We start from the raw sequence: 910,822 nt of genomic DNA, 5'->3' as shown, positions 1-910,822 counted from the left end.
GGCGATGACCAGGTCGGGGTTGGAAATGATGAACAGCGGCGAGCACACCACCGGCAGCGAAAGCCGGTTCTGGAGCTGGACGGGAAGGGCCATGGGGAAGTCTCCTGGGTAATTCCGGATAATTCGGGGAAGCGAAACGGTAAAGGGCGAAGCGCTGCCGGCGGGCGCGCGTCAGGCGGCGCTGGTCAGCACGTGCTTCTGGCTGGCCAGGCGCGCGGCCATGGCGGCGGCCAGCGCCTCCAGGCCGGAGCGCGGGCGCACCATGACCTCGAACTCGGCAATGCGGCCGGCGTCGTCGAAACGGATCATGTCGATGCCCTTGAGCGCCTTGCCGTCCACGGCGGCGCTGAACTCCAGCACGACACTGTGGCCGTCGTCGCTGACAAAGCTGCGGTGATAGCGGAAGTCCTGGAACACCTGGTTGACCGTGGTCAGCACCAGCGCGATGGCGGCGCGGCCGGGATACGGCGTGTGCGCGACGGGGGAGCGGAACACCACGTCATCGGCAACGATGGCATCGAGCCCGGCCATGGACTGGGTGGCGATCATCTGGTGCCAGGCGTCGAGCGAGGCCTGGGCGGCGGGGAGCAGGGCAGTGGTCAAGGGGGTCTCCTGGCGGGGCACGGTACGTTGCTGCGATCTCGTCCTGGTTCTATGCAACCAGTTGCATAGTGGATCGAAAGGTAGCACGCGGCGTGGTCCGCTGCAAGTTCGGCACGCCGTCTGGCGGCGCGCAGTGACGCGTTGTCTACAATAGTCGGGATCGTCCGCCGGCCGCCGGCCTGATGCGGGAGAGCAGGAGAGTCCGTGACCACCAAGCCCAGCGCCACCCAACTCGAGCAGGCGGCCTTGTTCGATGCCGACCTGGCCGCCTGGCGCGACCATCCCGAGCGCGCGTTCGACGGCTGGCTGGCGCAGCACGGTTTTCGCCATGGCACCAGCGTGGTGTACCGCGCGATGTGGGGCAAGCTGCTGCGCTGGTCGGCCGAACGCGGCCTGCCGCCGCTGAGCTGGTCCGCCGAGCAGATCGGCGAATTCCTGGACGCCCAGCAGCTGCACAAATCACACCGCTACCGCTATGCGCGGCTGATCGAACGGGTGTTCCACCACCTGTCCCGCTTGCGCGAGGGCCTGCACAATCCGGGCAGCCAGGCGGTGCGCGCGCACCTGGCCGAGGGCGAAAACGACCCCACGGCCTTCCTGCTGCCCGGCGAGCGCGACTTGCTGGTGGCGCGCATCCTTGGCCCGGCCGGCGTGCCGGCCGGCGATTCCGGCGCCGAGGCGTCGCCGACGCAATGGAAGCGCGCCCGCGACGCGGCGCTGCTGGCGGCGCTCCTCGGCGGCGGCCTGAAGGTGGCCGAGGCGCGCGCGCTGCGCACCGACGTGATCGCCGACGGCGCCGCCGGGCGGATGGCGCTGCGCATGGTGCGCGCCGACAACGGCCGGGCCTATACGGTGCCCCTGTTCCCGTTGGCGCATGCGCCGCTGCGTGCCTGGCTGGCACTGCGCGAGGCCTCCGGCACGCTCGGCAGCCTGGTGTTCCCGGCCATGCCGACGGGGCGGCCGATGCATGCGGCATCCATCTACCGGCGCGTGGAAATCCTGCTCGATGAAGCCGGCGTGCTCGCCGGGCGCAGCGAACGCGCATCGCCGCAGACCCTGCGCAATACCTGCGCGGCCATGCATTTCGAGGCTGGCACGGCGCCGGCCGAGGTGGCACAGTGCCTGGGCATGCGCGACCTGGAATCGGGCTGGCGGCTGCGCGCGGCGTACGAGGCCTGGCAGGCGCGGGCCGGGCTGGCGGCGCCAGCATCGGCGGCCTCTGGCTGAAGCCGTGACCGGGCGGCTGGCAGGGCGCCATGGCGCATCGTGGATAATAGGTACCTTCCCAAGCCGGTCGCGGCAGCCAAGTTATTTATCGCGCACACAACGAACCGGCTGCCATCCGCAATATCGCTGAACCGAATCGTCGACGCCAATACCCATGCCTGAAACCCTGCTGCTGACCGGTGCCACCGGCTATATCGCCTCGCATACCTGGGTCGCGCTGCTCAATGCCGGCTACCACGTGATCGGCCTGGATAATCTGTGCAACAGCAGCCCGGCCGTGATCGACAGGCTTGCCACCATTACCGGCCAGGCCCCGCATTTTGTGCAGGGCGACGTGCGCGACCGCGCGCTGCTGGACCGGCTCTTTGCCGAACACCGCATCAGCGCGGTGATCCATTTTGCCGCGCTCAAGGCGGTGGGCGAATCGGTCAGCCAGCCGCTGGCCTATTACAGCAACAACCTCGATGGCTTGCTGACGGTCTGTGCCGCCATGGGCGCGGCCGGGGTGAAACAACTGGTGTTCAGTTCCTCGGCCACGGTTTATGGCAATCCGCACACCGTGCCGATCCTGGAGGATTTCCCGCTGTCGGCGACCAACCCCTATGGCCAGACCAAGCTGATGGGCGAGCAAATCCTGCGCGACCTGGAAAAATCGGATCCGGCATGGCGCATTGCCTACCTGCGTTATTTCAATCCGGTCGGCGCGCATGAAAGCGGCCTGATCGGCGAAGATCCGCGCGGCATTCCCAACAACCTGATGCCTTATGTGGCGCAGGTGGCGGGCGGCCGCCGCGAGCAACTGATGGTATTCGGCGGTGATTACCCCACCGTGGACGGCACCGGCGTGCGCGACTATATCCACGTCTGCGACCTGGCCGACGGCCACCTGGCGGCGCTCAATTATCTAAGCCGGCAGGGCCGCGGCATGACCGTGAACCTGGGCACCGGGCGCGGCTACAGCGTGCTGGAGGTGGTGCAGGCCTACCAGCGCGCCAGCGGCAGGCCGGTGCCGTACCAGATCGTGGAGCGACGCCCCGGCGATATCGCCGCCTGCTATGCCGACCCGGCGCTGGCCAACGAACTGCTTGGCTGGCGCGCGCAGCATGACCTCGACCGCATGTGCCAGGACTCATGGCGCTGGCAGTCGATGAACCCGCACGGCTTCGACGCCTGACCCCGGCCGGGTTTCCGCCACCCCAAACAAAAACGCCACGGATGTCTCCGTGGCGTTTTGCCGTCTGCCGGACCGCGCGTTTCAGCGGATCAGGAAGTCCTCGACCGATTTGCCCTGGGCCAGGGCCTGGGTCAGCCAGCCCGGACGCTTGCCGCGGCCGGTCCAGGTATTGCCGGCGCTGTCGCGATAACGCACCGGCACCTTGCGGTTGGCCGCCTTCTTGCCGGCCGGGGCCTTCGCGCCAAAACCGAGGTCTTCCGCGGTCAGGCCATATTGCTCGATTTTCTCGCGAATATCCGCGATCACCGCGGATTGTTCGCGCGCCTTGATTTCCTCGGCTTGCTTCTGCAGTTCGCTGATTTTCTGAACGATTTCCTGATACGTCGCCATTGCGTCCTCGGTTTCCGGTGATTGAATTGCGCTGGGTGCGCTGGTGGGCGGGGAAAATGCTGAAAACAATTATAACGGGCCGGATGCCGGCTGCAAATCCCGGGCGCGTAATCCCGGACGGTTTTTGCGAAAATTCTTGCCGCTGATAATTGTGTGAACTTTCAGTGTCAGGCCGGGTCACCGCGGATTTTGCCGCATGCTGGCGGTACTGAGAGGTGGGCAGCGGTGCCGAAATCCCTGGCGGTATTCGCTACCGCACCGTCTGTCGTCGCGGTGTGCGGATACCGGCCATGACATTAATCGCGCCGGCATTTACGGACAGCGGCAACCCGGTTTCAGGTCATACCCGCCAGCCAAAGCCCGCTACGTGGCTGATATCCGACATGGCGTTTATCGCCGATTCACCATAACCGTGCGTGCCGGGCAGCGACTCAAGGATGAGGGGGGCGCGCCGTTATCCGGGCAGGGCGGATCAATGCGGTAAAGATCCTGCCGGACCGGGGCAAGGGGTGTGTCCCGCGGATTGCCTGTGTCTTATTTCATCATGTCCTTCCACAACAATATTCAGATCAAGACCCTGCTACGGGGCGCCATGGGAATCCTGTCGCTGCTGCTGTTGCTGGTCGGCGGGGCCGGCCTGTACGGCATCTCGCAGAGCAACGACGCGCTCAGGGAAACCTATGCCAACCAGCTTGGCTCGACCGTGGCGCTCAGCGACGCGATGCTGGCCACCACGCGCATGCGGCTGGCGCTGGACCGCAACGTGATGATGGGCGAGCAGGACGATCCCAAGGTCAACGTGGATCGCTCCCGCGTGTTCGTGGAGGCGTCGGACGCGGCATGGAAACGCTATATGAGCCTGCCGCAGAATGCAGAAGAGCAGGCGCTGGCGGCGGAACTGGGCAAGCAGCGCCAGGCCTTCATGGAGCAGGGCGTGCTGCCGCTGCAGGCGGCGTCGCTGGCGGGCAACCAGGAAGAGGCCGTGCGGCTGGCAAAGAAGGTTCTGCCTGACCTGCAGCGCAGCATGTCGAGCGCGCACGAGAAGCTGCAGAAGTTCCAGATGGCGGCGGGCGAGTCGAACTTTGCCGCGGCGCAGGCCAGCTTTGCGCGCATCCGCATGCTGTCGATCGTGATGATCGTGCTGGGCTTGGCGATTGCCGCGCTGTGCACGGTCACGCTGAACCGCGCCATCGTCGCGCCGGTGCAAGAGGCGCTGGCGGTGTTCGAGCGCATCGCCCGCGGCGACCTGACCGCGCGCATCACCAGCATCTCGAAGAACGAGATCGGGCGCATGATGCAGGCACTGGCGGCGATGCAGGCAAGCCTGTCGGGCATCGTTGCCGAAGTGCGCAGCGGCGCGGATTCGATGGCGTCGGCCACGCAGCAGATTTCCACCGGCAACCTGGACCTGTCGCAGCGCACCGAGGAACAGGCCTCGTCGCTGGAACAGACCGCCGCGAGCATGGAAGAGCTGACCACGGTGGTGCGCCAGAACGCCGACAACGCGCGCCAGGCCGGCGTGCTGGCAAGCGAGGCCTCGCAGATCGCGCTCAAGGGCGGCGACGTGGTGGGCCGCGTGGTTGACACCATGAACGAGATCAACGGCGCCTCGCGCAAGGTGGTGGAAATCATCAGCGTGATCGAGGGCATTGCCTTCCAGACCAATATCCTGGCGCTCAATGCCGCGGTGGAAGCGGCCCGCGCCGGCGAGCAGGGACGCGGCTTTGCCGTGGTGGCGGGCGAGGTGCGCAGCCTGGCGCAGCGCTCGGCCTCGGCCGCCAAGGAGATCGAGGCGCTGATCAGCGAGTCGGGCCAGCGCGTGGAGAGCGGCACCCGGCTGGTGGCCGAAGCCGGCCAGACCATGGGCGAGATCGTGCAGGCGGTGCGCCGGGTCACGGACATCATGAACGAGATCGGCGCCGCGTCGCAGGAGCAGACCAGCGGCATCGAGCAGGTCAGCCAGGCCGTGACCCAGATGGACCAGGTCACGCAGCAGAACGCCGCGCTGGTCGAAGAGGCTGCCGCCGCTGCCGGTGCGCTGGAAGAGCAGGCGCAGAAGCTCAAGAACGTGGTCTCGGTGTTCACGGTCGGCGCCGCAGCGGCGCCGGCCATGGCGGCACCGGCCATGGCGGCGCAGGCAGCGGCAAAGGCCGTGGCAAAGGCGGTGCCATCGGCAACGCCGGCAGCGCCTGCCGTCGCCGCTGCCAGCCGTGCGGCGCGCACCGCGGCGATGCGTGGCACGCCGGCCGCAGCTGCGAGCAAGCCGGCTAGTGGCCCTGCAAGTGGCCCTGCAAGCCGACCTGCAAGCGCACCGGCAGCAAGGCCGGCAGCACGGCCGGCACTGGCTGCGGCCGGCGGCGATGATGACTGGAGCGCGTTCTAACCCTGCGTTCGAGTCATTGCCCTGTTCACACGGCGACTGCAAGATGACATGATGCGGGGTTTGCCCCGCGTCCTGACCGTCTTCGCGCATCTTCATCATCATCGCGCAGCCCAATGATTGCCCTGAGTTCCGTCCTGTTGCTGCTGGCTGCCCTGCTGGGCGTAGCCGCCGCCCTTGGCGTTCGCGCCGGGCGCGCGGACCAGCCGGCCGGCAGCCGGTCGCTGCGCGTACTGACGTGGTCGGCGGCGCTGCTGTCGCAATTGAGCATCGGCATGCCGGTGCTGGTGGTGGGCCTGTCGGGTAGCGTGCCGGCCGTCCACGACACGGCGCAGCTGGCGGCCAGCTTTGCCGCCGCGGCGGCGGCCACCACGGCGGTCAAGCTGCTGGTGCAGTGGCTGCGCCAGGGCGCGCGCCTGTGGCGCGGCGCGGCGCTGATGGCGGTGGTGGCCGGGGCCGGGCTGGTCGCGGCCGCCGGCACGCACCTGGGGCGCTCGTGCGGCGCGGGCACGGTCACCGCGCGCGATTGCATCGACGCCGCCGGCCTGCCACATCCGGCCTGGCTGGCGGGCGGGCTGACCGCGCTGTGCGCGCTGCTCTTCGCGGTCCACCGGGCCCAGTCGCGCGGCTGGCTGCCGGCGCCGGCGCGCGCCGAAGCCGCGCTGGCCGATGAACTGGCCGATGACCTGCCCAGCCTGCACCGCGGCGCCGAGCCGCGGCTGGCGCGGCGCGGCGCGCGGGTTCCCGGGCGCCCGGGACGCCTGACCGTGCGTGCCGGGGCGCGCGGCCAGGACACGGTGGGCGAATACAGCGTGGCGACGGTGATGCCCGACCGCGTCGCGTTCGGCCGCTGGCTGGACCAGGCCATCGGCCACGCCCGCCTGGCCGAGACCGGCTGCGCCGTGCTGCTGATCCATATCGCCGATTACCGCGAAGTCGACGAGGTGTTCGAAGTCCGCGCCGACGATATCCTGGCCCAGGACGCCGGCGCGCTGGCTCAGGCGGTGCTGGAGCCGCACGACTTCCTGGCGCGGCTGGCGCGCGACGAGTTTGCCGTGGGCGTGCCCGAGCTGGTCCACCATGGCCGCGCGCAGGAACTGGGCTCGCGCATGCTGGGCTCGCTGGCGGAGTTCATCGCTGCGCGCGGGCTGCAGATGCAGATCGGCGTGAATATCGGCATCGCCATCTATCCGCGCGACGCGCATACCTCCGAAACGCTGATGCAGGCCGCCCGCGTCAGCCTCGCCGAAGCGCGCCAGAGCGGGTCGAACCAGGTGCGCCTGTTCAACAGCGCCGCCGGCGAGCGCGCGCGCCGCACCCGCGTGATCCGGCGCGACCTGTGGGTGGCGATCCAGGACGATACGCTGTCGCTGCAGTTCCAGCCCAAGTACGACGCGCGCCGCCGCACCGTGGTCGGCGCCGAGGCGCTCTGCCGCTGGCGCCATCCCGCGCTGGGCCAGGTCAGCCCCGCCGAGTTCATCGCCGTGGCCGAGCAGTCGGGCCAGATCGACAAGCTCGACGACTGGGTCCTGACCAGCGTGTGCCGCCAGGTGCGCCAGTGGCGCGACGCCGGCGTGCCGACCGTGCCGGTGGCGATCAATGTCTCGGGGCTGCGCTTTGCCAGCCGCAACTTCCCGCAATACCTGCTGGAGCAGATCCACCAGCACGACATCCCGCCCTCGGCGATCACTCTGGAAATCACCGAGACCGCGGCGATGAAGGACATCGGCAAGTCGCTGGAAACGCTGGCCGAGCTGCAGTCGCTGGGCATCCAGGTGGCGCTGGACGATTTCGGCAGCGGCTATTCCAGCCTGGGCTACCTCAAGCGGCTGCGCGTGGGCACGCTCAAGATCGACCGCACGCTGATCGGCGGGCTCGATACCGATGCGCAGGGGCGCGCCATCGTCGGTTCGATGGTGGCGCTGGCGCACGAGCTGCGCATGAAGGTGGTGGCCGAAGGCGTGGAATCGGCGTCGCAGCTGGAGATTCTCAACGAGATGGGGTGCGACGAGGTGCAGGGGTACCTGTTGTCGCTGCCGCTGGATGCTGGGGGGTTTGCGGAGGCGTTGCGGGGGCAGGCTGGGGGGTGATGTTTTTTTGCCCCCGGCCTTCCAACCCCCGCTTGCGTACTCCCTCTCCCGCTTGCGGGAGAGATCAACGCACGTCTTGCACTTGCCGACTTGCTCCGACGAACCGGGGCGTCGTCCCCGCGAAGGCGGGGACCCAGTGGCTTTCTGTCCCCCGAAGGGGGACTTTTAAGACGCTGGATTCCCGCCTTCGCGGGAATGACGGTGGCATTTGATTCTTTGGCGGTACTAGCAGAATCAATGGGTTAGTAAGGGTTCCTGGGTAGGGTTGGGGTGAGGGCGAGAGCGTCAACGAAGTGAAGGGCGTCGCCATTGCCACCGCTGGCCCTCACCCCCGCCCCTCTCCCGCGCGCGGGAGAGGGGCGCAAACAAGCGGGAGAGAACATGCCTTCGGTTTCGCCCGCGACAGCGCCCGCCAAGCGCGCAACCGGCCTGCATCCCCAAGGCCAAACTAAAGTCGTCCCGCCGCGCCGCCGATAACCACTCTGGCAGGCTGCCATGTTCGTGCGGCGGCTTGCGCCGGCCCATCCGTCGCCGGCCGCACCTTCCATCTTTCCTGGCGGACCCACCCGTTCCTGCACCTCCGGAGGCGCCCATGTCATTGCCCAGCATCCTCGTCGTCGACGATTCTCCCTCGCTACGCCGCATGATCGGCGCCTGCCTGCGGGCCGGAGGATTCGACGTGACCGAGGCCGCGGACGGCGACCAGGCGCATGCGCTGGCGCTCGCGGGCAACTTCGGCATGCTGGTTACCGACCAGGTCATGCCAGGCATGGACGGCCTGACGCTGATCCGCAGCCTGCGCGCGACGCCGCGCTATGCGCGCATGCCGATCCTGATGCTGACCACCGAGCAGGACGGCAACATCCGCGAGCAGGCCCGCGCCGCGGGCGCGTCGGGCTTCCTGCCCAAGCCGTTCGACCCGGACGGGCTGATGCAGGCCGTGGCCGCGCTGCTGGACGCGGCACCCCCTACGTCGGAAGGGTAAGGAAAGCGACGGCGTCGCCCTTCAGTCACCCCCGGATGCTGCCGTAAACACTGGTGGGCGAAGTCATGCCCCGGCGCTGCAGCGGCCCAGGCCGCTGCAGCGCCAGAGAAACCAGCATGAGCCAATTTTGGGGGGCTAGACCATGCAGCACATCGACAAGGCAGACGGCGCGGGCGAGGAGTTCCTGGCCTTTACCCTCGGCCGCGAGGAATACGGCGTCGATATCCTGAAGGTGCAGGAGATCCGCGGCTACGAGTCGGTCACCCAGATCGCGAATGCGCCCGACTACATCAAGGGCGTGATCAACCTGCGCGGCATCATCGTGCCGATCATCGACCTGCGCATCAAGTTCCGCCAGCCCAACGTCAGCTACGACCAGTACACGGTCGTGATCATCGTCGACCTGAACGAGCGCACCACCGGCATCGTGGTGGATGGCGTCTCCGACGTGCTCACGCTGAGCGCCGCGCAGATCAAGCCCACGCCGCACTTCTCCGGCGAACTGGCGACCGACTACATCCGCGGCCTGGGCTCGGTCGAGCAGCGCATGCTGATCCTGGTCGATATCGAGAAGCTGCTCAATACCGAAGAACTGGCCGCACTGGAAGCGGTGTCCTGATCCTGCCGCAGCGCCCCCCGCCGTCCGGCACGCGCCACCCGCGCGCCGGACCGAACCCGCCCGCGGTGCGGCCGCATGGACCCATGCGGCGCGCCACGGGCAAGCAGTACCGACATAGATGCGAAACAACCAACCCGTCACGCAGCGCGAGTACCAGCTGTCTCCCTCTGACTACCTGATCTCGCGCACCGACCTCAAGGGCCGTATCACCTTTGCCAACCGCACCTTCATCGAGGCCAGCGGCTTTACGGCAGAAGAATTGCTGGGCGCGCCGCATAACCTGGTGCGCCATCCCGACATGCCGCCCGAGGCCTTTGCCGACCTGTGGCAAGACCTGCAGGCCGGGCGCACGTGGATGGGCGTGGTCAAGAACCGCCGCAAGAACGGCGACTTCTACTGGGTCAATGCCACCGTGACGCCGACGCGCGTCGACGGCCGCGTGGTCGGCTACACCTCGGTGCGCTCGATGGCGACGCGCGAGCAGGTGCAGGCTGCGGCCGCTGCCTATGCGCGCTTGCGCGCGGGACGTGCCGACGGGCTGGCGATCCGTCATGGCGCGGTGGTGCGCACCGGCTTGCGTGGCCTGGCGCAGCGGCTGCTGCGGCTGAACCTGAAGCGCCGCATCCTGTGGGCGCAGGCCGGCGGCCTGGTGTGGTTCCTGGCCGCGCTGGTCGCGGTGGAAGCGCTGGGCGGCGCGGGCGCCGCGCCGTTGCGCCCGTGGCTGTGGGGCGGCTTTGCGCTGGCGCTGGCCTCGTCCTTCGCCGCCGGCACGATGCTGCTGGCGCGCGTGAACCGGCCGGTGCGCGACATGCTGGACTTCGCGCTGCGCATGGGCGCGGGCGACCTGACCACGCGCTTCGACCACCGCAGCACCGACGAGATCGGCGCGCTGGCGCAGGCGATGCAGACCATGCAGCGCAGCCTGCTGTCGGTGGTGCATGAGATCCAGGAAGGCATGGCCAGCATCTCGACCGCGACGCGCCAGGTGGCGGCGGGCAACAACGACCTGTCGCAGCGCACCGAGCAGCAGGCGGCGTCGCTGGAGCAGACCGCGTCGAGCATGGAAGAGCTGACCAGCACGGTGCGCCAGAACGCGGACAACGCGCGCCAGGCCAGCGGGCTGGCGGCCAACGCTTCGGACACTGCCGTGCGCGGCGGCGAAGTGGTGGGCCGGGTGGTGCAGACCATGGACGAGATCAACGATGCCTCGAAGAAGATCGTCGACATCATCGGCGTGATCGAGGGCATTGCGTTCCAGACCAATATCCTGGCGCTGAACGCTGCGGTGGAAGCGGCGCGCGCCGGTGAGCAGGGCCGCGGCTTCGCAGTGGTGGCGGGCGAGGTGCGCAGCCTGGCGCAGCGCAGCGCCAACGCGGCCAAGGAGATCAAGGGCCTGATCGGCGATACCGTGGCGCGCGTCGACAACGGCTCGGCGCTGGTTGGCCAGGCCGGCAAGACCATGGACGAGATCGTGCAGGCGGTCAAGCGCGTGACCGACATCATGGGCGAGATCAGCGCGGCGTCGGCCGAGCAGAGCTCGGGCATCGAACAGGTGAACCAGGCGGTCGCGCAGATGGATGAGGTGACGCAGCAGAACGCGGCGCTGGTCGAAGAAGCCGCCGCCGCGGCGGGCGCGCTGGAAGAACAGGCGCTGCGGCTACGCGATGCCGTGGCGACCTTCCGCGTCAGCATGCAGGCGGAGGTGCGCCCGCAGCGCCAGCCCGCGCAGGCGCGCGGCGCTGCGGCGCTGGCACCGGCCTAGGCACGGGACCAGCACGGTAGGGATCGAAGTGAAGGCAGCCGCGGCATACCGCGCTGCCAGCGTACACAGGGTGCGGCAGGCCGTGCCCGAGGCTTCAGTTACAAGGGGGAGTTGCTATGCATTGGTTCAATCAATTGCGCGTCACGACCAGGCTGGTTGCCGGATTCCTGGTCGTTGCCGTGATCGGCGCCGTGATGGGGCTGCTGGGCGTCGTCAACATGGGCCGCATGGCCGACTGGACCGGCAAGATCTACCACGACGACCTGCGCGCGCTGAAGGCGGTGCAGGACGCCAACATCAACCTGGTCTACGCCAGCCGCGCGCAGATCGCGCTGCTGTCGGCATCGACCATGGGCGAGCGCACGGTCGAGAAAGAGCAGATCGCCAAATCGCTGGCCGCGATGGATGAGCGCATCCGCCAGGTAGCCGGCGCCTTCGAGCGGCCGGAGGGCAAGGCGCTGGTCAAGCAGTACCAGGATCTGTCGCCGGCGTTCCGCGCGCGCATGGAAAAGTATGTTGAGCTGGTCAGCAAGCAGCCGCTGGATACCTCGCAGTTCGAGAGCCAGGTGTTCTCCGAAAGCGCTGACCTGCTCAAGGACAGCCACGCGCTGGAAGCGGTGATGCTGCAGATGGTCAAGCGCCGCGACGACCGCGCCCGCAACAACATGGAAGAAGCGCGCAGCGTCTACGACGAGACCCGGCTGTGGATGCTGGGCCTGGTGCTGGGCGGGCTGGCGCTGTCGGTGCTGCTCGGTGTGCTGCTGGCACGCGCGCTGTCGCGCCAGCTGGGCGGCGAGCCGGGCTATGCCGCGGCCATCGCCGCGCGCATTGCCGAGGGCGATTTCTCCTCGCCGGTGACCACGCGCGCCGGCGACAAGAGCAGCCTGGTCTATGCGATGCAGCAGATGCAGCAGCAGCTGTCGCGCATGGTGCGGGATTTCAAGGCCTCGGCCGAATCGATCGGCAGCGCCTCGCGCGAGATTGCCGCGGGCAACAACGACCTGTCGCAGCGCACCGAGCAGCAGGCGGCGTCGCTGGAGCAGACCGCGTCGAGCATGGAAGAGCTGACCAGCACGGTGCGCCAGAACGCGGACAACGCGCGCCAGGCCAGCGGGCTGGCGGCCAACGCTTCGGACACTGCCGTGCGCGGCGGCGAAGTGGTGGGCCGGGTGGTGCAGACCATGGACGAGATCAACGATGCCTCGAAGAAGATCGTCGACATCATCGGCGTGATCGAGGGCATTGCGTTCCAGACCAATATCCTGGCGCTGAACGCTGCGGTGGAAGCGGCGCGCGCCGGTGAGCAGGGCCGCGGCTTCGCAGTGGTGGCGGGCGAGGTGCGCAGCCTGGCGCAGCGCAGCGCCAACGCGGCCAAGGAGATCAAGGGCCTGATCGGCGATACCGTGGCGCGCGTCGACAACGGCTCGGCGCTGGTTGGCCAGGCCGGCAAGACCATGGACGAGATCGTGCAGGCGGTCAAGCGCGTGACCGACATCATGGGCGAGATCAGCGCGGCGTCGGCCGAGCAGAGCTCGGGCATCGAACAGGTGAACCAGGCGGTCGCGCAGATGGATGAGGTGACGCAGCAGAACGCGGCGCTGGTCGAAGAAGCCGCCGCCGCGGCGGGCGCGCTGGAAGAGCAGGCCAGCCGCCTGCAGTCCGCAGTGGCCACCTTCCGACTCGCCGCGGAGGACGAGCGCGCGGAGCGCTTCGAGGTGTTGCCGGCCGCCGCGACGGCGCCCGCCAGGGCCCAGCGCGCCGCGGGCGCAGTGCGTGCCATTGCCGCGGGCAAGCGTGCGGCCAAGCTGCCGATGGCAAAGGCGGAAGCCGCGAGCGCGGATGAAGCCCCGCACGACGCAGTCGAGCCGGCGCCAGCAAAGCCGGTGCCGCGCGCAGCGGCCGTGACGCCGCGGCCGGCCCTCGCCGCTGCCGACAACGGCGATTGGAGCGCGTTCTGAGTGTTGCCATGACGACCGACATCACCCTGGCCTTGCCGCAAGAGGACGCGGCCAGGCTGCGCAAGGAATTCGACCAGTTCATCGGGGTCTCGACCGGGCTGGACCGCGAGTTCCTGCCGCCCGAGTTCAATGACTTTTTGCGCGCGCGGCTGCTGCAGCATGACGGCCCGCTGACCGAGCGCGCGGTCTCGCGGCTGCTGTCCGGGGGTGAATACGGCTGGGCGCGCCGCGTGTTCGACAAGCAGTTGCCCAATGCACTGGCGGCGCTGATGCGCGATGCCCAGCGCTTCGGCTTTGGCCTGGCGGTGCAGCCCGGCTGGAGCGGCGAGCAGCGCCTCGCGCATGCGCGCGAATGGGCGGCGCAGGTGCTGGCCGAGTGCGGCGCCGACAGTGCCTATACCGAGGCCCTGGCGACGCAGGTGGCGCAGTCGGCGGAAGACCTGCGCGCGCTGGAAGAACGCATGCGCACGCCGGCCTGGCGCCTGGCCGAAAGCCTGCGCCAGCGTGCCTATGACCTGATGTACGCGCTGCAGACCGAAGACAACGAGGCCATCGGCCGCGCCCGCGTGGGCGAGCTGCGCGGCATGCTGGGGCTGGCGCTGGAGTATGGCTCGATGCAGCCGGACGAGGCCTCGCGCGTGCTGGAGCAGGTCGAGCGCGTGCGCCCGGCGCTGTTCCGCGAAGCGCCCGACGATGTCTTCGCGCGTCTCGCGGCATGGCTGCGCCGCCTGTTCGGACATTGAGGCTCGCACGGCAGGATCGGGCCGCAGCGAACCGCATCGCGTCGAAAGCTGTTCGCAAATTTTGGACAGTATTACGCACACCATGCGCAGCGATACACTCCGCGCGGCTTCGTCAATAGAGGAATCCAGCAGGCTACCGAACGCCGTCCCGCGGCGTTGGATGCAGAGGACGTTTGCTCGTGCTGTCTTGAGCGAAATCAAGCGTCAAACGTGTGACTTGTTACAAACTGTGCGCGGCCAATGTATGTTTCATGCGACATTTGGTTCCCCCCCGCGTAAGTAGGGATTGGCATTGCGGGGCGATTGCCGATATAAACGTAACAGTCTTACTTACACTCTGTAACACTTGTAACGGAGTTGATTACAGTTTGACACGGGCGTAGTTCCTTAGTCGTACGTTGTACCCGCCCAGCCGCATACAAACGATCTGGTCGCCGTACCCGCCGAGGGCAACGGTAAGCGCCGGACAAGCGGCTACGGTGGGTTTTGGTAGCGGGGATAAATTGGAAAGCAGTGAAGTTCTCCAGGAGATCAGGGAGGTTAACCTCGCCTATCTGCTGCTCGCGCAACGCCTGGTGCGCGAAAACCAGGTCGAAGCCATGTTCCGGCTCGGGGTCAGCAAGGAAATTGCGGATATCCTTGCCAAGCTGACGTCCGCGCAACTCGTCAAGCTGGCGGCATCCAACATGGTGCTGTGCAGGTTCCGCTTCGACGACCATGCGCTTCTGTCCACTCTCACCCACACGGCCAAGAGCCATGACATGCAGCAGATCCACGCCGCGATCCTGCTTGCACGTCAGCCTGTGGAGTCGATCAATTGACCGCGCTCCTGCAGGCCGAGCCTACCCGGAGCTATACGGCCACCTCCGTTCCCAGCCGCAAGAGCGTGCTCCAGGACGCCAACCAGACCCAGCTCGCGATCGAGCTGATCGGCCTGGGCGCGCGCCTGCAGGTGCTTGAAGCCGAGACCACGCTGTCGCGTGACCGGCTGATCCGCCTGTACAAGGAGCTGCGCGGCGTCTCGCCGCCCAAGGGCATGCTGCCCTTTTCGACCGACTGGTTCACCACTTGGCTGCCGAATATCCACTCGTCCCTGTTCTTCTCCGCCTACCAGTTCATGGTGCAGGAAGGCGAGACCGTGGGCATCCGCGCGGTGGTGGCGGCGTACCGCCTGTACCTCGAGCATGTTTCGCTGCTCGGCGGTGAAATTGTCTTAAGTTTCACGCGGGCCTGGACGTTAGTACGGTTCTTCGAGAGCAACATGCTGCAGCTGTCCCGGTGCACGTGTTGCGGCGGACAGTTTGTCACGCACGCGTATGAGCCGCACGCGAACTTCGTGTGCAGCCTGTGCCGTCCGCCGTCGCGCGCAGGGAAAGTGAAGAAGCTCTCGAAAGACGCCGCCGCCGTGCAGACCAGCGCCTGACCCTGGTCAAGGTCCGCCGGCTGGCAAGCTTGCTGCGCTGGCGGACGGATTCTCTCCGTGCGCCCGTGCAACGGGCCAATGAGCGTGGCTGACGCGCGTTTTTAGACGGGGATCCGATCGTGCTAGTAGTTCTTGGCTATGTCGTCGTGGTAGCGGCGGTGCTTGGCGGTTACGCCATGACCGGCGGCCATATGGGCGCGCTATATCAACCTGCGGAATTTGTGATCATCGGGGGCGCCGCCTTCGGGGCCTTCATCGCCACCAATACCGGCAAGGCCATCAAGGCCACGGCGCGCGCGCTGCCGGGCCTGTTCAAGAGTTCCAAGTACAAGAAAGAGCTGTACCTGGACGTCATGTCGCTGCTGTACGTGCTGCTGTCCAAGGCACGGCGCGAGGGCATCCTGTTCCTGGAAAAGGAAATCGCCGATCCCGCCGCCAGCAGCGTGTTCAGCCAGTACCCGCGCATTTTGTCGGATCCGGTGGTGATGGAATTCCTCACCGACTACCTGCGCATGATGGTCAACGGCAACATGAATGCGTTCGAGATCGAGGCCCTGATGGACCACGAGATCGAGACCTTCCGCCATGAAGCCGAGATCCCCGCCCATGCGCTGTCGCGCGTCGGCGATGGCCTGCCGGCGTTCGGCATCGTCGCCGCGGTGATGGGCGTGGTGCATGCGCTGGGCTCGGCCGACCTGCCGCCGGCGGAGCTGGGCGCGCTGATCGCGCACGCCATGGTCGGCACCTTCCTCGGCATCCTGCTGGCGTACGGCTTTATCTCGCCGCTGGCGGCGCGCATCGAGCTGCAGGTGTCCGAGAACGTCAAGGTCTACGAGTGCATCAAGGTGGTGCTGCTGGCCTCCCTGAACGGCTACGCGCCGCTGGTGGCGGTGGAATTCGGCCGCAAGGTGCTGTACTCCACGGTGCGTCCGTCGTTCCTCGAGCTCGACGACCACGTGCGTGAAGTCAAGAGCCTGAACTAAGCCGGCCGGCAACGCACGCAGCAAGGGGCACCACATGAGCAGCGCACACGATATGCGTCCGATCATCGTCCGCCGGGCGAAGTCGCACGCCCGGCCGCACGGCAACCACAGCTGGAAGATTGCCTACGCCGACTTCATGACGGCGATGATGGCGCTGTTCCTGGTGCTGTGGCTGCTGTCCAGTGCCAACAAGAAGACGCTGGAAGGCATTGCCGAATACTTCCGCATGCCGCTCAAGGTCGCCATCGTCGGCGGCGAGAAGAGCAGCCAGTCGCCCAGCGTGATCCCGGGCGGCGGGCTCGACGCGATGCGCAAGGACGGCGAAGTCATGCGTGCCCGCGACAACGATCCCAGCGACGAACAGCGCCGCAACGAGCAGCAGGAAGCGCAGCGCCTGCGCGCGCTCAAGCAGCGCCTGGAACAGATCATCGAGAACAACCCGGTGCTGCGCCAGTTCCGCCCGCAGCTGCTGCTGGACATCACCAGCGAAGGCCTGCGCATCCAGATCCTGGATACGCAGAACCGCCCCATGTTCCGCACCGGCAGCGCCACCGTCGAAAGCTATATGCGCACCATCCTGCGCGAGATCGGCCCGGTGCTGAACGAGCTGCCCAACAAGGTCAGCCTGTCCGGCCACACCGACGCGGCCAACTATTCCAACGGCGAGCGCACCTACAGCAACTGGGAACTGTCCGGCGACCGCGCCAACGCCTCGCGCCGCGAGCTGATCGCGGGCGGCATGCAGGAAGGCAAGGTGCTGCGCGTGCTGGGCCTGGCCGCGACCATGCCGCTGGACAAGCAAGACCTGCTCGCGCCGATCAACCGCCGCATCAGCATCGTGGTGCTGAACCAGAAAGCGCAGGCGCGCTTCGAGGCCGAGAACGCCAGCGCGGCCGAGGTCACGGTGGCGGCGCAGGCCGGCAAGGCCGCGCAGGAGATGCAGGCCGGGCTGGCCGCGGCGTCGGGACCCGAGGCGGCTCCAAGAGGCAAATCACCATGAAGCGCGATGGTTGTCGTTCCCGCGCAGGCGGGAACCCAGTGACTTTCTCTTTTTCGCCGACTGGGAAAAAGACGCTGGATTGCTCGCTGTCGCTCACCCTTCGGGCCGTCCTCCGGACGTCCAATGCGCATCCGCGCATTGTCCCGCCTGCGCGGGAATGACGGGGTTGTTGTTGCGCTGTCGCGAAATAGTGAATAACCGCAAGTGACTCAGGACGCCATGTCTGTCGATATCGATATCACTCAGTTTTACCAGACCTTCTTCGAGGAAGCGGAAGAGCTGCTCGTCGAAATGGAGCAGCTGCTGCTCGGCCTGGACATCGAGGCGCCCGATCCCGAGCACCTGAACGCGATCTTCCGCGCCGCGCATTCGATCAAGGGCGGTGCCGCCACCTTCGGCTTCGCGGCGCTGACCGAGACCACCCATATCTTCGAGAACCTGCTGGACCGCACGCGCCGGCAGGAACTGGCGTTGACCAGGACCATCATCGACACCTTTCTGGAAACCAAGGACGTGTTGCAAGACCAGCTCAACGCCTACCGCAACGGCACCGAACCCGATCCGGAAACGCTGAAGCGCATCTGCGCCGTGCTGCAGCAGTTGGCACAGGAAGCCGCCGGCCATGACGCGGCCCCCGCGCCCGTTGCCGCGCCTGCGCCCGTTGCTGCCGCAGCGCCCGCAGCCGCGCCAGCCGCCGGCGGCCTGAAGATCCGGCTGATCAAGGTATCGGCGTCGGACCAGGCGCTGCTGCGCGAAGAGCTGGCCAACCTGGGCGAGATCACCGGGCAGCAGGAGACCAACGGCGAACTGGTGGTGTGGCTCAACACCCAATGCAGCGCCGACGACATCATCGCGGTGTGCTGCTTCGTGATCGACATCGACCAGATCGTGATCGAAGCCGCGGCCGACGCGCCGGAGGCGGCGCCGGCCCAGGCCGAGGTTGCCGCTCCCGCGCCCGCACCAGTGGCCGCGGCACCGGCTCCGGCCCCGGCCGCGCCGGCCGCGCGTGAAAAAGCCAAGGCCGCGCCGGCCCCCGCGCCCGCGCACGGCGAAGGCTCGATCCGCGTGCCCACCGAGAAAGTCGACCAGATCATCAACCTGGTGGGCGAGCTGGTGATCACGCAGTCGATGCTGGCGCAGACCGCGTCGTCGCTGGATCCGGTGCTGTTCGACCGCCTGTTCTCCGGCATGGGCCAGCTCGAGCGCAACGCGCGCGACCTGCAGGAAGCGGTGATGTCGATCCGCATGATGCCGATGGACTATGTGTTCTCGCGCTTCCCGCGGCTGGTGCGCGACCTGGCCAGCAAGCTCGGCAAGCAGATCGACCTGGTTACCTTCGGCAAGGCCACCGAGCTCGACAAGAGCCTGATCGAACGCATCATCGATCCGCTCACGCACCTGGTGCGCAACAGCCTGGACCACGGCATCGAGACTCCCGACAAGCGCATCGCCGCCGGCAAGGATCCGACCGGCCAGCTGATCCTGTCCGCGCAGCATCACGGCGGCAATATCGTCATCGAGGTCAGCGACGACGGCGGCGGCCTGAACCGCGAGCGCATCCTGGCCAAGGCGATCCAGAACGGCCTGCCGGTGTCCGAGACCATCACCGATGAGGAAGTCTGGCAGCTGATCTTCGCGCCGGGCTTTTCCACCGCCGAAGTCATTACCGACGTGTCCGGCCGCGGCGTGGGCATGGACGTGGTCAAGCGCAACATCCAGGAGATGGGCGGGCATGTGCAGATCAGCTCGCGCCCGGGCCTGGGCACCACCATCCGCATCGTGCTGCCGCTGACGCTGGCCATCCTGGACGGCATGTCGGTCAAGGTGGGCGAAGAGACCTTCATCCTGCCGCTGAACTGCGTGATGGAGTCGCTGCAGCCCAAGGCCGAAGACGTCCATACCGCGGCCAACTCGGACCGCGTCATGCACGTGCGCGGCGAGTACCTGCCGCTGCTGGAGATGCACCGCGTGTTCAACGTGGCCGGCGCGCTGCAGGAGCCCACGCAGGGCATCGCCGTGATCCTGCAGGCCGAAGGCAAGCGCTTTGCGCTGCTGGTGGACCAGCTGATCGGCCAGCACCAGGTGGTGCTGAAGAACCTGGAAACCAACTACCGCAAGGTGCCGTGCATTTCCGCGGCCACCATCCTTGGCGACGGCAGCGTGGCGCTGATCGTCGATGTCGGCGCGCTGCAGCGCACCGGCGTGCGCCGGCAGGAACCGGCGCTGCAGCAGTAATCGTCCCATCACAGGAGAACAAGAGATCATGGCCGGCATCGGACACATCGATACCCCCGGAAGCGACGCTTCGGGCCAGGAGTTCCTGGTCTTCACGCTGGGGTCGGAGGAATACGGCATCGACATCCTCAAGGTGCAGGAGATCCGCAGCTACGAGACCGTCACGCGCATCTCCAGCGCGCCCGACTTCATCAAGGGCGTGACCAACCTGCGCGGCGTGATCGTGCCCATCGTCGACCTGCGCCTGAAGTTCCGCCTGGGCAACGTGCGCTACGACCACCAGACCGTGGTCATCATCCTCAACGTCGCCGGCCGCGTGGTCGGCATCGTGGTGGATGGCGTGTCGGACGTGCTGACGCTGACCGGCGAGGCGATCAAGCCCGCGCCGGAGTTCGGCGTATCGATCTCGACCGAGCACCTGACCGGCCTGGGCACCATCGACGGCCGCATGCTGGTGCTGATCGACATCGAGAAGCTGATGACCAGTCCCGAGATGTCACTGGTCGAAGCCGAGTACGCCTGACGCCGGATCTACTGATGGTTCCGAACATCACCGCTCCTCTTTTTGCTCGTCGTTCCCGCGCAGGCGGGAACCCAGTGGCTTTAAAGACGCTGGATTCCCGCCTGCGCGGGAATGACAGTGGTGATTCCTGCGTTATCGCGAATTCGGAACATCGCAATAACGAAAGCCTGCACCATCTCCAGCCATGACGCCGTTCCGCACCGCCGCCAGCGCACCCGCTCACAGCGGGTCGGCCCCCACGCCGGCCGCCCTGCTGCGGCGCGACGACGCGCGCGACTTCCTGCTGACCGAGCGCGACTTCGAGCAGATCCGCGCGCTGATCCACCGCCGCGCCGGGATCTCGCTGGGCAGCCACAAGCGCGAAATGGTCTACAGCCGCCTGGCGCGCCGGCTGCGCACGCTGCAGCTGACCGACTTTGCCTCGTACCTGGCACTGCTGGAAGCGGATGACCGCTCGCCGGAGTGGGAGTTCTTCACCAACGCGCTGACGACCAACCTGACCTCGTTCTTCCGCGAGGCGCACCACTTCCCGCTGCTGGCGGAGCATGCCAAACAGGTAGGCCGGCCCTACAGCGTCTGGTGCTCGGCTGCGTCCACCGGCGAAGAACCGTACTCGATCGCCATCACGCTGGCCGAGGCGCTGGGCGACCGTGCCGGCACGGTGCTGGCCACCGATATCGACACCCAGGTACTGGCCAAGGCCCGCAGCGGCGTCTATTCCGCCGACCAGGTGGCGCGGCTGTCGCCGGAACGGCTCAAGCGCTTCTTCCTGAAGGGCACCGGCCCGCGCACCGGCTCGGTCAAGGTCAAGCCGGAACTGGCCGCCACCATCGCGTTCGAGCCGCTCAACCTGCTCGCGCCCGACTGGGGCATCCGCGAGCAGTTCGATGCCATCTTCTGCCGCAACGTGATGATCTACTTCGACAAGCCGACCCAGGGCCGCATCCTGGAGCGCTTTGTGCCGCTGCTCAAGCCGCACGGGCTGCTGTTCGCCGGCCATTCGGAGAACTTCTCCTACGTCACGCGCGCGTTCCAGCTGCGCGGGCAGACCGTTTATGAACTGGCGCAGTCCGCGCAGTCGGTAACCGCTCGGGGCAGGCCCTGATGCGCACGCCCCACCTGCCCGAAGCGCTGGCCACGCGCACGTACTTCGACCGCGAGTTCGGCAAGCAGGCCATCAAGCTGCTGCCCAACGAGTACTACGTGACGCGCGAAGACGTGGTGCTGACCACCGTGCTGGGCTCTTGCGTGGCCGCCTGCATCCGCGACGAGGTGGCCGGCGTCGGCGGCATGAACCACTTCATGCTGCCGGACGATGAGGGCGCCAGCGGCAGCGCCGACCGCATGCTGTCGCCGTCGATGCGCTACGGCAGCTATGCGCTGGAAGTGCTGATCAACGAACTGCTCAAGATGGGCGCGCGCCGCGAACGGCTGGAGGCCAAGGTTTTCGGCGGCGGCGCGGTACTGGCCAACATGACCACGCTGAACATCGGCGACCGCAACGCGGACTTTGTGCTGCGCTACCTGAAGGCCGAAGAGGTGCGCGTGGCGGCGCAGGACCTGCGCGGCCCGCATGCGCGCCGCGTCAGTTATTTCCCGATCGGCGGGCTGGCGCTGGTGCGCCGCCTGACGCGGCAGGACGACCAGGTTTCGGTGGCGCGCGACGAACGCGCGCTGGCACGGGCCATTGCCACCTCGGCGCGCGAACCGTCGCGCTCGCCGGAACTGTTTGCGCGGCAGCCGTACCCGCGCCAGCTTCCCTGAAACCCTACAAGCACGACCAATCATGACTGCCGCCAAGATCAAGGTGCTCTGCGTGGATGATTCCGCGCTGATCCGCAGCCTGATGACGGAGATCATCAACAGCCAGCCCGACATGGAAGTGGTCGGCACCGCGCCCGACCCGCTGGTGGCGCGCGACCTGATCAAGCGCCTGAACCCCGACGTGCTGACGCTCGACGTCGAAATGCCGCGCATGGACGGCCTGGACTTTCTGGAGCGGCTGATGCGGCTGCGGCCGATGCCGGTGCTGATGGTGTCGTCGCTGACCGAGCGCGGATCGGAGATCACCATGCGCGCGCTGGAGCTGGGCGCGGTGGACTTCGTCACCAAGCCCAAGCTGGGCATCCGCGACGGGCTGCTCGAATACACCGACACCATTGCCGACAAGCTGCGCGCCGCGTCGCGCGCGCGCGTGCGCGCGGCCACGCCGCCGGCCGTGCCGTCCACCACCGGCACGGCGCCGGTGCCGATGCTGCGCAGCCCGCTGCTGTCGACCGAGAAGCTGATCATCCTGGGCGCCTCCACCGGCGGCACCGAAGCCATCAAGGAATTCCTGATGCCGCTGCCGCCCGACAGCCCCGCGGTGCTGATCGTCCAGCATATGCCGGCCGGCTTTACGCGTTCATTCGCGCAGCGGCTGGACGGACTGTGCCGCATCACGGTCAAGGAAGCCGAGCACGGCGAACGCGTGCTGCCGGGCCATGCGTATATCGCGCCGGGCGACTCGCACCTGCTGCTGGCCCGCAGCGGCGCCAACTACGTCGCGCACCTGTCGCAGGAAGCACCGGTCAACCGCCATCGCCCGTCGGTCGACGTGCTGTTCGATTCGGCCGCGCAGCACGGCGGCAAGAACGTGATCGGCGTGATCCTGACCGGCATGGGCCGCGACGGCGCGCGCGGCATGCTGCGCATGCGCGAGGCCGGCGCCTACAACCTGGCGCAGGACGAACAGAGTTGCATCGTATTCGGCATGCCGAAGGAGGCGATCGCCGCCGGCGGCGTGCATGAAGTCGTGCCGTTGCCGGCGATGACCCAGCGCGTCATGGCGCGCCTGGCCACCTACGGCACGCGCGCGCAACGGGTCTAAGCGAGCCGGCAAGCCGAAACAACAAAGCCGGACCCACAAGCCATCACTGCATTTACTGGAGTCTTTAAAGTGGACAAGAACATCAAGATCCTGGTCGTGGACGATTTCCCGACCATGCGCCGGATCATCCGCAACCTGCTCAAGGAGCTGGGTTTCGTCAACGTCGAAGAAGCCGAGGACGGCGCCGCCGGCCTGGAAAAGGCCAAGGACGGCAGCTTCCAGTTCGTGATCTCGGACTGGAACATGCCCAATATGGACGGCCTGTCGATGCTGCAGGCCATCCGCGCCGACGCCAACATCGGCAAGATCCCAGTGCTGATGGTCACCGCCGAGGCCAAGAAGGAAAACATCATCGCCGCGGCCCAGGCCGGCGCCAACGGCTACGTGGTCAAGCCGTTCACGGCCGCCACGCTGGACGAGAAGATCACCAAGATCTTCGAAAAACTCGGCGGCTGAGGCGGAGGCGCGTTTGTCATGACCCCCACCCTGAGCAACGATTCCGCCGAACAACTGATCCTGCGTATCGGCAACCTGACGCGCATGCTGCGCGACAACATGCGCGAGCTCGGCCTGGACAAGGAAATCGAGCGCGCCGCGCAGGCCATCCCCGACGCGCGCGACCGCCTCAACTACATCGCCGCGATGACCGAGCAGGCCGCCGAGCGCACGCTCAACGCGGTCGAACTGGCGCAGCCGATCCAGTCCGACATCGAACAGCAGGCCGAAACGCTGGACAAGCGCTGGGCCGCGTGGTTCGACCAGCCGGTGGAACTGGCCGACGCCCGCTCGCTGGTGCTGGACACCCGCGCCTTCCTGTCCGAGGTGCCGGGCCAAGCCCGCGCCACCAACAGCCACCTGCTCGACATCATGATGGCGCAGGACTTCCAGGACCTGACCGGCCAGGTCATCAAGAAGATGATGGACATGATCCGCACGCTGGAGCAGGAACTGCTGCAGGTGCTGATCGACAACGTGCCGTCCGAGCGGCGCGTGGAAGCGCCGGCGCCGTCGACGCTGATGAATGGTCCGCAGGTGAATCCGGAAGGCAAGCCGGACGTGGTGTCGGACCAGGCGCAGGTGGATGATCTGCTGGCGAGCCTCGGCTTTTGACGTTTCCCGTCAAGGCTTGCATTGCTCGCTGTCCGGGCCGCCGTAGCGGTTCTCCAGATCGGTAATCGGCCGCGGACCTAAGTGACCGTCGTCCCCGCGAAAGCGGGGACCCAGTGACTTTCAACGACGCTGGATTCCCGCTTTCGCCCGCTCGGTTCCTTACGCCCCCTCGGCGAGTACCGCAGCCTCGAGCCACCGCTTGATGGTCTCCATATGGCGGCCTTCGGCGAGATGCGCGTCGCCAAAGCTGCGTGCCATTTCCTCGTGGCCACTGGCCTGCGCCAGCTTGATCAGCAGCTCCCACCCGGCGTTATCCGTCATCTCGGCCGTCAGCACCGCGCTCAGGCATTGCGGCAGTGAGGTCCGCGGATCCGCAATCACCTTCAGGACCCCCGACGAGGCCACCGCGCTGGTGTCGGCACACGGCGTCATCGCGGTCGGATCGGCGCCGATCTCTCGCATCGCCGCCTCCACCAAGGCGAAATGCTGCGCCTCCTCGTCGTGGAACTGCTGCATCGTCGCCAGCATGTCCGGATCGATGGCTGCCGCGTCAAACTGCGGCGCCCGGGCCAGCAGCGACTCGTACAACCGCGTGCCGGTACGTTCGAAGGCGAGCCGCTCCGCCAGTTTGTCGATCAGCACTTCGGGGGCGTTGCCGGTCGCCTTGTCGACGGTGGTCGCCACCATGCCCTTGACGCTGGCTGGCAGCGGCACCGAGCCGATGCGGCCGGCCTCCATGGTCAGCGCCGCGCGCAGCGCATCCGCCAGCATCGGCGAGCCGGCCTTGTCGGTCGGATTGCTGGCCGACGACGGGCTGTCGCTGCCCATGGCGTCGGCGTAACGCTGCATCGCTTCGGTATCCAGTGGCGACATCATCGTTCCGGTGCGGTTCATTCCCATCTTGACGGTGCGTTCCATATGCTTAGCTCCTGTATCCATGTCTTGCGCGTACGGTCTTGCGCGTCGCGCTTGCCGCAGGTCATGCCGATGCCGTCAGGCCGCCTTGCGTAGTCGCACCAGCTCCGTTCCCGGAGTCCAGACATAGCCTTCCGAGACGATGCGTGACGGCGAACCGTCCGTGTTCATCTGCTCGCGATAAGCCACCGAGGCCGGACTGTCCTGTTCCAGCGGCACAAAGTCCTTGCCGTTGGCACGCAAGTTGACCTCGCTGGCCAATACCTTGCGCACATAATCGCGCTGGCTGGAGAAATCCACCGGCTTGGGAAGCTCGCCGGAGAGCAGCTCCGCCGGATCCCGGTTCTCATGGCGCTTCAGCATCTCGCAAGCAAGGTTCAGGTGGCCGAGCTCATAGTCCAGGAAACGCTCCCAGATCGCCTTGATTCTCGGGTTGGTTTCCTGCTCCACGCAGCTGTAGTAGTTGTAGGCCTCCATGGCTTCGTGGATCACCCATTTCTCGATCATGCTCTCGTCAGGGTCGGTCAGCGATCCGTACTGGGTGACGTGCTGCTCTTCGATCGAGGCAATCTCCGCATAGAGCTGGCGCGCGATCGGGTCGGTAAAGGTCGGCCCGATATTCATGTAGTAGTCATGGGTCTGGTATTCCGCCGCGGTGATCATGGCGGCATGGATTTTCGTAATCAGCGCGGCGGTAGCGCGGTCGTAGCTTTCGCGCACGTCGTCCTGCGGCGCGCGATGCTCGACCCAGGTGGGACGGCCCGGCACGATGTCGGTGTACCCCTGCGTAATATTGTTGGCATCCTTGCCTTCCAGGCGGTCGAGCAAGGCGCTGTAGCGATACAGGTGATCGAAATCCTCCAGCAGGCCGAAGCGATACGCCTGCGCCTGGTACGGATCCGGCTCCGTCTGCGCCACCGCGGCCGTGACTTCGATGGCGACCTGCTCATAGCCGATTGTCGTTTCCAGCGGGGAATGATCCGCGCCGATCAGCCAGTTGATCGTCGTCGCCTGATGCTGCTCGATGCGCCGCACCTGCGCCAGCTCGGTACGCAGTTCGCGGTTGCACCTTGCCATGATGTGCTTGAGCCGCAGTGCATCGAGCTCCAGCCCGTTCATCAGGATGATCCGCACGCGGGTGAAGGCGTCGTCGTCCAGTTTGCTGATCGGCGTTGGCGTGATGTCCTTCCATGTGAACCGCTGCTGCCCCAACGGACAGCCTTTGGCATCCAGCAAGCTAGTGAGAGTTTCCATGAAGCCTCCTTGGTTCGACCCCGCGACGGGAAAGTGCAGGTGACGAGAGCGTTCAGATTCGGATGGCGACGGCGTATGCAAGCCTTGTGCCGGTAGCCGGGTCGGTCTTCCTGGCATAACCTGATGGCGTGTTCAGGCTGACTGCCGGATTACCGTGGCAGGCGCGTTGCAGAAACTACGTGCAGCACTGGAGGGAACGACACGGGCACACCGGCTCTGCCGTGTCGGCTTCCAGCCGCCGCGGTAATACCGAAGCGTCGACAGGCAAGGATGTAAAGCCTAGGCAGGTGGCGGACGCCACAGCGTCGATTTGCCGAACAGGCTTTCCACCAGGTCCACAGCCAGCCGCGCGGTCTGGTTGCGCACGTCGCAGGCCGGATTCAGCTCCATCACGTCCAGCGACGCCAGCCGTCCGGTATCGGCGATCATTTCCATGCAGAGCTGGGTCTCGCGGTAGGTCGGCCCGCCCGGCACGGTCGTCCCCACGCCCGGCGCAATCGCACAGTCCAGGAAATCCACGTCAAAGCTGACATGCAGGTGCGTCTGCGTATCGAGGCCAGCCAGCGCCTGCTGCATGGTGTGACGCATGCCGTTCTCGTCGATGTAGCGCATGTCATACACCGCCAGTTGCAACGCGTGCAGGCGCCGCTTCTCCTCCGCATCGACGCTGCGGATGCCGATCTGCCGGATCGCGCTGCGCGGCACCGCCGGCGCCGCGCCGGCCAGCGTGGTCAGCGGCGCCGGACCGTCTCCGCACAGGCACGCCACCGGCATGCCATGCATGTTCCCGGTAGGCGTGGTAGCGCCGATATTGGCGTCGGCGTGGGCGTCGAGCCACAGCACCATCAGCGTCTTGCCGGTATCGCGGCAATAACGCGCCGCCGCGCTGATCGAGCCGATCGCCAGGCAATGGTCGCCGCCCATCAGCAGCGGCATCCGGCCCGCCTGCAGCGTGCCGAGGCACGCGTCATAGACGGCACGGTTCCACGCCACCACTTCGTCAAAGTGACGCATGCCGTCCTGCGGCGGTAGCCAGGGATTGGCGGGCCCGCTCAGGTTGCCTGCGTCCTCGACCAGCAAGTCATTGCGTAACAGCGCCTCTGCCAGGCCAGCGACACGCAGCGCCTCCGGGCCCATCGAGGCGCCGCGCGTGCCGGCCCCGACGTCGGTGGGGGCGCCGATCAGGGTGATAGGGTTCATGGCGGGGTGGGGTGGGGGAGGACGACAGGGCATTTGCAGGTTCCGTACCTGCTGGGTGGATGGGCTTACCTGGAATGCGAATGAACGGTGGGGGGCGGTTTCAGCTTCGGGCCGACAACGAAACAATGTCGCTCCCAGAACGTTTCGGTTTGGCACGCATTTTTAAGAGTTTGCCCATGCTCGCGCTTGCTGGCTCTCTACATACTGGGCTCGTCGCTGCGTCGTGGCGACCGGGTTTAGCAGCCCGAGTGAGAACTTTAGCCGATCCGCCTTCTGGCGGTATCCTTACATCCGCCGTGTCCGCGCACGCCATTTCTATGGGCGGGCCATGGCGGGGGAGCTCTCGAGCTCGCCGGCTCCTTCTCACCGGTCTGCTAACCCTGCCTTGCGCCCGCCCGCCCCGATTAGCAGCGGGGTAGCGGGACTGAACCTGTATGAGGAGGTAGTTCCATGTATCAGTCGTTGCTCGCCCGTTCCGGGCGATTGGCTATTCCCCGCGCTTTCATGCTGCATCAACGCCCGCATACCTCGATTGCGGAGGTGCGTCATGTATAGCCATAGTCATCACGGTATTACTGCGGAACACAATGGTGTCGACATGCTCGTCACCGCTCACACCCCTGGGGAGAATCCGTTGAGTCTTGCGGTGCAGCGGGCGGCGCAGCTTCATGGGTTATTGCTCATGGCTAGTGAGCATGGGGCTGTTAGTTTGGAGGCCGCTGATTTGGAGCAGGGGGTTTGGAAGGGGTTGCTTTCCCTGGCGGCTACGCTGGCGCATGAGACGCAGGTTTTGAGTGAGTTAGCGGTGGTGGAGGGGTTGGGGTTGGGGGTTGAGTGATGTTGGGACGGGTGGGCAGTCGTGATATTGGCTGCCGACCCCGCCCGTTTCCCGTCATCGGTATCGCGACGCGCCGTTCCGAATCCTGGCCCGCTGAAAGCAGCCAGGCAATTGGCCCGGTTCGTTGCTGAGCTGACAGTAGCCGGAGCCATTCGCTTCACGCGAACTGATCGACCACTTGGCAACTCAGGTCTTTCGACTCAACGGAAACCCGGTGGGATGCCGCAGGTGCCAGAAAACCAGGTAAATGGCGAGAGGCACTGCAGCGATGTAGAAAATTGCGATCGGAATGAATGCAACGCTAGAGGCAATGCCGCAAATAGTCCCTGCAACAGGCCACAGTCAATGACAAGCGCGGTTCTGAATCCAGCGAACGGTCATGACGGAAAGTGATATCCAGGCGAGTAGCGGCAAGGTTACTAGCCAATCTGCACGGATGGACCCGGCCACGGCTGAAGTGGCAAACATAAGCGAGACAAGAACGGCAATGGAGGCCCCGCCGCAGGATGCAATGGCGGCGGCCACACGTGTGCCTTTAGCTGGCGAGAATTTCGTTCGGGGCTGCATCTTTTCTCCTTTAGCGATATGGCCAGTCTGGCCGATTGCGGGCCGCGCAGTTTAGGCGCAATGCAGTCCATCGCCGCTAGAGCGTTCCGGGTATTCTAGCGAGCCTGGTGGCCTGCCGCGCTTCGCACTGTTGTGGCCCGCAGACACCCAACTTCGAGATGCTGGCTTGCTCAGCCTGTTGCCTGTCCACAAGGCGCGACGGGCCTTGGATTGGCGGCCCGCTTCGCAACTCTTACACACCGCCCTATTCCAGGCTGATCGGCCAGTGCCATGAGCGTTCGATTCTGACCGGAATTCAGGATCGCTCGCGGCAGGAGCTGTTTTCTCAAGGTTGATTGGGGGCGGCGACTCATCGGGATAAATCCTTGACCCCACCGTGGTGGGATGCTTGCCAGTCTGTCTCGCTCGCGAGCGTTAGCTCATGTCATGATTCGGCTGAGGAGCCCTAAGACACTCCGTATCCGCGAATCCACAACGATGACAGACACGCTTCCAGACTTGCCTCAGGAATGGCCGGATTCCGTGGCACCCGATGCCACCGTTTTGACCAGCAAGACCGCGTCTCCATTGGGCGAGCCGTTGCTCGATTTCTCCGCGATGAGCGGCACTACGTTCGAACAGTTCTGCTGGTGGTTACTCAAGAAAGACCATACGCTGGCCGGCTGCAAACGTCTTGGCGGCGAAGGAAAGGCACAAGGTGGCATCGACTTGTTTGCGTTTGACGCCCAAGAAACTGGCAAGCTGAGCGTATTCGAGTGCAAAGCGTGGAGAACTTTCGATCCCACGCGCCTGACCAAAGCCGTCGATGCCTTCCTCGAGGGGCCGTGGGCAGCTTCCACTCGGACTTTCACGATGATTGTGGCGCAGCAGGATATGGGCGGGGGCCAACTGGCACTGCGCTGGGCGACGGAAAAGGAGCGATTGAAGCAGGCTGGCATCGAGGGCGACCTGTGGACAGCGCATACGCTGACTCAGCGGGTCCAGACCTATCCGGACATACTGTCCAAATTCTTTCCCTGGCACAGTATCGATTTGTTTGCTAATCGGTGGATGGAACGGGTTGCCTTCTACGAGTTAGTGAGCAAGGCGTTCTTTGATCCGAGAGAGCGTGTGGCACGCTGGGCGCGTGATCTGGTTGCCCAGAGTGCCTCGTCTAGTCCGCAGAATCGAGACGCGTTGCCATCGGCGCAGAGCGGTTCGGTCGAACTCGGCGACGATGGGTACCGCGCGTCCTCGCTAGAGATTGATGGGATTCATCGACAAGTCAGTCGAAACGGAAATAGCTGGCATTTCAAGGGGCCATGGTTCTCGCTGAGCGCTGTCGTGCCCGATCGGCAATTTGCGCGTGCTTCCGCAGCCATCTCGTTTGCACGGCCGGACGTCGCGGGCATCACGCTTACAGTGGGGCACACATGGCTGTTGAAGAAGTTCCTATTCGGTACCGACGCGCCGCTGACGCCCACGTACCGGGGATTCGTCGCAGGCGCGCTGCATCAGAACCCTGACCAATACCTCGTCGATTTGCCGAACTGCCGCATCTTCTTTCAGAAGGATGGCGCACGAGAAATCGCTGGCGTTGCTGACCTGCTGACAGATGTCATGCGCGACGCGCTGGTTGAATTGGAAACGGCGTGGTGTGCTGTGGACTTTCCGTTTGTCACATGGGCCGGTAACAAGGTCGCGCTCGCAGCGGTCGACGAAAGCGTATGGCAGGAAATAGGACGATTTGTTGAGGCGCACGATGTCGACAACGGCACGACACCGTGGCACATGTTCGACGCCAATCGCAATGTATTGAAGCCTTATCACAAACGTAGTACCGAACAATACGACGCTGGGTATCACGCCATTGTGTATGCGACGAAGATCAACCAACTCTCCATTGGGCGTGAGGTGGTGTTGCTGTGGCAACCTAATGACCTGGATCCGAACCAGACGTTTTCACAGCGAGGGGACTGGTCGTGCGAGTACGTGCTGGAATGGCTAACAGTCTCGCTCCTTCCCGCAGTGAAGCAATGGGTTTATGAGCGCGAATTCGGCAAGTGGTGGAAGCTGCCATGGCGTGCGAAACAAGCCCGCGCGTTTGCCGACCATCTCGATAGAATCTTTGTCGTGCGCGATCTTCGCGAGCCGCCGTTGATGCGCCACAACATGTGGTGCGCCAGCATCGTCAAAAGCGCGGAGGCATTGCAGATATTCTTTCACGCACGGGCTGAGCCCGCGCCGTTCATACGTAGGCGTGAAATGGAGGCGCTGTATCGGGCCATCGCCATAGTTGCTCAAGGCAAACGCGGATACGTCGGATACGTCAGTTCCAAACTGGGCCTGCGCCGCGAAATCGCCGATCACACGGACTTGATAGACGCCATTCACGAACATATTCGAGAAGGGCGAGTCGGGCTGAACAGCTTCGTTGCCGACTGCGCGTTTCGCGCCATGCTGGAATTGCTAGGCGACTGCGATGTGTGGCTCGCGGAATCGGATCAGGGCGCCATCCGGGCCAGCATGGTGCCGTTCGCGAGATTGCGCGACGACGCAATCCTAGTCGATCGGCATACGAAATGGTGTTGATGCAGACCAAGCGGCGCACTATCCTTGCGGCCGGCGCAACTGGCATTGGGTTGCCTAACACTTACTATGCGAATTGGCCACCAGCGGCCGGATTTCTTCTCAGTGCGTCGCCAGGCTACGGCCGTCTGCTCGACCCATTGCGGCCATTCAAATCCGGCGGCCGGCGTTCGCTTTGCAGTAAGGAATCGTCCACAGGCAAGCGACCGACTGAATTGGCTCTCCTGGCCCCTGTTAGACACGTTAGCCACGACTTCATTGGAAAAAATCACACTGCGCGGTCATTCATGCAGGCTGCGTCCAACAACAGATGGAGTCTTGAGCCTCCTACGTGCGGTGCCGATGCATGAGTCTCCGAATACGACTATCGCGCTTCATCATCCCTGAATAAGCCCGCCGGTACACAGAGGTATTTTTGGCGTGCCATCCCGTGAAATCCTACTCACGTCATAATGGGGAAATTGACGATGAGCAAACAGAACTGCTGTCTTTTGTCACTGACTGTGCAAAGGGAAATGAGATGTCGGACGACCTCGACGAGTTTATCCAGCTTCATCGAACGTTTCACGATCTCGCGTTGAGCGAGGAGGAAGGCAAGGAGTCCGAGCTGTTCCGGCTGATGCGCCGCGACAAGCTTACGCAGTGGTCCGATCTACTCGAGGAGCCGCGCGTCGTCCTCCTCTCCGAGGCAGGGTCGGGAAAGACAGAAGAGCTCCGGAACGTCTGCCGCGACTTGCGGCAGAACGCGAAGCAAGCATTCTTTCTGCGCATCGAGCACCTCGGCCAGGACTTCGACACCGCGTTCGAAGAGGGAACCCTCCAGGAGTTCGAGGCGTGGATGACCTCCGGCGAGGAGGGCTGGCTTCTTCTAGACTCCGTCGACGAAGCTCGACTGAAAGACCCGAAGGACTTCGAGCGGGCCATACGCAAGGTCGGACGCAAGCTCGGCAGCGTCCTTCAACGCACCCGGGTCATCATCACTGGGCGTACCGATGCCTGGCGGCCTAGAACTGATCTCATGATCTGCGAGGCGGAGCTACCGTGGACGGCGCCAGTAACCGCGCCCGAGGAGGATCAGGAATCCGACGAAGCGGTGACCACCGGAGAAGTCTCTGGGTCGAAGCGCCGAAAGTCGCCCTTCCGCATCGTTGCGCTCGACGACCTCGCTGGCGAGCAGGTCGATCATTTTGCTCGCGCCAAGGGCGTCACCGACATCAAAGCCTTCAAGAAAGCGGTGGAACGCGCCGATGCCTGGTCATTCACGGGTCGTCCCCTCGACCTCGCTGAGACCGTCGAGTTTTGGATCACCAACAAAAAAATCGGCTCGCGCCTTGAGCTTATACGGGCAAGCATCGACAAGCGGTTGGAAGAGCGCGATCAGGATCGTGCCGACGCCAACCCGATTTCCAAGGGTCGCATTCGCGAGGGCGCGCGCCTCGTCGCGGCGACGGCGACGCTTGCGAAAGAGTCGGCGATCCGGGTCCCCGACGGCCAGCAGAACGATCGCGGCCTTCCAATCAAGGAGGTGCTGACCGACTGGAACGACGCTGACTGCCGGACACTCCTGACTAGGCCAATATTCGACGAGGGAATCTACGGGACTGTGCGCTTCCACCACCGCTCCGTCCGTGAATTCCTTACAGCAGAATGGTTTAACACTATGCTTGTCGACGAAGGGTCGCGGGCGAAGATTGAGAACCTCTTCTTCCGGCGCCAGTACGGCATCGAGGTCGTGGTCCCGACGATGCGGCCGCTTCTTCCTTGGCTAGCCCTGCTCGACCGACGGATTCTCGAACGCGTAATGCGTCTCGCGCCGGAGGTACTGTTCGAGGGCGGGGACCCCGCGCAACTACCAGTAAATACACGTGCCCAAATCCTACGCGAAACCTGCGAGCAACTAAGCCAGCCAGCGCACGGTCGAAGCGCCACCGAATACTCAGCCGTGCAGCGATTCACAAGCCCAGACTTGGCGGACTGTATTCGTGAGCTCCTCGACAAGCACAGCGGCGACGACGACATTGTCTGGTTCCTTTTGCGTATGGTCCAGCAGGGAGGCATCGCCGCGCTCGCAGACAAGGCCAAGTATTTCGCCCTCACGTCACGCGGCAAATTTGTGCGCACGGCCGCCATTCGGGCATTGATCGAGGTCGGGCCGCCACGGGATGGCTCCGAGGTTCGCGAAGCATTCATCACGGAAGCTCCGCCGCTCCGGCGAAGCTGGCTAGGCGAGCTTGTCGGGAGCCTCGGCCAGACGCAGACCGACGTGGACTGGCTGCTGGCAGCTCTTGCGCTCGCGGCACCTAAGAAGCGGTACGAGACCGACCCACTCTCGGATTCGCTCGTCAGCTACGTGGTCGGGCTTCCATCGACGCTCGTTCCTACGTTGCTCGATGGACTTGCCAGGCTTCTTAGCCGCAGGCCAGTCGTCGAACAGTATCACTGCGAAATTTCTAAGCGATACAGCTGGCTCGGCCAAGCCGCAGCCCAAGCCCTGGTGCGGATGATCGGACTCCGAGATCCAGCCACGCTGAAGAAAGCGGCGCTCTCAACCCTGCGGAAGCTCCCCATCGCCCGAGACTATGGGCGAGGCGCATTCGCGGAGGAGCGCAACGAACTGCCCCGACTGGTCCGCGGATGGCCAGCGCTCAACCGCGCACTTTTCTGGCATAGCGTCACCGAGGAGCGCGCGCGACGGAAGCGCAAGAATGGCGAGCGACTGACCAACTATTGGAACGTCTCAATCGTTGGCGCATACTGGAGTTTCGACGGGACGGACTTCGACTATATGCGCGACGAGATCGCAGCTCGGCCGCTCCTAGACGATAAACTCGTTGCCCTGTCAGTCGCCTTCGCTCTCTACCAGCAGAACGGTCAGCTTCGAGCGTGGCGAGACGCGCTCAAGGAGGCCTCGGCAGCCGATGCGGACGTGGATGCCGAGTTAGGCAAGTTGCTTAAGCCGTCAAAGGGCGCCGCTGATAAGTTCAAGCGCCAGCAGGCAGCCTGGAAGCGCCGAGCTGAAAAAGATGCTGCGCGCGAGGCTGCGGCCAAGGAGGAGGCGAAGCGGGTTTTGGCGGGTCGAGTGGAGAAGATCCGAGACTTTGGCAAACCCGGCCAGATATCCCGAGACCAACACTACCTTCACCATCAGATGCGCGACGCCGAGGGTCAGCACAATCGGTGGACCGAGGGCAACTGGCAATCGCTTGCTGGAGAGTTCGGCCAAGACGTTGCGCGCGCGTTTCGGGACGGAGCTGTCGGATACTGGCGACAGAACACGCCGCTGCTCCGCTCCGACGGCGCTGCCGCAAACTCCACGCCGTTCTCGACAATCTTCGGCCTCACCGGATTGTCTATCGAAGCGCGGGAAACTGCCACTTGGCCATCCCCCCTTCTTGCGGCAGAGGCAGAGATAGCGACCCGATATGCTGTGCAGGAACTCAATGGCTTCCCGATCTGGCTTCCCCGACTGCACAAGTCGTTCCCATCTCAGGTATTCGACGTCTTGCTGAACGAGATCAAATACGAACTCTCTACCGAAACGGCGGAAGGCGAGAGCCACTACGTACTCTACGACGTCGCCTGGCACGGCGACTGGATCTGGGATCAGATCGCTCCGGCTCTCTTGCCCGAGTTGCGCGCGAAGCGGATCAATACACGGAACCTCGGTCACCTGCTGTCGATCGTCAACCGATCGTCGGTTGACGACAAGACAATCGCCGCAATTGCTTCGCGGAAGGCCAACGCCACCCGCAACATGACCTTTTCTCCGATCTGGTTCGCAGCTTGGGTTGGGGTCGATCCTGTCGCGGCCATTCCTGCCCTTACCGCCCGGCTCGCGGGGATAGACAACTCGGCCGAGCAAACGAAGCTGGCCCTCGCTTTTATCGTGGCCCTCGTCGGTGAGAGATCGCAGGAGGGCCATGCGCGGCTCGGATTCCGCACAGTCGAGCACATGAAGTCGCTATATCTGCTGATGGCGCTCTACATCCGACGGCAAGACGACATCGAGCGTGCAGGGCAAGGCGTGTATTCGCCGGGACTGCGCGATTATGCGCAGGATGCGCGAGACGCGCTCATTGCATTCATCCGAGAGACGCCTGGAAAGGAGGCGTTCCTCGCGTTGCTTGAAATGGGACGTGCACACCCCGACGAAGACTCACGACCGTGGATGAGCTACCACGCGAAGGCGAAGGCCGCCGCAGACGCAGATGTCGACGCGTGGACACCGTCACAAGTTCAAGAGTTCGGCAGGTCGCTCGTAGCGACGCCGGCGAATCACCGCGAGCTCTGGTATCACGCTGTCGACAAGCTCGACGCGCTGAAGCACGACCTGGAGGACGGCGATTCCAGCATCGCCGCAATGCTCCAAGCTGTCGATAAGGAGACGGAATTCAGGAAGTTTGTGGGCGGATGGTGTCGCGATCGCGCCGCAGGCCGGTATGTCGTCCCGCAGGAGGAGGAACTTGCCGATGCAAAGCGTCCCGATCTGCGGTTCTTCGGCGTCAGCTTCGACGCGCCGGTGCCGGCCGAGCTAAAGCTCGCTGACAAGTGGACTGGCCCTCATCTTTTCGAGCGGCTTGAAATCCAGTTGTGCGGGGACTATCTGCGCGACATCCGCTCCAGCCGCGGCATCTTCCTCATGGTCTACCTCGGAACGAAGTCCTACTGGGATTTGCCGAACGGACGCAGAGCCGACACTTTCGAAACTCTAGTAGACGAACTCCAGCGGCACTGGACGGTCATCTCGGCCGACTATCCTGGCGTTGAGGACATTCGGGTAATAGGCATAGATCTCACGCGGCGAGGCATCGACGCTAAGGCCGCTAAGGAAGCCGCCAAGTCGACGGTGACCCCCCGAGCCCCGCGACGAAAGAACGCAAGGCCGCTACCTCACTCCTTTCCTCCGCCGAGGAGCCGTCAATCCTCTCCAAAAAGGAAGGCGAGAATGATATGAAAAAACCAAAGACCCGAAAGCCCGCTGAACGACAGCTGCGCAAGTCGCCGACGCGGAGCGTCCGGGTTTAGGGGCAGAGCTAATCGTCGGCTCGCGTTCAGGGAAGCCTCTTACCGTGTTGACAGTTTTCGCTCTGATATGGTCATAGAGCGGGACGCACAGATGACTGTTGGTAGCCGGCCTTGGCCGGCTACCAACGACCAGGCCGCAGCCGTCTCTGGCCGACCTAATGTGGCCGGTCGGCTCGGCGCGACATATCGGGCCGCTTTCAAGGTGGAGCGGACGTTCGGTTAGTCGCATGCTCGACGGCAGCCGTGTCCAGAAACCGGTGGTAAATCACTAAACAAAATTAACGACGATTGCACTTTGGATGGGATTCAATGTCTTTCTTCAATCTCGAGGATAAATTCAGTGGAATTTGGCGGCGCGCGCTTAATGAGACGTCGCTGAACGCCTTGACACCGGACCTCATTGAAAAATGGGCTAGCGACAAGCGGCTCATCAATCCGGTCGCGAAGCTTGCAAACGTCGGCGCCTTCCATACGACGCCGTGTATTGTCCTGACCGTCGAAGGTGGCAAAGCATGCTTTCCGACCATTCCGGTTTCCGGCGATGAGAACTGGCAAATACGGCGAAAACAACACGACGATCAAGCCGCTCTATGGGACAAGATTGAGTGGTTTATGCCGCTATGGCTGCCGATGGATGAAATCTCTAAGCTACTTGCTTCCGTCAAGCATGTGACGAGAGAGCGGGCACTCGATCTTTTCAAATACCACACGTCAACGCTATATACGTTGGCCTTCCAGGCGGTTTGCATCGAACAGATCTTGCCCCTCGCTCGCAGTCTTAGAGAGATCGTGCCGTTGGCGCGAGAAGCTTATCTAGGCGCTTATAGCGGCTATTGGGCTACCAGTGTCGGAGCGTTGATACCGGCGATCGAGGGCAGTCTGACAAGAATTGTTTCTGATCTCGGAACTAAGGCTACTGCCCCGAACAAGATTGATCACGCAGTGAATCGCGCGATCGAAACTGCTGCACAACTCCATTTCGACCAAATGTGGGTCCCGCCAGAATATAAGACTTGTGACTATCTATTCGGGCAGGACGAGCGTGTTTTCGCCTTTGAGACATTTCGCAGGTGGCTCAAGAATCATTTTTTCTGCAATACCGATGAATACCGAGGGGTGACCTGGCTGAATCGGCACATGTTTGCACACGGCACCGCGGCGTCATGGCAGCAACCGCCGAATTTCGCTCGGATGGTGGTAGCGCTTGCGACACTTGCAGCCATCGAATCCTGGTACGACGCCTCTCATTGTGTCTCGTTTTTTCTCCCTGATATGAATGACGACAGCACCTTGCTATGGCAACAGGCGCTGCTTCGGGGCGATGTTCAGATGAAGCTGAAGCTCGCCGAACAAGATCATTTTCGAAAACATGGGCGCCTGGTTCCGCCCTTGCCAGCAGACAATGGCGTTCTGCTCCGTAAGGAGCTTCTTTCCCAGCAATGTATGACTGATTTGGTTCGCCCTTTACGTGATGCTGGCTGGAATGTGAAGGTCCACGAGCCCGACGATGAGGCGCTCTTTATGACCGTCGATGCTTCCCACGGGGAGAAACTCTTCAGTGTCGCGTTGCTGTACAGTTGCGGAACTGAAAATGGCATTTACAAAATGCTCGCTAAAGAATGCGCGGCCATCCTCTATTGTGGTGCTCCTTACAAGCAGGATTCATTTGCCTACGGTATATCGGTGCATGTCGGACCTGTTTTGGGCTGGCAGCCGCCAAAAGCCGGTTAAGTACATGCGATCAGATATCAAGGAGCGAAGGTTGTAACGCAGAGCGCCGGAGTCTGACGCAGCCCGACCGCCGATAAGGATCAGCAGCGGTTCAAATTTTTAACGACCCGCTCCAAAAGCATAGCAGCCGCTCGAGTGGCCAACGGTCTAGGGCCACGAGGGACCGAAACTGGCTGGAGGCGGCAGCCCTCGGCACCGACGCAGGATGGGTCCGCGAGCTTCGGTAGACCGTCAAGAGACATACACATTGCCGATAAGCGGTCCGTGGATGTGTCTACTCGGCATCGACAGTCATACAATGACTGCACAAAATGACCGTATCAATTGGCTTCCACACCAGACCCTGGCAGCCGCAACTCGTTCAGAATTTGCCCCTCATAGGCTGGCCAGTCCCTTGCAGAGTTCTCAATCGCGAGCTTGGCTAATGGTAGCTGGCGAAACAAATCATCGGTGATTCGGCGGTAATCGCGATATAGGAGAATAAGCCCTTCTAATCCCTTGTAACCCCTGCGCACGCAGTAAGGGGCCGCGAGCTTCCAGTTCATCTGATATTCAATCCATTCGGCGCCACGCTCCGCACAGACAGTCCGTACAGCCTTCTCGACATCCTCCTGCCAAAGGTAAAGGACGAACGGATTGAGCGGAGCAGTGACTGCGGCCAGCGTCTGCACGTAGTCGAAAATCAACGCAGACTCGGCTTCCATCAGCAGCAGGTGAGTCAGGTCTCCATGAAACAGTTGGCCGTCCATTATTGGGATAGGGGTCTCCGCCTTTGTCGCCTCGACAAAGGCTTTCCACCTAGCTAGAGCACGGTCCGCGAGATGCTGTGGTGTCGCGTCCCTCCACGGTTCAAACCAGTGCTGAAGTTCGTCTGTCGCGCGCACGGGGTGTGGCTCTGTCCTCTCGTGGACCGGCAACGCTGGCTGCCCCGCATTTTGCAGATGTTTCGCAATGAGGCGCATCGTCGTTGACTTGCCTGAACCCATAATGCCCTCGACGATCACAAGCCGATGCGCGGTGGAAGGCTCTGCGCTGCCGGAAGTCGTCGAACTCATCATTTTCGCAATCGGTTCCTTGGAAGGACACCTACGTTAAGCCATACATGCGGGATTGTCGACAATTTGCATGCCGTTGTTGAAGGTCTGCTCGTGGCCGGATACTGCCGTCCTTTTCCCCGGAAGCGATAGCTTGCACGCCAGCACTCTAGGCATCGCTGAGCGATTTGTATCACGACTTCTCACGGATTTTGAGAAGCCTCGGCATAGGCGTTAGGCGGGTGCGCCCGGCGGCCTCTTCGGTGATCTTCAAAAGTAGCAACCAGGAAGCAACTAGCTTCATAAAAAAACGCCAACCCCTCCGGGTTGGCGTTCTGCTTTGCGGTGTCCCACCAGAATCAAAACTGATTCATAGTATTGTCCTTCCCCGCCGCCTTCAGCGCCGCCTCCCCGCTGAAGTACTCCTTGTGGTCATCCCCAATATCCGACCCAGACATATTCTGGTGCTTGACACAAGCGATGCCCTGGCGAATTTCCTTCCGCTGCACGCCAGCCACATAACCCAGCATGCCCTGATCACCAAAGTATTCCTTAGCCAGGTTGTCCGTCGACAGCGCAGCAGTGTGGTACGTCGGCAGCGTAATCAGATGGTGGAAGATGCCGGCTTCGCGCGACGCGTCGGCCTGGAAGGTGCGGATCTTCTCATCGGCCAGCTTGGCCAGTTCGCTGTCGTCGTATTCCACGCTCATCAGCTGGGCGCGGTCGTAGGCCGACACGTCCTTGCCCGCGGCCTTCATGGCGTCATAGGCTTGCTGGCGGAAGTTCAGGGTCCAGTTGAACGACGGGCTGTTGTTGTACACCAGCTTGGCGTTCGGGATGACCTTGCGGATTTCGTTGACCATGCCGGCGATCTGGGCGATGTGCGGCTTTTCAGTTTCGATCCACAGCAGGTCGGCACCGTTCTGCAGCGCGGTCACGCAGTCCAGCACGCAGCGGGCTTCACCCGTGCCGGCGCGGAACTGGAACAGGTTGCTGGGCAGGCGCTTCGGGCGCAGCAGCTTGCCGTCGCGCTTGATAACGACGTCGCCATTGCCCAGTTGGTCGGCCGACAGTTCTTCGCAATCCAGGAACGAGTTGTACTGGTCGCCCAGGTCACCCGGCTGGTTGGTCACGGCGATCTGCTTGGTCAGGCCGGCGCCCAGCGAGTCGGTGCGGGCGACGATGATGCCGTCGTCCACGCCCAGTTCCAGGAAGGCGTAGCGGATGGCGCGGATCTTGGCCAGGAAGTCTTCGTGCGGCACGGTGACCTTGCCGTCCTGGTGGCCGCATTGCTTCTCGTCGGAGACCTGGTTTTCGATCTGGATGCAGCAGGCACCGGCCTCGATGAATTGCTTGGCCAGCAGGTAGGTCGCTTCGGCGTTGCCGAAACCGGCGTCGATGTCGGCGATGATGGGCACGACGTGGGTGACGTGGTTGTCGATCTTTTGCTGGATCGCGGCCTTTTCGGCGCCGGTGGCGGCGTCGAGCTGGCGGAACAGGCCGCCCAGTTCACGGGCGTCGGCCTGGCGCAGGAAGGTGTACAGCTCGCGGATCAGTGCGCTGACCGCGGTCTTTTCGTGCATCGACTGGTCCGGCAGCGGGCCGAACTCGGAGCGCAGCGCGGCCACCATCCAGCCGGACAGGTACAGGTAGCGGCGTTCGGTGCTGTTGAAGTGCTTCTTGATGGAAATCATCTTCTGCTGGCCGATAAAGCCGTGCCAGCAGCCCAGCGACTGGGTGTACTTCGACGGGTCCGCGTCATAGGCGGCCATGTCGGCGCGCATGATCTTGGCGGTGTATTTGGCGATGTCCAGGCCCGTCTTGAACTTGTTCTGCGCGCGCATGCGGGCAGCGTACTCGGGGTTAATGGCATTCCAGGCGCTGCCCTGGGTTTCTTTCAAAGCAGCCACTGCCTTGATGTCGTCTTGATACTGGGCCATGTCAGTTTCCTAAGAGAAGGCGCGTTTGAGAAAAATCGTTTGGCGTGCCGACCGTGGGTCGAAGCAAACAGCGTGGAGTCATTGTAGGGGCATCTTGCTCTGTTGCGGCCTAGTCTTATATAAGACATAAGACTTTGTTTGTCCTTATGTTTCAATGAGTTAGACTACAATTTTCATGATGCGGAACGTTCTTTCGCAGAACGAAACCCGGAGCCGCGCTGCCGACGACGGAAATCCCACGATGTGAAATGCGCTTTCAGTGAGCGGGCAGAGACTGCTTCAAAGTGCCCGCTGGTCCACGGCTTCGTCACTTTTCGCCTAAAGACTCTGGACTCGCCCGCCGTTAACCCCATCGGTCCTCCATATCCAAAACAGCACCCAATTCCCCCGCCTTTTCGCGCGAATGGGAACACCCCCACGCTTCGATAATCCCCGCTGACGAATAGCGGCTGGCCGCTTCGCACGGAGCGTGGATGTCCGAAGAAAGCGATCTCGAGAAAACCGAACCCGCCTCACCCCGGCGCCTGGAAAAGGCGCGCGAGGAGGGGCAGGTGGTGCGTTCGCGCGAGCTGGCCACGTTCGTGATGCTGATTGCCGGCGTGACCGGCCTGTGGACGCTGGGCGGCCACCTGGGCCGCAGCCTGAACCAGGTGATGCAGGGCGCGCTGCGCTTCGAGCCGGCCACGGCGTTCGATCCGTCGCGCATGTTGTCGCGCTTTGCGCTGATGGTGTGGGACAGCCTGCTGGCCTTCCTGCCGTTGCTGCTGCTGTTCGGCGTGGCCGCGCTGGCCGCGCCGCTGCTGCTGGGCGGCTGGGTGTTCTCGGCCAAGTCGTTCGCGCCGCAGTTCTCGCGCCTGTCGCCGCTGGCGGGGCTGGGGCGGATGTTTTCCGCGCACTCGCTGGTGGAGCTGCTCAAGGCGGTGGCCAAGTCGCTGCTGGTGGGCGCGGTCGGCGCGTGGGTGCTGTGGCGGCGCTTGCCCGAGGCCATCGCGCTGATGAATGCGCCGGTGCAGGAGGCGCTGCTGCACATGGTCGATCTGGTGATGTTCTGCTGCCTGGTGGTGTCGCTGTCGCTGCTGGTGGTGGCGGCCATCGACGTGCCGTGGCAGTACTGGGAGTTCTTCAAGAAGCTGCGCATGACCAAGGAAGAGGTCAAGCAGGAGTTCAAGGAGAGCGAGGGCGACCCCCATATCAAGAACCGCATCCGCCAGCAGCAGCGCGCCATGGCGCGCCGCCGCATGATGACCGAGGTGCCCAAGGCCGATGTGGTGGTGACCAACCCCACCCACTTTGCGGTGGCGCTGCGCTATGAGGAAGGGCGCATGGGCGCGCCGCGCGTGGTGGCCAAGGGCACCGGCGAGGTGGCCGCGCGCATCCGCGCGCTGGCCGCCGAGCACCGCGTGCCGCTGATGTCGGCGCCGCCGCTGGCGCGCGCGCTGCACCGCCATGTCGAGCTGGGCCAGGAAATCCCCGCCGGCCTCTATACCGCCGTGGCCGAAGTGCTGGCCTGGGTCTATCAACTGAAGCACTGGCATTACTCGCAGGGCCCGCAGCCGCAGGCGCCGGCGGACCTGCAGGTGCCCGATGAACTCGCCGTACCGGAAATGCGCGAATGAACGCACTAAGCAACCTGCTCAACCTGCCCGGCCTGCGCTCGGCCGGCCAGCTCAAGGCCATGACCGGGCCGTTGCTGATCATCATGATCCTGGGGATGATGATCCTGCCGCTGCCGCCCTTTGTGCTGGACCTGCTGTTCACCTTCAATATCGCGCTGGCGATCATGGTGCTGCTGGTCAGCATGTACACGCAGAAGCCGCTGGATTTTGCGGCGTTCCCGGCGGTGCTGCTGTTCACCACGCTGCTGCGGCTGTCGCTGAACGTGGCGTCCACGCGCGTGGTGCTGCTGGAAGGGCATACCGGTCCGGACGCCGCCGGCAAGGTGGTGGAGGCGTTCGGCCACTTCCTGGTGGGCGGCAACTTTGCCGTGGGCATCGTGGTGTTCGCCATCCTGGTGGTGATCAACTTCATGGTGATCACCAAGGGCGCGGGGCGGATTGCGGAAGTCGGCGCGCGCTTCATGCTGGACTCGATGCCGGGCAAGCAGATGTCGATCGACGCCGACCTGAACGCCGGCCTGATCGACGAAGCCGCCGCCAAGAAGCGCCGCGCCGAGGTGGCGCAGGAATCCGACTTCTACGGCGCCATGGACGGTGCCAGCAAGTTCGTGCGCGGCGATGCCGTGGCGGGCCTGCTGATCATGTTTATCAACGTGGCCGCGGGCATGGTGGTGGGCATGGTCCAGCATGACCTGGACTTTGGCACCGCCGTGCACAACTACACGCTGCTGACCATCGGCGATGGCCTGGTGGCGCAGATCCCGGCGCTGGTGATCTCTACCGCGGCCGGCGTGATCGTGTCGCGCGTGTCGAACGAGCAGGACGTGGGCGAGCAGCTGACCGGCCAGCTCTTTGCCAACCCGCGCGTGCTGTACCTGACCGCGGGCATCATCGGCCTGATGGGCATCATCCCGGGCATGCCGCACTTTGCCTTCCTGCTGCTGGCAGGCGCGCTGGTGTGGATGGGCCGCTATATCGCGCGCCGCGCGGCCACGCAGGCGCAGACCAGACAGCGTGAAGAGCGCACCCCTGCGGTGGCGCAGGAATCGACCGAAGCCAGCTGGGACGACGTCACGCTGGTGGACCCGCTCGGCATGGAAGTGGGCTATCGCCTGATCACGCTGGTGGACCGCGCGCAGGACGGCGAGCTGCTGGGCCGCATCAAGAGCATCCGCAAGAAGGTGGCGCAGGAGATCGGCTTCCTGGTGCCGGTGGTGCATATCCGCGACAACCTGGAACTGAAGCCCAACGCCTACCGCATCACGCTCAAGGGCGTGGAGATCGGCCGCGGCGAAGCCATGCCGGGCCAGTGGATGGCGATCAACCCGGGCCAGGTCAGCGGCACGCTGCCGGGCGCGGCCACGCGCGATCCGGCCTTCGGCCTGCCGGCGGTGTGGATCGATGCCGGCATCAAGGAACAGGCGCAGGCGTACGGCTATACCGTGGTCGATGCCAGCACGGTGGTGGCCACGCACCTGAACCACCTGATCCACATGCACGCCGCCGAACTGCTGGGCCGCCAGGAAGTGCAGGCGCTGCTGGACCGCATCGCCAAGGACTCGCCCAAGCTGACCGAAGACCTGGTGCCGAAGACGATTTCGCTCACCGGCCTGCAGAAGATCCTGCAGAACCTGCTGGACGAGGGCGTGCCGATCCGCGACATGCGCACCATCCTCGATGTGGTGGCCGAACACGCGCCCAAGATCAGCGATCCGAACGAGCTGACCGCGATGGTGCGCGTGGCGCTGGGCCGCGCCATCACGCAGCAGCTGTTCCCGAACAATGCCGACCTGCAGGTGATCGGCCTCGATGCCGGCCTGGAGCGCGTGCTGTCGCAGGCGCTGACCAACGGCGGCGGCATCGAGCCGGGCCTGGCCGACGCGCTGCTGCAGCAGACCCAGGGCGCGGTTACGCGCCAGGAACAGATGGGCATGGACCCGGTGTTGCTGGTGCCGTCGCAGCTGCGTCCGCTGATGGCGCGCTTCCTGCGCCGCACCATGCCGCAGCTGCGGGTGCTGTCGCACGCCGAGGTGCCCGACAACCGCAATATCCGCATCACCGCCATGATCGGCGCGTGAGGAGCCATAGATGAGCGTAGCCAAGTTTGTCGCGGCCAACGGCCGCGAAGCCATGCGCCAGGTGCGCGAAGCCATGGGACCCGATGCCGTGGTGCTGTCCAACCGCACCGTCGAGGGCGGCGTGGAGATCGTCGCCATGCGCGATACGGACCTGGGCAGCGTGTCCGCCACCGCGCAGGTGTATGTGCCGCCCGCACCGGTGGCCGAGCCCGCCGCCATCGGCGACCTGCGCGGCGAGCTGCAATCGATGCGCGCCATGCTGGAGCGCCAGCTGGCCGGCATCAGCGCGGCGCCCGGTGTCGCCCCGAGCGCGGCGGCGCATGGCGTGGCCGCGAGCGACCCGCTGCGCGAATCGCTGTTCGAATGGATGGTGGGCGCGGGCTTTTCCGGGCAACTGGCGCGCACGTTGCTGGCGCGGCTGCCGCTGGGCTATGACCGTCCCGCGGCGATGGGCTGGATCCGCAAAGAGCTGGCCAGCAAGCTGCCGGTGCTGGCCGACGAGGACAGCCTGTTTGCGCAAGGCGGCGTGCTGGCGCTGGTGGGCCCTACCGGCGTGGGCAAGACCACGACCACGGCCAAGCTGGCGGCGCGCTTCGTGCTGCGCCACGGCGCCGACAAGCTGGCGCTGCTGACCACCGACAGCTTCCGGATCGGCGCGCATGAGCAGCTGCGCATCTATGGCGACATCCTGGGCGTGCCGGTGCATGCGGTCAAGGACGCCGCCGACCTGCGCTTTGCGCTGGCGGCGATGAAGGACAAGCACCTGGTGATCATCGATACCGTCGGCATGAGCCAGCGTGACCGCAGCCTGTCGGAGCAGATCGCGATGCTGGCCGGTGTGCCGGCGCCGGTGCAGCGCGTGCTGCTGCTCAACGGTGCCAGCCATGGCGATACTCTCAATGAGGTGGTGCACGCGTACCGTCATGACGCCGCGCCGGATGGCGGCGGCATCGATGGCTGCATCATCAGCAAGCTGGACGAAGCCACCCACCTGGGCTCGGTGCTGGACGTGGTGATCCGCCACCGGCTGCCGGTCTTCTATGCCTCCACCGGGCAACGCGTGCCCGAGCACCTGGAACTGGCCAGCAGCACCGCGCTGGTCGAGCGTGCCTTCCTGACGCCGCGCCGCGGCTCGGTGTTTGCCGATGCCGATGCCGCGCGCCGCGCTGCCGCTGGCGCGGGTGAAGAGACAACTGCGCGCGGTGGCGCCACCGACGTGCTGCGCTCGCTGACCGACAGCGCCGACGCGCTGGGCCAGTGCGTGGCCGAACTCAATGGCGCGGGCCTGGGCTTCGACCTGGCGCGCTCGCTGTGGCAACAGCGAGGCGCCGGCGCGCCGGCACTGCGCGCGATGTCGCAGCAGGTGCGCGAAGCCGTGTGCCGGGACGTGACCCGCCAGTGCGAACAGTACGTGCTGGCCATCGCCGCCACGCTGCAGGTGGCCGTGCCCGGCCGCCGCTCGCCTCAGCCGATGCAGCACACGCTGTGGCTGGCCGACCGCAACGGCATGCCGCTGGCTGCCGCCGTCACGCCGACCGGCCGTGCCGGCCAGCCGCTGGGCGAGGCCGAAGCCGATGCCGCCAAACTGCGCGCCGCGATGAGCGCCGCGCGCAAGGTCGTCAACCTGCTCGAGACGATGCCGTCCGCCGCCACGCTGGCGCGCTGGCAGCAGGCCAGCGAGCGCTGGGTGGCCAGCGCGCGCAAGACCGCGCGCGTGGTCAGCGCCGGCGCCGCGTGGAAGCTCGATGCCCTGGCGGACACGCTGACCTTCCACGCCGTCGGCGAAGACACCGTGCGCGAGCGCGACGCCGTGCGCTGGCTGGCAACTGCCGACGTGCGCGTGCCGGACAGCCCGGTGCGCGGCAAGGGCACGCCCGACGGCGGCATCGACGCCTGCCTGGTGGTGGCCCGCCTGGCCGACCGCGCCACCGGCGAGCTGCTCGATACGCGCTACCTGCTGTGCGATCCGGCGCTGGCGCAGGATGCCGCGCAGGTGGCGCGCTGGGCGCTGTGGACCGATGCGGCCGAGGCCGGCCTGCGCACGCTGCGCCATGCCATCGACCATTTCGCGCAGGATGCGCACGATGCCGCCGGCGCTGCCGTAGCCGCGCTGCAGCTGGGTTTGTCGGTGCTGCGCCTGGAACATGCGCCGACCGCGGCAGCGCCCGCGTTCCTGGCGCGCCTGGCCGGGCGTGCGGTGCGCCCGGGCGCGCCGGTGCCGGGCACCGTGCTCAATGAGGGCATGGGCCGCATGCTGGCCTTGCTCGACGTGCTGGAAAACTATCCAGGCCGGGGCGCCGCAGCGCCTGCCGCCACCGCGGAGGCCGTGCAGTGAGTTCCCTCGCCATGGACCAGGCCGAGAGCCTGCGCCGGATGCTGGCGCCGCGCACCACGCGCCGCATCGCCGTGCTCGCCAGCGAACGCGGCGCCGGTGCCACTACCGTGGCGCTGGGTTTGTCGCACGCGCTGGCGATGCAGGGCGAGCGTGTGCTGCTGGTCGATGAGGACTCCGCCGCGTCGGCGGCCACGCGCTTGTCCGGCGCCAGGCCGGCGGGCACGCTGGCTGACGTCCAGGCAGGCCGGCTGTCGCTGGAGGCTGCGGCGGGCGTTGGCGCGGGAGGGGTGCTGTCGGTGCTGCCGGCGGGCCGGCCGGTGCCGGGCGCTGCCTTGCCGCCCGCGGCGACCAGCGATTTCCGCAGCGTGCTGGTGGATGCCGGCCTCGACTCCAACGGCGCGCTGTCGCCGCTTGCCGGCGCTGCGCACAACGTGCTGGTGGTGATGCGCCCGGAGCTGGCGTCGATCACCGCCGCCTATGCCTGCATCAAGCGGCTGCACCACCTGTATGCGTGGCGCCGCTTCCATCTGATCGTCAACCTGGCGGCCAGCGAGGCCACGGTGCAGGCCATCCTGCGCAACCTGGCGCGCACCGCCAGCCAGTACCTCGGCGTTGAAGTGCTGTGCGCGGGCTGGCTGCCGGCGGATCCGCTGGCGGCGCGCGCCGTGCAGCTGGGCCGCTGCGTGGTCGAGGCCTTCCCGGCGGCACCGGCCACCGCGGCCCTGCGCCGCAGCGCCGGCGGCATCGGCGCCTGGCCGCTGCGCGCAGACGCTGCGGCGCCCGCCGCCGCCGCCCTGGCCTGAGCCTGCCACCCATGCCACCCGAAACCACCACACCCTGAGCCAGCCGGCACGCCGCAGGCGCGCCGGTCCAGCCATCCAGCAGTCACGAGAATTGCACCATGTACACGATCCAGGGAAAGCTCGAACAGGCCGATGTGGTCAAGGCACACGCCCAGCTGGTGCGCCGCATCGCGCTGCAGCTCGCCGCCAGGCTGCCTGCCAGCGTGCAGATCGACGACCTGATCCAGGCCGGCATGATCGGCCTGCTCGACGCCGCCAAGCGCTATGAAGACACCCACGGCGCACGCTTCGAGACCTACGCCAGCCAGCGCATCCGCGGCGCCATGCTCGACGAAGTGCGCGCCAACGACTGGCAATCGCGCAGCCTGCGCCAGTTCACCCGCCGCATCGAACGCACCCAGCGCAACCTGGAACAGAAGCTCGGCCGCACGCCCATCGACTCCGAAGTGGCCGAGGCCATGGAGATGCCGCTGGACGAATACCAGCTGCTGCTCAACGAGGTCTATGGCTGCCAGCTGCTGCACTATGAAGACTTCGAGCGCTCCGGCGAAGAAGACTTCCTCGACCGCCACCTCGGCGGCAGCGACGACGGCAACCCGCTTACCGTGCTGATGGAAAGCGGCATGCGCGAGGCGCTGGTGCGCGCCATCGAACGCCTGCCCGAGCGCGAGAAGCTGGTGCTCTCGCTGTGCTATGACCAGGAACTGAACCTGCGCGAAATCGGCGCGGTGCTCGACGTGACCGAGTCACGCGTATGCCAGATCCGCGGCCAGGCCATCAACCGGCTGCGCAACCAGCTACGCGGCCTGCTGTGATGCCGGGAAGAGGTCGCGCCGCGCGTGGCGCCTGCTTGCTGCTGGCGGCCGTATCGGCGTGCGCGTGGGCCGCGTTCGATGCCGGCACCCGTCATGCATGGACCGGTTCGGTCAACGGCCCGGCCCTGTACGGCCGCGGCCAACGCGCGGTGTCGCCGCCGATCTTGCCCACCGGCGTGTTGCCGCAATCAGAAGGGGTGATTACCTCGGTGCGCTGGCGCTACAGCTTTGCCAAGACGCCGCCGCAGGAACTGCAGGCCTACCTGTGCAACGCGCAACGCTGCGTGCTGCTGCCGCAGGCCGAGGGCAAGACCGACGCGTTCTTGGGCGACGATGCCACCAAGGGGTTTGTGTTCGCGTTCCGGGTGCCGGGGCAGGGGAGCCTGGTGCCGGTGTTGCAGGGGCGGAGTAATGAGGTGGTGGTGGGGTTCAGGTAGGGCCTTGCCGCTTCTGGCGCACGCGACTTTCAATCGAGCTTTCCAATTCCCGCTTGTGTACTCCCTCTCCCGCTTGCGGGAGAGGGGAGCAAACAGAGCGCCTGCAAAAAGCCTCAGTGGTCAGCCTTGCTGACCTGCGATCGCGCGGGCGCGAATCAGGACCGGCTCCAGGACCGTTCGCAACACTGCAACGGTGTCTGGCAGCCCTTCCCATGTGAGCGAGTTCTTCTTCAGAAACGCTTGCCACAGCGCCTGCCGCGACGAATCCGTGGAGAATTCTTCGGTGAGTCCAAGCGGCAACGCACCGGGAACCGTCATGCCGCGTCTGATGAAAGTCGCTGCCACCGCGCTTGCGAGGGTCTCTGCATCAAGAGTCTCGCGACCCAGCAGGATAGCCAGATCGAAATAGTCCTTTAGCCTGCTGTTCGCCATGCCAAGCAACGCAATGGCATGCAGTTTTTCGGAAACGACCGTGTAAACCGGATATGCGCGTAGCCGCGGCGCCGGCAGATCATCGAGCAGAACCGGATAGATGGCGTCGACCGGCCCCGGCGTGATGGCATCACCAAATCCGATATCGACTTGCACCCGGCATTGTGCCCGCGCCAGTTCCCCGGTAAGCAAGACGCGCGCGCCGGCGTAGCCCGCCTCCTTGCGAATTTCCTCCGTGGTCACCGATGCCGGATCGAATGTCATGCCATCGTCGGCACTGACAGCGGCGATGTCCCGGAACGTTCTCGCGATCGACGCCAGATCGCTCGCTCCGAAACCAAGGAAGTCGGCATCGCGGGTAGCGCGATGCGGCATGTCGTACCAGAGCGTGAACAGCAAAGCGCCTTTGAGCACAAAGCGCTCGCCATGCGGCGACTGGCTTAACCGATAGAGCATGCGCTCCAGCGCATAACGCACCAGCACCTGGTTGAAGTCCGCCTTTTGCGCTTTGGCGATGTTCAGCAATCGCGCGCGCACCGACTCGGCGAGGTTGCTAATCATCCGACAGCCTCAAGATACGGGCGCATGACGTCGGCGACACGGCAAATCTTGGCAAAGCGCCAGAGGTCGTCCGCCGATGCCTTTTGCTGTGCCCGCGCATCCCTGAGGGCTTCCAGTGCCACGTCGAGGCCTACCTTATTGCGGTGCTTGAAGCAATCTGCCACCGTTCTGGCGGCGCTATAGACCCGCAGCGGAATCCCGTCGCGCTCAACCACGTCAATGCCTGCCGAGAAGATATCGTCGGCGACCTGGATCATTTTGATCGGCGGGAAATCGATTCTTGGCGCATGACTGCCTCGCGGCATCGCAATCCAGACTTCGCGCGGAAGTTGCGTGGTCAGGCCATGGAACTGGAGCGCTGTCAGCAGGCAGAAGACAGCTTGCGGCACCCTGGTAGCAATGGCGGCCAGGCTCTCGTGCTCCGAGCGGGGATCATTCGACAGTCGGTAGACGCCCCGATCGATTTTCTCGAGCAGGCCGGCGCCGACCATGCGGCTCAGGATGACTCGTGGGACTTCGATATTGTCGAGATCGGCGGGGCGCAGCATCCCTTTCCTGGAGGCCAGGTCAAGAACACGTTGCGTTTGGCGGCTGTGTGGCATGCCCGCAGTATGTTCCGTTTTTTCGTTGCTTTCAAGTAAGTGACGAAAAAATGGAACATTTTTGTGACCGATGCGAGGAACCCTGCTCGTCTTAACCAGCCGCCAGACTCACGCCCCCAACCCCCGCCGCCGCCTTCCCATCCTTCCCATACAACCCCGCATCCCCGCCACTATGCTGGCGCAACGCCTGGATAGCTTCGCGGGTGAAGTCAAGATGGGCGTCGACCACGGCGCCGTTGAGCGCATTGGCGTCGCGCGCGGTGCGGGCGGCGAAGATCAGCCGTCGCCACGCGTCGGCCACGGCGGGATCGACCTGGCGCCCGAGCAGCTGGCCCTCCGGGCCGGCGCGCAGGCCCAGCGCGCCCATCTGGGCTTCGCGGGCCTTGAGCTGGCGGGACAGGGCCTGGCCCAGTTCTACCTTGCGCGTCAGCAGCCCGCTGAGGGACTGGAAGTCGCCCCGCTTGAGGGCGTCGCGCTCTTCGGCGAGGAGTTGGCCGAAGGCCTGGATGCCTTCGGTTTCGCGCTGCAGGGACTGGATCAGGCTCTGGCTCATGGTGGCTATTTGGCGTCGGCCTGGCCGAGCTCGCGCAGGGTGGCGAGCAGGCCGTCGGCAATCTTGCCCGGGTCGATCTTGATCCGGCCTTCGGCGATGGCCTGGCGGATCTCTTCGACCTTGGCGGTATCGATATCGTCGTCAGCCGGCTGGGCCAGGCGGGCGCTGATGTCGCGCACCTGGGCGGCCAGCGGGCTGACGCTCAGGCCGGCGGACGGCGCGGCATCAGTGGCGTCGGCGGCGGCGGCCGGGGCGGCGTGGGGCCGGGCGGCGTCGCCTGCGGCGGCGTCGGCAGGCCGGGACGAGGTGGAGTGGTTGATCTTCACGGGGCGATCCTTGCTGGTTTCCTATGGCATTACGGACGCGCCGGCGAATTCTTTAGGGTACTGGCCCGGATTCGCTGCACGGCGGCTGCGGCGGCATTTTCGCACGCCGCCTGCCCCGGATTTCCAGTCTTTTCAGCCACGGTTACAGCACCTGGCGCACGGTCATTGCAGCACCACGGTGTCGCCGCTGCGGACCAGGCCATTGACCACCTGGCCGTTGCGCAGCCGGACCTGCACGGTGTTGCCGGTGGCGGCGTCGGCCATCACCTTGCCTTCGCTGGTGATCTGGAAGGCCTCGCCCTCGACCGCCACGGTGACGGTCTGGCCCTGGCGCACGGCGATGGCCTTGCGCAGCAGGTCGGTGCGCAGCGGCGAGCCGGCGGCGATGCGGTTGGCAGTGACGGCGCCGGCAAGCTGCGCCGGATCGGTGATCACCGCGCGCGGCAGTGCGCCCAGGTCGCCCTGGCGGACTTCGATATCGGCCTGGCCGACCGGCTCGCCCGCACCGAGCGCGCGCGCGGCCACGTAATAGTCAGTCAGCACCGAGACGCGCGCCTGCATATAGCGCACCCAGGGCCGCTCGCCACCGCAGCGCACGCCTACCGAAACGCGCCCCCACGGCGAAGCGCCGGCGGGCAGGAAGGGATCGGGCGCGATGCATTCCGGCGCGCGCCCGCCTGACGGCGGCGCCACCTGCACGCTGACCTTGCCCGGCAGGCCGGCGGTCTGCTGCTGCAGGAAGCGCTCGACCGCCACGCGCGCGGGGTCTTCGGTGAACGGGCTGGCCGCGGCGTGGGCGGCGGCACCGTGCGCCGCAGGCGCCTGCATGGCGACCGGCGTGACCTGCGCCGGCGCGGCGCCCGCGGCGGCAGCGCCAAGCAGCCACGCGCCAAGAGCGGCTTGCGCCAGGCGGCGGGCGTTGCGGCAATGCTGTGTCATCTGGACTTCCCGGCAAGGACGGCGCGCGGCCCCGTGACTGGCTGCGCGCGCCGTATACATCTGTCATCGGGGCTCATTGTAGGCAGCGCCCCGCGCGCGGGCGGGCCGAAATGCATGGATTTCCCGTCCTTATTCATCCGATTGGCGTGACAGCTCCCCGCCTAAGATGCCAACCCTGAAGAAGCTACGTGCGCTCCGATTGCGGGAGCGCTGGCCCAGCAGGGGAGATGCCAGATGATTGACAGACTTGATGCGGCGCTACGTTTCCAGCAGGAAGCGCTGAGCCTGCGCAACCAGCGGCAGTCGGTGATTGCCTCGAACATCGCGCACGCGGACACGCCGGGCTACAAGGCGCGCGACTTTGATTTCTCCAGCACGCTGGCGCAGACCGTGGAGCGCGGCCACCGCAACGAGGGCGTGTCGCTGTCGACTACCTCGGCGCGCCACCTGCCCGCGCAGGCGCCGGGGCGCGAGGCATTCGACCTGGCCTACCGCATCCCGCTGCAGTCCAGCGTCGACGGCAACACGGTGGAAATGGACACCGAACGCGTGGCCTTTGCCGACAACGCCGTGCATTTCGAATCCGGCCTGACGGTGATGAATTCCAAGATCAAGACCATGCTGGCCGCGATCCAGCAGTAACCGGGGAGCGAACCCATGCCGGCAATGAACATCTTCGACGTCGCGGGCTCGGCCATGGCCGCGCAGTCGCAGCGCATGAACGTGACCGCGTCCAACCTGGCCAACGCTGACAGCGTGGTCAGCCCCGACGGCCAGGCCTACCGCGCCAAGCAGGTGGTGTTCGGCATGGCGCCCACGCCGGGCCAGACCGATATCGGCGGCGTGCAGGTGCAGGGCGTGAGCGAGGATCCGTCGCCCCCGCGCATGGTCCACAACCCCACGCATCCGATGGCCAATGCCCAGGGCTATGTGGTGATGCCCAACGTCAACCCGGTGGAGGAGATGGTCAACATGATCTCGGCCTCGCGCTCGTACCAGGCCAACGTGGAAGTGCTCAACACCGCCAAGAACATGATGCTCAAGACGCTGACGATCGGCCAGTAACGCGCCCCGGCACATCAACGCAACGGCTCCATCCGCACCTCGCACACAAGCAACTGACATGACCACCACCCCACCGGTAGGCAGCAACACGCAAGGCATCAACGACGCGCTCAAGAGCGGCAGCGCCAGCGCGTCCGAGCTGCAGAACAACTTCCTGACCATGCTCGTCACGCAGATGAACAACCAGGACCCGCTCAACCCGATGGACAACGCGCAGCTGACCTCGCAGCTGGCGCAGATCAGCACGGTCAGCGGCATGCAGACCATGAACGCGACGCTGTCGCAGCTGCTGTCTCAGGTCAGCGCCAGCCGCGCGATGGACTCGGCCGCGCTGATCGGCCGTACCGTGATGGTGCCGGGCAAGCTGGTGTCGGTGGAAGGCGGCGTGCCGGGCAAGATCGGCGTGGACCTGCCCTCGACCGCGGACGCGGTCACCGTCGACGTGCTCGACAAGGACGGCAACGTGGTGCGCACCATCGACATGAAGGGCCAGACCGCGGGTGTGCACAACATCGCGTGGGACGGCAAGAACAATGCCGGCGTGGCCGTGGCCGACGGCGACTACACCTTCAAGGTGACCGCCACCGCCAACGGCACCTCGGTGCAGCCGGTGGCGCTGGTGTACGGCAAGGTCGAGAGCATCAGCGGCGACGCCAGCGGCGTGCTGGTGGATCTGGGCGACGGCCAGACCGCCAACGTCGACGACGTGCGCCGCATTCTTTAATGCGCAGATACGCAGGTGCCGGGCAGCGCGCGGGCGCAAGCCGGCTTCAACGATAGCCTAGTCAAAAGGAAGCAATCATGGGTTTCGGTCAAGGGGTAAGCGGCCTGAACGCCGCCGCGTCCAACCTGGACGTGATCGGCAACAACATCGCCAACGCCAACACGGTTGGCTACAAGCAATCGGCCGCGCAGTTCGCCGACGTCTACGCCGGCACCAAGATCGGCCTGGGCGTGCGCGTGAACTCGGTGGTGCAGTCGTTCAACCAGGGCAATATCGAGGCCTCGGGCCGCTCCCTGGACGTGGCCATCACCAACGGCAACGGCTTCTTCCGCATGACCAGCCCGGAAGGCGCGGTCTACTACTCGCGCAACGGCCAGTTCCAGCGCCAGGACGACGGCCGCATCACCAATATGCAGGGCCTGCAGGTGACGGGATATCCGGCTGGCGTGGCAGGTGGCGCCGGCGTGCAGCCGCAGCCGCTGGTGATCAGCAACGCGCAGATGGAGCCGCGCGCCACCAGCAGCATCACCGCCAAGTTCCAGCTCGATTCGCGCGCCACCGTGCCGACGCAGGCGTTTGCCAGCGCGCCCGGCGTGCCGCCGACCAGCAACATGTTCAACTACAGCACGGCGATCAACGTCTATGACTCGCTGGGCAACAAGCAGCAGTTGATGGCGTACTTCGCCAAGTCGGGCGCGGCGCCGACCGTGCCGGGCGGCACCGACTGGCAGATGTACGTGACCGACGTCAACGGCAACGCCGTCGCCGGTGCACCGGTCACGCTGTCGTTCGACAACGCCGGCGCGCTGCAGGCACCCGGTGCGGGCGCGGTCACGCTGACCCAGCCGGCGGCCAACGGCGCGCAGGCCATGGCCATGCGCCTGGACCTGACCGGCACCACCCAGTTCGGCGCCGACAACGACGTCAAGCAGCTCCGCCAGGACGGCTACACCTCGGGCAGCCTGCTGGGCTTCTCGGTCAACGGCGACGGCACCATCGTCGGCAGCTATTCCAACGAGGAGACCAAGCCGCTGGGCCAGATCGTGATGGCCGCCTTCGGCAACGTCGAAGGCCTGAAGCCGGAGGGCGACAACGTGTGGTCGGCCACCGGCGCATCGGGCCAGCCGCTGCTCGGCGTGGCCGGCGGCAGCCTGGGCACGCTGCGCTCGAACGCGGTGGAAGCGTCGAACGTGGACCTGTCGGGCCAGCTGGTCAACCTGATCGTGGCGCAGCGCAACTACCAGGCCAACGCGCAAACCATCAAGGCGCAGGACACGGTCATGCAGACCCTGGTCAACCTGTGACCGCCACGCTGAGCTGAGCCGCCGCCATGGACCGCATGATCTACACCGCCCTGTCGGGCGCCAAGCAGATACTCGACCAGCAAGCGGCGGTATCGAACAACCTCGCCAACGTGTCGACGCCGGCGTTCCGCGCCCAGGTCAACCTGTACCGCGCGGTGCCGGTGGTCGGGCCGGAGACGGGCACGCGCACCTTCGCGCTGGCGTCCACGCCCGGTGCGGACATGCGCGCCGGCCCGCTGACCTATACCGGCCGCACGCTCGACGTGGCGCTGCAGGGCAATGGCTGGCTGGTGGTGCAGGCGCCCGACGGCACCGAGGCCTACACCCGCGCCGGCGCGCTGCAGGTGGCGCAGGACGGGCAGGTGCAGACCATTTCCGGCCTGCCGGTGATGGGCGACGGCGGTCCGCTGGCGGTGCCGCCGGGCTCGCAGGTGACCATCGGCACCGACGGCACCATCACCGCGCGCGGCCCGGGCGAAGCCTCGGCCGGCCTGGCGCAGGTAGGCCGGCTGCGCGTGGTCAATCCGCCCAACGACGCCATCGCCCGCGGCGATGACGGCCTGTTCCGCCTGCGCCCCGGCGCGCAGCCGCTCGAGGCCGATCCCACCGTGCGCGTGATCTCCGGCGCGCTGGAGGGCAGCAACGTCAACCCGACCGAAGCCATGGTCGAGATGATCGCCAACGCGCGCCGCTTCGAGATGCAGATGAAGATGATCCAGGGCGCCGACGGCAACGAGCAGCGCGCCAACCAGCTGCTCTCGACCAACTGAACCGAATGACCGGCGGGCGCGGCATCACCGTGCCGGCCCCCAGCACCCACCAAGGACCCACATGATCCGCTCTCTCTGGATTGCCAAGACCGGCCTCGATGCGCAGCAGACGCAGATGGACGTGATCTCGAACAACCTGGCCAACGTCTCGACCAACGGCTTCAAGCGCGGCCGCGCGGTGTTCGAGGAACTGATGTACCAGACCATCCGCCAGCCCGGCGCGCTGTCGTCGGACCAGACCACGCTGCCCTCCGGCATGCAGCTGGGCACCGGCGTGCGCCCGGTCGCGACCGAGCGCATCCACACCCAGGGCAACCCGCAGCAGACCGGCAATGCCAAGGACGTGGCCATCCTGGGACAGGGCTTCTTCCAGGTGGCGCTGCCCGACGGCACCACCGCCTATACCCGCGACGGCTCGTTCCAGGTGGACCAGAACGGCCAGCTGGTGACTTCCAGCGGCTTCGTGATCCAGCCCGCCATCACCATCCCCGCCAACACGCTGACGATGACCATCGGGCGCGACGGCACGGTGTCGGTGACGCAGCCTGGCTCCAGCGCCAACGTGCAGGTGGGGCAGCTGCAGCTGGCCACCTTCATGAACCCGGCCGGCCTGGAAAGCATGGGCGAGAACCTGTATGTGCAGACCGACGCCTCGGGCGCGCCCAACACCACCGTGCCGGGCCTGAACGGCGCGGGCGTGGTGCAGCAGAACTATGTCGAGGCGTCCAACGTGAACGTGGTCGAGGAACTGGTCAGCATGATCCAGACGCAGCGCGCGTACGAGATCAACAGCAAGGCGGTGCAGGCATCCGACCAGATGCTGCAGCGCCTGGCGCAACTGGGTTGATTGGTGTGAACATGGCCACCTTGCTTTCCCGCCTGGGCGCGCGCGCGCTGGTTTGCCTGGCCGGCGTGGCAATGCTGGCCACAAGCGGCTGCGCGCTGATGCCGCGCGAGCCGCTGGTGCAGATGCCGACCACGGCGCGCGCCGAGCCGCGCCCGATGGGCCCGGCCTCGGGCTCGATCTACCAGTCTTCGTACGCCGGCAATCCGCTGTTCGAGGACCGGCGCCCGCGCAACGTGGGCGACATCCTGACCATCCTGATCACCGAGAACGTCAACGCCAGCAAGAACTCCGGCACCAACACCAGCCGCACCGGCAACGCCGCGCTGGCGTTCGACGCGGTGCCGCGCGCGCTGGGCGGCCTGTTCGGCACCAGCCAGAACGCCAACATCAACGGCGCCAACACCATGAAGGCCAGCGGCGGCGCCAGCGCGGCCAACACCTTCAACGGCACCATCACCGTGACCGTGCTGGAGGTGCTGGCCAACGGCAACCTGGTGGTCTCCGGCGAAAAGCAGATGGCCATCAACCAGGGTGCCGAGTTCATCCGCTTCTCGGGCGTGGTCAATCCCCGCACCATCACCGGCGACAACGCCGTGCTGTCGACGCAGGTCGCCGATGCGCGCATCGAATACACCGCCAAGGGCGTGATCGACGAAGCGCAGAACATGGGCTGGCTGCAGCGCTTCTTCCTCAATGTTTCTCCGTTCTGACCGCGCCATGTCTGCCCAGATGCTCGCTCGTTTCCTGTCCCGCCTGCTGCGGCTGACCATGGTCAGCCTGGCGCTGGGGGTGGCCTTCGGCGCCTTTGCCACCGGCGCCAAGGCCGAGCGCCTGAAAAACCTGGCCACCTTCCAGGGCGTGCGCGAGAACCCGCTGGTCGGCTACGGCCTGGTGGTGGGGCTGGACAACACCGGCGACCAGACCATGCAGACGCCGTTTACCACGCAGAGCCTGACCAACATGCTGTCGCAGCTGGGGATCACGCTGCCGGCCGGCAAGAACATGCAGCTCAAGAACGTCGCGGCGGTGATGGTGACCGCATCGCTGCCGGCGTTCGCGCAGCCCGGCAGCCAGCTCGACGTGGTGGTGTCGTCGATGGGCAATGCCAAGAGCCTGCGCGGCGGCACGCTGCTGATGACGCCGCTCAAGGGCGCCGACGGCCAGGTCTACGCGATCGCGCAGGGCAACATGCTGGTGGGTGGCGCGGGCGCGTCGGCCAACGGCAGCAAGGTGCAGATCAACCAGCTGGCGGTGGGGCGCATCGCCAACGGCGCCATCGTCGAGCGCGCGGTCGCGCCGTTCCAGCCCGATGGCGGCGTGCTCAACCTCGAACTGAAGGATACGGATTTCGGCACCGCTGAGCGCGTGGTCGAAGCGATCAACCGCAACATGGGCGGCGGCGTCGCCGCGGCGCTGGACGGCCGCGTGGTGCAGGTGCGCGCGCCGGCATCGCCGGCGGCGCGCGTGGGCTTCCTGGCCCGCATCGAGAATATCGACGTGACGCCGGCGAAGGCCGCGGCAAAGGTGATCCTGAACGCCCGCACCGGCTCCATCGTGATGAACCAGGCCGTGACCGTGGAAGACTGCGCGGTGGCGCACGGCAACCTGTCGGTAGTGATCAACACGCAACCGGTGATCAGCCAGCCCGCGCCGTTCAGCGGCGGCCAGACCGTGGTGGCACCGGTGTCGCAGATTGACATGAAGCAGCAGGGCGGTTCGCTGCAGATCGTCAAGGCGGGCGCCTCGCTGGCCGCCGTGGTCAAGGGGCTGAACGCGCTGGGCGCGACCCCGGCCGACCTGCAGACCATCCTGGAAGCGATGCGCGCGGCGGGTGCGCTGCGCGCCGAGCTGGAAGTGATCTGAGCATGAACAGCGGCATCAACGGTGGCGCGTTGCCCGCGCCGGGCGCCGACCTGACCCAGCGTTTCGCGCTGGACACGCAAGGCTTCGAAGCGCTCAAGCACAGCGCGCGCGGCGGCGCCGACGCCAGTACGCTGCAAGCCGTCGCCAGGCAGTTCGAGGCGGTGTTCACGCAGATGGTGCTCAAGAGCATGCGCGACGCCACGCCGCAGGACGGCCTGTTCGACAACGAGCAGAGCAAGCTCTACCTGTCGATGATGGACCAGCAGCTGGCGCAGCAGATGTCGTCGCGCGGCATCGGCCTGGCCGATGTGATGGTGCGCCAGCTGGCGCGCGCCACCGGCACCGCGATGCCATCCGGCATGAACGCGCTGAGCCCGGCGGAAGCTGGCAAGGTCGCGGATGCGGAAATGGCGCGGCTGCTCGACAGCCGCGGCGCCGGCGCCATGCCCGCCGACGCGGGCGAACAGGCCGACCTGCCGGCCATCGGCACCACCGTCGCGGGCCAGCAATGGAATCCCACCGCGGGCCTGCGCCAGTACCAGCCGCAGTCCTACGCGGATCGCGGCCAGGGCGAAGACCGGCTCGGCCGGCTGCCCGACGACGCGCCGGCCCACGTCAGCGCCTTCGTCGCCCGCATCGCCGGCCCCGCTGAAGCCGCGTCCCGCGCCAGCGGCGTGCCGGCACGGCTGATCGTCGGCCAGGCCGCGCTGGAATCCGGCTGGGGCCAGCGCGAGATCACGCACGCCGATGGCTCTACCACGTTCAACGTGTTCGGCATCAAGGCCGGGGCCAGCTGGAAGGGGCGGGTGGCGGAAATCACCACCACGGAATACATCGATGGGCAGCCGCAAAAGGTGCGGGCGAAGTTCCGCGCCTATGGCTCGTATGACGAAGCCTGCGCCGACTACGCGCGCCTGCTGACGAGCAATCCGCGCTATGCGGGCGTGGTCAGCGCGGCCAGTGCCGAAGATGCGGCGCATGGCTTGCAGCGGGCAGGGTATGCCACGGATCCGGCGTATGGGCACAAGCTGGTGAAGATCATGAAGAAGGTGGCGGCGTAGGGAGCGAGGCCATTGCCTCGAGCCATCCAACTTCCACTTGTGTACCCCCTCTCCCGCTTGCGGGAGAGGGTTGGGGTGAGGGCGGGAACATCAACGAAGTGAAGGCCGTCGCTATTTGCCACCGCCCACCCTCACCCCCGCCCCTCTCCCGCACGCGGGAGAGGGGAGAAAACCGCAGCGTCATCATTGCCTCGAGCATGCCAACTCCCGTTTGTGTACTCCCTCTCCCGCTTGCGGGAGAGGGTTGGGGTGAGGGCGGAATATCAACGAAGGGAAGGCCGTCGCTATTGCCACCGCCCACCCTCACCCCCGCCCCTCTCCCGCACGCGGGAGAGGGGAGAAAGCCGCAGCGTCATCATTGCCTCGAGCATGCCAACTCCCGTTTGTGTACTCCCTCTCCCGCTTGCGGGAGAGGGTTGGGGTGAGGGCGGGAATATCCACGAAGTGAAGGCCGTCTCTATTGCCACCGCCCGCCCTCACCCCCGCCCCTCTCCCGCAAGCGGGAGAGGGGAGCAAACCTGCAGGATCTGGAAAACGCCACCTCCACACCTAAAGTCCCACCCCCACCCAGCCGATAACTCCCACATCCACACCGCCGGCCCCACGCCGCGGCAGTCCTAAAAATCCGGGATCAGAGCACCATGTCTCTCTTCAGTATTGGCCTCTCCGGCCTGAACACCGCGCAGAACGCGCTGACGACGACGGGCCACAACTTTGCCAACTCGGCAACCGAAGGCTACTCGCGCCAGAACACCATCGTCGCTTCTGCCGGCGGCCAGTACACCAGCCAGGGCTTCTACGGCTTCGGCTCGAACACCACCACGGTGATCCGCGTCTATGACGAGTTCCTGACCGGCCAGCTGCGCGGCGCCACCTCGACCAGCGCCTCGCTGGCGATGTACTCGGACCAGATCAGCCAGATCGACAACCTGCTGGCCGATCAAAAGGGCGGCCTGGCGCCGCTGATGCAGAAGTTCTTCGCCGCGGTGCAGGCGGTGGCCGATACCCCGGCCGATCCGGCCGCGCGCCAGGGCATGCTGTCGGCGGGCCAGGCGCTGGTGGGACAGGTGCGCTCGGCCAGCAATTACTTCAAGCAGCTGCAGGCCGGCGTCAACGAGCAAGTCGGCACCGCCGTCACCCAAGTCAACGCGTACACCAGGCAGATCGCCAACCTGAACCAGGAAATCACGCGCCTGAAGGCCGCTTCCGGCGGTCAGGCGCCCAATGACCTGCTCGACCAGCGCGACCAGGCCGTGGCCGAGCTGACCAAGCTGGTCGGCGCCAAGGTGGTGGTGCAGGACAGCGGCACCTACAACGTCTTCGTCGGCAACGGCCAGCCGCTGGTGATGGGCAACGACGCCTATGAGCTGAAGGCCGTGGCCTCGGCCGCCGACCCCAATCGCACCGTGGTGGCCTACACGCTGCCCACCGGCGCCGTGATCGAGAGCGACCCGGGCGCGCTCACCGGCGGCTCGCTGGGCGGCCTGCTGCAGTTCCGCACCGAAACCCTGGATCCGGCGCAAAGCGCAATCGGCCGGCTGTCGCTGGCGATCGGCGCGAGCTTCAATGCACAGCACCAGCTCGGCATCGACCTGAACGGCGCTCCCGGCACCGACATGTTCAAGCTGGGCGGCGCCACCACCATCCCCAACGCCAACAACACCATCAAGACCACGGTGGCAACCGCCACCATCGACAACGCCTCGGCGCTGACCACCAGCGACTACAAGCTCCACTTCGACGGCACCAACTACACGCTGACGCGCCTGTCCGACAACCAGCAGGTGGTCGCGCCCGTGCCCGGCGGCACTGCCACCTACCCGCTGCAGTTCAGCGCCGACGGCTTTACCGTCGAGATCAACGGGCCGATGGGCACCAACGATTCGTTCACGGTGCAGCCCACCCGCAACGCCGCCACCGGCTTCGACATGGCGATCAACGATCCCGCCAAGATCGCTGCGGCCTCGCCCGCCTACATCGAGGCGACCGCCGGCAACAAGGGCAACGCCACCGCGTCGCTGAGCAAGGTCGCGCCCGGCTTCACCCCGCCGGCCGGCAAGATCACCGCCGAGTTCGACGGCACCAACTACATCTTCAAGGTCGGCGGCGTGGCCATGGCGCCGCAGCCGGTGGGCGTGCCCAACGGCAGCAATACCGACTTCACCCTCAACGGCCTGACCTTCAGCTTCGGCGGCACGCCCGCCGCCGGCGACAGCTTCACGCTGGGCAGCAACGCCGGCGCGGTCAAGGACAACGGCAACATGCTGGCGCTGGCCAAGCTGCAGAACGCCAAGACCATCGGCGGCGTGTCCAGCTTCAGCGAAGCCTACGCGCAGCTGGTCAACGATGTCGGCACGCGCGCCAAGTCGGTCAAGATCGCCTCGGCCTCGCAAGACAGCATCACCACGCAGATCAAGACCGCGCAGCAGTCGGTGTCCGGCGTCAACATGGACGAGGAAACCGTGTCGATGCTGCGCTTCCAGCAGCTGTACCAGGCCAATGCGCGCGTGATCCAGACCGCCGGCACGCTGTTCGACACCATCATCGGCATCGGCCGCTAAGCGCCGCACCCATCCGCGTCAGAAGAGGTAACCCATATGCGCGTTGCAAGCTCCACCCTGTACCAGCAAGGCCTGGCTTCGATGAACTACCAGCAGGGCGCGCTGATGCATATCCAGCAGCAGCTCGGCACCGGCCGCTCGATCCTGACCCCGTCGGACGACCCGGTCGGCGCCACCCGCGCGCTGGGCGTCAGCCAGGCGCAGGCCGTCAACGGGCAGTACGCCACCTCCCGCAACCAGGCCAATATTGCGCTGGCGGCGGAAGAAAACGCGCTGCAGTCCGTGACCACCATCACGCAGAACATCCAGACCCTGCTGGTGCAGGCCGGCAACGGCACCATGAGCGATGCCGACCGCGGCTCGCTGGCGACCGCGCTGGAAGGGCTGTACAACCAGCTGCTGAGCCTGGCCAACTCCGACGACGGCAACGGCCAGTTCCTGTTCGGCGGCACCCGCTCAGGCAGCGCGCCGTTCACGCAGAGCGCCGGCGCCAGCACCTACATCGGCGACAACGGCCAGCAACTGCTGCAGGTCGACGTGGCGCGCCAGATGCCAGCCGGCAACACCGGCCGCGAAGTCTTCATGAGCGTGACCGGCGGCGCCGGCTATGTGGTCAAGGGCAACCCCGCCAATACCGGCACCGCCACCTTCGGCACGGTGTCCACCACCGACCCGAGCAATCCGCTGTTCGGCCATGCGCTGCAGATGTCGTTCACGGCCAACGGCGCCGGCCAGATCGAATACACCATCACCGACACCTCGACCGGCACCACGCCGGCGCCGGTAGTGGCCGGCCCGGTGCCCTACACCTCGCCCGCGCAGATCGAAGTGGCGGGCTTCAGCTTCAACGTCACCGGCAACCCCAAGGCCGGCGACACCCTGACCATGCAGCCGGCCAGCGAGGCCGGCACCGACATGTTCGCCAACCTGCAGACCGTGATCGACACGCTGCGCCAGCCCGCCGCCTCCGACAGCGACCGCGCCAACCTGGGCAACGTGCTGTCGACCGCCGTGCGCCAGTTCTCCAACTCGCTCGACAACGTGCTGACCGTGCGCGCGTCGGTGGGCTCGCGCATGAATGAGCTGGATGCGCTGGACGATGTGGGTGCCAACCGCGACCTGACGTATTCGCAGACGTTGTCGGGGCTGCAGGATCTGGATTATGCGAAGGCGATCACGGAGTACTACCAGCGGCAGATGGCGCTGCAGGGGGCGCAGCAGTCGTTTATGCAGATTCAGGGGATGAATTTGTTTAAGTATTTGTAAGGGGGGCGGCGGCGTCCGCAAAACCGAGGGTGTGCCACTGAACAATAAACTGTGTCAAAACGGTCCAATATAGTTGGGCAGTTTGCGCAATGATGTGCCCGTAAAACGTTCTCCGGAAAGGAATTGCCCAACTCTGTTTTGTTGGGCAATTCCTTTCCGTCTGCTACCACCCACGTTCATTTGCTGAAGCAATTTTGCACCTTGCTGCGGTGTGATCCATGGGGAGCGTTGGCTCGTCTGCGTGACCGATCCTCATTCCCGAATCTCGCAAAGGCTTGCGGCAACCTTTGCAATCTCTTCATAGACGGCGCGTCGGCTATCCGGGCCTGTACACGTAATCCACTTGGCATCACGGGCACGCGACCCAAGTGGAAAGAACTCGAAGGCCATTCCCGGCTCCCATGCTGGATGGTGCCTCAAAGCTTCGTTCAGAACCTCAAGATACTGAATCCTACTAAAAATTTGCCTAGCCATGGCCATCTCCTACGACAACGGACCTTAGACAGTCTAAGCATAGCCTGCCTCGGCGGTACGTGGGACTGGAAGCGGCACGGACTGAGCTCGGGTATCGACTGTTTCCGAAATGCCACCGGATGACGCCTTGCCGCGACGATGGCTGGCGATCTTGCCACCTGAGTTCGGATAAGCGCATCGCAGGGGAGGTTCGCACGCAGCGTGGCGAGCGCCACAACGGCGGTGACATGCGAGGCGCCGCAGCCACAGGCATCTTTGTAACGCTCGTCTTCGAAGCAGACTGATTCAGCGGGAAATGATCAGCCTCGTAGCGTTCGATTAGGGTGACCAGCATTTCAAGACGCACACCATAGGTGTGTCTCGAGCTGGGTCTGCGTCGCTGGGTCACAACAAGTTGTAGCGCTCGTTGATATCACGCTCGTCTTCGATTTGGTGTAGAACAGGGAGCCGTGCATATGTCACCTGTTTTTGCTTCTACGGTCGGCTTGCTTGTGACCGATCGCGGCATGGTACCCTGGCGGCGGCCGCTGGGGCCCACAAGTCCCGGCAGACACGCTGCCTCTAAAGCCCAACCGGATGCTACGCCGAATTCTTGCCGTAGGCTTTCGAGGCCTTCGACAGCCTGTGTGCATTGTCGGGCCAGCAAACGGTGGCAACCCCGGTTGACTAACGATGGGGCTGACCGCCAGATAGATGGTCCCCGGGGCGGGGCAGCAGATGCCCCTAGCCTAGGCGGCAATATCATTGCGGCCTGATATAGAGGCGCGGGGCACCTCTATTCGCTTGGCTTGTGCTGACGAGCCGGGATGCAAGCTTTCCATTCTCCCGCTTCGAACCTTGCGATCGATTTGCTGTTCTACTTTGGCGACTAAATCATGCCGGTCGCACGGCTGCGAAAGGACTGTGAAGGCACAAGTTTCACAGTGCAATGTCGTTTCCCAGTCCCCATAGTTCATCTTCTCTGAATAGACGAGCACTGTGTCGCACGATGGGCAGAACGCCCCCGTTTTGTCTGGTCGTCCACCTACGGAGATCCACCGCCAAATCGCGCCGAAAAACCGGTCTTCACGGTAGTCTAGATATGTTGCTGGTTGCTCGCTGTGTGCGAGTACCGAATAGCAATGACGCCAATGACGAATACCCATGCTGCGGCTATGGCGTAGAGCAGGTACAGCAGCCAAGTGGGAACACTTGCCGTATGGGAGAGATGAGTAGTGACCGATGCCCATGCTCGCACCGCGTGCCGTCCCAGCTGATGGGTATCATCCCGATTAACACTGGCGACTTCGGCGATGCGAGAAGGCCGCCATGATGTTCGCGCGCAATGAAGTGAAGCCTCTACAGGACCGCCCCATGGAGGTGAACGATTGGCTTGGTCAGGACGTGATGCAGTTCGAGCCTTATGAATTGGCCTCCGACCATTGATAGAAAGGTGCGATCGTTCGGCGATCAATGGAAGGGCACAAATCAGAAGGCCTTTACATCTACTACCTTGGCCGTCACCACTTCGCTGTACGGCGATAGCGCCTGTATTAGCCATGACTGCCCTGGTTCCAACGCAGTGGTGTTGGCCATCGCAATGCCGAGTTGTGTGCCAGCGGCGTCATAAAGAGCAAACGTAACTGAGATCAGGCCTGTCGTGCGTCTCGAGTTGTTGGTCATGATGCCCTTCACCATTGGGAGCCCAGAAGACGCTCTGGTGAGCTCGAGGTTGGAGATCGGAAGGCTCGTAACTTGAGCTTGTGCTGCGGGTACGCAAATCACTGCAGCCATTACTGCAAAGGCATATCTGGCGAGATAGGTCATATGTTGATCCCCTAAGCGTTGGAAAGGCCGCAACCTTGCGGGAGGAAGGCCGGGGCGAGCGGGTTCAGCCAATCACCTTTGCCAGGTGATGTAAGCCAATCCACATCAGGAGCAGGGCAGGCTCGATCGCGTTCGAGCAGTATCCCCTGGACACTGGTGACTAGTTACACCGTGTAGTTGTAGTATTTCGAGGTTTCATAGTCATACAGGCTGACACTATTTCCGCTGACCGATCCCTCGAAGTGCTTACGCGAGTCATAGTCGAAGCCGCTAAATCGATCTCCGTTGACCTGCAGATCGATGTGCTTCCGATTGCCATAGTCATACAGCTGTGGCAGCGAACCCGAGCAATAGCAGCGACGTCCATAGTCATAGACGTTGACCTCGCGGGTAGTCACATCCCCGGTAAATGCAACGTACTTGGATTCCGAGTAATCATAGGCATGACTGGCCTTGGAATCCGAGATCGCGCGTGCAACGATATATGCGATGCAAGCCCTGGCACCAGAATTCATCTTCCGTCTCCCTGTGTTGAGGCTGTCCCGGATTCAACAGGCGCTATAGCCTCATGTGAGGAGGCCTGCCGGAATGGGAATGCGGCAGGCCGTCGTGCCGCTAGCTGATCGACTGCGCAATCTGATGCAGAGCGATCCACATCATCAGGAAGGGCACGAGAATTTCTCCCCATGCGATGCTGCGCACGCCGCCTTGGATCTGCATCTGGATTCCCGCAAGACATGCGAGGAATGCAAAAGCAGCCGAAGCGCTAGCGGCCACCAGGGCCACGTGCCTGTCCAAATCGTGGAAAACAAGCACCACGAACATGGCCGCAAACGCTATGAAGCTGAAGTAGGGGCGGATTTCCGCCATTGTCCGCCTCAGTGCTTCTTGTCGCGCGGCGGGTACGGGTCATTGCCATAGCTATCGCTATCACGGATGACGCCCTTGCGATCGTGAATAACGAGCTCGGTGCGGTCGCGTTGCGCTTGCTGCCGGCCACGCGACATCGCCTCGTCTTTGGTTTGCGTGACGCGTCCGACGCGCGTGGTGCCTTCACGACGAGTCGCCCAGCCTTCCGGATGGGGCACAACATGGATCGGTTTCTTAGCCATTTCGGTTCAAATCCTAAGTTCGAAAAGCGGTCAGCCGGTAGGCGGGTGCCTACCGGGGCACTCCTCACCTGCTCTTAGTACGGCAGGCTGCGCCAGTGCGAGCACACGAACTCAGGACGGCCACACCGTACCCTCGTATAGGCGCACACACGGACGACTTTGGGGCGTTCGTTCGGGATGAACATAACGGAACCCTCCGTAGTGATTTCGCCTCGAAGATGAACTTTGGCCTTGATTGATCCGATATCCGTACATAGAATACCGGTCGCACACAATCATATGCACAAAGAGAAAGCTGGAGGCTTTTGTTCGGCTCTCTTTTTCCCAGGGCGCCTTGTCGAGCTGCAACTCGCAAGTGCGCTTTTTATTTGCCAGCGGCGTACAGTTTGAGCTGATACTCCGCGGCGTCCATCGAAACCCCGCATTGACGCGCCACGTCATAGGGGCTCATGCCCGTCACCAAGTGCCGCGGGACAAGCAGCTCACCCTGGAAGCACTTCGCCTGCCATTCCGGATCCTCGAAAGACTTCAGGGCCCCGCCAAAATTCCTGTGCAATGCAGGAGAGCGAGCGTGCATCAGGTAGTGGCCTAGCTCATGCGCGACGGTTCCACGGTCCCGCCCTTCATGGGCATACGCACGCTCATAGATGTCCTCCCGCAGCATGATCGAAACTTCGTCCCCGTCACGTATCGTGAGGCCATGCGAAGAGCCAAGCTCTTCGTGGGTGGCTACTTGGAAGTAGTACTCCTTGTCGAGCTTCGGCATGACCAACTCTACGACCTCGAGGGCCGGAAACCACAGCTGATGGGTCAGTCCCAGCGACTGCCGCAACTGCATCGCAGTGGCACGAATGTCCGTCCTGCTCTGTGGGGTGGCACGGAAGTTGTGCATTATTTCTTGTCCCCACGCGGCTTGAGCAGCAGCATCGCCTGTTTCAGCGTCGCCATCTCGTCGTCCGAAAGGTCACCAAAGCGACGAGCGAGCGCGACAGCCAGGCCGCGACGCTCTTCACTTTGGTTCGTCAGGTCGATCGTCACGCTGCGAGCAGACTCGTCGATAGCTTGATTCATGGCCTTCACTTCTTTGGGGGGCAAGCGGTACGCCGTAGCGATCAGGTTGCTCCACCCTGCCGGGATGCTCTTTTTACCGGTCTCGACTGCTGACAAAAAGGCAACTGAGACCTGAAGGGTGTCAGCCATGTCCTTCATGAGTTCAGTGTGCTGGTTCCGGAGATCCCGGAGGAATCGGCCGAAGCTTGTAAGCATGAAAGTCCCCTTAGTGCGCAAATCAAATTCAACCACATCGGGTTGAACGAGTCAACCTCTTATGGTTGATTTTAGGTCGCTCGCGGTGACACGGACAAGGCATGCACTACAGTGCGACGTATGGTGCACAATATTAACGCCTGGAGCATGTGCCCCCAACACAACGAGGTCCCATAAGCGATGGCTGGCCGCATATGCTTTATATGGCAGCACGCTCGGCACGAGCGTACGATGAGGCACTGCGCTGCTTGTCCGACGCGGCGATAAGGGCACTCAGTAGCAAGACAGCGATTTGGAAGTTTACGGTTTTCGAATCCTGCGCAGTAAAAGGCACGATTCGGTGGTTTACTTCAACGAAGAGAAGAGGCTCCTTTTGATTAACCTAAGAAGGAACGCCCGCTGACCTTGAAGCCGGGACGTATGACGAAATTGATGATTGAGCTAACCGAGGAACTTTACGCACGAGTCGCTGATATAGCGAGATCAGAGCAGACGACGCGCGAAAAAGTGATTCTCGATGCAATCCAAGCCTATGTTCGCACCCGTCGGGTGACGGTGGAGCCAGTAGATGCCTTTGGCCTTTGGAGGAACCAGGCATCAGCCACGCGCCGATATGTAGAGTCAATCAGATCAGAATGGGGGGATGAGGCGATCTAATCTCATCTCCAGCCGAGTCGAAATACATAGCCTAAGCAGGATCCCAGCTTCCGAAGTTAGTAGTAGAAGCCGCGATCACTGTTGGAGAAATTATGGTCAACCGGGGGGAGTATTTCAGCAGCCTGCTACTAGCGTCGCAGGGTCCAGTAGACAACTTCGCCGTAGGTGCATATCGTATCTGACAGATCTGGAACGACATGCCATCCAGAACCGAGGACCTGGAGATCATTGAACGGTGCGTCGACGTCGCTCTGCGCGGCGTTGCGACCTCTTTGAACAAGCGCGACGCGAACGTCTTCAGGCTTGCCGCCATGATTCTAAGGCCCCGGTTTCCCATACAGTCTGCAACGCTCATGGCCGTATGCGACAAGCATTTTCAGTTGCATCGTGACGACCTTGTCGAGAGTGCGCAAGTTGTTCGCAACGGGTGGATAACGAGCCCGTCGCGCTTCAGAGATTTGCTGGAGTTCCGCTTAAGGTTCCTTCTGAAATGACGAGAATATGGAAATGGGCGAGGGCGACCCATCCCTGCCTTTCCGTCTGTCGGTGTAGAGCGGCCCGGCGCCAACGGGCGAAAGCCTTTTGACGGCTGCGGGGTGATCGCCTGCACCATTTCATGAATCGCTGAACAGATCAGCACGGGCAGTGGATCTCCGGGAGGCGGCAGTAACTTAGCTAAGACGAAGCGGCAACAAGGCACGGCCAGCTGGGACGAGCATCGCTCGCCCCTCATACTTGGTAGGTCAGAAATCGAAGACCACCTGGCCATGGCTGGTCGTGATGGCAACTGGCTTGATCGTGGGATCATACGTGCACTGCCCGCTTCGTTGGCCCTCGCACTCCCTTTTCAGGGAAGTCAATGCGCGGCGATTGATCCCACCTTCGCCGTCGCCGAGCGCGTCGCGGGCCAATGTGACAACAGTGTCGATTAGCTCGGCCGACCGTTCATCTGTCGTCTTCAGAAAGCCGGGGTCCGTCAGGGTGAGATAGTCGTCGGAGTTGGACAGCGGCTAGATAATCTTCATCATGGCGTCGTAGTGATTCTTGTCGTTGGCCTGGATGAGACCGAGCAAATCGGTGAAGACGGCCGGAGCCTCGGATAGTACGGAGAGGTCATCGGCGAACCGTGCTTGATATTGATAGGTATAGTCCTCCTTTTTTACACCGCGTGGCAGGATTCTGGATGGGCCCAACCGTGCAAGGCAGCTATCCTGCTCTTTGCCGTCAGCGTTCATCGCTGGTATCGCTGAACGCCAGCAGCGCAGCTCACCGAGCAGCTCGCGGCCGCCGATCCGGCACAGCGGCAGGCTGCCGTCGACCGGGAAGCGGTGCGGTAGGAATTGGCCGCGACGACGCGCGGGGCCCAGCGCGCCGAGGCAAAGCCGTACTCAGCAGGAGGCATTGGCGCTGCCTGGTGACCACCAGGAAGCCAGCAAAGCTAGCAACAGCAACGATGACAACGAAGATTGAGCCAGCGGCCGCGATCCCTCTGGATCCAGGCGCAGATGGCGACTACGACCTGACCATGGAGGAACCGCGGGCGCAGGGTGCTTTGATCCACCCCCCCACCCCCACAAGCACCGCTCTTGGTCTGCCACCGCAAGGCCGCGGTGCAGATCTGGCAAGGGACCAGTGAGATGCCGGACTGGCTACGGCGGGTGGTCAATCCGGGACAAAGCATGGAGTTTTACCGGGGTGGATAGCGGCCCATTATTCACGCGTCAATACCGAAGACGGCTCCTTGTGATAGCGGATTCCCCTTATCTTGGTGGACGGCCTACGTCGGCGATATCAAGCTCTACTCAAGGCTTCAGTGCCAGCTTGACGACACCATCGCGTTGATGGCCGAACAACTCGTAGGCAGCGACCACGTCATCAAGCGGATAGGTGTGCGTGACCAAATGGTCTAGCTTGATGCGCTGGCTAGAAGTCACGTTGAGTAGCCGACGCATGCGCTCTTTGCCGCCTGGGCATGTCGAGGTAACGATTCGCTTGTTGGCAAGGCCGGCGCCAAAGCCGTCCAGAGGGACAGGAATATCCTTCGAATAGATGCCAACGCTAGACACGGTACCGCCGGGACGTGTCACGTTGACGCAGGTCGCCATGGTCTCATCGCGGCCGAGGCACTCCAGGGCCACGTCGGCTCCCACGCCATTCGTAAGTTTCATTACCTCGCCCAGCACATCGCATTCTTTGGGATTAAGAAGGACGTCAGCGCCCATCGACCTGGCTTTCTCGAGTCGTGCTTCGACCGGGTCTACTGCGATCACCAGGCCGGCGCCCTGGAGCCGCGCGCCCGCAGTGGCACACAGGCCGATCGGACCTTGGGCTATGACAACAACGACATCGCCAATCTTGATGCCTGCGGACTCGGCAGCGGAAAAACCGGTGCTGACGATGTCCGGAATCAGGAGTACGTCCTCATCGCTCAGATGGTCGGGAATCAGTGCAAGGTTTGCCTGAGCGTCTGGCACAACGAAATACTCCGCCTGGCAGCCGTCCAGATAGTTGCCAATCTTCCAACCTCCCGCCACTTTCCAGCCATTGGGGGCTTGGCTGCCGCACTGGGAATGGAATCCCATTAGGCAGGACGAACACTGGCCGCACGGAGTCACTGCTGCACACAGCACGCGCTGTCCTTCCTGGTAACCCGTGACTTGGGAACCAAGCTTTTCGATGATGCCGATTGGTTCGTGCCCCAGGGTCAGTCCGCTGCGCACAGGGTATTCGCCCTTCAGGATATGAATGTCAGTGCCGCAGATTGTGGTCGTCGTAATGCGAATCAGGGCATCCGTGGGCCCGATGTCGGGAATCGGCTTGTCTTCAAGCGCAATGCGCCCCGGTTCGACGAATACGGTGGCTTTCATCATAGCCATGCGAGGTCTCCAGTTATTCGGTCGAGGCGGATCGACCGAGTTGTCTTCCGCCATATACTTATCGACCGATCAGTGATCGGTCGATAAACTGTAGCAGATGCGTCTGTACGCTGCAGACTCAACTATCTAGGTATTTACCCTGTGGTCGGCTCTCAAGCTCCATAGGCCGGATAGTCGGTATAGCCCTTTGCAGATCCACCGTACCAGTGTTCCATAGACGCCTGGGCGAGCGGGACGTTGTCTTTCAAGCGCGAAACCAGGTCAGGGTTCGCAATAAAGGCCCGGCCGAAGGCCACAACATCCGCGGTTCCTGCGGCGACGAGCTGCTTCGCCTTATCGCCGTCGATGCCGCCATTGACAATTAGTGCGCCGGAGTAAGCTGGGCGGACGATCTCCAGAATGCGCGGCAAGTCGTGACGGTCGAACCACCCATTTGTGTCGGCAACGTGCAGATAAGCCATTCCGAACTCCTGCACCATGGCGGCGACATACCGGTACGTCGGCGCCGGATCGGGATCGCGTACGTTGTTATAGTCAGCAAACGGTGAGATCCGAACGCCGATGCGGTCGAGCGGAAATACTTCCGACACCTGCTCGATGATCTCCCGCAAGAAACGCGTCCGGTTTTCCAGCGAGCCGCCGTATTGGTCATCGCGCTGGTTGGTACCGGGAGACAGAAACTGATGCGGCAGATAGCCGTTGGCAGCATGAATTTCAAGTCCATCGAAGCCAGCGGCCTTCGCGTTTTCGGCGGCACGACGGTATTCCTGGACGGTGGCCCGGACTTCCTCGGTGGTCATTGCGCGCGAGGGCGTGGCATGGATCTTGGTGTAGACGCCATTTTCCAACTGCCCCCAAACATGGAGGAGATGCAGATCGTCGTTGACGGCCGACGGCGAAACGGGAGCCTTACCGTTGAGAATGGCAAAGGAACTGGCGCGGCCGGTATGCCAGAGCTGGGCCACGATGCGGCCGCCGTGCTGGTGAATGCCGTCCACCACACGGCGCCAGCCTTCGGTCTGTTGGTCGCTGTAGATGCCTGGCGAGCGTTCAAACGACTGCGAGTTCCGAGTGACGTTGATCGCTTCGGAGATGATGAGTCCGGCACCCGCACGTTGTGCGTAGTATTGCGCCATCAGCGCGGAAGGCACGTCGTTGGCGTCGGCCCGCGAACGGGTGAGCGGTGCCATGACGACACGGTTGGCGAGCTCGATGGCGCCGAGCTTGAATGGGTCGAAAAGACTGGGCATGGATACGTTCTCCGGTTTGCATACCGCCATGTCGTTGTGGATGGACGAACGCAGGCGTTGCGAAGAACGAAGTCTGAAAGAAAGCGCAGACCGGATAAAGCCGTCTTCCGTACCAGGATATGGTCCGCCGGGGACCCAATCATCTATCCGTTGTCAGCGCTGCTCCCACGGTTGACCATCCTTCCAGCTTTCGACCAGGAGGTCGATAAAGGTACGAATCCTGGGCGACAGATGACGCTTGCTCGGGTAGATGATCCGGATAGGATCCGGTGCTGGCACAAACTCTTCCAGGACTGGAATCAGGGCCCCGCTGCGCAGTGCGTCGCCAGTAATATACGTGGGCAACTGCACGATCCCGAACCCGGCAAGGGCAGCTGCACGCATGGCTTCCGAACTATCGATGCTCAGGCGACCCTGGGTGTCGAATACGTAATGGCCGTCCGGCGTGTCAAAGTGCCATGCTCGAGGGCGATCCGCGCTACGCAGCGTGATGATGTCATGCTCATGCAGCGCCTGTGGCGTTTGTGGCGTGCCCCGTCTGGCGAGATAATCGGGGGAAGCGCAGGTCAGAAATCGTTGCGTTCCGATGGTTCGCGTCAGAATTGCGGAATCGTCCTTCGGTTCTCCGATACGTATAGCAATGTCGAAGCCTTCGTCTACCAGATCGACAAAGCGGTCCGTGAAGGAGATATCGGCGCGAAGTTCGGGCCATTGCTTGAGGAAGATGTCCAGCACTGGCAGGATGTGCCGCTGGCCGAATGACAACGGCGCCGTCAATCGTAGCGTCCCCGTTGGCTTGCTTCTGCGCATGGCCATGGTGGCATCTACATCCTCGAGATCCTCGATAATCTGGCGGCAACGCTCATACATGATTCGCCCTTCGTCCGTCAGGCTCAGTTGGCGCGTGGTCCGATTCAACAAGCGCACGCCAAACCTGGCTTCCAGCCGGACGACGCTCTTGCCGATGGCCGAACGGGTCAGCCCCAGTGAGGCTGCGGCAGCGGTAAAGCTGCCAGTCTTGACCGCCGCCACGAATGCGGCAATGTCTCCAATCCGGTTGAGTTCCATTCGTTTGTCGTATTCGCGTTCGCGCTTGGGTGTTTCGATTCCGGGATATGGGACCGCACGTCCCGAATCATCCGACTAATCTTGCCGCCTGTCCATATGCGCGCTCGCCGGCCTTCGATAGCCAAAGCTGCGCACCGATTAGGAGTTGAAGCATGCATCCCCCTGCAGTTCTACGTGATCGTCTGGAAGCCACCCTGACAGCGTTCCTTGACTATTGGTCCGGTGAGAATGTTGGCGATGTCCATACACTGTTTAGCCCCGCGGTGCATTTCCAATCCAGCCACCGCGGCGACGCGCGCGGGCGAGAAGCGGTGGCCACGATGCTGGCAGTCGATTCTCGCGACCGCCGGATTGTCCATATCACTGGCTCGAATGAGGTGGTGCGGTTTAGCGGCCGGGAAGGGGTGATGAGTGCCTATTTCTTCGGCGAGGTGCGCGATCATGAAGCTCCCAATTCCAGTGCCGCGCTATTCGGAGGATTCGTGACATTGATGACGTGCGTCCACGAAAACATTCCCCTGATTCATGACATCCGGATGCAGATCAACTGGGTTCAAGGCAATGCAGCGCTACTGACGGATTGGACGTTGCCCGTCCAGGACCGCGCATGGCAGCCGGGCGATCGCGTTGCAACGATCGTCAGCGAGATGGATTCTCCCTGGACTCGTACCGACCTACATGCAGCGGAATCGGATCAATATGCAGTGGTTGAGACGTGGTATCGATACGCCTGGGCTCTGGATCAAGGAGATTTCTCTCTGCTCGCGGGTTGCTTTAGCGAAGATGCGCAAGCGGTTCTTACACCAATGGGCCATCTGCGCGGGCGTAGAGAGGTGGTGGGGACACTCAAGGCGTTTCGTTTTCCTTGGCCATGGATGCAACACTATGGCACCCCACTGAAGATAGAGATTGACAGCGAGCAGGGCACGGCACGGTTGTGGATTGGCAGATTGATGCCAGGAAAGACCCAGCAAGCGGACGGCTCGCGCTTGCTAGGTGCGCACTACCAAATTCGCTTGCGTCGCCATGATGCAGAGCCATGGCTGATCGAATGGATGGAATACGTGCCCGGATGGTTCAGCGCCTGACCTGATCGACAAGCAAGCGGGGCGAGGAAGTATCGCCCCGCGTCCTCCTTGTACATCTGATGCCGTCTAGTCGACAAGGGCGCCCCGCAGCGACTCGGCTGCATACTGATGCGAGCGAAGGCGTGCGCCCGCGTCGAAAATCCGGCAGTCGATCATCAGTTCGTCCGCGCCGGTCCGTTTGACAAGCTCATGCATCCACGCGCCCACCTTGGCCTTATCCCCGGCGACCGTGCACGCTAACACCTGGTTGAGGACGTCACGCTCGTGATCGGGGAGGTTTTTCACATACCCTTCCACCGGACGTGGTAGCAGTCCAGTGCGCCCCATGTGCAAATTGAGCATCCACTGTTGGTGGGACGAGGCCAGGAACTCCGCTTCGTCATTTGTGTCGGCCGCAAAAACGTTCACGCCCACCATGACGTAAGGCGCCGAGTAGTGCAGCGATGGTCGGAAATTCTGGCGATAGTGGGCGATGGCGTGGTGAAGATAGCGTGGGGCAAAATGCGACGCAAACGCGTAGGGCAACCCCAACTTGGCCGCCAGGTCGGCACCATAGAGGCTGGATCCGAGAATCCAGACGGGCACATCATTCGGCTCATGTCCCGCGCGTACGGGCTGCCTGCCGTTGTCGGCAAGGTAGTCCATCATCTCCATGACGTCTTGTGCGAAGTCGCGCTCCGGCGCGCCTCGGCGCAGGGCACGGACAGTGGCGCCGCCACTGCCAGGCGCGCGACCGACGCCGAGGTCGATTCGGCCCGGGTGCAGCGTGTTGAGGGTGCCGAATTGTTCCGCCACCACGAGCGGGGCATGATTCGGCAGCATGATGCCCCCCGATCCGACGCGAATGGACGACGTCGCCGAGGCGATGTCTCCAATGATCAGGGGCGTGGCGGCAGATCCGATGCCGGGCATATCGTGGTGCTCCGCAATCCAGTAGCGCTTGTAACCATGATTTTCCACGTGGCGGGCCAGTTGTCGCGACGCATCGAGTGCATCGGCAAGCCGCTTGCCCTCGCCGATCATCACGAGGTCCAGTACTGAGAGTGCTGTCATTCTTGCTCCAATTGCTTCAGACCGTCGCCACATCCTCTGTGGCGACGTTGAAAGGCGGATAGTCGGTGTACCCGTGGGCACCGCCGCCGTACAAGGCTTCCTCGCCCGCCTCTGCGAGCGGCCAGCCGTGATACATCCGGGCAACGAGGTCCGGGTTGGCAACGAACGGTCGGCCGAACACGGCGAGATCGATTTGGTTATCGTCGATGGCACGCTTAGCAGACTCCGCAGTGAAGCCACCTGCTAGCATCAGCATTCCGCGATAGGCTGCGCGGAATGCCTGCTGAAACGTAGCCGAACCCAGGTGACTGGCATGAACGTATGCGAGACCGCGCTGAGATAGCGCTTTGGCCAAGGCGAGCCAGGTCTCTTCCTCGCCGTCGAACGGATGCAGGTCGTAGAGGCGCGCAAACGGAGAAACGCGCACGCCAACACGTTGGCTGCCAATCTCCTGTGCGACCGAGTCGATCGTTTCAAGAAGCAGACGCAGCCGGTTGTCGACCGCGGCACCGCCATACTGGTCGTTACGCGTGTTAAGCCTCCCATTGATGAACTGCTCGAAGAGAAAGCCGTTACCGGCGTGGATTTCCACGCCATCGAAGCCGGCCCGCATGGCGTTACGCGCAGCGTCGCGAAAGTCAGCAACAATCTGGCGGATACCATCTGCATCCAGTTGAGCTGGCGTGCTCACTGGTACCTGTGCAGGGCGTCTTTGCTGATCGTAGGCCCGCACTGTTGTGTTAGCGGCCGGAATCGCCACAGGGCCAACTGGCTGACGCCCGCCTTCCTGCAAGGAGGTATGCGAGACCCTGCCGACGTGCCAGAGCTGTACGAAGACATGCCCGCCTGCGGTGTGAATGGCGTCCGTAACGCGCCTCCAACCGTCGGTCTGTGCCTGAGTATGAATTCCCGGAGTGCCGAGGTAGCCGCGTCCCTGCGCCGAAACCTGTGCGCTTTCGGTAATGATCAGGCCAGCGCTGGCGCGTTGCGCGTAGTAGAGCGCCATCTGCTCGGTCGGCACCGTATCGGCGGCGCGTGCCCTCGTCATCGGCGCCATGACGATGCGATTTCGCAGCGTCAGCCTGCCAAGCTGGAAGGGATCAAAGAGTGCTGACATGGAACTGTTCCTTGTCGTGCCCTAAGGCAAAAGCCATGGGCCGACTGCATCAGACATGTGAGGGAAAATCGGACAACACGTACTCGGCAAGCTCCTCCAGGATTTCCTTGTAAGGCTGCCGGCTGACCTTGGGGTTGAGCGCAACATGCGACACACCCGCGGCCTGAGCCTGCTCCAGGTAGGCGCGCAAGCCATTGCGCCCTGCGCGAAAGCCGCCCGGCATCCGCTGGAAAGGCATGTCAGGGTTCGTGCCGAGATCGAAGAAGCCGCCGATTCCGATTGGCTTGAACAAGTCGGTGCCGGCGGCCGCGCGCACCTGCACCCGCCACTGCGCGCCGAACTCGGTCAGCCTGTCGACCGGCGGGGAGCCTGTCAGCAGACCGTCGACATTCTGAGCTAGCCAATCCATGCTCTGCTGCGCCTGGCCTACGGCGATGGAGGGGACGCGGCCGTACGGGGCTTTGGGTACGAGATCAAGCGTTCCGGGAGACCCACCGAAGCGCGTCGAGCGGAAGCTGGGAAAGCGCTGTTCCGCCAACGTACGAAAGACTGTGTAAGCGTCGCGATAGCGGTCGCCACGGGATTCGTAGTCGATGCCGAGCATCGGGTAGTCGCTCTCGCGATCTCCCGAAGAAAGGCCGAGCACCAGCCGACCGCCGCTAAGTTGATCAAGTGAAGTCGCCTGCTTGGCGAGATACATCGGTTCCCGGGTCGGAAGAACGATCCCCGTGGTGCCGAGGGTGATGCGGGTCGTCGCTGCCGCCAGGTAGCCTATATAAACCATCGGCTCGAAGATCTGAGCGACATCGCCGTAGGCAGGATCGTAAAACGGCACGTCTCGCATCCATAGCGCGCCAAAGCCAAGAGCTTCGGCGCGTTGCGCCATCTCCACGTGGTCTGCCATGGTCGGCGCCGGCTTGCCCGGATGTGTTTCCAGTGGAAGGATAAGGCCGACCGTCAGGGCCCCAGGCCGGAACAGGCGCTGGTAGCCAGGATGCTGTTGCAGATGGGGATGCGGAAGCGACGTGTGGCCGCTCTCATCGGAAAACGAATGCACGCTTGCCGGTGCTTTGGCGTGTTGGGATTGCTGCAGGGTAGTCGAGTGGGCTGACATGACGCTTGTCCCGTGTATGTCGATGCGGGAAGTATCATTGATTCCCGCCCGGCAATAAACGGGTTAATGTGCCCGTCACACGGTCCACAGATTCCCCAATAAGACCGGCAAAGGGTCAACAAGGCACGGAGAAGGCGTTTCAGGCTTTCTGGCCTCGAATTTTCTCCATCGCTGCGGGTGCTCCATACAGGAACAAGTCGACTTTCTGGCGGATTAGCGCTTCCAGATCGGTAGGCACTTTCAGACCATAGACCCATTTGCGAACGCCAATGTAGAAAATGGCAGCATGAAGGCTCCAGATCATCTCGATCTCGGCGTCCGTTTCGGTGGCATTGCGCGGGACGGGGATGCCGAAAGCTTCCCGTATCTCGGCCAGGACCGGAAGGAATACCTTGGTCCGTAGCTTGCTGAGATATTTGTTGTTAATACCTTCGTGCGTCAGGCCGGCAAAAATGAAGAGCCGGATCCACTCCTCACGAAGAATCACCGACGAATAGTCGAGATAAAAGGCGTGGAGTCGCTCGACCAGCGGCAGGGACCGGTCCGTGATCTGTCGCTCCCAGTCCGGGCGCCACTGGAAGACCTCGTTGTAGACACGCTCGATCAACGCATCCTTGCTCTCGAAGTACCGGTAAAGCAGGGGCTGGGTGACGCCAATCTGACGAGCCAGCTCACGCGTGCTTCCACCGAACCCATTACGCGTGAAATGTTCGATGGCCTTCTCGACGATCTGCTGCTCCCGTTCCTCCGGCAGCAACCTGCGGGTGGACTTGTTGGCGGCGACGTCCCCGGTCGTTGTGGCGCGTGACTCCATGGCTGTCTCTCGGTCCTTCTGTTCGAATGTCCCGATTCTACCAATCGCCCGATAAATGGAAACAGGCGGCAGGCCAGTCGCGGGCCGCCGCCTCGGGGTGACACCGGAAGGCGCCGTCAGCTTCCAGACTTCGCAAGGATGCCTAATTCGCAGTCAACGCGCTGGTTCTGGTACGCATTACGCTCCCACACGCCACGCGCCGAGCGGTCGATGACAGAAAACAGGTAGATCCCCGCGAAGGCCACCAGCATCGAGAACAGTGCCGGATACTCATACGGATAAATCGCGGACGGGTGGCCTAGCACCTGTACCCACACCGTTGGGCTGAGGATCGTCAGCACCACGGCCGTGACCAGGCCTATCATGCCGCCAATGACGGCGCCGCGTGTAGTCAGACCACGCCAGTAGATCGAGAGCAGCAGAACCGGAAAATTGGAGCTTGCCGCGATCGAGAACGTGAGGCTGACGATGAACGCGATGGTCTGCTTCTCGAACAAGATGCCAAGCAGGATCGACAGTACGCCCAGCACCAGCGTGGTGATGCGCGAGATCCGCATCTCGTCCTTGTCCGACGCTTGGCCCTGGCGAATCACCGTGGCATAGAGGTCGTGGGAGATTGCCGAGGAACCGGCCAACGTCAGTCCTGCCACCACTGCAAGGATCGTCGAAAAGGCGACCGCGCAGATGAATCCCAGGAAGACATTGCCGCCCACCGCATGAGAAAGGTGCACGGCCACCATGTTGACGCCGCCGATGACCGCGCCAGTGCTGTTGTGGTACAGGGGATCCTTCGCTACCAATGCAATTGTGCCGAAGCCGATCACGATGATGAGCGCGTAGCCCATGCCGACAATGCCGGTTGCGTAAAGCACGCTCTTGCGCGCCGCTTTGACGTTGCTAACCGTGAAAAACCGCATCAGGATGTGCGGCAGGCCTGCCGTGCCGAAGATCAGTGCCAACCCGAGCGAAACCGCCGAGACCGGATCGGACACCAGCCCGCCTGGGCGCATGATTGCCTGCTGCTTGCCATGGGCTGCAATCGCGTGGTCGAACAGGCTGTTCAGGCTGAAGCCGAAGCGGCTCATCACCATGAACGCCATGAAGGCGCAGCCGGCCAGCAGCATGACCGCCTTGATGATCTGGATCCACGTTGTCGCCAGCATGCCGCCGAAGAACACGTACACCACCATCAGTACCCCGACAAGCACCACCGCCGAAGTGTAGCTAAAGCCGAACAGCAGTTCCACGAGCTTGCCCGCACCCACCATCTGCGAGACGAGGTATAGCAGCACGATCACGATGGAACTCGATGCCGAGAAGGCGCGAATTGGACGTTGCCGAAGCCGGTACGACAGCACATCGGCTAACGTGTAGCGTCCGAGGTTGCGCAGCGGCTCGGCAATCAGGAACAGGATGATCGGCCAGCTCGCCAGGAAGCCGATCGAGTAGATCAGTCCATCGTAGCCACTAGTGAACACGAGTGCCGAGATGCCGAGCAATGACGCGGCGGACATGTAGTCGCCCGCGATAGCCCAGCCATTTTGCATCGCCGTGATCTTGCCGCCGGCGGCATAGTGATCAGCGACGCTGTTGTTGCGCTTGGCTGCCCATCGCGTGACACCAAGCGTAGCAACGACAAATACCAGGAACATTGCGATGGCGATGACATTCAGTCCCTGGCCCACCGGAGGAGTTGCGGCCATGGCCGGGGTGGCCATCGCAAGCGCGATGACTGCAAGGAGGAAGCGGTTCATGACTGTGCTCCGGCGCGAACTTCCGCGATCATGCGATCGTAAACAGTGTTGGTGCGGTAGACGTAGACGGCTACCAGGGCAAACGTGAAGGCAAACATGCCGAAGCCGACCGGAATACCGACGCTCATGGGCTGTCCGGTCACCAGCGGTAGGGCAAGCAGATCCGGGCGAAACGCCAGCGTCAGGATGAAGCCAAAGTAGGCGAGCAGCATCACTGCGGTAAGTGACCACGAGAAACGACGGCGAGCGCGTTGAAGGTGCTCGAAGTCGGAGCGTTCGAGCATCGGGTGCGGAGTCAGCGGTGGATCGATGTCGTCGACAGCACGGTGGACGCCATATGGCGCGCCTAGCGAACCAGATGGGGGGGCGACTTGAGGCATGGTTGTCTCCTAATGTTGATGTTGTCAGAAGCGACGCGACACGGCGGTCTCTCGCATGACGGCTTCCGGCGTCCGGTAGCGCTCGGCCATGGCACGGTCCTCATCGCTCTTCAGCTGCGCCTGCATGTAGGCACCCAGGTGGCGGGCATGCTCGACGATTGCCTGGCCCACCTGTACCCGCTCCGCGCTGTAGGTCTCAAGGCCTGCTTCAACGGTGGCGGATGTGTCCAAAGCGCGGACGAGCGCGATGGCATCACCTGCAGCTTTCGTCACGCCCATGCCGCAATGCGGGCGCGCCACGAATGCGGCGTCGCCAAGCAGGGCAATGCGCCCGAAGGACATGCGCGAGACGGTCAGGTCATAGATCGGCTGGAACAGCGGTTGGGGCGTCCGCGCCACAACCTCGGCAAACTGGGGCGCGAGCAGTTCGGCCGCAGCGCTCTCCATGTCGGCAAGCACGTCAGCGCGGATCAATGCCGGAGGGATGCCGCTAGACCAGCACTTGCCCTGTGCGTCGGTCAACAGATCAGCCAACTCATCTTCGCAGGTGGCGCGATACCAAACGAAATTGAAGCGCCGCTCGCCGGGGGCTGTGCTATTGCGGTCACCGGCGACCGGGTAACCGAGGATTTGTTCTCGCGGTGGCAGGCAGAACGCGAACTTATCGAAGATCGCGCCATGAGTGGCTGGAGTGAGGCCGGTTTCGTCGACGAGACCGCGCCACGCGATGTAGCCAGCGTATTCGAGTTGCGCCGATGGCAGCAGCTGTTCCCGCACGCCTGATCGGAAGCCATCCGCGGCAATTACCATGTCCGCGCGATACGTCGAGCCATCCTGAAGCGTGACCTCGGCATGATCGGGGTGCGTAGCCACCCCCGTCACATTCGCGCTGGTGCGATACTTGCCGGCAAAGGCCTTGCCCAGTACCTCGTACATTTTTCCCCAGGCTGTCAGCGTCTGCGGCAGTTCGCGATCGGAAACGGCGCTGCCGTCGCGCGCCAGCGTGACGCGGGTATTGACTGACACGCCGATACTGTCGTCCACGGTCACACCGGCCGCGGCCAGGGCCTCGAACAGTTCCGGGTGCGTGACAATGCCGGCGCCTCGCCCGGTCAGTGCCTCGGGAGTACGCTCGAAAATCTCCACTTCCCAACCGGCACGCGAAAGGAGGTTTGCGGCAAACAGCCCGCCCACGGACCCTCCGATCACGATGGCCTTGCGTGGCGATGGTTGTGCGGCGTTCATGCTGTGGCTCCTGCGTCGGCTTGCTTTTGCGGTGGCGCGGTCAGGCCCGCTACCTCTTCTGCGGAATAGTTGAGTTCGATCGTGACGCCCGAGGGGTCCTCGATGAAAAGCTGGTGAAGTCCCAGGCTGGGGACCGTGCGGTCCCGCCAGGGGATGCCCTCGGCTTGCAGCGTTTGCCACATTGCGGCTACGCCCTTGGCTAGGAAGGCAATATGGTCGACAGTGCCGGTTCCGGTCTCCGGCAGCGCCTTGTCACCAAGGTAAGCTGTCAAACCAGAGAGATTGCCGGGATCGACGCCAATAATGTGGACAGTTCCGAAGTCCCCTTCGTCGTCCCCCATGTAGAGCCACGCTCCCGGGAAGGCGAAGGGCGGGCGATAGCCGCGCTGAAACCCAAGGACGCGTTCGTAGAATGCGCACGAACGTTCCAGATCGGTCGTGCGGATTGAATAGTGGGCCAACTTTGTGATTCCCATCTTTGCCTCCATATAATTATCACTCGATAAGTGATCATGTGATAAATCATAGGGCGATGAGGATCGATTGCCAAGACGCGGACGAGCGGTGTTTACCCCTAAGTATTCAAGTTAAAACTGTGCAAAAGTGCACACGGCATACGACTCCGACCATGTCACTTGCTGGCTGCGGCCCGGCGTGCGAGAACGCATGGCGCGGTGCCTTACGCCATTTTGGGGACCCATGGCGCGTCGATGGGTACGGGCGTATCCGACCGCAACTCAGTACAAGAGATCACCGTTTCGGACTGTCTTCAGGCGCCGGGCCTGCCTACAAAATCCGAGATGAGGTCTTCTTCTCCAGGGGCTGTGCAGCTTCGGCGTCTTGAACGGCGACGTCTCCGACGCTGTCGAGGTGGACAGCGGCCATGCCCCCATTGAGCTGGTTCAGAAAGTGCACCAGTGAGACCTTATCGTCGAACCGGAAGCTCACCAGAGCCTGGCGATAGAACTCATAGATCTTGGGCTGCAGACTGGACCAAAACGCGCGTCCCTTCGGGGTCAGCATCACATTCTTGGCGCGCCGGTCCACGGTGTCAGCCACCCGCACCACGTGTTCGTCGCGCTCCAGGCGCTTGAGCACGCCATCTAGGCTTTGCCGGCTGACCACGAGGTACTCGGCCAGTTCCGAGAACGACATGCCTTGCGCGGCTTGCGGCCGCGTCAGCGCGCCCAGGACTGACCACTGCACCGTCGTGATGCCCAAGTACTTGATGGTCTGCCGGTCCAGCGTGTTGCCTGCCTGAAATAGCCGGAAGAACAGGCGGTTGTGGACGGACGAGACGGACTGGTCATAGGAGGGGTCGGAATCGGTCATGGCTCGGGTTGCGGATCACGCGGCTGGGGAGGCGCGATGGCGACATTCTACGGCCATGTGCACCTCCGCGCCGCTATGCCGTTTGCGTCGGATAAATGCTGCTTCAGCAATATATGACATGTAGATTGCGCGATTGTTCGGGCAACACGGAGTTTTCACGTAAATATATATCAAGTACTTGACGTATATTCGTGGAGTGCCTAGTATGTGTTCACGCAAGTACAGAACAACGAGGAAACCCATGGAGACACTCGACAAGATCCTGACGCCGCTGGCGATAGGTAACCACGTCATTCCAAACCGGATGGTGATGGGCGCGATGCATACGCGGCTGGAGACCCTTGACCGGCCGCGCGAGCGCCTTGCTGCCTTCTATGCGGCGCGCGCCGAGGGCGAGATCGGCCTGATCCTGAGCGGCGGCTTCTCGCCGAATCCGGAAGGGGTGATGGAGGCGGGCGGGCCGCTTTTCAACAGCGTCGATCAGCTTGACGAGCATCGGGCCGTGACCAGCGCCGTGCATGAGGCGGGCGGCAAGATCGTGCTGCAGATCCTGCATGCCGGCCGTTATGCCAAGGTGCCGGAGTGCGTGGCCCCGTCGCCGGGCAAGGCGCGCATCAATACCTTCTCGCCGCACGCGCTCACCACGGATGAGGTATGGCGGACGATCGCTGACTTTGCCCATACCGCGGCGCTGGCGGTCGAAGCCGGCTATGACGGCGTCGAGATCATGGGGTCGGAGGGATACCTGATCAACGAGTTCACCGCCGCGCCGACCAACCGGCGTGACGATGCCTTCGGCGGCAGCTTTGAAGCGCGCATCCGCTTCCCGCTCGAGGTCGTACGCGCGGTGCGCGAGCGGATCGGCCGCGATCCGATGCTGGTCTACCGGATCTCCGCGATCGACCTGGTCGAAGGTGGCATGACCGGTGAGGAGGTGGCCGAATTCGCCAGGCAGGTCGAAGCAGCTGGCGCGGACTTGATCAACACCGGTGTGGGCTGGCATGAGTCAGCCGTGCCGACCATTGCGGCCACCGTGCCGCGGGCGGCGTGGAGCGAGGCGGTGAAGAACGTCAAGCAGGCGGTGAGCATTCCGGTCATGGCTTCGAACCGGATCAATTCGCCCGGAGCCGCGGAACAGGTGATCGCTGCGGGCGTTGCCGATCTGGTGTCCATGGCACGGCCGCTGCTGGCCGATCCAGAATTCGCCCGCAAAGCACGGCTTGGCATCCCCGAAGAGATCAATACCTGTATTGCTTGCAACCAAGCTTGCCTCGACCGCATTTTCACCGAGCGCACCGCGACGTGCCTCGTCAATCCGCGCGCCGGCAGGGAAATCGAATTTCCCATTGGGATCGTGTCCGCCCCGAAGCGGATCGCCGTCGTGGGGGGCGGGCCGGCCGGGATGGCGTTTGCGATTAACGCCACGGAACGCGGCCACTGCGTGACGCTATTCGAAACGGACGCCCAGCTTGGCGGTCAGCTCAATCTCGCCAAGATGGTCCCAGGCAAGGCCGAGTTCCACGAGATGCTGCGCTATTTCCGCGTTAGACTGGACAAGCTGAAGGTCACGCTGCGGCTGGGCGAGGCCGCCACGCCCGAGGCGCTTGCCACAGGTGGGTTCGATGAGATCGTGCTGGCCACGGGCGTGTCGCCGCGTGTGCCGGCCTTCGCCGGCGTCGATCATCCCAAGGCCGTGTCCTATCTCGACGTGCTGAGCGGCAAGGTCACGCCCGGCCAGCGTGTGGCCATCATCGGCGCAGGTGGGATCGGCTTCGACGTTGCCGAATTCCTGCTTGGCGATGCCGAGGAATCGCTCGATCCGCAGGCCTTCTTCCGCGCGTGGGGCGTCGATCCGCGGAGCACCACGCCGGGAGGCCTGACCGCGGCGGCCGAGCCGGACGCGCCGCGCCGCAGCGTCTTCATGTTCCAGCGCAAGGACGAGCCCCTCGGCAAGCGCCTGGGCAAGTCCACCGGATGGATCCTGAAGGCCAGGCTGCGCAAGGCCAATGTCGCCATGACGGCGGGCGCGACCTATGACGCCATCGATGACGAGGGCCTGCATTACACGGTCCAGGGCAAGCCGCATTTACTCCCCGTCGATCACGTCGTCTTGTGCGCCGGCCAGAACTCAAACCGCACGCTGTACGACCAGCTGGTGGCACGTGGTCTTAAGCCCCGCCTGATCGGGGGCGCCGACGTCGCCAGCGAGCTTGACGCGCTGCGCGCCATCGACCAGGCCACCCGGCTCGCTGTCACCCTGTGAGTTTCCGCCTTCACCCACCGCCCCGCCAGATTTCCCGCAGGAGACGCTCGTGCCCACCAAATACGACCAAGGCCTGGAAAAGTGCCAGGCAAATTTTCAACCCCTGACGCCCCTGTATTTCCTCAAGCGCGCCGCGGACGTGTTCCCGGAGCGTGCCGCCGTGATCTATCGCGACCGTCGCTACACCTGGCGGCAGTATGCGCAGCGCTGCTACGCCCTGGCCAGGGCACTGATCGCGGCGGGCATCGAGCGCGGCGACACGGTATCGATCATTGCGCCGAATATTCCCGAAATGCTTGAGGCGCACTTCGGCGTGCCGCTGTCCGGCGCCGTGCTGAACTGCATCAATATCCGCCTCGACGCACCGGCCATTGCCTTTATTCTCCAGCACTCCGAGACCCGGCTGCTGTTCGTCGACAGCCAGTTTGCCGCCGCCGCGCGCGAGGCCGTCAGCCAGTCCGGCCGCGAGATCCGGATCGTCGACATCATCGATCCAGCATCCGGCTGCGACGAGCACCTCGGCGAGATTGACTACGACACCTTCCTGGAGACTGCAGCGCCTGACACTGCCCTGCGCTATCCGGCCGACGAGTGGAATGCCATTGCCCTGAACTATACGTCGGGCACCACCGGAAATCCCAAGGGCGTGGTCTACCACCACCGCGGTGCCTACCTGAACGCGTTGGGCCAGTCTATCAATGCCGAGATGCCTGGCAGCAACCCCGTCTACCTATGGACGCTGCCGCTGTTCCACTGCAACGGGTGGTGCTTCGCGTGGGCCATGGCGGCGATGGGGGGCACGAGCATCTGCCTGCGCAAGGTGGTGGCCGACGACATCTACGCAGCCATCGAGGCGCACGGCGTGACGCATTTCGCCTGCGCGCCGACCGTGCTCGATTTCCTCGTGGATGGCAAACCGGCCAACTGGGTCAAGCCTACTCGGCCGATCCGGATCATGTGCGCGGGGGCATCGCCGCCGACGGCGGTGCTGCGCAAGGTGTCAGCACTCGGCTTTTCCTTGCTGCACGTATACGGCATGACCGAGATGCACGGCGTCAACACGTTGTGCCAGTTGCAGCAGGAGTGGCGCGAGGAAGGCGAGGATGGCTTCTTCGCGCATCTGTCCCGGCAAGGCGTACGCAGCGTGGTGATGGAAGACATGGTAGTGGTCGACCCCTCGTTTGCACCGGTGCCTCGTGATGGCCAGACCATGGGCGAAGTGATGTTCCGCGGCAACCTGGCCATGAAAGGCTATCTGAAGAACCCCGAGGCGACGGCGGAAGCGTTTGCCGGTGGCTGGTACCACAGCGGCGACCTCGCCGTGGTGCACGGCGACGGCTATATCGAGATCAAGGATCGAGCCAAGGACATCATCATTTCCGGCGGCGAGAACATCTCTTCGCTCGAGGTCGAAGAGGTGCTGTACACGCACCCGGCCGTCCAGACTGCAGCCGTGGTGGCGGTGCCCGACGCCAAATGGGGCGAAGTTCCGTGCGCGCTGCTGGAGTTGAAGCCACAGTTCGCGGGGGCACTGAGTTCGGAAGATGTGATCCGGTATTGCCGCGAGCGGCTGCCTGGCTTCAAGACGCCGCGCCACATCGTCTTTGAAACGCTGCCGCGCACGGCGACCGGCAAGCTTCAGAAATTTGTCCTGCGCAAGCTGGCCGCCGCGGCGGTAGCCAGCCGGACTTAGTCACGAATTCACTCAGGAGATTGCAGTATGCGAGGTCTGAACGACAAGGTGGTCGTCATCACCGGTGCGGCCGGTGGGATTGGCAAGGCGCTGTGCCAGCGGTTTTGCGAAGAAGGTGCGCGCGTGGTCGCCGTTGATGTCAATGCCGATGCGCTGGAGCAACTCAGCACGTCGCTCAAGCACACCGGCTCGGGCGTCACGGCGGTCAAGGTCGACATTACCGACCATGGCGCCGTGACGGCGGCGATCGACACCGTTGCGCAAGAGCTCGGCGGCATCGACGCGCTGGTCAACAACGCCGGCTGGGACGTGGCGGCGAAGTTTCTCGAGACGACACCGGAGTTCTGGAACAAGGTAATCGCCATCAACCTGGTGGGGCCGCTGAACCTGCACCACGCTGTGTTGCCGTGGATGGTAAAGGCGAAGCAGGGCAAGATCGTCAATATCTCGTCCGACGCCGGCCGCGTGGGCTCGTCGGGCGAATCGGTCTACTCGGCATGCAAGGGCGGCGTCATTGCCTTCAGTAAGACCATTGCACGCGAATGTGCCCGCAACAATATCAACGTCAACGTGGTGTGCCCCGGTCCCACCGACACAGCACTGCTGCAGTCGTTTCTCGGCGAAGGCGAATACGGCCAGAAGATCTATGAAGGCCTGAAGCGCGCCATCCCGTTCAATCGGCTCGGGCAGCCCGCTGACATTCCTGGCATTGTCAGCTTCCTCGCGAGCGACGACGCGAACTTCATCACCGGCCAGGTCATCAGCGTGTCCGGTGGCCTGACCATGCACGGCTAAAGGCAAGCACACACCATGAACCGATACACCGATATCCTTTATGAAGTGCGTGCGGGCGTGGCGCGCATCACGATCAACCGCCCGGAGAAATACAACGCGTTTCGCGGGAAGACTTGCGACGAGCTGATTGATGCCCTGAACGCCGCATCGTGGGACAAGTCCGTTGGCGTGGTCGTACTGACGGGTGCCGGCGACAAGGCGTTCTGCACCGGTGGCGACCAGTCGGCGCATGACGGCGGCTACGACGGGCGCGGCGTGATCGGCCTGCCTGTGGAGGAACTGCAAGGCATGATCCGCGAATGCCCGAAACCGGTGATTGCACGCGTCAACGGTTATGCCATTGGCGGCGGCAATGTGCTGGTCACGTGCTGTGATCTGGCAATTGCCTCCGATACTGCGCAGCTGGGCCAGGTGGGGCCGAAGGTCGGTTCGGTCGACCCAGGATTTGGCACGGCGTTGCTGTCGCGTGTCGTGGGTGAGAAGCGGGCACGCGAGATCTGGTTCCTGTGCCGGCGCTACACCGCGGCGGAAGCCCTGAACATGGGTCTGGTGAATGCCGTCGTGCCGCACGACCAGCTCGACGCGGAAGTCGACAAGTGGTGCCAGGAAATCCTGGCCATGAGCCCCACGGCACTGGCCATTGCCAAGCGTTCGTTCAATGCCGACACCGATTCGATCCGCGGCATCGGCGGGCTGGGTATGCAGGCACTCGCGCTGTACTACGAGACTGACGAATCGCAGGAGGGCGTACGCGCGTTCCTCGAAAAGCGCAAGCCGCGTTTTCGCGAAGTCTATGAAGGCAAGCGGAAGAAGCCGGATGGAGGCCAGGCATGACCATCGGCCTGCGCTATGACGGCGAGCTGGCCGTGCTGACGATCGATCGGCCGGCCTCGCTTAACGCCCTGAACCTGGACATGCTGAAGACCTTGTCCGGCCATGTTGACGACATTGAACGGTCCGGCGTGCGCGGCGTTGTCATCGTCGGCGGGGGCGATCGTGCGTTCTGCGCCGGCGCGGACATCGCGGAATTGCAGGACCGCACGCCTCAGCAGCACCTGGATGGTTCGGTGTTCGGGCAACTGGTGCTTTCGAAACTGGCTGCGCTGAGCATGCCCAGTGTTGCGGTCATCCGTGGCGCGGCACTGGGGGGCGGTCTGGAACTCGCCATGGCATGCAGCTACCGGGTGGCGTTGGCCGGCGCGAAACTTGGGCTGCCGGAGATCAAGCTCGGCTTGATCCCGGGCTATGGCGGGACGCAACGGCTGCCACGGCTGGTCGGCACAACCCGGGCGCTGGATCTGATTATCACCGGCCGAATGATCGCCGCAGACGAGGCACTGGAGATTGGCCTGGTCGACCGGCTGATCGAGGGCGGCGACCCGGCCGCTGTCGGCAAGGCGCACCTGGCCGACGTCTCGGCAGGCCGGCCTTCCGCCGTCCATCTGGCGCGCGAGGCGGTCTTGTCTGCAACGCGGCTGGATCTGGATGCCGGCCTGCGCGCAGAGGCCGCATTGTTCTCCCGGGCCACGCGAACCGACGACGCGCGCGAAGGCATCGCAGCATTCCTTGCCAAACGCGCGCCGCAGTTCACCGGCAAATAACGTATCGCGTGAAAGCGCGCGGCGCCGATGGTGCCGACACGGCACTCAACGCCGGTTACAGCTAGTGGCAGCCAGAGCGCGCGCAAACGGCACCATTCCGTGAAGGAGGGTCAATCCATGACATTCAAGAACATCAAGGTCACGACAGGAGCGGCAGTCGCGCGCATTACTCTGGACCGGCCAGGAAAGCTGAACAGTCTCGATGAGGCAACGATGATCGAATTGCTTCGTGCCGTCGACCTGGTCGCCAATGACCAGTCATCACGCGTACTGGCGATCACTGGCGTGGGCCGCGCATTCTGCGCAGGCCAGGATCTGGCCGATCCTGCGATGCAGATCGTGGACGGGAAGCTGCCCGACATCGGTACCCACGTCGAGCGGTACTTCAAGCCTCTAGTCATGAAGCTGCAAAGCCTGCCTGTCCCGAGCGTCGCTGCTGTGAACGGTCTGGCTGCGGGCGGCGGGGCGTCGCTCGCGCTCGCCTGTGATGTCGTGGTAGCCGCAAAATCCGCGTACTTCCTGCAGGCGTTCTCGAAGATCGGGCTCACACCAGACACCGGCAGTACCTGGTTTCTGACGCACCGGGTCGGAATCGCCCGGGCCATGGGCTTGGCGCTGTTCGCGGACAAGTTATCGGCGGAGATGGCCGCCGAGTGGGGACTGATCTGGGACGTACTCGAGGACGCCGCATTTGCCGCGGGAGTTGACGAGCTCCTTGAAAGGATGGCATCCATGCCGACCAAGGCCATGGTGCGTACGCGACAGTTGATGCTTGCCGCCGCGGTGCATTCGCTTGAACAGCAGTTGTCGATGGAGGCTACCTCTATTCGGGAGCTTGGCTGGAGCCAGGACTACCAGGAAGGCGTTCATGCGTTCAGCGAGAAGCGACAGCCCACGTTCTCCGGCTCCTGAGTTCGTGCTGGCCACGCGGCATGACAAACGGCTAACGGCCATCCGTGGCTAGCATCACTTCCCCATCTCCTGAGGTATCCATGACTTACGCTGCACCGCTTGACCACATGCTGTTCAATCTCCGGCACCTGGTTCAGCTCGATGCAATGACCGCTCTCGACGGTTTCGAGGACGCCGGCATGGCAACGGCGGCAGCCGTACTGGGGGAGTGCGCCCGCTTTAACGAGGAGGCCATCGCGCCGCTCAATGCTCTGGGAGACCGCGAGCCGGCTGTCCTTATGGATGGCAAGGTGACGACGACACCGGGCTTCAAGGAGGCGTTCCGTCGCTACGCGGACGGCGGATGGCTTGGCGTCCAGCATCCCGCGCAGTACGGTGGACAGGCGCTGCCCCGCGTGATTGCCGCCGCGTGCTCCGAAATCGTCAATGCCGCCAATCTCAGCTTTGCGCTTTGCGACCTGCTCAGCAACAGTGCCATCGCGGCGCTGGTAGCGGTGGGCTCGGATGCGATGCGCGACAAGTATTTGCCAAAGTTGATCTCGGGCCAATGGACTGGCACCATGAACCTGACCGAGCCCCAGGCCGGCAGCGACCTGGGGCTGGTGCGCACGCGGGCGGAATGCCAGCCGGACGGTACCTACAAGCTGTTCGGCACCAAGATCTTCATCACGTACGGCGAGCATGACCTGACCGAAAACATCATTCATCTGATCCTGGCGCGCGTCGCGGGCGCGCCGGCCGGCGTGAAAGGCATCAGCATGTTCCTGGTGCCCAAGGTGCTGGTGAACGCCGACGGCTCGCTGGGTGCGCGCAACGACGTGCATGCGGCTAGCCTCGAGCACAAGTTGGGTATCAAGGCAAGCCCAACCGCTGTCATGCAATATGGCGAGCACGGTGGGGCAACCGGCTACCTGATCGGTGAAGAGAATCGTGGGCTGGAATACATGTTCCAGATGATGAACTCCGCCCGCTTCGCCGTTGGCGTGCAGGGGGTCGCGGTTGCCGATCGCGCCTACCAGCAGGCTGTCGCGTATGCGCGCGAGCGGGTACAGGGGCGTAGTGCTGGCTCGGCGGCAGCCGGCAGCGTGCGGATCATCCAGCATCCGGACGTACGCCGCATGTTGATGGAGATGCGCAGCAGGGTCGAAGGCTGTCGCGCGATGATTCTTGCCGGTGCTGCGGCGGCCGATATTGCCGAACGGCACCCCGACGCCGAGGTACGGCAGTCCGAGCACGATTTCTACGAATTCCTGCTGCCGCTGATCAAGGGCTACTGCACGGAAATGAGTCTCGTCGTGACCTCGCTCGGGATCCAGGTGCATGGCGGCATGGGATTCATCGAGGAAACCGGAGCTGCCCAGCCCTACCGTGACGCACGGATCCTGCCCATCTATGAAGGCACGACCGCGATCCAGGCCAACGACCTGGTGGGACGGAAGACCCTGCGCGATGGCGGTGCAGTCGCGCGCGATCTCGCCGCGCGGATCGAGCGGACAGAAGCGGAGCTTGCGCAATCCGGCAGTGCAGCCGCCAGTGCGGTGCGGCGGGCGCTGGAGACTGCCCGCCAGGCTTTTCTCGCTGTGGTGGCTCATGTTGCGAGCCGCGGCGGCGACGACGCGGAGTCGGTTTACGCCGGGAGCGTTCCCTATCTGATGCTGGCGGGCGAACTGGTCGCCGGATGGCAGTTGGGGCGAGCACTGCTCGCGGCGGAACGGGCAGCCGCGGCCGGGGAGCGGCCGGCGTTCATGGCGGCGAAGGTGGCCACGGCACATTTCTTTGCCGAGCACGTACTGGTCCAGGCACCTGTCTACCGGGATCGCGTGCTGGCCGGCGCCGGCAGCGTCCTCGCCATGGCCGCCGATCAGTTTTGACGGTGTTGCACCCGGGAGCTTGAAGCCTTCCCGACTGTCTTTGGCGAAGACATGTTCGCAGGCACGAGTGTCCTTTGCACCGGGTCGAAGACACCTCCAAAGCCTGGATTACCCCCAAAATGGCCGTTTTTGGAGCTGGCACCGAAGTTGCAAATATGCGGGTATGGACAGTGAGAATGTCGTCGAGGAAAACGCTGTCCGTCACGATAACGAACGATTGGAGACATCCATGAAAGCACCCGCACTGCGCTTCGGCGCTCTTGCCGCTCTGGCGGCGTTCTGCCAGGCGGCTTCCGCCGCGGAGCCCTTCCGTATTGGCGCACTGGTAGACATGACCGGGGTCTATTCCGGCATTGGTGGCCCCGGCGGTATTGCTGCCGTCAAGATGGCGGTTCAGGATTTTGGCGGCAAGGTTCTGGACCGGCCCATCGAGGTGTTGGGTGCCGACTATCAGAACAAGGTCGATATCGCTTCCACCCGTGCCCGGGAATGGTATGACCGGAACAATGTGGAGATGATCATCGAGTCCACGGACTCGGCCTCGGCGCTCGCGCTGCAGAAGCTTGGCGAGAGCAAGAAGAAGGTCACCATCTTCGCGGGTTCCGCCACCACGGAGCTGACGGGCAAGCAATGCTCGCCTTACGGCATTCACTACGTCTACAACACGTACGCGCTGGCAAACGGCACGGCACGCGCGATCCTGGAAGAAGGCAAGAAGGATTGGTTCTTCATCACTGCCGACTATGCGTTTGGACATTCGCTCGAGTCCAATGCCGTCAGCGTGGTGGAGCAGTCAGGGGGCAAGGTCACCGGCAAGGTCCGGCATCCGCTCTCGGCATCGGACTTCGCATCGTTCCTGCTGCAGGCGCAGGCATCGAAGGCGCAGGTGATTGCGCTGGCCAATGCGGGGCGCGATACCCAGAACGCGGTGCGCCAGGCCTCGGAGTTCGGACTGGGGGGCGGCAAGCAGGTGGTGGCGCCGCTGCTGATTTTCGATAGCGACCTGAAAGGCATGGGCCTGAAGGCGGCGCAAGGGCTGCAGTTCACCACGGCATTCTATTGGGACTACAACGAAGAGACCCGCGCCTTCGGCAAGAAGTTCTTCGCGCAGACCAAGATGATGCCGACGATGGTGCAGGCGGGCATGTATTCGGCCGTGATGCATTACCTGAAGGCGGTGCAGGCGGCCGGCAGCGCTGACGCCGACAAGGTCATGGCAAAGATGCGCGCGACGCCGGTCAACGATTTCTTTGCCAAGGACGGCCGCATCCTGGCAAACGGGCTGATGGCGCATGACATGTACCTGGCTGAAGCCAAGAAGCCGTCCGAATCCAAGAGCGAATGGGACCTGCTGAAGATCCGCAAGGTCATCCCCAGGGACAAGGCCTTCGAGCCCCTGGAAAAGAGCGCCTGCCCGCTCAAGGGCTGACGCACACGGGAACTGAAGTGGCCAGGTAGCTGGCCACGCTTCAACGTCCTTGTCTCCGGGCGTCTTTCCACGGCCGCTGCGCTGCTCCGGCCGTGTGGAAGACGCTTCCTTTTCTCTCCAGTTTGGCTTTCCACCTGTTATGCCGGATTTCATTCTGCAGACGCAGCGGTTGTCCAAGTCATTCAGGGGCTTCACTGCCGTCAGTGAAGTCGACCTGAATGTACGCCGCGGCTCGATCCACGCCTTGATCGGGCCGAACGGCGCGGGCAAGACCACCTGCTTTAACCTGCTCACCAAGTTCCTGGAGCCGACCGCCGGCACCATCCTGTTCAACGGCATCGACATCACGCGCGAAAAGCCGGCGCAGATTGCGCGGCGTGGCGTGATCCGCTCGTTCCAGATATCGGCCGTGTTCCCGCACCTGACCGTGCGCGAGAACGTGCGCATTGGCCTGCAGCGTCAACTGGGCACCGCCTTCCAGTTCTGGCGCGGTTCTCGTTCGCTCGACGTGCTCAATGCCCGCGCGATGGAGTTGCTCGAGCAGGTCGGGCTGATTGAGTTTGCCGAGACCGTCACGGTCAACCTGTCTTATGGTCGCAAGCGCGCGCTGGAAATCGCCACCACCCTCGCGATGGAGCCTGAACTGATGCTGCTCGACGAGCCGACCCAGGGCATGGGCCACGAAGACGTGGACCGCGTGACGCAGCTGATCAAGCAGGTCTCTGCCGGCCGCACGATCCTGATGGTCGAGCACAACATGAATGTCGTGTCGTCGATCGCCGACAAGATCACCGTGCTGCAACGCGGTGCGATCCTGGCCGAAGGCCCGTACGCCGAGGTCTCGAAGGATCCACGCGTCATGGAAGCGTACATGGGCACGGCCGACGCCGCGCTGCAGGGTGCGCACTGAGAGGGAAGCGGAAATGGCAAACGACAAAACACCCGCCCTGGAGATCCGGGACCTGCATGCCTGGTACGGCGAATCGCACATCCTGCACGGCGTCGACCTCACGGTGAACCGCGGCGAAGTGGTGACCCTGCTGGGCCGCAACGGCGCGGGCCGCACCACCACGCTGCGCGCGATCATGGGCCTGACCGGCGCGCGCAAGGGCTCGATCAAGGTCAACGGTCATGAAACCATTGGCTTGCCGACGCACAAGATTGCGCACTACGGCATTGGCTACTGCCCGGAGGAGCGCGCGATCTTCTCCAGCCTGTCCTGCGAAGAGAACCTGCTGCTACCCCCTTTGCTAAAGGGCGCCAATGGGGAAAACGGCATAAGCAAGGCCGAGATTTACGACATGTTCCCGAACCTGAAGGAGCGCCGCCAGAGCCAGGGCACGCGCCTGTCCGGCGGTGAACAGCAGATGCTGGCCGTGGGCCGGATCCTGCGGACAGGGGCGAACCTGCTGCTGCTCGACGAGATCTCCGAGGGGCTGGCACCCGTGATCGTGCAGGCGCTGGCACGCATGATCCTGATGCTCAAGAAGAAGGGCTACACGGTGGTGATGGTGGAGCAGAACTTCCGCTTCGCCGCGCCGCTGGCCGACCGCTTCTACCTGATGGAGCACGGTGCGATTGTCGAGCGCTTTGCCGCCGGCGAACTGCAGGCCAAGATGCCGGTGCTCAACGAGCTGCTCGGCGTGTAACGGAACGGGGGACCGCAATGAATCTTGATCTTGGAATTCCCTTGCCCGCGCTGCTGTCGCAGTTGCTGCTCGGGCTCGTGAATGGTGCGTTCTACGCGATGCTGAGCCTGGGGCTGGCGGTGATCTTCGGATTGCTCAACGTCATCAACTTCGCGCATGGCGCGCTGTTCATGCTGGGCGCCCTGCTGGCGTGGGCCGGCATGGAGTACGCAGGGCTCAGCTACTGGGTGATGCTGCTGTTGTCACCACTGGTCATCGGCCTGTTGGGCGTACTGATCGAAAAGACGATGCTGCGCTGGATCTACAAGCTCGACCACATCTACGGGCTGCTGCTCACATTGGGGATCACGCTGGTGATCGAAGGCGTGTTCCGGTCGATCTACGGGGTCTCAGGCCTGCCGTACTCCGCGCCGGAGCTGCTGCAGGGCGCCACCGACGTGGGCTTCATGCACCTGCCCAACTATCGGGCCTGGGTCGTGATGGCGTCGATCACGGTTTGCCTGGGCACCTGGTTCATCATCGAGAAGACCAAGCTCGGCGCCTACCTGCGCGCGGGCACCGAGAACCCCAAGGTGGTCGAGGCGTTCGGCGTCAATGTGCCGCTGATGGTCACCCTGACCTACGGCTTCGGCGTGGCATTGGCCGCGTTCGCCGGGGTGCTGGCCGCACCGGTGATCCAGATCTCGCCGCTGATGGGCCAGAACCTGATCATCGTGGTCTTTGCCGTGGTGGTGATCGGTGGCATGGGCTCGATCCTCGGCGCCATCGTCACCGGCCTGGGCCTGGGCGTGATCGAGGGCCTGACCAAGGTGGTCTACCCCGAGGCGTCATCGACGGTGGTGTTCGTGGTGATGGTAATTGTCCTGCTGCTTCGTCCGGCAGGGTTGTTTGGCAAGGAAAAATGATGACCGAATTCTCTCTCCCTTCAACGGTGACCCCGGCGGGTGGTGCGCGCGCGTCGTGGCATAGCCGGGCATCGACCTGCGTGGCCATCGGGCTGGTTGCGCTGTTGCTGCTGGCGCCGCAACTTGGTGTCTATCCGGTCTTCGTGATGAAGATCCTGTGCTTCGCGCTGTTTGCCGCGGCCTTCAACCTGCTGCTCGGCTACACCGGCCTGCTGTCGTTTGGCCATGCCGCCTTGTTCGGTGGCGCCGGCTACATGGCGGGGTATGCCATCAAGACCTGGCATGTCACGACGGAGGTCAGCCTGCTGATCGGCGTGGCAACTGCCGTTGCGATCGGATTCCTGATGGGCGTGCTGGCGATCCGCCGCCAGGGCATCTACTTCTCGATGATCACGCTCGCGCTGGCCCAGATGTTCTTCTTCATTTGCCTGCAGACACCGCAGACCGGCGGCGAGGACGGGTTGCAGGGGGTTCCGCGCGGCGCGCTGTTCGGGGTGATCGACCTGTCCTCTGACGTGACTTTCTACTATGTCGTGGTTGCCGTCTTTGTCGCGGCGATGGGGCTGATTGCGCGCATTGTCCGCTCACCGTTTGGCCAGCTTCTCCAGGCGGTCAAGGAGAACGAGAGTCGCGCCATCTCGCTGGGCTACAGTACGGATCGCTTCAAGCTGATGGCTTTCGTGCTTTCCGCCGCGCTGGCGGGGCTGGCGGGAGCGATGAAGGCGCTGGTACTCGGCTTCGCGACGCTGGCCGACGTTCATTGGGCCATGTCGGGGGCGGTCATCCTGATGACGCTGGTGGGCGGCATGGGGACCCTGAGCGGGCCGGTTGTCGGTGCGCTCGTGATCGTGATCCTGGAGAACAAGCTCGGCGAGATTGGTGCCGGGCTGGCCGGTATCACCGGGATCGAATGGTTCGCGTCGCTTGGCGAGTCCGTCACGCTCGTGACGGGCGTCATCTTTATCGTGTGCGTTCTGCTGTTCCGGAAGGGGCTGGTGGGCGCGGTAATTGGCCGGATCCCTTCGTCGCGCTGACCGGCGGCACGGCGGTTGGCCACCAGGTCATCGCTACCGGACGCCGCTGGCAGAGGGATTCAACTTTGCCAGCGGCTGTCCAGCAGACGATGCAGCAGTGCAGCGTTCACTCCGAAGCGATCGTAGATCGCATCTTCAAGACGAGCGCGATCCGGGAAGCCATAGCATCCGGCCCTTGCGGCTTGCCCGCCAGTGCCAGCCAGGTCAAACAGCGCGCGCATCAGGCGCTGCGTCGCCACCAGGTCGACAAAGCTTTCGCCTTCACTCATCAATGATCGGGACAGTCGTCCCGGGCAATCGATGCTGAGTTCCTGCGATGCCGATGCGAGCCGCCACGGTCTTTGCGGTGACTGGAATACCGCCAGGGCCAGCGTGCTCGCGATCGGCTTGTGCCGCCGCTCTCCTGCTTCCGCCTGCCGGCCCGACAGCGGCAGCTGGCGGAACGCCACGCGGGCCCGCTCCGCCAGCACAAGTCGCGGGGACTCGAGTGGCCGGATCGTGTGCCACACCCCGTCGTGGCTTGCCCGCATGTGACCCGGCACGATCAGTTCACAATCGCCCTTGATGACCTCTGCAACTACGGGGAACGGGAAGCGCAGGCCGCGTAGCTGGACCCGCGCATACGCTGGCGATTGCAGGATGAGCGAACGGGGCGCGACCTCCGGCGGCACGGCATTGACTTCGGTCATCCGAGTCATCGCTGGCAGGATGGCCTGTCAGGCTTCGCCCGTCAGCAGCGACAGGCCGAGGCCGGCACGGCGCCACAGCCAGGGGCTCGGACGGTAACGCATGTCGCCGGTCAGGGCTTCCATGTTGCGCAGCGTCTCGAGCACCAGTTGCGGGCCGACCGCATCGCCGAGTGCCAGCGGGCCCTTCGGGTAGCCGAGGCCGAGGTTCACGGCAAGGTCGATGTCCGCCGGCGTGGCGATGCGCTGCTGCGCGATGTCGCTGGCGATGTTGATGATGCAGCAGAGCACGCGCTGGGCCACAAAGCCGGCCGAGTCGCGGATCATCGTGACCGGCACGCCGTCGCTGGCAAACAGGCCGTGCGCGGCATCACGCGCGGCGGCGCTGGTGGCCGGCGTGGTCATCAGCGTGCGGCGCCTGGTGGCCTCGAACGGCAGCAGCGTGTCGATGGCGACGGTGCGGGCCGGGTCCAGGCCCTGTTGCAGCGCGCTGGTGGTGGCGTCCAGGCCCAGCGGCGTGACGACGATCAGCGCATCGGCCGACGGCTTGTTGCCGCCTTCCGGGGTCACGCCGAGCGCGCCCAGCAGCTTCGTCACCATGGCGTGGCCGCGCTCGCTGTCATGGCTGACCCACACGCTAGACGGGCGCGCGCCCGGCACCGCGGCAGCGGCCGGTACCTGCTTCTGGCCATCGGCGTAGCGGTAGAAACCGGCACCGGCCTTGCGGCCGATCAGCCCGCCGACCGCGCGGATCGCCGTGATCGGCGACGGACGGTAGCGCGGTTCCTGGTAGAACTGGTTGTAGATCGACTCCATCACCGGGTGCGATACGTCCAGTCCCGTCAGGTCCATCAGTTCGAACGGGCCCATGCGGAAGCCGGCCTGCTCGCGAATGATGTTGTCGATGTCGGCAAACTCGGCCACGCCTTCCTGCGCAACCTTCAGGCCTTCGATATTCATGCCGCGGCCGGCATGGTTGACGATGAAGCCCGGCATGTCCTTGCAGCGCACCGGGGTATGGCCCATGCGGCGGGACAGTGCCATCAGCGCATCGCCCACCGCGGGGTTGCCCGACAGGCCGTCGATGACCTCGACCACCTTCATCAGCGGCACCGGGTTGAAGAAGTGGTAGCCGGCGATGCGGCCCGGGTGCTTGGCACCGACGGCGATCGCGGTGATCGACAGCGAGGAGGTGTTCGAGGCGATGATCGCGTCCTCGCGCAGGATCGCTTCCAGCTTGGCAACCAGGTCGCGCTTGACTTCCAGCTTCTCGACGATGGCTTCAACCACCATGTCGCTGTTGGCCAGATCCTCCAGCGCAGCGCACGGCTTGACGCGGGCCAGCGTGGCCTCGGCGTCGGCGGCGCTGATCTTGCCCTTGTCGGCGAGCTTGGCCAGCGTGTCCTGCAGGTACTGGCGGGCGGCGGCCACAGCTTGCGGGTTGGCGTCGTACAGGTTGACGGCCAGGCCCGCCTGCGCGGCGATCTGCGCGATGCCGCGGCCCATGGCGCCGGTGCCGACGATGCCCAGCGTGTCGATGGTGGGGGTTGAGGAAGAGGTTGTGTTCATGATGTTCCGGAGAGCGGGAAAGAGGGGGGGCGTCGCAAAAAGCACGACAGCCGTGGGACGTCCCACGGCTGCAGACGGGCATGGCATGCGCCCGGGGTCGGTCTGGCAAGCCTCAGTGTAGTGTCAGCACATACTTGCCGGACACCTGTCCCGAGGCCAGCCGCGCCAGCGCTTCACCGGCACGGGCGAGGGGGAGGGCACCGGCGATCTTCGGCTTGAGCGCACCTTGCTGATACAGCCGGAAGATTTCCTGCTGCACGGCCAGCACCTTTTCCGGCTGGCGATCGCGATAGTCGCTCCATTGCAGGCCACTGACGGCGATGTTCTTGACCAGCAGATAATTGGCCTTGATCTCGGGAATGCTGCCGGCCGCGAAGCCGATGACCACGGCGCGCCCGCACCAGGCGATCGCACGCAGCGCGGCATCGAAGACATCGCCGCCGAGCGTGTCGAGCACGACATCGGCGCCGTGGCACGCGGTGGCATTGCGCACCTGGTCGCGCAGCGATTCGCGCAGGTCGGGGAGGGACAGATCGATCACCGCGTCGGCGCCCAGTTGCCGTGCCGCCTGCGCATGTTCGGCGCCGCTGACGCCGGCCAGCGCGATGCCACCCAGACCCTTGACGATCTGGATGGCCGCCGAGCCGACGCCGCCGGCAGCGCCGGTGACAAGCACGGTTTCGCCGGCACGGAATCCGCCACGCTCCACCAGGGCAAAGTAGGCGGTCTGATAGACCAGGCCCATGGCGGCCGCGTCTTCGAACGGCATGGCATCCGGGATACGGAAGCACGAATCGGCAGGCACGCTGACGAGCTCGGCAAACGCGCCGTATTCCAGTTGCGCCACTACGCGGTCGCCTGGCTGGACGTGGGTGACATTGGCGCCGACCGCGCGTACCACGCCGGCGGCATCCTTGCCCGGTGCGAACGGGCGTTGCGGCAGAATCTGATACTTGCCCTGCACCACCAGCACGTCGGGATAATTGACCGCGGCGGCGCGGACTTCGACCAGCACGTCGCCGTCACCAACCTGCGGGTCGGGAAGGTCGCCGACGGTGACGGCATCTGGTGCATTGAATTCCTGAATAACGATGGCTTTCATCTCGGCTGGACCTCAACGATTCAGAAGTTGGCTGTGCGCGCCCAGGGCCGGGGAGGCGGCCGAGCGATCGTGGCGGCGAAATGCGGCATCAACGGGCACCGGCAAGGCCGGCAGGGTCCCGCCCGCCGCGGTAGTGACGGAGCGGTCGAACAGGCCGCGCGCCTGGAAATGCGGGTCGTGGCGGGCTTCTTCCAGGCTGACCACACGGCTTGTGCAGACATCCTGTCCGGCGAAGCGGTCTTCCCAATAGGCAACCGGATGCCGGGCAATGGCGGCAGCGACGGCCTCGATGGCCCGGCGTGGTGACATTGACGCCAGCGCATCGGCATCCAGCCCGACCAGCGCGACGAAGTTGTCCCAGAACTTGTCTTCCAGCGGCGCGGCGGCCAGGAAGGCCCCATCCGCGGTACGGTAGACCTGGTAGCGCGGCGTACCCCCTGTGACCAGCCCGGATGCCGGTGCGGGCCAGTCTCCCAGCGCGCCATTGCCAAGCCCCCAGTACTGGAACGTAAAGAGGTTGTCGGCCATGGCCACGTCCAGGTGAACGCCCCTGCCGGTCTGGTCGCGCTGACGCAAGGCGAGCAGGATATTGATCATCGCCGGATAGGTGCCGCCGGCGATGTCGGCGATGAGGGCAGGCGGCAGGACCGGCGCGCCATCGTTGCCCGCGGTCAGCGACAGCGTGCCGGATGCCGCCACGTAGTTCAGGTCGTGCGCGGCTTCCGACGCGCGCGGACCGTGCTGGCCGAAGCCGGTGATCGAGCAGTAGACCAGGCGCGGATTGACCTCAGCCAGCGCGGCGTAGCCCAGGCCCAGGCGATCCATGACGCCGGGACGGAACTGCTCGATCAGGACATCGGCCTCGCGGATCAGCGGCAGCAGCTGGCTCAGCGCCTGCGGCGACTTCAGGTCGATGGCAACGGACAGCTTGCCGCGGTTGAGCAGCACGAAGTTCGCGCTGTCGTCATCGACCTTCGGCTCGTACGAGCGCATTTCGTCGCCCCGGCCGGGGCGTTCGAACTTGATGACTTCGGCGCCCGCCTCCGCCAGCAGCAGCGAGCACAGCGGTCCGGGCAGCAGGGTGCTGAAGTCCAGCACCTTCACACCGGTCAGCGGTTGACTCATGACAAGCCTCGCTTTACCCGTTCTTCACGCTCGGCGGCGACGCGCGCGCGCCGCGCCGGCGCGTAAGGCTCCTGGCCGAGCGCTTCGTGCAGCGCCTGGGTGACGCGGAAATGGTGCGCCAGGCCGGTGCGTTCCAGCAGCGAGATCGGGCCCTCCGGGTAGCCGAGGCCCAGGCACAAGGTCTTGTCCAGGTCATCGGCGCTGGCCAGCTTCTCGTCCAGGCGGCGCAACGCCGCGTTGAAGTACGGGCGGATCAGCCTGTCGACGATGCGGCCGGGAAAGTCGTTGCATACGGCGACAACCAGCCCTGCCGCCTGGAACACCGCCCTGGCGGCTTCGATCGCCGCAGATTGCGTGCCCGGTTGCCTGACTAGCTCCACCAGTGGGCTCGGGTCGGCGTCGCCCAGCCGGAAGCGGGCGAATCCAACCACATTGGAGCCTTCTTCCCCGCGGTGCTCGCCCGTATGGGAACCCAGGCATTCGGTACCCAGTTCAATGGCGACGAACGAGCGCGATTCGTGTCCTTCGCCATTGCCGAATGCGCTTCCGGCGTCCGTGCCCAGGTAGAACAGTCCTTCGCCTTGTGGCGCGGCTTGTTCGAGGAACGGGTGGGGCGTGGGAAAGGAACGGCTTTCGCCAGCTTGTACGATTTCGTAGCGCATATCAGGCTCCAAACATCTTGGTGTCGCCGTAGGTGTGGAAGCCCTTGCCGGTCTTCTTGCCCAGGCGCTTGGCGGCGATCATGCGGCGCACCAGTGGCGGGCAGGCGGCGCGCGGCTCGTGGGTCAGGCCGTGCATCGCTTCGCACAGCAGCTTCTGGGTGTCCATGCCGACCAGGTCCAGCAGCTCGAGCGGGCCCATCGGGTAGCCGAGCGCGGTCTTGATGGCGGTGTCGATGTCGGCCGGCTCGGCGACGCCCTGTTCCACCAGCCGGATCGCATCGTTGTTGAACGGGATCAGGAAGTAATTGAGGATGAAGCCCGGCGTATCCTGCGTGGCCACCGGCTTTTGGCCCATCGCCTCGGCAAAGGCCCACGCTGTCTGGAAGGTCCCCTCCGAGGTGGCCAGGCCTGGCGACATCTCGATCAGCTTCATCAGCTGCGCAGGCAGGCAGAAATGCATGCCAACGAACCGGTCCGGCCGGCCGGAACCGCCAGCAATCTCGGTGATGGAGATCGTCGAGGTATTGGATGCAAAGATCGTGTCGGGCGGGCAGACCTCATTGAGCTGGCCGAACAGCTGATGCTTGACCGCCAGGTCCTCGAAGATGGCTTCGATGATGATGTCGCAGCTGGCCAGGTCGTCCAGTGCGGTGGTGCCTTCCCAGCGAGACATGGCCGCGGCAGCGGCGCCGGCCGGCAGTTTGCCGCGCTCCTCGGACTTCTTCAGGAACGCTTCGGTCTGACCGCGGGCACGGTCCAGCGCCTCCTGCCGGGCATCGAATACGATGGTCTTGAAGCCCGCGCGGGCCGCTACGATGGCGATGCCCGCGCCCATGGTGCCGGCGCCCGCGACGCCGACGGTTTTGATGGTTGTCACGTCCGTCTCCTATTTCTTCAGGAAGCTGCGCCCGATCAGCTGGCGGTGTACCTGGTTGGTTCCTTCCCAGATCTGGGTAATCTTGGCGTCGCGCATCAGCCGCTCGACGCGGTAGTCGTTGCAGTAGCCGTAGCCGCCGAACAGTTGCACGGCATCCGTGGTGATGCGCATGGCCGCGTCGGTGGCGCGCTGCTTGAGCATCGAGGCTTCGATGCCGAAATCCTGGTCGCCGGTATCCACCATCTCACCCACGCGCCAGAGCCACGATTCGCACAACGCCAGCTCCGTTGCGAGGTCTGCCAGCATGAACTGGATACCCTGGAACTCGAGGATCCGCTTGCCGGACTGGCGTCGCTCATTGATGTAGTCGACCGCATCCTCGAACGCCGCGCGCGCAATGCCCAGCGCGTGCGCCGCAACGCTGGGGCGCGAGCGGTTCAGTGAGCCGAACAGGATCTGCAGGCCCTCGCCGGGCGCGCCGATCAGGTTGGCGCGCGGCACGCGGCAGCCGTCGAAGGCCAGGCTGGCGGTGCTGGACGCGCGCGTTCCCATCTTGTGCTCGGTGCCGAGGACGCGCAGGCCCTCGGTGCCCTTTTCCAGAATCAGCACGGAGATGGCTGCCTTGGGATCGCTGATCTCGGACCATTTGCCGAACACCAGGTACAGGTCGGCCACGTCGCCGTTGGTAATGAAGGTCTTGCCGCCGTTGATGACGATGTCGTCGCCGTCCGGGGTAAAGCTGGTGCGCATGCCGGTGGCATCCGATCCCGCCGAGGGCTCGGTAATGGCCAGCGACGCCAGGCCACCGTCGGCGATGCGCGGCAACAGCCGGCTCTTCTGTTCTTCACTGCCGTACTCGATCAGCGGCTTGATGGCGTGGAAGTTCGTCGCCCAGACGATGCCGGTGGAGGCGCAAGCCTTCGAAATCTCCCGCACGCAAGCCAGGTAGCTGATAAAGGACAACTGCGCGCCGCCATAGATGTCGGGAATGAACATGGCGTTCAGGCCCAGCTCGTTGATGGCTTTCACGTTCTCCCAGGGAAACGCACCGGTGCGGTCGTACTCGGCCGCGCGTGGCGCGATCTGGGTGTTGCAAAGCTCCTTGACGCTGTCGAGGAGCATGCGTTCCTCGGACGACAGCGGCAGCCGCGCGTCCATCCGGTCCAGCATGTTCATGTCTTCCTCCGTTAGTGGGGCTGTGTAGCGGCTGGGCGGTGGCTACAGCGCCATGCCCTGGCCGCCATCGACATAGAGCGTTTCGCCTGTCAGGAAACGCCCGGGCAGCCGGAACAGCATGGCGGCAAGGTGTCCGATATCGTCAGACTGGCCGGGGCCTCCGACCGGAATGCGCTTCTTGAGAAATGCCTGGAGCGCACCCTCGTTCAGCTCGCCACGGTTCAGGTCGGTCTCGATATAGCCGGGCGCGATATTGACAACCTGGATGCCGTCGCGCGCCCATTCGACAGCCAGGCAGCGCGAGATTGCACCCACGGCAGCCTTGGACGCGCAATAGGCGGCATTGCCGCGCACGCCGAGCTTGTCGTAGAACGAGCCGATGTTGACGATCAGCGCCGAGCCGGCCTCGTGCAGGTAGGGGTAGGCCACCTGGCTGGCCAGCAGGACCGAAGAGGCGTTGGTCTGCATCACGCGCTCAAAGTCAGCGATCGGGAACGATGCGGACGGCCCCTGCAGGTGGATGCCGGCGTTGTTGACGAGGCCGACGATCGGCTTGCCGAACAGTGCGGGCACCTGGGCGAACGCTGTGGCGACCGAAGCGGCATCGGTGATATCGCAGCGTAGTGCCGCCAGCCGCTTTTGTGCATCGGCATCGAGCGAGCCGGCGTCAGGCAGTTCGCCCGAACGCGAAACGCAGGCCACGTGCAGGCCGATGCGTGCCAGTTCCACGGAAATGGAGGCACCAATTCCCCGGCTGCCACCGGTCACGATGACGGCGCCTTGTGTGAAATCAGGCATCCTTGAACTCCGGTGTGCGTTTCTCGATAAAGGCGCGCATGCCCTCGACGGCGTCATCGGTCTGATAAGCCAGCGTGGACAGATCCGCTTCGATCTCGAGCCCGGCCTCGAGCGTGGTGCCCATGCCGCGAACCACCGCCTCGCGCGAGAACTGCGAGGCGCAACGGCTATAGCCGATGAACTCGGACATGAAAGCCTTGCCCAGTTCGACAGGCTCCCCGTGGGCAACCACGCGATTGACCAGCCCGACGCGCTCGGCTTCGATCGCATCGACCGTGCGCCCGGACATCACCATCTCCAGTGCCCGGCCCTCACCAACCAGGCGCGGCAGGCGCTGCGTGCCGCCGTAGCCCGGGATCAGGCCGAGCTTGATCTCCGGCAGGCCCATGCGGGCCTGGACCGTCGCAATACGGAAAGTGCAGGCCATGGCGAGCTCAAGCCCCCCGCCAAAGGCATACCCGTGCAATACGGCGACCGACGGAATCGCCAGTCTGGCCAGTTTGTCGAAAGTACGTTGACCGAGCTGGGCGCCCTGGCGCTGCTGCATCAGGCTGCGGTCCATCAGTTCCTTGATGTCGGCGCCGGCGCAGAACGCCTTCTGGCCTGCCCCGGTTACGATCAGCGCCCGGGCGTTGGAGGCCGCCACCTGATCAAGCGTGTAAGACAACGCTTCGATCATGGTGAACTGCAGCGCGTTGCGGGCTTCAGGCCGGTTAAGCGTGAGGATTGCGTACGGACCGTCAAATTTGATATCGATCGACATGATCATGCTCCTGCCGTGGCGCGGGCCTTGTAGCGGATCGCTACCGGCTTCAGTTCGCCGCGCATGGTCATCTCGACCAGGTCGCGCTTCAGGATCTTGCCGCTTGGCGTCAGCGGGAACTGGTCCAGCCCAAGGAAGTACTCCGGCATGTCGTATTTGGACAGGCCGCAGCTGGCCAGGTGCGCCAGCATGTCGGCCGGCTCCAGCGTCTGGCCCGCGCGGACCACGACCGACAGGCAGACCTTCTCGCCGAGTCGTTCGTCCTGCACGGGATAGGCGGCCGCGCGCTCGACCAGGGGATGGCGCATGGCCAGTTCTTCGATATGTGCCGGATGAATGTTGTGGCCGCCGCGGATGATCAGGTCCTTCTTGCGCCCCACGATCACGATGCAGCCATTCTCGTCGATGATCCCGAGGTCGCCGCTCATGAACCAGCCATGGATGTTGAACGATGTTTCCGTGGCAACCTGGTTGCTGAAGTAGCCCAGCATCAGCAAGCCACCGCGCCCGCCGATCTCGCCGATTTCGCCCACTTCAGCCTCGACGTCCCAGTTGTCCTGCTTCCACAGGCGGACTTCATACCCGCGGCACGCGCGGCCGCAGGTAGACACAATGGTGTCCGCGGTGTCGGACGGGATGGTGTAGTTGTGCGAACCGTTCTCGGTCATGCCGTAGACGTTCTGCGGCGTGACGCCGAGCGTCAGGAACTTCTGCGCCACATCACGCGGGATGGCCGAGCCCGCCATGTAGAACGTGCGGACTTCGCCAAGCGAGGTCAGGTTGCGCTCGCGCACGGCCTGCAGGATGTCCATGGCGTGCGTCGGCACTCCCATCACATAGGTGGCACCCGTTTCCAGGATCCAGTCCAGCGCATGCTTGCCGGCACGCAGGTTGGTCATGACCAGCTCCGCGCCCGCCACCAGCACCTGTTCCAGGGCCACGGTAGCGATATGGTGGCTCATCGGGCTCAGCGTCAGCACCGTGGTATCGGCTGAATGCCCCCAGTCGTTGACCAGTGCGCGCCCATTGGCCAGCAGCGTGTTGTCGCTGTGCATCACGCCCTTGGGCAGGCCGGTGGTGCCGGACGTAAAGGCCAGGTAGACGATCTTGTCCGGGTTCAGGTCCGGTGTCGACAATGCCGCCGGCGGCAGGCGATCGGGAAACGGATGAGCGTCGGGGGGCAGGGTCAGGTCGCCATTGGCCTGGCCGGGCATGGCAAACATGGCGGCGAGCGTCGGAATGTCGGCGGCACGCCCGAAGATCGAGTTGCGATCCGAATCGGCGCCGTAGCCGGGCATCGCGAACAGGGCTCGGCACTGAATGCGGTTAAGCAGCGTGCAGATCTCGTCGACAGTGTAGTTCTGGTGCAGCGAGGGGCAGCAGACATAGCCATTGCGTGAGCAGGCCAGGAACACGATGGTGGCCTGCACGACGTTAGGCAGCCATATGCCGACGCGGTCGCCCGGCTTCAGGCCTTGCCTGTGGAGCGCCTCCGCTACGCTGTCGACCCAGTCGACCACTTCGCGCCAGGTCAGCCGGACATCGGCGTCGCGCAGGGCGGCCGACGTAGGCCGTTCCCGTGAATGGCGCCGGGCCAGCGTGTAGAGCGTTTCCTGCTGCCAGATTCCCGACAGGTAGTAGTCCCGCGCGTTTTGCGGATTGTGCAGCGTCAGGATGTTTTGCATGATCTTCACCCGGGCATCAATGACCAAATTTGGAAGCATCGGGCTGGCGGCGTTCGGCAAACGCCGCAGCCAGTTCGTCGTGTTCGCTGGTATCGAGATAACCGCGCAGCAGCAGGTCATGCGCCATGCGGGACAGCCCGCTGACACCGCCATGGCGCGCGTTGAAGGCGCTCTTTAGCGAAGCGAGCGCAAACGCGCCGCGCTCGGCCACCTCCAGCGCATACTCGCGCGTGGCCTCGGCCAGCTGCTCATCCGGGACCACGCGATTGATCAGGCCGATGTCCAGCGCCTCGCGTGCCGTGATCTTGGGATTGCGGTACCAGATATCCTTGGCGCGCTTCTTCCCCACCAGGTCTTCCAGGTACCAGGTGCCATAGCCCGCATCGAAGCTGCCGACCATCGGGCCAACCTGGCGGAAGATGGCCGATTCCTTGGCAATGGTGAGGTCGCACACCACCTGCAGCACGTTGCCGCCGCCGACGGCAAAGCCGTTCACCGAGGCGATGACGGGCTTTTGCAGACGGTCGATGCTCTCGTACATCTCCAGCGTCGGCAGCACGCCGGCGTAGAGCGTGGTGTCCTGCATGCCGTCCTTGCGGCCGCCAGTACAGAAGAACTTGTCGCCCGCGCCGGTGATCACGATGACGCGGGTGCGGGTTTCGCGGCGAATCTCATTGATGCAATCACGGATTTCATGGCACATGGTCTCGGTGAACATGTTGCCATCGTGGGGACGGTTCAGCGTGATCGTGCCGACCGGGCCGTCTTCCTTGTAGAGAATTTCGGTGTAGGGCATCTTGTCTCCTGATTAGACGATTTCTGAGTCGATGAGGCCCGCGATGCACGTCGCGGACATGGAAAGCTCTTCCCTGAGAATGCGCTCCGTGTCCTCGCCCAGCGCCGGCGGCGGGTTGCGGAGCACGGCACTGGCACCGTCGAAGCGGATGCCCAGGCCAACCTGCGGCACCAGGCCGGCAACGCCCTGGGTGGCGAAGAACATGCCGCTCTCGCGCAGCGGGATGTCGTCGGCCAGTTGATCAATGCTGTTGATGGGCCCGGACGGGATGCGGTGCTTGGCAAACAGCGCAAGCCAGTGCTGGCGTGGTTGCGTCGCAAGGAGTTTGGCAATGGTCTGCACGATTGCCTGGCGCGCTTCGCGGCGGCGCGCGTTGGTCTCGAATCCCGGTTGCCGCGCGTAGTCCGGCTGCCCGACCGATGTCCAGAAGCGCTGCCAGATGGCGTCGTTGCCGAGTCCCAGCGTGATAGGGAAATCCGCGGTATCGAAGACCTGATAGATGGCGATCACGGAATCGGTACCCCCCGAGCGGTTCGGTGCCTCGCCGGAGCCCAGATAGGGCACGATTCGCGGCGCCATGAACCGCGCCATCGTTGCCACCATCGACACATCAATCTGCTTGCCGGCGCCCGTGCGTTCACGTTCGAACAGCGCGGCCAGCGTGGCCATGGCGATGTCCTGGCCGGACAGCAGGTCGGCGGCCGGCGTGCCAACCTTCTGGGGCGGGCCATCCGCCTCGCCGGTCAGGTGCATGACCCCGGAGTAGCCCTCTGCGATCAGGTCGTAGCAGGGCAGGTCGGCGCGATCGCCCTCGAGCCCGAACCCGGTCACGGATACATGGATCAGCCTGCCGTTGATGGCCTTGAGCGTCGCATAGTCGAGGCCGAGCTTTTCCTGCACACGCTGCGCGGTGTTGAGGACGACGACGTCGGCGTTGCGCACCAGTTCATGCGCCACCCGCTGGCCCTCCGGGCGTGTGAGGTCGATGGTCATGCTCTGCTTGTTGCGGTTCATGCTCAGGAACCACAGCGACTCACCGTCCAGGAACGGCGGCCCCCAACTGCGAGTGTCGTCGCCGCCATGGCGCTTTTCCACTTTGAGCACCTCCGCGCCAAGATCGGCAAGCAAAAGCGTGCCATATGGGCCGGCCACCGAGGTGGTGAAGTCGAGCACGCGGATACCCCGCAGGCAGGAAAGGCCTGCACCGGGTGTCTGGAACGGAAGTGTCTTCAGGGTGTCCATTTCGGGTCGGATCTACGCAAGTGACCGACATACTGCAAAGGGTGTGCCAACGCATGGCGCGAAATTTGCAGGGAGACAGGGCGATTGTCGGGAGACGCAGGCGCGGCCTGCCCCGGCGGCGGTGCAGGCCAATCGGAATGCGGCCAAGCCGGGGAAAACTGCTTAGAATGAAACTGTCTTCGCAGTGTTCTTGCCGATCATCGAGAAGGCAATTGTGTAGTCGCCGAAGACACAGCGTTCCATATAACAGACCAAGCGTGGTGGAGACATGAAACGTGAATCAGAGGGTGTCCTCGTACTCGATGCCGAGGGCGCCACAACATTCGCCAGCGGACTCGGCAGGGATTCGCTGGTTGCCAGGTCACTGGGCGGGGTATGGAAGAACCGCGACCGCGTGCCCCTCAAAAGGCTGTCGGCAATGGCCGACCTGGAACGCCCGCTGACGGTCGCGGCCATCCCGACGCGTGATTCGGTGTGCTTCCTGATCTTCGCCGTGCAGGAGGGCGACGAACTGAGCGAATTCCTGGCGAGCGTGGAGGCAGCACCGGACATCCTCAGGCATTTCATTACCGATCCCTACAAGGCCATGGTGGTGGTCGATACGTCGGCGCGCATCACGTACATGAGCCCGGTGCACGAGAAGTTCTTCGGTCTCAAGCATGGCGAGGCGATCGGTCGGCACGTGACATCGGTGATCGAGAACACGAAGCTGCAGGAGGTGGTGGCGACCGGCAAGGGCCAGGTGGCCCAGTTGCAGGAGATGCATGGCGTGACGCGTGTGGTGTCGCGCCTGCCGATCTTCGATCGCAACAAGCGCGTTGTGGCGGCCATTGGGCAAGTGATGTTCAAGGGACCGGAGGCGATTCGTGAACTCACCGTGGAGCTTGCCAAGGTCAAGCAGGAACTCGATTTCTATCGCAGGGAATTGTCCGGCATTCGCAACCGTAGCTATGGCCTGGATCAGATCGTGGGTAGCAGCGATGCCGTGCGGCGGCTGAAGGAGGACATCCTGCGCGTGGCGCCATTGGATGTACCGGTGTTGCTTGCGGGCGAGAGCGGGACCGGCAAGGAAATGGTGGCGCACGCGATCCATATGCTGAGCCCGCGCAGCGACAAGCCATTGGTGCTTGTGAACTCGGCGGCGATGCCGCCCAACCTGGTCGAGAGCGAACTGTTTGGCTATGAGCCCGGCGCCTTCACCGGCGCGGACCGCAAAGGCCGCAAGGGCAAGTTCGAGGCCGCCGATACCGGCACGCTGTTTCTCGACGAAATCGGCGACATGCCGATCGACATGCAGGTCAAGCTGCTGCGTGTGCTGCAGGATGGGCAGTTCGAGCGTGTCGGGGGCGATCGCGCCCGGCATTCGGATTTCCGCCTGATATCGGCCAGCAATCGGGACTTCAAGGCGATGATCGCCAACTCGAGCTTCAGGCTGGACCTGTTCTATCGCATCAGCGCGGTGACGCTTCGGCTGCCGGCATTGCGCGACCGCCTTGAGGACATCCCGGAACTGGCCGATACCTTTCTGGAGGCCTTTGCGATCCGGCATGGCGCGCCGAAGAAGTCGATTGCCGAACCCGCGATCCGCTTCCTCCAGTCGCGCGCCTGGCCGGGCAATATCCGGCAGTTGCAGCATGCCATCGAGCGCGCGGCAATCTTCTGCGACGGCCCGGTGTTGTCGGTCGCCGACTTCGGCAGCATGGAGGGCGCGGAGCAGGCGCTGGCGTGGCGCCAGAGCGGCGCCTCTGCAGCCGGCGCGGAGAAGCCTCGACAGCCCGACATCCGTGAAGCGAAGGAACGGCTGGAATCGGAGCTGATTGTAGAAGCGATGCGGCGTACCGGCGGCAACAAGAAGCGCGTCGCGGAAGAGCTCGGGATCTCGCGCTCATACCTCTACAAGCGCCTGAGCATGATCGAGGAAGCCAAAGGTGAGGAGCCGGCACCGCGCTGACCAGAGGCGCGAGCCGGCGGCGCAACCCGCTGCTGATCCTAGGGAATGATCCGGTTCGCGCGCAATTCGTCGAACTGGCGCAGGAACATGCCCTCCGAGTCTATGACCTCGCTAAAGCCGTGCTGTCGGGCCTTGGTCGTGGACGAGACGACGTCGAATTCCGGGGTGAAGACGAAGTTTCCGTACTTCCAGCCCACCAGTTGCTCGTACGGGATCGGCCGGAGATTATGCTCCCTGACCAGCTGCTCCCACAGCGGCCCCTTGTCGGCCATCATCTGCACCAGATCGATTTTCTGGGCCGGAGCTGTCTCCATGTCGAAGTACTGCGCGATGGCGGGCCACAAGTCGTGCCAGCGGAAGATGTCGCCATTCGTAACGTTGAACGGCTCGTTGGCGGCTGCCGGATCGGTCGCCATCCACAAGCAGGCGCGTGCCAGCAACCCACTGTCGGTCACGTTGTACAGCGCGCGCGCGTTGCCCTCGGATCCCGGATGGCGCAACGGTAGCCCTAGTGCCTTGGAAATGGTGGCATACACCGCAAGGACCATGACGAGATTCATCGGGTTGCCGATGGCGAAGCTGCAGATCCCGTGCGGACGTGCGGCGGACCATGTCCACCTCTTGCCTTCCTGACGCTGCGCTATGAATGCCTGTTGATCATAGTAGAAGTTGGGCGGCATGTGACCCGGGTCTGTTTCCTTTGCCGGAGTCTTGAACGGTCCGAGATGATTGCCGTACCACTTGGTGCCATGCATCAGGTTGACGTGCTGTAGCCGGTCCGCCACCGGCTCGACCGCATCCATCAGGTTCGCGAGCAACGCCATGTTCGGTGCCACCATTTCGGCCCAGCCGGCCCTCTCGATGTAGGCTGAGAAGAAGATGTGGGTGACCTCCGTCAAGCCGCCGAGCTTGGCCCTCGCATCGGCGGGGTCGAGCAGGTCTGCCGTGATATGGCGGTACTCCCCGGTGATATCTGGCTCGCGTCGCGACATTGCGATCACGTCCCATGCCGGGTCGGCGGCAAGCAGCCGCAACAAGTTTCGTCCTACCACACCGGTGGCGCCGGCAATCAGCGCGGTCTTCCTTGGTTGTGTCATGGTGTCCTTTGCTGGTTATCGAATGGCTCGGCCACCGTCGACGCTCAGGGACGCGCCGGTGATAAAGGCGGCTTCCGTGCTGCACAGGAAGGCTGCCGCCGCGGCCTGGTCCTCCGCGGTCGAAATCCGCTTAAGGGGATGCAACGCCAGCCGCTTTTGTGCCCGATCGGCGGTGTTGCCGTGAATGCTACGGAACATCGGGGTATCGACGGTGCCGGGGCAGATTGCGTTGACGCGAATGCCATCGTTGGCAAGTTCCAGTGCCAGGGCGCGGGTCAGGGAATCCACGCCGCCCTTGCTGGCGGCGTAGGCGCTGTGACGAAGGCTGCCGCGCAGCGCGTCAATGGAGGCCACATTCAGGATGCACGGCGAGTCGCCGCGCTTCAGCAGCGCCAGCATGCTCCGGCAACCAAGGAAGGCGCCGGTCAGGTTGACGCCGATGACTTCATCCCAGACTGCCAGGCTGGTATCCTCCAACGGCGCCTCGCGCAGGATGCCGGCGTTGTTCACCAGCACGTCGAGCTGCCCGGCTTCGCTACCGATACGATCTGCCAGCCTTTTCCAGTCCGCTTCGGAGCGGACATCGCCGCGCACGGCCCGCGCGCCATCCTCCAGCGTGCGGTCAAAGCGGTAGACGGCCCAGCCGTCCCTCTCGAAGCGTTCGGCAATGGCATGGCCAATGCCAACGGCCGCTCCGGTTACTAGCGCTGTCCTTGGCGTTGCTTCAAGCATGTTTTTTCCTCTTGTTGATGACTTTCTGGATGGCAATCAACGCCAGCCGGTAGGAATCGACGCCAAGGCCTGTCACCATGCCAGCGCTTTCGGAAGCGGTGACAGAGTGCATGCCCCGGGCGTCGATATTGGTCATATGCACTTCGATGCAGGGCAGTGGCACTGCCTTCAGGCAATCACGCAAGGCAAGGCCCGCATACAGAAAACCTGCCGGATTCATGACCAGGCCGTCGATCTGGTCGCGTGCGGCCCGATAGATGGCGCTGATGGCTTCGCCTTCGACGTTGGTGTAGAGAATGTCGAGCTGCATGCCGAGCGCCGCGGCGTCTGCGCGCAGCATCTCGTCCAGTTCGACCGCAGTGGTGGTGCCATAAAGTTCCGGCTGGCGAAAGCCGAGATACTCCATGTTGGCGCCTTGGATCAGCAAAATCCGCATCACAAGTCCTCCCGGTTCAATGAGCAAAGCAGCCGATAGGTGCTGATGACGGCCTCAGGGAACTGCTGGTGCAGCGCATCCGCAACGCGGTCGGCCACATCGGGACGAAGATATTCCAGCGCCAGGCAGGCGTTGATCTTCAGGTCGCCGCCGCGCAGCACTTCTTCTGCCGAAATCTCAGCCGTAGCGGGCTGCGCTGCAATCCAGATCTCGGAGTGCGTATGTTCCGCCCCGGCTCCGAGCCTGTCCGCGGCGTTGCCCAATCGCGAGGACGCATCGGTTGTGTTCAGCGCAACGGTCAGCACCACACTGCCGCGAATCGCGCCGCGGACATCGTGTCGCTCGCAGACCGTACGGGACATGTTGGCAAAGCCATCTCGCATCATCGCGATGGTGCGCGCGGTCGGATGCGCAAGTCTTTCGCAATAGGCGGCCGAACTCAGCACGTCAGGGTCAGCCACCTCGTAGGTGGTCAGGAACTGGCGCGAAGCGCGTATCGCCTCAAATCGACGGCCGGTCAAGAAGCCGGGGACCGCAAGCCGTTCCGGCAGGTGTTCTTCCCCATACCAGGTCTCGTAGGCCGCCAAATGCTCAGCAGTGCAGTCGTTCCAGATGGCCAGGATGCCGCTCATGCGCGTGCTCCGGTTCGCGCTTCGGCTGACCTGAGTTGTCTGGGAAGACCCAACGCCAGGCACGCGGCGATGACGAATGTTCCCGCCAGGAATACCAGCCCAATCGTGTCAGTGTGGAAGGTCTCGCGAAACACGCCCAGGATGTAGCCTTATGTACGTGGCGCGGACAGCGACTGTCCGCGAATGTGCACGCGGGGGACAGTGGCGCACATGTCGTTGAGGCCGCAGTAAGACCTAACTCTGGTTAGGGCTTTCTATCGAAAAGGTTCCCTGTCTTGGAACGGCCCGTAGCATAAACGCGAAGGAGGCGGCCAGGCGAAGGGCTGGTAGTCGACGCTGGCCGATAGGCGTGATAGCCAAGCGACCAAATTGGCCGGTGGACGAGGTGGATTTCGTGCTGTTCGATCAATGCTTGGACGAGCATACGGAAGCAACGTTGGCGCCTGATCCGCGATGCGCGAAGCTACGCTTTCCGTCATCCCGCGCTAGAGCATCGGGGACGTACGGTTCAGCACGGTCTTGAGCGCAAAGCTGGACCGTATATGCTCGACGCCCCGGATGCGCGTCAGAGTCCTAGTCAGGAAGGTTTGATACGCGCCCATGTCAGGCACAACCACGCGCAGAATAAAGTCCGCGTCGCCGGTCATCGTGAAGCAGCTCATGACCTCTGGGGCGACTACTATTTCTTTCTCGAACCGGGCGATCGCGGTTTCTGACTGATTCTCAAGCGTCACCGCCACAAACACGTTGAGGCCACCGACCAGCTTGGCTTCGTCTAGCTGGGCCACATAGCCGCGGATATATCCCTGCTCTTCAAGCCTGTGTACGCGTTTGAGCGTAGGTGTCAGTGACAGCCCGATCCGTTCCGACAATTCACGCCAGCTCAGCCGTCCTTCACGCGCAAGTTCTCGCAGGATCTGCAGGTCGATTTTGTCGAGATTGTGGACATAGTTCATATGATCTGCGTGCCAGCTTTTCGATAGTTCAAACGTACTACAAAACAAGCAAAACGTACTTCACTTTGGTGCAGATCGGTCCGGGCCGAAATCTAAACTAACTCATCCATTTTGAAGATGAAATCCCCCGGAGGTCCGCGTGGTTACTCAAGCGACGTTACCCAGTGCATCGGGTTCGGCAACAGCCGAGCAGCGAACATTCCTGACAGGCATTCAGGCACTGGTTCGCCTGCCGATGATACAGCGCGAGCTCGATCGGGTGCGTGGCCTCCATACCGCCGGGCTGGTGTCAGGCTATCGCGGGTCGCCATTGGGCGCATACGACCAGCAGCTATGGAAGGCGTCAAGGCAACTCGCTGCGCATGACGTGGTGTTTCAGCCCGGCCTCAATGAGGACCTCGCGGCAACGGCGCTTTGGGGCGCGCAAATGCACCGGGCGTTCGGTGACACCAAGACTGACGGTGTCTTTGGCATCTGGTATGGCAAAGGGCCGGGAGTAGACCGGACGGGCGACGTTTTCCGCTGCGCCAACATGCTCGGCACGTCGAAACTGGGCGGCGTGCTTGCCGTTTCCGGTGACGACCACGCAGCACAGTCGTCCACCTTTCCGCACCAGACCGACGGCATCTTTCATTCGGCATCGATTCCCGTTCTGCAGCCTGGAAACGTGCGCGAGGTTATCGAGCTTGGCCTGGCCGGGATCGCGATGTCGCGCTACACCGGGCTATGGGTGTCGCTGAAAACCATCGCGGAAGTCGTTGAGGCCGCTGCCACGGTAGACCTCGACGGTTGGCCGGCCTTTACTGAACCGGCGGACTTTGCTGTGCCGGCCCACGGCCTCAACTGGGATCCGGGCGTGGCATGGCCCGCGCAGCGCGCGGAACTGGAGCGGCGCCTCATCGAAGAGCGTCTTCCCGCCGCACGCGCATGGGCAAGGGCCAACCGGCTCGACCGCGTGGTGGTCGAGGCACCCGACAGGCGGCTTGGGATCATCACCGTCGGCAAGGCGCACCAGGACCTGATGCAGGCGTGCCGCGATCTGGGCCTGAGCGATGCCGATCTGCGCGCCATGGGCATCTCCGTCTACAAGGTGGCGATGAGCTGGCCGCTGGAAACCGACGGCGCGTGCGCATTCGCGGCAGGACATCAGGAAGTGCTCGTGGTGGAGGAGAAGCGCGCCAATGTCGAGGCCCAGCTCAAGCAGGCGCTGTTCCACCGGCCGGCGTCGCAGCGCCCCCTTGTGACCGGCAAGACTGACGCGGATGGGGCGACCCTGCTGCCCGAAATCTCGGAGCTGAGCGCGCACCGCGTAGCCGGTGTGCTGGTGGCGCGGGTACTGGCCAACGGCATCGACGCGTCCTGGTTGCCGGAACGCCTTGCCGTGCTCGACGCCGCTGCGAAGAAGCCGTCGGCAGCAGTCATCCCCATCCGCCGGCCGTACTTCTGCTCCGGTTGCCCCCACAACACGTCCACGCGCACGCCGGATGGCTCGATCAGCAGCGGCGGGATCGGTTGCCACGTGATGGCAATTTCCCAGCCGGAACTGAAGACCAGGGTGATGAGCCACATGGGTGGTGAAGGCGCACAGTGGATCGGCGCGGCACCGTTTTCCAGGACGGCGCACGTATTTCAGAACCTCGGCGATGGCACCTACCAGCACTCAGGTCTGCTTGCCATCCGTGCCGCCATCGCCGCGAAGACCAATATCACCTACAAGATCCTCTACAACGACGCTGTCGCGATGACCGGCGGCCAGCCCGCGGAGGGTGTAAACGATCCCGCCCGCATCACGCGGCAACTGCACGCGGAGGGTGTGGGACGGATTGCGTTGGTGAGCGATGATCCCGCGCGATGGCAGGGCGAGAAGGCGCTGGCACCAGGCGTGGAGGTCTTCCATCGCGACCAGCTCGATACGGTGCAGCGCCAGCTCAGAGAGATCGCCGGCGTCACGGCGATCGTCTACGAGCAGACCTGCGCGGCGGAGAAGCGCAGACGTCGAAAGCGAAAGGAGGTGCCGGATCCGGATCGCCGCCTGTTTATCCATCACCAGGTGTGCGAGGGGTGTGGGGATTGCTCGGTGCAGTCGAACTGCATCTCCATCGAGCCGCTCGAGACCCCGCTCGGGCGCAAGCGAACCATCAACCAGAGCGCCTGCAACAAGGATTTTTCCTGCGTCAAGGGCTTCTGCCCAAGTTTCGTCGAAATCGAGGGCGTGGCCATGCGTAAGCCGGACAAGCGTCAGCTTGCGAGCCGGGAGGCAGAACTTGTAGCAAGCCTGCCAGCGCCTGCACTCCCGACGCTGGAGGAGCCGTTCAACATCTACATCACCGGCATCGGCGGTACCGGCGTCCTGACGATGGGGGCCTTGCTGGGCGCGGCGGCCGCTGCCGATGACCTGGCGGCAACGGTGCTGGATTTCACCGGTATGGCGCAGAAGAACGGCGCCGTGGTCAGCCAGGTGCGTATCGCCATGGCCGACTTCCAGATCCCGGCCTCGCGCATCGGCGAAGGGAAGGCCGACCTGTTGCTGGGAGCCGACCTGGTGGTCTCCGCCGCGGTCGACTCGCTGACCCGGCTGGCGCCGGGACGCACCGGCGCCGTCCTCAACCTCGCGCAGACGCCCACGCCGGATGTGATCCGCGAGCGCGATGCCGCATTGCCGGTGCGGCTGATACATGACCGGATTCGCAGCCGGTGCAAGGGCGAATTGTTCCACGCCATCGATGCCGGCGCGCTCGCGCAACGCATCTTTGGCGATACCTTGCCGACGCATACGCTGATGCTCGGCTACGCGTGGCAGCAGGGGCTGGTCCCGTTGAGCCGCGCAGCGATCGAACAGGCGATCGAGCGCAATGGCGCGGCCGTCGAGATGAACAAGTCAGCTTTCAATTGGGGGCGCATCGTCGCTGCCAGCCCGGAGGCATTGGATGGTATCGCGCAGCCTGGGATGGCATTGGAGCCGGCGGCGGCATCGCTGGACGTGCTGATCGACCTGCATCGACGCCAGCTTGTCGAATACCAGGGCAATGGCTATGCGAAGAAGTATCTCGACCTGATTGCGCTGGTGAGAGCGGCCGAAGACCAAGCCAAGCCCGGTAGCGAGGCGCTGGCCGCGGCGGTGGCCCGCAGTGCCTACAAGCTGATGGCGTACAAGGACGAATACGAGGTCGCCCGCCTGTACACGGCGCCGGCATTCCGCGAATCGTTGCAACACCAGTTCTCGCAGGCGGACAAGGTCTCGATTTGGCTGGCGCCGCCGCTGCTGTCCCGCACCGACCCCAATACCGGACGGCCGCGCAAGCGCAAGTTCGGCCCGTGGGTGTTCCCCCTGCTCAAGGCGGTATCTGCCATGCGGGGCTTGCGCGGCACCTCGCTGGACGTTTTCGGCTACACCGCCGAACGGCGCGCGGAGCGAAGCCTCATCGCGGAGTATTTCCACGATATCCGCAAGGCTTGCTGGCGGCTCACGCCGGAAACGCTCCAGCAGGCGGTCGAGTTTGCGGCGCTGCCGATGGAGATTCGCGGCTTCGGCCCAGTGAAGGCGCAGGCCATGGCAGGCCATGCCGAACGGCGTGCCGCAGCACTGGCGGCGCTGGAAGGGCAGGTAGACAGAGCCGGTAGCGACAGCGGCAGGCAGTCACGCAGCAATGTCAACGCCGCCTAAGCAAGGCGGCAACGCAAACAGGGTAGGGCATCGACATGAAAATCCACAACATCCAGTTTTCGCGCCGGGCACAGGCGCTGACCAGTTCTGTGATCCGCGAAGTACTGAAACTCACGGAAAAACCGGAAATCATCTCGTTCGCAGGCGGCCTTCCGTCCGCCGAGACCTTCCCAGTGGCGGCGCTGCAAGCCGCCTGCGAGCGCTTGTTCGCCGATGCACCCACGGCGTCGCTGCAGTACGCACCAACCGAAGGCTTGCAACCGCTGCGACAGTGGGTGGCCGAGAAGCATGGCGTAGATGCAGCCAATGTGCTCATTACCACGGGCTCGCAGCAGGCATTGGACCTATTGGCTAAGGTCTTCATCGATCCCGGCAGCAAGGTGCTGGTGGAAGCGCCGACTTACCTCGGCGCATTGCAGGCGTTCTCGCTTTCCGAGCCGAGCTATACCGAGGTTCCAACCGACGAGCAAGGGCTGGAGCCGGGGGCACTGACCGAAGCTCTCGTTGACGGCGCCAGATTTCTGTATGCAATCCCGAACTTCCAGAATCCGACCGGGCGCCGGCTGCCACTGGAGCGCCGCGAGGCGCTGGTAGCGCGGGCCAAGGCGCTAGGGATCCTGCTGGTCGAGGACAACCCCTATGGTGAGCTGCGCTACAGGGGTTCGTCACTGCCATCCCTGCATTCGCTGAACCCCGAAGGCGTGATCTATATGGGGTCGTTCTCCAAGATCCTGGCACCTGGCCTTCGACTGGGGTACATGCTGGCTCCGCCGGCAATCCACGCGAAGCTTGTGCAGGCAAAACAGGCTTCCGACCTGCACACGCCCAGCTTCACCCAGCGGGTAGCCTACGAAGTCCTCAGGACCGGCATGCTCGACGAACATATCGCATCAGTTTGCGATCTTTATGGCAAGCACTGCGCGGCCATGCTGGATGCGCTGACACGACACATGCCAGCAGGGATACGGTGGAGCCGGCCCGAAGGCGGGATGTTCATTTGGGTCGAATTGCCGCAAGGCATCGACGCCATGGCTTTGCTTGAGGCAGCGGTCGCCAGGAACGTGGCGTTCGTTCCCGGCGCGCCGTTCTATGCCATCACGCCGCGCAGCAACACGCTGAGGCTCGCCTTTGTCACGGTGCCGCCGGCGAAGATCGAGGAGGGCATCGCAAGACTGGGCGAGCTTGTCACGCAATTTGTGCACGCAGACCAGCCGGCAGATCCTGTGCCGGCATGCCAGTGAGGGGAAGGGTCATGCGTAAAGGCTACTGGATTGCATTAGTCGATGTCACCGATATCGAGGGCTACAAAGGCTATATCGCTGCCAACCAGGCAGTGTTCGAGAAGTTCGGCGGACGCTTCATCATCCGCAACGGCGAGAAGATAGTGGTCGAAGGTTCTCTGCGTTCGCGCGTGGTGGTGATCGAGTTCGAGGATTACCAGACCGCCTTGGCCTGCTATCGATCGTCCGAGTATCGGGCGGCGATGTCCCTGCGCCAGCCCTTTTCGCAGGGAGACATTGTCGTGATCGAAGGGTATGAGGAGCTACCAGCATGAGCGGAAACAAGGCGATCAGGATCCACGAGACCGGCGGCCCGGAAGTCATGCAGTGGGTTGACGTGGCGCTTGCCGAACCTCGGGCCGGCGAGGTCCAGGTGAAGCACCACGCAGTGGGGGTCAACTTCATCGATGTCTACTTCCGTACAGGCTTGTATCCGATGCCGCTCCCTGGCGGGATTGGGATGGAGGCGGCGGGCGTGGTCACTGCCTTAGGGGACGGCGTTAGCTGCTTTCAGGTGGGCGACCGGGTGGCGTATGCCGGCAGCGTGCCCGGCTCATACGCCCTGGAACGGTCGGTGCCGGAGGAGGAATTGATCCATATTCCGGACGGCGTCGATTTCGAGGAGGCCGCCGCGGTAACCCTGCAGGGTCTGACGACTCAATACCTGCTGCGCCGCGTCTATCGTGTGAAGGCTGGCGACACGATCCTGATCCATGCCGCCGCCGGCGGGGTGGGGCTGCTGGCCTGCCAGTGGGCGAGGGCCCTTGGGGCGAAGGTCATCGGCACGGTCAGTTCCGATGAAAAGGCGGAACTGGCCCGGGAAAACGGCTGCGATTTTCCAATCGTGTACTCCCGCGAGAACTTTGTCCCAAGAGTGCGCGAGATCACCGGCGGCGCGGGGGTGCCGGTGGTGTATGACTCCGTCGGCAAGGACACCTATGTCGGCTCGCTCGACTGTCTTGCGCCGCTCGGCACCTTCGTGAGCTTTGGCAATGCATCCGGGCCGCTGCCGCCGATCGAAGCCTTTGAGTTCACCAAGCGAGGTTCCCTTTTCTTCACGCGGCCGCAGTTGTTCCACTATGCTGCCCGCCGCGCCGATCTCAACGACATGGCCTCTGACCTGTTCTCCATGATGCAAAGCGGCGCGGTTAAGGCAAATATCGGCAGTCGCTACGGGCTAGCGGAAGTTGTCGAGGCGCACCTCGCCTTGGAGAGCAGGAAGACGACAGGATCCACCATCCTGATTCCGTGATCACACGCCAACATCTGACAGCAGACACACAGGAGCAACCTATGCCCAAGGGATACTGGATCGGCCAGGTGGAAATTACCGACCTGGAGAAGTTCGAAGCCTACAGTAAGGCCAACCAGATTGCTTATCGAAAGTATGGCGGGCGATATCTGATCCGGGGTGGTAACGCAGATGTGGTGGAAGGCAGTTTCCGCTCGCGTCTGGTGGTGATCGAATTTGCCGACTACGAAACCGCGCTCGCCTGCTACCACTCCGAGGAGTACCAGCTTGCCGCGGCCTTGCGCAAGGCGGGATCGACCGGGGACGTTGTGGTGGTCGAGGGCTACGCCGGCGCGCAACCGGAGGATGCGCAGCAGTAACGCCCGCCATGGCTTGTCATTGTTTTGCTCCCGCGTCCCGCGCGTACGCCGGGCGAGGCGCGGTGGCTAGGGGACTGCTTCCAATGCAGAAGCGGTGCGGGTTCCAAGCCCGCTTTCGCGGCGCTGACGTAAGACCCGTTGCCCCTGCCTTTTTTTCGGCCTTAGCTGTCAGCAAGCCTCTCTGAGTATGACCACGCTAATAGTCGATGGCTTAGTGCCCACGCCGAACGTTGGTGATGCGAACAATCAAATGTTCGTCAGTCTCGTACCGCTTGCCCGGATCGCTCGCGAGGACGTGGTGCCGCAGGTGCGCTGATTCCTTGGCAGAACAGTGCCGGTGTGCACCTTACTAGTGGTATTACGATAAGTGGCGAGGAGTGGATGGGCCTCCCGCGCTCGCCGTCTGTGTGCCGCTGAGCAAGCAGTCAGTTTCCCGGGCGTGCACGGCCAACACGTAATTTGACTAGCTCACGCGTGGGGGCCAAGGGATAGTTTTCGGTTACCGATGCGGGGTTAACGTTGAAGGTTTGCGCTTCGTTCTGAGCTGCTTGGCGAGATGGGCAGGCACCTAGTGGGAGGAGAGCGCGTGATGGGATCGGCTTTGAGCCGATCATAGGCCGGAATCACCTCGCGGCGCAGTCACTCCCCATGGCTCGATTCGCGGGCAATGGGGAGTTACCGTGTTCTCGGCTTGCCTACTGAGGCGTGGCTGTCTGACAACTACGCCACATGCGGGCTAATAGGACGCGGCCGAAGACCGCGCCGGAATTCGCGTGGTTTGACAGAACGGTTCTTATACGATTTTTGCATAATCCATGGCACGCGCACGGGGCACCACTAAGCCGCAGCGATTCGCGATATTCGAACGATCTACTCTGGCCCCCTGACGATTTCTCCCCACGAAAATAGCGATGTGGCGGTTGTTCGCTTTATCGGGGCGAGAACTTGTAGTGCGATGCTAACCAACTGGACAGGTCTGATAATCTCGCGGTCCACATCGTGAATTTTGGCCTCCGTGGTATAGATTGCTTGCTGGTCTCCCGCACCTCGCCAAGCTTCTTTCAAGACGGCGCAGTAGTGCCCGGTAGCTTGGGTACCGCTACCGTCATTGCTGATGTCGACGGCAGCAAGCAGCTTAACTGCTTCCTCATCGCCATCCGGCACCAGTTCTATGCGTACCCGCAACATAGGTCAACTCCTTGCTTGGTTGGTTCATTGCGTGGGCTGGTCTAGCTCCATATTGTCAAGCTTGGTGCGAAGTGTTTCCACGAGCCAGCAGACGAAGTTTTCCCATCCATCTTGGCTGATGGCCAAGCCCTTGCCACCCTCGATCAGAACGCAGGTTGGTAGCTCTCTGTCTGTGAGCTCAGGATGGAGCAGCAGCCAGCGAGCCAGAATGTTCTCCAACTCGTACGGGACATCCTGGAGATGCAGGTAGGTGCTGACCTCAGTTTCGATGTGAGGAAGCCCGGCCGGCAGCCAGGCCGACAAGAGTCGCATTTTCTGTTGCAGTGACATAGCAGACGGCCAAGACCTCCCGTTCCGTTCCCATCTGTGATGGTAAAGCGGATTTCAGTGGGCGAGTCGGAATGTTGGCCGAAGAGACCTCAGAGGCGACTGCGCAAGGTCGCCACGCTGCCAACCGGACGGGAGACTAGCCAAGGGAGCGTCTAGGACCTCCGAGGCCGCGGTTTTCTTCCCGAGCGGGAAGTTTTGCTCGCTTGAGCCGGACTTTGTCACTTCCATCTACCGCCCGAGACGATGACGGCCGCGCGTAAGCGCGTGTCGGACGAGCTCCTTGACGTAAAGCTGTACCGAAAAAAAAATTGCCAATCAATCATCGCACGACACCTTACGTTGAGGTACCGGACAACTTTCCGTTAGGGGGCTGACGCAGACCTGGATCGCGTCTGCAGAAATTGCGAATCGCTGTGCAAAATAATCCTTATTATTTGGTATCCTTAAATACGCCGACGCCAGTTGGCCGACCGCTCCGGCCCCGCGTCGTCGTGGCCTTCTCGCCCCTCTCTGCTGCCAACCCTCCGCCGTGCGCCGTCGTTCGCCGCTGGGAGGTTTCTATGCCGTCACACCTATCGCCTCTGTCAGCTGGGCGATCACATGCCAAGGACGGGGAGGCGGCGCCCGGCCGTTGCATCACCCGCCCGCGTCTGGATCGCGGACACTTCGCGTTCTTCCGCGCGGTGATGCAGGGCCTCGCACCGCGGGCGGTGTGGGAGCGTTATCTGCCGAGCGATGCGGAGGACGCGCGCGCCGCATCGTGCCCACCCGGCACTCTGAGCGGGTCCGATGCGACGCGTGGCGTGCCGCGGCTGACCGGCTGGATTCGCGCTGAGCTCTGCGCGGCCGCGGCGCGCGGCGGGGATTTTGCGCAGGCCCGCTTGCTCCGGCTGGACCTCGCGCCGTCGGCGCAGGCGGCCCCGCCCTCGCTCGAAGCGTTTGCCGATCGCGAGGGGCTGGCGGAATGTTCGGAGGCCGAGCAGTTGGCGGCCTATGAGGTCGTTTTCGGTAGTGCGCTGTCCCAGCAGCGTCGACGGATCCGATTGCTGCATCGCCAACTGGACGCCATTTATGCGCTCGAGACCCGCATGGTCCAACCCCCGCAGCGCGCCGATGGCGTCGAAGCCTGGTTCGTCGATTCGCTGGCCCTGCGCTTGCGTGCTGGCGGGATCTCGTCACTGGGTGCGCTCCATGCGCGCATGGCATCCCGTTCCGCGTGGTGGGAAGGCCTGCGCGGCGTGGGCGCGATCAAGGCGCAGGCGCTTGAGGAGTTCGTCACGGCGCATGCCGCTAGCTTAGGCCCGCTGCCGCTGCGCACGACGCCGCTGCCCGCGCCGCTCGCCCCGGCCGCGGCTGTCAGGGAGGCCGTCAGCGAGGCATCGATCAGCCCGTTCCTGCCGTTGGCGCAACTCGCCTTGTCCAGCGAGCTCAGCGGTGCGACGGGGCGGTTCCGCGCGCCCCCCGAACATTGCCTGTTGTCGGCAACGGACGATCGCGCCGCCATCGACGCCTGGGTGGCGGCACGCGGCAGCCGGGCGTCGAGCGGCGCGACCGTTGATGGCGTGGGCCTGGGCATCGGGCAACGACGTCATCGCACGCCCACCGAGCACGCGTATGGGAAGGAGGCCGAACGGCTGTTACTGTGGGCGGTGTTGGTCCGGCGGCGTGCCCTGTCGTCACTCACCGTGGAGGACTGTGTGGCGTACCGCGAGTTCCTGCTGGCGCCCCTTCCAGAATGGTGCGGCCCGCATGGACCGCCCCGTTGGTCTAGTCGTTGGCGTCCCTTTGTCGGCGCCCTGTCCGTGCCATCGTGCAACTTCGCGCTCAGCGTGCTGGGCAATCTGTTTGGATTCTTGGTGGACCAAGGCTACCTGGTCGGAAATCCGTGGCGCGCTGTGGCACCTCCGAGTCGTCCCGCGTCGGGTCCTGATGTGGGGCGCGCTTTCACGCCGGATCAATGGGCGCTGATCGAGCAGGAACTCGGCCGGCGCCCGCCCGGACTCGCGACGCACCGCCTGCAGATCGCGCTGCCGTTGCTGCACGACACGGGATTGCGGCTGTCCGAACTGATCGGCGCAACCACCGAGGATTTGCACTGGGAATCGTGGACGGCGCCTGGCGCTTCGCGCATGGAGGGGTGGTGGCTGACGGTCCACGGCAAGCGCGCCAAGGTCCGCGAGGTGCCGGTCCCCGACACCTGGGTCGCGGCGCTGTCGGCGTATCTCGTTGCGCGCGGCTACGTCGGCAGTCTGCCGCAATCGAGCGCCGTGCCCCTGCTCGGCGGGGCGAGCCCTCGGCACGCTGCGCAGGGTGATGGCAATGACACCGTATCGGGCAATGCTTTTCATCGGCAGTTAAAGCGCTTTTTTGCCCATTGTGCCGCCGCGTTGGAGGCGGATGAGCCGGCTGCCGCACGGCACCTGCGGCGCGCCAGCGCCCACTGGTTGCGGCACACGCATATCTCGCACGCGCTCGAGGCGGGCGTCCCCATCGAGGTGGTGCAACAGAATGTTGGACATGCGTCGCTCGATACCACCACGCGCTACGTCCATACCGAGAAAGTCCGCCGTCATGTGCTCATGCGCAAGCTATGGACTCGCCCAACTTAATCTCTCCATTCAGCTTGTGGTGCGATTTTTTCGGAAATTTTTAGCTTTCCGCTCGATAAAAATGGAGCCGCTGCACAAGAGAATGGAGATCTAATGTTTATTTTCTATGCCTTTGAAAAATAAGGAAAAAGTATATTGAAAGGATTGACAATTTGATTTGTGAATAAGCCGATACAAAGCAAAAGCCGCCTGGAAAGGCGGCTTTGTGTGCCGTATATTCGATGAGTCCTCTGCTCAGGACATCGGTATATCCGGCAATTTTTCGGATGCGGTTGGAGGGCGCATCCCCTGAAAGCTTCCACATGTTTATTTAACATGCCGACGCAATTCCAGGCCATCGCTGACTGCTAGGTGACACTGACAGTATCGGCGGTGACGTGGGGCTCGTCAAGGCAGGGACGCCATATGCGTTCGAATTTTCCGAAAACCCTTGATGATTGGCACACCACCATGACGAATACTTCACGAATGAGCGTTTGGCGCGTCGTCGCGCTCACAACAAGCGGTGGCGACCCGCTCTCGTACCGCCTTCCCCGTCTGACGGCATTGATGACCGATGCCAGACCTTACGTCTTGCGCGTGCCCGTCCTGGATATCGCCCGGGTCGCGCCGAAGTGTCGCCTTCCTGACTCACGATCCTTCCAATTGCCTGCCTCGTAGCGACCTGGCCGTGTCCATCCTGCGGCCCGTGCTCCTTGGGGGACGACGGGACTGCTTTCCCGGTTGTGACAAGAGACCCTCGCGTGCGTCGTCATGCGAGAGGCCGTCCGCGAATACGGAGGTGCGCAATGTCGATGCGAACTGCGGTCGTCCCAGACGAACCGCCAAGAAACGTCACGCCTGCCAGTGTCCAGTCCTTTCTACTGGATGACTTGCCGGCGCTCCCGGAGACGGCTCTGGCTATGGCAGAGCAACTCTATACGCACAGTTCCCGCAATACGCCGCAACGCCAGCGTTTGCGTCCATGGGAGGCGATGGAATCCAGGCTGCGGTCGATGTGCCTCTGCACGGAAGCCGAAGCCTTGATCGCGTTGCACGTGCTGTCTGACATCCGGCAGCGCGCGGCCGAGCGTGGGGCATCGGGAGCCGCTTGGGGCACGGCCTATGCCCGTGCGATGCATCTTCTCCGAAGGCCCCGTACCAGCATGCCGCAGCTTGTCGCAGCCGAGCCGGCCGAGTCCAGGCCGCTTGTTCAGCACTGGGGGGGCGGGGTCGTCCGTACGCACCTCGTCAGTGCACCCACTAGCATGGCCGTGGAGCGGACGTTCTATGCGTTACGCGACCTGATCGGCGTGAAGCCGCCGCACACACAGATGCAAATATTCGACGAGAAGGGAGGGCTGGTCGGTAGCGATGGATGCCGCATCGATCATGTGCCGCTCTTGATCGCACCGATGTCCGACGGCCACTGGGCGAGGGAACTGCTGATGGCGCTGTTGCAGGCGCTGGGGAGCCAAGACCTTGACGGCGAGTTGATACGCGCAAAACTCGGCGGGATCGAAACTTTCCTATTGGGGCGGATGCACGCGGCCAATGTGGGTGCGCTTGTCATTACCGGCTTCACTTCCCAGCACCTTGTGCCCGAGCTACCGCGTTTTTGGCGGTTGCTGTCTCGCATCGCGCGGGAGGGCTTCGTTGTCGTCCTATGCGCGACCGCTGCCGTGCGAGCGGCGTTCTTGCATTCGGAGTTCCGGGCATTGTTCCCGCCACCTCAGGAAATTTTGGCTTACGACCCCGGCAACTACGCGGGGATTACGCAGGCCATGTGGGAACTCTTCGCCCGCAGCGGTCCGATGCCCGCGCCGTTGTCCCGGATCTTGCCGGAAACGCATGGGTTAAGAGCTCCGATGGTCAGCTCCTGGGTGCTATACAACCGCCTCGTAAACCAACATGGCATGGACCCGTCAGCCGCCGCGCGGGGCTTGGTGGACAAGGCCTGTATTGGGCACCTCGCTATGGCACGGGAACTGTACGGCCGAATCCTGGACGCTGAAGCTATCTCCCAAAGTGAGTATGTCAAGTACCAGGATTATTTGCCTTGGGAGACAGATGTCAGAGATGACGCTGCATCGTCCGTGCAAGCGGCGGGAGAATCGTCATGATGCCGCGGATACCGGTTCTGCTGCCCCGACCGCCGCAGGAAGCCGCGAGCAGCATCGCCCGCGGACTGTTCATGGATGGCGACACCATCCTTGCGGCGAAGGATCGGTTTGCCCCCGGTCGTGCATTTGGCACCGTGCCCCGCATGTCGCTGACCCAGCTAGCGTCCCTCACTAGCGGGTTGTATGGCAATGCCGAGCGGTTGTTGAAGGAGCATTCGGCATATCCGTTGCTGGCGCTTGGCCTGCTGCCGGAGATGGCGGCCACGCAGGGGCAGCGCCTGTTGCATGGCAGCGGTCGTTCGGTACAACCCACCCTGCGGGTATGGGCGGGCATGCGAGTGGGCGGCATTCGCATCTGTCCCGAATGCGAAGCCAGCGCGTGGGAGCGCTTTGGTGTCAGCGCGTTCTTTTGGCCACACCTTGTTCCGTTCGTGCAAGCGTGCCCCTGGCACGGCTGCAGGTTAGTCGAGCGTTGTCCTCATCCGATTCCTGCCCCGAAACGGTCCGCGGTACGTCCCGCTGCCGCCGACCGCGTCGCCTACGCCCGTGCGATTTTGGCAATCACCGGCCTGGGCGACAGGCAGGAAGCGGCCTGCCATTTCGCGGAAAGTCTCGCCACCGCGGGCTTTTTCGCTGACACCGGTGGTGCGCGCACACATGCGTTTTCAGAGGCGTTCCGCAACTACTGCGCGTGCTTAGACGTCGCGCCATCACTGCGCAAGCTCGCAGCGTTGCCAGGGCGTGGTGCAAAGGTGCTGGCTTGGGTGGCGGGTCGCGCGACGCTACATCCGATCTATCTCGCGTTGCTATGGATGTTTCTCGAGGATGGCGGAATCGGGAAAGCTCGACCAGTGAAGCCTGCCGCGGTGCAGCGCCCGACCATAATGCCGAGGGCATTACCACAGCGGGCATGGCGTGCTGGCCGGATACGTCCGCTGCCAGTTGACGGCCGTCATCGATACTCGCGCCAAGATCTGACTGACCTGATTGCTCGGCAGTGCACCCCGAATGAGATTGCTCGCCTGTGTCGATTGTCACTGGACACCGTCTATCGCGAAATCCGCCAACAGGGCCTGCGTCCCGCGCTCGCGACGGCGCAGCTTGAGCGGATCCGCTCGGAGGCTCGCCTAGTATGGCTCGCGAGAATGCGAGCCGCACCGCAGTCTTCAGCCAACCAGATTGCCCGCGTAGAGCCGCGGCTGTTCCATTGGCTGAGCCGCCACGATGCGGTGTGGCTGCATGACCATTGGCCACTGGTGGCAGGCCCGATATCGCTTACGCGACGCGACGCCCATGGCGTCAGCGGTCAAGATGCGTCGCTTGCGGCAAAGATCCGACGGGCAGCAGCCTGGCTCACGCAAGAGTATCCCCATCGGCGACCGTCAAATGCCGCGCTGCGGCGCCAGCTTGGCATGTCAGAGTATGCGCTGCGCAAGGCATCCAACGCCGCGCGGGTGCAACAAGCAATTGATCAGTACTTGCGCACCGGGTCGGTCAAGGACGCCTTGCCGGCGCACACGTGCAGGAACGCCACCGCCAGGAGGACCCGAGCATGAAAATCAAATCTATGATGGGCGAACCGATCGTGATTGGCAATGCGATCGCCTTGCAGCCCAACGAACTGATCTCCGCCTTTGTTGAGCGAATCTATCGCGGTGCCACTGTCACGTCGAACAAAGCGATCACCGATATACGTAATTCGGTTGTGCATTCTTCGGTTGGAATGGTCGCGGGCTTAGGACGTATTTTGCCAGCGTTTGGCGAGCTATGCCCCGATCCTGTCTCGGTAAGTTTAAGGCATACCCATCTGCGACTCCTTACGCCATTCCTTGGCATTGGCGAGGCGAACTTACTCACCGAAAATGCCATCAGTGGACTGATTTCGACGATCGGTGAGCCCCGGAAATTCCAAAGCTATCGGGCGAGCCGTAACGCTGCACTGGGTGCTTGTCCGGAATGCATCCGGGAGCAAGAGGCGACGCGCGGCTTTGCCACGTGGGATACCGCGCCGAGCGTTAGAGGCTACAACTGGTGTGCTCGACATGCAGCAGTAGTCGTCCACCAATGCGAGACGTGTGGTTTAGCCTACAACTATCTGGACTTCGGCTGGGCGCCGGTTCTGCGCTGCAAGTGCGGAAAGTTCATGGCTCGGCGGTCGCCATCGCGGCCCTGTGATTTTGCTCAGGGTATCGCATACGACATCGAGCAAGTGCTGGCTGGCAAACTGGACGGCATCTACGGGGAGGAGGTTCGTGCTGTCATGCGAGAGGGCGGTGAGCGGCTCCGCGTGTTTTCCGGCAGTCCCGGTGAACGCACGGTCGAACGGTTGGAGGAAAACGGTGCGCGCGAGTTCTTTGAACAAAACTATCGTCCCGCGCATCGGTACGAGAAACTCAAGCTTGTCATGATCGGGAACCGCTTTAGCGGGCTCCCCGTGGTCAATCTCATCGCATGTCGCTTATTGTATGGTTCGATTGACACCCTGCTTTCGACTATCTTGGTCAAGCGTGCCATCGCCAATGTGGCCAAGAACCCGATGCCGGGATTTGCCACCGAATACTCCGAAGGACAACGTGCCGCTGCGAGACTGTTGATTGCTGAGACGTTGCTCGCACACCCGGACTTGCCGCGCCGATTTCTGTATGAGAATGCCATCGCCCCGATCACGGGAATCATCTCCACGGACGCTGAATGGGTCAACGCGCTGGCGATGCAGCACCACGCCAGTAGGATGAAGCTCCGTCGACGACGCACCGATGTCCGTTTAGCCCGACGCATCGAGGCGCGGGCGATTGCCTACCAGCAAGATGCTCATGCACCTCGCATCACGATAAAGTTGCTGATAAAAGATATCTTAAATGTATCTTCCATCAACGACTACCCTGCGTGTCGGACAGTCGTCGATCGATATCGGGAGATGGAGGGGGAATGCAACCGTCGTCGTTGGCGTTTGTTGGCAAGGGAGTTTCCACAATGTGTGGACCCCTATATGGCATCGGCACTCGCGCACGCGCAGGACCTCTCATTAGGGATGACACTCAAATACTACAGACGGCTGGTGCAACGCGTGGAGCAAGTTGTCGGAGAAAACCGTGATCGCTCATGACGCCATCATGCTCAGCAACTTTGCGCGACATTGCGTGGCCGACTCTCGATTGATTTTGCCCGAGCGGGATCGTTTGTACGTATTGACGGGACGGTGGCACGACAACCAACTCTTCGCCAAACGCAAGCCTTACTCATTGTCCTCCGTCACCGCAAACGTGCGGGGCGGACGGCCTCTACTGGAACAGTCGCAAAGTGAGCGTATTGTCGATGCATTGCTCTGCGCATCGCCCTATGTGATTGATATTCGCTGTCACTATCCTGTCTGTGTGGCGACGAAGAGCGCACCGCAGATCATCGATCGCATGGTCGTCGTAGAGCTTTTACAGCGACGTGGCGTACCGCATTTGCACGCACTGTTCATGGATGCTGAACGCCATCGAAATGTCCGACCGATGCTCGCGGCCCTTGACGTGACCTCCGAGTTGTTCGATAGGTTTGCCTTTACAGCGGTGCAGATTCACAACGCATACTTCTGCAACGGCCTTGTCCAACGCCACGACATCCGGGCCCTGAGAAGCGAAGCGTGGCAGTTTGCTGGGACGCTACTGGAAAGTGAACGTCGGCGTCGGAGACGGCCAACTGCGCATTGCGCTCGGCGCTATAAACCATGCGATTTGGATAGCCTGATGCTCCGACTCGGGCGGCGATTGCGGCTCGGTACGACAGATCTGGAAGCCCGCGACGCTGCCTACACGCGACTCGGCGCCGCACTCGTACTGGGATACTTGGAGCTGGATGACGGCTATGCACTGGAGGTGAGTCAACCGCTGCGCGTGAGGCTAAGGAGACAGCATGAGGATCGCTGAGTTGTCGTTATTCCAATGCGTGGAGGTACGGCGATCTGGTTGCGTCACAACGTATCGCGTCGTGGCCTACCAAGAGCGGACCGACCGCTATGCGCTCTACGACATGAGTCAAAATCCTCGCGCGAGGCGTCAGAAGCTGCAGGCAGTGCCGGCCTGTGCTCTGATTTCAAGTGACTCAGTCAAATATCTCGTGCATGACCCTGTCCGGGCGAAATTCCCCTCGGAGGCTTCGCTACCCGCGAAATACGCCGCGCTGCGCGATACGCATTGGGCAATGGTTCAACCCCTATTTGGTCGGGTGGGTGAACGGGATTCAGCGTTGGAATCGCCTGATGATCACGCACACGAAGATATTTTTTTTGATCGAACTTGGTTAAAACGCCGCGTTCAAGAGGAAGCGAGACGGTTAGATTTGGTGACGGGGCAGCTGTATCGACTGTTCTGGCGATGTGTGCGCTATGGCGGTGATCGTCGCGCCATGACGCCCACCTACCATGAGTGCGGTGCAAAGGGGAAACCGAAGTCCTTGCTTGAACATGCGGAGAAACCGGGAAGAAAGGCGGCAGGGTACTTTCTTGATCCCGAACACTACCGGCCCGAAAATCGGATGACCGCATTCTGGCGGGGGCGCATTGTTGCGCTGATCGTTTCGATCGCTGCTCGGTCGCCGGAGTCCGCGCGGGCACGGTTCTCGACCTTGCGAGAACTGGTCCGCGAATTTAACGCCGACTACGTTGGAGTGCCGGGTAGCATGCGAGACGTGACCCGCGCCCAAATCGGGGCACGTCGCATCCCTGGGCCGCACACGGTAGCCCGCCACATGCGAGCCATCCTCACTGAGCTGGGGCCAGAGTTGGGCGGCTTGCTGCCTGAGTGGCGTCCCCCGCCCACGGGACGAGCCACCGACATCGGGCATCCACTCGAAGTCATAGCGGACCTCGATGGGACCGTGTTCCCGTACGTCGAAATTGTGGTGCCGAACTCGAATCGAACCGCATACCTTTCCATCGGCTCTCCCCGACTCATCCTCGGCATTGTTAGGGGGAGTGACTATCCACTTGGCTGGTACGTGACGATCGGGCCAGAGAATCGTATGGCCTACACCTATTGTCTGGTTTCTATGTTTTGTGACAAGTCGCAACGATTCGCTCAACTGAGATTCACCGCCGCGCCGCGATGGCTAAGGAGCGGCAACGTCGACCGAGCAGTCGTCGACTGCGGACCGGGAGCGGCGAAGGAGCAGCAAATCTGGACACTGGAATCCCTGCATGTGAACTTAACGAAGACGCCGGCATACTTCGCGCCAGGCAAGGGCGGCGTCGAGGGCGCGAATGCACGGGTGAAGGACGGTTTTCTCGGCAAGCTGGCACTGACCCAAGAACTGGAGAGGTGTGTGAAGCTGGTAATCGAGCAACGGGCGGCGGCAGGTCCGAAGTACTCAAACGTCAAGCGGAGGGGAAAGGGTCGTCCGGCCAAGGCAGTCATCTACATGGAATTGCGAGATTTTGAACGGCTCGTGGTCGAAGTACTGAACGATTTGGCTGGCGCCAAAAGAACGGATCCGCGGGCGGAGACGCGCGATGGCCTTGTGGCAGGAAAACTACCGACACGCTATGACGCATTTTGCGCCCAACAGGAACGCCGTCGGGGCGATCAGAACTATGCGCATACCGAAGACACGATTCGCAGTGCGATTTTTGACAGAAGATTAAAAAGAACGCGGTTGCGTAACGGTCGATTCTGCCTGCCACGCCAAATGGAGTACGGTATCGACCCCCACGATCCGATCCTCACGCCACCGTTGCGCGCGCTGCACGAATATGAATGCAGGATGGGCGGAATGGGCCAACCTGTGTATGTGAAGGTCTGTGCTGACTGTTGGGGTAACGCGGCGTTGTGGCGCCATCCCGACGATGGTCAGTGGCTAAGAATTCCACCGACCACAGAGTCGGTCCAGCGATGTGGCAGAGATGCGGACCTGGTGGAGATTGAACAGCAACGGTTTCAGTGGCTGGATCGCAAGCGTCGAAAGGAAGTTGACGACATAGAGCACAAACGCAAAGCGAAAGGCGCTGGAGGGCAGGCGGCCGCCCAGGAGATTGCCAAAATTCAGAAAAGTGCAGGGCTCACTGCGAGTCGTTCTGGTTCAAATGCTGGCGTTCGACGCATGGCCATTGCCGCGGAGAAGTCGCGTGAAACGGTGGTGGACGCGAAGGCCGCTGGCGTTGCATCACAGACTACATCTGCCACCCCCTCGTTGCCAGCGGGATTTCGACCTCAGCACGGTCTGTTTGGGGGCGTGGGTACAGTCGTGGATTTAGAGGCCTTGCGGGCAGCAAAGCGCGAGGCATCGAATAGATAGCGATTTTCTGCCGAAATACGGTTCTACAGGGTGCGGAGTCATGTACAGCCCTGCAGGGTTGACCACAACGGTTCAGCGTTTAGGACCGCACGAGTGCTGCCCGAGTACGTGGCAGCGCGCATAGATAAGATGATTTGGGCTGCACGGGCGGTTGAGTTCCGTGAGAACGAAAAGGGAGAGCAACGCGCATCCGGGAGCAGATGCGTGCAGAAGAGCGAGCTCGCCGCTAGTCCAGATAGTTTCACCCGACTCATAACCGCGAGTCGGGTTTATCCCATGCATTCCCGTGCCTGGTGCTCCCACTTTGGTAGGGTGCTGCGCCTTAGAACGTTGCCGAAAATGTCACAATGCCTGAGAATCGGAGCCTAGGCTTGAAGCGAGCATCGCGCGGCTTCTTAAAAACTCCGTGTGCTGCCCCACAAGAAAGGCTGTCTCACTGAGACAAATAATTAAATGCGCGCCGACGAAATGATCTCACAGAGAGAAGGCATGTGAGGGGGATGGCGTGCGGGCAGCGTTATCCCCGAGGCGGAGGCAGATTTCTTGACGGCGTCGAGCGACAACCATTTTGAAGGCTTGTTAGACCCCATCGATGGGGTCGATAACGTGCTCAAAGAAGTCGTGGCGAATCCGCCACTAGACTCTCCGCGCCTTCTGTTCTTGCGGATGAGAGAGAACGAGCCACAAGTCAATCAGTTCGCTGAGTTGTTGACCGACCAGCTTGTTAACTACGTGGTCCCCCTTTCCAAGCGACAGGATGCCAATGCCGATGGTTCCCAGTCAAGGACAGGAGGCGACACGGCAGCGGCCATGCGACTGCGCCGCGAAGCGGTTCGTCTGCTCGTTAAGTATAGTGAGGCCAACAAGGCGAGGTATGGCGAAATCGGAGAACTGATTTCCTATGTAGTGGCAGTGCGATTCCTTGGTGCGGCGCAGATTGGCGCGAAGATGGCACTGAAGACTTCCTCCGAGATGCCGGTGCATGGGGTCGATGGGCTCCATGCGCGGGCCAATGACGATGGGACGGTGACTTTCTATCTCCTGGAATCGAAAGTCATCCCTGACGCAACTGATGCAACGCGCGACATGCTCAAATCGGTCGCGGAATACCAAGCGGACTACGGCCGTAGACTGAACGAGCTTCGTCTCGTTGGTGACTTGTCTAATCTTGACGCACTGCAAGGGGCGCAACGGGACGCTGCGAAATCGTTCTTCAATTCATATGCTGGGAACGGTAGCCACCTTCTGCGGCGCGACATTCATGTTGGCAGTCTGGTATTCAACGAGGACGCCTACAAGAACAAGCTCCCTCGAGACCGAAGCAAGCCGATTACCATGCATGAAGACCATTTTGAGGTCCTATACTCGGCAAAGCACGGTGTGTTTGGAAAGAACTTGTCTCGACAGGCTCTCGACAAGAGCATCGACCTCGGCGGCTGTATTGTGTTCTTACTCGCCATTCCAGACGTCAACGAACTTAAGCGTGTCTTTGCGGAGATGAATCGATGAGCACCTTCGCCACTGAAGTCGCGCAAGATATCCGCCGTGAACAGGCATTCTGGAGCGACCTTGCCGAGTTGCGAGCCGTCGGCATCCGCTCCACGTTGCTTGATGAAACTCGCGAAGTAACTATATCTGGCCCAACGCTGGGCTCGGAAGCTCTCACGAGACTGCTAAATTCTGCCAGCGTCTTCGCTTCCGCCAGAGATGAGGAGAGCAAGGAGCTGGCGCAGCAAATCGCTGTGTTCGCTTCCATTGCATCTTCTGAACCTGCGGTACGACAAGCATCCATCCGCATTCTGTCGGACCTCGGAAATTTCCCCGGTCTCGCCAGACTCGAGGTACTTCATCCTGTAGAACTCAGCTTTGAAACCCACATGCGGAAGGGGTTGCTCAAGGAAATAAACTCCGTCGATATGGCGGGAAAGCACACAGCGCTAACCGCCTACCAACTGGAGCTGTGGAAAAGTCTGGATGGTGCAAAAGCCACCGCGGTGTCGGCACCCACGTCGTCGGGCAAGTCCTTTGTCGTTCTCGAGCACTTGTGCGAGCGGGCCCTTGCCGCTAGGCGCTTTACTGCCATTTATGTAGCTCCGACGCGAGCGCTTCTCGCAGAGATTCACGGGAAACTGGAAAAGCGACTATCGAGGATAGATGCGGACATCAGGGTCACGACTATTCCGGTACCAGACCCCGAAAGTCGACCGAAGCAAATTTACGTGTTGACCCAGGAGCGAGCACAATTCCTCCTCTCAACTGCGATTATGCGCGGGGCGGTCGACCTTGTGATTTCGGACGAGGCGCAATCCCTCGGAGACGATAGTCGAGGGATGATTCTTCAAGACACTCTTGAGAAGCTTTGGGAGTTGAATCCGCAGGCGACCTTCCTGTTTCTCGCTCCGGGCGCCAGCGGGCTGGGTCTTATTGGGGAGACTATTGGGTTGCCCGCAGTCGAGGTAAAGGAGACGACCCTCTCTCCTGTCGTGCAGAATCGAATTAGCGTAGGGTTCTCGGACTTCAACGAGCATCTCGTAAAGCTAGACCTCGTGACACCCAGAAGGTTAGAGCCCATCGGGTCATATCAGTTCAAACGAGGATTCGCGCTCAGCGAAGACACGAAACTGGCGGCAGTTGCACAAGAACTCGGGGCCTCTGGACGGTCCCTTGTGTATGCGACCGGTCCGAAGAATGCTGAAGATTTGACGGAGCTTCTTGCACTCAATCGTCCGCACGTTGGTTCGAAAGTCTTGAATGACCTCGCGAAGTTTATTGAGCAGCATATTCACAAGCAGTATTCGCTGGCGAAATACGTTCGCCAAGGCGTGGCATTTCACTACGGAAATATGCCAAGCCTGCTACGTGAGGGGATTGAAGCTGCTTTCAGAGGCGGTGAATTAGACTACCTTTGTTGTACCACCACCTTGTTTCAAGGTGTCAATCTGCCTGCACGGAATGTCTTCATTGATACGCCAACTCGCGGACGAGGAGAGCCTCTTGATGAAGCCGACCTCTGGAATTTTGCAGGACGTGCGGGCCGTCTCGGGGAGGAGGTGGTCGGTAACGTGTTCCTGGTCAACTACGAGAATTGGGAGACGCAGCCGCTCACCGAGCGTAAGCCTTTTGCGATGAAGGCTGCCTTCAAAGAAACGGTGGAAGGTGACTTCGATGCAGTGGCCAGATTGCTGGGAGCCGCAACGCTGAAGGCTCCGTTGAGCGAACGCGGGCACACCGATGCAGGGAAGGTAACTGCAGCAGCCGGTCTGATTCTTTTCCGCTCTTCGCAAGGTACCCTGGATACCCTCCTGAACCGTTCGAGCATGGGTCTTTCCGCCGAACAGAAATCCAATCTTAGCTTGCTGGCGAGCAGTGCACTGAAGAGTCTCGAGTTACCTGAAGCTGTTTTGACGACGAGTTGGATGCTGGACCCTGTCGCGCTCGCAAGCCTACACAAGAGGCTCGTGGATGGCATTCGAAAACGTGAGTTTTCCAAGCTGATGCCCGTAAACCCTTCTGGTGACGCTTACAAGGTGTACAACAGCATATTTCGTCGCCTCTACAAACACCTGGGCGGCCTAAACCTTACTGGCGAGGAGGCGAAGAGGACTCGAGGTTTCGTCAACCACGTAACCGCGACAGCGCTGAAATGGATGCGCGGCGAGCCCTTGACGAGGCTCGTAGCAGAGGCGGTAAAGTACAAGCACGGCATGGCACAGAAATCGGGAAGGAAAGCGCCTTCCCAGGCAGTGATTGATGGCGCCATTCGGGATATGTTTGCCCTTATCGAGAAGACAATACGGTTCACGCTCGTTCAGTGGGCAAAGGCTTATGTCGACCTGTTGAAATTCGCTTTGAAGCAGGAAGGTATGGAAGACCTAGCGAATCAAGTCTACGACTTCTCGCTGGCGCTCGAGTTGGGCGTGTCCACTAACACAGGACGGTCGTTGGTTGAGTTTGGCCTATCGCGTATCACGGCAGCTGCGCTTGCATCGCTCATCACGGACTCATCCTTGACACCCGAGCAGGTACGCGAGTGGTTCGCGAAGCAACCAGAGCCACTTTTGTCTCAACTCTCCCCGCTGGTGACGGCAGAGTTGCGCGAACGTGGTCTGATATTGGAACTTCCCGAAGAAGGCGTCCCAAGCTTTGAAAGCATCTAATCCTTGCGCGTCGTATCTGCCGGCGGGGATATTCCTAGATTCACTTTGCTCTTTGGTACGTATTTACTCGCGAAGGCCTTGCCCATCCCGATCTGCACCGTTACCTTGACAGGTGCGGCCTTCGCAGTTTAGGGGTACATTCGTGTCGTAAGACTATGTCCAAGAGAATGGGTAGTTCGGGCTTGCAGAATCATTGGTAAGGAACCGACGCCGGACTGCATGACACCGGGCGTGTAGAGCACGGCCTCGGGTGTGACTGATCTCTGCCCGTCCTAGCTGGCCTTTCTGGTGTAAAAGCCAGTGCCGACGGGTAAGCGCCAGTTTGCCAACGTTGGCCTATCGCGGGCCAACGCTGTCGACGCTATCGTCCCGGGGTGCCTAACAGATGAGCCAGCGATTGTTGTTGCCCACACAGACCATAGCGATGACCGTTTGACACACTTCAATGTCGACGATCAGAAAAGTCGTAATGAGCCATCTAGGCTGACCACCGTATGCTCATGGAGGGATAAATACTGCATGGGACTGTCACACAACGACCCATAGTAGCGGGAGGGCGGATTTGACACTCAATCCGTGACTCACTATGTTGCACATACGCAGGGTGTCGTGTCGGAACAGAGTTGTGCAACGCTAGAACGAGTTCTGCAATGTCGGCGAAGCACGAAATACCCTCTTGATGTGGCGAGAATTGGGCAACGAGTGGAAGTTGGCCAGCCAAGCGGATTCAAAAGGGGTATCAATCCAGCCGGCTTCTATTGGGCGCTGGCGCACGCATCAGTGAGCGGACAAGCTGCGATCCGGAAGGCCGACAAGGAGGACGTCATGACCTCCGATTTCGTGAGTGATCTGGAGAAGCACCTCAGCTCCGCGGCCGACCTTTTGGGATCATCCGTCGACGTCTATGTAGGCCAGCTATTTTTGCATCGATCTCGGTGTCCTTCAGATCGAGGATGATGGTCCGTCACTCGGCAGGTGATAGCCGAGAGCCGGTGCGACCTGCAAATTCACCTGGGCGGGCAATCCAATTGCGAAGCCGCAACAGCTTGCGGTCATACGCGTCGAGTTGCATTGCCGTGATCCCTTCTGCGTGCGCGGACGCGATACCCGCGAATGACATGGAACGGCCATTTTCGCATTCAGGGCACCCCCGGGGCGTGGTCCCCGACATCAGCCCCGGCATGCGGTCACGCAGGCCATCGCGGGAGCAGGGGAGGACCCGGTCCGGGGCACCGCGAAGGCCGGAGCACGCCACCTTCCGGCCTTCGCGGCAAGCACAACTACATCAGGCTTTTCCCTTCCCGGTCACAGCCCTGGCCGCTTCCTCGCAGTCCTGCTCGCGCCACAGGAACTGCTGCGCCAGCACGTCCTTGTCGAACAGGATCTTGTATTGGCACGCCTTGTCGCCGGCAGGCGTCTGCAGGCGGAACAGATAGTCCCATTCCCGCACGAAGAAGAAGCCTTCCAGGAAATGCGGCCGGCCCAGCAGGTGGTACAGCTGGTCCTTGGTCATGCCGGGCTTGACCAGCGCCAGTTTGGCGGGATCGGGATAGATCCCTTCGCGCAGCGTCATGGTGGTGTCGGTCATCTCCGGCCAGACCGGCGCCGCGCTGGCGCCGCGGTCGTCGATCTTGCTGAGATTGCCGCAGCCGGACAATGCCAGCGCCAGCAGCAGGGCAGCGCATGGCGCCGCGTGATGTTTGATCGATGCATACATGGTGTCGAGTTCCTTGATGTTCTGAAGCGGGCAGACGGGCGCCGCGGTCGTGCCGGCGCCGCCTGCTGCACGGACGGATCCGCGCGGCTTACCACTGATAGCCCATGCCCACGGCGCCGCCATAATCGCCGCGCGAGGTGGCCGCGCCGGAAGCCTTCATCACCCACGAGCCGTTCTCCGAGACCCGCGACAGGCCCAACGCGTAGCCGGTCTCGCCATTGAACGTGGCGGTGCCGATGGCGAGCATGCTCTTGCTCGGCAGGTATGCCTGCGGCAGGCTGGCCATGGCCATCGCCGAGGCGATGCCCGCGTTGGAGCGGTTCTCGGTGGCACGCACGCGGCTGTCCATGCCGGCGAGCTTCTGGTCGATGCCCTCGCTGACCCGGTTCAGCTGGCTGACGTTGACGGCATCCGTCGGCGCGCGGCCTTCGGCGACGCCGGTGATCTGGCGATCGCCACCCGTGCCGGCGACGCTGATGCTGGTGCCGCCGGTGTCGCCGCCCACCGTGATCGGCGCGCTGCTGTTCTCCTGCTTGACGATGCCGACCTTGCCTTCGACCAGGTTGTTGACCGTGGTGTTGGTGGCATGCAGCTGCGAACCGTTGACGGCATCGGTCGAGTTCTGGCTGACGTTGCCGGCCGCAACGTTGGTGACCTTGGTGCCGTTGCTGCCGCCCAGCGTGATCTGCGAGCGATCCGAGTTGTCGTACTGGATCGAGTTGCCGACCTGTCCGGCGGTATCGCCGATGGCGTCGGCGACGTTGGCGTAGGTCTTGCCGTTGACCGTGAAGCCGCCGCCGAGATTGCCGGTGGACGGATCGTAGGTGGTGCCGCCGCCAAGGTGGTTGGCCAGGCTGCTGCCCTGGTTGGTCACGATGGTGTTCTGCGCGGCCAGTGCGTCGCCGACGTTGTGGTAGGTGCCGCCGCCGACCGAATACGTCGGCGCGGTATAGCTGCCGGTGTTCGCATCGTACGAGGCCCCGCCGCCGAGCGAGCTGGCGGTGTTCTGCGCCACCTGGTTCAGCTGGCTGACATTGACCGCGTCGGTGGGCGCCGAGCCGGCCGCGACGTTGGTGATCTGCCGCTGTCCGGCGGCGGTGCCGACCGAGATTTCACCCACCGAGTTCTGCCCGCCGCCGACACCGTAGCCGACATAGCCGGTGCGCGCGCCCACCGTGGTGACCGAGCCCGCGCCCAGCGCCACGCTGTTGGCAAACAGCGCCTGCGAGCCGGCGCCGAACGCCAGCGACTGGATCCCCTGCGCCTGCGCGTTGGTGCCCAGCGCGACGCCGTCGGCTTGCGATACCAGCGCGTTCTGGCCGATGGCCGTGCCGCCAGGGGCCGTCATCTCGACCAGCGCGCCGTTGCCGATGCCGATGCCGTTGTCGCCGTTGACGACCGTGGTCGGGCCCACGGCAATCGATTCCTGGCCCGCGGCCAGCGAATCGACCGCGGTCGAGTTCGCGTGGAAGTAGCGCGTGCCAGTGGCCGAGACCGAGCCGATCGCGCCCTGCAGCTGGCGGATCGTCACCGCATCGTGGGCCTCGATGCCGTCAGCCACGTTGGTGATCTGGCGCAGGCTGTTGGTCGCCGCGTTGCCAACCGCCACCGCGCCCAGCAGCGTGACGTCGCTGGTGTTGTAGGGCACCAGGCCGGTACCGGCGACGATGTTGCCGCTCGCCGGTGCCAGCGCGCGGTTCGACACCGAGCCGGCACCGAGCGCCACGCCGCCATCGACGCCGGCGATGGCGTTGTTGCCCATCGCGATGCTGTTGGCGTTGTTGGCCACCGCCGCCGGCCCGACCGCGATGCTGTCGGTGCCGAGCGCCTGGCTGTCGGGCAGGGTCGAGTTGGCGTGGAAATACTTGATGCCGCCGCCGTTGCTGATGTTATCGATGGCGGTGTTGAGATTGGTGATGCTGCCGTCGACCGCGGTGAACGCATCCGAGACGGTGGTGTAGCTGCCGCCCTGGATGTTGTAGACCGGACCGGTGATGGTGCCATCCGGGTTCACGACCGCGCCGCCGCCGAGGTGGTTGGTGATGCTGCTGCTGACGGCGTACAACTGCGAGCCGTTGATGGCCTCGGTCGAGGTTGCGTTGACCGCGCCATCGGCCAGGTTCGAGATGGTCGTGCCGCCGGCGCCGGCGAGCGTGGCCGAGTTGTAGTTCACCTCGCCCGGGTCGATCTGGCCATTGCCGTTGGCGTCGTTCCAGTCGTACTTCAGCGCGCGTTCGTTGGTGGCGCCGGCCTGCTGCGCCACCTGTCCGATCGCCTGGTTGGTGGCATAGAGCTGCGAACCGTTGATCGCATCGGTGGAGGTCGCGCTCAGGCGACCCGCGGCGACATTGGTGATGGTGCGCTCCGCGCCCACCGCGCCGATGCTGACCGTGCTGGACGGCGTTGCGCCGGCGAAGGTGTAGGCGTTGCCGGCGAGCGTCATGCCGCCCGTGCCGACCGCCGCCGCGGTGACCGAGCCCGCGCCCAGCGCGATATCGCCGGCGTTGTTGGCCACCGCATTCGGGCCGATCGCGACCGAGTCGGCGCCCAGTGCCTGGCTGTCCGGCAGTGCCGAGTTGGCGTGGAAGTACTTGATGCCGGCACCGTTGTTGATATCGCCGATGGTGGTGCTCAGGTTGGCGATATTGGTGGTGTTGGTGGCGATGTTCGCGGTGTTCTGGTCGACCTGGGTGTTGGTCGCATACAGCTGCGAACCGTTCACCGCGTCGGTCGACGTGCCGCTCAGGCGGCCCGCGGCGACGTTGGTGATGGTGCGCTCCGCGCCCGGGGCTCCAACGCTTACCGTCGAAGCCGGCGTGGCACCGGCGAAGGTGTAGCTGTTGCCGCCGATGGTGGCGCCCGCCGTACCGACCGCCGCCGCGGTGGTTGAGCCCGCACCCAGCGCGATATCGCCGGCGTTGTTGGCCACGGCGTTCGGCCCGATCGCGACCGAGTCCGTGCCCAGCGCCTGGCTGTCCGGCAACGTCGAGTTGGCGTGGAAGTACTTGATGCCCGCACCGTTGTTGATATCGCCGACGGTGGTGCTCAGGTTGGCGATGTCGGTGGTGTTCTGCGTCACCTTGGTGTTGGTGGCAAACAGTTGCGAACCGTTCACAGCGTCGGTCGAGGTACCGCTCAGGCGGCCCGCGGCGACATTGGTGATGGTGCGCTCCGCGCCGGCCGCGCCGACGCTGACCGTGCTGGCCGGCGTTGCGCCGGCGAAGGTGTAGGCGGTGCCGCCAATGGTTGCGCCGGGCGTGCCGACTGCCGCGGCCGTGGTCGAGCCAGAACCCAGTGCGATGTCGCCGGCGTTGTTTGACACCGCATTCGGCCCGATCGCGACGGAGTTGGCGCCGAGCGCCTGGCTGTCCGGCAGTGCCGAGTTGGCGTGGAAGTACTTGATGCCGGCACCGTTGTTGATGTTGGTCAGCTGCGTATCGAGATCCGCGATGTTGGTGGTGTTGGTGGCGATGTTCGCGGTGTTCTGGTCGACCTGGGTGTTGGTCGCATACAGCTGCGAACCGTTCACCGCGTCGGTCGACGTGCCGCTCAGGCGGCCCGCGGCGACATTGGTGATGGTGCGCTCCGCGCCCGGGGCACCAACGCTGACGGTCGAAGCCGGCGTGGCACCGGCGAAGGTGTAGCTGTTGCCGCCGATGGTGGCGCCGGGTGTGCCGACGGCTGCCGATGTGACAGACCCCGAGCCGAGCGCCACATCGCCGGCATTGCTCGCCGTTGCGGTATCGCCGAAGGCCAGCGCACCCGCTGCCGCGGCACGCGAGCCGTTGCCCAATGCGACGGAGCCTTGGCCGATCGCGGTGTTGGCATTACCGATCGCCACTGCGCCATTGGCAGCGTTGCCGGCCGTCGCGCTCGCGCTGCCGTCGGCGTTGGCGATGTTGTTCGCACCGCCGACGAAGGCGCCCGTGCCGCTGGCGTAGCTCGGATCGCCAATCGCGACCGCGCCATTGCCGTAGGCGACGTTGTTCGATCCGATGGAGACTGCCTTGCCGCCTGTTGCCACGGCGTTGGTGCCCATGGCTACCGCATCTTCGGCATTGGCGACCGCGCCGCTACCCACCGCGATGCTGTTGAGCGCGCTCGCCGCGGAACTGCTGCCCATGGCCACTGCGCCATCTGCCGAGGCGTTGGCCAATACGCCCGCGGCCAGCGCACCGCTTCCCGTCGCGGCGCTCGACCGGCCAAGCGCCGTCGCATTGACGCCGGTGGCAACGCTTACGCCGCCGACTGCAGTGCCGCCGGTGTCGGCCTGGCTATCCGCGCCCAGTGCGACGCTCTGGAAATTATGCGACTGCGCACCACGGCCGATTGCGACCGTGCTGTTGCCGTCCGACAGCGCGTCCAGCCCCATCGCAATGGTCGCGTAGTTGGACGCGCTGGCATTTGCGCCGATCGCCATGGTGGTGTTGCCGGCGGCGCTGCTGGCGGAGCCGAGCGCGACCGAGTTGGATCCGGCCGAGGCGGCGTTGTAGCCGAAAGCCGAAGATTCCGGCCCGGTTGCCGTTGCGTTCTGACCGACAGCCAGCGTCTGAACGTTGCCGGCCGTCGCGCCCGAGCCGAATGCCGTCGCGCCGGTATTGGTTGCCGCCGCATTGGCGCCGACAGCGGTGGTGTTCGCGCCGGCAGCCGCGGCGCGGTCGCCCAGGGCGATGCCGGACGGCGCGTTGTTGACCGTCGACCAGAAGCCGATCGAAATGCCATTGGTCGAAGCCGCGTCGACGTGGGGCAGTGCGGTGTTGTTGGTCCCGATCGCGATGCTGCCGCTGGCGGCGGCGATCACCTGGTTGCCGATGGCCGTGGCGTTGACCGCGCTGGCGGTGCTGGCATAGCCGATGGCCGTGCTCTCCAGGCCGCTGGCGTTGGCAAGATAGCCCGCCGCCGTACCCTGGATTCCGGCGGCCGTGGCACCGACGCCAGCCGCAACCGAGAAGCGCCCGGTGGCGCCATCGTTGTTGTAGTTCGCGCCGATCGTGCCGTTGTCGTTGACGCTGTAGTAGTGCGGCGCGGTACCGGCGACCGCCGATTGCAGCGACTGCTGCACGGCATACAGCTGCGAACCGTTGATTGCATCGGTCGACGTATTGCTGATGCGGCCTGCGGCAACGTTCTGGATCTGGCGCTCCGCGCCTGCGGCCCCGACCGAGACCACGCTGGTCGGATTGACGCCGGCGAAGGTGTAGGTCGTGCCGCGGATTACCGTGTTCGCCGTCGGCACGGCCGCGGCGCTCACCGATCCGGAACCGAGGGCGACGTCGCCGGCGTTGTTTGCCACAGCGGTATCGCCAAATGCCACCGCGCCGGCACCGAGCGCGCGGCTGGTGCTGCCGATCGCGACGCTGCCCTGGCCGACCACCGTGTTCTGGTAGCCGATGCCGACGGCGCCCTGCGCGGCAGCGCCGGCGGTGCTGACCGCCTGGCCGCCGCCACCGACCATGTTGGTGTTGCCGAGCGCGACCGATCCATTGCCGGTGGCGGTGTTGTCCATGCCCTGCGCAACGGCACCGTCGCCGGTGGCGGTGTTCGGATCGCCGATGGCGACCGCGCCATTGCCGGACGCAAAGTTGCCGGAGCCGATCGACACCGCCTTGCCGCCGGTGGCGGTCGAGCCGTTGCCGATGGCCACGGCGTCCGCCGCATCCGCGACCGCCAGGCTGCCCAATGCGATCGCGCTGACACCGCTTGCCCGGCTTTGACGGCCCATCGCAATGGCATCGGTCTGCGACGCGGTGACGTCGGTGCCGACGCCAATGGCGCCTTGCGCGATGGCACCGGTGCCCGGCATGGTGCGTGCGCCGAGATAGACGGCGTTCAGCCCGCTGGCGGTCGCGCCCGCGCCAAGCGCGGTGGCGTTCATGCCTGTGGCCATGGCGTTATAGCCGATCGAAGTCGTCGAGTTCGCGGTGACCCCAATGCCGGCGTTGGTGCCGATGGCAACGTTGTCGTTGCCGCTCACCAGGCTGCCTGCGGCTGCGTCCACGGTGCCGTCGTAGGCGACATTGCCGTCGCCGCTGCCCATGGCGACGTTGCGCGCGCCCGAGACGCCGGAGCCGGCACCGCGCATGGCACCGGCGATGCCGCCGCCGATGGCGGTATTCTGTGCGCCGCTTACCAGCGCCCCGGTGCCAAGGCCCAGCGCGATGGAGTTGGCGTTGCCCGCGGTCGAGCCGGCGCCCGCGCCCTGGCCAAGGGCAACGGCAGCCTGTCCGGCCGCTACGGCGCCCGAGCCGATGGCGAGCGAATAATCCGACTGTGCCTGGGCCAGGTTGCCCAGTGCCGTCGCGGCGATGCCGGAAGCTGCGGCGGCGCGGCCAAGTGCCGACGCCGAATCGGCGCTGGCGTTGGCGGAAGGGCCGAGCGCCAGCGCATTCTGGCTGGTCGCGTTGGACTGGTAGCCAATCGCAATGGCCTGCGCCTGCGTCGCGTTGGCAACGTAGCCCATGGCAATGGTCCCGGCAGCTGACGCGGTTGCGCCGTTGCCAACCGCCGTCGATTGGTTTCCGGACGCCGCAGCCGCAGTGCCAAACGCACTGGCGCCGGTTCCGGTAGCTGTCGCGACATTGCCGACCGACGTGGACCACGCTCCGGTGGCCTGCGCGGCGGTGCCGATGGCAATCGCTTCAAAGCTGTTGCCGGCCGGCGCGGTGCCGCTGGCATTGGCACCGGTGCCGATTGCGATCGGTGAGCCCGCACCCGTCGAGTTTGCATCGGAGTTGGCGCCGATGGCGATGGGTGCGCCGCCGCCGGAGGCGGTTGCCGAGGCGTTGGTGCCGACCGCGGTGCCGCCACCGCCGGTTGCGACGGCGCCCGTGCCGGCTTGGTAGTTCTGGGCGCTGGCCGCCTGCGGCAGGGCGGCAAGTCCGAGTGCCAGCGCCAACGGCGAGGCCAGGGCGGCGAGCCCGCCGGAGGCCAGCCATCCGCCGGCCATGCGCGTGGCCCCCGACTGTCGCGACACCGCGACCCCGTTGGCGGTCATCGACCCCACCACCGAGCCGTTCAGGCCGACCCCGAGGCCAAGCCCATCCCGCTTCATCCCCAGCACCCGATGCGCGCGGCGCAGTGCGGCAAAGATACGCCGCCGCTGCGATGCGTGCATGCCCGAGACCCCAGAAACTGCAGGCAAGGTGTTGTCATGTGTCCTGCAGGCCTCGGCCCGGGACATTTTCTTGGTTTGCTGCATGGCGACGCGCTCCTTAGATGTGTTCGCCAACGACGACCGGCTCCGGTCCGCGCCAGAAAACGCGGACAAAAGCCCCCCGCTCCGGCACGAAGCCGGAGATCGATTCCTCTCAAACGTAAAGACGCCCGGCCTGGACCGGCCGGTGCGGTGTGCCGGTGGCGGCTACCCGGTCAGCGCTATTGGCTGGCCATGGCGCTTGCAACGGTGACGACGACGCAGGCGGAGCCGCTGGGAACCAGCAGTGCCTGACCCTGGTTGCCGCCCAGCGTGTAGAGCGGCGTTCCGGAAAGATCCGCGGTCAGCGCGCTGCCTTTGGGCAGCAGGCGCACGACGTCCCGGCATGACTGCGTGAAGGGCGCCACGCGTACCAGGTTGCCTTCGCAACCGGTGCGCGTCGGTGCGGTGAACACGATGCCCGCCGCCTTGCCCTGGTAGCCGGGCGCGTCATAAGCCAGGCCGGCCACGGCCTGCACGGCGTGGTCGTTAGGGGCGTTTTTCTGGGCCTGGGTGTTGGCGGTGAAGCGGGCGCCCTGCGTCAGGCTGTCGCCGAGTTGCGCGATCAGGCCGGCGCAGGATTTCACACCGAGCTGTGCGGCTTGACCCTGGAAGACAGTGACCGCGGGCCGTGGCTGGCCGGCTGGTGCGGTCGACTGTGCCCGCGCATCGGTGGTTGCCGCGGCAAGCGCGGTGACCATGGCGAGCACGAGGGCGGCCAGACCGCGGGCGGACGAGTGGCCAGGAATGCGGGGGGGCGCAAGCATTGTAGGTTTCCTTGTCGATGCAATACAGACCGGACGCATGGCGCTCTGCGGCGCTTGCCCGGGGCCTGTCTGGAGAGCACTGCGGGGATATCGTTTTGCCGAGTCCATCGCTTGTCACAGCCATAACTCGCCACGTCGTTACAACTATGTCTTAATGCATTATGTCCAATACATCACTCGCGACGCGATGATAGCTGCAACAATTAGAAAAAGGACAAGTCAACTGTAAACAAATGTAAGTGAACCGAAAGGCGTGCTTTCTGAACATGCATTTCGCACTCACCTTTTCCAGCAAAAAAAACGCACCAAATTGGTGTGTAGCGTGCAGCCGGGAGCATAAACGAGCCGCGTTGCGTCCGCAACTATGGGATTTTTAAGTGTGAATTAAGTAAATTCTTAATGCGCAACGCGGATGTATTATTGCGGAATTTGCAAATAATTGCTCTGCCGCCGAATCGCCGGCGCCAGCCGCTTCAGCGGGGCTCAGCGCAGCACCCGGTAAGACGACTGCACCAGCCCCGACGGGAAGTGACGGCTCGATTCCAGCACCAGGCTCACGTCGCACGGCAGCGCGCCGAACAATGTCCGGCCTGCCCCGATCAACACGGGCACAGTGGTGATCACCATGTCGGCAATCAAGCCTTCGCGAAGGAACGATTGAACCAGCTGGCCGCCATCGACATAGACGCGTTGCGCGCCTTCCGCCTCCAGTTGCGCTAGCGCGTCCGCCGGCGTGGCATCCAAGAACCGCACCTTGCCCTGCAACGGCTCGGGCACCGGCTTGCCGGCCAGTTGCCGGGACAGCACCAGCACCGGGCGGTCGTAAGCCCATTCGCCCATCGTGACGATTTTTTCGTAGCTGCCCCGGCCCATCACGATCGCGTCCTTGTCGGCGATGAAGTCGGTGTAGCCGTGGTCTTCGGCCGGATCATCCCGCTCCAGAAGCCAGCCGATGTCGCCATCGGGCCGGGCGATAAACCCGTCAAGACTGGTGGCAATGAAGACGTGTCCGGTGATCATCGTGGTTCCTTTCGTTCTGACCGCAGGGAGATGGAAGGGCAGTGGCTGTATCCGGAGACGGGCCTTGAACTGATGTTGCCCGTGGCTTTAGCCTTGACGATGCTTGCGCCGTCACGCTCGATGGACAGCTTCACGTCCGGCGGCACCGGGCTGCGTAGAAAGGTAACAACCCCCCTTGGCCGGAGGCGCATATCGCATTCCTGGGGGATGGCACGCTTCAGCAGGCCGCACCTGGCAACGCACGGCTTGTAAGGAATCGATCCAATTGGCCAGCGAACGCCTTGCCATCCTGTGCGGCGTACGGCGCCGGGCCGCCGGTATCGATGCCCGAACTGCGGAGCTGCTCCATCACCTCACGCATCGTCAGGCGCTCCTGGATATTCTCCAGGCTAAACCAGATGCCTCGCGGATCGAGCACGCAAGCGCCCTTGTCAAGGGCCGCGGCTGCAAGAGGTATGTCCGCCGTAATCACGAGGTCACCGCTGCTGACAAGTTCGACGATACGGTCATCGGCGGCATCGAAACCCGCCGGCACTTGCAGTGCCTTGATAAAGCGGGACGGCGGCGTGCGCAGATACTTGTTCGCTACCAGCGTGACGCACACTTCAACACGCTGCGCGGCCCGATACAAGATTTCCTTCACGACAACCGGGCAGGCGTCTGCGTCAACCAGTATTTGCATTGCGGTATTTCAGTTGGGAAGCGGACGCTCATATTACTGCTGCGCGCAGGGTGGGCGGCATGGCGCCTATGCCCATCGGCATAGGCGCATCGTGCCTGCTCAGCCGGCCGCCCCCTCGAGCGCCGCCTCATATTTCCCCACGCAAGCCAGGCCATTCAGCCTGGAGCGCAGCAGCAATGCCTGTTGCGCTTGCGCGGCGTTGGCAGCGTCGCCGCGCCAGGCCAGCAGCGGCGGCTCCTGCAGCGCGCGCCCATAAGAGAACGACAGCCGCCACGGCAGCGGGCCCAGCCGGTTCATGGCGTCGAGATTGACGGTGGCCTCGGCCGGGGTTTGTCCGCCGGAGAGGAAGAAAATGCCGGGGACCGCCGCCGGCACGGTCCGCTTGAGCACCTGCACGGTCTGCATGGCGACTTCAGACGGTGGCGCATGGCCGGCATCCTTGCCGGGCAGCACCATGCTGGGCTTGAGCAGCATGTGTTCCAGCGCCACGCCGTGGCGGTGCAGGGCATGGAACACTTCGTGCAGCACGGCCTCGGTCACCTGGGCGCAACGGGCCATGGTGTGGGCGCCATCCATCAGTACTTCCGGTTCGACAATCGGCACCACGCCGGCCTGCTGGCAGATCGCCGCGTAGCGCGCCAGCGCCTCGGCATTGGCCTGCACCGCGGCGAGCCCGGGCAGGGTGTCGGACACGTTGTAGACCGCGCGCCACTTGGCAAAGCGCGCGCCCTGTTGCCGGTAGCCGGCCAGACGCTTGCCCAGCCCGTCGAGGCCTTCGGTGATTTCGTCGCCGGGCGCGAGCGCCAGCGCGATCTTGCCCTTGTCGACCTTGATGCCCGGCACGATGCCCTGGCGCGCGGCCAGTTCCGGCAGCGGTGTGCCGTCGTCGGCGCGCTGGCCCAGCGTTTCCTCGTACAGGATCACGCCGCTGATGTACTCGCCCAGGCCAGGCGTGCCCAGGAGCAGGTTACGCCACGCGCGGCGGTTTTCCTCGCTCGATTCCACGCCGATGCGCTCGAAGCGCTTGGCAATGGTCGGGCCGCTCTCGTCGGCGGCCAGCAGGCCCTTGCCCGCTTGTGCCAGGGCGTCCACGGTGGCTTGCAGTTCGCTTGATGTATCCATGACGTTGCTCCGCGCAGGTGACATAAGCGCAAGCATTTCCCCGAAACGGCAATCGCGCAAGGGCATCGGGGGCCGCCGCCGCGCGCCCATGGTGGCCGCCCGAACATTGCGGCGGACTCTGCGGGCTCCGCCGGCGCCGTGCCGGCGGGATATCCCGCCCGGCCGGGTGTGGGATAATTGCGGCTTTGCCCACGGCGCAGCTCAAGAGGTTGATCGCACGGGCATGCCAGGGCCCTTATTCCCGCGGCCCGCTTCCTACCCGCGATACTTCTAAAAGCAAGACCATGCCCACATACCGTTCCAAAACCTCCACCGCCGGCCGCAACATGGCGGGGGCGCGCTCGCTGTGGCGCGCCACCGGCATGAAAGACGAAGATTTCTCCAAGCCCATCATCGCCGTGGTCAATTCCTTCACGCAGTTCGTGCCGGGGCACGTGCACCTGAAGGACCTGGGCCAGCTGGTCGCGCGCGAGATCGAGGCCGCGGGCGGCGTGGCCAAGGAGTTCAACACCATCGCGGTCGACGACGGCATCGCCATGGGCCATGACGGCATGCTGTATTCGCTGCCCAGCCGCGACATCATCGCCGACTCGGTCGAATACATGGTCAACGCGCACTGCGCCGATGCCATGGTGTGCATCTCCAACTGCGACAAGATCACCCCCGGCATGCTGATGGCCGCGATGCGCCTGAACATCCCGGTGATCTTCGTTTCCGGCGGGCCGATGGAAGCCGGCAAGACGCGTCTGGCCAACCCCGTCACCAAGGCCCTGGAGTTCAAGAAGCTGGACCTGGTCGACGCCATGGTGATCGCCGCCGACAGCGCGTATTCGGATGCCGACGTGGCCGAGGTGGAGCGTTCCGCCTGCCCGACCTGCGGCTCGTGCTCGGGCATGTTCACCGCCAATTCCATGAACTGCCTGACCGAAGCGCTGGGCCTGTCGCTGCCCGGCAACGGCACGGTGGTGGCCACGCACGCTGACCGCGAGCAGCTGTTCAAGCGCGCCGGCCGTCGCATCGTCGAACTGGCGCGCCAGTACTACGAGCAGGAAGACGCCCGCGTGCTGCCGCGCTCGGTGGGCTTCAAGGCGTTCGAGAACGCCATGACGCTGGACATCGCCATGGGCGGCTCCACCAACACCATCCTGCACCTGCTGGCGATCGCGCGCGAGGCGGAAATCGACTTCGACATGACCGACATCGACCGCCTGTCGCGCGTCGTACCGCAGTTGTGCAAGGTTGCGCCCAACACCAACAAGTACCACATCGAGGATGTGCACCGCGCCGGCGGCATCATGGCCATCCTGGGCGAGCTGGAGCGCGCCGGCAAGCTGCACACCGACGTGCCGACGGTGCACGCTCCTACGCTGAAGGATGCCCTGGCGCAGTGGGACATTACCCGCACCCAGGATGAGGCCGTCAAACAGTTCTACCTGGCCGGCCCGGCCGGCATTCCTACCCAGGTGGCATTCAGCCAGAACACGCGCTGGCCCAGCCTGGACCTGGACCGCGCCGAAGGCTGCATCCGCTCCTACGAGCACGCCTTCTCGAAGGAAGGCGGCCTGGCGGTGCTGACCGGCAACATCGCGCTCGACGGCTGCGTGGTGAAGACCGCCGGCGTCGACGAGAGCATCCTGGTGTTCGAGGGCACTGCCCACGTCACCGAATCGCAGGACGAAGCGGTCGACAACATCCTCAATGACAAGGTCAAGGCCGGCGACGTGGTGATCGTGCGCTACGAAGGCCCGAAGGGCGGCCCCGGCATGCAGGAGATGCTCTACCCCACCAGCTACATCAAGTCCAAGGGCCTGGGCAAGGCCTGCGCGCTGCTGACCGACGGCCGCTTCTCCGGCGGCACCTCGGGCCTGTCGATCGGCCACTGCTCGCCCGAGGCGGCAGCTGGCGGCGCCATCGGCCTGGTGCAAGACGGCGACAAGATCCGCATCGACATCCCCAACCGAACCATCAACGTGCTGGTCTCCGACGAGGAACTGGCACGCCGCCGCGAAGCACAGAACGCCAAGGGCTGGAAGCCAGCCAAGCCGCGCCCGCGCAAGGTGTCGGCGGCGCTGAAGGCATATGCCAAGCTGGTGATGTCGGCGGACAAGGGCGCGGTGCGGGATTTGTCGTTGCTGGATGACTGAGCTTGGGACGGACCGGAGGTCAGTGAAGCTGGAAAAGCCGCTCTTTGTGAACTGCACCCCAAAAGTTGGACACCAACTTTTGGGGTGTTTTCATGTATAGGTACACCGAGCAGTTCAGACTGTCGGTCATCAAGGAATATCTGCGCGGGCAGGTAGGAGCTGGTGCGCTTGCCAAGCGCCATGGAATAGACGACGGGACGGTGCGACGCTGGGTGGCAGCCTATCGGCTGCACGGTGAAGCCAGCCTGAGGCGCAGGTACAAGACCTACAGCGCCGAGTTCAAGCTCTCGGTGCTTGAGCGGATGCGCCGCCAAGGCTTGTCGCATCGGGAAGTGGCGGCACTGTACGACATTCGCAATATCGGCGCCATTGGTGTGTGGGAACGCCAGTATGATGCTGGGGGTTTAGAAGCTCTGACGCCTCGGCCTAAGGGGCGGCGGCCCAGCAAGATGCCACAACGGACTCCCAAGACAAAGCCATCGCGGTCTTCAGACGACCGTACGCGCACACGCGAGGAACTCCTTGAAGAGTTGAACTACCTGCGCATGGAGAACGCGTACCTAAAAAAGCTCGAAGCCTTGGTTCAAGCGAGCAAGACATCTGCGCAACCCAAAAGGCGCAAATAGTGCTTGAGCTGAGGCAGCAGTACCCATTGTCCGGTTTGCTGAGGGTGGCGGGGCTGGCGCGCAGCACCTTCTACTACCAGCAGGCAGTGCTCCAGGCGCAGGACAAGTATGCGGAGCTGAAAACGCGCATTCGCGAACTCTTCGCCCGACACATGGGTCGTTATGGCTACCGCCGCATCACAGCGGCGATCCGGCAAACCGGTACGGTCGTCAACCACAAGACGGTTCAGCGGCTCATGCACGAGATGGGATTGAAGTCGTTGGTCCGGCCGAAGAAATACCGATCCTACAAGGGCATGGTGGGTCGTGTCGCGCCCAACGTTCTGCAACGGCGATTCCACGCCAAACGCGCGAATCGGAAGTGGGTAACCGACGTGACCGAGTTCAACGTGGCCGGCGAGAAGCTCTACCTTTCCCCGGTGCTGGACCTGTACAACGGCGAGATCATCGCCTACGAGACTGCCCGCAGGCCCGCCTTTGAGATGGTGAGGAATATGCTGAAGAAGGCGTTCCGCCGCCTCGGCCCGAAGGATCGACCCGTACTGCATTCCGATCAGGGCTGGCAGTATCAGATGCCGGCCTATCAGCGAATGCTCAAAAAGCGCAGCGTCCGTCCCAGCATGTCGCGCAAGGGCAATTGTCTGGACAACGCCGCCATGGAAAGCTTCTTCGGCACCCTGAAGTCCGAATTCTTCTACCTGAACAAATTCGCCAGCGTCGAGAAACTACAGCAAGGCCTGGCCCAATACATTCACTACTACAATCACGACCGCATCAAACTCAAACTAAAAGGGCTGAGTCCCGTGAAGTACAGGACTCAGCCCTCTCAAGCCTAGCCAATCACTGTCCAACTTTTTGGGGTCAGTTCATTTGGAGCGGTTTTTTTTTGGGGGGGCTGAAGGAACCCCACCAGCCCGTATGACGATTTCTTAATTTGATAAAAATAGATGTAAATAGTATTTAATGCATTTCTGATGGACTTCCGTACCGTTTCGGGGCAGATTTGCAGGTTTCGGTGATTGCGCTGCGCCTGGTTGTACGGGAAATGGATCTAGCCACGCTCTGTCAGCATCTTTTTTCATCGCACCATCGCCTGTACAGGCTGGACGGCGGCTCGCCGGTCGAGGACCTTGCCGTCGAAGCATGGATCGGCCGCGAAGGTGTCTCGATGCTTGCGGAATCGCGCATCATCGCGCTCAGCGCCAATGCCGGCATCCCGCTCGACAGCATGCTTGGACAGCGAGTCACGCTGCTTACCGCACTCGCGGGCGGCGGGCAGTCGCGTCGTACCGGCCTGGTCCGGCAAGCCGAAAAGCTCGGTGCCGACGGCAGCCTGGCGCGCTATCGGCTGACCGTGGTGCCGTGGCTGTGGCTGACCACGCAGCAGCGCAACAGCCAGGTCTTTCAGAACCGCCGCCTCGACAGCATCATCGAGGCAATCATGCAGCCATATTCGCCGTATGCGCAGTGGCGCTATGCCGCCGGCGCCGAGGCACGCATCGCGGCAATCGGCGAGCGCGCCTACGTCGCGCAATTCCGCGAGACCGACTACCAGTTCCTGTCGCGCCTGCTGGCCGAGGCCGGGTTGGGCTACACCGTGGTGGAAGACGACGAAGCGGCCGGTGGCCACACTGTGGTGATCTTTGCCGACAGCGCGCAACTGCCGGAAGACGCCGAATCGGCGGATGGCCGCGGCATCCGTTTCCACCGTGCGCATAGCCAGGAAGCCCGGGACGCGATCCAGCAACTGGCTTGCGAAACCTGGGTGGGCGTGGGAGGCGTGGCCGTGTCCGCGTGGGACGCAGAAGCCAAACGCACGATCCGGGCTCACGCCCCCGCGCGCTTCGCTGGCCATGTGAACCGAACCGCCGGTCCCGATCCTTATCTGTCGGTGAGCCTCTCGCTGGCGCCGGACGCAGCCAACGCCCAGCGGGTCGCCGAGCAGGTCATGGAAGCGATCGAAGTCCGGTCGCTGCGCTTCACCGGCCGCGCCTCGGTGCGTTCGCTGCGTAGCGGCACCCGGTTGACCGTCAATGGCTGCCCGCACCTGCCCCCGCTGGATGACGATGCCGAAGGTTATCCGCTGTTGCTTGATGCCGTCGAGCACTGCGGCATCAATAACCTCGCGGCCGACACGCGTGCGGCGCTCGCAGACCGGTTGGGGCCGCTGGAGGCGGCACTGTGCTTCGACACACCGCCACCGGCGCCCGATATTGCCGAACTCACGCTTGGCTTGCCAGTTACCTTCCCGGTTTGCGAAGTTGACCGGCTCTGCCCTACCTCAGCCCTGAAAGCCGCGGCGCAACAGCAGGGCTACGCGTGCCTGTTCCGCGCCTACGATGCGCGGCGGCCATGGCGCCCCCGTGTGCTAGGCGCCGATTGTCCGCGCCTCTATAGCCGATCCACCCCGCTGGGCGTGCATACCGCGATCGTGGTCGGCCCGGAGGGACAGACGCAGCCGGACGGCAACGCCGAACACCACGCCAGCCCGCGCGGCCAGATCCGCGTGCGCTTCCCGTGGCAGCGCGGCGAGCGCGCCGACGACCGCAGCAGCCGCTGGGTACGCGTGGCGCAGCGGCAAGCCGGTGCGGGCATGGGCTGGCAATGGCTGCCGCGCATCGGCCAGGAGGTGCTGGTCAAGTTTGCGGACAACGATATCGACCAGCCGTTCGTAATCGGCGCGCTGTACAACGGCCAGGGCGAAGCCGGCATCGCACCCACGCCGGGCTGCAAGTCGATGGCCCGCACCACGTTCTCGCAGCCGTATGACGCCAGCGGCCTCTATGCGATGGGCTCCGACAGCCAGCCGAGCGCACAGGGCAACCTCGCCGGCGGCAACAGCCCGGCATGGCACGGCATGGGTGCCGATCCGGAAGGCCACCGCAACGACGCCGCGCTGACCGGGTTCAAGAGCCAGGAGCATGGCGGCAAGGGCTACAACCAGCTGGTGTTCGACGACACCGACGACCAGCTGCGCACGCAACTCGCCACCACCGAACAAGCCACCCAGCTCAATCTGGGCCATGTGATCCACCAGCAAGACAATCGCCGCGGCAGCTTCCGGGGGCAAGGGTTCGAGCTGCGCACCGACGGCTACGTGGCGATACGCGGCCACGCCGGGCTATTGCTGACGACCTATCGCGATGCCGTCACGGGCCGCGTGCTGCCGACCGGTGACAACGCTGCGGGCATCGCACTGTTGCGGCAGGAGGGGGATCTGGTCAGGACGCTGAGCGACGGCGCGACCACGCACCAGACCCAGGCACTGTCTACTGGCAAGGATGACGCGGCGCCGCTGGCGAAACAAGTCAAGGCGGCAGCCGGCATGGTTGATGGGCAATCCCTCGATGCCGCCAAAGGCGACGCGGCCAGCGGCAGTACCAGCACGCCAGGCAAGGTACCGCACCAGGGCGAGCCGATGCTCCACCTCAACGGCAGGGCTGGCGTGGCTGTGGTGGCTGGACAGGACTTGCAGCTCGCCAATGGGGAAAGCGTCGTGCTGGCCAGCGGGCAGGACAACAACGTCGCCGTCGCTGGGCAAGCGCGGGTACACGCGGGGCATGCAATCGGCGTTGCGGCGGGATTGTCTTCGCCCGGAGAGAACAACATCGGCCTGCAATTGACGGCGGGACAGGATGATATCGATCTCCAGGCGCAGCATGACCTGCTGAAGCTGGCGGCGCGCGAGGACCTGACGATCGTCTCGGCGAATATGAATGTGGATTTTGCCGCGGCGAAGCGCATTCGCGTTGCGACCGCCGGCGGGGCTGCCATCACGATGGAAGGCGGCAACATTACCGTCGAGTGCCCCGGACCGATCACCTACAAAGCGGCGAAGAGAACGTTCGAGGGGGCGGAGAGCACACCCTATTCGTTGCCGCAGTTTCCGCAGACGGTATGTCTCGATTGCCTTCTCAAAGCGGCGGCCGCCGGCATGCCGCTCGCAATCGTATAGACCCTCAGAGGCGCCTATGTATTTCGCAATCGAGTCGCGAGATCCGGAGACATGGCTTGACGGCCTGTTGCAACGCATCGAAAGCACCGCGGATGTCCACTGGTCTGCCCTCGTTGATGGCGCGTTCGATCACGGCGCGAAGCCCTTCGCGGCGCCAGTCCCGCGCCACCCTTTGTACGGCGAGACCGGCGCCCTGCGCGATCTTCTGTCGGCCTCCCCCTACCTGTTGCCGTTGGACGGCCTCGCCACCGATGAACGGCGTGCCATGATTTCGGCGCTGGGCAAGCACTGCCAAGGCAGGCCGATGCTGAGCTTTGTGGCCTCATGGCAATCGCCTCTGCACCTGGCGCAGCTATGGCAGCCCTGCCTGCAGCCGGTCGTCGAAGGCGATGACACACGCTTCCTGTTGCGCTTCGGCGACACACGGGTGCTGTCCACCCTGCCTGTGGCCCTCAGCCCAGCAACGTGGGCACAGCTGACGGCCCCCGTTGCGCAGTGGCACCTTATGAACCGGGAAGGTTTGCTCGAACCACTGTCGCTAAGCGAGATCAGGACCGAACCCGAGGCACACCGGGCCGAAGCGTTGACGATCTCGCAGGGCGAACTTGACAGGATGGTGGAAGCGGCGATGCCGGACGCCTTGATGGACTCCCTCTATCGCCAATCTCCCGACATCCTGCCCGCAACCGGAAAGGCCCAAGCGCATCGGCGCGTCGCACAAGCCTATGCGCTCGCCAAGGTGCATCGGGTGGAGGCTATGCATGACATTCTGCTACTGGCTTCGCATGCGCTGTCGAGGGGAGAATCCGGCCTGCAGTCGCCAGCGCTTCAGCAACGATTGGGTGAGTCACACAGGCAGCCGGAAGCGCTCCGCGAATATTTGCTCGCGGGGGCATGCTTGTGACGGCGTTCGTGAAAGCAAACGCCCTTGGCAGGGCTCGGCGCCATGGCATCATGCTGGCGCATAAGGGATGACCAATGATGACCACAAAGACGATCCGATGCTCGTTTGTTGTACTTCTGGCCGCTACGTTGTTCGGCATGGCCGCCTGCGGCAAAGCTGAGCCGCCGCCTGCAGCTATCGAGGACGATACGCTTGGCGGCCAGATCGGGGTGCTTAACTACACCGATGTGCCAATCGGCGTCGTGTACGTCAACGGCCAATGGGCTGGGGGGATGGTGGCGAACGCTGGCGGCACCAGTTGGACTGGAGGAATCTCCGTACCTAAACACTGGGACCCAAACTTCAAGGTCACGATCAAGTGGAGTGACGACGAACTGTTTGAGAAGGACGAGAAGGCGCTCTATACCAAGGAAGTATCAGTCGAAAAGTATCCGCCCGAAGACGCCTCTTTCTTCTACGTTGCCTTCTACCCACACCAAGAGGTCAAGCTATACCTGACGAAATGGGGGCCCGGGGCTGAGAAAGATCCTTACCGTCTTGAAGATCCCAAAGAGGCCTGTATCAAACGCCGAGCCCCGCAAGACCGGCGTCTATGCTATCGGCCCGAACTGCGCGATCCCCCTGAAAGACCCGAGCGAGGTTGGTAGGTAAACATTTGGCCTGCCTCAGCATCGCAGCGCCCAAAGCAACGTCGCGATGCCTTTTGACCAGTTCGACATCCACCCAAGACAATCCGATGTTGAAGCTCTACCACTTTCGAAGCTGTTCAACCTCAAGATGCGGAGCCTGCGAGGAAGACCTCCGAAGGATAATCGAAAATGGGCCGTGATACGTGGATCATCGCGGGCATCAGCGTTGCCTGGATCGGTCTCGCTTGCGCCGGATACTGGTTCTTGGGAAATGGTGCGGAAAATTTCGAGAGGGCATCGGAACTCACTCGCATTGATGGCTACATCACCCAATACGAAGCAGCCAAACGAGATGACAAGAAAGATCTAGCATGCATGCTCGCGATGACTATCGAAATGTCATACATCTATATCAGGGAGAGAGAGCCGCGTGAGCATTGGCGTGACGTTGTGCAGGAGGAATGCACCGGATTGGCCGGGAAGCCTTTTGACGCTGACAAGACCGTCCATGACGACAACACGGTCTCAAAGTAAAGGGTTTCACGCGGGCCAACGTCACTCATGCCTTAGTCGCCATGACTCACAGAAAAGGGCCATCAATTTCTCACAGAAGCACTGCGCGAGGATTTTTGGGGGGCATGCTTGTGACGGCGTTCGTGAAAGCAATCGCCCTTGGCAGGGCTCGGCGCCATGGCCTCATGCTGGCGCATAAGGGATAACCAATGATGACCACAAGGATGATCCGAGGCTCGTTTGTTGTACTTCTGGCCGCTACGTTGTTCGGCATGGCCGCGTGCGGCAAAGCTGAGCCGCCGCCTGCAGCCGTCGAGGACGATACGCTTGGCGGCCAGATCGGGGTGCTCAACTACACCGATGTGCCAATCGGCGTCGTGTACGTCAACGGCCAATGGGCTGGAGGGATGGTAGCTAACGCGGGTGGGACCAAATGGATTGGCGGGATTTCGGTTCCCAAACACTGGGACCCAAACTTCAAGGTCACGATCAAGTGGAGTGACGACGAGCTGTTCGCGAAGGACGAGAAGGCGCTTTATACCAAGGAAGTTCCCGTCGAAAAGTACTCGACGGAGGATGCCGCCTATTTCTACGTAGCCATTTTCCCTAATCAAGAGGTAAAGCTGTACTTGACCAGGTGGCTGCCCGGTGCCAAGGATGATCCCGCCAAATTGGAGGATCCCAAGGAAGCGTGCCTGAAGCGCCGTGCCCCGCAGGACCGGCGTCTATGCTATCGACCCGAATTGCGCGATCCGCCGGAAAGCCTCGAACAGAGCCGGTAGGAGATTTCTTGCCTGCCTCAGTCGCTTCAGTCTCATACCGCCAATTCCGCTAGACTGCAGAAGCCATGACCGTCATCAAGTTTGCGCCCCAATGCCCGGCTAAGCCATTTGAACTTTCGCCGCAAGAAAGATATCGCCAATACACCGGATTGGATGTCTGCCTCGACGCACCGCCCCCATGTGAAGAGGATTTGCACTTCGGATTTTTCTTCGACGGCACACGAAACAATGCGGACAACGACCGGCCGCGCAGCGCTCATAGCAACGTCGCGCGCCTCGTTGATCTGTTCGAAGTTGAGCCTAAGCAGGCCGAACTGAAACGGTATAGGTTTGCGACTTACGCCGCTGGCGTGGGTACTCCGTTCTACAAGGAAGTGGGAGATGTGGGCATTGGTATTCAAGCAGTCGCCGGCGCTGCTGCAGGTTGGGGTGGCGAGGCGCGCATCAATTGGGCTCTGCTGCAAATCCACAACCACCTGCACGCCCATTACCATAATCAAGCCATGACAGGGCGATCTGCAGACCGCGACCTCGTCAAGCAGATGAGCGCCGACCTGAACGCCCCCGAGATTCGAATTCCAGGCCTCGGCGACAGCAGCGCCATCGAGCGCGAGCTGAACGGCAAATACCGCGCCAAGGGAGAGTTCGATCGCCAGCTGCGTGCCCGCGTCGGCACGCTCGCCTCGCTGACCGCCGTAGCACGAACCAACTGGCGCGAGGTCAATACCAAGGGCCGCAGGCGCGTGCTCAACGAACGCAAGGCGGCGCTGGCCAGGGTTCTGGGTAATCTGCCCCGGGACCGCAAGCCGATCATCAAGCGCATTCGTTTGCACGTGTTCGGCTTCTCGCGCGGTGCGGCGCAGGCTCGCGTGTTCTGCAACTGGCTGCGCGATGCGTGCGACGCCAATGGAGACAAGCTCAGCCTATGCGGCATCCCGGTCCAGATTGACTTTCTGGGGCTGTTCGACACCGTGGCTTCTGCTGGCATCGCGCAGAGCATGATGGAGACCATGGCGTCCGGACATGGCGCGTGGGCGCAGAAGCGCTGGCTGCGCATTCCGGGCCCCGACCTGGTCAAACGTTGCGTGCATCTGGTATCGAGCCATGAGGTGCGTGGCTCCTTTCCCCTGGACAGCGCGCAAGGCGGCAACGTGGAGGAATTCGTCTATCCGGGTGTCCACTCGGATCTCGGCGGAGGCTATGAGCCCGGCGAACAGGGACGCGGCTGCCGCGCCGACGGGACACCCGACGACAGCGCCAAGCTGTCCCAGATTCCATTGGCGCATATGTACCGGGAGGCTGTCATTGCCGGTGTGCCCCTGATGAGCCCGGCATCTGCGCCAGCCGAGCTAAGGAAGCAGTTTGGGGTCGACCGCGACCTCATCGCAGCGTTCAACGCTTACCGAGACGCCACCGCGACTTCAGGGCTCGTGCCAGACACCACGCCGGAGCTGATCCGGCACCATTACAGCTACTTCCTGCGCTGGCGCCATCGCTGGCTGGGAAAAGTGGCAACCATGCCCAGCGTCCAACGCGCGCCAAGGAACGACCGCACGGATCTGATCAAAGCCGATGCCGAGCTGGCCGAAGAACTCAAATGGGTTCAACGCTACGCCAGTTACGACAATCTGGTGCCGAGCTGGGCCCGCGGCAGTTACACCGGCTGGCTGATGGAAGGCGCAAAATGGCTGCTAGAGAACGAGCTCACGAAGCTCGGTGCGATGATGGCTGCCGGTGCTGGTGCCGGTGCGCGCCCCGCCGTGCAGGCGGCGGTGCCCGAAGCGCCGGGCGGGCCGATCGCCTGGATGCCGGCCTCGGGCGTCGTACAAGGCGCCGCCATGTTTTATCAGGCCAGGAAGGCGCTCGGCATCAAGTTCGACAGCTGGAATGAGGTCAAGGATGCCTGGAACAACACCGATGTCGCAGCGGCCGTCGATGCCTTCTTCTCGCGCCATGTGCATGACTCCCGCGCCTGGTTCAAGCCCATGGGTGACGACGACGATGTCTGGTACCGCAAGCAGCAGGACAAGCTCGATGCGGCCGCCGCAAAGGCCGCCTCCAAAGACGCTGCGCCGGCGGTGATCGGACCGATGACCGCCAAGGTGGGCGTCGTCCTGCCACCACCGCCATTGAGTGCCGCGGAAAAGGCGATGCTGGATACACATGGCCGCCTCAAACGTCAACGCGAAGCCAAGGGCCAGTCGGTCGACGAAGCCCTGAAGGATCCGGCCTACACCGATCAGCTGCCGCAACAGGCCAGTGGACGCGAGTTCTGGGAGATGTGGGGCTATCTGCGATGGCGTACGGTCTACGACGATAAGTATATGGACTATCGCGCCGGCTATCCGGAACTGGCTGGCCTTGACGCCATCGCGCTGAAAAGGCGGATGAAGGAGCTTGATCGAAAATTGGAGCAAGCGCGCGTCCGTTCCGAGGTGGCTGGCAAAGCGCTGAACGGCTACGCCAGCAGCGGATCGATACCGCAAGATCTGTATATCGAGAACGCTGAGCTTTGGCGCGTCATGGCTGCGACGGAAGCGGAGATGGCGGCGATCACGGCGTTCATGGAGGAGCAGGAGTATTAGGTTTGGCCCCGCTTATGCTCACGGCGGGAACAATCGCTCGATCGTGCGATATCTATCTGCGGACCTTACATCCTACCGGCGGCCAGTTTGCCACCATACTTGATGGCACCGAGGGCGACACCATGTTTAGCCTCCTGCTCGACACAGCGAATGAATGTTCGTGTCGAACAAAGGGGGAACTTCCACGCAACGATGAGGGGTCATAGCGATCGCGCCACGAAGCTGGAAGTCTTGCCATCAGCCCGTAAACACGGTGAACTTACGGGAACCATGTGCATGCGGGCGATAGCTAGGCATATGACAAAACGAAAAAATGCGGACATAGCATGGAGCAGAAGCGCGCCACACTAATGGCGGTTATCTTGGCCGCACTGACCATTATGGCTTCAGCTTGCGGCAACGGAGAGGGGAGGGCGGATGATATGACTGCTTCCAGTATTGCTGCCTACAATCATACGCCCGACTATATTCATCAGTTCTACATCAACGATGCGTGGGGAGGAAATTCCTTCGCTTATAGTGGGGGCGGGGGCTTTGTTTGTTGCGTGACCTACCCAAGGAAGTGGCATCAGGGACTGACTGCAACAGTACGCTGGACGACCTCGAGTTCGGATCCCAATGCGACGGGGGATGCGGCAGTAGGAAAATGGCATGAGGCGATCGTTCCAATCGAGAAGTACCTTGAGCCGGGTACAGTTCAAGTTCACTTTCTACCTGAAGGGAAGATCAGACTAATTATCTCGAATCTCATGTCAGGTCATCCCGACTATCCCGGGCCCAACTATCCGGTAATACCACGGGACTTTCATTTCGAACCATGGCGTGGTGCGGCAAGCGAGGCCGAAGCTCGTGTTCGTTCTCGGGAGGCACACCGTGTGCTGCAGGTAAGTCCCGACGATTCGCCACCACTTCCCCCGGGGCAGATGCCTTTATACCCGAAGGAGCGACAATGAGTGCTTTTCAGTCCGGCTGGCATGAACTCGGTGTTAATGCCACAAGACGTGATGTACGGTGGTGGGGACTTCAAGACCGTGACGGCATTGACCACCGAATGTCTGGCCGAGAGCATTGCTGATGACAAACGCTGATGCAGCGGATCTCCGCGCTATCGCTGGAACGAGTACGGAGGCGGTACTGGCAGTCATGGGTACTGCGACCCGCCGCGAGCCCAAAGGTCACGGACGTTATCGCAGGGTTTTCGACAGTTAGGAAAATCGCTCCCCCTACCCCCGCAGCATCTGCACCACCAACGCAAACGCCGGCGACGGCTGCCGCCTGCTGGGGTAGTACAAATGGTAGCCATTGAACTTCGGACACCAGTCCTCCAGCACGCGTACCAGCCGGCCGGCTTCAATATGCGGCATCAGCTCATCCTCCGGCAGCAGCACGATGCCCAGCCCGGCCAGCGCCGCGTCCACCTGCGGTTGCGTGGTATTGAAGATCAGTGGGCCGTCCACGCGCACGTTCACCTGGCGGCCGCGCCGCTCGAAGTCCCAGACGTATAGCCCGCCGGAGGTCGGCATGCGCTGGTTGATGCAGCGGTGCGCCATCAGGTCTTGCGGGGTCTTCGGCAGCGGATGGGCGGCGAAGTAGTCGGGCGATGCCACCACCGCCATGCGCAGCGGCGGGCCGATGGGCACGGCGATCATGTCCTTGTCGATGGTGTTGCCCAGGCGCACGCCGGCGTCGAAGCGGTCCGCCACGATGTCGCGGAAACCGTAGTTGACGTCGAACTCCAGCTTGATGTCCGGATAGTCGCGCAGCAGCGGCGTGAGCCTGGGCAGCAGGATGGTGTGCAGCACGTTGTCGCCGCAGGTAATGCGGACTGTGCCGGCGGGTTTGTCGCGCAAGGCGGTGAGGGCGTCGAGCTCGGCCTCGATTTCGTCGAAGCGGTGGCCGATGGCCTGCATCAGCCGTTCGCCCGCCGCGGTGGGCGAGACGCTGCGCGTGGTGCGCGTCAGCAGCCGGATCCGCAGCCGTTCCTCGAGGCCGCGCACGGCCTGGCTCAGCGCTGACTGGGTCACGCCCAGCGCGGCCGCGGCACGGGTGAAGCTGCCTTCGCGCGCCACGGTCACGAAAGCCAGCAGATCGTTGAGATTGCGTCGGACCATGCGTCGGTCTCCATCGGCATATTGATTAGTGCTACTTATATCCGCTTTAAGCACTCATTAGCTAGTCACAGGTGACTCCACGCGTGAAGATGGGCGGCTCGCACCACATCTTCCCGGACGGCATGACAACCCAACTCTGTGACGCCCCCGTGGGGGCGACCCTCCCTTCGCGCGATGCCGGAAGCCAGCCTGCCCGCTGGGGCGGCGTCTTTGCGATGACGCTGTGCGTGTTCGCGCTGATCGCCTCGGAATTCATGCCGGTCAGCCTGCTGTCGCCCATGGCTGCCGACCTGCACGTGACCGAAGGCCTGGCGGGGCAGGGCATCGCGATCTCCGGCGCCTTTGCCGTGCTGACCAGCCTGTTCATCGCCGCGCTGGCCGGCAGCATGAACCGCAAGACGCTGCTGCTGGGGCTGACGGCGCTGATGGCGGTTTCCGGCGCGGTGATCGCGCTGGCGCCCAATTACCTTGCCTACATGGCGGGCCGTGCGGTGATCGGCGTGGTCGTCGGCGGCTTCTGGTCGATGTCGGCGGCAACGGCGATGCGCCTGGTTCCGCCTGGCCAGGTGCCGCGTGCGCTGGCGATCTTCAACGGCGGCAACGCGCTGGCTACGGTGGTGGCCGCGCCGTTGGGCAGCTACCTGGGCGCTGTGATCGGCTGGCGCGGCGCGTTCCTGTGCCTGGTGCCGGTGGCGCTGGTTGCCTTCGCGTGGCAGTGGGTGAGCCTGCCCGCCATGCCGGTGGCAGGGCGCAGCAGCGGCTCCGGCAACGGCTTGCGGCTGCTGCGCCAACCGCTGGTGGCGCTGGGCATGCTCGGTGCCAGCGTCTTCTTCATGGGGCAGTTCACGCTGTTCACCTACGTGCGGCCGTTCCTCGAGACGGTGACGCGGGTGGATGTGTCGTCGCTGTCGTTGATCCTGCTGGTGATCGGGGTTGCCGGTTTCATCGGCACCATGGCCATCGGCGCGGCGCTTAGGCGCGGCTTCTACGCGACGATGATCGCCATACCGGTAGTGATGGCCGCGATTGCGCTGGCGCTGGTCGCATTCGGCAGCCAGGCTGCCGCGGCGGTCGCGTTGCTGGGGCTGTGGGGCTTTGTTGCCACCGCGGCGCCAGTGGGCTGGTGGGCGTGGATCGCCAGGACCTTCCCCAATAACGCGGAGGCCGGCGGCGGCCTGCTGGTGGCGGTGGTCCAGCTTGCCATCGCGCTCGGCTCTACCGTGGGTGGCCTGCTGTTTGACCGCAGCGGTCATCAAAGCACCTTCGTCGCCAGCGCGGCGCTGCTGGCGTGCGCGGCGTTGCTGACCTGGCTGACCGCGCGCGCCGAAGCCGCGCGGCCAGCCTGACGCGATCTGCGCGCAAGGCGCCTTCGCTATGCCACCTTGCGCACCGGCAGGCTGCGCACGCGCTTGCCGGTGGCGGCGAAGATCGCGTTGCACAGTGCGGGCGCGACGGGCGGCACCGGCGGCTCGCCCACGCCGCCGGGCGGCAGGTCATGGTTGTCGTTGACCAGGTGGGTGCGGATCACGCGTGGCGAGGCATGGTGGCGCAGCACTTCGTAGTCGTGAAAGTTGCTCTGCATCACGCGGCCCTTGTCGAAGGTGATCTCGCTCGCCAGCGCCAGGCTCAGGCCCATGATGGCGCCGCCTTCCATCTGCGCGCGGATGCGGTCGGGGTGTATCTGCGGGCCGCAGTCCATCGCCATGTCTACTGACAGCACGCGCACCTCGCCCTTCGCATCGACCGCCACCTCGACCACGGTGGCGGTGTAGCTCATGAAGCTGTAGCAGAAGGCCAGGCCCAGCCCGTGGCCCTTGGGCAGCTTGCGGCCCCAGCCCGCGCCGCGGGTGGCGGCCTCGATCACTTCACGCAGGCGGCCCGTGTCATACGGATAGCGTTCGGGCGATTCGGTGTAGTTCCAGGTATCGGCCAGCGTGCCGGGGTCGATCTTGCGCGCGGGCCCGATCAGGTCGAGCGCAAACTGGCGGTGGTCCTTGCCGGCGCGGTGCGCGAGCTCGGCGATAAAGCACTGCGCCGCGAACGCGTGCGGGATATTGGCGACCGAGCGGAACCAGCCGATGCGCGCATGCGCCGGCACTTCTGCGGTTTCCACGCGCACGTTGTCGATGCGGTAGGGCATGTTGATCGCCGACATGGCCGACTCGAACATCTGCTGGCCCTTCGCGCCCTCGGTAAACAGCGAGGCGATGGTCGGCGCGGCGCTGCGGTGCAGCCACGACTTGACCTGTCCCTGCCGGTCGATGACGGCCTCCAGGCGCTCGGCCGAAACGGTGTGCAGGTAGTCGTGGTGGATGTCGTCGTCGCGCGTCCATACCAGCTTGACCGGCGTGCCTTCGGGCATCGCCTGCGCGACGATGGCGGCCTCGTCGACAAAGTCGGGCTTGGACTTGCGGCCGAAGCCGCCGCCGAGCAGCAGCACGTTCACCCTGACCTTGCCGGGCTTGAGCTCGAGGCGCCTGGCCACGGCAGTCTGCGCGGCGACGGGATTCTGGATCGAGGTCCAGACCTCGGCGCTGCCGCCACGGATGCGCACGGTGGCCACCGGCGGCTCCATCGATGCATGGGCCAGGTGCGGCACGTAGTAGTCGGCGGCAAGGCGCTCGGCTGGCGGCGCCTGGTCCCAGGCCTGCTGCGCATCGCCCTGGTTGCGTATCGCCTTGCCCGGCGCGCGCGAAGCCGCCTCGAGCGTGCGGCGATACGCCGTGGAGTCGTAGCTGCCGTTGGGGCCGTCGTCCCATTCGATCTCCAGCGCGGCGCGGCCCTGCATGGCCGCCCAGGTATTGCGCGCGACCACCGCCACGCCACCCAGCGGCTGGAACGCCGGCGCGCCCTGGAATGCGGGAATCTCCACCACCTTCAATACGCCGGGCAGCGCCAGCGCCTTGCGGCTGTCCAGCCGGCGCAGCTTGCCGCCCACTACGGGCGGGCGCGCCACCACGGCGTAGACCATGCCGGGCAGGCGCAGGTCCATGCCATAGACGGCGCGGCCCGAGCCGATGGCTTCCTGGTCGACCGGCCGCACCGCGTTCTTGCCGATATAGCGGAACTCGCTGCGGGGCTTGAGCCGCAGCGCGTCGCCCTGGGGCACCGGCTGGCGCGCTGCGTCGGCCGCCAGCTCGCCAAAGCCGAGGCGCCGTCCGCTGGGCTGGTGAACCACTTCGTGCTGCACGGCCCGCACCTCGGACACCGGCACCGACCAGCGCGCCGCGGCAGCGGCTTCCAGCATCTGGCGTGCCGCGGCGCCGACGCGCCGCATCGGCATCAGGAAATGCCGCACGCTGCGCGAGCCGTCGACGTTCTGGTTGCCGTAGCGGGTCTCGTCGGCCTCGGCCTGGACCACCTTGACGCGCTCCCAGCGGGCCTCCATCTCGTCGGCCACCACCATCGGCAGGCTGGTGCGCACGCCGGTGCCCATCTCGGCGCGATGGGCCACGATGGTGACGGTACCGTCGGCGGCGATCGAGACGAACGCCAGCGGATTGTCGACGGTGCCGCCGGGCATGGAGTCGGCACCAAACTTCTTGGGCGCGGGATCCGCAGCGCGTGCAACGCTCACCAGGCCGCCGCTGGTCACGGCCAGCGTCATCAGGCCGAGGCTGCCGCGCAGGAATTCGCGCCGCGAGAGTCGAGCGATGTTGTCCATTACTTGCCTCCCTGCGCCAGGCGGCTGGCCGCCTGCCGGATCGCGGCACGGATGCGCGGATAGGTGCCGCAGCGGCAGATGTTGCCGCTCATGGCTTCATCGATCTGCCGGTCGGTCGGCGCCGGGGTGGTCTTGAGCAGGCTGACCGCGGTCATGATCTGTCCGGCCTGGCAATAGCCGCATTGGGCCACGTTATGCTGGAGCCACGCCTGCTGCACCGCCTGGCCGACGCGGTCGCCTTCCATGCCTTCGATGGTGGCAACGGATCGTCCCGCGACGGCGGAGACCGGCGTCACGCAGGCGCGGATCGCGATGCCGTCGACGTGCACCGTGCAGGCGCCGCACAGCGCCATGCCGCAGCCGAACTTGGTGCCGGTCATGCCGAGTTCATCGCGCAATGCCCACAGCAGCGGCATCTCGTCGGGAACATCGACGTCCTTGGGCTGGCCATTGACCTGGAATCTTGTCATGTGAACTCCTTGTGAAGACCATGGCACGGTGCCATGCCGATGCGCGAATTCGCGGCGCGTGTCATAAGTCCATCATTGTCGTCAAGAATGCCGTGCCGGATTGATTAGGCCGGCTTATAAGCCCATTAAGCATGGGTGGGTTCGCAAACGCTGCCCGCTAATGCGCCACCACCTGGTTGCGGCCACTGGCCTTGGCTTCATACAGGCGCCGGTCAGCGGCCATCAGCAGGGCATCGAGGTTGTCACGCTCGCCCGGCGCGATCCCGGCCACGCCAAACGAAGCGGTAAAACGGATGGGCCCGGTGCTGCCTGCGTCCGGCGCAGGCTCGCAGCGCAGGCCTTCCAGCTGCTGCCGCAGGTGTTCGGCCACCGCGGCGGCATCGTCGACGCCGGTGCCCGGCAGCAACACCGCGAACTCCTCGCCGCCAAGCCGCGCGGGCAGGTCGTCCCTGCGCACGCCGCGGCGCAGCGCATCCGCTACCGCGCGCAGCACCACGTCGCCGCTGGCATGTCCGTAGCGATCGTTGATGGCCTTGAAGTGGTCGATATCCAGCATGATCACGGCGATTGGCCGCTGCTCCGCCGCGCGGCGCGCAGCGTCGGCCGCGAACCGCGCGGCGAAGACGCGGCGGTTGGCAAGGCCGGTCAGGGCATCGGTTTCCGCCAGCGTGCGCAGTGCCTCGCCGCGCGCCAGATAGTGCCGGAACAGGCTGTGGACCACCGCCAGCGTGGCACAAAGCAGAATGCCCAGTGCGGCCGCGCCCGCGCCAATGACCCCGCTCAGGCGTGCCGCGCTGGCCAGCCACAACTGCTTCACCGGAACCTCGTCGACCATCGCCAGGCGCCCATCGCCAAGCCGGCGGAACATCAGCTCGCTCCCGTTGCCGCTGTTCAACAGCCCGGAGTCGGCCTGGAACACCGCGTCCAGGGTGGCGGCGGGCCAGGGTTCGGAGAGCACCGCCTGCAGGGTCTCGCCGGCACGCACGTTGCGCGTGCTGGCGCCGATGAGCCGGCCTTCGCGATCGACCAGGTAGCTGCTGGCCTCGTGGAAGGGCGCATTGCCAAGCTGGTCGTCGAGACTGCGCTGTGGCAGTTCGAGCATCGCCACGCCCCGGAACTCCCCTTCGGCATAGACCGGCACGCTCAGGAAAAGCGAAACCTGGTCGCGCTCGACAGTGGCCGGGGCGATGCGCCATTGCATGCGCCGGCCGGGGTTGCGCGAGGGCAGGCTGTCATGGAAGTAGGGCGCGGCGGCAAGGCGCGGCATGGCTGACGCGACCTGGTCTTGCGGGATCGAAGGGTAGGCCGCCAGCACGCCGTTGCGAGAAACATAGGCGATGCGCCGGCGTATCCCGGATCCCTCCGGTGCCGCGCTCAGCAGAGGGCTGAGCGAGCGCGCCACGATCACGTCCGCCCGCAGCCGCGCTTCGTTGCGGGCGAAGCCGTCCAGGCCGCGCAGCGCCGCGGCGCTGACGCCGTAGACTGCCGCTGCGTCATGCGCGGGCACCAGCCACACCGGTTCGTCGCGACGCGCCAGCGCAGCGCGCAGTTCTGCATCCAGGCCGCCGGGCGCCGTCGCTTCGATTTGCAGCAGGTGCTGCGCAACATTCCGCACGCTGAGCAGGCGCTCGGCCTCGCGTTGCAGCAGGGCGTCCATGCTCTGCGCGCGCACCGCCTGCATATGCCGCAGCGCTTCGATCTCGCGGCCCTGCGACAGCTGAAGCCCGCGCCACAGCAGCAGCAAGAGCAGCATGACGGATAGCGAGAACGACGCCAGCACGAAGCGATGCGGCCGGCTGGCAAGCAGGTGCAGGGCCTGGCCGGATAACCGATGGAGCGCCGGGAAGGGTCGGGTAGTGATGGCGTGCCCCCCGTTACAGCAAGGTCATCAGCAGCTTGCCCAGCGTGGACTTCAGCGGCAGCTGCGACGACGCCAGCATCAGCATCGGCAGCGCCGCGGGCAGCGCGGTGGCCAGCAGCACGCGCTTGTCGACCAGCGAACCGCGCATGCCGGCCACCGCGTTGTAGATGGCATGCGTGTCCGCGACCGGCCCCAGCTCCGGCGCATCCAGCAGCGGATCGTCGGCCTGCCCCGGTTCGCCGTGGATCCAGCGTCGGTCCACTTTGCGGTTGTGGTCGGCCAGCAGCGCGCCATAGTCAAGCAAGGCCCATTTGCGGGTCCGGGCCAGCAGCGGCACGAAGCCGAACATGGGCAGCAGCGTGATCAGCGTCAGCACCAACACCAGCGTGCCCATCTGCAGGTACAGCGAGGGAATGGCGACGCCGTGGTACATCACTTCGTGCGCCCAGGTCGCGGCCATCACCGCGGACACCGCGAACGAGAGCGGCGCGAAGATGAACTGGACCCGGTTCAGGAACGACAGTCCGCCGACCCGGTCGGGATGGGTCGGCACCAGGCGCAGCGGCAGCCGGGCAATGCGCATCAGCACGATAGCGGTCAGCAGCAGCCGCCACAGCCATGCCAGCAGCAGCACGTTGAAGACCGGCCGCGACACCAGCAGGAACCACCACATCGCAAAGCCCTCGGCACCGCCAAGGTCGCCCCAGCCGATCTCGTCGCGGTTGGGCGCCAGCGAGACCGCGATGGTCCAGCCCAGCACCAGTCCGCCGATGATCACCCACGGGTAGGTGCGATCGCGCAGCCTGGCGGCGCCTTCGACGATCTCGCGAAAGCGCGGCGCCAATGCCTCGTCGACCAGGCCGCTGCGCGCGAACTGCCGCAGGCATAGCGGGATCACGCTGTGCGCGATGGCCTCGGCGAAGATCAGCAGCGGAATGCCGATGAGGCATCGGACATGGATGGCATAGTGCCCAAACAAGGATTCTCCATCCTGTCCGGTAACGCGGCCATGGACCACCGCCCAGGCCACCAGAGGCAGCCATGCGACCATGCTGTAGATGAGCGCGCGCCTGGCCACGCCAAGGCCCTCGACAGGAATCAGCCCGATGCGCCGTTGCATCCGGTACAGCACGTCGTCCCGCACCAGCGAAAATGCATCGCCCACGGTGTCACGGCCGGAATCAGGACGCTCTGCATTGCGGTATGCCGTGTTCATGTCCGCTCCTTGGTGAAGGCCCGCGGGGCTGGCCAGGCCGGCATGGCGAGCACCGATGCGTGATCGCTGCGGGGCGCAGGCGAGTCAGCCCTCGCCGCGCTGCTGCGCGGGAGGCGTGGCGGGGGGCGCGTGCCATTGTTCGGTCGGCACCATCACCGGCTCCTTCGGCTGCAGCACGAAATGCGGCGACATGATTTGGACGTTGTGGCGATTGAACTCGTCCTGGATCGCGGCATGCAGCGTGGACAGCGCGAAGAAGCGGCGGCGCGGGTCTTCGATGGCGAAGAACAGCTCGTATTCGACGTAGAAGTCCGACAGCCCGCGCTGCAGCACAAAGGGCGCCGTTGCCGGGTCCAGCCCGGGCACCTGGCGCGCGGCATTGAGCAGCATCGCATGGACCTGGCGCCAGGGCGTGTCATAGCCGATCGTCACTGCCGACGACAGCAGCGCCGCACTGCCCCCGTTGATGTCCCCGGAGCGCGAATAGTTGTGCACGGCGCTGCCGACCACCACGGCGTTTGGCAGCGTTACCTGCTCCTGCCGCAGGTTGACCAGCCGGACCGACAGCGGCCCCAGGCTCTCGACCCATCCCACGGTATCGCCGATGCTGACCATGTCGCCCACGCGCAGCGCGCGCGCATACACCAGCACCATGCCGCTCATCAGCTGGTTCACGACATTGGCCGAGCCCAGCGTCAGCATGAAACCGAGCAGCACCGACACGCCCTTGAACACGTCGCTCTGCGACCCGGGAATGTACGGGTAGGCAAAGGTGAAGCCCAGCGCCCACACCAGCACCGTGGCCAGGCGGCGCGTCGCCGGCACCGTCTCGGGATGCAGGCCGGGCACCGTCAGGCTGCCGCGCTCGGTGGCCGCAAACACGCTGGCGACCACCGCCTGCACGCCACGCGTGATGAACAGGATGATGGCGACCACCAGCAAGCCCGGGATGGCGCTGACCATGGCGCCGCCGATCCCTTCGAGCAGCCGCCACAGGTAAGCGCCCATGCGCGCGCCGAGCGGGTGCGTCAGCGGAAACTGCAGCAGCGAGAATTCCAGCCAGACAAAAGCGACCAGCGCGAACAGCGCCACCGCCAGGATGCGCACGATGCGGTCGGTCAGCTGGTAGAGCGCGGCGGTCCAGTCAAAGCCGTTGGCGGTGCGCGCCTTCAGGTGCCGCTGCAACGAGGCGTCCACCACGCGCCCCAGCAAGCGCCGGGTCTTCGTCAGCCCCCAGCAGAGCAATACCGCAACCGCCAGCGCGCCGCCCGTGCGCAAGGCGCCGCGAATCAGCGTAGGCCAGTGCTGTTGCTGGCGCCGGGCGGCCACGACGTGGTTGACATTGGCGACGGACTGCCGCACCAGCCCCTCCAGCGTGGCGGCCTTGTCCTCGGGGTCGCGGTCGCCTTCGACCACGGCCAGCAGCAGCCGCTCGCCGATATAGATGGCTTCGCCGTGCTGGCCGGCGAGTTCACCAGGGCTGGTGCGCACGGGCTGCCGCAGGTCGGATGGGGTCAGAGCTTCGAAGCGGTCGCGCGCGCGCCGGGCGCGCGCTTCAGGCGTGACGCCGGCCAGCGTTGCGCGCAGCACCACGATCGGGCGGTTCATCAGCCGGACTTCGACCGGCGCGGCCTCCGCTTCGGCGGCGGGATCCGGCGCGGCCTGGACCGCGGCGATGCCAAGCCACAGCAGGATGGCCAGCACAGCAAGGCGCCGCATCAGCAAGAACACCATGGTCATCCGTCGCTGGCGTGATGGGGGAAACGGCGGTGCCGCCGCCGCACGCGTTCCCCATCCATGCGGGGCGGGGGCAGGGTTGGGTGCATGGTTACAGCTTGTGTTTTATAGCGGAAGTGAAACTTTTTGGGCGGCGAGCTTAGAAAAATCGGTGCCTTGCGTTGCTGCCGTCGCGCGGGACGCCCAACGGGGTAATGCCGCTCAGTCCAGTGACTGTCGTCCCCGCGAAAGCGGGGACCCAGTGACTTTTAACGACGCTGGATTCCCGCTTTCGCGGGAATGACGGTAGGAACTGAAACCTGATCTGCGCGGCATTCCCCCCCAGGGGAGGGCAGGGGCAGTAATGCCGTTCAGCCAGCTACCGTCGTTCCCGCGCCGCAGCATCGGTGCCACGGCGCAGGTGCAAACGATCTCGCCGGCGCGATAGGCTCGAATAGCCGGGCCTTACGCGAACGCGTGGAAGGGCCGCTGTGGGCCCGCGGGCGCGGCGTCCGCGGGGGCCTTGGCCGGCGCGGCGAGCGGCAGGTCCAGCAGCGCGCGCACGTCGCGCTCGATGGTGGCGACGGAAGCGGACCGGCACGAGGTGCGGGCAAAGCGCGGGTCCAGGCCTTGCGGCAGCCGCAGCCACATATTGTCCGAAATCAGCAGCAGGCGCCGCGGCCTGAGCACCAGGCTGGCCAGGCGCAGCTGGTTCCAGCCATCGGCAAGGTCCGGCGGCATGCCGAATACCAGCAGCGCCGGGGCCGGCAAGCGCAGATTGCGCGTCGCCAGGGCCTCGATCTCCACCGGTTCCACCCGGCTGATGCCCGGCATCTCGCCGAGCAGGCGCGTGATGCCGTGCCGGAACACCGGCATGTCGTCGATGACCACGGCATGCGCCTCGCGGCCGGACTGCAGCCCTTGCGCCGGGACCGGCGTTCCACGGTGAATCCAGCTCATCTCTTCCTCCGGTTGTCTGGCGTTGGCATCTGGGCCAACGCTTTCCAGCAGAATCAGCAAGGGCGATGCCAGCCCTCACAAGGGTGGGCGGTGCCAGGCCGTGCCAGCGCCAGAGCCAGGCGGGCCGCGGGCTTCCGGCACAGATGCGGGGCGGCGGGACCGCATGGATGCGCTGGTGACGGGCCGCGGGGCGTTACGTGTAACGTAACGTGTTACGCGGCGGGTCCGGCACCGCGCAGCGGTGGCACGTAACGCTTGCGTCCGGCAGCGATACGGCCAGCGCCGCCCGGAACGCTGCCCCGGCATCCAGGTCCAGGCAGGTCCAGCCACAGATGGCAGCGCCATGGTGCGAAGCCCGCCAATGGCCTGCGCCGCGCCGCCCGTCGTCGTGCGTGCTATAGGCGGTGGGATCGCCCGCGAGGCCCGTGCCGAGCGCCTTCAGCAGCGCTTCCTTGCGCGTCCACAGACGGAGCAGGGTTTCGGTCGGGTCGGACCGCGAGCGCGCGAGCGTGCGCGCCTCCACGGCGGAAAACACGCCGTGCCCGAGGCCCGGAGCATCCAGTCCGCCGGTACGCCGCTCCACGTCCACGCCCAGGCGGCAAGCCCGCGCGAATGCCAGCAGCGCGATGCCGTCGGTGTGGGACACGCTGAAAGCGAGCCGCGCCTGCGGCCATTGCAGCACCGGCCTGCCGAATGCCGAAACGGCAAAGAGCAGCTCTTCGGGCGCGCAGCGCAGATAACCGCCGAGCAGCCAGCGCAGCAACCCGCGCCGGGCGATATAGCCGTTGCAGTGCCTGGCATGCCGGTAGGCCAGGGCGCGCGCGCGCTCGTCCGGCGCCAGCGTATGGGCCAGCCGCGCGCAGGCGGGATCGACCTGCGCGTCGTCCAGCATCCATACCTCTACCGCGCCGTCCGGCAACGTTAGTCGCTCCGGTTGCGGCAGCACGAGCGGCGCGGCAGCTTCCGCGCCCCGTGCGGCAAAGCCATCCTGCTCCATGTTGTGCAATGTCCGCGGCGTCACGCGCCCGCCAGCCCTTCGTCCAGGATCGCCGCCACCACCTGCAGGTTCGGTTCGATGACCAGGTCGAAATGGCTGCAGGGCACTTCGGCAATGGTCAGGCCGCCCAGCGCGACGCGCCGCCACAGCGACAGCGGATCGCCGCGCTGCTGCTGCCTGACCGCGGCGCGCAGATAGAGCACCGGGCCGGCGTGGTACGGCCGCGGCCGATAGGTCGTCATGGCGCGCACCATGGTCTCGCGCACCTGCCGCAGTGCCGGCGGCAGCGACTCGGTGAACGCGTCGGGCTTGCAGGTGATGCCGCCGCGGCGCATGCCGACCCCTTCCGCGGCGCGGCGCAGCGCGTACTTCAGGTAGCGCACGCGCTGTGCCGCCGGCACCGCGCGCAGCTTGCGCAACTGCCAGCCGGGATAGTTCCAGCAATAGCGCATCCAGGTGCGCCAGGGCAGGAAATGCTCGCTGACATAGGTGTCGAGCAGGCACAGCAGCTCGACCTGCTCGCCCGCGCGGGTCAGCTGTTGCGCCATCTCGAACACCACCAGCCCGCCGAACGAGTAGCCGGCCAGCGCGTACGGACCGCGCGGCTGCAGGCTGCGCATCTGTTCGATGTAGCTGGCCGCCATATCCTCGACGCGCCGCTGGGTCGGCTGCTCGCCGTCGAGGCCGCGTGCCTGCAGCCCATAGACCGGGCGCGACGTCCGCAGCGCGTTGACCATGCCCCAGCATTCCATTACCGAACCGCTCGCGCCATGCACCAGGAACAGCGGCGAACCGGTACCGCTGCGCACCGGCACCAGGTTGGGCGCGAGCCGCGGGGGCGCGGCCTCGTCGATCGCCGCAGCCAGGCCCGCAATGGTTGGCGTGAACAGCAGCGTCGCCAGCGGAATCGTGCGTCCGGTCGATTGGTGCACCGCTGCGAGCATCCGCGCGCCCAGCAGCGAATGGCCGCCGAGGTCGAAGAAGTTGTCGTCGCGGCCGATCGGGGCGAAGTCGAACAATCGCTCCCACAAGGCCTGCAAATGGCGCTCCAGTTGCTCGCGCGTCGTGCCGGGGGCGGGCAGTTCGCGCGCCGCCAGGTTCAGGGCCGGATGATTGCGGATGGCATCGAGGCAGTCCGGGTTGCGCAATGCCGCGGCATTGCCCACCGGCAGGCCGTTGACCGCATTGCGCGCGGCCGCCTCGGAGAACTTGCCGTTGTGCGTGACCGGCAGCGCCGGCACGGCCAGGATGCGGTCGGGCACATGCGTGGGCGAGGCCCGGCGCGCCAGGTCGCGGCGCACGCGCGCGGCCAGCGCACCGGTCAGCGCGACGCCGTCCTGCAACACCAGCAGCAGCACCATGCGTTGCTCGTACCGCTCCGCGTGGGTGGGGTCGGGCGGTGCCGTGCGCGCGCGCTGCTCGACCACCATCGCTTCGCGGATCTCCGGGATATCGCGCAGCACGCGATAGATCTCGCCCGGCCCGACATTGACGCCGCGCACATTGAGCACGCCGTCGGAACGGCCATGCAGCCGCGCCGTGCCTTCGGGCGGAAACTCGATCCGGTCGCCGTGGGTCCAGACGCCCGCATTGGCCGAGAAGTAGGCCTTGTGGAAGCCCTGGCCGTCCGCGTCGCCATAGAAGCCGAGCGGACGCGACGGGAACGGGTTCACGCACACCAGCTCGCCGATGCCGCTGGTGGGCGCGCCGTGTTCCCATGCCTGCACATCGAGCGCCAGGCTCTTGCACTGGGCTTCGCCCGCATAGACCGGCAGGTTCGGATTGCCCAGCACGAAGCAGCCGAGGATGTCGGTGCCGCCGGAGATCGACTGCAGCGGCAGCGCCTTGACATGATCGCGCACCCATTCGAACTGCGCGTCGAACAGCACCGATCCGGTCGACATCATGGCGCGCAGCGCGCCCAGGTCGAACTGCTGGCCGGGCACCAGCCCGGCGTCCTCGCACATCTTGAGGTAGGCGGGGCTGGTGCCGAACACCGTGACGCGCTCGTCCGCGACCAGCCGCCACAACGCGTCGACCGTGGCGATGGGGCCGTCATAGGTCACGATCTCGGCGCCCGACGCCAGCGCCGACAGCTGCCAGTTCCACATCATCCAGGCGCAGGTGGTGTGGAAGTACATGCGGTCGCCGGGCCGCAGGTCGCAGTGCAGCCGGTGCTCCTTCACGTGCTCGAGCAGGCTGCCGCCGGCGCCGTGCACGATGCACTTGGGCTTGCCGGTGGTGCCCGACGAAAACATGATGAAGAGCGGGTGGTTGAAGGGAAAGCGCTGGAAGGAAAATTGCTGCGCATCGCCACGCTCGATCAGGTCCGCCAGCGCATGGACGGGCTGGCTGACGGTGGGCGGCAAGGCGCCGTCGTCGAGCCGGATGATGCCCTGCAGCGAGGGCAGCGCGGCCGCCAGGCCCGCGATGTTGTCGGCCAGCGGGATGCCGGTGTCGAAGGCACGCTGCGCGCTGTGCGCGAGCAGCAGCCGCGGCGCCAGCGGCGCGAAGCGATCGAGCAGGGTCTCGACGCTCATCTCGGCCGCGGCGGTCGACAGCGTGGCGCCGAGCGCGGTCACCGCCAGCGCGGCGATCACGGCTTCGGCGTCGTTGCGCATCACGCCCACCACGCGGTCGCCTTCGCGCAGCCCCAGTTGCGCCAGGGCATGTGCCGCGCGCGCAACGCGCTCGCGCAGCTCGCCGCGGGTCAGGCGTTCACGCCGGCCATCGGCGTGGCACGCGGTCAGCGCCGGCGCGTCGGGCCCCGCGACTTCCAGCCCAAGCAGGTTGTCCGCATAGTTCAGCAGCACGTTCGGGAAGAAGCGGGCATGCTCGCAATCGTCGCCGACGCAGACCGGCTCGGGGCTGCCCGACCACGCCAGCCCCTGCGACCACTGCAGGAAGCAGCGCCAGAAGGTCCGGTATTCCCGTACCGAGAAATCGTGCAGCGCACCGTAGCGGTGGAACGACTGGCCGGTGCACGCCTGCAGCGCCGCGGTGAAGGCGGTCATCTGCGACGCCACGGCGCGCTCGGGCGAGCTGCAGTAGATGGGAGTGCGACCCTGGTTGACGCTCGGGCAGAACGAGGCGTCCAACAAATAAAATCGATCCATCCGATGCTCCTGAGAGACCGGCGCACGCCATTCGAAGTGATGGCGTGTTCATGGCATCGAGATTAATGGCTGGCGAATTCTGGTCTGTGCGTCATCGCACGCATGTCTGGCTGCGGTGCGGGACGAAACCTGCCAGGCCTTCAGTCCGGCCGCGCCGCCAGCGTGATGAATTCGACGCCGGGCAGCGCCGGCAGCGCCTCGACATTGCGGGCGACCTGCGCCAATAGCCGCTACTTCCCCAGCCACGCCGCACGGCGTGCGTCGAATTCACCGCCGGCCCTGGCCAGGTGCAGCCACTGGTCGACGTATCGTTTGAACACCTCATCGCCGATCGGCAGCAGATAGCCCATTTCAGCGTACTGGAGCGGCTTGTCGGGATTGACGGCGCAAAGCTCGGGATGGGCCTTGCTCTGGACGATGGCCTCGGCCGCCTCGGTGACGAAGACGTCGGCGTTGCCGCGGATGACTTCGTCGAAGATGGTCAGGTTGTCCTTGTGGATGGTCAGCTTGGCCCGGGACAGGCGCGTGCGGGCGAAGCGCTCGTTGCTGCCGCCGGGGTTGGCAATCACGCGCACATTCGGCTGGTCGATCGCTTCGACGCTCTGGAAGCGGGCCACGTTCTCGCAGCGGGTGATGGGAGTCTTGCCATTGACCATGTATGGCGCGCTGAAATAGGCCTGCTTCTGCCGTTCCAGCGACACCGAGATGCCGCCCGCGCCGATATCGCACTTGCCGCTGACAAAATCCGGCATCAGCGTGGCCCACGTGGTCTTGACAAATTGCGGCCTGGCGCCCAGCGAGCTGGCCAGCGAGGTCATCAGATCCACGTCGAGCCCTTCGTACTGGCCTTCTGCCTTCATGAAGCTGAAGGGTTTGTAGTCTCCCGGCGTGCAGACGCGCAGGATGCCCGCTTGCGCCACGCGTGACAGCGTGGGCGACGCCGCGGTAACGGGCGCGGGCGACTGGGCCAGCAGCGGGGCGGCAGCCAGCAGCGCAACAGCGGCAACGATGGTCGTTCTCATTGGCTCTTCCTTCTTCTGTCGATGGACGTGGGCGATGTGGTCAATGCGGCAGGCCGATATATAGCATGCGGGACACGCGGGCATCTGCCACCAGCCGGTCCGGGATGGCGTCCTATGGTAAGGTTGCCAGGACGATTTCATGGATCACGGGTGATGTATTGGCGCCATCCACCTACGGTTGGGAAAGTGACGCAGCGTGAGTAATGCGAAGGAACCGCGGCGCAAACTGCTGGCGGACAAGGTTTCGGTCAGCCGGGCACTGCGCCTGAGCGTGCCGGCGGAGGCCAGGCCCGCGCCGGTCAACAGAAGGGACTGGCTGCAGCAGCGCAAGGCGCAATTGCAGGCGGCCCGTGCCAGCGCCAGGCAAAGGCGCGAGCAGTTGCGGGCCGAGATCCTGTCGGCCGCGCAGGACATTGTCAGGGAAGAGCGCGTCGCCGCGCGGCTCGAGGCTGACCGCGTGAAGGCGGAAGCCAGGATGGAGCGCAGCTTTGCGCGCGACGACGCACGCGCCGCCGCCAGGTTCGAGCGCGGCCAGCACCAGCCGCCGGCCTCCAAGGGCAAGATGCTGGCCAGGGAAAAAAGCAAGCTGGTGTCTTACGCTGAGCTGTTGCGGATGCGCAAGCCGCCCAAAAAAAGCGCCGGCTAGCGGATCCTGTCGAAGCCACTGGCGGCCCAGCGCTCGGCGCTGTCGCGCGTCAGGCGGAAGTCCGGCCGCACCTTGATGGACGCCAGCACTTCGCCGAAGGCGTCTTCGGCGGTGAGCGTGCCGAAGGGCTCGAACTCGTCGGGCGTGATCGCCAGTTTCACGGTCACACTGCCCGCTTCCGCTTCGATGCTGACCTGCTTGTTCAGCTGCGCGTGCAGCTGCTGCTCATGGCGCCGGATCACTTCGGATGCGGTCTTGACCAGGGTCTGGTGGGCGGTGGCATCGAGCGGCTTGGGGTCGACCTTGTTGCGCCCCATGGTCCAGGGGCCGACCAGCGCCGGCTCGGCGCTGCCGTCGCGGATCATCTCCACCGCCCAGCCTTCGCCATCCTCGTTCTTGATCACGCGGGCGGTCCAGCCCTTGTCGCGCCACAGGCGCGGTTCGTGGATGACGGCGGAATCGGGCTCGGGCAGCGCGTCGTCGGTGTGTGGCATCAATCTCGTGGTACGGGTCGGGGAACCCGCGAGGATACTATAGGGCCCGGCCGCAGGCCCCGGGATGCCCTCACGACCGCGTAAACAACGCCTTCCTGATGATGGCGTGGACGCCCCAGTTGCCGTTGACGACCTGCGTGATGCCGAAGTCCACCGCCACCGAGATCAGCGTCACCGCCTCGTCCTCGCTCAGCCCCTTGACGGTCATCAGGAAGCGGCGCGTCTTGCGGAAGGCATCGCGCATCGCGTCGTCCAGCGTGGACTTCAAATAGATATGGCTTTGCGCCATCTGGCCCAGCTCGGTCAGGTGGTTGGGCGAACTGAAGCCATGCAGGATCCATTCGTCGGCGGTTTCCACCAGCGGGTAGCTCAGGTCGGCGAACGGGGCGCCGCGTTCGATCATGGTGCTCTTGTGCAGGATCAGCTGGAAGTCACCAGTCAGCGAGCATTCGATGGCGGTGCCGCACAGCTCGGAATCGCCCTGCGATGCGTGCGGGTCGCCGATCGACAGCAGCGCGCCCGGCACCGCCACCTTCAGGTAGACGCTGGCACCGCGCGTGACGCGCCAGTTGTCGAGGTTGCCGGCAAAGCTGGATGGCGGAATCGAGTCGATCAGGCCGTCCTGCGCCGGCGCCACGGCGATCACGCCGAAGTGCGGGCGGATCGGGATCTCGATATCGCGCAGCACGTCGTGGTTCTTGACGATGGTGTCGTGGTCGACCGGGACGCCGGGATAGTCGATGGTGGGATGCAGCACGCCGAACGGATCGCGCTGCGGTGTCCAGCGGAAGCTGTAGACGGCGCGGGCGCGGCCGTCGGCGCGTTCGCAGTCGATCTCGAACACCGTCACCACTTCGCGCTCGCGCGGCTCGGTCAGCATGTCGCGGTAGTGGAAGCCCCACCAGGTCGCGGCGTTGCTGCCGAAGGCGCGGCCGGCAAAGCGCGGGTTGGCGCACGGGCGCGGGCGCACGTCGAGGATGCGCACCTCCAGCACGTCGCCGGGCATGGCGCCGCGCACCGCGACCGGTCCGGTGCAGATATGCACGCCGAAACCCTCGCCGGCACCGCGCCCGTAGACCGAGGCGTCGATGGGACCGGCGCCGCGGCGGTCGACGTTCTTCTGCTCGGCGGTCCAGTGGAACACGCTTTCGGCGCCGGGGTCGCCGTCGATCATGCGCTCGCGGTCGTCGGAGGCGTGCTGGGTCAGCGTTTCGATGGTGACGGTGTCGCCGGACATGACTTCCAGCACGGGCGGCAGTTCGTGGCTCAGGTAGCCCCAGTGCACGGTCTTGTCGGTGGCCTGCAGCCAGTGGTGCCGGCCTTCCGGACGCGCCGCGTGCGAGCGGGCCTGGGTGATGGGCACCACGGACGGACCGGGCTGCACGCGTGCGCGCACGCCGTCGTGGGCCGAAGCGCGCTGTTGCGCGGGACCACGTCTGGCATCGGCCGGCAGCCCGCGCGACACGTTCAGCGACGGCCGCTGCGCGGGCGTCCCCGCGGCCTGCTCACGGTACGCGCGCGGCGACATCCCGAACTGCTCGCGAAACGCGTGGCTGAAGTGCGAAGGATCGTTGAAGCCCCAGCGATAGCAAATGTCAGAGACCGAGAGCTTGTCGTACTGCGCATTGGCCAGATCGGCGCGGCACCGCTCCAGCCGGCTGGTGCGCAGGTAGGCGGAAAAGCTGCTGCCGGATTTCTCGAACAGCTTCTGCAGGTAGCGCGCCGACATGTGTTCGTCGGCGGCGATGGCGGCGAGGCTCAGTTCGGGCTCGGCCAGCCGCGCGTCGATGCGGCTGCAGACCCGTGCAAAGACCGCCGCGCGCGACGGCGTCATGTCCGCCGGCGCGCTGGGCTGGTTCTCAGCCAGGGCCGCGCCCAGGCACGCGACGATGGTGCTGTCGAAGGGCTGGATCGCGCGGGCGTCGGCGCAAACGAGCGTGTCGATGCTGTCCGCCATGGACTGCAGCAAACGCGCGAACAGTTCCGCCGCATCGCCGCCCAGCACCAGCGCGGAGCGCGGCAACGGCTCGGTGATGCGCGCGTTCAGCAAGGCCTGGCCGATATGCACGATCAGCAGGCGGAAACCGGTGACCAGCGCCAGCTTGCGGGCCGCATGCTCCGGCACGCACACCACCTGGCCGGGGCGCAACGGCTCGCGCAGGTCCGGGGTGGCGAGGTGCGCTTCGCCTTCGGTCAGCAGCAGCAGCATCAGGCCGCGGCCGTCGCCGGCGGTGATCGCCAGCGTCTGCGGCACCGACGCGATGCAGGTCAGCTCGATGCCGGCCGGCGTGGTGCGCGACTGGATGGTGCCGTGCAGGGTGTGGTCGGCGCACAGGCTCTCGCAATGCAGGCGCGCGGCCCGCAGTTCGTCACGCCATGCGGCGCCGCGCCGGTTGCGCGGATAGGCTTCGGTGGAAAAACGCTGCAGCTGCAATTAAGCCTCCCTGGCGTCTGAGTGCCACAGCGCAGGCGCGGCGGACATGGTGCTCCGCCGCGCCTGCGCAACGTTGCTGGCGAAGGCCCGGCGATGCCTCAGCCGATCAGCAGCTGCCCCCGCATCGCGGCCACCAGGACAAAGCCGGCGAAGGTGCCGAAGATGGCGAAGATGCCGCCCAGCACGTTCGGGGCCGGTATCGGCGCCCGTACCGCAGTGTAAAGAAGACCCGTCACCAGGCCAACGGCCGCGGCCTGCAGTTCGGTACTGCCCAATGCGATTTCCACCATGTCATTCCCCCAACGCATGAGTTGCGATGATTCAGTGGCTGGCCGGCGGCCGCCCGAAGGCGATGTTCCGGCGCCACGCGTGCACGATCAGGTAGCCGATGTAGGTGAACAGGATCGCGCAGATCCCGCCGGTGACATTCGGCGCGGGAATCGGCAGGTTGAGCCAGGAATACAGGGTGCCGGTGACCAGCCCGACCACCAGCGCCACCAGTTCGTTGCGGCCAATGTAGACGTATTGCATGCGCGTTCTCCGTGGCAGCCGCCGGCTCAGCCCTTGGCCTTGGGCGGGAAGATGGTGCGCGGCATGGTGCAGTGGATGCCCTGCGTGCCATCGACCACCTGGGTCACGCCGAAGTCCGCCGACACGCTCATCAGCGAGTAGGCATCGTCGCGCGACAGCCCCTGTTGCTCGGTCAGCAGGTGGATCATGTCGCGGGCCGCGTTCTTGCCGGCTTCATCGAGGTCTTCATGGAAGCCGTGCACCACCCAGCAGTCCGGCGTTTCCAGCAGCGGCGAAGGGAAATGGAAGTCCTTGCGCAGCACGATCTGGAACAGCACGTTGAGCGAGGCCTCGATCGCGGTGCCGCTGACTTCGCCGTCGCCCTGCGAGATATGCGGGTCGCCGATCGAGAACAGCGCGCCGTCGACCTGCACCGGGTAATACATGGTGGCGCCCGCGCCGATACGCCAGTTGTCGATATTGCCGCCGTGCAGGCCGGGTTCGACGGTGGTGACGCGGCCGCGCGCGTCGGGCGCGACGCCGGCGGTGCCCAGGTGCGGCCGCACCGGGACACGCACGCCGGCCAGCGCGGGCTGGCGGCAGCATTCGCGCTCGTCGACCACCTTGCCGGGGATGGTCAGCTTGCCGGGATAGTCATAGGCGTAGAGCGCATGCGCGGTGTTGGAGGCCTGGTCCAGCTCGTAGATGGTGACCCGTTCCTTTTCGAACTCCTTATACAGCTGGCCCCAGTTCGCGGCGACGTTGGCGCCGAAACGGAAGCGCGGAATCATCTGCAGGTAGCGGACCTCCAGCACGTCGCCCGGCTTGGCGTCTTCGACATAGATCGGCCCGGTCATGATGTGCACGCCCGGATGGCGGTCGTCGTGGGGAACCTTGCGGTAGATCTCGCGGATGGCGTCGTCCATCATCAGGTCGGGGGCGTCGCCGGCATGGTGGGTCACCGCTTCGGCGCGGATCAGGTCGCCGCTCTTCACGGTCAGCGCGGGTGCCCGGGTGGCATCGAAATAGCCCCAGTGGATGGTTTCGGGGCGGGCGGGCAGGTCGTGCAGCATGGTTGTCTCCTTGGTTTTTTCCGCCGTATCCACGGCCGCGTCCGCAGCCGTTCAGCGGGTGAGCGGCTGGCTTCGACGAGGTGGTGCGGGATGCTGGCGTGGCAGGCGGGTCTGGCCTGTACCGCCGGCGAGGTTTCCGTCGCCGCGCGGTGAGTCAATACTAGGAATGGCGCGTGTCCGGGCAGTAGGGCGATTCCCCCCAATCTCTTGTGTTGCCGCGCACTAAGGTAAACCCGCTGTTGCCGACCACCATCTGGCTGACGGCGGTCGAGTGTTAATTTTTGATTGACACCGTGTCAACGATCCATGGAATTGTCGACCCGGCCTTGACAGTGCAAAATCCGGGCGAAGCCCGGGCCGATCCATTGCCTGCCCGAGAGACATACACAAGGAGATCGCCGCATGGCTGATACCAACAATTCCCCGCGCCTGCCGCTGGCGGGTGTGCGCGTTCTGGACCTGTCCCGCGTGCTGGCCGGACCGATGTGCACGCAGGCGCTGGGCGACCTGGGCGCGGAGGTGATCAAGGTCGAGCACCCCGGCCGCGGCGACGATACGCGCGACTGGGGCCTGCGCGTCGGCACCCGCAACACCGCCTACTTCAACAGCGCCAACCGCAACAAGCAGTCCATCGGCATCGACCTGCAGCAGCCCGAGGGCCAGCGCATCGTGCGCGAACTGGCGGCGAAGTGCGACGTGCTGGTGCAGAACTTCAAGTTCGGCGGCATCGACAAGATGGGGCTGGGCTACGAGGCGCTGAAGGCGATCAACCCGGGGCTGGTGTATTGCTCCATTACCGGCTACCGCAGCAACGGCCCCGAGGCGACCCGCCCCGGCTACGACCTGGTGGTGCAGGGCGAGGCCGGCCTGATGGCGCTGAATGGCGAGGAAGGGCAGGGGCCGCTGAAGTTCGGCACGGCGGTGGTCGACATGTTCACCGGCATGTATTCGGCGCAGGCGGTGCTGGCCGCGCTGTACGACCGCCAGCGCACCGGCCAGGGCCGCCACGTGGAAATGGCGCTGTACGACTGCGGCCTGATGGTCACCGCCTACTACGGCCTGGAGGCGCTGCTGATGGGCGAAGACCCGCCCAAGTACGGCAACGCCCATCCGTCGATCGTGCCCTACGGCGTGTTCGACGCGGCCGATGGCCCGCTGGTGATCACGGTCGGCAACAACGCGCAGTTCCAGCGCTTCTGCACCGAGGTGATCGAGCGCCCGGACCTGGCCGCCGACGAGCGCTTCGCCACCAACACCGGCCGCTCGGCCAACCGCCAGGCGCTGCTGCCGGAACTGCGCGCCGAGCTGGCGCGCCGCCCGCGCGAGCTGCTGCTGGCGCGCCTGGGCGCCGCCGGCATTCCGTGCGGCGAGGTGCTGGGACTGTTCGAGGCCCTGCGCTCCAGGCGCTCGGCCGAAGCCGGGCTGCTGGCCGAACTGCCCAATCCGGAAACGGAAACCGGCCGGGTCGAGGTGCTGGCGCCGCCGTACCGGCTCGACGGCGAGCGCCTGCCGGTGCGTGCCGCGCCGCCGCTGCTGTCGCAGGATACCGAGCGCGTGCTGGGCGACCTGCTCGGCATGGATGCCGGGCAGGTGGCCGCGCTGAAGGCTGCCGGCGTGGTGTAAGGGCCGGCGCCAGCCGCGCCGGCGGCTGGCCGGCGCGGGCTACGACGCCTCAGGCTGCTGCGGCTCGGGCCATTTGCCCTTGCGCGGGAAACGCATGTCGAACTCGGTGAAGACGTGTTCCTCGGAGCGGCAGCTGATGTCCGCGCCCCAGCTGTCCAGCACTTTCTGGCAGAACGCCAGCCCGATGCCGGTGCCGCGGTGCGCGGGGTAGGAGAAGAAGGGCTGGAACATCCGCGCCAGCACCTGCGGCGGCACGCCCGTGGCGGTGTCGCGGAACACCACGTGGACCGCGTCGGATTCGACCTCGCAGCGGATATGGATGGTGCCCTTGCCCGCGCGCCGGATCGCTTCCAGCGCGTTCTTCAGCAGGTTGGTCGTGACCAGGCCGAACAGCTGCGCGTTGCCCATCACGTAGGCGCGGCCGGGCAGGTCTACCGTGACCCGCTCCAGGTCGCCGGGCTCGAACGGAAAGCGGCCGACCGCGTCGCGAATCACCTCGCCCACTTCGAACAGCGCCTGCGTGGCGTTTTCCGGGTTCTTGGAGTTGGCCACCAGCAGCTCGATGCTGTTGCTGATATGGGCCAGGTCTGATTCCATCCGGGCCACCGCCTGCATCAGGCCGTCGCGCTGCGGCGTGTCCTGGTCCAGCGCCGCGGGCAGGCGGGCCTTGAGGCCCCGCGCGGTCATGGCCAGGCTGGTCAGCGGCGTGCGCAGCTCATGCGCCACGGTCGCCAGCGCGGCGGCCATGCCGCGGCGCTTCTGCTCGGCCAGCAGCTGGCGGTCCATCTTGATCACCACCAGCACCGCGATCACGAAGCCGATCACCGGCAACTGCAGCAGCACGGGTTCCCACGGGATGCCGCCCATGGAATTGCCGGCCAGCACGAACAGCGCAATCGCGGCCGCCGCGCCGGAGAACAAGGCGATGGTGGCGAAGGCGGTATTGAAGTGATACAGGATCACCACGGCGATGATGACCGATTCGGCCCACACCATCGAGCCGCCGTTCTCCAGGTAGAAGAAGATAAAGGCGAACGGCAGGCCTACCGTGATGGCAAAGAGCGCATAGGGCGGCAGCCAGCGCCGCCCCGAGAACGCCGAGGCGAACAGCAGCGGCACGAACAGCGCGGTGCAGGCCAGCCGCAGCCACAGGTTTTCATAGGGCTGCGGGAACACATAGGACCAGATCACGTAGTACAGCGGGTGTCCCACCACGCCCAGTGCGCCCACCATCTGGATCCGGCGCAGGCGGATGACGCTCTCCTCGTCCAGCAGCGTGGCCCGCGCGGCGGTCTCGAACACGGCCTGCCATGCCTGGCGGGCCAGCCCCGCCAGGGTGGTGCGGCCGTCGTCCGCTTGCGCTACCTTTGCATCCATCTCCAGGGCTACTCCTCGCGGATGCCTGCGATCGGCCCGCTTGTGGGATTTTCAGGACTTGCGCCGGGCGCGGCGCGTCGAGGACCACTCTTCCAGCCGGACTTCGTCGCGGATGCTGGCAAGCACGCCGACCAGGCGGTCGATTTCGGTGGCGCCAAGTTTCGCATGCAGCGTAAGTCGCATCAATGCCCGGTTCTTCGGCGTCGCCGGCGCACAGAATACCGCGCCGAAGATGCCGCGCCGCTGCAGCGCGTCGCGCAGCACCTTCACCTGCGGCTCGCTGCCCGCCTCCAGCCCGATGATCTGCTCGGAGCCCTCGCTGATGTTGTAGCCCAATCCGGCAATCGCAGCCCGGGTCTCCCGCGTGATGGCATGCAGGCGCGCGCGCCGCTCGTCCGCCGCGGCAATGAAATCCGTCACCGCGTCGAACCACGCGATCTCGTGGCGCAGCAGCCCCGAGCTGAAAATGGCCGGCCTCGATTCCACCGCGAAGAAATCCTTGAAGGCAGTGGAGCAGGCCAAATAGCCGGCGCGCCCGGCAAAGGCCTTGGCCAGCGACGCGGTGCGGAAGTGCACGCGCCCGGACAGCCCCAGCGCCGGCACCAGGCCGCCGCCGCGCGGCCCATGCGTCCCCAGCGAGTGCGATTCGTCCACCACCAGCACGCAGCCGGACGCTTCCGCCAGTTCGACATAGTCCACCAGCGGCGCCACGCTGCCGGTGGTGCTGTAGACCGAATCCACCATGATCACGCCCGGGCCGAAGCGCTCGAGCTGGCGGCGCACGTGATCGCAATCGTTGTGGCGCACCGGCACCGCCTGCGCGCCCGCGGCGATGATGCCTTCCCACAGCGAGGCATGCCCGTTCATGTCGATATAGACCGGAATGCCCGGGCCGGCGATGCACTGCACCAGGCCGACGTTGGCGGCCCAGCCGGACTGCGCGATCAGCCCGTCCTCGGCCTGCATCAGGTCGGCGATCTTGCGCTCGACGCGGCGCTGCGGCGTGTCGCCGTGCATGAACACGGACGACATCAGCAGCTCCGGCGCGTCATCGACAAAGGCCCGCATCTGCGCCTGCACCAGCGACGCCTCGCCCAGCAGGCACAGGTAGTCGTTGCTGCTCAGGTGCAGCGCGTCCGGTCCGGGGGTGAGCCCGTGCAGCAGGTGGTCGCCGCCCCAGAGCTTGCCCATGCGCTCTTCGAAATGTTGTGCCATGCGCGTGGTGATCCAGGGCGGCAGGGTCGGGGCTTTGTTGCGGCAGGCATGGTGGCGGGATGGCACAGGCTCGGCTTCGGAGAACATCGGTAGTCCTTCAACAGGTCGGATGAAAAATCGGAGGGGAATTGACTAGGCTTGCATGGCGCCTGCGCCAAAGCCAGCCGCCCATGCGTGGGGGGTGCTGCGCGCAACGTTCCCCATGGCGCGCCGGGTGCCGGCATGCCAAGGGGGCCCGGTTCATGTAGCGACCACTGTGCCAGTCTTAGCCAACGATTGTGACGGGACTTCCACCAATCCAACGTCTGCTTGCAGACTAGGTTGGCCGGACAAAACGGTCACGCGGCAGCGCAAGGCCAGAAGTGTTCAGAAGGGATTTTCTGCACAAAAATATGCTTGACAAAGCACTTGTGCCTGAGCGCGAAGCCGGGCGGCTGGAATGGCCCGGGGCGCTGGTGTGGGATGTCGTAGCTGGCTTGCAGCGCGGCTTTGGCAGCGCGCAAGCGCATGCGCGACGGCTTGGCGCAGTACATGCCGCCCCGCCGTTGTGCATGGTCCGGCAATCAGCCGGCGCCGGCGCCCTGCAGCGCGGCGCCGCGCGCTTCCAGCGTGCGGCGGGCAATATTGAGCTGGTGGATCTGCGTGGTGCCTTCATACAGCCGGAACAGCCGCACATCGCGATAGAAGCGCTCCGCGACGGTGCGCGCCATGTACCCGCTGCCGCCGAACACCTGCACCGCGCGATCCGCCACGCGGCCGGCCATTTCGGAGGCGAACAGCTTGCACATCGACGCCTCCATGGTCACATCTTCGCCGGCATCGCGCTTGCGCGCCGTTTCCAGCACCAGCGCGCGCGCCGCGTGCAGTTCCGTGTTGCTGTCGGCAATCATCTGCTGCACCAGCTGGTAGTCGGCAATGGGCTTGCCGAACTGGCGGCGCTGCGCCGCGTAGCGGACCATTTCGTCGACCAGCCGGATCGCCGGACCCACGCACAGGCCGGCCAGGTTGATGCGCTGCTTGTTCAGGGCCTTCATCGCGGTCTTGAAGCCGACATTGGGTTTGCCGCCGACGATGGCGCTGGCCGGCACGCGGCAATCCTTCAGGTAGACGTCGCCGACGGGCGAGCCGTGCTGGCCCATCTTGCGCTCCGGTTCACTGGTGCTCAGGCCCGGCGTGCCACGTTCGACCAGGAAGGCGCTGATGCCGTGCGCGCCCGGCGTGGCGGGATCGGTGCGGGCGAACACGGTGAACAGGTCGGCGATCGGCGCATTGGTGATAAAGCACTTGGTGCCGTTCAGCACGTAGTGGTCGCCGTCCTGCCGGGCCGTGGTCTGCAGCGCCGTGGCATCGGAGCCGGCTTCCGGTTCGGTCAGCGCGAAGCAGCCGGTGACCTTGCCGGAGGCCAGTTGCGGCAAGTAGCGCTGGCGCTGCGCTTCGGTGCCGTCGGCCACCAGCGACTCCGAGGCGATCCCGGTATTGCCGCCGAAGCGGGCGCGGAACACCGTGGCCGCCTGCGACACTTCGATGTTCACCTGCGCCAGCTCTTCGGTGGTCAGCCCGGCGCCGCCGTAGGCCTCCGGGATGCTGTGGCCGAACAGGCCGAGGCGGCGCATCTGCTCGACCACGGGCTCGGGGATGACATCGGTCTGGTCGATCTGCGCTTCGAGCGGGATGCAGGTGTCCAGCACGAAGCGGCGGAGTTCGGCAAGCAGCGCTTGCTGGCGGGCGGAGTCGCGGATCATGAAGGGGTTCCGGTGGTGAGTTGAGGGGGGTAGGGGCGCGGCTACTGTGCCGTGATGCCGGCGGTCTTCAGCACACCGGTCCATTTCTTGGTTTCGGCTTCGAGGAAGCGGTCGAACGCGGCCGGAGGTTGCGGCGCCAGGTCCATGCCGAGTTCCGCCAGGCGGCGCGCGGTGGCTGCGTCGGCGGTGGCGCGCGCGGCGGCGTCGGCGAGCTTGCGCACCACCGCGTCCGGCGTGCCCTGCGGCGCCACCAGCCCGAACCAGCCGCCCACTGCATAGCCCGGCAGTTGCGCCGCCTCGGCCACGGTCGGCACGTCAGGCAGCACCGCAGTGCGCTTGGCAGAGGTCACCGCTAGCGCGCGCAGCTTGCCGCTTTGCACCTGCTGGCGCGCAATGGCGGAGGTCAGCGCCATCATCGAGACGCGCGCGCCGAGCAGGTCGCTCATGGCCTCGGGCTGACCCTTGTAGGGCACATGGGTCAGCTTCACGCGCGTCATCTGCGCCAGCAATTCCGCCGACAGATGGTTCGACGTGCCGACGCCTGCGCTGGCGTAGGTCAGCGTGCCGGGCTGCTTGCGCGCGGCATCGAGCAGTTGCGGCAGCGTGCGCAGCGGCGACGACGCCGGCACCACGATCACGTTGGGTACCGCGCCGATGCCTGCCACGGCGCGGAAGTCCTTGCCGCCCTTGCCCTGGATCGACGGATTGAGCAGCGGCCCGACCACAAAGCTGGGGCTGACCGCCAGCAGCGTATAGCCGTCGGCAGGCGCCTTGGCGACGAGGTCGGCACCGATGGCGCCGCCGGCGCCGGTCTTGTTCTCGACAATCACCGGTTGCTGCAGAACCTTTGCCATGTTCTCGGCAGTGATGCGGGTAACCGAATCGACCACGCCGCCCGCCGAGAACGGCACGATGATCCGCACCGGGCGATCGGGGAAGCGGGCCGCATCGTCGGCGGCGGCCAGCGTCGCCGCAGGCGTCAGCGCGGCGCAGGCCAGCATGCCGGCAGCGAGCCGGCGCCATGGGTAAAAGGCATCCATCTTGTCTCCTTGGTTGCCTGCGCCGGAACGTTGCCGGGCGCAAGGTCGGTCTCATGCTGGCCTCTGGCGGGCCGCTGGTCATGGCCCTGCCGGCGACATTGCCGGCAGGCTGTGCTGCCACGCTGTCAGGGATCAGCGCGCGCAGCTCAGTTCGATCTGCCGCACCGCTTCGCGCAGCCGGGGCGCCACGTCGCGCTCGAGCAGGTTGTCGCGATTGCGCGATGCCGCGATGGTGCAGTTCAGCGCGAACGGATCCTCGTGCAGCGACTGGCGCAACGGCGCCGCGATCGCGTGGATCTCGGGCCGCCACTCGCCGCGGCTCAGGCAATAGCCGTGCGCGCGGAAATGCTTCTGGTCGTCCGCCCACATCTGGCGCTCGTGGCTGAAGCGCTGCGGGTCTTCCACCCGCAGCCGGTTCAGCAGCGCCGTGCGCTCGTCCGCGCTGCAGGCCAGCAATACCGCGCGGCCGATCGCGCTGGCCAGCAGCGGGCGCGTGCTGCCGATGTCCGGCTGGTAGAGGTTGCCGGGATCCAGCCGGCAACTGTCCACATAGACCACCGACAGGCGCTCGCGCATGCCCAGGTTCACGGTGCAGCCGGTTTCGCGCGCGATCGCCTCCATGTAAGGCCGAGCCACCTGGCGGATCGCCAGCCCGGCCAGCATCGGGTAAGCCAGCGCCAGCACGCCGGCGCCCAGCCGGTACTTCTGGTTGCCCGGCACGCGGCTGAGGAAACCCAGCAGCCCGAGCGTATAGGTCAGCCGCGACACCGTCGCCTTGGGCAGCCCGGTGCGCGCCACGATGTCCTGGTTGCCCAGCACCGGGCTGGACGGCGTGAACGCGCGCAGCACCTCCAGTCCGCGCGCCAGGTTGGTGGCGAACTGGCGGTCGGTGGCAAGGGCGTCCTCGCTGGCCAGGCCTGGCAGGGGCTGGAGTTCCGGGTTGCGGTCCATGCTGTGCGGTGGTTGCTTGGGTTCCATGCTGGGATCCGGAAAAGGGGGCGTCAATGTTGTAGCACGACCGTTCCGCACAGCGAAACCGTACTTGCGCCCGGGCTCGCCGCCTGCCACCTTGCAGCGGACAAACTTGCCGCCGGAGACCCGCATGCCAGACCCCCGCATCCCACCTGTATCGCCCGAATCACCGCAGTCATCCGGCACCGGCCCGCTCGCCGGCTTGCGCATCCTCGACATGGCCACCGTGGTGGCGGCACCGTTCTCCGCCACGCTGTGTGCCGACATGGGCGCCGAGGTGGTCAAGCTGGAGCTGCCCGACGGCAGCGATCCACTGCGCGGTCTGGAGCCGGTCACCGCCGACCATGCGCTGTACTGGAAAGTGACCAACCGCGGCAAGCGCGGCATATCGCTGGATGTGCGCACGCCGCGCGGCCGCGAGATCTTCCTGCGCCTGCTGCCGCGCTTCGACGTGCTGGTGGAGAATTTCCGCACCGGCACGCTGGCGCGCTGGGGGCTGGATCTCGCCACGCTGCACGCAGCCAACCCCAGCCTGATCGTGCTGCGCCTGACCGGCTTCGGCCAGACCGGGCCGGATGCCGCAAGGCCGGGCTTTGCCCGCATCTTCGAAGCCCGCAGCGGCTTCACCAACCTGGCCGGCACGGCACAGAGCGGGCCGATGCATATGAACTACCCGGTGGGGGACATGATCGCGGGCCTGTTCGGCGCCTTTGCCATCGCCACCGCGGTGGCCGAGCAGCGCGCCAGGCCCGGCCAGCCCGGCCGCGAGATCGACCTGGCCGCCACCGAGGCACTGTTCCGCCTGCTGGACCCGCTCGCCATCGAATACGAACAACTCGGCCACGTGCGCCAGCGCGCCGGCAACCGCACCACCTACGCCGCGCCGTCCAACATGTACCGCACCGCCGACGACATCTGGGTCACCGTGGTGGCCTCGTCCGACGCCACCTTCCGCCGGCTGGCCGAGGCCATGGACGCGCCGCAACTGGCGCAGGCACCGGAGTACGCCACCAACGCCGGCCGCGTCCGCCATATCGACGCGCTCGACGGCTGTATCGCCGAATGGTTCGCCGCGCAACCCTACGCCGCCGCAGCGGCACGGCTGGAACAATGCCAGGTGCCGTTCAGCAAGGTGTTCAGCATCGCCGATATCGTCGAAGACCCGCAGATGGTGGCGCGCCAGGCCATCGTGCGGCTGCCCGATGCAGACCTGGGCACGGTGCCGGCGCCATGCGTGGTGCCGCGTTTTTCGGGGTATGCGCCGCCGTTACCGCGTACCGGGCCGGGTGTGGGGGAACACAATGCGGAGGTTTATGGGGAGGTGGGGATTGGGGAGGAGGAGTTGGAGCGGTTACGGGGGGAGGGGGTTGTTTGACGCATGAGGCGACTCTCCCGCCGCGAATACGCCAACCCGTCGAATGACGAGGCGGTCAGCAGCAATTGCGGGCGACGTCCTTCGCTGACCATCAACGCCAAATTCATTGGAGAATCAATCGGACAATTCAGATTCTATTGTTTTGTCTCATTTTGAGTTTTTTGACATTTATTCCTTAGTGGTTTGGGTAACGTTGCGCATGTGTCAGATCGTGTGCCGTCGTCCAGATCATGAATCGCCGTTGCTATCGCCTTGTCTTCAATCGGTACCGCGCCATGCTGATGGCCGTGGAGGAATCGGCGAGCGGCCTGGGCAAAGGGCGCAGCGCCGGGTCACGTGCAACACCGGCTGCGGCGCTCACCCGCATTGAATGCCTCGGCCTGCAGGCAACGGCCCTGGCCGCCTGGTATGCAATGGGGCTGCCATCGGCAGCCAGCGCACAGGTGGTGGCGGATCCGCACGCGGGGGCCAGCCGGCCCGCCGTGGTCCAGACGGCGAACGGGCTGCAGCAGGTCAACATCACCCGGCCGTCAACCGCCGGCGTGTCCGTTAACGCCTACACGCAGTTCGACGTCCCCCAGGCTGGCGTCATCCTGAACAATTCGCCATCGATCGTGGCTACCCAGCAGGCGGGGTACGTCAGCGGCAACCCGAACCTGCAGAGCGGCTCGGCCCGCATCATCGTCAACCAGGCCACCGGCACACTGCCGAGCCAATTGCGCGGCTACCTGGAGGTGGCCGGACCGCGGACCGAGGTCATCATCGCCAATCCGAACGGCATCCTGGTCGACGGCGCTGGCTTTATTAACACCAGCCGCGCCACGCTGACCACTGGCATGCCCGTGTACGGCGGTACCGGCAGCCTGGATGCGTACCGGGTCACCGGCGGCCAGATCTCCGTGCAAGGCGCGGGACTGAATGCGGCCAGCGTCGACCAGGTCGACCTGATCGCGCGTGCGGTACAGGCTAACGCAACCCTCTATGCGAACAACCTGAATGTCATTGCCGGTGCCAATCAGGTGGATCGGACCACGCTGGCCGCGACACCGGTGGCGGGCACCGGGGCGGCGCAGGCGCTGGGCATCGACGTCAGCCAGCTTGGTGGCATGTACGCCAACAAGATCCTGCTGGCCTCCACCGAACATGGCGTGGGGGTGTCGTCCCGAGGCGTGCTGGCCGCGCAGGCGGGCGACCTGACCCTGACCGCACAGGGCAAGCTCGTGCTGGGCGGGCAGACCAACGCCGGCGGCAACCTGGCGATCAGCGCGCGCGACGGCATCGAGCAGAGCGGCACCACGTATGGGGCGCAATCGGTGTCCGTCAGTACCTCGGGCACGCTTGCCAATAGCGGTACGCTGGCGGCCCGGCAGGGGCTGCAGATTGTTGCGGATGGTATTTCTTCCTCGGGCACGCTTGGTGCCGGGGTCGACGCCGATGGCACGGTGGATCAGCGAGGTGACCTGACGCTGTCGACGACCGGAACCCTTTCGGCCACGGGCCGGAACGTGGCGGGCGGCAACGCCAGCCTGCACGGTGCGTCGGTCAACCTGGCTGGCAGCCAGACCTCAGCCATTGGCAGCCTGACGCTTGCCGCTGCCAGCGGCAATCTCGACTTGACGGGCGCAACGACCGCCGCTGGCGCCGACCTGAACGCGAGCGCCAAAGGCACGCTGGTCAACGACCGCGGCCGCATGGTCAGCGAAGGCGCGACTACGATTGCAGCTGGCAGCGTCTCGAACCAGGGCGGCCAGGTCGTGGCGAAAGAGGCCGCGCGGATCCAGTCCACCGACACAGTGAACAATGCGCAAGGCATCGTGCAGGCCGGCGCGGCGCTGACTATCGATGCCGGCGCGGTGGACAACTCGGCCGGGCGGCTAATATCGCTGAATGCGGACGGCCTGACGGTCACGGCCACGGGGGCACTGACCAACGAGGCCGGCACTACCGCGACCGGCGACGAGGGCGGCATGATTGGCGGCAACGGCAATGCGCAGCTGGCCGCGGGCACGTTCACCAACCACGGACAGGTTAGCGCGCAGGGCGATGCTAGGCTCCAGGCCGGGACGCTGGACAACGATCGTGGCAGCATGACTGCGGGCGGGGCACTGACCGCTACGGTCGCCGACACGGCCAGTAATCGACAGGGCACGTTATCGGGCGCGACGCTTTGGTTGACAGCCGCGGCGCTGGACAACAGCGGCGGAAAAATCGAAGCCGACCAGCTCGGGATCGACACGACGGGCGATTTGGCCAACCGCGTCGGCACCATCGCGCAATACGGCCAGGCCGCCACTGCGATCCACGCCGGCGGCCGCTTGGACAACACCGGTGGCACGGTCACGGCCAATGGCAGTGATCTGAGCTTGGCCGGGCAGACCATCGTGAACGATGCCGGCAAGGTCGCCCATGCGGGCACCGGCTCCTTGACGGTCACGAGTTCCGGCACATTGTCCAATGCCGGTGGTGCCATCCGGACGAACGGCGATCTGTCGGTCCGGGCCGCATCGCTTGCCAATGCGGCCGGGGCCCTGTCTGCCCAGCGTGCCGCGACGTTTGCCACGCAGGGGGGCCTGGGCAACCGGCAGGGCACGATCTACGGCGGCACGGGCCTCGCTGTGACGAGCCGCGGCCAGGTAGACAATGCCTCGGGTTCGATGCAGAGCGGCGGCGACCTGACAGTAACGGCCGACGGTGCCCTGGGCAATGCAGCCGGTACGCTCACGGCCAATGGCCAGCATGGGCTAATGGAGGTGTCGGCGGCAAGCATCGACAACGCCGGCGGACGGCTGGCGAACGCGGGTGACGGCGCGACGACCGTGACGTCGGGCAGCACCATTGCCAATGCCCGCGGGATCCTTGGCGGCAACGGCGCCTTGATCATCGACGCACAGGCACTCGACAACACAGCCGATGGCAAGGTTTCGGCCGGCAACGCACTGATGCTGGCCATCAGCGACAGCATCGACAACCACGGGGGCACCCTCTACGGCGGACGGGCCCTGACACTGGACCAGGTCGGCGCCACGCTCGCCAACGACGGCGGGTCCGTGCTCGGTGGGCAGGATGTCAGCGTCAAGGTGGCGTCGGTGTCGAACCAGGGCGGGGTGGTGCGCGCCAACCAGGACATCGCGGTCAAGGGGGCAGTGAGCGGCAGCGGCGAGATGACCGCCGGGCGCGACCTCACGCTCGACGTCCTGGGCGACTATGCCAACGACGCCGCGAACAAGCTGCGGGCGGATCGGGACATGCGCGTCGCCGCCACCGGCATCGTGACCAACACGGCGACACTTGGCGCAGCTGGCAGCCTCACCGTGCACGGCACCAATGTCGTGAATGCGGCTGGCGCCACGCTCAAATCGGCCGCGACCCTCGTGGAGGCCGACGATACGATCACCAACGCCGGGCGCATCGAGGGCGATACGGTACTGGCGCGAAGCGCCACCTTCGCCAATACCGGCACGGTGATCGGCAACCACGTCAAGGTGCAAGGTACTGGTGCCAGCAACAGTGGCAACGCTGCCCTCATTGCCGCCGCGCAGGATTTGAAGATCTACGCCTCGGACTCGGTCGCGAATGTCGAGGGGGCGACCCTTTACAGTGCCGGCAACATGGAAATCGCGCGTGATGGCACCCGAGATGCCGGCGGCATGCTGGTCAATCAGCTCGATGTGCTGACCAACCGATCTGCCACGATCGAGGCGGACGGCGATATTGGCATCGCTGCCCACGCTGTCAACAATACGCGCACCAGTATCGCCACCGAGCCAGGCACGCCAGTGGAGACGGCCCGGCAAACGCTGGCAGCCTGGACCGCAGGCCTGAGCAATACCAACTGGCATTCCAGCATCACATTTCCCGCTTGGCGTTGGCAAGGAGAACAGGCGCCCGTCAGCGCGGGCATGATGTATGCGCTCGCCGCGCCGGTGACGGTAGAGGTGCCAAAGGCGGATGTCGTAAACCTGGACACCGCTGCAAAGACCCTGTCACTGAGCAAGCCGCTGATAGAGGAATATGCCAGCGGCGCGCAGCCAGTCTGCAACGACAACGACTGCAGCACCCCGCCGCCGACGCTGACACGGCAGATTGGCACCAACCCGGTTCAGTATTACCAGGCGATCGAGGACACGGGCACCACGTACAAGATCACCTTCTGGCCGGACTGGGATCCTGCCACGCAGATCCGCCCGGACCAGGTGCGCACCCGCTACGACTTGGGGAAAGACAGCCACGACTACAGCGAGATCTCCCGCACGGTGGCCACCACCACCGCGACGGATCGGCTGGTGAGCGCCAGCGATCCGGCCAGGATCCAGGCCCAGGGCACCATCCGCATCAACAGCGACGGCGGCAACATCCTCAACCAGTCGTCCATCATGGCCGCCGGCGGCGACCTGGTGCGCCGCGCAACGGGGGGCACGGTGCAGGATACCGGTACCGTGCTGCAGCAGTCGGTCAGTACGACGGAGACGTCGACCTTCTACTGGCACCAGAAGACGGGCGGCAACAGCGACACCCAAGTAGTGCCCTATCCCACCACGCCGCAGAACCCGACCACCGTGCAGGCGCTGCCCGCCATTGCGTCGTCCAACCAGACGGTGCAGACCACGGCGCAGGACGTCTCGGTCACCACGGTCAACCGCGTAGGCCAGACCGTGACCGGCGGCGGGATAAGCGGTGGCGGCGACGCAGGCACCGCAGTCGGCAGCGCCAGCGGGCAGACCAGCCGGCCGCAGACGCTGGATGCCGCGCAGGGCGGCATCCCCAGCCTGACACTGCCGACCAACGGTCTTTTCACCTATCGCACGGCACCGGACGCTGCTTACCTGATCGCCACCGACGCGCGCTTCACGCAATACAAGTCGTTCATCTCCAGCGACTACATGCTGGGCGAACTGGGACTGGATCCGCAGACGATCCAGAAACGCCTGGGCGACGGCTTCTATGAAGCGAAGCTGATCCGCGACCAGATCACCGCGTTGACCGGACGCACCTTCCTGGCCGGCTACACCGACCAGTTGGAGGAATACAAGGCGCTGATGACCAATGGCGCCGCCTACGCCAAAAGCTTCAGCCTCACCCCGGGTATCGGCTTGTCCGAGCAGCAGATGGCACAGCTCACCACCGACATGGTCTGGCTGGTCGCGCAAGACGTCACGCTGGCGGATGGCAGCCGCCAGTCCGTGCTGGTGCCCAAGCTCTACCTGGCGCACGCCAACACGGTGAACCTTAACGCATCCAGCGCGCTGGTGCTGGGCAACACCGTCGCCGTCAACGCCACCGGCACCGTCCAGAACAGCGGCCGTATCGTGGGCGATGTGGCAACGCAGGTGCTCGGCCACGATATCGTCAACCGCGGCGCCATCGGCAGCCTGGGCGACGGTTCGACCGTGGTGCAGGCTGCCCAGGATGTGCGCAACCTGGGCGGAGGCATTGCCGGCAAGGATGTGCTGGTGGCGGCCGGACGGGACGTGGTCAACGAGACCCAGACCATCACGGAAGTCAGGACACTGTCCAATGACTATAGCGCTGGCTCAACCGGCATCGGGGCGGTGGCGGGCATTTCCGCGACGGGCACCACCGCCGTGCTGGCCGGCCGGGACATCAACCAGCGCGGCGGTGCGATCGACGCCGGCGAGAGCGCGCTGCTGGCCGCCGGGCGTGACTTGAACCTGGGCACGGTGGCGCTGGGGACCACGCAGGATGCGGTATCACGTGGCGGGCAGAGCTACAGCCACGACCAGACCACCACGCACGTGGGCGGCACGGTCCAGGCGGGCAAGAACGTTGTCGCGGTGGCGGGACGCGATGCTACCCTCACCGGGTCAAGCCTGCAGGCCGGCAACAATGCCTCGCTGGTCGCTGGCCGCGACACCACCGTCACGGCCGCGATCGACACGCATACGCACAGCGAAGGCTCGCTGGGCGGCAAGGGTGCGCAATACACGCAGTCGTCCTACGACGAAACCGCTCGCGGCAGCCAGATCCACGGCGGCAACAACGCCACGCTGGCGGCCGGCCAGGCGCCACTGGTAACCGCAGTGCTGCAGGACAAAGGTCTGGATGTGTCGCCGGATGCGGCGCCGAATGCAGGGGCCGGCAACCTGGCGGTGCTGGGTTCCTCGGTGAGCACCGGCAAGGATGGCAACGGTGGCGGTACCGCATCGTTGATTGCAGCTGTTGATGTGAGGGTCGGCACGGTCAGTGAGATGCATGACGCGCAGAACTGGTCGGAGCAGAAGAAGTCTGGATTCCTGTCGAAGGAGCAGACGACACGAGAGAGCAGCCAGCGGCAGGAGGTTGCGGTTGGCACCACGGTGTCGGCCAACGTTATTGCTGGCCAGGCCGGCCGTGACCTGATTGTGTCCGGCTCTAACGTGGTGGCGACCAAGGATGTCACCTTGCGTGCCGAGCGCGATCTTGCGATCGATGCGGCGCAAAGCACGGCGTCGAGCAGCGCCGCGCAGCAGACCCGCAAGTCGGGGATGTTCTCAGGCGGCGGCATGTCGGTCACCATCGGCAAGCAACAGACCAACCAGAGCCAGACAGTCCAGACGGTCAGCCAGAGCGGTTCGACCGTCGGCAGCGTCACCGGCAACGTCAACCTGAGTGCGGGCGAGCGCTATTCCCAGACCGGCAGCGCGGTAACTGCCCTGCAGGGCGACGTCGACATCCGTGCGAAGCAGGTCGACATCAACGCTGCACTGGAGTCGTCGCACTCTGAGCAGGAGACGCACTTCCGCCAGAGCGGGCTGACCATCGCCGTGACCAATCCGGTACTGGCGGCAGCCCAGACCGCAAGCCAGATGGCAAGTGCCCAGAGCCATACTGACGATCCGCGCATGAAGGCCATGGCGGCCGGCGCGGCAGGCCTGGCCGCCAGGAACGCAGCCGATGCGGTGAAAGCCGACCCGAAATCGGCAGGCGGGATGAACATCAGCATCACGGTGGGCGGCGCCAGCAGCGACAGCAAGCAGACCCACAACAGTTCGACGGCCGTCGGCAGCAACATCAGCGCTGGCGGCAACGTGCGCATCCGGGCGGAAGGGGCTGGCAAGGACAGCAATCTGAACCTGGTCGGCAGCGACATCCAGGCCGGCAACAACGTGCTGATGAAGGCCGACAACCAGGTCAACCTGCAGACGGCCGCCAACACGGCGAACCAGCAAAGCAGCAACAAGAGCGCATCGGGCGGCGGCGGTGTCGGCATCAGCCTCACTTCCCAGGGCGCGGCTTTCGGCGTCACGGCGAATGCGGCGGGTGGACGTGGCAGTGCGGATGGGAACGACGTCACGTGGAGCAACAGCCATGTGAATGCCGGCAACGTGCTGGAGATCAAATCTGGCGACGATACCAACCTGAATGGTGCCGTTGCCACCGGCAAGCAAGTGATAGCGGGTGTGGGTGGCAACCTCAACATCGAAAGCCTGCAGGACACCAGCGGCTACCACAGCAAGGACCAGTCAGTCAGCGGCAGCGCAACCGTCGGATTCGGCGGCTTCTCGGGCAGCGCGAACGTCAGCCAGCAGAAGATCGACAGCGACTACGCCAGCGTGGGAGAACAGTCTGGCATTCGCGCCGGCAGCGGCGGCTACCAGATCGACGTGGCCGGCAATACGGACCTCAAGGGCGGCGTGATCGGCGGTGGCACCGCAGACAAGAACCGTCTGTCAACCGATACGCTCACCGAAAGCGACATCCGCAACCACGCCCAATACAGCGCAAGCAGCATTGGCATCGGCGGCGGCTATTCCACGGGCGGCAGCGGCAACAAATCTGGCGTAGGGGTGACCCAGAGCGGCGAGGCCGCCACGGCCAATTCGGTGCCGGGCACTGAACTGCCCACCACAGGCGGCAATGGCCAGGGCGCATCGTTTGCGCCCCCAATGGTGATGTCGGCTTCGGGCGGCGCCAGCAGCACGACAGCCAGCGGCATCAGCGCCGGCACGATCACGATCCGCAATAACGACAAGCAGAAGGCACTGACCGGCAAGGATGGCGCCGAGACCATCGCCAGCCTGAATCGCGACACCGCCGACACCGCCAACACGCTGGCGCCGATCTTCAACGAGAAAGAGATCAAGGCGGGTTTCGAGATCGTCGGGGCGCTGCAGCGCGAGTCGGGGATCTTCCTGAACAACCGGGCCCGCGAAGCGGAAGCCGCCAAGAACGCGGCCGATGCCGCCGCGCGCGATCCGAACGCGACGCCTGAGCAACGCGCTGCGCTGCAGCAGCAGGCCGACGACCTGGCTAAGTGGGGGCAGGGCGGCCAATACCGGCAGATCATGACCGCGTTGACGGCCGCTGCTGGCGGCAACGTGACGGGCAGCACCGCGCAGTTCATGCAGGGCGCGGCGGTGGGGTACCTGCAAGGGCTGGGGGCCAGTCAGGTCAAGGCGCTGGCGGATTCGTTCGGGAAAGGTACGCCGGAGGCCGAAGCGGCCCGGGCGGCGCTGCATGCCATTGTCGGTTGTGCCGGCGCGGCAGCCGCAAATCAGGCGTGCGGAGCGGGTGCCATGGGTGCGTCGGCCAGTTCGGTGCTGGGCAGCCTGCTGGGTCCGACTGACGGTATGACGGCACAGCAGAAGCAGGCGCGTGAGAACCTGGTGCAGAGTCTGGTGGCAGGTGTTGCCGGGATGGCAGGCGTGAACGCTGCCACGGCGATGAATGCGGCGACGTCTGAGGTGGAGAACAACCAGTTGGCATTGCCTAAGCCGGCAGGCCAAAAGGTTGACCTTGTCGGGAAGTATTGCAATGGGTCTCAACCATGCTCTGATAAGCAGGTTAGTGACTTGATGCGAGTGCAGGGCGCGCTGAACTCGGCGGCTGGGGAGAATGCGACTGTTGCTGCACTACTGCTGGGGGCGCCGGCAGCGGCTGCAGCGGGCGTGGCGTTGGCCGGATTGGCGCCCGAGCTGCTGAGCGTGGCGTTGGCGAATCCGACGGCGGCGGTGAATGCAGGCATTATTTCTGCGGAGACGGCTGCGGCGATTCTGACGAATTCGGTGACGCCCGGGCTGGCAATTGAAGGGGCGGTGGGAAAAACGGTCGGAACTACCGCAAGGGGCAATACAAGCACCATACTAGAGAATGCAGGGCGGGCCATTGTCGATCCGCGGAAGATAATCAACTACGCACTTGATCCCAGTCATCCAATTGGAGGAAATAAAGCGATCGTCTTCGATTCAGCTTTGGGATTTAACCAGTCGAACGCAAATGATTTACTTATTCAGATTAAGGAAGGGGTTGAAAAATATCCCGCAGCAGTCGGCAAATCGGATCAATTCGGACAGCGATTCACAGTTGATATTCCAGTTAAAGGGCCTAATGGGAATACTGTTCCGGTCCGTACCGGATGGATTTATGATCCGGGATCGTCTGTTCCACGTTTAACTACTATATATGTGAAGTGATGGACATGAATCGTGTAAAACTCCTTGATGTAGTTGTGGCGCTTTCTGATATGCCGGACGAAGGAATTCGAACTGGTATGAAAGGGACGGTGATCGATATTCATGAGGAACCTTGTCTTGCCTATGAGATAGAGTTCTGCGACGAAAGTGGGCGGACTATTGCTGTCGTTGCGCTATTACCAGATCAAGTTAATCCGGTCTGGAGTCGGGATTGAGTTGTTATAGGAGAAGAATGGTGGAATATAACTCCCGCACTTCCCCCGGAGCATGGGATCATTCATAGAACAGACGGGCCCCTGCACGGCTCTTAGTATGGGAAGGATGGCCATTGGTGAGTAAATATGCCAAATATGGTAAAATTTCAGAGATTAAGCGCGGTCACCTTTTGTGCTACCCATTGAGCCATCTTGGGATGCGGAGATAGTTTGCATCCTTAAGGCGAATAAACCTGGTTGAATTCGAAGTGAAGCGCAAGAAAAATCGGCGTCTAGCATCGATCCCGGCACTCGCTGGTTCCATGATGCTCCTCAGTCCCGCCATTCACGGACAATCCTTGCCACCGGGCACAGCGCAATCCGTTGCTTTGACTGGCGCCGAACAAGACCAGCGCACCCGCCAGCAACAAGAAGCCCGCGAGCGAGCCCAATCCGTGCAAGCTCCTGCCGTGCGCGCTGCAGAGGTAGTGCCAGTCGACTTCCCGCCACTGCCCACCGAGACTCCTTGTTTCCGTATCGACCGCTTTTCGCTGGATGTCCCGCCCGACCTTTCAGCCGACGTGCAGGCCAAGGGTGCTTCAGTTCTCCCACAAGACCCCTTCGCCTTCGCGCGCACCTGGCTAGACCACTACCAAGGCACCTGCATCGGCAAACAAGGCCTCGACCTCCTGGTCAAGGGCGTTACTCAAACCATCCTGAACAAGGGCTACGTCACCACCCGCGTGCTTGTGCCGGAGCAGGACTTGAGCGCCGGCACACTGGAGCTGGCGCTGATCCCCGGCGTCATCGGCGAACTGCGCTTCGCCCAGCCCGACCTGTGGGGCACCTGGAAATCGGCGTTCCCCGCCCGCCCAGGCGACTTGCTGAACCTGCGTGACCTTGAGCAAGGCCTGGAGCAGATGAAGCGGGTGCCGAGCCAGGACGTGGATATGCAGATCGTGCCGACCAAGGCGCCGGGCGTGAGCGACGTGGTGATCGACGTCAAGCGCGGCAAGCCCTGGACGGTGGTGGCCTCGGTGGACAATTCCGGCACGCGCTCGACCGGCAAGTGGCAGGGCAACCTGAGCGTGAGTCTGGACAATCCGCTTGGCCTGAACGACCTGTTCAACGTCGGCTACAACCAGGATCTGGGCTTTGCCAACAAGGAACACGGCACGCGTGGCTGGAATGGCTATTTCTCGGTGCCTTGGGGTTACTGGACAGCGACACTATCGGCCTATTCGAACAACTATTTCCAGCAGATTGCAGGCGTCAACCAGACCTTCATCTCCAGCGGCAAGTCGGAGACTGCGGACTTGAAGCTGCACCGCGTTCTCAGCCGCAGCCAGAACGATGTGTTCGGCATGCAGTTCCGGCTGACCCGGCGCTTTGGCAAGAGCTTCATCGAGGACACCGAGATCGCGCAGCAGCGCCGCAATAATACGGTGCTCGAGGCGGGCATCACGGATCGCCACTACTTCGGCGCGGCGCAGTTCGACGGCACGCTAGCGTATCGCCAGGGCATCGGCGGATTCGGCGCGCAGGACGATGTGCTGGCCGACAGTGGCGGCCCCACCTGGCGCTATCGGATGCTGGTGGCGGATGCCAACCTGTCGGTGCCGTTCAAGCTGGGCGAGCTGCCGCTGCGGTATGTCACCACTTTCCACGGCCAGTTCACCAACGACCGGCTCTATTACATTGATGCGCTTACCATCGGCAGCCGCTACACGGTGCGTGGCTTCGATGGGGAGAACCTGCTGGCTGGCGAGCGCGGCTTCTATTGGCGCAATGAGCTACAGGCGCCCCTGGGCGGCAGCGGACAGGCGCTGTATGCCGGACTCGATTACGGAAGAGTGTACGGACCGATCACCACTGCGCTGGCCGGCACTCAACTGGCCGGGGCGGTGATCGGACTCCACGGAGGACTGGGCTCTAGCGCAGGTTCATTCTCGTATGACGTGTTTGTCGGCATGCCGGTCTATAAGCCCGCGGCGTTCCATACGGCCGCGGTGACGGCTGGGTTGCAGGTGGTGTATCAGTACTGACTCCCGCAGGAAGGGGTGTGACAGCGCAGAAGGTCAGCAGGGACGGCGGGCGCGGATCGCGTACTCGCGGCACGTTGGACTGCCGCCCAGCGCCGCCACAGCGCGCCCGAGACACCCTCAGTCAATACTCGCCCCCGACTCCCGCACCAGCTTCGCCCACTTGTCGGTATCGCGGCGGAGCAGCACCGAGAACCGCTCCGGCGTCGCGGTCAGCGGCGCGGCCCCGGCCTGCACCAGCTTGTCCCGCATCGCCTTGTCCTGCGCGATACGCGTGATCTCCTGCGACAAGCGGCTGGATACCGGACGGCAATCCGCGCGGACCCACCACGCCGAACCAGACATCGGCCTCACAGCCGGCAATGCCAGCCTCGGCCATGGTCAGCACGTCGGGCAGCGCCGGCGAGCGCGTGGCGCTGGTCACGGCCAGTGCGCGCAGCCGGCCGGCCTTCATCACGAGCGCCCGTGCATGATTCCAGAGCCTGGAGTCCCTCGTTCCTGGCGGTCGCCCGCGCCTGGTCACCTACGGCATCGACGCCGAGCAGGCTGCGTTCGCCCGCGTTCTATGTCGGGGCATTGGGGTCCAGATCGAACCACGCCCTCAAATGCCTTGTCCGCCAGACACTTCGATCCGCTGGGCATTAACCCAGCGGTTATCCCCCGACAGCAGGCTGGCGATCATCGGGCCCACGTCGTCGGCCACACCAACACGGCCCAGCGCTGTCATGCCGGCGAAAAATTCGTTGAACGCTGGCGTGTCGCGCACCGCCCCGCCGAAGAAGTCTGTCTCGATCGCACCGGGCGCCACCGCATTGACCGTGATCCTGCGCGGACCCAGTTCCTTCGCCATGTAGACGGTAAGCACCTCCACTGCGCCCTTGACGGCTGCGTAGGCTGCCCAGCCCTCGGCGGACACGCGCGTCAGTCCCGTCGAAAGATTGACGATGCGTCCGCCGTCCGCCAGTAGCGGCAGCAGCTTCTGGGTGAGAAAGAACACGCCTTTGAAATGCACATCGACCAGCTTGTCGAACGCCGCCTCACCCATCTCGGCGATCGGCGCAACTTCCCCGTGGCCCGCGTTGTTGACGAGATGGTCAAAGCTGTCGCGCTGCCAGGTGCGCTGCAGTGCGGCCTTCAGCCGCTCCGCGAAGGCCGGAAAGGCGGAGATATCGCCGGCGTCGAGTTGCAGGGCGACCGCCTTGCGGCCAAGCGCCTCGATCTCGGCCGCGACCGCATTTGCGTCGGCTTCGCGGTTCTGGTAAGTCAGAATGACGTCGCCACCCTTGCGGGCGATCGACACGGCGGTATTGCGGCCCAGGCCGCGGCTGGAACCGGTAACGAGAGAAATCGTGGTCATGAGGAGAGTCCTTGGCGTGTGGTGGAATCCGGTGTCCATTCTGGTATCCGGCGTGCCAGATTCCTTTGCCTGAATCTCTCGGTTATTGGCCTGTTTCTCCAAACCTGATGTTTCTAGTTGTCCGGACCGGCTACGATGGCGGCTGATGGATGACAACGTTCCCCAAATGAGTGATCTCTTGCTCGACGCGGTGCGCCGCTATGCCGAGGCGTATGCCGGCCCGAACGGCGTGGCCCGAACCCCCATTCCGGGCCTGACTGCTATCCGGGCGACAGCGCCCAGCGGCATCGATTACGCGATCTCCCGCCCCCTCGCGTGCCTTGTGCTGCAAGGCTGCAAGCGGGTGGTGATGGGGCAGCAGACGTTCGGCTTCAGCGCTGGCGATTCGCTGCTAATCACGTCGGACGTGCCGACGATCAGCCAGATCACGCGCGCCAGCGCCGACGCACCGTACTACTCCCTCGTGCTGGACCTCGATGTGGCAGCCATTGCAGAACTGGCGGTAGAGATGAAGCTGGGGCCCGTCGCCCAGGAGTCGCCGGTACAGGTTGAGCCATCGGACGCAGAGGTTGCGGACGCCGCCCTGCGGCTGATGCGGCTGATTGAACGGCCGGCGGCAATGCCAGTACTGCAGACGCAGCTCGTGCGTGAGATGCATTACTGGCTGCTGGTGGGAAAGCATGGCCCGATAATTCGTCAGATTGGCCCGCCGCAAAGTCACACGCAACGTGTAGCCCGCGCCGTCGCCCTGTTGCGGGCCGAGTTCGCACAACCGCTACCGGTGGAACGTCTGGCGGCAACGGCCGGCATGAGCGCGTCTGCGTTTTACCAGCACTTCCGGGCTGCGACATCATTGTCGCCGCTACAGTTCCAGAAGCAGTTGCGCCTCATCGAGGCACGCCGGCTGATGACGACCGAAGGCATTTCGGCGAGCAACGCGGCGTTTTCCGTGGGCTATGAAAGCGTCCAGCAATTTACGCGCGAGTACCGGCGAATGTTCGGCCTGCCGCCGGCGAAAGACACGGATGCCGCCATGCATCAGGCCTACCCGGGCGGCCAGCCGATCAGACGGACGTGAGACCCCGCTTCGGCGAGATCCCGAATTTCCGCGTGTAGTCCCGCATCTGCCCGATTTGCTCAAGACCGTTGATCCAGTCGTACAGCTCTGTGACAACCTCCTGATGCTCGAAGCCGATGGCGCGCGCTGTCACGCCAAGCCGACGAGCCGCGACACAAGATGACTGACCGAGGGCTAATCGCAAGCTCGCGGCGGCGATTCGAACGAAGGCAGTCCCTTTCAACGGCCCGACGTGAGGGAATGCGGCAGCTAACGCGTTACGGTCAGAGCGGCCGCTCGTACGCTCTGCTTCCGTGCGCGTTCGTCATTAGGGCCACTCGCGATATTGCTTTGCGTCGAGATCGAACTTCGACGGATAATCGGATCAGACTTATCCTGGCTTTGGATCGCCCAGGCTAGGATGGATATCAAGGGCAGGCGCGGCGTCAGCGAGATCCGAGCCGATAATTAAGGTGCTCTGCGACGCCGCGTAAAGAAGGCCAAGGGCGCCCAGAATTCCGGCTCCCGAAGTAATGGTTAGGGCAATCGCGGTGCCGGCTCCGCCCATGCCGAGACCATCGGAAAAGACTCCTGTCATCAATGGTCCGACAGTTCCACCAAACGCGTTGATCACGAGGGCAAAGATGCCGATAGATTGGCCGCGCATGCGATTAGGCACGCTAAGCAACAGGGGGACCAGGAACAAGGCTTGGGTTGTCGACAGGAGCAGAACCAGCGGCGCATACAGGACTACGGCCAATACATAATTGCCGAGGAGCGGTGCAACGATTGCCAAGGGGACCATCATCGCAATCGATCCAACTATGACTCTCATGACAACTGGCAATGCACCGATTCGCTCGACATGCCTCGATGCGTAGATCTGAGCGAACACATTCCCGAGTACACCGGAAATCAGAAACGTGGAGCCAAGCACCAGGCCAGCGGTTTTAGGGTCAATGAGGAATTTGCGGATCACCACGGATGGAAACCACGCAGCATACGCAGTAGTAGCGAGAATGAAGAACGCAAACCCTAAAAAATACAATGGATAGAAGCGATCACGGGTAAGCAGAAAAAGGCATACAGCACTGAAACTCACTGGTTCTGTGGAATTACCGTCCAGTGTGGCTCGCAGTTCCCGGCGGCTCGGCTCTTTTACCATTGCCAGCACCAAGCTGGCGAGCAGCATGCCCGGTACACCCACTGCAACGAATACCCATTGCCACGCGTGAAGCCGCCCAATAATCGGCAGGGGACCGATTGCGAGAGAGGTGAACCAAGACAGCAATGCGCCACCCAGCAACAGCGCGCAGCCGCTACCGATTATCGGTCCAAGCATGAAAAGAGCAGTCGCGCGCGGAATATGCCGCGCCGGGAAAATATCGCCTACGACTGACAAGGCTGCGGGATGAAAGCCCGCTTCGGCGGCTGCCGTCCCGGCGCGCGCAATCACAAGCATCGGGAACACGCGGGAGAGTCCTGTGCAGGTCGTTGCCAACGACCATACAAAGATGCAGCCAGCAGCAAGCCGTACTCTATTAACACGGTCAGCGAGCCATGAAAGAGGAATACCAGCAATCAGATAGAATAATGTGAATGACAGACCCTGCAAAAGTCCTATCTCGGTATCGTTAAGATCAACCGTTGCCTTAATTGGCTGGACTAGAATACTGATGATCTGACGGTCTACATAGGAAAAGGCCATGCACACGAAGAAGAGCGTCGTGGTAATCCAGGCCCGTTTTGCGGAAATCTGCGTCATAGCTTTACGCCTCCTTCTCAACTGGTCGGTTTTCGTAGGCCGTCAGCCATTGATATACCACGTCGAAAATTTCGCTGCTGTTACGTTCGATCATCAGGCTATGCCCATTGCCTTCGATGCCGATATCTGGAAGCCACAAATGGGTTGCGCCAACATATTGGGCCACGGCTTCATCAACGCTTCTTGGATGTCTTGGATCGTCGCTGCCGGTAACCACGAGGCTTCTAATACGTCGGATCCGATCCGGCGATAAGACCTGCGGCGAACAACCACCAATGTTGAATCGTTCGTTCAATATTCTCGGGCTTTCCGGCACGATTGTTTTCTCATAAGCGTCAATGGCTTCGAGTGGGAAGTGCTTGCTGTTGGCCCAGTAGCGCCGGATGAATTCGCTGGAGAAATACACTGGCGCTGTTTCTGAATGATAAACAGGGTGGCCCAGATCTTCGCGGGCAGATAGTGCTTCAAATTCGAGGGGATCGGACGGCAGCACAGGAAGCAGATTGCCGGGGGGGCCGGGCGCAATACCCAAGATCGCACAAACGCTGTTGGGCCGTCTATCCGCCACAGCCCACGCCACGGTCCCTCCAGCGCTATGGGCAACCAAGGTCGCTGGCCCGATCTGATCCAACAAGTCGACGAGCGCAGTGATGACGGCATTCATCGACATGGTCGCAAAGTCATGGGGCGGTGGCGACCGGCCATGGCCCGGCCAGTCTACGACATAGGCCGTATATCCACTTTGAACAAAAAGGGAGGCCCAGCCCGGACGGCCGTCGGGCGTATGGCTATAGCACAAGCCGGTATGACCACCGCCGTGAATCAAGACGACAGGCGGGTGCTCTGACGCGCCGGACAATGGTGCCCAACGCTCCACATACATAGGGTGAGCGCTCGAACTCACATGAAATGAGGCACGAGCGTGACTGACGCTTTGCAGCACATTGTCTCCTTTATAATCCATTCGTTCCCCAATCTTTCGCGGGGGACAGACTTGGGATTAGTATCGCTGCCCGCCACTGAACGGGCCATTGCCAAATGTCGACGCCTCTCGTGCCGAAACGAGAACACCGATGGATTCGTGCCTGTGGTGTGGATGGGTGCAGTTGCTGATTCGCTTTCGCTGCGCAGCGCCGCCTGAGAGAAGAGAAAAGACCTTGCGCGAAAAGATGAGGGGCGTTATAGCGATCTCTACGGCGCTTCGGACGTGGGCGAGCCGGGGTTGCGATTAGGGAAAGCAGGAATGCCACAGACTATCAAGCAGCTTGATTTGACCTCGCTTCGACTGTTCAGAGCCGTGCAGGCGGAAGGCGGGGTCGTGCGGGCAGCGACAGCCGAGCATATCGCGCCTTCAGCAATAAGCCGGCGCATCTCGGAGCTGGAGAGTACCCTGGGTACCAAGCTTCTGTTTCGCGACTCGTCAGGGACGCGACTGACGCGCGCGGGCGAGGTCGTGCTGGCCTATGCGATGAAAATTGATGTCGATCTGCAGCGTATGATTGCGGAGATAACGCACGTTGACTCCAGCGTCTACGGAACCGTTCGCGTGCTCGCCAACCTCTCTTCGATGGTCCAGTTCGTTCCTCGAGATCTTGTGGCGCTGGAGGAGAAGTACCCCGACGTCGTAGTCAGTTTCGAGGAGCGACTGAGCGCCGGGATCATTCGCGGTGTTAGCGATGACGTTGCGGATGTCGGCATTACGCACATCGTTCATGAAGGATGCAAACTTTCGACTGTTCCTTATCGCCGGGAAGTATTCGCGCTGGTCGTAGCATCCGGACACCCATTGGCGAACAGTGAGGCGATCCGCTTTAGCGAGACACTCGGCTACGTCCACATTGGATTCCCGGAAGGGAGTGCGCTCGGACAAATTCTTGCAATGAAGGCGGGCGAACTCGGCCGCTTGCTAACATACCGTATTCGCGTTTCGAGCTTCGATTCGGCTTGCAGCCTAGTGGCAGCAAAGGCAGGCATCTGCATCATGCCAACGAGAGTAGCTGAGGTATATCGTTCGAGCTTACAGTTGAGAATCATTCCATTGTCAGATGACTGGGCGGCGCGCCATCTGATGCTTGTTTTCAAACGATATGACTCACTTTCCCTGCAGGCAAGAGCGTTTGTCGATTTTCTGAGCGCCAGAAGCAATGCCGATGACGATTCGCGCGACGATTAATTGAGACTGCCTTGATCTCGACCCATCTGTGTAGGCACCAGCGGTGCATCGACGACAACTGACACGCTGCAGATGGGCGCACAGATTCCAGTCGGCAGCGGAAGGATCCTGGCCTCTGCGGTTTCTTCACCGGTACGTAGCGATGTCATGGCGGACTTTCGGCGCCATGGACTTGCCGATGGTTATGACTATGCCCTGTCGAAGCGAACGGACGTGTACGCTGTGACGGTGTTCGACAAGGTTAGCGGAGAGGGCAGTGGCACCAGCTTTGCACGGGGTATGCGCCACAAATTTTAGGCTCTTCGACGAACTCCGGGGCTGGCAAAGTTGCTCCAATGTGCCTCTGCGCCGACGGCAAGCTCGAGATCGCGGAGCGGAACCCAAGGCGAGGTGTGATAGCACAGACCCACCATCACACCCCCCAACCGCTATTGCAACCGCTCTCGCTCAACCATCAGCCCATCAATCTGCATCTTCACCATGCCAAGCAGGCAAAGCGCGCTGAAGCAGCCCTCCGAGCTTTCGCTTTCATGATCCAGAAGTACAAGTACCCCTTCAATTCCTGCGCGAACCTGCTGCAGGCATTCGTTGGTCATTTCATCGATCGTTGCCATTGATTCCCCACTAGTGAAAGCGCGCCACTCATTTCCACATGAGGGCGGCGGGCCAGACAGCGAGGGTGGAAAGACCGGTCTAAGGTGGGGAACCGGTCAGCCTTGCGGCTGCCTCGCCCGGCCCGCCAGGGAGCCAGCTTGGTTCGTGCGAACACACAGGCGTTGCCCGTTACAAGCGCAACGCCTGTCCACCTTAAACATCCGGGCTTTCCACACCCGATCATCGGTGGTCCGATGACGCCACCAGTATTTCCTGTTGGTAGCGGGGAATCGATGAGAGATGTCGCATTTCCAGGGGCGCGCGAAGTTTGGATCCGGGCAACGGATTCAGAAATCGCTGACTCTTGAAATGCGCATGCGGGCTCTAATGCCCTACCGTCATTCCCGCGAAGGCGGGAACCCAGCGTCGTTAAAAGTCACTGGGTCCCCGCTTTCGCGGGGACGACAGTCACTTTACTGAACGGCATCAGCGTGCGGGCTTAGCCCTTTCCCTCCGAAGTTCAGGCTCGCGCCGGCGTCAGCGCAGCGCCTGTCACCATCGCCGGGGCACTCCCCATTGCCTGGTCCACCACCCCCGCCACCATATCCGCCGTCACCGCCGACAAGGTCCACCCCAGGTGCCCGTGGCCGGTGTTGTAGAAGATGCAGGCCGCGCGCCCGCGTCCCACGCGCGGCAGCATGTCCGGCATCATCGGCCGCAGTCCGGCCCATGGCACCACGCTGCGCGTGCTGACGCCGGGGAAGCACTGATGCACCCAGTCCACCAGTGGGCGGATGCGGTCGGCGCGGATGTCGCGGTTGGTGCCGTTGAACTCGGCGGTGCCGGCAACGCGGAAGCGGTCGTCGCCCAGGCGGCTGGTGACCAGCTTGGTTTCGTCGTCGAGCAGGCTGACCACCGGTGCCGCGGCGCGGCTGGCGTCGTCGGTCAGGTTGACCGTGATCGAATAGCCCTTGACCGGATAGATGTTGACGCGGTCGCCCAGCCCGGCGGCCAGTGCGCGGCTGGCGGTGCCGGCGCAGATCACGGCGCCGTCGAAGGTGGCACTGGTGCTGTCGTTGCCGTCCTGCACGGTGATGGTGGCGCGCCGGCCGTCGGTCTTGACCGCGCGCACGTCCTGGCCGTAGAGGCAGCGCACGCCCAGGCGCGCAATGGCGGCGGCCAGGCCGCTGGTGAACTTGTGGATGTCGCCGGTCGAATCGCTCTCGGTGAAGTAGCCGCCGTAGTAGGAGCCCGCCAGCGTCGGCTCGATCGCGCGCATTTCCTGCGGCGTCACCGCGCGCCGCTCCAGGCCGCCTTGCGCCAGCAGCGCCGAGACCCGGCTGGCATGCTCGAAGCCGGCGCGGTCGCGGTAGATGTGTAGGATGCCGGCGCGCTTCAGGTCGAAGTCGATGCCTTCCTGCGCCGCCCACGCAAACAGGTGCTCGCGCGCGGCGATGGCAAGGCGTGCGGTTTCGATGGTATTGCGGCGGTAGTTGGGAATCGACGCGATGAACTCGGCGAACCACGACAGCTTGTGCCAGCTGGGCCGGGGATTGACCAGCAGCGGCGCATCGTTGCGCAGCATCCATTTGATGCCCTTGACGAGGGTGGACCAGTGGGTCCAGACCTCGGCGTTGGAGGCGGAGAGCTGCCCCCCGTTGGCGAACGAGGTCTCCATGGCGGCATAGCGGTGCCGTTCGAACAGCGTGACGGAGAAGCCGCGCCGGGCCAGCGCGTAGGCCGTGGTGACACCAGTGATACCACCGCCGATGACAGCGATTGTCTTCATGATCTGCAGGATCCAGGAACGTCGAAGGGTAGGAGTCCGCACGCAACATGCGTGAAGGACGCCCCCTCTGTTCTGGACCTGAGAGATTCGCGACGCCTGGCAGCGGGGCGGGGCGCGCTTGCTCCTTCGGTATGCCGGGCGGACGATGGCGTCCGGCATTCTTCAGAGTGCACTGACGGGTGATGCCGGTCCTTTTGCCTGAGAGTTTCCGGGGCGGTTGCTCCTTCGGCGCCGTGCGCGGCGGGCGCCGCGACAGTCTCTCCCTGCATCACGCTGGCTGGAGGCCAGTCGGGGCAATGTAGTGACAAGGCCGGGTATTGGGTATGCGGGTTAACGCGGATATCCCCGGCGGCCCGCGTCGCTATGTCGCATCGGCGCGGATCGCCTCGGCCCATAAAATGTCAGCGCTCGCTATGCTGGAGGTGCGGGAGGTGCGCCTGATGCTACGCAGCACAGCGAGCCAAAAAGACGACAACAAGGTTTCCAGTGAAGAAAAATCGCATTGCGCTGGCCGTTTCGACAGTGCTGATGGGCCCCGCCGTGGCCGCCGCCCAGGCGGTGGAGGCGCCCGCGCCGCTGCAGGAGGTGGTGGTATCGGCCAGCACCGAACGCGGCGACACGCCGGCGATCCCGCCCAACACGCCGTCGCCGGCCTATGGCATCCGCAGCACGCGCATGGCTGACTTCAACGTGGTCAATACGGAAGACGCACTGAAGTACGCGCCCAACCTCGCCGTGCGCAAGCGCTTTATCGGCGATATGAATTCGATCATCTCGGTGCGCAGCACCAGTTCGCGCCAGTCGGCGCGCGGGCTGGTCTATGCGGACGGGCTGCTGCTGTCCAACCTGCTGGGCTCGGACTTCAGCTTCCCGCCGCGCTGGTCGCTGGTCAATGCCGCCGAGATCGAGCGCATGGACGTGCTGTACGGCCCGTATTCGGCGCTGTATCCGGGCAATTCGCTGGGCGCGACGGTGCTGATCACCACGCGCACGCCGGAGAAGTTCGAGGGCGATGCCAGCGTGCAGTGGTTCACCCAGCGCTTCAACCTGTACGGCACCCACGATAACTTCAACGGGGTGCATGCCAACGCCTATGTGGGCGACCGCGTTGGTGCGTTCTCGTGGCTGGTCAGCGTCGACCGGCAGGACAGCAAGAGCCAGCCGCTGAGCTTCTATACCGCGTCGCGCTCGACGCGGCCTGCGGGCGCGGCGGACACGCCGGTTTCCGGCGCCTATTTCGACCAGGACCAGAGCGGGCGCGACCGCGTGGTGATGGGCGTGAACAGCGAGGGCGTCACGCACACGGTACAGGACCAGCTCAAGCTCAAGCTTGGCTATGACATCACCAGCACGCTGCAGGCGCAGTTCACCGCCGCATACTGGCAGCAGGACCGCTCCAACACCACCGGCAGTTATCTGCGCGATGCCAGCGGCAATGTGGTCTCGGGCGGACCGGTGAACATCGGCGGCTACCAGTACGTGATTCCCGCCAACGCCTTTGCGCCCGGCAATGGCGAGGATGCGCGCTGGCTCTACGGCCTGTCGCTGCGCACGCGCAACCAGACCGGGTGGAACTTCTCCGGTGTGGCGTCGCTGTTCGATGTCAGCAAGGACGTGAGCCGCAGCGCCAACTCCGTCGGCAACGGACCGGGCACGGTCACCTATGGCGACGGCACCGGCTGGCGCACGCTCGACCTGAAGGCCGACTACCGCCCGCAGCGCCTGCAGGGCGGGCACTGGGTCACGTTCGGCTACCACTATGACAACTACCGGCTGAGCAACACCACCTACAACACCTCGGACTGGCGCGCGGCCACCATCACCGCGTTCAACAATGCCTTCACCGGCAAGACCGAGACCCAGGCGCTCTACGCGCAGGACGCCTGGTACTTCGCCGAGGACTGGAAGCTGATCCCCGGCTTGCGCTACGAGCACTGGCGCGCCTATGATGGCAGCCGCAGCCAGCCTGGCGTGCAGGTCGGCTATCCGGTGCGCAGCGAGTCCAACTGGTCGCCCAAGCTGGCGCTGGAGAAGGCGTTCGGGCAGGACTGGCTGGGCCGGCTGTCGCTGGGCCAGGCCTATCGCTACCCCACCGTCAGCGAGCTGTTCCAGGGGCGCATCACCGGCACGGCGCTGATCAACAACGACCCGAACCTGCGTCCGGAGCGCTCCTTCTCGAAGGACCTGACCTTCGAGCGCACGGTGGAGGCGTCGAGTTTCCGGGTCTCGCTGTACGAGGACGATATCCGCGATGCGCTGGTCAGCCAGACCAACACCACGGTATTTCCCACCGTCACCAGTTTCCAGAACGTCGACCGGGTGCGCACGCGTGGTATCGAGCTCGCCTATGACGGCCGCGACGTGCTGGTGCGCGGCTTCGACCTGTCGGCCAGCGGCGCCTACAACCATTCGAAGACGCTGGAGAACGCCAACAATCCGGCCTCGGTGGGCAAGTATTTCTACCGCATCCCGAAGTGGCGCGCCAACCTGGCCGGCACCTATCGCTTCACGCCGGCGTGGGCCGGCACGCTGGCGATGACCTATTCGGGCCGGCAGTACAATACGCTCGACAATTCCGATACCAACCCCGACACCTTCGGCGGCACCAGCAGCTTCCTGACCTTCGACGTCAAGGTGACCTACAAGCCGGCGCGCAATGTGCGGCTCGGGCTTGGCATCGACAACCTCACCGACCAGCGCTATTTCGTCTATCACCCGTACCCGGGGCGGACGTTCTACGCCGAGGCGAAACTTTCCTTCTGAGCACGTGAACACGCTGACTTCCACCATGCCAGGCGCCCGCTCCGCTGTCCGCGGCATCGTTGCCGGGCTGATCGCCTTTGCCGCGCTGGCGGCCGCCAGCGCAACCGCACAGACGCACGGCGGCCATGCCGGCCATGGTGGCCAGGCCAAGGCCGCGAAGATGAGCGAACTGGGCACCGGCGCCGCCTTCGACCGCGACGGCAAGCTGTGGATTGCCTACAAGGACGGTCCCCATGTCGCCGTGCGCGCGTCGACCGACTACGGCCGCAGCTTCGGCCCGGCGCGGCATGTCAACGGCACGCCGGAGCCGGTCGCCGCCGATCATGAAAGCCGCCCCAAGGTGGCCACCGGACCCGACGGGCAGGTCTACGTCACCTGGACCCAGCCGCTGCCCAAGCCTTGGACCGGCTTTATCCGCTTTGCGCGCTCCACCGACGGCGGCCAGACCTTTGCCGAGCCGCTGACGGTGCATGCCAACCGCGACCAGATCGCGCACCGCTTCGACGCGATCGCGGTGGACCCCGCCGGGCGGGTCTTCGTCAGCTGGATCGACAAGCGCGACGTGGCCGCGGCCGAGGCGCGCAAGCAGCCGTATGCCGGCGCCGCGATCTACTACGCCGTGTCGGCCGATCATGGCAAGACCTTCCAGGGCGACTACAAGATCGCCGACCAGTCGTGCGAATGCTGCCGCATCGCGCTGTCGCCCACGCCGGATGGCCGGATGCTGGCGCTGTGGCGCCATGTGTTCCCGCCCAACGCGCGCGACCACGCCCTGGCGCTGCTGGGCGCCGACGGCAAGGCCACGCCGATGCAGCGCGCCACCTTCGACGACTGGCGCATCGACGCGTGCCCGCACCACGGCCCCGGCGCTTCGGTGGCGCCCGACGGCACCGTGCACATGGTCTGGTTCAGCGTGCGCGCGGGCAAGCCGACGGTGTCGGTGGGGCGCTGGCGCGACGGCAAGCTGCAGGCGCAACGCCCGCTCGATGACGCGCGCGCGCAGCATGCCGATATCGTCGCGCTGAACGACAACGACATCGCGGTGGTGTGGAAATCGTTCGACGGCCAGCAGACGCGGCTCTCCGCCATGCTGTCGCACGATGGCGGCAAGACCTGGCAAACGCGCAAGCTGGCTGGCACGGAACGCGACTCCGACCAGCCGCACCTGCTGCAGCACGCCGGCCGCGCCTACGTGCTGTGGCGCACCGAGGCCGAGGGCTTCCAGGTCTTCGGGCTCGGGCAGGAGGGCGCATGATGCGATCGCGCCGCCAACTGTTCGCCGCCGCCGTTTCAGCCGCGCTTACCGCATGCGCGCTGATGCTCGGCAACGCCAATGCCGCCGACCGCGTCGCGATGTTCGAATCCGCCAACGCCGCGCGCATCGCCGCCAGCCAGCAGGGCAAGCCCTTCGTGCTGGTGGTGTGGTCGCTGGATTGCGTCTATTGCAAGCGCAACTTCGACGCCCTCGGCAAGCTGCGTGCGAAGCATCCCGGGCTGCGCGTGGTCACGCTGGCCACGGACAGCGCCGACGCCTTGCCCCAGGTGCAACAGGTGCTCGGTCGCGTCGGGCTGACGCGCAATGCGTGGGTGTTCGGGCACGAGCCGCAGGAGCGGCTGCGCTATGCGGTCGACCCGGAGTGGATGGGCGAAATGCCGCGCACCTACTTCTATCGCGCCGACGGCCAGCGGCAGGGCGTGTCCGGCGTGATCAGCGAAGGCGACTGGGCCCGGCACCTGCGCTGGGCCGGCATCGCGGGCTGAGATTGCTGCGGCGCCAGCCCGGCGCCGCATTCCCCATTACCTCAGGACAGTTCCTTCGGCAGCTTGCCGCCGTTGGCGGCCAGTTCCTGCATCAGGCGCTTGTGCAGCCAGACGTTCATCGCCGCGGAATCGTTCATGTCGCCGCTGTAGTGCAGCTCGCGCGCGAGTTCCTTGCGGTGTTCCAGGCTGCTGTCGATCCCAAGCGCCTTCATCGTATCGACGATGGACGTGCGCCAGTTCAGCGTCTGCCCGCTCTGCTGCACCATCCGGTCCATGATGGCCTCGACATCCACGCCCGACAGCGGCGTGGCTTGTGCGCCGCCGGTCGGCGCACCGGTCGTGCCCTGGACGTTGCCCGCGGGCGCCGCGCCGGTGCCGGCGGTTGGCGCAGTGCCGGCCGGCGCGCCCGCGGAAGTGGGCGACCCGGCGGCGGGCGGGGTGCTGGTGGTGGTCGCGGTGGTGGTGGCCGCGGGCTTGTCCTTGCCCAGCAGCTTGTTGAGGATGTCCTTGAAGATGCTCATGGCCGGCTCCTGAATGGTGGATCGGGGCAGCAAGCCCTTGCAGGTTCCGGGCCACCGTTGCGGCGCGTTGTCGCGGCGCGGGTAGCACGCGCCGTTTGTAAATGGTGCGTGTATCGGCACCGGCTTCCACGCTGTGCCCGCTGTCCTCCCCTACGGCATGCCTTGCCTTGTTCCCGGATTGGTAGTTTCCCCACTCTGCCGGCATCGCCAGCGGCGATATGATTCGCGCCTGTTGGTTCAATAAAGAAACAGATGTTCAAATATGAACGCGCAGCAACGAGGCCAATTCGTTTGCTGTGGCCGGGCAAGGAGGCGTCATCGTGAAGTTCCGGAAATTTGCGCCCGCACTCGCGGCAGCGCTGCCACTGGCGGCGGCAGCGCAGTCGGTGACGCTCTACGGCGTCATCGATACGGGGGTGGAATACCTGAACCATGTCGGCCCGGCGGGTCATACCCTGGTGCGCCAGCCGTCGCTGGCGGCGACCGTGCCGTCACGCTGGGGCTTGCGCGGCAGCGAGGATCTCGGCAACGGGCTGAAGAGCGTGTTCGTGCTGGAATCGGGGTTTGCGCCTGACTCGGGCGTTTCTAACCAGGGCGCGCGCCTGTTCGGGCGCCAGGCCTTCGTCGGGCTGAGCGGCCCATGGGGACAGGTCGGGTTCGGGCGCCAGTACACCATGCTGTTCTGGGCCCGGCTGGATACCGACATCCTCACCTCCAACGTCTATGGCGTGGGCTCGATCGACAGCTATATCCCCAACACGCGCGCCGACAACGCGCTGTCGTACAAGGGCAAGTTCGGCGGGGTCACCGTCGGCGCGACATACAGCCTGGGCCGCGATGCCGTCAATGCCGGCCCCGGACCGGCCGGCACCAACTGCGCGGGCGAGAACTCGGCGGACGCAAGGGCCTGCCGCGAATGGTCCGCCATGCTGATGTACGAAACCGGCTGGTGGGGCGTGAGCGCTGCCTATGATTCGCTGCGCGGCGGCCCGGGCGCGTTTGGCGGCCTGAGCCGCAGCAGCCTGAAGGACGATCGCCTCTCGCTGGGCGGCTACATGCTGCTGCAGCGGACCAAGCTGGGCCTGGGCCTGCTGTCGCGCAACAACCAGGCGAGCGCCACGCCGCGCAGCGATCTGTGGTTCGCGGGCGCCTCGCATGACTTCACGCCCGCGTTCAACCTTGCCGGCGAACTCTATTACCTGCGCTACCGGCACAGCGCGAACCGCGCCTGGCTTGGCGCGCTCCGCGCCACCTATGCGTTCTCGAAGCGCACCTCGCTCTATGCCACCGCGGGCTATATCGACAATCGCGGCCAGTCGGCGCTGTCGGTCAGCGGCGGCAGTCCCGGCGGAAATCCCACGCCAGGGGGCAACCAGGCCGGCGTCATGCTTGGCATCAAGCAGATCTTCTGAGCCGTTGCGGCCATTTCATGTCTTGAAGAGGTAGAACGATGAAACCCTCCCACCTGCTGTCGATGCTGACCGGCATCGTCCTGATCTTCGCGTCAGCGCTCTCGGCCGCCGCGCCCGCCACGGCGCCGGTGGTGGGCACGCCCCCAGCCCCGCCGGGCCGCACGGGCGGTACCGAGCCCGCCGACCATTTCCGCGTGACGCTGCTGGGCACCGGCACGCCGGTGCCGTCGCCAACCCGCGCCGGCTACAGCACGCTGGTCGAAGCCGGAGGCCAGAAGCTGGTCTTCGATTTTGGCCGCAACGTATCGGTGCGCCTGTGGCAGCTGCGGATTCCGCTGGGCAGCGTCGATGCGCATTTCCTCACGCACTTCCATTCCGACCACCTGGTGGGCCTGCCCGACCTGTGGCTGACCGGCTGGCTGCGGCCGCCCTATGGCCGCCGCGACCGGCCCATGGCGCTGTATGGCCCGGCGGGCACGCGCGCGCTGGCGGATGGCCTGCGCCAGGCCTTTGCCGCCGATATCGCGATCCGGCACAAGGACGAAGGCAGCGCGCTTACCGGCATCACCATCGATGCGCATGACGTGGCGCCGGGCATCGTCTATGAGAAGGGCGGGGTGCGCGTGACCGCGTTCGAGAACGATCACGGCGACAACATCCGCCCGTCATATGGCTACCGCATCGACTATCGTGGCCGTTCGGTGGTGCTGTCGGGCGATACCCGCTTCAGTCCCGCCGTGGTGGCGCAGGCCCGGAACGCGGACGTGCTGGTGCATTGCGTCACGCTGATCCCGGACACGCTGCTGGCGTCCAATCCCGCGTACCGCGCCATCTACGACCATCTGTCCTCGCCCGAGGATGCCGCGCGGGTGTTCCAGGCCGCCGCGCCGAAGCTGGCCGTGTTCAGCCACATCGGCCTGAACGGCGATGCCACGGTGGGGCAGATCGTCGAGCGGGTCCGCAAGACCTACGCCGGTGAAGTTCTGGTTGGCGAAGACCTGACCCGTGTGGAAATCAGCCTGGATGGCCGCGCCGGCACCTCGGGCGGCATCGCGGTGTGGCAGGAAAAGCCCTGAGCCACGAGCGGACCGATACGCTCAGTCCGGCTTGATACCGGCCCGCGCAATGATCGGCTTCCAGCGCTGCTGCTCCTGCGCGATGAAGCGCGAGAATTCCGCCGGCGTGCCGCCCACCACGATGGCCGCGTCCGCGCTCAGGCGCTCGACCGAGCTCTGGCTCTTCACGGCTTTCATGGTGGCGTCGGCCAGCTTGTCGGCGGCAGGCTGGGGCAGTGATGCCGGCGCCAGCAGGCCATACCACTGCGTCATCTCGAAGCCGGGATAGCCTTGCTCCGCCACCGTCGGCACGTCCGGCAACTGCGCGATGCGCTGGGTCGTGCCGGTGGCGATGCAGCGCACCTTGCCGGCCTTGATGAACTGAAGGATTGCGGGCGCGCCGACCGCGGCGGCTTCCAGCCGGCCGGACAGCAGGTCGGTGATCTGCGGGCCGCTGCCGCGGTACGGCACGTGGGTAATGAAGGTGCCGGTGGCGGCCTTCAGGTATTCAAAGGCCAGGTGGCCGGCGCTGCCGTTGCCGGCTGAACCATAGTTGAGCTTGCCGGGCTTGCTCTTGGCGAGCGCCACGAATTCTTTCAGGTTCTTCGCGGGCACGTCGGGATGGACCACGTACAGGCTCGGCACCTTGGACAGCAGCGAGATCGCGCGGAAGTCCTTGACCGGGTCGTACGGCAGCTTCGCGAAGATGAAGGGGTTGACCGCGAGCGTGCCGATATGGCCGAGGATCAGCGTGTGGTTGTCGTCGGCGCGCGCGACTTCGCCCATCGCGATATTGCCGGCGGCCCCCGGCTTGTTCTCGACGAATACGGACACGCCGAGCAGCTTGGTCAGCTCCGCCGCGGTCGAGCGCGCAACGATCTCGGAACTGCCGCCCGGCGCGAACGGCACCACCAGCCGGATCGGCTTGGCCGGCCAGGCCTGCGCGCGGGCGAGGGTGGGCGCCAGCGCGCACGCGCCGAGCGCTGCGCCGGCCTTGAGCAGTTGGCGGCGAAAGGGGTTGGCTGCGGTCATGCTTGTCTCCTGGAATTGCGGTAGCCCCGCCGTGGCGCGGCTGGGGCGATGGGGAAGATAGGCTCTCGATAGGGGTGATAGGGGCGCGGGGTTTGAGTTGTTATTCGGGTTTGATGTTGCCGTCGCGGATGACCCTGGCCCATAGCCGCGCCTGCCCGTCGATGAACTGTCGCGCTTGCGCCGGCGGTGCCGCCACCACCTCGCCACCCAGCTCGGCCACGCGTTGCCGGATCTGTGCACTGGTCATGACCTTCTGCAGCGCGTCGGCAAGCTTCGCGACGATCGGCTCCGGTGTCGCGGCGGGGACGAACGCCGCGTTCCATTCGTAGACCTCGTAGCTGGCCACGCCGGCTTCCTGCATGGTCGGCACGGCCGGGAGCGCCGTGGTGCGCGACAGGCTGGTCACCGCCAGCGGCTTGAGCTTGCCGGCCTGGATGTGCTGCAGGCTCGAGGCCACGTTGGCGAAGAACAGCGGCACCTGGCCGGCGATGACATCGGTCATGGCTGGGCCGCCGCCCTTGTAGGGCACGTGCAGAAGGTCGACGCCGGCGCGCTGCTCGAACAGGACCCCGGCCAGATGCTGCGCCGAGCCGTTGCCCGAGGAGGCAAAGGCCACCGAGCCCGGCTTCTGCCGGGCCATGGCCACGACATCGCTGACCTTGCCCGCCGGAAAGCTGGCGGTGGCCACCAGCACGTTGGGATAGCGCGCCAGTACGCCGAGCGGCCGGAACGCCTTGTCCGGATCGTAGGGCAGGCGCGGATAGAGGCTCGGATTCACGGCATAGGACGACGCATCGACCATCAACGTGTAGCCGTCGGGCGCCGCCTTGGCGACATAGGCGGCGCCGATCTGCCCGCCCGCACCGGGCCGGTTCTCGACCACCACGGTCTGTCCCAGTTCGCGCCCGAGCGCCGGCGCGATCAACCGCGCCATCAGGTCTGCGCCGCCACCCGGCGGGTACGTCACCACGATGGTGAGGGGACGTGCCGGCCAGCTTGCGGCGGGATCGGCCGCCTGCGCGGGCGTGGTCATGGCGATCAGCGCCGTTGCTGTGGCGGCGAACGCGTGGCGAGCGTGCATGGGTCGGTCTCCTCGGTGCCGGTCCGTCAGCGGACGTCGGCGGTATAGCGGAAGGCGAAGGCGTCGCCGCGCGTCAGCCGGTATTCGATGCAATGCCCGGCCAGGTCGAAGGCGTGCCGGGTCACGACCGCGCACGGATGCGCATCGGGCAGCGCCAGCAACCCGGCCTCGTCCGCCGCGAGCGTGCGGAAGGTCACCTCGTCGACGGCGCGATGGACCGTGACGCCGCAGGCGCTGCCCAGCAGCGGATAGAGCAGGTCGCCCCACTGCGCCGGTGGCAGCTGCTGCAGGGCTTCGCAGCGCGGCAGCGGCAGCCAGATCGATTCCAGCAATCGTGGCGTCTCGTCCAGCCAGCGGCGGCGCGAGATCGCCAGCCCGCGCGCGCCGCTGTCCAGTCCGAAGCGGGCGGCCATGGCCTTGTCCAGCCGGACGGCGCGGCACGACAGGATTTCCGAGCGGGGCACCACGGGCGCGCCATCGGCGCTGCCGAAGCGGAAAAACCGCATCAGGCTGGCGCCGCTCAGTCCCTTGCGCACAAAGGTGCCCTTGCCCTGCACGCGCTCGAGCAGGCCTTGCTGGACCAGCACGGCGATGGCCTGGCGGATGGTGCCCAGCGCAATGCCGAATTCCTTGGCCAGCGCCCCTTCGGCCGGGATGGCACTGCCCGGCGTCCAGGCGCCGGAAACGATCCTGGCCTGCAGTGCAGCCGCGATCTGGCCGTAGCGGCTCAGCCCCGCGGCAGCGGTGGTGGTCTGGTGCAGCGCGTTGTCTGGCATGCCGGAGCCGTGCTAAATTGATCGAATGCTGATGTCCTCTAGAGGACTAGAATACTGACGCGGGTCTGGACGCCATATCCGGATATACCCGCCCCACGGAGGCTGATGATGAGTAGGCGCGCTGTGCCGCTGGTGGATACCCACTTCCATGTCTTCTCTGCCGGTGTTGCCGCGCCTTCGGCCCGCTACCGGCCGGCTTATGCCGCCGGCCTGGACGACTGGCAGGCAACGCTGGGCGCGCTCGGCGGTTTGGGAGACCTGTATGGGGTGGTGGTGCAGACGAGTTTTCTGGGCACCGACAACTCAGCGCTGCTGGCCGCGCTGCAGGCCCGGCCCGAACGGCTGCGCGGCGTGGCGGTGGTCGAGCCATCGGTGACGGACCCGCAGCTGGACACGCTGCAGGCGGCCGGTGTGCGCGGCATCCGCCTCAACCTGTACGGCGATCCGGACTGGCAGCGCATCGCCACCGCGCCGTGGCGCGGGCTGTTCCGCAGGATCGACGCGCTGGGCTGGCATGTCGAGCTCCATACCCGCAACGGCGATGGCGGCATGGTGCTGGCGCGGCTTGACGCGGCGCTTGGCGATGCCGGCACACCGGTGGTGCTGGATCACTTCGGCCGCCCTGGTACTGCGGGGACTGCAGATGCCATCTTCGAGGTCGCCACGGCCGTGTGCGCGCGCCGCCCGGTGTGGGTGAAAATCAGTGCGCCATACCGGTTGCCAACGCCTGACGACTGGCCCGCGCTGGCGCAGGCATGGCGCGACACCGTCGGCGATGACCGGCTGCTGTGGGGCAGCGACTGGCCCTGGACCAACCACGAGGCGCCGCTCCGGCTGGATGAGTGCCGCCGCCTTGTGGCGTGGCAGGCGGACTCAGACGTGGCTTTGTCCGCGGCGCTGCGATGGCGCAATGCCGCGGCGTTGTACGGGTTTGCGGTGGAGGAACCAGAGGAGTAACGCCGCCGGCGCTGGAACCCTGGCCACGCTGTAATGCCGTTCAGATAAGGTTTCGATTCCTACCGTCATTCCCGCGAAAGCGGGAACCCAGCGTCGTTAAAAGTCACTGGGTCCCCGCTTTCGCGGGGACGACAGTCACTTAGCTAAACGGCATTACCGGCCACGCTGCTATTTGCGGGCCTTGCCCCGCGTGCTCTTCCTCGCGGCGGCGCGGGCCGCTTCCTTTTGCGCCGCCGCCGCCGCGCTCAATTGCTCCAGCCACGCCATGCCCTCGACATACGACAGGAAATGCCGCAGGTATTCCGGCGAGGTCTCGCGCATCAGCGACAGCGCGCGATGCACGAGATGGTCGGTGTTGAGCGGCCCGGCATTCTCCGGCACCCGTTCCAGCGACTGGCGGAACTGCTGTTCGACGCTGACCCGCGCCCAGGTCTCGCGGAAGTAGTCGGCGAGGGTGTCGACCAGCGGCGCGTCCACGGCCTGCGCCGATGCCGGCGACAGCGCGCGGGCATCGTTCGAAGCCGCCGCGATGGCGGGCCTGGCGCGGGCGGAAAGGTCGTGGACCAGTGCGCCAAGCGCGCTCAGCGTCGGCGTCGGCCCGGGCTGCTCAGGGGCGTCGCCAGCGTCATCGGCGTTGCGCTGCACGATCGCGGCATAGGCCGTGACCAGGTCTTGCAGGCGCGCCTCCAGCAACTGCCGCGCGGCGCCGCCATGTCCGGCCGCACGGCCGGCCAGCGCCAGCATCAGCCGAAAGCGCACCGGGTCGGCGCGGTCCGCGCCGCTGGCCTGCCAGGCGTCCAGTTGCGCGCGGACCGAGGCCGCCGCGTCGAGGTCAACCATGCGCCTTCACCGTGCCGGTGGTCACGCGCGGCACCGGCGAGATTTCCACGCGCCGGTTTTTCGCGCGGCCCGCGGCATCGGCGTTCGGCGTCACCGGCTGTTGCGAGCCGAACGCGGCCGAGAACACCGACGACGGCGGGATGCCCGCATCGATCAGCGTGCGGGTCACGGTCAAAGCGCGCTGCGCCGACAGTTCCCAGTTGTCGGCAAAGCGCCGGTTGCCCTCGCGCACCTGCTGGTCATCGGTAAAGCCGCTGACCATCAGGATCTCGTCGCGGCTGCGCAGGTAGGCCGACAGCGGCTGGGCCAGGCTCTTGAGCAGGTCGCGGCCCTCGGGCTGCAGCTCGGCCGAATTCAGCGCGAACAGCACGCTGCCGCTGATGCCGATGCGCCCGTTCACCAGCGTTACGCGGCCGGCGGCGAGCGGGCCGGCCAGCGCCTTTTCCAGCGTCTCGCGGCGCTGGGCTTCCTCTTGCCGCTGTTTCACCTCGGCTTCGAGGCGCGCCGACAGCTCCATCTGCACGCCGATGACCCCCAGCAGGACCAGCACGAACGCGCCCAGCAGCACCGACATCAGGTCGCCGAAAACCGCCCAGGCCGGCACGGTGGGCTCAACGCCGGCGTCGAGTTCTTCTCTCATGCCGCCTCTGCGCTGGGCGCCTGCCGGGCTGCGCGCAGTTGCAGGTCTTCCAGGATCTGCTTCTGCGACAGCATGCTCAGGTCCACCACCTCGCGCGCCTGCGCCACGTAGTAGGCCAGCTGCTCGTCGCTGCGCGTCATCGATTTGTCCAGCGCGGCTTCGATGCGCTGCAGGTGGTCGATCAGCTTGCCGTTCGATTCGCTGAACAGCTGCACCGCCACGCCGAAGGCTTCACCGAGGCTGGCCACCTCGACCGCGCTGCCGGTGACCTGCGCGGCGATGTCGGTGAGCTTGCCGGTCTCGGACTCGACCTTGTCGGTAAAGCGCGTGCCGACGCGTTCGAGCAGGTCGGCGGTGGTGGCGACCAGCGTGTCGACCGCGGTGCGCTGCTCGGTGGAGGCATGGTTGACGGCGTCAAGCAGCGTGCCTAGCGTTTCCATCATGCGGCTGCGTTCTTCCAGCATGGCGTGGTCGCGCGCCATGCCCTCGGTGAGTTTCTCGCGCAGCTGCGCAATGACTTCGGCGGCGGCGCGGGGCGCTTCGCTTGCGGCCTGCAGTAAGCGCGAGACTTCGGCCACGGTGCCGGTGGCCTGGGCCTGGGCCTGCGCCGCCATCTCGCGCGCGGTGGCGGCCAGCGTTTCGCAGATCTCTTGCTGGCGCGCGGTGGCGTGCGCGCTGGCCTGCTCCCATTCGCCGCGCAGCGAAGCCGCCATGGAGCCCAGCGTTTCGGTCCACGCGGCCAGGCGTTGCGCGTCCTGCGCCACCAGTTCCGCCTGCAGGGCGGTGGCGGCCTTCGGTGCCTCGGCCGCGGCCTGGACCAGGCGGTCGATCTCGGCCAGGGTGGTGCTGGCGTGCGCCTGCGTTTCGGTCGAAATCGCACGCGCGGTCTGTGCCAGCGCCTCGCAGACTTCCTGCTGGCGCGCGGCGGCGTGCGTGCTGGACTGCTCCCACTGCTGGCGCAGCGTGTCGGCGATGCTGCCGAGGGTCTCGGTCCAGCCGGCGAAGCGCGCTGCATCGCGCTCGGCCAGTTCCGCCTGCAGCGCGACCGCGGCCTTCGGCGCTTCCGAGGCGGCCTGCACCAGGCGGTCGATTTCCGCGAGGGTGCGGCTGGCATGCGCCTGCGTCTGCGCGGAGATCTCTTGTACGTTCTGCGCCAGCGTCGCGCTGATTTCATCCTGGCGCGCGAGCGTGTGCGCGTTCATCTGCTGCCATTCCTGGCGCAGCGTTGCCGTGATGCTGCCAAGCGTATCGGCCCATGCGGCAAAGCGCGCTTCATCGCGCGACGCCAGTTCGGCCTGCAGCGCGACCGCGGCCTTCGGCGCTTCGGCAGCGGCCTGCACCAGGCGGTCGATTTCGGCCAGCGTGCGGCTGGCATGCGCCTGCGTCTGTGCCGAGATCTCGCGCACGTTCTGCGCCAGCGTGGCGCTGATTTCGTCGTGGCGGGTGACGGTGTGCGCGTTCAGTTGTTCCAGTTGCTGGCGCAATGTGGCGGTCATGCCGCCGAGCGTGTCGGCCCAGGCCGACAGGCGCTGCGCGTCCTGCGCGGCCAGCTGTGCCTGCAGGCCGGCATGCGAGGCGTCCACGGTGCGCACCAGCGCCGCGGCGTGTTCGCCGAACGTTGCCGCGGCGGCGGCCAGCGCTTGCTGGTTGTCGCCGGCCAGCTTTTCGCCGGCCTGCTGCTGTTGCGACAGCGCCTCGCGCCAGGCTTCAGCGGTGCTGGCCGCGACGGCGTCGAAGCGGCTGGCGACACCATCCAGCAGGCTCGCCGAGCGTTGCTCGAAGGTCTGGCTGAAGCCATCGAGCGATGTGCGCAGCTCCGCCGCCAGCGCCTCGCTGGTGCGCTGGTGGCCGGCGAGTGCCTGGTTCCAGGTGGCGGCGACACCGGCGGTGGCGCTCTCGAACCGGCTCGAAACGCCGTCCAGATGCTGTTGCACCGCCTGCGTGACGGTGTCGCGCAGGGCCGTGGTTTCGCGCGCCAGGCCGGCCATGGTCGCGTCGACCGCGGGCTGGATCGCGGCGCCGGCGGCGCGGGCGCTGTCGGCAATGCTGTCCTTCAGCGATTGCTCCACCGATGACGCCAGCCGCGCATAGACGGTTTCGGTGTTGGCGTGGAACGCGGCCTGACTGGCCGCCAGACGTTCCGCCAGGGCTTCGTTCTGCTGCGCCATGGCCTGCATCATGGCCTGCATCTGCTCGGCCAGCGCCGGCATCACGTCGGCCTGGCGCTGCAGCAGCCGCAAGGCTTCGTCGCGCTGGTGGCCGCGCGAATGGATGCGCAGCGTGGTGGCGATGCGGGCGTCGAGCGCCTGCGCGGCCTGTATGCGTTCGCGCCGGCACAGTGCCGAGAGCAGCCCCAGCATGGCCGAGGTGGCTACGCCCGCTACCGAGGTGCCGAAGGCAAAGCCCAGCCCCTTGACCGGCGCCGCCAGCGAAGCGCGGATCGCCTGCAGGTCGGTGGCGCCTTCGAGCGCGATGCCGGTGCCGCGCAAGGTGGCGACCATGCCCAGGAACGTGCCCAGCATGCCCAGCAGCACCAGCAGTCCGACCAGGTAGGGCGTCAGCGCGGGACCGGGCAGGCCGACGCGCTCGCCTTCGACGCGCAGCCGCACGCTGTCGCGCAGGCTGGGATGCAGGCGCTCCAGCCAGCCGCCGAGGCTGGCCGGGGCTTCGGCCAGGCCCGCCAGCGCCTGCGTCAGCGTGGCGGTGGCCTGGCGGTAGCGCTGCAGTTCCAGCGCGCCCGCCACGTAGAAGCCGCCGATCAGCAGGGTGACCACGAGGGCCAGGAAATTGGTGCCGGCATAGCCCGCGCCAATCCAGCAGACGACCGCCAGGCCCGCCAGGAACGCAACAATATGGGATAGGTATCGGGTCATGATGTCGGGGTTACCTGTCTTGCAGCGCCGCCAGCAGCCCCTCGACGGGCTGCCAGCGGATTTCGAGTTCGGCGAGCAGCACGCTCTGCATATCCTTGCGGAACACGCCCAGCCATGCGCCGGCGCGGACCGCCGCGGGTTGTCCTGTCGCCTGGGCCTGGTCCGCCAGCGCTGCGGCTTCGGCCTGGCGCAGGCGCTGGAAGTGCGGTTCCAGCAGGTTCGGCACCGCGCCCAGCAGGCTTTGCTCGCGCGCGCCGAGCGCGCGCTCCATCACCGCGTCGACCATGGCCAGCTTGGCCATCGCCGGCGTGCGGGCCGACAGCGCGGCGCGCAAGCGCGCGCGCAGGCTGCCGATGGCGCTTTCCATGGCCTGCTGCAGCGTCTGGTAACGCTGGCGATGGACCGCGTAGTCGACCTGCGCATCGACCGGGTCGGGCAACGCCGACGGTCGCGCCGGACCGCGCCGCCGGCTGGCCGGCGTGGTGTCTTCGGCGAAGGCGCCGGCCAGCCGGGCCCGCACGCGCGCGCATTCCTGCGCTTCGGCAGTGGCGCCGCAGGCATGTGCGACGGCCGGTACCGCGGGCAGCCCCGCCTTCAGCGCGGCCGACAGGGCGATGGCATCCGGCCAGCCCAGCCATTGGCTCAGCTGGCCGGAAAGCGACGTTGCGGGAGGTGGGGCGTCGGCGTCGGTCAGGCGCGCCAGCAGCCGGACTAGCGCCGGACCGCTGAAACCTGTGCGCCGGGGCTCTTGGGACATACCGCCGGGTTTAAAAAGCCAGCAGTTTACACGCCTCGGCGAGGGAGGCGGCAGGATCCGGGGAGGCGAGCGGTAGATGCCACCGTCGACGACAAAGCCGCTGGCGACGATGGCGGCGTACTTGCCTGACCTGGCGAGCCGTTGCGCTAGTCGATCAGCTTGCCCTGCGCATCAAAGAACGGGTGCGCTGCCCCGTAGTCCCCGATCGCTGCCGCATGCGTCACCAGTCCGTGCGCGGGATGCCACCAGTGCAGCAGGTAGCCCGGCGGCTCCATGCGAAAGCGCGAGGGAGCCTGCCGGTCCAGATCCAGCGCCACCTGATGCGCCGGACCGGGCGCTGTCATCGCCACCGTGCCGCCGAAGCGGCGCGTGATGTGCCGATGCAGATGGCCGCACAGCACGCGTTCCACCTGCGGGTGGCGGCGCACCACGGCTTCAAGCGCGTCGGCGTTGGCCAGGCCCTGCTCGTCCATGTGGCCGATGCCGGTAAAGAATGGCGGATGGTGCAGCAACAGCAGGGTGGGGCGGTCCGGATCGGCGGACAGCGCGGCCTCCAGCCAGGGCAGCGCGGCGGGATCGACGCGCCCGCCGGGCTGGCCCGGCACGGTGCAGTCGAACGCCACCAGCCGCAGCGGGCCTGCGTCGATGCTGTAATGCACCGGGTCTTCGCCGCTGCCGGTGGCGAACAGGTAATCGTGATCGGCAAAGACCCGGCGCAACGCGCCGCGGCTGTCGTGGTTCCCCGGCAGCAGCCGCACGGGCATGGGCAGCCGCTGCAGGATCTGGCGCAGGAACTGGTATTCGCTTTCGGCGCCGAAGTCGACCAGGTCGCCGGTGACGATCACCGCGTCGGGCCGTTGCGGGGCAGCCAGCAGGGTGTCGATGCAGCGGTGCAGCGCGCCGGCGGTGTCGACCAGCCGGTACGACAGCCTGCCGCCAGCCTTGATGTGGAGGTCGGTGATGTGGGCGACCAGGTAGGTCGGGCAAGGGGCGGTGTTCATGCTGCCACGGCTTCGGGAAGGGTGATGAGGTGGCCGGTGTCGATGCGCAGGCCGACGCGGTCTCCGGCGCGCCAGTCGTCGCGGCGCGTGGTGTCGACGATGACCGGCGCGGATGCGCCGACTTCCACCAGCAGGCGCGTGCAGTTGCCAAGGAACAGGGCTGTGACCACGCTACCGTGCAGATGCGCGTCGTGCGCAGGCACCAGCGCCACATCCTCGGGGCGGAACATCAGGTCGGCGCGCGGCACCGGCGCGGATTCGTGCGGGCGCGGCACGACGCCGCCAGGCACGCGCCAGGCGCCGTCCTCTGCAGCGGCGGGCAGGCGGTTCATGGTGCCGATGAAATCCGCGACGAAGGCATTGGCCGGCGCGCGGTAGATTTGCTGCGGCGTGCCCGTCTGCGCGATGCGGCCCTTGTCCATTACGATGATGCGGTCGCCCAGCGCCATGGCCTCGGCCTGGTCATGCGTGACATAGACGGCGGTGATGCCCAGGCTGCGCAGCAACTGGTTGATGTCGGCGCGCAGGGCGTCGCGCAGCTTGGCGTCGAGCGCGGTCAGCGGCTCGTCCAGCAGCAGCACGCGTGGCTGCACGGCAATGGCGCGGGCCAGCGCCACGCGCTGGCGCTGGCCGCCCGAGAGCTGGTCCACGCGGCGGTCGGCGAAGGGTGCGAGATGCATCATCGCGAGCATGTCGTCGACGCGCCGGCGGCGTGTGGCGGCGTCCACGCGCCGCACGCGCAGTCCGTAGCCGATGTTCTCGGAGACGGTCATGTTGGGGAACAGCGCGTAACTCTGGAACACCATGCCCACGCCGCGCTGCTCGATCGGCAGCGCGGTCACGCAGGTATCGCCGAACCAGACTTCGCCGCCCGCGTCGGGGGACTCCAGCCCGGCGATGATGCGCAGCGTGGTGGTCTTTCCGCAGCCGGACGGGCCCAGCAGCACCACGGTTTCCGCGGCGCCGATGTCGAGATCCAGCGGCTGCAGCGCCAGGGTGCCGTCGGCAAACGTCTTGCCGCAATGGCGCAGCCGGATGGTGGTGGGTTCATGCATGACGGGTCTCGGTATGAGGGTTGGCCGGCGTGGCGGCAACGGCGGGGGCGTGCGCGGCTTCGGCAACGTACTTGCGGGAGCGCGCGCCCAGCGCGCTGAGCGCCTGCATCAGCACCAGCAGCGGAATGATCATGACGAAGAAGATGATGGTGTAGGCCGAGCCGATCTCCAGCCGCATCGAGGCATAGCTGTCGGCCAGGCCCACCGGCAACGTCTGCGTGGTGGGCGTGTGCAGCATCCATGTCAGGTTGAATTCGCCAACCGACAACGTGACGACCATGAGCGCGCCGGCCAGGATGCCCTGGCGGCAGTTGGGCAGCACCACGGTAAAGAAGCGCTGCAGGCGGCTGGCGCCGAGGCTGGCGGCGGCGTCTTCGAGCGTACGGATATCGATGGCGGAAAGGATGGCCAGTACCGAGCGCACCATGAAGGGCAGGGTGAACAGCACGTGGCCGATCAGGATAAACAGCCAGCTCGTACGCAGCGCCTGCCAGGTGCCGTAGAGCAGGATCAGGCCAAGCGCGGTCGCGAGGCCGGGAACGGCCACCGGCAGCATCAGCAGTTCCTCGATCAGCCGGGTGATGCGGTTGCGCCGCAGCGCCATGTAATACGCGGCCGGCACCCCGAGCACCAGCGTGCAGCCAAGGCAGGTCAGCGCGATCAGCAGCGACAGGAAGATAGTATTGCGATAGAGCGACCAGACTTCCGCGAGCCAGCGCGTGGTCAGGCCGCTTTCCAGGCCGACGAAGATATTGTCGGTCAGGCCGGCCAGCACGGAGAGCACGACCGGCACGGTCATGAAGGCGCAGACCACCAGCGTGAGCGCCAGTTGCAGCCAGTAGCCGGGGCGGCGATGGGTCGGGGTCATGGGTTGCTCCTACGCGGTGGCGGCCACGGCGTCGCCAGAGAACCAGCGAGCGACCGCCAGCAAGGCCCAGGTGACGGTGCCCAGCAGGATGGATAGCGCCGCGGCCATGCCGAAGTTGGCGTAGTTGGTGAACTCGTTGTAGATAGTGAGCGGCAGCACGTCGAGCTGCGTAGCCAGCGTGAAGGCGGTACCGAACGCGCCCATGCTGGTGGCGAAGCAGATCGCGCCGCTGGAGATCATGGCCGGCATCAGCGCGGGCAGCATCACGTCGCGCACCACGCGCCAGGGGCTGGCGCCCAGCGAGCGCGCAGCTTCTTCCAGCGAGGCATCGAGCTTCTCCACGGCCGCCATCACGGTCAGGATTACGCGGGGGATCGAAAAGTACAGGTAGCCGACGAACAGCCCCCCCAGGCCGTAGGCAAAAGTCCAGCGCTCGCCGGCGAGCTTGTCTCCGACCATGGCCAGCAGGCCGTTGCGGCCGCCGAGCATGATGACCATGAAGCCGATCACTACGCCGGGAAACGCCAGTGGAAAGGTCAGCATGGCCACCAGCACGGACTTGCCAGGCACCGCGTTGCGCTGCAGGAAGGTGCCGGCAATGCCGGCGATCACGAGCGTGGCCAGTGTCACGGCTGCCGACAGCAGCACGGTGACCATCAGGCTGTGCAGGTAGCGCGGACTGGAGACCACGGTCCAGTACACGCCCGCCCCTTGCTCGCCAGTGATGCTGACCGCCAGGAGCCGCGCCATCGGCAGGCAGAAGAAGGCCAGGAACACCACCAGTGCCGGCAAGGCGAACAGGAAGAGGGAGGGGGATCGGTTGGTCATGGCAGTGACGGCGCAATAAGGCGGTGGGCGATGGTGGTGCCCGGCTGGTCAGGCCGCGCAGGTTGTCTCCCGCTTACGGGTAGACAACCTTCCGGCGGGAGATACATCGCCGGTCAGCGCACCTCCTTCAGATACTGCTCGCTGAATGCCTTCTGCACCTCGGCCATCTTGCCGAAGTCGACCGCCTTGGCCCGTGCGTATTCGGTGGCCGGCAGGAAGCGCGCCTGGACTTCCCTGGGCACCACGCCCGCGCGCACCGGGCGCAGGTAGGCATTGGCCCACAGTGCCTGGCCGGCGTCGGACAGCACGAAGTCGAGCACCTTGCGGCCTTCGGCCGCATGCGGCGCCTTGTTGACCAGGCTCATCACATAGGGAACGACCACCGACCCCTCCTTCGGGATCACGAAGGCCACGTTGGCGTGATCCTTGTAGCGGGCGCGATAGGCATTGAAGTCGTAGTCGAGCAGGATGGGAATTTCGCCGGACAGCACGCGCGCGTAAGCCGTCTGCTTGGGCACGATCGGCTGGTTCTTCTGCAGGTCCTTGAAATACTTGAAGGCCGGGCCGAAGTTGTCGAGCGTGCCGCCCATGGCCTGGTTGACCGCCACCGCGCCCACGTAGCCGACGAAGGCGCTGGCCGGGTCGAGATAGCCGACCAGGCCCTTGTACTCGGGCTTGAGCAGGTCGGCCCATGACTGCGGCACCGGCTTGCCGCGCAGTGCGTCGACATTGACCATGAAGCCCAGCGTGCCGGAATGGATGGCGAACCAGTTGCCCTGCGGGTCTTTCAGGCCATCGGGAATGTCGTTCCAGTGGGCGGGCTTGTAGGGGGCGGTCACGCCGTCCTTCTTCGCCTGGATGCCGAAGGTCACGCCGTAGTAGACCACGTCGGCCACCGGGCTGGCCTTCTCGGCCACCAGCTGGGCCAGCGACTGGCCGGAGTTCTTGTTGTCCAGCGGCACGTGAACGCCGGTCTTTTCCTTGATGGCGCGGATCTGTGCCGCCCAGTCGGCCCATTCGGGCGGGCAGTTGTAGCAGATCGCGGTCTGCGCGGCCACGCCCTGACTGAACGCGGCGGCGCCAAGCGCCAGGGCAATCCAGCGCAGCGGGCGGCGCCAGGAACGGATTGGTTGCATGAGAGGCTCCTTGGTTGAGGGCAGGGGGGAATGCAGCATGGGCAAGCGGTCATGTTTTTGGCGCAGCGGCCACGGTGCCGTTGATGCGCAGGGCGTGCGGCAGCAGCGTGACGCGCGGCAGCGCCACCGACGCGCGTCCGCCATCGTTCAGCCGCGCCAGCAACCGGCTGACGGCGCTGGCGCCGATTTGCGCATTGGGCTGCACGACGGTGGCCAACGGCGGTTCGACCACGTTGCCCAGCGCGATACCGTCATAGCCCAGCACGGAGATGTCGCGCGGCACGCTCAGGCCGAGGCGCCTGAGGTCGGAGATCACGCCGATGGCCAGCAGGTCATTGGTGCAGAAAAGGGCGGTGGGCGCATCGTGGGCCCGCACCAGCGCGCGGATCTGCTCGGCATGGCTGGCGGTGTGCGATGGCAGGCAGACTGGCGCGGCCGGCGTCAGCCCATGCGCGCGCATGGCGTCCTGATAGCCGGCGAAGCGCTGGCGCGCGCGGTCCGAGGCGACGAAGGCGCCCGACACCACGGCGATGCGGCAATGCCCGGCGGCGATCAGCGCCTCCACGCCCGCGCAGGCGCTGCGCCGGTTGTCCACCGATACCGAATGACGGCGGCCGCGCGGCCCGGCCTGGTTGTACGCGAGCACGTAGGGCACATCCTCGCCGTCGAGCTGATCCAGCACCGTGCTGCGCGCCGCGTCAGCCACGGTCAGCACCATGCCGTCCACGCGATGGCGCAGCAGGTACTCCATCCGCTCGCGTTCGCGCGCCGGATCGTAGCCGCTGGTGACCAGCATCAGCGAATACCCGCCCGCCAGCGCCGCTTCCTCGATGCCGTGCCAGCACTCGGCGAACACCGCGTTTTCCAGCGTCGGCAGCATCACGCCGATCATGCGGGTCTGCTGGGCGCGCAGCTTGCTGCCCAGCAGGTTGGGGCGAAAGCTCAGCCGGCGCGCGGCCTCGCGCACCCGCTGCGCGGTGCTGTCGCGCACCAGGTGCGGGCTGCTGAACACGCGGGAGGCGGTGGCGAGCGACACGCGCGCGGCTTGCGCGACGTCGATCAGGGTCGCGCCACCCGCTGTATCGGGCCTGCCCTCGGTTGGCTCTTTGCGACTCACGCTCGCGGCTCCGGATGAAAACGTTTTCATTGAAGACGGAAAAAAGCGGGCGTCAAGGCATTCCAACGCTGCGTTGCCGCAAAAGCGGCTGGCAGAGGGACGCCTGCGCCCTGTCTGGACGGCATTCTGGGTGGGCTGGATGACACGCGGATGACACCGGGTGAGGCGGAGACGCTACCGGTGTGGTTGGGCGGAATGGGGCAATGAACCTGCTGGCACCGATGCCTGAAGGTCTGGCTCGCAGTTGTGGCGCCACCAATAGATCGCCGAGCGCGAAAGCCGACGCCCTGATGATTCTGTTCAGATCACCCGACCAATAAACTTAATTCACTTTTTGCCACCCCTCTGCGACAGTCTGGTTTTTGCAGCCCTACTGGAACGAGGAGCCTATGCATTTTCCAAACCGAACCATTGGTGTGGCCGTGCTGGCCATTTCGATGCTGGCGGGCCTGTCCGGATGCAGCAGTTCCCCGCAGGCCACCGCCCCGGGCGCCGCGGCGGGTGCGGTGTCGGAACAGGACATCCATGACGCCTACCTCTACCTGCTGGGCCGGCTGCTGGTCTTGCGCCAGGAGCAGGCCGACTTCCAGAAGGAAGGCTTCCGCTGGAACCAGATCATCCACCGCGACGTCGGCGAGGTATCGTGGGCCAATCCGAACCTGGACGTTGCCTACAGTGAAGCCTGGGTCGCGGTCGACGACAAGAGCTGCACGATCTTCAGCGTGCCGGCGATCAAGGGGCGCTACTACACCATCCAGTTCCTGAACGGCTGGGGCGAAACCGTCGCCAACATCAACGAGCGCAACTATCCCGACCATCCGAGCGGCGAATTCGCAGCCTGCCTGAAGGGTGCCAGCGTGGCACTGCCGCGCACGGCGCGGCGCATCGACCTGCCGGGCAAGACCGCACGGGTACTGGCCCGCGTGGAAATCGGCGCAAACAAGCAGCAGGCGGTCGCGCTGCAGCATCGGATCACGATGCGGACTACCGGCACGCCAACGATCGCCCCGGTGCCCGCCACGCCCACCTTCAGCAATGACAAGCTGCCCGGCGCCGAAGCCTTTGACTCGGCAGCCCTTGCGCTGGGCTCGGAGCCTGACATCAATCCGGGCATGGAGGCCTTGCAGGCCAAGGTGCGCGCCGTCAGCGCCGCGGTGGCCAGCGGGCCCGCCGAACGCGCGCGGGTGGACAAGGTCATCCGCGAGAAGACCCTGCCCGCGTTCTTCAAGTCGTTCTCCACGGCGGGTACTTTCAAGAATGGCTGGAACCGGCCGGCGACCATCGGCAAGTACGGCAGCGACTACCAGACCCGTACCCTGGTGAACCTGGCCGGGATCTGGGCCAACAGCACCGACGAGGTGGTCTATTTCAAGACGGATAGCGATGGCACAGGCGCCAAGCTGGACGGCGGCAACGTCTACACCGTCACCTTCCCGAAGGCGGAACTGCCCGCCCGTCACGTCAAGTACTTCTGGTCGGTGATCGCGGTGGATTCCAAGAACTTCCACGTGATCCCCAATGCGAAGAACCGGTTCCTGATCAACAAGCAGTCCAGGCTGAGCTACGGCAAGGACGGTTCACTGACGCTGTACTTCGCGCCCGCCAGGCCGGAAGGCGTCCCCGATGGCAACTGGCTGCCGACGCCCAAGGGGCAGAACTACAATCTGACCTTCCGCTTGTATGGACCGGACCAGCAGATCCTGTCGGGGCAGTGGTTCCCGGCGCCGCTGGTCAGGCGCAACTGAGCGGCCAGGCCTGGCCCCGGCGCCATGCGCTCCAGCAGGGCGCCTCTCATCCTTCCAAACACATGGAATTCAGCATGAAGATCAAACTGACCGCCGCCTGCACGACGGGCATGGCCCTCGCCATGCTTGGCACTGCCCACGCCCAGCCGGCAACGACGCCGCCGGCCGGCACCCCCGTTCCCGTTACCGTCGACAACTTCATTCGCGCCGAGACCGACATGTACCTGGGCGGGCTGATCAGGCAGGGCGGCATCGGCAAGCTGCTGCATCGGCGCGAGCCTGCATCGATCGACCAGCAGACCGTCATCCGCCTTAACCGCGACACGCTCTATTCGTCCGGTGTGTTCGACCTCGATGCCGGCCCGGTGACCATCACCATGCCGGACCCGGGCAAGCGCTTCATGGCCTTGCAGGTCATCAACGAAGACCACTATGTGCCCAACGTGTTCTACGGCAAGGGCACGTACACGCTGACGCGCGAGAACGTCGGTACGCGCTATGTGGCCACGGCGATCCGCACGCTGGTGGATCCGAACAGCGCGGATGACATCCGGCAGGTCCATGCGTTGCAGGATGCGATCAAGGTAAGCCAGCAGGCCCCGGGGAAGTTCGAGCCGCCCGCGTGGGATGCGGCCAGCCAGAAGAAGATCCGCGATGCGCTGCTGGTGCTGTCGTCGACCATGCCGGACTTCAGGAAGGCGTTCGGCACCCGGGATACGGTGGACCCGGTACGCCGCCTGATCGGCACTGCCGCGGCCTGGGGCGGCAATCCTGACAAGGACGCTGTCTACCTCAACGTCACGCCCGCGAAGAACGACGGCAAGACGGTCTATCGCCTCAACGTGAAGGACGTGCCCGTCGATGCGTTCTGGTCGGTCAGCGTCTACAACGCCGCCGGCTACTTCCAGAAGAATCCCGCCAATGCCTACACGGTCAACAACCTGACGGCGAAGAAGGGCAGTGATGGTGCCATCGCCATCCAGTTCGGCGGCTGTGACGGCCAGGTACCCAACTGCCTGCCGGTGGTCGAGGGCTGGAACTACACCGTGCGGCTCTATCGGCCCCGCGCCGAAGTCCTGAGCGGCGCGTGGAATTTCCCGCAGCCGCAGCCGGTCAACTGAGCGGACCGGCCGGCCACGGCTTCCCGGCACAACGGGAAGCCGTGGCCTAATCCTCTGTCACCTCGCAAAAGCGCAGCCGGTTCCCGAACGGATCGGCCACCTGCAGCATCCGGCCCCAGCCCACGTCCTCGACACCAGGTCTGGCGTACGGATAGTCCTTGGCGGTCAGTTCCTGGTGCAGCGCATCGATGTCCTCCACCGGCACGAACACGGTCGACCCCGGCGTGGCATCGCCATGGTGCTCGCTCAGATGCAGCGTCAGGCCGTCGCGCCTGACCTGCGCGTACAGCGGCAACCCGTCTTCGAAGCGATGCTCCCAGTCGAGCGTGAAGCCAAGGAAATCCAGGTAGAACTCCTTGGCCTTGTCGACCGCGAAGATTCGGAGGATGGGGATGCCGGCGGACAAGTTCATGGTGTTTGGTGCGGGAGGGGCGCGGGAAGTCTGGATGATAGCGCCGCCGCATAAGCATTCGCGACAATCTTCGTTGGCTTTGCGCGATGCCGTGACTAAGCTGGCGCTCCGATCTGCATCTGGAGCCTTGCCATGACCCCGACCCTCAATTCCCGTCGCCGCTGGCTTATGGCCGCGGCGGGCGCGGCCGCGGCAAGTGCGCTGCCCGGCGTCAGCCTGGGCCAGGGCCCGACGGCGCTGCGCATCGGCTACCAGAAGTCCTCCACGCTGATGATCCTGCTGAAATCGCGGCAGACGCTGGAAAAGGCCCTGGCGCCCAGGGGCGTGGCGGTGCAGTGGTATGAGTTCACCTCCGGCCTGCCGCTGCTGGAGGCGCTGAACCTCGGCAACGTCGACCTCAGTGCCGACGTCGCCGATGCCGTGCCACCTTTCGCGCTGGCCGCGGGCGCGTCGCTGACGTATTACGCCACCGAGACCCCGTCGCCGCAGGCGCAGGCGATCGTGGTGCGCGCCGATTCGCCGATCCGCGAGGTAGCCCAACTCAAGGGCCAGCGCGTGGCGTTTGCCAAGGGGGCCGGCGCGCACTACCTGGTGCTGGAAGCGCTGGCGCGCGCGGGACTGTCGATCCGCGATATCGAGCCGGCCTATCTGAGTCCCGCCGATGCGCGCGCGGCGTTCGAGCGCGGCAGCGTGGCGGCGTGGGTGATCTGGGATCCGTTCCTGGCGGCGGTGCAGCGCCAGTCCAATGCACGCGTGCTGCGCGATGGCGAGGGGCTGTCGAGCTATCGCCGCTTCTACCTGGCGGCGACGCCGTTCGCGCGCGCACATGCGGAGGTGCTGGAGGTGGTGTTCGACGCGCTGCGCGAAGCGGGCGACTGGGTCAAGCGCAACCCCGCCGAGGCCGCGCGCTGGCACGCACCGCTGATCGGCCTGGATGCCGCCACGGTGGAAGCCGCGAATGCGCGCCGCAGTTATGCCGTGCGCACCGTCGACGCGGCCGCGCTGGCCGAGCAGCAGCGCATTGCCGATGCCTTTGCCGCGCAGGGCATCCTGCCGCGCAAGGTGGCGGTGTCGGCCTCGCCGGTCTGGCGCAAGGCATAAGGCCGTAAGGCGCGGCTTGCCCGCGCGGCGGGGCATCGGCTGCGCCTTGCCAGTGGGGCGGAGCTAACGCCCTGTCATTCCTGAACCCATCCCAGCGCCCGGCCGCAGGCCGAGGCCGCACGCATTGCCGGTGCCCTGCCGGTGCCCTGAGGGGCGCCCGGCGCGCCGCAGAAACCCTCCACACCGCCACCATGCCGCGCTGGCGCCGGCGGCAAGCCAGCCGCCATGGCGAACCTGCGGCAAATTCGTAGGGAATAACCCTTGTCGGCCGAAAAATATATCACGACATGATGTATTGTTCGGAACTCCCGAAGCCGATGCCACCCCTTGGTGTCGTCGCGTCGCCCCCCGCTTCAAGGAGCCTGCATGCGCATACGCAAGCAAACCGACTTTCTTTCCGGCCTGATGTTCATCATCCTGGGTCTCAGCTTTTCCTTCGTTGCCCGCGGTTATTCCATGGGCACCGCCGCCAGGATGGGACCGGGCTATTTCCCGTTCTGGCTTGGCATCGTGCTGGCGCTGCTGGGCGCCGTGGTCGCCGCCGGATCGTTGTCGCACAAGAGCGAAGCGGACCGAATGGCGCGCTGGGACATCAAGACGCTGCTGTGGATCCTGGGCTCGGTGGTGCTGTTCGGGCTGGTGCTCAAGCCGCTGGGCATGGTGCTGTCGGTGCTGGCGCTGGTGCTGGTGTCGTCGATGGCCAGCCATGAATTCACCTGGAAGGGCGCCATCCTGAATGCCGCGATCCTGGTGCTGATCAGCACCGTGGCCTTCGTCTATGGCATCAACCTGCAGATGCCGGTATGGCCTGCCGCTTTCGTCAACTAGGGGATATCGGATGGAGTTGCTGAGTCATCTCGCGCTGGGGTTTTCCACCGCGCTTTCGCTGCAGAACCTGGCCTACGCCTTCCTGGGCTGCGTGCTGGGCACGCTGATCGGCGTGCTGCCGGGCCTGGGTCCGCTGGCCACCATCGCCATGCTGCTGCCGATCACCTACACGCTGCCGCCGGTGGCCGCGCTGATCATGCTGGCCGGCATCTACTACGGTGCGCAGTACGGTGGCTCCACCACCGCGATCCTGGTGAACCTGCCGGGTGAATCGTCGGCGGTGGTGACCACGCTGGACGGCTACCAGATGGCGCGGCGCGGACGGGCCGGCGTGGCGCTGGCCACCGCGGGCCTGGGCTCGTTCTTCGCCGGCAGCGTGGCCACGCTGATCCTGGCCGCGTTTGCCACGCCGCTGTCGGAGCTGGCGTTCAAGTTCGGCCCGGCCGAATACTTCTCGCTGATGGTGCTGGGCCTGATCGGCGCCGTGGTGCTGGCCTCCGGTTCGCTGGTCAAGGCCGTGGCGATGATCGTGCTGGGGCTGTTGCTGGGCCTGGTCGGCACCGATGTGAACTCCGGCGCCGCGCGCTTCTCGTTCGACGTGCCGGAGCTGACCGACGGCATCAGCATTACCGCGCTGGCGATGGGTCTGTTCGGCTTTGCCGAGATCATTGCCAACCTGGAGCAGAAGGAGCATCGCGAGACCTTCACCGACCGCGTCACCAACTTGTTCCCGACGCGGGAAGATTTCAGGCGCATGATCCCGGCGGTGCTGCGCGGCACCGCACTGGGTTCGTCGCTGGGCATCCTGCCGGGCGGCGGCGCCTCGCTGGCTTCGTTCGCGGCTTACTCGCTGGAGAAGAAGGCGTCGAAATACCCGGAAGAATTCGGCAAGGGCGCGATCGAAGGCGTGGCCGGTCCGGAATCGGCCAACAACGCCGCGGCGCAGACCTCATTCATCCCGCTGCTGACGCTGGGCATTCCGCCCAATGCGGTGATGGCGCTGATGGTGGGGGCCATGACCATCCACAACATCCAGCCCGGCCCGCAGGTGATGAGCAGCAATCCGGCGCTGTTCTGGGGCCTGATCGCGTCGATGTGGATCGGCAACCTGATGCTGGTGGTGCTGAACCTGCCGCTGATCGGCGTATGGGTGAAGCTGCTGACCGTGCCTTACCGCTTCCTGTACCCGGCGATCCTGGTGTTCTGCAGCATCGGCGTCTACTCGGTCAACAACACGGTGTTCGACGTCTTTGCCGCGGCCAGCTGCGGCCTGATCGGCTATGTCTTCCACAAGCTGCGCTGCGAGCCGGCGCCGCTGCTGCTGGGCTTCGTGCTGGGGCCGATGATGGAAGAAAACTTCCGCCGCACGCTGCTGCTGTCGCGCGGCGATTTCTCGGTCTTTACCACGCGCCCGCTGTCGCTGGGCCTGCTGGTTGCTGCCGCGGCGCTGGTGGCCGTGGTGGCGTTGCCGTCGATCAAGGCCAAGCGCGAAGAGGCGTTCCAGGAGGAATAACGAGGGGGAGCGGGGGGCAAGGCAGTCTCGCATCAACGAGAACGACGGGCTGTTTCGTTCCTTGCGGACGAAACAGCCCTGGCCTTGCGCGGGTCGTGCGTCTGGCGGCCCGCGGCCCTTACGGTCGGAGCGTCAGATCACGCCCATCGCCGGATCGCTGACGGTATCCTCGCCGGTCTCCATGCGCCCGGCAAAGCGGCGCGTGAACGCCGGGCTGGCCTCGCAGGTGACGACGAAGTCGTACCAGTTGCCGCTTTCGGCCACCGGCCATTCCAGCGTTTCCACCTTGCCGCGCTTGACCCGCTGCGTCCAAGGGCCGTCGTCGCGATAGGCCAGTGCCTTGACCGTGAAGGTCACGTCGGCATCGCTGTCGTTATGCAGCTTGACCTGGATCGTCGGCTTCTTGCAGGGGTTGTAGCAGACCTGGATTTCGGCGGACGTGGTGGCCGTCTCGCTGAGATCGCCGGTGAAGGCGCGGTGGTAGCCGTTGGGCCCTAGCACCCACAGGTCGTACTTGCCGCCGTCGGCATTGACGTCCCACGCATCGTCCAGCGCCTTGCCGGCCTCGACCACATAGCGGCGGGGAATGCGGTCCAGGTGCAGCTTGTCGTAGACATGGAACACCGCGCCCGCCTGGTGCGCGCTGCCGTTGGCGAACAGCAGCCGCACGGTGCGGGCGGCGGCATCGACGCGCGCACTGGTATGCAGCTCATACGGCAGCTTGCGCGACGGGCGCGAGCCGGTGGCCTGCGCCGGCAGCGCGGGCGTGGCCGGCACCGGGATCGCCGGCTGCGTCTGCTGCCAGGCGGTCAGGCTGGTGGCGTCGGCGCGCGTGGTGCGGCCCGTCAGCACGGGCAGGGTCTCGGTGTTGGGCGTGGCGAAGTTGAAGGCGCTGGTCAGGTCGCCGCACACCGCACGGCGGTAGGCGCTGATCTGCGGCTCCATCACGCCGAAGCGCGCTTCCAGGAAGCGCAGCACCGAGGTGTGGTCGAACACCTCGGAGTTGACCCAGCCGCCGCGGCTCCACGGCGACACCACCCACAGCGGCACGCGCGGCCCCGGCCCGAACGGCTTGCCGTCCTGCGGCGGCTGTTTGGCCGTGGCGGGCGGGAAGTTGAAGTACTCGTAGGCCATCTGCGCGTCGTCGAGGGTCGACTTGCCGGCCAGCGTGCCGTCCGGGTTGCGCGACGGCGCGGTCGGCGGCGGGCTGTGGTCGAAGAAGCCGTCGTTCTCGTCGAAGTTGATCAGCAGCACGGTCTTGCTCCACACCTCCGGCGATGCGGTCAGCGCATCGAGGATGGCCTGCACGTACCAGCCACCCTTGGCCGGGCTGGACGGGCCGGGGTGCTCGCTGAACTCCGCCGGCGGGATGATCCACGACACTTCGGGCAGCCGGCCGTTCTGCACGTCGTCGCGCAGCGACTGCAGGAAGCCGCCGTCGGGCATGGTGTTGCAGAAGCCCTTGGCGAACGCGCTGTACTGGTCGTCGATATCCGGATTGTAGGGCGGGTTGACGCCGGCGCCGGCGGTGTTGGACAGCTTGCGCCCTTCCGGCATCTTTTCCATCTCGGCGCGCCAGTGGCGGAAGCTCATCATCTGGTTGCAGCCGTAGTTGTCCGGCACGTTCTGGTAGACCTTCCAGCTCACGCCCGCGCCTTGCAGGCGGTCGGCGTAGGTCTTCCAGGTCCAGCCCTCGGTGGACGGGCCCACGTCCGCACCCGCGTTGAATTCATTGATCATCACCGCGACGTTGTCGCCGGTGGGACCGTTGCTGCCGGTCCAGTAGAACAGGCGGTTGGGGATGGTGCCGGTGTGCATCGCGCAGTGGTACGCGTCGCACAGCGTGAAGGCCTCGGCCAGCGCGCGCTGGAACGGGATCTCGGCGTTGTCGTAGTAGCCCATCGACAGCGCCTTCTTGGCCACCGGCCAGCGGTCCATGCGGCCGTGGTCCCACGCGGCCTGCGCATCGGGCCAGGTGTGCGGCGTGCCGCCGGCGCGCTGCGCGTTGCCCTGGGTTTCATCGAGGTGGTAGGGCGTCAGCGTATTGCCGTTGGCATCGGTCTGGTAGAACGCGTTCTTGCCGTTCGGCAGCGGGATCGCAAAGCGGTCGCCGTAGCCCCGCACGCCCTTGAAGGTGCCGAAGTAGTTGTCGAACGAGCGGTTTTCCAGCATCACCATCACGACGTGCTTGACGTCCTGGATGGTGCCGGTGGCGTTGTTGGCCTCGATCGCCAGCGCGCGGCGGATGCTGGGCGGAAAGCTGGCCAGCACCGCGGCGGCGGCGCCGGTGCCGAGGCTGGTCTTGAGGAACTGTCGCTTGGACGGATTGAAGGTCATGGCGTGGATTGGGTGGTTCTGTCGCTGGATCGGAAAGCGGCCCGCATTACGGGGCGCAGCGCGTGGCGCAGTGGCCGGGCTTGCCGGTGTGGCCGGGCTTGCCGGCTGCGTCCGGCGCGTTGCCGTTGGCGGCGCTGGGCTGCAGGGTGCCGGCGCCGGGCGAGTCGTCGCCGCCGCAGGCGGCAAGCATCAATGCCAGGGTGAGGGTGCCGGCGGCCAGCCACGGCCGGGCGGAATGCGACAGCAAGGTGGGCCTCATGGGTGCAGGGCCTTTTCTTTTGGTTGAGGGAGAGAACGGTGGCCGCGCCCATGCACCCTTGCGCCGACAGGCGGATCCGGCCGGTGGTTGCGCGGAGGGCCATGGCTTGTCGCGACAGCGGGCGATTGTTGATGGATCAAGTGTCAGATGTTTGACAGCGCGCACTTTCGGCACTTTGCCTTTGTAACCAAAAGTGTCAGCCCGTGGGCGTGGCAATTGCAGGCACTGCCGGGTTGCAGCCGTTCAACCGTTCAACCCGACCCAGGAGACCGCTATGCCCGACACGCCTGACGCCAAGGTCAAGCCCACGTCAAACAACACATCCGCCACCACTGCCCAGGGCGCTCCGGCCGCTTATGGCGATGCCCAGCGCGGCGCGGGCGGAGAGCTGCACCAGCTTGCCGGCGGCACGCACCCCCCGTTGACCACCAACCAGGGCGCGCCCATCCCGGACAACCAGAACTCGCTCAAGGCCAATCCGCGCGGCCCGACCTTGCTGGAAGATTTCATCCTGCGTGAAAAAATTACACACTTCGACCATGAGCGCATCCCCGAGCGGATCGTCCATGCACGCGGCACCGCGGCGCACGGCTATTTCGAGCTGACCGATTCGCTGGCGCAATTCACCACCGCCAGCATCCTGACCGAGGTCGGCGTCAAGACACCGGTGTTTGCGCGCTTTTCCACCGTGGCCGGCGGCGCGGGTTCGATCGACACGCCGCGCGACGTGCGCGGCTTCGCGGTCAAGTTCTATACCAAGGAAGGCAACTGGGACCTGGTCGGCAACAACATCCCGGTGTTCTTCATCCAGGACGCGATCAAGTTCCCCGACGTGGTCCACGCGGTCAAGATGGAACCCGACCGCGCGTTCCCGCAGGCGGCCACCGCGCACGACACCTTCTGGGACTTCATCTCGCTCACGCCGGAGTCGATGCACATGATCATGTGGATCATGTCGGACCGCACCATCCCGCGCTCGCTGCGCATGATCGAAGGCTTCGGCGTGCACAGCTTCCGCCTGCTCGACGACCAGGGCCGGTCCACCTTCGTCAAGTTCCACTGGCGCCCGAAGCTGGGGCTGCAGTCCACGGTGTGGGACGAGGCTGTCAAGATCGCCGGCGCGGATCCGGATTTCCATCGCCGCGACATGTTCAATGCAATCCAGTCCGGCAACTTCCCGGAATGGGAGCTGGGCGTGCAGCTGTTCACCGAAGCCGATGCCGCGAAGTTTCCCTTCGACCATCTCGATGCCACCAAGATCATCCCGGAAGAGACCGTGCCGCTGAAGATCATCGGCCGCATGGTGCTGGACCGCTGGCCCGACAACTTCTTTGCCGAGACCGAGCAGGTGGCGTTCTGCCCCGCCAATATCGTGCGCGGCATCGATTTCTCCAACGATCCCTTGCTGCTGGGCCGGCTGTTCTCTTACCTCGACACGCAACTGCTGCGCCTCGGCGGCCCCAACTTCAACCAGATTCCGGTGAACGCGCCCAAGTGCCCGTTTGCCAACCACCAGCGCGACGGCCATATGCAGATGCAGCGGCCCAAGGGACGCGTCGCCTATGAGCCCAACTCACTGTCCGACGATTCCCCGCGCGAGGCGCCGGACCTGGGCTTCCGCCACGCGCAGGTGCCCGAGCAGGGCGACAAGGGCCGCATCCGCCCCGAGACCTTCTCCGACCACTACAGCCAGGCGCGCCTGTTCTTCCGCAGCCAGACCCGCGCCGAGCAGGCGCATATCGCCTCGGCGCTGGTATTCGAGCTGTCGAAGGTCGAGCACGTCCATGTGCGCGAGCGCATGGTGGCCCACCTGCTCAATATCGACCCCGACCTGGGCCGCCGCGTGGCCGATGGCCTGGCGCTGGACCAGGTGCCCGAGCCGCTGCCCACCGCCGCGCCGGTGCAGGACCTGCCGCCGTCGCCGGCGCTGCAGATCATCGGCAAGATGAAAGACACGCTGCAGGGGCGCGAGATCGGCATCCTGGTCGCCGACGGCTCGGATGGCGCCACGATCGAGGCGATCCGGCAGGCGGCCATGGCCGCCGGCGCCACGGTGAAGATCGTCGCGCCCAAGGTGGGCGGCGCGGTGCTGGCCGACGGCGCCAAGCTGCCGGCCGACGGACAGTTGGCCGGGACGCCGTCGGTGATGTTCGATGCCGTGGCCGTGGTGCTGTCGGCCGACGGTGCCGCCATGCTGACGCAGGAGAGCGCGGCGCTGGACTTTGTCTGCTTTGCCTATGCGCACCTGAAGGCGATTGCGTTCGATGCCGGCGGCGAGGTACTGCTCATGCACGCCAACCTGAAGCCGGACAACGGCATCGTGCCGGCCAGCGACCCCGCGCGGTTCATCGCCGCCGCCAAGACCCGGCAATGGGATCGCGAGCCGCAGGTGCGGATGCTGGCCTAGGGGATAGGGGAAAAAGGGGCCGGTGACCACGCGGAGGCACCGGCCCTGTGCACACAACGCAAGCCTGTGAATACGCAGGGCAGGTTAGAATCCCCCATCCCTGTTCCCCGCGTGCCGCAGTCCATGTCCGAAGAAAAGAAGAGCCTGTCCGAAACCATCCGCGCCGCGATCGAGCAGGAGATTCTTTCCGGAAAACTTCCCAGCGGCACGCAACTGGAAGAACAGCAGTTGCTGGCGCGTTTCGGCGTGTCGCGCACGCCGGTGCGCGAGGCGCTGATCCAGCTGGAGTCGGCCGGCCTGGTCGACCTGGTGCCGCGCCAGGGCGCGATCGTTTCATCGATCACGCTGCGCGAATACGTCGCCATGAACGAGATCCTGGTCCAGCTCGAGGCGCTGGCGGCCCGGCTGGCGGCGCGGCGCATCTCCGCGGCACAGCGCACGGCGCTGCAGCAGGCGTTCGAGGCGTGCCGCGCGGCCGCGCAACGCGCCGATTCCGAGCGCTACCGCGAAGCCAACGACGCCTTCCATGAGGTCATCTACGCGGCCTGCTGCAATGACATCCTGTCGCGGCAGATCCGCACCATGCGCGCGCGCATGCGCGGCATGCGCGACCTGCGCTTCGAGAAGCCGGCCCGCATCCTGGCGTCGCTGGCCGAGCATGAGGCGGTGATGGACGCGATCGTGCGCGGCAACGAAGACGATGCCGCGGCCGCCATGGTCCGGCATATCGCCACCGGCGGCGATGTCTATGCGGACATGATCGCCGCCATGCCCGACGACGAGGCCGGCGGCCGGCGCGGCCGGCGCTAGGCGGCGCGGCGGCGACCGGGCGGGGTTATTCCAGGGTCATCGCTGAAGTCGGGGGGGCGATGCAGGTGCGCGCGGATTGATGCGGTTGACTTCGTGGTTGCGCCGGCCCTCACCCCCGCCCCTCTCCCGCAAGCGGGAGAGGGGAGCAAACAAGGGGGGAGGGAAATGCCTTTGGGCTCGCCCGCGACAGCGTGTGCGAGCGCAGCGACGCACTCCGTGCCCGAGCCCAAGACCTGAGATTGGGAGCGCGCGCAGCGCAGCCGATCGAAACAGCCACGCCTGCCAAGCACGACCAACAAACCAACCTCGGTCCTGCCTTATTCCACCCTGACCCCCGCCTGCTCGATCCGCATCACGGCCGATTTGCCGTCTGCGGCGGCCCACTGCGCAAACGCCGCGGGCGACGCCGAGGTGGCGACCTCACTGCCGCTGGAGGCCAGCTTCGCGCGCAGTTGCGGGTCGGCCATCACCTTGGTCGCGGCGGCGAAGAGCTTGTCGCGGATGCCGTCGGGGAGTCCGGCCGGCCCGTACAAGCCGAACCAGAAGGTAAAGTCGAAGCCCGGCAGGCCCATCTCTGCCAGCGCGGGCAGGCCAGGCGCGACCGCCGAAGGCTTGGGCGTGGTCACGCCAATCATCTTCACCACGCCTTGCGTGCCCAGCGGCAGCACCGACGAGGCCGTGCCGAACGACAGTTCCACCTCGCCCGCGGCCACCGCCTGCAGTGCCGGGGCGCCGCCCTTGTAGGGGACGTGGGTCATTTTTGCCCCGGTGGCCTTTTCGAACTGCAGTGCGGCGATGTGCGGCGAGCCGCCGATGCCGGACGACGAGTAGTTGAACTTGCCTTGCTGCGCCCGCGCCTTGGCCACCAGCGTCTTGACGTCGCTGACGTTCAGGTTCTTGTTGACGGCCAGGATCAGCGGCGACACCGTCAGCCGCGTCACCGGGGTGAAGTCCGTCGCCTTGTAGCGGGCCTTGTACAACTGCTGGTCGATGCCGTACAGCGTCGCCGTGGCCAGTCCCAGCGTGTAGCCGTCCGGGGCGGCCTGTGCCAGCGCGGCGGAGGCCAGCGTGCTGCCCGCGCCGGGCTTGTTGTCCACCACCACGGTCTGGCCCAGTTCTTTGGAGAGCGCTTCGCCGAACACGCGCGCGACGTAGTCCGCCGCACCCGCCGGCGTGTAGCCCACCAGCAGGCGGATGGGCCGGGACGGATATTCCTGCGCACCGGCCGTGGCGGGCAACGCCGCCAGGGCGGCAAGGGCCGCGCCGATGGCGGTGCGCCCGAGAGCATGGGTCATGGTTGTCTCCTTGGTGTGTTCGCTGTCGCGGTTGTTTTTTGCGAGTTTCAGGACGCCACGCTGGCTGCGCGCAAGTCCGCGATGCCGGCTTCGTCGTAGCCCAGCGCGCGCAGGATCTCGTCGGTGTGTTCGCCGGGATCGGGCGCGGCGCGGGCGAATCGTTCCGGGTGCGGCGCGGCCGACAGGTTGATCGGCGAGCGCAGCAGCGCCAGCGGCCCCAGCACGGGGTGCTCGGCGGTCCGGGTCATGCGCAGGTGGCGCACCTGCGCGTCCTCGAAGGCCTGGCCGATATCGAACACCGGACCGCAGGGCACGCCGGCCGCATTCAGGCGCGCGGTCAGTTCGGCGGCGGTGAAGGCGGCGGTGCACCGGTTGATGGCCGCGTCCAGGCGATGGCGCTCTGCGGCGCGGCCGGCGGCGGTCTGGAAGGCGGGATCGTCCAGCAGCCAGCCGGCCTCGACGGTGCGGCAGAAGTTGGCCCACATGCGGTCGGTGCTGGCGGCGATATTGACCACGCCGTCGCGGCAACGGTAGGTGCCCATCGGCACCAGCGTCGGGTGCGCATTGCCCTGCTGCGTCGGCACTTCGCCGTCCACGGTGTAGCGGGTGGCCTGGAAATCCAGCTTGTTGAGCATGCCTTCGATCAGCGAGGTATGCACCCATTGCCCGCGGCCGGTACGCGCGCGGTGCAGCAGCGCCAGCAGGATGCCCTGGCCGAGGAACATGCCGGCGGTGGTGTCGGATATGGCGATGCCCACGCGCAGCGGCCCCTGGCCAGGCTCGCCGGTGACCGAACTCAGTCCCGACATGCCCTGCACGATCTGGTCGAGGCCCGGGCGCTCGCAGTACGGCCCGTCCTGGCCGAATCCCGAGATGCTGGCCAGGATCACGCGCGGATTGATGGCGCTCAGCCGCTCGTAGCTCAGTCCGAGGCGCTCCTTGACCACCGAGCGGAAGTTCTCGACCACCACGTCGGCGCGCGACACCAGGCGCGCCAGCACCTCGGCACCCTGCGGGGTCTTAAGGTCCAGGCACAGGCTGCGCTTGTTGCGGTGCAGGTTCTGCTCGTCCGAACCGCGCCGCCGCCCGGTCACCGAGCCGCGATCCTGCGGCGGCGGCGGCTCCACGCGGATTACGTCGGCCCCCCAATCGGACAGCAGGCGCACGGCGGCGGGGCCGGCGCGCGCGATCGACAGGTCCAGCACGGTGATGCCCGACAGCGGCAGGTCTGCGCCCGGTGCGGCAGACCCGCCGGCTTGGGGGGCGGGCGGCAAAGATGTCATGGCAAGTCCTTGGCGATGTATGTCGGCTTTCAGTATACAAATAGATAGTATAAAAATACGTATACGGACTTTCCACGATGCGCTGTGCGCTGAAACGGCGTACGCTGCCGAGGTCCTTGCTTCGCGGGCTCGGCATAATGAAGCGACTTTTCCCCCAGCCGCTGCGGAAATGCGCTGTCTGACCCCCCGCCTTCCACCTTACTAGGGTTTGTATGCTCTCAGAATCTTTCTGTATTTACAGCACCGGCGGGCCCGACGTGCTGGAGGCCTGCCAGGTTCCGGTGCCGCCGCCCGGGCCGGGCGAAGTCCAGTTGCGCCAATCCGCGATCGGCCTGAACTTCGCGGACATCTATCAGCGCAAAGGCGCGCATGGCCCCCATGCGGCGACGCCGTTTCCCATCACGCTGGGCTCGGTCGGCGCGGGCACGGTCACCGCCATCGGTCCGGGCGTCGAGGGATTCATGGCCGGCCAGCGTGTTGCCTGCATGCACCCGGGTGCCTACCAGGTGACCCGCAACGTGCCGGCGGGCCGGCTGGTGCCGTTGCCGGAGACGATTTCCGAAGAAGTGGCCGGCGCCACGCTGCTGCGCGGCCTGACCGCCGAATACCTGCTGCGCCGGCTCTACGCCGTCCAGCCCGGCGACGTGGTGCTGGTGCACGCGGCGGCGGGCGGCATGGGCGTGCTGCTGTCGCAATGGGCGCGCGCGCTGGGCGCGACCGTGATCGGCACGGTGGGCAGCGAAGCCAAGCGGGTGGTAGCGCTGGCACATGGCTGCCACCATGTCGTCAACTACCGGGAGGGCAGCTTCGTCGACGCGGTGCTGGCGCTGACCGGCGGCGAGGGCGTGGCCGTGGTCTACGATGCCGTCGGCAAGGACGTGTTCGTGCCGTCGCTGCAATGCCTGCGCCCCTGCGGCATGGCGATCAACTACGGCACCGCGTCGGGCGACGTCGAGGCGTTCGACCTGCAGCTGCTGCACGCGCGCTCGCTGATCGTGTCGCGGCCCACCTTGCGCACTTACATTGCCACCCCGCAGGCGCTGGCCGGTGCCGCGGCCACGCTGTTCGCAGCGGTCGCGGCAGGGCAGCTGCGGCTGGAAGTCAACCACCGGTACCCGCTGGCCGCCGTGCGCGACGCGCACCGCGACCTGGAGGGCCGTGCCACCACGGGTTCGGCCGTGCTGATCCCCTGAGCCCCGCGAGCGCACCATGAAACTGTTCCATGGCTGGTTGTCGAGCGCGTCGCGCCGGGTACGGCTGTGCCTGGCCGAGAAAGGCATCGCCTATGACAGCGTGCCGGTCGACCTGGCCGCGCAGGAGCAGCATACGCCCGCGTTCCTGGCGATGAATCCCAACGGCGTGGTGCCGGCGCTGGTGCTGGACGACGGCCGCTTCCTTTATGAGAGCGGCACCATTTGCGAATACCTCGACGAGATCTGCCCGTTGCCGCCATTGCGGCCCGACGACCCCTACCAGCGCGCGGTCATGCGCAATTTCGTGCGCTGGACCGACGAGAAAGCGCTGCCGAACCTGCTGGTGCTGAACTGGAGCCTCGCCTTGCAGCCGGTTGCCGCGCGCTGGAGCGATGCCATGCTGGCCGAGCGGCTGGCCCGCATACCGACCGCCGAGCGCCGCGACGCGTGGCTGCGCATTGCGCGCCAGCCCTACACGGACGCGGAAAAACGCGGCGCGCTCGACGCGCTGCTGATGCTGGTGCCGAAGATGGAAGCCATGCTGGCGCAGGGCAACTGGCTCTGCGGCGCCCGCTATACCTTGGCCGATATCGCCGCGACGCCCTTTGTCGCGCGCATTGCCGAGCTGGCGCCCGCCGCGCTGTCGTCGGCCCCCGCGGTGGCCGGCTGGTGGCAGCGCGCCCAGGACCGGCCCGCGTTCGCGCAGGCGCGGCTGGAACGTTTCGACATCGCCCTCGCACGGCGTGGCGCGCCCCCCGCCGAAGCCCATTGATTCCCACTGGAGTATTGCCCATGCAGACTGATGGTTCCCTTCCTTCGCTCGATCTTGCCGGCCATGTCGCCACCATCACCTTGCGCCGCCCCGAGGTGGCCAACCGGCTTGGGCCGGACGACCTCGCCGAGCTGCAGCGCCATGTCGAGGCGGTCAATGCCAGCGATGTGCGGGTGCTGCGGCTGCGCAGCACCGGCAAATACTTCTGCAGCGGTTTCGACATCGGCCGGTTGGCGGCCGGACAGCGCGGCGCAGGTTTTGAAAACCTGGTCAACGCGCTGGAAGACTGCCGCGCCGTCACCATTGCCGAGATCCACGGCGGCGTCTACGGTGGCGGCACCGACCTCGCGCTGGCGTGCGACTTCCGGCTCGGCACCGCGGCGGTCGACATGTTCATGCCCGCGGCGCGGCTGGGCCTGCATTTCTACCAGCGCGGCATGGAACGCTATGTCAGCCGGCTGGGGCTGAACCACGCCAAGCGCCTGTTCCTGACCGCCGAGCGCATCGATGCCGACGAGATGTTCCGCTGTGGTTTCCTGACCGAATTGCTGCCCGCCGAACGCCTGCGCGAGCGCGCGGAGCAACTCAGTGACACCGTGGCCGGGCTCGCGCCCTTGGCAGTGCAAGGCATGAAGCGGCACCTGAACGCGATCAGCCACGGCCGGCTGGATGCCGCGGCGCTGGCCGCCGACATCGGCGCGGCCAACGGCTCGCAGGATATCCGCGAAGGCGCGCTGGCCTGGCAGGAAAAGCGCCAGCCGCGGTTTACCGGGACCTGAGACGGTCAGGCGTGATGCGGCGGCGGGGACTGGCGCCGCTGCTGCATCACCCTGGCCACGGTTTGCGCGAGCACCTGGCGCAGGAACCGAACAAGTGGAGCGCATGGATCCGGCAGCGGGGTATCCGCGCGACGGATCGATCTGATCATCCGCAGGTGCATCGCCGCGCACCGACGGCGCGGCACAGATGCCGTCTTTCTCCCATCCCCCCACTCCAGTAGGGAACAGTTCCCCACATCCCTACCGTTAGCCCCCGCAACAAAGAGCACGGATGCCAGCCAGGGCCATGCGCCCTGGCAATGCCGCATACCGTGTCGACCGGCAGGAACGGGCGCGCAGTGGCATGCCGCAGTCGGGCATGCAACAGGGTTAGAACCATAACAACGGAAGCGCATACGTCTTCTTGAACGGTAAGGGGAGTGATCATGAATTTCAGGAGTCTGTCTATCCGCACGCGGCTGCTGGCCGGGTTCGGCACGCTGGCGGGCATGGTGCTGGTGGTGTCGGCGTATTCGCTGCATGCGCTCGGCGATGCGAGCGCCGGCTTCAACGATTATCTGAACGGCTTGAATGCGCGTGCCGACATGGCCGCGCAGGTGCGCAGCGCGGTGGACCGGCGCGCCATCGCGGCGCGCAACCTGGTGCTGGTGACGGATGCGGCGGAACTGGAGCGCGAGAAGGCCGACGCGCTGCGCGCGCACGAAGACGTGCAGACCCGGCTCGCGCGGCTCAACGAGATGGTGCGCCAGCCTGGCGTCAGCGACGAGGCGCGCAAGCTGGTCGAGGACCTCGCCAAGGTCGAGGCGCAGTATGGTCCGGTTGCCACCGGCATTGTCGGGCTGGCGGTCGAGCGCAAGATCGAGGAAGCCATCGGCCGGATCGACAAGCAATGCCGTCCGTTGCTGGCGGCGCTGATCAAGTCGACCGATGCCTACGCCGAGTTCACCAGGCAACGCCAAAAGGAGATGGAGCGCAAGCTCGAGACGGACTACGAGCGCCAGCGTAATCTGCTGATCCTGATTTCGCTGGTATCTGCCGCCATTGCGCTCGCCGGCGGCGTGCTGATCACGCGTGCCATCACGCGCCCGATCCAGCGTGCCGTGGAGGTGGCCGGCACCGTGGCCGGCGGCGATCTGGGCGCGCGTATCGAGGTGGACCGCCATGACGAGACCGGCCGCCTGCTGGCGGCGCTGCGCGACATGAACGAGCGCCTGACCGCCACCGTTACCCGGGTGCGCGCCGGCAGCGGCAATATCGCCATCAGCACCAGCGAGATCGCGCGCGGCAATGCTGACCTGAGCAGCCGCACCGAAGAGCAGGCCGCCTCGCTGGAAGAAACCGCGGCGAGCATGGAAGAGCTGACCGAGACCGTGCGCCAGAACACCGAGAATGCGCGCCAGGCCAGCGAACTCGCGCGCAGCGCCGCCGATGTGGCGCAGCGCGGCAGCACCACGGTGCAGCGCGTGGTCGGCACGATGCAGGATATCAGCGCCAGCTCGAGCAAGATTGCCGAGATCACCGGCATCATCGAGGGCATTGCCTTCCAGACCAATATCCTGGCGCTGAACGCGGCGGTGGAAGCGGCGCGCGCCGGCGAGCAGGGACGCGGCTTTGCCGTGGTGGCGAGCGAGGTGCGCGGGCTGGCCCAGCGCTCGTCGAGCGCGGCCAAGGAGATCAAGGAACTGATCGAGGCCTCGGGCCGGCAGGTGCAGGATGGTTCGTCGCTGGCCAGCGAGGCGGGCCAGACCATGGCCGAGGTGACGCAGGCGGTAGCGCGCGTGACCGGCATCGTCGAGGAGATCGCGACGGCGTCGGCCGAGCAGACCCGCGGCATCGAGCAGGTCAACCAGGCCATCGTGCAGATCGACCAGGTCACGCAGCAGAACGCGTCGCTGGTGAGCGAGGCGGCCAACGCCTCGCGCGCACTGGAAGAGCAAGGCCGCGAACTGAGCGAGGTGGTCGCGTTCTTCCGCCTGCCCGGCGAAGCGGGGACCATGCCGGCGGGCGCCGGTACCCTGGCCGCGCCCCGGCGCGCTGCGCACAAGCTGGCCGCTGCCTAGCGGCGAGCCCGAGGGGGCCGCGCCGCTGCAGGTTGGCGGCGGGGCGGGTAAACTGGCCGGTCCCGCCTCCCTTGCCACCGCCATGACCGCCCTGCCGATCTCCTTCGACGACGTCGCCGCCGCGCACGAGCGCATCCGCGCGGCCGCCCATCGCACCCCGGTGCTGACCTCCGCCACCGCCGACGCCGCCACCGGGGCGCAGCTGTTCTTCAAGTGCGAGAACTTCCAGCGCATCGGCGCCTTCAAGTTCCGCGGCGCCTACAACGCCATTGCCCAGTTCACGCCGCAGCAGAAGGCGGGCGGGGTGCTGGCATTCTCTTCCGGCAACCACGCGCAGGCGATCGCGCTGTCGGCGCGCCTGCTGGGCGTCCAGGCGGTGATCGTGATGCCGCAGGACGCCCCCGCCATCAAGATCGAGGCCACGCGCGGCTATGGCGCCGAGGTGGTGCTGTACGACCGCTACCGCGACGACCGCGAGGCGCTGGGCCGGCGCATTGCGAGCGAACGGGGCATGACGCTGATCCCGCCCTACGACCATCCCCACGTGATGGCCGGGCAGGGCACCGCGGCCAAGGAGTTGTTCGAGGAAACCGGCCCGCTGGACATGCTGGTGGTGTGCCTGGGCGGCGGCGGACTGCTGTCGGGCTGCGCGGTCGCGGCGCAGGCGATGTCGCCCGGCTGCGCGGTCTATGGCGTCGAGCCCGAGGCCGGCAACGACGGCCAGCGCAGCCTGCGCAGCGGCGAGATCGTCCGCATCGATACGCCCCGGACCATTGCTGACGGCGCGCAGACGCCATACCTGGGCAACCACACCTTTGCCGTGATCCGCGAACTGGTGACGGACATCGCCACCGTGTCCGACGCCGAACTGGTCGAGACCATGAAGTTCTTCGCCGGCCGCATGAAGATCGTCGCCGAACCCACGGGTTGCCTCGCCGCGGCCGCGGTGCTGCATGGCAAGCTCGATGTGAAGGGCAAGCGCGTGGGCATCATCGTGTCGGGCGGGAATGTGGATCTGAGGGCGTTTGCCGGCTTTGTCGGGTAGGGCGGCCGCAGAGCCCTGACACGAGACGGTCGGCTTCGGGACTGCGGACGCGCTGACCCGCGCTCAGGCCTTCGCCTCTGTGCTCGCGTCAACACCTTGCTTCACGAAGGCCCTTACCGCGGGTGACATCTCGCGCCGGCGATAGGCCAGCGCGAGATGGACTGCCAGGCGGAAATCCGCAACCGGCTTGTAGAAGACGCCCGGCTGCGAGAAGTTCTGCATGGACTCTGGCACGATCGCGACCCCGTACCCCGCTGAGGCGAGGCTGGCGGCCGAAATGAAATCCTGGACGCGATACTCCAGGCGTGGCGTAAATCCTCCCGCCTTTCCCAGCGCAGTCAATGCGAAGCCGAACCCTTCCTCGTCGGCAAACTGCGGAATGATGAACGGCTGATCGGCAAGCTCCCGGGCCGCAACTGGTCCGCGCCTGGCCAGCGGGTGGTCGCTTGCCATCGCAGTCAGCAACCGCTCTGTTCGCACAATCTTCGTCACGATGCCTGCCGGACAGAGTCTGCGTGGCCGGACGATACCCACGTCGATCCGGCCATCGTTCAGCGCTTCGAGCTGGCGTGGCGTCTCCATCGGTACGACTTCGACGCGAACCAGTTCATGGTGCTTGCGGAAGTCGCCCAACATCCTGGACAAGAGACCGGTGCTGACGCCGGAGGCGACGTAGCCAATGCGGATGACCCCTGCCAATCCTCTGGCAGCCAGCCGGCCGACCTGGTCGGCGCGTTCTATGTGGCGCAATGCCGCTTCCGCTTCCGAGTAGAACAGCCGGCCGGCATCAGTGAGCGAGACCGGCTTGCGCTTGTTGCGATTCAGCAGCGTGACGCCCAGGTCCTTCTCCAACCGCTGAACCTGGGTGCTCAGCCCTGACTGCGCTATGCCCAGGCGATCCGCGGCCTTCGCAAAGTGAAGTTCCTCTGCCACCGCGAGGAAGCACTGCAGCTGACGAACGTCGAGCATTGTTTAATCACGAATACAGAACAAAGATTACTGCATGCTAGCTGGAACGTATCAAAGTTTCCAGATCAAATGACGCAACCGAACACCGAGCGGCATCACTGGAGGAAACCAATGAACGAGCTATGGCACCCGCAACTGGGCGAGTCCGAATCGAGGTGGCAACAGCAGGCGCAAGCGTTGGCGGCGCAAGCGTTTGCGCCGTTGGCCGAAGAAATCGACCGCGAGCAGCGCTATCCCGTGGAGCATCTCTCCAAGCTGCTGGACGCGAAGATTTCGGGCATGTTCGTGCCGAAGGCATACGGCGGCGAAGGTGCGTCGCTGACTGCCGTGGTCGCCGTGGTCGAAGCCGTGGCACAAGCTTGTGCGTCGACGTCAGCGATTCTGGCGGCGCTGGCGCTGGGCGCGTTTCCGATTCTGCTGGCAGGCAGCGAAGCCCAGAAGCAGACGCTGCTCGGGGGCCTGGCCCGGCGCGGTGATGCGGTGAATTTTGCCCTCAGCGAACGCGAAGCGGGTTCCGACCCGTCAGCCATCCAGGCGACGGCCGTGCGCGAAGGCGGTGGCTGGCGTATTCGTGGCGAGAAGTGCTGGCTGGGCAACGGCGGGCACTCGGAGCATTTCATTGTTTTTGCGCGCACGGGCGGCGTGGCGGCGCGCCATGCGATTTCTGCGTTCGTGGTGCCGCGGGATACCGCGGGTCTTGTCGTCGATTTCTATGAAGACAAGATGGGTATCCGTGGCACGACGACGACCAACCTGAGGCTCGACGTCTGGGTGCCGGCGGACAACCTGGTCGGAGCCGAAGGCGATGGCCTCAAGCTGGCGCTGGCAACGCTCAGCGTCGGGCGGGTGGTCGTGGCGGCCCAGGCCAATGGCATCGCCCTGTGTGCGTACGACTCGGCGCGGCGCTACGCGGTGATCCGCAAGACCTTTGGCCACACCCTGATTGACCATCAAGGCGTCGGCTTCAAGCTGGCCGATGCGGCCATGAACCTGTCAGCGGCGCGCATGTTCACGTATGAAGCCGCGCGCGGCTATGACGAGGGCAAGGACATCGGAACGCTCGCGGCGATGGCCAAGCTCTATGCCAGCGAAGTGTCCCACGACGTCGTGGACGATGCGGTTCAGATTCTTGGCGGCCGGGGCTACGTGAAGCCGAATGTCGTGGAACGCTGCTATCGCGACCAGCGCATCGTCGAGATCTACGAGGGCACGTCCGAAATCCAGCGCATCGTGCTTGCACGCGCAGTCAAGAAGGGTGCGCTCGCAGATATCGAGGCTGCCAAATGACACAGGCGAAACCCATGCGCGGCGACATGCCGAACCCAGGTCTGGACCAATGCCAGCCGCAGGCAGGCTGGCGGGCCGTCGCCGGGCTGTACCACGCTTTCTTCACCGGTATTGTCCTGTCGACCGTGACCCGCAAGGGCACGCCGGCGGCAGCCGAGCTGGTGTATGAGATCTTCTGCCGCCAGCGCCGCGAACGTTTCCTGGCCGGACTGCGCAAGCTCGGCATCGACGGACTTCCGGCGGCGGTGGCAGCGGCCCAGTATCACTACCTCTCCAACCATATCGGCGGCGTGGCCGTGCAGTACATGCATGAGAGCGACAGGAAGGCCTGGATCCGCTACAACGCCCCGCGCTGGATCTGGTCTGGCACGGCGCTGTGTGGCATCCCTTCCGAAGTCTCGCGGGCGATGCTCGCGGGCTGGCATGCCCAGAATGGCGTGACCCTTGGCAATCCGCGCTTGGGCTTTGTCTGCACCAAGCAGGCGGCAGACGGCCAATCCGGTCTCGAGGGCTACTACTACGAGTACGACCATGACCTCGCGCCCCATGAACGGCTGCGCTTCGCACGCAATGAAGACGCTCCGGATTTCGATGCTGCCGCGGCACCGACGCTGCCTACCGATACATGGCCGCAAGCGCGGCTCGACAAGGCAAGGCGCAACTACGCGATGGAGTACGTGCGCACCGCGCTTCCTGTCGCGGCAAACCTCTGGGGTCCGCATGAAGCGGAGCGGCTGCTGCGCCTGACGGCAAGGATGATCGGCATGCAGTTCTATCACGAGACCGCTGCGCAGCTCCGCACGCCTGTCGACCAGTCTGCCGCCAGCTTCGCCACGTTTATGGAGAGACTGGCTCGCGCCCAGGATGATGCGTGCGAGATCGGCGGCTTCGGTAGCCAGGTCTATCAGCGCGGCTGGACGCTGATGGATCCGGTGTCCGATGCACATCCGTGCGTGGCCGACGCATGGTGTGGCCTGTTCGAAGGGGCCCTCGCGGCGCACAACCACCGCCTGTCCCTGAAAACCACCTGGCACAAGGGCAAGGAGGGCTATGCCTTTGAGTGGGCGATCGAAGGGGACTGAAATGGCCGATGCAAGCAAAGCTGAATTCGCTCAGGGGGCGCTCTCCGGACTGCGTGTCGTTGATGCATCGCGGGTGCTGGCCGGCCCGCTCTGCGGGCAGATTCTTGGCGACCATGGCGCGGACGTGATCAAGATCGAGGCGCCCGAGGGCGATGAGTGCCGGGGCTTCGGCCCGCCTTTCGTAGACGGCGCATCCGCCTACTTCCGCGCCGTCAACCGGAACAAGCGCAGCATGATCCTCGACATGAACGTCGAGGCCGACAGGGCCACCTTCTGGCAGCTGCTGGAGACGGCCGACGTCCTCATCGAAAACTTCAAGGCGAGCACGCTGAAGACATGGGGCATCGACAATCCGTCCAGCATTACGGAACGTTTCCCCCGGCTCATACACTGCCGCGTCACCGGATTTGGCGACGATGGTCCGCTGGGGCAACTACCCGGCTACGATGCGGCAGTGCAAGCCATGGCGGGCCTGATCAGTATCAACGGCGAGGCGGAGGCCCAACCTGTTCGCCTGGGCGTGCCGGTGGTGGACCTGACGACGGGCATGAACGCCGCAATGGCTGTATTGCTGGCCTTGAATGCGCGCAACCAGACCGGCCGCGGTCAGCTTGCCGATGTGAGCTTGTACGACTCCGCAGTGTCGGTCGCCCATCCGTTCCTGACCAACTTCCTGGCCTCCGGGGTGACCCCGAAGCCAACGGGAAACAGCCATCCCAATATCGTTCCGTACGACATTTTTCAGACCGCGACGTGTCCGTTGTTCGTCGCGGCAGCCAATGACCGCCTGTTCGGGAAGCTGTGCCAGGCATTGGGCGCCCGGCACCTGGCAGAGGACGAGCGCTTTGCCACCAATCGCCGGAGAGTGGTCAATCGCGAAGCGCTGACCGCCGCGTTGTCCAGGGCCTTCGCCGCTGTGGACGGCGAATCCTTTGGCAAGGCGTTGCTGGCCCGGAACGTGCCGGCCGCGCCAATCCTCAGCATTGCAGATGTTGCCGGGGCACCTCACACCCTGCACCGGCAGATGGTGGTCAGGCAAGGCGACTACGTCGGTCCCGGTGTTCCGATCAAGCTGAGGGGGACGCCGGCGTCGATTCGTAGCGGTGCGCCGGCGTTGGGCAGCTTGAAGGAAGCAGGCAACGAAGCGACCGCCGTCTGGATGAAGTGATTCGTCAGCAAGCAGAGAAAAATGACAGGAGACAGAAATGAAGCGCATCGTTCAAGCTGTGTTCTTTGGTACCGCACTGTTGGCCAATGCAGCGGTCTTCGCGGCGGACGCGTACCCGGGCAACAAGACCATCAAGATCGTCGCGGCGTTCTCGGCAGGCAGCGCCACCGACACCAGCGCCCGCATCCTTGCGGAAGAGCTCCGCAAAGACCTGGGGACAACGGTAGTCGTTGAGAACCGCCCCGGGGCCCAGGGCGTCATCGGTACCGAATACGCGCTCAAGTCACCGAAGGATGGCTATACCCTGACCATCTCGAGCAGCTCCATCAATTCGATCAATCCCGGGCTCGTCAAGAATCTTCCGTACGATGCGACGCAAGACTTCACCCACATTGCCCGCCTTACGACCATGCCGGCATTGCTGCTGGTTCGGCATGACAGCGAAATCAAGACGGTGGCGCAGCTTGTGGAGCGCGGCAAGAGCGGCAAGCTGAATTTTGGCTATGGCTCGCCCGGTGGCCAGGTTGCGGCGGAAGCGTTCAACCGGATTGCGGGGTTTCAGGCCGTTGGCGTCTCCTACAAGAGCCAGCCTCCGGCGCTGACCGACCTCGCTGGCGGACAAATCGACTATGTCGTCGGCGACCTGTCGGTGGCAACGGCGCTCATGAAGGGCGGAAAGATCCGTGCGCTTGCGGTCAGCACGGAACATCGCCTGCCCGAGTGGAAGAACGTCCCCACGTTTGCGGAAGCGGGCTTCAAGTCCTACGACCTGGTTTTCTGGGTCGGGCTTGCCGGTCCGGCAGGAATTCCACCGGAAATCGTGCAACGCCTGAATGCGTCGGTCAACAAGGCACTGGCCAGGCCTGAAGTTCGCGAGCGCTTCATGGGCATGGGGATGGAGGTCGCACCGAATGGGGTCGAGGCCCAGCAACAATTTGTGCGCGCTCAGCTTCAAAGCTGGGCGACCCGAATGAAGGAGGCAAAGATCAAGCCGGAGTGAGGATGTGCAAGGCGCGGCACTGTGCCTTTGGATGATGGGTCCTGGCGAGTTCGCGCCAGGGAATCCTTGCCGGGCCATGGTCTCTAAGCTCCAGGCATTACCACAGGAGCCCTGGCAAACATGGCAGCCAACACGCAATACGACGTACTCGACACCGGCGCCGGCAAGCCGGTCAAGCTGTGGACCCGCGGCGTGCCGGTGGAGAGCGCCGCGCGCGAGCAGCTGGTGAACACGGCCCGGATGCCGTTTATCTTCCGCCATCTCGCGGTGATGCCGGACGTACATTTGGGCAAGGGGTCGACCATCGGCTCGGTGATTCCGACGGTCGGCGCCGTCATTCCCGCGGCAGTGGGCGTAGATATCGGCTGCGGCATGATGGCGGTGAAGACCTCGCTGACCGCCGCCGACCTGCCCGACAACCTGGGCCAGTTGCGCAGCGCGATCGAGCACGCCGTGCCGCATGGCCGCAGCGCGCAGGGCGGGCGGCGCGACCAGGGTGCCTGGGGCAATGCGCCGGCGCATGTCGACGCCGCCTGGGCCGAAATGGCGCCGGGCTTTCGCCGCATCACCGACAAATACCCGCACCTGGCGCGCGCCAACCATCGCAACCACCTCGGCACGCTGGGCACCGGCAACCACTTCATCGAGGTGTGCCTGGACGAGGCGCAGTCAGTCTGGTTCATGCTGCACAGCGGCTCGCGCGGCATCGGCAATGCCATCGGCACCACCTTTATCACGCTGGCGCAGCAGGACATGCGCCAGCACCTGGCCAACCTGCCGGACCGGGACCTGGCTTACCTGGTGGAAGGCTCCACGCACTACGAGGACTACATCTACGCGGTGTCATGGGCGCAGGCCTATGCCCGCCGCAACCGCGAGCTGATGATGGAGGCCGTGCTCGCCGCGGCGCAGCGGGTGCTGCGCAAGCCGTTCCAGGCGCAGCTGGAAGCGGTGAACTGCCACCACAACTACGTGCAGAAGGAACACCACTTCGGCGCCGACGTGCTGGTCACGCGCAAGGGCGCGGTCAGTGCGCGCGCCGGCGAGCTGGGCATCATCCCGGGCTCGATGGGCGCACGTTCGTTCATCGTGCGCGGCAAGGGCAATCCGGAGTCATTCTGCTCATGCAGCCACGGCGCGGGCCGCACCATGAGCCGCAGCGAGGCCAAGCGCCGCTTCACCGTGGCCGACCAGCAGCAGGCCACGCAAGGCGTGGAATGCCGCAAGGACGCCGCCGTGATCGACGAGATCCCGATGGCGTACAAGGACATCGATGCGGTGATGGCGGCGCAGGCGGATTTGGTGGAGGTGGTGCATACGCTGCGGCAGGTGGTGTGTGTGAAAGGGTAGCGCAGGCGTGGGCGGTGCCCGGGATGTCAATCGACGCGCAGGCTGATCTTGGCTGTGAACTTCTGCCAGCGATCGATGTCGGCGTTCACCAGCTTCTGGAATTCAGCGGGTGTGCTGGTGGTCGTGGCATAGCCGAGCTGTGTCAGCGATGCCTTGATCTCCGGCTTGGCAATGGCCCTGGCGATTTCCGCGTTCAGCCGCTGCACGATCTCCGGGGGCGTATTGGCCGGGGCGAGAATGCCGAACCACTGGTCGACGTCATAGCCGGCCACGCCTAGCTCGCTGACAGTGGGCACGTCTGGCAGGAACGGCGAGCGGGCCTTCGACGTGACGGCCAGCGCGCGCAGCTTGTTGCTTTTCAGGTAGGGGATGGTGTTGGTGAGTGTGTTGATGCTGACGTCGGCCTGGTTGCCCAGCACGTCGGCGATGGCGGGGGCGCACCCTTTGTACGGCACGTGCAGCATGTCGATCTTTGCCGACACCTTCAGCAACTCGCCCGCCAGATGCTGCGGGGTGCCGTTTCCGCACGACGCATAGCTAGGTGGCGAGCCGCTCTTGCCGGCGCCCATCAGGTCTCCGAAGGTGCGGAGTTTCGAATGCGAGGGGACGGCGATCACCGACGGCACCGAAGCGAAGGTGATGATGGCGCTGAAATCGGATCTGGGATTGAATTGCAGCTTCTTGAATACGCTCGGGTTGATGGCGAAGCTGCTGTTGACGATGAGCAGCGTGTAGCCGTCGGCCGGGCTCTTGGCGACGAACTCCGCGCCGATATTGCCACTGGCGCCAGGGCGGTTGTCGACCACTACCGGCTGGCCCAGCGATTTGCTGATGTCGGCCCCGATCAGTCGCGCCAGCGAATCGGTGCCTCCTCCGGCCGGGAAGGTCACCACCATGCGGATGGGCTTCTGCGGGAAGGGACTTGCGATGTTTGCCTCGGCGCGCCCTGGCACGGTTGCCAGGCTGCCCGCGACAAAGAGCAGCGATGCCAGACTGCTGACGACGGATAGGGGTCTCATTGATATGCCTCGTCGGTTAGGGCGGGGGATGGGGGAAAGCCGGTCAATCGGGATCTATACGAACGGCCTCGCCGCACTCGCCGTCCGCGCGTGCCAGTGCGGCTGCCATCGCAAGTGCCGCCTCGCTGCCGGCATGGATGCGGTATAGAGGTTGTCCTTGCGCCACCCTGGCCCCGATTTCGCATAGCAGGTCGACGCCCGCTCCAGCGTCGCGCGGCGCCCCGGCGGCGCGCGCGACGCACGAGATCTGCAGTCCATCGATGGCCACCACGCGGCCATGAACGGATGCGTTCACCATGTGCGTATGCGCACCGGGCGCCACGGGATCGGCGCGCTTGCCCTGCGCGGCGGTAATGTGGTCGAACGCGGCGTTTGCCTCGCCTGCACTCAGCAGCGACGTTGCAATGCGCAAGCCCTCGCCAGCCGAACCCACGCGCGGATCGAAGGCGATGATTTCGGCGGCGAAGCGCAAGGCCTTCTCGCGCAGGTCCGCGGGGGCGCGCGGATCGTTGGTTAGCACCTGGCGAACATCCCGAACTTCAAGTGCGGGCCCGATGCCGCGGCCGATCGGACGGCTGCCGTCCGTTACCAGCGCGCGCACGTGCAGGCCGAGCCCCTTGCCGACGTACTCGAACATCTCGCCGAGCGCCTCGGCGTCGGCGCGCGTGGTCAGCTTGGTCTGCGGGCCATAGGGCAGGTCGACGATGACGTGCGTGGCCCCGGCGGTGTACTTCTTGGACAGGATTGACGCTACCGACCAGCGCCGCGAATCCAGGCGCAGTGGACGCGTGATCGCGTTCATCACGTCGTCGACCACGGAATGGTTCAGGCGGCCGTTCCATGCGATGCAGGCGCGTGCCTGCGCCACGCAGCGGCGCACGTCTTCATACGCCAGGTCCACGCGCGCCACGGTTTCCATGGCATCAGCGGTACCGGCGGCGGAGGTAATGGCGCGCGACGACGTCTTGGGCATGGCCAGCCCGTACGCAGCGACGATCGGTACGACGATCAACGTGATGCGGCTGCCGGGCACGCCGCCGATGGAATGCTTGTCGACGACGATCGGCTCGTCCCATTCGATGCGCGGTGTGAATGCGGTACGCGCGCGTGCCAGTGCCACCACTTCCTCGTCGCCCAGCGAGCGGGCGGCGGCAACCAGGAACTCGGTCAGCTCGGCTTCGGTGTATCGTCCCTCAATGGCGTCCCGCAGCACGGCAACGTAGGCCGCTTCGTCGAGCGGCTCGCCGCGGAGCTTCGCCATCAGGTTGGTGCGGCTGGACGGTGCTCCGGCGCCGGATACACGCGTGCCGTGCCGCAGCGCCTGGACGAAACGGGCCCTGCCCACCTCCAGCGTGCTGTCGTTCGACACGGTGATGCACGTGACATCCGGCGGCAGCGCCGCACCGGTCCGCGCCACGCGCCTGGCAACCTGCTCGCCCGATTCACGCCCGCGCGCGGCAATGCGTCGCGCCAGCACGTCTTGTGGTGCCGTCACCAGGACGACCACGAAGCGTGGCAGGCGCCCGGCCAGTTCCGCGATCACGGCGCGCGAGCCGTTGGCGACGACGTTGCGTCCCCGTTCCAGCTCGGACATCAGCGAACGTGGCAAGCCATAGCGCAGGTCGTGCGCATCCCACGTTACCAGGAATTCCCCGCTGCGCTGGCGCCGGGCGAACTCTGCCTCCGAGACAGCTTCATGTGCTTCGCCGGCGGCGCCATCGGGGCGCGTGATCACGCGCCGGGCAAACACGTAGTTGTCATCGAGCGCTGCCCGTGCGCCGTCCATCAACGAATCCTTGCCCGCGCCACTGGGGCCCACCACAAAGAAGAACGTGCCGCTCGTGCCCATGCTAACACCTTAGATGTCGAAGTTATTTGAGAATGCTAGCACCCGCCGTGGCACTGTCAAGGAAAGTTCGATGTCTAATGTTATGCAAGCAACGGACCAGCACCTGCAAAGCCAGCGTGTACGCGGGATTTGCGCCTCCGTAGGGGAAAACACGGGTAAGCGACGTGCGCGGTCGTAGTGCCTTTTGCTTCGATTGCGCGCATGGTGCACCGATGGAGTGGACGCTACACCGGCGTGGGGAACGCCGGCGCACCGCAGCGCCGCGCGCGCGACGGAAGCGCTATCATGTGCGCTGTTGCGGGCACCAGCTGGGCCGGTGCCGCATGGATGCGTTTCACTTCCTGCTTACCACTATGGCCACAAGAAAGCCGGACGCCCCGGTCGCAATCACCCCACCGGAAGAAGCCGATGAAGAGCGGCTTGCCCACTTGGTGAAAGACGCCGCGCGCGCGTATATCCGGGCACTGCAACTGCGCCTGGCGGAACATTCCGTGTCATATGGGCACTGGACCATCCTGCGTATTCTGTGGCGCCATGACGGCCTGTCGCAACGCGAACTGAGCGAGCGCGCCGGCGTGACCGAGCCGACTACGTTTGCGGCGGTGAAGGCGCTGGAGGCGCTTGGCTACGTGGAACGCACGCATCTGCCCGGCAACAAGAAGAAGGTGCACGTCTTCCTCAGCAAGACCGGACGCGCGCTGCGCCGCAAGCTCGAACCGCTGGCCACCGAGGTCAATGAACTGAGCGTGGAGGGAGTGAGCGAGGAGGATGTGCTGACCACACGCCGCGTCTTGATCACCATCGCCAAGCGCTTGGTTGCCGATGAGATCGCTTCCGCGGAACATGGCAGGCGTGTGCCATCTACGCAGGAGGTGGGGCGGCTGCTGTCCGATCTGTAGCCCGAGCGGCCGCTGCCAATGAAAAATGCCCCCGCCGGCGCGGCAGGCGAGGGGGAATGCCTTGGGTAGAAGGCGTGAAACCAGTGTGCCAGCGCCGCCCCGGGCAAGCGCCGAGCTTCCGAGGTTTGGGTTTCAGGCTTCGTCCAGCCCGATATCCACCGCCGGCGCGGACTGCGTGATCCGGCTGGTCGAGATGTAATCCACGCCGGTTTCCGCCACGGCCCGGATCGTTTCGAGGCGAATGCCACCCGAAGCCTCGACCTTGGTGCGGCCATTGACGATCTGCACCGCTTCCTTCATGTCGGGCACGGACATGTTGTCCAGCATGATCACGTCGACGCCGGCGGCCAGTGCCTCGTGCACCTGGTCCAGCCGGTCGCATTCCACTTCCAGCTTGGTCAGGACCGGCAGCTTGCGGCGCACGCGCTCCACTGCGGCGGCGATGCTGCCGCAAACGGCGATGTGGTTGTCCTTGATCATCACGCCGTTGTCCAGGCTCAGCCTGTGATTCAGTCCGCCGCCGCAGGTCACTGCATGCTTTTCCAGGGCGCGCAGGCCGGGCGTGGTCTTGCGGCTGTCGATCAGCCGCGCCTTGGTATGCGCGATTGCCTGCGCATAGGTGGCGGTGTGGTTGGCGATGCCGCACAGCCGCTGCATGATGTTCAGCGCGGTACGCTCGGCCGTCAGCACGCTGCGTGCATTGCCGCTCACGTTCAGCAGCACCGCGCCCTTGCCAACCTTGTCGCCGTCGGCCACGCGGACGTCGACGGACAGGGTGGGATCGTAGCGGCTGAAGATGCGTGCTGCCACGTCGATACCAGCGATGATCATCGGCTCGCGCGCGTTCATGCAGAAAGTTCCGGTCTCACCTGGTTCGATCATGGTATGAACGGTCAGATCGCAGATGCCGATGTCTTCGGTCAACCAGAGGTCGATCAGCTTGTCGGTGGCATAGAGGTCGTACATGTAGGGCTCCTGAACGAGGGATGTTGGTACTTCTTTAATCTTAGAGATCGAAGTACATGGCCTAATACTAACGCCTTGTCCTGCCCTGTCAAGAAAAATTCGACGTCTAAGATAATGACGTGCCGGCACAGGCATGCCGACGCGCTACCGCCCGAACTGCCCCAACACCGTCCCCACCGCCTCCAGCCCCGCCTCGATCATATGCTGCATATAACTGCCCATCTGCGGCATCACCAGCATCAGCACCAATAGCCCGCCCGACAGCGTCACCGGGAAGCCCACCGCAAAGATCGACAGTTGCGGCGAGGCGCGGTTCAGGATGCCCATGGCCAGGTTCAGGATCAGCAAGGCGGCGATCATCGGCAGCGCCAGCAGCAGGCCGGAGGCGAATACCATGCCGCCGGCCCGGGCCACGGCCATGGCGCCGCCCGCGGACAGCGGGGTGCCACCGATAGGCAGGCTGTTGAAGCTGTCGACCAGCGCGCCCAGCATCAGCAGGTGGCCGTCCAGCGCCAGGAACAGCAGCACCGCGATCAGGTTCAGGAAGCGCGACAGCACCATGGTCTGGCCGCCGGCGGCGCGGTCGAAGAAGGACGCGAACGACAGGCCCATCTGCAGGCCGATGATCTCGCCGGCCTGCTGCACGGTGGCAAACACCAGCCGCATGACGAAGCCGGTGGCCAGGCCGATGCCGACTTCATTGAGGATGATCAGCAGCCCGTCGAAGGAGTACACCGGCACCACCGGCAGCTGGGCGATGGTGGGCGAGACCACCATCGCGATCAGCGCCGACAGCGCGATCTTGGCGCGCCGCGGGATGGTCGATTCACCGAACAGCGGCGCGGTGCCGATCAGTGCGAGGATTCGGAAGAACGGCCACAGGAAAGCCGCGAGCCAGCCATAGAGCTGGGCTGAGGTGAACTCGATCACGGCGGCGGGTCAGCGGGCGGGCAGGGCGGAGGGTGGGACAGGGCGGTGGGCGGCAACGGTGGCGGGCAGCGGGCGCATCGTCGCGACCGCGACGGCCGCCGTCAGTGCGCCAGTGCGGGGATGCTCTGGAACACCTCGCGCATGTAGTCGACCATCGCATTGATCATCCACGGCCCGGCCAGCACCATGGTGGCGAACAGCGCGATCAGCTTGGGGATGAAGCTCAGCGTCATCTCGTTGATCTGGGTCGCGGCCTGGAACAGGCTGACCACCAGGCCGGCGGCCAGCGCCACCAGCAGCAGCGGGGCGGCCAGCAGCAGGGTCATCTTCATCGCCTGGGTGGCGATGGTCATTACGGTCTCTGGGGTCATGGCTCGGATTCTGCGAGGATGGGCGTGCGCGCGGTGCGTCAGTTCATGAAGCTCTGTGCCAGCGAACCCAGCAGCAGCTGCCAGCCGTCGACCAGCACGAACAGCATCAGCTTGAACGGCAGCGAGATGGTGGCCGGCGGCACCATCATCATGCCCATTGCCATCAGCACGCTGGCCACGACCAGGTCGATGATCAGGAACGGGATGAAGATGGTGAAGCCGATCTGGAACGCGGTCTTCAGTTCGCTGGTGATGAAGGCCGGTACCAGGATGCTGAGCGGCACTTCCTCCGGCCCCTGCATTTCCGGCGCCTTGGCCATCTGCGCGAACATGGCCAGGTCCTTCTCGCGGGTCTGGCGCAGCATGAAGGCCTTGAGCGGCTCGGCGGCCTTGGCCGCGGCGGCTTCCAGGCTGATCTTGTTCTCGGACAGCGGTTTGTAGGCGTCGTTGTAGACGCGGTCGAACACCGGCGCCATCACAAAGAAGGTCAGGAACAGCGACAGGCCCACCAGCACCTGGTTGGGCGGCGAGGTGGCCGTGCCCAGCGCGTTGCGCAGCAGCCCCAGCACGATGATGACGCGGGTGAAGCCGGTCATCATCAGCATCGCCGCCGGCAGGAACGACAGCGAGGTCAGCAGCACCAGCGTCTGCACCGGCAGCGACCAGATCTGGCCGCCGCCCGGGGCGGGCTTGCTGATCACGCCGGGCAGCGCCGCCTGGGCCCAGGCCGGCGTGGGCGCCAGCGCGGCCAGCGTCAGCATCAGCGCCAGCAGGAACCAGAGCGGCAAGCACTGCGGGAGATGGCGCGCGGCGCCTGCATGGCGCGGCAGCTGGCGCCATGGCGTGGCACGCGGAACATTCATGACTTGAACTGAGCCTGCATGGAGCGCAGCAGCTTTTCGGCAAAGCTGCCGCCGGTGGGCGGTTGCGATGGTGCGGCGGCAATGTGCGCGCCGGTCTGGCCGGCGGCCGGGGAGCCTGCCGCCATGGTGTGCAGCGGCCGGATTTCGCCGGGGCTGACGCCCAGCACCAGCCAGGTATCGCCCACCTCAACCAGCACCAGGCGCTGGCGTGCGCCCAGCATGGTGCTGCCGACCACCTTCATCGCGCCGCCGGTGGCGTGGCGCACCAGGCCGGCACGCCGTGCCACCCAGGCCATGCCCAGGATCAGCGCGATGATGGCGAACAGCCCCAGCCCGGCCTGCGCCAGGCTGGCCGCGCCGCCGATGGCGGGCGCCTGCGTGCCTTCGGCTGCGATCGCGGCGCAGGGAAGCGCGGCAAGCGCAGCCGGCAGGGCGCGGGTGGCGGCTGTCATTTGTTCAGCTTCCGGATGCGTTCGGACGGCGTGATGATGTCGGTCAGGCGGATGCCGAACTTGTCGTTGACCACCACCACTTCGCCTTGCGCGATCAGGTAGCCGTTGACCAGCACGTCCATCGGCTCACCGGCCAGGCCGTCGAGTTCCACCACCGAGCCCTGCGCCAGTTGCAGCAGGTTCTTGATCGGCACCTTGGTGCGGCCCAGCTCCACGGTCAGCTGCACCGGGATATCGAGGATCATCTCGATATCGTTGCGGAAGCCGCTCGGCGCTTCCTTGGCCAGCGGCGGGAAGACCGTGGCGGCGGCCGGGGTGGCGGCGGCCGATGCCGGCGCGGCAGCGGCGGGGATTTCGGCGGAAGTGGCGCTGGTCTGCTCGGCCAGCGCGCTGGCCCAGTCGTCCATCGGGTCGACCGGCTTGTCCTCGATGCCGTCAGTCATAATCGGTGTCCTCGGTATCCAGGTGGGAATCGCCGTCCTGGTGATTGATCATTCGTTCTACCCGCAGCGCGTACTGGCCGTTCATGGTGCCGAAGCCGCATTGCATCACGGGCACGCCGTTCACCTTGCCGAACACCTTCTCGGGCAGCTCGATCGGCAGCACGTCGCCGGCGCGCATCGCCAGCACTTCGGCGACAGTGCTCTGCAGGTGCGCGAATTCGGCCACCAGCTCGACCTCGGCCGCGCGCAGCTGCGTGGACAGCTGCGTGACCCAGCCTTTGTCGACCTCTTTCTCGTCCTGCAGCGGATTCATCAGCAGGTCCTTGAGGGGCTCGATCATGGCGTATGGCAGGCATACGTGCAGCTGCCCGCCGACGGCGCCCAGCTCGATGTGGAAGGCGGTGGTCACCACGGCCTCGTTGTGCGTGGCGACGTTGGCAAACTTGGGGTGCATCTCCGAGCGGATGTACTCGGTTTCGATCGGATGCACGGTGCGCCAGGCATTGCCGTAGCTGGTCAGCGTCAGCTCCAGCATGCGCTGGATGATGCGCTGCTCGGTCTGCGTGAAGTCGCGCCCTTCCACGCGGGTGTGGAAGCGGCCGTCGCCGCCGAACAGGTTGTCGACCACCAGGAAGACCAGGTTGGGGTCGTAGACGAACAGCGCGGTGCCGCGCAGCGGCTTCAGGTGGACCAGGTTGAGGTTGGTCGGCATCGGCAGGTTGCGCGCGAAATCGCCGAACTTCTCGATCCTGACGCTGCCCACGGAGATGTCCGCGCCACGGCGGATGAAGTTGAACAGCGCGGTGCGCAGCGAGCGCGCAAAGCGCTCGTTGATGATTTCCAGCGTATGCAGGCGGCCGCGGATGATGCGTTCCTGCGTCGCCAGGTTGTAGGGGCGTACCCCGCCCTCGTCGGGCGCAGTCTCGCTGGCCTTGGGCGTATCGGCCTCGCCGGATACGCCCTTGAGCAGCTCGTCTACCTCGTCTTGCGAGAGGAACTTGTCGTAGGCCATCTAGTGTCCTGCCCCTTGTGCGGCGTTATGGATGAAACGTGCTGCCCTGGCTTCTTGCTTACTGCACCACGAACGAGGTGAACAGCACGTCCAGCACGCGTTGCGCCGGCAGGCCGCTGGCAAACGGCTTGCTGATGGTGTCGCGGATGTCGTCGGCGAGCTTGCGCTTGCCGTCGACGGTGGCCAGTTCGGCCGGCTGCCTGGCCGACAGCAGCAGCAGGATGCGGCTGCGCGCTTCGGGCAGGTACTGCGCCAGGCGCGCCTGGGTCTCGGCGTCAGCCACCTTCAGGGACAGGCCGGTGTGCAGGAAGCGGTCGCCGTCGTCGCTGCGCAGGTTGACGGTGAACGCGTCCAGCGGCACGAAGATCGGCGGCGGGATGACCGGAGCGGCGGGCGCGGCGGGTGCCGCCGGCTGGCGGCTGCTCAGCACGCTGCCCAGCACGAAGCCTCCGGCACCCAGTGCCACAACCAGCACGCCGGCGCCGATCAGCAGCAGCCGGCCGCGCTTGCCTGTGTTGCCAGTCCGGGGAGGGGAAGCCGTGTTCGCCATGAGAAGCCTGTATCGGAATGCCTGCCATTCTTCCGGAATCGCAGGCCAGCAAAGGGCCGAAAAAAAGGGGGAAACCCTTTCAGCTTGGCCATTTGAGCGGAAAGGGAGCAGGCACGGCAAGCGTCCTGCTTCGTAGATAGGTTGTCGAAATGAAATGGTTCGGTTGGTCGTCAGGCTAGGCGCGAGGAGGCGCCATAGCCATAGCTATGGCAACGACGAGCAACGACGCATGGCGGCCAACCGGGCCATTTCATGACAAGCTATCTGCGAAGCAGGGCGCTAAAGCGAGCGGGCGCCGTTGTGTTGCGCGCCTGCAGGCTGGTTAACGCTTTTTGTGGAGGGAACTTGAGTTGGGATTTCGGGCTGGGTGTTGCGGTGGGATGTCGTCCCCGGCGGCCTTGGCGGTTTCGCACGCGTTGTCGCGGGCGAGCCCAACGGCTTTTCTCCCCCGCTGGTTTGCTCCCCTCGCCCGCTTGCGGGAGAGGGGCGGGGGAGAGGGCCGGCGCATCCACGAAGTCAGTAGCCCAAGTCACGCACGCGCCTTCAGCCACCCAGCCGCAACCCTCGCCAGCTGAAATCCCAACTACGCTACTCGGGTAGTCAATCATGTGAATCCGTAACTCATCCATCCTGCAAGTCATTGTTTCACTTGGGTTTTTCAAAAAATACTCTTATATAAGATATAAGACATTTGACCGATGAGCCGCTTCCGACTACAATCGCGACGTACCGAGTCTTTCTAAACCTAATTACTCAGCAGGTTCCCATGCTTGAAAACTATCGCGCACATGTGGCCGAGCGCGCCGCGCTTGGCATCCCCCCTCTGCCCCTGACCGCCAAGCAGACGGCCGAGCTGATCGAACTGCTGAAGAACCCGCCCGCCGGCGAAGAACAGACCCTGGTGGACCTGATCTCCAACCGCGTTCCCGCCGGCGTTGATGACGCGGCCAAGGTCAAGGCCTCGTACCTGGCCGCGGTGGCGCTGGGCAAGGAACAGTGCGCGCTGATCTCGCGTGCCAAGGCGACCGAGCTGCTGGGCACCATGCTGGGCGGGTACAACATTTCGCCGCTGATCGAGCTGCTGGACGATGCCGAAGTCGGCACCGTCGCCGCCGACGCGCTGAAGAAGACCCTGCTGATGTTCGACGCCTTCCACGACGTGAAGGAGAAGGCCGACAAGGGCAACGCCAACGCCAAGGCCGTGCTGCAGAGCTGGGCCGACGCCGAGTGGTTCACCAGCCGTCCGGAAGTGCCGCAAAGCCTGACCATCACCGTGTTCAAGGTCCCCGGCGAAACCAACACCGATGACCTCTCGCCGGCCCCGGACGCCACCACCCGCCCGGACATCCCGATGCACGCGCTGGCGATGCTGAAGAACAAGCGCGAAGGCGCGGCGTTCCAGCCGGAAGAAGACGGCAAGCGCGGCCCGGTCAAGTTCATCGAGTCGCTGAAGGAAAAGGGCCACCTGGTTGCCTACGTCGGCGACGTGGTCGGCACCGGCTCCTCGCGCAAGTCGGCCACCAACTCCGTGCTGTGGTTCACCGGCGAAGACATCCCCTTCATCCCGAACAAGCGCTTCGGCGGCGTGTGCCTGGGCAACAAGATTGCCCCGATCTTCTACAACACCATGGAAGACGCCGGCGCGCTGCCGATCGAGCTGGATGTGTCGAAGATGGAAATGGGCGATGTGGTCGAGCTGCGCCCGTACGAAGGCAAGGCGCTGAAGAACGGCGAAGTGATCGCCGAGTTCAAGGTCAAGTCCGACGTGCTGTTCGACGAAGTCCGCGCCGGCGGCCGCATCCCGCTGATCGTCGGCCGTGGCCTGACCGCCAAGGCGCGCGAAGCGCTGGGCCTGGCCCCGTCGACGCTGTTCCGCCTGCCGCAGAACCCGGCCGATACCGGCAAGGGCTTCACGCTGGCGCAGAAGATGGTCGGCCGCGCCTGCGGCCTGCCTGAAGGCAAGGGCATCCGCCCGGGCACCTACTGCGAACCGAAGATGACTTCGGTGGGCTCGCAGGACACCACCGGCCCGATGACCCGCGACGAGCTGAAGGACCTGGCCTGCCTGGGCTTCTCGGCCGACCTGGTGATGCAGTCGTTCTGCCACACCGCCGCTTACCCGAAGCCGGTCGACGTCAAGACCCACCACACCCTGCCCGAGTTCATCAGCACCCGTGGCGGCATCTCGCTGCGCCCGGGCGACGGCGTGATCCACTCGTGGCTGAACCGCATGCTGCTGCCCGACACCGTCGGCACCGGCGGCGACTCGCACACCCGCTTCCCGATCGGCATCAGCTTCCCGGCCGGCTCGGGCCTGGTCGCCTTTGCCGCCGCCACCGGCGTGATGCCGCTGGACATGCCGGAATCGGTGCTGGTCCGCTTCAAGGGCCAGATGCAGCCGGGCGTGACCCTGCGCGACCTGGTCAACGCGATTCCGCTGTACGCGATCAAGCAAGGCCTGCTGACCGTGGCCAAGCAAGGCAAGAAGAACATCTTCTCGGGCCGCATCCTGGAAATCGAAGGCCTGCCTGACCTGAAGGTCGAGCAAGCGTTTGAGCTGTCGGACGCCTCCGCCGAACGTTCGGCCGCTGGTTGCACGGTGCGCCTGAACAAGGACCCGATCATCGAATACATCAACAGCAACATCACGCTGCTGAAGTGGATGATCGCCCAGGGCTACCAGGATCCGCGCAGCCTGCAGCGCCGCATCAAGGCCATGGAAGCATGGCTGGCCGATCCGAAGCTGCTGGAGCCGGACGCCGACGCCGAATACGCCGCCGTGATCGAGATCGACCTGGCCGACGTGCATGAGCCGATCGTGGCCTGCCCGAACGACCCGGACGACGTCAAGACGCTGTCCGACGTGGCCGGCGCCAAGATCGACGAAGTCTTCATCGGTTCCTGCATGACCAACATCGGCCACTTCCGCGCGGCGTCCAAGCTGCTGGAAGGCAAGCGCGACATCCCGGTCAAGCTGTGGGTCGCCCCGCCGACCAAGATGGACCAGAAGCAGCTGACCGAGGAAGGCCACTACGGCGTGTTCGGCACCGCCGGTGCCCGCACCGAAATGCCGGGCTGCTCGCTGTGCATGGGCAACCAGGCCCAGGTGCGCGAAGGCGCGACCGTGATGTCGACCTCGACCCGCAACTTCCCGAACCGCCTGGGCAAGAACACCAACGTGTACCTGGGCTCGGCGGAACTGGCCGCGATCTGCTCGCGCCTGGGCCGCATCCCGACCAAGGACGAGTACATGGCCGATATTGGCGTCATCAACCAGAATGGCGACAAGATCTACAAGTACATGAACTTCGACCAGATCGAGGACTTCAAGGAAGTGGCCGACGGCGTGACGGTGTAAGCTGCCGCAGTCAGATGGCATGAGGAAGGGGCCCCGCGGGGCCCCTTCTGTTTTTGCGTGGCCTGCAAGCACGGCAGCGCCGGTTTATGATCGGGCTCTTCGTTGTCCGGCAGCTTCCCATGGCGCGGAAGCGCCCGAACCAGGAGCCCGTGTGCCCGATCTGTCCGCTTTCCCCATCACCCGCAAATGGCCGGCGCAGCATCCCGACCGCATCCAGCTCTATTCGCTGCCCACGCCCAATGGCGTCAAGGTGTCGATCATGCTGGAAGAGAGCGGCCTGCCGTACGAGCCGCACCTGGTGCGCTTCGACACCGACGACCAGCTCTCGCCGGAATTCCTGTCGCTGAACCCGAACAACAAGATCCCGGCGATCCTCGACCCGCAGGGCCCCGGCGGCAAGCCGCTGGCGCTGTTCGAGTCGGGCGCGATCCTGCTGTACCTGGCCGACAAGTCGGGCAAGCTGATCCCTGCCGATCCCGCGCGCCGCTATGAAACCATCCAGTGGGTGATGTTCCAGATGGGCGGCATCGGCCCGATGTTTGGCCAGCTGGGCTTCTTCCACAAGTTTGCCGGCAAGGACTATGAGGACAAGCGCCCGCGCGACCGCTACGTGACAGAAAGCCGTCGCTTGCTCAGCGTGCTCGAGCAGCGCCTGGACGGCCGCGCCTGGATCATGGGCGATGAATACACCATTGCCGACATCGCCACCTTCCCGTGGGTGCGCAACCTGGTTGGCTTCTACGAGGCTGGCGACCTGGTCGGCTTCAAGGACTTCGTCAATGTGCGGCGCGTGCTGGATGCGTTCGTGCAGCGTCCGGCGGTGGTGAAGGGGCTGGATACGCCGCATCGGGGCTGAGCGCGCCGGGGCCGGGTACCGCGCCGGGGTCGGGCATCGTCCTACACGGTGCCTTCCGCGGCGCTTACAGAGCACCGGTCGCTCTACGTCCTATAGTCCAGGCACAGGCGCGCGGCCCCGCGTGGCCTGAGGAGCCCGGACCATGCCGATGCCCACCCCCTTGCGCCTGTTGCGCACCGCCATGCTGGCGGGCGCCGTGCCTGTGCTGGCCACGCTCGCCGCCTGCGGCGAATCCGCCAAGCTGCCGTCCGAAGCCGGCTTCGGACCCACGCCGCAGCTGCCGCCGCCCAACCAGACCGCCATCCCCACCGTCAAGATCGCGCCGGCCATCGGCTGGGCCGCGGGCCAGCGCCCGGTGCCGGCCGAAGGCATGGCGGTGACGGCCTTCGCCGACAAGCTCGACCATCCGCGCTGGGTTTATGTGCTGCCCAATGGGGATGTACTGGTGGCCGAGAGCAACGCGCCGCCCAAGCCCGACGACGGCAAGGGCCTCAAGGGCTGGATCATGAAGATGGTGATGAAGCGTGCCGGCGCCGGCACGCCCAGCGCCAACCGCATCACGCTGCTGCGCGACAGCAATGGCGACGGCGTCGCCGACCAGCGTTCGGTGTTCCTGAAGGACGTGAATTCGCCCTTCGGCATGGCGCTGGTCGGCAATGACTTCTATGTGGCCGCCACCGACGCGCTGCTGCGCTTCCCGTACCAGCCCGGCCAGACCGAAATCACCGCCGCGCCGCAGAAGGTGGTGGACCTGCCCGGCGGCCCACTCAACCATCACTGGACCAAGAGCCTGATCGCCAGCCGCGATGGCAGCAAGCTGTACGTGACCGTAGGCTCGAACAGCAACGTGGGCGAGAACGGCATGGACAAGGAGGTCGGCCGCGCCGCGATCTGGGAAGTCGACCGCCGCACCGGCACGCACCGCATCTTTGCCAGCGGGCTGCGCAATCCGAACGGCATGGCGTGGGAGCCGGTCACCGGCATGCTGTGGACCGCCGTCAACGAACGCGACGAGATCGGCAGCGACCTGGTGCCGGACTACATCACCTCGGTGCGCGACGGCGGCTTCTACGGCTGGCCCTACAGCTACTACGGCCAGCACGTGGACCAGCGCGTGAAGCCGCCGGCACCAGACCTGGTGGCCAAGGCGATCGTGCCCGACTATGCCGTGGGCGCGCACACCGCCGCGCTCGGCCTGGCTGCTGCCGGCGGCAACAGCCTGCCGGCGCGCTTCAGCGAAGGCATGTTCGTCGGCCTGCACGGTTCCTGGAACCGGCGCCCGCTGGCGGGCTACAAGGTGATCTTCGTACCGTTCAGCCAGGGCCGGCCCAATGGCGCGCCGTTCGACGTGCTGACCGGGTTTGTCGACGACGACGGCAAGGCGCGCGGGCGGCCGGTAGGCGTGGCGGTCGACCAGCGCGGCGGCTTGCTGGTGGCCGACGATGTCGGCAATACGGTCTGGCGCGTGAGCGGCGCCAGATAGCGGGGCGGCGGCGCGGCACCCAGCGCGGCTAGAATGGCGCGATCCCGCGCTGCCTGCCGGCGCCGACACCGCTGCCGCCCATGTCGCTGACCGTCTTCGCCGTCGTCCTGCTCGCCGCCTTCCTGCACGCCGCGTGGAATGCCGTGGTCAAGGGCGGCGGCGACAAGCTCTTGTCCACCGTGATGGTAGCGGTCACGGCAGGGCTGATGGCGGCGGTGGCGCTGCCGGCGCTGCCGCAGCCGGCGGCCGCCAGCTGGCCCTTCATCGCCGCGTCGGTGGGGGTGCACGTGGTGTACTTTGCGCTGGTGGCGCGCATCTATCGCAGCGCGGACATGAGCCTGACCTACCCGCTGATGCGCGGCTGCGCGCCATTGCTGGTGGCGCTGGCGAGCGTGGGCTGGCTGGGGGAGCACCTGTCGGCGCTGGCATGGGCCGGCATCGCCGTGATCAGCCTCGGCATCCTGGCCATGGCGGGCGGCGCCCGTGGTGCCAGTCGCGCCCATGGCGGGCGCGGCAGCCGCGAGGGCGTCTGGCTGGCGCTGCTGAACGCGCTGGTGATCGCCACCTATACGCTGATCGACGGCACCGGCGTTCGGCGCTCGGGCGCGCCGGTGGCGTATGCATTCTGGATCTTCGTGCTGACCGCGCTGCCGCTGGCGGCGTGGGCGCTGGCGGCGCGCCGGCCGGAACTGGCCGGCTACGTGCGGCGCAACCTGGTGTTCGCGCTGGTGGGCGGTGGCGGCACGCTGGCGTCCTACGGGTTGTCGCTGTGGGCGATGACGCGCGCGCCGGTGGCGCCGGTGGCCGCGTTGCGCGAATCCTCGATCCTGTTCGGCGCGCTGATCTCCGCGCTGCTGCTCAAGGAGCGCGTCGGCGCCGCGCGCCTGGGCGCGGCCTGCCTGATCGCCGCCGGCGTGGCCACGCTGCGCTTCGCCTGAACGGGTGAAACGCCGCGGCAAAGCGGGCCGGGTGCATGCCTGGCCGCCTGGCCGCTACCGGGCCGCGGCGCTGTCTATACTTGGCTTGACCGGGTTCTCAGGATGCCGCAGCGCGGCGTCCGCACACCAACATCACGAATACACGCCCGCCCACCTGGACATCGACGCCGAGGAGTAGGCATGGACCGCACCGCAGATTCGTTTCGCGCCTTTGAGCTGGCCGGCTGGGAAGACCCGGAGGTCGTCAGCCGCTACCAGGAGCATCTGTCGCACGTGACCCGGCAATCGGTCGAATCCTTGCTCGACGCCGCGCACGTGGCCCGCGGGCAGCGCGTGCTCGATGTCGCGTCCGGCTCCGGCTACGTCGCGGCCGGGGCGGTGCAGCGCGGGGCCGAGTCGATCGGCATCGATTTCGCGCTGGCGCAAGTGCAACTGGCGCGCAAGCTGCATCCCGAAGTCCAGTACGAGCAGGCCGACGCGCAGGCACTGCCGTTCGGCGACGCCAGCTTCGACGCCGTGGTCAATGGCTTTGGCCTGTGCCATATGTCCGACCCGGACGCGGCGCTGGCCGAGGCCTTCCGCGTCCTGCGCCCGGGCGGGCGCATCGCCTTTACGGTATGGGATACGCCGGAGCGCGCCGTCGGCTTCGGCGCGGTCTATGCCGCAATCCGCGCCTATGGCTCGATGGACGTCGATATCCCGGTCGGGCCGAACTTCTTCCTGTTCAGCGATCCCGGCCATTGCCGCAGCGCGTTGCAGCAGGCCGGTTTTGTCATGCCGACCTGCCGCAGCGTGCCGCAGGTCTGGCGCTTCTCCACGCCCGACCAGCTGTTCGATGCGCTGGCCCAGGGCACCGTGCGCGCCGCCGCCACGCTGCGCGCGCAGACCCCAAAGGCCCGCGACGAAATCCGCGCCGTGCTGCGCGGCACGGTTGCCGGCTATATGCGTGGCAGTGGCTTCGAGGTGCCGATGCCGGCGGTGCTGGCGGCGGCGGTGAAGCCCTGAGGCGGTTCGGGATGTTGGACGCCAGCCGACACCGCGGCCGCTAGCGTCGGCCCGTCCCCACCACTTCCCCTCCGGAAAGTGCCGTAATCCCCGCCGTAGCGGGGATCAGCCGGTGGCACGGTCATTGCGCAAGGAACAGCGAGCGCGGCGCCGCGGCTCGTTGTGCCACCTGCCAGCAATGGCTTCCCGGAGAACCCCGATGAACACCCGATCCCCATGCCAGAACGGGCAGGCCGCGTCGCGCCCGTCCGCCATCCGACACCGTTCGCGCCAGGCCATGGTGCTGTTGCGCGTGCTGGGCTTGTGCCTCAACAGCGTCGCCTGCGCGCAGTCCGAGGCGCCGCAGGCCGCCGCGGCGCCCGCCGTGCAGGCGGTGACACCGGAGCGCAAGTTCGCGCCCGGCTACCTGGAAGCCGCCGCCACCGGCTATGACAATGGCCTGGCCTGGCAGGAGCCGGAAGGCATCGTGCCGCTGCGGCCGCCACGCGCGGCGCGCGGCGTGCCGGCGGCGCCGATGGCGGGGGCGGAGCCGGTCGCCATGCCGGCGGGTGGGCGGGCACAGCCGGCGCGCTGAGCCAATGTCGATGTCGCCCCGGATTCCGGCGCCGCATGTGCCCGCGGACCTATTGGCGTTCCGCCTGTTCCTGCTCGCCCCGTCCAGCTTCCATGAAGCCATCCGGGAAGGCCGCGAAGAGGTCGAGCAATCCCGTCAGCCGTTGGCGTACTGATCCGCTGACAGCGGAGTCTCGGCATGCAGCGTCGTGCGCCGCCTCCGGGTCGGCCGTGCCTGCAGATGCCCCGGCGGTGTCGCCGTGCCGTGTGATGATGGAGGGGTGGAAAGCTGCCATGGTGGGTCCCTTGCGCGCTCTTGAAATGCCAGCTTACTTTCTTGAGCGGCTGGCGCCCAGCCGCGGCACCGGATTGCGGAATATCCGCAACGCATTGCCTACAATTCGCCACACCGCCCCGGAACGCTCCCACCATGGACATCGAACTCGCCCGCACCTTCCTCCAAGTCGTGCGCGACGGCAGCCTGCTGGCTGCCGCCGACAAGCTGCATGTGACCCAGACCGCCGTGACCGCGCGCATCAAGAGCCTGGAGGCGCAGCTGAACTGCCGCCTGTTCGAGCGCAACAAGGCGGGGGCGCGGCTGACGCCGGACGGGCAGCGCTTTCTCGGCTACGCCGGCCAGCTGGTGCAGACCTGGGAGGCGGCGTGCCGCGAGCTGCCGTTGCCGACGGGGCTGGCCAGCCTGTTCCGCTATGGCACCGAGATCAGCCTGGGCAATCCGCTGGTGCTGCTATGGGCGACGCGCCTGCGCCAGCGGATGCCGGCGCAGGCGGTGCGGGCCGAGGTGGGCGAGGGCGCGGAGCTGCAGCGCCGGCTGCAATCGGGCGGGCTGGACGCGGCCCTGGTGTATCAGCCGGAGTACGCGCCCGGCATGCACGTGGAAGCGCTGATGGAGGAGAAACTGATCCTGATCCGCTCGACGCAGCGCGACGGCGGCTATGTCTATGTCGACTGGGGCCCGGAGTTCCGCCGCCAGCATGACAGCGCGTTGCCGGAGCATGCCCGGGCGTCGCTGTACTTCAACCTGGGGCCGCTGGCGCTGCAGTACATCCTCCAGTACGGCGGCAGCGGCTATTTCCGTGCGCGCGTGGTGCAGAGCTACCTGGACAGCGGGGTCCTGGCGCGCGTCGCCGGCGCGCCGGAGTTTTCATATCCCGTGTTCCTGGTCTGCGCCAAGGCGCCCGCAGGGTCGGCGCAGGAGGCCGTGGACATCCTGCGCGAGATCGTGCGGGAGGAATCAGACTGGTCGCAGCGCTGGGACTTCCTGCAATAGCGCCCGGCGGTCAGATCCGCACTGGCACCAGTTGACCCGCAGGCGCGGGCACGGCCACCAGGCGCCACTGCCGCACGCGCCGCGCCCGGCCGCCGCCACCCCGGCGCGGCGGGCGCGGTTCCAGGCCGGCAAAGCGCCCATGCAACTGCGCGCGCGCAAAAACAGGTTCCGGCACCCGCGTGCCGATCAGCCAGGTGACGCAACCCCCCAACGCCACCAGTGCCAGCGCAAGCCCAATCCAGAGGATGGCTTCCATGTTCCCGCTCCATCGAATCGTTATCTGTGGTTCCAGTATTGGCACAAAGCATGCCGGCGGGTAAATGAAAGTTATTGGCACTTCATATCAATAAAATTGCATTCATCCCGGTTTTCGCTGCTAGTCGGGCGGTTCCGCGGTGGTAAGAAAAATCATCCGTTCCGACGAATCTCATAGACGTTGCGCGGCCGACACTGGCCTGGTCACCCTCAAAACACCTGGAGACCCCGATGCAACGCCTGATCTTCGAAGCCGAACACGACGCCTTCCGCGAATCCGCCCGCCGCTTCTACCAGCGCGAGGTCGGGCCGCACGGCGAGCGCTGGCGCGAACAGGGCTGCGTGGACCGCGAGGTGTTCCGCAAGGCCGGCGAGCAGGGCTACCTGCTGATGTGGGCCGACGAGCAATACGGCGGCGCCGGCGTGCAGGACTTCCGCTATGAGCAGATCCTGATCGAGGAAAACGCGCGCCATGGCGACTCCGGCTTTTTCGGCACGCTGCACTCGCGCCTGGTGGCGCCCTATATCGGCCGCATCGGCAATGAAGAGCAGCGCCAGCGCCTGCTGCCGGCGGCCGCGCGCGGCGAGTCGATCTTCGCCATTGCCATGACCGAGCCGCAGACCGGTTCGGACCTGGCCGGCATCCGCACCCGCGCCGAGGACCATGGCGACCACTGGGTGCTGAACGGTGCCAAGACCTATATCTCGAACGGCCAGCTGGCCGATGTGGTGGTCGTGGTGGCCCGCACCGACCCGGAGCGCAGCCACGGCCTGACGCTCTTCATCGTCGAACGCGGCATGCCCGGCTTCGAGCGCGGGCGCAAGCTGCGCAAGCTGGGCCTGCACTCGCAGGACACCTCGGAGCTGTTCTTCGACAACGTCAAGGTGCCCAAGGCCAACGTGCTGGGCGAGCCCGGCCAGGCCTTCCGCTACCTGACGCGCCACCTGGCCGAGGAGCGCCTGATCGGGGCCTGCGGCTACATGGCATCGGCACAGGTGGCATTCGATATCACGCTGGACTACGTGCGCGAGCGCAAGGCGTTCGGACGCGCCATCGGCACCTTCCAGAACTCGCGCTTCAAGCTGGCCGAACTGCGCGCGCAGCTGGACGCGCTGCAGACCTTTGTCGACCAGTGCGTGCTGCAACACAATGCCGGCACGCTGACGGTCGAGACCGCGGCGTCGGCCAAGCTGCTGACCTCCGAGCTGCAGGGACGGATGGTCGACGAGGGCGTGCAGCTGCACGGCGGCGCCGGCTATATGGAGGAGTACCGCATCTGCCGCATGTATGCCGACGCGCGCATTTCGCGGATCTATGCCGGCAGCAGCGAGATCATGAAGGAGATCATCGGCCGCGGGCTGGGACTGGATGACCGCGTGAAGGCATAAACGCGCCTGGGATGGTTTCCGACGGCACGGCCGGCAACGGCCGTGCCGTTTGTCGTTTTTTCCGACGGATAAGGAAATTCACCGGGTTAAAGGCATTTGTCAGGTGAATGAAAGCCGTTTGTAAAGCGGTTCGGTTGGAATGCGGGCGGGAGATCGTGTCCGGATGGCATCGACAGCATCGGGACCGCAGGCGAGGGCGCGACCAGACAGCCACGCCGCGCAACCTCGCGGGGTGCCGGGCGCGGCAATTTGGCGTGCCTCGGTGAACCATTCGGCGGGCACGGTCGTTTACCGCAGATCGTTGTCCAACCGAGCCCGACCGAACGTGCCTTTTGTCTTATCCCGTGTTGCCATGGCAGCCCTGCTGGGTCTGGGCCTCGTGGCAGGACCTGTGGCGAGCCTCGCGGCCGAACGCCCGGCCGATCCGCCTCCTCCATCAGATTCCGCAGATTCCGCGCAGGCCGCACCGGCCGATGGCCCGTGCACGCCGCCGCCGGCAGCTGCCACGCTCACCCTGGCCCAGGTGCGCCTTGACGCGTTGCGCTGCAACCGGACCATCCTGGCCGCGCGCCGCGGCGTGGAAGCCAGCCAGGCCGACGTGCAGATCGCGTCGCAGCGGCCCAACCCCGTGCTGAGCCTGGGTGTGGAGAACATCAACCCGCATGCCGGCGTCGGCTCAGGCAACTTGCGCAGCAAGACCGTGGATTCCACGCTGCGGGTGGACCAGCTGATCGAGACCGCCAACAAGGGCAACCTGCGCGTCGATGCCGCGCGCAAGGCCAGCGCCGCCGCCGGCGAAGCGGTGCAGGCCGTGGTGGCGCAACAGACCGGCGCGGTGGAGCAGGCGTTTTTCGACGCGCTGGCCAGCCAGGAACGCGTGGCCGTGCTGCGCGAAACGCTGGCGCTGTACGAGCGCACCCGGCAGGCCAGCGAGACCCGCCTCAAGGCCGGCGACGTGGCGCGCGCCGACGTGACCAAGCTGCAGCTCGACGCCCTGCGCGCGCAGAACGAGATGCGCCAGGCCATCACCGATCATTACCGCGACAAGGCCATGCTGGCGCAGGCAATGGGCGTGCCCGGCACGCTCGCCGACAACCGGCTGGTGGCCGACTGGCCGGCAATCGATGCCGCCGTGCCGCCGCCGGATCCCGACACGCTGCAGCGCCGCCCCGACGTGACCGCGGCCGAGGCGCGCCTGGCCGCCGCCGCGGCGGCGCGCGACCTCGCCCGTGCGGGCCGCGTGCCCGACGTCACCATCGGCGCGCAAGCCGAGCACTATCCGGTCTCACCGACCAACAGCTCTGGCTCCGGCAACAGCTTCGGCGTGTTCCTGTCGATGCCGCTGCCGGTGCGCCACAGCAACGGCGGCGAGGCGCGCCGGGCCGAGGTCGACTACTACGCCGCGCTGGACGACCGCAACCGCGTGATGCTGGAGGCCGGCAACGAGATCGACCGGCTGCGCAGCCAGCTCGAGACCGCGCGCCAGTCGCTGCGGCAGATGCGCGACGAGGTGCTGCCGGCGGCCGAGAGCGTGGCCCGCGGCGCCGAGTTCGCCTACAGCAAGGGCGCGACCGGCGTGCTCGACCTGCTCGATGCGCGGCGCGCGCTGCGCCAGACCCGGCTCGATGCCGTCGCGGCGCAGGGTGAGTACGCCAGGGCGCTGTCGGCGTATCGCGCCGCGTTGCAGACCTCGACCACCGCTACACCCGCCCACACCGCCGCCACTGGCGCCGCCACCGCGCGCCCCTGAAGCGCAGTTCCCGCGATCCCCTCATGTCCTTCCTGTCACGCATGTCCCGTCGCATGTCATCCGCCCGCGCTGCCTTGCCGGCACGCATATCCGTCCTGTTCGCCATGTCGTTGTGCGCGCTGGCGCTGGCCGCGTGCGGCAAGACCGAAGCCCCGAAGGCCGATGACGATCCCACGGTCAGCGGCAATACCATCCGGTTCCCGGCCAGCGTGAAGACGCTGCCCGGCATCACCGCCGAGCCCGCCACAACGGGCGGCGAGCGCATGCTGAGCCTGCCGGGCCGGCTGGTATGGAACGAGGACAAGACCGTGCGCGTGGCAACGCCGTTTGCCGGGCGCGTGACCGAGGTGCTGGTGCAGCCGGGCGCCACCGTCAAGGCCGGCCAGCCGCTGGCAATGCTGGCCTCGCCCGAATTTGGCGTGGCCCAGGCCGATGCGCGCAAGGCCGCCGCCGACAGCGCGGTCGCGGCCAAGGCGCTGGCGCGCCAGCGCGAGCTGTACGGCGCCGGCATCATCGCGCAGAAGGAACTGGAGCAGGCGCAGGCCGATGCCGCGCGCGCCGCGGCGGACCTGCAGCGCACCCAGGCGGCGCTCGCCCAATACGGCGCGGCTGCGGCAGGGACGGGCGGGGTCAACCAGCGCTTTGCGCTGCGCAGCCCGATCGACGGCCTGGTGGTCGAGCGCAACATCAATCTCGGCATGGAGCTGCGCCCCGACCAGCCGCCCGCCGCGCCGCTGTTCCTGGTGACCGACCCGGCCACGCTGTGGGCGCAGGTCGATGCGGGCGAGGCCGACCTGAGCCTGTTCAAGCCCGGCGTCGAGGTGCAGCTGACCACCGCCGCCTGGCCCGGCGAGACCTTTGCCGGCACCGTGGTCAAGATTGCCGACTATGTCGATCCGAGCGCGCGCAGCATCAAGGTGAGGCTGACCGTGCCCAATCCCGAACGCCGCCTGAAGGCGGAGATGTTCGTCACCGCGAAGCTGCCGGCGGCCTCGTTCAAGGGCATCGCGGTGCCGTCCAAGGCGGTGTTCCTGGCCGACAACCGCAACTATGTGTTCGTGCGCACCGCGCCCAATACCTTCGAGCGCCGCCTGGTGCGCGTGGGCGTGACGCTGCCCGGCACCACCGAGCTGCTCGAAGGCGTGCAGGACGGCGAGACCGTGGTCAGCGAAGGCAACCTCTACCTGCAGGACATCCTGCGCGATGCCACCGCGGTGAACGCGGCGCGTGCGGCTGACAAGCGCTGAGGACGGCTGCCCATGATTTCGCGCATCGTCAGCTTTGCCCTGCACCAGAAGCTCTTTGTCTGGCTGGGCCTGATCCTCTTCGTCGGCGGCGGCATCGCCGCGTTCAAGAACCTGCCGATCGAAGCCTTTCCGGATGTGTCCGACATCCAGGTCAACGTCATCACGCTGTACCCGGGCCGCGCCGCCGAAGAAGTGGAGCGCCAGGTCACGATCCCGATCGAGACCGCGCTGGCGGGCACGCCCAACGCGGTGCGAGTGTTCTCGCACACGCAGTTCGGGCTGTCGTTCATGATGGTGACCTTCAACGACCGCGCCACCGACGTCGCCGCGCGCCAGCAGATCCTCGAGCGGCTGCGCAGCGTCGACCTGCCCGACGGCGTGCATCCGGACCTGGCGCCGCTGTCCACCGCGATCGGCGAGATCTACCGCTTCCGGCTGACCGGCAAGGGCTATACGCCGCAGGAGCTGCGCACGCTGCAGGACTGGGTGGTCGAGAAGAACCTGCGCCAGGTGCCGGGCGTGGCCGACCTGGTCACCATCGGCGGCACCATCAAGCAGTATGAGGTCAACCCCAACCTGGCGCGCATGCGCGACGCCAGGATCTCGCTGTCGCAGCTGTTCACCGCGCTGCAGCGCGCCAACTCGAATGCCGGCGGCGGCGCGGTGGCGCACGGGCGCCAGCAGTTCCTGCTGCGCTCGCTCGGCAGCTTCCGCACCTCGGCCGATATCGCCAACGTGGTGGTGGCCGAGAACAACGGCACCCCGATCCTGGTCAAGGACATCGCCGACGTGCGCGTCGGCAGCGCGCCGCCGCAAGGCCTGATGGGCCAGGACGATGAAGACGACATCGTCTCGGGCATCGTGGTGATGCGCAAGGGCGAAAACCCGTCGCTGGTGCTGGAAGCGCTGAAGCAGAAGATCGCGCTGCTGGACGACCAGATCCTGCCCAAGGGCGTGAAGATCGTGCCGTACTACGACCGCTCCACGCTGATCGACAAGACCCTGCACACGGTGTTCGGCAACCTGGTCGAGGGCGCGCTGCTGGTGATGGCGGTGCTGTACCTGTTCCTGGCCAACGTGCGCGCCGCCGCGATCGTCGCGCTGATCATCCCGCTGGCGCTGCTGTCCACCTTCATCGGCCTGACCTGGGTTGGGATTCCGGCCAACCTGCTGTCGCTGGGGGCGATGGACTTCGGCATCATCGTCGACGGCGCGGTGATCGTGGTCGAGAACATCTTCAAGCGGCTGGGCGAGCTGAAGGCGCAGCAGATCCAGGACAGCCGGGCGCGCCTGCATGCGATCCTGCAGGCCACCACCGAGGTGGGCCGCCCGACCGTGTTCTCGATGGTCATCATCATCGCGGCGCACATCCCGATCTTTACGCTGCAACGGCACGAGGGCAAGATCTTCGCGCCGATGGCGTACACCGTGACGGGCGCGCTGATCGGCTCGCTGATCCTGTCGCTGACGCTGGTGCCGCTGCTGTGCCACCTGCTGCTCAAGAAGAACATCGCGCACGACGACAACTTCCTGGTGCGCCACTGCAAGCGGCTCTACGCGCCGATGCTGGCCTGGGCGCTCGACCACAAGAAGCTGGTGGTGGGCGCGGCGCTGGGCCTGCTGGTGGTGACGGTGGGCGCCGGCAAGTTCCTCGGCAGCGAGTTCCTGCCGGAACTCGACGAAGGTTCGATGTGGGTCAGCTTCGACCTGCCGGCGTCGGTGTCGATCGACGAGGCGCGCGACCAGGCGCGGCTGCTGCGCAGCGTGATCCGCCGGACGCCCGAGGTCAACACCACCATCTCCAAGGTGGGCCGCCCCGACGACGGCACCGACCCCAAGCTGATCAACACCGTCGAGATCCTGGTCGACCTCAAGCCCGAGAAGCAGTGGCGCGGCGGCCTCGACAAGCGCGCCATCATCGGCGAGATCGACCGCAACCTGCGCCGGCTGCCCGGCATCGAGCCCAATTTCTCGCAGCCGGTGCGCGACAACATCCTCGAAAGCATCTCGCAGATCAAGGGCCAGATCGTGATCAAGGTGCAGAGCGACAGCCTGGAGCAAAACAAGAAGGTCGCCGACCAGATCCTGGCCAACGTGCAGTCGGTCAAGGGCGTGATGCGCGCCTTTATCGACCGCGACGGCGAACTGCCGCAGTACGTGCTGGAATTCGACCGCGCCCAGGCCGCGCGCTACGGCATCAACGTGGCCGACGTGCAGGAGCTGATGGAAACCGCGCTGGCGGGCAAGGCCGCGACCGAGTTGTGGGAGGGCGAGAAACACTTCAGCGTGGCGGTGCGGCTGAAGCCGTCGGAACGCGCGCTGCCCAACCTGCCCAATATCTTCATGCAGACCGCCGACGGCGCGCAGGTGCCGCTGTCGCAACTGGTGACCTTCCGCGCCGCCTCCGGCGCAATGAACATCAGCCGCGAGAACGGCCAGCGCACCACCTCGATCGGCATCTTCATCCATGACCGCGACATGGGCAGCGTGGTCAAGGACATGCAGAAGCTGGTGGCGAAAAACGTGAAGGCCGACGACGTCAAGATCAGCTGGTCGGGCGAGTTCGAGAACCAGGAGCGCGCCATGGCGCGGCTGTCGATCGTGGTGCCGCTGTCGGTGCTGGTGATCTTCCTGCTGCTGTTCAATGCGTTCAAGTCGTTCAAGAGCGCCACGCTGATCATCTCCAACATCCCGTTCGCATTGATCGGCGGCGTGTTCGCGCTGCTGCTGACCGGCATCCCGCTGTCGGTGTCGGCGGCGATCGGCTTTATCGCGCTGTTCGGCCAGGCGGTGCTCAACGGCGTGGTGATGGTGACCTACTTCAACCAGCTGCGCGAAGAGGGCATGCCGGTGCGCCAGGCCGTGCTGACCGGCTCGATGGACCGGCTGCGCACGGTGCTGATGACGGCGCTGCTGGCGATGCTGGGGCTGTTCCCGATGGCGGTCTCGCGCGCCATCGGCTCCGAGACGCAGCGGCCGCTGGCCATCGTCATCATCGGCGGGCTGATCACCGCGACCGTGCTGACGCTGATCGTGCTGCCGACGCTCTATGAATGGATGGTGGGGCGCAACTGGCCGGACGAGGATGCCGCGGCGCCCGACGAAAGCCGGATCACGCCGTCGATTTCAGGCTGAGGATAGCGTCGCGCGATGGCCTGCCACCGCGCGGCCTGTCTGGCATCGCAGACATGGCGATGCATGGCGCCGCCCGCTGCCGGGCGGCGTTTTTCATGGCGCGGCGCAATCCACAAGCACTGCGCAACCCGGTGCAGCCATGCATGTGCCGTGCGCGATTCGCTATGTCGGAATAGTCTGACGTACCTTTCGGAGCCCAACGCCTGCTGACCCCATCCCCCCGGGCCTACTCTGTACATACGGCGTGGCCAGCAGCATAGCCGCCGGCCTCTCATGCGTACCCTTACGCAATCACTCGGAAAGGAGCTCGACATGATGAAGAAATGGCTGACCGCAGCAGTGTGTTCGATGATGGTTGCCGCCCCGGCAGGCATGGCCCTGGCGCAGACGACGGCACCGGCACCGGCAACGACGGCCGGAACGGCTGCAACCGGCGCAAGGGCAGACTATGACGCCGCAGTGAAGCAGGCCGACGCGGACTACAAGGCTGCCTCTGCCAAGTGCGATGGCATGAAGGACAACGCCAAGGACGTCTGCAAGGCCGAGGCCAAGCGCGACCGCGACGTAGCCAAGGCCCAGGCCGAAGCCCGCCGCGACGGCACGCAGAAGTCGATGGCCAAGGCCGAGAAGACCAAGGCCGACCGCGACTATGACGTCGCCAAGGAAATGTGCGACGACAAGAAGGGCAACGACAAGGACGTCTGCAAGAAGGACGCCAAGGCCGCGCATGAAAAAGCCCTGACCGCCGCCAAGGTCGATAAGGCCGCCGCGACCGGTTCGCGCAGCGACGTGGCCGAAGCCCGCGCCGATGCGAAGAAGGACACCACCGACGCTGCCTACAAGGCTGACAAGGAACGCTGCGACGCGATGTCCGGCGATGCCAAGGACAAGTGCCAGGCCGACGTGAAGGCCAAGTACGGCAAGTAAAGACGCTTCGATACGGCCGGCCCGGCAAGGGGCGGGCCGTCCACCGCACCACTCGCAAGGGGACGCCGCCAGCGCCCCCTTGCCATGACAGCAAGGAGCAAGCGATGAACTGGGATCAGATCGAAGGCAAGTGGGAGCAAGCCAAGGGCAAGGTCAAGGAGAAGTGGGGCAAGCTGACCGACGACGACATCACGCAGATCAACGGCAAGCGCGACCAGCTCGCCGGCCGCATCCAGGAGCGCTATGGGTACACCAAGGAGCGCGCCGAGGAAGAGATGAAGGAATGGGAGCGGGATGTGCGGTGGTAAGACGCCGTACAACGGTTTTGCAGAGCGCCTCCGGGCGCTTTTTTTTTGGAGTTGTGCTGGTCGTGCTTGGCGAACGCGGCTGTTTCGCCGGCGTAGCCGGCGAGTCACTTTTTGGCCGAGCGCCAAAAAGTGACTCGCCCAGCAGGGCGGAACCAGGCCGCTCAAAAGCCAACAGCATCGCACCAGCACCGATGAAATCCACGCACACCCCTCGTACAACAGCCTCTCCCCAAGGTAAACCCTAGTGGCCTACCTATATAGACTTTTTATACTGTCCCGCACCCCGCCCCCGTGTGCCTGAATCTGCCCGCCGGGCAACCCTCGCATGCCGGATCCCATCTCCAGCGGCGCGCCGGTGGCCGAGCTGCACCACTTTGCCTGCGTGCTGTCGCCCACCGCGGCGAGCGCCGGGCGCATCGTCTATTTCGCCCGCATTGAATTCCCCACCGAGTTCGTCTGCCTCGATTTCGACCTGCTGGCCGCCCGCCCGCAGCCGGCATGACTGACCGGCAAGCAATGCCAACCCCAACCAACGGAACCCGATGGACAACGCACAACCGATGAACGGCGCCGAGAGCCTGGTCAAGACCCTGCTGGCCAATGGCGTGGATACCTGCTTTGCCAACCCCGGCACCAGCGAGATGCATTTCGTCGCGGCGCTGGACCGCATTCCCGGCATGCGCTGCGTGCTGGGCCTGTTCGAGGGCGTGGTCACTGGCGCCGCCGACGGCTACGCGCGCATGGCCGGCAAGCCCGCCGCCACGCTGCTGCATTGCGGGCCGGGGCTGGCCAACGGCCTGGCCAACCTGCACAACGCGCGCCGCGCGCAGACGCCGGTGGTCAACCTCATCGGCGACCAGGCCACCTACCACCGGCCGCTGGACGCGCCGCTCACCGCCGACACCGAAGGCTGGGCCCGGCCGGTGTCGGTGTGGACGCGCACCGCCACGCGCGCGGCTTCGGTCGGGGCCGATGCCTCGGCCGCGGTGCAGGCCGCCTGTGCCGCGCCGGGCGGCGTCGCCAGCCTGATCCTGCCGTCCGACGTGTGCTGGGATGCGGGCGGCGTGGTGGCGGCGCCGCTGCCGGCGCTGCCGGTGCCCAGGGTCTCGCCGGACGCGGTGCGGCAGGCCGCGCGCGTGCTGCGCTCGGGCCAGCCCACGCTGATCGTGCTGGCCGGCAGCGCGCTGCGCGAGGCGCCGCTGGCCGACGCGCACCGCATCGCCGCCGCCACCGGCGCGCGGCTGATCTCGCCCATGTCCAACGCGCGCGTGGCGCGCGGGCGCGGCCGCCTCGCGGTGGACCGCGTGCCATATTCCGGCGATGCCGCGCGCGACAAGCTGGCCGGCATCCGCAACGTGATCCTGGTGGGTGCGCCGGCGCCGGTGACGTTCTTTGCGTATCCGGGCAAGTCGCCGCGCCCGTATCCGGAGGATGCCGCGGTGCATGTGCTGGCCCGCCCGGAACAAGACCTGGCCGAAGCGCTGGCACGGCTGGCCGATGAACTCGGCGCGCGCCAGGCGCAGCTGCCCGCCGCCGCCATCCCCGTGCCGGTGGAACCCGCGCGCGGCGCGGTGACCTCCGAGGCGGTGGCGCGCACGCTGACCGCGCTGCTGCCCGAGCAGGCCATCGTGGTGGAAGAGAGCGTCAGCTTCGGCCGCGCGTTCTATCCCGGCACGGTGCACGCGGCCCCGCACGACTGGCTGCAGCTGACCGGCGGCGCTATCGGCGCCGGCCTGCCGCTGGCGCTCGGCGCAGCGGTGGCGGCGCCCGGCCGGCGCGTGGTGGCGCTGCAGGCCGACGGCTCGGCCATGTACACGCTGCAATCGCTGTGGACCATGGCGCGCGAGCAGCTCGACGTGACCGTGGTGCTGCTCGCCAACCGCAAGTACGCCATCCTGCTGGGCGAACTGGCCGGCGTCGGCGCCAATCCCGGCAAGACCGCGCTCGACATGCTCGACATCGGCAACCCGGACCTGGACTGGGTCAAGCTGGCCAGCGGCATGGGCGTGGAGGGCGCGCAGGCCACCGACATGGAAGGCTTTGCGGACCTGTTCCGCATGGCCAACGCGCGCAAGGGACCGTTCGTGATCGAACTGGTGATCTGAGCGGCGGCGCGGCGGCCCGATGTTCTGCGCCGAGACGCTCGGCCAGGAGAAGGTGCCGGCGCGCATCCTGGCCTTGCTGTCCGGCCGGTTCGCCGCGATGCCAACGGCAGACCGCTGAGGACAGGCTCGCTCAAGCCTTGCGGCGAGCTTCCATCTGCCGGATCAGGGCGCGTGCCTCGTCGCCTTCCGGAATCGGCTGCCCGCTGTCCCGCCATGCGACCGCCGCCTTGAACCCGGCTTCCTGGGCGTAGCGACGGAACCAGAGACCTTCGGGGTTGTGGCGCGTGATGCCGTCAAAGAGGGTTGCCATGGTCTGGCTTTGCTCGAGGCCCATCGTCAGCATGACCTGGTTGACGACCATCTTGTGCATGGCGAGATGGTTGCTCGGCACGCCGGCAATGCGCTCGGCGAGCTCGAAGGTGTGGCTGTCCAGCTCCGCCAGGGGAACGGAAGCATTGGCGAGTCCCCAGGCCGAGGCGGTGCGCCCGTCCAGCACATTGCCGGTGAACATCATCTGCTTGGCGCGGGCAAAGCCCAGGCGATAGGTCCACATGGCCGTGGTCGGGCATCCCCAGACGCGCGTCGGCATATAGCCGATGCGTGCGTCGTCCGCCATGACAAGCAGATCGCAGCACAGCGCAATATCGCTGCCGCCGGCCACGGCCGCGCCGTGTACCTGGGCAATGGTCGGCTTGGGGCTGCGCCAGAGACTCATGAAGTCTTCGGTAAAGCCCTTCATCACGCGATAGTCGAGCATGGGATCCCATGGGTACTGCTCTTGCTGGCACGGCTGGTCGCGCAAGGTCTGTGCGGAATCGGCCAGGTCATAGCCGCCGCAGAATCCCTTGCCCGCGCCCTCGACGATGATCACATGAATCTCATCGTTCTCATTCGCCCATTCCACGGCGCAGCGGATGTCCCGCGGCATGCCTTCGGTGATGGCATTGAGACGCTCGGGCCGGTTCAGCAAGAGCCGCGCAATGCGCGGGTTGCGCGGATCCGGCTGAATCTGGACGGTACCGAAGTCGGGCATGGCTGGTTCCTTTCTGAAAATGGATGGATCCATTCTAGGAAGCCGGAGCCGTGGCAGTCAATGCTGACTGTTGCAGGACAGTCAGCATTGACTGCTCAGGGATTATGCTATGTTGACAGTCAATTCTGACTGTTCGTAACCTCCCGACCTATGAAAGATTCCGTCCGCCCGCGCCGGGCACGCACCAGCAAGTCCGCAAATGCCAATGCCAATGACGGCGCCGGCAAGGAAGCGCCACTGGGCATGCGTGAACGCATCCTCGAAGCAGCCGTGACCATCGTGATCGAGCAGGGCACCGCCCGGGCCACCACGCTGGAAGTCCAGCGCCGCGCCGGCGTCAGCCGCGGCGCCTTGCTCCACCACTTTCCGACGCATGCGTCCCTGCTGTCCGCAACCGTGGAGGGGCTGGTCAAGCGCAACGAGGAAGCGGTGCTGGCAAGCCTGGCGAAGCTGGAGGGCACCAAGGATGTGGTCGAGCGCGCGATCCGCGTGCTGGCGATTGCCTCGGTCCAGCCTTCGTATCTCGCCGAGCTCGAACTATGGGCGGTCTCCCGTACGGATCCGGAGCTGAGGGCGACCCTGGCAGAGGCGGAGCGTCGCGCGCGCAAGGACAGTGAGCGCGTCATGAAAACGCTGTTCGGCGCATCGGACAGCAGTCCGATGCAAGCCTCGGTGATGGCAATGACGACCGAGTATCTCAGGGGACTGGCGCTGTCCGGCGTGTTGCGCGGCAGTCCCGTCAGACGGCAGCAGCTGATTGGCCACTGGATTCAGGCCACCAAATTACTACTGGAGACGAAACCTTGACCCGACTTGCTGACCCCGCCCTGTCCTATGTCGCCCCGGACACCTCGGTGCCGATTCTCGATATGACGACCGGCGATGCCCTGCGCGCCGCCGCGATGCGCCACCCGAACAGAACGGCCCTGGTGGAAGTGACAGTGCCCGGTCAGCAATCCCTCACTGGCGCGGCCAGCACCGCGCGACGCTGGAGCTACGGCGACCTCATGCGCGATGCGGAACACTGCGCACGCTGGCTGCTGACCCGCTTCGAGCCTGGCGAAAGGGTTTGCCTGTGGGCGCCGAATGTCCCGGAGTGGGTGATCCTGCAGTACGGCGCGGCGCTTGCAGGGCTGGTGCTCGTGACCGCGAATCCCGGGCTGCGTGCCGCCGAGCTTCGTTATGTGCTGACGCAGTCCCAGGCCAGCGGGCTGCTCCACACGGCTGAATTCAGGGGCACAGACATGTCGGCGATCGCCGGCGAGGTAGCGGACTGCGTGCGCGAGCGCTTCTGCTTGTCTGACTGGCATGAAGAGGTCCTGACCTGCAGGTCGAACGCTGAGCTACCGACGGTCCTGCCGACGGATCCGGCGCAAATCCAGTACACCTCGGGAACGACCGGCCAGCCGAAGGGCGCACTGCTGCATCATCGCGGCCTGGTCACGAACGCCGCCTACGTTGCAGCGCGGGCGGGCATGAACGGGTCGGTGCTGATGAGCCCGATGCCGCTCTTCCACACGGCAGGCGCTGTACTCAGCTCCCTGGGGGCCATCACGACCGGATCGACCTATGTGCTGCCGTTGATGTTCGAGCCGGTACTCGTGCTCACGGCGATCGAGCGGGAGCGCTGCGATTTCCTGTTCGGCGTGCCCACCATGCTCATTGCCATGCTGGAACACCCCGGACGCGGCGACGTGGACCTGAGCAGCCTGAAGGTGGCGAGTTCCGGCGGCGCGCCGGTTCCGCCGGAACTGCTGCGGCGGATCGAGCGCGAGTTCGGCTGCGACCTCATTACGGTGTATGGGCAAACCGAGGCCAGCCCGATCATCTGCCAGTCATCGCCCGCCGATAGCCAGGAGGACAAGGCGAACACGGCAGGCTACCCGCTGCCGCAGGTCGAAGTGCGGATCGCGGACCCGGCAGGTTCCGGCATTGTCGCGACCGGCCACGAAGGAGAAATCCAGGCTCGCGGCTATCAATGCATGCTCGGTTATTTCAATATGCCGGAGGCGACATCGGCGGCATTCACGGCCGACGGCTGGTTGCGCACAGGCGACCTGGGAACGATGGATGAACGTGGCTACCTGCGTGTCACCGGACGACTGAAGGACATGATCATCCGTGGCGGGGAGAACATCTACCCGGCGGAAGTCGAGGCCCGCATGATCGAGCATCCGGCGGTCGCGATGGCCGCGGTCTTTGGCATGACGGACCAGAAATGGGGCGAGGTCGTGGCCGTGGCGATCAGGTTTCGTGAAGGCGGCATGCCTGAGCCGGATGCGCTGCGCCAGTTCCTTCGCCTTCAGCTGGCTCCGCACAAAGTCCCCACGCGCTGGTTCTGCTGCAGTGAGTTTCCGATGACCGGCTCAGGCAAGGTCCAGAAGTTTCGCCTTCGGGAACTCGCGGAAGCCGGTAACCTTGCCGAATTCGGGCATTGAAGGCTTGTTCGGCTCCAGCTACCGTCGGGCCGACATCGCCTGGCCGATGGCGTCGGCTGTGCGACGCAGCGGCTCCAGGCATTGCGCCACGATTTGCTCCGGCGTGCGTACGCCCCGGATCCAGACAATGTTGACGCAGCCGTGCACGCGCCCCTTGTCCCCCATGATCGGCACCGCGAGCGCCTCCAGGCGGTCGTCTGCCTCGGTGCGCGGTTTGTCGTAGTCGCCACCGAATCCCTGTTCGCGCACGCCGTAGCCGCGCTGCCGGGTCCGCTCAATTGACTTGGATACGTATGCCGGATCGCGCGCGAGGGCGTCCCCGTCCCGGCGGCTGCGGCGCAATGCCGCCAGGATCATCTCGCGCTCCTTCTGCGGGCAGAACGCCAGATACGCCTGTCCGACCGCCGAGCGCAGCATGTTGACCTGGAACCCGATGTTGTCGCGCCGGATCGTGAAGTACGACTCGGCGCGGTTCGTTTCACAGAGCACCATGGCGTTGCCGCGCCGGATCGCCAGGTCGGAGGGCCACAGGATCTCGGCCTGAAGCCGGTCGAGCTCCGGCGCCGCAAATTGTGCCAGGCGGTCGGTTGCGTCGGATTGCCGCCGGCTTGTCGGCGGCGGGCTTCCGGGGCAATAGTGCCCGTCAGCGATGCGTCGCCAGATCAGCGTGCGGCGCTCGAGCGTCACCAGAATGCGCAGCAGCGTCGCCTTCGGCAGCCCGGTTTCATCATGCAGCGCGTGCAGGCTGGCGCCGCCGGTCCGGCGCACCGCGTCCAGCACGGCCAGTCCCCGATCCAGCGCCGCGATGGTCTTGACCTTCGGGTCCCACATGCATCGTCTCCCGCAACGGGCAGGTTGCCCCAGGATTTCACTCGGTGAAACTCTAGCAGATGCCGCTTGAGCAGCCCACTCCCAGGAAATATTGTTCTGGCCATGGAGGCGACGCGGCACCCTGTCCGAGCGCTTCACTACGAACGCCACGAGAGGAGACGTCGAGATGGAAGCGCCAGGTGTACGCAATGTCCTCTGGATCATGTGTGATCAATTGCGCTGGGACTACCTTTCCTGCTATGGCCATCCGCGTTTGCACACGCCCAATATCGACCGCCTTGCGAACCGTGGCGTGCGCTTTACCAACGCGTTTGTCCAGGGGCCCGTGTGCGGGCCGTCGCGCATGTCTTACTACACGGGGCGGTACGTGACCAGCCATGGCGCCGTCTGGAACTTCGTACCGATGCCGGTTGGCGAGATGACGCTTGGTGACTTTCTGCGGCCGCATGGCGTGCGTGTCGCGGTGGCGGGCAAGACGCATGTCGAGGCGGACCGGATGGGCCTCAGGCGGCTGGGTATCGATCCGCGCAGTGCCGAGGGCGTGCTTGTCGCGGAAGGCGGATTCGAGCCCTTCGACCGCGACGATGGCATCTGGCCGCCGGGCTTTGCCGACGAAAACCACCAATACACCACCTATCTGCGCGAGCGCGGCTACGACGGGGCGAACCCGTGGCATGACCATGCCAACTCGGCCGCCGGTGACAACGGGGAGATCCTGTCCGGCTGGGACATGCGCTATGCCCGCTTGCCTGCACGGGTGCGCGAGCACGACTCGGAAACGCCGTACATGACGCGCCGCGCCATCGACTTCATCGAGCAGAGCAGTGACCGGCCGTGGATGCTGCACCTGTCGTATATCAAGCCGCACTGGCCCTATGTTGCCCCGGCGCCATATCACGCCATGTACGGGCCGGACGATGTCCTGCCGGTCAAGCAGCACCAGAGCGAGCTGGACCATGCGCACCCGGTGCTGCAAGGCTTCCGCAACTGCGAGGTCAGCCGCAACTTTTCCCGGGCGGAGGTGCGGGACACGGTCATCCCAACGTACATGGGCCTGGTCAAGCAGATCGACGACCAGCTCGGCGTGCTGTTCGACTACCTCGAACGTACTGGCCGCTTTGCCGACACCATGGTCATCTTCTCGAGCGACCATGGCGACTACCTCGGCGACCACTACCTTGGCGAGAAGGAACTCTTCCACGACAGCGTGGCCAAGGTGCCGCTGATCATCTATGACCCGCGCCAGAATGCGCTGCGAGGCCATGTGGAGTCGCGGCTCGTCGAGGCCATCGACCTCGTGCCGACCATCCTCGATGCCTATGGGCTGCCCATTCCCGACCACATCATCGAAGGCCGCCCGCTCACCTCGCTGCTGCATGGCGAGACGCCGGGCGAGTGGCGCGAAGCGGTGTTTTCCGAGAACGATTACGCCTTTCGCGATTTCGTGCGCGAACCCATCGGCCGCCCCCCGCACGGCTGCCACATGACGATGGTGCGCGACCACGACTGGAAGTATGTGTACTTCGAAGGCCTGCGCCCGCAGTTGTTCGACCTGCGCAACGACCCCGACGAGTTTGTCGACCTGGGCGCCGACCCCGCCTATGCGGAGGTACGTGAGCGCTTCCAGGCGCGCCTGTTCGACTGGCTGCGCAACCGCCGCATCCACCCGACCGTCAGCCACGATGCAATGGCCGGATGGACGCGCAAGGAAGAGGAGGTTGGCATCCATATCGGCCGCTGGTAGCCCCACCGGCACAAGTCCTCAGCGGCCAGAACAGAGCCGTCCGGAAACACAAAACTCATCAGGAGACAACATGTACCCCACAAGACTGGCTCCCGCCCTTGCCTGCACCATCGCCTGTGCGTTTGCCGTTGCGCCCGCCGCAGCGGCGCAAGCGGATTGGCCCAGCCGGCCGGTCCGGATCGTCGTAGCGTTTCCGGCCGGTTCCCCCGGAGATATCGCATCGCGGCTGGTCGCCGACAAGCTCGGCCAGGCCCTCAGGCAGGCGGTGGTCGTGGAGAACAGGCCCGGCGCGGGCGGCAATATCGGTGCCGACGTGGTCGCCAAGTCGCCCGCCGACGGCTACACCTTCCTGCAAGGCCCGGACACGATTCTGACGGTCAATCCGACGCTCTACCGCAAGCTCAACTTCAAGCCGGGCGACTTCGCCCCGGTGATTACGCTGGCGCGCTTTAACCAGATGCTGGTCTGTGCGCCGTCCTCCGGGATCCGGACCCTTGCCGATCTGGCAACTAAGGCCAGGTCGGCGCCGGAGGGGCTGAACTATGCCTCGGGCGGCCCCGGTGTGCCGGGCCACCTGGCGATGGAGATGTACCTCACGCAAGCGGGGCTCAAGATGACGCATGTGCCGTACAAGGGGCCGTCGCCGGCCATGCAGGACGTGCTGGCCGGACAGGTTCCGTGCGGATACCTGGCATCGCCAGTCGTCACGCCGATGGTCAAGGCCGGCAAGCTTGTCGGACTGGCGGTATCCGGTTCCACGCGTTCAGTGCTGGCGCCGCAGGTGCCGACCATGGCCGAGGCCGGCGTGGCCGGCTACGACGCGACCTTCAGCGAACTGCTGCTCGCGCCGAAGGGCACGCCAGACGCCATCGTGCGCCGCATGAACGAGGAGATCAGCCGCATCGTGAAACTGCCGGAGGTCCGTACGAAACTCCTCGCTAACGACCTCGAACCCGCCCCAGACCAGCCCGCCGCCCTGGCCAGGCAGATCGAGACCGACACCGCCAAGTGGCAGGCCGTGATCCGCCGCGTGGGCGTGTATCTGGACTGAGCCGCCCATCCCGACCGACCACCAACCGCAGTTCGCTGGCGGCTTGTCCGCCCAAACTCAGGAGACATCCATGACAACCTCCACGCCCCGAACCGTTTTCGGTTCCCTTGACAACTACCGCAAGGGCGGCATCGAAGTGACCCAGGGTGACGCCCGTCACTATGTGTTCTCCAACATCTTTGAAGTCGCCGCCGGCTCGGCATCGTACGAACGCGTGGTGGTCGGCAAGAACCTGGAGTACGTGGTGGAAGCCGCGCGTGCCGAAGGGCAATCGGCATGGTTCACCTGCTCGCACGACGAATTCGTGATTTCGATGGACGGGGAGGTACGCGTGGACTTCGTCAAGCTGGACGCGCCTCCCGCCGCCGCGGATGGAGCCGTGCTGGCCGAGCCCACGGGCCGCAAGATGGGCCACGTGGTGCTGGGCAAGGGCCACCAGAGCCTGCTGCCGGCAGGCTGCGCCTATCGCTTCAGCGCGCCGCGGCCCTGCGCACTGCTATTGCAATCCAAGCTCGGCGCGCTGTCCGTGGAGAAGTGGGCGGACATCTGCCTCCACTGACGCAGGCAGCGATCCCACCTTCCCCAAATCAATCAGGAGACTCACCATGGCCATGCTCGACCTTGCCGGCAAGCCGCAAGCCGCCACCTTCGCCGCAGACAAGGTACAGTCCGGCGCGCCCGATCCGGTCAGCGGCTACCGCGACTTCACCCTGGGCGCCTTCCGCTTCTCGCGCGACGCCTACTTCGCTACGGTCCAGTGGCCCGCACGCGGTCAGCTGCGTACTCACGCCATTCCTGCCGACGCCTTCCTGCGCGCCATGATGCGAGACGTAGCCTGGGGCTTTTTCTACGGCTGGGTCAACTTCGACCACGTATTCGGCACGCGCAACCACTACGGCAAGGTCGATGTCTATGCAGGCGCCTTCAACGGCGTGATGAAGGAAGCCGGCGTGGACTATACCGAGACCTTCGATACGCCGGTGATCATGGCAACCTTCAAGGCCATCCTGCACGACTGGACCAACGAAGGCTTCGATCCTTTCGCCGCTCCCGAGGAAACCGGCACGGCCTTCGGCCACAAGCACGGCAACAACGTTGCCGCGATCGAGCGCACCCGCATCGCCACGCGCCGCATGCCAGGCCTGCCCGACGACTCGCCGCTGCGCGATGACCTGCCCGTCAACCGTGCCTTCCTCGACGTGGCGCAGGATGAGCCCGAGGTCCACGCCGAGCCCGGGTTTGAAGGCCAGCTCCACGCATTCAACCTGTTCAAGTACCTGTCCCGGTCCGACGTGACGTGGAATCCGTCGGTCACGTCGGTCTGCGGCCAGAGCCTGTTTTGCCCGACCACCGAGGAGTTCATCCTGCCGGTCTTCCACGGCAACGACCGCGTCGAGTGGTTCCTGCAGCTGTCCGACGAAATCATCTGGGACATCGGCGACAAGAACACCGGCGCGCCCCGCGCCCGCGTCACCATGCGCGCCGGCGACATCTGCGCGATGCCGGCCGATATCCGCCACCAGGGCTATTCGACCAAGCGTTCGATGCTGCTGGTGTGGGAGAACGCCACGCCGAACCTGCCCAGGCGGTACGAGAGCGGGGAACTGAAGCCGTATCCGGTGGAGTTCTGACCGTCCGCTCCATGCCTTGCGCCTCAATTACTCCTGGAACCTCGTCATGCTGAACCAACTCTTCATCAACGGCCGCTTCGTCGATGCGCTCGCCGGCGGCACCATCGACGTACTGAATCCGCACGACGGCAGCCTCATCACCGCCATCGCCGCGGCCGAGGCGGCTGACGTGGATCTCGCCGTCGAGGCCGCCGCCCGGGCTTTCCCCGCCTGGTCCCGCATGGCCGCCGCCGAGCGCGGACGGCTGCTGCTGAAGCTCGCCGACGCCATCGAAGCCAACGCCGAGGAACTGGCGCAGCTCGAATCACTCGACACCGGCCACCCGATCCGCGATTCGCGCGCGCTGGATGTGCCGCGCACCGCCGCGTGCTTCCGCTACTTCGGCGGCATGGCCGACAAGCTGCAGGGCTCGGTGATTCCGGTGGAGACCGGCTTCCTGAACTATGTGCAGCGCGCCCCCATCGGCGTGGTCGGCCAGATCGTGCCGTGGAATTTCCCGCTGATGTTCACGAGCTGGAAAATGGGGCCGGCGCTGGCGGCTGGCAATACGGTGGTGATCAAACCGTCCGAGCTGACGCCGCTGTCGTCGCTGCGCATTGCCGAGCTGATGGCCGAGGTGGGCTTTCCGGCGGGCGTGGTCAACGTGGTGCCGGGCTACGGCCACACGGCCGGCCAGCGGCTGGCCGAACATCCGGGGGTCGGCAAGATTGCCTTCACCGGCTCGACCGCAACGGGCCGGCGCATCGTGGAGGCGTCGAAGGGGAACCTGAAGCGTGTGCAGCTCGAGCTGGGCGGCAAGGGCGCCAACATCGTCTTCGACGACGCCAACCTGGACGCAGCCATCAACGGTTCCGCCTGGGCGATTTTCCACAACCAGGGGCAGGCGTGCATCGCGGGCTCCCGGCTGATGCTCCATGAACGCATCGCCGACGAGTTCCTCGACCGCTTCGGCAAGCTGGCGGCATCCATCCGGCTGGGCAATCCGCTCGATCCGGAAACCGAGATGGGGCCACTGACGTCGGCGCAGCATCGCGACAAGGTGTTGTCCTATACCGGTGTGGCGCGAGAGCAAGGCGGGCGCGTGCTGACCGGCGGCCGGGCGCCGGCGCTCGCGGGGCTCGAGAAGGGCTACTACGTCGAGCCGACCATCGTCGAGGCAGCCCCGCACGACCGCGTGGCGCAGGAGGAGGTATTCGGGCCCTTCGTCACCGTGCTGCGCTTCGGCAGCGACGAGCAGGCACTGTCCATCGCCAACGCCACCGAGTACGGACTCGGCAGCGGCCTGTGGACGCGCGACCTGGGCCGCGCGCACAGGATGGCCAACAGCATCCATGCCGGCATGTGCTGGATCAACTGCTACAAGCGGGTGAACCCCGGCAGTCCGTTCGGCGGGCTCGGCCAATCCGGCTACGGTCGCGAAATGGGCTTCGAGGCCATGCACGACTACACCGAAGCGCGCTCGGTATGGGTCAACGTGGACGCCACGATACCGCCGCATTTCAAGCGCTGAGGCACCGGGCACGTCAATGAGTCAGGAGGGGGGATGGAATCCTTTGTCTACCAGGCCACGCCTTCGCGGGTGGTCTTCGGCCCGGGCCGGCTGGCGGCATTGCCCGATGAGGTGAAGCGGCTCGGCGCGCGGCGCGCGCTGGTGCTCACCACGCCGGAGCAGCGGCCGCTCGGCGAGCACGTGGCTGCGCTGCTGGGCGACTGCTCGGCGGGCGTCTACAGCCAGGCGGTGATGCACGTTCCCGTCGAGGTGGCGCAGGCCGCGCGCGAAGAGGCGGCGCGGCTGGGGGCCGACTGCTACGTGGCGGTCGGCGGAGGCTCGACCATCGGCCTCGGCAAAGCCATCGCCCTGGTCTCCGGGCAGCCCATCATCGCTGTGCCGACCACCTACGCCGGCTCGGAAGTGACACCGATCTACGGGGTGACCGAAGGGCGCCTGAAGCAGACCGGCCGCGAGCAGCGGGTGCTGCCGCGCACCGTTGTCTATGACCCCCAGCTGACCCTGACGCTGCCTGCGGGGATCTCCGCTGCCTCCGGCATGAACGCGATGGCACACGCGGTCGAGGCGATGTACGCGGAGGATGCCAACCCGGTTGTCAGCCTGATGGCCGAGGAGTCGATCCGGGCGCTGGCCGGGGCCCTGCCTGCCATCGTGCAACGGCCGCACGACATCGAAGCCCGCAGCCGCGCCCAGTACGGCGCCTGGCTCGCTGGTGTCTGCCTGGGCACGGTTGGCATGGCGATCCATCACAAGCTCTGCCATACGCTGGGCGGCACCTTCAACCTGCCGCACGCGCAGACTCATGCCGCCATGCTGCCGCATACCGCCCACTACAACCACGCCGCCGCGCCGCGGGCGCTGCAACGCGTGGCGCGGGCGCTGGGTGGCGAACGGGCGCCGGACGCCGGCCCGCTGCTGTTCCGGCTCAACCAGTCTCTCGGTATCGCCGCGGCGCTGTCGACCATCGGCATGCCGGAGCACGGGTTGGACGCGGCCGCCACGCTGGCCTGCACCAATCCGTACTACAACCCCAGGCCGGTCGGGCGCGATGCGGTCCGGGCGCTGCTCGAACGCGCCTGGCGCGGCGACATCCCGGCCTGAGGCCGACACGATGAACGGCACGCTGCTGGTGATCGAGGCAGAGCACATCGACGACGTGCAGCGCTTTCTCGGAGACGATCCTTACATGCAAGCCGGCATCTTCGACCGAGTCGTGATCCGTCCGTGGGACTGGAGTCTGGGTCATCCCGGGCGCGAGGGGTGAGGCGATGGAGACCGCCATGCTCTGCCATCTCGATGCCGTGCCTGACGGCGGCGCTCGCGTGATCGACCGCGAACCGGGCGTTATCGTGGTCCGCCGCGGGCAACAGGTCTGGGCCTACATCAATCGATGCCCCCATTTCTCCATTCCGCTGGATTTCGAGCCGGGCACCATCTGCACCTATGACGCGGAGGTACTGATGTGCGCCCATCATTCCGCACTGTTCCGGTTTGCCGACGGTGTCTGCATCGACGGTCCGTGCCGCGACGCCATGCTGTCACCGCTGCAGGTGCAGGTCATCGACGGGCGGGTTTGCCTGTGCTAGGACGCGGCACGGGGAGCAGCCTTGCCGCATGACCTGGAGGGCGGCCTCGCGGCGTGGTTCGAGGTCCCTGGCGAGCTGGCTGTGCTGAGGCAAGCCAGGGGAAGCGCGGGGCTGGAGTTGACCGTGCTGCGTCCGGAGCGATGACGGCAGCTGCCGGGCAGGGCAGGAGCTTGCACGAAGTGAAGGGCTGTCGCTATTGCACGCGCCGACCCTCACCCCCGCCCCTCTCCCGCAAGCGGGAGAGGGGAGAAAACCGGCAGCGACATCAACGGCCTCGGCCTTTCCAATTTCCGCTTGTGTACTCCCTCTCCCGCTTGCGGGAGAGATGGAATGAACACCGCCCATCTACCGCCAAGCCAGGCCGCGGCCTAGAAAACAAAGGGGCTCTCGCTTGACCGACGGCATCGATGTGCCAGAGTGAAAGTTCGATCCAACACTCAAGGTCGAGGAGAGCCCAAATGAATGCTATGACATATGGGCTGGACATTGCAAAGACAGTGTTCCAGATGTACTGGATAGACCCCATTACGGGGAAGCCCCAGAACCGGCGATTCAGCCGCACCGCGCTCATCGAATTCCTGTCCAATTGCCAGCCTGGGCAGATCGCACTGGAGGCCTGTGGCGGTGCCCACTGGTGGGCGCGCAAGATCCAGAGCCTTGGCCACGAAGTGGTGTTGCTCAACCCGGGTTACGTACGCGCCTTCGTGCGTACGAACAAGAACGACGCGGCGGACGCCCGAGCCATCTGGACTGCAGCCCGGCAACCCGACATGCCGGTCGTGTCGGTCAAGACCGAAGCGCAGCAGGCTGTGCTCTCGTTGCATCGTATACGGGACGGGCTGGTCAAGACGCGCACCCGGCAGAGCAACCAGATGCGCGGGCTGCTGGGCGAATATGGCCTGCACTTCCGCACGGGGCGGCTGGCCTTCCGGGCCGAGCTGCGCCAGCGCTGGGCTGAGGTCGCTCAGGTCGTACCGCCCTTGTTGATGCGCGCGCTGGAGCGGCAGGTCTGTGCGCTGCGCGAACTCGACGAACAGATCCAACTGGTTGAGCGTGACCTCCAGGAATGGCTGAGGTCTGATCCGGCCGCGCAGATCGTGGAGAAGATTCCCGGCGTCGGCCCCATTACCGCCACCGCCTTGGTCGCGACCATGGGCTGTGCCCAGGCCTTCCGCTCAGGCAGAGCCTTCGCTGCAAGCCTGGGACTGGTTCCCGCGCAGACCGGCACGGGCGGCAACGTACGGCTCGGTCACATCAGCAAGCGCGGCGACGCTTACGTGCGACGACAGTTGGTCAACGCCGGACGCACGATGCTACGCGCACCAAACATCCGCCGGCCTGGGCACTGTCCATGCTGCAGCGGCGCCCCAAGAACGTGGTGGTCGTGGCGCTGGCCAACAAGATCGCCCGGACAGCCTGGGCATTAATGGCCCATGGGCGCCAATACGATCCCGGACATGTGAGCTTGCGCCCGGCCTGAGCCGGGGGGCATCACCTTCCCTTAACCAGCGCTTGATTAACCTTCACGGCTGCACAGGCAAGAAACAGCAATGACGAAACAGGTAGGACCGTGGGAACCCAAACCTGCCCCAACCCAAGCGGCTTACAAGCCCGTGGCGAGAGATTGAGGACGGTTCTCAGCAGCTTCCATTGTGGCCCGCGAGAACAAGTACTCGCTCCAGGCCGGATATAAGGCAGCAGCCCCATCCTGCGACGTCAAGCTGGTTCCAAAACCTTGCAACCGGGGCGGTGTTCATATAAGGGTTGGGGTGAGGGCGGGAATATCAACGAAGTGAGGGCTATCGCTATTGCCACCGCCGGCCCTCACCCCCGGCCCCTCTCCCGCGCGCGGGAGAGGGGAGAAAGCCCGCAGCAGCATCAACGCCTCGGGGCTTTCCAATTCCCGCTTGTGTACTCCCTCTCCCGCTTGCGGGAGAGGGTTGGGGTGAGGGCGGGAATATCAACGAAGTGAAGGCTATCGCTATTGCCACCGCCGGCCCTCACCCCCGGCCCCTCTCCCGCAAGCGGGAGAGGGGAGAATGCCCGCAGCGGCATCAACGCCTCGGGGCTTTCCAATTCCCGCTTGTGTACTCCCTCTCCCGCTTGCGGGAGCGGGTTGGGGTGAGGGCGGGAGTATCAACGAAGTGAAGGCTATCGCTATTGCCACCGCCGGCCCTCACCCCCGGCCCCTCTCCCGCAAGCGGGAGAGGGGAGAAAGCCCGCAGCAGCATCAACGCCTCGGGGCTTTCCAATTCCCGCTTGTGTACTCCCTCTCCCGCTTGCGGGAGAGGGTTGGGGTGAGGGCGGGAATATCAACGAAGTGAAGGCTATCGCTATTGCCACCGCCGGCCCTCACCCCCGGCCCCTCTCCCGCAAGCGGGAGAGGGGAGAATGCCCGCAGCGGCATCAACGCCTCGGGGCTTTCCAATTCCCGCTTGTGTACTCCCTCTCCCGCTTGCGGGAGAGGGTTGGGGTGAGGGCGGGAGTGTCGACGAAGTGAAGGCCGTCGCAATTGCCACCGCTGGCCCTCTCCCCCGGCCCCTCTCCCGCAAGCGGGAGAGGGGAGAAAGCCCGCAGCAGCATCAACGCCTCGGGGCTTTCCAATTTCCGCTTGCGTACTCCCTCTCCCGCTTGCGGGAGAGGGTTGGGGGGAGGGCGGGAATATCAACGAAGTGAGGGCCGTCGCAATTGCCATCGGCGGCCCTCTCCCCATCCCTTTCATCACCCGCAGTTCCCATCCACCACGCACAGCCCGTGCACCACCATCTCGCCCATGAAGTCCATCGCAGCCTGGTCGGCGATGGCTTCGCGCAGCGCGTCCAGCGCGGCATCGTGGGGATCGCCGGCGTTGCCGGCTTGCAGCGGGGTGTCATGCCAGCGCTGCGGTACGGCAGCGGGGTCGATGTCGACCCCGGCACCGGCGGCGAGCGCGGCCAGCACGGCGGTTTCCGCTTCGGCCAGGGCTTGGGCTGACAGCGCTCTGGCGGTGGCGGCGCCGAAGCCGTCGAAGGCCTGGGCCGGCGGGCCGCCCGTCAGGTGCCACAGCGCCAGCTCGGTCAGCGGCGTGCAGTTCACGGTGCGCCCGCCCAGCACCACGCCATGCAGCCGCTGGCGGTTCGGTTCGCCTTTTTCGAGCCCGCTTACCAGCCCGCCTTCGCAGCGGACCATCAGCGCCCCATCCGGCACGCCGGACAGGCGGAAGGCACCGCTGGCATCGGCGGTGGCATGCCGCACTTGTCCTTGCGCATCGCGCACCTGCACGGTCGCGCCGGCCAGCGCCGCGCCGACGGCGGCGGTGCCGCTCACTTCCTGTGCCGGGTCATCCCCGCATGCCGCGACGGCCGCGACCGCGCATGCGAGCACGAGGTGGCGCCAGTGTCGAAGTTGCTTGCCCATGGTATCGGTGCTCACGGAGCGAGGTTGGCCAGCTCGCGGCGCGAGCGGTTGAACAGGCCGCGCGCCAGCGGCGTGGGGCGGAAGTCGACATCGAGCGGCGAGATGGTGATGTACTTGGCCAGGAAGGCCGGCGTCTCGGCGGTGCGCGCCAGCGCGGCCAGTTCGGCTTGCGCAGGGCCGGCGTCGATCGATACCGTGTTGTCGGGGTTGCGCTTGTAGGCCGTGGTGAAGGAATCGACGGTGCCGGGCACGGTCAGGCGCACGCCGGCCGGGGTCGCGCCGACGGGGTAGTTGATGCTGAGCGGGTGGGCCACCGGCAGCAGCGGCTGGCCGGCGGCGCGGCTGGCTTCCAGGCTGGCGACCACGCGGGCCAGGAAGGCGCCGGCCTTGGGGAACGCGGCGATGGTGCTGGGAAAGCCTGTGCGGGTCTCGGCAAAGTCCACCCCCACGCTCAGCGCGATGCCCGGCACGCCGCGGCGCGCGGCGAACAGCACGTTCATCACGGTGCCCGAGTGCGGGATCGAGTCCGACAGGTTCTCGCCGAAGTTGGCGCCCGAGACCACCAGGTCCGGCGTGAAGCCGTTCTCCGGCGCGACGATCTTCAGGCCGATGGCGGTGGCGTCGACCGGCGAGCCGGTGCCGATGTAGTCCGGATTGGTGCTGTTGAGCGCGCCGCCCGCGACGAAGGTGGGCTTGACCCGGTGCACGCAGAAGGTATCGGCGCTGCCGGCGAGCGGGTCCACCACCAGCCGGGTGCGGCCGTCGGGCACGGCATAGGCCGCACCCGAGCCGCTCTGGTTGGTGGCGGGGCCGACCGTGAGCACGCGGTGGCCGGCGTCCTGCAGCGCCTTGCGCACCGCGGTGATGCCGGGCGCGGCGCAGCCGTCGTCATTGGTCAGCAGGATATTGAGGGCGTGGGCCGGGCTGGATGCGGCGGCCAGCGCCATGGCAGCAAAGGCGAAGCCGGCTAGCCGCGGACGGGCACGAAGTCTGAACATGGGTATCTGTCTCCTCATTCTTTGTGGGTGATGCAAGCAGGGCCCGGCGGGCCGGGCCCGATCGAAAGCGTCCTTACGCCACCGGCAGGCCGCGCGCGCGTGCCAGCGTGATCGCCGTGTCCTCGATCATGTCTTCCTGGCCGCCCACCAGCCGCTGCCGGCCAAGCTCCACCAGGATCTCGCGCGCGGGGATGTGGTACTTGGCCTCGGCGCGCTTGGCGAACAGCAGGAACGACGAATACACGCCGGCATAGCCCAGCGTGAGCGCGTCGCGGTCGATGCGGATGGGGTGGTCCATGATCGGCACCACCAGGTCTTCGGCCACGTCGGCAATGCGGAACACGTCGACGCCGGTCTCGATGCCCATGCGCTCGCACACCGCCACCAGCACTTCCATCGGTGTGTTGCCGGCGCCGGCACCCAGTCCCGCCGCGGCGGCGTCGATGCGGGTGGCGCCGCAGGCGATCGCCACGAGCGAATTGGCCACGCCCATGGCCAGGTTGTGGTGGCCGTGGAAGCCCAGCTCGGTCTCCGGGCGCAAGGCCTGCCGCACCGCGGTGAGCTTCTCGGTAACGTCGTGCGGCAGCATGTGCCCGGCGGAATCGGTGATGTACAGGCAGTTGGCGCCGTAGCTTTCCATCAGCCGCGCCTGCTGCACCAGCGTCTGCACCGGCGCCATGTGCGCCATCATCAGGAAGCCGACGGTATCCATGCCGAGCTTGCGCGCCATGCCGATATGCTGCTCCGAGACATCGGCCTCGGTGCAGTGTGTGGCCACGCGGATGGTCTGCACGCCGATCTCGTGCGCCATGCGCAGGTGGTCGACGGTGCCGATGCCGGGCAGCAGCAGCGCCGACACGCGCGCCTGCTTCAGCTCGCCCAGCACCGCGCGCAGGTATTCCTCGTCGCTGTGCGCGGGGAAGCCGTAGTTGACCGAGGCGCCGCCCAGGCCATCGCCGTGGGTGACTTCGATCAGCGGCACGCCGGCGGCATCGAGGCCGCGGGCAATGCCCTTCATCTGTTCCAGCGAAATCTGGTGGCGCTTCGGGTGCATGCCGTCGCGCAGGGTCATGTCGTGCAGGGTGATGCGTTGGGCCATGGCCGGGCTCCTCAGGCAGTGGCGGTTGCGGGGCTGCCGGCGCGCATGGCGGCGGCGATGCATTCGGCGGTGCGCGCGGCCGAGGCGGTCATGATGTCGAGGTTGCCGGCGTACTTGGGCAGGTAGTCGCCCAGGCCCTCGACCTCGAGGAAGATCGAGACGCGCTTGCCATCGAACACCGGGCCGTTCTTCAGCGTGTAGCCGGGCACGTACTTGCGCACCTCGGCAATCATGTCATGCACCGACGCGGTAATCGCGGCAACATCGGGCGCGTCGTCGGTCAGGCAGTGGATGGTGTCGCGCATGATCAGCGGCGGCTCGGCCGGGTTGATCACGATGATGGCCTTGCCCTGGCGCGCGCCGCCCACGGCTTCGATCGCGCCCGCGGTGGTGCGCGTGAATTCGTCGATATTGCGGCGCGTGCCGGGACCGACTGAGCGCGACGACACCGTCGCCACGATCTCGCCATACGCGACCGGCTGCACACGCGACACGGCATAGACCATCGGGATGGTGGCCTGCCCGCCGCAGGTGACCATATTGACGTTCATCTCGTTGCTGCCGATATGGGCGTCGAGGTTGACGGGCGGCACGCAGAACGGCCCGATCGCCGCCGGCGTCAGGTCGATCACGCGCACGCCGCGCGCGGTGAGCCTGGCCGAATGCTCGGCATGGACGTAGGCCGAGGTGGCATCGAAGGCGATGCGGATGTCGTCGGCTTCCAGATGCGGCAACAGGCCGTCGATACCGTCGCTGGTGGTCTTCAGCCCCAGTTCGCGCGCACGCGCCAGGCCTTCGGAGGCTGGCTCGACGCCGACCATCCAGACCGGTTCGAGGATGTCGCTGCGGCGCAGCTTGTAGAGCAGGTCGGTGCCGATATTGCCGGGACCGATCAGGGCGCATCGGATCTTGTTCATGGGGTCTCGCGTTGCAAGGTCAGACAGTCAGGAGAACACGGCGGCGCAGCCGCCGATGCCGGTGATATGCATGGACAGGTGGTCGCCCGCCTGCACGGGAATCAGCGCCGCCAGCGAGCCCGACAGGATGGTCTCGCCCGCCAGCAGCGGGATGCCGTAGCTGCCGAGGGTGTTGGCCAGCCACGCCACCGCGTCGGCGGGGTGGCCCAGCGCGGCGCTGCCCAGGCCGGTGGCGACGCACTCGCCGTTCTTGTCGAGCGTCATCGCGCAGGCGGCCAGGTCCAGCGCATGCGGACTGACGCGCTCGTCGCCGAGCACATAGACGCCGCAGGAGGCGTTGTCGGCGACCGTATCCTCAATGCGGATGCGCCAGTCGCGGATGCGCGAATCGACGATCTCGAAGCAGGCCGCGACCGCCTCGGTGGCGTCGAGCACGTCGTCGCGCGTCACGCCCGGGCCGCGCAGGTCGCGCCGCAGGAAGAAGGCGATCTCGCCCTCGGCGCGCGGCTGGATCAGCGACGCGGTCGGGATGGGCTGGCCGGCGGCGTAGTGCATGCTCTGCAGCAGGATGCCGAAGTCGGGCTGGTGCACGTCCAGCATCTGCTGCACGGCGGCGCTGGTCACGCCGATCTTCTTGCCGGTGACGCGGTCGCCGGCCGCGAGCCGGTGGGCGACAAAGCCCTGCTGGATGCGGTAGGCGGCGCTGACATCCAGCGCCAGGCCGCGGCCGCTGAGCGGCGGTACCGGCGTGCGCGTGACCAGCGCCTGGTGGAGTTCGTTGCTGAGCGTGGTGATCAGGTCGGCGTTCATGGCGGCAAAGGGACGGTCCGCGCGGCCTTGGCGGCGCGGACCGGGACGAAGGTCAGAAGGAATACTTGGCGTTGAAGGCCACGTAGTCGCGGTCGGCCAGCGGGCGGTTGACGATGTTGGCGCCGCCGATGAACGCGGCGTAGGTCAGGTTGAGCTCCAGGTTGTTCAGGTACTTAAAGGTCAGCCCGACGCTGGCGCGCTTGTCGCCATAGCCCATCAGCGTGCCGAAGGCGCCGGCCACCGCCGACCTGCCGCTGAACTGCTGCGCGTAGGTCAGCGGCACGGTGACGTCCCAGCCATCGAACACGTTGTTGTAGGTGAGCGACCAGCCCACCTGGAACGCGGCCGAGTTGCGGGTGTTCGACAGCTTGCTGAAGCCCATCACCGGATCCACGTCCAGCACATGCAGGTACGACACTTCGCCCAGCAGCGACTGCGAGTCGGCCAGGAAGTTCGGCCCCACCGAATAGATCGCCGACAGCTGGCCCTGCAGCGCCTTGCCGCGCGTGGCGGTGGCGGAGCCGGCCACGTCCACCAGCATCGGCACGCCGTCCTTGTAGCTGACTTCGCCGGCGACGTTGGCGCCCAGCAGCTGCGTCGAGAAGCTGGCGCCGGTCAGGTTGATGCCGCCGTAGAACTTCTGCTGGTACTGCAGCGTGGGGAACAGCGAGGTGACCACGCTCGGGTTCTTGTCGTGGTAGCGCAGCTGGTAGATGCCGATCTCGGTGTCTTCGAACACGCGGAAGCGCGCGCCGACGCCCCACTGGCCCCAGTCGGACGGGCGGATATCCGGGCCGCGCGGGATGTTGAAGCCGGGCCCGATGATGAATTCCGCGCCGGGCCCGACCACGTCGGTGGTGCTGAAATAGCTGCCCGGGGCGAACATCTGGTTCGGCTTGTAGGTGAACTGGTAATAGCCCATCAGGCTGAACGACGGCGTGACCTGCAGCTGCAGCGAGGCCTGCGGCACCGGCAGCAGGATGTCCTTGACCTCGGCGCCGGGGACGAAGGCCTTGGTCGCATCGGCGGGGCCCTGCGCCCCGGCGATGTTGGCGAAGAACAGGCTTTCGCCCCAGGCCACCACCTGGTTGCCCAGCTTGAAGCTCAGCTGCGTGCCGCCGACCGGCGTGGCGCCGTAGACGTAGGCGTCGAGCAGCTGCGCGCGGTGCTCGTGGTAGTCGCGCGCGGAACTGGTGAACTGGTTGAACGGGCCGCTGTGGTTGACCGTGAACGGCGCGTTGTTGGAATTGGTGCCGCTGTAGGCCCAGTCCTGGAACACGCTGCCGCGCAGCAGTACGCCGAAGGCGTTGCGCTTGAGATGTGCTTCGCCCAGCAGCGAAACGCGGTTGGCGATCAGGTCGCCGCGCTTGAAGTTGCGGTCGCCGTCGTCGCCGTTGATATTGGCCGGGCTCAGCAGCGCGTCGCTCTGGCGGCCGGTGCGCAGCGCCGCGCCGTAGGAGGCGGTGATGCTGTAGTCGAGCGTGGTGTCGTGGCCGAGGTCGATGGTGTCGCCGGCGCGCGCGGGCTGTGCAAGCAGCGCCGTCAGGGCCGCTGCTGCGGCGATGGGCCGCAGCCGGTTGCGGCGCTGCAGTGGCCCGCGTGGTGGTTGGTGCATGGTGGTCTCCCCGTGGAATCGGTGTTGGTTCATTGCCTGGCACTTCGATCGGCGCTCGCCTGGACGAGAAGCGTAGAGACGGGGAGCCCCGCACAAATCGGCAGAACGGACTAGGCGGTTTCCCTACGGGAAGCAGCTGCTCGGGTGCGGTTCAGGTGCGACTCAGGTGCGATTCACCGAGGCCGCGTCGAGAAAGGCCGGCCGCTCGCCGCCGCCGTCGATCACGAGGTTGGCGCCGCTTATGTACGAGGCCTGCGGCGACGCCAGGAACAGGCAGGCGGCGGCGATGTCGTCCGGCAGCGCCAGCCGGCCGAGCGGCACCGTCGCCGCCATGTTGAGCAACGCCGCCGGGTCGCCGTAGTGCTGCTGCTGCGAGGTCTCGGTCAGCACCATGCCCGGGCTGACCGCGGCCACGCGCACGCGCGGCGCCCATTCCACCGCGAGCGTGCGCACCGCATTGAGGATGCCCGCCTTGGCGGCGCCGTAGGCGGCGGTGCCGGGCGATGGGCGCAGCGCGCTGACGCTGCCGACGAACAGCTGGGTGCCGCCGCCGGCCTGCTGCTGCATGCGCGCATTGCAGCGCTGGGCCAGCTGCAGCGGCGCCACCAGGTTGAGCCGGATTACCGATTCCAGCAGACGCGGCGACGCATCCGCGACCAGCGCGAACGGCGCGCCGCCGGCGTTGTGGACCACTACATCCAGCGTCGCGCTGGCCTGCGCGATCAGTGCCAGCATGGCGTCGACCTGTTCCAGGTCGCGGATGTCCGCGGCGATAAAGCGGGCGCTGCGGCCGTTCGCGCTGGGCAGTTCGCTGTCGTCGGCGGGCGCGGTGCGGCCGCACACGAACACCTGCGCGCCGGCGCGCAGGAAGGCCTCGCTGATGGCGCGGCCGATGCCGCGCATGCCGCCGGTGACCAGCACGGTCTGGCCGGTGTAATCGAATCCCGCGAATCCTGTCATGAACGTCCCCCTCTGATGCATGGAGCGCCCATCGTAGGAGAAGTGGCCCGCCGGCTCGTAGTCCGAATGAACGATGCCCGCGGCGATGGCGCTGCGCAAGATGCTGGCAAACCAAGGGAGACGCCCTCATGTCCGCTACCTCGCAGCACACGTCCTCGACCCCCATCGCCACCGCCTCGCTCCATCCCAACCTGCCGGTGGGGCGCTTCATCACCACCGCCACGGGCCTGCGGCTGCACTGCCTGGACGCCGGCGCCGGCGAGCCGGTGGTCTTCATCCACGGCAGCGGACCGGGCGCGAGCGGCCACAGCAACTTCCGCCATAACGTGCCGGCGTTTGCCGCGGCGGGTTTCCGTACCGTGGTGGTGGACCTGCCGGGCTACGGGCTGTCGTCCAAGCCGGACGACGTCGAGTACACGCTGGACTTCTTCGTCGCCGCGCTGCGCGAGCAGCTGCTGGCGCTGGAACTGCCGCGCTGCGTGCTGGTGGGCAATTCGCTGGGCGGCGCCATCGCGCTGCAATACGCGCTGGATTACCCCGAGCATGTCAGCCGCCTGGTGATGATGGCGCCCGGCGGCGTCGAAGAGCGCGAGACCTATTTCGAGATGCCCGGCATCCAGCGCATGGTGTCGCTGTTCACCGGCGGCCATATGAACCCCGACACCATGCGCCAGCTGCTGCAACTGCTCGTGCACGACGCCAGCCTGGTCACCGACGCGCTGGTCGACGAGCGCATGGCGGTGTGCCGCGAGCAGCCGCGCGAGGTGCTGGCGACGATGAAGGTGCCCAACCTGACCGCGCGGCTGGGCGAGATCCGCTGCCCGGTGCTGGGCTTCTGGGGCACCGAGGACCGGTTCAATCCCGCCTCGAGCGCGGCGAAATTCCTGAGCGGCTGCGCCGACGCGCGCTTTGTCATGATCAACCGCTGCGGCCACTGGGTGATGGTCGAGCACGCGGCGTATTTCAACCGCGAATGCCTGGGCTTCCTGGCCGATACCGCGCCGGGCGGCGCGGCATAATTGCCTCCGCCCACAACATAACTATCAAGGAGACACCATGGAATACCCGTATGACCTGTTCGGCCTGCGTGGCAAGGTGGCGGCCATCACCGGTGCCGCGCGCGGCATCGGTGCGGAGACCGCGCGCATGCTCGCGGCGGCTGGCGCCAGGGTCGCCGTGCTCGACGTGCTGGAAGCGGACGGCAAGGCCACGGCCGACGCGATCTGCGCGGCCGGCGGCGAGGCCGCATTCTGGAAGCTCGACGTCACCCGCGAAGACGAGGTGGCGCGCGTGTTCACCGAGATCGCGCAGCGTTTCGGCGGCGTCGGCATCCTGGTGAACAACGCCGGCATCGAAGGGCCCAATGCGCCCACCCATGAACTGGCGCTGGAGCAATGGCAGCAGGTGATGGCGGTGAACGTGACCGGCACCTTCCTGTGCACCAAGCATGCTATCCCCCACATGGAGCGCGCCGGCGGCGGCGCCATCGTCAATGTGTCGTCGATGTACGGCATCGCCGGCGGGCCGGACGTGCCGCCCTATCACGCGTCGAAGGCGGCGGTGCGGATGATGGCCAAGACCGATGCGCTGCTGTACGCCGGCAAGAACATCCGCGCCAATTCGATCCATCCCGGCTTTATCCGCACGCCCATGCTGGAACACGTGGCGCAGGCCTCGGGGCAGGGCGAAGGGCTGTTCGACTACCTGGGCGGCCTCACGCCAGCGGGCAAGGTCGGACAGCCACGCGACATCGCGGCGGGCATCCTGTATCTGGTGTCCGACGCGGGACGCTACGTCACCGGCGCCGAGCTGGTGATCGACGGCGGCTACACCGCACGCTGAAACCCACGACCAGGAGACCCCATGGCCGAAGGACCCGATAGCGCCGCGATGAAGGCGACGCTGCTCGCCTATGTCGAGCGCTTCAATGCCGGCGACGCGCAGGGCGTTGCCGCGCTCTACGCCGACGACGCCACCGTGGAAGACCCGGTCGGCGCGCAGCCGATCACCGGCAAGCCGGCCATCCTGGCGTTCTACCAGCACGCCACCGCGCTGGGCGCGCGGCTGGAAGTGGTGGCGCCGCCGCGCGGCTCGCACGGCAACGCCGCCGCGCTGACCTTCGCCGTGCATGCGCGGCTGGAAGGGCGGCCGGCGCGTATCGACGTGACCGACATCATGAGCTTCGGCGATGACGGCCGCATCCGCAGCATGCGCGCCCACTGGGGCCCGGACGACGTGCATTTCGTGTAAGCGCGCCGCGCCGATGGCCCGCCACACCCGCGAGGATGCCGCCGTGACGCGCGCGCGCATCCTGGCCAGCGCGCAGCGGCTGATCCGCCAGCGCGGCCTGCATTGCGTCACCGTCGACGACGTGGCGCGCGCCATCGGCATGACGCGCGGCGCCGTCTACGGACACTTCCATTCCCGCGCCGACCTGCTGGGCGCGCTGCTGTCCTGCGCCGAAGCCGACTTCGCCGCGCGGCTTGCACCGCTGGCACAGGCTGGCGCCGCGCCGGACGCATTGGCGCAGGCGTTGCAGGCCTTCCTGCACGGCGACGAACTGGCGCGCCATGTCAGCCTGATTGCCGCACTGTTGCAGCACAAGTGCGGCGAAGCCTGCGAACTGTGCCCGCTGCGCGAGCGCGTGCTGCGCGGCGTCGATTCGCTGCGCGTCACGTTCGCCATGCTGTTGCCGAGCCCGGATCTGGCCGGCCTGCTGCTGGCGCACCTGTGGGGCCTGCTGGGCGCGCATGCAATGCACCTGGCGCCCGCCGGGCTGTCCGGCAGCGCCGCGGCGCTGGCCCGGCTGTACCAGCACCATGCGGTGCTGCCCGCCGCGCGCGCTTCTTGTCGATCCCACGCCACTTCCGACCCCGCGCTGATGCGGGATACCCCTTAGTCTGCTCGGACGAAGAGGTCCGGCCCGCCGCTGACTACGATGCTCTCAATCGCCCGGATACCAACAGGGCAAGCGGAGGAGACAGCGATGAAGCGGCTCGGATTTCGTTGGGCGGCGGGCCTGATCGGGGCAGGCGCTGCCATGGGCGTGGGCTGGGGGCTGGCCGTCGATGCCGGCCAGGATGACCGGCCCGCGCTTGCGCTCCCCGCCATGACGCTGCCCGCCGCCCAGGCCGCGATGGAGCGCTGCGACGACGCCTGCGTGCGCAGCCGCGGTGCCGCGGCGCTGGTGGTGCTGAGCCAGCGGCCGCCACAGTAAGCACCGTAAGGCCGGTCGGCCCGGTGTCCGGGCCGAACCGGCACGGGGTCAGCCGCGGCCGGCCTGCAGTTGCGCGTGCAGCGCTTCCGCGCGCGCCTTGACGTCGCGTGCCACCTGATCGAAGCCCTGTTTCACCCAGGCACCGTGCTCGCGCATGATGGTCTCGGCGTTCAGGCCCAGGAACAGGTCGGTGGTGAAGTAGCGCGTGCGTCCCGGACCGATGGCTTCCAGGTACTGGTCGCGCCGCGCGGCGTCCTTGTTCGCGTCGGTCGGACGCTGCTCCCACGACAGCAGCCGCTCCGGCTCCCACGCCACCAGGTACTCGTTGACCGGGATCACCTGGTCGGTGCCGGGAATGCGCACCTGCATGTGCACCATGTCGCCGAGCCGCCCGGTGGTTTCCAGCCCGGGACAGAACGTGTTCCATTCGTTGTAGCGCGCAAAGTCGGTCAGCACTTCCCACACCAGCGCCACCGGCGCATCGATCTCTACCCGGATCGACGTCACCAGATTCTCGGCCTTGGCCATGGTCTCCTCCTTCATCAAAGTCATTGGGAAGGGAAACACTAGAGCCATCCGCCGGCGCCCCGCATACCCCGAACGGACGAGTCCGGGTGGACGAAGGCGACGTCATCGCCGTGATGCACATTGAGTCCCGGTCCCGCGGTCGCGCTGTCCGGCGGCGGCGATGCGCGGCGGGGCCGCATTCTCCATCTGCTGTGAGCTTGGTGCCGGCCATCGGCGATGGCCGGCTTTTTTTGGGGTCATCGCCGAATTCCGGAGGATGATGTGGGCGCGCACGGATTGATGCGGTGGACTTCGTGGAGGCGCGGCCCTCACCCCCGCCCCTCTCCCGCAAGCGGGAGAGGGGAGCACACCCGCGGCGACATCATTTCCTCGAGCTTTCCAACTCCCGTTTGTGTACTCCCTCTCCCGCTTGCTGTATAGACCGGGGACATAGGTAACAGGTGTGCCAGGACATGGGTAACACTTTTCCCGCTTAGTCAGCGGGAGGACAACGTTGCCCTGGAGCCAAAACACCGTGAAGCAGCAAAGAGAAGAGTTCGTCCGCCTGGCACGCCAGGCGGACGCCAATATTGCGGAGCTTTGCCGCCGCTTCTGCATCAGTCGCAAGACCGGTTACAAGTGGTTGAACCGAGAGGATCTGGACGACCGAACTCGGCGGCCACATAGCTCTCCCGGCCGAACTCCAGCTGCCGTCGAAGAGGGCGTGCTAGCGATCCGAGCCGAACATTCGGCCTGGGGCGCCCGCAAGATCGCACGCGTACTGGAGCGTGACCACTGCGTCCAAATCGCCCCGAGCACAGTCAATTGGGTGCTGCGCCGCCATGGCTTGATCGATCCGGCCGCCAGCTCGGCCGCTACAGCCTGGCAGCGCTTCGAGCACGACCGGCCCAATGCACTATGGCAAATTGACTTTAAAGGCCACTTCGCTACCGACACGCAGCGGTGCCACCCACTCACGGTCTTGGACGATCACTCCCGGTTCAATGTGCTGCTCAGGGCCTTGGGCAACGAACAGTTTGAATCCGTACAGGAAGCGTTAGAGAAGGCTTTTGCGCGCTATGGGCTGCCCGAGCGCATCAATGCAGACAACGGCCCGCCCTGGGGTTCTCCAGTGCCCCGTGCACTTACCACGTTGGGTGCTTGGCTGATCCGCCTGGGGGTGCGGCTCAGTCATAGCCGACCTCGCCATCCGCAGACCAACGGTAAGGACGAGCGCTTCCATCGAACCATGCAGGCAGAGCTGTTGGCCAACCAGCGCTTCCGGGATCTGGACGATGCGCAGCATCACTTCAGCCATTGGCGCCACGTGTACAACTTCAAGCGCCCACACCACGCCCTGGATATGGAGACACCCGCAAGCCGCTATGCGCCTAGTCCACGGACGATGCCGCGCGAGCTCCCGCCTATCGAGTACGGCAGCGATGACATCGTGCGAAAGGTAGGCGACGGCGGGCGCATCTGCTTCCGAGGAAAGACGTTCCGGGTCGGACGAGCCTTGGTCGGAACGCCCGTAGCGCTGCGCCCTCGCGTGGATTTGGACGGCACCTTTGATGTCTACTTCTGCCATCAGAAGGTGGCCACAATAGACCTACAGGAGGCCAATTAAACTGGAGACTGGACTGTTACCCATGTCCTGGCACATGTGTTACCCATGTCCCCGGTCCATACAGCTTGCGGGAGAGGGCTGGGGTGAGGGCGGGAGAGTCAATGAAGTGAAGGGCGTCGCTATTGCCACCGCCGGCCCTCACCCCCGCCCTCCCGAATGCGGGAGAGGGGAGAAAACAAGCGGTCAAAAAAAGCCAGTGAGATCGCCGGCGACAACGCGTGCGGCGACACGTCCCCCGCAGCGTTTCATCCCGGACACATACTTTTGCCGATGATTTTGGCGGGGGCTGCGCCCTGGCGATCTGCCGGCTCATCCATAGAACCGATTTTCCATTCAAATTCCGCCACCTAGATTGGGTTCATCGACGGCGCCTTCCAAGCCGTCGACCTTTACGACCGCAGAGTCCGAGGAAGGGGAGCCCATGAAAAACGCCCACATCAAGCTGGCCGCCGTGCCATTCGCCTGCCTTGTCATCACGCTCGCCGGCTGCGGCGGTGGCGGAGGGGGCGACTCGACCCCCGCCAGCGCCAGCGCGGGCCCGGGCACTTCGACAGGCACTTCGCCAGGCACTTCTGCCGGCACCTCGCCCGCCACACCCACCACGCCGTCGTCGCCCGCGCCTGCGCCGGCTGCGGCGACCAGCAGTGCCATGCTGTCCGGCACCACCGACCCGGGGCCCGAGGTCGGCAAGGACGGCGATTACTACCTGAACACCGTGACGTGGATGATGTTCGGCCCCAAGGCCAATGGCGTGTGGCCCGCAGGGGTTTCGCTGGCGGGTCCGGGCGGCAATACCGGCGCGGCCGGCAACACCATCCTGTCCGGCTCGGTCGATCCGACCGACAGTGTCGGCAACAACGGCGATTACTACATCAACACCTCCACCTCGACGCTGTTCGGGCCCAAGGCGAACGGCACCTGGCCCGCGGGCGTGCCGCTCGGCAGCGCCACCGGCACACCGCCACCGAGCGGCGGCGCGGTCCTGACCGGAACCGGTGCGCCGGACAACGGCCTCGGCAACAACGGCGACTACTACCTCGACACCAGCACCTGGACGCTGTACGGGCCGAAGGCCGATGGCGTGTGGCCGGCAGGGGTCACGCTGAGCGGCGGATCAGGCAGCGGCGGCACGGGCGGCACGGGCGGCACGGGTGGCACCACGGTCGGCAATGGCGGCCAGGTCCTGTATGGCAGCGGCGCGCCGACCGACGACATCGGCGTGAACGGCGACTTCTATTTCGACACCACCACATGGACCATGTACGGGCCCAAGCAGGACGGCAAGTGGCCGACGACGGGCGTGACCATGGCTAACGGCACCGTCTACAACGGCAACTTCAACGTGCCGGATACGCTCAGCCGCGGCCGCTATGCCATGACCGGCGCCGGCGGAGCGGTCGCGTTGCCGTCGGACTTCGGCGTCGTGATCCCCTACGATTGCACGCGCGTCACGCTCACCGCGAGCACGCTGGGCAAGGTGCAGGGCACGCTCGACATCTCGGTGCACAAGGTGAGCGGTTCCGGGGCTTCGGTGACGCTTGCACAGCTCAACGACCTGAGCTGCAAGATCACCAATGGCCAGCAGAGCTGCGGCAAGGAAGTGCTGGCCGGGACGGTCACCCATGGCGACAAGCTGCAGGTGCAGGTCGACAACAACCAGGCTACCGACTGGGGCGGCCTCGCCGTGAACCTCGCCTGCGTCAAGTAGGCTGAGCGGATGGCGGCAGGATCTGCTGCCGCCATCCGCACTACCGGTCATTCCCGCGCAGGCGGGAATCCAGCGTCTTTCAAAGTCACTGGGTTCCCGCCTGCGCGGGAACGACGGTGGTTAACTGAACGGCATTACCCCGCCGATCCCGGCTTGCAAACTGCCGCCCGGGCGGCGAAGCACGCTTCGCCTGATCCCGTCCCGCCAGCCGGCCCCGCGCGAAGCGCGGTTCGCCGCCGGCCCTGGTGGACTTTCCGAATATCTCGCCTTTTCAGGGACTTGCACGTTTGCTGCGGGCTGGCACGGCGCGTGCACAACGTGGCTACGCGAGTTCCGCTGCGGCTCGCCAACCTAACCTGAAAGGAGCTGCAAATGCACGATATCGGGACTTCCAGGCCGGGCGGTTGGGGTACCGGCTACAACGAGCTCGAACAGGAACTGGCCTCGGAGCTGATGGAGGCTGGCGAGCTGGGGCAGGAACTCGGCGGCATGGCGACGGAGTTCGAAGGCGAATTCGAGGGTGAAGGCGAATTCGAGAACGAGTTCGAGCAAGAGGTCTCCGGCGAGATGCAGGAGATGGAACTCGCGGCCGAGTTGCTGGCCGTCAACAGCGAACAGGAAATGGAGCAGTTCCTGGGCGGCCTGGTGCGTTCGGTGGGACGCGCCGCCAGCAGCTTTGCCAGGTCGTCGGCGGGCAAGGCGCTGGGCGGCATCCTGCGTTCGGCGGCCAAGGCGGCGCTGCCGGTGGTGGGCAGCGCGCTCGGCAACCTGGTGGTGCCCGGCGCGGGCGGCGCGATCGGCGGCAAGCTGGCCAGCATGGCCGGCAGCGCGCTCGGCCTGGAGCTGGAAGGCCTGAGCAACGAGGACCGCGAGTTCGAGGTAGCGCGCCGCGTGGTGCGCATCGGCCAGCAGGCCACCCGCAATCTGCTGACCATGCCGCGCAACGTACCGCCGTCGCGCGCCGCGCGCGCGGCGTTCCTGCAGGCCGCGCGCCAGGTGGCGCCGGGCCTGCTGCCGGCCATGCGCACGATTTCGCAGAACGGCGTGGCGGCGGCACGGCAGATGGGTACGCCGCCGATTTTCGGGCCGGCGGCCGGCGGCACTGCGGCACAGCCGGTGGCCAGCCTGGCCGCGGCGATGCGCGCGCCGTATGCGAACTCTGCGGGCTATGGCAACGGCGGCGCGGTGTCGTGCCCGTCGTGCGGCAACGGTGTGGCCGCGCAAGGGAGCGTAGGTGCGGGCGTAGGTGCGGCGGCGCTGCCGATGGGCGGGCAGTGGCGGCGCTCGCGCAACGGGCGCGCGCTGATCCTGTACCTGGCACCGCCACGGCCGATGTTCTGAGCCGTCCCCATCCGCTTTCGACCTTCGCGCCACGACTCCGAGGCCGCCGTCATGAACGCTTGCGCCCACGCCCTGCGGTTGCTGGAACAGGAGGTGCTCGGCATCCGCGCCCGCCTGGACGCGCAGCTGCCCTACGCGCTGCAGATGCCGATGGTGCCCGCCGCCAATATCAGCGACGAGGCCATGGGTGCCATCGAGCGGCATATGCAGGCCGCGCGGCACCAGTTGCGGCGGCGCATTGCGCGCTTCCTGAGCGCACTGCGCGCGGCGCGGCCCGAGCCCGCCGCGGTGGCCCGCGCGCAGCGGCGCTACGCCATGCTCAAGCTGTATTTCCACGCCGCGCTGACGCATTTCGAGATCTTTGCCGAAGTGCTGACGCAGCGCAGCCAGCATGGCACCGGCGTATGGCTGGCAGGGCTGGACGTGGCCGCGCGCGACGGCCTGCGGCAGCCCGGCGTGGCGATCGCGTTGCCGCAGGTGATCTGCTATGTCGAACGCGGCCATGGCGGCGCGATCCGGCGGGCGCGCACGCGCTTGCCGGGCGGTGGCGCGAATCCCGTGGCAGTGATCCGCATGCCGCGCGAGCGCATGGTCGGCACCGGCCTGGCGGCGTCCCTGTTCCACGAGGTGGGGCACCAGGCGGCCGCGCTGCTGGACCTGGCCAATGCGTACCGCCGTGCCGCCGCGGGCGACGGCCAGCGGCGGCTGCGGCTGGTGTCCGGCGGTGCCGGCGCTATGCCTGCATCGGCGGCGCCGCCGCAGGTCTGGCGCGCCTGGGAACGCTGGATCAGCGAGATCGTTGCCGACCTGTGGGCGGTGTCGCGGGTGGGCATCACCGCCACGTGCGGGCTGATGAGCGTGGTGAGCCTGCCGCGCGCCTTCGTGCTGCGCATCAACCTCGACGACCCGCATCCGGCGCCGTGGATCCGCGTCAAGCTGTCCGTGGCGATGGGGCGGGCGTTGTATCCGCACCCGCAATGGGATGCGCTCGAGCAGGTGTGGGAGCGGCTCTACCCACGCTGGCAGATGAGCGCCGCGCAACGGCGCGCGTTTGCGCAGCTGGACCAGTCGATCCCGGCGTTCGTCGACAGGCTGCTGGCGTTGCGCGCGCCGCGGCTGGGCGGGCGCACGCTGGGCCAGGCGCTGCGGCTGCCCGGCCGCGACCCCGCCAACCTGTTGCGGCTCTGGCGCCTGGTGCGGTCGCGCCCGCACCAGTACCTGGCCGATACCCCGACGCTGGCGTTCGCGGTGCTGGGGCAGGCCCGCTACAGCGGCCTGCTGGCGCCGGACGTCGAGCTACGCACCATCTCGGCCTTGCTGCAGCGCTGGGCACTGGCCGGCTATCTGCCCTGGAGCGCCGGCAGCGCGCAGCTGAGCGAGGCGCTGAACCAACGACGGCAGCCGCTGCGCATGCCGGTCGCGGCCTACGCGTGATTTGCTGAAGGAGAACGTGATGAACACGAACACGGAGTCGGGTCGCGTGGAGTACGCGCTGGTGCCGACGGGCAATACCGACGGTGACTGGCACTATGACTTCACCAGGCTGGCCGAAGGCCAGAAATACCTGAAGCTGCAGGTGTACGCCCGTGAAGGCGAGCCGCGCGAGATGGAGCAGCTGCGCCTCAAGCCCGGTAGCGAGACCAGGCTGGAGATCCGCGTCGGGCCCTCCGAAGCCTGGGGAGCCGGGGAAGAGGGGCTGCGCGCGGCGCTCAAGGAAGTGGCGCACACGATGCACAAGCTGGCGGGGCTGGGCGTCCCGGACGAGATGCTGTACGCCGCCGCGGCCAGGCTGGGTAGCCGGCGCGAGGTCACCGTGCCGGGCCACCTGAAGGCACCACCGCGCCCTGACGCCGATGACGATGCCCAACCCCGAAGCGACGATACGAGCGCCGCCGAATTCGACCCGATCGGGGCGCGTTCCGGCCCGGTGGGCGTGAAGGACTACCGCGAGCCGGCCATCAGCCTCAAGCGCACCTCGCGCGACCTGACGGCGGACTGGGCGTTGTGGCTGCTGATCAAGCGCAACGCCGACATGCTGAGCTGGCAGAACTACGCGCGCCAGGTGGACCTGCTGTTCTTCGGCACCAGCCCGCTGCCGGCCCGCGCGGGCGCACCCGACGGCCCGGCGCTGTACGACGAAGCCGCGCGGCTGAGCCGGCGCCGCTTCCTGCCGTTCTCCGACACCGATGCCTACCGCGCGCTGAAGGTGGCCACCGAGGCCTTCGTGGTGACCTGGGGTGCCGTGGTGCCCTCCGCGCGCGACAGCGGCACCATCGCCACGCTGCTCAGGACCGACAACGCGGCGATCGCTCTGGCCAATGAGCGGCTCGGACTGAACCTGGAATCGGCGCATGTGCAGAAGATCGCCGGCCAGTATTTCGGCAAGGGCGCGTCGCCGACGCTGCCCTACCTGGAGCGCGTGGTGCAGGGCCTGCAGGGTACCGAGGCGGGGCGCACCGTCGACGGCATGCGCGAATCCATGGCGCGTTCCGGTGCGGCGGAACATCCCTCCACACATGCCGCCGCGGATCTCGCCGAGCCGCTGTCGAGTTCGCGCGAGCTGGTGCCGCGCGACGACGGCCCGTGCGGCGACGGCTGCCTGTGGCTGCAGCACTGGAACAACGACCTCTCGGCCAAGCTGAGCGCGCCGCCGCTGATCGAACTGATCTGGAGCTACTGGATGGAGGAGCTGCAGCTGGTGCAGACCATGAACGCCATCTCGCGCCGCTTCCAGAACCTGTCCGGGGGGCCCAGGGATCCGCTCAACCAGCTCGAGCTGGACCCGCTGCGGCCGGTGAGCAACATCATCTGGGGCTGGGTACAGGACGAGCAGCATCGGCTGCCGATCGAGCGGCGCGCGGCCGAGTACCTGCACGAGTATGGCTTCCGGCTGTTCGGGCGCGCGGTGCCGCGCATCCAGCCGGCGGACAACCGCAGCAAGTTCCTGGGTGCGTTCCATACGCTGCTGAACCTGTGCGTGCCGTTCTTCCGGCAGGCCGACGATACCACCGTGGTGCCGGATGGCTTCCCGCTGCTGAACGCGCTGCGCGAGGTGCACCTGATCCTGTCCGAGGGCGCGCATAACCAGTTCGGCGACCTGCCGACCACCTCGCGCATCGAGATGATGATGCAGCAGTGGATCCTGGCGCGGCCGGAATTCCGCGAGTTCCTGCCGCGGCGCTCGATGATCGCTTATCCCGAGCCGTGGATGCACTCGGTGGAAAGCATGCGCAAGCTGCAGGGGTGGGGCGATACCAACACGTACCAGTTCTGGCAGCTGGCCACCACCGGCGAACAGATCGTGTCGTCGATCCGCTGGAGCGACTGGAATTCGGTCACCGATCCGTCGAACGCGGCGAACTGGGCGGCGTATTTCCGCCCGGAGATCCAGACCTATATCCATTCGTACCGGGCCGTCACCGGCGTGGACATCGGTGCCGAGCCGGTCGACGTGCAGGTGCCGGGCATGCACTTGCTGCGTCGGCTGCAGGAACACCGCAACACGCGGGTGGCCTGACGGGACTGCGGTGGGGGCCGGCGCGGCCGGGCTCTCCACCGTGGCAGGGCGATGACGGCAAGGCAAGCGGAGAGGCAGGCGGCCATGATCGATTTCGCGTCCGCGCTCTACCTGGGCATGTCGCATGCCGCCGCGCAACTGGGCAGCTATGCGGCGCTGACCACCGGCACGCCCGCCGCGCTGGCCGTGTCGCCGCTGGCCGGCACGCTCGCGGCGCAGGCGGCGGCGCTGCAAGGCTGCGAGGCGGGCCTGGCCGGGCCGTCGACGCTGCACCTGTCGCTCGACCTGTTCGACCGGCTCGGTCGCACGCATGCGCTGGTGGCCGACGACACGCTCTATCCGGTCATGCGCTGGGGACTGGAGCGGGTGCGCGGGCTGGGGGCCACGGTCACGCCGTTCCGCCATGCCGATCTGGCCGATCTCGCGCGGCGACTGCGCCAGGGCACCGGCACGCGACCTCCCGCCGTCGTGACCGACGGCACGCGCCGCGAAGGCGCGCCGGTGGCGCTGCGCCGCTATCTCGCGCTGGTGCGCGAGCGTGGCGGCCTGGTGGTGGTCGACCACACGCAGCTGCTGGGACTGGCCGGCGCGCAACCCGGCCCGGCTCATCCGTGGGGCAGTGGCGGCGGCGGGCTGCTGCGCTACGCGGGCCTGGCGCCCGCCGAGCCGGTGCTGCTGCTGGCATCGTGGGCCAAGGCCTTCGGCGCGCCGCTGGCCACGCTGTGCGGCCCCGCCGCGCTGGTGGGCGAGATCGCCCGCGACGGCCCGACCCAGGCGCATTGCAGCGCTGCCTCGCAGGCCGCGCTGCTGGCCGGGCTGAACGCGCTGGCGCGCAACCGCTGCGACGGCGACGCGCTGCGGGCGGCGCTGCTCGAGCGGGTGCGGCGCCTGCGGCGGGGTTTGCGCTGGCTGGCGCAGCACCGCCTGCCCGACCTGCAAATCAGCATGCCGCTGCACCCCATGCAGCAATTGCGCTTGGGGTCGCCCGAGCGCACTCGTGCGCTGCACGCGGGGCTGCGGGCCGCAGGGTTCCGCACGGCATTGCTGCGGCAGGCCGAAGGCCGCTGCGCCGTGGCGGTGGCGGTGCGCGCCAGCCATGCGCCGCAAGAGATTGACGGCCTGCTGCAGGCGCTTGCCTTGCTGGCGGGCCAGCCGGCTGTGCCGCGCGGACGTGCGCCGCCGGCCTATCGGGAGAGCTTCCATGTTCAAGACTGCGGAAGGTGAAACACTGGAACTGGCGCCGTGGCGCATGCGCCGGCTGCTGCGGCTGTTGGCGGAGGTGCGCCGCTATCCGGCCGGCACGCCGCCGCAGGCACTGCTGACCGACCTGCGCCAGCTGGTGGCGCGCGCACGGCGCATCGGCACGCCCTCGCGCCGCGGCACGGCGCGATATGAGAGCCGGCTGGATCGCGGCGACGGGTACGGCGGCGCGTGCTGCCGTGCCTGCCTGTTGGCCCGGCGGCAGGCGGGGCGCTTGTCGCTGGTGGGCCTGAGCCTGGACCGGTGGCGCGCGCCGCCAAGCCGGTACGAAGCCGCGCCGGCGCTGGCGGAACTGGCGTTCGAATCCGCCCCCAAATCTGCCAACGTGACGCTGCAATGGCGCCGCTGGCCGAGCCTGGACGCCGCCGCGCGCGCCACGCGCGGCGGTGGCGTCTACCTGTTCCAGCGCGGTGCGACGCCGGTCTATGTCGGCACGGCGGCCAGCCTGCCGGCGCGGCTGGGCGTGCATGGCTGGTACCACGCGCGCCAGGGCAGCGCGCGCGCCGGTGCCTCGTGCCAGTGCGCGCCGCCGCTGACGGTATGGACCGCCAACGTCGCCAGTGCCGGCGAGCGGGCCGCGGTCGAGCACGCCATCGTGCGCACGCTTGCCAACCAGGGCTTCGCGCTGGCCAATGACAAGCTGCGCGGCACCGTCACCGTCGGCAGTGGCCTGTCGATCCGCAACCTGGTCCCGGCCGGCATCCTCGGCGCCGGCAATGACCTGCAGTACGGGCCCGGCCAGCGCTTCGAGCTGTCGCGATGATCGTCGATTTCCACGTCCATGCCGGGCAGGGCGACGGCATGACGGGCCCGTGGGACACCACCGCGCCGCTGGCCGACTATGTCCGGCGCGCGCGGCAGGCCGGCATCGCGCATTCGGTGCTGCTGCCCGTGTTCCAGTCGGACTACGTGCGTGGCAACCGCGATGTGGCGGCGCTGGCGCGCGCCGATCCGGCGCGCTTTACCGGCTTTGCCATGCTCCATGCCGAGCGCGACCGGGAACGCGTGCATCGCATGATCGACGAAGCCGTGCTGCGGCTGGGCCTGCGCGGCATCAAGGTGCATCGGCACGATGCCCCGATCCACCGGCAGGTCTGCGACGCCGCGCGCCGCTGGCGCCTGCCGGTGCTGTACGACCCCGGCGGCGAGACCGGTGCGCTGCGCCTGCTGGCGCAGACGCATCCCGAGGTGGCGTTCGTGTTCGCGCACCTGGGCAGTTTTGCCGATGACTGGGCGGCGCAGCGGCAAGTGGTGGACCTGATTGCGCGCTACCCGAACCTGTTTGCCGATACCTCGGGCGTGCGGCGTTTCGATGTGCTGGAAGAAGCGTTCCGGCGCGCCGGCCCCGGCAAGCTGCTGTTCGGTTCCGATGGCCCGTGGCTGCATCCCGGCCTGGAGCTGGCCAAGCTGCGCGCCTTGCGTCCCACGCCCGAAGCGTTTGCGCGCATGGCGGGCGGCAATGCGTTGCGCCTGCTGGCGCGGGTAGTGGTGCCGGCGCAAGCGCGCATCCGAAGCAACGCGCGCAGCGGCCAGCGCATCACGCCGACGGCGATGGCCGCACTTGCCGCCGCAACTGCAGCGCCCGCGGCGTGACCTGCAGCAGCTCCGCCGCGCGGCTGGTGCAGCCGTGGCGGCTCTCGGCCACCTGCACCGCCATGGACTCGGCGATCTGGCCGATATGCTTGAGGCCGAGCCCGGCGTCGAGCGCGCCTTCGATGGCATGCCGCAGCGCTTCCGGCCAGGGGTTGACGATGTCCGCCGCCAGCCCGGTCCGCATCTCCGGCACGGGCCCGTCAAGCCCGCCGGTGCTGATCACCTGGAAGCCGCGCTGGCGCTCGGCCAGGCGCGACACCACGTTGCGCAGTTCGCGCACATTGCCCTGGTAATCGCGCGTTGCCAGGTAATGCATGACCTCCGGCATCACCAGCGGCAGGCCCGGCCCGGTGCCGCCCAGGCTCTCCGCGAGGAAATGCCGCACCAGCAGCGGGATATCCTCGCGGCGCTCGGCCAGCGTGGGCGCGCGCACGATCCACTGGGTAATGCGGAAGTACAGGTCGCTGCGAAAGCGGCCGGCCTGCACCTCGGCCTCGAGGTCGCGGTTGGTCGCGCACGTCAGCCGGAAATCCGACTTGCGCCAGCTATCCTCGCCCACGCGCTTGTACATGCGCTCCTGGATCACGCGCAGCAGGCGCGCCTGCAACGGCAACTGCAGCTCGCCCACTTCATCGAGGAACAAGGTGCCGCCATCCGCCATCGCCACCGCACCGTCGCGTGCCGATACGGCATGGGTGAAGGCGCCTTTGGCATGGCCGAACAGCTCGCTGCCCGACAGCTCCGGGCTCAGCGTGGTGCAATCGACCACCACGAAGGGGGCGCGATGACGCTCCGGATCGAGATCGTGGATCAGCCGCGCCAGCAACTCCTTGCCGCAGCCGCTTTCGCCCAGCAGCAGGCAGGTGCCGCGGCCATAGCGGCCCACCTGCGCCACCGCGCGCAAGGTCGCGCGCCATGCCGGCGAATCGCCGACGGCGCGCTCGCGCAACCACGGCGCATCCAGCACGTCCTCGATCTCGGCCAGGCGGCACAGCCGCGAGGCCAGTTCGGTCAGCAGCGCGTCATGGTCCGGGGCACAGACCAGATCGCACAGCGCCGCGGGCCACCATGCCTCCGGAATGCAATGGCAGCGGGTGGCGGCGGTGCAGCCGGCGATAAAGGCGTCGGCACGCGGCTCGGCGCGCAACCAGCGCTGCGCCGCCTCGGTGACGCGATTGCCGTCGGCCACCACCAGCACGGCCAGCATGCCGCGTGCGTTCTCGTCCAGCGGCAGATGGCCGGGCACGCCATGCTCGTGCAAATCGCGCTCGAGCCTGGCACGATCGTCGTGATACAGCACTACGCGCATCTTGCCCCCGCACGAAAGGGAGATCAGCGGCAGCGGGGCTGCGGTGCGCGCGCGCTATCGCGCCTGCCATGCGCCGCGGCGCCGCCGGCCTGGATCAGGCGGCGGGTTGGGGGTGTCGGTAGCGATGAGGGCGTCGGCAGCGTGACGACGCGGGCGCGTAGGGCAGGATCGGCAGCCAGTTGCCGGAGCAGCGCCTGGCTGCGAGGGAAACTTGAAATGGCCGCATGGAAGCCCCCCTTTGTTTTTTGTCTCAGAATACTAGTCAGCGGCGGCGGGGCAGGCAATATGAAGTTAATTTAAGACTGAGATGCCGCGGCGTTACTGGCGGCGGGGAAGTGGCAAGACCCGCGTTGGTTCCGCTTGCGCCTACGGCAATCGCAAATCCCACAACACATCCAGCACGTGTTGCGTGGAGCGCTCCACGTACCCGGCACGATGGGCAATACCGAGCCGTCGCCACAACGCAGGCCGCAACGGGCGCATGACAATGCGACTGTCGGGCAATGGCGTCGTGGCCTCATGGGGCAACAGCGCCGCGCCATAGCCTGCCGCTACCAGGCTCTTGATCGCGTCGTTGTAGTTGAGTTGTATGCGCGGCGCCGGGTGCTGTCCTCCGGTCGCGAACCACTCCGCCGTCAGGCGCGACAGGCGCGTGGTCGCGTCATTGAGAATGAGCGGCTGGGCGGCGAGCCATGCGGGGGTAACGCGGGCCGGACACCGCCAGTGCGCCGGCACAAAGGCCATCACCGGGTCGCGGCGCCAGGGCTTTATCACCAGTCCGGCCACCGGCGGCTGAGGCAGCGCGACCACCCCGATATCCAGCGTTCCAGCCACCAGCCGGGACAGCGTTTCTTCCGAAGTATGCACAGCAATCTGGACGTCGATGGCGGGATGGCGCTCGCGCAAGATCTCCAGCGCTTGCGGCAGCAAGTGCGCGATCACGCCCGTTGAAGCGCCGATACGCGCACGCCCTTCGAGCCCGTCTACCTGGCGTTGAATATCGTCCAGCGCCTGCTCCGCGTCTGCCAGCAGCCGGCGCGCGCGCTCCACCAGCACCGCGCCGATAGGCGTCGGTCCCACATGCCCGCGCTTGCGTATCAGCAGTGGAGACCCAATGCGGTCTTCGAGTTCGGCGATGTGAAGGCTGACCGTTGGCGGCGCCAGGTGCAAGGCGCGCGCCGCATCGGCAAAGGAACCACGGTCGGTAACGGCGACCAGAGTGCGCAAGCGGTCCAGGCTGATCTCTCGCATGACGAAATCCCAATTCAGGAAAGCTGAATGTCATGGTTATGAAATTCAACTTTACCTATTCTAGTCGCCCGCGCAACATAGGGTCTCGGTTTTACTTGTTCAACCCTACAGGCAGCGGAGTCAACCACCCATGAGCTCTCCCGTAGTGTTTATCGACGGCGACCAAGGCACCACCGGGCTGCAGATCCACGAGCGGCTGCGCAACCGGACCGACCTCCGGTTGTTCACACTGCCGGCTGCGGAGCGCAAGGATGCGCGGCGGCGCGCAGAAGCCATCAACGGCTGCGATATCGCCATCCTCTGCTTGCCGGATGCCGCCGCGCGCGAGGCAGTGGGCGCCATTGTCAATCCCGCCGTCCGGGTGATCGACGCCAGCTCCGCGCATCGCACACACGCGGACTGGACCTACGGGTTTCCGGAAATGGCGCCGGGGCAGGCTGAGCGGATTGCCAACGCATCCCGGGTCACCAATCCCGGCTGCTATCCGACCGGTGCAGTTGGCCTGCTGCGTCCGCTGGCACAGGCCGGGCTCATACCGGCCGATTACCCGATCAGCGTGCACGCGGTATCGGGCTACTCCGGACGTGGGCGTGCCGGCGTGGATGAATATGAGGGGCCGGGAGCCGCCGATGCGCCGTCATACCAGGTCTACGGCCTGGAACTCGCGCACAAGCACGCGCCCGAGATCCAGCAGCACGCCTGCCTTGCGCAGCGTCCCATTTTCGTCCCGGCGTACGGAGCGTTCCGCCAGGGCATCGTGCTGACGGTGCCGCTGGCGTTGCGGCAACTGGCGCCCGGCATGGATGGCGCCACGTTGCACGCCTGCCTTGCGCGCCACTATGCCGGGGCAATTCACGTACGGGTCTTGCCGCTGCACGAATCGGGCGCCCTAACGCATCTGGATCCGCAAGCGCTGAACGGTACGAACGACATGCAGCTGGGCGTATTTCATAACGCCGAAAACGGGCATGTGCTGCTGTCCGCGGTGTTCGACAATCTTGGCAAGGGTGCATCGGGCGCTGCGGTGCAGAATCTGGATTTGATGCTTATGGGGCAGTAGTGGCCGGTGGTTCGAGATAACGCCCCGGCCGCAAGCTTGCGCCTGACGCGGATGATGCCGCAGCACGGCCCATCGGCGCGGCGGCTACGTCCCTTCGGCGTAGCCACGCAGCCCGGCCACCACCGCGGCAAAGGTCACCGCGCAGCGCGCACTGGCGCGCAAATCCTCATGCATCGCTACCCAGGTATCCATTGCCACGGAAAACTCGCTGGGCAGCACCCTGACCAGCCGCGGCTCGCGCGCCGCCAGCGCGGACTGGCACACGCCGATGCCAAATCCGGCGCGGATCGCGCCCAGCTGGGCCAGGTCGCTGTCGGCGCGAAAGGCCAGGCGCTGGCGCGACAAGGCCGGAAAGCGCTCCAGCAAGCGGCGGATGAACGGCGTCTCTCGGTCGAAACCGATCACGGCAAACCGCGCCAGGTCCTCCAGCGATTGCGGCACGCCGTGCGCGGCCACGTAGCGCTCATGCGCATGCAGCCCCAGTTCGATGCCGCCGATGCGCTGCGCCACCAGCGCATCCTGCTCGGGCCGGAACATCCGCACGGCGATATCGGCTTCGCGGTGCAGCAGGTCGTCGACGCGGTTCGACAGCACCAGCTCGATCTCCAGCGCCGGGTGGGCTTCGCGCAGTGCGGCGAGGATCGGTGGCAGCACCTCGACGCCGACGACTTCGCTCGCCGACAGCCGCACCGTGCCGCGCACGCCGGCGCCGTGACCACTGGCGGCGCGCCGCATGGCCGCGGCCGTGGCGGCCAGTCCGGCGGCATAGGGCTGCAGCGTGTGCGCGGCGTCGGTGGGGGCGAAGCCGTCGAAGGAGCGCGTGAAGAGCTTGAGGCCCAGCGCAGCCTCGAGACTGTCGATATGACGGCCGACGGTCGGCTGCGTCAGCCCCATGGCGCGCCCGGCGGCCGAAAGCGAGCCGGTTTCCAGCACGTGGAGAAAGGTGCGGTACCACTCCCAGTTCGGGTCGACGGCCATGCTATACGTTTTTGTTTAGCGACCAGCCGATTATAGATAATTTTCTTTTTGCCAGGATGGCCGCAAACTGGCCCGCATCAGACCACGGCAGTCACCCATGCAAAGGAGAACCCCATGTCCAGGATCGCGCTCTTCGGTGCCGCCGGCGCCATCGGCAAAAGCGTTGCCGCCGCGCTGGCAAGCCGGGGCCAGCCATACCGCGTGGTTGGCCGCGATGCGACGCGCCTAAGCCAGGCCTTCGGGACCGACCCGCTGGCCGAGATCGTCACCTGGGATCCCGGCTCGCCGGCCTCCGTCCGGGCCGCGGCGAGCGGCATCGACACGCTGGTCTACATGGTCGGCGTCGACTACTGGCGCTTCGACCTGCACCCGGAACTGCTGCGCAAGGCACTGGAGGGCGCGATCGCCGCGGGGGTCAGGCAATTCGTCCTGATCGGCACGGTCTACCCGTATGGACGCGTGCAGGGCGGCAATCCGGTCAGCGAGAACCACCCGCGCGCGCCGCATACCTTCAAGGGCCGCATGCGCAAGGCACAGGAAGACCTGCTGATGCAGGCGGACGCAGCCGGCCGCATCCGCGCCACGGTGCTGCGGCTGCCCGACTTCTACGGCCCGGGCGTGCAGGCCAGCCTGCTGCACCGCGCCGCGCAGGCTGCCGCATGTGGCGGCACCGCGGACCTGATCGGACCGATCGACGCGCCGCACGAGTTCGTCTATGTGCCGGACGTCGGTCCGGTCGTCGTCCGCCTGGCCGACACGCCCGCGGCCTTCGGCAGGGCCTGGCACCTGGCCGGCGCCGGTGTCACGACGCAGCGCGAACTGGTGTCGCACATGGAGCGGCAGACCGGCCGCAAGCTGAAGCTGCGCATCGCCGGCAAGGGCATGCTGCGCTTGCTCGGGCTGTTTAACCCTTTCATGCGCGAACTGGTCGAGATGCACTACCTGATGGACGATCCGCTGATCCTGGACGATGCCGCGCTACAACGGCTGATCGGACCGATCCGCAAGACGCCGTACGCCGAGGGCATCCGGCAGACGCTGGCGGCATGCCAGCCCTGTCGGCCTGCCTCTAACCCGCCTGCTTGCGCAGCGCCCAACGCCCCGACCGCGCGGTGAACAGGCACCGCCTCACCGCCTTATGGTCTGCGCATGTCCACAATGGTGGGCTTGCCATCCACCGTGTCGAAGGTGGCGAGCACCGAATCGCCTTCCTTGAAGTCCTTCAGCGAAGCGCGATCCTTGACCGGGAACGCCATGGTCATGGCGGACATGCCGAGGTTGGCGATGGGGCCATGCTTGAGCGTGACTTTCCCGGCCTTCGCATCGAGCTTCATGATCGTTGCCGCAACGGGGTGGGGTGCCTGCTGACTTCCGGCAGAAGGCTTCGTCTCCATGCCTTTCATGTCCATGCCGCCCATCGATCCCGCTGCGAAGGCGGCCGGCGCAGCCGCGAGCGCAGACAAAATGATGACAAGAGTCCTGGCGTATTTCATCGTGATTCCTCCTGAAGTGAGGGTTGGGTGGAAAGTGAGGTCGGGGCGGTCTGGCGCCTGCGGATCAGCAAGTACACCGCCGGCACGACAAACAGCGAAAGCAATGGCGCGGTGACCATGCCGCCCACCATCGGGGCCGCAATGCGCTGCATGACCTCCGAGCCGGTGCCGTGCGACCACATGATCGGAAGCAGGCCGGCGAGAATCACGGCGACGGTCATGGCCTTGGGGCGGACCCGCAGCACGGCTCCTTCCTGAATCGCATCGAGCAACGCAGGCACACTGGTTTCGCCGCGGTCTTCGCGTTCGCGCCAGGCCTGCTTCAGGTAGAGCAGCATGATGACGCCAAACTCCGCCGCCACGCCGGCCAGGGCGATAAAGCCGACGACGCCGGCCACCGACAGGTTGTAGCCCAGCAGATAGAGCAGCCAGAATCCGCCGATCAGCGCGAGAGGCAGCGTGCCCATGATCAGCAGCGCTTCATCGAGACGGCCGAACACCAGGTACAGCAACACGAAGATGATCAGCAGCGTGAACGGCACCACTACCTTCAGCTTCGCGGTGGCGCGCTCCAGGTATTCGAACTGTCCCGACCAGCTGAGGGAATAGCCCGCCGGCATCGGCACCGCCTTGGCCACCGCCACCTGCATGTCGTGGACGGCCGAACGCAGGTCGCGTCCGCGGATGTCTACGTACACCCAGCCGGACAGGCGGGCATTCTCGCTGCGCAGCATCGGCGGTCCCTGCGCCACCTGGATGCGCGCGACGTCCGACAGGATAATGTGCTGGCCCCGGTCGGTGACGATGGGCAGGCTGCGCAGCTGCTCCACCGAGTCGCGGTAGTCGCGCGGGTAGCGGACGTTGATGGGAAAGCGCGCCAGCCCGTCCACCACTTCCCCGACGTTGTCGCCACCGATGGCCGATGACACGATGCTCTGGACCTCGTCGATGTTCAGTCCATACCGCCCGGCCGCCATGCGGTCGATATCGACATCGATGTAGCGCCCGCCGGTCAGCCGTTCGGCCAGCGCCGAGGTGACGCCGGGCACCGTCTTGACGGCTGCTTCGATCCGCGTGGCCAGCCGGTCGATCTCCTTCAGGTCCGTGCCTGCCACCTTGATGCCGACCGGACTTTTGATGCCCGTGGCGAGCATGTCGATCCGGTTGCGGATGGGCGGCACCCAGATGTTGGAGAGACCCGGCACCTTCACCACGCGGTCGAGCTCCTCCACCAGCTTGTCGGTCGTCATGCCGGCACGCCACTGGTCGCGCGGCTTGAACTGGATGGTGGTCTCGAACATCTCGATCGGCGCCGGATCGGTCGCGGTATCGGCGCGGCCGGCCTTGCCGAACACGGTGGCCACCTCCGGCACGGTCTTGATCAGGCGGTCGGTCTGCTGCAGCAACTGTGCGGCCTTGCCTGCGGACAACCCCGGCAGTGCCGACGGCATGTAGAGCAGGTCGCCCTCGTCGAGGGGCGGCATGAACTCGCCGCCGATTCGCAGGATCGGCCAGGCGGTCGCGAGCAGCAGCACCGCCGCAATCGCGATGGTCGCCTTTGGATAGGCAAGCACCCTGGCAAGTACCGGCCGATAGGCGCGGATCAGCCAGCGGCTGAGCGGATTGGACTGCTCCGTGGGAATCCTGCCGCGAATCATATAGCCCATCAGGACCGGCACCAGCGTCACGGAAAGGCCCGCCGCGGCCGCCATCGAATAGGTCTTGGTAAAGGCCAGTGGCGAGAACAGCCGGCCTTCCTGCGCCTCCAGCGTAAACACCGGGATGAACGACAGCGTAATGATCAGCAGCGAGAAGAACAGCGCGGGGCCCACCTCGGCGGCCGACTCCCCAATCACGCGCCAGCGCTCGTGCCCGCCCAGGTCCTGTCCGGGGTGGTCCGTATGCCAGTGTTCCAGATGCTTATGCGCGTTCTCGATCATGACCACGGCGGCATCGACCATGGCGCCGATGGCGATGGCGATGCCGCCCAGCGACATGATGTTGGCATTGACGCCCTGGTAGCGCATCACCACAAAGGCCGCCAGCACGCCTAGCGGAAGCGAAATGATGGCAACCAGCGCGGAACGCAGGTGGAACAGGAACACCAGGCAGACCAGCGCCACGACGATGAACTCTTCGATCAGCTTGTGTGTCAGGTTTTCCACCGCACGGTTGATCAGCGCCGAGCGGTCGTAGGTGGGCACGATCTCGACGCCGGCCGGCAGGCTCTTCTGTAGCGTGGCAAGCCTGGCCTTGACTGCCTCGATGGTTTCCAGCGCGTTCTTGCCCGAGCGCATCACGATGATGCCGCCTGCCACCTCGCCCTGGCCATCGAGCTCGGCGATGCCGCGCCGCGTTTCCGGGCCAAGCTGGATCGTGGCGACATCGCCCAGCCGCACCGGAATGCCGGCAGCGCTGGTCACGAGCGGAATCTGCCGGAAATCGTCGAGCGTCTTCAGGTAGCCGCTGGCGCGCACCATATACTCCGCCTCGCCCAGCTCGAGCACCGAGCCGCCCGTCTCCTGGTTGGCGCCCTTGAGCGCTGCCAGCACCCTGGCTTGCGACAGGTTGTAGGCACGCAAACGGTCCGGCATCAGGACCACCTGGTACTGCTTCACCATCCCGCCGACGGAAGCGACCTCGGCGACATTGGGCAGCGATTTCAGCTCGAAGCGCAGGAACCAGTCCTGCAACGCGCGCAGTTGGCTGAGGTCATGCCGCCCGGTCTTGTCCACCAGCGTGTACTCGTAGATCCAGCCCACGCCGGTGGCATCCGGACCCAGCGCGGGCTTGGCCGCAGCCGGCAGGCGGGATTGCACCTGGTTCAGGTATTCCAGCACCCGCGACCGCGCCCAGTACAAGTCGGTGCCGTCCTCGAACAGCACATAGACAAAGGAGTCGCCGAAGAACGAGTAGCCGCGCACGGTCCTGGCGCCCGGCACCGACAGCATGGTCGTCGTCAGCGGATAGGTGACCTGGTTTTCGACAATCTGCGGCGCCTGGCCCGGAAATGGCGTGCGGATGATCACTTGCACGTCGGACAGGTCCGGCAAGGCATCGAGCGGCGTGCTGCGCACCGCCCACAGCCCCCATGCGATCAGCATCACCGTGGCCAGCAGCACCAGGAAGCGATTGCGGATGGAAGCGAGGATCAACCGGGCAATCATGGCTTGGCTCCCTGGGCGCCGGCGGCCGCCTCGACCGAAGACAGGATGGGCAGGCCGTCGTGATCCAGATGGAAGCGGAACCGCACGCGGTCGCCGGGCTTGAATGCCTTGGGCAAGCCCGCGGGCGGCGCCGCAAAATCCATCGTCATCGCGCCCCACTGTACCGAAGGAATCGGTTCGTGCGAGATCGTCAGGCCCTCGTTCGTCACCGCCTCGACGCGCCCGACACCCTCATGCTCGGCCGCCGGCGCGGCGGGGGCCGAAGCGCCCTGGGTCGGCGACATGCGCTCGGTGGTGCCACGCAGGCTGGCCTCCGAATCGATGAGGAACTGCCCGGAGGTGACCACTTTCTGTCCGGCCTTGAGTCCGGACAGCACCTCGACCATGCCCGCGGCCTCGCGGCCGGTCTTGACTTCGGTTGCGACAAAGCCGGCCTTGCCGGCATCGACCATGACCAGTGAGCGCTGGCCCGTACGGATCACGGACTCCAGCGGAATCACCAGCGCTTCGCCCTGATCGCCGCTGTCGAACCGGACCGTCGCGAACATTCCCGGCAGCAGGTGTCTGCCTGGGTTGGGCAGGACAATGCGAACCTTGGTGGTGCGCGTGGCCGGATTGACATCCGGCAGGATGGCATCCACTTTGCCAGGGAGCGGTTCCGACCGGCCTGTCGGCGTGACCTTGACCGCCAGGCCGGGCACGATGACGCGCAACTGCCCCTCCGGGACTTCGGCGATCACCCAGACCTCGCTCAGGTCGGCCAGCCGAAACAGCGTCATGCCGGGAGCGACGGTCATGCCTTCACGGACCGCAACCTCGGTCACGAGGCCGTCGACCGGGCTCACAATGGCCAGATTGGGCTGGAGCTTGCCGGACGACTCGACGGCGCTGACCTGGCCCGGCGTCATGCCGGCCTGGAGCATGCGGGCCCGCGCCGTGTCGCGCAGGTCGGACGGCTCGCCGCCCGCCATGCGCGACACGGCGAGATACTCCTCTTGCGCTGCGACCCAGTCGGGCGAGTACAAGGTCATCAGTGCTTGCCCACGCCGCACCGGGTCAAGCGTCGCCTTGACCGCCAGATGCTGGACAAAGCCATTGGTGCGCGCCTGGATCACCCGGACACTACGCTCGTTGATGGCGACATTGCCGGGCGCCTCGAGCACGGCGCTCAGCCGGCTCGGCTTCACCTCGACCGTGCGGATGCCAAGATTCTGCGCGACATGGCTGTCGACCACGACGCCGTTGCCGCCGCTGCCGTCCCCTTCCGCATACACCGGCACGAGCTGCATGTCCATGAACGGTGACTTGCCGGGCTTGTCGAAGCGCTGGCCGGGCACCATCGGATCGTGCCAGTACAGGATCTTCTTGCCGGTGCTCGGATCCGTGTCGCCAGCCTTGAGCGCGGAGGCTGCGCCCGGCGCCGCCGACGACTGCGCTGATGAGGTCCCGCGGGTAACGCCAACTTGGTAGGCGCCATAGAGCGCGGCGCCAAGAAGCACGATGCCCGCCGCTGCCGCCGCAATGGCCTGCTTCTTCATTTGAACTCCTTGGTGGCCGGCTCGGTTTGCGCGGTCGGCAGCGGAACCAGGAAGGCCAGGTCGGCCCATAACCTGGCCGTTTTCGCCTCCAGGGCGAGCCGTTCCAGCTTCGTATCGATTACGCGATGGTTGGCCTCGGCGACGGCAAGCAGCGTTCCGGTATTGGTGCGGTAGGCGGTCAGGGCCGCATCGGCCTGGCTGGCGGCGAGCGGCAAGGTTCTGTCGTCGTAGCGCTTGAGCCGATCCAGATTGCGCTGCAGTTCGGCCAGCTTGGCGCCCACCATAGCCTGGGTATTGCGTCGGGTGATTTCCGATTTGGCGCGTGCCTCGTTGGCCTGCGCCAGCCTGGCGGCAACGTCGCGGTCCTGGCGGTTGCCGCGATCCCACGGCACCGGGAAGCTCACGTTTACCGAACCCATGTTGGAATACGCCGAGCCACGCTGGCTGACCATCAGTTCGACCGTTACATCCGGCGTCCTGGCTTCCCTCGCCACCTGGATTTCCGATTCCGCCAGCGCCACTTGGCGCCGCGCGGCTGCAAGTTCAGGTACGGCGTCGACTTCGCCTTGCGCCAGTTGCCGGACGGCTGGTGGCACGTCCAGTGGTGGCCGATCCGAGAGCGGGCGATTGGCTTCGATCCCGACCCAGCGCTGCAAGTTGAGCGTCGCGGTGGCCACGGCGGTCCGGTTTTCGTCCAGGCGGTCATGCAGCTTTTGCAGTTCCAGCTCCATTGCCAGCACCTCTGCGCGCGAGCCGCGCCCGCTGCGATACGCAGCCGTTGCGGCCTGGAGCGCCAACTCGATCGGATGGCCATGATGGCCGAGCAGCACGCCGGTCTGTTCCGCATACCACCGGTCGAGCCAGGCCCCCACCGCATTGCGTTGCACGTTGGCCAGCGCGACCGCGCGCTGCGCTTCGGCGGCGGCCGCTTCGGCTTCAAAGCGCGCCGCCTTCGCGCGGCGCTTGTCCGGGCGCGTGAACTCCTGCATCACGCTGATCGACCGCATCGTCATGAAATCCCGGCTCAGCGAGAACTGGTCCGGCCCGTTCACCGGGACGTTGTTGAGGCCGAGCTTGAGAACCGGATCAGGCAACTGACCGGCGGCGACCGCCATTTGCACCGCGGCCTCCACAGCGCCGCGCGAGGATTCGGCATTGCCGGCATGGGTGGTCGCGAGCGCGACCGTTTCCTCGAGGGAAAGAGACGGGGCGGATGGCGCAGCCGCGGCATGCGACAGCGCCAGGCCGAAGGCGGGCGCGCACAGCAGCGCCAGCGCCAGGCGACGTGGAAAAAGCATAAAGCCTCCCTGAACGACGACAGCTACCCGAATCTAGCGGGGCAGCACCGAGTGGACGTCGATCAGGAGGCTATGTCTGGAAACTGCAGTGAAGGATGTTCAGGAGCGGCGGGCCGCGCGCCTCCGCCTCTGCGCGCAGCGCGGTGCGGATATCGGCCAGGACCACGCGCGTGGGTTCGATCACGCTCATCAGCACCGGCAGGAATGCCGGCAGCTGCGGCGACACATGGTCGGCACTCTTGGAATCGGCCTGGCAGTGCGCCAGGCAAAGCGCACTTTGGTCAGCGCCGTGGTCATCACTGTCCGCCGCCATGTCCGCACAGGATTCGGTCATGGCCGCCATCGTGTCGCTGGCTTCCATCTGGTAGCGGCTACCGGTACAGGCGTACGCTGCCGCTGCCAGCTGAGCTGTCAGGAATAGAACGAGCAGGAGGCCGGCGAAGACAGGATGCCGGCGAATGGCGTGACGCAAGAGGGCTTTACCTTGGCGGGACTGTGCCAAGGATACTGCTTTTTTGGGGGCATGCAAGCTGACCTTAGCGCGCAATCAACTGTTGTTCGGTCAGACTGGGCCCGAGCATGCAGCAGTGGGTAATCGTTTGCCGTTCAGTAAAGTTGGGCCTCTTACCTAATATTCGGCCAAGCGGCAATTTTTGCTGCACAGTGAAGGACGGCTTTAGCACGCCTTTCTGCTCGATGCTGGGCGGGATGTTCCGCTTCGTGTGCAGTAACGGCCTTGTCTGCGACGACACCGTGGCCGACGTGCGCGTGGCCCACCAAGGCGACGTAGGCGCGAGCTCACACTATGTCAAAATCCGTTTCCAGTTGAGCCGCTCCATCGCCCCGTGTTCGAGAATGGTCTGTCGCCAAACCAACGGCGGCCAGGTTTAGCAGCCTGCGCACCCACCGACGGACAGTCCGCGCGAGCGCCTCTGTCTGTCCCGCCATCGAACGTCCACACCTGCGGGCGGGCCTTGGCAGGGGAGCCTCAGGGCTCGCCGGTTCGGTGCGCCGGTCTGCTAACCCTGCCCTGTGCCCGCCCACCCGATTAGCAGCGGATGACGGGCCTCCATTCCTTTATTGCGGAGGTCACCATGCAAAGCACCACCCCGGCTCCCCAAGAGCCCGTTCTGGCCCGAAAGCCAACGCAACTGGCGGAGAACCTTGACAAGGATGAACGCGTCCAGGCTCGTCGCCGCACCAAAGCTGCCGCGCGGGCGCACAGCTCAGGCCTTGCCCTTGAGGACCACATCCTTGAGATCACGGATGACATCCTGCGCGTCAGTGCGGGCCTTGAATCCTTCCTGACCTTGCTGGACCTGCAGTGCGACACCACCACTCAAGGCGTCGGTCTGCATGCCTTGCTCTCGCCGCTCAGGGAACAATTGGACGAGAGCGTTAGCCGCCTGCAGGCGCTGGTCTGACCAGATCAACAGCAGCAAACGGCGCGAGCCAGCCGGTCTTGCGCCGTCTCTTGCCTCGTCCGGCAATCAGCATCGCGAGTCAGGCGGTAGGACCGCAGGTCAACCAATCCCCTCATCCTTCATCGCCTGCTGCACCGCCGGACGCCCAGCCACTCTCTGCCGATACGCCTGCAGCGCAGGCCAGCGTTCCAGCGGCAACTTGAAATGTTCCGGCCATCTCAGGATGGTGAACAGGTAGGCGTCAGCAACGCTGAACTGCCCCATCAGGTAGTCCTTGTCCTCCAGCTGCGGGGCCAGCCAGTCGAACCGCTGTGACAGGCGTGCCCACGTCGCGTTTTTCTGTTCCTGCGGCGTGCCGGGTTTCCAGAATGGCCCAAAGCCCTTGTGCAGTTCCGACGAAATGAAATTCAGCCATTCCTGCAGGTGATAGCGCTCGAGCGTATTGCACGCCGGAGCCAGCCCTTGGTCCGGGGCCTGGTCGGCAATGTACTGGACCACCACTGCCGCCTCGGTCAGCTTGTCGCCGCTGTCGAGTACCAGCGTCGGCACGTAGCCCTTGGCGTTGATGGTCTTGTAGTCGGCGCCGCTCTCGGTCTTGTGCGGCTCGGCGCGCAAGTCGACGCGCTCGGTGGAGAAGGGCAGGCCGGCCTCGATCAGGGCGATATGTGGCGCCAGGGAACATGCGCCGGGAGCGTAGTACAGCTTCATGATGGGTGTCTCCTTGGTAATGTGCGCGAGCGTGGGGACGTCAGGTGTGATTTAGCAATCGACATGCCCAAGCCATTTTTCTCCGCCGGGTTGCCAAACTCGGAAGCAGGCATCACGACGGCGCAGCGTGTCCTGCGGCCTGCTACACCGGCACCGCGGCGCCGGAATGGATTGCAAGGCGCGTAGCAGAAATTGCCAGCCGGGCGCTGTCGGCCTCTGCTTGCTGTGCCGGTGCATGGGCCGCCCGTGGGAATGTTCCTTGCAGCTCCGGTACTCCGACTGAACTCGCCGGAGGTGGCTCCGGCTTCATGTGGAGGACACCATGAAAGCTGTTGTATTTCACGGTATCGGCGACATCCGGCTGGATGACGTGCCGGAGCCGGTGATCGAGCAGGACACCGATGCCATCGTGCGCCTGACCGCCAGTGCCATCTGCGGCACTGACCTGCATTTCGTGCGCGGCACCATGGAAGGGCTGGCGCCGGGCACGGTGCTGGGCCACGAGGGCGTGGGCGTGGTCGAGGCGCTGGGCGACGGCGTGCGCAACCTCAGCGTGGGCGACCGCGTCGTGATCCCGTCCACCATCGCCTGCGGCTATTGCTCGTATTGCCGCGCCGGCTACTACGCCCAGTGCGACAACGCCAATCCGCACGGCAAGCAGGCCGGCACCGCCTTCTATGGCGGGCCCGAGCAGACCGGCCCGTTCCAGGGGCTGCAGGCCGAGAAGGCACGCGTGCCGTTCGCCCACGTCAACCTCGTCAAGCTGCCGGACAACGTCAGCGACGAGCAGGCGATCATGCTTTCCGACATCTTCCCGACCGGCTATTTCGGCGCCGACCTCGCCAGCATCCATCCCGGCCATACGGTGGCGGTATTCGGCTGCGGCCCGGTGGGGCAGTTCGTGATCGCGTCGGCGAAGCTGATGGGCGCGGGCCGCATCTTTGCCGTGGATGCGGTGGCCGACCGGCTCGACATGGCACGCGCGCAGGGCGCCGAGGTGGTGAACTTCGATGCCGAAGATCCGGTGGAGACCATCGTGCAGCTGACCGGCGGCATCGGCGTGGACCGGGCCATCGATGCGGTCGGCGTCGATGCGATGCACGCGCACCACGGGCCGGCGGCGCAGGATCCGTCCATCCCGGAAAGCGAACAGGAGGCCGCGCGCCTGGCGCCGCATGCCCACCCGTCGGCGCAGGGCAACTGGGTCCCGGGCGACGCGCCGGCGCAGGCGCTGGACTGGGCCATCCGCGCGCTGGCCAAGGCCGGCACGCTGTCGATCATCGGCGTGTATCCGCCCACCGACCGCAGCTTCCCGATCGGCGCGGCGATGAACAAGAACCTGACGGTGCGCATGGGCAACTGCAACCACCGCGCCTATATCCCGCGGCTGGTGGAGCTGGTGCGCACCGGCGCGGTCGACCCGGCCGCCATCCTGACGCGGCGCGAGCCGATGACCTCGGCGATCGAGGCCTACCAGGCCTTTGACCTGCGCCAGCCCGGCTGGATCAAGGTCGAACTGCAGCCCGGGTCGGTCCACTAGACACTCGGGCCACAGGTTCTCCGCGGTGCGCGCGGAGAACCTGTGTTGCCTCAGGCGACGACGCGATCAATCCATACGGCCATGGGTTGATCGTCGACCACCCATCAGTAATCCCATTGCACCGGCACGAAACGGAAGGCTTTGCCATGCTTCGCAACGTGACCGATGGACGGGAACGCGACATGCGCGGCGGCCAGCAGCGCGCCGGTTTCCGCGGCTTCGTTGAGCAATGCGATACGCACGTCGACCGCCGCTTCAGGATCGTGCTCGAAGCCATTCTGCCACTCGGGCCGGTCAAAGCCGACCTCGAAAATCGCGTCGCCCACGAACGTCAGTTTCTCGCCGTTCGAGGCAACGTCCACGACGCAATGCCCCGGCGTGTGCCCGCCCGTCACGCGCGCCGACACGCCCGCCGCGACTTCCACCACCTGATCGAACTGCACGATATTTTCGCGGTAGAGTTCCACGAACCTTGCGGCAGCCTTGCGGAGCGAGGGAGGGACCGCTTCCGGCATCACCGTCCTGCTGAAGTCCGGATTTTTCCAGAACTCCACTTCAGCGGCCGCCACGTGAATGCGCACGTCCGGCCGCAGCTTGGCCTTGACGCCAGCCACGTTGAGCCCGCCGACGTGATCCATGTGCATATGGGTGATCACGATATCGGTGATCGCAGCCAGGTCGATACCCGCCGATTCCAGGCGCATCACCGACCGACCGGCGCGCGTAAAGTACTCGAAGCCGTCGCCCACGCCCGAGTCGATCAGGATCAGGCGATCGCCGCTGCGCACCAGCGCGATATTCAGCGCCCAGTCGAAGGTGTCGCGTTGCAGGAAGCGGCCATCGAACCAATCGTTGCGCTCGGTCTGGCTTACGTTGGTGGACATGGTCGAAGTCGGCAGCGGCAGAATGCCATCGCTGATCAGCACGACATCGACGTCGCCCACGCGCACGGCATAGCGCGAGGGCACGAGTTCGCCGGAACCATCTTTGCCAAGGCTGGCCGTAACCGGCTGCACATTGCGGGTTGTTTCGCTCATCTTCGGAATCCTGTCAATGGGTGGGAAAACCGCACTGGGCGGCAGGCGTGTTCCGCTTTGTTGCGCGGACCTCTTCCTCGACCGTCGCACGTCCTGCGCGACCATCGTTGCAACCGATTGTAGGCAGGGGAGTCGAATGGCAGTAGCGTCGCGACGGCCTTCAGTATGTTGAGCGGAGGGCAACAATTGATGGCGGATGGGCAATGACCGGTGCCACCGGCGTCGCGCCGACGACGCAAACCATCAAAGCGGCCTGGGCGAGTACAGTGCGCTCTGGAATTCGGGTACGTACTCGTACTTGACCATCTTGCCGAGCTTCAGGGATTTAATGAACGTCGATAGATTGCCTTCAGTGAGGCCGAGACTGACTGTTTCCGCGCTTGTGCTGGAGGCATGGCTGAGCTGGCGGGAAACCGCATAGCCAGTGGTCAGTTGCCCACGCTGGTCGACGTTGGTAAAGCGGTTGGTCACCATGGAAACCTTGCTGGAAAGGTCTCCCAGCTTTTGGGTTTCGAGCGTCACATCGACCTGGCCCGTCGCGCTGTCGAGGATCTCGACGACGACTGACTTGTCGGTTTCGCGGTAACTGATGCCGGTCAGCCATTTTGGCAGGTTGTAGCCAACCACACCCCGCACCCTGGCCAGCTCCGTATTGACCGGGAGCTTCAATACGTAGCCCCAGAAGTCGTCCGACATCGCCTGGCCTATCAGGCTGAGCGGTCCAAGATTGGAACCGCCCGGCCGATTGGTGACGACCGACAGGCCAATCTCGTTGTAGCTGTCGTTGTCGCAATAGTGATAAGCATAGGCGGTGAGTGCGACCAGGCCCCTGCCGGGCCAGACCTGAAGCGGTTGGACCTTCGCCAATACCTCGGCCGGCATCAGTTCCCGCAACTTGTCCAGGTCGGCGGTAAAGATGGCCGTCACCCGGCTGTTCCGGTAGTAGAAGTTTGGCGAATACGATTCAAAGCCAATATCCACCTTCTCTTTCCTGAGGCCCTTGAACCAGCTCAGGTCCACGCCGGGCGCTTCCGCTTCAATGACTGCAAGGGGCGGGTTGGACCGATAGCGGTCATACAATCCGCCTTTGACAACCGGAACCTGGTGCCCAGCGATACTGATGGTCGTGCTGCCGTCTTGCTGTTGGTCCGATGTGCCGTCCGCCCACGCGGCACTCAGATGGGTACTCAGGAGTATCCCGGCTGCAGCCGCAAGTTTGCTGGTCTTCATATGAATGGATCGAGTGGTTGAGTCGAGAAAGGCGAAGCCCTGCTGTCAGCCGCGGCCGGGCTGGGCGATCCAGCGTCGATACTGACGGGCGCGGCGTGCGTCGGACGCCTGTTGCAGGATCAGTGCGCACAGTGGTGACACCTTCGGATTGGTGGCCTTGCCGCGGCTGAGCTTGCGCAGTTGAAACTTCACTGCCGCCATGTTGGCCAATGCGGCCAGCGGTTTGCTGGTCCAGTGGATTGGCCGCAATGCCGGCGCGCTGTCCTTGCCGGCACGCCAGGCGCGGGGCAGGTTGGGGTCGATCGCCAGGGCGGTGCCGATGCCAACCATGTCCACGCCGCTCCGGACCACTGCCTCGGCCACCGGCCAACGGCGGATGCCGCCCGTGACCATCACTGGCATCTTCGCCATCGCGCGGATGTCCCGGGCGAACTCGACAAAGTAGGCCTCGCGGGCCAGGGTGCTGCCGTCGCGGGTGTCGCCCTGCATGGCCGGGGCCTCATAGCTTCCTCCGGACAGTTCAACCAGATCCACGTCCAGCGTGTTGAGCAGCTTCACCACCTGGCGGGCGTCGTCGGCACTGAAGCCGCCCCGCTGGAAGTCGGCGGAATTCAGCTTGACGGCAACCGCGAATCCGGGCGAAACCACGCCGCGTATGGCCTTGACGATCTCGACGAGCAGGCGGGCGCGGTTTTCCAGCGAGCCGCCCCAATGATCCCGTCTATGGTTGGTCAAGGGCGAGAGAAACTGGCTCAGCAGATAGCCGTGTGCCGCGTGGATTTCGACGCCCGTGAAGCCCGCCTGCTCGCCGAGTTGCGCGGTACAGGCAAAGCGCCGGATGACGTCTTCGATGACGTCGTGCGTCATCGCCTTTGGCGCGTTGAAGTGCCTGGACAGTTTGCCCAGCTGCAATGGCACCGCAGAGGGCGCCCAGGTGGGCTGCCCCAGATTCGCAGGCATCTGGCGGCCGGGGTGGTTGATCTGCAGCCACAACTGCGCGCCGTTGGCCCGGCCCGCCTGCGCCCAGCGCCGGAACCGGTCCAGATGCCGGCTGTTTTCCAGCACGACGCCGCCGGGGCCCGTCATGGCACGGCTGTCGACCATCACATTGCCGGTGATCAGCAGGCCAGCGCCGCCCTCGGCCCAGGCACTGTACAGGCGTATCAGTTGCTCGGAAGGCGCGTGGTCTGCATCCGCCATGTTCTCTTCCATGGCAGCCTTGGCGATGCGGTTTGGGACGATGGAACCGTTGGGCAGAATCAGTTTGTCGAACACGTTCATGAGGTCACCCGGTTGGATCGTGAATCGACTGTAAGATTGAAGTTAACTTTAAGGTCAAGACTTTTTGCGAGGTGCCCGCTGCTCGCAGAATGCAGAAGGCCCGCCTCGAAGGGCGGGCCGTGCTGGACAGCTTCACTGCCGGGCAGCGGCATCGCGCCTGGCGAATCGTGTCGGGCCGGGCTGGCGGATGCCGGCGCTGCGGCTAGCTCCGCACAAATGCCAGCAGATCGGCATTGATCGTATCGGCGTTGGCGGTAGGCATTCCGTGCGGAAAGCCGGGATAGGTCTTCAGGGTGCCGTTCCTGAGCAGCTCTGCCGAGAGCGGTGCCGAGTCAGCGTAGGGAACGATCTGGTCATCGTCGCCATGCATCACCAGCACGGGAATCGTGGCGCGTTTCAGATCCTCGGTAAAGTCGGTCTGCGAGAAGGCCACGATGCCGTCGTAATGTGCCTTGGCGCTGCCCATCATGCCCTGCCGCCACCAGTTCCAGATGACACCTTGCGACGGCTTTGCGTCGGGCCGGTTGTAGCCGTAGAACGGGCCGGCGGCTATGTCGTGGTAGAACTGCGCGCGATTGGCTGCGAGCTGGGCCTGGAAATCGTCGAAGACAGCCTTGGGCAGGCCGCCCGGAATGCTTTCGGTCTTGACCATCAACGGCGGAACGGCGCTGATGAGCACGGCCTTGGCGACATGGTCCTCCCCATGGCGGGCGACGTAGTGAATAACCTCGCCGCCGCCCGTGGAATGGCCAACGTGGACGGCCTTCTGCAAGCCAAGATGGCTGACCACCGCCGCCACGTCATCCGCGTAGTGGTCCATGTCGTGGCCGTCCCAGACCTGGCTGGACCGTCCATGGCCGCGGCGGTCATGGGCCACGACCCGAAAGCCTTGCGCCAGGAAGAAGAGCATCTGGGCGTCCCAGTCGTCAGCGCTGAGCGGCCAGCCGTGATGAAAGAAGATCACCTGCGCGTCGCGTGGTCCCCAGTCCTTGTAGAAGATGTCAACGCCATCCTTTGTCGTTACGTATCCCATGTTCGCTTCTCCTATGTGGTGCCAATGAAGACTGCCATTGAAGAACCCGCCGGCCTGGCACGGGGCGTGCCGTTGTCGGGCGGGTGCCCGCGGACCGGAGTCCGCGGGCTGCGCCCTGGCCGACATTCACTGTAGGATTGAAGCTCACCTCAAGGTCAACTTTTTTTGTTTATGAGAATCGGAGAACTGGCAAAGCTCAGTGGCCTGACGGCCTCGCGCATCCGCTTCTACGAGGCGGCCGGCCTGATCACGGCCGTCGAGCGCACGGCAAACGGCTATCGCGACTACTCTCCGGAGGCGGTGTGGATCCTGGAGATTATTGCCAGCGCGCAAGAGGCGGGCTTCTCGCTCGAACAGATCCGTCATCTGTTGCCGCTCGGTTCGGGGAATTGGCAGCATGATGAACTGCTCGAAGCGCTCAAGCGGAAGGTTGCCGAGATCGAGGAGATGCAAAAGCGCCTGAAACAGAACCGGGCACATCTGCTCGCCGCCATCAGGAATATCGAAAACCGACCGGCAGACCTGCATTGTTCAGACAAGGCACAGTGGGTGATGGACCGCCTGCGCGAGGACGGAGCGGTCGCAACCGGCAAGCGCCGCCGTCTCAGGAGCCAGTTGTCGTGATGGAACTTCCTTTCCCGGCAGCATCACTGGCCGTTGGCGCCATCACGCATGCGGCCTCACCAGCGGTTTACGCATGCGCCAACGGCTCGGACGCGACATGAACCATTCGAGCAAGCCACGCTGGCGGATCGTCGTGCTGCTCGCGCTTGGCGCGGCGGTTGCCACCGCCGCTGCATTGCAGGCCAAGCGATACCTGGAGAAGCCGATCGATGCCCGCACCAAAGGCGAGGCGCGGCGGCTTCGCATCGATGCCACCGATCCGGAGAAGGTTGCACTGGGGCGCAGAATCTACGCGCAGCAGTGCGCCGCGTGCCATGGCGCCAACCTGGAGGGCCAGGCCAACTGGCGCGAGCGGCTGCCGAACGGCCGCATGCCGGCGCCACCGCATGATGCCTCCGGCCATACCTGGCATCACCCTGACGCCGTGCTGTTTGCCATCACCAAGAACGGGCTGGTGCCCGGCGTGACGGCCCCGGCGGGGTATGCCAGCGACATGCCGGCATTCGGGCAGTCGCTGTCCGACGAAGATATCGTCGCCGTGCTGGCGTATATCAAAAGCACCTGGCCAGCGAAGATCGTAGCGGCGCAGCGGGAGGTGACGGAGGCGCAGGCCGCGCGGAAGTAGGGCGCTGCGCCGGGGGACGACGCACGGCTGCTTTGCGTTTTCAGGCTTGTCTTGTCAACCAGGCCTTGTTGCGTGTTGGTGGGCCACTTTCGGTTACACGGTGTACCTGTCCGTCTCGCGCCGTCCGCTGACGCTCAGGTAGAATCCAGCCTATGTCGCGCGCGATTGCCATCCTCCTGATGCTGATCCTGCCGCTGCAGGCCCTGGCCGCAGCGCAGCGGCAACTCGCGCATTCGGCTGGCTTCCCGCCGGACCATATGGCGGCGCACGCCGAGCATATCCCGCATCACCACGACGACGACGGGGAGATCGCATTCGACGATTCCGCCGCGTCGGCGTCTCACCAACTCGACTTCGACTACGGCACCCACTTCCAGGCGCCCTTGCCTGCGAGCCTGCTGCCGCCGTTGTCGCGGCAGACCCAGCCCGAGCCGTTGTTTCTCGGCGGCCGCATGCCTGACCCTCAGGGCAGTCCCCCCTTACGCCCGCCTCACGTGCCCGCCTGACGGCGGGGCCTTGACCTCCTGATTGCATACCGTGGCGCAATGGCTTGCGCCGCGCCCCGCCGCATTGCCTGTGTTTCGCGATTTGCGTTGGGGATGCCATGCAGAAGTTCTTATTTTCCATTGTTGCGTCCGCGCTGCTGATGCCGGCGGCCCATGGCCAGCCTGCGCCGGCGGATCTGCACGCGCTGTTCAATACCGCGTGGGAGCGGTCCGTGGCATTCCAGGCGACCGAAGGGCGGCGCCTGGAGGCGGCGGCCAGCCGGGTGCAGGCGGATGCGCTGATCGCCGGGCCGCCCACACTGGGCCTGCTGCACCGGGACGACCGCTGGACCGAGAAGCGGGGACTGCGCGAGAGCGAGGTCCAGCTTGGCGTTCCGGTGTGGATGCCAGGCCAGCGCGCGGCACGCGGCGATCTGGCCGACGCGCAGGCAGCAGAGGCCGAGGCCGGCGCCGCTTTGGCGCGGCTGAACGTGGCCGCGGAGGTGCGTGAACGCGTCTGGCAACTTGCGGCTGCGGAAGGCGAGCGCGATGTGTTGCGACGCCGCGCCGAAATCGCCGCGTCATTGCGCGACGACGTGCGGCGCCGCGTCAGCGCCGGCGATCTTGCACGCACTGACCTGCTGCTCGCACAGCAGGACCATCTGGCGGCACAGGGTCTGCTGGCGGACAGCGATGCCCGGCTGGTGGACGCCAGGGCCCGGCTATTGCAGGCAACCGGCGTATCGGCGCTGCCGCTGCGGTATGACGAAGCGGCAGCGCCGGTGGGCGATCCGGCTGCCAGCGCCCTGACGCATCCGCGGCTGGAAGCCGCCCAGCGCGCCGTGCTGCGCAGCGAGCGCCAGGTAGGCTACTTGCGCCAATCGCGCCGCGATCCGCCGGAAGTTGGTGTGCTGTACCGCAACGACCGGGCCGGCGGCGGCATGCCCAGCGACCAGACCATCGGCCTCTTCGTCAAAATCCCGTTTGCCACGGACGCGCGCAATCTGCCGCGCGAGACGGCTGCGCAGACGGAGTTGATGATGGCCCGGGCCGAACTCGATCGCACCGAACGTATGGTCCGCTCTGACATCGACGCAGCACAGGCGGCGCTGTCGCTCGCCGAGCAGCAGCTCAAGCTCACGGAAGAGCGCAGCGCCACATTGTCCGAACGCGCGGCACTGTTGCGCAAGACTTTCAATGCCGGCGAAATCGGCTTGCCTGAAGTGCTGCGCGCACAGAACCAGGCCCTTGAAGCCGAAGCAGACCTGGCGCGCCAGCGCGCCCGGCGCGGCATCGCCACTGCCAACCTGAACCAGGCGCTCGGAGTCCTGCCATGATCCGCCAGCTCTTTCTTGCCCTGCTGTTGTCACTCGCCTGCGCCGCGCATGCTGGGCCTGGCGCCCACGGCCCCAATGGCGAGCACCTCGATGCGCCAGCGACCACCGGCGCCGCGGCGAATGCCCAGCCCGTCATTGAAGCCAATACGGAAGCGTTCGAGCTGGTTGGCACGCTGGCCACTGATGAGCTGTCGGTGCTGGTCGACCGCTACGTCACCAACGAGCCGGTGTTGAGCGGCACGCTGGAGGTCGAGTTCAACGGCATCAAGGCACAAGGCAAGCTGCACGCCGACTTCGGCGACTATTCCTTTACCGACGAAAAACTCCTCAAGGCGTTGCGCCAGCCCGGCAACCATGCGCTCGTATTTACGCTGGTTGCCGGCAATGAGTCAGACCTGATCGAGGGCACCCTGAAGGTTGCCGCGGACCAGCACGCCCATGGCTTCGGGGCCTTCGGCCAAGCGCGCTGGCCGTGGGTCGTCCTTCTGGTGGCGGTTGTCCTGGCTGTCGCGGCCTGGCGCGTAAGGCGCCGTAATACCCATAAAAAGATCTGAGGCCCGCCATGCTGAAGACAAAGCGTTTTGCAACGATCGCCATCGCGCTGGCTGCCTGCGCAATCATGCCGGCAGTGGCCGGACCCGGAGCCCACGGCCCCGGTGGCGAACATCTTGATGCACCCGGGGCGGTGTCCGGCAGCGGCGGCCTGGCCCGGCTGCCCGACGGTAGTGTCCAGGTGCCCAAGCTCGCGCAACGGCGCATGGGCATACGGACTACGATGCCGCAGGAAGCCTTGCACCCCGTGACCGTGGAGCTGAATGCCGTGGTGGCGATCGACCCCAACGCGGGCGGGCGGCTGCAGGCGGGGCACCCGGGCTGGATCGAGCCGCCACCCGGTGGCTTCCCGGTGCTCGGGCAGCGTGTCACCAAAGGCCAGGTGCTGGCCGTGCTACGGCACAAGAACGAGCCCTTCGATATCGGCAACCAGCAGGCGCAGTTGGCCAATCTGAGCGCCAACCTGAAGCTGGCCCGGCAGCGGCTGCAGCGGCTGGAATCGTTGCAGGACAGCATCCCGCGCAAGGAAATCGAAGCCGCCCGCGCCGAAGTCCAGAGCCTTTCCGGCCAGCGCGAGGCGGTGGGCAAGAGCCTGCACCTGACCGACACGCTGACCGCGCCAGCCAGTGGTGTCATCGCCACCGCCAATGTGCTGGCCGGCCAGGTAGTCGCTGCTGGCGACGTGCTGTACGAAGTGGTTGACCCGGCGCGGATGCTGATCGAGGCCAACACCGCGGATGCTTCGCTGGCCAACCGCATCCAGGCTGGCACCCTGGGTCGACCGGACGGTGGCAAGCTGGATTTCGTCGGCGCCGGGCGCAGCCTGAAGCATGGCGCCGTGCCGTTGACGTTCCGGCTGACTGGCAACGCGGTGCCGCTTGCCGTCGGCCAGCCAGTAACCGTGGTGGCTACGCTGACCGATACGGTCAAGGGCATCGCGTTGCCCAGCGAGGCCCTGGTCCGCAACGCCAGCAACCTGCCGGTGGTGTGGATCAAGTCCGGCGCGCAGCGCTTTATCGCCCAACCGGTGGAGGCCCGCGTGCTGGATGCGCGCACGGTGGTGGTGGTCAAGGGCCTGTCGCCGGAGAACCGGGTGGTAGTGTCCGGGGCGGCGCTGATCAACCAGATCCGCTGAGGGGCGCGCATGTTCAACTGGATGGTTCGCGCCAGCCTCGCCAATCGGCTGCTGGTCCTCGCCGTTGCCTTCATCCTGATGGCCTACGGCGCCTTGACCGCCTGGCGCACGCCGGTGGATGTCTTCCCGGATCTCAACAAGCCGCTGGTGACCGTGATCACCGAAGCCGGCGGCATGGCGCCGCAGGAAGTGGAGCTGCTGGTGTCGTTCCCGATCGAGACCGCGCTGAACGGCATGCCCGGTGTCACGCGTGTGCGCTCGGTGTCGGGAGTCGGCCTCTCCATCGTGTATGCCGAATTCGACTGGGGCAGCGATATCTACCGCAACCGCCAGCTGGTGTCAGAGCGGCTGGCGCTGGTGAAGGAGCAGTTGCCAGGCGCGCTGACGCCCATGCTCGGCCCGGTCTCGTCGATCATGGGTGAGATCATGCTGATCGCGTTGCCGATCGATCCGGCCAAGGCCAGTCCGATGCAGGCGCGCGAGTATGCCGACTTCGTGCTGCGGCCGCGCCTGCTGTCGGTGGCCGGCGTGTCGCAGGTCATTCCGATCGGCGGCGAGGTGCGCCAGCTGCGGGTGGAGCCGGACACCGCGAGGATGGCACAGTTCGGCGTGGCGCTGCCGCAGGTCGAAGCCGCGTTGCGCGACTTCGCGGCCAATACCAGTGGCGGCTTCATCGACCTGAACGGCCGCGAATACCTGATCCGCAACCTTGGGCGCACCAACCGGCTTGACGACCTGAAAGGTCTGGCCGTTGCCTACAAGGAAGGCATGCCGGTGCTGCTGGAGCAGGTGGCCGGCGTGCGCTATGCCCCCGCGCTCAAGCGCGGCGACGCTGGCTTCAATGGCAAGCCGGCCGTAATCGTCAGCGTGCAGAAGCAGCCCGCGGCCGACACGGTACGCCTGACACGTGACCTGGAAGCGGCGCTGGGCGAACTGAAGCAGGGATTGCCGGCGGGTCTGTCCGCACCGCAGGTGCTGTTCCGCCAGGCTGACTTTATCGAAGCCTCGATCGGCAATGTCGTCGAAGCGCTGCGCGACGGCGCCATCATGGTGACCGTGATCCTGTTCGCCTTCCTGCTGAGCGCGCGCACCACCGCGATCTCGCTGGTGGCGATCCCGCTGTCGCTGGCCGTCACCGCGCTGGCCTTCCGCCTGCTGGGACAGTCGATCAACGTGATGACGCTGGGCGGCCTGGCGATTGCCATCGGCGAGCTGGTCGACGACGCGGTGGTCGACGTCGAAAACATCCTGCGCCGGCTCAGGCAGCGCGCTGGCAAAGAGAACCCACCGCCAGTGCTGGAGGTGATCTGGCGTGCTTCGGTCGAAGTCCGCTCCGGCATCGTCTATGCCACGCTGGTGGTGGTGCTGGTGTTCGTGCCGCTGTTTGCGCTGCCGGGTATCGAAGGGCGCCTGTTCGCGCCGCTGGGCATCGCCTACATCGTGTCGATCCTGGCTTCGATGCTGGTGTCGATGACGGTGACCCCGGTCCTGTCGTACTACCTGTTGCCGCGGATGAAGCGGCTGGAACATCCGGACAGCCCGCTGGTGGCGTGGCTCAAGCGGACCGATACCAGCATCCTGCATTGGTCATTTCCGCGGGCGAAGCCGCTACTTGCCGTGGCTGCCATCGCCGTTGCGCTGGCGGCTGCCACCGTGCCATGGATGCCGCGCGCCTTCCTGCCGGCCTTCAACGAAGGTTCGCTGGTCATGTCGTTGATGCTCAATCCCGGCACTTCGCTGGCGGAAGCCAACCGCATGGGCGCGCTGGCGGAAACGCTGATCCGGCAGGTGCCGGAGGTCACGCAAGTCGGGCGGCGCACCGGCCGCGCCGAACTGGACGAACATGCCGAGGGCGTGCATTCGTCCGAGATCGACGTGGACCTGAAGCGCTCTGACCGCAGCCGTGAACAGGTGATGGCTGCCATTCGCGCCCAGCTCGCCAGCCTGCCTGCATCGGTGGCGATCGGCCAGCCGATTTCGCACCGGCTGGATCACCTGCTGTCCGGCGTGCGGGCCCAGATCGCGCTGAAGATCTATGGCGATGACCTGGATACGCTGCGCGGCCTGGCGGAGAACGTGCGGGCGCAGCTTGGCGCCATTCCAGGGCTCGTCGACATCACGGTCGAAAGGCAGGTGCTGGTTCCGCAAGTCAATGTGCGGCTCGACTACCGCAAGGCCGCGCAATATGGCATTCCGGCAGGCGAGGCCTTGAAAGCGTTGCAGACCTTGTCGGAAGGCACGCGGGTGACGCAACTGATCGAAGGCGTGCGCCGCTACGACCTGGTGGTGCGCTTGCCCGATACCGGTCGGACGCCGCAGGATCTGTCCCGGGTCATGCTGGATTCGCCACGTGGCGCGGTGCCGTTGTCGGCGATCGCCAACGTCGAGGACGGCGACGGCCCGAATCAGATCGGGCGCGAGAACGGCCGCCGGCGCATCGTGGTCTATGCCAATACCGATGGCTCGGACATGTCGACGATCATCGACGATGTGCGTGGCGCGGTCGCGCGCGCCAGGCTGCCCGGCGGCTACTTCGTCAGCATCGAGGGGCAATTCCAGGCGCAAGAGCAGGCGACGCAATGGATCGTGCTGCTGTCACTGGTGTCGCTCGCGCTGATCTACCTGGTGCTGTACTCACGCTATCGTTCCGCGACGCTGACGCTGATCATCATGGCGAACATCCCGCTGGCATTGATCGGCAGCGTGATCGCGATGTGGCTCGGCGGCCTGGCCCTGTCGGTGGCGTCCATGGTCGGCTTCATCACGCTGACTGGCATCGCCACGCGCAACGGCATCCTGAAAGTCAGCCACTACATCAACCTGTGCCGGCTGGAGGGGGAAACCTTCGGCATCCCGATGATCGTGCGGGGGTCGCTGGAACGGCTGACGCCGGTGCTGATGACGGCACTGGTGGCGGCGTTCGCGCTGGTGCCGCTGCTGGTCGCGGGCGACGCGCCCGGCAAGGAAATCCTGCACCCGGTGGCGGTGGTGATCTTCGGCGGGCTGGTCAGTTCGACCATCCTGGATTCCGTGCTGACACCGCTGGCGTTCTGGCTGTTCGGGCGCCGTCCGCTGGAGCGGATCCTGTCGCAACCGGCGGGCGAGGCGTACTGATGACGGGCTTTGGTGGCGACGCCCCCAAGTCGCTGCAACAACGGAGTATTCGATGAAGAAGCAGATTCCAGCCATGTTGTTTGCCGGCAGCCTCGCACTGTCCGGCCTCTCCGGTCTGGCCATGGCCCACGGCGCCAAGCCCGCTCAGTACGGCGGCATCGTCCAGACCGCCAGCGACCTGCAGTTCGAACTGGTCAACAAGGACGGCGCCGTCACCATCTATGTCGACGACCATGACAAGAAACTGCCGGTGGCTCGCGCCAGCGGCAAGCTGACGGTGCTGACCGGCGCCCAGAAGACGGAAACGGCGCTAACCCCGGGGACGGACAACGCGCTGGTGGCGGCTGACAAGCTGCAGCTCAAAGCCGGCTCCAAGCTGGTCGCGACGATCAGGTTTGCCGGCGGCAAGACCGTGACGGCGCGCTTTGTCGCGAAGTGAATTGCCACGCTGGCTCATCCGGGGCGCGATGTGAAGCCGGGGGCAAACTTGCGTTGCAACCGGCCCAATGGCTAATGTCTGCTGGGCTGCGCGGCGTCTGTAGGTAGATGGCAGGTCCATATCCCACCATGAGCAGTCAGTCGAGTGGCTTGACCCACTAACCAAAATCCCGCCGCCCCTCACCCCATCCCCACCACACTAGACAACAACATCTTCACCAATACCGCCTGCCGCGTCGCCCCCGTCTTCGCAAAGATCCCCCGCAAATGCGCCCGCGCCGTGTTCTTCTTCACCCCCAGCCGCACCGCGGCTTCATCCAGGGTCAGGCCGTCGACCATCAGCAGGGCCAGTTCGATCTCGGTGGGCGTCAGGTGGAACAGCTTGCGCAGGCTGGCGTGGGTGTTGCGCGGCGAGCCCGCGGGATCGCGGATGAAGACGGCTACCGCGGGGCGGCGGGCCTTGTCCTCGGTGCGGTAGCTGAGCGGGATGGGGCGCACCAGCACGCTGAGCGGCGTGGGCGCGGCGGGTCGGCTGAGGGTGGTGACTTCGCTGCTGCGCGTGGCCAGCGCGTGGGCCTGGGCGGCGCTCTCCAGGATCTTGCGGAACCTGCGGTTTTCCATCGGGCAATGCGCGTGCAGCGCGCCGTCTGCCAGGTAGAGGCCGTCGCCGGCGCGCAGCAGGCGGCCGGCGACGTCGTTGGTGCGGATGCAGTGACCGTGCTCGTCGAGGATGACCGTGCCTACCTGCATGCGGTCGACCGCGTCGGCGTAGAGGGAACGTTCGGAGGCGAGCACATCGAGCGCGGCGTGCAGGTCGACGGCGCGCTTCAGGTGCGGCAGCAGGTCCTGCAGCAACGCCTTGTCGGCGCTGCTGAAGTCTTGTCCTGCCGTGGTGCGGCTGATGAACAGCGCGCATTCGACGCCGTCCGGCGTGACCAGGTTGGCTGCGAGGATGTAGCGCAGGCCGAGCGGCTGCAGGTATTGCGCGTAGAAGGGATGCGCCAGCCAGCCGGGTTCGCCGAACAGTTCGTCGGCGCTGAAGAGCCGGTCGGGGCGCAGGTCCAGGAACGGGCACAGCGCATAGTATTGCTCGCTGTATGACGGCTCGCCGGGCAGGTGGGGGCCGTAGTCGGAGGCGTTGACGATCAGGCCGGGGCGGTCGGTGGCGGGGTGGCGCAGCACCAGCGTGACGAAGGTGGCGTTAAGGCGCTGGCGCAGGGTTTCGAGGAAGCTGGCCCAGGGGACGGGTTCGGTCGGGCCCTGGTAGAGCTGGGCGAGGAGGGCGCTGAGTTCGGCCGCAGGGAGGGAGGCATGGAGGGAAGCTGGGAGGGCGGCTGGCAGCATGATCGAGGCGTTTCGGTGGACCGCCGGTTTGCTCCCCTCTCCCGCATGCGGGAGAGGGGCAGGGGGTGAGGGCAGGCGGTGGCATACCGCAGGCTTGACTTCGCAGAAGCTCCCGCCCTCACCCCAACCCTCTCCCGCAAGCGGGAGAGGGAGTACGCCGTCGGTCGTGAAAGCGCGATGGCCCTGGGGCAGGCGCGGCAGAATCCCTTTTGCCCATCGTACCGACCCCACCCTCCGCCTCATCGTCCATTCGGCCTAAGGCCTATCCCGCAGCCATGCGACGATCCGCTCCGCCGCCTGCTCGGCCGTGTCGGCGGTGGTGTCGATGCGAAGTTCGGGTCGCTCGGGCGGCTCGTAGGGCGAGTCGATGCCGGTGAAGTTCTTCAGTTCGCCGCGGCGCGCCTTGCGGTACAGGCCCTTGGGGTCGCGTTGCTCGGCCACCGCCAGCGGCGTGTCGATGAAGACTTCGATGAACTCGCCGTCGCCGGCCAGCGCGCGCGCCATCTCGCGTTCGGAGCGGAACGGCGAGATGAACGACACCAGCACGATCAGCCCCGCATCCAGCATCAGCCTGGCGACTTCCGCCACGCGGCGGATGTTCTCGATGCGGTCCGCTTCGGAAAAGCCCAGGTCCTTGTTCAGGCCGTGGCGCACGTTGTCGCCGTCGAGCAGGTAGGTGTGGTGGCCGAGCGCATGCAGGCGCTTTTCCACCAGGTTGGCAATGGTGGACTTGCCCGCGCCGGAGAGGCCGGTGAACCAGACGATGCGCGGCGACTGGTGCTTGAGCGCGGCATGCGCGCGGCGGTCGACATCGATGGCCTGCCAGTGCACGTTCTGCGCCCGGCGCAGCGCAAAGTGCAGCATGCCGGCGCCGACCGTGTTGTTGGTCAGGCGGTCGATCAGGATAAAGCCGCCCAGCTCGCGGTTGCGCGCGTACGGGTCGAACGCCACCGCCTGGTCCAGGTGCAGGTTGCAGACGCCGATCTCGTTCAGCTGCAGCGTGCGCGCGGCCAGGTGCTCGAGCGTGTTGACGTTGACCTTGTACTTGGGCTGCGCCACGGTCACGCCCACGGTGCGGGTGCCGAGCTTGAGCAGGTAAGGGCGTCCGGGCAGCATGGCGTCCTCGTTCATCCAGACCAGCGTGGCCTCGAACTGGTCGGCCACCGCGGGCGGGTCTTCGGCGCAGGCCAGCACGTCGCCGCGGCTGACGTCGATCTCGTCCGCCAGTGTCAGCGTCACCGCCTGGCCGCGCATGGCGTGCTCGCATTCGCCGTTGGCGCCGACGATGCCGGTCACGCGGCTTTCGCGGCCGGAGGGCAGGGCGCGCACGCGGTCGCCACGCCGGATCGCGCCGGCGCTGACGGTGCCGGCAAAGCCGCGGAAATCGAGATTGGGGCGGTTGACCCACTGCACCGGCAGCCGGAACGGCTCATCCTGCGCGGGCACGTGGTCGATCGGCACGCTCTCGAGGTGGTCCATCAGCGTCGGGCCCTGGTACCACGGTGTATTGGCGCTGGGGGCGGTGATGTTGTCGCCGCGCAGCGCCGACATGGGGATGCAGACGATATCGGTCAGCCCGATCTGCCGCGCGAACTCGCGGTATTCCTTCTCGATGCGCGTATGGACGTCGCGCGAATAATCGACCATGTCGAGCTTGTTGACGGCCAGCACCACGCGCCGGATGCCGAGCGTGGCCACCAGGTAGCTGTGCCGGCGCGTCTGGGTCTGCACGCCGCGGCGCGCATCGACCAGCAGGATGGCGAGATCGGCGGTGGAGGCGCCGGTGACCATGTTGCGGGTGTACTGTTCATGGCCCGGCGTATCGGCGACGATGAACTTGCGCTTGTCGGTGGCGAAGAAGCGGTAGGCGACGTCGATGGTGATGCCCTGTTCGCGCTCGGCGGCGAGGCCGTCCACCAGCAGCGCGAAGTCGAGGTTCTCGCCCTGCGTGCCCATCTTCTTCGAATCGGCTTCGAGCTGGGCCAGCTGGTCTTCGAACAGCATCTTCGACTCATACAGCAGCCTGCCGATCAGCGTGCTCTTGCCGTCGTCGACGCTGCCGCAGGTGATGAAGCGCAGCAGGCTCTTGCTTTGCTGCGCACGAAGATATTGAGCGATATCGCCGTGCGTGCCGGCGGGTTGCGCCATCGCCGGCGCGTTGTCGGTCAGGGTGTCCATCAGAAGTATCCCTCCTGCTTTTTCTTTTCCATCGAACCGGCCGAATCGCTGTCGATCAGCCGCCCCTGGCGCTCCGACGTGGTCGCGCGCAGCATTTCCTCGATGATGCCGCCGAGCGTGTCGGCCTCGCTCTCGATCGCGCCGGTGAGCGGGTAGCAGCCCAGGGTGCGGAATCGCACCTTGCGCAGTTGCGGCGTTTCTCCGGGGCGCAGCGGCAGGCGTTCGTCGTCGACCATGATCAGCGTGCCGTCGCGCTCCACCACTGGCCGCTCCTTCGCAAAGTAGAGCGGCACGATGGGGATTTGGTTGAGGTAGATGTATTGCCAGATGTCCAGTTCGGTCCAGTTCGACAGCGGGAACACGCGCAGGCTTTCGCCCTTGCGCTTGCGCGTGTTGTACTGGCGCCAGAGTTCGGGGCGCTGCATCTTGGGGTCCCAGCGATGCTGCGCGGTACGCACCGAGAACACGCGCTCCTTGGCGCGCGACTTTTCCTCGTCGCGGCGCGCGCCGCCAAAGGCCGCGTCAAAGCCGTAGTGGTCCAGCGCCTGTTTCAGGCCCTGCGTCTTCCAGACGTCGGTATGGACGGCTGAGCCGTGCTCGTGCGGGCTGATGTTGCGTGCCAGCCCTTCGGGGTTGATGTGCACGCGCAGGTCCAGGCCGAGGCGGGCCGCGGTCTGGTCGCGGAACGCGATCATCTCGCGGAACTTCCACGTGGTATCGACGTGCAGCAGCGGGAACGGCGGCCGCGCGGGATGGAAGGCCTTCATCGCCAGGTGCAGCATCACCGCGCTGTCCTTGCCGATCGAATAGAGCATGACGGGGTTCTCGCACTCCGCCACCACCTCCCGCATGATGTGGATGCTCTCCGCCTCCAGTTGCTCCAGGTGGGTCAACATCGGGGTCTCCTCTTGGTTTGCCGGCGCCGCGCCGGGTGGTCGCGGCCGTCGGGCATGGCCAGAAGGTAGCGAGCCGCGGGCCTGCACCACTTCGTCCGGGCGGACTAAGAAATCGCGGGCGGCGGCGCGCATTTCCTAGTCCACCCGGACGAGGAAGGCGCCGCCCCGTGCTGGGTATCGTTGCTGCGCCGACGAACCACGGGAGCAGGCAGATGGCGACCTCCGCCGAAGACCAATTGCTGGGCGGCCAGACCTGGGCCGAGTTTTGCGACGTGCTCAAGCGCAGCGGGCAGCAGATCCTGCGCCCGGAAGCGCCGGCGGATGCGCTCACGCGCGCCGAGGGCTTCCGCTACCTGAGCCGCCTGCTGCGCATTGCGCTGGAGATGCATGTGGAGTTCGCCGATCCGGCGTTCCCGGGATTCTTCTCGCCATCGCACGAGACCGCCAAGATCGGCGCCGACAACCCGGACAACCTGTACCGCTACGCGCGGCTGGACGGCAGCGCGGCATACCGCATCCGCGGCCGGCGCGGCACGGTGGCGTACCTGAGCTTCGGCACGCAGAAGGGCGGCTATGAAACCGACGGGCGCATGGTCCAGACTGGTTTTCTCGACAGCAACCAGCTTGCTGTTGCGCCGGACGGCAGTTTCGAGATCGTCCTGAGCGCGCAGCCGCAGCCGGGCAACTGGGTGCGCATCGAGCCGGCCACCAATGCACTGGTGGTGCGTCAGACCTTCCTCGACCGCAAGGCGGAGACGCCAGCGGAATTGCAGATCGAGCGCATCGACGCCAACGGCAAGCCGCCCGTGCTGAGTGCGGAGCGCCTGCATGCCGGCCTGCTGCGCGCCGCAGGCTTTGTCGAAAGCACCGCGCGCATCTTCGCCGACTGGGCCGAGGGTTATGGCGGCCACGTCAACGCGCTGCCGCCGGCGGACCAGGCGGTTTGCCAGGCAGCCGGCGGCGATCCCAACATCTTCTATTACCACTCGTGCTGGCGGCTCGCGGATGACGAGGCGCTGGTGGTCGAGGTCGACCGGGTGCCGGACTGCGAATTCTGGAACTTCCAGATCAACAACTACTGGATGGAATCGCTCGACTACCGCTACCACGACATCTGCCTCAACAAGCACGGCGCGCGGCTGAACGCCGACGGCGGCGTCACCGTCATCCTCAGTGCGCGCGACCCGGGCCTGCCCAACTGGCTGGAAACTGCGGGCCATCGCCACGGCACCATGTGCTGGCGCTGGGTCGGCGCGGCGCAGCCCGCGCATCCGCGCACGCGCGTGGTCAAGCTGGCATCGCTCGGTGAATTCCCCATGGAGAACAACGCATGAACGCCATCGACGTGGAACGCCTGCTGGCGCAGGCGAGCGAGCAGGCCGGCGGCCTGGACGACTTCGGCCCGGGCAACTATCGCGAGGCGCTGCAGGTGCTGTCCGACTCGCTGGCACGCGAGGCCAACCTGTCGCCGCAAGGCGCACACATGCTGGCAGGCAAGCTGCAGGGCCAGCTGGTGAACCGGCTGGTGATGCAGGACTACTGCCGGCGCCATCCGGAAATCCTGCACGAGTGCGTGGACGACCCGCTGGTCATCGTCGGCCTGCCGCGTACCGGCACCACGCTGCTGCAGCGCATGCTGGCCACCGACGCGCGCTTCTGCTCGGCGGCGTGGTGGGAGACCCGCTACCCGGCGCCGCTGCCCGGCGAGGACGTGCGCGACCCCAGCCGGCGCATCGCCACGGCGCGTGCGGAAGTGGCGCAGATGATCGAATGTATCCCCGACATCCTCGCCATCCATCCGCTCGATGCGATGGCCGCGGACGAGGAATTCATGCTGATGGAGCATTCGTTCCTGTGCGCAATGGATTCCTATGCCAACGTGCCGTCCTATACCGGCTGGCTGGCGCAGCAGGACCACACCGAGGTCTATGCCTGCCTGAAGACCATGCTGCAGTTCCTGCAGTGGCAGAAGCGCCAGCGCGGCGAGACACCGGCGCGGCGGTGGGTGCTGAAGACCCCGCAGCACCTGCATACGCTGGAAGTGCTGTTCCGGGTGTTCCCGGGCGCGCAGGTGGTGCTGACCCACCGCGATCCGGTCCAGACCATCCCGTCGATGGCGAGCATGGCGCATACGCTGTGGCAGCTGTATGCCGACGATCCGGATCCGGTCGCGGTGGGCCGCCAGTGGAGCGAACAGATGCGGCGCGGCACCGACCACGCCACGGCCGTGCGCGACGCCATGCCCGCCGAGCGCTTCCTCGACGTGCGTTTCGAGGACACGGTGCGCGATCCCTTCGGCGTGGCGCAGGCGGTCTACCGCTTCGCCGGCATGCCGCTGACCGAGGCCGCGCGCGCCGGCATGTGGGCGTGGATGGAAGGCAACCCGCGCAACCAGCGCGCGGCGCACGCCTATACGCCCGAACGGTTCGGGCTGAGCCAGGCACAGCTTGAGCGCGATTTTGCCGGTTACCGCGCGCGGCACGTGCTGAACCGCAAAGCAACCAGATGATCGGGAAAAGCCGCAGCGGGATCGTTCGCCACAGGCCTTCCAACTCCCGCTTGCGTACTCCCTCTCCCGCTTGCGGGAGAGGGCTGGGGTGAGGGCGGGAGCGTCAACGAAGTGAAGCGCGTCGCTATTGCCAGCGCCGGCCCTCACCCCCGCCCCTCTCCCGCAAGCGGGAGAGGGGAGCAAACCGACGGCGGCAAGCAAGCGCTCAGCGCGTTCAATTGCCTCCGGCTTTCCAACTGCCACTTGCGTACTCCCTCTCCCGCTGCGGGAGAGGGTTGGGGAGAGGGCGGGAGTATCCACGAAGTAAAGGCTGTCGCTATTTCACACGCCGGCCCTCACCCCCGCCCCTCTCCCGCAATCGGGAGAGGGGAGCAAACCAACGGCGGCCAGCAAGCGCTCAGCGCGTTCAATTGCCTCCGGCTTTCCAACTGCCACTTGCGTACTCCCTCTCCCGCTTGCGGGAGAGGGTTGGGGAGAGGGCGGGAGTGTCCACGAAGTAAAGGCTGTCGCTATTTCACACGCCGGCCCTCACCCCCGCCCCTCTCCCGCAAGCGGGAGAGGGGAGCAAACACTCGGCCATTCTGACAGGCTCTCAAGATCACCGAAATTGGAGACACCAACATGCTGCTGAAAGACAAGATCGTCATCGTATCCGGCATCGGCCCCGGCCTGGGCATCAAGCTGGCCGTTGAGGCCGCGCGCGAAGGCGCCCGCGCCGTGGCCATCGCCGCGCGCACCGCCGCCAGGCTGGACGAGGCCCAGGCGCGCATCGATGCCCTGGGCGCCGATTGCGAAGTGCTGAAGGTGGTGACCGACATCACCGACCGCGCCCAGTCGCGGCACCTGGCCGGCGAAACCCTGCGCCGCTTCGGCCGCATCGACGCGCTGGTCAACAGCGCCTTCCAGCACGGCAATTTCCCCGAGCCGGTGGAAGCGGCCGACCTGGACGTGTGGCGGCAGGTGTTCGACACCAATGTCTTCGGCACCATGACGCTGACCCAGGAAGTGGCGGCGCTGATGAAGCCGCAGGGCGGCGGCGCCATCGTCATGATCAATACCCAGGCCACGCGCAAGCCGATGCCGGGCGAATCGGGCTACGCGGCGTCCAAGGGCGCGCTGGCGGTGGCGGTCAAGTACCTGGCGCGCGAGCTGGGGCCGCACGGCATCCGCGCCAACAGCATCTTCATGGGCTGGATGTGGGGCGCGCCGGTGCAGGGCTATGTGCGCCACGCCGCCGCCGAGCAGGGCGTGAGCGAAGACACGGTGATCGCGCCGGTCACCGCGCAGATCGCGCTGGGCCGCATGCCGACCGACGATGACTGCGCGCGCGCTGCGCTGTTTCTCGTGTCAGACTACGCCAGGGCCATCACCGGCGCCTCGCTCGACGCCAATGGTGGCGATTTCATGCCCTGAGACCTCAGCACCGCCTGCCATGACACGCTACTTTGCCTTCAACGGCGACGCCGACGGCCTGTGCGCGCTGCAGCAGCTGCGCCTGGCCGATCATTCGCAAGCCGGCGATGCCACGCTGGTGACCGGCGTCAAGCGCGATATCCGGTTGCTCGAGCGCATCGACGCCCGCGCCGGCGATACCGTGACGGCGCTCGACATCTCGCTCGAGCAGAACCGCGACGGGCTGCTGCGGCTGCTTGGCGCCGGCGTGCGGGTGGATTACTTCGACCACCACCATGCCGGCGAGCTGCCGTCGCATGCCGGGCTGCGCCCGCATATCGACGAAGGGGCGCAGGTCTGCACCAGCATCCTGGTCGACCGCCATCTCGCCGGCCGCCACCGGCGCTGGGCGGTCACCGCGGCCTTTGGCGACAACCTCGGCGACGTGGCGCGCGGCATGGCGGCGCAGCTGGGGCTGGACGGACGCCAGACGGCGGTGCTGGAACGCCTTGGCACCTGCCTGAACTACAACGCGTACGGCGAGTGCGTGGCCGACCTGCATTGCGACCCCGCCGAACTGGCGCAGCATATGCTGCCCTTCGCCGATCCGCTCGACTTCGCCGCGCAGTGTGCCACCTACACGCTGCTGTGCGAGGGTTTCGACGACGACATGGCCCAGGCGCGCCGGCTGTCGCCGGTGCATGAGGTGCCCGGGGCCGCGCTGCTGGTGCTGCCCGACGCGCCGTGGGCACGGCGCGCGCTCGGCGTGCTGGCCAACGAGCTGGTGGGAATGCGTCCTGGCGATGCGATCGGCCTGCTGTCGCCCCGGTCCGGCGGCGGCTACGTGGTCAGCGTACGGGTGCCGCCGCACAGCGCTACCGGCGCGGCGGACTTCTGCCGCGCCTTCGAGACCGGCGGCGGGCGGCGCCTGGCCGGTGGCATCAACCACCTGCCCGACGCCGAGGTGGACCGCTTCACGCGCCGCTTTGCCGACTGCTTCGGCGCGCCGCTCAGCCCGGCGGGACAAACTCCGTCACCTCCAGCTCGAAGCCGGTGACGGCGCGATAGGGCACCGGATGGCTCAGCAGGCGCAGCTTGTGCGCGCCCACGTCGCGCAGGATCTGCGCGCCGACGCCGAGCGCGCGCTGGGCGAACGCCGGTGCCGGCGCGGCCGCTGCGGTAGCGGCCAGCCGGTCCAGCCGCTGCAGCGGCGACTCGCGCTCATCCAGCAGCACCAGCACGCCGCAGCCTTCGGCGCCGATCCGCTCCAGCGAGCGCGCCAGGTTCCATGCCGGCTGCGCGGGCGCGCCGAAGGCCAGCACGTCGCGCTGCATTTCCACGGTCTGCACGCGGGTCAGCACGGGCGTGCGCGGGTCAGGCTGGCCCAGCACCAGCGCCAGGTGCAGCGCGTCCACTGGCGCGTCGTGGTAGGCGTGCACGGTGAAGCGCCCGAACGGCGTCGCCAGTTCGCTCGAGCGGGTACGGCGCAGCGCGCCCTCGGTCAGCAGCCGGTGGTGGATCAGCCCGCTGACGGAGACCGCCGGCAGGCCGTGGCGCCGGGCGAAGCCAAGCAGGGCCGCGCCACGCAGCAGCTCGCCGTCGTCGTCGAGCACCATTGCATAGGCCCCGGCCGCGACGCGCCCGGCCAGCCGCGGCAGGTCTGAGCACGCCTCGGCAAAGCCGGCGCGGCGCAGCACGCCGTCCGGCTGCGCCACCACCGGGAAGATATGGCCGGGCTGGACCAGGTCATGCGGCCGCGCGCGCGGCGCGGCCGCCACGCGCAGCGTCAGCGCGCGGTCGGCGGCCGAGATGCCGGTGCTGACGCCGCTGGCCGCCTCGATCGACACGGTGTAGCGCTCGCGCTGGCGCTGGCCGGCGGCCATGGGCGGCAGCTGCAGCAGCGCGCGGCGCGCCTCGGTGATGGCCATGCACACCAGGCCGCGCGCCTCGGCGGCCATGAAGTTGACGTCGGCCTCGGTGGCGCGCTCGGCGGCCACCAGCACGCAGCCGGTGGCTTCCGCGGTTTCGTCTTCGATCACCACCACACGCTCGCCAGCGGCCAGTGCGGCAAGCACGTCGGCCATCGGCGGCAGGACTTGCGTCGGGTTCATGCGGCCTCCTGGCGGCTGCCGCCGAATGCCTGGACCAGCGCCGCCGCGGCCGCATCCAGCGCATGGCTGGCCGCATCGATCACGCCCTGCATGCTGGCAAAGCCATGGAACTGCCCGGGCCAGCGGCGCACGGTGGCGCTGTTGCCCGCGCGCTGCAGCGCTTCGCCGTAGGCTTCGCCCTGGTCGCGCAGCGGGTCGAACTCGGCGGTGATGATGGTCGCTGGTGGCAAGCCATGCAGGTCGCGCTGGCACAGCGGACTGGCACGCACGTCCGCGGCATCGGCGCGATTGGCAAGGTACTGGGCGCGATACCAGTCCAGTTCCGCCGCGCTCAGGAAATAGCCGGTTGCGCATTCGCGGTAGCTGGCGCTGCCGGTCGCGGCATCGGTGCAGTCCAGCCAGGGGTAGAGCAGCAGCTGGTGCCTCAGGGCGATGCCGCTGCCGCGCAATTGCTGGCAAGCCACCGCGGCGAGATTGCCGCCGGCGCTGTCGCCCGCCACCGCGATCCGCGCCGGATCCGCGCCCAGTTGCGCCGCATGCGCGGCGGCCCATCGCACCGCCGCGACGGCATCGTCCGCGGCGGCCGGGAAGCGCGCTTCCGGCGCGAGCCGGTAGTCGACCGACAGCACCAGCGCGCCGCTGCGGCGCGCCAGGCTGCGGCAGATGTTGTCGTGCGAATCGAGGCCGCACAGGACGAAGCCGCCGCCGTGGAAATAGATCACGAGCGGCAGCGCGGCGCCGTCGTCCGGCCGGTACAGGCGCGCCCGCAGCGGGCCGGCCGCGCCGTTCAGGGTCAGGTCGTGCTGCGCAGCGATGGCATCGCCGGGAGCGAATCCGGGCATGGCCGCCAGCGCGGCACGGTAATCGGCGGCGCGCAGCGTGGAGAAGTCGGGGCTGGGCATGGCGGCCATGGCGTCAAGCATGGCGCGGGCCTGGGGATCGAGCGGCATGGTGTCTCCCGGTTGCGGTTGAGGATTCAGGTGCGGAGCGCGAGTTCAGAGAGCTGGTTCAGAGAGCAAACGCAGGCTGGCTGCCGGCGGCAATGCCTTGCGCGCGCGCCAGCGCGGCGTGCGTCGCCTGCTCGTGCGGCAGGATCCAGAAGCGGCCGGCGCAGACGCCATCGAGAATCACGCGCGCGACCTCGTCCGGCGTCATGCCGGCGGCAATGCCGCTGCGCAGCGCGCCGTTCATCTGGTTCACCTCCTGCGGACCGGCGCCGTCGAGGTCCGCGGCGATGCCGGTGGCGACCGGGCCGGGGCAGACCACCGAGACCCGGATCGGCAGGCCGGCCGCCTGCAGCTCCAGCGCCAGTCCTTCGCTGAGCGCTACCACGCCCTGCTTTGACAGCGTGTAGGGCGCCAGCCAGGGGCCGACCGCGAGGCCGGCCATCGATGCCACGTTGACGATATGCCCCGAGCCCTGCGCCGCCATGCGCGGCACGAAGCAGCGCAGCGCATGCAGCACGCTCCACAGGTTGACGCGCATCACATGGTCGAACACCTCGGGCGGCAGTTCCCAGCAACGGCCGGTGGCGAGCACGCCGGCGTTGTTGAACAGCAGGTCGACGCGGCCCAGTTGCCGGAAGCTCTCGTCGCACAGGTGCGCGATCTGCCGTGCATCGCAGACGTCGGTGGGCACGGCGATGACGGTCGCGCCGTCGCCGGCCAGCGCCGCGCGTGCGGTTTCGAGCGCTTCGGCATCGATATCGGCCAGCGCCAGCGCATAGCCCTGCGCGGCCAGCGCTTGCGCCAGCGCGAGGCCGATGCCGCCGGCTGCTCCGGTGATCACTGCGGCTTGCTGCCGCGGGTTTGCCGCCATGGTGGAGGTCTCCTCAAAACGGCGGCGTCGATCGCCGCGCATGGCTTCTTGTAGCCGCGGCGCGGCGCGCGGGCATCGTCTGTTTGGGTGGGACGCGCCTGCGCTACCGGTTGCATAGGGGTTTGCCCTTGCCGGGCCGGCATGGGTCTGTCCTTAGTCTGTTTGGAGTATGTGTTTGCGCCGCCGGCGCGTGACGATGGGCCTGTCCCGCGGGACTAGTCCGGCTGGCGGGCGCAGCCGGGCTCGCCTAGGGCAAACCATGAAGGCAGGGGGCAAGCCGCGACCCCCTCGCCGTCCCTATAATCGGGGCACAAAAAAGGGCCGCAGAGCCCGCACAAGCCAGCGGCCCGGCCTGACCGGAGCGCTGAGCACGCCACAATGGAGACAGAGGAAATGCTGATGGAGGTGAGCCACAACCAGGCAGCCGCGCACCTGTTCGCGCAGACGACGGTGTCGCTGTCTGACTTCAGCGCGTTGCTGGGCAATATCTACCAGGGACCGATGGAGCAGGTGCCCTGGGGCAAGGCGCTGGAGCAGATCCGCAGGCAGCTCGATGCCAACTACGTCACGCTGATCCTGCGCTCGCCGGCCACGGACCGGCGCGGGCTCATGATCAATGCGTCCGAGCATGGCGGCTCGACGCTGCCGGGCGAGACTTCCTACAACAACTACTACTACGCGCTCGATCCGTTTATCGGCTTGCCGTCGGACCGCGTGGTGACCATCGACGAGCATCTCGGGCCGGGCGTCTGGTGCCAGAGCGAGATCTACCTGCAGTTCCTCAAGGACGTCGGCATCCGCTATATCCTGGGCGCGGACCTGCGTACCGACGATGGCGTGGAATGCCGCTTCCGGGTCTGCCGCAAGCATGAGAGCCGCGACTTCTCGGCCGCGGACAAGGCCCTGTGCACCGCGCTGCTGCCGCACCTGAAGCGCGCGGTGGACCTGCACTCGCGCCTCGACGTGGTGGAATCGGAGCGCACCGTCTATGCCAGCGCGATCGACCGCATGCTGGTCGGCATGGTGATCCTCGACGAGTCCGGCGCCATCATCAAGACCAATGCCGCCGCCGACGAGATCCTGGGCGCCCGGGACGGCATGCGCATCGCCAAGGGCAGCCTGGACGTGGAATATGGCCAGGAGAACCGCAAGTTCCAGCGGCTGCTGCGCCAGGCGATGATGGGCCACCTGGGCACCGCGCCGGCGGTGATGGAAGCGATGTCGATCACGCGTCCGTCCGGCAGCGCCAGGCTGGGCGTGCTGGTCCGCACCATCCCGCTGAGCGAGTGGTCCGAGGACAACCGCAAGCGCCCCGCCTGCGTGGTGTTTATCCGCGATCCCGAACGCCGTTCGCAGGCCTCGCACGACGTGGTGCGCCAGCTGTTCGACTTCACTCCGGCCGAGACCCAGCTGGCGCTGCAGCTGGCCAACGGCCTGACGCTCGATGAAGCCGCCGACGAACTCGGCATCAGCAAGAACACCGCGCGCGCGCACCTGCGCGCGATCTTCTCCAAGACCGGCGTGACGCGCCAGGCCACGCTGGTGCGCATGCTGCTGAGCAGCGTGATTTCGCTCGGCTAGAGCAAGACGTCAGGGCTTTGCGCTGAGCACCAGCGCAAAGCCTTCCGGCGTGCGCAGTACCGCGCGGGTCTCGTGCGGACCCTGCGCCGGGGGCTGCGCCACGGTGGCGCCAGCCTCCACCAGCCGCGCAATGGCCGCGGCGATATCGTTGCCTTCCTCCACCCTGAAGGCCAGCGCCGGCTGGTCCACCAGCCGTTCCGCGCCGGCCACCAGCGCCAGCGTCAGCGCGCCCGCGTCGAGCGCGCAATAGCGGTCGCCATCGCGGAACTTCACCGGCAGTCCCAGTGCTCCGGTGAAGAACGGCAGCGCGGCGTCGATGTCCGCAACGGGGTATAGCAGCAGCCTGGCTTGCATGGTGTCAGTTCCTTTCGATGAGCGCGGGCGGCATGCCCGCGTGCCCATGATAGGGACGCGCCGTGCGCGGCTCATAATCCAATCAGACGATGTTGCGACGTCTTGCGCCGACCACACTGCGATCACGCAGGCCGCTTCCGGCCCAAGGCGCAGCGCCTCGCAGTGCCCCGGATGCGGTCTGGTACCGACCAAGCGAGAGGGGACTGCAATGCGTTTTTCGTTGATCTATGAAGCCCAGACCGTCGATGCCTCGCGCGCCGGCGACCACAAGGTGTTCGACGACATCATGGAACAAGTGGTGCTGGCCGAGGACATGGGCTTCGACGTGGTCTGGGCGGTCGAGCACACTGCGCTGACCAACTACGCGCACATGAGCGCGCCGGAGACTTTCCTGGCCTTCGTCGCCGGGCGCACCCAGCGCATCGGCATCGGCCACGGCGTGGTGTGCCTGCCGCCGGCGATGAACCATCCGGTGAAGGTGGCCGAGCGCATCGCCACGCTCGACATCCTGTCCGGCGGCCGCGTGCACTTCGGCGTGGGCAAGGGCGGCACCCAGCAGGAGGCCGGCACCTTCGGCTACGACCTCAACACCCTGCACCCGATGATCGACGAGTCGATGTACCTGATCCCGAAGATCCTGACGCAGGACGAGATCGAGCACGACGGCGAGTTCATCAAGATCCCGCGCCGCCCGATCCATCCCAAGCCGCGCCAGGACCCGCACCCGCTGATGTACCTGGCCTGCACCAACGCCGACACGCTGCAGCGCGCCGGCGCGCGCGGCATGGGCGCACTGGTGCTCGGCTTCGGCGGGCCGGAGGATGTCGCCAAGAAGAACGAGATCTACCGCGCCGCCTGGGAAACGCGCAAGCCGGAGGACCAGGTCGGCTTCCGCCCGCACCAGCACCTGGCGGCGCTGTGCCCGACCATCGTGCTGGAAGATGGGCTGGCGGCGCGCAAGATCGGCATCAAGGGACAGCGCTATTTCATGGAGTCGCTGTCGTACTGGTATGCCGGCGGCGAGCGTCCCGATCCGTCGGCGTGGGACGACGAGCAGGTCACGGCAACCGATGCGCAGGGCAAGGCCGTGATCAATACGAAGTTCGCGTCGGAGAAGGTCTCGGTGGACTTCAGCGATCCGTCGATGATGATGCTGAACCCCAACCACGCCTACGGCACGGTGGACGACTGCATCGGCTACGTGCAGCGCCTGATCGATGCCGGCGCCGATGAAATCCTGTTTATCTGCCAGATGGGCACGGTGCCGCAGTGGGCGCAGCTGGAGACCATCCGCAATATCGGCGAGTACGTGATTCCGCATTTCCGCAAGCAGGGGAGGAAGTTGCGGGCGTTGGCTTAGTTACGCAGGTGTCTGGCTCCCCCTGCGGTTTTCTCCCCTCTCCCGCTTGCGGGAGAGGGGCGGGGGAGAGGGCCGGCGCGTGCAAAAGCGACAGCCCGCACTTCGTGGATGCTCCCGCCCTCACCCCAACCCTCTCCCGCAAGCGGGAGAGGGAGTACACAGGCGGGAGTTGGATGGCTCGAAGCAATGGTCTGCCGCGGGTTTGCTCCCCTCTCCCGCAAGCGGGAGAGGGAGCACGCAAGTGGGAATTGGAAGGCTCGAGGCAAATGACACCGCTGCGGTTTGCTCCCCTCTCCCGCGTGCGGGAGAGGGGCGGGGGTGAGGGCGGGCGTTTGCAATAGCGACGGCCTGCACTTCGTTGATGCTCCCGCCCTCACCCCAACCCTCTCCCGCAAGCGGGAGAGGGAGTACACAGGCGGGAGTTGGATGGCTCGAAGCAATGGTCTGCCGCGGGTTTGCTCCCCTCTCCCGCTCGCGGGAGAGGGGCGGGGGTGAGGGCCAGCGCATCCACGAAGTACCGCAACACAGAGCGCGATAACAGCTAGTCCCAACAGACGATGGCACGCCGCCGCGCCGGTGCAAACATCGATGCCAGCCACAAAACCAGGCAAACAAGGAGACCGCGGTGCATCACGACATCAATCCCAAGGAACTCGCCGCACGCCTGATCGCGCGTGCCGAGCAGATGATCCCGGCGTTGGCCGAACGCGCCGCGCAGGCCGAGGCCGAAGGCCGCATTCCCGCCGAGACCATCGCCGAGATGCAGGCCGCGGGCTTCTTCAAGGTGCTGCAGCCGCGCCGCCACGGCGGCTATGAGCTGGACCCGCAAACCTTCTTCCGCATCCAGATGGCGCTGGCCAAAGGCTGCATGTCCACCGCCTGGGTCTACGGCGTGGTCGGCGTGCACAACTGGCAGCTGGCGCTGTTCGATGAACGCGCGCAACAGGAAGTGTGGGGCAACGATCCCGCCACGCTGATCGCGTCGACCTACATGCCGGTCGGCAAGGTGACGCCGGTCGAAGGCGGCTACCGCTTTTCCGGCCACTGGAAGTTCTCCAGCGGCAGCGAGCTGTGCGACTGGATCTTCCTTGGCGGCCTGGTGCCCCCCGCCGAGCCTGGCGGCGCCTATGACTACCGCACCTTCCTGCTGCCACGCTCGGACTACAAGATCGTGCGCAACTGGGATGTGCTGGGCCTGCGCGCGACCGGCAGCCACGATATCGTGGTCGACGATGTGTTCGTGCCCGACTACCGCACCCATCGCGCCGTCGATGGCGCCATGGGCACCAGCCCGGGGCTGGCCGTCAATGACGTGCCGCTGTACCGGCTGCCGTTCGCGCAGATCTTCGTGCGCGCGGTCTGCACCGCCTGCATCGGCGCGCTGGAAGGCACGCTGGACGACTTCGTCGCCTACGCCGACGGCCGCGTCAGCAGCAACGGCGGCGGCAAGACCGCGGAAGACGGCGGCGCGCAGATGGCGTGCGCCAGCGCGCAGGTGGCCATCGACGAGATGCGGACCATCCTGGAGCGCAACTTCGACGAGCTGCTGGCGGTGGCGCGCGACGGCGGCCAGGTCGACACGCCGCGCCGGCTGCATTTCCGCTTCCAGTCGGCGCAGGTGGCGGAGCGCTGCGCGCAGCTGGCCAACGGCCTGCTGCGCTATGCCGGCGGCAACGGCATCTACCGCAGCAACCCGATGGTGCGCCGCTTCCTTGACCTGCACGCGGCGCGCGCCCACTACGCCAACAACCTGGACCGCTTCGGCCAGAACCTGGGTGGCGTGATGATGGGCCGCGCCAACACGGACTTCTTTATCTGAGCCGCGCGGCACAAGGACCCATCATGAGCCAGAGCAGAGCGCGCATGCAGCCCAGCGAGTTTGACGTGGTGGTGGTTGGCTCCGGCGCCGGCGGCATGCTGGCCGCCTGCCGCGCCGCCGATCGCGGGCTGTCGGTGGTGGTGCTGGAGAAGAGCAGCCAGTACGGCGGCACCTCGGCGGTGTCCGGCGGCGGCATCTGGATTCCGCTGAACCACCATATCGGGCCGGCCGGGGGGCAGGATGACTATGACCGGGCGCTGGAATATGTGCTCGCCTGCACCGGCGAGCACGGCGACCCGCAGCGCATCCGCGCCTACCTGGAGCAGGCGCCGCGCATGCTGCAATACCTGGAGCAGCAGGCCGGCGTGCGCTACTACACGCTGCCGCGCTACGCCGACTACTTCCAGAAGCTGCCGGGGGCGATGCCGGGCTACCGCGCGCTCGACCCGATGCCGTTCGACGGCGCGCAGCTGCGCGAGGAGTTCGACCGGCTGCGTCCGCCGTCACCGGGCACGCTGGTGGGCGGCCGCGTCGCCGTGACTTCCGGCGAGGCGCACGCGCTGCTGTGCCGCTCGCCCGGCTGGTTCGGGCTGGCGCTGCGCCAGTTCGCCCGCTACTGGCTCGACCTGCGCTGGCGCCGCAAGACCCGGCGCGACCGCCGGCTCACGCTCGGCAACAGCCTGGTCGGCGGCCTGCGGCGCGCGCTGATGGACCGCGCGGTGCCGCTGTGGCTCGATACCGCGCTGCAGGACCTGATGGTCGAGGACGGCACCGTGCGCGGCGTGCGCGCGGTGCAGGACGGACGCGTGGTGGAGATCCGCGCGCGGCGCGGCGTGATCCTGGCCGCCGGCGGCTTCGAGCGCAACCAGGCCATGCGCGAACAATACCTGCCGCAACCGACCCAGGCGGCCTGGAGTGCAACCCCACCCAACAATACCGGCGACGCCATCCGCGCCGCGCAGGCGGCCGGTGCCGAGGTGGCGCTGATGTCCCACGTCTGGGGCGCGCCCACGGTGCGGGTGCAGGGCGAGGAAAAGCAGCGCGCGCTGTTTATCGAGCGCGCCATGCCTGGCTGCCTGGTGGTGAACGGGCAGGGCCGGCGCTTCGTCAACGAGGCCGCGCCGTATTCCGAGTTCGTGCCCGCGATGTACCGCGACCATGCGCAGACCGGCTGCAGCGTGCCGGCCTGGATGGTGTTCGACGCCACCTTCCGCCACAAGTACCCGTGCGGGCCGATCCTGCCCGGCTCGGTGATGCCGGACCGCAGCATTCCGGCCGGCCTGTCCGGCATCCTGGTGCGCGCCGACACGCTGGCGCAGCTGGCGCGGAAGATCGGCGTGGATGCCGATGGCCTCGCCGCCAGCGTCGCGCGCATGAACGACTACGCGGCCACCGGCGTCGACGCCGAGTTCGGCAAGGGCGACAACCTGTTCGACACCTACTACAGCGACCCGGCGGTACGTCCCAATCCGTGCCTGGCGCCGATCGGCAAGGCGCCGTTCTACGCGGTGCGGCTCGACGCCGGCGACATCGGCACCAAGGGCGGGTTGGTGACCGACGCCAGCGCGCGCGTGCTGCGCGGCGACGGCAGTCCCATCGCCGGCCTGTTCGCGATCGGCAATACCAGTGCCTCGATGATGGGCACCAGCTATCCCGGCGCCGGCTCGACGCTGGGCCCGGCGATGACCTTCGGCATGATCGCCGCGGACGTGATTTCGCAGCCTGCGCGGCAGCCCGCCACGCACCCCGCTCAACCTGTACAGGAGGCTCTATGAGCGCCAGACCTCAATCCAGTGCGGATGCCAGCGCCGAAGCCGGCAGCGCGCTGCGCGATGACATGCTGATGGCGATGCGCCGCATGGCCCGCTCCGTCGCCGTGATCAGCTGCCGCCATGGCGAGCGCCGCTATTCGATGTCGGTCACCGCGGTCGATTCGCTGTCGGCCGATCCGCCTTCGCTGCTGATCTGCATCAACCGCAATGCTTCGATCTACCCGCCGCTGGATGCCGGCGCGGACTTCTGCATCAACCTGCTCGCTGCCGACCATCGCGATATCGCGGTCGACTGCAGCGGCCGGCTCAAGGGCGAAGCGCGCTTCACCAGCGGCGAGTGGGAAGACGACCTGCTGGGCGTGCCATCGCTGCGCAATGCGCAGGCCAACCTGTTCTGCCAGCAGGACGGCCGCTTTGACTACGGCACCCATGCGGTATTTATCGGCCGGCTGCGCGAGGTCAGGCTGGCGGGCGAGGTTTCGCCGCTGGTCTATGTCGATGGCGCCTATACCACCTCCGCGCCGCTGGGCGCGCTGTGTTCGGCCTGACCCGGAGCAAGCGCCAGCATGGCTCACGACGCCGTCACCCCCGTCCACGCCCCGTTGCGGCTCGATGACCCCGACGCGCATCCCTGGCAGGCCGCCTGCGATGCCGTGGTGGTCGGCTTCGGCGCCGCCGGCGCTTGCGCCGCGCTGGAAGCCGCGCATGGCGGCGCGCGCGTGATCGTGGCGGAGCGCTTCGAAGGCGGCGGCGCCAGCGCCAGAAGCGGCGGCGTGGTCTATGCCGGCGGCGGCACGCCTTACCAGCGCGCCGCGGGTTATGACGATACGCCGCAGGCCATGGCGGGCTACCTGCGTCAGGAAACCGGAGGGGTAGTCAGCGACGCCACGCTGCAGGACTTCTGCGAGAACAGCCGCGCGATGCTCGGATGGCTCGAAGCGCTGGGCGTTCGCTTTGCCGCCACCGTGCCGCCGCGCAAGACCTCGTATCCGGCGCAACCGTATTACCTGTACTACTCCGGCAACGAGGCGGTGCCCGCCTACGCGCAGCATGCCGCGCCCGCACCGCGCGGACACCGCGTGAAGGGTCCCGGCATGTCCGGCCGCACGCTGTATGGCGTGCTGCGCCGCGCCGTGGAAGACAGCCGGCAGATCACGGTGATGCGCCAGTGCGCGGCGCGGCGGCTGATCCTGGACCGCGACAGCGCGGTCGTCGGCGTCGAGCTGTGGCAGCTGCCGCCGGGACGCCACCAGAAGCGCCATGCGCGCCTGGCGCGCCTGGCCGAGCGCCTGCACAACGCCATGCCGGCGCTGGCCGACCGGCTGCGCGCGCAGGTGCTGCAGCTGGAGCTGCGCCACGCGCAGCCGGTCGCGGTGCGCTCCCGCGCGGTGGTGCTGGCCACCGGCGGCTTCATCTTCAACCGCGCCATGGTGGCGCGCCATGCCGGCAAGTACCAGCAGGCCTGGCGCCTGGGCGCGACCGGCTGCGACGGCAGCGGCATCCGCCTCGGTGAGTCCGCCGGCGGCGCCACGCGGCACCTGGCGCGCGTGTCGGCGTGGCGCTTCATCAATCCGCCGTTCGCGTGGGCGCGCGGCTGCGTGGTCGATGCGCAAGGCGTGCGCATCGGCAACGAGGAAACCTACGGCGCCACTCTCGGCCACGCCATCTGCGAACGGCACGGCGGGCGCGCCTGGCTGGTGCTGAACCGCACGCTGGCGCGCGAGGCCCTGCGCGAATGCCTGGGCGGGCGGCTGTGGGCGTTCCAGGCGCTGCCCGCGGCGCTGCTGATGCTGGCCGGTGCGCGCCGCGCCACCAGCATCGAGGCGCTGGCCGGCAAGCTCGGCATGCCCGCGCAGGCGCTGCGCGCGACCGTCGACGCCTATAACGCCGCGGCGCGCGGCGAGACGCCCGATCCGGCCGGCAAGTCGGCAGCCATGTGCGCGTCGCTCGAGGCCGGGCCGTGGCTGGCCATCGACATCTCGGCCGACAGCCGGGTCTTTCCGTGCCCGGCGATCACGCTGGGCGGGCTGGCGGTGGAGGAAACCAGCGGCCGCGTGCTCGCTGCCGCGGGCGGGGCGCCCATCCCCGGGCTCTACGCCGTCGGCCGCACCGCCGTCGGCATCGCATCCAACCATTACGTGAGCGGCCTGTCGCTTGCCGACTGCATCTGGTCGGGACGCAACGCGGGCCGCCATGTCGCACAACAGGCTGCCGGCGACCCCATCGGCGGAAAGCAGGCAGACAACCACCAGGAGACTACCCATGAGCCGACGTACTGAAGGAAAGATCGCCATCGTCACCGGAGCCGCCAGCGGCGTCGGCAAGGAAGACGCACTGCTGCTGGCGCGCGAAGGCGCGCGCGTGGTGCTGACCGACGTTAACGAGGAAGCGGGCCACGCGCTGGCGCGCGAGATCGGCGAGACCGCGCTGTTCGTGCCGCACGACATCGCCAGCGAAGCCGGCTGGCAACAAGTGATGGCGCGCACCGGGCAGCGCTTCGGCGCGCCCAATGTGCTGGTCAACAATGCCGCCATCCTGATGCTGGGAACGGTCGAGGAAGCGACGCTGGAGCAGTGGCAGCGCGTGATGCGCATCAACGCCGACGGTTACTTCCTGGGCTGCAAGTACGGCGTGGCGGCGATGAAGGCGGGCGGCGGCAGCATCGTCAATATGTCGTCGGTGGCGGCGCTGGGCGGCATGGGCGCGTTTTGCGCCTATAGCGCCAGCAAGGGTGCGGTGGCCGCGCTGACGCGCGCGGTGGCGGGCCATTGCAAGCAGAGCGGCTACCGCATCCGCTGCAATTCGATCCACCCGGACGGCATCCTGACGCCGATGACCGCGGCCTTCCTGCCCGGCGGCGCCACCGCGCTGCCCGAGGAAGTCGGCGGCGCCGAGCCGATGCAGCGCATGTGCCATCCGCGCGATGTGGCCAACCTGGTGCTGTTTCTGGCCTCCGACGAGTCGCGCTTCATCAACGGCGCGGAACTGCGCATCGACAACGCGCAGACCATCATGGGCGTGGCCTGAGCGCGCTCACCGCAGAGAAGGACATCATGGCGCCAGTGCAATTCCATCGGCTGCAGATTGCCGAAGTGGTCGCGGAGACGGACCAGGCGCATTCACTGGTTTTCGCGCTGCCGGAGGGGCTGCGCGAGACCTTCGCCTACCGCCCGGGCCAGTTCCTGACCTTGCGCGTGCCGGTCGACGGCGTGCCGCTGCAGCGTTGCTATTCGCTGTCCAGCACCCCGGGCGTTGACGGCGCGCTGCGCGTGACCGTCAAGCGCGTGCAGAGCGGGCGCGTCTCCAACTGGATCTGCGACCATCTCGGCGCCGGCGACATGGTGGAGGCGATGCCGCCTGCCGGCGTGTTCACGCCGCCAGCGCTGCAGGGCGATTTCCTGCTGCTGGCGGGCGGCAGCGGCATCACGCCGGTGCTGTCGATCGCCAAGGCGGCGCTGCGGCACGGGCGCGGCGCGGTCACGCTGGTGTATGCCAACCGCGACGAGCGCTCCATCATCTTCCGCGAGGCGCTGGCGGAACTGGCGCGCAGCCATCCCGGCCGCCTGCGCGTGATCCACTGGCTCGACAGCGTGCAGGGCCCGCCCACGCAGCGCCAGATCGAGGAACTGGTGCGGCCGTGGAGCATGGCGCAGTGCTTTGTGTGCGGGCCCGGGCCGTTCATGGACGGTGCCCAGGCCGCGCTGCAGGCGCTGGGGGTGCCGCGCGGCCAGCTGCACGTGGAGCGCTTCGTCTCGTTGCCCGATGCGCCGGCGGCGCCGGCGCCGGCCAGCATCCCTGCGACCGGCGCCAGCCAGGCCGCGCCCGCGATGCGCGGCGCCGCACTGACCGTGCAGCTGGACGGCGCGACCCATCAGGTCGGCGTGGCGCCCGATGAAACCGTGCTCGACGCGCTGCAGCGCGCCGGCGTGGCCGCGCCCAACTCCTGCCGCGCCGGCTTGTGCGGCGCCTGCATGTGCCAGGTGACGCAGGGCGACGTGACGCTCGGCGAAAACCACGTGCTCGACCGCGCCGACCTGGAGGCGGGCTGGACCCTGGCCTGCCAGGCGCGCCCGGCCAGCAGCGAGATCCACCTGAAGTTCCCGGATTGACATGACTCCATCTGACACCCTCGACGCCATTGTGGCACCGGCCGGCATCGAAGCCGCGGCCAACGACAGCATTGCCGAGACCATTCCCGAGCTGCTGCGGCGCGCGGCCAGCCGCCACGGCGAGCGCATCGCCATCCAGGAAGACGGGCTGCGCCTGAGCTACGCCGCGCTCGACGCCGGCCGGATCCAGGCGGCCCGCGCGCTGATGGCGCTCGGCGTGCAGCCTGGCGACCGCGTCGCCGTGTGGGCGCCGAACTTTTCAGAGTGGATCATCGCGGCGCTGGCCACGCACAGCGTGGGGGCGGCGCTGGTGCCGCTCAACACGCGCATGAAAGGGGCCGAAGCCGGCGCGGTGCTGGCCGACAGCGGCGCGCGCCTGCTGTTCTGCGTCGACGGCTTCCTCGGCGAAAGCTATCCGCGGATGCTGGCGCCGCATCGCCCCGCCACGCTGGAGCGGCTGGTGATCCTGCGCCCGGGACAGGGCCGGGCCGCCGGCGCGGACGAACTGACATGGGACGATTTCCTCGCACTGGCGTCGCGTACCGAGCCGGCGGCACTTGCCGCGCGCGAAGCCGGCGTGCGCGGCGACACCCCGATGGACATCATGTTCACTTCGGGCACCACCGGCCGGCCCAAGGGCGTGATGACCGCGCACGCGCAAAACCTGCGCGCCATCGACGGCTGGGCCGCCATCACCGGCGTGCGCGCCGGGGACCGCTACCTGATCGTCAATCCGTTCTTCCATACCTTCGGCTACAAGGCCGGATGGCTGGCGGCGCTGTCGCGCGGCGCCACGGTGCTGCCCCACCTGGTGTTCGACGCCGAGGCCGTGATGACGCGCGTGGAGAACGAGCGCATCACGGTGCTGCCCGGTCCACCCACGCTGTACCAGACGCTGCTCAATGCGCCGCGCCTGCGCGAGTTCGACCTGTCCTCGCTGCGCGTGGCGGTGACCGGCGCCTCGGCGATCGCACCGGCGCTGATCCAGCGCATGCGTGACGAACTGGGTTTCGACACCATCATCACCGGTTATGGCCTGACCGAATCGTGCGGCTTCGCCACGCTCACGCGCGCCGGCGACGACGCCGAGACCGTTGCCGGCACCTCCGGCCGCGCCATGCCGGGCATCGAGATCCGCTGCATCGATGCGCAGGGCCAGCCGGTTGCCACCGGCGAGCCGGGCGAAGTGCTGGTGCGCGGCTACAACGTGATGCAGGGCTACTTCGGCCTGCCCGAAGCGACTGCCGAAGCCATCGACAGCGACGGCTGGCTGCATACCGGCGATGTCGGCACGCTCGATGCGCGCGGCTACCTGCGCATCACCGACCGCATCAAGGACATGTTTATCGTCGGCGGCTTCAACTGCTATCCGGCTGAGGTGGAAAAGCTGCTGGTGGCGCATCCGGCGGTGGCCCAGGTGGCGGTGGTGGGCATGCCGCACGACCGCCTCGGCGAGGTCGGCCGCGCCTATGTGGTGCTGCGCCACGGCGCGCGCGTCGATGCCGACACGCTGATCGCCTGGGCGCGCCGGCACATGGCCAACTACAAGGTGCCGCGCGAGGTGCTGTTCGTGAGCTCGCTGCCGGTCAGCGCGGCGGGCAAGGTGCTGAAGTACCAGTTGCGGGCATCGTGACGGGGGATACGGTTTGCACTTCGTTGAGGCGCTGGCCCTCACCCCAACCCTCTCCCGCGAGCGGGAGAGGGAGCACGCAAGTGGGAGTTGGGAAGACCTGGGGCGCATCTTGACCCTGCGGGTTTTCTCCCCTCTCCCGCTTGCGGGAGAGGGGCCGGGGGAGAGGGCAGGCGCGTGCAATGGCGACGGCCTTCACTTCGTTGATGCTCTGGCCCTCACCCCAACCCTCTCCCGCGAGCGGGAGAGGGAGCACGCAAGTGGGAGTTTGGAAGACCTGGGGCGCATCTTGACCCTGCGGGTTTTCTCCCCTCTCCCGCTTGCGGGAGAGGGGCCGGGGGAGAGGGCAGGCGCGTGCAATAGCGACGGCCTTCACTCCGTTGATGCTCTGGCCCTCTCCCCAACCCTTATATGAACACCGCCCCGGTTGCAAGGTTTTGGAACCAGCTTGACGTCGCAGGATGGGGCTGCTGCCTTATATCCGGCCTGGAGCGAGTACTTGTTCTCGCGGGCCACAATGGAAGCTGCTGAGAACCGTCCTCAATCTCTCGCCACGGGCTTGTAAGCCGCTTGGGTTGGGGCAGGTTTGGGTTCCCACGGTCCTACCTGTTTCGTCATTGCTGTTTCTTGCCTGTGCAGCCGTGAAGGTTAATCAAGCGCTGGTTAAGGGAAGGTGATGCCCCCCGGCTCAGGCCGGGCGCAAGCTCACATGTCCGGGATCGTATTGGCGCCCATGGGCCATTAATGCCCAGGCTGTCCGGGCGATCTTGTTGGCCAGCGCCACGACCACCACGTTCTTGGGGCGCCGCTGCAGCATGGACAGTGCCCAGGCCGGCGGATGTTTGGTGCGCGTGAGCATCGTGCGTCCGGCGTTGACCAACTGTCGTCGCACGTAAGCGTCGCCGCGCTTGCTGATGTGACCGAGCCGTACGTTGCCGCCCGTGCCGGTCTGCGCGGGAACCAGTCCCAGGCTTGCAGCGAAGGCTCTGCCTGAGCGGAAGGCCTGGGCACAGCCCATGGTCGCGACCAAGGCGGTGGCGGTAATGGGGCCGACGCCGGGAATCTTCTCCACGATCTGCGCGGCCGGATCAGACCTCAGCCATTCCTGGAGGTCACGCTCAACCAGTTGGATCTGTTCGTCGAGTTCGCGCAGCGCACAGACCTGCCGCTCCAGCGCGCGCATCAACAAGGGCGGTACGACCTGAGCGACCTCAGCCCAGCGCTGGCGCAGCTCGGCCCGGAAGGCCAGCCGCCCCGTGCGGAAGTGCAGGCCATATTCGCCCAGCAGCCCGCGCATCTGGTTGCTCTGCCGGGTGCGCGTCTTGACCAGCCCGTCCCGTATACGATGCAACGAGAGCACAGCCTGCTGCGCTTCGGTCTTGACCGACACGACCGGCATGTCGGGTTGCCGGGCTGCAGTCCAGATGGCTCGGGCGTCCGCCGCGTCGTTCTTGTTCGTACGCACGAAGGCGCGTACGTAACCCGGGTTGAGCAACACCACTTCGTGGCCAAGGCTCTGGATCTTGCGCGCCCACCAGTGGGCACCGCCACAGGCCTCCAGTGCGATCTGCCCAGGCTGGCAATTGGACAGGAATTCGATGAGCGCGGTGCGGCTGAATCGCCGGTTCTGGGGCTTCCCCGTAATGGGGTCTATCCAGTACATCTGGAACACTGTCTTTGCAATGTCCAGCCCATATGTCATAGCATTCATTTGGGCTCTCCTCGACCTTGAGTGTTGGATCGAACTTTCACTCTGGCACATCGATGCCGTCGGTCAAGCGAGAGCCCCTTTGTTTTCTAGGCCGCGGCCTGGCTTGGCGGTAGATGGGCGGTGTTCATTCCATCTCTCCCGCAAGCGGGAGAGGGAGTACCCAAGTGGGAGTTGGAAGGTCTGGGGAGAGCAGGCGCGTCCCGGGCGCCAATGCGCCCGAACCCTATTCCACAATCGCCGGGTGCACCGCCGGCGGGCCGCCCAGCGCCTGCCGATACGACGGCGGCTGCACCCCTTCCGCATCGACGATGCCATAAGCCAGCGCCGCCTCCGCCCCGATCAGCACCTGCCCGGACTTGTCCATCAACGCCGGATCCCGATACAGCGCGTCGATGATGCGCCCGGTGAACTCCGGCGTTTCCGCCACCGGTGCAAACGCCGCGTACTTGTCCGGATGCGCCTCCCATACCCGCAGCGTGCGCGCGGTGCGCAATGGTCCCATCCACAGCGACACCGCGGCCACGCCATACGGCCGCAGGTCCACGGCCATGTCGTGCGCGAACTTGTCGATGCCGGCCTTCTGCGCGCCGTAGGCCGGCCCGTGCATATAGCAGTTGGCGCCGAAGGAAGAGGTGAACACGATCAGGCCGCGCTGCTGCGCGGCCATCACTGGCGCAGCGTGCCAGCTTGCGACGTAGCCGGAGCGCAGCCCGACGTCGAGGATGCCGGCCATGTCCAGCGGCTTGTGCCAGAACGGTCCGGGCTGGATCAGCTGGTCGTGCAGGAAGGTGGCGTTGTTGACCAGGATGTCCAGCCGCCCGCTCTGCTCGCGCACGCGGCGGAACAGGGCCGCCACCTGGGCGTCGTCGCCGTGGTCGCAGGCCACCGCGATGCCGCGCCCGCCGAGCGCATCGATCTCGCGCGCCGTGGCGTGGATGGTGCCCGGCAGCGGCGCGCTGCCTTCCTGTTCAGTGCGCCCGGTGACATACACCGTGGCGCCCGCCGCGCCCAGCGCCAGCGCAATGCCGCGGCCGGCGCCGCGCGAGGCGCCGGTCACCACGGCGACGCAGGCGTGTCCTGATTCCGTCATTTCTGCTCCTCTGTGTAGGGGTCGTCCCGCGCAGAGGGTGCGGCCAGCGCGCCGCCGGCACATCACTCGTTCGGACTACCCCAGCCGTGCCCGCGGCGTGGCCGGATGGCGCCGGCGCGGCCATACCGGCTAGTCCGCCAGGACGATGCAGCAAGTGCCCGCACACGAAAGAATCGGTTCCATCGACGGGCTGCGGCGATGCCGCGGCCGACTTCGACACCCACATCGAACCAGAGGAGACCGGCATGTTGGACATTCGTGCGCTTGGCTACATCGTGGTCGAGTCCACCGACATCGGGCAGTGGCGGCACTACGCCGAGCAGGTGCTCGGCATGGCCTGTTCCGGCGCGCCCGGCGGTGCGCTGTACGTGAAGATGGATGAGCGCGACTACCGCTACCTGGTGGTGCCCGGTGCGCGCGACCGCTACCTGGCATCGGGCTGGGAGCTGGCCGACGAGCCCGCCTACCGCCACGCGCTCGAGACGCTGCGCCGGGCCAACGTGGAAGTCGTGCACGCCAGCCCCGCGGAACTGGCGCAGCGTCGCGTGCAGGCCATGGCCTGGTTTGCCGATCCGTCGGGCAACCGGCATGAGGTCTCGTGGGGCATGCGCTCGGATTTTCTGCGCTTCGTCTCGCCGCAGGGCGTGCCGCGCTTTGTGACGGACCCGATGGGCGCCGGCCATGCGGTGCTGCCCGCGCCGGCCTTCGACGAGACCTACGCCTTCCTGTGCGACGTGATGGGCTTCGGCCTGTCCGACATCTTCCGCGTGCGCTTTACCAACGACCCGGCCGAACCGGAGAAGCGCATCCACTTCCTGCATTGCGCCAACGGCCGCCACCACAGCCTGGCGATCTTCGAGATGCCGTCGGAAGCCGGCTGCATCCACGTGATGGCCGAGGTGCCCGACATGGCGGAGGTGGGCCGCGCGCTCGACCGCGTGCAGCAGCACGGCGTGAAGCTCTCCGCCACGCTGGGCCAGCACTGCAATGACCGCATGACCTCGTTCTACATGAAGACCCCCGCCGGCTTCGACCTCGAGTTCGGCCACGGCGGGCTGGTGGTGGACTGGAGCCGCCACGCCGCCTACGAGGCCACGCGCGTCAGCCTGTGGGGACACGACTTCAGCATCGGATACCGCTAAACACACCATGACCAAGACGATCGACAAGACCATGAGCGCGGCCGACGTGGTCGGCCAGCTCGCCGACGGCATGACCCTCGGCATCGGCGGCTGGGGCCCGCGCCGCAAGCCGATGGCGCTGGTGCGCGAGATCCTGCGCTCGCCGCTGAAGGACCTGACCGTGGTCGCCTACGGCGGCCCCGAGGTGGGCATGCTGTGCGCGGCCGGCAAGGTGCGCCGGCTGGTGTTCGGCTTTGTCTCGCTCGACGTGATCCCGCTCGAGCCGTACTTCCGCCAGGCGCGCGAACGCGGCCTGCTGGAGGTGACGGAGCTGGACGAAGGCATGCTGCAGCTGGGCCTGCGCGCGGCCGCCGCGCGCCTGCCGTTCCTGCCGACGCGCGCCGCGCTGGGCACCGATGTGCTGGACCGCAACCCGCACCTGAAGACCGTGCGTTCGCCGTACGACGATGGCGAAGTCCTGCTGGCGATGCCGGCGATCCCGCTGGATGCGGCGCTGCTGCATGTGAACGAAAGCGATGTGCTGGGCAACACCCGCATCGACGGCCCCGATCCGTTCTTCGATGACTGGTTCGCGCGCGCCGCGCAGCGCTGCTATGTCAGCTGCGAAACGCTGCACCCGCGCCTTGAAGACACCGACCTGGCGCGCGCCCGCAACAACCCGTTCGAGCGCGCGCTGGTGACCGGCGTGGTGCACGCGCCGGCAGGGGCCCATCCCACCTCGTGCGCGCCGGCCTATGGCTGGGACCTGCCGGCGCTGAAGTCCTACTGCGCCAGCGCCGAGGCGGAAGACGGCTTCCGCGCCTACCGCGACGAGGTGGTGGGCGACAGCGAGGCGCACTACCTGGCGTGCATCGGCGGCCCTGGCCACGTGCACGACCTGCCGCTGCCCGTACTTTGATCCCCAAGGAGCAACCGTGAGCGCCACTTATGAATTCACCCGCGCCGAGCTGATGATTGCCGTCGCCGCCCGCGCCTGGCGCGACGACGGCGAGGTGCTGGCCACCGGCATCGGCACCGGCCCGCGCATCGCCGCCGGTCTGGCGCGGCTTGCGCACAACCCCGGCCTGCTGCTGACCGACGGCGAGGCCTACCTGGTCGAAACGCCGGTACCGCTGGGCCCGCGCGAACCGGGCTACCAGGTGCGCGCCAGCGGCTGGATGGGCTATGCGCGCGTGTTCGACTGCCTGTGGGGCGGGCGCCGCCACGCGCTGGTGATGCCGACGCAGATCGACCGCTTCGGCCAGGCCAATATCTCCTGCCTGGGCGGCACCCATGCGCAGCCGAAAACGCAGCTGCTCGGCGCACGCGGCTTCCCGGGCAACAGCATCCACCACGCCAACTCCTACTTCGTGCCCGGGCACAGCACGCGCGCCTTTGTCGCCGGCGAAGTCGACATGGTCTGCAGCGTCGGCTACAACCCGGCGCGCCGGATCGAAGGCATGCGCAGCTTCGTCGACCTGCGCGTGATCGTCACCGACCTGTGCGTGATGGATTTCGGCGGGCCGGAACATGCCATCCGCGTGCGTTCGCTGCACCCCGGCGTGAGCCTGGACCAGGTGCAGGCAGCCACCGGTTTCGCGCTGGCCAACGCGCCCGGTGAAGCGCTGCCGGAGACGGCGGCGCCGACGCCGGAAGAACTGCGGCTGATCGCGCAGCTCGATCCGCACAACCTGCGCGCCGCGATCGTGCGCGGCAATCCTGCCGGTCGCGCGTGACACGGAGATCCCAGTCATGACCTTGCCAGCTACCGAAGCCATCGAATTCGGCCCCAACGCCGAAGTGCTCTACCAGGTCGCGGACGGCATTGCCACCGTGACCATGAACCGGCCGCAGTTCCACAACGCGCAGAACTCGAAGATGACGTATGCGCTGGACGAGGCCTACCGGCGCGCGGCCGCCGATGACGCGGTCAAGGTGATCGTGCTGCGCGGCGCCGGCAAGCATTTCTCGGCCGGGCACGACATCGGTACGCCGGGGCGCGACATCAACGAGTCGTTCGAGCGTGCCTCGCTCTGGTATGACCACGTCAACAAGCCCGGCGGCGAGTTTCTCTATGCGCGCGAGCAGGAGGTCTACCTGGGCATGTGCCGGCGCTGGCGCGAGCTGCCCAAGCCGATCATCGCCATGGTGCACGGCGCCTGCATCGCCGGCGGCCTGATGCTGGCCTGGGTGTGCGACCTGATCGTGGCCTCCGACGATGCCTTCTTTGCCGATCCGGTGGTGCGCATGGGGATTCCCGGCGTCGAGTACTTCGCCCATGCCTACGAGCTGCATCCCCGCATCGCCAAGGAATTCCTGTTCCTGGGCGAGCGCATGGGGGCCGAGCGCGCCGAGCGCATGGGCATGGTCAACCGCGTAGTGCCGCGCGACGCGCTCGAGGACACCGTCTACGGCATGGCCGCCAAGGTGGCGCAGATGCCGCGCCTGGGCCTGACGCTGACCAAGCAGGCGGTCAACCATGTGGAAGACCTGCAGGGCAAGCGCAGCGCGATGGATGCGGTCTTTGCCTGGCACCACTTTGCCCACGCGCACAACGAGCTGATCAGCGGCGACAAGCTGGGCGGCTACGACGCGCGCGCGATGGCGGCGTCGCAGCGTACCGGCGGCGAGGACAGGGCATGAGCAACGCGAGCCTGCACACCGTGCTGTGCGACCTGCTCGGCTGCCGCTATCCGATCGTGCAGACGGCGATGGGATGGGTCGCCGACGCGAAGCTGGTCGCCGCCAGCGGCAATGCCGGGGCCTTCGGCTTCCTGGCCGGCGCGACCATTCCGCCCGGCGAGGTCGAACAGGAGATCCTGCGCGTCAAGGCGCTTAGCGACCGGCCGTTCGGCATCAACTTCCATATGTTCCAGCCCAACGCCGACGAAGTCATCGAGATGGCGATCCGCCACCGGCTGCGCGCGGTCAGCTACGGGCGCGGGCCGGACGCGAAGATGGTCGGCCGGCTCAAGGCGGCTGGCGTGGTCTGCATGCCGACCGTGGGCGCAGCCAAGCATGCCGCCAAGGCCGTGGAGATGGGCGCGGACGTGGTCACCGTGCAGGGCGGCGAGGGCGGCGGCCATACCGGCGCCACGCCAACCACGCTGCTGCTGCCGCAGGTGCTGGACAGTGTCAGCGTGCCGGTGGTGGCCGCGGGCGGCTTCTTCGATGGCCGCGGGCTGGCCGCGGCGCTGGCCTACGGCGCCGCCGGCGTGGCCATGGGCACGCGTTTCCTGATGTCGGCCGAGTCGCCGGTGCCGGCGCAGACGCTGGAGCGCTACGTCAAGGTGCGCGAGCCGGGACAGATCCGCGTCTCGCTGGCGATCGACGGGTTGCCGCAGCGGATGATCGACAACGACCTGCTGGTCGGACTGGAACAGGCCGGCCCGTTGCGGCGTACCTGGCTGGCGCTGGCGGCCGCGCGCAAATGGCAGGCGCGTACCGGCATGCGCAGCACGCAACTGCTGGCAACGGCCTGGCGCGCGATGCGCGAACAGGACTACAGCGCCGCGCAAACGCTGATGGCCGCCAACGCGCCGGTGCTGATCCAGCGCGCGATGGTGGAGGGGTGCCCGGATGAAGGGGTGTTGCCGAGCGGGCAGGCTGCGGCGGCGATTGGGGCGATCGAGTCGTGCGAGGAGATCGTGGCGGGCATGGTCACGCAGGCGCAAGCGCAGCTGCAGGCGCTGGCATCACGGCAAGCTGCACTTCGTTGATGCGCCCGGCCCTCACCCCGGCCCTCTCCCGCGAGCGGGAGAGGGAGTACCCAAGCGGGATCGAACAGGACAGAGGGCATTGCAAATACCGCCGGTTTGCTCCCCTCTCCCGCTTGCGGGAGAGGGGCGGGGGTGAGGGCCAGCGTTTCCATCGCAGCGAGCCCTAATAGAGCCGACCCAACCCATAAACAATCATGACAAGCCATTCCACCATGCAACCGACCACCCACCCCTTCCGCATCGACACCGCCAACGGCATCGCCGAGCTGGTGATCGATCACCCCCCCGTCAACGCGCTCGACAACGCTGGCTGGCACGCGCTGGCCGGGGCCATCGACCGCCTCGGTAGCGACCCGGCGGTGCGCGTGATCGTGCTGCGCGGCGAAGGCCGCGGCTTCTGCGCCGGCGTCGATATCAAGGAGCTGGCCGCGCACCCGGAGCGCATCGTCGACGTCAACGCGGGCAACTACGCCACCTTCCGCGCGGTGCACCGCAATCCCAAGCCGGTCATCGTCGCCGTGCACGGCTTCGTGCTGGGCGGCGGCATCGGCATCTGCGGCGCGGCCGACATCATCGTCGCGTCGGAGTGCGCCCGCTTTGGCGTGCCCGAGATCGACCGCGGCGCGATGGGTGGCGGCGCGCACCTGCAGCGCATGTTTGGCGTGCAAAAGGTCCGGGCGATGTACTTCACCGGCGAGATGATCGAAGCCGCCGAAGCCTATCGCCTGGGCGCGGTCGAGCGCGTGGTGCCGCGCAGCGAACTGCGCGATGCCGCCATGGCGCTGGCGCGCCAGATCGCGGCCAAGAGCCCGGCCATGCTGCGGCTGGCCAAGGAAGCGCTCAACGGCGTGGAAGACGGCAACCTGGAAGACAAGTACCGCTGGGAGCAGGGCTTCACGCTGCAGGCGTATATGAGCGCCGATTCCGGCGAGGCGCGCGCCGCGTTCGTCGAAGGCCGGGAAGCCTCCTTCGCACAAGGAGCACGCGATGCAGCTTGAATACACCGACGCCCAGCGCGCGTTCCGCGCCGAGGTGCGCGACTGGATGGCCGCGCACGTGCCGCGCACGCCGCTGGAAAGCTTCGATACGGAAGCGGGCTTTGCCCAGCACCGCGCCTGGGAAGCCACGCTCAACCAGGGCCGCTGGAGCATGGTCACGTGGCCGGCCGAACTGGGCGGGCGCGGTTGCGACCTGATCGAATGGCTGATCTTCGAGGAAGAGTACTGGCGTGCTGGCGCACCGATGCGCGTCAACCAGAACGGCATCTTCCTGCTCGGCCCCACGCTGATGGAGTTCGGCACGGCGGCGCAAAAGGCGCGTTTTCTGCCGCGCATGGCCGCCGGCGAGCATATCTGGGCGCAGGGCTGGTCCGAGCCCAACGCCGGCTCCGACATGGCCGCGATCCGCTGCAGTGCGATCCGCGACGGCGATGACTATGTGATCAACGGCCAGAAGATCTGGTCGACGCGCGCGGTGTGGGCCGACTGGCTGTTCGGGCTGTTCCGCACCGACCCGGCGTCGACGCGCCATCACGGGCTGACCTTCGTGCTGGTGCCGCTGAATACACCCGGCATCACCGTGCGCCCGATCCGCCAGCTCAACGGCCAGACCGGCTTTGCCGAGATCTTCTTCGACGACGTGCGCGTGCCGGTGGGAAACCGCCTGGCCGCCGAAGGCGCCGGCTGGCAGGTGGCGATGGCCACCGCCGGCTTCGAGCGTGGCTTGATGCTGCGCTCGCCGGCCCGCTTCCAGGAAACCGCGCGCGCGCTGGTGCGGCTGTACCAGGCCAACCGCGAGGCGGCGGACCGCGACCCGTCGCTGCGCGACGCGGTGCTGCGCGCGTGGATGGATGCGGAGGCCTACACGCTGTCGACCTACGCCACCGCCAGCCGGCTGGTCAAGGGCGGCCACATCGGCGCGGAATCGAGCACCAACAAGGTGTTCTGGTCCGAGCTGGACATCCATATGCACGATACCGCGCTGGCCATCCTGGGGCAGGCCGCCGAAGTCGCGCCCGCCGGCCAGCCGCCGGGCTCGCTCGGACATTGGCTGGATGGCTTCCTGTTCGCGCAGGCCGGGCCGATCTACGCCGGCACCAACGAGATCCAGCGCAACATCGTCGCCGAGCGCCTGCTCGGCATGCCGCGCGCATGACGGCACCCGGGGAATACACATGGATTTCGCATTGACCGAAGAGCAGGAACAGTTTGCCGAGGCGATCCGGCGCTTCCTGATGACCGAGATGACGCCGGAGCTGACGCGCGAGCTGTGGAGCACCGAGAGCGGGCGCTCCGACGCCTTGTGGCGCCAGCTTGCCGCGCAAGGCCTGACCGCGCTGATGGTGCCGCACGAGCAGGGCGGGATGGGACTGGGCGAGGTGGAATGGGCGCCGCTGGCGCAGGCATGCGGCTACTTTGCGTTGCCTGAGCCGTTGCTCGACACCGCGCTGGTGGCGGCCGGCCTGCTGCGCGATGCACTGGACGCTGCGCCGCACGCGTCGGCGCGCGCGCGCTGCGCCGCGCTGCTGGAGCGCATCGCCGCCGGCGACGCGCGCATCGCGGTCGCCCATCCGCAGGAGCGGCTGGTGGTCGACGCCCATGTCGCCGATGCCATCCTGTGCGCGCACGCGGGCGCCGTACACCTGCTGCGCCCGGACCAGGCCACGCTGACGGCCCGCACCGGCCTCGACCCTTCGCGCCGGCTGTTCGAACTGGCGTGGACGCCGGCGCGCGACACCGAGCTGGTCGCCTGCGGCAACGGCTTGTGGGAGGCCGCGCTGAACCGCGGTGCGCTCGGCGTAGCGGCACAGCAGCTGGGCCTGACCCAGCGCATGCTCGACCTGGCGATCGACTACAGCGCGCAGCGCAAGCAGTTCGGTAAGGCCATCGGCGCCTACCAGGCGGTCAAGCACCTGCTGGCCGACGTGGCGATCCAGCTGGAGTTTTCCAAGCCGGTGCTGCTGCGCGCCGCCGCCGCAATAGCACATAACTTGCCGCATGCGGGGCTGCATGTCTCGCATGCCCGCGTCGCCGCCGCGCGTTGCGCATGGAGCGCGGCGCGGCAGGCGATCCAGGTGCATGGCGCGATGGGCTACACCTGGGAGCTGGACCTGCAGATCTTCACCAAGCGCGCCTGGGCCCTAGCCGGAAGCTGGGGCGACCGCGCCTTCCACAAGGCACGCCTGGGCGCGCACATCCTGGACGGCGAGCATCCGATCGGCGCCGGCGCCACCTTTGCCTGAATGGGCCGATCCCAAGGAGAACCAAGACCATGAACAACGCCTATATCGTTGATGCCCTGCGCACGCCCACCGGGCGCCGCAAGGGTGGACTGTCGCACCTGCACGGCGCCGACCTGGGCGGCTTCGTGCTGGCCGAGCTGGTGCGGCGCAACGGCATTCCCGCCGAGGACTATGACGACGTGGTGTTCGGCTGCGTCGACACCATCGGCCCGCTGGCCGGCAATATCGCGCGCAGCGCCTGGCTGGCCGCGGGCCTGCCGCTGACGGTGCCGGGCGTGACGGTGGACCGCCAGTGCGGCTCGTCGCAGCAGGCCGTGCACTTCGCCGCGCAGGCGGTGATGAGCGGCACGCAGGACGTGGTGGTCGCCGGCGGCGTGCAGACCATGACGCAGATCCCGATCTCGTCGGCGATGCTGGCCGGGCAGGCGCTGGGCTTTGCCGATCCGTTCTCGGGCAGCAAGGGCTGGCAGGCGCGCTTCGGCGCTGCGCCGGTATCGCAGTTCCACGCCGCGCAGCGCATTGCCGAGCACTGGCAGCTGTCGCGCGAGGCCATGGAAGCCTATGCGCTGGAGAGCCACCGGCGCGCAGCCGCGGCGATCGAGGACGGCCGCTTTGCACGCGAGATCGTGCCGTGCGAGGGCGTGAAGCACGACGAAACCCCGCGCCCCGATACCACGCTGGCCAGGATGGCCGCACTCGAACCGCTGATGCCGGGCAGTTCGCTGACCGCTGCCGTGTCCAGCCAGACCGCCGATGCCGCCGCCGCGCTGCTGATCGTTTCCGAAGACGCGCTCAAGCGCTACGGACTCACGCCGCGCGCGCGCATCGCGCATATGAGCGTGCTGGGCGACGACCCGCTGTGGATGCTGACCGCGCCGATTCCGGCAACGAAGCGCGCGCTGGAGCGCAGCGGGCTGCGCCTGGGCGATATCGACGTGGTGGAGATCAACGAAGCCTTCGCTTCGGTGGCGATGGCCTGGCTGGCCGAGACCGGCTATGCACCCGAGCGCACCAACCCCAATGGCGGCGCCATCGCGCTGGGCCACCCGCTGGGGGCCACCGGCGCGCGCCTGATGACCACGCTGCTGCATGAACTGGAACGCACCGGTGGCCGCTACGGCCTGCAGACCATGTGCGAAGGCGGCGGGCTGGCCAACGTCACCATCATCGAACGGTTGTAAGCAGTCTGGGAAGCGATTTTGTCGTCGTTCCCGCGCAGGCGGGAACCCAGTGACTTTTGCCCCGCTGGGGCGCTGAAAGACGCTGGATTCCCGCCTGCGCGGGAATGACGGTGCCAATTTCTGTGTTGGGGCAAGGAGTACGAATATGGGTATCTGCGACGGACGCACCGTCATCATCACCGGCGCCGGCGGCGGGCTGGGCCGCGCCTATGCGCTGGCCTTCGGCGCCGAGGGCGCCAACGTGGTCGTCAACGACATCCGGCGCGATGCGGCCGAGTCCGTTTGCGCGGAGATCCGCGCCGCCGGCGGCAGCGCGCTGGCCAGCGATGACGACATCACCACGCTGGCCACCGCGCAGCGCATCGTCGATGCCGCGGTCGCGGCCTACGGCGAGATCCACGTGCTGGTCAACAACGCCGGCATCTGCCGCGACCGCATGTTCGTCAGCCTGACCGAGTCGGACTGGGACGAGGTCATGCGCGTGCACCTGCGCGGCCATTTCTGCCTGGCCAACCTGCTGGCACGGCGCTGGCGGGATGCAGCCAAGGCGGGCCGCGCGGTCGACGCGCGCATCATCAACACCAGCTCCGGCGCGGGCCTGCAAGGCTCGGTCGGCCAGTCCAACTATGCCGCCGCCAAGGCCGGCATTGCTGCGCTGACGCTGGTGCAGGCCGCGGAACTGGGCCGCTACGGCATCACCGCCAATGCTCTCGCGCCGGCTGCTCGCACCGGCATGACCGCAGACGTGTTCGCCGACATGATGAAGGCGCCGGAAGGCGGCTTCGACTACTACGACCCGGCCAACGTCGCCCCGCTGGTGGTGTGGCTGGGCAGCGCCGGCTCCGCGCAGGTCAACGGGCGCATGTTTGAGGCGGCCGGCGGCATGGTGTCGGTGGCCGACGGCTGGCGCACCGGCCCCAAGGCCGACAAGGGCGGGCGCTGGCAGCCCGCGGAAATCGGCGCGGCAGTGGCGGGGCTGCTGGCACAGGCGCAGCCGCCCCAGGCGGTGTACGGCAGCTGAGCGCGACGGCCATGGATTTTTCCCTCTCAGTCGAACTCCAGATGGTCCGCGACAGCGCGCGCGACTACCTCGCCACGCACAGCGATTCGGCGGCGGTCCGGCGCGTGACCGAGGCCGGTCCGGCGCACGACGACGCGCTGTGGCGCGCCATCGCGGGCGAACTGGGCTGGTGCGGCATCGCGCTGCCCGAAGCCGTCGGTGGCGCCGCCCTGGGCGCGCCCGGGCTGGCGCTGCTGCAGGAGCAACTGGGCCAGCGGCTGGCGTGCGTGCCGTTCTGGTCGACGGCATGCGTGGTGGCGCCGTGGCTGCAAGGCAGCGTCGGCCACAGCGGACCGTGGCTGGAGCGGCTGGCCGCGGGCGAATGCCGCGCCGCGGCGGTGTTGCCGGACGACGGCGGCTGGCACTACGACGGTGTCCTGATCACTGCGCGGGCCGGGGCGGACGGCTTCGTGCTGCGTGGCAGCGCCGCCCAGGTGGCCGATGCCGCCGGGGCCGACTGGCTGCTGGTGCCGGCGCGGGTCGATGACGGCGAGCCGGCGCTGTTCCTGCTGGAGCCCACGGCGTTGGCGCGGGATGCGCGCTTCGTGCTGGCGCCGCTCGACACACTCGACCGCACGCGGCCGTTGGCGTCGCTGCGGCTCGACGGCCTGGCCGTTGCCGCAAGCGCCTGCGTGGCCCGTGGGGAAGCCGCGGCGCAGGGCCTGGCCCAGGCCTGGTGGCACGGCAAGCTGATGCTCGCCGCGGAGCAACTGGGCGCCGCCCAGCAGTGCCTGGACCTGACCGTTGCCTATGCCGCGGAGCGGATCCAGTTTGGCCGCGCCATCGCGTCGTTCCAGGCGGTCAAGCATCGCTGCGCGCAAATGATGGTGCTGGTCGAGGCGGCGCGCTCGGCCGTGTATGGCGCGGCCCAGGCGTGGGAGGCGGCGGCTGTCGCCGACGCGCGGCTCGAGATCTGCGCTGCCGCCGTCGCGGCCGACGACGCCCTGCGCTTCTGCGCGCAGGAAGCCATCCAGTTGCATGGCGGGGCCGGCTTCACCTGGGAATACGACCCGCAACTCTATCTCAAGCGCGCGCAGGCCGCCGGCCAGTGGCTGGGCGGTGTTGCTGCGGCGCTTGCCTACATTGCCGCCAACGGCCCGCAGGCATGGAGGACAGCATGAAAGCGAATGACGAGTCGGCATTCCGCGCCGAGGTGGCGGGGTGGCTGGCCGGGAACCTGGCCGGCGAATTCGAATGCCTGAAGCACCGCGGCGGCCCCGGCGACGAAGAGGCCTATCCCGAGCTGCGCAAGGCGTGGGAGCGGCGGCTGGCCGAAGGCGGCTGGACCGGGCTGGGCTGGCCGCGCGCGCATGGCGGGCGCGAGCTGCCGGTGATGCAGCAGGTGATCTTCCACGAGGAGTACGCGCGCGCCGGCGGCCCGGGCCGCATGGGGCATATCGGCGAGGGGCTGATCGGCCCGACCCTGATCGCATTCGGCACCGAGGACCAGAAGGCGCGGCTGCTGCCCGGCATCCGCAACGGCACCACGTTCTGGTGCCAGGGCTATTCCGAACCCGGCGCGGGCTCGGACCTGGCCAACGTGCGCACGCGCGCGCTGCGCGATGCCGCCAGCGGCGACTGGCTGGTCAGCGGGCAGAAGGTCTGGACCTCGCTGGCGCACGAATCCGACTGGATCTTTGTGCTGGCGCGCTGCGAGCCCGGCTCGTGCGGCAGCAAGGGACTGATCTTCCTGATGCTGCCGCTGGACCAGCCCGGCATCGAAATCCGCCCGATCCGCCAGATGGGGGGCGGTGCGGAGTTCAACGAGGTCTTCTTCGACGGCGCGCGCGCCGCGGCCGCCGACGTGCTGGGCGCGCCGGGCGACGGCTGGCGCATTGCCATGGCGCTGCTCGGCTTCGAGCGCGGCATCTCCACGCTGGGCCAGCAGATGCAGTTCACGCATGAGCTGGAATGGGTGGCGCAGGCCGCGCGCGACAACGGCAGCCACCGCGACGCGCTGGTGCGCCAGCGCATCGCGCGCGCCTGGGCCGGCCTGCGCGTGATGCGCGCCAACGCCTTGCGCATGCTGGCCGGCGCCGCGCAGGCCGGCCACGACGGCGGCACCGCGTTGCAGCGCGAGGCGCTGATCTACAAGTACTACTGGTCCAACTGGCACCGCGACCTGGGGCAACTGGCGCTCGACGTGCTGGGCCCGCTCGCCAACGTGCTGGATCCCGCCGACACGCGCCGCAGGCGGCTGCAGCAGATGGCGCTGTTCTCGCGCGCCGACACCATCTACGCCGGCACCAACGAAATCCAGCTCAACATCATCGCCGAACGCGGGCTGGGCATGCCGCGCGAGGCCCGAGGACAGCCATGACCCTTCACGCAGAAATCCCCAGCGCCCCGGCCTATGTGCCGGGCCATCAACTGCTTGCCGACAAGAGTGTGCTGATTACCGCCGCCGCGGGCGCCGGCATCGGCTTTGCCGCCGCGCGCCGCTGCGCCGAGGAGGGCTGCCGCGCGCTGATGATTTCCGATATCCATCCCAAGCGGCTGGACGAGGCGGTTGAGCGCCTGCGCGCGGAAACCGGCCTGCGGTCCATCCATGGCCAGCTGTGCGATGTGTCCGACGAAGCGCAGGTGCGCGCACTCGTCGCCGCTGCCGAGGAAACGCTCGGCGGCACCGACGTGCTGATCAACAACGCCGGCCTGGGCGGCTCGCGCCGCCTAGTTGATATGGACGATGCCGAGTGGTCGCGCGTGATCGATATTTCCCTCACCGGCGCCTTCCGCATGACGCGCGCGATGCTGCCGCACATGCAGTCGCGCCGCCGCGGCGCCATCGTCAACAACGCCTCGGTGCTGGGCTGGCGGGCGCAGAAGGAACAGGCGCACTACGCCGCGGCCAAGGCCGGGGTGATGGCGCTGACGCGCTGCAGCGCGATGGAAGCCGCCGAGTTTGGCGTGCGCATCAACGCGGTGGCACCGAGCATTGCGCTGCATGACTTCCTGAAGAAGTCGGCGCCGGCGGACCTGCTGCGGCAACTGAGCGAGCGCGAGGCGTTCGGGCGCGCGGCGGAGGTATGGGAGGTGGCCAATGTGATGGTGTTTCTGGCCAGTGATTATGCGTCGTATATGACGGGGGAAGTGTTGCCGGTTAGCAGCCAGCGGGCTTGAGGGGCATTCGCGATGCGGTCAACCCCTGAGGGTTTGCTCCCCTCTCACGCTTGCGGGAGAGGGGCGGGGGTGAGGGCGGGCGTTGGCCAAAGCGACGCGCGTCACTTCGTCGATGCTCCGGCCCTCACCCCCACCCCTCTCCCACGTTGTGGGAGAGGGGAGCCTTCGCGAAGGGCGCTGGCTGCGTTCGTCGCTGGAATCGGCAATCCGTTCTGACCGGGAAGCACAGTTGGTACTCGAATCAATGCTGGAACCACATATGCCAAGAATCTTCCGTTCCGCCGAAGACATCCACGCCGCTGTCGGCCACCACCTCGGCGCCAGCGCCTGGACCCAAATCACCCAGGACCAGGTCAACCAGTTTGCCCACGCCACCGGCGACCACCAATGGCTGCACGTCGACCCCGAACGCGCCGCGCAGGGCCCCTACGGCGCCTGCATCGCGCACGGCTACCTGACGCTGGCGCTGGTCAACCAGTTCCTGCCCGAGCTGGTCGCGGTCGAAGGCATGAAGTTCGGCGTCAACTACGGCTGCGACAAGGTGCGTTTCCCGGCGCCGGTGCGCGTCGGTGCACGCGTGCGCGGCGTGGGAGAAGTGGTGCGCGCCGAGACCCTGGATGGCGGCGTGCAGTCGGTGGTGCGCATGACCGTCGAGATCGAAGGCGAGCCCAAGCCCGCCTGCGTGGCTGAAACCATCAGCCGCTACTACTTCTGAACAGGAACACACAGCATGAAAGACGCAGTCATCGTCGCGGTCGCGCGCACCCCCATCGGCAAGGCCTTCCGCGGCGCCTTCAACGATACCGAAGCTCCGGTGCTGGGCGGCCACGTGGTGCGCGCGGTGGTGGAGCGCGCCGGCGTGGATCCGGCCGAGGTCGACGATGTGCTGATCGGCGCGGCCGCGCAGCAGGGCACCCAGGGCTATAACCTGGGCCGCCTGTGTGCGGTGGCGGCGGGCCTGCCCGACAGCGTGCCTGGCATGACCATGGACCGCATGTGCGGCTCCGGGCTGATGACGATCGCGGCGGGCGCGCGCGCCATTCAATGCGGCGAGGCCGACATCATCGTCGCCGGCGGCGCGGAGTCGATCTCGCTGACGCAGAACAAGCACAAGAACAGCTACCGGGCCCAGTCCGAAGCGGTGCTGGCGCGCCAGCCCGCCGCCTACATGGCCATGATCGAAACCGCCGAGGTGGTGGCGCGCCGCTATGGCATCAGCCGCGCCGAGCAGGACGCCTACGCCTGGCGCAGCCAGCAGCGCACCGCCGAGGCGCAGCGGCGCGGCGCCTTCGATGACGAGATCGTGCCGCTGGAAACACGCCGCGCGCTGTTCGACAAGGCCGGCGCGCTGACCGGGCACGAGACCGTGCGGCTGGCTCGGGATGAATGCAACCGGCCCGACACCACGGCTGCCAGCCTGGAGGCGCTCAAGCCGGTCTGGAGCGGCGGGCAGGCCGTCGCCGCGGGCGAGCACATCACCGCCGGCAATGCGTCGCAGCTGTCCGACGGCGCCGCCGCGGTGCTGCTGATGAGCGCCGACGAAGCCCGCCGCCGCGGCCTGCGTCCGCTGGGGCGCTATCGCGGCATGGCGGTGGCCGGCTGCGCGCCGGACGAGATGGGCATTGGCCCGGTGTTCGCGGTGCCGAAACTGCTGGCGCGCCACGGCATGACGGTGGCGGATGTGGGGCTGTGGGAGCTGAACGAGGCCTTTGCCTGCCAGGTGCTGTATTGCCAGCAGCAGCTGGGCATTGCCGATGCGCGGCTGAACGTCAACGGCGGCGCCATCTCGATCGGCCATCCGTTCGGCATGTCGGGCGCGCGCATGACGGCGCATGCGCTGATCGAAGGGCGCCGCCGCGGGGTGCAGCAGGCGGTGGTGACGATGTGCATTGGTGGGGGGATGGGGGCGGCGGCGTTGTTTGACGTATTGCCATAAGCAGAGGTAGCGCTGCCTGTTTTCTCCCCTCTCCCATGCCAGTGGGAGAGGGGCTGGGGGTGAGGGCCAGAGCATCCACGAAGTCACGGGCGTCAGCATTGCGAGCGCTGGCCCTCACCCCGCCCCTCTCCCGCACGCGGGAGAGGGGAGCAAACAATCACAAGGCCACGTGCCATCACTCCAAAACGGAGGAGACATCATGAAACGACTGATCGGCATCGCCATGTCGCTGGCCGTGCTGGCCACCGCGGTGTGGGCCTTCGCGCCGCGTCCGCTGCCGCCGTTCCCGGCCACCGCGCTGCGTCCGGACGGCCTGCAGGTCAACGGCATCGCCCGCGCCGGCGAGCGCCTGGTCGCCGTCGGCGAGCGCGGCAAGATCCTGTTCAGCGATGACCGGGGCCGTAGCTGGCGCCCGGCAACGGTGGACCAGCCGCAAGGCGCCACGCTGACGCAGGTGGCCTTTGCCGACAGCCGGCTGGGCATCGCGGTCGGGCACAGCGGTCAGATCCTGCGCACCGAAGACGGCGGCGCGCACTGGCAGCAGGTGGTCTTCGATCCTGAATCGTCCGATCCCCTGCTCGGAGCGCTGGCGCAGGCCAGCGGACCGTGGTTCGCGGTGGGTAGCTTCGGCCGTTTCCTGGTGTCGCGCGACCAGGGCCGGCATTGGGAAGAGGCCGGCGGCAAGGCCATGCAGGACCGCCACCTCAACGCCATCGCCGGCGACGGGCAGGGGCGGCTGATGCTGGTTGGCGAGGCCGGGCTGGTGCTGCGCTCGACCGACGGCGGCAGCCAGTGGGAGCCGGTCAGGACCCCTTATGAAGGCTCGCTGTACGGCGTGCTGCCGCTGCGCGACGGCGCCTGGCTGGCCTACGGCATGCGCGGCAACGCCCTGCGCAGCGAAGACTTCGGCACCACCTGGCGGGCGGCCGAGACTGGTCTCCGAACCTCGTTCTTCGGCGGCGCCGAGCTGCCCGATGGCCGCATCGTGCTGGCCGGGCAGGGCGGCGTACTGGTGATGTCCGCCGACGGCGGGCGCCGCTTCACCGTGCTGCCGGCGGGCAGCCCGCAGACCCTGGCCGCGCTGGCCGCCACCGGCAACGACACGCTGGCGCTAGGCGGCAATGGCGGCCTCGCCGGCGCCACGCTAGCCGCCAATCACTGAACCCGACCGACCGGACGCGAGAACCATCATGACCCGCCCCCAATCCCCCGGCCGCCTGGGCCGCTTCGTCGATGCCTGCGCCGGCGTGCTGATGCGCCGGCGCCGCCTGCTGCTGTGGCTGTGCCTGGCCGTGACCGTGGCGCTGGGCTTTTCCGCCACGCGCCTGCGGCTCGATCCCGGCTTCAACAAGATGATCCCGCTGCAGCACCCGTACATGCAGGTGTTCACCAAGTACGCCAGCACCTTCTCCGGTGCCAATACCGTGCTGGTGAGCCTGCGCTGGAAGGGCGACGGCGACATCTACAACGCCGCCTTCATGGACAAGCTGCGCCACGCCACCGATGAAGTGTTCTTCATCCCCGGCGTGGACCGCTCGCGCGTGTTCTCGCTGTTCACGCCCAACGTGCGCTACACCGAGGTCACCGAAGCCGGCTTCCGTGGCGACGTGGTGGTGCCGGGGCGCTTTTCCGGCGCGCCGGACGAGCTCGACAAGGTGCGGCGCAACGTGGCCCGCTCCGGCCAGATCGGCCGCCTGGTCAGCAACGACCTGAAGTCCGCGCTGATCCGCGCGGAGCTGCGCGAGACCGATCCGGCCACCGGCAAGACCATCGACTACGGCTCGGTGGCGCGCCAGCTCGAGAAGATCCGCGCGCAGTTCGGCGGCACCGATGTCGAAGTCAATATCGTCGGCTTCGCCAAGCTGGTGGGCGATGTCGAAGACGGCATCGCCGGTGTGATGGGCTTCTTCGCGCTGGCGTTTGCCGTCACCGCGCTGCTGCTGTGGCTGTACACGCGTTCGCTGCGCATCACCGCGCTGGCGCTGGTGGTGGCGCTGCTGCCGGTGGGCTGGCTGCTGGGACTGCTGCCGCTGCTTGGCTACGGCATCGACCCGATGTCGATCCTGGTGCCGTTCCTGATCTTCTCGATCGGGGTCTCGCACGCGGTGCAGATGACCAATGCGTGGAAGCAGGAAGTGGCGCAGGGGCACGGCGCGCTCGACAGCGCCAGCGCGGCGTTCCGCAAGCTGTTCATCCCCGGCACCGTGGCGCTGCTGACCAATGCGCTGGGCTTCATGGTGATCATGCGCATCGAGATCGATATCGTGCGCGAGCTCGGCATCACCGCCTGCCTGGGCGTGCTGCTGATGATCGTGACCAACAAGGTGTTCCTGCCGATCCTGCTGTCGTACACGCGGCTGGAGCCGTCGGCGCTGGCGCGCGCGTCGCGTGCAGCGCACGCCAATGGCCAGGGGAGCCTGTGGCACAGGTTCGGCGCGCTGGCGCGGCCGGCGCCGGCGCTGGGCGTGTTCGTCGCGGCGCTGGCGCTGCTGGCTTACGGCGCAATCGAATCGCGCGGGCTGAAGATCGGCGATGTCGGCACCGGCGCGCCGGAGCTGCGCGCGGACTCGCGCTATAACCGCGACAGCGCCAGCATCGTCAGCCAGTACAACATCGGTTCGGATGCGCTGACGGTGGTGGTCGAGCCCACCGGCTTCGACGACGGCTGCCTGCACTATCCGGTGATGAGCGCGGTGGAGCGCTTCGAGATGCATATGCGCGGCGTCTCCGGCGTGCAGTCGGTGGTGAGCGTGTCGTCGCTGGCCAAGGTGGTGATCGGCGCGTACAACGAGGGCAACCCGCGCTGGGAGGCGCTGCCGCGCAACAGCGCCGGCCTGAGCCAGGGCGCCAAGGCCTTCGACCCCGACAACGGCATGAATACGCCAAACTGCCAGGCGATCCAGGTGCTGATCTACACCGCCAACCACGAAGGCGCCACCATTGCCCATATCATCCGCGAGATCCGCCGCTTCAATGCCAGCGACAAGACCCCCAACGTGGCCTTCCGCCTCGCCGGCGGCAATATCGGCGTGATGGCGGCGACCAACGAGGCGGTGGAAGAGGCCGAAGTGGCGATGCTGCTGGCGATCTTCGGCGCGATCACGCTGCTGTGCCTGCTGACCTTCCGCTCGTGGCGCGCGGTGCTGTGCATCATCGTGCCGCTGACGCTGGTGTCGGTACTGTGCAATGCGCTGATGGCACGGCTGGGCATCGGGCTGAAGGTGTCGACGCTGCCGGTGATCACGCTCGGCGTGGGCGTCGGCGTGGACTATGGCATCTACCTGTACGAGCGCATCCAGCACCAGATCCGCGAGGAAGGGCAGGCGTTGCCGCAGGCGTTTGCCGAGGCCATGCGCCAGCGCGGCTCGGCGGCGCTGTTCACGGCGCTGACGATGTGCATCGGCGTGGGCACGTGGGCCTTTGCCGCGCTCAAGTTCCAGGCCGACATGGGCATCCTGCTGGCGTTCATGTTCCTGGTGAACCTGTTCGGCGCGGTGTCGCTGCTGCCGGCGCTGGCGGCGTGGCTGGGCGTCGAGCAGGAAGAGCGCGCCCGCGCCGGGCGCCCGGCCACCAGGCCGGCCGGGGCCGCCATCGGCGGCGAGGCGGGGGCGGTGACGCATGGATTGAAGTCCGACACGGCCTGAACTTCGCAACCGGAGAGACTGCATGCCCGAGATCCAGGCCTCACCTGTCGCCGCTGAGCAACCTGCGGCGCGATGCCTACGGCGGCAGCGTGGAGAACCGGACGCGGCCTCGCGCGTGGTGCGGCAGACGGTGCGGATGCCGCTGGCCTATATCGGCGGGGTCAAGTCGCTCGACAACGTGGCGCAGCTGATGGGCGAGGGCTTCGACGCTGTGGCCCTGGCGCGCGCGCTGATCCATGACCCGGCGCTGGTCGCGGGCTGGCGCGCCGGCACGCTGCAGCGTTCGGCCTGCGACAGCTGCAATGGCTGCGTGGCGCGAATCTACGATCCCGCCGGGGTCAGCTGCGTGCATGGCCCCGGTAACGACCCGGCACTGACCCGCATGGTTGCGCTGCAGTAGTCCGATGGGACGATGAGGCCGGCGCCGTACGCCCATATCTTGAAGGTCCCACGGGATTTCAAGGAGACAGACGCCATGAGCGTACAAGGCTACAAGATCGAATCGCGCCCGCCCGAGGCCCGCTACGCGCGCGGCTGGCATTGCCTGGGCCTGGCCGACAGCTACCGCGACGGCATGCCGCACACGCTGGATATCTTCGGGCGGCGCCTGGCGGCGTTTGCCGACTCGACCGGCGCGATTCGCGTGATCGACGGCCACTGTCCGCACATGGGCGCCGACCTCAGCACCGGCACCGTGCAGGGCGACAACCTGGTGTGCCCGTTCCACGGCTGGCAATGGGGCGGCGACGGCGCCTGCAAGTCCATTCCCTACTGCAAGCGGATTCCGCCCAAGGCGCGCATCGGCGCCTGGGAGACCTGCGAGCAGAACCGTCTGCTGTTTATCTGGCATGATCCCGAAGGCCGGCCGGCACCGCCGGAAGTGGCGATCCCGCGCATCGACGCGTGCTTCTCCGAGGAGTGGTCCGACTGGGCCATGGACGAGATGGTGATCCGCACCAACTGCCGCGAGCTGGTCGACAACATCTCCGACATGGCGCACTTCGGCGTGGTCCATGGCGCGCCGGTGGACTACTTCGCCAACCTGTTCGAAGACCACAAGGCCACGCAGCTGATGATCGGGCGCAGCGCCCGGCTCTCCGGCGACTCGCAGCTGACGGCACTGTCGACGTATTTTGGCCCGGCCTACCACATCACCGACATGAGCGGCCGCATGGGCGACCAGGAGATCCATTCGGTGCTGCTGAACTGCCACGTGCCGATCGACCTGAACAGCTTCGTGCTGCGCTACGGCGTGCTGGTGAAGAAGGTGCCCGGGCTGTCCGATGAACAGAACCGGGCCATGGCGCAAGCCTATGTGGACCAGGCCCGCGCCGCGTTCTACGAGGACGTGGCGATCTGGGACAGCAAGATCCGCATCGACAACCCGCTGCTATGCGAAGGGGATGGGCCGATGTACCAGATGCGCGACTGGTACCAGCAGTTCTATACCGATGTGGAGCAGGTGCGGCCGTCCAGCGTGGCGCGGAGGGTGATCGAGATGAACCCGGGCAATATCGAGCCGCCGGTGCTGCGGCATGTGTTCGAGGGGTGAGGCTGGCGGGCTTCTAGCGGGATTGCCTGGCGGGCTCGGCCGGCGACTTGCGTCCTGGCCGAGCGGCAAGCCGTCAGGATTTGTGCGCCTGACTTCGTGGATGCCAGTGGTCGCAATTGCGACGCCCTTCACTTCGTTGACGCACCCGCCCTCACCCCGACCCTCTCCCGCAAGCGGGAGAGGGAGTACGCAAGCGGGAGTTGCATGGCTCGCAGCAATGATGCCGCTGCCGGTTTGGTCCCTCGCCCGCGAGAGGGAGTACACAAGCGTGAGTTGAAAAGCTCGAGGAAATGACGCTGCTGCGGGTTTGCTCCCCTCTCCCGCGTGCGGGAGAGGGGCGGGGGTGAGGGCCAACGCATCGACGAAGTTCGGCCCCCGAATCCGAAATCGAAAAGAACAAAAAAAAGGCGCCCCAAAGGAGCGCCCCATTCCGCCACGATCCAATCAGGTCCCAGACCCCCGCGCCGCGTCTGGCGAAAAGAACGCCTCGTTGAACTCCGGACTGTTGTTCAACTTCGCCATCGGCCCCTCGTTGGTCAGCCGGTCTGCCAGATAGGCACCCGAAATCAGGTCATGGTAGAACACCGTCGCCGCGGAGAAGCGGCGCGCATCGTAGGCGTAGACCAGCGCCTGCAGGTTGGTGCGCCACAGCTGGCCGCGGCCGTCGTAGTTGTCGGCGGCAACCGATTGCCAGGTGTCTTCGTCGAGATACAGCACGCGCTTCGCATACTGGTGGCGGAAGCCCGGTTTCAGCGTGGCCTCCAGGATCCATACCCGATGGAGTTCGTAGCGCATGGCGTCCGGATTGGCGTGCCCGTTGGTCAGCAGGTCCTTGTACTTGACCGCGGAGCTCATCAGCTTGTAGCTGTGGTACGGGACGTAGAACTCCTTCTTGCCGACGATCTTCCAGTTGTAGCGCTCGCCGGAGCCGTTGAAGAGGCGGTCGTCATCCACCGTGCGGAAGCCGCCGGGGCCCTGGGGCTGGTCGAAGCCGAATTCCGGCGCCTGGCGCACGCGCCGGGTGCCCGGGTTGTAGATCCACGTGCGGTTGGTATCCGAGCCTTCCTGGTCCCACACGGCATACCCGACGATCACCTGGCCGCGGTCACGCAGCGGCAGGTCGGTGGCGGTGCGGAAGAAGGTGCGCTCGTTGAGGGGGTTGTTGGGCTCGAACTTGCCGTGGTTGCGCGGTGAGAAGATGCTGTAGGAGACGCGCCCCCAGGCGATCGAGCCGTTCGGATAGACCACGGCCTGGTCGTACTGCGCCTTCTCGGTGCCGATGGCGGCCGAGAAGCGCTGGTTCCACAGCAACTCCATGGCGGTCTTCGGGATCGGGTAGGGGACCTGCGGCCCGGCGTTCTTCAGGCCGTTGCCATCGCTGGTCATGCTGACGGTGGTGGCGTAGGTGCGGATGTCCTTGTAGGCGGCGTCCTCGAAGCGGAAGTCGCGATGGCTGGGGTACACCGGCATCTTGAAGGTGTCGGGGTACTTCTTGAACAGCGCCTTCTGGCCTTCGGTCAGCCGCTCGGCATACTGCGCCATGTTCTGCGCGGTGATGACGAACAGCGGCTTCTCGTCGGCATACGGATCCGGATAGCGGTCGCCGCGCTGGTATTTGACATGGGGCGGCGCACCCAGCCACTTGCCGCTCCACGCCGGTACGTCGCCGTCCTTGCTGGCGGCGCGCTCGGCGCCCATCGGCGTGAGGTTGCCGTCGAGTTGCTTGAGTTCTTCGGGGGTGACCTTGGCCCACGCTGCCGCGGCCAGTGCCATGCTGGTCACCAGCAGGCTGCCGCGCAGCAGTCGGTGTGTAGTGGATGTCATTGCAGTCTCGCTCCTAGGGGAATGGCCGGCGACGTCCGTGCCTGTGGTCACAGGGTAGAGAGGGCGGCGCGAGCGGGAATCGTTGGAACGGACTAGTGGATTTCCCCTAGCGTGGAGTGGGGGAAGAAAAAGGCCGGGCAGGTGTGAACTGACCCCAAAAAGTTGGACAGTGATTGGCTAGGCTTGAGAGGGCTGAGTCCTGTACTTCACGGGACTCAGCCCTTTTAGTTTGAGTTTGATGCGGTCGTGATTGTAGTAGTGAATGTATTGGGCCAGGCCTTGCTGTAGTTTCTCGACGCTGGCGAATTTGTTCAGGTAGAAGAATTCGGACTTCAGGGTGCCGAAGAAGCTTTCCATGGCGGCGTTGTCCAGACAATTGCCCTTGCGCGACATGCTGGGACGGACGCTGCGCTTTTTGAGCATTCGCTGATAGGCCGGCATCTGATACTGCCAGCCCTGATCGGAATGCAGTACGGGTCGATCCTTCGGGCCGAGGCGGCGGAACGCCTTCTTCAGCATATTCCTCACCATCTCAAAGGCGGGCCTGCGGGCAGTCTCGTAGGCGATGATCTCGCCGTTGTACAGGTCCAGCACCGGGGAAAGGTAGAGCTTCTCGCCGGCCACGTTGAACTCGGTCACGTCGGTTACCCACTTCCGATTCGCGCGTTTGGCGTGGAATCGCCGTTGCAGAACGTTGGGCGCGACACGACCCACCATGCCCTTGTAGGATCGGTATTTCTTCGGCCGGACCAACGACTTCAATCCCATCTCGTGCATGAGCCGCTGAACCGTCTTGTGGTTGACGACCGTACCGGTTTGCCGGATCGCCGCTGTGATGCGGCGGTAGCCATAACGACCCATGTGTCGGGCGAAGAGTTCGCGAATGCGCGTTTTCAGCTCCGCATACTTGTCCTGCGCCTGGAGCACTGCCTGCTGGTAGTAGAAGGTGCTGCGCGCCAGCCCCGCCACCCTCAGCAAACCGGACAATGGGTACTGCTGCCTCAGCTCAAGCACTATTTGCGCCTTTTGGGTTGCGCAGATGTCTTGCTCGCTTGAACCAAGGCTTCGAGCTTTTTTAGGTACGCGTTCTCCATGCGCAGGTAGTTCAACTCTTCAAGGAGTTCCTCGCGTGTGCGCGTACGGTCGTCTGAAGACCGCGATGGCTTTGTCTTGGGAGTCCGTTGTGGCATCTTGCTGGGCCGCCGCCCCTTAGGCCGAGGCGTCAGAGCTTCTAAACCCCCAGCATCATACTGGCGTTCCCACACACCAATGGCGCCGATATTGCGAATGTCGTACAGTGCCGCCACTTCCCGATGCGACAAGCCTTGGCGGCGCATCCGCTCAAGCACCGAGAGCTTGAACTCGGCGCTGTAGGTCTTGTACCTGCGCCTCAGGCTGGCTTCACCGTGCAGCCGATAGGCTGCCACCCAGCGTCGCACCGTCCCGTCGTCTATTCCATGGCGCTTGGCAAGCGCACCAGCTCCTACCTGCCCGCGCAGATATTCCTTGATGACCGACAGTCTGAACTGCTCGGTGTACCTATACATGAAAACACCCCAAAAGTTGGTGTCCAACTTTTGGGGTGCAGTTCAGTGCCCGGCTTTCGGAGTGCCTGACAGTTGGGTTGCTCCCCTCTCCCGCTTGCGGGAGAGGGGCCGGGGGTGAGGGTGGACGGTGGCAATAGCGACAGCCTGCACTTCGTATGACGCTCCAGCCCTCACCCCAACCCTCTCCCGCAAGCGGGAGAGGGAGCACGCAATCGGGAGTTGGAAGGTTCGATGCCAATGACGCCGCAGCGGTTCAGGCTTCCATCACTTCGCCGAAGCGCTGCAGATGGTAGTCGCTGTCGCCCAGCAGCTGGTCGAGCATGGTCAGGCGCTTGAAGTAGTCACCCACCGACAGCTCGTCGGTCATGCCCATGCCGCCGTGCAGCTGCACCGCTTGCTGGCCGACGAAGCGGCCGGCGCGGGCCACCGTCACCTTGGCGGCGGACAGCATGCGCCGGCGCGCGGCGGGATCCGTTTCATCCAGCGCCTGCGCGGCGACGTAGGCCATCGACAGCGCCAGCTCCTTCTGCACCAGCATGTCGGCCATGCGGTGCTGCAGCGCCTGGAAGCTGGCCAGCGGCTTGCCGAACTGCTGGCGCGTGCCGAGGTATTCGCCGGTGATCTGGATCAGCTTTTCCATTGCGCCCGCGCCCTCGGCGCACAGCGCGGCGATGCCGTGCTCCAGGCCGACGCCGAGCGCCGCCAGGCCGTCGGCGGGCTGGCCCACCAGCGCGCTGGCCGGCACGGTGACGTTCTGCAGCGACAGGTCGGCGGCGCGCAGGCCGTCGATGGTCGGGTAGGCGGTCACCGTCAGGCCCTTGCTGTCGCGCGGCACCAGGAACAGCGCGATCTCGTTGCTGCCCGATACGCGCGCGGTCAGCAGGTAGGCGTCGGCGGCGGCGCCGTGCCAGACCACGCTCTTGGTGCCGCTGATCACGTAGCCGTCGCCGCTGCGCTCGGCGCTGGCGCGGGCCGATTCCGGGCGGTAGCGCGTGGTCGGCTCCAGGTAGGCCAGCGTGACGATGCGCTCGCCCGACGCGATCGCCGGCAGCCATTCCTGCTTTTGCGTGTCGCTGCCGTGGGCCGACAGGATCGCGGCGGCCATCACGCCGCTGGGCGTGACCGGCTCCAGCACCAGGCCGCGGCCCAGCTCGCGCTGCACCACCAGCTGGCTGGCGGGGCCTTCGCCGAAGCCGCCGAAGTCGGCCGGCACGGTCAGGCCCAGCACGCCCATCTCGGCCAGCTTGCTCCACACGCCGCGGTCCAGGCTTTCGCCCTGGCGCGCGCTCTTGCGGCGGGCCTCGAAGGTGTATTCGGTATCGATGAAGCGGCGCAGGCTGTCCGCCAGCATCTGTTGCTCTTCGCTGTAGGTGAAGTCCATGTCAGCTATCCCTTCAGAAACCCAGGATCATCTTGGAGATGATGTTCTTCTGCACTTCGGTCGCGCCGCCGTAGATCGAGGTCTTGCGCATGTCGTAGTAGGTGGAGGCGGCCGGTGCGGCCCACGCGGGGCCCGATACCGGCTGCGTCGCGCCGGGCTCGAGCCAGTCCGGCGAGTACGGCCACGCGTTGGGGCCGGCCACTTCCATCATCAGCATGGCGAGGTCCTGCTGCACCTCCGAGCCGCGGATCTTGACGATCGACGCTTCCGGCCCCGGCGTGCCGGCGGCCTGCGTGGCGACGCGCAGCAGCAGCATTTCCAGCGCCATGATGTCCATCTCGACGCGGGCGATCTTGTCGCGCATGCGCACGTCTTCGATCAGCGGGCGGCCGGCGCCGTCGGTGGTCTGGGCGGCGTAGTGCTTGAGCTGGCGCAGCTCGCGGTGGCAATGGCCGATGCCGGCGATGCCGGTGCGCTCATGGCCGAGCAGGTACTTGGCGTAGGTCCAGGCGCGGTTCTCTTCGCCGACCAGGTTCTCGACCGGCACTTCCACGTCTTCGAACCAGGTCTCGTTGACGTCGTGGCCGCCGTCGAGCGTGGTGATCGGACGCACCGTCACGCCGGGCGACTTCATGTCGATCAGCAGCATCGAAATGCCTTCCTGCGCCTTGGCCTCGGGATCGGTGCGCACCAGGCAGAAGATCCAGTCGGCAAAGTGGGCCATCGTGGTCCAGGTCTTCTGGCCGTTGACGATGTACTTGTCGCCCTTGCGCACCGCGCGGGTCTTCAGCGAGGCCAGGTCGGAGCCCGAGCCCGGCTCGGAATAGCCCTGGCACCAGAAGTCTTCCACGCCCGGGATGCGCGGCAGGAAACGCTGCTGCATCGCGGGGCTGGCGTACTTCATCAGCACCGGGCCGATCATGGTCAGCCCGAACGGCAGCAGCCGCGGCGCGCCGGCGCGGAAGGTCTCGATCTCGAAGATCAGCCGCTGCAGCGCGGTCCAGCCGGTGCCGCCCCATTGCTTCGGCCAGGTGGGGGCGCCCCAGCCCTGCGCCTGCAGGATGCGGTGCCAGCGGACGTAGTCGTCCTTCTCCACGCGCTGGTGGTTGAGCACCTTGTTGCGGATGTCTTCCGGCAGCCTGGCCTGCACGAAAGCGCGGACTTCCTCGCGGAAGGCCTGTTCCTCGGCGGTGAAACGCAAATCCATCTGAATGTCCCCTGTGGTACGCGGGCTTCGCGGCGCAGGCGCGCAAACCGGTAGTGCCGCGTGGTTGTGCAGCGCGCCATGGCGAAAACCCTTGCTGTGCCGGCCGATTGTATGGGCGGCCCGTGATTCGTTGCTTTATCAATACTAAAGGCGTCCTTCGCGGAGGCGGAACCACATGCGCGTCAGCGCCCGTCATGGCGCGCGCCGGACGGACCCTGGCCGGGACGAACACGACCTTAGTGAATTCCAAATGGCTGAGGCGCGGGGCTTGCCGCAAACTGATGCAGCCAGTTTCATGTGGCCGGGTGCATTCCGCCGCATATCCGACTCAGCCTGCATTCGAGAGATCCACCAGCACCATGTCTTCCTTCCGCCCCCGATTCATCCACGAGATCCCCGCCCATTGGGCCACGCAGACACCGCAGGCGCCATGCCTGTACGAGAACGGTGCCGTCATCAGCTATGGCGAGTTGTGGCGCCGCATCGAAGCCGCCCGTGACTGGCTGGCGGCGCAGGGTGTGGGCGAGGGCGACCGCGTCATGGTGGTCGGCGAGAACTGCAACGAGATGGTGGTGACGCTGTTCGCCTGCAGCCGGCTGCACGCGTGGCCGATCAACGTCAACGCGCGCCTGTCCGCGCGCGAGATCGACAATATCCGCGACCACGCGCGGCCGGCGCTGGTGCTGTTCACCGGCCATGTTTCCGACGTTGCCGCGGCGCATGGCGAGCGTCTGGGCGCACAAGCCACCGGCTGCGCGGTCTATCACGACGGCATGCGCGTCGCGCGGGCGCACAGCGCGCCGCAGCGCGAGCCCGCCGAACTGGCCCGCCGCGTCGCCACGCTGATCTATACCTCCGGCACCACCGGGGCTCCCAAGGGCGTGATGGTGCCGCACGCCGGGCTGACGCAGTTCGCGCGCATCTCGGCCACCTCGCGCGACATGGGCCCGGCCGACGTGGCCTACGGCGCGCTGCCGATGTCGCATATCTTCGGCATCGCCACGGTGCTGATGGCCACGCTGTACGCCGGCGCCGGCCTGTTCCTGCGCCCACGCTTCGACGCCAATGAAGTGTTCGAGGCCCTGGCCGCGCCCGGCGTCACCATCCTGCAGGGCGTGCCGACCATGTTCACGCGCATCATGGCGGTGGCGCCCGCGCTGGGCGTGAAGCCCGGCGCCTATCCGCGCCTGCGCTACCTCTACACTGGCGGCGCGCCGCTCGATCCCACGCTCAAGCGCGACGTCGAAACGCTGTTCGGCCAGCCGCTGCACCACGGCTACGGCATTACCGAATACGCCGGCTCGCTCTTCATCACGCGCATGGACGCGCCGCGCGCCGATTGCTCGGCCGGCTATATCGTCGAAGGCGTGCAGATCGCCATCACCGATGCCGAAGGCAAGCCGCTGCCCGCGGGCGAACGCGGCCAGATCCGCGTGCGCGGCCCGGGCGTGATGCTGGGCTACTACCGCAATCCCGAACAGACCGCCGAGGCGCTGCTGCCCGGCGGCTGGCTCAATACCGGCGACCTCGGCTATCTCGACGCCGACGGCGCGCTGTTCATATCGGGCCGCTCCAAGGACCTGATCATCCGTTCCGGCTTCAACGTGTATCCGATCGAAGTGGAGTCGGTGATCAATGCCTTTGCCGGCGTGCGCCAGTCCGCGGTGGTGGGGCGCACCACGGGCGACGGCAACGAAGAGGTAGTGGCCTTTATCGAACTGCAGGAAGGCGCCGAGCTTGACCGCAAGGCGCTGGACACCTACCTGCGCGAGAGCCTGGCCCCGTACAAGCGGCCCGCCGAAGTCCGCACCGTCGACGTGATTCCGACCACGGCGAGCGGCAAGCTGCTCAAGCAGCCGCTGCGCGCCATGCTCGACTAAAGCCCCCGGGGCACGGGGCCCCGGGCACTACAGCCATCCCTGGAGGAGAACATAAATGAAAACATGGAAGACGCTGGCCGCGCTGACTGCCACGCTGCTGCTGCAAGGCGCGGCCTGGGCCGCCGACGCTTATCCGTCGCGCCCGGTCAAGCTGCTGGTGGGCTACGCGCCCGGCGGCCCGGTCGACACCGCCGCGCGCATCTACGCCGAGCAGCTCGGCCGCGTGCTGAAGCAGCCGGTGGTGGTGGACAACCGCGCCGGCGCCAGCGGCGCCATCGCCGCCGACATGACCGCTAAGGCGGCGCCGGACGGCTACACGCTGTACTTCGTCGCCAGCCCCACCATGACCATGACGCCGTTGATCCAGCACTCGGTCAACTTCAATCCGGTCAAGGACTTCACCTACATCGGGCTGATCACCGACTACACCAACGTGCTGCTGGTGAACAAGGATTTCCCGGCGAAGAACGTGGGCGAGCTGGTCGCTTACGCGCGCAAGAATCCTGAAGGCGTGTCGTTCGGCTCGGCGGGCGTGGGGGCGTCGAACCACCTGTCGGCGGAACTGCTGGCGCAGATGAACAACGTGAAGATGCTGCACGTGCCGTACAAGGGCAATGCGCCGGCGATGGCCGACGTGATGAGCGGCAAGGTCACCTTCATGTTCGATATCACCGGCACGGCCATCGGCCATATCAACGGCGGCAAGGTGCGCGCGCTGGCGGTCACCTCCAAGACGCGCAACCCGGCATTGCCGAACGTGCCGACCATGATCGAGTCGGGGCAGAAGGACTATGACCTGACCGGCTGGTATGCGCTGGTGGGACCGCAGAAGCTGCCGGCCGATGTGGTCGACAGGCTGGTCAAGGCGCAGAAGGCGGTGGGGGAGGATGCTGCTTTCCGGCAGCGGATGAGTGCTGGGGGGTATGACGTGAATATCAGTACGCCGAAGGCGCTGGGGGACAGGATTCAGCGGGAGCTGGCGTTGTGGGGTGGGGTGGTGAAGAAGGCGGGGATTCAGGCGGATTGAATGCTTGTGGATGTTGCGGAAGGGCCGGCGAAAACGCCGGCTTTTTTGTTTTCGGAGAGGTGCATGGAACCTGCGCAAAATGGTGCAATTCGCCACCGCGTTTCCGCAAGAGCCAATTGTCGCGACGCTGTCACGACAATTGAGCTGGTCGCATTTCGTAGCGCTGCTGCCGCTGAAAGCGGTGGCAAAAGCGATAGCCTTCGCTTCGTTGATACTCCCGCCCTCACCCCAACCCTCTCCCGCAAGCGGGAGAGGGAGTGCGCACGCGGGAGTTTGAAAGCCGGAGGCAAATGAAACGGCTGAGAGATTGCTTGCCGCTGCCGGTTTGCTCCCCTCTCCCGCTTGCGGGAGAGGGGCGGGGGTGAGGGCCGGCGCATCCACGAAGCCACGCGTCGAAATTATCCACGCGCCTTCCGGGACTCGCCAGCCATCGAGGCAACGCCTGTCAACCATGACGCGTGCCTTCGCCAAAGCGCGGCTTGTCCCACCTCAGAACTTTGGCAACTTCTGCGATTGACCTGACGTATCCATCCTTCACAATCTGCTCCTTGATTGTGAACGACGGGGTTCTCTAGACTGGCCTGGCTCCTGATCAACAGGAGTCGGGTGTGAGAACCCGGTTCACGATACAGCGGACTGGCGCGCAAGCGGCAATTTTCAAGTCCGTTACGCTTGTGTGCGCCTTCACTTTACGGCGGGCCGGGCGGGGCTAGCTTCGGCTGGGCCGGCTGTATCGTCCGGTTTTCTCACCCCCGTTGTCTGGCCCGCCACCTCAGGTGAGAATGAGCGGCGGGCCTCCACATCTACGATACGGAGGTCAGCAATGTATCAGTCCAACATCGAATCCGACGCCTTTATCCCGCCTCGACTTGATGATTCCCTCTCCCGGTTTAGTCCCGAAACCCGCCGTGCAGCGCGCAAGGACGCGCTGCCTGTTCCCCGGCAACTCTTGTTGTTGAATCTGTTAGACCAGGCCGATGCGGTTGCGCGAGGGACTGCATGCGTGCTGACGTTGGTGACCCACAGCGAATGCGATGCACAGGAAGAGGGAGGCGTAGCCTTGCAGGGGGCTACGTTGGATGCCTTGCGAGGGCTGTGCCGAGCTTCTCTTGGATTGCTGGCCGACAGGGTAGAAGACGTCTCGGAGGGAATTGAGGACGCGATGGTCGAGTAACCCATCGTGGGCGGTCGCTGTTCATTGAGGTGGCAGGCGCCACTGGTGTCGATTGTGGGCACCGCTGGACTTGGCCGACCGATTGTTCGCTCCCTCTCCCGCGTGCGGGAGAGGGTTGGGGTGAGGGCGGGCGTGTCTGACGAAGTATGGCCTGCAGTATGCCACCGCCTTCCCTCACCCCCTGCCCCTCTCCCGCAAGCGGGCGAGGGGAGCAAACCGGCGAAGCGGATAAGGCTTCAGGCCATTAACTTTCCACCTCCGCCCACCCCTGCATCGCCTGCCCGCCAGCATCATCCCCCGTCCACAGCACCAGCCGCCCCGGCTGCTCAGGATCGGCCGCGCCACCAACGATGATGGTGTCCTGATCAAACAGCGGCGCCAGCCCCCGAAACCCAAAGCGCTTCACGCGCGCCTGGGGCTGCTCACGCGCCACCAGGTCCAGCATCAGCATAGCCTGCATCGGCCCATGCACCACCAGCCCGGGATAGCCCTCTACATCGCGGGTATAGCTGCGGTCATAGTGAATGCGGTGGCCGTTGAAGGTCAGTGCCGAATAGCGGAACAGCATGACGGGGTCCGCCTGCAGCGTGCGCTGCCATTGCGCTGTGTGTTCCAGGCGCGGGCGCGGCGGCTGCGGCTTGGACGGGTCCGGCATGGCGCGGTAGACGATGTCGTGGCGCTCGTTGACGGCGGTCTTGCCGTTGACGGTCAGTTCATGGTCGACGGCGACGAACCACAGTTCGCCGCTGCGGCCGGTCTTGTACTGCACGTCGGCGATGGTGGAGGTACGCGTGACGGTGTCGCCGATATGCAGCGGATGGCTGAAGCTGAGCTCGCTGCCGGCCCACATGCGGCGCGGCAGCGGCACCGGGGGCATGAAGCCACCGAGCGTGGGGTGGCCGTCGCGGCCCAGTTCGTGTTGCGGGGCGCGCGGCAGGAAGTAGAGCCAGTGCCACAGCGGCGGCAGCGGGCCCGCGGCGATGGCTTCGGGATCGAGGTCGAAGGTGGCGGCGAGGCCGGCGACCGGTTCCGGCGACAGCGTTTCGGTGCGCGATTCGCTGCGGCCGATCCAACCGCGCAGGCGTTCGAGTTCGGAGGTGGCGTCAGTCATGGCATTGAGCCTTGTCATGCGTAAGGGTTGTCGATTGGCGGCCTATTGCGCCAGCGCCAGCAGGCGCTTGGCCTGCTCGATCACGGGCCGGTCGACCATCTTGCCGTCGACCTGCACGGCATGGCTGCCGCTGGCGGTAGCGTCGAGCACGCGCCGGGCCCAGTCCAGCTGTTCTGCGCTGGGCAGGAAGCCGGCGCGCACCGCGCCCAGCTGCGCCGGATGGATGCACAGCTTGCCGGCAAAGCCGAGTTCGCGCGCGTAGGCGACGTCGCTGGCGAGCACGGCTTCGTCCTTGAGCGCGGTGGTGACGCCGTCGACCGGCGGCGGCAGCCCGGCCACGCGCGAGGCCAGCACGATGCGCGCGCGCGCGAACGCCAGCGCATCGCGGCTATGGCTGCAGCCCAGGTCGACGGCATAGTCGAGCGAGCCGAACGCCAGCCGCGCCACGCCGCCGGCCGATGCCACGGCATCGACCTGGTGCAGGCCGAGTGCGGTCTCGATGATGGCGACCAGCTCGCCTTGCGGATTGATCGCCCGCAGGGCCTGCGCGATGGTATTCAGCGCGGCGGCATCCTCGGCCTTGGGCACCAGCAGCCCGGCCAGCGCCGTGCCGGCAGGCATGGCGCGCAGCCAGGCCAGGTCCGCGGCAAAGGCGGGCGAGGCGCTGTCGTTGATGCGCACGAAGGCCTTGGCGCCGGGCTTGGCGGTCAGCCATGCGGCGATGGCCTCGCGCGCTGCGGGCTTGGCGTCCGGATGGACCGCATCCTCGAGGTCGAGGATCATCACGTCAGGGCCGGCGGCAGCGGCCTTGTCGAAGCGTTCGGGCCGGTCGCCCGGCACGAACAGGTAGGTCACAGCGGTGGACATGGCGACTCCTCAGCGCGCGGCCGGCAGCCAGTCGTTGACGTTGGGCGCCTGCTCCAGCGACCACACGCGCGCGATGATGGCGCGCATCTCGGCCTCGCTCGCGCCCTGGCGGAACGCGCCCAGCTGCAGCGCCTTGGCCTCCAGTTCCGGGCGCGACAGGGTGTTGTCGGGATCGCCCTTGGGCACGTCGACGCGCGCGGCCAGCGTGCGGCCGTCGGTGGTCCTGGCGGTCACGCGGCCGATCCACTGGCGCGGGTAGGCGGCATTGATCTCGGCGTCCAGTTCCATCTCGACTTTGCCACGGAACGCGGCCACCCCGGGGTCCTGCAGCGCATGCTGCTCGAACTCGCCCAGGCCGGCGTGGCCATGCACGGCCACCAGCCCAAGCACCGTGCCCATCGAGAACTTGGCCTGGTGGATGGTGGCGGGATTGACCACGGGGCCGAGCACGTCGATGGCGCCCTGGTGCACGTGCGTGGTGACGCTGGCGATCTGGTCGGCGGCAACGCCTTCGCGCTGCATCAGCGCCTTCAGCGCATCGGCGGCGGGGTGCGTGTGGCGGCACGAGGCGAAGAACTTGAACGAGGTCTCGGCGGTGGCCCAGCGCGTGCCCAGGCCATCGGTCAGGCAGGCGGGGTTGGCATCGCTCGACATGCCGGCGGCCATGCCCTGGGCGCCCTCGAGGATCTGCTTCGCGCCGGTAAAGCCGGCGCGCGCCAGCCACGCCGACTGCAGGCCGTCGGCGGCCGCCTTGGCGGTGTGCAGCTGCTTGGAGTCGGCGGCGTCGCGCAGGAATTCCCACAGGCCGGCGGCCTGCGTGCCGGCCGAGCCCAGCGCCTGGTTGATGCCTTCGGCATCGAGGCCGAACAACTTGGCCACGGCCGCGGCGGCGGCCAGCGTGCCGACGGTGCCGGTGGTGTGGAACACGCGGTAGTGCGAGCGGCCCATGAACTCGCCGATGCGGATGCCGGCTTCATAGCCCGCGATCGAGGCCAGCAGTACCTCGGCGCCGGTCTTGCCCTCGGCCTGCGCGGCGGCGACCACGGCGGGGAACACCACCGCGGCCGGATGCAGCACCGAGCCGTTGTGCACGTCGTCCTGCTCGACCACGTGCGACGAAGCGCCGTTGATCAGCGCGGCAAAGTAGGGCGAGGTGCGGCGGCGGTCGACCAGCACTTCGGCGCCGCCGTCGGACGGGCCCATGGCCGCGGCGAATTCCTGCAGCTTGCGCACGGCCGGGGCGTCCTTGCCGGCGATGGCCGAGGCGATCCAATCGAGAAACAGGTCCTTGGTGCGCTCGATCACGGGCGCGGGCACGTCGGACAGCTTGAGGTTGGCCAGGAATTCGCAAAGCTGGCGGGTCGGGTAAGTGGTGTCTGCGGCTTGGCTCATGCCGGCTCCGGAGAGTGAACAGTGCTTGCGGAAAGAGAAAAGCGCCCGGTGTGCGCGGACGCTGGTATCGGATTCAGATGGTGCGCTTGGCCGCCAGGGCGTCGATGTCGCCCGCGCCGTAGCCCAGTTCGGCCAGGATGCTGCGGCTGTGCGCGCCCAGCGCCGGCACGTCGCCCATGACGGGTTCCACGCCCGACAAGTTGGCCGGCGGCAGCAGCGCGCCGATCGGGCCGTTCGGCGTGTTGACTTCGCGCCAGCGCTGGCGCGCCTGCAGTTGCGGATGGTTCCAGACGGCGTCGATGTCGTTCATCGGCGCATTGGCGATCTGCGCCTGGTCCAGCAGCGCCTCGGCCTGCGCCACCGTCAGCGAGGCGAAGCGGGCTTCGATCAGCGCGGTCAGTTCGGCGCGGTGGCGCACGCGCGCGGTATTGCTGGCATAGCGCTCGTCCTGCGCCAGCGCGCGGTCGCCGAGCACGATCTCGCAGAAATTGGCGAACTCGCGTTCGTTCTGCACGCTGAAGATCACGCTGCCATTGCTGGTGCGATGCACGCCATACGGGGCGATGGTCGGGTGCGAGGCGCCCACGCGCGCCGGCGTGGTGCCGCCGTAGTGGCCGAAATAGAGCACCTGGTTCATCCACTCCGCCATGGCTTCGAACATGGTCACCTGCACGCGCAGGCCCTTGCCGGTGCGGCCGCGCTGCAGCAGCGCCGACAGGATCCCGCTGTAGGCGTACATGCCGGCCGAGATATCGGCGATCGACACGCCGGCACGCGAGGGCTCGTTGGGGCCGCCGGTCAGGCCCACCAGGCCGGCGGCGGCCTGGATCAGCAGGTCGTAGGCCTTCTTGTCGCGATAGGGGCCCGAATCGCCGTAGCCGGAGATGTCGCAGACGATCAGCTTCTCGTACTTGCCGTGCAGGGTGTCGAAATCCAGCCCCATGCGGGCGGCGGCGCCGGGGGCCAGGTTCTGCACCAGCACGTCGGCGTCGGCCAGCAGGCGGTGCAGGATGGCCTGCGCTTCGCTGTCCTTCAGGTCCAGGGCCAGGCTTTCCTTGCCCCGGTTGAGCCAGACGAAGTAAGAGGCCTGGCCGTGCACGGACTGGTCATAGCCGCGCGCGAAGTCGCCCACGCCGGGACGCTCGACCTTGATCACGCGCGCGCCCAGGTCGGCCAGCTGGCGCGTGGCGAAGGGCGCGGCCACGGCGTGCTCGAGCGAGACCACGCGGATGCCGTCGAGCGGGCGGATGCCTTGGGAGGAGTGGGACATGTAGGGTTCTCAGAACGAACGCGGCAACTCGAGCACGTGCTCGGCCACGTAGGACAGGATCAGGTTGGTCGAGATCGGCGCCACCTGGTACAGGCGGGTCTCGCGGAACTTGCGCTCGATGTCGTATTCGGCGGCGAAGCCAAAGCCGCCATGCGTCTGCAGGCACACGTTGGCGGCTTCCCACGAGGCATCGGCGGCCAGCAGCTTGGCGATATTGGCTTCCTTGCCGCACGGCCTGCCGGCGTCGAACAGCCGTGCCGCCTTGTAGCGCATCAGGCTGGCGGCCTCGACGTTGACGTACGCGCGCGCGATCGGGAATTGCACGGCCTGGTTCTGGCCGATCGGGCGGTCGAACACGATGCGGTCGCGCGCGTAGTTGCTGGCGCGCTCGACAAACCAGTAGCCGTCGCCGATGCACTCGGCGGCGATCAGGATGCGCTCGGCGTTGAGGCCGTCGAGGATGTACGTCAGGCCCTGGCCTTCCTCGCCGATCAGGTTTGCGGCGGGGACTTCCAGGTTGTCGAAGAACAGCTCGTTGGTCTCGTGGTTGACCATGTTGCGGATCGGCTTGACCGTCAGGCCCTTGCCGATGGCATCGCGCAGGTCGACCACGAACACCGACAGGCCCTCGGACTTGCGCTTGACCTGGTCCAGCGGCGTGGTGCGCGCCAGCAGCAGCATCAGGTCCGAGTGCTGCACGCGCGAAATCCATACCTTCTGGCCATTGACGAGGTACTTGTCGCCGTGGCGCACCGCGGTGGTCTTCAGCTTGGTGGTGTCGGTGCCGGTGCTGGGCTCGGTCACGGCCATCGACTGCATGCGCAGCTCGCCCGAGGCGATGGCCGGCAGCCAGCGCTGTTTCTGTGCTTCGGAGCCGTGGCGCAGCAGGCAGCCCATCACGTACATCTGCCCGTGGCAGGCGCCGGAATTGCCGCCGCTGCGGTTGATTTCTTCCATGATGACCGACGCCGCGGTCAGCGATAGCCCCGAGCCGCCATAGGCTTCAGGAATCAGCGCCGACAGCCAGCCCGCCTGCGTCAGCGCCTGGACAAAGCGCTCGGGAAAGGCTTCCTGCTCTTCCACCCGTTGCCAGTACGCCGAATCGAAACCCGCGCACAGGCTGCGCACCGCCTCGCGGATTTCGGGGTACAGCTGGTCGGGATCCTGGTCTGCGTGCATGGTCGCCGGGTCGATTGGAACTGGAGGCCATTATTCCCGAGCCCCCTGCACGCTGAAATTCGGATTTGCGAAAGAGCGGCTTAGGGGCGGCTTAGGTGGGCAGCAAGCGTCGCAGCGGGGCGCTGCCACCATGCAAGACGCCCGGCGAACCGGGCGTGCAGGGGTGGCGCGCGGGGCGCCGGTGGAGAGTGGGCCGGTGCCATGGCACCGCCTGCCGTCAGTGGACGAAGAGCCAGATCAGGACCAGGACAAAGGCCGGAACACCAAGTAGCCAGGCGAGGATATAGGGCATGGTGCAACTCCATGGAGGACTGTGGTTGGTGATTCCAATATAGAAATGCCGCGCCGGCGGGACTGTCGGGTAGCTTCCGCTTGCCGTGTAGGACGCCGCCGCACAGGCCCCGCACACTCCGGCCGGCCCGTGGATGTGCCGCGCAAGTCTTGCCGTAGCCCAGGTGTGCCGTGCTACGCTCAGGCCTGCATCCAAGTCCCCGGAGGTTGGCGATGGAGTCTGTCTGGACCGAGATCTTCCGCACCTTTCGCGCCGAATTTGCCGATGTGCCGGACGCGGCCGAGGCTACCCGCATCCTGGTGCGGCTGTGCATGGCGGTGCTGCTCGGCGGCCTGATCGGCTATGAGCGCGAGTCTTCCGGCAAGGCGGCGGGGCTGCGCACCCATATGCTGGTGGCGCTGGGCTCGGCGCTGTTCGTGCTGGTGCCGCTGCAGGCCGGCGTGCCGCTGGCCGATATGAGCCGCGTGCTCCAAGGGCTGATCGCCGGCATCGGCTTCCTGGGCGCCGGCGCCATCCTCAAGCAGAACGACGAAGCCCATATCAAGGGGCTGACCACCGCGGCCAGCATCTGGATGGTGGCGGCCATCGGCGTGGCGGCGGGGCTCGGGCGCGACACCACGGCGGTGATCGCCACGGTATTCACGCTGGTCATCCTGCAGATCCTGCAACGCTGGAAGTAGCGTCGCCGCACCACGGACCGGTGCGCCGGTCTGTGCCCTTGCGCGCCGAACCACCACTCTCCGACGGCTTTCCCGCGCCGAATGCGCGCCGGCGCACACAGCCAGGGCCGCGCGCGCCCTATGCTGTGGCACAGGCCGCGCCGCGAAACCAGGGCGCCGCCGACGCAGCAGAGGGGAGGTTGGCATGCATGCATCGATCCGTGACGACGCGGCGCTGGCCGCATTCGTGGGCCCGCGATTTCCATACTACGGCGAGCGCTGGTCGGTGGCCGCGACCCACGGCGGCATCTCGTGGAACTGGGCGGCCTGCCTGCTGGGCCCGTTCTGGATGGCTTACCGGCGCATGTACTGGCAGGTGGGGGTCTATGCGCTGATCGTCGGCGCCGAGCCGCTGCTGCACGCCTGGTTCGGCCTGCAGTTGCCGCTGGCGGGCCGGCCGTTGCTGTACGCGATGGCGCTGCTGCTGGGGCTGTACGGCAACGAGCTGTACCGCCGGCATGCCGAGGCCACCATCCGGCATCTGCGCACGTACCACTACTCGCCCGAATTGGAAAACGACTCGCTGGAGCGCCGCGGCCGCACCAGCTGGCCGGGCGTGTTCGCCATGGGCCTGCTGCTGCTGACGATGGTGGTGTCGCTGCGTCCGCTCGCGGCGCTGATGGTCCACGGCGGGCCGGGCGCAGGCTGATAGGGCCCGCGCCGCGCTACACCGGCTCGCGCGCGGCGTCGACCAGGTACTGGATCAGGGTTTCGGCAAACTGGGGCAGTTCGCGCCCGGGCCGTCGCACCAGGCGCAACTCGCGCTTGGCCCATTCGTCTTCCAGCGGGATAAAGCGCAGCACCTTGCGGCTGGCATAGCGGCGCGCGCAGCTGTTGGGAACGATGGCAATGCCCGCGCCGGCCTCGACCATGCGGCAGACCGCATCGAAGCTGCCCACCTGGATGCGCAGGCTGATGCGCTTGCCCATGCCGGCGGCAATGCGGTCGAGGAAGGACTGGATCGCGCTGAACTGGTTCAGCCCGACAAAGCGGCAGGTATCGAGCAGGTCGGCGAAATGCAGCCGCTTGAACGTCGGCAGCGGATGGTTGACGGGTGCGATCACGATCAGCGCGTCGCTGCACAGGTGCATCGCGTCCAGGTCCTGCGTCGCGACCTCGCCGGCGACGATGCCGAGATCCGCCGCGCCGGCGCTGATCGCCGACACGATCTCCTGCGACAGGTGCTCTTCCAGCTCGATGTCCACGTCCGGGTTCTCGCTGAGGAAGCGCGAGACCCCGGCGGCGAGGAACGAATTGGTCGCGGTGGTATTGGCCAGCAGCCGCACGCGGCCCTTCACGCCCTTGGCATACGGCCGCAGGTCCGCGTGCAGGCATTCGAGCTCGCGGAAGACCTCGCGCGCATGGCGCAGCAGCGCATCGCCCGCCGGCGTGAGCCGCACGCCCTTGACCTGCCGGATCAGCAATTGTGTCTGGAACGCCTCTTCCAGCTGCTTGATCCGCGTGCTGGCGGCGGGCAGCGACAGAAAGCTGCGCTCGGCGGCACGGGTCAGGTTCTCCGTCTCGCCGACATTCAGGAAGAGGCGGAGGTCGGTCAGGTCGTAATGCATGGGCTTCTGTCAGGCCAAAGGCCAGTTTTGTGATTCGTGAATTCCAAAGGGTCGGGCGTCAATTTATCGTATCCGCTGCGGCATGGACATCCGGATTGACCGCACGGGCGGGCGCTGCCCGCTGCGCGGGGCTGTTTCGCCGGGTTTGCGGTCGGTGACCGCACAAAAAAGTATTCAGAGGAGCAAGCAATGAGCGGTTTGATGGCAGGCAAGGTCGCGCTGGTGACGGGCGCTGGGGGCGGGATCGGACGCGGCATCGCGCTGGCCATGGCGGCCGCGGGCGCCAGGGTGGTGGTCAATGACCTGGGCGTATCGATGTCGGGCGAGGGCGGCGACGCCGGCCCCGCGCAACGCGTGGTCGAAGAAATCCGCGCCGCCGGCGGCGAAGCCGTGGCCAACACCGACAGCGTGTCGACCTGGGCCGGCGCCAATGCCATCGTGCAATGCGCGCTCGACAATTTCGGCCGCATCGACGCCGTGGTCAACAACGCCGGCAACCTGCGCGACCGCATGTTCTTCAAGATGAACGAGGAAGAATGGCGCGCGGTGATCGACGTGCACCTGAACGGCACCTTCTTCGTCAGCCGCGCCGCGGCCAACTACTTCAAGGACCAGGAGAGCGGCGCCTACGTGCACATGACCTCCACCTCGGGCCTGATCGGCAACCTGGGCCAGGCCAACTATTCGGCGGCCAAGCTGGGCATCGCCGCGCTGTCCAAGTCGATCGCGCTGGACATGCAGCGCTTCAACGTGCGCTCGAACTGCATCGCGCCGTTCGCGTGGAGCCGCATGACCAGCTCGATCCCGGCCGAGACCCCGGAAGAAAAGGCGCGCGTGGCCAAGCTGCAGAAGATGGAAGCCGGCAAGATCGGCCCGGTCGCGGTCTACCTGGCCAGCCCGGCGGCGAGCGAGGTCAACGGCCAGATCTTCGCGGTGCGTGCCAACGAGATCATCCTGATGAGCCAGCCGCGTCCGGTGCGCTCGGTCCACATGAGCGAGGGCTGGACGCCCGAGTCGGTGGGCGAGATCGCCATGCCGGCGATGCGCAACAGCTTCTTCAAGCTGGAGCGCTCGCCCGACGTGATCAGCTGGGACCCGATCTGATGGCCGGCGGCCAAGCGCCGGCGCGCGGCGCGCTGGCCGGCGTGCGCGTGCTGGACCTGTCGCGCATCCTGGCCGGCCCGTGGTGCGCGCAGAACCTGGCGGACCTGGGCGCCGAGGTGATCAAGGTGGAGCGCCCCGGCGCCGGCGACGATACCCGTTCGTGGGGGCCGCCGTGGCTGCCCGGCGCGGACGGGCAGCCGTCGCGCGACGCCACCTACTTTGCCGGCGCCAACCGCGGCAAGCAGTCGGTCACGCTGGATATCGCCAGCGCGCAGGGGCAGCAGATCGTGCGCGAGCTGGCCGCGAAGTCGCAGATCGTGCTGGAGAACTACAAGGTCGGCGACCTCAAGCGCTACGGGCTGGACTACGACAGCCTGAAGGCCGTCAACCCGGCGCTGGTCTACTGCTCGATCACAGGCTATGGCCAGACCGGGCCGAGCGCGCACAAGCCGGGCTATGACTTCATCTTCCAGGGCCTGGGCGGCCTGATGAGCGTCACCGGCGAGCGCGACGACCTGCCCGGCGGCGGGCCGCAGAAGGTGGGCGTGGCGGTGGTCGACATGCTGACCGGCATGTACGCCACCGTGGCGGTGCTGGCCGCGCTGCGCCATGCCGAACGCACCGGCGAGGGCCAGCATATCGACATGGCGCTGCTCGACGCGGTGGTGGCGGTCGGCGCCACCCCCATCATCGCGCAGCGCGTGACCGGCCAGGCGATGCCGCGCTACGGCAATGCGCACGCCAACATGGTGCCCTACCATGTGTTCGCCACCGCCGACGGCTACATGATCGTCGCGGCCGGCAACGACGGGCAGTGGCAGGCGTACTGCCGCGGAGTCGAGCGTCCCGACCTCGCCGCCGACGAGCGCTTCGCCACCGGCCCCGGCCGCATCATCCATCGCGACACGCTGGTGCCGCTGCTCGAGGCGCACATGCGCACGCGCCCGACCGCGCACTGGGTGCAGGCGCTGGAAGCGCAGGGCATCCCGTGCGGTCCGATCAACGACTACGGCCAGGTGCTGGAAGACCCGCAGGTGCGGCATCGCGAACTGCAGCTCGACCTGGTGCGCGACGACGGCAGCCTGTGCCCCACCGTCAAGAGCCCGCTGCGGCTGTCGGCCACCCCGGTGCAATACGACGCGCCGCCGCCGCGGCTGGGGCAGCATACCGAGCAGGTGCTGCAGACGGTGTTGGGGCTGTCGGCGGAGCGCATTGCGCTGATGCGCGAGCAGGGCGTAATTTAAGGGCGATTGGGCCAGCCCAAAGGCTGTTCTCTCCCGCTGGTTTGCTCTCCTCTCCCGCTTGCGGGAGAGGGGCCGGGGGAGAGGGCCGGCGCCTCCACGCATTCAACCGCATCAATCCCCTGCACCCACACCACTCCCGGAATTCCGCGATGAACCGGCCAAGCGCCGCTGCACGGATTCCGTCCCTGGCGTAGGCTGTCCGGGTAGCGGCCGCATGCCGCTTCCTTTCCGGAGACAGCCATGGACGAAGAAACCTTCAACCTCAGCATCCGCAAGTTCCTGAAGGTGGTCGGCGTGAATTCCCAGCGCGAGATCGAGCAGGCCATCGCCCGGGCCGTGGCCGACGGCACGCTGGTCGGCAGCGAACACCTGCCGGTGTCGGTGACCCTGGAGCTGGCGGCGGTGAAGCTGCAGGCGCGCTTCGACGGCGAGATCCGGCTGGAATAAGCACGCTGCCCGCAGCGGCTATGCCGCCGGCACGCCTTCCGCCCGCATGCCCCGCATCCGGTATTCCCCCGGCGCCACGCCGGTCCATTTCTTGAAGGCGCGGTGGAAGGTGCTGGGCTCGGAAAAGCCCAGCCGCAGCGCCACGTCCTGCAGCGTCATGCCGGGGCGCTCCATCATGCCGATGGCCACGTCGCGCCGCAGGCTGTCCTTGATGCTCTGGTAGCCGCGGCCTTCGTCGCGCAGGCGGCGGCGCAGCGTCTGCGGCGTGAGCCGCAGCAGTTGCGCCATCTGCTCCAGCGACGGCAGTTCGTCGTCCAGGTGCGAGCGCAGGTGCTGGCGGATGCGTTCGGCCAGGCAGCTGTTGTCGCGGTAGCGGATCAGCAGGTTGCGCGGGGTCTCGCGCAGGAAGTCGCGCAGGCTGGCGGCGTCCTGCATCACCGGCAGGCGCAGCGAGGCGGCGTCGAAATGCAGGGCGGTAACGGGCTGGCCGTAGCTGACCGCAGCCTTGAACACGCGCTCGGTATCGGTGCGGCCCGGCGACGCCGCGGCGCTCAGGTCGACGCGCGCGAGCGGGATCTGCCCGGCGACCAGCCAGCTGACCAGCGCATAGGCATGGAATACGAAGGTCGATTCGGCAAAGCTGCGGCAGGCCGAGGCGGGCGCGCGCGGGTGCAGCACCACTGCCGCGGTGCTGCCGTCGGCGCCGACATGCAGGCGCGGCGCGAAGGCGTCGATGTGCTGCCGGTACAGGCGCAGCCCGGTGCGGATGGCGTCCTCGAGCGTGGCGCAATGGATCAGGCTGCGGCACACCTGCGCGAACACGCCGGGGGGCACGGGCCGGTCCAGCAATCCCCACAGTTCGTCGCGCATGACCCGGCGCAGCGTGCGGATCAGCGCCGCATACTGGCCCTGCGTCACGCGCGCAGTGGGCGAGGCCAGCAGCGCCGGCGAGATGTCCGCGCGCCGCAGCAGGGCATCGATGTCGAGGCCGAGCCGGCGCGCCCCCTGCAGGATGTGCGTTACGTGCTGGATGGCGATGGTGTGCCGTGCCGGAGCGGGCGCGGCCAATTCAGCCGTCGCGCCCGGGGCCGCCCGGCTGCCGGCATCGCGCTGGCGCGCGCCCGGCAAGGCGTGGCCGGAAATGTGCTGATTGCCCGGCAGCGGCGGGCGCAGCGATGGCAGAACGGCTGTTTGCATGGGTCTCCTCGTCACGGCGACGCGCCGGTGCCGGCCGGTTCCGGCGCTCTCCGGCGCTCTCCGGCGGGGCCGGGCCTCTGGCCACATCTTGCCGCCACCTTAGCAAGCCCGCGCGGCGCCGCACAATCGGGATTTGCCAAAGCCTGCCTTCCGCCTGAGCGATTCGGCCAATCATTTTGGCGCGTCTGGTCATTGTCCGGGCACCGCAGCATCGCGCACTCTCCGGCAAGTACCTCTACAAGGCCGGCCCACCGGCCAGGGCGGAATCCGCAGGGCAAAACGGCCCGTTCCCGCCCACCGAAAAAAACCAAGGAGACAGCACATGCAGGCAGATCGTCGTAGTGGGGAGCGTAGTCCGCGTCGCCGTACCCTCGGCCGCCTGGGCGCCGGATTGCTGGTGTGGAGCGGGTTGGCCGCCGGCATGCTCGGCGCCGGCCTGGCGCACGCGCAGGAATTCCCGGCGCGCACCGTGCGCATGGTGGTGCCGTTCCCGGCCGGCGGCGCCACCGACGTGCTGGCGCGCGCGCTGGCCGAGGGCCTGGGCAAGCAGTGGAAGCGCCCGGTGGTGGTGGAGAACCGCCCGGGCGCCAGCGGCATGCTGGGCGCCGAAGTGGTCGCCCGCGCCGAGGCCGACGGCCATACCGCGCTGCTGACGATCACGCCGCTGGTGCAGGCGCCCAGCCTGTATGCCCGCGCACCGTACGACCCGGTAAAGGACTTCGCCGCCGTGTCGGAGCTCGGCACTACCAACCTGGTGTTCGCGGTCAATGCCAACGCCGTGCCGGCCACCAACCTGAAGGACTTCATCGCGCTGGTGCGCACCAAGCCCAGGCAGTTCTCCTATGGCTCGTTTGGCGCGGGCTCCAGCGGCCACCTGTATGGCGAAGTCTTCAACGACGCCGCCAAGATCGACATGCTCCATGTCTCGTACAAGGGCGAGGCGCCGGAACTGAACGACCTGCTCGGCGGCCAGGTGCCGGCGGCGGTGATCTCGGTGATGGGGGCCAAGCCGCATGTCGCCACCGGCCGGCTGCGCGCGCTGGCGGTGACCGGACCGGCGCGCGCGCCGCAACTGCCGGACGTGCCGACCTTCCGCGAGGCCGGCATCGAGGGCATGGACGCCATGGGCTGGTTCGGCCTGCTGCTGCCGGCCGCCACGCCGCGCCCGATCGTCGAGAAGTTTTCCGCCGACGTCAACCGCGTGCTGGCCCAGCCCGACGTGCGCAAGCGCATGAACGAGCTTGGCGTGATCCTGACCGGCAGCACGCCCGACGCGTTCGCCCAGACCATCCAGGCCGACTACGTGCGCTGGGGCAAGGTGATCCGCACGCGCAATATCCGCCTGGACTGAGCCTTCTTCGTTTGACCTGCATCTGAACTCGCATTCGACCCACCAATCGCTGCAATGAAGCCTGCCACACGCACCACCCAGCCGTTCCGCTCCCCCGCCTGGCCGCCCGGCCTGCCGGCGACGCTGCATGCGCCGCGCACCAGCCTGTTCTACAACGTCGAGGTGGCGGCGCAGCGCTATCCGGACAAGCCCGCGATCCAGTACTTCGGCACCGCGATCTCCTATGGGGAGCTGCGCGATGAGATCGAGCGCATGGCCGGCTACCTGCAGCAGGCCTGCGGCATCCAGCCGGGCGACCGGGTGGTGCTGTTCAGCCAGAACTGCCCGCAGTTCATCATTGCCTACTACGCCATCCTGCGCGCCGAAGGCGTGGTCGTGCCCGCCAACCCGATGTGGCTGGAAGCCGAACTGGCCCACGTGGTGCAGGACAGCGGCGCGGTCGCCGCCTTCGCCGGCAGCGAGCTGTACCCGCGCATGGCGCCGCTGCACGGCCCGGCGCTGCGCCACGTGATCCTGCACGACTACGCCGGCATGCTGCGCGACGACGGCGGCCTGCCGGTGCCGGCCTGGCTGCGCGAGCCCCCGCCCGCGCCGCAGGCCGCGCCCGCGGGCGCGATGCCGGTGGCCTGGGCCACGGCCAGCGGTGCCGGGCACCGGCCGCTGCCGCACCAGGCCGGCTACGACACGCTGTGCATGCTGGCCTATACCTCCGGCACCACCGGCAATCCCAAGGGCTGCATGCATACCCACGGCACGTTGATGACCGCGGCCGCCGGTTCGGTGATCTGGCGCGGCGGCTCGCCGGAATCGGTGGTGCTGGCGGTGGCGCCGATGTTCCACCTGCTGGGCATGCAGAACTGCATGAACTCGCCGCTCTACCTGGGCGCGACAGTGGTGCTGATGCCGCGCTGGGACCGGGCGCTGGCCGCGGACCTGATCGAGCGCTACCGCGTCTCGGTGTGGGGCGCGCCGCCGGCGATGATGGTGGACTTCTTCTCGCAGCCTGGCATCGACGCGCGCGACCTGTCCAGCCTGGCCTACGTCGGCGGCGGCGGCGCGGCCATGCCGGAAGCGGTGGCCAACATGCTGCAGCAGCGCTTCGGCCTGCCCTATGTCGAGGCCTACGGCATGACCGAGACCGCCGCCTTCATCCTGTCGAACCCGCGCAACCAGCCCAAGCGCGAATGCCTGGGCATCGCCACCTTCGGCGTGGACGCGCGCGTGGTCGACCCCGAGACCCTGCGCGAACTGCCCCACGGCGAGACCGGCGAGATCGTGGTCCACGGCGGCCAGGTGATGCTGGGCTACTGGCACAACGAAGACGCCAACGCCGCCACCTTCATCGAACTCGACGGCAAGCGCTTCCTGCGCACCGGCGACCTCGGCTTCATGGACGAGGAGGGCTACTTCTTCATGCGCGACCGCCTCAAGCGCATGATCAATGCGTCCGGCTACAAGGTCTGGCCGGCCGAGGTCGAGAACATGCTGTACGGCCACCCGGCGATCCACGAGGCCTGCGTGATCGCGGCGCGCGACCAGCGCCGCGGCGAAACCGTCAAGGCGGTGGTGGCGCTGCGCCCGGAGGCGCGCGGCACGGCGGAGGCCGACCCGGAGCGGATCATGGCCTGGTGCCGCGAGCACATGGCGGCGTACAAGGTGCCGCGCATCGTCGACGTGGTCGACGCGCTGCCCAAGTCGGCGACCGGCAAGATCCTGTGGCGCGCCCTGCAGGAGCGCGAGATGCAGGCAGGCAACCCGCGCGCCTGACGCCGGCGGGATCATCAGCAAAGAGAGAGACAGCATGCAGCAAAGCAGACGCAACTGGCTGGCGCAGGCCGGCACCCTGGCCGGCGCGGCCGTTCTCGGCGGCATGGGCCACGCCTTCGCCCAGCAGCCGTACCCCGCCAAGCCGATCCGACTGATCGTGCCATACCCGGCCGGCGGCGGCACCGATACCGTGGGGCGGCTGATCGGCCAGCGCCTGGCCGAAAGCCTGGGCCAGCCAGTGGTGGTGGAAAACAAGCCCGGCGCCAGCGGCATGCTCGGCAACGACACCGTCGCCAAGGCGCCGGCCGACGGCTACACCCTGCTGCTGGCGATCACCGCGCTGATCCAGTCGCCGGCGCTGTACAAGCGCACCCCCTATGACGTGGCCAAGGACTTCACCCCGGTCTCGCTGGTCGCCAAGTCGTCCGACCTGTTCGTGGTGCCCAACCGCGTGCCGGCCAGCACCATGCGCGAGTTCCTGGCGCTGGCCAGGTCCGGCAAGCTCAGCTACGGCTCGTACGGCAACGGCACCTCGTCGCACCTGCATGGCGAACTGCTGCGGCAGCAGGCCGGCATCGAGCTCGCGCATATCCCGTACAAGGGCGCGGCGCCGCTGATGAGCGACCTGCTGGGCGGCCAGGTGGACAGCGCCTTTGTCGACGTGACCTCGGCCAACCCCTACCTCACCAGCAACAAGTTCAAGATCCTGGGCATCACCGGGACCCAGCGCTACAAGGCGCTGCCCAATGTGCCGACATTCTCCGAACTGGGCCTGGCGGGGTTCGAGCCCAATGGCTGGTTCGGGCTGTTCCTGCCCGGCAACGCGCCCAAAGACGTGACGGCAAGGCTGGCCGCCGAGACCGCGCGCATCGTGCGCCTGCCTGAAGTGACGCAGAAGCTGGCCGGCATGGGCTTGCAACCGGTCGGCTCCACGCCACAGGAACTGGCAGCCGTGGTGGCGGGTGACACGCCCAAGTGGGCCAAGATCGTGCGCGACGCCAACATCCAGCTGGACTGACACCGTACCGGAGACCTGGCCATGGAAACCATCCGCTTTGCCGTCGAGGACGGCGTCGCCACGCTGACGCTGGACGCGCCGGCGCGCAAGAATGCGCTGTCGCTGCCGATGCGCGAGGAGATCGGCGAAGTGATTCGCCGGATACGGGACGACGACAGCGTGCGCGCGCTGGTCCTGACCGCGGCCGGCACCGATTTCTCGTCGGGCGGCGACATCAGCTCGATGCAGGTCGAGATCAGCGCCGAGCAGGGCCGCAAGCGCCTGCGCAAGCTCCACGGCTGGCTCGAAGACCTGATCCAGCTCGACGTGCCGGTCATCGCCGCGGTCGACGGCGCCGCCTATGGCGCGGGCTTCAGCCTGGCGCTGACGGCCGACATCATCCTGGCCACGCCGCGCGCGCGCTTCGGGCTGCCGTTCCTGCGCATGGGCCTGGTGCCGGACTGTGGCGTGTTCTACACGTTGCCGCGCATGATCGGCCTGCAGCGGGCCAAGGCACTGATGTTCTCGATGCGCGAACTCAGTGCCCAGGCCGCGCAAGACCTTGGCATCGTCATGGAAATCGTCCCGGCCGAGGGCCTGCAGGCACGCGCCCGGGCCCTCGCGCAAGCGTTCACCGAGGCCTCGCCGGTGGCGGTCAGCCTGACCAAGCAGGCGCTGAATGCGTCGCTGGGGCAGGATCTGGGCACCATGCTGGCGATGGAGGCCGACGCGCAGGGCATCGCCTTTTCCACCGGCTACCGCCGCGAAGCCGCCGACCGCTTCATGGCCAAGCAGCCGCTGCGCTACCGCTGGCCGGACTGACGGGGGGGCCGTGCTTGCTGCCCCGCAGCATCGGCCACCCGGAAGTTTTCGCCCTTATTTATATAGGCAGGTATCCCGGCCTCGGCCGAAGCCTGCCGCTTCATTGTTCACGTTTACCCTGATACCAGTCCGACTTATGGGATCCCAAGACCAACACGCGGCGCCCGCCGCCCGCCAGACCCCCTGGATGAACGAAGAGCTGGAAATGTTCCAGGACACCGTGCGCCGCTTCGTCGAGCGCGAACTCGCCCCCAACGAGGCGCGCTGGGCCGAGCAAGGCTACATTGACCGCGACATGTGGCGCCGCGCCGGCCAGATCGGCCTGCTGTGCGCCAGCATCCCCGAGGAATATGGCGGCGGCGGCGGCACCTTCGCCCACGAGGCCATCATCACCCAGGAGATGTCGCGCGCGGTCTGCACCAGCCTGGGCAACAACGTGCACAGCGGCATCGTGGCGCATTACCTGCTGCGCTACGGCACCGAAGCGCAGAAGCAGAAGTGGCTGCCGCAGATGGCCAGCGGCGAACTGGTGGCCGCCATCGCCATGTCGGAACCTGGCGCCGGTTCCGACCTCAAAGCGATACGCACCCGCGCGCTGCGGGAACAGACCGCGGACGGAGACTGCTATCGCATCAACGGCGCCAAGACTTTTATTACCAACGGTTACCACGCCGACCTGATCTGCGTGGTCGCCAAGACCGATCCGGAAGCGGGCTCGCGCGGGGTGTCGCTGGTCATGGTGGAAACCCGTGACCTGCCGGGCTTCCGCCGCGGCCGCATTCTCGAAAAGATCGGGCAGAAGGGCCAGGACACCGCCGAGCTGTTCTTCGACGACGTGCTGGTGCCGTGCGACAACCTGCTCGGCACGCAGGAGGGGCAGGGCTTCTACCAGCTGATGCAGCAGCTGCCGCAGGAGCGCATGATCATTGCGCTGGGCGCGGTGGCGACCATGCAGCGCGCGATCGAACTGACCACCGAATACGTGCGTCAGCGCAAGGTGTTCGGCCAGCCGCTCGGCGACCTGCAGAACACGCGTTTCAAGCTGGCCGAATGCAAGACCGTGGCCACCATCGCCGCGACCTTCGTCGATGACTGCATGCAGCGCCTGATGGACGGCCAGCTCGACGCGGCGACCGCGGCGATGGCCAAATGGTGGTGTACCCAACAGAACTGCCAGGTCATCGATGAGTGCCTGCAGTTGCACGGCGGCTATGGCTACATGCTGGAATACCCGATCGCGCGCATGTACGCGAACGCACGCGTGAGCAAGATCTTCGGCGGCTCCAACGAGATCATGAAGGAGCTGGTTGCGCGCACGCTCTGACCCCGCCCGCGCGGACGCCGCGCTATCAGCACTGTCGGTGTGCTAGTGCGCGCAAGATGCGTAAAACGCCTGACGGCATGCGGAAAACGAAGGCCGGCACCTGTGCCGGCCTTCGTGCTTATGGTTACAAAACCGGATGTGCACGGATGGCGGGAAAGGTGTAAGGTGTGTCACAAGCATGGTCAATGGCCCGTCGCGCGCGGGGGCGAAGCCGAGTAAAAATCAGCCGGACGCTGACAGGAAAGTCCGGCGGCAAAGGCAGCGGCAAGGCAGCACCGAAACATCCGTTGCGTCGATGCCGGAATCGTCAACTCGGACTCCACCATCGCCGTTATTTGACTATGATGAAGTAAAGACTTCGCAACATGACAGGTCGCCAGGCCGGGGTGGTGTACCGCGAACGTTGCGCGAAGCCTTTGAGGTAGCACTACCTACGCCTCGGACGTGAACTCTGACGGGAGTGAGGTATGGACATTTTTGGCCATTACGCTACGCGGTTCGAAGCTCGCAAGGAAGAGGAATACAGCATCCAGGAATACCTGGAGATCTGCAAGAAGGATCCGACTGCCTACGCGACCGCTGCCGAACGCATGCTCGCCGCGATCGGTCAGCCTGAGCTGGTGGATACCCACCACGATCCCAGGCTGTCCCGCCTGTTCTTCAACAAGGTCATCCGCATCTATCCGGCCTTCCGCGACTTCTACGGCATGGAGGACACGATCGAGCAGATCGTCTCGTTCTTCAAGCACGCCGCGCAGGGCCTGGAAGAGCGCAAGCAGATCCTGTATCTGCTCGGGCCTCCGGGCGGCGGCAAGTCCTCGCTCGCGGAGAAGCTGAAGGCGTTGATGGAGCAGATCCCCATCTACGCGCTGAAGGGCTCGCCCATCCACGAGTCGCCCCTGGGTCTGTTCTCGCCCGAAGAAGACGGCAAGATCCTGGAAGAGGACTACGGCATCCCGATCCGCTACCTGAACACGATTGCCTCGCCATGGGCAGTCAAGCGCCTGCACGAGTTCAACGGCGACATCACCAAGTTCAAGGTGGTGAAGCTGCGTCCGTCGGTGCTGTCGCAGATCGCGATCTCGAAGACCGAGCCGGGCGACGAGAACAACCAGGACATCTCGTCGCTGGTGGGCAAGGTGGACATCCGCAAGCTCGAGGACTTCCCGCAGGACGACCCGGATGCGTACTCCTATTCCGGCGGCCTGTGCCTGGCCAACCGCGGCCTGCTCGAGTTCGTCGAAATGTTCAAGGCGCCGATCAAGGTGCTGCACCCGCTGCTGACCGCGACCCAGGAAGGCAACTACAAGGGCACCGAAGGCTTCGGCGCGATCCCGTTCGACGGCGTCATCCTGGCGCACTCGAACGAGGCCGAGTGGCAGACCTTCAAGGCGGACAAGAACAACGAGGCTTTCCTCGACCGGATCTATATCGTCAAGGTGCCGTACTGCCTGCGCGTGTCCGACGAGGTGAAGATCTACGACAAGCTGCTGCGCAGCAGTTCGCTGTCGGCCGCCCCATGCGCGCCCAACACGCTGAAGATGATGGCGCAGTTCGCGGTGCTCACCCGCATCAAGGAGCCCGAGAACTCGAACATCTTCTCGAAGATGCGCGTCTACGACGGCGAGAGCCTGAAGGATGTCGACCCGAAAGCCAAGTCGTACCAGGAATACCGCGACTACGCCGGCATCGACGAAGGCATGAACGGGCTGTCGACGCGCTTCGCGTTCAAGGTCCTGTCCAAGGTCTTCAACTTCGACAACACCGAAGTGGCGGCCAACCCGGTGCACCTGCTGTACGTGCTCGAGCAGCAGATCGAGCGCGAGCAGTTCCCGCCGGAGCAGGAAGCCAAGCTGCTGTCGTATATCAAGGAGTACCTGACCACCCCATTCGTGGAGTTCATCGGCAAGGAGATCCAGACCGCCTACCTGGAGTCGTATTCGGAGTACGGGCAGAACATCTTCGACCGCTATGTGGTGTTCGCCGACCTGTGGATCCAGGACCAGGAGTACCGCGATCCCAACACCGGCGAAATCCTCGACCGCAACGCGCTGAACGACGAGCTGGAGAAAGTGGAAAAACCCGCGGGGATCTCGAACCCGAAGGATTTCCGCAACGAGATCGTCAACTTCGTGCTGCGGGCGCGGGCCAACAATGGCGGCAAGAACCCGGTCTGGACCAGCTATGAAAAGCTGCGGATGGTGATCGAGAAGCGCATGTTCTCCACCACGGAGGACCTGCTGCCGGTGATCTCGTTCAATGCCAAGTCTTCGCGCGAAGACCAGGACAAGCACGAGAACTTCGTCAACCGCATGGTCGAGAAGGGGTACACGCCCAAGCAAGTGAGACTGTTGGTGGAGTGGTATCTGCGCGTAAGAAAGTCATCGTAACGGCGCCGCGGAACAGGTCTCTCAACGAGGGCAACATATGGCTACGGTCATCGATCGGCGCGAAAACGGCGGCAACAAGAGTGCCGTCAACCAGCAACGCTTCATCAAGCGCTACCGCGAGCAGATCCGGCAAGCGGTGGCAAAGGCGGTGTCCGGCCGGAAGATCATGGACATCGAGCAGAGCGGCCAGGTGTCCATTCCGGTCAAGGACATCAGCGAACCGATCTTCCACCACGGCCCGGGCGGGCGGCGCGAGTGGATTCACCCTGGCAACAAGAAGTTCGTCAAGGGCGATTCCTTCGACCGCCAGCAGCAGGGCGGCGGCGGGACCGGTTCGCGGGCCAGCGACAGCGGCGAGGGCGAGGACGATTTCGTCTTCACGCTGTCGCGCGAGGATTTCCTCAACTTCTTCTTCGAGGACATGGCGCTGCCGGACCTGGCCAAGCGCCACCTCGCCAAGATTGCCGAGGTGCGCAAGGTGCGCGCCGGCTTTTCCATCGACGGCACGCCGTCCAACCTGTCGATCCTGCGCACCATGCGCAGTTCGCTGGGGCGGCGCATCGCACTGTCCAGCCCTTACCAGAAGCGCCTGCGCGAACTGGAGCTGGCCTATGCCGAGGCGCTGGAAAAAGACGGCCCCTACGCCGAGGGCACGCTCGAGCTGATGGAGAAAATGCGGCACCTGCGTGCCTGCATCGACCGCGTTCCCTTTATCGAGAAGCTCGACCTGCGCTACAACAACCGCGTGCTGAAGAAGCGCCCGCAGGCGCAGGCGGTGATGTTCTGCCTGATGGACGTGTCCGGCTCGATGGACGAGAGCCGCAAGGACCTGGCCAAGCGCTTCTTCATGCTGCTGTACCTGTTCCTGAAGCGCAACTACGAGCGCATCGACGTGGTGTTTATCCGTCATCACACAGTGGCGAAGGAAGTCGAAGAGGAAGACTTCTTCCACTCGCGCGAGTCCGGCGGCACGGTGGTGTCGAGCGCGCTGAAGCTGATGGTGGAAGTCATCCACGACCGCTATCCGCCCAGCCAGTGGAACATTTACTGCGCGCAGGCTTCCGACGGGGACAACTGGGCCGGCGATTCCGAGCTGTGCGGCCGGCTGCTGCGCGAGTCCATCCTGCCGCTGGTGCAGTACTACGCCTATGTGGAGGTGGCCTCGGAAGAGCCGCAGAACCTCTGGGAAGAGTATCTGACGGTGAAGAGCCAGTTCGATCACTTTGCGATGCAGCGCATCATCGGCGCGGACGAGATCTACCCGGTGCTGCACGACCTGTTCCAGAAACGCGCGGCATAATCAGTGCTGGCTGGCCTGGTTGTCGACGGATTGTCGGCGGGTTGTTGGCAAGGTTGCCGGCACGCCGCGGTGAATGAAGGCAAGATTGGCAAGACAGGGGACCCGGCGGCGCGCCCGTGCCGCAGCATCGGCCTGCCTGTCCTGCGCGGACAAAAGGGGCGAAGATGGCTTATCTGTCCACGGGTTCGGAATGGACCTTTGAACTGATCAACCGGTATGACCGCGAGATTGCCCGCATTGCCGGCGAATTCGGCCTGGATACCTATCCCAACCAGATCGAGATCATCACCGCGGAGCAGATGCTCGACGCCTACGCGTCGGCGGGGCTGCCGGTAGGCTACAGCCACTGGTCCTACGGCAAGCACTTCCTGGCGTCGGAGCGCAGCTACCAGCGCGGCCACATGGGGCTGGCCTACGAGATCGTCATCAACTCCAATCCCTGCATCGCCTACCTGATGGAGGAGAACACCATGCCGATGCAGGCGCTGACGATCGCGCACGCCTGCTACGGCCACAATTCCTTCTTCAAGGGCAACTACCTGTTCCGCACCTGGACCAACGCCGACGCCATCGTCGACTACCTGCTGTTCGCCAAGAACTACGTGGCCGAGTGCGAGCAGCGCTACGGCGAGCAGGAGGTGGAGCTGCTGCTGGACTCCTGCCACGCGCTGCAGAACTACGGCGTGGACCGCTACAAGCGGCCCAAGAAGCTGTCGATCACCGAGGAAAAGGCGCGCCAGGCCGATCGCGAGAACTACCTGCAGATGCAGGTCAACGACCTGTGGCGCACGCTGCCCAAGCACCGGCCGCACGCGCTGGCGTCGGAAGATGAAACCGCCGAGCCGGATGTGCCGTTCCCGCCCGAGCCGCAGGAGAACCTGCTGTACTTCATCGAGAAGAACGCGCCCAAGCTGGCGCCGTGGCAGCGCGAGATCGTGCGCATCGTGCGCAAGATCGCGCAGTACTTCTACCCGCAGCGCCAGACCAAGGTGATGAACGAAGGCTGGGCCACGTTCTGGCACTACACCATCATCAACCAGCTGTACGAGGAAAAGCTGGTCAACGATGCCTTCATGATGGAGCTGCTGCAGGCCCACACCAACGTCATCTACCAGCCGCCGTACCACAGCCCCTACTACAGCGGCATGAACCCCTACACGGTGGGCTTCCTGATGTTCCAGGACCTGCGCCGCATGTGCGAGAACCCGACCGACGAAGACTACCGCTGGGCGCCCGAGATCGCCGGCACCGACTGGCGCAAGACGCTGGACTTTGCCATGCGTAACTTCAAGGACGAGAGCTTCCTGCTGCAGTTCCTGTCGCCGCGCGTGATCCGCGAACTGAAGCTGTTCTCGGTGCTGGACGATGACCGCGAGGGCAAGCTGCGCGTGACCGCGATCCACGACGACGAGGGCTACCGCGCCATCCGCCAGCTGATGGCGGCGCAGTATGACCTTTCGAGCATGGAGCCCAACATCCAGGTCACCAACGTCGACGTCGGCGGCGACCGCTCGCTGACGCTGCGCCACCTGCAGAGCGACCGGCGGCCGCTGGCGCACAACTTCGACGAGGTGGTGCGGCATGTGACGCGGCTGTGGGGCTTTACCGTGCGGCTGGAGGTGGCCTACGAAGACGGCCGCACCGAATTGAAGTACGAATGCAAGCCTGAGCGTCGCCACCGCCGCCCGCACGGCAGCGGACTGAGCCTGGCCGCCTGAGCGGCAGGCTCATCCCCGGGCCCGTCGCTTCAGGCGGCGGGCGCCGGCTCGCACCAGCCACGCACCAGTTCCACCGCCGTGCGGCCCGCGTCGGCGCACACCGCTTCGCCTAGCACGCGGCTCCACCAGCGTTCCGACCCGTCCGCCACGCGCCACGCATGCAGCCGGCGCGTATAGAGTTGCAGGTCGTATTCCTCGGTAATGCCGATGGCGCCGTGCACCGCATGGGCGATCGCGGCCACGGGCGTGACCGCGTCGCTGGCGCGCAGCTTGCCGATCGCCGCGCGCAGCGGGTCTGGCGTGGCGCCGTCGCTGTCGCAGGCCAGCTGCGCCGCCACGCGTGCCGCGGCGACATGCTCGGCCATCTCGCTGACCTGGTGCTGGATCGCCTGGAACTTGCCGATGGCGCGGCCGAACTGCTGGCGGTCGTTGGCGTATTGCAGCGTCAGGTCGAGCACCTGCGACAGCGCCCCGGCCAGCTGCGCCGCATGCAGGCAGGCGCCCAGCGTGCGCACGGTACCGGCCGGCAGCAGGCATGCCGCCGGCGCCGTGGCCTCGCGACGCGGGACGCGCAGCGTCAGGTCGCCGTGCGCACCGGTGGCCTCGGCGCGCGCCGCCGCGGCAGGCAGCAGCACGCAGCGCTCGCCGTCCTGCAGCAGCAACCACTGCGCGTGGCGCGCGTCCGCCACCAGCGTGGCGGCGGCGCCGTCGTCAAAGCTTGCCAGTGCGATCGGGCCGTCTGGCAGCGCAACGCCGGCGCCATGCAGCAGCACGCGCGCAAAGATGGTCTGCGCCAGCGGCAGCGGCAGGGCATGGCGGCCGGTGACGAACAGCACCGGCGCCAGCTCGCGCAGCGGCAGCGCGGCGCCGCCGGCGGCTTCCGGCAACAGGCAGTCGGCGAAGCCGCTTTCGCGCAGCGCTTGCCACAGCGGCTGCGGGTCGGCCTGCTGTTCCAGCGCGCGCACCGTGGCGGGCGTGCAGCAGTCGCGCAGCAGCGCGTCGAGGGCATCGGAGTAGGCGTTATGCATGGGCAATCTCGTTCAGGATGGCAGTCGACGGGACCGGATCAGCGCAGGCCCAGCCCGCGCGCGATCATGCCGCGCAGGATTTCGCGGGTGCCGCCGCGCAGCGAGTACGATGGCGCGATCTGCGTCACATAGGCCAGGGTGCGGTACAAGGCCCCGTCGGCCGCGAGTGCCGGTTCGTCGCCGAGCGCGGCTTCCACCAGCGCCGGCACCGACTGCTCGAAGGTGGTGCCCAGGTCCTTGACCAGCGCCGCCTCGACCACCGGGCTTTCGCCCGCGGCCAGCCGCGCCGTGACCGCGAGCGACATCGCGCGCAGCACCGCCAGGTGGCCGGCAAGGCGGCCCGCGGTGACGGTGTCGCGGCGCGCGGGGGGCAGCCGGCGCAGGGCATCGAGCCAGGTGTCGAGCAGCACCACGCTGGAATACAGCCGTTCCGGGCCGCTGCGCTCGAACGCCAGCTCGGCGTTGACCTGCTCCCAGCCGCTGCCTTCGTTGCCGATCAGCGCATCCGCGGCCAGCACGACGTCGTCGAAGGTCACTTCCGAGAAGTGCGCATCGCCGGTCAGGTCATGGATCGGCCGCACCGTGACGCCCGGCGCGTGCAGGTCGACGATGCACTGCGAAAGTCCGGCGTGGCGGTCCTGCGGCGTGCCCGAGGTGCGCACCAGCGCAATCATGAAGTGGCAGCGGTCGGCGTTGGTGGTCCAGATCTTGCGCCCGTTCAGGCGCCAGCTGCCATCCGGCTGGCGCACCGCGCGCGTGGCCACACTGGCCAGGTCCGAGCCGGAATTGGGCTCGCTCATGCCGATGCAGAAGAAGGCCTCGCCGCGGCTGATCGGGGGCAGGTAGCGCGCCTTCTGCGCGTCGTTGCCGTAGCGCAGGATCAGCGGGCCGCTCTGGCGGTCGGCAATCCAGTGCGCCGATACCGGCGCGCCGCACGCCAGCAGCTCTTCCACCAGCACGAAGCGAGAAAACGGGTCCAGCCCCGCGCCGCCGTATTGCGCCGGCAGCGTAATGCCGACCCAGCCGCGCGCGGCCAGCGCCCGGCTGAAGCCGGCATCGAAGCCCATCCACGAGCGCGCCCGCGTTTCCGGAGGCAGCGCCGGCAGGTGTTGAGCGAGGAAGGCGCGCACCTCGGCGCGGAACGCGACGGCGTGCGGCGGCAGTGTGGTGAGGCTGAAGGTGGAGAGCAATGCGGTCACGGTGAAATCCTGTGGCTTGATACTGCGAAGTGTGTTGCAGATGCCAGCGGTTTGCTCCCCTCTCCCGCTTGCGGGAGAGGGGCGGGGGAGAGGGCCGGCGCTGGCATACCGCTGCGCAGGACCTTGTCGACACGCCGGCCCTCACCCCAACCCTTATATGAACACCGCCCCGGTTGCAAGGTTTTGGAACCAGCTTGACGTCGCAGGATGGGGCTGCTGCCTTATATCCGGCCTGGAGCGAGTACTTGTTCTCGCGGGCCACAATGGAAGCTGCTGAGAACCGTCCTCAATCTCTCGCCACGGGCTTGTAAGCCGCTTGGGTTGGGGCAGGTTTGGGTTCCCACGGTCCTACCTGTTTCGTCATTGCTGTTTCTTGCCTGTGCAGCCGTGAAGGTTAATCAAGCGCTGGTTAAGGGAAGGTGATGCCCCCCGGCTCAGGCCGGGCGCAAGCTCACATGTCCGGGATCGTATTGGCGCCCATGGGCCATTAATGCCCAGGCTGTCCGGGCGATCTTGTTGGCCAGCGCCACGACCACCACGTTCTTGGGGCGCCGCTGCAGCATGGACAGTGCCCAGGCCGGCGGATGTTTGGTGCGCGTGAGCATCGTGCGTCCGGCGTTGACCAACTGTCGTCGCACGTAAGCGTCGCCGCGCTTGCTGATGTGACCGAGCCGTACGTTGCCGCCCGTGCCGGTCTGCGCGGGAACCAGTCCCAGGCTTGCAGCGAAGGCTCTGCCTGAGCGGAAGGCCTGGGCACAGCCCATGGTCGCGACCAAGGCGGTGGCGGTAATGGGGCCGACGCCGGGAATCTTCTCCACGATCTGCGCGGCCGGATCAGACCTCAGCCATTCTGGAGGTCACGCTCAACCAGTTGGATCTGTTCGTCGAGTTCGCGCAGCGCACAGACCTGCCGCTCCAGCGCGCGCATCAACAAGGGCGGTACGACCTGAGCGACCTCAGCCCAGCGCTGGCGCAGCTCGGCCCGGAAGGCCAGCCGCCCCGTGCGGAAGTGCAGGCCATATTCGCCCAGCAGCCCGCGCATCTGGTTGCTCTGCCGGGTGCGCGTCTTGACCAGCCCGTCCCGTATACGATGCAACGAGAGCACAGCCTGCTGCGCTTCGGTCTTGACCGACACGACCGGCATGTCGGGTTGCCGGGCTGCAGTCCAGATGGCTCGGGCGTCCGCCGCGTCGTTCTTGTTCGTACGCACGAAGGCGCGTACGTAACCCGGGTTGAGCAACACCACTTCGTGGCCAAGGCTCTGGATCTTGCGCGCCCACCAGTGGGCACCGCCACAGGCCTCCAGTGCGATCTGCCCAGGCTGGCAATTGGACAGGAATTCGATGAGCGCGGTGCGGCTGAATCGCCGGTTCTGGGGCTTCCCCGTAATGGGGTCTATCCAGTACATCTGGAACACTGTCTTTGCAATGTCCAGCCCATATGTCATAGCATTCATTTGGGCTCTCCTCGACCTTGAGTGTTGGATCGAACTTTCACTCTGGCACATCGATGCCGTCGGTCAAGCGAGAGCCCCTTTGTTTTCTAGGCCGCGGCCTGGCTTGGCGGTAGATGGGCGGTGTTCATTCCATCTCTCCCGCAAGCGGGAGAGGGAGTACGCAATCGGGAGTTTGAAGACCTGAGGCGCTTGCTGCCGCGGCTGGTTTGCTCCCCTCTCCCGCTTGCGGGAGAGGGGCAAGGGAGAGGGCCAGCGCTGGCATACCGCTGCGCAGGACCTTGTCGACACGCCGGCCCTCACCCCAACCCTCTCCCGCAAGCGGGAGAGGGAGTACGCAATCGGGAGTTTGAAGACCTGAGGCGCTTGCTGCCGCGGCTGGTTTGCTCCCCTCTGCCGCTTGCGGGAGAGGGGCAGGGGAGAGGGCCAGCGCTGGCATACCGCTGCGCAGGACCTTGTCGACACGCCGGCCCTCACCCCAACCCTCTCCCGCAAGCGGGAGAGGGAGTACGCAATCGGGAGTTTTAAGACCTGAGGCGATTGCTGCCGCGGCTGGTTTGCTCCCCGCTCCCGCTTGCGGGAGAGGGGCGGGGGAGAGGGCCAGCGCTGGCATACCGCTGCGCAGGACCTTGTCGACACGCCGGCCCTCACCCCAACCCTCTCCCGCAAGCGGGAGAGGGAGTACGCAATCGGGAGTTTGAAGACCTGAGGCGCTTGCCGCCGCCGCTGGTTTGCTCCCCTCTCCCGCTTGCGGGAGAGGGGCAGGGGGTGAGGGCAGGCGCTGGCATACCGCCACCTTGATACCATCGAGGCGCAAGCGCATGGCTTCATCCAGCAGCCGGCGCGCTGTAGCGGAAGGCCTGGCCCTCATGCAGGTCTTGCCAGTAGAAGCCCTGGCCCAGGCGGGGCAGTTCGGCGTGCGTCATGGTGTCTCCGTGGCGGCGCCGCAGCGCGCGGCGCCGCTCTGTTGCAGTTGTTCGATCTGTTCGGGGCCAAGGCCGGCCTCGGCCAGCACCGCGCGGGTGTGTTCGCCCAGCCGCGGCGGCAGCGCCAGCGGTGCGCGCTGGCCGTCGAAGCGCACCGGCGCCCCGGGAAAGCGCAGCGTGCCCATGGCCGGGTCGTCGACGCTTTCAAAGAATCCGGTGGCGGCCAGGTGCGGATCGGCCGGCAGATCGTCCAGCGTATTGATGCGCGCGACCGGGATCTGCAGCCGCTCGCACAGCGCCACCCAGTGCGCGGTGCTCTGTGCCTGCACGATCTCGCCGGTCAGTTCATACAGGGTCTCGATATGCTCGGTGCGGGCCGCGATGTCGGCAAAGCGCGGATCGGCGGCCAGTTCCGGGCGTCCTGCGGCGTGGAAGAAGTCGCGCCAGTGCGCGTCGGTGTACGGCATCATGCAGACATGGCCGTCGGCGCTGCGGTAGGGGCGGCGCAGCGGCGCCAGCACGCGCGGATAACCGCTCGGGCCGCGCGGCGGCTCGAAGTGGCGGCCGTAGAAGTGCTCGACCAGGTTGAACGCCACCATCGATTCGAACATCGGCACCTCGACCAGCGTGCCAGACCCGGCGCTGCCATCGGCGCGGCGCCGCGCGCGCCCGGCCAGTGCCGCGCACACCGACAGTGCCGCCACCAGCCCGCTGGTCTTGTCCGCGGCAATGGTGGGGAAGTAGCGGCTGTCGCCGGTCTGCGCCGCCATCAGCGCGGCATTGCCAGACAGGCCCTGGATGATGTCGTCGTAGGCCGGGCGGCCGCCATAGGGACCGTCCTCGGCAAAGCCCAGCAGGCTGACGAAGACCAGCTCCGGATGGCGCGCCCGCACCGCGTCGGGCGCCAGCCCGAGCGCCGCCAGCTTCTGCGGGCGCATGCTGTGCATCAGCACGTCGGCGCGCGCCAGCACGCGCTCGAGCGCGGCCTGCGCCGCCGGCTGCTTCAGGTCCAGCACCACGCTGCGCTTGCCGCGGTTGACCCCCAGGAAGATCGCCGCCATGCCGGCTTCGGCGGCGGGCCCGGTGCGGCGCGTGGAATCGCCCTCGGGCGGCTCGACCTTGATCACCTCGGCGCCCAGGTCGGCCAGCCACTGGCTCGCATACGGCCCCATCACCACCGTCGACAGGTCGACCACGCGGATGCCTGCAAGCGGCAGCATAGAGTCTCCGGAGTTTTGTACTGTGGGCCACAGGGTAGATCAGCGGGCGCGGGCTGGTCTAATATTAGTTTTTTAGCAATTGATATCCCGTGGATATTGCAGACCATGGACCTGCGCCAACTGCAGCAGTTCGTCGCCCTGGCCGAGACCGGCAACTTCCACCGCGCCGCCGAACGGCTGCACATGGCGCAGCCGCCGCTTTCGATTTCGATCCGCAAGCTCGAGGAACAGCTCGGCACGGTGCTGTTCGTGCGCACCTCGCGCGGGGTGCGGCTGACGCAGGCGGGCGAGGCCGCGCTGCATGACGCGCGCCGGGCGCTGTTTCACGCGCAGCAGGCGCGCGCCGCGGCGATGGCAGCGGGGCAGGGCGAGCGCGGCGCGTTGCGCATCGGCTTTATCGGCTCGGCCACCTATGCGCTGCTGCCCAAGCTGATCCCGGCATTCCGCGCCGCGCATCCCGGCATCGAGCTGATCCTGCATGAATCCACCACCGCCGCGATCCTGGACCGCCTGGAGAAGCACCAGATCGATGCCGGGCTGGTGCGCTTCCCGATCCTGAGCAGCGGCGGCTATGCGCTGACGCCGCTCGAGAATGATGTCTTTGTCGCCGCCGTGCCGGCCGACAGCCCGCTGGCGCGTGCCGACGCCGTCGCGCTGCGCGCGCTGGCCGAGGAGCCCTTCATCATGTATCCGGCGGCGCAGGTGCCCAACCTGCATGCGGTGGCGATGCTGCTGTGCCAGCAGGCGGGCTTCGTGCCGCGCGTCACGCAGGAGGCGGTGCAGGTGCAGACCCAGGTGAGCCTGGTGGAAAGCGGGCTGGGGGTGGCGCTGGTGCCCAGCGTGGCGGCGCGCTACGCCAACCGGCGCGTGCGCTTCCTGCCGTTGTCGAGCCCGCGGCCGGCGGGCCGCATCGGCATTGCGCTGGCGGCGCGGCCCGATGACGGCGACCGCCAGGTGCAGCGCTTCCTGGCGGCGGCGCAGGCGGCGGTGCAGTAGCTGGCCAGCCGTGCCGCGTTATGGCGCCGTTATGCGGCCCGCGGGCGCGGGGCGCGCGGCCGGATCGCCGGGGTCACGCCGGCCCGCTCCAGGTTGACGCCGGGCAGCAGATGCAGCAGCCGCACCAGTTCGGACTGGCGGTGCGTGCCGGTCTTGCGCAGCGTGTCGCGGATATGCACGCGCACGGTGTGGGGCGAGAGGAACTCGCGCTCGGCAATCTCGTTGAGGGTTTCGCCGGCGGCCAGCCGGATGGCGATGATGCTCTCCTTGCGCGACAGCCCGAACAGCGACGTCAGCACGCCCGCATCCAGCACCGAGCGCGATTCGGAGTTGCCCAGCAGCAGCATCGCCGCCGGCAGCTGCCACGGGCCCTCGACCGGCTGGCGCGAGACCAGCGGCGTGACGATGATCGGCACCGGCTGCCCGCCCGAAGTGATATGCATCCACGAGCCCGACGCGGCGTCGGCGCCGCGGCCGCGCATGGCGCCGTCGAGCAGCTTGCGCAGCACCGCCTGCAGCGTGTCGCTGTGGGCGCGCAGCACGCCGTCCTGCAGCGACAGGTGGCTGTCGGCCTGCACCAGCGCCTCGGCCCAGCTGTTGGCATAGCGCACGCGCAGGTCGGCCTGCAGCACCATCACGCCGAAGTCCAGCGTATCGAGCCCGGCCAGGCCCAGGCTGGCCAGCCCGCTGAGTTCAAAGTTGCGCTGCTGCATGCGCGCAGCGCGCACCCAGTGCGGCATGACATGGGCCAGGCGCCGCTCGCGCTGGCCGGTGCTGATGCTGCCGGCGTTGGTGCCGCTCATCAGCACGCAGACTTCGGCGTTTTCAACCAGGCGGATGCCTTGCTCCAGCTCGCTGCAGGCCGGCGTGGCGGCGCCAGTCGCGGTGCCGGCGCTGTACAGCGCCATCGCATCCGATGGGGTGCGCCCGGCGTCGATCCGGGGCAGGTCGAGAGGGCCGGGCAGGCAGTCGGGCAGGCTGGCGCCGCTGGTGAAACAGCCATGCGGGGTCACGCCCAGGCGGGCATGGCCGGCCAGCTTGTCCCAGATCAGGTAGCGCGGGCTGCCCGTGCAGGTGTAGCGGGAAAAAAGATCGAGGGCGGCGGGCATGGCCGCGACGTCCAGCGCAGACTCATAGATAGAATCGACCAGACGATGGAAATCCTCGTCCGTTGTCGGGTGTTCGCCCATGTTCAGATCCCCCGGTGGCAAACGCCTCTTGCTCTGCGCCACGGCAAGTGGCCACTTCCCTTGGTGTTATCGGTTCCGTTCTGGCGTTCTGTAGTGGCGCCGATACGGCCTGCTGCAGGCAGCGCGCTCGTCGGCGGCGCTTGCCGTACCGCAATCATGCCAAACAATGTTGTATGTTTTATACCCCGTGTTGGGGGGGGGAAGACCCGATTGTGGGCGTAAGTCCCCGCCAGGCCTTATCGGGCGGCGCATTTGCGCCGCCGGTGCGTTCACCGGGGTGCCCCCTTTGGCACCAGTTCCCCGGCGGGCACTTCCACCGTACCGCCATCGACCTGGATGGTCAGGCTCGGCGACGCCATGCGAATGCCGTTGGCGTCGAAATTGCGCTTGAGCCGGGCATTGAAGGCCCGCGTGATCTCCGCCTGCATCAGCGGCCGGGTCTTGATCTGCGCCATCACCACCGGCCCGCTCGGGTCGAAGCGGTCGAGGCCCAGGATCTCGAGTCCGGACAGCAGCTTGCGGCCGTAGCGCAGGTCGCGCGCCAGTTCGGCGCCGGTGGCGCGGATCAGTTCCAGCGCCCGGTCCAGGTCGCTGTGGTAGCTGATGCCGATATTGAGCACGGCGTAGCCGTAGCCGCGCGACAGGTTCTTGACCGCCTTGATCTGGCTGTACGGCAGCGTGTGCAGCGCGCCGCGGCCGTCGCGCAGCTTGACGGTGCGGATGGTCATGGCCTCGACCACGCCGGCGTGGTCGGGCAGCTCGATCGAGTCGCCGATGGCGATGGAGTCCTCGACCACGATGAACAGGCCGGTGATCAGGTCCTGCACCAGGCTTTGCGCGCCGAAGCCGATGGCCAGGCCGACCACGCCGGCGCCGGCCAGCAGCGGCGTCACGTTGACGCCCAGGTTGGCCAGCACCGCGATCACGGTGATCACCAGCAGGCCGATGAAGGAGGCATTGCGCACCAGCGGCAGGATGGTCCTGGCACGCAGGCTGGGCTGCGTGGCGCGCGCGTGCGCGGGCGACAAGGACTGCATGATGGCGGTGTCGATCAGCAGCCAGACCAGCCAGGCCAGCAGCACGGTGCTGGTGACGCGGAACGCGGTCTCGGTCAGGTGGCGCCCGGCGGCCGACGATTCGGCCAGCCGCACCAGCGACGAACCCCACACGCGCATCACGACTTCGACGAAGACGGCCCAGACCAGCACGCGCACCAGCGCCAGCGCAAAGCGCCCGAAGCGCTGCAGGTAGGCCGAGCGGCGGCGGTCGCGGATGCGCGGCGCGCGCGCGCCGGCCTTGGGCGAGCGCCCCAGCACCATGGTCAGCAGCAGCGCGGCGACGAACAGTGCCACCGACGCCACCGTGCGGCGCAGGAACACATCGGCATGGCCGGTGGCCAGCACGGTGCCGATCACCGACGCCACCACCACGGCCAGCACCGGCAAATGCCAGGCATGGCCCGCCAGGCGCAGCAGGTCGGTCACGGCGGGATGGGCCTGGCGGAAAGCCAGCGGCCGCTGGCTGATCAACTGGCCCACCTGGCGCCGGAAACACAGTGCGAACACGCCGATGCCCAGCGCCGCGGCGATATTGGCAAGGGTCGACAGCAGCGCCGACAAGTTGCTGCCCAGCACCGCGGCCATGCGGGCGTCGGCGGCGCCGTTGCCCAGGGCCGCCAGCGCCCCGGTGCAGAACAGCAGCCACGGCGAACGCGCCAGCAGCTGCCGCACCGCCAGTTGCCGATGCGCGCTGCGGAACAGCGCGAAGATGACCTGGCACACCGCCGCCGCGACCGCGCCGGCGACGATGGCATAGGCCAGCAGCACGGCGGCGACGCTGGCCGGCGATTGCGCGAACAGTTGCCGCGCCAGCAGCAGCGTCAGCCCGAACGCCACCACCCACGGCCCGATATGGCGCAGCATGTAGACGCCGACGTCGACCCACGACGGCAGGTCGGGCAGCTTGCCGCGCGGCGCGCGCAGGACCGCCGGGGCGCCGGTCGTGCGCCGCCGCCGCAGCCGATGGCCGGCCTCGCGCAGCAGCCAGCCGCACGCCGCCCATGCCGCCAGCACCAGTGCGAATTCGCGCAGCGAGTCCAGGCCGGAGCGCGTGCCGCCCTGCGTCAGCGCGGCGCGCCATTCGTCGGCGGCGAAGCGCGTGCGCCAGCCCCAGTACTGCCACGGGCCGCGGTCTTCGCGCAGGTGCGCGTCGACCTCGTCCAGCACCTGCGCCATGGCACCGATCAGCCCGGGCGCCGAAGCCGAGGCCGGCGCGGCCGGCGCCGCCATGGCCGCGGAAGCCGCCAGGCCCTGGCGCAGGGTTTGCAGCTGGCGCACCAGCGCACGCCGCTCGCCATCGTCCTGCAGCGTGGTGATCACCTGGTCCAGCGACTGCGCCAGCGGCACGCTGGCGGCAGGGGCGCTGGCCGCTGTCGCGGGTTTTTCCGCCGGCGCCAGCAACGCGGCGAACGGCCCGGCCGGCGCGGCGCGCACCGGCATGGCGCACAGCAGCGCGAGCAGGCCGGCCAGCAAGGCCAGTGCCGTGGCCTGCGCCGTGGTCTGAACCGCAGGCCGGCGGTGCCGGGCGAAGGCGTGAGGGTCGGGTTTGCGCATGGCGGGTGATCGTCTGCCGGGCGGCGCCGGCGCCGGAGTGGCCATCGATCGCGCCACTGTAGCGCATCGGTCGCGTGGTGTGCCGGTGTCCGCGCGCGCTCGGGCGCGCATTCGCGAGCATTCAGGCGCATTCGGCGCATTCGTCGCTTCGGACGATGCATCGGCGGCCCCGATCCCCGAATCTCGAACCCACTCCGGTACCGGCGCCTGCGCGCCTGCCGGCTTCAACCAGATCGCGGTCGCAGCATCGGCCGCACAGCAACAAGAGACAAAGGAAAGACGGCATGGAACTCAATGCATCGGTATCGGCAGTGGTGACGGGCGGGGCTTCGGGGCTGGGCGCGGCGACGGCGCGGGCGCTGGCGGCACAGGGCGTGCGCGTGGCACTGTTCGACCTGAACGCCGAAAAGGGCGAAGCGCTGGCGCGCGAGCTGGGCGGCGTGTTCTGCCAGGTCAACGTGACCTCCGAAGCAGAGGTGGAGGCCGGCTTTGCCAAGGCCCGCGCCGCCATCGGCCAGGAGCGCATCCTGGTCAACTGCGCCGGCACCGGCAACGCCATCAAGACCGCGTCGCGTTCCAAGGAAGCGCCGGACCAGATCAAGCATTTCCCGTCCGATGCCTTCGAGCGCATCATCCAGATCAACCTGATCGGCACGTTCCGCTGCATCGCCCGTTCGGCCGCCGGCATGCTGACGCTCGACACCGCCGGCGGCGAGCGCGGCGTGATCATCAACACCGCGTCGGTGGCGGCGCAGGACGGCCAGATGGGGCAGGCGGCGTACTCGGCGTCGAAGGCCGGCGTGGTCGGCATGACGCTGCCGATTGCGCGCGACCTGGCCGGCGAAGGCATCCGCGTCAACACCATCCTGCCCGGCATCTTCAATACCCCGCTGCTGCAGGGCGCGGCCGAGAACGTCAAGGCCGCGCTGGCGGCCTCGGTGCCGTTTCCGAAGCGACTGGGGCAGCCGGAAGAGTTTGCCTCGCTGGCGGTCGAGATGTGCCGCAACGGCTATTTCAACGGCGAGTCGGTGCGCCTGGACGGTGCCATCCGCATGGCGCCGCGCTGAACCGCTGACGGGCCTGTCGCCACCGGCGAACCCGCGCCACGCGCGTGCGCCGGTGGCATGAAATTCTTGGGAGACGCGGATGGATTTCAGCTACCTGACGACGCTGCCTCACGCGGTGCGCCATTTCGCGCGCCTGCGGCCCGAGGCGGTGGCGTATTCGTTCGAAGGCCGGCAGACCACCTACGCCGAATTCGAGCGCAACACCGATCGCGTGGCGCAGGCCTTGCTGGCCGAAGGCGTGCGCGCCGGCGATCGTATCGGCTATATCGGCAAGAACAGCGACCACTACTTTGAGCTGCTGCTGGGCGCGGGCAAGACCGGCGCGGTGATGGCGCCGGCCAGCTGGCGGCTGGCGCCGCCCGAGGTGGAGTTCATCCTCGGGCATTGCGATGCGGTGGTGCTGTTTGTCGGCGCCGAGTCGGTGGCGATGGTGCGCAACCTGCTGCCGGCGCTGCCGCTGGTGCGCAAGGTGGTGGTGATGGAGCCGTGCGACGGGCAGGGCGACTGGCCGTGCTACACCGACTGGCGCGACGCGCATCCGGCCACGCCGCCCGCGCATGAGCCGGCGGCGCACGACGTGGTGCTGCAGCTGTACACGTCGGGCACGACCGGGCGTCCCAAGGGCGCGATGCTGACGCACCGCAACCTGACCATCGGCACCGAGGTCAGCGAGCGCGAACAGCTGGCCTGGTCGCATTGGGTGGCCGACGATATTTCGCTGGTGGCGATGCCGGTGGCGCATATCGGCGGCTCCGGCTGGGGCCTGCGCAACCTGCTGTCCGGCGCCAAGGGCGTGGTCGCGCGCGAGTTCGATCCGCGCGCGGTGCTCGACTTCATCGAGAAGGAGCGCGTCAGCAAGCTGTTCCTGGTGCCGGCCGCGATGCAGATCGTGCTGCGCGACCCGCGCGCGCGCCAGGTCGACTATTCGCGCCTGAAGTACCTGCTGTACGGCGCCGCGCCGATTCCGGCGGCGCTGCTGCGCGAAGGCATCGAGGTGTTCGGCTGCGGCTTCGTGCAGCAGTACGGCATGACCGAGACCACCGGCACCATCGTCGCGCTGCCGCCCGAGGACCACACCACCGAAGAGGTGCCGCGCATGCGCGCCGCCGGCAAGGCGCTGCCGGGGGTCGAACTGAAAGTGGTGGACTACGAGGGGCGCGAGCTGGCCCCGGGCGAGGTCGGCGAGGTGGTGGTGCGCTCGCAGCACAACATGGCCGGCTACTGGAAGCAGCCCGAAGAGACCGCGCGCACCATCGACGCCGACGGCTGGCTGCGCACCGGCGATGCGGGTTACATGGACGCCGAGGGCTACCTGTACATCCACGACCGCGTCAAGGACATGATCATCAGCGGCGGCGAAAACGTCTATCCGGCCGAGGTCGAAAGCGCGATCTACGGCCATCCGCAGGTGGCCGACGTGGCCGTGATCGGCGTGCCGGACGAGAAGTGGGGCGAGGCGGTCAAGGCCATCGTCGTGCTCAAGCCCGGGGAGGCGGCCGACCGCGATGCCATCCTGGCCTGGACGCGCCAGCGCGTGGCCGGCTTCAAGGTGCCGAAGAGCATCGAGTTCGTCGAGGCGCTGCCGCGCAACCCGTCGGGCAAGCTGCTGCGCCGCAAGCTGCGCGAGCCGTTCTGGCAGGGGATGAACCGGCAGGTGAACTGAGGCCCGTCGCAACCCGGCTCATGCCGTTCAGTCAAGTGAGCGTCGTCCCCGCGAAAGCGGGGACCCAGTGACTTTTAACGACGCTGGGTTCCCGCTTTCGCGGGAATGACGGTAGGAATTGAACCCTTATCTGCCGGCGTTAGCCGCAACCCGGCGGACTACCGAGCCCGCGTCCCTACTCCTTCTTGATCACGCTGACCTTGCCGTCGGCTTCCAGGTAGAGCGCCTTGACGCCGTCGATCGAATCGACGCCATGCTGGCGGTACTTGGCTTCGAGTTCTTCGTCGGTGATGTTCTCCCGCCGCATGTTCTCTTGCAGCTTGACCCCGTCGCGCACCAGCAGCACCTTCTTGGCTTCGGCGAAGCGCTGGAAGGCCGGGTACTTGTAGGAGAGGAAGTCGATCAGCCGGTTCCAGGCGATCAGCGTGATCACCAGCAGCACCGCGTCGGCGACACCTTCGCCCTTGCCGGCCATGCCGTTCTGCGCCGCGTCGGCGACGATCACGATCAGCAGCAGGTCGGCGATGCCCATCGAGCCGATGTCGCGCCGCACCACGAAGCGGAACAGCACGAACAGCGACCAGTACATCACCGTGCCGCGCACGATGATTTCGAGCGGAGAGATGCTGAAGAAGAGCGCTTCGCGCCAGTCGAACGAAAAGTCCATGCTGGCAACGGTGCAAATTTCTTGCCAGCGGTGGCGCAGCGGCCAGCGGCCGCGCGTGGCGCCGGCGCCGCTATACCGGAGATATCGAATGGTAATTCTTACCGGCACGGGCCGGCCGGGCTGCCCGTGCCTGCAAACCGCGGTCAGTCGGCCTGGATGCCGAACTCCTTCACGACCCTGGTGTAGCGGGCCGTGTCGGCGGCGATCAGCTTGCTCAGCACGGCAGGCTCGCCGCCCGAAGGCGTGACCGCGATGGTCGCCATGCGCGCGACCACGTCGGGCATCTTCAGGATCTCGTTGACGTGCGCATTGAGCGTGCGCACCACCTCGGCCGGCATGTTCTTCGGTCCCAGCAGCGCCTGCCACGCACCGATCTCGACATCCTTGTAGCCCAGTTCGGCCAGCGTCGGCACGTTGGGCGCGAACGGCGAGCGCTTCTGGTCGGCGACCGCCAGCGGCACCAGGCTGCCGTTGCCGACGTACTGCGAGATCGCGCCGTAGGTGACGTAGGTGACCGGCACCTGGCCGCCGATCACGTCGACGATGGCCGGCGCCAGGCCACGGTACGGCACCTGGCTGATCTTGATGCCGGCGGACTTGTTGAACAGCTCGCCCATGATGTGCATCGGCGAGCCGTTGCCCGGGGTGGCATAGGTCTCGACCTTGCCGGCCTTGGCGCGCGCCACCAGGTCGCTGACCTTGGTGATGCCGGTGCCCTTGTTGACCACCACGAACAGCGACTGCGTGCCGATCTGGCTGATCGGCGTGAAGTCCTGCTGCACGTCGTAACTGGCGCCGGTGCCGGCGCGCAGCACCAGCGGCGCGATCGCGACGGTGTTGGGCGCGAGCAGCAGCGTGTGGCCGTCCGGGTTGGCGCGCGCGACGTAGGCGCTGCCGATGGTGCCGGCGGCGCCGGTGCGGTTTTCCACCACCACGGACTGCTTCAGGCGCGGGGCCAGCTTTTCGGCCAGCATGCGCGCCAGCACGTCGACGTCGCCGCCGGCGGGGTAGGCGACGACGATGGTGACGGTCTTGCTCGGGTACGAACCCTGGGCCAGCGCGCTGCCGGCGCCGAACAGCGCGGCGGGAGCGAGCGTGGCGGCGGCCAGCGTGGCCAGGAGGTGGCGTCGTGCAGACTTCATGATCTTCAGACCTCGGTAAAACCGGGCACCGGCCCGGAGGCGGTGCCGCGTGGAGTGGAACCCGGCGCGCGGCGCCGGCGACTGCGATGGATCGGCGGGCTCAGAAAATATGCTTGATGCCGAGCATCGAGCCCCACTGGTTTTCGCCCGGGCGCGGGGCGGAACCGGGCGAGCCGCCGCTGACCGACATCGCCAGCTGGCCGCCGTTGTTGATAAAGCCCGCGGTGGCATAGACCGAGGTGCGCTTGCTGAAACTGTAGGTCGCGCGCAGCGCGTACAGCATGGCCTGGTTGTCGCTGCCGTGGTAGTTCAGGAAATACACCTGCCCGGCCAGGTTGACCGCCGGCGTGATGTCGTGCGAGACGCCGGCGTAGTACAGGTCGCTGACCGGGGTCGGGCTGCCCTCGTTGTCGCGGCGGATCCAGCCGGCGCCGAGCTTGGTGTTCTTCAGCAGCATGTAGCCGCCCAGCGACAGGCGGTCGTCGCTCAGGTTGCTGCTGGTCAGGCCGCCGAAGGCGCCCGGGCCGCCGCGCTGCGAGTCGTACGCCGCGATCACGCCCCAGGTCTTGTTGTCGTAGCCGACCATGGCCGACCATTCGCGGCACGCCTTCTTGTCGGCGGGGTTTTCGCCGGCGCAGTTGGTGCCGGCGGGGCTGGGCCCGGCGTTGACCGCGTCGCGCCCGAAGCTGTAGGTGGCGCCGACCACGAAGCCCTTGAAATTGGCCTTGTACGCAACCGCATTGTCGGCGCGCGTATTGGGCAGGTAGCTGTCGAGCGAGCCGGAGCCGTAGACATTGGGCCCGAGGATATCGCTGTCGAGGATGGCCCAGAACAGCATGGTGTACTGGCGGCCGAACGACAGCTGGCCGTAGGGATTGCTCAGGCCGACCAGCGCCTGGCGCCCGAACAGCCGGCCGCCCTGGTTGGCGCTGCCGGTGTCGGGCGAAAAGCCCGATTCCAGCACGAACAGGCCCTTCAGCCCGCCGCCGAGGTCTTCGGTGCCGCGGATGCCCCAGCGCGACGGCACCGTGGCGGTGTTGTTGGGCATGCGCACCAGGCCGTCGCCGTTGGCGCCGACATTGCTCACGTACTCGACGCCGCTGTCGATCACGCCGTACAGCGTGACCGACGATGGCGATGCTTGCGCCGAGGCCAGCAGGGGGAAAGCCGCAAGCAGCGCCGCGGCGGTTCGTGCAAGTTTCATCTACCGGTTTCCTTCCGTTTTCCGTCTTGTGGTGTTTTGCTCTTGTGCTCCGGTACCCCTGCGGATGGCGGCACTGGATGTCGGCTCGGTCTCTTTGTGTTTTATATATGAAACGTCAAACAACATAAGAAACGTTGAGCAGAATATAGCCGCGACTTTCCGGAACATGTGAGGAGGGTTATCCCTAAAGCGACCGGCCCGGATGGCCAGCTCTGGCGTCGCGACGCCGTTTCCGGCAGGCCTATCGTTAACCCTGATGCCGGAGGCCCTGCGGCAGCGCCTATGCTTCAAGGGTTTTATTTGCCAACTATAGTTTTATATATGAAACAAAATCAGCCCCAGACGCCGGCCGAACCGGACCACGGCTTGCTGGAGGCCCTCGACAGCGGGTTTGCCCAGCGCGTGGCGCAAGTGGAGGGCGCGCGCGTGGCCTACCGCTGCGGTGGCGGGACCGGGCCGGTGGTGGTGGTGCTGCACGGCATCAGCTCCGGGGCGGCGTCGTGGCTGCCTTGCGCCAGCCTGCTGGCCGCGCATGCGCGCGTGATCGCCTGGGACGCACCTGGCTACGGCGATTCCTCTCCGTTGCCGCAGGCGCGGCCGCTGGCCGCGGACTATGCGCGCCGGCTCGAGGGCCTGCTGGCGGTGCTCGAGGTGCAGCCGGCATTACTGGTCGGGCATTCGCTGGGAGCGCTGATGGCGGCCGCCTATGCCGCCTCGGCGCGCGCGCTGCCGGCCCGTATGCTGCTGCTGAGCGTGGCGCAAGGCTACGGCGCGGCCGGCAAGGAAGCGCAGGCCAGCGCGGTCGCCAGCCAGCGGCTGGAAGCGCTGGAGACGCTGGGTATCGACGGGCTGGCGCAACGCGGGCCGGCGCGGCTGCTCGGTGAAGCGGCCGATGCGGGCGCGCAGGCCTGGGTGCGCTGGAACATGCGGCGGCTGAACCCGGACGGCTACCGCCAGGCCGTGGCCATGCTGTGCGGCGACGACATCGACGCCTACCTGGCGCGACGTCCGGCGCATCTGCCGACACAGATCGCCTGCGGCGGCCGCGACCTCGTCACCACGCCGCCCGCCTGCGCGGCGCTGGCCGAGCGCTTCGGCCTGCCGTTCGCGCTGATCCCCGACGCCGGGCATGCCTGCTATATCGACCAGGCCGCCGCCACCGCGCGGCTGATCCGTTCCGCCCTGCCTGCCGGCCAGTGATTCCCGTCGGCGGCGTTCTGCCGCCGCGATCGCCGCATCGGCGGTGCCCCGTTTGCGCCGCACGTACCGGGCAATCTGCCCGAGCGCGGGTTAACCCCAGTCAATTTTTGCGCCGTCGTTGTCTATAGTCGTACCTGTGTTCAATATCTAAACCAGTGTTTCATTAGTAAAACGTAGCGCGGCAACCGGAAGACGGTCGACCGCGCACGCGGAACACGGTCCCCCTGCTGCAAGACATGGAGCCAAGCGCAATGGAAAGCCTCTCGTACAACCCGAACCTGGTGCCCTGGGAGCGTCCGGCGCCGAACAACGTGGCGGGCAAGGGCCATATCGAGCAACCCGGCAAGGTCGCCAACATCGTCTGGCAGACCCGCGCCGCCGCACCGAGCGCGTACGAGAACGCGCTCGGCGACGCCCTCGAAGCTGCCTTCGAAGGCGGCGCGCAGAACCCGCAGGACATCGTGCGCGCCTTCAATGACGCCGGCTTCCTCGGCGTCGACGGCCAGCCCTGGACCGAAGCGCGCTTCCTCTCCGAAATGCGCCGCCTGGGCGCCTGAACCGGTCGATAGCGAGAACAACATGGAATCGAACAAGCAAGCCCGCGCCGAAGCCCGCCTGAACACCGGCCTGCGCAACTACTGGTACCCCGTCGCCGCCTCGTGGGCGGTATCGCGCGCCCCCATCGGCATCACCCGCCTGAGCCAGAACATCGTGCTGTGGCGCGACGGCGCCGGCCAGGTTCACGCGCTGGAAGACCGCTGCCCGCACCGCGGCGCGCGCCTGTCGATGGGCTGGAACCTGGGCGACCGCGTCGCCTGCTGGTACCACGGCGTCGAAGTCGGCGGCGACGGCCAGGTCAAGAGCGTGCCGGCGGTGGAAAGCTGCCCGCTGGAAGGCCGCACCTGCGTGCGCAGCTACCCGGTGCAGGAGCAGGCCGGCGCGATCTTCCTGTGGTTCGGCGACCAGGCCCCGCAGGGCGAGGGCAGCCCCGACGAACTGCGCCTGCCGGAAGAACTGGTCAGCGACGAGCACAGCCACTTCCTGTGTGTGGCGCACTGGGACTGCAACTACCGCTACGCCATCGACAACGTTATGGACCCGATGCACGGCGCCTACCTGCACGCGGTGTCGCACTCGATGGCGTCCGGCGAAAAGTCCGCCGTGATGCAGATCCGCGAGACCGAGCACGGGCTGGTGTTCGAGAAGACCGGCCAGCGCGGTGTCAACTTCGACTGGGTCGAGTTCGGCGAGACCGGCACGTTGTGGCTGCGCCTGGCCATCCCGTACCGCGCCAAGGTCGGCCCCGGCGGCCCGTTCGGCATCGTCGGCATGGCCACGCCGGTGGATGAGGACCACTGCATGGTGTTCTTCTGGCGCACCCGCCACGTGCAGGGCTGGGAGCGCGATGTGTGGCGCTTCCTGTATCGCAACCGCCTGGAGCAGCTGCACTGGGACGTGCTGGAACAGGACCGCGTGGTGCTGGAAATGATGGCGCCGAACGCGCGCGACCACGAGATGCTGTACCAGCACGATGCCGGCATCACGCGCGTGCGCCGGCTGCTGAAGCGCCGCGCCGAGCAGGAAGTCGCCGACGAGCCGGTGGCCATGCTGAAGCCCGCGCAAGCCTCGGGAGCCGCCAGCCATGCCTGAGGCCATCGAGCACAACACGCTGCTGGCCGGCCGCAAGGTGCTGGTCACCGGTGCCGCGCGCGGCCTGGGCCTGGCCTTCGCCAGGTCGCTGGCCGAAGCCGGCGCCGCCGTGGCCATGGCCGACATCCTGGCCGAGCGCCTGCAGCAGGAAGCCGATGCATTGCGCGCCCACGGCCTGAAGGTGGTGCCGGTCACGCTGGACCTGTCGGATCCGGCCTCGGTGCAGGCCTGCGCCGACGCCGCGGTGAAGGCCCTGGGCGGCCTCGACGGCCTGGTCAACAACGCCGCCGTGACCGACTCGGGCGGCCGCGACGCAGGCGCCATCGACATCGCCACCTGGGACCGCGTGATGAACGTCAACGTGCGCGGCACCTGGCTGATGACCACGGCCTGCCTGCCGGCGCTGCGTGCCAGCGGCCGCGGCGCGGTGGTCAACCTGGCCTCGGACACGCCGCTATGGGGCGCGCCCAACCTGCTGGCCTACGTCGCCAGCAAGAGCGCCATCATCGGCATGACCCGTTCGCTGGCGCGCGAACTCGGCAAGGACCAGATCACGGTGAACGCGGTGGCACCGGGCCTGACGCTGGTCGAGGCGACCGAATACGTGCCCCAGCACCGGCACGACCTCTACCGCGAGCAGCGCGCGATCCCGCGCGAGCAGCTGCCCGACGATGTCTGCGGCGCGGTGCTGTTCGCCCTGTCCGACCTTGCCCGTTTCGTCACCGGCCAGACCCTGGCGGTCAACGGCGGCTTTGTCATGCATTGATCCACCGATCTACCGATAGCCACATCCAAGCACAAGGAATCCAAATGAGCGATCTTTCCCAACAGCAAAACATCAAGCGTTCCTGGGACCAGCCGGAGGGCGCCTCGTTCGACCAGTGGATGGAAAGCCGCGTCGCGCGCTTTGCCACGCGCAAGTACGACTGGGACGCGCTGAAGTTCCAGGCCGACTACGACCCCAAGTACCGCCGCGCGCAGATGCGCTACCTGGGCACCGGCGGCACCGGCGTGGCCGCCGACACCAACACCGTGCCGAGCGAGCACTTCACTTTTTCCACCATGGTCATTCCGGCCGGCCATGAAGGCCCGTCGCATCTGCACACCGACGTGGAAGAGGTGTTCTTCATCCTGCGCGGCAAGGTCAAGCTGATCCTGGAAAAGGACGGCGAGCGCTTCGAGACCATCCTGACCGAGCGCGACCTGGTGTCGGTGCCGCCGGGCGTGTACCGCGAGGAAATCAACATCGGCGACGAGGACGTCCTGATGTGCGTGATGCTCGGCGCCAAGAAGCCGATCACGCCGACCTACCCGCCCGAGCACCCGCTGGCGAAGATCAAGCGCTGAGGCGCCATCGGCCCGACCGCACGCACTGACGTATGAGCACCCACGCCATCCCGACGACGCCCGCCGCCAACGAAACCCCGGACAAGTACATCGTCCCGGGGCTGGAGCGCGGCCTGCGCCTGCTCGGCGAGTTCAGCAACAAGGACCGCACCATGTCGGCCGCGGAACTGGCGCGCCGCCTGAAGGTGCCGCGCTCCACCGTGTTCCGCCTGCTGGCGACGCTGGAAATGCTGGGCTTCGTCGAGCGCGCCGACGGCGGCCGCGATTTCCGGCTGGGCATGGCGGTGCTGCGGCTCGGCTTCGAGTACCTGGCGTCGCTGGAGCTGACCGAGCTGGGCCGCCCGCTGCTGGAGCGGCTGCGCGACGAGATCGGCTACCCGACCAACCTGGTGGTGCGCGACGGCCGTTCGATCGTCTACGTGGCCAAGGCGGTGTCGCCGCGGCCGTTCGCCAGCTCGGTCAATGTCGGCACGCGCCTGCCGGCGCATGCCACGGTGCTGGGGCGCGTGCTGCTGGAAGACCTGTCGCTGGCGGAATTGCGCGCGCTGTATCCGGAGGCGCAGCTCGAAGTGTTCTCCGACAGCACGCCGCGCACGGCCGATGCGCTGTTCGCCATCGTCCAGCGCGACCGCGAGCGCGGCTACGTGCTGCAGGAAGGCTTTTTCGAATCGAGCATCTCGACCATCGCGGCGCCGGTGCGCGACCGCACCGGCAAGGTGGTGGCAGCGCTGGGCGCGACCATCCCCGCCGCGCATATCGATCCCGAGCAGCTGGACGCGATGGTGGAGAAAGTCAGGGATAGCGCGGGCGAGCTGTCGCGCCTGCTCGACTACCGGCCGTCGCTGCACAGCGCCGGCAAGGTGGTGAATCTGTATCGGGAGTGAGGACAATGTCCATGATTGATCTCGACGGCAAGGTTGCCGTCGTTACCGGCGGGTCCTCCGGCATCGGGCTGGCGACCGTCGAACTGCTGCTCGAGGCGGGCGCCGCCGTCGCCCTGTGCGGCCGCGACCAAGCCCGCCTGCGCAGCGCCGAAGCGCAGCTGCGCGAGCAATTCCCCGGGTGCCGGCTTTATGCCGCCCCCTGCGACGTGCTCAGGCCGGAGCAGGTCGCCGCCTTTGCCACCGAGGTGCAGGCCACGCTGGGCAACGTCGACATGCTGGTCAACAACGCCGGCCAGGGCCGCGTGTCCACCTTCGCCAATACCGAGGACGCGGCCTGGATGGACGAGCTGCAGCTCAAGTTCTTCTCGGTGATCCACCCGACGCGCGCGTTCCTGCCGCAGCTCGAAAAGTCAGGGCAGGGCGCCATCGTCTGCGTCAACTCGCTGCTGGCGCAGCAGCCCGAGCCGCACATGGTGGCAACCTCCGCCGCGCGCGCCGGCGTGCTCAACCTGGTGCGCTCGATGGCGACCGAGTTCGCGCCCAAGGGCGTGCGCGTCAACGGCATCCTGATCGGGCTGGTCGAGTCGGGCCAGTGGCGCCGCCGCTTCGACGCCCGCCCCGAAGAAGACCGCCACCTGGACTGGGCCGCGTGGACCGCGCGCCTGGCCCGGCAGAAGCACATTCCCCTTGGCCGCCTGGGCCTGCCCGTCGAGGCAGCCCGCGCCATCCTGTTCCTTGCCTCGCCGTTGTCTTCGTACACCACGGGCAGCCATATCGATATCTCCGGAGGACACTCCCGTCATGCCTAATCAACAACCGTACGAACAACAGCAGGTCACGGTCGGCTGCGCCATCACGGCGTTTCTCGAGCAGTGCGGCGTCAAGGCCGCCTTTGGCGTGATCTCGATCCACAACATGCCGATCCTCGACGCCATGGGCGAGCGCGGCAAGATCCGCTTCGTGCCGGCGCGCGGCGAAGCGGGCGGCACCAACATGGCCGACGCCTATGCCCGCACCACCGGCGGCCTGGGCGTGTGCCTGACCAGCACCGGCACCGCCGCCGGCAACGCCGCCGGCGCCATGGTCGAAGCGCTGACCGCCGGCACGCCGATGCTGCATATCACCGGCCAGATCGAGACCCCGTACCTGGACCAGAGCCTGGCCTACATCCACGAAGCGCCGGACCAGCTGACCATGCTCAAGGCCGTGTCCAAAACCGCGTTCCGCATCCGCAGCGCCGACACCGCGCTCAGCACCATCAAGCTGGCGGTGCAGACCGCGCTGACGGCGCCGACCGGCCCGGTCAGCGTGGAGATCCCCATCGACATCCAGGCCGCGCTGATCGACATGCCGGTGGACCTGCAGCCGCTGCCGGTGCCGCAGCATGTGCCGTCGGCGCATGCGCTGGACGCGCTGGCCGAGCGCCTGGTGAAGGCCAGGCGCCCGCTGCTGTGGCTGGGCGGCGGCGCGCGCCATGCCAGCAAGCAGGTGCAGCGACTGCTGGAGCTGGGCTTCGGCGTGGTCACCAGCACCCAGGGCCGCGGCATCGTGCCCGAGGACGATCCGCGCTCGCTGGGCGCGTTCAACTTGCACAAGCCGGTCGAGGCCTTCTACCAGACCTGCGATGCGATGCTGGTGGTGGGCTCGCGCCTGCGCGGCAATGAAACCCTGAAGTACGAGCTGAAGCTGCCGCGCCCGCTGCTGCGCATCGACGCCGATCCGGCCGCCGAAGGCCGCTGCTACATGAGCGACTACTTTGTCAGCGGCGACGCCGCGCTGGCGCTGGACGCGCTGGCCGACCGGCTCGAGCGGCGCATGCAGATCGACCCGGCTTTCGCCGCCGACCTGCGCCGCGCGCACGACACCGCGGTCAACAGCCTGGTCGACGGCCTGGGCCCGTACTCGGCGCTGGTGCAGGCGTTGCAGGAGGCGGTCGGCCGCAACTTCAACTGGGTGCGCGACGTGACCGTGTCGAACAGCACCTGGGGCAACCGCCAGCTGCGCATCTTCGACTCGCGTGCCGGCGTGCATGCGCTGGGCGGCGGCATCGGCCAGGGCCTGGCGATGGGCATCGGCGCCGCGATCGGCGCCGCGGCCACCGGCTCGGGCAAGAAGACCTTCACGCTGGCCGGCGACGGCGGCTTTATCCTGAACCTCGGTGAGCTGGCGACCGCGGTGCAGGAGCGCGCCGACATGGTGATCGTGCTGATGAACGACAAGGGCTACGGCGTGATCAAGAACATCCAGGACGCGCAGTACGGCGGCCGCCGCCACTATGTGGACCTGCATACGCCGGATTACGCCACGCTGGCGAAGTCGCTGTCGCTGCGCCACGCGCGCGTCAGCAACCTGGCCGAGGTCGGCGCCGCGCTCGACGCGGCCAGGGCCGAGTCCGGCCCGTTCCTGCTGGAAATCGACATGCTGTCGATCGGCTCCTTCAAGACCATCTTCGCCGGCCCGCCGGTGAACCAGGACAACGAAGAGCCGGCGCGCGAACAAACCACTGTCACCGCCTGAGGGAGACCCGCGATGCTGCATGTGTCCATGGTTGGCTGCGGCGCGATCGGCCGCGGCGTGCTGGAATTGCTCAAGAGCGATCCGGACGTAGTGTTTGACGTGGTGATCGTGCCGGAGCACACGATGGACGAGGCCCGCGGCGCGGTCTCCGCGCTGGCGCCGCGCGCCCGCGTCGCCACGCACCTGGACGACCAGCGGCCCGACCTGCTGGTCGAGTGCGCCGGCCACCATGCGCTGGAGGAGCACATCGTGCCGGCGCTGGAACGCGGCATCCCGTGCATGGTGGTGTCGGTGGGCGCGCTGTCCGAGCCCGGCATGGCCGAGCGCCTGGAAGCCGCGGCGCGCAGCGGCGGCACGCAGGTGCAGTTGCTGTCCGGCGCGATCGGCGCCATCGACGCGCTGGCGGCGGCGCGTGTCGGCGGGCTCGACGAAGTCATCTACACCGGCCGCAAGCCGGCGCGGGCATGGACCGGCACGCCGGCCGAGCAGTTGTTCGACCTCGACGCGCTGACCGAGACCACGGTGATCTTCGAAGGCACGGCGCGCGACGCCGCGCGCCTGTACCCGAAGAACGCCAACGTCGCCGCCACCGTGTCGCTGGCCGGCCTGGGGCTGGACCGCACTTCGGTGAAGCTGCTGGCCGATCCGCATGCGGTGGAGAACGTGCATCACGTGGAAGCGCGCGGGGCGTTCGGGGGGTTCGAGCTGACCATGCGCGGCAAGCCGCTGGCGGCGAACCCGAAGACCTCGGCGCTGACGGTGTTCAGCGTGGTGCGGGCGCTGGGGAATAGGGCGCACGCGGTATCGATTTGAAGGGCGCCAATCCATGCTGCCGGTTTGCTCCCCTCTCCCGCGAGCGGGAGAGGGGCCGGGGGTGAGGGCCGGTGTGTGCCAAGGACGAGGCGCTGCACTCCGTGAGAAGCGCCCGCCCTCACCCCCACCCCTCTCCCGCAAGCGGGAGAGGGGAGTTACGCAGCAACATTTGACAACGCCGTCGCAGCAAGAGACCGCAGCAGCGCCTTGGCCACGACAGACACAGCAGGCAACGACATGAACCCACAAGAAGTACTCCCCATCTGCATCGCAGGCGAATGGCGCCTGGGGACCGGCGACCGCTACGGCACGCGCTATCCAGCGACCGGCGAAGTCGTCGCCGAACTGAACGCCGCCAGCCTGGCTGACGTGGAAGAAGCCGTGCAGGGCGCCCACCACGCCTTCCTCACCAGCGGCTGGGCCCAACGCAAGCCCCACGAACGCGCCGCCGTGCTGTACCGCGTGGCCGAGCTGATCCGCGCCAAGGGCGAGCAGCTGGCCCAGCGCCAGCGCCTCGACAACGGCAAGCCCATCAGCGAAACGCGCGCGCTGGTTGCCAGCGCCGCCGGCACCTTCCAGTTCTTTGCCGCCGCCTGCGAAACGCTGGAAGAGACCATCACGCCGCAGCGCGGCGACTGCCTCACCATGAGCGTCTACGAGCCGATGGGCGTGGTTGCGGCGATCACGCCGTGGAACTCGCCGATCGCCAGCGAGGCGCAGAAGATGGCGCCCGCGCTCGCCGCCGGCAACGCCGTGGTGGTCAAGCCCGCCGAGGTCACGCCGCTGATGGCGCTGGAACTGGCGCGCATCTGCGAAGAGGCCGGGGTGCCCAGGGGCCTGATCAGCGTGCTGCCCGGCAAGGGCTCGGTGATCGGCGACGCCATTACGAAGCACCCGCTGGTGCGCCGCGTGTCGTTCACCGGCGGCACCACCACCGGCAAGCACATCGCCCATATCGCCGCCGACAAGATGATGCCGGTGTCGCTGGAGCTGGGCGGCAAGTCGCCGACCATGGTGTTCGACGATGCCGACCTGGACCACGCGGTCAACGGCGTGCTGTACGGCATCTTCAGCTCGTCGGGCGAATCCTGCATCGCGGGCTCGCGCCTGTTCGTGGCGCGCTCGCAGTACGAGGCCTTCATCGACCGGCTGGCGCATGGCGCCGCGCAGCTGCGCGTGGGCGACCCGGCCGACGAGCGCACCCAGATGGGCCCGCTGATCACCGACCGCCATCGCGATTCGATCGAATCGTACGTCGCGGCGGGCGTGGACGAAGGCGGGCAGCTGCGCACCGGCGGCGTGCGTCCCGACGTGGCCGGGCTGCCCCACGGCTATTTCTACACGCCGACCATCATCGAAGGGCTGGATAACCACGCCCGCATCTGCCAGGAGGAAATCTTCGGGCCGGTGCTGGTGGCAATCCCATTCGACGACGAGGACGACCTGATCGCGCAGGCCAACGACAGCGTCTACGCGCTCGCCGCCGGCATCTGGACGCGCGACTACAAGCGCGCCTGGCGCGTGGCCCGCGCGGTGCAGGCCGGCAACGTATGGATCAACACCTACAAGCAGTTCTCGATCGCGACGCCGTTCGGCGGCTGGCGCGACAGCGGCCTGGGCCGCGAGAAGGGACGGCTGGGCATCCTGCAGTACATGGAGCAGAAAAGCGTGTACTGGGGCCTGAACGAACAACCGCTGCCGTGGGCCAACCACTGAACCCGGCAAGCTGGAGAGAAGCCATGATCAAGGTATTGGGAATCGACGAGATCGTGTACGGCGCGGATGACTTGGACGCCTGCCGCGGTTTCTTCACCGACTGGGGCCTGGCCATCAAGCGCGACGACGCGCAGGGCCTGGACTTCGAAACGCTGAACGGCTGCCGCGTGCTGGTGCGCCGCATCGACGACCCGTCGCTGCCGCCGGCGATCGAGGCCGGCCCGACGCTGCGCGAAGTGGTGTGGGGGGTCGAGTCGCAGGCCTCGCTCGACCATCTTGCTGAGGCGATCGCGGATGCGCCCGGCTTTGTGACGCAGGGCGAAGGCGACGCACTGCGCCTCGGCTGCACCGATCCGAACGGCCTGGCGGTGCGCTTCCAGGTCACGCGCAAGCACGACGTGCAGATCGAATGCGCGCTGATGAACACGTGGAACGACAAGCCGCGCATGAACCAGCGCAGCCCGATCTACGACCACGCCACGCCGATCGAAGTCGGCCACGTGGTGTTCTTCGTCAAGGACGTCAAGGCGACCGAGCAGTTCTACGTGGAGAAGTTCGGCTTCGTGCCGTCCGATCGCTACCCCGACCGCGGCGCGTTCCTGCGCTGCACCGCCGACGGCGGCCACCACGACCTGTTCCTGTTGCAGCTGCCGGAACCGAAGAGCGGCCTGAACCACGTCGCCTTCACCGTGCGCGACATCCACGAGGTCTTTGGCGGCGGCATGCACGTGTCGCGCAAGGGCTGGGACACGCAGCTCGGCCCGGGCCGGCACCCGATCTCCTCGGCCTACTTCTGGTACTTCAAGAACCCGGCCGGCGGCCTGATCGAGTACTACGCCGACGAAGACCAGCTCGACGAACACTGGGAGCCGCGCGCCTTCGAGCCGGGCCCGACCATGTTCGCCGAATGGGCGATCGAGGGCGGCATCGACGGCAACACCCGCCGCCAGAAGAACGCCGGTGGCCCGGCAGGCAAGTTCCTGACCGAGAAGCGGTAAGCAGCAGCGCAACAGAAGGAAGCAGCAATGAGTGCCCACCAGTCCCTGACCCTGCGGGTCCAGGCCATGCGCTACGAAGCGCGCGGCGTGGTCAGCATCGAACTGCAAGACCCCGAAGGGAAGACCCTGCCCGCGTACAGCCCGGGCGCCCATATCGACCTGCACCTGGGCAACGGCCTGGTGCGCAGCTACTCGCTGTGCGGCGCGCCGGAAGCGCGCGAGCGCTACACCGTGGGCGTGCTGCTGGACCGCGGCAGCCGCGGCGGCTCGCGCTACGTGCACGAGCAGCTGCGCGTCGGCGCCACGCTGACGGTGGGCGCGCCGCGCAACAACTTCGAACTGGACGAGAGCGCCGCGCACACCGTGCTGGTCGCCGGCGGCATCGGCGTCACCCCGATCGTCTGCATGGCGCGCCGGCTGGCCGAGCTGGGCCGCTCGTTCACGCTGATCTACTGCGCGCGCTCGCGCGCCGAGGCGGCGTTCGTCGAACAGCTGTCGGCGTACGGCGACACCGTGCGCTTCCACTTCGACGACGAAGCCGGCGCGCCGCCCGACCTGCAGGCCATGCTGGCCGGGCAGGACGCGCAGACGCACTTCTACTGCTGCGGCCCCGGCCCGATGCTGAACGCGTTCGAGGCCGCATGCGCGGCGCATGCCTATCCCAACGTCCATATCGAGCGCTTCGCCGCCGACCCGTCGACCGAAGCGGTGCAGGAAGGCGAGTACGTGGTGCAGCTGTCGCGCACCGGTTCGCTGGTGAAGGTGCCGTCGGGCAAGTCGCTGCTGGACGCGCTGCTCGACTCCGGCGTGGAGGTCGAGTACAGCTGCCGCGAAGGCGTATGCGGCTCGTGCGAGACCGCCGTGCTGGAAGGCTGCCCCGACCACCGCGACAGCGTGCTGAGCAACAGCGAGCGCGCCGGCAACAAGACCATGATGGTGTGCGTGTCGGGGTGCAAGGGCAGCAAGCTGGTGCTGGATTTGTAATCCTGCCGTAGCGCCATCGCATGCCGACGGTGTTCCCCTCTCCCCTCACGGGGAGAGGGCAGGGTGAGGGGTGGTCTGGCAAGGCGCCACGCCCCCAGAACCGCCGGCCCTCACCCCCGGCCCCTCTCCCGCGCGCGGGAGAGGGGAGCAAAGCTCCCGCCAGGCGGGACGCCCAAGACCCAACCCAAAAAGTCCCGTGCTAACCCAGAGACAAGACGCAGCGTCCCCCGGCGCACCGGTGGCCGCCACCGCAGGCATCGTGACCACGGCCGACAGCGCCGGCCACAGCGCGACCACCGCGCGCACCGGCCCGCTCACGCGCGGCAATATCGTCGCCCGCATCGAGCGCATGCCCGGCAATGCCATGCATGTGCGGGCCCGGCTGCTGATCGGCCTGGCCACCTTCTTCGATGGCTTCGACGTGATTGCCATCGCCGCCACGCTGCCGCTGCTGATCGCGCAGTGGTCGCTCACGCCGGGGCAGATCGGCTTCCTGATCGCGGCGCCGTCGGTGGGCCAGCTGGTCGGGGCACTGCTGTTCCCGGGGCTGGCCGAGCGCTTCGGACGCTTGCGCTCGATCGGCTGGAGCGCGGGCATCATCGGCCTGATGAGCCTGGCGTGCGGCTTTGCCCCGTCGTTCGAGATCTTCGCGCTGCTGCGCATCGTGCAGGGCCTGGGCCTGGGCGGAGAGCTGCCGGTGGCGGCGACCTATATCAACGAAGTCACGCGCGCCCATGGCCGCGGGCGCTTCGTGCTGCTGTACGAAGTGGTGTTCCCGATCGGGCTGATGGTGTCCAACGGCATTGGCGCCTGGCTGGTGCCCCACTACGGCTGGGAAGTGATGTACTTCATCGGCGGCGTGCCGTTGGTGCTGTTCTTCATCCTGCGCCGCGTGATTCCGGAATCGCCGCGCTGGCTGGCCGAAAAGGGCCGGCTGGAAGAGGCCGACGCCGCGCTGCGCGCGTTCGAGGCGCGCGCCCGCACGCCGCTGCCGCCGCCGGGCGACGCCAGTGCCTACGAACGCATGGCCAACCATCCGCGCCGCCGTTTGCGCGACCTCGTCAGCAAGGCCTATCTGGGCCGCACGCTGGCGGTATGGATGCTGTGGGCCACCTGCGGATTTATCCAGTACGGGCTCTCGACCTGGCTGCCGACGGTCTACAAGACCGTCTACCACGCGCCGCTGCAGCTGGCGCTGAACCTGGCCGCCGCGGCGTCGGTGCTGGGCGTGGTGGGCTCGCTGGTCTGCGCCATGATCGTCGACAAGGTCGGGCGCAAGCCGGTGATCAACGTGTCGTTCCTGCTGTGCGCGCTGTCGCTGGTGCTGGCGGGCGTGTTCCACGCCGCCAGCGTGTACGTGGTCGCGACCTTCTGCGCGCTGGCGATGGGCTTCCTCGCCAGCGGCTTCATCACTGCCTATGTCTACACGCCGGAGCTGTATCCGACCAGCGTGCGGGCCATGGGCTGCGGCCTCGGCGGGGCCTGGCTGAAGCTGGCGGCGATCTTTGCGCCGGGGTTGATCGCCAGCACCATCGGCAGCGGCGACCTGAGCTTCGCCTTCTTCGCACTGTCGGTGGTGCCGGCGCTGGCGGCCATCACCGTGCACTGCCTTGGCATCGAGACCAAGGGGCGGGTGCTGGAGGAGCTGGAGGTCTGAACGGGCACGTGCCCATGCCGCTGCCGTCAGGAGCGCATGGGCAGTGCGGCATCTGGTACCTCGATCAACGCATCGACCACCACCACGCCCTCCGCACTTGCCATCACCGGGTTGAGATCGACCGAGCGGATCGCACCGCCGGCGGCATGGACCAGCTCGCCCACCTGTACCGCCAGCCGGCACAGCGCGCCGATGTCGAGCGCGGGCTCGTCGCGCACGCCGCGCAGCAGCGGCGCGATACGCAGGCGGTTTAGCGCCCGGGCAACGTCGGTCTCCCGGCACGGCGCCAGCAGCACCGCGGTGTCGCGCAGCACTTCCACATATTTGCCGCCATCGCCCACCACCAGCACCGCGCCGAACACCGGATCCCAGTGCGCGCCGACCATGCATTCGCGCTGGCCGCGCGACATGCGCGCGACCACGATGCCTTCGCACGCGGCGCCCATGGCCTTCAGGGTGCGGACCTGCGCGGTGAAGGCGCTGGCGACTGCCTCGGCATCGTCGCAGTGCAGCGCGACCAGCCCGTGCTCGCTCTTGTGCGGGACCTGCGGCGAGCTGGCCTTGACCGCGACCGGCGCGCCGATGCGCCGCCATGCGGCCACCGCCGCGTCGACGTCCTGGCACAAGTAGTGCTCGACCACCGAAATTCCGGCGGCAGACAGGCGTGCCAGGCTGGCGGCCTCGCTCAGCGTCATGCTCGCAGGGTTGACTGGCGGCCGCGCCGGGGCCGCCGGCAGCGGCGGCTCGCCTTCTTGCGCGATCTGCCGCAGGCGCTGCTGGTGCGACGCCAGTTGCGCGAAGGCAGCCAGCGCTTCGGCAGCATTTGCGAAGGTGGGTACGCCGGCCTGGCGGAAGGCCTTTGCCACCGTGGCCTGCCACACGGCGACGGCGATGGGTTTGCCCGCGGTGTCGGCAAAAGCGGCGGCGTCGCGGGCAAAGCGCGGCACATCGTAGCCCATGCCCGAGACCGGGATGTCGAGCAGGAACAGGTCCGCGGCCGGATCGCGCGCCGCCACCGGCAGCACCTCGCCGAACAGTGCGCTGTTGGTCAGCAGCGCCGCGGTGACGTCGATCGGGTTGGCGGTGGCGGCAAATCCCGGCAGGCGTTCGGCCAGCGCGGCCTGGGTGGCGTCGGACAGCGGCGCCAGCGCAAGGCCGAAGGACTGCGCGGCATCGGCCGCCATCACGCAGCTGGCGCCCGAATTGCTGACCACCACCAGCCGGCGCCCACTGGCCTGCCAGCCGCGCAGGTACAGCGGCGCGCAGCGCGCCAGCGCGTGCGCATCGTCGACACGCCAGATGCCGTGGCGCGCAAGGAAGGCGTCGACCGCGCGATCCTCGCTGGCTATCGCGCCGGTGTGCGAGGCCGCCGCACGCTGCCCGTCGTGCGAGCGTCCGGCCTTGACCGCCACCACCGGCACATTGCGCGCGCGCGCCACGCGTGCGGCCTCGGCCAGCACCTCGGGATCGGCCAGGCTTTCCAGGTACAGCAGCACCAGCCGCACGCCGGGATCGTGCGCCACCGCCAGCGCCAGTTCGCTGACGGTGATGTCGGCCTGGTTGCCGGTGGCGTGCATGTGCCGCACGCCGATGCCCTGGCCGCGCAGCAGCCCGTAGACCATTGCCGCCACGCCGCCGCTCTGGCTGACCACGGCCACCGGGCCGACCTGCGGCGGCACCTCGATGAACATGGTGGAGAAGCTGGCGATGGCGCCGCTGCCGAAGTTGGCCAGCCCCTGGCTGTTGGGGCCGACCAGCCGCATCCCGGCACTGCGCGCGGCGCGCACCATCTCGTCCTGCTGGCGCCGGCCTTCGGCACCGGCCTCGCCGAAGCCTGACGCGATCACGATCGCCGCCGCCACCCCCAGCCGGGCGCAGTCGCGCACCGCCTGCACCGCGGCGTCGCCGGCGACGATGACGATGGCCAGCTCCGGGACTTCCGGCAGCGCGTCCAGCGTGGGAAAGGCACGCAGGCCCTGGATGGTGTCGCGCTGCGGGTTGACCGGGTAGAGCGTGCCGGCATAGCCGTGCGTCTTCATGTAATGGATCGGCCGGCCGCCGATCTTGTGGACGTTGTCGGAGGCGCCGATCACGGCGATGGAGCGGGGCGCGAGCAGGGACTGGAGGGAAGCGGTCATGGCGGGGGCGTGGCGTATGGGTGGCTGGTGCGTGGCGGGTGCGTGGGGCTTAGTCGATGGTGGCGCCGGAGGCCTTGACCACCCGCGCCCATTTGTCGATTTCCTGGTCGAGGAACTTCGCGGTGGCGGGTGGCGAGGTCCATTCCGCGGCAAAACCCTGGGTCGCAAAACGCGCGCGCACGTCGGCGTCGTCGAGCACGGATTTCAGCGCCGCAGCGATCGTTTCGAGCACCGCGGGCGGCGTGCCGGCGGGGGCCAGCAGCGCATTCCAGGCGGTGGCCTCGTAGCCGGGCAGGCCTGACTGCGCGATGGTCGGGGTGTCCGGCGCGGCCGGCGAGCGCTGCGCACCGGTGACCGCCAGCGCCCTGAGCTTGCCGTCGCGCACGAACGGCATCGCCGACAGCATGGTGTCGAACATCACCGTGGCCTGGCCACCCATCACGTCGGTCAGCGCGGGCGCGCTGCCTTTGTATGGAACGTGCGTCATGCGCACGCCGGCCATGCTGTTGAACAGCTCCGCGGCGAGATGGGTGGACTGCCCGTTGCCGGAGCTGGCAAAGGTGACCTGCCCCGGCCTGGCCCTGGCCATGGCGATCAGCTCCGCGACATTGGCCGCGGGCGTGGCGGGCGCCGTCACCAGCACCAGCGGGCCGCGCGTGAGCAGGCTCACCGGCGCGAAGTCCTTGCGGGTGTCGTAGCCGGGCTTGCGGAACAGCGTCATGTTGATCGCATGCGCGGTGGTGGCGACCAGCAGCGTGTAGCCGTCGGGCGCGGCGCGGGCCACTGCCTCGGCGCCGATATTGCCGCCGGCGCCGGGACGGTTCTCCACCACCAGTGGCTGGCCGAGCCGCTCAGAGAGCTTCTGGCCCACCACGCGCGCGACGATGTCGGTGGGACCGCCCGGCGGGTAGGGCACCACCAGCCGGACCGGCCTGGCCGGGAAGGATTGCGCCAGCACGGGCGGCGCGGCCGCCGCGGACAGGACCAGGCAGGAAAACAGGGCGAGCGCGTGCCGCCGGGATAGATTCGGTGCCAAGGGAATTCTCCGGGTTGGGATTGCCGGTCGGGATGGGAACGGGCGCGCCGGCTGGCGCCCGCGGGCAGCTATTCGCGCAGGAAACGCAGCAGGGTGGCTTCGCCGAAGCGCAGGAAGCCCGCGCGCACGCGCTCGCCGATCGCCACGCCGGGCTCGGCATGGCCCATCACGCGCGGGCCTTCGTCCAGCGTGGCCAGCACCAGCGTGTAAGGTGCCAGGGAGCGGAAGGCATCGGTCGGGGCGCGGCTCACCTCGGTGACCGCATAGACCGTGGCCAGGCCGCCGGCATCGCGCCAGTGCAGTTGCAGGCTGCCGCAGGCGCGGCAGGCGTGGCGTTCCAGCGGCTGCCAGGCGCCGCAGTCGCCGCAGCACTGGTAGCGCACCACGCCGGCAGCGAGTCCGTCGGCATAGGGATGACGGGCGGGACCGCTCATGTTGCGGCCTCCAGCACCAGGCTGACATGCGACGACAGCACGCCGCCGTCGGCATGGAACAGCGCGCGGCGGCGCCGGCTCAGCTGGCGTTCACCGGCGCGGCCGGCGAGCTGGCGCGCGGCTTCGGCGAGATGCATCAGCCCGCCCGCCACGCCGGAGTGGCCGAACGCCAGCAGTCCGCCATGCGGATTGAGCGGCAGCGCGCCATCGCAGCCGAAATCGCCGGCATGCAGCCGCGCGTGCGCTTGCCCGCGCGGCGCCAGTCCCAGTTCTTCCAGCAGCATGACCAGGGTGATGGTGAAGGAATCGTAGATCGCCAGGCAATCGATGCTGTCCACGTCGCCGCCGGCCTCGGCAAAGGCGCGCCGGGCGGCGTCGGCGGCGCCGGTCTGCATCACGTCGTCGAGCGCGCCGAGGTGCTGATGCCGGTGTGCCTGGCCGGCGCCGGCGATGCGCACCGGCGTGCCGGCGCCAGGCTGGGCGGAGACGATCACCGCAACCGCGCCATCGGAAATCGGGCAGCAGTCGGACAGCCGCAGCGGCGTGGCGATCGCACGCGCGGTGCGGGCCTGCGCGAGCGTCAGCGGCTCGCGCAGGTGCGCATCCGGATGGCCGGCGGCATGCGCGCGCATCAGCACTGCAAAGCCGGACAGCGCGTCGGCATCCATGCCGGTCTGGTGCAGGTAGCGCGATGCCAGCAGCGCGTAGTAGGCCGGCACCGAGGCGCCGTTGGGCACCTCGGCATGCGGCTCGCCCACCTGCGCCAGCGTCTGGATCGACTGGTCGCGGCTCTGGCCGCTCAGGCGGTTCTCGCCCGCGACCACCAGCACATGGCGGCAGCGCCCGGCGCGCACCAGTTCGTGCGCCAGCATCGCCATCACGCCGCCGGTGGCGCCGCCCGCGGCCACGCCGTGGGCGTAGGCCGGCCTGAGCGAGGCGTATTCGCAGAAGCGGTCGGCCAGCATCAGGTGCGGCAGCGTGGTGGCATAGCCGCACAGCACGCCGTCGAGTTCGGCGCGCGCCAGCCCGGCGTCGGCGATCGCGGCATCGGCGGCCTGCGCCATCAGCGTCAGCGGCGTGCTGCCATCGATGCGGCCGAAGCGCGTATTGCCGGTGCCGCGTACATAGGTGGCGTTCATGTCAGTGCCGCAGCAGCGGGCATTTCGACTTCGCGGCCGGCATGAAGGCCTGCTCGCCGGGCACCGTCGCCACCACCTTGTAGTAGTCCCACGGGTATTTCGATTCGGCCGGGGTCTTCACCTCGAACAGGTACATGTCGTGGATCATGCGGCCGTCCTCGCGGATGCGGCCGTTCTTCGCGAAGAAGTCGTTGATCGGCATCGACTTCATTTTCTTCATCACCGCCGCGGTGTCGTCGGTGCCCGCGGCCTGCACCGCCTTCAGGTAGTGCGTCACCGACGAATACGCGCCGGCCTGGCTCATGTTGGGCATCTTCTTCAGCTTCTCGAAATAGCGCCGCGACCAGGCGCGGGTGGCATCGTTCATGTCCCAGTAGAAGCCTTCGGTCAGCATGAGGCCGGCCGCGGTCTTGAGGCCGATGGCGTGGATGTCGTTGACATACAGCAGCAGGCCCGCCATGCGCTGGGCGTTGTTGCGCGTGAGGCCGAACTCGGATGCCGCCTTGATCGCGTTGATGGTGTCGCCGCCGGCGTTGGCCAGTCCCACGATCTGGGCCTTGCTGGCCTGCGCCTGCAGCAGGTACGAGGCAAAGTCGCTGGCGCCGATCGGGTGGCGCGCGGCCCCCACCACCTTGCCGCCGGTTTCGTTGATGACCGCGGTGGCTGAGTCTTGCAGCGTGTGACCGAAGGCGTAGTCGGCGGTCAGGAAGAACCAGCTCTTGCCGCCGCGCTGCACCGTGGCGCGCGCGGTGGTGTTGGCCAGCGCGTAGGTGTCGTAGGCGTAGTGCACCGACACCGGCGTGCACAGGTCGTTGGTAATGCGCTCGGTGCCCGGCCCCGAGAACACCACGATGCGGTTCTTCTGCTTCGCCACTTCCAGCACCGCCAGCGCCGGCGCCGACGCGGCCACGTCGAGGATGGCATCGACATGGCCGGTGTCGTACCACTCGCGCGCCTTGTTGGCGGCGATATCGGCCTTGTTCTGGTGATCGACCACCACCAGCTCGATCTTCTTGCCGAGCACCTTGCCGCCGAAATCGTCGATGGCCATCTGCGCCGCGGTGGCGCTGCCGCGGCCGGTGACGTCGGCATACAGGCCGCTCATGTCGAGCAGCATGCCGAGCTTGACCACGTCGTCGGAGATCGCGGCAACGGGCTGGGCCTGCGCGGCGCCGCAGGCCACCGCCGTGGCAGCCGCAAGGGCGCCGGCGGCGCGGCGTCGGATCGAATGGCGAAGCGTCATGGTGTCTCCTCCGGTGTTTCGTGGTTTCTGGTTGCGGCAGGGGCGTGGCCGGGTTTGCGCGGGCGGGCCGCGGGCCGCCCGGTGTCGGCGCTTGCGCCGGCGTGCTGGCGCCAGGCCTGGCAGATGGCATCGGCCTCGCGTTTCAATGCGCGGGCCATGGCGGCCTCGCGACTGGTGATGCGGTCATTGAGCGCGGCGATGCTGAGGGCGCCCAGCGGGTAGCCGTCGGGGCCGGGCAGGGCGATGGCGATGCCGCCCATGCGCTCGATCACCACGTCAAGCAGCACCGCATAGCCGCGCTCGCGCGTCGCGCGCACATGCTCCAGCAGCATGGAGCGGCTGAAGCGCGGGTAGCGGCGCAAGGCCGGCGCGATGCCTTCGAGCACCGCGTCGACCTCGGCATCGGGCAGCGCGGCGAGCAGCGCCAGGCTGCCGGCGCCGACGCCCAGGGGCCGGCGGCTGCCGATCTCCAGGTAGTTGGCGCGGATCGGGAAAGTGCCCAGGCGCAGTTCGATGCAAACGGATTCGCAGCCGCTCGGCACCGACAGGATGGCGCTGTCTTCGAAGGCATTGGCCAGCCGGATCAGCGCCGGACGCACCAGCGGACGCAGGTCGGTGCGATGCAGGGCGGCGGCATGCAACGCCAGCCATTCGCGTCCCGGTGCAAAGGCCTTGGTCGCCGGATCGCGCTGCACCACGCCCTCGGCCGCGAGGGTGTCGAGCAGCCGCAGCGCCGAGGCCTTGTCGACCCCGGCGGCCAGCGCCAGGTCGGTCAGGCGGCGGTTGCGGGCATCGGTCAGCGCGCGCAGCAGGCGGCAAGCCTTCTGCAATGAAGTGCTCGGGATGGTCACGCCGTTCGTCTCCTGGGTCCGGCTTTCGTCAGGTGAAACCGGTAGCAGACGTTATAGGCGATGTGGAAAGCGCCGTCATTCCCTGGCGCGGAGAAGTTTTGCGGGATGAAACTGCGCCGGCAGGCAACCGGCGCGGCCGTGTTTTCCTTATGCCTGCGCGCGCAACAGCTTGCGCAGCCCCTGGTACACCGCCTCGCGCTCCTGCGGCGACAGCTGCCGGATCACCTCGGCCTGTCCGCGCCGCGCCAGCGGCATGACCTGGTCGTGCAGCGCGGTGCCGGCCTCGGTGATGGCGCACATCAGCTTCTTGCGCGGCGTATTGCCGGCGGAGGTCAGCTGCACCAGCCCGCGGTCTTCCAGCAGCCGCAGGGTGCGGCTGACCAGCGCCTTGTCCGAGGTCGACTGCGTCACCAGCTCGGCAAACGGCAACGCGCGCGCATGGGCCAGCAGCGCCAGGATGCGCCATTCGGGCACGGTCAGGCCGAACTGTTCCGCATAAGGCTTGGTGACCGTGCTGCGCAGCGCGGTCACCAGCTGGCTCAGCATCGTGGTCAGGAAGTTGTCGACAGTCAGGCCGCTGCCGTCCTCGTCGAGGTCGGTCCAGGGACTGGTGTTGGCGGCGGGGGCAGTGGCGGGCGCTGGCTTGCCGTTGGCGGGCGCGGCATCACGGGACATGCGTTCCTCTTGGTCTGGTCTGCCGGCCAGGATGCGTGGCCGGTGGGCGGGGCAGATTGTCTCACAGGCGCTTGCCGTTGCCGCCACTGTGTGGCGATTCCGATGAGCAAAAATAAACCCTCAAAAAACAACAGCAGTCAATAGGTGCATAACGTAAGTTGAGTTGTCAACTTGCATTACCTACGATGGTTATGTTCCTTTTTTGAACCTGCGTTTCATTAATAAAACAACCGAAGAGAGTTGTACCAACACCACCCCTGTTTTCGCGATGTGCACAACCCGCTGACTCCCGCATCGCGAATGCGCCCCCACGGGAGCTGTAGATGAGACAACAACGTCCCCGAGGCGCCGCTGCCGCCGTCGCCACCGCTGCCATGGCCGGGCTTGCGCTGAGCGCGAGCACCGCGCTGGCCGCGCCCACCTATCCGTCCAAGGCCGTGACCATGGTGGTGGCCTACCCGCCAGGCGGCGATACCGACGCCATGGCCCGCCTCTACGCCGACAAGCTGTCGGCCCGCCTGAAGCAGCCGGTCATCGTCGAGAACCGTCCCGGCGCCGGCGGCGTGGTGGGTGCCGCATTCGTCAGCCGCGCGCCGGCGGACGGCTACACGCTGCTGTACACGCCCAACCCGTTCACGCTGGCGCCGATGGTGCTGAAGCTGGCGCCGTCGGCCAGCTATGACCCGCTGCACGGCTTCACCCCGGTGATCCAGACCGCCGTGCAGGCGGTGCTGCTGGTGGCCAACCCGCAGGCGGGCGTGAAGACCGTGGGCGAGATGGTGGCCGCTGCCCGGGCCGGCAAGACGCTGACCTATGGCAGCCCGGGCGCGGGCTCGCCGATGCACATCGCCGGCGAGATGCTGAACCGTGCCGCCGGCGTGAAGATCCAGCACGTGCCGTACAAGGGCGTGGCGCCAGCGGTCAACGACGTGGTCGCCGGGCACGTGCCGTTTGCCTACGTCACGCTGGGCCCGGTGGCGCAATACCTCAACACCGGCCGCCTGATCCCGCTGGCGATCACCGATGCGCGGCGCTCGCCGCTGCTGCCCAACGTGCCGACGCTGGCCGAGCTCGGCTACAAGGACGTGGTGGTCGGTGCGTGGCACGGCGTGATGGCGCCGAAAGGCACGCCGCCCGAGGTGGTCAGGACGCTGAACCAGCAGCTCAACGAGGTGCTGCGCCAGCCCGACGTGGCCGACAAGATGGCGACCTTCGGCGCCACCCCCGTCGGCGGCGCGCCGGCCGCGCTGGAGAAGGTCAACGCGGCCGACTACGAGCGCCTGGGCAAGGTGATCCGCGACCTGGCGATCACCGCGGAATGAACGACGCCAGCGCATCGCATTGCAGCGCCACGTCATGGACAACGACAGACAGGAGGCCGGCATGAGCAGGGCCATCGTGGGCACATCCACGCCGCAGGTGACCGCGCGCGAAAAGGTCATGGGGCGCGCACAGTATGCCGGCGACATCAAGCTGCCCGGCATGCTGCACGCCAAGGTGCTGCGCAGCCCGCACCCGCACGCGCGCATCGTGCGCATCGACACCGCCGCCGCGAAGGCCTTGCCCGGCGTGAAGCTGGTCGCGACCGGCCACGACGTGCCCGCCCGCCACTGGGGCCCGCACCGCAAGGAGCAGCGCATCCTGGCTTGCGGCGTGGTGCGGCATGTGGGCGAGGAAGTGGCCGCGGTGGTGGCCGTCAGCGAGGAGATCGCGCGCGATGCGCTGGACCTGATCCACGTCGAGTACGAGACGCTGCCCGCGCTGCTGACGCCGGCCGCGGCGCTGGCCGCGGGCGCGCCGGAGATCCACGCCGGCACCGGCAATATCGGCCATGAAATGCGCATCGAGCGCGGCGACGTCGAGGCCGCGTTCGCATCGTGCGCCGCGGTGTACGAAGCTACCTACGACATGCATTCGCAGTACCCCGGCTACCTCGAGCCGATGGCCTCGGTCGCGGCGCAGGACGGCAACGGGCGGCTCACGCTGTGGGCGTCGACGCAGTCGGTGTTCCTGGCGCGCGCACGGCTGGCCGAGGCGCTGGACCGGCCGGTCTCGACCATCCGCGTGGTGCAGGCCACCACCGGAGGCGGCTTCGGCGCCAAGATCGTCGAGGAGAACAACAGCCTGATCTGCGCTTTCCTGGCAAGCCGGCTGGAGCGCCCGGTGCGGCTGGTCAACAACCGCCTGGAAGATTTCCAGGGCGCGCGCGCCAGCGTGCCGATGCAGGTCTGGCTGCGCCTGGGCCTGTCCGCCGACGGCGTGATCATGGCCAAGGACGTGCGCATCACGGCCGAGTGCGGCGCCTACTCCGGACTTGCCGGCGATGTGATGCACGTCACCGCCATGCGCAGCGACAACATGCATCGCGTGCGCAACGTGCGCTCGCACGCGGTGCTGGCCTATACCAACAACCCGCCGCGCGGCGCCTTCCGCGGCTTCGGCGGGCAGCAGATGCAGTTTCCGCTGAACTGCCACCTGACGGTGCTGGCCGGCATGCTCGGCATCGACCCGGTCGAAGTGCACAAGCGCAATGCCATCGGCGCTGGCGAGACCAGCGTGCACGGCTGGAAGATCAGCAGCACCGGCATGGCCGAATGCCTCGACATGGCGCGCCGCGCCATCGGCTGGGACGAAAAGCGCGCGGCCCCGCGCGGCAGCGGCACGCGCCGGCGCGGCGTCGGCATTGCCGCGGCGATGCATGTCAGCGGCAACCGCACGCTCGGCAACTGGGACGGCTCGACCATCCTGCTCAAGCTCAACGAGGACGGCCGCGTGATGCTGCAGACCAGCGAGTGCGACATGGGGCAGGGCGCCAACACCATGCTCAGCCAGATCTGCGCGCAGGAGTTGGGGATTCCGCTGGCGCACGTCACCGTGATGGCGACGGATACCGATACCGCGCCGTTCTGCCTGGGCTCGCTGGCGTCGCGCGTGACCATCATCGCCGGCAACGCGGTGCTGCGCGCGGCGCGCGAGGCGCGGCAAAAGCTGCTGGCGCTGGCGGCGGAAAAGCTCGGCGTGGATGCGCAACAACTGGTGATCGCCGATGGCCGCATCGCCGTGGCGGACCAGCCGGAGCGGTCCGCCACGCTGGCCGAGATCGCGCGCCTGCACATCTTCCGCCACGGCGGCGAGGGCATCCACGTACGCGCCAGCTACGACGCGCCCACGGTGATGCACGACGCCGACTACTACGGCAACGTCGCGCCCGCGCATTCGTTCGCGGCGCAGGCGGTCGAAGTGGAGGTCGACACCTGTACCGGCCAGGTCAGCGTAATCGACAGCTTTGTCGCCGACGACTGCGGCAAGGCCATCAACCCGCTCGCCGTGCATGGCCAGACCCACGGCGCCACCGTGCAGGCGATCGGCTGGACCCTGTACGAGCACCTGCAATACGAGGACGGCCGCCTGATGAACGGCAACTTCGCCGACTACACCATGCCCACCGCCGACGCGGTGCCGATGCTGCGCACCGACGTGGTGGAATCGAACGACCCCAACGGCCCCTACGGCGCCAAGGGCGCCAGCGAGACCGCGATCCTGCCGGGCGCGGCGGCGATCGCCAACGCCGTGTTCGACGCGGTCGGCGTGCGCATCCAGTCGTTGCCGATCACGCCGGAGAAGGTGCTGGCGGGCCTGCGCGAACTGCATGACAAGGAGGCCGCCCATGCGTGACTTTGCCTTCCTGGAGCCGGCCACCGTGGCCGAAGCCAGCCACATGCTGGCCGACCTGGGCGACAGCTGCCGCGTCTTTGCCGGCGGCACCGCGCTGATGCTCGGCATGCGCCAGCGCATGCTGGCGCCCAGCCACCTGGTGTCGCTGGGCCGGCTCGATGCGCTGCGCGGCATCACCTTCGATGCGCGCGAGGGCCTGCGCATCGGTGCGCTGACCCTGCATGCCGAGCTCGCGCGCTCGCCGCTGGTGCAGGCGCACTATCCGATGCTGGCCAGCATGGCGGCGCGCGTGGCCAACCCGCAGGTGCGCAACCAGGGCACCGTTGGCGGCAATCTCTGCTATGCCGACCCGGCCACCGATCCGCCCGGCTGCCTGATGGCGCTGGGTGCGCAGGTCGTGGTCAGCGGCCGCGGCGGCGAGCGCGTGATCGGCATCGAGGACTTTCTGGTCGACTACTACGTCACGGCGCTGGCGCCGGATGAAATCGTCACGCAGATCCGTGTGCCGGCGCCGGGTGCCGGCGCCGATGGCCACTATGCGCGCTTCCTGCGCACGGCGGCCGAGCACCGCCCGCTGGCCAGCGTGGCACTGGCGGTGCGGCGCGAGGGCGCGTTCTGCGTCGAGGCCCGCCTGGCGGTGGGCGCTTCCACGCCGGTGCCATGCCGGCTGGCGCGCGCCGAGGCGCTGCTGGCCGGCCACAACGTGACGGCGGAACTGGCCGCGCAGGCCGCCGACCTGGTTGCAGAAGATATCAACGCGGTGTCGGACGCGCGCGGATCAGCGGCCTACCGCCGCGAGATGGTGCGCGTGGTCGCGCGCCGCACCATTGCCGCATTGTTCGGCGTGGCATCGGAATAAGGAGTTCCCATGATTCCAGTCAGCATAGAACTCACCGTCAACGGTGAAGAACACCAGGTGCAGGTGCCGGCGCGGCGCCTGCTTGCCGACCTGCTGCGCGACGACCTGAACCTGACCGGCACCAAGCGCGGCTGCGAGACCGGCATCTGCGGCGCCTGCTCGGTGCTGGTCGACGGCGAGGTGGTCAAGTCCTGCCTGATGCTCGCGGTGCAGGCGCGCGGCCGCCACGTGATGACGGTGGAAGGCCTGGCCGCCGACGGCCAGCTGCATCCGCTGCAGCAAAGCTTCATGGAGCACGGCGGGCTGCAGTGCGGCTATTGCACGCCGGGCTTCCTGATGGCGGCGTGCGCGCTGCTCGCCAACAATCCCAATCCGACCGAAGAGGAAGTCCGTCATGGCCTGAACGGCAACCTGTGCCGTTGCACCGGCTATGTCGGCATCGTCGAATCGGTCCTGTCCGCCGCGGAGGCAATGCGTGGAAATTGAAAAGACCCTGGTCACCGCGGCGCCGCCGGCGCGCGTGTGGGAGCTGCTGCTCGACCCCAACGTGATGGGCGCATGCGTGCCCGGCATGGAATCGATCGAAGTGCTCAGCGAGGCCGAGTACGTCGCGCACATGGCGGTAAAGATCGCTTTCATCAACGCGCGCTTCCGGCTGCATACCAAGATCGTCGAGACCCGCGTGCCCCATTACCTGCGCACCGAGGGCACCGGCGAGGACGCTTCGGTGGCCAGCTCGCTGCGGCAGTCGAGCGAGTTGTTCCTGACGCCGCTGGACGATGGCGGCACGCAGCTGCGCATCAAGGTGCAGGTGGATGTGCTGGGCCGGCTGGGTACCTTCGGCCTGAGCGTGATGAAGACCAAGGCTGACCGCATGTGGGACGAGTTCGGCGCCAACCTGCTGGCGCGGCTGGAGTCGAAGGGCGGACAGGCCGAGGCGGCGCGGCAGGCGCCCGCGCTGGCGCAGGCGGCCGCCGTCGCGCCGCGTACGGCCGCCAACGGCCACGCAGTGCTGCCGGCGCGCCTGGAGGTGCCGCAAGCCGCTCCGGCCGGGCTGTGGGCGCGCCTGTTCGGGCGCGGCGACGCCGCGCGCGGACCGCTTGCCGAGATCTGCATCGAGCTGCGCCGTGCCGACGAGACCATCGTGGTGCGCTGGCCCGCGGCGCATGGCGAGCAGTGCGCGGCGTGGCTGCGCGAGTACCTGCGCGCGGGCGTATAGCGGCTGGCCGGCGAGGGATGGTCCGCAATACGGGTACCCTATCGGGTGCGGGCGTGATATATGAGAGCGTTGCGCCAACACCGAATATTGCAGAGACAGACCATGACGACCGATTCGCCGCAGGAAGATACGCAGGAAGGCGGCCAGGAGAGTGCACCGGAGGGTGCGCAGGACAAGTACATCGTGCCGGGGCTGGAGCGCGGCCTGCGCCTGCTGGGCGAATTCAGCAGCCGCGAGCGCACCCTGTCGGCCGCCGAGCTGGCGCGTCGGCTCAAGGTGCCGCGCTCGACCGTGTTCCGGCTGCTGGCCACGCTGGAAATGATGGGCTTCGTCGAGCGCACCGACGGCGGGCGCGAGTTCCGGCTGGGCATGGCGGTGCTGCGCCTCGGCTTCGACTACCTGGCCTCGCTCGAGCTGACCGAGCTGGGCCGCCCGTTGCTGGACCGGCTGCGCGACGAGATCCACTACCCGTGCAACCTGGTCGTGCGCGACGGGCGCTCCATCGTCTATGTGGCCAAGTCGGTGGCATCGCGCCCGTTTGCCAGCACCGTCAATGTCGGCACCCGGCTGCCGGCGCATGCCACGGTGCTGGGGCGCGTGCTGCTGGAAGACCTGTCGCTGGCCGAACTGCGCGCGCTCTATCCGGAAGAGCGGCTGGAAGTCTATTCGGAAAGCACGCCGCGCACGGTCGAAGAGCTGTACGAAATGGTCCAGCGCGACCGCCAGCGCGGCTATGTGCTGCACGAAGGCTTCTTCGAGGCCAGCATCTCCACCATCGCGGCGCCGGTGCGCGACCGCAGCGGCAAGGTGACGGCGGCGCTGGGCGCGACCATTCCGGCCGCGCGCATCGATCCGGACCAGCTCGACCACATGGTGGAACAGGTGCGGCGGGCCGCGGCGGAGCTGTCGCGGCTGCTCGATTACCGGCCTGAGGTGCCCAGGCCTTTCGCCTGACAAGACGGGATCACCGCGCAGCAGTGTCGCCGCGGTAACCCATCAGCCCGGACAGGTCGCGCGCGGCCTGCCGCACTTCCCTGGCGACGCGCTCGCGCAGCGCACTGTCGGCTTCGAAGCGCTGCTGCGGCCCGGCCACGCTGATGGCGGCGATCACCGCGCCGTCGGTGCCGCGCACCGGCGCCGCGCAGGCATCGATGCCGGGTTCGTAGGCGGAGAAACTCCACGCGCAGCCGCGTTCGCGGTCGGCCGCCAGGATCTCGGCCAGCCGCGCGTGGGTGGCCGGGCTCTGCCCGGTGACCGCCGGCAGCGGATCGGGCCCCAGCAATTCGCGCAGCGTCTCGGGCGGCAGTTCGGCAATCAGCATCCGGCCCGGCGTGGTCAGGTGCGCCGCCACGCGGCTGCCCACCTGGATATTGCTGACCAGCGCCGCCGCCGGCATCTGCCGCAGCAGGTAGAGCGCATCGCCGCCGTCGCGCACCGCCAGGTAGGCCGACAGCTGCAGCGAAGCACTGAGCCGGGCCAGCACGCGCCCGGCAAAGCTGGTCAGGTCATTGGAGGCCAGCACGCGCGACGCCAGCTTGAGGAAGTTGAAGCCGACCCGATGGCCGCCTTGCGGCAGCCGCTCGACCATGCCTTCATGCTCCAGCGTATCGAGCAGGCGCATCACGGTGACCCGGTTCACGTCGATGCGGCGGCCGACCTCGCTCAGGTTGGCGGTGGCGCCGCCTTCGGCGATAAAGCGCAGCAGGCGCAGGCCGCGGATCACCGGCGACACCAGCTGGGCCTCGCGGGCATCTTCCGGTGCGGCGGCGTCGTCGAGGTCAGGTTCGGTCGGCAGGCGTGACTTGGGCATGTTGGCGTGGGCAATCCATGGAAAACGGCCGCGCAGGCGGCCGTGCTGGCGTGGAACGCGGGCCGGCGGCTCAGCCGAGCGCGACGTTCCAGGCGTCGTAATCGTACACCCAGTCGGCATTGCCGCCTTCCTTGAGCCAGGCGTTGCTGCGCGAGCCGATCTGGATGCGGCTGGTGCGCGCGTGGCGCGCGGCCTGATAGCGCGCCAGCGCGGCCGGCACGCCGGCGGCACGGTCGCCGGCGGCATCGGCCAGGCAGCGCGCCAGCACCACGCCGTCCTCGATCGCCATGCCCGCGCCCTGCGCCATGAACGGCATCATCGGATGGCAGGCGTCGCCCATCAGCGTGACCGGCCCCGCCGACCAGGCCGGCAGCGGATCGCGCACGTACAGCGCGGAGATCAGCACCTCGTCGCAGGCGTCGAGCAGCGCGCGCGCCTCGGGATGGAAGCCGGCATAGGCGTTGCGCAGCTCTTCCACGCGGCCCGGCGTGGTCCATGACTCATGACGCCAGGCTTCCTGCGCGACGGTGGCGAAGATAAAGATGTCGCGGCCGCGGTTGAGCGGAAAGGTGACGATCTGCGTGGCCGCGTCCGGGCCCCACCACTTGGTGAAGGCGCCGAGGTTGGGCACGCCGGCGAGGCGCGCAGCCGGCACCACCGCGCGATAGGCCACCACGCCGGTGAAGATCGGGCTTTCCTGGCCGAACAGAGCAGTGCGCACGGTGGAATGGATGCCGTCGGCGCCGACCAGCACATCGACCTGCTCCTGCGCGCCATTGGCGAATCGCAGCGTGGCGCCATCGGCCCGGGCCTCGATCGCCACGGCCTTGTGGTCGAGCCGCACGCAGGCGGCGGGCAGGGCGGCTTCCAGTGCAGTCATCAGGTCGGCGCGGTGCATGGTCAGTTGGGGCGCGCCGTAGCGGCGCTCGGCCTCTTCCTGCATCGGCAGCCGCGAGGTTTCGGCGCCGGTATCCCACATGCGGCTGATGCGGTGGCTGGGGCGCGCGGCGGTGTCGCGCAGGGCCTCGCCAACGCCAAGCCCGTCCAGCGCGCGCACGGCGTTGGGTGTCAGGTTGATGTCGGCGCCGACGCGGGCAAAGCGGGGGGCTTGTTCGTAGACGATCGGGTCCAGCCCGAGTTTGCGTAGTGCGATAGCGGCGGCGAGGCCGCCTATGCCGGCGCCGTTGATTCCGATTTTGAGAGGCATGTTTTCCCAGTTGATGCTGTGTTTGTTCAAAAATGAACTAGATGTTCATAAAAATATATGGATGAGAGAGGTGAGCGTCAATTAAGGGGGAACCCTAGGAGGGAGCTTTTGGGAGAAATGCGGTGATTTGTCGTTCTTGGCGGGCGCGGCAAGAAACGCGTCGCCTGTGCGAATCAATTTGACGGTGGTTCTGGCGGTGGTGCTTTCCGTTTGGGCGGGGGTGCCCGTTCGGCCCTGCTACGCTATGTGACTCAGGGGCGGTCCCTGCGATCACCGACCCGACCGGCAGCGCCAAGCGAGCGCAGCGACGCGTTCCGTGCCAGAGCCGGCGCCCCGCGATACTGACGGCGCAGCAGCCGTAGGCGTTCCTACGATAAGACCAGCAGCAGGCGGCCACTCCGCGCTCTGGGCTCGTTCAATCACCCCTTCAACGCCCCTGCCACCGTGGTGCACCACCGCGGCAGGCAGTCCAGCTATGTGAGGAAGCAAAGCCCCGTACGAAAACCCCCAGGCACACTACGATAAGACATGCCGCCCGCAGGGCAGTAAACGCGCTTTTTGGTTACTTTTTGTCGCTCGGACAAAAAGTGACCCGCCCAGGAGGGCGGAACCAGGCGGTTCAAAAACCACCAGCATGTCACCAACAGCGAACACCCCAAAAAACAGATCGAACGCCGCCCCCCGACCTCAAAGCCCCAACACAACCTTAGCAATAATATTCCGCTGAATCTCATTAGACCCCCCATAGATCGAAGCCTTGCGATAGTTGAAATAGCGCGGCGCCAGCACCGCCGCATAATCCGGCCCGACCCGCGGGGATGCCTCGCGTCCCTGCAACTCTGCCCAGGTGTCCTGCACAAACGGCAGCGCCGCAGGCCCCGCCGCCTCTACCGCAAGCTCGCTCGCCGCCTGCAGCGTCTCGGTGCCCGTGAGCTTGAGCATGCTCGACACAGCACCGATCGAGGTGCCCGATTCCACACCGGAAAACACCCGCCATTCCACCGCTTCCAGCGCGGCCGTACGCAGGTGCAGCGCCGCCAGCTTGCGGCGGAACATGGGGTCGTCCAGCAGCCGGCCACCGTCGTCGCCAGCCTGCTCCACCGCGATTTCCGCGATCTTGGACAACTGCTTGCGCAGCGTTGGGCTATACGTGCCGCCGCGCTCGAACTCCAGCAGGTACTTGGCGTAGGTCCAGCCCTTGCCTTCCTCGCCGATGCGGTTGGCCACCGGCACCCGCACGTTCTCGAAGAAGACCTGGTTCACCTCCTGCTGGCCCGGCATCGGGCCGTCCAGCGTCGGCAGCGGCGACACCGTGATGCCGGGCGAGTGCATGTCGAGCAGCAGGAACGAAATCCCCTCCTGGCGCTTCGATTCGCGGCTGGTGCGCACCAGGCAGAACATCCAGTCGGCCCATTGCGCGTGCGTGGTCCAGATCTTGGAGCCGTTCAGCAGGTAGTGCTCGCCGTCGCTGTCGGTGCCGTGGTCGGCGCGCAGCTGCAGCGACGCCAGGTCGGAGCCGGAGTTGGGCTCGGAGTAGCCCTGGCACCACCAGACATCGGAGCTGAGGATGGGCGGCAGGAAGCGCTGCTTCTGCTCGGGCGTGCCGTACTTCATGATCACCGGCGCCACCATCTTCAGGCCCATCGGCGATACCGGCGGGCAACCCGCCGCGGCCAGCTCGGACTGGAAGATAAAGCGCTGCGCCGCGCTCCAGCCCGGGCCGCCATATTCCTTTGGCCAGTTCGGCGCGGCCCAGCCGCGCGCGTGCAGCGCCTTTTGCCAGCGCACCTGTCCGGCCTTGTCGAGGTAGCCGTTCTTGGACTGCGCCATCATCGCGCGCAGGTCGGCGTCATAGGCCTGGGCAATCCAGGCGCGCACGTCTTCGCGGAACTGCTGGTCTTGCGGGGAGAGATCGAGATGCATCGACGGGCCTCGCTGGTAATCGATGTTTATCGGGATGGCTTCAGGCCGCGGTCCGGGCGGGGTAGAGCAGGTCGGCATAGCGGCGCAGGTGGTGCTCGGCCGAGCCGAATTGCAGGTCGATCGCCGTGACCCGCTTGAAGTAGTGGCCCACGGCCAGTTCCTCGGTCACGCCCATGCCGCCGTGGATCTGCACCGCGCCCTGGCCGACAAAGGCGCCCGCCTGGCCGGCCTGGATCTTGGCCGCGCACGCGGCCTGCGCGCGCACCGGCGGCGCGCTGGCGGCCTGCATCGCGGCAACCTGGGTCAGTGCCACGGCTTGCTCCAGCTGCATGTACATATCGGCCATGCGGTGCTGCAGCGCCTGGAAGGTGCCGATCGGCACGCCAAACTGCTTGCGCTGGCGCGCGTAGTCGATGGTGTCGGCCAGCATGCGTGCCATCGCGCCATTGGCCTCGGCGGCCAGCGCGATCATGGCGTGGTCGCACAGCAGCTCGATCAGCGCCAGGGCGTCGCCTTCGGCGCCGATACGCTGGCTGGCGGGCACCTGCACGTTGTCGAGCAGCACCTCGGCGGCGCGCTGCCCGTCGAAGGTGGGATATTCGCGCAGCGTGACGCCGGGCGTGTCGCGCGCGATCCAGAACAGGCTGATGCCGCGCTGGTCCCGGCGCGCGCCGCCGGTTCGCGCGCTGACCACCAGGTGCGATGCGAACGGCGCGCCGGCCACGGCGTGCTTGTGGCCGTTGAGCCGGTAGCCGTCGCCCTGGCGCGTGGCGCTGGCCTGCACATCGTGACGGCAGTAGCGGCTGGCGGGCTCGGCATGGGCCCACGCCACGGTGGCCTCGCCGCCGATGATGGCCGGGATCCACTGCGCGGCCAGTTCGGGGTTGCCGTGCATCAGCGCGCCGCCGCCCAGCACCACGGTGCCCAGGTACGGCTCCAGCACCAGGTGGCGGCCCAGCTGTTCCATCACCACCATATGCTCGACCGCGCCGCCTCCGAGGCCGCCCAGTCGCTCGGGGAAGGCCGCGCCGAGGATGCCGAGGTCGCGCGCAAACGCGCGCCAGCAGTCCGGGCGCCAACCTGCTGCGGACTGCGCTGCCGCGCGGCGGGCTTCGAAATCATAGTGATCGGCCAGGTAACGCGCGAGCGTGTCGCGCAGCATCGACTGTTCTTCGCTGAACTGGAAATCCACCTTGGCTCCTTCGGATAGGGGTGAGGCGTGAGGGCGGTAGTCTGGCGGGCATCTTCCGGCCAGGCCGGCAGGGGGCGCATCGTCGCATCGGACGAAGCTGAAGCGTGGGTCGGGGGCGCCTTCCTTTGCGGCGCTGCGGCAAAACCGGGGCGGGCCGCTTCGTCGCTTCCGACGATGGTTGAACCGGCCAGGGTTCCGAGAATGCGGAACCGGCATCCGCCGAGCCACCATCCCAGTCGAGGAGCTCCACGCCATGCATCCGCACATCCACGCGCAGCGCACGCCCGACAAGCCCGCCGTCATCATGGGCGGCAGCGGCGCGGTCGTCACCTACCGCGAGCTGGACCAGCGCTCGAACCAGGTCGCGCACCTGTTCCGCAAGCTGGGGCTGCAACCCGGCGACCGCGTGGCCTTCATGGTGGAGAACCATCCACGGCTGTTCGAGCTGTGCTGGGGCGCCCAGCGCAGCGGCATCGTCTATATCTGCCTGAGCACGCGCCTGAACGCCGCCGACGCTGCCTATATCGTCAACGACAGCGGAGCGCGCGTGCTGGTCACCACGCACGCGCAGGCGGAAATTGCCGCGGCGCTGAGCGGGCAGACGCCGGCGCTTCAGGCCCGCCTGATGCTGGACGGCACGGTGCCGGGCTATGACGCCTATGAGGCCGCGCTGGCCGCCTGCCCGGCCACGCGCATCGACAACGAGGTGACCGGCGGCGACATGCTGTATTCGTCCGGCACCACCGGCCGGCCCAAGGGCGTCTACGCGCCGCCGTCGAGTCCCGACATCGAGGCACCGACGACGCTGACCGCGCTGTGCCAGCGGCTCTACGGCTTCGATGCCGATACCCGCTACCTGTCGCCCGCGCCGCTGTACCACGCGGCACCATTGCGCTACACCATGACGGTGCAAGCGCTGGGCGGGACCGCGGTGGTGATGGAGCATTTCGACGCCGAGCAGTTCCTGCGGCTGGTGCAGCAACACCGCATCACGCATACGCAGCTGGTGCCGACGATGTTCTCGCGCATGCTCAAGCTGCCCGAGGCGCAGCGCCAGCGCTATGACGTATCGTCGCTGCGTGTGGCGATCCACGCTGCGGCGCCGTGCCCGGTGCAGGTCAAGGAAGCGATGATCGCGTGGTGGGGGCCGGTGATCTGGGAGTACTACGCCGGCACCGAAGGCAACGGCGTGACCGTGGTCGACACGCCGCAATGGCTGGAACGCAAGGGCACGGTCGGGCGGGCGATGGTCGGCAAGCTGCGCATCTGCGGGCCGGACGGCGCGCTGCTGCCGCCCGGCGAGCCGGGCACGATCTACTTTGCCGAGGGCCGCCCCTTCACCTACCACAATGACGCCGCCAAGACCGCGGAGACGCGCCATCCGCAGCATCCGGACTGGAGCACCATCGGCGATGTCGGCTATGTGGACGCGGACGGCTATCTGTACCTGACCGACCGCAAGGCCAACATGATCATCTCGGGCGGCGTCAACATCTACCCGCAAGAGGCCGAGAACCTGCTGATGACGCATCCCAAGGTGATGGATGTCGCCGTGATCGGCGTGCCCAACGAGGACTTCGGCGAAGAGGTCAAGGCCGTGGTGCAGCCCGCCGACATGGGCCAGGCCGGACCCGAGCTGGCGGCCGAGCTGATCGCGTTCTGCCGTGCCAACCTGTCGGCGATCAAGTGCCCGCGCTCGGTGGACTTCGAGCCCGAGCTGCCGCGGCTGCCCACCGGCAAGCTGCTCAAGCGGCTGCTGCGCGACCGCTACTGGGCCGGGCACGCCAGCAAGCTGGTGTGAGGCACCGGCAAGCGGTGCCTCGCCGCTGCCCGCGTTTTCGGCAGGGCAGCGGTTTACGTCATAATTCCCCACTACACCACAGCCACGGCCACCTGCCTGCATCTTGCAGCCGGGGGCGCAGCGCGGCGCCCGGCAAGGGCCGCGATGTGCGGGAGACGACAAACAGCCAATGGCAAGTATCGAGGAGACCGGACGGCGCACGCCGCCACCCGCCGGCGCGGCATCGCTGGCCGCCAAGCTGCGCCCGCCGCTGCTGACCCCGTTCCAGGTCCAGCGCGCGGCGATCTGCGAGGCCGTGTGCGCGGCGGGCTTCGTCAAGCTGGTGCTGGTGCGCGCGCCCGCCGGCTTCGGCAAGACCACCGCCATGCTCCAGTGCCGCGCGCGGCTCGAAGCCGCGGGCGGCCGCACCGCATGGCTGACGCTGGACCGCGCGGACAATGACACCACGCGCTTCCTCGGCTCGATCGAGGCCGCCATCGCGCAAGGCCTGGGCAGCGGCGGGCCGGACCGGTCCGCGCGCCAGGCGCTGGCGCAGGACCCGGGCGAGCAGGCGCTTGCGCTGATCGACCGCCTCGCCAGCCATCACGGCGACTTCACGCTGTTCCTCGACGATTTCGAAGCCATCCAGAACGCGGCGGTGGCGGGCCTGGTCTGGCAACTGGTGGAAAGCCTGCCGCCGGGCTGCCGCGTGGTGATCGGCACGCGCTGGGTGCCCGAAACCGGCCTGGCGCGCTTGCGCGCGCGCGGCGAACTGCTCGAGATCGAACCGGCGCAGCTGCGCTTCTCCGCCGACGAGACCGCGTCCTTCCTGCGCCAGGCGCGCGGGCTGAAGCTGGAGCAGGCCGCCATCAGCGCGCTGCACCGGCGCACCGAGGGCTGGGCCACGGCGCTGTGGCTGGCGTCGGTGGCGCTGGAGCGGCGCAGCCAGCCGGAGGGCTTTATCGCCGGCTTTTCGGGCTCGAACGCGGCCATTGCCGATTACCTGGTCGAAGACGTTTTCCTGCACCTGCCCGAGCCGGTGCGTGACTTCCTGCTGCGCACTTCGATCCTGGACCAGTTGTGCGGGCCGCTGTGCGATGCGGTGTGCCAGCCCGCCGCCGGCGGCAGCGAGGAGATCCTCGCCTGGCTGGAGCGCGCCAACCTGTTCCTGCTGCCGCTGGAGAGCGAACGCTATGGCGAACGCGGCTCCGGCGCCGCGCCCGAGCAGTGGTATCGCTATCACAGCCTGTTTTCCGGTTTCCTGCGCGCGCAGCTGGCGCAGGCCATGCCCGCATCGGTGCCGCAGCTGCACCTGGCGGCGTCGCGCTGGTATGAGTCGCAGGGGCGCCTGGTGCCCGCCATCGAACATGCCTTTGCCGCCGGCGCGCTGGCGCATGCGCTGCAGTTGCTCGACGGCGCCGCCGACGACCTGCTGGCGCAGGGCCGCATGCGCCTGCTGACGCGCTGGCTCGAGGCGGTGCCTGCCGATGAGCTGGCCCGGCTGCCCAAGCTGCAGATCGCGCGGGTGTGGGCGGTGTCGTTCACGCGCGGGCCGGCCGAAGCCATCGCGCTGCTGCAGCAGATCCCCACCGCAGGCGCGGCCGGCGACCTGCTGGCCCATATCCGCGCGCTGCGCCACATGCTGCTGAACATGATGGACCGCTTCGACGACGCGCGCGCCTTTGCCCGCAACGAGCTGCCGCCGTTGCCGATGGGCTATGCCTTCCCCGACGCGATCCTGGCCACCTCGATGGCGCGGCTGGCCGCGGTGGCCGGCGATTATCCCGAGTCGCGCCGGCTGCTGCAGGTGGCGCGGCATGCGGTGCGCGGTTCGGACAGCAACTTCAACAAGATCTTCTCGGAGTCGGTCGAGGGGCTGATCGACCTGCGCCAGGGGCGGCTGCAGCAGGCGCTGGCGCGCTTCCGCATCGCCGCCAGCACGATGCTGCCGAACCGCTTCGGGCCCACCAACGGCAACGCCATGGCCGGCATCCTGCTGGCCGAGGGCCTCTACGAGAGCGGCGATTCCGAGCGCGCCAGCCGCCTGCTCAACGTCTACCTGCCGCTGTCGCGCGACCTCGGCCTGCCCGACCAGATCATCACCGGGCATGCGGTGCTGGCCCGCATCGCCTTCGAGCGCGGCGAGGCCGACCAGGCGCACGAATGGCTGGCGCAGCTCGAAGCGCTGGGGCATCACCGCGGCCTGACGCGGCTGGTGATGGCCGCGATGCTGGAGCGCGCGCGCCTGGCGCTGCGCCAGGGCAATGTGCACGCCGCGCAAGAAGCCATCGAGCGCGCCGCCGATCCGGCGCTGTGGCGCACGCGCCCCGGCGTCAGCTCCTTTGCCAGCGATGTCGAGGACATCACGCTCGGCCGGCTGCGGCTGGACCTGTATGCGCGCCCCGGCACGCCGGTGCGCGAGGCCATCGAGCGCGAGCTGGCGGCCGCCGCCGGCAACCAGCTGATGCGGCGCGCGCTCAAGCTGCGCATCCTGCTGGCGCAGGCATGGCAGCGCACCGGTGACGGCGCGCATGCGCTGGTAGTGATGGGCGAGGCGTTGCGCTTCGGCGCCGCCGAAGGCTTTATCCGCATCTTTGCCGACGAGGGTGACGATGTGCGCCGGCTGGTGGCCGACGCCTGCGCGCGGCAGGCCGCCAGCCTGCCGGCCCCTTATGTCGAAAAGCTGCTGCAGGCTTGCGGCCAGGCCGCCGCAGAGCCGCCCGGCGCCGGCCGGCCCGCGCCGCCGGCGCTGGTCGAGCCGCTGACGCCCAAGGAGCAGAAGGTGCTGCACCTGCTTGCCGAGGGCTATTCCAACGTCGCCATGGCCGAGCGCCTGTTCGTGTCCGAGACCACGGTGCGCACGCACCTGCGCAATATCAGCGCCAAGCTGCACGCCAGCAACCGCACCCAGGCGGTTGCGATCGCGCGCCAGCTGGGCCTGCTCTAAGCCTGCGCCGGCAGCTCAGATACCCATGAACTCGGTGAATTCCGCCAGCGGCGCGCGCGCGGCGCGCAAGCGGTTGGCGGGCGCCTCGGGGTCTTCGTAGCCGATCGCCATGCCGCTGAACAGCATCCGTTCGGCGGGCAGCGACAGGAAATCGGCAACGGTCTGCGGATACATCGCCCAGCACTCCTGCGCGCAGCTGTCCAGGCCTTCTTCGCGCAGCAGCAGCATCACGGTCTGCAGGTACATGCCGAGGTCCGACCATTGCGGCGGGCCCATGCGCCGGTCCACCGTGCAGAACAGCGCCAGCGGCGCGCCGAAGAAGGTGAAGTTGCGAGCGAACTGCGCCAGCCGCCGGGCCTTGTCCTCGCGCGGGATGCCGAGGTGGTGGTAGAGCGCCTCGCCCACCTGGAAGCGGCGCTCGCGGTAGGGCGAGACCAGTTCGCGCGGGTAGATGTCATACTCGCGCGCTTCGCCGGAGGGGGCCTCGGCAATGCGCGTGCGCATGATGCCGCGCAGCCGCTCCAGCGCCTCGCCGCCGACCACATGGATATGCCAGGGCTGCAGGTTGCCGCCGGACGGGGCGCGCGCGGCGGCGTCGAGCACGCGGCGGATGGTGTCGGGCGCAACCGCCCGGGGCAGGAAGCCGCGGACGGACTTGCGGCTGGCGACGGCCTGGCTGACTTTCATCGTGACTCCGTGGAAAAAAGCGGCTCAGGCGAAGGGCGGCTCGCTGGTCCAGTCGAAGAAGTCCGGCATGTCCTGCGACACGGTCTCCGGGAACGCGGCGGGGCGCTTTTCCAGGAACGCGCTGACGCCTTCCTTGACGTCGGCGGAGCGTCCGCGCGACTGGATTGCGCGGCTGTCGAGCTTGTGCGCTTCCATCGGATGGCTGGCGCCGGCCATGCGCCAGATCAGCTGGCGCGAGATCGCCACCGACACCGGCGCGGCATTGGCGGCGATCTCGCGCGCAATCGCCTGCGCCGCCGGCAACAGGTCTTCGGGGGCGTGCAGCGAGCGCACCAGGCCGCGTTCATGCGCTTCCTGCGCAGTGAACACGCGGCCGGTATAGCACCACTCCAGCGCGGTCGAGATGCCGACCACGCGCGACAGGAACCACGACGATGCCGCTTCCGGCGTGATGCCGCGGCGGGCAAAGACGAAGCCGAACTTGGCGTCGGTCGAGGCCAGCCGAATATCCATCGGCAATTGCATGGTCACGCCCACGCCGACCGCGGCGCCGTTGACCGCGGCGATCACCGGCTTGAGGCTGCGGAAGATGCGCAGCGACACGCGCCCGCCGCCATCGCGATGCGCGGTGTCGGGGCTGGCGCCATAGCGCTTTTCGAAATCGAAGGTGGAACTGCCGCCGGACAGGTCGGCACCGGCGCAGAACGCGCGGCCCGAGCCGGTGACGATCACCGCGCGCACGTTGTCATCGGCATCGGTGGCGTCGAACGCAGCGATCAGCTCGTGCATCATCTGCGCGGTGAAGGCATTAAGCTGGTCCGGGCGGTGCAGGGTGATGGTCGCGACACCGTCTTCGACGGCGTAGCGCAGGGTTTCGAACGAAGGCGTGGCTTGCGTCATGCGGGCTCCTGCTGGGACGTAGGAAGGGACGCCGGAGGTGCCGGGACAAGCGCCGGCAGCGGGGGCGGGGCTCGCCCAACACTAGTGCAGATTGCGCCGCCCGCAATCGTCGCTTCCGACGAGGCTGTGACGGCGCGCGGCACCGTAAACTGGTGCCGAGAAGGCGGCAGGGCCGGCACATCACGATATTGCGCCGTTGCCTCTGCCGGCGCAGACAGCAAAAGGACCACCATGAAGACACGCATCACCGAATTGCTTGGCATCCGCTACCCGATCATCCAGGGCGGCATGCAATGGGTTGGCTACGCGGAAATGGCCTCCGCCGTTTCCAACGCGGGCGGCCTGGGCATCCTGACGGCGCTGACGCAGCCCACGCCCGAGGACCTGGCGGCCGAGATCCGCCGCTGCCGCGACATGACCGACAAGCCGTTCGGCGTGAACCTGACCCTGCTGCCGTCGATCAACCCGCCGCCATATGCGCGCTACCTCGATGTCATCATCGAGAGCGGCGTCAAGGTGCTCGAGACCGCCGGCAACAACCCCAAGGAGCATATCGCGCGGGCCAAGGCCGCGGGCATCAAGGTGATCCACAAGTGCGTGGCGGTGCGCCACGCGTTGTCGGCCGAGCGGCTGGGCGTGGATGCGGTCTCGATCGACGGCTTCGAGTGCGCCGGCCATCCGGGCGAGGACGATGTGCCAGGCATGGTGCTGATCCCGCAGGCGGTGCGCAAGCTGTCGATCCCGGTGATCGCCTCGGGCGGCATCGCCGACGGGCGCGGCATGGCGGCGGCGCTGGCGCTGGGCGCCGAAGGCGTCAACATGGGCACGCGCTTCTGCGCCACGCGCGAGGCGCCGATCCACGACAACGTCAAGCAGGCGCTGGTGCAGGCCAGCGAGCGCGACACCAACCTGATCTTCCGCACCCTGCACAACACCGCGCGCGTGCTCAAGAACGCGGTGTCGGACGAAGTGGTCAGCATCGAACGCCGTCCCGGCGGCGCACAGTTCGAAGACGTCAAGCACCTGGTCGCCGGCGTGCGCGGCAAGGCCGCGCTCAAGGCGGGCGAGACCGACGGCGGCATCATCAGCGCCGGCCAGTGCGTGGGTCTGATCGACGACGTCCCCACTTGCGAAGAACTGATCAAGCGCATGGTCGCCGATTGCCGCGAGCACCTCAGCGTGGCCTCGCGCTACTTCGCCTGACGCCATGGCGGAGGCGGAAATCGAGGCGGCGCTGGCCCGCGCCATCGCCGCGCCGGCCGCAGCCGGCGCCGACGTGCCCGAAGGCTTTGTCCCGCTGCGGCGGATGAGCGGCTACATGGCCGGCTTCGGCCAGCTCTACCTGCATGCCGAACGCCGCACGCTGGCGGTGCGCATCGACGAGAGCCACCTGAACAACCTGGGTATCCCGCACGGCGGCATGCTGGCGACGCTGGCCGATACCGCGATCGGCATGATGATGTCGCTGGAAACCGGCCGTGCCAAAAGCGCGGTCACGGTCAACCTGAGCCTCGACTATCTCGATTCGGCGCGCCCGGGCGACTGGGTCGAAGCCCGCGTGGAGTTCGACAAGCTCGGCTCGCGGCTGCGCTACGGCACCTGCCGGCTGTTCAGCGGCGAGCGCTGCCTGCTGCGCGCCACGGCAATATTCGCGGTGCTGGCGCCGCGCGCCTGAGCGATGCGGCAACTTCGTCGCTTCCGACGACGCTGGCCGCCACCCCCGGCGCAACAATAGCCATCGACGCTGCCGGCACCGCGCCGGCGTGCCGCACACACAAGGGCTGCCCCGGCGGCCTGCACCGAACCAAGGAGATCACATGGCAGAGGCATATATCGTCGCGGCGGTCCGTACCGCAGGCGGCCGCAAGGGCGGCAAGCTGTCGGGCTGGCATCCGGCCGACCTGGCGGCGCAGGTGCTCGACGCACTGGTGGAGCGCACCGGCGCCGATCCGGCACTGGTCGAAGACGTCATCATGGGTTGCGTGAGCCAGGTCGGCGAGCAGGCCGGCAACGTCGCGCGCAATGCGATCCTGGCGTCGCGCCTGCCGGAAAGCGTGCCGGGCACCTCGGTCGACCGCCAGTGCGGTTCGTCGCAGCAGGCCCTGCACTTTGCCGCGCAGGCGGTGATGTCGGGCGCGATGGACATCGTCATTGCCGCCGGCGTCGAAAGCATGACGCGCGTGCCGATGGGCCTGTCCTCGCAATTGCCGGCCAAGAACGGCTTCGGCGTGCCCAAGAGCCCGGGCGTCGAAGCGCGCTACCCCGGCGTGCAGTTCAGCCAGTTCACCGGCGCCGAGATGATTGCGCGCAAGTACGAGCTCTCGCGCGAACAGCTCGACGCCTACGCGCTGCAAAGCCACCAGCGCGCCATCGCCGCCACCAAGGCGGGCCGCTTCAGCGCCGAGATCCTGCCGGTGGAAGTGCGCACGGCCGACGGCGCCAATGGCGAGATGCATACCACCGACGAAGGCATCCGCTACGACGCCACGCTGGAAAGCATCGGCAGCGTCAAGCTGATCGCCGAAGGTGGCCGTGTCACCGCCGCCACCGCGAGCCAGATCTGCGATGGCGCCGCGGGCCTGATGGTGGTCAACGAAGCCGGTCTGAAGAAGCTGGGCGTCAAGCCGCTGGCGCGCGTGCACAGCATGACCGTGATCGGCCATGACCCGGTGGTGATGCTGGAAGCGCCGCTGCCGGCTACCGAGGTCGCGCTCAAGCGCGCCGGCCTGCGCATCGGCGACATCGACCTGTTCGAAGTCAACGAAGCCTTCGCGCCGGTGCCGCTGGCCTGGCTCAAGGCCACCGGCGCCGATCCGGAACGGCTGAACGTGCACGGCGGCGCGATCGCGCTGGGCCATCCGCTCGGCGGCTCCGGCGCCAAGCTGATGACCACGCTGGTGCATGCGCTGCATACGCATGGCAAGCGCTACGGCCTGCAGACGATGTGCGAAGGCGGCGGGCTGGCCAATGTGACCATCGTCGAGCGCCTGTAAGACAGAGGCGCAGCGGCACAGAGCGGTAAAGGGAGAAGGACCGGCGGCGCGGGCATGTCAAAGTGCCCGCGCCAGCAGCCGGAGAAAGATAAAGCATGGCCGCGAAATCGCGGCCATTGTCATTTGGTGGGCGGCCGGCGCCGGGCCCGCAATGTCAGGCGAAGGTCACGGCGCTGCGCCGGTCGGCACGCTCGAGGTGGGGCACATTGTTGAAGCTCAGCAGACGCTGCACGCCGCGGCCGACGATGATCTCGCAGAACGCGGTATTGCGGAACTGCAGGTTCATTTCGATCGCAGCCTGCGCCGGCGCGCCGAGCAGGTCGGCGGTGGCGCGGCCGATGGCGCCGCCCGAGCTGACCACCAGGATCGCATCCTCGCGCGTGGTGCCCTCGCTGGCCTGCGCCAGCGCGCCGGCAATGCGCGCGCCGAAGTCGGCCCAGCTCTCGGGCATGTCGGCCAGCCCGTCCTGCGTCCAGGCCGCGTAGGCCGCGCGGAAGGTGCGCCAGTAGTCGTTGTAGTCGCCGTTCTGGTGGGCGCGGTGGTCGGCGCCGCCGGTGTGGCAGCGGTACAGCGCCTCGCCGTCGTATTCGTTCAGGCCGGGATGCGAGATCACCGCGGCCTGCGGCTGCCCCATGCCGGCCAGGATTTCAGTGGCGGTATCCTGCTGGCGCACCAGCGTGCCCGCCACGACGCGGCTGAAGCTGATTCCGCGCTCGGCGAAATATTCGCCAAGCCAGCGCGCCTGCTGGCGGCCGGTGGGCGACAGGCAGTCGTAGTTGGCGGCGCCGAACGAGGCTTGTCCGTGACGGACGAGGAAAAGCGTGGCCATGAGCGGTCCCGATATGGCTTTGAGGCGGATAGGGCTGCCTCGGCGCGGGGCCGGGCGTGGGGACATTCTAGGGAGCGCCGGCGCCACCGCCAAGCAAGCGCCGCGCAATTCATAGCAGCCATGGCCCGGCTGCATTACCAGGCTGTACTGGCGGACAGGCTCAGGCCGTCTGGGTCGGACTGACGCCGAGATAGCCTGCCATCAGACGGCTCAGCTCGGTGATCAGCCGTTCGTCGTCGAGGTGCAGCGGGCCGGACTCATTGAGCACGGCGTTGACCAGCACGCTGAACACGGCCTGCATGGCAAAGCGCACGCGCAGTTCGGCCGTATCGGCGGGCAGCGTCAGGCGCGGCACCAGCAGCTGCACCATGCGCTCGACGATTGCTTCACCGTTCTGGCGGTGGGGCAGCCATTCCTCGGGGCGCGTGGAGGCATGGCGCAGCGATGCGCGCATCACGCCGCGGTTGGCCAGCGTGCCGAGCACCATGAACCTGGCGGTCTTTTCCAGCAGCACCGGCGTGGCGACATCTTCCCAGCGTTCCTGGGCCAGGTAGCGGTCGATCGAGGCAGAGGTCTCTTCCATCACCAGCGCGCGCAGGGCTTCGAAATAGGCCATCTTGTCGCGGAAGCGCCCGTAGAAGGCGCCCACCGAGACCTGGCACGCCGCCGCGATCTGTGCCACCGATACCGCGGCAAAGTCGCGCGTCGCAAGCAGTTCGCGGCCTGCGCCCAGCAAGGCCTGCTCGGTCTCGCGGGCACGGCGCTGGCGGGGCGGCTGCAGGATCGAAGGGGTGTCGATACGGGGGAAGGAAGCGTTGGCGGGGAAGCTGGAAGGCGTCGCTGACATGGTCGTATTTCCGTATTCGAATTCGGATTCGAATTTGAAAATACCGGTGCGCACGGCAGCGCGTCAAGGGGTTTTGTCGGCTGGCCCTGCAAATGTCCCGGGTAGATGCCGAGTGGCGCACGACGGTGCAAGCCCGCTCCTTTGCGCTTTGCCAGGCCGAACGATCAGAACATTCCGAACGCGAGCGCGGGAGGATACGGGTTCAGTTGAACCTCGGGCTCAGCTCGTCGCGCATCCAGTCGATGAAGGCGCGCGTGCGCGCCGGCAGCAGCCGCGCGTGGGGATAGATCAGCGACAGCGGCCACGCCGGCAGTTCGAAATCCTCCAGCACGATGCGCAGCTTGCGCTCCTCCACCAGTTGCGCGACCTGGTACGACAGGAAATGGCCGAAGCCGGCACCGGCGGCGCAGGCGGCCACGGCGGGGGCGGTCTGGTTGAATTCCAGGTTGCCGGACACCGGCACATGGAACTCGCGTTCGCCATCGCGGAACGACCACCAGTGCGCATGGTTGCCGGTGAAGCGCACGCAGTTGGCGCTCGCCAGCGCCTCCGGATGGCGCGGCACGCCGTGCTTGCGCAGGTAGCCGGGCGTGGCGACCACCACGCGCCGGATATGGCCGACGGATCGCGCCACCAGCGTGGAGTCGGCCAGCGGGCCGATGCGCACGCCCACGTCCAGGTCTTCCTCGAGCAGGTTCACCACCCGGTCGGTGAACTCCATGCGGCAGCGCACGCGCGGATAGCGCTGCACGAAGCGCGTCACCGCCGGCGCCACGTACAGCTGGCCGAACAAGACCGGCGCGGTCAGCGTGAGCTGGCCGCTGGGCTCGACATGGCTGGCGCTCAGTCCCGCCTCGACTTCGTCGATATTGGCCAGGATGCGCCGGCAGCCGTCCAGGTAGCTGCGCCCCTCGGCGGTCAGCGACAGCCGCCGCGTGGTGCGGTTCAGCAGCCGCACCTGCAGTTCGGACTCGAGCGCCGCCAGCGTACGCACCACCGCCGGCAGCGAGGTGCGCAGCGACGCCGCCGCGGCCGTCAGGCTGCCTTCGTCGACGATCCGAACAAAGGTCTGCATTGCACGTAGCTTGTCCATGGCGCCAAACATTACTCCATTTTCTGGAGTAGTCAAATACCAATGGCCCTATTTATTCCAGCGTCGCCCGCACCGAGAATCCGTCCATACCAACCGCTGAGGAGAGTGCCATGCAGCAGACCAATCCCCCCGCAGTGCCCGCCAGGCCGCTGGTGCTGTACCGTTCGCCGCTGTCCGGCCACGCGCATCGCGCCGAACTGATGCTGGGGCTGCTGGGCTTGCCGTACCGGCTGGTGGACGTCGACCTGCGCGGCGGCGAGCAGCGCAGCGAGGCCTTCCTGCGCCTGAACCCGTTCGGCCAGGTGCCGGTGCTGGACGACGACGGCGTGGTGGTGGGCGATTCCAACGCGATCCTGGTCTACCTGGCCACGCGCTATGACGACGGCCGCTGGTTGCCGCGGGATCCGCTCGGTGCGGCCCGCGTGCAACGCTGGCTGTCGGTGGCTGCCGGCGAGATTGCATTCGGCCCGGCTGCGGCGCGCCTGGGCGTGCTGTTCGGCCGGCCGGTGCCGATGGAAGATGCCGTCGCCCGCGCGCAGCGGCTGTTCACGCTGATGGAGTCGGTGGTGGCCGGGGGCGCTTTCCTGGCCGCCGATCACGCCACCATTGCCGATGTGGCCGCCTACAGCTATATCGCCCGCGCCGAGGAAGGCAACGTGCCGCTGGCCCCGTACCCCGCGCTAAATGCCTGGCTGCGCCGGGTCGAAGCCTTGCCGGGCTTCGTGCCGATGGTGGTATCGAAGCCCGGCCTGGCTGCCTAGCCATCGCGTCCGCCGAACGTCGAGCGATTCACCTTCCCGGGAGCCGATCATGGACCTGCCCACCTGGCCGCATGCCGGCCTGCCCTTCCACGCTGGCGAACTCGCGGCGCAGCAGCGCGCCGGCAAGCGCGAGCGGATGGCCGCGGCGGGTCCGCGCGTGATCCGCGGCGAGATGCCGGAACAGCACCGCACGTTCTTCGCGCAGCTGCCGTTCCTGCTGGCCGGCGCGGTCGATGCCGACGGCATGCCGTGGGCCACGCTGCTGGTCGGGCCGCCAGGGTTTGCGCAGACGCCTGACGCCACGCATCTGCGCATCGACGCCGTGCCGCTGCCCGGCGATCCGCTCGCTGCGGCGCTGGAGCAGGGCGCGCGCATCGGGCTGCTCGGCATCGAGCTGCACACGCGCCGGCGCAACCGCATGAACGGGATCATCGTGGCGCGGGATGAGGCGGGGCTCACGGTCGAGGTCGAGCAGAGCTTCGGCAACTGTCCGCGCTACATCCAGCTGCGCGACGTCGCCGTTGCCGAGCCTGCCGCCGCGCCTGCGCCGTGGCATGGCGACGCACTCGACGCGCGGGCCAGCGCGTGGCTGCGCGGCGCCGATACACTGTTCATCGCGTCCAGCCATACCGCGTCGCAGGACGAGGGCGAGCACACCGGCGGTGTCGATGTCTCGCACCGGGGCGGCAAGCCAGGTTTTATCCGCGTGGACGACGCCCGGACCCTGACGTTCCCGGATTTCAATGGGAACAATTTCTTCAACACGATTGGCAACCTGCTGGCCGACCCCCGCGCGGGCATCGTCGTGCCGGACTTTGCCGACGGTTCGCTGCTGCATGTGGGCGGGCGCGCCGAAGTGATCTGGGAAGGGGAGGAACTGGCCGCCTACGCCGGCGCCGAGCGCCTGGTGCGCCTGCATGTCGAGCGCGTGGTGCGGCGCGAGCGCGCGCTGCCGCTGCGCTTCGCCTTCCGGGAATTCTCGCCGGTGCTGGCCGATACCGGCGCGTGGCCGGAACGCTGAGCGCGGTGGGACAGGAGCGGGGCAACGGCTGCGTTCAGCCGCGGGCCCGATATTTGAGCGCGGCGCAGCGCCCGGCCAGCGCGGTAATGCAGCAGGCATCGCCGCGCCACTCGCCGCCAGTCACGATGCCATTGGGGTCGGCGATCAACTTGCGCTGGCACTGCCCCGGCACGAGCGTGCGCTCCATGCCGGCATCGCGCGGGCCGCTGCCCGGCGGCCGCGCGGTCGGGACGGAATCGGTCCAGACATAGGCGGTGCCGACGGGAAGGGCCTGCACCGCCTGCGGCGGACCCCACTGGCGTTTCGCTTCATCGACCGGCACGCGCTGCCAGGAGTCGATGATGTCTTGCATCGCGCTTGTCCCGATCCCCGCGCAGGCCGCCGCAAGCGTCGCCGCGCACAGGGCAGCGGCGCGCGCATGGCTGCGCCCGATCGATCGGGCGGCATATGCAAGTCGGGCTGGATTGGCGGGCATGGCGGCTCCACATCGGCGCAGCCGGCGGCAAGGGCCGGTTTGTGGAGACTAGTGGAGCCGTCACATCGTTTGCAAGCGCGTTGTGGGGGCTGGCGTACGGATGGCCGGAACCTGCGGCAAGGGCTGCTCAGTCGGCAAACAAGCCCAGGGTTTGCTGCCCGGCGCTGGCAGCAGATTTGCGCGGCGCCATCGCGGTAGCCGCGCGCGCAGGGCGCGGGGGTTCGGCGGGCGCTTCCGGCGCAGTCAGCGTGAAAGCGCGCTGCACGGACAGCGGCAGCGCGTCCGGCATCCATTGATCCCGGCGCGGCGCGAGGATCTGATAGGTGTCCAGGTCGAAATGCGCGGGCGCGGAGGCCAGCGTGCTGGCTTCCTCCAGCGTGGCCGCGCAGCCCAGGTAGCACCATTCGTCCACGACATGCCACCATGCGCGCCCGCCGTGTTGCTCGCGCCAGGCCACCGCGCCGTCGTACGGCCACGGCAGCAGCGCGATCGGCGCCAGCGCTGCGGCCAGACGGGCCCGGTGTTCGCGCGACGATTCCACGCCGACGCACGCGCCGGCGCAGCGGTGGACCTGTCGCGCAAAGCAGGGACTGCCACGGCGCGTGGTTTTCTCCAGCGACAGCGTCGCCATGCACAGGCCGTGCTCCTCGGCCAGCGCGCGCAAGCGCGCTTCGGCCGCGCCGCGGCTGCCAAAGACGCCGAACAGGCCGCGATGCCGGCAGAAGTCCGTGTCGCGATCCGAGCGCAGGCGCGGCACCGGCAACTGCTGCGGCAGCTCCCAGGCGTACAGGCGCGTATTCCGGCGCAACAACTGGTTGTGCACCGGCTGCATCGCCTTGACGAGTTGCGCTTCCAGCAACAGCGCGCCGGTTTCGCCGCCGGTTTCCCGCCACTCGACCCGGCGCACCAGCCGCGCCAGCCGCATATCCTTGCCATACCGGTAGTCGCCGGAAAAATGCGCGCCGATGCGCTGGCGCAGATGCACGCTCTTGCCGACATAGAGCGGCACGTCCTCGTCGCCGTAGAAGATATAGACGCCCGGCGCCGCGGGCACGTCTTCGAGTGCGGTTTCTTCCAGGCCTGCCGGCAGGCTGGCGCGGCGCACCAGCGTGCGCACGGCCGCTTCCACCAGGTCGACCGAATAGGTGGCGTGAATCTTCTGCCAGAACTGCCAAAGCAGCTCGGCATCGGCCAGCGCGCGGTGCCGGCCCTTGGGCGTCAGGCCGAAGCGGGCGATCAGCGCGTCCAGGCCATGGCGCTCGACTGACGGGAACAGCGACCGCGAGAGCCTTACGGTACACAGCACGTCGGCACGAAACGTCACGCCGGCGCGCCGGAATGCATTCTTCAGGAAGCCATAATCGAAGCGTGCGTTATGGGCCACGAACAGGCGGCCCTGCAGGCGCTCCACGAGCGACTCCGCCAGGGATTCAAAGGTCGGCTGACCGCGCACCATGTCGTCGCTGATGCCGGTCATGCGCTGGATAAACGGCGGAATCGACATGCCGGGATCGAGCAGGGTGTCCCATTCGACAATGCCGTCCGGGCCAACTTCGACCACTCCGATCTCGGTGATGCGGTCACGCTGGGCGTCCGCGCCGGTGGTCTCCAGGTCGACAAAGACGATAGGACGCGACAGCGCCGCGGCCAGTGACTGCGCGTCGAGCAGGCGGGTACCGTCCGCTGGCAGGCGCGACGGTTGATAGGTAGGCAAGTCAGGCATTTGCCGATTTTAAGGGCCCGCCGATGGCGGCACGAAGAAGTTTTCAAATACCCCCTTGCCAACCCCGCCGCGCTCGCTTACTATTCGCCCCCTCGCAACACGACGCGGCCCCTGCAAGGCAGGCGCAGCAACGGTTGCGGGGTTGGCCGGAAGGCTGGCGCAGCAAGGTTTGCAGCGCCGGCGGCAGCAAAAAAGATTGCTGCGAACGGTTGACGAAACGAAGAAAGCTCTGCATAATCTCGTTTCTCTGCTGCAGACAACGCAGCGCGCTGAACGGCAAAGCCGGGTGGCGAAGTTCTTTAACAAACAAACAACCGATAAGTGTGGGCGCTGGGTAGCGGACGCCACTGTCTACGGACAGTGATGCTTCAAGTTATACAGTGCTCGCACAGCAAAACGTGACTGGATCTTCGGATCTGGTCAGTCAGTTTTCTGAGAGTGAGCGACCGCTCGAAAGAGCGAGCCCTTCGGGGCACACAGAGATTGAACTGAAGAGTTTGATCCTGGCTCAGATTGAACGCTGGCGGCATGCCTTACACATGCAAGTCGAACGGCAGCGCGGGCTTCGGCCTGGCGGCGAGTGGCGAACGGGTGAGTAATACATCGGAACGTGCCCTGTCGTGGGGGATAACTAGTCGAAAGATTAGCTAATACCGCATACGACCCGAGGGTGAAAGCGGGGGACCGCAAGGCCTCGCGCGATAGGAGCGGCCGATGTCTGATTAGCTAGTTGGTGGGGTAAAGGCCTACCAAGGCGACGATCAGTAGCTGGTCTGAGAGGACGATCAGCCACACTGGGACTGAGACACGGCCCAGACTCCTACGGGAGGCAGCAGTGGGGAATTTTGGACAATGGGGGCAACCCTGATCCAGCAATGCCGCGTGTGTGAAGAAGGCCTTCGGGTTGTAAAGCACTTTTGTCCGGAAAGAAATGGCCTGGGTTAATACCCCGGGTCGATGACGGTACCGGAAGAATAAGCACCGGCTAACTACGTGCCAGCAGCCGCGGTAATACGTAGGGTGCGAGCGTTAATCGGAATTACTGGGCGTAAAGCGTGCGCAGGCGGTTTGATAAGACAGGCGTGAAATCCCCGAGCTCAACTTGGGAATGGCGCTTGTGACTGTCAGGCTAGAGTATGTCAGAGGGGGGTAGAATTCCACGTGTAGCAGTGAAATGCGTAGAGATGTGGAGGAATACCGATGGCGAAGGCAGCCCCCTGGGACGTGACTGACGCTCATGCACGAAAGCGTGGGGAGCAAACAGGATTAGATACCCTGGTAGTCCACGCCCTAAACGATGTCAACTAGTTGTTGGGGATTCATTTCTTCAGTAACGTAGCTAACGCGTGAAGTTGACCGCCTGGGGAGTACGGTCGCAAGATTAAAACTCAAAGGAATTGACGGGGACCCGCACAAGCGGTGGATGATGTGGATTAATTCGATGCAACGCGAAAAACCTTACCTACCCTTGACATGCCACTAACGAAGCAGAGATGCATTAGGTGCCCGAAAGGGAAAGTGGACACAGGTGCTGCATGGCTGTCGTCAGCTCGTGTCGTGAGATGTTGGGTTAAGTCCCGCAACGAGCGCAACCCTTGTCTCTAGTTGCTACGCAAGAGCACTCTAGAGAGACTGCCGGTGACAAACCGGAGGAAGGTGGGGATGACGTCAAGTCCTCATGGCCCTTATGGGTAGGGCTTCACACGTCATACAATGGTGCGTACAGAGGGTTGCCAACCCGCGAGGGGGAGCTAATCCCAGAAAACGCATCGTAGTCCGGATCGTAGTCTGCAACTCGACTACGTGAAGCTGGAATCGCTAGTAATCGCGGATCAGCATGCCGCGGTGAATACGTTCCCGGGTCTTGTACACACCGCCCGTCACACCATGGGAGTGGGTTTTGCCAGAAGTAGTTAGCCTAACCGCAAGGAGGGCGATTACCACGGCAGGGTTCATGACTGGGGTGAAGTCGTAACAAGGTAGCCGTATCGGAAGGTGCGGCTGGATCACCTCCTTTCCAGAGGCTTGTGTCTCAAGCCTAGCGTTCACACTTATCGGTTTGTTTGCTGTTACAGCCAAGGGTCTGTAGCTCAGGTGGTTAGAGCACCGTCTTGATAAGGCGGGGGTCGTAGGTTCAAGTCCTACCAGACCCACCAAGTTATCCGAGGGGGATTAGCTCAGCTGGGAGAGCACCTGCTTTGCAAGCAGGGGGTCGTCGGTTCGATCCCGTCATCCTCCACCACTACCTCTGATTGAGTGAGTACGGATACCTGGAGTTGGTTGTCAAAGGAAAGCGCTTGCTGAGTGCTTTCCTTTGGCATTGCCAAGCGATCGCAAGATCGGCTGTTCTTTAACAATATGGGATGTAGTAAAGGTGTCGCGGTGCTTTGATGAGAAGCACAGTTGTATAGCGCGATACCGGGTTGTGATTGTATCAACCAAATGTATTTTAAAGTGATCGAAAGATGACTTGGAATACGGCACAAATGCGAGAACTCAACCTGTAGTGAGCGTGTCTTCGAGACACACTTGTTATAGGGTCAAGCGAACAAGTGCATGTGGTGGATGCCTTGGCGATCACAGGCGATGAAGGACGCGGTAGCCTGCGAAAAGCTTCGGGGAGCTGGCAAACGAGCTTTGATCCGGAGATGTCCGAATGGGGAAACCCGGCCCGTATGGGTCATCCCTTGCTGAATACATAGGCAAGGGAAGCGAACGCGGCGAACTGAAACATCTAAGTAGCTGCAGGAACAGAAATCAACCGAGATTCCCAAAGTAGTGGCGAACGAAATGGGAAGAGCCTTGCACTCTTTAGCAGGACTGTTAGCAAAACGGGATGGAAAGCCCGGCCATAGCAGGTGATAGCCCTGTATGCGAAAACAGACTTGTGGAACTAGGTGTGCGACAAGTAGGGCGGGACACGTGAAATCCTGTCTGAAGATGGGGGGACCATCCTCCAAGGCTAAATACTCGTGATCGACCGATAGTGAACCAGTACCGTGAGGGAAAGGCGAAAAGAACCCCGGGAGGGGAGTGAAATAGATCCTGAAACCGCATGCATACAAACAGTCGGAGCCCTTTCGGGGGTGACGGCGTACCTTTTGTATAATGGGTCAGCGACTTACATTCAGTGGCAAGCTTAACCGATTAGGGAAGGCGTAGCGAAAGCGAGTCCGAACAGGGCGTTGAGTCGCTGGGTGTAGACCCGAAACCAGATGATCTATCCATGGCCAGGTTGAAGGTGCGGTAACACGTACTGGAGGACCGAACCCACTAACGTTGAAAAGTTAGGGGATGAGCTGTGGATAGGGGTGAAAGGCTAAACAAATCTGGAAATAGCTGGTTCTCTCCGAAAACTATTTAGGTAGTGCCTCGTGTCTCACCTTCGGGGGTAGAGCACTGTCATGGTTGGGGGGTCTATTGCTGATTACCCCGCCATAGCAAACTCCGAATACCGAAGAGTGCAATCACGGGAGACAGACATCGGGTGCTAACGTCCGGTGTCAAGAGGGAAACAACCCAGACCGCCAGCTAAGGTCCCCAAGATTGGCTAAGTGGGAAACGAAGTGGGAAGGCTAAAACAGTCAGGAGGTTGGCTTAGAAGCAGCCACCCTTTAAAGAAAGCGTAATAGCTCACTGATCGAGTCGTCCTGCGCGGAAGATGTAACGGGGCTAAGCCAGTCACCGAAGCTGCGGACGCGTGCGTTCCTTTAAGTGCACCAAGCTTGTCGATGCGCAGCATCGACAAAGCCACCAACAATGATCGTGGGTGGTTGTGCTAGTGGATTTAAAGGAGCGCACGCGTGGTAGGAGAGCGTTCTGTAAGCCTGTGAAGGTGTCTTGTAAAGGATGCTGGAGGTATCAGAAGTGCGAATGCTGACATGAGTAGCGATAAAGGGGGTGAAAGGCCCCCTCGCCGTAAGCCCAAGGTTTCCTACGCAACGTTCATCGGCGTAGGGTGAGTCGGCCCCTAAGGCGAGGCAGAGATGCGTAGCTGATGGGAAGCAGGTTAATATTCCTGCACCGTCGTATGATGCGATGGGGGGACGGATCGCGGAAGGTTGTCCGGGTGTTGGAAGTCCCGGTCCCTGTAGTGGAGAAGGCGCTTAGGCAAATCCGGGCGCGTAATTCAAGGCTATGGGGCGAGCGGCCTAGTGCTGCGAAGCAATTGGAAGTGGTTCCAAGAAAAGCCTCTAAGCTTCAGTCATACGAGACCGTACCGCAAACCGACACAGGTGGGCGAGATGAGTATTCTAAGGCGCTTGAGAGAACTCGGGAGAAGGAACTCGGCAAATTGGTACCGTAACTTCGGGATAAGGTACGCCCTGGTAGCTTGACTGGCCTGCGCCAGAAGGGTGAAGGGGTTGCAATAAAATGGTGGCTGCGACTGTTTAATAAAAACACAGCACTCTGCAAACACGAAAGTGGACGTATAGGGTGTGACGCCTGCCCGGTGCCGGAAGATTAAATGATGGGGTGCAAGCTCTTGATTGAAGTCCCGGTAAACGGCGGCCGTAACTATAACGGTCCTAAGGTAGCGAAATTCCTTGTCGGGTAAGTTCCGACCTGCACGAATGGCGTAACGATGGCCACACTGTCTCCTCCCGAGACTCAGCGAAGTTGAAGTGTTTGTGATGATGCAATCTCCCCGCGGCTAGACGGAAAGACCCCATGAACCTTTACTGTAGCTTTGCATTGGACTTTGAACCGATCTGTGTAGGATAGGTGGGAGGCTTTGAAGCGTGGACGCTAGTCTACGTGGAGCCGTCCTTGAAATACCACCCTGGTTTGTTTGAGGTTCTAACCTTGGCCCGTGAATCCGGGTCGGGGACAGTGCATGGTAGGCAGTTTGACTGGGGCGGTCTCCTCCCAAAGTGTAACGGAGGAGTTCGAAGGTACGCTTGGTACGGTCGGACATCGTACCTAAAGTGCAATGGCAAAAGCGTGCTTAACTGCGAGACCGACAAGTCGAGCAGGTGCGAAAGCAGGACATAGTGATCCGGTGGTTCTGAATGGAAGGGCCATCGCTCAACGGATAAAAGGTACTCTGGGGATAACAGGCTGATACCGCCCAAGAGTTCATATCGACGGCGGTGTTTGGCACCTCGATGTCGGCTCATCTCATCCTGGGGCTGTAGCCGGTCCCAAGGGTATGGCTGTTCGCCATTTAAAGAGGTACGTGAGCTGGGTTTAAAACGTCGTGAGACAGTTTGGTCCCTATCTGCCGTGGGCGTTGGAATCTTGACGGGGGCTGCTCCTAGTACGAGAGGACCGGAGTGGACGTACCGCTGGTGTACCTGTTGTCTCGCCAGAGGCATCGCAGGGTAGCTATGTACGGAAGAGATAACCGCTGAAAGCATCTAAGCGGGAAACTCGCCTGAAGATGAGGATTCCCTGGAGGCTTGACCTCCTTGAAGGGTCGTTCGAGACCAGGACGTTGATAGGCTGGGTGTGGAAGCGCAGTAATGCGTTAAGCTAACCAGTACTAATTGCCCGTAAGGCTTGATCCTATAACCAGTGTGTTTCACCTGGTTGATCGTCGCCTTGTGCCTCGATACACACACAACCAACACTACATCCCGATTCGTGACGCTGTCCCATCCGACAGCGCCACAACCCCTCATGCCTGGTGACCATAGCGAGTTGGAACCACCCCTTCCCATCCCGAACAGGTCCGTGAAACGACTCCGCGCCGATGATAGTGCGGATTACCCGTGTGAAAGTAGGTCATCGCCAGGCTCTTATCCCCAAAACCCCTCGACAGCGAACGCTGCGAGGGGTTTTGTCTTTGGCGCGGCGCTCGAGCCAGCGCTCGCATTTTCTTGCTAGACCGCCCGGCGCAGGACAGTGGCACCCAGGATGGCCCCGGCCAGGCAGATTCCACCGAGCAACGCGGCCGCAGGCGTAACGCCATATGTTGTCGACGCCCTCGCCGCAACCGGCAACAGCATCAGTACGGCAACGTTATTGACGCTCTCCGACGCCGCCAGCACCTTTCCTTTGTTTGCACCCGCCCGCTGCGCGAGGATAGCGGTGCTGGCAGGTGCCGCGATACCCAGTGCGGATCCCCAGGCCAGCAAGCATCCCACTGCCACCGGCAGCGCCATGGCCTTGGTCAGGAACAATGTCATGGAGGCGGCGACCATCACGGTAGCGAGCACCAGCGTGTTTTCCTCGCGCCCATAGCGCCGGCTGGCATGTCCGGCGAGTATGTTGCCGATAGCCAGCCCGAGGCCAAATACCGAAACGGCGATGCCGACAGCCGCCACATCCAGCCCATATCGCACCCGCAGCACTTCGCCCGCAAAGACATAGCCGGCAACCGCGCTGCCGTTCCAGGCGCCCTTCGCCAGCAGAAGACGGAACACGCCTGACCCTGGCTCCGTGCTCGCCGACGGCTTCCGGATCAAGCTGGCGCGTGACAAATCGTGCGGAATCACGAACCAGCCCGCGGCGAATGCGGCAAGGCAACTCCCGGCGACCAGCAGAAACGGCGCGCGCCAACCCCACGCGTCGGCCAGCAAGCCGGCCATGGCGGGCCCGGCCGCGATGCCCGCGGTCATGCCAAGCATGACGCCACCCATGGCGCCCGCCTGTCTCGTCGGCGGAATCCGGTCGGCGATCAGGGCGAAGACGGTCGGAATCGTCGCGGCAGCGGCCAGGCCGCCCAGGATTCGCAGGGCCATGGCCGCCTGCAGCGTAGGGACCAGAGTCAGGGCGAGGCTATCCGCCGTGAACAGCAGCATGGCGGCGAGCAGCACTCCGCGCCGTCCGGCGCGATCCGACAGCCAGCCCATCAGCGGCGCCGCCGCGGCGTAGGACAAGGCGTAGGCCGAGACCAGGCCCGCGGCCTGCGTCGGTGACGTGTTGAAGGCCGTTGCGAGGGGCGCCAGCATCGGTGCCAGCATGAACTCCGCGGCCCCGACCATGCAGACGGTAATGGCCAGGACAGGCAGCAGGAACGGCGAGGGCATTCGCAAACTCCGTGGGATCGATAGGTGATGACGGATAGCCGAAGCATGCGTCAAGCTGACGCAACGCGACGGCATCGATGGGTAAAACCAGCTAAATCGGGGAATTGAACGGCGCCGCAGCGGCCGCACAGGCAGAAGCGGTGCGCGCGGGGCACCAGTCAGGCGGGATAGGCGGACCAGGAGGGTCCGCCCGGAAGATACGAGATTCTAACGTATTGCCGGAAAAGGGACTGTGGGAAGCTGGCTTAGTCCGCCTCGACCTTCATCGACTTCAGCAGCGGTTGCCACTTGTCGCTTTCCGCCTTCAGCAGCGTCCGCAGGCCTTCCGGCGTCTGCTTGTCGACGGGTACGATTTCCGCGCCGAGTCCATCCAGTTTCTTGATCACGGCCGGATCCTTCAGGCCCTTCTGCAACGACCTGGTCAGCCGTTCGACCGCGGCGGAGGGCGTGCCCTTCGGCGCGTAGATGCCGTGCCAGACCTTGACGTCAAAGCCTTTGAGGCCACCTTCCTGCAGCGTTGGGGCATTCGGCAGTGCCTTGATCCGTGCCGGCGTGGTAACGCCGAACAGGCGTACGCGATCAGCCTGGATATGCGGCAGGGTGGCCGTGGTCTGGTCGCACAGCAGGTCGACCTGGCCGCCCAGCAGCGCGGTCAGCGCAGGACCCGCGCCCTGGTAGGGAATCGCGTTCAGCTTCACGTTCACCGATTGCTCGAACAACAGCCCGCAAAGCTGGGAGACGGCGCCGAGCCCGGCGTTGGCCAGCGACACCTTGTCCTTGTTTTGCGTGACGTGCCGGATCAGTTCGGGCACCGTCTTTGCCGGCAGGTCCTTGCGGCCCATCAGCGTCATCGGCACGTCCGCGACCTGGCCGACGTATTCGAAGTCCTTCAGCGGCGCATACGACAGCTTCTTGTACAGCGCCGGCGCGGTCGCCATGCCGTTGTGGTGGATCAGCAGCGTATAGCCGTCGGCGTGCGCGCGGGCGACAAAGGCGGCGGCCACGGTGCCGCCGGCACCGGTGCGGTTTTCCACCACCACGCTCTGGCCAAGGTCTTGCGACATGGCTTGCGCCAGCGTGCGGGCGACGACATCGGTCGGGCCGCCGGCGGAATAGGGGACCACCAGCGTGATCGGCTTGGCGGGAAAGGTATCGGCCGCTGCCACGCCCGAAGCGCCTGTCAAGGCAGAGGCCGTTACCAGCACACCAGCCAGCCATCGCGGACCGGCGTGCCAATACTTCGCATCCTTCATTGCTGTCTCCAGATTGGTGCCGCGCCGTGGGTCCGGCGCGGCTTGTCGCTATTGCGCGGCTAGCATGGCGCCAAGCCGCGGCGACCACAATCTGGTTCTCGTGAAGGATGCCTAATGCGTGGTGAAAGCTCAGGCCGCTTCGGCCACGCGCACCTCCACCAGCAGCTTCTTCAGCTCCGGCACGCATGAGCCGCAGTTGCCGCCGGCCTTGACGCAGGCCGTGATCTCGGCGGGCGTCTTCAGGTCGTGCTGGCGCACCGCATCGCAGATGGTGTTGCGCCCCACGCCGAAGCAAGAGCACACCGTGGGGCCGGTGTCGGCGCCTTTCTCCATCGGCTGTCCGAGCAGCAGGCCGATCCGGTCGGCGTCGTCCAGCCGCTCGCGTCCGAACAGGCCGGCGAGCCAGGCACGCGACGGCAATTCGGGACGTGTCGATACATAGACGCAGGCCTCGAGCCGGTCATCGACGACATGGCCGGCGTGATAGACCCCGGCGGCGCGGTCCTCGTATTCCAGCCAGTCGGCGTCCGGATCGCTCACGCCGAGCAGCGCGCGTGCCCAGGCGGTGCGATCGGCGACGGTATCGCGGCCGGCGAATTCGTAGCGCTGGAACTGGCGCCCCTGCACCCGCGTCCAGTAGGTCAGCGCTTCCGCCGGCAACGCGCGGCGGCTCAGCATGAAGCCATGCCAGTGCACGCCGAACGGCTCCACCCGCACGGGGGTGTGCTTGAACTCGGGCTCGCCGGAAACGGGATCGACCACCGGATTGACCAGCGCGCCGACGCGCGCGTCGGAGCTGAACTGCCCGTTCCAGTGGATCGGCACGAACACGCTGCCGCGCGGAATGCCGCCGCCATGCCGCACGCGTGCGACCATCGCGCCCCAGCGCGTGCTGACGCGCGCGAGCTTGCCTTCGCCCACGCCGCACAGCAGCGCGTCCTGCGGGTGCATGTCGACAAAGGGCTCGGGCAGGTGATCGGCCAGTTTGGCCGACTTGCCGGTGCGCGTCATGGTGTGCCACTGGTCGCGCACGCGGCCGGTGTTGAGGATCAGCGGGAAGTCGTCGTCGGGCGCATGGGCCGGCGCGCGCGGCGGCGTGGCGACAAAGCGGGCGCGGCCGTCGGCGTGGGCGTAGCGGCCGTCGCCGAACAACCGCCGCGCATCCTGCGCGCCTTGCGCGGGCACGGGCCACTGCACTGGTTCCAGTGCGTCATAGCGCATAGGGTCCAGGCCGGCCAGCCCGCCGATATCGAACGCGCGCGGCGCGTCATCATTGCGCCATGCGCTCAGGCGCGCGTGTTCGTCGAAGATCTGGTGCGGTCCGGCATAGTCGAAGCCGCCAAAGCCCATGCGGCGTGCCACCTCGCACAGGATGTCCCAGTCAGCGCGCGCTTCGCCGGGCGCCGGCAGGAAGGCGCGCTGGCGCGATATGCGCCGCTCCGAGTTGGTGACGGTGCCGTCCTTCTCGCCCCAGCCCAGCGCGGGCAGCAGCACATGCGCGGCGGCGTTGGTGTCGGTGCGTTCGATGATGTCGCTGCTGACTACCAGTTCGCACCTGGCCAGCGCACGGCGCACCTGGTCGGCATCGGGCAGGCTCACCACCGGGTTGGTGGCGATCACCCAGACCGCCTTGACGCGGCCGGCTTCGATGGCCTCGAACAGCTCTACCGCCTTCAGCCCAGGACGGTCGGCCATCGCCGGCGATTGCCAGAAGCCCTGCACCACGTCGCGATGCAGCGGGTTGGCCAGTTCCATATGCGCGGCCAGCATGTTGGCCAGGCCGCCGACTTCGCGCCCGCCCATCGCGTTGGGCTGGCCGGTCAGCGAGAACGGGCCCATGCCCGGCTGGCCGATACGGCCGGTGAGCAGGTGGCAGTTGATGATGCTGTTGACCTTGTCGGTCCCGGCGGACGACTGGTTGACGCCCTGCGAAAAGGCCGTCACGGTCTTTCCGGTCTGTGCGAACAATGCGTAGAAGTCCAGCACGTCCTGCAGGTTCAGCTTGCAGGCGCGGGCCACGGCAGCCGGATCGGCGCAGGCGGCGTCGGCGGCCTGCAGGGCCTCATCCAGTCCCGCGGTGCTGGCGGCGACGAAGGCAGCGTTGGCGTGTCCTTCACGCGCCAGGTAGCTCAGCAGCCCGTTGAACAGCCACACATCGGTGCCCGGCCGGATCGCCAGGTGCAGGTCGGCCAGTTCGCAGGTGGCGGTGCGGCGCGGGTCGATCGCCACGATCTTCATCTCCGGGCGGGCTTCCTTGGCCCGGGACAAGCGCTGGAACAGGATCGGATGGCACCACGCGGTGTTGGAGCCCACCAGCACCACCAGGTCAGCCAGTTCCAGGTCTTCGTAGTTGCCCGGCACCAGGTCTTCGCCAAAGGCGCGCTTGTGGCCGGCCACTGCCGACGACATGCACAGGCGCGAGTTGGTATCGATATTGGCGCTGCCGATAAAGCCCTTCATCAGCTTGTTGGCGACGTAGTAGTCCTCGGTCAGCAGCTGGCCCGAGACGTAGAGCGCGACCGAATCCGGGCCATGGCGGCGGATGATGTCGGTAAAGCCCTGCGCCACGGTGTCGAGCGCGTGGTCCCATGACACCTGCCGCAACTGGCCGTCCGCATCGCGCCGCTTGGGGTGGAGCAGGCGGCCCTCCAGGTCGACCGTTTCACCGAGCGCAGAACCCTTGACGCAAAGCCGGCCCTGGTTGGACGGATGCTGCGCGTCGCCGGCGATCTCGACCCGGCCGTCGGCGCGCACCGTGGCACGCACGCCGCAGCCGACGCCGCAGTACGGGCACGTGGTGGCGGTGGTAGTGGTCGGGGTTGCAGAGACCACCGGGATGTCGGACAGGTTCACGCGTTCTCCGTGCGGGGCGTTATATGGCTTGGGTGAGGCTAGGCAGCGAGCGCTTCGCACTGCGCCTTGCCGAACAGCAGGCGCTGGCGCAGCGCCGCCACCGGCTTGCGTTGCTGGATCAGGTCGAAATACCAGGCACCGTCCTGCACGTCGCCGTACAGCACGGCGCCGACCAGGCGCCCGTCCTGCAGCACCAGGCGCTTGTAGACGCCGCGGCGCGCGTCGCGCAGCACCAGGTCTTCACTGCCTTCGCCGCCGATGAAGTCGCCGGCCGAGTACAGGTCGACGCCGGTCACTTTCAGTTTGGTGGCGGTGGCCTGCTGCACGTAGCGGCGATGGCCGGCGCCGGCCAGGTGCGCGGCGCACACGCGCGCCTGGTCCCAGATCGGTGCGACCAGGCCGAAGGTGGCCTGGCGATGCTGCACGCATTCGCCCACGGCGTAGATGCGCGGATCGTAGGTCTGCAGCGTGTCGTCGACGACGATGGCGCGCTCGCAGTGCAGGCCCGCGCTGGCGGCCAGTTCGATATTGGGGCGCACGCCGGCGGTCATCACCACCAGGTCGGCGGGGATCTCGCTGCCGTCCTGGAAACGCACGCCGGTGACGCGTTCGGTGCCGAGGATCGCGGCGGTCTGCGCGCTCAGCAGGAAACGCAGGCCCTTGCGTTCCAGCGCGCCCTTGAGCAGCGTGGCGGCGGGCTTGTCGAGCTGGCGCTCCATCAGGCAGTCGGCCAGGTGCACCACGGTTACGTCCATGCCCTGGCGCAGCAGGCCGTTGGCTGCCTCCAGCCCGAGCAGGCCGCCGCCGATCACCACCGCGTGGCGGTGGTTGCGGGCGGCATGCAGCATGGTCTCGACGTCCTGGATGTCGCGGAATGCGATCACGCCGTCGAGCTGGTGGCCCGGCACCGGAATGATGAACGGCTTCGAGCCGGTGGCCAGCAGCAGGCGGTCATAGCGCACCTCGCGTCCCGAGGCGGAACGCACGATGCGGCGCGGCCGGTCGATCGCGACCACCGGATCGCCGGCGAGCAGCTCGATGCCGTTCTCTTCGTACCACTCGCGCGTGTTGAGCATGATGTCCGCCACGGTCTTCTCGCCGGCCAGCACGGGCGACAGCAGGATGCGGTTGTAGTTGCCGTGCGGCTCGGCGCCGAACACCGTGATGTCGTACAGGTCCGGCGCCAGCCGCAGCAGCTCCTCGACGGTGCGCATGCCGGCCATGCCGTTGCCGACGACGACCAGGCGTGGTCGGGCTTGGGGGGTGGCGGAAGGCGTCATGCCGGCATCTCCGTGGGCGGGGCAGGTGGGCAGGGGCAGCATCGATAGGGGCCAGGGTCAGGCTGCGAGTTCTTCCTCGGCCTCGCGCACGGCCGCGGCGGCGGCGATCCATACCTTGCCGTCATAGACGCGCGCGGCGTAGGCGTTGACCGAGTGCTCGGGCGCTTCCAGGCATTCGCCGGTGCGCAGGTCGAAGTGGTGCTTGTAGATCGGAGAGGCCACCACCAGGCGTTCGCCCAGGTTGCCGACCAGCCCGCGCGACAGCACCGCGGCCTGCGCGTTGGGGTCGAAGTTGTCGATGGCGTAGACCTCGTCGCCGCGGCCGATGCGGAATACGGCGACCTGCCGGTCGTCGACCAGCGCGCACACACCAGTATTGGGCACGATATCGCGTACGGTGCAGACGGCGGTCCAGGTTTCGGGATGGTGGGGATGGCTCATCACGTTCTCCTTGTTTGCGGGCACGGTCAGGCGGCTTTCGCGGGCATGGACACCACGGGAATGTGGCTCAGGCGGGAGCGCTGCAAGTTCCGTTCCTCCGGCGTCGCCGGACGGATCTGGCCGCGTTCTTCGATAAACACCAGGTTGTCGTCGCGGCGGTCGCTGTTGACGAAATGGCGGAAGCGCTTGCGTGTCTCGGGGTCGGTCACGGCCTTCTTCCACTCGTCTTCATAGGTGTCGACCACGTGCTGCATCTCGGCCTCGAGTTCGGCGGCGATGCCGAGCTTGTCGTCCAGCACCACGGCCTTCAGGTAGTCCAGGCCGCCTTCCAGGTTGTCGCGCCAGACGCTGGTGCGCTGCAGGCGGTCGGCGGTGCGCACGTAGAACATCAGGAAGCGGTCGATGTAGCGCACCAGCGTGTCGTGGTCGAGGTCGCTCGCCAGCAGTTCGGCGTGGCGCGGCTTCATGCCGCCGTTGCCGCAGACGTACAGGTTCCAGCCCTTGTCGGTGGCGATCACGCCCACGTCCTTGCCTTGCGCCTCGGCGCATTCGCGGGTGCAGCCGGAGACGCCGAACTTGATCTTGTGCGGCGCGCGCAGGCCCTTGTAGCGGTTCTCCAGTTCGATCGCGAGGCCGACCGAATCGCCCACGCCATAGCGGCACCACGTCGACCCCACGCACGACTTCACCGTGCGCAGCGCCTTGCCGTAGGCATGCCCCGATTCAAAGCCGGCGGCGATCAGCTCTTCCCAGATATAGGGCAGTTCCTCGGCACGCGCACCAAACAGGTCCACGCGCTGGCCGCCGGTGATCTTGGTGTAGAGGCCGTATTTCTTCGCCACCTGGCCGACGGCGATCAGGCCTTCGGGCGTGACCTCGCCGCCCGGCATGCGCGGCACCACCGAATAGGTGCCGTCCTTCTGGATGTTGGCGAGGTAGTAGTCGTTGGAGTCCTGCAGGCTGGCGTGCTCTTCCTTCAGCACGAACTCGTTCCAGCACGACGCCAGGATGCTGCCGACGGTCGGCTTGCAGATATCGCAGCCGAGGCCGTTGCCGTGCGCATGCAGCAGCGCATCGAAGGTCTTGTGCTGGCCCACGCGCACCAGGTGGTACAGCTCCTGGCGCGAGTACGGGAAATGCTCGCAGAGATGGTTGTTGACCGCCATGCCCTGCTTCTTCATCTCCGCCTTCATGATCTGCGTCACCAGCGGCACGCAGCCGCCGCAGGCGGTGCCGGCCTTGGTGCAGGCCTTGAGTGCGCCGATGCTGGTCGAGCCGTCGCAGACGGCGGCGCAGATCTCGCCCTTCGAGACGTTGTTGCACGAGCAGATCTGCGCGGTGTCGGGCAGGGCGTCGGCGCCCAGCGCCGGTTTGGCCTTGCCGCTGCTGTCCGGCAGGATCAGGAACTCGGGCGACTCGGGCAGCTCGATCCGGTTCAGCATCATCTGTAGCAGCGTGCCGTACTCGCTGGCGTCGCCGATCAGCACGCCGCCCAGCAGGTACTTGCCGCAGTCGGACACCACCAGCTTCTTGTAGACCTCCTTGCGGTCGTCGCTGAACTGGTAGATGCGCGCGCCCGGCACGGTGCCGTGCGGATCGCCGATGCTGGCCACGTCCACACCCATCAGCTTGAGCTTGGTGCTCATGTCGGCGCCGGCAAATTCTGCCGCCTCGCCGCGCAGGTGGCGCGCGGCCACGCGGGCCATGTCGTAGCCGGGGGCCACCAGGCCGTAGATCTTGCCGTCCCACAGCGCGCATTCGCCGATGGCGTAGATGTCGGGGTCGGAGGTGCGGCAGTTGTTGTCGACCGCGATGCCGCCGCGCGCACCGACTTCCAGGCCGCTGGCGCGCGCCAGCTCGTCGCGCGGGCGGATGCCCGCCGAGAACACGATCATGTCGGTGTCGAGATGCGTGCCGTCGGCGAACACCATGCGATGGGTGCCGTGCTCGCCGTCGACGATCTCGACGGTGTTCTTGCCGGTGTGCGCGGTCACGCCCAGGCCAGCGATCTTCTGGCGCAGCATGCGGCCGCCGCCTTCGTCGACCTGCACCGCCATCAGCCGCGGCGCGAACTCCACCACGTGCGTGTCCAGGCCCATGTCGCGCAGCGCCTTGGCGCATTCGAGGCCGAGCAGGCCGCCGCCGACCACCACGCCGGTCTTCGAACGCGCGCCGCATTCCTGCATCGCCTCCAGGTCTTCGATGGTGCGATAGACGAAGCAGTCCTTGCGGTCCTTGCCCGGCACCGGCGGCACGAACGGGTAGGAGCCGGTGGCGAGGATCAGCTTGTCATAGGACAGGGTCTCGCCGGTGGAGACCTTGACCGTGCGCGCGGCGCGGTCGATCTCGACGGCGCGCGCGTTCAGGCGCAGCAGCATGTTGTCGTGCTGCTCGAAGAAGCCCGCCGGCACCAGCGACAGGTCTTCGGCCGACTTGCCGGCGAAGAACTCGGACAGGTGCACGCGATCGTAGGCGGGACGCGGTTCTTCGCACAGCACGGTCACTTCCAGGTTCTGCGCGCCGGCTTCCGCCAGGCATTCCAGGAACTTGTGACCCACCATGCCGTGGCCGACGATGATCAGTTTCATGATGCTTTCCTTGTCCGGTAGTCAGTCTTTGCTGCTTGTAGTGCGGTGGGGCGATCCAAATTTCAGTTGGCCAGCGCGCTGTCGTACAGCGCCTGTTCGCGCGCCTTGTGCTCGGCGCTGAAGCGGATGGCGATGGCGCACAGCGCGGCGATGGTGGCGAGCACGCCCAGCACCGTCAGGGTCTGCTGCACGTTGCCCAGGCCCTTGAGCAGGAAGCCCGCGGCCACCGCGCCGACGTTGCCGCCCGCGCCGATGATGCCGGCCACGCCGCCGAGCGCCTTGCGGTCGATAAAGGGCACCAGGGCGTAGGTCGCGCCGCACGCCATATGGGTGAACAGGCCGAACATCAGCATCGCCACCACGGCCATCGCCACATTGCCGGCCTGCGCGAACCACAGCAGGCCCAGGCCTTCGCCCAGGATCAGCACGAACAGCAGCGTGGCGCGCGCATCCAGGCCGCGCCGGCGCGCCGCCTTGTCCGACAGCCAGCCGCCCAGCGCGCGGGCAAACAGCGCCAGCAGGCCGAAGCTCGCGGCAGCCATGCCGGCGGCCTTCAGGCTCAGGCCGAAGCGGTCGACGTAGTACATCGCGGCGATGTTGTGGATGAAGATCTCCACGCCGAAGCAGGCGCCGTAGGTAACGAACAGCAGCCACACGCGGTAGTTGGCGCTGGCGGCGCGGAAGCTGGCCCAGCCACCGCCCTTGCCACCATCCTTGCCAGTGATCTCGATGCCCCGGGCGCGCAGGTCCGCGTAGTTGCCTTCGGGGCAGTCCTGGGTGAAGCGGTAATAGACGACAGCCATCACCAGCATCAGCACGCCCGGCACCAGCAGCGCGATGCGCCAGCCGAAGGCGTGGTCCGCGCCGATCATCAGCACCGCGGCCAGCACCAGCGGCATCAGCGCCTGCGCGGCGCCGCCGCCGGCATTGCCCCAGCCGGCCGTGGTCGCGTTGGCGGTGCCGACCACATTGGGCGCGAACATCACCGAGGTGTGGTACTGCGTGATCACGAAGCTCGCGCCGACCGCGCCGATCAGCAGCCGGAACACCAGGAAGGTTTCGTAGTTCTGCGCCAGCGCCACGCCCAGCACCGGCAGCGCGCCCAGCGCCAGCAGACCGGTGTAGGTCTTGCGCGGGCCGAAGCGGTCGCACATCGGGCCGATCACCAGGCGCACCAGGATCGTCACCGCCACCGCCGCGATATTGATGTTGGCGATCTGGCCGGCGCTCAGGCCGAACTCGCCCTTGAGCACCGGCATCAGCGGCGCGCAGGCAAACCACGCGAAGAAACACACGAAGAACGCCATCCAGGTCAGGTGGAAGGCGCGCATCTGCGGAGTGCTCAAGCTCAGCAGCTCGATGCGGGTGGCTTTGCCGGTCATCGTCACTTGCTCCAAAAAACAAATGGCGTCCCGCAAACCAGCCGTGAAGCCGGTTCAGGGGACGCCGTTGTCCTGACAGCCGCTACATGGAACAGGGGCTGTGTATGTGGGGGCGGGCCGGTCGCCGTTGACGGGCCCGGACCCGATTACGCAAGGGGTGTGCCAACCCGGGATGTGACGGGCAATGGCGGGTAAAGGCAGGCAGCCGGGCGCGCGCGCGCCCCGGATGCGCTGTGGTGGGGCGGGCGGCCGGCGCGCGGCACGCTCATGGTGCAGTGCAGTGGACTGCGCTGGTGCGGTGCGGTAGCGGGGATGAGGGCGGAAGTGGCGTCAGCCGCCCGAGCGAGTGGAGGCTGGCTTTCCCACGGGAATGATCTGCATGTCGCGTGGCGATACCTCGGCACCGTCTTCGTCGACCAGCGCCGCGCGCACCCGCTTGCCGTTGGCGCGCGAGCGGATCTCGACCGGGCCGCCGTCGGCAGCCATGTGGCAGTCGCCCCATTGCATCAGGCCGACCAGCACCGGCAGCAGCTCCACCGCGGCACGGGTGGGACGGTACTCGAAGCGTTCGCGTTCGCCCGGTTCCTTGTAGCCGACCTTGCGCAGCAGGCCGGCGTCGGTCAGCGTCTTGAGCCGCGCCGACAGCACCGCCGGCGAGCATTCCAGCCGGCGCAGGAAGTCGTCGAAGCGCGTCACGCCGTGGAAAACGTCGCGCAGGATCAGGATCGTCCACTTTTCGCCGATCAGCGACAGCGTGGAGGCGATCGAGCAATGGCGGAGATCGGACGCAGTGGTGGTCATGATGCCGTGAAGCATAGCATGCTGGCTTCATTTGCAAAAGTCAGGTTATCTCCTATACTCTGGCTACAAATTATGAATCCAGAGGGTGGCAACATGGATCTCCAGGGCTTGGCGCGTGGCGCTGCGACAGAAAGCTGGACCGCGGGACGGGGCACGCAGATGACGCTGCGCCGCACCCGGGTTCAGGATGGCGCGGCGTTGCGCGCGATGGTCGACGCGCTGTCGCGGGAGAGCCGCTACTTCCGCTTCCTGACCGGGGGCCGGGTGGTGGACGAGATCGTCGCCAGCCTCGCCGCACCAGGGGACGGGGGCGTGGCGCTGGTGGTGGTGGCCCCGGATGACGATGGCAAGCAGGCCATCGTCGCCAGCGCCGAATATGTCGTGTCCGGCCAGATTGCCGAATTCGCCGTGGTGGTGGCCGATGCCTGGCAAGGCCAGGGGCTAGGGCGGCGCCTGATCGCCCGGCTGTGCGAGCTGGCGCGCGTGGCCGGCCTGCATGGCTTGCGCGGCGACGTGCTCAGCGAGAACCGGCGCATGCTGGCGATCCTGAAGGGGCTGGGCTTTGCCTGCCGCCGCAATCCGCAAGACAGCTACCTGCATGAAGTCTCGCTGGCGCTGGCGCAGCCGGCGCGCAGCGCGCAGGCGCTGCCCGCGGACTGGTTCAGCGCGCGCTGACCTGCCGCGGGTCCCGCACCTCAGTCGGCTGCGCGCTTGCCGCGCGCGGTCATGGTGCAGCCGACCGAGGCCGTGATGATGCTGGCGATCGCCAGCCACTGCACCGGGCTCAGCTGTTCATGCAGGAACACCAGCCCGGCCAGCGCGCCCATGGCCGGCTCCATGCTCAGCAGGATGCCGAAGGTGCGCCGGTGCAGGCGCTTGAGCGCGACCATCTCGAGCGAATAGGGGATCGCGCTCGACAGGATGCCGACCGCCAGCCCGAACAGCAGCAGCGTCGGACTGAACATCGCGGTGCCCGCGTGCGCGAGGCCGAAAGGCAGCACCACCAGTGCCGCCATGGTCAGCCCCAGCGAGGTGGCCTGTCCGCCGTGGGCGTTGCCCGCCATCTGCCCGAACACGATATACAAGGCCCAGCCCACGCCCGCGGCCAGCGCATAGCCGATGCCGACCGGATCCAGCGTGCCGGCGGCATCGCCCACCGGCAGCAACAGCAGCAGCCCGGTCACGGCAAAGGCAATCCACAGGAAATCGATCGCGCGCCGCGACGACAGCACCGCCACCGCCAGCGGCCCGGTGAACTCGATCGCGATCGCCAGCCCCAGCGGAATGGTCCGCAGCGACATGTAGAACAGCAGGTTGGTGGCGCCCAGCGCCGCGCCGTACAGCGCGATCGCGCGCGCGTTGGCGCGCGTCAGCGGCATGCGCCACGGTCGCCAGACGCACAGCAGGATCAGCGCGGAAAAGCTGACCCGCAGCGCGGTCGTGCCTTGCGCGCCCAGCGCCGAAAACAGGCTCTTGGCAAACGACGTGCCGATGCACAGCGAGGCCATCGAGCCGGTCAGGGCCAGTACGGCGATCAGGGTCGAGTGGCGGTGGGCGGTGGCGTGCTGCAAGGTCGGGTCCTGTATCGAGGTGGGGGGGCCGGTGCGGATGCTGCCGCATCATGCGGCAAGCGCGGCGCGGGCGCCATATACAGGTGTGCGAAGGCCGCTCAGTACAGTTGCGCCGCATGCGGCCGCAGTGACGGCCAGGCTGCGGCTCAGTGCTGGCGCGCCGCGGCCTTGCGCCGCTTGCCGGGCTTGCCGGCGCAATCCGGGCAGCGGCCCAGCAGCGTCAGTTCGTGGTGCTCCACCGCGAAGCCGGGCGGCGTGATCTCTTCCAGGTGGCCGGGGCACCCTTCCAGCGGAAACACGCGGTCGCACGTCAGGCACTGGAAGTAGTGGCGATGGGTCACGGCGCCGGGTTGTTCCGCCAGCTCGTACCGGTCCGCCTGGCCGGGCAATTCCACCGCGTGCACCTGCGCATCGTCGAGCAAGGCACGGAGATTGCGATAGACCGTGGCCAGGCCCAGGGACGGCACCTGGCGCTGGGCCGCGGCCAGGATCTCGGCCGGGCTCAGCGGCCGGCCGGCTTCGCGCAGCGCGTCGATCACGGCGCCACGTTGACGGGTCATGCGTTCCATGCCTAGAATCTTAGTGAGAATCTATTATCATTAGTGAGTCGCCGTGGTTTGCCAGTCGGATGGCCGCCGCGGCGACTCGTTTTTTTGGGGTGTTCCTTATGCTGCTTGCGCAGCCCAGCCGTGCCAGGCGCCGCGCGCCATTCTCGTCCCTGCCCGCCCTGATGCTGGCGGTCTCTGGCCTGGCCGAGGCGGCCGAAGCGGCCGATATTACGCTGCCGGCCGTGTCCGTGACCGGCACAGCCACCGCATCATACAACCCGCCCGAGGCCTCGGGCGCGACCCGCACCGACACGCCGCTGCGCGAGATCCCGCAGTCGGTGCGCGTGGTGCCGCGCGCCATGCTCGACGACATCGCCGCGACCCGCTTCGACCAGACCTTCGACTATGTCAGCGGCGTGGCGCGCCAGAACAACTTCGGCGGGCTGTGGGACAACTTTGCCATGCGCGGCTTCACCGGCAACGAGAACACCGGCGCCGGCTACCTGGTCAACGGCTTCGCCGCCAACCGCGGCTATACCGCGCCGCTGGACGCGGCCACCATCGACCGCGTCGAAGTGCTCAAGGGCCCGACCTCATCGCTGTACGGCAGCAGCGAGCCCGGCGGCACCTTCAACGTGGTCACGCGCCAGCCGCAGTTCCGGCCCGCGCAGCGCTACGGCTTCGAACTGGGCACGCGCGACGGCTACCGCGCCACCGCCGACGTTACCGGTCCGCTGGGCGAGAACATCGCCGGCAGGCTGATTGCGGTGGCCGACCACCAGGGCAGCACGCGCGACTTCATCCACAGCCAGCGCTACCTGGTCGCGCCGTCGTTCACATGGATGCTCGGCAACGACACCATCCTGCAGTACGCGGCGGAATTCCAGCGCTACACCACGCCGATGGACCGCGGCGTGGTGGCCGTCAACGGCCAGCTGGGCCGCATCCCGCGCTCGCGCTTCCTGGGCGAGTCCGGTGACGGCAGCCTGCGCCTGGACAGCCAGTCGCACCAGCTCAGCGTCGAGCACCAGTTCTCGCCGCAGTGGCAGGGCAGGCTCGGCCTGTCGTACCGCGGCGGCGCGCTGGCGGGGCATTCGAGCGAGGCCGCCGCGCTCGCCGCCGATGGCCGCACGCTATGGCGCCAGCACCGCTACCGCGACTTCCAGTCCGACGATGTCGCGCTGCAGGCCAGCGTGACCGGCAAGTTCAGCACCGGCCCGGTCGGGCACGAGCTGCTGCTGGGCGTGGACGCCTACCGCTTCGGCAACACCATGGCGATCCTGCGCAGGAATCCCAGCGCCGCGGCGCCGTACGCGATCGACATCTACAACCCGGTCTATGGCCAGCCGGCGCCGCCGCTGGCGTGGAACATGGACACCTACGAGCGCCAGCACAATGTCGGCGCCTACGCGCAGGACCAGATCAGCCTGGGCGAGCGCTGGCGCGTGCTGGCCGGCGTGCGCTTCGACAGCTTCAGCCAGTCGCTCGACGACCATCTGCGCGGCACCCGCACCACGCAGCACCACAACGCGGTGTCGCCGCGCGTGGGGGTGAGCTACCTGGCGAGCAATAACCTGTCGCTGTTCGCCAATGCCAGCCAGTCGTTCCGGCCCAATGCCGGCAGCGATGCCGCCGGCCAGCCGTTCGACCCGGAGCGCGGCCGCGCGCTCGAGGCCGGCGTCAAGTTCGACAGCGACGATCGCCGCACCGGCGCCACGCTGGCGGTGTTCGAGATCCGCAAGCGCAATGTGCTGGCCGCCGACCCGGCCGATCCGTCGTTCTATGTCGCCGCCGGCGAAGCACGCAGCCGCGGCGTAGAGCTCGATGTGGCCGGGCAGCTCGGCAACCACTGGCGCGTGTCGGGCAGTTTCGCGCTGACCGATGCCGAGATCACGCAGGACACCCGCCTCGCCCCCGGCACGCCGTTGTCCAACGTCCCGCGCACCAGCGCCAGCCTGCTGGCGATGTATGAAGACGCGGCGCCGGTGGGGCAGCGCTACGGGGCGGGCGCCGGCCTGCGCTACGTCGGACGGCGCCCGGGCGACGTGCAGGACAGCTTCTCCTTGCCGGCTTACGTGCTGGTGGACCTGCACGGCTACTGGCAATACAGCCGCCACGTGCGCGTATCGCTCAACGTCGGCAACCTGTTCGACAAGACCTATTACGCCAGCTCGTACAGCAGCCTGTGGGTGGCGCCGGGCGCGGGCCGCAGCGTGCGGCTGGGCGTGCAGCTGAGCTACTGACGAGGAACCGATGATGCCGACACCCCTGGCGCGGACCGCCGCATCCCGAAGCCTGCCGGCCGGAACCGCGTTTGCCGGGCTGGCGCGGCCCGCCGGCGGCAGGTTGCTGTCCATCGACGCCCTGCGCGGGCTGGTGATCCTGGTCATGCTGCTGGACCATGTGCGCGACATGTTCTTCCTGCATGTACCGGTTGCCGATCCGATGGATGTTGCCGCCACCTCGCCGGCGCTGTTCTTCTCGCGGCTGCTGGCCCACCTGTGCGCGCCGGTGTTCATCGCGCTGGCGGGCGTGTCGGCCTGGCTCTACGGCAACGCCGGGCACGACCGGCGCGCGCTCAGCGGCTTCCTGCTCAAGCGCGGCCTGTTCCTGGTGCTGCTGGAGCTGACCCTGGTGGGCTTTGCCTGGACCTGGCGCCTGCCGCCGCAGGTGATCTACCTGCAAGTAATCTGGGCCATCGGCCTGAGCATGATGGCGCTGGCGGCGCTGGTATGGCTGCCGCGCGCGGCGCTGGTTGTGCTGGGCGTTGCACTGGTGGCGGGGCACAACTTGCTGAGCCCGTTGCACTTCGCCACTGACAGTGCCTGGCACGTGCCCTGGGCGATCCTGCACGACCGCACCTGGCTCGAGGTGGCCGATGGCCTGCGGGTCCGCACCTCATATCCGGTGCTGCCGTGGATCGGCGTGATTGCGCTGGGCTATGCGGCCGGGCCGTGGTTTGCCGCGGCCATGCCTGCCCACGCGCGCCAGCTGCGGCTGACCGCCTGCGGCCTGGCCGGGCTGGCCGGGTTTGCGTGGCTGCGCGCGCGCAACGGTTACGGGCAGGAACAGCAATGGATGCCCGGCGCGGATGCCCTGCATACCGCGATGAGCTTCCTCAACGTCACCAAGTACCCGCCGTCGCTGCTGTTCCTGCTGCTGACGCTGGGCACGGGTTGCCTGCTGCTGGCCTGGCTGGAGCGCGCGCAGGGCGGCCGGCCGGCGCGTCGCCTGGCGGTGTTCGGCGCGGTGCCGATGTTCTTCTACCTGCTGCACCTGTATGTGCTGCAGGGCCTGTACCAGCTTTGCGTGTACCGCTGGGGGCTGAACCAGGGCCGCGTGTTCGGCTTCGACCATGTCTGGCAGCTGTGGCTGGTGGCAGCGGTGCTGGCGCTGATGCTGTGGCCGGCGGTGCGCTGGTTCGCGGCGCTGAAGGCGAGGCGGCGGGACTGGCGCTGGCTGAAGTACTTTTGACCAGTGCCCCGGGCCGCCGCGCGCAGCCTCAGCGCGGCGCGGTGGCGACCGGGGCTGGCTGGACCGTCGCCGGAGCGGCTACCGGCGCCTGGGTTTGCGCCGCGGGCTGCGGGACCGGCTGTTGCTGTGCGACGGCTTGAGGCTGCGCGACGGCCTGCGGCTGTGCGACGGCTTGAGGCGGTGCGACGGCCTGCGGCTGTGCGACGGCTTGAGGCGGTGCGACGGCCTGCGGTTGCGCAACGGCTTGAGGCTGTGCGATGGCCTGCGGTTGCGCGACGGCCTGGGGCCGTGCCGCCGCTTGCGGGCGGGCGGCGGGCGCCGCGTTGGTGCCGCCGCCGGCCACTGGCGCGGCCTCGGTCACTTCGCGCCAGCCACCCCCAAGTGCCTTGTACAGCGACACGCGGCTGGTCAGCCCGGCCAGCTTGTAGGTGATCAGCGCCTGCTGCGCGGCGTAGAGCTGGCGCTGCGCGTCGAACACGCCGAAGTAGTCGTCCACGCCGTTCTTGAAGCGCATCTCCGACAGCCGCCGGGTCTCGCTGCCTTCGCGCACCAGCGCTTCCTGCGCCTGCACCTGGCGCTCGTAGGTGGCGCGTGCCGCCATGCTGTCGGCCACTTCGCGGAACGCGGTCTGGATGGTCTTCTCGTAGTTGGCGACGTTGATGTCCTTGCGCACGTTGGCCGCATCGAGGCCGGCGCGGTTGCGCCCCGCATCGAAGATCGGCACCGTCAGCTGCGGCGCAAAGACCCATGCCATGCCGCCCGAAAACAAGCCGGCCAGGCTGCTGCTGGCCACGCCCAGCGCGCCGGTCAGCGAGATGCGCGGGAAGAACGCCGCGCGCGCCGCGCCGATATTGGCGTTGGCGGCCTTGAGCCGGTGCTCGGCGTCGAGGATGTCGGGCCGGCGCACCAGCACGCTCGATGGCAGCCCTTCGGGGAACTCGCGCATCAGCATGCGCGCGTCGAGCGGGTCCGGCGCGGGGGCATTCGGAGTCGCGGGCGCGGCACCGGCCTCCAGCACCGACTTGGGCAGCGGTCCGCCGATCAGCAGCGCCAGCGCATTCTCGTCCTGCGCGACCTGGCGGGTGTACTGCTCCACGCCAACCTGCGCGGTCTGCACCTGGGTTTGCGCGCGATGCTGGTCCAGCTGCGCCATCGCCCCCACCTGGTGCCCGCGCCGGACCATTTCCGCCGCGTCCTGCTGGGTCTTGAGCGTGTCCTGCGACAGCTGCAGCAGCGCGCGGTCGGCGCGCAGCGTCAGGTAGGCGTTGGCCACTTCCGCCACCAGGCTGATCTGCGCACTGCGGCGCGCCTCTTCGGTGGCCATGTATTCCTCCAGCGCGGCATGCTTGAGGCTGCGCACGCGGCCGAAGAAATCCAGCTCGAACGCGGTCAGGCCGATGCCGGCGTTGTAGGTGGTGATCTGCGGCGACTGTCCCGCCGCGCGCAGCCGCTGCGGCAGCCGCTGCGACACCACGCCGGCACTGCCTTCCACGGTGGGGAACTGCGCCGCGCGCTGGATCTGGTACAGCGCGCGGGCTTCGTCGATGGCCAGCGTGGCCATGCGCAGGTCGCGGTTGTTGGCCAGCGCCAGCTCGATCAGCTGGCGCAGTTGCGGGTCGACGAAGACATCGCGCCAGCCCAGGTCGGCGGCCGACGGGCCGGGGCGCTGCGCCGGCTGGCCCGGCTGCGCGGTGCCGTTGGCCGGTTTGGCCTGCGAGGTGCGGTAGGCCGCGCCGTCGGGCCACGCCGACGGGATCGGGGCTTCGGGGCGCTGGTATTGCGGCTCCAGCGTGCACGCGGCAAGCGCCAGGACTAGCGCGCCGGGCAGCAGCAGGCGTGGCGGCAGGTGGGCACGGCGGGGGCGGGGCAGGCTTCGCATGGATGGTTCCGGAGAGAGAAAGACAGGTAGCAGCAGGGGTCAGCCCATCAGCGCGCGCCGCATGAAGCGCGAGATCGCCAGCCTGGGCTGCCCCTGTCGGGCAATGTTGTGGGCGGGGTCGGTGAACAGCAGCCGGATCAGCGCGTGGCGCGCGGCCATGCTGGTATGCAGCGCGATCCCCAGCAGCTGGCCGTCGCGGCGTACCACGCGGCACGGGATCCAGCCGGTCTGCGCCAGCCACAGCGCGCCTTCCATGCCGGCGGGGAAGGCCGGCGCCAGCGGCGTGATCACGGCCACGCCGTTGCAGGACAGGTCTTTGGTGGTGACGCGGTACTCGCGTCCGTCGACACGCAGCAGCGCGGCGGCATGGTGCGGAAAGCGCTCTTCCTTGCGCGGCCGCGGCAGTTCCACGCATACCAGCAGGGAGGCCAGGTACAGCATCAGCGCGACCCCGGTCCAGATCGTGTTGAAGACCAGCCCTTGCGCGTCGGGGTCGACCATCAGCGCGCGGCCGAGCCCCAGCGCGGAGAACCCCAGCAAGCCGGCGTACAGCGCGGCGAACTTGCCGTGGATCACCAGCTTGGAACGGTCCAGCCCCTTGTTGGTTACCTTGAAGGGCCGTCCGAACGGCTTGAACATGGCGCTGACCAGCGACGCGGTCACCGCCAGCGCCGCGACGATCTGCGTCACCTCGGTAAAGATCGGCAGCGCGCGCTGCCCGGTGATCCAGATGCTGTAGGCCCAGTACGCCACCAGCGCGGGCAGGCCGTAGGCCAGGAACTGCAGCGGCTCGCCGTACAGCGTCGAGACGCCGAAGTACCAGTACAGCAGCGGCCCCGCCAGCAGCATCAGCGTGAACGGCCGCGACAGCCAGTGCAGCAGCCCATGCACATAGTGCAGGCGCTGCATGCCGGTGTAGCCGCGCCCGCGCAGCGGCCCGTCGGCGGTCAGCGCCACCTGGATCGTGCCCAGCCCCCAGCGGCTGCGCTGGCTGATGTACTCGGGCAGGCCTTCGGCCGACAGGCCCACGCTCAGGCGCTCGTTGAGCCAGCGCGTGATATAGCCGTGCGGCAGCAGCCGGTAGGTCAGGTGGATGTCCTCGGTCACGGTGCCGGTGGGGAAGCCGCCGATCAGCTCGATCAGGTCGCGCCGCACCACGAACGAGGTGCCGATGCAGAACGCCGCGCCCCAGGCATCCTTGGCCGGCTGCATCACGTCGAAGAAGGCGCGCTGCTCGTCGACCCAGCATTCGGTGGCGCGCAGGTTGTACTGGATCGGATCGGCGTTGTAGTAGAACTGGGGCGTCTGCACCACGCCCACGCGCGGGTCGTCGAACAGCCCCACGGTGCGCAGCAGGATGTTGCGATGGGGCGCGAAATCCGCGTCCAGCACCAGGATGTAGGGCGCGCCGCCGGCGGCGGCGCTGTGGCGCAGGCCGTTGTTGAGGTTGCCCGCCTTGGCGTGGGCGTTATCGGGACGCGTCACGTAGTTGGCGCCGACGCGCTCGCAGAACTCGCGCAGCCAGTCGCGGCGGGTGTCGTCGAGCACCCAGACGCGGAAGTCCGGATAGTCGATCGCCAGCGCGGAGACGATGGTCTTCTCCAGGATCTCCAGCCCTTCGTTGTAGGTGGCGATGAAGATGTCCACCGGCGGCACCTGCCGCGCGCGGCGCAGCCCGGCTTCGCCCGCGTCCGCATCCGGCGTGTGGTTGCTGGTGCGGGACAGCACCACGATCGACAGCAGCGTATAGGCCAGCGTCATGCATTCGAAGGCAAAGAACGCATGGGCCCAGACGCTGGCGAAGTTCATCTGCCAGTCGGGCAGGGTTTCGCGCACGCGCCAGGTCAGGTACACGCACAGCAGCAGCGCGGTGACGCCGCCGAACAGGATGCGGTCCGCCGCACGGTCATGCCGGCACAGCAGCGACAGCAGCACCACCGCCAGCAGCACGCCGCCGTTGATGACCAGCAGCGTCTGGTTTTCCAGGAAGAGGGCGAACATCGTCAGTCCTTGTCGGGGGTGGGGCTGGCGGTGCCGGCGGCGGCAATCGCCGGCGGCGGGCAGGACGGCTCCAGGCAGCCGCCCGGGCGGAACGGGTTCCAGCGCGCGGCGGCCAGCACCGCCCAGGCGGTGGCGCCCAGATGCGGCAGGTGGAAGTAGTGGAAGTCCTCGGTGGTGGAGGTGGGACCGATCGACAGCCCGGTGCTGACGCGCGCCTGCGGCGTGGCGTAGAGCATGCCGGACGGCGCGCGTTGCGCGCGCAGCAGCGGCCACAGCGGCGCGGCCTGCTGCGCCTGGCCCGCGGCCTGCAGCACCAGCGCGGCCTGTCCGGTGCCTTCGGTCCAGATGCCGTCGGGGCTGCCCTTGAAGCCGTAGCCGGCACCGGCGCGGTGTTTCGCTTCAACCCAGGCCAGGTTGCGGCGCCAGTCCTGCGGCGGGTCGGGGAAGGCGATCAGCGGCCACAGCACCGCGTCGAGCGCCGACGGGCCGGCGTTGGGCGCGCGGCCGTCGTCATGCGTGCCGATGATGAAGCGGCCCTCGCGCGGCTGCCACATGGCGCTGACAAAGCCGCGCGAGCGCGCCGCGCCGTCGCGCCAGCGCGGATCGTTGCGCAGGCTGGCCAGCCAGCTGAACGCGGCATAGGTGTCGACGTTGTGCTCGGTCGATTTCCAGCCCTGGCGGATCTGCTTGGGCTCGTGGCCGAAGAAGCCGCCGATATAGCCGGCCGGCGCGGCGGGATCCGGCACGGTGGCATGCACCCAGCCCATCAGCGCCGCGGCGCCGTCGAGATAGCGCGCATCGCGCGTGGCGTCATGCACCGCCAGCAGCAGCAGCGCGGCCCAGGCCACATTGCCGGTAGCAGTGCCGGCCTGATAGGCGTCTTCAAACCAGCGCTTGCTGGGTTCGTCCCACCAGCCGGGCAGCGGCGCCGGGCCCGCCGGCAATGGCCCCGCGCGGTAGGCGTTGCGCAGGCGCGCGTCGCGGAAATGGCGGTCCTGGCGGGCGGCCTGCAGCACGGCGTCGGCAATGCGGCGCGCTTCGGCCGGCCGCTTGCACGCCACCAGCGCGATGCCGGCCAGCGCGTTGTCGTAGACAAAGGCGGCATTGCGCAGCGCCGGCGCCAGCGGCTCGCCGCCGGGCGCGGGCTCATAGCTGGCGAGGAACAGCGGGCCGTTGCCACCGGCGCGGGCGACCTGCTCGGCCAGCGCTTTGCAGCCTTCGGCCAGCAACGCCTGCTGCGCGGGTTCCACGGGATTCGCGGCGCGGACAACGGCCGGCGACAACGCCAGCACGGCGGGAAGCAGCGCGCCGGCGACCATGCGGGGCAGGCGTGCGGTCGGGATCGGCAGTCGCATCCGGCTCTCCTTTGGACCGACGCTTACAGCGAGGCCCGCAACTGGCCCAGCCAGCTCTGGTTCAGCGTGACGCGCGCCCAGCGGCCCATGCCGCAATGGCCGGATTGCGCCGCCGACGGCGCCGTGCCCGCGGTGGCGGGCGCGGCCGCGCTGCCGGAGGCCGCGCCGGCCTTCGCCGGCAGGTTGCCGAGCGGGCGGTCGAGCTTGGCGATGACGTAGATCTCGTTCTTCTCGATCGGCGGGAACGGCACGAAGTAGCGCGCCTGGTCGCCGTCCGGCGCGCGCGGCAGCACCTCGGCCACCGAGGCCGGCAGCGCCGTGGGCACGCCGTCGACCTGCACGTTCAGGCGCGCACCGGGCAGCAGGTTGTCGCTGAGGCTGCGCGGGAATACCGCCACCACGCGCGTCTGCGCGCAGTTGCTGGCGCGCGCCAGCGTGGCGCCGGCGGCGACGCGCATGCCCGGCTGCGCGATCAGGTCTTCGATGGTGCCGGGCTCGGGCGAGCGGATCTCCAGGTTGGAGAGACGGTCGATGCGTTCCTGCTCGGTGGCGATCATCTCGTCGACCGACTTGCCGTAGGCTTCCAGCTGCTCCAGCTCGGCAGTCAGCTGTGCCGCTTCCGCGCCCAGCACCTGGCGGCGCTGCGCAAGCGTGGCGCTGGGGCCGTCGGTGGACGACGCATAGACCTTGTTGCGCGAGGCCTGGCTCTCGCCGATGGCGTTGTCGAGCTCGGCCTTGGCCGCGGCCTTGGCATTGGACAGCATCGACAGCTGGTAGCGCGAGGCATTGGTATAGGCCTCGCTGACCGCGCCGGCCCACTGCATGCTCTGGTTGCGGTTGACCACTTCCTGCTGCTGGTCTTCCTGCGCCTTGGCCGATGCCAGCCGCGCTTCCAGCGCGCGCACGCGCGCGGCGTGCTCGCGTTGCGCGGCGCTGTTATAGCGCTGCAGGTCCTGCTCGGTGGCGGCCATCAGCCGGCGGTTGCTTTCCAGCCGCGCCTTGGCCGAGTCATAGCGCTGCTGGTTGTCGAGCTTCTTGCCGGTCAGGTCGACCAGCAGCGAACGGTCGATGTTAGGGTTCTGCACCACCATCAGCGCCTGGTTGGCGGTGAAGGGCTGGCCCGCGGCCACCATCTGCTTCATCACCACGCCTTCGACCGGCGACGTCACCAGGCTGACGGGGCTGTTCACCACCGCGCGCTCCGACGAGCGCGTAAACACATTTGGAAACATGATCGTCAGTACGGCCCAGATGATGAACAGCACCACGCCGTAGCCGGCCATGCGAGGCACGATGTGCCACAGCGGCACGGCGACCGGCTGCGGGCGCTGCACCAGGCCGTCGCCCTGGGGTTGGCGCAGCGGGGCCGGGGTCAGTGAATGTGGGCGCGGCGGCGGGTTGTTGCGCTGGTCGGCCATGGTGTTGTTCTCCGGCAAGCAAAGTCAAAAAGCATCCCCGCCGGCATCCGGCGCATGGATGCCGGGCGAGCGTATCCGTCAGGCAAGCGTGTGGCGTCGCGCAAGGGCTGTCGCGCGGTGCCCGGCTTGCAAGTCCCCAATTCAGCTTGTTGTCTGCAGCACGCGCGATGTGGCTGGGCCGTATCGGCGCACTTTGCAATCGAACCGGCATACCGCATGCAGCGGCGCGCAGCCCGTGGAGTTGCCCGGCTTCATCCAGGCAGAGTTGAACAATGGCCAGTCGATGGCCAAGACTTGGCGGCCCGCTGAAGCAAAGATTCACGCACTCAGGCCGCCGCAGGTGAGTTAAGGCTAGTCAGTTGCCCCTTCGCTTGCTGTAAGAATGTGTAAGAGGAGGCTGTAGCACTGCTTAATACGGCAGCGCAACGGGCGCGCGCAGAGGCGCTAATCGTCGCTGCCGAGCGGCGGCGCGATATGCTCGAGCGGACGGCGTTCGGCATCGATGCCGAAGCGCAAGGCCAGCAGCCCGGCCACGATCACCAGCGCCGCGCCGAAGCCGTAGCCCGCCGCCACCGCTTCGCGGCTGCCGCTCTCGATCAATGCGCCCAGCAGCAGCGGCGCGATAAAGCCGCCGGTGCCGGTGCCGACGGCGTAGAACACCGAGATCGCCAGCGCGCGCATTTCCAGCGGAAACACCTCGCTCGCGGTCAGGTAGGCGGAACTGGCCGCGGCGGAGGCGAGGAAGAACACGGCGGACCAGCACAGCGCCTGCGCGCGCGCGTCGAGCCAGCCCTGCACGAAGGCCCAGCCGGTCAAGGCGAGGCCAATGCCGGACAGCACGTAGGTGGCGGCGATCATGCGCCGGCGCCCGACGTGGTCGAACAGCGGGCCCAGCAGCAGTGGCCCCAGCGCATTTCCGAGCGCGAATGGAAAGATGTACAGCGCCACGCGCGCTTCCGGCACGCCATAGAAGCGCGACAGCACCAGCGCATAGGTGAAGAAGATCGCGTTGTAGAAGAAGGCCTGCGCCACCATCAGCGCCAGCGTGATCAGGCTGCGCTGGCGAAAACGCCGCAGCAGCAGGCGCATGACCTCGCCCACGCCCGGGGCTGCGCGCCGGCGCATCGCCACCGCCGCGCAATCGGGCGACACCGGCGGCAGCGGCCCGTGGCTGGCGCGTACTTCGGCCTCGATCGCGGCGATGATGCGCTCGGCCTCGTCGAGCCGGCCGTGCGTGGCAAGCCAGCGCGGGCTCTCCGGCACATGCCGGCGCACCAGCACGATCGCGATCGCCAGCACCGCACCGAGCGCGAAGCAGGCGCGCCAGCCCCACACCGGGCCGAATACGCGCGCATCCAGCAGCACCAGGCTGAGCCCGGCGCCGAGCGCCGCGCCCAGCCAGAAGCTGCCGTTGATGGCCAGGTTCACGCGGCCGCGCACGCGCGCGGGGATCAGTTCGTCGATGGCGGAATTGATGGCGGCATACTCGCCGCCGATGCCCAGGCCGGTGCAGAAGCGGCAGGCGGCAAAGAAGGCGAAGTCGGGCGCGAAGGCGGTCGCCAGCGTCGCCACCATGTAGACCGCGAGCGTGGCCAGGAACAGCCGCTTGCGGCCGAGCCGGTCGGCCATGCGCCCGAACACCAGCGCACCCAGCACCGCGCCGGCGATGTAGAGCGAGCCCGACCAGCCCACCTCGGTCGCGCTCAGCCCCAGCGTATCGGGCCGCTCCAGCACCGCGCCGACCGAGCCGACCAGCGTGACTTCGAGGCCATCGAGCACCCACGCCACGCCCAGCGCGATCGCCACGCGCCAGTGCCAGCGCGACCACGGCAGGCGGTCGAGCCGCCCGGGAATGTCGGTGCGGAAGGTGGTGTCGGGGGGCGGGCTGGCGAGGGCGGTTTCGGTTGGCATTGCCAACCAGTATAGGAAACGGGTGCCGCGGCGCTGATGCCGCGGCGCTCAACGGTACAGCACGGTCGGCAGCCAGAGGCCGATTTCGGGGAAGACGTAGAGCAGCACCAGCGCAATCAGCTGGATGCCCATGAACGGCAGCATGCCGAGGAAGATCTGGTTCAGCGTGACGTGAGGCGGCGCCACGCCCTTCAGGTAGAACGCCGCCATGGCCACCGGTGGCGACAGGAAGGCGGTCTGCAGGTTCAGCGCCACCAGCAGCCCGAAGAACAGCGGATCGATGCCGAAGTTGTCCAGCAGCGGGATAAAGATCGGCATGAAGATGATGATGATCTCGGTCCACTCCAGCGGCCAGCCCAGCAGGAAGATGATGAGTTGCGCCAGGATCATGAACTGCACCGGCGACAGGTTCATCGACAGCACCCATTGCTCGACCAGCGCCTGCCCGCCCAGCAGCGCGAACGCGGCCGAGAAGATCGACGAGCCCACGAACAGCCAGCACACCATGGCGCTGGTCTTGGCGGTCAGCAGCACCGATTCCTTGAGCACGCGGAAGTTCAGCTGGCGGTAGGCGGCCGCGAGCAGCGCGCCGCCGAGTGAGCCGACCGCGGCGGCCTCGGTGGGCGTGGCCAGGCCGAACACGATCGAGCCCAGCACCGCCAGGATCAGCAGCGCCAGCGGGAAGAACGACGTCAGCAGCATCTTGAAGATTTCCACCCGCGCAAAGCTGAAGCGCCAGTAGAAATACACCAGCAGCAGCCCCACCACCGCCAGCGTGATCCAGAACCAGCGCGGTGCGGTGACGGCCGCGGCGGCAGGCGGCGTTGCCGGGCTGGCATCCACGCCGGTGGCGGCGGGCGTTGCCGGTGCCGCGGGCGTGGCCGGTGCAGCCGGTGTGGCGGGTGGCGCGGCGGCGGGCGCCGCCGGTTCTTCCGACGGCGGCGCCGCCAGGTCGTCCACCGCCGCGCTGCTTTCCTCGGCGCCGCCCAGCGACAGCGGCGACTCGACGGCGACGCTCGCCGCCGGCGCCGTCACCGCGCTGTAGATCGTGCCCATCACCAGCGCCGTCGCCAGCGCCGGCAGCAGTACGATGCCGAGCTGGCGCGCGAACACGGCGCTTGGCACCTCCGCGTTGCGCGGCCCCTTGAGCGCACGCATCAGGCCAGCGCCCAGCGCCGGCAGCGCATGGGTGGCGCCGCGCGCTTCCAGCGTGCGCGCCACCGGCGGCAGCGGCACCACGCGTTCGGACTCGGGCAGCGGTGGCGCCAGCGCGGGCTTGAGCTTGGCCAGCAGCACGATGTAGAGGACGTAGAGTCCGGTCAGCATCAGGCCCGGGAAGAACGCCCCGGCATAGAGCTGCACCACCGAGACGCCCGCGGTGGCGCCGTAGACGATCAGCAGCACCGAAGGCGGGATCAGGATGCCGAGGCAGCCGCCGGCGGTGACCGCGCCGGCCGACATCGAGGTGCTGTAGCCCGCGCGCAGCATGGCGGGGAAGGCCAGCAGGCCCATCAGCGTGACCACCGCGCCGACGATGCCGGTGGCGGTAGCGAAGATCGCGCAGGTGACCAGCGTGGCCACCGCCAGCGAGCCCGGGATCCAGGCCAGCGCCAGGTGCAGGCTGCGGAACAGCTTCTCGATCAGGTTCGAGCGCTCGACCAGGTAGCCCATGAACACGAACAGCGGGACCGAGATCAGCACATCGTTGGTCATCACCGCATAAGCACGCTGCACCATCAGGTCGAGCGTCTGCTGCACCGCGATCTCCGGGTTGGCGTCGCGGTACGCCAGCCAGGCAAACAGCACGCCCATGCCCATCAGTGTGAACGCCGTCGGAAAGCCCAGCATGATCGCCACCACGATCAGCGCCAGCATTAGCAGCCCCAGGTGCCCGTTGGTCCAGTCCCCCGGAGCGGGCATGAACCACACCACGGCGCCGATGATCAGCGCCATCAGGCTCACACCGAACCACAGTTCCTTCCTCATCGGCCGGCTCCCGGCGGGTTGTCGCGCGGTGGCGGAGCCTCGGCCAGTTCTGCCGTGGGCGTGCCTTGCACCATCTCCTTGAGCTTGTCGACGTCGACTTCCTCGACATCGCCTTCGCGCAGCGGCCAGTTGCCGGTGCGCAGGCACAGCACGCAGCGGATGGTCTCGGCCACGCCCTGCAGCAGCAGCAGCGCGCCGGCCACCGGGATCACCGCCTTGAACGGATAGATCGGTGGACCGTCGGCGGCGATGGAGGAGTGTTCGTTCTGCGCCAGCGAGACCTCGAAGAAGTCGATGCCGGCCCAGGCCAGCGCGATCACGCCGGGGAAGAAGAAGGCCAGGTACAGCACCAGGTCGATGCCGGCCTGCATCCGCGGCGACAGGAAGCCGTAGAGGATATCGCCGCGCACGTGGCCGCGCTTGGCCAGCGTGTAGGCGCCCGCGAGCATGAACAGCGTGCCGTACAGCATGTTGCTGGCGTCGAACACCCAGGCGTGCGGCGCCCCCAGCGCATAGCGCGAGAACACCTCGTAGCTGATCATCAGCGTGAGCGCGATGATCAGCCACGAGGCGGCCTGGCCGACGAAGGTGCTGAGCCAGTCGATGCGCAGCAGCAGGCGTTGCACGGAGCGCGTCCCGGGGGGCTCAGCTGCGCTTGGAGAAGTAATGGCTGGAGGCCAGCCGGTAGTCGACGTTGGTGTCGTTCTGCCAGCGCGTGGAGCGCTGCGCGAAGGCCTTCATCGAATCATTGACCTTCTTGAACATGGGGTTCTCTTTTTCCTTGCGCGCCACGATCTCGTCCCAGATCTTCAGCTGCGCCTGCAGCACCGAGTTCGGTGTGGCGTAGAACTTCACGCCCTGCTGCTGCAGCGCCTGGTAGTCCTTGGAATAGCGGTCGATCGCCTTCATCGACATGTCGGCCGAGGCCGCGTCCACGGCGTTGGCGATCAGCGCCTTGAGTTTCGCCGGCAACGCGTCGTAGCGCTTCTTGTTGAACAGGATCTCGAACTGTTCCGAGCTCTGGTGGAAGCTGCGCAGCATGCAGACCTTGGACACGTCCTGGAAGCCCAGCGCGCGGTCGGAGCTGGCGTTGTTGAACTCCGCCGCATCGAGCAGGCCACGGTCCAGCGCGGGCACGATCTCCGCGCCCGGCAGCGCGTTCACCGCGGCGCCCAGGCCGGTGAAGATATCGATCGACAGCCCGACGGTGCGGAACTTCAGCCCCTTGAAGTCTTCCGGCTTGGTGATGGGCTTCTTGAACCAGCCCAGCGGCTGGGTCGGCATCGGACCGTACAGGAACGAGACCACGTCCAGGTTCAGGCTGCGGTAGATCTCCTGCTGCAGTTCCTTGCCGCCGCCGTACTTGTGCCAGGCCAGCAGCATGTTCGGATCCATGCCCCAGGCCGGCCCCGAGCCCCACAGCGCCAGCGCCGAATTCTTGCCGTACCAGTACGCGATCACGCCATGGCCGCCGTCCAGCGTGCCCTTGCTGACTGCGTCGATCAGGTCGAAGGCCTTGACCACCGCGCCCGCCGGCAGCAGCTCGATCTTGAGATCGCCGCCCGACATGTCGTTCACCTTGGTGACGAAGTCGCCGGCGAACTCGTGGAAAATATCCTTGGTCGGCCAGGTACTCTGCCAGCGCATCGTGACCGGCCCCTGCGCCTTGACGATGGCCGGGAAGCCCATGGCGGCCGCCCCCGCGGCGGCGCCGGCGGCGCCGCCCAGGAAGCCGCGCCGGGAGACGCCGCTGCCCTTGCCGCTGCTCTCGCCACTGCTCCGCCCATCTGATTTCCTCGCCCTGGATGCCATGACCGTCTCCCTCTGATGAGTGTGGGACTACCCGCGAGCGTGCCGGCCATGGGGACCGAGGCCACTCGCCACTGACGCGAACACCGGAAAAGTCGGGAAAAGCTGGAGCATGCGGGGCCAGCGGACGCGCGGCAGGCCTGCGGACAGGCAGGGGTGCCGGGCAGGTGGCCCGTGATTCCCTTCATGGTAGGAAAGGCACAGGGAACCACAATCTAGGGATTACCCGCGCGGTGTGCGCCGGCGCACTTTGCGCGCGGGAGGGGCGCGCCTGCCGCGGGCTCAGGCGCGCGCGATGCCGACCGTGAAGCTGGCCTCGAGCAACCCCGCCGCGTCGGCAGCCTGGCGCACCGCCATCAGGTTGGGACGCGCACCCGCGATGGGGTCCTGCACGGTGGCGCGCGACGGCACGCCGTGCGCACGGTAAGCCGGATGGCTGCCCAGGATTTCCCGGTTGAGCGCGTCGCTGAAATAAAGCTGGCTGGTCAACGCTTCGGTGCGCCCGAGCAGCACCTTGAAGTGGATATGGATGGCGCGCGACGGGTACCAGCCGGGATAGATCGAGGTGAAGGTGGCGACGCCGTCGCTGTCCGCCGGCTGGACCCCGCGCAGGAAGCGCGCCTGCCGGTTGCCGCGGCCCTCGCCGCTGTAGTGGCCTTGCGCATCGCAGTGCCAGATGCTGACCAGGGCACCCGCCACCGGCGCGCAGCCACGCCCGGCGTCGACCACCCGGATGCGCACGCGCAGGGGCTGGCCGGGGCGGTCGTCGCGGATATCGGCGCGCACCAGGGCATCGTCCAGGTAAAACGGGCCCTCGGTGGCGGCCGGCGTCAACAGGCAGGCCGCGGGCGTTGCCGCCGCGGCCGTGCCCGGCGCGATGCCGGCCGCGGCCAGCAGGCCCAGGTCGCGCAGGAAGCGGCGGCGCGCCGCGTCGGGGTCTGCCGGGGCGCCGGCATCAGGGGCCGGGCCCGTGGTCATGGTGGCCTCCGTGGGTTGCGAGTGGGCCCGACGGCGCTTGCCGCCGCAGCCTGGGCCGCGGTGTCAGCGTCCCATGGCCTTGAGCATGGAATAGCCGTGGCTGGTGATGCGCGGTGCCTGTCGGCAGCCGTGCAGGACTTCGAGGTGAACGAACTGCTTGTCGACCAGGGCCTTGAGGTCGGTGGGATCGATCTGGCGGGAATCGGTGGAATCGAGGGAATCGGGGCCATCGCTCAGCAATAGCAGCGTGGCAAGTTCATGCGGGCTCAGCACGTTCGTCTCCTTGGCTAGAGGGGGGCGTTTGCTGGGAGTCTGCGCGGCGGCATCGCCGCCGGCGGGAAGGCGTAACACTGGGATTGCCGAGACGACGCGGCGCATGCTGCGCTGCACTGACGCAGTCCAGCGGCGCCGTGCAGGTGGTGTCTCGCGCAATTCCTGGTTTGACGGGATGCTCCGCGCGCGGTTCCTTGCTACCGCAGGCCGTTACATGTGACCCAACGTCGCATCGGCGTCATTCCCATATTAGCCGGCCCCGGTGACAAAGCGATGGCCATGCCGGCATCGTGGGCAAGGCAGCCGCAGCCGGTCCGATCCCGACTAACCGCTTCCGATCCTGCCCGGCCGCGCTTACTGGCCCTGTCGCGCGCGCCAGGCCTGGTACAGGTCGACGCCCTCGTCGCGCGCCGGCACGTAGGCCAGCTTCATCTCGCGCTGCTCGAGCGGACGGGCCAGCTCGACGTAGCCGCGCTCGGCCGACAGGTCGTAAGGGGCGCCATCCTCGTTGGAATACGCGTAGTAGACTGCCTCGACCCCGGCCAGGTACATCGCGGTCAGGCACATCGGGCAGGGATAGCCGCTGGCGTACACGGTGCAGCCGCTCAGGTCGGGCTTGCCCAGTGCGCGGCTGGCGGCGCGCACTGCCTGCATCTCGGCATGCGCGCTGGGGTCGCAGGTGGCATCAACCTCGTTGACCGCGCGGGCCAGCACCGTGCCGTCCTTGACCACCACGGCGCCAAAGGGCCAGGTATTGCGCTCGCGCACGTTCTCCATGGCGAGGCGGATGGCATCCAGCAGATAGGCTTCGGTTGTCGACACGCGTTGTCTCCGTTCAGGCCTGGCCCGCGCAGGCGGACGTGATGCGGGCCTCGCGACTATAGGCCAGCTTGCGCAGCGAGGGTGGCGCGGGTTGTTATAGAGCGTATTCGGGCGCCGGCTGGCCATTGCGGTTGGCACTGGCGCGCATTCGAATCCTTAACTTCGCGTGCCGCGGGCGGCGTGCCAGAATGCGGCCGATGTCTTCCTGCACCTCGCCCTCACCTCGCCCATGGTGCATTCGCTGAAAGGATTCCCCATGCTGCCGGCGCGCCTGCTCGTTGCCCTGTCCCTGTTCATTGCCATGCTGACTTCCATCCCCGCTGCCGCGAGCGCAACGCCCGAGCAACAACTGCGCGAGGCCGCGGCGCGCGGCGACGCCGCGCAGGTCAGCGCGCTGCTGGCCCAGGGCGCCAGCATCGACGCGCGCGATGCGCGGGGACGCACCGCGCTGCTGCTGGCCACGCACCACAACCGCGTGCAGGCGGCGCGGGTGCTGATCGATGCCGGCGCCGACGTGAACGCGCAGGACGCGATCCACGACAGTCCCTACCTGTATGCCGGCGCGCGCGGCCACAACGAGATCCTGCGTCTTACGCTCGCCCACGGCGCCGACCTGCGCAGCACCAACCGCTACGGCGGCACCGCACTGATCCCCGCCGCCGAGCGCGGCCACGTCGAGACCGTGCGCATGCTGATCGCGGCCGGCGTGGCGGTGGACCACGTGAACAAGCTCAAGTGGACGGCCTTGCTCGAGGCCATCATCCTGGGCAACGGCGGTCCGGCCCATACCGAGATCGTGCGCCTGCTGGTCAAGGCTGGGGCCGACGTGAACCTGGCCGACGGTGATGGGGTTTCGCCGCTGCAGCACGCGCGCCAGCGCGGGTATATGCAGATCGAGCGCATTCTCCGCGACGCCGGCGCGCGTTGAGGCGCGGCGCTCCAAGACCCAGCGTCTTGCGCTGCGAGCCGTTTCTGGGGGGCATCGCCGTTACCGTCCCTCATATATACTGTCAGTGTGCATACAAAACGGTGAAGGCAATGTCTCCAAGAGCAAAGCGCGGCGCAACGCGTGAAAGCGGCATCACGGCCACTGCGGTGCCGGAAGCGGATCCTGCCAAGGAACTGCTGTGGGCACGTCCCGGCTTTCTGGTGCGGCGGCTTCACCAGATCCACGTGGCGATGTTCTTCGAGGAATGCAAGTCGCCCAATATCACGCCGGTCCAGTACGCCATCCTGACCGTGTTGTCGGTTCTGCCGGGGCTGGACCAGACCTCGCTGGGGCAGGAAGTGGGGCTGGACCGCACCACGACCATGGACGTGGTACGCCGGCTGGAGGACCGCGGCCTGGTCGAGCGTCGCGAGAATCCCGCTGACCGGCGTACCCGCCACGTGCACCTGACGCGCGAAGGCAAGAGCGTGGTCACGTCGCTGCGTGCCGACATGGCGCGCGCGCAGGAACGCATGCTGGCGCCATTGAAGCCCGCGCAGCGGGAGGTGTTCATGGAGTTGCTGGCGACTCTGGTGGAGGCCAACAACCAGTACAGCCGCACGGTGTTGCGAAGCATGTAAGCGACAACGACGGGGGCGAGGCCCGTCGTTTTCCATTGCGATGTCCGTCAGACCGGATAGACCAGATCGTTCGCGATGATGGTGGTGTCATATACGACTTGCCGCTCGCGCAGCAGCAGCCTGCTGTCCTGGCGGCGGAAGCGGTCGTGATAGGTGCCGGCGAGATGGATCGTGGTGGGGCCCTCCACCAGCGTCTGCAACAGCATGAAGTTGGCCTGCGCCACGATATCGCCGTCGGCCGTTTCAGCGCTGACCCGCGTGTTGGTTACCAGGTGCAGGTTGTAGCGTGGCGCAAACATCTGCGTATTGGCGATGGCCGCGGCGCGATCGCGCATCATGCCGATGCCTTCGGCATACACCAGCCCGACGGGCAGGCCGCGTTCGGCATTCTCGCGCGCGGTGATGCGGTAGAGCGCATCGTCGGTGAAAAAGCCCGGCCATTGCTCGACCAGGCCGGCGTCCAGCACCGCGCAATAGTCGGCGTGGAAGGCATCGATCTCCAGCCGCAGTTCGATCGCGCGCGCGGTGCCTAGGGTGCTCGCGCGATAGAGGGAGTAGTTCATCGGTTTCATAGGGCTTTGGGTTCCTGTCAGGTGGCGTTCAGAACCCCATCACGCCGCGGTAGTACTGGTACATCGCGCGGATCGCGGATTCAGAGATCAGTGAGCTGGATGTGCCGATCTGCTGCGGGTCCAGCTTGAGCACGTTGAGGTCGCTGCTGGAGCGGCGCACGCCTTCCTGCACGAACTTCATCGCCTCGTTGTCCTCCAGGCCGAGGAAGCCGGCTGGGCCCATCAGGTTGCCCTGGCGCAAACGGTGCTGCGTCATCTCCTCGGTATCGTCCTCGTAGCCGAACATGGTCCACAGCATCAGCATGCTGTCGGGGCCGTTGGGCACAATCTGGCGCACGCCCAGCGTGTTCATCTCGCGCTGCACGATCAGGTTCGGCCAGATCGTCTGCATCGTCACCGACCACGGCGAGTCGAACTCGCGCACGTATTCGAGGAAGCGTTCGTCCTCGAGGCGCATGCCTTCGTGGTAGGAGCGCATCTCCTTTTTGTTCTCGTCGCTGACGGCTGCGTACTTGTCTTCCTTCTTGGCCGATGCCATGGTGCCATGGCGGCCATGCACGGGGTCGGCGATCATCGCCGAGTCATTGCCCGCCACCAGCAGGCCGAACACCACCAGGAAGGAGTGCAGCAGCGTGGCGTGGTACGGGTCCTTGAGGTTCTCGTGGTACATCTTCCAGTTGCACGGCAGTTCGTTCTTGTAGTAGCCGAGAACCTTGAGCGGCTTGCCGTTGAAGACCACGTCGAAGTCCTTCAGGATCTCCGGCGTCATGTAGTCTTCCAGGCTCTCCATGTCGGGCGCGTAAGAGGCAAAGATTGCGCCATTGCGCGTTGCCACGTGCAGCTTCACCAGCCCGTGGTCTTCGTTGCGGAAGTCCCTGGGCATGCCGCCGGCACGGTTGACGCCGCGCTTGAACGGAACGCCCTGCAGGTTGCCCTTCAGGTCGTAGGACCACTGGTGGTAGGGGCAGACGAATTCCTTGGTGTTGCCCTGGCTGTGGCGGCAAAACTCGGCCCCGCGGTGTGCACAACGATTTTCGAAGACATTGACCGAGCCGTCCTCGGCGCGCGAGACGACCACCGGTGTCGCGCCGACGTACGAGCGCTTGAAGTCCCCGGCGGCGGGGATTTCCGCCTCGAGCGCGACATAGTTCCACGAGCGGCCGCGGAAAATCTTCTGCAACTCCAGGTCATGGACGGCCTGGCTGGTGTACACCCAGTCAGGGATGTAGTTCAGCCCGTCCTCGGGCCAGCGGCATTCGTCAAGTCGGGAGTTCTTCTTGCCCAGCGTGTGCTGGATTACCGCTTGTGTCTGGTACATGTGGGGTCCTTTCAGATTGTGATGGCGCGGTCGGCTTGCGCCTGCCGTTCGCGGACGATCTGCCGCAGCGGCAGGGCCTCGTCGCACAGGCGTGCGAGATATGCCGAGACGTCCTGTCCGACCACTGCGCGCAGCTGACGCAGGTCGCCACCGGCATTCACGGCAATGGCATGGCGCAGCTGGCCCTGGAAAGTGCCTAGCAGCATGAATTTCGGGGTAGCGTCATCGTGGGCAGCGCAGCCGCGCCAGGCATAGCGCAGATCCGCATGGACGCCGCCGAGCATCTGGATGTTGCAGCCGAACTGGTCGGTCCAGAACCACGGCAGCGCCGCGGGTTCGGCCTCAACGCCAAGCATGGATGCCGCCGCGATGCGCGCCTGTTCATTGGCGCTTTGCCACGACTCGAGCCGCATTTCGGTGCCGAACAGCGGCTGGTACTGGCTGCAGCAGTCGCCGGCGGCATGGAGACCCGGTGCGCTGGTACGGCATAGCTCGTCGACCCGAATGCCGCCATTTTGCGGATGGAGCGCCAGTCCGGCGCTGGTGGCGAGCGCGACTTCAGGGGTCAGGCCGATCGCGACCACGACCAGCGCAGCGCGCAACACGGCACCGTGAGCCAGCCGCAGATGCACGCCATCGCTGCTGGTGCGGCAATCCGTGATGCCGCAACCGAGGTGCAAGGTCACGCCTTGCGCACGCACCCGGTTCACCAGCCAGGTGCCAAGCTCCGGCGGCAGGGCGCGGCCCAGCAGGCGCTCCGCGCTCTCGATCAGCGTGACCTTCAGGCCCATGCCCGCAGCAGTCGACGCCGTCTCCAGGCCAAGGAAGCCGCCGCCGATCACCACAAGCTCGCCAGCGCGCTGCATGGCGTCGCGCAGGCGCGCCGCGTCGTCCAGCGAGCGCAGGTAGTGCACGTACGGCGTGCCCGGCGGCAGCGCCGTCAGCACGCGCGCATTGCCGCCGGTGGCGAGCAGGCAGGTGTCGTAGCCGATGGCGCTGCCGTCGGCCAGGTGGGCGACATGCCGCGCGGCATCGAGCGCGGTGACGCAGGTGCCGAGCCGCAGATCGATGTCCTGGTCGGCATAGAAGCTGGCGGGGTGCACGCCGAGCTTGCCATCCTGTCCGACATCAGCGAGCACGGATTTGGACAGCGGCGGGCGTTCGTACGGCGCATGCCGTTCGCCGCCCGCCATGATGATGCGGCCGCCGTAGCCAAGGCCGCGCAGCGCGGCCGCGGCCATCGCGCCGGCCTGGCCGGCGCCGACGATCAGGATGGGAGTGTGCTGTGTCATGACCGGCTCCCTTACAGCTCGACCCACACCCGGCTGTCCTCGATCTTGACCGGATAGGTGCGGATATCGCCGGTGGCGGGCGCGCACATCGCCTTGCCGGTGCGGATGTCGAAGCGCGCCTGGTGCAGCGGGCATTCGATGCAGCCGTCTTCCAGGTAGCCGTCCGACAGCAGCGCGTACTGGTGCGTGCAGACGTTGTCGGTGACAAAGTACGCGTTATCGCTGCGATAGACGGCAAGCTGGCGATCGCCCAGCGTCAGCGGCATCACCTCGTCGTTCTGCAGCGTATCGGCCGCATCGATGTGAATCCATGCCATGGTTATCTCCGTGAATCGAATTCGTCAGTATACTGAATATATAAGGTCAGTGTACTGATGTTTTGGATGCGAAATATCCTCGTTAACCCTGACTGATGCGTGCGCGCCCCGGCGTGGCCGCTGCAGCGCGCCGCAGCGCGGGGCGTGCCTGCCACCGCGCCAGGATCTCGCCCATGATGCCGCGGCGGAACGTCAGCACGCAGACCACGAAGATCAGCCCGGTCACCATGCTGACCGACTCGCCCAGCGTATCGAACCAGCCGATCCCGGTCATCGCCGCCAGCGCATTGCCCGCATCCCCCAGCTTGTTCTCCAGCGCGACAATGACCAGCGCGCCGACCAGCGGGCCCGACAAGGTGCCCATGCCGCCAACCAGCGTCATCAGGATCACGGAGCCGGACATCATCCAGTGGACATCGGTCAGCGTGGCGAAGCCCAGCACCAGGGTCTTGAGCGCGCCGGCCAGCCCCGCCAGCGCCGACGACAGCACGAATGCCAGCAGCTTGAAGCGATCTGCGTCATAGCCGAGCGAGATGGCGCGCGGCTCGTTCTCCTTGATCGCCCGCAGGATCTGCCCGAAGGGCGAATTGACGATGCGCATGATGCCGAGGAAGGCCGCCACTGTGATCGCCAGCACGACGTAGTACATGGTGTGGTCGGGCTCCAGCGGCAGCAGGCCGAACAACTCGCCGCGCGGCACCGCCTGCATGCCGTCCTCGCCGCCGGTGACCGGGGCCTGCAGGCAGAAGAAGTAGAACATCTGCGCCAGCGCCAGCGTGATCATGGCGAAGTAGATGCCCTGGCGCCGGATCGCCAGCGCGCCGAACACCAGCCCCAGCAAGGCACCGAAGGCGGTGCCGCCCAGTAGCGCCAGTTCCGGTGTGAGCTGCAATGACTTCATCGCGTAGCCGCAGGCGTAGGCCGCACCGCCGAAGAAGGCGGCATGGCCGAACGACACCAGCCCGGTATAGCCCAGCAGCAGGTTGAAGGCGCAGGCAAACAGCGCGAAGCACAGCAGCTTCATCACCAGCACCGGGTAGGCACCCAGCCAGGGCGCGAGCAGCAGGGCTGCCAGCAGCAGTCCGTACGCGAGCAGCGGCCGCGTTGCGAAAGTGGGGCTTGCCATCATCTCTCCTTTCCAAACAGGCCGGCCGGCCGTACCAGCAGCACGCAGACCATGGCGACGAAGACCACCGTCGCGGAAGCTTCGGGGTAGTAGACCTTGGTGATACCTTCGAACACACCCAAGCCCAGCCCGGTAAAGATCGAGCCGAGGATCGAGCCCATGCCGCCGATCACCACCACCGCGAACACCGTGATGATCAGGTTCTGGCCCATCAGCGGCGACACCTGCATCACCGGCGCGGCGAGCACGCCCGCGAGCGCCGCCAGGCCAACGCCGAAGGCATAGGTCAGCGTCACCAGCAGCGGCACGTTGACACCGAAGGCCTCGACCATGCGCGGATTCTCGGTGCCGGCGCGCAGGTAGGCGCCCAGCCGGGTCTTCTCGATCATGAACCAGGTGGCGAAGCACACCGTCAGCGAAGCCAGCACCACCCAGGCCCGGTAGTTGGGCAGCACCATGAAGCCCAGCTGGCTGACGCCGGTCAGCGCTTCAGGTGTGGGGTAGGGCAGGCCGGAGACACCATAGACCGAACGCAGCAAGCCTTCGAGCAGCAGGCAGATGCCGAGCGTCAGCAGCAGCCCATACAGGTGGTCGAAGCGGTACAGGTGGCGCAGCATGGTGCGCTCGAGCACCACGCCCAGCGCACCGGCCGCCAGCGGCGCCAGCAGCAACATCAGCCAGTAGTTGACCGCAAGGTAATTCAGGCCCATCCACGCCAGCACAGCGCCCAGCATGAACAACGCGCCATGGGCGAAATTGATCACGTTGAGCAGGCCGAAGATCACGGCCAGCCCGAGGCTCAGGATCGCGTAGAACGATCCGTTTACCAGCCCCAGCAGCAGCTGGCTCAGCAGCGCGGGCAGGGGCACTCCAAACAATTCCATGACAAGGTCTCCTTATACGCCCAGCAGGGCGTTGAGCGCGGGCATCTTCCGTTCCAGCTCGTTGGCGGCGAAGGCCTCCACGATGCGGCCGTGCTCCATCACGAAGAAGCGGTCCGCCAGCGGCGCCGCGAAGCGGAAATTCTGTTCCACCATGACGATGGTGTAGCCCCTGCGGCGCAGCGTGGCGATCATCTTCGCGAGCTTCTGTACGATCACCGGGGCCAGCCCCTCCGAGATCTCGTCGAGCAGCAGCACGCTGGCGCCGGTGCGCAGGATGCGCGCCACCGCCAGCATCTGCTGCTCGCCGCCCGACATGCGCGTGCCCGGGCTCTTGCGCCGCTCGAGCAGGTTGGGGAACATCTCGTAGATCTCGGCCACGGACATAGGCTCGCGCAGTCCCGTCGCGCCCGGCGCTGCTTCGAAGGCAGGCGGCAGCAGCAGGTTCTCTTCGCACGACAGGCTGGCAAAGATGGCGCGTTCCTCCGGGCAATACCCCAGCCCCAGCGGCGCGATGCAGTGGGTCTTCATGCCGATGGTTTCCCGGCCGAACACGCGCACCGATCCCTTGCGCGCGCCGGTCAGTCCCATGATGGCGCGCAGCGTGGTGGTGCGACCCGCGCCGTTACGGCCCAGCAGCGTCACCACCTCGCCCGGCTGGACCGCCAGGTCGACGCCGTGCAGGATGTGCGATTCGCCGTACCAGGCATGCAGGCCGCGCAATTCCAGCGCAGGAGTGGCGGTTGTGCTCATGCGGCCTCCTGCTGGTCTTCCGTAGTTCCCATATAGGCTTCCTTCACCTGCGGGTTGCGCGAGATCTCGTCATACGTACCCTCGGCCAGCACGGCGCCGCGCTGCAGCACCGTGATGCGATCGACAATCGACGACACCACGCTCATGTTGTGCTCCACCATCAGCACGGTCCGTCCCGCCGACACGCGCTTGATCAGCGCCGTCACGGTCTCGACGTCCTCATGGCCCATGCCTTGCGTGGGCTCATCCAGCAGCATCAGTTCGGGATCGGTGGCGAGCGTGGTGGCCAGTTCCAGCGCGCGCTTGCGGCCGTAAGCCAGCTCCGCCGTGCCCAGGTGTGCGAAGCCGGTCAGACCCACCTCATCCAGCAGTTCCATGGCGCGCGCATCCAGCCGCGACAGCGAGCGCTTGCCGCGCCAGAAATGCCACGACGTGCCCAGCTTGCGCTGCAGCGCGATGCGCACGTTCTCCAGCACGGTTAGCTGCGGGAACACCGCCGAGATCTGGAACGAGCGGATCACGCCCATGCGGGCGATCTGCGCCGGCCGCAGTGCGGTGATGTCGGTGCCGTTGAAGTGGATGGAGCCGGATGACGGCGCGTGGAACTTGGTCAGCAGATTGAAGCAGGTGGTCTTGCCGGCGCCGTTGGGCCCGATCAACGCATGGATCGAGCCCCGCCGCACCGCCAGGCTGACATCGCTGACGGCGGTGAAGCCCTTGAACACCTTGGTCAGCCCCTGCGTGCGCAGGATCACGTCTTGCTCAGGCATCGGCGCGCTCACTTCTTGACCAGCGCGCATTCGCTGGCGGAGAGCGGGCGAAAGGCCTCGTCGCCGGGAATGGTGCCGATGTACTTGACCAGGTCCCACGGGCCTTTCGATTCCGCCGGCGTCTTGGCCTGGGCCAGGTACATGTCATGCACCATGCGGCCATCGATGCGGACCTTGCCATTGCGCACGAAGGCGTCGTTGACTGGCAGGGCGCGCATCTTCTCCGCCACCGCGGGCCCCTCGACGGTCCTGGCGGCTTCCACGGACTTCAGGTAGTGCAGCACGCCCGAGTAGACACCGATCTGCCCATGGGTGGGATATGCCTTGTGGCGCTTGTAATAGCGCTCGACGAAGTCCTTTGACTTCGCGTCGAGGTCGAGCCTGAACGGGTCGACGTAGGTGAGGCCCTGCGCGGCCGGCAATCCCAGGCTCTTGATATCGGTAATGAAGGTGGATGGCGTGATCACGGTCTGGCCCGCCTTGATCAGGCCGAACTCGCCGGCCGCCTTGACGCCGTTGATCATGTCATTGCCGGCATTGGCCAGCACCACCACCCTGGCCTTGGAGGCCGACGCCGCGACCACCGGGCTGCTGAAGTCGCTGGCATTGAGCGGATGGCGTGTGCTGCCGACGTTCTTGCCGCCGCCGGCATCCACGGCCTTGCGGAAGTCGGCCTCCAGCGACTGGCCGAAGGCGTAGTCCACCGTGATGTAGTACCAGCTGTTGCGGCCCTGGTCGATCAGGCGTCGCACCAGCGGATAAGACACGGAGTAGGTGTCCCAGCTCCAGTGGAATCCCGTGGGCGAGCAATTCTGGTTGGTCAGCGCCATGGCACCGCCGGTGGAGACGATGTCGATCTTCTGCTTCTGGCGCGCCACTTCCTGCACCGCCAGCGCCGTCGATGAGTTAGGGAAGTCGATCACCATGTCGACGCCGTCGGTATCGAACCAGCGTCGCGCCAGCGACGAGGCAATATCGGCCTTGTTCTGGTGATCGGCGGACAGCACCGTGACGGGCTTGCCCAGTGCCTTGCCGCCGAACTCTTCGACGGCCATCTGGGCGGCGACGACCGAGCCTTTGCCGGACAGGTCGGCATAGGAGCCGGACATATCGGTGATGACGCCGATCTTCACGCCGCTGGCGTCGGCCAGGGCGGGCGAGGCGTGCGCCAGGCCGAGCACGGCGGATGACGCGGCAAGAGTGCGGAGGATGCGAGAGGTGGACATGGGGGCTCCAGATTGTCTGCGCGAAGGGATGGAAGTTGGCGATGGCTGCATTCGCCCGCCGCGGGCGCCATCGCTGCGCTCGCGCGAGAAAAAATCAGTATGCTGAATATATGCCGAGGAAAAGGGCGGAATGCTCCGCCATGCAAGTGCGCCGGCTGGCAGTGCCTAGGTGGAAAGGTCGCGCACGCGCGTCTCCGGCACGAACACCATGCCGATGACGAAGGCGAGTCCGGCGATGACCACCGGATACCACAGGCCAAAGTACACGTCGCCGCTGGACACGTTCATCGCCGTGACCACGAACGACAGCATGCCGCCAACCCAGCCCGCACCCAGGTGGAAGGGCAGCGACAGCGAGGTGTACCGCACCCTGGCCGGGAACAGCTCGACCATGAAGGCGGCCATCGGGCCATAGACCATGGCCAGGAACAGGATCGGCACCAGCAGCAACAGGAACACCATCGGCGTATTCATCCTGGCCGGATCGGCGCGCTCCGGCCAGCCGGCCTCGACCAGTGCGCCCTTGATGGCGGCGCGGTCGTAGCCCTGCAGCGTGCGCCCGCCGATCCGCACTTCCGCCTGGACCGGGTTGCTGGCGGGCACGAAGGTGTAGCTAACGCCAAGGTCGGTCAGGTAGCCGCGGATCTTGTCGCAGGCCGACACCGGTTCGCCGAACAGGCGCGCCTTGCAGTCGCCGGCGGTCACCTGCACCGTGCCTTGCCGCTGGAACTGCTCCAGCGCCGGATTGGCGTAGTGGGTCAGGCCCTTGAACACCGGCTGGGTGCACAGCGCGGCCAGCAGGCACGCCGCCATCATGATGTACTTGCGGCCGATGCGGTCCGACAGCCAGCCGAAGAACAGGTAGCACGGCGTGGCCACCACCAGGGCAATCGCGATCAGCTTATGCACGGTCTCGATCGGCACGTGCAGCGTCTTGTTGAGGAAGAACATGCTGTAGAAGTGGCCAGTGCCGAAGATGGCGCCAAGCCCGGCGGCCACCACGAACAGCAGCAGCACCGACTTCAGGTTCTCCCACTGGGTGAAGCTCTCGCGGATGGGGGACTTCGAGGTGGCATTGCCTGCCTTCATGCGCGCGAACACCGGCGATTCATGCAGCTTGCCGCGGATATAGACCGAGATCACCAGCATCACCAGCGACACGATGAACGGGATGCGCCAGCCCCACGCGCGGAATTCCGCCTCGGTCAGGAAGGTCTTGAGCAGGTAGACCACGAACAGCGAAGACAGCAGGCCCAGCGTGGCGGTGGTCTGCAGCGAGCTGGTGTAGAGGCCGCGCTTGCTTGCCGGCGAGTGCTCGGCCACGTACGTGACCGCGCCGCCCACTTCGCCGCCCAACGCCAGCCCTTGCAACAAACGCAGCAACACCAGCAGCACCGTTGCGGTGATGCCGATCTGCTCGTATGTCGGCAGGACGCCCACGCCAACCGTGGCCACGCCCATCAGCAGGATCGTGACCAGGAAGGTGTACTTGCGGCCGATCCGGTCGCCCAGGCGGCCGAACAGCAGCGCGCCGACCGGACGGATCAGGAAGCCGGCGCCGAAGGTAGCCAGGCTGGCTAGGAACGCGGCCGTTTCGTTGCCCGGCGGAAAGAACAGTGCGCCGAAGTACACCGCCAGCGCCGCGTAGATGTAAAAGTCGTACCACTCCATCAGGGCGCCGAAGGATGAGGCAAGGATGACCTTGCGTTCTTCGGCGGTCATGCCGGAGGCTGGGGCGCGCGTCTCGGCGCGGGTCAGGCTGATCGTCATGGCGGGGGCTCCTCTTGGTCAGGCCGTTGTCTCTATTGTTTGCTTCCCGGTGGTGCCGGCGCTGGTGGCGCGGGCCGTTCTTGACCCGCCACTGTGCTGCGCCGCATCGTGCCGGTGCATCAGTCAGTATGCTGATGAGAAACACAGTATGCTGAGCAAAATGCGGGCCAGTGCCGGCGCGGCCTGGTGGGTTGCGAAGGCGCCGGAAAGCCCGATTTAAATGGCTATTTCATATCGTCAGCATACTGATCATCTGGAGCCAGTGTAATGAGCGCTCCCGCCCATCGTTATAGGTGTTAACCCTTCGCGCAGCGTCTGGACTTTTGAAAAACCGCTGACTAGAATCCGAAACTAATCAGTGTACTGATCAATTGGCGAGGCAGCGCGTTTGCGCACGCGAAGCAAGCCCGGCACGCAGCGATTCCACCCCATCAGGAGCCCCCACCAGCATGACCTACGTGAAGAAGATCGCCCTGGAAGAGCATTTCATGACCCCCGGCTTCCAGGCTTACTCCAAAGGGTTCACGCAGCATATCGATCCCGCGGTGTTCGCCGAGCTGGGTCGCCGCCTTGCCGATTTCGACGAAGAGCGCCTGGCCGAGATGGAGCGCTGTGGCATCGACATCACCGTGCTGTCGCAGACTGGCCCGGGCGTGCAGGGAGAAGCCGATGCCGGCCTCGCGCTGGCCCGGGCGCGCGAGAGCAATGACTTCCTGGCGGCGCAGATCGTCCGCCATCCGACTCGGTACGCCGGCTTTGCCGCGCTGCCGATGCATGACCCGTTGCAGGCGGCCGCGGAGCTGGAGCGCGCCGTGCTGCAGCTCGGCTTCAAGGGCTCGCTGGTGAACGGCCATACGCACGGGCGCTACTACGACGACCCCGCCTACGACGCGTTCTGGGAACGCATGCAGGCGCTTGACGTGCCGATGTACCTGCATCCGACCGATGCGTTCGTGTCGCCGCAAGTACTGGCCGGCCATCCGGAACTGGCCGGGGCCGCGTGGGGGTGGGGCGTGGAAACTGCCTCGCACGCTCTGCGGCTGCTGTTCAGCGGTGTGTTCGACCGCTTCCCGCGCCTGAAGCTTATCCTCGGCCATATGGGCGAGGGCTTGCCTTACCAGCGCTGGCGCTTCGACAGCCGCTTCGCGGTCTATTCGCATGGCGTGAAGCTGCAGCGCGCGCCGTCCGAATACATCGGCCGCAATATCGTCATCACAACCTCGGGCGTGTGTTCGCACGGCGCACTGATGGGCGCCATTGCCGAACTGGGACCGCAAGCAGTGATGTTCTCGGTCGACTACCCCTATGAATCCACCGAAGTGGCCGCGCGGTTCATCGACAGCGCGCCGCTCGACGAAACCACGCGTGCGCTGGTCTGCCATGGCAATGCGCAACGCCTGCTCAAGCTCTGATCGCACCAACCGGATACCCTCATGCAAAAAGTCTTTCGTATCGGCCAGATCGTCCCCAGCTCGAACACGACGATGGAAACCGAAATCCCCGCCATGCTGACGGCGCGCCAGCAGATCCGCCCGGAGCGCTTCACCTTCCATTCGAGCCGCATGCGGATGAAGAAAGTCGTCAAGGAAGAACTCGCGGCGATGGATGCCGAATCCGACCGCTGCGCGGTGGAACTGAGCGACGCCCGCGTCGACGTGCTCTGTTATGCCTGCCTGGTCGCGATCATGGCGATGGGCCATGGGTATCACCGGCAATCGGAACAGCGCCTGAAAGCACATACCGCGGCGAATGGTGGCGACGCGCCCGTCATCACCAGTGCCGGCGCGCTGGTGGATGCGCTCAAGGTGATGGGCGCGAAGCGCATTGCAGTCGTCGCGCCCTACATGAAGCCGCTGACCGAGCTGGTCGTGGACTACATCCGCAACGAGGGCTATGACGTTGTGGACTACCGCGCGCTGGAGATCCCCGACAACCTCGACGTCGGCCGCCATGATCCGTCGCGCCTGCCGGGCATCGTCGCGCAGATGAACACGCAGGACGTCGACGTGATCGTGCTGTCCGCCTGCGTGCAGATGCCGTCGCTGCCGGCGGTGGCCAGGGTCGAGGCGATGACCGGCAAGCCGGTGCTGACCGCCGCCATTGCCACGACCTACGCAATGCTCCGCGCGCTGGACCTGGAGCCGGTCGTGCCGGGCGCCGGTGCGCTGCTGTCCGGCGCCTACTGAGGAGCAGCCCATGCGTACCTTCCTGTACGGGGGCCATGTCCACGCCAACGGCATCCGGCAGCATTACCTGCGCTACGGTGGCGCCGAGGGCGAGCGTGCCGAGCGCGACGCGGTCGTGATCGTGCCGGGCATCACCAGCCCCGCGATCACCTGGGGCTTTGTCGGCGAGCAGTTCGGCATCCGCTTCGACACCTACATTCTCGATGTGCGCGGCCGCGGGCTGTCGTCGGCGGAACCGGGGCTCGACTACGGCCTCGATGCGCAGGCGCGCGACGTGGTGGCGTTTGCCCAAGCGCTGGGCCTGTCGCGCTACAGCGTGGTCGGCCATTCGATGGGCGCACGGATCGGGCTGCGTGCCGCGGCGGGGCAGCCGGGCGGGCTGGCGCGGCTGGTGATGGTCGACCCGCCAGTCTCGGGACCCGGGCGCCGTCCGTATCCGGCACAGCTGCCGTGGTATGTCGACTCGATCCGTCTGTCCCGCCAAGGCACCGACCTGGAAGGCATGCGGCGCTTCTGCCCGACCTGGACCGATGAGCAGCTGCGCCTGCGCGCCGAATGGCTGCACACCTGCAACGAAGACGCGGTGGTGCGCAGCTTCGAGGACTTCCACCGCGACGATATCCACGCCGACATGCCGCGGGTCAAGATTCCCACGCTGCTGATGACGGCTGGCCGCGGCGAGGTGGTACGGGCCGAGGACGTCGCGGAGATCCGCACGCTGCTGCCTGGCGTACTGGTAAGCCATGTCGCCAATGCCGGCCACATGATCCCCTGGGACGACGAAGAAGGATTTTATGCGGCGCTGGGGGATTTTCTCGGCGCGCCGCTGGGGCAATCGTTGACCAATGCGCGAGAAGGGAGCCGACATGCCGGTAACTGACCATCAGATGATCGAGGCCTGGCGCAAGGTGCTGCGGCTGTCCCGGCTGGAGCCGGGCCAGACCGTCACCATCCTGACCAGTGCCGCCACCCACCCGCAGACGCTGTCCACCGCGCTCACCGCGACGCAGTCGATGGGAGCCATCGTCAACCGGCTCGACCTGCCACCCGTCAACGGCGAGAAGGCGCTGAGCCGCGATGCGCTCGCCTATCTTGGCACTACGCCGCTGACCGGCAACCCGGCGGCGATTGCCGCGCTCAAGGCGAGCGACCTGGTGCTGGACCTGATGACACTGCTGTTCTCGCCTGAGCAGCACGAGATCCTGCAGGGCGGCACCAAGATCCTGCTGGCCGTCGAGCCGCCCGAGGTGCTGGCGCGCATGGTGCCCTGCGAGGCTGATCGCGAACGCGTGAAGGCGGCCTCGCAGCGCTTGGCAAGCGCGAAGGAAATGCACGTCGTCTCGCCTGCCGGCACCGACCTGCGCTGCCCGCTGGGGGAATTCCCCGCCATCAGCGAGTACGGCTTTGTCGACGAGCCCGGGCGCTGGGACCACTGGCCGAGCGGATTCGCGCTGACCTGGCCCAATGAAGGCGCCGCCTACGGCACCATCGTGCTGGACAAGGGCGACATCCTGCTGCCGCAGAAGACCTACGTTACCGAGCCGATCCGCCTGACCGTGGAAGCCGGCTTTGCGACGCGCATCGAAGGCGGGCTCCATGCGGAGCTGCTGAGCGAATACATGGCGTCGTTCAACGATCCCGAAGCCTATGCGATCTCGCACATCGGCTGGGGGCTGCAGCCGCGCGCGCACTGGTCGACGCTGGGCCTCTACGACCGTGAGGCCACCATCGGCATGGATGCGCGCGCGTTCGAGGGCAACTTCCTGTTTTCTCTTGGTCCTAACAACGAGGCCGGTGGCCATCGCACCACGGCCTGCCATATCGACATTCCCGTGCGCCGCTGCACCGTGCGCCTGGACGGCGCCGAGGTGGTGAGCGCGGGCAAGGTGACCGACGGTTTCCGCTATCCGGAGGACAAGTCGTGACGTACAAGGAAATCGGCGCGTACCAGCGCCAGGGCTTCGGCAATGCGCTGGAACTGGATGGTCCCTACGGGCTCCTGATCGTGGACTTCGTCAACGGCTTTGCCGATCCGGCGGTATTCGGTGGCGGCAACATCCGCGAGGCCATTGCCAATACCGTGCCGCTGCTCGCGGTGGCGCGGCGCGAAGGCTGGCCGGTCGCGCACAGCCGCATCGTGTACGCCGACGATGGCGCCGACCGCAACATCTTCTCGATGAAGGTGCCCAACATGCTGACGCTGAAGGAGCATGCCTTCAACAGCGCCATCGTGCCGGAACTGGCGCCGCGACCGGGCGAACTGGTGGTGCGCAAGACCGTGCCGTCGGCATTTTTCGGCACATCGCTGGCGGCGTGGCTGACCCAGCGCGGCGTGCGCACGCTGCTGGTGGCCGGCGCCGTAACCAGCGGGTGCGTGCGCGCCAGCGTGGTCGACGCGATGCAGTACGGCTTCCGCCCTCTGGTGCTGTCCGACTGCGTGGGCGACCGCGCGCTGGGGCCGCATGAGGCCAACCTGTTCGACATGGCGCAGAAGTACGCAACGGTCGCCACGCGGGGGGAGGGGCTTGCCGCCATCGGCGTGCGGGAATAGCCGCCTGAAGGGCTTTGGGCGAGGGCTTAGGGCGGTCGCCAGAATGCGGTAAAGCCACAATTGACAGGGCCACCCGCCTGTCCCTAGGATTTTGGTCAGTATGCTGAATAAACCACGCTTATCATCGGAACGGACAGGGCAATGACATCTTCGATGGAACCGGATCACCCGGTAACTTCGCGCGGGCAGGGGGTTGGCGCCCGTGTGGCGCGCAAGGAGGACGCGCGGCACCTGCACGGCAAGGGCCGCTTCGTCGCGGACATCGCCATGCCGGACCTGCAGGAAGTGGCGTTCCTGCGCAGTCCGGTGGCGCACGCCAGGCTGCTGTCGGTGACCAAGCCGTCCCGGCACGCCGCCGCGGTGATCGTGCGTGACGACATGGCGGCGGCCAGCGATATCGTCGTCGACTCGGCTTTTCCGTCCTACCAGCCTTCGGCCCAGCCGCCGCTGGCCAGCGGCAAGGTGCGCTTCGTCGGCGAGCCGGTGGCGATGGCGTTCGCGCCAACGCGTGCCGAGGCGGAGGATATCGCCGAGCAGGTTGCCGTATCGTTCGACGAACTTCCCGCGCTGGCCGACGTCATCCAGGCGCGCCAGCTTGCCGGGGAGGTCCGCATGCACGAGCACTGGCGCGACAACACCTTCCTGACGCTGACTGTCGACAAGAACTTCGAGGCGCGCCGGCGCGAGGCCACGGTGGTGGTGCGCCGCCAGATCGACCTCGCGCGCCAGTGCATGGTGCCGATGGAGGGCAAGGCGGTGCTGGCCTACTGGGATCATCAGTTCGACCAACTGGTGGTCTACAGCGCGACGCAGGTGCCGCATATGATCCGCACGATCCTGGCGCACTGCCTGGGGCTGCAGCAGGAGCGCGTGCGGGTGATTTCGCCTGACGTGGGCGGCGCCTTCGGCTACAAGTGCGTGCTGCAGCAGGAAGAGCTGTGCATTGCGTGGCTGGCGCTGACCTACAAGCGCCCGTTCCGCTTTATCGAGGACCGGCGCGAGCACCTGACCGCCGGCGCCAACTCGCGCGAGCACCACTATGACCTGACCGCGTATGCCGATGCGCGCGGCCGCCTGCTGGCGCTCGATGCAAAGATCGTGATCGATGGCGGTGCGTATTCGGTGTGGCCGTTCACCATCGGGCTGGAGCCGGGGCAGGCGATCGGCAACCTGCCGGGGCCGTATGCCTTTGACGGCTACCGCTGCGAAACGACTTGCGTGGCGACGAACAAGCCGGGCTTCGTGCCGTATCGCGGCGTGGCGCGTACCGGGGTTTGCTTTGCGATGGAGCTGATGATCGACGCCATCGCACGCGAAGTGGGGCGCGAACCGTGGGAAGTCCGCTGCGAGAACCTGGTGCCGCCGGAGGCCATGCCCTATGTCAACGTCACCAACAAGCATTTCGACGGCGGCGATTACCCGGCCAGCGTACGCAAGGCGATGGAGATGATCGGCCTGCCCGCGATCCGCGCGCGCCAGCAGGCGGGGCCGCAGGGCAGCACCTATGTCGGCGTGGGTTTCGGCACTTACACCGAGCAATCGGCGCACGGCACCTCGGTGTTTGCCGCGTGGGGCACGCCGGTGATCCCGGGCTTCGATTCGGCGACGGTGCGCATCACGCCGGACGGCGGGCTCGAGGTGCGCGTGGGCGTGCATTCGCACGGACAGGGCATGGAGACCACCTTCGCGCAGATCGCCAACGAGATCCTCGGCATCGACCTTGCGCGGATCAAGGTGGTGCACGGCGATACCGGCCTGACGCCGTTCTCGACGGGCACGTATGCTTCGCGCTCGCTGGTGATGTCGGGCGGCGCGGTGTCGCGCGCGTGCAAGGCGCTGCTGCCGCGCCTGCTGAAGATCGGTGCGCACATGCTGGGCCAGCCGCAGGATGCCGTGGTCTTCCGCGACGGGGCCGTGGCGGGCGGGGATGCGGGCAGCGCCGATATCGCCCGCATCGCCAACGCCTGGTACATCAATCCGCACCTGCTGCCGCCGGACGTCGACGCGCAGGGGCTGGAAGTCACGATGGGCTTCAAGCCCGCTGTCGATACCGGCAGCTTCACCTACGCCACGCATGCCGTGGCGGTGGCAGTCGATATCGAATCCGGCTATGTGGAGATCCTCGACGACGTGGTGGTGGAGGACTGCGGCACCATGATCAATCCGATGGTGGTCGAAGGCCAGACCTACGGCGGCGTGGCGCAGGGCATTGGCACCGCGATGTTCGAAGCCATGCACTACGACGGCAATGGACAGCCGCTGGCGTCGACGCTGGCGGACTACATGCTGCCGGGGCCGACCGAGATCCCGTCGATCCGCATCCATCATTTCGAGACGCCGTCGCCGCATACGGAGTTCGGCGCCAAGGGCATGGGCGAGGGCGGGGCGATCGCGCCCCCGGCTGCGATCTTCAACGCCGTCAACGACGCGCTGCGCAATTTCGGGGTCGAGCTGAAGGAGACGCCGCTGACGCCGCGCAAGATCCTGGAAGCGCTGGATGCGGCTCAAGCCGATACGCATAGCCGGAGGGCTGCCTGACCGATGAAAGCCGTTGCATTCTCCTACCACGCACCCGGCTCGCTGCCGGAAGCGCTGTCCCGCCTGGGCGCGGGCACTGATGTGGCCAAGGCCATGGGCGGCGGGCAATCGCTCGGGCCGATGCTGAACCTGCGCCTGACCCGGCCCGATACGGTGGTCGACGTGTCGGCGCTGCGCGCATTGCGCGAGGTGACCGCTACCGCCGACGGCATCCGCATCGGCGCCTGCGTCACCCACGCGCAGATCGAGGACGGCGTGTTCGAGCCGCTGCGCGGCACCATGCTGCAGGCCGTTGCCGGCGGCATCGCCTACCGCGCGATCCGCAACCGCGGCACCGTGGGCGGCAGCCTCGCGCATGCGGACCCCGCGGCCGATTGGGTCGTGGCCATGACGGCGCTGGGGGCGCACATCGAGATCGCGTCCGCCGCCGGCACGCGGGACGTGCCGATGGAGTCATTCATGCTCGGCGCCTACACCACGGTGCTGGCCGACGGCGAGCTGATCGCCGCGGTACGGGTGCCGCCGCAGACCGCGCACAGCCGCTGGGGCTACCACAAGCTGTGCCGCAAGACCGGCGAATTCGCCGAGGCCAGCTGCGCCGCGTACTTCGACGCCAGCCGCCGCTTCGCCCGCATCGTGCTCGGCGCGCTGGACGGACCGCCGCTGGTGCTGCCCGGTCTGACACGCGCCGTCGCGGCGCAAGGCGCAGCCGCGCTGACGGCCGACGCCGTTGCCGACGCCGTCGCCCAAGCCGCGCCGGGCAAGGACGCCATCGACCGCAAGCTGTACCGAACCGTCGTGACCCGCTGCGTCACGCAATTGCTGAACTGAGGAGCGCCGTGCAGACCATCGAATTCACCGTCAACGGCCGCCGGGTGTCCGGTGCGTGCGCGGACCGGACGCACCTGGGCGACTACTTGCGCGACACCCATCGCCTGACCGGCACGCACCTTGGCTGCGAGCACGGCGTGTGCGGCGCCTGCACCGTGCTGGTGGACGGCCAGCCGGTGCGCTCGTGCATCACCTTCGCCGCCGCCTGCCAGGGCGCCGAGATCGTCACGGTGGAGGGCTACGAGGACGACGCGGTCATGGCCGATCTGCGTGCCGCCTTCAACCGGCATCACGCGCTGCAATGCGGCTTCTGTACGCCGGGGATGCTGGCCACCGCGCGTGATATCGTGCTGCGCCTGCCCGATGCCGACGAGGTCATCATCCGCCATGAGCTGTCCGGCAACCTGTGTCGCTGCACCGGCTATATGGGCATCGTTGCCGCCATCCGTTCGGTACTGGATGCACGCCGCACAGCCGCCGGCGTGATTGCACGGCATGCCGGGGCGGCCGCCGCCACGATGCCGTTTGCGGGTTTCACCGTCGCGGCTGAAGCGCTCGGCACGCAGGCGCACCTGGCTGCGGCGGGCAGTGCCGAGCCGGAACGTTCGGCCGACCGCAAGGGTTGGTCGCGCATTGAAGGCAGCTTTACCGTGCCCTATGCATTGGAGGACGTATGGGCCTTCATGGCGGACCTGCCGGCCGTGGCGGGCTGCCTGCCGGGCGCGGTGCTGACGGAAGTGGCGGGGGAAAAGGTCAAGGGCCATATCGCCATCAAGTTCGGCCCCATGTCGGCAAGGTTCGAGGGCGCCGCGCGCCTGCAGCGCGATGATGCAAACCAGCGCGGCGTGCTGAAAGGGGCGGGGCAGGACTCGCTCAGCAATTCCAAGGCCGCGGGCGATATCGCCTATGCGCTCAGGGCCTTGTCCGCCGGCGAGACCGAAGTTGCGGTTGACCTGCAGTATTCGCTGCAAGGGCCGCTGGCGCAGTTCTCGCGCTCGGGGCTGGTGCGCGACTTCGTGCGGCGGATGATCGCCGACTTCGGCAAGTCGGTGTCGCGCCGGATGGACCCCACGCTCAGCGAGGCCGAACGCAACCAGGCCGTGCGCCTGAACCCGGTGACAATGTTTTTCGGCGTGCTGTGGGAGCGTGTGAAACGTTTGTTCGGCGCCCGCTGAACAACCCTGGGGGGTAGGCGGGCGCCGCGGCCTTCCTTGGCCGCCTTACCCCGGATGCACTACAACCAGTAGTGCGGTGGCCGTGGTCTTGCCACCATTGGAGATCGCATGTGCGACATCGGCCGCATAGCGCGCGGTCTCGCCGTGCCGCAGCTTCTTCTCATCGGCGCCCGCGCGCACCGTCATCGATCCGCTCAGCACCGACAGGTGTTCCTGGGTGCCGGCCTCGTGCGGCTCGGAGGCCAGCACGCCGCCGGCCTGGATGGTCAGTTCATACCACTCGAAACGCCCGGCCAGCTCGATCGGGCCCAGGATGCGCAGGTCGCAGCGCGTGTCGGGGCTCTTCAGCGACGGGATCGCGTGCGGCTGGACCACGGTGATGCCGCCGCCGGGACGCTCCGCGCCGCCGCCGGCGAGGAAGTCGGTCAGGCTCACGCCGAGCGCATTGGCCAGGCGCCACAGCACCGCCACGGTCGGGTTGGCGAGGTTGCGTTCGATCTGCGACAGCATCGACTTGGAAACCCCCGCGCGGCGCGACAGTTCGTCGAGCGACAGCCGCTGCTGCTGGCGCAGCGCCTGCAACGCCATGCCGACGGCGGGCGGCCCGTCGGCCTGCGGGGTCTGGACCAGGGCTTGCGTCATGGAATGATGTTCGTTATATTGCGCAAAACGTTCGATATACAGAACGTGTTCGATTTATCGATCGGATCGTAGCACACCCGCCCGCACACACCGAACCTAACGGAGCCAAGCCATGCCGAATGCCCAGGCGTTCTATGCGTCCATCCGCGACGAGCTGCAATCCATCCGCGACGCCGGGCTGTACAAGAACGAGCGCGTGATCGCCACGCCGCAGGGCGCGCGCGTGCGCACCAGCGACGGACGCGAGGTCATCAACCTGTGCGCGAACAACTACCTGGGCCTGTCTTCGCACCCGCGCGTGATCGAGGCCGCGCACGAAGCGCTGCGCACGCATGGCTTCGGCCTCAGCTCGGTGCGCTTTATCTGCGGCACCCAGGACCTGCACAAGACGCTCGAGGCGCGGCTGTCGAACTTCCTCGGCACCGAGGACACCATCCTCTACGGCTCGGCCTTCGACGCCAACGGCGGGCTGTTCGAAACGCTGCTGGGCGCGGAAGACGCGGTCATCAGCGATGCGCTCAACCACGCCTCGATCATCGACGGCATCCGCTTGTCCAAGGCGCGGCGCTACCGCTACCAGCACAACGACATGGACGACCTGCGCGCGCAGCTGGAACAGGCCCGCGCGGACGGCGCGCGCTACACGCTGGTGTTCTCCGACGGCGTGTTCTCGATGGACGGCACCGTGGCGCGCCTGGACGCGATGCGCGCGCTGTGCGACGAGTATGGGGCGCTGCTTGGCATCGACGAATGCCATGCCACCGGCTTCATGGGCCAGCGCGGCCGCGGCACGCACGAGGCGCGCGGCGTGTTTGGCAAGATCGACATCATCACCGGCACGCTCGGCAAGGCGCTGGGCGGCGCGTCGGGCGGCTTCACCAGCGCGCGCAAGGAAGTGGTGGCGCTGCTGCGCCAGCGCTCGCGGCCGTACCTGTTCTCGAATACGGTGGCGCCGGCGATCGTGGGCGCGTCGATCGCGGTGCTCGATATCCTCGAAGGCAGCACCGAGCTGCGCGACCGGCTCGAGCGCAACACCAGGTTCTTCCGCGCCGGGCTGGACCAGCTCGGCTTCGACGTCAAGGCCGGCGACCACCCCATCATCCCGATCATGGTCTACGACGCCGACAAGGCGCAGCAGCTGGCGCAGCGGCTGCTGGAGCTGGGCGTGTACGTGGTGGGCTTTTTCTACCCGGTGGTGCCCAAGGGCCAGGCGCGCATCCGCGTGCAGATGAGCGCGCTGCATGACGAGGCCACGCTGCAGGCGGCGCTGGACGCCTTCGGCCAGGCCGGCCGCGAACTGGGGCTGGTCTGATGGAAGCAGGCACACCGAAGATCCTGATCGTCGGCGCCAACGGCCAGATCGGCTCGGAGCTGGCGCTGGCGCTGGCCGAGCGCTACGGCCGCAGCAACGTGATCACCTCCGACGTGGTGCCGACCGGCCGCCACGTGCAGCTGACCCACGAAATGCTCAACGCCACCGACCGCGGCGAACTGGCCACGGTGGTGGAGCGCCATGGCATCACCCAGGTCTACCTGCTGGCCGCGGCGCTGTCCGCCACCGGCGAAAAGGCGCCGCAGTGGGCCTGGAACCTCAACATGACCAGCCTGCTCAACGTGCTGGAGCTCGCGCGGCAGACCGGGCTGGAGCGGGTGTTCTGGCCCAGCTCGATCGCCGCCTTCGGCCCGACCACGCCGGCCGCGCACACGCCCCAGCAGACCGTAATGGAGCCGACCACGGTCTACGGCATTTCCAAGCAGGCGGGCGAGGGCTGGTGCCGCTGGTATCACGCCAACCATGGCGTCGACGTGCGCAGCGTGCGCTATCCCGGCCTGATCTCGCACAAGACCCCGCCCGGCGGCGGCACCACCGACTATGCCGTCGACATCTTCCATGCGGCGGTGAAGGGCGAGCCTTACACCTGCTTTCTGCGCGAGGACGAAGCCCTGCCGATGATGTATATGCCCGATGCCATTCGCGCCACCATCGAACTGATGGAAGCGCCGGCGGCGCAGCTGAGCGAGCGCGGCAGCTACAACATCGCCGGCATGAGCTTCACCCCGGCGCAGATCGCCGCGGCCATCCGCGAGCAGGTGCCGGGCTTCCAGATCCGCTACGAACCGGACTATCGCCAGGCGATCGCGCACGGCTGGCCGGATTCGATCGACGACGCGGTCGCGCGTGCTGACTGGGGCTGGCGGGCGCAATACGGCTTGCCGGAGATGGTGGCGGACATGCTGGCCAACCTGAGGGCGACGCTGCCCGCGTGAGCCGCTACGGGGCCGGGGTGGCTTCGACCTTGCCGTCGATGGCGATGCGGATGCCCTCGGTGCCGACTGCCACCGGGCCCGTGCGCCCGACCAGGTCGCCGGCCTTCGGCAAGGCGCTGCCGCTGCCCGAAATCCGCGCTTCCAGCATGACCTGCCGATGCCCCGACAGCCGGTGCCCGGGCCGCAGCGCCAGCGCATCGTCCAGCGTGAATGACAGTGGCAGATCGCGCGCCTGCCGGCGCAGCACCGCCAGCGGCATGCGCGAGCCGTCGTTGGGCAGCGCGTAGACAAAGAGCGTGTCGCCGGGTTGCGGCGTGCGCCCGGCCTTTTCGCTGAGCGTGACCATGCCGGTCACCTTCGCGGCGTGCGCCGCGCCGTCCGGGCTGCGCGCGGCCGCCAGGTTGGCCGCGATGCGCGCCGCGGTTTGGGAATCCGCGGGCAGCAGCCGGTACAGGTGTTCCCAGTAGCCGATCGCCGCCTGCTTGTCGCCGCGCTCCGTCGCCGCGCTGGCGGCAAGTGCCAGGCCCTTGGGATCGTCGGGATCGAGCGCCAGCGCCTGACGCACTTGCGCCATCGGCGCGCCGTCCAGCGCGCCGCCATTCAGCGTGGCCAGCACATCGGCGTAGTCGGAGCGCAGCGCGGCCACGTCCGGCGCCAGTTCGACCGCGCGCGCGTAGGCGGCCGCGGCGTCGGCATGGCGCTCCAGCACGCTGTACGAGCGTGCCAGCATGGCCCAGCCCTGCGCGTCGCCGGGCGCCTCGCGCAGCCGCTGCGCGAGCTGGTTCACCATGCCCTCGACCTGTGCGCCGCTGAGCTGGTGCTCGCTGCCACTGGCCGCGGGCAGGTCGTCGGCGCGCCACAGCGCCACCGGATTGCCCAGATGCAGGTAGAGCAGGATGGCGGCGCTGGGCAGCGCGGCCAGCAGCAGCGCGGCAAGCAGCGGCGAGGGGCCCGCCCCGGCCGGAACGGTGTTGGTGCCGGCGGCCTCTTCCAGCAGCCGGCGGCCGAGTTCATCGCGGGCTTCGGCATGGCGCGCCGCGCTCAGGGTGCCGGCGTGCAGGTCGCGCTCCAGCTCGCGCAGCTGGTCATGGTAGAGCTCCACCAGCTGCGCGCGTTCGGGCGTGGCGGCGGCGCCCGGCGCAGGGCGCCGCAGCAGCGGCCACAGCAGGCACGCCGTGGCGGCGGCGATCAGCGCGGCGGCCAGCAGCCAGAAGGTAGTCATGGCGGGCGGCGCTCCGTGGTCGACGCATCCAGCAAATCCGCAAGCTGGCGCTGTGCGGCGGCGTCCAGGGGCGGGTCGGCCGGCGGGCCGGCGGCGGCGCGGGCGCGCGCGCGCACGATGGCGAATACCGCGGCGGCCAGCAGCAACAGCGGCCCGAACCACAGCAGCCACGTCAGCGGCCGCAGCGGCGGCTGGTACAGCACGAAGTCGCCGTAGCGCTGCACCAGGTAGTCCTTGACCGCCGCGTCGCTGGCGCCGTCGCGCAGTTGCGCGCGGATCTGGCGGCGCAGGTCCACCGCCAGCTCGGCGTTGGAGTCGGCCAGGGTCTGGTTCTGGCAGACCAGGCAGCGCAGCTCGCCGGACAGCGCATGCACGCGTGCGTCGAGCTCGGCTTCGCTCAACGCCGCGGCGTGCAGCGCCACGCCGCTCAGCGCCGCCGCAAGCCGCGCGGCGAGGGCGCGGCTATGCATGGCCATCTCCCTGCCGCTGCAGCTGCTCGATCAGCGGGATCAGCTTGCGTTCCAGCACCTCGCGCGTGACCGGGCCGACCTGGCGGTAGCGCACCACCCCGTTCTGATCGATGACGAAGGTCTCGGGCACGCCATAGACGCCGTAGTCGATGCCGACCCGGCCGTCGGCGTCGACCAGCGACGCGGCATAGGGGTCGCCGAGGCGCCGCAGCCAGTCACGCGCGGCACCGGCTTCGTCCTTGTAGTTGAGGCCGTACAGCGGCACCGGCGCGCGCGCGGCAAAGTCCACCAGCACAGGGTGCTCGGTGCGGCAGGCCGCGCACCACGAGGCCCACACGTTGAGCAGCCAGACCTTGCCGCGCAGGTCGGTGCTGGCCAGCGTGCGGCCTTCGGGGGCCAGCAGCGGCAGGCGGAACGCCGGCGCGCTCTTGCCCACCAGCGGCGACGGCAGCTCGCGCGGATCGTGGCGCAGGCCCGCGGCCAGCGCCACGGCGAGGGCGAGGAAGGCGGCCAGCGGCACCAGGAAGCGCGTCATGCGGGCGTCTCCTCGCGGACCGAGGTCAGTGCCGGGATCGCCGGTGCATCGGCTGCGGCCGGCGCGTTGACCGCGTCGGTGGCGCGGCGGCGCAGCCGGTAGCGCTTGTCGCACACCGCCAGCAGGCCGCCCAGCGCCATCAGCACGCAGCCGGCCCAAATCCAGTCGACAAAGGGCTTGACGTGGATGCGCACGGCCCAGGCGCTGCCGTCGGCGTCGTTGCCGACATGCTCGCCCAGCGCCACGTAGAGATCGCGCGTCACGCCGCTGTCGATGGCCGCTTCGGTGGTAGGCATGTCCTGGCTGCGGTAGATGCGGCGCTCGGGGTGGAGCACCGCCACCCGCTGGCCCGCGCGCGAGGCCACCAGGGTGCCGCGCAGCGCGTCGTAGTTGGGGCCGCCGGCCTGGGTCACGCCGGCAAAGCGGAAGTCATAGCCGCCCACGCTGACCGTGTCGCCGGCGCGCATCGGCAGCTCGCGCAGGCTCTCCTGGCCGGACACCAGCGTCACGCCGGCGATGAAGACGCCCACGCCGGCGTGCGCGAGCAGCATGCCCCAGTAGCCGGGCGTGAACTGGCGCAGCGCCGCCAGCCGGCGGCCGTGCTGGTGGTGCAGCCGCGCCGCGACGCTGGCCACCGCGCTCAGCACGCACCAGGCCGCCAGCAGCAGCCCCAGCCCGCTCAGCGCCGAGGCATTGCGCAACGCCAGCAGCAATCCCGCGCCGACGGCCGTGCTAGCCACCGCGGCCCAGCGCAGCCGGCGCGCCATGCCGGGCAGGTCGCCGTGGCGCCAGCGTGCCAGCGGCGCGGCGCCCATCAGCAGCACCGCGGGCGCCATCAAGGGCACGAACACCTGCTCGAAATAGGCGGGGCCGACCGAGATCTTGCCGAGTCCGAGCACGTCGACCAGCAGCGGGTAGAGCGTGCCCAGCAGCACCGTGGCGGCGGCCACCGCCAGCAGCACGTTGTTGGCCAGCAGCATCGACTCGCGCGACACCGCCGCAAACGCCACGCGGCGCGCCAGCGCCGGCGCGCGCCAGGCATACAGTGCCAGCGCCAGCCCGGTCACCAGCCCCAGCAGCGCCAGGATGAAGATGCCGCGCTTCGGGTCCACCGCGAAGGCGTGGACCGAGGTCAGCACGCCGGAGCGGACCAGGAAGGTGCCGAGCAGGCTCAGCGAGAACGTGAAGATCGCCAGCAGCACGGTCCACGCGCGCAACGCGCCGCGCTTCTCGGTCACCGCCAGCGAATGCATCAGCGCGGTGCCGGCCAGCCAGGGCATGAACGAGGCGTTCTCGACCGGGTCCCAGAACCACCAGCCGCCCCAGCCCAGCTCGTAGTAGGCCCAGGCGCTGCCCAGCATGATGCCCAGGGTCAGGAAGGACCACGCCACCGTGGTCCACGGCCGCGACCAGCGCGCCCAGGCCGCATCGACGCGCCCGGCCAGCAGCGCCGCCACGGCAAAGGCAAAGGTCACCGAGAAGCCGACGTAGCCCATGTACAGCAGCGGCGGGTGGAACACCATGCCGGGATCCTGCAGCAGCGGGTTGAGGTCACGGCCTTCCATCGCCGGCGGCAGCAGCCGCACGAAGGGGTTGGAGGCAAACAGCAGGAATGCCAGGAAGCCGGCGCTGATCGCACCCATCACCGCCAGCACGCGGGCCACCGCGGCCAGCGGCAGCTGCCGGCTGAACACCGATACCGCCAGCGACCACAGCGCCAGCATCAGCGTCCACAGCAGCATCGAGCCTTCATGCCCGCCCCACACCGCGGCGATGCGGTAGGCCAGCGGCAGCGCGCTGTTGGCGTTGGCGGCGACGTAGCGCACGCTGAAGTCATTGCTGACGAAGGACCACGTCAGCGCGGCGAACGACAGTGCCACCAGCAGGCATTGCACGCGCGCGGCGGGGCGCGCCAGCGCCATCCACGCCAGCTGGCCGCGCGCCGCCCCGGCCAGCGGCACCACCGCCTGCACCAGCGCCACCAGCAGTGCGACGATCAGCGTGAAGTGGCCCAGCTCGGCGATCACCGGCGCGCCTCCTGCGCCGCCATGGTGGCGGCCACGCGCGGCTTTGGCTGGCCGGCCTGCTTCAGCGCGGCGGCGGCTTCGGGCGGCATGTAGTTCTCGTCGTGCTTGGCCAGCACCTCGCTGGCAATGAAGGTGCCGTCCGCGCGCAGCTGGCCGCGCGCGACCACGCCCTTGCCTTCGCGGAACAGGTCGGGCAGCAGGCCGCGATACTGCACCGGCACCTGGCGCGCGGTGTCGGTCACGACGAAGCGCACCGTCATGCCGTCGCCCTCGCGCCGGATCGAGCCGGGCGCGACCAGCCCGCCCAGCCGGAAGCTGCGCGCCACCGGCGCCTCGTGCGCGGCGACCTGGCTGGGGCTGAAGAAGAACACCAGGTTGGCGCGGAAGGCATTGAGCACCAGCGCCGCCGCGATGCCGCAGCAGGCCAGCGCCGCGGCCAGCAGCCCCAAGCGGCGCTGGCGTGGTGTCATCGGCCAGCTTCCTGGCCTGTGGCACGGCAGCGGCGGGCCAGCAGCACCAGCTCCAGCGCCAGCAGCAGCGCGCTCACGCCGAAGGCGCCGGCGATGAAGATGCCGTGGTGCCCATAGGGCAGCAGCGTGGACAGCGTCATGAAGTCTCTCCCGGAACCATGGCGGGGCCGTGCGGCGCCTCGCCGCGTTCGCGCAGGATGCAGCGCACGCGCACCAGCGCCACCGCCACCGTGTACATCCAGCAGGCCAGCGTCATCAGCAGCATGCCGGCCAGCATGGTGGCGGCCATCGACGGCGCCGCGGTCAGGCTGACCGAGGCGCCCTGGTGCAGCGTGTTCCACCACTGCACCGAGAAGTAGATCACCGGGATGTTGACCACCCCCACCAGCGCCAGCACCGCGCAGGCGCGCTCGGCGCGGCGCGGCTCGTCGATGGCGGCTTCCAGCGCGATAAAGCCCAGGTACAGGAACAGCAGGATCAGCTCGGAGGTGAGCCGCGCGTCCCACACCCACCACGTGCCCCAGGTGGGCTGGCCCCACAGCGCGCCGGTCCACAGCGCCAGCGCGGTGAAGAGCGCGCCGGTCGGCGCCAGCGCCGACGCCATCATCGACGACAGCCGCGTGCGCAGCACCAGCGCCAGCGCGCAATAGCCGGCCATGACCAGGTAGATGAACATCGACATCCATGCCGCCGGCACATGGATGAAGATGATGCGGTAGACCTCGCCCTGCTGCGCGTCGACGGGCGCCACGGCGAATCCGGTCCACAAGCCCGCTATCGCGAACAGTGCCGCCGCGGCGAAGAACCAAGGGGCCATGCGCCCGGCCAGCGGATAGAAGCGCACCGGCGCGGCGTAGGCCAGCCAGTGGCGGCGGGCGCGGGCGGGTGACGACATGCGGTGTGGCAGCGAGGGCAGCGGCTGGCTCATGCCGGGGTCTCCATGGCAATGCGCAGCCCGGCGGCGGCGGCCAGCGGGCACAGGAACAGCGACAGCGCCAGGCATGCGCCCAGCAGCGAGAACTGCGCCGTCGCGTCCAGCCCGGCATCGGCGGCGGCCGCGGCGCCGGCGCCGAACACCAGCACCGGCACGCACAGCGGCAGCACCAGGATGCACAGCAGCACTGCGCCGCCGCGCAAGCCCAGCGTCAGCGCCGCGCCCACCGCGCCGATCAGGCTCAGCGCCGGCGTGCCGACCAGCAGCGATGCCGCCAGCAGCAGCGCGGCGCCGGACGGCAAGCCGTATTGCTGCGCCAGCAGCGGCGTCAGCACCAGCAGCGGCAGCCCGCTGGTGAGCCAGTGCGCGGCGATCTTGGCCAGCACCAGCAATGCCAGCGGATGCGGCGACAGCAGTAGCTGGTCCAGGCTGCCGTCGGCATGCTCCTGCGCAAACAGCCGCGACAGCGACAGCATCGAGGCCAGCAGTGCCGTCACCCACAGGATGCCTGGCGCCAGCGCGCGCAGCTGCTGCGGCTCCGGCCCGATCGCCAGCGGGAACAGGCTCGCGGCCATGACAAAGAACACCACGCCGCCAGGCAGGCTGCCGCGCCGCCGCCACGACAGCGAGACATCGTGCGCGACGATGGCGGCGAGCGTGCCCGGCATGCCCATCATGCAGCTCCGCCCAGGCGCAGCACCGCGCCGCCGCCGGGCAGCAGCTGGTGCGTGGCGATCACCGCCATGCCGCCCGCGGCCAGGTGCGCGTCGAGCTGGCGCTGGAAGCGCGCGCAAGCGTCGGCATCCAGCGCGGTGACCGGTTCGTCCAGCAGCCACAGGATGCGCGGCGCCAGCGCCAGCCGCGCCAGCGCGACGCGCCGCCGCTGGCCTTGCGAGAGCGTGCGCACCGGCACCTGCGCGACGCGCTCCAGCCCTTGCGCGGCGAGCGCGCGCGCGACGCTGGCGGCGCGCCGGCCGGCATCGGCATGGCGGCCGGCAAGGCGGGCGGCAAAGCGCAGGTTCTCGGCCGGGGTCAGGTCGATGTCGATGCCGTTGGCGTGGCCGAGGTAGGCCAGCGCCTGCTGGAACTCGGGGTCGCCAGCGCGCAGCGGACGGCCGTGCCATTGCAGCGTGCCGGCATCGGCGCTGGCCAGGCCGCACAGCACGCGCAACAGCGTGGTCTTGCCGCTGCCGTTGGCGCCCAGCACCTGCAGCAGGCCTCCCGGCGCCAGGCCGAGGTCGATGCCCTGCAAAACCGTGCGGCCGGCACGCGACACCGCCAGGCCGCTGGCGCTGAGCACGGGCGAGGGCGCGGCGTCGGGCGTCATTTCACCTCGGCCTTGGACATGTCGGGAAGATGGTGGGCGATGCCCTTGTGGCAGTCGATGCAGGTTTTCTCCTTGTTGGCCAGGTAGGTCGAGTGCATCGCCTGCGCGCGCGGGCTCTGCCGGGTGAAGTCCATCGACTGGTAGTCGTGGCAGTTGCGGCATTCCAGCGAATCGTTGGCCTTGAAGCGCGCCCACTCGTGCTGGGCCAGCGTGAGCCGGTGCGCCTGGAATTTCTCGCGGGTGTCGACGGTGCCGAAGATCTTGGCCCAGACCTCCTTGGACGCCTGCATCTTGCGCGCCATCTTGTTGGTCCAGTTGTGCGGCACATGGCAGTCCGAACACTTGGCGCGCACACCGCTGCGGTTGGTGAAATGGATGGTGCCCTGCAGCTCCTGGTAGACGTTGTCGCGCATCTCGTGGCAGCCGGTGCAGAACTGCTCGGTGTTGGTCAGCTCCAGCGCGGTGTTGAACGCGCCCCAGAACACCACCCCCGCGATAAAGCCGCCCAGCGTCAGGAAGCCCAGGCTGAAGTACGCGCTGGGCCGGTTGATGGTCCGCCAGTAACGCTTGATCAGGTCGAGCATGGCGCGCACCCGCTAGTTGGACGAGCCCTTGGCGCCGGGCTTGCGCTTGAGCAGCTGCTCGACATCGACGAAGGTGTTGCCCACCAGCGGTTTGGCGTCGGCCTGCGGCACGTGGCACTGGGTGCAGAAGTAGCGGCGCGGCGAGACCTCGGCCAGCACGTTGTTGTGGCGGTCCATGTAGTGGGTGATGCTGACCGGGATCGCCTGGGTTTCCTCGGTGCGGGTGCGGGCGTGGCAGAACATGCAGCGGTTGAAGTCCTTGTCGACCTGGTAGCCGTCGATCTTGTGCGGGATCGTCGGCGGCTGCATGGTGTAGTTGCGGTTGCGGCGGATGTCCTTGTTTTCGGTGGGGTAGAGCAGCGGCGCCTTGGTTTCATCGGCGATGGGCGTGGGCCCGCGCATCGCGTCGACCACGCCCTGCGCGCGTGCCGGGATGGCGGCCGGCGGCGCCAGCACGCCCAGCAGCAGCGCGCACAGCGCCAGCAGCGGGATCCAGGATCGGCTTGGCTTCATGGCGTCTCCCTCGTTCGGTTCGGGGCTAGACCTTGACGATCTTGACCGCGCACTTCTTGAAGTCGGTCTGCAGCGAGATCGGGCAGGTGGCATCCAGCGTCACCTTGTTGATCAGCTGGCTGGCATCGAACCATGGTACGAACACCAGCCCGCGCGGCGGCGCGTCGCGCCCGCGGGTCTCCACGCGCGAGCGCATGCGCCCGCGCCGCGACACCACCTCCACCTCCACGCCGCGGCGCAGCCCCATCGCGCGCGCGTCTTCCGGATGCATGAACACCACCGCGTTGGGAAAGGCGCGGTACAGCTCGGGCACGCGCCGCGTCATCGAGCCGGAGTGCCAGTGCTCGAGCACGCGCCCGGTGGCCAACCAGAACGGATACTCCTTGTCGGGCGATTCGGCCGGCGGCTCGTAGGGCAGGGCGAAGATCACCGCCTTGCCGTCGGGGTTGCCGTAGAACTGGTAGCCGGTGCCCGCCTTGACGTAGGGGTCGCTGCCCTCGCGATAGCGCCAGCGCGTCTCCTTGCCGTTGACCACCGGCCAGCGCAGGCCGCGCGCCTCGTGATAGGCGTTGAACGGGGCCAGGTCGTGGCCGTGGCCGCGGCCGAAGCTGGCGTACTCTTCGAACAGCCCTTTCTGCACGTAGAAGCCGAAGGCCTTGGCCTCGGCGTTGTGGTAGTCGGCGTCGATGTCCTTGAGCGGGAACTTGTCGACGTTGCCGTTGCGGTAGAGCACGTCGAACAGGGTCTTGCCGCGATACTCGGGCTTCTTCGCGATCAGCTCGGCCGGCCACACGTCCTCGACCTTGAAACGCCTGGAGAACTCCATCAGCTGCCACAGGTCGGAGCGCGCCTCGCCCGGCGCATCGACCAGCTGGTGCCAGAACTGCGTGCGGCGCTCGGCGTTGCCGTAGGCGCCTTCCTTCTCCACCCACATCGCGCTGGGCAGGATCAGGTCGGCGGCGAGCGCGGTCACGGTGGGATAGGCGTCGGACACCACCACGAAGTTCTGCGGATTGCGGTAGCCCGGCAGGCCCTCTTCCATCAGGTTGGCCGCGGCCTGCATGTTGTTGTTGACCTGCACCCAGTAAGCGTTGAGCTTGCCGTCCTTGAGCATGCGATTCTGCAGCACGGCATGGTAGCCGGGCTTGTCGGGGATGGTGCCGGGGGGCAGCTTCCAGATGCGCTCGGCTTCCTCGCGATGCTTGGGGTTGGTCACCACCATGTCGGCCGGCAGCCGGTGCGAGAAGGTGCCCACCTCGCGCGCGGTGCCGCACGCCGACGGCTGTCCCGTCAGCGAGAACGGGCTGTTGCCCGGCGTGGCGATCTTGCCGGTCAGCAGGTGCAGGTTGTAGACCATGTTGTTGGCCCAGCTGCCGCGCGTATGCTGGTTGAAGCCCATGGTCCACAGCGACATCACCTTGATATTGGGATCGGCATACAGCTCGGCCAGCTGATCGAGCTTGGCCTTGGGCACGCCCGACAGCTTGCTGACGGTTTCGGCGTCGTACTTGGCGACGAAGCGCGCGAATTCGTCGAAAGTGATGGGACGCGCCGCGCCCGGATCGGCCGCGTGCGTGGCCGCCTTCTGCAGCGGATGTTCCGGGCGCAGGCCATAGCCGATATTGGTCACGCCCTCCTTGAACACGGTGTGCTTGTTGACGAAGTCCTTGTTGACCTTGTTGTTCTTGATGATGTACTGGGCGATGTAATTCATCATCGCCAGGTCGGTCTGCGGCTTGAAGATGACCGGGATGTCGGCCAGGTCGAACGAGCGGTGGGTGAAGGTCGACAGCACCGCCACGCGTGTCTTCGGATGGCTCAGGCGCCGGTCGGTAATGCGGGTCCACAGGATCGGGTGCATCTCCGCCATGTTCGAACCCCACAGCACGAAGGCGTCGGCGGCTTCGAAGTCGTCGTAGCAGCCCATCGGCTCGTCCATGCCGAAGGTGCGCATGAAGCCCTGCACCGCCGAGGCCATGCAGTGGCGCGCGTTGGGATCGAGGTTGTTGGAGCGGAACCCGGCCTTCATCAGCTTCGACGCGGCATAGCCCTCCCACACGGTCCACTGGCCCGAGCCGAACATGCCCACCGCGGTCGGGCCTTTCTCTTTCAGCACGCGCTTGAACTGGTGCTCCATCTCGTCGAAGGCACGCTCCCACGTCACCGGGGCGAATTCGCCGTTCTTGTCGTATTTGCCGTTTTTCATGCGCAGCAGCGGCCTGGTCAGCCGGTCCTGCCCGTACATGATCTTCGACAGGAAATAGCCCTTGACGCAGTTCAGGCCCTTGTTGACCTCGGCTTGCGGGTCGCCGTTGGTCGCCACCACCTTGTTGTCCCGCACCGCCACCGTGACGCCGCAGCCGGTGCCGCAGAAGCGGCAGGGCGCCTTCGACCACTTCAGCTTGGTCACCTCGCTGTCGGTCACCATGTTGGCGGCCTCCGCGGGCAGCGTCACGCCGGCGACAGACGCCGTTGCCGCCACCGCGGTCTGCTTGATGAAGTCACGACGAGAGAGTTTCATCGGGCGATCTCCTCGTTCATTGCCTCGGCGTCTTCGTTGTGTTGGTAGACCAGCGCGGCGGACAGCACGCCGTCGAGCTGGTGCAGGTAGGTCAGGTGCGCGGCAATGGCGCGCGAGGTGGGCGCTTCGATGGTGACGACGAGCTTGCCGGCGTCGCTGGCGGCGTGGATCTCGGCGCCGGTGATGCCGTCGATCGCGGCCCGGACCCGGGCCAGCTGACCGGGCATGGCATGGACGACGATGCCGGCGATATGCCACTCTGCGCCGGCGGGCAGCGGCTGGATGGGGATGGCGCGTCTGGCTGCGGGCATGCGCAAGCTCCGGTTCGATGCCGTTTCAGTCTGTGCTGCAGCTTGTTTTTATCTGCTCAATGCCCGGCGGCGAACCCGCCGCACCAGGCCTGCGCGGGCCGCGCTAGTGGGACGGCGGACCGCTGATCAGTTGGGTCATCCAGACAATGAACCCGTAGCCCGCAACGATGATGACGGACAGCACTGGCACCATGACGGCGGTCAGGAAAAGGAAACTGCGCAGTTCTTCTTGCTTGCGTTGCGGGTCGTGGGCTTCACCGGTTTCCATCGTGGGTTGACGTCCTCGGCAAAAGGGATCAGGCGGCACGCGATGCGTTACACCATTAAAGGAAGCACAAGCCAGGGTGTCAAGACGGCACGCGCGGCGGGCAAGCCGCGACGACGGAGGATGCGCCGGGGACCGCAATGCCGGCCACGCGATCCCCCGAATGCGGTAGCGGGCGCCACAGCGCCCGCGCGCAATATGTCAGCTGATGATAGATCCGCTAGTGATAGCTGACCATGACCAGGTAGGCAGGCGCCGCGCTGCGCGTGCCCGCGCGCGTGCGATGGACTTCCAGGCTGGCCATGCCGATGCGGGTCAGTCCCGGCAGCCGGTCAGGCGTCACCGCAACGGGCGCCGACACGACTTGTCCCGATGGCTGCCGGCAGCTGGCGTGCACCAGCCCGGCAGACGGACGGAAGCCGCATGACGGCGACGTGATCGCGCCCAGGAAGGTAATGGTGCCGGTTTGCGCGGCGGCGCTGCCGATTCCCGCCATCGACAGCAGCGTGGCTGCGGCCAGCCCGCGGGCCATGGCGATGGCCTTTCTGCGTTCAAGCGACATGTCTGACCTCACGATCGTTAGTGCGGCACCGACCGGGCCGCCATCTTCATCGCGTACCCTGCAGGCCCCATCCATCTGCATGGGGCCTGCATTCAGCATAGCGCTTCGTTCAGAGCATTCTTAGAACTTTAGACACTTCGGTGGCAATCTCATGCATGCCGCGATGGCGCTCGCGCAGCTACGCCGCGCCGCGCAGGATCAGGCGCGAGCGCGCAAAACCGGCATGGGTCTGCAGCGCCTGCATCAGCTGCGCGGAGGGCGCGCGGTCCAGGTCAGTCACCACGTAGCCGGTGTGGCCGCGCGTTTGCAGATGCTGGCCGGTGATGTTGACGCTTTCCTGCGCCAGCAGCGTGTTCAGCGCTGCCAGCGCGCCGGGCGCGTTGCCGTGCACGTTGAGCAGCCGCGCCGGCGCATGCAGCGGGCCGGGGTCGACCTCGGGGAAGTTGACCGCGCCGATGGTGCCGCCGGTGGCGAGGAAGTGCGCGAGCTTGGCCGCCACCTCGGTGCCGATGTTTTCCTGCGCTTCTTCGGTGCTGCCGCCGACGTGCGGGGTCAGCAGCACGTTGGGCAGGTTCTGCAGTTCGCTGGTGAAGGGATCCTGGTTGGTCTTGGGCTCTTCCGGGAACACGTCGATGGCCGCGCCGCCCAGCCGCTTTTCACGCAGCGCCGCGGCCAGCGCGGCGATGTCGACCACGCTGCCGCGCGAGGCATTGATCAGGATCGCGCCCGGCTTGAATGCGGCCAGGATGCTGGCATCGATCATGTTGCGCGTGCGTGGGGTGGCGGGTACGTGCAGCGTCACCACTTCGGCCTGCGACACCGCTTCTTCCAGCGAGCCGGCGGCGCGGGCCGAACCGTGCGAGAGCCGCGCCAGCACATCGTAGTAGACCACGCGCATGCCCATCGATTCGGCCAGCACGCCGACCTGCGAGCCGATGTTGCCGTAGCCGACGATGGCAATGGTCTTGCCGCGCGTCTCGAACGCGCCGGCGGCGCCCTTGGCCCATTTGCCGGCATGCGCCAGCGTGTTCTTCTCGGGAATCCGGCGCAGCAGCATCACCGCTTCGGCGACCACCAGCTCGGCCACCGAACGGGTGTTGGAAAAGGGCGCGTTGAAGACCGGGATGCCGGCAGCGGTGGCGGCATCCAGGTCGACCTGCGAGGTGCCGATGCAGAAGCAGCCGATCGAGAGCAGTCCGGGCGCGCTGCGGATATCGTCCGCGCGCAGGTGGGTGGCAGAGCGGATGCCGATCACGTCATGGCTGGCCAGCACCTGGCGCAGTTCGGCGCCGGCCAGCGCGCCGGTGCGGCGCTCGACCTGCAGGCCGGCTTCGGCCAGCCGGGCGTTGGCGCTCTGGTGGATGTTCTCGAGCAGGATGGCTGTGGTCACGATGGTTTTCCGCGTGGAAGGTTGGCGGGCAGTGCCGCATCGCCTCCATTCTGCGCGCAAAACCGCGCCGGGGCCGGGGAGCCCCTGCTGCCGGCATTGGCACCGGCCGCGGCCCCGGCATCACCGTCAGCATTACCGTCAGCGCGCGCGGCGCGCGTCGCCGCCGAGCGGATCGACGATGATCATGGTCTGGCGCAGGACGCCGGCGTTGTCGAAGTAGCAACTGAAGTGCGCCGTCTGCAGGCCATCCTTGTACATGCGCCAGGACCAGGCTTCGCGCTGCATCAGCGGGTAGTACTGCACCGGCTCGCGCGGCAGGCCGAAATGCTGCTGCACGTCCTTTTTGGTCCAGACCCCGACCTGGGCGCGATAGATCTCGGCTTCGGTAAGCATCTGGCGGTAGCGGACCAGCCTGCCCTCGCCATCGAAATCGGCAGCGTAGACCTGATGGCCGAAGGGCTGGCGCGACCACAGCCAGCGGGTGGTGCCGTCGGCCAGGCGATGGGTCTCGGTGGGCGGTCCGAAAGTGTTGCGCACAGCGCTTTCAGGGCTGCCGATCATCTGCCGGCCGGTCTGTTCCGGCTGCAGGGTGGCGCAGGCGCCCAACAGGGCCGCGGCGACGCACAGGGCGCCGGGATATCGGGAGGAAAGGGACCGGGGTGGCATGGCGCGCTCCTGCGGACGGGGAAGGTCCGCCAGGCCCATTGTCCGGCTGGCCGGCCGGTCCCTGCAACAGCGGCCGGCACCGCGGCCGGCGCCGGCTTAGCAGCGGCCCTTCTTGGCCTGGCCCGGCGGGCAGAACGACTCGTTGCCGTAGGCGTCGATGCGGCAGTTGCCCTTCTTGGCCTGGCCGGGCGGGCAACCCTGCGGGCCGCCGCCATAGGTGTCATAGGGGGCAACCACGCAGCCGCCGAGCAGCGCGCTGCACGCGACCAGAAGGGCCAGGACGGATTTCATTGCATTCTCCTTGTTGTGGGGGGATTCCAATTGCGACAGGAGAATAGATTGTGCCAGCGCCGTTGTCTGTAAGGAATCGTGAAGACGACCGGCGCCCAAGCCGCAGCGCTGAAGGATGCGGGGCGAGCCGCCGGCCTGAGCGCAACGGCAACGCGGTGCCCCGCTGAACTCAGCCGGCCTGGCGCGGCAGCCCGCGCGCCTCCTCCAGCTTGCGATAGACCGTATTGCGCGAGATCCCCAGCGCCTTCGCCGCCGCCGAGATATTGCCGTTGTGGGCCTTGACCGTGGCCACGATCGCCATCGCCTCCAGCTCGGCCAGCCGCGTGGGCTGCACACTCGCGGGTATCGGCATCGGCATGGCCGGTGCGGCCGCGGGCGCTAGCGGCTCGCGCAGGTCATCGAGGAAGTCGTCGGGCAGGTGGTCCGCGGTGATCTCGGCTTCGCCTTCGGCCATCAGCCGCGCGGTGCGCAGCAGGTTGCCCAGTTGCCGGATATTGCCCGGCCAGTGGTAGCGGCGGAACAGCGCCATCACCGCGTCGCTGATGCGGGGCGGCGCGTCGGCCGTGTTGCCGCCGTGGTCCTGGCGCAGCAGCCTGGCGGCGACCACGTCGAGGTCGCTGCGCTCGCGCAGCGCCGGCAGCCGCACCACCAGTCCGTTGAGGCGGTAGTACAGGTCTTCGCGGAACTGGCCGTTGGCAACCAGCTCGCGCAGGTTGCGGTTGGTGGCGCACACCACCGAGACGTCGATGTGGATCACCTTGCTGCTGCCCAGCGGCGACACCGCGCGCTCCTGCAGCGCGCGCAGCAGGCGGCCCTGCAGGTGCAGCGGCATGTCGCCGATTTCATCTAGAAACAGCGTGCCGCCGTGGGCCAGCAGCATCTTGCCGATGCCGCCTTTCTTGCGGGCGCCGGTGAAGGCGCCTTCCTCGTAGCCGAACAGCTCCGACTCGATCAGGTTTTCCGGGATCGAGGCGCAGTTCACCGCGATGAAGGGGCCGGCGCGGCGCCCGCTGTCGGCATGGATGGCGCGCGCCATCAATTCCTTGCCGGTGCCGGTTTCGCCCAGCACGATCACCGGGATGTCCTTGCCGATGACCTTGCGCAGCTTGCCGACCACGGCGCGGATCTGGGCATCGCCCGTGTCGAGGTCATCCAGCCCGGGCGAGGGCGTCGGGCCCGCTGCCAGGCTGCGCGGCGCGGCGGTGGCGCCGTTGGTGCCTGCGTGGCGCGACTCGGTGCCGCCGGGGAAGGTCGTGGCCGGCGGCTTCCATTCCACGCGCGCGCTGACCTTGACGCCGCTGGGCAAGTGCAGCTGCACGATGCCCGCATGGGCCGCGCGCGCCGCGTCGAACAGCTGCGACATCGACAGCCCGAACAGCGACGAGAAGGTATGCGCCTGCAGCGCGCCGTTGGACAGGCCGAGCTGGAACTGGCCGCTGCGGTTGGCCGACAGGAAGCGCCCGCCCGGCGTAAACGACACGATGCCCTCCACCAGCGTGCCCAGGAACTCGGCGCGCGAATGGAAGCGGATGCACACCATGTCGCGGAAGGCATTGCCGAACAGCTGGTTCTCGATCATCTGCGCCGACATCCGCACCAGCGCCATGGTGTGCTTGTGGAAGCTGCGCTGGTCGCCGGTCACGTCCAGGGCGCCCACGGTCTTGCCGTAAGGATCCAGGATCGGCATGCACGAGCAGGTCAGGAACTGGTTGGCTTCCAGGTAGTGGTCGGTGCCGTGGACCAGCGTGGCCTGGTTCTCGGCCAGCGCGGTGCCGATGGCGTTGGTGCCGCGGCGCGCCTCGGACCACTCCGAGCCCGGGCGCAGCGAGATCTTGTCGGCGCGCGCGAGGAAGTCGTCGTCGCCCATGGCGTGCAGGATCAGGCCATCGGCGTCGGTCAGGATGATCATGCTCTGGGTGTCGACGATCTGGTCGTGGAGCGTCTCCATCACCGGCAGGGCATAGGTGAACAGCGACTGGCTGCGTTCGATCCGGGTCTTCAGCTCGCTCTGCAGCACCGGGCACAGGTCGGGCGATTCATAGGGGCGCAGGCCGTAAGACGCCGAGCGCCGGTGGGCCTGGGCAATCCGCCCGGCAGGCTCGTGCTGCCCGGCATCGACGGGGACGTCCGCTTGCGGACGGGCCGGATCCGGCTGGATGGTCATGTCGCGGTCTCCTGTGAAAATCCGCCCGCGATCTGTGCGCGGGTCGCTGCCGGCCGCGCCAGGCGCTGCCTTGGCCGACTGGCGGGATGTTGTAAAGAATGCACGGGATCCGGCGCCGGAGCAACGCGAATCTTGCGCCCGCATGGACGCCGGGCCGCTTCCGGCGCGGGTTTGCGGCGCTACGCCGGCGTCCTTGCCATCGCCGCAGCACATTGCCGCGGGCAGGAACGGGAATTGCGGGGGAGGGGCAGTATCGTTACATCGGATCCAGCGATGCGTGCCATCCCGTCGGTTCTGCTGTCCTCGCCCCGCGCGCTCTACGGGCTGCTGCGGGATACCGTCAACGCCTGGGTGGAAGACTACGCGCCCAGCATGGGCGCGGCGCTGGCCTACTACACCGTGTTCTCGATCGCGCCGCTGCTGCTGATCGTGATCTCGGTGGCCGGCGTGGTGTTCGGGCACGAGGCCGCGCGCGGCGAAGTGGTCGCGCAGCTGCAGGGGCTGCTCGGCCCGGAGGGCGCCAAGACCATCGAGGCCATGCTGCTGGCAGTCAGCAAGCCGGCGGCCAGCGCGCTGACGGCGGTGGTCGGCGTGGTGGTGCTGCTGGTGGGCGCGACCACGGTGTTCGCCGAGCTGCAGTCCGCGCTGGACCGGATCTGGGAAGTGCCCGAGCGGCGCAAGACCTCCGGCATCTTCAACTTGCTGCGCGCGCGCCTGCTGTCGTTCGGCATGATCCTTGGCATCGGCTTCCTGATGGTGGTATCGCTGCTGCTGAGCGCGGGCATCTCCGCGCTCAACCGCTTGTGGGGGCCGCTGTTCGGCGCCGAGGAACTGATCGCCCATGCGCTCGACACCGTCGTCAGCCTGGTGTTTATCACCGGGGTGTTCGCCATGATCTACAAGATCATGCCGCGCGCCAAGGTGCGCTGGCCCGACGTCTGGCTGGGCGCGGCGGTGACGGCGCTGCTGTTTACGCTGGGCAAGTTCCTGATCGGTCTGTATATCGGCAAGAGCGGCGTGGCCAACGGCTACGGCGCGGCCGGCTCGCTGGTGGTGCTGCTGCTGTGGGTGTATTACTCCGCGCAGATCTTCCTGCTGGGGGCGGAATTCACGTGGCAGTACGCGCGCCGCTACGGTTCGCGCCGGCACGAGGCCGAGGCAGAGCGCGAGCGTGAGCTTGCGCAGTCCGGGCCTCAGCAGTCGCCCTCTCAGCAGCCCGCCTCTCAGCCGCCGCCCAGCGCCACCCCGAACAGCGCCGAGATCAACGGGCGGTCCTTGCGCACCGCCAGGCAGCACAGGGAATAGTCGATCGACAGCAGCGGCTCGTCCCGCGCACGGCGCTGGTTTTCTCCCCTCTCCCTTTGGGAGAGGGGCGGGGGAGAGGGCAGCGTTGCCACGAAGTGAAGTGTTATCGTGCTTGCCGAATGCCTGCCCTCTCCCCCGGCCCCTCTCCCGCAAGCGGGCGAGGGGAGCAAATCAGCGGGAGAGAGCAAGCCTTTGGGCTCGCCCGCGACAACGCAGTGCAAGCGCAGCGACGCACCCGAGCCCCACCCTCACGCACCCAGCAAGCGTTCCTTTGCCGCCATCGCGCCCGAACTGCCGGCCGCCAGGAACGACTGGTCTTCCGAAAGCGTACCGCGCAGCGCGCCAGGCACGCCTCCTGGCGCGGCGCACAGCAGCGCATTCATCTGCGACAGCTCGCGCAGGATATCCAGGTGCAAGCCACTGGTTTCAACGCTCGCGGTGCGCCGCTGCGCCACCCGCGCAATGTGCCGGGCGGTGAAGCGCTCCGCGCGCGCCTGGAAGTCGCCGGCGCATTCGAGAAGCAACGCCGACGCTGCGCGGTCGTTGGCAACGAAGAGCGACATCCTGGTACGCAGGCTGGCCACCAGCATGTCGCAAAGTTCCAGCAGCTCGGCGCTGCCCTCGTCCGAGAAGCAGAAGTTGCGGCTGAGCTTGCGCTGGTCCAGGTCGGCCAGGATCCGTTCGACGATATCGCCCGCATACTCCAGGTTGATATTGAGCAGCATGATCGCGTCCCAGCGCGCGGCATCCTCACCATCGAGGCTGCCGGCGTCAACGTCGGTCAGGTACATCTTGACGGACGAATAGAGGTCGTCGATGCGGTCGTCGAGCGCCCGGCAGCGGGCGTTCGCGGCGCGGTCGTTGCCGACGATCGAGAGCTTCATGCCATCGAGCATGTCCTCGATCACGTCGCCGATGCGCACGACCTCGCGCGTGGCATTGCCCAGCGCGACGGACGGGTGCCGCAGGTCGCCCTGGCTCAGGTAGCGCGCGCCGCCGGGCGCTGCGTGGTCGTGCGCATCCGGCAGCCACCGGGTGCAGAGCGCCGCCACCGGTTTGACGAACCAGATCAGCGTTGCCGCCAGGGCCAGGTTGAACGCCATGTGGAAGTCGATCGCCATGGTGCCGGCACTGCTGCCCAGGCGCGCCAGCAGCCAGGGGATGGCGTCCAGCAGCGGCAGGAAGGCCAGCATCCCCACAAACCGGAAGATCAGGTTGGCGAGCGATACCCGTCGCGCGGCAGGCGAACTGCCGGCATTGGCCAGGCAGGCAATCAGGCCGCTGCCGAGGTTGGCGCCAAGCACCAGCGGCAAGGCGGTGGCCGGGCCGATGACGCCGCCCATCGCCAGCGTTGCGGTCAGCAGCACCGTGGCCAGGCTGGAGTACGCGAGCAGGGTAACGAGCGCGCCGATCACCAGGGCCAGCAGCGGGTCGTTGCCCAGCGAGGTGAAGATGGCGCGCACGATCGCGGCGTGCAGCAGCGGTGCGGCGTAGAGGCGGATCAGCTGCAGCGCCAGCGTGATCAGTCCCAGTCCCACGAGGACTTCGCCAGCCTGTGCGCGCGGGCTGGCCTTGCCGGACAGGCGCAGGGCAATGCCGATGACGAGCAGCAGCGGCGACAGCCAGGCAATGTCGAGCGACAGCAGGCGCGCCATCAGGCTGGTGCCGACGTCGGCACCGAGCACGATCGGCAGTGCCGCCGGCAGCGACACCAGGCCTCCTGCCACGAAAGCGCTGGTCATCAGCGCCGTGGCGCTGCTGCTCTGGATCAGTGCGGTCACGCCAAGCCCCGCGAGGAAGCCGCGCGCGGGGCTGGCCGTGCCCGCGGCCAGCACCAGCCGCAGGCGCGGCCCCAGGAGCTCGATCATGGCGTGGCGCGTCACGTGCGCACCCCAGATCAGCAGGGCAACCCCGGACATCAGGGAAAGCAGGATTTGCATGGCGCCATCCCCTTGGTGGTGGCCGTCGTGGCCGCCGTCACTGACAACTTGCCGCCTTAATCCGCGTGGTTCAGCGCCAGCCGCAGGATGTCGAAGTTGCGCAGCCGCTGCCCGGCCGGCACGCTGACCTTGCGGTTGAACAGCAGCGGCACCTTCTGCTCGGACAGGCCGCCGTGCGAGCGCAGCGGGGCATCGAGGCCGCTCAGGTCGTGGCGGGCCGGCGTGGTGCCCAGCACCGTCAGGCGCTCGCTGACTACGACCAGGTCGCCGATGCGGTCGGGCGGCAGCTCGAAGCGCTCGCTGGCGGCGTGCTTGTCCAGCACCAGCTCGACGCCGGGCAGCGCCGCGATGGCCGCGTGCACGGCGCGCGCGTCGGTGCCGGCCGGCAGGTAGACGGTGGCATACGAGCCCAGCGCGCCGTGGTGGGCAACATAGGGGTCGGTGATCGGCAGCAGCACGCGCGTGGCGTCCGCGCCGAAACGCTGGTCCAGCACCTGCTGCAGGAACAGGATGTTGGCCTTGCCGAGCGAATCGGTCTTGGCATTCATGCCGTGGTCGGCGGTCACGCCGATGACCGCGCCGAGCGCGTCGAGGCGCTGCAGGTAGCGGTCGATCATGGCGTAGAAGGCATTGGCCTGCGGCGTTCCCGGGGCATGCTTGTGCTGGATGTAGTCGGTGGTGGACAGGTACATCAGGTCGGGGCGCACGGTTTCGAGCAAGGCCACGCCGGCGGCGAACACAAACTCGGACAGGTCGGCGCTGTAGACCGAGGGCAGGGGCATGCCGACCTTGCGCAGCACGTCGTCGATGCCGTTGTCTTCGACGGTGGCCTGGTCGGCCTTCTCCGCCGAGAAGCAGATGCCCGCGAGACCGTGGCCCAGCAGCGCGCGCAGCTTGTCCTTGGCGGTGACCACCGCGACCTTGGCGCCGGCTTGCGCGGCGGCGGCAAGCACGGTGGGCGCGCGCAGGTAGCGGGCATCGTTCATCAGCACCTCGGCGCCGGCTTCGGTGTCGTAGAAGAAATTGCCGCAGATGCCATGCACGGACGGCGGCACGCCGGTCACGATCGACAGGTTGTTGGGGTTGGTGAACGACGGCACCACGCAGTCGCCGGTCAGCACGGTGCCGCGCCTGGCCAGGCTGGCGAAGAACGGCGTGGCGCCGGCCTGCACCGCCAGGTTGATGTACTCCTGCTCGCAGCCGTCGATGCAGACGATGACGGTGGGGCGGGCGGGAAACTGGTAGGTGTGGCCGTTGGCCTGGATCGGGGTGCTCATGGGGTCTCTTTATGCGGAATCGTGGAAGGGATTGCCTGAGACCGATGCTAAGTTAAGCGATAAACTCTCACAACCGAGTTTATTTTCCGGATCCTGTCAGGAAATCTCACAATGCCGCACAAGCTCCCGCCGCTCAACGCCTTGCGCATCTTCGAGGTGGCCGCCCGCGCGGGCAGCTATTCGGCCGCCGCGCGCGAGCTGCACCTGACCCATGGCGCGGTCAGCCGGCAGATCGAGATCCTGGAGCAATGGCTGGGGCAGCCGCTGTTCATGCGCCAGGGCCAGCGCATGGTGCCGACCGTCCACGCGCAGGCGTTCGCGCGCGAGATCAGCACCGCGTTCGACCAGATCGGCGCCGCGTCCGAGCGCTATGGCCGCATCGCCACGCGCAAGGTGGTGCGCGTCAATGCCCCGGCCACCTTCGCCATGCGCTGGCTGATTCCGCGGCTGGATGATTTCCGGCGCCTGCAGCCGGAGGTGGACGTGCGGGTCTCGACCGCCTTCAGCAATGAAGCCGGCTTCAACGGGACCTTCGACGTGGCGATACGGCGCACGCTGGAGCGCGGCGAGCAGTTCGAGTCGGTGCCGGTCTTTGCCGAGTACCAGACCGTGATCGCCAGTCCGGCATTGCTGCAGCAGTTGCCGCTGCAGGGCGTGGAAGACCTGGTGGAGGGCGTCTTCCTCTATACGGAGACGCGGCCGGGCAGCTGGGAATCATGGCTGCAGCAGGCGGGGCATGCCTCGCTGCTGCCGGTGCGCACGCTGCGCTTCGACCATTTCTTTGTCACGCTGCAGGCCGTGGCCGACAGCCTGGGCTTTGCCATCGGCACCTTTCCCACGCTGGAGGCGGACCGTGCGGGCGGGCGCATCGCCACGCCGTTCGGCGCGATCCGCGCGCCGGGCAACACTTACCATGCGCTGGTGCCGCGCGATGCCGACAAGCCGCTGCACCTGCGCGCCTTCCTGGAATGGCTGCAGCAGCAGGGGCAGGCGGCTGTGGCGAGCTGAAGCCGCGCGCGCCGGCGAAGCGGGGTGAGAGCGGCGCGCGGCCCGCGCGATGCGGGCCTGCGCTGGCCGGCGCTCAGGCGCCGTCGAGGAAGGCGCTGCGCTGGCCGATGCGCGTGCCGAGCGCATCCGGCGCCAGGCTCATGCTGGCGGGATCCACGGCAGACACCGCGCCGCCTGCCAGCGACGGATCGGCGGGCGCCGCTGCCACGCCGGGCTGGGCCGCGGGCACCGGGGCCTGCGCATAGCTGCCAGCGGCGGCCGGGGCCATCTGGGCCGACGGCGCCGCCGAAGGCATGGCTTGCACGGGCGGCTGCGCGGATGGCATCGGCTGAGTGGATTGCATCGGCTGCATCGGCTGCGTCAGCGGCTGGCCCGGCTGCAGCGGCTGCGCCTGCTGCGCAAACAGCGGGTAAGACGCGATCATCGCGCCAGCCAGGACCAGGGATTTCGCCAGATGTTGCTTCATTCGTGTACCTCCTAGAAACGCCTACAGGCAAGGGAATGGCCACTGTAGCGCCGGGGCACCTGACATTCTGTTTGTTTTTGCAACGGTCGTTAACCAGCCTTGCCATCGCGGCCAGGGCAGGTTATTTGCGCACGCGGACGGGCGCCGTGCGTGGCGTCAGCGCCGGGCAATGCGCTTCAGTGCCGCCGGATCCAGCAGTTCGATCTGGCGGTACGCGCGCCGGATCAGGCCGGCGTCCTGCCATGCCTGCAGCGTCTTGGCGACGGTCTGGCGCGAGCGGCTGACCATGTCGCCCAGCTCTTCCGCGCTGATGCGCACGGCGTGGTCGGTGCGGTCGGCCAGCTCCAGCAGGCGCGCCGCCATGCGCGCGTCGACCGGGGCCTGCGCCGCGCTTTGCGCATGGTCGAAGGCCACGCGCAGGCGCGCGCAGATCTGCTGCACGATCAGATGCATACCTTCCGGATGGGTGGCCAGGATGCGCTGGAAATCGCGCTGGCCCAGCACCAGCAGCTCGGTGCTGCCGACGGCGAAGGCGTCATGCGTGCGCGGCTTGCCGTCGAGCAGCGAGATCTCGCCGAACCAGCGCCCGCGCCCGATCACCGCGTACACCGACTCGCGCCCGCCGCTGCTGACCCGGCTCATGCGCACGCGGCCGGACACCACCATGCAGAAATACGTGGGCGGGTCGCCGCGCGCGAAGATCATCGCGCCGTCGCCGAAGCGCTGGCGGCGTGCAGCCTGCGCCACGGCATCGAGCACGCGCGGCGGCGCGTTGCGCAGCCAGCCGCTGGCCAGCACGCTGCGCGGCAGCGCGCGCACGGCTTCGTCCGCCTTCACGGCACGCTTCAACTGACCCTTTGCCTGACCCTTTGCCTGACCGTTCACATCGCCCTCCTTGCCGGAGCCGAGATTGTCCAATACTTAACAGACTTTGGCGCGAGGCGCCGGGACAATGCAGCGGTTCTATGACTCACATGCCCCCGGGAGGCCCGCACATGGCGCAAGTCCAGCTCGTCGAATCCGCAGAAGAACGTATCAAGGACCGCGTCTCCGACGCCGAATGGCAGATGCGCGTGGATCTGGCGGCCGCGTACCGGCTGGTGGCCCACTTCGGCTGGGACGACCTGATCTTCACCCATATCTCGGCGCGCGTGCCGGATGCGCCGGACCAGTTCCTGATCAATCCCTACGGCATGATGTTCGACGAGATCACGGCATCGAGCCTGGTGAAGGTGGACCACCACGGGCAACCGGTGCTGGAGACGCCGTATGACGTCAATCCGGCCGGCTTCATCATCCACAGCGCCGTGCATGAGGCGCGCCCGGAGGTCGGCTGCGTGATGCACACGCATACCGCGCACGGGGTCGCGGTGTCGGCGCAGCAGGACGGCCTGCTGCCGATCTCGCAGCAGGCGATGTTCGCGCTGACCGGGCTGGCCTATCACGACTACGAGGGCGTGGCGCTGCGCGAGGACGAGAAAGCGCGGCTGGTGGCCGACCTGGGCCGCTGCAAGCAGATGATCCTGCGCAACCACGGCCTGCTTACCTGCGGGCGCACGGTGGCGGATGCGTTCCTGACCATGTACACGCTGGAATCGGCGTGCCGCATCCAGATCCTGGCGCAAAGCGGCGGCACGGCGCTGACGCGGGTGCCGGAGGCCGCCAGCGCCAACATGGGCCAGCAGGCGCGCCAGGCCACCAAGGGCAAGGGCTCCAACCTGGCCTGGCCCGGCCTGCTGCGCCGCCTCGACCGCATCGATCCCGACTACCGCAACTGACCATGGCCATCCTCGTTCACCTGCCGTCGTTCATGGCGGTTCCCATCACCGCGCTGCTGCGCGAGGCGGCGCCCGACATCACCGTGTGGAACGGCCGCGAGGCCGCCGTCGCGGATGAGGTCGAGGCCATCATCGCGTGGGGCCTGAAGCCGGGCGTGGTGCCGGCGTATCCGAACCTGCGGCTGGTGTGTGCCGCCACCGCCGGCGTCGACAAATTGCTGGCCGCGCCCGACCTGCCCGCGCACATCCCGGTGACGCGCATCGTCGATCCCGGCCAGCAGGCCGGCATCGCCCGCTTCGTGCTGGCGATGGCGCTGCGCCATACGCGCGCGCTGGGCCTCTATGCCGAGCAGCAGCGCCGCGGCGAATGGAAGCGCCATGCGGGGCGCGATGCCGCGCAGTGCCGCGTGGGCGTGCTGGGGCTGGGGGAAATCGGCAGCGAGGTGGCGCGCATGTTCGTCGCCATCGGCTATCCGGTCAGCGGCTGGAGCCGCGCCGCCAAGCACCTGCCCGGCGTCACGGATTTCACCGGCGACGACGGCCTGGACGCGATGCTGGCGCAAAGCGACATCCTGGTCTGCACGCTGCCGCTGACGCCGCGCACCGAGGGGCTGCTCGACCGGCAGCGCCTGTCGCGGCTGCCCAAAGGCGCCTATGTCATCAACGTCGGCCGCGGCGAGCATGTGGTCGAGCCCGACCTGGTCGCGCTGATCGATGCAGGCCACCTCGCGGGCGCGGCGCTGGACGTATTCGCCAAGGAACCGCCGGCGGCGGATGACCCGGTCTGGAACCATCCGCGCATCGAGGCCACGCCGCATATCGCGGCCGATCCGTCGTACCCGCTGGTGGCCCGGCAATGCCTGGACAACCTGCGGCGCGCGCGCGAAGGGCGCGCGCTGCTGAACCTGGTGGACCGGCAGGCCGGATACTAGGTCACGGCAACCAGGTCACGGTCACTGGGTCACGGCCACATCGGGCGTGCCGGCCGCCACTTCCAGCAGCCGCGTGCTGGCGGTGGCCGGCAGCACCGGCGCCGTGCCGCCGGCGAGCGGCTTCAGCGTGTGGAAGGTGCAGCTCAGCTTCTGCGGCGTCAGCGTGACCAGCGCGTAGCCCTCGGCGTTGGTGTCGACATGCCGCAGCCATGGGTTGAAGGCGCGCAGCGTGGCATCGAAGGTATTGACGATGGTGCCGCCCACGTTGCTGTAGATCAGCTCGCGCAGCGCGGCAAAGGCCGGGTCGGTATCGACCACGGTGCGGAAGGAACTGAGCAGCGTGTTGCTCGACAGCCCGGCCGTGACCAGATCGACCATCACCGGCGCCGGCGCCGCGGCATCGTAGTCGTCCATCACCTGTCCGCCGAAGAAGGCGTGGATATCCCCGCTCAGCGCCACCACGTTGCGGATGCCGTTGGTCTTCAGGAACGCCATCAGGTTCTTGCGTTCGGCGTTGAAGCCGTCCCACTGGTCGGCATTGAGGATAAAGCGTTCGAGCAGCGTAATCGCCGGCAGCCGGGCTTCGATCAGCGGCTTGATATTGGCGTCGAAAGCGGCGCTGTCGATGCCGGCCTGTACCAGCACGTTGCGCAGCGCGGTATAGGCCAGGTTGGCATAGGTGCCGGCGGTGCGCGCCGCGCGCAGGTCGTCGGCCAGCGCGTTGGCGATCGCGGTCTCGAGCGAGGCCAGCGCGTTGTTGGCCAGCACCAGCGCCCGTGCGATCAGCCGCGCCACCGCCTGCGGCACGTCGACCTGCATGCGCAGCAGCGACAGCTGGTTGCCCCACAGCTTCCAGGTGGTGGCATCGGCGCCGATGCGGTCCTGCCACCAGGCGCGCTGGGTATCGCCCAGCATCGATACCGGCGTCAGCGCGTTGCCGGCGGCGGCGATCTTCTGCGCCTCGGCCGCGGCCAGCGTTGCCGTCGGCACGAAGTACAGGCTGCCGATCGAGCGTCCGACCGAGGCCTCGGGAATGATGTGGTCGGCGCGGTACAGGCGCTCGTCGGTCATCAGCAGCGTGGCGAGATTGCCGAAGGTGAAGGCGCGGTAGATCTGGATGTTCTGGAACGACGGGTTATTCAGGTCCAGGGTCACGTCGGCCGGCATGAATTCGAACCACGCCTGGTTGGCGGCGCGCCGGCGCGCGGTGCGCGGGGTCTGGTCGTCGGTGATGTTGTAGGTCTGGCGGTCCTGCCAGCAGTTGTCCGAGAACTCGTGGTCGTCCCAGATCGCGATCATCGGGAACGCCGCATGCAGCGCCTGCAGGCGCGCGTCGCTGCGGTAGCTGCGGTACAGGTAGCGGTAGTCGTCCAGCGTGGTGGCGTAGATGCTGCCATCCGGCAGCGCGGTGCCGTTGGGCAGCTGCAGCACGGTGTGGCGGTCCTCGACGTTGCCGGCGCGCGAGCCGCCCGGCACGGCTTCGTAGATGTAGTCGCCGACATGGACGATGAAGTCCAGGTCCTGCTGCACCAGCTCTTCCATGCCGGCCCAGTGGTTGGCATTCCAGTCCTGGCAGCTGACAAAGGCAAAGCGCAGCTGCGCCAGCGGCGTGCCCGCGGCCGCGGCAGTGCGCGTGCGGCCGGTGGTGCTGGGGCGGTTGCCCAGCAGGAAGCGGTAGAAGTAGCGCGTGCCCGGGCTCAGGCCCGTGACCTTGTTGCGGATGGTGTAGTCCCAGTCCGGCAGGGCCATCAGCGGTTGATTCACCAACAGCGTGGGCGGGTCGAAATCCTGCTGCGTCGACACCTGCAGCCGCACCACCACCGGGCGCTTGCCGTTGCTGCCTTCCACGCGCGTCCATACGATCACGCTGTCGGGACGGGGGTCGCCCGACGCCACGCCATGCACGAAGTTGAAGTTCTCGGGGTTGCCGGTATCCGGTTCCGGCGCCGGGTCGTCGTCGCCGCCGCCGCAGGCGCTGAGCCCGCCGGTGGCAACGGTGACGGTCAGGAAACTCCCCCACTTGAGAAACTGGCGGCGGTCCATGGCGCTCCTCCTGTTGTTGCTGTCGACCATGCAGCGCGCAGCCGCGTCCGGATGCCGCGTGCGGCACCAGGCTGTCGTGGGGCGAGCTGTTTTTCTGAATGGATACTAGTGGCTGGCCAGCGCACGCGCTGTCGGTGCGGTTCCGACATGGATATAGGAGGAAGTCGACTGTTTGGCGGCGCCGCCGCCTCACGGCAGCGCGGCGCGCCAGCGCTGGCCGCGCACGGCGGCGAGCGCCAGGCCGAAGGCAAGCGCCACCATGGCGCTGCCCAGCCACGGCGTATGCGCCAGCGCGCCACGGTCGACCATCACGCCGCCCAGGCCCGCGCCCAGCGCCACGCCCACATGCATCGCGGCCACGTTGATGCCGATGCGCGCATCGGCATCAGGGGGCGCCTGCCGCACCAGGAAGTTCTGCACGATCGGCGAGACCGACCAGCTGATCGCCCCCCACACCATCAGCGCCGGCAGCAGCAGCCACGGCGAGACCGCGGCCAGCGGCAACACCGCCATCGCCACGCAGAACGCCGCCGGGCACGCCAGCAGTGCGCGCGCCGCGCCGAGGCGGTCCGAACACCAGCCGCCCAGCCAGGCCCCGGCCACCCCCGCCACGCCCAACGCGGCGTAGCACGCGGTCAGCGCGCGCGCATCGGCGCCGAGGTGCGCCTGCAGGTAAGGGCTGAGGTAAGCGAAGAGCGTGAAATGCCCGCCGATCATCGCCACCGACACCAGCTGCGCGCACAGCCCGCGCGCATCGGCCAGCGCCTGCCACGTCGCGCGCAGCGAGGCCGTGCGCCGCAGCGGCGAGCGCGGCAGGCCGCGCCACAGCAGCACCGCCGGCAACAGCGCCAGCAGCGCGAGCGTGCCGAACACCGCACGCCAGCCCGCCCACTGCTCCAGCACCATGCCGGCCGGCACGCCCAGCACCAGCGAGCCGCTGATGCCGACAAAGACCAGGCCGATGGCGCGGCCGCGGCTGGCGGGCGCCGCCAGCGCGGTAGCCAGCATCACCGCCAGCTGAATCACCAGCGCGCAACTTGCCGCCATCAGCACGCGCGCGCCGAACAGCACCGCGTAGCCCGGGCTGGCCGCCGCCACGGCGTTGCTGAGCGCGAACACGCCGAGCGCGGCCAGCAGCAGCGTCTTGCGGTCGCCGCGCGTGAGCAGCGCCGAGGCCAGCAGGGCAGTGATGGCAAAGACGGCGGAGAAAACGGTGGTGAGCTGTCCGGCGGACGCCAGCGAGACGCCCAGGCCAGTGCTGAGGGAAGGCAGGATGCCGATGCAGATGTTCTCGGCAATGCCGGCCAGGAATACCGTTGCTGTCAGCAGATAGACGCGCCTGTCCACGATGGGCTCCCGTCGGTTGGACGGCCGCGGCGTTGGCGTCGCGGCCGTGGGTCGGCGGGTTTCGAGGCGGGGCTTCGGTTATCCCAGGAGCCGTCACCTTACGACAGTCGCGGCGAACGGGCAAGAGGGTTTGCTCTCCTCTCCCGCTTGCGGGAGAGAGGCCGGCATTCGGCAAGCACGATGTCGCTTCACTTCGTGGCAACGCTACCCTCTCCCCCGCCCCTCTCCCAAAGGGAGAGGGGAGAAAACAGGCGGGAAGAATAACGCTGTCGGGCTCGCCCGCGACAACGCCATGCGAGCAGCTTGTTTGCTCCCCTCTCCCGCTTGCTGTATAGACCGGGGACATAGGTAACAGGTGTGCCAGGACATGGGTAACACTTTTCCCGCTTAGTCAGCGGGAGGACAACGTTGCCCTGGAGCCAAAACACCGTGAAGCAGCAAAGAGAAGAGTTCGTCCGCCTGGCACGCCAGGCGGACGCCAATATTGCGGAGCTTTGCCGCCGCTTCTGCATCAGTCGCAAGACCGGTTACAAGTGGTTGAACCGAGAGGATCTGGACGACCGAACTCGGCGGCCACATAGCTCTCCCGGCCGAACTCCAGCTGCCGTCGAAGAGGGCGTGCTAGCGATCCGAGCCGAACATTCGGCCTGGGGCGCCCGCAAGATCGCACGCGTACTGGAGCGTGACCACTGCGTCCAAATCGCCCCGAGCACAGTCAATTGGGTGCTGCGCCGCCATGGCTTGATCGATCCGGCCGCCAGCTCGGCCGCTACAGCCTGGCAGCGCTTCGAGCACGACCGGCCCAATGCACTATGGCAAATTGACTTTAAAGGCCACTTCGCTACCGACACGCAGCGGTGCCACCCACTCACGGTCTTGGACGATCACTCCCGGTTCAATGTGCTGCTCAGGGCCTTGGGCAACGAACAGTTTGAATCCGTACAGGAAGCGTTAGAGAAGGCTTTTGCGCGCTATGGGCTGCCCGAGCGCATCAATGCAGACAACGGCCCGCCCTGGGGTTCTCCAGTGCCCCGTGCACTTACCACGTTGGGTGCTTGGCTGATCCGCCTGGGGGTGCGGCTCAGTCATAGCCGACCTCGCCATCCGCAGACCAACGGTAAGGACGAGCGCTTCCATCGAACCATGCAGGCAGAGCTGTTGGCCAACCAGCGCTTCCGGGATCTGGACGATGCGCAGCATCACTTCAGCCATTGGCGCCACGTGTACAACTTCAAGCGCCCACACCACGCCCTGGATATGGAGACACCCGCAAGCCGCTATGCGCCTAGTCCACGGACGATGCCGCGCGAGCTCCCGCCTATCGAGTACGGCAGCGATGACATCGTGCGAAAGGTAGGCGACGGCGGGCGCATCTGCTTCCGAGGAAAGACGTTCCGGGTCGGACGAGCCTTGGTCGGAACGCCCGTAGCGCTGCGCCCTCGCGTGGATTTGGACGGCACCTTTGATGTCTACTTCTGCCATCAGAAGGTGGCCACAATAGACCTACAGGAGGCCAATTAAACTGGAGACTGGACTGTTACCCATGTCCTGGCACATGTGTTACCCATGTCCCCGGTCCATACAGCTTGCGGGAGAGGGGCCGGGGGAGAGGGCAGGCGCTTCTACAGCAGGAAGGCCTTCGCGCCGCGCACCGGCATCAGTCGACGGTGACGTGGTTGGCCTGGATCAGCTTGCCCCACGTGCCCACGTCGGCGCGCACGGTCTGCGCGAACTGTTCCGGGGTCTTGGGCGGCGCCATGCCCATGTTCAGCTGCAGGAAGCGCTCGCGCACGGCGGCGTCCGCCAGCAGCCGGTTCACCTCGGCGTTGAGCCGCTGCACGATTGCGGCACTGGTGCCGGCTGGCGCGAACAGGCCATACCAGCTGTCGGTGTCGAACGGATAGCCTTGCTCGGTCATGGTCGGCACGTCGGGCGTGGCCGGGGCGCGGCGCGTGCCGCTGACCGCCAGCGCGCGCAGCTTGCCGGCGCGGAGCAGCGGCAGCGACGACGAGGTATCGACGAAGGCGGCCTTGATCACGCCGCCCTGCAGGTCGGCCAGGATCGGTGCCACGCCCTTGTACGGCACGTGGCGCAGCTTCATGCCGGTCTGCATCCTGAGCGCTTCCATGGTCAGGTGGCCGCCCGAACCGATGCCCCATGAGCCGTAGTCGTAGGCATCCGGGCGCTTGAGGACATGGGCGACGAATTCCTTGAGCGTGCGCGCGGGGACGTCCGGCGTCACCACCAGGAAATTGCCGCCCGCGCCGATCTGCGCCACCGGCACCAGGTCGCGCAGGCCGTCATACGGCAGCTTCGGTTGCAAGGTCTGGTTGATCACCACCGCGGCGGCATAGGTGAACAGCAGCGTGTAACCGTCGGGACTGGCCTTGGCCACGGTATCGTTGCCGATGATGCCGGTCGCGCCCGGCTTGTTGTCGACCACGATGGTCTGGCCCAGCGCCTTGCCCAGCGCTGCCGCCAGCGTGCGCGCGAACAGGTCGGTGCCGCCGCCCGGCGGCGCCGGCACCACCAGCCGCATCGGCCGCGCCGGCCAGGCGTTGCCGGCGTGCAGGCGGCCCGCCGTGGCGCCCAGGCCGAGCGCGGCGAGGCCGCGCAGCAGCGCGCGCCGGCGCGGATCCGTCAGCCGGGCGGGCGCGGCCGCAAGGGGTGTGCGTGGCACGGTGTCGTTCATGGTGTCTTCCTAGTGCAGGCCGAAGTTGTCCGCCGCCTCGCTCTCGAGCGCGTCGGCGGCCGCGCCATACAGGCTGCGCGACACATAGCTGCGCACCTGCGTGGCGCGCTGGCGCAGCCACGCCGCCTTGAGTGCGCGCGCCTCGCGCACCGTCGGGGTTTGCTCCGGCGCCAGCGCCAGGACGTCGATCACGTGCAGCGCCAGTTGCGTGTCGCCGCGCTCGGCCAGCGCCTGCGCGTGGCGGATCAGTGCGCCATGGTCGGCGACGGCGGCGGCAATCTCCGCTGCGGCCTGCTGCGGCGGCGCCGGGTGCAGCGTGGTGGCGTTGCGGTCCCACCAGCCGTTCTCCGAGCGGTAGATGTCGCGCGCGATATAGCTGGGGTCGCCGTACGTGGGCCGCATCCAGGGCTGGTCGAACAGCGCCGCGGGGGGCTGCAGCGCGGCCAGCATCTGGCGTTCATTGCAGCCTGCGTTCATCAGCCGCACTACCTCGGCGCGCAGCCAGCGCAAGGCCTTCGCGGTCTCGCCCAGCACGCGCTGGCATTGCGCCTCGCCCTGCACGGTGGCGCCGAACTCGCGCACCACCGCGCGCGGCTGCAGCGCGGCCAGGCGTTCGAGCGTGTCGGCCCAGCGCACGGTGTCGCGCAGGGTGCGGAACGGGGTGCCGATGTTGGGGATCGAGTCGATCACCGCCGGGCCGCCGTAGAGCAGGCGCCGGCCCGGCAGCCAGACCGCCACGGCGTCGTCGGTTTCCGACGGTGCCCACAGGATTTCCGCGCGGCGCTCGCCATGTCCCAGCGTCACGCCGTCGGCAAAGGTTTCGGTGGGTTCGACATGGACCAGCTTGCCCGCCAGCCCGCCGGCCGGCTGGCGGAACTGGATCTCGGCCATGCGCTCCTGCATGCGCTGGGTCTCGCGGTAGCGTGCCTGGCGCGCCAGCACGTTGACGTGGGCGAGCACGCGCGGCGCGGGCTCGCCGCGCGCGGCGGCGTGGTCCAGCCATTGCTGCAGGCCGGCGTTGTAGCCCATGTGGCCGTGGCTGTAGCAGATCGCCAGCACCGGCAGGTCGGTCTGCGTGCGCAGCGCCTCGATCATGCCGCGCGTGATGCGCCCGCCCGGGCCGCTGTCGACTACCAGCAGCCCGTTGCCCACATCGGCGACAAAGCTCTGGCCTTGCCCGTGCAGCAGCCATACGCCGTCGCCGGCGCATTCGATGCCGCTGCCCGTGACCAGCGCCGACGGCCGCTCTTCGATGTCCTGCATGCTTGCCTCCCTGTGCTCGGCTGAATGTCGGCATCACTGTCAGGCAAAAGGGCGCCGCGCAGCGATTGGGGAATATCCCGCCGCGCCGCGGCATGCCGCCCGCAAACGCAGCGCCGGCGCGGCAAACAGGGCGGTTCGGCAATTCCAGGTGTAAACCGCCGGTTAGCACCGTGCCGGTAGCGGGAGTTCCCCTGCGCCGCGCGCTGCGCTAGCGGCGCGCTCAGGCGGGCCGGCGCAGCGGGCTGTCGGGCAGGTGGGTCAGGTAGTGGACTTCGCGCCGCAGCAGCGTGGCGAATTGCGCGGCCACCGGCGTCATCGGCGAATCGGCGCGGTAGATCAGGCTGACGGTGTGGCTGGGCAGCTTGTCCTCGATCGGCAATGGCACCAGGCCATTGGCGGCCAGGCGGCCGGGCACCATCTGGCGCGGCAGCATGCACAGCAGGTGGCGGTCCTGCATCAGGTGCTCGATCATGCCGATGGTGTCGCAGCGCACCGCCACGTGCGGCAAGGGCAGATCGCGTTCACGGAAGGCGTCGAGGATGGCGGCGCCCGGGCCGTGCATGCGCTGGCCGGTCAGGATCCAGTCCGAGCCGACCAGTTCACGCAGGCTGCGGGCGTGGCGCAGCGGGTGCTCGCGGTGCGCCACCACGACCGAGTCGTTGTTGTAGAGCGGCTCGCAGGTGAATTCGCGCTCGATGCCCTCATCCGGGACCGGGCTGACTGCCATGTCCATCACGCCGGAGCGGAGTTCGTCGAGGTGGCTGGGGTAGCCCCAGCTGTCGATGCAGACCAGCACGTCGGGGTGCTGCACGCGAAAGCGCTTGACCACCGCGGGCAGCAGCACATGCGCCGGGCCGCGGGTGGTGCCGACGCGCACCACGCCGTTGCGCGCGCCCAGCATCTGCGCCATTTCCTCGCTGGCCTTGCGGGCCTCGGTGGCGATCAGCCGCGCGCGCCGCAGGAAGGCTTCGCCGAAGCGCGACAGCACCACGCCGCGGGTGGTGCGGGTCAGCAGCGGCACATGCAGCTCCTCTTCCAGCTGGCGGATGCTCTTGGTCAGTGCCGGTGCCGACACATCGCGCGCGCGGGCGCCGGCGCGGATGCTGCCGTGCTCGGCCACGGCGATGAAGTCCTGGACTTGGCTCAGACGCATGGATTGGGCTCCACTCAAACGACGCACTGGGCGCACAGCATAGCGGCAATCCACGGGCCTCGGGATAACCCGAGGGTGCTAACCCACGGTTTGCACCGCAGCCGTTTTGGCATCTGCCGCGATGCGCGGCGCTCACGCATGATCGCTCCACATCGACGCCAACCGCCGGCCGCGCCGGCTTCTTCGAGGAGTGAAACCGCATGGCGAACCGGCAAGACCTGCCGCTGGCAGGTATACGCGTGGCGGAGTTCGGGCAGTTCATCGCGGCGCCGGGCGCGGCCATGATGCTGGCCGACCTGGGCGCGGACGTGGTCAAGGTGGAAGCGCTGCGCGGGGACAGCGCGCGGCGCTTTGACGGCACCAGCCCGCAGAGCCCGATGTTCCTGGCCTATAACCGCGGCAAGCGCGGCATCGCGCTGGACCTGCGCACGCCCGGCGGCCTGGATGCCGCGCGGCGGCTGGCGCTGGCCAGCGACGTGGTGCTGCACAACACCCGCGCCGGCGTGATGGAAGCGCTGGGGCTGGACGCCGCCACGCTGCGCGCGGCGCGCCCTGATCTGATCCACGCCTCGATCAGCGGCTTCGGCACGCGCGGGCCGTCGCGCACGCGGCCCGGGCTCGACATTGCCGCGCAGGCGGAGAGCGGCATGATGTCGGTGACCGGCGAGGCCGGCGGGCAGCCGCTCAAGGCCGGCTTCGCGCTGATCGACGCGGCCACCGCGCTGGCGGCCGGCAACGCCATCCTGGCCGCGCTGTTCCGGCGCGAGCGCACCGGCGCCGGCGAGACCATCGAGACCTCGCTGCTGTCGGTCGGGGTGCAGCTGCAGGCCCAGCTGTGGGCCGAGTACCAGTGCTCCGGCGCGCTGCCGGTGCGCAGCGGCAACAGCCAGCCCAAGGCCGCGCCGGCCGCCGACGTGATCGCGGTGGCCGACGGCCATATCGTGCTGTCGGCCTATCTGGACGAACACTGGGCACGCCTGTGCGCTGCCATCGGCCAGCCCGCGCTGGCGCACGACCCGCGCTTTGCCAGCAACGCGCTGCGGGTGCAGCACCGCGCCGCGCTGCTGGCGATCCTGCACGACGCGCTGCGCCACCTGAGCGGCGATGCCGCGCGGGCGCTGCTGGAGCGCCACCAGGTGGTGGTGGGCGTGGTGCGCGACTACCACCAGGTCAAGGCCAGCGCCGACGTGCATGCCAGCGGCATCCTGCGTCCCGTCGGCGACGGCGAGGGCGGCCAGCTGGAACTGCCCGGGCTGCCGTTCAACCTGGAGAGCCTGGCCGCGGGCGGCACGCCGGCGGTGCCGCGGCTCGGCCAGCATACCGCCGAAGTGCTGGCCGAACTCGGCTACAGCACGGCACAGATCGGCGCCATGGCCCATGCCGGCGCCATCGGCGTGGAAGCCGCGCAGCAGGAGGCGGCATGAACGCGCCCGCATCCCCCGTGCTGCTGCAGCGCCACGCCGGCTGGGCCGAGCTGGTGCTGAACCGCCCGGCGCGCCGCAATGCCATCGACATGGCGCTGGCGCGCGCGCTCGGCGACGCGATCGAGACCCTGGCCGCCGACGACAGCGTGCGCGCGGTGCTGCTGCGCGGCGCCGACGGCGGCTTCTGCTCCGGCCTGGACCTGCAGGCGCTGCAAGCCGAAGCGGGCGGGCTGGCGGCGTTCGCGCCGGTGTGGGAGCGCGTGCACCAGGGCTTGCGGCACAGCCGCAAGGCCTGGGTGGTGGCGCTCGAGCGCCATGCCATCAACGGCGGCGCGGCGCTGGCGCTGGCCGGCGACCTGCTGGTGTGCGGCGCCGGCGCCTTCCTGCAGATCGGCGAGATCCGCCTGGGCATGGCCGCGCCGCGCAATGCCGAGTGGCTGGCGCTGCGCCACTCCGAGGCGGTTGCCGCGCGGCTGTGCCTGCTGGGTGACCGCGTGCCCGCGCCGGAACTGCTGCGCCTGGGCATCGCCACCGAACTGGTCGACGACTCCCAGGTGCTGGACCGCGCGCGCGGGCTGGCCGCCACCATCGGCGGCTTTCCGGCGGAGGGCGTGGCCGCGATCAAGGGCGGCATGCGTGCGGCCTTCGCGGCGCGCGGCAAGGACGCTTGCAGGCAGACATCATGACCGAATCCCTTATCAACGATGACGAGGCCTCGCTGCAGGCCTTCCGCGGCGAGGTGCGCGCGTTCGTCGCGAGCGCGCTGCCGCATGCCGTGCGCGAGAAAGTCCGCCTCGGGCTCGAAGTCAGCAAGCAGGAGCTGGTCGACTGGCAACACCGGCTGGCCGAGCGCGGCTGGCTGGTGCCGCACTGGCCCGCCGCATGGCAGGGCTGCGACTGGAGCCCGGAGCGCCGCGCCGTGTTCCAGGAAGAATTGGTGCTGGCGCACGCGCCCGAGAGTGGCGGCATCACCTTCGAGATGATTGGGCCGATCCTGATCCGCTACGGCACGCCGGCGCAGCAGCAGTACTTCCTGCCGCGCATCCTCAACCAGGAACACTGGTGGTGCCAGGGCTATTCCGAGCCCAACGCCGGCTCGGACCTGGCCTCGCTGAAGACGCGCGCGGTGCGCAGGACCCGGCCCGACGGCAGCGAGGTCTACGTGGTCAGCGGCAGCAAGATCTGGACCTCGTACGCGCAGTACGCCGACTGGATTTTCTGCCTGGTGCGCACCGATACCGAAGCGCGCGCGCAGCAGGGCATCAGCTTCCTGCTGATCGACATGCGCAGCCCCGGCGTGAGCGTGCGGCCGCTGGTCGGCATCCATGGCTGGCACCTGTTCAACCAGGTGTTCTTCGACGAAGTGGAAGTGCCGGTGGCAAACCGCGTCGGCGACGAGAACGCCGGCTGGTCGATCGCCAAGTCGCTGCTCGAGCACGAGCGGCTGAACCTGGCGCGCGTGGCCGAGAACCGCCGCCGCCTGGCCAAGGTGCGCGCCATCGGCGCGGAGCTGGAGGAGGGCGGCCAGCCGCTGCTGCAGCGGCCCTGGTTTGCGCGCCGGCTGCGCGCGCTGGAGGTGCGGCTCGAGGCGCTGGCGGCGACCGTGCTGCGCTTTCGCCGGCAGGCGCGCGCGGGGCAGGCGCTGGGGCCCGAGACCGGCATGCTCAAGCTGCTGGGCAGCCGGCTGATCCAGGACATCGAGAACCTGGCGGTCGACGCGCTCGGCCCGGACACGCTGGCCTATGACCGCGCCGCGCACTTCGAGCCGGCGCTGCCGCCACCGGGCCAGTCCGCCTACGCCGCCGCGGCCTCGGCGCGCCGCTTTGTCACGCGCGGCTACACCATCGCCGGCGGTTCCAGCGAGATCCAGCACGAGTTGCTGGCCAAGCAGGTGCTGGGCCTGTAGCGCGCCACGGCGGCGGCAACTCTGGACAAGGAAAGGAACACATGAGCGATGCAACGGACGATCGGCGCATGCTGCGCGACAGCGTGCGGCGCTATGTCGAGCGCGGCTACGGCTTCGAGCAGCGCCGCGCCGCGCTGGCGGAGCCGGAGGGCTTTTCGCGCAGGCACTGGCAGGCGTTTGCCGAGATGGGCTGGCTCGCGGTAGGGCTGCCCGAGGCCTGCGGCGGCCTGGGCGATGCCGTCGACCAGGCGCTGCTGGCCGAGGAACTGGGCCGCGCCCAGCCCGCCGAGCCCTGGCTGGCCAATGCCGCGCTGTGCGCGCCGCTGCTGGCGGCCTGCGGCGATCCGGCCCACGCCGCCAGCGCCGCGGCGATGGCCGGGGGCGACGCCATGCTGGCGCTGGCCGCCTGGGAGCCGCAGGGGCGCTATGACGCCTTCGATGTCAGCACCACCGCGCACGCGCACGAGGCGGGGCAGTGGCTGCTGGACGGCCGCAAGACGCTGGTGCTGGGCGGCGGCAGCGCGACGCTGCTGCTGGTGCTGGCGCGCACCGCCGGCCAGCGCCGCGACCGCCACGGCCTGACCCTGTTCGCGGTGCCGGCCGGCACGCGCGGCGTCAGCATCGAGGCACTGCCGACCTACGACGGCCGCCAGACCGCCAGCGTGACGCTGCGCCACGCCGTGGTGCCGGAGCGCGCGCGCATCGGCCCGCGCGACGGTGCCTGGCCGCTGGTGGAGGCCGCCATCGACCGCGCCACCGTGATGGCCTGCGCCGAAGCGGTCGGCACCATGGCGCGCGCGTTCGAGCTGACCCGCGACTACCTGGCCACGCGCGAGCAGTTCGGCCGGCCGCTGACGGCGAGCCAGGTGATCCGGCACCGGCTGGTCGACCTCTATGTCAGCGTCGAGCAGGCGCGCGCCATCACCGAGGCCGCGGCCGACGCGCTGCAGGGCGATGCGGTGGCGCGCATGCGCGCGGTCTCGCATGCCAAGGCCTTTGTCTCGGAGGCCGGGCGCGCGCTGGGCGAAGACGCGGTGCAGCTGCACGGCGCCGTCGGCATGACCGACGAGGTGGAAGTCGGCCACTGCTACAAGCGCCTGGCGGCACACGCCAACCTGTTCGGCGATGCCGACTGGCACTACGAGCGGCTGGCGGCACTCGATCACGCGGCGCAGGCGCAGGCCTGAGCCGGTTCAGCGCAGGCGCCCGGGCCACCGGCGCGCCTGCTGACGACAAGCCGGCAATGTACCGGCATGCGCGGCCAATGCGCCGCAACGGAGACAGCAATATGAGCAGCCAGCACACTGGCGCCCGCAGGACGGGCGCCACGCGCGCGGCCCTGGCCGCGGCGCTGGCCCTGGCGGGCGCCGCCAGCGCGCACGCCGAGGCCACCTATCCCAGCAAGCCGATCCGCATGGTGCTGCCGTCGGGTGCCGGCACCGTGACCGACCAGACCGCGCGGCTGGTGGCCGAGCGCCTGACCGCGGCGCTGAAGCAGCCGGTGGTGGTCGACAACCGCCCCGGCGCCAACGGCATCATCGCCAACGAGACCGTGGCGCGCGCCGCGCCCGACGGGTACACGCTGTTGTTCACCTATGCCGCCACCATGACGGTGAACCCGTGGACCACGCCGTCGCTGCCGTACGACCCGGTCAAGGACTTCACGCCGATCGCGCGGCCGAGCCAGCCCGGCGGCAACCTGCTGGCGGTCAGCGCCAGCGTGCCGGTGCACAACCTGCAGGAACTGATCGCCTATGCCAGGGGCAGCAAGACGGAACTGGCCTATTGCTCGTGGGGCGTCGGCTCCGGCGGCCACCTGGCGATGGAATACCTGAAAGCCAAGGCCGGCATCCACCTGCGCCATATCCCGTACAAGACCGCCACCCAGTGCAGCAACGACCTGGCCGCGGGCCACGTCACCATCGGCATTACCGATGCCATCTCGTCGGTGCCGCACCTGAAGTCGGGCCGCATCCGCGGCATTGCGGTGTCCGGCCCGGAGCGCCTGCTGACCGCGCCCGACGTGCCGACCATGTCGCAGCAGGGCGTGCCGTTCCAGCAGGCCAGCTGGGTCGCGATCTTCGGGCCCAGGGGCGTGCCCGCACCGATCGTCGAGCGGCTCAACGCCGAGGTCAACCGCATCCTGCAGACCCCGTCCGACCGCGCCAAATTTACCGCGATGAACCTGCAGCCGGCCGCGCCGTCGACCCCCGCGGAGCTGGGCAAGCTGCTCAGCGCCGACCTGGCGGCATGGGGCGAGGTGGTCAAGGTGGCGGGACTGCAGGCGAAGTAGCGACTTCACACCACAACGAGGACGGGAGACAGAGAGCGTGAAGGCAACACAGTGGATGGTGATGGGCGTGGCACTGGCCGCGGGCAATGCCGCGGCGGGCACGATGCAGTTGTTCGGCGTGGTCGACGCATCGATCGAATACGCCAAGGGCTCGGACAGCGTGGTGCGCATGCGCGAGGGCCAGCAGGCCGCGTCGCGCTGGGGCATCCGCGGCATCGAGGATCTCGGCGGCGGGCTCAAGGCCAACTTCCTGGTCGAGTCGGGCTTCAATATCGACACTGGCACCGAGTTCTTCGGCAACAACCGGCTGTTCGGGCGGCAGGCCTACCTGGGCCTGTCCGGCGGCTGGGGCGAGTTCCGGCTGGGCCGGCAGTACACGCCGTCGTTCTATGCGCTGCTGCGGCTGGACCCGTTCCTGCTCAATGGCGCGGTGTCGCCGTTCAACCTGCTGAGCGCGACGGCTTCGCAGGGCACCGGACATGTCGCCTACGGCGCGCGCTTCGACAACGCGGTGCAGTACTTCTCGCCCAAGTGGGGCGGCTTTGGCTTCGGCGCCGCGGTGGCGCCGGGCGAGGTGCCGGGGTCGGCGCGCTCCGGACTGAACTTCGGCATGAACGCGACCTGGGAGGCGGGCAACGCCTATGCGTTCTACAGCTACCAGGGGATGTATTCGGGCGCCAACTTGGCGGTGGAGCCGACGCTGACCTCCAACCATTTCGTCGGCGGCTCGTACCGCTTCAAGCCGGTGGAGATCGGCCTGCTGTTCAGCGCGGCCAGCAGTAACCGGCCCGAGACCCGCTCGGCGCGCCACTACGGCGTGACCTTCAGCTGGGCCGTGAGCCAGCGCGACACCTTCAAGGCCGCCGCGCTCAAGCGCCAGATCCTCGGCGGCGGCCAGCGGCCGCTGGCAGTGACGCTGGGCTGGGACCACGACCTGAGCAAGCGCACCACCGCCTACGTGCGCGCGGTGCTGGTGCACAACAGCGCCGGCGGCAGCGTCAGCAACAACAGCATCGTGATCGATCCAGGCAGCGGGGATGATGCGAAGTCGGTGAGCGTGGGGTTGCGGCACCGGTTTTGAAGGGCGGGGGCCTACACCACCGCGAGAGTCAGCGAAAGGCGCCGCCGCTCGCATACGCTCCCCTCTCCCGCGAAGTGGGAGAGGGGAGAAAACCCGCAGCGGCATCAACGGCCACGGGCCTTCCAACGTCCGCTTGTGTACTCCCTCTCCCGCTTGTGGGAGAGGGTTGGGGTGAGGGCGGGAGCTTCAACGAAGTGAAGGCCGTCGCTATCGCACGCGCTGGCCCTCACCCCCGCCCCTCTCCCGCAAGCGGGAGAGGGGAGAAAACCCGCAGCGGCATCAACGGCCTCGGGCCTTCCAACGTCCGCTTGTGTACTCCCTCTCCCGCTTGCTGTATAGACCGGGGACATAGGTAACAGGTGTGCCAGGACATGGGTAACACTTTTCCCGCTTAGTCAGCGGGAGGACAACGTTGCCCTGGAGCCAAAACACCGTGAAGCAGCAAAGAGAAGAGTTCGTCCGCCTGGCACGCCAGGCGGACGCCAATATTGCGGAGCTTTGCCGCCGCTTCTGCATCAGTCGCAAGACCGGTTACAAGTGGTTGAACCGAGAGGATCTGGACGACCGAACTCGGCGGCCACATAGCTCTCCCGGCCGAACTCCAGCTGCCGTCGAAGAGGGCGTGCTAGCGATCCGAGCCGAACATTCGGCCTGGGGCGCCCGCAAGATCGCACGCGTACTGGAGCGTGACCACTGCGTCCAAATCGCCCCGAGCACAGTCAATTGGGTGCTGCGCCGCCATGGCTTGATCGATCCGGCCGCCAGCTCGGCCGCTACAGCCTGGCAGCGCTTCGAGCACGACCGGCCCAATGCACTATGGCAAATTGACTTTAAAGGCCACTTCGCTACCGACACGCAGCGGTGCCACCCACTCACGGTCTTGGACGATCACTCCCGGTTCAATGTGCTGCTCAGGGCCTTGGGCAACGAACAGTTTGAATCCGTACAGGAAGCGTTAGAGAAGGCTTTTGCGCGCTATGGGCTGCCCGAGCGCATCAATGCAGACAACGGCCCGCCCTGGGGTTCTCCAGTGCCCCGTGCACTTACCACGTTGGGTGCTTGGCTGATCCGCCTGGGGGTGCGGCTCAGTCATAGCCGACCTCGCCATCCGCAGACCAACGGTAAGGACGAGCGCTTCCATCGAACCATGCAGGCAGAGCTGTTGGCCAACCAGCGCTTCCGGGATCTGGACGATGCGCAGCATCACTTCAGCCATTGGCGCCACGTGTACAACTTCAAGCGCCCACACCACGCCCTGGATATGGAGACACCCGCAAGCCGCTATGCGCCTAGTCCACGGACGATGCCGCGCGAGCTCCCGCCTATCGAGTACGGCAGCGATGACATCGTGCGAAAGGTAGGCGACGGCGGGCGCATCTGCTTCCGAGGAAAGACGTTCCGGGTCGGACGAGCCTTGGTCGGAACGCCCGTAGCGCTGCGCCCTCGCGTGGATTTGGACGGCACCTTTGATGTCTACTTCTGCCATCAGAAGGTGGCCACAATAGACCTACAGGAGGCCAATTAAACTGGAGACTGGACTGTTACCCATGTCCTGGCACATGTGTTACCCATGTCCCCGGTCCATACAGCTTGCGGGAGAGGGTTGGGGTGAGGGCGGGAGCTTCAACGAAGTGAAGGCCGTTGGTATGCCAGCGCCTGCCCTCTCCCCCGGCCCCTCTCCCGCACGCGGGAGAGGGGAGAAAACCCGCAGCGGCATCAACGACCACGGGCCTTCCAACGTCCGCTTGTGTACTCCCTCTCCCGCTTGCGGGAGAGGGTTGGGGTGAGGGCGGGAGCTTCAACGAAGTGAAGGCCGTCGGTATGCCAGCGCCTGCCCTCTCCCCCGGCCCCTCTCCCGCAAGCGGGAGAGGGGAGAAAACCCGCAGCGGCATCAACGACCTCGGGCCTTCCAACGTCCGCTTGTGTACTCCCTCTCCCGCTTGCGGGAGAGGGTTGGGGTGAGGGCGGGAGCTTGAACGAAGTGAAGGCCGTCGGTATGCCAGCGCCTGCCCTCTCCCCCGGCCCCTCTCCCGCAAGCGGGAGAGGGGAGAAAACCCGCAGCGGCATCAACGGCCTCGGGCCTTCCAACGTCCGCTTGTGTACTCCCTCTCCCGCTTGCGGGAGAGGGTTGGGGTGAGGGCGGGAGCTTCAACGAAGTGAAGGCCGTCGGTATGGCACGCGCTGGCCCTCACCCCCGCCCCTCTCCCGCAAGCGGGAGAGGGCAGCACACCGGCAGCGTGAAAAAGGCCAGCCTACTCCAACTGCTGTGCAAACTCCTCCAGCTGCGTAATGCAGGTCCCCCAGCCCTCATAAAACCCCATCTCCTCGTGCTGCTTGCGCGTGGCCTCGTCCGGGTGCATCACGCGCGCGATGTAGCGGGTGCCGTCGCCCTCGTCGGCCATGGTGATGACCGCGGTCATCGACAGCCACGGCGTGCCGGGCCGATAACCGGCGACCAGCGCCGAGGTGGAGACGATCTTCTCCATCGGCACGATCTCGAGGAAGCAGCCGGGGTTGTCGCTGGTGCCGCCATCCGGCCCCTGCATGAAGGTATGGAAGGCGCCGCCGGGGCGCATGTCGAAGGCGCGGACCTCAGTGGTCCAGGGCTTGGGGCACCACCATTGCTTGAGCAGCTGCGGATCGCTCCAGGCGCGCCAGACCTTGGCGCGCGGGGCCTTGAGCAGGCGCGAGATGACCAGGTCCTGGCTTTCCGCGCTCGGGGCGTTTTCATTCGGCATCTGACTGTTCCTCTTGGTGAAGGGCTTCGACAAAAGCCGCCAGGCGGTCGGTACGGGCCTCCCACAGGGCGCGCTGGTCGGCCAGCCATTGCTGCGCGTCGGACAGCGGTTGCGGCACCAGCTCGCAGGTGCGCACGCGCCCCGTCTTGCGCGAGCGGATCAGGCCGCTGCGCTCCAGCACCTGCAGGTGCTTCATGAACGAGGGCAGCGCCATTGCGAACGGTGCCGCCAGTGCCGACACCGTTTCCGGCCCGCGCCCGAGCGTGCTGACGATGGCGCGGCGGGTCGGGTCGGCCAGCGCGTAGAACACGCCGGACAGCGGGGAAAGATCGACAGCCTGGGACACGTCTGCAAACTCGGCATAATGGTTAGCCACGCGGCTAAGTATAAGGAGTCAGCCGGAACTTGCAAGGCCGGAATGCAAGACGCCCCGGACCAGCCGGGGCGTGTTGCAGTCAGCGCGGCGCGGGCGAGGCTATTGCTGGCGCACGTAGGCCGCCAGCGCCTTCACTTCCTCGGCCTTCAAGCCGGCAAACGGCGGCATCGGCACCGCGCCCCACTTGCCACTGCTGCCGCCGCGGATGCTGGCCTCGAGTTTCGCCTGGGCCTGCGCATCGTTCTTGTAGCGCACGGCGACCTCATGGTAGGCGGGCCCGACCACCTTCTGCGTCACGCCGTGGCAGCTCAGGCAGGCGTTCTTTGCCAGCAGCCCCTGCACGTCGATGCCAGCGGCGGCGGCCGGCGCCGGCGCGGCCGGCTTGCCGGCCTTCTGCGCGATCGCCACGATCTCCGGATCCTTCGCCTTGGCCGAGCCATAGGCCACCGCCAGGTAGGCGCCGAGCTGCTCGACCTCGGCATCGTCGATCGGCGCGCCGTAGGCCTGCTGCATCTTCTTCATCTCGGCGGTCCACTGCGCCAGGCTCAGCCCGGGCGGCTGGTACGAGACGTAGTCGGCCGAATGGCAGATCGCGCATTTCTGCATGGCGATGCCGTAGCCGGGCAGCTTCGCTGGCTTGAGCTTGACGTTCTCCGCCGGCAGCCTGATGTCCTGCGGCGCGGCGCCGGCATGGGCGGCACCGAGCAGGGCGAGCGCCAGCAGCGCGGGGGCGATGGTTGCTTTCATGGCGCGTTCCTCAGGCGATGGTGACCGGCGTGGCCTCGATGACATTGCGGCGGTAGCCGGCGGGGTTCCAGTTGGCCTTGCTTGGCTGGGTCTCGCCGTTGTTGCTGGTGGCGCGCACCATCAGCACTGCCGGTCCCTTGCTGGCGAACTTCACCGGCAAGTGCCACGCGCGGAACGAGAAGCGGCCCAGGTCCTCGCCCAGCTTCGCGGCCTGCCAGTTGTGCCCGCCATCGACGGAAACCTCGACCGTGCGGATGCCGGAGCCGCCGTCGAAGGCAATGCCCTTCAGTTCGACGGCGCGCCCGGCTGGCAGCCTGCCGCCGCTCTCCACGCTGGTGATGAAGCTGCGCACGGCCAGCGTCGAGATCGGCTTGGTCTTGGCCGCCGGCGTGCCCGGCGCCACGCACTGGCAATCGTTGTCCGGCACACGGTAGCCCTTGGTCATGAAGAACGCGTCATGGCCCTCGAACGGATGGTCCAGCACCTCGATCTCGTGCAGGTGCTTGATCCAGTAGGTGCCGAAGTAGCCCGGCACCACCAGCTTGAGCGGATAGCCGTTGAGCAGCGGCAGGTCTTCGCCATTCATGCCCCAGGCCAGCAGCGGCTCGCCGTCCATGGCGTGGGCGATATCGAGCGACTTGCGGAAGTCCGGCGTGCTCGGCAGCACCGGCGTGTCCATGCCGTTGAAGGTCACCACCTTGGCGCCGGCCTTGACGCCGGCATGCTCCAGCACCTTGCGCAGCGGCACGCCGGTCCAGCGCGCATTGCCCATGGCGCCGTTGGCCAGCTGCGCGCCGAACACGCGCGGCTCGGAGAAGCCGCGGCTGTTGCCCGAGCACTGGTTGACGGCGACCACGTGCACCGGCTCGGCCAGCCGCTTCAGTTCATCGAGCGACAGCTGCAGCGGCTTGCCGACATGGCCGCCGACGCTCAGGCGATAGGTGGCGAGATCCACCGACAGCGGCAGGTTGGCCAGGTGGTAGCGCACGAAGAAGGCGTCGTTGGCGGTGATCGGTCCTTCGTTGAACGCGGAGAAGGGCGTCTCCAGGTGCGGCGGACGGGTATGGACGCGCACCAGCGGGCGCTTGCCGGGATAGCGCACCAGTGGACGCGGGCCGTCGGCCAGCGTGACACCATCAGTCGCGCGCGCAGCCTGGGCGGCCAGCGCGCCGAGAGGCGAGGCGCCCAGCGCCAGCAGGCCGGCACCCTGCACCAGGCGGCGCCGCGTGGGTAGTGGCCGGTCGTGGTCGGCGGATTGCGCCGGACGGTTCTTGTCTCGCATGGGGGCGTCTCCTTGGGGTGGTGCGCGGGGGGCGTGTGGTGGCGCGCAAGGCGCTATGGCGGGTACTTTGACGCCGCGTGATCAACTTGTGAAACGGGTTTTGCTGCTAGCCGTTATCGATTTATTCGATATAAGGGAAGACCACGGCTGCTGCCGCCGACAAAACCGCTTGCATCGCCAATACGGTTTCCCTACACTTACCAAAACGTTTTTGTTAGCGGAAATCGATAATATCTGCGGCGAATTGCGCACAGACGCAGCCAGCGGCCGATGCGCCACGGCATAACGCCCGACACACCAAACGAGGAGCAAAGCATGTCCCACCCCGCCCCCGCGCCGGTGGATGAACGGCTGCCATGGCGGCGCCTGTTCGTCTTCGGGCTTCAACACGTACTGGTCATGGCCGCGTCGCCGATCGCGTCGGTCTTCCTGATGAGCAAGGCGCTCAGCTTCCCGCCCGCGCTGGCGGTGCAGCTGCTGAGCGCCACCTTCGTGATCTGCGGCCTCGGCACGCTGCTGCAGTCGCTGGGCAAGCGCGGCATCGGCGCGCGCCTGCCGTTCGTGATGCTGCCCGGCGGCGCGCCGATCGTGCTGTTTATCCTGATCGCGCAGCAGACCGACGTGCAGACCGCGGCCGGCGCGGTGATCCTTACCGGGGTCTTCTACTTCCTGGTGCTGCCGGTGTTCCGGCGCTGCCTGCGCTACTTCCCGCCGGTGGTGGTGGGCACCATGCTGCTGCTGGTGGCGATCAACCTGGCGCAGGTGTCGGGCAAGCTGGTGGCCGGCCATCCCGCCGCGGGCAGCGCGGTGGATCCGCTCAACCTGCTGCTGGCCTTTGCCACCATCGCCTGCACCGTGGCGGCGTCGCGCTGGCTGCGCGGCATGCTGGCGCAGCTCGCGATCCTGCTTGGCCTGCTGGGCGGCGCGGTGGTGGCGGGACTGACCGGCGCGTTCCACCTCGGCCAGGTGTCGATGTCGCCGGTGCTGGCGTTGCCGACGCCGTTCCCGTTCGGCTGGCCGACCTTCGACGTGGTGGCCGCAATCCCGCTGATGGTGTTTGCGGTGATCTCGATGGTCGAGGCCACCGGCCAGACCCTGGCGATCAGCGATGCCGTGGGCCGGCCGGTGGACCAGCAGCGCGACGTGCCGCGCACCATCCGCGGCGATGCGCTGACCTCGCTGCTGGGCGGGATGTTCGGCACCTCGCTGATCATCACCAGCGGCGAGAACATCGGCATCGTGCGGGCCACCGGCGTGCGCTCGCGCTTTGTCACGGCGATGTCGGGCGCGATCCTGGTGGCGTTCGGGCTGCTGGTGCCGGTGTCGTCGCTGATCAGCGCGATCCCCGAGGCCGTGGTCGGCGGCACCGGCCTGGTGGTGTTCTGCATCGTCGGCACCATGGGCATCGACATGCTGCGCAAGGTCGACCTGCGCGACCACGCCAACATGTACGTGGTGGCGGTGGCGCTGGCCGTGGGCCTGCTGCCGATCCTGGTGCCCGGCATCTATGGCGGCCTGCCGTCCAACCTGCGCATCCTGGTGGGTAATGGCGTGGCGATGGGCGCCATCACCGCGGCGCTGCTCAACTTCCTGTTTTTCCATACGGGTCTGCGCACCGCGGCCGCAAGCGCCATCGCGCGCGATGACGCCGCCGCCACGCACTGACCCCGCTTCCTGCATTGCCATGACTCAACCTTATGACTCGACGCCGGCCTGGCCCGGCGACATCCACCCGCCGCTGGCGCCGGACAGCTTCCAGCGCCCGCGCATCCTGCTGCCGGAATGGACCCTGCTGCGCCAGGGCGCGGTACGCGGCCACGCGGTGGTGGTCGAGGGCGGCCGCTTTACCGCGGTCGGCCCCGCCGCGGAAGTCGCCGCGCGCTTCCCCGGGCTGGAGACGCTGCCGCTGCCGCGCATGCTGCTGATGCCGGGCATGATCGACACCCACCACCACCTGACGCAGTCGTTCGGCAAGTCGCTGGTGTTCGGCGAGCCGTCGGAGATCTTCCGGCGCGTGTGGGTGCCGCTGGAGGGCAGCCTGAAGGCCGAGCACCTGTACCTGTCGTCCAAGCTGGCGGCGCTGGAAGCGCTGCGCGGCGGCTTTACCACCGTGGTCGATGCCGGCACGCGCAGCGAGGCCGGGCTGGACGCGGTGGCGCGCGCGGTCACCGATGCCGGCGTGCGCTGCGTGCTGGGGCTGATCTGCAACGACAAGCCCGGCGCCGAAACGCTCGACGCCGCGCCCATCCTGCGCCGCGCCGCCGCGCACCTGGAGCGCTACGCCGGCGATGCGCTGGTGGCGCCGTCGCTGGCGATCTCGATCCCCGAGGTGGCCTCGGACGCGATGCTGCATCACGTCTACCAGCTGTGCGCCGAGTCCGGCCGCATCTTCCAGACCCATGCCAACGAGCATCTGGTGGCGGTGGAGCGCTCGCTCAACACGTGCGGCCGCAGGCCGATCGAGCATCTCGCGGCGATCGGCGCACTGGGGCCGGCGGCCTTGCTGGCGCATGCCACGCTGGTGACGCCGCAGGAAATCCGGCTGCTGGCCGACACCGGCGCCGCCGTCGCTTACAACCCCGTGGCCAGTGCCTGGAAGGGCAACGCCGTGGCGCCGGCCGAGACCATGGCCACCTTCGGCGTGCGCCTGGGCCTGGGCACCGACGGCACCCGCAGCGACGGCTTTCGCCTGCTCGACTATGCCGAGGCCGCGCAGCGCTTCGCCTTCGGCATCGGCGTGGGCGATTCCTCCTGCGGCGCGGGCTGGCGCTGGGTCGACATGGCCACGCACGACGCGGCCGACGTCGCCGGCCTGGGCGCGCTGACCGGCGAGATCGCCGCCGGCAAGCGCGCCGACTTCCTGCTGGTCGACCTCGACGTGCCGGAGCTGACGCCGTCGTGGGACCTGACCTGGGAGCTGGTGCGCCTGGCCAACCGCGACCAGATCCGCGCGGTCTTTGTCGACGGCAGCCTGCGCCTGTGGCAGGGCTGGCCCACCGACTGGGACGCGCGCGCGCTGATGCGCGACATCCATGCCATGGCCGAGCACACCGTCGCCGGCGCGCCGATCCGCAAGCTGCATGACGCCGCCGACGTGCACCGCGCGCGCCATGCCGGCACGGAGGTGGCATGAGCATGGACATGACCTTGTTCAGCGTCGGCGTCGCAGTCTTTACCGGCGCGCTGATCCAGGGCGCCACCGGCATGGGCTTTGCGCTGATCGTGGTGCCGGTGCTGGCGCTGGCCGCGCCGGCGATGCTGCCCGGCGCACTGTTGCTGGCGATGCTGCCGCTCAACGCCTACGTGGCCTGGCGCGAGCGCCATGCCATCGACATGCGCGGCGCCGGCTGGATCAGCGCCGGACGCGTGGCCGGCACCTTCGGCGGCCTGTGGGTGCTGGTGGCGATGCCGATGGCGTGGCTCAACGCGCTGGTCGGCGGCAGCACCATTGCGGCGGCAGTGGTGTCGTTGCTGGCGCCCGCGTTCACGCCCGGCCGGCTGACCTTTGCCTCCACCGGCCTGATCACCGGCGTGACCGAAACCGCCACCGGCGTCGGCGGCCCGCCGCTGGCGCTGGCCTACCAGCACGCGCCCGTGGCGACGCTGCGCGCCACCGTGGCGCTGTGCTTCCTGGTGGGCGAGGTGATCTCGCTGGTGGTGCTGGCGCTCGGCGGCCGGCTCGGCATGGAGCAGGTGTTCTATGCCGCGGGGCTGCTGCCGGTGCTGGGCGTCGGCATGGTCGCCAGCCACCTGGTGCACAAGCGCATCAACCAGCGCATGCTGCGCATCGGCGTGCTGGTGTTTGCGCTGGTGTCCGGTGCGGTGGTGCTGCTGCGCGGCTAGGCGTTCGGCGTCGACGACGCCCGCACCACCAGTTCGGGCGCCGGCCCTGCAATCACGCTGCGGCTGCGCTCGCCAGACAGGTGCGCGAACAGTAGTTCCACCGCCAGCGACGCCACCCGCTCCAGGTGCAGGTTGACCGCGGTGAGCGGCGGCTGCGCGCTGCGCGCGCGGATGCCGTCGTAGCGCGTCACCACCAGCACATCGTCGGGCACGCGCTTGCCCAGCGCTTGCAGGTGGGTCATGGCGCCGACCGCGAAGGCATCGACCGGCGCGCACAGCGCATCCAGCCCCGGCATCTGCGCCAGCAGTTGTGCGCAGGCCTCGGCGCCCGCGGCTTCGCCGTGTTCCTCGGCTGCCTTGACGATATGGCAGGGCAGGCCCAGCGCCTGCGTGAACTCGCGGTAGGCGCGTTCCGTTTCCACATACGACTGCCGCGGCGCCGCGCCGATCATCAGGCCGATCTGCCGCCGCCCGTGGCCGTGCAGGTGCGCCAGCAGCAGGCGCGCGGTCTCGGCCGACTGCAGGTCGACGCAGGGCACCGGGGTCTCGGTCAGCGGCTCGCGTCCGATCGACACGATGCTGACGCCGCGCTCGCGCAAGCGCGCGATATGCGGGTCGCCGGCGATCGGCTCGATCACGATGGCGCCGTCGATATCGAGGGTATCGAGCAGTCCGCCAGCGCCTTCCAGCGGCGGCACCAGCACCACGCCAAGGCCGCGGCCCATCGCCGCTTCCGCCGCGATCGCCGCCACTTCCATCATGAAACCCAGCCGCGAGGTGCCGCCCGCCACCGCGAACGGCATCGACGACAGCAGCGCGATGCAGTTGGCGCGGCCCGACTGCAGCCGCTGCGCGCGCACGCTGGGCCGGTAGCCCAGTTCCGCGGCCACCCGCTTGACGCGCGCGCGCGTGGCCGGGTCCAGCACGCCGCGGCCGTTGAGCGCGTGCGACACCGTGGTCAGCGAGACCCCGGCGGCGCGGGCGACGTCGTGGATGGTGATGCGGCGGGGGCGGTCGGGCGTGGCTTCGGTCATGCGGGATCAGGGCGATGGCTCAGGGAAGGAGCATACCGCAGCGGCTGCTCAGCGGCGCCCGTTGCCGCCGGTTTCGGACGACAGCGCTTTCCAGTGCTCGCGCGTGAACCGGTACAGCACCTCCAGCGCCGGCGACAGCGAGCGCGCCGCCATGCGCGCCATGCCGTAGCGTCCGCAGCGGCGCGCATCGGGCGGCATCGGCACTTCGGCCATCAGCCCGGCGGCGCGCTCCTGGCGCGTGATCGAGAGCACGCCGAACAGCAGCGTATCGCTGGCCAGCGTCACGCTGCGCAGCATGTCGAGGTTGTCGCAATGCAGGGTGAAGAGCCGGTCCGGCGCGGCATCGGGCCCCCACAGTTCGGCCAGCTGACGGCTGATCACCGTGCTCAGCGTGGTGGTGGCGACGGGGTAGGCGCGCACGGTGTCGATGTCGATGCGGCGCTTGCGCAGGATCGGATGGCCGGCCCGGCACACCAGCCCCGCGGGCAGTTCGCCGAGCGGCTCCACCTCGACGTCGTCGGCGGCGCGCAGCACATAGGCGTCGCCGACGATGGCGTCGATGCTCTCGTTGCGCAGCGCTTCCAGCAACGCGCTGGTCGCGCCGGTTTCCGTGCGCACCCTGATGCGCGGATGGGCCTGCGCCATGTGGATCAGGAACGGCGTCAGCAGCAGCGCCGCCGGCGCCGGCGCCACGCCGATCGCAAGCGAGCCTTCCTCGCCGCCGCGCAGCAGCTCCAGGTCGCGCCGCAGCTGGCGCTCTTCCAGCCGCATGCGGCGCGCGCGCTCGGCCACCAGCTCGCCGAACACGGTCAGCGTCGCGCGCCGCGCGCCGCGGTCGAACAGCGGCGCCTTCAGTTCGTCTTCGAGCGCGCGGATGCTGCGGCTCAGCGCCGGCTGGGTCAGGTGCACGGCGCGGGCCGCTTCGGAAAAGGTGCCGTGCTCGACCACCGCAAGCAGGTGCAGAAGCTTCTGGGTGTCCATGCGGAAAACCATGCGCATTGGTTATGGGATCGGTTCAACATTTGCATTTGAATCATACCGTGGCGCTCCCTATGATGGGCGGACACAAGAGCGGACCCGGCCACGGGATACCGCCAACCGTCCATCGGACATTGGAGACAAGACATGCTCAAGCTGTTGATCGGCCTAGGCCTGCCGTATATCGGCGTGATCGGGATGCTGCCGTGGGTGGCATCGGTGGAGCGCTTCGTGCTCGGCGTGCCCTTTATCTACGCGTGGATCTTTGCGTGGTTCGTGCTGACCTCGGGCTGCATGCTGGCGTGCTGGCTGCTGTTCGACCGCCACGGCGCCGATGCGGCGCCCGAAGCCTGACGCGGGGGACGGCCATGACCACAGCGGTATTCCTCGGTTTCATCGTGTTTTCGCTCTACCTCGCCATCCGTTCGGGCAAGGGCCATGGCGCGCAGAGCATGCACGACTTCTTCGTCGCGTCGCGGCAGTTCGGCGCGTTCCTGGTGTTCTTCCTGGCTGCCGGCGAGATCTACAGCATCGGCACCATGGTGGGCTTCCCGGGTGGCATCTATGCCAAGGGGCCGACCTATGGCGTCTGGTTCCTCGGCTATATCCTGCTGGCCTATCCGCTCGGCTACTTCCTGGGCCCGAAGATCTGGCAGGCCGGCGCGCGCTACAACGCCATCACGCTGCCGGACCTGTTCAAGGGCCACTACGGCAGCCGCGCGCTGGAGCTGGTCGTGGCGGGTTCGTCGATCCTGTTCCTGCTGCCGTGGGGCCAGCTGCAGTTCACCGGGCTGGTGGCGGCGCTCAAGGGGCTGGGCTGGAACTTCGATCCGGTCCACCTGGTGATGATCTCGGCAGCGCTGGCCTTTACCTACATCGCCATCTCCGGCGTGCGTGCCTCGGCCTATATCGCCATCCTCAAGGACATCCTGATGGTGGTGGCGATCGTCGCCACCGGCGTTGCGGTCGGCTGGAAGGCGGGCGTGGGCGATGTGTTCCACGCCGCCAGCCTGCAGGTCAGCAACCAGATGAGCGAGACCCAGCTGCGCTTCTCGATGAGCACCATGCTGTTCCAGGCGCTGGGCTTCTACGTGATGCCGTTCGCGGTGCAGAACTTCTTCACCGCCAAGAGCGCCAACACCATCCGGCGCACGCAGGTGGCGATGCCGCTGTACATGCTGATGTACCCGTTCCTGGTGCTGGCGTCGTACTACGCCATCAGCCAGGACCTGCAGCTGGCGTCCCCCAACGAAGCCTTCTTTGCCGCGGCGGTGCGCCTGTTGCCGGACTGGCTGCTCGGACTGGTGACCGCCGGCGCGGCGCTGTCGGGCCTGCTGGTGCTGGCCGGCATCTGCCTGGCGATCGGCCCGATCGTCACGCGCAACCTGCTGCCGGGCCTGCCCGAGGCGCGCCAGAAGCAGGGCGCCAAGGTGGTGATCGTGGTCTACCTGGTGCTGTCGATCGCGATGACGCTGGCCACGCCCAACCTGATGCTGACGCTGATCAACACCACCTACTACGGCGTGACGCAGTTCTTCCCCGGCGTGATGGTGATCCTATTCTCGCTCAAGGTGCGGCCGCTGGCGATTGCGCTGGGCATCGTCACCGGGCAGCTGCTGGCGCTTGCGCTGTATGTGCAGCAGGCCGATTTCGGCGGCATCAACCTTGGCCTGATCAGCCTGGGCGTGAACCTGCTGGTGACCGCGCTGGTGCATTACGCGCCCCGGCTGTCCCGCGTGCAGGCGGCCTGAATGAACCAACCCATGCAATCGATGACACAAGACGACGCGGCGCGCACGCAGGTATTGGTGGCGCGCAAGATCCTGACGATGGAAGCCGGGCGGCCCGAAGCCACCCATGTCGCGGTACGCAACGGCGAGATCGTGGCCGTCGGCGGCGCCGCCGACATGGCCGCCTGGCCCGATGCGGTGCAGGTCGACACCTTCCGCGACAAGGTGCTGATGCCAGGGCTGGTGGAAGCGCACTGCCACCTGATGGAGGGCGCGATGTGGGACGCGGTCTACGTCGGCTACTTCGACCGCCGCGACCCGGAGGGCCGGCTGTGGCGCGGCCTGCGCACGCTGGAGCAGGTGCTCGACCGCCTCGCCAGCGCGGCCGGCCAGCTGCGCGACGCCGATGCGCCGCTGCTGGCGTGGGGCTTCGACCCGATCTACTTCGGCGCCAGCCGGCTGTCGGTACGCGAGCTGGACCGCGTGTCGGCGACGCGCCCGATCGTGGTGATGCATGCCAGCGTGCATCTGATGAACGTGAATTCGGCGATGCTGGCGCAGGCCGGCATCGACGCCGACACCGACATCGACGGCGTACACAAGGACGCGCAAGGCCAGCCCACCGGCGAGCTGCAGGAGTTCGCGGCGATGTATCCGGTCCAGCGCGTGCTGGGCAGCGGCTTGTCGCTGGCCGCCGCCGAGAACGCCGGGGCGGTGCGCCGCTTCGGCCGCGTGGCGCAACTGGCGGGCGTGACCACCGCCACCGACCTGGTCAACGACCTCTCGCCCAAGGGGCTGGAGACGCTGCACGCGGTCACGGCCGAGCCGGGCTTCCCGTTGCGCATCGTCCCGGCTTTCTCGCCGCAGCGCAATGCGCAGGGCGGCCCGGCGCGCGTGCAGGCCGCCGCGGCCGCGGGCACCGACAAGCTGCACTTTGGGCCGGTCAAATTCATCGTCGACGGCTCGATCCAGGGCTTTACCGCGCGCCTGCGCGCACCCGGCTATGCCGGCGGCCAGCCCAACGGCCTGTGGCTGATCCCGCCGGAGCAGCTGCTCGATGCGTTCACGCCGTTCCACCTGGCCGGCCTGCCGCTGCATATCCACACCAACGGCGACGAGGCCACCGAAGTGGTGCTGGACGTGCTGGAAGCCATGCTCGCGCGCCATCCGCGCGCGGACCATCGCCATACGCTGCAGCATTGCCAGCTGGCCGACGCCGCGCAGCTGGCGCGCGCCGCGCGGCTCGGCCTGTGCATCAACTTCTTCGCGAACCACCTGTACTACTGGGGCGATGCGCACGTCGAGCAGACCGTGGGCCCGGCGCGGGCCGCGCGCATGAATCCGGCCGGCACGGCGCGGCGGCTGGGGATTCCGTTCGCGATCCATTCCGATGCGCCGATCACGCCGCTCAACCCGCTGTTCACGGCATGGTGCGCGATGCAGCGCCAGACCGCTTGCGGGCGCGTGCTGGGCGAAGCCGAACGGCTGACGCTGGCCGACGCGCTCTATGCCATCACCATGGGCGCGGCCTATACGCTGAAGCTCGAGCACCGCATCGGCAGCATCGCGCCCGGCAAGCTGGCCGACTTCGCGGTGCTGGAGGACGACCCCACCGCCATGGCGCCGGCCAGCCTGAAGGACCTGCGCGTCTGGGGCACGGTGCTGGGCGGGCGGGTATTTCCGGCACCGGCACGATGAGCGCGCGCGCGCCGATTCCGCTGGTGGTGCTGGGCGGCTACCTTGGCGCCGGCAAGACCACCTTGCTCAACCGCTTGCTTGCCAATGCGCAGGGGTGCCGCATCGCGGTGCTGGTCAATGATTTCGGTGCGGTCAATATCGATGCCGCGCTGGTGCGCGCGCGCAGTGACGACGTGATCGAGCTGGAGAACGGCTGCATCTGCTGCTCGATCGGCGGCCGGCTGGCCGAGGCGCTGGTGGCCATCGCCGCGCGGGCGCAGCGGCCGGAGCTGCTGGTGATCGAGGCCAGCGGGGTCTCCGACCCGCAGCGCATCGCGCAGGTCGGGCTGCTGGACCCGGCGTTCCGGCTGAATGCGGTGCTGGTTGCGGTGGACGCGACCGGCGTGCACGACAGCCTGCGCGACCCGCTGGTCGGCGACATGGTGCGGCGGCAAGTCACGGGCGCGTCGGTGGTGGCGCTGACCAAGGCCGACCTGGCCGGCGCCGCAGCCGTGGCGGGCGCCGCGGCCACGGCAGCCGGCCTGGCGCCGCATGCGACCGTGCTGACGGCGCGCTGCGGCGAGCTGCCGATGTCGGTCTTCCTCGATGCCGGCGTGCCGCCCTTGCCCGGCAGCACGGCGTTGCTGGACGGATCGGGCTGGCAGCGCGGCGCCGTGGCTGGCGGCCATGCCGGCATCCGCAGCGTGGCCTACCAGACCCCGCGCAGCTTCGACAAGGCGCGCCTGCGGCAGGCGCTGGCGACCGTGCCGGTGCGGCTGTTGCGGGCCAAGGGGCTGGTCCGGCTCGACGCCGACGCACGGCTGCATGAAGTCCACCTCGTCGCTGGCCGGATGCGGCTGCGGCCGGCGCAAAGCGCCGGCTTCCAGAGCTCGGCGCTGGTCTTCATCGGTGCCTTCGACGCGCAGGCGGAAGCGCGCCTGCGTGCCTGCATGGAAGCTGCGCTCGCCTGAGCGCGCGTGGCCGACGCCTTCGGCTCAGGTATGGAATTCCTCCGCCCGGCCCGCGCGCCCCGGCAGCTTGTGCCAGGCGCCGCGCTCGAATTCCGCGATCACCTGCGCGCCGAGCAACAGCAAGGTCGCGGCGATTTCCAGGCTGAGCAGCACCACGATCGCCGTGGTCAGCGAGCCATAGACCCGTCCGACCTGCGACAGCGTGGTGAAGTACCACACCAGCACGTGGCGCGAGATCTCCCACAGCACCGCGGCGATCACCGCGCCTGTGAGCGCGTGGCGCAGCGATAGCCGGCCGACCGGCATCACCAGGTAGATCGAGGTCAGCATCAGCACCTCGCCGATAAAGCCGAGCAGGTAGAGCAGGCCGGTGGAGAGGCGGTCCAGCGACCAGTCGCGGCCCAGCACCTCGACGTGCCGTTCGCCGATCGCCAGCAGCGCGCCCGAGACCACGGTGACCAGCAGCAGGCCGATGCTGAGCACGGCGATATAGCAATAGGGCAGCAGCGCCGAGACCAGGAAATGGCGGCGCCGGATCGCCACGCGGTGCTCGAAGATGACCGACATGGCGTTTTCCAGCACGGTGAAGGCGAGCGAGCTGAAGAACAGCATGGTGCCCAGCAGCACCCAGCCGATGGTGCCGCGGTTGCGCAGGAAGCCGGCCAGCTCGTTGACCAGGGCGCGCGCCTGGCCGGGCACGATCCACTCGAGATAGCGCGCCAGCGTCGACAGCAGCAGCTCGGGCTCGATCAAGTGCGACAGCGCGATCACCATCAGGATCAGCAGCGGCACGATCGACAGCAGCGCGTAGTAGGCCACCGCGCCGGCCAGCAGCAGGCCCTGGTTGGCGCGGAACTGCCGCAGCGTGTGCCAGGCAAAGCGCAGCGGATGGCGCAGCAGGTCGCTGAGACGGGCGTGGGCAAGGTGCATGGCGGGCACCGGAAGTGGCGGTTGACGAGATTATGCTGCGCGTTAGGCGTGGTTGGCAGCAGGCGCCTGGGCCACGCCCGCCGCCGCCCTCAGGCAGTCCAGCATCGCCGCCACCGCCGCGCGCGACTCGCCGTCGGCGCGCCAGTACATCGACACCGAGCCGAACCCCGCCAGCCGCAGCGGCACGATGCGCAGCGCGCCCAGTTCTTCCAGCCTGCGCGCGGTGCGGTGCGAGGCCAGCCCGACCATGTCGCTGTTGTTGAACAGGGTCAGGTTCAGCACCGTGGAATTGCTCTCGACGCAGTCCGCCGGCAGCGCGCGCCCGGCGCTGGCCAGCGCGCCTTCCAGGGCATTGCGGATCGGCGTGCCGCGCGGCCATACCACCCAGCGGTGGCGGTACAGGTCGTCCCAGGCCACCTTGCCGCCCTGCAGCAGCGGGTGCCGCGGCCGCGCGACGAAGTGGATCGGCTCCATGTAGAGCGATTCGGTGCGCATCTGCGCGTCCTGCAGCTCCGGCGCCGAGCGGCCCACCACGATATCCAGCTCGCTGCGCGCCAGCTGCGTCATGAGCCGGTCCATGGTGGTTTCCAGCAGCCGCACGCTGGCGCGCGGCATGCGCTGCATCAGCCGCAGCGCGGCCAGCGGCACGGTGTCCGCCGCCGACGCGCCCGAGGTGCCCACCACCACGATGCCGCTGCCGCCGTCGCGCATGGCCTGCAGGTCGTCGCGGGCGGTATCGAGCTGGGCCTCGATCCGGCGCGCGTGCTCGATCAGCGATTCGCCGTACGGCGTGGGCCGCAGCCCGCGCGCCTGGCGCTCGAACAGCGGCAGGCCGATATCGTCCTCCAGGTCCTTCAGCCACTTGGAAAGCCCGGGCTGGGTGGTGTTCAGCATGGCGGCGGACTGGCTCATGTTGCCGGTCTCGGCCAGGCTCAGCAGCATCTGCAGGTTGCGCAGGCGCAGTCTCTGGGTCCAATCCATGGGGCGTGACCTATACGGTAAATCGTATCGATAAGATGAAAACTTCATTTCAGATCTTATAGGGCGGGGCGTATAACGACAACACAGACGACAACACAGACGGTGCGCAGCAAACAGGCACCCGCACAAAGCGCTCTCGAAACGCCTTGCACAAAGTTACGGAGACAGCATGTCCGAGCACACCCCAGACCCGGCCCGCGTGGCCTACTACGAAGAAATCGGCCGCAGCCACATGACCCCGCTGTGGGAGTCGCTGCACGCCCTGGTGCCGCCGCAGCCGCGGCCGCAGATCGTTCCCGCCATCTGGAAGTACGCGCAGATCCGCCCGCTGGTGATGCAGGCCGGCGGCGTCATCAGCGCCGAGGAAGCGGTGCGCCGCGTGCTGGTGCTGGAGAACCCCGGCATCCCCGGCAAGTCCAGCATCACCTCCACGCTGTACGCCGGCCTGCAGCTGATCCTGCCGGGCGAGATCGCGCCCAGCCACCGCCATACGCAGTCGGCGCTGCGCTTTATCGTCGAAGGCAAGGGCGCGTGGACCGCCGTCAACGGCGAGCGCGCCACCATGCATCCCGGCGATTTCATCATCACGCCGTCGTGGACCTGGCATGACCATGGCAACCCGTCGGTCGAGGACGGCGGCGAGCCGGTGGTGTGGCTGGACGGCCTCGACATCCCGATGGTGCAGCAGTTCGACGCCGGCTTTGCCGAGAACTACCCCGAATCGCAGCAGCCCGTGACCCGCGCCGAAGGCGACAGCTTCGCCCGCTTCGGCCACAACATGGTGCCGGTGCGCCACCGCGTGACCGATCCCACTTCGCCGGTGTTCAGCTACCCGTACGCGCGCTCGCGCGAGGCGCTGGACCAGCTCTACCGCAACGGCGAGCTCGATCCCTGGGACGGCGTCAAGCTGCGCTATGTCAACCCGGCCACCGGCGGCTGGCCGATGCCGACCATCGCCACCTTCATGCAGTACCTGCCGGCGGGCTTCCAGGGCAAGACCTACCGCAGCACCGACGCCACCGTGTACAGCGTGGTGGAAGGGCGCGGCACGGTGCGCATCGGCGATGCGCAGTTCCAGTTCGAGCCGCGCGACGTGTTCGTGGCGCCGTCGTGGGCGCCGGTGCAGCTCGGCGCGCTGGCAGATGCCGTGCTGTTCAGCTATTCCGACCGCCCGGTGCTGTCCGCGCTGAACCTGCTGCGCGAAGCGCGCACCTGAGCTCGACCCGACCAGCGCCGCCGCGCGCGGTGCCAGCCGGCACCGCCGGGCCGGCGCTCACCCGACAATTTCCTGGAAGCCTCCACCATGTCCTACGTCTTCACGCCTCCCGCCCCCGTTGCCATTCCCGTTGCCGGCAGCGATGACCGGTTCGCCGTGCGCCGCGTCTACTGCGTCGGCCGCAACTACGCCGCCCATGCCCGCGAAATGGGCTTCGATCCGGAGCGCGAGCCGCCGTTCTTCTTCTGCAAGCCGGCCGACGCCATCGTCCCGGTGCAGGCCGGCACCACGCTCGAGCTGCCGTATCCCGCGCAAACGCAGAACTACCACTACGAGGCCGAGCTGGTCGCCGTGATCGGCAAGGGCGGCTCGGATATCCCGGTCGAACAGGCGCTCGAGCATGTGTGGGGCTACGCCGTCGGCCTCGACATGACCCGCCGCGACCTGCAGATGAAGATGCGCGAAATGGGCCGCCCGTGGGAGATCGGCAAGGCCTTCGACGCCTCGGCGCCGGTCGGCCCGATCCACCGCGCCAGCGATATCGGCCACCCGCGGCAGGCCGGGCTCTGGCTGACGGTCAATGGCGAAACCAGGCAGCGCAGCGACGTGTCGCACCTGATCTGGTCGGTGGCCGAGACCGTGGCGTACCTGTCGCGGTTCTTCCGCCTGGAGCCGGGCGACGTCATCTTTACCGGCACGCCCGAGGGCGTGGGCGCGGTCAAGCCCGGCGACACCATGGTCACCGGTGTCGACGGCCTGGGCGAACTGACCGTGCGCGTGGTCTGAATACAGGTAATCCCGACCATGCAGCTCTACAGCTTCTTCAACAGTTCCACCTCGTACCGCGTGCGTATCGCGCTGGCCCTCAAGGGCCTGCCGTACGACTACCTGGGCGTCAATATCCGCACCGGCCAGCATCGCCATGCGGAATATGTCGAGGGCATCAACCCGTCCGCGTCCGTGCCCGCGCTGGTCGATGGCGACTTCACGCTGGGCCAGTCGTTCGCGATCATCGACTACCTGGACGCGCGCCATCCCGAGCCGCGCCTGCTGCCGCAAGACCCCGCGCAGCGCGCGCGCGTGCTGGAGCTGTCGATGCTGATCGGCTGCGACATCCATCCCGTCAACAACCTGCGCGTGCTGCGCTACCTGCAGGACACGCTGCAGGTCACGCCGGAGCAGAAGGACGCCTGGTACCGCCACTGGATCGACGAAGGCATGGCCGGCGTCGAACGGCTGCTGGCGCGCCATGGCCATGGCAAGTGGTGCTTCGGCAATGCACCCACGCTGGCCGATGTCGCGCTGGTGCCGCAGGTGGCCAACGCGCTGCGCATGGGCTGCGAGTTGGAGCGATACCCGCGCGCGATGGCGGTCTTCGCCCATGCCAGCGCCCATCCCGCCTTCGCCCAGGCCGCGCCCGCGCGCCAGCCAGACTACACCGCCTGACGCCAGCGGCGCAGGCCAGGAGACAGACATGAGCAGTACCCACAACGCGACCGGCAAGGTCCTCATCATCGGCGGCGGCATCGGCGGCCTGGCCGCGGCGCTGGCGCTGGCCCGCCAGGGCATCCGCATCGAGCTGCTGGAGCAGGCCGAGCACATCGGCGAGATCGGCGCCGGCATCCAGCTCGCCGCCAACGCCTTCGCCGCGCTCGACGCGCTCGGCGTGGGCGAGGCCGCGCGCGGCCGCACGGTCTTCACCGACTTCCTCAGCCTGCGCGATGCCGTCGACACCAGCGTGATCGCGCAGGTCGATGTCGGGCAGGCGTATCGCGAGCGCTTCGGCAATCCTTATGGCGTGATCCACCGCGTCGATATCCACTTGTCCATCCTGGAAGCGGTGCAGGACCATCCGCTGATCACGATGCGCACCAGCACGCGCGTGGAGCAGTTGCTGCAGGACGACCACGGCGTCACCGTGGTCGACCAGCATGGCCAGCATCACCGCGGCGATGCGGTGATCGGCTGCGACGGCGTCAAGTCCGCGATCCGCCAGGCGCTGATCGGCGACGAGGCGCGCGTGACCGGGCACGTGGTCTACCGCGCCGTGGTCGACGTGGCCAACATGCCGCAGGACCTGCAGGTCAATGCGCCCGTGGTGTGGGCCGGCCCGAACTGCCACCTGGTGCACTACCCGCTGCGCGGCGGCCAGCAATACAACCTGGTGGTGACCTTCCACAGCCGCGAAACCGAAACCTGGGGCGTGCGCGAGGGCAGCAAGCAAGAAGTGCTGTCGTACTTCGAGGGCATCCATCCGCTGCCGCACCAGATGCTGGACCGCCCGACCTCATGGAAGCGCTGGGCCACCGCCGACCGCGACCCGGTCGAGCGCTGGAGCTTCGGCCGCGCCACCATCCTGGGCGATGCCGCGCACCCGATGACGCAATACGTGGCGCAGGGCGCCTGCCAGGCGCTGGAAGATGCCGTGACGCTCGGCGCCGCGGTACAGGCCGCGGATGGCGACTATGCCGCGGCTTTCAAACTGTACGAGCAGGCCCGCATCCCGCGCACCGCGCGCGTGCTCTATGCCGCGCGCGACATGGGCCGCGTCTACCACGCCAAAGGCGTCGACCGCCTGGTGCGCAACAGCCTGTGGACCGGCCGCACCCAGGCGCAGTTCTACGACGCGCTGCAATGGCTGCATGGGTGGCGCGCCGACCAATGCCTGAGCCCGACGCCCTGGCTGTAAGCCGCTGACTGCGGCGTAATGCCGTTCAGTTTAGGTATCAAACACTACCGTCATTCCCGCGCAGGCGGGACAATGCGCGGATGCGCATTGGACGTCCGGAGGACGGCCCGAAGGGTGAGTGACAGCGAGCAATCCAGCGTCTTTAAAAGTCACTGGGTTCCCGCCTGCGCGGGAACGACAGTGGTTAACTGAACGGCATTACGAAACATTGATAGCGAGCCGGCGGCCGACGCAGCCGCCGGACCTCTCGCGCCCCTGACCCTGGCAACAAGGAGGAGACACCATGCCTGCCAGCCAACCGCTCAACGTCACCGCGTTCATCGACCGCCAGCCGCTGTCGGCGTTCCAGGTGACCATCGTCGTACTGTGCTTCCTGATCGTCGCCGTCGACGGCTTCGATACCGCCGCGATCGGCTTTATCGCGCCCGCCATCCGCGCCGAATGGCAGTTGACGCCGGCGCAACTGGCGCCGCTGTTCGGCGCCGGGCTGGGCGGCCTGATGGCCGGCGCCTTCCTGTTCGGTCCGCTGGCCGACCGCTTTGGCCGCAAGGCCGTGCTGGTGCTGTCGGTGCTGTGCTTCGGCGCGGCCAGCCTGGCGTCGGCGTGGTCGCCGGACCTGTGGACGCTGGTGCTGCTGCGCTTCATCACCGGCCTGGGCCTGGGCGGGGCCATGCCCAACGCCATCACGCTGACCTCGGAATTCTGCCCGGAGAAGCGGCGCTCGTTCCTGGTCACGACCATGTTCTGCGGCTTCACGCTGGGCTCCGCGCTTGGCGGGCTGGCGTCGGCGGGGCTGATCGATGCCTTCGGCTGGCGCTCGGTGCTGGTGGCAGGCGGCGTGCTGCCGCTGCTGCTGGCGGTGGCGCTGGTGTGGCTGCTGCCGGAGTCGGTGCGCTACCTGGTGCTGACCGGCAAGTCGCGCGAGCGCATCGTCGCCACGCTGCAGAGAATCGCCCCGCATGAAGACCTGCGCCACGCGAGTTTCGCCGTCAGCGAGCAGCGCGCCACTAGCTCGCCGGTGCGGCACCTGTTCCGCCCCGAATTGCTGCGCGGCACGCTGCTGTTCTGGCTGACGTTCTTCATGAGCCTGCTGGTGATCTACCTGCTGTCGAGCTGGCTGCCGACGCTGCTGCGCGGCACCGGCCATTCGCTGCGCACGGCGGCGCTGGTGACCACCATGTTCCAGGTGGGCGGCACGGTCGGCGCGATTGCGCTGGGGTGGCTGATGGACCGGTTCAACCCGCACCATGTGCTGGCCACCAGCTACGCGCTGGCGGCGCTGGGCATTGCCGCGGTCGGCAGCGTTGCCGCCGAGCCCGTCGCCGCGGGCGTGGCGGTCTTTGTCGCGGGCTTCTGCATCTCGGGCTCGCAGGTGGGCGCCAATGCGTTGTCGGCCAGCTTCTATCCGACCGACTGCCGCGCCACCGGCGTCAGCTGGGCCAACGGCGTGGGCCGGATGGGCTCGGTGGTGGGATCGGTCGGCGGCGCGACCCTGCTGTCGCTGGGGCTGGGCATGCCGGCGCTGTTCGCGTGGATCGGCGTGCCGGCACTGATTGCGGGGCTGTCGATGTTCTCGCTGGGGATCGTCAGGCGGGCAAGGCCGCAACCGCAACTGGCAGTGTGAAGGGCCGCGCCGTGGCTCAGGCCAGCGGCAGCTTCAGCACCTGCTCGGTGGTCAGGATATCGCCGAAGGTGTCGTCGAGCGCGGCCAGCGCGGCGCGGTGCAGGTCCTGGTGCGGCACCGTGCCGGCCGCGGTATCGAGGTCGCGCGTGGCGCAGGCGTCCGCCGCCACGATCACGCCGTACCCCAGCGGCACCGCGTCGCGCGCCGCGCCGGTGACGCAGGCGTGGGTCATCAGGCCGGTGATGATCAGGGTCTTGATGCCGGCCGCCTTGAGCCGCTGGTCCAGGTCAGTGGTCGGGAACGCGCTGACCGAGGTCTTTTGCAGCACGGTGTGGTGCGGGGCGGGCTGCAGGTCGCTGTGGAACGCCACGGTCGGGCCCTGTGCCGCGAACACGGGACTGCCGGCGGGCGTGACATGCTGGATGTGGAACACAGGCATCCCGGCGGCGTCGGCGTGGTCAACCAGGCGGCGAGCGTTGCCGAGGGCGGCCGGCCCATCCGGAATCGGCAGCCTGCCGCTGAAATACTCGTTCTGGAAATCGATGACCAGCACGGCGGTGCTGGCGGCTTCGATGGCGGTACGGGCCGGCGCGCCGGCGATCGTGCGTAGGGTCGGGTGGGGCATGGTGGTCCTCGTCGACAGGGAAGGAAGCGGGCGGTGCCGCTGCGTTGGACCGCAGGCGCGGCATGAAGCGTAGTTTCCAGCGCCGCCGGCATCGTCGGAAGTGGCCCGATGGACAACATCCGATAGAATCGGGCCAAAACGTTCCAGCCCGCCGACCGTCCCCAACCCAGCGAGATTCCGATGCACACCGTCGCGGTGATTGCCTTCGAAGGCATCAGCCCCTTCCACCTGTCCGTGCCCTGCATCGTCTTTGGCGACGACCTCGACCGCCTGGGCGTGCCGCGCTACCGGCTGCTGATCTGCGCCGAGAAGCCGGGATTGATCCCCACCATGTCAGGATTCCGCATCGAGGTGGAACACGACCTGTCGGTGCTGGAACAGGCCGATACCGTGATCATGCCGGCGTGGCGCGACCCGGGCGAGCGCGCCCCGCAAGCGCTGCTCGATGCGCTGCGCAGCGCCAGCGCGCGCGGCGCGCGCATTGCCGGCTTGTGCCTGGGCACCTTCGTGGTGGCCGAGGCCGGCCTGCTGGACGGCCGCACCGCGGCCACGCACTGGGCCTGGGCCGACGATTTCGCGCAGCGCTACCCGCAGGTGCGGCTCGACCGCGATTCCCTCTATATCGACGATGGCGAGATCCTGACCTCGGCCGGCACTGCCGCGGCGCTGGACTGCTGCCTGCACCTGGTGCGGCGCGACCATGGCGCCGAGGTGGCCAACCGGGTGGCGCGCCGGATGGTGGTGGCCCCGCACCGGCACGGCGGCCAGGCGCAATACATCGAGCATCCGCTGCCGCAGGCCGACGGCGCCGACCGGCTCAGCCTGACGCTGGACTGGGCCATCGCGCACCTGGCCCAGCCGCTGACGCTCGACACGCTGGCCGAGAAAGCCGGCATGAGCCGGCGCAATTTCACGCGGCGCTTCAAGGAGAAGACCGGCACCACGGTGACGCAGTGGCTGCTGAACCACCGGCTGACGGCGGCGCGGCGCCTGCTGGAGACCACCGACAAGGGCGTCGACCTGGTGGCCGAGCTGGTCGGGTTCGGGTCGGCCGTTTCGCTGCGCCAGCACTTCACCCAGGCGCTCGCGGTGTCGCCGTCGGCTTACCGCAAGCAGTTCGGCGCCGCGGTGCCGCGCCAGCGGGGCGGCTGAACCGGCGCCTCCCCCCGGAGCGCCAACGCCGGCTCACATCTCGTGGTGATGCCGGTGCGAGCCGCCGAACAACCGCGCGCCCAGCACCACGCCGACGCCCAGCGCAATCCCGAGCGCACGCACCGGGTTGGCATGGACGAACGATTCCGTGCGCTCGAGGCTGGTTTCCCACTCGCTCTTGACGCGTCCCTTCACGCGCCGGGCAACATCCGCCGATTTCGCCGCGAGTTCCGTCGCCGCGCTGCCCGACTTCGCGGCAAGTTCGACGAACTCCGCCTTGGCCTGCTCGAGGTTATCGCCGGACAACGTTGGCAGGCGATCGATCAGCCGGTCGAGCTCGCGCGCCAGGTCTTGCGACGCCGACGATCGTGCCGACGTGTCCCGCCACGACGCGCCGCTGCGCGTATCCGAGCCTGATACCGAAGACATGCGCGTCTCCTGCTGGCGCATGCCTGATGTGCTGGTGGGCGTGCTTGTCGTTTCCGTCTGTTCCATGGTGCGCCTCCGCATTGAAGTATCCGTGGCGCACGGGGCGAACCCCGGCGCCACGGGAGGGCGGTGCACCTTTCGTGCCCGGCGATGGCGGTTGCCGCAACCAGCCCTGAGCCATGCCGGACGTGGCGCCACTACAGCCAATCGACGCCGCGAGCGCGTGCCGCATTACAAAGCCAGCCAGATTTGCGCGCCGAGATTGCGCGGCGGCCGTGCCCGGGCACGGTGGGGCGGCACACAGGATCTCCGGCGCGCACATAACGCCGCTGCGCGGGCTGGCATGGCGGTTGCGTAGTCAAGGGTGTCGTACTTGGCAAGCAGGAGGGCATCATGGCACATCAAATTCCACGGCCTGAGGAAGGGCCGAAGGTACCCGAGGTGCCGCCGGCTGATCCTTCGCGCAAGAGCGAAGAGCAGCTGCCGCCCCGGCACGATGACGATCTCGGCAAGCCGCCGCGCCAGCCAGGACAGGAAGATCTGCGCAGGCAGTCATCCTGGTCGATGCAGCAGTAGCGTGCAGCAATAGCGCGCAGCAATCGCGTGCAGCAATAGCGTCTATGCTGGACCGGTGTGCGACACGCCGCCATGGCAGCGGCGTGGAGCGCGCCACCCGGCGCGCATGTCGCCACATGCACCTGAGGAGACATGTCGATGCGTGTAATGGTGATCGTCAAGGCTACCAGCGAGTCGGAAGCGGGCAAGATGCCCGGCACCGAGTTGCTGGCAGCGATGGGCAACTTCAACGAAGAACTGGTCAAGGCCGGCATCATGCTGGCGGGCGAGGGCCTGCAGCCCAGCGCGAAGGGCAAGCGCGTGCGCTTTGCGGGCAGCCAGCGCACCGTGAGCGATGGGCCCTTTGCGCCACCGGAAGAACAGGTCGCCGGGTTCTGGCTGTGGCAGGTCAAGTCGATGGATGAGGCGGTGGAATGGGTCAAGCGCTGTCCCAATCCCATGGAAGGCGAATCGGACATCGAGATCCGGCCGTTGTACGAACTTGAGGATTTTGGCGCGGAACTGACGCCGGAACTGCGGGAGCAGGAAGAACGGGTTCGGGAGCAGGCCGCGCGCGCGGCCAAATCTCAGCAAGGCTAGGTTTGGCGTGATGGCAGAGAGACGGCGGTTCGCATGCGAGTGTGAACCGCCGTTTGCGCTGGATGGCGCCAGCGTGCCGGAACAATTCGCGCTGCGCGGGAACGAACCAGGACAGGCGTGCGAAGGCTCAGCGCCGCATGGCGAGGGCTGCGCACGCCATCTCCAGGAGGACTGACATGAACACTACGGCAAAGCTGGTCCCGTCGAGCGAACTGGTCCGGCAGAATCCCGTCCACTTTCCGAATGAGAGCGCGGCGTACCGCGAGGCGCGCAATGCGCTGCTGGCCGAAGAGATCGAATTGCGGCGGCATATCGAACGCGTGGCCGCGCAGCGCCGCGCCCTGCCGCCCGGCGGTGAGGTGACGAAGCGATATACCTTTCAAGGCGAGCACGGGCCGATCACGCTCGAAGAGCTGTTCGCCGACAAGGATACGCTGGTGGTCTACAGCTACATGTTCGGACCCCAGCGGCAGCGGCCTTGTCCGATGTGCACGTCGATCATGGCGTCCTGGGACCACAAGGTTGCCGATATCGAGCAGCGCGTGGCGCTGGCCATGGTGGCGCGCTCGCCAATCGAGCGTCTGGTGGCGGCGAAGCGTGAAAGAGGCTGGAAGCAGTTGAAGGTGTATGCGGATGTCGACGGCGACTTCACGCGCGATTACGTCAACGCCGAGGATGCGGATGAGCCGGGATATACCGTCTTTACGCGGCGCGATGGCAAGATCCGGCATTTCTGGAGCAGCGAGATGTATGCGCTGCCGGTGGATCCCGGCCAGGATCCGCGGGGAGCGCCGGATCTGGATCCGTTGTGGACGTTGCTGGATACCACGCCGGAGGGGAGGGGGGATTGGTATCCGGAGTTGGAGTATGGGGGGAAGCGGTAGGGTTTGGCGCTTGAGGTGGGGGGCAGGCGAATTCGTGCTTGATTTGGCGCGTGACTTCGTTGATGCGCCTGCCCTCTCCCCCGCCCCTCTCCCGCAAGCGGGAGAGGGAGAAAACAGGCTGCGCTGCGCATGCTCTTGCTCCGGTTTGGGCTCTGGTATGGAGTGTGTCGCTGCGTTCGCATGCGGCGCCGCTGGATAGGCAACCGTTTTAAGATTCCCGCGTGTTTGCTCCCCTCTCCCGCAAGCGGGAGAGGGGAGAACACACGTTGGGAAAAAAGGGCAATCGCTGCGCCCCCCATGCGCGACACAAGCTACCCCGCCAACGGCCCCTCCGCCATCAACGCATCCAGCTTGGCCTTCACCAACTCCAGCAGACAAAGCGCACTGAAGCACGATTCCGAACGCGCGCTTTGCTGCTCCAGCAACACGAGCACGCCTTCTATCCCCGCACGCACTTCATGCAAACACACATTGGCTTCGATCGCATCGACCGTCATGATTGACTCCTTCCAGGTTGAGGCACGCCACTCATTTGAAGGTGAGGGCGGCGGGCCAGACAGCGAGGGTGGAAACCCGGCGAGATCAAGGAAGAACCCGGTCAGCCTTGCGGCTGCCTCGCTCGGCCCGCCACGGAAGTAAGCCTTTCCATGCGAGCACAGGCGTTGCCGTGTGAAAGCACAACGCCTGCCCTTGATCTACTCCGCGGGTTTCCACGCCCGGTCACCGGCCATCCGATGACAGAACCAGTATTCCAAGAAGAAGTCAGGCCGACGATGAGATATGTCGCATTCGGAAGGGGGCGGGCGAAGCTTGCCGCAAACGCTGGTGCGAGGGAAATCGCTGAGCCCTGAAATGCAATGGCCACAGGGATCCGACCTGTTTACAACTTGCTTTCGATGGATTTGCGTTCCAACCAGATTTCCTACTTAGTCAGAATTATGGAATTCCAATAATTATTGAAATTCCATAATTCTGACTAAAACTCGCCCGGGGAGCGGCGCGATGTTGCAACATTGTGCATCTTCACAACTTCCGTCCGGGGCTATCCTACACATTGTGTTCCCCAATCCTCGCCACAAAATCGTCCCCCTCCGGCAACCCCGACGAAAACTTCACCGGAAAATTCACCGCAATCCCACCGTCAATTCGCCGCATTACCTCCCGCGCCTTCACATGCGGATCCTCGAACAGCTCACCAGCCCCCAGCACCGGAGAAAACGGGATATCCAGCGTAGCGAAGAAGACCTCCCAGTCGGCAAGGTCCCGCGTCCGAAACACCGCCGCCATCAGGTCATTGACCTCCACCTTGTGCCCGCTGCGCCCGGCGCGCGTGGCAAAGCGCGGATCGCGCAAGGCCGGGAACGCGTCGCCCAGCGCCGCGCACAGGTTGTCCCAGAACTTGTTCTCCAGGATGCCCATCGCCAGGTGACGGCCGTCGCGGGTTTCGAACAGATCGTTCTCCGGCATCACCGTGGGCGAGGCCTGGGGCGAGGCCTCGTGCGCGCGCGCGGTCCAGGCGCCGTGCGCGGTCCACGACAGGATGGCATCGTGGATCGACACATCGAGATGTTGCCCCTGTCCGTTCTGCCGCGCGCTCATGATCGCCACGGCCAGCGACAACGCGGCGTAGCCCGACGCAGCGTAGTCCGACACCCGCACGCGCGGGCGCGAGACCACATCGCGCACCTGTACCGGCGTCGCCCAGTATCCGGCCAGCGCCAGGTAGTTCAGGTCATGCCCCGCGTGGCTGGCATACGGCCCGGTCTGGCCGAAGCCAGAGACGGAACACAACACGATGGCCGGATTGACTGCCGCCAGCGCGTCGTAGCCCAGCCCCAGGCGCGCCATCACGCCGGGGCGGAAGCCTTCGACCACGGCATCGGCGTCGCGCACCAGGTTGAGGAAGGCGGCGCGGCCCGCGTCGGTTTTCAGGTCCAGCGCCACCGAGCGCTTGCCGCGGTTGAACTGCGCATAGACATGCGCGCCCAGTTGCCGCGCGGTGTCGCCGCTGCCGGGCTGCTCGACCTTGATCACGTCCGCGCCAAGCTGGCGCAGCAGGCTGCAGGCGTGGGGGCCGGGCAGCAGCTGGCTGACATCGAGGATGGTGACGTCCTTCAGGCAAGACCATGCTGGCTTCATGCGCAGCCTCCGGCGACAGGTAAAAACGCAAGCGCCGCACGCGGATTGGCGTGCGGCGCGGGGAACAGGGCAGACGGCTCAGCCAAGGTCGCCGGTCATGCCGATCGACTTCATCAGGTCGCCGTAGCGCGCGTTGTCGCTGGCGACCATGGTGCTGAACTGCGCGGGCGAGGCGCTGCGGCGCAGTTCGCCGGCGTTGGCCTTGAGCTGGGCGTCGAACACGCCCGCGGCCTGCAGCGCAGCGACGGCGGCGTGCAGCTTCTGCGCCAGTTCGGCCGGGAAATTGGCCGGCGCGAACAGGCCGCTCCAGTTGTCGATGACGAAGCCCGGCGGCAGCGCCTCGGCCATCGTCGGCACGTCGGGGAAATAAGGGGAACGGGCCGCGGCGGTGACGGCCAGCACCCTGACCTGGTTGTTGCGCACGTACTGCGTCGCGGTGCCCAGCACCGGCATGCCGAACTGCGTCTGCCCGGTCAGCATCGAGGTGATGATTTCCGGCGCGCCCTTGTAGGGAATATGCACGGCCTCGCAGGCGGTCTGGTGCAGCATGGTTTCGACCGCCAGATGGGCGATGCTGCCCTTGCCGCCGGAGCCGTAGTTGAATTTGCCCGGCTCTTTTTTCATCGCCGCGACCAGCTCGGCGGCGGTCTTGTACGGCGAGGACATCGGCACCACCAGCGCGGACGGTCCGCCCGACAAGGCCGTGATCGGCGTGAAGTCGCGTGCCGGGTCATACGGCATCTTGCGGTACATGTGCACGTTGATGACGTGCGAGTTGGCCAGGATGCCCAGCGTGTAGCCATCGGGTGCGGCACGGCGCAGCGCGCCCGCGCCGATGATGCCGCCGGCGCCGGGCATGTTCTCGACCACCAGCGGCTGGCCCAGCTTCTTGCCAAGTTCCGCCGACAGCGTGCGCGCCGTGCTGTCGGGCGTGCTGCCGGCGATGAAGGGGACGATCAGCCGGATCGGGCGGCTGGGGTAGGCGGATGAGGCGCTGGCGGCGCGGGCCGGCAGCAGCAGGCTGCCCAGCGCGGCGGCGCCGGCGGTGGCAAGCCAGTTTCGGCGGTTCATGCTTGGTCTCCGTGGTCTTGTCGTATTGTGCTGTGGCCGGGATCCGGATGCCGGCGGCGACCGTGCCGCCGGCACGGTCAGCCTTGCTGCTGCTGCGGTTCCAGGATAGCCCGCGCGATGGTGTTGCGCTGGATCTCGCTGGTGCCGGTGAAGATGCGGAACATGCGCAGCTTGCGGAAGGTCTGCTCGACCGGATGGCCGCGCGTGACGCCGACATTGCCGTGGATCTGCACGGCCTTGTCCGCCACCTCGAAGCAGCGCTCCGAGACGAAGAGCTTGCACGCCGCGGCCTTCATGCGCAGGTCGACGCCGGCATCGGCCAGCGCTGCGGTGTGCGCGATCATGCTTTCGCAGGCCCACAGTGCGGCGGCCATGTCGGCCAACATGTGCTGGATCGCCTGGAAGCGCGCGATCGGGCCGCCGAACTGGCGGCGCTGGCCCGCATATTCCACTGACGATTGATAGGCCCGCATGGCCAGCCCCAGCATGCTGGGGCAGTGCAGCAGGCGGTTCACGTTGATGCGCGACATGCCCAGCTTGAAGCCGTTGCCTTCGCCGCCGAAGATGTTGGCGCGCGGCACGCGCACATTGTCGAAACGGATATCGCCATCGATATGCTGGCCCGACATCGGCACGTACTCGTTGGTGACGGTCACGCCGGGCAGGTCCAGGTCGACCAGCACCGCGGTGATCGCCGGCGGCGTGGCGGTGGCGTCGGTCACGCACATGACGATGGCAAAGTCGGCGAACGGCGCGCCGCTGATGTAGTGCTTGCCGCCGTTGATCACCAGCTCATCGCCATCGGCGACGGCCGAGGTCTTGATGCTTTGCGCATCGGAGCCGGAATGCGTTTCCGTCAGCGCGAAGCAGGTCGATTTCTCGCCGCGGATCACCGGCTTGAAATACCGCTCGAGCTGCTCCGGCGTGGCGTACTTCAGCATGTTGCCCACGCGCGGCGGGCCGCCCAGGTCGCCCAGCACGTGCGCGGCCAGGGTCGAGCCGCTGGCGGCCAGGTCGGCCTTGAGCGCGCATTGTTCCTGGATGTTCAGGCCCTTGCCGCCGAGCGCGGTGGGCAGGCAGGCGGCGTAGAAGCCCAGTTCGCTGGAGCGGCGCCAGACCTGGCGCAGGGTCTCGCGCGGCCAGGGGTCTTCCGAACCCAGGCCCAGTTCCTGTTCGAGCGGGCGCAGCTCTGCGTCGATAAAGCGGCGGATGCCGGCGCGGCTTTCCAGCAGGACGGGGTTGTTCAGGTGATCGAACATGGCGGTTTCCTCGGTGCGGTTCCGGGTTCAGTTGACGCGGCGGCCGACGCCTTGCCAGTAGCGTTCGCGCACGATCTTGCGGGCCAGCTTGCCGCTGGCGTTCTTGGGCAGTTCGGCGACAAAGTCCACCGAGCGCGGCGACTTGTAGTCGGCGATGCGCTCGCGGCAGTGCGCAATCAGCTGCTGCGCGGTGGCCTCGCGCCCGGGGCGCAGCGTGACCACGGCCTTGACGCTTTCGCCCCAGGTCTCGTCCGGTACGCTGATGACGCAGGCCTCGAGCACGTCGGGGTGCTGGTACAGCGTGGCCTCGACCTCGGTCGGGTAGACGTTGAAGCCGCCGGAGATGATCATGTCCTTCTTGCGGTCGACCAGGTACAGGTAGCCGGCCTCGTCCACGCGCGCCATGTCGCCGGTATGCAGCCAGCCGTCGACCAGGGTCTCGCTGGTCAGGCCGGGTTCGTTCCAGTAGCCCTGGAACACGTCTTCGCCGCGGATCACCAGTTCGCCGATCTCGCCCACGGCGACTTCGTTGCCGTGCTCGTCGACCACGCGCACTTCGGTCTCGCCCAGCGCGCGGCCGCACGAGGCCAGGCGCTCCGGATGGCTGGCGATGGCCTCGGCATGGTCGCTGGTCGACAGCCGCGTGACGCCCGAGGTCGATTCGCTGGCGCCATAGCCCTGCGACAGGATCGGGCCGATGCGCTCCCAGGCCTCGCGGATGCGCGCCGGCGCCATCGGCGCGGCGCCGTAGGCCAGCGTCTTCAGGCTCGACAGGTCGGCCTGCTCCAGCGTGGGCTCGGCCAGCAGCATGTTGATCATGGCCGGCACCATGAACACATGGGTAATGCGCAGCCGCGCGACCTCGGCCAGGAAGTGCGCCGGCTCGAATTTGTCGAACAGCACCAGCGTCGCGCCCACGTACAGGTAGGGCTGCATCAGCATGCCGGAGGCATGCGTGACCGGGCCGATCAGCGCCAGCCGGTCGCCGGGGCGGGCGGGGCGGTCCATGCCGGACACCACCTTGCGCAGCGCCGCCATGCGGTTGCCGTAGCTCTGCATGGCCGCCTTGATCTTGCCGGTGGAGCCGGACGAGAAATGCAGCACGGCCAGGTCATCGGCAGCGGGAGTGATGTCGGGCGGCGTGGTGCCGGCGTTGGCCAGCAGTGCCTCGTATTCGACATAGCCGGCCGGGGCCGCGCCGATGGCGATAAAGGTCTCGATGCTGCCGAAGCCGGCCGTGGTGCGGGTGTAGCCGGTATAACCGGGACCGGCGATCAGCACGCGCGGGGTGCAGTTCTCGACCACGTCGCTGGCCTCGGCCGCGGTAAAGCGCGGGTTGAGCGCGGCCTTGACCAGTCCGGCCTTGTACAGCGCGCACTCCAGTTCGACCAGCTCGGGGCGGTTGCGCGACTGCACCGCGACCCGGTCGCCCGGGCGCAGGCCCAGCGCCAGCAGGGCATTGGCCAGCCGCGTCGAGCGCTCGTCCAGCTGGCGATAGGTCACCACCTGGTCCTGGTAGAGGATGGCGGGCTGGTCGCCCCAATAGCGCGCGGCGCGGCGCAGGAAATACGCGAAACCCATGCTGTCTCCGTGAAGGCTGGAATGGTTCTTGGCACGCTCGGTGGTGTGCTCGTGCGCTGTAGTCTGTAAGATGGCGGGCATCACCACAATGACGCGATGGCTATAAAGCCATAACCGTCGGGAATGTGAGGGCATGGAGACGCGGGACATCGAATACATCCTCGCGGTGGCGGCGCATGGCGGCATCGGCCGGGCCGCCGAAGCGCTGGGAATCAGCCAGCCGGCGCTGACCAAGGCGGTGCAGCGGGTCGAGGCGCAAGCGGGGCTGCCGCTGTTCGAGCGCACCGCCAATGGCATGGCCGCCACCTATGCCGGCACGCGCTTCCTGGAACGCGCGCGGCGCATCCAGCTGGAGTTCGAGGATGGCATCAAGGAGATGCTGGGCATCCGTACCGGCGAGCAGGGCATCCTGCGTGTGGGCTATTCGCCGTCGATCCCGGGCCACGTGATCCTGGACGCGTGCCGGCAACTGGTGCGCGAACGGCCCGTGGCGCGGCTGCGGTTGCGGCGCCGGCTGGCGCGCGACCTGCTGGACCTGCTTGCGGCCGGGGACCTGGACATGGCGGTGGCGCCGACGCCGTCAGGCGCGCTGGCTGCGACCTTCGCGGTGCAGCCGCTGTTCGACGACCGGCTGGTGGTGGTGGCCGACGAGGGCCACGCGCTGCTGCGGCGGCGCAAGCTGCGGCTGGCCGACCTGGCCGAGCAGGAGTGGCTGCTGCCCGAAAGCCATATCACGCTGCGCCAGCAGGTGGACGCGGCGTTCCGCCAGCGCGGCCTGCCGGAGCCGCAGCCCCGCATCGAGATCGACTTCGGCAGCACCTCGCTGTTCGCGCTGATGCAGGGCACGCAGATGCTGAGCATCGCCAATGCCGGCGGCGAGGCCATGCAGCGCGGCCTGCGCGTGCTGCCGCTGGGCGTGGAGGAGCTGGACCTGCGCCGGCGCATCGGCGTGGTCACGCGCGCGGGCGCGTACCAGTCGCCGCTGGCGCAGCGCCTGACGGTGCTGCTGCGCGAGCACAGCCGCCCGGCGTAGGCGGTTACTGCAGCGGGATCTTTGCCACCGCCGCCAGCCGCTTCCAGCGCTGAATCTCGTCCTTCTGGTACTGCCGCATCTCGGCGGGCGACGACAGGATCAGCCGGGTCGACTGGCGCGAGTAGTACTCGCGCACGTCCGCGGCATTGCCGGCCTGCGTGAACAGGTCCTGCAACCGCTTCACCACAGCCGGCGGCGTCTTGGCCGAGACCGCGGCCGCCACCCAGTTGTAGGCGAGGAAGTCCGGCAGGCCGGCTTCGACGATGGACGGCACGTCCGGCAGCAGCGGCGAGCGCTGCGGCGCGGTGTAGGCCAGCGCGCGCACCTTGCCGCCGCGGGCCAGCTCGATCGCGCCGGTGGCGTCGACCACCGCGAAATCCACATTGGCCGCCATCACGCCATTGATGGCATCGCCGGCCCCCTTGTACGGTACCGCCGTGGTCTTGATGCGGGCCAGTTCGTTGAGCCATTCCGAATAAAGCGTGTACGAGATCGAGCCCGTGCCGTAGTTGAGCGCGCCGGGACGCTTGCGCGCGTCGTCCAGCAGCTCGGCCAGCGTGCGGTAGGGCGAGCCGGCCGGCACGATGATCACGCATGGCCCGCGCGACAGCAGCGTGATTGGCGCAAAGTCCGTCAACGGGTCATACGGCAGCTTGCGGAAGGTGGCGGCGTTGGTCGACAGCGTGGAATTGCTGCCGATAAAGACGGTGTAGCCGTCGGCTGGCGCGTTCAGCGCGGTCTGCACCCCGATAAAGCCGTTGCCGCCGGGCTTGTTTTCCACCGCCACGCCCTGGCCAGTCAGTTCGCCGATCTTCTTGGCGAACATGCGCGCGGTGGTGTCAGTGCCGCTGCCCGAAGGGAAGGGCACGATGAAGCGCAGCGGCCGCGACGGAAAGGCGTCGGCCTCGGCGGCATGCGCCGCCGGCGTGGCCGCGCCCAGCAGCGCCAGTGCCGCCGGAAAGAGCCCGAGGAAGCGGCGACGGGAACGGAAAGCCTGTTGCATGGTGGTCTCCTGACGGTGGAATGCCCGGCATGTCTCCGCCGGTGCAAGGGATCGATGCGGGCCTAACGGCGCAGGCCGAGCAGGTCGCGCGCAATGACCCAGCGGTGCACTTCGCTGGGGCCTTCGTAGATGCGCATCAGCCGGGTCTCGTTGGCCATCTGCTGCAGCGGCAACTCCTTGGTCATGCCCATCGCGCCGAAGGTCTGCATGGCCTGGTCGATCACGTCCCAGGCCATTTCGGTGGCAAACACCTTGATCATCGACACCTGCGTGCGGGCTTCTTGTCCGGCGTCGATGCGGGTGGCGGCTTCGTAGGTCATCAGGCGGCAGGCGTGGATGCGGGTGGCGGCGTCGGCCACCCACCACTGGATCGCCTGGCGCTGCGCCAGCGGCGCGCCAAAGGTCTGGCGCTGCGGCGCGTACTCGCAGATCATGTCGAGCGCGCGCTGGGCGCGGCCGATGCACCAGGCGGCCATCTGCACGCGGCGCGTCGACAGCCGCGCCTGCATCGGCGCAAAGCCCTGGCCCTCGGCCCCCAGCAGTTGGGCGGCGGGGATGCGGCAGTCTTCCAGCACCACTTCATAGGTCGAGGCGCCGCCGATCATCGGGATGCGCCGCTCGACCCGCAAGCCGGGCGTGCCGCGCTCGACGATAAAGGCCGAGATGCCGCCGCGCGCGCCGCGGGCCTTGTCGGTCACGGCCATGACGATGGTCCAGTCGGCGCGCGCGGCGCGGCTGATCCAGATCTTGCGGCCGTTCAGCACCCAGTGGTCGCCGTCGCGCTCGGCGCGCGTGGCCATCATGGCGGGATCGCCGCCGGCGCCGGGCTCCGAGATGGCGATGGCCGAGACCGTCTCTCCGCGCGCATACGGCGCCAGGTAGCGTTCGCGCTGGGCCTCGCTCGCGGTCAGCATCAGCATGCGCAGGTTGGGCGAATCCGGCGGCAGGTCATAGGGCGTGATGGTCTTGCCCAGTTCTTCGTTGACGCCGACCATCGCCACCGTGGGCAGGTCGGAGCCGCCCATTTCCGCCGGGGCATCCAGGCCCCACAGGCCCAGCTCACGCGACATGGCGTCAAGGCGCGAATGCTCTTCGGGCAGCAGCGCCATCTGGCCGCCGGCGGCTTCGCGCGCCAGCGCCGTCGGTTCCAGCGGGATCAACTGCTCGCGCACGAAACGTGCGACCAGGTCCTTGAGCATCCGGTGTTCTTCGTCGAGTTCAAAATGCATGGCGGTGTTCTCGGCTGTTTATCGGGATTGGCGCGTCTGCGGCGCGAGGGGCAGTTCGCGCAGGACCTCCTCGGTGTGCTCGCCCAGCGCCGGCGCGTGGCGGCGCAGCGACAGCGGCGTGGCCGAGAAGCGCGCGGCCGGGCGCAGTTCGCGCAAGGGGCCTTCGGTAGGGTGCTGCGTTTCCTGGAACAACCCGACCGCGCGCAGGTGCGGATGGTCGACCAGCGCATCCAGGCCGTAGATGGGCGTGGCGGGGATGTCGAGCGATTCGAACAGCTGCATCCACTCGCCGGTGGTGCGCGCCGGCGTCAGTTCGGCCAGGTGGCCGTAGAGCGCACGGATATTGGCATTGCGCTGGGCGCGGTCGGCCACGTCGTAGCGTTCGGCCAGGTCGTCGCGGCCCACTGCGCGGAAGAAGGCCTGCCAGTGGCGCTCGGTGTAGGGCAGCGCGCAGATCCAGCCGTCGCGGGTCGGCGCGGGGCGCCGCCCGCCTTGCAGCAGGCGGGCGTACCCGGCGCCGGCCGGTGGCGGATCGAAGGTCAGGCCGCCCAGGTGCTCGGTCATCACGAAGGCGGTCATGGTTTCCAGCATCGGCACCTCCACCAGCTGGCCCACGCCGTGGCGCTCGCGGTACAGCAGCGCGGCCAGCACGGCATTGGCCAGCGCCAGCCCGGTGGTCTTGTCGGCGAGCAGGCTGGGCACGTATTGCGGGCGCTCGCCCGTGGCGGAACCCAACGCGACCAGCCCGCAGCCGGCCTGGATGATGTCGTCGAAGGCCGGCTTGTCGCGGTGCGGGCCGTCCTGGCCGAAGCCGGTGGCCATGCAGTAGACGATGCGCGGGTTGATGCGAGCCACTTCGGCATAGCCAAAGCCCAGCCGCTCGATCGCCGCGACGCGCATGTTGTGCACCAGCACGTCGGCGCCGGCAATCAGGCCGCGCAGCGCCGCCGCGCCCTCGGCGGTCTTCAGGTCGAGCACCACCGAGCGCTTGTTGCGGTTCAGCGCCAGGTAGATCGAACTCATGCCGGCGTGCTGCGACACGCCATTGGCGCGCATCAGGTCGCCCTCGGGGCCTTCGATCTTGATTACGTCGGCGCCGAAGTCGGCCAGCACCTGCGTCGCCAGCGGACCGAGCACGACCGCGGTCAGGTCGAGCACGCGGATGCCGTCCAGCGGGCCGGCCGGCGTGGTGCCATTGTGTGGTTCGCTCATCGGTGCCTCCTTCAGCGGCGCCGGAACACGGGCGCGCGGCGCGCGGCCATGGCCGCGACGCCTTCGCGGAAATCCTCGCTGTGGAATTGCCCGCGCTGGATCGCCAGCTCGCGCTGGTTGACCTCGGCAATGCGGTCGGCCAGCCCGTCGCGCAGCGTGGCGCGCGTGGTTTCCACCGCCAGCGGGGCGGAGGCGGCGATCTCCTGCGCCAGCGCCATGGCGCGCGCGTCGACCTCGGCCCTGGCGACCAGTTCGTCGGCCAGGCCGATGTTGACCGCTTCGGTCCCGGTGATGCGCCGGCCGGTGTAGAACAGCAGCGCGGCCTGCTGCTCGCCCACCAGGCGCGGCAGCGTCAGGCTCAGGCCGAAACCGGGGTGGAAGCCCAGCCGGTTGAAGTTGGCGCTGAAGCGGGCCTCGGCGCAGGTCACGCGGAAATCCGCCACCAGCGCCAGGCCCAGCCCCGCGCCAATGGCGGCGCCCGCCACGGCGGCGACGATGGGCTTGCGGTTGCGGTACAGCTTCATCGCATGGACGTAGAAGCCGGCCGGGTCACTGGCAACCTCGCCCTGGCCCGCGCCGCTGAAGTCGGCGCCGGCGCAGAACGCGCCGACGCCCGACGCCAGCACGATGGCGCGGCAGTCGTGGTCGTCGTCGAGCGCCAGCAGGGTATCGGCCAGGCGCCGCATGACGTCGGCGTCGACGAAGTTGTGCGGCGGGCGGGACAGCAGCACGCGGGCCACGTGGCCGTCGCGGGTGACATGGATCTCGGCATCGGATGACATGCTGGGGGCTCCTCTGTGGTCTGTCGGCTCAGGGCCGCGTGCCCACAGTATTCGCGCCGTGCCGCCGCACCGCTATACTCGAATTTCACCTACTGAAATTATCGGCCGCGATGCCCGACGCCTTCCCGCCGCAGGGTTCCACCCGCAGCGTGACCCACCACACCGGCCGCTTTACCCGGGAAACCGCCGGCAGCCAGTCGCTCGAGCGCGGGCTGATGCTGCTGCGCGTATTCCGCGTCGGCACCACCAGCCTGACCAATGCGGAACTGGCCGCGCGCACCGGCCTGCCGCGCCCGACCGTGAGCCGGCTGACGCGCTCGCTGGTCGATGCCGGCTTCCTGCGCTACGACGTCAACGAGCGCGCCTACCGGCTGGCGCCGGTGGTGCTGAGCCTGGCCGATGCCTTCCACCAGTCCAGCCGCGCGCCGGAGATTGCGCTGCCGCTGATGCGCAAGGTGGCCGAGGCCGGCAAGGTCAACGTAGGACTGGCGGTGGGGGACCAGCTGGAGATGGTGTACCTGGCGTCGATCCGGCACAGCCGCGACAGCGTGTCGCGCACGCGGCGCGTGGTGCCGGGATCGCGCGTGCCGATGGAGCTGACGGCGATCGGCCTGTCATGGCTGGCGGCGCAGCCCGAGGAGGTGCGCAGGGATCTGCTGGCCGGCATCGCCGCCCGCCAGGGGGCGGCCTGGCCCGGCATGCGCGCGCGCGTGCTGCGCGGCATCGCGCAGGCGCAGCGGCACGGCCATTGCACCGCGGCCTACCAGCCGGGGCATCTGCTGGCCGTGGGCGCGGCCTTTTCAGGCCCGGACCAGCAGCTGTACGGGCTCAACATCAGCTACCCGTTCAACGACGCCGAGCGCCGCCGCGACCACGCGCGCTATGCCGCGCAACTGGAGCGGCTGGTGGACGAGATCCGGCAAGCCTGGCGCCGCGCCGCCGGCTAGCCGGGGTCAATACACCGACGGCATGCCTTCCGGCCGGTTCTTGAAGCGCCGGTGGATCCAGTAATACTGCTCCGGCATGGTGGCGATCTGGGTTTCGAGGAAGGCGTTCATGCGGCGCGAATCTTCTTCGACGCTGCCGGAGGGAAAGCCCTCGAGCGGGTCGAACACGCGCAGCCGGTAGCCGCGGTAGTCCGGCAGCACTTCGGTGGTGAACGGCACCACGCGCGCGCCGGTCAGGCTGGCCAGGCGCGAGGCCGAGGTCAGCGTGCACGCCGGCACGCCGAAGAACGGCACGAACACCGAATCGTTGATGCCGAAGTCCATGTCCGCCGCCAGCATCACCGGGCAGCCGGCGCGCAGCGTGCGCACCACCTGCTTGCCGCTGCCGTTGCGCGGGATCATCTCGGCGCCGAAGCGCCCGCGCTGCGTGCGCGAGATCTGCTCCAGCAGCGGGCTGGACATGCGCGTGTACAGCGACGCCACCGGGTGGCGCATCGAATAGAACATGCAGCCGGCCTCGATGCCGACGAAATGAAAGCCCATGAAGATGGTCGGATGCTCCGCGCACGAGGCCAGGTCGATGCGCGAATCCAGCTCGACCAGCTTGCCCAGCCGCTCGGCGTTGCCGAACCACTGCACGCCGCGCTCCAGGTAGCTGCGCAGCACATGGCCGAAGTGGTCCCGCGCCAGTTGCTCGCGCTCGGCCGGATCCATGTCGGGGAAGCACAGCGCCAGGTTGGTATGGACGATGCGCCGGCGGCGGCTGGGGATGCGGTACAGCAGCCTGCCGAGGGCGTCACCCAGCCGGGCGGTCACGCCGTACGGCAGGGCGGCAAAGAGCTTGAAGGCGGCGATGGTCAGCGCGGCCTGGAGCCGGTGCGTCATGAAGTTCCTGAAGGGCGGCAGCGGCGCCCGGGGGGCGAATCCGGGACAGGCGGCTGCGCGGCAATGGTTCGGCGCCACGCGGGTGGCGAGCGGCAAGCGTGCGGCAAAGGCGCAGCAAGGGCGCGGCAAGGGCACGAAGAGCAAGGGGCCGGCTCCCGGCACGGGCCGGCGCCTGGTGCGCACCGTGTGCGCGTCGGGGGCGACAAAGCGGGGGCGGGTACGCTGGCGCGCGATCCCTTGCCGTACCCGGTTGCGGGCCGCGCGGGTGCGCTATGCGTCGCTGCGCAGCCTTGTGCTGAGGGCGCACTGTAGCACGATGCCAGGGGCCCAGGAACGGCAGTTACGACCAGTATCAAACCGGCAACAGATGCCGGTTGCGCAACGCCACGGGCGGAGAGCCGTCGCGGGCGCCGCGTGCTGGCCGCGAAAATGGCCAGGCCAGGGCCGCGCAGGCTCCGGCGCCGTCAGCGTTGCCTCAGCTCGCCGAGGTAATAGTTGACCTCGGCCAGCAGCGCCGCGTGGAATTCCGCCGGCAGCACATGGTCGTCGGTCAGCGACAGCAGCTGGTCGATGCGCTGCCGGAACTGCCGCTGCGCGCTCGCGCGCGCATCGGGCGGCAGCGCCACGGCCATGGCGCACAGCATTTCGCGCATCACCAGCAGCCGCGCGCCGTACTGGATCATGGCGTCGCCCTGGGTCTTGAGGTTTTGCGCCAGCTGTTCCGGCATGCCCTTGCGCGCGGCGCCGGACGGCGTGCCGGGCGGTGCTGGCTGGGGTTCGGCGCGAGCCTTGCCGCCGGCCTCGGGCGTGGGCGTGCCCAGCATCTTGCCGAGCATGGGGATCTTGAACATAGGGGAGGCTCCGGGAGCGCCGGCGGCGGGGTGGTCGGGTGTATCCATCATGGAAGCGTGCAATCGGCCGGACTGTGCGCCAGCAGACAATGGCATGGAGAGGCGGGGCGCTCACGCGTCATCGCGGGCGGTGTCGGCCGCTGGTGCGGGTTTGCGGCCCTTGCCGGCGCGCGCGGGCGGCAGGCACAGGCCGCAGGTGTAGCGCTGGCGCGCATCGTGGGCGCGCACCAGGAATTCGCCGTGGCAGCACCGGCAGCGCGCCAGCTGCAGCATGCCGCGCTGATAGAAGCGGACCAGCATCCAGGCCCGGGTAAAGCTGAGCTGCGCGGCCTCGCCGGTGGCGCACAGGTGCTCGCGATACATGCGGAAGCCGGCCAGGGTGGCACGGATGCCGTCCAGGTGGCCGGCATGGACCATGAAGCGGTAAGCGCCGAGCAGCATCGAGGCATGCGCGTTGGGGCGCCAGGTCAGGAACCAGTCGGTCGAGAACGGCAGCATGCCCTTGGGCGGCGATGCCCCGCACAGCTCCTTGTACAGCCGGATCAGCCGCACGCGCGGCAGCGCCACCTCCGCTTCCAGCACCTGCAGGCGTGCGCCCAGGCCGATCATCTCTATGGCCAGGCGGGTTTGCTCCATGTCGTGCAGCACGCTCTTGCGGGCCGGCGCGGGCAACGGGCGGCAAGCTGCCGCAGCGGGGCCGCTCATGGCGGCGACGGGGTGTGTGTCCATGGTCTCCTCCTGCCCGGCATGTCCCGGTGCGGCGCTGCGCCGGGTCGGGCTTTTCGTAGTAGAGGAGGATTCTTGGCGCGGCGCTCGGCTATAACCGTGATTCTTGTCAACAATCACATTCCGACGATCGACCGGATCAAATTGCCGCGATCGGTTGTTGGCGCATTTTGCCGGTGCCCGCGGTGTCCAGCGATGCGGCGCCGGGGCGCCATCCCGGAGGACTGTAGGAGAAGCGCCCACACGCTATCGGACGGACGCCGATTTAACGGTTCTGCCCATGGCCTACGCTGCAAGAACACCAATGACAGGGAGCAACCCATGGCTGCAAACTTCCTGATCAGGCAGACCGCGCAAGGCTGGGAGCTGACGGTGGAAAGCGCGCGCAAGGGCCTGGTTCACTGCGACGACCGCGACGTCGCTGTCAACATCGGCATGGCCGCGGCCAGACGGCGCGGCGTCGTGCTGATCGTCGATGAAGACGAGGACGGGGGCGAGGCCCCGCACCGCCTCACCCCGCTTGCCGCCTGACGCGGCTATCCGATTGTCCGACAAAGGCGGGCGCCCTCGACCGATGGCGCCCGCCTTTGCTTTCGTGCGGGGCGCGCGGCGTGCTTGCCGCCGGCCAATGGTATGGAATTTGCGCCCCGCTGACGGCTGCGCGGCCGCCAAGGCCGCGCGGGAAGTTCAACCCCCTGGAGACAGCGATGCATCCATTCCGAAATGAAGGCGGCGGCTCATGGTGGCGCGAGGACCGCGACGCCGATGAACCGCGCCGCAGCCGCGGCGACGACCCGCGCGGCTACGGCGAAGGGCGCTATGGCCAGCGCGGCGGCCCCGCGCGCGACTACGGCGAAGCCCGCTATGAAGGGCGCCAGCGGCATGACAGCGACGTGCGCGAGGCGGGGTACTACGGCAGCCGCGCCAGCCCGGCGCAGCGGGTCTGGGAATCTTCCGACCAGCGCCCGCCGTGGGAAGAGGACGAAGCCTGGCGCCGCGGCAGCGAGGTCCGCGACGAATGGGGCGACAGCCGCGCCAACGCCGCGCGCCCGGCGCCGCGTGGCCGCGACCGCGTGGGGCCCAAGGGCTACCAGCGCAGCGACGAGCGCATCCGCGAAGACATCTGCGAACGGCTTGCGCACGCGCGCCACGTCGACGTAAGCGACGTGGAAGTCGAAGTGCAGGGCGGTGTGGTGCGCCTGACCGGCAACGTGCGCGACCGGCGCCAGAAGTACTGCATCGAGGATATCGTCGACGATGTCTTCGGCGTGCAGGAGATCCATAACGCGGTGCGCCTGGGCGCGCCGGGCGCGTTCGGTGTGTCCGGCATCACCGAAGGCGTGCCGTCCGGCAGCTCCGGGCAGGGGCACGTCAGCGGCGTCAGCAGTTCCGGTAGCGCCACCGGGTCCAGCGCCAGCAGCTATGGCGGCGGCATGGAGACCGGCAGCGGCGGGCCGGGCGCGGGACGCGACAGTACCGGCGGCACCACGCGCATGGGCTGAGGCAGCGCTATGGCGCCGGCGGCTCGTCCGCCGGCCCCGTGGCATGCTGCGGGGCGGCCACGCGCCGGTGCTGCTCGGCCAGCACGTCGGCGGGCGTGACCATGGCGATGGCGGCGCGCAACTTGTTCTGCCAGCCCGGCACGACCTCGCCCTCGCCGCGCATCATGGCATCGAAGCCGATCCGCGCCACCTCGGCCGGATCGCCCTTCTTCTGCTGGCCGAGCCGGGTATCGAGCAGATCCGCGCGCTCGAAGAAATCGGTTTCCGTGGCACCCGGCATCAGGCAGGTGACAGACACGCCGCTATCCTGCAGCTCATGCCGCAGCGCGTAGGAAAAGGAATCGAGGAAGGCCTTGCTGGCGTTGTACACGGCCTGGCAGGTGCCCGGCACGAAGCCGGCGATCGAGCCCGTGATCAGGATCCGTCCCTCGCGCTGCGCGCGCATGATCCGGCCGACCCGGTGCAGCAGGTGCAAGGTGCCGGTCACGTTGGTCTCCACCACGCGCTGGATCGCCGTGAAGTCCTGGTCGAGGAAGGCGTGGCCCAGGCCGCGGCCGGCGTTGGCGCACAGCACATCGACGCGGCGGCCGGCCAGCGCGGCGCATAGCTGCCCGACGCCGTCGGGCGTGGACAGGTCGGCCATCAGCGCCGTCACCTCGGTGCCTTCGTCGCGCAGTTGCTGCGCGGCGATTTCGATCTGCGGTTCGTCCGCGGCAATCAACACGTCATAGCCGCGGCGCGCGCAGCAACGCGCCAGTTCGTAGCCGATGCCCGAGGACGCGCCGGTGACGACGGCAAACGGGCCGGTACGGCGAAGCGGAGTGTCAGCCACCAGATCTCCTTCAGCTTGTGGGCCGTTTTTACTGTGGCGTTGTAAGGTTTAGCGACGCCTCACCCCACGCGCCGCCAGGTGCGCACGCCCATCCAGACGCCCAGCAGCGCCACCAGCGTGACCAGCACCGCCAGCGTCACCGCGGTGCCGGGGCCGAGCCCGCCGAACCAGGCATAGGCATCGGAGCGCCGCCACAGCACCCAGGCCAGCGTGGCGGTGGCGACCACCAGCGCGGTCTGCGTCAGCGCATCGACCACGCGCATCACGCCGCGCGCGGTGCCGGCAAGCGGATCGCGCCGGGCTTCTGAAGCGGTAATTTCGGGGTCGTCCATGGCTGGGGCCGGCAAAGGGATGTGTGGGACGTGCAAGTCCTGTTCCCGGTCATCCGTTTGCCCGGCCGCCCGATGTTCGGGCGTGCCTCAGAACACCCCCAGCCCCAGCCCCGCCGCCAGCCCTTCGCCAACCTCGGCACACCGCGCCAGATCGGCTGCTTCGATCTGCTTGGGGGCGAGGATGCGCTCCGGCGTCTGCGCATGCGTGCAGACGATCAGCCCGGGCGCAACGCGGTTCAGGCGCCAGCCGGTGGCGATGCGCTCGAGCTGGCGCAGTGCGTTCTGGCCATCGCTGCCGGCGCAGATCATGGCGGCGTAGGGCCGGCCATTGATGCGGTCGAGCGCGGCGTAATAGCAGCGGTCGAAGAAGTCCTTCATCATGCCCGCCATCGCGGCCAGGTTTTCCGGGGTGGCGAACAGGTAGCCGTCGGCGGCCAGCACATCGTCGGGGCCGGCCTCGGCGGCGGTCTTGAGCACGACCGTGACGCCGGGCTGTCGGCGCGCCGCGTCGGCGGCGGCCGCGGCCATCTGGCGCGTGCCGCCAGTCATGGTGTGAAAGACGATCAGCAGCGTTTTCATGCGTGCAGTGTGGCATGCGCGGCCATCTGCCGCGCCTCGGGCACTGTATCACGCGCCGCCGGGACCCCTCAGTCCAGCGTCACCCCCGTATCCGCGGTCAGCTTCAGCACCACCGGCAGGTAAGCCTTGTAGGCCGCCTCTGCCTGCGCCGGGGTGGTGCCCAGCGGTTCCGCGCCCATGTCGACGATGCGCCGCTGCATGTCGGCGCTGGCGACCAGGCTGGCGGTTTCGCGGCCGAGGCGGTCGATGATCTCCTGCGGCGTCTTCGCCGGGGCCATGAGCGTGATCGGCCCGGTCAGCCGGAACGGCTCGTCGGCGTAGCCGGCTTCGGTGAAGGTCGGCACATCCGGCAGCGCCTGCGCGCGCCGCGTGCCGGTGACGGCGAGCGGACGCAGCTTGCCGGTGGCGAAATGCTGCTTGAGCGCGGTCACCGAACCCACCGTCACGTTGACCTGGCCGGCCAGCAGGTCGGTCACCATCGGCCCTTCGCCGCGGTAGGGCACGTGCAGCATGTCGACCTGGTATTGCCTGGCGAAATAGGTCTGGATGGTATGCGGCTGCGTGCCCGCGCCCCACGAACCCATGCGCAGCTTGCCGGGCGAGGCCTTGGCATAGGCCAGCAGCTCGGCGACGGTCTTGGCCGGCACGCTGCTGTTGACCGCCAGCACGGTGCGCGCGGTGGCAATGTCGGAGACCGGGCGCAGGTCGGTGCGGGGATCGTAGGGCAGCTTCTTGTACAGCGCCAGGTTGGCGGTGATCGGCCCCGGAATCGTCATCAGCAGGGTATAGCCGTCGGGCGCCGCCTTGGCGACATAGTCGGTGCCGATGATGCCGCCGGCGCCGCCCTTGTTCTCGACTACCACGGTCTTGCCCAGCTGGCGCGACAGGCCGTCGCCGACGGCGCGCGCCAGCGTGTCGGTGAGGCCGCCCGGCGGATAGGCGACGATCAGGTGGATGGGCTTGGCCGGATAGCTGCCCTGTGCCGGCGCGGCAACCGGCGCGGCGGCGAACGCCGCGACGCCGAGCCAGCGCAGCGTGGCCAGCAGCAGCTTGCCGCGCTGCCGCGGCGAAAAACGGACAACGGTCATCATGTTGGCGTGGTCTCCTGTTTATGCAATGTCATGGTTGGCTTGCGCCCCTGCGCTAGTCCAGCTTGATGCCGCGCGCCTGGATCAGCTTGCCCCATTTGCCGATCTCCTGGTCGATAAAGGCCGAGAACGCGCTGCCGCGCTCGGGATGCGGCTCCAGGCCCAGGCCAAGCAGCTTGCTGCGGGTGTGCGCATCGGCCAGCACGGCCGACGCCTCGCGGTTCAGCCGTTCGGTGATGGCGGGCGGCGTGCCGGCCGGCGCGACCAGTCCGAACCAGCCATAGCCGACCATGCCCGGGTAGCCCTGTTCGGCGAAGGTGGGCGCATCGGGATAGACCGGCGTGCGCTGTTCCGACGCCACCGCCAGCACGCGCAGCTTGCCGGCCTTGATGAAGGGCAGCGCCGAGGTGATGGCGGTCAGCGTGGCATCGGCGCGGCCCGCCAGCAGTTCGGTATAGGCGGTGGCGTCGCCGCGGTAGTGGACGCTCAGCAGCTTGAACTTGCCGACCTGCCCGAACAGCTCGGCGGTCAGGTGCGGACCGGAGCCCGCGCCGGGCGAGGCCACCGTCACGCCGTCCGGCTTTTCCCTGGCCAGGCGCACGAAGTCCGCCACCGTGCGTGCCGGCGAGTTGGCGTTGACGATCAGGAAGATCGGCCCCAGCACGCGCGGCCCCACCGCAACGAAATCCTTGTGCACATCGTAGCGCTGCGCGATGCCCGCGGCGGTGTTGATGGCGAAGGGCGCGGCCGCCCACAGCAGGGTATAGCCGTCCGGCGCGGCATGCGCCACATGCTCCGTGGCCAGCCGTGTGCCGGCGCCGGGCTTGTTCTCGACCACCACCTGCTGGCCGAGCTTGCTGCCCAGCGCGTCGGCGAGGATGCGCGCCGAAATGTCGTTGGAGCCGCCGGCGCCGTAGGGCGACACCAGCTTGACCGGCCGCGACGGATAGGTTTGCGCCTGGGCCTGGCCGCCCAGGCACAGCAGCGCCACGCTGGCCGCCAGCACGGCCCTGGCGAAGACAATGGTTCGGTTCATAAGGGTTCCTTGATGCGGCGGATGGCGGGGTAGCGGAAGGTACGTTCCAGGTGCGCCGGGCCGGGGACGTACAGGCGCAGCGCCACGTAGAACGGTTCGGGCGGCGCTGGCAGCCAGTTGCCGGCACCAGCCGGGTCCGCCGGGCCGCGCGCGCCCAGCACGATGCGCAGGCTGCCATCGGGCGCCGCGCGCAGGTCCGGCGAGCGGTCGCCCAGCGAATAGCGCTGCAGCGGGTTTTCGGCCAGCATGCAGTCCGACTTGCGATACATGGTCAGCGACCAGAACGCGCCAACCTGCGGCAAGCCCTGCGCGGGGAACACCAGCTCGTACTGGTGGGTGCCGTCCAGCGGCAGGCCGTCGGCATCGCAATCGGCCATCAGGTACATGGCTTCCTCGACCCCCAGCGCGCCGATGTAGTTGCGCGCCACCTCGGCGCGCAGCGCGTAGTGCGAGCCGAACGAGGTGCGGATGTCCACCGGCAGGGACCAGCCGCCGCCCAGCGCGGAAGCCCTGGGCGCGGCGAGTTCGGCATCGACCTGGGCCAGGGCCGTGGCCAGCGCGGTCCGTTGCGCCGGCGTCAGCGGCGTCGCGCTGCCGATGCCGGCGGCGGCGAAGCTGCGCACCAGCTCCGCTTCGGCCGCGGGCGGCGGGTTCTCGGCCAGCATGCGCCGCACGATGGCGGCGTAGCGGTCGGGATCGCCGGGCCGCTCGCCGGCGTGCATGCCGGCGTCGATCACGCTCGCGGCAGCGGTGCCGTCGGGCCGGCGCAGGCGGATGCCGTCCTGCAAGGCATGCGCGCCGGGCAGGTCGGCTGCGCCGTCGGCCAGGATGCGGCCGATGATCCAGACCGCATCGGTGGGGCAGGGCAGCGGCGTCGCGCCGGCCGGCACCTCGCCCTGCCAGCCGGGGCCGTGCAGCAGCCAGGTGCTGCCGTGCGTGCCGGTGGTGCGGGTGCCGATGTAGCCGAACGGGTTGGTATAGGCGTCGAGCAGCCCGAGCACGTAGTAGCGGCCGTGGCAGTCGGGCACGTCCAGCAGCAGCGGGCCGCGCGACAGGTCGAGCCAGGCGTTGGTGTAGAGCGTGTCGTTGTTCGGCGTGACGACCTGCCGGTGTTGCGGCCCGAGCAGCGTGCGCACGTGCGTGACGGTGTTGATCCAGCGCAGCGTGGAATCGGGGCCGTCGCCGGCAAAGCTGCCGCTGCTGTCGCGCCGCGGGCAGGTGGCGGCGCGCATGCGCGCCATTTCGTACAGCGGCAGCGTGTAGCGCACCGCGTCGCAGGCAAGCGTGTCGAGGGAAATGTCATGGGTTGCCATGGGCGGGCTCCTTCAGGCGATGCGCCGCAGCGGCGGGATCACGTAGTCGCCGGCCATGAAGCCGTCGGTGGGGTGGTACAGGCGCAGGATCAGGTAGAACGGGGCGTCCGGTGCCGGCAGCCAGTTTTCCTGTGCCTGCTCGGGGCGCCGGTGCGAGATGGTGAGGGTGAGGCCGCCATCGGCATCGTATTGCAGGCCGGGGCTGCGGTCGCCCAGCGCATAGCGGCCGATCGCGTTGTCGGTGAAGAAGCGGTCGGCGCCGTACAGCGAGACCGACCAGAACGCCTGCGCCGGCGGCAGGTGTCCGGCCGGGAAGTGCAGCGCGTAGGTGTGGCGGCCATGCAGCAGCTCGCCGTCGGCATCGTAGTCGGCGGCGGCGTAGACGGCTTCGTCGGCGCGCAGTGCGCCCAGTCCCTTCATCGCGGTCACCGCGCGCTGCATCCAGTCGTCGCCATAGCGGCCCAGCAGCAGGCTGTAGGTCCAGCTCTTGCGCGCATGGCTGCGGGTATTGGCTTCGATCAGCGCCATGCCTTCGCGCCAGGCGCGCGCGAGGCCCTGCTGCACCGCGGGCCGCAGCGCGCCCACGTCGACCGCCTCGCCGGCACGGATGCCGCACTTGCGCAGCAGCGACAGCAGGCCCGCTGCGGAAGGCTCGGCCGGGTATTCGCGCAGCGCGTTGAAGACGTTGGCGAAGTAGTCGAGCGCCGGTTCGCCGCTGTCGTGCCAGTCGCGCACGCACTCGGGCTGCCGCGCGCTGCCGCCGGACAGGCGGAATCCGTTTTCGAAGGCGCTGGCGGCGGGCAGGTCGTCGGCGCCGGTCACCAGCACCCGGCCGAGCAGCCAGACCAGCGAGGTCGGGCAATGCACCACGTGTGCGCCCTCGGCGTGCTGGCCCGGGCCGGCCAGCACGATGTCGGCGCCCGCGGCGGGCACGTTGCGCGGGCCCAGGTTTTCGAAGTTGTTGGTCCAGGCGTCGAGCAGTTCCACCACGTAGTAGCGGCGCGCGTCCGGCAGCGCGGGTACATGCAGCGTGACGGGGCCGTCGGCCAGGTTGACCCAGGCGCAGAAGTAGAGCAGGTCGTTGGCCGGCGTGACGATGTCGCGGTCGCGGTGGGTCCACGGCTGCGTGCTGGCCGACAGCGTGTTGACCGGCGCGCGCCCATAGCCGGTGGCCTGCGCCACCGAAGTCTGCAGCCGGCAGGTGCGCAGGCTTTCGAACAACGGGTAGGTGGCCAGCACCAGCGGCAGTGCCGCCGCGGCGGTCAGGGCTTCCTGCGGGGTGTCGATGGGAGCGCCGGCAAGGAAGGGCGCAGCGGGTTGGTTCATCGGATGGTCTCCTGGGTTTGTCTGTCTGCGTGGCGATCGGGGCCTGCCGCATGCAGGGTCACCACGGCATCGGCGGCGACCACGCCGCGGGCGGTGACGATCAGCGGGTTGATCTCGATGGTGTCGAGCCGCGGGCCCAGCGCGGCAGCGGCCTGCGACACGCGCACCAGCACCTCGGCCACCGCCTCGGCATCGATCGCGGGATGGCCGCGGTGGCCGTTCAGCAGGGCCTCGGCACGGCTCGCGCGCAGCATGGTGCGCGCACGGGCATGGCTGAGCGGCGCCAGCCCGAACGCGGTCTGGCGGAAGATCTCCACCGCGGTGCCGCCGATGCCGGCCAGCGCCACCAGGCCGAACACCGGATCGCGCCGCACGCCCACCACCAGCTCGCCCCAGCCGCGCACCATGCCGGCGACCAGCGCGCCGTCAAAGCGCGCAGGAGTGCCGTGGCGGGCCGCGGCGGCCTGCACTTGCGCAAAGGCAGCGCGTGCCGCCTGCGCATCCGCCACGTTCAGCACCACGCCGCCGACGTCGCTCTTGTGCAGGATGTCGGGCGAGCACAGCTTGATCGCGACCGGGTAGCCGATGGCTTGGGCAAGGCGCACGGCCTCGTCGGCATCGCGCGCCAGGCCGTGCGGCGCGGTGGGGATGCCGCACGCGGCCAGCCATTGCATGGCTTCGAACTCGGACAAGGCGGTGGTGCCGGGCAGCACATCGGGAACGGGCACGGTGTCTGCGGCGGCCGCTGCGCAGCCAGGCGCCCGTGCAGCCGCTGCCTGCGCCGCGGCGCGGGCCAGCACGGCCACGGCCTGCACCGCGTGCGCGGGTTCGCGGAACACCAGCGCGCCGCGCGCTTCCAGCCAGCGGCGCTTGTCGTCATCGACCAGGCCGCTGAACAGCAGCGGCGCCGCGTTGCCGCTGCGGTACAGGGTCTCGACGGTCTGCTGCAGCCCGGGCCAGATCCGCGGCGCGCCCACGCCGCCGGCGAGGAAGGCCACCACGCTGCCGTAATCCGCGCTTTGCGCGGCCGCGGCAATGGCGTCCAGCAATACTTCCGGCTGCGCCACCACCTGGCCGGTGACGTCGATGGGGTTGGCGGTGCTGGCGAACGGAATCGCGCTGCGCAGCGCTGCGGCGGCGGCTGCGGGCATCGCCGGCAGCGGCAGGTCCAGCGCCTCGGCCTGGTCGGCCATCATGATGCCGACGCCGCCTGAGACGGTGACCAGCGCGACCGGGGTGACGGCATTGGCCGGCTCCTTTGCCGAGGGCTGCCACCGCGTCGGGCGCCTCCCGCGCGACAGCACGTAGCCGAGCCGGAAGAAGTCATCGAGCGTATCGGCGCGGAACACGCCGTACTCGTCGAACACCGCCTGGTAGACCGCATCTTCGCCCGCCAGGCTGGCGGTATGCGATTGCGCGGAGCGCGCGCCGGCTTCGGTGGTGCCGACCTTGGTCACCACCACCGGCTTGCCCGCTGCCCGCGCTGCCGCCAGCGCGCGGCGCAGGCGGTTGCCGTCGCGGCAGCCTTCCAGGTAGGCGAGGATCACGCGCGTGGCATCGTCGCGCGCCATCCATTCGATCACGTCGGCCACATGCAGGCCCGCTTCATTGCCGGTGGTGACCCAGTGGCTCAGGCCCAGCGCGGCCTCGCGCGCCAGCGCGAAGGCATAGGCACCAAAAGCGCCGCTCTGGCTGACCAGGCCGACATCGCCGACCGGCGGCAGCCCGCTGAGCGGGATCGGCGAGAAGGTGGCGAACACGCGCTCGCGCAGGTTCATCGCGCCCAGGCAGTTGGGCCCGAGCAGCGTGATGCCATGGGCCTGCGCCAGCGCCGCCAGTTCGGCCTGCAGCGCGATGCCGTCACCACCGGTCTCGGCAAAGCCCGAGGTGAAGAACACCGCGGCGCGCGTGCCGTTGCGCGCCAGCTGGCGCATCGCGTCGAGGCTGGCGCTGACCGGCAGGGCCACGATGGCAAGGTCGGCGGGCGTATCCAGCGCGTCCAGCGTCGGCACCGCGGCCAGCCCCTGCACTTCGCTGGCGGTCGCGTGGACCGGGACGATGCGTCCGGCGTAGCCCAGCTCGCTCAGCAGCCGCACCGGCATGCCGCCCACCTTGTCGGGCTGGGTGGAAGCGCCGATCACGGCGATGGTGCGCGGTTGCAGCAATGCACTCAGGTCTGGCATCGATTGTCTCCGTATCTCCGTATGCGTGCGCCGTCACGTAGTGGCCCCTGGGGGACTGGCGCCGCGCGTCTTGTCATGGTTGTGCCGGCTCATGTTGTCATGACATGTTATGATGAGTCAACGTTGTTATGATAAGTAGATGCCCGCATGGGCCATCCCATGAATCCGCACAATCCCGTGACAACCAGCTCACTGCCCCGCTTCAAGCAGATCGAAGGCGCGCTGCGCCAGCGCATCGTCAACAACGAATGGACACCGGGCATCAAGCTGCCGTCGGAGGCCGAGCTGATGGCGGAGTTCGGCGTCAGCCGCATCACCGTGCGGCAGTCGCTGGCATCGCTGCTGGCGGAGGGGCTGATCGAGACGGTCCACGGCAAGGGCAGCTTTGTCAGCCGCCCGGCGGGGCAGGCCGATCTGGGACCGCTGACCGGCTTCTACGACTACATGCGCGCCCGTGGCCACGAAGCGCACGGCAAGCTGCTGTCGACGCGGCTGATCACCGCGCCTGCCATTGCCGCCGATGCGCTGCGGGTGCCGCCCGGCAGCAAGCTGCTGAGCGTGACCACGCTCAAGTCGGTGGCCGGCGTGCCGGTGGCCGTGGGCATGACCATGGCGCCGGAGCCATTGATGCGCGCGATCCTGGAACACGACCTGGAAAACAACGATGCGCTGATGATCGTCGAGGCGCGCCTGGGCTATCGCCTGAAGTACCTGCACACCGAAAGCGCGGCGATCCCCGCCAGCGCGGAAAGCGCGCGCCGGCTGAAGGTCGGGCCGGGGGAGCCGTTGCTGCGCATCCGCTTCACCCCGCACGACATCGACGACCGCCCACTGGCGTTTTCGGAATTCATGTTCCGGGGCGACAAGTTCACCTACAAGGCCTGCGTGCGGCGTTAGGGCCGCTGGCTGTGGCGGCAAGGGAACTTTCGCCTGCGCGCCGCGGCCTGAACTGCATCGGCGCGGACGCTAGCGTGACCCGGACCGGCGCCGCACAGTCGCAGGAGTCCAGGATGCTTTCGCCGCTTTCCCCACGTTTGCTGTCCACCGCGCTGGCGGTGGCGTTGTCCGCGGCGGGCGTGCCGGCCGCGCTGGCCGCGGCCCGGCAGGAAGCGTCCCGGCCGCCTGCCAGCGAGGGCGCGCCCGAGGCCGCCTGCAAGCACGCGGTCAAGGCGGCGCTGCCCAATCCCGGCAGCTTCAAGTGGGTGGCCGCCACCGCGCGCCAGATCGACAAGGACAACTACAGCGTGGTGGCCGATGTCGAATACCTGGCCCAGGACGGCGCCGTGCGCGAGGCCAAGGTCCAGTGCGATGTACGGCGCGCACAGGGCAACCGCTTCGACGTGCCCAAGCTGCGGCTGCCGCAGTAGCCTCAGCCCGTCCCCTGCGCCGGCTGTTGCAATTTAATGTGGACACTGTCCAGTTCGTTTGCTAGTCTATGTGTACAGCATCCACAAATGCTTGCGGCCACCGCCGTATTTGGCCGAACCCTGGCTGTACCCACTCACCGGAGACCGAACATGCAAATCGAAGCACATAAGGAACACCGCTGGCTGCAACGTCTGATTGGCAACTGGATGGCGGAGGGCGAGGCCGTCATGGGTCCCGACCAGCCGGTGCAGACATGGAACATCCCGGAACGGGTAAGCGGTATCGGCGACATCTGGGTGCAGTGCGTGGCCCAGGGCGACATGCCCGGCTGCGGTCCGGCGTCCACGGTCATGACGCTGGGCTACGACCCGGCGCGCAAGCACTTTGTCGGCACCTTTATCGGCTCGATGATGACCCACCTGTGGGTCTACGAGGGCGACCTCGACGAAGGCGGCCAGCAGCTGACGCTGCGTGCCGAAGGCCCGGACTGCTCGGGCAATGGCCGCATGGTGCAGTACCGCGACGTGATCACGTTCCGCGACGACGACCACCGCGAACTCACCTCGTACATGCAAGGCGAGAACGGCGAGTGGACGCAGATCGTCAAGGCCACCTACCGCCGCCAGCCTTGAGGTTCAGGAGCGCTCGCCGGCCATCCGCGCCAGCCGCGACAGACGCGACGTTCGCGACGTTCGCGAGTGGGGGCCGGGCGGATCGTCGTGGCGGCCGCCGCGCGGCCGCGCCGCATTGCGCCGGCGCCGGCGCAGCAACAGCAGCAGCGAGGCCGGCACCAGCAGCACCAGTGCCAGCAGCGCAAAGGTGACCAGCCCCGGGTCGCGCGCCGCCGCGGCGACCCGGTCCACCAGCAGGGCACTGACCACGATGCCCGGCAGCATCCCCAGCGCGGTGCCGATCAGGCAGTCGCGCAGGCTGATGCGCGAGGCTCCCACCACCAGGTTGACCAGCGAGAACGGTGCGATCGGCACCAGCCTCAGCACCACCATGGCGACCACGCCGTGCTTGCCCAGCTGGTGGCTGACGCGGTTCAGCCGCCTGCCGCCAAAGCGGCGCACGGCGTTGCGCCCCAGCAGCCGGCCGGCCAGGTAGCCCGCGCCGGTGCTCAGCACCGTGCCGCACAGGGCCAGCACGGCGCCGTAGAGCGGGCCGAACACCACCACGGTGACCAGGATCAGCAGCGTCACGGGCAGCAGTGTCACCGCACCGGCCAAATAGACCCCCATCATGGCGAGCGGGGCCAGCGGCATCTCGTCCACCCGCTCGATGACGCCCAGCAGGGCGCGGAAATCCGCCCACTCGCGCAGCGGCGTATAGCGCCACGCAAAGGCCAGCCCCGCCACCAGCAGCGCCAGCGCCACCATCACGCCCACGCGCCCGAGCACGCGCGGGCGCGCCTCGTGGCTGACGAACTCGGCCAGCAGCTGGTCGCTGTCGATCGGTTCGATCGGGTCCAGCAGGTTGGCGGCCGGTGACGCGGCATCGACATCGTCGGGCAGCGGCGGCACATAGTCTTCCAGCGAGCGCCCGTCGCTGCGCTGCAGGTGCCGGATCGCGCCAAGCACGCTGCGCGTGGCGGCGACCTCGGCCTGGAACGCTTCGGGCGCCACATCCAGGTGTTCGCCCAGCAGCCGCGCGCGCATGGCGGCGATGGCCGCCTGGACGCGCGGCTCGCCGCCGGAGACCACCACGATATTGCACTCGGTGTCGAGCCCCAGCGAACGGTTGCTTAAGTTGGCGGAGCCGATGGTGAGGAAGTCGTCGTCGATCACCGTCACCTTGCTGTGGACGTTGACGCAGTCGGGCAGCAGGTTGGGAATCGTCGGGCAGTACAGGCGGAAGCGATCGAACTTGTCGGCCGCGCGCAGCTGCCGGTAAAGGCGTGCGCGCAGCACGCCCATGCTGTGCGCCTCGAGCCAGCCGCTCTCGTTGCGGCGCGACACCAGCACGATATCCGGGCCATCCTCGTGCCCCAGGCGTGCGGCCAGCGCCTTGGCGATCTCGCCCGAGCTGAAGTACTGGTTCTCCATGTAGATGCTGTGCCGGGCCGAGGCGATGGCATCGCGCAGCAGCATGCGGACCTCGCTGACGCCGGGCTCGTCCTCGCACATCGGCATGGTGCGGGCGATGCCCACGCGCACGTCGGTCAGCTCGGGCGCCAGGCTCGGCGGCCACGGATCGGACGAGGTCCTTGCCACCGGCCGCGGCTGGCTGCCGCTGGCGCGCAGCCAGCGCTGCGCGCACAGCTCTCCCAGCGCCGCGGCCGCGTCGCCGTCGAGCGCGCACTGCACGTCATGGAAGGGCGCGTAGGGCCGGCCCTCGGCCATGCGCAGCGGCGCGCCGGGCGCGTGCTGGTTGTCGTCCCAGCGGCGCAGCGTCAGGTCCAGCCCGCCGACAAAGGCGACCTTGTTGTCGAGCACCACCACCTTCTGGTGGTGCGAGGCGCCCGGCGGATGATTGCCGTCCAGCCGGAACGACAAATGCCGGTGCGCCTGCCAGTGCGCGCTGGCCGACGGCAGCCATTCGCGCTCCATCGCCATCACCATGGCGTAGTCCCAGCTCAGGATGTAGATGCGCAGGTTGGGGCGGCGGTCGGCCAGCGCGCACAGGAAGTCGCGCAGCCCGGCCGGCAGGCCATCGTGCGCGCCGGCGGGGACCAGTTCCATGCGGCTGTCGATGTCCCAGCCCAGGATGAAGATGGTGTGCTCGGCCAGCGGCAGGGCCTCGCGCAGCGCGCGGAAATACGCGTCGGCGTCGACCAGCATGGCAAAGCGCCGGCAAGGTTCGATGCGCCAGCAATTGCGCCCGGGCTCGAGCTGGAAGCCGGGCGGTAAGGAGGGGTCATGCGGTGGTGGCGACGCCGGGGGCGCGGGGAACGCCGTGGTGCCGGGCGCATTGTATTGCCTCATTGCACACGCTCACGATGCGAAAACCATAGCCTGAAGCGTGGCGCAAGTTCCGTACCGTGCGCAAGGGCGGGCCGGTGCGGTGCCGGGCGCGGCTTTTGCGTGTGCGCCTTACCTGCCTTTGTAAGATCGGCACGCGGGCCAGGCCGCGTGCCGCAGGGTGAAGGGCGTGTCAGGAGGCGTGTCCGCGCCGCAGCGCGGCGGGGCGGGAGATGCCCCAGACATCGAGCAGCGGCTCAAAATGCGGCGTGTTGTCGCGCGGCGCCGGGGCGACGCGCCGGGGCGGCGGCAACGGCCGGCCGGTGAGCATCAGTGGGGTATCCGCCTCGGGCGGCAAGTCTGGCTCGCCTTCATAAGCCACGACGCCCATCTGGCGGGCGGATTTCAGCGCGCGGGTCAGTTCCGCGGCGCTCAGGCGGCTGGCTGCGGCAAGCCGGTGCCGGGGCATGGGCCCATTGGCACGCAGGCTCGACATCAACGCCGTCACGCATTCCCGGGTGGTTCGATTCATGTCGCTGCGTCAGAAAAATGGTGCGGCAGCGAACCCGCCGATCGGGTCCCTTGCCTGCGGATAACCATTCTTTAGCAGGGGTCATGGTCTTGCCAACCCGATATGACACTTGTTCACATTCGTCCGATGGGAGGCATCGCCTCGCCATGGGCGCATCAGTGCCGAGTTTTCGGATTGCCGGTGGGGAACCCGGCCGCCGCGCCGTCCTGCCGGATCAGCATGGAGCCATGCCGGCGCCACTTGCGGGCGTGGCGGGCCTGAATGTCCTCGGCAAGTTCGTGCAGTTCCGCCACCCGGGCGTCGAGCGGGTCGGGGTAGATGTCCAGCGGACGGTATCGGAGAAGAAAGCGCATGGCGGGTCTCGGGTTTCCTGGTCGTCGGCCTGTGGCCTGACTCCAGTATTGGCGGTGGACCCGGAGTTTCCAGCAGAAGATGCGCAGCACTTTGATGCAACTCAATGCATCCGGCGCAATGAACTGTTGCGGCCCGCCAGGTAAGCGGGCACGCAAGGCAATGATGGCTAGGCAGCCGGCGCCAGAAGGGGCCGGCCCGGGCAGGACTAGCGGCCGAGGCGGGTATTGCCGCGGGCATCGCGGCAGTAGATCTTGCGTTCACGCACCAGGCCGTCGCGGCCGTGGATGCACAGCGACACGCCATCTTCGCGGGCACGCATCCAGCCGGCGGCGATCGCGGCTTCCTGCGTCGGGAAGTGCAGTGCCACGTGGTCCGGGCCACTATCCAGGCCCTCGATCGTAAGCGCCCATTCCCCTTCGCTGGCGTATTCGGCGTCGCCGGTCGTGGCGGGAAGCACGTGGATGCTGCGTGACGTCATGGTGTTCTCCGTGATGGCTGGCAGTGACAGTTGGGTTTTAAGCGATCCCGCGCCAGGGGGCTATCGGTCGCTGTCCTACAAGCATATTCGGGACCAACCCGCCGCCGCGACGCGGCACCGCCATAGTGCGGCGCGCCGCCGCGACATGTCGCGCGTTCTGCTGACATCGCGGTAGGACGAATGCCGACTTTTCGTACCGCCGCGGATTGCTACGATCCAATTGCCGGTTGGGCAACAGGCTGCCCGGTCAAGCCATTCCGAGCTCTTCCATCCTGGCGGCGCATGCCGCATCCACACGAAGCAAGGAGATCATCATGAGAAAGCTATACGCACTGTTTGCCCTCGCTGGCATGCTGCTGGTCACGGGTTGCAACACCATGGCTGGCGCAGGCAAGGATATCGAGCGCGGCGGCGAGAAGGTGCAGGGCGCGGCGGAAAGCACCAAGCAGAAGATGTAAGCTGCCGGCGGCCACGCTGTGGCCAGTCGCAACGGCCCGTGCCCCAGGCGCGGGCCGCTTTCATTTGTGCGTGCGATTCATGCGTGCGATTCATGCGTGCGCCGCTTCGGTGCAGTTGCGGCGCCAGCTCGCCGGCGGCAGTCCGAATTCGCGCTTGAAGGCCCGGCTGAAGGCGGCCTCGGAGTCATAGCCGACCGCGCCGGCGACCTCGCTGATGGAGCGGTTGCCGCTGCGCAACTCGGCCGCAGCGGTACGCAGGCGCCAGTGCGCGAGATACTGCATCGGCGGCTGGCCCAGCAGGTCGGTGAAGCGCTGCGCCAGCGCCGAGCGCGACAAGCCTACATTTCCGGCGAGTTCGTCGACGGTCCACGGATACGCCGGCCGCGCGTGCATGCGCGACAGCGCACGTGCCACGTAGCGGTCGCGCAGCGCCGCGAGCCAGCCGCTTTCATTGGCCGGCAAGGTGTCGATGCAGCGCCGCACCGCCTGCACGAAGAGCAGTTCCGACAGCTTGGCCAGCACGGTGGCGCTGCCGGCGCGCGGCTCCGCCGCCTCCGAGGTGGCGAAGGCCAGCGCCGAGGCCAGCCATGCGGATTCCAGCCCGCTGCCCAGCCCCACCTTGAACAGCCGTGGCAGCGACGTCAGCAGCGGATTGCCCATGGTGTCGTCGAAGCCGAGAAAGCCGCAGACCATGCGCGTGTGTTCGCCGCCGCCGCCGTACGAGACCCGCATGACTTCGCCGGGACTGTTGCGCAGCAGGTCATACACCAGCGGCGCCGAAGGCAAGGGCTGCAGGTGAAGGTCGCTGCCGAGCACATGCGGCTCGCCCTGCGGCACCACCAGCAGCTCGCCGGCTTCCACGCGCACACCGGGGCCCGTGTCGTTGACGAGCCGCGCCCAGCAGACGCCTTCGGTGATCAGGTGGTACGAGACCACGCGATCAGCGCGCGGCAGGAACGCGGCGCGCAATTCAGCATCGGCTTCACTGATCAGGCACCACGGTGATTTGAATTCGCCGTTCAGGAACACGGCACCGCTCAGTTGCACGGCGCGCAAGAGGTCGGACAAGGCATCCATGGCCACATTCCTCCAGATCCGGGGTTTCGCGCAAGAAAGCCGGACGCCCGATCATACGGGCGAGGGGACCGGGCTCCGATACTAGCACCGTGCCCGTGGCCGTACAACGGCGCGGGACACGTACCAGAACCAGACGGAGACAACACCATGGAAACCCTTTCCGCAGCGGATGCCAGCGCCGGCGCGCAGGCCGACTGGATCGGCCTTGCCGCCACCCTGGGCCGCACCTTCGATGGCCGCGCGCCCGAGATCGACGCGAGCGAGCAGTTCGTCAGCGCCAACTATGAAGACCTGCGCGCGCACCGCTTCTTTGCCGCGGCGGTGCCGCAGGAGCTGGGCGGCGCCGGGCTGTCGCACCAGGAGCTTGGCGCGGTGCTGCGCGAACTGGGCAAGTACTGCGGCTCGACCGCGCTGGCCTTTGCCATGCATACGCATCCGGTGGCCACGGCCGCATGGCGCTGGCGCAATCAGCAAGCGCCGGTGGAGGGCCTGCTCAAGCGCGTCGGCGCCGAGCAGCTGGTGTTGCTCGGCAGCGGCGGCTCCGACTGGCTGCAGGGCAGCGGCAAGGCCACGCGCGTGGACGGCGGCTATCGCGTGGAAGGGCGCAAGATCTTCGCCAGCGGCGCGCCGGTGGCAGACCTGTTCATGACCTGCGCGGTCTATGACGATCCGGAGGCCGGTCCCACCGTGCTGCATTTTGCGCTGCCGATGAAGACGCCGGGCGTGCGCGTGCTGTCGAACTGGCACACGCTCGGCATGCGCGGCACCGGCTCGCACGATGTCATGCTGGAAGGCGTGCTGGTGCCCGACACCGCCATTGCCGCGCGCCGCCCGCAAGGCGTGTGGCATCCGATGATGCATACGGTGGCGATGATCGCGTTGCCGCTGATCTACGCCGTCTACGTCGGCATCGCCGAGGCCGCGCGCGATATCGCGCTGCAGCTGGCACGGCAGCGGCGCCTGAACGCGCATGCGGTCGAGGCCGCGGGACGCCTGTGCAATGAAGCGGAGGCCGCCCAGCTGGCGCTCGATGCGATGTTCGCGGCCGCCGCGGGTCCGGCACCCGGCGCGGTGACGACCAACCGCATCATGAGCGCCCGCACGCTGGCGGCGCGCGCGGTGCTGGCGACGGTGGAAGCGGCGATGGACCTGGCCGGCGGCGCGGGCTTCTATCGCGATGCCGGGCTCGAGCGGCGCTTCCGCGATGCGCAGGGCGCGCGCTTCCATCCGCTGCAGGCGGGGGCTCAGCAGGAGTACGCCGGACGCATGGCGCTGGGCCTGGATATCGATGCGCCGGCCGGCGAGGTGCGTACGGCAGCGCAATGATGTCCGCCCTGGCCCAGCTTTCCTACGACACCGAGGCCTGCAATGACAGCGGCCAGGGCGAGGACGCCTGCGCCATCGGCCACGATGGCGCGGCGCGCCGCGCTTTGCGCGATGCGCTGGGGCAGTTTGCCACCGGCGTGACCGTGGTCACGGCCGCCGGTGCCGACGGCCGCCCGGTGGGCGTGACCATCAATGCGTTCGCTTCCGTGTCGCTCGCGCCGCCGTTGCTGCTGTGGTGCCTGGCGCGCAGCTCCGGCAGCCTGCCGGTGCTGCGCGCCGCGCCCTGCCACGCGATCAACGTGCTGGGCGGCAACCAGCTGGAGGTGTGCCGGCGCTTTGCGGCGCGTGCCGACGACCGCTTCGCCGGCATCGCCCATCGCGCCGGTCCGTGCGGCACGGTGCTGATCGACGGCACGCTGGCCTACTTCATCTGCCGGCACCGCTCGGTGCGCACGGTGGGAGACCACGTGCTGTTCGTCGTGGAAGTGGTGGCCTACGGCGCAGCCCCGGGGACGCCGCTGGTGTTCCATGGCGGCGGCTTTGCCGACGCGAGCCAACCCCGCGCGGGTTAGGCGCGCTCGGCCCGCTTGCCCAGGATCACCAGCGCGATGCCGCCCAGCACCGCCGCCGCGCTCAGCGCCAGCCGCAAGCTCAGGGCTTCGCCGAGCAAGGCGGTGCCGCCCACCGCGGCGATGACCGGCACGCTCAGCTGCACGGTGGCCGCGGTCGCGGCACGCAGGCGCGGCACCGCGGCGTACCAGATCACATAGCCGAGCCCCGATGTGATGGCGCCGGACACCACCGCATAGGCGAGGCCGGTGCCATCCAGCGAACGCTGCGCCTGGATTGCGGCGCCGAGGGCCAGCGCCATGGGCACGGCGCGCACGAAGTTGCCCGCGGTGGTCCCGACCGGATCCGTGGCCCGCTTGCCACGCAGCGAATAGACGCCCCAGGCGATGCCTGCCGCAATCATCAGCAGCGAAGACGCCAGCGGCGGCGTCGCCAGGCTTGGCAGCATCAGCCAGACCAGGCCAGTCAGCGCCAGCGCCAAGCCCACCCACTGCTGCGCGCGCAGCGGCTCGCCGGTGTAGAGCCCGTAGCCGGTCATGGTCGCCTGCACCGCGGCAAACAGCAGCAATGCCCCGGTGCCGGCGCTCAGGCGCTCATACGCGAACGAGAACGCCGCGGCATAGCAGAACAGCGCCAGCGCCGACACCCAGTTGCCGCCCAGCGTCAGCGCGCCGGCGCGGTTGCGCCCGGCTTGCCGCCGCGCCACCACGATCAGCCACAACACCGCCGCCGCGGCCGCGACGCGCGCCAGTGTAAAGGTGCCGGCGTCGATGGTGGTGCCTTTCAGCGCCAGCCGGCACAGCAGCGAATTGCCGGCGAACGCCAGCATCGCGAGTGCGGTCAGCAACGCGGTATTTGCGTGCGGCATGCGGGCCGGCCCTGTGCCTAGCCGGCGGGCCGCCGGTCGCCCGTGCCACCCGTGACGCCCGTCTCGCCGATGGCGAACGAGGACAAATGCTCGATCGCCTTGACCAGCCCGGAATGGTCCCAGGCCGCGCCGCCCAGCCCGCTGCAGACATTGAACAGCTGCTGGCACGACGCCGTATTGGGCAGGCCCACGCCAAGCTCGCGCGCAGTCGACAGCGCCAGCTCCAGGTCCTTCTGGTGCAGCGCGATGCGGAAGCCCGGGTCGAAGGTGCGCCGGATCATCCGTTCGCCATGCACTTCCAGGATGCGCGAGCTGGCAAAGCCGCCCATCAGCGCCTCGCGCACGCGGGCGGGGTCGGCGCCAGCGCGGGCCGCCAGCACCAGCGCCTCGCTGACCGCCTCGATGGTCAGCGCCACGATTACCTGGTTGGCCACCTTCGCCACCTGGCCATCGCCGGCCGCGCCCACGCGCGTGATGTTCTTGCCCATCAGCTGCAGGATGGGCAGCACGCGGTCGAACACGTCCTGCTTGCCGCCGGCCATGATCGACAAGGTGCCGGCCCTGGCCCCGACTTCGCCGCCCGATACCGGCGCGTCGATGTAGTCCGCGCCGATGGCCTCGATGCAGCGTGCGAACTCGCGCGTGGCGATCGGCGAGATCGAGCTCATGTCGATTACCGTGACGCCGCCGGCGGTATCGGCCAGGCCGTCGGCGACGCCGCGCTCGCCGAACAGCACCTTTTCCACGTCGGGCGTGTCGGGCAGCATCAGGATGATGGTCTCCGACTGCTTCGCCACCTCCTCGGCGCTGGCGCAGGCCTTCACGCCGGCATCCTGCAGGTCTTGCGGCACGCCGCTGCGGCTGTGGGCGAACACGGTGTGCCCGCCGTCGACCAGGTGCCGCACCATGGGCTTGCCCATCACGCCAAGCCCGATAAAGCCGATCTTGCTCATGTCAGTGTCCGGTTGGGGTTCAGGCGCCGACCCGGCGCGAGTGCGTGGTGCACCGCGCCGGGCGCATATCTGATGATAGTCAGCCGCGCGCCAGCGTCGACAACGGACCCGGCGCGGGATGCGCGCTGGCCCGCGCCGCCGCCACGCGCGCCGCGGCGTCGTCCAGCTGCGCCAGCGTGCCGGCATCGATCGGGATCTGTTGCGCACGGGCGCCGCGGCAGGCGCGCTCGGGTTCGCCAGGCAGCTGGATGCCGGGCTGGCCGGGCTGCAGCCGCGCGCTTTTCATCCAGTCGGCAAAGGCTGCGACTTCATGCCCGAACGAGGTGCTGGTGCCCAGCCGCGCGGGATCGAACACGATCGCCAGCATGTTGTTCCAGACCGCGTGCTGATGCCGCAGCGTTTCCGGGCGGATGGTATGGCCGCCAGTGACCGCGGCCCCGAGCAGCTCGCACATCACCGCCAGCACATGGCCCTTGTGTTCGCCGAACGGCCGCAGGGCGCCCTGCGGCGTGCCGGCGGGCGGGTACATCACGGCGGCATCGGTGGTGGGCTCGCCCTGCGCATCGAGCAGGCAGCCGGCACCGACCGGCACGCCCTTGTTATGGGCCACGCGCACCTTGCCCAGCGCGATGGCGCTGGTGGCGAAGTCCAGCACCAGCGGCGGCGCGTCCGCCATCGGCACGCCGATGGTGAACGGATTGGTGCCGTAGCGCGCGTCGTAGCCGCCGTGGGGCGCGACGATCGGCTTGGACAGCACGTTGACGAAGTGGATCGAGATCATGCCCGCGGCCGTGGCCTGCTCGGCCCAGTGGCCGACGCGCCCGAGGTGGTGCGACTGGCGCAGCCCCATCACGCACACGCCGTGTTCGCGGGCGCGGGCGATGGCCATCTCCATGGCCTGCGCCGTCACCGCCTGCCCCATGCCGCGGTTGCCGTCCAGGCTGAGCAGGCTGCCGGCATCCTGCAGCACGCTGACGCGCCGGTTCAGCTGCAGCTCGTCGGCCTGCCACGCCAGCACATAGCGCGGGATCATGCCCACGCCATGCGAGTCATGCCCGCTCAGGTTGGCGCCGACCAGGTGGTCGGCGGTCAGTTGCGCTTCCTGTGCGCTGCTGCCGGCGGCAAGCCAGAGATCGGTCACCCACTGGTGCAGCGCGCGGGTGGGAATGCGGAGTTCGCTCATGTCGGCCTTGGAGAGAGGAATACGTTGCGAAACACAAAGCCCCGTTGCCGTGTGACGGCAACGGGGCTTTGATGATACGTCCGGCGCGCGCTTGCTGAGCCGCGCGTGGCCGGTGATCGGCAAATGCCTGCTGGCGGGGTAATTCTGTCCGTCAAATGACCGTCGTCCCCGCGAAAGCGGGGACCCAGTGGCTTTCAACGACGCTGGATTCCCGCTTTCGCGGGAATGACGTTAGGAATTGAAACCTTATCCGAACGGCATTACCCCTGCCGGGCAACTTCGTGCACCGGGGCTTGCGCCAGGATTTCCCTGATGCGGGCCAGGTAGCTGTCGCCGACCGCGCGGTGCATGCGCGCCGTTTCCGCGGCGAACTGGCGCCGGCTGGGCGGGCGGATGCCCAGGCTGCGGCAGATCGTGGACAGATAGGGCTTGCGCGGGCCAGCCAGGCGTTGCACCACGCTCTGCAGCGCGGCATCGCCGATGCGGCCGCGCAGCCAGGCCAGTACTTGGCGGTCATAGTCGTTTTGCACGCGGATCAGGTGTTCCATGCCGGGACTCCACTGTTCATCCATACAGGTACTGTAAATATATACAGTATCGGCGTGGAGGCAAGAAAAATCCGGCCCTGGCACGGTAAAACGCTGCGTTGCAGTTACCCCTGCGTCTCTTTCAGAGAATTCTTGGTGCCATGGCCGCCGCCCGACACCAGCGGCAGCACTGCATCGCGCTTCTCCAGCAAGTGGCGCTTCAGTACCGCGGCGAGCCGCTTGCCGTCGCGGGCTTCCAGCGCCCGGATCATCTCTTCATGGTCCTCGACCGCCTCGTCCCACTTCCCGCTCTGCTGGTTGGAGCGAAAGCGCAGGGCTTGCAGGCGGCGGTTGATCGACTGGTAGGTGTTGCGCAGCGGTGTATTGCGCGCGGCCTCGTTGATGCGGTCGTGGATCTCCTGGTTGCGGCTGTAGTAGCCCGGCAGGTCGTTCCGGGCGCGGCAGGCCAGCATGGCGTAGTGCAGCGCCCTGATCTGCGCCAATTCCGCCGCGGTGATGCGCTCGCAGGCGAGTTCGCCGGAAAACGCCTCCAGACCGCTCATCAGTTCGAAGCTCTCCCTGACTTCGGCCTCGCTCATGCGCGAGATGCTGGCGCCGCGATTGGGCAGCAGGTCGATCAGCCCCTCGGCCGCGAGCACCTTGAGCGCCTCGCGCAGCGGCGTGCGCGAGATGCCAAGGGTCTCGCACAGCTCGCGTTCGTTGAGCTTGGTGCCCGGCGCGAACACGCCTTCGACGATGAACTGGCGCAGGTGCTCGACCACGGTGTCGTGCAGCCGCGGGCGTGCCAGGCGCGGCAGCGAAGGCGGCGGAAGCGGCTCGGCGAGGCCTGCCGCGTCTTCATCGCTATATGAGTTTTGCATTCAAAATCCTCTATCGACTTGGCGCGGATTCTAATGCATCTCGCATTGCGGCCGCAAAACGCGGGTTAACCACGACAAAAGCCAATAAGTTTCGCCTTGGAGCGCCGCCAGCCCCTCTGCTATAGTCGATTGCATTCAAAATTCATAATCCATCAAGGAGGCGCGATTTCATGGTTCACCTCGATTTCCATCCATCCGGCCGCCACTTCCTGCAGATCCCCGGCCCGAGCCCGGTGCCCGATCGCATCCTGCGCGCGATGAGCTATCCGACCATCGACCACCGCGGCCCGGAGTTCGGCGCGCTTGGTCGCAAGGTGCTGGCCGGCATCAAGGAAATCTTCAAGACCCGGCATCCGGTGATCATCTATCCGGCGTCTGGCACCGGTGCCTGGGAAGCGGCGCTGACTAATACGCTCAGCCCGGGCGACCATGTCTTGATGTTCGAGACCGGCCATTTCGCCACGCTGTGGAAGAAGATGGCCGAGGCGCTGGGCCTGCGGCCGGAATTCCTGGGCTTGCCGGGCATCGAGGGCTGGCGCCGCGGGGTGCAGGCGGACATGATCGAAGCCCGGCTGCGCGAGGACACCGGCCATGCGATCCGCGCCGTCTGCGTGGTGCACAACGAAACCTCGACCGGCGTGACCTCCGATATCGCCGCGGTGCGCCGGGCCATCGATGCCGCCGGGCACCCGGCGCTGCTGCTGGTGGACTCCATCTCGGGCCTGGGGTCGGCCGATTACCGCCATGACGAGTGGGGCGTCGACGTGACCGTGTCCGGCTCGCAAAAGGGCCTGATGCTGCCGCCCGGCATCAGCTTCAACGCGCTCTCGCCCAAGGCCATCGCCGCCAGCCAGCACGCCAGGCTGCCGCGCGCGTTCTGGGGCTGGGCCGAGATCATCGAGGCCAACAAGAACGGCTACTGGCCGTACACGCCCAACACCAACCTGCTGTATGGCCTGTCCGAAGCGCTCGACATGATCCTGGGCGAGGGCCTGGACCAGGTCTTCGCGCGCCACCAGCGGCTGGCGCAGGCGACGCGCCAGGCCGTGCGCGCCTGGGGCCTGGAGATCCAGTGCGCGGATCCCGCGGTGTACAGCCCGGTGCTGACCGGCGTGATGATGCCCGACGGCGTCGACGCGGACGCGGTGCGCAAGCTGATCTACGAGCGCTTCGACATGTCGCTGGGGCAGGCGCTGGGCAAGATGCGCGGCCGCATGTTCCGCATCGGCCATCTCGGCGACTGCAATGACCTGACCCTGATGGCCACGCTTGCCGGCTGCGAGATGGGGCTGAAGCTCGCTGGCGTGCCGCTTGCCGGCAGCGGCGTGGCGGCGGCGATGGCGTCGCTCGCCGCGCACGCCGACACGCCGGTGCTCAAGGCCGCCGCATGACTTGCATGCCATGAACATGAATTCGTCTTCCTTGCTGGTCAAGCCGATCCACCTGGTGCCCGCGCAGCAGCGCGCCACCTCGCCGCTGGCAGCGCTGTTGCGCAAGGAACTGCGCGGCGACGTGCTGTTCGACCGCGCCGCCCGCGGACGCTATGCCACCGATGCCTCGATCTACCAGATCATGCCGGTCGGCGTGGTGGTGCCGCGCGACCAGGCCGACCTGGTGCGCGCGCTCGACATCGCGCGCGACCAGCGCGTGCCGGTGCTGGCGCGCGGCGCCGGCACCAGCCAGTGCGGCCAGACCGTGGGCGAGGCGCTGGTCATCGACACCAGCAAGTGGCTCAACAACGTGGTCGCCTTCGATGCCGCCGCGCGCACGGTGACGGTGGAGCCCGGCATCGTGCTGGACCACCTGAACGCCTGGCTCAAGCCGCATGGGCTGTGGTTTCCGGTCGATGTTTCCACGGGGGCGCAATGCACCATCGGCGGCATGGCCGGCAACAACTCATGCGGCTCGCGCTCGCTCGCCTACGGCAACATGGTGCATAACGTGCTGGCGATCGATGCGGTGCTGGCCGATGGCAGCGACTGCCACTTCGGTTCGCTCGCGCAGCCGGTGGCAGCCGGGCGCGCCGAGGGCATCCTGCGCGGCCTGCGGCGCATCGCCACGCGCGAGCGCGAAGAGATCGCCGAGCGCATGCCCAAGGTGCTGCGCCGCGTGGCCGGCTATAACATCGACCTGTTCGACTGCCAGAACCCGCGCGCCTATACCGACGACGGCCACGCCAACCTGGCCCACATCCTGGTCGGTTCCGAAGGCACGCTGGCCTGCAGCCGCCAGCTCACGCTGAAGCTGGCGCCTCTGCCGGCGCACAAGGTGCTGGGCGTGGTCAACTTCCCCACGTTCTACCAGGCGATGGACCTGACGCAGCATATCGTCACGCTGCGCCCGGTGGCGGTGGAGCTGGTCGATCGCACCATGATCGACCTGTCGATGGAAAACCCCGCCTTCCGCCCGGTGGTCGAGCGCGCGCTGGCCGGCGATCCGCAGGCCATCCTGCTGGTGGAATTTGCCGGCGACGACCGGCAGGCGCTGCTGGCGCAGCTGGACCAGCTTGCCGAACTGATGGCGGATCTCGGCCTGCCGGGCTCGGTGGTGAAGATGCCGGAAGAGCAGGCGCAGAAGGCGCTGTGGGACGTGCGCAAGGCCGGCCTGAACATCATGATGAGCATGAAGGGCGACGGCAAGCCGGTCTCGTTCATCGAAGACTGCGCGGTTCCGCTCGAGCACCTGGCCGAATACACGCGCCGGCTCACCGAGGTCTTCCACAAGCACGAAACCGAGGGCACCTGGTACGCCCACGCCAGCGTCGGCACGCTGCATGTGCGGCCGATCCTGGACATGCGCCGCGACGGCGCGGTGCGCATGCGCGAGATCGCGGAGGAAGCGGCCGAGCTGGTGCGCGAGTACAAGGGCGCGTATTCCGGCGAGCATGGCGACGGGCTGTGCCGCGGCGAATGGGTGGCCTGGCAGTACGGCCCGCGCATCAATGCCGCGTTCAGCGAGATCAAGGCGCTGTTCGACCCGGACAACCGCTTCAACCCCGACAAGATCGTGCGCCCGCCGCGGATGGACGCGCGCGAGAACTTCCGCTTCGCGCCCGGCTACGCCGCGCTGCCGCTGACCCCGGCGCTGGACTGGTCGGCGTGGAACGTGCGGCGCGACCCGATGACGGGCGCCGAGACCGCGCCCGGCACCGGCACCGATACCGCTACGCATGGCCTGGCGTCGGCCGTCGAGATGTGCAACAACAACGGCCACTGCCGCAAGTTCGACGCCGGCACCATGTGCCCGAGCTATCGCGTGACCAAGGACGAGCAGCACGTCACGCGCGGCCGCGCCAACACGCTGCGGCTGGCGCTCACCGGACAGCTCGGCAGCGACGGGCTGGCCAGCGCGGAAGTGAAGGAGGCGCTGGACCTGTGCGTCTCGTGCAAGGGCTGCAAGCGCGACTGCCCGACCGGCGTCGACATGGCGAAGTTCAAGATCGAGGCGCGCCATGCCTGGGCCAGCCGGCACGGCATCAGCCTGCGCGAGCGCATGGTGGCATTCCTGCCGCGCTATGCGCCGATGGCCAGCCGCGTGCCGGGCCTGCTGGCGCTGGCCGACAGCCTGCCGGCGGTCTCCGGCTGGATCAAGCGCGCGCTCGGGTTTGCCCCGCAGCGTTCGCTGCCGCGCTTCACCGCGCCGTTCCTGGCGCGCCGCCGCAGCGCGGGCAACGCTGCCGGCAACGATGTCGCCAGCAAGGCCGACGGCCGCGAAGTGCTGCTGTTCGTCGATACCTTCAGCAACTACATGGAGCCTGACAATGCGCGCGCCGCGCAGGCCGTGCTGGAAGCCGCGGGCTATACCGTGCACTTCAACACGCGGGAAGGCGAACGCCCGCTGTGCTGCGGCCGGACCTTCCTCGCCGCGGGCCTGGTCGACCAGGCCAAGGCCGAGGCGCGGCGCCTGCTCGACACACTGCGTCCCTTCGTCGAGCGCGGCGTGCCGGTGGTGGGCCTGGAGCCTTCGTGCCTGCTGTCGCTGCGCGACGAGTTCCTGGGCTATGGCTACGGCGAAGAGGCGCGCCAGCTCGCCAGCCTGTCGTTCCTGTTCGAGGAGTTCCTGGTTCGCGAACAGCAGGCCGGCCGGCTGGAACTGCCGCTGCGGCCGCTGCAGGTCAACGAGGCCATCGTGCATGGCCATTGCCACCAGAAGGCATTCGATGCCTTTACGCCGGTGCAGACCGCGCTGGGATGGATTCCGGGCCTGAAGGTGTCGACCGTGGAGTCGTCGTGCTGCGGCATGGCCGGCAGCTTCGGCTATGAGGCCGAGCATTTCGCCGCGTCGCAGGCGATGGCCGAGCTGTCGCTGCTGCCGGCGGTGCGCCGGCGCGTATCCGGCGCCATCGTGGTCGCGGACGGCACCAGCTGCCGCCACCAGATCCGCGACGGCGCGCAGGCCGAGGCGATGCATGTGGCAAGAGTGCTGGCGATGGCGCTGGAGGGTGCCCATGAGTGAGCCGATGCGCAATCCCGTCCATGAGCGTGCCCGCCTGCAGCCGCCGGCACCGGCAAAGATCGGCGACCGCGTCGAAGACGTCGGCACGCCGGCGCTGCTGGTCGACCTCGATGCCTTCGACCATAACCTGGCCCGGATGCAGGCGCTTGCCGATGCCGGCGGCGTGGCGCTGCGCCCGCATGCCAAGGCCCACAAGTCGGTCGCGATTGCGCAGCGGCAGATTGCGGCCGGCGCGGTGGGCATCTGCTGCCAGAAGCTCAGCGAGGCCTATCCGTTTGCCGCCGCCGGCATCGCCAGCATCCACATCAGCAACGAGTTCGTCGGCACCGACAAGCTGGCGATGGCGGTAGAGCTGGCCCGGCATGTGGAGCTGAGCGTTTGCGTGGACGACGTGCGCCAGGTATCGGCGATCGCCGCCGCCGCAGCCGCCGGCGCAGTGCGCATCACCGTGCTGGCGGAGGCCGATGTCGGGCAGGGCCGTTGCGGTGTCGACAGCCCTGAAGCGCTGAGCCGGCTGGCCGATGCGATCGGCGAGGCGCCGTCGCTGCGTTTCGGCGGGCTGCAGGCGTATCACGGCGGCGCCCAGCATCTGGCGCACTGGACACAGCGCCGCGACGCCGCCCGGCGCGCAGCCGAACGGGCGGGCGCCTATGTGCGCCATCTCGATTCCCGCGGCATCGCCTGCCCGGTCATCACGGGAGGCGGCAGCGGCACCGCGGAGTTCGATTGCGAGAGCGGCGTCTATACCGAGATCCAGCCCGGCAGCTACTTGTTCCTGGACGGCCACTATGGCGCCAGCGAATGGCCCGGGCGCTTCCAGCCCCGGCACGCCCTGTTCCTGTCGACCACGGTGATGAGCACCGCGCGCGCCGGCGTGGCGGTGTGCGATGCGGGCCTGAAGTCCGTCGCGGTCGATTCCGGCCTGCCGCGGCTGTGGTCCGGCCCGGGCAGCGCATGGCTGCGCTATGTCGCGGCCAACGATGAACACGGCGTGCTGCAGGTGCTGGACCAGGACGGCCAGGCCTTGCTGGGCAACAAGCTCTGGCTGGTGCCCGGCCACTGCGATCCCACCGCGAACCTGCACGCGCAATACGTGTGCTGCCGCGACGGGCACGTGGCCGAGCTGTGGGACATCGCGGCGCGCGGCCTGAGCCGCTGATGCCGCGTGGCCGCGCAGAAAAAGAGAAGAGAGAAGAGCCGCAACAAGCGGCACGGGGTAGTCAAAAAAGCCAAAGGAGACCAACAATGCAACGCAACACAATCAGGAAGACCCTGGCGGCGGTGGTGGGTGCCACGGCCTGCCTCAGCGCCTGGGCATGGGAGCCGGCCAAGCCGGTCGAGATCGTGGTGCCGTTCAGCGCCGGTGGCGCCTCGGACCAGATGGCGCGGTCGATCCAGGGCATCATCGCCAGGCACAAGCTGATGAGCCAGCCGGTGATCGTGCTGAACAAGGCCGGCGCCAGCGGCGCCGAAGGGCTGATGGATACCAAGGCCTCGCAGGGCAATCCGCACAAGCTGCTGGTGGCCTCGTCGGCGCTCTACACGGTGCCGATGGTGAGCCATCTGCCGTTCAGCTGGCGCGACCTCACGCCGGTGGCAATGATTGCGCAGGACGAGTTCGTGCTGTGGACCAATGCCGCGTCCCCGTACAAGACCGTCGCGGAGTTCATCGACGCTTCCAGGGCCAACGCGGGCAAGATCAAGGTCGGCGGCACCAGCTCCAAGCGCGAAGACCAGATCATCAGCGCGCTGGTGCAGAAGAAGACCGGCACCCGCTTCATCTACGTGCCGTACAAGGGCGGCGGCGAGGCCGCCACGCAGCTGTCGGGCCAGCATATCGACGCCAACCTGAACAACCCGTCCGAATCGATCGGCCAGTGGCGCGCCGGCGAGCATCGCGCGCTGTGCGTGTTCGCGCCGCAGCGCATGGCCTACAACGGCAAGGTCACGCAGACCCAGAGCTGGCATGACGTGCCGACCTGCAAGGAGCAGGGCCTCGACGTGCAATACCAGATGCTGCGGGTGTTCATGATGCCGGGCGGCGTGACCGCGGAACAGCAGAAGTACTACGTCGACCTGATGCAGAAGATCGTGGCCACGCCGGAGTGGAAGGAATACCTGGAGAAGAACGCGCTGAAGAACGACTTCCTGACCGGCAAGGCGCTGACCGACTTCCTGGCGCGCGATGAAGCCGCGCACCGCGACATCATCAAGGAGGCGGGCTTCGTCGCCGCGCGCTGACGCTGGCACGTATCACCAACGGGCTGCGCCGCGCGGCGCAGCCGGGGCCTGAAGGAAGGCGGGGGACAACATGGATCAACAGGCAGCGGCGCATACGGGCGCCGGCATCTCGGTCAAGACGGTGGAACTGGCAGTGGCGCTGTGCCTGCTGGCCGGCGCGCTGGTCGTGATCGGCAGCAACTACGGCATCGGCGCCGGCTGGGCGGCGGACGGGCCGGAAGCGGGCTATTTCCCGATGCGGGTCGGCATCATCATCCTGGTCTGCAGCGTGCTGGTGGGCGTGCAGGCGCTGCACGCCGACGGCACCGCCATATTTGCGACGTGGCAGCAGCTGCGGCAGGTGGGTGTCATCCTGGTGCCGCTGACCGCTTATGTCGGCCTGATCGGGCTGCTCGGCATCTACGTGGCATCGGCGGCATTCATCACCGGTTTCATGGTCTGGGTGGGCAAGTCGGCATGGTGGAAGGCCGCGCTGGTCGGCGTCGGCATCAATGCCTTGCTGTTCTGGATCTTCGAGATCCAGTTCCGTGTGCCGCTGCCCAAGGGCCCGCTGGAAGCGGCGCTGGGCTACTAGGGAGGGACCGGTCATGGATGAACTCAATGCATTGATGGGCGGCTTCGCCGTGGCGCTGTCGTGGCAGAACGTCGGGCTGATGTTCGTCGGCATCCTGCTTGGCATCGTCGTCGGCGTGCTGCCCGGCCTGGGCGGCCCCAACGGCGTGGCGATCCTGTTGCCGCTGACGTTCTCGATGGACCCGGTGTCCGCCATCATCATGCTGTCCTGCATCTACTGGGGCGCGTTGTTCGGCGGGGCGATCACCTCGATCCTGTTCAATATTCCCGGCGAAGCCTGGTCGGTGGCCACCACCTTCGACGGCTACCCGATGGCGCAGCGCGGCGAAGCCGGCAAGGCACTGACCTCGGCCTTCACCGGTTCCTGCCTGGGCGCGCTGGCCGGCGTGCTGCTGATCACCTTCCTGGCGCCGATGGTGGCAAAGTTTGCGCTGCGCTTCGGCCCGCCCGAGTTCTTCGCGGTGTACCTGCTGACGTTCTGCAGCTTCGTAGGCATGGGCAAGGAGTCCAAGCCCAAGATCCTGATCGCGATGTGCCTGGGCTTCGTGCTGGCCGCGGTCGGCATGGACACGGTGTCGGGCACGCTGCGCATGACCTTTGGCTCGACCGAGCTGCTGCGCGGCTTCGACTTCCTGGTGGCAGTGATCGGCCTGTTCGGCATCAGCGAGATCCTGATGACGATGGAAGAGGGCGTGGCCTTCCGCGGCAAGCAGGCGCGCATCGACCTGAAGGTGGTGCTGAAGACCTGGGCCGAACTGCCGCGCTACTGGCTGACCGTGCTGCGCTCGTCGGTGATCGGCTGCTGGCTGGGCATCACCCCCGGCGGCGCCACCGCGGCGTCGTTCATGGGCTATGGCGTAGCCAAGCGCATGGCGCGGGAGCCCGATTCGTTCGGGCGGGGCAATGTCGAGGGCGTGGTCGCGCCGGAGACGGCGGCGCACGCGGCCGGCACCAGCGCGCTGCTGCCGATGCTGGCGCTGGGCATTCCCGGCTCCGCCACCGCGGCGGTGTTGCTGGGCGGCCTGATGATCTGGGGGCTGCAGCCGGGGCCACTGCTGTTCGCCGAGCAAGGACCGTTCGTGTGGGGGCTGATCGCCAGCATGTACCTGGGCAATATCGTCGGACTGATCGTGGTGCTGTCGACCGTGCCGCTGTTCGCGGCGATCCTGCGCATCCCGTTCTCGATCATCGCGCCGCTGATCCTGGTGATCTGCGCGATCGGCGCGTACACCGTGAACGGGGCGTTGTTCGACGTCTGGCTGATGCTGGGCTTCGGCGTGGTGGGGTATGTGCTGAAGAAACTCGACTATCCGCTCGCGCCGATGGTGCTGGCGCTGGTGCTGGGCGATCGCGCCGAAGATGCCTTCCGGCAGACCATGCTGGTGTCATCCGGCGCGCCGGACGTGTTCTGGTCCAACGGGCTGGTGGGAACCATCATGGGGCTGGCGATCTTCGTGCTGGTGTGGCCGCTAGTGAGTGATTTGCGGATGCGGGGGAAGAGGGTGGCGTGAGGGTTGGCGTGCTGGGCGGGCGAGGCCACCAGCGCTCCTCCTCCCGCGTGTTTGCTCCCCTCTCCCGCTTGCGGGAGAGGGGCGGGGGTGAGGGCCGGGCGCGTCAACGAAGTCACGACTGCATGCCATCCAATCACACCTACAACAACACCTCTTGCCGAATCGTTTCGGAGATCGGCGATTTGCGAAGGGGCACTTCAACGGCACGATGCTGCGTCCGTTCAGGAATGGGAACTGTCTTATCGAGTTCCGGACTCTGAAGCGGGAGACTGACACGGTCATCGCACACAACGGTGACCGGGCGTGGAAGCCCGAACTGCAAGCACCACAGGACGGCGTCTTCGACGCCGCCTGTCTCCGCGTACGCGCTTGTCATCCATGGCGGGCCCGACACGAGGCAGCCGCAAGGCTGGCCGGCTTGGTGTTTGCATCGGTCTTCCACCCTCGTCGTCAGGCCCGCCGCCCTCCACCAGCGTCGCGCGGCGGACCTTCAGGTAACGATAGGAGGTCCTATGTCGGAAATCGATCTATCAACGGCGCGGTACAGTCTTTTGGCAGTGGCAGCGGGAATAGATGGCGTGCTTGTGCTGCTCGAGCAGCAGAGTGAATGGTGGGAGGGGGCCTTTGGGGCGTTTTGCCTGTTGGGTTTGGTGAAGGCCCAGTTGGAACGGGTGTTGGAAGAGCTGCCGGTTTCTTAAGCGTGGACGTTCCCACTATCGGCATTGGGATGGGGTGCCGGGCTTGAAATTTAAGACGGTCGCACATGAAATGCGGACGGGCCCAAATGTTTTCAGGCTCGCGAGGATTTGGACGTCCGACTTCGTTGATGCGCCGGCCCTCACCCCCGCCCCTCTCCCGCAAGCGGGAGAGGGGAGAAAACAGGCAGGAAGAAAAACGTTGTTGGGATCGCCCACTAGAGCGCCGTGCGAGCGCAGCGACGCACTCCGTGCCAGTGCACTTGACCTGAGATGATGAGCGCGCGCAGCGCAGCCGAAGGCGTCGCACCAATAACGCGGTAAGCAGGCTGCCACCGACCTAAAGTCGGGTTCGTCCATCCGACCCCGAACGCCAGGCACCTCCAGGTAGCGTCAGCAGGCTGGAACCACCAACTGCCTGACCGCAAGGCACCGCCGCTGGAACCACCAACGCCGCCTTAGCCAGCCGCTTAGGCGACGCGCTCTTTGCCTCCTTTCTGTCGCTCGGACAGAAAGGAGGTCGCCGGCTACGCCGGCGAAACCGCCACGCCAGTCAAGCACGATCCCCGACCGCAGTTCCATTGAGTGCCGGAACACTCACACCGTAGCAATCGGCGTCACCGGCGACCCCACCGCCCCCGGCAACCGCAACGGCGGCGCCGTCAACTGAAACCGCGTACGCCCATTCCCCCGCAGCCAATCCGCCAGCTCCCGCAAGTACCACAGTTCCCCCAGCGGCAATCCCAGCTTGAACAGGCAATGGTGATGCAGCGGCAGCAAAGGATGGTTCGCATCGCCCGCGGGCGCCGGGCGGGCCGGGTAGCGCTCCACCGCATAGTTGTCAGCGATCAGCGCCGCGATGCCCGCATCGGTAATCCAGTTCAGCAGCTTGTCGTCGCGCCCGTCGAGCGCGCAGCAGCTGTGGTGCAGCACGGTTTCATCGGGCTCGCGCTGCATCGACAGCACCACTTCGGCAAAGCCGGTGCGCAGCAGCAGCATGTCGCCGCGTTCGACTTCCGCCTTGGCGGCTTCCATCGCGCGCATCAGGTCGTCATAACCAACATTGCGGAAGTCCATGCCGAAGACGTGCGCCAGGTCCACCAGCACGCCGCGGCCCTGCATGCCCTTGACCGCGAAGTTCTCGATGCCTAGGGCGTGCGCCGCGCTGTGGTCGTGGCCGCACGGGTGCGCGGCGAAGTTGTCGTCCTCGGCATAGTCCATCGGGCCGACGATATGCTCGTTGGCGCGGTAGCCGTTGTAGTAGACGCGCTCGGGCCGCCCATCGCCGTCGGCGTCGAAGAGCGCGCCCACGTGCGCCAGCGCGTCCCATTGCGTGCTGTACTGCAGGGACATCAGCACCTGGTCGTCGCTGATGACATCGGTGGCGGCCGGGTCCATTTTGGCCAGCGGGAAATTGGTATACGGCGCATCGTCGCGGAAGGTCGGCCGCAGTACCGGCGGATGGCGGCGCGGATTGAGCTTGTTGCCGCCGGGGTAGTCCAGCGGCAGCGACAGGCAGAAGCTCAGGCCCGCCTGCACCTCGCGCGCGCCCTTGATGACCTGTTCCGGCCCGATCAAATTGATGCGGCCGAGCTGGTCGTCGGGGCCGAAGTCTCCCCAGTTGGAACCTTGCGGACGTTGCTTCCAGCGCATGAGTCATACCTCCTTGTCTTGTGGCCGGCCGCCCGCGGGCCAGGTGATGCGGAATGAAACCGGTTGCATCCTTATAGGCCATGTCGGCGCCGTCGGTCATTTTGCAGTGCAGCACGGAAGGCGTGCGTCGAGGACGGTTCGCGGGAATTTTCGTATGTTGTCGTATAACAAGTCAGAAATGTGCCGCCAGCCTCCCTCGGAATTCGCCGGAGTTGAGGGATAACCCGCATCCTGGCGCGCGTCGAAGCAGTTAGAATGTTGTCAGACAACGTAACACATGCTCCGGATGATTTTCGGGGCCGGAGAAGAGATGGCAGGAACCTCGACAGCGGCTGACCAGGCCTCGCGCCCCCTCTACATCACCATGCACCCCCACGACAACGTCGCCATTGTTGCCAACGACGGCGGCCTGACGGCGGGCGCCGCGTTTCCGTGCGGCCTGGTGCTGGCCGAAGCCGTCCCGCAAGGCCACAAGGTGGCGCTAGCCGACCTGCGCGAAGGCGACGCCGTGATCCGCTACAACGTGGTGATCGGCTACGCGCTCAAGGACCTGCCGCGCGGCAGCTGGGTCAACGAGCGCGTGATCCGCATGCCGGCCGCGCCGGGGCTGGAGGATCTGCCGGTCGGCACGCGCGTGACGCCGCTGCCGCCGCTGGAGGGCTATACCTTCGAGGGCTATCGCAATGCCGACGGCTCGGTCGGCACGCGCAATATCCTGGGCATCACCACCACGGTGCAGTGCGTCGAGGGCGTGGTCGAGTTCGCGGTGCGCCGCATCAAGGAAGAACTGCTGCCGAAGTATCCCAACGTCGACGACGTGGTGGGCCTGGAGCACACCTACGGCTGCGGCGTGGCGATCGACGCGCCCGATGCCGGCATCCCGATCCGCACCATCCGCAATATCGCGCTGAATCCCAACTTCGGCGGCGAGGTGATGATCGTCAGCCTGGGCTGCGAGAAGCTGCAGCCGGCGCGGCTGATCGGCGCCGGCGCCATCCCGATCCAGAAAGAAGGCGAGCCCGACGTGGTGTGCCTGCAGGATGAGCAGCACGTGGGCTTTGCCTCGATGATCGATGCGATCATGGCGACGGCGGAAAGGCACCTGGCGCGCCTGAACGCGCGCCGGCGCGAGACCTGCCCGGCGTCGGAGCTGGTGGTAGGGGTCCAGTGCGGCGGCAGCGACGCGTTCTCCGGCGTTACCGCCAATCCGGCGGTGGGCTTCGCCACCGACCTGCTGGTGCGCGCCGGCGCCACGGTGATGTTCTCCGAAGTGACCGAGGTGCGCGACGGCATCGACCAGCTCACCGCACGCGCCGCCACGCCCGAGGTGGCCGAGGCGCTGGTGCGCCAGATGGCCTGGTATGACCGTTATCTTGAGAAGGGCCAGGTCGACCGCAGCGCCAACACCACGCCGGGCAACAAGAAGGGCGGCCTGTCCAACATCGTCGAAAAGGCGATGGGCTCGATCGTCAAGTCGGGCACCGGCCCGATCCACGGCGTTACCGGCCCGGGGGAAAAGGTCACGCAGAAAGGCCTGATCTACGCCGCCACGCCCGCCGGCGACTTTGTTTGCGGCACGCTGCAACTTGCCGCCGGCATGAACCTGCACGTCTTCACCACCGGGCGCGGCACCCCGTACGGGCTGGCGGAAGTGCCGGTGGTCAAGGTCTCTACCCGCAACGACCTGGCGCGGCGCTGGCACGACCTGATGGACATCAACGCCGGGCGCATCGCCACCGGCGAAGCCACCATCGAGGAAGTGGGCTGGGAGCTGTTCCACACGCTGCTGGCCGTGGCCAGCGGCAAGAAGTCATGGGCCGAGCACTGGAAGATCCGCAATGCGCTGGTGTTGTTCAATCCGGCGCCGGTGACCTGAGGGTGGGCCTGAAGGGAGGCTATGCGTCGTCGCCGCCACGCAACGGCTTCAGCAAATACGCCAGCCCGTTGTGATCCAGTTCATGCATCAGCGCCAACAGCGCGCCAATCTGTCCCGGCGGAAAGCCTTCGCGCGCGAACCAGTTCAGGTAGTTACCCGGGAGGTCGGCGATCAGCGTGCCCTTGTGCTTGCCGAAGGGCATGGTGACGGTGACCAGCCGTTTGAGGGCGTCGGCGTCGAAATCGGTCATGGGGCAAAGCCAGTCGGAAAGCGCCACGCTACCACAATCGCGGCGCCGATAGCGGGGCTCAGGCAGCGCGCGGGCGCTTGCCGGCGCCTGTGGCGGTGGCGGCCTTGGCTTCCGCCACGGCCGCGCGCATGCATTCGGCCAGCAATTCCGAGGCGCGGGACCGCGTGGCGCGTGCCGCGCGGGCGATCACCAGCGGCTGGCGCACGGTCTCTTCCCGGATCGGTTTCTCCACCACGGCGGTAATCTGCGATGACGCGGGCGCCTGCGTGATCAGCAGCGCCACGCCCAGGCCGTTGGCGACCATGCCGCGCGCCAGTTCGAGCGAGGTGGCGCGGTAGCGCACTTCGGGCTGCAGCCCGTATTGCCAGAACGGCGCCATCAGGAATTCGCGGCTGTGCGGCAGGTCGATCAGGATCAGCGGCTCCCGCGCCAGGTCGTGCAGCGAGACGCTGCCGCGGCGCCGCGCCAGCCGTGAGCCGGCAGGCACCAGGCCGTAGGGCCGCAGCTCGGCCAGCCGTTCGCGCTCGAGGTCTTCAGGCATGCCGACGTCGTAGCTCAGCGCCAGTTCGATCTGCCCGCCATGCAGCCAGTCTTCCAGCTGCGCCAGGTCGCCCTCGACGAAACGCACCGCCAGGTTCGGGTAGCGTTCGCGCGCGATGCGCAGCACCAGCGGCAGGTAGACCGGCGCCAGCGTGCGGAAGATCCCGATCTGCACTTCGCCGGCCGCGCCGTTGCCGCTCTTGTCCACTTCAAACGCCGTGGCCGCGCCGAGGATCTGGCGCGCTTCGGCCAGCTTGCGCACGCCGAAGCGCGTCAGCGTCATGCGCGCGCCGGCGTCGCGGGCAAACAGGGCTTCGTCGAACAGCGTCTCGAGCTCGCGGATGGCAACGGAGATCGACGGCTGCGAGACGTTCAGCAGCCGGGCCGCCGCCGTGGTGCTGCCGGTTTCCGCGGTTGCGGCGAAGTAGCGCAACCGCCGCAGCGAGATACGCATCAGGAAATCCTATAGGTGCTAGTCGAATTCCATATTTTACTTGATAGCTTGCGCTGCGCAGAATCGAGCCACTGAAACGCAAGCCCGTGCGCTTGCAAGCCATCGAGGAGCAAGCCTTGGACCCATCCAGCCATTCCGACCTGCCGCTGGCCGGCATCCGTGTGATCGACTTTTCGCGGGTGCTGGCCGGCCCCTACTGCACCGCGCTGCTGGGCGACCTGGGCGCCGAAGTGATCAAGGTCGAACCGCCGGGCGGCGACGATTACCGCGCCGTCGGGCCCTTCGTCGACGGCAGGAGTGGGCTGTTCTCGGCGATGAACCGCAACAAGCAGAGCATCGTCATCGACCTGAAGACCGCAGCGGGGCTGGAACTTGCCCGCGCGCTGTGCGAGCGCGCCGACGTGGTGGTGGAGAACTTCCGCCCGGGCGTGGCGGACAAGCTCGGCATCGGCTACGAGGCGCTGCGGGCGCTGAATCCGTCGCTGGTCTATGCCAGCGTGTCCGGCTTCGGGCAGACCGGGCCGGAGTCGCACCGGCCGGCCTACGACATCATCCTGCAGGCGCTGTGCGGGCTGATGGACGCGACCGGCGCGCCGGACGGTGCGCCGACCATGCTGGGCGAGGCGGTCTCGGATGCGGTCAGCGGGCTCTTTGCCTCATGGGGCGTGCTGGCCGCGCTGCTGGCGCGCGCGAAGAACGGACGCGGCACGCATGTCGATGTGTCGATGTTCGACGCCACGCTGAGCCTGAGCGCGACGCTGGTGGCGCGCTATGCCGCCACCGGGCGGGCGCCGCAACGGGTCGGCAACCGCCATCCGTCGTCGGCGCCGTTCGGGGTGTACCGCGCCGCGGACGGGTTCTACGTGGTGGCGGTGCTCAACAACAAGCTGTTCCACACGCTGGCCGAGACCATCGGCTGCCCGCAGATGGCGCACGACCCGCGCTTTGCCGATGACGAATCGCGCTGCCGCTTCGAGCCCGCGCTGCGCGCTGCGCTGGAGGGGTGGTCGTCAGGCCTGTCCGTGGCGGAGGTGAACCGCCTGCTGGGCGCGGCGGGCATTCCGGTGGCGCCGATCCGCAATGTCAGGCAGGCGCTGGAAAGCGAGCATGCCGTCCATCGCGGCCTGCTCACCGAAGTGGCGGGGCCCGATGGGAGCACCGTGCGGCTGCCGTCGCAGCCGGTCAAGTTCTCGGGCTATGGCCCCAACCGCGTCACGCCCGCGCCGGAGTTGGGGCAGCACACCCAGGCCATCCTGGCCGCGCACGATTTCACCAAGGAGAATCAGCATGCTTAAACGACTGGGCGTCGAGCCCGGCGACCTGGAGATCGCCGATGCCATTGGCCGCTTCGCGCAGAGCGAACTGGCGCCGCTGGCGGCCGAAGTGGACCGCGCGGAGACGTCCACCACGCGCTATGTGCCGCAACTCGCTGAGCTGGGCCTGATGGGGATGAACCTGCCGGAACGCTGGGGCGGGACCGAAACCTCGCCGGTGGCGCTGATCCTGTCGCTGGTGGAGATTGCCAAAGCCTGCGCTTCGACGTCGTCGATGCTCGGTGCGCATTACCTGGCCACCGATTCCATCCTGATCGGCGGCGACGACAGCCAGCGCGCGCGCTGGCTGCCCGGCGCGGCGGCCGGCACGCGGCTGGGGGCCTTCGCGCTGACCGAGCCGCGTGCCGGCTCCAACCCGGCCGACATGGCGACGCGCGCCACGCCGGAAGGCGATGGCTACCGACTGCGCGGGGTCAAGCACTTCATTTCCAATGCCGAGGCGGCCGACTTTATCGTGGTATATGCCAAGACCGACCCGGACGCGGGCACGCGCGGCATCAGCGCCTTCGTGGTGGACCGGCACAGCGATGGCGTGCAGGTGGCGCCGGCCGAGAAACTGATGGGCATCCACGGCGCCCCGGCCCATGAGGTGGCGCTCGACTGCTTCGTGCCCGCCGCCAACCGTCTCGGGCCCGAGGGCACGGGTTTCCGCACCGCGATGAAAGTGCTGGACAACAGCCGGCTCGACGTGGCCGCCACCAGCCTGGGCATCGCCGAGGCGGCGCTGGCCTGCGCGGTGGACTGGGCCAGGCAGCGCCAGGTCGGCGGCGAGCCGCTGGCGCGCAAGCAGGGCCTGCAATGGATGTTCGCGGACATGCGCACGCGGCTGGAGGCGGCGTGGCTGCTGACGCTGCAGGCCGCGGCGCGGCGCCGGGACGGCGAGCCCTTTACCGAGCAGGCGTCGATGGCAAAGCTCTATGCGTCGGAGATGGTGGGGTTCGTCACCGATGCCGCGCTGCAGATCCACGGCGGCTACGGTTTCACGCGGGACATGCCGCTGGAGCGGCTGGTGCGCGATGCGCGCATCCTGCGCATCTACGAGGGCTCGTCGGAAATCCAGCGGACGGTGATCGCGCGCGCGGTGCTGGCGTAGACGCCGCCGGACGGCCGGCGGCGCGTGTCAGGGCGTTTCCGGGGACTCTGGCGCAGCCGGCGTCGCCTGCGCCTGTGCCTCGGCAGGCGCCGCGGCTGACTCCGAGACGGTCTCCGCCGCGGCAGGAGCGGCCGGAGCGTCGGACGCTGCAGCGGCTGCAGGCGCTGCAGCCTTGGCCTTCTGGCGCGCGGCGCCGGCGCGCCGCGCCTTCAATTGCTGGGCGCGCTTGGCATCCGCCTGGGTCACCTCGCCGGCCTCGTTGCCGTCCAGATCCAGCCGCTTGGCGCCTTCGACCATGCACGACCAGTAGCGCGAGCCGCTGCACCAGGTGCGGATCGCCTCACGCAGTTCCGCCTCGTTCAGGCCGAGCTTTCCGGCGTGCTGGGTCAGGTCTTCGAAGGTGCCGATCTTCAGCGGCACCTTGGGCGCCGGGTTCTTGGGGAAGGCCTTGGGGAAATGCTTCTGCAGCCGGGCAATGGAATGCACCACCGGGTCGACCGGCTTGGCCGGGGCCGCGGCAGGCGCAGCGCGGCGGCCCTTGGCGCCCGCGGGCATGTTCGCACTCGTGCCAGTGCGCTCGCCGTCGCGAGGGCGCTTCGGCGCACCCTTGGATGCGCTCTTGGATGCGCCCTTGGACGTGTCGCCGGTGGTCGCGCCTTGGCGCGGGCCCTTGCGCTCGTCCTTTCTGGATTCGGCGGCCGCCTTCTTGGCGAGTTGGTCCCTGAGTGCTGCCAGTTGTTCGAAGCCCATGATGTCTGCCGTTGTGTGAACCGGGATTGTATCAAGGCCGGGGCGGGAGCATGTCCGGCGCATCCGGGGGCAGCGGGCGCATGCGCAGGACGCGGCGCCTAGGGCTTGGCACGGGCCTGGGCCGCGAAGGCCCGCCACTCCCGGAATACCGCATCCAGGCAGGTGGCCGTGCCGCACTGATCCCGCTTGCCGCGGAACGCCGCGATATCGGCCGTGGTGATCGCGCCCGCCTTGAGCAACCGTTGCTGGTCGGCGTGGATGCGCTGGTAACCCATGGAGAAGAGGGCGGATTCGCAGATCAGCCGCTGCGCCTGGGGGGCAGAGGCTGGCGTGGCGGCCGGGTCGCAGTCGAGGTCGGAGGCCCGGGCGATGCCAAGGCAGATCAGGCCGGCGGCGGCAAGGCAAGCGCGAGCAAAGGGAGAACAGCGGGTCATGTCAGGTGGCGGGGTGCCGGATCCGCTCCGGCGAGAGTCCCCGCCATGTTACCGCCTGCCCGGCCCCGCGTAACAGGGACCGGGGCCGCCGGCTTCACATCCGTCCCTTCCAGGGCACCAGCCACTTGGCCAGCTTGCGCATCAGCAGGTCGAACACATAGGCGATCAGCCCGATCAGCACGATGCCCATGATCACCACGTCGGTACGCAGGAAGTTGGAGGCGTTGAGCACCATCTGTCCCAGCCCGGCGGTGGCGGCAACCATCTCGGCGGCGACCAGCGTGGTCCAGCCGAAGCCGATGGCGATGCGCATGCCGGTCAGGATGTCGGGCAGCGCCGCCGGGATCACCACATGGCGCACCACCTGCCACGGGCTCGCGCCCATCGAGTACGCCGCGTTGATCTGCTCGATCGTGACCGAGCGCACGCCCGCCTGCGCCGACATCGCCAGCGGCGCGAAGCAGGCCAGGAAGATCAGCAGCACCTTCGAGGTCTCGTCGATGCCGAACCAGATCACGATCAGCGGCAGGTAGGCCAGCGGCGGCAGGGGGCGGTAGAACTCGATCGGCGGATCGAAGATGCCGCGCGCGATGCGCGACACGCCCATCATCACGCCGATCGGCACCGCGGTGGCCACCGCCAGCGCGAAGGCGCCGAACACGCGCACCATGCTGGCCGCGAAATGCTCGGTCAGCGGCTGGCCGCCCTGCAGGTTGCCTTGCCAGGCATCGATGAAGGCGGTGACGATGGACTCCGGCGTGGGCAGGAACAGCGGCGGCAGCCAGCGCAGATGGCTGGCCAGCCACCACAGTGCCAGCAGCAGCACCACGGTGATGGTGGAGATGCGCGAGCTCGATCCTTCCCCCGGCAGGCGGTAGCCCGACACGGTCTTCATGGGGCGGGCGGGCGCGGCCGCCGATGCCGCGGGGGCATGCGGCGGGGACTCGATGCGTTGGACGGTTGCGGACATCTGGTTCTCCTCAGGCGGTGGCATGGATCAGGTCGACGATCTCTTCGCGGTAGCGGATGAACTCCGGGTCGGACTTGACCGCGCGGGCGTCGCCGCATTCGATGAAGCGGCGCGCGAACGGCAGTTCATAGGTATGCGCGATGCGCCCGGGCGAGGGCGTCATCACGATCAGCCGCGTGGCCAGGAACAGCGCTTCTTCCACGCTGTGCGTGATGAAGAAGACGATCTTCTGCTCGCGCGCCCACAGCTTCAGGATCAGCGCCTGGATCGACTCGCGCGTGAGCGCGTCGAGCGCGCCCAGCGGTTCGTCCATCAGCATCACCGCCGGATCGCAGGCAAGCGCGCGGGCAATGCCCACGCGCTGCTGCATGCCGCCCGAGAGCTGGTAGACCGGCTTGGCGGCGACGCTTTCCAGGCCGACCGCGGCCAGCTTTTCATGGGCGATGCGCAGCCGCTCGGCACGGTTCACCCCGCGCAGGCGCAGGCCCAGCGCAACGTTGTCCTCGACGCTGAGCCAGGGCATCAGCGCATGCTTCTGGAACACCACGCCGCGTTCAGCGCCGGGGCCGTGCACGGGCTTGCCGCTCAGCCGGATCTCGCCTTCCGACGGTTCCATGAAGCCCGCGATGCAAGACAGCAAGGTGGTCTTGCCGCAGCCCGAGGCCCCCAGCGCGACCACGAAATCGCCGCGCTCCATGGTGAGGTTGACCTGCGACAGGGCCAGCGTCTTCGCGCCGCCCGCCGTGCCGTAATTGACGCTGACATTATCGATTTCAAGCTGGTACATGATGGCTCCCCGAACTGGACTGGCCGGGCCGGCGCGCTGCAAAAGGCGTGGGCGCGGCGGCCGGCTGCTGTGATGTGCCGCGGTTTCAGCGCAAGGCGCGCCTGGCCCATTCCGCGTTGACCCCCGGGCCGTAGTCCGGCAGCACGGTCTGGATGGTGCCCTGCTCCTTGAGGAACTGTGCCGCGGACTGCAGCGCGCGCGCCGCGCCACCGCCGAGCCAGCGCTCGGAGACCTGCTCCTGCAGCGTGGGGAAGCTGTACAGCGCCATGCTGGCGGGCACGGTCTCGGGCTTGGCGCCGGAAATCTTGGCCACCGCCTTCACCATGGGCGAGTCCGCGGTCCAGGACGCCTTGTTCTTGCGGTAGTTGTCATCCGCCGCGGCCAGCACGCGCACCAGCTTGACCATGAAGTCCGGGTTCTCGCGCGCGAACTTCTTGTTGGCGATCATGCCGTCGAAGGTGGCCTTGCCGGTGTCGGCGGCAATCTGCCCGGAGGTGGTCAGCACCGTGCCGGACTGCTTGAGCTTGGCCAGCACCGGATCCCAGATAAAGGTGGCATCGATGTCGCCGCGCTCCCATGCGGCGGCCACCTCGGGCGGGCGCATATTGACGATGCGCACGTCCTTCGGATTGATCTTGGCGCGCTCCAGTGCGACCAGCGTGTGGTAGTGCGTGGTCGACACGAACGGCACGCCGATGCGCTTGCCCTTCAGGTCGGCGACGCTGGCAATCTTGCTGCCGTTGCGCGCGACCATGGCTTCGGCCGCGTTGATGTCGTCCAGGATCCAGAACAGCTCGACATCCAGCCCTTGCGACAGCGCCGAAGCGATCGGCGACGTGCCCGCCTCGCCGATGGCGATCTGCCCCGACGCCATGGCGCGGATCACGTCGCCGCCGCCGCCGAACTGGCGGAACGAGACCGTGTAGCCAGTCTGCTTTTCCAGCTCCTTCATGTCCTGTGCGTAGCGCCAGGGCACGACCATGTCCTGGTAAGCAATCACTACATTCTTGCCTTGCGCATGCACGCCTTGTGCGGCCGGCGCCAGCGCCGCCGCCAGGGCGAAATACATCGCGATCTGCTTGATCCACCGCATGGTAGTGCTCCTCGGATGAGAAATGGTTTTGGGGGTCACGGCTTTATAGGTGAGCGCGATTCCGGGCCTATAGGACCAGTTGCCGGGATTCGCTGGGGCCAGAACCGGACGCGCGCGCGCAGGCCGCGCCGGGCCGCGGGGAGCGCTGGCGCGGGGCTGCGTCAATCATGGAATTCCTGTACCGGCCGCGGCGGGAGCCGGGGCCTCGCCAGAGGCGCTCCGGCGCTCAGGCGCTCAGGGAGAACCCGGAGTCGAAGGTCTGGCGCACATCGAGCCGCTGCCTGAGCAGGCCGGCCTTCAGGTAGAAATCCGCAGTACGCTGCTGCTCGGCGATCACCGCGGCATCGATGGGGCGCCACTGCGTGCGGCGCCGCTCGAACTGCAGCCGTGCCGCCTGCGGCGAGATGCCGATGATGCGCGCCAGCGTCGCCGAGAACTCCGGTACATGCTGGTAGGACCACTGCTGCGCGCGCACCACGCGGTGCAGGAAGTCCTGCAGCAGCGCGCGCTTGCCTGCCAGCGCCGCGTCGGTCGCGGCCAGGTAGCTGAGGCCGGACCACAGCCCGCGGCCGCTGACCAGCACGCGTGCGTGCTGGCTGGTTTCCGCCATCGCGGTGTAGGGTTCCCACGTGGCCCAGGCATCGATCGAGCCGCTGCTCAGCGCCAGCTTGGCATCCGCGGGCGGCAGGAAGCGCAGGTTGGCGTCGTCCGGCTTCAGTCCGGCCGATTCCAGCGCCTTGAGCGCGATCAGGTGACCGATCGAGCCGCGGTTGGTGCCGATGCTCTTGCCTTTCAGGTCGGCGGCCTGCCGCAGGGGCGAGTCGGGCCGCACCAGCACTGCGGTGCCGTAGGGATCAGAGCGGTTCGCGCCGATCAGCCGGATGCGCGTGCCGGCCGCCAGCGCGAAGATGGCCGGTGCATCGCCGATCGGGCCGCTGTCGACCGCGCCCGCGTTCAGCGCCTCGGCCAGCGGCGCCGCGGCGGGGAACTCGGTCCACTGGATGTCGTAGCCAAGGTGCTCGAGCGCATTGGCGGATTCGAGCAGCGCGCGCAGGCCGCCTTTCTGGTCGCCGGCCTTCAGCACCGGGCGGCCCTGGGCGCGCGCCTCGCCGGCGGCGAAGGTGGTGAAGGTAAGGAGGGGGCCGGAAGCGAGCGCGGCCGAGGCGGCGGCGCCACGGCGCAGGAACTGGCGTCGGGAAGCGGTCATGGAGTTCGGGGCGTTCGGGGTGTTCAGTATCGGAACCCCCGAACGTACGCGCGCCGCGTCCGCACACCAACGAATAAATCCGCGATTCGATATGCGTGGTACGCGGCGGGCCAGGCCGCCGTCGATGCGCTCAGTCGGGCCCGGTGGACTCCGCGGGATCCCGTTGCGAACGGATGTCTTCCGGACTGAGCAGGATGTAGCCGAGCGCCTTGAGCAGCTGCACCGCTTCCAGTTCGGCATCGAGATACACCGGGCGTTCCGGGCTGCGCGCGCGCTGTGTTGCCGGCGGCCACGCGGCGCTGCCGTGCGCGGCCAACGGCGCCATCGGCGCCGTGTCCTGCAGCCAGCGCGCGGTCAGGATGCGGCAGTGCTCCAGGTTGGGCTTCCACGACACGTCGACGGCGGCATTGAACCGGCCGGTGCAAAGATGCAGCCGCTTCAGCGCCTTCAGCCAGCCGACGAAGGCCTCGGGCTCGGCCGGCGAGTAGCCCCGCAGCAGGGTCGCGAGAGCGTCCTGCGCCGTGCCGCCGTCGAGCGCCGGGTCGTCGTCGAGCAGGGAGATCTCGAGCGCCACGTGCTTGCGCCCGTCGTGGTCGTAGATAGTGCATTCACCGTCGACCACGCCTTCGCGCAGCAGCTCGCACAGCAGCGCCCAGGCCCTGGGGTTCTTGTCGAGCCGGCGTTCCAGCGTGGGGTCGATGCGGGCGAGCAGCTCCGCCATGGTGTGCACCTCGCCGGACTGGGCCGCCGCCGCAAACGCCATCGCGTTGGCGGAAGGCTTGTCCCCATGTGCAATCCGTTGCAGCGAGATCTCCCTGAGTTCGCCGATTTCCGCGGCGGTATCCACCGCGTGCATCCAGGCATAGTCTTCCAGGCTGGCGCACAGCTTGCGCGCGGCGCGGGCCAGCTGGCCTGCGAGCGACTGGACAAAGCCGGTGCACAGCGCGCAGCGGCATTCGAGCCGGCCCGCGTGCAGGAAGCCGGCATAGAGCCGCTCCTGGTGTCCGCAATGCGCGCATTCGAGCGAAAAGCCGCCCTGGCGCACGGGCCGCTGCGTCGCCAGCAAGCCATCGACCTGGTACTGCGCCCGGCCGCCGCAGCAGGGGCACAGCCATTGCAGCTTGTGCGCGCCGTCGCGCGGGGCCACGTCGCGCTCGAACTGGCGCGCGATGGCGCTGCGCGGGATGCCCTGGGCGCGCCCGACCACATCGGCGCAATAGCTCCAGTAGCAGTATGAGTGGGCCAGGGCGGCCTGGTCCGCGGACAGCTGGCGCAGTGCCGGCAGCACCGCCGCGCTGCGGCGGATCTCGGGCGCGAGGGCGTCGATCAGTTCCGGCCCGCCCGGCATCGCGGCCTCGAGGGCGGCGCGGCTTTGCTCGAGGAAATCGGGCACGTAGACGCGGCGGATGAAGTCCTCGTTCTCCAGCCAGAACAAGTGGCCCGGAAGCGTTTCCAGTGCCTCGATGCCGTCCCTGACTTCCGTCATGCCGGCGCAGGCGAGAAACGTGAACGGCTTGCTGAACAGGAATTGGTCTGTCATGTTGTCGTCAACGGCGCATCCCGCCCACGAGCCCCCACATGCTCGTGTGCGTCGATTCACCCCGTGACTCAGGCCAAGGCAAAAGCCGGAAGGCGCCAGCCGCACGGTGCTTTCCGCTTGTGGGGACTTGCCCCTTCTTGTTTTCAGTTCATCAGTACGCGCGGTTTTTTTCGTTGCCGCACTGGAAAGCATAGGCGAGACGGCGCCTTCCATACAAAGGAATCATGCAGCGCATCAAAGTCGTGCAGTGATGATCTCGACGCCCGGCAACGCCGGCCGCTACAGCGGCGCAGGCTGGGGCGGTGCCGCCGGTTTGTTGCCGCCGCCGCTGTAGGAGAAGTATTTCGCCTTGGCGCCCCTGGCCCAGTAAGCCACGGTGAAGTGCCGGCTGTCGCGCCCGTAGAGCAGCTCCAGCGTGCCATTGGCCGCGCTCCACTCGGCGTAGCCGTTCTCGGCCGCGCCTTCGGTCTTGCGCAGGGCGGCATAGCGTTGGTCGAGCTTGCGGCGCACCTCGTCCAGCGCCGGGCGCTCGAAGGTCATGGTGATCAGCGCCACCGCATCCTGCGCATCGCAGTTCAGCACCACGCGCGACAGGCCGGGCAGGTGGAAGCGCTCCAGGTGCTTCAGCTCCACGGTATCGCCACCGGCCCATTCGGAGGTGCCGGTCCTGGCATGGTTCTGCGGCGGCGCCAGCCGCGAGCACCTGGCCTTGCCAAGTTCCAGGCCCAGCGGCGCCGCGGTGTTGGCGGCGGGCTCAGGCTGGGTCGCGGTGGTTGCGGCTTGAACGGAAACGGCGGCCAGCAATGCGGCGCAGAGCAGGGAGAGCTGCTTCATCTTCAGGCGGGAAAGGGCTGTCACGTGATGGATTCGGGTTGGATGCGAGATTCTAAGGCCTTCCTGCCCGGATGTTCCCCCGCTTGCGCGCAGTTTTCGCCTGAACGGGTGAGGCACGGCTACGGTGTGGGCCGCTCCGGCATCCATCGCCGCGTGCCGGCCCAGAACCCCAGCGCCAGCAGGCTGACCCCCGCGCCCAGCATGCAGACGCCGTGCCATCCGGCAGCGTCATAGGTGGCCGTGGTCGCCATCGCGCCGAGGCCGCTGCCGGTGGCGTAGAACAGCATGTAGGCGCCGACCAGCCGGCTGTGCGCGGTGGCGTCGGCGCGGAAGATCATGCTCTGGTTGGTGACATGGATGGCCTGCCCGCCCAGGTCGAGCAGCACGATGCCGAGCGCCAGCGGCCACAGCGAGGTGTCCAGCCATGACAGCGGCAGCCAGGCGGCCACCAGCAGCACCAGCGCCGCGAGCGTGGTGCGCTGGCCCAGGCCCTGGTCCGCCCAGCGCCCCGCGCGCGCCGCGGCCAGCGCGCCCGCCGCGCCGACCAGGCCGAAGGCGCCGATGGCCGTGTGGGAGAGCTGGTAAGGCGGGGCGCTCAGCGGCAGCACCAGCGCGCTCCAGAAGATATTGAACGCGGCGAACATCAGCAGCGCGATCATGCCGCGGATCTGCAAGACCCGGTCGCGGCGCAGCAGCGCGAACATCGACGCCACCAGGCTGGCATAGCGCATCCGCTGCGCGGGGCCGGGCACCGCCGGCAGCGAGCGCCACAGCAGCAACGCCAGCACCAGCATCGCCGCGGCGGCGCAGACATAGACGCTGCGCCATCCGGCCAGGTCGCTGACGCCGCCGGCGACCACGCGCGCCAGCAGCAAGCCGGCAAACACGCCGCCCTGCGCGGTGCCGACCACGTGCCCGCGTTCCTGCGGCGCTGCGGCGGCGGCGGCATAGGCGATCAGTCCCTGTGTCATGGCGGTGCCGAGCAGCCCCGTCAGCAGCATTCCCGCCAGCAGCATCGCTACCGACGGCGCCAGCGCTACCGCAGCCAGCGCGCCGGCCAGCGCCAGCACTTGTGCCAGCATCAGGCGGTGGCGCGGCAACAGGTCGCCGAGCGGCACCAGCAACACCAGCGCCAGCGCGCAGCCGGCCTGGGTGGCGGTGACCACGCCGCCGACGGCCGCGGCGCCGATGTGGAAATCGGCCATCAGCGCATCCAGCAGTGGCTGCGCGTAATAGACGTTGGCCACGCTCAGGCCGCTGGCGCAGGCGAACAGCAGCACGGCGGCGCGCGGCAAGGCCGCGGGCACTGACGCGGGGTGGGGTGGGGGCGATGCTGTCTCAGACGCAGGCGAGCAGGTTTCCATGCGCATCGATGCGGTCAAAGTAGTTTCAAAATAAAACCAGTTGGAGCGTAAGCCTGCTGGTTTTAAAATGCAACCACTTTGACAGTGGGGCGACACGCCCAAGGCAAACCAGACATGGCCACCCGCAAGGACCCGAGCGAAGACACCTGCCCCGTGGCGCGCGCCCTGGCGCTGGTCGGCGACCGCTGGTCGCTGATGATCGTGCGCGATGCCTTCGACGGCATTCACCGCTTCAGCGACTTCCAGCGCAGTCTGGCGGTGGCGCGCAATATCCTGTGCGACCGGCTGCGCCGGCTGGTGGACGCCGGCATCCTGGCGACGCGGCCGGCCTCGGACGGCAGTGCCTACCAGGAGTACGTGCTGACGGAAATGGGCGAGAGCCTGTTCCCCATCGTGGTGGCATTGCGCCAATGGGGCGAACACCATCTGTTCGCGCGCGGCGAGCGCCGCTCGCAACTGGTGGAAAAGCGCACCGGCAAGCCGGTGCCGCCGATGATGCCCCGGTCGGGCGACGGCAAGGTGCTGTCGCACGCGGAGGCGGAGGTGCGCAAGCCGCGCTGATGCCGTTCAGAGAAGTTTTCAATCCCTGCCGTCATTCCCGCGAAAGCAGGAACCCAGCGTCGTTGAAAGTCACTGGGTCCCCGCTTTCGCGGGGACGACAATCACCTGGCGTTCAACTGCCGCGGTACGTGCCGAAGCTCCACGGCGAACACAGCAGCGGCACGTGGTAGTGCTGCGCGGCATCGGCGATGGTGAAGCGCACCGGCACGATGTCGGCGAACACGTCGGGGGTGCGGAAGTAGTCCGCCACCCAGAAGCGCAGCTCGAACTCGCCGGTGCGCGCCTGGGCCGGCGGCAGCATCGGCGTGTCGGTGCGGCCGTCGTGGTTGGTGCGGGTGCGCGCGATCAGCCGGGGCGGCTGCACCGCGACGTCGAACAGCTCGACCTGCATGCCGGCCACCGGGCGGCCCAGCGATACGTCGAGCACATGGGTGCTGATACCTGCCATGATGCGATCTCTCCGGGTTGGGCCGCGCGCTCAGCTGCCGCGGTAGTAGTTGTAGCTCCACGGCCCGAACAGCACGGGCAGGTGGATGCGCTGCCCGGCGTCGGTGACGCGCACGCGCAGCGGGATCTTCGACAGGAACGACGGTTGCGGCAGGCTGGCCTTGCGCGCGGCGAAGTACTCGTCGGCGTGCAGGATCAGCTCATAGGTGCCGGTGCGGTAGCTGTCGCCGATCAGCAGCGGCGGCTCGCTGCGGCCGTTGGCGGCCAGCGTGACGGTCTGCAGCGGCGTGCGCTGGCCATGGTCGATGCGGAACATCTCCACGCGCATGCCGGCCGCGGGTGTGCCGTGGTAGGTGTCCAGCGCATGCAGGGTCAGGCGCGGGCTCAGGCCGCCTTGCTGCACCGGCGCGGCGGTCTGGTTGGGGGCCGGTGCCTGCGGCGCGGCGCCCCAGCTGGCGCCGGCCAGCAGCGCGCCGCCGCCCAGCGTCATCGATTGCAGCGCGAAGCGCCGGCGCGCGGGATCAACATTGTGTTCGTCCATGTCAGGCTCCTTGACGGGCAGGTTTGCCGCGCAGCTGGCGGATGCCCACCAGCACCAGCACTGCCGCCAGCACTTCGATCACTGCCACCAGGTACAGCCCGGAGGTGAGCTTGCCGGTGGTGTTCTTGACCAGCCCCATCACATAAGGCGCGCCAAAGCCGGCCAGGTTGGCGACCGAGTTGATCAGCGCCACGCCCACCGCGGCCGCGCTGCCGGCCAGGTAGCGGTTGGGCAGCTGCCAGAACACCGGGATCGCGCTCATGGTGCCGACCAGCGCGGCGGTCATGGCCAGCAGCGCGATCACCGGCGACAGCACCTGCGCCCCCAGCAGCACCGCCAGCACGGCCATGGCACCGCCACCGACCAGCGCCGCGCCGCTGAAGTGCCAGCGCACTTCATTGCGGCGGTCGGAATGCGCGCCGTTGAGGATCATGCCGGCGGCGCCGCACAGATACGCCACCGCGGCGATCCAGCCCACCGCCATCGGCGTGGTGAAGCCCACGTCCTTGATGATGGTCGGGATCCAGAAGGTCAGCGTCGAGTTGGCGCACAGCAGGCAGAAGAAGATCGCGATCAGCAGCCACACCTTGGGGTTGGTGAAGAGCGTGCGCCAGTCGTGGCCGCGCTCGCCCATGGCGGCGTGGTCGCGCTTGAGCGCGTCCTGCACCACGCGCTTCTCGGCGTCGGAGAGCCAGCGCGCCTGCTCGGGCTTGTCGGTCATGTAGAACCAGGCAAAGATGCCGGCCAGCACCGACGGGATGCCTTCCAGGATGAACAGCCACTGCCAGCCGTGCATGCCGCTGACGCCCGCCATGCCGGTCATGATCCAGCCCGCCAGCGGGCCGCCCAGCACGCCGGCGATGGCCGACGCCGACATGAAGGTGCCGAAGGCGCGCGCGCGGCGCTGCGACGGGTACCAGTAGGTCAGGTACAGGATCACGCCGGGGTAGAAGCCGGCCTCGAACGCGCCCAGCAGGAAGCGCAGGATGTAGAACTGCGCGGGCGTGGTGACGAAGCTCTGCAGCATGCAGATCACGCCCCAGCAGATGGTGATGCGCATGATCGTCTTCTTGGCGCCGATCTTCTGCAGCAGCATGTTCGACGGCACTTCGAAGAAGAAGTAGCCCAGGAAGAAGATGCCCGCGCCCAGCCCGTACACGGCTTCGCTGAAGCGCAGCGCGTCCAGCATCTGCAGCTTGGCGAAGCCGATGTTGACGCGGTCCAGCCAGGCCAGCACCCACAGCACCCCGAGGAAGGGCAGCAGGCGCCAGGTTACCTTGCGGTAGACGCTGTCCTCGGCGTCTTCGGCGGCGCCGGCGAATACCGGGACGCCTTGTTTCGTGATCGACATGATGTCTCCTGTCTTGTGTTGTTCAGCCAGGCCGGGCCTGGCGCCGGTGCATGCGGTCCGCCGCGGCTGCCGCTGCCGGATTGGGAGCAAGTATATGAATGGCCCGCCGATGCGGAACGAGGGGGCTGGTATAGGCCCCATAGCAGCATCGATATGGGCCGCGATCCCTTGTTCGGCGCGGGTTTGCGGGAACCCGGCGCAGCTTCGGGCGGACCTATGGATTACCCTGATCGGACCGCTGCGGGGGCGCCGCGGGGGCTGTGCGGCGCCGCCTTGTCCGGGTTCGACCGGTTGCCGTGCGGTGCGCGACACGCTACAAAGTCGCCATGCCTGGCGCGCCGGCACCGCCGCGGGAGCCGGCAGCCGCACCCGCCATGCCTTCACCCTTTTTGCCACGGACCCGACATGATTCGCGCCGACGACCCGTTCGACACCTACCTGCTGCGCGTGCTGTGCATCCTGATCGCCGAGCAGAGCGTGTCACGCACGGCGATCCGCCTGAACCAGTCGCAGCCGGCGATCAGCGCCGCGCTCAAGCGCCTGCGTGCGATCTTCAACGACCCGCTGCTGACGCGCGAGAAGAACGTGATGGTGCCGACCGAGCGCGCGCTGCAGCTGGCGCGCAACGCGCAGGCCGCGCTCAGCGCGCTGGACAACCTGCTGGTCTCGGACGACCGCTTCGACCCGGCCACCACCGAGCAGAGCTTCGTGGTAGCGATGCCGGACTACCTGGCGCCGCCGTTCTTTGCCCATGTGGTGCGCGCCGTGCGCCGCGCCGCGCCGCACGCGCGGCTGTCGGCGCTGCCGCTCGGGACCAGCTTCGACTATGAGCAGGCGTTGTCGGCGGGCGCGGTCGATATCGTGATCGGCAACTGGCCCAATCCGCCCGAGCACCTGCACCTGTCGGTGTTGCTGGAAGACGAGGTGGTGTGCGTGGTGGCGCAGGACAGCGTGCATGCGCAGCCCGGCAAGTTCACCGCGCAGGCCTACCTGGGCGCGGCGCATATCGTGCCGACGCCGTACTCGCGCGACCAGCGCGGCCTGGTCGACGCGGGCCTGAGCACCATGCGCGTGCACCGCGACAACCGGGTCAGCTGTCCCTACTTCAATCTCGCGCCCAGCCTGATCCCCGGCACCGACCTGATCCTGACCACCGCGCGCCACTTCGCCAACTACCATGCGCAGCATGTGCCGCTGGCGGTGCTGGAACCGCCGATCGAGTTCCCCTTCATGCGCTTCTACCAGTTGTGGCACCCGTCGCGCCACCGCTCGGCCGCGCATGTCTGGCTGCGCGGCATGCTGAGTGCGGCCTCGCAGGAATTGCGAGACCTGCGCGACATGCACCGCTAGCGGTATCGGTTTCTGTTATGCGATCTATAGGGCGCGGGCTCTCGCCGCTGCGGCGGGGCGTTCCTATACTCGGCCCCGTATCCAACGATCCCCTTGCGCGGGACCCCTACGGGAGAAGCCTCCATGTCTCACCTCCTCGACCTGGCGTCGGTCAACGCGCTGGACGAAGCGGCCTTTGCCGAGGCCTTCGGCAGCGTGTTCGAACACTTTCCGCAGGCCGCGGCAGGCGCCTGGGCGCAGCGGCCGTTCGCCTCGGTGGCGGCGCTGCATGGCGCGATGATGGACGTGGTGCGCAAGCTCGATGCGCCGCGCCAGCGCGATTTCCTCAACCTGCACCCGCAGCTGTCGGCACGCAATATCCGCGCGGGCACGATGACGGCGGATTCCAACGCCGAGCAGAAGAGCGCCGGACTGGATGCGATGTCGGTGCAGCAGGAGGCCACGCTGGACCAGCTCAACGCGGACTACCAGGCGCGCCACGGCTTTCCCTTCATCATCTGCGTGCGCCACTACACCCGCGAAGGCATCTTTGCCGCATTCGAGCGCCGCATCGGCCGCAGCACGCAGCTGGAACTGGACGAGGCGCTGGCCCAGATCGCGGCCATCACGCGCGGGCGGCTGGCGGCGCGGCTGGCCGGCTGAGCCCGGTTCCTAGCCAAACGCTTCAAGGCCCAGCGCCAGCATCCCCACCAGGATCAGGCTGAGGGCCCAGACCGCCTCCAGGTTGAACCAGCTGCGCGACACGAACTGCAGTCCCAGGTAGCGGTAGACCAGCCACGCCATGCCGCCGCCCATGGCAAACATGGCCAGCGTATGGAGCAGGGCGACCGCCAGCGCCATGCCCAGGTTGGCGCTGGCCAGCGTGGCGGCCGCCTGGTGCCCCGGCTCGCTATCGGCGCGGCACAGGCCCAGATAGATCGGCACCAGCATCAGCCCGGCGCCATGCGCGATCGCCACCGCGAACGACCACAGCGCCAGGCGCGATGGCGCGATGCGTACCAGTGCGCGCGGATGGCCGCGCCTGAGCAGCAGCGCGATGCCGCCGACGATCAGCAGCACGCTGGCGCCGATGCGGATCTGCGCCTGCCAGGCGACCAGCGCGGCCAGCATGCCGAACGGCAGCGTCACCGCCAGCACCGCCAGCGCGTGCCCGGCTGCCAGATACCCCAGCGCGGCAAGCAGGGCACGGCCGCTGTGCGCCAGCAGCCCGTTCGATACCGCCAGCGGCCATCCCATCGCCGGGTTGATGCCGTGATAGAGGCCGCTGGCCAGCACCGCCGACCACAGGCCAAGCTGTTCCCAGTCGTGCCCGCTCAAGCCCTGGCCGAGGGATAGCAAAACGAGTCGGTCGAGCAGTCGCCACCTTCCAGCCGGATCTGGTGCGCGCGATAGCCATCGGGAAACTCGACCCAGTAATCGTCGGTCAGCTCCAGGCCGCCGTCCGCGCCGGCCCGGGCCATGACCTGCGCGCCGGGAATGCCGTCGGGGTAGAACTGCTGGTCCCAGGTGGAATACAGCGAGTTGGTCCAGTAGACGCGCTCGCCATCGCGGCTGATCTCGACCATCTGCGGACCGCCGGCGAAGGGCTTGCCGTTGGGGTGCGGGGTGCGGCGGACGATGCCGCCGAGATGGACCGAGCCGGCGAGCCGGAGCTTGCGCGGATCGGTGACGTCGTACTGGCGCATCTCGCCCGTGCCCCAGCACGACACATAGAGGAACCTGTCGTCCAGCGACAGATCGATGTCGGTCACCAGCGGCGGCACCGCGCCGAAGCCCTGCAGCAGCGGCGGCAGCTGGCTGGCGTCGGCGGCTTCGGGCGGGATCGTCGCGGTCTTTTCGGCGTGGAACTTGCCGTCTTCGCGCCACCAGGTCCAGATCGAGCCTTCCAGGTTGGTGGTGTCGACCACCACGCCGACGAAGCCGTACTCGCGCACCGGATCATGCGCGGGCCGGACTTCCAGCGCCATCTGGTGATTCGCGCCGAGGTCGATGGTCTGCACGTTGCGGCGCGCGCGCAGGTCCCAGAAATGCAGCTTGTGGCCGTAGCGGTTGCCGAGCAGGTCTTCGGGCACCAGTCCGTTCTCGAACTGCGGCGGCAGGGCCCATTCGCTCGACACCATGTAGTCGCGCGGCAGGTTCCACCAGAAGTCGTAGTGTTTCTGCTGCTCGCCGCGGTCGATTTCCCAGCGGCCCAGCACCTCGAAAGTCTCGCAATCCATGATGAAGATGCCCGGCGTGCCGTCGGTGCCATCCGGCCCGCTGCCGCCGAGCGTGCTGACATAGATGCCTTCCGGGCCGCAGTGCACGGTATGCGGCCGCGAATAGCCGGTCTTGCGGAAGATCTCGTCGGGCTCGACGATCTTATGGATGCGCGCCTGGGTCGGATGCGGCTTGGTGTCGACGATATACAGGCGCGACGAACGCATCCCCGGAATGATCAGGTAGCGCCGCTCCAGGAACGCATGGCCGGTCAGGGGAGACAGCGCCGATGAACAGGCGTTCCAGCCGAAGTGATGCAGCTCGTCGCCGTGATGCGTCATCGGCACCGTGTGCACCACCTGGCTGTAGGTCGGCGAGCCGGGCTTGACGTCGATCACCGCGAGCGCATCGGGCTGCGCGCCGCCCGGGCTGAGCAGCACCGTATAGGCAAAGGATTCCGCTGGCGCGTGGATTGCAAGCTCCGGCGAGGCGTGAAACGTCGGATCTGGCCGCATGTTCATGGTGAGCCCCTCCCTGGTCCTGGCGGACCTTGCGACATCGCCGGTACGTCACCTGGCGCGTGGCCGAGTGCGCGGTAAGCCTACTTAGCCTAGGTCGTTCTGCATGCCGAGTCAAAGCCGTGCGTGCCGCGGCGCCTGCGTGGATTCACGCACGCGGAAGGGCCGGTTTGCGAAATACAGATTGTCGGAAACACACGGATCGCGCAGAAAGGAGGCTTGATCAAGCACAGGAAAATCCAGGCGATGGACGCGGCAATCGTGGCAGGCAAGGGCGAGGCTTACAGCCTCGACAATCCGGCATTGGAAAGCATCGGGGTCCGGATCACCCAATGGCGCGACGACTACGTCGAGCTGGAACTGCCGCTCGCACCCAGCATGCTCAACCGCAGCCGCGTGGTGCATGGCGGCACGATCTGCACCTTGCTCGACGCCGCCACCGGCTATGCCGGCCTCTACTCGGCGCCGGGCGAGAGCCCGCGGCACGCGGTCACGCTGTCGCTGACGTCTAACTTCCTCAGCAACGGGACCGGAACCTTGCTGACGGCGAAAGGGATGGTCGATCGCCGCGGGCGTTCGATCTATTTTTCGCGCGCCGAGGTGTGGCTGGACGGGGAACTGCTGGTGGCAACGGGCGTGGCCACCATGAAGTACCTGAAGTAGCGGTCTACTTGCGGCGGCGCCAGACTTGTTCCGACGCGAAGCGTCACGCCTCGCGCCGCGCCAGCGCCAGGAACGCGCCCAGCCCCAGCATCGTGACACCAGAGGCCCGGGTCATCAGCCGTGCGCGTGCCGCGCGCGCGGCGCCCGACTTGAGCAGGCGATGCGCGGCGAAGACCACGGCTACGTCCACCAGCGTGTTGAGCGTGACGCAGATGCAGCCCAGCAGCACCAGTTGCGACACGGCCGCCGCGCCCGGCGCGACGAACTGCGGCAGGAACGCCAGGAAGAACAGCGCGGTCTTGACGTTCAGCAGCTCGACCATCACGCCATCGACCAGCGCGCGCCGCGCGCCTCGCGCCGGCACCGCCGCGACCGTGGCAGGCGCTTCCCTGCGCACCAGCAGCCGGATACCCAGGTACACCAGGTAAGCCGCGCCCAGGTACTTGAGCACGCTGAACGCCACCGCGGACTGGGCGATGACCAGCGACAGGCCCGCCGCCGCCGCGAACACATGGAGCAATCCGCCGATGCCCGTGCCGAGGCAGGAAGCAAGGCCTTCCGAGCGTCCGCCGGCCACCGTCCGCGCGACCACATAGGCGATGGCTGGGCCGGGGGTAATGGCGAGTACGACGGCGGCGATCAGGAAGGGGATCAGCGACATGGTTGGGGATTCCTTGTTGGTGGGCAGCTTGCGGCGAGAGCGCATCAGACCGCGTTGCGCATCGACTGCGCCAGTTCCGCGCAGCCGCGCGCCTCCAGTGCGCCGACCACGCCAAGGCGGTCGCGCGTGTCCTTGTTCTGGCTGAGCTTGCGCTTGCCCACCAGCGACGTCACGGCGATCTCGATACCGACGATGCCGCGCAGCATGGCGTCGAGGTATTCGGGCGGGGCGTCGCCCATTTTCCACGGCCGGGGTTCGGCGGCCTCGTGCCGCCGCGTCAGGCGTGCGACCAGCCCGCGTACGAAGCGCGCATCGTCGCGCACGGTGAGGGTGCCGTGCGCGTGCACCACCTCGTAGTTCCAGGTCGGCACCTGGCGGTGCGTCTCATGCTTGCTCGGATACCAGTTCGGCGAGACATAGGCCTCGGCGCCGCGGAACACGACCATCACTGGCGTGCCGGCCGGGCAGCGCTGCCAGACCGGGTTGGCCCGCGCCACGTGGGCGGTGAGCACGCCGTGGGTACCAGTGCCGGGATCGAACTCGAACGGCAGGTGGTCGGCATCCAGCCCGTGCTGGCCGTGCGTGACCAGCATGCCAAGCGGATGCGCCCGGATGATGCGGGCGAGGGCTTCGGGGCGTGGCTCGGCGAAATGGTCGGGAATGTACATCGCGGGGCTTGGAGGTCAATGCCGTTCAGATAAGGTTCCCATTCCTACCGTCATTCCCGCGAAAGCGGGAACCCAGCGTCGTTGAAAGTCACTGGGTCCCTGCTTTCGCGGGGACGACGGTTGCTTATCTCAACGTCATTAGGGGCTTGAAGAGTTTGAATGCTCGATACTGTCGCCGACAACTGGCACAATCGGAAGGTCCAGTTTCGAGGAATCTTAATGGGCCAGTTTGACCCGCCAGGCGGCGGCCGGCCCGGGGCCACGGGCGCGGGACGCCGCATTTACGAGCTCTTGCGCGGCCAGATTGCCGACGGCACGCTGGCGCCGGGTGCGCCGGCGCCGTCCACGCGCGGCCTGGCGGCCGAGCTGGGGGTATCGCGCACCACCGTGACCGCCGCCTACGAACAGCTTGCGGCCGAGGGTTTCCTGGTCACCGCCAGGGGGCGGGCGGCCCGGATTGCCGGCCCGCTGGCTGCCCCTGTGCCCCCCATGCCGCCGGCCGCGCGCCGCGCCAGCGCGGAGCCGGTGCTGTCAAGGTTCGGCCGTCGCGTCGCGGGCCTGGCCCTGCCGGCGCCGCCGCCGGAACCGGTGCGCTTCGATTTCCTGTATGGCGCGGTGGCCTGGCGGGATTTCCCCGCGCTGGCCTGGCGGCGTGCCTGGCAGGCCGAGTTGCTGCGGCAGCAGGACAGCCTGTGCTACGCGGCGCCGCAAGGCGAGCCATCGCTGCGGCGCGCGCTGCAGGGCTATCTGGGCCGCGCCCGCGGGCTTGCGTGCGAGGCGGAACAGATCGTGGTGGTGCATGGCTCGCAGCAGGCCATCGACCTGTGCGCGCGGCTGTTGCTCGATGACGGCGATGGCTTTGTCTTTGAAGAGCCGGGCTACCTGATGGCCCGGCGCTGCTTCGAAGCCACCGGTGCCAGCTGCCTGCCGGTCCGGGTGGATGGGCATGGCATGGATACCGCCAGCCTCCCCGCTGGTGAGCGCGTGCGCCTGGCCTACGTGACGCCGTCGCACCAGTTCCCGCTGGGCGGGGTGCTGCCGATCGGGCGGCGCCAGGCCCTGCTGCAATGGGCGCGGCGCCATGACGCATGGATCGTCGAGGACGACTACGATGGTGAATTCCGCTATGGCCAGCGCCCGATCGACACGCTGCGCGGCATCGATACCGACGGCCGCGTGATCTATGTCGGCACCTTCTCCAAGGCGCTGTCGCCGCAGCTGCGGCTTGGCTACCTGGTGTTGCCGCCGGAACTGGTGCCCGTGTTCAGGCAGGCCAAGCGGCTGGCCGACCGCCACGCGCCCGTGCTGGAGCAGCGCGTGCTGGCCGCGCTGATCGACAGCGGCGCCTACGAGCGCCATGTCCGCCGCATGCGCCGCGAGCACGAGCGCCGCCGCGCGGCCCTGCTGGATGGCATTGCGCGCCACCTGCCTGGCGATGCCGAGGTCAGCGGCACGGCGGCCGGGCTGCATGTGGTGCTGTGGCTGCCGTCGCTGCGGCCACAGGACGAGCCGGCGCTGGTGGCCGCCGCGCGCCGCCACGGCGTGGGCGTTTACCCGGTATCGGCGCTGTACGCGAGGCCGCATGGAGCCGGCCGGCCCCGCGCGGCCGGGCTGGTGCTGGGCTACGCCAGCCTGGCTACCGCGCAGATAGAGCAGGGCGTGCGCGTGCTGGGCGCGGTGGTCGCGGCGATGGCACCGTGAGCGGGCCGTTGCGCGCCCGCCGGCATCCCGGGCGTTTCTGCCAATGACATTGAACAGAACGGCAATTGGCCCGTCTGGCGCGACGCTCTAAGGTCTGTCGAAAACGACCGCAGACGGCGCACCCGCGCGCACGGAGCGGCACGACCAGAACGACGACCAGGAGACAGCGCGTGGCTATCACAAAGCGTGGAAGGTGCAATGGTTTGCGATCGGTAGTGGCGAAGGCCATGGCCGCGTTGGCGCTGTGCACGGCAGCGGCGCCGGCCGCGCTGGCGGCGGGGGAGTTCCCGGCCAAGCCGATCGAATTCTGGATTCCGTTCCCGCCCGGCGGGCCTACCGACGGCTCGCTGCGCACGCTGCTGGCGGCCGCCGGCAAGGAGCTGGACCAGCGCGTGGTGCCGATCAACAAGCCGGGCGCGGGGGCCACGCTGGCGGCCCAGGTGATGTCCCAGACCGCGGCGCCGAACGGCTACACGCTGTCGATGGTCGCGGCCAACATCTTCCGCATGCCTCACCTGCAAAAAACGCCATACGATCCGCTCAAGGACTTTACCTACATCATCGGCCTGACCAACTACCGCTATGGCCTGGTGGTGCGCGCCGACGCGCGCTGGAAGACGCTCGAAGAGTTCATCGCCTACGCCAGGGCGAACCCCGGCAAAGTGACCTACGGTGCGGTCGGCATCGGCAGTTCGGGACATATCTCGATGGAAAAGCTCGGCCGGGCCGCCGGCGCGAAGTTCACCTTCGTGCCTTACAAGGGTGGCGCGGAGGAAATGATGGCGCTGCTGGGCGGCGACATCGATGCGGTGCTGGACCCGGGCTGGGGACAATATGCCGTCGCCGGCAAGGTGCGGCCGCTGGCCATCGTCGGCGACGCGCGCTTTGCGCGCTTCAAGGATGTGCCGACCCTGAAAGAGCGGGGCTACGACATCACCGCCAGCTCGCTGGTCGGCATCGTCGGCCCGCGGGGCATGGATCCCGCGGTGGTCAGGAAGCTGCACGATGCGTTCTTCCGGGCCGCGCAGGATCCCGCCTACCTGCGCTCGCTCGAGGCCATCGACCTGGAGCCGGTCCACCTCAACAGCGCGGACTACACCAGGTTCGCGGCGGAGCAGTTCGAGCGCGAAAAGCGCGTGGTGCAGCAACTGGATATCAGCCTGCAGTGATCAGCGTGCGATCACCGCGCGACTGGCTGCACTGTCTTAGTGCGGCCAGTCATGCCGCGGCATCCGTGGCTCGGGTTCGCGCCGCTTCTTTGATACGCTGATGGTGTACCTGCCGCTGCCATCGCTGCATGCACCCCGAGCGTGGGTGACTTCCGCACTCCCCCGGCTGGCAGCGGCCAAAGGAGTGATCATGCAAGAGCTGAGCTTTAGCGCCCTGCTGTACCGCTATTTCTTCTTCGGCTGGCTGTTCCGGGACGCCAGCCGCGGCAACCGCGCCGAACGCACGCGCGCCTGGCACTTCAACCAGGCGCGCGCCCATTGGCTGCTGACCTACATGCGGCGCTGGCTCTGGTGCGGCGCGTTCTTCTACGCGCTGGGCAGCGCGGTCGAACTGATGCTGTCCGCGCCGGCGCTGTCGGCGCTGTTCTACGTGCCGGGCGCGCTGTGCGTGCCGGTCAACGTGGTCATCGGCGTGCTGTGGCTGGGCCTGAAGACGCTGCCGGGGCCGCTGTGAGCATGGTGGGCCGCCAACGGCTTCGTTCTCCCTCTGCTATGGTTAACAGGCCTTTCCGTCACGCGCGCCGGCACCTTGCCGGCAGCGCGCACGGTGGCCCACCGCAACCTTGGAACCAGGGGAGAACGGCATGAAACCCGGCAAGCTCATCGTGGCGGCGGCGCTTGCCGCCGCGTCCGTCGCGCCCGGTATGGCGATGGCGCAACCCGAGACCCGCGTCGACTCGGTTTCCGGCGTGGGCGCGTCGCGCACCACCGGCACGGTCAAGGCCACGGCCACGGTGGCGGCCATCGATGCGGCCACGCGCACCATCACCCTCAAGGACGAGCAAGGCAAGCTTACCAACGTGCAGGTGGGCGACGATGTGCGCAATTTCGGGCAGCTGCGCGTGGGCGATGCGGTCACGGCGGAGTACACGCAAGCCTTGTCGGTCAGCCTGAACCGCCAGAGCGGGATCCGCTCCAGCAGCGAGCGCGAGGTCACGCAGCGCGCCGCGCCGGGCGCCAAGCCGGGCGGCATGGTCGGGCGCGAGGTCACGGTCACCGCGGACGTGGTGGCGGTCGACACCAAGACCGGCATGGTCACGCTGAAAGGCCCGCAGGGCCGGATGGTGGACGTGCATGTCGCGGATCCGAAGCAGCTGAAGGCGGTCCGCGCCGGCGAGCAGGTGCAGGCGGTCTACACCGAGGCGATCGCGATCTCGGTCACGCCGCGCAATGCGCGCTGATTTGCCGGCCAATGCGCGCGGATTCGTCCGCTACATCACGCGCCCGAACCACCACAGCGACAACAGCCCCGCGCAGGCCGCGAGCAGCGCGCCCAGCGCGGCGAACAGCGCGGTGATCTCGATCTGGCTGCGCTTGTCGAACGCCAGCCGCGCGTTGAGCGCGCGATACACCCGCTTCAGTTCGGCGGCGTCTTCCAGGCGAAAATACTCGGCGCCGGTGGCATCGGCGACTTCCTTCAACACCTTCTCGTCCAGCCTGACACGCGCCGACCAGCCGTCGACCGAGAGCACCACGCCTTCGGGCGTGCCCACGCCCACGGTATAGACCCGCACGCCGTGCTCGGCGGCAAGCTGCGCCGCGCGCTGCGCGGCCGGGCCGGCGTTGCTCTCGCCGTCCGAGAACAGCACGATCGCGCCGGAGGTATAGGAGCCCGGCTTCACCGGCTCGGTGTCGGCGGGCGGATTGGCCAGGGCCCGTGGTTTCCTGGGCTGCGGGGTGTCGTCGTTCATCAGCCGCTCGGCATCGGCCGTGAGTTCCGGCAACAGCGTGGTCAGCGCGATCAGCAGGCCGTTGCCCAGCGCGGTGCCGCCCTGCGGCTGCAGGCGCTCGATCGCGGTGGCGACGGCCTCCCTGGCGCGGGTGGGCGCCTGCGCCACGGCGGCGGTGCCGGCCATCGCCACCAGGCCGACGCTGACGCCGGCGGGCTGCGCCTCCAGCAGGGTGGTGGCGGCCTGCTGGGCCGCGCGCAGGCGGCTGGGCTTGACGTCCTGGGCCCGCATGCTGCCGGACAGGTCCATCACCAGCACCACCGTCTCGATGCGCGAGGGCAGCATCATCACGGCCTGGGGCCGTGCGATCGCGGCGATCAGCGCGGCCAGTGCCAGCAGGATCAGCAAGGGCGCCACGTGGCGGCGCCAGCCCGCGCCGCTGCGCGAGGCAACCCCGGCTGCCTTCAGCGCCGGGTAATGCACCGCCGCGTGCCGCCTGCGCCGATCGAGCCAGACATAGCCCGCCGCCAGCGCCCCGACCAGCGCGAACAGCCACAGCATGCCTGGCCACAGGAAGCTGAACACGGGCAGGCGGCTGATCGCGTCGATCATGCGGCCCCCCGGGCGAGGTTCGCGGCCTTGGCGCTGCCTTGCTGGCGCCGGCGCTGCCGGGCGAAGCTCAGCAGCGCCAGGTCGAGGCGGGCGTAGGTCGACAGCGTCAGGCACGCCACCCCGGCGCGCGCGAAGGCCAGGCGCAGCTCCGCCTCGCGCGCCTCGGCGGCGGCGGCGAAGCGCTTGCGGAAGGACGGGTCATGCGTGTCGACGAACAACTGCTCGCCGGTTTCCGCATCCTGCAGCACCACCAGTCCCAGGTCCGGCAACGCGGTTTCCAGCGGATCCACCAGCCGCACCGCGACCACTTCATGCCGCCGCGCCAGCATCCCCAGCGACGCCTGCCAACCCGGCGCGCTGATGAAATCCGAGACCACGAACACCACCGAGCGCCGCCTTGCCACCGCGCGCGCGCGCTCGAGCAGGTCGCGCAGGCGGGTGTCGCCCGGCGATGCGGCAGGCGTGGCGCGCATGCGGTGCAGCAGATGCAGCAACTGGCGGCGCCCGGCGCGCGCGGGCACCACCGTGGCGTCGACGTCGGTGGCGCCGCCATAGAGCACGGCACCGACCCGGTTGCCGTAGCGCGTCAGCAGCAGCGCCATCACGGTGGTGAAGTCGCTCAGCAGGTCGCGCTTGCGCACGCTGCCGGAGCCGAAGTCGATCGATCCGCTCAGGTCCAGCAAGAACCACGCCGCGACTTCACGGTCTTCCTGGTACTCGCGCACGTGGGGCGTCTGCAGCCGCGCGGTCACGTTCCAGTCGATATGGCGCACGTCGTCGCCGGGGTGGTACTCGCGCAGGTCGGCAAGGTCCAGGCCGAAGCCGCGGAACAGCGTGCGGTAGTCGCCTTGCAGCAGCCCGTCGAGGCGGCGCACCACGGTCCATTCCAGGCGCCGCAGCAGGGCGTCGGTCTGGCTGGCACCGACGCCGGCAAGCGCCACGCCGGATCCGACGCCGGATCCGGATCCGGCTCCGGGCGCGGTGTCCGGGGCGTCCCGGCGCTTAGTCCGCCGCAGCCCGAACATGGGATTCCATGGGCCGCTCGGGAACCGGCAGCGCCTGCGTGATGCGGGTGATGAGCTGGTCGGCCGTCACCCCGTCGGACATGGCCTCATACGACAGCGACAGGCGATGGCGCAACACGTCGGGCACCAGGTCGGTCACGTCCTCGGGCAGCGCATAGTGGCGGCCGCGCAGATAGGCCAGCGCGCGCGCGCCTTCGATCAGGCCGATGGTGGCGCGCGGGCTGGCGCCGAACGACACGTAGCGGTCGAGGTCGGCCAGGCCGTAGTCGCCCGGCTTGCGCGTGGCCGCGACCACGCGCACCGCGTACTGCACCAGGCTGGGATCGACATACACCTTGCGGCACGCCTCCTGCAGCGCGGTCAGGTGCTCGGGCGTCGCCACCGGGCTCACGCTGATGCGCGGGCCGGTGACGCGGTTGACGATGACCACCTCTTCCTCTTCCGACGGATAGCCCACCAGCACCTTCATCATGAAACGGTCGACCTGCGCCTCGGGCAGCGGGTAGGTGCCTTCGGTCTCGATCGGGTTCTGCGTCGCCATGACCAGGAAGGGAGCGGGCACGCGATGGGTCTCGCCGGCGATGGTGACCTGCTTTTCCTGCATGACTTCCAGCAGCGCGCTCTGCACCTTGGCCGGCGCGCGGTTGATCTCGTCGGCCAGCAGCAGGTTGGCAAAGACCGGACCGCGCACCGTCGAGAACTCGCCCGTGCCCTGGTTGTACATGCGCGTGCCGACCAGGTCGGCCGGCAGCAGGTCCGGCGTGAACTGGATGCGCTTGAAGGTGCCGCTCATGGTCCGCGCCAGCGTGTTGACGGTCAGGGTCTTGGCCAGCCCCGGCACGCCTTCGACCAGCAGGTGGCCGCCGGACAGGATGGCCACCAGCACGCGTTCGAGGAAGTGGTCCTGCCCGACCACCACGCGTTTCACCTCGTACAGCAGGCGTTCCATCAGGTTGGCGCTGTCGGCAGCGCCTCTGGCTTGGTCGTTCATAGGTCCCCGCGTCAGAAAGGAGAAGTTCCGATGGATACGCCGGCACTTTCGATCGTGGTGGCGAAGCCGATGCCGATGAAAGTGCCGCTGTTGCCGGGATTGAGGATGGCGGTGACGATGCCCACCACCTCGCCGCTCATGTTCACCAGCGGGCCGCCCGAGTTGCCCGGATTGACCGCGGCATCGAACTGGATCAGCTTGTCCAGGGTCCGCTTGTTGTCCGGCGCGACGAACTCGCGGTCCAGCCCGGACACCACGCCGGCGGACACCGACGGGCCGATGCCGAACGGAAAGCCCACCGCGACCACTTCCGAGCCTGGCAGCAGGTCGCGGCTGGAACCGAGCGTCGCCGCGGGCAGGTCGTCGGGTATCGACTTGGCCTGGATCACCGCCAGGTCTTTCTCGGGAATGGTCTGCAGCACCGTGGCCTCGGACGTGTGCCCGTCGTGGAAGGTCAGCTCCAGGCGCCGCGCTCCCGCAATCACGTGGAGGCTGGTAAGGATCACGCCGCGCTCGGTCACCACCACGCCCGAGCCGATGTGGCGGGATTCCGGCTTGTCTTCCGCGCTGTTGCCGGGCGGGCGTTCGTTGGGCAGCGGCGGGATGGCGGGGGCAGGGGGCGTCGAAGGCGAGGATTCCGGCGGCGTGGCAGGAGCGTCACGCCCGGCCTGCGGCGCGGACGCCGCATCGGCGGTTTTCTCGGGCGCGGGGAAGTTGCGGATTTCGACCACCGATTCACGCACCGCCTCGGCGGCCATGGCGGTGCGCGAGGGCAGGGGCTTGGTCTCGAGCGTGTGCAGCACGGCCGCGTCGATGTCCTTCTGCGTCAGCGCGCGCGGCTTAGGCTGCAGCAGCCACGCCGAACCCACGCCGGCGGCGAGCACCAGCGCGACGGCCGCCGAGACCCACCCGTAGATCGTCACCCGTTTCATCGCAGCCCCCGAGGTCCCGTCCCGCCGTGGAAAATACAGTACCATCCTCTTACCCACGCGCCAAGGAGCAGGGCATGCAGTTTCTCTGGCCGCAGATGCTCTGGTTGCTGCTGGCGCTTCCGGTGCTGGCAGCCGCTTACCTGTACCTGCTCGCGCGGCGCAAGAAGGCCGCGGTGCTGTATGCAAGCCTTGCATTGCCGCGCGCCGCACTGGGCCCGCGCCAACGCCTGCGGCGCCACATTCCCCCGTTGCTGTTCTTCTTCGCGCTGGCCGCGGCACTGCTGGCCTGCGCGCGCCCCAGCGCGACCATCACGCTGCCGGCCGATACCGTGACCCTGGTGCTGGCGATGGACACCTCGCGCAGCATGGAGGCTGCCGACGTCCCGCCCAACCGCATCAGCGCCGCGCAGCAGGCCGCGCGCGACCTTGTGGTGGGGCTGCCGGCCAGCGTGCGGCTGGGCATCGTCTCCTTCGCCGGTACCGCGGCAGTGGTGCTGCCGCCCACCGACAACCGGCAGGACATGCTCGACGCGATCGAGCGCTTCCAGCTGCAGCGCGGCACCGCCACCGGCAGCGGCTTGTTCCAGGCGCTGGCGGTGCTGTTTCCCGAAGACGGCATCGACCTCGAAGTGATCCTGTTCGGCAGCCGCTCGGACCGCGCCGGGCGCGGCGCCTCGCTCGACGAGTCCGCCGCGGCCGATGCCGCGCGCCGGCGCGAACAGAGCCAGCAGGCGGCGCAGCCCGGCTCGTACCGGCACGGCGCGGTGATCCTGCTCAGCGATGGCCGCCGCACCACGGGCCCGGACCCGCTCGACGCCGCGCGCATGGCCGCCCAGCGTGGGGTGCGCGTGTACACCGTCGGCTTTGGCTCGCAGCAGGTCACGAGCGCACCGGAATCCAGCCTGTCCTACTTCATGCAGCTCGACGAGCCGGCGCTGCGCGCGATCGCCTCCATCACCGGCGGCGAATACTTCCACGCCGGCACGGCGGCCGACCTGACCCAGGTCTACCGCCAGCTCAGCGCGCGCTTCGCGCTCGAGCGCAGGGAAACCGAACTGGGTGCCTTGTTCGCCGCCGGCGCGGTGCTGCTGCTGGCGGTGGCGTGCGGGTTGTCGATGCTGTGGTTCAGGCGGTGACGCGGTGCGGGGCCGGCCGTCGGGTGCCCCGCTGCCGCTACTGGTCCGCCTTCGCGCCCGAACGGCGCACGATTTCCGCCCACTTCCTGCCTTCGGCTGCGTTATAGCGGGCAAAGTCGGCGGGCGAAGAGCCGACCGGCTCGGCGCCCATGTCGGCATATTGCTGGCGCACATCCGGCCGCTTCAGCGCGGCGGCCGCGTGCGTGGCCAGCTTTTCCACCACCGCTGCCGGCGTGCCGCGCGGCGCCCACAGCCCATACCAGGTGCTGATGTCGAAGCCGGGCAGGCCGGATTCCGCGACCGTGGGGATGTCGGGCAACGCGCTGGCGCGGCGCGGGGTGGTGACGGCGACGGCACGCAGCTTGCCGGACTTGATGAAGGGCATGGCCGACGGCATGGAATCGAACATCAGCTGGATCTGGCCGCCCATCAGGTCGGTCAGCGCCGGGGCGCTGCCCTTGTACGGGACATGCTGCATCGGCACCTTTGCCGCCAGCTTGAACGACTCACCGGCCAGGTGCTGGGCCGAGGCATTGCCGGCGGAGCCGAAGTTGAGCGCGCCGCCCTCGCGCCTCGCATAGGCAATCAGGTCCTGCACGGTTCTTACCGGCGAGGCGTTGTTGACCACCAGCACCAGCGGGACGTCGGCCAGCTGCGTGATCGGCACGAAGTCCTTGAACGCGTCATAGCGCATCTTCGGCTGGATGCTGGGGTTGATCACGTGCAGCGAGGCATTGGCGAGGATGGTGTAGCCGTCGGCGGGCGCGCGCGCCACGGCCTCGGCGCCGATCATCCCGCTGGCCCCGGGCTTGTTGTCGACCACCACACCCTGGCCCAGGCTCTCGCCCATCTTGACCGCGACCACGCGCGCCAGCAGGTCGGTGGGCCCGCCGGCGGGATAGGGCAACACCATGCGCACGGGATGCTGCGGGAATTCCTGCGCACCGGCGGCAGCGGGCAGCAGGGCGCCTGCGGCGGCCAGCACCAGCGCCGCGCGCAGCCGCGGCCAGATCGCACGGGGTTTCGGATATCGGGTGTTCACGTCTCTGTCTCCTTGATTTTTATGGCTACCTTGCCTACCACCTGGCGCGATTCCAGCGCGTCCAGGGCATCGCCCAGGCCGGTGATCGGATACGTCGCGGACACGGTCGGGGCCAGCTTGCCCCGCGCGGCCCAGTCGAACAGCGTCGCCATGACCTCCTGCAGCGCCGCCGCGTGCTGCACGCGTTCATTGGCGGGGGTCCAGCCGATGTAGCGGCCAAAGAAGAACCCGTGCAGCGTCAGGTTCTTGACCAGCAGCAGGTTCACCGGCGCCTGGGGAATGGTGCCGCTGGCAAAGCCGATGCTGAGGATGCGGGCGTTTGCCGCCGCCGCGCGCAGCGCCTGCTGGAACAGGTCGCCGCCGACCGGGTCCACCACCACGTCCGCGCCGCGGCCGCCTGTCAGGGCCTTGACCGCGGCCGCCAGGTCTGCCGGCGCCAGCGCGTGCGTGGCGCCGCGCCGCAGCGCGTCGGCACGCTTGGCTTCGGTGCTGGCACAGGCGATCACGGTGGCGCCGAGTTCGCGGGCAATCTCCACGGCGGCCAGGCCAACGCCAGCGCCGGCGCCAAGCACCAGCACGGTGTCGCCGGCGCGCAGCGCGCAGCGCCAGACCAGCCCGCAATAGGCCGTTCCGTACGAAATCGGGACCGGCAGCGCCACCGTTGGCGGCAGCCCGTCCGGCACGCGGTAGACGGTGTATTCGGGCAACGTAACCTGTTCGGCAAAGCAGCCCCAGTCCGCAATTGCCACCACGCGGTCGCCGGGGCGCAGCCGCGTGACGGCATCGCCGCAGGCAACCACGCGGCCGACGGCCTCCGTGCCCGGCACGAAAGGCAGCGGCGGGCGGCGCTGGTACTGCCCGGCGATCATCAGGCCGGTGGCATGGCTCACGCTGGCGTACTCGACAGCAATCGTTACCGCGTGCGCGTCTGTCAGCGCCGGCTCCGGAATCGACTGCACGGCGACGTCATGCACGCTGCCGAACCGCTCGCATACCAGCGCCTTCATCGGACACCTGCCTCGGCCGCACCGGCCTGCCGCACCACGCCCTGCCGCAGCCAGTCGTCGATGGCGGCGTGGCCGAAGCCCGCTTCACGCAGGATCTCGACGGTATGTTCGCCGTTGGCCGGCGCCGCGCCGGCATCCCGGCGCATGCCGCGCGCCGGGATGCCGGCAAAGGGCAGCGGCCCCAGCCCGGGCTGCGCGATGGCCTGGAAACTTTGCCGATGCGCGGCCTGCGGGTGCGCCAGCACGTCGTCGTAGCCGCGAACCGGGGCATGCAGCACGTCATGCCGGCTGAGGATGTCCTGCCATTGCGCGGTGGTGCGCGTGGCAATCCGGCTTGCCACCAGCTGGTCGAGCAGCGCCGCATGCGCCATGCGCGCGGCGTTGTCGGCAAAGCGCGGGTCGTCGAGCCAGTCGGCATGATCCAGCGCCCGGCACAGCTTGCCGAACTGCGCGTCGTTCAGCGCCAGCAGCGTCACGCTGCCGTCGCGGCTGGCGTAGACGCCGTTGGGCGCACTCACCGGCCCCGCGGCGGCGGCGCCGCCGAGGGCATGCTCGATCAGGTTGTTGGCCTGCAGCGCGCAGCAGGCCTCGAACAGGTTCAGCTCGACATGGCCGCCGCGCCCGCTGCGAAAGCGCCGGCACAGCGCCGCGGCACAAGCCTGCGCGGCATACAGGCCGGTGGCCGCATCGGCCAGCAGCATGCCGATGCGGCGCGCGTGGCCGGCAGCGTCGCGGTTGGCGAACATCAGTCCGGAATCGGCCTGCATCACCGAATCCGACGCCGGGTAGTCGGCATACGGACCGTCCGGGCCATAGCCGCTGATCGACACATAAACCAGTTCCGGGCGCTGCGCGGCCAGCGTGGCATAGCCGACGCCCAGCCGTTCGGCCACCTGCGGGCGGAAGTTCTGCACCACCACGTCGGCCTGCAGCGCAAGGCCGAGCAGCACGGCCTTGCCGGCGTCGGTGGTGGCGTCGATGCAGGCGCTGCGCTTGCCGCCGTTGTACGCCAGCGTCAGCGCGCTGGTATCGCCGCGCACCACGCCGACCTTGCGGCCCCAGTCGCCCGCGGGCGGCTCGACCTTGATGACTTGGGCACCTTGCTGCCACAGGATGTGGGCGCAATACGGGCCGGCGATGCCCTGGCTGATGTCCAGCACGCGCAGGCCGGCAAAGGGCAGTTCCGCCTCAGGCGGATTGGCAGGGAACGGAAGGGGCATGAGTCCGACGGCAGCAATAAGCGGGAGCTTTATGCTAGGGTTGGCCTCCCGCCGAAACAATCCCTCGACTTGTGCCAATGGTGTTGACTGATGATTGACAATAGCTTCGATCTCAACCTGGTGCGGCTCTTTGTGACCATGGTCGAGTCGCGCACGCTTACGGCGGCGGCGCAGCGCAGCGGCATGACGCGCTCCAACGTGTCGCGCCGCCTCAAGCTGCTGGAGCAGCATCTCGGCGCGCAGCTGATGCGCCGCACCACGCGCCATGTCGAGCTGACCGAGGCGGGGCAGCTGCTGTATGCCCATGGCTTGCGCATGCTGGATGAACTGCAGTCCGCCAACACCGCGATCGACAGCCTTGGCGAAGTGGTGCGCGGTGACGTGCGGATCCGCCTGCCAACCGGCCTCGGCCACCTCTACCTGACACCGCTGCTGCTGGAGTTCGCGCGCAACTATCCGCAGATATCGCTGCGCGTGGTGATCAACGACAACATCGGCGACCTGATCCCGGCCGAAGTCGACGTTGCCCTGAAGATCACCTCGCAGCCGCCGGACGACCATGTGGCGCGGCGCATCTGCGCGGTCGGCTGGTGCCTGTGCGCGTCGGCATCGTTTCTGGACCACCACGGGCCGGTCCGCACCGTGGCCGACCTGGAACGCTGCGACATGATTGCGCCGGCATCGCTGGGACGCCGCTTTACGCTCAAGGTATGGCTGGCCGGCACGCCGATGACATTGCGCGTGTCGCCGCGAATCCAGTCAGGCGACTATCCGTTCCTGTTCGAATCGGTGATGGGCGGGCTGGGCGTGGCGCTGCTGCCGCGCTACGCGGTCTGGCGGCAACTGCAGTCCGGGCAGATGCGCGAGGTGCTGGCCGAATGCGAAGCCGAAGGCGTCGGCGACAGCGTCTACATGCTGACCGCGCCCAACCGCTATCCGACCCTGGCCACGCGCACGCTGATGGACTTTATCCGCCTGCACCTGGAGCGGCAGGCCGAGAACTGGGGCAGCCGCCACGACGCTGCAGCGGCCGCCAGTTGAGTCAGCCCCCCCGGGGTAATGCCGTTCAGTTAACAAACACTACCGTCATTTCCGCCGGCGCGGGAACGACAGTGGTTAACTGAAAGCCATTCCCCCCTCGGGGCGCCTGACCGACGGCGCGGCATGGCGGCAAACGCGCCTACTTCTCCTGCATCTTCGCCGCCTTGACGATCTCGCCCAGGCGACGGCGTTCCGCGTCGACAAACTTGATGAAGTCCGCGCGCGTGCCGCCGATGGGCTCGATGCCCACTTGCTTGAGCTTGGCCGCGGCGGCGGGGTCTTTCATGGCCTTGTCCACCGCCGCGGCGACCTTGTCAAGGATGGCGTCGGGCGTGCCCTTCGGTGCATGGACGCCGGCCCAGTGCGCAATCTGCAAGTCGGGGAAGCCTTGCTCCAGCGCGGTCGACAGTTGCGGTCTTCGAGGCCTCGACGAAGTCGCGCAGGTCCTTGTATGGGGCGTTCTTCGGTACCACGATGACCGAAGGCGCCAGCCCGATCATCACCACCGGCACCAGCGCATCGTCCTTGAACGGCATGGACTTCTTGATCATGCTGTTGGAGATTACGCCGGCGGCGCTGATCAGGAAGGTGTAGCCGTCCGGCGCGCTGCGCGCCACCTGGTCGGCGCCCACGGTGCCGCCCGCGCCGGCAACGGTAAAGCCGCCGGCTGCCTACCCTGGCTCGCCCGGCGGCGCGGTAGTGCCGCGCTGCACCAGCGCCACCGGCATTTCCATCCGGCCGGGCTCGATGCCGTCCTGCAGCCAGCGCAGCAGCGCCAGCGCGGTCTGCCGGCCAAGTTCGCTGCTTTCCAGCGCAATGGTCGTCAGCGCGGGCGTGATTTCGGCAGAGATCGGCAGGTCGTCGCAGCCGACGATGGACAACTGCCGCGGCACGTCCAGGCCGAGGGCGGCAGCCTCGAACAGGCAGCCGAGCGCGAGCACGTCGTTGCCGCAGAAGATGGCCGTCGGCGTTGCCGGGGCATGGGCAAGTACCGCGCGCAGGCCGGCCCGGCCGCCGGCGAAGGTATAGGGCTGCTCGCAGACGGCGCCGGGGGGCAGCGGCACATGCAGCGCACGCAGCGTGCCGAGGAAGCCTTCGGTGCGAAGCCGCGCGCGGTCGTTATGCGCGCCGATGCCGGAGATCATGCCCAGGCGGCGGTGGCCCAGGTCGTACAGATGGCGCGCGGCTTGCGCGCCGATCTCGAAATTGTCGAAGCCGATGCACGGGTACTGGTGCGACAAGGACCAGGTCAGGATGGTGCGCGTGCCGGATTGCCGCAGCAGCGCCAGCGTCTCCGGCGCATGATCGGCGCCGACCAGGACCATGGCATCGACCGCGCGCTCGGACAGGGCCCGCACCACGTCGGTCTCGGTGTCCGGATCGTAGTTGTGCGAGCCCAGCAGCAACTGGTAGCCACCGGCCGCCAGGACCTGCTGCATGCCCTGGATCGCATGGGAAAAGATGGCGTTGTCCAGCGTCGGCACCACCGCGGCGACGGTGCGCGAGCGGCCGGACGCCAGCGTGCGCGCCGACGCATCCGGAACGTAACCAAGCGCGTCGATGGCCTGGCGCACCCGCAGCAGGGTGTCTTCCCGCACCAGCGAGGGCGACGAGAGGGCGCGCGACACCGTCGCCATCGATACCCCGGCTAGCTTCGCCACGTCTTCAAGTCTGGTCCGCCGCACGTTTGCTGTCCTGTTTGCCGTTGCGCCATTGTCACCGATCTGTGCGCTGGAGACGACTACGCCGGGAATGGCGCGCGGTGATGCACCGGTAGCCAAGGGAAAACCCTTCCTTGCAGTTCCCAGCGTGCCTACTACTCTTGCATGAAAGCGCTTTCATTTTTGGGACACCATTAATCTCCGGCTCTCAAGTATGACCTTGTCCGGAAATGATAGCGCTTACATTCGAATTTCCCTGCAAGGAATCCCATGATCACCTACCTGAAGCAAGCCGAGAAAACCCCGCAGACGGAGACCGCCACCGCGCAGAAAGTGGTGGCCGACATGCTGGCCGAGATCCAGGCGCATGGCGAGGCCGCCGTGCGCCAGTACGCCAGCAAGCTCGACGGCTGGGACGGCGAGATCGTGCTGACCCCAGACCAGGTCCGGCAACAGACCCGGGACGTGCCCGCGTCGGTGCGCGCCGACATCGATTTCGCGATCCGCCAGGTGCGGGAGTTCGCGCTGGCGCAACGCGAATCGCTGCGGGAGTTCTCGGTCGAGCTGCACCCGGGCGTCACGGCGGGGCAGCGTGTGATCCCGGTCAACGTGGTCGGCTGCTACGCCCCGGCGGGCCGCTATGCGCATATCGCCTCGGCCTATATGGGGGTGGCGACGGCGAAGGCCGCCGGCGTCGGCACCGTGGTGGCGTGCTCGAGCCCCTTCCGCGGCCAGGGCATCCATCCGCACGTGCTCTACGCCTTCCAGGCGGCGGGGGCGGACGTGATCATGACGCTCGGCGGCGTCCAGGCAATCGCTTCGATGGCCTACGGTCTGTTCACCGGCAAGCCCGCCGACGTGGTCGTCGGCCCCGGTAACAAGTTTGTCGCGGAGGCCAAGCGGTCGCTGTACGGACAGGTGGGCATCGATGTCTTTGCGGGCCCGTCCGAAGTCGCCGTGATCGCCGACGACAGCGCCGACCCGGCCATCGTGGCGAGCGACCTGGTGGGGCAGGCCGAGCACGGCCACGAGTCGCCGGCGTGGCTCTTCACCACCTCGCGCGCGCTGGCGGAACAGGTGATGGCACGGGTGCCGGCGCTGATCGCCGCGTTGCCGCCGACCGCGCGCGACGCGGCCACGGCGGCATGGCGCGACTACGGCGAGGTCATCGTCTGCGACAGCCGCGAGGAAGTGGCCGCGGTGTCGGACCGCTATGCCTCCGAGCATCTGGAGGTGCACGCGCGGGACCTGGACTGGTGGCTGGCCAGGCTGACCTGCTACGGCTCGCTGTTCCTGGGCGAAGAGACCACGGTGGCCTTTGGCGACAAGACCAGCGGCCCCAACCATGTGCTGCCGACCAAGGGCGCGGCGCGCTATTCCGGCGGGCTCTCGGTGCACAAGTTCATGAAGACCCTGACCTGGCAGAAGATGACGCGCGAGGCGACGCGGCAGATCGGGCAGGTGACCGCGCGCATCTCGCGCCTGGAGGGCATGGAGGCGCACGCGCGCACCGCGGACGACCGCATGGCAAAGTACTTTCCGAACGCCCGCTTCGAGATGGGCGCTCCGGTGGAGGTGTGACGATGGCGCCCATGCACAACGCGGCCGGCGGTGCTGGACCGGACCTGCGCGGCAGGCAGGCGCTGGTGACCGGCGGCAGTTCCGGTATCGGCGAAAGCCTTGCCGAGGCACTGGGCCGGGCCGGCGCCAGGGTGGTGCTGGCGGCGCGCCGCCAGCCGCAACTCGATGCCGCGGCGTCGCGGCTCGATGCGATGGGCATCGCGGTCGACACGCAGGCGCTGGACGTGTCCGACCTCGATGCCATACCCGCCGCCGCCGCGGCCTTGCAGCGCCGCTGCGGCACTATCGATATCCTGGTCAATGCCGCGGGCATGAACCTGCGCGAGCCCTTTGCCAGCGTCACGCCGGCTTCGTGGCGGCTGCAGCTGGACACGCACCTGGGGGCCCCGTTCTTCCTGACGCAGGCGCTGGCGCCGGCGATGCAGGCGCAAGGATGGGGGCGCGTGATCAACCTGGCGTCGCTGCAGTCGTACCGCGCCTTCGCCGACAGCGCGCCGTACGGCGCGGCGAAGGGCGGCATCGTTCAGCTCACGCGCGCCATCGCCGAGGCGTGGTCGCGGCACGGCATCACCTGCAATGCGATCGGACCGGGCTTTTTTCCCACCGCGCTGACCGGGCCCGTATTCGCCGACGCCGCGCTGGCCGGACACCATGCCGCGCGCACCTGCATCGGCCGCAACGGCGAACTGCCGGACCTGCACGGACTGGCAGCATTCCTGGCCAGCGACATGGCCGCGTATATCACCGGGCAGACCTTCATGGTCGACGGTGGCTACACGGCAAGATGACCAACGCCGCGGGGCGCTTCGACAGCCCCGCGTGGTGACCGACATCCAGAGCGCCATACGCGCCGCCTCGGGACCAGACCCGACAGGAGACAAGCATGACGAGACAGGTAGCGGCGCAGCCGCCGGCACAAGACCCAGGACGCAAGCTGAGGAAGATCGTGACCTCGAGCACGATCGGCGCGATGGTGGAGTGGTACGACTTCTTTCTCTACGGCGTGGTCGCCGGCCTGGTCTTCAACAAGCTGTACTTTCCCTCGACCGACCCGGTGGTCGGTACGCTGCTGGCCTACGCCACCTTCGCCGCCGGCTTTGTCGCGCGTCCGCTGGGCGGGGTGATCTTCGGCCATTTCGGCGATACGCTGGGACGCAAGCGCATGCTGGTGCTGACGCTGATGATCATGGGCATCGCCACCACGGCCATCGGCCTGATCCCCACCTATGACCAGATCGGCATCTGGGCGCCGGTGCTGCTGCTGTTGTGCCGGATCGCGCAGGGCATCGGCCTGGGCGGCGAGTGGGGCGGCGCCGTACTGATGACGTTCGAGAGCGCGCCGCCGGGCCGCCGCGGCTTCTTCGCCAGCCTGCCGCAGACCGGCATGTCGCTGGGGCTGGTGCTGGCCAGCGGCGTGATTGCGCTGTTGTCGCTGATGCTGTCCGACCATGACTTCCTGGCATGGGGCTGGCGCATCGCCTTCCTGCTGAGTGCGGTGATGGTGTTCATCGGCTCCTACATGCGCACGCACGTGGAGGAGTCGCCGGAGTTTGCCGCGGCACAGCGCACGTCGCGCAACCAGCCGCAGGCGCAGGGCTTGCCGTTTCTCGCCATGCTGCGCCAGTACCCCGGCGTGGTGCTGGCGTGCATGGGCGCGCGCTTTATCGACGGCGTCTTCTTCAACGTGTTCGGGGTGTTCTCGCTCGCCTACCTGACCCAGACCCTGAAGCTCTCGCGCAACGAGGCGCTGCTGGGCGTGCTGCTGGGCGCCGGCGTGATGACGCTGTTCATCCCGCTGTGGGGCGCCGTGTCCGACCGCCTCGGCCGGCCGCTGGTGTACGGCACCGGCGCGCTGCTGGCGGGGCTGTCAGCGTTTCCCGCGTTCTGGCTGATGCAGCATTCGGGCGGCAACGTGCTGCTGGTGTGGGCGGCGATCATCATTCCCTTCGGCATCTTCCATGCCGCCGTGTTCGGCACCATGTCGTCGATGTTCTCCGAGGTGTTCGATGCGCGCGTGCGCTACACCGGGATTTCCTTCGTCTACCAGTTCGCCGGCGTGTTCGCCGGCGGCCTGACACCGATCATCGCCACCTGGCTGAACGCGCGCGCCGGTGGCGAGCCCTGGTACCTGTGCGGCTATGTGCTGGCGATCGGCGTGCTCAGTGCGGCCTGCACGCTGTGGATCGGCCTGCGCTCCGCCCCCGCCGGCGCTGGCGCGCTGGCGACGTCCAAGGCCGGCGCCTGAGCGCTACCTGAGCGGGCTACTTGAGCGCTTCTCCCGGGCGGCATCGCGCCGCCCGTCCGTGTCTTCCCCTCAACGTCTTCTACTGGCAAGGCCATGAAAGCGATCGTCTATACCGAACCCAACGCCGTCGCGGTCCTGGAGCGCGACATGCCGGCCCTGGCGCCCGGCGAAGCCCTGCTGCGCATCGATGCCAGCGGCATCTGCGGCTCTGACCTGCACGCGTACCACGGCCACGATCCGCGCCGCAAGCCAGGGCTGGTGCTTGGCCACGAGTTTGCCGGCACGGTGGTGGCCTCGTCGGACGAAAGCCTGCTGCCCGTCGGGCAGCGCGTGACCGCCAACCCGCTGGTGACGTGCGGCCATTGCGACTATTGCCTGCAAGGCCGCGACAACCTGTGCGCCAACCGCGGCATGGTCGGCATGAGCCGCCCGGGCGCCTTGTCCGAGTACCTGGCGATCCCGCTCCGTTGCGCGATTCCCATTCCCGACGCGCTTGCCAGCGTCAGTGCCGCGCTGACCGAGCCCGCCGCCACCGCGCTGCACGCGGTCAACCTGACCATGCGCGCGCTTGCCAGGCCGCTGCCGGAGGCGCGCGTGCTGGTCATCGGCGGCGGCGCGATCGGCATGCTGGCCGCCGCGCTGGTGCGGTCATATGGCTGCGACGAGGTCCAGGTGGCCGAGACCAATGCGCTGCGCCGGGCTTCGGTGACGCGGCATCTGGGCTGCGACGCGGTCGACCCGCTGGCCGGCCCGCTGCCGGAGTCGGCCTTCGCCGTGGTGATCGATGCGGTAGGCGCGGGCGCGACGCGCAAGCTCGCCATCGCCGCCGCGCGGCCCGGCGGCGTGGTCATGCATATCGGCCTGCAGGACTGGGCCAGCGAGATCGACATGCGCAAGCTGACCCTGGCCGAGCTGACCCTGCTGGGCACTTACACCTACACCATGGCCGACCTGCGTGCCACCGTAGCGGCGCTGGAGCGCGGCAGCTTCGGCATGCTGGAGTGGGTCGAGACGCGCGCGCTCAGCGATGGTCCCGCGGCCTTTGCCGACCTGGCCGCGGGCCGCGTGGCGGCCGGCAAGGTGGTGCTGATCCCCGAAACCGTCTGACCGCGCGGCGGGACGCGCCCGGCGCTGGCCAGGACGTCAATCCAAATTCATATATATGAGTTGGTTGACATGGATGAATCCAGCGCCTAACATGACTTCACGCACGACCCACAGAGAGGAGACAACGATGATTCACGTAGTGCTTCATGACGCCAGGGACACCGTCGCGGTGGCTGTGGTGGAAGGGATCCAGCCCGGCACCCAGCTCAACGCCTGGATCATGGACGAAGACAAGGTGGTGACGGTGACCGCGCTGCAGCCGATTCCCATCGGCCACAAGGTGGCGCTGCGCGACATGGATGTGAACGAGACGGTCTACAAGTACGGCATCGACATCGGCAAGGTGGTCGCCCCGATCAAGGCTGGCGAACACGCCCACGTCCACAACATCAAGACCAAGCGCTGGTAAGCCAGGCGCGCCGCGCCTGCGTCCCCCCACGCTTTCCACCCGCTTCCATCCCGCTTTCGAGGATCCCGTCATGTCCGTGATCGATCAAAACACCACCTTCTGGGGCTACCGCCGCGACAATGGCCGCGTCGGTGTCCGCAACCACGTCATCATCCTGCCGCTGGACGACCTGTCCAACGCCGCCGCCGAGGCCGTCGCCGCCGCCATCAAGGGCACCATGGCGATTCCCCACCCGTACGGCCGCCTGCAGTTCGGGCCGGACCTGGACCTGCATTTCCGCACGCTGATCGGCGCCGGCAGCAACCCCAACGTCGCTGCGGTGGTGGTGATCGGCATCGAGGAAGGCTGGACCAAGAAGGTGGTCGACGGCATCGCCCAGACCGGCAAGCCGGTGGTTGGCTTCGGCATCGAGGGCCATGGCGACCACGACACCATCATGCGCGCCTCGAAGGCGGCGCGCGAGTTCGTGCAGTACGCCACCGCGCTGCATCGCGTCGAGTGCCCGATCAACGAGCTGTGGGTGTCGACCAAGTGCGGCGAGTCGGACACCACTTCGGGCTGCGGCGCCAACCCCACCGTCGGCAACGCCTTCGACAAGCTGCATCCGCTGGGCACCACGCTGGTGTTCGGCGAGACCTCCGAGCTGACCGGCGGCGAGCATATCGTCGCGGCACGCTGCGCCAACGACGAGGTGCGCCATCAGTTCATGGCGATGTTCGAGCGCTACCAGGGCATGATCGACCGCTGGAAGACGTCGGACCTGTCGGAGTCGCAGCCGACCAAGGGCAATATCGCCGGCGGCCTGACCACCATCGAAGAGAAGGCGCTGGGCAATATTCAGAAGATCGGCAAGAAGTGCACCGTCGACGGCGTGCTCGACAAGGCCGAGGCGCCGACGCATCCGGGCCTGTGGTTCATGGACTCGTCTTCCGCCGCGGCCGAGATGGTCACGCTGTGCGCGGCTGCCGGCTATGTGGTCCACTTCTTCCCGACCGGGCAGGGCAACGTGATCGGCAACCCGATCGTGCCGGTGATCAAGCTGTGCGCCAACCCGCGCACCGTGCGCCTGATGAGCGAGCACATGGACGTCGACTGCTCGGGCCTGCTGCAGCGCGAGCAGACCCTGGACCAGACCGGCGACAAGCTGCTGGAATGCATGCTGGCGACCATCAACGGCCGCTGGACCGCGGCCGAGGCGCTCGGGCACCGCGAGTTCGTGCTGACCCGCATCCACGAGTCGGCATGATGAAGCGCATCTGCATCAGCGAGTTCATGGACCCGGCCGCGGTGCAGGCGCTGACCCCGGGCTTCGACCTGCGCTACGAGCCGGGCTGGGTGGATCGCCGCGCCGACCTGCTCGAGGTCCTGGACGGGGCGCACGCGCTGGTGGTGCGCAACCGCACCCAGGTCGACGCGGCCCTGCTCGCGCGCGCGCCGGCCTTGCGGGTGGTGGGGCGCCTCGGCGTGGGGCTGGACAACATCGACGTCGCCGCCTGCCGCGATCGCGGCATCCGCGTGATACCGGCCGCGGGTGCCAATGCGCGCTCGGTGGCGGAATACGTGGTGACCACGGCTGCCGTGCTGCTGCGCGGCGCCTATCTGTCCAGCGCCGAGGTGGCGGACGGCGAGTGGCCGCGGGCCAGGCTGTCGGAGGGCAGGGAGGCGCTCGGCAAGACGCTCGGCCTGATCGGGTTTGGCGATATCGGCCGCCAGACCGCGGCGCTGGCCCGCGCCTTCGGCATGGAGGTCATCGCCTGCGATCCGATGCTGGCGCCCGACGATCCGGTCTGGTCCGCCACCGGCGTGGCCTGCGTGCCGCTCGATGCGCTGCTGGCGCAGGCGGACGCGGTCAGCCTGCACGTGCCGCTGGCGGCTGCCACCCGTAACCTGATCGATGTCGGCCGCCTGGCGGCGATGAAATCCGGCGCGGTGCTGGTCAACACCGCGCGCGGCGGCGTGGTCGATGAAGCGGCGCTGGCCGACGCGCTGCGGGCCGGGCACCTGGCCGGTGCGGCGCTGGATGTGTTTGCCAGCGAGCCGTTGCCGGCGGACAGCGCGCTGCGCGGCGTCCCCAACCTGATCCTGACACCGCATGTCGGCGGCGTGACGCGCGAAGCCAATGCGCGCGTATCGATGATGATCGCGCGCGAGGTGCGCCAGTCGCTGGAGCAGATGCCATGAGCCGGATTGCGTTGCAGGAACTGGAGCGCGTAGCCGCCGCGGGCCTGCGCCGTGCCGGGGCCAGCGCGCGGCAGGCGCAGGCGACGGCGGCGGCGCTGGTGCGCGCCGATGCGGCGGGGCTGCCGTCGCACGGCGTGTCGCGCGTGCCGATGTACGCGGCGCACTTGCGCCACGACCGGGTCGACGGCAACGCCGAGCCGGCGGTGCACGCCACGCGCGCCAGCGCAGTGCTGGTCGATGCCGGCTGCGGCTTTGCCTTTGCCGCGTGCGACCTGGCCATCGCCGCGGCCATGGCGCGCGCGCGGGCGTCCGGCGTCGGCGTGGCCGCGGTCACCAACAGCCACCACTTCGGCGCCGCCGCGCTGCCGCTGGAGGCCGTGGCGCGCGCCGGCATGGTCGGCATCGCCATGGGCAATTCGCCTGCGGCCATGCCGGCCTGGGGCGGCAGGCGGCCGCTGTTCGGCACCAACCCCATCGCCGCGGTGTTCCCGCGGCAGGGCGATGCGCCGGTGGTGATCGACCTGTCGCTGTCCGAGGTCGCGCGCGGCAAGATCATGGTAGCGGCGAAGCAGGGCAAGCCGATTCCGCTCGGCTGGGCGCTGGATGAGGCCGGCCAGCCGACCACCGACGCCCAGGCCGCGCTGCGCGGCTCGATGCTGCCGGCGGGCGGCGTCAAGGGCGCGATGCTGGCGCTGCTGGTGGAACTGCTGGTGACGTCGCTGGCCGGCGCGCAGTTCGGCGCCGAGGCCGATTCCTTCTTCAGCGATGCGGGCAACCGTCCGCGCATCGGCCAGCTGTTTTTCGTGCTGGATCCCGGCGCCTTCGCCGGTACGCAGGTCTACGCCGCGCGGGTCGAAGCGCTGCTGGCGGCGATGCTGGAAGACGCCGGCACGCGCGTGCCGGGCGCACGCCGCGAAACCGCGCAGGCAGAGGCCGCCGCGCGCGGCGTCGAAGTGCCCGATGGACTATGGCGCGAACTGCAATCGCTCGCGGGCGAGGAGGCTGGCGCGGCGCATTGATTTCCTCACAACGGACCCACGTCAGATGGGCCGACCACAACTACCGGAGACAAACCATGGATCGACGCTCGATGTGCGGCGCGCGCAGTCAGCTGGCCCGCGTGCTTCTAGCCTTGTCAGTTGTATCGGCCCTGGCGGCGCTGGCGCCGCGGCCTGCTGCCGCGCAGGGCGGCAGCGATGCCGCGGCCGCCGATTATCCGAACAAGCCGATCCGCTATGTCGTGCCGTTCGCGGCCGGCGGCCTGACCGACATCATGGCGCGCATGGTCGGCCACCAGCTCTCCGAAGAGTGGAAGAAGCCCATCGTGGTGGACAACCGGCCCGGCGGCAATGCCAACATCGGCGCCGAGCAGGTCGCCAAGGCGCCGCCCGACGGCTACACCTGGCTGGCGGTCACGCTCACGCACGCGTCCAACGTGACCTTGTTCCCCAAGCTGCCGTTCAGCATGCAGAAAGACTTGGTGCCGGTGGCCCGCATCGCGTCGTCGCCGATGATGGTGGTGGTGCCCGCCAGTTCGCCGATCAAGTCGATGAAAGACCTGGCCGCCGCCGCGCAGAAGTCGAAGCTCAACGCCGGCTCGAGCGGCAACGGCACGCCGCCGCACCTGACGCTGGCGCTGTTCGAAAGCCAGACCCGTACCAGCTTTACCCATGTGCCGTACAAGGGCGGGGCGCCGTCGATGACCGACCTGATCGGCGGCCAGATCGACGTGGTGTTCTCCAACTTCCCCGAGTCGCTCGCCTATGTGAAAGGCGGCAAGCTGCGCGCGCTGGCCGTGACCACGCGCGAGCGCCATCCTTTGCTGCCCGACGTGCCCACCGTGGCAGAGGCCGGCTATCCGGACCTGATCGTCGAGAACTGGACCGGCCTGATGATGCCGGCCGGCACGCCCCGGCCGATCGTCGACAAGGTGGCCGCCTCGGTCGCGCGCCTGCTGGCCGCCGAGTCGGTGCGCGGACGCATCGTTGCCGCCGGCTTCAGCCCCGCGGCGGGCGGGACGCCCTTCGCCGACTACTTCAGCGGCGAGGTGACGCGCTGGGCCCGGCTGATCGAGGAAAAGCACATCCGGGTCGAATGACGCGGCGCCCCGGCGGGAGGACGGGAAGCGGCTGGCGTGGCGGCTTCAGCGACCGGCTTTAGCGGCGACCGGCTTTAGTATGATTCGTCTTATCTATATGAGTCAGTCATGGATCGGCCGGCCGCCCCGCAGGCGGCGTTGCAAAGGACATTAACGTGGGTTCCAGATTCGATGCCGGCGCAGCCATCGGCGGCGTGCTGTACAAGGACGTCAAGCACGCCATCCTGGCCGCCCTTGCCGAGGGCGAGTGGAAACCGGGCGAAGTCATTCCGTCGGAGCGCAAGCTGATCGAGCGCTTCGGCGTCTCGATCGGCACACTGCGCAAGGCCATCGACGAACTGGTGGCCGAGAACATCCTGATCCGCCACCAGGGGCGGGGAACCTTCGTCGCCACGCACCGGCAGGAAGACCATTTTTTCCGCTTCTTCCGCATCGTGCGCCAGGACGGCTACCGCGAGTTCCCGACCGTGCAGCTGGCAAAGTTCCGCCGCGCCAAAGCGGACAAGGAAGAAGCCGCGGCGCTGGGGCTGCCGCTCGGCGACGCCGTGTTCCGCTTCACCAACGTGCTGTCGCTGGAAGGGCGCCCGGTCATGATCGATGCCATCACCGTGCCGGCGGAACGCTTCAAGACCCTCACCGAGAAACTGCTGCGCGAGCGGCCGAACACGCTCTACAACTTCTACCAGGACGTCTTCGGCATCAACATCATCCGCACCGAAGAGCGCCTGCGCGCGGCGCTGGCCGACCAGGAAGACCATGAGCTGCTGGGCATTCCGGTGGGCAGCGCGATGCTGAAGATACTGCGGGTGGCGTCCTCCTACCAGAACGAGCGCATCGAGTACCGCGTGTCGCGGCTGGATACGTCGGATTACGAGTTCGCGCTGTCGCAGCCGTGAAGGCGTGAAGCGCCGCCCGTGCATGGTGTTGGGACCGTGCGCCCGATGGGTCAGGCGCCGGCGATCATGCGTAGCACCGCGGCCGCCAGGGCGCCATTGGGGTCGCCCAGCAGGTCCACTGCATCGAAATGATGGCCGCGCTCCTGCACCACCACCTGCACGTCGAAGCCGCATTCGCCCAGCAGCGCCTGGTATTCGCGCTGCAGCCGGTGGTACTCCGGCGATTCATCTCCACCGACGGTCAGGATCATGGGCAGCTTGATTTTGGGGACATGGTGGACCGGACTGTAGCGGGCGACGTCCGCCGTGGACAGCCCGACCACCTGGTTCAGATAGCACAGCCGGATGGGCTCCAGGTCATACAAGCCGCTGATCGCGCATCCACCCTTGAGGATATCCGCCGGTACGTCAAAGGATGCCCAGTCCGTTCCCGCCAGCGTGGCGGTGAGATGGCCGCCGGCCGAATGGCCGGACACGAAGATGCGGTGCGGGTCGAATCCCAGTTCGGCAGCATGGCGGTAGAGCCAGGCCACCGCCTCCTGATTGTCGCGGACGATCTCCGCCATGCCCACCTCCGGCGCGAGGCGGTAGTTCACCACTGCGACGTTGATATCGCGCTGCAGGTACGGCGCTGCAACGAAGCTGAAGTCGGATTTATCCAGCGATTGCCAGTAGCCGCCATGAATGAAGACCAGCAGCGGGCGCTCGCGGCTGGCCGTGGGGAAGAAGTCCAGTGACTGCTTGGCGTGCCCGCCATAGGCAAGATCCGGCTTAACCGGATGCTGGAGACGGAACGCGGCGCTGGTGTCGTCCCAGCGCTTGAAGATGTCCTGGAACCCGGGGATTCCCGCCCTGACGTTGTACTGCTTGTCCAGTTCTTCCTGATTGAAGTTTCGATACACTGACATTACATTTGGCTCCGGACTGTGGGATCGAGGCTTCGATTCCGTGGGGGTCGTTGCGACGCTTGTCGCGTCCGGCCAAAGATACGCATCCGCGTCTTGCTGCGCGCGCCGCCAGATGACAACCCCTATCGCAAAGACGCCATGTACGGAAAGAGCGAGAACCGCGACGACTACCAGGCGATAGACCGGCCGGTTGGTGGCATGGCGCGCAAGCTGAAGGATGGCTTCTATATCGCCGCGCATTCCCATCCGCGCGGCCAGCTGATCTATGCCTATGTGGGGGCCATCCTGGTCACCACCGACTTTGGCTCCTGGGTGGTGCCGCCCCAGCGCGCGGTCTGGGTGCCGAGCAACGTCGAACACGCCATGCAGGCGTGCGGCGACGTCGAGATGCGGACGGTCTATGTCCGCGAAGATGCCGTTCCCGCAGAGTTGCACGGCTGTTGCGTGGTGGCGGTGCCGCCGCTGCTGCGCGAGCTTATCTCGGCCACCGTGCACATGCCGATGGCATATGAGGAAAGCAGCCGCGATGGCCTGGTGGTGCAGCTCCTGCTGCAAGAGCTGCGCCCGCTTTCGGTGGTCCCGCTGCATCTGCCGATGCCCAGGGATCCCCGGCTGGGCAAGATCTGCGCGAAGATCCTCGAGGACCCCTCGGACGAGACCTCGGTGCAGGCATGGAGCCGCTCGGTTGGCGCCAGCGAACGGACCATCATCCGCCTGTTTCCGGAAGAAACGGGCATGACCTACAGCCGCTGGAAGCAGCAGGCCCGCCTGATGGCCGCGGTTCGCCTGCTTGCCGAGGGCTGCCATGTCACCGACATCGCACTGCAACTCGGTTACGAAAGTCCAAGCGCATTCAGCGCCATGTTCAGGCGGGCGCTTGGCATGACGCCCACCGAGTATTTCCGGGACCGGACCGGCGATTAGGCGTCTTCCCTTCGGGTTGGCATCTGCGCGACAGCAACTGGCGTCAAGGCGCGAACCGGGGGCAGGACCGTGCGGCACAGTCTGGAGGCCGCCGGATGGCCTGCATCGCGCTCGCTCCGTCGGCATTTATCCAAGTCGAGGAGTGAATATGTCAGTGATGGATCGTATCCAGGCGGCAGGCATCGTCCTGCCCGCCGCCGAAATGCCCAGGGCGCTCTATGTGCCATACACGCTGCACCATGGTTTGCTGACGATCTCAGGCCAGCTGCCGCTGCAGGACGGCAAGCCAATGTTCATCGGCAAGGTGCCCGGCACGGTCAGCGTCGAGGCGGCCCAGGCGGCAGCGCGGCTTTGCCTGTCCAATCTGCTGGGCTGGGCGTGCGCCGCGACCGATGGCAATCTCGAGCGGATCCGGGGCATCGTGCGCGTGGGCGGCTACGTTGCAGCCGAGCCCGGTTTCGACGATGCGCCGCTGGTGATCAATGCTGCGTCGGAACTGCTCAACCGGATCTTTGCCGAGCGGGGGCGCCATGCTCGCTTGGCGCTCGGCGTTGCGAGCCTTCCGTTAGGTGCCCCGGTGGAGATCGAGGCAACCTTTGCGCTGGACGCCTAGGCGATGGGCGCCGCGACAAAGGCCGGCTACGCCGACGTCCTGGTGGGTCTGCAATATGGGGACGAGGGCAAGGCCCGGGTCGTCGACCACCTCGCCGCCGGGTATGACGTGATTGCGCGCTTTAACGGCGGGGCCAATGCCGGGCATACCATTGCAACGCCTGCCGGTGCGCTGCGGCTCCGGCAAGTGCCTTCCGGCGTGCTGCACCCCGGCGTTGCGCTCTACATCGGCTCAGGCTGCGTGGTCGGATTGCAGCAGCTGGCGTCCGAGATCGCGATGCTGGCGGCGCAAGGCATGAGCGTGGAAGGGCGCTTGACAATCAGCGACCGGTGCCCGCTGGTTCAGCCCCGTCATGTGCTGACGGACCGCCGCAATGGCGCACGGATCGGCACCACCGGCAACGGTATCGGTCCGTGCTACGCCGATCTGGCAGCGCGGATGCGGGGCGCCGAGCGCGTTGCGTTCCAGTTGCGCGACCTGTGGTGTGATGAGGACCGTGTGTTCGAACTGATGACCCGTCTGGCGGCGCAGTCCGATGACGATGACGAGCGCATCGCGGCGATGATGGACGACATGCGCCGCGCGTGGACGGTGGTCCGGCCGTTCGTGACGGCCGATGCTGTCGCGCTGTTGCGGCGGGTCGAGGCCGGTGCAAGGGTGCTGTTCGAGGGCGCGCAGTCGGTAATGCTGGACGTGGTGCATGGCGCCCAGCCGTGGGTCACTTCCAGCCATACGCTGCCCGCCTACGCCTACGTGGGAGGAGATCTGCCGTGCCGGTATCACCGCAAGACCATCGGTGTGGCCAAGGCCATCGTTTCCCGGGTCGGCAGTGGCCCGCTGCCGACCGAGCTGGGCGGGCAGCGTTCCGAGGCCTACTGCGCCGCGGCCGCACACGCTGGCCGCGGCCGCGCCGACGAAGCGGCCAGCCACGATCCGCTGGCCTTGCTTGCCGAAGCGGATGCGTTCGCGACGGGCGTGGCCATCAGGATGCTGGCGAACGAGTACGGCACCGGCACCGGCCGGCCACGGCGCGTGGGCCTGCTCGACATTGCGCAGCTGCGGCTCGCGATACAGCAGGCCGGCGTCGACGAGGTGTATCTCAACAAATGCGACAGCCTGGCCGCCTTTTCCCACACGCCCGAACGTTGCATCCCGGTCGTGGTCGGCGAGGCCGGCAGCATGCGCCAGCGCGTGTTGCGATTTCCGGCGTTTGCGCAGGAGGCCATGCCGACCGATGCCGGCTCGCCGCTGCCCCCGCAACTTGAAGCGCTGCTCGCATGGCTGGCGCAGGCCATCGGCCGGCCCTTGCGCGGTATCGGACTAGGTCCGGAACGCGCGCAGATGCGGCTTCTTGAACCCATCCAGCAGACCACACCATGACAAGCACCACCCCTGCCTACCTGCGCAGCGAGATGCGCCGGACCGACCTGGCCTGGACCGACTGGCCGGCCATCGAAGCCTTCTTGAAGAATGAGCTGATCTGCCGGGTCGCGGTGCATGACACACCGTACCCCTATATCACGGCGCAGAGCTTTACCTTCACCGGCGACGCGTTCCTGATCCACAGTTCGAGATTCGGCAAGCTTGCCGCGGCGATCCGGGCGAACCCGTTGGTTACGATCGAGGTCGACCGGCCCGTGGCCTTGCTGAAGGCGCCCAAGGGCCAGAACACCAGCCTGGAGTATTTCAGCGTCATCGCGCGCTGTGCAGTCCGGTTGCGTGACAGTATCGACGAGGTACGTGCGCACCAGTGCCAGGCGCTGGACAAGTTCCGCCCGGAAAAGGACTACACGCCGATCGAGGATGGCGCGGCCAGCCAGATCGTCGCCTATCGCTGCGAGATCCGCGAGATGAGCGCGAAGAAGCGCATCCTGGCCGACGGCCAGTACTCGCCGCCAGGGCAGCCGCGCGCGCCGTACCTGCGCTATCCGTTTCAGTCCGGTGCGACGCTGTCCGGTCTGCCGCCGGAAGCGTTTGATCCCCATCGGTTCAAGGCGAAGTAGGGCTCGCCATTGCATGACATGAAGAGGTGCTTCGGCACCTCTTTTTTTGCGCGCGGTGGTTTGGGAAAACTCCGCCAATGCCTTGGCGCCGGCGAGACAGTCCTTGGCGTTCGGGCGCGCGTCAAGCAAGCGGCCGCAAGCGACAGTAGTGAGCGATAGCGCAACCACGTGTTATCGCTTGCCGCCAGTGCCATAGAGCACTGGCACTAAAACGACTGGAGACAAAATGAAGCATACCCCTCTCGAACTGATGCGCGTGCGCACCGGCGACCGGCTGGAACGGCTGCCCATATGCGGGTATCACCGCCTTCTGTTTGCCATCATTGCGCTGGCCTTCTTTTTCGACAATCTCGACCTGGCCATGATGACGTATTTGCTGGGTTCGATCCGGACAGAATTCGGATTGTCCGCTGCGCAGGCGGGCATGCTGGGGAGTGCCAGCTTTGTCGGTATGGCCGTCGGCGCGCTCAGTTCAGGGATGCTCGCCGATAGGTTCGGGCGCAAGCCCGTGTTTCAGGTCAGCATGATTATCTGGGGCGTGGGCAGCTATCTCTGTTCCACCGCGAGCAACCCCATGGAGCTGGGCGCATATCGGCTATTGCTCGGCATCGGCATGGGCATGGAGTTGCCGTTGGCACAGACGCTGATGTCGGAGTTCATCCCTGCGCGGCAGCGAGGCAAGTACTTGGCATTGATGGACGGCAACTGGCCGATCGCGTTTATCTGCGCTGGCCTGATGTCGTACTACGTGCTGAGTGCGTATACCTGGCGCACGATGTTCCTGCTCGGCGCGGTGCCTGCGCTCTTCCTGATCGTGGTCCGGCGCTTCGTGCCCGAGTCTCCGCGCTGGCTTGAGTCGCGGGGGCGCCATGCGGAAGCGGGCGCGATCGTCGAACGTATCGAGCAGTCGGTAATGCGGCGGATGAAACTTGAGGCATTGCCGGAAGTCACCCCGTCGGTTGCCGCGGCGGAGCCGCACGCATCGGGCCTGCGCGTGCTGTGGTCGCGCGCATACCGCAGCCGGACCCTGACCGTATGGGGGCTGTGGTTCTTCGCCCTGCTGGGGTTCTATGGCCTGAATACGTGGATCGGCGCGTTGCTGCAGCAGTCCGGCCTGGGCGTGACCAAGTCCGTGCTGTACACGGTGTATATCTCGATCGGTGGGATTCCGGGTTTTCTGTGGGCGGCGTGGGCGGTGGAGCGCTGGGGGCGCAAGCCTGCCTGCGTGGCGACGCTGGTCGGCGGAGCCTGCATGGTCTTCATCTATGGCCGGGTCGCCGGCTCGTCGCCGGAGCCGCTGGCGCTGTTCCTTTCCGGCGGCATGATGCAGTTCTTCATGTTCGGCATGTGGGCGGTGCTCTATACCTACACGCCGGAGCTATATCCAACGCGTGCGCGCGCGTCGGGCTGCGGCATGGCTTCGACCGTCGGGCGCATCGGCTCGCTGCTGGGGCCTGCGCTGGTGGGAGTGGTGCTTCCCGTCGCGGGGCAGGCCGGCGTGTTCTGTCTTGGCGCGCTGTGTTTCCTTGCCGCGGCGGCGATCGTATTCCGCTTCGGCATCGAGACCCGCGGCAGGGCGCTGGAAAACATCGCCGACTAGGAGCGTCGTGTGGTGCACCGCGCCTACGGGCGCCGCTTGGTGTCGGTGCGGCACTGACTCAGGCCGGCGGTGGCGGACAGGATCAGTCCACCACTGCCACGATGCTGGCAATGCCCTGCCCGGCCATCTTCACGTAGGGACAGAAGCGCTCCGTATTGCGCACCAGCTCCTCCGCCAGCGGCCGGGCCACGCCCGGCATCCTGACGCGCACTTTCGCGGCCAGCGCGTAGGCGCCGTCGACAGGGTCGCGGCCGAAGGCAACCTCGACTGCCACGGAAAAGTCGTCGACCGGGAGGCCGGCGCGCCGGGCCAGCAGGTGCAGGGCGCCGTGGAAACACGCGGCGTAGCCCGCGGCGAACAGCTGTTCGGGGTTGGTACCGTCGCCGGGGCCGCCCAGCGCAGCCGGCAGCCGCAGGTGGATGTCGAGGTTGCCGTCATCGGAGCGGGCCACGCCGGAGGCGCGGCCGTGTCCGGTCTCGCCGCCGGTGACGGTGACGGTCGTGGTGTAGAGCGGATGGAAGCCGCGCCCGCGGTATTGGTCGAGCAGGCTCAACGGTGGGGGCTGCAACCCCTGCTTCGCCATGGGCCCGCCCTGCGCTCAGGCCGCCGCCTGCTGGCGCTGTCGCAGCCATGCCGCGAAGCTGGTCTTGCCCAGGCGCGCGGGGCCCTCCGGGACCAGCGTGCCATCATCCAGCTCGGCGCCGAAATAGCGGGCCTTGCCGTCGACGACCACCTTGCGCGGATCGTCGGTCGCTTCGAGATAACGTTGCACCAGCTCGCTCAGCGGGAAGCGTTCCGGCCCGGCGATATCGACGATGCCGTTGGCGGGATCGGCAAGGGCATGGTCTGCCACGGCATCGGCGACGTCGTCGGAAGCAATCGGCTGAATCGACGCCGACGACAGGCGGATCGTATCGCCGTCGGCGCCCGACTGGACGATGCCGCCAAGGAACTCCAGGAACTGCGTGGAACGGACAATGGTGTAGGGGATGCCGGCGTTGCGGATCAGGGCTTCCTGCGCGATCTTGCCGCGGAAGTAGCCGCTTTGGGCGAGCTTGTCCGTGCCGACCACCGACAGCGCCACATGGTGCGCGACGCCGGCCGCCTTCTCCGCCGCCGCCAGGTTGCGGCCCGAGGTCTCGAAGAAATGCAGCACGGCATCGTCGGCGAAGGAGGGCGAATTGGCCACGTCGACGACGACCTGCGCGCCGGCAAGCGCCTGCTCGAGTCCCTCGCCGGTCAACGCGTTCACGCCGGTCTGTGGCGATGCCGCCACCACTTCATGGCCTTGCGCGGCAAGCCGTGCCACGACCTTGCTGCCGATCAGTCCGGTACCGCCAATCACAACGATCTTCATCATCCACCTCGGTTCTGTTGGAAGGCATGGGCAGGCCACCCATGTCCCCATGCTAGGTGAACCAGCATCGGCGCGGTAGCGCCGCCGGCGGATGCATGGTGTTTCCCGTCCCGCACCAATCGCCTGGCTGGCGCAGGAAAAGCGGCTTTCAGCTGGCGATCCCGGCGCGGTACGCGCTGGGCGAGACGCCCAGGTGGCGCTGGAATGTCAGCCGCATCCGTTCTTCGCTGCCGAAGCCGCACTGCCGCGCGATCTGGTCGACCGGCCGGTGCGGGTCCTGCAGCAGCCGCCGCGCGGCCTCCAGCCGGAAATGCTCCACGCCCTTGGCCGGGGTCCGGCCGGTCTGCTGCTTGTAGACCCGCGCAAAGTTGCGCAGGCTCATGCCGGCCTGCTCGGCGAGCTGCTCCACCGACAGGGTTTCCCGCGACAGGTTCTCGACGATCCAGAGATGCAGCGCCTCGAACAACGGCACTTGCCGGCTCTGGGTCAGCAGGATTTCGCTGAGCTGGGGCTGGGCGCCGGGGCGCTTGATGAAGACCGCCAGTTCCCGCGCCGCGCTCAGCGAGATCTCGTGGCCGTAGTCTTCCTCGACCAGCGCAAGCGCCATGTCGATGCCGGTGGTGACGCCCGCCGAGGTCCAGATGCGGTCCTGGCGCACGAAGATGGCATCCGGGTCCAGCGTGACCGCGGGAAAACGCGCGCGGAAGGCCGCATGCATGGCCCAGTGGGTGGCCGCGCGCCTGCCGTCGAGCAGGCCAGCCTGCGCCAGCAGGAAAGCGCCGCTGCAGACCGAGGCGACGCGGCGAACCTGTGTGGCGGCCTGCCGCAACCACGCGAGCAGGGACGTGGCGCTGTCCACCAGGCTGATCATCTCCGGCGCGCCCGGCAGGACGATGGTATCGATGCAGCGCAGATCGATGGCCGAAAGCGGGGCGGTATCCACGGCCGTGCCTTCGGCCGAGGCGGCCAGGCCGCCATGCTCGCTGGCCAGATGGATCTGGTAGCCCGCCAGCCCGCGTTCGCGCGCGTAGCGCGAGGCCGCCCAGAACACCGTTTGCGGCCCGGTGAGGTCCAGCACGCTCATCCCGGGGAAGGCGACGAACAGCAGGCCGCGCGGGCGGTCGGCAAGCAGGCGGGCAGGGTCGTGTGCGGCGGGCGCGGAGGCGGAAGGGGGCATGGCAAGGATCGTGAAAGTCGGTCGATGTTATGCCAGGCGCGCGACCGGCGGCAAGGCGCGCAGGCCGCTGTCGCGGGCCGTGCGACGCCTGCGCCACGAAGCGGCCGTCATGTCTGCATTGTTGCGGGCCGCGCGGGGCGGCTGGCAGAAATCGAGGGGCATCTGGCATTTACCTGGCCCGTGGCGTGTCACTAAGATCGGGCATGGGTGTGCGCCACGCAGCGTCGTCGACCTGAACTCTGGCGTGGCGCCGAAAGGCGGCATCGCCCGCCAGGCGCGCCGGGCCGGACACGGAAACTCCGGGGACGATCTGGCCCGGCATGAATGCATCAATACCCGTGTCGGCGGCGCGCGCGTGCTGGAATGGGAGCCGGCAGCACCTGCCGTCGCGCATCCGCGTGTTCGTTGAGTTCATGACGGATGCGATCCGGGCGCAGAACCTGCACTGCCTGACGGACTTCGGCATCGACCGTTCGAAGGCGGGCCCCGGCGGCTGACGCCGGCAGCCGTGCCTCCATGCAACAGCACGCACCGTGCCTACGCCGCGCCTTCGCTGTAGCGCCGCTGCAAGTCCTCGAACGACGCCAGTTCGCCGCGGATCGCGCTGGCGGCCACGGTTGGCGGGCTGGCCAGCCAGACCTGCCCCGGACCGGAGCGGCCGGGGAAATTGCGGTTGATCGAGCTGACCGTCACCTGTTCCGGCCGCTCCGACGACCCCGGCCCGCAATTGGCGCAGGCGCCGCACGACGGCTGGAGGATGCGCGCGCCGACGGCCTCGAACGTTTCCATGTAGCCCTGGCGGACGCAATAGTCGCGCACGTCGGTGGTGCCGAACTGCAGGTAGAGCGTGACATGCGGCGCAATGCGCAAGCCGCGCTGCACGGCCCAGTGCAGCACCCGGTGATATCCGTCGAAGTCCTCGCGCTTGCCGGCCGTGCACGAGCCACCGTAGGCAATGGCCACGGGCACCCGCTGCGTCAGCGCCGCCAGCGGCATGCCGTTGCCCGGATCGCCGGGGCGGGCCACCATCGGGCTGAGCGCGCCGCAATCGACGTGGAGGGTGGCGGCAAAGGCGGCGCCGTCATCGCTGCGCATCCATGGCTCGATCTCGAAATCGACGCCGCGCCGTTCCCTGAGGAAGCGCACCGTTTCCGCGTCGGGGGCGACGATGCCGGTGAAGCCCCCCAGTTCGGCGCACATATTGGTCAGCGTGGCGCGCTCGTCGATCGACATCGCGCTGACCACCGGGCCGGAGAACTCGAACACCTTGCCAACGCCCGCGCCGGCCTTGATGTCTGGCTGGGCCAGCAGATGCAGCACGACGTCCTTGGCCGTGACGCCCGGCGCCAGCACGCCGTCCAGGCGCACCAGCAGGCATTGCGGCAGCGTCATGCGCACGGCGCCGGTCACGAAGGCATTGGCCATGTCGGTGGTGCCGACGCCGAAGGCAACGCATCCGAGCGCGCCGCTGTGCGGGGTGTGCGAATCGGTGCCCACCACAACCTGCCCGGGCAGCGCATAGCGCTCGGCCATCATCGCATGCGAGATGCCGGCCGCATGGCTGGCCGGGGCGCTGCGCGACTCGTCCTCGGTCAGCGTGCGATGGCAGCGCAGCTGGTAGTCGCGGACAAAGTCCCGTTGCGCCGCGCGCATGCGCACCACGTTGTCGACCAGCCCGCCGCGCACGTGCGCCGGGCTTTCGCCGACATAGGAGGTGTGGTCTTCGAACACCACGATGCGCTCCGCGTCCTTCAGCTGCAGCGGCTGGCCGAACGCCGCATGCAGCATGTGGGCGCACATGCCGGTGTAGTACTCGTGGATAAAGCGCCAGTCGGCCCGCACGAAAACACCGTCGCCCGCTACCGGGCGCGCCGGCGTCACCGGCGTGGCCAGCAAATGCCGCTCGACGATCTTCTCGAACAGCGTCTGCGGGCCAGTGGGACGGGCCGCGGTCGTGGGTGCCACGTCGCGCAGGTACGCCTGCCCGAACCTGAGCAGCCCGCCGTGCCGCAGGATCGATGCGGCCAGCGCGTCGCGCCCGGCCAGCAGCATGTCCGTTTCGACGGGCTCGCCTCGCTCCAGCCGGGTGACCAGGCTGAAGTCGGTCGAGGTGAACAGGCCGATGTTGTCGGCATTCTGGCGGTAGATGCGCTCGAAACTGCGGGCGATGACGAGGCGGATGCCGGCCAGCTTCTCCGCCGCCGGACTATGCTCGCGCGACGAGCCCTTGCCGTAGCGGTTGCCGGCGACGGTCACGGCAAAACCGCCGGCGCGGATCGCGTTGGCCGTGACCGGGCACGTGCCCTCGACCTTGTAGCCGGTATAGGGAAAACGGCCGAGCTCGTCGTCATAGTGCGTCAGGATCGGCACCGGCGTGATCTCGTCGGTGGAAACGTCGTCGCGCAGCGCGCCGGCCCGGGCCAGCGTGATGGGCTGCCCTTGCAGCTGTGCCGTCATGACCGACGCCGAATCGGCAAGGAGCAAAATGCGGGCGGTGGCCGCGATGGCGCTCATGCAGGTCTCCGATGGCATGTCGGCGCAACTCTACCGGCCCTGGCGCGCGCGCATGAAGCGCTGATGCGGCATCGCGGCTATCTGCGCCAGAGATATCAGGGTAAACACTGAGGCCATGCGCGGTGCCCGCGGCAAGGTTAGTATCGGGCGACATTCCGGCCTGCCCACCCGGGCGACTGACCCATGCACCGCATCGATCCCGTCAACATCCAGCTGTTCCTCGCTGCGGCCCGCGAAGGCTCGATCAAGCGCGCGGCAGAAACCGAGCATATTGCTCAGTCGGCGCTGAGCCGGCGCATCGCCGAACTGGAGCGCAGCCTGGGGGTGGTGCTGTTCGTGCGCTCGCCCGCCGGCGTGGTGCTGACCGATGCCGGCGCGCGCGCGCTGGAACTGGGGCGCAAGCTGAACGAGGATATCGCCAGCTTTGCGCGCGAGGTGCAGGACCTTGGCGACCGGGTCGCCGGCGTGGTGCGGGTGTCGGCCAGCCCCTCGGCCATCATCGGCTTCCTGCCCGAGCGCCTGCATGCGTTCAAGGCGGCGCATCCGCTGGTCGAGATTGCGCTGTACGAGCGCTCCACCGCCGAAACCCTGCGTGCCTGCCTCGATGACCGGGCCGACGTCGGCATCGGGGTCGCGGCCAAGACGCCGGGCGGACTGGAATCGTGGGCCTTTGCCAGCGATCCGCTCAATGTGGTGGTGTCGTCGTCGCACGCGCTGGCCCGGCGCAAGCGCATCCGCTATGCCGAGGTGCTGGCGCATCCGCTGGTGGTTGTGCAGCCGGGCGGCGCGCTGGACCAGGACCTGCGCGAGCAGGCGGCCAACCTGCGCCTGCCGTTCAACCAGGGCGTGGCCGTTTCCAGTTTCGAGGCCGCGTGCCGCATGGTGGAGGCGGGGCTGGGCATCGCGGTGCTGCCGGCCAGTGCCGGCGCTGCCTATGCGGGAACGCGGCGCTTTGTCCGCGTGCCGCTGGATGAACCGTGGCGCCAGCGCCAGTTGCGCATCTATGCCCCGTACAAGCAGCCACGGCTGCGGGCGATCGCCGCCATGATCGCGGCGCTGCAGCCGACGGGCGGAGCCGAAGCTATGCCGGGCTGAGATACCCGGTCCAGCGGATTAGCACTCGGCCACGCGGCGCCGCAACCCTACACTCCGTGCCAAAGCCACCGTCCACGGTGCGATTCGACCCACGGAGACAAGACATGCAGACCTCGCTGTTTCGACAGGCGTGCAAGGCGCTGGCGGCCCTGAGCACATTGGCGGCACTGGGCGGCCAGGCCGTTCCGGTCCATGCGCAGGACGCCAGGCCGCTCAGGCTGATCGTGCCGACCCAGCCGGGCTCGCAGGCCGACGCCGTGGCCCGCGCGCTGAGCCAGCCGCTGGGCAGGCAGCTGGGGCAGTCGGTGGTGGTCGAGAATATCGCCGGCGCCGGCGGCGTGCCGGGCACCCAGCAGATCGTCAGGGCGCCGAAAGACGGGTCGACGCTGGGACTGATCTCGTCGAACCACGTCATCAACCCGTTCATCTACAAAAGCCTGCCATATGACACGTTGCAGGACATCACGCCAATCACCGTGATCGGCACGCTGCCGCTGGTGCTGGTGGTGAATCCCGCGGTAAGCGCGCACAACACCAGGGAGCTGCTCGCGCTGCTGAAGTCGAAACCGGGCGAGCTGAACTACGGCTCGTCGGGCAATGGCACGGTGCTGCACCTGGCGGGCCAGCTCTTCGCCAGCGAGGCGAAGGTCGACATCCGCCACGTGCCGTACAAGGGCGCCGGCAATTACACCACCGACCTGGTCGGCGGCCAGGTGCAGATGGGCTTCCTGACGGTGCAGGCGGTGCTGCCGCTGATCAAGGCGGGCAAGCTGCGGGCGATCGCGGTTTCCACCGCGCAGCGGGTGCCGGCGCTGCCCGAGGTGCCAACACTGGCGGAATCCGGCGTGCCGCGCTACAGCTTCGACGCCTGGCTGGCCATCGTCGGTCCCGCGGGCATGCCGAAGCCGGAAGTGCAGGACCTGCAGGCGAAGATCCAGGCCACGCTGCGGGAGCGCGAGGTGCAGGCGCAACTGGCGGCGCAAGGATTGGTGGTGACCGCCACCGGCGCTGAGGCGGCGGTGCCTTTCTTCAAAAGCGAGCTGGACAAGCATGCGCGCATCGTCAAGCAGGCGGGGGCGACGCTGAACTGAGTCGCGGGATGGCTATCTGCTTGCAACGGCCCTCGATTCGTCGGGCTGCCAGCCGCCGCCCAGCGCCTTGAAGGCCGCGACCGCAGCGCGGGCGGATTCGGTTTGCGCCTGGGCGCGCGCGTCCGATGCGCGCAACAGGTTTTCATCGGCTTGCAGGACTTCAATCAGGCTGACGACGCCTTTCTGATACGCAGCAAACGAAGCATTGCGTGCGCGGCCGAGCGAGTCCACACCCTGCGTGAGCATGGCCGTCTGCTCCTCGCGCTTGACCAGGGCAGAGAAGGCGTTTTCCACATCTTCGGTGGCGCGCAGCACGGCGAGCCGGTACGCGGCAAGCATCTCGGCCTCTTGACCCTTGGCCTGGTCGATTTGCGCGTTGATACGGCCGAAGTCGAACAGGCGCCAGCGCAGACCCAGCACGCCCGCAAACTGACTGGCGCCGCCGCTGAGCAGACTGCCGGCTCCCAGGGATGTGGCGCTGCCGATCAGCCCGCTGAGCGAAAACTTCGGGTAGTACTCGGCAATGGCGACGCCGATGCGCGCGTTGGCACCCGCAAGGCGGCGCTCGGCGACGATCAGGTCGGGGCGGCGCCTCAGCAATTCGCCCGGCGCTCCACCGATGGCAATTTGCGGCGCGGCCGGGATGTCTGCGGCTTGTTCAAGTTCCGCCCGGTGGGTCCCTGGCAGCGCGCCCAGCATCACGTCCAGCGCGTTCATCGCCGCATCGAGGCCGGCCTCGAGCGGGGGGATGGACGCGCGCACCTGGGCGAGCGCGCCCTCGGCCTGCCGGACTTGAAGCTCGGCCGCCAGTCCCTTGCCGTACAGCAGGTTGATGGTGGAGAGCAATTCCCGTTGCGTCTGCACCTGATGGCGGGCCACCTTCAGGCGTGCCTGCAGCCCGCGGATGGTGATGTAGATATCGGCAGCCTGTGCTGCCACGGCCAGCCGCGTGGCGACCGCCCCGGCCTCGGAAGCCTGGTAGTCGGCCAGTGCTGCCTCGCGGCCGCGGCGCAGGCCGCCGAATACATCCAGCTCCCAGCCCACGTTGACGTTGGCCTCGAACGCGTTGCCGTAGCGGTCAAAGCCTGGGCTTGAATTCAAGACGCGGCCCAACGGCGTCTCGACGGACTGGTATGCGCGGGCGGCCTGGCCCGTGACATTGCCGGAGGGCAGCAATGCGGCATTGGCCATGCCCAGCCCGGCACGCGCTTGCGTGACCCGGGCGAAGGCTTGTGCAAGATCCAGGTTCTGTTCGAGCGCCCGTTGCACGAACCGCGCGAGTTGCGGATCACCAAAGCCGGCCCACCATGCGGACAAGTCGGCTGCAGCGTCGGCGGGGCGCCGCTCCACGGCCGCCCGGCCGTGGAATTGTTCCGGAACCGGCACATCGGGCTTGACATAGTCCGGTCCGACGGCGCATCCGGTTGCCAGGCAGGCAACGGCGAGCGCCGCGAAGGAGTGTTTTGGCAACATGGAGGCTCTTCCATCGAAAGTTTTAGTGACTATAGTACAAAATGGTCACAAGTTGTTCGCCTATCGCGACTCGCGTAAGCTGGAGCCCATGAAGACCACGCCTAATCCCGTTCCCGCCCGCGGCCCCGCGGACCACGACGTGCGCGACCAGATCGTTGCCGCCGCCACCGAGCACTTCAGCCGCTACGGCTACGAGAAGACCGCCGTGACCGACCTGGCCCGGGCCATCGGTTTCTCCAAGGCCTATATCTACAAGTTCTTCGAGTCCAAGCAGGCCATTGGCGAGATGATCTGCACCAACTGCCTGCGCGGGATCGAGGCCGACGTCAGCGCTGCCCTGGCCGAGGCCCAGTCGCCGCCGGAAAAGCTGCGGCGCATGTTCAAGGCCGCGATGGAGGCACACCTCAGGCTGTTCTCCCAGGACCGCAAGCTGTACGAGATTGCGACCTCGGCAGCGACTGAACGCTGGCCAGCGGTGCTTGCCTACGAACAACGCATCCAGCAGCTGCTGCGCGAGGTGCTGCAGGAAGGCCGGGAGGCCGGGGACTTCGAGCGCAAGACGCCGCTGGACGAAGCCACGATGGCGATCTACCTCGTCATGCGGCCGTACCTCAATCCGCTGCTTCTGCAGCACAACCTTGACTACACGGAAAGCGCTCCGGCGCTGCTATCAAGTCTGGTGCTGCGCAGTCTGTCCCCGTGAAGCGTCAATTTCTTTAATGTGACCATTGACTAAATTGGTCACAAGAACCAGAATGAAAGCCCAGATCATCCTGTCGATGGGGCTGTCATGCTTTCGCGCCGCTTTGTTTTCCCTGCCGTTATTTGTGCGCTACCGCTCGCATTGAGCGCCTGCGGCGCAAAGGCCCCCGCCGATCCGCGCACCGAGGCGCCGTTGGTGCGCGCCGCGCTGGTCCAGCCGGCCCCTTCCGCCTCGCGTTCGTTCACCGGCGTGGTCGCGGCCCGGGTGCAGAGCGACCTCGGCTTCCGCGTGTCCGGCAAGGTGCTGGAACGGCTTGTGGATTCGGGGCAAAGCGTCAGGCGCGGACAGCCGCTGATGCGCATCGACCCTGCCGATCTGAAGCTGGCTGCGCATGCCCAGCAAGAAGCGGTAAGCGCGGCACGGGCGCGCGCGCAACAGACGGCGGAAGACGAAGCGCGCTACCGCGATCTGCGCGGCACGGGCGCGATTTCCGCCTCGGCCTATGACCAGGCCAAGGCTGCGGCGGACGCGGCCAGGGCCCAGTTGAGCGCGGCGCAAGCGCAGGCTGACGTCGCGCGTAACGCCAGCCGCTACGCGGAGCTCGTTGCAGATGGCGATGGCGTAGTGATGGAAACGCTGGCAGAGCCCGGCCAGGTCGTCAACGCCGGGCAGGCGGTTGTGCGCCTGGCTCACGCTGGCCGCCGCGAAGCAGTGGTCCAGTTGCCGGAAACGTTGCGGCCCGCAATCGGGTCGGCCGCACAGGCGACGCTTTTCGGTGGGGACGGCGCGGGCGTGCCCGCCAGGCTGCGGCAATTGTCAGATGCCGCCGATCGGCTGACCCGCACGTATGAAGCGCGCTATGTGCTGGAGGGGGCGCTGGCCAATGCGCCGCTCGGCGCCACCGTGACGATCCAGATTCCCGAGCGGTTGGCCACGGCACAAGGCGATCTGCAGGTGCCCCTGGGCGCCGTGTTCGATGCCGGCAAGGGCCCCGGCGTGTGGGTCATCCACGGAGATCCGGCCAGGGTGTCGTGGCGGTCGGTCACCATCGTGCACCTCGGCGACGAAGGCGCCCGGGTTGCGGGCCAGGTCAGGCAAGGCGACCGCATCGTCGCGCTTGGCGCACAGCTGCTGCGGGAAGGACAGCAAGTCCGCGTGGCGCGTGAGGGCGCCGATGCTGCCATCGCGGGGGTGCGCCTGTGAGCCCGGGTCGCTTCAATCTGTCGGCGCTCGCGGTGCGCGAGCGCGCCATCACGCTGTTCCTGATCTGCCTGATCTCGCTGGCCGGGCTCGTTGCCTTCTTCAAGCTCGGTCGTGCGGAAGATCCGGCGTTCACCGTCAAGGTGATGACCATCGTCACCGCGTGGCCCGGCGCGACCGCGCAGGAAATGCAGGACCAGGTGGCCGAGAAGATCGAGAAGCGCCTGCAGGAACTGCGCTGGTACGACCGCACGGAAACGTTCACCCGGCCGGGACTGGCCTTTACCACCTTGTCCCTGCTCGACAGCACGCCGCCGTCCGAAGTCCAGCAGGAGTTCTACCAGGCGCGCAAGAAAGTCAGCGACGAGGTGGTCAACCTTCCGCCCGGCGTGATCGGGCCGATGGTCAACGATGAATACGCCGACGTGACCTTTGCCCTGTTTGCGCTCAAGGCGCAGGGCGAGCCGCAACGCGTGCTGGTACGTGACGCGGAGACCCTGCGCCAGCGCTTGCTGCATGTGCCGGGTGTGAAGAAGGTCAACATCATCGGCGAGCAGTCGGAGCGCATCTACGTCGAGTTTTCACATGACCGGCTGGCGACGTTGGGAGTGAGTCCGCAAGACGTGTTTGCTGCGCTCAACAGCCAGAATGCCCTGACGGCCGCGGGCTCGGTAGAGACCAAAGGGCCGCAGGTCTTCATCCGTGTGGACGGCGCGTTCGACCAGCTGCAGAAGATTCGCGATACCCCGGTGGTATCGCAGGGCCGCACGTTGAAGCTGTCGGACATTGCCACGGTCAGGCGCGGCTATGAAGATCCGGCCACCTTCATGGTGCGCAACGGCGGGCAGCCTGCCTTGCTGCTGGGCATTGTGATGCGCGAAGGCTGGAACGGGCTGGACCTTGGCAAGGCGCTGGACCAGGAGGTTGGTGCCATCAACGCTGAAATGCCGCTCGGCATGAGCCTGACCAAGGTGACCGACCAGGCGGTCAACATCAGCGCTGCGGTCGATGAGTTCATGCTCAAGTTCTTCGCTGCGCTGCTGGTGGTGATGCTGGTCAGCTTCGTCAGCATGGGCTGGCGCGCGGGCCTGGTGGTGGCCGCGGCGGTGCCATTGACGCTGGCGGTGGTGTTCGTGGCGATGGCCGCGACCGGCAAGAACTTCGACCGCATCACCCTCGGTTCTTTGATTCTGGCGTTGGGCCTGCTGGTGGACGACGCCATCATCGCCATCGAAATGATGGTGGTGAAGATGGAAGAGGGCTACAGCCGCGTAGCCGCTTCGGCCTATGCGTGGAGCCACACCGCGGCGCCGATGCTGTCGGGCACGCTGGTGACCGCCGTCGGCTTCATGCCCAACGGCTTTGCCCGATCCACCGCAGGGGAATACACCAGCAATATGTTCTGGATCGTCGGCATTGCGTTGATCGCGTCCTGGGTGGTTGCGGTGGTGTTCACCCCCTACCTGGGCGTCAAGCTCCTGCCCGACTTCAGGAAGGCCGAAGGCGGTCACGATGCGATCTACGATACCCCGCGCTACAACCGCTTCCGTGCGCTGCTCGGGCGAGTGATCGGGCGCAAATGGCTGGTCGCGGCTTCGGTGGTCGGGCTTTTCGTCGTGGCCATCCTGGGCATGGCGGTGGTCAAGAAACAGTTCTTTCCGATCTCGGATCGACCCGAGGTGCTGGTCGAAGTGCAGATGCCCTACGGCACCTCGATCAACCAGACCAGCGCCGCCACGGCGAAGCTCGAAGCGTGGCTGGCCAGGCAGAAGGAAGCCGGGATCGTGACGGCTTACATCGGCCAGGGTGCGCCGCGCTTCTATCTGGCGATGGGGCCGGAACTGCCCGATCCGTCGTTCGCCAAGATCGTGATCCGCACCGATAGCCAGCAAGCGCGTGACGCGTTGAAGCAGCGCCTGCGCCAGGCCATTGCCGACGGTCTTGCCCCCGAGGCGCGCGTACGGGTCACGCAGCTCGTGTTCGGTCCGTATTCGCCGTTCCCGGTGGCCTACCGCGTGACCGGTCCGGATGCGCAGACGTTGCGCCGCATCGCGGCCGATGTCCAGCAAGTCATGGACAAGAGCCCGATGATGCGTACCGTCAACACCGATTGGGGGATGCGCGTACCGACGCTGCACTTCACCTTGCAGCAGGACCGCCTGCAGGCGGTGGGGCTGAGCTCCAGCGCCGTCGCGCAACAACTGCAGTTCCTGCTCAACGGCGTTCCGGTGACGGCCGTGCGCGAGGACATCCGCACCGTGCAGGTGACCGCGCGCTCGGCCGGCGACCTCCGGCTGGATCCGGCCAGGATTGGCGACTTCACGCTGGCCGGTGCCAACGGGCAACGCATTCCGCTGTCGCAGGTCGGCAAGATCGAGGTGCGCATGGAAGAGCCGATCATCCGCCGGCGCGACCGCATGCCGACCATCACGGTGCGCGGTGATATTGCCGATGGCCTGCAACCGCCCGACGTGTCGGCGGCAATCAGCAAGCAGCTCCAGCCCATCATCGAGAAACTGCCCGGCGGATACCGCATCGAGCAAGCCGGCGCCATCGAAGAATCGGACAAGGCGACGAAAGCCATGCTGCCGCTGTTTCCGATCATGCTGGCGGTGACGCTGCTGATCCTGATCTTCCAGGTGCGGTCCATCCCGGCAATGGTCATGGTGTTCCTGACCAGCCCGCTGGGCCTGATCGGGGTGGTGCCGACGCTGATTCTGTTCGGCCAGCCGTTTGGCATCAATGCGCTGGTCGGCCTGATCGCGCTGTCGGGCATCCTGATGCGCAACACGCTGATCCTGATCGGCCAGATCCAGCACAACAAGGACCAAGGGCTGGACCCGTTCACGGCTGTTGTAGAGTCCACTGTCCAGCGTGCGCGGCCGGTGGTCCTTACCGCGCTGGCGGCGATCCTGGCCTTCATTCCGCTGACCCATTCGGTGTTCTGGGGCGCGCTCGCTTACACGCTGATCGGCGGAACCCTTGCCGGGACCATCCTGACCCTGGTGTTCCTGCCGGCGATGTACGCCATCTGGTTCAGGATCCGGCCCGGCCATGCGGTCGATGCCCAGCGGGACCGGCATGGGCAAGCGCAGCCGGCCGCAGAACTGGTACCCGAATAAGGATCTTTTTTCGCATCCCGGCCAGCCTTCAAGGCGGCCAGCAACACGGCTGCCCGCTTCAGCTGCCGCAAGCGTGGATCAGGAATTCCCGCAGCGCATCGGCCGGCTTGCCCAGCTTGCGGCCGGGCTGCCACAGCATGCCGACCTCCATGTCCGGCACCGCATTGGCAATCGGCCGGGCTTCGATCTGCTTGCCTTCCAGCGACCAGGGGCGATACACCATGTCGGACAGCACGGTTACGCCGAAGCCATGCGCCACCAGCCCGCGCAGCGCTTCCATCGAGCCGGTGCGGAAGGCGATATTGGGGGCCAGCCGGTGGCTGCGCCAGTAGCGCAGCGTCGATTCCTCGGCCTCGTCCACGGTGATGAGCAGGTACGGATACGCCGCAATGTCGCGCAGCGACGGCCGCTCCACTGCCAGCAGCGGGTGGCTGGCCGAGGTCCACAACTGCCGCCGCGACCGCATCAGCGTATGGCGCTGGAAGCGCTGGGGCTTCTCCAGGTTGGATAGCAGCGCGATGCCCAGTTCGACCTCGCCCGCCAGCACGGCGCGCTCGATATCCGGGCGGTCCATGTCGAGCAGGTCCAGCTCGATATCCGGATAGTTGGTGCGGAAGCGCGCCAGCAATCCCGGCAGGAAGTAACCCAGCACGGTGTAGGAAGCCGCCAGCCGCACGCTGCCCTGCAGCCCATGCACCTGGAAACGTGGCTCGCGCAGCGCATCTTCGACCGAATCCAGGATCTGGCGCGCATGCTGGAAGAACAGGTGGCCTTCGGCCGTCAGCGTCACGCCATGCGGGCGGCGCTCGAACAGGCGCACGCCCAGGCGCTGCTCCAGCGCCAGCACGGCATTGGTCACGGCGGACTGCGACACATGCTCGGCGGTCGCCGCCATCGAGAACTGCCCGGTTTCCGCCGCCGCGACGAAATAGCGGAATTGCCGCAGCGTGACTTCCTTGGCCAGTCTTTCGGAGCCTTCGCGGGCCTTGAACATGGTGGTCTCCTAGGTATCCGTTTTGCAGATATCAGGTGTGGGAATTCATGATTTTACGATGACCGCGGCCATTCCTACACTGCTCCGGACAGCAAAAAAAGAAGCAACCAGAACAAAGCACCGGAGACCCACATCGTGAATGCCCCGCTGAACCCCGCCTTGCTCGAAGCCCTGGCCAGCGCCAGCCTCGACGACAAGTACACCCTGGAGAAGGGCCGCGTCTACCTGAGCGGCGTGCAGGCGCTGGTGCGCCTGCCGATGCTGCAGAAGGCGCGCGACCGCGCCGCCGGGCTCAATACCGCCGGCTTTATCTCGGGCTATCGCGGCTCGCCGCTGGGCGGCGTGGACCAGGCGCTGTGGAAGGCCAAGCAGCACCTTGCCGCCAGCGACGTGGTGTTCCAGCCGGGCGTCAACGAAGACCTCGCCGCCACCGCGGTATGGGGCAGCCAGCAGGTCAACCTGTTCCCCAACGCGAAGCGCGACGGCGTGTTCTCGATGTGGTATGGCAAGGGGCCCGGCGTCGACCGCTCCATCGACGTGCTCAAGCACGCCAACTCCGCCGGCTCGTCGCGCCATGGCGGCGTGCTGCTGCTGGCCGGCGACGACCATGCCGCCAAGTCTTCCACCGTGGCGCACCAGTCCGAGCACGTGCTGCAGGCGGCCGGCATTCCGGTGCTGTATCCCGCCAACGTGCAGGAGTACCTCGACTACGGCCTGCATGGCTGGGCCATGAGCCGCTATTCCGGCCTGTGGGTGGCGATGAAGTGCGTCACCGACGTGGTCGAGTCGACCGCCTCGGTCGAGATCGACCCGGACCGCGTGCAAATCGCGCTGCCGCAGGACTTTGCCATGCCGGCGGGCGGCCTCAATATCCGCTGGCCCGATTCCCCGCTCGAGCAGGAAGCGCGGCTGCTCGACCACAAGTGGTATGCGGCGCTGGCCTACGTGCGCGCCAACCGCCTGAACCGCGTGGTGCTCGATTCGCCCAACGCGCGCTTCGGCATCATGACCGCCGGCAAGGCGTATCTGGACGTGCGCCAGGCGCTGGCGGACCTGGGCCTGGATGACGACACCTGCGCCCGGATCGGCATCCGCGTCTACAAGGTGGGCTGCGTGTGGCCGCTGGAGGCGCACGGCGCGCGCGAGTTCGCCACCGGCCTGGAAGAGATCCTGGTGGTCGAAGAAAAGCGCCAGATCCTCGAGTACGCGCTGAAGGAAGAGCTGTACAACTGGCGCGAGGATGTGCGGCCCAAGGTCTTCGGCAAGTTCGACCAGCGTGGCAACGACGGCGGCGAGTGGTCGGTGCCGCGCGGCGACTGGCTGCTGCCGGCGCACTACGAGCTGTCGCCGGCGCTGATCGCCAAGGCCATCGCCCGGCGCCTGGAACGCTTCGACCTGCCCGAGGCGGTGCGCGCGCGCATTGCCGCGCGCGTGGCGCTGATCGAGGCCAAGGAGCGCGAAGCGGCGCAGCCGCGCATCGCGGTGGAGCGCAAGCCGTGGTTCTGCTCGGGCTGTCCGCACAACACCTCGACGCGCGTGCCGGAAGGCTCGCGCGCGCTGGCCGGCATCGGCTGCCACTACATGACCTTGTGGATGGACCGCAATACCGAGACCTTCAGCCAGATGGGCGGCGAGGGCGTGGCGTGGACCGGGCAGATGCATTTCACCGACGACAAGCACGTGTTTGCCAACCTGGGCGACGGCACCTACTTCCACTCGGGGCTGCTGGCGATCCGCGCCTCGATCGCGGCCAGGGCCAACATCACCTACAAGATCCTGTTCAACGACGCGGTGGCGATGACCGGCGGGCAGCCCATCGACGGCGTGCTGACGGTGCCGCAGATCGCGCACCAGGTGCTGGCCGAGGGCGCGAAGAAGCTGGTGGTCGTCACCGACGAGCCCGCAAAGTATGGCGACGGCGCTGTGCTGCCGTCCGGCGTGGCGGTGTTCCATCGCGACCAGCTCGATGCCGTGCAGCTGGAGCTGCGCGACACCGAAGGCGTCACCATCCTGATCTACGACCAGACCTGCGCCACCGAGAAGCGCCGCCGCCGCAAGCGCGGCACCTATCCGGATCCGGCCAAACGCGCCTTTATCAACGACGCGGTGTGCGAGGGCTGCGGCGATTGCTCGGCCAAGTCCAACTGCCTGTCGGTGGAGCCGCTGGAGACCGAACTCGGCACCAAGCGCCGCATCAACCAGTCGTCATGCAACAAGGACTTCTCCTGCGTCAACGGCTTCTGCCCGAGCTTTGTCACCGCCGAAGGCGCGCAGGTGCGCAAGCCCGCAGGGGCCGCGGGCAAGGGTAGCGGCGCTGATTTCGCGGCGCTGCCGCTGCCGCGGCTGCCGGCCCTGGAGCGCCCGTACGGCGTGCTGGTCACCGGCGTCGGCGGCACCGGCGTGGTCACCATCGGCGGCTTGCTGGGCATGGCCTCGCACCTGGAGCGCAAGGGCGTGACCGTGCTCGACATGGCCGGCCTGGCGCAGAAAGGCGGGGCGGTGATCAGCCACGTGCAGATCGCGCCGGCGCCGGCCGACCTGCATGCGACCCGCATCGCCACCGGCGAGGCGCGCCTGGTGATCGGCGGCGACGCCATCGTCTCGGCGTCGGCGGAAGTGCTGTCGAAGGTCCGGCACGGACTGACCGCCGCAGTAGTCAACAGTGCCAACACGCCTACCGCGGAATTCATCAAGAACCCGAAATGGAAGTTCCCCGGCGCCAGCGCCGAGCAGGACCTGCGCGCCAGCGTGGGCGAGGCCTGCGCCTTCCTCGACGCCAGCGCCTGGGCGGTGACCCTGCTGGCCGACGCCATCTACTCCAACCCGCTGCTGCTGGGCTTTGCCTGGCAGAAGGGCTGGATCCCGCTGCAGCACGCCAGCCTGATGCGCGCCATCGAACTCAACGGCGTGTCGGTCGAGAAGAACCGCCTCGCCTTTGAATGGGGCCGCTACCTCGCCCACCACGGCGAGGCCGCGGTCAAGGCGCTGCTGCCGGATGCACCGGTCGCCGCCAGCGCGCAGGTGGTGTCGATGCCGCAGACGCTCGACACCCTGATCCGCAAGCGCGAGGCGTTGTTGACCGACTACCAGAACGCCGCCTATGCCGCGCGCTATCGCGACGCCGTCGCGCGCATCCGCGCCGCGGAGCAGCAGCTGGGCATCGACCGCAAGCTGCCGCTGACCGAGGCCGTGGCGCGCAACCTGGCCAAGCTGATGGCCTACAAGGACGAGTACGAGGTGGCCCGCCTCTACACCGATCCGGCTTTCCTCGACAAGCTGCGCACGCAGTTCGAAGGCGAGCCCGGCCGCGACTACCAGCTCAATTTCTGGCTGGCACCGCCGCTGCTGGCCAAGGCCGATGACAAAGGCCGCCTGCTCAAGCGCCGCTTCGGCCCGCGCACCATGACGGCATTCCGCCTGCTGGCGCGCCTGAAGGGCCTGCGCGGCACCGCGCTCGACGTGTTCGGCAAGACCGCGGAACGCCGCGCCGAGCGCGCGCTGGTCAGCGATTACCTGGCCATGGTCGAAGAGTTCGCCGCCTCGCTGAGCGCCGACAACCTCGACACCGCGCTGGCGCTGGCGGCGCTGCCGGACGATATCCGTGGCTATGGGCATGTGAAGGAGGCCAGCATGGCAGCGGCGGCGGTGCGGCGTGAGGCGCTGCTGGCGCAGTATCGGGGTGCGGCGCGGCGGGATGCGGCCTGAGGCGGCGCGCGGTGGTCCTCACGGCGACGTGAGATCAAGGATCGTTGCGGGACCGCTGGCATAGGGTGCCGCAACGGTACGGTTGCGGCCACGGCCGCGCCGAATGCAGAATGGCGGCAAAACTACCGCCCCCAAGCCATGGAAACCCCCGACCGCCTGCTGCGAAGCTTTTTGCGTATCGCCTCGCTGAAATCGTTGTCCAAGGCTGCGGATGACCTGAACCAGACCCAATCCGGCGTCAGCAAGCAATTGGCTGCGCTCGAAGCCCACCTTGGCAAGGCGTTGTTTACGCGAACGGGGCGTGGCGTTGCCTTGACGGAAGCCGGGCAGAGGCTGCAGGCAGCGATCGAAGGACCCTATCGCGCCATCGACCACGCAGTGGATACGATCCGGGACGCGTATGGCAGTACGGAAGGGACGGTCAGGCTGGCCCTGGTCCACACGGTCAGCTACTACTTTATCGGCGATGTGGTGGCGAGTTTCGTCAGTGCGCATCCCGGCGTCAACCTCTCGATGATGGGGCGCAGCTCGCAGGAGGTCGTGGCGCTGGTGGAAAGCGGCAAGGCGGATCTGGGCGTGGCCTACGATACAGCGGTAGACACTGCGTCGCTGGCGGTTTATCCGCTCTTCGACGATACGATGTGCCTGGTAGAAAAGGGCAATATGGCCCCGCTCCCGGACGATCGCGGCGTCGACCTGCGCGACCGCGACCTTCGCCTGGTTGCCTTTCCCCATGGATATGCCCTGAGACGGATGCTGGATAGCGCCGGGCTGAAGGCATCCTATGTCGCCGAGGCGGAGACCGTTGATGCCATGCTGAAGCTTGTTTCCAGCGGGGTCGGATCCTGCATCCTGCCAAGCCGCCTGCCGGACAAGCTGCTCGCCGAATATGGCCTGAGCAAGGCCAGGATCCACGCGCCGCTGTTGAAACGCCGCATGGTGGCAATGACGCATCCCGAGCGCGAGCCCTTTCCGCTGGCCGCGGCCCTGCTCGCATGTGCGCTGCAGGTTGCGCGGGCACTGGACACGTGAAGCCGTGACATAGCTGCTATGAAGCCGGCTCCGTAGCTCACCTGAAACCCCAATTCCATACTGGATCCCGATCCTTTCGACCTCTCGTCGCAGGGAAAACCCGGAGAAAACCAGTATGAACGCCCCCCTGAGAGACAAGTCGTTTTTCGACCAGCGCGCGTCCAGCGACATGGCGAAGCATCTGCCGAGCCAGTCGCGCACGACGCAAGAAACCATGGCCTATGCCTGCCGGATCCTGGCCATGACGGAGCAGGAAGCGGGCCTGGCAGGCCAGATCAGTGTCCGTTCCGAACGGCCGGGCGCTTACTGGACCCTGCGTTTCGGCCTCGGCTTCGACGAAGCCACGCCTGCCGACTTTATCGAGGTCGATCGCGATCTCAATACGCTGAGCGGCGGCGGCATGGCCAATCCGGCAACGCGTTTCCACCTGTGGGTCTACGACGCCCGGCCAGACGTCAACGCCATCATCCACACCCATTCGCCCTGGGCCAGCGCCCTCGCTGCCGCGCGCCAGCCCCTGGTCATCGCGCAGATGGACATGACCCCGTTGCACAACGACTGCGCGTTCCTCGGGGACTGGCCCGGAGTTCCGATTGCAGACCAGGAAGGCGTGATCATCTCGCAGGCGCTGGGTGACAAGCGGGCGATCATCCTCGCGCACCACGGCTACCTGACCGCAGGCAAGACGTGCGAAGAGGCGACCTATCTGTCCGTCTACCTCGAACGCGCTGCCCGCATGCAAATCCGCGCACAGGCTTTCGGTCCGCTCACGCCGGTCAATGAAGACCTGGCGAGGGAGGCTCACGACTACCTGCTGAAGCCGTCCATCGTCAACTCCACGTTCTCGTACTGGGCCCGCCAGACGCATGGCATCGCGCCGTACGTCAAGCCATGACGCGCGGGCAGCTCACATCAGACAGACAAGGAGACAAGACGATGACCTCGCAACAAGGCATGCGCTCGCGCCGCCACTACATCACGGCCGGCCTGGCCAGCATGATGGGCACGACGATCGAATGGTATGACTTCTTCCTCTATGGAACCGCGGCAGCCCTGATCTTCAACAAGATCTTCTTTCCCTCGTTCGATCCCCTGACAGGCACCCTGGCGGCCTTCGCCACCTACTCGGTCGGCTTCTTTGCGCGCCCGCTGGGAGGTATTGTCTTTGGCCATTTTGGCGATCGCGTCGGACGCAAGTCCATGCTGCTGATTACGCTGTTCATGATGGGGATCCCGACCATCCTCATTGGCCTGATCCCTTCCTATGACAGCATCGGCTACTGGGCCGCGGTCGCGCTCGTGCTGCTTCGTTTCCTGCAGGGCGTCGCCGTCGGGGGCGAGTGGGGTGGTGCGGTGCTGATGGCGGTCGAGCACGCACCCGAAGGCAAGAAGGGCTTTTTTGGCAGCCTGCCGCAGGCAGGGGTGGCGCCGGGTCTGATCCTGTCATCGCTGGCGATGGGTATGGTCGCAACCTTGCCGGAGCAGGACATGCTGACGTGGGGATGGCGCATGCCGTTCCTGGCAAGTGTGGTCCTGCTCGCGGTAGGCTGGTTCATCCGGGCAAAAGTGAGCGAGTCTCCGGACTTCGAGCAGATGAAAAAGTTTGGCGAGAAGGTCGAGATGCCGGCCCTGGTGGTGTTGCGCCGCTATCCGCGCCAGGTCCTGACCGTGGTTGGTGGTCGTCTGGCGGAAGTCACATGGTTCTACACCGTTGTGACCTTTGCCCTGGCATATGCCACGGGAACGCTCGGCATACCCAAGACCGTCATGCTCGAGGCCACGGTCTGGGGCGCTGCCGTCGCGATGTTCACCATGCCCCTGTTCGGGATCCTGGGTGACCGCTTCGGCTTCAAATGGGTATTCATGGCCGGCACGTTGGGGATCCTGGTCTTTGCGCCGCAGTTCTTCGCCCTGCTGCAGACGCTCGACGCGGGCAATATCACGATTGCCGTGGCCGTCGCAATCGGTCTCGTCTACGCCTGCCTTTACGGACCGGAAGGCAGCCTGTTCTCCGCGCAGTTTCCGCCCGAGGTTCGCTATAGCGGCATCTCGATCGCGGTTCAGGTTTCCGGCGCGATCGGCGGGGGCCTGGCGCCCATCGTGGCCACGTCCCTGTTGAATCATGGCGGTGGCGATCCCTCGTACATCGTCTGGTACCTGGGTGCACTTAGCGTGATCGCCTTTGTCAGTACGGCACTGATGCGCGATGTGAACGGGGCCCGGCATGCGGTCCCGCTGGCAAAGGTGGAGCGGGTATGAACGCCGGTGCGCATATCGACTACTACTTCTGGCTCAATTCCGACTGGGCGTACCTCGGCGCCGACAGGCTGGATGCGCTGGCACGCCGCACTGGGGTGGAAATCCGGCACAAGCCCGTCGATCTTCCCGAGGTGTATGCGCGCACGGGAGGCGTGCTGCTGGGGCAGCGTTCAGCGGAGCGACAGCACTATCGGATTGTCGAGCTGGAACGATGGTGCAGGAAGCTGGGGATCTACGTGAACCCCACGCCCAGGTACATGTGTCCGGACGCGGAGCTCGCCTCTCGTATCGTGATCGCTGCCGATGAGCTGGGCTTGCCCGTGCTTGCGCTGTACAAGGCAATTCTCCGCGCCGAATGGTGCGAGGACCTGGACATCTCTGCCGAGCCGACGCTGCAAGCCATCCTTGAGCGCCTCGGTCTGGATGGCAGCGGCGTCATGGAGCTGGCGCGCGCCAGGGAAACCGGGATGCGCTACCAGCGCTACACCGATGAGGCCGTCGGCGCAGGTGTGTTCGGATCGCCCGCCTATGTGTTCGAAGGCGAGTTGTTCTGGGGGCAGGACCGGCTCGACATGCTCGAGGAGGCGATCCGCGCACGCAGGCCCGCGCGGACCGGATAAGCGGCCAGGCGGCCACGCGGCCGGCGCGCGACCCTTTACGCGTTCGGCGGCTCAGCGACCCGCAGCACCAGCTTGCTCCCCGCCCGGCCCGACTGCACCAGGTCGAGCGCGCGCCCGGCCTGCTCCAGCGGCAGGCATTCGATGCGCGGCGGCCGCAGGCGCCCGCTGTGCAGCAGCGCTGCGATTTCGCCCAGCCGGGCGCCGCTTGGCATCTTGCTGAACGCAACCGCGGTGCGCAGGCCGCGCCGCGCGGCTTCGGCGTGGTCCGGGCCGGCGTCGCCGCCGACCAGGGTCAGGATGGCCACGAGGATGCCGCCTGGCCTGAGCAGGTCCAGCCCCATCGGCAGGGTGCCGCAGCCTACTGTGTCGAGCACCAGGTCCACGCCGGCCGGCGCCCAGGCCCACACGGCGGCGCCGATATCGCTGGCACGGTAGTCGATGGCCAGATCGCAGCCGAGCGCCATCAGTGCGTCGCGGCGCGCCGCGCTGCAGGTGGCGGCGACGCTTGCGCCGGCGGCCTTGGCCAGTTGCACGGCGAAGGTGCCGACCGCCCCCGCGCCGCCATGCACCAGCACGGTCTGGCCCGCCTTGAGTCCGCCGTCGTCGAAGAGCCCGGTCCAGGCCGCCAGCGCCGGCGTCGGGACCGCCGCGGCTTCTTCGAATGCCAGGTGGTCGGGAATCGGCACCACGCAATCCTGGCCGACGGCAACGTATTCCGCATACGCTCCCCATTGGCCGGCGCCGACCCCGGTTTGCGCGAACACGCGCTGTCCGCGCGCGAAGCCGGTGACGCCGGCTCCCACCGCGGCCACCACCCCGCTGGCATCGAAGCCGAGCACGAAGGGAAAGCGGGTTTGCATGAACGGGCTCAGATAACCCTCGCGGCACTTCCAGTCAGCGGGATTCACGCCGGCGCAGGCGACGCGGATCAGGACTTCGCCGGCAGCCGGTTTTGGCGTTGCGACCTCTCCGAGCCGGATGACATCGGACCCGCCGTGACGGTCGATCAGGACCGCGCGCATGTTTTCTTCCATGTGGCTTACCTCGCTGACTGTTCGGGCTGGCTCAGTGGCCAGCGTGCCGTCTTCCCCGGCGTGGCCGATGCGCCGTGCGCTCGCCACCACCAGCGCGCCTTCGGCGGCGAAGCGCTGCGCGATGGCACGGCCGATGCCGCGGCTGGCGCCGGTCACCAGCGCAATCTTTCCTGTCAGTTTCCCGGCTCCGGTCATGGCGCGGTGTCCTCGTTAGGGTTGGGGTCGGCAATCAGGCTGGCCGACAGCGGGCAGAAGGCATGGCAGATCGCCTCGACCGTCCATTGCGGATGCTCCGGGTCGAACCAGCGGTCGACCCGTGCCCAATGGAACGGGTGCATCAGGTATTCGCCGAGCAGATCGTCCGCACTGGCGAACTCCTGCTGCCACACATGGGTCCACGTGCCCGGCGACACCACGCGCGCCAGCCGCCAGTTGCGGATGCCGGGCATGTAAGCCGGCATCCGCAGCAGATCCTGCTCCAGGCCGTGGACCTGCCAGGGCGGCGCATCGGGGCGGACGCGGAACATCAGCGTGCGCCAGATGCCCTGGCGCAGTTGCGGCGCCCGCAGTCCGCCCGCGATCGCGCGATAGGCGACGTGATCGACCGATGCGATGCCGTCCAGCGCCGCAGCAAGGCCGGCGGTATCGGCATGCGCCGCGGACGAGTCGGGCTTGCATTGCAGGTCGAGCGTGTAATCGCCGGCGCCCCAGCTTCCCGGCAGGTTGCGGCCGAGCGCCACCCGATGCAGGCCGGGCAGCCTCTCGACGCGATCGAGCAGGGCTTGCTCCGGCGCGTCCATCCCGGCGGAAGTACCGGTGTGCAAGCGCAGTTGCGCAGTCTCAAGGCGCATCGCAGGGCTCCTTCGGCTTGGGCAGCTCGCTGGTCGCTGCGGCCATCACATGGCGGCGGCGGGATTCGATCAGGGAGCCGACTGCCGACCAGAAGGCCAGGGCGGGGCCGTCAATGCCGGCGCGCATGGCGTAGTAGGCAGGCGCATCCGGCACTTGCCACAGCAGCCACAGCGTATTGGGCGCATCCTCCAGCGCCACGGGCGGCGAAACCCAGCGCTGCACCAGCGCCAGGTCCCGGGCGGCGCTGCCGGGCAAGTACTGGCCTTCCAGCAGCTCAAGCACGGCGGGCAGGTTGCCCGGCGCGAGCACGATTTCATCGAGTATGTGGATCATGTCTGGGTGGCGTCATCTCATGGGTTGTCCCGTATAGGCATGGCGTTGCGCGCATGGCAACCTCCATGGCCCGGACGGTACGCAACTGCGCGCGCCAGGGAAGTGCCGGGATGATTATGGGAGGCCCGTCGGCAACGGACCCCTACCCGGACGATCAAGCACCGCTACCGAAGCCATCAGGACCAGCGCCCATGAACGCCCACATGAACGCCCACCTCCCGGGGAGTCCCGTCCCTGTTCCGCACGGCATGGTGCAGCGCCTGCTGGACGAGCTGAAGCGGCAGGGCGTCGCGCTGCCGGACGCCGGTGCCGAACCGTCGCGGCCCGCACAGTTCACCGCGCTCTATCGCGCCGCGATCGAGCGGCTCGAGGCGCTGGTCGCCAAAGGCGACGGCCACCCGCCCATGTGCAAGCAGGAAGTGGATCTGCTGTGCCGGTGCGTGTTGAGTTGCCCGACGCTGCGGGATGCGATCCGCTGCGCGGCCGATTTTTGCGCGATGCTGTATCCGCGCGCCGGCGCGCTTAGTCTTGAGGAGCGCGCGGGCCAAGCGGTGTTTCACATGGATTCGCGGCGGCGTGTGCAATCCTCGGCGGCGTGCCTGGTGGACCTGACCGGGCTTTTTTTCTACCTGCTGCTGTTCGGCTGGCTGGTGGGCCAGCCGATACGCCCGAGCCGTGTCAGCCTCGCGCATCCGCGGCGCGAGGATGCCTTGCCTTTCCTCGGCCTGTTCCATGCCCCGGTGACGTCCGGCAACCCGGCCTACGGCTTCGAGTTCGACCGGGCGATGCTCGACTGGCCGGTGGTGCGTCAGGCGGCGGAGCTCGAGGCTTTCCTGAAGGATCTGCCGTACCGGCTGGTCGGGGCGCCGCTCGAGGTGGTCTCGCTGAGCCAGCAAGTGCGCGGCACGCTGCACGCGGCGCTGGTGCATGGCGCCAGGCTGCCGACGCTGGCCGAACTGGCAGTCCGCTTCGATGTCAGCGAACCGACGCTGCGCCGCCGGCTCGCGGCGGACGGCAGCAGCTACCGGCAATTGCGCGAACACAGCCTGCAGGAGTACGCCGAACAATGCTTGCGCACCACCCGCTGGAGCGTGGGAAGGATTGCCGAGCAACTCGGCTTTGCCAGCGAGGAAGCATTCCGCCGGGCCTTCCAGCGCTGGACCGGACACGCGCCGACGCAGTTCCGGCGCGCCAGCCAGGGTCAGGCCACACGGTAAGCCCACGGCACTGCGGTAATTCGTGCAAGGCGCCGGCGGCAATATGTGCAAAGCCGGCCGGCACGGCGGCACGCGCCGCTGCTCGCATGCGACGGGGCGAAGCCGGTGACACCGATGGCATGACGCTTGCTGCCTCCGTTCAATTCCCCGGAACGTGACCCAGCGGAGGCGCCCCATGGCCCTGGAAGACGCGCTTGCTCCCCCGGCACCCCATGCCGGCGCACTGCAACAGATCCCCACCACGCTGCACATCAACGGCATCACCCACGCGCTGGTGCTGGCTCCCTGGGTGATCCTGCTGGACCTGCTGCGCGAGCAGCTGCAGCTCACCGGCACCAAGAAGGGCTGCGACCACGGCCAATGCGGCGCGTGCACGGTGCTGATCGGTGGCAAGCGCATGAAGTCCTGCCTGTGCCTGGCGGTGTCCTATGACGGCGCCGACATCACCACCGTGGAAGGGCTGGCCGACCGCGACAGCGGCGCGCTGCATCCGCTGCAGCAGGCCTTTATCGACCACGACGCGTTCCAGTGCGGCTATTGCACGCCGGGGCAGCTGTGCTCGGCATTGGGCCTGCTGAACGAGCATCCCCCGGCGAGCCGGCAGGAGATCCGCGAACGCATGAGCGGCAACCTGTGCCGTTGCGGGGCGTATGCGCAGATCGTCGAAGCGATTGCCGAAGTCGCCGGGCTGACCGACCGCGACCAGGAGCCGTCATGAATCCGTTCCGCTATGAGCGCGCGACCACGGTGGAAGCCGCGCTGCAGTCGATCGCCGCGGCGCAGCAGGCCGCGGGCGTGCATAGCCTTGGCGAGGACCGTGCGCCGCACTTCCTGGCCGCCGGCACCAACCTGATCGACCTGGTAAAGGGCGGCATGATGCATCCGGCCGCGCTGGTCGACGTCAGGCAGCTGCCGCTGCGGATGATCGAGGCGACGGCCGAAGGCGGGCTCAGGCTCGGTGCGCTGGCCAGCAACGCCGATACCGCGCAGCATCCGCTGGTGCGCGGCCAGTATCCGCTGCTGCGCGCGGCGATCCTGGCCGGGGCCTCGGCGCAGATCCGCAATATGGCGACCAACGGCGGCAACCTGCTGCAACGCACGCGCTGCTATTACTTCTACGATCCGGGCGTGCCCTGCAACAAGCGCGAGCCCGGCAGCGGCTGCCCTGCCGCGACCGGGCTGGCGCGCCAGCATGCCATCCTCGGCGCGAGCGAACATTGCATCGCGACCCATCCGTCCGACATGTGCGTGGCACTGGCGGCGCTGGGGGCGGTGGTGCACGTGGCGTCGGCCAGCGGACGCCGCGAGATTCCGTTTCATGAGTTCCATCGCCTGCCGGAAGATCGGCCACACATCGACACCACGCTGCGCCCGGACGAACTGGTCACCCACATCGTGCTGCCGCCGGCCGGCGAATTCGCGCGCCATGCCTGTTACCTGAAGCTGCGCGAGCGCGCCTCGTTTGCGTTCGCGCTGGTGTCGGTGGCGGCCGCGCTGGACCTGGCCGACGACGGCACCGTGCGCGCCGCGCGGCTTGCGCTGGGCGGCGTGGCCCACAAGCCGTGGCGCGATCCCGAGGCCGAGGCGCAGCTGCAGGGCCGGACCGCCACGGCCGAGCACTTTGCCTCGGCGGCCCGCTTTCTGCTGCGCGATGCGCGCGCCTGGGGCGGCCCGGCCGTGCCCGAAAGCCTGCCTGGCAACAGCTTCAAGATCGCGCTGGCCGAGCGCGCCATCGTGCGCGCGCTGGAAATGGCGGTCGCCGGCGTGCTCAGCAATACCGGCGAAGTTGCCTTCAGCGAGGAGGAGCTGCCATGACCGATCCGATCCCGCAATGTACGCCGCGCGCGCGGCCCGGCACGGGGCCGGTCGGCATCGGCACGCCGGTCTCGCGTCTCGACGGCGTCGCCAAGGTCACCGGCACGGCGCGCTATGCCGCCGAGCATCCGGCCTTCGACCTCGCGCACGGAGTGGTGGTGAACAGCACCATTGCGCGCGGGCGCATCGTGTCGATCGATTGCAGCGCCGCGCTGGCGGTGCCGGGCGTGCTGGACGTGCTGACCCATGAACGCCGCCCGCGCGTGCGTTCGCTCGACCTGTTCTACAAGGACATGGTCGCCCCCGCCGGTTCGCCGTTCAAGCCGCTGCACGATGCACGCATCTGGTATAGCGGCCAGCCGGTCGCGCTGGTGGTGGCCGAGACCTTCGAGGCGGCGCGGCATGCCGCCACGCTGGTGCGCGTGCGGTACCAGGCATGGCCGCACCAGACCAGCCTGCTGGACCACCTGGGCCGCGCCGGCAAGCCGATGCGCTTCAAGGCAGGCTATTCCGGCCCGCCCAGGCCGCGCGGCGATGCCGACGCCGCCTTCGCGCGCGCGCCTTGCAAGGTCGACGCCGAGTTCTACAGCGGCGTGGAACACCACAACCCGATGGAGATGCACGCCACCACGGTGGTCCGCGGCGGCGACGGCCACCTGACCATCTACGACAAGACCCAGGGCTCGCAGAATTCGCGCTGGATGGTGTCGCGCGTGTTCGGGCTGCCCAAACGCAAGGTCACGGTGCGCAATGAATATGTGGGCGGCGCGTTCGGCTCGGGGCTGCGGCCGCAGTACCAGCTGATCCTGGCGGTGATGGCGTCGCTGGCGCTGGAGCGCTCGGTGCGCGTGGTGCTGACGCGCCCGCAGATGTTTACGTTCTGCCACCGGCCCGAAACCTGGCAGCGCGTGCGGCTGGGCGCCGAGGCCGATGGCAGGCTGGTAAGCCTGATCCACGAAGCCGTGGCCGAGACCTCGCGCATGGAGCACTACGTCGAGGTGGTGGTCAACTGGTCCACGCAGCTCTATGCGTCGGAGAACAGCCGGCAGGACTACAAGCTGGTCGACCTCGACCAGCCCACGCCGGCCGACATGCGCGCGCCGGGCGCCGCGCACGGCGTGCATGGGATCGAGGTCGCGATGGATGAGTTGTCCTATGCGGTGGGAATGGATCCGCTGGCGCTGCGGCTCCGGAACTACGCCGAGCGCGATGGGGCCAGCGGCCTGCCGTTCTCGAGCAAGGCACTGCGGGAATGCTACGAGCAGGGCGCGCAACGGTTCGGCTGGGCCAGCCGGCCGCCGCAGCCGCGTTCGATGCGCGCTGGCCACGAGCTGATCGGCTGGGGCATGGCCAGCGGCACCTGGGATGCGCTGCAGATGTTCAGCCGCGCCCGCGCGGTATTCCGCGCCGACGGCAGGCTCGAGGTAGCGTGCGCCGCCACCGACATCGGCACCGGCACGCTGACGGTGATGAGCCAGATTGCCGCCGCGTCGCTGGGCCTGCCGCTGGAGCAGGTGAGCTTCGTGCTGGGCGATTCGGACCTGCCGGTGGCGCCGGTGGAAGGGGGCTCGGCGCACGTGGCCACGGTCGGCACGGCGGTCGACGGCGTATGCGACAAGCTGCGCCGGATGCTGTGGCACATGGCGCGGCGCATGCAGGGTTCCGGCTTCGAGCGCGCCCGCTACGAGGAGCTGGTGTTCAACAACGGCACCGTGAGCCTGCGCGCGCGCCCGGACATGTCATTGCCGCTGGCCGGCATCCTGGAGGCGGCGCGGCGTGAGCAGATCGAGGCATCGTTCCTGCAGTTGCCCAATCTGTTCAAGCAGAAGCAGTACACGCGCGCCGCGCACTCGGCGGTGTTCTGCGAGGTCCGCGTCGACGAGGCGCTGGGCACCGTGCGCGTCACGCGCGTGGTCAGCGCGGTGGCGGCGGGCCGCATCATCAACCCGAAGACCGCGCGCAGCCAGATCCTGGGCGGCATGGTGTGGGGCATCGGCCAGGCGCTGCACGAGGAAACGCACAGCGACCATGCGCTCGGCCGCTTCATGAACCGCAATATTGCCGAGTACCACATCGCCTCGCACGCCGACATCCAGGACCTCGACGTGATCTTTGTCGACGAGGACGACCGCGTGGTCAGCAGCCTGGGCGCCAAGGGCGTGGGCGAAATCGGGCTGGTGGGCGTTGCCGCCGCGATCAGCAATGCCATCTACCACGCCACCGGCAGGCGGCTGCGCAGCACGCCGATGACGCCGGACAAGGTCATGGCGCGCTGATCCGGCCGGCCGCCGTCAGCGCCGCTGCGCCAGCCAGATCCCGGCGGCGATCGCGGCCAGCCCGACGCCGTGGTACCAGCGCGGCCAGTCGCCCAGCAGCACCGTCGACAGCAGCGCGGCGAAGACCGGCGTCAGCGTGATGAAGAACACCGGCAACTGCGCGCCGGCGCGCGCGATGGCGCGGTCCCAGGCAAAGTAGGCCAGCAGCGACGGGATGGTCGCGACATAGAGCAGGATGCCCGCGACCTTGCCGTTCCATTGCAGCGGCTGCGCCAGCGTCAGCAGTTCCCATGCCGTCACCGGCGCGCTGGCCAGCACGCCGGTGACGATCTGTGCGAACAGCAGCACCGGCAGGGGCAGCGCGGGACGCTGCTTGCGCAGCAGCCAGGTGTAGGCGCTCCAGGCGATGGTGGCCGCCAGCATGTACAGGTCGCCCGGCACCAGGTCCAGTTGCGCCAGCCGCGCCAGTTCGCCGCGCACCAGCACGAAGGTCACGCCGACCATGCACAGCAGCGCGCCGGCGACATGCCAGGGCCGGACCCGTTCGCCGAAGCACAGCGCGCCGATCACGATCAGAAACAGCGGCGTGGACGCGCCGATCAGCGTCACGTTGATCGGCGTCGAGCTGGTCAGCGCCAGGTACTGCAGCGCGTTATAGCTGGCGATCGACAGGATGCCCATGGCGGTGATCACGCCCGCGTGCCGGCGCAGCAGCGCGCGGTGCTCGACCACGCCGCGCCAGGCAAACGGCGCCAGCAGCATGCCGGCCAGCACCCAGCGCGCCCAGTTCAGCGTGACCGGCGGTATGGTGCCGGCGGCAAGCCGGCCGACGATGGCGTTGCCGGCCCAGCTCAGCGGGGGAAAGGTCAGCAGGAACAGGGTGGTCCAGTCGAGGCGTCGGGTGCTGGGGCTGCTGGCGGGCATGGGGCGAGGTGGATGGGGGGATGGCGCATTATCCGCGATGGCGATGCTTCAGGTGCCGCTTCGCGGCGCGGGCACTCACCGGCCCGGGCGCGCCGCGCGCGCCAGCGGCAGCGTCGCCAGCCGCCCGGTGACGACCTCGCGGATGGCTCGCGGTGCGTCGAGTTCGTCCAGCAGGCGCGGCCAGCGGGCATGCGCCAGCGCCACCGCTTCCCTGACCGCGGCGGTGGCGATGCGGCGCGGCACGCCGGCTTGCTCGGCGATCGACTCGTACGTGGCCAGGGTTTCCTCGCGCTGCAGCCTGTCGATGGCGACGTTCTGGCCGTACGAGGCAAAGCCGGGCAGCGCGGCGACGCAGACGATGTCATACGCGGGCGACAGCACCGGCAGCACGCCATTGGGGTAGATCACCGAGAAGTTCTTCAGGTGCGCGTCGCTGTTGCCGATCAGCGTATTGACCGCCTGGCGCAGGAAGAACTGCCGCACATGCTCGACCCCGCTCGGGCTCAGGCGGTACAGCGTGGCAACCAGCTGCACGTAGCCGTCGATGCTGGCGTACTTCCTGGCCGGCATCCGGCCCAGCATCTGGCAGCCGTCCTCGGCATGCACGCGCCCGCCCGGGGTGCGGTCGAAGCGGTCGACCGCAAGGTAGTGCAGATGCTCGCCCAGGGCCTCGGCCAGCCCCTCCACCGCGATGGTCGACACCGGCAAGACCCGCGTGGCCGCGACATGCACGCCGGCGGCGGCGGCCAGCTGCATCGAGACCGATTCGTTGAACACCTGCGCGTCGTCGTTCCGGGCCGGCAGCTTGGCGATGATGTCGGACAGCCTGCCGTGGCTCGGCAGCGTGTAGCGCTTGCCGTCCTGCACCGTCGACAGCGCCAGCTTGTTCTGCACGCCGGAGACCGACGCCGCCCCTTGCGTGGCGCCTTCGACCACGGCGATCTCCAGGTTGTCGGCGCCGCCGGTCACGCCGTAGGCGCGGGCGTAGGCGGGCAGGGCGCCGATGTCCGCCGGCCGGACCACGACGGCTCCTGGCAGGTCATTGCCGGCCGAGGCCAGGATGCCGAAGTCGTCCTTGTCTTCGGGATGGCTGCGCGTGGCCTCCAGCCGCTTGCGCAGTTCGCCTTCGGGCAGCAGCCCGGCAAAGTAGGGCGGCAGTTCATGGCCGGTGCTGTAGACCGCGGGATGGAAGGGGTTGTCCAGCACCTCGGCGGTGGCCCGGCGGCCGGCTTCGGTCGGCACGGTGATCGACAGGCTCAGCGTAGGGCGGTCGGTGTCGCCGCGGAATTCATCGGCGGGAACGAAGCGGACATTGCCGCCGGCCTCGCACAGGTAGCCGCACAACCGGTCATATAGCCGAACCTCCAGGAAACGGGGATGCAGGGCGTAGCTCATTCCTGATCCAGGAAGATATCGAGCGCGGCGCGGGCGCTGCGGTCGGGGCCGCTGCCCTTGCCTTCCAGTACCTGACGGACTTCGGCAAGCCGCTCGTTGGGAACCAGCACCCACTGCGCGTCCAGCGCGGCTGCCAGCGCTTCCAGCGTGGAAGCGCGGCTGTCCTTCTTGCCGAGCAGGATGGCCGACAGGTTTTGCGCCGCCATGCCGAGAATCCGGCCGAGGTCGCCCAGGCTCTTGCCCCGGGCTTCCCGCAATTGTCGGCATTGGGAGATTAATGACATGGCATTAGTCAGCTGAAAAAATCATTCTTTCGCATGATACCTTCCCTGGCCGGCTTCGTGTTCATCATTCGATAGAAGCTTTTTTTGTAAGAAAGCATTCTATGGAATGATAGGGCACGGCAGCTACGGTGGCCAAGGACATGCGTGCGAGACGGCGCCGGCGTGTCGTCGGGACATGCCGCTGGTGCCTCTGCAGCCACCTCTCTCGTTATCGCTTGCCTTGCCGTCGATACTGTATAAATATACAGTCATCGTAAATATCCTAAATCCTCGCCGCTGCTGGCGAGCGACGCCAACTTCACATGACTGCGCCATTGCACGCAGCCCCGCCAAGGGCGGCGGAGGGTCTGCTTTTCCCTGCGCCGGCGGCTTCCGAACCTGCCTGGCCTGCCGCGGCCGAGCGCCAGCAGGCGCTGTCAGCGCTTGAGCAGCGCTATCCCGGGTTGTGGCGGGCCGGCCAGCTGGGCCGCGCCGGCGCGGCCGCGGTGTGCCCGACCGGCTACGACGCGCTGTCGGCGGAACTGCCCGGCGGCGGCTGGCCGGCCGGCGGCCTGACCGAACTGCTGACCACGCAGGGCGGCGCGGGGGAAATGCGCCTGCTGCTGCCGGCCCTGCGCACGCTGGCCGGGGCGGGGCGGCGCATTGCGCTGGTGGCGCCGCCTTACCTGCCCAATGCGATGGGGCTGGCCGCGGCCGGGCTGCCGGCGCGGCAGTGCTACTGGGTGCGTGCTCCGGCCGAAGCGGCCAGGGCCGCGCAGCAGGCCGACATGCTGTGGGCCGCCGAGCAGCTGCTGCGCAGCCAGGCCTTCGGCGGCGTGCTGGTGTGGCTGCCCGCGGCGCGTCCCGAGGCGCTGCGGCGGCTGCAGGTGCTGGCGCAGGCCGGCGACGCGGTGGCATGGGCGCTGCGCCCGGCGGCGGCGCTGCGCGAGTCGTCGCCCGCGGTGCTGCGGCTGCTGCTGGCGCCGCTGCCCGGCAACGTGCTGTCGATCACCTTCCACAAGCGCCGCGGGCCGGTGCGGGACACGCCGCTGCTGCTGCGCCTGGACGGCATGGCGGCGGCCACGCGCGCGGCCGCCTGGCCGGTCCCGGCAGGCGCGCCTGCGCCGGCGCCGGCCGGGCCTGAACCGCTGGCGCAGTCTTCTCAGCTTTCTTCCGATGCCGTACTGGATCGCGGTGCACCTGCCGCGCCTGCCCCTGGACGCCCTGCAGCCCAACTGGCCTGAGCTGGCGCCCGCCGAGAGCGTGTCCGCCGCCACCCTGCACCATGCGCTGCCGGTGGCGGTGATGGCGCGCGAGCAGGTGGTGCTGGCCAATGGCCCGGCCATGCAGCTGGGTGTGCGCTATGGCATGCGCCGCGGCGGCGTGCAGGCACTGTCGGCCGATATCGTGCAGCTGGAGCGCGACCCGGCCGCCGAAGCCGCGCTGATGGAAGCGGTGGCGCTGGCCCTGCTGCGTTTCACGCCGGCCGTGACCGTCGACGAGGAGCCGGAGTCGGCCACCGTCATGCTCGATGTCAGCGCCAGCCTGCGCCTGTTCGGCGGCCACCGTGCGCTGTGCCGCGCGGTGCGTGCCTGCGTGCGCCAGCTCGGCACCATTGCCCAGGTGGGGGCCGGGCCCACCGCGCACGGCGCCGCATGGCTGGCGCGCCAGCCGCTGCGGCGCACGCGCCGCGGCGTGGTGCGGCCCGGCCGCCGGGCGGTGGGCATGGCGCGCCTGCACCGGCTGCTGGACCGCCTGCCGGTGGAGGCGCTGCAGACGCTGGCCGATCCGGCCTGGCTGGACGGCATCGGCTGCCGCACGCTGGGCGAGGTGCGGCGCCTGCCGCGCGCGGGCCTGACGCGCCGGCTGGGCCCGGCGCTGCTGGCTCGGCTGGACCAGGCCTATGGCGAGGCGCCGGCGCGCTTTATCTGGTTTGTGGCGCCGCCCGCGTTTGCACAGCGCATGGACCTGCCGGGCCGCATCGAATCCGCCGAAGCCGTGCTGGCCGGCGCGCAGCGGCTGCTGCTGGCGCTGGCGGGCTGGCTGGCGGCGCAGCAGGCCGGCGTGACGCGCTGCGTGCTGGTGCTGGAGCACGAGCGCTACCGGCGCGGCGCCGCGACCGAAGGCACCCCGGTGCCACTGGGCTTGGCCCAGCCCAGCCGCGATCCCGCGCACCTGTCGCGGCTGCTGCGCGAAAAGCTCGACAAGCTCAGCTTCCATGCCCCGGTGACCGGGCTGGCGCTGCGGGTGGAAGCCATGGCCGCCTGCGTGCCGCAAAGCGATGCGCTGTTCCCCGAACCCGGCGGCACGCCGGAAGACCTGGGCCGCCTGCTCGATACGCTGATGGCGCGGCTGGGCCGCGACAACGTGCTGCAGCCGCGGCCGCTGGCCGACCACCGGCCCGAGCGCGCCAACCGCTGGTGCCCGGTCGACGAGCCCGGCGGCAAGCCCGCCAGCCTGCCGCAGCCGCAGCCGCAGCCGCAGCCGGAGCGCCCGCTGTGGCTGCTGCCGCAACCGCTGCCGCTGCCGGTGCAGGGCCACCGGCCTTGCCACGGCGGCCCGCTGGCGCTGCTGAGCCGGCCCGAGCGCATCGAGGCCGGCTGGTGGGACGGGGCGCTGGCCACGCGCGACTACTTTATCGCCGAGCGCGCCGACGGCCTGCGCTGCTGGATCTTCCGCGAGCGTCCGGGCCATGCGGCGCAGGACGATGGCGGCGAGTATCGCTGGTTCCTGCATGGGTTGTTCGCATGAGCGCGCCGCCTTTGCCCCCCGCGTGGCCGGCGTCCTTGCCGGGTTTGCTGCCGGCGCTGCCGGATTACGTGGAGCTGCACTGCATCTCCAACTTCACCTTCCTGACCGGCGCCTCGCACCCGGGCGAGCTGATCGAGCGCGCCTTCGGCCTGGGCTACAGCGGGCTGGCGCTGACCGATGAATGCTCGGTGGCCGGCACCGCGCGCGCGCACGATGCCATCGAGACGCTGCGCAAGCGCCTGCACGACGCGGTGGCGCGCAGCGCTGCATGCGGGGTGGGGGGCGGCGCGGAGGGCGTCGCTCAAGGCGTCGATGAACCGCTGCTGGACGACGGCGATGCCTTCGGCACCGGCGATGACGATCCCGACTTCCTTGCCAACCGCCACCGGCGGCTGCAGGCGCTGGCCCGCGCCGCCGATGCGTTCGCGCTGCTGATCGGCAGCCGCTTCAGCCTGACCCCGGCCGATGGTTCGGCGCAGGCGCCGCTGCGGCTGGTGCTGATCGCGCAGCATCGCGAGGGCTTCGGCAACCTGAGCGAGCTGATCACGCTGGGCCGCCGGCGCGCGCAGAAGGGCAGCTACCGGCTGCATCCCGAAGACCTCGCCGCGCCGGCCGGCGACGTCGCCCACCTGCGCGGCATGCCCGGCTGCGTGGCGCTGCTGCTGCCCGACTACTGCGCCGAGCCTGAGCGGCTGCTGGCGCAGGCCGAGTGGTGCCGCGCCGTGTTCGGCGAGCGTGCCTGGATCGCGCTGGAACAACTGCAGGGCCATGCCGATGCCCTGCACCGCGCGCGCCTGGAAGCGGTCTCGGCCCGGACCGGCGTGCCGCTGGCCGCGGCCGGCGCGGTCACCATGCACGTGCGCTCGCGCAAGCCGCTGTCCGACGTGCTGACCGCGATCCGGCTGGGCCAGCCGCTGGCCGAATGCGGCATGGCGCTGGCGCCCAATGCCGAGCAGCATTTGCGCATGCGCCAGGTGCTGTCGCGCCTGTATCCGCGCGAGGCGCTGGCGCAGACGCTGAAGATTGCCCAGAGCTGCGATTTCTCGCTGGGCACGCTGCGTTACGAGTACCCCGAGGAACTGGTGCCGCCCGGCGAGACCCCGATCTCCTACCTGCGCAAGGAAGTCGAGCGCGGCAAGCGCGAGCGCTTTCCCAACGGCCTCAAGCCAGAGTGGGACAAGCAGCTGGAAGAAGAGCTCGAACTGATCGAGGAAAAGCACTACGAGCCGTTCTTCCTCACGGTGCACGACATCGTGCGCTTTGCGCGCTCGCGCGGCATCCTGTGCCAGGGGCGCGGCTCCGCCGCCAATTCGCTGGTGTGCTTCTGCCTCTATGTGACCGAGGTCAGCCCAGAGCAGGCCAACCTGCTGTTCGGCCGCTTCCTGTCGCGCGAGCGCGATGAGCCGCCCGACATCGACGTGGATTTCGAGCACCAGCGGCGCGAAGAGGTGATCCAGTACATCTACGACAAATACGGCCGCCATCGCGCCGCGCTGGCGGCGTCGCTGATCACCTACCGTTCGCGCAGCGCCCTGCGCGACGTGGGCCGTGCGCTGGGCATCGACGCCAGCGTGGTCGAGCAGGTGGTCAAGGGCCAGGCATGGTGGGACGGCGGCCCGGGCTTTGTCGACAAGATCGCCCGCTACGGGCTCGATCCCGAGTCCCCGGCGGTGCAGCAGTGGGCCAGCCTGACCGCGCAGCTGCGCGGCTTTCCGCGCCATCTGTCGCAGCATGTGGGCGGTTTCGTGATTGCGCGGCACAAGCTGTCGCGGCTGGTGCCGATCGAGAACGCGGCCATGGCCGACCGCAGCGTGATCCAGTGGGACAAGGACGACCTGGAGTCGCTGGGCCTGCTCAAGGTCGACGTGCTGGCGCTGGGCATGCTGTCGGCGATCCGGCGCGCGCTGGAGATGATCCCCAATCCCAGCCGCGACCCGGCGCGCGCGGGGCTGCCGGCGCGCATGGAAGACATCCCGAAGGAAGACACGCAGACCTACGACATGATCTGCAAGGCCGACACCATCGGCGTGTTCCAGATCGAGTCGCGCGCGCAGCAATCGATGCTGCCGCGGCTGCAGCCGCGCGAGTACTACGACCTGGTGGTGGAGGTGGCCATCGTGCGGCCGGGCCCGATCCAGGGCGGCATGGTCCATCCGTACCTGAAGCGGCGCGAGGCCTTCCGCCGCACGCGCAAGCCGCCGGTCTACTTCAACGCGGTGATCGAGAAGGTGCTGGGGCGCACGCTGGGCGTGCCGATCTTCCAGGAGCAGGTGATGCAGCTGGCCATCGACGCGGCGGGTTTTTCGCCCGGGCAAGCCGACCAGCTGCGCCGCTCGATGGCGGCGTGGCGGCGGCGCGGCGACCTGCGCCAGCACCAGGACGCGCTGGTGCGCGCGCTGACCGGCAACGGCTATCCGGAATCCTTTGCGCTGGCGATCTGCAAGCAGATCGAGGGGTTTGGCGAATATGGCTTCCCCGAAAGCCATGCCGCCAGCTTCGCCAAGCTGGTGTACGTGAGTTCGTGGCTCAAGTGCCACCATCCGGCGGCCTTCCTGTGCGCGCTGCTGAACAGCCAGCCGATGGGCTTCTATTCGCCCTCGCAGCTGGTGCAGGACGCGCGCCGCCATGGTGTGCAGGTGCTGCCGGTGGATGTCACCATCAGCCGCTGGGACAGCACGCTGGAGCCGGCGCCGGAGTCCGATACGGCCAGCACCCGGCAAGACCAGCCGCCGCATCCGCGCGTGCGCCTGGGCCTGGGCCGGGTCAAGGGCATGCGCGAAGCCGCCGCGCTGCGCATCGAGGCCGCGCGCGCGCAGCGTGCCTTCGACAGCGTCGAAGACCTGGCCCTGCGCGCCGGCCTGGACCGCCACGACATCGACGTGCTGGCCGCCGCCGACGCGCTGGCGCCGCTCGCCGGCAACCGCCGCCAGGCCCGCTGGCAGGCACGCGCCGCGGCAGCGCATGCCGCGCACCGCGACCTGCTGTACCAAGCGCCGCCCGCCGAAGCCGCGCTGGCGCTGCCCGCGCCGCGCCTGGGCGAAGACGTGACCGCGGACTATGCCAGCCTGGGCCTGTCGCTCAAGTCGCACCCGCTGGCGCTGCTGCGGCACAAGCTGGCGGCGATGCGCTTTGCCACCGCCAGCCAGCTCGAACGCTGCGCCAACGGCCGCCGCGTGCGCGCCTGCGGCATCGTCACCGTGCGCCAGCGCCCGTCCACCGCCAGCGGCACCATCTTCGCCACCATCGAGGACGAGACCGGCAGCATCAACCTGATCCTGTGGCCAGACCTGGTCGAGCGCCAGCGCAAGGAGGTGCTGGGGGCCACGCTGCTGGGCGTGGTCGGCACCTGGCAGCGCCAGGGCGACGTGCGCCACCTGGTGGCCAAGGAGCTGGTGGACCTGAGTCCGATGCTGGGACGGTTGCTGGTGGGGAGCCGGGATTTTCATTGAATTACCGGCCGCCTCGTTGCCGCTGGCCAGGTCGCGGAAGCTGCTTTCCGCTTTCCTGCTTCTTCAGGCAACGGTACGTGCTGCGCGCCGGTTTTGACCAAAGACAAATGCCCGTGCGCCGGCGGACACGGGGCATTTTTTCATGGTGCGGCATTAGTGCTGCAGGTCTACACTGGCTCCGCTTTTTTTTAAAAGAAATCCAGATGCGGCAGAAGACTTAGTTGTATCAAGTCTTTTTCGATTTATGAAGACTGTTACGTTCTTGTTGATATTTGGTCTTGCAGGATGCGTCGCGCAAACACCGGCAGACCAGCTGTCACCCCGCTCCCCGACAGTACGCCTGTGCAACGGGAACGCCTGTGCCGAACAGGATCGCCGTGCCGCGACACCGCAGGATGCATCCGCGGATGCCGACCAGCGCATGCAGGCTTTGGCAGCGGTGGCTCAGCGCGATCCGAACGCCGCTTACGACCTGGGCTTGCGGCTGCTGCGCGGCGACGGCGTCGAGCGCAATAGCTATCAGGCCCTCCAATGGCTGCGCAAGGCCGGAGATAACGGCCATATGCAGGCCCAGCTGGCGCTTGGGCGAATCTACCTGATGGGGTTTGAGGAAATGGGCTCGGACCCTGCGGAAGCCGAGGCGTGGCTGACACGCGCGGCAGCGCAAGGCAGCAAGGAAGCCCGCGACCTGATTCCAAAAGCGCAAGCCGCCAAGGTGGACGAACAGAGCCTGTACCAGGTGCGCGAAGCCTATCGCAAGTCTTGGATGACGTGGTACGGCAGTTATCCGTATTACTGGGTATGGGGCCCTGCCGGCTGGCATCCCCGCTAGGCCCCTGTCTCTTTATTACTTACGTCAACAGGAACGCATTCTCATGCCGAAGAAGACTTCTCTGCGCGTGGCCGGCTTGGCCACATCCCTGGTACTGGCCGGTTGTGCCGCGGGAGGGGGCATCCTCAGCACCGGCACCGCGTCGACGGCCGCCACCGGCGCCGCGGGCGGGGCGACCAGCGTGAATGCCAATGCCGCGCTGGAGCGCTGCGACAAGCCGCTGGGCACGCTTGCCGTGGATGATGGCCGGGGCAAGGAATGGTATGCGAGCTTTGGCGCGGCCACCAAGGTCACGACCATCGAGCCGCTGATCCGGCTGGCCGTGCAGCAATCGAACTGCTTCGTGATCACCTCGATCGGCAATAACAGCACCGAAAGCAAGCTGTCGAACATTACCGACAAGCAGCGCAATTCCGGCGAGTTCCGCGCCGGTTCACGTCAGCACAAGGGACAGCGCGTAGCGGCCGACTACTACATGGAGCCTTCCATCGTCATCGATAACGACTCCACGGGTCAGTTGGCCGCCGGTGTAGGCGGGCTGTTCGGCACGGTCGGCGCGCTCGTCGGTGGCGCCATGCAAAGCAAGGCATCGGTCGTGACCCTGACCATGTTCGACATCCGCTCCGGCGTGCAGCTGTCCATCTCGGAAGGCAACTCCACGGCAACCAACGTCGGGGCCGCGTTCAGCGCACTGGGCGGCGGCGCGGCCGGCGGGCTCTCGGGCTTCTCCCGCACGCCCGAAGGCAAGGCCACCGTGGCGGCATTCATGGATGCCTACAACAACATGGTGGTGTCGCTGCGCAACTATAAGGCCCAGGAAGTCAAGGGCGGGCTCGGTCGTGGCGGCCAACTCAAGGTGGGCTCGTAGGACACAGCGGGCGTGCGCCGCGGCCCCATGCTTGCCTTGCGCAACAGTCCCAGGCTCCCGGCCCGGCGCATGGCTAACGTTGTTGTTCACGCAACTGTCATCAAGCGCGGTTAAGGTAGCGTCCGTCCACCACGGATGACACCGGGCGCTGCGCCCGGCGCGCGCCACCTACATCGGCGCTGCCTGCGCATGCGCCGCGCCAGCCTCACCGGGCTGCTCGCAGTATCTGCCTGCCGCGCGGGCATGCCACGCCCGCATTCCTGAACCGACTCGACACACCACCGACATGAAATCCCGCCTGTTCGCCGCGGCCTTGCTCGCCGCCACGGCGAGTCCTGCCTTCGCCCTCAACATCCTGCTGACCAATGATGACGGCCTGACCAGCAACCTGAGGGCGCTGTACGACGCCCTCAAGGGCGCCGGCCACAACGTCATCGTCAGCGTACCCTGCACCGGCCAGAGCGGCCGTGGCGCCGGCATCGTGATGTACAGCACCACGGTCATCGTGGCGGACAACGACAAGACCCAGGTCGAGGCCGAAGGCGGTTGCCACAACGGCGCGGCGAAGACGGGGGAGCCCGCGGTGGGGCCCTTCACCAAGCCGGGCTACACCAACGGCGATTACCACTACGCCCATGGCACGCCGGTGATGGCGACCATGTACGGCCTGGACGTGCTGGCGCCGGCACGCTGGGGCAAGGCCCCGGACCTGGTGCTGTCCGGTCCCAACGAAGGCCAGAACGTCGGCCGCATCGTCAACAGTTCCGGCACCGTCAGCAATGCGCAGTTCGGCGCCGCGCGCGGCATTCCGTCGATCGCGCTGAGCGCGGGCACGGATTCGGTCGACAATGCCGGACTGGCGAGCCCGGTGTCCGGCGTGGTGGCGCAACTGACCATCAAGCTGGTCAATACGCTGCAGGCCAAGGCCAATGGCGGCCCGCTGCTGCCGGCGGGGCTGGCGCTGAACGTCAACTTCCCGAACGCGCCGACGTCCGCCACGCCGTTCGCGTTCTCGCGGCATGGCACCTTCGATGCCTATGCGCTGAAGTTCAGCGGCACGGCGCCGTACGGGCTCGGCATCGGCGCCGGCAGCGGCACGCCGACCGCCGCGCAGGCCGAGGACGAGTCCGTCGTCTACAAGACCAAGACCGCCGTCACTGCCATGCAGATCGGCTTCGACCAGCGTCCCGCCGGCCAGCAATGGCTGCGCCTGCGGCTGGGTGAACTGTTCGGCCAGTGAGGCAGGTCCCGATGAAACGCCTCATTTCCCTGTTTCCCCTGGCCGCCGTGCTCGGGCTCGCCGCCTGCGGCGGCAATGACGCGCCTGAGAGCAACTCACCGCCTGCCACCGCCACCTTGTCGGTCACCGACCTGGATCCCGGCGCCTACGTCGTCAGCGTGGGCGATGCCGGCAATCCCACCGTCGGCAAGTACTACGCCGGCACGGACGGCAGCCGCTACCTGGCCCTGGCCGATGCCGAGGACAAGGCCACTGCGATCTACCGCCGCGACAGGAACGGCAGCTGGGTCGCCGCACCAGGCGTGGACGTGTCTGCCAGCGTCAAGCTGCTGTCCCGGGCAGCGGTGCCCGCAGCGAGCATCGATCCCGCCAGCGTGGCCGGTACTTACACCACGGTGCTGCCCACGGGCGCCAGCGCCAGCTTTACGGTGACGGCGGAGGGCAAGATCGCACCGGGCGCTTCGGCGTGCCAGCTATCGGGAACGCTCGCCGCACAGGCCATGCCGAACACGCTGAACCTGAAGCTGTCGACGTCGGCGTGCGGCACGCTGCCCGCCAGCGCCACCGGCGTGCTGGCCATCGACGCCGACTACCAGCCGGCCGCGTTCCGCCTGATCGCCGACGATGGCGGCCGCGTGGCGGACCTGTGGGCGTATCGCGACTGAGCGGTGCAGCCTGGCGTGCTAGCGCATGGCCAGGCTGCCGGCCAGCATTTGCTGCTCTGCGGAGAGTTCGCGAATGGCCTGGTTCAGCGTCGCGGTGGTGGTGGTGATGGCCGCGCCCAGGCTGGAAATTTCCTGTTGCAGCACCGCGATGCGGACGCGCTTCTGGTCCGGCGTGCCGGTGGTGGCGTGCTTGGCTGCCTCCAGCTCCTGCAGCTTGCGCGCCAGCTGCGCGCGCAGTTCCCGCAGGCGCTTGATGGCGTCCTTGGCCTGATCGGGCAGGCCGCTGTCGTCGACGTCGCTGTTGTCGCGCACCGGCGCGGCCTGGTCGCCGCCAGCCAGCGCCTGGCCGGGCGCTGAAATATGGATCTCGGTACTGGCCGCCGGCCGGGTACGAATTCCCGGTGCTTCGCTGGCGCTTTCGCTGGTGGATGCGGCCGGTGCCGCGGGCGCGTCCATCGACGCCGCAGCCGATGCCTGGGCTGCAATCGGTTCGATCATTGTCACGGTGGTACTTCTCCTGGTTCGCCGACGATCGGCACTTCGTCCTAGGGATCTGCCGGCTCCAGGTGGATATCGGCTGTTTCGAGCGCCGGCTTGAGCTTGCCGCACGGCCATTGCGCCGCGGAAACCGCTGAGTTGATGCCGGAAACCGATGTAGAGACGCGCTGAAACGTTGACGCACAGCCCGGTTTTTTCAAGACAGGCACGATGACGCGCCGATAGCGCGCCACCCTGTACGCACGGCTTCCGTCGGGCAGAAGCCTTCTTTCTTGAAACGTGAATTCACTTCGCCCTGACGGGCAACTTATCGTCACTCGACGCCGCGCCAGGACCACCTCGCACAAGCACGGCGCGGCCGTAACAGGAGACGACGATGAAGCAGGCTTTCAATGGACTGTGGCTGGCGCTTGGTGCTGCCCTCATGGCGGCCCCCGGCGCAGCGGCGGCGGCATATCCCGACAAGCCGATCCGGCTGATCGTGCCGGCGGCCGCGGGCGGTACGACCGATATCGCCTCGCGCCTGGTCGGCAAGCGCATGGGCGAGGTGCTCGGCCAGCCGGTGGTGGTGGAAAACCGCGCCGGCGGAGGCGGCATCATCGGCGCGCAGGCGCTCAGGCAGTCCGCCCCGGACGGCCACACCCTGATGATGGGAAACATCGGGCCGAATGCCATCAATTACAGCCTGTACCGGCAACTGCCTTACCGCGCCGAGGATTTTGCGCCGATCACCATGGTGGTGTCGGTGCCCAATGTGCTGGTGGTCAATGCCAGCGTGCCGGCCCGTACCGTGGCCGAACTGGTCGCGCTGGCCAGGGCGCAGCCTGGCAAGTATTCCTTTGCCTCCTCGGGCACCGGCCAGTCGGTCCACCTCTCCGGCGAGCTGTTCCGCAAGCGCACGGGCACGGACCTCATCCATGTTCCCTACAAGGGCGCGGCGCCGGCCGTGGCCGACCTGGTGGCGGGACAGGTCACCATGATGGTGGACAACCTCCCCAGTTCGCTGCCGCATATCCGCTCGGGCAAGCTGCGCGCGCTGGCTGTGACCAGCGCCAGCAGGGTGCCCGAGTTGCCTGATGTCCCCACTATGCAGGAAGCGGGTGTGAATGACTTCCAGGTGACCGCATGGTTCGGCCTGGTGGCACCGGCCGGCACGCCGCGGGCGGTGATCGAGCGGCTGCAGAAGACCGTCGCCGGCATCCTGGACGAGCCCGAGGTCAGGGCCAGGCTGGCGGAGTTGGGCGGTATGCCGGGCGGCGATACGCCCGCCCACTTCAGCAGCTTTATCCAGAGCGAGCGCGAGCGCTGGGCGCGCGTGGTCAAGGACACGGGTATTCCGCAGCAATGAGGGCCGGATTCCCGACGCGCTGCGCGTTCGCTATTCGACCTCGCCGCTGTCGGTATCGCTGACCTGGGCGTCCCGCTCATGGCGCATCGCCGCCGCCGCGAGCGTGGTGGCCGCAGCCGGAGCGGCTTCCTTGCGCTCGCTGTAGCGATCCGTCAGGTATGCGCTGCGATCGCGCACGAGCAGCGTGAACTTGAACAGCTCCTCCATGACGTCGACCACCCGGTCATAGTAAGAGGAGGGCTTCATGCGGCCATTTGCATCGAACTCCTGGTAGGCCTTGGCAACCGACGACTGGTTGGGGATGGTCACCATCCGCATCCAGCGTCCGAGCACGCGCAGTGCGTTGACGGCATTGAACGATTGCGAGCCTCCGCAAACCTGCATGACGGCCAGCGTGCGCCCCTGGGTGGGACGAATGCCGCCCATTTCCAGCGGCAGCCAGTCGATCTGGTTCTTGAAGACAGCCGTCAGCGTGCCGTGACGCTCGGGGCTGCACCACACCTGGCCCTCGGACCACTCCGAGAGCTTGCGCAGTTCGACCACCTTGGGATGGTCGGCGGCAACGCTGTCGCACACCGGCAGGCCATGCGGGTCAAACACGCGGGTCTGCGCACCGAAGTGCCGCAGGATCCGTTCGGCTTCCTGGACCAGCAGGCGGCTGTACGACGTTTCGCGCAGGGAGCCGTAGAGCAACAGGATGCGCGGCGGGTGGGTACTGACGCGCGCCGGTTCCAGCTTATGGAGGTCCGGAGTGTCGAGCACTTCCGGCACGATGTTGGGCATATCCTTGATCATGGCGGTGAAGGTAGATCGTGACGGGCAACCCTTTGCCTTAGCGGGCCTTGGCTTCGTACCATGACTGCGAGCGGTTGACGATGCTGACGACCAGCAGCATCACCGGAACTTCGATCAGCACCCCTACCACGGTCGCCAGCGCCGCGCCCGACTGGAAGCCGAACAGGCTGATGGCGGTGGCGACGGCAAGCTCGAAGAAGTTGCTGGCGCCGATCAGGCTGGACGGGCCCGCCACGCAATGGGCAACGCCAAGTTTCCGGTTCAGCAGGTAGGCCAGTCCCGAGTTGAAGAAGACCTGGATCAGGATCGGTACCGCGAGCAGCGCGATCACCAGCGGCTGGTCGATGATGGCCTTGCCCTGGAAGGCGAACAACAGAATCAGCGTCAGCAGCAGCGCGGTGATCGAGTACGGCCCCAAGCGCTGCACGACCCGCTGGAATCGGGCAACGCCATGGCGCAGCAGCATCTTGCGCAGCAGTTGCGAGAGGATGACCGGCACGACGATGTACAGCGCCACCGACGTGAGCAGGGTATCCCACGGCACGGTGATCGACGACAGCCCCAGCAGCAGCGCCACCACCGGCGCGAAGGCGACCACCATGATCGCGTCGTTCAGTGCCACCTGCGACAGCGTGAAGTACGGGTCGCCCTTGCACAGCTGGCTCCAGACAAAGACCATGGCGGTGCATGGCGCTGCCGCCAGCAGGATGAGGCCGGCCACATAGCTGTCGAGCTGGTCGGCGGGCAGCAGCGGTGCGAACAGATAGCGCACAAAGAGCCATCCGAGCAGCGCCATGGAGAACGGCTTGACCGCCCAGTTGATGAACAGCGTCACGCCGATGCCTCGCCAGTGCGACTTCACCTGGCCCAGTGCGCCGAAATCAATCTTGACCAGCATGGGGATGATCATCACCCAGATCAGGATGCCCACCGGCAGATTGACCTGCGCATATTCCATCCGGCCGATCGCCTGGAAAACACCAGGCAACATCTGCCCAAGCCCGATCCCGACGACAATGCACAGCGCGACCCATACGGTCAGATAGCGCTCGAAAAAGCCGATGGCCGGTCTGGCCGCGGGCCGGCTGGCGGCTGCTACGTCTTGATTCTGCATTTCACTTCCCCGCCAGGCGCTGCAGCGCCTCCTGCAGCTCGGCGTTGCCCATGTCCTCGATCGGCAGCAGCAGCAGTTGCAGCATGCGGTAGGCGATCGCCTGCCTGGTCAGCTCGAATGCCTGGCGCTTCTTTTCATCGCCGCCTTCGGTGTTGGACGGGTCAGGGTAGCCCCAGTGCACCTTCACGGGGCTGCCCGGCCAGTACGGACACGCTTCTTCGGCCGCGCTGTCGCACACCGTGATCACGACGCGCATCTGCGGCGCATTTTCGCCGACGAACTCGTCCCAGCTCTTGCTGCGGAAGTCGCGGACATCGACGCCGGCGTTCTTGAGGGCCTCGATGGCGAACGGGTTGATACGTCCGCTCGGAGCGCTTCCGGCGCTGTAGGCGCGCACATCCCGGCCGAGCTGCGTGGCCAGATGATTGAGCATGCCCTCGCCCAGAACGCTGCGGGCGGAGTTGTGGGTACAGAGGATCAGTACGTTGGTAGTCATGTGTGGGTGTTTTTGCTCATGGGGCGCCTTCAGCAGCAAGACGGCGTGGCCTTCACCGCGACGCCGATCGGCTTGCCCTTTGGCGCACGTGGCGCGCAACAGGCCGATGGCTGGCCTTCCGCTTCGATGGTTCGGGATTCTCCGTACACGGGCGCGTCGCCCAGGGTGTGGAAATGCTCCCACGCAATGCCCTGTGGATCCGTCAGCCAGTACTTGTCGCTGCGCGCATAGCAGCAGGTGGTTTCGCCCGCATCCTGCAGCGCCATGTCAGCGGCTTCGGCACGCTGCTTCAACTCGGCCAGTTCTGCGGCGTCGTCCGTCTGGAAGCCCAGGTGGTCGACGCCGGTTTCCCCGCCACGCGTCGAGATGGCGAAGTTCACGCGAGGATCCTCCAGCATCCACTTCGCATAGTCGTCCTTGACCAGCGATGGTTCGGCGGCGAAGAGCGCGGAGTAGTAGCGAATGCTTGCAGACAGGTCGGCGACGCTGACGTGGACGTGGAAGCGCTTCATGGTTTGGGCTCCGAGGCGACGGAACAGGGGGACACAGGGGAGCACGGATTGCCGCCGCAGCAGTTGTCCGTGAGGTACCCCAGCAAGGCATTCATGGTCTCGAAACGGGCGGTGTAGACGATCGAGCGGCCGTCCTGCCGGCTCGACAGCAGGCCGGCGCGATGCAGTTCCTTCAGGTGGAACGACAACGATGACGCCGGCATTTCCATCCGTTCGGCAATCCGGCCAGCCGGCAGCCCGGCGGGCCCGGCCTGCACCAGCATCCGGAAGACCGACAGGCGTATCGAATGGGCGAGCGCGGCAAGCGCTTCAAGGGCGTGGTTCGTTTCCATGTTTCGACAATATTCGAACAGTGGAACCGTGTAAAGTGAAATTTTTGTGACGAGGCCGGTATGTTCGTCGTTGAGCCTGCCAGGCAGGCATGTCACGATACGCCGATGCCTGCCGCGACTCCCGACACCGTCCTGCGTGACCTGGCCCGCCTGCGCCGCGTGCGCGACCGCATTGACCGCGACTATGCCCAGCCGCTGGACGTCGAGGCGCTTGCACGCGGTGTGCATATGTCCGCGGGCCATCTCAGCCGGCAGTTCCGGCTGGCTTATGGCGAGTCGGTCTACGCCTACCTGATGACCCGGCGCATCGAGCGCGCCAAGGCGCTGTTGCGGCGGGGCGACCTGAGTGTCACCGAGGTTTGCTTCGAGGTGGGGTGCTCGTCCCTGGGGTCCTTCAGTTCACGGTTCACCGAGCTGGTCGGCGTCTCGCCCAGCATTTACCGGCGCGATTGCGCGCGCGAGGCCGAGGGTATCCCGCCCTGCATCGCCAGGCAGGTGATGCGACCGATCAGGAATCGAGAAGCGCCGGAACAGTGTCCCGATTAGACTGGCTTCGAACCCTTACGGAGACTGATCATGGACCTCACCATTCACTCGACTTTCCTGCCTCATTCCGATGCGGAGGTCTCGCTGGCGTTCTACCGGGACGCCCTGGATTTCGAGATCCGCAAGGATGTCGCCTTTGGCGGCCACCGCTGGATTACCGTCGGCCCGAAGGACAAGCCCGACACTTCCATCGTCCTGTACCCCCCAAACGCGACACCGGGCGTCACCGACGAGGAGAAGCGCACCATCGCCGAGATGATGGCCAAGGGTACGTTCGCCATGCTGCTGCTTGGCGCGAAAGACCTTGACGCCGCCTTCCAGCGTTTGCAGGACCGCGACGCCGAGATCGTGCAGGAGCCGACAAACCAGCCTTACGGCGTGCGCGATTTCGCGGTGCGCGATCCGGCCGGCAATATGATCCGGATCCAGCAACTCAAATGAGGGCGGCGCCGGCCGTGCGCCGGCCCTCGGTTCGCGCAAGTAATGCGTCTGCCAGGAAGAAGATCAGAAGCTGCCAGCATCTGCGCAGCGGTCGCGGTGCGGTGGCGTTCAGGCCTGCCCGGCACGGCGGGCGGACGTGCGCGACAGTGCCGCCCAATCCAGGTGGCCTTCGCCATGGGCCAGGCTTTCGATATGGGTATCGCGCAGGGTACTGGCCAGGGGCAGGGGAACGTTGGCCTGTTCCGCCGCTTCCAATGCCAGGCGCACGTCTTTCAGGCCGAGCGCCAGCTTGAATCCGGCTGGCTCGAAGCGCTCTTCGGCGATGGCCTGGCCATAGCCCTTGTAGACAGGAGCAGCGAAGGCCGTAGACATGACCAGTTCCAGAAAGCCGGCCTTGTCGACCCCATGGCCGTGCGCCAGTGCCACGGCTTCGCCCATGGTACCAATGGCGCTGGCGATCATGAAGTTCACGGCAAGCTTGGCAGCATTGGCCTGTTCTGGCCGTTCGCCCAGGCGCCAGGTCTTTTGGCCGAGGACATCCAGCAGCGGCTGCACGGTTGCAATGGCGTCGGTATGGCCCGCTGCCAGGATGTTGAGCTGGCCCGCTTCCGCAACGTTTACCCGGCCCAGTACCGGTGCGGCGACATAGCCCACGCCTTGCGCCTGGTGTAACGCAGCCAGTTCGGCTGCCATGGCCACCGACACGGTGGCCATGTTGACGTGAATGGCTCCCCGCTTGAGCGCGGTCAGTGTCCGTGCATTCACCATCGTGGCACGGGTGGCGGCATCGTCGGCCAGCATCGAGACCAGCACGTCCGCATCGGCGACCGCCTCGACGGGTGTGGCCGCGCCTTGCGCGCCGAGCGCTGCCAGCTTCGCCACCGGCGCGGGCGAGCGATTCCAGCCGCGCACTGCATAGCCGGCCTTGAGCAAGTTTGCTGCCATTGGCAGACCCATGGTGCCCAGGCCAAGAAAAGCGATCTTCATCAGTGTTCTCCTCGGTCAAAAATGGAAGCGAATGTTTCCTAAATAGGGAAAAAATTTTCAGGCTAATACCTTGAGTGCAGCGGTCGCCACGGCTTGCATCTGCTCGCGGCTGCGTCCGGTCTTGCCGACGACCCGCATGCCTTGGGTCAGGCACAACAGCATCCGCGCAGTCGCTTCGACGTTCACATGGGCCGGGATCGAGCCGTCTTGCTGGCCCTGCCGGATCAGGTCGGCCAGCAGCGCCTCGTTGCGCGACATCGCGGCGGCGATGTGGCTGGCCACCGGCTTGTCGAACGCCGACAGTTCCACCGCGCTGCCGACAACCAGGCAACCTTGCCGGCCAGCGGCGCCCTGGGCGGAGTCGGCATAGAAGTCCAGCGTGGCGCGCAGGCGTTCCAGTCCGGTGCCGGCGTTGTCGATGGCCCGGTGCAGCTTTTCCGCGCGCTGGGCGCGGTAGCGATCGAACGCCGCCATGAACAGCGATTGCTTGTCCTTGAACGCCTTGTAGAGACTGCCTTGCGCGAGACGCATGGCGCGGGTGAGGTCGGAGATAGAAGCGCCGTGGTAACCGCGTTCGCTGAACACGCGCACGGCCCGATCCAGCGCCTGGTCGACGTTAAACTCGCGCGGGCGGCCCCGGCTGCGTGAGCGCGTGGGGGCTTGGGGCTGGGTTGCGGTCATGCTGCCGGATGGGTAAATTAGGAAACGATGGCTCCCAATATAGCACCTCGTCGGCTCTTCGTCATGGCGGCGTCCGACAGGTTCTTTGTGTGCAGGGTTACGCGCCGGTCGCCTGGCACACCACCTCGATATTGTGCCCGTCAGGACCAATGACGAACGCCGCGTAGTAGTTCGCGTGGTAGTGCGGGCGCAGCCCGGGGCCGCCATTGTCCCTGGCCCCGGCCGCCAGCGCTGCACGATGGAAGTCGTCGACCTGCTGCCGTGTCTCGGCGGTAAACGCCAGGTGCAGGTGCGCGGGCTTCTCGTCGGTCTGGAACAGGCATAACGAAGCCTTGCCCTTTCCGCTGAGTTCGACACCATAGGCCGGCGGCCCCTCCGACACCACCGCTACACCGAGCGGCTCCAGCGCTTTGAGGAAGAACGCCTTGCTTGCTGCATAGTCGCTGACTCCGAATTTGACGTGGTCAAACATGAGTTCTCCTCAGTCGTTGGTGTGCCCGCGCTGCTGGAATTTGGTGACTCAGCCAGGCAGTGCCAGGGCGTCAGCGAGCGACAGCACCGTGGTGCGCGAATCGCGATAGGCGGGATCAGGTCGGTCATGCTGTGCGTGCCGGCGCGATTGAAGACCGACTCTATCACGGCAACCAGGGCAGGTTCCGATCGCGTCCTGCGCCGCCATATGCCTTGCCAAACATAAGCAAAGCCGCATTCGCGCTTGCTAACACAACCGGGAATCATTATCATTTCCGGTTTTGTTACAAATCATTAAAACCCTCTGCGCGCTTGCTGCCACCATGCAACCCCATCCGGCCACCTCTATCCGTTTCGCCCTTCGTCCCCGCCCGCTGTCCCTGCTGGTCTGTGCCATCGCTGGCACGCTGCCGCTGATCGCCGCCGCCCAGGCCCAGGCACCGGCCGCGTCGGTGGAAGCGGGCAGCCTGAATGCCGTCGAGGTGCGGGTCGACCGGATCAAGAGCGACCTGGTCAACCCGATGCGGCAGGTCACGGTGATCGAGCGCGAGGAGCTGGAGGAGTTGCGCACGGGGTCCACCAACCTTGCCACCATGCTCAGCAAGGTGATTCCGGGCATGGCCGATTCCAGCCGCACCGTGACGGATTTCGGCCAGACGCTGCGCGGGCGCAGCGCGCTGGTGCTGGTCGACGGCATCCCGCTGAACACCAACCGCGACTCGGCACGCAACCTGGCGACCATCGACCCCAGCAATATCGAGCGCATCGAAGTGCTGCGCGGCAGCAGCGCGCTCTACGGGGCGGGTGCCAGCGGCGGCATCATCTCGATCACCACGCGCCAGGCCGGCGGGCCGCCGAGCGCGGACACCACGGTGACGCTGGGCACGCCGCTGACGCGGCTGAGCAAGGAAGGGCTGAGCGCCAACGTGCAGCAGCATTTTTCCGGCAGCCAGGGGCCGATCGACTATGCCTTCCACCTGGGCGCGCAGCGCATCGGCAGCCCCTACGATGCCGAAGGCCACCGCATTGCGCCGGAGCCCAGCCAGGGCGATCTCTTTGATTCGAACGTCTACAACGTGAGCGGCAAGCTGGGCTGGCGCATCGACGCCCAGCAGCGGCTGCAGCTGAGCGTCAGCCGCTACCAGGCGAAGCAGAACACCGACTATGCGTCCGATCCGTCGGTGGCACGCGCGCCCGCCGGCTCGACCGCCGCGCGCGCCATCCGCGGCCTGCAGCTGGAGGACCAGAACGAGCTGCGCAATACCGTGGTCAACCTGGACTACAAGCACCAGGATCTGTTCGGCAGCACGGTATCGAGCCAGTTCTACTACCGCGACTACTTCACGCGTTTCCCGCCGTTCGATGCGCGCGCGGTGGCCACGCGCGGCGGCAATGTCGACCAGATCAGCCAGAACAGCGACGTGTTCGGCGGCCGCCTGACCATCAGCACGCCGCTGGGCCAGGCCAAGGCCACCAAGCTGCTGTGGGGCGCCGACTACAACCAGGAACGCAGCGACATGCCGCTGGACCTGTTCGATCCGCGCGCCTACGACAGCAGCGGCGGGCTGGTCTTCAACCGCATCGGCACGGCCACCTATATGCCGCCGCTGACCACGCGCAGTGGCGGCATCTTCGGCCAGCTGCAGCACAAGTTCAGCGAGCAGTGGTCGGCCGAGGGCGGCCTGCGCTACGAGCGCGCCAGCGCCAGCTTCGATGACTTCGTGCCGCTGTCGCAATCGCGCGTGAGCAACCCGGCCACGGTCAAGGGCGGCACGGTCAACTATGGCGCGTGGCTGTTCAACCTGGGCGCGGCCTATGCGCCGGTCAAGGGCCAGGAGTTCTATGCCTCGTTCAGCCAGGGCTTCCAGCTGCCGGACATTGGCCTGCAGATCCGCAATGCGCGTGCCGGCTTCGACATCAATTCGTCCAGCCTGGATCCGGTCAAGACCAACAACTACGAACTGGGCTGGCGCGGCGCGCTCGGCAATACGCTGGCCAGCGTGGCGCTGTTCTACACCACGTCCAAGCTTGGCGACGTGCAGAGCTTCAACAACGGCCTGATCCTGACCCGCACCGAAGAGCGCATCGCGGGTGTGGAAGCGGCGGCGGACTACCGCTCGGACGACGAGCGCTGGGGCGCGGGCGGCACCGTCACCTGGATCAACGGGCGCGAACGCCCGCAGGGCAGCGCCAGCATGCAGGACATGACCGGGTACCGCATCCCGCCGTTCAAGGTTACGGCGTACCTGCAGTTCCGTCCCGTGAGCCAGTGGAGCAACCGCGTGCAGCTGAGCTATTACGCCAGCCGCGACTACCGCCTCAACGGCCAGAACAGCTTCGGCCGGCGCGAGGTCAGCAGCTATACCACCGTCGACCTGATCAGCCGCTACGAACTGACGCGCAAGGATACGATCACGGTCGGCATCGAGAACCTGTTCAACCGCAACTACTATCCGCTGTACAGCCAGCTGCTGCGCAACAGCAACAACACCAGCCGGCTGCCGGCAGCGGGCATCACGCTGACGGCGATGTACCAGCGCCGCTGGTAAGCAGTGCATCGTGGCTGGCGGCGTCGGCGCCGCCAGCCACGGCCTTAGTCGAGGGTGATCTTGCCCGCCTTGACGATCTCCGCATACCGCCTGGTATCGCGCTCGATCAGCTTGCGGAATTCCTCGGGCGTGCCGCCCACCGGCACAAAGCCGAGGTCAGTCAGCTTCTTCGTGACTTCCGGGCTGCGCGTGGCCGCGGCGATTTCCCGGGCCATGCGCGCGACGATGGGCTGCGGCGTGCCGGCCGGCGCCAGCAGGCCGGTCCATGAGCTCATGACGAAGCCGGGGAAGCCGGCTTCTTCCATGGTCGGGATATTGGGCTCGCCCGGCCAGCGTTTGGCGGAAGCGACGGCCAGCACGTTGATCTTGCCGGACTTGACGTGCGGCATCGGCACCAGCAGCGGGTCGAACGCCACCGAGACCTCGCCGGACACCAGTGCGGGCAAGATTGGCGCACTGCCGTTGTACGGCACGTGGGTCAGCTTGAGCTTCGATTCCATCGCCAGCCGTTCGCCGGTCAGGTGCGCGGAGCTGCCGACGCCGCTGGAGCCGAAGGTCAGCGTGTCGGGATGCTTCTTGCCGTAGTCGACCAGTTCGGCCACGGTCTTGACCGGCAGCTTCTTGCTGGCGAACAGGAACAGCGGCAGTTCCGCCATTTCAGCCACCGGCACCAGGTCGGCGGGCTTGTAGCTGAGCTTCGAATACAGCGACATGTTGGCGCTGTAGGCGGCCAGCACCGAGACAAAGGTGTAGCCGTCCGGCGCCGAGCGCGCGGCCACGCCGACGCCCAGGGTGCTGTTGGCACCGGGCTTGTTCTCGATGATGATGGGCTGGCCCAGCCGTTGCGAGACCTGCTCGAACACGACCCGCGAAACCGTGTCGGTGGAGCCGCCCGGGGTGTAGGGCACGATCACCTTGATCGGCTTGGCCGGCCAGGCATCGGCGGCAAGGGCAGTGGGGGCGGTGTGGACGGCGGCCACGCCGGCGACGGCGATGGCGATGGAACGCGCGCGGCGCGCGACGCGATGCTTGATGCTGGACTTCAACTACGTCTCCTTCTATTGCATGCTTGGCAATCCCCTGGCGGGGCCTGCGGCCGGAGATCCGGCCGGCCAATTATGCGGGACGCAGTCGGCACGGTGCCGCACCGAGGGCGGCGGAATCACCGGTGCGGGCGATCCACTGTGCGATAGCCGAACCAGCCTCGCCGCGACGCTCGTCAGAATTCGTAGTTGACCGACAGGTCGAACACCGCGTTGGTCCGCTTGCGCGTGATCGGGCTGTCGGCCGCATCTCCCGCCAACTGCGACACGGCCACGTCCGAGCTGGCAAACCAGTGCTTGGCGAAGTACCACACCGAGGTCACGCCGAAGCCGTATGACTTGATCCCGCCGCGCGCGTGGTACTGCGGCCGGCCGGCGCGCGCCTGCGCGGCGCTGACGCCGTACCAGGCGTTCATGTAGCGCGAGTCGGCCAGCGTGACGGTGGGGCCGGCGAACCAGAAGAATCGCTCCGAACTGCCGGGCAGCGGCATGTAGGCGCCGATGTCGCCGATCCAGCCGTCGCTGCCGCCCAGGCTGCGGCGCGCGTCGATGCGCAGCACCAGCGGAAATGCTTTCGACACCGCGTATTCGGCAAACAGCTTGCCCTCCGGCGCCGGGTTGATATTGCCCATGCCATCCAGGTGCGGCGAGTCTTCCTCTCCGCGCCGGCCCAGGTTGTAGGTCAGCGCAATGCCGGCGCGCCAGTTCTTGCCGCGCAGCAGGTTCACGCCCAGCCCTTCGCCGATCGAGGCGAAGGCGAGGTCGCGGTAGCGGATATCGATGCTGGGGCCGCCGAGCACGATGTACTCGGACGAGCCATCGTAGCGCGGCCGCAGCATGGCGGCGGCGCCGAGCCGCACCTGCCAGTCGGGGATGTCGTCCTGGAACAGCTTCTGCAGCGGAATGCCGGCGGAGAACTGCCATTCGGCCAGCGGCGCCGGCGTCTGGGCGCTAGCCGGGCTGGCGGCCAGCACCGCGCCGGCGGCCAGCAGCAGCGCGATGCACGAGGAAGTACGCGGTGGAATTCGCTCGGTCACGGCAGCCTCCATGGGTTGCGGGCGCGCGGCCCGTGGGCGACATCTTTCCACCGGATCGCCGGCCGCGCAACCACTGGCGCGGCCGACGCGGGAGGCCTGCCGCTCTCGCCTGATGATCAGTCCAGCAGCTGGTCCAGCGTGATCGGCAAGTCCCGCACGCGCCGGCCGGTGGCGTGGTACACGGCATTGGCAATGGCCGCGGCCACGCCGACGATGCCGATCTCGCCGATGCCCTTGGTGCCGAGCGCATTGATATGCGGATCGTCCTCGTCCACCACCGTGACCTCGATGCTGCCGACGTCGGCATTGACGGGCACGTGGTACTCGGCCAGGTTGGCATTGGCGACGCGCCCGGTGGCCAGGTCCAGTTCGGTCTTCTCGTGCAGCGCCATGCCGATGCCCCAGACGATGCCACCGATCAGCTGGCTGTGCGCGGTCTTGCGGTTCAGCAGCCGGCCGGCGCCGTAGCTGGCAACCACGCGGTGGACACGGATCTCGCCCAGCTCGGGGCCGACGCGGACTTCGGCAAAGACGGCGCCGAAGGCGTGCATGGAATACGCCTGGCGCTCCTTGCCGGGCCTGGTGCTGGCGCGGGCTTCGATGGCACGGCCGCCGGCACGCTGGATCGGCGCGGACATGGGTTCGCGCTGCGCCGGCTTCGAGCGGCGTTGCAGCCAGCCATCGACCATCTCCACGTCCTCCACCGGCGCGCCAGCCAGCGGCGAGGCCGTATCGGCCACGGCCTGGCGGATCAGGCGCAGCCGCGCCGCCTGGGCCGCCTGCTGCACGGCGGGCGCGACGCTCGCCACCGACTGCGAGCCGCCCGACACCGGCGCCTCCGGGAAAGCGGTGTCGCCCAGTTCAAAGCGCACGCGCGCCGGCGGCAGGCCCAGCGCATCGGCGGCAACCTGCGTCATGACGGTATACGTGCCGGTGCCCAGGTCTTGCGAACCCGAGCGCACCAGCGCCGTGCCGTCCGCCAGCAGGCGCACCATCGCGCTGGCCGGGGAGCGGTAGGTGGGATAGGTGGCGGTGGCCATGCCCAGCCCCACCAGCTTGCCGTCGGCGCGCATCGAGCGTGGGGCGGGATCGCGGCGCGCCCAGCCGAAGCGCTCGGCGGCGTCGCGATAGCATTCGCGCAGCGACTTGCTCGAGAATGGCAGCTGCTGGTCCGGATCGGTGTCGGCGTGGTTGCGCAGGCGCAGTGCGACCGGATCGATGCCGAGCCGCTGCGCCAGTTCGTCGAGCGCGCATTCCAGTGCAAAGCTGCCGGGGGCTTCGCCAGGCGCGCGCATGAAGGTGGGCGTGCCGATGTCCAGCTCGACCAGCCGGTGGCTGGTCTGCACGTTGGCGCAGGCGTAGAGCCGGCGCGTGATCAGCGCGGCGGATTCCAGCCATTCCTCGATCGCCGCGGTGCATGCGGTCACGTCATGGCGGAGCGCGCGCAGCGCGCCATCGGCTGCCGCGGCGGCGACCACGTGCTGCTCGGTCAGCGGCCGTCCGCCCACCGGACCGAACATCTGGGTCCGTTCCACCACCAGCCGTACCGGCCGGCTGACCTGCCGCGCGGCCATCGCGGCCAGCACCACGTGCGACCACACCGAGCCCTTGCAGCCAAAGCCGCCGCCCACGTACGGGCAGATCACGCGCACCTTGTCCGCGGCCATGCCGAACGCCGCCGCGACCGCCTTGCGCACGCCGGTGACGTATTGGGTCGCGTCGTACAGGGTCAGCTGGTCGCCATCCCAGGCGGCGAGCGTGGCGTGCGGCTCCATCGGGTTGTGGTGTTCCATCGGCGTGGTGTAGACCGCGTCGATCACGGCAGCGGCGCCGCGCTGGCCGGCGTCGGTGTCGCCGCGGCGGCGGTCGGCATCTTCCTCAGGCTTGCGGGGCCGCGCGCGGGCCTGCGCGAAGTCCAGCACGGCATCGGCCGGGCGGTATTGGACTGGCAGGCAGCGGGCGGCGTCGCGGGCCTGCTCGAGCGTATCCGCCACCACCACGGCGATGGGCTGGTTGTTGTAGTGGACCGCGGTGTCCTGCAGCAGGCTCATGACATGGCCGGCGGTGGGGATGTCCGCGGCCGCCTTGCCGCCCTTGGGCAAGTGCGGGGCGTTGAACGGCGTCAGCACCAGCCGCACGCCCGGCATGCGCTCGCACGCGCCAGTGTCGATGGCGACGATCTCGCCGCGGGCAATGGTGCTGGTCACCATCACCGCATGGACCAGTCCCGGCAGCGTGTGGTCGGCGCTGTAGCGGGCGCGGCCGGTGACCTTCGCGATGCCGTCGACGCGGTCGAGCGGGGTGCCGGTCACGCTCATGGCTGGGCTCCTTGCGGGCGGCTGGCGACTTGCAGCGCCAGTGCGACGGCACGCTGCGCCAGGCCGATCTTGAACGCGTTGTGCGCGTACGGGTGCGCGCCGTCGAGCAGCAGCCGCGCGGCGTCCGCCGCGCTGTGCGCGCTCAGCGGGCGACCGGCCAGGGCGCGCTCCGCGGCCGGCACGCGCCACGGCTTGTGCGCCACGCCGCCCAGCGCCAGCCGGGCGCTGCGCACCAGGTTGCCGTCGAGGTCGAGCGCCGCGGCGACCGCGACCAGGGCAAAGGCAAAGCTGGAGCGGTCGCGCACCTTCAGGTAGTGCGCGTGGGCCGCGTAGGGCGAGGGCGGCAGGTCGATGGCGACGATCAGCTCGCCGGGCGCGAGCATGGTGTCGCATTGCGGGGTGTCGCCGGGCAGGCGGTGGAAATCGCTGATCGGGATGCGGCGCTCGCCGGTGGTGGCACGCACCACGATCACGGCCTCGAGCGCGGCCAGCGCCACGCACATGTCGGACGGATGCACGGCGATGCAATGCTCGCTGGCCCCCAGGATGGCGTGGATGCGGTTGATGCCGTCGCGCGCGCCGCAGCCCGAGCCGGGCTTGCGCTTGTTGCAGGCCGGGAAGCCCAGGTCGTAGAAGTAATGGCAGCGGGTGCGCTGCAGCAGGTTGCCGCCCACCGTCGCCATATTGCGCAATTGCCCGGAGGCGCCCGACAGCAGCGCCTGCGCCAGCAGCGGATAGCGCTCGCGCACCAGCGCGTGGTTGGCCGCATCGGTGTTGCTGGCCATCGCGCCCAGGCGCAGGCCGCCATCGGGCAGCGCCGTGATCTGGGCCAGCGGCAGCCGGCTGACATCGACCAGCAGCCGCGGTGCTTCCACGCCGGCCTTGACCAGGTCCAGCAGGTTGGTGCCGCCCGCGACATAGCGCGCGCCCGGCTGGCTCCCCAGGCGCAGGGCCTCGTCGACCGAGCCCGGCCGTTCATAAGCGAAAGGATTCATGGTCGGCCTTAGCTGCCGCCGCCCGTGCCGCAGGCTGCGCGGACCGCGGCAACGATATTGGGGTAAGCGCCGCAGCGGCACAGGTTGCCGCTCATGCGCTCGCGGATCTCGTCGTCGCCGAGCGGCAGCGGCGCCGGGCCCAGCGGCCGCACCGCGCTGGCATGGCCGGCCCGCGCCTCGGCCAGCATGCCCACCGCCGAGCAGATCTGGCCCGGGGTGCAGAAGCCGCACTGGAGCGCGTCGTGGGTGACGAAGGCCTGCTGCATCGGGTGCAGCGTGTCGCCGCTGGCGAGGCCTTCGATGGTGGTGATGTGGCGGCCTTCCTGCATCACCGCCAGGGTCAGGCAGGCGTTGATGCGCCGGCCGTCGACCAGCACCGTGCACGCGCCGCACTGGCCGCGGTCGCAGCCCTTCTTGGCGCCGGTCAGATGCAGGATTTCGCGCAGCGCGTCGAGCAGCGTGCAGCGCGGTTCCAGTTGCAGCGTGCAGGGCTTGCCGTTGACGTGGAGCGTCACCGCGCGCGCAGCGGCGCCCGGCGGCGCTGCGGTGCTGCAATGGACCGGAACGTTGTCTTCGGACATGGGCAAGCCTTCTGTCGGAGCCCCGGCGCGTCATCGGGCGGCGCCGGGAATACCGGAAGGCTGCAAGTTCAGTGCCGGGCGCTGCCCGGGGCCGTGGCGCCGCTCGCAGCCCGGCCAGACCGTGCGGCAAGCGTCAAAAACGTCACGCGGTGCGTGTAGAAATTACGCTGGCGCGAACCGTGGCGATGAAAACAAGAACGGCGCCAGAGGGCGCCGTCAGATTCGTTGAAATCCGCCATGCTGCTGGTTCGCTCCCCTCTCCCGCGTGCGGGAGAGGGGCAGGGGGTGAGGGCAGGCGGTGGCATACTGCAGGCCGGACTTCGCGGATACACCTGCCCTCACCCCAGCCCTCTCCCGCACGCGGGAGAGGGAGCACACCATTGGTTGTGCGGGGTCCTCAGCCCTTCAGTCCTTCACCCCTTCAGCACGCTGCCGATGGCCTTGGCCACGATGCCGACATTGCGCTCGTTCAGCCCGGCCACGCACATGCGGCCGGAGCGCAGCAGGTATACGCCGTGCTGTTCGCGCAGGCGCTCGGCCTGGTCGGCGCTAAGGCCGGTGTAGGTGAACATGCCGCGCTGGGTCAGGTAGCGCGACAGCGCCTCGCCGCTGACGTGCTCGCGCAGGTGGTGGTGGATGGCCTCGCGCATGCGCGCGATGCGGCCGCACATCTGCGCCAGTTCGTCTTGCCACAGCTGGCGCAGCTCGGGCGTGGTCAGCACCTTGGCCACCACGCGTGCGCCGTGCGTGGGCGGGTTGCTGTAGTTGGCGCGCACCGCGCCGGTCAGCTGGCCCAGCACGTTCGCCGCTTCGGCCGCGGTGTTGCAGAACACGCTCAGGCCGCCGCAGCGCTCGCCGTACAGCGAGAAGTTCTTCGAGAACGAATTCGCCACCAGGCAGGGCACGTCCTGCGCCACCAGTTCGCGGATGGCGAAGGCGTCGTCTTCGAGGCCGGCGCCGAAGCCCTGGTAGGCCATGTCGACGAACGGCAGCAAGCCGTTGGCCTTGAGCAGCGCGATCAGCTGGCGCCATTGGTCCTGGTTCAGGTCCACGCCGGTCGGGTTGTGGCAGCAGGCGTGCAGCAGCACGATGCTGCCGGCCGGGATCGCGCGCAGCGCGTCCATCATGGCGTCGAATTTCAGGCCGCCGGTGGCGTCGTCGTAGTACGGGTAGGTATTGACGGTGAAGCCGGCGCGCTCGAACACCACGCGGTGGTTTTCCCAGCTGGGATCGCTGATCCACACCTGCGCCTGCGGGTAGTAGCGCTTGAGGAAGTCGGCGCCCACGCGCAGCGCGCCCGAGCCGCCCAGCGTCTGCAGCGTGGCGATGCGGCCGGCGGCGCGCGCCGGCGAGTCTTCGCCGAACACCAGCGCCTGCACCGCGTTGCGGTAGGCCGCCAGGCCCGACATCGGCAGGTAGGGGCGCGGACCCATGTCGGCCAGCAGCGCGGCCTCGGCCTGCGCCACGGCCTGCATCACCGGCAGGCGGCCCTCGTCGTCAAAGTAGATGCCGATGCTGAGGTTGACCTTGTCGGTGCGCGGGTCGCGCTGGAAATCCTCGTTGAGCGAGAGGATCGGATCGCCGGGAAAGGCCTCGATGTGTGCGAACATGGGATGCGATGGAGTTGGGTCGGGGGCGGCTGCCGCAGCGCAAGGCGCCGCGCAGCCCGGGATTTTAACCGGCGGCGGCGCCCGCAGCCTGCAGGCGCCGCCTGGCGGCTCAGCGCAGCTGCTGCGCGGCCACGCCGGCTTGCAGCGCGGCGCCGGCCTTCTTCTGGCGCACCAGGTAGCTCACGCCGAGCACGGCCAGCCACACCGGGATCAGGTACACCGAGATGCGCAGGCCTTCGGTCAGGTACATCACCACCAGGATGCCGGCCAGGAACACCAGGCACAGGTAGTTGGTCAGCGGATAGCCCCAGCTCTGGAACGCCGTGGCCTGGCCGGCCTTGCGCTTGTCGGCGCGGAACTTCAGGTGGATCAGGCTGATCATGGCCCAGTTGATGATCAGCGCCGACACCACCAGCCCCATCAGCAGCTCGAAGGCCTTGCCCGGCATGAAGTAGTTGATCACCACGCAGGCCGCGGTGGCCACGGCCGAGAAGGCCAGCGCCGTCAGCGGGATGCCGCGCTGGTTGACCTTGAGCAGCGCCTTGGGCGCGTTGCCCTGCTTGGCCAGGCCGTACAGCATGCGGCTGTTGCAGTACACGCCGCTGTTGTAGACCGACAGCGCCGCGGTCAGCACCACCACGTTCAGCACGTTGGCGACCCAGTTGCTGTTCAGCGCGTGGAAGATCAGCACGAACGGGCTGCCGCCGGTGACCACGTTCTCCCACGGGTACAGCGACAGCAGCACCGCCAGCGCGCCCACGTAGAAGATCAGGATGCGGTAGATCACCTGGTTGGTGGCCTTGGGGATGGTCTTCTCGGGCGCGTCCGCCTCGGCCGCGGTGATGCCCACCAGCTCCAGGCCGCCGAACGAGAACATGATCACCGCCATGGCCATCACCAGGCCGCCCATGCCGTTGGGGAAGAAGCCACCGTGCTGCCACAGGTTGGCCACGCTGGCCTGCGGGCCGGCATTGCCGGACAGCAGCAGGTAGCCGCCGAAGCCGATCATGCCGATGATCGCCGCGACCTTGATGATCGAGAACCAGAATTCCATCTCGCCGAAGGACTTCACGCTCGCCAGGTTGATCGCGTTGATGATGACGAAGAACGCCAGCGCCGAGACCCAGGTGGGAATCTCCGGCCACCAGTACTGCACGTAGATGCCGACGGCGGAGAGTTCCGCCATGCTCACCAGGATGTACAGCACCCAGTAGTTCCACCCCGACAGGAAGCCGGCGAAGTGGCCGCAGTACTTGTCGGCAAAGTAGCTGAACGAGCCGGCGACGGGCTCGTCCACCACCATCTCGCCCAGCTGGCGCATGATGAAGAACGCCACGATGCCGGCGATCGCATAGCCCAGCAGGACCGAAGGCCCCGCCATCTTGATGGTCTGGGCGATGCCCAGGAAAAGTCCGGTGCCGATGGCGCCACCCAGGGCGATCAGCTGGATGTGCCGGTTCTTCAGCCCGCGCTTGAGCGAGCCGTCATTGTTGCTGGAGTGCATGCAGTGTTTCCTCTACCCATTCTCATGGAATGCGGGCCCGCGTCTCTGGCTTTTGTCGGAGTCGGACGCTTGGGCCTGGGGGTCGTCGCCGCGCGCGCGGCAGGATGTCTGCCGCGCGGGGCGTGCGCGTTGCCGGACCGGCGCGCCGCCGAAGGCGGCCGGTCAGGCAAGGCCGATGCCGGTCAGGCCTCGACCTTGAGCGTGCCGCGTTCGATCTGGTCGCGTTCCAGCGACTCGAACAGTGCCTTGAAGTTGCCTTCGCCGAAGCCTTCGTCGCCCTGGCGCTGGATGAACTCGAAGAACACCGGGCCAAGCGCGGTCTTGGAGAAGATCTGCAGCAGCAGACGGGGCTTGCCGCCTTCGGTGGTGCCGTCCAGCAGGATGCCGCGCGACTTCAGTTGCTCGACCGGCTGGCCGTGGCCGGGCAGGCGGGTGTCGAGCGCCTCGTAGTAGTAGTCGTTCGGCGCGGTCATCAGCGGCACGCCGGCCAGTTGCAGGCGGTCGATGACCTCGATCAGGTTGTCGGTCAGGAAGGCGATGTGCTGGATGCCCTCGCCGTTGAAGGCCATCAGGAACTCTTCGATCTGGCCGGAGCCCTTGGACGATTCCTCGTTCAGCGGAATGCGGATTTTACCATCCGGCGCGGTCATGGCCTTGGAGGCCAGGCCGGTGTACTCGCCCTGGATGTCGAAGTAGCGGATTTCGCGGAAGTTGAACAGCTTTTCGTAGAAATTCGCCCAATAAGCCATGCGGCCACGGTAGACGTTGTGGGTCAGGTGGTCGATCAGCCTGAGGCCGTGGCCGACCGGGTGGCGGTCGACGCCTTCGATGAACTCGAAGTCGATGTCATAGATGGACTTGCCTTCCTCGAAGCGGTCGATCAGGTACAGCGGCGCACCGCCGATGCCCTTGATCGCCGGCAGCCGCAGCTCCATCGGGCCGGTCGGGATCTCGACCGGCTGCGCGCCCAGGGCCAGCGCGCGCGCATAGGCCTTGTGCGAGTCCTTGACGCGGAACGCCATGCCGCAGGCGCTGGGGCCATGCTCGGCGGCAAAGTAGGCGGCGTGGCTGTGCGGCTCGCGGTTGACGATGAAGTTCACTTCGCCCTGGCGGTACAGCAGCACATCCTTGGAGCGGTGCTTTGCCACCAGCGTGAAGCCCATCTGCTCGAACAGGGGCTCGAGCACATTGGGCGTGGGCGAGGCGAATTCCACGAATTCGAAGCCCATCAGCTGCATCGGATTGTCAAACAGGTCGGCCATGGCTTTCTCGGTAAGAACGTAGGGGCGGGAAATAATATTGTGGCTTCAGCACATGCTTGCGCAGTCGCGCCGGGGCCAGCCGGCTCGGCACCGGGCCCATGACGGCACGGGTTTGCGGTGCGCTTGCTTGGGATGCAGTGTATATTCGGGGCGGCAAAATTGGATTTCGTAAAACAGGCAGGGAAACCCTAGATTATGAAATTTGATTTCCTGAAGACTTGAAACGAGGAAACCGAAGTGCAATCAATCGAGCTGGACCGCACCGATCGCCGCTTGCTCGGGGTGCTGCAGGAGAACGGGCGCGCCTCCAACCTGGAACTGGCCGAGGCCATCGCGCTGTCGCCGGCGCAGACCTTGCGGCGCCACCGCCGGCTGGAAGAAGCCGGCCTGGTCAAGCGCTATGAGGCGCGGCTGGACGCCGCGGCGCTGGGCTTCGGCGTGGTCGCCTTTATCCATGTGACGATGGAGCGCGGGCATATCCGCGACCTGTCCAACTTCAAGCGGCTGGTGGCCGAGCTGGCGCAAATCCAGGAGTGCTTCTCGGTGACTGGCGATATCGATTACGTGCTGAAGGTGGTCGCGCGCGACCTCAAGTCGCTGTCCGACTTCCTGCTGGATACGCTGATGCGCATTCCCGGCGTCAGCGGCGTGAAGTCGAGCGTGTGCCTGGACGAGATCAAGTGCACCAGCGCGGTGCCGATGGAGCCCTGAAGCGGCTGGTCAGTCCTCGGGCAGGTCAATGCGGTCGCATTGCACGTTCATCGCGCGGCAAACCTCGCACCATGATGCTTGCGTGCCGGCGCCGGCCGGGCAGGGACTGCCGCTGCCCTCCGCGCCGGCCGGCGGGGCAAGGTCTTGCCCGCGCGCCTGGCCGGCAGGTTCCGGTGGCTGTACCTCGGACGTCCGTGGCCGGCCGCCGCAAGCCTGCGATATCGCGGCATCCAGCGCTTGCAGGCCCACCGGCTTGACCACCACGGCATCCATGCCCGCTGCCAGCGCCGCGGCGTGGTCGCCGGCCACGGCACTGGCGGTGCAGCCGATGACAGGCACGCAGCGGTGGGCATCGTGGCGGGCCCGCACGGCGCGCGTGAAGGCGAGACCGTCCATGACCGGCATGGCGCAGTCGCAGACGATGACGTCGAAGCTGGCACGGTCCAGCGCGGCCAGTGCTTCGCGCCCATCGCACGCCGTGCTCACACGGTGGCCCAGATGTTCAAGCTGGCGATGCAGCAGCAGGCGGTTGGGCGCATGGTCGTCGATCACCAGGATGCTGGCCTCGCGCCGCGGGCAACCTGCCATCGGTGACGGTGGCGCCGGTGGCACCGGAGCGGCCGGCTGTGGCGCGCTGGCGATTGCCAGCGGCAGCGACACCACCACGCGCGTGCCCCGTCCAGGCTGGCTGGTCAGCGCGATGCTGCCTCCCATGGCAGCGGCGAGGCGCCGGCAGATGGCCAGTCCCAGCCCGCTGCCGCCAGCGGAGGCGCGCCCGCATTCGTGCACCTGCTCGAACGGTTGGAACAACCGGGCCTGGGCCTCGACGGGGATGCCGACGCCGGTGTCGGAAACGGTCAGCATGACCTGCTGGATGCCGTCGCAGGGCGCCTGCGCGTCCAGCCGCACGTGGACCGTGCCGTTGTCGGTAAAGCGCACCGCGTTCGACACCAGGTTGGCCAGGATCTGGCGGAACCGCAGCGCGTCGACCTGATGCAGCGGCGCCAGCGCTGCGCTGACGCCGCTGGTCAGAGGCAGGCCTTTTTGCGCGGCCACGGGCCCGAAGATCAGCAGGTTTTCGTCGACCAGGCCTGACAGCGACGCGGGTGCCGGCTGGATGCGGAACTTGCCCGCCTCCAGCCTGGACAGGTCGAGCAGGTCGTCGATCAGCGCCAGCAGCCCCAGTGCCGACTTGTGGGCGGTGAGCAGTTGCAGCCGCTGTTCGTCCGGCAGGTGATTCTGTGCCAGCGTCAGCTCGAGCATGCCGGTGATGGCATTCATCGGCGTGCGGATCTCGTGGCTGACTGACGCCAGGAAGGCGGATTTGGCTTGGTTGGCGGCTTCGGCCTCGGTCTTGGCCTGGGCCAGTTCGGCCAGCATCTCGTGGCGCTCGGTCAGGTCGACGCAGCCGCCGGCCAGGCCCTTGACGGTGCCGTCGGCGCCGCGCAACGGGGTCAGCCAGTTCAGCACATGCATGGTGCGGTCGCCCAGCCGCAGGCAACGGTCCGAGCGCAGCGGCGCGCCGGTTTCGATGACCTGGCGGTAGTCGTGCGCCAGTTCCGCCATGTCGATGGCAAGGGGCTGGGCCGCCGCGACGGCGTCGAGCGGTTGCCCGAGCAGGGCGCTGCGCGTGGCGCCCAGCAGTTCCTCATAGCTGCGGTTGCAGGCGATGAGCCGGAGCGCGGCATCGCGCAAATAGACCGGCTGGGGAATGCCGTCAAGCAGCGCGGTCTGGATGGCGACGCTGTCTTGCAGGGCGGTTTCGGCGGCGCGGCGCCGGCGCACCTCGCGGTACAGGGCAACGATCCAGGCCAGCAGGCACGGCGTGACCGCACAGAACACGGCGGTGGACCAGCCCAGCAGTTGCGCGTGCGGTGCGGGTGCCGGCGTCGGGGCGGTCAGCGCGGGCATCGATGCGGCAGCGTCGGGTCCTGGCACGGTCGCCGGCAGCGCAGCGGTCGCGATGCCGAGCGACAAGCCTAGGGCAAGCGCCATCGCGCACGCGCGCCGCGGCACCGGCGCGGTCCGGCTGACCCACGACCTGCGCCTGGCAGGTGGGGTGGAGTCGTAAGCGGCGCGGTGCCGGCACGTGGTGGCGGGTGGCGAAGCAGAAGAGGGCGAAGAGAACGACAAGCGGTTGGCAAGGTCAGTAAAGTGCCTTCACTCTAGGGTGCCGGGCCCGCCATCTCATTAGGACGAATCTGAAATTAATACGGAAATTTCGATATCGCGGGCACCTTGCCGCCTGTGGCGTCACATATCCAACACAATCTGGGGCCGCCGTGCGGCGCCATGCGGGGCACGTCGGCGACATCGCAATTTCCGCACGCTTACCGCGCATCACATGCAGCGCGGCGCCGCATCGCCGAGCGTGGCCTTTCCGAAGAAACCACCGGTGCCTCGGAAATTTCTGGTTTCGTAAGGCGCAATTGCTTAGCACAATGATGTGCCCGGTCGCGCGGAAAACGCGAAGTTTGCAACGGAGTACAAGCTTGACCACCATCCTGATCGTCGATGACCACCCACCCGTGCGCGCCGTACTGAAGACGCACTTTTCCCAGGTGCTGGGCGTCACCCATGTGCTCGAGGCAGACAATGGCCAGGCGGCCATCGAGATCGTGCGGCAATACACGCCCGATGTGGTCATCCTCGATCTCGATATTCCCAAGATCAACGGACTCGACGTGATTCCGCGCCTCAAGGCCAGCCACCCCGCGGTGCGCATCCTGGTCATCTCGGGCCAGGACCAGAACGCCTTTGCGCCCCGTGCGCGCCAGGCCGGCGCCCACGGCTTTGTCAGCAAGACGCAGGAACTGGCCGAGATCGTGCGGTGCACGGAGTCCGTGCTGGCGGGCTATACCGTCATGCCGGAGATCGATCACGGCAAATCCGGACTGGCCGACGAGGCCGAGCGCCTCGCCTCGCTGTCGGACAAGGAACTGGTGGTCATGCAGATGCTGGCCAAGGGCATGTCGAACAAGGAAATCGGGCAGGTCTTGTTTATTTCCAACAAGACCGTAAGCACGCACAAGACCCGGGTGATGGAAAAACTGGGTGCAAAATCGATTGTCGATGTCATTGATTTTGCGCGGCGCCACCATATTGCGGTGGGATAACGTGAACGCCGCCGATGCGCAGTCCCGCCCCCGTGCCTTGTTGCTGGCACCACCCGCCGGCGACTCGGCCTGGATCGCGGATGCCGCGCGGATCCTGCGTGACCTGGGCTTTACGGTGCAGATCGACATGGGCGGGCCGGCAGGGGATCCGGCCGCCGACGTTGAGCTGGTGCTGGCCAGTGCCGCCGCCGGGATGCCTGCTCCGCAAATGCACCCATGGCGTGCCCGCGGCGCGGTTTTCGCCGTGGTGCACCCGCCCGGCGCAGCGCCAGCGGTCAGCGGCGCAGAGCCCGCCGTGGCCCGCCTGCGCGAGCCGGTCACCGAGGCGGCGCTGCTGGCCTTGCTGGCCGGCCAGCACTACGTGGCGCTGTCCGCGCGCGAGGCCGCGGGCATCGCCCGGGCCATTGCCGGCCAGACCTTCGGCAATCCCGCCTTTGCCGACGAACTGTTGCAGGCGCTGGTGACCTCGACCCGTGATGACCTGGCGCAGCTGCGCCAGGCCGGGCACGACCTGGAGGCGGTACGCGGTGTCGCCCATCGGCTCAAGGCGTCGGCCCACTATGTCGGGTGCCATGCGCTGCGGCGGATGGCGCAGCGGCTCGAGCTGGCTGCGCGCGATGGCGATGCCGCCACGGCCGCGGCGGTGGCCGCGATCGTGGCGCCAACGGCGGCACGGCTGCTGAGCCTGCTTGCCAGCCTGCCCCTCGCAAATCAGGCCGATAACTTCCAGCGAAAATAGCACAGCGGGAATACACCGAATTGGCGCCATGGCGGCGCTTGATTATTCTGGTGCTTTGGCGGGAATTAGGCGCGCATTATCGATTGTCAGGAATAAATGGCGCCGATTTATTCGGTTCGGGACTGGTTAAATGCCGGGCGCTGCCCGCTCCTTGCTGGCAGCGGCTTCAGGCATTTACGGGGAGGAGGGCAGGGATGGCCCATATCATGGCGTCAATGCCGGATTCGGCGTTCTATTTCCACCTGGCCGCGGTGGCGCTGCTGCTGCTGGGGTGGGCCGCGTTTCGCGCGGTCGCCTTTGTCATGGCGTCGCCGCATGGGCGCCCCGCGCGCGCCCGGCGCATGCTGCTGGTCAGCAGCGCACGCGTGCTGGCGGTCGGCGCCATCTGGACCGCCATCGTATACGGCCACGGCGTCAGCGAGCGGGCCGGCGCGCACAACTGCCGAAGGGTTCCCGCGGTCGATGCGGCCGCCCGGTACGCCGCCGAATACTGCTACCTGGGCGGCGAGCGGATATTGCTGCGGATCTACGGCGCGGAGCGCGACCGGGTGCTGGCTCATCGCACCTTCACCAGTGCGGGGCCGGTGCGACTCAGCTGGGACGGGCAGGCCGTGGTGTTCGACCCCACTGCGCCGGGCCGCAAGGGGCGGCTGGTGTTGCCGCCTGCGCTGCACGACCGGCTGCTGGCGCGGCTGCCTTGAGCTAGCGCGTGGTCCGGAGAGCGGCTAGCGCCGCCGGGCCTCCATGCTGGCCTGCATGCGGGCCAGCAGCGCGTCCAGGCCGTCGGGCCGCGGCAGTTGGGCGATCAGCCAGCGCACCGCCTCGGACAACTGCTGGCCATCGTAGTCCGGCGCGAAGCTGTGCAAGGTGGCGCCGTGCAGGAAGCAACGCAGCGCCAGCCATTCCGGCTGCGGCGGCGCGTCCGGCGGCTGGCCGAACAGCCGCTGCGGCACCGCCGCCAGCGGCGCGTGCACCGCGCGGGCCAGGCGCAGGTCGCCGCGCGTTGCCATCCACACCTCCAGGATTGCCAGCGAGGCGTGCCGCTGCGGCCGGTTTGCCAGCACATGCAGCATCAGGTGCAGGCGCAGCGACGGGCTCAGCGGCCCGAGCGCGGCCAGGCGGTCGGCTTCGCGCTCGAGCAGCGACTCCAGCATGGCCGGCAGCAGGTCGTAGCGCCCTTCCGGGAAGTGGTGGCGCAGCGAGCCGCGGCTGGTGCCGGCCAGCTCGGACACGCGCGCTTCGGCAAAGGCCGCGTAGCCTTGCTCGATGAGCAGGGTCGCGGCGGCATCGATCAGGGACTGGCGGGTACTGGCGCTGCGTTCGGCTTGGCTGGGCATGGGCCGGATTGTAGCAACGGCGCGGGGTCGGCTTGCCGTCGCCGCGGTACCGCGGCGCTTCGATCCAATGCGGAAATGCGGGTGCGCGCAGTCACCCTGCGGCGGCGGGCAGTTGCTTCAGTGCGGCGCTGCCGCCGGCATGTCGGCACTGCAGCTCGGTGCCGTCTCGTCATGCGAATGCGGGGCGAGGGCGCCGGGGATGCGTGGGGTCTCGAGCCCCTTGCCGCGCAGCCATTCGGCGGTGGTGGCCGCGGCGCGGTCGATCAACTCGCCGCAGCGCGAGTAGTCGTAGGGTGAGATATCGAGCGGACACAGCGGCGGCACCACGCTGATCTGCGCCTGGTTGGCGAAGTGCTGCAGGTCATGCACCAGCTGGCGCGCCACCAGCAGCGACAGCGCGTTGAACGCATGCTCCAGCGCGCCGCGCGGCGGACGGCGCTCGGCGCAGGTAAAGCCCGCCGGCAGCACGATCACGCGGGTGGCGCCCAGGCCGATCGCGGTCGACACCGGCGTGTTGTTGGCCACGCCGCCGTCGATCAGGGTCCGGCCCGCGAACTGTACCGGCGGGAACACGCCGGGGATGGCGGCGCTGGCCAGCACCGCGTCGACGATGCTGCCGCTGGACAGCACCACCTCGTCGCCGCTGTGCATGTCGGTCGCCACCACGTGGAGCGGCAGTTCGGCCGCTTCCAGCTGGCGCGGCCCGAAATGCCGCGCCAGCAGGCTGCGCAACCCCGTCGCCTCAACCAGATGGCCGCGGCTGCCGCCGAACACGTTCCAGACGCTGCGCCAGCTCCACGGCAGGATGTCGGTGCGCCGGATCGCGCGCCACAGCGCGTCGAGCCGCTGCGCGCCGGCCACGCCCGGGTTGCAGGCAAAGTAGGCGCCGTTGATGGCCCCGGCCGACGCGCCGATCACGATATCCGGCATCACGCCCCAGGCCGCCAGTTCACGCAGCATCCCCACCTGGATCGCACCCAGGCTTCCGCCGCCGGCGAATACAAAGGCTGTCTTGTCCATGGCTGCGGCGGTCTCCGTGTCTTGTCAGCGGTCCTGTGCAAAAGCATAGGCGACGTCCGGGACATCCGGCAGTGCCAGCATTGCGTCCGCAGCCAATCCCGATGTCGTCCGTATTTAGCAATTAACCGCCATGAATTTGCCCCACCTGCGGGTTTCGGCCGGCAACGCAGGAGGCAGGAGGCCGACAGCGTGGTGACGTCGATCAGCCCAGAAACTCGTCCGCGGAAATGCCAAGCTGCGCGGCCATGTGTTCGACCAGCCCTTGTAGTCTTGCCACTTTTTCGGTCAGGGCCTGCTGCTCGGCGCGCAGCTGTTCCAGTTCGGCCGATGGTGCGGCGTTGCCGTCGGCGGCACGGCCGCTGTCTTCGGCGGCCACGGCGGCGCTGGCTTCGCCGCTGAGCAGATGCATCCAGCGGTTTTCGCGCGCGCCGGGGGCGCGCGGCAACCGCACCACGCGGGGCGGCGTCTGGCTGGCCAGTTCGTCCAGGAACGCCTCGACCGAGGAGATGTCGGCAAAGCTGTGCAGCCGCGCGGTATTCAGGCGCAGTTCGGCGGCCGTCTGCGGACCGCGCAGCAGCAGCATCGCCAGCAGGGCGACTGACTGGCTGGGGATGCCCAGCGCGCGCTGCATGTTGTGCTCGAAGCGCGGCACGCGGCTGCTGCTGCCTTCAAAGACCAGGCTCAGGCCCTTGAGGCCATCGATGGCCTCGAGGATCTCAGCCTCCGAGACGTTCATCACCGGCGCGCGCGCGGTCTTCTGGTTGCAGCCGGAAGCCAGCGCGTTGAGCGACAGCGGGTAGGTATCCGGTACGGTGTGCTGCTTTTCTACCAGCACGCCCAGCACGCGGCCTTCTACCAGCGTAAGCGGGCGCAGTGCCGGGCGCGCGGGACGGTCGCGGGGCGGGTTTGGATTGGATTCAGGACTGGATTCAGGGGTGGATGGCATCAAGGCTTGTACTTTATGGCAGTGGCGGCGCTGGCAAAGGCCTGCCGAGCGCCGAGGCGAACATTCAATCCCAAGCCGGCGCAATGCGCAACTGCCGGCACCGGCGGCCTCGCATTCGGCATCGCGCCGTCTACTATCGATAGGCCGCGCCGCGGCAGCCGGAATCGAGGCAATCCGGTGTGACCGGTGTCATCAGGGAGGCAGCATGGCGAACTTGCAGGCGGATGCAGTCGTGGCCGAAGCAGAGCCAGGTCCGGAGACCGGCGGCGGGCTGGAGGCCCCTTTCTCCACGCTGGAATCACGCTGGCACCAGATGTTCCCGCAACTGACCGCCGACGAGATGGAACGCGTGCGGCGCTTCGGCACGCCGCAGAGCTGGCGCGCGGGCGAGAAACTGTTTGCCATCGGCGAGGCCGGGCGCGGCATGTATCTGGTCACCAGCGGCCGCGTGCGGTTGATGCGGCGCGACGGCCTGGGGCGCGAGCACCAGATCACCGAGCAGGGCGCCGGGCACTTCCTGGCCGAGGTCGGTACGCTGGCCGGCCGGCCGGCGCTGGTCGACGGCATCGCGGTCACCGAGACCCATGGCTACGTGATCCTGCCGGACCGGCTGCGGGCGCTGCTGGTGGCCGAGGCCGAGCTGGGCGAGCGCATCATGCGCGCGCTGATCCTGCGCCGCGTGGGTCTGATCGAGTTCGGCAGCGGTCCGGTGCTGGTGGGCCACGGCACCGAGCCGCAACTGCTGGCGCTGCAGGCCTTCCTGCGCCGCAACGGCTATCCGCATACCGTCATCGATATCGATGCGGACCGCGACTGCTCCTTATTGCTCGACTATGCCAGCGCCCCCGCCAGCGACTTTCCGCTGGTGATCTGCGCCGACGGCCGCGTGCTGCGCGCCCCGGACGAGGGACAGCTGGCGTCGTGCCTCGGCCTGCTGCCGGAGTTCGATCCCGACCACGTCTATGACGTGGTGGTGGTCGGCGCCGGGCCAGCGGGGCTGGCGACGGCGGTCTATGCCGCGTCCGAAGGCCTGTCGGTGGCGGTGATCGATTGCCGCTCGCCGGGCGGACAGGCGGGCGCGAGCGCGCGCATCGAGAACTACCTGGGCTTTCCGACCGGTATCTCGGGGCAGGCGCTGGCCGGGCGCGCGTTCGTGCAGGCGCTCAAGTTCGGCGCGCACATCGCGATTCCGCTGGAGGTGAAGGCACTGCACTGCGGCGCCGACCCGATCCGGCTCGAGCTGGCCGACGGCCGCATGGTGCCGACCCATACCGTGGTGATCGCCACCGGCGCGCAGTACCGCCGCCCCGGCATCGACGCGCTCGAGCGTTTCGAAGGCCGCGGGGTTTACTACTGGGCCTCGCCGGTGGAGGCCAAGCTGTGCAAGAACGAGCCGGCGATGCTGGTGGGCGGCGGCAATTCGGCCGGGCAGGCGGCGGTGTTCCTGGCCTCGCATGCGGCGCACGTGCATATGCTGGTGCGCGGCCCGGGCCTGGCCGCGACCATGTCGCGCTACCTGATCGACCGCATCGCCGCGCTGCCGAATATCACGCTGCATACCCGTGCCCAGATCAGCGCGCTGGACGGCGACGGGTGGCTCAGCACGGTCCGCTACGACTGCCGCGCCGAGCATGCGGCGCCGGTCACGATGGCAGTGCGGCACCTGTTCCTGTTCATCGGTGCCGATCCCAATGCGGCGTGGCTGCGCAGCTGCCATGTCGAGGTCGACGACAAGGGCTTCGTACGCACCGGCGGCGGCGCGCTGGGCTGCGCCGCGGCGGTGCCGTATCCGCTGCAGACCAGTGTGCCGGGCGTGTTTGCCATCGGCGACGTGCGCGCCGGGTCGACCAAGCGCGTCGCCGCCGCGGTCGGCGAAGGCGCGGCCGTGGTGGCGCAGATCCACGACTACCTGGCACGGTTCCAGGCGGCCGCTGCGCACTGAACGGGCGCGGTTCAGCCCTGCGCCTCGCGCTCCAGCAGCTCGCGCTTGCGCGCCACGCCCCAGCGATAGCCTGACAGGTCGCCGTCGCTGCGTACCACGCGGTGGCAGGGAATCGCCACCGCCAGATGGTTGGCCGCGCACGCCTGCGCCACCGCGCGCACCGCGCGCGGCGCACCGATGCGGGCCGCAATCTCGGCGTAGCTGGCGGTGCTGCCGGCTGGGATCTCGCGCAGCGCTTGCCATACGCGCTGCTGGAACGCGGTGCCGCGCACGTCCAGCGGCAGCGCCAGGCCGATCGAGGGCGCTTCGATCAGGCCGACCACCTGGGCGACGAGCTGCTCGAACCGCGCGTCGCCGCCGATCAGGTTGGCGCGCGGGAAGCGGTCCTGCAGGTCTTGCAGCAGCGCTTGCGGATCGTCGCCGAGCAGTATCGCGCAGACGCCGCGCTCGCTCTGCGCCACCAGGATCGCACCGAGCGAGCATTGGCCGATGGCAAAGCGGATATCCATGTCGGCGCCGCCCGCGCGGTAGCGCGACGGGGTCATGCCCAGCACGGCGTCGGAGGTCTCGTAGAAGCGGCTGTTGGAGCCGAACCCGGCATCGTAGATGGCCTCGGTCACGGAGTCGCTGGCGCCCAGCTGCGCGCGCAGTTTCCTGGCGCGGTGCGCGGCGCCGTACGCGCGCGGGGTCAGGCCGGTGGCGGTCTTGAACAGGCGGTGGAAGTGGTAGGGGCTGATGCCCGCGGCGCTGGCCAGTGCCGCCAGCGTGGGCACGGCGTCGGCGGCTTCGATGCGGCGGCAGGCCTCGGCCACCAGCACCGCGTGCCGCGCCGCCAGCGCGGGCGGTGCGGCACGGCGGCTGGGACGGTAGCCGGCGGCCTCGGCCGCGGCGGCGTTGTCGAAGAACTCGACATTGGCCGGATGCGGCAGGCGCGACGGGCTGCTCGGCAGGCAATACACGCCGGTGGTCCTGACCGCATAGACGAAGTCGCGGTCGGCGCCCGGATCGCGCGCCAGCACGCGGGCCCAGCGCGGATCCTGTTCGACCAGGGTGGCTTCGGCTGCTTGTGCGGGACGGCGGGTGGATCGGGTCATGGATGTCTCACGTAGCGTCGTGGAAGATGATGCCGAGCGTGTAGCGCTGTCCGGCATGCAGCCGGCTGACGCCATGCCGCAGGTTGACGCGATAGCTGCCGCGGCTGCCCTGCACGGGCCGCTGGCTGACCGCGAACACCACGGCATCGCCCTGGCGCAGCGCCACCACCTCGGCCCGCGACTGCATGCGCGGGCGCTGCTCGGTCAGCACGAACTCGCCGCCGGTGAAGTCGCGGCCGGGTTCGGAGAGCAGGATCGCAACCTGCAGCGGGAACACATGCTCGCCGTACAGGTCCTGGTGCAGGCAGTTGTAGTCGCCCGCGCCGTAGCGCAGCAGCAGGGGCGTCGGCCGCGACTGGCCGGCGTGGTGGCAGCGCGCAATGAAGTCCCGGTGCGCGGCAGGGTAACTGACGTCGATGCCCATGGCGGCATTCCAGCGGTTGGCTACCGGCACCAGGTGCGGGTAGAGCGCCGTGCGCAGTCCGGCGACCAGGCCGGGCAGGGGATAGCGGAAGTACTTGTATTCGCCCTGGCCGAAGCCGTGCCGGCGCATCTCGATGCGCGCGCGGTACAGCGCGTCGTTGCCATAGCCGGCCGCCAGCGCGTTGCATTCGTCGGCCGACAGCAGGCCGCGGATGGAAGCGCAGCCATAGTCATCGAGCTGGCGCGCGACCGCGGCCCAGTCGATGCCGTCGACCCGGGTCGCCATATCTGCCTCATGCCGGCGCTGCACCGCCGCGCCATGCACCTGTGGAACCGGCCGGCGCGGCCCGGCGACTGCCGGTTCCGGCCGCTGAATCTGGCTGATGCCCACTGCGAATCTCCTGTCTTGTGCTTGCATGGTGCCAACTTTAGGGCGGGCCCGCGCGCGGCACACTCCGGGTCTTGCTTTCAAATTCTGTACATCATCCTGCCTTGACAAGACAGATCTGTCTACTAATAATGAGACAGACCTGTATCACCCCGTAATTGTCCTCGCTTCAATGCCTGCCTGACCCTCAAAGGAGCTTCCATGTCCACACCCGTTGAAACCCGCCCGCCATTGCCTCCATTTACCCGCGACACCGCTATCGCCAAGGTCCGCGCCGCCGAGGACGGCTGGAACAGCCGCGATCCGGAACGCGTGGCACTGGCCTATACCGTCGACAGCGCGTGGCGCAACCGCGCCGAGTTCGTCAACGGCCGCGCCGATATCGTCGCGTTCCTGCAGCGCAAATGGCAGAAGGAACTGGATTACCGGCTGATCAAGGAGTTATGGGTGCACGAGGAGAACCGCATCGCCGTACGCTTTGCCTATGAATGGCACGACGATTCCGGTAACTGGTACCGGTCATACGGCAACGAGAACTGGGAATTCGATGAGGCGGGGTTGATGCGCAAGCGCTTTGCGTGCATCAACGATGCGCCGATCCGGTTGGCGGACCGCAAGTTCCACTGGCCGCTGGGCCGGCGCCCGGATGGGCATCCGGGCTTGAGCGAGCTGGGGTTGTGATGCGGTTCGGGTAGCGCAGGTAAGCGGTGCCTGGCGGCTCCGCTTACTGCATCTTTTCCAGATTCCCGATACGCACCAGCATCTCGGTGAACATCTGCATATCGAGATTGAGGTCGGCCACTTCCTTGTACTCGCGCGCGTTGTGCGCGGTGTACTTCTTGCCCGGCATGGCCGGCCCGAAGTTGATGGCGTTGGGCATCAGCTTGGCGGTGGTGCTGCCGGCGGTGGAGACCGGCTTGGCTTCGAGCCCGGTGGTATCGCCAAAGATGTTCAGCAGCGTCGACAGCCACGCGCCCTTGGGATCGCGCGCCATCCAGTTGCCCTGGTCGTACTTGATCTCGACCGGCCCATGGGTGGCGGCCCAGCTGAAAATGCGCTTGGTGATCTGGCCGCCCAGTTCGTCCGGCGTGCGCCCGCGCGGCATGCGCACATTGGTGACCACGTCGACGTATTCGCCGCGCTCGCGCACCAGCGTGGGCGACATGGTCAGCGGCCCCATGAAGGGATCGCGGTAGGCCACGTCCATGCGGTTGCCAAGGTAGTCCAGCCCGTACAGGTCGTTCAGGTAGCGCACCGCGTTCAGGTAGTGGTTTGCGGCAAAGCGCACGCCGCTGGCCTGCAGGAACAGCGCCAGCCGCGGCAGCGGGTTCACGCCTTCTTCCGGCCGCGAGCCGTGCGCAGAGGCGCCGGTGACCTTGACGTCGACATCGTTGCCGGCGCGCTTGACGTCGATCGAGAACTTGCCGCGCGGCGTATAGCGGCGCAGGAAATCCGCGCGCGCCTGTTCCAGCGCGGCAGCCACCGCCGCGGCATCGCCGCCGGCGATGCGGGCGGTGGCGGTTTCGGGAATCGCGTTGGCCGAGGCCGCGCCGCGCATCGCGACGATGGCCGGGCCCTTGCCGTCGGCGGGGCCGGGCGCGCGCTTGTCGTCGGCCGCCTTGATGCCGAACGAGACCGTCAGCGTGCCCGCGCCTTTCTCGGCCACCACGGCCGGATACTTGCTGTCCAGCACCACGTTGTACTCGGGCAGCGTGGTGTGCTGGCGGTAGTACTTCATGCCGTCGCCACCGGTCTCCTCGGTGGTTTCGATCATCAGCCGGATGCTGCGCTCGAGCGGCACGCCGCTTTCCTTGACGGTCTTCATCGCGTACAGGACTGCGGCGATCGAGCCCTTGTCGTCGATGGTGCCGCGCCCGTACAGCCGGTCGCCGATGCGCGTCATCCGGAACGGGTCCAGCCGGGTGCCGTCGTCCAGCACCCACTCGTCGGCCACCGCCGGCACCACGTCGGCATGGGTCAGGATGCCGAAGGTGTCCTTGCCGCCGCCGGGCAGCGTCACTTCGAAGACGCGGTTGTCGACATTGCGATAGGCCAGCCCGAACTCGCGCGCCATGCCTTCGATCATCTTGCCGAACTCGACGATGGCCGGGTTCTCGTGCTGCGCGATCTTTTCCTCGCGCACGGTGCGCAGCGCCACCATCCTGCCGAGCACATCGATGGCGGCGGCCTCGTTGCGCAGCCGGTTGTAGACCCCCAGCAGCCGGGCGACATTGACCAGGTTGTCACCCGACAGCGGCGTTTTCGACTGCCACGCCGCCACCGCGGGCGCGACCATCGGCTCGGCCTTGGCCGCCGCCGCCATGAAGGCCGGCAGGTCGGCCTGGGCCGCCTTGGCCGCGGCCGGGCTGTTGCCGGTCAGGGCTTCCAGCGCCGGCTTCTTCAGCGTCTGCGCGTGCGCGGGAAGGGCCAGCGCGAGCGACAGCGCCAGCAGGGATGCCCACCGATGGCGGTACGGCAGGCGGCAAGGTCGGGTCATTGCGAAGAACGGAGTCTGAGGAGATGCCGCATGATAGGGCACTCCCCTGGGTTTTCCCGAAAAAATATGCTTTTTCGTCCGCGCGGGCTGGACAGCTTCCGGACCGATAGAAGGTGCCTATCCGTCAATCATAGTCTTTGACAATCATCGTTTTTGAAACGATGAATTGTACAAATCACTTCCCGGTCTACAAAATGGGGCCTTCGCTGCAACCCGCAGCCGAACCAACCCGATCCAGAACCAGGAGTGAACTGATGCTGCAATCCCGCGAAGGCCAACGCGTTCCCAATGTCGCTTTCCGTGTGCGTGAAGACAACGAGTGGAAAACCATCACCACCGGCGAGCTGTTCGACGGCAAGACCGTGGTGGTGTTCTCGCTGCCCGGCGCGTTCACGCCCACCTGTTCCTCGACCCACCTGCCGCGCTACAACGAACTGGCGCCGGTGTTCGCCAGGCACGGCGTCGACGACATCCTGTGCGTGTCGGTGAACGACACCTTCGTCATGAACGAATGGGCCAAGGACCAGGAATCCGCAAACATCACCATGATTCCCGATGGCAACGGTGAATTCACCGAAGGCATGGGCATGCTGGTGGACAAGGCCGACCTGGGCTTCGGCAAGCGCAGCTGGCGCTATGCGATGCTGGTCAAGGACGGCGTGGTGCAGAAGATGTTCATCGAGCCGGAAGAGCCGGGCGACCCGTTCAAGGTGTCCGACGCCGACACCATGCTGGCCTACATTGCCCCCGGCGCGCGCAAGCCCGACCAGGTGGTGGTGTTCTCCAAGGTCGGCTGCTCGTTCTGCGCCAAGGCCAAGCAGCTGCTCGACGACAACGGCTTCGACTACGTCGACGTGCCGCTCGACAACAAGGTGCGCGGCAAGGTGCTGGGCGCCGTGTCGGGCGAGATGACCGCACCGCAGGTCTTTATCAATGGCAAGCTGATCGGCGGCGCCGAAGCGCTGCAGCAGTACCTGGCCGCCTGAGCCCCAATCAGCCGATTCCCATTCTTGCCCCGATCCACGGGGCCGGCAGTCGCCGGACCCGATGGCGCCGCCTTGCCCGAACCGCGCCGGGCAGCGCCATCCAGCCCGCTGATTGACCCAGCCTGACGCTTCAGAACACAAAGGAACCACCGCCATGACCACCATCCAGACCGACGTCGCCGTGATCGGCGCAGGCACCGCCGGCCTTGCCGCCTACCGCGCCGCGATTGCGGCGGGCAAGCGCGCCGTGATCATCGAGGGCGGCCCCTACGGCACCACCTGTGCCCGCGTGGGCTGCATGCCGTCCAAGCTGCTGATCGCCGCCGCCGAGGCTGCGCACGAACTGCGCCACACCGCGCCGTTCGGCGTCCATGTCGACGGCCAGATCCGCATCGACGGCCGCGAGGTGATGGCGCGCGTGCGCAGCGAGCGCGACCGCTTTGTCGGCTTCGTGGTGCGCGGCGTGGAGAACATTGCGCAGGCCGACCGCATTCGCGGCTATGCCCGCTTTATCGACACCACCACGCTCGAAGTGGACGGGCACACCACCGTGCGCGCCAGCCGCGTGGTCATCGCCACCGGCTCCACGCCGGTGCTGCCGGCGCCGTTCCAGGTGTTCGGCGACCGCCTGATCGTCAATGACGATGTGTTCTCGTGGCAGGACCTGCCCGGCAGCGTGGTCGTGTTCGGCCCCGGCGTGATCGGGCTGGAGCTGGGCCAGGCGCTGTCGCGGCTGGGCGTGCGGGTGCGTGTGTTCGGTGTCAGCGGGTCGCTCGGGCCGCTGACCGATCCGGTGATCCGCGCCGAGGCGGCGCGCACCTTCAACCAGGAGTTCTATCTCGACCCCGACGCCAAGGTGACCGACATGGGCCGCGACGGCGACCAGGTGGTGGTGACCTACCTCGACCGCGAAGGCCGTAGCGTGACCGAGCGCTTCGACTACGCCCTGGCAGCCACCGGCCGCGCGCCCAATGTGCGCGGCCTGGCCCTGGAAAACACCGGCCTGGCGCTGGATGCGCGCGGCGTGCCGCTGTTCGATGCGCACACGCTCCAGTGCGGCAACGCGCCGGTCTTTATCGCCGGCGACGCCAACAACATCCTGCCGCTGCTGCACGAGGCCGCCGACGAAGGCAAGGCCGCCGGCGAGAACGCCGCCAGCTATCCGCAGGTGAAGCCGCTGGCGCGCCGCGCGCCGATCGCGGTGGTGTTCACGGATCCGCAGATCGCGATGGTCGGCCAGCGCTACGCAGACCTTGCGGCGAATGGGGAAGACAGCTTCGTGACCGGCGCAGTCAGCTTCGAAGACCAGGGCCGCAGCCGCGTCATGCTGAAGAACCGGGGGCTGATGCACGTCTATGCCGACAAGACCACGGGCCGCTTCCTGGGCGCCGAATGGACCGGCCCGCGCGCCGAGAATATCGCCCACCTGCTGGCGTGGTCGTACCAGCAGGGGCTGACCATCGCGCAGATGCTGACGATGCCGTTCTACCACCCGGTGGTGGAAGAGGGCCTGCGCACCGCGCTGCGCGATGCGGCCGCCAGGCTTGAAGGCTGAATCTGCGGTGTTTGCTAGACAGGTCTGTCTGTCATAGTATCGAGACACAGCCCGGCGGCGCGCTGCCCGGGCTGTTTCTCCTGTTCCCGCTACGCAAGCTTGCATTACATGGCCACGCCTTCCGCCCGCGACCGCATCCTCGACACCGCCGCCCGCCTGTTCTACCAGGAGGGCTACCGCGCCACCGGCATCGACCGGATCATTGCCGAATCCGGCGTCGCCAAGATGTCGCTCTACCGCCATTTCGCCTCCAAGAACGCGCTGATCGCGGCGTTCCTGGCGCGCCGGCATGACGAGTGGATGGCGTGGTTCCGCCAGGACGTGGAAGCCCGCCTGGCGGCGCGGCCGCGCCTGGATGTGATCGCCGATACGCTGGCCGACTGGTTCGGCAGCGACTTCCGCGGCTGCGCCTTCATCAATGTGGTGGCCGAAGCCGGCGATGCGCAGGCCCAGCAGCAGGCGGCGGCCCATAAGGCCGAGCTGGAGGCCTTCATCGCCGAACTCGCGGCGCGCCTGGACCTGCCTGCGCCACAGGCCGTGGCGGCGGAGGCGATGCTGTGCATCGAGGGCATGATCGTGCGCTATCAGATGCGGCCGGATAGCGGGGTGATCGAGGCGGGGAGGCGATTCCTTGGCCGCCTGCAGGACGATTGAAGAGATCGTCCGGGCTTATCGTCTGGGCAGCAGCATCCGGCGCGCTGCCGCATAGTCTCGCAGCGCCTCGTTCATCAGCGTTTGCCAGCCGCTGCCGGTTGCCTTGTAGGCCGCCAGCACGTCGGGATCGATGCGTAGCGTCTGATTGACCTTGCGTTCGCTGGCGGGTTTGGCCGGCCTGCCGCGGCGTTTCGCCAGTGCATCGGCTTTATCCTTGCCGAGCACCTCCCGCGCTGAGCGCATCTCCTTGAACTGTTCTGTCGGCACTGACACTGCATCGCGGTCTTCCGCAATGCCGCGCGCAATGGTGGCGTCCTCTGCGGGGGTGGGGCGGATGAGGTCAGGCTTTGTGATCATAGTTTCGCAACTCCGGAACTGGCGTTGAATCATTTATGCTACAGCATAAATGATTCAACCGAATCGAAGGGGTCGGACATCGGACACTTCAGCGGGATAAATCCATGAAAAGCCATGGCCATATGTCTCGCTTCTGACACATTCAGGCTACAATTCTGATGTAATCACGAATCATTCCTATTCGTAATCAGAATTTTTCCCTTGAGATGCCGGTTTTTCGGCATCGCTACCTTCCGACCCCTGAGTGATGCCTCTGCACCCCATCCCGCGGGCGAAGCGACGCTTTGCCCGCTCCGCGCTTGTCACCCCATGCCGTCTTTCCCTGACCACCCTCGTGCTGAGCCTGCAGGCCGGCGGCGTATTTGCGCAGTCAGGCCAGGCCACCGCGCCCGCCGCACCGGCGACGGCCACCGCCACGGCCGCTGCCGAGCTTCCGGCGGTCACGGTCCGGGCCAGCAACGACGATGAAACCGCTACCGGCCCGGTCCATGGCTTTGTGGCAAAACGCAGCGCCACCGCCACCAAGACCGACACGCCGGTGATGGAGACGCCGCAGTCGATCACCGTCATCACGCGCGACCGCATGGAGGCGCAGGGCGCGCAAAGCGTGCAGCAGGCCATCGGCTATAGCGCCGGGGTCTACGCCGGTCCCTACGGCAATGACGCGCGTGGCGACTGGGGCAAGTTCCGTGGCACGGATTTCACGCAATACCGCGATGGCCTGCTGAACCAGGTCGGCTTCTACAACAACGTGCGTCCCGACGTTTACGCCCTGGAGCGCATCGATGTACTGCGCGGGCCGTCGTCGATGCTGTTCGGGCAAGGGGCGGTCGGCGGCATCCTGAACCTGGTCAGCAAGCGCCCGCAACCGGAAGCGGCGCGCGAGATCGGGGTGCAGTTCGGCAACTACAACCGCAAGCAGGTGCAGGCCGACGTGACCGGGCCGCTCGATGCGGACGGCAAGTGGCTGTACCGACTGGTGGCGCTGGCGCGCGACAGCGACACGCAGGTGGACTACGTACAGGACAACCGCTACCTGCTCGCGCCCTCGCTGACATGGCGGCCGACGCAGGACACCTCGCTGACGCTGCTGGCCAATTTCCAGCGCGATGTGAGCGGGACCTCGGTCGGTTTCTTCCCGTGGCGCGGCACGCTGACTCCGAACCCGGGCGGGCAGATTCCCGACCATCTGTTCATCAGCGAACCCGGCTTTGACCGCTACACCGCGGAGCAGCAGTCGGTCGGCTACGAATTCCAGCACAAGTTCAATGACACCGTGACGGTGCGGCAGAACCTGCGGTATTCGCACAGTTCGGTGGACTACCGCAGTATCTACGCGCGATTCAACGATGCCAATCGTGGCTGGGTGCCAGGCAGCAACACGCTGATGAACCGCACCGTCTACGTGAATCAGCCGACGCTGAATTCCTTCGCGGTAGACACGCAGGCACAGACCAACTTCCGCACCGGCCCGATCCAGCACACGCTGCTGACGGGCGTTGACTACCAGCATGCTGAAATCACCGGGACCACCGGCGTCGGCGGCTCCGCCGCGCCGCTCAATGTGTTCAACCCGGTCTACGGCAACTTCACGGCGCCGGGCACGCGCTCGCTGAATCCCGCCACGCAGGCGCAAACCGGCCTGTACGTGCAGGACCAGCTGGCCTGGAACAAGTGGCTGCTGATGCTGGGGCTGCGCTATGACTGGTCGCGCGCGGCGCAGGACAACACGCCGTCGGCCAGCCGCGACGACAGCGAGCTGACCAAGCGCGCCGGCCTGATGTACCGCTCGGACATCGGCCTGAACCCGTACGTCAGCTACTCCGAGTCGTTCCAGGGGCTGGCCGGCTTCAACAAGGCCAACCAGGCCTTCAAGCCGCTGCGCGGGTCGCAGTGGGAGGCGGGCATCAAGTACCAGCCGCCGGGCAAGAACGCCACGCTGACCATCGCGGCGTTCGACATGCGCGAGAAGAACCGCAAGACCGCCGGCGTGGTCAATGGCATTCCGGATTCGGTGCAAGTGGGCGAAGCGCGCACGCGCGGTATCGAGGTCGAGGCCCTGGCGTCGCTGACGAACCGGCTGGACCTGATCGCGACCTACACCTACCTGGATGCGCGCGTGATCGATGGCACCCCGGCCGAAGTCGGCAAGAAGCTGGCGAGCACGCCGTCGAACATGGCGTCGCTGTGGGCCAACTATCGCTTCAAGCTGTTCGGGATCCCTGGTTTCGTGGCAGGCGGCGGCCTGCGCTATGTCGGCCCCAGCTATGACGGCAACGATCAGAACCGGGTGGGCGGCGTGACGCTGTACGACGCGATGATCGCCTATGACCACGGCCCGCTGCGGGTCGCGCTGAACGCCAACAACCTGTTCGACAAGCAGTTCCTGACCACCTGCCTTGCGCGCGGCGACTGCTATTTCGGCGCGCGCCGCACGGTGGTGGGCACCGTCACCTATCGCTTCTGAACCGGAAGCGGCGCGCCAAGAAACGAGCCCCCGGCCGGGGTGGTCGGGGGCCCGTCAAGCAACAGGACGCCCGTCGGCGTCCAGCAACGAGTGTAGCCCGGAAAATCGCCATGGCAAGGACCGCGGCGGCCCAACCCTGCGGCCGCGGCGCCGGTCGCGTTAATCGGCGTCGGGAATCGGCGCTCCCTGCACTTTGGGCGCCGGTTCGGCCTGCAGGACGTCGGCCGGCAACAGCTTCAGGAAGGTGCGCGCCACCTCGGGATCGCGGCACGCGAGCCAGTCGTCCCACTGCGCGCGCGGCACGATGACCACCGAGCGCTTTTCGTCGCCCGGCTTGTGGAAGCGCCGCAGCAGCGGGTGCTGCGCCGAACTGACGGTCAGCATGGTGAAGGACAGCGCCTGGTCCGGCCAGCCGCGCCACAGCCCGGCAATGCCCAGGGCCGGCTCGCCGGGCAGCCAGACGCGCCAGCGCACCGGCTTGCCCGGCGCCGCACCGTCGGCCGCGTGGTCGCGGTAAGCAAACTCATAGAACGCCGTGGCCGGTATCAGGCAGAGCTGGCCCTGGCGCCAGTAGCGCGCAAAGGCGGGGCGCTCGCCCACGGTTTCGCTGCGGGCATTGGTGGTGTCGTAGCGCCGTGCGCCGGGTGGAATGCGCTGGCGCGGCACCATGCCGAACGAGGCCAGGTCGGCACGGCGTCTGCCGTCGTCATCGGCGCGCACGATCGGTGCAGCGTAGTCGGGGTAGGTCTCGGCCTTGTACACCGCCGCGGGCGGCTCCACGCCGAAGATCTCACGCAGGATGCGGCGCTGGACCGGGGCGTAGTTGGTGCACATGCGCAGTCTCCCGAGGGTGATGCCGGTATCGTGTGAGGCTGGCGGCGCCGCGTCAAGAACGCTTCGGCACCTCCGTCGGGTCAGCAGGGATGGCAAAAACCGTCAGCCGTGCTGGCGGAATCGGTTATTGCCGGACCGGCGCGGCGTGGCGCACACTCTTGCGGCAGCCGTGGCGCGGCCAACGCGCACCGGCCACCGACTACAAGGCACAAGCCGGACTCAGGAGACCCCATGCGCGACTACGCCCAAGCTTTCGACGGATTTTCCTATGACGACGCCGTGGCACGGCAATTGCACGGCAGCCTGGCGGCGATGAACGCCTGCGTCGAATGCTGCGACCGGCACGCACAGCCCGGCCGGATTGCGCTGAACTGGGAAGGGCGCAACGGCGATGCGCGCAGCTGGACCTTTGCCGAGCTGCAGGCGCTGTCGGCACAGTTCGCGGGCTTCCTGCAGGCACAGGGCGTGCAGCCGGGCGATCGCGTCGCGGGCCTGTTGCCGCGCAACGCGGAACTGCTGGTGACGATCCTCGGCACGTGGCGCGCCGGTGCCGTGTACCAGCCGCTGTTTACCGCCTTCGGTCCCAAGGCCATCGAGCACCGTCTCAATGCGTCGGGCGCGAAGGTGGTGGTCACCGATGCCGCCAACCGGCCCAAGCTGGACGAGGTGGCTGGCTGTCCTGCCATCGTCACGGTGACCGGCCCCGCGGGTAGCGCGGAGCAGCACCCCCTGAACGCCGCCGACTTCAGCTTCTGGGCCGAGCTGGCGCGCCAGCCGGCGTCGTTCGCGCCCGTGATGCGCCGCGGCGACGACCCCTTCCTGATGATGTTCACCTCCGGCACCACCGGCCCGGCCAAGCCGCTGCTGGTGCCGCTCAAGGCCATTGCGGCGTTTGCCGGCTACATGCGCGACGCGGTCGACCTGCGCGACGACGACGCGTTCTGGAACCTGGCCGATCCGGGCTGGGCCTACGGCCTGTACTACGCCGTCACCGGCCCGCTGGCGCTGGGCCATGCCACCACGTTCTACGACGGCCCCTTCAGCGTCGACAGCACCTGCCGCGTGATCCGCAAATACGGCATCACCAACCTGGCCGGCTCGCCCACGGCCTACCGGCTGCTGATCGCGGCGGGCGGGGCCGTGTCCGGCCCGCTGCGCGGGCAGCTGCGCGCGGTCAGCAGTGCCGGCGAGCCGCTCAACCCGGAAGTGATCCGCTGGTTCGCCAGCGAGCTGGGCGTCACCATCCACGACCACTATGGCCAGACCGAACTGGGCATGGTGCTGTGCAACCACCACGCGCTGGCGCACCCGGTGCGCATGGGCGCGGCCGGCTTTGCCAGCCCGGGCCACCGCGTGGTGGTGGTCGACGAGGCGCTGCGTGAACTGCCCCCCGGCCAGCCGGGCACGCTGGCGCTGGACCTGAAACGCTCGCCGATGTGCTGGTTCGGCGGCTACCACGGCACGCCCACCAGCGCCTTTGCCGGCGACTACTACCTGACCGGCGATTCCGCCGAGCTCAACGACGACGGCAGCATCAGCTTTATCGGCCGCGCCGACGACGTCATCACCACCTCCGGCTACCGGGTCGGGCCCTTCGACGTGGAAAGCGCGCTGATCGAGCATCCGGCGGTGGTCGAGGCCGCGGTGATCGGCAAGCCCGACCCCGAGCGCACGGAGCTGATCAAGGCCTTCGTGGTGCTGGACCGGCACCACCAGGGCTCGCCCGAGCTGGCCGAGACGCTGCGCCTGCACGTGCGCAACCGCCTGGCCGCGCATGCCTACCCGCGCGAGATCGAGTTCGTCGCCGAACTGCCCAAGACCCCCAGCGGCAAGGTCCAGCGCTTTATCCTGCGCAACCAGGAGGTCGCCCGCGCGCGCGAGGCCGCGGGCGCCTGAGCCTTGCCGTGCCGGCTGGCGCGGGCGGTGCCGGCCGGGCCCGCCGCGGACCGCTTCCTATAATGAGGAAGCGGTTGCCGGGGTCCCGGGGGTGAAGGAGGCCGCGGCGCCGCTCCCGCGCGCCTGCAGGCAGGGGCGCGCATCCTCCATCTCCAGACCAACCGGCGAGGCGACAACATGCAGAGTAGCGAAGCGGTGCTGACGCAGGCGCGCGCAGCCCTGGCCCATGTGCCGTATCAGGGCCATGTCCTCCATCCCACCATCCAGTTGCGGCTCTCGGACGGGGCGCTGATCCTCGAGGGCGAAGTGGCCGATATCGTTGACAAGACCCGGGCCGCGGCGACGCTGCGGCGCGTCGACGGCGTCACCAGCGTGATCGACCACCTGCGCGTGGCCAATGGCGGCGCGCCGGTGGGTGACGGCGAACTGCGCGACGCCGTGTGCGAGCGCCTGCTCAATGCCGTCGAATTCCACAATTGCAAGATCTGCGCGCGCGTCAAGGGCAAGCCCGAGGCCATGCGCGAACCGGTGAACGAACGCAACGGCTGGATCGAAGTTGCGGTGCAGGACGGCGTGGTGACGCTGTGGGGGCAGGTGATCAGCCTGTCGCACATGCGCCTGGCCGGCGTGCTGGCGTGGTGGTCGCCCGGCTGCCGCTGCGTGGTCAACGAACTGGTGGTGGCGCCCGCCGAGACCGACCGCGACGATGAAATCACCGAGGCGCTGATGCTGGTGCTGGAGACCGACCCCTTCGTCGATGCCGCGCAGGTCAGCGCGCATACCCAGGACCGCGTGGTGACGCTCGAAGGCTGCGTCAACAACGAGCGCACGCGCCGCCAGGCCGAGCGCGATGCGTGGTACGTGCAGGGCGTCGAGGACGTGGTCAACCACATCTCGCTGCGCCCCTGAGCGCATCCGCGCGGCGCGCTACCGGTGCGCGCCACGCTGCGCGGCGCGCTTTGTCGCGGCATCTTCCATGCGCCAGTAGCGCCGCCGCGCCCGCAGCGCAAAGCGGGTGCGGTAGTCCGACATCGACATGCCCATGGCGCGCTGGAACAGCCGGCGGAACGCGGCGGCGTCGCTGTAGCCGCACGCCTCGGCGATGGCATGGGTGCCGTGCAGCGTGACTTCCAGCAGCATGCGGGCGCGCTCCACGCGCAGCGTGTGCAGGTAGTCGAGCGGCGTCATGCCGGTGACCTGGCCGAAATGCCGCAGCAGCGTGCGTTCGCTGACCGCCGCCGCCTGCGCCACCGCGGCCAGCCGGTAGGGCTCGGACACATGGTCGCGCAGCCATTGGATGGCGCGGTAGACCGGGCTGTCGGCGGTGCGCCCGAGCCAGCGTTGCGACACCAGCGCCGGCACGCTGCGCTGGCGCTCGGGCTGGAACAGCATCAGCCGCGACGCGGCCTGCGCCAGGTCAGGGTCGTGCAGGTGGCCCAGCACGCGCAGCATGAACTCCACCTGCAGCGCCGGCGCCACGCAGGAAAACACTTGCCCGTGCACGCTCATGGCCGCGTCGCTGGCCAGATCGCAATGCGGGTACTGGCGCGCCATCCAGCTCTGGAACATCCACGGCGCGCCCACGCTGGCGCCATCCAGCAGGCCCAGCTGCAGCGGCAGCACCATCCCCGACGCACACGCGGCAATCCAGCCGCCCGCGCGCGCATGGCGCTCCACCAGGCGCAGTGCCGTGGCATCGCGCAGCACCAGCTCGCCCAGTTGCGGCGCATTGCTGGCCAGCAGCGCGGGAATGACCAGCAGCGTGCGGCTGCCCGGCGTTCGCGCGCGCCGCGTCGACGACACCAGCCCGGGCAGCTCGGTGGCCAGCGTGCGCCCGTTGGCGCCGCACAGTTGCCAGCTCAGCGTCGGCGCGGAGTCGGGGCGCTGCAGGCTGGCTACGCCCGCCACCGTGCGCAGCACGTCGAGCGTGGTGAACAGGCTGCCGGGCATGGCTTGCGGCAGCCACAGCAGGTGCACGTGCAGCGGGACGTGCTGTGACGATGGCGCGATGGCGGCAGTGGCGGCGGTGGGGGCTGGCATGCCTTGAGGCGGTTCGAATGGCGGGAGCTGGCCGGGACTGCGGAACGCCGTGGCGGGATCGGCATCCGGATTGGCGATATTGAACCTCCCCATTGTGGATGGCAAGGACTAGCATCGTGCCGTTGTGCCGCGGCGTACGGCTATGCCGCGGCACCGCCAACAAGACCAGACCGAGGAGATTCCATGCCGTATTCCGTTCGCCACGTTGCCGTTGCCGCCGCCCTGACGCTTGCCGGGGCCGGCACCCTGGCCAGTGCCGCGCAGCCCGATGCCGCGCTGCTGTCCGCCGCGCAGGCGGCGCAGCCCAGGGTCGTGCAGTCGCTCAAGGAGATGGTGTCGATCGAATCCGGCAGCGCCAATGCCAGGGGGCTGGCACAGATGGCCAGCTATACCGAGAAGCGGCTGCAGGCGCTGGGCGCAAAGGTCGAGCGCCTGCCGGTGACCAAGGGCCCGGGCACCATGGTCAAGGCCACCTTCACCGGCACCGGCAAGCGCCGCGTCATGCTGATCGCGCACCTCGATACCGTGTACCCCGACAACACGCTGGCGACGCAGCCGATCCGCGAGGAAGGCAACCGGCTCTATGGCCCGGGCATCGCCGACGACAAGGGCGGCATCGCCGTGATCCTGCATTCGCTGGAGATCCTGAAGCAGCAGGGCTGGCGCGACTACGCGCAGATCACGGTGCTGTTCAACCCCGACGAGGAAGTCGGCTCGGTCGGCTCGGCGGAAACCATCGCCACGCTGGCGGCGCAGCATGACGTGGTGCTGTCGTGCGAACCCACCGCGGCCAAGGACGTGGTCAAGGCCGAGGCGCTGCTGCTGGGCGCCTCCGGCACCGCCACCGCCACCATGCAGGTCAAGGGCCGCGCCTCACACGCCGGCGCCGCGCCGGAGCGCGGCCGCAATGCGCTGCTCGAGCTCGCCCACCAGCTGCAGCAGACCCGCGACGCGGCCAGCCTGGTGCCGGGCTCGCAGCTGAACTGGACCCAGGCCCAGGCCGGCACGGTGCGCAACCAGATCCCGGAAAGCGCCGTGGCCTACGGCGACGTGCGCACCACGGCAGCCGGTGCCGCCGAAAAGCTGAAGGTGGCGCTGCAGGACAAGGTCAAGTCCAGCCAGCTGGTGCCCGACACGCACACCACGGTAACGATGGAAGAGGGCCGTCCGCCGTTCGTCGCCGACGCGCGCGGCCGCGCCCTGGCCAGGCGCGCGCAGGAAATCTACGCCGAGCTGGACGGCCGCACGCTGGCGCTGGCCGAAGGCACCGGCGGCGCCACCGACGCCAGCTATGCGGCCAAATCGGGCAAGCCCGCGGTGGTCGAGAGCTTCGGCCTGGCGGGCTTCGGCTATCACGCGCGCGATGAATACATCGAACTGGATTCGATCGTGCCGCGCCTGTACCTGATGACGCGGATCCTGCAGGATATTGGCCGCAACTGAGCGGTCGCCACCGAGCCCGCCCCCGGGCTTTCCCCACGTCCCGGCAAAGGCCCTGCACGGCCTGCTACAGTGTCATGGCCGCCTGCCTGGCGGCCATGACAAAAGAGCTTCCGGGGAGACAGCAGATGAATCGCAAAGGCCTGGTCGACGCCGCCATGGCGCTCGAAGACCTGGCGGCCGGCAACACGCCCGCGCCCGCCCAGGTGGCGGCGGGCGCCGCCGCACTGGAGAAGATCCATGCCGATTTCCCGGCCTGGCGCGACGTGGGCGACGCGCTGTTCGGCCTGAAGGCGCTGGCCGGCGGCAGCGGCATGGCGCTCGATGCGAACGGGCGCCAGCGCGCTAGCCGGCTGGCCGATGTGGTGCGCAGCCTGATCGACCAGATCTGACTGCCCGGACCTGAGCGGCCGCGCGCCTACAGCATCGATTCGATCGGCAGGATCGACAGGAACCAGATGCCAAGACGGCGCCACCAGCTGGTGTTGGGCTCGGTATCGTGGCGGATGATTTCGTCGCCGCGCCGCTCCAGCCAGTACAGCCGGCCGGTTTCGTCCAGCTTGACCTGGTAGGCCGCTTGCGGGACCACGCCGGCGAAGGTGGATTCGATCCGGCCCGCCAGCGCAGGGCTGTCGATGATGAACCCGAGTTCGGTGTTGAGCATGGCCGAACGCGGATCGAAATTGAACGAGCCGACGAAGACCCGGCTGCCGTCGACCGCGAAGGTCTTGGCGTGCAGGCTGGAGCCCGAGCTGCCGAAGGGTCCGGCGCGTTCTTCCTTCTTGCGGGGCGCGGCCGCGCGCCGCAGTTCGTACAGGTCCACGCCGGCCTCGAGCAGGGCCTTGCGCCGCTTGGCATAGCCCGAATGCACGGCGGCCACGTCGGTGGCCTCCAGCGCGTTGGTCAGTACGCGTACCGCGACGCCGCGCTGTGCCATGTCGGCGAAATAAGACGTGCCGCCGGTCGACGGCACGAAGTAGGGCGAGACCAGGTCGAGCTCGCGCTGCGGCTCGCCAAGGATCTCGCGCAGCTGGTGCGCCACCAGCGTGCCGCGCGAGGCCTCGCCCAGCGCCTTGCCGGGGTTGTCGCTGACCATGCGCGTGCTGGCCCACTGGAACTGCAGCGTGCCGTCGAGCATCCGCTGCACGTCGGGCAGTTCGCGCACCGCGGCCAGGTAAGCCGCCGCGGCCGGGTTGCGCTCGACTTCGCGGGCGTGCCCGACCAGCGCCTGCAGCCGTTCCACGCTGACCGGCGGCAGCAGCCGGTCCACCGGGTAGGCCGAGGCGCTGGACCAGTAGCGGTCAAAGTCCTGCGCCACGTCGCCGGCCGCGGGGCCGACCGCAATCACGTCGAGGTCGGCGAACAGCACGCCGTCGGTGGCGCCGAAATATTCATCGCCGATATTGCGCCCGCCGATGATGGTGGCAACGCCGTCGGCGGTGAACGACTTGTTGTGCATGCGCCGGTTCAGGCGGCGGAAATCCGTCAGGAAATTGAGCGCCTTGGGGTGGCGGATCACGAACGGATTGAAGATCCGCACTTCGACATGCGGGTGCGCGTCCAGCGCGGCCAGCAGTTCATCCATGCCGGCAATGCCGTTGTCGTCGAGCAGCAGGCGCACGCGCACGCCGCGTTCGGCGGCCTGGCGCAGGGCTTCGAGCATCAGCGTGCCGGTCAGGTCATCGCGCCAGATGTAGTACTGCACGTCGAGCGTGCGCTGCGCGATGCGCGTCAGTTGCACGCGCGCGGCAAAGGCAGCGTAGGCGTTTTCCAGCGGATGGATGCCGCTCAGCCCCGGGTGGCGCGCCACTTCGCCGGCCAGCGCCTGGCCCAGCGGCGTGGCCCGGGCTTCGGCCGGGGTCAGGGCAAAGGACTCGGTGCGATGATCCAGCGGTGGCAGCGCGCAGCCGCCCAGCAGGGCGGCGCAGCACAGCATCAGGGAACTGGCGCGCAGGCAGCGGTGTGGGACCGGCGCGGCGTCTGACGGCAATGGCATTAGGGTTCAGGGCGGCCCCGTCGCGGGCCCCCGTGGTTGCGGCGATGGCGCCATGTTGCCATGCCGATGGTTCGCTCCCTCTCCCGGAAGCGGAAGAGGGAGAACTGCGGCAGGTTCGCAGAAATACTCGGGGCGCTATTCCCGCCTTACGAAGCCGCCACCACGCCGCAGGCAATGCGGCCGCCGGCATTGCCGGTGGGCTGCGTCTTGTAGTCGTCCGGATCCTTGTGCACCACCACCGCGCGGCCGATCACGCTGTTGGCGCCGGTGCCCACCGACAGCGACGGCAGCAGCATGCTGACGCGCACGTTGCCGCTGGCATCGGCGGTGACGTTGTTCATGTCGCCGGCATGGTGGTCCGGCATCGTCATCTGCCCGTGGGGCTTGCCGGTCGGGTTGAAATGGCCGCCTGCGCTCATCGCGTCAGGCGCGGAGCAGTCGCCTTTCTCGTGGACGTGGAAGCCGTGGACCGAATTGGGCGGCAGCCCGGTGATCGCGGCGGTCATCATCACGCCGCCCGGTTGCTGCTGGAAGGTGACGGTGCCCGCGGTGTTGGAGCCGCTCTTGGGCTGCAGCGTGGCCGACGCCCGCGCACCGCTGGTAGCGCCGCTGGCGGACGGACTGGCCGCGGACGAGGAAGGCATGCCGGAGCCGGCGCAGCCGGCCAGTGCAACGGTTGCGGCAATGCAGGCCGCCAGGGGGGTAAGCACTTGTTTCATCGGAATCCTCTTCTTGTCGTGATTTCGGATGAAACAGTATAGGTCGGCGCCCGCTGAACCGATTTCCGGTTTTGTCCTACATGCCGCCTGGCATGCGCGCCGCTGGCGGATCGCGCCAGGGCGTGTCACGCTCAGGCCGTTCGATCAGGCCGCCACGGGCAGCGGCTGCTGTGCCGCACCAAAATGCGGATGGCGCGAGAACAGCTCCGCGGCCCAGTTCACGAACACCCGCACCTTGGCCGACAGGTGCCGGTTCTGCGGATACATCGCCGAGATCGGCAGTTCGTCGGTCTGCCAGTCGGCCAGGATTTCCACCAGCCGGCCGCTGGCCACGTAGGGCTCGGCCATGGCGCGCGAGATGCGCGCGATGCCGTGGCCTTCCAGCGCGCAGCCCAGGTAGACATCGGCGTCGTTGGTGGAAATGGCGGAGGGCAGCAGCACCTCGCCGCGTTCGGTGCCGCGCGCCAGCGGCCAGGGCATTTCCCGGCCGGTGCGGTTGGACAGGAAATTGACCGCCTTGTGCTGCGCCAGCTCGGCCAGGTCGCGCGGGGTGCCGTTGCGGTTCAGGTAGATGGGAGAGGCGTAGAACGCCAGCTGCACGTGGCCGATGCGGCGGGCCACCATGGCCTCATCCAGCGGAATGCCCACGCGCAACACCACGTCGACGCCTTCCTGCAGCAGGTCGATCGGCTTGCCGTTGATGGTCAGTTCCAGCTTCAGGTCCGGATAGGCCTGGAAGAATTCATGCAGGTGCGGCACCAGCACCAGTTGCGCCAGCCCGGCGGTGGTGTCGACCGAGAGCGTGCCGCGCGGCGAGTTGTTCTGGCGCGTCAGCGACTGCTCGGCCTCCTCGACATCGGCCAGGATGCGCACGCAGCGCTCGTAGTACGCGGCGCCGTCGTTGGTCACGCTGATGCGGCGCGTGGTCCGGTGCAGCAGCTTTACGCCGAGGTGGGTTTCCAGGTTCTGGATCAGGCGGGTCAGCGTGGCCTTGGGCAGGTCCATCGACTCGGCGGCACGCGCAAAGCTGCCGACATCGACGACCCGGGTGAATGCCTGCATTGATACGAGACGGTCCATGATGAGGTTCCGACGATAGATCCGAACGGCGTGCCGCCGGCGCTGGTGGCGCACGCGGCGTGTCTTGTTGTTGTGATGGGGAGTCTGCCGGCTGGCACGGGATGCGCGCTGGCTGGGCGCGATGCCGGCATGGGTTCTGTCAGGCGTCCGGCGCCGCGGGAGTCCTGCCGACGGGCCGGGCGCGCAACGGCCTGGCCAACCGCCGCGCGTGCCGAGAGCGGGAGTGAATCACAAAATCCAAGACCTTGTCATGCGTGGGGATTTCCATTTGCAGACGCATGGCAGGACGCCTGACAGGCCGGTTTGCGATTATTCCAATCCCGGAACAGTGCATTGGCGATCTCTCGCTTTATCCCATCCTCGTCAATCACCATAATCCGTTGCATCGCAACACTCAAGCGCATTGTCCATGCCGTGCGCCGATGCCATGTCACAGAAGCCAGGCCAACGCTCCGCAGCCGCCAGCGCCGTCACTGCCCCCGCGGCAGCCGGGCCGGGACAGGCGCGCGTGGCCGAGCACACGGTGACCAGCGACGGCCGCGAGATCCTGGTGCGGGTGTGCTATCCGCCGGGCTACCCGGCGCCGGGCCTCGACAGCGCCGCGCTGCTGCCGTGGCTGGTGTACCTGCATGCCGGCGGCTTCGTCGACGGCGGCCTGGAGCACGCTTGCCACCTGGTGCAGGACCTGGCCACGACGGTGCCCGCGGTGGTGGTCACGCCGGCGTATTCGCTGGCACCGGACCATCCGTTCCCGGCGGCGCCCGAGGATGCGCACAGCACGGTGCAATGGGTGCTGCGCAATGCCCGGCGGCTGAAGGTCGACAAGACCCGCTTCGCGCTGGTGGGCGAGGAAGCCGGCGGCAACCTGGCGATCGCGCTGGCGCAGATGCTGCGCGACCGCGGCACCGCGCAGCCGCGCGGGCAATGGCTGATCCGCCCGGTGACCGACCCGTGCCTGCAGCATGCCTCCTGCGCGGGTTACGGCGGCGGCGCGGTGCCGATGGAAACCCTGCGCCGGCTGGCCGACAACTATCGCGACTACCTGCCGACGCCGGCCGATACGGTGCATCCGTATGCCGCCCCGGCGCTGGCCTCGCGCCTGGCCGGGCTGCCGCCCACGCTGGTGCAGGTGGCTGAACACGACGCGCTGCGCGCCGAAGGCGAAGCCTTCGCCGGGCGCCTGGGCAAGGCCGGTGTGCCGGCCCAAGCCATGATCATGCCCGGCGCCTGCGGCGACGGCGTGGAAGAGACCCATGACAGCTGTCAGGCATGGGTCGACGAAGGAGCGCGGTTCCTGCGGCGATGTCTGGCCGTGGCCGACGCTACCTCACCCTGACTGAACGCCGCGCTGGCGCCAACGCCAGCCGGCCTGGAGCCGAGCCCGCCGGCTGAGCCGCTCCAGCCAACCGCCAGCCGGCTCTGTTTCGGCCAGAGCCAGGACCGCGACGCGCGCTGTGATGCGCGCGCGGTCCCCAGTCCGACCATCAGTCTGACCATGGTTCCGATCCGCCCGCGCGGACCGGCAGGCGGCGTTCGGCCATTTGCTTTTCCGGTTGAAGAAAACCCGATCCAGGAGTTTGAGAAATGCAGCAGCAGAAGCGACGTACCCTGATTGCCCTCGCCATCGTCGTGGTGCTCGGTGCCGGCGTGGCCGGTTCGATCCTGCGCCCTTGGCACAGCGGCGAAGCCCACGCCAACACGCCGCCGCCCGCGCCCGCCATCGAAGTGGCCGCGGTGGTCGGGCAGACCATCACCGAGTGGGATGAGTTCTCCGGCCGCCTGGAAGCGGTGGACCGGGTGGAGATCCGGCCGCGCGTCGGCGGCACCATCGACGCCGTGCACTTCCGCGAAGGCGCGCTGGTGAAGAAGGGCGATCCGCTCTTCACCATCGACCCGCGGCCTTATGCCGCGGAGGTGGCCCGCGCCGAGGCCGCGCTGGCCGCGGCGCAGGTGCGCGCGGCGCACGCCAAGAGCGAGGGCGAACGCGCACAGCGCCTGCTGGACGACAACGCGATCTCGCGCCGCGAGTTCGACGAGCGCATCCACGCCGCGCGCGAGACCGGCGCCAACGTGCGCGCCGCGCAGGCGCAGCTGGAAACCGCGCGCCTGAACCTGGCCTACACCCGCATCACCGCACCGGTGTCCGGCCGCGTATCGCGCGCCGAGATCACGGTGGGCAACCTGGTGGCCCCGGGCGCGGCGACGCCGCCGCTGACCACGGTGGTGTCGGTGTCGCCGATCTACGCGAGCTTCGAGATCGACGAGCAGAGCTACCTGCGCTACACCGCTCCGGGCGCCGGCGGCGGGCAGGCCAACCTGCCGGTCTACCTCGGTCTGGCCAACGAAGACGGCCATCCGCACCAGGGCAAGATCCAGTCGGTCGACAACCGGCTCGACACGCGCAGCGGCACCATCCGCGTGCGCGCGGTGTTCGACAACGAAGGCGGCCGCCTGCTGCCGGGCCTGTACGCCAAGGTCAAGATGGGCGGCGGCGCGCCGCATGCCGCGGTGCTGGTCAACGACCGCGCCGTCGGCACCGACCAGGGCAAGAAGTTCGTGCTGGTGGTCGACAAGGCCAACAAGCTGGTCTACCGCGAAGTCGAGCTGGGACCCAACCACGACGGCCTGCGCGTGATCCGCAAGGGCCTGAAGCCGGGCGAGAACATCGTGGTCAATGGCCTGCAGCGCGTGCGTCCGGGCGATACGGTGCAGCCGAAGACGGTCGCCATGGCGTACCGCAGCGAACTGGAGCCGCGCGGCACCAGCCCCGACCGCAAGCAGGCCGCGAGCGAGAAGGGTGAGGCAGACATGAAGCCGGTGAGTTGAGCGCCAAGAAAGCTTGCAGTGGGTTTGCTCCCCTCTCCCGCTTGCGGGAGAGGGGCAGGGGGTGAGGGCAGGACCGTCAAAGGCTGAGGCCGGTGGGTTAAAACCGTTGGCTTCGTTTGTTGTGGTTCCTTGTTAGACCACCCCTCACCCCGGCCCTCTCCCCATGAGGGGAGAGGGAGAACACCCTGCTCAGGCTAATTCGGACGGCTTTGGAGCACCCCTAGTTTTTGTCGTTCCCCAAGCAGCAGATGGTGCCCGCCACAAGCGGGCCGCCAGGGGAGCGCTTTCGCAGAGACCAAGATGAATCTCTCAAAATTCTTTATCGACCGCCCCATCTTCGCGGGGGTGCTGTCGGTGCTGATCTTCCTGATCGGCGCCATCTCGATGTTCAAGCTGCCGATCTCGGAGTACCCGGAGGTGGTGCCGCCTTCAGTGGTGGTGCGCGCGCAGTACCCCGGCGCCAACCCCAAGGTGATCGCCGAAACCGTGGCGTCGCCGCTGGAAGAGCAGATCAATGGCGTCGAGGACATGCTGTACATGTCGTCGCAGTCCAACAGCGACGGCCTGCTCACGCTGACCGTGACCTTCAAGCTGGGCACCGACCCGGACAAGGCGCAGCAGCTGGTGCAGAACCGCGTCTCGCAGGCCGAGCCGCGGCTGCCGGAAGACGTGCGGCGGCTTGGCATCACCACGGTCAAGAGCTCGCCGGACCTGACCATGGTGGTCCACCTGGTCTCGCCCAACGACCGCTATGACATGACCTACCTGCGCAACTACGCGGTGATCAACGTCAAGGACCGGCTGGCGCGGCTGCAGGGCGTGGGCCAGGTGCAGCTGTTCGGCTCGGGCGACTACGCCATGCGCGTGTGGCTCAACCCGGAAAAGATGGCCGAGCGCCAGCTGGCCACGGGCGACGTGATCAAGGCCATCCGCGAGCAGAACGTGCAGGTGGCGGCCGGCGTGATCGGCCAGTCGCCGTCGCTGCCCGGCGCCGACCTGCAGCTGTCGGTCAATGCGCAGGGCCGACTGAGCACCGTGGAAGAGTTCGGCGATATTGTCGTGCGCACCTCCGCCGACGGCGCCGTGACCTACCTGAAGGATGTCGCCCGCATCGAGCTGGGTGCTTCGGAATACGCGCTGCGCTCGCTGCTCGACAACAAGCCCGCGGTGGCGATTCCCATCTTCCAGGCGCCTGGCTCCAACGCCATCCAGATCTCGGATGACGTGCGCAAGACCATGGAAGAGCTGAAGCAGAACTTCCCGGACGGCATCGACTACAGCATCGTCTATGACCCGACGCAGTTCGTGCGCCACTCGATCGAGGCGGTGACGCACACGCTGTTCGAGGCGATTGCGCTGGTGGTGCTGGTGGTGATCCTGTTCCTGCAGACCTGGCGCGCATCGATCATCCCGCTGCTGGCGGTGCCGGTATCGATCGTCGGGACCTTCGGGTTGATGCACCTGTTCGGCTTCTCGATCAATGCGCTGTCGCTGTTCGGGCTGGTGCTGGCGATCGGCATCGTGGTCGATGACGCGATCGTGGTGGTGGAAAACGTCGAGCGCAATATCGAGGAAGGGCTGACGCCGAAGGAGGCCACCTACAAGGCCATGCGCGAGGTCAGCGGCCCCATCATCGCGATCGCGCTGACGCTGATCGCCGTGTTCGTGCCGCTGGCCTTCATGACCGGCCTGACCGGGCAGTTCTACAAGCAGTTCGCGCTGACCATCTCGATCTCGACCATCATCTCGGCGTTCAACTCGCTGACGCTGTCGCCGGCGCTGTCGGCACTGCTGCTCAAGAGCCACGACGCGCCCAAGGACTGGCTGTCGCGCTGGATGGACCGCGTCTTCGGCGGCTTCTTCAAGCGCTTCAACAAGTTCTTCGGCCGCAGCGCCGAGAGCTATGGCCGCGGCGTCAAGGGCGTGATCCGCCGCAAGGGCTCGGTGTTCGGCGTCTATGCGGTGATGCTGGCGCTGACCTGGGGCGTGTTCCAGCTGGTGCCCAAGGGCTTCGTGCCGGCGCAGGACAAGCAGTACCTGGTGGGCTTTGCCAAGCTGCCCGACGGCGCCACGCTCGACCGCACCGAAGACGTGATCCGCAAGATGAGCGACATCGCACTCAAGCATCCGGGCGTGGAATCGGCGGTCGCCTTCCCGGGCCTGTCGATCAACGGCTTCACCAACAGCCCGAGCGCCGGCATCGTGTTCGCCACGCTCAAGCCGTTCGAGGAGCGCAAGAGCGCCGAGCTGGGCGGCGCGGCCATCGCGGCCGAGCTGAACCAGAAGTACGCGGCAATCCAGGATGCCTTCATCGCGGTGTTCCCGCCGCCGCCCGTGCAGGGCCTGGGCACCATCGGCGGCTTCAAGCTGATGATCGAGGACCGTGCCGCGCTGGGCTATGACGCGCTGTTCGAGGCCACCAACGCGTTCGCCAACAAGGCGCGCGCCACGCCCGAGCTGACCGGCATCTTCAGCAACTACCAGGTCAATGTGCCGCAGCTCGACGTCAAGCTGGACCGCGTCAAGGCCAAGCAGCTGGGCGTGCCGGTGACGGATGTGTTCGACACGCTGCAGACCTACCTGGGCTCGGCCTATGTCAACGATTTCAACAAGTTCGGCCGGACCTACCAGGTCAAGGTGCAGGCCGACGCGCCGTTCCGCGCCCATGCCGAGGACATCCTGCAGCTGAAGACGCGCAACGCCGCCGGCGACATGGTGCCGCTGTCGTCGCTGGTGCAGGTCAAGCAAGGCTTCGGTCCGGACAGCGTGGTGCGCTACAACGGCTTCACTGCCGCCGACATGAACGGCGGGCCGGCGCCCGGATTCTCGTCGGGGCAGGCGCAGGCCGCCGCCGAGCGCATCGCCGCGGAAACGCTGCCCAAGGGCATCAAGTTCGAATGGACCGAGCTGACCTACCAGGACATCCTGGCCGGCAATGCGGGGATCTGGATCTTCCCGCTGTGCGTGCTACTGGTGTTCCTGGTGCTGGCTGCGCAGTATGAGAGCCTGACGCTGCCGCTGGCGGTGATCCTGATCGTGCCGATGAGCCTGCTGGCCGCGATGACCGGCGTGTGGCTGACGCAGGGCGATAACAACATCTTCACGCAGATCGGCTTTATCGTGCTGGTGGGCTTGTCAGCGAAGAACGCGATCCTGATCGTCGAGTTTGCGCGCGAGCTGGAGCATCACGGCCGCACCGTGGTGCAGGCCGCGATCGAAGCCAGCCGCCTGCGCCTGCGCCCGATCCTGATGACGTCGTTCGCCTTCATCATGGGCGTGGTGCCGCTGGTGGTCTCGACCGGCGCCGGTGCGGAGATGCGTCATGCGATGGGCGTGGCGGTGTTCGCGGGCATGCTCGGCGTGACCTTCTTCGGCCTGTTCCTGACGCCGGTGTTTTATGTGGCGCTGCGGCTGCTGGCGACGCGGGGCGAGCGGCGGGCGAAGATTGCGCAGGTCGAACACCAGGCCGTGGCTTCTGCCGAGTAGCGAGTGTGTGCTCCCCTCTCCCGCGCGCGGGAGAGGGGCCGGGGGTGAGGGAGGGCGTGTGTCAAGCATCGAGCCGCTCACTTCGTGGTGGCTCCTGCCCTCACCCCCGCCCCTCTCCCATAAATGGGAGAGGGGAGACAACAGTCGACGGCTCACAATGTTCAGCAGTGCAAAGACAATCCAGGAAACATCAAATGATTGCCCATATCACAAGGCAGTTGCCTCGCATCGCCACCCTGGCCGCGGCGCTAGTCCTCGCGGGCTGCTCGCTCGCGCCGACCTACAAGGTGCCGGAGACGGCCACCGTGCCGGCCTTCAAGGAAGCCGAGGCCGCCCAGGCCGAAGGCGCGCAATGGAAGACCGCGACGCCGGCCGAGGGCCAGCATCGCGGCGAATGGTGGAAGATCTTCGGCGACGCCGAACTGGACCGCCTGATCGCCGCCGCCGGCGAATCCAACCAGGATCTCGCCATCGCCGCGGCGCGCCTGAAGCAGGCGCGCGCCTTTACCGGCGCGACCGAGGCGGACCTCTACCCGCAACTCAGCGTGGGGCTCGATCCGACCCGCTCGCAGCCTTCGGCAGCGTCGCAGGGCTTGCCCGACGGCACCCGCGTGCCGCCGCAGACGGTGCTGAAGGCGCGCGCCTTCGCCAGCTATGAGCTGGACCTGTTCGGCCGGGTCGCGTCCAGCGTCAATGCCGCCCGCGCCGAAGGCGAGGCCGCGGAAGACCTGTACCGCTCGGTGCAGCTGGCGCTGCAGGCCGACGTGGCGCAGGCGTATTTCGCGCTGCGCACGCTCGACAGCGAGCGCGACCTGCTCAACGCCACCATCAGGCTGCGCGAAGATGCGCTGTCGCTGCTGAAGAAGCGCTATGACGCCGGGGAAACCACCGATCTCGATCCCGCCCGTGCCGAAGCGGAACTCGGCACCGCGCGCGCGGACCTGGCCGGCATCGAGCGCCGCCGCGCCAACCAGGAGCATGCCCTGGCAGTGCTGACCGGGGTGCCGCCGGCGGCGTTCTCGCTGCCGTCCAGGCCGTTCGATGCCGCGCCGGTGGCGATCCCCGCCGGGCTGCCGTCCGAGCTGCTGGAGCGGCGCCCGGACATCGCCGCGGCGGAGCGCCAGATGGCGGCGGCCAACGCGCGCATCGGCGTGGCCAAGGCGGCGTTTTTCCCGCGCATCACGCTGACCGGGTTGTTCGGCTTTGAGTCGGCCGATCTGTCCAACCTGTTCAAGTGGTCCTCGCGCACCTGGATGCTGGGGCCGCTGATCGGCTCGAGCATCGCGCAGACCGTATTCGACGGCGGCCGCAACAGCGCCAACCTCGCCGGCGCCCGCGCCGCCCACGAGGAAACGGTGGCGAGCTACCGCCAGACCGTGCTGGTGGCCTTCCGCGAGGTGGAAGACAGCCTCGCTGACGTGCGCTGGCTCAGCCAGCAGGCCGGCGCGCTGGACAGCGCACTCGGCGGCGCCAGGCGTGCGGCGCGGATCTCGCGCAGCCGCTATGATGCGGGCGCGGTCGACTACCTGACGGTGATCGATGCCGACCGCACCGTGCTGCAGTCGCAGCGCGAGGCCAACCAGGTGGCCGGCCTGCGCGCGGCCGCCACGGTATCGCTGGTGCGCCGGCTGGGCGGGGGCTGGGGTCCGCTGCCGGCAACGGTGGCTGCGGCCCCCGCGCCTGCGGCCGAGGGCGCCGCCGCCCCGGTGGCGCGCTGAGCCACGCACGGGACTGGCGCGATGCCGGGCAGTCACTACACTGTAAGCATCGCGCCATGCGTACGGGATGCACGGGTGCGCCCCGCTTGCGTCCTGTCCCGCCGTCATGCTTGTCCGATACAGGAAACTGCTCTGGGGATTCGTCTTCGCCGCGCTCACCGTGGGCGCGCTGGTGGCACCGCTGCCGGGACTGGACCGCACCGCCATCCATGACGAGGTGGTGATCGCGCGCCCGCCGGCGCAGGTCTTCGACTTTGTGGCAACGCCGCGCCACTGGCCCGCCTGGCATCCGGCGTCGCTGGCGGTGGCGGGCGCGACCGACCATCCGCTCGCGCGCGGCGAGCGCGTGGCCGAGACCTTCATGCTGGCGCGGCGCGGCGGCGTGGTGGTCTGGACCGTGATCGAAAGCCAGCCGCCGCGGACGTGGTCGATCGAGGGGGTGGCCGCTGGCCACCGCGTCGGCACCATCACCTACCGGCTGACGCCCGCGATGTCCCCCTCGCTGACGCCCTCGGCCGAACGCACGCGCTTCGAGCGGGAGTTCCGCTACCGCTCGCCGACGCTGCTGTTCGCACTGATCAACCGCCTGACGTTGCGTGACCAGCTCCAGGCCGAGTCCACCGAAGCGGTGCGCCGGCTCAAGTCGCTGCTGGAGGCCCAGCCCGCGTCATAGCGTGCCCCTGGTCCAGGGCCCGCTCGCGATATTGCACAATACCGGCTTTGCACGGCTTGCATCGACCGGAGGAAACCGCATGGCAAAGCAGGGCGCACTGGGCCTCAGGAGCATTGCGTTGTTCGAGGCCGCCAAGGGGCTGCTGGTGATCGTGGCCGGGCTGGGCCTGGCCGCGCTGCTGCATCGCGACGCCCAGGCACTGGCCGAAGCCATCATCCAGCGCTGGCACGTCAATCCCGCCAGCCGCTATCCCACCATCTTCCTGTCGCTGCTGCAGCATCCCGACAATGCGCGGCTGTGGGCCATCGGCGGCTCGGCCGCGGTCTATGCGCTGATGCGCTTTGCCGAGGCCTATGGGCTGTGGCGCGGGCTGGCGTGGGGCAACTGGCTCGGGGTGTGGTCGGGTGGCATCTACATCCCGCTGGAACTGTACGAGGCCCTGGTCCATCCCAGCTGGCTGCATGGCGGGCTGGCCGCGGCCAACCTGGCCATCGTGCTCTACCTGGCGCGCGGGCTGCTGGCGAAATCGACCACCAGGGGGTCGTGATCCGACGACCGGTAGGGGCCGGGTGCATAGAACTCCGGCGCGGCGCCGGACCCCGGCCGCGGGGCATAGGAGAAGGCCGCGGGCTCGTCGGCATTGACATGCCATGCATGGACCGCAACGACACGGGCTGCGGCGCTGGCGTCGGCCAGCATGTGGTCCAGGTAGCCCGCCTGGGCCTCATAGACATAGCTGTAGGCGTGCGCGCCGATAAAGCGCGCGACCAGATCGGCGTAGCCGTGCCGCGCCAGCAGGCGTATCGGGTCCTCCATCGCGTAGCTGTTCAGGTCGCCGATCACCAGCACGCCCGCGTCCGCGATGCCGGTGGGCGCGGTGGCCAGCCAGCGGGCCAGGGTGTCGGCGGCCTGCACGCGCGCGGGGTTCCAGCAGCCCTGGCCGTCGCGCTGGTCCGCTTGCGCGCCGGCGACCTCGACGCAGTTCTTGGACTTGAAATGGTTGACCACCACCGTCACGGGCGCGCCGCCCGCCGCGGCACGGAAGGTGGCCGCGAGCGGCTGGCGGCTGCGCTCGCCCAGCCATGTGGTGGCCGCCCGCCCGGCGGGCAGCGCGGTGCGCGCGTTGTATAGCAGCCCGACCGCGATGGCATCGGCGCCCAGCGCAGGGCTGCCGGGATCGGCCACGCGCCAGTCGGGCCCCAGCAACGCGGCCAGCTGGCGGATCGCGCCGTTCGGGCCGTAGCCATTGTTCTGGACCTCCATCAGGCCGATCACGTCGGCGTCCAGCCCGCGCAGTGCGGCCACGAGCTTGGCCTGCTGCCGTGCCAGCGCTGCCGTGTCCTGCGCGCCGCGGTTGCCGGGCGCATCGAGGCCACCGCCCTGGCCATCGCCATTGAAGTAGTTCTGCAGGTTGAAGGCCGCCAACCGCAGTGCCGTGGCGAGATGCCGCGGCGGCGCTGCGGGGCGCGGGTTGGCGCGCTGGTAGACCGGTGCGCCGGCACCGCGCACCGGCTGCAGCCGCCACTGTCCGTGGCGCCGCTCCAGCACGCCCTGCACGCCGGTGACGGTATCGCCGGCGCGGACCGGATGCTCTGCCGACAGGCGCGCGGGCGGGTAGGGCACCACGGCGGGAAACTGGCGAGTCGAGCCGTCGTCAAGCAGCAACCGGTTGCGGGCATTGGCTGCCGCAGCCTGCCGCGCGGCCGGGCCTGGCAACGCTTGTTGGGTGGGCGCGACGGGTCGCCCGTGGCTCAGCACCACCGTGCCATAACGGCCAAGTTCATGTGTGTCGCTGACGGTCAGCGTCTGCGGCAGGCGCACCAGCATGCCCTCCAGCGCTGCCAGGTCGGACTCGTGGGCGAGTGGCAGCGTCAGCGTCTGCGGCGTGACGGACAGGCCCTGCGTGCATACTGTCGGCGTGCCAGCCAGCACCAGTTGAGTTTGTCCGAATTTTTCCTCGATCTTTCCGGACACGCGCACCATGTCGCCCACATTGGCGCGGGCGCGTGGCGCATAGACGAAGAGCCCCTCCGAACGGCCCGGCCGATGCACGCGCTGCGCGTCCGCGGTCTGCAGGAAGAAGCCGCGCAGACCCCCGTCGCCGCTGAAATCCGCCGTGACGATGGCCTGCAATTCGACCATGCGTCCCGCAAGCGGCGAGGCCTGGCCGGGGGCACGCACGTCGGCCAGCGCGGTCGCGGGACTGCCGCATGGCTGCGTTGCAGCATCCGCGCCGGACGGAACGGCCAGCAGGCAGGCCAGGGACAGTGCGGGCAGCGCAATGCTGCATTCAGGCAGGGGCAGGCGCATGGCGGTTTCGGCAGGTCGTGGCAAGGTGGACGATGCTAACTCCCGCGTGTAACGGAATGCTTGCCGCGGGCATGTGACGCCGCGATCGTGCTAAGGTAGTAGTGACCCGCCGGTACCCGACCGGCGCCGGCATCCACTTCATCGCCTACCACGTCATGATCAAGGAAATCGCGCAAATCACCATCAAGCCCGGCATGGACAAGCAGTTCGAGCATGGCGTAAGCCAGGCCACGCCGCTGTTCCTGCGCTCGCACGGCTGCCACGGCGTGCAGTTGTTCCGCTCGATCGAGCAGCCGGAACAGTACACGCTGGTGGTGGACTGGGAAACCGTGGACGACCATATGGTCCTGTTCCGCGAATCGCCGGAGTTCCAGCAATGGCGCGGCCTGGTGGCGGAGACCTTTGCCGCGCCGCCCAACGTGCACCACGTATCCAAGGTCCTGTAAGCGCGCCATGAACACCCGGCCCGAACGCCCCCGCCATTTCTCGATGCTGCGCGAGTTGCAGCTGGCCGATGTCTTCACGCTCGGCAACGCGGCCTGCGGCATGGGATCGGTGTTCTTCGCGATGTTCTTCGTCGCGGACCAGCAGCTGTCGCATTTCTATACGGCCGCGGCACTGGCGCCGCTGGCCTTTATCTTCGACGTGCTCGACGGCCGCATCGCGCGCTGGCGCCACGCGCATTCCGCACTGGGGCGCGAGCTGGATTCGCTGGCCGACGTCATCTCGTTCGGCGTCGGCCCCGCCACGCTGGCCTTTGCCGCCGGCATGCGCGGCGGCTGGGACCTCGCCATACTGATCTACTTTGTCTGCTGCGGCGTCAGCCGGCTGGCGCGCTTCAACGTCACCGCCGAATCGCTGGCCGCGGGCAGCGACAGCGGCAAGGTGGCGTACTTCGAAGGCACGCCCATCCCCACCAGCGTGCTGCTGACCGCCGTGCTGGCATGGTGCGCCGCGCAGGGCCTGCTGGGCGGCGAGCTGCCTGGCGGCGCATGGGTGCTGGGCCCCGCCGTGCTGCATCCCCTGGTGCTGCTGTTCGCGCTGTCGGGCACGCTGATGGTCAGCAAGACCCTGCGCATCCCGAAGTTCTGAAGCGAACCAGCGGTTCCCGTCATGCTTTCCCTTCCGCCTGCTGATTCACCGACAGCGCCTGCGCCGTGCGGATCAGCAGCGCCCGCGCTTCATCCAGCGTTGGCCCGACATGCCGGTCGATCCTGCGGATATACGGCGACGTCAGCACCGCCATCGCATGGCCTTGGGGATCGAGGATCGGACAGCTGATATCCGTGACGCCAAAAGACTGCAGGCTGTCGCGCTGCTTGTAGCCCAGTTCCCGGATCGACGCGAAGGTCTGCTCCAGTTCCTCGCGCGGGATCTGCACTTCCCCCTCCACCGCATGGTGTTCGTCCAGCATCTGCTGGCGCCGCGCATCGGTCTGGCAGGCCAGCAGCACGTGGCCTGAGCCGGTATCGATCAGGCTGACGCGCGCGCCTTGCCGGATGGAAAGTCCCCACGCGCCCGGTCCGGGCACCTGCGCCACGATCAGCACGTTGCCGCGGTCATACATGCCCAGGTGGCAGGACTGCTCCGCCTGGCGTGCGTACTGGTCCATCAGCGGCAGCGCCTGGGTCACCAGGCGGTTCACCGGCGGATGCCGGTGGGCGAGCGCAAACAGCTTCAGGCTCAGCGCATGGCGGTCCCCGCCCGGGGAACGCATCACGTACTGGCGCGCTACCAGGCGTTCCAGCATCCGGTAAATCTCGCTCTGTCCCCGCCCCAGCGCCTTGACGATCTCGGCGCGGGTCAGGCCGTCGGGGTATTCGGCCAGCAATTCCAGGATATCCAGCCCCTTGTCCAGGGCGGGGGCGCGGTAACGGTCGTTTTCTTCCACGGCTAGCTCTTCTGTAATGGCACTCGTTTGCTTTGTGTAGCGTTGCATTTTTCGAAGTGTAAGCCGGCTGATATCAGGTGATCCGCACGACGCTCCGATATTGCCTTCCATCGTTGCAGGGAAAACCGCGAGCTATCCTGTCCTTGACGCCAAAACATTCGTGTATGAATAATATGTTCACCAATAAATTTACAGAAAGCGCGGTGGCAAGCCCAGCGGGCGCACCGCCGCACCATAAGGAGACAACATGGCGACTCGCGGTTCTTCCGGCATTCCTCTTTCGTTGCCGCATTCCAGGCGCACCACGCCGCGCCTGGCGCGCTGGATGGTCTGTTGCGCCGCCACGCTGGCGGCCGCAGCCGTTGCCGTTCCGGCCCGGGCGGCAGACGCGGGCAAGGTCGGCGTCAACCTGCCGCTGCTGACCTCGCCGTTCTGGCAGGCCTACAACCAGTACATCCCGCGCATGGCGAAGGAGGTCGGCGTAGACATCCTGGCGCCGGTCAACTCCAACCAGGACCCGGCCCAGCAGATCACCGACATTTCGAACCTGATCAACCTGGGCGCCCGCGGGCTGGTGGTGGCGCCGCTGGATTCCGCCGCGATCAGCCGGGCGCTGGAACTTGCCGAGCGGCGCAAGGTGCCGGTGGTGGCGGTGGACGTGGCGCCGACCAAGGGCAAGGTGGCGATGGTGGTGCGCGCGGACAACCGCGCCTACGGCACCAAGTCCTGCCAGTTCCTGGGCCAGCACGTGAAGATGGGCAAGGTGGTCCAGATCATGGGCGATCTGGCCTCGGTCAACGGGCGCGACCGCGCCGAGGCCTTCCGCGGCTGCATGAAGGGCTTCCCGAACCTGACGGTGCTGGAGATCCCGGCCGGCTGGAAGTCCGATGCGGCGGCCGCGGCGCTGGACAGCCTGCTGTCGGCCAACCCTGACGTCAAGGGCATCTACATGCATGCGGGCGGCGTCTACTTGTCGCCAACGCTGCAGACGCTGCGCCGCAAAGGCATGCTGCACCCGGCCGGCGATGCCAGACACATCGTGGTCATCAGCAACGACGGCATCGCGCAAGAGTTCGAGGCCATCCGCAAGGGCGAGATCGACGCCACCATCTCGCAGCCAGCCGACCTGTACGCCAAATACGGGCTGTACTACATCAAGGCGGCGCTGGCGGGACAGACCTTCCGGCCGGGTCCGACCGATCACGGCAGCACCATTGTCGAAGTCTCGCCGGGCGTGCTGGAAGACCAGTTGCCGGCGCCGGTGGTGACGCGCCAGAACGTCGACGACAAATCGCTGTGGGCCAACCAGCGATGAGCGCGGACGCCATCCCGGCGCCATCGGTGCCATCGGCGCCACCGATGCTGGAAGCACGCGGCGTGTCCAAGCAGTTCGGCTCCAGCTTTGCGCTGCGCGACGTCCGCCTCACCGTGATGCCGGGCGAATCGCACGCGCTGGTGGGCCGTAACGGCGCGGGCAAGTCCACGCTGGTGTCGATGCTGACCGGGCTGCGCCAGCCCGACGCGGGCGGCATCTTTTTTCATGGCGAACCTGCGCCAGCGGTATCGGACCGCGAGGCCTGGCGCCGCCGCGTGGCCTGCGTCTACCAGCATTCCACCATCATCCCCGCGCTGACCGTTGCCGAGAACCTGTTCGTCAACCGCCAGCCGCTGCGGCGCGGCTGGATCGACTGGCCCGCGCTGCGCCGGCAGGCGCGCGCGCTGCTCGATACCTGGCGCGTCGATGTGCACGAGGACATGCTGGCCGCCGACCTGTCGGTGGAGGCACGCCAGCTGGTGGAGATCGCGCGTGCGCTGTCGTACGGGGCGCGCTTCATCATCCTCGACGAACCCACCGCGCAGCTGGACGGTGAAGAGATCCGGCGCCTGTTCCGGCGCGTGGCCGACCTGCAGCGCGAGGGCGTGACGTTTCTGTTCATCTCGCACCACCTGCAGGAAATCTACGAGATCTGCCAGACCGTGACGGTGCTGCGCGACGCGCGCCATATCGTTACCGCGCCGGTGGCGGCCATGCCCAAGGACAAGCTGATCGAGGCGATGACCGGAGAGCGCGGCGGACTGGCGCTGGCCGATCCCCGCAGCCGCGCGCCGGTGGCGCATGCGCCCGTGGTGCTGGAGCTGGAGCAGCTTGGTGGCGCTCGCTTTGAAGAGGTTTCGCTGCAGGTGCGTGCCGGTGAAGTGGTGGGCCTGACCGGCGCCACCAGCAGCGGCCACACCGGCGTGGGCGAATCGGTCGCCGGCCTGCGGCGCCCGGCGCGCGGCAGCATCCGCGTACACGGCGTGCCCTTGCCGCCGGGCGACGTGGCGCAGGCGCTGGCGCGCGGCGTGGGCTGCGTACCCAAGGAGCGCCATCGCGAAGGACTGGTGCTGGCGCAGTCGATTGCCGAGAACGCCACCATGACCATCCCGCACCGGCTCGGCCGCTTCGGCTTCCTGTCCGGCGCGCGCAAGCATGCGGTGGCGCGCGACATGATGCGCGCGCTGGCCGTGGCCGCGCGCGATGAACAGCAGCCGGTGGGCGGGCTCTCCGGCGGCAACCAGCAGAAGGTGGTGATGGCGCGCGCGCTGGCCAGCGACCCCGATGTGCTGGTGCTGATCGATCCCACCGCCGGCGTCGACGTGAAGTCGCGCCAGGCCCTGCTCGAGGTGGTCGAGCAACAGCGCCAGGCGGGCAAGGCGGTACTGCTGGTCAGCAATGAACTGGACGACCTGCGCGCCTGCGACCGCGTGCTGGTGATGCTGAGCGGCACCGTGCAGGCCGAGTTCGCGGCCGGCTGGGACGACAGCGAACTGATTGCCTCTATCGAAGGAGTAAGCCTGCATGGAATCGAATGACATCGCGCATGACATCGCGGCAGCCTCAGCCGCGCAGCGCAATGCGGCCCCGGCGCGGCGCCTGCGCCTGGAACGGCTGCGCGAATTCGCGCTGGTGCCCGCGCTGCTGGTGCTGGTCGGCATCGGCGCGCTGGTCAGCCCCAGCTTCCTGACGCAGGCCAACCTGGTCAGCGTGCTGGGTGCCTCGGCGGCGCTGGCACTGGTGGTGCTGGCGGAGTCGCTGATCATCATCACCGGCAAGTTCGACCTGTCAGTGGAATCGACCGTCGGCATCGCCCCCGCGCTGGGCGCGATGCTGGTGATTCCGGCGGCATCGGCCGGCTTCGGCACCGAATGGCCGGTGGCGGCCGGGCTGCTGGTGGTGATCGCCGTCGGCGCGCTGACCGGCTTGATCAACGGCTTCCTGGTGGTCAGGCTGCGGCTGAACGCATTCATCGTCACGCTGGCGATGCTGATCGTGCTGCGCGGCATGCTGGTGGGCGCCACCCAGGGCGGAACGCTGTTCGACATGCCGCAGCCGTTCTTTGCGCTGGCCACCACCACAGTGCTCGGGGTGCCGCTGTCGGTCTGGCTGGCGGCCGCCGCCTTTGGCATCGCCGGCGTGATGCTGCGCTACCACCGGCTGGGGCGCGCGCTCTACGCCATCGGAGGCAATGCGCCGGCGGCGCGCGCGGCCGGCATCAACGTCGAGCGCATTACCTGGGGCGTGTTCATCCTGGCCGGCGCGCTGGCCGCACTGGGCGGGCTCATCGTTACCGGCTATGTCGGGGCCATCAATGCCAACCAGGGCAACGGCATGATCTTCACGGTCTTTGCCGCGGCCGTCATCGGCGGCGTGTCGCTCGATGGCGGCAAGGGCAGCATGACCGGGGCGCTGTGCGGCGTGCTGCTGCTGGGCGTGGTGCAGAACGTGCTGACGCTGGCGCAGGTGCCGTCGTTCTGGATCCAGGCGATCTACGGCGCCATCATCCTCGGCGCGCTGATGCTCGCCCGGCTCACCGGCGAAGAGCAGCAGTAGGCCGGCCATATCCCTTCCACCCATCCGGTCCAACTGACCATCGCAACAGGTTTCCCATGAGACTCCAAGGAAAACGCATTCTCGTCACGGCCGCCGGGCAGGGCATCGGCCTGGCCAGTGCCCGGCGCTTTGCCGCGGAAGGCGCGCAAGTGCTGGCCACCGATATCAACCCGGCGGCGCTTGCCGCGCTGGCGGGTGAAGCCAACGTTCGCACCATGACGCTGGACGTCTGCAATGCCGAGGCCATCCGCCAACTGGCCGCCGGCGAGGCTGCCTTTGACGTGCTGTTCAACTGTGCGGGCTTTGTCCACCACGGCACCGTGCTGGAGTGCTCGGAAGAGGACTGGCTCCACAGCTGGCAGGTCAACGTCAGCTCGATGTACCGGCTGGTGCGGGCGCTGCTGCCGAAGATGCTGGCCGCGGGTGGCGCTTCGATCATCAACATGTCGTCGGCAGCGTCGAGCGTGAAGGGCGTGCCCAATCGCTTTGCGTATGGCGCCACCAAGGCCGCGGTGATCGGCCTGACCAAGGCCATTGCCGCGGACTTCGTCACGCAAGGCATACGCTGCAACGCGATCTGCCCGGGGACCATCGCGTCGCCGTCGCTGTCGGACCGCATCGCCGAGCAGGCACGCACGCAGCACCGCGATATCGACGAGATCCGCGCCGCCTTTGCCGCGCGCCAGCCCATGGGCCGCATCGGCACGCCCGAGGAGGTGGCCGCGCTGGCGGTCTACCTGGCCAGCGATGAGTCCGCCTTTGTCACAGGTGCCATCCACATGATCGACGGCGGCTGGTCGAACTGACGCCATCGCCCACCCTGGACTATTTCGAGATCCTTCCATGAAACTCTTGCGCTATGGCCCGCGTGGCCACGAAAAGCCCGGCCTGCTCGACGCGCGCGGCGACGTACGCGACCTGTCCGGCGTGATCGGGGATATTGCCGGTGCCGCGCTGCTGCCGGAGGGCATCGCCCGCCTGCGCGCGCTGGATCCCGACACGCTGCCGCGCGTGCCGGGCCGGCCGCAGCATGACCTGCGTCTTGGGCCCTGCGTGGGCCAGGTCGGCAAGTTCGTCTGCATCGGCCTGAACTACGCTGACCATGCTGCCGAGTCCGGCATGGAGCCGCCGGCCGAGCCGGTGGTCTTCGGCAAGTGGACCAGCGCCATCTGCGGTCCCGATGACGATATCGAAATCCCGGCGGGCTCGCTGAAGACCGACTGGGAGGTAGAGCTGGGCGTGGTGATCGGCCGCGGCGGCCGCGATATCCGGCGCGAGGAAGCGCTGTCGCACGTGGCCGGCTACTGCGTCATCAACGATGTCTCGGAGCGCGAGTACCAGCTGGAGCGCGGCGGCACCTGGGACAAGGGCAAGGGCTGCGACACCTTCGGGCCGATCGGCCCGTGGCTGGTCACCGCCGACGAGATTCCCGACCCGCAGGCGCTGCGGCTGTGGCTGGAAGTGGACGGACGCCGCTACCAGGACGGCAGCACGTCCACCATGATCTTCGGCGTGGCCGAGCTGATCAGCTACCTGAGCCGCTTCATGAGCCTGCAGCCGGGCGACATTGTCTCCACCGGCACGCCGCCGGGCGTGGGGCTGGGGCAGAAGCCGCCGGTCTACCTGCGCGCCGGCCAGGCCATCCGGCTGGGCATCGAGGGCCTTGGCCAGCAGAGCCAGCAGACCGTGCACGCGCCAGTGCGCATACCGGCCGCCGCCTGAGCCGTCGATCCCGATCCGCCAACCACTCAAGCCATGCCATGACCCAGATTTGCTCGATGCGCGTCCTCGACGTGCGTTTCCCGACCTCCGCGCAGCTCGATGGCTCGGATGCCATGAACCCGGACCCCGACTATTCCGCCGCCTATGTCATTCTGGAAACTGACCAGCCCGGCCTGGAAGGACACGGCCTCACCTTTACCATCGGCCGCGGCAACGAGGTCTGCTGCGCCGCGATCGAAGCCATGCGCCACCTGTTGGTGGGACTGGACCTGAACTGGATCCGTGAGGACATGGGCCGCTTCTGGCACCACGTCACTTCCGACAGCCAGTTGCGCTGGATCGGCCCGGACAAGGGCGCCATTCACCTGGCCACCGGCGCGGTGGTCAACGCGGTCTGGGACCTGTGGGCCAAGGCCGAGGGCAAGCCGCTATGGCGCCTGGTGGCCGACCTCTCGCCGGAGGAACTGGTGCGCGTGGTGGACTTCCGCTACCTGACCGACGCCATCACGCCCGACGAGGCGCTGGCGCTGCTGCGCCGCCAGGCGCCGGGCAAGGCCGAGCGCATCCGCACGCTCGAGCGCGAGGGCTATCCCTGCTACACCACCTCCGCGGGCTGGCTGGGGTACGACGACGACAAGCTGCGCCGGCTGTGCCGCGAGGCCGTGGACGGCGGCTTTCGCCACGTCAAGCTTAAGGTCGGACGCAATTTGCAGGACGATATCCGGCGCGTCTCCATCGCCCGTGAAGTGCTGGGCCCGGACCGGCACCTGATGATCGATGCCAACCAGGTCTGGGAAGTCGATGAGGCGATCTCCTGGGTGCGCGAGCTGGGCTTTGCGCGGCCGTGGTTTATCGAAGAGCCCACCAGCCCGGATGACGTGGAAGGGCATCGCGCCGTGCGCGCGGGCGTGGCGCCGGTCAAGGTCGCCACCGGCGAGATGTGCCAGAACCGGATCCTGTTCAAGCAGTTCATGACACGCGGCGCCATCGATGTGGTGCAGATCGATGCCTGCCGGCTGGGCGGCGTCAACGAGATCCTGGTGGTGCTGCTGCTGGCCGCCAAGCATGGGCTGCCGGTATGCCCGCATGCGGGCGGGGTGGGGCTGTGCGAGTACGTGCAGCATCTGTCGATGATCGACTATGTCTGCATCTCGGGCACCCGCGAAGGGCGCGTGATCGAGTACGTCGACCACCTGCACGAGCACTTCGTCGACCCCTGCGTGGTCCGCAACGCGGCCTACATGCCGCCGCAGGCGCCGGGATTCTCGATCACCATGAAGCCGGCCTCGCTGGCGCTGCACCGTTTCCGGGGCTAGCGATGGCCACGCTTCGCATCGACGCGCACACGCACTTCTGGCGCTACCGGCCCGAGGCGTATCCGTGGATCGGACCGGACCTGCAGGCGCTGGCGGCCGACCATATGCCGGACGACCTGCTGCCGCACCTGCGCACGCATGGCATGGATGCCGCCATTGCCGTGCAGGCGCGCGCCGGCACCGACGAAACCCGCTTCCTGCTCGAACTGGCCGACCAGCATCCGTGGATTGCCGCGGTGGTGGGCTGGGAAGACCTGCGTGCGCCGGATTTCGCGCAACGCCTGCAGGACTGGGCCGCGGCGCCAAGGCTGCGCGGCTTCCGGCACCAGGTGCAGGACGAGGCCGATGCCGCGCAATTCCTCGGCCTGGACACGGTGGCCCATGCGATGGGCCGGCTGCAGTCGCTCGGCTATGCCTATGACGTGCTGGTCTTCAGTCACCAGCTGGAAGCAGCCGCCAGGTTCTGTGCCCGGCATGACCGGCACTGGCTGGTGCTGGATCACCTGGGCAAGCCGCCAATTGCCGGGGCGGTGCACGGATCGTCCGCGCTGGCCGCGTGGCGCGCGGCGCTGCGGCCGCTGCGGTCATTGCCGCATGTCGTCTGCAAGCTGTCCGGCCTGGTCACCGAGGCCGACTGGCGTGCCGGCCTGCAGGCGGCCGACATGACCTCCATCGATGCGTGCCTGGACGCGGCGCTGGACGTATTCGGCCCGGCGCGGCTGATGTTCGGCTCGGACTGGCCGGTCTGCACGCTCGCTGCGCCCTATGGCGGGGTGTATGGCATCGTCAGGCGCTGGTCGGACCTGCGCCTGAGCGCGGATGAGCAAGACGCCTTCTGGGGCGGCACCGCGGCACGCTGCTACGGGCTGCAAACCACCTGACAAACCGGCCTGACAAACCGACCTGACAAAGCGGCCCTTCGGGATACACAGACATGGACCTGCATCTGCAAGACAAGATCGTGATCGTTACCGGCGGTGCCAGCGGCATTGGCGCGGCCATTTCGCTGGAACTGGCCGGCGAGGGCGCGGTGCCGGTGATCTGCGGCAAGTCGGCGATGACGCCGGCGTTCCGCGACCGCCTGATGGCGCTGCAGCCGCGCGCGCGCTTCTACCAGTTCGACCTGACCGACGAGCCGGCCTGCCGCGACATGGTGGCCGATGTGGCGATGCGTTTTGGACGTATCGACGGGCTGGTCAACAACGCCGGCGTCAATGACAGCGTCGGCCTGGAGGCTGGGCGCGATGCCTTCGTGCAGTCGCTGGAGCGCAACCTGGTGCACTACTACGTGATGGCGCACTACTGCCTGCCACACCTGCGCACCAGCCGCGGCGCGATCGTCAATATCTCGTCCAAGACCGCGCTGACGGGGCAAGGCAATACCAGCGGTTATTGCGCCGCCAAGGGCGCGCAGCTGGCGCTGACGCGCGAATGGGCCGCAGCGCTTGCAGCCGACGGTGTGCGCGTGAATGCGGTAGTGCCGGCCGAGGTCATGACGCCGCTGTACCAGAGCTGGCTGGAGGGGTTCGAAGCGCCACAGGACAAGCTGGCCAGCATCACCGCGCATATTCCGCTGGGCCACCGCATGACCACTGCCGACGAGATTGCTGCCAGCGCGGTCTTCCTGCTGTCGGCGCGCGCCTCGCACACCACGGGGCAATGGGTCTTCGTTGACGGCGGCTATACCCACCTGGACCGCGCGCTGACGTAAGCCGCCCCAACTCCGTGAGGACGACATGCGCTACTGCCTGGCACTGGACCTGAAGGACGACCCGCAGCAAATCGCTGCCTATGAAGCCCATCACCGCCGCATCTGGCCGGAGGTGGCGCAGCACCTGCGCCGCCACGGCGTGACCGGCATGGAGATCTGGCGCCTGGGCACGCGCCTGGTGATGGTCATGGACACCGACGATGCCCGCTACGACCCCGACGCGTTTGCGCGCGCGGGCGAAAGCGATGCCCGCATCCGCGAGTGGGAGGCCTTGATGTGGACCTTCCAGGCGCCCACGCCGTGGACGCCGCCGGGGGTGAAGTGGGTGCCGATGACATGCATCTTCGACCTGCAGCAGCAATAGCAAAGGAGGGAGGCCGACCCAGATAGCGACACCGCGAGCAAGAAGAAGGGGACCGAAGGGGGTTGAAAGCCAGGAGCCGGCCGCAACGGCCGCGCATCCGGACGAGGAGACAAGGCAGTGAACAATTTGGCAAGAATGATGGCCGGCGCCGCCGTTTTCGGCGTGTGCGCCGCGACGGCGTGCGCGCAGAGCAATGTGACGCTGTATGGTCGCGTGGTGGCCGGCGTCGATGTCCAGACCAATGTGCAGACCCCGGATGGCGGGTCCGGCACGCTCTGGCGCGGCGCTGACAACCAGTGGGGCACCAGCATGTTTGGGCTGCGCGGAAATGAAGACCTGGGTGGCGGGCTCAAGGCGCTGTTCCAGCTAGAATCGGGCTTCGGCGCCACCAAGGGCCGCACCAACGGCGATGCGCTGTTCAACCGGCGCGCGTACGTGGGGGTGCAAGGCGGGTGGGGCACGCTGACCATGGGCAAGAACCAGCCCCTGGCGGATGCACTGTGGGCGCTGGATCCTACCGGGCAGCAGTTCATCGGCACGGCCACGCTGGTGCGGGGGCGCAACTGGCCGGGTCACAACAACATGGTCTCTTATGAGACCCCGAGCTTTGGCGGCCTGAGCGCGCAGGTGCTGACCGGCCTGGGCGAAGACCCTGGCTCGGCCACGCGGCTGCGCAAGGACATGCTTTCGCTGACCTATACCGCGCCGACATTTGAATTGCGCGCGATCTACGATGTGGCGCGCGATGTCAACGGCAAGTACAGCGACCTGTTCACGACCTCGAAGGAACTGACGCTGGGCGGCACGGTGACGATCAGTGCCGTGAAGCTGTTTGCCGGCTATGAAAACCTGTCGGCCCCGGACAGTCCCGCCGGTGCGCCGACACGGGCCAACCACTACTGGGTCGGCGCCAACTACCAGCTCACGCCCGCGCTAACGCTGATCGGCGCGTTCTACCGGGTGACCGTCAACCAGGGTGGCGGCAACGCCAACCTGTACATGCTGGGCGCCAACTACAGTCTGTCCAAGCGCACGCTGCTCTATGCGAGCGTCGGCACGGTGCAGAACAGCGCCACGGCGAACTTCTCGGTGGAAGCCACTAACAACAACCCGGCGCCAGGCCGCAACCAGCTGGGCGCGTACACCGGCATTGCGCATTCGTTCTGAATGCCCTGCGAGTCTTCAGCGAAAGCGGCAGCAATGACGACGACGCTACGACTATGGGGGCCTGGTGCTCCGCTCATTGCCGGTAGCCTCGCCGCTGGCCGCCTGCGGCGGCGACACAGGTGCCGGCACCGAGGCAGCGCAGGCTACGCCCGCGCCGCCTCGGTGGCTGCCGCTGCCCGCTGCCGGCTGACCATCAACGCCATCAGCGCCGCCACCAGGCACGCCGCCCCCGCCGCGTACAGTGCCGGCGTATAGGTCAGCAGCAGCGTACGGCTCAAGCCCGCGCCGAACGCCGCCACGGCCGCGCCGATCTGGTGGGCCGCGAAGATCCAGCCGAACACCATCGGCGCGCGCTCGCGCCCGAAAGCGGTGGCCGCCAGCTTGACCGTCGGCGGCACCGTGGCGATCCAGTCGAGCCCGTAGAACATCGCAAAGATCGACAGCCCGTACAGCGTGAAGGTGGAGTGCGGCAGCCAGAACAGCGACAGGCCGCGCAGCGCGTAGTACCAGAACAGCAGCTTGCGGCTGTCATAGCGGTCGGAGAGCCAGCCCGACAGGATGGTGCCGACAAAATCGAACGCGCCCATCATGGCCAACGCCGACGCTGCAGGCACCGGGCCCATGCCGAAGTCGCCGCACAGTGCGATGAAGTGCGTCTGGATCAGGCCGTTGGTGCTCAGGCCGCAGATGAAGAAGGTGCCCGCCAGGATCCAGAATGTTTGCGTACGCGCGGCGTCGCGCAGCACGCGGAATGGCCCGCGCAACGTAAAGGGCGCGGGCGCTGGGGCGGCGGGCAGCGTGGCCGGATCGGATGACACTTCGCCGAACGCCGCCAGCCCGACATCCGCGGGCCGGTTGCGCATCAGCCCGAACACCAGCAGCGCCAGCGCCGCGCAGGCGGCCAGCACCGGCAGCACGGCCACGCGCCAGCCCATATGCTCGATCAGCCAGGCCGCCACCGGCAGGAACGCCAGCTGGCCGGTGGCCGCGCTGGCCGTCAGGATGCCGATCACCAGGCCGCGCCGCGCGCTGAACCAGCGGTTGGCCACTACGGCGGCCAGCACCAGCGCGGTCAGCCCGGAGCCGACCCCGAGCATCAGGCCCCACGCAACGAAGAGCTGCCACAACTGCGTCGACACCGTGGCCAGCGCCATGCCGCCGGCAATCAACGCCAGCGCGGCGCAGACCACGTTGCGCACGCCGAAGCGATCCATCAGCAGCGCGGAGAAAGGCGCCATCAGCCCGAACAGCGCGAAGCGGAAAGCCAGGATCGACGAGATCTGGTCGGTGTTCCAGCCCATCTCCCTGGTCAGCGGCTGCAGGAAGGCCCCGGGCAGGCCCAGCGCGGCCGAGGTGGTCAGCATCACCAAGAAGGTCAGGGCGGCAATCAGCCATGCGTAGTGGATGCCGCGCCGGTCGAGCCGGCTGGAAAGGGCTTGCGCGAACATGGGGCTCTCGTGTCTCGGTTTCGGTGTGGGTCAGGGAAAAGGGCAAAGGAAGGGCATCCCGCTGCGTTCGGCCGCGGGATGTTGGTCAGTCTTCGGGGGAGAATCGGTGCTAGCCGGTGCGGCCCAGCAGGTGCGCCTGCACCGCGTTCAGCATCTGGTCGGAGAGCGGATCGCCTTCGGTGGCGCGCGCCAGCGTCAGGGCGCCGACCAGCAAAGCCATGCGCACCAGCGCCTGCTCGTGGCGTTCCTGCGGGTCGTCGGACGCCACGGTCTGTGCCATGTCATCGATCATCGTTCGCAGCCCATCCGCATAGGCCTGCCGCACGGGTGCGCCGGCGGGCTCGCGGGCGACATCGACGGCCAGCGCGGCGGCCGCGCAGCCGACGCCGGGGTTGGCGCAATGCGCGGCGGTGAGGTAGGGCTCGACCAGATTGGCGAGCATCGCGTTGCGGTCCCCGCCGGCACGTGCAAGGCGGCGCTCCCAGCGCGCGGTCGATTCCTCGAACGCGCGCTTGCAGGCCTGCGCCGCCAGCGCGTCCTTCGAGGCAAAGTGGCCATAGAAGCCACCATGGGTCAGGCCGGCGCCGGCCATCAGCTCCGCCACGCTGACACCGTTGAGGCCGCGCTCGCGGAACAGCCGCGACGACGCTTGTTCGATCGCCTCGCGGTTCTTGTCGGTTTGCTCGCGTGATGCACGTGCCATCTGAAGACCTCGCTGGAGAATTGGGCTTTCGCAAATCTTAGATGATGATCATCATTTATTCAATAGATGTTGGGTGTCATCTATTTTGGTTTACGGAGGGTAATGTGCATACATATGAAGGCGTCTTCAGCAAGGTGAAGGGTTTTCCCGTATCGTCTTGCCTGAATGATCGCCCCCGCACCGCCGAACCCGGCCATGGCGGCAACCGGTAAAGACAGTGTCCAGCACAGCCCCTCTCCAGACCGCCTCCGCGGCCGACGCCATGACCTCGCGCGAGCGGCGCGGCATGGCTGCCATCCTGATTGCCGTCGCCCTTGCCACCCTCGATACCGCCATCGCCAATACGGCGTTGCCATCGATTGCGGCAGACCTGCGCGCCACGCCCGCGGCTTCGGTGTGGGTGATCAACGCCTACCAGCTGGCCATGGTGGCAACGCTGCTGCCGTTCGCGGCGCTGGGCGGCGTGGTGGGCCACCGGCGCATTTACCTGGGCGGCGTGCTGCTGTTCACGGCGGCTTCGGTGGTGTGCGCGCTGGCGTGGTCGCTGCCGACGCTGGCGGCGGCGCGGGTGCTGCAGGGCATCGGAGCCGCGGCCATCATGAGTGTCAACACGGCGCTGATCAGCGCCATTTTTCCGACGCATCGGCTTGGGCGCGGGCTGGGGCTGAATGCGCTGGTGGTCGGGGTTTCGTTCGCGGTGGGGCCGACCGTGGCCTCGGTGATCCTGTCGTTCGGCACGTGGCCGTGGCTGTTTGCCGTCAACCTGCCGATCGGCCTGCTGGCGCTGGCGATCGGGCGCGGCTCGCTGCCGCAGACGGCACGCAGCACGCACGGTTTCGATCGCGTTGCAGCGGTGCTCAGCGTGGTTGCTTTCGCCGCGCTGATCCTGGCGCTGGGCGAGGGCGCGCAGCGCGCGCCGCTGCACCTGTCGCTGGCCGCGGCGGGCATCTTCGCGGTGGCGTTCGCGCTGCTTTTGTGGCGCGAGCGCGGCCATCCGGCGCCGATGCTGCCGGTAGACCTGTTCCGGCGGCCGATGTTCGCGCTGTCGACGCTGACGGCGGTGTGCTCGTTCGCCGCGCAGGGCCTGGCCTTTGTCTCGCTGCCGTTTTACTTCCAGCACGTGCTGGGGCGAGGGCAGGTGGAAACCGGCTTCCTGCTGACGCCATGGTCGGTGGTGGTGGCGCTGATCGGGCCACTGGCCGGGCGCTTGTCCGACCGCTACCCGCCGGCCGTGCTTGGCGGCGTGGGGCTGGCGGTGCTCAGTGCCGGCATGCTGTCGCTGGCGCTGCTGCCGGCCAACCCCAGCACGCTCGATATCGGCATCCGCATGTGCCTGTGCGGCGCCGGGTTCGGCTTTTTCCAGTCGCCCAATCTCAAGGCATTGATGACCAGTGCGCCGCGCGAGCGCAGCGGCGGCGCCAGTGGCGTGGTGGCCACGGCACGGCTGCTGGGGCAGGCCACGGGCGCGGCGCTGGTGGCGCTGTGCTTCGGCATCGCCGGCGATCACGGCCCGGGACTGGCGCTGGCACTGGGCGCGGCGTTTGCCGGCGCCGGCGCCGTGGCCAGCTGGATGCGGCTGGCCGCCGCCGACGCGCGGGCCTAGGCTGGAACGGCCCGGATGCGTATCAGTTCAGGCGTGTAATCCGGTTCGCCGCGCCCGGGCTGACCGGCGATCTTGCCTTGAAGTAGTCTTCGAAGACATCGATGTCGACCGGCCCGGCTTGCTGGTTCGTGCCCTGCTTCAGCACCGTGAAGTTGTCACCGCCCGAAGCCATGAAGTTGTTCACCGTGACGCGGTAGGTCTTGGCCGGGTCGAGGGCGACGCCGTTGAGCCTGAGCGAGGCCGGATCGACACGGTTGCCCTGGCCCGCGGCGGCGCCTGCCGGCTTGCTGGCGTCCCAGGTGTAGGTGAAGCTGCTGGAAACCTGCAGCACCCGCCCGCCCGCGGGTTGCGGCGCCTCCCATTGCTGTTCCAGCAGGCGCAGGATCTGCGCGCCGGTCAGGGTCATCGTCACCATGCTGTTGCCGAAGGGCATGACGGCATAGAGCTGCCCGAACGTGGTCTGGCCATTGGTGGCGGCGTCGTACGTAAGGTTCTGACGCAGCCCGCCCGGATTGGTGAATGCGATCACCGCCGGCCCGAACGACGCATCGGACGTGCCGGCCAGGTAGGCGTCCGCCACCAGGTCGCCCAGTGCCGACTCGCCCGCCGCCGTCTGGGTGCGATCGATGCTCGCGGTGATGGCACCCACGACGGCGTTCTTGATCGGCGCGGTCAGTTCCACGTAGCGCTTGACCATTGCATCGACGGCGCCGTCCCTGGTCAGCGCGGTGTAGCCAGCAGGCAGCGCAATCGGATTGCCGTAGTTGTCCTTGATCACCAGATCATTGACCGCGACACGGTTGTTGGCCACCTTGGACGAGACCTTGCGCGTCGACGGATCGATGGTGATATCGATTTCCGAAGCCAGCCGGCCGTAGAAGCCCGCCTGCGTCAGCAACTTGCCGTCTGGCCGGGTGCAGACATATTCCTGGTGGGTGTGGCCGCTGATCACGATATCCACGGCGGGATCCAGCTTGTCGACGATCGACACGACAGCACCGTTCAGTCCCGGGCAGCTCTTGTCGTTCACCATGCCCGCCGTGGTCGATCCGCCTTCATGAAGCAACACCACGATCGCATTGACGTTCTGCTGCCGCAGTTCAGGAATCAGCTTGTTCACCGCATCCGCCTCGGCCTCGAAGGTCAGGCCCGTGGTACCCGCGGGCGTCACCACCGACGGCGTATCCTTCAGCGTCATGCCGATAAAGGCCACCTTGGCCCAGTCAAAGGTCTTGATCCGGTAGGCCGGCAACAGCGGCTTGCCGGTCGCCTGGTCGATGACATTGGCAGCCAGGTACTGGAACTTCGCCCCCGCGTACGCGCCGTTCGTCATGCACGTATCCACGCCGACAATGCCGCGCCGGCCGTCAGCCGACCTGGGAAAGCAGCCGCCGTGCTGCAGCCGCAGCAGCTCATCGCGGCCCTTGTCGAACTCGTGGTTGCCCACCGAGGAAATCTCCAGGCCCATCTGGCCCAGCACATCGATCGCCGGCTCCTCATGGAACGCCCCGGAAACCAGCGGCGACGCGCCGACCATGTCTCCGGCCGCCACCACGACGTTGTTAGGGTTCTTCGCTTTCAGGCTCTGGATCAGCGAGGCCAGATACGCGGCGCCGCCCGCTGAAACACGGGTGCCAGCCGGGTTGGCGGCATCCTGTACTACCACGCCGCCGCCGGGCGCTTCCAAATTGCCGTGGAAATCATTGAGCCCGATGATCTTGACCGATACCGCGGCGTCCGCGGCTGGAGCCGGGCTGACCGGCCCCGAATCGCCCCCATCATTCCCCGAACCGCAGGCGGCAACGATGCCTGCAAGGGCGAGCGCACCCAAGCTCGCGACGACATACCGTTTGCGTGTCATGTGGCCAATCCTTTGGGAAGCCGCGGCAGGCGCTCACTCTATGGGCCCATCGTGACTGCTTCATGACGCGGGGATGTCATGCCAGGGCGCTAACCTGAAGCGCATCCACGCCATGTACCCAATCCCGATGCAGCGCTACCTGATCGCCTGCGCCCTGGCCGCCGGCGCAGGCCCCGCCCAGGCCGCCACCAACGAACTGCCGCCAGCCGTCGCGCTGGCAAGCCGGCATGCCATGGCGGCTTGCCAGGAATTCATGCATGACGACGCCGACGAATACCGTGCCTGCATCGACGCCGTCGCCCGCGAGATTCCGCGCGGGCGCAAGGACACGACGGCGCGGTTGCTCGGGCATTACTACTATGCGTGGATCGGAGCCAATAGTTCGGCGCGCCTGTCGTTGCCTGGAGCCGAGGCGGCGGCGCGGGTTTATCTGCGGAAATTTCGGGCCTTGCAGCGCAAGGTTGGGGTGGATGACAAGATGTTGTGCAAGGCGGTGCCGGGGGATTGTGGGGAGCGGGTGGGGGTGATTGAGAAGTTGGAGGGGGAGAAGGGGCGGTGAAAGGGTCGGGGAATGGCTGGGCGCGATAGTTGAACGCCGCTAGTCGCTGTATGCCCGGAGGAGGTCACGTATCTCTTCTTTGGTCAACTGGCCAGAGGCGAGCGCAGCCGAAAAGTCATTCTTCCCCAGCGGAAAGCGCGCGAGCAGCGAGTGAAGGCTCTCTTTGTCCAAGGGCGTAGCAGTCAGCGGATCCAGCCAGAACTTCTCCGTTGCTTCCCGAGTGTCCAGCTTTGTGCCCTCCACATTGATGTAGACCTTGTACCGGATAAAACCCTCGGGGAAAGCGCGATCAAGATACAGAGATGTGCCCCGGGGCAGGATGGCGGCAGGACTGTCTGAGCTGCCCCCCGTGAGCAGCAATGGATACTGCAGCTTGTGCACCCTGAGGACCTCTTCGTGCTCGATCTTGTGTACCAGGGATGCGCCAGCTATGGCTCCGATGATTGCGGAGAGGATCAGGGTTATTAGGCGCTTCATGGTGCTGTCCATTCCTCCCGGCGCTTATTCGGTCGCGCCAGTTGGCGTGTCAAAGTCAGTGGTGACAAGATTCGCATCTCGCAAGCGCCTGGCGTAGGCTACGAGGTCTTTGGGGTACATCCTGTGGTTGATGCCACTGTCATCAAGGCGTGGCTTCATCCGGCGGCTCTCCACGTCCGGGACTAGATGGCGCCACGAGGCGTTCCAGTAAGCCGTCGCTAACGCCCCTTTCTACGTTGCCATAGTCTAGGAATGCCATCACCCTAGGCATCATCGGCGTGTATCCACTGAGAAGCCCAAAACAAACCATACGCAGTGCGACGATCCAGTATTCCTCATCGCGTAGGGTCACATGCGGTGTAAAATATCCTTCGGATTCCGGCGTGGTGGGATCATTTTTATGGAATGCAGCATACTCCTCAGCCCATCTCAAGACGTAGGGCCAAACTTGTGCAGTCTGTTCTACCGGCGCGCCGGCTGAGTATGGCATGCTCATCCAATCCAGTGCACTCCACAAGCGCTGCTGAGTTGATGTTGAAAGTGCGCCGGGTTTATCCTTCGCTGCATGCTTTGGTAGGTCCATTGTGACCATTGCAATGCCACCAAGCTTGTCATTAAATCGCTCGTCATGAGTGCTGTACCGTAGGCGAGGCTCTCGTTTACGTTCGAACCTGTCGGAAGGCACCTTCCACGCGAACCAGCGCTCCCAGTCGATTCGGTTGTGCTTCATGATTGTCCACGTCTGGGGGATCGTTGCACGTCGGTACTGTCAACTTGGCCGGCGTCCAAAGTCTGCGAGATCCGCCATAAAAGGGCCTGTCGCGGAACTCCGCATCGTCGATATCAAGAACGATTGAAATGGCCGCCGCCTCGAAGCTCCAATAGCCGAGGCAATTGTGAATACGTCCCTGTGTGTGCGATTCATAATAGGGTTCGTGCCGACTAGCCTTGTATCTTGCGTCAAGATAGCTGCTCATCAATGTACGCGCGCATCTGCAGACGCATCGAAGATCTTGAGCGCCTTGGAGCAGGGTAGATGTCGAGTGCACTTGCCTGGTGGTTCCTCGCGATGTGACAAGTACGGTGCCACAAAGGCGCTCCAGCAACCCATCATGTCGTCGTTTTCGTAGTAACGAGTCTCGGGGATTCTAAAAGGCGGGCTCGGGAATAGGATTTAGTGTTGCCATACTCTTGTACCATGGGTCAAGATAGCTGCTCATCAGTGTGACGCGCTTATCTGCCGGCGCATCGAAGATCTTGAGCGCCTTGGAGTAGGGGAGATGCCGTGGGCATTTTCCTGGTGGCGCACCGCGATGTGCCAAGTACGGAGGACGCGTAGCCATTGTGTTGGGACTCGACCTTGTCTTCCTGAATCGATTAAGCGAGTTTCAGAGCTTCGGATCGGATTGGTTAATGTCCCATTGCCAGATGGTAGTGCCATAGTCTGAGGCCACTTCGGGCATGGTCTCACCTCGCTTGAAATATCGCCGCGACAGGCTCTTGGCCGGCGTTATCCAATAGCCGCTCTTGGGGCAAGGTTGCCCTCCTTCGCAGCGTAGGCGATATTCCCCAAGTTGGGACTTTTGATCCATTGAGCCGTTTTCAACAAAATGCCACGTTGTATTAGTGGCTTTCGTTACGGGATCTCCTTCGAGTTCCCAATCTGGCTCAAATGTCCCTGCATCCTCATCATCGAGATGCCACATATCAAGCCCAATAATTTGGTAAGCAGGCTGCATCGATAAGCCTTCAACACAGAATGCCAAGCTGAAATTACTGGCACCTTCAATCCATTGAGACGGAACCCAAACGCCGGTGCGAGGACACGTCTGCCCGGGGGATACTGCAAAATCGTCATTGATTGTGTGTCTCGGATAGGTCTCTAATGAACTGAGTATGCCATGTTTTTCCATAAACTTTATTGATTGAGCCATATCACCGACATGGCTATCGTCTCTGTCAAGAAAAGGAGAATCAGTTGCCGCTGCGTCGCGTCTGAGCCATTCCAAACCTCCTGGTCGAAGGTTATTAAGCGTGACATGCCCGGTCCCACAAGCAGCACTAAGCTTTTCGTGTGATGTTTTCCACTGCTTGGATTGTTCCTCGTTCATCCAACCGAGTGGCTGTTCGATAAGACCGCGATAGTCTGTGGTGGGTGAATTCAAAAAGTCGACCATAGGCATATAGTCGCCTCCGTCTTGGATGAATTTGACTCCGCGGCGAATATTGTCGGCATGCTGCAGATAGCGCGACACCCAATAGTCCAGCCGAGCTTGGCGATGGAGTCCATGATCGGTGATGAATCCGTTATACAGGTTGGCAAATTCTTCGCATAGCGTTGCACACAATTCGTAAAAACCGAAAGATGTAGTCTGATAAAGAAACCATGCATCCTGGTCCAGGTTACGGGTGACGTTGTAGGGGCGAAGGTTGGTTTTGCTCATTTCTTGCTCTCCGGTAATGCGAGCATGATGCCTTTTGCTTCGGAGTGATTCCAGTCAGAGAACCCCCAACCAGTTTCAAAAGGGCCGCGCACATGTTTATCATTGACCTTTCCACGTAGGACAGCCGGCGCCGTACGTCCGGTTACGTCCTGCCAGTCGATGCGACTATCTATCTGATCGGGCTTACGGCCGGGCAACGCCTTGCCAGTGCTGGGATCGATGCGTGGCCGACTTGGTGCGAGCGTATCGGCAGTTGGGAAGAATACAAGCTGTTCGGCACCGCCAGGGAGGTGGTAGGGAGTTCCATCAAGCTCCTGCGAGGCGGCAGGGCCTTTCCATACTGGGAGCCCTTCCCCAGCCGAGATCTCGTATACAACATACTGACCATTCTGGTTCCAATCCGGCTTGACCGCCAGTTGCTCGCGCCAATCCGAACGATTTTTCAGGCTATGAAAAGTTCTTTCGTCGACCCAAAAAATTCCACCGGCTGCACTGGTAGGGTCTACGATGCGGTAGAGCTTTGCAGGACCTTGAATAACCTCGATGGATATCTTCTTGTGTTCAAAAGTTTGGATTAGCTCCAAATCGAGCATCGGCGGGCTGTTCAGTCCTTTTGCAGCTCGATCCGCGATTTTTTTCTCCAGTTTTTTCTGGGTTGATTGGGCTTGCAAGATATTCGGTGCAGGGTGGGGGAGCTTTGGTGCCCTGCTTACCCAAGAGGGCGGCCGTCTGTTAATTAGTCCCGCTGCCCCCTCTCGGCTAATCGGTGCGATCCAGCCCTTGTTATGCGTTTGCGTATAGGCAATCCACGCATGGTCGTCTAGCCGTTTCGCTGTAATCTTCAAAATCGTCCGAATCGGCGCGGTAAACTGCTCGAGCCCATTTGCCATCTTTTGCTTGTTCTTGCCAAGGAAATCCAGGAAGTCGTTCAGCTTCTCCCGCGTTGATCCCGGGACAATATACTTCAGGCGTCCAAGAAACTTCTCGGTCTTGTCCGCCGCCGTCAGGAACTGCGCCTTCAATTTGGCACCGTTGACCAAGCCGGCTAGCTCAGTTATTTTCTTCGAACAGAAGCGGTAGATGTCAGCCACACCTTCCTTGGTAGCCCATTTCACGACCCTGGAACTGCTGAGAAACTCGGTGATCTTGGGCAGGGCGGCATCCAGTGCCTGGTTGGTGGCGCGACCGAGCTTGGTTGCGTCGAAAATTTCATCGACCCGCCGCAAGTACTTGCGAATGTAGACAAAGGCGATCTTGATGACGCCCTTGATAACCGAGCCGACCTCCGGGAAGAAGCCGATAATCGTCAGCGCGATGAAGAACAGGATCAGCTTGTTGCCGGGGTCCTTCCGATACGCACGAATATTCGCACACAGGTCGCGGATGTCGCAGATCGTATCGACGATCGGAATCAGGGAGATGACCATGTCGGCCGCAATCTGACCGGCGGAACGGTCTTCATTGAAGTCGCCCTGAATCGCTTCCCATAGCCAAAGGCCGACCCCTTTGTCTTCGGGCTTGGCTTGGCCGTGGACAAGGCCCCATGCCTCTTCTGTCTGTTGTTGGGTGCTCATGCGGTCGTATTCGTCTGGTCCTGGTTTAGCCGTGCTTCCTCTTCACGGATGAGCGGTTCAGTGGCCGCCAGCAGGTCATCCAGAGAGGGCCGGGGCACGTCCTTTGCGGCGGGGTTGTTCTTGTACGTGAGCGTGGCTTGCCCCCATGGCACGGCTTCTTCCCGCTGCTCGGCAACGCCATTCAGCTTGCCCGTACGCTTGGTGCCGTCGGCAAACGTGAGTTCGTATTCGATGTTGCGCATAGGCTGACCTTCATAGCCCAGCAGGCTCATCTCGATCCAGTTGGGCTGGCTTGCTGCAATTGGCAGCGCCGGCAACGCTGCGGCGCTCCCCCCAGCCCCCACCAACGGATGCCCAGCCCCCTTCACCGACAATAACCCCGGCGTCTCAAACGTAATCGCATTCCCATCCAGCACGATCCGCGACGAGCCGCCGTGCAGCACTACCTTCTTCTGCGCCAGCACCTCGATGCCTTCGGTCGATGACGTCACCGTCACGGCCTTGTCCGCCATGACAGCCAGCGTATCGGTATGCGCCTGGATGGAAACCGGTCCGCCGGCGGCGATCGCGCGAATCCCATGGTGCTGGCTGAACAGGCTTACGCCCTTGGCTGCCGCCGCGGCGAAGGTGTTGCCGGCGCCGACATGCCAGTCAGCCTGTGCCAGGCCCAACAGATGCCTTCCGGCAAAAATGCTGGTGGTGGCCTGCGTGGCCAGTGCGATCGAACTGGGCGATTCCGCGACGAGCCATGGTTGCCCGAAGCGCTCGGCGGCGGTGCCCGTATCCGGGCGCTTGGCGTCCTGGTCGTTGACCCGGTCCGGATAACTGCCGTCCTGTTGCGGGTCGATGGCCTTGGTCAGCGGTTCGAAAGCGGCGATGGCGCCCAGCGGCAGCGCCTGCTGCGAGGTGGCGGCATCGGACAGGCGCTGGGCGGTACGCTCGGCGGCAGTGAGCTGCCCGCGGGCCTCGCGGATGTCGAGCATGGTGCCGCCGGCCCTGGCCTGGACGGTGGTCGACAGCAGCAGGCCGTTGCCGGCGCGCACGATGGCCCAGGCGTCGGTGCGCAGTTCGGCGCCGGTGCCGCGCCAGGCGCCGCGTTCACCGCTGGCTGGCGGCTGCGCGATCACGTAGCCGAGGTTGAGCTGGGTGTCGGCGGCGGAACTGGCCAGGCGCATGCGCAACTGGCCGGTGTTGTCGTCGACCACCCACTGGTTGTAGCCGCCGTCGGCGAAGTTGTGCGAATGCCAGCCGGACAGCGCAGTGTTCAGCGGCGCCTCGCTGGCGGGCCAGGGCAGGGCGTCCTGTTCGTTGTGCAGCTGCGCCACCACCATCGGGCGGTCGATGTCGCCATCGAGGTAGGTCAGCATGACCTCGGTGCCGGCGCGGGGCAGGTGATGCGCACCCCAGTTGGGGCCGGCCGCGGCGGTGGCCACACGCACCCACGCGGTGACCTGTGTCAGGTCGTCCTGGGCCGGGTCGGCGGCGGTGTCGGCACGGGGATCGGCCATGGGCGCGCGCAGCCAGGGCAGGCGCACGCGCACGCGGTGATCGCGCTCGGTGGTCAGCGGGGCGCCGCCTTCGGCGATGACGACGGCAGGCTGGCCTTCCGGTGCCGTGGGCTTGGGCAAGTACACCGGCACGATCGGCGCATCGGCGCGCACCGCTTCGAAGCGGTTGCGGTAGCTGCCGGCTTCGATGTCGGACAGGCCCAGCAGCAATGCGACTTCGGCGCCCAGGTTGTTGGCCGCTTCATGGCGCACCGCCAGCGTGACGAACTCGTTCGCGGCGGTGTCGAAGTGTCCGGTCAGGGTGAAGCGTTCGCCGGCGCCCAGTGCGCGAACGCTGCCTTCGCCTTCATAGCGCAGGTAGCGGCTTTCATGCGCTTGGGCCTGCAACTGCGCGGCGCGCCGGGCAGCGTCGGCGTCAGGAAAGCGATAGGTGCCGCGGGTCTCGAAAGATTCCAGCGTCGGCCATTCGCCCAGGCTCTCGCTGCTGCCATCGCCCGCGGTGGCGGCCAGGGACTTGTAGTCCCACGAGGCAACCGTGACGGCATTGGTGCCGGTGGCTGCCTGCAGCGACCAGTGGTCGATGGCGTCTTCGCGCTCGGTTGCGTCGCTGCGGTGGAAGCGGATGCTGGCCTGCGCGCAGGCGGGGCGTTCGGCCTGGGTGTCGAAGATCACCAGGCAATGGCGGGACTGGGCCTGGTCCTCCTGGCCGGACGTTTCGGCGTCGTCCTGCTGATGTTCGAAGCGGTACGACAGGCCTTCCTCGGCCAGCAGGCGCGTGACAAAGGCAAGATCCGTCTCGCGATACTGGCAGCAGATGGAGCGCTTGCGCATCGGCTGGCTGACTGCCATGCGGAATTGAGCGTGCGGGTAATCCGCCAGGACGTCTTCGATGATCTCCAGCGCGGTCTTGTCCTGGTAGACATAGCAATCCGTGCGTGCGCACAGGCGATCGAACCAGGTGCCCACCGTCAGGCGGTAGCGGGCCAGGCCACCGTCGCCGCCGATGGCCGCGCAGGACTGCACATAGCCGTGCCAGGCGCGGCGCGAGCCGTCGGCAAGCATCAGGCGCAGTGTGATTTCGTCGGCGGCCAGGCGCGCAGTGTCCAGGTGTGCGGACGGGCTAAGGCAATCGATCTGCAGCTGGAAGGGCGTGCAGACCCCCTCGTGCGCGACGAAGCGCTCCACGACCAGGTCGTCGGCGGTAAGCGCCGTCTCCAGTGTGATCTGGCGCGTGCGCTGGCCGAGCAGGCCGGACATCGCGGCCAGCGCGGAAGATGGGTAAGAGGACAAGGGCTTCATCGGAGCATCGTCGCGCTAGAGAGGTCGGCATGCGATCCGGCGGGCAGCAGGACCGTCATCGATGGCATCAACGCGGCATCAGGGCAGCGAGATGGTCAGGTGCGAATAGCGCGGGCCCAGCTTGATCACCTGCGAGTAGCCCTGCAGCGTGTCGCTGGTCTGCGAGCGCAGCGTCGTCGACAGTCCAAGGAAGGCCAGCAGGGCGATCAACGCAAAGACCGCGCCGAAGATCCACAGCGGGGTTTCGCGCTTGAGCGCGTGAGAGATCTTGTCCGGGATCGGCCATTGCGGGGCGAAGGCGGCACGCTTGCCCTTGATTGCCGAGATCTCGTCGCCGAGGCGCGCGGTCAGGTAGGCCAGCTTCTCCGGCCCCTCCAGGATGTACTTGCCGCGGAACCCCAGCAGCAGGCACATGTGGAACACTTCCAGCGCCTGCAGGCGGGGCGCGCCCTGCGCACGCAGTTCTTCCAGCTTGGTGAAGAAGCCTTCGCCCGCCAGCTGCTCGCCGAACAGCACCAGTTGCAGCGGACGCCGCTCCCATGTGCTGCGGATGCTGAAGTTCGACGCCAGGATGGTCTCGTCGATGGCCGCGCAGAAGGCGTACTTGGCATCGAAGATGTCTTCGGCCGCCACGTTGAGCCGCTTGGCGCCGCGCTCGAAGTCATCGAGGAAGTCACGCACCTTCTGCAGGAATTCCTCGGCGCTGCCCGGCTGCTGGCCATTGCGCAGCAGGAAGAGCATGAAGAAACCATCGTAGAGCAGGTCGAGCAGCGTGCGGGCGTGCATGGCGCCGTCGGCAGAGCCTGCGGCGGCAGGAGAGGGCTGGCCGGCCGGCGAGGCGCCGAACAGCGAAGGCGTGGAGGTAGCGCTCATGAGGTCACCGCAATCAGTTCAAGTTTGAGTTCCCGGATGCCGGCCGGGGTGTAGATGGTGATGGTCTGCGCCTGCAGCATGCGGTCGTATAGCGCACCGCGCGCCTCGATCGCGAAATAGCACGCGCCCGGACGCACCGGGATGGCGGGCGGCACTTGCGGCGTGTAGGTCAACGGCACGCCCGGCATTGAGGACAGCACCAGCTTGTCTACATCGTCCGGAGCGCCGACCTTGAAGCGGCTCGGGATAGCCTCGACCAGTTCGGCCACGGGCATGTCGGCGCTGACTGACAGGTAGAAGCTGGTCTTGTCGTCGATCTTCCCGGAATCCAGCCGACCCAGATGGAACGAGGGGCGGGTCTCGTCCAGCGCGATCGAAAAGTAGCGCGTGGAGATGACGGTATCGAGCAGGTCGCGGATGATGCTGTCCAGCCGCGCAAAGACCGGGCCCGGGCTGTCGTGGTCATAGACCGGTAGATCGGCCAGTGTGTGGCTCTTCGAGAATGTCATCAGGGCACCGGCCAGGCGCAGCATTTCCTGGAACAGGCGCTCAGGATGCAGTTCGGGATGGTGGAACAGATGCGCCAGCGCGGCGAAGGAGGCATTGGCGGTATGCAGCAGCCAGAACGACGCGATATCGCCCGAGCGGAACTCGATGATGTTCTTGGTGGGTTCGCGATGAAAGCCGTACAGCGCGTTGACCTTGGCTTGCAGGGCATCGATCAGCCGCCGCAGGCGCAGGTACAGCACGGCCGAGGCGTTGATCGACAGGCTCGGAGCGACAAAGGTCTCGTCCAGTTCAAAGCCGCCGGTCGCGGTACGCCGGATGCGCACCACCGGCAGGGAGATGAACTGGTCGCGCGGCTCGGTCTCGGCCACCAGCCGCACGGCCTTCTTCAGGTAAGTGATGGCTGCCGGTTCCGCTTCCGTGAAGAGGTCCGAGGTTTCGGTCTGCAGGCCGACATAGCGGGATGACAGTGAACCCTCCACGTCGTCGCGATAGTTGCCGCCCGCATCGTGCAGCGGTTGCAGGGCCAAGTAGAAGGTTAGTTCGGACGTGCCTGCGGGCATGGCGTCCAGCACCACTGGCGGCGGCAGCTCATCGGCCTGGGGCGCGGAATACAGCTCGCCATCCGGAAAGAACAGCGACAGCTCTGTTACGCGCAGCACCCCGCTGGCGAGCGCATCGGTGTCGAAACTGGCATTGCGCACGCCCCAGCCATAGGGTTGGATCACTTGCGCGGTGGCGTGCAGGCGCGATTCATGGTACGCGTCCTGCCGCTGGAAATGCTGGGGCCGCAGGAACAGGCCTTCGCCCCACAGAATTTTGGCGGAATAACTCACGGTTGCCTTTGTTGTCCTTGTTGGTGCCGGGCCGGCGCGTCAGGTGCGGCAGCCGGCTGCGGAGACGAGGTTCAGGTTGCTGCTGGCCACGGCCCCCGCCGGTGTGATCGCATCGCCCACGGTCAGCGTCATGGCGCAGGCATGCAAGCCGATGGTCACGCCAGACTTCTCACTCCGGGCGCTGTCGAACGCGAACTTCCAGCGCTGTGGAGCAGGGCTGCGAAACAGTGCCACCACGCCGAAGGTGCCGGCCTCGCGCGTGATCTTTTCCACGATTTCATAGCGCTGGCCGGGGATTAGAGTCATCTCTCTAACTTGTACCAAGTCGGCGCCTAGTGTCTTCTGCTCTCGTTGCGGATCGATGAAGGTATCGAAGGGTGCCTGCAGGAAGCTGGTCGGATCCTTCAGCTTGTATAGCCGCACCACGATGGCAGCGGGCCGGTTATCGGCTGCCGCATTGAGATTGTTGCCGGCGTACAGCTTCAGCGGGACTTCCCGCGGCGGCTTCTGTGATTCCGGCACGTTGGACGGCTTGAGGCCAACTGCTTCCAGCGCGCCGCTGGCGGCGCCCGCCAGCAGCGTGCCGCCGACCGAGCAACCTGCCAGCGCCGCAACGCATACGGCGGCTGCCAGACCCGCGGCAAGCCTGGCTCGCTTTGCCGCGGGGGCGTGGCGCTTGCCGTGCCCGGCTGGCGCGCTGTACGGCTCCCGACTGAATTTAATTTGTCGCATGACAGAAGTTAAAACTATCTAATTCAGCAGTTGGAGACCTATCCAACAAAACGGTAGAGAACTACCAAAAAGTACTAATGCTGACAATATCCTCCGATCTGTTGTCAGCCGTAAGCGGCAGAGTGTACTATTCCGGCCAATTCGGGTTCAACACAGTTCTGACATTATTGGCATTTGGCACTTTTCCCGCGGGATCTTTGCCTGGGCCACGCCCGAATCGCCCCGCCGCAATCTTGAACTTTCACAGAGACTCGCCGTGAACGACTACAAGCCCAAGTCAGGAATCCAACGCACCCTGGTGATGCTGGCCAGCACCGCCGTGCTGCTCGCTGGCTGCGCAACCTCCAATCCGGGGCCGCAGAGCGATGAGTCGTTCAAGCAAAGCATGTCCGAGGCCGAAGCTGCGCTGGCGAGCGGCCAGCGCGAGCAGGCCATCAGCCTGTTCGAGCAGATCGCCAAGAACAACCCGACGCGGGAAGAACCGTGGTCGCGCATGGCGCAGATCGAGTTCGGCGCCGAGCACTATCCACAAGCGATCGTCGCGGCCGAAGAGGCATTGCAGCGTGACGCCACCGACCGCAAGGCCAAGAGCGTGCTGGCGGTCAGCGGGCTGCGCGTGGCACGCCGCTCGCTGCAGGAACTGCGCGCCGACAGCGCCCTGGCCGGCGACGTGCGCTCCGACGCCCAGTTGCTGGCCCAGATGCTGCGCGACACGCTGGGCGAGCAAGTGCTGTTCCCCCGCGACAAGAATGCCGCGCCCGCGGCCAAGCCGGTGCCGCGCCGCCGTGCCGCGCCTGCCAGACCGACGGCCGCCGCAGCGCAACCGGCGCAGCCGGCTCAGCCAGCGGCTTCGGGCGGCGGCAGCGCAGACCCGTTCGGCGCACTGCGCTGATCCTCAGACCGGATTCCGCCAGATCGGAGAGTAGTGATGGCCAAGAAAGAAAGCGTACAGAAGCGCCTGCAGAAGGTGCGTCCCCCGCGCGTGCAACTGACTTACGACGTTGAAAAGGGCGACGCCATCGAGCAGAAGGAACTGCCCTTTGTCGTGGGCGTGGTGGCTGACCTGTCGGGCCAGTCCGAAGTGGCCCAGCCCAAGCTGCGCGACCGCAAGTTCGTCAACATCGACCGCGACAACTTCGACGACGTGATGGCCGGCATCGAGCCGCGCGCGGCGTTCCAGGTGCCGAACACGCTCTCGGAGGAAGGCGGCAAGTTCGGCGTAGACCTGAAGTTCCATTCGCTCGAGGATTTCAACCCGGAAGCCGTGGTCGAGCAGATCGAGCCGCTGCGCAAGCTGCTCGAAGCCCGCTCCAAGCTGGCCGACCTGCGCAACAAGCTGGCAGGCAACGACAAGCTGGAAGACCTGCTTTCGGAGGTGCTGACCAATACCGAGTCGCTGCAAAAGCTCGGTGCCAATGCCAGGAACGGTGGCGACGATGCTTGATAACCAGTCTGCTGCAGTTGCCCAGCCCGGCGTGGCTGTCGGCACGTTGAATCTGCTCGATGAGATCGTCGAGCAGAGCAAAGTGGCGAAGTCGGATTCCGAACATGCGCGCGCCAAGGACATCATCGGCGAGCTGGTCAGCCAGGTCCTGGACGGCACCGTGGTGGTGTCCGACAACCTGTCGGCGACGCTGGATGCGCGCGTGGCCGAGCTGGATCGCCTGATCTCGGCCCAGCTCAGCGCCGTGATGCATGCGCCGGAGTTCCAGAAGCTGGAAAGCACGTGGCGCGGGCTGTCGTACCTGGTCAAGGAAACGCAGACCGGCACGATGATCAAGATCAAGGCGTTGAACGCGACCAAGCGCGACCTGGTGCGCGACTTCAAGACCGCGATCGACTTCGACCAGAGCGCGCTGTTCAAGAAAGTCTACGAAGAAGAGTTCGGCACCTTTGGCGGCGCGCCGTTCGGCGCGCTGATCGGCGACTACGAAATCACGCGCCAGCCCGAGGACGTCTATTTCATCGAGCAGATGTCGCACGTGGCCTCGGCCTCGCACGCGCCGTTCATCGCGTCGGCGTCGCCCGAGTTGCTCGGCCTGGAGACCTTCGCTGACCTTGGCAAGCCGCGCGATCTGGCCAAGGTGTTCGATACCGTTGAATATGCCAAGTGGAAGTCGTTCCGCGAATCCGAGGATTCGCGCTACGTCGGCCTGACCATGCCGCGCTTCCTGGGGCGCTTGCCGTACAACCCGAAGGACGGCACCACGGTCGAGGGCTTCAACTTCGTCGAGGATGTGGACGGCACCGACCATGGCAAGTACCTGTGGTGCAACGCCGCGTGGGCGTTCGGCGCGCGCCTGACTGCGGCGTTCGAGGATTTTGGCTGGTGCGCCGCCATTCGTGGCGTCGAGGGCGGTGGCCTGGTCGAGGATCTGCCGACGCATACCTTCAAGACCGACGATGGCGAAATCGCACTCAAGTGCCCGACCGAGATCGCCATTACCGATCGGCGCGAGAAGGAACTGAGCGACCTCGGCTTCATCCCGCTGGTGCACTGCAAGAACTCGGACTACGCCGCGTTCTTTGCCGCCCAATCGGTGCAGAAGCCCAAGAAGTACAACACTGACAGCGCCAATGCCAATGCCGTGCTGTCGGCGCAACTGCAATACATCTTCTCGGTGTCGCGCGTGGCGCATTACCTGAAGGCCATGATGCGGGACAAGATCGGCAGTTTTGCTTCAGCGCAGAACGTGGAGAGCTTCCTGAACCGCTGGATCTCCCAATACGTTCTGCTGGACGATAACGCCAGCCAGGAGCAGAAGGCGCAGTTCCCCTTGCGGGAAGCCTCGATCCAGGTGTCGGAAGTACCCGGCAAGCCGGGCACTTACCGCTCTGTGGCCTTCCTGCGCCCGCACTTCCAGCTTGATGAACTGTCGATCTCGCTGCGGCTGGTTGCGGATTTGCCGAAAGCGGCAAACTCCTGACCGCGATCCCTGCGGGGGAATGCGGGCGCAGTACCTAGCAATGCCAGGCAACTGGCAAGAAGCCTAAATAGCGATTTTCATCGAGGGTCTTTCCATGAAGGATATCTACGTCAAGTTCGGCAGCCCGGCAATCAAGGGCGAATCGCAAGACAAGGACCACAAGGACTGGATCGAGGTCAACACCTGGAAGCACAGCATCACGCAGCCGCGTTCGGCAACCGCGTCCACCGCGGGCGGCCATACCGCCGAGCGCTGCGAACACGGCGAGATGGTGTTCACCAAGGATCTGGACGTGGTCAGCCCGCTGCTGTACCAGCACGTCTCGGGCGGCACCACGTTCGACGAAGTCACCATCGACTTCCTGCGTGCCGACGGTGAAGGCAAGCGCGTCAAGTACCTGGAAATCAAGCTGAAGAACGCCATCCTGGGCGCCGTGTCGGCCAACGTGGTTGCCGAAGGCATCCCCAGCGACAGCTTCACGCTGAAGTACGCTGCCGTGCAGTGGAAGTACACGCAGCAGAAGATCGGCGGCAACCAGGGCGGCAACTCCCAGGGCGCCTGGAGCCTGACCAAGAACGACAAGACCTACTCGGTCTGACGTTCCCGCAGTCAAGCCTTGCCGCGGCAGCGTTGCCGCGGCATTTGCTTGTTCGCTCCCATGAAAGGCTTTGAGCCCAGCCTGCTCGACAAGCTCTTCGACGATGAGCCGCATGCGCCGCTGCCCAGCGCGCTGCGGCAATTGTCGCTGGAGGAGCTGAAGGCGACCGTCGCGCGCGATATCGAGTCGCTGCTGAACACGCGCATCGTCCATGAGGATGCCGATTTCAACGGCTTGCCCGAATGTCGCCGGTCGCTGCTGACCTATGGGCTCAATGACTTCGCGGGGCTGAGCCTGGCCAGCTTTGATGACCGCCAGTACATCTGCCAGTCGTTGCGCAATGCGATCGAGCGCCATGAGCCGCGGCTGCAGAACGTAAACGTCGCGCTGTCGGTCAACGAGCGGGCCACCAGCGTGCTGTGCTTCGGCATCAGTGCAGTACTGCTGGTGGGGCCCGCGCGCGAGCCGGTCAGCTTCGATGCCATGCTGCAGCCATCGACGCTGCAGTACTCGGTCACGCGAGGGCGGGGCTGAAGCGCGGCGGCGCGTCAGGTTGGCTGTCGGAGCCAAAGACCTCCATCGCTGCGTACCTGCCTCACTAGTGTCACCACCGGCCACACAGAATGGAAGACTTGCTGCCATATTACGAACGCGAACTGGCCTTCCTGCGCCGGTATTCGCGCGACTTTGCCGAGCGCTATCCCAAGATTGCGGCGCGTCTGGCAATGTCGGCCGATGGCTGCGATGACCCCCACGTCGAGCGGATGATCGAATCGTTCGCCTTCCTGTCCGCGCGCATCAGCAAGAAGCTCGACGACGAGTACCCCGAATTCACTGAAGCGCTGCTGGAGGTGCTGTATCCGCACTACCTGAGCCCGTTTCCGTCCTGTTCGATTGCGCATTTCGACGTGGCCGGCATGGCGGCGCAGTTGAGCGCACCGGTCACGGTGCCGCGCGGCACGTTGCTGACGACGCGCCCGGTACGCAAGGTAGAGTGCCGATTCCGCACCGCCTATGACGTGACCTTCATGCCGTTGCGCGTCGCGGCTGCCGGTTTTGAGCGGGCGGTGTCCGCGCCGTCGACCGTCAATCTGCCCAAGGGCGCTACCGGTGCCATCTCGATCGAACTGGAGTACCTGGGCGAGCAGGGCGGCCTGGATGCGCTGGGCCGCCAGGCGGTACGCGTGTACCTGGATGGCGAGCCGTCATTCGTGGCGGCACTGGGCGACGCACTGTTCCTGCACGTGGCTGCGGCATATGTGGAAGAACGCCCGGGCGTGTGGAAGCGCCTGCAGCGGGTGCCGCTGCGCGAGGTCGGCTTTGGGGCGGAAGAGGCGCTGATCGACACCCCGGCGCGCTCGCATCCGGCCTACCGCCTGCTGAGCGAGCATTTCGGCTTTGCCGAGAAATTCAACTTCTTCGATCTTGACCTGGATCCGGTTCAGCGGGCACTGTTGCCCGGCGGCGCCGTACGCCGCGTGACGCTGCACCTGGTGCTGACCGAGGTGCGCAGCGACAGCAACACCGCGCGCCTGCTCGAAGGGCTGGCCGCTGCCCACCTGCGCCTGCACTGCACGCCGGTGGTCAACCTGTTCCGGCAAAAGGCCGACCCGATCCGCATCGAGCATACTGCCACCGCTTACCCGGTGGTGGCCGACAGCCGCCGCGCGCATGGCTTCGAGATCTATTCGATCGACCAGGTCCAACTTGTGCGTGAAACCGCCGCCAGTCACGACGTGGTGGAGTTCCGGCCGTTCTACTCTCTGCACCACGGCGAAGATCCGGGCAGCGCCGGCCACTATTGGATCGCCCGCCGCAATGCCCTGGTAGCGGAACGCAGCCCGGGCTTCGAGACCGAGATCTCCATCGTCGATTCGGACTTCGACCCCGCCAGCCCAAGCACGGAAACGCTGAGCCTGAGCGTGACCTGTACCAACCGCGACCTGCCCGCGTTGCTCGCGTTCGGCCAGCCCGATGGCGACCTGGCCATGGAGGGCAGCTCGATCGCCCGCCGCATCAGCTTCCTGCGCAAGCCGACGCCGTCGATGCGGCTGAGCAGCGGGCGCTCGTCGCAGTGGCGGCTGGTGTCGCTGCTGGCGCTGAATCACCTGTCCTTGGTGCAGAACGGCCTGGCCACGCTCAAGGAGATGCTGCGCCTGCATGACCTGCCGCGCAGTGCGATCTCGGCGCGGCAGATCGAGGGCATTGTTGGGCTGGACTACAAGCCGACGACGCAGTGGCTGGCCGGCAAGCCGTTCGCCACCTTTGTGCGCGGGCTCGAGATCCAGTTGACATTGGACGAGGATGCCTTCGTCGGCACCGGCCTGCATCGCTTTATCCGGGTCATGGATCATTTCTTTGGCCTCTATGTCCACCTGAACAGCTTTGTGCAGCTGGTCGCGGTCTCGCGCCGCGGCGGCAAGGAACTGGCAAGATGCGCACCCCGCAGCGGCGAATCGATCCTGGTGTAATCCGCACGCTGCTGCGGCAACCCTACCGCTTTGAGTTCTTCCAGGCGGTGCGGTTGCTCGAGCTGCACTATGCGCGCGAAGGTGCCGGCGTCCCCGAACAGGTGCTGGCCACGCGAGTCGCCTTCCGCAATACGCTGTCGCTGTCGTTTCCGCCGAGCGAACTGCAGTCCATCGAGCCTGCCACCCAATTAAACGGGGCGCTGGAGAGCGAAGAGTCATTCGCACAGGCGTTGGCCGATGGTGCGTTGGACGGGGTGTCGATCACGCCCACTTTCTTCGGCATGCTCGGGGCGCAGGGCGCGCTGCCGTTGCACTACACCGAGATCGTGTCCGAGCGCGAAACCCTGCGGCGCGACCGCGCCGCGCGCGCCTTCTTCGACATCTTCTCGAACCGGGCCACGGCACTGTTCTACCAGGCGTGGAAGAAGTACCGGCTGCCGTTCCAGCATGAAGTCGACCGCAACCGGCACTACCTGCCGCTGCTGCTGTCGCTGGCCGGCATGGCGGACAAGTCCATGCGGCGCAGCCTGTCCGGCACGGCCGGGGTCGTGCATGACGAGGCGCTGGCCGGATATGCCACCGCCGCGCGCCACCGGCCGGTATCGGCCGCCTACCTGCAGCAGGTGCTGTCGGACTACTTCCAGGCGGAAGTGCGGGTGGAACAGTTCGTCGGCGGCTGGTACCAGGTGCCGCCATCACAGTATTCGCGTCTCGGCGGCACCAACAACCTGCTGGGCGCCACCGCCCTTGCCGGAGCCCGCGTCTGGCAGCGCGACCTGCGCGTGCGGATCTGGATGGGGCCGTTGGGCCGCGAACAATATCGAAACTTCCTGCCCGGCGCCGAAGGCGCCCTGGCCTTGCGCAAGATGGTGACGGTGCTGTGCGGCGCGACGCTGGAGTACGAAGTCGGCCTCATCCTGCGCGCCAGCGACGTATCCGGCTGCGCGCTAGGCGCCGAAGGCAGCGGCAGGCTGGGCTGGGATACCTTCCTCAGCACCAGGCCGGCACGCCGGGACCGCAGCGATGCCCGCTACACGCTTGCGCCCGTGCACTGATCAACGCTTTGAATTCATCCCGATTTCGCCGCTAACGCGCGACACCAACGCGATTCACACCTACCGGAGCCCAAGCCGCCATGGCCATTCCCCTCAAGACGTTGATCGCCAAACTGAATGCAAGCTGCCGGCAGGCCGCCGAGCGTGCCGCGTCGCTGTGCATGGCGCGCGGCAACTATGAGGTCGACCTCGAGCACCTGTTCCTGGCTTTGCTGGAGAACGCGCGCAGCGATTTTTCGGTGGCGGTCCGGGCGAGCGGCATCGATCCCTCGGCGCTGCAGCGCGACCTGGAAGTGGAAATCGCGCGCTTCAAGAACGGCAACACGCGCACGCCGGCCTTTTCACCCTATCTGCCGAAGCTGTTCGAACATGCGTGGCTGATTGCGTCGCTCGACTCGCAGACCACCCGCATCCGATCCGGCCATCTGCTGCTGGCGCTGCTGACGGAGCCGGCACTGGCGCCGCTGGCGGTACGCGGCTCGCATCGCTTTGCCGAGTTCGATGCGGACCGCCTCAAGCATGATTTCGACAAGCTGACCGCCGGTTCCGAAGAGAGGGAGCAGGGGGTGGACATTGCCGATGGCAGTGGGGCCACGGCAAACGCCAACGGTGCCACGGCGGCGCCCGCGCTGACCGCGACGCCGGCGCTCGATCAGTTCACTGTCGACCTGACCCAATCGGCCCGCGATGGCCGCATCGACCCGGTGATCGGGCGCGATGCCGAAATCCGCCAGGTCATCGACATCCTGATGCGGCGCCGGCAGAACAACCCGATCCTGACCGGCGAAGCCGGCGTCGGCAAGACCGCGGTGGTCGAAGGCCTTGCGCAGCGTATTGCGGTGGGCGACGTGCCGCCTCCGCTGCAAGGCGTGACCGTGCGTACGCTCGACATGGGTCTGCTGCAGGCCGGTGCCAGCGTGAAAGGCGAGTTCGAGAATCGCCTGAAGAACGTGATCGAAGAGGTCCGCAAGAGCCCGCAGCCCATCATCCTGTTTATCGACGAAGCGCATACCATCATCGGCGCAGGCGGCCAGGCCGGGCAGAACGATGCCGCCAACCTGCTCAAGCCGGCGCTGGCGCGTGGCGAGTTGCGGACCATCGCGGCCACCACGTGGAGCGAATACAAGAAGTATTTCGAGAAGGACGCCGCGCTGGCACGTCGTTTCCAGGTGGTCAAGGTGGACGAGCCCAGCGAGACCCTGGCGGCAGCGATGCTGCGCGGCATGGTTCCGCTGATGGAGCGCCATTTCGGCGTGCGCGTGCTGGACGAGGCTATCACCGAGGCGGTGCGCCTGTCGCATCGCTACATCAGCGGCCGCCAGTTGCCGGACAAGGCGGTCAGCGTGCTCGATACCGCTTGCGCCAAGGTGGCGCTGGGACAGAACGCGACGCCGGGCGCGATCGAGGACGACCGCAAGGCGCTGGAACGCCTGGGCGTGGAGTTGGCCGCGCTGCAGCGCGAGCAACGGGCCGGCGCCGCGCACGCCGAGCGGCTCACCGCGCTGGAAGCGCAGCGGACCGAACTGGAGCAACGCGTGGCCGCGGCCGATGCGCGGCTGACGCAGGAGCGCGAGCTGGTGGCACGCATCCAGGCGTTGCGCACGGCGCGGGAGCAGGGTAGTGATGCCGAGGCGGAGGCCGCGGAACCTGCCATGGCCGCCAGCAGCGATGTGGTGGCGATGCCTCGCAAGGGCAGCCGCAAGGCAGCCGCCGTGGCCGCCGAGCCTGACGAACTCGAGCGGCTGCTTGCCGAACTGCGCGCGCTGCAGGGTGAAGCGCCGATGGTGCCATTGCAGGTGGACGGTCACGTGGTCTCGGAGATCGTATCGGCATGGACCGGGATTCCGCTCGGCCGCATGGTCAAGGACGAGCTGCGCACGGTGCTGAACCTGAAGCCCTTGCTGGCTGCGCGCGTGATCGGCCAGGACCATGCGCTGGATGCCATCGCCCAGCGCGTGCGCACCGCCACCGCTAACCTGGAAGATCCCAACAAGCCGCGCGGCGTGTTCCTGTTCGCTGGACCCTCTGGCGTGGGCAAGACCGAAACCGCGCTGGCGCTTGCAGATATTCTCTATGGTGGCGAGCGCAAGCTCATCACCATCAACATGAGCGAGTACCAGGAAGCGCACAGCGTGTCGGGCTTGAAGGGATCCCCGCCTGGCTATGTCGGGTACGGCGAGGGTGGCGTGCTGACCGAGGCCGTGCGCCGCAACCCCTACAGCGTCGTGCTGCTGGACGAGATCGAGAAAGCCCACCCGGACGTGCTGGAGATGTTTTTCCAGGTGTTCGACAAGGGCGAGATGGACGATGCCGAAGGGCGGCCCATCGACTTCCGCAACACCATCATCATCCTGACGTCGAATGTCGGCTCGTCGGCGATCATGCAGGCTTGCCTGAACAAGTCCGCCGAGGAACTGCCTGACGCCGATGCCTTGGCCGAGATGCTGCGACCGACGCTGTACAAGGCGTTCAAGCCGGCCTTCCTGGGGCGTACCAAGGTGGTGCCGTACTACCCGATTCCGGACGACGTGCTGGTGGAGATCATCACGCTCAAGCTGGGCCGCATCCGCGACCGCGTGGCCGCCAATCACCAGGCGGAATTCCAGTGGGACAACGCGCTGGTCGAGGCGGTGCTGGCGCGCTGCACCGAAGTCGATGCCGGTGCGCGTGCCGTCGACCATATCCTGAACGGCACGTTGCTTCCGGAAATCGCGCAGACCGTGCTGGTTCGCATGGCAGAAGGCGGCGGTGTCGGCAAGATCAAGGTCACCACCGGCAAGAACGGTGAGTTCAAGTACCGCATCAGCTGATATCGGCATGCGCAGACTCGTGACATCGCGGGAGTAATCCATGGTTTCAGCGACCGACCTGGCCAAATTGCTTGGCGCCGCTTTCTCGCAGGCCAACCGCTTGCTGCGCCTGCAGACGCCCCTTGGGCAAGACGCGCTGATGCCGGAGCAGCTGCAAGCGGCAGAGCAGCTGGACGGCGGCGGGTTCCGCATCGAACTGACGGCGGTGTCGGATAACGCCGGCATTGAAGCGCAAAGCCTGCTGGGCCAGGCCGTGCGCGTCGACCTGCTGACCCAGCGCAGCCGCATCACGCTGCGGCCCTTCCATGGCCACGTCACACGTTTTGAGCGCGTGGGCGCCAATGGCGGGCTGGCGCGCTACCGGATGGTGGTCGAGCCATGGCTGGCGTTCCTGCGCCACCGGCGCGACAGTTTCCTGTTCCAGGACATGTCGGTGGTCGACGCGGTGGACAGCGTGTTCGGCGACTACAACGGTCAGGGCAAGCTGGTGCCGGCGTGGCGCTGGGCGCTGCGCGACCCCTCGGCATATCCGCGCCGCAGCATCGTCACGCAGTACGAAGAAAGCGACTTCGATTTCGTGACGCGCCTGCTCGCTGAAGAGGGCTTGTTCTATTTCTTCGAGCATGAAGCCGCCGACGGCGAGACACTTGGCACGCACCGCATGGTGATCGCCGATGCCAACGATGTCTTCCAGGACAACGAGCAGGCCAGCATCCGCTTCGGCCGCGCCGATGCCACCGCTGCCGAAGACGTGATCGACCGCTGGCAAGGCGCGCGCAGGCTGCAGACCAACGCCGTCGCCGTGGCCAGCTGGGACTATCGTGCCAAGGCGGTGCGCAGTGCCGAAGCCGGTGCACCGGCCGAGGGCAATTCAGCCGCCCCGTCCTTGCAAGACACCGATTACCCCGGCCAATACTGGTTCGAGGACGGCGAGCAGGCACAGCGCCATGCCCGCCAACTGGTGGAGGCGCTGGAAGTACGGCGCCTATCGTTCTCTGGCGAGGGCAGCGTACGCACGCTGGCGCCTGCCAGCCGCTTCATGCTGACCGGCCACTATGACTATGAGCGCGTGCAGGGGGACGACGAGCGCCGTTTTGTCGTCCTGGCGGTCGCACACGCAGCCCGCAACAACCTGAACGAGCGCTTCCGGGGCGTCATCGATCAATTGCTCGGGACAGACCAGGCTGCTGCGGCGCCAGCAGAAGGCGCTACGGCAGCCGCGGACGTGCCGTTCTACCGCAACCAATTTACGGTAGTACCGGCAAAGGTCCCATACCGCCCGCAACAGCTTGACGGACAGGGCCGGCAACTGCACCCGCGGCCCACCGTCACCGGCGCCCAGACCGCAATCGTCATCGGCACGGAAGGTCCGGTGCATACCGACCGCGACCATCGGGTAAAGGTCCAGTTCCACTGGCAGCGCGGCGCCCGTTCGGCCAGCCGGCTGTCTCATCCCGCCGGCGACGACAACGCCCGCGCCGAAGCCGGGTTGGGCAGCTGGGTGCGCGTATCGACCGCGGCTGCCGGCCCTAACTGGGGCGGCGTGGCACTGCCGCGTGTCGGCCAGGAAGTGGTGGTGGAATTCCAGCATGGCGACATCGACCGCCCGGTGGTGATCGGGGCCGCCTACAACGGCCGCGGACAGGCCAGCGCTCAGTACAACCAGAACCAGACCGGCGCCGCCAACGCCACCGGCAACGCACCTGCGTGGTTTGCAGGCAGCAACGAGGCAACCGATGGCAAGCAGGACGGCAACAGCCAGCCCGATGGCCAGCAAGGCCACGCCCACAATGCGGTGCTGTCCGGCATCAAGACCCAGGCACTCGGCCACAGCCAGGACGGCACCGGCGGCTACAACCAGTTGGTCTTCGACGATACCGCCGGGCAGAGCCGCACGCTGCTGTCGACCACGCAGGCAGCCTCGGCACTGACGCTGGGCCACCACCTGGACCAGCGTGACAACGCCCGCCAGGCGGCACTCGGCCACGGCGCCGCGCTGGAAACAGCCGACAGCGGCGCCTTGCGCGGCGGCTCCGGCATGCTGCTGACCGCCCACGGCGCGGGCACCAGCGTGCCGCTGCTGGACAGCGAGGGCGCTGCAACGCAGGTGGAAGCCAGCACCGAACTGCTGACCTCGCTGGCCGATGTCGCACGCAAGCAGAAGGCGGATTTACCGGAGGAGCCGGCCCCCGCCGAACTGCCGGCCATCGCCCAGCTGAAGCACACCACCGAAGTGCTGCGCCATACGGAAACGGGGACCGATGGCAAGGCCATCGCCACTGCTTACAACGAGCCCCACCTGCAGGTCTCCGCCCCCAAGGGCATCGCCGCAACCACGCCCGCCGATGCGGTGCTGGTCGCGGGTACGCAACTGACGATGGCGGCGCAGAAGGATGCCAATGTGGCGGCGGGCGGGAATTTGTCGGTGGCGGTGGCTGACGGGCTAAGTTTGTTCACCCATGGCAAGGCTGGGGGTGAGGCCGGTGCGGGGATTGCCATGCATGCGGCGAGTGGGAAGGTGGGGGTTGCCAGCTTGCAGGGCCAGGGACGTTTTGCCGCGGAAAAGCTGGTGACGGTGTCCTCCTCTCAGGGGGCGGTCAATGTGCAAGCCAAGGAGCATGTGCTATTGAATGCGGCCGGGGCGCAGATCCGGGTGCTGGGGAACACGATCGAGGTGCATGCGCCGGGGATGACTACGTTTAAGGGGGGGCAGCATTTGTTTGTGGGGCCGGGGGGCGGTGGGGCAAATACGAGCCTGCCTAAGGGAGAGCTACCCTTGTGCGAGTATCAGACGCTGGGCGCCGAATCCACCGGTGCCGGCATCGTTCCAATTCAGTCCTGATTCGTTAGTTATGTCCGCACAACATCGCCATCTGATGAATTACGCTGAATCCGGCATAAGACAGGGCGTTGCCGACAGGCCTGCTGGCCACTCCGCTTTTTGTCACCGGTGGCTATCAGATTTCGCATACGCGCTGCTGAATCCGCTGCGGCTTGAACGTGAAGAGTGGGAGGACCTTCCGGTTACCAGGCTGGCACCTCCAGGACTGAAAGAGCAGGCGGAGTTCATGCCGTTACTGTTAAGTTTCAATGATTTGACCGCGCCGCAACGCGCTATCGTGCTGGGTCGTATAGAAGCGAGGGAACAGCAGGGGGACACATATCTTTGCGGCCTGCTCAAGAGCGACGCCGAGAGCTCCGTGCTGAGTGCGCATCTTAGCCGCCTTCTAGTGATGGTACGACAGGACAATGGACAGCGTTACCTGCTTCGCTATTACGACCCGCGTGTCATGCGCCACTTGCAATGGTTATTGACTGCCATGCAGCATGTGTCATTTTGCGGGCCGATCAGCGTCTGGTCGTGGCCAGCATCCAGCGGCTGGACTACTGGTCGCCGTCTCGCGCAATACAGTGCCGGCCAGCGATTGGTCCTGCACTCCCACCAGTGGGCGACGCTCGAGCGCCTGGCCCTAATTAACCGGGCATTGACGGAACTTGAGATTCTGGCGCCCGAGCTATCGCAGAACGACGCGCTGTTTCAGCGACTGGATGCGGCACTGGTTCAGTCCAGTACAGAACTCGCGCTCACCGATAACGAGGATTGGCTGTTTTGCGCGATTCAAGCCGTCCGCTTTCATCCGCAGATCCACCATCATCCGCAGTTACTGGAACGTCTTGGACAAGCGGCTACCAAAAGGGCAAGCTATGCTGCCGCATGTGCGGACCTCGACGATTCTGCTTGGCTCAGTATGGCGGATGAACTGAACAGCCGGGTGCCGACAGCGTAATGAGACAACCATGACCCAATCTGGTACGACTCCGAAGAACAACAAAGCCGGTTGCCCATTCTGCCAAAAGAAGGGCCTGCCGATCTTGCCTGTCCGGTATGCGATCGCCCGCGATGACATAGGCAAGGGTAAACAGGCACCACGGCTTGGTGGTCCTTTTGGTGAGGGCGTCCAAGAGAACGGCCTGCCGGCAGGGCAGCACTACACATTGCGTCTCATGCGGCCCGGCTACCTCTATGTGTGCAATGAAAAGCGTGGCAGCTGGGACGCTTACGTGGTCACGGAAAAAGGGTACCTGTACCCCTTTGCGACCGAGATCAAACACAGTGTCCTGGAGAAGATGGACACGGACAAGTTGCAGTCCATTGACGCATTGCTGCAGCCGCCAAAGGATGCCATCGAATTCAGTTGCCAGCGCGAACCCGACCATCCCTATCTGGCCCGTTGCATCATGATTCCAGATGCCAGTTCTGCGGAAAGAATCTGGCTCGGCTTCTCGGATACGCCGTGGACAAAACGTGTATGGAAGGCGCATACCAATGCAAAGGAGCGAGCGCGCCATATGCGCGAGCTCCGTCTGGATCTTTGGAAGGGAGGAAGCCACCGACACGCTGATTCTTTGGAGAAGCTAAGTGGCCAATTGTCCGAGGCCGGTTATATGATCAAGGAGACCCGCCCCGAAGCGGCCAAGCGCGGCACCTATCCAAGCGAAATGGCGGGACAACCATCCGCATTTTCTCACTCACCACAGGCGTTTTACGGCTTGAGCGAACAGCTGCCTGGTCTCGTCAATTGGGCAAATTCGCAAGCAAAGCGTATGGGCATGACTGCCCCAATGCTGGCAGTTGACGACCCCGTTGGCTTGGCCTTAGAAGTTGCGCAACTGCTGCGCTTGCGAGCCGATATTTTCGAACGCGACAAGGGCCGCGACTGGAAACACGCCACCTCCACGACCATTGTGGGCATGCGCCATGCCATTGAAGAGCAGGCGGTGCAGGAAGCGCTCCAAGTCAAACGAAACACCTCCGGCGTTGCCGTCTATACGTATGCCGACGGAATGCCGGTTGCAACGCCCTATGACCCAGATCTGGAGGAAAAGGTATGGGAGCAGAATGGGCTGAAGGCACTGACGCCGGATGAAGAAAAGCGCGCGCGGCGAAATGCTTGGAAGGAGTATCTGAACGATTACAGCGAGCCTAACCGAGAGGCCTTCGATAAAGAGCTCGAGCGCGATATGAACGCGTACGCCAAGAATACCTTAGCGCCCCTGGCACGGAGCTTTGTGAAATGGTACGGAGGAACACCATATCGTGAGGCGATGGCCTGCAACCACGATGACACCGATATCAAGAGCGGCGAAGCCATGACCAGCCTGGTAATGGCTTGCCTGTATGACATTGTTGGTATCCAGCCGGTTTCCGACATCCTTCTCAAAGAGTTGCAGGGTTCATTTACGGAGCGCAAGAACACGGTGCTGCGAGCACTTGTGCTTGACAACTCCGAGGCGGCTAAGAAATTGGAGAAGGCGGCGACTGCGGAGTTGGAAGTAGGCAATCCTGGTGCCTGGAGCAATGTATTCAAGGCCTTTGCCCACGTACTAGAAAAGGGTCATGCGAATGAGTTGGCGGGGGCATTTACAGGCGTCGCGCGCTTGGCTTACAGCGTGTCAGGGCCTATCGTCACTTTGCTTGGCCGGTCCGGTCGGGCAGTCGCTGGAAAAGCTGGAGACGCAGCGGTCAGTCTTGCAGTCCGCTATCGGCAGTTGGCGTTGCTCGGTTTGCTCGCCAATAAACCGCTAAACCGGCTAAAAATTCGGGCCTCGGAGGCTGAGCTAGCCCACATCATCGTCGACGAACTGGCGCGGGTTAGTCCTAATGTTGATCGCGAGGCATTGCGGAGGCAGGTGGACCGCCACGTCAGGACGGAACTTTCCGAGCGATCCGGTGCTCGAGCTCGTGCCCCCGATGCGAGGAATGCTAGGGGTAGGCGCGTCTTCTACTGGACGGTCTTCTGGGATGAGGAGAGTAAGCGTTTGTTCAACGGCACCAGATTGGATCAACTGGATAACGTGCTATTGACAGAGGATCAGCTAAGATCCGTGCTGCGAAGCAGGACGGCAAGCGGGATCAAGTTGGATATCGGTCTGGGTGCGGCTGGGATGATTTTGGACGGTTGGAATGTCTGGCAGGCATTCGCCGATATGCCTGATACAAAAAAGGGAACGATGGGACAAAGACAGCTGCAACTCGTCGGTGCGTTGACCAGCTTGGCGGGAAGCGGTGTGGAACTATTTGGAAAAGCGCTAGAGCGAACTGCATGGGGAAAGACCGCGCTTGTTCGCCCGTTTCGAGTATTCCTGACGCAGGTCCCAACTCGCGGAGCGTTGGTCGCTTTTTTTGGAAAATGTATTGGCACAGTTGGTAGTTTCCTAGGCGCCGCGCTGGACGCTTGGAAGGGTTGGCAGGCGGTGATGCGCGGAGACGTTCCTATGGCGGTGCTTTATATAAGCTCGGCGCTCGCTGGAGGCGTCATCGCTGGTCTCATGCTCTTTGGGTTGCTAAGTGCCGGCTTAGGATTCCTACTCTTGCTTGCTCTTGCATTGCTTTCCATGTTGGGTGAATGGCTAATCACTATAATTCGTGACAACAAGGTTGAGATCTGGCTCGATAAGTCGCCATTTGGACGTCATGAGCATGGTAGATTCAAGCACTTGAGAGAACAGGAATCCGCCTATGAGGCGATGCTGAAGGCTTGATTGGAGTAAGTTAATGAGAGACGGTGAGTATGCAGGTTGGATTACTCGATATAAATTGGATAGGCCCCTGTGTCAGTATGAGGAAGAGGAATATTTGGATCCTAAAACTCCGGCTGCAGAATTACCTCCGAACGATCACGGACTACTTCGCTTGAACTCAACTTTTTGCGAGTACATGGATAGGTTCTTTTTGCAGCGCGGATGGGCTGCAATGGGAGGGGCTCCATTCATTTTTCTGGCTTTGTTTTTTGCTGGATTATTTGGGTTTACCATATATTCACCGCGTGAGGATGGATCTGACCCTAGCGATGCAATGGTAGCATTTAGTTGGATCGTTACCATGATATGCATCTCGTGTGCGATATTCGTTGTTAAGGTCATCTGGCTGAAAGATTTTTTCCGCTATACGCACTACCCGATTCGTTTCAATCGCAAGAACAGATTGGTCTACGTTTTCCGACACAACGGTCCGGGAGGCGTGCTGACTGTGTCTTGGGACGATGCCTATTTCTTCATCGGACGTTCCGCGCCCGCTATGGGCGGACAGACTTATTTCACGTTCGATTTGCGTTGTCACGTCCTCGACGATCAAAGAATGGTCCGCGATACATTCGCGGTTGGAATGGACGGCAGTAACAGTCGCGGTGCAGTCCTGGAACATTGGGAAATGGTTCGCAGGTACATGGAGGATGGACTGCAATCGCTGCCGTTTCCACCGCTGGCGCTGACGGTCAGCACCGAACCGACTTTTCGGAATGCAGTAATTACGCAAGTGAGCGGCCAGTTTTCCGGTATCTGGCGAGTCCTGATGCTGTTTATTACGTTGCCGTGGGCGCTGTTCCGCTATTTGGCCATGAAAACCTGCAAGCGCCCCGTCTGGCCGGCAGAGGTAGAGGCAGCCTGCGTTATCGATCCGGATGATCCCTTTGTCCAGTATGAGCCGCGTTATGCCGGGGATCTTGAGACGAGGGCGCCCGGAGGCGAGGATGAGTTGCTGGCCTACCGCGAGCGTGCGCTGCGGAAGGCCCTGGAGTACGATGCCGAGCGGAGAAATCGTTTTGGTCCGGATGGGACAACTGCTTAAAGGTGGATCCAAGTCCTGAATGGTACCCTGACGCTGGCGATCTGGGAGTTGCACGATTTGGCGACCGTTTCGCATGTTTTTCGGTCCAAATTGCCGGATGAAAAAGCTGAAACATGCAAGGAGTTTCATGTTCGGTCGCGAATACGAATACATACGCGCGAGGCGGAAATCCATCGCGAAAGGTCGAGAATTATTGAATATCGACGGGCAACGCCGCTGGCGTGTCGAGCAGGCTGGCGCGGCAGAAGGCGTGTTTATTCCAGGGCGGTGCGCCTACGCGCAGAATGATGCCTATCTGGAGCTAGCCAATCCCGGATTTAGTGTGCAAAGCTTGGTGGCTTCATGGGCACTGTTGGTATTGCTGGCCTGTTTGTTCACGCTTTGGATGTGGTATGGGCTGGCCGTTCATCCGCTAGTGTTCGGCAGGATATTCTTTCTTGGATGGTCGGAAGCCTACGAATCGGAGATGTTGCCGTTGTTGATCGGGGGCTGGACGCTCGTCCATTTCTTCGCGGCGGGTTGTATTTTTTTTGTGTTCATGATGTTTGTGGGTCTTGGCGCACGGACGGCGTTCTTTGGTCCGCTGCGGGGGCGGATCCGCTTCAACCGAAAAACACGAAAGGTCTATGTATTGCGCCCAGGGTATTGCGGCGGCAATAAGGTATTCGAGTGGGATCGGCTGCAAGCGATACTTAAGCCATTTCCCGCGCGTATGGAACAAAAAGTTGTCCGTTACCACCAGGCGCAGCCGCTGGCGCTTTACCATCCGCCCTTCGACAAGGATGACCCTGCAGCGGAAGGCGAAGATGTTATCTTCATCGACTCGGCAACGACCGCGTACTACCCGGAAGCCGTGGCGGGACTATGGTAATACATTCGTCGGTACATGAAGTATGGTCCTTCCATCGACGTGATCCCGCCCAAAGCACCGGTGACATTCCAACAGATCCCGCACTTCTTGCCGCCTGCATATAGCACTTACTGCGGCATGCCGAGCGCTGCGCAATGCAGGCTGGAAATGGACGTGTCGCTCTATCTACCGTTGTACATGGCGCTTGTGCAATCCACTTGTTTCTGGCCGCGCTTCCCCACGGCATGGGAAAGTGATTCAGGCATGGGAGAGCCAGAGGACAGGCCTGTTCAGACTGGCGCGGTGATGACAGCGATGGTCTATCGCGCCGAAGGCAGGCTGTCGTTGGCAGATGAGGTGCAATTCATGAAACATTGGGGGACGGAGGAAGGGCTTCAGGAAGCACTAGCGCGCTAAGAGAGTGGTGTCCGGGGCGTTTGGGGGATTGCGATCGAGACAAGTCCACACCCGTCCAGCGGTGGTTCTTTATGGCAGCGCGACTGGCGTTAGGGCTACCGACCGCCTGTTTTGCGGCGACGAAAATCTCGTTTGGCAAAATGGCCGCGTTCGAGAGGGAGGCTACCTCTGCTTAACTGTCGACGGACAATCGTGAGCATCGTATCGACGCTCCTTATGGGATGCGGCATGGCTGAAGTTGGAGCGGCGATTTACGTCGCTTGCTTGAGGTGGTTTTCGAACTTGTTGATAGGGAAAGCATGGAAGAGGGTGAATACGCGGGTTGGCTCACTCGCTATACGGTGAGCCGGCCGTTACGTGAGTACGAAGTAGCTGAATATCTGGATACCAAGCAGCCAGCTTCAACACTTCCACCAAACGACCACGGCGTGTTGGCCATGAATTCCACTTTCGTTGAGTACGTGGACAGACACTTCCTGCAGCGTGGTTGGGCGGCCATGGGCGCAACACCATTCGTTGGCATGGGTCTGGCATTTTCTGGCCATATCGCGTCAACGATGTACAGACTTCGGGACGATGGCACCGCGCGGGACGCAGCCTTCATCACTGCCGATTGGATATTTCTCACCGCATGGTTGTTGTTTACGCTCTGCGTGATCAAATTCATCTGGCTCAAAGACTTCTTCTGCTACACCCACTACCCGATCCGCTTCAACCGCAAGAACAGGATGGTCTACGTCTTCCGGCACAACGGTCCGGGCGGTGTGCTGACCATACCTTGGGACAGTGCCTACTTCTACATCGGCCGATCTAGTCCAGCAGCTGGGAATCCGGGCCACTACACCTTCGACCTGCGTTGCAATGTCCTGGACGATCAACGCATGGTGCGCGATACCTTTGCCGTCGGCATGGATGGCAGCACCAGTCGCGGTGCGGTACTGGAACATTGGGAGATGGTGCGTCGCTATATGGAAGAAGGCCCGCAGAGCCTGCCATTCCCACCGCTGGCACTCACCGTTTCGACAGAAACAACGCTGCGCAATATGGTGATCACGCAGGTCAGTGGGCAGTTTTCGGGCTTTCTTGGCATCCTGATGCTGCCCATCACTTTGCCGTGGGCTCTGTTTCGCTACCTTGCAATGAAAACCTGCAAGCGTCCTGTCTGGCCGGAGGATGTGGAGAATGCCTGCGTGATCGACCCGCGGGATCCCTTCATTCTCGAGGAGCCCAGCTATGCCGGCAACGCAAAGACCGGCGGCCCTGAAGGAGACGAGCAGTTGCTGGCATACCGCGAACAGGCGGTGAAACTAGCCCTTGAATACGATGCCGAGCGCAGGGCGCGGCTTGGTCCAGACGGAACCGCCGCTTGAATCGCTCGGCACTAGCATTTAGTGGCGGCGCCGCTATATACCCCCGCGCAAACCGGACAGCGCTGCAGCAACAAAAATGCCCCACGACAGGGCGGCGCCGACAGGCAGCGATATGGCGGCACTGCTCAAGCCCGTAACGGCGAGCCACCGGTTGCCGCGCAGCCCGGCAATCGCTGCAACGGGCAGTGCGGCGGCACCGACGATCGCGGGAATCACAATCCTGGCCATGGCGGGCTGATTTCCGCCGGCGATGAGCGCGATGAATGCTGTCGCCAGTACCAGCAGCAGATGATAAAGAATGAACCTGGCCCGGGCACTTCGCAGCTTTCGGATCCACAGTCCAATGTACGCTGGATAGACCAGGGCGCCGCCGAATGCCAACAGTTCCACATCCCGAAACCTGGACTGCGAGACCAGTTCGTACACTGCCACGGGAACGAGTAAAACAATGAGGACCAGCGTGGCATGTAGTGACAGGGTTCTAAGCAGACCTTTCATTGGCGGGAAGGCATGACAAGGGGCAACGGAAATTTTACGGATGTGGAACACACCGAGCACAAAATCGCGCCGGTAAACCTGCATTGTCCGGCAGAGTGTACGTCGCAAATCCGCGCACTGACACCACGCCCATGGCCTTACCGCACCGCCAACGGTACACTTGCTTCCTGTTCCCACGGCTGATCAACCACCATGGCATCCCTCCAGTTCGACCGCCTGCTTGCTCCGCTTCCTGGCGACCAACCCTGTGGCGAAGACCTCCTCTTTTCCGCTGAATTCGACCGCATCCAGGAGGCGCGCCGTGCTGACGATCCGTCGCTGGACCAGGGCGATTGGGTAACGGATATCAAGGAGGCGGACTGGCGCGAGGTGATCGGCATTGCCACCTCGCTGCTGCAGGACCGCACCAAGGATCTTCGCCTGGCGGTCTGGTTGACCGAGGCGCTTTCGAAGGAGCGGGGTTTTGCGGGCCTGGGCGATGGCTACCGCCTGACAGCGGAGCTCTGCAGCCAATATTGGGATCACCTGCACCCGGTGATGGAAGCTGACGATGTCGACTACCGCACCGGCAGTGTGACATGGCTGGCAGGGCGGTCGAGCCAGCTGATCCGCGAGATTCCGCTGGTCGATGCATCGGCGGGTGGCTATACGTATGTCGACTGGGAGGTGGCGACGCATCTCGCGGAAGCGATTCGCCGCGATCCGGAGCAGGCGGACGAGCTGTCGCAGGGCAAGGTCAGCCAGGAGCAATTCGAAGCGGCGCGCAAGAAGACGCCGGTGGCATTCTATACGGCGCTGCATGCGGATCTGGTGTCCTGCGAAGCAGCGCTGAAGCTGCTCGGCGATGTGCTGGACGAGCGGGCCGGCGAGCATGCGCCCAGCTTCCGCCAGGCGCGCGAGGCGCTGGAAGCAGTGCGCATGCTGGTGGAGCGCTTTGTCGGCAAGCCGGTGGAGCGGCCCGCCGGTGCGGAGGCGAGCCAGACAACATCGGCGCCTACGCAGAGCGGACATGCAAGCGTGCCGGCTGGCTCTGCCGACGCCGTCCAGTCCGGCCCCATTCGCACGCGCGCCCAGGCCCTGGCCCAATTGCGCGAAGTCGCGGATTTCTTCCGACGCACGGAACCGCACAGCCCCGTGGCTTATCTGGCGGCGCGCGCTGCGAAGTGGGGCGACATGCCGCTGCACGCGTGGCTGCGTACGGTGGTCAAGGACGATGCCACGCTGTCGCAGATCGAGGAACTGCTGGGTGTGACCACGGATCCGTCGATCGATAACGACGCATGATCCGAAGCCACGCCGGCAGCATCGTAGCGCCGGCGTGATTCACCGCGATGCGCGGTTACTGCCCCGCCCGGAACTCAATCCTCCGGTTCTTCGCCCGTCCTTCCTCCTTGTCGTTCGGCGCCACCGGCTGGTCCGGCCCCACGCCCACTGCCGTCAGCATGCCGGGTTCGCCGCCTTTGCCGATCAGGTAGTTCTTCACCGTCTCCGCGCGTGCCTGGCTTAGCGTCAGGTTCAGCGCGCGGCTGCCGGAGTTGTCGGTGTGGCCGACAATCTCGATCTTGCGGCCGCTCAGGCGTGGCAGCACCGCGGCCATTTCATCGAGGATGGCGCGGCCCTTGGGCGTCAGCGTCGCTGCGCCGGTCTCGAATTCGATGATCCGATTGGCCAGGGTCTGGTCGAGCAGGTTCTGTTCCGAAGCCGGCACGCGCAGGCCGTTCTTCACTGTATAGGCCTGGCCAAGGCCGGTAGCCATGTCGCTGGCGATCTGCTGGCGCTGGGCTTCGTTGCGGACGTCGCCGTGTACGGATACCTGGGTGCCGTCGATGCTGAGCTGGCCGCGGCTGACCTGCTTGATTTGCGGCGAGAGGATCTTCTGCACATTGGCCGACCAGTTCGGCGGCGAGACCACGTTGCCGACCTCGATCTGATCCACCACGTTGGCGCTGCCATATAGCTCGCGCAGGCGCGCCAGCACGCTGGCCTTGGTGGCCTCGTCAGGAACGGCGCCGCCTGCAACGACGCGGGCTGAAGCAGCGGCTGCGGTGGCAGCAGGCGCAGCGATGCCGGTGGTACCGGGATCGCCCGGTGCGGCGTGGCCGGGTAGCATCGTCAGCGCGGCCAGCAATCCGGCTGCCAGCGATGGCGTGCGCGCTTTAACGGCGATGGAGGCAGCCTTGAAATTAGTTGCCCGGTTGCGTACTGCATCGAAACCCATGCTCATTCCCCGGCAAAGACTTCACGGAAGGTATCGAGCGCGAGGCGCAGCGACAGTTGCGGCTGGTCCATGTAACTGACGAACTTGGCCATGCCGTAGTCTCCGTTGACGTGTTGCTCGACCCATTCGGGGTCATCGATATTGATGTTCTGCTCGGCATAGGCCAGCGGCGAGATCACGCCGTGCAGCGTGCGCGACGAGGCGCCGTTGAAGCCGATCACCAGCCGCTCGTTGCCGCCGATCTGGCCCAGGAAGATCGACAGTTCGAAATCCGCCCGGTGCAGGAAGCGCGACACCAGTTCCAGCCAGAAGCTCGCCACCAGGCTGCGGTAGAGCGGATCGGCGGGCAGTGGCAGGGTCAGGCCTTTTTCCAGGTGCGACGAGCCGGACGACATCAGCGGCTGCAGCAGGATGCCCAGCGCCAGCAGCGTGCGGCGCAGTCGTACCTGCTGGCCCTGGCCGGCCAGCATGTGTTCGAGGCCGGCCACGGTCTGGAAGTCGATGAAGTCGGCAAAGCTTGCGTCGTGCGTCTGGGCGCCGGCACCCGTTTCCACGCCCAGCTGGGCCTGGCCCAGCTGCTGCAGGCCTTCGGTGGCATCTGAGGCCTGTGCCAGCGCATGCATCTGCTGCCCCGCGCGCGTCCACAGGCGCGCCAGTGCCAGCGGGCTGCGGGCGATGAAGTGCAAGGGGCGTTCGACCTCCATCGCCGCGGCCGTCAGGAACGGAAAGCGGCGCGAGGACAGGTCGCTGCTGGCTATCAGCGCACCGGCGATGGCCAGCTTGCTCTGCGAACCCAGGAAAGCGAAGTGCATCGGCTTCCAGGCGTCATAGCTGGCTTTCCAGGCCGGATCTTCGGCCAGCAGCTCCATGCCCTGCGCCAGCCAGCGGTCCAGCGTATCGAGCAGCTGGGTGTTATTGGCACTTTTGACGAAGTCGCCCCGGGACGGGATCTTGCCGAAATAGGACAGCTGGAGTTGGGTCGGCTGGCTCATTGCGCCGTACCTCCTTGGTTGACTTGGGCCGAGGCCTGCGCGCTGCCCGGCGTGCTGGCCTGCGGGTTCTGGGCAGAGGTGGCGGACGGCGGCGCCGCGGGAGACGTCGACGGCGAAGCGGCCGGTGGCGTTGCGGTATTCAGCGGCGCATTGGCGTCAGCAATCGCAGTCGGCAGGCGCAGTCCGCGCAGGCCCTGGCTCTGCGGCGAGTCGGACGCACCGGCATTGCCCGCGGTCTGCGGGCTGCTGATGATGCGCAGCGCCACGCTGACCGAGATATTGTCGCGGCTCCAGGTCAGGTCGAAGGCGCCATCCGGGCGGCGCTTGCGCGCAGCCGTTGCGATCAGGCGCTCGAGGCCGAAGCGGCCAGGTTCGTTGAGCAGCTCGACGGAGCGGCCGTCGAACGTCGTCGCCGTGATCCTGGCGCCGGGCGAGCCCTGCGGGTTCGGCCAGACAAAGTTGGCCCACTGCGCCGGCGTATTGCGATAGCGCAGCTGCTGGCCGTCGATCTCGATGGTGTACTCGGTGGTGCCGGTCGCGGGCGTCGGCAGGATCTGGAACACGGTCTGCTGGGCTGCCGCGGCCGTGGCGCCGCCGCCCCCTCCCGCCGCGCCGCCGGTCAGCGGCGCTACCCAGCGCGTGAAGTTGGTCGTGAACTCCGGCGCCAGCGTCAGGCCCAGGTCGCCCCAGGTACGCGCTGCCAGCATGTCGCCGCGGCGCACCGACAGCGGGCCGATGGTGGCGGTGGTGAACTTGGCGATGGCGCCCTCCGGCCCGAAGATCTGGCCGATCTCCGCCGCGCTGGCTTCGATCTTGGCATCCGAGGCAAACGGATACTTGGTCGCCAGGGTCTGGCTGAACGGCTGGTACACCTGTGCGTTCCAGACCTTGTTGATCTCGACGCTGGCGGGGCGGATCACCACGGCGTAAGACTGCAGCAGCGGGCGCACCAGCAGCGGCCGCAGCGCCTGGCGCTGGCTGTCGGTAAGGCCGGTCATCATCTGCTCGTCGACGTACTTGAGCGCGTCCGACAGCTCCGAACCATTGCCGTCCAGCGTCTGCTGCATCAGCTGGCGTGCGCCGGGTCCCGGGTCGCCCTGGTTCTTGAGCTGGTTGAAGCGCGTGCGTACCTTGGACAGCGACTCCATGTAGCCGCGCAGCATCGAATTGTTGTCATGCATCACGACGATGCGCGCCAGGCCGGAGAACTCCTTGCCCACCGGGCCCATCGGGATGGTGCCCGCCGCGCCGTTGGCGCCGTTGACATCGACATTGACGCTGACCTGCGAGGGCGTGCCACGCGAGATCAGCCGCTTGAACCAGTCCAGCATGCCGGACTTGGCTTGCTTCAGGCCGGCATTGAGTAGCGAGGGGTTGTCCCATGAAGTCTGCTCATACGCGGTGTCCAGCACCTTGCGGATCGGCGAATTGGCCGGATCGCCCAGCAGGTTCATGCTGGCCACCGCCTGCTCGAAGCTGCCGAAGTCCTGGATCGTCACCCCTTGCATGAAGCGCTGCCATTCCCGCGCGTACTCGGTCTTGTACATCATGACCAGCGTCTTCTGGATCTGCTCGGGGCTGCCTTCAAGGGTCAGGTCATCGCGCGCGGCGACATTGAGCACCCAGTCCTTGGTCTGCAGCTCCTTGCTGGCGGCTTCGCGGATGGCGGGCTGCACATAGCCGAGCCACGCTTCGCGCGTGAAGGTGCCGGGCACGGCGTAGCTGCCGGCGACCACGGAAGCGCCGGTGTCGCCGACGATGCGGGCCACCGTCATCGGGGCAAAGCGGGTCGAGGCGCGGGCCTTGATCTCGGCATAGGCGCGCTCGCGTGCGGGCATGCCCCGTACCACGCGGCGCAGGTTCTCGCGGGACTGGTCGATCAGCGACAGGTTGCCTTCCAGCAGCGGCCAGTTGTCGTCGTTGACGCGCGCCAGGTAGAACGACAGGTTGCGTTCGGCCGAGCGGATCAGCTGCTCGCGCGGCATGTTGCCGCGGTTGTCTTCGAGCCAGCCACGCCAGAAACGGGTCATCTGGTCAGTCAGGTGCGCAACCTCGACGTGGCGCTTGTCCGCCAGCATCAGGTAGGTCTTGAGCGCGTTGTACGCGTCTTCCACGTTGGTGGGCGAGGCGTCGGTGTAGCGTTTGCCTGCGGCGGGCGTGGCGGTGGCCGCGGTGGCCGTGGCAGCGGGGGCCGAGGCCGGCGCCGCCGACGCCAGCGCCGTCGCGGTCACGGCACCGGTTTCAGGTGGTCGCACCATCGGCGCGAGTTGGTCGGGATGGGCGTTGACTTCGGCCAGGAAGGTCTCGATGGCTCCGCCGACTGGCTTCAGCATGACCTGGCGCAGGCCGTTGTAGTACTCGTCGAGCAGCTTGTGCTGCAGCGTATCGCCCTGGTACAGGCCCAGCGACAAAGCCAGCGGGTGGTCGGTGCGGAAGCGTTCCAGCTGCTCGATGCGGTCCTGCAGGATGTCCAGCGCCTCCAGCCGCGCCTGCAGGTCGACGCGGTTCTGCTGCATCTTGACGATCTTGTCCAGGTCCGCCTGCACGTTGGCGGTCAGCTGCCGGTTGCCCAGGAACGACCAGGTCCAGCCACCCAGCAGCAGGCCCAGCAGCAGCACCAGACCGAAGAACGTGGCAAAGCGCAGCCGTGTCTTGGCCGGGCTGGCAAACTGGCGCACGGTGCGGCGGTCGGCAAAGATCACCTTGGAAAACAGGTCACGCAGGAAGAAGCCGTTCTTCGAGAACACCTCGCGGTTGCCGGCCACGCCTTCCAGCTTTAGCCCGAAGCGGCGCGCGATGCGCTCGGCCGAGACGCTGGTGGTGCTGGCTTCCTGGACTGCGCTGGTGAAGTAGAAGCCGCGGAACACCGGCTTGTACTGGAACGGGTTCTCGTCGAACAGCGTGACCAGGAAGGCGCGCAGCGTAGGCTTGATCGAGGCAAATTCCAGCGGAAAGCTCAGCAGCCCCGGCGAAAGCTTGCCGTTGCGGTGCTGCGCGATCTGCGCCACGCTGATCTCCTTCAGGCCGTCGCACAGCTCGTCAAAGCGCTGGTCGAACACCGTTGCCACGTCGCGGCGCTCCTCGAGCGCGAAGGGCAGGGTGGCGCCCCAGACGCGGTCGCGCTCTTGCTTTTCGTTGTCGCCGAAGAATTCGGTAAAGCCGGTGATCAGGTCGGCCTTGGTGAACATCACGTAGACCGGCGCGAACACTTCCAGCCGCTCGGTCAGTTCCTGAACGCGCTGGCGCAGGTTCTTGGCGAGGTTGATGGCGAACTCGGGCCGGTTCTGCGTCAGTTCCGGAATGCTGACTGTCACCACGATGCCATTGATCGGCGCCTTGGGGCGATAGCGCTTGAGCAGATCCAGGAAGCCCAGCCATTCACGCCGGTCCTCTTCATGGATGGCATAGCGGCCCGCGGTATCGAGCAGGATGCCTTCGGTAGTGAAAAACCAGTCGCAGTTGCGCGTGCCGCCAATGCCGTGGATCACGGCGTTGTTCTTGTCTGCGAACGGAAACTGCAGGCCCGAGTTCAGCACGGCCGTGCTCTTGCCCGCCGCGGGGTTGCCGATCACGATGTACCAGGGCAGCTCGTAGAGCGCCTCGCTGCCTGACATCTGCCCCAGCTTCGAGGTCTTGATGGTCTTCACGGCGCTGGCCAGACGCGTGCGCAGCGCCTCGACCTCGTCGCGCTTGTCGGGCGGCGCGGCCTTGGCGGCCATGTCGGCCTGCTGCTCGAGGATGCCTTCGAGCTTGCCGCTGGCCCGGCGCGCGCGCCAACGCTTCCACAGATAGGTGGCCAGCCATGCCAGCAGCAACACGCCCAGGACAATGGCGACCCAGGCCAGGCCGATCTCGAAGGTCTGCGCCATCAGCAACAGGAAGACGGTCAGCACGACCACGCCGAATACCGACAGCGTGCGTGTGTGGGTCAGGAAGTTAAGGATGCGATGCATGTTGCCTTTGGCTCGGGAGCAATACGGGATTCGGGGGCGCGGTTCGGGGCAGGGCGGTTCAGGCAGAATCTGGCGCCACGGGTCCCGCCGGCAGGACCGCGACAGCGCCGCGCTGCTGCGCGTCGCCGGCGCTCAGTGCCAGCACGGGCCGGCCGCCATCCAGCGCCAGCTGGTGGGCCACCACCACCGGCAGCAGCGCGCCGGCGGCGCCGGCGTAGCCGCACGGCAGGCCCAGCGCCAGCAGGTCGGCAACCGGGTCCAGCGTGGGGAAACGGGTACTGAGAACTTGCGCGATCTCGACGGTGCGCACGGGATGGACGCCGGTGTCCGTGACGATCGCTGCCACCGGCACAGGAGTCTCGCCAGGCTGCGCCGCGGTTTCGGTTCCGTCCTGCGGCGCGGCTTCGGCCTTGCCGGCAATGGTCTCGATGGCCTGGGTGACGGCCTGCGCAAGCGCCTCGAGTTGTGGCTGGCCGCGGTCTGCCGTCGGCGCGTCCAGGCGGGACATCGCCGTGCGCGCAATCAGGATCGGCGCGCTTTGGGCATCTGCGTCTGCATCCGCCTCAGAGTCTGTCTCGGTGGCGCGCGCGGCAGGATGGTGCGCGCCCAGCAGCACGCCGGCGGCGGCCTCTCCGGGGGTACGGCCATGCGGACAGCGCGCACTGAAGAGCTGGTCTTCCAGTTCCAGCGCCTCGACGGCATTGGCACCAATCAGCGAATCGGCGGCCACCAGCATGCGCAGCGCCGGCCGGCCGTCGACGGGGCGGTTCACGGCCTGGGTGGCGCGGTCCAGCAACAGCAGGGCGTCGCCGTCGCCACGTGCGGCCGTGGCTTCGAGCGTGAGTCGCGCAGCCGGCCAGTACTGGGACAAGCGCTCGCGCAGCCAGTCACCCGCGGCGGCCTGACGCGTTTCCGGCCACCCGCGCGGCAGCAGCATGGTGGCCACCAGCGGCGCGGTGCTGTCCGGCACGGCCATGTCGTAGCCGGCAGGCGCGTAGACCGCTGCCTGCATGCCCAGCTCATCCGTCACCTCGGCGGCCAGCGCCAGCGCGCGCAAGGCCTCGTCGTCCCAGGCCAGATCGGGCGTGCGGGCCGCGAATTCCGTGCGCAGGCTGTCGATATCGAGCGACTCGACCTGGGCAGCAAAGACAGGCCCGGGCAAACCATCCAGCGCCACCAGCCCAGGCCGGTTGCCGGCCTTGGCTGCCTCCACCAAGGCCTCGGGCGCATTGCCCGCGGGCGTGCGCACCGCGCTGGCAAGCAGCGCCGCGCGCCAGCTGCGGGTGGGGTCTTCGGCGGAAGGCCGGGCGCCGTCCGTGGCATTGTCGGCGGCCCCGGGCGCCGCGGAGGGGGACGCCTGGCTGGCGGCCGCAACATTGCTGCGGATGCCGTCCAGGGCGCGCTTGATGACCAGGTAAGCGGCCACCATGCCGGCCGGCATCAGCACCAGGTGCGTGACGATGTCAGTGGTGGTCGGCATCCGGTTGATCGACTGCCACCAGGCAATGGTCGCGACCCACACCACGGCGAACACCGCGAACAGGATCAGCGTGGACTTGATCAGTCTTGGAAACATGGTTTCGTGTCGAATGGCGGCGGGAGGCCGTTTGAAACGGCCGTTCGCTGCCGGGACTTCATTCGCTGCCGGTCACGCCCTGGCTGGACAGCAAGGTCGCGCCGCAAGCGGTCTTGTCGCCATGCCGCGCGGCGGCACGGCCGTCGATGATCACGTTGGGGTCGCCGGTGACAATGACGGTAGTGCCGCCGTGGCCGGAGCGCGGACAGGTCACACGATCTCCCACGCACGCAATGCCCTTGCCGTTGGTGCTGGTGTTGCCCGACGCGGTGATCACCACGCCGCCGTGGTCGGTCTTGTCGCCCAGCAGAATGAAAGGACGTGCCACTACGCTCTCCCCAGATTGCGCCGGCCAACCGCTGCCGGTCCTGAATTCATGTTCCTGCCAGCCCCGCCATGCGGAGCGATCGTGCCGTTATGGCTGTGCCGGCCGCTTGCCCAGCACTCCCGGGCGTCGCAGCTCGACGTGCCCGAGATCCATCATCTTCCAGCGGCCGCCCCAAACCAGACCGGCGGATTCGGCGGCACGGCCATACAACTCGTAGCCGCGCATGGCCCACGGGTCTTTTTCGGTGATCACCAGCTTGCCGTCGCGGTAGAAGGCGCTGTCCGCGGCCAGCCCGAACTGGTGGTAGCTGTGGTAGGCGCCGGCCTGCGTCACATGGCTGCCCATCGCGGCCAGCTTGGCCTGCCGTTCCGGGCTTCGGTAGCCCTCCAGCAGCGCCATTTCATAGCCGTGTTCGTCGCGCATGATCTTGTAGACCAGCAACAACCGCTGTCGGAAATCGGCATCCAGCTGCTCCCAATCGCGGCTGGCTTCGCGGATGGCCGGGCGGATCAGTTCCACCTCGCGCGTGGTAAAGACCTCCGGCGGCAGCGGCGGCGGTGGCACCAGCCGCTCGCCATTGAGCAGCGCGGCGATCTGCGGATCCGGCTCGCGCACGCCATCATCGTCCTCGAACTGGAAGACTTGCCGGTGACGCAACGCCAGCGCCACCACCGGCGGCAGCGTTACCACGCCTGCGGCGGCCAGCACCAGGGCGCGGCGCTTTGCCAGGAAGTCCCTCGCTGAAGCCAGCGTAGTGGTGGCGTTGCCAACCGACTGGCGGATCGAGCTGGCCGATTGCGCGCCTGCAGACGCCGCACTGGTGCTCACGCGGCGCCAGTGCGTGCGCGCCACCGCAAAGCAGCGCTGCCGTACTGCGGGAAGAAGCAGCACGGCAGCAGCGGCAACCATCAACACGAAATAGAGGACCAGTGCGACAAAGACCATGCTTTCCTGCTTGACCGGGCTGGCAGCGACCCTTGCGGCGAAGGCGGGCGCAAGGGCAACTCAGCATATTCAGTATTTTTTACATCTGTGTTCGATGAAATCTCAATCCCGCTAGACGTCCCCCGTATCGGGTTTGTCTTTCGACGAGGCCAGCCGTAGAATCCGGAAGTCTAAGGCCAAATTGAACGAATTTGCCATATATGACACAACGGGCCGGTAATTGTAAATCCGACCGGTAGCGTCCGCCGCGCATTTTATTTCAAATCTCTTGATGACAGATGAGCAATAGCGACGATGTGAAGCCGTCAGGGCCACCCACCCTCTTCGGCAACGAGCCTGACGCGGGCGCAGCCGGGCAGACCCGCATCCTGGCCAGCCTGGAGGGGCGCGTGCCGATGGCGGCCAAGGCGCCGGCCAGCAAGCCCGGTCGCCGTTACGTGGCTGGTGGGCTGGTCGCTGTTGCCGCCGCCGCGGTGGCTGGCTGGCTATGGCTAGACCGGGGAGCCGACGTGTCGGTCCCGATGCAGGCGGACAAGCCGGCGGCTCCGGCCCAGAGCGGGGGTGGTGCCACCGCTGCGGGTTCGCAGGCACTGGCCGGCAATGCGCCGGGGTCGTCTCCGGCGGCTTCCGTTGCGCCGCCGGAACCGGTGCACGCGGCGGAAGCCCCCCAGCCCCAGGCCGCCACCATTGTCGATGCCGGCAGCAGTGACCCCGCACTGGATAGCCTGGGCAAAGTGGACGGCGCGACTGCCGCCGCAGGTGCCGTTGCGGGAGCCACGACGCTCGCTGCACTGACCGCTCTGGGCAGCCAGCCTGCAACCGCCAGGCCACAGTCTGCCGAAAACAGCAAATCCAGCAAAAAGACATCGGGCGCGAAGACTACGTCGTCAGCGGCAAAGTCCACGACGAATGGTGCGAGCAGCAAAGACAGGGCCGCTGTCGCAAAGAGCAGCACTGCCGCAAAGCCGACCCGGACAGCCCGTCGCAAGGCGTCCTCCGCCGCGGCCGACCCCGATGCCGAAGTCCTGGCGGCATTGTTGTCGCAGCCGGAAGGCAAGCCGATCAGCACGGCGGCGGCCAGCACGCGGCCTTCCGCAAAGGCGCGCAACTGACCCTCGGCAGCGCGTCGAGCAACGTACAGCAGGAAGGCGGCGTGGCGGACCGGCATGCGCCACACCGTGCTGCAATCCGCATCACCACGGCGGGCACCGGCGACGGCGTCCGCGCGGGCATGCCGGCCCCTGAAGCAGTTGCGGCTGCACGAACGGAAAGCGAATGGATGTAACTACTCTTTACCAGCATCTTTTCAGCGCGGCGCACCGGCTCTATGCCCTGGAAGGCGAAGGCGCGCTCGGCGAACTCGCGGTTGAAGCCTGGATCGGCCGCGAAGGCGTTTCGGCGCTGGCAGAGTCGCGCATCGTTGCGGTCAGTGCCAACGCCGATATCGCACTGGAGAGCCTGCTGGGCCAACGCGTCACGCTGCTGACCACGCTCGCGGGTGGGGGCCAGTCGCGCCGCACCGGCCTGATCCGCCAGGCCGAGAAGCTCGGCGCCGACGGCAGTCTGGCACGCTATCGCCTGACGGTGGTGCCCTGGCTGTGGCTGACCACGCAGCAGCGCAACAGCCAGGTGTTCCAGAACCGCAAGCTCGACAGCATCATCGAGACCATCCTGCAACCCTATGCGCCGCACGCGCAATGGCGCTACGCGGCGGGCGCGGAAGCGCGCATCGCGGCCTTCGGCGAGCGCGCCCATGTCGCGCAGTTCCGCGAGACCGACTATCACTTCCTCACGCGCCTGCTGGCCGAGGCCGGCCTGGGCTATACCGTCGTGGAAGACAAGGAAGCGCCGAGCGGGCATGCGGTGGTGATCTTTGCCGACAGCGCGCAATTGCCGGAAGACGAAGAATCTGCGGCAGGCGGCGGCATCCGCTTTCATCGGGCGCATAGCCAGGAATCGGCCGATGCCATCCAGCAACTGGTGTGCGAGAGCCGGGCGACGGTCGGCGGTGTCGCGGTTACGGCATGGGATCCGGAGGCGAAGCGTGCCATCCGCGGCCACGCGCCGGCACGATCTGGCGGCAACATGGGGCGCGTCGCAAGTCCGGACCCGTACCTCTCTGTCAGCTTGTCGCTGGCGCCGGACGCGGCCAGCGCGCAACGGATTGCCGAACAGGTGATCGAAGCCGTTGAAGCCCGTGCATTGCTGTTCACCGGCCGTGCGTCGGTACGCACGCTGCGTAGCGGTACGCGCCTGACTGTCACCGGCTGTCCGCACCTGCCGCCGCAGGAAGATGACGCGGCAGGCTATCCACTGCTGCTCGCTGCGGTGGAGCACTGCGGCATCAACAACCTGGCCGCCGACACGCGTGCCGCGCTGGCCGATCGCATGGGCCCGCTCGAGGCGGCTTTGTGTTTCGACGCACCGCCGCCGGCACCTGACGCCGCGGAAGCAACCGCCGGCCTGCTGGGCGTGCAGCGCGATCACGCGCCAGTGCGCCTGGCTCCCACGCAAGCATTGCAGAGTGCGGCACGCGAACAGGGTTACGCCGCCATCTTCCGCGCTATCGACGCTCGCCGTCCCTGGCGCGCCTGCGTCCTCGACGTCGATTGTCCACGTCTTTACAGCCGGTCCAGCCCGCTGGGAGTACATAGCGCGATCGTCGTCGGTCCCGACGGCCAGGCCCAGCCCGAGGGCAACGCCGAACACCACGCCAGCCCCGCCGGCGAAATCCGCGTGCGCTTCCACTGGCAGCGCGGCGAGCGCGCCGACGACCGCAGCAGCCGCTGGATACGCGTGGCACAGCGCCAGGCCGGCGCAGGGATGGGCTGGCAGTGGCTGCCGCGCATCGGCCAGGAAGTGCTGATCAAGTTCGCCGACGACGACATCGACCAGCCTTTCGTCATCGGGGCGTTGTACAACGGCCAGGGCGAAGCGGGCCACGCGCCCACGCCGGGCGGCAAGAGCGCCGCGGCGGGCAGCGACAGCCAGTCGCTGTACGCGCAGGGCACGGACAGCGCGCCCAGTGCGCAAGGCAATCTCGCCGGTGGCAACAGCCCCGCCTGGCACGGCCTGGGCGCCCAGCCCGACGGCCACCGCAATGCCGCGGCGCTGACGGGCTTCAAGAGCCAGGAACACGGCGGCAAGGGCTACAACCAGCTGGTGCTCGACGACAGCGACAGCCAGCTGCGCACGCAACTGGCGACCACGTTGCAATCGACCCAGCTCAACCTGGGCCACCTCATCCACCAGCAAGACAACCGCCGCGGCAGCTTCCGCGGCCAGGGCTTCGAGCTGCGCACCGACGGCCACGCCGCCGTGCGCGGCCAGGCCGGGTTGCTGCTGACGACCTACCGCGACGCCGCCACGGGCAAGGCCCTGCCAACCGGAGACAACGCCGCGGGCATCGCGCTGCTGCGCCAGGCGGGCGACCTTGTCAAGACCCTGAGCCAGGGCGCGACCACCCACCAGACCCAGGCGCTGTCTACCGGCAACGATGACGAAGCACCATTGCCCAAGCAGACCCGGGCCGCGTCGGGGATGGTCGACGGGCAAGCGCTCGAAGCGGCAAAGGATGACGCGTCCAGTGGCAACACCACCACCAGCGGCAAAGTCCCGCAC

775 protein-coding genes, 2 tRNA genes, 3 rRNA genes, 11 pseudogenes and 2 riboswitches (2 of these 793 running past the window's edge) are annotated in these 910,822 nt (G+C 67.1%); of the genes and pseudogenes, 413 read left to right on the top strand and 378 right to left on the bottom strand.

What is annotated here, in order from left to right:
* Positions 1–93: the start of a nitronate monooxygenase family protein gene (locus LIN44_RS22800; RefSeq protein WP_227314549.1), read on the bottom strand. The gene continues 903 nt to the left of window position 1, outside the view; only the first 93 of its 996 coding nucleotides appear in the window; the start codon lies at positions 91–93; its stop codon lies off the left edge, out of view.
* Positions 94–171: 78 nt separating this feature from the next.
* Positions 172–603 carry a nuclear transport factor 2 family protein gene (locus LIN44_RS22795; RefSeq protein WP_227314548.1) on the bottom strand — a complete coding sequence of 144 codons (432 nt, stop codon included), beginning with the start codon at positions 601–603 and terminating at the stop codon, positions 172–174.
* A gap of 204 nt (positions 604–807) precedes the next feature.
* Here LIN44_RS22795 and LIN44_RS22790 point away from each other — a divergent pair, with 204 nt between their 5' ends.
* Complete coding sequence (locus LIN44_RS22790) at positions 808–1,830, top strand: tyrosine-type recombinase/integrase (protein WP_227314547.1); 1,023 nt, start codon at positions 808–810, stop codon at positions 1,828–1,830.
* A gap of 154 nt (positions 1,831–1,984) precedes the next feature.
* On the top strand, positions 1,985–3,004 hold the full coding sequence (gene galE / locus LIN44_RS22785) for a UDP-glucose 4-epimerase GalE (RefSeq protein WP_227314546.1): 1,020 nt from the start codon (positions 1,985–1,987) through the stop codon (positions 3,002–3,004).
* Between the two features lie 81 nt (positions 3,005–3,085).
* On the opposite strand, the gene LIN44_RS22780 is transcribed toward galE, so the two are convergent.
* Complete coding sequence (locus LIN44_RS22780; RefSeq protein WP_012355092.1) at positions 3,086–3,394, bottom strand: H-NS family nucleoid-associated regulatory protein; 309 nt, start codon at positions 3,392–3,394, stop codon at positions 3,086–3,088.
* Positions 3,395–3,938: 544 nt separating this feature from the next.
* Between LIN44_RS22780 and LIN44_RS22775 the strand changes: the two genes are divergently transcribed.
* The 18 genes from LIN44_RS22775 (at position 3,939) to cheZ (ending at position 24,074) form a co-directional block, all read left to right on the top strand.
* Positions 3,939–5,777: a methyl-accepting chemotaxis protein gene (locus LIN44_RS22775; RefSeq protein WP_227316404.1), complete on the top strand. Its 1,839-nt coding sequence runs from the start codon at positions 3,939–3,941 to the stop codon at positions 5,775–5,777.
* Between the two features lie 113 nt (positions 5,778–5,890).
* Complete coding sequence (locus LIN44_RS22770) at positions 5,891–7,864, top strand: bifunctional diguanylate cyclase/phosphodiesterase (RefSeq protein ID WP_227314545.1); 1,974 nt, start codon at positions 5,891–5,893, stop codon at positions 7,862–7,864.
* 592 nt (positions 7,865–8,456) lie between these two features.
* Positions 8,457–8,849 carry a response regulator gene (locus LIN44_RS22765; protein ID WP_227314544.1) on the top strand — a complete coding sequence of 131 codons (393 nt, stop codon included), beginning with the start codon at positions 8,457–8,459 and terminating at the stop codon, positions 8,847–8,849.
* Positions 8,850–8,991: 142 nt separating this feature from the next.
* A complete protein-coding gene (locus tag LIN44_RS22760; RefSeq protein WP_112777275.1) occupies positions 8,992–9,468 on the top strand; it encodes a chemotaxis protein CheW in 477 nt (158 codons plus the stop codon).
* A 118-nt stretch (positions 9,469–9,586) separates the two neighbouring features.
* Positions 9,587–11,230: a PAS domain-containing methyl-accepting chemotaxis protein gene (locus LIN44_RS22755; RefSeq protein WP_227314543.1), complete on the top strand. Its 1,644-nt coding sequence runs from the start codon at positions 9,587–9,589 to the stop codon at positions 11,228–11,230.
* Positions 11,231–11,346: 116 nt separating this feature from the next.
* Positions 11,347–13,188 carry a methyl-accepting chemotaxis protein gene (locus LIN44_RS22750; protein WP_227314542.1) on the top strand — a complete coding sequence of 614 codons (1,842 nt, stop codon included), beginning with the start codon at positions 11,347–11,349 and terminating at the stop codon, positions 13,186–13,188.
* Positions 13,189–13,196: 8 nt separating this feature from the next.
* Complete coding sequence (locus LIN44_RS22745) at positions 13,197–13,931, top strand: DUF4088 family protein (RefSeq protein WP_227314541.1); 735 nt, start codon at positions 13,197–13,199, stop codon at positions 13,929–13,931.
* A 503-nt stretch (positions 13,932–14,434) separates the two neighbouring features.
* The gene (flhD, locus tag LIN44_RS22740) at positions 14,435–14,752 is read left to right on the top strand and encodes a flagellar transcriptional regulator FlhD (protein WP_092316109.1); all 318 of its coding nucleotides are present in this window, start codon (positions 14,435–14,437) and stop codon (positions 14,750–14,752) included.
* Positions 14,749–15,354: a flagellar transcriptional regulator FlhC gene (gene flhC / locus LIN44_RS22735; RefSeq protein WP_116297411.1), complete on the top strand. Its 606-nt coding sequence runs from the start codon at positions 14,749–14,751 to the stop codon at positions 15,352–15,354. Before flhD ends, flhC (LIN44_RS22735) begins: the two co-directional genes overlap by 4 nt.
* A gap of 119 nt (positions 15,355–15,473) precedes the next feature.
* Complete coding sequence (gene motA / locus LIN44_RS22730) at positions 15,474–16,337, top strand: flagellar motor stator protein MotA (protein ID WP_227314540.1); 864 nt, start codon at positions 15,474–15,476, stop codon at positions 16,335–16,337.
* A gap of 34 nt (positions 16,338–16,371) precedes the next feature.
* Positions 16,372–17,337, top strand: a complete 966-nt coding sequence (gene motB / locus LIN44_RS22725) for a flagellar motor protein MotB (RefSeq protein ID WP_227314539.1) — start codon at positions 16,372–16,374, stop codon at positions 17,335–17,337.
* A gap of 219 nt (positions 17,338–17,556) precedes the next feature.
* A complete protein-coding gene (gene cheA, locus LIN44_RS22720) occupies positions 17,557–19,572 on the top strand; it encodes a chemotaxis protein CheA (protein ID WP_227314538.1) in 2,016 nt (671 codons plus the stop codon).
* A 28-nt stretch (positions 19,573–19,600) separates the two neighbouring features.
* Positions 19,601–20,095, top strand: coding sequence for a chemotaxis protein CheW (locus tag LIN44_RS22715; protein ID WP_227314537.1), 495 nt, complete (start codon positions 19,601–19,603; stop codon positions 20,093–20,095).
* A 184-nt stretch (positions 20,096–20,279) separates the two neighbouring features.
* Positions 20,280–21,200, top strand: coding sequence for a CheR family methyltransferase (locus LIN44_RS22710; protein WP_227314536.1), 921 nt, complete (start codon positions 20,280–20,282; stop codon positions 21,198–21,200).
* Entirely contained in the window at positions 21,200–21,859 is a 660-nt protein-coding gene (gene cheD, locus LIN44_RS22705; protein ID WP_227314535.1) for a chemoreceptor glutamine deamidase CheD, read from the top strand. Before LIN44_RS22710 ends, cheD begins: the two co-directional genes overlap by 1 nt.
* A gap of 22 nt (positions 21,860–21,881) precedes the next feature.
* Positions 21,882–22,964, top strand: a complete 1,083-nt coding sequence (locus LIN44_RS22700) for a chemotaxis response regulator protein-glutamate methylesterase (RefSeq protein WP_227314534.1) — start codon at positions 21,882–21,884, stop codon at positions 22,962–22,964.
* Positions 22,965–23,033: 69 nt separating this feature from the next.
* Positions 23,034–23,420 (top strand): chemotaxis response regulator CheY, encoded by a 387-nt coding sequence (gene cheY, locus LIN44_RS22695; RefSeq protein WP_018004712.1) that lies wholly within the window; start codon positions 23,034–23,036, stop codon positions 23,418–23,420.
* Positions 23,421–23,438: 18 nt separating this feature from the next.
* Complete coding sequence (gene cheZ, locus LIN44_RS22690) at positions 23,439–24,074, top strand: protein phosphatase CheZ (protein WP_116384234.1); 636 nt, start codon at positions 23,439–23,441, stop codon at positions 24,072–24,074.
* Positions 24,075–24,233: 159 nt separating this feature from the next.
* On the opposite strand, the gene LIN44_RS22685 is transcribed toward cheZ, so the two are convergent.
* The 3 genes from LIN44_RS22685 to rocF all read right to left on the bottom strand — a co-directional run bounded on the left by LIN44_RS22685 (position 24,234) and on the right by rocF (position 27,443).
* Positions 24,234–24,992, bottom strand: a complete 759-nt coding sequence (locus LIN44_RS22685) for a ferritin-like domain-containing protein (RefSeq protein WP_227314533.1) — start codon at positions 24,990–24,992, stop codon at positions 24,234–24,236.
* A gap of 75 nt (positions 24,993–25,067) precedes the next feature.
* The gene (locus LIN44_RS22680; protein ID WP_227314532.1) at positions 25,068–26,243 is read right to left on the bottom strand and encodes a hypothetical protein; all 1,176 of its coding nucleotides are present in this window, start codon (positions 26,241–26,243) and stop codon (positions 25,068–25,070) included.
* Between the two features lie 279 nt (positions 26,244–26,522).
* The gene (rocF, locus tag LIN44_RS22675; protein WP_227314531.1) at positions 26,523–27,443 is read right to left on the bottom strand and encodes an arginase; all 921 of its coding nucleotides are present in this window, start codon (positions 27,441–27,443) and stop codon (positions 26,523–26,525) included.
* 547 nt (positions 27,444–27,990) lie between these two features.
* Between rocF and LIN44_RS22670 the strand changes: the two genes are divergently transcribed.
* The 4 genes from LIN44_RS22670 (at position 27,991) to LIN44_RS22655 (ending at position 38,172) form a co-directional block, all read left to right on the top strand.
* On the top strand, positions 27,991–28,281 hold the full coding sequence (locus LIN44_RS22670) for a hypothetical protein (RefSeq protein ID WP_227314530.1): 291 nt from the start codon (positions 27,991–27,993) through the stop codon (positions 28,279–28,281).
* A 1,044-nt stretch (positions 28,282–29,325) separates the two neighbouring features.
* Positions 29,326–31,419 carry a hypothetical protein gene (locus LIN44_RS22665; RefSeq protein WP_227314529.1) on the top strand — a complete coding sequence of 698 codons (2,094 nt, stop codon included), beginning with the start codon at positions 29,326–29,328 and terminating at the stop codon, positions 31,417–31,419.
* Positions 31,420–31,936: 517 nt separating this feature from the next.
* Positions 31,937–36,370, top strand: coding sequence for a hypothetical protein (locus LIN44_RS22660; RefSeq protein ID WP_227314528.1), 4,434 nt, complete (start codon positions 31,937–31,939; stop codon positions 36,368–36,370).
* Positions 36,371–36,750: 380 nt separating this feature from the next.
* Positions 36,751–38,172, top strand: coding sequence for a hypothetical protein (locus LIN44_RS22655; protein ID WP_227314527.1), 1,422 nt, complete (start codon positions 36,751–36,753; stop codon positions 38,170–38,172).
* 320 nt (positions 38,173–38,492) lie between these two features.
* On the opposite strand, the gene LIN44_RS22650 is transcribed toward LIN44_RS22655, so the two are convergent.
* Positions 38,493–39,230, bottom strand: coding sequence for a hypothetical protein (locus LIN44_RS22650; RefSeq protein ID WP_227314526.1), 738 nt, complete (start codon positions 39,228–39,230; stop codon positions 38,493–38,495).
* A 335-nt stretch (positions 39,231–39,565) separates the two neighbouring features.
* A complete protein-coding gene (locus LIN44_RS22645; RefSeq protein ID WP_227314525.1) occupies positions 39,566–41,146 on the bottom strand; it encodes an isocitrate lyase in 1,581 nt (526 codons plus the stop codon).
* Between the two features lie 473 nt (positions 41,147–41,619).
* Between LIN44_RS22645 and flhB the strand changes: the two genes are divergently transcribed.
* The 6 genes from flhB to LIN44_RS22615 all read left to right on the top strand — a co-directional run bounded on the left by flhB (position 41,620) and on the right by LIN44_RS22615 (position 49,230).
* Positions 41,620–42,762, top strand: coding sequence for a flagellar biosynthesis protein FlhB (gene flhB / locus LIN44_RS22640; protein ID WP_227314524.1), 1,143 nt, complete (start codon positions 41,620–41,622; stop codon positions 42,760–42,762).
* Positions 42,759–44,840 carry a flagellar biosynthesis protein FlhA gene (gene flhA, locus LIN44_RS22635; RefSeq protein WP_227314523.1) on the top strand — a complete coding sequence of 694 codons (2,082 nt, stop codon included), beginning with the start codon at positions 42,759–42,761 and terminating at the stop codon, positions 44,838–44,840. The genes flhB and flhA overlap by 4 nt, the downstream gene beginning before the upstream one ends.
* A gap of 10 nt (positions 44,841–44,850) precedes the next feature.
* Positions 44,851–47,175 (top strand): flagellar biosynthesis protein FlhF, encoded by a 2,325-nt coding sequence (gene flhF / locus LIN44_RS22630; protein WP_227314522.1) that lies wholly within the window; start codon positions 44,851–44,853, stop codon positions 47,173–47,175.
* An 11-nt stretch (positions 47,176–47,186) separates the two neighbouring features.
* Positions 47,187–47,978, top strand: coding sequence for an AAA family ATPase (locus LIN44_RS22625; RefSeq protein WP_227316403.1), 792 nt, complete (start codon positions 47,187–47,189; stop codon positions 47,976–47,978).
* A 98-nt stretch (positions 47,979–48,076) separates the two neighbouring features.
* Positions 48,077–48,793 (top strand): RNA polymerase sigma factor FliA, encoded by a 717-nt coding sequence (locus LIN44_RS22620; protein ID WP_092316269.1) that lies wholly within the window; start codon positions 48,077–48,079, stop codon positions 48,791–48,793.
* The gene (locus LIN44_RS22615; RefSeq protein ID WP_227314521.1) at positions 48,793–49,230 is read left to right on the top strand and encodes a flagellar protein FlhE; all 438 of its coding nucleotides are present in this window, start codon (positions 48,793–48,795) and stop codon (positions 49,228–49,230) included. Before LIN44_RS22620 ends, LIN44_RS22615 begins: the two co-directional genes overlap by 1 nt.
* 120 nt (positions 49,231–49,350) lie before the next feature.
* On the opposite strand, the gene LIN44_RS22610 is transcribed toward LIN44_RS22615, so the two are convergent.
* The 5 genes from LIN44_RS22610 to flgA form a co-directional block, all read right to left on the bottom strand.
* Positions 49,351–50,223 (bottom strand): nucleotidyl transferase AbiEii/AbiGii toxin family protein, encoded by an 873-nt coding sequence (locus LIN44_RS22610; RefSeq protein ID WP_227314520.1) that lies wholly within the window; start codon positions 50,221–50,223, stop codon positions 49,351–49,353.
* The gene (locus LIN44_RS22605) at positions 50,220–50,825 is read right to left on the bottom strand and encodes a type IV toxin-antitoxin system AbiEi family antitoxin domain-containing protein (RefSeq protein WP_227314519.1); all 606 of its coding nucleotides are present in this window, start codon (positions 50,823–50,825) and stop codon (positions 50,220–50,222) included. The genes LIN44_RS22610 and LIN44_RS22605 overlap by 4 nt, the downstream gene beginning before the upstream one ends.
* A gap of 91 nt (positions 50,826–50,916) precedes the next feature.
* Positions 50,917–51,378 (bottom strand): flagellar protein FlgN, encoded by a 462-nt coding sequence (locus tag LIN44_RS22600; RefSeq protein WP_025583011.1) that lies wholly within the window; start codon positions 51,376–51,378, stop codon positions 50,917–50,919.
* A 5-nt stretch (positions 51,379–51,383) separates the two neighbouring features.
* Positions 51,384–51,704 (bottom strand): flagellar biosynthesis anti-sigma factor FlgM, encoded by a 321-nt coding sequence (flgM, locus tag LIN44_RS22595; RefSeq protein ID WP_227314518.1) that lies wholly within the window; start codon positions 51,702–51,704, stop codon positions 51,384–51,386.
* A gap of 162 nt (positions 51,705–51,866) precedes the next feature.
* A complete protein-coding gene (flgA, locus tag LIN44_RS22590) occupies positions 51,867–52,643 on the bottom strand; it encodes a flagellar basal body P-ring formation chaperone FlgA (RefSeq protein ID WP_227314517.1) in 777 nt (258 codons plus the stop codon).
* A 234-nt stretch (positions 52,644–52,877) separates the two neighbouring features.
* On the opposite strand from flgA, the gene flgB reads away from it, so the two are divergent.
* From flgB to flgL, 11 genes are all read left to right on the top strand, one after another.
* Positions 52,878–53,285 (top strand): flagellar basal body rod protein FlgB, encoded by a 408-nt coding sequence (flgB, locus tag LIN44_RS22585; protein WP_227314516.1) that lies wholly within the window; start codon positions 52,878–52,880, stop codon positions 53,283–53,285.
* A gap of 15 nt (positions 53,286–53,300) precedes the next feature.
* A complete protein-coding gene (gene flgC / locus LIN44_RS22580) occupies positions 53,301–53,708 on the top strand; it encodes a flagellar basal body rod protein FlgC (protein WP_018006607.1) in 408 nt (135 codons plus the stop codon).
* 58 nt (positions 53,709–53,766) lie between these two features.
* A complete protein-coding gene (gene flgD, locus LIN44_RS22575) occupies positions 53,767–54,432 on the top strand; it encodes a flagellar hook assembly protein FlgD (protein WP_227314515.1) in 666 nt (221 codons plus the stop codon).
* 77 nt (positions 54,433–54,509) lie between these two features.
* Complete coding sequence (flgE, locus tag LIN44_RS22570) at positions 54,510–55,736, top strand: flagellar hook protein FlgE (protein ID WP_227314514.1); 1,227 nt, start codon at positions 54,510–54,512, stop codon at positions 55,734–55,736.
* A gap of 26 nt (positions 55,737–55,762) precedes the next feature.
* Entirely contained in the window at positions 55,763–56,506 is a 744-nt protein-coding gene (locus tag LIN44_RS22565; RefSeq protein WP_227314513.1) for a flagellar basal body rod protein FlgF, read from the top strand.
* Positions 56,507–56,567: 61 nt separating this feature from the next.
* Positions 56,568–57,353, top strand: coding sequence for a flagellar basal-body rod protein FlgG (flgG, locus tag LIN44_RS22560; RefSeq protein ID WP_227314512.1), 786 nt, complete (start codon positions 56,568–56,570; stop codon positions 57,351–57,353).
* Positions 57,354–57,364: 11 nt separating this feature from the next.
* Positions 57,365–58,063 (top strand): flagellar basal body L-ring protein FlgH, encoded by a 699-nt coding sequence (flgH, locus tag LIN44_RS22555; RefSeq protein ID WP_092316041.1) that lies wholly within the window; start codon positions 57,365–57,367, stop codon positions 58,061–58,063.
* 7 nt (positions 58,064–58,070) lie between these two features.
* Positions 58,071–59,216 (top strand): flagellar basal body P-ring protein FlgI, encoded by a 1,146-nt coding sequence (locus LIN44_RS22550; RefSeq protein ID WP_304524187.1) that lies wholly within the window; start codon positions 58,071–58,073, stop codon positions 59,214–59,216.
* Between the two features lie 2 nt (positions 59,217–59,218).
* Positions 59,219–60,277, top strand: a complete 1,059-nt coding sequence (gene flgJ / locus LIN44_RS22545; RefSeq protein WP_227314511.1) for a flagellar assembly peptidoglycan hydrolase FlgJ — start codon at positions 59,219–59,221, stop codon at positions 60,275–60,277.
* Between the two features lie 641 nt (positions 60,278–60,918).
* Positions 60,919–62,838 (top strand): flagellar hook-associated protein FlgK, encoded by a 1,920-nt coding sequence (gene flgK / locus LIN44_RS22540; protein ID WP_227314510.1) that lies wholly within the window; start codon positions 60,919–60,921, stop codon positions 62,836–62,838.
* 36 nt (positions 62,839–62,874) lie between these two features.
* Positions 62,875–64,104: a flagellar hook-associated protein FlgL gene (gene flgL / locus LIN44_RS22535; protein ID WP_227314509.1), complete on the top strand. Its 1,230-nt coding sequence runs from the start codon at positions 62,875–62,877 to the stop codon at positions 64,102–64,104.
* A 1,941-nt stretch (positions 64,105–66,045) separates the two neighbouring features.
* On the opposite strand, the gene LIN44_RS22525 is transcribed toward flgL, so the two are convergent.
* The 10 genes from LIN44_RS22525 to LIN44_RS22475 form a co-directional block, all read right to left on the bottom strand.
* Positions 66,046–66,384: an FxLYD domain-containing protein gene (locus LIN44_RS22525; protein ID WP_227314508.1), complete on the bottom strand. Its 339-nt coding sequence runs from the start codon at positions 66,382–66,384 to the stop codon at positions 66,046–66,048.
* A 164-nt stretch (positions 66,385–66,548) separates the two neighbouring features.
* Positions 66,549–66,899, bottom strand: coding sequence for a hypothetical protein (locus LIN44_RS22520; RefSeq protein ID WP_227314507.1), 351 nt, complete (start codon positions 66,897–66,899; stop codon positions 66,549–66,551).
* Between the two features lie 100 nt (positions 66,900–66,999).
* Complete coding sequence (locus LIN44_RS22515) at positions 67,000–67,254, bottom strand: hypothetical protein (protein ID WP_227314506.1); 255 nt, start codon at positions 67,252–67,254, stop codon at positions 67,000–67,002.
* An 8-nt stretch (positions 67,255–67,262) separates the two neighbouring features.
* The gene (locus LIN44_RS22510; protein WP_227314505.1) at positions 67,263–67,496 is read right to left on the bottom strand and encodes a DUF2188 domain-containing protein; all 234 of its coding nucleotides are present in this window, start codon (positions 67,494–67,496) and stop codon (positions 67,263–67,265) included.
* Positions 67,497–67,860: 364 nt separating this feature from the next.
* A complete protein-coding gene (locus LIN44_RS22505; RefSeq protein ID WP_227314504.1) occupies positions 67,861–68,262 on the bottom strand; it encodes an ImmA/IrrE family metallo-endopeptidase in 402 nt (133 codons plus the stop codon).
* Between the two features lie 125 nt (positions 68,263–68,387).
* Complete coding sequence (locus LIN44_RS22500) at positions 68,388–68,705, bottom strand: hypothetical protein (RefSeq protein WP_255638371.1); 318 nt, start codon at positions 68,703–68,705, stop codon at positions 68,388–68,390.
* Positions 68,706–70,429: 1,724 nt separating this feature from the next.
* Entirely contained in the window at positions 70,430–70,654 is a 225-nt protein-coding gene (locus LIN44_RS22495) for a hypothetical protein (RefSeq protein ID WP_227314502.1), read from the bottom strand.
* Between the two features lie 567 nt (positions 70,655–71,221).
* Positions 71,222–72,295 (bottom strand): alcohol dehydrogenase catalytic domain-containing protein, encoded by a 1,074-nt coding sequence (locus LIN44_RS22485; RefSeq protein ID WP_227314501.1) that lies wholly within the window; start codon positions 72,293–72,295, stop codon positions 71,222–71,224.
* 152 nt (positions 72,296–72,447) lie between these two features.
* Positions 72,448–73,545, bottom strand: coding sequence for an alkene reductase (locus LIN44_RS22480; protein ID WP_227314500.1), 1,098 nt, complete (start codon positions 73,543–73,545; stop codon positions 72,448–72,450).
* A 153-nt stretch (positions 73,546–73,698) separates the two neighbouring features.
* A complete protein-coding gene (locus tag LIN44_RS22475; protein WP_227314499.1) occupies positions 73,699–74,613 on the bottom strand; it encodes a LysR family transcriptional regulator in 915 nt (304 codons plus the stop codon).
* A gap of 152 nt (positions 74,614–74,765) precedes the next feature.
* On the opposite strand from LIN44_RS22475, the gene LIN44_RS22470 reads away from it, so the two are divergent.
* On the top strand, positions 74,766–75,701 hold the full coding sequence (locus tag LIN44_RS22470; RefSeq protein ID WP_227314498.1) for a nuclear transport factor 2 family protein: 936 nt from the start codon (positions 74,766–74,768) through the stop codon (positions 75,699–75,701).
* Positions 75,702–75,767: 66 nt separating this feature from the next.
* On the opposite strand, the gene LIN44_RS22465 is transcribed toward LIN44_RS22470, so the two are convergent.
* From LIN44_RS22465 to LIN44_RS22425, 9 genes are all read right to left on the bottom strand, one after another.
* On the bottom strand, positions 75,768–76,754 hold the full coding sequence (locus LIN44_RS22465) for an LLM class flavin-dependent oxidoreductase (RefSeq protein WP_227314497.1): 987 nt from the start codon (positions 76,752–76,754) through the stop codon (positions 75,768–75,770).
* Between the two features lie 16 nt (positions 76,755–76,770).
* Positions 76,771–77,871, bottom strand: coding sequence for an alkene reductase (locus LIN44_RS22460; protein ID WP_227314496.1), 1,101 nt, complete (start codon positions 77,869–77,871; stop codon positions 76,771–76,773).
* Between the two features lie 49 nt (positions 77,872–77,920).
* Positions 77,921–78,985 (bottom strand): LLM class oxidoreductase, encoded by a 1,065-nt coding sequence (locus LIN44_RS22455; RefSeq protein WP_227314495.1) that lies wholly within the window; start codon positions 78,983–78,985, stop codon positions 77,921–77,923.
* Between the two features lie 139 nt (positions 78,986–79,124).
* Positions 79,125–79,799, bottom strand: coding sequence for a TetR/AcrR family transcriptional regulator (locus tag LIN44_RS22450; protein ID WP_227314494.1), 675 nt, complete (start codon positions 79,797–79,799; stop codon positions 79,125–79,127).
* Between the two features lie 116 nt (positions 79,800–79,915).
* Complete coding sequence (locus LIN44_RS22445; protein ID WP_227314493.1) at positions 79,916–81,553, bottom strand: cation acetate symporter; 1,638 nt, start codon at positions 81,551–81,553, stop codon at positions 79,916–79,918.
* The gene (locus LIN44_RS22440; protein WP_227314492.1) at positions 81,550–81,933 is read right to left on the bottom strand and encodes a DUF485 domain-containing protein; all 384 of its coding nucleotides are present in this window, start codon (positions 81,931–81,933) and stop codon (positions 81,550–81,552) included. The genes LIN44_RS22445 and LIN44_RS22440 overlap by 4 nt, the downstream gene beginning before the upstream one ends.
* Positions 81,934–81,957: 24 nt before the next feature.
* Positions 81,958–83,178 carry an FAD binding domain-containing protein gene (locus LIN44_RS22435; RefSeq protein WP_227314491.1) on the bottom strand — a complete coding sequence of 407 codons (1,221 nt, stop codon included), beginning with the start codon at positions 83,176–83,178 and terminating at the stop codon, positions 81,958–81,960.
* Entirely contained in the window at positions 83,175–83,654 is a 480-nt protein-coding gene (locus LIN44_RS22430) for a VOC family protein (RefSeq protein WP_227314490.1), read from the bottom strand. The genes LIN44_RS22435 and LIN44_RS22430 overlap by 4 nt, the downstream gene beginning before the upstream one ends.
* A 310-nt stretch (positions 83,655–83,964) precedes the next feature.
* A complete protein-coding gene (locus tag LIN44_RS22425; RefSeq protein WP_227314489.1) occupies positions 83,965–84,510 on the bottom strand; it encodes a MarR family winged helix-turn-helix transcriptional regulator in 546 nt (181 codons plus the stop codon).
* A 241-nt stretch (positions 84,511–84,751) separates the two neighbouring features.
* Between LIN44_RS22425 and LIN44_RS22420 the strand changes: the two genes are divergently transcribed.
* The 12 genes from LIN44_RS22420 to LIN44_RS22365 all read left to right on the top strand — a co-directional run bounded on the left by LIN44_RS22420 (position 84,752) and on the right by LIN44_RS22365 (position 98,662).
* Positions 84,752–86,773 carry an NADPH-dependent 2,4-dienoyl-CoA reductase gene (locus LIN44_RS22420; RefSeq protein ID WP_227314488.1) on the top strand — a complete coding sequence of 674 codons (2,022 nt, stop codon included), beginning with the start codon at positions 84,752–84,754 and terminating at the stop codon, positions 86,771–86,773.
* Between the two features lie 49 nt (positions 86,774–86,822).
* Positions 86,823–88,466 (top strand): AMP-binding protein, encoded by a 1,644-nt coding sequence (locus tag LIN44_RS22415; RefSeq protein WP_227314487.1) that lies wholly within the window; start codon positions 86,823–86,825, stop codon positions 88,464–88,466.
* Between the two features lie 27 nt (positions 88,467–88,493).
* The gene (locus LIN44_RS22410) at positions 88,494–89,261 is read left to right on the top strand and encodes a glucose 1-dehydrogenase (protein ID WP_227314486.1); all 768 of its coding nucleotides are present in this window, start codon (positions 88,494–88,496) and stop codon (positions 89,259–89,261) included.
* A gap of 15 nt (positions 89,262–89,276) precedes the next feature.
* Complete coding sequence (badI, locus tag LIN44_RS22405; RefSeq protein ID WP_227314485.1) at positions 89,277–90,095, top strand: 2-ketocyclohexanecarboxyl-CoA hydrolase; 819 nt, start codon at positions 89,277–89,279, stop codon at positions 90,093–90,095.
* Complete coding sequence (locus LIN44_RS22400; RefSeq protein WP_227314484.1) at positions 90,092–90,862, top strand: enoyl-CoA hydratase-related protein; 771 nt, start codon at positions 90,092–90,094, stop codon at positions 90,860–90,862. Before badI ends, LIN44_RS22400 begins: the two co-directional genes overlap by 4 nt.
* 117 nt (positions 90,863–90,979) lie before the next feature.
* Positions 90,980–91,774, top strand: coding sequence for an enoyl-CoA hydratase-related protein (locus tag LIN44_RS22395; protein ID WP_227314483.1), 795 nt, complete (start codon positions 90,980–90,982; stop codon positions 91,772–91,774).
* Between the two features lie 80 nt (positions 91,775–91,854).
* The gene (locus LIN44_RS22390) at positions 91,855–93,645 is read left to right on the top strand and encodes an acyl-CoA dehydrogenase (protein WP_227314482.1); all 1,791 of its coding nucleotides are present in this window, start codon (positions 91,855–91,857) and stop codon (positions 93,643–93,645) included.
* 229 nt (positions 93,646–93,874) lie between these two features.
* A complete protein-coding gene (locus LIN44_RS22385) occupies positions 93,875–95,074 on the top strand; it encodes an ABC transporter substrate-binding protein (RefSeq protein WP_370641752.1) in 1,200 nt (399 codons plus the stop codon).
* Between the two features lie 139 nt (positions 95,075–95,213).
* Entirely contained in the window at positions 95,214–95,984 is a 771-nt protein-coding gene (locus LIN44_RS22380; protein WP_227314480.1) for an ABC transporter ATP-binding protein, read from the top strand.
* Positions 95,985–95,997: 13 nt separating this feature from the next.
* Positions 95,998–96,723, top strand: coding sequence for an ABC transporter ATP-binding protein (locus tag LIN44_RS22375; protein WP_227314479.1), 726 nt, complete (start codon positions 95,998–96,000; stop codon positions 96,721–96,723).
* Between the two features lie 17 nt (positions 96,724–96,740).
* The gene (locus LIN44_RS22370) at positions 96,741–97,628 is read left to right on the top strand and encodes a branched-chain amino acid ABC transporter permease (protein ID WP_227314478.1); all 888 of its coding nucleotides are present in this window, start codon (positions 96,741–96,743) and stop codon (positions 97,626–97,628) included.
* A complete protein-coding gene (locus LIN44_RS22365) occupies positions 97,628–98,662 on the top strand; it encodes a branched-chain amino acid ABC transporter permease (RefSeq protein ID WP_370641750.1) in 1,035 nt (344 codons plus the stop codon). The genes LIN44_RS22370 and LIN44_RS22365 overlap by 1 nt, the downstream gene beginning before the upstream one ends.
* 59 nt (positions 98,663–98,721) lie before the next feature.
* On the opposite strand, the gene LIN44_RS22360 is transcribed toward LIN44_RS22365, so the two are convergent.
* The 12 genes from LIN44_RS22360 to LIN44_RS22305 form a co-directional block, all read right to left on the bottom strand.
* Entirely contained in the window at positions 98,722–99,351 is a 630-nt protein-coding gene (locus LIN44_RS22360) for a hypothetical protein (protein WP_227314477.1), read from the bottom strand.
* Between the two features lie 27 nt (positions 99,352–99,378).
* Positions 99,379–100,917: a 3-hydroxyacyl-CoA dehydrogenase gene (locus LIN44_RS22355; protein WP_227314476.1), complete on the bottom strand. Its 1,539-nt coding sequence runs from the start codon at positions 100,915–100,917 to the stop codon at positions 99,379–99,381.
* A 112-nt stretch (positions 100,918–101,029) separates the two neighbouring features.
* The gene (locus tag LIN44_RS22350; RefSeq protein WP_227314475.1) at positions 101,030–102,019 is read right to left on the bottom strand and encodes an NADPH:quinone oxidoreductase family protein; all 990 of its coding nucleotides are present in this window, start codon (positions 102,017–102,019) and stop codon (positions 101,030–101,032) included.
* A gap of 12 nt (positions 102,020–102,031) precedes the next feature.
* Entirely contained in the window at positions 102,032–103,144 is a 1,113-nt protein-coding gene (locus LIN44_RS22345; protein WP_227314474.1) for a CaiB/BaiF CoA-transferase family protein, read from the bottom strand.
* On the bottom strand, positions 103,141–103,806 hold the full coding sequence (locus tag LIN44_RS22340; protein WP_227314473.1) for a 3-hydroxyacyl-CoA dehydrogenase family protein: 666 nt from the start codon (positions 103,804–103,806) through the stop codon (positions 103,141–103,143). Before LIN44_RS22340 ends, LIN44_RS22345 begins: the two co-directional genes overlap by 4 nt.
* 1 nt (position 103,807) lies before the next feature.
* Complete coding sequence (locus tag LIN44_RS22335; protein ID WP_227314472.1) at positions 103,808–104,683, bottom strand: 3-hydroxyacyl-CoA dehydrogenase family protein; 876 nt, start codon at positions 104,681–104,683, stop codon at positions 103,808–103,810.
* A 9-nt stretch (positions 104,684–104,692) separates the two neighbouring features.
* On the bottom strand, positions 104,693–105,859 hold the full coding sequence (locus LIN44_RS22330; RefSeq protein WP_227314471.1) for an acyl-CoA dehydrogenase family protein: 1,167 nt from the start codon (positions 105,857–105,859) through the stop codon (positions 104,693–104,695).
* A gap of 42 nt (positions 105,860–105,901) precedes the next feature.
* Positions 105,902–106,657, bottom strand: coding sequence for an SDR family NAD(P)-dependent oxidoreductase (locus LIN44_RS22325; protein WP_227314470.1), 756 nt, complete (start codon positions 106,655–106,657; stop codon positions 105,902–105,904).
* Positions 106,650–107,420, bottom strand: a complete 771-nt coding sequence (locus tag LIN44_RS22320; RefSeq protein WP_227314469.1) for an enoyl-CoA hydratase/isomerase family protein — start codon at positions 107,418–107,420, stop codon at positions 106,650–106,652. Before LIN44_RS22320 ends, LIN44_RS22325 begins: the two co-directional genes overlap by 8 nt.
* A 2-nt stretch (positions 107,421–107,422) precedes the next feature.
* The gene (locus tag LIN44_RS22315; RefSeq protein WP_227314468.1) at positions 107,423–109,105 is read right to left on the bottom strand and encodes a class I adenylate-forming enzyme family protein; all 1,683 of its coding nucleotides are present in this window, start codon (positions 109,103–109,105) and stop codon (positions 107,423–107,425) included.
* 16 nt (positions 109,106–109,121) lie between these two features.
* On the bottom strand, positions 109,122–109,901 hold the full coding sequence (locus LIN44_RS22310; RefSeq protein ID WP_227314467.1) for an enoyl-CoA hydratase-related protein: 780 nt from the start codon (positions 109,899–109,901) through the stop codon (positions 109,122–109,124).
* 12 nt (positions 109,902–109,913) lie between these two features.
* Entirely contained in the window at positions 109,914–111,143 is a 1,230-nt protein-coding gene (locus tag LIN44_RS22305; RefSeq protein ID WP_227314466.1) for a CaiB/BaiF CoA-transferase family protein, read from the bottom strand.
* A gap of 268 nt (positions 111,144–111,411) precedes the next feature.
* On the opposite strand from LIN44_RS22305, the gene LIN44_RS22300 reads away from it, so the two are divergent.
* Positions 111,412–113,094, top strand: a complete 1,683-nt coding sequence (locus tag LIN44_RS22300; RefSeq protein WP_227314465.1) for a sigma-54-dependent Fis family transcriptional regulator — start codon at positions 111,412–111,414, stop codon at positions 113,092–113,094.
* Positions 113,095–113,132: 38 nt separating this feature from the next.
* Here LIN44_RS22300 and LIN44_RS22295 read toward each other — a convergent pair whose 3' ends face one another.
* From LIN44_RS22295 to LIN44_RS22275, 5 genes are all read right to left on the bottom strand, one after another.
* The gene (locus LIN44_RS22295) at positions 113,133–114,191 is read right to left on the bottom strand and encodes an SDR family oxidoreductase (protein ID WP_227314464.1); all 1,059 of its coding nucleotides are present in this window, start codon (positions 114,189–114,191) and stop codon (positions 113,133–113,135) included.
* A 15-nt stretch (positions 114,192–114,206) separates the two neighbouring features.
* On the bottom strand, positions 114,207–114,923 hold the full coding sequence (locus tag LIN44_RS22290; RefSeq protein ID WP_227314463.1) for an SDR family NAD(P)-dependent oxidoreductase: 717 nt from the start codon (positions 114,921–114,923) through the stop codon (positions 114,207–114,209).
* Positions 114,916–115,359, bottom strand: coding sequence for a type II 3-dehydroquinate dehydratase (locus LIN44_RS22285; RefSeq protein ID WP_227314462.1), 444 nt, complete (start codon positions 115,357–115,359; stop codon positions 114,916–114,918). The genes LIN44_RS22290 and LIN44_RS22285 overlap by 8 nt, the downstream gene beginning before the upstream one ends.
* Positions 115,359–115,991: a DUF4286 family protein gene (locus tag LIN44_RS22280; protein ID WP_227314461.1), complete on the bottom strand. Its 633-nt coding sequence runs from the start codon at positions 115,989–115,991 to the stop codon at positions 115,359–115,361. Before LIN44_RS22280 ends, LIN44_RS22285 begins: the two co-directional genes overlap by 1 nt.
* Positions 115,992–116,476: 485 nt before the next feature.
* Entirely contained in the window at positions 116,477–116,947 is a 471-nt protein-coding gene (locus tag LIN44_RS22275; RefSeq protein WP_227314460.1) for an Lrp/AsnC family transcriptional regulator, read from the bottom strand.
* 139 nt (positions 116,948–117,086) lie between these two features.
* Between LIN44_RS22275 and LIN44_RS22270 the strand changes: the two genes are divergently transcribed.
* From LIN44_RS22270 to LIN44_RS22250, 5 genes are read left to right on the top strand one after another with little or no spacing between them, the layout of a single operon-like run.
* Positions 117,087–120,611: an indolepyruvate ferredoxin oxidoreductase family protein gene (locus tag LIN44_RS22270; RefSeq protein ID WP_227314459.1), complete on the top strand. Its 3,525-nt coding sequence runs from the start codon at positions 117,087–117,089 to the stop codon at positions 120,609–120,611.
* A 35-nt stretch (positions 120,612–120,646) separates the two neighbouring features.
* Positions 120,647–121,852 carry a PLP-dependent aminotransferase family protein gene (locus tag LIN44_RS22265; RefSeq protein ID WP_227314458.1) on the top strand — a complete coding sequence of 402 codons (1,206 nt, stop codon included), beginning with the start codon at positions 120,647–120,649 and terminating at the stop codon, positions 121,850–121,852.
* Between the two features lie 11 nt (positions 121,853–121,863).
* The gene (locus tag LIN44_RS22260) at positions 121,864–122,166 is read left to right on the top strand and encodes a DUF1330 domain-containing protein (protein WP_227314457.1); all 303 of its coding nucleotides are present in this window, start codon (positions 121,864–121,866) and stop codon (positions 122,164–122,166) included.
* On the top strand, positions 122,163–123,143 hold the full coding sequence (locus LIN44_RS22255) for a quinone oxidoreductase (RefSeq protein ID WP_227314456.1): 981 nt from the start codon (positions 122,163–122,165) through the stop codon (positions 123,141–123,143). The genes LIN44_RS22260 and LIN44_RS22255 overlap by 4 nt, the downstream gene beginning before the upstream one ends.
* 41 nt (positions 123,144–123,184) lie before the next feature.
* Positions 123,185–123,502, top strand: a complete 318-nt coding sequence (locus tag LIN44_RS22250; RefSeq protein ID WP_227314455.1) for a DUF1330 domain-containing protein — start codon at positions 123,185–123,187, stop codon at positions 123,500–123,502.
* 870 nt (positions 123,503–124,372) lie between these two features.
* Here the strand turns inward: LIN44_RS22250 and LIN44_RS22245 are convergent.
* Positions 124,373–124,690 carry a hypothetical protein gene (locus LIN44_RS22245; RefSeq protein ID WP_227314454.1) on the bottom strand — a complete coding sequence of 106 codons (318 nt, stop codon included), beginning with the start codon at positions 124,688–124,690 and terminating at the stop codon, positions 124,373–124,375.
* Positions 124,691–124,714: 24 nt separating this feature from the next.
* Positions 124,715–125,020, bottom strand: a complete 306-nt coding sequence (locus LIN44_RS22240; RefSeq protein ID WP_227314453.1) for a hypothetical protein — start codon at positions 125,018–125,020, stop codon at positions 124,715–124,717.
* A gap of 686 nt (positions 125,021–125,706) precedes the next feature.
* Between LIN44_RS22240 and LIN44_RS22235 the strand changes: the two genes are divergently transcribed.
* The 8 genes from LIN44_RS22235 to LIN44_RS22200 all read left to right on the top strand — a co-directional run bounded on the left by LIN44_RS22235 (position 125,707) and on the right by LIN44_RS22200 (position 140,164).
* A complete protein-coding gene (locus tag LIN44_RS22235; protein ID WP_227314452.1) occupies positions 125,707–127,629 on the top strand; it encodes a site-specific integrase in 1,923 nt (640 codons plus the stop codon).
* A gap of 902 nt (positions 127,630–128,531) precedes the next feature.
* A complete protein-coding gene (locus tag LIN44_RS22230; protein ID WP_227314451.1) occupies positions 128,532–129,731 on the top strand; it encodes a hypothetical protein in 1,200 nt (399 codons plus the stop codon).
* Complete coding sequence (locus tag LIN44_RS22225; RefSeq protein WP_227314450.1) at positions 129,728–131,287, top strand: TnsD family Tn7-like transposition protein; 1,560 nt, start codon at positions 129,728–129,730, stop codon at positions 131,285–131,287. Before LIN44_RS22230 ends, LIN44_RS22225 begins: the two co-directional genes overlap by 4 nt.
* Complete coding sequence (locus LIN44_RS22220) at positions 131,284–132,837, top strand: hypothetical protein (protein ID WP_227314449.1); 1,554 nt, start codon at positions 131,284–131,286, stop codon at positions 132,835–132,837. The genes LIN44_RS22225 and LIN44_RS22220 overlap by 4 nt, the downstream gene beginning before the upstream one ends.
* On the top strand, positions 132,824–133,645 hold the full coding sequence (locus LIN44_RS22215; protein ID WP_227314448.1) for a hypothetical protein: 822 nt from the start codon (positions 132,824–132,826) through the stop codon (positions 133,643–133,645). Before LIN44_RS22220 ends, LIN44_RS22215 begins: the two co-directional genes overlap by 14 nt.
* Positions 133,632–136,007, top strand: coding sequence for a hypothetical protein (locus LIN44_RS22210; RefSeq protein ID WP_227314447.1), 2,376 nt, complete (start codon positions 133,632–133,634; stop codon positions 136,005–136,007). The genes LIN44_RS22215 and LIN44_RS22210 overlap by 14 nt, the downstream gene beginning before the upstream one ends.
* Positions 136,008–136,550: 543 nt before the next feature.
* Positions 136,551–137,516 carry a DUF1837 domain-containing protein gene (locus LIN44_RS22205; RefSeq protein WP_227314446.1) on the top strand — a complete coding sequence of 322 codons (966 nt, stop codon included), beginning with the start codon at positions 136,551–136,553 and terminating at the stop codon, positions 137,514–137,516.
* Entirely contained in the window at positions 137,513–140,164 is a 2,652-nt protein-coding gene (locus LIN44_RS22200) for a DEAD/DEAH box helicase (RefSeq protein WP_227314445.1), read from the top strand. Before LIN44_RS22205 ends, LIN44_RS22200 begins: the two co-directional genes overlap by 4 nt.
* A gap of 1,285 nt (positions 140,165–141,449) precedes the next feature.
* Here the strand turns inward: LIN44_RS22200 and LIN44_RS22195 are convergent.
* The 8 genes and pseudogenes from LIN44_RS22195 to LIN44_RS22170 form a co-directional block, all read right to left on the bottom strand.
* Positions 141,450–141,881 carry an outer membrane protein assembly factor BamE gene (locus LIN44_RS22195; RefSeq protein ID WP_227314444.1) on the bottom strand — a complete coding sequence of 144 codons (432 nt, stop codon included), beginning with the start codon at positions 141,879–141,881 and terminating at the stop codon, positions 141,450–141,452.
* Positions 141,882–141,969: 88 nt separating this feature from the next.
* Positions 141,970–142,482, bottom strand: a pseudogene (locus LIN44_RS27670) (YadA family autotransporter adhesin); the annotation flags it as partial.
* A 408-nt stretch (positions 142,483–142,890) separates the two neighbouring features.
* Positions 142,891–148,239 (bottom strand): annotated as a pseudogene (locus tag LIN44_RS22190) (adhesin); the annotation flags it as partial.
* A pseudogene (locus LIN44_RS27665) lies at positions 148,240–148,827 on the bottom strand (adhesin); the annotation flags it as partial.
* 428 nt (positions 148,828–149,255) lie between these two features.
* Positions 149,256–149,840: a hypothetical protein gene (locus LIN44_RS22185; RefSeq protein WP_227314442.1), complete on the bottom strand. Its 585-nt coding sequence runs from the start codon at positions 149,838–149,840 to the stop codon at positions 149,256–149,258.
* Between the two features lie 483 nt (positions 149,841–150,323).
* Entirely contained in the window at positions 150,324–150,860 is a 537-nt protein-coding gene (locus tag LIN44_RS22180; RefSeq protein ID WP_227314441.1) for a dihydrofolate reductase family protein, read from the bottom strand.
* A gap of 217 nt (positions 150,861–151,077) precedes the next feature.
* Positions 151,078–151,542, bottom strand: a complete 465-nt coding sequence (locus tag LIN44_RS22175; protein ID WP_227314440.1) for a YaiI/YqxD family protein — start codon at positions 151,540–151,542, stop codon at positions 151,078–151,080.
* A gap of 99 nt (positions 151,543–151,641) precedes the next feature.
* Positions 151,642–152,664, bottom strand: a complete 1,023-nt coding sequence (locus LIN44_RS22170; RefSeq protein WP_227314439.1) for a class I fructose-bisphosphate aldolase — start codon at positions 152,662–152,664, stop codon at positions 151,642–151,644.
* A gap of 284 nt (positions 152,665–152,948) precedes the next feature.
* Between LIN44_RS22170 and ilvD the strand changes: the two genes are divergently transcribed.
* The 9 genes from ilvD to LIN44_RS22125 all read left to right on the top strand — a co-directional run bounded on the left by ilvD (position 152,949) and on the right by LIN44_RS22125 (position 165,755).
* Entirely contained in the window at positions 152,949–154,808 is a 1,860-nt protein-coding gene (gene ilvD, locus LIN44_RS22165; RefSeq protein WP_227314438.1) for a dihydroxy-acid dehydratase, read from the top strand.
* Between the two features lie 92 nt (positions 154,809–154,900).
* Positions 154,901–156,270, top strand: a protein-coding gene (locus LIN44_RS22160) for an IS3 family transposase (RefSeq protein WP_227314337.1) whose coding sequence is annotated in 2 segments (ribosomal slippage) — positions 154,901–155,384 and positions 155,384–156,270 — 1,371 coding nt in all. Because the reading frame shifts where the segments join, the coding sequence is not laid out codon by codon here.
* 209 nt (positions 156,271–156,479) lie between these two features.
* Entirely contained in the window at positions 156,480–159,389 is a 2,910-nt protein-coding gene (locus LIN44_RS22155) for a type VI secretion system Vgr family protein (RefSeq protein WP_227316400.1), read from the top strand.
* Positions 159,390–159,405: 16 nt separating this feature from the next.
* Positions 159,406–160,293, top strand: a complete 888-nt coding sequence (locus LIN44_RS22150) for a DUF4123 domain-containing protein (RefSeq protein ID WP_227314437.1) — start codon at positions 159,406–159,408, stop codon at positions 160,291–160,293.
* A gap of 74 nt (positions 160,294–160,367) precedes the next feature.
* Positions 160,368–160,940: a DUF3304 domain-containing protein gene (locus LIN44_RS22145; protein ID WP_227314436.1), complete on the top strand. Its 573-nt coding sequence runs from the start codon at positions 160,368–160,370 to the stop codon at positions 160,938–160,940.
* A 171-nt stretch (positions 160,941–161,111) separates the two neighbouring features.
* A complete protein-coding gene (locus LIN44_RS22140) occupies positions 161,112–161,456 on the top strand; it encodes a hypothetical protein (protein WP_227314435.1) in 345 nt (114 codons plus the stop codon).
* Positions 161,457–161,644: 188 nt separating this feature from the next.
* On the top strand, positions 161,645–162,217 hold the full coding sequence (locus LIN44_RS22135; protein ID WP_227314434.1) for a DUF3304 domain-containing protein: 573 nt from the start codon (positions 161,645–161,647) through the stop codon (positions 162,215–162,217).
* A gap of 65 nt (positions 162,218–162,282) precedes the next feature.
* A complete protein-coding gene (locus tag LIN44_RS22130; protein WP_227314433.1) occupies positions 162,283–164,802 on the top strand; it encodes a DUF2235 domain-containing protein in 2,520 nt (839 codons plus the stop codon).
* A gap of 326 nt (positions 164,803–165,128) precedes the next feature.
* Complete coding sequence (locus tag LIN44_RS22125) at positions 165,129–165,755, top strand: DUF3304 domain-containing protein (RefSeq protein WP_227314432.1); 627 nt, start codon at positions 165,129–165,131, stop codon at positions 165,753–165,755.
* A gap of 270 nt (positions 165,756–166,025) precedes the next feature.
* Here LIN44_RS22125 and LIN44_RS22120 read toward each other — a convergent pair whose 3' ends face one another.
* The gene (locus LIN44_RS22120; protein WP_227314431.1) at positions 166,026–166,913 is read right to left on the bottom strand and encodes a LysR family transcriptional regulator; all 888 of its coding nucleotides are present in this window, start codon (positions 166,911–166,913) and stop codon (positions 166,026–166,028) included.
* A 122-nt stretch (positions 166,914–167,035) separates the two neighbouring features.
* Between LIN44_RS22120 and LIN44_RS22115 the strand changes: the two genes are divergently transcribed.
* A complete protein-coding gene (locus tag LIN44_RS22115) occupies positions 167,036–168,259 on the top strand; it encodes an MFS transporter (RefSeq protein WP_370641661.1) in 1,224 nt (407 codons plus the stop codon).
* 26 nt (positions 168,260–168,285) lie between these two features.
* Here the strand turns inward: LIN44_RS22115 and LIN44_RS22110 are convergent, their stop codons facing one another.
* From LIN44_RS22110 to LIN44_RS22070, 9 genes are all read right to left on the bottom strand, one after another.
* Complete coding sequence (locus LIN44_RS22110; protein ID WP_227314430.1) at positions 168,286–170,577, bottom strand: xanthine dehydrogenase family protein molybdopterin-binding subunit; 2,292 nt, start codon at positions 170,575–170,577, stop codon at positions 168,286–168,288.
* Positions 170,577–171,047, bottom strand: coding sequence for a (2Fe-2S)-binding protein (locus tag LIN44_RS22105; protein ID WP_227314429.1), 471 nt, complete (start codon positions 171,045–171,047; stop codon positions 170,577–170,579). The genes LIN44_RS22110 and LIN44_RS22105 overlap by 1 nt, the downstream gene beginning before the upstream one ends.
* Positions 171,048–171,204: 157 nt before the next feature.
* Positions 171,205–172,800 carry a diguanylate cyclase gene (locus tag LIN44_RS22100; protein ID WP_255638362.1) on the bottom strand — a complete coding sequence of 532 codons (1,596 nt, stop codon included), beginning with the start codon at positions 172,798–172,800 and terminating at the stop codon, positions 171,205–171,207.
* A gap of 121 nt (positions 172,801–172,921) precedes the next feature.
* The gene (locus tag LIN44_RS22095; protein WP_227316360.1) at positions 172,922–174,124 is read right to left on the bottom strand and encodes a hypothetical protein; all 1,203 of its coding nucleotides are present in this window, start codon (positions 174,122–174,124) and stop codon (positions 172,922–172,924) included.
* 84 nt (positions 174,125–174,208) lie between these two features.
* Positions 174,209–175,858, bottom strand: coding sequence for a mechanosensitive ion channel family protein (locus LIN44_RS22090; protein ID WP_227316359.1), 1,650 nt, complete (start codon positions 175,856–175,858; stop codon positions 174,209–174,211).
* A 447-nt stretch (positions 175,859–176,305) separates the two neighbouring features.
* On the bottom strand, positions 176,306–176,800 hold the full coding sequence (locus tag LIN44_RS22085; protein ID WP_227316358.1) for a DNA-binding response regulator: 495 nt from the start codon (positions 176,798–176,800) through the stop codon (positions 176,306–176,308).
* A 193-nt stretch (positions 176,801–176,993) separates the two neighbouring features.
* A complete protein-coding gene (locus tag LIN44_RS22080; RefSeq protein ID WP_227316357.1) occupies positions 176,994–177,797 on the bottom strand; it encodes a 4'-phosphopantetheinyl transferase superfamily protein in 804 nt (267 codons plus the stop codon).
* Between the two features lie 20 nt (positions 177,798–177,817).
* On the bottom strand, positions 177,818–180,913 hold the full coding sequence (locus LIN44_RS22075) for an acetoacetate--CoA ligase (RefSeq protein ID WP_227316356.1): 3,096 nt from the start codon (positions 180,911–180,913) through the stop codon (positions 177,818–177,820).
* A 230-nt stretch (positions 180,914–181,143) separates the two neighbouring features.
* Positions 181,144–181,935: a transporter substrate-binding domain-containing protein gene (locus LIN44_RS22070; protein WP_227316355.1), complete on the bottom strand. Its 792-nt coding sequence runs from the start codon at positions 181,933–181,935 to the stop codon at positions 181,144–181,146.
* 196 nt (positions 181,936–182,131) lie between these two features.
* Here LIN44_RS22070 and LIN44_RS22065 point away from each other — a divergent pair, with 196 nt between their 5' ends.
* The gene (locus LIN44_RS22065; protein WP_227316354.1) at positions 182,132–182,581 is read left to right on the top strand and encodes a hypothetical protein; all 450 of its coding nucleotides are present in this window, start codon (positions 182,132–182,134) and stop codon (positions 182,579–182,581) included.
* Here LIN44_RS22065 and LIN44_RS22060 read toward each other — a convergent pair.
* From LIN44_RS22060 to LIN44_RS22040, 5 genes are all read right to left on the bottom strand, one after another.
* Entirely contained in the window at positions 182,578–183,075 is a 498-nt protein-coding gene (locus LIN44_RS22060) for a hypothetical protein (protein WP_227316353.1), read from the bottom strand. The genes LIN44_RS22065 and LIN44_RS22060 overlap by 4 nt on opposite strands.
* Before the next feature lie 70 nt (positions 183,076–183,145).
* A complete protein-coding gene (locus LIN44_RS22055) occupies positions 183,146–185,509 on the bottom strand; it encodes an acetamidase/formamidase family protein (protein WP_227316352.1) in 2,364 nt (787 codons plus the stop codon).
* A gap of 98 nt (positions 185,510–185,607) precedes the next feature.
* Positions 185,608–185,799, bottom strand: a complete 192-nt coding sequence (locus LIN44_RS22050; RefSeq protein WP_012355164.1) for a DUF1427 family protein — start codon at positions 185,797–185,799, stop codon at positions 185,608–185,610.
* A gap of 31 nt (positions 185,800–185,830) precedes the next feature.
* On the bottom strand, positions 185,831–186,040 hold the full coding sequence (locus tag LIN44_RS22045) for a XapX domain-containing protein (protein WP_227316351.1): 210 nt from the start codon (positions 186,038–186,040) through the stop codon (positions 185,831–185,833).
* A 26-nt stretch (positions 186,041–186,066) separates the two neighbouring features.
* Positions 186,067–187,092 carry an acetamidase/formamidase family protein gene (locus LIN44_RS22040; protein ID WP_227316350.1) on the bottom strand — a complete coding sequence of 342 codons (1,026 nt, stop codon included), beginning with the start codon at positions 187,090–187,092 and terminating at the stop codon, positions 186,067–186,069.
* Positions 187,093–187,494: 402 nt separating this feature from the next.
* On the opposite strand from LIN44_RS22040, the gene LIN44_RS22035 reads away from it, so the two are divergent.
* On the top strand, positions 187,495–188,715 hold the full coding sequence (locus LIN44_RS22035) for a CaiB/BaiF CoA-transferase family protein (protein ID WP_227316349.1): 1,221 nt from the start codon (positions 187,495–187,497) through the stop codon (positions 188,713–188,715).
* A gap of 39 nt (positions 188,716–188,754) precedes the next feature.
* Here the strand turns inward: LIN44_RS22035 and LIN44_RS22030 are convergent, their stop codons facing one another.
* The 5 genes from LIN44_RS22030 to LIN44_RS22010 all read right to left on the bottom strand — a co-directional run bounded on the left by LIN44_RS22030 (position 188,755) and on the right by LIN44_RS22010 (position 195,067).
* Complete coding sequence (locus LIN44_RS22030) at positions 188,755–190,092, bottom strand: sensor histidine kinase (protein WP_227316348.1); 1,338 nt, start codon at positions 190,090–190,092, stop codon at positions 188,755–188,757.
* A 51-nt stretch (positions 190,093–190,143) separates the two neighbouring features.
* Positions 190,144–191,307: an alpha-hydroxyketone-type quorum-sensing autoinducer synthase gene (gene cqsA / locus LIN44_RS22025; RefSeq protein ID WP_255638657.1), complete on the bottom strand. Its 1,164-nt coding sequence runs from the start codon at positions 191,305–191,307 to the stop codon at positions 190,144–190,146.
* Positions 191,308–191,870: 563 nt separating this feature from the next.
* Positions 191,871–193,049 carry an acyl-CoA dehydrogenase family protein gene (locus LIN44_RS22020; RefSeq protein ID WP_227316346.1) on the bottom strand — a complete coding sequence of 393 codons (1,179 nt, stop codon included), beginning with the start codon at positions 193,047–193,049 and terminating at the stop codon, positions 191,871–191,873.
* Positions 193,050–193,090: 41 nt separating this feature from the next.
* Entirely contained in the window at positions 193,091–194,089 is a 999-nt protein-coding gene (locus LIN44_RS22015; protein WP_227316345.1) for a tripartite tricarboxylate transporter substrate binding protein, read from the bottom strand.
* 132 nt (positions 194,090–194,221) lie between these two features.
* Positions 194,222–195,067, bottom strand: coding sequence for an IclR family transcriptional regulator (locus tag LIN44_RS22010; protein WP_227316344.1), 846 nt, complete (start codon positions 195,065–195,067; stop codon positions 194,222–194,224).
* Between the two features lie 124 nt (positions 195,068–195,191).
* Between LIN44_RS22010 and LIN44_RS22005 the strand changes: the two genes are divergently transcribed.
* The 4 genes from LIN44_RS22005 (at position 195,192) to LIN44_RS21990 (ending at position 208,085) form a co-directional block, all read left to right on the top strand.
* A complete protein-coding gene (locus LIN44_RS22005; RefSeq protein WP_227316343.1) occupies positions 195,192–196,436 on the top strand; it encodes a CaiB/BaiF CoA-transferase family protein in 1,245 nt (414 codons plus the stop codon).
* Positions 196,437–196,711: 275 nt separating this feature from the next.
* Positions 196,712–205,846 carry a hemagglutinin repeat-containing protein gene (locus LIN44_RS22000; protein ID WP_255638655.1) on the top strand — a complete coding sequence of 3,045 codons (9,135 nt, stop codon included), beginning with the start codon at positions 196,712–196,714 and terminating at the stop codon, positions 205,844–205,846.
* Positions 205,846–206,061: a DUF4926 domain-containing protein gene (locus tag LIN44_RS21995; RefSeq protein ID WP_227316341.1), complete on the top strand. Its 216-nt coding sequence runs from the start codon at positions 205,846–205,848 to the stop codon at positions 206,059–206,061. Before LIN44_RS22000 ends, LIN44_RS21995 begins: the two co-directional genes overlap by 1 nt.
* Positions 206,062–206,366: 305 nt before the next feature.
* Positions 206,367–208,085, top strand: a complete 1,719-nt coding sequence (locus tag LIN44_RS21990; protein WP_370641749.1) for a ShlB/FhaC/HecB family hemolysin secretion/activation protein — start codon at positions 206,367–206,369, stop codon at positions 208,083–208,085.
* 121 nt (positions 208,086–208,206) lie between these two features.
* On the opposite strand, the gene LIN44_RS27580 is transcribed toward LIN44_RS21990, so the two are convergent.
* Positions 208,207–208,479 (bottom strand): tripartite tricarboxylate transporter substrate-binding protein, encoded by a 273-nt coding sequence (locus LIN44_RS27580; protein ID WP_255638663.1) that lies wholly within the window; start codon positions 208,477–208,479, stop codon positions 208,207–208,209.
* A 204-nt stretch (positions 208,480–208,683) separates the two neighbouring features.
* Complete coding sequence (locus LIN44_RS21975) at positions 208,684–209,439, bottom strand: SDR family NAD(P)-dependent oxidoreductase (protein ID WP_227316340.1); 756 nt, start codon at positions 209,437–209,439, stop codon at positions 208,684–208,686.
* A gap of 145 nt (positions 209,440–209,584) precedes the next feature.
* Between LIN44_RS21975 and LIN44_RS21970 the strand changes: the two genes are divergently transcribed.
* Complete coding sequence (locus LIN44_RS21970; RefSeq protein ID WP_227316339.1) at positions 209,585–210,517, top strand: AraC family transcriptional regulator; 933 nt, start codon at positions 209,585–209,587, stop codon at positions 210,515–210,517.
* A gap of 370 nt (positions 210,518–210,887) precedes the next feature.
* Here the strand turns inward: LIN44_RS21970 and LIN44_RS21965 are convergent, their stop codons facing one another.
* Both LIN44_RS21965 and LIN44_RS21960 read right to left on the bottom strand, forming a co-directional pair.
* Positions 210,888–212,261 (bottom strand): MFS transporter, encoded by a 1,374-nt coding sequence (locus tag LIN44_RS21965; RefSeq protein ID WP_227316338.1) that lies wholly within the window; start codon positions 212,259–212,261, stop codon positions 210,888–210,890.
* A 4-nt stretch (positions 212,262–212,265) separates the two neighbouring features.
* Entirely contained in the window at positions 212,266–213,225 is a 960-nt protein-coding gene (locus tag LIN44_RS21960) for an alpha/beta fold hydrolase (protein ID WP_227316337.1), read from the bottom strand.
* A gap of 279 nt (positions 213,226–213,504) precedes the next feature.
* Between LIN44_RS21960 and LIN44_RS21955 the strand changes: the two genes are divergently transcribed.
* Complete coding sequence (locus LIN44_RS21955) at positions 213,505–214,434, top strand: LysR substrate-binding domain-containing protein (protein ID WP_227316336.1); 930 nt, start codon at positions 213,505–213,507, stop codon at positions 214,432–214,434.
* A gap of 428 nt (positions 214,435–214,862) precedes the next feature.
* On the opposite strand, the gene LIN44_RS21950 is transcribed toward LIN44_RS21955, so the two are convergent.
* Positions 214,863–215,048 (bottom strand): DUF1484 family protein, encoded by a 186-nt coding sequence (locus LIN44_RS21950; protein WP_227316335.1) that lies wholly within the window; start codon positions 215,046–215,048, stop codon positions 214,863–214,865.
* 500 nt (positions 215,049–215,548) lie between these two features.
* On the bottom strand, positions 215,549–216,859 hold the full coding sequence (locus LIN44_RS21945; RefSeq protein WP_370641745.1) for a D-amino acid dehydrogenase: 1,311 nt from the start codon (positions 216,857–216,859) through the stop codon (positions 215,549–215,551).
* Between the two features lie 15 nt (positions 216,860–216,874).
* Positions 216,875–216,993, bottom strand: a riboswitch (glycine riboswitch).
* Positions 216,994–217,092, bottom strand: a riboswitch (glycine riboswitch).
* A gap of 211 nt (positions 217,093–217,303) precedes the next feature.
* On the opposite strand from LIN44_RS21945, the gene LIN44_RS21940 reads away from it, so the two are divergent.
* From LIN44_RS21940 to LIN44_RS21930, 3 genes are read left to right on the top strand one after another with little or no spacing between them, the layout of a single operon-like run.
* Positions 217,304–219,580: a TonB-dependent receptor gene (locus tag LIN44_RS21940; RefSeq protein WP_227316333.1), complete on the top strand. Its 2,277-nt coding sequence runs from the start codon at positions 217,304–217,306 to the stop codon at positions 219,578–219,580.
* 4 nt (positions 219,581–219,584) lie between these two features.
* Positions 219,585–220,835, top strand: a complete 1,251-nt coding sequence (locus tag LIN44_RS21935; RefSeq protein WP_227316332.1) for a sialidase family protein — start codon at positions 219,585–219,587, stop codon at positions 220,833–220,835.
* Positions 220,832–221,341, top strand: a complete 510-nt coding sequence (locus LIN44_RS21930) for a hypothetical protein (RefSeq protein WP_227316331.1) — start codon at positions 220,832–220,834, stop codon at positions 221,339–221,341. Before LIN44_RS21935 ends, LIN44_RS21930 begins: the two co-directional genes overlap by 4 nt.
* Before the next feature lie 41 nt (positions 221,342–221,382).
* Here LIN44_RS21930 and LIN44_RS21925 read toward each other — a convergent pair whose 3' ends face one another.
* Positions 221,383–221,862, bottom strand: a complete 480-nt coding sequence (locus LIN44_RS21925) for a DUF3597 domain-containing protein (RefSeq protein ID WP_227316330.1) — start codon at positions 221,860–221,862, stop codon at positions 221,383–221,385.
* Positions 221,863–222,182: 320 nt separating this feature from the next.
* Here LIN44_RS21925 and LIN44_RS21920 point away from each other — a divergent pair, with 320 nt between their 5' ends.
* Both LIN44_RS21920 and LIN44_RS21915 read left to right on the top strand, forming a co-directional pair.
* Complete coding sequence (locus tag LIN44_RS21920) at positions 222,183–223,274, top strand: porin (RefSeq protein WP_227316329.1); 1,092 nt, start codon at positions 222,183–222,185, stop codon at positions 223,272–223,274.
* A 38-nt stretch (positions 223,275–223,312) separates the two neighbouring features.
* Positions 223,313–224,350 carry an MBL fold metallo-hydrolase gene (locus tag LIN44_RS21915; RefSeq protein WP_227316328.1) on the top strand — a complete coding sequence of 346 codons (1,038 nt, stop codon included), beginning with the start codon at positions 223,313–223,315 and terminating at the stop codon, positions 224,348–224,350.
* 21 nt (positions 224,351–224,371) lie between these two features.
* Here LIN44_RS21915 and LIN44_RS21910 read toward each other — a convergent pair whose 3' ends face one another.
* The 3 genes from LIN44_RS21910 to LIN44_RS21900 form a co-directional block, all read right to left on the bottom strand.
* Complete coding sequence (locus tag LIN44_RS21910; protein WP_227316327.1) at positions 224,372–225,361, bottom strand: tripartite tricarboxylate transporter substrate binding protein; 990 nt, start codon at positions 225,359–225,361, stop codon at positions 224,372–224,374.
* A 100-nt stretch (positions 225,362–225,461) separates the two neighbouring features.
* Positions 225,462–226,442 (bottom strand): tripartite tricarboxylate transporter substrate binding protein, encoded by a 981-nt coding sequence (locus LIN44_RS21905; protein ID WP_227316326.1) that lies wholly within the window; start codon positions 226,440–226,442, stop codon positions 225,462–225,464.
* A 26-nt stretch (positions 226,443–226,468) separates the two neighbouring features.
* Positions 226,469–227,218, bottom strand: a complete 750-nt coding sequence (locus LIN44_RS21900) for a GntR family transcriptional regulator (protein ID WP_227316325.1) — start codon at positions 227,216–227,218, stop codon at positions 226,469–226,471.
* Positions 227,219–227,323: 105 nt separating this feature from the next.
* Between LIN44_RS21900 and LIN44_RS21895 the strand changes: the two genes are divergently transcribed.
* A complete protein-coding gene (locus tag LIN44_RS21895; RefSeq protein WP_227316324.1) occupies positions 227,324–228,175 on the top strand; it encodes an amidohydrolase in 852 nt (283 codons plus the stop codon).
* 168 nt (positions 228,176–228,343) lie between these two features.
* Here LIN44_RS21895 and LIN44_RS21890 read toward each other — a convergent pair whose 3' ends face one another.
* The 10 genes from LIN44_RS21890 to LIN44_RS21845 form a co-directional block, all read right to left on the bottom strand.
* The gene (locus LIN44_RS21890; RefSeq protein WP_227316323.1) at positions 228,344–229,015 is read right to left on the bottom strand and encodes a DUF2894 domain-containing protein; all 672 of its coding nucleotides are present in this window, start codon (positions 229,013–229,015) and stop codon (positions 228,344–228,346) included.
* Positions 229,008–229,655: an OmpA family protein gene (locus LIN44_RS21885; protein WP_171514927.1), complete on the bottom strand. Its 648-nt coding sequence runs from the start codon at positions 229,653–229,655 to the stop codon at positions 229,008–229,010. The genes LIN44_RS21890 and LIN44_RS21885 overlap by 8 nt, the downstream gene beginning before the upstream one ends.
* Entirely contained in the window at positions 229,652–232,528 is a 2,877-nt protein-coding gene (locus tag LIN44_RS21880) for a DUF802 domain-containing protein (protein WP_227316322.1), read from the bottom strand. The genes LIN44_RS21885 and LIN44_RS21880 overlap by 4 nt, the downstream gene beginning before the upstream one ends.
* Positions 232,529–232,538: 10 nt before the next feature.
* Positions 232,539–233,285: a DUF3348 domain-containing protein gene (locus tag LIN44_RS21875; RefSeq protein WP_227316321.1), complete on the bottom strand. Its 747-nt coding sequence runs from the start codon at positions 233,283–233,285 to the stop codon at positions 232,539–232,541.
* Between the two features lie 146 nt (positions 233,286–233,431).
* Complete coding sequence (locus LIN44_RS21870; RefSeq protein WP_227316320.1) at positions 233,432–234,286, bottom strand: phosphodiesterase; 855 nt, start codon at positions 234,284–234,286, stop codon at positions 233,432–233,434.
* Entirely contained in the window at positions 234,283–235,341 is a 1,059-nt protein-coding gene (locus tag LIN44_RS21865) for an ABC transporter ATP-binding protein (protein WP_227316319.1), read from the bottom strand. The genes LIN44_RS21870 and LIN44_RS21865 overlap by 4 nt, the downstream gene beginning before the upstream one ends.
* Positions 235,334–236,209, bottom strand: a complete 876-nt coding sequence (locus tag LIN44_RS21860) for an ABC transporter permease (RefSeq protein ID WP_227316318.1) — start codon at positions 236,207–236,209, stop codon at positions 235,334–235,336. The genes LIN44_RS21865 and LIN44_RS21860 overlap by 8 nt, the downstream gene beginning before the upstream one ends.
* 9 nt (positions 236,210–236,218) lie before the next feature.
* Complete coding sequence (locus LIN44_RS21855) at positions 236,219–237,037, bottom strand: ABC transporter permease (protein WP_227316317.1); 819 nt, start codon at positions 237,035–237,037, stop codon at positions 236,219–236,221.
* Positions 237,038–237,150: 113 nt separating this feature from the next.
* Positions 237,151–238,173: an ABC transporter substrate-binding protein gene (locus LIN44_RS21850; RefSeq protein WP_227316316.1), complete on the bottom strand. Its 1,023-nt coding sequence runs from the start codon at positions 238,171–238,173 to the stop codon at positions 237,151–237,153.
* A gap of 49 nt (positions 238,174–238,222) precedes the next feature.
* Complete coding sequence (locus LIN44_RS21845) at positions 238,223–239,320, bottom strand: substrate-binding domain-containing protein (RefSeq protein WP_227316315.1); 1,098 nt, start codon at positions 239,318–239,320, stop codon at positions 238,223–238,225.
* Between the two features lie 359 nt (positions 239,321–239,679).
* Between LIN44_RS21845 and LIN44_RS21840 the strand changes: the two genes are divergently transcribed.
* On the top strand, positions 239,680–241,035 hold the full coding sequence (locus LIN44_RS21840) for a DUF1214 domain-containing protein (RefSeq protein ID WP_227316314.1): 1,356 nt from the start codon (positions 239,680–239,682) through the stop codon (positions 241,033–241,035).
* A 74-nt stretch (positions 241,036–241,109) separates the two neighbouring features.
* Positions 241,110–242,156, top strand: coding sequence for a DUF1254 domain-containing protein (locus LIN44_RS21835; RefSeq protein ID WP_227316313.1), 1,047 nt, complete (start codon positions 241,110–241,112; stop codon positions 242,154–242,156).
* A 46-nt stretch (positions 242,157–242,202) separates the two neighbouring features.
* Here the strand turns inward: LIN44_RS21835 and LIN44_RS21830 are convergent, their stop codons facing one another.
* Entirely contained in the window at positions 242,203–242,568 is a 366-nt protein-coding gene (locus tag LIN44_RS21830) for a glyoxalase superfamily protein (RefSeq protein WP_227316312.1), read from the bottom strand.
* 132 nt (positions 242,569–242,700) lie between these two features.
* On the opposite strand from LIN44_RS21830, the gene LIN44_RS21825 reads away from it, so the two are divergent.
* From LIN44_RS21825 to LIN44_RS21815, 3 genes are all read left to right on the top strand, one after another.
* Positions 242,701–243,669, top strand: coding sequence for an aliphatic sulfonate ABC transporter substrate-binding protein (locus LIN44_RS21825; protein WP_227316311.1), 969 nt, complete (start codon positions 242,701–242,703; stop codon positions 243,667–243,669).
* Positions 243,670–244,035: 366 nt separating this feature from the next.
* The gene (locus tag LIN44_RS21820) at positions 244,036–244,497 is read left to right on the top strand and encodes a tripartite tricarboxylate transporter TctB family protein (protein WP_112774724.1); all 462 of its coding nucleotides are present in this window, start codon (positions 244,036–244,038) and stop codon (positions 244,495–244,497) included.
* Between the two features lie 10 nt (positions 244,498–244,507).
* Positions 244,508–246,010 (top strand): tripartite tricarboxylate transporter permease, encoded by a 1,503-nt coding sequence (locus LIN44_RS21815; RefSeq protein ID WP_112774725.1) that lies wholly within the window; start codon positions 244,508–244,510, stop codon positions 246,008–246,010.
* Between the two features lie 132 nt (positions 246,011–246,142).
* Here the strand turns inward: LIN44_RS21815 and LIN44_RS21810 are convergent, their stop codons facing one another.
* Together LIN44_RS21810 and LIN44_RS21805 are read right to left on the bottom strand one after the other, a co-directional pair.
* Positions 246,143–248,347, bottom strand: coding sequence for a phosphocholine-specific phospholipase C (locus LIN44_RS21810; protein WP_227316310.1), 2,205 nt, complete (start codon positions 248,345–248,347; stop codon positions 246,143–246,145).
* Between the two features lie 46 nt (positions 248,348–248,393).
* Positions 248,394–248,606 carry a hypothetical protein gene (locus LIN44_RS21805; protein WP_227316309.1) on the bottom strand — a complete coding sequence of 71 codons (213 nt, stop codon included), beginning with the start codon at positions 248,604–248,606 and terminating at the stop codon, positions 248,394–248,396.
* A gap of 274 nt (positions 248,607–248,880) precedes the next feature.
* Between LIN44_RS21805 and LIN44_RS21800 the strand changes: the two genes are divergently transcribed.
* A complete protein-coding gene (locus LIN44_RS21800) occupies positions 248,881–251,013 on the top strand; it encodes a catalase (RefSeq protein ID WP_227316308.1) in 2,133 nt (710 codons plus the stop codon).
* Positions 251,014–251,136: 123 nt separating this feature from the next.
* Positions 251,137–251,823, top strand: coding sequence for a GntR family transcriptional regulator (locus LIN44_RS21795; protein ID WP_227316307.1), 687 nt, complete (start codon positions 251,137–251,139; stop codon positions 251,821–251,823).
* A 317-nt stretch (positions 251,824–252,140) separates the two neighbouring features.
* Here LIN44_RS21795 and LIN44_RS21790 read toward each other — a convergent pair whose 3' ends face one another.
* Together LIN44_RS21790 and LIN44_RS21785 are read right to left on the bottom strand one after the other, a co-directional pair.
* Positions 252,141–253,118 (bottom strand): tripartite tricarboxylate transporter substrate binding protein, encoded by a 978-nt coding sequence (locus LIN44_RS21790; RefSeq protein WP_227316306.1) that lies wholly within the window; start codon positions 253,116–253,118, stop codon positions 252,141–252,143.
* 47 nt (positions 253,119–253,165) lie between these two features.
* A complete protein-coding gene (locus LIN44_RS21785) occupies positions 253,166–254,401 on the bottom strand; it encodes a CaiB/BaiF CoA-transferase family protein (RefSeq protein ID WP_227316305.1) in 1,236 nt (411 codons plus the stop codon).
* A 212-nt stretch (positions 254,402–254,613) separates the two neighbouring features.
* Here LIN44_RS21785 and LIN44_RS21780 point away from each other — a divergent pair, with 212 nt between their 5' ends.
* The 5 genes from LIN44_RS21780 to LIN44_RS21760 all read left to right on the top strand — a co-directional run bounded on the left by LIN44_RS21780 (position 254,614) and on the right by LIN44_RS21760 (position 260,250).
* Entirely contained in the window at positions 254,614–255,594 is a 981-nt protein-coding gene (locus tag LIN44_RS21780) for a quinone oxidoreductase (RefSeq protein WP_227316304.1), read from the top strand.
* A 16-nt stretch (positions 255,595–255,610) separates the two neighbouring features.
* Positions 255,611–256,366 carry a glutathione S-transferase family protein gene (locus LIN44_RS21775; protein WP_227316303.1) on the top strand — a complete coding sequence of 252 codons (756 nt, stop codon included), beginning with the start codon at positions 255,611–255,613 and terminating at the stop codon, positions 256,364–256,366.
* A 20-nt stretch (positions 256,367–256,386) separates the two neighbouring features.
* Positions 256,387–257,145, top strand: a complete 759-nt coding sequence (locus tag LIN44_RS21770; RefSeq protein WP_227316302.1) for an enoyl-CoA hydratase/isomerase family protein — start codon at positions 256,387–256,389, stop codon at positions 257,143–257,145.
* Between the two features lie 425 nt (positions 257,146–257,570).
* Positions 257,571–259,205 carry a methyl-accepting chemotaxis protein gene (locus LIN44_RS21765; RefSeq protein ID WP_227316301.1) on the top strand — a complete coding sequence of 545 codons (1,635 nt, stop codon included), beginning with the start codon at positions 257,571–257,573 and terminating at the stop codon, positions 259,203–259,205.
* 82 nt (positions 259,206–259,287) lie between these two features.
* A complete protein-coding gene (locus LIN44_RS21760; RefSeq protein ID WP_227316300.1) occupies positions 259,288–260,250 on the top strand; it encodes a threo-3-hydroxy-L-aspartate ammonia-lyase in 963 nt (320 codons plus the stop codon).
* 63 nt (positions 260,251–260,313) lie between these two features.
* On the opposite strand, the gene LIN44_RS21755 is transcribed toward LIN44_RS21760, so the two are convergent.
* Positions 260,314–261,219: a LysR family transcriptional regulator gene (locus LIN44_RS21755; RefSeq protein ID WP_227316299.1), complete on the bottom strand. Its 906-nt coding sequence runs from the start codon at positions 261,217–261,219 to the stop codon at positions 260,314–260,316.
* Between the two features lie 111 nt (positions 261,220–261,330).
* Here LIN44_RS21755 and LIN44_RS21750 point away from each other — a divergent pair, with 111 nt between their 5' ends.
* From LIN44_RS21750 to LIN44_RS21730, 5 genes are all read left to right on the top strand, one after another.
* On the top strand, positions 261,331–262,506 hold the full coding sequence (locus LIN44_RS21750; RefSeq protein WP_227316298.1) for an acyl-CoA dehydrogenase family protein: 1,176 nt from the start codon (positions 261,331–261,333) through the stop codon (positions 262,504–262,506).
* A 14-nt stretch (positions 262,507–262,520) separates the two neighbouring features.
* Positions 262,521–263,588, top strand: coding sequence for a hypothetical protein (locus tag LIN44_RS21745; RefSeq protein WP_227316297.1), 1,068 nt, complete (start codon positions 262,521–262,523; stop codon positions 263,586–263,588).
* A 1-nt stretch (position 263,589) separates the two neighbouring features.
* Entirely contained in the window at positions 263,590–264,756 is a 1,167-nt protein-coding gene (locus LIN44_RS21740) for a CaiB/BaiF CoA-transferase family protein (protein ID WP_227316296.1), read from the top strand.
* 37 nt (positions 264,757–264,793) lie between these two features.
* The gene (locus tag LIN44_RS21735; protein ID WP_227316295.1) at positions 264,794–265,756 is read left to right on the top strand and encodes a tripartite tricarboxylate transporter substrate binding protein; all 963 of its coding nucleotides are present in this window, start codon (positions 264,794–264,796) and stop codon (positions 265,754–265,756) included.
* A gap of 120 nt (positions 265,757–265,876) precedes the next feature.
* Complete coding sequence (locus LIN44_RS21730; protein ID WP_227316294.1) at positions 265,877–267,106, top strand: RtcB family protein; 1,230 nt, start codon at positions 265,877–265,879, stop codon at positions 267,104–267,106.
* 26 nt (positions 267,107–267,132) lie between these two features.
* Here LIN44_RS21730 and LIN44_RS21725 read toward each other — a convergent pair whose 3' ends face one another.
* The gene (locus LIN44_RS21725; protein ID WP_227316293.1) at positions 267,133–268,125 is read right to left on the bottom strand and encodes a tripartite tricarboxylate transporter substrate binding protein; all 993 of its coding nucleotides are present in this window, start codon (positions 268,123–268,125) and stop codon (positions 267,133–267,135) included.
* A 43-nt stretch (positions 268,126–268,168) separates the two neighbouring features.
* A complete protein-coding gene (gene phnN, locus LIN44_RS21720) occupies positions 268,169–269,974 on the bottom strand; it encodes a phosphonate metabolism protein/1,5-bisphosphokinase (PRPP-forming) PhnN (protein ID WP_227316292.1) in 1,806 nt (601 codons plus the stop codon).
* A gap of 353 nt (positions 269,975–270,327) precedes the next feature.
* On the opposite strand from phnN, the gene LIN44_RS21715 reads away from it, so the two are divergent.
* Positions 270,328–270,873: a MarR family winged helix-turn-helix transcriptional regulator gene (locus LIN44_RS21715; protein ID WP_227316396.1), complete on the top strand. Its 546-nt coding sequence runs from the start codon at positions 270,328–270,330 to the stop codon at positions 270,871–270,873.
* 132 nt (positions 270,874–271,005) lie between these two features.
* Here the strand turns inward: LIN44_RS21715 and nadC are convergent, their stop codons facing one another.
* The 8 genes from nadC to fliL all read right to left on the bottom strand — a co-directional run bounded on the left by nadC (position 271,006) and on the right by fliL (position 276,460).
* On the bottom strand, positions 271,006–271,839 hold the full coding sequence (gene nadC / locus LIN44_RS21710; RefSeq protein WP_227316291.1) for a carboxylating nicotinate-nucleotide diphosphorylase: 834 nt from the start codon (positions 271,837–271,839) through the stop codon (positions 271,006–271,008).
* A gap of 144 nt (positions 271,840–271,983) precedes the next feature.
* Positions 271,984–272,769: a flagellar biosynthetic protein FliR gene (gene fliR, locus LIN44_RS21705; protein WP_227316290.1), complete on the bottom strand. Its 786-nt coding sequence runs from the start codon at positions 272,767–272,769 to the stop codon at positions 271,984–271,986.
* A 101-nt stretch (positions 272,770–272,870) separates the two neighbouring features.
* Complete coding sequence (gene fliQ, locus LIN44_RS21700; RefSeq protein WP_012355210.1) at positions 272,871–273,140, bottom strand: flagellar biosynthesis protein FliQ; 270 nt, start codon at positions 273,138–273,140, stop codon at positions 272,871–272,873.
* A 38-nt stretch (positions 273,141–273,178) separates the two neighbouring features.
* Positions 273,179–273,901: a flagellar type III secretion system pore protein FliP gene (gene fliP, locus LIN44_RS21695; protein WP_227316395.1), complete on the bottom strand. Its 723-nt coding sequence runs from the start codon at positions 273,899–273,901 to the stop codon at positions 273,179–273,181.
* A gap of 98 nt (positions 273,902–273,999) precedes the next feature.
* On the bottom strand, positions 274,000–274,455 hold the full coding sequence (gene fliO / locus LIN44_RS21690) for a flagellar biosynthetic protein FliO (RefSeq protein WP_227316289.1): 456 nt from the start codon (positions 274,453–274,455) through the stop codon (positions 274,000–274,002).
* Positions 274,452–274,898, bottom strand: coding sequence for a flagellar motor switch protein FliN (fliN, locus tag LIN44_RS21685; RefSeq protein WP_111520041.1), 447 nt, complete (start codon positions 274,896–274,898; stop codon positions 274,452–274,454). Before fliN ends, fliO begins: the two co-directional genes overlap by 4 nt.
* Positions 274,891–275,910: a flagellar motor switch protein FliM gene (fliM, locus tag LIN44_RS21680; RefSeq protein WP_227316288.1), complete on the bottom strand. Its 1,020-nt coding sequence runs from the start codon at positions 275,908–275,910 to the stop codon at positions 274,891–274,893. Before fliM ends, fliN begins: the two co-directional genes overlap by 8 nt.
* Before the next feature lie 58 nt (positions 275,911–275,968).
* Positions 275,969–276,460, bottom strand: coding sequence for a flagellar basal body-associated protein FliL (gene fliL / locus LIN44_RS21675; RefSeq protein ID WP_227316287.1), 492 nt, complete (start codon positions 276,458–276,460; stop codon positions 275,969–275,971).
* A 766-nt stretch (positions 276,461–277,226) separates the two neighbouring features.
* Between fliL and acnB the strand changes: the two genes are divergently transcribed.
* The 8 genes from acnB (at position 277,227) to LIN44_RS21635 (ending at position 285,943) form a co-directional block, all read left to right on the top strand.
* Positions 277,227–279,818, top strand: a complete 2,592-nt coding sequence (gene acnB, locus LIN44_RS21670) for a bifunctional aconitate hydratase 2/2-methylisocitrate dehydratase (RefSeq protein WP_227316286.1) — start codon at positions 277,227–277,229, stop codon at positions 279,816–279,818.
* 151 nt (positions 279,819–279,969) lie between these two features.
* Positions 279,970–280,674 (top strand): glutathione S-transferase N-terminal domain-containing protein, encoded by a 705-nt coding sequence (locus LIN44_RS21665; RefSeq protein ID WP_227316285.1) that lies wholly within the window; start codon positions 279,970–279,972, stop codon positions 280,672–280,674.
* Between the two features lie 142 nt (positions 280,675–280,816).
* Complete coding sequence (locus LIN44_RS21660) at positions 280,817–282,157, top strand: sorbosone dehydrogenase family protein (protein ID WP_227316284.1); 1,341 nt, start codon at positions 280,817–280,819, stop codon at positions 282,155–282,157.
* 80 nt (positions 282,158–282,237) lie between these two features.
* The gene (locus tag LIN44_RS21655; RefSeq protein WP_227316283.1) at positions 282,238–283,095 is read left to right on the top strand and encodes an EamA family transporter; all 858 of its coding nucleotides are present in this window, start codon (positions 282,238–282,240) and stop codon (positions 283,093–283,095) included.
* A 180-nt stretch (positions 283,096–283,275) separates the two neighbouring features.
* Entirely contained in the window at positions 283,276–284,100 is an 825-nt protein-coding gene (locus tag LIN44_RS21650) for a class I SAM-dependent methyltransferase (RefSeq protein ID WP_227316282.1), read from the top strand.
* Between the two features lie 199 nt (positions 284,101–284,299).
* A complete protein-coding gene (locus LIN44_RS21645; RefSeq protein ID WP_227316281.1) occupies positions 284,300–284,674 on the top strand; it encodes a hypothetical protein in 375 nt (124 codons plus the stop codon).
* Positions 284,675–284,678: 4 nt separating this feature from the next.
* Positions 284,679–284,828: a hypothetical protein gene (locus LIN44_RS27660; protein WP_370641742.1), complete on the top strand. Its 150-nt coding sequence runs from the start codon at positions 284,679–284,681 to the stop codon at positions 284,826–284,828.
* A gap of 254 nt (positions 284,829–285,082) precedes the next feature.
* On the top strand, positions 285,083–285,943 hold the full coding sequence (locus tag LIN44_RS21635) for a LysR family transcriptional regulator (protein WP_227316280.1): 861 nt from the start codon (positions 285,083–285,085) through the stop codon (positions 285,941–285,943).
* Positions 285,944–285,953: 10 nt separating this feature from the next.
* Here the strand turns inward: LIN44_RS21635 and LIN44_RS21630 are convergent, their stop codons facing one another.
* Positions 285,954–286,199, bottom strand: a complete 246-nt coding sequence (locus LIN44_RS21630) for a hypothetical protein (protein ID WP_227316279.1) — start codon at positions 286,197–286,199, stop codon at positions 285,954–285,956.
* A 230-nt stretch (positions 286,200–286,429) separates the two neighbouring features.
* On the opposite strand from LIN44_RS21630, the gene LIN44_RS21625 reads away from it, so the two are divergent.
* The 8 genes and pseudogenes from LIN44_RS21625 to LIN44_RS21590 all read left to right on the top strand — a co-directional run bounded on the left by LIN44_RS21625 (position 286,430) and on the right by LIN44_RS21590 (position 297,059).
* Complete coding sequence (locus tag LIN44_RS21625) at positions 286,430–287,587, top strand: acyl-CoA dehydrogenase family protein (RefSeq protein ID WP_227316278.1); 1,158 nt, start codon at positions 286,430–286,432, stop codon at positions 287,585–287,587.
* A gap of 352 nt (positions 287,588–287,939) precedes the next feature.
* Positions 287,940–289,337 carry a TolC family protein gene (locus tag LIN44_RS21620; RefSeq protein WP_227316277.1) on the top strand — a complete coding sequence of 466 codons (1,398 nt, stop codon included), beginning with the start codon at positions 287,940–287,942 and terminating at the stop codon, positions 289,335–289,337.
* Positions 289,338–289,390: 53 nt separating this feature from the next.
* The gene (locus tag LIN44_RS21615; RefSeq protein WP_227316276.1) at positions 289,391–290,584 is read left to right on the top strand and encodes an efflux RND transporter periplasmic adaptor subunit; all 1,194 of its coding nucleotides are present in this window, start codon (positions 289,391–289,393) and stop codon (positions 290,582–290,584) included.
* A gap of 12 nt (positions 290,585–290,596) precedes the next feature.
* Entirely contained in the window at positions 290,597–293,719 is a 3,123-nt protein-coding gene (locus tag LIN44_RS21610; RefSeq protein ID WP_227316275.1) for an efflux RND transporter permease subunit, read from the top strand.
* 312 nt (positions 293,720–294,031) lie between these two features.
* On the top strand, positions 294,032–294,646 hold the full coding sequence (locus LIN44_RS21605) for a hypothetical protein (protein WP_227316274.1): 615 nt from the start codon (positions 294,032–294,034) through the stop codon (positions 294,644–294,646).
* A gap of 104 nt (positions 294,647–294,750) precedes the next feature.
* Positions 294,751–294,954, top strand: coding sequence for a CsbD family protein (locus LIN44_RS21600; protein ID WP_116358015.1), 204 nt, complete (start codon positions 294,751–294,753; stop codon positions 294,952–294,954).
* A 337-nt stretch (positions 294,955–295,291) separates the two neighbouring features.
* Positions 295,292–295,456 (top strand): annotated as a pseudogene (locus tag LIN44_RS21595) (GntR family transcriptional regulator); the annotation flags it as partial.
* A gap of 58 nt (positions 295,457–295,514) precedes the next feature.
* On the top strand, positions 295,515–297,059 hold the full coding sequence (locus LIN44_RS21590) for an acetolactate synthase large subunit (RefSeq protein WP_227316394.1): 1,545 nt from the start codon (positions 295,515–295,517) through the stop codon (positions 297,057–297,059).
* Positions 297,060–297,189: 130 nt separating this feature from the next.
* Here LIN44_RS21590 and LIN44_RS21585 read toward each other — a convergent pair whose 3' ends face one another.
* A complete protein-coding gene (locus LIN44_RS21585; RefSeq protein ID WP_227316273.1) occupies positions 297,190–298,092 on the bottom strand; it encodes a crotonase/enoyl-CoA hydratase family protein in 903 nt (300 codons plus the stop codon).
* A gap of 150 nt (positions 298,093–298,242) precedes the next feature.
* Here LIN44_RS21585 and LIN44_RS21580 point away from each other — a divergent pair, with 150 nt between their 5' ends.
* Entirely contained in the window at positions 298,243–298,899 is a 657-nt protein-coding gene (locus LIN44_RS21580; protein ID WP_227316272.1) for a TetR/AcrR family transcriptional regulator, read from the top strand.
* A complete protein-coding gene (locus LIN44_RS21575) occupies positions 298,896–300,530 on the top strand; it encodes an AMP-binding protein (protein WP_227316271.1) in 1,635 nt (544 codons plus the stop codon). The genes LIN44_RS21580 and LIN44_RS21575 overlap by 4 nt, the downstream gene beginning before the upstream one ends.
* Before the next feature lie 18 nt (positions 300,531–300,548).
* Here the strand turns inward: LIN44_RS21575 and LIN44_RS21570 are convergent, their stop codons facing one another.
* Positions 300,549–301,361: a helix-turn-helix domain-containing protein gene (locus LIN44_RS21570; RefSeq protein ID WP_227316270.1), complete on the bottom strand. Its 813-nt coding sequence runs from the start codon at positions 301,359–301,361 to the stop codon at positions 300,549–300,551.
* Between the two features lie 166 nt (positions 301,362–301,527).
* On the opposite strand from LIN44_RS21570, the gene LIN44_RS21565 reads away from it, so the two are divergent.
* The 9 genes and pseudogenes from LIN44_RS21565 (at position 301,528) to LIN44_RS21525 (ending at position 310,363) form a co-directional block, all read left to right on the top strand.
* A complete protein-coding gene (locus tag LIN44_RS21565) occupies positions 301,528–303,105 on the top strand; it encodes an alkaline phosphatase family protein (RefSeq protein WP_227316269.1) in 1,578 nt (525 codons plus the stop codon).
* A 70-nt stretch (positions 303,106–303,175) separates the two neighbouring features.
* The gene (locus LIN44_RS21560) at positions 303,176–304,156 is read left to right on the top strand and encodes a tripartite tricarboxylate transporter substrate binding protein (RefSeq protein ID WP_227316268.1); all 981 of its coding nucleotides are present in this window, start codon (positions 303,176–303,178) and stop codon (positions 304,154–304,156) included.
* A gap of 70 nt (positions 304,157–304,226) precedes the next feature.
* Positions 304,227–304,715 carry a hydroxyquinol 1,2-dioxygenase gene (locus LIN44_RS21555; protein ID WP_227316267.1) on the top strand — a complete coding sequence of 163 codons (489 nt, stop codon included), beginning with the start codon at positions 304,227–304,229 and terminating at the stop codon, positions 304,713–304,715.
* A gap of 46 nt (positions 304,716–304,761) precedes the next feature.
* The gene (locus LIN44_RS21550) at positions 304,762–305,787 is read left to right on the top strand and encodes a hydroxyquinol 1,2-dioxygenase (RefSeq protein ID WP_227316266.1); all 1,026 of its coding nucleotides are present in this window, start codon (positions 304,762–304,764) and stop codon (positions 305,785–305,787) included.
* A gap of 46 nt (positions 305,788–305,833) precedes the next feature.
* Positions 305,834–307,297: an aldehyde dehydrogenase family protein gene (locus LIN44_RS21545; protein ID WP_227316265.1), complete on the top strand. Its 1,464-nt coding sequence runs from the start codon at positions 305,834–305,836 to the stop codon at positions 307,295–307,297.
* A gap of 33 nt (positions 307,298–307,330) precedes the next feature.
* Positions 307,331–308,398, top strand: a complete 1,068-nt coding sequence (locus LIN44_RS21540) for a maleylacetate reductase (RefSeq protein WP_227316264.1) — start codon at positions 307,331–307,333, stop codon at positions 308,396–308,398.
* Positions 308,376–308,561: pseudogene (locus LIN44_RS21535) on the top strand (YciI family protein); the annotation flags it as partial. The gene LIN44_RS21540 and the pseudogene LIN44_RS21535, both read left to right, overlap by 23 nt.
* 4 nt (positions 308,562–308,565) lie before the next feature.
* Complete coding sequence (locus LIN44_RS21530) at positions 308,566–308,883, top strand: Rieske 2Fe-2S domain-containing protein (protein WP_227316263.1); 318 nt, start codon at positions 308,566–308,568, stop codon at positions 308,881–308,883.
* Positions 308,884–309,341: 458 nt separating this feature from the next.
* A pseudogene (locus tag LIN44_RS21525) lies at positions 309,342–310,363 on the top strand (IS110 family transposase).
* A 1,241-nt stretch (positions 310,364–311,604) separates the two neighbouring features.
* Here LIN44_RS21525 and LIN44_RS21520 read toward each other — a convergent pair.
* From LIN44_RS21520 to LIN44_RS21490, 7 genes are all read right to left on the bottom strand, one after another.
* Positions 311,605–312,279, bottom strand: coding sequence for a hypothetical protein (locus LIN44_RS21520; RefSeq protein ID WP_227316262.1), 675 nt, complete (start codon positions 312,277–312,279; stop codon positions 311,605–311,607).
* An 11-nt stretch (positions 312,280–312,290) separates the two neighbouring features.
* Positions 312,291–313,277, bottom strand: a complete 987-nt coding sequence (surE, locus tag LIN44_RS21515; RefSeq protein WP_227316261.1) for a 5'/3'-nucleotidase SurE — start codon at positions 313,275–313,277, stop codon at positions 312,291–312,293.
* A 73-nt stretch (positions 313,278–313,350) separates the two neighbouring features.
* Positions 313,351–314,376, bottom strand: a complete 1,026-nt coding sequence (dmpG, locus tag LIN44_RS21510; protein ID WP_227316260.1) for a 4-hydroxy-2-oxovalerate aldolase — start codon at positions 314,374–314,376, stop codon at positions 313,351–313,353.
* Between the two features lie 11 nt (positions 314,377–314,387).
* On the bottom strand, positions 314,388–315,293 hold the full coding sequence (locus tag LIN44_RS21505; RefSeq protein WP_227316259.1) for an acetaldehyde dehydrogenase (acetylating): 906 nt from the start codon (positions 315,291–315,293) through the stop codon (positions 314,388–314,390).
* Positions 315,294–315,320: 27 nt separating this feature from the next.
* Positions 315,321–316,103, bottom strand: a complete 783-nt coding sequence (gene dmpE, locus LIN44_RS21500) for a 2-oxopent-4-enoate hydratase (protein WP_227316258.1) — start codon at positions 316,101–316,103, stop codon at positions 315,321–315,323.
* 52 nt (positions 316,104–316,155) lie between these two features.
* Positions 316,156–317,718 (bottom strand): DUF1302 domain-containing protein, encoded by a 1,563-nt coding sequence (locus LIN44_RS21495; protein ID WP_227316257.1) that lies wholly within the window; start codon positions 317,716–317,718, stop codon positions 316,156–316,158.
* A 162-nt stretch (positions 317,719–317,880) separates the two neighbouring features.
* On the bottom strand, positions 317,881–318,678 hold the full coding sequence (locus LIN44_RS21490; protein ID WP_227316256.1) for an SDR family oxidoreductase: 798 nt from the start codon (positions 318,676–318,678) through the stop codon (positions 317,881–317,883).
* A gap of 128 nt (positions 318,679–318,806) precedes the next feature.
* Here LIN44_RS21490 and LIN44_RS21485 point away from each other — a divergent pair, with 128 nt between their 5' ends.
* The 5 genes from LIN44_RS21485 to LIN44_RS21465 all read left to right on the top strand — a co-directional run bounded on the left by LIN44_RS21485 (position 318,807) and on the right by LIN44_RS21465 (position 321,895).
* Positions 318,807–319,697 (top strand): alpha/beta fold hydrolase, encoded by an 891-nt coding sequence (locus tag LIN44_RS21485; RefSeq protein WP_227316255.1) that lies wholly within the window; start codon positions 318,807–318,809, stop codon positions 319,695–319,697.
* A gap of 37 nt (positions 319,698–319,734) precedes the next feature.
* On the top strand, positions 319,735–320,520 hold the full coding sequence (locus LIN44_RS21480) for an SDR family NAD(P)-dependent oxidoreductase (protein ID WP_227316254.1): 786 nt from the start codon (positions 319,735–319,737) through the stop codon (positions 320,518–320,520).
* 21 nt (positions 320,521–320,541) lie between these two features.
* Positions 320,542–320,928 carry a nuclear transport factor 2 family protein gene (locus LIN44_RS21475; RefSeq protein WP_227316253.1) on the top strand — a complete coding sequence of 129 codons (387 nt, stop codon included), beginning with the start codon at positions 320,542–320,544 and terminating at the stop codon, positions 320,926–320,928.
* A gap of 13 nt (positions 320,929–320,941) precedes the next feature.
* Positions 320,942–321,577 (top strand): TetR/AcrR family transcriptional regulator, encoded by a 636-nt coding sequence (locus tag LIN44_RS21470; RefSeq protein ID WP_227316252.1) that lies wholly within the window; start codon positions 320,942–320,944, stop codon positions 321,575–321,577.
* An 87-nt stretch (positions 321,578–321,664) separates the two neighbouring features.
* The gene (locus tag LIN44_RS21465; protein WP_227316251.1) at positions 321,665–321,895 is read left to right on the top strand and encodes a hypothetical protein; all 231 of its coding nucleotides are present in this window, start codon (positions 321,665–321,667) and stop codon (positions 321,893–321,895) included.
* A gap of 48 nt (positions 321,896–321,943) precedes the next feature.
* On the opposite strand, the gene LIN44_RS21460 is transcribed toward LIN44_RS21465, so the two are convergent.
* The gene (locus LIN44_RS21460) at positions 321,944–322,423 is read right to left on the bottom strand and encodes an SRPBCC domain-containing protein (protein WP_227316250.1); all 480 of its coding nucleotides are present in this window, start codon (positions 322,421–322,423) and stop codon (positions 321,944–321,946) included.
* Between the two features lie 493 nt (positions 322,424–322,916).
* Here LIN44_RS21460 and LIN44_RS21455 point away from each other — a divergent pair, with 493 nt between their 5' ends.
* The 8 genes from LIN44_RS21455 (at position 322,917) to LIN44_RS21420 (ending at position 333,448) form a co-directional block, all read left to right on the top strand.
* A complete protein-coding gene (locus LIN44_RS21455; RefSeq protein ID WP_227312018.1) occupies positions 322,917–324,029 on the top strand; it encodes an IS481 family transposase in 1,113 nt (370 codons plus the stop codon).
* Positions 324,030–324,450: 421 nt separating this feature from the next.
* The gene (locus LIN44_RS21450) at positions 324,451–325,737 is read left to right on the top strand and encodes a hypothetical protein (protein ID WP_227316249.1); all 1,287 of its coding nucleotides are present in this window, start codon (positions 324,451–324,453) and stop codon (positions 325,735–325,737) included.
* 372 nt (positions 325,738–326,109) lie between these two features.
* Positions 326,110–327,078, top strand: coding sequence for a hypothetical protein (locus tag LIN44_RS21445; RefSeq protein WP_227316248.1), 969 nt, complete (start codon positions 326,110–326,112; stop codon positions 327,076–327,078).
* A 51-nt stretch (positions 327,079–327,129) separates the two neighbouring features.
* Positions 327,130–328,512, top strand: a complete 1,383-nt coding sequence (locus LIN44_RS21440; RefSeq protein WP_227316247.1) for a hypothetical protein — start codon at positions 327,130–327,132, stop codon at positions 328,510–328,512.
* A gap of 19 nt (positions 328,513–328,531) precedes the next feature.
* Positions 328,532–330,595, top strand: a complete 2,064-nt coding sequence (locus tag LIN44_RS21435; RefSeq protein WP_227316246.1) for an 8-amino-7-oxononanoate synthase — start codon at positions 328,532–328,534, stop codon at positions 330,593–330,595.
* Positions 330,596–330,679: 84 nt separating this feature from the next.
* Positions 330,680–331,819 carry an aminotransferase class I/II-fold pyridoxal phosphate-dependent enzyme gene (locus tag LIN44_RS21430; protein ID WP_227316245.1) on the top strand — a complete coding sequence of 380 codons (1,140 nt, stop codon included), beginning with the start codon at positions 330,680–330,682 and terminating at the stop codon, positions 331,817–331,819.
* Positions 331,797–332,618, top strand: a complete 822-nt coding sequence (locus tag LIN44_RS21425) for a hypothetical protein (RefSeq protein WP_227316244.1) — start codon at positions 331,797–331,799, stop codon at positions 332,616–332,618. Before LIN44_RS21430 ends, LIN44_RS21425 begins: the two co-directional genes overlap by 23 nt.
* The gene (locus LIN44_RS21420) at positions 332,615–333,448 is read left to right on the top strand and encodes an amidohydrolase family protein (RefSeq protein WP_227316243.1); all 834 of its coding nucleotides are present in this window, start codon (positions 332,615–332,617) and stop codon (positions 333,446–333,448) included. The genes LIN44_RS21425 and LIN44_RS21420 overlap by 4 nt, the downstream gene beginning before the upstream one ends.
* Here LIN44_RS21420 and LIN44_RS21415 read toward each other — a convergent pair.
* Together LIN44_RS21415 and LIN44_RS21410 are read right to left on the bottom strand one after the other, a co-directional pair.
* Positions 333,393–334,757, bottom strand: a complete 1,365-nt coding sequence (locus tag LIN44_RS21415) for a sigma 54-interacting transcriptional regulator (RefSeq protein ID WP_227316242.1) — start codon at positions 334,755–334,757, stop codon at positions 333,393–333,395. The genes LIN44_RS21420 and LIN44_RS21415 overlap by 56 nt on opposite strands.
* 366 nt (positions 334,758–335,123) lie before the next feature.
* Positions 335,124–336,008 (bottom strand): LysR family transcriptional regulator, encoded by an 885-nt coding sequence (locus LIN44_RS21410; protein WP_227316241.1) that lies wholly within the window; start codon positions 336,006–336,008, stop codon positions 335,124–335,126.
* Positions 336,009–336,138: 130 nt separating this feature from the next.
* Between LIN44_RS21410 and argC the strand changes: the two genes are divergently transcribed.
* Positions 336,139–337,068, top strand: coding sequence for an N-acetyl-gamma-glutamyl-phosphate reductase (gene argC / locus LIN44_RS21405; RefSeq protein ID WP_227316240.1), 930 nt, complete (start codon positions 336,139–336,141; stop codon positions 337,066–337,068).
* A gap of 84 nt (positions 337,069–337,152) precedes the next feature.
* Here argC and LIN44_RS21400 read toward each other — a convergent pair whose 3' ends face one another.
* Positions 337,153–338,046, bottom strand: coding sequence for a LysR family transcriptional regulator (locus tag LIN44_RS21400; RefSeq protein WP_227316239.1), 894 nt, complete (start codon positions 338,044–338,046; stop codon positions 337,153–337,155).
* Between the two features lie 114 nt (positions 338,047–338,160).
* On the opposite strand from LIN44_RS21400, the gene LIN44_RS21395 reads away from it, so the two are divergent.
* On the top strand, positions 338,161–339,162 hold the full coding sequence (locus tag LIN44_RS21395; protein WP_227316238.1) for an NAD-dependent epimerase/dehydratase family protein: 1,002 nt from the start codon (positions 338,161–338,163) through the stop codon (positions 339,160–339,162).
* 20 nt (positions 339,163–339,182) lie between these two features.
* Here LIN44_RS21395 and LIN44_RS21390 read toward each other — a convergent pair whose 3' ends face one another.
* From LIN44_RS21390 to LIN44_RS21370, 5 genes are all read right to left on the bottom strand, one after another.
* A complete protein-coding gene (locus LIN44_RS21390) occupies positions 339,183–339,539 on the bottom strand; it encodes a copper-binding protein (protein ID WP_227316237.1) in 357 nt (118 codons plus the stop codon).
* Entirely contained in the window at positions 339,536–342,706 is a 3,171-nt protein-coding gene (locus tag LIN44_RS21385) for an efflux RND transporter permease subunit (RefSeq protein WP_227316236.1), read from the bottom strand. Before LIN44_RS21385 ends, LIN44_RS21390 begins: the two co-directional genes overlap by 4 nt.
* Positions 342,703–344,244 (bottom strand): efflux RND transporter periplasmic adaptor subunit, encoded by a 1,542-nt coding sequence (locus LIN44_RS21380; RefSeq protein WP_227316235.1) that lies wholly within the window; start codon positions 344,242–344,244, stop codon positions 342,703–342,705. The genes LIN44_RS21385 and LIN44_RS21380 overlap by 4 nt, the downstream gene beginning before the upstream one ends.
* The gene (locus tag LIN44_RS21375) at positions 344,241–345,542 is read right to left on the bottom strand and encodes a TolC family protein (protein WP_227316234.1); all 1,302 of its coding nucleotides are present in this window, start codon (positions 345,540–345,542) and stop codon (positions 344,241–344,243) included. Before LIN44_RS21375 ends, LIN44_RS21380 begins: the two co-directional genes overlap by 4 nt.
* A 70-nt stretch (positions 345,543–345,612) precedes the next feature.
* A complete protein-coding gene (locus LIN44_RS21370; RefSeq protein ID WP_227316393.1) occupies positions 345,613–346,014 on the bottom strand; it encodes a hypothetical protein in 402 nt (133 codons plus the stop codon).
* A 224-nt stretch (positions 346,015–346,238) separates the two neighbouring features.
* Here LIN44_RS21370 and LIN44_RS21365 point away from each other — a divergent pair.
* Positions 346,239–346,331: pseudogene (locus tag LIN44_RS21365) on the top strand (DUF932 domain-containing protein); the annotation flags it as partial.
* Between the two features lie 305 nt (positions 346,332–346,636).
* Entirely contained in the window at positions 346,637–346,966 is a 330-nt protein-coding gene (locus tag LIN44_RS21360; protein ID WP_227316233.1) for a DUF1484 family protein, read from the top strand.
* A 99-nt stretch (positions 346,967–347,065) separates the two neighbouring features.
* On the opposite strand, the gene gstA is transcribed toward LIN44_RS21360, so the two are convergent.
* Complete coding sequence (gene gstA / locus LIN44_RS21355; protein ID WP_227316232.1) at positions 347,066–347,674, bottom strand: glutathione transferase GstA; 609 nt, start codon at positions 347,672–347,674, stop codon at positions 347,066–347,068.
* A gap of 322 nt (positions 347,675–347,996) precedes the next feature.
* Between gstA and LIN44_RS21350 the strand changes: the two genes are divergently transcribed.
* Positions 347,997–349,214 carry a zinc-dependent alcohol dehydrogenase gene (locus tag LIN44_RS21350; RefSeq protein ID WP_227316231.1) on the top strand — a complete coding sequence of 406 codons (1,218 nt, stop codon included), beginning with the start codon at positions 347,997–347,999 and terminating at the stop codon, positions 349,212–349,214.
* A gap of 104 nt (positions 349,215–349,318) precedes the next feature.
* On the opposite strand, the gene LIN44_RS21345 is transcribed toward LIN44_RS21350, so the two are convergent.
* The 4 genes from LIN44_RS21345 to LIN44_RS21330 all read right to left on the bottom strand — a co-directional run bounded on the left by LIN44_RS21345 (position 349,319) and on the right by LIN44_RS21330 (position 353,795).
* Positions 349,319–350,251, bottom strand: a complete 933-nt coding sequence (locus LIN44_RS21345; RefSeq protein ID WP_227316230.1) for an MBL fold metallo-hydrolase — start codon at positions 350,249–350,251, stop codon at positions 349,319–349,321.
* Between the two features lie 243 nt (positions 350,252–350,494).
* Entirely contained in the window at positions 350,495–351,481 is a 987-nt protein-coding gene (locus LIN44_RS21340) for an acetoacetate decarboxylase (ADC) (protein ID WP_227316229.1), read from the bottom strand.
* A 45-nt stretch (positions 351,482–351,526) separates the two neighbouring features.
* Positions 351,527–352,762 carry an NADH:flavin oxidoreductase/NADH oxidase family protein gene (locus LIN44_RS21335; protein ID WP_227316228.1) on the bottom strand — a complete coding sequence of 412 codons (1,236 nt, stop codon included), beginning with the start codon at positions 352,760–352,762 and terminating at the stop codon, positions 351,527–351,529.
* Positions 352,763–352,964: 202 nt separating this feature from the next.
* Positions 352,965–353,795, bottom strand: coding sequence for an alpha/beta fold hydrolase (locus tag LIN44_RS21330; protein ID WP_227316227.1), 831 nt, complete (start codon positions 353,793–353,795; stop codon positions 352,965–352,967).
* Between the two features lie 171 nt (positions 353,796–353,966).
* On the opposite strand from LIN44_RS21330, the gene LIN44_RS21325 reads away from it, so the two are divergent.
* From LIN44_RS21325 to LIN44_RS21290, 8 genes are all read left to right on the top strand, one after another.
* Positions 353,967–354,419 carry a MerR family transcriptional regulator gene (locus LIN44_RS21325; RefSeq protein ID WP_227316226.1) on the top strand — a complete coding sequence of 151 codons (453 nt, stop codon included), beginning with the start codon at positions 353,967–353,969 and terminating at the stop codon, positions 354,417–354,419.
* 97 nt (positions 354,420–354,516) lie between these two features.
* Positions 354,517–355,044, top strand: a complete 528-nt coding sequence (locus LIN44_RS21320; protein WP_227316392.1) for a cytochrome c — start codon at positions 354,517–354,519, stop codon at positions 355,042–355,044.
* A gap of 152 nt (positions 355,045–355,196) precedes the next feature.
* Complete coding sequence (locus LIN44_RS21315; RefSeq protein ID WP_227316225.1) at positions 355,197–355,550, top strand: hypothetical protein; 354 nt, start codon at positions 355,197–355,199, stop codon at positions 355,548–355,550.
* A 98-nt stretch (positions 355,551–355,648) separates the two neighbouring features.
* On the top strand, positions 355,649–356,866 hold the full coding sequence (locus LIN44_RS21310) for a TolC family protein (protein ID WP_227316224.1): 1,218 nt from the start codon (positions 355,649–355,651) through the stop codon (positions 356,864–356,866).
* Positions 356,863–357,420, top strand: coding sequence for a hypothetical protein (locus LIN44_RS21305; protein ID WP_227316223.1), 558 nt, complete (start codon positions 356,863–356,865; stop codon positions 357,418–357,420). The genes LIN44_RS21310 and LIN44_RS21305 overlap by 4 nt, the downstream gene beginning before the upstream one ends.
* Before the next feature lie 8 nt (positions 357,421–357,428).
* Positions 357,429–358,553: an efflux RND transporter periplasmic adaptor subunit gene (locus tag LIN44_RS21300; protein WP_227316222.1), complete on the top strand. Its 1,125-nt coding sequence runs from the start codon at positions 357,429–357,431 to the stop codon at positions 358,551–358,553.
* A 9-nt stretch (positions 358,554–358,562) separates the two neighbouring features.
* Positions 358,563–361,667 carry an efflux RND transporter permease subunit gene (locus LIN44_RS21295; protein ID WP_227316221.1) on the top strand — a complete coding sequence of 1,035 codons (3,105 nt, stop codon included), beginning with the start codon at positions 358,563–358,565 and terminating at the stop codon, positions 361,665–361,667.
* Between the two features lie 52 nt (positions 361,668–361,719).
* Entirely contained in the window at positions 361,720–362,106 is a 387-nt protein-coding gene (locus LIN44_RS21290) for a hypothetical protein (RefSeq protein ID WP_227316220.1), read from the top strand.
* A gap of 179 nt (positions 362,107–362,285) precedes the next feature.
* Here LIN44_RS21290 and LIN44_RS21285 read toward each other — a convergent pair whose 3' ends face one another.
* The 3 genes from LIN44_RS21285 to cysD all read right to left on the bottom strand — a co-directional run bounded on the left by LIN44_RS21285 (position 362,286) and on the right by cysD (position 366,655).
* The gene (locus tag LIN44_RS21285; RefSeq protein WP_227316219.1) at positions 362,286–363,449 is read right to left on the bottom strand and encodes a helix-turn-helix transcriptional regulator; all 1,164 of its coding nucleotides are present in this window, start codon (positions 363,447–363,449) and stop codon (positions 362,286–362,288) included.
* Positions 363,450–363,704: 255 nt separating this feature from the next.
* Positions 363,705–365,627 carry a sulfate adenylyltransferase subunit CysN gene (gene cysN / locus LIN44_RS21280; RefSeq protein ID WP_227316218.1) on the bottom strand — a complete coding sequence of 641 codons (1,923 nt, stop codon included), beginning with the start codon at positions 365,625–365,627 and terminating at the stop codon, positions 363,705–363,707.
* Positions 365,627–366,655, bottom strand: a complete 1,029-nt coding sequence (gene cysD / locus LIN44_RS21275) for a sulfate adenylyltransferase subunit CysD (RefSeq protein WP_255638631.1) — start codon at positions 366,653–366,655, stop codon at positions 365,627–365,629. The genes cysN and cysD overlap by 1 nt, the downstream gene beginning before the upstream one ends.
* A gap of 80 nt (positions 366,656–366,735) precedes the next feature.
* Here cysD and LIN44_RS21270 point away from each other — a divergent pair, with 80 nt between their 5' ends.
* The 4 genes from LIN44_RS21270 to LIN44_RS21255 all read left to right on the top strand — a co-directional run bounded on the left by LIN44_RS21270 (position 366,736) and on the right by LIN44_RS21255 (position 371,481).
* Complete coding sequence (locus LIN44_RS21270) at positions 366,736–367,857, top strand: DUF1214 domain-containing protein (protein ID WP_227316216.1); 1,122 nt, start codon at positions 366,736–366,738, stop codon at positions 367,855–367,857.
* Positions 367,854–369,032, top strand: coding sequence for a sulfotransferase (locus LIN44_RS21265; RefSeq protein ID WP_227316215.1), 1,179 nt, complete (start codon positions 367,854–367,856; stop codon positions 369,030–369,032). The genes LIN44_RS21270 and LIN44_RS21265 overlap by 4 nt, the downstream gene beginning before the upstream one ends.
* A 621-nt stretch (positions 369,033–369,653) precedes the next feature.
* Positions 369,654–370,445, top strand: a complete 792-nt coding sequence (locus LIN44_RS21260) for an SDR family oxidoreductase (protein WP_227316214.1) — start codon at positions 369,654–369,656, stop codon at positions 370,443–370,445.
* Between the two features lie 19 nt (positions 370,446–370,464).
* The gene (locus LIN44_RS21255) at positions 370,465–371,481 is read left to right on the top strand and encodes an acetyltransferase (protein ID WP_227316213.1); all 1,017 of its coding nucleotides are present in this window, start codon (positions 370,465–370,467) and stop codon (positions 371,479–371,481) included.
* Here the strand turns inward: LIN44_RS21255 and LIN44_RS21250 are convergent.
* From LIN44_RS21250 to LIN44_RS21240, 3 genes are read right to left on the bottom strand one after another with little or no spacing between them, the layout of a single operon-like run.
* Positions 371,435–372,535, bottom strand: a complete 1,101-nt coding sequence (locus LIN44_RS21250; RefSeq protein ID WP_227316212.1) for a 3,4-dihydroxy-2-butanone-4-phosphate synthase — start codon at positions 372,533–372,535, stop codon at positions 371,435–371,437. The genes LIN44_RS21255 and LIN44_RS21250 overlap by 47 nt on opposite strands.
* The gene (locus tag LIN44_RS21245; protein WP_227316211.1) at positions 372,532–373,485 is read right to left on the bottom strand and encodes an alpha/beta hydrolase; all 954 of its coding nucleotides are present in this window, start codon (positions 373,483–373,485) and stop codon (positions 372,532–372,534) included. Before LIN44_RS21245 ends, LIN44_RS21250 begins: the two co-directional genes overlap by 4 nt.
* A 58-nt stretch (positions 373,486–373,543) precedes the next feature.
* On the bottom strand, positions 373,544–374,353 hold the full coding sequence (locus LIN44_RS21240) for an SDR family NAD(P)-dependent oxidoreductase (protein WP_227316210.1): 810 nt from the start codon (positions 374,351–374,353) through the stop codon (positions 373,544–373,546).
* A 393-nt stretch (positions 374,354–374,746) separates the two neighbouring features.
* On the opposite strand from LIN44_RS21240, the gene LIN44_RS21235 reads away from it, so the two are divergent.
* The gene (locus tag LIN44_RS21235; RefSeq protein WP_227316391.1) at positions 374,747–375,934 is read left to right on the top strand and encodes a helix-turn-helix transcriptional regulator; all 1,188 of its coding nucleotides are present in this window, start codon (positions 374,747–374,749) and stop codon (positions 375,932–375,934) included.
* Between the two features lie 9 nt (positions 375,935–375,943).
* Here LIN44_RS21235 and LIN44_RS21230 read toward each other — a convergent pair whose 3' ends face one another.
* On the bottom strand, positions 375,944–376,288 hold the full coding sequence (locus LIN44_RS21230) for a VOC family protein (protein WP_227316209.1): 345 nt from the start codon (positions 376,286–376,288) through the stop codon (positions 375,944–375,946).
* A gap of 208 nt (positions 376,289–376,496) precedes the next feature.
* On the opposite strand from LIN44_RS21230, the gene LIN44_RS21225 reads away from it, so the two are divergent.
* From LIN44_RS21225 to LIN44_RS21190, 8 genes are all read left to right on the top strand, one after another.
* Positions 376,497–377,648 carry an LLM class flavin-dependent oxidoreductase gene (locus tag LIN44_RS21225; protein ID WP_227316208.1) on the top strand — a complete coding sequence of 384 codons (1,152 nt, stop codon included), beginning with the start codon at positions 376,497–376,499 and terminating at the stop codon, positions 377,646–377,648.
* A 625-nt stretch (positions 377,649–378,273) separates the two neighbouring features.
* Positions 378,274–379,467 (top strand): acyl-CoA dehydrogenase family protein, encoded by a 1,194-nt coding sequence (locus LIN44_RS21220; protein ID WP_227316207.1) that lies wholly within the window; start codon positions 378,274–378,276, stop codon positions 379,465–379,467.
* A 23-nt stretch (positions 379,468–379,490) separates the two neighbouring features.
* Positions 379,491–381,242, top strand: a complete 1,752-nt coding sequence (locus LIN44_RS21215) for an FAD-dependent oxidoreductase (RefSeq protein WP_227316206.1) — start codon at positions 379,491–379,493, stop codon at positions 381,240–381,242.
* Positions 381,239–381,787 carry a flavin reductase family protein gene (locus LIN44_RS21210; protein WP_227316205.1) on the top strand — a complete coding sequence of 183 codons (549 nt, stop codon included), beginning with the start codon at positions 381,239–381,241 and terminating at the stop codon, positions 381,785–381,787. The genes LIN44_RS21215 and LIN44_RS21210 overlap by 4 nt, the downstream gene beginning before the upstream one ends.
* 18 nt (positions 381,788–381,805) lie before the next feature.
* Positions 381,806–383,518 carry an FAD-binding protein gene (locus tag LIN44_RS21205; protein ID WP_227316204.1) on the top strand — a complete coding sequence of 571 codons (1,713 nt, stop codon included), beginning with the start codon at positions 381,806–381,808 and terminating at the stop codon, positions 383,516–383,518.
* A complete protein-coding gene (locus LIN44_RS21200) occupies positions 383,502–384,266 on the top strand; it encodes an SDR family oxidoreductase (RefSeq protein ID WP_227316203.1) in 765 nt (254 codons plus the stop codon). Before LIN44_RS21205 ends, LIN44_RS21200 begins: the two co-directional genes overlap by 17 nt.
* A gap of 26 nt (positions 384,267–384,292) precedes the next feature.
* Positions 384,293–385,348, top strand: a complete 1,056-nt coding sequence (locus tag LIN44_RS21195; RefSeq protein WP_227316202.1) for a ferredoxin--NADP reductase — start codon at positions 384,293–384,295, stop codon at positions 385,346–385,348.
* Position 385,349: 1 nt separating this feature from the next.
* Positions 385,350–386,981 (top strand): FadD3 family acyl-CoA ligase, encoded by a 1,632-nt coding sequence (locus LIN44_RS21190; RefSeq protein WP_227316201.1) that lies wholly within the window; start codon positions 385,350–385,352, stop codon positions 386,979–386,981.
* Positions 386,982–387,666: 685 nt separating this feature from the next.
* Here the strand turns inward: LIN44_RS21190 and LIN44_RS21185 are convergent.
* Positions 387,667–388,689, bottom strand: a complete 1,023-nt coding sequence (locus tag LIN44_RS21185; protein WP_227312327.1) for an IS110 family transposase — start codon at positions 388,687–388,689, stop codon at positions 387,667–387,669.
* 223 nt (positions 388,690–388,912) lie between these two features.
* Positions 388,913–389,779: an SDR family NAD(P)-dependent oxidoreductase gene (locus LIN44_RS21180; protein ID WP_227316200.1), complete on the bottom strand. Its 867-nt coding sequence runs from the start codon at positions 389,777–389,779 to the stop codon at positions 388,913–388,915.
* A gap of 245 nt (positions 389,780–390,024) precedes the next feature.
* On the opposite strand from LIN44_RS21180, the gene LIN44_RS21175 reads away from it, so the two are divergent.
* The 19 genes and pseudogenes from LIN44_RS21175 (at position 390,025) to LIN44_RS21085 (ending at position 410,353) form a co-directional block, all read left to right on the top strand.
* Positions 390,025–390,921, top strand: a complete 897-nt coding sequence (locus tag LIN44_RS21175; RefSeq protein ID WP_227316199.1) for a VOC family protein — start codon at positions 390,025–390,027, stop codon at positions 390,919–390,921.
* 7 nt (positions 390,922–390,928) lie between these two features.
* Positions 390,929–391,819, top strand: coding sequence for a CoA transferase subunit A (locus LIN44_RS21170; RefSeq protein WP_227316198.1), 891 nt, complete (start codon positions 390,929–390,931; stop codon positions 391,817–391,819).
* A gap of 16 nt (positions 391,820–391,835) precedes the next feature.
* Positions 391,836–392,636 carry a CoA-transferase subunit beta gene (locus LIN44_RS21165; protein ID WP_227316197.1) on the top strand — a complete coding sequence of 267 codons (801 nt, stop codon included), beginning with the start codon at positions 391,836–391,838 and terminating at the stop codon, positions 392,634–392,636.
* Between the two features lie 16 nt (positions 392,637–392,652).
* A complete protein-coding gene (locus LIN44_RS21160) occupies positions 392,653–393,543 on the top strand; it encodes an enoyl-CoA hydratase (RefSeq protein WP_227316196.1) in 891 nt (296 codons plus the stop codon).
* Positions 393,540–394,619, top strand: a complete 1,080-nt coding sequence (locus tag LIN44_RS21155) for a nitronate monooxygenase family protein (protein WP_227316195.1) — start codon at positions 393,540–393,542, stop codon at positions 394,617–394,619. The genes LIN44_RS21160 and LIN44_RS21155 overlap by 4 nt, the downstream gene beginning before the upstream one ends.
* A 212-nt stretch (positions 394,620–394,831) precedes the next feature.
* A complete protein-coding gene (locus tag LIN44_RS21150) occupies positions 394,832–395,617 on the top strand; it encodes an enoyl-CoA hydratase family protein (protein ID WP_227316194.1) in 786 nt (261 codons plus the stop codon).
* Positions 395,607–396,773 carry an acyl-CoA dehydrogenase family protein gene (locus LIN44_RS21145; RefSeq protein WP_227316193.1) on the top strand — a complete coding sequence of 389 codons (1,167 nt, stop codon included), beginning with the start codon at positions 395,607–395,609 and terminating at the stop codon, positions 396,771–396,773. Before LIN44_RS21150 ends, LIN44_RS21145 begins: the two co-directional genes overlap by 11 nt.
* A 19-nt stretch (positions 396,774–396,792) precedes the next feature.
* Positions 396,793–397,860, top strand: coding sequence for an acyl-CoA dehydrogenase family protein (locus LIN44_RS21140; protein ID WP_227316192.1), 1,068 nt, complete (start codon positions 396,793–396,795; stop codon positions 397,858–397,860).
* Between the two features lie 29 nt (positions 397,861–397,889).
* Positions 397,890–399,041 (top strand): acetyl-CoA C-acetyltransferase, encoded by a 1,152-nt coding sequence (locus LIN44_RS21135; protein WP_227316191.1) that lies wholly within the window; start codon positions 397,890–397,892, stop codon positions 399,039–399,041.
* A gap of 145 nt (positions 399,042–399,186) precedes the next feature.
* Positions 399,187–400,062, top strand: coding sequence for an SDR family oxidoreductase (locus LIN44_RS21130; protein WP_227316190.1), 876 nt, complete (start codon positions 399,187–399,189; stop codon positions 400,060–400,062).
* 11 nt (positions 400,063–400,073) lie between these two features.
* Positions 400,074–401,222 carry an acyl-CoA dehydrogenase family protein gene (locus LIN44_RS21125; protein WP_227316189.1) on the top strand — a complete coding sequence of 383 codons (1,149 nt, stop codon included), beginning with the start codon at positions 400,074–400,076 and terminating at the stop codon, positions 401,220–401,222.
* Entirely contained in the window at positions 401,219–402,421 is a 1,203-nt protein-coding gene (locus tag LIN44_RS21120; RefSeq protein WP_227316188.1) for an acyl-CoA dehydrogenase family protein, read from the top strand. Before LIN44_RS21125 ends, LIN44_RS21120 begins: the two co-directional genes overlap by 4 nt.
* Positions 402,418–403,221 carry an SDR family oxidoreductase gene (locus tag LIN44_RS21115; protein ID WP_227316187.1) on the top strand — a complete coding sequence of 268 codons (804 nt, stop codon included), beginning with the start codon at positions 402,418–402,420 and terminating at the stop codon, positions 403,219–403,221. The genes LIN44_RS21120 and LIN44_RS21115 overlap by 4 nt, the downstream gene beginning before the upstream one ends.
* Before the next feature lie 259 nt (positions 403,222–403,480).
* Positions 403,481–403,936, top strand: a complete 456-nt coding sequence (locus LIN44_RS21110; RefSeq protein WP_227316186.1) for a MaoC family dehydratase — start codon at positions 403,481–403,483, stop codon at positions 403,934–403,936.
* Positions 403,937–403,951: 15 nt separating this feature from the next.
* A complete protein-coding gene (locus tag LIN44_RS21105) occupies positions 403,952–405,157 on the top strand; it encodes an acetyl-CoA C-acyltransferase (RefSeq protein WP_227316185.1) in 1,206 nt (401 codons plus the stop codon).
* 199 nt (positions 405,158–405,356) lie between these two features.
* Positions 405,357–406,319 carry a YCF48-related protein gene (locus LIN44_RS21100; protein WP_227316184.1) on the top strand — a complete coding sequence of 321 codons (963 nt, stop codon included), beginning with the start codon at positions 405,357–405,359 and terminating at the stop codon, positions 406,317–406,319.
* 28 nt (positions 406,320–406,347) lie between these two features.
* Positions 406,348–408,801, top strand: coding sequence for an RND family transporter (locus LIN44_RS21095; RefSeq protein ID WP_227316183.1), 2,454 nt, complete (start codon positions 406,348–406,350; stop codon positions 408,799–408,801).
* Positions 408,802–408,907: 106 nt separating this feature from the next.
* Positions 408,908–409,201 (top strand): annotated as a pseudogene (locus tag LIN44_RS21090) (NADH:flavin oxidoreductase); the annotation flags it as partial.
* 75 nt (positions 409,202–409,276) lie between these two features.
* Positions 409,277–410,353 (top strand): Rieske 2Fe-2S domain-containing protein, encoded by a 1,077-nt coding sequence (locus LIN44_RS21085; protein ID WP_227316181.1) that lies wholly within the window; start codon positions 409,277–409,279, stop codon positions 410,351–410,353.
* Between the two features lie 444 nt (positions 410,354–410,797).
* On the opposite strand, the gene LIN44_RS21080 is transcribed toward LIN44_RS21085, so the two are convergent.
* The 4 genes from LIN44_RS21080 to LIN44_RS21065 all read right to left on the bottom strand — a co-directional run bounded on the left by LIN44_RS21080 (position 410,798) and on the right by LIN44_RS21065 (position 416,312).
* On the bottom strand, positions 410,798–412,177 hold the full coding sequence (locus LIN44_RS21080; RefSeq protein ID WP_227316180.1) for a DUF1329 domain-containing protein: 1,380 nt from the start codon (positions 412,175–412,177) through the stop codon (positions 410,798–410,800).
* Between the two features lie 177 nt (positions 412,178–412,354).
* Positions 412,355–413,724 (bottom strand): IS3 family transposase gene (locus LIN44_RS21075; RefSeq protein WP_227314337.1). Its coding sequence is split into 2 segments (ribosomal slippage): positions 412,355–413,241 and positions 413,241–413,724, totalling 1,371 coding nucleotides; the frame shifts between segments, so codons are not numbered across the junction.
* Positions 413,725–413,977: 253 nt separating this feature from the next.
* Positions 413,978–415,105: an acyl-CoA dehydrogenase family protein gene (locus tag LIN44_RS21070; protein ID WP_227316179.1), complete on the bottom strand. Its 1,128-nt coding sequence runs from the start codon at positions 415,103–415,105 to the stop codon at positions 413,978–413,980.
* 13 nt (positions 415,106–415,118) lie between these two features.
* A complete protein-coding gene (locus LIN44_RS21065; RefSeq protein ID WP_227316178.1) occupies positions 415,119–416,312 on the bottom strand; it encodes an acyl-CoA dehydrogenase family protein in 1,194 nt (397 codons plus the stop codon).
* A 359-nt stretch (positions 416,313–416,671) separates the two neighbouring features.
* Here LIN44_RS21065 and LIN44_RS21060 point away from each other — a divergent pair, with 359 nt between their 5' ends.
* The 4 genes and pseudogenes from LIN44_RS21060 (at position 416,672) to LIN44_RS21045 (ending at position 420,393) form a co-directional block, all read left to right on the top strand.
* A complete protein-coding gene (locus LIN44_RS21060; protein WP_227316177.1) occupies positions 416,672–418,192 on the top strand; it encodes a class I adenylate-forming enzyme family protein in 1,521 nt (506 codons plus the stop codon).
* A 55-nt stretch (positions 418,193–418,247) separates the two neighbouring features.
* Complete coding sequence (locus LIN44_RS21055) at positions 418,248–419,219, top strand: tripartite tricarboxylate transporter substrate binding protein (RefSeq protein WP_227316176.1); 972 nt, start codon at positions 418,248–418,250, stop codon at positions 419,217–419,219.
* 67 nt (positions 419,220–419,286) lie between these two features.
* Positions 419,287–419,397 (top strand): annotated as a pseudogene (locus tag LIN44_RS21050) (DUF1016 N-terminal domain-containing protein); the annotation flags it as partial.
* 645 nt (positions 419,398–420,042) lie between these two features.
* A complete protein-coding gene (locus LIN44_RS21045) occupies positions 420,043–420,393 on the top strand; it encodes a hypothetical protein (RefSeq protein ID WP_227316175.1) in 351 nt (116 codons plus the stop codon).
* Between the two features lie 244 nt (positions 420,394–420,637).
* Here the strand turns inward: LIN44_RS21045 and LIN44_RS21040 are convergent, their stop codons facing one another.
* From LIN44_RS21040 to LIN44_RS21020, 5 genes are all read right to left on the bottom strand, one after another.
* Positions 420,638–421,504 carry a MaoC family dehydratase N-terminal domain-containing protein gene (locus LIN44_RS21040; protein WP_227316174.1) on the bottom strand — a complete coding sequence of 289 codons (867 nt, stop codon included), beginning with the start codon at positions 421,502–421,504 and terminating at the stop codon, positions 420,638–420,640.
* 42 nt (positions 421,505–421,546) lie between these two features.
* Positions 421,547–422,371, bottom strand: coding sequence for a CoA ester lyase (locus LIN44_RS21035; RefSeq protein WP_227316173.1), 825 nt, complete (start codon positions 422,369–422,371; stop codon positions 421,547–421,549).
* A 9-nt stretch (positions 422,372–422,380) separates the two neighbouring features.
* Positions 422,381–423,763: an MmgE/PrpD family protein gene (locus tag LIN44_RS21030; RefSeq protein ID WP_227316172.1), complete on the bottom strand. Its 1,383-nt coding sequence runs from the start codon at positions 423,761–423,763 to the stop codon at positions 422,381–422,383.
* A 73-nt stretch (positions 423,764–423,836) separates the two neighbouring features.
* Positions 423,837–425,033, bottom strand: a complete 1,197-nt coding sequence (locus tag LIN44_RS21025; RefSeq protein ID WP_227316171.1) for a CaiB/BaiF CoA-transferase family protein — start codon at positions 425,031–425,033, stop codon at positions 423,837–423,839.
* A gap of 9 nt (positions 425,034–425,042) precedes the next feature.
* Positions 425,043–426,212, bottom strand: coding sequence for an acyl-CoA dehydrogenase family protein (locus LIN44_RS21020; protein WP_227316170.1), 1,170 nt, complete (start codon positions 426,210–426,212; stop codon positions 425,043–425,045).
* Between the two features lie 504 nt (positions 426,213–426,716).
* Here LIN44_RS21020 and LIN44_RS21015 point away from each other — a divergent pair.
* Together LIN44_RS21015 and LIN44_RS21010 are read left to right on the top strand one after the other, a co-directional pair.
* Positions 426,717–427,184 (top strand): MgtC/SapB family protein, encoded by a 468-nt coding sequence (locus LIN44_RS21015; protein ID WP_018009026.1) that lies wholly within the window; start codon positions 426,717–426,719, stop codon positions 427,182–427,184.
* Between the two features lie 184 nt (positions 427,185–427,368).
* Positions 427,369–427,872, top strand: coding sequence for a DUF2628 domain-containing protein (locus LIN44_RS21010; protein ID WP_227316169.1), 504 nt, complete (start codon positions 427,369–427,371; stop codon positions 427,870–427,872).
* Positions 427,873–427,888: 16 nt separating this feature from the next.
* On the opposite strand, the gene LIN44_RS21005 is transcribed toward LIN44_RS21010, so the two are convergent.
* A complete protein-coding gene (locus LIN44_RS21005; protein WP_227316168.1) occupies positions 427,889–428,791 on the bottom strand; it encodes a LysR substrate-binding domain-containing protein in 903 nt (300 codons plus the stop codon).
* 189 nt (positions 428,792–428,980) lie between these two features.
* Between LIN44_RS21005 and LIN44_RS21000 the strand changes: the two genes are divergently transcribed.
* The 3 genes from LIN44_RS21000 (at position 428,981) to LIN44_RS20990 (ending at position 431,586) form a co-directional block, all read left to right on the top strand.
* Positions 428,981–429,895: an SDR family NAD(P)-dependent oxidoreductase gene (locus tag LIN44_RS21000; protein ID WP_171517072.1), complete on the top strand. Its 915-nt coding sequence runs from the start codon at positions 428,981–428,983 to the stop codon at positions 429,893–429,895.
* On the top strand, positions 429,895–431,139 hold the full coding sequence (locus LIN44_RS20995) for a CaiB/BaiF CoA-transferase family protein (RefSeq protein ID WP_227316167.1): 1,245 nt from the start codon (positions 429,895–429,897) through the stop codon (positions 431,137–431,139). The genes LIN44_RS21000 and LIN44_RS20995 overlap by 1 nt, the downstream gene beginning before the upstream one ends.
* A 240-nt stretch (positions 431,140–431,379) precedes the next feature.
* A complete protein-coding gene (locus LIN44_RS20990) occupies positions 431,380–431,586 on the top strand; it encodes a DUF6494 family protein (protein ID WP_227316166.1) in 207 nt (68 codons plus the stop codon).
* An 18-nt stretch (positions 431,587–431,604) separates the two neighbouring features.
* Here the strand turns inward: LIN44_RS20990 and LIN44_RS20985 are convergent, their stop codons facing one another.
* Positions 431,605–432,783: an AraC family transcriptional regulator gene (locus tag LIN44_RS20985; protein ID WP_227316165.1), complete on the bottom strand. Its 1,179-nt coding sequence runs from the start codon at positions 432,781–432,783 to the stop codon at positions 431,605–431,607.
* A 322-nt stretch (positions 432,784–433,105) separates the two neighbouring features.
* Here LIN44_RS20985 and LIN44_RS20980 point away from each other — a divergent pair, with 322 nt between their 5' ends.
* The 8 genes from LIN44_RS20980 (at position 433,106) to LIN44_RS20945 (ending at position 444,452) form a co-directional block, all read left to right on the top strand.
* Positions 433,106–434,134: a tripartite tricarboxylate transporter substrate binding protein gene (locus LIN44_RS20980; protein WP_227316164.1), complete on the top strand. Its 1,029-nt coding sequence runs from the start codon at positions 433,106–433,108 to the stop codon at positions 434,132–434,134.
* A gap of 54 nt (positions 434,135–434,188) precedes the next feature.
* Positions 434,189–435,901 (top strand): long-chain fatty acid--CoA ligase, encoded by a 1,713-nt coding sequence (locus LIN44_RS20975; protein ID WP_227316163.1) that lies wholly within the window; start codon positions 434,189–434,191, stop codon positions 435,899–435,901.
* A gap of 34 nt (positions 435,902–435,935) precedes the next feature.
* The gene (locus tag LIN44_RS20970) at positions 435,936–436,919 is read left to right on the top strand and encodes a tripartite tricarboxylate transporter substrate binding protein (RefSeq protein ID WP_227316162.1); all 984 of its coding nucleotides are present in this window, start codon (positions 435,936–435,938) and stop codon (positions 436,917–436,919) included.
* A 21-nt stretch (positions 436,920–436,940) separates the two neighbouring features.
* Positions 436,941–437,720, top strand: a complete 780-nt coding sequence (locus tag LIN44_RS20965; protein WP_227316161.1) for an enoyl-CoA hydratase/isomerase family protein — start codon at positions 436,941–436,943, stop codon at positions 437,718–437,720.
* A gap of 136 nt (positions 437,721–437,856) precedes the next feature.
* On the top strand, positions 437,857–439,044 hold the full coding sequence (locus tag LIN44_RS20960) for an acyl-CoA dehydrogenase family protein (RefSeq protein ID WP_227316160.1): 1,188 nt from the start codon (positions 437,857–437,859) through the stop codon (positions 439,042–439,044).
* Positions 439,045–439,511: 467 nt separating this feature from the next.
* Positions 439,512–441,434 carry a PrkA family serine protein kinase gene (locus LIN44_RS20955; RefSeq protein WP_227316159.1) on the top strand — a complete coding sequence of 641 codons (1,923 nt, stop codon included), beginning with the start codon at positions 439,512–439,514 and terminating at the stop codon, positions 441,432–441,434.
* A gap of 37 nt (positions 441,435–441,471) precedes the next feature.
* Positions 441,472–442,734, top strand: coding sequence for a YeaH/YhbH family protein (locus LIN44_RS20950; RefSeq protein ID WP_227316158.1), 1,263 nt, complete (start codon positions 441,472–441,474; stop codon positions 442,732–442,734).
* Positions 442,735–442,898: 164 nt separating this feature from the next.
* On the top strand, positions 442,899–444,452 hold the full coding sequence (locus tag LIN44_RS20945) for a SpoVR family protein (RefSeq protein ID WP_227316157.1): 1,554 nt from the start codon (positions 442,899–442,901) through the stop codon (positions 444,450–444,452).
* A 29-nt stretch (positions 444,453–444,481) separates the two neighbouring features.
* Here the strand turns inward: LIN44_RS20945 and LIN44_RS20940 are convergent, their stop codons facing one another.
* The 4 genes and pseudogenes from LIN44_RS20940 to LIN44_RS20925 all read right to left on the bottom strand — a co-directional run bounded on the left by LIN44_RS20940 (position 444,482) and on the right by LIN44_RS20925 (position 450,278).
* Entirely contained in the window at positions 444,482–445,480 is a 999-nt protein-coding gene (locus LIN44_RS20940) for an acyl-CoA dehydrogenase family protein (RefSeq protein WP_227316156.1), read from the bottom strand.
* Positions 445,481–445,518: 38 nt separating this feature from the next.
* Positions 445,519–446,679: an acyl-CoA dehydrogenase family protein gene (locus LIN44_RS20935; RefSeq protein ID WP_227316155.1), complete on the bottom strand. Its 1,161-nt coding sequence runs from the start codon at positions 446,677–446,679 to the stop codon at positions 445,519–445,521.
* A 434-nt stretch (positions 446,680–447,113) separates the two neighbouring features.
* Positions 447,114–448,135 (bottom strand): annotated as a pseudogene (locus LIN44_RS20930) (IS110 family transposase).
* Between the two features lie 919 nt (positions 448,136–449,054).
* On the bottom strand, positions 449,055–450,278 hold the full coding sequence (locus LIN44_RS20925; RefSeq protein WP_227316154.1) for a CaiB/BaiF CoA-transferase family protein: 1,224 nt from the start codon (positions 450,276–450,278) through the stop codon (positions 449,055–449,057).
* Between the two features lie 105 nt (positions 450,279–450,383).
* Between LIN44_RS20925 and LIN44_RS20920 the strand changes: the two genes are divergently transcribed.
* On the top strand, positions 450,384–451,274 hold the full coding sequence (locus LIN44_RS20920) for a LysR family transcriptional regulator (RefSeq protein ID WP_227316153.1): 891 nt from the start codon (positions 450,384–450,386) through the stop codon (positions 451,272–451,274).
* Positions 451,275–451,303: 29 nt separating this feature from the next.
* On the opposite strand, the gene LIN44_RS20915 is transcribed toward LIN44_RS20920, so the two are convergent.
* Both LIN44_RS20915 and LIN44_RS20910 read right to left on the bottom strand, forming a co-directional pair.
* The gene (locus LIN44_RS20915) at positions 451,304–452,464 is read right to left on the bottom strand and encodes a helix-turn-helix transcriptional regulator (RefSeq protein ID WP_227316152.1); all 1,161 of its coding nucleotides are present in this window, start codon (positions 452,462–452,464) and stop codon (positions 451,304–451,306) included.
* A gap of 269 nt (positions 452,465–452,733) precedes the next feature.
* Entirely contained in the window at positions 452,734–455,076 is a 2,343-nt protein-coding gene (locus tag LIN44_RS20910) for a mechanosensitive ion channel family protein (protein WP_227316151.1), read from the bottom strand.
* Between the two features lie 284 nt (positions 455,077–455,360).
* Between LIN44_RS20910 and LIN44_RS20905 the strand changes: the two genes are divergently transcribed.
* On the top strand, positions 455,361–456,143 hold the full coding sequence (locus tag LIN44_RS20905) for an SDR family NAD(P)-dependent oxidoreductase (RefSeq protein WP_025586544.1): 783 nt from the start codon (positions 455,361–455,363) through the stop codon (positions 456,141–456,143).
* Between the two features lie 79 nt (positions 456,144–456,222).
* Complete coding sequence (locus LIN44_RS20900; RefSeq protein ID WP_227316150.1) at positions 456,223–457,806, top strand: fatty acid--CoA ligase; 1,584 nt, start codon at positions 456,223–456,225, stop codon at positions 457,804–457,806.
* 175 nt (positions 457,807–457,981) lie between these two features.
* Here LIN44_RS20900 and LIN44_RS20895 read toward each other — a convergent pair whose 3' ends face one another.
* The 3 genes from LIN44_RS20895 to LIN44_RS20885 all read right to left on the bottom strand — a co-directional run bounded on the left by LIN44_RS20895 (position 457,982) and on the right by LIN44_RS20885 (position 460,819).
* Positions 457,982–458,473, bottom strand: coding sequence for a DUF421 domain-containing protein (locus LIN44_RS20895; protein WP_227316149.1), 492 nt, complete (start codon positions 458,471–458,473; stop codon positions 457,982–457,984).
* A gap of 143 nt (positions 458,474–458,616) precedes the next feature.
* Complete coding sequence (locus LIN44_RS20890) at positions 458,617–459,615, bottom strand: tripartite tricarboxylate transporter substrate binding protein (protein WP_227316148.1); 999 nt, start codon at positions 459,613–459,615, stop codon at positions 458,617–458,619.
* Between the two features lie 100 nt (positions 459,616–459,715).
* Entirely contained in the window at positions 459,716–460,819 is a 1,104-nt protein-coding gene (locus tag LIN44_RS20885; protein WP_227316147.1) for a porin, read from the bottom strand.
* 321 nt (positions 460,820–461,140) lie between these two features.
* Between LIN44_RS20885 and LIN44_RS20880 the strand changes: the two genes are divergently transcribed.
* From LIN44_RS20880 to LIN44_RS20820, 13 genes are all read left to right on the top strand, one after another.
* A complete protein-coding gene (locus LIN44_RS20880; protein ID WP_227316146.1) occupies positions 461,141–462,019 on the top strand; it encodes an alpha/beta fold hydrolase in 879 nt (292 codons plus the stop codon).
* A 251-nt stretch (positions 462,020–462,270) separates the two neighbouring features.
* A complete protein-coding gene (locus LIN44_RS20875) occupies positions 462,271–462,576 on the top strand; it encodes a recombinase-like helix-turn-helix domain-containing protein (protein WP_227316145.1) in 306 nt (101 codons plus the stop codon).
* A gap of 22 nt (positions 462,577–462,598) precedes the next feature.
* A complete protein-coding gene (locus LIN44_RS20870) occupies positions 462,599–463,669 on the top strand; it encodes an aromatic ring-hydroxylating dioxygenase subunit alpha (protein ID WP_227316144.1) in 1,071 nt (356 codons plus the stop codon).
* Positions 463,662–464,435 carry an SDR family oxidoreductase gene (locus tag LIN44_RS20865; RefSeq protein WP_227316143.1) on the top strand — a complete coding sequence of 258 codons (774 nt, stop codon included), beginning with the start codon at positions 463,662–463,664 and terminating at the stop codon, positions 464,433–464,435. Before LIN44_RS20870 ends, LIN44_RS20865 begins: the two co-directional genes overlap by 8 nt.
* A 44-nt stretch (positions 464,436–464,479) precedes the next feature.
* Positions 464,480–465,016, top strand: a complete 537-nt coding sequence (locus LIN44_RS20860; protein WP_227316142.1) for a cupin domain-containing protein — start codon at positions 464,480–464,482, stop codon at positions 465,014–465,016.
* 32 nt (positions 465,017–465,048) lie between these two features.
* Positions 465,049–465,900, top strand: coding sequence for an IclR family transcriptional regulator (locus tag LIN44_RS20855; RefSeq protein ID WP_227316141.1), 852 nt, complete (start codon positions 465,049–465,051; stop codon positions 465,898–465,900).
* A gap of 5 nt (positions 465,901–465,905) precedes the next feature.
* Positions 465,906–466,709 (top strand): SDR family oxidoreductase, encoded by an 804-nt coding sequence (locus tag LIN44_RS20850; RefSeq protein ID WP_227316140.1) that lies wholly within the window; start codon positions 465,906–465,908, stop codon positions 466,707–466,709.
* On the top strand, positions 466,702–468,417 hold the full coding sequence (locus LIN44_RS20845) for a thiamine pyrophosphate-binding protein (RefSeq protein ID WP_227316139.1): 1,716 nt from the start codon (positions 466,702–466,704) through the stop codon (positions 468,415–468,417). Before LIN44_RS20850 ends, LIN44_RS20845 begins: the two co-directional genes overlap by 8 nt.
* A 12-nt stretch (positions 468,418–468,429) precedes the next feature.
* Complete coding sequence (locus tag LIN44_RS20840; protein ID WP_227316138.1) at positions 468,430–469,230, top strand: aspartate dehydrogenase; 801 nt, start codon at positions 468,430–468,432, stop codon at positions 469,228–469,230.
* 237 nt (positions 469,231–469,467) lie between these two features.
* A complete protein-coding gene (locus LIN44_RS20835) occupies positions 469,468–470,946 on the top strand; it encodes an aldehyde dehydrogenase (RefSeq protein WP_227316137.1) in 1,479 nt (492 codons plus the stop codon).
* Between the two features lie 23 nt (positions 470,947–470,969).
* Complete coding sequence (locus tag LIN44_RS20830; RefSeq protein ID WP_227316136.1) at positions 470,970–471,944, top strand: VOC family protein; 975 nt, start codon at positions 470,970–470,972, stop codon at positions 471,942–471,944.
* Positions 471,945–471,971: 27 nt separating this feature from the next.
* Positions 471,972–472,928 (top strand): PDR/VanB family oxidoreductase, encoded by a 957-nt coding sequence (locus tag LIN44_RS20825; protein WP_227316135.1) that lies wholly within the window; start codon positions 471,972–471,974, stop codon positions 472,926–472,928.
* A gap of 238 nt (positions 472,929–473,166) precedes the next feature.
* On the top strand, positions 473,167–474,585 hold the full coding sequence (locus tag LIN44_RS20820; protein ID WP_227316134.1) for an MFS transporter: 1,419 nt from the start codon (positions 473,167–473,169) through the stop codon (positions 474,583–474,585).
* A 26-nt stretch (positions 474,586–474,611) separates the two neighbouring features.
* Here the strand turns inward: LIN44_RS20820 and LIN44_RS20815 are convergent, their stop codons facing one another.
* The 7 genes from LIN44_RS20815 to LIN44_RS20785 all read right to left on the bottom strand — a co-directional run bounded on the left by LIN44_RS20815 (position 474,612) and on the right by LIN44_RS20785 (position 482,101).
* Positions 474,612–476,723, bottom strand: a complete 2,112-nt coding sequence (locus LIN44_RS20815; protein ID WP_227316133.1) for an acetate--CoA ligase family protein — start codon at positions 476,721–476,723, stop codon at positions 474,612–474,614.
* A 49-nt stretch (positions 476,724–476,772) separates the two neighbouring features.
* A complete protein-coding gene (locus LIN44_RS20810) occupies positions 476,773–477,759 on the bottom strand; it encodes a tripartite tricarboxylate transporter substrate binding protein (RefSeq protein ID WP_370641740.1) in 987 nt (328 codons plus the stop codon).
* Positions 477,760–477,827: 68 nt separating this feature from the next.
* On the bottom strand, positions 477,828–478,193 hold the full coding sequence (locus LIN44_RS20805; protein WP_227316132.1) for a Zn-ribbon domain-containing OB-fold protein: 366 nt from the start codon (positions 478,191–478,193) through the stop codon (positions 477,828–477,830).
* Entirely contained in the window at positions 478,190–479,332 is a 1,143-nt protein-coding gene (locus LIN44_RS20800; protein ID WP_227316131.1) for a thiolase family protein, read from the bottom strand. The genes LIN44_RS20805 and LIN44_RS20800 overlap by 4 nt, the downstream gene beginning before the upstream one ends.
* Position 479,333: 1 nt before the next feature.
* Complete coding sequence (locus LIN44_RS20795) at positions 479,334–480,575, bottom strand: ABC transporter substrate-binding protein (RefSeq protein WP_227316130.1); 1,242 nt, start codon at positions 480,573–480,575, stop codon at positions 479,334–479,336.
* Positions 480,572–481,426, bottom strand: a complete 855-nt coding sequence (locus tag LIN44_RS20790; protein ID WP_227316129.1) for an IclR family transcriptional regulator — start codon at positions 481,424–481,426, stop codon at positions 480,572–480,574. Before LIN44_RS20790 ends, LIN44_RS20795 begins: the two co-directional genes overlap by 4 nt.
* Positions 481,427–481,573: 147 nt before the next feature.
* Positions 481,574–482,101: a MarR family winged helix-turn-helix transcriptional regulator gene (locus LIN44_RS20785; RefSeq protein WP_227316128.1), complete on the bottom strand. Its 528-nt coding sequence runs from the start codon at positions 482,099–482,101 to the stop codon at positions 481,574–481,576.
* 374 nt (positions 482,102–482,475) lie between these two features.
* Here LIN44_RS20785 and LIN44_RS20780 point away from each other — a divergent pair, with 374 nt between their 5' ends.
* The 6 genes from LIN44_RS20780 (at position 482,476) to LIN44_RS20755 (ending at position 488,808) form a co-directional block, all read left to right on the top strand.
* A complete protein-coding gene (locus tag LIN44_RS20780) occupies positions 482,476–483,423 on the top strand; it encodes a tripartite tricarboxylate transporter substrate binding protein (protein WP_227316389.1) in 948 nt (315 codons plus the stop codon).
* A 61-nt stretch (positions 483,424–483,484) separates the two neighbouring features.
* Positions 483,485–485,776: a xanthine dehydrogenase family protein molybdopterin-binding subunit gene (locus tag LIN44_RS20775; protein WP_227316127.1), complete on the top strand. Its 2,292-nt coding sequence runs from the start codon at positions 483,485–483,487 to the stop codon at positions 485,774–485,776.
* Positions 485,769–486,635, top strand: a complete 867-nt coding sequence (locus LIN44_RS20770; RefSeq protein WP_227316126.1) for a xanthine dehydrogenase family protein subunit M — start codon at positions 485,769–485,771, stop codon at positions 486,633–486,635. The genes LIN44_RS20775 and LIN44_RS20770 overlap by 8 nt, the downstream gene beginning before the upstream one ends.
* Positions 486,636–486,644: 9 nt before the next feature.
* The gene (locus LIN44_RS20765; RefSeq protein ID WP_227316125.1) at positions 486,645–487,121 is read left to right on the top strand and encodes a (2Fe-2S)-binding protein; all 477 of its coding nucleotides are present in this window, start codon (positions 486,645–486,647) and stop codon (positions 487,119–487,121) included.
* Positions 487,111–487,854 (top strand): CoxG family protein, encoded by a 744-nt coding sequence (locus tag LIN44_RS20760; protein ID WP_227316124.1) that lies wholly within the window; start codon positions 487,111–487,113, stop codon positions 487,852–487,854. Before LIN44_RS20765 ends, LIN44_RS20760 begins: the two co-directional genes overlap by 11 nt.
* Before the next feature lie 102 nt (positions 487,855–487,956).
* Complete coding sequence (locus tag LIN44_RS20755) at positions 487,957–488,808, top strand: IclR family transcriptional regulator (protein ID WP_227316123.1); 852 nt, start codon at positions 487,957–487,959, stop codon at positions 488,806–488,808.
* 10 nt (positions 488,809–488,818) lie between these two features.
* On the opposite strand, the gene LIN44_RS20750 is transcribed toward LIN44_RS20755, so the two are convergent.
* From LIN44_RS20750 to LIN44_RS20735, 4 genes are all read right to left on the bottom strand, one after another.
* The gene (locus LIN44_RS20750; protein ID WP_227316122.1) at positions 488,819–489,664 is read right to left on the bottom strand and encodes an IclR family transcriptional regulator; all 846 of its coding nucleotides are present in this window, start codon (positions 489,662–489,664) and stop codon (positions 488,819–488,821) included.
* Between the two features lie 70 nt (positions 489,665–489,734).
* Positions 489,735–490,871 carry an FAD-dependent monooxygenase gene (locus LIN44_RS20745; protein WP_227316121.1) on the bottom strand — a complete coding sequence of 379 codons (1,137 nt, stop codon included), beginning with the start codon at positions 490,869–490,871 and terminating at the stop codon, positions 489,735–489,737.
* A 687-nt stretch (positions 490,872–491,558) separates the two neighbouring features.
* Complete coding sequence (locus tag LIN44_RS20740; RefSeq protein WP_227316120.1) at positions 491,559–492,794, bottom strand: acyl-CoA dehydrogenase family protein; 1,236 nt, start codon at positions 492,792–492,794, stop codon at positions 491,559–491,561.
* 40 nt (positions 492,795–492,834) lie between these two features.
* The gene (locus LIN44_RS20735; RefSeq protein WP_227316119.1) at positions 492,835–493,986 is read right to left on the bottom strand and encodes an acyl-CoA dehydrogenase family protein; all 1,152 of its coding nucleotides are present in this window, start codon (positions 493,984–493,986) and stop codon (positions 492,835–492,837) included.
* Between the two features lie 253 nt (positions 493,987–494,239).
* Here LIN44_RS20735 and LIN44_RS20730 point away from each other — a divergent pair, with 253 nt between their 5' ends.
* Both LIN44_RS20730 and LIN44_RS20725 read left to right on the top strand, forming a co-directional pair.
* Positions 494,240–495,787 (top strand): AMP-binding protein, encoded by a 1,548-nt coding sequence (locus LIN44_RS20730; protein ID WP_227316118.1) that lies wholly within the window; start codon positions 494,240–494,242, stop codon positions 495,785–495,787.
* A 169-nt stretch (positions 495,788–495,956) separates the two neighbouring features.
* The gene (locus LIN44_RS20725; RefSeq protein WP_227316117.1) at positions 495,957–498,713 is read left to right on the top strand and encodes a LuxR C-terminal-related transcriptional regulator; all 2,757 of its coding nucleotides are present in this window, start codon (positions 495,957–495,959) and stop codon (positions 498,711–498,713) included.
* Positions 498,714–498,728: 15 nt separating this feature from the next.
* Here the strand turns inward: LIN44_RS20725 and LIN44_RS20720 are convergent, their stop codons facing one another.
* Positions 498,729–499,400, bottom strand: a complete 672-nt coding sequence (locus LIN44_RS20720) for a nitroreductase (RefSeq protein WP_227316116.1) — start codon at positions 499,398–499,400, stop codon at positions 498,729–498,731.
* Positions 499,401–499,424: 24 nt separating this feature from the next.
* Positions 499,425–500,300: a crotonase/enoyl-CoA hydratase family protein gene (locus tag LIN44_RS20715; protein ID WP_227316115.1), complete on the bottom strand. Its 876-nt coding sequence runs from the start codon at positions 500,298–500,300 to the stop codon at positions 499,425–499,427.
* 231 nt (positions 500,301–500,531) lie between these two features.
* Here LIN44_RS20715 and LIN44_RS20710 point away from each other — a divergent pair, with 231 nt between their 5' ends.
* From LIN44_RS20710 to LIN44_RS20700, 3 genes are all read left to right on the top strand, one after another.
* Positions 500,532–501,503, top strand: a complete 972-nt coding sequence (locus LIN44_RS20710; RefSeq protein ID WP_227316114.1) for a nitronate monooxygenase family protein — start codon at positions 500,532–500,534, stop codon at positions 501,501–501,503.
* A 4-nt stretch (positions 501,504–501,507) separates the two neighbouring features.
* Positions 501,508–501,975 (top strand): PaaI family thioesterase, encoded by a 468-nt coding sequence (locus LIN44_RS20705; protein ID WP_227316113.1) that lies wholly within the window; start codon positions 501,508–501,510, stop codon positions 501,973–501,975.
* Positions 501,976–502,117: 142 nt separating this feature from the next.
* A complete protein-coding gene (locus LIN44_RS20700) occupies positions 502,118–503,293 on the top strand; it encodes an acetyl-CoA C-acetyltransferase (RefSeq protein WP_115712659.1) in 1,176 nt (391 codons plus the stop codon).
* A gap of 154 nt (positions 503,294–503,447) precedes the next feature.
* Here the strand turns inward: LIN44_RS20700 and LIN44_RS20695 are convergent, their stop codons facing one another.
* From LIN44_RS20695 to LIN44_RS20685, 3 genes are all read right to left on the bottom strand, one after another.
* Complete coding sequence (locus tag LIN44_RS20695; RefSeq protein ID WP_227316112.1) at positions 503,448–504,122, bottom strand: histidine phosphatase family protein; 675 nt, start codon at positions 504,120–504,122, stop codon at positions 503,448–503,450.
* 160 nt (positions 504,123–504,282) lie between these two features.
* A complete protein-coding gene (locus tag LIN44_RS20690; protein WP_227316111.1) occupies positions 504,283–504,969 on the bottom strand; it encodes a TetR/AcrR family transcriptional regulator in 687 nt (228 codons plus the stop codon).
* 202 nt (positions 504,970–505,171) lie between these two features.
* On the bottom strand, positions 505,172–506,074 hold the full coding sequence (locus tag LIN44_RS20685; RefSeq protein ID WP_227316110.1) for a LysR family transcriptional regulator: 903 nt from the start codon (positions 506,072–506,074) through the stop codon (positions 505,172–505,174).
* Positions 506,075–506,172: 98 nt separating this feature from the next.
* Here LIN44_RS20685 and LIN44_RS20680 point away from each other — a divergent pair, with 98 nt between their 5' ends.
* Complete coding sequence (locus LIN44_RS20680) at positions 506,173–506,823, top strand: glutathione S-transferase family protein (RefSeq protein WP_227316109.1); 651 nt, start codon at positions 506,173–506,175, stop codon at positions 506,821–506,823.
* Between the two features lie 49 nt (positions 506,824–506,872).
* On the top strand, positions 506,873–507,844 hold the full coding sequence (locus LIN44_RS20675; protein WP_227316108.1) for a pyridoxamine 5'-phosphate oxidase family protein: 972 nt from the start codon (positions 506,873–506,875) through the stop codon (positions 507,842–507,844).
* Positions 507,845–507,878: 34 nt separating this feature from the next.
* On the opposite strand, the gene LIN44_RS20670 is transcribed toward LIN44_RS20675, so the two are convergent.
* Together LIN44_RS20670 and LIN44_RS20665 are read right to left on the bottom strand one after the other, a co-directional pair.
* Entirely contained in the window at positions 507,879–508,319 is a 441-nt protein-coding gene (locus LIN44_RS20670; protein WP_227316107.1) for a hypothetical protein, read from the bottom strand.
* Positions 508,320–508,446: 127 nt separating this feature from the next.
* Positions 508,447–510,042, bottom strand: coding sequence for a 3'-5' exonuclease family protein (locus LIN44_RS20665; RefSeq protein ID WP_227316106.1), 1,596 nt, complete (start codon positions 510,040–510,042; stop codon positions 508,447–508,449).
* Between the two features lie 485 nt (positions 510,043–510,527).
* Between LIN44_RS20665 and LIN44_RS20660 the strand changes: the two genes are divergently transcribed.
* The 5 genes from LIN44_RS20660 to rrf all read left to right on the top strand — a co-directional run bounded on the left by LIN44_RS20660 (position 510,528) and on the right by rrf (position 515,781).
* Positions 510,528–512,059: ribosomal RNA gene (locus tag LIN44_RS20660) — 16S ribosomal RNA — on the top strand.
* Between the two features lie 62 nt (positions 512,060–512,121).
* Positions 512,122–512,198, top strand: a tRNA-Ile gene (locus tag LIN44_RS20655).
* 10 nt (positions 512,199–512,208) lie between these two features.
* Positions 512,209–512,284, top strand: a tRNA-Ala gene (locus tag LIN44_RS20650).
* Between the two features lie 296 nt (positions 512,285–512,580).
* Positions 512,581–515,552, top strand: a 23S ribosomal RNA gene (locus tag LIN44_RS20645).
* Positions 515,553–515,667: 115 nt separating this feature from the next.
* Positions 515,668–515,781, top strand: a 5S ribosomal RNA gene (gene rrf, locus LIN44_RS20640).
* The 16S, 23S and 5S rRNA genes sit together here with 2 tRNA genes alongside, the layout of an rRNA operon.
* Before the next feature lie 86 nt (positions 515,782–515,867).
* Here rrf and LIN44_RS20635 read toward each other — a convergent pair.
* From LIN44_RS20635 to LIN44_RS20600, 8 genes are all read right to left on the bottom strand, one after another.
* Complete coding sequence (locus LIN44_RS20635) at positions 515,868–517,016, bottom strand: MFS transporter (protein WP_227316105.1); 1,149 nt, start codon at positions 517,014–517,016, stop codon at positions 515,868–515,870.
* Positions 517,017–517,261: 245 nt separating this feature from the next.
* A complete protein-coding gene (locus LIN44_RS20630) occupies positions 517,262–518,269 on the bottom strand; it encodes a tripartite tricarboxylate transporter substrate-binding protein (RefSeq protein ID WP_227316104.1) in 1,008 nt (335 codons plus the stop codon).
* A 129-nt stretch (positions 518,270–518,398) separates the two neighbouring features.
* A complete protein-coding gene (locus tag LIN44_RS20625; RefSeq protein ID WP_227316103.1) occupies positions 518,399–521,122 on the bottom strand; it encodes a nitrate reductase in 2,724 nt (907 codons plus the stop codon).
* A 38-nt stretch (positions 521,123–521,160) separates the two neighbouring features.
* Positions 521,161–522,402: an NAD(P)/FAD-dependent oxidoreductase gene (locus LIN44_RS20620; RefSeq protein WP_227316102.1), complete on the bottom strand. Its 1,242-nt coding sequence runs from the start codon at positions 522,400–522,402 to the stop codon at positions 521,161–521,163.
* A 57-nt stretch (positions 522,403–522,459) separates the two neighbouring features.
* Positions 522,460–522,843, bottom strand: a complete 384-nt coding sequence (gene nirD, locus LIN44_RS20615) for a nitrite reductase small subunit NirD (protein ID WP_227316101.1) — start codon at positions 522,841–522,843, stop codon at positions 522,460–522,462.
* A 26-nt stretch (positions 522,844–522,869) separates the two neighbouring features.
* Positions 522,870–525,431 carry a nitrite reductase large subunit NirB gene (gene nirB, locus LIN44_RS20610; protein WP_227316100.1) on the bottom strand — a complete coding sequence of 854 codons (2,562 nt, stop codon included), beginning with the start codon at positions 525,429–525,431 and terminating at the stop codon, positions 522,870–522,872.
* A 62-nt stretch (positions 525,432–525,493) separates the two neighbouring features.
* Positions 525,494–526,813, bottom strand: a complete 1,320-nt coding sequence (locus LIN44_RS20605) for an MFS transporter (RefSeq protein WP_227316099.1) — start codon at positions 526,811–526,813, stop codon at positions 525,494–525,496.
* Positions 526,814–527,143: 330 nt separating this feature from the next.
* Positions 527,144–527,629, bottom strand: coding sequence for a helix-turn-helix domain-containing protein (locus LIN44_RS20600; protein WP_227316098.1), 486 nt, complete (start codon positions 527,627–527,629; stop codon positions 527,144–527,146).
* Between the two features lie 78 nt (positions 527,630–527,707).
* Here LIN44_RS20600 and LIN44_RS20595 point away from each other — a divergent pair, with 78 nt between their 5' ends.
* Entirely contained in the window at positions 527,708–528,289 is a 582-nt protein-coding gene (locus LIN44_RS20595) for a GNAT family N-acetyltransferase (RefSeq protein WP_227316097.1), read from the top strand.
* 20 nt (positions 528,290–528,309) lie between these two features.
* Here the strand turns inward: LIN44_RS20595 and LIN44_RS20590 are convergent, their stop codons facing one another.
* Together LIN44_RS20590 and LIN44_RS20585 are read right to left on the bottom strand one after the other, a co-directional pair.
* Entirely contained in the window at positions 528,310–529,122 is an 813-nt protein-coding gene (locus LIN44_RS20590; RefSeq protein ID WP_227316388.1) for a DMT family transporter, read from the bottom strand.
* A 209-nt stretch (positions 529,123–529,331) separates the two neighbouring features.
* Positions 529,332–529,754 (bottom strand): Fur family transcriptional regulator, encoded by a 423-nt coding sequence (locus tag LIN44_RS20585; RefSeq protein ID WP_227316096.1) that lies wholly within the window; start codon positions 529,752–529,754, stop codon positions 529,332–529,334.
* Positions 529,755–529,852: 98 nt separating this feature from the next.
* Here LIN44_RS20585 and LIN44_RS20580 point away from each other — a divergent pair, with 98 nt between their 5' ends.
* Complete coding sequence (locus tag LIN44_RS20580; protein WP_227316095.1) at positions 529,853–531,976, top strand: TonB-dependent siderophore receptor; 2,124 nt, start codon at positions 529,853–529,855, stop codon at positions 531,974–531,976.
* Between the two features lie 10 nt (positions 531,977–531,986).
* A complete protein-coding gene (locus LIN44_RS20575) occupies positions 531,987–533,207 on the top strand; it encodes a DUF1624 domain-containing protein (RefSeq protein ID WP_227316094.1) in 1,221 nt (406 codons plus the stop codon).
* Positions 533,208–533,235: 28 nt separating this feature from the next.
* On the opposite strand, the gene LIN44_RS20570 is transcribed toward LIN44_RS20575, so the two are convergent.
* From LIN44_RS20570 to LIN44_RS20520, 11 genes are all read right to left on the bottom strand, one after another.
* The gene (locus LIN44_RS20570; protein ID WP_227316093.1) at positions 533,236–535,086 is read right to left on the bottom strand and encodes an efflux transporter outer membrane subunit; all 1,851 of its coding nucleotides are present in this window, start codon (positions 535,084–535,086) and stop codon (positions 533,236–533,238) included.
* Positions 535,087–535,125: 39 nt separating this feature from the next.
* A complete protein-coding gene (locus LIN44_RS20565) occupies positions 535,126–537,087 on the bottom strand; it encodes a glycosyltransferase (RefSeq protein ID WP_227316092.1) in 1,962 nt (653 codons plus the stop codon).
* Positions 537,088–537,089: 2 nt separating this feature from the next.
* Entirely contained in the window at positions 537,090–538,442 is a 1,353-nt protein-coding gene (locus tag LIN44_RS20560) for a hypothetical protein (protein WP_227316091.1), read from the bottom strand.
* Between the two features lie 23 nt (positions 538,443–538,465).
* Entirely contained in the window at positions 538,466–539,860 is a 1,395-nt protein-coding gene (locus LIN44_RS20555; protein ID WP_227316090.1) for an HlyD family secretion protein, read from the bottom strand.
* Positions 539,861–540,304: 444 nt separating this feature from the next.
* Positions 540,305–541,771: an MFS transporter gene (locus LIN44_RS20550; protein WP_227316089.1), complete on the bottom strand. Its 1,467-nt coding sequence runs from the start codon at positions 541,769–541,771 to the stop codon at positions 540,305–540,307.
* 48 nt (positions 541,772–541,819) lie between these two features.
* Entirely contained in the window at positions 541,820–543,757 is a 1,938-nt protein-coding gene (locus tag LIN44_RS20545) for a TRAP transporter large permease subunit (RefSeq protein WP_227316088.1), read from the bottom strand.
* Positions 543,754–544,383 (bottom strand): TRAP transporter small permease subunit, encoded by a 630-nt coding sequence (locus LIN44_RS20540; RefSeq protein WP_092313260.1) that lies wholly within the window; start codon positions 544,381–544,383, stop codon positions 543,754–543,756. Before LIN44_RS20540 ends, LIN44_RS20545 begins: the two co-directional genes overlap by 4 nt.
* Before the next feature lie 19 nt (positions 544,384–544,402).
* Positions 544,403–545,446 (bottom strand): TRAP transporter substrate-binding protein, encoded by a 1,044-nt coding sequence (locus LIN44_RS20535; protein WP_227316387.1) that lies wholly within the window; start codon positions 545,444–545,446, stop codon positions 544,403–544,405.
* Between the two features lie 402 nt (positions 545,447–545,848).
* On the bottom strand, positions 545,849–546,544 hold the full coding sequence (locus tag LIN44_RS20530) for an intradiol ring-cleavage dioxygenase (RefSeq protein ID WP_227316087.1): 696 nt from the start codon (positions 546,542–546,544) through the stop codon (positions 545,849–545,851).
* A gap of 63 nt (positions 546,545–546,607) precedes the next feature.
* Entirely contained in the window at positions 546,608–546,817 is a 210-nt protein-coding gene (locus LIN44_RS20525) for a hypothetical protein (protein WP_012355474.1), read from the bottom strand.
* Positions 546,818–547,171: 354 nt separating this feature from the next.
* Positions 547,172–547,639, bottom strand: a complete 468-nt coding sequence (locus tag LIN44_RS20520; protein ID WP_227316086.1) for a nucleoside deaminase — start codon at positions 547,637–547,639, stop codon at positions 547,172–547,174.
* A gap of 256 nt (positions 547,640–547,895) precedes the next feature.
* On the opposite strand from LIN44_RS20520, the gene LIN44_RS20515 reads away from it, so the two are divergent.
* A complete protein-coding gene (locus tag LIN44_RS20515; protein WP_227316085.1) occupies positions 547,896–548,567 on the top strand; it encodes an ankyrin repeat domain-containing protein in 672 nt (223 codons plus the stop codon).
* A 110-nt stretch (positions 548,568–548,677) separates the two neighbouring features.
* On the top strand, positions 548,678–549,208 hold the full coding sequence (locus tag LIN44_RS20510) for a MarR family winged helix-turn-helix transcriptional regulator (protein WP_227316084.1): 531 nt from the start codon (positions 548,678–548,680) through the stop codon (positions 549,206–549,208).
* A gap of 47 nt (positions 549,209–549,255) precedes the next feature.
* On the opposite strand, the gene LIN44_RS20505 is transcribed toward LIN44_RS20510, so the two are convergent.
* From LIN44_RS20505 to LIN44_RS20460, 10 genes are all read right to left on the bottom strand, one after another.
* Complete coding sequence (locus LIN44_RS20505) at positions 549,256–549,771, bottom strand: nuclear transport factor 2 family protein (protein ID WP_227316083.1); 516 nt, start codon at positions 549,769–549,771, stop codon at positions 549,256–549,258.
* Between the two features lie 37 nt (positions 549,772–549,808).
* Entirely contained in the window at positions 549,809–551,098 is a 1,290-nt protein-coding gene (locus tag LIN44_RS20500) for an aromatic ring-hydroxylating dioxygenase subunit alpha (protein WP_227316082.1), read from the bottom strand.
* 11 nt (positions 551,099–551,109) lie between these two features.
* The gene (locus tag LIN44_RS20495) at positions 551,110–552,390 is read right to left on the bottom strand and encodes an NAD(P)/FAD-dependent oxidoreductase (protein WP_227316081.1); all 1,281 of its coding nucleotides are present in this window, start codon (positions 552,388–552,390) and stop codon (positions 551,110–551,112) included.
* 11 nt (positions 552,391–552,401) lie between these two features.
* On the bottom strand, positions 552,402–552,707 hold the full coding sequence (locus LIN44_RS20490) for a non-heme iron oxygenase ferredoxin subunit (RefSeq protein WP_227316080.1): 306 nt from the start codon (positions 552,705–552,707) through the stop codon (positions 552,402–552,404).
* Positions 552,708–552,789: 82 nt separating this feature from the next.
* Complete coding sequence (locus LIN44_RS20485; RefSeq protein ID WP_227316079.1) at positions 552,790–553,833, bottom strand: branched-chain amino acid ABC transporter permease; 1,044 nt, start codon at positions 553,831–553,833, stop codon at positions 552,790–552,792.
* A complete protein-coding gene (locus LIN44_RS20480; protein WP_227316078.1) occupies positions 553,833–554,717 on the bottom strand; it encodes a branched-chain amino acid ABC transporter permease in 885 nt (294 codons plus the stop codon). Before LIN44_RS20480 ends, LIN44_RS20485 begins: the two co-directional genes overlap by 1 nt.
* 12 nt (positions 554,718–554,729) lie before the next feature.
* Positions 554,730–555,467, bottom strand: coding sequence for an ABC transporter ATP-binding protein (locus tag LIN44_RS20475; RefSeq protein ID WP_227316077.1), 738 nt, complete (start codon positions 555,465–555,467; stop codon positions 554,730–554,732).
* Complete coding sequence (locus LIN44_RS20470) at positions 555,464–556,237, bottom strand: ABC transporter ATP-binding protein (RefSeq protein ID WP_227316076.1); 774 nt, start codon at positions 556,235–556,237, stop codon at positions 555,464–555,466. Before LIN44_RS20470 ends, LIN44_RS20475 begins: the two co-directional genes overlap by 4 nt.
* An 8-nt stretch (positions 556,238–556,245) precedes the next feature.
* Positions 556,246–557,463: an ABC transporter substrate-binding protein gene (locus LIN44_RS20465; RefSeq protein ID WP_227316075.1), complete on the bottom strand. Its 1,218-nt coding sequence runs from the start codon at positions 557,461–557,463 to the stop codon at positions 556,246–556,248.
* 165 nt (positions 557,464–557,628) lie between these two features.
* Positions 557,629–559,233 carry an MFS transporter gene (locus tag LIN44_RS20460; protein WP_227316074.1) on the bottom strand — a complete coding sequence of 535 codons (1,605 nt, stop codon included), beginning with the start codon at positions 559,231–559,233 and terminating at the stop codon, positions 557,629–557,631.
* Positions 559,234–559,682: 449 nt separating this feature from the next.
* Here LIN44_RS20460 and LIN44_RS20455 point away from each other — a divergent pair, with 449 nt between their 5' ends.
* From LIN44_RS20455 to LIN44_RS20420, 8 genes are all read left to right on the top strand, one after another.
* Positions 559,683–560,645: an amidohydrolase family protein gene (locus LIN44_RS20455; RefSeq protein ID WP_227316073.1), complete on the top strand. Its 963-nt coding sequence runs from the start codon at positions 559,683–559,685 to the stop codon at positions 560,643–560,645.
* Between the two features lie 21 nt (positions 560,646–560,666).
* Entirely contained in the window at positions 560,667–561,419 is a 753-nt protein-coding gene (locus LIN44_RS20450) for an Asp/Glu racemase (protein WP_227316072.1), read from the top strand.
* A 10-nt stretch (positions 561,420–561,429) separates the two neighbouring features.
* The gene (locus LIN44_RS20445) at positions 561,430–562,299 is read left to right on the top strand and encodes an alpha/beta fold hydrolase (protein WP_227316071.1); all 870 of its coding nucleotides are present in this window, start codon (positions 561,430–561,432) and stop codon (positions 562,297–562,299) included.
* On the top strand, positions 562,286–563,344 hold the full coding sequence (locus LIN44_RS20440; RefSeq protein WP_227316070.1) for a 2,5-dihydroxypyridine 5,6-dioxygenase: 1,059 nt from the start codon (positions 562,286–562,288) through the stop codon (positions 563,342–563,344). Before LIN44_RS20445 ends, LIN44_RS20440 begins: the two co-directional genes overlap by 14 nt.
* A complete protein-coding gene (locus LIN44_RS20435) occupies positions 563,341–563,970 on the top strand; it encodes an N-carbamoylsarcosine amidohydrolase (RefSeq protein WP_227316069.1) in 630 nt (209 codons plus the stop codon). Before LIN44_RS20440 ends, LIN44_RS20435 begins: the two co-directional genes overlap by 4 nt.
* Positions 563,971–564,111: 141 nt before the next feature.
* Positions 564,112–566,508 carry a xanthine dehydrogenase family protein molybdopterin-binding subunit gene (locus LIN44_RS20430; RefSeq protein WP_227316068.1) on the top strand — a complete coding sequence of 799 codons (2,397 nt, stop codon included), beginning with the start codon at positions 564,112–564,114 and terminating at the stop codon, positions 566,506–566,508.
* A gap of 3 nt (positions 566,509–566,511) precedes the next feature.
* Complete coding sequence (locus LIN44_RS20425; RefSeq protein WP_227316067.1) at positions 566,512–567,339, top strand: xanthine dehydrogenase family protein subunit M; 828 nt, start codon at positions 566,512–566,514, stop codon at positions 567,337–567,339.
* Between the two features lie 8 nt (positions 567,340–567,347).
* Complete coding sequence (locus LIN44_RS20420; RefSeq protein WP_227316066.1) at positions 567,348–568,514, top strand: 2Fe-2S iron-sulfur cluster-binding protein; 1,167 nt, start codon at positions 567,348–567,350, stop codon at positions 568,512–568,514.
* A 45-nt stretch (positions 568,515–568,559) separates the two neighbouring features.
* Here LIN44_RS20420 and LIN44_RS20415 read toward each other — a convergent pair whose 3' ends face one another.
* Complete coding sequence (locus tag LIN44_RS20415) at positions 568,560–569,156, bottom strand: helix-turn-helix domain-containing protein (protein ID WP_227316065.1); 597 nt, start codon at positions 569,154–569,156, stop codon at positions 568,560–568,562.
* A 112-nt stretch (positions 569,157–569,268) separates the two neighbouring features.
* On the opposite strand from LIN44_RS20415, the gene kbl reads away from it, so the two are divergent.
* Positions 569,269–570,468 carry a glycine C-acetyltransferase gene (kbl, locus tag LIN44_RS20410; RefSeq protein WP_227316064.1) on the top strand — a complete coding sequence of 400 codons (1,200 nt, stop codon included), beginning with the start codon at positions 569,269–569,271 and terminating at the stop codon, positions 570,466–570,468.
* Positions 570,468–571,424 carry an L-threonine 3-dehydrogenase gene (locus LIN44_RS20405; protein WP_227316063.1) on the top strand — a complete coding sequence of 319 codons (957 nt, stop codon included), beginning with the start codon at positions 570,468–570,470 and terminating at the stop codon, positions 571,422–571,424. The genes kbl and LIN44_RS20405 overlap by 1 nt, the downstream gene beginning before the upstream one ends.
* A 4-nt stretch (positions 571,425–571,428) precedes the next feature.
* Here the strand turns inward: LIN44_RS20405 and ccmI are convergent, their stop codons facing one another.
* The 19 genes from ccmI to LIN44_RS20310 all read right to left on the bottom strand — a co-directional run bounded on the left by ccmI (position 571,429) and on the right by LIN44_RS20310 (position 587,676).
* A complete protein-coding gene (ccmI, locus tag LIN44_RS20400) occupies positions 571,429–572,646 on the bottom strand; it encodes a c-type cytochrome biogenesis protein CcmI (protein ID WP_227316062.1) in 1,218 nt (405 codons plus the stop codon).
* Complete coding sequence (locus tag LIN44_RS20395; protein ID WP_227316061.1) at positions 572,643–573,116, bottom strand: cytochrome c-type biogenesis protein; 474 nt, start codon at positions 573,114–573,116, stop codon at positions 572,643–572,645. Before LIN44_RS20395 ends, ccmI begins: the two co-directional genes overlap by 4 nt.
* Positions 573,109–573,651 (bottom strand): DsbE family thiol:disulfide interchange protein, encoded by a 543-nt coding sequence (locus LIN44_RS20390; protein WP_227316060.1) that lies wholly within the window; start codon positions 573,649–573,651, stop codon positions 573,109–573,111. Before LIN44_RS20390 ends, LIN44_RS20395 begins: the two co-directional genes overlap by 8 nt.
* Positions 573,648–575,678: a heme lyase CcmF/NrfE family subunit gene (locus LIN44_RS20385; RefSeq protein ID WP_227316059.1), complete on the bottom strand. Its 2,031-nt coding sequence runs from the start codon at positions 575,676–575,678 to the stop codon at positions 573,648–573,650. The genes LIN44_RS20390 and LIN44_RS20385 overlap by 4 nt, the downstream gene beginning before the upstream one ends.
* A complete protein-coding gene (gene ccmE, locus LIN44_RS20380) occupies positions 575,675–576,148 on the bottom strand; it encodes a cytochrome c maturation protein CcmE (protein WP_227316058.1) in 474 nt (157 codons plus the stop codon). Before ccmE ends, LIN44_RS20385 begins: the two co-directional genes overlap by 4 nt.
* Positions 576,145–576,288 carry a heme exporter protein CcmD gene (ccmD, locus tag LIN44_RS20375; RefSeq protein WP_227316057.1) on the bottom strand — a complete coding sequence of 48 codons (144 nt, stop codon included), beginning with the start codon at positions 576,286–576,288 and terminating at the stop codon, positions 576,145–576,147. Before ccmD ends, ccmE begins: the two co-directional genes overlap by 4 nt.
* The gene (locus LIN44_RS20370) at positions 576,285–577,076 is read right to left on the bottom strand and encodes a heme ABC transporter permease (RefSeq protein WP_227316056.1); all 792 of its coding nucleotides are present in this window, start codon (positions 577,074–577,076) and stop codon (positions 576,285–576,287) included. The genes ccmD and LIN44_RS20370 overlap by 4 nt, the downstream gene beginning before the upstream one ends.
* Complete coding sequence (gene ccmB / locus LIN44_RS20365; protein WP_092313378.1) at positions 577,073–577,750, bottom strand: heme exporter protein CcmB; 678 nt, start codon at positions 577,748–577,750, stop codon at positions 577,073–577,075. The genes LIN44_RS20370 and ccmB overlap by 4 nt, the downstream gene beginning before the upstream one ends.
* A 5-nt stretch (positions 577,751–577,755) precedes the next feature.
* A complete protein-coding gene (gene ccmA / locus LIN44_RS20360; RefSeq protein ID WP_227316055.1) occupies positions 577,756–578,409 on the bottom strand; it encodes a cytochrome c biogenesis heme-transporting ATPase CcmA in 654 nt (217 codons plus the stop codon).
* Positions 578,406–578,993 (bottom strand): cytochrome c3 family protein, encoded by a 588-nt coding sequence (locus tag LIN44_RS20355; RefSeq protein WP_227316054.1) that lies wholly within the window; start codon positions 578,991–578,993, stop codon positions 578,406–578,408. Before LIN44_RS20355 ends, ccmA begins: the two co-directional genes overlap by 4 nt.
* A gap of 12 nt (positions 578,994–579,005) precedes the next feature.
* A complete protein-coding gene (locus LIN44_RS20350; protein ID WP_227316053.1) occupies positions 579,006–579,506 on the bottom strand; it encodes a nitrate reductase cytochrome c-type subunit in 501 nt (166 codons plus the stop codon).
* Positions 579,507–579,531: 25 nt separating this feature from the next.
* On the bottom strand, positions 579,532–582,027 hold the full coding sequence (gene napA, locus LIN44_RS20345) for a periplasmic nitrate reductase subunit alpha (RefSeq protein ID WP_227316052.1): 2,496 nt from the start codon (positions 582,025–582,027) through the stop codon (positions 579,532–579,534).
* Positions 582,024–582,338: a chaperone NapD gene (locus tag LIN44_RS20340; RefSeq protein ID WP_227316051.1), complete on the bottom strand. Its 315-nt coding sequence runs from the start codon at positions 582,336–582,338 to the stop codon at positions 582,024–582,026. Before LIN44_RS20340 ends, napA begins: the two co-directional genes overlap by 4 nt.
* A gap of 103 nt (positions 582,339–582,441) precedes the next feature.
* A complete protein-coding gene (gene napE, locus LIN44_RS20335) occupies positions 582,442–582,606 on the bottom strand; it encodes a periplasmic nitrate reductase, NapE protein (protein WP_041228818.1) in 165 nt (54 codons plus the stop codon).
* Positions 582,607–582,823: 217 nt separating this feature from the next.
* Positions 582,824–583,165 (bottom strand): hypothetical protein, encoded by a 342-nt coding sequence (locus LIN44_RS20330; RefSeq protein WP_227316050.1) that lies wholly within the window; start codon positions 583,163–583,165, stop codon positions 582,824–582,826.
* Positions 583,166–583,343: 178 nt separating this feature from the next.
* Positions 583,344–584,555, bottom strand: a complete 1,212-nt coding sequence (gene serA / locus LIN44_RS20325; RefSeq protein ID WP_227316049.1) for a phosphoglycerate dehydrogenase — start codon at positions 584,553–584,555, stop codon at positions 583,344–583,346.
* Positions 584,556–584,693: 138 nt separating this feature from the next.
* Positions 584,694–585,221, bottom strand: a complete 528-nt coding sequence (locus LIN44_RS20320; protein WP_227316048.1) for a hypothetical protein — start codon at positions 585,219–585,221, stop codon at positions 584,694–584,696.
* A gap of 96 nt (positions 585,222–585,317) precedes the next feature.
* Entirely contained in the window at positions 585,318–585,512 is a 195-nt protein-coding gene (locus tag LIN44_RS20315; RefSeq protein WP_092313141.1) for a hypothetical protein, read from the bottom strand.
* 169 nt (positions 585,513–585,681) lie between these two features.
* Positions 585,682–587,676, bottom strand: a complete 1,995-nt coding sequence (locus LIN44_RS20310) for a sigma-54-dependent Fis family transcriptional regulator (RefSeq protein ID WP_227316047.1) — start codon at positions 587,674–587,676, stop codon at positions 585,682–585,684.
* A gap of 273 nt (positions 587,677–587,949) precedes the next feature.
* On the opposite strand from LIN44_RS20310, the gene LIN44_RS20305 reads away from it, so the two are divergent.
* Positions 587,950–588,981 carry a YihY/virulence factor BrkB family protein gene (locus tag LIN44_RS20305; RefSeq protein WP_227316046.1) on the top strand — a complete coding sequence of 344 codons (1,032 nt, stop codon included), beginning with the start codon at positions 587,950–587,952 and terminating at the stop codon, positions 588,979–588,981.
* 248 nt (positions 588,982–589,229) lie between these two features.
* On the opposite strand, the gene LIN44_RS20300 is transcribed toward LIN44_RS20305, so the two are convergent.
* Both LIN44_RS20300 and phnA read right to left on the bottom strand, forming a co-directional pair.
* Positions 589,230–590,921: a Na/Pi cotransporter family protein gene (locus LIN44_RS20300; protein WP_227316045.1), complete on the bottom strand. Its 1,692-nt coding sequence runs from the start codon at positions 590,919–590,921 to the stop codon at positions 589,230–589,232.
* A 56-nt stretch (positions 590,922–590,977) separates the two neighbouring features.
* On the bottom strand, positions 590,978–592,198 hold the full coding sequence (gene phnA, locus LIN44_RS20295) for a phosphonoacetate hydrolase (protein WP_227316044.1): 1,221 nt from the start codon (positions 592,196–592,198) through the stop codon (positions 590,978–590,980).
* Between the two features lie 111 nt (positions 592,199–592,309).
* Here phnA and LIN44_RS20290 point away from each other — a divergent pair, with 111 nt between their 5' ends.
* Positions 592,310–593,206 carry a LysR substrate-binding domain-containing protein gene (locus tag LIN44_RS20290; protein ID WP_227316043.1) on the top strand — a complete coding sequence of 299 codons (897 nt, stop codon included), beginning with the start codon at positions 592,310–592,312 and terminating at the stop codon, positions 593,204–593,206.
* 73 nt (positions 593,207–593,279) lie between these two features.
* Here LIN44_RS20290 and LIN44_RS20285 read toward each other — a convergent pair whose 3' ends face one another.
* Together LIN44_RS20285 and LIN44_RS20280 are read right to left on the bottom strand one after the other, a co-directional pair.
* On the bottom strand, positions 593,280–593,672 hold the full coding sequence (locus tag LIN44_RS20285) for a hypothetical protein (RefSeq protein ID WP_227316042.1): 393 nt from the start codon (positions 593,670–593,672) through the stop codon (positions 593,280–593,282).
* A gap of 156 nt (positions 593,673–593,828) precedes the next feature.
* Positions 593,829–594,521 (bottom strand): Crp/Fnr family transcriptional regulator, encoded by a 693-nt coding sequence (locus tag LIN44_RS20280; RefSeq protein WP_227316041.1) that lies wholly within the window; start codon positions 594,519–594,521, stop codon positions 593,829–593,831.
* Between the two features lie 146 nt (positions 594,522–594,667).
* Here LIN44_RS20280 and LIN44_RS20275 point away from each other — a divergent pair, with 146 nt between their 5' ends.
* Both LIN44_RS20275 and LIN44_RS20270 read left to right on the top strand, forming a co-directional pair.
* Complete coding sequence (locus LIN44_RS20275; RefSeq protein WP_227316040.1) at positions 594,668–595,450, top strand: class II aldolase/adducin family protein; 783 nt, start codon at positions 594,668–594,670, stop codon at positions 595,448–595,450.
* 2 nt (positions 595,451–595,452) lie between these two features.
* Entirely contained in the window at positions 595,453–596,382 is a 930-nt protein-coding gene (locus LIN44_RS20270) for a glyoxylate/hydroxypyruvate reductase A (protein ID WP_227316039.1), read from the top strand.
* A 21-nt stretch (positions 596,383–596,403) separates the two neighbouring features.
* Here the strand turns inward: LIN44_RS20270 and LIN44_RS20265 are convergent, their stop codons facing one another.
* Positions 596,404–598,425, bottom strand: a complete 2,022-nt coding sequence (locus LIN44_RS20265) for an alkaline phosphatase (RefSeq protein WP_227316038.1) — start codon at positions 598,423–598,425, stop codon at positions 596,404–596,406.
* A 189-nt stretch (positions 598,426–598,614) separates the two neighbouring features.
* The gene (locus tag LIN44_RS20260) at positions 598,615–599,772 is read right to left on the bottom strand and encodes an MFS transporter (RefSeq protein WP_227316037.1); all 1,158 of its coding nucleotides are present in this window, start codon (positions 599,770–599,772) and stop codon (positions 598,615–598,617) included.
* Positions 599,773–600,180: 408 nt separating this feature from the next.
* Here LIN44_RS20260 and LIN44_RS20255 point away from each other — a divergent pair, with 408 nt between their 5' ends.
* Positions 600,181–601,293, top strand: a complete 1,113-nt coding sequence (locus tag LIN44_RS20255; protein ID WP_227312018.1) for an IS481 family transposase — start codon at positions 600,181–600,183, stop codon at positions 601,291–601,293.
* Between the two features lie 136 nt (positions 601,294–601,429).
* Here LIN44_RS20255 and LIN44_RS20250 read toward each other — a convergent pair whose 3' ends face one another.
* From LIN44_RS20250 to LIN44_RS20240, 3 genes are all read right to left on the bottom strand, one after another.
* Positions 601,430–602,464 (bottom strand): tripartite tricarboxylate transporter substrate binding protein, encoded by a 1,035-nt coding sequence (locus LIN44_RS20250; RefSeq protein WP_227316036.1) that lies wholly within the window; start codon positions 602,462–602,464, stop codon positions 601,430–601,432.
* Positions 602,465–602,473: 9 nt separating this feature from the next.
* The gene (locus LIN44_RS20245) at positions 602,474–603,727 is read right to left on the bottom strand and encodes an alkyl sulfatase dimerization domain-containing protein (RefSeq protein ID WP_227316035.1); all 1,254 of its coding nucleotides are present in this window, start codon (positions 603,725–603,727) and stop codon (positions 602,474–602,476) included.
* A gap of 220 nt (positions 603,728–603,947) precedes the next feature.
* Entirely contained in the window at positions 603,948–604,880 is a 933-nt protein-coding gene (locus tag LIN44_RS20240) for a LysR family transcriptional regulator (RefSeq protein ID WP_227316034.1), read from the bottom strand.
* Positions 604,881–605,080: 200 nt separating this feature from the next.
* On the opposite strand from LIN44_RS20240, the gene LIN44_RS20235 reads away from it, so the two are divergent.
* From LIN44_RS20235 to LIN44_RS20205, 7 genes are all read left to right on the top strand, one after another.
* The gene (locus LIN44_RS20235) at positions 605,081–606,304 is read left to right on the top strand and encodes a CaiB/BaiF CoA-transferase family protein (protein WP_227316033.1); all 1,224 of its coding nucleotides are present in this window, start codon (positions 605,081–605,083) and stop codon (positions 606,302–606,304) included.
* A complete protein-coding gene (locus tag LIN44_RS20230) occupies positions 606,301–606,990 on the top strand; it encodes an enoyl-CoA hydratase/isomerase family protein (RefSeq protein WP_227316032.1) in 690 nt (229 codons plus the stop codon). The genes LIN44_RS20235 and LIN44_RS20230 overlap by 4 nt, the downstream gene beginning before the upstream one ends.
* A complete protein-coding gene (locus LIN44_RS20225; RefSeq protein ID WP_227316031.1) occupies positions 606,987–608,210 on the top strand; it encodes an acyl-CoA dehydrogenase family protein in 1,224 nt (407 codons plus the stop codon). The genes LIN44_RS20230 and LIN44_RS20225 overlap by 4 nt, the downstream gene beginning before the upstream one ends.
* 41 nt (positions 608,211–608,251) lie before the next feature.
* Positions 608,252–609,397, top strand: a complete 1,146-nt coding sequence (locus LIN44_RS20220) for an acyl-CoA dehydrogenase family protein (RefSeq protein ID WP_227316030.1) — start codon at positions 608,252–608,254, stop codon at positions 609,395–609,397.
* A 101-nt stretch (positions 609,398–609,498) separates the two neighbouring features.
* A complete protein-coding gene (locus LIN44_RS20215) occupies positions 609,499–610,503 on the top strand; it encodes a tripartite tricarboxylate transporter substrate binding protein (RefSeq protein WP_227316029.1) in 1,005 nt (334 codons plus the stop codon).
* 55 nt (positions 610,504–610,558) lie between these two features.
* Positions 610,559–611,584, top strand: a complete 1,026-nt coding sequence (locus tag LIN44_RS20210) for a porin (protein WP_227316386.1) — start codon at positions 610,559–610,561, stop codon at positions 611,582–611,584.
* 412 nt (positions 611,585–611,996) lie between these two features.
* On the top strand, positions 611,997–613,109 hold the full coding sequence (locus LIN44_RS20205; protein ID WP_227312018.1) for an IS481 family transposase: 1,113 nt from the start codon (positions 611,997–611,999) through the stop codon (positions 613,107–613,109).
* Between the two features lie 727 nt (positions 613,110–613,836).
* Here the strand turns inward: LIN44_RS20205 and LIN44_RS20200 are convergent.
* From LIN44_RS20200 to LIN44_RS20185, 4 genes are all read right to left on the bottom strand, one after another.
* Entirely contained in the window at positions 613,837–614,322 is a 486-nt protein-coding gene (locus tag LIN44_RS20200; RefSeq protein ID WP_227316028.1) for an SRPBCC family protein, read from the bottom strand.
* Positions 614,312–614,668, bottom strand: a complete 357-nt coding sequence (locus tag LIN44_RS20195; RefSeq protein WP_227316027.1) for a helix-turn-helix transcriptional regulator — start codon at positions 614,666–614,668, stop codon at positions 614,312–614,314. Before LIN44_RS20195 ends, LIN44_RS20200 begins: the two co-directional genes overlap by 11 nt.
* A gap of 129 nt (positions 614,669–614,797) precedes the next feature.
* A complete protein-coding gene (locus LIN44_RS20190; RefSeq protein WP_227316026.1) occupies positions 614,798–615,445 on the bottom strand; it encodes a c-type cytochrome in 648 nt (215 codons plus the stop codon).
* 10 nt (positions 615,446–615,455) lie between these two features.
* A complete protein-coding gene (locus tag LIN44_RS20185) occupies positions 615,456–616,727 on the bottom strand; it encodes a molybdopterin-dependent oxidoreductase (protein WP_227316025.1) in 1,272 nt (423 codons plus the stop codon).
* A 315-nt stretch (positions 616,728–617,042) separates the two neighbouring features.
* Between LIN44_RS20185 and LIN44_RS20180 the strand changes: the two genes are divergently transcribed.
* From LIN44_RS20180 to LIN44_RS20170, 3 genes are read left to right on the top strand one after another with little or no spacing between them, the layout of a single operon-like run.
* Positions 617,043–618,392: a uracil-xanthine permease family protein gene (locus LIN44_RS20180; protein WP_227316024.1), complete on the top strand. Its 1,350-nt coding sequence runs from the start codon at positions 617,043–617,045 to the stop codon at positions 618,390–618,392.
* A 19-nt stretch (positions 618,393–618,411) separates the two neighbouring features.
* Complete coding sequence (locus LIN44_RS20175) at positions 618,412–619,860, top strand: amidohydrolase family protein (protein WP_227316023.1); 1,449 nt, start codon at positions 618,412–618,414, stop codon at positions 619,858–619,860.
* Positions 619,861–619,862: 2 nt separating this feature from the next.
* Positions 619,863–620,570, top strand: a complete 708-nt coding sequence (locus LIN44_RS20170) for a sulfite exporter TauE/SafE family protein (protein ID WP_112775625.1) — start codon at positions 619,863–619,865, stop codon at positions 620,568–620,570.
* Here LIN44_RS20170 and LIN44_RS20165 read toward each other — a convergent pair.
* Both LIN44_RS20165 and LIN44_RS20160 read right to left on the bottom strand, forming a co-directional pair.
* Positions 620,567–621,604: a substrate-binding domain-containing protein gene (locus tag LIN44_RS20165; RefSeq protein ID WP_227316022.1), complete on the bottom strand. Its 1,038-nt coding sequence runs from the start codon at positions 621,602–621,604 to the stop codon at positions 620,567–620,569. The two genes, LIN44_RS20170 and LIN44_RS20165, sit on opposite strands and share 4 nt — an antisense overlap.
* 48 nt (positions 621,605–621,652) lie before the next feature.
* On the bottom strand, positions 621,653–622,585 hold the full coding sequence (locus tag LIN44_RS20160) for a LysR family transcriptional regulator (protein ID WP_227316021.1): 933 nt from the start codon (positions 622,583–622,585) through the stop codon (positions 621,653–621,655).
* Between the two features lie 144 nt (positions 622,586–622,729).
* On the opposite strand from LIN44_RS20160, the gene LIN44_RS20155 reads away from it, so the two are divergent.
* From LIN44_RS20155 to LIN44_RS20140, 4 genes are read left to right on the top strand one after another with little or no spacing between them, the layout of a single operon-like run.
* Complete coding sequence (locus LIN44_RS20155; RefSeq protein WP_062802732.1) at positions 622,730–622,936, top strand: DUF3311 domain-containing protein; 207 nt, start codon at positions 622,730–622,732, stop codon at positions 622,934–622,936.
* Between the two features lie 14 nt (positions 622,937–622,950).
* Positions 622,951–624,333 (top strand): sodium:solute symporter, encoded by a 1,383-nt coding sequence (locus LIN44_RS20150; protein WP_227316020.1) that lies wholly within the window; start codon positions 622,951–622,953, stop codon positions 624,331–624,333.
* A 12-nt stretch (positions 624,334–624,345) separates the two neighbouring features.
* Positions 624,346–626,010 (top strand): amidohydrolase, encoded by a 1,665-nt coding sequence (locus LIN44_RS20145; RefSeq protein ID WP_370641748.1) that lies wholly within the window; start codon positions 624,346–624,348, stop codon positions 626,008–626,010.
* Entirely contained in the window at positions 626,007–626,960 is a 954-nt protein-coding gene (locus LIN44_RS20140) for a GTP-binding protein (RefSeq protein WP_227316019.1), read from the top strand. Before LIN44_RS20145 ends, LIN44_RS20140 begins: the two co-directional genes overlap by 4 nt.
* A 24-nt stretch (positions 626,961–626,984) precedes the next feature.
* Here the strand turns inward: LIN44_RS20140 and LIN44_RS20135 are convergent, their stop codons facing one another.
* The gene (locus tag LIN44_RS20135; protein WP_227316018.1) at positions 626,985–627,890 is read right to left on the bottom strand and encodes a YihY/virulence factor BrkB family protein; all 906 of its coding nucleotides are present in this window, start codon (positions 627,888–627,890) and stop codon (positions 626,985–626,987) included.
* A gap of 42 nt (positions 627,891–627,932) precedes the next feature.
* Positions 627,933–628,871: a LysR family transcriptional regulator gene (locus tag LIN44_RS20130; RefSeq protein WP_227316017.1), complete on the bottom strand. Its 939-nt coding sequence runs from the start codon at positions 628,869–628,871 to the stop codon at positions 627,933–627,935.
* Between the two features lie 169 nt (positions 628,872–629,040).
* Here LIN44_RS20130 and gtdA point away from each other — a divergent pair, with 169 nt between their 5' ends.
* The 5 genes from gtdA (at position 629,041) to LIN44_RS20105 (ending at position 634,400) form a co-directional block, all read left to right on the top strand.
* Positions 629,041–630,087, top strand: coding sequence for a gentisate 1,2-dioxygenase (gene gtdA / locus LIN44_RS20125; protein WP_227316016.1), 1,047 nt, complete (start codon positions 629,041–629,043; stop codon positions 630,085–630,087).
* A gap of 87 nt (positions 630,088–630,174) precedes the next feature.
* On the top strand, positions 630,175–630,873 hold the full coding sequence (locus tag LIN44_RS20120) for a fumarylacetoacetate hydrolase family protein (protein WP_227316015.1): 699 nt from the start codon (positions 630,175–630,177) through the stop codon (positions 630,871–630,873).
* 18 nt (positions 630,874–630,891) lie between these two features.
* Complete coding sequence (maiA, locus tag LIN44_RS20115) at positions 630,892–631,533, top strand: maleylacetoacetate isomerase (RefSeq protein WP_227316014.1); 642 nt, start codon at positions 630,892–630,894, stop codon at positions 631,531–631,533.
* A gap of 28 nt (positions 631,534–631,561) precedes the next feature.
* Positions 631,562–632,776, top strand: coding sequence for a 3-hydroxybenzoate 6-monooxygenase (locus tag LIN44_RS20110; protein WP_227316013.1), 1,215 nt, complete (start codon positions 631,562–631,564; stop codon positions 632,774–632,776).
* 283 nt (positions 632,777–633,059) lie between these two features.
* Entirely contained in the window at positions 633,060–634,400 is a 1,341-nt protein-coding gene (locus LIN44_RS20105; protein ID WP_227316012.1) for an aromatic acid/H+ symport family MFS transporter, read from the top strand.
* A gap of 16 nt (positions 634,401–634,416) precedes the next feature.
* Here LIN44_RS20105 and LIN44_RS20100 read toward each other — a convergent pair whose 3' ends face one another.
* On the bottom strand, positions 634,417–635,025 hold the full coding sequence (locus LIN44_RS20100) for a cysteine hydrolase family protein (RefSeq protein WP_227316011.1): 609 nt from the start codon (positions 635,023–635,025) through the stop codon (positions 634,417–634,419).
* 180 nt (positions 635,026–635,205) lie between these two features.
* Here LIN44_RS20100 and LIN44_RS20095 point away from each other — a divergent pair, with 180 nt between their 5' ends.
* Positions 635,206–636,177, top strand: coding sequence for a GlxA family transcriptional regulator (locus tag LIN44_RS20095; RefSeq protein WP_227316010.1), 972 nt, complete (start codon positions 635,206–635,208; stop codon positions 636,175–636,177).
* 33 nt (positions 636,178–636,210) lie between these two features.
* On the opposite strand, the gene LIN44_RS20090 is transcribed toward LIN44_RS20095, so the two are convergent.
* Positions 636,211–636,672: a YqjD family protein gene (locus LIN44_RS20090; protein ID WP_227316009.1), complete on the bottom strand. Its 462-nt coding sequence runs from the start codon at positions 636,670–636,672 to the stop codon at positions 636,211–636,213.
* 327 nt (positions 636,673–636,999) lie between these two features.
* Between LIN44_RS20090 and LIN44_RS20085 the strand changes: the two genes are divergently transcribed.
* The 3 genes from LIN44_RS20085 to LIN44_RS20075 all read left to right on the top strand — a co-directional run bounded on the left by LIN44_RS20085 (position 637,000) and on the right by LIN44_RS20075 (position 638,645).
* Positions 637,000–637,182 carry a hypothetical protein gene (locus LIN44_RS20085; protein ID WP_227316008.1) on the top strand — a complete coding sequence of 61 codons (183 nt, stop codon included), beginning with the start codon at positions 637,000–637,002 and terminating at the stop codon, positions 637,180–637,182.
* Positions 637,183–637,320: 138 nt separating this feature from the next.
* Positions 637,321–637,761 (top strand): YciI family protein, encoded by a 441-nt coding sequence (locus tag LIN44_RS20080; protein WP_227316384.1) that lies wholly within the window; start codon positions 637,321–637,323, stop codon positions 637,759–637,761.
* A gap of 176 nt (positions 637,762–637,937) precedes the next feature.
* Positions 637,938–638,645 carry a DUF899 family protein gene (locus LIN44_RS20075; RefSeq protein WP_227316007.1) on the top strand — a complete coding sequence of 236 codons (708 nt, stop codon included), beginning with the start codon at positions 637,938–637,940 and terminating at the stop codon, positions 638,643–638,645.
* A gap of 311 nt (positions 638,646–638,956) precedes the next feature.
* Here the strand turns inward: LIN44_RS20075 and LIN44_RS20070 are convergent, their stop codons facing one another.
* The 5 genes from LIN44_RS20070 to LIN44_RS20050 form a co-directional block, all read right to left on the bottom strand.
* Positions 638,957–639,142, bottom strand: a complete 186-nt coding sequence (locus LIN44_RS20070; protein ID WP_227316006.1) for a DUF1484 family protein — start codon at positions 639,140–639,142, stop codon at positions 638,957–638,959.
* A gap of 550 nt (positions 639,143–639,692) precedes the next feature.
* Entirely contained in the window at positions 639,693–640,784 is a 1,092-nt protein-coding gene (locus LIN44_RS20065; RefSeq protein WP_227316005.1) for a CaiB/BaiF CoA-transferase family protein, read from the bottom strand.
* Between the two features lie 78 nt (positions 640,785–640,862).
* Positions 640,863–641,855, bottom strand: a complete 993-nt coding sequence (locus LIN44_RS20060; protein ID WP_227316004.1) for a tripartite tricarboxylate transporter substrate-binding protein — start codon at positions 641,853–641,855, stop codon at positions 640,863–640,865.
* A gap of 77 nt (positions 641,856–641,932) precedes the next feature.
* Entirely contained in the window at positions 641,933–643,114 is a 1,182-nt protein-coding gene (locus LIN44_RS20055) for an acyl-CoA dehydrogenase family protein (RefSeq protein ID WP_227316003.1), read from the bottom strand.
* A gap of 27 nt (positions 643,115–643,141) precedes the next feature.
* Positions 643,142–644,695, bottom strand: a complete 1,554-nt coding sequence (locus LIN44_RS20050; protein WP_227316002.1) for a long-chain fatty acid--CoA ligase — start codon at positions 644,693–644,695, stop codon at positions 643,142–643,144.
* A gap of 133 nt (positions 644,696–644,828) precedes the next feature.
* Between LIN44_RS20050 and LIN44_RS20045 the strand changes: the two genes are divergently transcribed.
* A complete protein-coding gene (locus tag LIN44_RS20045; RefSeq protein ID WP_227316001.1) occupies positions 644,829–645,728 on the top strand; it encodes a LysR family transcriptional regulator in 900 nt (299 codons plus the stop codon).
* 4 nt (positions 645,729–645,732) lie between these two features.
* Here LIN44_RS20045 and LIN44_RS20040 read toward each other — a convergent pair whose 3' ends face one another.
* The 4 genes from LIN44_RS20040 to LIN44_RS20025 form a co-directional block, all read right to left on the bottom strand.
* Positions 645,733–646,731, bottom strand: coding sequence for a tripartite tricarboxylate transporter substrate binding protein (locus tag LIN44_RS20040; RefSeq protein WP_227316000.1), 999 nt, complete (start codon positions 646,729–646,731; stop codon positions 645,733–645,735).
* A 62-nt stretch (positions 646,732–646,793) separates the two neighbouring features.
* Positions 646,794–647,960, bottom strand: a complete 1,167-nt coding sequence (locus LIN44_RS20035; protein WP_227315999.1) for an acyl-CoA dehydrogenase family protein — start codon at positions 647,958–647,960, stop codon at positions 646,794–646,796.
* 18 nt (positions 647,961–647,978) lie between these two features.
* The gene (locus tag LIN44_RS20030; RefSeq protein ID WP_227315998.1) at positions 647,979–649,172 is read right to left on the bottom strand and encodes a CaiB/BaiF CoA-transferase family protein; all 1,194 of its coding nucleotides are present in this window, start codon (positions 649,170–649,172) and stop codon (positions 647,979–647,981) included.
* A gap of 11 nt (positions 649,173–649,183) precedes the next feature.
* Positions 649,184–649,954, bottom strand: coding sequence for an enoyl-CoA hydratase/isomerase family protein (locus LIN44_RS20025; protein WP_227315997.1), 771 nt, complete (start codon positions 649,952–649,954; stop codon positions 649,184–649,186).
* A 110-nt stretch (positions 649,955–650,064) separates the two neighbouring features.
* Here LIN44_RS20025 and LIN44_RS20020 point away from each other — a divergent pair, with 110 nt between their 5' ends.
* Positions 650,065–650,901 (top strand): IclR family transcriptional regulator, encoded by an 837-nt coding sequence (locus tag LIN44_RS20020; RefSeq protein ID WP_227315996.1) that lies wholly within the window; start codon positions 650,065–650,067, stop codon positions 650,899–650,901.
* Positions 650,902–650,907: 6 nt separating this feature from the next.
* Here the strand turns inward: LIN44_RS20020 and LIN44_RS20015 are convergent, their stop codons facing one another.
* The 3 genes from LIN44_RS20015 to flhC (LIN44_RS20005) all read right to left on the bottom strand — a co-directional run bounded on the left by LIN44_RS20015 (position 650,908) and on the right by flhC (LIN44_RS20005) (position 653,366).
* Entirely contained in the window at positions 650,908–651,786 is an 879-nt protein-coding gene (locus tag LIN44_RS20015) for a lipid A biosynthesis lauroyl acyltransferase (RefSeq protein WP_227315995.1), read from the bottom strand.
* Between the two features lie 464 nt (positions 651,787–652,250).
* Entirely contained in the window at positions 652,251–652,637 is a 387-nt protein-coding gene (locus tag LIN44_RS20010) for a hypothetical protein (RefSeq protein ID WP_227315994.1), read from the bottom strand.
* A 111-nt stretch (positions 652,638–652,748) separates the two neighbouring features.
* A complete protein-coding gene (gene flhC, locus LIN44_RS20005; protein ID WP_227315993.1) occupies positions 652,749–653,366 on the bottom strand; it encodes a flagellar transcriptional regulator FlhC in 618 nt (205 codons plus the stop codon).
* A 318-nt stretch (positions 653,367–653,684) separates the two neighbouring features.
* On the opposite strand from flhC (LIN44_RS20005), the gene LIN44_RS20000 reads away from it, so the two are divergent.
* Complete coding sequence (locus LIN44_RS20000; protein ID WP_227315992.1) at positions 653,685–653,894, top strand: hypothetical protein; 210 nt, start codon at positions 653,685–653,687, stop codon at positions 653,892–653,894.
* Between the two features lie 176 nt (positions 653,895–654,070).
* Complete coding sequence (locus tag LIN44_RS19995) at positions 654,071–654,865, top strand: BON domain-containing protein (protein WP_227315991.1); 795 nt, start codon at positions 654,071–654,073, stop codon at positions 654,863–654,865.
* A gap of 7 nt (positions 654,866–654,872) precedes the next feature.
* On the opposite strand, the gene LIN44_RS19990 is transcribed toward LIN44_RS19995, so the two are convergent.
* The 8 genes from LIN44_RS19990 to LIN44_RS19955 all read right to left on the bottom strand — a co-directional run bounded on the left by LIN44_RS19990 (position 654,873) and on the right by LIN44_RS19955 (position 663,554).
* Positions 654,873–655,697, bottom strand: a complete 825-nt coding sequence (locus tag LIN44_RS19990; RefSeq protein WP_227315990.1) for an SDR family oxidoreductase — start codon at positions 655,695–655,697, stop codon at positions 654,873–654,875.
* A 59-nt stretch (positions 655,698–655,756) separates the two neighbouring features.
* Positions 655,757–656,029, bottom strand: a complete 273-nt coding sequence (locus tag LIN44_RS19985; RefSeq protein WP_227315989.1) for a hypothetical protein — start codon at positions 656,027–656,029, stop codon at positions 655,757–655,759.
* A gap of 87 nt (positions 656,030–656,116) precedes the next feature.
* Positions 656,117–656,608, bottom strand: a complete 492-nt coding sequence (locus LIN44_RS19980; RefSeq protein WP_227315988.1) for a flavodoxin family protein — start codon at positions 656,606–656,608, stop codon at positions 656,117–656,119.
* Between the two features lie 68 nt (positions 656,609–656,676).
* Positions 656,677–657,699 carry a tripartite tricarboxylate transporter substrate binding protein gene (locus LIN44_RS19975; RefSeq protein ID WP_227315987.1) on the bottom strand — a complete coding sequence of 341 codons (1,023 nt, stop codon included), beginning with the start codon at positions 657,697–657,699 and terminating at the stop codon, positions 656,677–656,679.
* Between the two features lie 52 nt (positions 657,700–657,751).
* Positions 657,752–658,732, bottom strand: coding sequence for a tripartite tricarboxylate transporter substrate binding protein (locus tag LIN44_RS19970; RefSeq protein ID WP_227315986.1), 981 nt, complete (start codon positions 658,730–658,732; stop codon positions 657,752–657,754).
* Positions 658,729–660,045: a DUF1254 domain-containing protein gene (locus tag LIN44_RS19965; protein ID WP_227315985.1), complete on the bottom strand. Its 1,317-nt coding sequence runs from the start codon at positions 660,043–660,045 to the stop codon at positions 658,729–658,731. The genes LIN44_RS19970 and LIN44_RS19965 overlap by 4 nt, the downstream gene beginning before the upstream one ends.
* Positions 660,046–660,057: 12 nt before the next feature.
* Positions 660,058–661,371, bottom strand: a complete 1,314-nt coding sequence (locus LIN44_RS19960; protein ID WP_227315984.1) for a DUF1254 domain-containing protein — start codon at positions 661,369–661,371, stop codon at positions 660,058–660,060.
* Entirely contained in the window at positions 661,368–663,554 is a 2,187-nt protein-coding gene (locus LIN44_RS19955; protein ID WP_227315983.1) for an acetate--CoA ligase family protein, read from the bottom strand. The genes LIN44_RS19960 and LIN44_RS19955 overlap by 4 nt, the downstream gene beginning before the upstream one ends.
* A gap of 159 nt (positions 663,555–663,713) precedes the next feature.
* Between LIN44_RS19955 and LIN44_RS19950 the strand changes: the two genes are divergently transcribed.
* From LIN44_RS19950 to LIN44_RS19940, 3 genes are all read left to right on the top strand, one after another.
* Positions 663,714–664,451, top strand: coding sequence for a GntR family transcriptional regulator (locus LIN44_RS19950; RefSeq protein ID WP_227316383.1), 738 nt, complete (start codon positions 663,714–663,716; stop codon positions 664,449–664,451).
* 113 nt (positions 664,452–664,564) lie between these two features.
* Positions 664,565–664,921 (top strand): DUF2880 domain-containing protein, encoded by a 357-nt coding sequence (locus LIN44_RS19945; protein WP_227315982.1) that lies wholly within the window; start codon positions 664,565–664,567, stop codon positions 664,919–664,921.
* A gap of 150 nt (positions 664,922–665,071) precedes the next feature.
* Positions 665,072–665,554, top strand: coding sequence for a DUF1579 domain-containing protein (locus LIN44_RS19940; protein WP_227315981.1), 483 nt, complete (start codon positions 665,072–665,074; stop codon positions 665,552–665,554).
* Between the two features lie 3 nt (positions 665,555–665,557).
* On the opposite strand, the gene LIN44_RS19935 is transcribed toward LIN44_RS19940, so the two are convergent.
* From LIN44_RS19935 to LIN44_RS19920, 4 genes are all read right to left on the bottom strand, one after another.
* Complete coding sequence (locus tag LIN44_RS19935) at positions 665,558–667,846, bottom strand: VTT domain-containing protein (protein WP_370641736.1); 2,289 nt, start codon at positions 667,844–667,846, stop codon at positions 665,558–665,560.
* A 169-nt stretch (positions 667,847–668,015) separates the two neighbouring features.
* Positions 668,016–668,354 (bottom strand): hypothetical protein, encoded by a 339-nt coding sequence (locus LIN44_RS19930; protein ID WP_227315979.1) that lies wholly within the window; start codon positions 668,352–668,354, stop codon positions 668,016–668,018.
* Positions 668,355–668,509: 155 nt separating this feature from the next.
* A complete protein-coding gene (locus LIN44_RS19925; protein ID WP_227315978.1) occupies positions 668,510–668,707 on the bottom strand; it encodes a hypothetical protein in 198 nt (65 codons plus the stop codon).
* Between the two features lie 206 nt (positions 668,708–668,913).
* Positions 668,914–669,186: a DUF2188 domain-containing protein gene (locus LIN44_RS19920; RefSeq protein ID WP_227315977.1), complete on the bottom strand. Its 273-nt coding sequence runs from the start codon at positions 669,184–669,186 to the stop codon at positions 668,914–668,916.
* Between the two features lie 314 nt (positions 669,187–669,500).
* Between LIN44_RS19920 and LIN44_RS19915 the strand changes: the two genes are divergently transcribed.
* Positions 669,501–669,644 carry an entericidin A/B family lipoprotein gene (locus LIN44_RS19915; RefSeq protein WP_012355598.1) on the top strand — a complete coding sequence of 48 codons (144 nt, stop codon included), beginning with the start codon at positions 669,501–669,503 and terminating at the stop codon, positions 669,642–669,644.
* Positions 669,645–669,734: 90 nt separating this feature from the next.
* Here LIN44_RS19915 and LIN44_RS19910 read toward each other — a convergent pair whose 3' ends face one another.
* On the bottom strand, positions 669,735–670,721 hold the full coding sequence (locus LIN44_RS19910) for an AraC family transcriptional regulator (protein ID WP_227315976.1): 987 nt from the start codon (positions 670,719–670,721) through the stop codon (positions 669,735–669,737).
* Positions 670,722–670,868: 147 nt separating this feature from the next.
* Here LIN44_RS19910 and LIN44_RS19905 point away from each other — a divergent pair, with 147 nt between their 5' ends.
* Positions 670,869–672,047 (top strand): acyl-CoA dehydrogenase family protein, encoded by a 1,179-nt coding sequence (locus tag LIN44_RS19905; protein ID WP_227315975.1) that lies wholly within the window; start codon positions 670,869–670,871, stop codon positions 672,045–672,047.
* Positions 672,044–672,619 (top strand): flavin reductase family protein, encoded by a 576-nt coding sequence (locus LIN44_RS19900; RefSeq protein ID WP_227315974.1) that lies wholly within the window; start codon positions 672,044–672,046, stop codon positions 672,617–672,619. The genes LIN44_RS19905 and LIN44_RS19900 overlap by 4 nt, the downstream gene beginning before the upstream one ends.
* Here LIN44_RS19900 and LIN44_RS19895 read toward each other — a convergent pair.
* From LIN44_RS19895 to LIN44_RS19875, 5 genes are all read right to left on the bottom strand, one after another.
* Positions 672,616–673,485, bottom strand: a complete 870-nt coding sequence (locus LIN44_RS19895; protein ID WP_227315973.1) for a DMT family transporter — start codon at positions 673,483–673,485, stop codon at positions 672,616–672,618. The two genes, LIN44_RS19900 and LIN44_RS19895, sit on opposite strands and share 4 nt — an antisense overlap.
* Before the next feature lie 17 nt (positions 673,486–673,502).
* Complete coding sequence (locus tag LIN44_RS19890) at positions 673,503–674,438, bottom strand: 2-hydroxy-3-oxopropionate reductase (RefSeq protein WP_227315972.1); 936 nt, start codon at positions 674,436–674,438, stop codon at positions 673,503–673,505.
* 79 nt (positions 674,439–674,517) lie between these two features.
* Complete coding sequence (locus LIN44_RS19885) at positions 674,518–675,621, bottom strand: malate/lactate/ureidoglycolate dehydrogenase (protein WP_227315971.1); 1,104 nt, start codon at positions 675,619–675,621, stop codon at positions 674,518–674,520.
* A gap of 260 nt (positions 675,622–675,881) precedes the next feature.
* Positions 675,882–676,169 carry a hypothetical protein gene (locus LIN44_RS19880; protein ID WP_227315970.1) on the bottom strand — a complete coding sequence of 96 codons (288 nt, stop codon included), beginning with the start codon at positions 676,167–676,169 and terminating at the stop codon, positions 675,882–675,884.
* 104 nt (positions 676,170–676,273) lie between these two features.
* Positions 676,274–677,029, bottom strand: a complete 756-nt coding sequence (locus tag LIN44_RS19875; RefSeq protein WP_227315969.1) for a GntR family transcriptional regulator — start codon at positions 677,027–677,029, stop codon at positions 676,274–676,276.
* Positions 677,030–677,199: 170 nt separating this feature from the next.
* Here LIN44_RS19875 and LIN44_RS19870 point away from each other — a divergent pair, with 170 nt between their 5' ends.
* The 7 genes from LIN44_RS19870 (at position 677,200) to LIN44_RS19840 (ending at position 686,507) form a co-directional block, all read left to right on the top strand.
* Positions 677,200–678,420, top strand: a complete 1,221-nt coding sequence (locus LIN44_RS19870) for an alanine--glyoxylate aminotransferase family protein (protein ID WP_227315968.1) — start codon at positions 677,200–677,202, stop codon at positions 678,418–678,420.
* Positions 678,421–678,430: 10 nt separating this feature from the next.
* Positions 678,431–681,484, top strand: coding sequence for an FAD-binding and (Fe-S)-binding domain-containing protein (locus LIN44_RS19865; RefSeq protein ID WP_227315967.1), 3,054 nt, complete (start codon positions 678,431–678,433; stop codon positions 681,482–681,484).
* Positions 681,477–682,643, top strand: a complete 1,167-nt coding sequence (locus LIN44_RS19860; RefSeq protein WP_227315966.1) for a DSD1 family PLP-dependent enzyme — start codon at positions 681,477–681,479, stop codon at positions 682,641–682,643. Before LIN44_RS19865 ends, LIN44_RS19860 begins: the two co-directional genes overlap by 8 nt.
* Positions 682,644–682,729: 86 nt before the next feature.
* Positions 682,730–683,725, top strand: a complete 996-nt coding sequence (locus LIN44_RS19855) for a tripartite tricarboxylate transporter substrate binding protein (protein WP_227315965.1) — start codon at positions 682,730–682,732, stop codon at positions 683,723–683,725.
* Positions 683,726–683,795: 70 nt separating this feature from the next.
* A complete protein-coding gene (locus LIN44_RS19850; protein ID WP_227315964.1) occupies positions 683,796–684,299 on the top strand; it encodes a tripartite tricarboxylate transporter TctB family protein in 504 nt (167 codons plus the stop codon).
* A 13-nt stretch (positions 684,300–684,312) separates the two neighbouring features.
* Positions 684,313–685,809 carry a tripartite tricarboxylate transporter permease gene (locus tag LIN44_RS19845; RefSeq protein WP_227315963.1) on the top strand — a complete coding sequence of 499 codons (1,497 nt, stop codon included), beginning with the start codon at positions 684,313–684,315 and terminating at the stop codon, positions 685,807–685,809.
* 512 nt (positions 685,810–686,321) lie between these two features.
* Complete coding sequence (locus LIN44_RS19840) at positions 686,322–686,507, top strand: DUF1484 family protein (RefSeq protein WP_227315962.1); 186 nt, start codon at positions 686,322–686,324, stop codon at positions 686,505–686,507.
* A gap of 594 nt (positions 686,508–687,101) precedes the next feature.
* Here LIN44_RS19840 and LIN44_RS19835 read toward each other — a convergent pair.
* A complete protein-coding gene (locus LIN44_RS19835) occupies positions 687,102–688,157 on the bottom strand; it encodes a cyclase family protein (RefSeq protein ID WP_227315961.1) in 1,056 nt (351 codons plus the stop codon).
* A 310-nt stretch (positions 688,158–688,467) separates the two neighbouring features.
* Here LIN44_RS19835 and garD point away from each other — a divergent pair, with 310 nt between their 5' ends.
* Positions 688,468–690,033 (top strand): galactarate dehydratase, encoded by a 1,566-nt coding sequence (gene garD / locus LIN44_RS19830; protein ID WP_227315960.1) that lies wholly within the window; start codon positions 688,468–688,470, stop codon positions 690,031–690,033.
* 19 nt (positions 690,034–690,052) lie between these two features.
* On the opposite strand, the gene LIN44_RS19825 is transcribed toward garD, so the two are convergent.
* Together LIN44_RS19825 and LIN44_RS19820 are read right to left on the bottom strand one after the other, a co-directional pair.
* Positions 690,053–690,283 carry a DUF3820 family protein gene (locus tag LIN44_RS19825; protein WP_227315959.1) on the bottom strand — a complete coding sequence of 77 codons (231 nt, stop codon included), beginning with the start codon at positions 690,281–690,283 and terminating at the stop codon, positions 690,053–690,055.
* Positions 690,284–690,341: 58 nt separating this feature from the next.
* The gene (locus LIN44_RS19820) at positions 690,342–691,277 is read right to left on the bottom strand and encodes a LysR family transcriptional regulator (protein WP_227315958.1); all 936 of its coding nucleotides are present in this window, start codon (positions 691,275–691,277) and stop codon (positions 690,342–690,344) included.
* A gap of 116 nt (positions 691,278–691,393) precedes the next feature.
* On the opposite strand from LIN44_RS19820, the gene LIN44_RS19815 reads away from it, so the two are divergent.
* Positions 691,394–692,572, top strand: a complete 1,179-nt coding sequence (locus LIN44_RS19815; protein WP_227315957.1) for a CaiB/BaiF CoA-transferase family protein — start codon at positions 691,394–691,396, stop codon at positions 692,570–692,572.
* Complete coding sequence (locus tag LIN44_RS19810; RefSeq protein ID WP_227315956.1) at positions 692,565–693,704, top strand: acyl-CoA dehydrogenase family protein; 1,140 nt, start codon at positions 692,565–692,567, stop codon at positions 693,702–693,704. Before LIN44_RS19815 ends, LIN44_RS19810 begins: the two co-directional genes overlap by 8 nt.
* Positions 693,705–693,731: 27 nt before the next feature.
* Here the strand turns inward: LIN44_RS19810 and LIN44_RS19805 are convergent, their stop codons facing one another.
* From LIN44_RS19805 to LIN44_RS19765, 9 genes are all read right to left on the bottom strand, one after another.
* Positions 693,732–694,454, bottom strand: a complete 723-nt coding sequence (locus LIN44_RS19805) for a ProQ/FinO family protein (protein WP_227315955.1) — start codon at positions 694,452–694,454, stop codon at positions 693,732–693,734.
* 98 nt (positions 694,455–694,552) lie between these two features.
* A complete protein-coding gene (locus LIN44_RS19800; protein ID WP_227315954.1) occupies positions 694,553–694,888 on the bottom strand; it encodes a hypothetical protein in 336 nt (111 codons plus the stop codon).
* Positions 694,889–694,982: 94 nt separating this feature from the next.
* Positions 694,983–695,858: an ABC transporter permease subunit gene (locus tag LIN44_RS19795; RefSeq protein ID WP_227315953.1), complete on the bottom strand. Its 876-nt coding sequence runs from the start codon at positions 695,856–695,858 to the stop codon at positions 694,983–694,985.
* A gap of 10 nt (positions 695,859–695,868) precedes the next feature.
* Positions 695,869–696,645, bottom strand: coding sequence for a taurine ABC transporter ATP-binding protein (locus LIN44_RS19790; protein ID WP_062804169.1), 777 nt, complete (start codon positions 696,643–696,645; stop codon positions 695,869–695,871).
* A gap of 85 nt (positions 696,646–696,730) precedes the next feature.
* Complete coding sequence (gene tauA, locus LIN44_RS19785; RefSeq protein WP_227315952.1) at positions 696,731–697,738, bottom strand: taurine ABC transporter substrate-binding protein; 1,008 nt, start codon at positions 697,736–697,738, stop codon at positions 696,731–696,733.
* Positions 697,739–697,964: 226 nt separating this feature from the next.
* Positions 697,965–698,945 (bottom strand): ABC transporter substrate-binding protein, encoded by a 981-nt coding sequence (locus LIN44_RS19780; RefSeq protein WP_227315951.1) that lies wholly within the window; start codon positions 698,943–698,945, stop codon positions 697,965–697,967.
* A 130-nt stretch (positions 698,946–699,075) separates the two neighbouring features.
* Positions 699,076–700,485, bottom strand: a complete 1,410-nt coding sequence (locus tag LIN44_RS19775) for a hypothetical protein (protein ID WP_227315950.1) — start codon at positions 700,483–700,485, stop codon at positions 699,076–699,078.
* Positions 700,486–700,764: 279 nt separating this feature from the next.
* Positions 700,765–701,319, bottom strand: coding sequence for a hypothetical protein (locus tag LIN44_RS19770; protein WP_227316382.1), 555 nt, complete (start codon positions 701,317–701,319; stop codon positions 700,765–700,767).
* 119 nt (positions 701,320–701,438) lie between these two features.
* On the bottom strand, positions 701,439–702,683 hold the full coding sequence (locus LIN44_RS19765) for an MFS transporter (RefSeq protein ID WP_227315949.1): 1,245 nt from the start codon (positions 702,681–702,683) through the stop codon (positions 701,439–701,441).
* A gap of 114 nt (positions 702,684–702,797) precedes the next feature.
* Here LIN44_RS19765 and LIN44_RS19760 point away from each other — a divergent pair, with 114 nt between their 5' ends.
* The gene (locus LIN44_RS19760) at positions 702,798–703,244 is read left to right on the top strand and encodes a helix-turn-helix domain-containing protein (RefSeq protein ID WP_227315948.1); all 447 of its coding nucleotides are present in this window, start codon (positions 702,798–702,800) and stop codon (positions 703,242–703,244) included.
* Between the two features lie 112 nt (positions 703,245–703,356).
* On the opposite strand, the gene uraH is transcribed toward LIN44_RS19760, so the two are convergent.
* The 3 genes from uraH to LIN44_RS19745 are packed head-to-tail and all read right to left on the bottom strand — an operon-like array spanning position 703,357 to position 705,583.
* On the bottom strand, positions 703,357–703,692 hold the full coding sequence (gene uraH, locus LIN44_RS19755; protein ID WP_227315947.1) for a hydroxyisourate hydrolase: 336 nt from the start codon (positions 703,690–703,692) through the stop codon (positions 703,357–703,359).
* A 30-nt stretch (positions 703,693–703,722) separates the two neighbouring features.
* Positions 703,723–704,232 carry a hydroxyisourate hydrolase gene (locus LIN44_RS19750; RefSeq protein WP_227315946.1) on the bottom strand — a complete coding sequence of 170 codons (510 nt, stop codon included), beginning with the start codon at positions 704,230–704,232 and terminating at the stop codon, positions 703,723–703,725.
* A gap of 1 nt (position 704,233) precedes the next feature.
* The gene (locus LIN44_RS19745; protein WP_227315945.1) at positions 704,234–705,583 is read right to left on the bottom strand and encodes an MFS transporter; all 1,350 of its coding nucleotides are present in this window, start codon (positions 705,581–705,583) and stop codon (positions 704,234–704,236) included.
* A 405-nt stretch (positions 705,584–705,988) separates the two neighbouring features.
* Here LIN44_RS19745 and LIN44_RS19740 point away from each other — a divergent pair, with 405 nt between their 5' ends.
* Together LIN44_RS19740 and uraD are read left to right on the top strand one after the other, a co-directional pair.
* Entirely contained in the window at positions 705,989–706,933 is a 945-nt protein-coding gene (locus tag LIN44_RS19740; protein ID WP_227315944.1) for a LysR family transcriptional regulator, read from the top strand.
* A 123-nt stretch (positions 706,934–707,056) separates the two neighbouring features.
* Positions 707,057–707,575: a 2-oxo-4-hydroxy-4-carboxy-5-ureidoimidazoline decarboxylase gene (gene uraD / locus LIN44_RS19735; protein ID WP_227315943.1), complete on the top strand. Its 519-nt coding sequence runs from the start codon at positions 707,057–707,059 to the stop codon at positions 707,573–707,575.
* 9 nt (positions 707,576–707,584) lie between these two features.
* On the opposite strand, the gene LIN44_RS19730 is transcribed toward uraD, so the two are convergent.
* On the bottom strand, positions 707,585–708,250 hold the full coding sequence (locus tag LIN44_RS19730; protein WP_227315942.1) for a hypothetical protein: 666 nt from the start codon (positions 708,248–708,250) through the stop codon (positions 707,585–707,587).
* Complete coding sequence (locus LIN44_RS19725; RefSeq protein WP_227315941.1) at positions 708,247–709,653, bottom strand: selenium-binding family protein; 1,407 nt, start codon at positions 709,651–709,653, stop codon at positions 708,247–708,249. Before LIN44_RS19725 ends, LIN44_RS19730 begins: the two co-directional genes overlap by 4 nt.
* Positions 709,654–709,896: 243 nt before the next feature.
* Between LIN44_RS19725 and LIN44_RS19720 the strand changes: the two genes are divergently transcribed.
* Positions 709,897–710,313, top strand: coding sequence for a PaaI family thioesterase (locus LIN44_RS19720; RefSeq protein ID WP_227316381.1), 417 nt, complete (start codon positions 709,897–709,899; stop codon positions 710,311–710,313).
* A gap of 43 nt (positions 710,314–710,356) precedes the next feature.
* On the opposite strand, the gene LIN44_RS19715 is transcribed toward LIN44_RS19720, so the two are convergent.
* Together LIN44_RS19715 and LIN44_RS19710 are read right to left on the bottom strand one after the other, a co-directional pair.
* Entirely contained in the window at positions 710,357–710,974 is a 618-nt protein-coding gene (locus LIN44_RS19715) for a LysE family translocator (protein WP_227315940.1), read from the bottom strand.
* A gap of 44 nt (positions 710,975–711,018) precedes the next feature.
* Entirely contained in the window at positions 711,019–711,642 is a 624-nt protein-coding gene (locus LIN44_RS19710) for an FMN-binding negative transcriptional regulator (RefSeq protein WP_227315939.1), read from the bottom strand.
* A gap of 219 nt (positions 711,643–711,861) precedes the next feature.
* Between LIN44_RS19710 and LIN44_RS19705 the strand changes: the two genes are divergently transcribed.
* From LIN44_RS19705 to LIN44_RS19690, 4 genes are all read left to right on the top strand, one after another.
* On the top strand, positions 711,862–713,343 hold the full coding sequence (locus tag LIN44_RS19705; protein ID WP_227315938.1) for a PLP-dependent aminotransferase family protein: 1,482 nt from the start codon (positions 711,862–711,864) through the stop codon (positions 713,341–713,343).
* Positions 713,344–713,570: 227 nt separating this feature from the next.
* Positions 713,571–714,512 (top strand): tripartite tricarboxylate transporter substrate binding protein, encoded by a 942-nt coding sequence (locus LIN44_RS19700; protein WP_227315937.1) that lies wholly within the window; start codon positions 713,571–713,573, stop codon positions 714,510–714,512.
* Positions 714,513–714,702: 190 nt separating this feature from the next.
* Complete coding sequence (locus LIN44_RS19695) at positions 714,703–715,026, top strand: hypothetical protein (RefSeq protein ID WP_227315936.1); 324 nt, start codon at positions 714,703–714,705, stop codon at positions 715,024–715,026.
* A 130-nt stretch (positions 715,027–715,156) separates the two neighbouring features.
* Positions 715,157–715,753: a hypothetical protein gene (locus LIN44_RS19690; RefSeq protein ID WP_227315935.1), complete on the top strand. Its 597-nt coding sequence runs from the start codon at positions 715,157–715,159 to the stop codon at positions 715,751–715,753.
* Positions 715,754–715,783: 30 nt separating this feature from the next.
* Here the strand turns inward: LIN44_RS19690 and LIN44_RS19685 are convergent, their stop codons facing one another.
* From LIN44_RS19685 to LIN44_RS19670, 4 genes are read right to left on the bottom strand one after another with little or no spacing between them, the layout of a single operon-like run.
* Positions 715,784–716,854 (bottom strand): VWA domain-containing protein, encoded by a 1,071-nt coding sequence (locus LIN44_RS19685; RefSeq protein ID WP_227315934.1) that lies wholly within the window; start codon positions 716,852–716,854, stop codon positions 715,784–715,786.
* Positions 716,851–717,879, bottom strand: a complete 1,029-nt coding sequence (locus LIN44_RS19680) for a DUF58 domain-containing protein (protein WP_227315933.1) — start codon at positions 717,877–717,879, stop codon at positions 716,851–716,853. Before LIN44_RS19680 ends, LIN44_RS19685 begins: the two co-directional genes overlap by 4 nt.
* Entirely contained in the window at positions 717,857–718,870 is a 1,014-nt protein-coding gene (locus LIN44_RS19675) for a MoxR family ATPase (RefSeq protein ID WP_227315932.1), read from the bottom strand. The genes LIN44_RS19680 and LIN44_RS19675 overlap by 23 nt, the downstream gene beginning before the upstream one ends.
* An 11-nt stretch (positions 718,871–718,881) precedes the next feature.
* Positions 718,882–719,802: a S1C family serine protease gene (locus tag LIN44_RS19670; RefSeq protein WP_227315931.1), complete on the bottom strand. Its 921-nt coding sequence runs from the start codon at positions 719,800–719,802 to the stop codon at positions 718,882–718,884.
* Between the two features lie 74 nt (positions 719,803–719,876).
* Between LIN44_RS19670 and LIN44_RS19665 the strand changes: the two genes are divergently transcribed.
* Positions 719,877–720,938, top strand: coding sequence for a VWA domain-containing protein (locus LIN44_RS19665; RefSeq protein ID WP_227315930.1), 1,062 nt, complete (start codon positions 719,877–719,879; stop codon positions 720,936–720,938).
* Positions 720,939–720,975: 37 nt separating this feature from the next.
* Here LIN44_RS19665 and LIN44_RS19660 read toward each other — a convergent pair whose 3' ends face one another.
* From LIN44_RS19660 to LIN44_RS19650, 3 genes are read right to left on the bottom strand one after another with little or no spacing between them, the layout of a single operon-like run.
* A complete protein-coding gene (locus LIN44_RS19660) occupies positions 720,976–721,980 on the bottom strand; it encodes a tripartite tricarboxylate transporter substrate binding protein (protein ID WP_227315929.1) in 1,005 nt (334 codons plus the stop codon).
* A complete protein-coding gene (locus LIN44_RS19655) occupies positions 721,977–722,987 on the bottom strand; it encodes an NADPH:quinone oxidoreductase family protein (protein ID WP_227315928.1) in 1,011 nt (336 codons plus the stop codon). Before LIN44_RS19655 ends, LIN44_RS19660 begins: the two co-directional genes overlap by 4 nt.
* On the bottom strand, positions 722,984–724,207 hold the full coding sequence (locus tag LIN44_RS19650) for a CaiB/BaiF CoA-transferase family protein (protein WP_227315927.1): 1,224 nt from the start codon (positions 724,205–724,207) through the stop codon (positions 722,984–722,986). The genes LIN44_RS19655 and LIN44_RS19650 overlap by 4 nt, the downstream gene beginning before the upstream one ends.
* Before the next feature lie 90 nt (positions 724,208–724,297).
* Here LIN44_RS19650 and LIN44_RS19645 point away from each other — a divergent pair, with 90 nt between their 5' ends.
* Positions 724,298–725,248: a LysR family transcriptional regulator gene (locus LIN44_RS19645; RefSeq protein ID WP_227315926.1), complete on the top strand. Its 951-nt coding sequence runs from the start codon at positions 724,298–724,300 to the stop codon at positions 725,246–725,248.
* Between the two features lie 139 nt (positions 725,249–725,387).
* Here the strand turns inward: LIN44_RS19645 and LIN44_RS19640 are convergent.
* Positions 725,388–725,895, bottom strand: a pseudogene (locus LIN44_RS19640) (tripartite tricarboxylate transporter substrate-binding protein); the annotation flags it as partial.
* Between the two features lie 24 nt (positions 725,896–725,919).
* Positions 725,920–726,909, bottom strand: coding sequence for a LacI family DNA-binding transcriptional regulator (locus tag LIN44_RS19635; protein ID WP_227315925.1), 990 nt, complete (start codon positions 726,907–726,909; stop codon positions 725,920–725,922).
* 270 nt (positions 726,910–727,179) lie between these two features.
* Between LIN44_RS19635 and hisD the strand changes: the two genes are divergently transcribed.
* The 10 genes from hisD (at position 727,180) to LIN44_RS19585 (ending at position 737,426) form a co-directional block, all read left to right on the top strand.
* Positions 727,180–728,490: a histidinol dehydrogenase gene (gene hisD, locus LIN44_RS19630; protein WP_227315924.1), complete on the top strand. Its 1,311-nt coding sequence runs from the start codon at positions 727,180–727,182 to the stop codon at positions 728,488–728,490.
* A gap of 11 nt (positions 728,491–728,501) precedes the next feature.
* Positions 728,502–729,278, top strand: coding sequence for a (S)-sulfopropanediol 2-dehydrogenase HpsO (gene hpsO / locus LIN44_RS19625; protein ID WP_227316380.1), 777 nt, complete (start codon positions 728,502–728,504; stop codon positions 729,276–729,278).
* Between the two features lie 95 nt (positions 729,279–729,373).
* Positions 729,374–730,735, top strand: coding sequence for an MFS transporter (locus tag LIN44_RS19620; protein ID WP_227315923.1), 1,362 nt, complete (start codon positions 729,374–729,376; stop codon positions 730,733–730,735).
* A 93-nt stretch (positions 730,736–730,828) separates the two neighbouring features.
* Positions 730,829–731,842 carry a galactitol-1-phosphate 5-dehydrogenase gene (locus tag LIN44_RS19615; protein WP_227315922.1) on the top strand — a complete coding sequence of 338 codons (1,014 nt, stop codon included), beginning with the start codon at positions 730,829–730,831 and terminating at the stop codon, positions 731,840–731,842.
* 127 nt (positions 731,843–731,969) lie between these two features.
* A complete protein-coding gene (locus LIN44_RS19610; protein WP_115665009.1) occupies positions 731,970–732,251 on the top strand; it encodes a UxaA family hydrolase in 282 nt (93 codons plus the stop codon).
* Positions 732,252–732,321: 70 nt separating this feature from the next.
* Entirely contained in the window at positions 732,322–733,497 is a 1,176-nt protein-coding gene (locus tag LIN44_RS19605; RefSeq protein ID WP_227315921.1) for a UxaA family hydrolase, read from the top strand.
* Positions 733,497–734,432, top strand: coding sequence for a hydroxyacid dehydrogenase (locus tag LIN44_RS19600; protein WP_227316379.1), 936 nt, complete (start codon positions 733,497–733,499; stop codon positions 734,430–734,432). The genes LIN44_RS19605 and LIN44_RS19600 overlap by 1 nt, the downstream gene beginning before the upstream one ends.
* Positions 734,429–735,451: an Ldh family oxidoreductase gene (locus tag LIN44_RS19595; protein ID WP_227315920.1), complete on the top strand. Its 1,023-nt coding sequence runs from the start codon at positions 734,429–734,431 to the stop codon at positions 735,449–735,451. Before LIN44_RS19600 ends, LIN44_RS19595 begins: the two co-directional genes overlap by 4 nt.
* A 56-nt stretch (positions 735,452–735,507) precedes the next feature.
* Entirely contained in the window at positions 735,508–736,530 is a 1,023-nt protein-coding gene (locus LIN44_RS19590) for a tripartite tricarboxylate transporter substrate binding protein (RefSeq protein ID WP_227315919.1), read from the top strand.
* 155 nt (positions 736,531–736,685) lie between these two features.
* The gene (locus LIN44_RS19585) at positions 736,686–737,426 is read left to right on the top strand and encodes a GntR family transcriptional regulator (RefSeq protein ID WP_227315918.1); all 741 of its coding nucleotides are present in this window, start codon (positions 736,686–736,688) and stop codon (positions 737,424–737,426) included.
* Between the two features lie 50 nt (positions 737,427–737,476).
* On the opposite strand, the gene LIN44_RS19580 is transcribed toward LIN44_RS19585, so the two are convergent.
* On the bottom strand, positions 737,477–738,334 hold the full coding sequence (locus tag LIN44_RS19580) for an alpha/beta hydrolase (protein WP_227315917.1): 858 nt from the start codon (positions 738,332–738,334) through the stop codon (positions 737,477–737,479).
* Positions 738,335–738,472: 138 nt separating this feature from the next.
* On the opposite strand from LIN44_RS19580, the gene LIN44_RS19575 reads away from it, so the two are divergent.
* The 5 genes from LIN44_RS19575 to LIN44_RS19555 all read left to right on the top strand — a co-directional run bounded on the left by LIN44_RS19575 (position 738,473) and on the right by LIN44_RS19555 (position 743,474).
* Positions 738,473–739,258 carry a helix-turn-helix domain-containing protein gene (locus LIN44_RS19575; RefSeq protein ID WP_227316378.1) on the top strand — a complete coding sequence of 262 codons (786 nt, stop codon included), beginning with the start codon at positions 738,473–738,475 and terminating at the stop codon, positions 739,256–739,258.
* A gap of 148 nt (positions 739,259–739,406) precedes the next feature.
* Positions 739,407–739,871 carry a RidA family protein gene (locus LIN44_RS19570; RefSeq protein ID WP_227315916.1) on the top strand — a complete coding sequence of 155 codons (465 nt, stop codon included), beginning with the start codon at positions 739,407–739,409 and terminating at the stop codon, positions 739,869–739,871.
* A 3-nt stretch (positions 739,872–739,874) separates the two neighbouring features.
* Positions 739,875–741,251 (top strand): adenylosuccinate synthetase, encoded by a 1,377-nt coding sequence (locus tag LIN44_RS19565; RefSeq protein WP_227315915.1) that lies wholly within the window; start codon positions 739,875–739,877, stop codon positions 741,249–741,251.
* Entirely contained in the window at positions 741,248–741,874 is a 627-nt protein-coding gene (locus LIN44_RS19560) for a pyridoxamine 5'-phosphate oxidase family protein (RefSeq protein WP_227315914.1), read from the top strand. Before LIN44_RS19565 ends, LIN44_RS19560 begins: the two co-directional genes overlap by 4 nt.
* A 226-nt stretch (positions 741,875–742,100) precedes the next feature.
* On the top strand, positions 742,101–743,474 hold the full coding sequence (locus LIN44_RS19555) for an MFS transporter (RefSeq protein WP_227315913.1): 1,374 nt from the start codon (positions 742,101–742,103) through the stop codon (positions 743,472–743,474).
* A gap of 82 nt (positions 743,475–743,556) precedes the next feature.
* Here LIN44_RS19555 and LIN44_RS19550 read toward each other — a convergent pair whose 3' ends face one another.
* The 3 genes from LIN44_RS19550 to LIN44_RS19540 all read right to left on the bottom strand — a co-directional run bounded on the left by LIN44_RS19550 (position 743,557) and on the right by LIN44_RS19540 (position 746,008).
* Complete coding sequence (locus LIN44_RS19550; protein WP_227315912.1) at positions 743,557–744,057, bottom strand: Ohr family peroxiredoxin; 501 nt, start codon at positions 744,055–744,057, stop codon at positions 743,557–743,559.
* 15 nt (positions 744,058–744,072) lie between these two features.
* On the bottom strand, positions 744,073–744,831 hold the full coding sequence (locus tag LIN44_RS19545; RefSeq protein ID WP_227316377.1) for an SDR family oxidoreductase: 759 nt from the start codon (positions 744,829–744,831) through the stop codon (positions 744,073–744,075).
* 148 nt (positions 744,832–744,979) lie between these two features.
* Positions 744,980–746,008 (bottom strand): GlxA family transcriptional regulator, encoded by a 1,029-nt coding sequence (locus LIN44_RS19540; protein WP_227315911.1) that lies wholly within the window; start codon positions 746,006–746,008, stop codon positions 744,980–744,982.
* Between LIN44_RS19540 and LIN44_RS19535 the strand changes: the two genes are divergently transcribed.
* On the top strand, positions 746,007–746,417 hold the full coding sequence (locus LIN44_RS19535; protein ID WP_227315910.1) for a hypothetical protein: 411 nt from the start codon (positions 746,007–746,009) through the stop codon (positions 746,415–746,417). The genes LIN44_RS19540 and LIN44_RS19535 overlap by 2 nt on opposite strands.
* 128 nt (positions 746,418–746,545) lie before the next feature.
* Here the strand turns inward: LIN44_RS19535 and LIN44_RS19530 are convergent, their stop codons facing one another.
* The gene (locus tag LIN44_RS19530) at positions 746,546–748,522 is read right to left on the bottom strand and encodes an aconitase family protein (protein WP_370641733.1); all 1,977 of its coding nucleotides are present in this window, start codon (positions 748,520–748,522) and stop codon (positions 746,546–746,548) included.
* Between LIN44_RS19530 and LIN44_RS27575 the strand changes: the two genes are divergently transcribed.
* From LIN44_RS27575 to LIN44_RS19520, 3 genes are all read left to right on the top strand, one after another.
* Entirely contained in the window at positions 748,464–748,586 is a 123-nt protein-coding gene (locus tag LIN44_RS27575) for a hypothetical protein (protein WP_255638595.1), read from the top strand. The two genes, LIN44_RS19530 and LIN44_RS27575, sit on opposite strands and share 59 nt — an antisense overlap.
* Positions 748,587–748,705: 119 nt before the next feature.
* On the top strand, positions 748,706–749,617 hold the full coding sequence (locus LIN44_RS19525) for a LysR family transcriptional regulator (protein WP_227315908.1): 912 nt from the start codon (positions 748,706–748,708) through the stop codon (positions 749,615–749,617).
* A gap of 104 nt (positions 749,618–749,721) precedes the next feature.
* A complete protein-coding gene (locus LIN44_RS19520) occupies positions 749,722–750,708 on the top strand; it encodes a tripartite tricarboxylate transporter substrate binding protein (protein ID WP_227315907.1) in 987 nt (328 codons plus the stop codon).
* 12 nt (positions 750,709–750,720) lie between these two features.
* Here LIN44_RS19520 and LIN44_RS19515 read toward each other — a convergent pair whose 3' ends face one another.
* A complete protein-coding gene (locus LIN44_RS19515; RefSeq protein ID WP_227315906.1) occupies positions 750,721–752,181 on the bottom strand; it encodes an efflux transporter outer membrane subunit in 1,461 nt (486 codons plus the stop codon).
* 88 nt (positions 752,182–752,269) lie between these two features.
* Here LIN44_RS19515 and LIN44_RS19510 point away from each other — a divergent pair, with 88 nt between their 5' ends.
* From LIN44_RS19510 to LIN44_RS19500, 3 genes are all read left to right on the top strand, one after another.
* Positions 752,270–752,884 carry a TetR/AcrR family transcriptional regulator gene (locus LIN44_RS19510; protein WP_227315905.1) on the top strand — a complete coding sequence of 205 codons (615 nt, stop codon included), beginning with the start codon at positions 752,270–752,272 and terminating at the stop codon, positions 752,882–752,884.
* A gap of 87 nt (positions 752,885–752,971) precedes the next feature.
* Positions 752,972–754,087, top strand: coding sequence for an efflux RND transporter periplasmic adaptor subunit (locus tag LIN44_RS19505; RefSeq protein WP_227315904.1), 1,116 nt, complete (start codon positions 752,972–752,974; stop codon positions 754,085–754,087).
* On the top strand, positions 754,084–757,206 hold the full coding sequence (locus tag LIN44_RS19500; protein ID WP_227315903.1) for an efflux RND transporter permease subunit: 3,123 nt from the start codon (positions 754,084–754,086) through the stop codon (positions 757,204–757,206). Before LIN44_RS19505 ends, LIN44_RS19500 begins: the two co-directional genes overlap by 4 nt.
* Before the next feature lie 58 nt (positions 757,207–757,264).
* On the opposite strand, the gene LIN44_RS19495 is transcribed toward LIN44_RS19500, so the two are convergent.
* A complete protein-coding gene (locus LIN44_RS19495; RefSeq protein ID WP_227315902.1) occupies positions 757,265–758,200 on the bottom strand; it encodes a LysR substrate-binding domain-containing protein in 936 nt (311 codons plus the stop codon).
* Positions 758,201–758,335: 135 nt separating this feature from the next.
* On the opposite strand from LIN44_RS19495, the gene LIN44_RS19490 reads away from it, so the two are divergent.
* The 5 genes from LIN44_RS19490 (at position 758,336) to LIN44_RS19470 (ending at position 765,816) form a co-directional block, all read left to right on the top strand.
* Complete coding sequence (locus tag LIN44_RS19490) at positions 758,336–761,905, top strand: indolepyruvate ferredoxin oxidoreductase family protein (RefSeq protein ID WP_227315901.1); 3,570 nt, start codon at positions 758,336–758,338, stop codon at positions 761,903–761,905.
* A gap of 138 nt (positions 761,906–762,043) precedes the next feature.
* Entirely contained in the window at positions 762,044–762,937 is an 894-nt protein-coding gene (locus LIN44_RS19485) for a LysR family transcriptional regulator (RefSeq protein WP_227315900.1), read from the top strand.
* Positions 762,938–763,052: 115 nt separating this feature from the next.
* Positions 763,053–763,832 carry an aldolase gene (locus tag LIN44_RS19480; protein ID WP_227315899.1) on the top strand — a complete coding sequence of 260 codons (780 nt, stop codon included), beginning with the start codon at positions 763,053–763,055 and terminating at the stop codon, positions 763,830–763,832.
* A 41-nt stretch (positions 763,833–763,873) separates the two neighbouring features.
* A complete protein-coding gene (locus LIN44_RS19475; RefSeq protein ID WP_227315898.1) occupies positions 763,874–765,196 on the top strand; it encodes an MFS transporter in 1,323 nt (440 codons plus the stop codon).
* Positions 765,193–765,816 carry a 2-hydroxychromene-2-carboxylate isomerase gene (locus tag LIN44_RS19470; RefSeq protein ID WP_227315897.1) on the top strand — a complete coding sequence of 208 codons (624 nt, stop codon included), beginning with the start codon at positions 765,193–765,195 and terminating at the stop codon, positions 765,814–765,816. Before LIN44_RS19475 ends, LIN44_RS19470 begins: the two co-directional genes overlap by 4 nt.
* 35 nt (positions 765,817–765,851) lie before the next feature.
* On the opposite strand, the gene LIN44_RS19465 is transcribed toward LIN44_RS19470, so the two are convergent.
* Genes LIN44_RS19465 through LIN44_RS19450 form a run of 3 tightly spaced genes read right to left on the bottom strand, consistent with a single transcriptional unit; the run spans position 765,852 to position 768,035 of the window.
* Positions 765,852–767,045: an SDR family NAD(P)-dependent oxidoreductase gene (locus LIN44_RS19465; RefSeq protein ID WP_304524194.1), complete on the bottom strand. Its 1,194-nt coding sequence runs from the start codon at positions 767,043–767,045 to the stop codon at positions 765,852–765,854.
* Positions 767,042–767,701 carry a Dabb family protein gene (locus tag LIN44_RS19455; RefSeq protein WP_227315896.1) on the bottom strand — a complete coding sequence of 220 codons (660 nt, stop codon included), beginning with the start codon at positions 767,699–767,701 and terminating at the stop codon, positions 767,042–767,044. Before LIN44_RS19455 ends, LIN44_RS19465 begins: the two co-directional genes overlap by 4 nt.
* On the bottom strand, positions 767,691–768,035 hold the full coding sequence (locus LIN44_RS19450) for a hypothetical protein (RefSeq protein ID WP_227315895.1): 345 nt from the start codon (positions 768,033–768,035) through the stop codon (positions 767,691–767,693). Before LIN44_RS19450 ends, LIN44_RS19455 begins: the two co-directional genes overlap by 11 nt.
* Positions 768,036–768,283: 248 nt before the next feature.
* Between LIN44_RS19450 and LIN44_RS19445 the strand changes: the two genes are divergently transcribed.
* The 4 genes from LIN44_RS19445 (at position 768,284) to LIN44_RS19430 (ending at position 773,343) form a co-directional block, all read left to right on the top strand.
* On the top strand, positions 768,284–769,252 hold the full coding sequence (locus LIN44_RS19445; protein ID WP_227316375.1) for an AraC family transcriptional regulator: 969 nt from the start codon (positions 768,284–768,286) through the stop codon (positions 769,250–769,252).
* A gap of 175 nt (positions 769,253–769,427) precedes the next feature.
* Complete coding sequence (locus LIN44_RS19440; RefSeq protein WP_227315894.1) at positions 769,428–769,970, top strand: (2Fe-2S)-binding protein; 543 nt, start codon at positions 769,428–769,430, stop codon at positions 769,968–769,970.
* The gene (locus LIN44_RS19435; protein WP_227315893.1) at positions 769,967–771,067 is read left to right on the top strand and encodes a xanthine dehydrogenase family protein subunit M; all 1,101 of its coding nucleotides are present in this window, start codon (positions 769,967–769,969) and stop codon (positions 771,065–771,067) included. Before LIN44_RS19440 ends, LIN44_RS19435 begins: the two co-directional genes overlap by 4 nt.
* Entirely contained in the window at positions 771,064–773,343 is a 2,280-nt protein-coding gene (locus LIN44_RS19430) for a xanthine dehydrogenase family protein molybdopterin-binding subunit (protein ID WP_227315892.1), read from the top strand. The genes LIN44_RS19435 and LIN44_RS19430 overlap by 4 nt, the downstream gene beginning before the upstream one ends.
* 15 nt (positions 773,344–773,358) lie before the next feature.
* On the opposite strand, the gene LIN44_RS19425 is transcribed toward LIN44_RS19430, so the two are convergent.
* From LIN44_RS19425 to LIN44_RS19415, 3 genes are all read right to left on the bottom strand, one after another.
* Positions 773,359–774,267 carry a DMT family transporter gene (locus tag LIN44_RS19425; protein WP_227315891.1) on the bottom strand — a complete coding sequence of 303 codons (909 nt, stop codon included), beginning with the start codon at positions 774,265–774,267 and terminating at the stop codon, positions 773,359–773,361.
* A 75-nt stretch (positions 774,268–774,342) separates the two neighbouring features.
* Positions 774,343–775,662 carry a type II toxin-antitoxin system HipA family toxin gene (locus tag LIN44_RS19420; protein ID WP_227315890.1) on the bottom strand — a complete coding sequence of 440 codons (1,320 nt, stop codon included), beginning with the start codon at positions 775,660–775,662 and terminating at the stop codon, positions 774,343–774,345.
* Positions 775,659–775,946 (bottom strand): helix-turn-helix domain-containing protein, encoded by a 288-nt coding sequence (locus tag LIN44_RS19415; protein WP_227315889.1) that lies wholly within the window; start codon positions 775,944–775,946, stop codon positions 775,659–775,661. Before LIN44_RS19415 ends, LIN44_RS19420 begins: the two co-directional genes overlap by 4 nt.
* Positions 775,947–776,248: 302 nt before the next feature.
* Here LIN44_RS19415 and imuA point away from each other — a divergent pair, with 302 nt between their 5' ends.
* From imuA to LIN44_RS19380, 7 genes are all read left to right on the top strand, one after another.
* Positions 776,249–777,169 (top strand): translesion DNA synthesis-associated protein ImuA, encoded by a 921-nt coding sequence (gene imuA / locus LIN44_RS19410; RefSeq protein WP_227315888.1) that lies wholly within the window; start codon positions 776,249–776,251, stop codon positions 777,167–777,169.
* Complete coding sequence (locus LIN44_RS19405) at positions 777,102–778,676, top strand: DNA polymerase Y family protein (RefSeq protein ID WP_227315887.1); 1,575 nt, start codon at positions 777,102–777,104, stop codon at positions 778,674–778,676. Before imuA ends, LIN44_RS19405 begins: the two co-directional genes overlap by 68 nt.
* On the top strand, positions 778,673–782,125 hold the full coding sequence (locus LIN44_RS19400) for an error-prone DNA polymerase (protein WP_227315886.1): 3,453 nt from the start codon (positions 778,673–778,675) through the stop codon (positions 782,123–782,125). Before LIN44_RS19405 ends, LIN44_RS19400 begins: the two co-directional genes overlap by 4 nt.
* 244 nt (positions 782,126–782,369) lie before the next feature.
* On the top strand, positions 782,370–782,957 hold the full coding sequence (locus tag LIN44_RS19395; RefSeq protein ID WP_227315885.1) for a tetratricopeptide repeat protein: 588 nt from the start codon (positions 782,370–782,372) through the stop codon (positions 782,955–782,957).
* A 43-nt stretch (positions 782,958–783,000) separates the two neighbouring features.
* Complete coding sequence (locus LIN44_RS19390; protein WP_227315884.1) at positions 783,001–783,825, top strand: hypothetical protein; 825 nt, start codon at positions 783,001–783,003, stop codon at positions 783,823–783,825.
* Positions 783,826–784,111: 286 nt separating this feature from the next.
* Positions 784,112–785,065 (top strand): 5'/3'-nucleotidase SurE, encoded by a 954-nt coding sequence (locus tag LIN44_RS19385; protein WP_227315883.1) that lies wholly within the window; start codon positions 784,112–784,114, stop codon positions 785,063–785,065.
* Positions 785,066–785,076: 11 nt separating this feature from the next.
* Positions 785,077–785,730 (top strand): hypothetical protein, encoded by a 654-nt coding sequence (locus LIN44_RS19380; RefSeq protein ID WP_227315882.1) that lies wholly within the window; start codon positions 785,077–785,079, stop codon positions 785,728–785,730.
* Between the two features lie 18 nt (positions 785,731–785,748).
* Here the strand turns inward: LIN44_RS19380 and LIN44_RS19375 are convergent, their stop codons facing one another.
* Complete coding sequence (locus LIN44_RS19375; RefSeq protein WP_227316374.1) at positions 785,749–786,228, bottom strand: hypothetical protein; 480 nt, start codon at positions 786,226–786,228, stop codon at positions 785,749–785,751.
* Between the two features lie 376 nt (positions 786,229–786,604).
* On the opposite strand from LIN44_RS19375, the gene LIN44_RS19370 reads away from it, so the two are divergent.
* A complete protein-coding gene (locus LIN44_RS19370; RefSeq protein WP_370641730.1) occupies positions 786,605–787,576 on the top strand; it encodes a tripartite tricarboxylate transporter substrate binding protein in 972 nt (323 codons plus the stop codon).
* A 30-nt stretch (positions 787,577–787,606) separates the two neighbouring features.
* Here the strand turns inward: LIN44_RS19370 and arsH are convergent, their stop codons facing one another.
* From arsH to LIN44_RS19345, 5 genes are read right to left on the bottom strand one after another with little or no spacing between them, the layout of a single operon-like run.
* Positions 787,607–788,371, bottom strand: coding sequence for an arsenical resistance protein ArsH (arsH, locus tag LIN44_RS19365; RefSeq protein WP_227315881.1), 765 nt, complete (start codon positions 788,369–788,371; stop codon positions 787,607–787,609).
* Between the two features lie 37 nt (positions 788,372–788,408).
* Positions 788,409–789,485: an ACR3 family arsenite efflux transporter gene (gene arsB, locus LIN44_RS19360; protein ID WP_227315880.1), complete on the bottom strand. Its 1,077-nt coding sequence runs from the start codon at positions 789,483–789,485 to the stop codon at positions 788,409–788,411.
* Position 789,486: 1 nt separating this feature from the next.
* Positions 789,487–789,981 carry an arsenate reductase ArsC gene (locus LIN44_RS19355; RefSeq protein WP_227315879.1) on the bottom strand — a complete coding sequence of 165 codons (495 nt, stop codon included), beginning with the start codon at positions 789,979–789,981 and terminating at the stop codon, positions 789,487–789,489.
* A gap of 29 nt (positions 789,982–790,010) precedes the next feature.
* Positions 790,011–790,493, bottom strand: coding sequence for an ArsI/CadI family heavy metal resistance metalloenzyme (locus tag LIN44_RS19350; protein WP_227315878.1), 483 nt, complete (start codon positions 790,491–790,493; stop codon positions 790,011–790,013).
* Positions 790,490–790,825 carry a helix-turn-helix transcriptional regulator gene (locus LIN44_RS19345; RefSeq protein WP_227315877.1) on the bottom strand — a complete coding sequence of 112 codons (336 nt, stop codon included), beginning with the start codon at positions 790,823–790,825 and terminating at the stop codon, positions 790,490–790,492. Before LIN44_RS19345 ends, LIN44_RS19350 begins: the two co-directional genes overlap by 4 nt.
* A gap of 105 nt (positions 790,826–790,930) precedes the next feature.
* On the opposite strand from LIN44_RS19345, the gene LIN44_RS19340 reads away from it, so the two are divergent.
* Entirely contained in the window at positions 790,931–791,371 is a 441-nt protein-coding gene (locus LIN44_RS19340) for a helix-turn-helix transcriptional regulator (RefSeq protein ID WP_227316372.1), read from the top strand.
* Positions 791,372–791,401: 30 nt separating this feature from the next.
* Positions 791,402–791,812 carry a VOC family protein gene (locus LIN44_RS19335; protein WP_227315876.1) on the top strand — a complete coding sequence of 137 codons (411 nt, stop codon included), beginning with the start codon at positions 791,402–791,404 and terminating at the stop codon, positions 791,810–791,812.
* A gap of 108 nt (positions 791,813–791,920) precedes the next feature.
* Here LIN44_RS19335 and LIN44_RS19330 read toward each other — a convergent pair whose 3' ends face one another.
* From LIN44_RS19330 to LIN44_RS19320, 3 genes are all read right to left on the bottom strand, one after another.
* Positions 791,921–792,799, bottom strand: a complete 879-nt coding sequence (locus tag LIN44_RS19330; RefSeq protein WP_227315875.1) for an NAD(P)-dependent oxidoreductase — start codon at positions 792,797–792,799, stop codon at positions 791,921–791,923.
* 57 nt (positions 792,800–792,856) lie between these two features.
* Positions 792,857–793,480, bottom strand: coding sequence for a TetR/AcrR family transcriptional regulator (locus tag LIN44_RS19325; protein ID WP_227315874.1), 624 nt, complete (start codon positions 793,478–793,480; stop codon positions 792,857–792,859).
* A 97-nt stretch (positions 793,481–793,577) separates the two neighbouring features.
* Positions 793,578–793,952 carry a VOC family protein gene (locus LIN44_RS19320; protein ID WP_227315873.1) on the bottom strand — a complete coding sequence of 125 codons (375 nt, stop codon included), beginning with the start codon at positions 793,950–793,952 and terminating at the stop codon, positions 793,578–793,580.
* 322 nt (positions 793,953–794,274) lie between these two features.
* Here LIN44_RS19320 and LIN44_RS19315 point away from each other — a divergent pair, with 322 nt between their 5' ends.
* A complete protein-coding gene (locus LIN44_RS19315) occupies positions 794,275–796,500 on the top strand; it encodes a TonB-dependent receptor (RefSeq protein WP_227315872.1) in 2,226 nt (741 codons plus the stop codon).
* 44 nt (positions 796,501–796,544) lie between these two features.
* Here the strand turns inward: LIN44_RS19315 and LIN44_RS19310 are convergent, their stop codons facing one another.
* The 8 genes from LIN44_RS19310 to hppD form a co-directional block, all read right to left on the bottom strand.
* On the bottom strand, positions 796,545–797,546 hold the full coding sequence (locus tag LIN44_RS19310; RefSeq protein ID WP_227315871.1) for a tripartite tricarboxylate transporter substrate binding protein: 1,002 nt from the start codon (positions 797,544–797,546) through the stop codon (positions 796,545–796,547).
* Positions 797,547–797,719: 173 nt separating this feature from the next.
* Complete coding sequence (locus LIN44_RS19305) at positions 797,720–798,592, bottom strand: MipA/OmpV family protein (RefSeq protein ID WP_227315870.1); 873 nt, start codon at positions 798,590–798,592, stop codon at positions 797,720–797,722.
* 104 nt (positions 798,593–798,696) lie between these two features.
* The gene (locus LIN44_RS19300; RefSeq protein ID WP_227315869.1) at positions 798,697–800,898 is read right to left on the bottom strand and encodes a xanthine dehydrogenase family protein molybdopterin-binding subunit; all 2,202 of its coding nucleotides are present in this window, start codon (positions 800,896–800,898) and stop codon (positions 798,697–798,699) included.
* The gene (locus tag LIN44_RS19295; protein ID WP_227315868.1) at positions 800,895–801,893 is read right to left on the bottom strand and encodes a xanthine dehydrogenase family protein subunit M; all 999 of its coding nucleotides are present in this window, start codon (positions 801,891–801,893) and stop codon (positions 800,895–800,897) included. The genes LIN44_RS19300 and LIN44_RS19295 overlap by 4 nt, the downstream gene beginning before the upstream one ends.
* 8 nt (positions 801,894–801,901) lie before the next feature.
* Positions 801,902–802,474 (bottom strand): (2Fe-2S)-binding protein, encoded by a 573-nt coding sequence (locus tag LIN44_RS19290; protein WP_227315867.1) that lies wholly within the window; start codon positions 802,472–802,474, stop codon positions 801,902–801,904.
* Positions 802,475–802,887: 413 nt separating this feature from the next.
* Positions 802,888–804,084, bottom strand: a complete 1,197-nt coding sequence (locus tag LIN44_RS19285; protein WP_227315866.1) for an amino acid aminotransferase — start codon at positions 804,082–804,084, stop codon at positions 802,888–802,890.
* 109 nt (positions 804,085–804,193) lie between these two features.
* Positions 804,194–805,588, bottom strand: coding sequence for an amino acid permease (locus LIN44_RS19280; RefSeq protein ID WP_227315865.1), 1,395 nt, complete (start codon positions 805,586–805,588; stop codon positions 804,194–804,196).
* Positions 805,589–805,770: 182 nt separating this feature from the next.
* Positions 805,771–806,850 (bottom strand): 4-hydroxyphenylpyruvate dioxygenase, encoded by a 1,080-nt coding sequence (gene hppD / locus LIN44_RS19275; protein ID WP_227315864.1) that lies wholly within the window; start codon positions 806,848–806,850, stop codon positions 805,771–805,773.
* Positions 806,851–807,087: 237 nt separating this feature from the next.
* On the opposite strand from hppD, the gene LIN44_RS19270 reads away from it, so the two are divergent.
* Positions 807,088–807,561 (top strand): Lrp/AsnC family transcriptional regulator, encoded by a 474-nt coding sequence (locus LIN44_RS19270; RefSeq protein ID WP_025581629.1) that lies wholly within the window; start codon positions 807,088–807,090, stop codon positions 807,559–807,561.
* A gap of 9 nt (positions 807,562–807,570) precedes the next feature.
* On the opposite strand, the gene LIN44_RS19265 is transcribed toward LIN44_RS19270, so the two are convergent.
* On the bottom strand, positions 807,571–809,556 hold the full coding sequence (locus LIN44_RS19265; protein ID WP_227315863.1) for a PAS domain-containing sensor histidine kinase: 1,986 nt from the start codon (positions 809,554–809,556) through the stop codon (positions 807,571–807,573).
* A 497-nt stretch (positions 809,557–810,053) separates the two neighbouring features.
* Between LIN44_RS19265 and LIN44_RS19260 the strand changes: the two genes are divergently transcribed.
* The 3 genes from LIN44_RS19260 to LIN44_RS19250 all read left to right on the top strand — a co-directional run bounded on the left by LIN44_RS19260 (position 810,054) and on the right by LIN44_RS19250 (position 812,117).
* Positions 810,054–810,677 carry a response regulator transcription factor gene (locus tag LIN44_RS19260; protein ID WP_227315862.1) on the top strand — a complete coding sequence of 208 codons (624 nt, stop codon included), beginning with the start codon at positions 810,054–810,056 and terminating at the stop codon, positions 810,675–810,677.
* A gap of 1 nt (position 810,678) precedes the next feature.
* Positions 810,679–811,416: an Hpt domain-containing protein gene (locus tag LIN44_RS19255; RefSeq protein ID WP_227315861.1), complete on the top strand. Its 738-nt coding sequence runs from the start codon at positions 810,679–810,681 to the stop codon at positions 811,414–811,416.
* Between the two features lie 194 nt (positions 811,417–811,610).
* On the top strand, positions 811,611–812,117 hold the full coding sequence (locus LIN44_RS19250) for a hypothetical protein (RefSeq protein ID WP_227315860.1): 507 nt from the start codon (positions 811,611–811,613) through the stop codon (positions 812,115–812,117).
* Between the two features lie 24 nt (positions 812,118–812,141).
* On the opposite strand, the gene LIN44_RS19245 is transcribed toward LIN44_RS19250, so the two are convergent.
* From LIN44_RS19245 to LIN44_RS19235, 3 genes are all read right to left on the bottom strand, one after another.
* The gene (locus LIN44_RS19245; protein ID WP_227315859.1) at positions 812,142–812,753 is read right to left on the bottom strand and encodes a TetR/AcrR family transcriptional regulator; all 612 of its coding nucleotides are present in this window, start codon (positions 812,751–812,753) and stop codon (positions 812,142–812,144) included.
* 117 nt (positions 812,754–812,870) lie between these two features.
* Entirely contained in the window at positions 812,871–813,773 is a 903-nt protein-coding gene (locus LIN44_RS19240; RefSeq protein ID WP_227315858.1) for a patatin-like phospholipase family protein, read from the bottom strand.
* A 202-nt stretch (positions 813,774–813,975) separates the two neighbouring features.
* Positions 813,976–814,719, bottom strand: coding sequence for a YceH family protein (locus LIN44_RS19235; protein WP_227315857.1), 744 nt, complete (start codon positions 814,717–814,719; stop codon positions 813,976–813,978).
* A 205-nt stretch (positions 814,720–814,924) separates the two neighbouring features.
* On the opposite strand from LIN44_RS19235, the gene LIN44_RS19230 reads away from it, so the two are divergent.
* A complete protein-coding gene (locus LIN44_RS19230) occupies positions 814,925–816,661 on the top strand; it encodes an FAD-dependent oxidoreductase (protein ID WP_227315856.1) in 1,737 nt (578 codons plus the stop codon).
* A gap of 11 nt (positions 816,662–816,672) precedes the next feature.
* On the opposite strand, the gene ada is transcribed toward LIN44_RS19230, so the two are convergent.
* Positions 816,673–817,755, bottom strand: a complete 1,083-nt coding sequence (gene ada / locus LIN44_RS19225) for a bifunctional DNA-binding transcriptional regulator/O6-methylguanine-DNA methyltransferase Ada (protein WP_227315855.1) — start codon at positions 817,753–817,755, stop codon at positions 816,673–816,675.
* 7 nt (positions 817,756–817,762) lie between these two features.
* Positions 817,763–818,464 (bottom strand): 2OG-Fe(II) oxygenase, encoded by a 702-nt coding sequence (locus LIN44_RS19220; protein ID WP_227315854.1) that lies wholly within the window; start codon positions 818,462–818,464, stop codon positions 817,763–817,765.
* A gap of 303 nt (positions 818,465–818,767) precedes the next feature.
* Between LIN44_RS19220 and LIN44_RS19215 the strand changes: the two genes are divergently transcribed.
* On the top strand, positions 818,768–819,247 hold the full coding sequence (locus LIN44_RS19215; RefSeq protein ID WP_227315853.1) for a nuclear transport factor 2 family protein: 480 nt from the start codon (positions 818,768–818,770) through the stop codon (positions 819,245–819,247).
* 43 nt (positions 819,248–819,290) lie between these two features.
* Here the strand turns inward: LIN44_RS19215 and LIN44_RS19210 are convergent, their stop codons facing one another.
* Positions 819,291–821,063, bottom strand: a complete 1,773-nt coding sequence (locus tag LIN44_RS19210) for a dipeptidase (protein WP_227315852.1) — start codon at positions 821,061–821,063, stop codon at positions 819,291–819,293.
* Positions 821,064–821,317: 254 nt separating this feature from the next.
* Between LIN44_RS19210 and LIN44_RS19205 the strand changes: the two genes are divergently transcribed.
* The 3 genes from LIN44_RS19205 to LIN44_RS19195 all read left to right on the top strand — a co-directional run bounded on the left by LIN44_RS19205 (position 821,318) and on the right by LIN44_RS19195 (position 824,258).
* Positions 821,318–822,049 carry a glutathione peroxidase gene (locus LIN44_RS19205; RefSeq protein ID WP_227315851.1) on the top strand — a complete coding sequence of 244 codons (732 nt, stop codon included), beginning with the start codon at positions 821,318–821,320 and terminating at the stop codon, positions 822,047–822,049.
* Positions 822,050–822,203: 154 nt separating this feature from the next.
* On the top strand, positions 822,204–823,604 hold the full coding sequence (locus LIN44_RS19200) for a dihydrolipoyl dehydrogenase (protein WP_227315850.1): 1,401 nt from the start codon (positions 822,204–822,206) through the stop codon (positions 823,602–823,604).
* 108 nt (positions 823,605–823,712) lie between these two features.
* On the top strand, positions 823,713–824,258 hold the full coding sequence (locus LIN44_RS19195; protein ID WP_227315848.1) for a TetR/AcrR family transcriptional regulator: 546 nt from the start codon (positions 823,713–823,715) through the stop codon (positions 824,256–824,258).
* Positions 824,259–824,273: 15 nt separating this feature from the next.
* Here the strand turns inward: LIN44_RS19195 and LIN44_RS19190 are convergent, their stop codons facing one another.
* Positions 824,274–824,615 (bottom strand): BrnA antitoxin family protein, encoded by a 342-nt coding sequence (locus LIN44_RS19190; RefSeq protein ID WP_227315847.1) that lies wholly within the window; start codon positions 824,613–824,615, stop codon positions 824,274–824,276.
* Positions 824,616–824,862: 247 nt separating this feature from the next.
* Between LIN44_RS19190 and LIN44_RS19185 the strand changes: the two genes are divergently transcribed.
* Complete coding sequence (locus tag LIN44_RS19185; protein WP_227315845.1) at positions 824,863–827,082, top strand: TonB-dependent siderophore receptor; 2,220 nt, start codon at positions 824,863–824,865, stop codon at positions 827,080–827,082.
* A 159-nt stretch (positions 827,083–827,241) separates the two neighbouring features.
* Here the strand turns inward: LIN44_RS19185 and LIN44_RS19180 are convergent, their stop codons facing one another.
* On the bottom strand, positions 827,242–827,916 hold the full coding sequence (locus LIN44_RS19180; RefSeq protein WP_227315844.1) for an SOS response-associated peptidase: 675 nt from the start codon (positions 827,914–827,916) through the stop codon (positions 827,242–827,244).
* A gap of 231 nt (positions 827,917–828,147) precedes the next feature.
* Here LIN44_RS19180 and LIN44_RS19175 point away from each other — a divergent pair, with 231 nt between their 5' ends.
* Together LIN44_RS19175 and LIN44_RS19170 are read left to right on the top strand one after the other, a co-directional pair.
* Positions 828,148–829,812: an AMP-binding protein gene (locus tag LIN44_RS19175; RefSeq protein ID WP_227315837.1), complete on the top strand. Its 1,665-nt coding sequence runs from the start codon at positions 828,148–828,150 to the stop codon at positions 829,810–829,812.
* 177 nt (positions 829,813–829,989) lie between these two features.
* Positions 829,990–830,721 (top strand): BON domain-containing protein, encoded by a 732-nt coding sequence (locus LIN44_RS19170; protein WP_227315835.1) that lies wholly within the window; start codon positions 829,990–829,992, stop codon positions 830,719–830,721.
* A gap of 18 nt (positions 830,722–830,739) precedes the next feature.
* On the opposite strand, the gene LIN44_RS19165 is transcribed toward LIN44_RS19170, so the two are convergent.
* A complete protein-coding gene (locus tag LIN44_RS19165; protein WP_227315834.1) occupies positions 830,740–831,852 on the bottom strand; it encodes a GlxA family transcriptional regulator in 1,113 nt (370 codons plus the stop codon).
* Between the two features lie 183 nt (positions 831,853–832,035).
* Here LIN44_RS19165 and LIN44_RS19160 point away from each other — a divergent pair, with 183 nt between their 5' ends.
* Both LIN44_RS19160 and LIN44_RS19155 read left to right on the top strand, forming a co-directional pair.
* Positions 832,036–833,295 carry a M20/M25/M40 family metallo-hydrolase gene (locus LIN44_RS19160; protein ID WP_227315832.1) on the top strand — a complete coding sequence of 420 codons (1,260 nt, stop codon included), beginning with the start codon at positions 832,036–832,038 and terminating at the stop codon, positions 833,293–833,295.
* Between the two features lie 125 nt (positions 833,296–833,420).
* A complete protein-coding gene (locus LIN44_RS19155; RefSeq protein WP_227315831.1) occupies positions 833,421–833,684 on the top strand; it encodes a hypothetical protein in 264 nt (87 codons plus the stop codon).
* 26 nt (positions 833,685–833,710) lie between these two features.
* Here the strand turns inward: LIN44_RS19155 and LIN44_RS19150 are convergent, their stop codons facing one another.
* From LIN44_RS19150 to LIN44_RS19140, 3 genes are all read right to left on the bottom strand, one after another.
* A complete protein-coding gene (locus tag LIN44_RS19150) occupies positions 833,711–835,288 on the bottom strand; it encodes a phospholipase D family protein (RefSeq protein ID WP_227315830.1) in 1,578 nt (525 codons plus the stop codon).
* 146 nt (positions 835,289–835,434) lie between these two features.
* Positions 835,435–836,007: a superoxide dismutase family protein gene (locus LIN44_RS19145; protein WP_227315828.1), complete on the bottom strand. Its 573-nt coding sequence runs from the start codon at positions 836,005–836,007 to the stop codon at positions 835,435–835,437.
* A 144-nt stretch (positions 836,008–836,151) separates the two neighbouring features.
* The gene (locus LIN44_RS19140) at positions 836,152–837,087 is read right to left on the bottom strand and encodes a LysR family transcriptional regulator (protein ID WP_026164390.1); all 936 of its coding nucleotides are present in this window, start codon (positions 837,085–837,087) and stop codon (positions 836,152–836,154) included.
* 427 nt (positions 837,088–837,514) lie between these two features.
* On the opposite strand from LIN44_RS19140, the gene LIN44_RS19135 reads away from it, so the two are divergent.
* The 6 genes from LIN44_RS19135 (at position 837,515) to LIN44_RS19110 (ending at position 846,337) form a co-directional block, all read left to right on the top strand.
* Positions 837,515–838,423, top strand: a complete 909-nt coding sequence (locus LIN44_RS19135; RefSeq protein WP_227315827.1) for an alpha/beta hydrolase — start codon at positions 837,515–837,517, stop codon at positions 838,421–838,423.
* Positions 838,424–838,671: 248 nt separating this feature from the next.
* Positions 838,672–839,913 carry an efflux RND transporter periplasmic adaptor subunit gene (locus LIN44_RS19130; protein WP_227315826.1) on the top strand — a complete coding sequence of 414 codons (1,242 nt, stop codon included), beginning with the start codon at positions 838,672–838,674 and terminating at the stop codon, positions 839,911–839,913.
* Between the two features lie 300 nt (positions 839,914–840,213).
* Positions 840,214–843,399 carry an efflux RND transporter permease subunit gene (locus LIN44_RS19125; RefSeq protein ID WP_227315825.1) on the top strand — a complete coding sequence of 1,062 codons (3,186 nt, stop codon included), beginning with the start codon at positions 840,214–840,216 and terminating at the stop codon, positions 843,397–843,399.
* 194 nt (positions 843,400–843,593) lie between these two features.
* Positions 843,594–845,117 carry an efflux transporter outer membrane subunit gene (locus LIN44_RS19120; RefSeq protein WP_227315823.1) on the top strand — a complete coding sequence of 508 codons (1,524 nt, stop codon included), beginning with the start codon at positions 843,594–843,596 and terminating at the stop codon, positions 845,115–845,117.
* 106 nt (positions 845,118–845,223) lie between these two features.
* On the top strand, positions 845,224–845,790 hold the full coding sequence (locus LIN44_RS19115; protein WP_227315822.1) for an SRPBCC family protein: 567 nt from the start codon (positions 845,224–845,226) through the stop codon (positions 845,788–845,790).
* Positions 845,791–845,869: 79 nt separating this feature from the next.
* The gene (locus tag LIN44_RS19110; RefSeq protein ID WP_227315821.1) at positions 845,870–846,337 is read left to right on the top strand and encodes a DUF2127 domain-containing protein; all 468 of its coding nucleotides are present in this window, start codon (positions 845,870–845,872) and stop codon (positions 846,335–846,337) included.
* Here LIN44_RS19110 and LIN44_RS19105 read toward each other — a convergent pair.
* Positions 846,289–848,100 carry an ExeM/NucH family extracellular endonuclease gene (locus tag LIN44_RS19105; protein WP_227315820.1) on the bottom strand — a complete coding sequence of 604 codons (1,812 nt, stop codon included), beginning with the start codon at positions 848,098–848,100 and terminating at the stop codon, positions 846,289–846,291. The two genes, LIN44_RS19110 and LIN44_RS19105, sit on opposite strands and share 49 nt — an antisense overlap.
* Before the next feature lie 155 nt (positions 848,101–848,255).
* Between LIN44_RS19105 and LIN44_RS19100 the strand changes: the two genes are divergently transcribed.
* A complete protein-coding gene (locus LIN44_RS19100; RefSeq protein ID WP_227316371.1) occupies positions 848,256–848,546 on the top strand; it encodes an antibiotic biosynthesis monooxygenase in 291 nt (96 codons plus the stop codon).
* Between the two features lie 7 nt (positions 848,547–848,553).
* Positions 848,554–849,192, top strand: coding sequence for a phosphatidylcholine/phosphatidylserine synthase (locus LIN44_RS19095; RefSeq protein ID WP_227315819.1), 639 nt, complete (start codon positions 848,554–848,556; stop codon positions 849,190–849,192).
* A 19-nt stretch (positions 849,193–849,211) separates the two neighbouring features.
* Here LIN44_RS19095 and LIN44_RS19090 read toward each other — a convergent pair whose 3' ends face one another.
* A complete protein-coding gene (locus LIN44_RS19090) occupies positions 849,212–850,039 on the bottom strand; it encodes an IclR family transcriptional regulator (RefSeq protein ID WP_227316370.1) in 828 nt (275 codons plus the stop codon).
* Positions 850,040–850,316: 277 nt separating this feature from the next.
* Here LIN44_RS19090 and LIN44_RS19085 point away from each other — a divergent pair, with 277 nt between their 5' ends.
* The 10 genes from LIN44_RS19085 to LIN44_RS19040 all read left to right on the top strand — a co-directional run bounded on the left by LIN44_RS19085 (position 850,317) and on the right by LIN44_RS19040 (position 860,142).
* On the top strand, positions 850,317–851,306 hold the full coding sequence (locus LIN44_RS19085; RefSeq protein WP_227316369.1) for a sugar ABC transporter substrate-binding protein: 990 nt from the start codon (positions 850,317–850,319) through the stop codon (positions 851,304–851,306).
* A gap of 44 nt (positions 851,307–851,350) precedes the next feature.
* On the top strand, positions 851,351–852,844 hold the full coding sequence (locus tag LIN44_RS19080; protein WP_227315818.1) for a sugar ABC transporter ATP-binding protein: 1,494 nt from the start codon (positions 851,351–851,353) through the stop codon (positions 852,842–852,844).
* Positions 852,831–853,862, top strand: a complete 1,032-nt coding sequence (locus tag LIN44_RS19075; protein ID WP_227315816.1) for an ABC transporter permease — start codon at positions 852,831–852,833, stop codon at positions 853,860–853,862. Before LIN44_RS19080 ends, LIN44_RS19075 begins: the two co-directional genes overlap by 14 nt.
* Before the next feature lie 56 nt (positions 853,863–853,918).
* Entirely contained in the window at positions 853,919–854,668 is a 750-nt protein-coding gene (locus LIN44_RS19070; RefSeq protein WP_227315815.1) for an SDR family oxidoreductase, read from the top strand.
* 37 nt (positions 854,669–854,705) lie between these two features.
* On the top strand, positions 854,706–855,584 hold the full coding sequence (locus LIN44_RS19065) for a fumarylacetoacetate hydrolase family protein (RefSeq protein WP_227315814.1): 879 nt from the start codon (positions 854,706–854,708) through the stop codon (positions 855,582–855,584).
* A gap of 38 nt (positions 855,585–855,622) precedes the next feature.
* Complete coding sequence (locus LIN44_RS19060) at positions 855,623–856,900, top strand: L-fuconate dehydratase (protein WP_227315813.1); 1,278 nt, start codon at positions 855,623–855,625, stop codon at positions 856,898–856,900.
* Positions 856,901–856,902: 2 nt separating this feature from the next.
* Positions 856,903–857,781: an amidohydrolase gene (locus LIN44_RS19055; RefSeq protein ID WP_227315812.1), complete on the top strand. Its 879-nt coding sequence runs from the start codon at positions 856,903–856,905 to the stop codon at positions 857,779–857,781.
* Between the two features lie 53 nt (positions 857,782–857,834).
* Positions 857,835–858,611: an SDR family oxidoreductase gene (locus tag LIN44_RS19050; RefSeq protein WP_227315811.1), complete on the top strand. Its 777-nt coding sequence runs from the start codon at positions 857,835–857,837 to the stop codon at positions 858,609–858,611.
* 25 nt (positions 858,612–858,636) lie between these two features.
* A complete protein-coding gene (locus LIN44_RS19045) occupies positions 858,637–858,975 on the top strand; it encodes an L-rhamnose mutarotase (RefSeq protein ID WP_227315810.1) in 339 nt (112 codons plus the stop codon).
* Between the two features lie 135 nt (positions 858,976–859,110).
* Entirely contained in the window at positions 859,111–860,142 is a 1,032-nt protein-coding gene (locus LIN44_RS19040) for a porin (RefSeq protein ID WP_227316368.1), read from the top strand.
* Between the two features lie 143 nt (positions 860,143–860,285).
* Here the strand turns inward: LIN44_RS19040 and LIN44_RS19035 are convergent, their stop codons facing one another.
* The gene (locus LIN44_RS19035; protein WP_227315809.1) at positions 860,286–861,590 is read right to left on the bottom strand and encodes an MFS transporter; all 1,305 of its coding nucleotides are present in this window, start codon (positions 861,588–861,590) and stop codon (positions 860,286–860,288) included.
* A 109-nt stretch (positions 861,591–861,699) separates the two neighbouring features.
* The gene (locus tag LIN44_RS19030) at positions 861,700–862,293 is read right to left on the bottom strand and encodes a TetR/AcrR family transcriptional regulator (protein ID WP_227315808.1); all 594 of its coding nucleotides are present in this window, start codon (positions 862,291–862,293) and stop codon (positions 861,700–861,702) included.
* A 262-nt stretch (positions 862,294–862,555) separates the two neighbouring features.
* On the opposite strand from LIN44_RS19030, the gene LIN44_RS19025 reads away from it, so the two are divergent.
* A complete protein-coding gene (locus LIN44_RS19025) occupies positions 862,556–863,896 on the top strand; it encodes an MFS transporter (RefSeq protein WP_227316367.1) in 1,341 nt (446 codons plus the stop codon).
* Positions 863,897–863,918: 22 nt separating this feature from the next.
* On the opposite strand, the gene LIN44_RS19020 is transcribed toward LIN44_RS19025, so the two are convergent.
* The gene (locus tag LIN44_RS19020; RefSeq protein ID WP_227315807.1) at positions 863,919–865,757 is read right to left on the bottom strand and encodes a bifunctional UDP-sugar hydrolase/5'-nucleotidase; all 1,839 of its coding nucleotides are present in this window, start codon (positions 865,755–865,757) and stop codon (positions 863,919–863,921) included.
* Between the two features lie 127 nt (positions 865,758–865,884).
* On the opposite strand from LIN44_RS19020, the gene LIN44_RS19015 reads away from it, so the two are divergent.
* On the top strand, positions 865,885–866,316 hold the full coding sequence (locus LIN44_RS19015; protein WP_227315806.1) for a hypothetical protein: 432 nt from the start codon (positions 865,885–865,887) through the stop codon (positions 866,314–866,316).
* Positions 866,317–866,355: 39 nt separating this feature from the next.
* On the opposite strand, the gene LIN44_RS19010 is transcribed toward LIN44_RS19015, so the two are convergent.
* The 9 genes from LIN44_RS19010 to tssJ all read right to left on the bottom strand — a co-directional run bounded on the left by LIN44_RS19010 (position 866,356) and on the right by tssJ (position 876,566).
* Positions 866,356–866,793, bottom strand: coding sequence for a hypothetical protein (locus LIN44_RS19010; RefSeq protein WP_227315805.1), 438 nt, complete (start codon positions 866,791–866,793; stop codon positions 866,356–866,358).
* Positions 866,794–866,935: 142 nt separating this feature from the next.
* Positions 866,936–867,523, bottom strand: a complete 588-nt coding sequence (locus LIN44_RS19005) for a hypothetical protein (RefSeq protein ID WP_227315804.1) — start codon at positions 867,521–867,523, stop codon at positions 866,936–866,938.
* The gene (locus LIN44_RS27655) at positions 867,453–867,770 is read right to left on the bottom strand and encodes a PoNe immunity protein domain-containing protein (RefSeq protein WP_370641725.1); all 318 of its coding nucleotides are present in this window, start codon (positions 867,768–867,770) and stop codon (positions 867,453–867,455) included. The genes LIN44_RS19005 and LIN44_RS27655 overlap by 71 nt, the downstream gene beginning before the upstream one ends.
* A gap of 411 nt (positions 867,771–868,181) precedes the next feature.
* Positions 868,182–869,237: a hypothetical protein gene (locus LIN44_RS18995; RefSeq protein ID WP_227315802.1), complete on the bottom strand. Its 1,056-nt coding sequence runs from the start codon at positions 869,235–869,237 to the stop codon at positions 868,182–868,184.
* Complete coding sequence (locus LIN44_RS18990; RefSeq protein WP_227315801.1) at positions 869,234–870,811, bottom strand: hypothetical protein; 1,578 nt, start codon at positions 870,809–870,811, stop codon at positions 869,234–869,236. The genes LIN44_RS18995 and LIN44_RS18990 overlap by 4 nt, the downstream gene beginning before the upstream one ends.
* Positions 870,808–873,618 (bottom strand): type VI secretion system Vgr family protein, encoded by a 2,811-nt coding sequence (locus LIN44_RS18985; RefSeq protein WP_227315800.1) that lies wholly within the window; start codon positions 873,616–873,618, stop codon positions 870,808–870,810. The genes LIN44_RS18990 and LIN44_RS18985 overlap by 4 nt, the downstream gene beginning before the upstream one ends.
* Positions 873,619–873,696: 78 nt before the next feature.
* Positions 873,697–874,491 carry a type IVB secretion system protein IcmH/DotU gene (gene icmH / locus LIN44_RS18980; RefSeq protein WP_227315799.1) on the bottom strand — a complete coding sequence of 265 codons (795 nt, stop codon included), beginning with the start codon at positions 874,489–874,491 and terminating at the stop codon, positions 873,697–873,699.
* Positions 874,488–875,834 carry a type VI secretion system baseplate subunit TssK gene (gene tssK / locus LIN44_RS18975; protein WP_227315798.1) on the bottom strand — a complete coding sequence of 449 codons (1,347 nt, stop codon included), beginning with the start codon at positions 875,832–875,834 and terminating at the stop codon, positions 874,488–874,490. The genes icmH and tssK overlap by 4 nt, the downstream gene beginning before the upstream one ends.
* A 39-nt stretch (positions 875,835–875,873) precedes the next feature.
* A complete protein-coding gene (tssJ, locus tag LIN44_RS18970; protein WP_227315797.1) occupies positions 875,874–876,566 on the bottom strand; it encodes a type VI secretion system lipoprotein TssJ in 693 nt (230 codons plus the stop codon).
* Between the two features lie 301 nt (positions 876,567–876,867).
* Here tssJ and LIN44_RS18965 point away from each other — a divergent pair, with 301 nt between their 5' ends.
* From LIN44_RS18965 to LIN44_RS18895, 15 genes are all read left to right on the top strand, one after another.
* The gene (locus LIN44_RS18965; protein ID WP_227316366.1) at positions 876,868–877,458 is read left to right on the top strand and encodes a tetratricopeptide repeat protein; all 591 of its coding nucleotides are present in this window, start codon (positions 876,868–876,870) and stop codon (positions 877,456–877,458) included.
* 36 nt (positions 877,459–877,494) lie between these two features.
* Complete coding sequence (tssB, locus tag LIN44_RS18960) at positions 877,495–878,010, top strand: type VI secretion system contractile sheath small subunit (RefSeq protein WP_012355842.1); 516 nt, start codon at positions 877,495–877,497, stop codon at positions 878,008–878,010.
* The gene (tssC, locus tag LIN44_RS18955; RefSeq protein ID WP_115700236.1) at positions 878,003–879,493 is read left to right on the top strand and encodes a type VI secretion system contractile sheath large subunit; all 1,491 of its coding nucleotides are present in this window, start codon (positions 878,003–878,005) and stop codon (positions 879,491–879,493) included. The genes tssB and tssC overlap by 8 nt, the downstream gene beginning before the upstream one ends.
* A gap of 94 nt (positions 879,494–879,587) precedes the next feature.
* A complete protein-coding gene (locus LIN44_RS18950) occupies positions 879,588–880,091 on the top strand; it encodes a type VI secretion system tube protein Hcp (protein WP_012355844.1) in 504 nt (167 codons plus the stop codon).
* Between the two features lie 60 nt (positions 880,092–880,151).
* Positions 880,152–880,625 carry a type VI secretion system baseplate subunit TssE gene (tssE, locus tag LIN44_RS18945; protein ID WP_012355845.1) on the top strand — a complete coding sequence of 158 codons (474 nt, stop codon included), beginning with the start codon at positions 880,152–880,154 and terminating at the stop codon, positions 880,623–880,625.
* A gap of 89 nt (positions 880,626–880,714) precedes the next feature.
* Complete coding sequence (tssF, locus tag LIN44_RS18940) at positions 880,715–882,562, top strand: type VI secretion system baseplate subunit TssF (protein WP_227315796.1); 1,848 nt, start codon at positions 880,715–880,717, stop codon at positions 882,560–882,562.
* Complete coding sequence (tssG, locus tag LIN44_RS18935; RefSeq protein WP_227315795.1) at positions 882,526–883,617, top strand: type VI secretion system baseplate subunit TssG; 1,092 nt, start codon at positions 882,526–882,528, stop codon at positions 883,615–883,617. The genes tssF and tssG overlap by 37 nt, the downstream gene beginning before the upstream one ends.
* A gap of 80 nt (positions 883,618–883,697) precedes the next feature.
* The gene (tssH, locus tag LIN44_RS18930; protein ID WP_227315794.1) at positions 883,698–886,427 is read left to right on the top strand and encodes a type VI secretion system ATPase TssH; all 2,730 of its coding nucleotides are present in this window, start codon (positions 883,698–883,700) and stop codon (positions 886,425–886,427) included.
* A 40-nt stretch (positions 886,428–886,467) separates the two neighbouring features.
* Positions 886,468–889,269, top strand: coding sequence for a type VI secretion system Vgr family protein (locus LIN44_RS18925; protein WP_227315793.1), 2,802 nt, complete (start codon positions 886,468–886,470; stop codon positions 889,267–889,269).
* Positions 889,270–889,303: 34 nt separating this feature from the next.
* The gene (locus tag LIN44_RS18920) at positions 889,304–890,215 is read left to right on the top strand and encodes a DUF4123 domain-containing protein (protein WP_227315792.1); all 912 of its coding nucleotides are present in this window, start codon (positions 889,304–889,306) and stop codon (positions 890,213–890,215) included.
* Between the two features lie 10 nt (positions 890,216–890,225).
* Entirely contained in the window at positions 890,226–892,970 is a 2,745-nt protein-coding gene (locus LIN44_RS18915; RefSeq protein WP_227315791.1) for a T6SS effector BTH_I2691 family protein, read from the top strand.
* 13 nt (positions 892,971–892,983) lie between these two features.
* On the top strand, positions 892,984–894,054 hold the full coding sequence (locus LIN44_RS18910; protein ID WP_227315790.1) for a DUF6708 domain-containing protein: 1,071 nt from the start codon (positions 892,984–892,986) through the stop codon (positions 894,052–894,054).
* 73 nt (positions 894,055–894,127) lie between these two features.
* Positions 894,128–894,925: a DUF6708 domain-containing protein gene (locus tag LIN44_RS18905; protein ID WP_227315789.1), complete on the top strand. Its 798-nt coding sequence runs from the start codon at positions 894,128–894,130 to the stop codon at positions 894,923–894,925.
* A 147-nt stretch (positions 894,926–895,072) separates the two neighbouring features.
* Entirely contained in the window at positions 895,073–895,321 is a 249-nt protein-coding gene (locus LIN44_RS18900) for a hypothetical protein (protein WP_227315788.1), read from the top strand.
* Positions 895,322–895,620: 299 nt separating this feature from the next.
* Positions 895,621–896,691 (top strand): DUF6708 domain-containing protein, encoded by a 1,071-nt coding sequence (locus LIN44_RS18895; RefSeq protein ID WP_227315787.1) that lies wholly within the window; start codon positions 895,621–895,623, stop codon positions 896,689–896,691.
* A 33-nt stretch (positions 896,692–896,724) separates the two neighbouring features.
* On the opposite strand, the gene LIN44_RS18890 is transcribed toward LIN44_RS18895, so the two are convergent.
* Positions 896,725–897,249: a hypothetical protein gene (locus LIN44_RS18890; RefSeq protein WP_227315786.1), complete on the bottom strand. Its 525-nt coding sequence runs from the start codon at positions 897,247–897,249 to the stop codon at positions 896,725–896,727.
* Between the two features lie 132 nt (positions 897,250–897,381).
* On the opposite strand from LIN44_RS18890, the gene tssA reads away from it, so the two are divergent.
* Entirely contained in the window at positions 897,382–898,473 is a 1,092-nt protein-coding gene (gene tssA / locus LIN44_RS18885) for a type VI secretion system protein TssA (RefSeq protein WP_227315785.1), read from the top strand.
* A 55-nt stretch (positions 898,474–898,528) separates the two neighbouring features.
* Here the strand turns inward: tssA and LIN44_RS18880 are convergent, their stop codons facing one another.
* From LIN44_RS18880 to LIN44_RS18855, 6 genes are all read right to left on the bottom strand, one after another.
* A complete protein-coding gene (locus LIN44_RS18880) occupies positions 898,529–899,407 on the bottom strand; it encodes an OmpA family protein (protein WP_227315784.1) in 879 nt (292 codons plus the stop codon).
* Between the two features lie 2 nt (positions 899,408–899,409).
* A complete protein-coding gene (tagF, locus tag LIN44_RS18875) occupies positions 899,410–900,399 on the bottom strand; it encodes a type VI secretion system-associated protein TagF (RefSeq protein ID WP_227315783.1) in 990 nt (329 codons plus the stop codon).
* Complete coding sequence (tssM, locus tag LIN44_RS18870) at positions 900,396–904,352, bottom strand: type VI secretion system membrane subunit TssM (protein WP_227315782.1); 3,957 nt, start codon at positions 904,350–904,352, stop codon at positions 900,396–900,398. Before tssM ends, tagF begins: the two co-directional genes overlap by 4 nt.
* Before the next feature lie 58 nt (positions 904,353–904,410).
* Complete coding sequence (locus LIN44_RS18865) at positions 904,411–905,928, bottom strand: hypothetical protein (RefSeq protein ID WP_227315781.1); 1,518 nt, start codon at positions 905,926–905,928, stop codon at positions 904,411–904,413.
* A 58-nt stretch (positions 905,929–905,986) separates the two neighbouring features.
* Positions 905,987–906,256: a PAAR domain-containing protein gene (locus LIN44_RS18860; protein ID WP_116325407.1), complete on the bottom strand. Its 270-nt coding sequence runs from the start codon at positions 906,254–906,256 to the stop codon at positions 905,987–905,989.
* An 87-nt stretch (positions 906,257–906,343) separates the two neighbouring features.
* Positions 906,344–907,201 (bottom strand): M15 family metallopeptidase, encoded by an 858-nt coding sequence (locus LIN44_RS18855; RefSeq protein ID WP_227315780.1) that lies wholly within the window; start codon positions 907,199–907,201, stop codon positions 906,344–906,346.
* A gap of 278 nt (positions 907,202–907,479) precedes the next feature.
* Between LIN44_RS18855 and LIN44_RS18850 the strand changes: the two genes are divergently transcribed.
* Positions 907,480–908,313, top strand: a complete 834-nt coding sequence (locus LIN44_RS18850; protein ID WP_227315779.1) for a hypothetical protein — start codon at positions 907,480–907,482, stop codon at positions 908,311–908,313.
* Positions 908,314–908,476: 163 nt separating this feature from the next.
* Positions 908,477–910,822, top strand: the 5' portion of a protein-coding gene (locus tag LIN44_RS18845; RefSeq protein ID WP_227315778.1) for a type VI secretion system Vgr family protein. 951 nt of this gene lie beyond the right edge of the window; 2,346 of the gene's 3,297 nt are visible here — the first part of the coding sequence; its start codon is at positions 908,477–908,479; its stop codon lies off the right edge, out of view.

The organism is Cupriavidus sp. MP-37, assembly GCF_020618415.1.
GTDB lineage: Bacteria > Pseudomonadota > Gammaproteobacteria > Burkholderiales > Burkholderiaceae > Cupriavidus.
This window is presented reverse-complemented; position numbering and strand designations above follow the sequence as displayed.

Excerpts from the sequence above, each read along its gene's own strand:
- LIN44_RS19415 (WP_227315889.1), bottom strand. The coding sequence starts at position 775,946 with ATGTCATTAATCTCCCAATGCCGACAATTGCGGGAAGCCCGGGGCAAG.
- LIN44_RS20740 (WP_227316120.1), bottom strand. The coding sequence starts at position 492,794 with ATGCATCTCGATCTCTCCCCGCAAGACCAGCAGTTCCGCGAAGACGTG.
- LIN44_RS22350 (WP_227314475.1), bottom strand. The coding sequence starts at position 102,019 with ATGAAAGCCATCGTTATTCAGGAATTCAATGCACCAGATGCCGTCACC.
- LIN44_RS22375 (WP_227314479.1), top strand. The coding sequence starts at position 95,998 with ATGGCAAACGACAAAACACCCGCCCTGGAGATCCGGGACCTGCATGCC.
- LIN44_RS19430 (WP_227315892.1), top strand. The coding sequence starts at position 771,064 with ATGACCGATCCGATCCCGCAATGTACGCCGCGCGCGCGGCCCGGCACG.
- cysD (WP_255638631.1), bottom strand. The coding sequence starts at position 366,655 with ATGCGCGCCGCCGCCCGCGATTTCTTAGTCCGCCCGGACGAAGTGGTG.
- LIN44_RS19230 (WP_227315856.1), top strand. The coding sequence starts at position 814,925 with ATGGCGAACTTGCAGGCGGATGCAGTCGTGGCCGAAGCAGAGCCAGGT.
- LIN44_RS19325 (WP_227315874.1), bottom strand. The coding sequence starts at position 793,480 with ATGACCGCAACCCAGCCCCAAGCCCCCACGCGCTCACGCAGCCGGGGC.
- LIN44_RS19475 (WP_227315898.1), top strand. The coding sequence starts at position 763,874 with ATGACCTCGCAACAAGGCATGCGCTCGCGCCGCCACTACATCACGGCC.
- LIN44_RS20545 (WP_227316088.1), bottom strand. The coding sequence starts at position 543,757 with ATGAGGAAGGAACTGTGGTTCGGTGTGAGCCTGATGGCGCTGATCATC.
- LIN44_RS22495 (WP_227314502.1), bottom strand. The coding sequence starts at position 70,654 with ATGAACGCTGACGGCAAAGAGCAGGATAGCTGCCTTGCACGGTTGGGC.
- LIN44_RS22240 (WP_227314453.1), bottom strand. The coding sequence starts at position 125,020 with ATGTCACTGCAACAGAAAATGCGACTCTTGTCGGCCTGGCTGCCGGCC.
- tagF (WP_227315783.1), bottom strand. The coding sequence starts at position 900,399 with ATGAGCCAGCCGACCCAACTCCAGCTGTCCTATTTCGGCAAGATCCCG.
- LIN44_RS21125 (WP_227316189.1), top strand. The coding sequence starts at position 400,074 with ATGGATTTTTCCCTCTCAGTCGAACTCCAGATGGTCCGCGACAGCGCG.
- LIN44_RS19165 (WP_227315834.1), bottom strand. The coding sequence starts at position 831,852 with ATGCCAGCCCCCACCGCCGCCACTGCCGCCATCGCGCCATCGTCACAG.
- LIN44_RS21555 (WP_227316267.1), top strand. The coding sequence starts at position 304,227 with ATGACAACCTCCACGCCCCGAACCGTTTTCGGTTCCCTTGACAACTAC.
- LIN44_RS21040 (WP_227316174.1), bottom strand. The coding sequence starts at position 421,504 with ATGACTGACGCCACCTCCGAACTCGAACGCCTGCGCGGTTGGATCGGC.
- LIN44_RS20405 (WP_227316063.1), top strand. The coding sequence starts at position 570,468 with ATGGAAGCAGGCACACCGAAGATCCTGATCGTCGGCGCCAACGGCCAG.
- LIN44_RS21750 (WP_227316298.1), top strand. The coding sequence starts at position 261,331 with ATGAACGAGCTATGGCACCCGCAACTGGGCGAGTCCGAATCGAGGTGG.
- LIN44_RS20555 (WP_227316090.1), bottom strand. The coding sequence starts at position 539,860 with ATGGCCGACCAGCGCAACAACCCGCCGCCGCGCCCACATTCACTGACC.
- LIN44_RS21410 (WP_227316241.1), bottom strand. The coding sequence starts at position 336,008 with ATGCGAGAGATCAGCCTGGACCGCTTGCGCACTCTGGTCGCCGTTACC.
- LIN44_RS20110 (WP_227316013.1), top strand. The coding sequence starts at position 631,562 with ATGAGCAGTACCCACAACGCGACCGGCAAGGTCCTCATCATCGGCGGC.
- LIN44_RS21830 (WP_227316312.1), bottom strand. The coding sequence starts at position 242,568 with ATGAACTTGTCCGCCGGCATCCCCATCCTCCGAATCTTCGCGGTCGAC.
- LIN44_RS19700 (WP_227315937.1), top strand. The coding sequence starts at position 713,571 with ATGGCCGCGTTGGCGCTGTGCACGGCAGCGGCGCCGGCCGCGCTGGCG.
- LIN44_RS19375 (WP_227316374.1), bottom strand. The coding sequence starts at position 786,228 with ATGATCGAACCGATTGCAGCCCAGGCATCGGCTGCGGCGTCGATGGAC.
- LIN44_RS20190 (WP_227316026.1), bottom strand. The coding sequence starts at position 615,445 with ATGAAAGCAACCATCGCCCCCGCGCTGCTGGCGCTCGCCCTGCTCGGT.
- LIN44_RS19075 (WP_227315816.1), top strand. The coding sequence starts at position 852,831 with ATGGAATCGAATGACATCGCGCATGACATCGCGGCAGCCTCAGCCGCG.
- LIN44_RS20265 (WP_227316038.1), bottom strand. The coding sequence starts at position 598,425 with ATGGACCGCCGCCAGTTTCTCAAGTGGGGGAGTTTCCTGACCGTCACC.
- LIN44_RS19940 (WP_227315981.1), top strand. The coding sequence starts at position 665,072 with ATGCAAATCGAAGCACATAAGGAACACCGCTGGCTGCAACGTCTGATT.
- LIN44_RS22650 (WP_227314526.1), bottom strand. The coding sequence starts at position 39,230 with ATGATGAGTTCGACGACTTCCGGCAGCGCAGAGCCTTCCACCGCGCAT.
- ilvD (WP_227314438.1), top strand. The coding sequence starts at position 152,949 with ATGCCCACATACCGTTCCAAAACCTCCACCGCCGGCCGCAACATGGCG.
- LIN44_RS22505 (WP_227314504.1), bottom strand. The coding sequence starts at position 68,262 with ATGCCGAAGCTCGACAAGGAGTACTACTTCCAAGTAGCCACCCACGAA.
- LIN44_RS22175 (WP_227314440.1), bottom strand. The coding sequence starts at position 151,542 with ATGCAAATACTGGTTGACGCAGACGCCTGCCCGGTTGTCGTGAAGGAA.
- LIN44_RS22665 (WP_227314529.1), top strand. The coding sequence starts at position 29,326 with ATGACAGACACGCTTCCAGACTTGCCTCAGGAATGGCCGGATTCCGTG.
- LIN44_RS19040 (WP_227316368.1), top strand. The coding sequence starts at position 859,111 with ATGATGGCCGGCGCCGCCGTTTTCGGCGTGTGCGCCGCGACGGCGTGC.
- LIN44_RS22760 (WP_112777275.1), top strand. The coding sequence starts at position 8,992 with ATGCAGCACATCGACAAGGCAGACGGCGCGGGCGAGGAGTTCCTGGCC.
- fliQ (WP_012355210.1), bottom strand. The coding sequence starts at position 273,140 with ATGACCCCAGAGACCGTAATGACCATCGCCACCCAGGCGATGAAGATG.
- LIN44_RS19350 (WP_227315878.1), bottom strand. The coding sequence starts at position 790,493 with ATGAAGCGCTTCCACGTCCACGTCAGCGTCGCCGACCTGTCTGCAAGC.
- LIN44_RS22420 (WP_227314488.1), top strand. The coding sequence starts at position 84,752 with ATGGAGACACTCGACAAGATCCTGACGCCGCTGGCGATAGGTAACCAC.
- LIN44_RS19605 (WP_227315921.1), top strand. The coding sequence starts at position 732,322 with ATGTCCGTGATCGATCAAAACACCACCTTCTGGGGCTACCGCCGCGAC.
- flgH (WP_092316041.1), top strand. The coding sequence starts at position 57,365 with ATGGCCACCTTGCTTTCCCGCCTGGGCGCGCGCGCGCTGGTTTGCCTG.
- LIN44_RS22110 (WP_227314430.1), bottom strand. The coding sequence starts at position 170,577 with ATGGACAACATCGCTCGACTCTCGCGGCGCGAATTCCTGCGCGGCAGC.
- LIN44_RS22745 (WP_227314541.1), top strand. The coding sequence starts at position 13,197 with ATGACGACCGACATCACCCTGGCCTTGCCGCAAGAGGACGCGGCCAGG.
- LIN44_RS21900 (WP_227316325.1), bottom strand. The coding sequence starts at position 227,218 with ATGCCAGACAACGCGCTGCACCAGACCACCACCGCTGCCGCGGGGCTG.
- LIN44_RS22255 (WP_227314456.1), top strand. The coding sequence starts at position 122,163 with ATGAGCGGAAACAAGGCGATCAGGATCCACGAGACCGGCGGCCCGGAA.
- LIN44_RS21425 (WP_227316244.1), top strand. The coding sequence starts at position 331,797 with ATGTTCAAGACTGCGGAAGGTGAAACACTGGAACTGGCGCCGTGGCGC.
- LIN44_RS20815 (WP_227316133.1), bottom strand. The coding sequence starts at position 476,723 with ATGACCGCTTCCCTCCAGTCCCTGCTCGCGCCCCGCTCCATCGCCGTG.
- LIN44_RS20105 (WP_227316012.1), top strand. The coding sequence starts at position 633,060 with ATGCCTGCCAGCCAACCGCTCAACGTCACCGCGTTCATCGACCGCCAG.
- LIN44_RS21570 (WP_227316270.1), bottom strand. The coding sequence starts at position 301,361 with ATGTGGGACCCGAAGGTCAAGACCATCGCGGCGCTGGATCGGGGACTG.
- LIN44_RS20370 (WP_227316056.1), bottom strand. The coding sequence starts at position 577,076 with ATGAGCCAGCCGCTGCCCTCGCTGCCACACCGCATGTCGTCACCCGCC.
- LIN44_RS18910 (WP_227315790.1), top strand. The coding sequence starts at position 892,984 with ATGAGAGACGGTGAGTATGCAGGTTGGATTACTCGATATAAATTGGAT.
- fliM (WP_227316288.1), bottom strand. The coding sequence starts at position 275,910 with ATGGCCTACGACAAGTTCCTCTCGCAAGACGAGGTAGACGAGCTGCTC.
- LIN44_RS21930 (WP_227316331.1), top strand. The coding sequence starts at position 220,832 with ATGATGCGATCGCGCCGCCAACTGTTCGCCGCCGCCGTTTCAGCCGCG.
- LIN44_RS20955 (WP_227316159.1), top strand. The coding sequence starts at position 439,512 with ATGGACATTTTTGGCCATTACGCTACGCGGTTCGAAGCTCGCAAGGAA.
- LIN44_RS20240 (WP_227316034.1), bottom strand. The coding sequence starts at position 604,880 with ATGCGTCTGAGCCAAGTCCAGGACTTCATCGCCGTGGCCGAGCACGGC.
- LIN44_RS19720 (WP_227316381.1), top strand. The coding sequence starts at position 709,897 with ATGGACGCGGCAATCGTGGCAGGCAAGGGCGAGGCTTACAGCCTCGAC.
- LIN44_RS21805 (WP_227316309.1), bottom strand. The coding sequence starts at position 248,606 with ATGAGGCCCACCTTGCTGTCGCATTCCGCCCGGCCGTGGCTGGCCGCC.
- LIN44_RS20065 (WP_227316005.1), bottom strand. The coding sequence starts at position 640,784 with ATGAAGCCAGCATGGTCTTGCCTGAAGGACGTCACCATCCTCGATGTC.
- LIN44_RS19655 (WP_227315928.1), bottom strand. The coding sequence starts at position 722,987 with ATGAAGGCGCTGGTATGCGAGCGGTTCGGCAGCGTGCATGACGTCGCC.
- LIN44_RS20395 (WP_227316061.1), bottom strand. The coding sequence starts at position 573,116 with ATGCATAGCCGCGCCCTCGCCGCGCGGCTTGCGGCGGCGCTGAGCGGC.
- LIN44_RS21725 (WP_227316293.1), bottom strand. The coding sequence starts at position 268,125 with ATGAGACCCCTATCCGTCGTCAGCAGTCTGGCATCGCTGCTCTTTGTC.
- LIN44_RS20895 (WP_227316149.1), bottom strand. The coding sequence starts at position 458,473 with ATGGACTTTTCGTTCGACTGGCGCGAAGCGCTCTTCTTCAGCATCTCT.
- LIN44_RS18880 (WP_227315784.1), bottom strand. The coding sequence starts at position 899,407 with ATGGGTTTCGATGCAGTACGCAACCGGGCAACTAATTTCAAGGCTGCC.
- LIN44_RS20675 (WP_227316108.1), top strand. The coding sequence starts at position 506,873 with ATGGACCTGCCCACCTGGCCGCATGCCGGCCTGCCCTTCCACGCTGGC.
- LIN44_RS22685 (WP_227314533.1), bottom strand. The coding sequence starts at position 24,992 with ATGGAACGCACCGTCAAGATGGGAATGAACCGCACCGGAACGATGATG.
- cheD (WP_227314535.1), top strand. The coding sequence starts at position 21,200 with ATGCGCACGCCCCACCTGCCCGAAGCGCTGGCCACGCGCACGTACTTC.
- LIN44_RS18950 (WP_012355844.1), top strand. The coding sequence starts at position 879,588 with ATGAAGGATATCTACGTCAAGTTCGGCAGCCCGGCAATCAAGGGCGAA.
- LIN44_RS18995 (WP_227315802.1), bottom strand. The coding sequence starts at position 869,237 with ATGAGCAAAACCAACCTTCGCCCCTACAACGTCACCCGTAACCTGGAC.
- LIN44_RS19525 (WP_227315908.1), top strand. The coding sequence starts at position 748,706 with ATGCACCGCATCGATCCCGTCAACATCCAGCTGTTCCTCGCTGCGGCC.
- LIN44_RS20055 (WP_227316003.1), bottom strand. The coding sequence starts at position 643,114 with ATGTTCGATCACCTGAACAACCCCGTCCTGCTGGAAAGCCGCGCCGGC.
- LIN44_RS19565 (WP_227315915.1), top strand. The coding sequence starts at position 739,875 with ATGGGCGCCGCGACAAAGGCCGGCTACGCCGACGTCCTGGTGGGTCTG.
- LIN44_RS21290 (WP_227316220.1), top strand. The coding sequence starts at position 361,720 with ATGAAGAAGCAGATTCCAGCCATGTTGTTTGCCGGCAGCCTCGCACTG.
- acnB (WP_227316286.1), top strand. The coding sequence starts at position 277,227 with ATGCTTGAAAACTATCGCGCACATGTGGCCGAGCGCGCCGCGCTTGGC.
- LIN44_RS21585 (WP_227316273.1), bottom strand. The coding sequence starts at position 298,092 with ATGCCCGACTTCGGTACCGTCCAGATTCAGCCGGATCCGCGCAACCCG.
- LIN44_RS19120 (WP_227315823.1), top strand. The coding sequence starts at position 843,594 with ATGATTGCCCATATCACAAGGCAGTTGCCTCGCATCGCCACCCTGGCC.
- LIN44_RS19575 (WP_227316378.1), top strand. The coding sequence starts at position 738,473 with ATGTACGGAAAGAGCGAGAACCGCGACGACTACCAGGCGATAGACCGG.
- LIN44_RS19835 (WP_227315961.1), bottom strand. The coding sequence starts at position 688,157 with ATGCGCTGGAAGCAACGTCCGCAAGGTTCCAACTGGGGAGACTTCGGC.
- LIN44_RS21310 (WP_227316224.1), top strand. The coding sequence starts at position 355,649 with ATGCAGAAGTTCTTATTTTCCATTGTTGCGTCCGCGCTGCTGATGCCG.
- LIN44_RS21540 (WP_227316264.1), top strand. The coding sequence starts at position 307,331 with ATGGAATCCTTTGTCTACCAGGCCACGCCTTCGCGGGTGGTCTTCGGC.
- LIN44_RS22315 (WP_227314468.1), bottom strand. The coding sequence starts at position 109,105 with ATGCAAAACATCCTGACGCTGCACAATCCGCAAAACGCGCGGGACTAC.
- LIN44_RS20665 (WP_227316106.1), bottom strand. The coding sequence starts at position 510,042 with ATGCCTGACTTGCCTACCTATCAACCGTCGCGCCTGCCAGCGGACGGT.
- LIN44_RS20415 (WP_227316065.1), bottom strand. The coding sequence starts at position 569,156 with ATGACGCAAGCCCTGGTCCAGACCCCGCAGGCCGACGGGCCGCCCGCC.
- gtdA (WP_227316016.1), top strand. The coding sequence starts at position 629,041 with ATGTCCGAGCACACCCCAGACCCGGCCCGCGTGGCCTACTACGAAGAA.
- LIN44_RS21225 (WP_227316208.1), top strand. The coding sequence starts at position 376,497 with ATGCGTTTTTCGTTGATCTATGAAGCCCAGACCGTCGATGCCTCGCGC.
- LIN44_RS22780 (WP_012355092.1), bottom strand. The coding sequence starts at position 3,394 with ATGGCGACGTATCAGGAAATCGTTCAGAAAATCAGCGAACTGCAGAAG.
- LIN44_RS22235 (WP_227314452.1), top strand. The coding sequence starts at position 125,707 with ATGCAGGGCCTCGCACCGCGGGCGGTGTGGGAGCGTTATCTGCCGAGC.
- LIN44_RS21565 (WP_227316269.1), top strand. The coding sequence starts at position 301,528 with ATGGAAGCGCCAGGTGTACGCAATGTCCTCTGGATCATGTGTGATCAA.
- LIN44_RS20030 (WP_227315998.1), bottom strand. The coding sequence starts at position 649,172 with ATGAGCGAACCACACAATGGCACCACGCCGGCCGGCCCGCTGGACGGC.
- LIN44_RS20590 (WP_227316388.1), bottom strand. The coding sequence starts at position 529,122 with ATGGCCTCGCTGTGCATCGGCACGTCGTTTGCCAAGAGCCTGTTTTCG.
- LIN44_RS19515 (WP_227315906.1), bottom strand. The coding sequence starts at position 752,181 with ATGTTGCCAAAACACTCCTTCGCGGCGCTCGCCGTTGCCTGCCTGGCA.
- LIN44_RS19595 (WP_227315920.1), top strand. The coding sequence starts at position 734,429 with ATGAGCCGGATTGCGTTGCAGGAACTGGAGCGCGTAGCCGCCGCGGGC.
- LIN44_RS22610 (WP_227314520.1), bottom strand. The coding sequence starts at position 50,223 with ATGATTAGCAACCTCGCCGAGTCGGTGCGCGCGCGATTGCTGAACATC.
- LIN44_RS27575 (WP_255638595.1), top strand. The coding sequence starts at position 748,464 with ATGACCGACGCCGAATCGGCAAGGAGCAAAATGCGGGCGGTGGCCGCG.
- LIN44_RS21810 (WP_227316310.1), bottom strand. The coding sequence starts at position 248,347 with ATGACCTTCAATCCGTCCAAGCGACAGTTCCTCAAGACCAGCCTCGGC.
- LIN44_RS19870 (WP_227315968.1), top strand. The coding sequence starts at position 677,200 with ATGGTTCACCTCGATTTCCATCCATCCGGCCGCCACTTCCTGCAGATC.
- tssC (WP_115700236.1), top strand. The coding sequence starts at position 878,003 with ATGCTTGATAACCAGTCTGCTGCAGTTGCCCAGCCCGGCGTGGCTGTC.
- LIN44_RS19315 (WP_227315872.1), top strand. The coding sequence starts at position 794,275 with ATGCAACCCCATCCGGCCACCTCTATCCGTTTCGCCCTTCGTCCCCGC.
- LIN44_RS18915 (WP_227315791.1), top strand. The coding sequence starts at position 890,226 with ATGACCCAATCTGGTACGACTCCGAAGAACAACAAAGCCGGTTGCCCA.
- LIN44_RS19765 (WP_227315949.1), bottom strand. The coding sequence starts at position 702,683 with ATGGAAACCTGCTCGCCTGCGTCTGAGACAGCATCGCCCCCACCCCAC.
- LIN44_RS21380 (WP_227316235.1), bottom strand. The coding sequence starts at position 344,244 with ATGAAGAAGCAGGCCATTGCGGCGGCAGCGGCGGGCATCGTGCTTCTT.
- LIN44_RS22105 (WP_227314429.1), bottom strand. The coding sequence starts at position 171,047 with ATGACAAGATTCCAGGTCAATGGCCAGCCCAAGGACGTCGATGTTCCC.
- LIN44_RS20135 (WP_227316018.1), bottom strand. The coding sequence starts at position 627,890 with ATGCACCTTGCCCACGCCCGTCTCAGCGACCTGCTGCGCCATCCGCTG.
- LIN44_RS21250 (WP_227316212.1), bottom strand. The coding sequence starts at position 372,535 with ATGAACCCGACGCAAGTCCTGCCGCCGATGGCCGACGTGCTTGCCGCA.
- LIN44_RS19875 (WP_227315969.1), bottom strand. The coding sequence starts at position 677,029 with ATGCAAAACTCATATAGCGATGAAGACGCGGCAGGCCTCGCCGAGCCG.
- LIN44_RS19265 (WP_227315863.1), bottom strand. The coding sequence starts at position 809,556 with ATGGCGCTTGCCCTAGGCTTGTCGCTCGGCATCGCGACCGCTGCGCTG.
- LIN44_RS22660 (WP_227314528.1), top strand. The coding sequence starts at position 31,937 with ATGTCGGACGACCTCGACGAGTTTATCCAGCTTCATCGAACGTTTCAC.
- LIN44_RS19770 (WP_227316382.1), bottom strand. The coding sequence starts at position 701,319 with ATGAAGCAGCTCTCCCTGCTCTGCGCCGCATTGCTGGCCGCCGTTTCC.
- LIN44_RS20890 (WP_227316148.1), bottom strand. The coding sequence starts at position 459,615 with ATGAAGTCTGCACGACGCCACCTCCTGGCCACGCTGGCCGCCGCCACG.
- LIN44_RS19980 (WP_227315988.1), bottom strand. The coding sequence starts at position 656,608 with ATGAAAACGCTGCTGATCGTCTTTCACACCATGACTGGCGGCACGCGC.
- LIN44_RS21995 (WP_227316341.1), top strand. The coding sequence starts at position 205,846 with ATGGACATGAATCGTGTAAAACTCCTTGATGTAGTTGTGGCGCTTTCT.
- LIN44_RS21460 (WP_227316250.1), bottom strand. The coding sequence starts at position 322,423 with ATGGCCAAGGCCGAGAATCTGGTGACGTCGATCCGGGTAGAGATCGAT.
- LIN44_RS19580 (WP_227315917.1), bottom strand. The coding sequence starts at position 738,334 with ATGTCAGTGTATCGAAACTTCAATCAGGAAGAACTGGACAAGCAGTAC.
- LIN44_RS18900 (WP_227315788.1), top strand. The coding sequence starts at position 895,073 with ATGGACGTGTCGCTCTATCTACCGTTGTACATGGCGCTTGTGCAATCC.
- LIN44_RS21035 (WP_227316173.1), bottom strand. The coding sequence starts at position 422,371 with ATGTCCACCGCTGTGACCTACCTGTTCGTGCCGGGCGACCGGCCCGAA.
- LIN44_RS21235 (WP_227316391.1), top strand. The coding sequence starts at position 374,747 with ATGCTGATGGAGGTGAGCCACAACCAGGCAGCCGCGCACCTGTTCGCG.
- LIN44_RS20100 (WP_227316011.1), bottom strand. The coding sequence starts at position 635,025 with ATGCCCCACCCGACCCTACGCACGATCGCCGGCGCGCCGGCCCGTACC.
- LIN44_RS22225 (WP_227314450.1), top strand. The coding sequence starts at position 129,728 with ATGATGCCGCGGATACCGGTTCTGCTGCCCCGACCGCCGCAGGAAGCC.
- LIN44_RS21320 (WP_227316392.1), top strand. The coding sequence starts at position 354,517 with ATGAACCATTCGAGCAAGCCACGCTGGCGGATCGTCGTGCTGCTCGCG.
- LIN44_RS20170 (WP_112775625.1), top strand. The coding sequence starts at position 619,863 with ATGGACATGACCTTGTTCAGCGTCGGCGTCGCAGTCTTTACCGGCGCG.
- LIN44_RS20120 (WP_227316015.1), top strand. The coding sequence starts at position 630,175 with ATGTCCTACGTCTTCACGCCTCCCGCCCCCGTTGCCATTCCCGTTGCC.
- LIN44_RS20565 (WP_227316092.1), bottom strand. The coding sequence starts at position 537,087 with ATGTTCGCCCTCTTCCTGGAAAACCAGACGCTGCTGGTCATCAACGGC.
- LIN44_RS20560 (WP_227316091.1), bottom strand. The coding sequence starts at position 538,442 with ATGCGACTGCCGATCCCGACCGCACGCCTGCCCCGCATGGTCGCCGGC.
- LIN44_RS22680 (WP_227314532.1), bottom strand. The coding sequence starts at position 26,243 with ATGGAAACTCTCACTAGCTTGCTGGATGCCAAAGGCTGTCCGTTGGGG.
- LIN44_RS19995 (WP_227315991.1), top strand. The coding sequence starts at position 654,071 with ATGCATCCATTCCGAAATGAAGGCGGCGGCTCATGGTGGCGCGAGGAC.
- LIN44_RS19160 (WP_227315832.1), top strand. The coding sequence starts at position 832,036 with ATGCCGTATTCCGTTCGCCACGTTGCCGTTGCCGCCGCCCTGACGCTT.
- tauA (WP_227315952.1), bottom strand. The coding sequence starts at position 697,738 with ATGCGGTGGATCAAGCAGATCGCGATGTATTTCGCCCTGGCGGCGGCG.
- LIN44_RS22365 (WP_370641750.1), top strand. The coding sequence starts at position 97,628 with ATGACCGAATTCTCTCTCCCTTCAACGGTGACCCCGGCGGGTGGTGCG.
- LIN44_RS22600 (WP_025583011.1), bottom strand. The coding sequence starts at position 51,378 with ATGAGCCAGAGCCTGATCCAGTCCCTGCAGCGCGAAACCGAAGGCATC.
- LIN44_RS22525 (WP_227314508.1), bottom strand. The coding sequence starts at position 66,384 with ATGACCTATCTCGCCAGATATGCCTTTGCAGTAATGGCTGCAGTGATT.
- LIN44_RS22670 (WP_227314530.1), top strand. The coding sequence starts at position 27,991 with ATGTATAGCCATAGTCATCACGGTATTACTGCGGAACACAATGGTGTC.
- LIN44_RS18965 (WP_227316366.1), top strand. The coding sequence starts at position 876,868 with ATGCTGGCCAGCACCGCCGTGCTGCTCGCTGGCTGCGCAACCTCCAAT.
- LIN44_RS20315 (WP_092313141.1), bottom strand. The coding sequence starts at position 585,512 with ATGAAATCCGTCCTGGCCCTTCTGGTCGCGTGCAGCGCGCTGCTCGGC.
- LIN44_RS21630 (WP_227316279.1), bottom strand. The coding sequence starts at position 286,199 with ATGGAAGCCATCCTCTGGATTGGGCTTGCGCTGGCACTGGTGGCGTTG.
- tssB (WP_012355842.1), top strand. The coding sequence starts at position 877,495 with ATGGCCAAGAAAGAAAGCGTACAGAAGCGCCTGCAGAAGGTGCGTCCC.
- LIN44_RS21175 (WP_227316199.1), top strand. The coding sequence starts at position 390,025 with ATGTTGGACATTCGTGCGCTTGGCTACATCGTGGTCGAGTCCACCGAC.
- LIN44_RS19805 (WP_227315955.1), bottom strand. The coding sequence starts at position 694,454 with ATGGGCTTCGAACAACTGGCAGCACTCAGGGACCAACTCGCCAAGAAG.
- LIN44_RS20015 (WP_227315995.1), bottom strand. The coding sequence starts at position 651,786 with ATGACGCACCGGCTCCAGGCCGCGCTGACCATCGCCGCCTTCAAGCTC.
- LIN44_RS20425 (WP_227316067.1), top strand. The coding sequence starts at position 566,512 with ATGAAAGCCGTTGCATTCTCCTACCACGCACCCGGCTCGCTGCCGGAA.
- LIN44_RS19155 (WP_227315831.1), top strand. The coding sequence starts at position 833,421 with ATGAATCGCAAAGGCCTGGTCGACGCCGCCATGGCGCTCGAAGACCTG.
- LIN44_RS20040 (WP_227316000.1), bottom strand. The coding sequence starts at position 646,731 with ATGCAACAGGCTTTCCGTTCCCGTCGCCGCTTCCTCGGGCTCTTTCCG.
- LIN44_RS19905 (WP_227315975.1), top strand. The coding sequence starts at position 670,869 with ATGGAAACCCTTTCCGCAGCGGATGCCAGCGCCGGCGCGCAGGCCGAC.
- LIN44_RS22250 (WP_227314455.1), top strand. The coding sequence starts at position 123,185 with ATGCCCAAGGGATACTGGATCGGCCAGGTGGAAATTACCGACCTGGAG.
- LIN44_RS19865 (WP_227315967.1), top strand. The coding sequence starts at position 678,431 with ATGAACATGAATTCGTCTTCCTTGCTGGTCAAGCCGATCCACCTGGTG.
- LIN44_RS19895 (WP_227315973.1), bottom strand. The coding sequence starts at position 673,485 with ATGCCGCACGCAAATACCGCGTTGCTGACCGCACTCGCGATGCTGGCG.
- LIN44_RS19300 (WP_227315869.1), bottom strand. The coding sequence starts at position 800,898 with ATGAGCGTGACCGGCACCCCGCTCGACCGCGTCGACGGCATCGCGAAG.
- LIN44_RS19535 (WP_227315910.1), top strand. The coding sequence starts at position 746,007 with ATGGCAAGGATCGTGAAAGTCGGTCGATGTTATGCCAGGCGCGCGACC.
- LIN44_RS19065 (WP_227315814.1), top strand. The coding sequence starts at position 854,706 with ATGAAACTCTTGCGCTATGGCCCGCGTGGCCACGAAAAGCCCGGCCTG.
- LIN44_RS21325 (WP_227316226.1), top strand. The coding sequence starts at position 353,967 with ATGAGAATCGGAGAACTGGCAAAGCTCAGTGGCCTGACGGCCTCGCGC.
- LIN44_RS22565 (WP_227314513.1), top strand. The coding sequence starts at position 55,763 with ATGGACCGCATGATCTACACCGCCCTGTCGGGCGCCAAGCAGATACTC.
- LIN44_RS21305 (WP_227316223.1), top strand. The coding sequence starts at position 356,863 with ATGATCCGCCAGCTCTTTCTTGCCCTGCTGTTGTCACTCGCCTGCGCC.
- LIN44_RS20880 (WP_227316146.1), top strand. The coding sequence starts at position 461,141 with ATGAAACAAAATCAGCCCCAGACGCCGGCCGAACCGGACCACGGCTTG.
- LIN44_RS19860 (WP_227315966.1), top strand. The coding sequence starts at position 681,477 with ATGAGTGAGCCGATGCGCAATCCCGTCCATGAGCGTGCCCGCCTGCAG.
- LIN44_RS22370 (WP_227314478.1), top strand. The coding sequence starts at position 96,741 with ATGAATCTTGATCTTGGAATTCCCTTGCCCGCGCTGCTGTCGCAGTTG.
- LIN44_RS21755 (WP_227316299.1), bottom strand. The coding sequence starts at position 261,219 with ATGCTCGACGTTCGTCAGCTGCAGTGCTTCCTCGCGGTGGCAGAGGAA.
- LIN44_RS21185 (WP_227312327.1), bottom strand. The coding sequence starts at position 388,689 with ATGAATGCTATGACATATGGGCTGGACATTGCAAAGACAGTGTTCCAG.
- LIN44_RS22625 (WP_227316403.1), top strand. The coding sequence starts at position 47,187 with ATGGACCAGGCCGAGAGCCTGCGCCGGATGCTGGCGCCGCGCACCACG.
- LIN44_RS19095 (WP_227315819.1), top strand. The coding sequence starts at position 848,554 with ATGAACACCCGGCCCGAACGCCCCCGCCATTTCTCGATGCTGCGCGAG.
- LIN44_RS20835 (WP_227316137.1), top strand. The coding sequence starts at position 469,468 with ATGAACCCACAAGAAGTACTCCCCATCTGCATCGCAGGCGAATGGCGC.
- LIN44_RS22095 (WP_227316360.1), bottom strand. The coding sequence starts at position 174,124 with ATGAACACGGCATACCGCAATGCAGAGCGTCCTGATTCCGGCCGTGAC.
- LIN44_RS20865 (WP_227316143.1), top strand. The coding sequence starts at position 463,662 with ATGCCTGAGGCCATCGAGCACAACACGCTGCTGGCCGGCCGCAAGGTG.
- LIN44_RS21860 (WP_227316318.1), bottom strand. The coding sequence starts at position 236,209 with ATGACCCCGACCCATCGCCGCCCCGGCTACTGGCTGCAACTGGCGCTC.
- LIN44_RS20840 (WP_227316138.1), top strand. The coding sequence starts at position 468,430 with ATGCTGCATGTGTCCATGGTTGGCTGCGGCGCGATCGGCCGCGGCGTG.
- LIN44_RS19750 (WP_227315946.1), bottom strand. The coding sequence starts at position 704,232 with ATGGACGAACACAATGTTGATCCCGCGCGCCGGCGCTTCGCGCTGCAA.
- LIN44_RS20595 (WP_227316097.1), top strand. The coding sequence starts at position 527,708 with ATGGATCTCCAGGGCTTGGCGCGTGGCGCTGCGACAGAAAGCTGGACC.
- LIN44_RS21625 (WP_227316278.1), top strand. The coding sequence starts at position 286,430 with ATGCAACGCCTGATCTTCGAAGCCGAACACGACGCCTTCCGCGAATCC.
- LIN44_RS20700 (WP_115712659.1), top strand. The coding sequence starts at position 502,118 with ATGGCAGAGGCATATATCGTCGCGGCGGTCCGTACCGCAGGCGGCCGC.
- LIN44_RS19240 (WP_227315858.1), bottom strand. The coding sequence starts at position 813,773 with ATGGACAAGACAGCCTTTGTATTCGCCGGCGGCGGAAGCCTGGGTGCG.
- LIN44_RS21560 (WP_227316268.1), top strand. The coding sequence starts at position 303,176 with ATGTACCCCACAAGACTGGCTCCCGCCCTTGCCTGCACCATCGCCTGT.
- LIN44_RS21295 (WP_227316221.1), top strand. The coding sequence starts at position 358,563 with ATGTTCAACTGGATGGTTCGCGCCAGCCTCGCCAATCGGCTGCTGGTC.
- LIN44_RS21020 (WP_227316170.1), bottom strand. The coding sequence starts at position 426,212 with ATGCACGCAGACCAGGATCCCGACCAGCTGTACCCCGAAATCCGCGAG.
- LIN44_RS20320 (WP_227316048.1), bottom strand. The coding sequence starts at position 585,221 with ATGCCACCCCGGTCCCTTTCCTCCCGATATCCCGGCGCCCTGTGCGTC.
- LIN44_RS21635 (WP_227316280.1), top strand. The coding sequence starts at position 285,083 with ATGGACATCGAACTCGCCCGCACCTTCCTCCAAGTCGTGCGCGACGGC.
- LIN44_RS22070 (WP_227316355.1), bottom strand. The coding sequence starts at position 181,935 with ATGAGAACGACCATCGTTGCCGCTGTTGCGCTGCTGGCTGCCGCCCCG.
- LIN44_RS19445 (WP_227316375.1), top strand. The coding sequence starts at position 768,284 with ATGGTGCAGCGCCTGCTGGACGAGCTGAAGCGGCAGGGCGTCGCGCTG.
- LIN44_RS27660 (WP_370641742.1), top strand. The coding sequence starts at position 284,679 with ATGTCGATGTCGCCCCGGATTCCGGCGCCGCATGTGCCCGCGGACCTA.
- LIN44_RS22605 (WP_227314519.1), bottom strand. The coding sequence starts at position 50,825 with ATGCCACACAGCCGCCAAACGCAACGTGTTCTTGACCTGGCCTCCAGG.
- LIN44_RS20850 (WP_227316140.1), top strand. The coding sequence starts at position 465,906 with ATGTCCATGATTGATCTCGACGGCAAGGTTGCCGTCGTTACCGGCGGG.
- LIN44_RS21435 (WP_227316246.1), top strand. The coding sequence starts at position 328,532 with ATGAACACGAACACGGAGTCGGGTCGCGTGGAGTACGCGCTGGTGCCG.
- LIN44_RS22035 (WP_227316349.1), top strand. The coding sequence starts at position 187,495 with ATGGCTGATACCAACAATTCCCCGCGCCTGCCGCTGGCGGGTGTGCGC.
- LIN44_RS19745 (WP_227315945.1), bottom strand. The coding sequence starts at position 705,583 with ATGTCGATCACGAAACAAGGCGTCCCGGTATTCGCCGGCGCCGCCGAA.
- LIN44_RS20860 (WP_227316142.1), top strand. The coding sequence starts at position 464,480 with ATGAGCGATCTTTCCCAACAGCAAAACATCAAGCGTTCCTGGGACCAG.
- LIN44_RS21475 (WP_227316253.1), top strand. The coding sequence starts at position 320,542 with ATGGCCGAAGGACCCGATAGCGCCGCGATGAAGGCGACGCTGCTCGCC.
- LIN44_RS19710 (WP_227315939.1), bottom strand. The coding sequence starts at position 711,642 with ATGTACATTCCCGACCATTTCGCCGAGCCACGCCCCGAAGCCCTCGCC.
- LIN44_RS22400 (WP_227314484.1), top strand. The coding sequence starts at position 90,092 with ATGACCATCGGCCTGCGCTATGACGGCGAGCTGGCCGTGCTGACGATC.
- LIN44_RS20600 (WP_227316098.1), bottom strand. The coding sequence starts at position 527,629 with ATGCTTCACGGCATCATGACCACCACTGCGTCCGATCTCCGCCATTGC.
- LIN44_RS21180 (WP_227316200.1), bottom strand. The coding sequence starts at position 389,779 with ATGACGGAATCAGGACACGCCTGCGTCGCCGTGGTGACCGGCGCCTCG.
- LIN44_RS21530 (WP_227316263.1), top strand. The coding sequence starts at position 308,566 with ATGGAGACCGCCATGCTCTGCCATCTCGATGCCGTGCCTGACGGCGGC.
- LIN44_RS19055 (WP_227315812.1), top strand. The coding sequence starts at position 856,903 with ATGGCCACGCTTCGCATCGACGCGCACACGCACTTCTGGCGCTACCGG.
- LIN44_RS18925 (WP_227315793.1), top strand. The coding sequence starts at position 886,468 with ATGGTTTCAGCGACCGACCTGGCCAAATTGCTTGGCGCCGCTTTCTCG.
- LIN44_RS22345 (WP_227314474.1), bottom strand. The coding sequence starts at position 103,144 with ATGAGTCAACCGCTGACCGGTGTGAAGGTGCTGGACTTCAGCACCCTG.
- LIN44_RS20245 (WP_227316035.1), bottom strand. The coding sequence starts at position 603,727 with ATGCAGGACATCGAAGAGCGGCCGTCGGCGCTGGTCACGGGCAGCGGC.
- LIN44_RS21795 (WP_227316307.1), top strand. The coding sequence starts at position 251,137 with ATGTCCGAAGAAAAGAAGAGCCTGTCCGAAACCATCCGCGCCGCGATC.
- LIN44_RS20430 (WP_227316068.1), top strand. The coding sequence starts at position 564,112 with ATGACATCTTCGATGGAACCGGATCACCCGGTAACTTCGCGCGGGCAG.
- LIN44_RS21780 (WP_227316304.1), top strand. The coding sequence starts at position 254,614 with ATGCTCTCAGAATCTTTCTGTATTTACAGCACCGGCGGGCCCGACGTG.
- LIN44_RS20165 (WP_227316022.1), bottom strand. The coding sequence starts at position 621,604 with ATGACCGAAGCCACGCCCGACCGCCCCCGCCGCATCACCATCCACGAC.
- LIN44_RS20050 (WP_227316002.1), bottom strand. The coding sequence starts at position 644,695 with ATGGGTTTCGCGTATTTCCTGCGCCGCGCCGCGCGCTATTGGGGCGAC.
- LIN44_RS20985 (WP_227316165.1), bottom strand. The coding sequence starts at position 432,783 with ATGCAAACAGCCGTTCTGCCATCGCTGCGCCCGCCGCTGCCGGGCAAT.
- tssA (WP_227315785.1), top strand. The coding sequence starts at position 897,382 with ATGGCATCCCTCCAGTTCGACCGCCTGCTTGCTCCGCTTCCTGGCGAC.
- LIN44_RS20965 (WP_227316161.1), top strand. The coding sequence starts at position 436,941 with ATGGAAACCATCCGCTTTGCCGTCGAGGACGGCGTCGCCACGCTGACG.
- LIN44_RS19200 (WP_227315850.1), top strand. The coding sequence starts at position 822,204 with ATGACCACCATCCAGACCGACGTCGCCGTGATCGGCGCAGGCACCGCC.
- LIN44_RS19645 (WP_227315926.1), top strand. The coding sequence starts at position 724,298 with ATGATTGACAATAGCTTCGATCTCAACCTGGTGCGGCTCTTTGTGACC.
- LIN44_RS21450 (WP_227316249.1), top strand. The coding sequence starts at position 324,451 with ATGAAAAACGCCCACATCAAGCTGGCCGCCGTGCCATTCGCCTGCCTT.
- LIN44_RS19950 (WP_227316383.1), top strand. The coding sequence starts at position 663,714 with ATGAATCCGCACAATCCCGTGACAACCAGCTCACTGCCCCGCTTCAAG.
- badI (WP_227314485.1), top strand. The coding sequence starts at position 89,277 with ATGAACCGATACACCGATATCCTTTATGAAGTGCGTGCGGGCGTGGCG.
- LIN44_RS22330 (WP_227314471.1), bottom strand. The coding sequence starts at position 105,859 with ATGAACATGCTGGACCGGATGGACGCGCGGCTGCCGCTGTCGTCCGAG.
- LIN44_RS21085 (WP_227316181.1), top strand. The coding sequence starts at position 409,277 with ATGAGCGTACAAGGCTACAAGATCGAATCGCGCCCGCCCGAGGCCCGC.
- LIN44_RS19280 (WP_227315865.1), bottom strand. The coding sequence starts at position 805,588 with ATGCACTCCAGCAACAATGACGGCTCGCTCAAGCGCGGGCTGAAGAAC.
- LIN44_RS21905 (WP_227316326.1), bottom strand. The coding sequence starts at position 226,442 with ATGCACGCTCGCCACGCGTTCGCCGCCACAGCAACGGCGCTGATCGCC.
- LIN44_RS19680 (WP_227315933.1), bottom strand. The coding sequence starts at position 717,879 with ATGTTCGGGCTGCGGCGGACTAAGCGCCGGGACGCCCCGGACACCGCG.
- garD (WP_227315960.1), top strand. The coding sequence starts at position 688,468 with ATGGCAGGAACCTCGACAGCGGCTGACCAGGCCTCGCGCCCCCTCTAC.
- flhC (WP_227315993.1), bottom strand. The coding sequence starts at position 653,366 with ATGGACACACACCCCGTCGCCGCCATGAGCGGCCCCGCTGCGGCAGCT.
- LIN44_RS21335 (WP_227316228.1), bottom strand. The coding sequence starts at position 352,762 with ATGAACGTGTTCGACAAACTGATTCTGCCCAACGGTTCCATCGTCCCA.
- LIN44_RS19070 (WP_227315815.1), top strand. The coding sequence starts at position 853,919 with ATGAGACTCCAAGGAAAACGCATTCTCGTCACGGCCGCCGGGCAGGGC.
- LIN44_RS20905 (WP_025586544.1), top strand. The coding sequence starts at position 455,361 with ATGGAACTCAATGCATCGGTATCGGCAGTGGTGACGGGCGGGGCTTCG.
- LIN44_RS19725 (WP_227315941.1), bottom strand. The coding sequence starts at position 709,653 with ATGAACATGCGGCCAGATCCGACGTTTCACGCCTCGCCGGAGCTTGCA.
- LIN44_RS20925 (WP_227316154.1), bottom strand. The coding sequence starts at position 450,278 with ATGCTGCCGCTTGCAGGCATCCGCGTGGTCGACCTGTCGACGGTGGTG.
- motB (WP_227314539.1), top strand. The coding sequence starts at position 16,372 with ATGAGCAGCGCACACGATATGCGTCCGATCATCGTCCGCCGGGCGAAG.
- LIN44_RS21580 (WP_227316272.1), top strand. The coding sequence starts at position 298,243 with ATGAAAGATTCCGTCCGCCCGCGCCGGGCACGCACCAGCAAGTCCGCA.
- LIN44_RS20470 (WP_227316076.1), bottom strand. The coding sequence starts at position 556,237 with ATGCCTGAGCAAGACGTGATCCTGCGCACGCAGGGGCTGACCAAGGTG.
- LIN44_RS20950 (WP_227316158.1), top strand. The coding sequence starts at position 441,472 with ATGGCTACGGTCATCGATCGGCGCGAAAACGGCGGCAACAAGAGTGCC.
- LIN44_RS19545 (WP_227316377.1), bottom strand. The coding sequence starts at position 744,831 with ATGAAGATCGTTGTGATTGGCGGTACCGGACTGATCGGCAGCAAGGTC.
- dmpE (WP_227316258.1), bottom strand. The coding sequence starts at position 316,103 with ATGAACGCCGACCTGATCACCACGCTCAGCAACGAACTCCACCAGGCG.
- LIN44_RS21505 (WP_227316259.1), bottom strand. The coding sequence starts at position 315,293 with ATGAACAAGATCCGATGCGCCCTGATCGGTCCCGGCAATATCGGCACC.
- LIN44_RS21135 (WP_227316191.1), top strand. The coding sequence starts at position 397,890 with ATGAACAACGCCTATATCGTTGATGCCCTGCGCACGCCCACCGGGCGC.
- LIN44_RS20150 (WP_227316020.1), top strand. The coding sequence starts at position 622,951 with ATGACCACAGCGGTATTCCTCGGTTTCATCGTGTTTTCGCTCTACCTC.
- LIN44_RS19650 (WP_227315927.1), bottom strand. The coding sequence starts at position 724,207 with ATGCCCCTTCCGTTCCCTGCCAATCCGCCTGAGGCGGAACTGCCCTTT.
- ada (WP_227315855.1), bottom strand. The coding sequence starts at position 817,755 with ATGACCCGATCCACCCGCCGTCCCGCACAAGCAGCCGAAGCCACCCTG.
- LIN44_RS22445 (WP_227314493.1), bottom strand. The coding sequence starts at position 81,553 with ATGAACCGCTTCCTCCTTGCAGTCATCGCGCTTGCGATGGCCACCCCG.
- LIN44_RS22015 (WP_227316345.1), bottom strand. The coding sequence starts at position 194,089 with ATGGATGCCTTTTACCCATGGCGCCGGCTCGCTGCCGGCATGCTGGCC.
- LIN44_RS20090 (WP_227316009.1), bottom strand. The coding sequence starts at position 636,672 with ATGGAACAGACGGAAACGACAAGCACGCCCACCAGCACATCAGGCATG.
- LIN44_RS20550 (WP_227316089.1), bottom strand. The coding sequence starts at position 541,771 with ATGCCAACCGAAACCGCCCTCGCCAGCCCGCCCCCCGACACCACCTTC.
- LIN44_RS21205 (WP_227316204.1), top strand. The coding sequence starts at position 381,806 with ATGGCTCACGACGCCGTCACCCCCGTCCACGCCCCGTTGCGGCTCGAT.
- LIN44_RS19885 (WP_227315971.1), bottom strand. The coding sequence starts at position 675,621 with ATGAGCGAACTCCGCATTCCCACCCGCGCGCTGCACCAGTGGGTGACC.
- LIN44_RS19390 (WP_227315884.1), top strand. The coding sequence starts at position 783,001 with ATGCCGAAGAAGACTTCTCTGCGCGTGGCCGGCTTGGCCACATCCCTG.
- LIN44_RS19345 (WP_227315877.1), bottom strand. The coding sequence starts at position 790,825 with ATGGAAACGAACCACGCCCTTGAAGCGCTTGCCGCGCTCGCCCATTCG.
- LIN44_RS21840 (WP_227316314.1), top strand. The coding sequence starts at position 239,680 with ATGCATTTTCCAAACCGAACCATTGGTGTGGCCGTGCTGGCCATTTCG.
- LIN44_RS22060 (WP_227316353.1), bottom strand. The coding sequence starts at position 183,075 with ATGCCACACACCGACGACGCGCTGCCCGAGCCCGATTCCGCCGTCATC.
- LIN44_RS20745 (WP_227316121.1), bottom strand. The coding sequence starts at position 490,871 with ATGCCTCTCAAAATCGGAATCAACGGCGCCGGCATAGGCGGCCTCGCC.
- LIN44_RS21650 (WP_227316282.1), top strand. The coding sequence starts at position 283,276 with ATGGACCGCACCGCAGATTCGTTTCGCGCCTTTGAGCTGGCCGGCTGG.
- LIN44_RS20885 (WP_227316147.1), bottom strand. The coding sequence starts at position 460,819 with ATGAAACTTGCACGAACCGCCGCGGCGCTGCTTGCGGCTTTCCCCCTG.
- LIN44_RS19900 (WP_227315974.1), top strand. The coding sequence starts at position 672,044 with ATGATGTCCGCCCTGGCCCAGCTTTCCTACGACACCGAGGCCTGCAAT.
- LIN44_RS20220 (WP_227316030.1), top strand. The coding sequence starts at position 608,252 with ATGAGCGATGCAACGGACGATCGGCGCATGCTGCGCGACAGCGTGCGG.
- LIN44_RS19470 (WP_227315897.1), top strand. The coding sequence starts at position 765,193 with ATGAACGCCGGTGCGCATATCGACTACTACTTCTGGCTCAATTCCGAC.
- LIN44_RS21360 (WP_227316233.1), top strand. The coding sequence starts at position 346,637 with ATGCAAAGCACCACCCCGGCTCCCCAAGAGCCCGTTCTGGCCCGAAAG.
- LIN44_RS20455 (WP_227316073.1), top strand. The coding sequence starts at position 559,683 with ATGACCTACGTGAAGAAGATCGCCCTGGAAGAGCATTTCATGACCCCC.
- LIN44_RS21990 (WP_370641749.1), top strand. The coding sequence starts at position 206,367 with ATGCTCCTCAGTCCCGCCATTCACGGACAATCCTTGCCACCGGGCACA.
- LIN44_RS19705 (WP_227315938.1), top strand. The coding sequence starts at position 711,862 with ATGGGCCAGTTTGACCCGCCAGGCGGCGGCCGGCCCGGGGCCACGGGC.
- LIN44_RS22520 (WP_227314507.1), bottom strand. The coding sequence starts at position 66,899 with ATGAATTCTGGTGCCAGGGCTTGCATCGCATATATCGTTGCACGCGCG.
- LIN44_RS21745 (WP_227316297.1), top strand. The coding sequence starts at position 262,521 with ATGCGCGGCGACATGCCGAACCCAGGTCTGGACCAATGCCAGCCGCAG.
- LIN44_RS21115 (WP_227316187.1), top strand. The coding sequence starts at position 402,418 with ATGACCCTTCACGCAGAAATCCCCAGCGCCCCGGCCTATGTGCCGGGC.
- LIN44_RS20020 (WP_227315996.1), top strand. The coding sequence starts at position 650,065 with ATGCCCGACGCCTTCCCGCCGCAGGGTTCCACCCGCAGCGTGACCCAC.
- LIN44_RS19795 (WP_227315953.1), bottom strand. The coding sequence starts at position 695,858 with ATGTCCGCAACCGTCCAACGCATCGAGTCCCCGCCGCATGCCCCCGCG.
- LIN44_RS20770 (WP_227316126.1), top strand. The coding sequence starts at position 485,769 with ATGCGTGACTTTGCCTTCCTGGAGCCGGCCACCGTGGCCGAAGCCAGC.
- LIN44_RS19105 (WP_227315820.1), bottom strand. The coding sequence starts at position 848,100 with ATGCGCCTGCCCCTGCCTGAATGCAGCATTGCGCTGCCCGCACTGTCC.
- LIN44_RS20465 (WP_227316075.1), bottom strand. The coding sequence starts at position 557,463 with ATGTCCACCTCTCGCATCCTCCGCACTCTTGCCGCGTCATCCGCCGTG.
- LIN44_RS19150 (WP_227315830.1), bottom strand. The coding sequence starts at position 835,288 with ATGCCATTGCCGTCAGACGCCGCGCCGGTCCCACACCGCTGCCTGCGC.
- LIN44_RS20620 (WP_227316102.1), bottom strand. The coding sequence starts at position 522,402 with ATGACGCCTTCCGCCACCCCCCAAGCCCGACCACGCCTGGTCGTCGTC.
- LIN44_RS22130 (WP_227314433.1), top strand. The coding sequence starts at position 162,283 with ATGACCGTCATCAAGTTTGCGCCCCAATGCCCGGCTAAGCCATTTGAA.
- LIN44_RS19800 (WP_227315954.1), bottom strand. The coding sequence starts at position 694,888 with ATGACCCGCTGTTCTCCCTTTGCTCGCGCTTGCCTTGCCGCCGCCGGC.
- LIN44_RS19195 (WP_227315848.1), top strand. The coding sequence starts at position 823,713 with ATGGCCACGCCTTCCGCCCGCGACCGCATCCTCGACACCGCCGCCCGC.
- LIN44_RS19015 (WP_227315806.1), top strand. The coding sequence starts at position 865,885 with ATGCAGCGCTACCTGATCGCCTGCGCCCTGGCCGCCGGCGCAGGCCCC.
- argC (WP_227316240.1), top strand. The coding sequence starts at position 336,139 with ATGAGCTCTCCCGTAGTGTTTATCGACGGCGACCAAGGCACCACCGGG.
- LIN44_RS19480 (WP_227315899.1), top strand. The coding sequence starts at position 763,053 with ATGAACGCCCCCCTGAGAGACAAGTCGTTTTTCGACCAGCGCGCGTCC.
- LIN44_RS21315 (WP_227316225.1), top strand. The coding sequence starts at position 355,197 with ATGTCGCGCGCGATTGCCATCCTCCTGATGCTGATCCTGCCGCTGCAG.
- LIN44_RS19185 (WP_227315845.1), top strand. The coding sequence starts at position 824,863 with ATGCCTCTGCACCCCATCCCGCGGGCGAAGCGACGCTTTGCCCGCTCC.
- LIN44_RS20175 (WP_227316023.1), top strand. The coding sequence starts at position 618,412 with ATGACTCAACCTTATGACTCGACGCCGGCCTGGCCCGGCGACATCCAC.
- LIN44_RS20725 (WP_227316117.1), top strand. The coding sequence starts at position 495,957 with ATGGCAAGTATCGAGGAGACCGGACGGCGCACGCCGCCACCCGCCGGC.
- gstA (WP_227316232.1), bottom strand. The coding sequence starts at position 347,674 with ATGAAGCTGTACTACGCTCCCGGCGCATGTTCCCTGGCGCCACATATC.
- LIN44_RS20130 (WP_227316017.1), bottom strand. The coding sequence starts at position 628,871 with ATGGATTGGACCCAGAGACTGCGCCTGCGCAACCTGCAGATGCTGCTG.
- LIN44_RS19740 (WP_227315944.1), top strand. The coding sequence starts at position 705,989 with ATGATTCGCGCCGACGACCCGTTCGACACCTACCTGCTGCGCGTGCTG.
- LIN44_RS19465 (WP_304524194.1), bottom strand. The coding sequence starts at position 767,045 with ATGACCGGAGCCGGGAAACTGACAGGAAAGATTGCGCTGGTGACCGGC.
- LIN44_RS22030 (WP_227316348.1), bottom strand. The coding sequence starts at position 190,092 with ATGGATGCAAAGGTAGCGCAAGCGGACGACGGCCGCACCACCCTGGCG.
- LIN44_RS19955 (WP_227315983.1), bottom strand. The coding sequence starts at position 663,554 with ATGCCAGACCTGAGTGCATTGCTGCAACCGCGCACCATCGCCGTGATC.
- LIN44_RS18905 (WP_227315789.1), top strand. The coding sequence starts at position 894,128 with ATGTTTTTCGGTCCAAATTGCCGGATGAAAAAGCTGAAACATGCAAGG.
- LIN44_RS19675 (WP_227315932.1), bottom strand. The coding sequence starts at position 718,870 with ATGAACGACCAAGCCAGAGGCGCTGCCGACAGCGCCAACCTGATGGAA.
- LIN44_RS19695 (WP_227315936.1), top strand. The coding sequence starts at position 714,703 with ATGCAAGAGCTGAGCTTTAGCGCCCTGCTGTACCGCTATTTCTTCTTC.
- LIN44_RS22715 (WP_227314537.1), top strand. The coding sequence starts at position 19,601 with ATGGCCGGCATCGGACACATCGATACCCCCGGAAGCGACGCTTCGGGC.
- flgD (WP_227314515.1), top strand. The coding sequence starts at position 53,767 with ATGACCACCACCCCACCGGTAGGCAGCAACACGCAAGGCATCAACGAC.
- LIN44_RS22020 (WP_227316346.1), bottom strand. The coding sequence starts at position 193,049 with ATGATCCGCGACTCCGCCCGCCAGCAAGCGCTGCTTGCCGAACTCCGC.
- LIN44_RS20635 (WP_227316105.1), bottom strand. The coding sequence starts at position 517,016 with ATGCCCTCGCCGTTCCTGCTGCCTGTCCTGGCCATTACCGTCTGCATG.
- LIN44_RS18990 (WP_227315801.1), bottom strand. The coding sequence starts at position 870,811 with ATGAGCACCCAACAACAGACAGAAGAGGCATGGGGCCTTGTCCACGGC.
- LIN44_RS20715 (WP_227316115.1), bottom strand. The coding sequence starts at position 500,300 with ATGACGCAAGCCACGCCTTCGTTCGAAACCCTGCGCTACGCCGTCGAA.
- LIN44_RS19295 (WP_227315868.1), bottom strand. The coding sequence starts at position 801,893 with ATGAATCCTTTCGCTTATGAACGGCCGGGCTCGGTCGACGAGGCCCTG.
- LIN44_RS22040 (WP_227316350.1), bottom strand. The coding sequence starts at position 187,092 with ATGCTGCACGACCTGCCCGCCCGCCCCGAAACCATCCACTGGGGCTAT.
- LIN44_RS22245 (WP_227314454.1), bottom strand. The coding sequence starts at position 124,690 with ATGTTGCGGGTACGCATAGAACTGGTGCCGGATGGCGATGAGGAAGCA.
- LIN44_RS19690 (WP_227315935.1), top strand. The coding sequence starts at position 715,157 with ATGAAACCCGGCAAGCTCATCGTGGCGGCGGCGCTTGCCGCCGCGTCC.
- LIN44_RS19370 (WP_370641730.1), top strand. The coding sequence starts at position 786,605 with ATGAAGCAGGCTTTCAATGGACTGTGGCTGGCGCTTGGTGCTGCCCTC.
- LIN44_RS20830 (WP_227316136.1), top strand. The coding sequence starts at position 470,970 with ATGATCAAGGTATTGGGAATCGACGAGATCGTGTACGGCGCGGATGAC.
- LIN44_RS21645 (WP_227316281.1), top strand. The coding sequence starts at position 284,300 with ATGAACACCCGATCCCCATGCCAGAACGGGCAGGCCGCGTCGCGCCCG.
- LIN44_RS21895 (WP_227316324.1), top strand. The coding sequence starts at position 227,324 with ATGATGAGTAGGCGCGCTGTGCCGCTGGTGGATACCCACTTCCATGTC.
- LIN44_RS21210 (WP_227316205.1), top strand. The coding sequence starts at position 381,239 with ATGAGCGCCAGACCTCAATCCAGTGCGGATGCCAGCGCCGAAGCCGGC.
- LIN44_RS20980 (WP_227316164.1), top strand. The coding sequence starts at position 433,106 with ATGCAGGCAGATCGTCGTAGTGGGGAGCGTAGTCCGCGTCGCCGTACC.
- LIN44_RS20450 (WP_227316072.1), top strand. The coding sequence starts at position 560,667 with ATGCAAAAAGTCTTTCGTATCGGCCAGATCGTCCCCAGCTCGAACACG.
- LIN44_RS19035 (WP_227315809.1), bottom strand. The coding sequence starts at position 861,590 with ATGTTCGCGCAAGCCCTTTCCAGCCGGCTCGACCGGCGCGGCATCCAC.
- ccmE (WP_227316058.1), bottom strand. The coding sequence starts at position 576,148 with ATGACACCACGCCAGCGCCGCTTGGGGCTGCTGGCCGCGGCGCTGGCC.
- LIN44_RS20235 (WP_227316033.1), top strand. The coding sequence starts at position 605,081 with ATGGCGAACCGGCAAGACCTGCCGCTGGCAGGTATACGCGTGGCGGAG.
- LIN44_RS19145 (WP_227315828.1), bottom strand. The coding sequence starts at position 836,007 with ATGAAACAAGTGCTTACCCCCCTGGCGGCCTGCATTGCCGCAACCGTT.
- LIN44_RS19420 (WP_227315890.1), bottom strand. The coding sequence starts at position 775,662 with ATGAGCTACGCCCTGCATCCCCGTTTCCTGGAGGTTCGGCTATATGAC.
- LIN44_RS21330 (WP_227316227.1), bottom strand. The coding sequence starts at position 353,795 with ATGGGATACGTAACGACAAAGGATGGCGTTGACATCTTCTACAAGGAC.
- flhB (WP_227314524.1), top strand. The coding sequence starts at position 41,620 with ATGTCCGAAGAAAGCGATCTCGAGAAAACCGAACCCGCCTCACCCCGG.
- LIN44_RS19380 (WP_227315882.1), top strand. The coding sequence starts at position 785,077 with ATGAAACGCCTCATTTCCCTGTTTCCCCTGGCCGCCGTGCTCGGGCTC.
- LIN44_RS22360 (WP_227314477.1), bottom strand. The coding sequence starts at position 99,351 with ATGACCGAAGTCAATGCCGTGCCGCCGGAGGTCGCGCCCCGTTCGCTC.
- LIN44_RS19190 (WP_227315847.1), bottom strand. The coding sequence starts at position 824,615 with ATGATCACAAAGCCTGACCTCATCCGCCCCACCCCCGCAGAGGACGCC.
- LIN44_RS22355 (WP_227314476.1), bottom strand. The coding sequence starts at position 100,917 with ATGAACACAACCTCTTCCTCAACCCCCACCATCGACACGCTGGGCATC.
- LIN44_RS20570 (WP_227316093.1), bottom strand. The coding sequence starts at position 535,086 with ATGCGAAGCCTGCCCCGCCCCCGCCGTGCCCACCTGCCGCCACGCCTG.
- LIN44_RS20765 (WP_227316125.1), top strand. The coding sequence starts at position 486,645 with ATGATTCCAGTCAGCATAGAACTCACCGTCAACGGTGAAGAACACCAG.
- LIN44_RS21880 (WP_227316322.1), bottom strand. The coding sequence starts at position 232,528 with ATGACCCGATACCTATCCCATATTGTTGCGTTCCTGGCGGGCCTGGCG.
- LIN44_RS22430 (WP_227314490.1), bottom strand. The coding sequence starts at position 83,654 with ATGGGAATCACAAAGTTGGCCCACTATTCAATCCGCACGACCGATCTG.
- tssJ (WP_227315797.1), bottom strand. The coding sequence starts at position 876,566 with ATGCGACAAATTAAATTCAGTCGGGAGCCGTACAGCGCGCCAGCCGGG.
- LIN44_RS21045 (WP_227316175.1), top strand. The coding sequence starts at position 420,043 with ATGTATCAGTCCAACATCGAATCCGACGCCTTTATCCCGCCTCGACTT.
- cheZ (WP_116384234.1), top strand. The coding sequence starts at position 23,439 with ATGACCCCCACCCTGAGCAACGATTCCGCCGAACAACTGATCCTGCGT.
- LIN44_RS20630 (WP_227316104.1), bottom strand. The coding sequence starts at position 518,269 with ATGAAGGATGCGAAGTATTGGCACGCCGGTCCGCGATGGCTGGCTGGT.
- LIN44_RS19010 (WP_227315805.1), bottom strand. The coding sequence starts at position 866,793 with ATGAAGCGCCTAATAACCCTGATCCTCTCCGCAATCATCGGAGCCATA.
- LIN44_RS21470 (WP_227316252.1), top strand. The coding sequence starts at position 320,942 with ATGGCCCGCCACACCCGCGAGGATGCCGCCGTGACGCGCGCGCGCATC.
- LIN44_RS22135 (WP_227314434.1), top strand. The coding sequence starts at position 161,645 with ATGATGACCACAAGGATGATCCGAGGCTCGTTTGTTGTACTTCTGGCC.
- LIN44_RS19935 (WP_370641736.1), bottom strand. The coding sequence starts at position 667,846 with ATGAGGCAATACAATGCGCCCGGCACCACGGCGTTCCCCGCGCCCCCG.
- flgJ (WP_227314511.1), top strand. The coding sequence starts at position 59,219 with ATGAACAGCGGCATCAACGGTGGCGCGTTGCCCGCGCCGGGCGCCGAC.
- LIN44_RS20710 (WP_227316114.1), top strand. The coding sequence starts at position 500,532 with ATGAAGACACGCATCACCGAATTGCTTGGCATCCGCTACCCGATCATC.
- ccmA (WP_227316055.1), bottom strand. The coding sequence starts at position 578,409 with ATGACGCCCGACGCCGCGCCCTCGCCCGTGCTCAGCGCCAGCGGCCTG.
- LIN44_RS22150 (WP_227314437.1), top strand. The coding sequence starts at position 159,406 with ATGTATTTCGCAATCGAGTCGCGAGATCCGGAGACATGGCTTGACGGC.
- LIN44_RS21970 (WP_227316339.1), top strand. The coding sequence starts at position 209,585 with ATGGATGACAACGTTCCCCAAATGAGTGATCTCTTGCTCGACGCGGTG.
- LIN44_RS22220 (WP_227314449.1), top strand. The coding sequence starts at position 131,284 with ATGAAAATCAAATCTATGATGGGCGAACCGATCGTGATTGGCAATGCG.
- LIN44_RS20460 (WP_227316074.1), bottom strand. The coding sequence starts at position 559,233 with ATGACGATCAGCCTGACCCGCGCCGAGACGCGCGCCCCAGCCTCCGGC.
- LIN44_RS19610 (WP_115665009.1), top strand. The coding sequence starts at position 731,970 with ATGATTCACGTAGTGCTTCATGACGCCAGGGACACCGTCGCGGTGGCT.
- LIN44_RS21255 (WP_227316213.1), top strand. The coding sequence starts at position 370,465 with ATGACACGCTACTTTGCCTTCAACGGCGACGCCGACGGCCTGTGCGCG.
- LIN44_RS21105 (WP_227316185.1), top strand. The coding sequence starts at position 403,952 with ATGAAAGACGCAGTCATCGTCGCGGTCGCGCGCACCCCCATCGGCAAG.
- LIN44_RS20750 (WP_227316122.1), bottom strand. The coding sequence starts at position 489,664 with ATGCCCAAGTCACGCCTGCCGACCGAACCTGACCTCGACGACGCCGCC.
- LIN44_RS20875 (WP_227316145.1), top strand. The coding sequence starts at position 462,271 with ATGGAAAGCCTCTCGTACAACCCGAACCTGGTGCCCTGGGAGCGTCCG.
- icmH (WP_227315799.1), bottom strand. The coding sequence starts at position 874,491 with ATGAGCGCTACCTCCACGCCTTCGCTGTTCGGCGCCTCGCCGGCCGGC.
- LIN44_RS21270 (WP_227316216.1), top strand. The coding sequence starts at position 366,736 with ATGGCGACCTCCGCCGAAGACCAATTGCTGGGCGGCCAGACCTGGGCC.
- LIN44_RS19245 (WP_227315859.1), bottom strand. The coding sequence starts at position 812,753 with ATGCCCAGCCAAGCCGAACGCAGCGCCAGTACCCGCCAGTCCCTGATC.
- LIN44_RS20000 (WP_227315992.1), top strand. The coding sequence starts at position 653,685 with ATGGCTGCAAACTTCCTGATCAGGCAGACCGCGCAAGGCTGGGAGCTG.
- hpsO (WP_227316380.1), top strand. The coding sequence starts at position 728,502 with ATGCACAACGCGGCCGGCGGTGCTGGACCGGACCTGCGCGGCAGGCAG.
- LIN44_RS20475 (WP_227316077.1), bottom strand. The coding sequence starts at position 555,467 with ATGAGCACAACCGCCACTCCTGCGCTGGAATTGCGCGGCCTGCATGCC.
- LIN44_RS20310 (WP_227316047.1), bottom strand. The coding sequence starts at position 587,676 with ATGACCATCCAGCCGGATCCGGCCCGTCCGCAAGCGGACGTCCCCGTC.
- LIN44_RS21550 (WP_227316266.1), top strand. The coding sequence starts at position 304,762 with ATGGCCATGCTCGACCTTGCCGGCAAGCCGCAAGCCGCCACCTTCGCC.
- nirD (WP_227316101.1), bottom strand. The coding sequence starts at position 522,843 with ATGAGCCATCCCCACCATCCCGAAACCTGGACCGCCGTCTGCACCGTA.
- LIN44_RS19850 (WP_227315964.1), top strand. The coding sequence starts at position 683,796 with ATGGATCAACAGGCAGCGGCGCATACGGGCGCCGGCATCTCGGTCAAG.
- LIN44_RS21520 (WP_227316262.1), bottom strand. The coding sequence starts at position 312,279 with ATGGGCAAGCAACTTCGACACTGGCGCCACCTCGTGCTCGCATGCGCG.
- LIN44_RS21265 (WP_227316215.1), top strand. The coding sequence starts at position 367,854 with ATGAACGCCATCGACGTGGAACGCCTGCTGGCGCAGGCGAGCGAGCAG.
- LIN44_RS19540 (WP_227315911.1), bottom strand. The coding sequence starts at position 746,008 with ATGCCCCCTTCCGCCTCCGCGCCCGCCGCACACGACCCTGCCCGCCTG.
- LIN44_RS19600 (WP_227316379.1), top strand. The coding sequence starts at position 733,497 with ATGAAGCGCATCTGCATCAGCGAGTTCATGGACCCGGCCGCGGTGCAG.
- LIN44_RS21240 (WP_227316210.1), bottom strand. The coding sequence starts at position 374,353 with ATGGCGGCAAACCCGCGGCAGCAAGCCGCAGTGATCACCGGAGCAGCC.
- LIN44_RS22115 (WP_370641661.1), top strand. The coding sequence starts at position 167,036 with ATGACAACCCAACTCTGTGACGCCCCCGTGGGGGCGACCCTCCCTTCG.
- LIN44_RS22510 (WP_227314505.1), bottom strand. The coding sequence starts at position 67,496 with ATGGCTAAGAAACCGATCCATGTTGTGCCCCATCCGGAAGGCTGGGCG.
- LIN44_RS20505 (WP_227316083.1), bottom strand. The coding sequence starts at position 549,771 with ATGAACTACTCCCTCTATCGCGCGAGCACCCTAGGCACCGCGCGCGCG.
- LIN44_RS19985 (WP_227315989.1), bottom strand. The coding sequence starts at position 656,029 with ATGGACGACCCCGAAATTACCGCTTCAGAAGCCCGGCGCGATCCGCTT.
- LIN44_RS22285 (WP_227314462.1), bottom strand. The coding sequence starts at position 115,359 with ATGCGGATTTTGCTGATCCAAGGCGCCAACATGGAGTATCTCGGCTTT.
- LIN44_RS20070 (WP_227316006.1), bottom strand. The coding sequence starts at position 639,142 with ATGACGGTCGATGCGATCGAAGCCAATGTGTGTTTGCATGAAGTGCGT.
- LIN44_RS19305 (WP_227315870.1), bottom strand. The coding sequence starts at position 798,592 with ATGGAGGCTGCCGTGACCGAGCGAATTCCACCGCGTACTTCCTCGTGC.
- LIN44_RS21415 (WP_227316242.1), bottom strand. The coding sequence starts at position 334,757 with ATGCGCGTAGTGCTGTATCACGACGATCGTGCCAGGCTCGAGCGCGAT.
- LIN44_RS21060 (WP_227316177.1), top strand. The coding sequence starts at position 416,672 with ATGTCTTCCTTCCGCCCCCGATTCATCCACGAGATCCCCGCCCATTGG.
- LIN44_RS21620 (WP_227316277.1), top strand. The coding sequence starts at position 287,940 with ATGGCAGCCCTGCTGGGTCTGGGCCTCGTGGCAGGACCTGTGGCGAGC.
- LIN44_RS22750 (WP_227314542.1), top strand. The coding sequence starts at position 11,347 with ATGCATTGGTTCAATCAATTGCGCGTCACGACCAGGCTGGTTGCCGGA.
- LIN44_RS21000 (WP_171517072.1), top strand. The coding sequence starts at position 428,981 with ATGAGCGGTTTGATGGCAGGCAAGGTCGCGCTGGTGACGGGCGCTGGG.
- flgC (WP_018006607.1), top strand. The coding sequence starts at position 53,301 with ATGCCGGCAATGAACATCTTCGACGTCGCGGGCTCGGCCATGGCCGCG.
- LIN44_RS19930 (WP_227315979.1), bottom strand. The coding sequence starts at position 668,354 with ATGAATCGAACCACCCGGGAATGCGTGACGGCGTTGATGTCGAGCCTG.
- LIN44_RS20580 (WP_227316095.1), top strand. The coding sequence starts at position 529,853 with ATGCTGCTTGCGCAGCCCAGCCGTGCCAGGCGCCGCGCGCCATTCTCG.
- LIN44_RS20515 (WP_227316085.1), top strand. The coding sequence starts at position 547,896 with ATGCTGCCGGCGCGCCTGCTCGTTGCCCTGTCCCTGTTCATTGCCATG.
- cysN (WP_227316218.1), bottom strand. The coding sequence starts at position 365,627 with ATGGACACCCTGACCGACAACGCGCCGGCGATGGCGCAACCCGCCGGC.
- LIN44_RS21845 (WP_227316315.1), bottom strand. The coding sequence starts at position 239,320 with ATGAAAACGTTTTCATCCGGAGCCGCGAGCGTGAGTCGCAAAGAGCCA.
- LIN44_RS22755 (WP_227314543.1), top strand. The coding sequence starts at position 9,587 with ATGCGAAACAACCAACCCGTCACGCAGCGCGAGTACCAGCTGTCTCCC.
- LIN44_RS20585 (WP_227316096.1), bottom strand. The coding sequence starts at position 529,754 with ATGGAACGCATGACCCGTCAACGTGGCGCCGTGATCGACGCGCTGCGC.
- LIN44_RS20480 (WP_227316078.1), bottom strand. The coding sequence starts at position 554,717 with ATGGAATTGTTTGGAGTGCCCCTGCCCGCGCTGCTGAGCCAGCTGCTG.
- LIN44_RS22050 (WP_012355164.1), bottom strand. The coding sequence starts at position 185,799 with ATGGTGGAAATCGCATTGGGCAGTACCGAACTGCAGGCCGCGGCCGTT.
- rocF (WP_227314531.1), bottom strand. The coding sequence starts at position 27,443 with ATGAACCCTATCACCCTGATCGGCGCCCCCACCGACGTCGGGGCCGGC.
- LIN44_RS20215 (WP_227316029.1), top strand. The coding sequence starts at position 609,499 with ATGAGCAGCCAGCACACTGGCGCCCGCAGGACGGGCGCCACGCGCGCG.
- LIN44_RS20915 (WP_227316152.1), bottom strand. The coding sequence starts at position 452,464 with ATGGGCGAACACCCGACAACGGACGAGGATTTCCATCGTCTGGTCGAT.
- LIN44_RS21835 (WP_227316313.1), top strand. The coding sequence starts at position 241,110 with ATGAAGATCAAACTGACCGCCGCCTGCACGACGGGCATGGCCCTCGCC.
- LIN44_RS19130 (WP_227315826.1), top strand. The coding sequence starts at position 838,672 with ATGCAGCAGCAGAAGCGACGTACCCTGATTGCCCTCGCCATCGTCGTG.
- flgE (WP_227314514.1), top strand. The coding sequence starts at position 54,510 with ATGGGTTTCGGTCAAGGGGTAAGCGGCCTGAACGCCGCCGCGTCCAAC.
- LIN44_RS20945 (WP_227316157.1), top strand. The coding sequence starts at position 442,899 with ATGGCTTATCTGTCCACGGGTTCGGAATGGACCTTTGAACTGATCAAC.
- LIN44_RS21130 (WP_227316190.1), top strand. The coding sequence starts at position 399,187 with ATGGGTATCTGCGACGGACGCACCGTCATCATCACCGGCGCCGGCGGC.
- LIN44_RS21870 (WP_227316320.1), bottom strand. The coding sequence starts at position 234,286 with ATGAACACCGCCCCTTGCCCGACCTACCTGGTCGCCCACATCACCGAC.
- LIN44_RS19520 (WP_227315907.1), top strand. The coding sequence starts at position 749,722 with ATGCAGACCTCGCTGTTTCGACAGGCGTGCAAGGCGCTGGCGGCCCTG.
- arsB (WP_227315880.1), bottom strand. The coding sequence starts at position 789,485 with ATGCAGAATCAAGACGTAGCAGCCGCCAGCCGGCCCGCGGCCAGACCG.
- flgG (WP_227314512.1), top strand. The coding sequence starts at position 56,568 with ATGATCCGCTCTCTCTGGATTGCCAAGACCGGCCTCGATGCGCAGCAG.
- LIN44_RS20805 (WP_227316132.1), bottom strand. The coding sequence starts at position 478,193 with ATGAGCGGTCCCGCCCGTCATCCCTATGCCGACGGACTCGCTGCCGGC.
- kbl (WP_227316064.1), top strand. The coding sequence starts at position 569,269 with ATGCCGAATGCCCAGGCGTTCTATGCGTCCATCCGCGACGAGCTGCAA.
- LIN44_RS22340 (WP_227314473.1), bottom strand. The coding sequence starts at position 103,806 with ATGCGCTACGAAATCGTACAAGCTGGCGAAAGCCGTTCCTTTCCCACG.
- tssF (WP_227315796.1), top strand. The coding sequence starts at position 880,715 with ATGGAAGACTTGCTGCCATATTACGAACGCGAACTGGCCTTCCTGCGC.
- LIN44_RS20960 (WP_227316160.1), top strand. The coding sequence starts at position 437,857 with ATGGGATCCCAAGACCAACACGCGGCGCCCGCCGCCCGCCAGACCCCC.
- LIN44_RS19945 (WP_227315982.1), top strand. The coding sequence starts at position 664,565 with ATGCTTTCGCCGCTTTCCCCACGTTTGCTGTCCACCGCGCTGGCGGTG.
- LIN44_RS19840 (WP_227315962.1), top strand. The coding sequence starts at position 686,322 with ATGTCGGAAATCGATCTATCAACGGCGCGGTACAGTCTTTTGGCAGTG.
- LIN44_RS19335 (WP_227315876.1), top strand. The coding sequence starts at position 791,402 with ATGGACCTCACCATTCACTCGACTTTCCTGCCTCATTCCGATGCGGAG.
- LIN44_RS22210 (WP_227314447.1), top strand. The coding sequence starts at position 133,632 with ATGAGGATCGCTGAGTTGTCGTTATTCCAATGCGTGGAGGTACGGCGA.
- napA (WP_227316052.1), bottom strand. The coding sequence starts at position 582,027 with ATGAAACTCTCTCGTCGTGACTTCATCAAGCAGACCGCGGTGGCGGCA.
- LIN44_RS21145 (WP_227316193.1), top strand. The coding sequence starts at position 395,607 with ATGCAGCTTGAATACACCGACGCCCAGCGCGCGTTCCGCGCCGAGGTG.
- LIN44_RS22275 (WP_227314460.1), bottom strand. The coding sequence starts at position 116,947 with ATGAACTATGTCCACAATCTCGACAAAATCGACCTGCAGATCCTGCGA.
- LIN44_RS22765 (WP_227314544.1), top strand. The coding sequence starts at position 8,457 with ATGTCATTGCCCAGCATCCTCGTCGTCGACGATTCTCCCTCGCTACGC.
- LIN44_RS20185 (WP_227316025.1), bottom strand. The coding sequence starts at position 616,727 with ATGCGAGACAAGAACCGTCCGGCGCAATCCGCCGACCACGACCGGCCA.
- LIN44_RS21155 (WP_227316195.1), top strand. The coding sequence starts at position 393,540 with ATGAGCAACGCGAGCCTGCACACCGTGCTGTGCGACCTGCTCGGCTGC.
- LIN44_RS22170 (WP_227314439.1), bottom strand. The coding sequence starts at position 152,664 with ATGGATACATCAAGCGAACTGCAAGCCACCGTGGACGCCCTGGCACAA.
- LIN44_RS21150 (WP_227316194.1), top strand. The coding sequence starts at position 394,832 with ATGCAACCGACCACCCACCCCTTCCGCATCGACACCGCCAACGGCATC.
- LIN44_RS21875 (WP_227316321.1), bottom strand. The coding sequence starts at position 233,285 with ATGTCCCAAGAGCCCCGGCGCACAGGTTTCAGCGGTCCGGCGCTAGTC.
- LIN44_RS20530 (WP_227316087.1), bottom strand. The coding sequence starts at position 546,544 with ATGACCACGGGCCCGGCCCCTGATGCCGGCGCCCCGGCAGACCCCGAC.
- LIN44_RS19210 (WP_227315852.1), bottom strand. The coding sequence starts at position 821,063 with ATGACCCGACCTTGCCGCCTGCCGTACCGCCATCGGTGGGCATCCCTG.
- fliN (WP_111520041.1), bottom strand. The coding sequence starts at position 274,898 with ATGACTGACGGCATCGAGGACAAGCCGGTCGACCCGATGGACGACTGG.
- fliL (WP_227316287.1), bottom strand. The coding sequence starts at position 276,460 with ATGGCGAACACGGCTTCCCCTCCCCGGACTGGCAACACAGGCAAGCGC.
- LIN44_RS20855 (WP_227316141.1), top strand. The coding sequence starts at position 465,049 with ATGAGCACCCACGCCATCCCGACGACGCCCGCCGCCAACGAAACCCCG.
- LIN44_RS22455 (WP_227314495.1), bottom strand. The coding sequence starts at position 78,985 with ATGTCAGCCCACTCGACTACCCTGCAGCAATCCCAACACGCCAAAGCA.
- tssG (WP_227315795.1), top strand. The coding sequence starts at position 882,526 with ATGCGCACCCCGCAGCGGCGAATCGATCCTGGTGTAATCCGCACGCTG.
- LIN44_RS22310 (WP_227314467.1), bottom strand. The coding sequence starts at position 109,901 with ATGCCCTACACCGAAATTCTCTACAAGGAAGACGGCCCGGTCGGCACG.
- LIN44_RS22425 (WP_227314489.1), bottom strand. The coding sequence starts at position 84,510 with ATGACCGATTCCGACCCCTCCTATGACCAGTCCGTCTCGTCCGTCCAC.
- LIN44_RS19555 (WP_227315913.1), top strand. The coding sequence starts at position 742,101 with ATGAAGCATACCCCTCTCGAACTGATGCGCGTGCGCACCGGCGACCGG.
- LIN44_RS22195 (WP_227314444.1), bottom strand. The coding sequence starts at position 141,881 with ATGTATGCATCGATCAAACATCACGCGGCGCCATGCGCTGCCCTGCTG.
- LIN44_RS20010 (WP_227315994.1), bottom strand. The coding sequence starts at position 652,637 with ATGTTCAAGATCCCCATGCTCGGCAAGATGCTGGGCACGCCCACGCCC.
- LIN44_RS21765 (WP_227316301.1), top strand. The coding sequence starts at position 257,571 with ATGAATTTCAGGAGTCTGTCTATCCGCACGCGGCTGCTGGCCGGGTTC.
- LIN44_RS20275 (WP_227316040.1), top strand. The coding sequence starts at position 594,668 with ATGGCGCAAGTCCAGCTCGTCGAATCCGCAGAAGAACGTATCAAGGAC.
- LIN44_RS20250 (WP_227316036.1), bottom strand. The coding sequence starts at position 602,464 with ATGAACGACACCGTGCCACGCACACCCCTTGCGGCCGCGCCCGCCCGG.
- LIN44_RS19820 (WP_227315958.1), bottom strand. The coding sequence starts at position 691,277 with ATGCGTATCTCGCTGCGGCGGTTGCGCTACTTCGCCGCAACCGCGGAA.
- LIN44_RS20690 (WP_227316111.1), bottom strand. The coding sequence starts at position 504,969 with ATGTCAGCGACGCCTTCCAGCTTCCCCGCCAACGCTTCCTTCCCCCGT.
- LIN44_RS19180 (WP_227315844.1), bottom strand. The coding sequence starts at position 827,916 with ATGTGCACCAACTACGCCCCGGTCCAGCGCCGCATCCTGCGTGAGATC.
- LIN44_RS19090 (WP_227316370.1), bottom strand. The coding sequence starts at position 850,039 with ATGCAACGCTACACAAAGCAAACGAGTGCCATTACAGAAGAGCTAGCC.
- LIN44_RS19170 (WP_227315835.1), top strand. The coding sequence starts at position 829,990 with ATGCAGAGTAGCGAAGCGGTGCTGACGCAGGCGCGCGCAGCCCTGGCC.
- LIN44_RS20060 (WP_227316004.1), bottom strand. The coding sequence starts at position 641,855 with ATGAACCGCCGAAACTGGCTTGCCACCGCCGGCGCCGCCGCGCTGGGC.
- LIN44_RS20910 (WP_227316151.1), bottom strand. The coding sequence starts at position 455,076 with ATGCGCAAACCCGACCCTCACGCCTTCGCCCGGCACCGCCGGCCTGCG.
- LIN44_RS20080 (WP_227316384.1), top strand. The coding sequence starts at position 637,321 with ATGCGTGTAATGGTGATCGTCAAGGCTACCAGCGAGTCGGAAGCGGGC.
- LIN44_RS19960 (WP_227315984.1), bottom strand. The coding sequence starts at position 661,371 with ATGAACCAACCCGCTGCGCCCTTCCTTGCCGGCGCTCCCATCGACACC.
- hppD (WP_227315864.1), bottom strand. The coding sequence starts at position 806,850 with ATGGCCGACCTGTTTGACAATCCGATGCAGCTGATGGGCTTCGAATTC.
- LIN44_RS19045 (WP_227315810.1), top strand. The coding sequence starts at position 858,637 with ATGCGCTACTGCCTGGCACTGGACCTGAAGGACGACCCGCAGCAAATC.
- LIN44_RS20355 (WP_227316054.1), bottom strand. The coding sequence starts at position 578,993 with ATGCTCGACCTGATCAAGCGTTACTGGCGGACCATCAACCGGCCCAGC.
- LIN44_RS19215 (WP_227315853.1), top strand. The coding sequence starts at position 818,768 with ATGTCCACACCCGTTGAAACCCGCCCGCCATTGCCTCCATTTACCCGC.
- LIN44_RS20440 (WP_227316070.1), top strand. The coding sequence starts at position 562,286 with ATGCCGGTAACTGACCATCAGATGATCGAGGCCTGGCGCAAGGTGCTG.
- LIN44_RS22410 (WP_227314486.1), top strand. The coding sequence starts at position 88,494 with ATGCGAGGTCTGAACGACAAGGTGGTCGTCATCACCGGTGCGGCCGGT.
- LIN44_RS20720 (WP_227316116.1), bottom strand. The coding sequence starts at position 499,400 with ATGAAAGTCAGCCAGGCCGTCGCCAGCCGCAAGTCCGTCCGCGGCTTC.
- LIN44_RS20685 (WP_227316110.1), bottom strand. The coding sequence starts at position 506,074 with ATGTTTGGCGCCATGGACAAGCTACGTGCAATGCAGACCTTTGTTCGG.
- LIN44_RS20140 (WP_227316019.1), top strand. The coding sequence starts at position 626,007 with ATGAGCGCGCGCGCGCCGATTCCGCTGGTGGTGCTGGGCGGCTACCTT.
- LIN44_RS19125 (WP_227315825.1), top strand. The coding sequence starts at position 840,214 with ATGAATCTCTCAAAATTCTTTATCGACCGCCCCATCTTCGCGGGGGTG.
- LIN44_RS20780 (WP_227316389.1), top strand. The coding sequence starts at position 482,476 with ATGGCCGGGCTTGCGCTGAGCGCGAGCACCGCGCTGGCCGCGCCCACC.
- maiA (WP_227316014.1), top strand. The coding sequence starts at position 630,892 with ATGCAGCTCTACAGCTTCTTCAACAGTTCCACCTCGTACCGCGTGCGT.
- LIN44_RS20775 (WP_227316127.1), top strand. The coding sequence starts at position 483,485 with ATGAGCAGGGCCATCGTGGGCACATCCACGCCGCAGGTGACCGCGCGC.
- tssM (WP_227315782.1), bottom strand. The coding sequence starts at position 904,352 with ATGCATCGCATCCTTAACTTCCTGACCCACACACGCACGCTGTCGGTA.
- tssH (WP_227315794.1), top strand. The coding sequence starts at position 883,698 with ATGGCCATTCCCCTCAAGACGTTGATCGCCAAACTGAATGCAAGCTGC.
- LIN44_RS21100 (WP_227316184.1), top strand. The coding sequence starts at position 405,357 with ATGAAACGACTGATCGGCATCGCCATGTCGCTGGCCGTGCTGGCCACC.
- LIN44_RS19030 (WP_227315808.1), bottom strand. The coding sequence starts at position 862,293 with ATGGCACGTGCATCACGCGAGCAAACCGACAAGAACCGCGAGGCGATC.
- LIN44_RS21375 (WP_227316234.1), bottom strand. The coding sequence starts at position 345,542 with ATGCTTTTTCCACGTCGCCTGGCGCTGGCGCTGCTGTGCGCGCCCGCC.
- LIN44_RS20445 (WP_227316071.1), top strand. The coding sequence starts at position 561,430 with ATGCGTACCTTCCTGTACGGGGGCCATGTCCACGCCAACGGCATCCGG.
- LIN44_RS19385 (WP_227315883.1), top strand. The coding sequence starts at position 784,112 with ATGAAATCCCGCCTGTTCGCCGCGGCCTTGCTCGCCGCCACGGCGAGT.
- LIN44_RS21350 (WP_227316231.1), top strand. The coding sequence starts at position 347,997 with ATGAAAGCTGTTGTATTTCACGGTATCGGCGACATCCGGCTGGATGAC.
- LIN44_RS19775 (WP_227315950.1), bottom strand. The coding sequence starts at position 700,485 with ATGACAGACCAATTCCTGTTCAGCAAGCCGTTCACGTTTCTCGCCTGC.
- LIN44_RS20145 (WP_370641748.1), top strand. The coding sequence starts at position 624,346 with ATGCAATCGATGACACAAGACGACGCGGCGCGCACGCAGGTATTGGTG.
- LIN44_RS21770 (WP_227316302.1), top strand. The coding sequence starts at position 256,387 with ATGCAGACTGATGGTTCCCTTCCTTCGCTCGATCTTGCCGGCCATGTC.
- LIN44_RS19970 (WP_227315986.1), bottom strand. The coding sequence starts at position 658,732 with ATGAACCGAACCATTGTCTTCGCCAGGGCCGTGCTGGCGGCCAGCGTG.
- LIN44_RS22435 (WP_227314491.1), bottom strand. The coding sequence starts at position 83,178 with ATGAACGCCGCACAACCATCGCCACGCAAGGCCATCGTGATCGGAGGG.
- LIN44_RS19925 (WP_227315978.1), bottom strand. The coding sequence starts at position 668,707 with ATGCGCTTTCTTCTCCGATACCGTCCGCTGGACATCTACCCCGACCCG.
- LIN44_RS20330 (WP_227316050.1), bottom strand. The coding sequence starts at position 583,165 with ATGTCGCTTGAACGCAGAAAGGCCATCGCCATGGCCCGCGGGCTGGCC.
- LIN44_RS19405 (WP_227315887.1), top strand. The coding sequence starts at position 777,102 with ATGCCGTACTGGATCGCGGTGCACCTGCCGCGCCTGCCCCTGGACGCC.
- cheA (WP_227314538.1), top strand. The coding sequence starts at position 17,557 with ATGTCTGTCGATATCGATATCACTCAGTTTTACCAGACCTTCTTCGAG.
- flgA (WP_227314517.1), bottom strand. The coding sequence starts at position 52,643 with ATGACACAGCATTGCCGCAACGCCCGCCGCCTGGCGCAAGCCGCTCTT.
- LIN44_RS21010 (WP_227316169.1), top strand. The coding sequence starts at position 427,369 with ATGCATGCATCGATCCGTGACGACGCGGCGCTGGCCGCATTCGTGGGC.
- LIN44_RS22200 (WP_227314445.1), top strand. The coding sequence starts at position 137,513 with ATGAGCACCTTCGCCACTGAAGTCGCGCAAGATATCCGCCGTGAACAG.
- LIN44_RS21080 (WP_227316180.1), bottom strand. The coding sequence starts at position 412,177 with ATGACATCCACTACACACCGACTGCTGCGCGGCAGCCTGCTGGTGACC.
- LIN44_RS21925 (WP_227316330.1), bottom strand. The coding sequence starts at position 221,862 with ATGAGCATCTTCAAGGACATCCTCAACAAGCTGCTGGGCAAGGACAAG.
- LIN44_RS19235 (WP_227315857.1), bottom strand. The coding sequence starts at position 814,719 with ATGCCATCCACCCCTGAATCCAGTCCTGAATCCAATCCAAACCCGCCC.
- LIN44_RS21495 (WP_227316257.1), bottom strand. The coding sequence starts at position 317,718 with ATGCACCAACCACCACGCGGGCCACTGCAGCGCCGCAACCGGCTGCGG.
- fliO (WP_227316289.1), bottom strand. The coding sequence starts at position 274,455 with ATGACAGCCGCCACCCGCGCCCTGCCGGCTGCGCTTGCCGCGCTTCCC.
- LIN44_RS21055 (WP_227316176.1), top strand. The coding sequence starts at position 418,248 with ATGAAAACATGGAAGACGCTGGCCGCGCTGACTGCCACGCTGCTGCTG.
- LIN44_RS19435 (WP_227315893.1), top strand. The coding sequence starts at position 769,967 with ATGAATCCGTTCCGCTATGAGCGCGCGACCACGGTGGAAGCCGCGCTG.
- LIN44_RS19115 (WP_227315822.1), top strand. The coding sequence starts at position 845,224 with ATGCTTGTCCGATACAGGAAACTGCTCTGGGGATTCGTCTTCGCCGCG.
- LIN44_RS20900 (WP_227316150.1), top strand. The coding sequence starts at position 456,223 with ATGGATTTCAGCTACCTGACGACGCTGCCTCACGCGGTGCGCCATTTC.
- LIN44_RS20535 (WP_227316387.1), bottom strand. The coding sequence starts at position 545,446 with ATGGGCTTCCCGGCCATCGTCAAGGCGCAGGGGCCGGTCACGATGCGC.
- LIN44_RS21730 (WP_227316294.1), top strand. The coding sequence starts at position 265,877 with ATGGCAGCCAACACGCAATACGACGTACTCGACACCGGCGCCGGCAAG.
- LIN44_RS21975 (WP_227316340.1), bottom strand. The coding sequence starts at position 209,439 with ATGACCACGATTTCTCTCGTTACCGGTTCCAGCCGCGGCCTGGGCCGC.
- LIN44_RS22100 (WP_255638362.1), bottom strand. The coding sequence starts at position 172,800 with ATGCTGCTCTTGCTGCTGCTGTGGCGCGGGCTTCAGCTGTCGCAGGGC.
- LIN44_RS22120 (WP_227314431.1), bottom strand. The coding sequence starts at position 166,913 with ATGGTCCGACGCAATCTCAACGATCTGCTGGCTTTCGTGACCGTGGCG.
- LIN44_RS21800 (WP_227316308.1), top strand. The coding sequence starts at position 248,881 with ATGCCCGACACGCCTGACGCCAAGGTCAAGCCCACGTCAAACAACACA.
- uraD (WP_227315943.1), top strand. The coding sequence starts at position 707,057 with ATGTCTCACCTCCTCGACCTGGCGTCGGTCAACGCGCTGGACGAAGCG.
- LIN44_RS20210 (WP_227316386.1), top strand. The coding sequence starts at position 610,559 with ATGGTGATGGGCGTGGCACTGGCCGCGGGCAATGCCGCGGCGGGCACG.
- LIN44_RS20200 (WP_227316028.1), bottom strand. The coding sequence starts at position 614,322 with ATGCCGAATGAAAACGCCCCGAGCGCGGAAAGCCAGGACCTGGTCATC.
- LIN44_RS21955 (WP_227316336.1), top strand. The coding sequence starts at position 213,505 with ATGCCACAGACTATCAAGCAGCTTGATTTGACCTCGCTTCGACTGTTC.
- dmpG (WP_227316260.1), bottom strand. The coding sequence starts at position 314,376 with ATGGCCCAACGCATCACCCTGCACGACATGACCCTGCGCGACGGCATG.
- LIN44_RS21850 (WP_227316316.1), bottom strand. The coding sequence starts at position 238,173 with ATGCAACCAATCCGTTCCTGGCGCCGCCCGCTGCGCTGGATTGCCCTG.
- nirB (WP_227316100.1), bottom strand. The coding sequence starts at position 525,431 with ATGAAACTGATCATCGTCGGCCACGGCATGGTGGGTCACAAGTTCCTG.
- LIN44_RS20680 (WP_227316109.1), top strand. The coding sequence starts at position 506,173 with ATGCAGCAGACCAATCCCCCCGCAGTGCCCGCCAGGCCGCTGGTGCTG.
- LIN44_RS21600 (WP_116358015.1), top strand. The coding sequence starts at position 294,751 with ATGAACTGGGATCAGATCGAAGGCAAGTGGGAGCAAGCCAAGGGCAAG.
- LIN44_RS20500 (WP_227316082.1), bottom strand. The coding sequence starts at position 551,098 with ATGTACCAGACACAAGCGGTAATCCAGCACACGCTGGGCAAGAAGAAC.
- LIN44_RS22085 (WP_227316358.1), bottom strand. The coding sequence starts at position 176,800 with ATGAGCTGGATTCACCGTGGAACGCCGGTCCCGGCGCAAGGGCTGCAG.
- LIN44_RS19620 (WP_227315923.1), top strand. The coding sequence starts at position 729,374 with ATGACGAGACAGGTAGCGGCGCAGCCGCCGGCACAAGACCCAGGACGC.
- LIN44_RS22500 (WP_255638371.1), bottom strand. The coding sequence starts at position 68,705 with ATGAAGGACATGGCTGACACCCTTCAGGTCTCAGTTGCCTTTTTGTCA.
- LIN44_RS21480 (WP_227316254.1), top strand. The coding sequence starts at position 319,735 with ATGGAATACCCGTATGACCTGTTCGGCCTGCGTGGCAAGGTGGCGGCC.
- LIN44_RS21590 (WP_227316394.1), top strand. The coding sequence starts at position 295,515 with ATGAACGGCGCCGAGAGCCTGGTCAAGACCCTGCTGGCCAATGGCGTG.
- LIN44_RS22620 (WP_092316269.1), top strand. The coding sequence starts at position 48,077 with ATGTACACGATCCAGGGAAAGCTCGAACAGGCCGATGTGGTCAAGGCA.
- LIN44_RS19505 (WP_227315904.1), top strand. The coding sequence starts at position 752,972 with ATGCTTTCGCGCCGCTTTGTTTTCCCTGCCGTTATTTGTGCGCTACCG.
- LIN44_RS20390 (WP_227316060.1), bottom strand. The coding sequence starts at position 573,651 with ATGACGCGCTTCCTGGTGCCGCTGGCCGCCTTCCTCGCCCTCGCCGTG.
- LIN44_RS21440 (WP_227316247.1), top strand. The coding sequence starts at position 327,130 with ATGAACGCTTGCGCCCACGCCCTGCGGTTGCTGGAACAGGAGGTGCTC.
- LIN44_RS22300 (WP_227314465.1), top strand. The coding sequence starts at position 111,412 with ATGAAACGTGAATCAGAGGGTGTCCTCGTACTCGATGCCGAGGGCGCC.
- LIN44_RS20825 (WP_227316135.1), top strand. The coding sequence starts at position 471,972 with ATGAGTGCCCACCAGTCCCTGACCCTGCGGGTCCAGGCCATGCGCTAC.
- LIN44_RS21715 (WP_227316396.1), top strand. The coding sequence starts at position 270,328 with ATGGCCACAAGAAAGCCGGACGCCCCGGTCGCAATCACCCCACCGGAA.
- LIN44_RS22440 (WP_227314492.1), bottom strand. The coding sequence starts at position 81,933 with ATGCCTCAAGTCGCCCCCCCATCTGGTTCGCTAGGCGCGCCATATGGC.
- LIN44_RS19915 (WP_012355598.1), top strand. The coding sequence starts at position 669,501 with ATGAGAAAGCTATACGCACTGTTTGCCCTCGCTGGCATGCTGCTGGTC.
- LIN44_RS22460 (WP_227314496.1), bottom strand. The coding sequence starts at position 77,871 with ATGTCAGCACTCTTTGATCCCTTCCAGCTTGGCAGGCTGACGCTGCGA.
- LIN44_RS21095 (WP_227316183.1), top strand. The coding sequence starts at position 406,348 with ATGACCCGCCCCCAATCCCCCGGCCGCCTGGGCCGCTTCGTCGATGCC.
- LIN44_RS21615 (WP_227316276.1), top strand. The coding sequence starts at position 289,391 with ATGTCATCCGCCCGCGCTGCCTTGCCGGCACGCATATCCGTCCTGTTC.
- LIN44_RS19685 (WP_227315934.1), bottom strand. The coding sequence starts at position 716,854 with ATGATCGACGCGATCAGCCGCCTGCCCGTGTTCAGCTTCCTGTGGCCA.
- LIN44_RS21195 (WP_227316202.1), top strand. The coding sequence starts at position 384,293 with ATGGCGCCAGTGCAATTCCATCGGCTGCAGATTGCCGAAGTGGTCGCG.
- LIN44_RS22010 (WP_227316344.1), bottom strand. The coding sequence starts at position 195,067 with ATGGAACCCAAGCAACCACCGCACAGCATGGACCGCAACCCGGAACTC.
- LIN44_RS19355 (WP_227315879.1), bottom strand. The coding sequence starts at position 789,981 with ATGACTACCAACGTACTGATCCTCTGTACCCACAACTCCGCCCGCAGC.
- LIN44_RS19320 (WP_227315873.1), bottom strand. The coding sequence starts at position 793,952 with ATGTTTGACCACGTCAAATTCGGAGTCAGCGACTATGCAGCAAGCAAG.
- LIN44_RS20160 (WP_227316021.1), bottom strand. The coding sequence starts at position 622,585 with ATGGACACCCAGAAGCTTCTGCACCTGCTTGCGGTGGTCGAGCACGGC.
- LIN44_RS19175 (WP_227315837.1), top strand. The coding sequence starts at position 828,148 with ATGCGCGACTACGCCCAAGCTTTCGACGGATTTTCCTATGACGACGCC.
- LIN44_RS21910 (WP_227316327.1), bottom strand. The coding sequence starts at position 225,361 with ATGACCGCAGCCAACCCCTTTCGCCGCCAACTGCTCAAGGCCGGCGCA.
- LIN44_RS22090 (WP_227316359.1), bottom strand. The coding sequence starts at position 175,858 with ATGGTGTTCTTGCTGATGCGGCGCCTTGCTGTGCTGGCCATCCTGCTG.
- LIN44_RS22770 (WP_227314545.1), top strand. The coding sequence starts at position 5,891 with ATGATTGCCCTGAGTTCCGTCCTGTTGCTGCTGGCTGCCCTGCTGGGC.
- LIN44_RS18850 (WP_227315779.1), top strand. The coding sequence starts at position 907,480 with ATGAGCAATAGCGACGATGTGAAGCCGTCAGGGCCACCCACCCTCTTC.
- LIN44_RS20705 (WP_227316113.1), top strand. The coding sequence starts at position 501,508 with ATGGCGGAGGCGGAAATCGAGGCGGCGCTGGCCCGCGCCATCGCCGCG.
- LIN44_RS21605 (WP_227316274.1), top strand. The coding sequence starts at position 294,032 with ATGATGAAGAAATGGCTGACCGCAGCAGTGTGTTCGATGATGGTTGCC.
- LIN44_RS21160 (WP_227316196.1), top strand. The coding sequence starts at position 392,653 with ATGACCTTGCCAGCTACCGAAGCCATCGAATTCGGCCCCAACGCCGAA.
- LIN44_RS21885 (WP_171514927.1), bottom strand. The coding sequence starts at position 229,655 with ATGAGAGAAGAACTCGACGCCGGCGTTGAGCCCACCGTGCCGGCCTGG.
- LIN44_RS22655 (WP_227314527.1), top strand. The coding sequence starts at position 36,751 with ATGTCTTTCTTCAATCTCGAGGATAAATTCAGTGGAATTTGGCGGCGC.
- LIN44_RS21960 (WP_227316337.1), bottom strand. The coding sequence starts at position 213,225 with ATGGATTATAAAGGAGACAATGTGCTGCAAAGCGTCAGTCACGCTCGT.
- LIN44_RS21760 (WP_227316300.1), top strand. The coding sequence starts at position 259,288 with ATGACCGCCCTGCCGATCTCCTTCGACGACGTCGCCGCCGCGCACGAG.
- LIN44_RS19100 (WP_227316371.1), top strand. The coding sequence starts at position 848,256 with ATGATCAAGGAAATCGCGCAAATCACCATCAAGCCCGGCATGGACAAG.
- LIN44_RS22380 (WP_227314480.1), top strand. The coding sequence starts at position 95,214 with ATGCCGGATTTCATTCTGCAGACGCAGCGGTTGTCCAAGTCATTCAGG.
- LIN44_RS19910 (WP_227315976.1), bottom strand. The coding sequence starts at position 670,721 with ATGGATGCCTTGTCCGACCTCTTGCGCGCCGTGCAACTGAGCGGTGCC.
- LIN44_RS22385 (WP_370641752.1), top strand. The coding sequence starts at position 93,875 with ATGAAAGCACCCGCACTGCGCTTCGGCGCTCTTGCCGCTCTGGCGGCG.
- LIN44_RS19290 (WP_227315867.1), bottom strand. The coding sequence starts at position 802,474 with ATGTCCGAAGACAACGTTCCGGTCCATTGCAGCACCGCAGCGCCGCCG.
- LIN44_RS20695 (WP_227316112.1), bottom strand. The coding sequence starts at position 504,122 with ATGGCCACGCTTTTCCTCGTCCGTCACGGACAAGCCTCGTTCGGCGCC.
- LIN44_RS22515 (WP_227314506.1), bottom strand. The coding sequence starts at position 67,254 with ATGGCGGAAATCCGCCCCTACTTCAGCTTCATAGCGTTTGCGGCCATG.
- LIN44_RS22320 (WP_227314469.1), bottom strand. The coding sequence starts at position 107,420 with ATGTCGATCGATATCAAATTTGACGGTCCGTACGCAATCCTCACGCTT.
- LIN44_RS21775 (WP_227316303.1), top strand. The coding sequence starts at position 255,611 with ATGAAACTGTTCCATGGCTGGTTGTCGAGCGCGTCGCGCCGGGTACGG.
- LIN44_RS19665 (WP_227315930.1), top strand. The coding sequence starts at position 719,877 with ATGCAGTTTCTCTGGCCGCAGATGCTCTGGTTGCTGCTGGCGCTTCCG.
- LIN44_RS22260 (WP_227314457.1), top strand. The coding sequence starts at position 121,864 with ATGCGTAAAGGCTACTGGATTGCATTAGTCGATGTCACCGATATCGAG.
- flgL (WP_227314509.1), top strand. The coding sequence starts at position 62,875 with ATGCGCGTTGCAAGCTCCACCCTGTACCAGCAAGGCCTGGCTTCGATG.
- LIN44_RS20795 (WP_227316130.1), bottom strand. The coding sequence starts at position 480,575 with ATGACGCTTCGCCATTCGATCCGACGCCGCGCCGCCGGCGCCCTTGCG.
- LIN44_RS22470 (WP_227314498.1), top strand. The coding sequence starts at position 74,766 with ATGCATCCCCCTGCAGTTCTACGTGATCGTCTGGAAGCCACCCTGACA.
- LIN44_RS20800 (WP_227316131.1), bottom strand. The coding sequence starts at position 479,332 with ATGAACGCCACCTATGTACGCGGCACCGGCAATACGCGCTTCGGCCGC.
- LIN44_RS21200 (WP_227316203.1), top strand. The coding sequence starts at position 383,502 with ATGAGCCGACGTACTGAAGGAAAGATCGCCATCGTCACCGGAGCCGCC.
- LIN44_RS19920 (WP_227315977.1), bottom strand. The coding sequence starts at position 669,186 with ATGACGTCACGCAGCATCCACGTGCTTCCCGCCACGACCGGCGACGCC.
- LIN44_RS19085 (WP_227316369.1), top strand. The coding sequence starts at position 850,317 with ATGGTCTGTTGCGCCGCCACGCTGGCGGCCGCAGCCGTTGCCGTTCCG.
- LIN44_RS19760 (WP_227315948.1), top strand. The coding sequence starts at position 702,798 with ATGGCCACCCGCAAGGACCCGAGCGAAGACACCTGCCCCGTGGCGCGC.
- LIN44_RS19340 (WP_227316372.1), top strand. The coding sequence starts at position 790,931 with ATGCCTGCCGCGACTCCCGACACCGTCCTGCGTGACCTGGCCCGCCTG.
- fliP (WP_227316395.1), bottom strand. The coding sequence starts at position 273,901 with ATGCTGACGCTGGCCGCGCTGGCGCCCACGCCGGCCTGGGCCCAGGCG.
- LIN44_RS22465 (WP_227314497.1), bottom strand. The coding sequence starts at position 76,754 with ATGACAGCACTCTCAGTACTGGACCTCGTGATGATCGGCGAGGGCAAG.
- LIN44_RS19135 (WP_227315827.1), top strand. The coding sequence starts at position 837,515 with ATGTCACAGAAGCCAGGCCAACGCTCCGCAGCCGCCAGCGCCGTCACT.
- LIN44_RS19780 (WP_227315951.1), bottom strand. The coding sequence starts at position 698,945 with ATGACCGCTTCCCGACGCCAGTTCCTGCGCCGTGGCGCCGCCGCCTCG.
- LIN44_RS22265 (WP_227314458.1), top strand. The coding sequence starts at position 120,647 with ATGAAAATCCACAACATCCAGTTTTCGCGCCGGGCACAGGCGCTGACC.
- LIN44_RS20970 (WP_227316162.1), top strand. The coding sequence starts at position 435,936 with ATGCAGCAAAGCAGACGCAACTGGCTGGCGCAGGCCGGCACCCTGGCC.
- LIN44_RS21385 (WP_227316236.1), bottom strand. The coding sequence starts at position 342,706 with ATGATTGCCCGGTTGATCCTCGCTTCCATCCGCAATCGCTTCCTGGTG.
- LIN44_RS20755 (WP_227316123.1), top strand. The coding sequence starts at position 487,957 with ATGACGACCGATTCGCCGCAGGAAGATACGCAGGAAGGCGGCCAGGAG.
- LIN44_RS19425 (WP_227315891.1), bottom strand. The coding sequence starts at position 774,267 with ATGCCCGCCAGCAGCCCCAGCACCCGACGCCTCGACTGGACCACCCTG.
- LIN44_RS19560 (WP_227315914.1), top strand. The coding sequence starts at position 741,248 with ATGACAAGCACCACCCCTGCCTACCTGCGCAGCGAGATGCGCCGGACC.
- LIN44_RS22125 (WP_227314432.1), top strand. The coding sequence starts at position 165,129 with ATGGAGCAGAAGCGCGCCACACTAATGGCGGTTATCTTGGCCGCACTG.
- LIN44_RS22480 (WP_227314500.1), bottom strand. The coding sequence starts at position 73,545 with ATGCCCAGTCTTTTCGACCCATTCAAGCTCGGCGCCATCGAGCTCGCC.
- LIN44_RS20225 (WP_227316031.1), top strand. The coding sequence starts at position 606,987 with ATGACCGAATCCCTTATCAACGATGACGAGGCCTCGCTGCAGGCCTTC.
- ccmD (WP_227316057.1), bottom strand. The coding sequence starts at position 576,288 with ATGACGCTGTCCACGCTGCTGCCCTATGGGCACCACGGCATCTTCATC.
- LIN44_RS22155 (WP_227316400.1), top strand. The coding sequence starts at position 156,480 with ATGGATCTAGCCACGCTCTGTCAGCATCTTTTTTCATCGCACCATCGC.
- LIN44_RS22775 (WP_227316404.1), top strand. The coding sequence starts at position 3,939 with ATGTCCTTCCACAACAATATTCAGATCAAGACCCTGCTACGGGGCGCC.
- LIN44_RS21345 (WP_227316230.1), bottom strand. The coding sequence starts at position 350,251 with ATGAGCGAAACAACCCGCAATGTGCAGCCGGTTACGGCCAGCCTTGGC.
- LIN44_RS22305 (WP_227314466.1), bottom strand. The coding sequence starts at position 111,143 with ATGGACACCCTGAAGACACTTCCGTTCCAGACACCCGGTGCAGGCCTT.
- uraH (WP_227315947.1), bottom strand. The coding sequence starts at position 703,692 with ATGGCAGGTATCAGCACCCATGTGCTCGACGTATCGCTGGGCCGCCCG.
- LIN44_RS21965 (WP_227316338.1), bottom strand. The coding sequence starts at position 212,261 with ATGACGCAGATTTCCGCAAAACGGGCCTGGATTACCACGACGCTCTTC.
- LIN44_RS18865 (WP_227315781.1), bottom strand. The coding sequence starts at position 905,928 with ATGTTTCCAAGACTGATCAAGTCCACGCTGATCCTGTTCGCGGTGTTC.
- LIN44_RS21245 (WP_227316211.1), bottom strand. The coding sequence starts at position 373,485 with ATGCCGCTCGATCCCCAGGCCCGCGCCATGCTTGACGCCATGGCCGCC.
- LIN44_RS22290 (WP_227314463.1), bottom strand. The coding sequence starts at position 114,923 with ATGCTTGAAGCAACGCCAAGGACAGCGCTAGTAACCGGAGCGGCCGTT.
- LIN44_RS19965 (WP_227315985.1), bottom strand. The coding sequence starts at position 660,045 with ATGGCAACCCATGACATTTCCCTCGACACGCTTGCCTGCGACGCGGTG.
- LIN44_RS20230 (WP_227316032.1), top strand. The coding sequence starts at position 606,301 with ATGAACGCGCCCGCATCCCCCGTGCTGCTGCAGCGCCACGCCGGCTGG.
- LIN44_RS19140 (WP_026164390.1), bottom strand. The coding sequence starts at position 837,087 with ATGGACCGTCTCGTATCAATGCAGGCATTCACCCGGGTCGTCGATGTC.
- LIN44_RS19590 (WP_227315919.1), top strand. The coding sequence starts at position 735,508 with ATGGATCGACGCTCGATGTGCGGCGCGCGCAGTCAGCTGGCCCGCGTG.
- LIN44_RS22080 (WP_227316357.1), bottom strand. The coding sequence starts at position 177,797 with ATGGAGCAGGATGGCTTTGCCGCACGGGGCGCGGAAGCTGCCGCGCCG.
- LIN44_RS21610 (WP_227316275.1), top strand. The coding sequence starts at position 290,597 with ATGATTTCGCGCATCGTCAGCTTTGCCCTGCACCAGAAGCTCTTTGTC.
- LIN44_RS22180 (WP_227314441.1), bottom strand. The coding sequence starts at position 150,860 with ATGATCACCGGACACGTCTTCATTGCCACCAGTCTTGACGGGTTTATC.
- LIN44_RS21660 (WP_227316284.1), top strand. The coding sequence starts at position 280,817 with ATGCCGATGCCCACCCCCTTGCGCCTGTTGCGCACCGCCATGCTGGCG.
- LIN44_RS20285 (WP_227316042.1), bottom strand. The coding sequence starts at position 593,672 with ATGAAGCAACATCTGGCGAAATCCCTGGTCCTGGCTGGCGCGATGATC.
- LIN44_RS20920 (WP_227316153.1), top strand. The coding sequence starts at position 450,384 with ATGGACCTGCGCCAACTGCAGCAGTTCGTCGCCCTGGCCGAGACCGGC.
- LIN44_RS21445 (WP_227316248.1), top strand. The coding sequence starts at position 326,110 with ATGCACGATATCGGGACTTCCAGGCCGGGCGGTTGGGGTACCGGCTAC.
- LIN44_RS19825 (WP_227315959.1), bottom strand. The coding sequence starts at position 690,283 with ATGACCGATTTCGACGCCGACGCCCTCAAACGGCTGGTCACCGTCACC.
- LIN44_RS22140 (WP_227314435.1), top strand. The coding sequence starts at position 161,112 with ATGGGCCGTGATACGTGGATCATCGCGGGCATCAGCGTTGCCTGGATC.
- LIN44_RS20300 (WP_227316045.1), bottom strand. The coding sequence starts at position 590,921 with ATGCAAATCCTGCTTTCCCTGATGTCCGGGGTTGCCCTGCTGATCTGG.
- LIN44_RS19510 (WP_227315905.1), top strand. The coding sequence starts at position 752,270 with ATGAAGACCACGCCTAATCCCGTTCCCGCCCGCGGCCCCGCGGACCAC.
- LIN44_RS20095 (WP_227316010.1), top strand. The coding sequence starts at position 635,206 with ATGCACACCGTCGCGGTGATTGCCTTCGAAGGCATCAGCCCCTTCCAC.
- LIN44_RS21110 (WP_227316186.1), top strand. The coding sequence starts at position 403,481 with ATGCCAAGAATCTTCCGTTCCGCCGAAGACATCCACGCCGCTGTCGGC.
- LIN44_RS21395 (WP_227316238.1), top strand. The coding sequence starts at position 338,161 with ATGTCCAGGATCGCGCTCTTCGGTGCCGCCGGCGCCATCGGCAAAAGC.
- LIN44_RS19975 (WP_227315987.1), bottom strand. The coding sequence starts at position 657,699 with ATGATGACCGTTGTCCGTTTTTCGCCGCGGCAGCGCGGCAAGCTGCTG.
- phnA (WP_227316044.1), bottom strand. The coding sequence starts at position 592,198 with ATGAGCACCCCGATCCAGGCCAACGGCCACACCTACCAGTTTCCCGCC.
- ccmI (WP_227316062.1), bottom strand. The coding sequence starts at position 572,646 with ATGACTACCTTCTGGCTGCTGGCCGCCGCGCTGATCGCCGCCGCCACG.
- LIN44_RS22550 (WP_304524187.1), top strand. The coding sequence starts at position 58,071 with ATGTCTGCCCAGATGCTCGCTCGTTTCCTGTCCCGCCTGCTGCGGCTG.
- LIN44_RS22700 (WP_227314534.1), top strand. The coding sequence starts at position 21,882 with ATGACTGCCGCCAAGATCAAGGTGCTCTGCGTGGATGATTCCGCGCTG.
- LIN44_RS21865 (WP_227316319.1), bottom strand. The coding sequence starts at position 235,341 with ATGCATGAACCCACCACCATCCGGCTGCGCCATTGCGGCAAGACGTTT.
- LIN44_RS19615 (WP_227315922.1), top strand. The coding sequence starts at position 730,829 with ATGAAAGCGATCGTCTATACCGAACCCAACGCCGTCGCGGTCCTGGAG.
- hisD (WP_227315924.1), top strand. The coding sequence starts at position 727,180 with ATGATCACCTACCTGAAGCAAGCCGAGAAAACCCCGCAGACGGAGACC.
- LIN44_RS20485 (WP_227316079.1), bottom strand. The coding sequence starts at position 553,833 with ATGGCAAGCCCCACTTTCGCAACGCGGCCGCTGCTCGCGTACGGACTG.
- LIN44_RS21025 (WP_227316171.1), bottom strand. The coding sequence starts at position 425,033 with ATGTCCCACTCCTCCCAAGGCATCCGCCCGCTCGACGGCATCCGCGTG.
- LIN44_RS20025 (WP_227315997.1), bottom strand. The coding sequence starts at position 649,954 with ATGTCATCCGATGCCGAGATCCATGTCACCCGCGACGGCCACGTGGCC.
- LIN44_RS21820 (WP_112774724.1), top strand. The coding sequence starts at position 244,036 with ATGCGCATACGCAAGCAAACCGACTTTCTTTCCGGCCTGATGTTCATC.
- LIN44_RS22000 (WP_255638655.1), top strand. The coding sequence starts at position 196,712 with ATGCTGATGGCCGTGGAGGAATCGGCGAGCGGCCTGGGCAAAGGGCGC.
- flhF (WP_227314522.1), top strand. The coding sequence starts at position 44,851 with ATGAGCGTAGCCAAGTTTGTCGCGGCCAACGGCCGCGAAGCCATGCGC.
- LIN44_RS19855 (WP_227315965.1), top strand. The coding sequence starts at position 682,730 with ATGCAACGCAACACAATCAGGAAGACCCTGGCGGCGGTGGTGGGTGCC.
- LIN44_RS20305 (WP_227316046.1), top strand. The coding sequence starts at position 587,950 with ATGCGTGCCATCCCGTCGGTTCTGCTGTCCTCGCCCCGCGCGCTCTAC.
- LIN44_RS19285 (WP_227315866.1), bottom strand. The coding sequence starts at position 804,084 with ATGTTCGCACACATCGAGGCCTTTCCCGGCGATCCGATCCTCTCGCTC.
- ccmB (WP_092313378.1), bottom strand. The coding sequence starts at position 577,750 with ATGCCGGGCACGCTCGCCGCCATCGTCGCGCACGATGTCTCGCTGTCG.
- LIN44_RS18895 (WP_227315787.1), top strand. The coding sequence starts at position 895,621 with ATGGAAGAGGGTGAATACGCGGGTTGGCTCACTCGCTATACGGTGAGC.
- tssE (WP_012355845.1), top strand. The coding sequence starts at position 880,152 with ATGAAAGGCTTTGAGCCCAGCCTGCTCGACAAGCTCTTCGACGATGAG.
- LIN44_RS18855 (WP_227315780.1), bottom strand. The coding sequence starts at position 907,201 with ATGGTCTTTGTCGCACTGGTCCTCTATTTCGTGTTGATGGTTGCCGCT.
- LIN44_RS21915 (WP_227316328.1), top strand. The coding sequence starts at position 223,313 with ATGAAACCCTCCCACCTGCTGTCGATGCTGACCGGCATCGTCCTGATC.
- LIN44_RS21170 (WP_227316198.1), top strand. The coding sequence starts at position 390,929 with ATGACCAAGACGATCGACAAGACCATGAGCGCGGCCGACGTGGTCGGC.
- LIN44_RS22710 (WP_227314536.1), top strand. The coding sequence starts at position 20,280 with ATGACGCCGTTCCGCACCGCCGCCAGCGCACCCGCTCACAGCGGGTCG.
- LIN44_RS22145 (WP_227314436.1), top strand. The coding sequence starts at position 160,368 with ATGATGACCACAAAGACGATCCGATGCTCGTTTGTTGTACTTCTGGCC.
- LIN44_RS19670 (WP_227315931.1), bottom strand. The coding sequence starts at position 719,802 with ATGAAACGGGTGACGATCTACGGGTGGGTCTCGGCGGCCGTCGCGCTG.
- LIN44_RS22075 (WP_227316356.1), bottom strand. The coding sequence starts at position 180,913 with ATGGATCGATTTTATTTGTTGGACGCCTCGTTCTGCCCGAGCGTCAAC.
- LIN44_RS20350 (WP_227316053.1), bottom strand. The coding sequence starts at position 579,506 with ATGAAGCCAAGCCGATCCTGGATCCCGCTGCTGGCGCTGTGCGCGCTG.
- LIN44_RS21740 (WP_227316296.1), top strand. The coding sequence starts at position 263,590 with ATGGCCGATGCAAGCAAAGCTGAATTCGCTCAGGGGGCGCTCTCCGGA.
- LIN44_RS21790 (WP_227316306.1), bottom strand. The coding sequence starts at position 253,118 with ATGACCCATGCTCTCGGGCGCACCGCCATCGGCGCGGCCCTTGCCGCC.
- LIN44_RS21260 (WP_227316214.1), top strand. The coding sequence starts at position 369,654 with ATGCTGCTGAAAGACAAGATCGTCATCGTATCCGGCATCGGCCCCGGC.
- LIN44_RS20670 (WP_227316107.1), bottom strand. The coding sequence starts at position 508,319 with ATGCCCGCCAATCCAGCCCGACTTGCATATGCCGCCCGATCGATCGGG.
- LIN44_RS22615 (WP_227314521.1), top strand. The coding sequence starts at position 48,793 with ATGCCGGGAAGAGGTCGCGCCGCGCGTGGCGCCTGCTTGCTGCTGGCG.
- LIN44_RS21855 (WP_227316317.1), bottom strand. The coding sequence starts at position 237,037 with ATGACCAACCGATCCCCCTCCCTCTTCCTGTTCGCCTTGCCGGCACTG.
- LIN44_RS19450 (WP_227315895.1), bottom strand. The coding sequence starts at position 768,035 with ATGATCCACATACTCGATGAAATCGTGCTCGCGCCGGGCAACCTGCCC.
- LIN44_RS18985 (WP_227315800.1), bottom strand. The coding sequence starts at position 873,618 with ATGAAGCCCTTGTCCTCTTACCCATCTTCCGCGCTGGCCGCGATGTCC.
- flhA (WP_227314523.1), top strand. The coding sequence starts at position 42,759 with ATGAACGCACTAAGCAACCTGCTCAACCTGCCCGGCCTGCGCTCGGCC.
- LIN44_RS20270 (WP_227316039.1), top strand. The coding sequence starts at position 595,453 with ATGGCCATCCTCGTTCACCTGCCGTCGTTCATGGCGGTTCCCATCACC.
- LIN44_RS20845 (WP_227316139.1), top strand. The coding sequence starts at position 466,702 with ATGCCTAATCAACAACCGTACGAACAACAGCAGGTCACGGTCGGCTGC.
- LIN44_RS21420 (WP_227316243.1), top strand. The coding sequence starts at position 332,615 with ATGATCGTCGATTTCCACGTCCATGCCGGGCAGGGCGACGGCATGACG.
- LIN44_RS21300 (WP_227316222.1), top strand. The coding sequence starts at position 357,429 with ATGCTGAAGACAAAGCGTTTTGCAACGATCGCCATCGCGCTGGCTGCC.
- LIN44_RS22295 (WP_227314464.1), bottom strand. The coding sequence starts at position 114,191 with ATGACACAACCAAGGAAGACCGCGCTGATTGCCGGCGCCACCGGTGTG.
- LIN44_RS19250 (WP_227315860.1), top strand. The coding sequence starts at position 811,611 with ATGGCCCATATCATGGCGTCAATGCCGGATTCGGCGTTCTATTTCCAC.
- LIN44_RS19205 (WP_227315851.1), top strand. The coding sequence starts at position 821,318 with ATGCTGCAATCCCGCGAAGGCCAACGCGTTCCCAATGTCGCTTTCCGT.
- LIN44_RS20605 (WP_227316099.1), bottom strand. The coding sequence starts at position 526,813 with ATGACCGGCAAAGCCACCCGCATCGAGCTGCTGAGCTTGAGCACTCCG.
- LIN44_RS20155 (WP_062802732.1), top strand. The coding sequence starts at position 622,730 with ATGCTCAAGCTGTTGATCGGCCTAGGCCTGCCGTATATCGGCGTGATC.
- LIN44_RS21655 (WP_227316283.1), top strand. The coding sequence starts at position 282,238 with ATGTCGCTGACCGTCTTCGCCGTCGTCCTGCTCGCCGCCTTCCTGCAC.
- LIN44_RS22325 (WP_227314470.1), bottom strand. The coding sequence starts at position 106,657 with ATGCCTGATTTCACACAAGGCGCCGTCATCGTGACCGGTGGCAGCCGG.
- LIN44_RS20870 (WP_227316144.1), top strand. The coding sequence starts at position 462,599 with ATGGAATCGAACAAGCAAGCCCGCGCCGAAGCCCGCCTGAACACCGGC.
- LIN44_RS27655 (WP_370641725.1), bottom strand. The coding sequence starts at position 867,770 with ATGAGCAGCTATCTTGACGCAAGATACAAGGCTAGTCGGCACGAACCC.
- LIN44_RS21465 (WP_227316251.1), top strand. The coding sequence starts at position 321,665 with ATGAAGCGGCTCGGATTTCGTTGGGCGGCGGGCCTGATCGGGGCAGGC.
- LIN44_RS20180 (WP_227316024.1), top strand. The coding sequence starts at position 617,043 with ATGTCCCACCCCGCCCCCGCGCCGGTGGATGAACGGCTGCCATGGCGG.
- LIN44_RS19220 (WP_227315854.1), bottom strand. The coding sequence starts at position 818,464 with ATGGCGACCCGGGTCGACGGCATCGACTGGGCCGCGGTCGCGCGCCAG.
- LIN44_RS21190 (WP_227316201.1), top strand. The coding sequence starts at position 385,350 with ATGACTCCATCTGACACCCTCGACGCCATTGTGGCACCGGCCGGCATC.
- LIN44_RS21815 (WP_112774725.1), top strand. The coding sequence starts at position 244,508 with ATGGAGTTGCTGAGTCATCTCGCGCTGGGGTTTTCCACCGCGCTTTCG.
- LIN44_RS19110 (WP_227315821.1), top strand. The coding sequence starts at position 845,870 with ATGGCAAAGCAGGGCGCACTGGGCCTCAGGAGCATTGCGTTGTTCGAG.
- arsH (WP_227315881.1), bottom strand. The coding sequence starts at position 788,371 with ATGATCAAGGATATGCCCAACATCGTGCCGGAAGTGCTCGACACTCCG.
- napE (WP_041228818.1), bottom strand. The coding sequence starts at position 582,606 with ATGGAAACCGGTGAAGCCCACGACCCGCAACGCAAGCAAGAAGAACTG.
- LIN44_RS20340 (WP_227316051.1), bottom strand. The coding sequence starts at position 582,338 with ATGCCCGCAGCCAGACGCGCCATCCCCATCCAGCCGCTGCCCGCCGGC.
- LIN44_RS19400 (WP_227315886.1), top strand. The coding sequence starts at position 778,673 with ATGAGCGCGCCGCCTTTGCCCCCCGCGTGGCCGGCGTCCTTGCCGGGT.
- LIN44_RS21140 (WP_227316192.1), top strand. The coding sequence starts at position 396,793 with ATGGATTTCGCATTGACCGAAGAGCAGGAACAGTTTGCCGAGGCGATC.
- LIN44_RS19060 (WP_227315813.1), top strand. The coding sequence starts at position 855,623 with ATGACCCAGATTTGCTCGATGCGCGTCCTCGACGTGCGTTTCCCGACC.
- LIN44_RS19020 (WP_227315807.1), bottom strand. The coding sequence starts at position 865,757 with ATGACACGCAAACGGTATGTCGTCGCGAGCTTGGGTGCGCTCGCCCTT.
- LIN44_RS20495 (WP_227316081.1), bottom strand. The coding sequence starts at position 552,390 with ATGACACAGCACACTCCCATCCTGATCGTCGGCGCCGGCCAGGCCGGC.
- flgK (WP_227314510.1), top strand. The coding sequence starts at position 60,919 with ATGTCTCTCTTCAGTATTGGCCTCTCCGGCCTGAACACCGCGCAGAAC.
- LIN44_RS22280 (WP_227314461.1), bottom strand. The coding sequence starts at position 115,991 with ATGAGCGGCATCCTGGCCATCTGGAACGACTGCACTGCTGAGCATTTG.
- LIN44_RS22390 (WP_227314482.1), top strand. The coding sequence starts at position 91,855 with ATGACTTACGCTGCACCGCTTGACCACATGCTGTTCAATCTCCGGCAC.
- phnN (WP_227316292.1), bottom strand. The coding sequence starts at position 269,974 with ATGGGCACGAGCGGCACGTTCTTCTTTGTGGTGGGCCCCAGTGGCGCG.
- cqsA (WP_255638657.1), bottom strand. The coding sequence starts at position 191,307 with ATGGCACAACATTTCGAAGAGCGCATGGGCAAGCTCTGGGGCGGCGAC.
- LIN44_RS22045 (WP_227316351.1), bottom strand. The coding sequence starts at position 186,040 with ATGCAATACGTCTACATTGGCCGCAACGAACTGGTGGCGCTGGTGGTC.
- LIN44_RS21735 (WP_227316295.1), top strand. The coding sequence starts at position 264,794 with ATGAAGCGCATCGTTCAAGCTGTGTTCTTTGGTACCGCACTGTTGGCC.
- LIN44_RS20940 (WP_227316156.1), bottom strand. The coding sequence starts at position 445,480 with ATGCATAACGCCTACTCCGATGCCCTCGACGCGCTGCTGCGCGACTGC.
- LIN44_RS19440 (WP_227315894.1), top strand. The coding sequence starts at position 769,428 with ATGGCCCTGGAAGACGCGCTTGCTCCCCCGGCACCCCATGCCGGCGCA.
- LIN44_RS21485 (WP_227316255.1), top strand. The coding sequence starts at position 318,807 with ATGTCCGCTACCTCGCAGCACACGTCCTCGACCCCCATCGCCACCGCC.
- LIN44_RS21545 (WP_227316265.1), top strand. The coding sequence starts at position 305,834 with ATGCTGAACCAACTCTTCATCAACGGCCGCTTCGTCGATGCGCTCGCC.
- LIN44_RS20075 (WP_227316007.1), top strand. The coding sequence starts at position 637,938 with ATGAACACTACGGCAAAGCTGGTCCCGTCGAGCGAACTGGTCCGGCAG.
- LIN44_RS20990 (WP_227316166.1), top strand. The coding sequence starts at position 431,380 with ATGGACGAAGAAACCTTCAACCTCAGCATCCGCAAGTTCCTGAAGGTG.
- LIN44_RS20575 (WP_227316094.1), top strand. The coding sequence starts at position 531,987 with ATGATGCCGACACCCCTGGCGCGGACCGCCGCATCCCGAAGCCTGCCG.
- LIN44_RS22645 (WP_227314525.1), bottom strand. The coding sequence starts at position 41,146 with ATGGCCCAGTATCAAGACGACATCAAGGCAGTGGCTGCTTTGAAAGAA.
- LIN44_RS20035 (WP_227315999.1), bottom strand. The coding sequence starts at position 647,960 with ATGCATTTTGAACTCGACGAAGAACACCGGATGCTCAAGGACCTGGTC.
- LIN44_RS18920 (WP_227315792.1), top strand. The coding sequence starts at position 889,304 with ATGAATTACGCTGAATCCGGCATAAGACAGGGCGTTGCCGACAGGCCT.
- LIN44_RS20085 (WP_227316008.1), top strand. The coding sequence starts at position 637,000 with ATGGCACATCAAATTCCACGGCCTGAGGAAGGGCCGAAGGTACCCGAG.
- LIN44_RS21030 (WP_227316172.1), bottom strand. The coding sequence starts at position 423,763 with ATGAGCCAAGCCGCAGACACCACTTACCCGACCCGCCAGCTTTGCGAA.
- LIN44_RS19395 (WP_227315885.1), top strand. The coding sequence starts at position 782,370 with ATGAAGACTGTTACGTTCTTGTTGATATTTGGTCTTGCAGGATGCGTC.
- LIN44_RS22230 (WP_227314451.1), top strand. The coding sequence starts at position 128,532 with ATGGCAGAGCAACTCTATACGCACAGTTCCCGCAATACGCCGCAACGC.
- LIN44_RS20730 (WP_227316118.1), top strand. The coding sequence starts at position 494,240 with ATGCATCCGCACATCCACGCGCAGCGCACGCCCGACAAGCCCGCCGTC.
- LIN44_RS21015 (WP_018009026.1), top strand. The coding sequence starts at position 426,717 with ATGGAGTCTGTCTGGACCGAGATCTTCCGCACCTTTCGCGCCGAATTT.
- LIN44_RS22395 (WP_227314483.1), top strand. The coding sequence starts at position 90,980 with ATGACATTCAAGAACATCAAGGTCACGACAGGAGCGGCAGTCGCGCGC.
- LIN44_RS22485 (WP_227314501.1), bottom strand. The coding sequence starts at position 72,295 with ATGGCTATGATGAAAGCCACCGTATTCGTCGAACCGGGGCGCATTGCG.
- LIN44_RS21825 (WP_227316311.1), top strand. The coding sequence starts at position 242,701 with ATGACCCCGACCCTCAATTCCCGTCGCCGCTGGCTTATGGCCGCGGCG.
- LIN44_RS20490 (WP_227316080.1), bottom strand. The coding sequence starts at position 552,707 with ATGGCATGGATTCACATCGATGCGGCCGATACGCTGCAGAACGACGAG.
- LIN44_RS19880 (WP_227315970.1), bottom strand. The coding sequence starts at position 676,169 with ATGGAACACCTGATCCGCGTGCAAAACGACTATGACCGCCAAGTACTG.
- LIN44_RS21950 (WP_227316335.1), bottom strand. The coding sequence starts at position 215,048 with ATGGCAACGATCGATGAAATGACCAACGAATGCCTGCAGCAGGTTCGC.
- LIN44_RS21400 (WP_227316239.1), bottom strand. The coding sequence starts at position 338,046 with ATGGCCGTCGACCCGAACTGGGAGTGGTACCGCACCTTTCTCCACGTG.
- LIN44_RS22450 (WP_227314494.1), bottom strand. The coding sequence starts at position 79,799 with ATGGAGTCACGCGCCACAACGACCGGGGACGTCGCCGCCAACAAGTCC.
- LIN44_RS21065 (WP_227316178.1), bottom strand. The coding sequence starts at position 416,312 with ATGGATTTGCGTTTCACCGCCGAGGAACAGGCCTTCCGCGAGGAAGTC.
- LIN44_RS19715 (WP_227315940.1), bottom strand. The coding sequence starts at position 710,974 with ATGTCGCTGATCCCCTTCCTGATCGCCGCCGTCGTACTCGCCATTACC.
- LIN44_RS22475 (WP_227314499.1), bottom strand. The coding sequence starts at position 74,613 with ATGGAACTCAACCGGATTGGAGACATTGCCGCATTCGTGGCGGCGGTC.
- LIN44_RS19455 (WP_227315896.1), bottom strand. The coding sequence starts at position 767,701 with ATGCGCCTTGAGACTGCGCAACTGCGCTTGCACACCGGTACTTCCGCC.
- surE (WP_227316261.1), bottom strand. The coding sequence starts at position 313,277 with ATGTTCAGACTTCGTGCCCGTCCGCGGCTAGCCGGCTTCGCCTTTGCT.
- LIN44_RS21890 (WP_227316323.1), bottom strand. The coding sequence starts at position 229,015 with ATGGTTGACCTCGACGCGGCGGCCTCGGTCCGCGCGCAACTGGACGCC.
- LIN44_RS20290 (WP_227316043.1), top strand. The coding sequence starts at position 592,310 with ATGCCGCACAAGCTCCCGCCGCTCAACGCCTTGCGCATCTTCGAGGTG.
- LIN44_RS21390 (WP_227316237.1), bottom strand. The coding sequence starts at position 339,539 with ATGAAATACGCCAGGACTCTTGTCATCATTTTGTCTGCGCTCGCGGCT.
- LIN44_RS19025 (WP_227316367.1), top strand. The coding sequence starts at position 862,556 with ATGACCTCGCGCGAGCGGCGCGGCATGGCTGCCATCCTGATTGCCGTC.
- LIN44_RS21120 (WP_227316188.1), top strand. The coding sequence starts at position 401,219 with ATGAAAGCGAATGACGAGTCGGCATTCCGCGCCGAGGTGGCGGGGTGG.
- LIN44_RS20995 (WP_227316167.1), top strand. The coding sequence starts at position 429,895 with ATGGCCGGCGGCCAAGCGCCGGCGCGCGGCGCGCTGGCCGGCGTGCGC.
- LIN44_RS19080 (WP_227315818.1), top strand. The coding sequence starts at position 851,351 with ATGCTGGAAGCACGCGGCGTGTCCAAGCAGTTCGGCTCCAGCTTTGCG.
- imuA (WP_227315888.1), top strand. The coding sequence starts at position 776,249 with ATGACTGCGCCATTGCACGCAGCCCCGCCAAGGGCGGCGGAGGGTCTG.
- flgB (WP_227314516.1), top strand. The coding sequence starts at position 52,878 with ATGATTGACAGACTTGATGCGGCGCTACGTTTCCAGCAGGAAGCGCTG.
- LIN44_RS19485 (WP_227315900.1), top strand. The coding sequence starts at position 762,044 with ATGGAAACCCCCGACCGCCTGCTGCGAAGCTTTTTGCGTATCGCCTCG.
- LIN44_RS19050 (WP_227315811.1), top strand. The coding sequence starts at position 857,835 with ATGGACCTGCATCTGCAAGACAAGATCGTGATCGTTACCGGCGGTGCC.
- LIN44_RS19810 (WP_227315956.1), top strand. The coding sequence starts at position 692,565 with ATGCTTAAACGACTGGGCGTCGAGCCCGGCGACCTGGAGATCGCCGAT.
- LIN44_RS19845 (WP_227315963.1), top strand. The coding sequence starts at position 684,313 with ATGGATGAACTCAATGCATTGATGGGCGGCTTCGCCGTGGCGCTGTCG.
- LIN44_RS21490 (WP_227316256.1), bottom strand. The coding sequence starts at position 318,678 with ATGACAGGATTCGCGGGATTCGATTACACCGGCCAGACCGTGCTGGTC.
- LIN44_RS21070 (WP_227316179.1), bottom strand. The coding sequence starts at position 415,105 with ATGGACTTCACCTACAGCGAAGAGCAACAGATGCTGGCGGACAGCCTG.
- LIN44_RS21215 (WP_227316206.1), top strand. The coding sequence starts at position 379,491 with ATGAGCCAGAGCAGAGCGCGCATGCAGCCCAGCGAGTTTGACGTGGTG.
- LIN44_RS19790 (WP_062804169.1), bottom strand. The coding sequence starts at position 696,645 with ATGTACCAGCTTGAAATCGATAATGTCAGCGTCAATTACGGCACGGCG.
- LIN44_RS19530 (WP_370641733.1), bottom strand. The coding sequence starts at position 748,522 with ATGAGCGCCATCGCGGCCACCGCCCGCATTTTGCTCCTTGCCGATTCG.
- LIN44_RS21430 (WP_227316245.1), top strand. The coding sequence starts at position 330,680 with ATGATCGATTTCGCGTCCGCGCTCTACCTGGGCATGTCGCATGCCGCC.
- LIN44_RS19005 (WP_227315804.1), bottom strand. The coding sequence starts at position 867,523 with ATGAAGCACAACCGAATCGACTGGGAGCGCTGGTTCGCGTGGAAGGTG.
- LIN44_RS20785 (WP_227316128.1), bottom strand. The coding sequence starts at position 482,101 with ATGTCCCGTGATGCCGCGCCCGCCAACGGCAAGCCAGCGCCCGCCACT.
- LIN44_RS21285 (WP_227316219.1), bottom strand. The coding sequence starts at position 363,449 with ATGCTGCCAGCCGCCCTCCCAGCTTCCCTCCATGCCTCCCTCCCTGCG.
- LIN44_RS22005 (WP_227316343.1), top strand. The coding sequence starts at position 195,192 with ATGCCAGACCCCCGCATCCCACCTGTATCGCCCGAATCACCGCAGTCA.
- LIN44_RS19550 (WP_227315912.1), bottom strand. The coding sequence starts at position 744,057 with ATGGCGAAGCAGGGGTTGCAGCCCCCACCGTTGAGCCTGCTCGACCAA.
- LIN44_RS21230 (WP_227316209.1), bottom strand. The coding sequence starts at position 376,288 with ATGCAAGCCAGGCTGCTGCTATACCCCGTTGCGGACATCGACGCCGCG.
- LIN44_RS20975 (WP_227316163.1), top strand. The coding sequence starts at position 434,189 with ATGAAGCCTGCCACACGCACCACCCAGCCGTTCCGCTCCCCCGCCTGG.
- LIN44_RS19570 (WP_227315916.1), top strand. The coding sequence starts at position 739,407 with ATGTCAGTGATGGATCGTATCCAGGCGGCAGGCATCGTCCTGCCCGCC.
- LIN44_RS19330 (WP_227315875.1), bottom strand. The coding sequence starts at position 792,799 with ATGAAGATCGCTTTTCTTGGCCTGGGCACCATGGGTCTGCCAATGGCA.
- LIN44_RS20510 (WP_227316084.1), top strand. The coding sequence starts at position 548,678 with ATGTCTCCAAGAGCAAAGCGCGGCGCAACGCGTGAAAGCGGCATCACG.
- LIN44_RS21340 (WP_227316229.1), bottom strand. The coding sequence starts at position 351,481 with ATGAAGACCAGCAAACTTGCGGCTGCAGCCGGGATACTCCTGAGTACC.
- LIN44_RS22185 (WP_227314442.1), bottom strand. The coding sequence starts at position 149,840 with ATGCTTGCGCCCCCCCGCATTCCTGGCCACTCGTCCGCCCGCGGTCTG.
- LIN44_RS19495 (WP_227315902.1), bottom strand. The coding sequence starts at position 758,200 with ATGTTCAAGGCCCGCGAAGGCTCCGAAAGACTGGCCAAGGAAGTCACG.
- LIN44_RS21785 (WP_227316305.1), bottom strand. The coding sequence starts at position 254,401 with ATGACATCTTTGCCGCCCGCCCCCCAAGCCGGCGGGTCTGCCGCACCG.
- LIN44_RS20045 (WP_227316001.1), top strand. The coding sequence starts at position 644,829 with ATGGAGACGCGGGACATCGAATACATCCTCGCGGTGGCGGCGCATGGC.
- nadC (WP_227316291.1), bottom strand. The coding sequence starts at position 271,839 with ATGTACGACCTCTATGCCACCGACAAGCTGATCGACCTCTGGTTGACC.
- galE (WP_227314546.1), top strand. The coding sequence starts at position 1,985 with ATGCCTGAAACCCTGCTGCTGACCGGTGCCACCGGCTATATCGCCTCG.
- LIN44_RS19890 (WP_227315972.1), bottom strand. The coding sequence starts at position 674,438 with ATGAGCAAGATCGGCTTTATCGGGCTTGGCGTGATGGGCAAGCCCATG.
- LIN44_RS21005 (WP_227316168.1), bottom strand. The coding sequence starts at position 428,791 with ATGCATTACGACCTGACCGACCTCCGCCTCTTCCTGAATGTCGGCGAG.